The organism is Photobacterium sanguinicancri, from assembly GCF_024346675.1.
Taxonomy (GTDB): Bacteria; Pseudomonadota; Gammaproteobacteria; order Enterobacterales; family Vibrionaceae; genus Photobacterium; species Photobacterium sanguinicancri.
Window position 1 is genome coordinate 2191518 of sequence record NZ_AP024850.1, and the last position, 922746, is coordinate 3114263.

At 43.5% G+C, this 922746-nt stretch carries 757 protein-coding genes, 32 tRNA genes, 1 other RNA gene, 2 pseudogenes, 2 riboswitches and 1 other annotated feature (1 of these 795 cut by a window edge); of the genes and pseudogenes, 288 read left to right on the forward strand and 504 right to left on the reverse strand.

The features are described from left to right. Both OCU87_RS10405 and OCU87_RS10410 read right to left on the reverse strand, forming a co-directional pair. Positions 1-213 carry the 5' end (the start) of a ferredoxin reductase family protein gene (locus OCU87_RS10405; RefSeq protein WP_261857071.1) on the reverse strand. It extends 1119 nt beyond the left edge of the window, so only the first 213 of its 1332 coding nucleotides appear in the window; the start codon lies at positions 211-213; its stop codon lies beyond the left edge, outside the window. A gap of 362 nt (positions 214-575) precedes the next feature. Next, positions 576-968 carry a hypothetical protein gene (locus OCU87_RS10410; protein WP_062690487.1) on the reverse strand — a complete coding sequence of 131 codons (393 nt, stop codon included), beginning with the start codon at positions 966-968 and terminating at the stop codon, positions 576-578. A 249-nt stretch (positions 969-1217) separates the two neighbouring features. Between OCU87_RS10410 and OCU87_RS10415 the strand changes: the two genes are divergently transcribed. After that, positions 1218-1742 carry an ester cyclase gene (locus OCU87_RS10415; protein ID WP_062690486.1) on the forward strand — a complete coding sequence of 175 codons (525 nt, stop codon included), beginning with the start codon at positions 1218-1220 and terminating at the stop codon, positions 1740-1742. An 819-nt stretch (positions 1743-2561) separates the two neighbouring features. Then, on the forward strand, positions 2562-5018 hold the full coding sequence (locus tag OCU87_RS10420) for a M9 family metallopeptidase (protein ID WP_261857072.1): 2457 nt from the start codon (positions 2562-2564) through the stop codon (positions 5016-5018). Positions 5019-5228: 210 nt separating this feature from the next. On the opposite strand, the gene OCU87_RS10425 is transcribed toward OCU87_RS10420, so the two are convergent. Both OCU87_RS10425 and OCU87_RS10430 read right to left on the reverse strand, forming a co-directional pair. Beyond that, on the reverse strand, positions 5229-6863 hold the full coding sequence (locus OCU87_RS10425; RefSeq protein ID WP_261857073.1) for a methyl-accepting chemotaxis protein: 1635 nt from the start codon (positions 6861-6863) through the stop codon (positions 5229-5231). A gap of 693 nt (positions 6864-7556) precedes the next feature. Then, positions 7557-7646: transfer RNA gene (locus tag OCU87_RS10430), tRNA-Ser, on the reverse strand. 398 nt (positions 7647-8044) lie between these two features. On the opposite strand from OCU87_RS10430, the gene OCU87_RS10435 reads away from it, so the two are divergent. From OCU87_RS10435 to tusE, 6 genes are all read left to right on the forward strand, one after another. Continuing rightward, positions 8045-9070, forward strand: a complete 1026-nt coding sequence (locus tag OCU87_RS10435; protein ID WP_062690484.1) for an amino acid ABC transporter substrate-binding protein — start codon at positions 8045-8047, stop codon at positions 9068-9070. 101 nt (positions 9071-9171) lie between these two features. Further along, positions 9172-10395, forward strand: coding sequence for an amino acid ABC transporter permease (locus tag OCU87_RS10440; RefSeq protein WP_261857074.1), 1224 nt, complete (start codon positions 9172-9174; stop codon positions 10393-10395). 3 nt (positions 10396-10398) lie between these two features. Beyond that, the gene (locus tag OCU87_RS10445; RefSeq protein WP_261857075.1) at positions 10399-11496 is read left to right on the forward strand and encodes an amino acid ABC transporter permease; all 1098 of its coding nucleotides are present in this window, start codon (positions 10399-10401) and stop codon (positions 11494-11496) included. 14 nt (positions 11497-11510) lie between these two features. Then, positions 11511-12266, forward strand: a complete 756-nt coding sequence (locus OCU87_RS10450; protein WP_094956510.1) for an amino acid ABC transporter ATP-binding protein — start codon at positions 11511-11513, stop codon at positions 12264-12266. Positions 12267-12590: 324 nt separating this feature from the next. Next, a complete protein-coding gene (locus OCU87_RS10455; RefSeq protein ID WP_062690481.1) occupies positions 12591-13256 on the forward strand; it encodes a Bax inhibitor-1/YccA family protein in 666 nt (221 codons plus the stop codon). Between the two features lie 166 nt (positions 13257-13422). Continuing rightward, the gene (tusE, locus tag OCU87_RS10460) at positions 13423-13752 is read left to right on the forward strand and encodes a sulfurtransferase TusE (RefSeq protein WP_062690480.1); all 330 of its coding nucleotides are present in this window, start codon (positions 13423-13425) and stop codon (positions 13750-13752) included. 97 nt (positions 13753-13849) lie between these two features. On the opposite strand, the gene yccX is transcribed toward tusE, so the two are convergent. Then, a complete protein-coding gene (yccX, locus tag OCU87_RS10465; RefSeq protein WP_261857076.1) occupies positions 13850-14122 on the reverse strand; it encodes an acylphosphatase in 273 nt (90 codons plus the stop codon). An 89-nt stretch (positions 14123-14211) separates the two neighbouring features. Between yccX and OCU87_RS10470 the strand changes: the two genes are divergently transcribed. Together OCU87_RS10470 and OCU87_RS10475 are read left to right on the forward strand one after the other, a co-directional pair. Then, positions 14212-15612 carry a methyl-accepting chemotaxis protein gene (locus tag OCU87_RS10470; RefSeq protein WP_062690479.1) on the forward strand — a complete coding sequence of 467 codons (1401 nt, stop codon included), beginning with the start codon at positions 14212-14214 and terminating at the stop codon, positions 15610-15612. Between the two features lie 201 nt (positions 15613-15813). Beyond that, on the forward strand, positions 15814-17004 hold the full coding sequence (locus OCU87_RS10475; protein WP_062690478.1) for a class I SAM-dependent methyltransferase: 1191 nt from the start codon (positions 15814-15816) through the stop codon (positions 17002-17004). A gap of 81 nt (positions 17005-17085) precedes the next feature. Here the strand turns inward: OCU87_RS10475 and OCU87_RS10480 are convergent, their stop codons facing one another. Beyond that, the gene (locus OCU87_RS10480) at positions 17086-19914 is read right to left on the reverse strand and encodes a hypothetical protein (protein WP_261857077.1); all 2829 of its coding nucleotides are present in this window, start codon (positions 19912-19914) and stop codon (positions 17086-17088) included. Positions 19915-20351: 437 nt separating this feature from the next. On the opposite strand from OCU87_RS10480, the gene OCU87_RS10485 reads away from it, so the two are divergent. From OCU87_RS10485 to OCU87_RS10495, 3 genes are all read left to right on the forward strand, one after another. Next, a complete protein-coding gene (locus OCU87_RS10485) occupies positions 20352-20999 on the forward strand; it encodes a YccT family protein (RefSeq protein WP_062690476.1) in 648 nt (215 codons plus the stop codon). Positions 21000-21443: 444 nt separating this feature from the next. Beyond that, complete coding sequence (locus OCU87_RS10490) at positions 21444-24608, forward strand: chitinase C-terminal domain-containing protein (protein WP_261857078.1); 3165 nt, start codon at positions 21444-21446, stop codon at positions 24606-24608. 494 nt (positions 24609-25102) lie between these two features. After that, on the forward strand, positions 25103-25747 hold the full coding sequence (locus OCU87_RS10495) for a murein L,D-transpeptidase catalytic domain family protein (protein WP_062690475.1): 645 nt from the start codon (positions 25103-25105) through the stop codon (positions 25745-25747). Positions 25748-25910: 163 nt separating this feature from the next. On the opposite strand, the gene OCU87_RS10500 is transcribed toward OCU87_RS10495, so the two are convergent. Beyond that, complete coding sequence (locus tag OCU87_RS10500) at positions 25911-28199, reverse strand: ATP-dependent helicase (protein WP_261857079.1); 2289 nt, start codon at positions 28197-28199, stop codon at positions 25911-25913. Positions 28200-28259: 60 nt separating this feature from the next. Further along, positions 28260-28418, reverse strand: a complete 159-nt coding sequence (locus OCU87_RS10505; RefSeq protein ID WP_261857080.1) for a DUF2256 domain-containing protein — start codon at positions 28416-28418, stop codon at positions 28260-28262. An 87-nt stretch (positions 28419-28505) separates the two neighbouring features. On the opposite strand from OCU87_RS10505, the gene OCU87_RS10510 reads away from it, so the two are divergent. Beyond that, positions 28506-29225 (forward strand): DUF4397 domain-containing protein, encoded by a 720-nt coding sequence (locus tag OCU87_RS10510; RefSeq protein ID WP_062690474.1) that lies wholly within the window; start codon positions 28506-28508, stop codon positions 29223-29225. A 140-nt stretch (positions 29226-29365) separates the two neighbouring features. Here OCU87_RS10510 and OCU87_RS10515 read toward each other — a convergent pair whose 3' ends face one another. Then, entirely contained in the window at positions 29366-29917 is a 552-nt protein-coding gene (locus OCU87_RS10515) for a porin family protein (protein ID WP_094958789.1), read from the reverse strand. Positions 29918-30530: 613 nt separating this feature from the next. On the opposite strand from OCU87_RS10515, the gene OCU87_RS10520 reads away from it, so the two are divergent. Then, a complete protein-coding gene (locus tag OCU87_RS10520) occupies positions 30531-31634 on the forward strand; it encodes a phosphoribosylaminoimidazolesuccinocarboxamide synthase (RefSeq protein ID WP_261857081.1) in 1104 nt (367 codons plus the stop codon). A 99-nt stretch (positions 31635-31733) separates the two neighbouring features. Here OCU87_RS10520 and OCU87_RS10525 read toward each other — a convergent pair whose 3' ends face one another. From OCU87_RS10525 to OCU87_RS10615, 19 genes are all read right to left on the reverse strand, one after another. Beyond that, positions 31734-33083 carry a cobyrinate a,c-diamide synthase gene (locus OCU87_RS10525; RefSeq protein ID WP_261857082.1) on the reverse strand — a complete coding sequence of 450 codons (1350 nt, stop codon included), beginning with the start codon at positions 33081-33083 and terminating at the stop codon, positions 31734-31736. Next, positions 33080-34195: a threonine-phosphate decarboxylase gene (locus OCU87_RS10530; protein WP_261857083.1), complete on the reverse strand. Its 1116-nt coding sequence runs from the start codon at positions 34193-34195 to the stop codon at positions 33080-33082. Before OCU87_RS10530 ends, OCU87_RS10525 begins: the two co-directional genes overlap by 4 nt. 42 nt (positions 34196-34237) lie before the next feature. Continuing rightward, positions 34238-35257, reverse strand: coding sequence for an adenosylcobinamide-phosphate synthase CbiB (cbiB, locus tag OCU87_RS10535; protein ID WP_261857084.1), 1020 nt, complete (start codon positions 35255-35257; stop codon positions 34238-34240). A gap of 6 nt (positions 35258-35263) precedes the next feature. Beyond that, positions 35264-36052, reverse strand: coding sequence for a precorrin-4 C(11)-methyltransferase (gene cobM, locus OCU87_RS10540; RefSeq protein ID WP_094956719.1), 789 nt, complete (start codon positions 36050-36052; stop codon positions 35264-35266). Then, positions 36049-36924, reverse strand: a complete 876-nt coding sequence (gene cobJ / locus OCU87_RS10545) for a precorrin-3B C(17)-methyltransferase (protein WP_261857085.1) — start codon at positions 36922-36924, stop codon at positions 36049-36051. Before cobJ ends, cobM begins: the two co-directional genes overlap by 4 nt. Continuing rightward, positions 36917-37870 (reverse strand): sirohydrochlorin cobaltochelatase, encoded by a 954-nt coding sequence (locus OCU87_RS10550; protein WP_094956717.1) that lies wholly within the window; start codon positions 37868-37870, stop codon positions 36917-36919. The genes cobJ and OCU87_RS10550 overlap by 8 nt, the downstream gene beginning before the upstream one ends. A 19-nt stretch (positions 37871-37889) precedes the next feature. After that, positions 37890-39521, reverse strand: coding sequence for a cobalamin biosynthesis protein (locus tag OCU87_RS10555; RefSeq protein ID WP_261857086.1), 1632 nt, complete (start codon positions 39519-39521; stop codon positions 37890-37892). After that, positions 39518-40402: a precorrin-2 C(20)-methyltransferase gene (gene cobI, locus OCU87_RS10560; protein ID WP_083540920.1), complete on the reverse strand. Its 885-nt coding sequence runs from the start codon at positions 40400-40402 to the stop codon at positions 39518-39520. The genes OCU87_RS10555 and cobI overlap by 4 nt, the downstream gene beginning before the upstream one ends. Then, positions 40395-41690, reverse strand: a complete 1296-nt coding sequence (cbiE, locus tag OCU87_RS10565) for a precorrin-6y C5,15-methyltransferase (decarboxylating) subunit CbiE (protein WP_261857087.1) — start codon at positions 41688-41690, stop codon at positions 40395-40397. Before cbiE ends, cobI begins: the two co-directional genes overlap by 8 nt. Next, positions 41690-42343, reverse strand: a complete 654-nt coding sequence (locus OCU87_RS10570; protein WP_062690468.1) for a precorrin-8X methylmutase — start codon at positions 42341-42343, stop codon at positions 41690-41692. Before OCU87_RS10570 ends, cbiE begins: the two co-directional genes overlap by 1 nt. Then, positions 42336-43532 carry a cobalt-precorrin-5B (C(1))-methyltransferase gene (locus tag OCU87_RS10575; RefSeq protein WP_261857088.1) on the reverse strand — a complete coding sequence of 399 codons (1197 nt, stop codon included), beginning with the start codon at positions 43530-43532 and terminating at the stop codon, positions 42336-42338. Before OCU87_RS10575 ends, OCU87_RS10570 begins: the two co-directional genes overlap by 8 nt. Before the next feature lie 185 nt (positions 43533-43717). Beyond that, a riboswitch (cobalamin riboswitch) is annotated at positions 43718-43906 on the reverse strand. A gap of 84 nt (positions 43907-43990) precedes the next feature. Further along, positions 43991-44647, reverse strand: coding sequence for a histidine phosphatase family protein (locus tag OCU87_RS10580; protein WP_062690467.1), 657 nt, complete (start codon positions 44645-44647; stop codon positions 43991-43993). Positions 44648-45148: 501 nt separating this feature from the next. Further along, positions 45149-45673 carry a hypothetical protein gene (locus OCU87_RS10585; RefSeq protein WP_062690466.1) on the reverse strand — a complete coding sequence of 175 codons (525 nt, stop codon included), beginning with the start codon at positions 45671-45673 and terminating at the stop codon, positions 45149-45151. Further along, on the reverse strand, positions 45651-46538 hold the full coding sequence (locus tag OCU87_RS10590; protein WP_261857089.1) for a hypothetical protein: 888 nt from the start codon (positions 46536-46538) through the stop codon (positions 45651-45653). The genes OCU87_RS10585 and OCU87_RS10590 overlap by 23 nt, the downstream gene beginning before the upstream one ends. Positions 46539-46542: 4 nt before the next feature. Then, a complete protein-coding gene (locus tag OCU87_RS10595; protein WP_062690464.1) occupies positions 46543-47139 on the reverse strand; it encodes an LPP20 family lipoprotein in 597 nt (198 codons plus the stop codon). Positions 47140-47653: 514 nt separating this feature from the next. After that, positions 47654-48841, reverse strand: a complete 1188-nt coding sequence (locus OCU87_RS10600; RefSeq protein ID WP_062690463.1) for an amino acid permease — start codon at positions 48839-48841, stop codon at positions 47654-47656. Between the two features lie 563 nt (positions 48842-49404). Then, positions 49405-49647 carry a hypothetical protein gene (locus OCU87_RS10605; RefSeq protein WP_062690462.1) on the reverse strand — a complete coding sequence of 81 codons (243 nt, stop codon included), beginning with the start codon at positions 49645-49647 and terminating at the stop codon, positions 49405-49407. Between the two features lie 104 nt (positions 49648-49751). Further along, entirely contained in the window at positions 49752-50201 is a 450-nt protein-coding gene (locus OCU87_RS10610) for a DUF6691 family protein (protein ID WP_390959754.1), read from the reverse strand. A 9-nt stretch (positions 50202-50210) separates the two neighbouring features. Then, positions 50211-50624, reverse strand: a complete 414-nt coding sequence (locus OCU87_RS10615; protein WP_094956706.1) for a YeeE/YedE family protein — start codon at positions 50622-50624, stop codon at positions 50211-50213. A gap of 192 nt (positions 50625-50816) precedes the next feature. On the opposite strand from OCU87_RS10615, the gene OCU87_RS10620 reads away from it, so the two are divergent. Next, a complete protein-coding gene (locus tag OCU87_RS10620; RefSeq protein ID WP_062690460.1) occupies positions 50817-52517 on the forward strand; it encodes an FAD-dependent oxidoreductase in 1701 nt (566 codons plus the stop codon). Between the two features lie 228 nt (positions 52518-52745). Here OCU87_RS10620 and OCU87_RS10625 read toward each other — a convergent pair whose 3' ends face one another. Beyond that, a complete protein-coding gene (locus tag OCU87_RS10625; protein WP_261857090.1) occupies positions 52746-54431 on the reverse strand; it encodes a wax ester/triacylglycerol synthase family O-acyltransferase in 1686 nt (561 codons plus the stop codon). A 458-nt stretch (positions 54432-54889) separates the two neighbouring features. Between OCU87_RS10625 and OCU87_RS10630 the strand changes: the two genes are divergently transcribed. From OCU87_RS10630 to melA, 8 genes are all read left to right on the forward strand, one after another. After that, positions 54890-57139: an acetyl-CoA hydrolase/transferase C-terminal domain-containing protein gene (locus OCU87_RS10630; protein WP_261857091.1), complete on the forward strand. Its 2250-nt coding sequence runs from the start codon at positions 54890-54892 to the stop codon at positions 57137-57139. Between the two features lie 35 nt (positions 57140-57174). Then, positions 57175-57315, forward strand: a complete 141-nt coding sequence (locus OCU87_RS10635) for a hypothetical protein (RefSeq protein ID WP_164488549.1) — start codon at positions 57175-57177, stop codon at positions 57313-57315. A 137-nt stretch (positions 57316-57452) separates the two neighbouring features. Further along, positions 57453-58127, forward strand: coding sequence for a transglutaminase-like domain-containing protein (locus OCU87_RS10640; RefSeq protein ID WP_261857092.1), 675 nt, complete (start codon positions 57453-57455; stop codon positions 58125-58127). A 354-nt stretch (positions 58128-58481) separates the two neighbouring features. Then, entirely contained in the window at positions 58482-59504 is a 1023-nt protein-coding gene (locus tag OCU87_RS10645; RefSeq protein ID WP_261857093.1) for a PTS sugar transporter subunit IIC, read from the forward strand. A gap of 298 nt (positions 59505-59802) precedes the next feature. Next, positions 59803-60816, forward strand: a complete 1014-nt coding sequence (locus tag OCU87_RS10650) for a sugar ABC transporter substrate-binding protein (protein WP_239928761.1) — start codon at positions 59803-59805, stop codon at positions 60814-60816. Beyond that, complete coding sequence (locus OCU87_RS10655; RefSeq protein ID WP_261857094.1) at positions 60816-61571, forward strand: ATP-binding cassette domain-containing protein; 756 nt, start codon at positions 60816-60818, stop codon at positions 61569-61571. The genes OCU87_RS10650 and OCU87_RS10655 overlap by 1 nt, the downstream gene beginning before the upstream one ends. Continuing rightward, positions 61571-62557: an ABC transporter permease gene (locus OCU87_RS10660; protein ID WP_062690457.1), complete on the forward strand. Its 987-nt coding sequence runs from the start codon at positions 61571-61573 to the stop codon at positions 62555-62557. Before OCU87_RS10655 ends, OCU87_RS10660 begins: the two co-directional genes overlap by 1 nt. A 66-nt stretch (positions 62558-62623) precedes the next feature. Next, positions 62624-63985 (forward strand): alpha-galactosidase, encoded by a 1362-nt coding sequence (gene melA / locus OCU87_RS10665; RefSeq protein WP_062690456.1) that lies wholly within the window; start codon positions 62624-62626, stop codon positions 63983-63985. Positions 63986-64098: 113 nt separating this feature from the next. Here the strand turns inward: melA and OCU87_RS10670 are convergent, their stop codons facing one another. Beyond that, positions 64099-66552, reverse strand: a complete 2454-nt coding sequence (locus tag OCU87_RS10670) for a collagenase (protein WP_261857095.1) — start codon at positions 66550-66552, stop codon at positions 64099-64101. A gap of 254 nt (positions 66553-66806) precedes the next feature. After that, entirely contained in the window at positions 66807-67577 is a 771-nt protein-coding gene (locus tag OCU87_RS10675) for a transcriptional regulator (protein ID WP_261857096.1), read from the reverse strand. A 771-nt stretch (positions 67578-68348) separates the two neighbouring features. Here OCU87_RS10675 and OCU87_RS10680 point away from each other — a divergent pair. Next, complete coding sequence (locus OCU87_RS10680; protein ID WP_062690455.1) at positions 68349-69251, forward strand: hypothetical protein; 903 nt, start codon at positions 68349-68351, stop codon at positions 69249-69251. 66 nt (positions 69252-69317) lie between these two features. Here OCU87_RS10680 and OCU87_RS10685 read toward each other — a convergent pair. The 9 genes from OCU87_RS10685 to OCU87_RS10725 form a co-directional block, all read right to left on the reverse strand. After that, positions 69318-69391: transfer RNA gene (locus OCU87_RS10685), tRNA-Cys, on the reverse strand. 53 nt (positions 69392-69444) lie between these two features. Beyond that, positions 69445-69531, reverse strand: a tRNA-Leu gene (locus OCU87_RS10690). Positions 69532-69610: 79 nt separating this feature from the next. Further along, positions 69611-69686: transfer RNA gene (locus OCU87_RS10695), tRNA-Gly, on the reverse strand. A 6-nt stretch (positions 69687-69692) separates the two neighbouring features. Continuing rightward, a tRNA-Cys gene (locus OCU87_RS10700) sits at positions 69693-69766 on the reverse strand. Positions 69767-69819: 53 nt separating this feature from the next. Continuing rightward, positions 69820-69906, reverse strand: a tRNA-Leu gene (locus OCU87_RS10705). 79 nt (positions 69907-69985) lie between these two features. Next, positions 69986-70061 (reverse strand) — tRNA-Gly (locus OCU87_RS10710). Between the two features lie 6 nt (positions 70062-70067). Next, a tRNA-Cys gene (locus OCU87_RS10715) sits at positions 70068-70141 on the reverse strand. Positions 70142-70194: 53 nt separating this feature from the next. Then, positions 70195-70281: transfer RNA gene (locus OCU87_RS10720), tRNA-Leu, on the reverse strand. A gap of 79 nt (positions 70282-70360) precedes the next feature. Continuing rightward, a tRNA-Gly gene (locus OCU87_RS10725) sits at positions 70361-70436 on the reverse strand. 726 nt (positions 70437-71162) lie between these two features. Between OCU87_RS10725 and nirB the strand changes: the two genes are divergently transcribed. The 4 genes from nirB to cobA all read left to right on the forward strand — a co-directional run bounded on the left by nirB (position 71163) and on the right by cobA (position 75931). Next, entirely contained in the window at positions 71163-73712 is a 2550-nt protein-coding gene (gene nirB, locus OCU87_RS10730; RefSeq protein WP_261857097.1) for a nitrite reductase large subunit NirB, read from the forward strand. Continuing rightward, a complete protein-coding gene (gene nirD / locus OCU87_RS10735) occupies positions 73709-74035 on the forward strand; it encodes a nitrite reductase small subunit NirD (protein ID WP_261857098.1) in 327 nt (108 codons plus the stop codon). Before nirB ends, nirD begins: the two co-directional genes overlap by 4 nt. A 142-nt stretch (positions 74036-74177) precedes the next feature. Then, positions 74178-74996, forward strand: a complete 819-nt coding sequence (gene nirC / locus OCU87_RS10740) for a nitrite transporter NirC (protein ID WP_261857099.1) — start codon at positions 74178-74180, stop codon at positions 74994-74996. A gap of 92 nt (positions 74997-75088) precedes the next feature. Then, entirely contained in the window at positions 75089-75931 is an 843-nt protein-coding gene (gene cobA, locus OCU87_RS10745) for a uroporphyrinogen-III C-methyltransferase (RefSeq protein WP_261857100.1), read from the forward strand. Positions 75932-76048: 117 nt separating this feature from the next. Here the strand turns inward: cobA and OCU87_RS10750 are convergent. The 8 genes from OCU87_RS10750 to uvrY all read right to left on the reverse strand — a co-directional run bounded on the left by OCU87_RS10750 (position 76049) and on the right by uvrY (position 86393). After that, positions 76049-76122 (reverse strand) — tRNA-Cys (locus OCU87_RS10750). Between the two features lie 188 nt (positions 76123-76310). Next, positions 76311-76742, reverse strand: coding sequence for a hypothetical protein (locus tag OCU87_RS10755; protein ID WP_261857101.1), 432 nt, complete (start codon positions 76740-76742; stop codon positions 76311-76313). A 110-nt stretch (positions 76743-76852) separates the two neighbouring features. Further along, on the reverse strand, positions 76853-77995 hold the full coding sequence (gene nspC, locus OCU87_RS10760; protein ID WP_261857102.1) for a carboxynorspermidine decarboxylase: 1143 nt from the start codon (positions 77993-77995) through the stop codon (positions 76853-76855). Positions 77996-78446: 451 nt separating this feature from the next. Continuing rightward, positions 78447-79691, reverse strand: a complete 1245-nt coding sequence (locus OCU87_RS10765) for a carboxynorspermidine synthase (protein WP_062690893.1) — start codon at positions 79689-79691, stop codon at positions 78447-78449. Positions 79692-79760: 69 nt separating this feature from the next. Further along, positions 79761-82658, reverse strand: coding sequence for a pyridoxal phosphate-dependent class III aminotransferase (locus OCU87_RS10770; RefSeq protein ID WP_261857103.1), 2898 nt, complete (start codon positions 82656-82658; stop codon positions 79761-79763). 640 nt (positions 82659-83298) lie between these two features. Then, a complete protein-coding gene (gene pgsA, locus OCU87_RS10775; RefSeq protein ID WP_062690891.1) occupies positions 83299-83856 on the reverse strand; it encodes a CDP-diacylglycerol--glycerol-3-phosphate 3-phosphatidyltransferase in 558 nt (185 codons plus the stop codon). Between the two features lie 42 nt (positions 83857-83898). Beyond that, positions 83899-85701 (reverse strand): excinuclease ABC subunit UvrC, encoded by a 1803-nt coding sequence (gene uvrC / locus OCU87_RS10780; RefSeq protein WP_261858371.1) that lies wholly within the window; start codon positions 85699-85701, stop codon positions 83899-83901. 47 nt (positions 85702-85748) lie between these two features. Continuing rightward, entirely contained in the window at positions 85749-86393 is a 645-nt protein-coding gene (uvrY, locus tag OCU87_RS10785) for a UvrY/SirA/GacA family response regulator transcription factor (protein WP_094957693.1), read from the reverse strand. 829 nt (positions 86394-87222) lie between these two features. On the opposite strand from uvrY, the gene OCU87_RS10790 reads away from it, so the two are divergent. The 3 genes from OCU87_RS10790 to OCU87_RS10800 are packed head-to-tail and all read left to right on the forward strand — an operon-like array spanning position 87223 to position 90313. Further along, a complete protein-coding gene (locus tag OCU87_RS10790) occupies positions 87223-87774 on the forward strand; it encodes an ECF-type riboflavin transporter substrate-binding protein (protein ID WP_094958337.1) in 552 nt (183 codons plus the stop codon). Between the two features lie 2 nt (positions 87775-87776). Next, positions 87777-89471: an ABC transporter ATP-binding protein gene (locus tag OCU87_RS10795; protein ID WP_261857104.1), complete on the forward strand. Its 1695-nt coding sequence runs from the start codon at positions 87777-87779 to the stop codon at positions 89469-89471. Continuing rightward, positions 89471-90313, forward strand: coding sequence for an energy-coupling factor transporter transmembrane component T family protein (locus OCU87_RS10800; RefSeq protein WP_261857105.1), 843 nt, complete (start codon positions 89471-89473; stop codon positions 90311-90313). The genes OCU87_RS10795 and OCU87_RS10800 overlap by 1 nt, the downstream gene beginning before the upstream one ends. A gap of 108 nt (positions 90314-90421) precedes the next feature. Here the strand turns inward: OCU87_RS10800 and OCU87_RS10805 are convergent, their stop codons facing one another. Beyond that, complete coding sequence (locus tag OCU87_RS10805; RefSeq protein WP_261857106.1) at positions 90422-91318, reverse strand: DMT family transporter; 897 nt, start codon at positions 91316-91318, stop codon at positions 90422-90424. 119 nt (positions 91319-91437) lie between these two features. Here OCU87_RS10805 and OCU87_RS10810 point away from each other — a divergent pair, with 119 nt between their 5' ends. The 6 genes from OCU87_RS10810 to OCU87_RS10835 all read left to right on the forward strand — a co-directional run bounded on the left by OCU87_RS10810 (position 91438) and on the right by OCU87_RS10835 (position 98749). Continuing rightward, on the forward strand, positions 91438-92859 hold the full coding sequence (locus OCU87_RS10810; protein WP_261857107.1) for an aminotransferase-like domain-containing protein: 1422 nt from the start codon (positions 91438-91440) through the stop codon (positions 92857-92859). Between the two features lie 206 nt (positions 92860-93065). After that, positions 93066-94196 (forward strand): S-(hydroxymethyl)glutathione dehydrogenase/class III alcohol dehydrogenase, encoded by a 1131-nt coding sequence (locus OCU87_RS10815; protein ID WP_094956514.1) that lies wholly within the window; start codon positions 93066-93068, stop codon positions 94194-94196. Positions 94197-94357: 161 nt separating this feature from the next. After that, on the forward strand, positions 94358-95599 hold the full coding sequence (locus OCU87_RS10820) for an NAD(P)/FAD-dependent oxidoreductase (protein WP_261857108.1): 1242 nt from the start codon (positions 94358-94360) through the stop codon (positions 95597-95599). Positions 95600-95669: 70 nt separating this feature from the next. Further along, positions 95670-96917, forward strand: a complete 1248-nt coding sequence (locus OCU87_RS10825; RefSeq protein WP_261857109.1) for a dicarboxylate/amino acid:cation symporter — start codon at positions 95670-95672, stop codon at positions 96915-96917. Positions 96918-97049: 132 nt separating this feature from the next. Further along, on the forward strand, positions 97050-97367 hold the full coding sequence (locus OCU87_RS10830) for a hypothetical protein (protein WP_261858397.1): 318 nt from the start codon (positions 97050-97052) through the stop codon (positions 97365-97367). Continuing rightward, complete coding sequence (locus OCU87_RS10835) at positions 97253-98749, forward strand: KAP family P-loop NTPase fold protein (protein ID WP_261857110.1); 1497 nt, start codon at positions 97253-97255, stop codon at positions 98747-98749. The genes OCU87_RS10830 and OCU87_RS10835 overlap by 115 nt, the downstream gene beginning before the upstream one ends. 324 nt (positions 98750-99073) lie before the next feature. Here OCU87_RS10835 and OCU87_RS10840 read toward each other — a convergent pair whose 3' ends face one another. From OCU87_RS10840 to OCU87_RS10895, 12 genes are all read right to left on the reverse strand, one after another. Further along, positions 99074-99472, reverse strand: a complete 399-nt coding sequence (locus tag OCU87_RS10840; RefSeq protein ID WP_261857111.1) for a hypothetical protein — start codon at positions 99470-99472, stop codon at positions 99074-99076. Positions 99473-99675: 203 nt separating this feature from the next. Then, the gene (locus OCU87_RS10845) at positions 99676-102345 is read right to left on the reverse strand and encodes a cytochrome c peroxidase (protein ID WP_261857112.1); all 2670 of its coding nucleotides are present in this window, start codon (positions 102343-102345) and stop codon (positions 99676-99678) included. Next, positions 102342-104084, reverse strand: a complete 1743-nt coding sequence (locus OCU87_RS10850; protein ID WP_261857113.1) for a DUF1566 domain-containing protein — start codon at positions 104082-104084, stop codon at positions 102342-102344. Before OCU87_RS10850 ends, OCU87_RS10845 begins: the two co-directional genes overlap by 4 nt. Positions 104085-104568: 484 nt before the next feature. Continuing rightward, a tRNA-Ser gene (locus OCU87_RS10855) sits at positions 104569-104658 on the reverse strand. A gap of 485 nt (positions 104659-105143) precedes the next feature. Then, positions 105144-107444: a hypothetical protein gene (locus tag OCU87_RS10860; RefSeq protein ID WP_261857114.1), complete on the reverse strand. Its 2301-nt coding sequence runs from the start codon at positions 107442-107444 to the stop codon at positions 105144-105146. Positions 107445-107452: 8 nt separating this feature from the next. Further along, positions 107453-108868, reverse strand: a complete 1416-nt coding sequence (locus OCU87_RS10865; protein ID WP_261857115.1) for a glycerophosphodiester phosphodiesterase family protein — start codon at positions 108866-108868, stop codon at positions 107453-107455. 6 nt (positions 108869-108874) lie between these two features. Next, a complete protein-coding gene (locus OCU87_RS10870) occupies positions 108875-109321 on the reverse strand; it encodes a hypothetical protein (protein ID WP_261857116.1) in 447 nt (148 codons plus the stop codon). A 9-nt stretch (positions 109322-109330) separates the two neighbouring features. Next, on the reverse strand, positions 109331-110350 hold the full coding sequence (locus tag OCU87_RS10875) for a hypothetical protein (RefSeq protein WP_261857117.1): 1020 nt from the start codon (positions 110348-110350) through the stop codon (positions 109331-109333). Beyond that, a complete protein-coding gene (locus OCU87_RS10880) occupies positions 110347-110616 on the reverse strand; it encodes a hypothetical protein (RefSeq protein WP_261857118.1) in 270 nt (89 codons plus the stop codon). Before OCU87_RS10880 ends, OCU87_RS10875 begins: the two co-directional genes overlap by 4 nt. Continuing rightward, positions 110606-110875, reverse strand: a complete 270-nt coding sequence (locus tag OCU87_RS10885; RefSeq protein ID WP_261857119.1) for a hypothetical protein — start codon at positions 110873-110875, stop codon at positions 110606-110608. Before OCU87_RS10885 ends, OCU87_RS10880 begins: the two co-directional genes overlap by 11 nt. 2 nt (positions 110876-110877) lie before the next feature. Beyond that, the gene (locus tag OCU87_RS10890; RefSeq protein ID WP_261857120.1) at positions 110878-113802 is read right to left on the reverse strand and encodes an FtsK/SpoIIIE domain-containing protein; all 2925 of its coding nucleotides are present in this window, start codon (positions 113800-113802) and stop codon (positions 110878-110880) included. A gap of 2 nt (positions 113803-113804) precedes the next feature. Beyond that, positions 113805-114344 carry a hypothetical protein gene (locus OCU87_RS10895; RefSeq protein WP_261857121.1) on the reverse strand — a complete coding sequence of 180 codons (540 nt, stop codon included), beginning with the start codon at positions 114342-114344 and terminating at the stop codon, positions 113805-113807. Between the two features lie 665 nt (positions 114345-115009). Here OCU87_RS10895 and OCU87_RS10900 point away from each other — a divergent pair. From OCU87_RS10900 to OCU87_RS10915, 4 genes are all read left to right on the forward strand, one after another. Further along, entirely contained in the window at positions 115010-115309 is a 300-nt protein-coding gene (locus tag OCU87_RS10900) for a hypothetical protein (RefSeq protein WP_261857122.1), read from the forward strand. Between the two features lie 35 nt (positions 115310-115344). Continuing rightward, positions 115345-115683, forward strand: a complete 339-nt coding sequence (locus OCU87_RS10905; RefSeq protein WP_062690875.1) for a hypothetical protein — start codon at positions 115345-115347, stop codon at positions 115681-115683. A gap of 413 nt (positions 115684-116096) precedes the next feature. Next, the gene (locus OCU87_RS10910; protein WP_261857123.1) at positions 116097-116606 is read left to right on the forward strand and encodes an ECF-type sigma factor; all 510 of its coding nucleotides are present in this window, start codon (positions 116097-116099) and stop codon (positions 116604-116606) included. Then, positions 116606-119524: a serine/threonine protein kinase gene (locus OCU87_RS10915; protein WP_261857124.1), complete on the forward strand. Its 2919-nt coding sequence runs from the start codon at positions 116606-116608 to the stop codon at positions 119522-119524. The genes OCU87_RS10910 and OCU87_RS10915 overlap by 1 nt, the downstream gene beginning before the upstream one ends. A 261-nt stretch (positions 119525-119785) precedes the next feature. Here OCU87_RS10915 and OCU87_RS10920 read toward each other — a convergent pair. Together OCU87_RS10920 and OCU87_RS10925 are read right to left on the reverse strand one after the other, a co-directional pair. Beyond that, positions 119786-119875 (reverse strand) — tRNA-Ser (locus tag OCU87_RS10920). Between the two features lie 247 nt (positions 119876-120122). After that, entirely contained in the window at positions 120123-121379 is a 1257-nt protein-coding gene (locus tag OCU87_RS10925; RefSeq protein WP_094956517.1) for an adenylosuccinate synthase, read from the reverse strand. Between the two features lie 206 nt (positions 121380-121585). On the opposite strand from OCU87_RS10925, the gene OCU87_RS10930 reads away from it, so the two are divergent. Then, entirely contained in the window at positions 121586-122482 is an 897-nt protein-coding gene (locus tag OCU87_RS10930) for a LysR family transcriptional regulator (RefSeq protein ID WP_062690872.1), read from the forward strand. Between the two features lie 196 nt (positions 122483-122678). Here the strand turns inward: OCU87_RS10930 and OCU87_RS10935 are convergent, their stop codons facing one another. From OCU87_RS10935 to OCU87_RS10990, 12 genes are all read right to left on the reverse strand, one after another. Beyond that, entirely contained in the window at positions 122679-123962 is a 1284-nt protein-coding gene (locus OCU87_RS10935; protein ID WP_315972474.1) for a glycosyltransferase family protein, read from the reverse strand. A gap of 320 nt (positions 123963-124282) precedes the next feature. Further along, a complete protein-coding gene (locus tag OCU87_RS10940) occupies positions 124283-125485 on the reverse strand; it encodes a hypothetical protein (RefSeq protein ID WP_261857125.1) in 1203 nt (400 codons plus the stop codon). Then, positions 125482-126867, reverse strand: coding sequence for a DUF3131 domain-containing protein (locus OCU87_RS10945; RefSeq protein ID WP_062690869.1), 1386 nt, complete (start codon positions 126865-126867; stop codon positions 125482-125484). Before OCU87_RS10945 ends, OCU87_RS10940 begins: the two co-directional genes overlap by 4 nt. A 22-nt stretch (positions 126868-126889) precedes the next feature. Then, the gene (locus tag OCU87_RS10950) at positions 126890-128287 is read right to left on the reverse strand and encodes a DUF3131 domain-containing protein (protein WP_261857126.1); all 1398 of its coding nucleotides are present in this window, start codon (positions 128285-128287) and stop codon (positions 126890-126892) included. Positions 128288-128313: 26 nt separating this feature from the next. Continuing rightward, a complete protein-coding gene (locus OCU87_RS10955; protein WP_261857127.1) occupies positions 128314-129633 on the reverse strand; it encodes a DUF3131 domain-containing protein in 1320 nt (439 codons plus the stop codon). Next, complete coding sequence (locus OCU87_RS10960; protein ID WP_261857128.1) at positions 129623-131473, reverse strand: glycosyltransferase family 2 protein; 1851 nt, start codon at positions 131471-131473, stop codon at positions 129623-129625. The genes OCU87_RS10955 and OCU87_RS10960 overlap by 11 nt, the downstream gene beginning before the upstream one ends. A 14-nt stretch (positions 131474-131487) precedes the next feature. Beyond that, the gene (locus OCU87_RS10965) at positions 131488-133167 is read right to left on the reverse strand and encodes a glycoside hydrolase family 9 protein (RefSeq protein ID WP_261857129.1); all 1680 of its coding nucleotides are present in this window, start codon (positions 133165-133167) and stop codon (positions 131488-131490) included. Positions 133168-133175: 8 nt separating this feature from the next. Then, on the reverse strand, positions 133176-135395 hold the full coding sequence (locus OCU87_RS10970) for a glycoside hydrolase family 2 protein (protein WP_261857130.1): 2220 nt from the start codon (positions 135393-135395) through the stop codon (positions 133176-133178). Between the two features lie 20 nt (positions 135396-135415). Further along, positions 135416-135865: an ATP-binding protein gene (locus OCU87_RS10975; protein WP_261857131.1), complete on the reverse strand. Its 450-nt coding sequence runs from the start codon at positions 135863-135865 to the stop codon at positions 135416-135418. A gap of 14 nt (positions 135866-135879) precedes the next feature. Continuing rightward, positions 135880-137058 carry an NDP-sugar synthase gene (locus OCU87_RS10980; protein ID WP_261857132.1) on the reverse strand — a complete coding sequence of 393 codons (1179 nt, stop codon included), beginning with the start codon at positions 137056-137058 and terminating at the stop codon, positions 135880-135882. A 9-nt stretch (positions 137059-137067) separates the two neighbouring features. Beyond that, positions 137068-137400: an STAS domain-containing protein gene (locus OCU87_RS10985; protein WP_094956526.1), complete on the reverse strand. Its 333-nt coding sequence runs from the start codon at positions 137398-137400 to the stop codon at positions 137068-137070. Continuing rightward, positions 137352-138611, reverse strand: a complete 1260-nt coding sequence (locus OCU87_RS10990; protein ID WP_261857133.1) for a fused response regulator/phosphatase — start codon at positions 138609-138611, stop codon at positions 137352-137354. The genes OCU87_RS10985 and OCU87_RS10990 overlap by 49 nt, the downstream gene beginning before the upstream one ends. Positions 138612-138849: 238 nt before the next feature. On the opposite strand from OCU87_RS10990, the gene OCU87_RS10995 reads away from it, so the two are divergent. Further along, a complete protein-coding gene (locus tag OCU87_RS10995) occupies positions 138850-139863 on the forward strand; it encodes a hypothetical protein (RefSeq protein WP_261857134.1) in 1014 nt (337 codons plus the stop codon). Positions 139864-140174: 311 nt separating this feature from the next. Further along, positions 140175-145034, forward strand: coding sequence for a beta strand repeat-containing protein (locus tag OCU87_RS11000; protein WP_261857135.1), 4860 nt, complete (start codon positions 140175-140177; stop codon positions 145032-145034). Positions 145035-145174: 140 nt separating this feature from the next. On the opposite strand, the gene OCU87_RS11005 is transcribed toward OCU87_RS11000, so the two are convergent. The 6 genes from OCU87_RS11005 to OCU87_RS11030 all read right to left on the reverse strand — a co-directional run bounded on the left by OCU87_RS11005 (position 145175) and on the right by OCU87_RS11030 (position 151325). Beyond that, complete coding sequence (locus OCU87_RS11005; protein ID WP_261857136.1) at positions 145175-146104, reverse strand: hypothetical protein; 930 nt, start codon at positions 146102-146104, stop codon at positions 145175-145177. Between the two features lie 267 nt (positions 146105-146371). Continuing rightward, positions 146372-147265 carry a hypothetical protein gene (locus OCU87_RS11010; protein ID WP_261857137.1) on the reverse strand — a complete coding sequence of 298 codons (894 nt, stop codon included), beginning with the start codon at positions 147263-147265 and terminating at the stop codon, positions 146372-146374. A 22-nt stretch (positions 147266-147287) separates the two neighbouring features. Continuing rightward, positions 147288-147530, reverse strand: coding sequence for a hypothetical protein (locus OCU87_RS11015; RefSeq protein WP_261857138.1), 243 nt, complete (start codon positions 147528-147530; stop codon positions 147288-147290). Between the two features lie 14 nt (positions 147531-147544). After that, a complete protein-coding gene (locus tag OCU87_RS11020; protein ID WP_261857139.1) occupies positions 147545-148852 on the reverse strand; it encodes an HlyD family type I secretion periplasmic adaptor subunit in 1308 nt (435 codons plus the stop codon). Next, positions 148845-150578, reverse strand: a complete 1734-nt coding sequence (locus tag OCU87_RS11025) for a type I secretion system permease/ATPase (protein WP_261857140.1) — start codon at positions 150576-150578, stop codon at positions 148845-148847. The genes OCU87_RS11020 and OCU87_RS11025 overlap by 8 nt, the downstream gene beginning before the upstream one ends. 84 nt (positions 150579-150662) lie before the next feature. Continuing rightward, entirely contained in the window at positions 150663-151325 is a 663-nt protein-coding gene (locus tag OCU87_RS11030) for a hypothetical protein (RefSeq protein ID WP_261857141.1), read from the reverse strand. A gap of 291 nt (positions 151326-151616) precedes the next feature. On the opposite strand from OCU87_RS11030, the gene OCU87_RS11035 reads away from it, so the two are divergent. Both OCU87_RS11035 and OCU87_RS11040 read left to right on the forward strand, forming a co-directional pair. Continuing rightward, entirely contained in the window at positions 151617-153185 is a 1569-nt protein-coding gene (locus OCU87_RS11035) for a DUF3131 domain-containing protein (RefSeq protein ID WP_261857142.1), read from the forward strand. Between the two features lie 112 nt (positions 153186-153297). Next, positions 153298-154101: a family 16 glycosylhydrolase gene (locus OCU87_RS11040; RefSeq protein ID WP_261857143.1), complete on the forward strand. Its 804-nt coding sequence runs from the start codon at positions 153298-153300 to the stop codon at positions 154099-154101. A 27-nt stretch (positions 154102-154128) separates the two neighbouring features. Here OCU87_RS11040 and OCU87_RS11045 read toward each other — a convergent pair whose 3' ends face one another. The 3 genes from OCU87_RS11045 to OCU87_RS11055 form a co-directional block, all read right to left on the reverse strand. Continuing rightward, positions 154129-154404 (reverse strand): hypothetical protein, encoded by a 276-nt coding sequence (locus OCU87_RS11045; RefSeq protein ID WP_062690857.1) that lies wholly within the window; start codon positions 154402-154404, stop codon positions 154129-154131. Between the two features lie 536 nt (positions 154405-154940). Continuing rightward, positions 154941-156161 (reverse strand): NupC/NupG family nucleoside CNT transporter, encoded by a 1221-nt coding sequence (locus OCU87_RS11050; RefSeq protein WP_094957678.1) that lies wholly within the window; start codon positions 156159-156161, stop codon positions 154941-154943. A gap of 271 nt (positions 156162-156432) precedes the next feature. Continuing rightward, positions 156433-157371: a LysR family transcriptional regulator gene (locus OCU87_RS11055; RefSeq protein ID WP_261857144.1), complete on the reverse strand. Its 939-nt coding sequence runs from the start codon at positions 157369-157371 to the stop codon at positions 156433-156435. 208 nt (positions 157372-157579) lie between these two features. On the opposite strand from OCU87_RS11055, the gene OCU87_RS11060 reads away from it, so the two are divergent. Beyond that, positions 157580-158140, forward strand: coding sequence for a PEP-CTERM sorting domain-containing protein (locus OCU87_RS11060; protein WP_261857145.1), 561 nt, complete (start codon positions 157580-157582; stop codon positions 158138-158140). Between the two features lie 71 nt (positions 158141-158211). Here OCU87_RS11060 and OCU87_RS11065 read toward each other — a convergent pair whose 3' ends face one another. Further along, positions 158212-159840: a methyl-accepting chemotaxis protein gene (locus tag OCU87_RS11065; RefSeq protein WP_261857146.1), complete on the reverse strand. Its 1629-nt coding sequence runs from the start codon at positions 159838-159840 to the stop codon at positions 158212-158214. A gap of 405 nt (positions 159841-160245) precedes the next feature. Here OCU87_RS11065 and OCU87_RS11070 point away from each other — a divergent pair, with 405 nt between their 5' ends. The 4 genes from OCU87_RS11070 to pstB (OCU87_RS11085) all read left to right on the forward strand — a co-directional run bounded on the left by OCU87_RS11070 (position 160246) and on the right by pstB (OCU87_RS11085) (position 163709). Further along, positions 160246-161070, forward strand: a complete 825-nt coding sequence (locus OCU87_RS11070) for a phosphate ABC transporter substrate-binding protein (protein ID WP_261857147.1) — start codon at positions 160246-160248, stop codon at positions 161068-161070. Between the two features lie 91 nt (positions 161071-161161). Next, positions 161162-162070 (forward strand): phosphate ABC transporter permease subunit PstC, encoded by a 909-nt coding sequence (pstC, locus tag OCU87_RS11075; protein WP_261857148.1) that lies wholly within the window; start codon positions 161162-161164, stop codon positions 162068-162070. A gap of 5 nt (positions 162071-162075) precedes the next feature. Beyond that, positions 162076-162942, forward strand: coding sequence for a phosphate ABC transporter permease PstA (gene pstA / locus OCU87_RS11080; RefSeq protein WP_261857149.1), 867 nt, complete (start codon positions 162076-162078; stop codon positions 162940-162942). 17 nt (positions 162943-162959) lie between these two features. Further along, a complete protein-coding gene (gene pstB / locus OCU87_RS11085; protein WP_261857150.1) occupies positions 162960-163709 on the forward strand; it encodes a phosphate ABC transporter ATP-binding protein PstB in 750 nt (249 codons plus the stop codon). 122 nt (positions 163710-163831) lie between these two features. Here the strand turns inward: pstB (OCU87_RS11085) and OCU87_RS11090 are convergent, their stop codons facing one another. Next, entirely contained in the window at positions 163832-164188 is a 357-nt protein-coding gene (locus tag OCU87_RS11090; RefSeq protein ID WP_261857151.1) for a VanZ family protein, read from the reverse strand. Between the two features lie 220 nt (positions 164189-164408). Further along, positions 164409-166364, reverse strand: coding sequence for an SEL1-like repeat protein (locus OCU87_RS11095; RefSeq protein ID WP_261857152.1), 1956 nt, complete (start codon positions 166362-166364; stop codon positions 164409-164411). A 367-nt stretch (positions 166365-166731) separates the two neighbouring features. Between OCU87_RS11095 and OCU87_RS11100 the strand changes: the two genes are divergently transcribed. Beyond that, positions 166732-168414: a mechanosensitive ion channel family protein gene (locus tag OCU87_RS11100; RefSeq protein ID WP_261857153.1), complete on the forward strand. Its 1683-nt coding sequence runs from the start codon at positions 166732-166734 to the stop codon at positions 168412-168414. Between the two features lie 278 nt (positions 168415-168692). Then, positions 168693-169121: an META domain-containing protein gene (locus OCU87_RS11105; RefSeq protein ID WP_062690838.1), complete on the forward strand. Its 429-nt coding sequence runs from the start codon at positions 168693-168695 to the stop codon at positions 169119-169121. 137 nt (positions 169122-169258) lie between these two features. On the opposite strand, the gene OCU87_RS11110 is transcribed toward OCU87_RS11105, so the two are convergent. Together OCU87_RS11110 and metE are read right to left on the reverse strand one after the other, a co-directional pair. Beyond that, on the reverse strand, positions 169259-170782 hold the full coding sequence (locus tag OCU87_RS11110; RefSeq protein WP_261857154.1) for a CHASE domain-containing protein: 1524 nt from the start codon (positions 170780-170782) through the stop codon (positions 169259-169261). A gap of 277 nt (positions 170783-171059) precedes the next feature. Beyond that, entirely contained in the window at positions 171060-173405 is a 2346-nt protein-coding gene (metE, locus tag OCU87_RS11115) for a 5-methyltetrahydropteroyltriglutamate--homocysteine S-methyltransferase (protein WP_261857155.1), read from the reverse strand. 233 nt (positions 173406-173638) lie between these two features. On the opposite strand from metE, the gene metR reads away from it, so the two are divergent. Further along, the gene (gene metR, locus OCU87_RS11120) at positions 173639-174550 is read left to right on the forward strand and encodes an HTH-type transcriptional regulator MetR (protein ID WP_062690836.1); all 912 of its coding nucleotides are present in this window, start codon (positions 173639-173641) and stop codon (positions 174548-174550) included. A 140-nt stretch (positions 174551-174690) separates the two neighbouring features. Here the strand turns inward: metR and OCU87_RS11125 are convergent, their stop codons facing one another. The 3 genes from OCU87_RS11125 to OCU87_RS11135 form a co-directional block, all read right to left on the reverse strand. Beyond that, the gene (locus OCU87_RS11125) at positions 174691-175776 is read right to left on the reverse strand and encodes a GGDEF domain-containing protein (protein WP_261857156.1); all 1086 of its coding nucleotides are present in this window, start codon (positions 175774-175776) and stop codon (positions 174691-174693) included. A 267-nt stretch (positions 175777-176043) separates the two neighbouring features. Continuing rightward, positions 176044-176232, reverse strand: a complete 189-nt coding sequence (locus OCU87_RS11130) for a DUF4250 domain-containing protein (protein ID WP_062690833.1) — start codon at positions 176230-176232, stop codon at positions 176044-176046. Positions 176233-176525: 293 nt separating this feature from the next. Next, positions 176526-177191 carry a hypothetical protein gene (locus tag OCU87_RS11135; protein WP_062690853.1) on the reverse strand — a complete coding sequence of 222 codons (666 nt, stop codon included), beginning with the start codon at positions 177189-177191 and terminating at the stop codon, positions 176526-176528. 370 nt (positions 177192-177561) lie between these two features. Between OCU87_RS11135 and OCU87_RS11140 the strand changes: the two genes are divergently transcribed. The 4 genes from OCU87_RS11140 (at position 177562) to glpC (ending at position 183239) form a co-directional block, all read left to right on the forward strand. Then, positions 177562-178605, forward strand: coding sequence for a GGDEF domain-containing protein (locus tag OCU87_RS11140; protein ID WP_261857157.1), 1044 nt, complete (start codon positions 177562-177564; stop codon positions 178603-178605). Between the two features lie 400 nt (positions 178606-179005). Next, complete coding sequence (gene glpA, locus OCU87_RS11145; RefSeq protein ID WP_261857158.1) at positions 179006-180700, forward strand: anaerobic glycerol-3-phosphate dehydrogenase subunit A; 1695 nt, start codon at positions 179006-179008, stop codon at positions 180698-180700. Then, positions 180697-182031, forward strand: a complete 1335-nt coding sequence (gene glpB / locus OCU87_RS11150; protein WP_062690830.1) for a glycerol-3-phosphate dehydrogenase subunit GlpB — start codon at positions 180697-180699, stop codon at positions 182029-182031. The genes glpA and glpB overlap by 4 nt, the downstream gene beginning before the upstream one ends. Further along, complete coding sequence (gene glpC / locus OCU87_RS11155) at positions 182028-183239, forward strand: anaerobic glycerol-3-phosphate dehydrogenase subunit GlpC (RefSeq protein ID WP_261857159.1); 1212 nt, start codon at positions 182028-182030, stop codon at positions 183237-183239. Before glpB ends, glpC begins: the two co-directional genes overlap by 4 nt. Before the next feature lie 34 nt (positions 183240-183273). Here the strand turns inward: glpC and ltrA are convergent, their stop codons facing one another. Then, complete coding sequence (gene ltrA / locus OCU87_RS11160; protein ID WP_315972485.1) at positions 183274-184566, reverse strand: group II intron reverse transcriptase/maturase; 1293 nt, start codon at positions 184564-184566, stop codon at positions 183274-183276. A gap of 648 nt (positions 184567-185214) precedes the next feature. Beyond that, a complete protein-coding gene (locus OCU87_RS11165; protein WP_261857160.1) occupies positions 185215-186441 on the reverse strand; it encodes an MFS transporter in 1227 nt (408 codons plus the stop codon). A 101-nt stretch (positions 186442-186542) separates the two neighbouring features. Here OCU87_RS11165 and OCU87_RS11170 point away from each other — a divergent pair, with 101 nt between their 5' ends. Together OCU87_RS11170 and dcuC (OCU87_RS11175) are read left to right on the forward strand one after the other, a co-directional pair. Further along, complete coding sequence (locus tag OCU87_RS11170; protein ID WP_261857161.1) at positions 186543-187415, forward strand: LysR family transcriptional regulator; 873 nt, start codon at positions 186543-186545, stop codon at positions 187413-187415. A gap of 329 nt (positions 187416-187744) precedes the next feature. Further along, positions 187745-189106, forward strand: coding sequence for an anaerobic C4-dicarboxylate transporter DcuC (gene dcuC, locus OCU87_RS11175; protein ID WP_062690829.1), 1362 nt, complete (start codon positions 187745-187747; stop codon positions 189104-189106). Between the two features lie 166 nt (positions 189107-189272). On the opposite strand, the gene OCU87_RS11180 is transcribed toward dcuC (OCU87_RS11175), so the two are convergent. Then, on the reverse strand, positions 189273-189488 hold the full coding sequence (locus OCU87_RS11180) for a hypothetical protein (protein ID WP_261857162.1): 216 nt from the start codon (positions 189486-189488) through the stop codon (positions 189273-189275). 779 nt (positions 189489-190267) lie between these two features. Between OCU87_RS11180 and OCU87_RS11185 the strand changes: the two genes are divergently transcribed. Continuing rightward, positions 190268-192640, forward strand: coding sequence for a YgiQ family radical SAM protein (locus OCU87_RS11185; protein ID WP_261857163.1), 2373 nt, complete (start codon positions 190268-190270; stop codon positions 192638-192640). Between the two features lie 94 nt (positions 192641-192734). Here the strand turns inward: OCU87_RS11185 and OCU87_RS11190 are convergent, their stop codons facing one another. Beyond that, a complete protein-coding gene (locus tag OCU87_RS11190) occupies positions 192735-192890 on the reverse strand; it encodes a hypothetical protein (RefSeq protein WP_164488550.1) in 156 nt (51 codons plus the stop codon). Positions 192891-193043: 153 nt separating this feature from the next. Continuing rightward, positions 193044-193799 carry a YggN family protein gene (locus OCU87_RS11195; RefSeq protein ID WP_261857164.1) on the reverse strand — a complete coding sequence of 252 codons (756 nt, stop codon included), beginning with the start codon at positions 193797-193799 and terminating at the stop codon, positions 193044-193046. A gap of 139 nt (positions 193800-193938) precedes the next feature. On the opposite strand from OCU87_RS11195, the gene OCU87_RS11200 reads away from it, so the two are divergent. After that, positions 193939-194418 (forward strand): LabA-like NYN domain-containing protein, encoded by a 480-nt coding sequence (locus tag OCU87_RS11200; protein ID WP_062690826.1) that lies wholly within the window; start codon positions 193939-193941, stop codon positions 194416-194418. 87 nt (positions 194419-194505) lie between these two features. On the opposite strand, the gene OCU87_RS11205 is transcribed toward OCU87_RS11200, so the two are convergent. Beyond that, positions 194506-195186 carry a cation transporter gene (locus tag OCU87_RS11205; RefSeq protein ID WP_261858374.1) on the reverse strand — a complete coding sequence of 227 codons (681 nt, stop codon included), beginning with the start codon at positions 195184-195186 and terminating at the stop codon, positions 194506-194508. 162 nt (positions 195187-195348) lie between these two features. Here OCU87_RS11205 and OCU87_RS11210 point away from each other — a divergent pair, with 162 nt between their 5' ends. Continuing rightward, positions 195349-196239, forward strand: coding sequence for a LysR family transcriptional regulator (locus tag OCU87_RS11210; RefSeq protein WP_094957648.1), 891 nt, complete (start codon positions 195349-195351; stop codon positions 196237-196239). Between the two features lie 155 nt (positions 196240-196394). Next, positions 196395-197087 (forward strand): aquaporin Z, encoded by a 693-nt coding sequence (aqpZ, locus tag OCU87_RS11215; protein ID WP_062690825.1) that lies wholly within the window; start codon positions 196395-196397, stop codon positions 197085-197087. 158 nt (positions 197088-197245) lie between these two features. On the opposite strand, the gene ydiJ is transcribed toward aqpZ, so the two are convergent. The 3 genes from ydiJ to OCU87_RS11230 form a co-directional block, all read right to left on the reverse strand. Beyond that, complete coding sequence (gene ydiJ, locus OCU87_RS11220) at positions 197246-200305, reverse strand: D-2-hydroxyglutarate dehydrogenase YdiJ (RefSeq protein WP_261857165.1); 3060 nt, start codon at positions 200303-200305, stop codon at positions 197246-197248. 112 nt (positions 200306-200417) lie between these two features. Further along, entirely contained in the window at positions 200418-201917 is a 1500-nt protein-coding gene (locus OCU87_RS11225) for a bifunctional NUDIX hydrolase/phosphatase PAP2 family protein (protein ID WP_261857166.1), read from the reverse strand. Between the two features lie 208 nt (positions 201918-202125). Further along, the gene (locus OCU87_RS11230) at positions 202126-203574 is read right to left on the reverse strand and encodes an NAD-dependent succinate-semialdehyde dehydrogenase (RefSeq protein WP_315972486.1); all 1449 of its coding nucleotides are present in this window, start codon (positions 203572-203574) and stop codon (positions 202126-202128) included. Between the two features lie 368 nt (positions 203575-203942). Between OCU87_RS11230 and OCU87_RS11235 the strand changes: the two genes are divergently transcribed. From OCU87_RS11235 to OCU87_RS11250, 4 genes are all read left to right on the forward strand, one after another. Then, positions 203943-204791, forward strand: coding sequence for a pirin family protein (locus OCU87_RS11235; RefSeq protein ID WP_261857167.1), 849 nt, complete (start codon positions 203943-203945; stop codon positions 204789-204791). A gap of 356 nt (positions 204792-205147) precedes the next feature. After that, a complete protein-coding gene (locus tag OCU87_RS11240) occupies positions 205148-207322 on the forward strand; it encodes a TonB-dependent receptor plug domain-containing protein (protein ID WP_261857168.1) in 2175 nt (724 codons plus the stop codon). A gap of 6 nt (positions 207323-207328) precedes the next feature. Continuing rightward, entirely contained in the window at positions 207329-207979 is a 651-nt protein-coding gene (locus OCU87_RS11245; protein WP_261857169.1) for a YfiR family protein, read from the forward strand. A gap of 151 nt (positions 207980-208130) precedes the next feature. Beyond that, positions 208131-209984, forward strand: a complete 1854-nt coding sequence (locus tag OCU87_RS11250; protein ID WP_261857170.1) for a diguanylate cyclase domain-containing protein — start codon at positions 208131-208133, stop codon at positions 209982-209984. Positions 209985-210029: 45 nt separating this feature from the next. Here the strand turns inward: OCU87_RS11250 and OCU87_RS11255 are convergent, their stop codons facing one another. Then, complete coding sequence (locus OCU87_RS11255) at positions 210030-210506, reverse strand: DUF2947 domain-containing protein (RefSeq protein WP_062690819.1); 477 nt, start codon at positions 210504-210506, stop codon at positions 210030-210032. Between the two features lie 153 nt (positions 210507-210659). Continuing rightward, entirely contained in the window at positions 210660-210881 is a 222-nt protein-coding gene (locus tag OCU87_RS11260; RefSeq protein WP_062690818.1) for a hypothetical protein, read from the reverse strand. A gap of 356 nt (positions 210882-211237) precedes the next feature. Between OCU87_RS11260 and OCU87_RS11265 the strand changes: the two genes are divergently transcribed. Then, positions 211238-211984, forward strand: a complete 747-nt coding sequence (locus OCU87_RS11265; protein ID WP_261857171.1) for a DUF3108 domain-containing protein — start codon at positions 211238-211240, stop codon at positions 211982-211984. Positions 211985-212037: 53 nt separating this feature from the next. On the opposite strand, the gene OCU87_RS11270 is transcribed toward OCU87_RS11265, so the two are convergent. The 18 genes from OCU87_RS11270 to nrfB form a co-directional block, all read right to left on the reverse strand. Beyond that, positions 212038-212289, reverse strand: coding sequence for a hypothetical protein (locus OCU87_RS11270; RefSeq protein ID WP_062690816.1), 252 nt, complete (start codon positions 212287-212289; stop codon positions 212038-212040). Between the two features lie 5 nt (positions 212290-212294). Continuing rightward, positions 212295-212852, reverse strand: a complete 558-nt coding sequence (locus OCU87_RS11275; RefSeq protein ID WP_261857172.1) for a gamma-glutamylcyclotransferase family protein — start codon at positions 212850-212852, stop codon at positions 212295-212297. An 8-nt stretch (positions 212853-212860) separates the two neighbouring features. Next, on the reverse strand, positions 212861-213841 hold the full coding sequence (locus tag OCU87_RS11280; RefSeq protein ID WP_261857173.1) for a 5-oxoprolinase subunit C family protein: 981 nt from the start codon (positions 213839-213841) through the stop codon (positions 212861-212863). Continuing rightward, positions 213829-214554, reverse strand: a complete 726-nt coding sequence (pxpB, locus tag OCU87_RS11285) for a 5-oxoprolinase subunit PxpB (RefSeq protein ID WP_261857174.1) — start codon at positions 214552-214554, stop codon at positions 213829-213831. The genes OCU87_RS11280 and pxpB overlap by 13 nt, the downstream gene beginning before the upstream one ends. Continuing rightward, on the reverse strand, positions 214551-215291 hold the full coding sequence (locus OCU87_RS11290) for a 5-oxoprolinase subunit PxpA (RefSeq protein ID WP_062690812.1): 741 nt from the start codon (positions 215289-215291) through the stop codon (positions 214551-214553). Before OCU87_RS11290 ends, pxpB begins: the two co-directional genes overlap by 4 nt. A gap of 223 nt (positions 215292-215514) precedes the next feature. Continuing rightward, positions 215515-215814 (reverse strand): hypothetical protein, encoded by a 300-nt coding sequence (locus OCU87_RS11295; RefSeq protein WP_062690811.1) that lies wholly within the window; start codon positions 215812-215814, stop codon positions 215515-215517. A gap of 240 nt (positions 215815-216054) precedes the next feature. Then, positions 216055-216130: transfer RNA gene (locus OCU87_RS11300), tRNA-Gly, on the reverse strand. 28 nt (positions 216131-216158) lie between these two features. Further along, a tRNA-Leu gene (locus tag OCU87_RS11305) sits at positions 216159-216245 on the reverse strand. Between the two features lie 108 nt (positions 216246-216353). Beyond that, positions 216354-216429 (reverse strand) — tRNA-Gly (locus OCU87_RS11310). Between the two features lie 13 nt (positions 216430-216442). Further along, a tRNA-Cys gene (locus tag OCU87_RS11315) sits at positions 216443-216516 on the reverse strand. 253 nt (positions 216517-216769) lie between these two features. Further along, on the reverse strand, positions 216770-217402 hold the full coding sequence (locus OCU87_RS11320) for a bifunctional 4-hydroxy-2-oxoglutarate aldolase/2-dehydro-3-deoxy-phosphogluconate aldolase (RefSeq protein WP_062690810.1): 633 nt from the start codon (positions 217400-217402) through the stop codon (positions 216770-216772). Between the two features lie 13 nt (positions 217403-217415). After that, positions 217416-218312, reverse strand: a complete 897-nt coding sequence (locus OCU87_RS11325) for a sugar kinase (RefSeq protein WP_241148943.1) — start codon at positions 218310-218312, stop codon at positions 217416-217418. A 180-nt stretch (positions 218313-218492) separates the two neighbouring features. Continuing rightward, a complete protein-coding gene (gene nrfF, locus OCU87_RS11330; RefSeq protein WP_241148942.1) occupies positions 218493-218900 on the reverse strand; it encodes a heme lyase NrfEFG subunit NrfF in 408 nt (135 codons plus the stop codon). Positions 218901-218970: 70 nt separating this feature from the next. Continuing rightward, positions 218971-219552, reverse strand: a complete 582-nt coding sequence (locus OCU87_RS11335) for a DsbE family thiol:disulfide interchange protein (RefSeq protein ID WP_062690807.1) — start codon at positions 219550-219552, stop codon at positions 218971-218973. Then, positions 219549-221657, reverse strand: a complete 2109-nt coding sequence (locus OCU87_RS11340; protein ID WP_261857175.1) for a heme lyase CcmF/NrfE family subunit — start codon at positions 221655-221657, stop codon at positions 219549-219551. Before OCU87_RS11340 ends, OCU87_RS11335 begins: the two co-directional genes overlap by 4 nt. A gap of 118 nt (positions 221658-221775) precedes the next feature. Continuing rightward, a complete protein-coding gene (nrfD, locus tag OCU87_RS11345) occupies positions 221776-222735 on the reverse strand; it encodes a cytochrome c nitrite reductase subunit NrfD (RefSeq protein WP_062690806.1) in 960 nt (319 codons plus the stop codon). Further along, positions 222732-223421 carry a cytochrome c nitrite reductase Fe-S protein gene (gene nrfC / locus OCU87_RS11350; protein ID WP_062690805.1) on the reverse strand — a complete coding sequence of 230 codons (690 nt, stop codon included), beginning with the start codon at positions 223419-223421 and terminating at the stop codon, positions 222732-222734. The genes nrfD and nrfC overlap by 4 nt, the downstream gene beginning before the upstream one ends. A 9-nt stretch (positions 223422-223430) precedes the next feature. Next, on the reverse strand, positions 223431-224045 hold the full coding sequence (gene nrfB / locus OCU87_RS11355) for a cytochrome c nitrite reductase pentaheme subunit (RefSeq protein ID WP_261857176.1): 615 nt from the start codon (positions 224043-224045) through the stop codon (positions 223431-223433). Positions 224046-224597: 552 nt separating this feature from the next. Here nrfB and nrfA point away from each other — a divergent pair. After that, a complete protein-coding gene (nrfA, locus tag OCU87_RS11360) occupies positions 224598-226028 on the forward strand; it encodes an ammonia-forming nitrite reductase cytochrome c552 subunit (RefSeq protein ID WP_189337822.1) in 1431 nt (476 codons plus the stop codon). A gap of 196 nt (positions 226029-226224) precedes the next feature. After that, positions 226225-226866, forward strand: coding sequence for a DUF642 domain-containing protein (locus tag OCU87_RS11365; RefSeq protein ID WP_261857177.1), 642 nt, complete (start codon positions 226225-226227; stop codon positions 226864-226866). A gap of 146 nt (positions 226867-227012) precedes the next feature. Here the strand turns inward: OCU87_RS11365 and OCU87_RS11370 are convergent, their stop codons facing one another. From OCU87_RS11370 to amrS, 4 genes are all read right to left on the reverse strand, one after another. After that, the gene (locus tag OCU87_RS11370; protein WP_261857178.1) at positions 227013-227702 is read right to left on the reverse strand and encodes a TPR domain-containing protein; all 690 of its coding nucleotides are present in this window, start codon (positions 227700-227702) and stop codon (positions 227013-227015) included. Positions 227703-227845: 143 nt separating this feature from the next. Then, positions 227846-228547, reverse strand: coding sequence for an MOSC domain-containing protein (locus tag OCU87_RS11375; RefSeq protein ID WP_261857179.1), 702 nt, complete (start codon positions 228545-228547; stop codon positions 227846-227848). 101 nt (positions 228548-228648) lie between these two features. Further along, complete coding sequence (locus OCU87_RS11380) at positions 228649-228975, reverse strand: glutaredoxin domain-containing protein (protein WP_062690849.1); 327 nt, start codon at positions 228973-228975, stop codon at positions 228649-228651. Positions 228976-229133: 158 nt separating this feature from the next. Next, positions 229134-230231 carry an AmmeMemoRadiSam system radical SAM enzyme gene (gene amrS, locus OCU87_RS11385; RefSeq protein WP_261858376.1) on the reverse strand — a complete coding sequence of 366 codons (1098 nt, stop codon included), beginning with the start codon at positions 230229-230231 and terminating at the stop codon, positions 229134-229136. Positions 230232-230309: 78 nt separating this feature from the next. On the opposite strand from amrS, the gene amrB reads away from it, so the two are divergent. Together amrB and amrA are read left to right on the forward strand one after the other, a co-directional pair. Next, positions 230310-231125: an AmmeMemoRadiSam system protein B gene (amrB, locus tag OCU87_RS11390; RefSeq protein ID WP_094956245.1), complete on the forward strand. Its 816-nt coding sequence runs from the start codon at positions 230310-230312 to the stop codon at positions 231123-231125. Continuing rightward, positions 231094-231681, forward strand: a complete 588-nt coding sequence (amrA, locus tag OCU87_RS11395; protein ID WP_261857180.1) for an AmmeMemoRadiSam system protein A — start codon at positions 231094-231096, stop codon at positions 231679-231681. The genes amrB and amrA overlap by 32 nt, the downstream gene beginning before the upstream one ends. 91 nt (positions 231682-231772) lie before the next feature. On the opposite strand, the gene OCU87_RS11400 is transcribed toward amrA, so the two are convergent. From OCU87_RS11400 to OCU87_RS11410, 3 genes are all read right to left on the reverse strand, one after another. Then, positions 231773-232912: a DUF3541 domain-containing protein gene (locus OCU87_RS11400; protein WP_261857181.1), complete on the reverse strand. Its 1140-nt coding sequence runs from the start codon at positions 232910-232912 to the stop codon at positions 231773-231775. An 85-nt stretch (positions 232913-232997) separates the two neighbouring features. Further along, entirely contained in the window at positions 232998-234077 is a 1080-nt protein-coding gene (locus OCU87_RS11405; RefSeq protein WP_261858377.1) for an endonuclease/exonuclease/phosphatase family protein, read from the reverse strand. A 144-nt stretch (positions 234078-234221) separates the two neighbouring features. Continuing rightward, entirely contained in the window at positions 234222-234707 is a 486-nt protein-coding gene (locus tag OCU87_RS11410; protein WP_062690799.1) for a hypothetical protein, read from the reverse strand. Positions 234708-235021: 314 nt separating this feature from the next. Between OCU87_RS11410 and mobB the strand changes: the two genes are divergently transcribed. From mobB to OCU87_RS11435, 4 genes are all read left to right on the forward strand, one after another. Beyond that, positions 235022-235546 carry a molybdopterin-guanine dinucleotide biosynthesis protein B gene (gene mobB / locus OCU87_RS11415; RefSeq protein ID WP_261857182.1) on the forward strand — a complete coding sequence of 175 codons (525 nt, stop codon included), beginning with the start codon at positions 235022-235024 and terminating at the stop codon, positions 235544-235546. A gap of 310 nt (positions 235547-235856) precedes the next feature. Further along, positions 235857-236003, forward strand: coding sequence for a hypothetical protein (locus OCU87_RS11420; RefSeq protein WP_189337821.1), 147 nt, complete (start codon positions 235857-235859; stop codon positions 236001-236003). A gap of 467 nt (positions 236004-236470) precedes the next feature. Then, complete coding sequence (locus tag OCU87_RS25005) at positions 236471-237568, forward strand: methyl-accepting chemotaxis protein (RefSeq protein ID WP_303499514.1); 1098 nt, start codon at positions 236471-236473, stop codon at positions 237566-237568. Between the two features lie 182 nt (positions 237569-237750). Continuing rightward, positions 237751-239661 carry a PhoX family protein gene (locus OCU87_RS11435; RefSeq protein ID WP_261858379.1) on the forward strand — a complete coding sequence of 637 codons (1911 nt, stop codon included), beginning with the start codon at positions 237751-237753 and terminating at the stop codon, positions 239659-239661. A 178-nt stretch (positions 239662-239839) separates the two neighbouring features. Here the strand turns inward: OCU87_RS11435 and OCU87_RS11440 are convergent, their stop codons facing one another. From OCU87_RS11440 to torS, 6 genes are all read right to left on the reverse strand, one after another. Beyond that, positions 239840-240352: an ecotin family protein gene (locus OCU87_RS11440; RefSeq protein WP_094956240.1), complete on the reverse strand. Its 513-nt coding sequence runs from the start codon at positions 240350-240352 to the stop codon at positions 239840-239842. An 81-nt stretch (positions 240353-240433) separates the two neighbouring features. Beyond that, a complete protein-coding gene (locus OCU87_RS11445; RefSeq protein WP_261857183.1) occupies positions 240434-241420 on the reverse strand; it encodes a FecCD family ABC transporter permease in 987 nt (328 codons plus the stop codon). A gap of 2 nt (positions 241421-241422) precedes the next feature. Next, positions 241423-242427 carry an ABC transporter substrate-binding protein gene (locus tag OCU87_RS11450; protein WP_261857184.1) on the reverse strand — a complete coding sequence of 335 codons (1005 nt, stop codon included), beginning with the start codon at positions 242425-242427 and terminating at the stop codon, positions 241423-241425. Positions 242428-242434: 7 nt separating this feature from the next. Then, the gene (locus tag OCU87_RS11455) at positions 242435-243160 is read right to left on the reverse strand and encodes an ABC transporter ATP-binding protein (RefSeq protein WP_261857185.1); all 726 of its coding nucleotides are present in this window, start codon (positions 243158-243160) and stop codon (positions 242435-242437) included. A 221-nt stretch (positions 243161-243381) separates the two neighbouring features. After that, entirely contained in the window at positions 243382-244854 is a 1473-nt protein-coding gene (locus tag OCU87_RS11460; protein ID WP_261857186.1) for a C69 family dipeptidase, read from the reverse strand. A 279-nt stretch (positions 244855-245133) separates the two neighbouring features. Continuing rightward, entirely contained in the window at positions 245134-248202 is a 3069-nt protein-coding gene (gene torS / locus OCU87_RS11465; protein WP_261857187.1) for a TMAO reductase system sensor histidine kinase/response regulator TorS, read from the reverse strand. A gap of 100 nt (positions 248203-248302) precedes the next feature. On the opposite strand from torS, the gene torT reads away from it, so the two are divergent. Beyond that, entirely contained in the window at positions 248303-249397 is a 1095-nt protein-coding gene (gene torT / locus OCU87_RS11470; RefSeq protein WP_261857188.1) for a TMAO reductase system periplasmic protein TorT, read from the forward strand. Positions 249398-249608: 211 nt separating this feature from the next. Then, on the forward strand, positions 249609-250067 hold the full coding sequence (locus tag OCU87_RS11475) for a methylglyoxal synthase (protein WP_062690790.1): 459 nt from the start codon (positions 249609-249611) through the stop codon (positions 250065-250067). A 95-nt stretch (positions 250068-250162) separates the two neighbouring features. Here the strand turns inward: OCU87_RS11475 and helD are convergent, their stop codons facing one another. After that, positions 250163-252253: a DNA helicase IV gene (gene helD / locus OCU87_RS11480; RefSeq protein ID WP_261857189.1), complete on the reverse strand. Its 2091-nt coding sequence runs from the start codon at positions 252251-252253 to the stop codon at positions 250163-250165. Positions 252254-252570: 317 nt separating this feature from the next. Here helD and yccS point away from each other — a divergent pair, with 317 nt between their 5' ends. Beyond that, positions 252571-254760, forward strand: coding sequence for a YccS family putative transporter (yccS, locus tag OCU87_RS11485; protein WP_261857190.1), 2190 nt, complete (start codon positions 252571-252573; stop codon positions 254758-254760). A 217-nt stretch (positions 254761-254977) separates the two neighbouring features. On the opposite strand, the gene OCU87_RS11490 is transcribed toward yccS, so the two are convergent. Next, positions 254978-255859: a LysR family transcriptional regulator gene (locus tag OCU87_RS11490; protein WP_261857191.1), complete on the reverse strand. Its 882-nt coding sequence runs from the start codon at positions 255857-255859 to the stop codon at positions 254978-254980. A 172-nt stretch (positions 255860-256031) separates the two neighbouring features. Continuing rightward, positions 256032-265157, reverse strand: coding sequence for a retention module-containing protein (locus OCU87_RS11495; protein ID WP_261857192.1), 9126 nt, complete (start codon positions 265155-265157; stop codon positions 256032-256034). Positions 265158-265475: 318 nt separating this feature from the next. On the opposite strand from OCU87_RS11495, the gene OCU87_RS11500 reads away from it, so the two are divergent. Beyond that, complete coding sequence (locus tag OCU87_RS11500) at positions 265476-266120, forward strand: LysE family translocator (RefSeq protein WP_062690782.1); 645 nt, start codon at positions 265476-265478, stop codon at positions 266118-266120. Positions 266121-266260: 140 nt separating this feature from the next. On the opposite strand, the gene treC is transcribed toward OCU87_RS11500, so the two are convergent. The 3 genes from treC to treR all read right to left on the reverse strand — a co-directional run bounded on the left by treC (position 266261) and on the right by treR (position 270703). Next, positions 266261-267958 (reverse strand): alpha,alpha-phosphotrehalase, encoded by a 1698-nt coding sequence (treC, locus tag OCU87_RS11505; RefSeq protein WP_261857193.1) that lies wholly within the window; start codon positions 267956-267958, stop codon positions 266261-266263. Positions 267959-268087: 129 nt separating this feature from the next. After that, positions 268088-269518: a PTS trehalose transporter subunit IIBC gene (treB, locus tag OCU87_RS11510; RefSeq protein ID WP_062690781.1), complete on the reverse strand. Its 1431-nt coding sequence runs from the start codon at positions 269516-269518 to the stop codon at positions 268088-268090. Between the two features lie 240 nt (positions 269519-269758). Next, on the reverse strand, positions 269759-270703 hold the full coding sequence (treR, locus tag OCU87_RS11515; RefSeq protein WP_062690780.1) for a trehalose operon repressor TreR: 945 nt from the start codon (positions 270701-270703) through the stop codon (positions 269759-269761). Positions 270704-271193: 490 nt separating this feature from the next. Between treR and OCU87_RS11520 the strand changes: the two genes are divergently transcribed. Then, positions 271194-272360 carry a Card1-like endonuclease domain-containing protein gene (locus OCU87_RS11520; RefSeq protein WP_062690779.1) on the forward strand — a complete coding sequence of 389 codons (1167 nt, stop codon included), beginning with the start codon at positions 271194-271196 and terminating at the stop codon, positions 272358-272360. A gap of 142 nt (positions 272361-272502) precedes the next feature. Here the strand turns inward: OCU87_RS11520 and OCU87_RS11525 are convergent, their stop codons facing one another. From OCU87_RS11525 to OCU87_RS11535, 3 genes are all read right to left on the reverse strand, one after another. Continuing rightward, positions 272503-273714, reverse strand: coding sequence for a coiled-coil domain-containing protein (locus OCU87_RS11525; protein WP_062690778.1), 1212 nt, complete (start codon positions 273712-273714; stop codon positions 272503-272505). Between the two features lie 133 nt (positions 273715-273847). Then, the gene (gene nfsA / locus OCU87_RS11530; RefSeq protein WP_261857194.1) at positions 273848-274573 is read right to left on the reverse strand and encodes an oxygen-insensitive NADPH nitroreductase; all 726 of its coding nucleotides are present in this window, start codon (positions 274571-274573) and stop codon (positions 273848-273850) included. A 5-nt stretch (positions 274574-274578) separates the two neighbouring features. Next, entirely contained in the window at positions 274579-275769 is a 1191-nt protein-coding gene (locus tag OCU87_RS11535; RefSeq protein ID WP_062690776.1) for an iron-containing alcohol dehydrogenase, read from the reverse strand. Between the two features lie 337 nt (positions 275770-276106). On the opposite strand from OCU87_RS11535, the gene OCU87_RS11540 reads away from it, so the two are divergent. The 5 genes from OCU87_RS11540 to OCU87_RS11560 all read left to right on the forward strand — a co-directional run bounded on the left by OCU87_RS11540 (position 276107) and on the right by OCU87_RS11560 (position 281940). Beyond that, positions 276107-277099: a porin gene (locus OCU87_RS11540; protein ID WP_062690775.1), complete on the forward strand. Its 993-nt coding sequence runs from the start codon at positions 276107-276109 to the stop codon at positions 277097-277099. A 195-nt stretch (positions 277100-277294) separates the two neighbouring features. Beyond that, positions 277295-277558, forward strand: a complete 264-nt coding sequence (locus OCU87_RS11545) for a GrxA family glutaredoxin (RefSeq protein WP_048900199.1) — start codon at positions 277295-277297, stop codon at positions 277556-277558. 341 nt (positions 277559-277899) lie between these two features. Beyond that, the gene (locus OCU87_RS11550) at positions 277900-279582 is read left to right on the forward strand and encodes an aspartate:alanine antiporter (protein WP_094958578.1); all 1683 of its coding nucleotides are present in this window, start codon (positions 277900-277902) and stop codon (positions 279580-279582) included. A 340-nt stretch (positions 279583-279922) separates the two neighbouring features. Then, positions 279923-280597, forward strand: coding sequence for a response regulator (locus tag OCU87_RS11555; RefSeq protein WP_062690774.1), 675 nt, complete (start codon positions 279923-279925; stop codon positions 280595-280597). After that, positions 280594-281940, forward strand: coding sequence for an ATP-binding protein (locus OCU87_RS11560; RefSeq protein WP_062690773.1), 1347 nt, complete (start codon positions 280594-280596; stop codon positions 281938-281940). Before OCU87_RS11555 ends, OCU87_RS11560 begins: the two co-directional genes overlap by 4 nt. A 111-nt stretch (positions 281941-282051) precedes the next feature. Here OCU87_RS11560 and fabV read toward each other — a convergent pair whose 3' ends face one another. From fabV to OCU87_RS11610, 10 genes are all read right to left on the reverse strand, one after another. Beyond that, the gene (gene fabV / locus OCU87_RS11565; RefSeq protein ID WP_261857195.1) at positions 282052-283254 is read right to left on the reverse strand and encodes an enoyl-ACP reductase FabV; all 1203 of its coding nucleotides are present in this window, start codon (positions 283252-283254) and stop codon (positions 282052-282054) included. 322 nt (positions 283255-283576) lie between these two features. After that, positions 283577-285661, reverse strand: a complete 2085-nt coding sequence (locus OCU87_RS11570; protein ID WP_261857196.1) for a methyl-accepting chemotaxis protein — start codon at positions 285659-285661, stop codon at positions 283577-283579. A 509-nt stretch (positions 285662-286170) separates the two neighbouring features. Beyond that, positions 286171-288447 carry an acyl-CoA dehydrogenase gene (locus OCU87_RS11575; RefSeq protein ID WP_261857197.1) on the reverse strand — a complete coding sequence of 759 codons (2277 nt, stop codon included), beginning with the start codon at positions 288445-288447 and terminating at the stop codon, positions 286171-286173. 62 nt (positions 288448-288509) lie between these two features. Continuing rightward, a complete protein-coding gene (locus OCU87_RS11580) occupies positions 288510-289184 on the reverse strand; it encodes a TetR/AcrR family transcriptional regulator (protein ID WP_062690770.1) in 675 nt (224 codons plus the stop codon). A 398-nt stretch (positions 289185-289582) separates the two neighbouring features. After that, entirely contained in the window at positions 289583-290056 is a 474-nt protein-coding gene (locus OCU87_RS11585; RefSeq protein ID WP_062690769.1) for a response regulator, read from the reverse strand. Between the two features lie 19 nt (positions 290057-290075). Further along, positions 290076-291401 carry an ATP-binding protein gene (locus OCU87_RS11590; RefSeq protein ID WP_261858380.1) on the reverse strand — a complete coding sequence of 442 codons (1326 nt, stop codon included), beginning with the start codon at positions 291399-291401 and terminating at the stop codon, positions 290076-290078. A 161-nt stretch (positions 291402-291562) separates the two neighbouring features. Beyond that, positions 291563-292978, reverse strand: coding sequence for an SLC13 family permease (locus OCU87_RS11595; protein WP_261857198.1), 1416 nt, complete (start codon positions 292976-292978; stop codon positions 291563-291565). Between the two features lie 513 nt (positions 292979-293491). Further along, positions 293492-294961 carry an MATE family efflux transporter gene (locus tag OCU87_RS11600; RefSeq protein ID WP_261857199.1) on the reverse strand — a complete coding sequence of 490 codons (1470 nt, stop codon included), beginning with the start codon at positions 294959-294961 and terminating at the stop codon, positions 293492-293494. Between the two features lie 105 nt (positions 294962-295066). Beyond that, the gene (locus OCU87_RS11605; protein ID WP_062690767.1) at positions 295067-295483 is read right to left on the reverse strand and encodes a CBS domain-containing protein; all 417 of its coding nucleotides are present in this window, start codon (positions 295481-295483) and stop codon (positions 295067-295069) included. A 301-nt stretch (positions 295484-295784) separates the two neighbouring features. After that, on the reverse strand, positions 295785-297098 hold the full coding sequence (locus OCU87_RS11610; protein ID WP_062690766.1) for a DUF945 family protein: 1314 nt from the start codon (positions 297096-297098) through the stop codon (positions 295785-295787). 175 nt (positions 297099-297273) lie between these two features. Between OCU87_RS11610 and OCU87_RS11615 the strand changes: the two genes are divergently transcribed. From OCU87_RS11615 to gspS2, 8 genes are all read left to right on the forward strand, one after another. Then, positions 297274-299295 (forward strand): ATP-binding protein, encoded by a 2022-nt coding sequence (locus OCU87_RS11615; RefSeq protein ID WP_083540942.1) that lies wholly within the window; start codon positions 297274-297276, stop codon positions 299293-299295. A 22-nt stretch (positions 299296-299317) separates the two neighbouring features. Next, on the forward strand, positions 299318-299818 hold the full coding sequence (locus OCU87_RS11620) for a response regulator (RefSeq protein ID WP_261857200.1): 501 nt from the start codon (positions 299318-299320) through the stop codon (positions 299816-299818). 78 nt (positions 299819-299896) lie between these two features. Beyond that, entirely contained in the window at positions 299897-300895 is a 999-nt protein-coding gene (locus OCU87_RS11625) for a 2-hydroxyacid dehydrogenase (protein WP_062690764.1), read from the forward strand. A gap of 216 nt (positions 300896-301111) precedes the next feature. After that, entirely contained in the window at positions 301112-301663 is a 552-nt protein-coding gene (locus OCU87_RS11630) for a hypothetical protein (RefSeq protein WP_048900212.1), read from the forward strand. A 205-nt stretch (positions 301664-301868) separates the two neighbouring features. Beyond that, the gene (locus tag OCU87_RS11635; protein WP_062690763.1) at positions 301869-302414 is read left to right on the forward strand and encodes a septation protein A; all 546 of its coding nucleotides are present in this window, start codon (positions 301869-301871) and stop codon (positions 302412-302414) included. A gap of 13 nt (positions 302415-302427) precedes the next feature. Further along, positions 302428-302826, forward strand: coding sequence for an acyl-CoA thioester hydrolase YciA (gene yciA / locus OCU87_RS11640; RefSeq protein ID WP_062690762.1), 399 nt, complete (start codon positions 302428-302430; stop codon positions 302824-302826). A gap of 136 nt (positions 302827-302962) precedes the next feature. Beyond that, positions 302963-303262: a YciI family protein gene (locus tag OCU87_RS11645; RefSeq protein WP_062690761.1), complete on the forward strand. Its 300-nt coding sequence runs from the start codon at positions 302963-302965 to the stop codon at positions 303260-303262. Between the two features lie 84 nt (positions 303263-303346). Continuing rightward, a complete protein-coding gene (gspS2, locus tag OCU87_RS11650; RefSeq protein ID WP_062690760.1) occupies positions 303347-303733 on the forward strand; it encodes a type II secretion system pilot lipoprotein GspS-beta in 387 nt (128 codons plus the stop codon). A 111-nt stretch (positions 303734-303844) separates the two neighbouring features. On the opposite strand, the gene OCU87_RS11655 is transcribed toward gspS2, so the two are convergent. From OCU87_RS11655 to OCU87_RS11670, 4 genes are all read right to left on the reverse strand, one after another. After that, positions 303845-304780, reverse strand: coding sequence for a class I SAM-dependent methyltransferase (locus OCU87_RS11655; protein WP_261857201.1), 936 nt, complete (start codon positions 304778-304780; stop codon positions 303845-303847). A 144-nt stretch (positions 304781-304924) separates the two neighbouring features. Then, positions 304925-305131 (reverse strand): hypothetical protein, encoded by a 207-nt coding sequence (locus OCU87_RS11660; protein ID WP_062690758.1) that lies wholly within the window; start codon positions 305129-305131, stop codon positions 304925-304927. A gap of 202 nt (positions 305132-305333) precedes the next feature. Next, positions 305334-306038: a TIGR01621 family pseudouridine synthase gene (locus OCU87_RS11665; protein ID WP_094956840.1), complete on the reverse strand. Its 705-nt coding sequence runs from the start codon at positions 306036-306038 to the stop codon at positions 305334-305336. A 169-nt stretch (positions 306039-306207) separates the two neighbouring features. Continuing rightward, entirely contained in the window at positions 306208-307542 is a 1335-nt protein-coding gene (locus tag OCU87_RS11670; protein WP_261857202.1) for a sodium-dependent transporter, read from the reverse strand. Between the two features lie 394 nt (positions 307543-307936). Here OCU87_RS11670 and cls point away from each other — a divergent pair, with 394 nt between their 5' ends. Further along, a complete protein-coding gene (gene cls / locus OCU87_RS11675) occupies positions 307937-309394 on the forward strand; it encodes a cardiolipin synthase (protein ID WP_094956838.1) in 1458 nt (485 codons plus the stop codon). 119 nt (positions 309395-309513) lie between these two features. On the opposite strand, the gene OCU87_RS11680 is transcribed toward cls, so the two are convergent. The 16 genes from OCU87_RS11680 to OCU87_RS11755 form a co-directional block, all read right to left on the reverse strand. Beyond that, a complete protein-coding gene (locus OCU87_RS11680; protein WP_261857203.1) occupies positions 309514-310152 on the reverse strand; it encodes an OmpA family protein in 639 nt (212 codons plus the stop codon). Between the two features lie 2 nt (positions 310153-310154). Then, entirely contained in the window at positions 310155-310988 is an 834-nt protein-coding gene (locus OCU87_RS11685) for a tetratricopeptide repeat protein (RefSeq protein ID WP_261857204.1), read from the reverse strand. After that, positions 310988-311854: a type II secretion system F family protein gene (locus tag OCU87_RS11690; RefSeq protein ID WP_261858381.1), complete on the reverse strand. Its 867-nt coding sequence runs from the start codon at positions 311852-311854 to the stop codon at positions 310988-310990. Before OCU87_RS11690 ends, OCU87_RS11685 begins: the two co-directional genes overlap by 1 nt. 8 nt (positions 311855-311862) lie before the next feature. Further along, positions 311863-312786: a type II secretion system F family protein gene (locus tag OCU87_RS11695; RefSeq protein ID WP_261857205.1), complete on the reverse strand. Its 924-nt coding sequence runs from the start codon at positions 312784-312786 to the stop codon at positions 311863-311865. A 28-nt stretch (positions 312787-312814) separates the two neighbouring features. Continuing rightward, on the reverse strand, positions 312815-314083 hold the full coding sequence (locus tag OCU87_RS11700) for a CpaF family protein (RefSeq protein WP_261857206.1): 1269 nt from the start codon (positions 314081-314083) through the stop codon (positions 312815-312817). Between the two features lie 50 nt (positions 314084-314133). Further along, positions 314134-315399, reverse strand: a complete 1266-nt coding sequence (locus OCU87_RS11705; RefSeq protein WP_261857207.1) for an AAA family ATPase — start codon at positions 315397-315399, stop codon at positions 314134-314136. Then, positions 315399-315941 (reverse strand): hypothetical protein, encoded by a 543-nt coding sequence (locus OCU87_RS11710; protein WP_261857208.1) that lies wholly within the window; start codon positions 315939-315941, stop codon positions 315399-315401. The genes OCU87_RS11705 and OCU87_RS11710 overlap by 1 nt, the downstream gene beginning before the upstream one ends. After that, a complete protein-coding gene (locus tag OCU87_RS11715; protein WP_261857209.1) occupies positions 315938-317257 on the reverse strand; it encodes a type II and III secretion system protein family protein in 1320 nt (439 codons plus the stop codon). Before OCU87_RS11715 ends, OCU87_RS11710 begins: the two co-directional genes overlap by 4 nt. 13 nt (positions 317258-317270) lie before the next feature. Next, positions 317271-318065: a Flp pilus assembly protein CpaB gene (gene cpaB / locus OCU87_RS11720; RefSeq protein WP_261857210.1), complete on the reverse strand. Its 795-nt coding sequence runs from the start codon at positions 318063-318065 to the stop codon at positions 317271-317273. After that, complete coding sequence (locus tag OCU87_RS11725; protein WP_261858382.1) at positions 318062-318520, reverse strand: prepilin peptidase; 459 nt, start codon at positions 318518-318520, stop codon at positions 318062-318064. The genes cpaB and OCU87_RS11725 overlap by 4 nt, the downstream gene beginning before the upstream one ends. Before the next feature lie 8 nt (positions 318521-318528). After that, positions 318529-318723: a Flp family type IVb pilin gene (locus OCU87_RS11730; RefSeq protein ID WP_261857211.1), complete on the reverse strand. Its 195-nt coding sequence runs from the start codon at positions 318721-318723 to the stop codon at positions 318529-318531. Between the two features lie 229 nt (positions 318724-318952). After that, a complete protein-coding gene (locus OCU87_RS11735; protein ID WP_261857212.1) occupies positions 318953-320452 on the reverse strand; it encodes a pilus assembly protein in 1500 nt (499 codons plus the stop codon). 4 nt (positions 320453-320456) lie between these two features. Beyond that, positions 320457-320972 carry a tight adherence pilus pseudopilin TadF gene (tadF, locus tag OCU87_RS11740; protein WP_261857213.1) on the reverse strand — a complete coding sequence of 172 codons (516 nt, stop codon included), beginning with the start codon at positions 320970-320972 and terminating at the stop codon, positions 320457-320459. A 4-nt stretch (positions 320973-320976) separates the two neighbouring features. Next, positions 320977-321555 carry a TadE/TadG family type IV pilus assembly protein gene (locus tag OCU87_RS11745; RefSeq protein ID WP_261857214.1) on the reverse strand — a complete coding sequence of 193 codons (579 nt, stop codon included), beginning with the start codon at positions 321553-321555 and terminating at the stop codon, positions 320977-320979. Positions 321556-322208: 653 nt separating this feature from the next. Beyond that, positions 322209-323357: an L-threonine dehydrogenase gene (gene yiaY, locus OCU87_RS11750; RefSeq protein ID WP_062690740.1), complete on the reverse strand. Its 1149-nt coding sequence runs from the start codon at positions 323355-323357 to the stop codon at positions 322209-322211. 342 nt (positions 323358-323699) lie between these two features. Further along, positions 323700-325220, reverse strand: coding sequence for a lytic polysaccharide monooxygenase (locus OCU87_RS11755; RefSeq protein WP_261857215.1), 1521 nt, complete (start codon positions 325218-325220; stop codon positions 323700-323702). Positions 325221-325322: 102 nt separating this feature from the next. After that, positions 325323-325412, reverse strand: a riboswitch (cyclic di-GMP riboswitch). A gap of 493 nt (positions 325413-325905) precedes the next feature. Here OCU87_RS11755 and OCU87_RS11760 point away from each other — a divergent pair. From OCU87_RS11760 to OCU87_RS11770, 3 genes are all read left to right on the forward strand, one after another. Further along, positions 325906-327132 carry an L-lactate MFS transporter gene (locus tag OCU87_RS11760; RefSeq protein WP_261857216.1) on the forward strand — a complete coding sequence of 409 codons (1227 nt, stop codon included), beginning with the start codon at positions 325906-325908 and terminating at the stop codon, positions 327130-327132. Positions 327133-327210: 78 nt separating this feature from the next. Beyond that, the gene (locus OCU87_RS11765; RefSeq protein ID WP_315972475.1) at positions 327211-328905 is read left to right on the forward strand and encodes a LytS/YhcK type 5TM receptor domain-containing protein; all 1695 of its coding nucleotides are present in this window, start codon (positions 327211-327213) and stop codon (positions 328903-328905) included. Then, on the forward strand, positions 328883-329614 hold the full coding sequence (locus tag OCU87_RS11770; RefSeq protein ID WP_261857217.1) for a LytR/AlgR family response regulator transcription factor: 732 nt from the start codon (positions 328883-328885) through the stop codon (positions 329612-329614). Before OCU87_RS11765 ends, OCU87_RS11770 begins: the two co-directional genes overlap by 23 nt. A 72-nt stretch (positions 329615-329686) precedes the next feature. Here OCU87_RS11770 and OCU87_RS11775 read toward each other — a convergent pair whose 3' ends face one another. The 3 genes from OCU87_RS11775 to OCU87_RS11785 all read right to left on the reverse strand — a co-directional run bounded on the left by OCU87_RS11775 (position 329687) and on the right by OCU87_RS11785 (position 332833). After that, positions 329687-332197 (reverse strand): C25 family cysteine peptidase, encoded by a 2511-nt coding sequence (locus OCU87_RS11775; protein ID WP_261857218.1) that lies wholly within the window; start codon positions 332195-332197, stop codon positions 329687-329689. Between the two features lie 434 nt (positions 332198-332631). Further along, positions 332632-332721 (reverse strand) — tRNA-Ser (locus OCU87_RS11780). 24 nt (positions 332722-332745) lie between these two features. Further along, a tRNA-Ser gene (locus OCU87_RS11785) sits at positions 332746-332833 on the reverse strand. Between the two features lie 231 nt (positions 332834-333064). Between OCU87_RS11785 and mscM the strand changes: the two genes are divergently transcribed. Then, complete coding sequence (gene mscM, locus OCU87_RS11790; protein WP_261857219.1) at positions 333065-336379, forward strand: miniconductance mechanosensitive channel MscM; 3315 nt, start codon at positions 333065-333067, stop codon at positions 336377-336379. A gap of 115 nt (positions 336380-336494) precedes the next feature. Here mscM and OCU87_RS11795 read toward each other — a convergent pair whose 3' ends face one another. The 3 genes from OCU87_RS11795 to dcuC (OCU87_RS11805) all read right to left on the reverse strand — a co-directional run bounded on the left by OCU87_RS11795 (position 336495) and on the right by dcuC (OCU87_RS11805) (position 339750). Continuing rightward, positions 336495-336944: an L-alanine exporter AlaE gene (locus OCU87_RS11795; RefSeq protein WP_062687804.1), complete on the reverse strand. Its 450-nt coding sequence runs from the start codon at positions 336942-336944 to the stop codon at positions 336495-336497. A gap of 677 nt (positions 336945-337621) precedes the next feature. Continuing rightward, positions 337622-338359 carry a dipeptidase PepE gene (pepE, locus tag OCU87_RS11800; protein ID WP_062690453.1) on the reverse strand — a complete coding sequence of 246 codons (738 nt, stop codon included), beginning with the start codon at positions 338357-338359 and terminating at the stop codon, positions 337622-337624. Positions 338360-338370: 11 nt separating this feature from the next. After that, positions 338371-339750, reverse strand: a complete 1380-nt coding sequence (gene dcuC / locus OCU87_RS11805; protein WP_261857220.1) for a C4-dicarboxylate transporter DcuC — start codon at positions 339748-339750, stop codon at positions 338371-338373. Positions 339751-340178: 428 nt separating this feature from the next. On the opposite strand from dcuC (OCU87_RS11805), the gene rsxA reads away from it, so the two are divergent. The 11 genes from rsxA to OCU87_RS11860 all read left to right on the forward strand — a co-directional run bounded on the left by rsxA (position 340179) and on the right by OCU87_RS11860 (position 351953). Then, the gene (rsxA, locus tag OCU87_RS11810; protein WP_048901065.1) at positions 340179-340760 is read left to right on the forward strand and encodes an electron transport complex subunit RsxA; all 582 of its coding nucleotides are present in this window, start codon (positions 340179-340181) and stop codon (positions 340758-340760) included. Between the two features lies 1 nt (position 340761). Continuing rightward, positions 340762-341340, forward strand: a complete 579-nt coding sequence (rsxB, locus tag OCU87_RS11815) for an electron transport complex subunit RsxB (protein ID WP_261857221.1) — start codon at positions 340762-340764, stop codon at positions 341338-341340. 2 nt (positions 341341-341342) lie between these two features. After that, complete coding sequence (rsxC, locus tag OCU87_RS11820; protein WP_261857222.1) at positions 341343-344393, forward strand: electron transport complex subunit RsxC; 3051 nt, start codon at positions 341343-341345, stop codon at positions 344391-344393. A 3-nt stretch (positions 344394-344396) separates the two neighbouring features. Then, positions 344397-345446, forward strand: coding sequence for an electron transport complex subunit RsxD (rsxD, locus tag OCU87_RS11825; protein ID WP_261857223.1), 1050 nt, complete (start codon positions 344397-344399; stop codon positions 345444-345446). Between the two features lie 9 nt (positions 345447-345455). Further along, entirely contained in the window at positions 345456-346091 is a 636-nt protein-coding gene (gene rsxG, locus OCU87_RS11830; protein ID WP_261857224.1) for an electron transport complex subunit RsxG, read from the forward strand. Positions 346092-346093: 2 nt separating this feature from the next. Next, the gene (locus tag OCU87_RS11835; RefSeq protein ID WP_094956430.1) at positions 346094-346795 is read left to right on the forward strand and encodes an electron transport complex subunit E; all 702 of its coding nucleotides are present in this window, start codon (positions 346094-346096) and stop codon (positions 346793-346795) included. A 124-nt stretch (positions 346796-346919) separates the two neighbouring features. After that, entirely contained in the window at positions 346920-347561 is a 642-nt protein-coding gene (nth, locus tag OCU87_RS11840; RefSeq protein ID WP_094956431.1) for an endonuclease III, read from the forward strand. Positions 347562-347745: 184 nt separating this feature from the next. Further along, positions 347746-350166 carry a hypothetical protein gene (locus tag OCU87_RS11845; RefSeq protein ID WP_261857225.1) on the forward strand — a complete coding sequence of 807 codons (2421 nt, stop codon included), beginning with the start codon at positions 347746-347748 and terminating at the stop codon, positions 350164-350166. Positions 350167-350323: 157 nt separating this feature from the next. Then, positions 350324-350716: a lactoylglutathione lyase gene (gloA, locus tag OCU87_RS11850; protein ID WP_062691011.1), complete on the forward strand. Its 393-nt coding sequence runs from the start codon at positions 350324-350326 to the stop codon at positions 350714-350716. Between the two features lie 165 nt (positions 350717-350881). Further along, positions 350882-351496, forward strand: coding sequence for a superoxide dismutase (locus OCU87_RS11855; protein WP_261857226.1), 615 nt, complete (start codon positions 350882-350884; stop codon positions 351494-351496). 13 nt (positions 351497-351509) lie between these two features. Next, positions 351510-351953, forward strand: coding sequence for a DUF2753 family protein (locus OCU87_RS11860; protein ID WP_048899161.1), 444 nt, complete (start codon positions 351510-351512; stop codon positions 351951-351953). Between the two features lie 153 nt (positions 351954-352106). On the opposite strand, the gene motY is transcribed toward OCU87_RS11860, so the two are convergent. Beyond that, positions 352107-352994 (reverse strand): flagellar protein MotY, encoded by an 888-nt coding sequence (gene motY, locus OCU87_RS11865; RefSeq protein ID WP_261857227.1) that lies wholly within the window; start codon positions 352992-352994, stop codon positions 352107-352109. A 126-nt stretch (positions 352995-353120) separates the two neighbouring features. Between motY and rnt the strand changes: the two genes are divergently transcribed. The 3 genes from rnt to OCU87_RS11880 all read left to right on the forward strand — a co-directional run bounded on the left by rnt (position 353121) and on the right by OCU87_RS11880 (position 357788). Next, positions 353121-353789 carry a ribonuclease T gene (gene rnt, locus OCU87_RS11870; RefSeq protein WP_062691009.1) on the forward strand — a complete coding sequence of 223 codons (669 nt, stop codon included), beginning with the start codon at positions 353121-353123 and terminating at the stop codon, positions 353787-353789. Positions 353790-354059: 270 nt separating this feature from the next. Beyond that, positions 354060-355316 carry an outer membrane protein transport protein gene (locus OCU87_RS11875; RefSeq protein ID WP_062691008.1) on the forward strand — a complete coding sequence of 419 codons (1257 nt, stop codon included), beginning with the start codon at positions 354060-354062 and terminating at the stop codon, positions 355314-355316. Between the two features lie 54 nt (positions 355317-355370). Further along, complete coding sequence (locus tag OCU87_RS11880; RefSeq protein ID WP_261857228.1) at positions 355371-357788, forward strand: VolA/Pla-1 family phospholipase; 2418 nt, start codon at positions 355371-355373, stop codon at positions 357786-357788. 74 nt (positions 357789-357862) lie between these two features. Here OCU87_RS11880 and OCU87_RS11885 read toward each other — a convergent pair whose 3' ends face one another. Further along, a complete protein-coding gene (locus OCU87_RS11885; protein WP_048899157.1) occupies positions 357863-358468 on the reverse strand; it encodes a peroxiredoxin C in 606 nt (201 codons plus the stop codon). Between the two features lie 267 nt (positions 358469-358735). Here OCU87_RS11885 and OCU87_RS11890 point away from each other — a divergent pair, with 267 nt between their 5' ends. From OCU87_RS11890 to OCU87_RS11900, 3 genes are all read left to right on the forward strand, one after another. Beyond that, on the forward strand, positions 358736-360058 hold the full coding sequence (locus OCU87_RS11890; RefSeq protein WP_094956437.1) for a Na+/H+ antiporter family protein: 1323 nt from the start codon (positions 358736-358738) through the stop codon (positions 360056-360058). Between the two features lie 370 nt (positions 360059-360428). After that, on the forward strand, positions 360429-361766 hold the full coding sequence (locus tag OCU87_RS11895; RefSeq protein WP_261857229.1) for a response regulator: 1338 nt from the start codon (positions 360429-360431) through the stop codon (positions 361764-361766). Positions 361767-361813: 47 nt separating this feature from the next. Then, positions 361814-366379 (forward strand): transporter substrate-binding domain-containing protein, encoded by a 4566-nt coding sequence (locus OCU87_RS11900; RefSeq protein ID WP_261857230.1) that lies wholly within the window; start codon positions 361814-361816, stop codon positions 366377-366379. A gap of 104 nt (positions 366380-366483) precedes the next feature. Here OCU87_RS11900 and OCU87_RS11905 read toward each other — a convergent pair whose 3' ends face one another. Beyond that, the gene (locus tag OCU87_RS11905) at positions 366484-366822 is read right to left on the reverse strand and encodes a Grx4 family monothiol glutaredoxin (RefSeq protein ID WP_062691003.1); all 339 of its coding nucleotides are present in this window, start codon (positions 366820-366822) and stop codon (positions 366484-366486) included. A 309-nt stretch (positions 366823-367131) separates the two neighbouring features. Here OCU87_RS11905 and sodB point away from each other — a divergent pair, with 309 nt between their 5' ends. Continuing rightward, positions 367132-367716, forward strand: a complete 585-nt coding sequence (gene sodB, locus OCU87_RS11910; RefSeq protein WP_062691002.1) for a superoxide dismutase [Fe] — start codon at positions 367132-367134, stop codon at positions 367714-367716. A gap of 138 nt (positions 367717-367854) precedes the next feature. Here the strand turns inward: sodB and asd are convergent, their stop codons facing one another. Continuing rightward, positions 367855-368973: an aspartate-semialdehyde dehydrogenase gene (gene asd, locus OCU87_RS11915; RefSeq protein WP_062691001.1), complete on the reverse strand. Its 1119-nt coding sequence runs from the start codon at positions 368971-368973 to the stop codon at positions 367855-367857. 724 nt (positions 368974-369697) lie between these two features. Between asd and nhaC the strand changes: the two genes are divergently transcribed. The 4 genes from nhaC to OCU87_RS11935 all read left to right on the forward strand — a co-directional run bounded on the left by nhaC (position 369698) and on the right by OCU87_RS11935 (position 373960). Next, positions 369698-371140, forward strand: coding sequence for a Na+/H+ antiporter NhaC (gene nhaC, locus OCU87_RS11920; RefSeq protein ID WP_062691000.1), 1443 nt, complete (start codon positions 369698-369700; stop codon positions 371138-371140). 397 nt (positions 371141-371537) lie between these two features. After that, positions 371538-372269: a nucleoside recognition domain-containing protein gene (locus tag OCU87_RS11925; protein ID WP_062690999.1), complete on the forward strand. Its 732-nt coding sequence runs from the start codon at positions 371538-371540 to the stop codon at positions 372267-372269. Next, positions 372269-372730 carry a YjiG family protein gene (locus OCU87_RS11930; protein ID WP_062690998.1) on the forward strand — a complete coding sequence of 154 codons (462 nt, stop codon included), beginning with the start codon at positions 372269-372271 and terminating at the stop codon, positions 372728-372730. Before OCU87_RS11925 ends, OCU87_RS11930 begins: the two co-directional genes overlap by 1 nt. Before the next feature lie 93 nt (positions 372731-372823). Continuing rightward, a complete protein-coding gene (locus OCU87_RS11935; protein WP_062690997.1) occupies positions 372824-373960 on the forward strand; it encodes a M20 family metallopeptidase in 1137 nt (378 codons plus the stop codon). Positions 373961-374051: 91 nt separating this feature from the next. Here the strand turns inward: OCU87_RS11935 and OCU87_RS11940 are convergent, their stop codons facing one another. Further along, on the reverse strand, positions 374052-374219 hold the full coding sequence (locus OCU87_RS11940) for a hypothetical protein (RefSeq protein ID WP_157072648.1): 168 nt from the start codon (positions 374217-374219) through the stop codon (positions 374052-374054). A 303-nt stretch (positions 374220-374522) separates the two neighbouring features. On the opposite strand from OCU87_RS11940, the gene hcp reads away from it, so the two are divergent. From hcp to fldA, 3 genes are all read left to right on the forward strand, one after another. Beyond that, positions 374523-375872, forward strand: a complete 1350-nt coding sequence (hcp, locus tag OCU87_RS11945; protein WP_261857231.1) for a hydroxylamine reductase — start codon at positions 374523-374525, stop codon at positions 375870-375872. A gap of 158 nt (positions 375873-376030) precedes the next feature. Further along, positions 376031-379573 (forward strand): pyruvate:ferredoxin (flavodoxin) oxidoreductase, encoded by a 3543-nt coding sequence (gene nifJ, locus OCU87_RS11950; RefSeq protein ID WP_261857232.1) that lies wholly within the window; start codon positions 376031-376033, stop codon positions 379571-379573. Between the two features lie 82 nt (positions 379574-379655). Further along, a complete protein-coding gene (gene fldA, locus OCU87_RS11955; protein WP_261857233.1) occupies positions 379656-380162 on the forward strand; it encodes a flavodoxin FldA in 507 nt (168 codons plus the stop codon). A 121-nt stretch (positions 380163-380283) separates the two neighbouring features. On the opposite strand, the gene OCU87_RS11960 is transcribed toward fldA, so the two are convergent. The 4 genes from OCU87_RS11960 to yejK all read right to left on the reverse strand — a co-directional run bounded on the left by OCU87_RS11960 (position 380284) and on the right by yejK (position 386602). After that, positions 380284-380652, reverse strand: coding sequence for a nitrous oxide-stimulated promoter family protein (locus tag OCU87_RS11960; RefSeq protein WP_062690995.1), 369 nt, complete (start codon positions 380650-380652; stop codon positions 380284-380286). Between the two features lie 47 nt (positions 380653-380699). After that, positions 380700-383261: a hybrid sensor histidine kinase/response regulator gene (locus OCU87_RS11965; RefSeq protein ID WP_261857234.1), complete on the reverse strand. Its 2562-nt coding sequence runs from the start codon at positions 383259-383261 to the stop codon at positions 380700-380702. Next, on the reverse strand, positions 383242-385326 hold the full coding sequence (locus OCU87_RS11970; protein WP_261857235.1) for an Hpt domain-containing protein: 2085 nt from the start codon (positions 385324-385326) through the stop codon (positions 383242-383244). The genes OCU87_RS11965 and OCU87_RS11970 overlap by 20 nt, the downstream gene beginning before the upstream one ends. Positions 385327-385588: 262 nt before the next feature. After that, positions 385589-386602 carry a nucleoid-associated protein YejK gene (yejK, locus tag OCU87_RS11975; protein WP_062690989.1) on the reverse strand — a complete coding sequence of 338 codons (1014 nt, stop codon included), beginning with the start codon at positions 386600-386602 and terminating at the stop codon, positions 385589-385591. Between the two features lie 76 nt (positions 386603-386678). On the opposite strand from yejK, the gene OCU87_RS11980 reads away from it, so the two are divergent. Both OCU87_RS11980 and OCU87_RS11985 read left to right on the forward strand, forming a co-directional pair. Then, positions 386679-386894 carry a YejL family protein gene (locus tag OCU87_RS11980; RefSeq protein WP_062690988.1) on the forward strand — a complete coding sequence of 72 codons (216 nt, stop codon included), beginning with the start codon at positions 386679-386681 and terminating at the stop codon, positions 386892-386894. A gap of 41 nt (positions 386895-386935) precedes the next feature. Then, the gene (locus OCU87_RS11985) at positions 386936-388798 is read left to right on the forward strand and encodes a DUF3413 domain-containing protein (protein WP_261857236.1); all 1863 of its coding nucleotides are present in this window, start codon (positions 386936-386938) and stop codon (positions 388796-388798) included. Positions 388799-388862: 64 nt separating this feature from the next. On the opposite strand, the gene OCU87_RS11990 is transcribed toward OCU87_RS11985, so the two are convergent. Next, positions 388863-389111, reverse strand: coding sequence for a hypothetical protein (locus tag OCU87_RS11990; RefSeq protein WP_094957295.1), 249 nt, complete (start codon positions 389109-389111; stop codon positions 388863-388865). A gap of 273 nt (positions 389112-389384) precedes the next feature. On the opposite strand from OCU87_RS11990, the gene OCU87_RS11995 reads away from it, so the two are divergent. From OCU87_RS11995 to OCU87_RS12010, 4 genes are all read left to right on the forward strand, one after another. Then, positions 389385-390083: an SDR family oxidoreductase gene (locus OCU87_RS11995; RefSeq protein ID WP_261857237.1), complete on the forward strand. Its 699-nt coding sequence runs from the start codon at positions 389385-389387 to the stop codon at positions 390081-390083. A gap of 249 nt (positions 390084-390332) precedes the next feature. Continuing rightward, the gene (locus tag OCU87_RS12000; RefSeq protein ID WP_261857238.1) at positions 390333-390767 is read left to right on the forward strand and encodes a hypothetical protein; all 435 of its coding nucleotides are present in this window, start codon (positions 390333-390335) and stop codon (positions 390765-390767) included. A 1104-nt stretch (positions 390768-391871) separates the two neighbouring features. Further along, positions 391872-392360 (forward strand): hypothetical protein, encoded by a 489-nt coding sequence (locus tag OCU87_RS12005; RefSeq protein ID WP_261857239.1) that lies wholly within the window; start codon positions 391872-391874, stop codon positions 392358-392360. A gap of 276 nt (positions 392361-392636) precedes the next feature. Then, positions 392637-393788, forward strand: coding sequence for a sensor domain-containing diguanylate cyclase (locus tag OCU87_RS12010; RefSeq protein ID WP_261857240.1), 1152 nt, complete (start codon positions 392637-392639; stop codon positions 393786-393788). A 76-nt stretch (positions 393789-393864) separates the two neighbouring features. Here OCU87_RS12010 and OCU87_RS12015 read toward each other — a convergent pair whose 3' ends face one another. From OCU87_RS12015 to OCU87_RS12025, 3 genes are all read right to left on the reverse strand, one after another. Further along, entirely contained in the window at positions 393865-395799 is a 1935-nt protein-coding gene (locus OCU87_RS12015; protein ID WP_261857241.1) for a DNA topoisomerase III, read from the reverse strand. A gap of 157 nt (positions 395800-395956) precedes the next feature. Continuing rightward, on the reverse strand, positions 395957-396505 hold the full coding sequence (locus OCU87_RS12020; RefSeq protein ID WP_261857242.1) for an NAD(P)H nitroreductase: 549 nt from the start codon (positions 396503-396505) through the stop codon (positions 395957-395959). Between the two features lie 100 nt (positions 396506-396605). Further along, entirely contained in the window at positions 396606-398621 is a 2016-nt protein-coding gene (locus tag OCU87_RS12025) for an NADPH-dependent 2,4-dienoyl-CoA reductase (protein ID WP_261857243.1), read from the reverse strand. Between the two features lie 267 nt (positions 398622-398888). Here OCU87_RS12025 and sppA point away from each other — a divergent pair, with 267 nt between their 5' ends. The 3 genes from sppA (at position 398889) to OCU87_RS12040 (ending at position 402710) form a co-directional block, all read left to right on the forward strand. After that, positions 398889-400745 carry a signal peptide peptidase SppA gene (gene sppA, locus OCU87_RS12030; protein WP_261857244.1) on the forward strand — a complete coding sequence of 619 codons (1857 nt, stop codon included), beginning with the start codon at positions 398889-398891 and terminating at the stop codon, positions 400743-400745. An 85-nt stretch (positions 400746-400830) separates the two neighbouring features. After that, entirely contained in the window at positions 400831-401841 is a 1011-nt protein-coding gene (gene ansA, locus OCU87_RS12035; protein ID WP_062690983.1) for an asparaginase, read from the forward strand. Between the two features lie 200 nt (positions 401842-402041). Further along, on the forward strand, positions 402042-402710 hold the full coding sequence (locus OCU87_RS12040) for a glutathione S-transferase family protein (RefSeq protein WP_261857245.1): 669 nt from the start codon (positions 402042-402044) through the stop codon (positions 402708-402710). A 62-nt stretch (positions 402711-402772) separates the two neighbouring features. On the opposite strand, the gene OCU87_RS12045 is transcribed toward OCU87_RS12040, so the two are convergent. Continuing rightward, positions 402773-403072, reverse strand: a complete 300-nt coding sequence (locus tag OCU87_RS12045) for a YeaC family protein (RefSeq protein WP_261857246.1) — start codon at positions 403070-403072, stop codon at positions 402773-402775. A gap of 337 nt (positions 403073-403409) precedes the next feature. On the opposite strand from OCU87_RS12045, the gene OCU87_RS12050 reads away from it, so the two are divergent. After that, the gene (locus OCU87_RS12050) at positions 403410-404285 is read left to right on the forward strand and encodes a DUF2989 domain-containing protein (protein ID WP_261857247.1); all 876 of its coding nucleotides are present in this window, start codon (positions 403410-403412) and stop codon (positions 404283-404285) included. Positions 404286-404416: 131 nt separating this feature from the next. Here the strand turns inward: OCU87_RS12050 and msrB are convergent, their stop codons facing one another. Beyond that, on the reverse strand, positions 404417-404800 hold the full coding sequence (gene msrB / locus OCU87_RS12055) for a peptide-methionine (R)-S-oxide reductase MsrB (protein ID WP_062690980.1): 384 nt from the start codon (positions 404798-404800) through the stop codon (positions 404417-404419). Positions 404801-405286: 486 nt separating this feature from the next. On the opposite strand from msrB, the gene gap reads away from it, so the two are divergent. Together gap and OCU87_RS12065 are read left to right on the forward strand one after the other, a co-directional pair. Further along, a complete protein-coding gene (gene gap, locus OCU87_RS12060; RefSeq protein WP_094958017.1) occupies positions 405287-406282 on the forward strand; it encodes a type I glyceraldehyde-3-phosphate dehydrogenase in 996 nt (331 codons plus the stop codon). Between the two features lie 319 nt (positions 406283-406601). Continuing rightward, positions 406602-407480: a D-hexose-6-phosphate mutarotase gene (locus OCU87_RS12065; protein ID WP_261857248.1), complete on the forward strand. Its 879-nt coding sequence runs from the start codon at positions 406602-406604 to the stop codon at positions 407478-407480. 66 nt (positions 407481-407546) lie between these two features. Here the strand turns inward: OCU87_RS12065 and OCU87_RS12070 are convergent, their stop codons facing one another. Then, entirely contained in the window at positions 407547-407927 is a 381-nt protein-coding gene (locus tag OCU87_RS12070) for a VOC family protein (RefSeq protein WP_062690978.1), read from the reverse strand. 557 nt (positions 407928-408484) lie between these two features. Here OCU87_RS12070 and OCU87_RS12075 point away from each other — a divergent pair. From OCU87_RS12075 to OCU87_RS12085, 3 genes are read left to right on the forward strand one after another with little or no spacing between them, the layout of a single operon-like run. After that, positions 408485-410419, forward strand: a complete 1935-nt coding sequence (locus OCU87_RS12075; RefSeq protein WP_094957000.1) for a PrkA family serine protein kinase — start codon at positions 408485-408487, stop codon at positions 410417-410419. A 30-nt stretch (positions 410420-410449) separates the two neighbouring features. Beyond that, positions 410450-411721 (forward strand): YeaH/YhbH family protein, encoded by a 1272-nt coding sequence (locus OCU87_RS12080; RefSeq protein WP_094956999.1) that lies wholly within the window; start codon positions 410450-410452, stop codon positions 411719-411721. A 34-nt stretch (positions 411722-411755) separates the two neighbouring features. Then, entirely contained in the window at positions 411756-413288 is a 1533-nt protein-coding gene (locus OCU87_RS12085) for a SpoVR family protein (RefSeq protein ID WP_062690977.1), read from the forward strand. A gap of 162 nt (positions 413289-413450) precedes the next feature. Here OCU87_RS12085 and fadR read toward each other — a convergent pair whose 3' ends face one another. Beyond that, complete coding sequence (gene fadR, locus OCU87_RS12090) at positions 413451-414302, reverse strand: fatty acid metabolism transcriptional regulator FadR (RefSeq protein ID WP_062690976.1); 852 nt, start codon at positions 414300-414302, stop codon at positions 413451-413453. Positions 414303-414823: 521 nt separating this feature from the next. Between fadR and nhaB the strand changes: the two genes are divergently transcribed. Next, positions 414824-416416: a Na(+)/H(+) antiporter NhaB gene (gene nhaB / locus OCU87_RS12095; protein WP_261857249.1), complete on the forward strand. Its 1593-nt coding sequence runs from the start codon at positions 414824-414826 to the stop codon at positions 416414-416416. A gap of 142 nt (positions 416417-416558) precedes the next feature. Then, entirely contained in the window at positions 416559-417083 is a 525-nt protein-coding gene (dsbB, locus tag OCU87_RS12100) for a disulfide bond formation protein DsbB (protein ID WP_261857250.1), read from the forward strand. Positions 417084-417172: 89 nt separating this feature from the next. On the opposite strand, the gene OCU87_RS12105 is transcribed toward dsbB, so the two are convergent. Then, the gene (locus tag OCU87_RS12105; RefSeq protein WP_261857251.1) at positions 417173-417577 is read right to left on the reverse strand and encodes a (deoxy)nucleoside triphosphate pyrophosphohydrolase; all 405 of its coding nucleotides are present in this window, start codon (positions 417575-417577) and stop codon (positions 417173-417175) included. Positions 417578-417583: 6 nt separating this feature from the next. Further along, positions 417584-418228, reverse strand: a complete 645-nt coding sequence (locus OCU87_RS12110) for a YecA family protein (protein WP_094956995.1) — start codon at positions 418226-418228, stop codon at positions 417584-417586. 201 nt (positions 418229-418429) lie between these two features. Between OCU87_RS12110 and OCU87_RS12115 the strand changes: the two genes are divergently transcribed. Together OCU87_RS12115 and dusC are read left to right on the forward strand one after the other, a co-directional pair. Continuing rightward, entirely contained in the window at positions 418430-419098 is a 669-nt protein-coding gene (locus OCU87_RS12115) for an NAD(P)H-binding protein (protein ID WP_094956994.1), read from the forward strand. Between the two features lie 64 nt (positions 419099-419162). Next, a complete protein-coding gene (gene dusC / locus OCU87_RS12120; protein WP_261857252.1) occupies positions 419163-420110 on the forward strand; it encodes a tRNA dihydrouridine(16) synthase DusC in 948 nt (315 codons plus the stop codon). Between the two features lie 320 nt (positions 420111-420430). Here dusC and OCU87_RS12125 read toward each other — a convergent pair whose 3' ends face one another. Continuing rightward, positions 420431-420865, reverse strand: a complete 435-nt coding sequence (locus OCU87_RS12125) for a YcgN family cysteine cluster protein (protein ID WP_062690971.1) — start codon at positions 420863-420865, stop codon at positions 420431-420433. A 247-nt stretch (positions 420866-421112) separates the two neighbouring features. Here OCU87_RS12125 and OCU87_RS12130 point away from each other — a divergent pair, with 247 nt between their 5' ends. Then, positions 421113-421361, forward strand: a complete 249-nt coding sequence (locus tag OCU87_RS12130; RefSeq protein WP_062690970.1) for a YkgJ family cysteine cluster protein — start codon at positions 421113-421115, stop codon at positions 421359-421361. 71 nt (positions 421362-421432) lie between these two features. Here the strand turns inward: OCU87_RS12130 and OCU87_RS12135 are convergent, their stop codons facing one another. Further along, positions 421433-421678: a TIGR02647 family protein gene (locus OCU87_RS12135; RefSeq protein ID WP_062690969.1), complete on the reverse strand. Its 246-nt coding sequence runs from the start codon at positions 421676-421678 to the stop codon at positions 421433-421435. 184 nt (positions 421679-421862) lie between these two features. Continuing rightward, positions 421863-422738, reverse strand: a complete 876-nt coding sequence (locus OCU87_RS12140) for a Tim44 domain-containing protein (protein ID WP_261857253.1) — start codon at positions 422736-422738, stop codon at positions 421863-421865. A 213-nt stretch (positions 422739-422951) separates the two neighbouring features. Between OCU87_RS12140 and OCU87_RS12145 the strand changes: the two genes are divergently transcribed. From OCU87_RS12145 to OCU87_RS12155, 3 genes are all read left to right on the forward strand, one after another. Beyond that, entirely contained in the window at positions 422952-423350 is a 399-nt protein-coding gene (locus OCU87_RS12145) for an NINE protein (RefSeq protein ID WP_062691018.1), read from the forward strand. 232 nt (positions 423351-423582) lie between these two features. Next, complete coding sequence (locus tag OCU87_RS12150) at positions 423583-424179, forward strand: TetR/AcrR family transcriptional regulator (RefSeq protein WP_062690967.1); 597 nt, start codon at positions 423583-423585, stop codon at positions 424177-424179. 12 nt (positions 424180-424191) lie between these two features. Beyond that, positions 424192-426072 carry an MFS transporter gene (locus OCU87_RS12155; RefSeq protein WP_062690966.1) on the forward strand — a complete coding sequence of 627 codons (1881 nt, stop codon included), beginning with the start codon at positions 424192-424194 and terminating at the stop codon, positions 426070-426072. Positions 426073-426228: 156 nt separating this feature from the next. Here OCU87_RS12155 and menE read toward each other — a convergent pair whose 3' ends face one another. The 6 genes from menE to OCU87_RS12185 are packed head-to-tail and all read right to left on the reverse strand — an operon-like array spanning position 426229 to position 433429. Further along, positions 426229-427662, reverse strand: coding sequence for an o-succinylbenzoate--CoA ligase (gene menE, locus OCU87_RS12160; protein WP_062690965.1), 1434 nt, complete (start codon positions 427660-427662; stop codon positions 426229-426231). Continuing rightward, positions 427650-428630, reverse strand: coding sequence for an o-succinylbenzoate synthase (gene menC / locus OCU87_RS12165; RefSeq protein WP_062690964.1), 981 nt, complete (start codon positions 428628-428630; stop codon positions 427650-427652). The genes menE and menC overlap by 13 nt, the downstream gene beginning before the upstream one ends. Positions 428631-428640: 10 nt before the next feature. Then, on the reverse strand, positions 428641-429507 hold the full coding sequence (gene menB / locus OCU87_RS12170; RefSeq protein WP_062690963.1) for a 1,4-dihydroxy-2-naphthoyl-CoA synthase: 867 nt from the start codon (positions 429505-429507) through the stop codon (positions 428641-428643). A gap of 46 nt (positions 429508-429553) precedes the next feature. After that, positions 429554-430384 (reverse strand): 2-succinyl-6-hydroxy-2,4-cyclohexadiene-1-carboxylate synthase, encoded by an 831-nt coding sequence (menH, locus tag OCU87_RS12175; RefSeq protein WP_094956990.1) that lies wholly within the window; start codon positions 430382-430384, stop codon positions 429554-429556. Beyond that, the gene (gene menD, locus OCU87_RS12180; protein WP_261857254.1) at positions 430368-432110 is read right to left on the reverse strand and encodes a 2-succinyl-5-enolpyruvyl-6-hydroxy-3-cyclohexene-1-carboxylic-acid synthase; all 1743 of its coding nucleotides are present in this window, start codon (positions 432108-432110) and stop codon (positions 430368-430370) included. Before menD ends, menH begins: the two co-directional genes overlap by 17 nt. Beyond that, a complete protein-coding gene (locus tag OCU87_RS12185) occupies positions 432107-433429 on the reverse strand; it encodes an isochorismate synthase (protein ID WP_261857255.1) in 1323 nt (440 codons plus the stop codon). The genes menD and OCU87_RS12185 overlap by 4 nt, the downstream gene beginning before the upstream one ends. 422 nt (positions 433430-433851) lie before the next feature. On the opposite strand from OCU87_RS12185, the gene OCU87_RS12190 reads away from it, so the two are divergent. From OCU87_RS12190 to OCU87_RS12200, 3 genes are all read left to right on the forward strand, one after another. Then, entirely contained in the window at positions 433852-435066 is a 1215-nt protein-coding gene (locus tag OCU87_RS12190) for a pyridoxal phosphate-dependent aminotransferase (protein WP_062690960.1), read from the forward strand. 177 nt (positions 435067-435243) lie between these two features. After that, positions 435244-435828 carry a 5'-deoxynucleotidase gene (yfbR, locus tag OCU87_RS12195; protein WP_261857256.1) on the forward strand — a complete coding sequence of 195 codons (585 nt, stop codon included), beginning with the start codon at positions 435244-435246 and terminating at the stop codon, positions 435826-435828. Next, a complete protein-coding gene (locus OCU87_RS12200) occupies positions 435828-437195 on the forward strand; it encodes an anti-phage deoxyguanosine triphosphatase (protein ID WP_062690958.1) in 1368 nt (455 codons plus the stop codon). Before yfbR ends, OCU87_RS12200 begins: the two co-directional genes overlap by 1 nt. A gap of 54 nt (positions 437196-437249) precedes the next feature. On the opposite strand, the gene OCU87_RS12205 is transcribed toward OCU87_RS12200, so the two are convergent. Then, positions 437250-437870 carry a tRNA-uridine aminocarboxypropyltransferase gene (locus OCU87_RS12205; RefSeq protein WP_261857257.1) on the reverse strand — a complete coding sequence of 207 codons (621 nt, stop codon included), beginning with the start codon at positions 437868-437870 and terminating at the stop codon, positions 437250-437252. A 9-nt stretch (positions 437871-437879) separates the two neighbouring features. Between OCU87_RS12205 and rrtA the strand changes: the two genes are divergently transcribed. The 3 genes from rrtA (at position 437880) to OCU87_RS12220 (ending at position 439227) form a co-directional block, all read left to right on the forward strand. Beyond that, the gene (gene rrtA / locus OCU87_RS12210; protein ID WP_261857258.1) at positions 437880-438458 is read left to right on the forward strand and encodes a rhombosortase; all 579 of its coding nucleotides are present in this window, start codon (positions 437880-437882) and stop codon (positions 438456-438458) included. Between the two features lie 98 nt (positions 438459-438556). Then, positions 438557-438895, forward strand: coding sequence for a DUF1971 domain-containing protein (locus OCU87_RS12215; protein ID WP_261857259.1), 339 nt, complete (start codon positions 438557-438559; stop codon positions 438893-438895). An 86-nt stretch (positions 438896-438981) separates the two neighbouring features. Further along, positions 438982-439227: a hypothetical protein gene (locus tag OCU87_RS12220; protein ID WP_261857260.1), complete on the forward strand. Its 246-nt coding sequence runs from the start codon at positions 438982-438984 to the stop codon at positions 439225-439227. A 109-nt stretch (positions 439228-439336) separates the two neighbouring features. Here the strand turns inward: OCU87_RS12220 and OCU87_RS12225 are convergent, their stop codons facing one another. The 8 genes from OCU87_RS12225 to OCU87_RS12260 form a co-directional block, all read right to left on the reverse strand. Further along, positions 439337-439621 carry a ComEA family DNA-binding protein gene (locus tag OCU87_RS12225; RefSeq protein ID WP_094955912.1) on the reverse strand — a complete coding sequence of 95 codons (285 nt, stop codon included), beginning with the start codon at positions 439619-439621 and terminating at the stop codon, positions 439337-439339. A 136-nt stretch (positions 439622-439757) separates the two neighbouring features. Continuing rightward, positions 439758-441650 (reverse strand): peptidylprolyl isomerase, encoded by a 1893-nt coding sequence (gene ppiD, locus OCU87_RS12230; protein ID WP_261857261.1) that lies wholly within the window; start codon positions 441648-441650, stop codon positions 439758-439760. Between the two features lie 193 nt (positions 441651-441843). Next, positions 441844-442116, reverse strand: coding sequence for a nucleoid-associated protein HU-beta (gene hupB, locus OCU87_RS12235; RefSeq protein ID WP_048899106.1), 273 nt, complete (start codon positions 442114-442116; stop codon positions 441844-441846). A gap of 208 nt (positions 442117-442324) precedes the next feature. Then, entirely contained in the window at positions 442325-444697 is a 2373-nt protein-coding gene (gene lon, locus OCU87_RS12240) for an endopeptidase La (protein WP_261857262.1), read from the reverse strand. A 137-nt stretch (positions 444698-444834) separates the two neighbouring features. Further along, positions 444835-446115, reverse strand: coding sequence for an ATP-dependent protease ATP-binding subunit ClpX (clpX, locus tag OCU87_RS12245; RefSeq protein ID WP_062690955.1), 1281 nt, complete (start codon positions 446113-446115; stop codon positions 444835-444837). Positions 446116-446228: 113 nt separating this feature from the next. Beyond that, positions 446229-446852 carry an ATP-dependent Clp endopeptidase proteolytic subunit ClpP gene (gene clpP, locus OCU87_RS12250; RefSeq protein ID WP_048899103.1) on the reverse strand — a complete coding sequence of 208 codons (624 nt, stop codon included), beginning with the start codon at positions 446850-446852 and terminating at the stop codon, positions 446229-446231. Positions 446853-446957: 105 nt separating this feature from the next. Next, complete coding sequence (tig, locus tag OCU87_RS12255) at positions 446958-448259, reverse strand: trigger factor (protein ID WP_062690954.1); 1302 nt, start codon at positions 448257-448259, stop codon at positions 446958-446960. A 457-nt stretch (positions 448260-448716) separates the two neighbouring features. After that, positions 448717-448793: transfer RNA gene (locus tag OCU87_RS12260), tRNA-Arg, on the reverse strand. Positions 448794-449189: 396 nt separating this feature from the next. Here OCU87_RS12260 and folD point away from each other — a divergent pair. Next, positions 449190-450044, forward strand: coding sequence for a bifunctional methylenetetrahydrofolate dehydrogenase/methenyltetrahydrofolate cyclohydrolase FolD (gene folD / locus OCU87_RS12265; protein WP_261857263.1), 855 nt, complete (start codon positions 449190-449192; stop codon positions 450042-450044). A gap of 74 nt (positions 450045-450118) precedes the next feature. Here folD and galU read toward each other — a convergent pair whose 3' ends face one another. Continuing rightward, positions 450119-451027, reverse strand: coding sequence for a UTP--glucose-1-phosphate uridylyltransferase GalU (gene galU / locus OCU87_RS12270; protein WP_062690953.1), 909 nt, complete (start codon positions 451025-451027; stop codon positions 450119-450121). Positions 451028-451147: 120 nt separating this feature from the next. Next, the gene (gene rfaH, locus OCU87_RS12275; RefSeq protein ID WP_062690952.1) at positions 451148-451645 is read right to left on the reverse strand and encodes a transcription/translation regulatory transformer protein RfaH; all 498 of its coding nucleotides are present in this window, start codon (positions 451643-451645) and stop codon (positions 451148-451150) included. A gap of 400 nt (positions 451646-452045) precedes the next feature. Here rfaH and OCU87_RS12280 point away from each other — a divergent pair, with 400 nt between their 5' ends. Continuing rightward, positions 452046-453440 (forward strand): peptide MFS transporter, encoded by a 1395-nt coding sequence (locus tag OCU87_RS12280; RefSeq protein WP_261857264.1) that lies wholly within the window; start codon positions 452046-452048, stop codon positions 453438-453440. Positions 453441-453529: 89 nt separating this feature from the next. Here the strand turns inward: OCU87_RS12280 and OCU87_RS12285 are convergent, their stop codons facing one another. Beyond that, positions 453530-454576, reverse strand: coding sequence for a response regulator (locus tag OCU87_RS12285; RefSeq protein WP_261857265.1), 1047 nt, complete (start codon positions 454574-454576; stop codon positions 453530-453532). Positions 454577-454928: 352 nt separating this feature from the next. On the opposite strand from OCU87_RS12285, the gene OCU87_RS12290 reads away from it, so the two are divergent. Next, positions 454929-455807 (forward strand): LysR family transcriptional regulator, encoded by an 879-nt coding sequence (locus tag OCU87_RS12290; RefSeq protein WP_062690950.1) that lies wholly within the window; start codon positions 454929-454931, stop codon positions 455805-455807. A gap of 411 nt (positions 455808-456218) precedes the next feature. After that, positions 456219-456818: a Yip1 family protein gene (locus OCU87_RS12295; protein ID WP_094955906.1), complete on the forward strand. Its 600-nt coding sequence runs from the start codon at positions 456219-456221 to the stop codon at positions 456816-456818. Between the two features lie 123 nt (positions 456819-456941). Here the strand turns inward: OCU87_RS12295 and purF are convergent, their stop codons facing one another. The 10 genes from purF to fabB all read right to left on the reverse strand — a co-directional run bounded on the left by purF (position 456942) and on the right by fabB (position 472235). Further along, a complete protein-coding gene (gene purF, locus OCU87_RS12300) occupies positions 456942-458459 on the reverse strand; it encodes an amidophosphoribosyltransferase (protein ID WP_261857266.1) in 1518 nt (505 codons plus the stop codon). Between the two features lie 34 nt (positions 458460-458493). Continuing rightward, positions 458494-458985 carry a colicin V production protein gene (gene cvpA, locus OCU87_RS12305; protein WP_062691016.1) on the reverse strand — a complete coding sequence of 164 codons (492 nt, stop codon included), beginning with the start codon at positions 458983-458985 and terminating at the stop codon, positions 458494-458496. 64 nt (positions 458986-459049) lie between these two features. Next, positions 459050-459643 carry an SPOR domain-containing protein gene (locus tag OCU87_RS12310; protein ID WP_062690948.1) on the reverse strand — a complete coding sequence of 198 codons (594 nt, stop codon included), beginning with the start codon at positions 459641-459643 and terminating at the stop codon, positions 459050-459052. A 2-nt stretch (positions 459644-459645) separates the two neighbouring features. Then, positions 459646-460917, reverse strand: coding sequence for a bifunctional tetrahydrofolate synthase/dihydrofolate synthase (gene folC, locus OCU87_RS12315; protein ID WP_261857267.1), 1272 nt, complete (start codon positions 460915-460917; stop codon positions 459646-459648). Positions 460918-461047: 130 nt separating this feature from the next. After that, entirely contained in the window at positions 461048-461971 is a 924-nt protein-coding gene (gene accD, locus OCU87_RS12320; RefSeq protein ID WP_062690947.1) for an acetyl-CoA carboxylase, carboxyltransferase subunit beta, read from the reverse strand. Between the two features lie 192 nt (positions 461972-462163). Continuing rightward, entirely contained in the window at positions 462164-462949 is a 786-nt protein-coding gene (gene truA / locus OCU87_RS12325) for a tRNA pseudouridine(38-40) synthase TruA (protein ID WP_062690946.1), read from the reverse strand. Positions 462950-463152: 203 nt separating this feature from the next. After that, positions 463153-468147 (reverse strand): FimV/HubP family polar landmark protein, encoded by a 4995-nt coding sequence (locus OCU87_RS12330; protein WP_261857268.1) that lies wholly within the window; start codon positions 468145-468147, stop codon positions 463153-463155. Positions 468148-468364: 217 nt separating this feature from the next. Continuing rightward, entirely contained in the window at positions 468365-469378 is a 1014-nt protein-coding gene (locus OCU87_RS12335) for an aspartate-semialdehyde dehydrogenase (RefSeq protein WP_094955901.1), read from the reverse strand. After that, positions 469375-470562, reverse strand: coding sequence for a 4-phosphoerythronate dehydrogenase (locus OCU87_RS12340; RefSeq protein ID WP_261857269.1), 1188 nt, complete (start codon positions 470560-470562; stop codon positions 469375-469377). Before OCU87_RS12340 ends, OCU87_RS12335 begins: the two co-directional genes overlap by 4 nt. Before the next feature lie 458 nt (positions 470563-471020). Beyond that, a complete protein-coding gene (gene fabB / locus OCU87_RS12345) occupies positions 471021-472235 on the reverse strand; it encodes a beta-ketoacyl-ACP synthase I (RefSeq protein WP_062690941.1) in 1215 nt (404 codons plus the stop codon). A gap of 165 nt (positions 472236-472400) precedes the next feature. On the opposite strand from fabB, the gene mnmC reads away from it, so the two are divergent. Further along, the gene (mnmC, locus tag OCU87_RS12350) at positions 472401-474464 is read left to right on the forward strand and encodes a bifunctional tRNA (5-methylaminomethyl-2-thiouridine)(34)-methyltransferase MnmD/FAD-dependent 5-carboxymethylaminomethyl-2-thiouridine(34) oxidoreductase MnmC (RefSeq protein ID WP_390959925.1); all 2064 of its coding nucleotides are present in this window, start codon (positions 472401-472403) and stop codon (positions 474462-474464) included. Between the two features lie 10 nt (positions 474465-474474). Here the strand turns inward: mnmC and OCU87_RS12355 are convergent, their stop codons facing one another. The 25 genes from OCU87_RS12355 to OCU87_RS12475 form a co-directional block, all read right to left on the reverse strand. Beyond that, positions 474475-474828 carry a hypothetical protein gene (locus OCU87_RS12355; RefSeq protein WP_261857271.1) on the reverse strand — a complete coding sequence of 118 codons (354 nt, stop codon included), beginning with the start codon at positions 474826-474828 and terminating at the stop codon, positions 474475-474477. A 189-nt stretch (positions 474829-475017) separates the two neighbouring features. Further along, positions 475018-476370 (reverse strand): MBL fold metallo-hydrolase, encoded by a 1353-nt coding sequence (locus OCU87_RS12360; RefSeq protein WP_261857272.1) that lies wholly within the window; start codon positions 476368-476370, stop codon positions 475018-475020. 145 nt (positions 476371-476515) lie between these two features. Beyond that, positions 476516-478411, reverse strand: a complete 1896-nt coding sequence (locus tag OCU87_RS12365) for a polysaccharide biosynthesis protein (RefSeq protein WP_261857273.1) — start codon at positions 478409-478411, stop codon at positions 476516-476518. 88 nt (positions 478412-478499) lie between these two features. Continuing rightward, complete coding sequence (locus OCU87_RS12370) at positions 478500-479675, reverse strand: DegT/DnrJ/EryC1/StrS family aminotransferase (protein WP_261857274.1); 1176 nt, start codon at positions 479673-479675, stop codon at positions 478500-478502. A 12-nt stretch (positions 479676-479687) separates the two neighbouring features. Further along, complete coding sequence (locus OCU87_RS12375; protein WP_261857275.1) at positions 479688-480374, reverse strand: Rossmann-fold NAD(P)-binding domain-containing protein; 687 nt, start codon at positions 480372-480374, stop codon at positions 479688-479690. Beyond that, positions 480371-481381, reverse strand: a complete 1011-nt coding sequence (locus OCU87_RS12380; RefSeq protein WP_261857276.1) for an ATP-grasp domain-containing protein — start codon at positions 481379-481381, stop codon at positions 480371-480373. The genes OCU87_RS12375 and OCU87_RS12380 overlap by 4 nt, the downstream gene beginning before the upstream one ends. A 1-nt stretch (position 481382) precedes the next feature. Beyond that, entirely contained in the window at positions 481383-482177 is a 795-nt protein-coding gene (locus OCU87_RS12385) for a metallophosphoesterase family protein (RefSeq protein WP_261857277.1), read from the reverse strand. Next, positions 482174-482764 (reverse strand): sugar transferase, encoded by a 591-nt coding sequence (locus tag OCU87_RS12390; protein ID WP_315972487.1) that lies wholly within the window; start codon positions 482762-482764, stop codon positions 482174-482176. The genes OCU87_RS12385 and OCU87_RS12390 overlap by 4 nt, the downstream gene beginning before the upstream one ends. After that, entirely contained in the window at positions 482760-483899 is a 1140-nt protein-coding gene (locus OCU87_RS12395) for a glycosyltransferase family 4 protein (protein ID WP_261857279.1), read from the reverse strand. The genes OCU87_RS12390 and OCU87_RS12395 overlap by 5 nt, the downstream gene beginning before the upstream one ends. Continuing rightward, entirely contained in the window at positions 483892-484983 is a 1092-nt protein-coding gene (locus tag OCU87_RS12400) for a glycosyltransferase (RefSeq protein ID WP_261857280.1), read from the reverse strand. The genes OCU87_RS12395 and OCU87_RS12400 overlap by 8 nt, the downstream gene beginning before the upstream one ends. A gap of 3 nt (positions 484984-484986) precedes the next feature. Then, on the reverse strand, positions 484987-485778 hold the full coding sequence (locus OCU87_RS12405) for a glycosyltransferase family 2 protein (RefSeq protein WP_261857281.1): 792 nt from the start codon (positions 485776-485778) through the stop codon (positions 484987-484989). Then, positions 485775-487004 (reverse strand): oligosaccharide flippase family protein, encoded by a 1230-nt coding sequence (locus OCU87_RS12410; protein ID WP_261857282.1) that lies wholly within the window; start codon positions 487002-487004, stop codon positions 485775-485777. The genes OCU87_RS12405 and OCU87_RS12410 overlap by 4 nt, the downstream gene beginning before the upstream one ends. Beyond that, positions 486985-488298, reverse strand: coding sequence for an O-antigen ligase family protein (locus OCU87_RS12415; RefSeq protein ID WP_261857283.1), 1314 nt, complete (start codon positions 488296-488298; stop codon positions 486985-486987). The genes OCU87_RS12410 and OCU87_RS12415 overlap by 20 nt, the downstream gene beginning before the upstream one ends. A gap of 194 nt (positions 488299-488492) precedes the next feature. Continuing rightward, positions 488493-489206 carry an acylneuraminate cytidylyltransferase family protein gene (locus tag OCU87_RS12420; protein ID WP_261857284.1) on the reverse strand — a complete coding sequence of 238 codons (714 nt, stop codon included), beginning with the start codon at positions 489204-489206 and terminating at the stop codon, positions 488493-488495. Continuing rightward, complete coding sequence (locus OCU87_RS12425) at positions 489206-490267, reverse strand: nucleotidyltransferase family protein (protein ID WP_261857285.1); 1062 nt, start codon at positions 490265-490267, stop codon at positions 489206-489208. The genes OCU87_RS12420 and OCU87_RS12425 overlap by 1 nt, the downstream gene beginning before the upstream one ends. Next, positions 490264-490926 carry an acetyltransferase gene (locus OCU87_RS12430; RefSeq protein ID WP_261857286.1) on the reverse strand — a complete coding sequence of 221 codons (663 nt, stop codon included), beginning with the start codon at positions 490924-490926 and terminating at the stop codon, positions 490264-490266. Before OCU87_RS12430 ends, OCU87_RS12425 begins: the two co-directional genes overlap by 4 nt. After that, positions 490919-491992 carry an N-acetylneuraminate synthase gene (gene neuB, locus OCU87_RS12435; RefSeq protein WP_261857287.1) on the reverse strand — a complete coding sequence of 358 codons (1074 nt, stop codon included), beginning with the start codon at positions 491990-491992 and terminating at the stop codon, positions 490919-490921. The genes OCU87_RS12430 and neuB overlap by 8 nt, the downstream gene beginning before the upstream one ends. A 115-nt stretch (positions 491993-492107) precedes the next feature. Further along, complete coding sequence (neuC, locus tag OCU87_RS12440; protein ID WP_261857288.1) at positions 492108-493280, reverse strand: UDP-N-acetylglucosamine 2-epimerase; 1173 nt, start codon at positions 493278-493280, stop codon at positions 492108-492110. Between the two features lie 130 nt (positions 493281-493410). Beyond that, entirely contained in the window at positions 493411-494601 is a 1191-nt protein-coding gene (locus OCU87_RS12445; protein ID WP_261857289.1) for a UDP-N-acetylglucosamine 4,6-dehydratase, read from the reverse strand. Between the two features lie 264 nt (positions 494602-494865). After that, the gene (gene wecA / locus OCU87_RS12450) at positions 494866-495969 is read right to left on the reverse strand and encodes a UDP-N-acetylglucosamine--undecaprenyl-phosphate N-acetylglucosaminephosphotransferase (protein ID WP_261857290.1); all 1104 of its coding nucleotides are present in this window, start codon (positions 495967-495969) and stop codon (positions 494866-494868) included. Positions 495970-496103: 134 nt separating this feature from the next. Beyond that, positions 496104-497270: a nucleotide sugar dehydrogenase gene (locus OCU87_RS12455; RefSeq protein WP_261857291.1), complete on the reverse strand. Its 1167-nt coding sequence runs from the start codon at positions 497268-497270 to the stop codon at positions 496104-496106. 558 nt (positions 497271-497828) lie between these two features. Then, positions 497829-498047, reverse strand: coding sequence for a hypothetical protein (locus OCU87_RS12460; protein ID WP_261857292.1), 219 nt, complete (start codon positions 498045-498047; stop codon positions 497829-497831). Between the two features lie 26 nt (positions 498048-498073). After that, positions 498074-498349 carry a helix-turn-helix domain-containing protein gene (locus OCU87_RS12465; protein WP_261857293.1) on the reverse strand — a complete coding sequence of 92 codons (276 nt, stop codon included), beginning with the start codon at positions 498347-498349 and terminating at the stop codon, positions 498074-498076. A gap of 247 nt (positions 498350-498596) precedes the next feature. Continuing rightward, complete coding sequence (locus tag OCU87_RS12470) at positions 498597-499415, reverse strand: nucleotidyl transferase AbiEii/AbiGii toxin family protein (protein WP_261858384.1); 819 nt, start codon at positions 499413-499415, stop codon at positions 498597-498599. A 134-nt stretch (positions 499416-499549) separates the two neighbouring features. After that, complete coding sequence (locus OCU87_RS12475) at positions 499550-499954, reverse strand: DUF6088 family protein (protein ID WP_261857294.1); 405 nt, start codon at positions 499952-499954, stop codon at positions 499550-499552. A gap of 611 nt (positions 499955-500565) precedes the next feature. On the opposite strand from OCU87_RS12475, the gene OCU87_RS12485 reads away from it, so the two are divergent. The 4 genes from OCU87_RS12485 to OCU87_RS12500 all read left to right on the forward strand — a co-directional run bounded on the left by OCU87_RS12485 (position 500566) and on the right by OCU87_RS12500 (position 507804). Beyond that, positions 500566-502128 carry a hypothetical protein gene (locus tag OCU87_RS12485; RefSeq protein ID WP_261857295.1) on the forward strand — a complete coding sequence of 521 codons (1563 nt, stop codon included), beginning with the start codon at positions 500566-500568 and terminating at the stop codon, positions 502126-502128. A gap of 7 nt (positions 502129-502135) precedes the next feature. After that, entirely contained in the window at positions 502136-505024 is a 2889-nt protein-coding gene (locus tag OCU87_RS12490) for a site-specific integrase (RefSeq protein WP_261857296.1), read from the forward strand. Beyond that, complete coding sequence (locus tag OCU87_RS12495) at positions 505021-506265, forward strand: hypothetical protein (protein WP_261857297.1); 1245 nt, start codon at positions 505021-505023, stop codon at positions 506263-506265. Before OCU87_RS12490 ends, OCU87_RS12495 begins: the two co-directional genes overlap by 4 nt. A gap of 369 nt (positions 506266-506634) precedes the next feature. Further along, positions 506635-507804 carry a tyrosine-type recombinase/integrase gene (locus OCU87_RS12500; protein WP_261858385.1) on the forward strand — a complete coding sequence of 390 codons (1170 nt, stop codon included), beginning with the start codon at positions 506635-506637 and terminating at the stop codon, positions 507802-507804. A 210-nt stretch (positions 507805-508014) separates the two neighbouring features. Here OCU87_RS12500 and wecA (OCU87_RS12505) read toward each other — a convergent pair whose 3' ends face one another. The 22 genes and pseudogenes from wecA (OCU87_RS12505) to OCU87_RS12610 all read right to left on the reverse strand — a co-directional run bounded on the left by wecA (OCU87_RS12505) (position 508015) and on the right by OCU87_RS12610 (position 533203). Continuing rightward, positions 508015-509124 (reverse strand): UDP-N-acetylglucosamine--undecaprenyl-phosphate N-acetylglucosaminephosphotransferase, encoded by a 1110-nt coding sequence (gene wecA, locus OCU87_RS12505; protein ID WP_261857298.1) that lies wholly within the window; start codon positions 509122-509124, stop codon positions 508015-508017. Between the two features lie 226 nt (positions 509125-509350). Continuing rightward, positions 509351-510769, reverse strand: a complete 1419-nt coding sequence (locus OCU87_RS12510; protein ID WP_261857299.1) for a phosphomannomutase — start codon at positions 510767-510769, stop codon at positions 509351-509353. 84 nt (positions 510770-510853) lie between these two features. Beyond that, the gene (locus tag OCU87_RS12515) at positions 510854-512290 is read right to left on the reverse strand and encodes a mannose-1-phosphate guanylyltransferase/mannose-6-phosphate isomerase (RefSeq protein WP_261857300.1); all 1437 of its coding nucleotides are present in this window, start codon (positions 512288-512290) and stop codon (positions 510854-510856) included. 87 nt (positions 512291-512377) lie between these two features. After that, positions 512378-513507: pseudogene (locus OCU87_RS12520) on the reverse strand (ISAs1-like element ISPpr10 family transposase). Between the two features lie 232 nt (positions 513508-513739). Beyond that, positions 513740-514930, reverse strand: a complete 1191-nt coding sequence (locus OCU87_RS12525) for a glycosyltransferase family 4 protein (RefSeq protein ID WP_261857301.1) — start codon at positions 514928-514930, stop codon at positions 513740-513742. A gap of 162 nt (positions 514931-515092) precedes the next feature. Beyond that, a complete protein-coding gene (locus OCU87_RS12530; protein ID WP_261857302.1) occupies positions 515093-515974 on the reverse strand; it encodes a glycosyltransferase family 2 protein in 882 nt (293 codons plus the stop codon). A gap of 11 nt (positions 515975-515985) precedes the next feature. Then, positions 515986-517206 carry an O-antigen ligase family protein gene (locus tag OCU87_RS12535; protein WP_261857303.1) on the reverse strand — a complete coding sequence of 407 codons (1221 nt, stop codon included), beginning with the start codon at positions 517204-517206 and terminating at the stop codon, positions 515986-515988. Positions 517207-517237: 31 nt separating this feature from the next. Further along, positions 517238-518425: a glycosyltransferase family protein gene (locus OCU87_RS12540; protein ID WP_261857304.1), complete on the reverse strand. Its 1188-nt coding sequence runs from the start codon at positions 518423-518425 to the stop codon at positions 517238-517240. Between the two features lie 8 nt (positions 518426-518433). Beyond that, the gene (locus OCU87_RS12545; protein WP_261857305.1) at positions 518434-519720 is read right to left on the reverse strand and encodes a CDP-glycerol glycerophosphotransferase family protein; all 1287 of its coding nucleotides are present in this window, start codon (positions 519718-519720) and stop codon (positions 518434-518436) included. Positions 519721-519749: 29 nt separating this feature from the next. Then, positions 519750-521189 carry a lipopolysaccharide biosynthesis protein gene (locus tag OCU87_RS12550; RefSeq protein WP_261857306.1) on the reverse strand — a complete coding sequence of 480 codons (1440 nt, stop codon included), beginning with the start codon at positions 521187-521189 and terminating at the stop codon, positions 519750-519752. Positions 521190-521191: 2 nt separating this feature from the next. Then, a complete protein-coding gene (locus OCU87_RS12555; RefSeq protein WP_261857307.1) occupies positions 521192-522289 on the reverse strand; it encodes a DegT/DnrJ/EryC1/StrS family aminotransferase in 1098 nt (365 codons plus the stop codon). Next, positions 522286-523215, reverse strand: coding sequence for a hypothetical protein (locus OCU87_RS12560; RefSeq protein ID WP_261857308.1), 930 nt, complete (start codon positions 523213-523215; stop codon positions 522286-522288). The genes OCU87_RS12555 and OCU87_RS12560 overlap by 4 nt, the downstream gene beginning before the upstream one ends. Then, on the reverse strand, positions 523205-523675 hold the full coding sequence (locus OCU87_RS12565; protein ID WP_261857309.1) for a GNAT family N-acetyltransferase: 471 nt from the start codon (positions 523673-523675) through the stop codon (positions 523205-523207). The genes OCU87_RS12560 and OCU87_RS12565 overlap by 11 nt, the downstream gene beginning before the upstream one ends. 130 nt (positions 523676-523805) lie before the next feature. Continuing rightward, complete coding sequence (locus tag OCU87_RS12570) at positions 523806-524585, reverse strand: HAD-IIA family hydrolase (RefSeq protein ID WP_261857310.1); 780 nt, start codon at positions 524583-524585, stop codon at positions 523806-523808. After that, complete coding sequence (locus tag OCU87_RS12575) at positions 524582-525289, reverse strand: phosphocholine cytidylyltransferase family protein (protein WP_261857311.1); 708 nt, start codon at positions 525287-525289, stop codon at positions 524582-524584. The genes OCU87_RS12570 and OCU87_RS12575 overlap by 4 nt, the downstream gene beginning before the upstream one ends. Before the next feature lie 12 nt (positions 525290-525301). Beyond that, positions 525302-526333 carry an iron-containing alcohol dehydrogenase gene (locus tag OCU87_RS12580; RefSeq protein WP_261857312.1) on the reverse strand — a complete coding sequence of 344 codons (1032 nt, stop codon included), beginning with the start codon at positions 526331-526333 and terminating at the stop codon, positions 525302-525304. Between the two features lie 258 nt (positions 526334-526591). After that, the gene (locus OCU87_RS12585) at positions 526592-526996 is read right to left on the reverse strand and encodes a sugar 3,4-ketoisomerase (RefSeq protein ID WP_261857313.1); all 405 of its coding nucleotides are present in this window, start codon (positions 526994-526996) and stop codon (positions 526592-526594) included. A 4-nt stretch (positions 526997-527000) separates the two neighbouring features. Further along, positions 527001-527876: a glucose-1-phosphate thymidylyltransferase RfbA gene (rfbA, locus tag OCU87_RS12590; RefSeq protein ID WP_261857314.1), complete on the reverse strand. Its 876-nt coding sequence runs from the start codon at positions 527874-527876 to the stop codon at positions 527001-527003. Next, positions 527876-528991 carry a dTDP-glucose 4,6-dehydratase gene (gene rfbB / locus OCU87_RS12595; protein ID WP_261857315.1) on the reverse strand — a complete coding sequence of 372 codons (1116 nt, stop codon included), beginning with the start codon at positions 528989-528991 and terminating at the stop codon, positions 527876-527878. Before rfbB ends, rfbA begins: the two co-directional genes overlap by 1 nt. Positions 528992-529286: 295 nt before the next feature. Beyond that, entirely contained in the window at positions 529287-531455 is a 2169-nt protein-coding gene (locus OCU87_RS12600) for a polysaccharide biosynthesis tyrosine autokinase (RefSeq protein ID WP_261857316.1), read from the reverse strand. A 123-nt stretch (positions 531456-531578) separates the two neighbouring features. Then, entirely contained in the window at positions 531579-532007 is a 429-nt protein-coding gene (locus OCU87_RS12605; protein WP_094957809.1) for an arsenate reductase/protein-tyrosine-phosphatase family protein, read from the reverse strand. After that, positions 532007-533203 carry a polysaccharide export protein gene (locus tag OCU87_RS12610; protein WP_094957810.1) on the reverse strand — a complete coding sequence of 399 codons (1197 nt, stop codon included), beginning with the start codon at positions 533201-533203 and terminating at the stop codon, positions 532007-532009. The genes OCU87_RS12605 and OCU87_RS12610 overlap by 1 nt, the downstream gene beginning before the upstream one ends. Positions 533204-533786: 583 nt before the next feature. On the opposite strand from OCU87_RS12610, the gene OCU87_RS12615 reads away from it, so the two are divergent. The 4 genes from OCU87_RS12615 to OCU87_RS12630 all read left to right on the forward strand — a co-directional run bounded on the left by OCU87_RS12615 (position 533787) and on the right by OCU87_RS12630 (position 537990). Continuing rightward, complete coding sequence (locus tag OCU87_RS12615) at positions 533787-534089, forward strand: hypothetical protein (RefSeq protein ID WP_261857317.1); 303 nt, start codon at positions 533787-533789, stop codon at positions 534087-534089. 136 nt (positions 534090-534225) lie between these two features. Next, positions 534226-534939: a YjbF family lipoprotein gene (locus tag OCU87_RS12620; RefSeq protein ID WP_261857318.1), complete on the forward strand. Its 714-nt coding sequence runs from the start codon at positions 534226-534228 to the stop codon at positions 534937-534939. Between the two features lie 10 nt (positions 534940-534949). Continuing rightward, a complete protein-coding gene (locus tag OCU87_RS12625) occupies positions 534950-535789 on the forward strand; it encodes a capsule biosynthesis GfcC family protein (protein ID WP_261857319.1) in 840 nt (279 codons plus the stop codon). Continuing rightward, positions 535789-537990, forward strand: coding sequence for a YjbH domain-containing protein (locus OCU87_RS12630; protein ID WP_261857320.1), 2202 nt, complete (start codon positions 535789-535791; stop codon positions 537988-537990). The genes OCU87_RS12625 and OCU87_RS12630 overlap by 1 nt, the downstream gene beginning before the upstream one ends. A 73-nt stretch (positions 537991-538063) precedes the next feature. Here OCU87_RS12630 and OCU87_RS12635 read toward each other — a convergent pair whose 3' ends face one another. From OCU87_RS12635 to OCU87_RS12650, 4 genes are read right to left on the reverse strand one after another with little or no spacing between them, the layout of a single operon-like run. Further along, positions 538064-538975: a glucosamine inositolphosphorylceramide transferase family protein gene (locus tag OCU87_RS12635; protein ID WP_261857321.1), complete on the reverse strand. Its 912-nt coding sequence runs from the start codon at positions 538973-538975 to the stop codon at positions 538064-538066. 8 nt (positions 538976-538983) lie between these two features. Next, entirely contained in the window at positions 538984-539895 is a 912-nt protein-coding gene (locus tag OCU87_RS12640; protein ID WP_261857322.1) for a GNAT family N-acetyltransferase, read from the reverse strand. Between the two features lie 55 nt (positions 539896-539950). Further along, a complete protein-coding gene (locus tag OCU87_RS12645; protein WP_261857323.1) occupies positions 539951-540211 on the reverse strand; it encodes a YfcL family protein in 261 nt (86 codons plus the stop codon). A 31-nt stretch (positions 540212-540242) separates the two neighbouring features. Next, positions 540243-540779, reverse strand: a complete 537-nt coding sequence (locus tag OCU87_RS12650; protein WP_261857324.1) for an elongation factor P hydroxylase — start codon at positions 540777-540779, stop codon at positions 540243-540245. 266 nt (positions 540780-541045) lie between these two features. Between OCU87_RS12650 and OCU87_RS12655 the strand changes: the two genes are divergently transcribed. Next, positions 541046-541702: a trimeric intracellular cation channel family protein gene (locus tag OCU87_RS12655; RefSeq protein ID WP_261857325.1), complete on the forward strand. Its 657-nt coding sequence runs from the start codon at positions 541046-541048 to the stop codon at positions 541700-541702. Between the two features lie 144 nt (positions 541703-541846). On the opposite strand, the gene aroC is transcribed toward OCU87_RS12655, so the two are convergent. The 4 genes from aroC to OCU87_RS12675 all read right to left on the reverse strand — a co-directional run bounded on the left by aroC (position 541847) and on the right by OCU87_RS12675 (position 548963). Then, a complete protein-coding gene (aroC, locus tag OCU87_RS12660; protein ID WP_094957816.1) occupies positions 541847-542932 on the reverse strand; it encodes a chorismate synthase in 1086 nt (361 codons plus the stop codon). A 194-nt stretch (positions 542933-543126) separates the two neighbouring features. After that, complete coding sequence (gene rluF, locus OCU87_RS12665) at positions 543127-544329, reverse strand: 23S rRNA pseudouridine(2604) synthase RluF (protein WP_261857326.1); 1203 nt, start codon at positions 544327-544329, stop codon at positions 543127-543129. A gap of 381 nt (positions 544330-544710) precedes the next feature. After that, positions 544711-547851 carry a multidrug efflux RND transporter permease subunit gene (locus OCU87_RS12670; RefSeq protein WP_261857327.1) on the reverse strand — a complete coding sequence of 1047 codons (3141 nt, stop codon included), beginning with the start codon at positions 547849-547851 and terminating at the stop codon, positions 544711-544713. Continuing rightward, the gene (locus OCU87_RS12675) at positions 547851-548963 is read right to left on the reverse strand and encodes an efflux RND transporter periplasmic adaptor subunit (protein WP_261857328.1); all 1113 of its coding nucleotides are present in this window, start codon (positions 548961-548963) and stop codon (positions 547851-547853) included. The genes OCU87_RS12670 and OCU87_RS12675 overlap by 1 nt, the downstream gene beginning before the upstream one ends. Before the next feature lie 203 nt (positions 548964-549166). Between OCU87_RS12675 and OCU87_RS12680 the strand changes: the two genes are divergently transcribed. The 10 genes from OCU87_RS12680 to OCU87_RS12725 all read left to right on the forward strand — a co-directional run bounded on the left by OCU87_RS12680 (position 549167) and on the right by OCU87_RS12725 (position 552670). Next, positions 549167-549251, forward strand: a tRNA-Tyr gene (locus OCU87_RS12680). Between the two features lie 70 nt (positions 549252-549321). Continuing rightward, positions 549322-549406, forward strand: a tRNA-Tyr gene (locus OCU87_RS12685). 72 nt (positions 549407-549478) lie between these two features. After that, positions 549479-549563: transfer RNA gene (locus OCU87_RS12690), tRNA-Tyr, on the forward strand. Between the two features lie 72 nt (positions 549564-549635). After that, positions 549636-549720 (forward strand) — tRNA-Tyr (locus OCU87_RS12695). Between the two features lie 71 nt (positions 549721-549791). After that, positions 549792-549876: transfer RNA gene (locus OCU87_RS12700), tRNA-Tyr, on the forward strand. A 71-nt stretch (positions 549877-549947) separates the two neighbouring features. Continuing rightward, positions 549948-550032, forward strand: a tRNA-Tyr gene (locus OCU87_RS12705). A 71-nt stretch (positions 550033-550103) separates the two neighbouring features. Beyond that, positions 550104-550188: transfer RNA gene (locus OCU87_RS12710), tRNA-Tyr, on the forward strand. 72 nt (positions 550189-550260) lie between these two features. Next, a tRNA-Tyr gene (locus tag OCU87_RS12715) sits at positions 550261-550345 on the forward strand. Between the two features lie 71 nt (positions 550346-550416). Then, positions 550417-550501, forward strand: a tRNA-Tyr gene (locus tag OCU87_RS12720). A gap of 312 nt (positions 550502-550813) precedes the next feature. Continuing rightward, entirely contained in the window at positions 550814-552670 is a 1857-nt protein-coding gene (locus OCU87_RS12725; RefSeq protein ID WP_261857329.1) for a response regulator, read from the forward strand. A 189-nt stretch (positions 552671-552859) separates the two neighbouring features. Here the strand turns inward: OCU87_RS12725 and OCU87_RS12730 are convergent, their stop codons facing one another. From OCU87_RS12730 to OCU87_RS12745, 4 genes are all read right to left on the reverse strand, one after another. After that, complete coding sequence (locus OCU87_RS12730) at positions 552860-554278, reverse strand: YfcC family protein (protein ID WP_261857330.1); 1419 nt, start codon at positions 554276-554278, stop codon at positions 552860-552862. 47 nt (positions 554279-554325) lie between these two features. After that, positions 554326-555393 (reverse strand): alanine/ornithine racemase family PLP-dependent enzyme, encoded by a 1068-nt coding sequence (locus OCU87_RS12735; RefSeq protein ID WP_261857331.1) that lies wholly within the window; start codon positions 555391-555393, stop codon positions 554326-554328. A gap of 270 nt (positions 555394-555663) precedes the next feature. Beyond that, positions 555664-556596: a LysR family transcriptional regulator gene (locus OCU87_RS12740; protein ID WP_261857332.1), complete on the reverse strand. Its 933-nt coding sequence runs from the start codon at positions 556594-556596 to the stop codon at positions 555664-555666. 207 nt (positions 556597-556803) lie between these two features. Then, positions 556804-557775 carry a glutathione S-transferase family protein gene (locus tag OCU87_RS12745; RefSeq protein ID WP_261857333.1) on the reverse strand — a complete coding sequence of 324 codons (972 nt, stop codon included), beginning with the start codon at positions 557773-557775 and terminating at the stop codon, positions 556804-556806. 288 nt (positions 557776-558063) lie between these two features. Here OCU87_RS12745 and xthA point away from each other — a divergent pair, with 288 nt between their 5' ends. Then, positions 558064-558870, forward strand: coding sequence for an exodeoxyribonuclease III (gene xthA / locus OCU87_RS12750; RefSeq protein ID WP_261857334.1), 807 nt, complete (start codon positions 558064-558066; stop codon positions 558868-558870). 105 nt (positions 558871-558975) lie between these two features. Beyond that, positions 558976-559629, forward strand: a complete 654-nt coding sequence (grxB, locus tag OCU87_RS12755; RefSeq protein WP_261857335.1) for a glutaredoxin 2 — start codon at positions 558976-558978, stop codon at positions 559627-559629. A 243-nt stretch (positions 559630-559872) separates the two neighbouring features. Here the strand turns inward: grxB and OCU87_RS12760 are convergent, their stop codons facing one another. The 7 genes from OCU87_RS12760 to OCU87_RS12790 form a co-directional block, all read right to left on the reverse strand. After that, positions 559873-561030, reverse strand: a complete 1158-nt coding sequence (locus tag OCU87_RS12760; protein ID WP_261857336.1) for a BamA/TamA family outer membrane protein — start codon at positions 561028-561030, stop codon at positions 559873-559875. Positions 561031-561181: 151 nt separating this feature from the next. Continuing rightward, on the reverse strand, positions 561182-564370 hold the full coding sequence (locus tag OCU87_RS12765; RefSeq protein ID WP_261857337.1) for an efflux RND transporter permease subunit: 3189 nt from the start codon (positions 564368-564370) through the stop codon (positions 561182-561184). Between the two features lie 3 nt (positions 564371-564373). After that, the gene (locus tag OCU87_RS12770) at positions 564374-565453 is read right to left on the reverse strand and encodes an efflux RND transporter periplasmic adaptor subunit (RefSeq protein WP_094956458.1); all 1080 of its coding nucleotides are present in this window, start codon (positions 565451-565453) and stop codon (positions 564374-564376) included. Between the two features lie 271 nt (positions 565454-565724). Further along, positions 565725-566402 (reverse strand): ABC transporter permease, encoded by a 678-nt coding sequence (locus OCU87_RS12775; protein WP_094956457.1) that lies wholly within the window; start codon positions 566400-566402, stop codon positions 565725-565727. A 3-nt stretch (positions 566403-566405) separates the two neighbouring features. Then, positions 566406-567146 carry an ABC transporter permease gene (locus OCU87_RS12780; RefSeq protein WP_094956456.1) on the reverse strand — a complete coding sequence of 247 codons (741 nt, stop codon included), beginning with the start codon at positions 567144-567146 and terminating at the stop codon, positions 566406-566408. Between the two features lie 161 nt (positions 567147-567307). Next, positions 567308-568081: an ABC transporter substrate-binding protein gene (locus tag OCU87_RS12785; RefSeq protein ID WP_094956455.1), complete on the reverse strand. Its 774-nt coding sequence runs from the start codon at positions 568079-568081 to the stop codon at positions 567308-567310. A gap of 108 nt (positions 568082-568189) precedes the next feature. Beyond that, a complete protein-coding gene (locus OCU87_RS12790) occupies positions 568190-568960 on the reverse strand; it encodes an ABC transporter ATP-binding protein (RefSeq protein WP_094956454.1) in 771 nt (256 codons plus the stop codon). Between the two features lie 280 nt (positions 568961-569240). Here OCU87_RS12790 and OCU87_RS12795 point away from each other — a divergent pair, with 280 nt between their 5' ends. Next, the gene (locus OCU87_RS12795) at positions 569241-570923 is read left to right on the forward strand and encodes an ABC transporter substrate-binding protein (protein ID WP_261857338.1); all 1683 of its coding nucleotides are present in this window, start codon (positions 569241-569243) and stop codon (positions 570921-570923) included. 146 nt (positions 570924-571069) lie between these two features. Here the strand turns inward: OCU87_RS12795 and OCU87_RS12800 are convergent, their stop codons facing one another. Next, entirely contained in the window at positions 571070-571498 is a 429-nt protein-coding gene (locus OCU87_RS12800) for an LPP20 family lipoprotein (protein WP_062688002.1), read from the reverse strand. Between the two features lie 5 nt (positions 571499-571503). Then, positions 571504-572139, reverse strand: coding sequence for a FlgO family outer membrane protein (locus OCU87_RS12805; RefSeq protein WP_062688001.1), 636 nt, complete (start codon positions 572137-572139; stop codon positions 571504-571506). Between the two features lie 211 nt (positions 572140-572350). Here OCU87_RS12805 and OCU87_RS12810 point away from each other — a divergent pair, with 211 nt between their 5' ends. Together OCU87_RS12810 and OCU87_RS12815 are read left to right on the forward strand one after the other, a co-directional pair. After that, positions 572351-573484, forward strand: coding sequence for a flagella assembly protein FlgT (locus tag OCU87_RS12810; protein WP_094956451.1), 1134 nt, complete (start codon positions 572351-572353; stop codon positions 573482-573484). 47 nt (positions 573485-573531) lie between these two features. Beyond that, positions 573532-573608: transfer RNA gene (locus OCU87_RS12815), tRNA-Arg, on the forward strand. A gap of 439 nt (positions 573609-574047) precedes the next feature. Here the strand turns inward: OCU87_RS12815 and OCU87_RS12820 are convergent. Then, complete coding sequence (locus tag OCU87_RS12820; protein ID WP_261857339.1) at positions 574048-574587, reverse strand: phosphatase PAP2 family protein; 540 nt, start codon at positions 574585-574587, stop codon at positions 574048-574050. Positions 574588-575012: 425 nt separating this feature from the next. On the opposite strand from OCU87_RS12820, the gene OCU87_RS12825 reads away from it, so the two are divergent. Next, positions 575013-575189, forward strand: a complete 177-nt coding sequence (locus tag OCU87_RS12825) for a hypothetical protein (protein WP_162845622.1) — start codon at positions 575013-575015, stop codon at positions 575187-575189. Between the two features lie 87 nt (positions 575190-575276). Here the strand turns inward: OCU87_RS12825 and gltX are convergent, their stop codons facing one another. From gltX to OCU87_RS12840, 3 genes are all read right to left on the reverse strand, one after another. Beyond that, complete coding sequence (gltX, locus tag OCU87_RS12830; protein WP_261857340.1) at positions 575277-576707, reverse strand: glutamate--tRNA ligase; 1431 nt, start codon at positions 576705-576707, stop codon at positions 575277-575279. A 141-nt stretch (positions 576708-576848) separates the two neighbouring features. Then, positions 576849-577499, reverse strand: coding sequence for a YccT family protein (locus OCU87_RS12835; protein WP_261857341.1), 651 nt, complete (start codon positions 577497-577499; stop codon positions 576849-576851). A 70-nt stretch (positions 577500-577569) separates the two neighbouring features. Further along, positions 577570-578709, reverse strand: a complete 1140-nt coding sequence (locus OCU87_RS12840) for a porin (RefSeq protein WP_094956448.1) — start codon at positions 578707-578709, stop codon at positions 577570-577572. A 605-nt stretch (positions 578710-579314) separates the two neighbouring features. On the opposite strand from OCU87_RS12840, the gene OCU87_RS12845 reads away from it, so the two are divergent. Continuing rightward, complete coding sequence (locus tag OCU87_RS12845; protein WP_261857342.1) at positions 579315-580034, forward strand: YccT family protein; 720 nt, start codon at positions 579315-579317, stop codon at positions 580032-580034. Positions 580035-580254: 220 nt separating this feature from the next. On the opposite strand, the gene OCU87_RS12850 is transcribed toward OCU87_RS12845, so the two are convergent. The 3 genes from OCU87_RS12850 to zipA form a co-directional block, all read right to left on the reverse strand. Beyond that, positions 580255-581385 carry a porin gene (locus OCU87_RS12850; protein ID WP_094956445.1) on the reverse strand — a complete coding sequence of 377 codons (1131 nt, stop codon included), beginning with the start codon at positions 581383-581385 and terminating at the stop codon, positions 580255-580257. Between the two features lie 556 nt (positions 581386-581941). Further along, a complete protein-coding gene (gene ligA / locus OCU87_RS12855; protein WP_062687984.1) occupies positions 581942-583957 on the reverse strand; it encodes an NAD-dependent DNA ligase LigA in 2016 nt (671 codons plus the stop codon). Positions 583958-584081: 124 nt separating this feature from the next. Then, positions 584082-585410 carry a cell division protein ZipA gene (gene zipA / locus OCU87_RS12860; RefSeq protein WP_261857343.1) on the reverse strand — a complete coding sequence of 443 codons (1329 nt, stop codon included), beginning with the start codon at positions 585408-585410 and terminating at the stop codon, positions 584082-584084. A gap of 461 nt (positions 585411-585871) precedes the next feature. Here zipA and cysZ point away from each other — a divergent pair, with 461 nt between their 5' ends. From cysZ to crr, 5 genes are all read left to right on the forward strand, one after another. Further along, entirely contained in the window at positions 585872-586627 is a 756-nt protein-coding gene (gene cysZ / locus OCU87_RS12865) for a sulfate transporter CysZ (RefSeq protein ID WP_062687982.1), read from the forward strand. 154 nt (positions 586628-586781) lie between these two features. Continuing rightward, positions 586782-587750, forward strand: a complete 969-nt coding sequence (gene cysK, locus OCU87_RS12870; protein WP_062687981.1) for a cysteine synthase A — start codon at positions 586782-586784, stop codon at positions 587748-587750. A gap of 313 nt (positions 587751-588063) precedes the next feature. Then, positions 588064-588321 carry an HPr family phosphocarrier protein gene (locus tag OCU87_RS12875; protein WP_048898185.1) on the forward strand — a complete coding sequence of 86 codons (258 nt, stop codon included), beginning with the start codon at positions 588064-588066 and terminating at the stop codon, positions 588319-588321. A gap of 55 nt (positions 588322-588376) precedes the next feature. Beyond that, positions 588377-590104 carry a phosphoenolpyruvate-protein phosphotransferase PtsI gene (gene ptsI / locus OCU87_RS12880; protein ID WP_062687980.1) on the forward strand — a complete coding sequence of 576 codons (1728 nt, stop codon included), beginning with the start codon at positions 588377-588379 and terminating at the stop codon, positions 590102-590104. 43 nt (positions 590105-590147) lie between these two features. Next, complete coding sequence (gene crr / locus OCU87_RS12885; RefSeq protein ID WP_048898183.1) at positions 590148-590657, forward strand: PTS glucose transporter subunit IIA; 510 nt, start codon at positions 590148-590150, stop codon at positions 590655-590657. A gap of 185 nt (positions 590658-590842) precedes the next feature. Here crr and OCU87_RS12890 read toward each other — a convergent pair whose 3' ends face one another. Beyond that, entirely contained in the window at positions 590843-591739 is an 897-nt protein-coding gene (locus OCU87_RS12890) for a Dyp-type peroxidase (protein ID WP_062687979.1), read from the reverse strand. A 162-nt stretch (positions 591740-591901) separates the two neighbouring features. Between OCU87_RS12890 and OCU87_RS12895 the strand changes: the two genes are divergently transcribed. Further along, the gene (locus tag OCU87_RS12895; protein WP_261857344.1) at positions 591902-593512 is read left to right on the forward strand and encodes a GGDEF domain-containing protein; all 1611 of its coding nucleotides are present in this window, start codon (positions 591902-591904) and stop codon (positions 593510-593512) included. Positions 593513-593520: 8 nt separating this feature from the next. Here the strand turns inward: OCU87_RS12895 and OCU87_RS12900 are convergent, their stop codons facing one another. Then, positions 593521-593925: a hypothetical protein gene (locus tag OCU87_RS12900; RefSeq protein ID WP_062687977.1), complete on the reverse strand. Its 405-nt coding sequence runs from the start codon at positions 593923-593925 to the stop codon at positions 593521-593523. 5 nt (positions 593926-593930) lie between these two features. Next, positions 593931-594392: a DUF2919 domain-containing protein gene (locus OCU87_RS12905; protein ID WP_083540787.1), complete on the reverse strand. Its 462-nt coding sequence runs from the start codon at positions 594390-594392 to the stop codon at positions 593931-593933. 460 nt (positions 594393-594852) lie between these two features. Here OCU87_RS12905 and OCU87_RS12910 point away from each other — a divergent pair, with 460 nt between their 5' ends. The 3 genes from OCU87_RS12910 to OCU87_RS12920 all read left to right on the forward strand — a co-directional run bounded on the left by OCU87_RS12910 (position 594853) and on the right by OCU87_RS12920 (position 596023). Continuing rightward, entirely contained in the window at positions 594853-595191 is a 339-nt protein-coding gene (locus OCU87_RS12910; protein ID WP_261857345.1) for a DUF2956 domain-containing protein, read from the forward strand. 78 nt (positions 595192-595269) lie between these two features. Beyond that, positions 595270-595719, forward strand: a complete 450-nt coding sequence (locus OCU87_RS12915) for a DUF1499 domain-containing protein (RefSeq protein ID WP_062687975.1) — start codon at positions 595270-595272, stop codon at positions 595717-595719. Positions 595720-595825: 106 nt separating this feature from the next. Further along, positions 595826-596023 (forward strand): hypothetical protein, encoded by a 198-nt coding sequence (locus OCU87_RS12920; RefSeq protein ID WP_157072528.1) that lies wholly within the window; start codon positions 595826-595828, stop codon positions 596021-596023. 111 nt (positions 596024-596134) lie between these two features. On the opposite strand, the gene OCU87_RS12925 is transcribed toward OCU87_RS12920, so the two are convergent. From OCU87_RS12925 to napF, 6 genes are all read right to left on the reverse strand, one after another. Then, positions 596135-596269 (reverse strand): TIGR02808 family protein, encoded by a 135-nt coding sequence (locus OCU87_RS12925; RefSeq protein WP_063126782.1) that lies wholly within the window; start codon positions 596267-596269, stop codon positions 596135-596137. Between the two features lie 21 nt (positions 596270-596290). Further along, positions 596291-596863, reverse strand: a complete 573-nt coding sequence (locus tag OCU87_RS12930) for a NapC/NirT family cytochrome c (protein ID WP_062687973.1) — start codon at positions 596861-596863, stop codon at positions 596291-596293. A gap of 11 nt (positions 596864-596874) precedes the next feature. Then, on the reverse strand, positions 596875-597348 hold the full coding sequence (locus OCU87_RS12935) for a nitrate reductase cytochrome c-type subunit (protein ID WP_062687972.1): 474 nt from the start codon (positions 597346-597348) through the stop codon (positions 596875-596877). A 75-nt stretch (positions 597349-597423) separates the two neighbouring features. Further along, positions 597424-599913, reverse strand: a complete 2490-nt coding sequence (gene napA, locus OCU87_RS12940; protein WP_261857346.1) for a periplasmic nitrate reductase subunit alpha — start codon at positions 599911-599913, stop codon at positions 597424-597426. After that, the gene (locus OCU87_RS12945; protein ID WP_062687971.1) at positions 599910-600182 is read right to left on the reverse strand and encodes a chaperone NapD; all 273 of its coding nucleotides are present in this window, start codon (positions 600180-600182) and stop codon (positions 599910-599912) included. The genes napA and OCU87_RS12945 overlap by 4 nt, the downstream gene beginning before the upstream one ends. A gap of 3 nt (positions 600183-600185) precedes the next feature. Then, positions 600186-600677, reverse strand: coding sequence for a ferredoxin-type protein NapF (gene napF / locus OCU87_RS12950; RefSeq protein ID WP_261857347.1), 492 nt, complete (start codon positions 600675-600677; stop codon positions 600186-600188). A gap of 322 nt (positions 600678-600999) precedes the next feature. Between napF and narQ the strand changes: the two genes are divergently transcribed. Genes narQ through OCU87_RS12965 form a run of 3 tightly spaced genes read left to right on the forward strand, consistent with a single transcriptional unit; the run spans position 601000 to position 603664 of the window. Beyond that, entirely contained in the window at positions 601000-602691 is a 1692-nt protein-coding gene (narQ, locus tag OCU87_RS12955; RefSeq protein WP_261857348.1) for a nitrate/nitrite two-component system sensor histidine kinase NarQ, read from the forward strand. 10 nt (positions 602692-602701) lie between these two features. Further along, the gene (locus OCU87_RS12960) at positions 602702-603328 is read left to right on the forward strand and encodes a response regulator (RefSeq protein ID WP_062687969.1); all 627 of its coding nucleotides are present in this window, start codon (positions 602702-602704) and stop codon (positions 603326-603328) included. Beyond that, positions 603329-603664 (forward strand): DUF4156 domain-containing protein, encoded by a 336-nt coding sequence (locus OCU87_RS12965; protein WP_094957194.1) that lies wholly within the window; start codon positions 603329-603331, stop codon positions 603662-603664. Positions 603665-603763: 99 nt separating this feature from the next. On the opposite strand, the gene OCU87_RS12970 is transcribed toward OCU87_RS12965, so the two are convergent. Further along, a complete protein-coding gene (locus OCU87_RS12970; RefSeq protein WP_062687967.1) occupies positions 603764-604042 on the reverse strand; it encodes a winged helix-turn-helix domain-containing protein in 279 nt (92 codons plus the stop codon). A gap of 453 nt (positions 604043-604495) precedes the next feature. Here OCU87_RS12970 and OCU87_RS12975 point away from each other — a divergent pair, with 453 nt between their 5' ends. The 5 genes from OCU87_RS12975 to OCU87_RS12995 all read left to right on the forward strand — a co-directional run bounded on the left by OCU87_RS12975 (position 604496) and on the right by OCU87_RS12995 (position 607428). Continuing rightward, positions 604496-604894, forward strand: a complete 399-nt coding sequence (locus tag OCU87_RS12975) for an MAPEG family protein (RefSeq protein WP_062687966.1) — start codon at positions 604496-604498, stop codon at positions 604892-604894. A gap of 100 nt (positions 604895-604994) precedes the next feature. Then, positions 604995-605360: an ArsC family reductase gene (locus OCU87_RS12980; protein WP_261857349.1), complete on the forward strand. Its 366-nt coding sequence runs from the start codon at positions 604995-604997 to the stop codon at positions 605358-605360. Positions 605361-605374: 14 nt separating this feature from the next. Continuing rightward, complete coding sequence (dapE, locus tag OCU87_RS12985; RefSeq protein WP_261857350.1) at positions 605375-606505, forward strand: succinyl-diaminopimelate desuccinylase; 1131 nt, start codon at positions 605375-605377, stop codon at positions 606503-606505. Continuing rightward, on the forward strand, positions 606505-607200 hold the full coding sequence (locus tag OCU87_RS12990) for a M15 family metallopeptidase (protein ID WP_261857351.1): 696 nt from the start codon (positions 606505-606507) through the stop codon (positions 607198-607200). Before dapE ends, OCU87_RS12990 begins: the two co-directional genes overlap by 1 nt. Beyond that, entirely contained in the window at positions 607201-607428 is a 228-nt protein-coding gene (locus OCU87_RS12995; RefSeq protein WP_261857352.1) for a DUF2897 family protein, read from the forward strand. A gap of 140 nt (positions 607429-607568) precedes the next feature. On the opposite strand, the gene OCU87_RS13000 is transcribed toward OCU87_RS12995, so the two are convergent. The 6 genes from OCU87_RS13000 to OCU87_RS13025 all read right to left on the reverse strand — a co-directional run bounded on the left by OCU87_RS13000 (position 607569) and on the right by OCU87_RS13025 (position 614085). After that, on the reverse strand, positions 607569-608810 hold the full coding sequence (locus OCU87_RS13000) for a glutamate-5-semialdehyde dehydrogenase (RefSeq protein WP_083540791.1): 1242 nt from the start codon (positions 608808-608810) through the stop codon (positions 607569-607571). Between the two features lie 71 nt (positions 608811-608881). Then, on the reverse strand, positions 608882-610099 hold the full coding sequence (proB, locus tag OCU87_RS13005; protein ID WP_390959984.1) for a glutamate 5-kinase: 1218 nt from the start codon (positions 610097-610099) through the stop codon (positions 608882-608884). A 118-nt stretch (positions 610100-610217) separates the two neighbouring features. Further along, positions 610218-610625 carry a sigma factor-binding protein Crl gene (gene crl / locus OCU87_RS13010; protein WP_261857353.1) on the reverse strand — a complete coding sequence of 136 codons (408 nt, stop codon included), beginning with the start codon at positions 610623-610625 and terminating at the stop codon, positions 610218-610220. 154 nt (positions 610626-610779) lie between these two features. Beyond that, positions 610780-612042 (reverse strand): esterase FrsA, encoded by a 1263-nt coding sequence (gene frsA, locus OCU87_RS13015; protein WP_094957199.1) that lies wholly within the window; start codon positions 612040-612042, stop codon positions 610780-610782. A 248-nt stretch (positions 612043-612290) separates the two neighbouring features. Continuing rightward, on the reverse strand, positions 612291-612749 hold the full coding sequence (gene gpt / locus OCU87_RS13020) for a xanthine phosphoribosyltransferase (protein WP_062687960.1): 459 nt from the start codon (positions 612747-612749) through the stop codon (positions 612291-612293). Positions 612750-612795: 46 nt separating this feature from the next. Next, positions 612796-614085, reverse strand: a complete 1290-nt coding sequence (locus OCU87_RS13025) for an NCS2 family permease (protein WP_062687959.1) — start codon at positions 614083-614085, stop codon at positions 612796-612798. A gap of 1350 nt (positions 614086-615435) precedes the next feature. Between OCU87_RS13025 and OCU87_RS13030 the strand changes: the two genes are divergently transcribed. Then, on the forward strand, positions 615436-616896 hold the full coding sequence (locus OCU87_RS13030) for an aminoacyl-histidine dipeptidase (protein ID WP_261857354.1): 1461 nt from the start codon (positions 615436-615438) through the stop codon (positions 616894-616896). A gap of 86 nt (positions 616897-616982) precedes the next feature. Here OCU87_RS13030 and dinB read toward each other — a convergent pair whose 3' ends face one another. Both dinB and OCU87_RS13040 read right to left on the reverse strand, forming a co-directional pair. Next, positions 616983-618014, reverse strand: a complete 1032-nt coding sequence (dinB, locus tag OCU87_RS13035; RefSeq protein WP_062688017.1) for a DNA polymerase IV — start codon at positions 618012-618014, stop codon at positions 616983-616985. Positions 618015-618209: 195 nt separating this feature from the next. Then, a complete protein-coding gene (locus OCU87_RS13040) occupies positions 618210-618740 on the reverse strand; it encodes an outer membrane beta-barrel protein (RefSeq protein WP_062687957.1) in 531 nt (176 codons plus the stop codon). A 324-nt stretch (positions 618741-619064) separates the two neighbouring features. Between OCU87_RS13040 and OCU87_RS13045 the strand changes: the two genes are divergently transcribed. Beyond that, complete coding sequence (locus OCU87_RS13045) at positions 619065-620300, forward strand: GGDEF domain-containing response regulator (protein WP_261857355.1); 1236 nt, start codon at positions 619065-619067, stop codon at positions 620298-620300. 77 nt (positions 620301-620377) lie between these two features. Here the strand turns inward: OCU87_RS13045 and nqrM are convergent, their stop codons facing one another. The 10 genes from nqrM to bolA all read right to left on the reverse strand — a co-directional run bounded on the left by nqrM (position 620378) and on the right by bolA (position 629979). Continuing rightward, entirely contained in the window at positions 620378-620599 is a 222-nt protein-coding gene (gene nqrM / locus OCU87_RS13050; protein ID WP_048898162.1) for a (Na+)-NQR maturation NqrM, read from the reverse strand. Between the two features lie 9 nt (positions 620600-620608). Then, positions 620609-621631 carry an FAD:protein FMN transferase gene (locus tag OCU87_RS13055; RefSeq protein ID WP_062687955.1) on the reverse strand — a complete coding sequence of 341 codons (1023 nt, stop codon included), beginning with the start codon at positions 621629-621631 and terminating at the stop codon, positions 620609-620611. A 275-nt stretch (positions 621632-621906) separates the two neighbouring features. Continuing rightward, positions 621907-623130: an NADH:ubiquinone reductase (Na(+)-transporting) subunit F gene (gene nqrF / locus OCU87_RS13060; protein ID WP_062692706.1), complete on the reverse strand. Its 1224-nt coding sequence runs from the start codon at positions 623128-623130 to the stop codon at positions 621907-621909. Positions 623131-623151: 21 nt separating this feature from the next. After that, complete coding sequence (gene nqrE, locus OCU87_RS13065) at positions 623152-623748, reverse strand: NADH:ubiquinone reductase (Na(+)-transporting) subunit E (RefSeq protein WP_048898159.1); 597 nt, start codon at positions 623746-623748, stop codon at positions 623152-623154. A gap of 7 nt (positions 623749-623755) precedes the next feature. Continuing rightward, positions 623756-624388 carry an NADH:ubiquinone reductase (Na(+)-transporting) subunit D gene (locus OCU87_RS13070; RefSeq protein WP_062692704.1) on the reverse strand — a complete coding sequence of 211 codons (633 nt, stop codon included), beginning with the start codon at positions 624386-624388 and terminating at the stop codon, positions 623756-623758. Next, a complete protein-coding gene (locus tag OCU87_RS13075; protein WP_062692702.1) occupies positions 624381-625175 on the reverse strand; it encodes a Na(+)-translocating NADH-quinone reductase subunit C in 795 nt (264 codons plus the stop codon). The genes OCU87_RS13070 and OCU87_RS13075 overlap by 8 nt, the downstream gene beginning before the upstream one ends. Continuing rightward, positions 625165-626409 carry an NADH:ubiquinone reductase (Na(+)-transporting) subunit B gene (locus tag OCU87_RS13080; RefSeq protein WP_062692701.1) on the reverse strand — a complete coding sequence of 415 codons (1245 nt, stop codon included), beginning with the start codon at positions 626407-626409 and terminating at the stop codon, positions 625165-625167. Before OCU87_RS13080 ends, OCU87_RS13075 begins: the two co-directional genes overlap by 11 nt. Positions 626410-626412: 3 nt before the next feature. Continuing rightward, positions 626413-627753 (reverse strand): Na(+)-translocating NADH-quinone reductase subunit A, encoded by a 1341-nt coding sequence (locus tag OCU87_RS13085; protein ID WP_261857356.1) that lies wholly within the window; start codon positions 627751-627753, stop codon positions 626413-626415. A gap of 417 nt (positions 627754-628170) precedes the next feature. After that, positions 628171-629256 carry a TRAP transporter substrate-binding protein gene (locus OCU87_RS13090; protein ID WP_261857357.1) on the reverse strand — a complete coding sequence of 362 codons (1086 nt, stop codon included), beginning with the start codon at positions 629254-629256 and terminating at the stop codon, positions 628171-628173. Between the two features lie 414 nt (positions 629257-629670). Beyond that, positions 629671-629979 (reverse strand): transcriptional regulator BolA, encoded by a 309-nt coding sequence (bolA, locus tag OCU87_RS13095; RefSeq protein ID WP_062691046.1) that lies wholly within the window; start codon positions 629977-629979, stop codon positions 629671-629673. Positions 629980-630083: 104 nt separating this feature from the next. On the opposite strand from bolA, the gene OCU87_RS13100 reads away from it, so the two are divergent. The 6 genes from OCU87_RS13100 (at position 630084) to OCU87_RS13125 (ending at position 635581) form a co-directional block, all read left to right on the forward strand. After that, a complete protein-coding gene (locus OCU87_RS13100) occupies positions 630084-631208 on the forward strand; it encodes a methyltransferase (protein WP_261857358.1) in 1125 nt (374 codons plus the stop codon). Positions 631209-631311: 103 nt separating this feature from the next. Continuing rightward, complete coding sequence (locus OCU87_RS13105) at positions 631312-631881, forward strand: YajG family lipoprotein (protein ID WP_062691044.1); 570 nt, start codon at positions 631312-631314, stop codon at positions 631879-631881. Next, positions 631881-632447, forward strand: coding sequence for a peptidylprolyl isomerase (locus OCU87_RS13110; RefSeq protein ID WP_094957907.1), 567 nt, complete (start codon positions 631881-631883; stop codon positions 632445-632447). The genes OCU87_RS13105 and OCU87_RS13110 overlap by 1 nt, the downstream gene beginning before the upstream one ends. Before the next feature lie 41 nt (positions 632448-632488). Then, a complete protein-coding gene (locus OCU87_RS13115) occupies positions 632489-632860 on the forward strand; it encodes a hypothetical protein (RefSeq protein WP_062691043.1) in 372 nt (123 codons plus the stop codon). Between the two features lie 163 nt (positions 632861-633023). Continuing rightward, positions 633024-634388, forward strand: a complete 1365-nt coding sequence (locus tag OCU87_RS13120; RefSeq protein WP_062691049.1) for an AmpG family muropeptide MFS transporter — start codon at positions 633024-633026, stop codon at positions 634386-634388. A gap of 434 nt (positions 634389-634822) precedes the next feature. Then, the gene (locus OCU87_RS13125; RefSeq protein WP_261857359.1) at positions 634823-635581 is read left to right on the forward strand and encodes an outer membrane protein OmpK; all 759 of its coding nucleotides are present in this window, start codon (positions 634823-634825) and stop codon (positions 635579-635581) included. A 465-nt stretch (positions 635582-636046) separates the two neighbouring features. Here OCU87_RS13125 and OCU87_RS13130 read toward each other — a convergent pair whose 3' ends face one another. Together OCU87_RS13130 and OCU87_RS13135 are read right to left on the reverse strand one after the other, a co-directional pair. Beyond that, positions 636047-636370, reverse strand: a complete 324-nt coding sequence (locus OCU87_RS13130) for an AzlD domain-containing protein (protein ID WP_048898151.1) — start codon at positions 636368-636370, stop codon at positions 636047-636049. A 1-nt stretch (position 636371) separates the two neighbouring features. Next, positions 636372-637106 carry an AzlC family ABC transporter permease gene (locus OCU87_RS13135; protein ID WP_062691041.1) on the reverse strand — a complete coding sequence of 245 codons (735 nt, stop codon included), beginning with the start codon at positions 637104-637106 and terminating at the stop codon, positions 636372-636374. A gap of 308 nt (positions 637107-637414) precedes the next feature. On the opposite strand from OCU87_RS13135, the gene OCU87_RS13140 reads away from it, so the two are divergent. From OCU87_RS13140 to OCU87_RS13160, 5 genes are all read left to right on the forward strand, one after another. Next, positions 637415-637795 carry a Rid family detoxifying hydrolase gene (locus tag OCU87_RS13140; RefSeq protein WP_062691040.1) on the forward strand — a complete coding sequence of 127 codons (381 nt, stop codon included), beginning with the start codon at positions 637415-637417 and terminating at the stop codon, positions 637793-637795. Between the two features lie 10 nt (positions 637796-637805). Further along, a complete protein-coding gene (locus OCU87_RS13145) occupies positions 637806-639083 on the forward strand; it encodes an L-cysteine desulfidase family protein (protein WP_062691039.1) in 1278 nt (425 codons plus the stop codon). A 167-nt stretch (positions 639084-639250) separates the two neighbouring features. Then, positions 639251-639898, forward strand: a complete 648-nt coding sequence (locus OCU87_RS13150) for a helix-turn-helix transcriptional regulator (protein ID WP_261857360.1) — start codon at positions 639251-639253, stop codon at positions 639896-639898. Between the two features lie 138 nt (positions 639899-640036). Beyond that, complete coding sequence (gene panE, locus OCU87_RS13155) at positions 640037-640945, forward strand: 2-dehydropantoate 2-reductase (protein WP_261857361.1); 909 nt, start codon at positions 640037-640039, stop codon at positions 640943-640945. Continuing rightward, positions 640942-641559: a DJ-1 family glyoxalase III gene (locus OCU87_RS13160; RefSeq protein ID WP_261857362.1), complete on the forward strand. Its 618-nt coding sequence runs from the start codon at positions 640942-640944 to the stop codon at positions 641557-641559. Before panE ends, OCU87_RS13160 begins: the two co-directional genes overlap by 4 nt. A gap of 141 nt (positions 641560-641700) precedes the next feature. On the opposite strand, the gene thiI is transcribed toward OCU87_RS13160, so the two are convergent. From thiI to pomA, 3 genes are all read right to left on the reverse strand, one after another. Continuing rightward, on the reverse strand, positions 641701-643149 hold the full coding sequence (gene thiI, locus OCU87_RS13165; protein WP_062691036.1) for a tRNA uracil 4-sulfurtransferase ThiI: 1449 nt from the start codon (positions 643147-643149) through the stop codon (positions 641701-641703). 283 nt (positions 643150-643432) lie between these two features. Further along, complete coding sequence (locus OCU87_RS13170) at positions 643433-644353, reverse strand: flagellar motor protein MotB (protein WP_062691035.1); 921 nt, start codon at positions 644351-644353, stop codon at positions 643433-643435. A gap of 12 nt (positions 644354-644365) precedes the next feature. Next, positions 644366-645127: a flagellar motor protein PomA gene (gene pomA, locus OCU87_RS13175; protein ID WP_094957318.1), complete on the reverse strand. Its 762-nt coding sequence runs from the start codon at positions 645125-645127 to the stop codon at positions 644366-644368. Positions 645128-645333: 206 nt separating this feature from the next. On the opposite strand from pomA, the gene xseB reads away from it, so the two are divergent. The 3 genes from xseB to dxs are packed head-to-tail and all read left to right on the forward strand — an operon-like array spanning position 645334 to position 648358. Then, positions 645334-645576 (forward strand): exodeoxyribonuclease VII small subunit, encoded by a 243-nt coding sequence (xseB, locus tag OCU87_RS13180; RefSeq protein ID WP_062691034.1) that lies wholly within the window; start codon positions 645334-645336, stop codon positions 645574-645576. Continuing rightward, positions 645569-646471, forward strand: a complete 903-nt coding sequence (gene ispA, locus OCU87_RS13185; RefSeq protein ID WP_261857363.1) for a (2E,6E)-farnesyl diphosphate synthase — start codon at positions 645569-645571, stop codon at positions 646469-646471. The genes xseB and ispA overlap by 8 nt, the downstream gene beginning before the upstream one ends. A gap of 24 nt (positions 646472-646495) precedes the next feature. Continuing rightward, positions 646496-648358, forward strand: a complete 1863-nt coding sequence (gene dxs / locus OCU87_RS13190; protein WP_261857364.1) for a 1-deoxy-D-xylulose-5-phosphate synthase — start codon at positions 646496-646498, stop codon at positions 648356-648358. Between the two features lie 76 nt (positions 648359-648434). On the opposite strand, the gene OCU87_RS13195 is transcribed toward dxs, so the two are convergent. From OCU87_RS13195 to glyA, 10 genes are all read right to left on the reverse strand, one after another. Next, the gene (locus tag OCU87_RS13195; protein WP_261857365.1) at positions 648435-650501 is read right to left on the reverse strand and encodes a hypothetical protein; all 2067 of its coding nucleotides are present in this window, start codon (positions 650499-650501) and stop codon (positions 648435-648437) included. 189 nt (positions 650502-650690) lie between these two features. Further along, complete coding sequence (pgpA, locus tag OCU87_RS13200) at positions 650691-651176, reverse strand: phosphatidylglycerophosphatase A (RefSeq protein WP_062691032.1); 486 nt, start codon at positions 651174-651176, stop codon at positions 650691-650693. A gap of 3 nt (positions 651177-651179) precedes the next feature. Beyond that, positions 651180-652154: a thiamine-phosphate kinase gene (gene thiL, locus OCU87_RS13205; RefSeq protein ID WP_261857366.1), complete on the reverse strand. Its 975-nt coding sequence runs from the start codon at positions 652152-652154 to the stop codon at positions 651180-651182. 82 nt (positions 652155-652236) lie between these two features. Next, positions 652237-652707, reverse strand: a complete 471-nt coding sequence (gene nusB / locus OCU87_RS13210; protein WP_062691030.1) for a transcription antitermination factor NusB — start codon at positions 652705-652707, stop codon at positions 652237-652239. Continuing rightward, positions 652707-653177 (reverse strand): 6,7-dimethyl-8-ribityllumazine synthase, encoded by a 471-nt coding sequence (gene ribH, locus OCU87_RS13215; protein ID WP_062691029.1) that lies wholly within the window; start codon positions 653175-653177, stop codon positions 652707-652709. The genes nusB and ribH overlap by 1 nt, the downstream gene beginning before the upstream one ends. Before the next feature lie 211 nt (positions 653178-653388). Then, complete coding sequence (gene ribBA, locus OCU87_RS13220) at positions 653389-654492, reverse strand: bifunctional 3,4-dihydroxy-2-butanone-4-phosphate synthase/GTP cyclohydrolase II (RefSeq protein ID WP_062691028.1); 1104 nt, start codon at positions 654490-654492, stop codon at positions 653389-653391. Positions 654493-654519: 27 nt separating this feature from the next. Next, positions 654520-655176: a riboflavin synthase gene (locus OCU87_RS13225; RefSeq protein ID WP_062691027.1), complete on the reverse strand. Its 657-nt coding sequence runs from the start codon at positions 655174-655176 to the stop codon at positions 654520-654522. Between the two features lie 30 nt (positions 655177-655206). Beyond that, complete coding sequence (gene ribD / locus OCU87_RS13230) at positions 655207-656364, reverse strand: bifunctional diaminohydroxyphosphoribosylaminopyrimidine deaminase/5-amino-6-(5-phosphoribosylamino)uracil reductase RibD (RefSeq protein WP_261857367.1); 1158 nt, start codon at positions 656362-656364, stop codon at positions 655207-655209. Positions 656365-656370: 6 nt separating this feature from the next. Next, on the reverse strand, positions 656371-656820 hold the full coding sequence (gene nrdR, locus OCU87_RS13235) for a transcriptional regulator NrdR (RefSeq protein WP_048898130.1): 450 nt from the start codon (positions 656818-656820) through the stop codon (positions 656371-656373). Between the two features lie 152 nt (positions 656821-656972). After that, a complete protein-coding gene (gene glyA / locus OCU87_RS13240; RefSeq protein WP_062691025.1) occupies positions 656973-658223 on the reverse strand; it encodes a serine hydroxymethyltransferase in 1251 nt (416 codons plus the stop codon). A 465-nt stretch (positions 658224-658688) separates the two neighbouring features. Here glyA and OCU87_RS13245 point away from each other — a divergent pair, with 465 nt between their 5' ends. Further along, positions 658689-659306, forward strand: coding sequence for a YitT family protein (locus OCU87_RS13245; protein ID WP_062691024.1), 618 nt, complete (start codon positions 658689-658691; stop codon positions 659304-659306). A 101-nt stretch (positions 659307-659407) separates the two neighbouring features. Here OCU87_RS13245 and OCU87_RS13250 read toward each other — a convergent pair whose 3' ends face one another. The 5 genes from OCU87_RS13250 to purL form a co-directional block, all read right to left on the reverse strand. After that, on the reverse strand, positions 659408-659881 hold the full coding sequence (locus OCU87_RS13250) for a Dps family protein (RefSeq protein WP_390960010.1): 474 nt from the start codon (positions 659879-659881) through the stop codon (positions 659408-659410). 389 nt (positions 659882-660270) lie between these two features. Then, positions 660271-660609 carry a nitrogen regulatory protein P-II gene (glnB, locus tag OCU87_RS13255; RefSeq protein WP_062691022.1) on the reverse strand — a complete coding sequence of 113 codons (339 nt, stop codon included), beginning with the start codon at positions 660607-660609 and terminating at the stop codon, positions 660271-660273. A gap of 102 nt (positions 660610-660711) precedes the next feature. After that, positions 660712-661113, reverse strand: coding sequence for a hypothetical protein (locus tag OCU87_RS13260; RefSeq protein WP_239928708.1), 402 nt, complete (start codon positions 661111-661113; stop codon positions 660712-660714). A gap of 255 nt (positions 661114-661368) precedes the next feature. Continuing rightward, entirely contained in the window at positions 661369-665505 is a 4137-nt protein-coding gene (locus OCU87_RS13265) for a golvesin C-terminal-like domain-containing protein (protein ID WP_261857368.1), read from the reverse strand. Positions 665506-665976: 471 nt separating this feature from the next. Then, positions 665977-669894: a phosphoribosylformylglycinamidine synthase gene (purL, locus tag OCU87_RS13270; protein WP_261857369.1), complete on the reverse strand. Its 3918-nt coding sequence runs from the start codon at positions 669892-669894 to the stop codon at positions 665977-665979. Positions 669895-670299: 405 nt separating this feature from the next. Here purL and mltF point away from each other — a divergent pair, with 405 nt between their 5' ends. Next, complete coding sequence (mltF, locus tag OCU87_RS13275; RefSeq protein WP_083540967.1) at positions 670300-671814, forward strand: membrane-bound lytic murein transglycosylase MltF; 1515 nt, start codon at positions 670300-670302, stop codon at positions 671812-671814. Between the two features lie 211 nt (positions 671815-672025). Further along, complete coding sequence (locus tag OCU87_RS13280; protein WP_261857370.1) at positions 672026-672181, forward strand: hypothetical protein; 156 nt, start codon at positions 672026-672028, stop codon at positions 672179-672181. 167 nt (positions 672182-672348) lie between these two features. Here the strand turns inward: OCU87_RS13280 and tadA are convergent, their stop codons facing one another. Both tadA and OCU87_RS13290 read right to left on the reverse strand, forming a co-directional pair. Next, positions 672349-672837 (reverse strand): tRNA adenosine(34) deaminase TadA, encoded by a 489-nt coding sequence (gene tadA, locus OCU87_RS13285; RefSeq protein ID WP_062690297.1) that lies wholly within the window; start codon positions 672835-672837, stop codon positions 672349-672351. Positions 672838-672979: 142 nt separating this feature from the next. Further along, positions 672980-673849 (reverse strand): LysR family transcriptional regulator, encoded by an 870-nt coding sequence (locus tag OCU87_RS13290; RefSeq protein ID WP_094955930.1) that lies wholly within the window; start codon positions 673847-673849, stop codon positions 672980-672982. A gap of 209 nt (positions 673850-674058) precedes the next feature. Here OCU87_RS13290 and OCU87_RS13295 point away from each other — a divergent pair, with 209 nt between their 5' ends. Both OCU87_RS13295 and fghA read left to right on the forward strand, forming a co-directional pair. Further along, positions 674059-675189 carry an S-(hydroxymethyl)glutathione dehydrogenase/class III alcohol dehydrogenase gene (locus OCU87_RS13295; RefSeq protein WP_261857371.1) on the forward strand — a complete coding sequence of 377 codons (1131 nt, stop codon included), beginning with the start codon at positions 674059-674061 and terminating at the stop codon, positions 675187-675189. A 151-nt stretch (positions 675190-675340) separates the two neighbouring features. After that, positions 675341-676186 carry an S-formylglutathione hydrolase gene (gene fghA / locus OCU87_RS13300; protein WP_094955932.1) on the forward strand — a complete coding sequence of 282 codons (846 nt, stop codon included), beginning with the start codon at positions 675341-675343 and terminating at the stop codon, positions 676184-676186. 90 nt (positions 676187-676276) lie between these two features. Here fghA and OCU87_RS13305 read toward each other — a convergent pair whose 3' ends face one another. The 4 genes from OCU87_RS13305 to guaB all read right to left on the reverse strand — a co-directional run bounded on the left by OCU87_RS13305 (position 676277) and on the right by guaB (position 681631). Continuing rightward, on the reverse strand, positions 676277-676411 hold the full coding sequence (locus OCU87_RS13305; protein WP_141226221.1) for an AbgT family transporter: 135 nt from the start codon (positions 676409-676411) through the stop codon (positions 676277-676279). A 137-nt stretch (positions 676412-676548) separates the two neighbouring features. Beyond that, a complete protein-coding gene (locus tag OCU87_RS13310) occupies positions 676549-678108 on the reverse strand; it encodes an AbgT family transporter (RefSeq protein ID WP_062690293.1) in 1560 nt (519 codons plus the stop codon). Between the two features lie 356 nt (positions 678109-678464). Further along, on the reverse strand, positions 678465-680048 hold the full coding sequence (gene guaA / locus OCU87_RS13315; protein WP_062690292.1) for a glutamine-hydrolyzing GMP synthase: 1584 nt from the start codon (positions 680046-680048) through the stop codon (positions 678465-678467). Positions 680049-680167: 119 nt separating this feature from the next. Beyond that, positions 680168-681631, reverse strand: a complete 1464-nt coding sequence (guaB, locus tag OCU87_RS13320) for an IMP dehydrogenase (protein WP_062690291.1) — start codon at positions 681629-681631, stop codon at positions 680168-680170. Positions 681632-681887: 256 nt separating this feature from the next. Between guaB and xseA the strand changes: the two genes are divergently transcribed. Both xseA and ltaE read left to right on the forward strand, forming a co-directional pair. Further along, complete coding sequence (xseA, locus tag OCU87_RS13325; RefSeq protein WP_261857372.1) at positions 681888-683243, forward strand: exodeoxyribonuclease VII large subunit; 1356 nt, start codon at positions 681888-681890, stop codon at positions 683241-683243. A gap of 180 nt (positions 683244-683423) precedes the next feature. Continuing rightward, positions 683424-684434: a low-specificity L-threonine aldolase gene (gene ltaE, locus OCU87_RS13330; protein ID WP_261857373.1), complete on the forward strand. Its 1011-nt coding sequence runs from the start codon at positions 683424-683426 to the stop codon at positions 684432-684434. A gap of 105 nt (positions 684435-684539) precedes the next feature. Here ltaE and OCU87_RS13335 read toward each other — a convergent pair whose 3' ends face one another. The 23 genes from OCU87_RS13335 to trmJ form a co-directional block, all read right to left on the reverse strand. Next, positions 684540-686159, reverse strand: a complete 1620-nt coding sequence (locus tag OCU87_RS13335; protein WP_261857374.1) for an ABC transporter ATP-binding protein — start codon at positions 686157-686159, stop codon at positions 684540-684542. A 198-nt stretch (positions 686160-686357) separates the two neighbouring features. Then, positions 686358-686588, reverse strand: coding sequence for a zinc ribbon domain-containing protein (locus tag OCU87_RS13340; protein ID WP_062690288.1), 231 nt, complete (start codon positions 686586-686588; stop codon positions 686358-686360). Positions 686589-687169: 581 nt separating this feature from the next. Then, entirely contained in the window at positions 687170-688054 is an 885-nt protein-coding gene (locus OCU87_RS13345; RefSeq protein WP_261857375.1) for an alanyl-tRNA editing protein, read from the reverse strand. Between the two features lie 86 nt (positions 688055-688140). Further along, positions 688141-689643 (reverse strand): ribosome biogenesis GTPase Der, encoded by a 1503-nt coding sequence (gene der, locus OCU87_RS13350; RefSeq protein ID WP_062690286.1) that lies wholly within the window; start codon positions 689641-689643, stop codon positions 688141-688143. Positions 689644-689843: 200 nt separating this feature from the next. Then, entirely contained in the window at positions 689844-691001 is a 1158-nt protein-coding gene (bamB, locus tag OCU87_RS13355) for an outer membrane protein assembly factor BamB (protein WP_062690285.1), read from the reverse strand. A 12-nt stretch (positions 691002-691013) separates the two neighbouring features. Further along, positions 691014-691625: a YfgM family protein gene (locus OCU87_RS13360; RefSeq protein WP_062690284.1), complete on the reverse strand. Its 612-nt coding sequence runs from the start codon at positions 691623-691625 to the stop codon at positions 691014-691016. Positions 691626-691638: 13 nt separating this feature from the next. Next, positions 691639-692907 (reverse strand): histidine--tRNA ligase, encoded by a 1269-nt coding sequence (gene hisS, locus OCU87_RS13365; protein ID WP_094955937.1) that lies wholly within the window; start codon positions 692905-692907, stop codon positions 691639-691641. A 94-nt stretch (positions 692908-693001) separates the two neighbouring features. Next, positions 693002-694123 (reverse strand): flavodoxin-dependent (E)-4-hydroxy-3-methylbut-2-enyl-diphosphate synthase, encoded by a 1122-nt coding sequence (gene ispG / locus OCU87_RS13370; protein ID WP_062690283.1) that lies wholly within the window; start codon positions 694121-694123, stop codon positions 693002-693004. Between the two features lie 11 nt (positions 694124-694134). Further along, positions 694135-695121 carry a cytoskeleton protein RodZ gene (gene rodZ / locus OCU87_RS13375; RefSeq protein WP_062690282.1) on the reverse strand — a complete coding sequence of 329 codons (987 nt, stop codon included), beginning with the start codon at positions 695119-695121 and terminating at the stop codon, positions 694135-694137. Next, positions 695111-695872, reverse strand: a complete 762-nt coding sequence (gene pilW, locus OCU87_RS13380) for a type IV pilus biogenesis/stability protein PilW (RefSeq protein WP_062690281.1) — start codon at positions 695870-695872, stop codon at positions 695111-695113. Before pilW ends, rodZ begins: the two co-directional genes overlap by 11 nt. 177 nt (positions 695873-696049) lie before the next feature. Then, positions 696050-697171 (reverse strand): bifunctional tRNA (adenosine(37)-C2)-methyltransferase TrmG/ribosomal RNA large subunit methyltransferase RlmN, encoded by a 1122-nt coding sequence (locus OCU87_RS13385; RefSeq protein ID WP_062690280.1) that lies wholly within the window; start codon positions 697169-697171, stop codon positions 696050-696052. Positions 697172-697409: 238 nt separating this feature from the next. After that, positions 697410-697838 carry a nucleoside-diphosphate kinase gene (gene ndk / locus OCU87_RS13390; RefSeq protein ID WP_261857376.1) on the reverse strand — a complete coding sequence of 143 codons (429 nt, stop codon included), beginning with the start codon at positions 697836-697838 and terminating at the stop codon, positions 697410-697412. Positions 697839-697882: 44 nt separating this feature from the next. Then, entirely contained in the window at positions 697883-699160 is a 1278-nt protein-coding gene (pepB, locus tag OCU87_RS13395) for an aminopeptidase PepB (protein WP_261857377.1), read from the reverse strand. 117 nt (positions 699161-699277) lie between these two features. Next, positions 699278-700594, reverse strand: a complete 1317-nt coding sequence (gene pepB, locus OCU87_RS13400; RefSeq protein WP_094955941.1) for an aminopeptidase PepB — start codon at positions 700592-700594, stop codon at positions 699278-699280. A 247-nt stretch (positions 700595-700841) separates the two neighbouring features. Beyond that, on the reverse strand, positions 700842-701042 hold the full coding sequence (gene iscX, locus OCU87_RS13405) for a Fe-S cluster assembly protein IscX (protein ID WP_062690279.1): 201 nt from the start codon (positions 701040-701042) through the stop codon (positions 700842-700844). Positions 701043-701165: 123 nt separating this feature from the next. Beyond that, positions 701166-701504 (reverse strand): ISC system 2Fe-2S type ferredoxin, encoded by a 339-nt coding sequence (gene fdx, locus OCU87_RS13410; RefSeq protein WP_062690278.1) that lies wholly within the window; start codon positions 701502-701504, stop codon positions 701166-701168. Positions 701505-701506: 2 nt separating this feature from the next. Further along, a complete protein-coding gene (gene hscA, locus OCU87_RS13415) occupies positions 701507-703360 on the reverse strand; it encodes a Fe-S protein assembly chaperone HscA (RefSeq protein WP_062690277.1) in 1854 nt (617 codons plus the stop codon). Between the two features lie 14 nt (positions 703361-703374). Next, on the reverse strand, positions 703375-703890 hold the full coding sequence (gene hscB, locus OCU87_RS13420) for a co-chaperone HscB (protein WP_062690276.1): 516 nt from the start codon (positions 703888-703890) through the stop codon (positions 703375-703377). A gap of 76 nt (positions 703891-703966) precedes the next feature. Further along, the gene (gene iscA, locus OCU87_RS13425) at positions 703967-704290 is read right to left on the reverse strand and encodes an iron-sulfur cluster assembly protein IscA (protein ID WP_062690275.1); all 324 of its coding nucleotides are present in this window, start codon (positions 704288-704290) and stop codon (positions 703967-703969) included. A 21-nt stretch (positions 704291-704311) separates the two neighbouring features. Beyond that, complete coding sequence (gene iscU, locus OCU87_RS13430; protein ID WP_062690274.1) at positions 704312-704698, reverse strand: Fe-S cluster assembly scaffold IscU; 387 nt, start codon at positions 704696-704698, stop codon at positions 704312-704314. A 34-nt stretch (positions 704699-704732) separates the two neighbouring features. Continuing rightward, positions 704733-705947, reverse strand: coding sequence for an IscS subfamily cysteine desulfurase (locus OCU87_RS13435; RefSeq protein WP_062690273.1), 1215 nt, complete (start codon positions 705945-705947; stop codon positions 704733-704735). A 31-nt stretch (positions 705948-705978) separates the two neighbouring features. Further along, a complete protein-coding gene (gene iscR / locus OCU87_RS13440) occupies positions 705979-706497 on the reverse strand; it encodes a Fe-S cluster assembly transcriptional regulator IscR (protein ID WP_094955943.1) in 519 nt (172 codons plus the stop codon). A gap of 112 nt (positions 706498-706609) precedes the next feature. Continuing rightward, positions 706610-707341: a tRNA (cytosine(32)/uridine(32)-2'-O)-methyltransferase TrmJ gene (trmJ, locus tag OCU87_RS13445; RefSeq protein WP_062690272.1), complete on the reverse strand. Its 732-nt coding sequence runs from the start codon at positions 707339-707341 to the stop codon at positions 706610-706612. 246 nt (positions 707342-707587) lie between these two features. Between trmJ and suhB the strand changes: the two genes are divergently transcribed. Next, positions 707588-708388, forward strand: coding sequence for an inositol-1-monophosphatase (gene suhB, locus OCU87_RS13450; RefSeq protein WP_062690271.1), 801 nt, complete (start codon positions 707588-707590; stop codon positions 708386-708388). Between the two features lie 182 nt (positions 708389-708570). Then, a complete protein-coding gene (locus OCU87_RS13455) occupies positions 708571-709257 on the forward strand; it encodes a leucine-rich repeat domain-containing protein (RefSeq protein WP_261857378.1) in 687 nt (228 codons plus the stop codon). Between the two features lie 85 nt (positions 709258-709342). On the opposite strand, the gene secF is transcribed toward OCU87_RS13455, so the two are convergent. The 6 genes from secF to OCU87_RS13485 all read right to left on the reverse strand — a co-directional run bounded on the left by secF (position 709343) and on the right by OCU87_RS13485 (position 716204). Then, positions 709343-710290: a protein translocase subunit SecF gene (gene secF / locus OCU87_RS13460; RefSeq protein WP_062690269.1), complete on the reverse strand. Its 948-nt coding sequence runs from the start codon at positions 710288-710290 to the stop codon at positions 709343-709345. 12 nt (positions 710291-710302) lie between these two features. Further along, positions 710303-712156: a protein translocase subunit SecD gene (secD, locus tag OCU87_RS13465; RefSeq protein WP_094955946.1), complete on the reverse strand. Its 1854-nt coding sequence runs from the start codon at positions 712154-712156 to the stop codon at positions 710303-710305. A 25-nt stretch (positions 712157-712181) separates the two neighbouring features. Further along, a complete protein-coding gene (gene yajC, locus OCU87_RS13470; protein WP_094955947.1) occupies positions 712182-712517 on the reverse strand; it encodes a preprotein translocase subunit YajC in 336 nt (111 codons plus the stop codon). A 22-nt stretch (positions 712518-712539) separates the two neighbouring features. Beyond that, positions 712540-713718: a tRNA guanosine(34) transglycosylase Tgt gene (tgt, locus tag OCU87_RS13475; protein ID WP_094955959.1), complete on the reverse strand. Its 1179-nt coding sequence runs from the start codon at positions 713716-713718 to the stop codon at positions 712540-712542. A gap of 284 nt (positions 713719-714002) precedes the next feature. Continuing rightward, entirely contained in the window at positions 714003-715061 is a 1059-nt protein-coding gene (gene queA / locus OCU87_RS13480; protein ID WP_062690267.1) for a tRNA preQ1(34) S-adenosylmethionine ribosyltransferase-isomerase QueA, read from the reverse strand. Positions 715062-715142: 81 nt separating this feature from the next. Continuing rightward, entirely contained in the window at positions 715143-716204 is a 1062-nt protein-coding gene (locus OCU87_RS13485) for a S1 family serine peptidase (RefSeq protein WP_261857379.1), read from the reverse strand. 235 nt (positions 716205-716439) lie between these two features. Here OCU87_RS13485 and OCU87_RS13490 point away from each other — a divergent pair, with 235 nt between their 5' ends. Both OCU87_RS13490 and OCU87_RS13495 read left to right on the forward strand, forming a co-directional pair. Continuing rightward, the gene (locus OCU87_RS13490; RefSeq protein ID WP_062690266.1) at positions 716440-716886 is read left to right on the forward strand and encodes a CBS domain-containing protein; all 447 of its coding nucleotides are present in this window, start codon (positions 716440-716442) and stop codon (positions 716884-716886) included. Positions 716887-716993: 107 nt separating this feature from the next. After that, positions 716994-717590, forward strand: coding sequence for an acyl carrier protein phosphodiesterase (locus tag OCU87_RS13495; protein ID WP_261857380.1), 597 nt, complete (start codon positions 716994-716996; stop codon positions 717588-717590). Positions 717591-717781: 191 nt separating this feature from the next. Here OCU87_RS13495 and aceA read toward each other — a convergent pair whose 3' ends face one another. The 3 genes from aceA to OCU87_RS13510 all read right to left on the reverse strand — a co-directional run bounded on the left by aceA (position 717782) and on the right by OCU87_RS13510 (position 722360). Further along, positions 717782-719086, reverse strand: coding sequence for an isocitrate lyase (aceA, locus tag OCU87_RS13500; protein ID WP_062691357.1), 1305 nt, complete (start codon positions 719084-719086; stop codon positions 717782-717784). A 108-nt stretch (positions 719087-719194) separates the two neighbouring features. Then, entirely contained in the window at positions 719195-720808 is a 1614-nt protein-coding gene (gene aceB / locus OCU87_RS13505; protein WP_261857381.1) for a malate synthase A, read from the reverse strand. 649 nt (positions 720809-721457) lie between these two features. Further along, entirely contained in the window at positions 721458-722360 is a 903-nt protein-coding gene (locus OCU87_RS13510) for a hydrogen peroxide-inducible genes activator (RefSeq protein WP_094958834.1), read from the reverse strand. 132 nt (positions 722361-722492) lie between these two features. Here OCU87_RS13510 and OCU87_RS13515 point away from each other — a divergent pair, with 132 nt between their 5' ends. The 5 genes from OCU87_RS13515 to OCU87_RS13535 all read left to right on the forward strand — a co-directional run bounded on the left by OCU87_RS13515 (position 722493) and on the right by OCU87_RS13535 (position 727381). Further along, positions 722493-723101, forward strand: coding sequence for a peroxiredoxin C (locus tag OCU87_RS13515; RefSeq protein WP_261857382.1), 609 nt, complete (start codon positions 722493-722495; stop codon positions 723099-723101). A gap of 299 nt (positions 723102-723400) precedes the next feature. Continuing rightward, positions 723401-724144, forward strand: coding sequence for a copper homeostasis protein CutC (locus OCU87_RS13520; RefSeq protein ID WP_261858387.1), 744 nt, complete (start codon positions 723401-723403; stop codon positions 724142-724144). Positions 724145-724208: 64 nt separating this feature from the next. After that, on the forward strand, positions 724209-725015 hold the full coding sequence (ppk2, locus tag OCU87_RS13525) for a polyphosphate kinase 2 (RefSeq protein WP_062691352.1): 807 nt from the start codon (positions 724209-724211) through the stop codon (positions 725013-725015). A gap of 407 nt (positions 725016-725422) precedes the next feature. Then, positions 725423-726178: a YadA C-terminal domain-containing protein gene (locus OCU87_RS13530; RefSeq protein ID WP_261857383.1), complete on the forward strand. Its 756-nt coding sequence runs from the start codon at positions 725423-725425 to the stop codon at positions 726176-726178. Between the two features lie 264 nt (positions 726179-726442). Then, positions 726443-727381 carry a LysR family transcriptional regulator gene (locus OCU87_RS13535; RefSeq protein ID WP_062691350.1) on the forward strand — a complete coding sequence of 313 codons (939 nt, stop codon included), beginning with the start codon at positions 726443-726445 and terminating at the stop codon, positions 727379-727381. On the opposite strand, the gene phoU is transcribed toward OCU87_RS13535, so the two are convergent. From phoU to OCU87_RS13555, 4 genes are read right to left on the reverse strand one after another with little or no spacing between them, the layout of a single operon-like run. After that, entirely contained in the window at positions 727374-728090 is a 717-nt protein-coding gene (gene phoU / locus OCU87_RS13540) for a phosphate signaling complex protein PhoU (protein ID WP_062691349.1), read from the reverse strand. The two genes, OCU87_RS13535 and phoU, sit on opposite strands and share 8 nt — an antisense overlap. Before the next feature lie 10 nt (positions 728091-728100). Further along, positions 728101-728919: a phosphate ABC transporter ATP-binding protein PstB gene (gene pstB, locus OCU87_RS13545; RefSeq protein ID WP_094956928.1), complete on the reverse strand. Its 819-nt coding sequence runs from the start codon at positions 728917-728919 to the stop codon at positions 728101-728103. 10 nt (positions 728920-728929) lie between these two features. Next, on the reverse strand, positions 728930-730567 hold the full coding sequence (gene pstA / locus OCU87_RS13550) for a phosphate ABC transporter permease PstA (protein WP_261857384.1): 1638 nt from the start codon (positions 730565-730567) through the stop codon (positions 728930-728932). 28 nt (positions 730568-730595) lie between these two features. Further along, entirely contained in the window at positions 730596-732872 is a 2277-nt protein-coding gene (locus OCU87_RS13555) for an ABC transporter permease subunit (protein ID WP_261857385.1), read from the reverse strand. 319 nt (positions 732873-733191) lie between these two features. Between OCU87_RS13555 and OCU87_RS13560 the strand changes: the two genes are divergently transcribed. Genes OCU87_RS13560 through ppx form a run of 3 tightly spaced genes read left to right on the forward strand, consistent with a single transcriptional unit; the run spans position 733192 to position 737376 of the window. Then, the gene (locus OCU87_RS13560; protein ID WP_261857386.1) at positions 733192-733707 is read left to right on the forward strand and encodes a glycine cleavage system protein R; all 516 of its coding nucleotides are present in this window, start codon (positions 733192-733194) and stop codon (positions 733705-733707) included. Between the two features lie 56 nt (positions 733708-733763). Further along, complete coding sequence (gene ppk1 / locus OCU87_RS13565) at positions 733764-735884, forward strand: polyphosphate kinase 1 (protein ID WP_062691345.1); 2121 nt, start codon at positions 733764-733766, stop codon at positions 735882-735884. Further along, complete coding sequence (ppx, locus tag OCU87_RS13570) at positions 735853-737376, forward strand: exopolyphosphatase (RefSeq protein WP_261857387.1); 1524 nt, start codon at positions 735853-735855, stop codon at positions 737374-737376. Before ppk1 ends, ppx begins: the two co-directional genes overlap by 32 nt. Before the next feature lie 129 nt (positions 737377-737505). Here ppx and OCU87_RS13575 read toward each other — a convergent pair whose 3' ends face one another. From OCU87_RS13575 to OCU87_RS13595, 5 genes are all read right to left on the reverse strand, one after another. Further along, positions 737506-738507: a PstS family phosphate ABC transporter substrate-binding protein gene (locus OCU87_RS13575; protein ID WP_315972476.1), complete on the reverse strand. Its 1002-nt coding sequence runs from the start codon at positions 738505-738507 to the stop codon at positions 737506-737508. Positions 738508-738578: 71 nt separating this feature from the next. Continuing rightward, entirely contained in the window at positions 738579-739889 is a 1311-nt protein-coding gene (gene phoR / locus OCU87_RS13580) for a phosphate regulon sensor histidine kinase PhoR (RefSeq protein ID WP_062691370.1), read from the reverse strand. An 80-nt stretch (positions 739890-739969) separates the two neighbouring features. Next, a complete protein-coding gene (gene phoB, locus OCU87_RS13585) occupies positions 739970-740659 on the reverse strand; it encodes a phosphate regulon transcriptional regulator PhoB (RefSeq protein ID WP_062691344.1) in 690 nt (229 codons plus the stop codon). A 208-nt stretch (positions 740660-740867) separates the two neighbouring features. Beyond that, positions 740868-744668 (reverse strand): AAA family ATPase, encoded by a 3801-nt coding sequence (locus OCU87_RS13590; protein WP_261857388.1) that lies wholly within the window; start codon positions 744666-744668, stop codon positions 740868-740870. Between the two features lie 19 nt (positions 744669-744687). Next, positions 744688-745929: an exonuclease SbcCD subunit D C-terminal domain-containing protein gene (locus OCU87_RS13595; RefSeq protein WP_062691369.1), complete on the reverse strand. Its 1242-nt coding sequence runs from the start codon at positions 745927-745929 to the stop codon at positions 744688-744690. Between the two features lie 167 nt (positions 745930-746096). Here OCU87_RS13595 and rdgC point away from each other — a divergent pair, with 167 nt between their 5' ends. The 3 genes from rdgC (at position 746097) to OCU87_RS13610 (ending at position 749011) form a co-directional block, all read left to right on the forward strand. Continuing rightward, positions 746097-747008: a recombination-associated protein RdgC gene (rdgC, locus tag OCU87_RS13600; protein ID WP_206422922.1), complete on the forward strand. Its 912-nt coding sequence runs from the start codon at positions 746097-746099 to the stop codon at positions 747006-747008. 348 nt (positions 747009-747356) lie between these two features. Beyond that, the gene (gene trhP / locus OCU87_RS13605; protein WP_094956935.1) at positions 747357-748748 is read left to right on the forward strand and encodes a prephenate-dependent tRNA uridine(34) hydroxylase TrhP; all 1392 of its coding nucleotides are present in this window, start codon (positions 747357-747359) and stop codon (positions 748746-748748) included. An 8-nt stretch (positions 748749-748756) separates the two neighbouring features. Then, positions 748757-749011 (forward strand): YfhL family 4Fe-4S dicluster ferredoxin, encoded by a 255-nt coding sequence (locus OCU87_RS13610; protein WP_062691342.1) that lies wholly within the window; start codon positions 748757-748759, stop codon positions 749009-749011. 125 nt (positions 749012-749136) lie between these two features. Here the strand turns inward: OCU87_RS13610 and mepA are convergent, their stop codons facing one another. From mepA to OCU87_RS13640, 6 genes are all read right to left on the reverse strand, one after another. Continuing rightward, positions 749137-749922, reverse strand: a complete 786-nt coding sequence (gene mepA, locus OCU87_RS13615; RefSeq protein ID WP_261857389.1) for a penicillin-insensitive murein endopeptidase — start codon at positions 749920-749922, stop codon at positions 749137-749139. A gap of 190 nt (positions 749923-750112) precedes the next feature. Continuing rightward, a complete protein-coding gene (locus OCU87_RS13620; protein WP_062691340.1) occupies positions 750113-751090 on the reverse strand; it encodes a sugar-binding transcriptional regulator in 978 nt (325 codons plus the stop codon). A gap of 337 nt (positions 751091-751427) precedes the next feature. Further along, positions 751428-751868: a type IV pilus modification PilV family protein gene (locus OCU87_RS13625; protein ID WP_261857390.1), complete on the reverse strand. Its 441-nt coding sequence runs from the start codon at positions 751866-751868 to the stop codon at positions 751428-751430. Next, entirely contained in the window at positions 751858-753168 is a 1311-nt protein-coding gene (locus OCU87_RS13630; RefSeq protein WP_261857391.1) for a hypothetical protein, read from the reverse strand. Before OCU87_RS13630 ends, OCU87_RS13625 begins: the two co-directional genes overlap by 11 nt. 2 nt (positions 753169-753170) lie before the next feature. Continuing rightward, positions 753171-753821, reverse strand: coding sequence for a PilW family protein (locus OCU87_RS13635; protein WP_261857392.1), 651 nt, complete (start codon positions 753819-753821; stop codon positions 753171-753173). Then, positions 753806-754360 carry a pilus assembly FimT family protein gene (locus OCU87_RS13640; RefSeq protein WP_062691334.1) on the reverse strand — a complete coding sequence of 185 codons (555 nt, stop codon included), beginning with the start codon at positions 754358-754360 and terminating at the stop codon, positions 753806-753808. Before OCU87_RS13640 ends, OCU87_RS13635 begins: the two co-directional genes overlap by 16 nt. A gap of 142 nt (positions 754361-754502) precedes the next feature. On the opposite strand from OCU87_RS13640, the gene OCU87_RS13645 reads away from it, so the two are divergent. Further along, positions 754503-754892 carry a type IV pilin protein gene (locus OCU87_RS13645; protein WP_261857393.1) on the forward strand — a complete coding sequence of 130 codons (390 nt, stop codon included), beginning with the start codon at positions 754503-754505 and terminating at the stop codon, positions 754890-754892. Positions 754893-754971: 79 nt separating this feature from the next. Here the strand turns inward: OCU87_RS13645 and dnaJ are convergent, their stop codons facing one another. The 3 genes from dnaJ to grpE all read right to left on the reverse strand — a co-directional run bounded on the left by dnaJ (position 754972) and on the right by grpE (position 758959). After that, entirely contained in the window at positions 754972-756117 is a 1146-nt protein-coding gene (gene dnaJ, locus OCU87_RS13650) for a molecular chaperone DnaJ (protein WP_062691332.1), read from the reverse strand. Between the two features lie 88 nt (positions 756118-756205). Then, entirely contained in the window at positions 756206-758125 is a 1920-nt protein-coding gene (gene dnaK / locus OCU87_RS13655) for a molecular chaperone DnaK (RefSeq protein ID WP_062691331.1), read from the reverse strand. Positions 758126-758335: 210 nt separating this feature from the next. Then, positions 758336-758959, reverse strand: coding sequence for a nucleotide exchange factor GrpE (grpE, locus tag OCU87_RS13660; protein WP_062691330.1), 624 nt, complete (start codon positions 758957-758959; stop codon positions 758336-758338). A 186-nt stretch (positions 758960-759145) separates the two neighbouring features. Here grpE and nadK point away from each other — a divergent pair, with 186 nt between their 5' ends. From nadK to bamE, 3 genes are all read left to right on the forward strand, one after another. Continuing rightward, positions 759146-760036, forward strand: coding sequence for an NAD(+) kinase (gene nadK, locus OCU87_RS13665; protein WP_390960832.1), 891 nt, complete (start codon positions 759146-759148; stop codon positions 760034-760036). 225 nt (positions 760037-760261) lie between these two features. After that, positions 760262-761929 carry a DNA repair protein RecN gene (recN, locus tag OCU87_RS13670; protein ID WP_094958036.1) on the forward strand — a complete coding sequence of 556 codons (1668 nt, stop codon included), beginning with the start codon at positions 760262-760264 and terminating at the stop codon, positions 761927-761929. 221 nt (positions 761930-762150) lie between these two features. Next, positions 762151-762507 (forward strand): outer membrane protein assembly factor BamE, encoded by a 357-nt coding sequence (gene bamE / locus OCU87_RS13675; protein WP_062691329.1) that lies wholly within the window; start codon positions 762151-762153, stop codon positions 762505-762507. A 107-nt stretch (positions 762508-762614) separates the two neighbouring features. Here bamE and OCU87_RS13680 read toward each other — a convergent pair whose 3' ends face one another. Further along, entirely contained in the window at positions 762615-762929 is a 315-nt protein-coding gene (locus tag OCU87_RS13680) for an RnfH family protein (RefSeq protein WP_062691328.1), read from the reverse strand. Beyond that, the gene (locus tag OCU87_RS13685) at positions 762919-763353 is read right to left on the reverse strand and encodes an SRPBCC family protein (RefSeq protein WP_062691327.1); all 435 of its coding nucleotides are present in this window, start codon (positions 763351-763353) and stop codon (positions 762919-762921) included. Before OCU87_RS13685 ends, OCU87_RS13680 begins: the two co-directional genes overlap by 11 nt. Positions 763354-763516: 163 nt before the next feature. Here OCU87_RS13685 and smpB point away from each other — a divergent pair, with 163 nt between their 5' ends. The 3 genes from smpB (at position 763517) to OCU87_RS13700 (ending at position 765918) form a co-directional block, all read left to right on the forward strand. Continuing rightward, positions 763517-763999 carry an SsrA-binding protein SmpB gene (smpB, locus tag OCU87_RS13690; RefSeq protein WP_062691326.1) on the forward strand — a complete coding sequence of 161 codons (483 nt, stop codon included), beginning with the start codon at positions 763517-763519 and terminating at the stop codon, positions 763997-763999. Positions 764000-764104: 105 nt separating this feature from the next. After that, positions 764105-764474: a transfer-messenger RNA gene (gene ssrA, locus OCU87_RS13695) on the forward strand. A 196-nt stretch (positions 764475-764670) separates the two neighbouring features. Next, positions 764671-765918: an integrase domain-containing protein gene (locus OCU87_RS13700; protein ID WP_261857394.1), complete on the forward strand. Its 1248-nt coding sequence runs from the start codon at positions 764671-764673 to the stop codon at positions 765916-765918. Positions 765919-765946: 28 nt separating this feature from the next. Here the strand turns inward: OCU87_RS13700 and OCU87_RS13705 are convergent, their stop codons facing one another. After that, positions 765947-766594, reverse strand: coding sequence for a hypothetical protein (locus OCU87_RS13705; RefSeq protein ID WP_261857395.1), 648 nt, complete (start codon positions 766592-766594; stop codon positions 765947-765949). A gap of 141 nt (positions 766595-766735) precedes the next feature. Between OCU87_RS13705 and OCU87_RS13710 the strand changes: the two genes are divergently transcribed. The 3 genes from OCU87_RS13710 (at position 766736) to OCU87_RS13720 (ending at position 771281) form a co-directional block, all read left to right on the forward strand. Continuing rightward, positions 766736-768061 carry a helix-turn-helix domain-containing protein gene (locus OCU87_RS13710; RefSeq protein WP_261857396.1) on the forward strand — a complete coding sequence of 442 codons (1326 nt, stop codon included), beginning with the start codon at positions 766736-766738 and terminating at the stop codon, positions 768059-768061. A 378-nt stretch (positions 768062-768439) separates the two neighbouring features. Then, a complete protein-coding gene (locus OCU87_RS13715; RefSeq protein WP_261857397.1) occupies positions 768440-769108 on the forward strand; it encodes an inovirus Gp2 family protein in 669 nt (222 codons plus the stop codon). A gap of 196 nt (positions 769109-769304) precedes the next feature. Continuing rightward, entirely contained in the window at positions 769305-771281 is a 1977-nt protein-coding gene (locus tag OCU87_RS13720; RefSeq protein ID WP_261857398.1) for an ATP-binding protein, read from the forward strand. A gap of 127 nt (positions 771282-771408) precedes the next feature. Here OCU87_RS13720 and OCU87_RS13725 read toward each other — a convergent pair whose 3' ends face one another. The 4 genes from OCU87_RS13725 to radC form a co-directional block, all read right to left on the reverse strand. After that, on the reverse strand, positions 771409-771969 hold the full coding sequence (locus OCU87_RS13725; protein WP_261857399.1) for a tyrosine-type recombinase/integrase: 561 nt from the start codon (positions 771967-771969) through the stop codon (positions 771409-771411). A 127-nt stretch (positions 771970-772096) separates the two neighbouring features. After that, on the reverse strand, positions 772097-772540 hold the full coding sequence (locus OCU87_RS13730; protein ID WP_059021353.1) for a DUF2787 family protein: 444 nt from the start codon (positions 772538-772540) through the stop codon (positions 772097-772099). Positions 772541-772550: 10 nt separating this feature from the next. After that, a complete protein-coding gene (locus OCU87_RS13735; RefSeq protein WP_059021355.1) occupies positions 772551-773015 on the reverse strand; it encodes a DUF2787 domain-containing protein in 465 nt (154 codons plus the stop codon). Then, complete coding sequence (radC, locus tag OCU87_RS13740) at positions 773012-773479, reverse strand: RadC family protein (RefSeq protein WP_059021357.1); 468 nt, start codon at positions 773477-773479, stop codon at positions 773012-773014. The genes OCU87_RS13735 and radC overlap by 4 nt, the downstream gene beginning before the upstream one ends. Positions 773480-773934: 455 nt before the next feature. On the opposite strand from radC, the gene OCU87_RS13745 reads away from it, so the two are divergent. Beyond that, positions 773935-774123 (forward strand): AlpA family transcriptional regulator, encoded by a 189-nt coding sequence (locus tag OCU87_RS13745; RefSeq protein WP_059021359.1) that lies wholly within the window; start codon positions 773935-773937, stop codon positions 774121-774123. Positions 774124-774290: 167 nt separating this feature from the next. Here the strand turns inward: OCU87_RS13745 and OCU87_RS13750 are convergent, their stop codons facing one another. Both OCU87_RS13750 and OCU87_RS13755 read right to left on the reverse strand, forming a co-directional pair. Further along, positions 774291-774974 (reverse strand): haloacid dehalogenase type II, encoded by a 684-nt coding sequence (locus OCU87_RS13750; RefSeq protein WP_059021362.1) that lies wholly within the window; start codon positions 774972-774974, stop codon positions 774291-774293. 61 nt (positions 774975-775035) lie between these two features. Next, positions 775036-775623: a TetR/AcrR family transcriptional regulator gene (locus OCU87_RS13755; RefSeq protein WP_059021364.1), complete on the reverse strand. Its 588-nt coding sequence runs from the start codon at positions 775621-775623 to the stop codon at positions 775036-775038. Positions 775624-775918: 295 nt separating this feature from the next. Here OCU87_RS13755 and OCU87_RS13760 point away from each other — a divergent pair, with 295 nt between their 5' ends. The 4 genes from OCU87_RS13760 to OCU87_RS13775 all read left to right on the forward strand — a co-directional run bounded on the left by OCU87_RS13760 (position 775919) and on the right by OCU87_RS13775 (position 778856). Beyond that, a complete protein-coding gene (locus tag OCU87_RS13760; protein WP_059021365.1) occupies positions 775919-776473 on the forward strand; it encodes a carboxymuconolactone decarboxylase family protein in 555 nt (184 codons plus the stop codon). Between the two features lie 54 nt (positions 776474-776527). Further along, positions 776528-777328 (forward strand): SDR family NAD(P)-dependent oxidoreductase, encoded by an 801-nt coding sequence (locus tag OCU87_RS13765; RefSeq protein ID WP_059021367.1) that lies wholly within the window; start codon positions 776528-776530, stop codon positions 777326-777328. Positions 777329-777391: 63 nt separating this feature from the next. After that, positions 777392-778054 carry a DsbA family oxidoreductase gene (locus OCU87_RS13770; protein WP_059021369.1) on the forward strand — a complete coding sequence of 221 codons (663 nt, stop codon included), beginning with the start codon at positions 777392-777394 and terminating at the stop codon, positions 778052-778054. After that, positions 778047-778856 (forward strand): peroxiredoxin family protein, encoded by an 810-nt coding sequence (locus OCU87_RS13775; protein ID WP_059021371.1) that lies wholly within the window; start codon positions 778047-778049, stop codon positions 778854-778856. The genes OCU87_RS13770 and OCU87_RS13775 overlap by 8 nt, the downstream gene beginning before the upstream one ends. Here the strand turns inward: OCU87_RS13775 and OCU87_RS13780 are convergent. Next, positions 778853-779770 carry a LysR family transcriptional regulator gene (locus OCU87_RS13780; RefSeq protein ID WP_059021373.1) on the reverse strand — a complete coding sequence of 306 codons (918 nt, stop codon included), beginning with the start codon at positions 779768-779770 and terminating at the stop codon, positions 778853-778855. The genes OCU87_RS13775 and OCU87_RS13780 overlap by 4 nt on opposite strands. A gap of 140 nt (positions 779771-779910) precedes the next feature. Between OCU87_RS13780 and OCU87_RS13785 the strand changes: the two genes are divergently transcribed. After that, positions 779911-780159, forward strand: coding sequence for a DUF2798 domain-containing protein (locus OCU87_RS13785; RefSeq protein WP_261857400.1), 249 nt, complete (start codon positions 779911-779913; stop codon positions 780157-780159). A gap of 39 nt (positions 780160-780198) precedes the next feature. Further along, a complete protein-coding gene (locus OCU87_RS13790; protein WP_059021375.1) occupies positions 780199-780702 on the forward strand; it encodes a hypothetical protein in 504 nt (167 codons plus the stop codon). A 294-nt stretch (positions 780703-780996) separates the two neighbouring features. On the opposite strand, the gene OCU87_RS13795 is transcribed toward OCU87_RS13790, so the two are convergent. Beyond that, complete coding sequence (locus OCU87_RS13795; protein WP_059021377.1) at positions 780997-782478, reverse strand: OST-HTH/LOTUS domain-containing protein; 1482 nt, start codon at positions 782476-782478, stop codon at positions 780997-780999. A gap of 361 nt (positions 782479-782839) precedes the next feature. Then, positions 782840-783844: a helix-turn-helix transcriptional regulator gene (locus OCU87_RS13800; protein ID WP_261857401.1), complete on the reverse strand. Its 1005-nt coding sequence runs from the start codon at positions 783842-783844 to the stop codon at positions 782840-782842. A 753-nt stretch (positions 783845-784597) separates the two neighbouring features. On the opposite strand from OCU87_RS13800, the gene OCU87_RS13805 reads away from it, so the two are divergent. After that, positions 784598-785692 carry an integrase domain-containing protein gene (locus tag OCU87_RS13805; protein WP_261858389.1) on the forward strand — a complete coding sequence of 365 codons (1095 nt, stop codon included), beginning with the start codon at positions 784598-784600 and terminating at the stop codon, positions 785690-785692. Positions 785693-785782: 90 nt separating this feature from the next. Here the strand turns inward: OCU87_RS13805 and OCU87_RS13810 are convergent, their stop codons facing one another. The 10 genes from OCU87_RS13810 to OCU87_RS13855 all read right to left on the reverse strand — a co-directional run bounded on the left by OCU87_RS13810 (position 785783) and on the right by OCU87_RS13855 (position 801250). Next, the gene (locus OCU87_RS13810; protein WP_261857402.1) at positions 785783-786628 is read right to left on the reverse strand and encodes a hypothetical protein; all 846 of its coding nucleotides are present in this window, start codon (positions 786626-786628) and stop codon (positions 785783-785785) included. After that, the gene (locus OCU87_RS13815; protein WP_261857403.1) at positions 786618-787802 is read right to left on the reverse strand and encodes an AAA family ATPase; all 1185 of its coding nucleotides are present in this window, start codon (positions 787800-787802) and stop codon (positions 786618-786620) included. Before OCU87_RS13815 ends, OCU87_RS13810 begins: the two co-directional genes overlap by 11 nt. Beyond that, complete coding sequence (locus OCU87_RS13820) at positions 787796-788929, reverse strand: DUF262 domain-containing protein (RefSeq protein ID WP_261857404.1); 1134 nt, start codon at positions 788927-788929, stop codon at positions 787796-787798. Before OCU87_RS13820 ends, OCU87_RS13815 begins: the two co-directional genes overlap by 7 nt. Further along, on the reverse strand, positions 788929-791991 hold the full coding sequence (locus OCU87_RS13825; protein ID WP_261857405.1) for a type I restriction endonuclease subunit R: 3063 nt from the start codon (positions 791989-791991) through the stop codon (positions 788929-788931). The genes OCU87_RS13820 and OCU87_RS13825 overlap by 1 nt, the downstream gene beginning before the upstream one ends. Before the next feature lies 1 nt (position 791992). Beyond that, positions 791993-793156, reverse strand: a complete 1164-nt coding sequence (locus tag OCU87_RS13830) for a restriction endonuclease subunit S (RefSeq protein ID WP_261857406.1) — start codon at positions 793154-793156, stop codon at positions 791993-791995. Continuing rightward, positions 793153-794649 carry a type I restriction-modification system subunit M gene (locus OCU87_RS13835; protein WP_261857407.1) on the reverse strand — a complete coding sequence of 499 codons (1497 nt, stop codon included), beginning with the start codon at positions 794647-794649 and terminating at the stop codon, positions 793153-793155. Before OCU87_RS13835 ends, OCU87_RS13830 begins: the two co-directional genes overlap by 4 nt. Then, positions 794646-796145, reverse strand: a complete 1500-nt coding sequence (locus OCU87_RS13840) for a type I restriction-modification system subunit M (RefSeq protein WP_261857408.1) — start codon at positions 796143-796145, stop codon at positions 794646-794648. The genes OCU87_RS13835 and OCU87_RS13840 overlap by 4 nt, the downstream gene beginning before the upstream one ends. A 181-nt stretch (positions 796146-796326) precedes the next feature. Then, positions 796327-798582 carry an ankyrin repeat domain-containing protein gene (locus OCU87_RS13845; protein WP_261857409.1) on the reverse strand — a complete coding sequence of 752 codons (2256 nt, stop codon included), beginning with the start codon at positions 798580-798582 and terminating at the stop codon, positions 796327-796329. 243 nt (positions 798583-798825) lie between these two features. Continuing rightward, positions 798826-798972 (reverse strand): hypothetical protein, encoded by a 147-nt coding sequence (locus tag OCU87_RS13850; protein ID WP_261857410.1) that lies wholly within the window; start codon positions 798970-798972, stop codon positions 798826-798828. Between the two features lie 565 nt (positions 798973-799537). After that, positions 799538-801250 carry a class I SAM-dependent methyltransferase gene (locus OCU87_RS13855; RefSeq protein WP_261857411.1) on the reverse strand — a complete coding sequence of 571 codons (1713 nt, stop codon included), beginning with the start codon at positions 801248-801250 and terminating at the stop codon, positions 799538-799540. A 549-nt stretch (positions 801251-801799) separates the two neighbouring features. On the opposite strand from OCU87_RS13855, the gene OCU87_RS13860 reads away from it, so the two are divergent. Continuing rightward, the gene (locus OCU87_RS13860) at positions 801800-802438 is read left to right on the forward strand and encodes a helix-turn-helix domain-containing protein (RefSeq protein ID WP_062691317.1); all 639 of its coding nucleotides are present in this window, start codon (positions 801800-801802) and stop codon (positions 802436-802438) included. 115 nt (positions 802439-802553) lie between these two features. Beyond that, complete coding sequence (yjjX, locus tag OCU87_RS13865; protein WP_261857412.1) at positions 802554-803099, forward strand: inosine/xanthosine triphosphatase; 546 nt, start codon at positions 802554-802556, stop codon at positions 803097-803099. A 103-nt stretch (positions 803100-803202) separates the two neighbouring features. Here the strand turns inward: yjjX and trpR are convergent, their stop codons facing one another. Both trpR and sltY read right to left on the reverse strand, forming a co-directional pair. Continuing rightward, positions 803203-803511 carry a trp operon repressor gene (gene trpR, locus OCU87_RS13870; protein ID WP_048898040.1) on the reverse strand — a complete coding sequence of 103 codons (309 nt, stop codon included), beginning with the start codon at positions 803509-803511 and terminating at the stop codon, positions 803203-803205. Positions 803512-803569: 58 nt separating this feature from the next. Further along, a complete protein-coding gene (gene sltY, locus OCU87_RS13875) occupies positions 803570-805486 on the reverse strand; it encodes a murein transglycosylase (RefSeq protein ID WP_390960835.1) in 1917 nt (638 codons plus the stop codon). Positions 805487-805624: 138 nt separating this feature from the next. On the opposite strand from sltY, the gene ettA reads away from it, so the two are divergent. From ettA to OCU87_RS13890, 3 genes are all read left to right on the forward strand, one after another. Further along, positions 805625-807292, forward strand: a complete 1668-nt coding sequence (gene ettA, locus OCU87_RS13880; RefSeq protein ID WP_261857414.1) for an energy-dependent translational throttle protein EttA — start codon at positions 805625-805627, stop codon at positions 807290-807292. A gap of 291 nt (positions 807293-807583) precedes the next feature. Continuing rightward, positions 807584-807952, forward strand: coding sequence for a PilZ domain-containing protein (locus tag OCU87_RS13885; RefSeq protein ID WP_261857415.1), 369 nt, complete (start codon positions 807584-807586; stop codon positions 807950-807952). 15 nt (positions 807953-807967) lie between these two features. Further along, positions 807968-808957, forward strand: a complete 990-nt coding sequence (locus tag OCU87_RS13890) for a M23 family metallopeptidase (protein ID WP_062691315.1) — start codon at positions 807968-807970, stop codon at positions 808955-808957. Positions 808958-809077: 120 nt separating this feature from the next. Here OCU87_RS13890 and radA read toward each other — a convergent pair whose 3' ends face one another. After that, entirely contained in the window at positions 809078-810457 is a 1380-nt protein-coding gene (gene radA, locus OCU87_RS13895; RefSeq protein WP_094955714.1) for a DNA repair protein RadA, read from the reverse strand. Between the two features lie 147 nt (positions 810458-810604). Here radA and OCU87_RS13900 point away from each other — a divergent pair, with 147 nt between their 5' ends. Then, entirely contained in the window at positions 810605-812962 is a 2358-nt protein-coding gene (locus OCU87_RS13900) for a PilZ domain-containing protein (RefSeq protein WP_261857416.1), read from the forward strand. Positions 812963-813084: 122 nt separating this feature from the next. Here the strand turns inward: OCU87_RS13900 and serB are convergent, their stop codons facing one another. Next, positions 813085-814035 (reverse strand): phosphoserine phosphatase, encoded by a 951-nt coding sequence (gene serB / locus OCU87_RS13905; protein ID WP_261857417.1) that lies wholly within the window; start codon positions 814033-814035, stop codon positions 813085-813087. A 319-nt stretch (positions 814036-814354) separates the two neighbouring features. Here serB and OCU87_RS13910 point away from each other — a divergent pair, with 319 nt between their 5' ends. Together OCU87_RS13910 and OCU87_RS13915 are read left to right on the forward strand one after the other, a co-directional pair. Next, positions 814355-814969: a YtjB family periplasmic protein gene (locus OCU87_RS13910; protein ID WP_062691312.1), complete on the forward strand. Its 615-nt coding sequence runs from the start codon at positions 814355-814357 to the stop codon at positions 814967-814969. Between the two features lie 186 nt (positions 814970-815155). After that, complete coding sequence (locus OCU87_RS13915; protein ID WP_261857418.1) at positions 815156-815782, forward strand: PEP-CTERM sorting domain-containing protein; 627 nt, start codon at positions 815156-815158, stop codon at positions 815780-815782. An 81-nt stretch (positions 815783-815863) separates the two neighbouring features. Here OCU87_RS13915 and deoD read toward each other — a convergent pair whose 3' ends face one another. The 14 genes from deoD to ubiT form a co-directional block, all read right to left on the reverse strand. Continuing rightward, complete coding sequence (deoD, locus tag OCU87_RS13920; protein ID WP_094955717.1) at positions 815864-816583, reverse strand: purine-nucleoside phosphorylase; 720 nt, start codon at positions 816581-816583, stop codon at positions 815864-815866. A 171-nt stretch (positions 816584-816754) separates the two neighbouring features. Continuing rightward, positions 816755-817975 (reverse strand): phosphopentomutase, encoded by a 1221-nt coding sequence (locus OCU87_RS13925; protein ID WP_062691310.1) that lies wholly within the window; start codon positions 817973-817975, stop codon positions 816755-816757. Between the two features lie 12 nt (positions 817976-817987). Then, entirely contained in the window at positions 817988-819337 is a 1350-nt protein-coding gene (deoA, locus tag OCU87_RS13930) for a thymidine phosphorylase (RefSeq protein ID WP_062691309.1), read from the reverse strand. Positions 819338-819481: 144 nt separating this feature from the next. Continuing rightward, positions 819482-820255 (reverse strand): deoxyribose-phosphate aldolase, encoded by a 774-nt coding sequence (deoC, locus tag OCU87_RS13935; protein ID WP_094955718.1) that lies wholly within the window; start codon positions 820253-820255, stop codon positions 819482-819484. 366 nt (positions 820256-820621) lie between these two features. Beyond that, positions 820622-820795 carry a XapX domain-containing protein gene (locus OCU87_RS13940; protein ID WP_094955719.1) on the reverse strand — a complete coding sequence of 58 codons (174 nt, stop codon included), beginning with the start codon at positions 820793-820795 and terminating at the stop codon, positions 820622-820624. A gap of 404 nt (positions 820796-821199) precedes the next feature. After that, entirely contained in the window at positions 821200-822465 is a 1266-nt protein-coding gene (locus OCU87_RS13945; protein ID WP_062691308.1) for a NupC/NupG family nucleoside CNT transporter, read from the reverse strand. 217 nt (positions 822466-822682) lie between these two features. Then, positions 822683-823480, reverse strand: coding sequence for a TatD family hydrolase (locus tag OCU87_RS13950; protein ID WP_164488553.1), 798 nt, complete (start codon positions 823478-823480; stop codon positions 822683-822685). Continuing rightward, positions 823474-823689: a hypothetical protein gene (locus OCU87_RS13955; protein WP_094955720.1), complete on the reverse strand. Its 216-nt coding sequence runs from the start codon at positions 823687-823689 to the stop codon at positions 823474-823476. The genes OCU87_RS13950 and OCU87_RS13955 overlap by 7 nt, the downstream gene beginning before the upstream one ends. Before the next feature lie 45 nt (positions 823690-823734). Then, positions 823735-825834, reverse strand: coding sequence for a glycogen debranching protein GlgX (glgX, locus tag OCU87_RS13960; protein WP_261857419.1), 2100 nt, complete (start codon positions 825832-825834; stop codon positions 823735-823737). 129 nt (positions 825835-825963) lie between these two features. After that, positions 825964-827544, reverse strand: a complete 1581-nt coding sequence (prfC, locus tag OCU87_RS13965; protein WP_062691306.1) for a peptide chain release factor 3 — start codon at positions 827542-827544, stop codon at positions 825964-825966. Positions 827545-827786: 242 nt separating this feature from the next. Further along, entirely contained in the window at positions 827787-828233 is a 447-nt protein-coding gene (gene rimI, locus OCU87_RS13970) for a ribosomal protein S18-alanine N-acetyltransferase (RefSeq protein ID WP_062691305.1), read from the reverse strand. After that, the gene (locus tag OCU87_RS13975) at positions 828223-828624 is read right to left on the reverse strand and encodes a DNA polymerase III subunit psi (protein ID WP_062691304.1); all 402 of its coding nucleotides are present in this window, start codon (positions 828622-828624) and stop codon (positions 828223-828225) included. Before OCU87_RS13975 ends, rimI begins: the two co-directional genes overlap by 11 nt. 174 nt (positions 828625-828798) lie before the next feature. Further along, positions 828799-829302 carry a GNAT family N-acetyltransferase gene (locus tag OCU87_RS13980; RefSeq protein WP_062691303.1) on the reverse strand — a complete coding sequence of 168 codons (504 nt, stop codon included), beginning with the start codon at positions 829300-829302 and terminating at the stop codon, positions 828799-828801. Further along, complete coding sequence (ubiT, locus tag OCU87_RS13985) at positions 829292-829813, reverse strand: ubiquinone anaerobic biosynthesis accessory factor UbiT (protein ID WP_062691302.1); 522 nt, start codon at positions 829811-829813, stop codon at positions 829292-829294. Before ubiT ends, OCU87_RS13980 begins: the two co-directional genes overlap by 11 nt. A gap of 244 nt (positions 829814-830057) precedes the next feature. Here ubiT and OCU87_RS13990 point away from each other — a divergent pair, with 244 nt between their 5' ends. From OCU87_RS13990 to OCU87_RS14000, 3 genes are all read left to right on the forward strand, one after another. Then, a complete protein-coding gene (locus OCU87_RS13990) occupies positions 830058-832097 on the forward strand; it encodes a sensor domain-containing protein (RefSeq protein ID WP_094955723.1) in 2040 nt (679 codons plus the stop codon). 202 nt (positions 832098-832299) lie between these two features. Beyond that, positions 832300-833307 (forward strand): ubiquinone anaerobic biosynthesis protein UbiU, encoded by a 1008-nt coding sequence (gene ubiU, locus OCU87_RS13995; protein ID WP_094955724.1) that lies wholly within the window; start codon positions 832300-832302, stop codon positions 833305-833307. A gap of 12 nt (positions 833308-833319) precedes the next feature. Continuing rightward, on the forward strand, positions 833320-834198 hold the full coding sequence (locus OCU87_RS14000; RefSeq protein WP_094955725.1) for a U32 family peptidase: 879 nt from the start codon (positions 833320-833322) through the stop codon (positions 834196-834198). Between the two features lie 125 nt (positions 834199-834323). On the opposite strand, the gene nlpI is transcribed toward OCU87_RS14000, so the two are convergent. The 15 genes and pseudogenes from nlpI to rlmE form a co-directional block, all read right to left on the reverse strand. Continuing rightward, positions 834324-835232: a lipoprotein NlpI gene (gene nlpI / locus OCU87_RS14005; RefSeq protein ID WP_189337798.1), complete on the reverse strand. Its 909-nt coding sequence runs from the start codon at positions 835230-835232 to the stop codon at positions 834324-834326. Positions 835233-835537: 305 nt separating this feature from the next. Beyond that, the gene (gene pnp / locus OCU87_RS14010) at positions 835538-837658 is read right to left on the reverse strand and encodes a polyribonucleotide nucleotidyltransferase (protein WP_062691300.1); all 2121 of its coding nucleotides are present in this window, start codon (positions 837656-837658) and stop codon (positions 835538-835540) included. A gap of 383 nt (positions 837659-838041) precedes the next feature. Next, a complete protein-coding gene (gene rpsO / locus OCU87_RS14015) occupies positions 838042-838311 on the reverse strand; it encodes a 30S ribosomal protein S15 (protein ID WP_062691299.1) in 270 nt (89 codons plus the stop codon). A gap of 162 nt (positions 838312-838473) precedes the next feature. Beyond that, positions 838474-839421: a tRNA pseudouridine(55) synthase TruB gene (gene truB, locus OCU87_RS14020; RefSeq protein ID WP_261857420.1), complete on the reverse strand. Its 948-nt coding sequence runs from the start codon at positions 839419-839421 to the stop codon at positions 838474-838476. 3 nt (positions 839422-839424) lie between these two features. Next, the gene (rbfA, locus tag OCU87_RS14025) at positions 839425-839841 is read right to left on the reverse strand and encodes a 30S ribosome-binding factor RbfA (protein ID WP_062691297.1); all 417 of its coding nucleotides are present in this window, start codon (positions 839839-839841) and stop codon (positions 839425-839427) included. Between the two features lie 108 nt (positions 839842-839949). Continuing rightward, entirely contained in the window at positions 839950-842691 is a 2742-nt protein-coding gene (gene infB, locus OCU87_RS14030; RefSeq protein WP_062691296.1) for a translation initiation factor IF-2, read from the reverse strand. 25 nt (positions 842692-842716) lie between these two features. Further along, a complete protein-coding gene (gene nusA, locus OCU87_RS14035) occupies positions 842717-844204 on the reverse strand; it encodes a transcription termination factor NusA (RefSeq protein ID WP_062691295.1) in 1488 nt (495 codons plus the stop codon). 22 nt (positions 844205-844226) lie between these two features. Continuing rightward, a complete protein-coding gene (gene rimP / locus OCU87_RS14040; RefSeq protein WP_062691294.1) occupies positions 844227-844682 on the reverse strand; it encodes a ribosome maturation factor RimP in 456 nt (151 codons plus the stop codon). Between the two features lie 174 nt (positions 844683-844856). Then, positions 844857-844933 (reverse strand) — tRNA-Met (locus OCU87_RS14045). A 58-nt stretch (positions 844934-844991) separates the two neighbouring features. Continuing rightward, a tRNA-Leu gene (locus OCU87_RS14050) sits at positions 844992-845076 on the reverse strand. Between the two features lie 11 nt (positions 845077-845087). Further along, positions 845088-845420 (reverse strand): preprotein translocase subunit SecG, encoded by a 333-nt coding sequence (gene secG, locus OCU87_RS14055; RefSeq protein WP_062691293.1) that lies wholly within the window; start codon positions 845418-845420, stop codon positions 845088-845090. Positions 845421-845672: 252 nt separating this feature from the next. After that, entirely contained in the window at positions 845673-847010 is a 1338-nt protein-coding gene (glmM, locus tag OCU87_RS14060; RefSeq protein ID WP_062691292.1) for a phosphoglucosamine mutase, read from the reverse strand. Positions 847011-847020: 10 nt separating this feature from the next. After that, positions 847021-847860: a dihydropteroate synthase gene (gene folP / locus OCU87_RS14065; RefSeq protein WP_062691365.1), complete on the reverse strand. Its 840-nt coding sequence runs from the start codon at positions 847858-847860 to the stop codon at positions 847021-847023. A 95-nt stretch (positions 847861-847955) separates the two neighbouring features. Beyond that, positions 847956-849917 carry an ATP-dependent zinc metalloprotease FtsH gene (gene ftsH / locus OCU87_RS14070; protein WP_261858390.1) on the reverse strand — a complete coding sequence of 654 codons (1962 nt, stop codon included), beginning with the start codon at positions 849915-849917 and terminating at the stop codon, positions 847956-847958. A gap of 49 nt (positions 849918-849966) precedes the next feature. Further along, positions 849967-850557, reverse strand: a pseudogene (rlmE, locus tag OCU87_RS14075) (23S rRNA (uridine(2552)-2'-O)-methyltransferase RlmE). A 177-nt stretch (positions 850558-850734) separates the two neighbouring features. On the opposite strand from rlmE, the gene yhbY reads away from it, so the two are divergent. Continuing rightward, positions 850735-851031, forward strand: a complete 297-nt coding sequence (gene yhbY / locus OCU87_RS14080; RefSeq protein WP_062691291.1) for a ribosome assembly RNA-binding protein YhbY — start codon at positions 850735-850737, stop codon at positions 851029-851031. Between the two features lie 96 nt (positions 851032-851127). Here the strand turns inward: yhbY and greA are convergent, their stop codons facing one another. Continuing rightward, entirely contained in the window at positions 851128-851601 is a 474-nt protein-coding gene (greA, locus tag OCU87_RS14085) for a transcription elongation factor GreA (protein ID WP_062691290.1), read from the reverse strand. A 492-nt stretch (positions 851602-852093) separates the two neighbouring features. On the opposite strand from greA, the gene OCU87_RS14090 reads away from it, so the two are divergent. Both OCU87_RS14090 and dacB read left to right on the forward strand, forming a co-directional pair. Next, positions 852094-853074 carry a porin gene (locus tag OCU87_RS14090; protein ID WP_261857421.1) on the forward strand — a complete coding sequence of 327 codons (981 nt, stop codon included), beginning with the start codon at positions 852094-852096 and terminating at the stop codon, positions 853072-853074. A 140-nt stretch (positions 853075-853214) separates the two neighbouring features. Next, entirely contained in the window at positions 853215-854714 is a 1500-nt protein-coding gene (dacB, locus tag OCU87_RS14095; protein ID WP_261857422.1) for a serine-type D-Ala-D-Ala carboxypeptidase, read from the forward strand. A gap of 168 nt (positions 854715-854882) precedes the next feature. Here the strand turns inward: dacB and OCU87_RS14100 are convergent, their stop codons facing one another. From OCU87_RS14100 to dapB, 4 genes are all read right to left on the reverse strand, one after another. Continuing rightward, a complete protein-coding gene (locus OCU87_RS14100; protein ID WP_062691288.1) occupies positions 854883-855731 on the reverse strand; it encodes a magnesium transporter in 849 nt (282 codons plus the stop codon). A gap of 593 nt (positions 855732-856324) precedes the next feature. Continuing rightward, entirely contained in the window at positions 856325-859549 is a 3225-nt protein-coding gene (gene carB, locus OCU87_RS14105; RefSeq protein WP_062691287.1) for a carbamoyl-phosphate synthase large subunit, read from the reverse strand. 17 nt (positions 859550-859566) lie between these two features. Then, positions 859567-860706 carry a glutamine-hydrolyzing carbamoyl-phosphate synthase small subunit gene (gene carA / locus OCU87_RS14110; protein WP_261857423.1) on the reverse strand — a complete coding sequence of 380 codons (1140 nt, stop codon included), beginning with the start codon at positions 860704-860706 and terminating at the stop codon, positions 859567-859569. 505 nt (positions 860707-861211) lie between these two features. Beyond that, positions 861212-862021 (reverse strand): 4-hydroxy-tetrahydrodipicolinate reductase, encoded by an 810-nt coding sequence (gene dapB / locus OCU87_RS14115; RefSeq protein ID WP_062691285.1) that lies wholly within the window; start codon positions 862019-862021, stop codon positions 861212-861214. Positions 862022-862177: 156 nt separating this feature from the next. Between dapB and OCU87_RS14120 the strand changes: the two genes are divergently transcribed. Next, positions 862178-863329, forward strand: coding sequence for an efflux RND transporter periplasmic adaptor subunit (locus OCU87_RS14120; RefSeq protein ID WP_062691284.1), 1152 nt, complete (start codon positions 862178-862180; stop codon positions 863327-863329). 12 nt (positions 863330-863341) lie between these two features. Beyond that, a complete protein-coding gene (locus OCU87_RS14125; protein ID WP_261857424.1) occupies positions 863342-866476 on the forward strand; it encodes an efflux RND transporter permease subunit in 3135 nt (1044 codons plus the stop codon). 94 nt (positions 866477-866570) lie between these two features. On the opposite strand, the gene ispH is transcribed toward OCU87_RS14125, so the two are convergent. The 6 genes from ispH to murJ form a co-directional block, all read right to left on the reverse strand. Then, the gene (gene ispH, locus OCU87_RS14130) at positions 866571-867518 is read right to left on the reverse strand and encodes a 4-hydroxy-3-methylbut-2-enyl diphosphate reductase (RefSeq protein WP_062691283.1); all 948 of its coding nucleotides are present in this window, start codon (positions 867516-867518) and stop codon (positions 866571-866573) included. 12 nt (positions 867519-867530) lie between these two features. Further along, on the reverse strand, positions 867531-867965 hold the full coding sequence (gene fkpB / locus OCU87_RS14135; RefSeq protein WP_062691282.1) for an FKBP-type peptidyl-prolyl cis-trans isomerase: 435 nt from the start codon (positions 867963-867965) through the stop codon (positions 867531-867533). A gap of 153 nt (positions 867966-868118) precedes the next feature. Beyond that, entirely contained in the window at positions 868119-868646 is a 528-nt protein-coding gene (lspA, locus tag OCU87_RS14140) for a signal peptidase II (RefSeq protein ID WP_094955735.1), read from the reverse strand. Next, complete coding sequence (gene ileS / locus OCU87_RS14145) at positions 868646-871492, reverse strand: isoleucine--tRNA ligase (protein WP_261857425.1); 2847 nt, start codon at positions 871490-871492, stop codon at positions 868646-868648. The genes lspA and ileS overlap by 1 nt, the downstream gene beginning before the upstream one ends. Further along, positions 871489-872460: a bifunctional riboflavin kinase/FAD synthetase gene (ribF, locus tag OCU87_RS14150; RefSeq protein ID WP_261857426.1), complete on the reverse strand. Its 972-nt coding sequence runs from the start codon at positions 872458-872460 to the stop codon at positions 871489-871491. Before ribF ends, ileS begins: the two co-directional genes overlap by 4 nt. 81 nt (positions 872461-872541) lie before the next feature. Continuing rightward, complete coding sequence (gene murJ / locus OCU87_RS14155; protein ID WP_062691280.1) at positions 872542-874101, reverse strand: murein biosynthesis integral membrane protein MurJ; 1560 nt, start codon at positions 874099-874101, stop codon at positions 872542-872544. Between the two features lie 210 nt (positions 874102-874311). On the opposite strand from murJ, the gene rpsT reads away from it, so the two are divergent. Further along, on the forward strand, positions 874312-874572 hold the full coding sequence (rpsT, locus tag OCU87_RS14160; protein WP_062691279.1) for a 30S ribosomal protein S20: 261 nt from the start codon (positions 874312-874314) through the stop codon (positions 874570-874572). Between the two features lie 79 nt (positions 874573-874651). Here the strand turns inward: rpsT and OCU87_RS14165 are convergent, their stop codons facing one another. The 4 genes from OCU87_RS14165 to nhaA all read right to left on the reverse strand — a co-directional run bounded on the left by OCU87_RS14165 (position 874652) and on the right by nhaA (position 877475). After that, positions 874652-874945 (reverse strand): ArsR/SmtB family transcription factor, encoded by a 294-nt coding sequence (locus OCU87_RS14165; protein WP_062691278.1) that lies wholly within the window; start codon positions 874943-874945, stop codon positions 874652-874654. 91 nt (positions 874946-875036) lie between these two features. Beyond that, positions 875037-875924 carry a transcriptional activator NhaR gene (gene nhaR, locus OCU87_RS14170; protein ID WP_062691277.1) on the reverse strand — a complete coding sequence of 296 codons (888 nt, stop codon included), beginning with the start codon at positions 875922-875924 and terminating at the stop codon, positions 875037-875039. Between the two features lie 128 nt (positions 875925-876052). Beyond that, positions 876053-876316 carry a hypothetical protein gene (locus OCU87_RS14175; RefSeq protein WP_261857427.1) on the reverse strand — a complete coding sequence of 88 codons (264 nt, stop codon included), beginning with the start codon at positions 876314-876316 and terminating at the stop codon, positions 876053-876055. A 1-nt stretch (position 876317) separates the two neighbouring features. Then, positions 876318-877475, reverse strand: coding sequence for a Na+/H+ antiporter NhaA (gene nhaA / locus OCU87_RS14180; RefSeq protein ID WP_261857428.1), 1158 nt, complete (start codon positions 877473-877475; stop codon positions 876318-876320). Positions 877476-877962: 487 nt separating this feature from the next. On the opposite strand from nhaA, the gene OCU87_RS14185 reads away from it, so the two are divergent. Beyond that, on the forward strand, positions 877963-879105 hold the full coding sequence (locus tag OCU87_RS14185; RefSeq protein ID WP_094955739.1) for a Na/Pi symporter: 1143 nt from the start codon (positions 877963-877965) through the stop codon (positions 879103-879105). Between the two features lie 169 nt (positions 879106-879274). Here OCU87_RS14185 and OCU87_RS14190 read toward each other — a convergent pair whose 3' ends face one another. The 5 genes from OCU87_RS14190 to rppH form a co-directional block, all read right to left on the reverse strand. Next, the gene (locus OCU87_RS14190; RefSeq protein WP_261857429.1) at positions 879275-880126 is read right to left on the reverse strand and encodes a thymidylate synthase; all 852 of its coding nucleotides are present in this window, start codon (positions 880124-880126) and stop codon (positions 879275-879277) included. Positions 880127-880309: 183 nt separating this feature from the next. After that, on the reverse strand, positions 880310-881116 hold the full coding sequence (lgt, locus tag OCU87_RS14195; protein ID WP_062691273.1) for a prolipoprotein diacylglyceryl transferase: 807 nt from the start codon (positions 881114-881116) through the stop codon (positions 880310-880312). 31 nt (positions 881117-881147) lie between these two features. Continuing rightward, positions 881148-881951, reverse strand: a complete 804-nt coding sequence (locus OCU87_RS14200; protein ID WP_062691272.1) for a sulfite exporter TauE/SafE family protein — start codon at positions 881949-881951, stop codon at positions 881148-881150. A gap of 9 nt (positions 881952-881960) precedes the next feature. Further along, positions 881961-884216, reverse strand: coding sequence for a phosphoenolpyruvate--protein phosphotransferase (gene ptsP / locus OCU87_RS14205; protein ID WP_261857430.1), 2256 nt, complete (start codon positions 884214-884216; stop codon positions 881961-881963). 41 nt (positions 884217-884257) lie between these two features. Continuing rightward, entirely contained in the window at positions 884258-884779 is a 522-nt protein-coding gene (rppH, locus tag OCU87_RS14210) for an RNA pyrophosphohydrolase (RefSeq protein WP_062691271.1), read from the reverse strand. Positions 884780-885587: 808 nt separating this feature from the next. On the opposite strand from rppH, the gene mutH reads away from it, so the two are divergent. After that, a complete protein-coding gene (mutH, locus tag OCU87_RS14215) occupies positions 885588-886271 on the forward strand; it encodes a DNA mismatch repair endonuclease MutH (RefSeq protein ID WP_062691270.1) in 684 nt (227 codons plus the stop codon). Positions 886272-886293: 22 nt separating this feature from the next. On the opposite strand, the gene OCU87_RS14220 is transcribed toward mutH, so the two are convergent. Next, positions 886294-886596, reverse strand: coding sequence for a DUF6482 family protein (locus OCU87_RS14220; protein ID WP_062691269.1), 303 nt, complete (start codon positions 886594-886596; stop codon positions 886294-886296). A 232-nt stretch (positions 886597-886828) separates the two neighbouring features. On the opposite strand from OCU87_RS14220, the gene OCU87_RS14225 reads away from it, so the two are divergent. After that, positions 886829-887863 (forward strand): NADP(H)-dependent aldo-keto reductase, encoded by a 1035-nt coding sequence (locus OCU87_RS14225; protein ID WP_261857431.1) that lies wholly within the window; start codon positions 886829-886831, stop codon positions 887861-887863. A gap of 90 nt (positions 887864-887953) precedes the next feature. Here OCU87_RS14225 and OCU87_RS14230 read toward each other — a convergent pair whose 3' ends face one another. Both OCU87_RS14230 and OCU87_RS14235 read right to left on the reverse strand, forming a co-directional pair. Then, positions 887954-888199 carry a hypothetical protein gene (locus OCU87_RS14230; RefSeq protein WP_062691267.1) on the reverse strand — a complete coding sequence of 82 codons (246 nt, stop codon included), beginning with the start codon at positions 888197-888199 and terminating at the stop codon, positions 887954-887956. A 407-nt stretch (positions 888200-888606) separates the two neighbouring features. After that, a complete protein-coding gene (locus OCU87_RS14235) occupies positions 888607-889488 on the reverse strand; it encodes a LysR family transcriptional regulator (protein WP_261857432.1) in 882 nt (293 codons plus the stop codon). 135 nt (positions 889489-889623) lie between these two features. Between OCU87_RS14235 and OCU87_RS14240 the strand changes: the two genes are divergently transcribed. Beyond that, positions 889624-890085: a PACE efflux transporter gene (locus OCU87_RS14240; protein WP_062691265.1), complete on the forward strand. Its 462-nt coding sequence runs from the start codon at positions 889624-889626 to the stop codon at positions 890083-890085. Between the two features lie 71 nt (positions 890086-890156). Here OCU87_RS14240 and OCU87_RS14245 read toward each other — a convergent pair whose 3' ends face one another. The 8 genes from OCU87_RS14245 to xerD form a co-directional block, all read right to left on the reverse strand. Further along, a complete protein-coding gene (locus OCU87_RS14245) occupies positions 890157-891500 on the reverse strand; it encodes a sigma-54-dependent transcriptional regulator (RefSeq protein WP_062691264.1) in 1344 nt (447 codons plus the stop codon). Between the two features lie 232 nt (positions 891501-891732). Next, positions 891733-893007 carry a dicarboxylate/amino acid:cation symporter gene (locus tag OCU87_RS14250; RefSeq protein WP_062691263.1) on the reverse strand — a complete coding sequence of 425 codons (1275 nt, stop codon included), beginning with the start codon at positions 893005-893007 and terminating at the stop codon, positions 891733-891735. A 464-nt stretch (positions 893008-893471) separates the two neighbouring features. Next, complete coding sequence (locus OCU87_RS14255) at positions 893472-893885, reverse strand: hypothetical protein (RefSeq protein ID WP_062691261.1); 414 nt, start codon at positions 893883-893885, stop codon at positions 893472-893474. 244 nt (positions 893886-894129) lie between these two features. After that, the gene (gene lysS, locus OCU87_RS14260; protein ID WP_062691260.1) at positions 894130-895635 is read right to left on the reverse strand and encodes a lysine--tRNA ligase; all 1506 of its coding nucleotides are present in this window, start codon (positions 895633-895635) and stop codon (positions 894130-894132) included. A gap of 32 nt (positions 895636-895667) precedes the next feature. Then, a protein-coding gene (prfB, locus tag OCU87_RS14265; protein WP_141226242.1) for a peptide chain release factor 2 occupies positions 895668-896766 on the reverse strand; the annotation gives its coding sequence in 2 pieces (ribosomal slippage) (positions 895668-896690 and positions 896692-896766; 1098 coding nt in all). A gap of 294 nt (positions 896767-897060) precedes the next feature. Beyond that, positions 897061-898785 (reverse strand): single-stranded-DNA-specific exonuclease RecJ, encoded by a 1725-nt coding sequence (gene recJ / locus OCU87_RS14270; protein WP_261857433.1) that lies wholly within the window; start codon positions 898783-898785, stop codon positions 897061-897063. A gap of 168 nt (positions 898786-898953) precedes the next feature. After that, a complete protein-coding gene (dsbC, locus tag OCU87_RS14275) occupies positions 898954-899682 on the reverse strand; it encodes a bifunctional protein-disulfide isomerase/oxidoreductase DsbC (protein ID WP_062691259.1) in 729 nt (242 codons plus the stop codon). A gap of 256 nt (positions 899683-899938) precedes the next feature. After that, positions 899939-900793 carry a site-specific tyrosine recombinase XerD gene (xerD, locus tag OCU87_RS14280; RefSeq protein WP_261858391.1) on the reverse strand — a complete coding sequence of 285 codons (855 nt, stop codon included), beginning with the start codon at positions 900791-900793 and terminating at the stop codon, positions 899939-899941. 282 nt (positions 900794-901075) lie between these two features. Here xerD and fldB point away from each other — a divergent pair, with 282 nt between their 5' ends. Beyond that, positions 901076-901594, forward strand: coding sequence for a flavodoxin FldB (gene fldB / locus OCU87_RS14285; protein WP_261857434.1), 519 nt, complete (start codon positions 901076-901078; stop codon positions 901592-901594). Between the two features lie 129 nt (positions 901595-901723). On the opposite strand, the gene brnQ is transcribed toward fldB, so the two are convergent. Further along, positions 901724-903034 carry a branched-chain amino acid transport system II carrier protein gene (brnQ, locus tag OCU87_RS14290; protein WP_062691258.1) on the reverse strand — a complete coding sequence of 437 codons (1311 nt, stop codon included), beginning with the start codon at positions 903032-903034 and terminating at the stop codon, positions 901724-901726. Positions 903035-903382: 348 nt separating this feature from the next. On the opposite strand from brnQ, the gene OCU87_RS14295 reads away from it, so the two are divergent. Together OCU87_RS14295 and srmB are read left to right on the forward strand one after the other, a co-directional pair. After that, a complete protein-coding gene (locus tag OCU87_RS14295) occupies positions 903383-904099 on the forward strand; it encodes a tRNA1(Val) (adenine(37)-N6)-methyltransferase (protein WP_261857435.1) in 717 nt (238 codons plus the stop codon). Positions 904100-904252: 153 nt separating this feature from the next. Further along, the gene (gene srmB / locus OCU87_RS14300; protein ID WP_062691257.1) at positions 904253-905512 is read left to right on the forward strand and encodes an ATP-dependent RNA helicase SrmB; all 1260 of its coding nucleotides are present in this window, start codon (positions 904253-904255) and stop codon (positions 905510-905512) included. A gap of 103 nt (positions 905513-905615) precedes the next feature. Here srmB and yaaA read toward each other — a convergent pair whose 3' ends face one another. Then, positions 905616-906395, reverse strand: coding sequence for a peroxide stress protein YaaA (yaaA, locus tag OCU87_RS14305; protein ID WP_261857436.1), 780 nt, complete (start codon positions 906393-906395; stop codon positions 905616-905618). 140 nt (positions 906396-906535) lie between these two features. Continuing rightward, complete coding sequence (locus OCU87_RS14310) at positions 906536-907981, reverse strand: alanine/glycine:cation symporter family protein (protein WP_261857437.1); 1446 nt, start codon at positions 907979-907981, stop codon at positions 906536-906538. A gap of 732 nt (positions 907982-908713) precedes the next feature. Between OCU87_RS14310 and OCU87_RS14315 the strand changes: the two genes are divergently transcribed. Beyond that, positions 908714-908896 (forward strand): DUF3545 family protein, encoded by a 183-nt coding sequence (locus OCU87_RS14315; protein WP_094957280.1) that lies wholly within the window; start codon positions 908714-908716, stop codon positions 908894-908896. A gap of 96 nt (positions 908897-908992) precedes the next feature. On the opposite strand, the gene OCU87_RS14320 is transcribed toward OCU87_RS14315, so the two are convergent. The 3 genes from OCU87_RS14320 to nfo form a co-directional block, all read right to left on the reverse strand. Then, complete coding sequence (locus OCU87_RS14320; protein ID WP_062691254.1) at positions 908993-909532, reverse strand: hemerythrin domain-containing protein; 540 nt, start codon at positions 909530-909532, stop codon at positions 908993-908995. Positions 909533-909722: 190 nt separating this feature from the next. Beyond that, entirely contained in the window at positions 909723-910403 is a 681-nt protein-coding gene (gene ung / locus OCU87_RS14325) for a uracil-DNA glycosylase (RefSeq protein ID WP_261857438.1), read from the reverse strand. A 433-nt stretch (positions 910404-910836) separates the two neighbouring features. After that, the gene (gene nfo / locus OCU87_RS14330) at positions 910837-911688 is read right to left on the reverse strand and encodes a deoxyribonuclease IV (RefSeq protein ID WP_062691253.1); all 852 of its coding nucleotides are present in this window, start codon (positions 911686-911688) and stop codon (positions 910837-910839) included. Positions 911689-912095: 407 nt separating this feature from the next. On the opposite strand from nfo, the gene grcA reads away from it, so the two are divergent. Both grcA and OCU87_RS14340 read left to right on the forward strand, forming a co-directional pair. Then, positions 912096-912473, forward strand: a complete 378-nt coding sequence (gene grcA / locus OCU87_RS14335) for an autonomous glycyl radical cofactor GrcA (protein ID WP_062691252.1) — start codon at positions 912096-912098, stop codon at positions 912471-912473. Positions 912474-912771: 298 nt separating this feature from the next. Next, a complete protein-coding gene (locus tag OCU87_RS14340; RefSeq protein WP_261857439.1) occupies positions 912772-913950 on the forward strand; it encodes a dicarboxylate/amino acid:cation symporter in 1179 nt (392 codons plus the stop codon). A 98-nt stretch (positions 913951-914048) separates the two neighbouring features. Here OCU87_RS14340 and thrC read toward each other — a convergent pair whose 3' ends face one another. From thrC to thrA, 3 genes are read right to left on the reverse strand one after another with little or no spacing between them, the layout of a single operon-like run. Next, positions 914049-915335 carry a threonine synthase gene (thrC, locus tag OCU87_RS14345; RefSeq protein WP_261857440.1) on the reverse strand — a complete coding sequence of 429 codons (1287 nt, stop codon included), beginning with the start codon at positions 915333-915335 and terminating at the stop codon, positions 914049-914051. A gap of 2 nt (positions 915336-915337) precedes the next feature. After that, positions 915338-916294 (reverse strand): homoserine kinase, encoded by a 957-nt coding sequence (thrB, locus tag OCU87_RS14350; RefSeq protein ID WP_062691250.1) that lies wholly within the window; start codon positions 916292-916294, stop codon positions 915338-915340. Position 916295: 1 nt separating this feature from the next. Beyond that, the gene (gene thrA, locus OCU87_RS14355) at positions 916296-918755 is read right to left on the reverse strand and encodes a bifunctional aspartate kinase/homoserine dehydrogenase I (RefSeq protein WP_062691249.1); all 2460 of its coding nucleotides are present in this window, start codon (positions 918753-918755) and stop codon (positions 916296-916298) included. 83 nt (positions 918756-918838) lie between these two features. Beyond that, positions 918839-918954 (reverse strand) — a sequence feature (Thr leader region). 299 nt (positions 918955-919253) lie between these two features. Here thrA and aceK point away from each other — a divergent pair. Then, positions 919254-920969 carry a bifunctional isocitrate dehydrogenase kinase/phosphatase gene (gene aceK, locus OCU87_RS14360; RefSeq protein WP_261857441.1) on the forward strand — a complete coding sequence of 572 codons (1716 nt, stop codon included), beginning with the start codon at positions 919254-919256 and terminating at the stop codon, positions 920967-920969. A 305-nt stretch (positions 920970-921274) separates the two neighbouring features. Continuing rightward, on the forward strand, positions 921275-921736 hold the full coding sequence (locus OCU87_RS14365) for a hypothetical protein (RefSeq protein WP_261857442.1): 462 nt from the start codon (positions 921275-921277) through the stop codon (positions 921734-921736). A gap of 162 nt (positions 921737-921898) precedes the next feature. Here the strand turns inward: OCU87_RS14365 and OCU87_RS14370 are convergent, their stop codons facing one another. Then, positions 921899-922390 carry a putative 4-hydroxy-4-methyl-2-oxoglutarate aldolase gene (locus tag OCU87_RS14370; RefSeq protein WP_062691246.1) on the reverse strand — a complete coding sequence of 164 codons (492 nt, stop codon included), beginning with the start codon at positions 922388-922390 and terminating at the stop codon, positions 921899-921901. Between the last annotated feature and the right edge of the window lie 356 nt (positions 922391-922746).

Sequence of the window (922746 nt, forward strand, 5' to 3'; positions counted from 1 at the left end):
CATACCGTTAAGCCAGTTCTCAATCACGGGCAGGCGCATCGCCAATAGCATGGTGATGGACATTAACATCAAAGACAAAATACCTGAGTATTGAATCATGGCAGAGCGCCATTCAAATACATTATTTGAGGTAAAAAGTTGCGGTTCCATCGCAAACCAAAAGGCAGACATTGTGGCAATCATTGCCCAAATGATATTGCGGACTGTTTTCATTCTTTCATACTCATATAGACGATAAGTTTACTTTAACTCTCACGATGTAAAACAACGTCAATATGCGTAAATCTATTTAAAGATTCACTGTTGCCCTATCGGTCATCGGTCATCGGTCATCGGTGCTTATATCCAATAATTAGCGATACAAGATAACTGTACTCAAGTTGGTAAATTCAACGCATGCGAAAATGCCCAACATTTCTGCTGGGCATTAACTGAATATGGCGGAGCGCTTTGGATATGGCGGATCTAGTACAAATTCCTTTCGCTTAGCTCCAGAAACAGTCGATTGCATATATCGCCTATTATAAGGTGTGCCGACTCTAAACTAACCAAGCACACCAAACTCCATACCAAGACTACCGAAGTCCAGCGTCACCTTGACAGCTTTCTTTACCACTAGTAGCTGTAGGATAACTATGGAACATATATAAATCTGTTCCCAAAAAAAATGACTTTTTCTTCAGTAACTTGACTCTTTCCCCCTGATGATAATATGAAGAATTTGATATTTTTGACCTTGCAACAGAGCCATCAGCAAGTTTTACAACAATCATTAGCACATTGCCTTCTTCACTAGAAATCGCCGTTAAATGTGTTACCTCGCCGAAAACTTCAACACCTTTAACTTGGCTTGGTACATAGACAATTGTTAATAGAATTGCTATGGCGCCAGCAATACACAATACAAAAATACCTTTCCATTTATCTCGGTTTAGTCGCTGATCTAACTTATCAGTAGCTTTACTCATAAATCACCAGATTAAAATGTTGCATTTCTATTGTGATATAACACTATGTAAAATGAGTAACCTACCTAGCCTCAGCCACCTTTGGTTTTGGCGATAGGGTAAACAAATTCATATCAGAAAATGGTGCACACCCTCTCTTTTAGCTCAACCATTTGACTGAACCGAATAGTGAATTTAAATATGACCCAATTATCAAATTTTTTTTTGTCAATATACTAGTCCCATAGCAACAAGACTGGGAAGCAAGTCATGAAAAAAAATTACATCAAAAATTCTATTCTAACCACAACTGTAGGTATCGCCATGCTAGTAAGTAGCTCTGTTCAAGCAGATGAAATTAAACCTGAAATCTATATAACTGCAGCCCCATCGGCACAGACAGAAGAAATTAAGCAAGCTGCCATGAACTACGCTAAATTCTGGAATACAGGTGAAGAGGTTTATGCTCACAAAGCATTGTTAGCAAACTTCAAGGATATGACCCCACCAGAAGGAAGAAAAGAAGGTATCAAAGGTGTATTAGAAGCCTCTCAAAGCTTCCGTAAAATTGTCCCTAATTTACACGTAGAAGTTGAACATTTACTCATTGCAGGTGACTTTGCAACGATTCGATACCGTTTTAAAGGTAACTTCAACGGAAAAATGGGAGAAGTTGCAGGACAAGGACAAGTTGTCGACTTCCCAGCAGTCGATATCTATGAAATACACGATGGCAAGATAACAAAAAACTGGCACTTAGAAGATTACAATACTTTCTTTTCTCAAGTGAAGTGATCTCTACTGACTGCCTTTTCATAATTACCAACTTGAGCTCGATGGTATTCATGCTCAAAATGAGTTAGTCGTGGGTTCTGGCTGAGAACGATACTATTGCCGCAATTGATTAATAACATAGGCAGTTTTGAACTCAACAAAGCCCAATGCCATACCTTTGAACTCGGCTCTAGGGTTCAACATTTATCTCTAATCACAAAATTTTAATGAAAAAAAACCGCCGAAGTTTCAGCGGTTTTCTTAAATACGGTGGAGCGCTTTGGATATGGAGGATTGGGTACATATCATTTTCACGTCAGCTCAAACGCAAAAAAGGCGCTAATAAATTAGCGCCTTTCTTTAATATGGCGGAGAGATAGGGATTTACTGCTCGCAAGCTCGCGCCCTTCGGGCTATTGCCTTTTCGCGCCTTCGTCACGGGCAATGTGCTTTCGCTTCGCTCAGGTGAACCCTAGGGCGGAATAAACCGCCGCCGGTTTTCAAGACCGGTGCTTTCGACCACTCAGCCATCTCTCAGTAAATACCGCGAATAATGAGTAGGTCAATAAAGCCTGTAAAGCATAAAAACCAACCGCGCAAGAACCACACAAGCTGTATTCCTATTGACCACGCCCTCTACATTTATTCACAGCCTTAAATCTTAACACAATGATTTTAGACGATTTTAACATGTCTTTTTGGAAGTAAAAATGCGTTATTAAGAAACATGTAGATTCCTGAATAAGTCTCTTAGTTTCATATCAATAGTCGTGCATTTGAATATATCGCGAGTATAACTCTCGCCCTTTGAATCACTACGCAAATATAACCATTACAATTATGACTAATTTAAACACATTCAAACACTCAGCTCTGGCTATTCTACTTTCAAGTTGCTTTTATACCCCACAAGCATCCGCTGCGCTAACGTGTGAAATCAACGCACTTTCCACCTCACAAAACCCGCTTATTGCAATAGAAGGTGCCGATCTTGATTGCCGCAATGAATGGTTTTCAGCCAGCGTAACGCATGCGCAAACCGTTTTCAGCGATCATCTTGTTGAGCAAGCACAGGTACGCTTATTAAACGAGGTAAATAACTATCGAGGTGAGCCAGAACAAGCTGTAATTATAAATAACCTCGGTGAGTTTATTCGTGCAGCTTACTACGTTAGATCTAACAATAAGCAACAGCTTGGTGAATTCTCAGATGCTCTTGATCTCAAGCTAGCTCAAACTATTAATGCCTTTATCACCTCGCCTTATGCGATTAATTATGGTTATGAGCAAAGCTCTGCACTGAAAAGCATGACCATCATGGTGGATAATATTCGCCGCTTACCACTGACAATGGCAAACCAGCTGGCCTTACTTAATCACTTTACGCCTGAAAGCGCTGAACATACTCGTTTCATTGAATCAATGAATGACCTCTTCCGCGCGATGAGTGGCCATACTGGTAATGATGATTTCTACTCGGATCTGGTTAAACACCCTGAGTACCTACACCAACTAGAACAGTTTATTTACGATAACGAATGGGCGTTAGAAACGGATGCTAGCTTTATTGTCAGTAACGCTTCACGAGAAATGGGCCGTTTATTAGCAAGTCCATATAAAGAAACAAAACAACAAATTCTAACGATTCAAAAGAACCTACTTGAGCGTTACCCATTAGGCGGTAAGAGCGATAAGATTTGGGTTGGCATAGCTGAAATGGTGAACCACTTTGCACCTGAACAAGCTGAATCTATGGGGCTAACAGATGGTAAAGCACAGCTAGAAGCCTTAGTGATGCCATTTAACTATCCTTGTGATGGACCCGCTATTGTACGTGCGCAAAAAATGGATCAAGCACAGGCGCTAGAAGTCTGCGCAACCCTCAATGAAAAAGAAGCTGATTTCCACCAGATAGTAAATAGTAATGGTGTACCTGTGGCTGATGACCATAACGATAATGTTGAAGTGATTGTGTTCAATTCAAACAGCGATTATGTCACTTATTCTAGCTTCCTCTTTGGAAATACGACCGATAATGGCGGTCAGTACTTAGAAGGTAATCCTGCAAATCCAGATAACAAAGCTCGCTTTGTCGCTTACCGCAATGAATACGCAGACGGTTTTAGTATTCTAAACCTAGAACATGAATATATTCACTACCTAGATGGGCGCTTTAACTTATACGGGGACTTTGGTGATGTATTACGTGACGGTAACACTGTGTGGTGGCTTGAAGGCTTTGCTGAATACATGCATTACAAAGAAGGTTATAACGCTGCAATTGAGCTAGGTAAAACGCATGCATACTCACTACCAGAAGTAATGGCAACAACCTACTCACACGACACTAACCGTGTATACCGCTGGGGATACCTTGCTGTACGCTTCCTAATGGAAAACCACCCAGAAGAAGTTGACCAACTCTTAGCACTTGGTCGTAATAACAACTTCAAAGCATGGGCGAAGAAGAGCCAAGACATTGGCCTGCAATACGATCAAGAGTTTAGTCTTTGGCTCGATACGTTACAAACAACTAGCCAACCAACACCTGGCGGTAAAGAGCCGATAGTTACTGCGCTATCACTGAACAGTACTGTTAGATTGGAAGGTGAAAAGTACAGCGAACAACAATTCTATATTGATGTTCCAGAGTTCACTCGCTCACTTGAGCTATCAATTCAGGGTGAAGGCGATGCCGATTTATATGCGAGTTTCGATCGAGTTGCTCACTACTATGATCATGACTTTACGTCTTTCAGCCATGGCAGCAACGAACAAGTCACTATTGAACCTCAAGCAAATGGCTACATTAAAACGGGCCGTTATTACATCAGTATTGATGGCCGTGAAGCATTCAATAATGTTGAGCTACTGGCTAAAGCGGAAGTTGAGAACCAAGGCGGAAACCAAGGTGGCGGTCAAGGAGGCGGTCAAGGTAGTAGCGCAGGCCAAGATGATTTAGCACCTGTCGTTCTCGCAACAGATGACCCAATAAATCTTGATATCATTAACACCCGTTACCTGGCTCTTTATGTACCAGAAGGTAAAGACACAGTCCGTATTTGGGTGACACCAAAGGCAGAACAAGATAATACCAACGTTGGTGAACAAAGTAATGTCGACCTTTACGCGGCGCAGGCACATTGGCCTACCCCAGAAAAACATGATGCATCATCTCATTACACGGGTAACAAAGAGTTCGTTGAACTTAAAGTAAACCAAAACGGTTATGTCCATTTCATGCTGAGTAATAATGGTAACAAAGCAGAAGTGGAAGTGTACGCAACCGCGTATTAATCCTTTGCTTCTTTATTAGAAAAGTAAAAATAAAAACCACAGGGATAATCCTGTGGTTTTTTATTACAGTTACTGGCTGGTCAATAATAATTATAAACCGCTTTGCCTATTAAAGAAAAAGACCATTAGCCAAGTTGGTATCACTCGCAGAAAAAAGCCAGCAATTAAGCTAGCTTTACAGGTCGTTTTACAAAAAAGGAATACACAAAATTAAGATACGCGGAAACGACTCATCATTGATTGAAGGTTTACAGCAAGTTGACTTAGTTCAAAACTCGCCTTCGCCGTTTGGCTAGCACCTGTTGCGACTTCAGTCGATGACAAATGAATGCTTTCAACATTACGACTTAGCTCATCAGCAACCGAATCTTGTTCGTTACATGCACTCGCAATCTGCATTCCCATATCGGCTATTTGCGCTACCGTCTGCTCTATATTCTGGATGGTTTCTCCAGTATGCTGACTTTGTGCGACACACTGGTGGATCATATTACAACTCATATTTGTCGCATCTTTAGCTTCATTGGCACTTTTTTGCAGCTTATCGATAATCGCTACAATTTCACCTGTTGATTGCTGTGTACGCCCCGCAAGGGTTCGCACTTCATCTGCAACAACGGCAAAACCACGGCCTTGTTCACCAGCACGCGCGGCTTCAATTGCAGCATTAAGTGCCAACAAGTTAGTTTGCTCGGCAATGTCTCGAATCACATCAATAACCATACTGATACTGACCGACTCACGTTCTAGTTGCTCTACCAGTGCGCCCGCATTTTCAATTTCTTGAGATACTTTCAAGATAGATTCAATGCCTTTTTGTACATCTTGACTGCCTAACTTAGCTTCATCATTTGCTGATGCGGCAGAAACAGAAGCCACTTCCGTATTACTCGCAACATTGGCAACAGTCGCTTTCATTTGCTCCATGGCAGTGACAACCATAGTGATCTCGTCTTGCTGCTGTTTCATCCCCTGAGATGACTGTTCAGATACGGCACTGACTTCTTCCACCGCGGTACTCAACTGAGTCACGGCAGCAACAATCTCAACAACAAGAGACCGCAGGTTGTCTTGCATTTTGATACTCGAATCTGCCAGCATTCCCAATTCATCATCACCTATTTCATCACGTTCTAAGGTGTGAGTTAAATTACCTGCTGCAATTTCACTTGATAACACCATCACCTGATTTAATGGTAAACAAATTTGGCGAATTAAAAACTGGTTCATCAAAACCATAAAGACTAACAAACTTACAATACAAGCAATCGTCATGGTACTCACACGCGAAGTCGTATCTAACATCTCTGTCCGGTTATTGGCAACAAAGCCAAGGTTTAGCTCTAGCAGACCATCAAGCGCTGCCATCATATCGTTAAATTGACGATATGTATTACCAAGCACCTGTCCAGCTTGAACGGTATTCCCCTGACTTATCGCTAACTCAAAGCTATAAATAGAATCAACATAGATTGCCCAAGCGTCACTTACCTTCATAAAGATCTGGCGCTCATGATCAGATGCCACAGTGGCTTCATAAGCTGCCAGCATCCCTTTGATTTGGAGGTTATTCTGCTGAGTGCGTTGAAGATAATTTTGCATCGCCACATTATCGTTATTGAGCGTCAACGTGAAAAATTGAGTTGCACGATTACTCGTCACTTCATACTTCAGCGCTTCCACAGATAATACACTCGGCAATGTCGAGTCTGTAAAATTCACCGTCCCTTCGCGAACTAATTTAAGCTCGCTACTTAAGAAAACACCAAGTGCAATAATAACTAGCGCGATAGCAGAAAATACAACCGCAATTTTTTTACCTAATGATAAATTTTTATATGACATTTATATACAACCTGCCTTCTGTGAGGCTTTTTAAAGAAATGGTTATGATTTCAACTTATTTATACCGTTAAAAAATCAAATAACTGGACACACTAGCGGCAGGTCGAATCACTCACTTAAATTATATTTTCCTCTAAATACCCCACTGAACAAAATCCACGCTAAATTTTTATAAAAAAAAGCTTATGTAGTTATGTTGAAAATTTAATAATACAAAAATCACATCATTAACCCCGATTTACTTTTATTCACTGTTACCTTGGTTGTCTATTAATTCATTCACATTTAATAATGTCTTGTACGTTTTCATCAATATAAGTGGCTTGGTGTGAATATAGAAACTACGCCGTTTAGTCGACCTTGAAGTGAGAGTGAGAGTGAGAGTGAGAGATCAAGCATAAGTGCTTGCTGATAAAAAAACGCTCGTAATTTAGCACCTTTATTGAATGTGCCGAAGCGCTTTGGGTATGGCGGAAAGATAGGGATTTACGGCTCGTAAGCTCGCGCCCTTTGGCTTTGCGCGTCTTCGGCACCCTATTTCTAATCACAAAATTTAGACGAAAAAAAACCGCTGAAGTTTCAGCGGTTTTCTTAAATACGGTGGAGCACTTTGGCTATGGCGGATTTGGTACAAATCCTTTTCACGTTGGCTCAAACGTAAAAAGCCAGCAATTAAGCTGGCTTCTTTGAATATGGCGGAGAGATAGGGATTTGAACCCTAGGACGGGATAAACCGCCGCCGGTTTTCAAGACCGGTGCTTTCGACCACTCAGCCATCTCTCCGTAAGTGCGGCGAATAATATAGACTCACCCAAAGTATGTAAAGCACTAATTTTAATAAAAATATCAATTACTCACAATCCAACCACACTGGTGTTTTATCCAACACAAAGCTTCAATATATTCGTGATAAGCATATTATTACTCTAGCCTCTTGCTGCTATTTACTTTTTTCACCTTCAAAGTTAAGTCTAATTGCAAGCACTTCATTCCATTAAACTTTAATTTTTTGTAAAAAACGTGAAGTATTCGACACTCAATGTTAGACGAACCCGTATCTGTTTCTATACTTATCTTTGTTAACAGTATGTTTACTATAAACAAACAATAGGGTGCATGTTGCATCTTTATGCATTGTGACAGTATTTCACTACATCACAAACTTACAAAGGAAGGTACTAATGGCTAACAAATTTTCAGTTGTTTTTGCGGTCCTCGCCACCTCAACTGCACTATTTTCAGCTAACGCATCAGCTGATGGCACGCTAGATAAAGTCATGAAGCAAGGCTATGTTCAGTGTGGTGTGAGCGCAGGTTTGCCAGGATTTTCAAACCCTAACTCCAAAGGTGAATGGGAAGGCATTGATGTCGAATTTTGCCAAGCTATTGCTTCAGCAACTGTCGGTGACAAATCAAAAGTAAAATATATTCCACTAACAGCGAAAGAGCGTTTCACTGCACTGCAATCTGGTGAGATCGATGTGTTATCACGAAATACAACATGGACATTGCATCGTGATACCTCATTGGGCTTAAACTTTGCTGGCGTTAGCTACTATGATGGCCAAGGCTTTATGGTAAAAAAAGAGCTTGGTGTATCGAGTGCAAAAGATCTTGATGGCGCTGCTATCTGTGTTCAGTCTGGCACAACAACAGAGCTCAACCTTGCCGATTACTTCCGTGTAAATGGGATGAAATATAATCCTGTCGTGTTCGATACCGCTCCCCAAACCTCTGCGGGGTTTGATTCAGGCCGCTGTGATGTATTAACCACCGACCAATCAGGTTTATACGCACTCCGCCTCAACCTTAAAGATCCAAGTTCTGCCGTTGTTCTGCCTGAAATCATTTCTAAAGAGCCACTAGGCCCTGTTGTTCGTCAAGGTGATGATCAGTGGTTCAACATTGTTAAGTGGACGCTGAATGCAATGATTAATGCCGAAGAATACGGCGTGACATCTGCCAATGTTGATGAAATGAAAAAGTCTAATGATCCAAATATTCGCCGCCTAATTGGTCTGGATGGTCCTAAAGGTAAAGGCTTAGGATTGCGTGATGATTGGGGTTACCAAATCGTTAAGCAAGTGGGTAACTATGGCGAGAGCTTTGATCGTACGATTGGTGAAAACTCACCACTCGCGATCAAACGTGGCTTAAATGCACTGTGGAAAGACGGTGGCATTCTATACGCTGCACCTATCCGTTAATGAAGCAAAAAATAAAGAGGTGGCATGATGCCGCCTCTCTTTTTAACTGGCGGTGGTAGAACTTGCTAGTTAAACCTCCACATAGGGACTGAGGTTGTTGTATGGCTCCTAAAACGACAGAAGCTCTAAATACACCACGTACATCGGATGTATCACTCCCAACCCCAAAAAAACAAAGCTTGCTCTATAATCCCACCTTTCGTGCCATTATTTTCCAAGTTTTCGCTGTTGTTGGGCTTTTCTTTTTTATCTACTCCATCGTGAGTAATGCTATCGCAAATCTTGATGCTAGGGGGATCGCCACAGGGTTTGATTTTCTTGAACAAGAGGCTGGCTTTGGTATTGGCTTAACGTTAATTGAGTACAATGAAACCTACTCGTACGGGCGTACCTTTGTTATTGGTTTATTGAATACAGCGTTGGTTTCTGTACTCGGTATTCTTTTAGCGACCATATTGGGCTTTATTATTGGTATCGCTCGGTTGTCATCCAACTGGATTGTCAGTCGTTTAGCGGCGGTATACATTGAAATTTTCCGTAATATTCCACTCTTGCTACAAATCTTTTTTTGGTACTTTGCGGTTTTGCAGGTACTCCCCTCTCCTCGTCAAAGCTTGAGTTTAGGTGAAAGTGTTTTCCTGAATGTACGTGGATTATATTTAGCTAAACCCGTTTTCGAACAAGGTTCTATGTGGATGGGGCTGGCACTGGCTATCGGATTAATACTCAGTATTGTCTATGCCATTATCGCAACACGTAAACAACGCTTAACGGGTGAGCAATCGCCTATATTACGTACTGTGTTGCTGCTTACTATCGGTTTACCTTTCGTTGCTTATCTTTTGTCTGGTATGCCTATATCGCTGGAGTACCCAGAACTGAAAGGCTTTAACTTTCGCGGCGGAATTAGCATTTTGCCAGAGCTCGCTGCACTGTTATTGGCACTAAGTATCTATACCGCGTCGTTTATTGCCGAAATTGTCCGTTCGGGGATTAATGCCGTGAATTATGGCCAAACAGAAGCAGCGTCAGCCCTTGGGCTACCGCAAGGTAAAATACTGCGTTTTGTGGTTATTCCGCAGGCATTACGCATCATCATTCCTCCCTTAACCAGCCAGTATTTGAATTTAACCAAAAACTCATCGTTGGCGATGGCGATTGGTTATCCAGATTTAGTGTCTGTTTTTGCTGGCACCACACTCAATCAGACGGGACAAGCGATAGAGATTATCGCAATGACAATGGGGGTTTATCTCACACTAAGCCTGCTAACGTCGTATCTGATGAATATCTACAACAGCAAAGTCGCTTTGGTCGAGAGGTAATGTATGAGTGAACATCAATTCCAGCCAGACCTACCGCCACCAGCAAATACGATCGGCTTTGTTAGTTGGGCAAGAAAACATTTATTTTCTTCGACAATCAATACCATTCTGACCGTTGTGCTTGGCTATATTGCACTCTCAACGCTGTGGAATGTGATTGATTGGGCATTTCTAACGGCCGATTGGATAGGTACGACCAAAGAGGATTGCACCAGTAACGGAGCTTGTTGGGTATTCATTAACGTGCGCTTTGATCAGTTTATGTTTGGCTTTTACCCGTCAGATCAACTGTGGCGACCACAATTATTCTATTTCACTCTGGCCATTTTTATTGCTTTATTGGCAATAGAATCGACACCGGGACGAAAATGGATTTGGCTGTTTTTTGTTAATATTTATCCGTTCTTTGCTGCCATCTTACTCTACGGTGGTGTGTTTGGCCTTGAAGTGGTTGAAACGCACCTGTGGGGTGGATTATTAGTCACATTGATCATTGCCATTGTCGGTATTGTTGTATCGCTACCTATTGGTGTGCTGCTTGCACTGGGTAGACGTTCAGATATGCCGATTATTCGCAGCATTTGTACGGCTTATATCGAAATTTGGCGCGGTGTTCCGCTCATCACCGTTCTCTTTATGGCCTCTGTCATGCTGCCACTGTTCCTGACCAGTGAAATGGAAATGAACAAATTAGTGCGCGCATTAATTGGTGTAGTGCTGTTTAGTGCGGCATATATGGCAGAAGTCGTACGTGGTGGTTTGCAGGCAATACCTAATGGTCAATATGAAGCAGCTGATGCGTTAGGCCTAAGTTATTGGCGAAAAATGTATCTCATTGTTTTACCTCAAGCGCTTAAAATTACAATTCCATCCATCGTAAATACCTTCATCGGTTTATTTAAAGACACTAGCTTAGTACTCATCATAGGTATGTTTGATGTACTCGGGATCGGTCAAGCCGCAAATACTGATCCCAACTGGCTTGGATTTGCGACTGAGAGCTACGTTTTCGTCGCCCTCGTCTTTTGGATTTTCTGTTTCAGTATGTCTCGTTACAGCATTTATTTGGAAAATAAGCTGCATACCGGCCATAAGCGTTAAGCAAGGATAGCATTATGACAAACAACACGATTATCGAGGATCCGATGATCCAGCTAACAGACGTGAATAAGTGGTACGGTGAATTTCATGTTCTTAAAAACATCAATTTAAATGTGACTAAGGGCGAAAAGATTGTTATTTGTGGCCCTTCAGGCTCAGGTAAATCTACCATGATCCGCTGTATCAATCGGTTAGAAGAGCACCAGAAAGGACAAATTATTGTTGCTGGTAACGAATTAACTAACGATCTAAAAAACATTGAGCTTGTCAGAAAAGAAGTCGGCATGTGTTTTCAACACTTTAACCTTTTCCCTCACCTTACCGTGTTAGAGAACTGCACGCTCGCGCCTATTTGGGTGAAGAAGATGCCCAAAAAAGAAGCCGATGAAATAGCCATGCGCTATTTAGAACGAGTAAAAATCCCGGACCAAGCCGATAAGTACCCAGGCCAATTATCAGGCGGCCAACAGCAACGTGTAGCCATTGCGCGTTCCCTGTGTATGAACCCACAAATTATGCTGTTCGATGAACCAACATCGGCACTCGACCCTGAAATGGTACGCGAAGTGTTGGATGTCATGGTTGAACTGGCAGATGAAGGCATGACAATGCTATGTGTTACTCACGAAATGGGCTTTGCCCGCCAAGTTGCAGACAGAGTGATATTCATGGACCAAGGCGAGATTATTGAAGAAAACAATCCACATGACTTCTTCGACAACCCACAATCAGACCGAACTCAACTGTTCTTGAGCCAAATATTGCACTAACATCGACGACACTTGCAGCTGATCATATCAGCGTGTATAAAGAAATCTCCTGATGGCTTCCTTTTTTGGTTACGACGTAAACAGGAAGCCACTTTGTTTAGCGTGTAAACTGTGATTTCACTCATATAAACGTAGAGTTGTAACATTCATTTACAACTTCGGTGATCACGCTAACGAAATGTTAAGTATCATCTAGCCACTAGCTCTTAGACATAGCTGCGTTAACCGTGACAAATAATGTAGGCATATACTTGCATTAATGAACTTTTAACCCCATATATGTCTTAACAGATAATAATATTATTAACCCTAAGGGGAGTCTTCATGAACGATCGTAGTGTTAACCAGAGTGGTGCGTACGAAAGCGTGCTTTCTACAAACAAGGTACTTCGTAATACCTATTTCTTACTTTCAATGACATTAGTTTGGTCTGCTGTTGTTGCTGGTTTCGCAATGGCGATGAACCTTCCGCATCCAGGCCTAATCATTACGCTTGTGGGTTTCTACGGCTTAATGTTCTTAACTGAAAAGAACCGTAACAACTCTATGGGCCTTGTAGGTACATTCGCCCTAACTGGCTTTATGGGTTACACCCTAGGTCCGATCCTAAACATGTACGTTGGTGCAGGTATGGGTGATGCGATCATTACGGCTCTTGGCGGTACTGCACTGACTTTCCTTGCATGTTCTGCTTACGCGCTAACAACGAAACGTGACCTATCGTTCCTTAACGGTATGATTATGGCTGGTTTCTTCGCAATCATTGCAGCTGTTGTAGCGAACATCTTCCTACAACTTCCAGCGCTTTCTCTTGCGATTAGCGCAATGTTTGTTCTGTTCTCTTCAGCGGCTATTTTGCTGACTACACAGTCAATCATCCGCGGTGGTGAAACAAGCTACATCTCAGCAACTGTTACGCTGTATGTATCTATCTACAACCTATTCTTGAGCCTACTTCAACTTCTAGGCTTCATGGGTAACAACGATTAATCGTCACTTAGATTTTAAAAAGCACCTTTCGAGGTGCTTTTTTTATGTCTATTGATCATGCAACGACTCAAAGTGTGGGCCTATGATAGAGAAACTGCGCAACTTCTACTTGCAGGTATAGCAACGAATCACTATTCTTGCAGCGTTCCAAATGTTGAGGCGTACCATGCTTGAATTCCAAGGTAAATCGATTGAAACCGATGCTCAAGGTTACTTAAAAAACGTTGAGGATTGGACCCCAGAACTTGTTCCCATGCTTGCAGAAGAAGAAAGCATTACGCTATCAGAAGCACATTGGGAAGTGGTTCATTTTGTGCGTGAGTTCTACTTAGAATTCAACACCTCGCCAGCTGTTCGCATGCTAGTTAAAGCCATGGCGAAAAAGTATGGCGAAGAAAAAGGCAGTTCTCGCTACCTTTATAAGCTGTTCCCGAAAGGGCCAGCCAAGCAAGCAACCAAGCTTGCGGGCTTACCAAAGCCAGTAAAATGTATCTAGCTTGAAAAATGAGCAGTGTTCTATCCTTAGGATAACTCTGCTCTTTTTATTCAGGGCTAGTACTTTTACTGTTCACCGTTAACTAATCAGCGTTAACTTATAAGATTTCAAAACCATCAACATGGCGCCATTCCACCTCTTCCGCTTCTACGCTAGCGACCATTGATGTCTTCGGCCCTTCTTGTAGCCATAGCAACAACTGCGTAATTGCCTCTTCATGGCCACAAGCCAATACCTCTACAGAACCATTCGGTAAATTTTTCGCATACCCTGTTAAGCCACATTTCAAACCTTCATGGGCGGTGTGAAATCGAAACCCAACCCCCTGAACCCGTCCTTTTATACTTGCTTTTACACAAATCTGTGACATAGCTCACCTCAAGAAAACATTCATATTCCCGATAAAGTATTAACAGTTTTATTATCTTGCTGTGCATTATTGTTTATATAGGAACACACATGAAAGAAGTCGCTTTTCGATGGATTGATAAATACCTTATTCACCTGAAACTACAAGAAAAGTTCTACCTGCTTTTTCTTTTGCCTTTTATTGCAGTTATCAGCATCAGTGCAATTTTAGTCGATAGCGCGGGTAAACACCGTATTGAAAATACAACAAATCATGTTGCTTCAATGTCTGCGTTACTCTCTGCGAAACAAGTAGAACGTTCTGAAGCGAGTTCACTGCTGATCAACAGTGGTCTACGCATTGGTTCAGGTGAGATTTCTTCGACTGTTCTTGGTATGAACTACAGCATTAGTGCTGAAGAACCACAAAGTGTATTAAGCTACCTATCACCGCTTCAAATTGGTTTATCAAGCATTCTCATGCTTATGACATTGGCATCTATTTACTACATCATGTCCTTCATTGGTGGCGCGATGTTTACCATGCATAGAGCCTTACAAAACTTAGCGGATGGTGATTTAACAGGCCGTTTGAATTTTTTCCCTGTGCGTGATGAATTTAGCATGATAGCTATCACCATTGACCGTGTTGCAGAACGCGAACAAAAGCTAGTGCAAGCAACACAAGAAGCCACGGCGTTAATGCAACAAATTAGTAGCCAATTACGTCAAAGCACAATGCAAAGTGAATCACTGTCTTCTGGTCAACAGCAGCACCTTGATTCATTGGCAAGTGCGACAGAAGAAATGGCATCATCTATTCGTGAAGTTGCCACGCATGCACACGATACATCAGACCAAACGCGTGAAGCGCAAGCAGTTAGTGAAAAGGGTCGCGAACAAGTTAATGCAACTAAATCTGCGATTTCGGCACTTTCAGGCGAAATCAATCAAGCCTCTGATGCGGTTAGTGAGCTAGACAGTAATGCCGCAAAAATTGATGATGTGGTCACCACGATCAATAGCATTTCTGAACAAACCAACCTTTTAGCCCTAAACGCAGCGATAGAAGCAGCACGAGCAGGTGAACAAGGCCGTGGTTTTGCTGTGGTTGCTGATGAAGTTCGAACGCTTGCGGGCCGTACACAAAGTGCGACCGTTGAAATTCAAAAGATGATTGAAGCGCTACAAACCAATAGCCAACAATTGATCTCTGTAATGAAAAACACGGTTGATAACGCATCGAACAGTGAGCAGTTGATGGACAATGTTGATAACGAAATCGGGCAAATTACCGTGCGAAATCAGCAAATTTCCGATCGCAGTACTGAAATTGCAGCAGCCGCTGAACAACAAGGTGCCGTTGCAGACAACATTGCTAATAGCGTTGAGCAAGTACGTGAGCAATCTCGCCAAATCGCTGAAATGATTTCTGCCTCGGGCGGTGAAATTGAGCGTTTGAATCAACAAGCTGATGTACTGGAATCTTTAATGAGCGGCCTAAAAGCCTAACTTATTCGCTCATCTCAACATGACACACAAACAAGCCGCTTCTGCGGCTTGTTTTTTATCTCTACATGCCGAACAAGATACTTATCTACGCTCCACCCTCTATTATTATCGGCGAATCGCTTCAATACCTTGTTCAGATTGGTATTACGACCAGAAGTTGCTATTATGCGCCCCCAATATGAATACCCTACTAGGCTCGTCATGACAGCATCTATCTACTTGGTAAAGGGACGTGAAAAGTCACTTCGCCGTCGTCATCCTTGGATTTTCTCTCGCGGTATCGATCGCATTGAAGGTAAACCTGAACTAGGTGAGACGGTTGACGTTTACGACCACAAAGGCGAGTGGCTTGCTCGTGGTGCATTCTCACCGCAATCTCAAATTCGTGTTCGTGTTTGGACGTTTGATAAAAAAGAGAAAGTTGATGTTAACTTTTTCATTAATCGCCTTCAAAAAGCGCAAGCACTACGTACTATTCTTGCAGAGCGAGATGGCTTAACAGGCTACCGTTTAATTGCTGCGGAATCTGATGGTCTGCCTGGTATCACTATTGACCGTTACCAAGACTACTTTGTCTGCCAGCTATTAAGTGCGGGTGCTGAAGTACAAAAAGATGCTTTAGTAGAAGCGTTAAATACATGCTACCCAGATTGCAATATTTACGAACGCTCTGATGTTGCAGTTCGTAAAAAAGAAGGCCTAAAACTTCGTACTGGCGTACTATCAGGCCAAGAGCCACCACAATTCGTTGTTATCGAAGAAAACGGCGTAAAAATTAACGTTGATATCATGGGTGGCCATAAAACGGGTTTCTACCTAGACCAACGTGATAGCCGTGAAGCCGCGGTTAAATACGTCAATGGTAAGCGCGTTCTTAACTGCTTCTGTTACACAGGTGGTTTTGGTTTATATGCTCTTAAAGGTAATGCAAGCAAGGTTGTGAACGTTGATGTGTCTCAACACGCGCTTGATACTGCACGCTTGAACACTGAGATTAACGGCTACCCAGTAGAAAATGCTGAGTTCTTGAACGCGGATGTATTTAAGCTGCTTCGTGAATACCGTGAACGTGGTGAGCTTTTTGATGTTGTTATTATGGATCCACCTAAATTTGCTGAGTCTAAAAACCAGCTTGTAGGTGCATGCCGTGGTTACAAAGATATCAACATGCTAGCCATGCAGATCCTAAAACCTGGCGGTACACTGCTGACTTATTCTTGCTCTGGTTTAATGGATAACGGCTTATTCCAAAAAATCATTGCCGATGCGGCGCTTGATGCGCACCGTGAAGTACAGTTTATTGAACGTTTCAGCCAAGCGGCTGATCACCCACTAGACAGTGCTTACCCTGAAGGTTTCTACCTGAAAGGCTTCGCGTGTTACGTGAAGTAACCGTGAGTTAGCTTGAAAATAATAAGCCCAGCAATTGCTGGGCTTATTGTTATTTCATAGTAACCAAGAACGGTCTAGCCGTTAAAAATTACTCTTCAGCTGAACATAAAGCTTATCTTTACCCAGTTCACTATCCAGTCCACGTGCATAGCCAAACGATACTGGTAGGGTTATGTTGTAACCCAATTTAGCCTCAACTGTTAGCTGCAAGCCAGCACCTGTTAGCTGTTTACGCTCAGTACCGCTATCCCACATAGCACCAGAATCAACAAACACCGAGCCCGATATATCACCAAGCCCTACAGGGTACAAACCCCAGTTTTTCTCTACACGCCCAAGCCAAGATGTAAGTTCTAACCGCTGTGTGAAATAACGGTGACCACGCATTACATTATCATCATAACCACGTAATGCCTGTGTATCTCGCCCGAACATCACGGCTTCTTTTGCAGTGTTAACGCCGCCTAAGCGGAATGCTTTTGCATCATTATCAGCATAACCCGCACCCAAGCGTGCTGTTAGTGTCATACGGGCAGGTAAATCCCATGTTCCTAACCATTGCGCTTGATACTTCTGACCTTGGTAATCGGTTTTAAAGGCTTCATTAGTTTCAACGATCAAATCCGCATAATGACCCCAGCCTGTACCCGGCACGTTCAAATAGCCTTCACGGTTATCAAAAGCTACCCCTAAACCGACTAAAGCTTCGTTTGTGCTATTGAACGGTTTAAGGCCACTATTTGTCGGTTCAGATTCAACACCCTCATGGCTCCAAGTAACACCTGCATTAAGGCTTAACTGATCTTCAAATGCGTTAAAGATATTAGTACGCTGTATCGCAATATCGTCTTCACTCGTGATACGGTATTTATCATCGCCTTTCAGTGCTTTTTCAAATTCGTAACTACGCTGAGCTGATACGATCCAACGTGTATCGTATTGATAAAGCACATTGTAATTCGCCAAATTATTTGAAAAATCCCAACTTGCAGATACTAAGTAGCTATGACGATTGAGTGCGTCGGTACCCGAGGTAGATGCACCAACCAACGATTGCTGATCATCTAAACTTAACACGGGTAACCAGCTTCGAGGGTACAACGTAGAAAGCGCGCTATAAGGTTCTGGCTGCGTCTTTTCTACATGGTTGGTTACGGCTGGCGGGTAATCATGGCGCCCTTTCTTACTCGTAATTTTAAACTTGCTGATGGCTTTAGGCGATTGCATTTCACGCAATGTATAGCCATTTGAACCATATGCTTGGTATACCAAACCTAACTCAGGCTGCCATTGAGGAGCAAAAGCACCACCCACTTCACTGGTCCATTGCTCAACATCGCCGTTAGCTAAATCCATCACATAAATGTTATAGATGCCATCATAGTCAGCGCTATACATCACGCGACCATCATCTAACATCACAGGTGTACTTTCCGTTGCTTTAGTATCGGTCAATGCTTGCCATGTTCTCGTGGCTAAATCAAAGCGTTCAAGATTCCAGCCTTGCTGCGGGCGCTTTAATGTCGCAATAATAGCAGAGCCATCAGCTACAATGGCATAGTCACCTAAGACAAATTCTTCTGTTCCTTGCCACAACTTTTCTTGCTGGCTATCAGCTTTCGCATCAATCAACCATAACTCACTTAGCCCTCCAACTTTACGGCTAGTGACTAATTGCTGGCCATTTGGCATCCAACGCACTTTCTGGAATCGTGAATGATCCGTAATACGAGTCCAACTCTCTTCCTGATATATAAAAATATCATTGGTTAAGCGCCCATCGGCATAACTGATTGCACGTGAAACAGCAAGACCACCAGACGGGTGCGAATCCATAGCTGAGATGCCTTTGGTATAGCTTAGTCCCTGCCAATGAGGACTTCCCTCTTTTAGCGTCAGCGCACTCAACTGAGGACGATCTTCACCGTTAGATTGGTTCACTAATAAACCATGCACACTCGCCGCGGTTGTTTGCTGAAATAGACTGGTTTGAACATCTTGTCCTGTGACAGCGGTTGATTCTAACTGTGCGATTTGTTGGCTATATTTGTTATCTAAGTATTTTTCAAAATCTTGCCACAACGTTAGGAAGTCTTTACCAAAGGCTCTCTCTGCTGAACCACTTATCAAGAAATATGGAATGATTTTCCGACTGTAATCTTGTAAGTAATTTTCAATGGCTTTTTCACCATACGTAGTCGCTAAATAATCATAGAAGTACGCGCCGTAAAGGTAATGCGTATTAAATGGAAGTTCACGTGCAGAAGAAACCACTTGATTCAGCGATTTCTGTCCTTCAGCGATTTCCATGCGCATTTGCATCTCGAAATGATTACTTTCAAGACGTCCATACCCAAGCGTTTTATTGGTTTCTAAATAAACCGCTAGCCCTTCAATCAATAACGTTGGCGTGAGTGCATGTGGGAAAAGAAATGCTTGTCGCCCTAAAACATGACGAACACCTTTTACCGCCCCGTTACCCAATTCCATTTGAAGAATATGCGTATATTCGTGACGCAGTAAATTATGCATCCACTCATCATTGGATGCCAAGCTGCTAACATCATCAGGGGGTGACATGTATAAGCGAATTTGAGGGTAAGGAACCGGTGTCGCCCACCCATTTGAGACGTCCACGTCATCAACGAGAACAAGCTGTGTCTTTAGCCTTGGGGCGGTTTTAAAAAATGGGAGTAATTCAGTATGTACTCTTTCGGCAATGTCTAATGCACGGCTGGCATCTTGCTCATGACCATTGCGAAAGCTCACAGAAAAATGTTCTGAGTCTTGTGTTAGCCATGTTTGATCTTGCTTATCCCATGCAACAGGCTCGGCTGCCACATTGGAAACAACGACCATAGGTGCAACAAGCGCACCGACTAAGGCTAAAGGCGTTAGTGTCTTTTTCATAAATCCATTTCTTATTATTGCCTATCATTATGCAGGCGTATTTTTATATTTAATGCTGTCTTAATTTACAGTTCGCAAGCTGGAATAAAACACATCACCCAAACAGCATTAACCAAATAACATCAGAGTAAGGGGTTAACCATCAACACCGATTAAGTGAACGGTGTTTTATTGGGTGCTATATAAGCATAATTCGTTTGGTAATGTCTAGGAAATGAACAGTATTTTCATGGAACACAGCAAATTCACCGTCCCATTCATCCAAGAAAGCATAAATCTACCTCGATATATCAACGAGATTGCTCAACGATGAGTGGTGAAATATCAACCTATATAACAATTTAGGCGATACTCTCTCTGGTTACATTCATTTTCTGTTAAAGTGAGCAGTGTAAATTATCAAGCTGCGATATCACGCATTGACTCAAGGATAAGATATGAAACTTCGAACCGCATTTATTGCGCTTGCAGCAGCAAGTGTGAGCCTACCTGCACTAGCAGATGTAACTCTTACGCTACCATCAACGGCTGAATTAATTCTAGTCAATGGAAAGAGTGCAGAAGGTAACGACGCTTTAACGCTAAAAGACGGCATGAACCAAGTCGCTTTCCGCTATGAAGGTGGTTACCGCGATAATGGCGATTACACACTGTTTAGTTCAAATGTCATGATCATTAAATTTGATGGCACCAATGCGGACTACACACTGAAACTTCCTAACATCAAATCTGAGATAGAAGGCAGCCGTTTTAACAAAAAGCCTGTTATCACACTACTAGATGAAAATGATAAACCTGCTGAGTTTAAACAAGACAGACTTATCAAAAATGGCATCCAGTTTGGTCGTAACTTTGAAGCTGAAATTGCCGCGTATAACCAAACATCTAAACCGGCTGCACTTGCAGGCGCGGTAGCAGTAACCACACTACCTGCAGTTGTTGCGACCACGACTCCAGCGACAAATACGGCCGCGACGGTTGCACCTCAGCAAGGCGAAAATACGGCTGAGAGTATGTTGAATTACTGGTATTCACAAGCCGACGAGGCAACAAAAGCACGTTTTAAAGCACGTATAAGTCAGTAACCCCTCAGCTAAAAGCCTCTTGGAAATAAGCGCAGCAATTGTGTTGCGCTTATCTATTTTTCTTTTTTAATACTTATATCTTCCCTAAATTATCCGCTCTCATATCAATAGCCGCTAAATCTGTACATAAAAGCCGTTGTTCATAATATTTCCGTCAAAAACCTAAAGACGATGAAAGCATTGACCTAATGTATAGCTCTATAATTAAACAATATTTCACAATTATACCCTCTTCGAATATAGCTACATTATTAAGTTACCGCTGCAAAATAAGCATTGTTTTGTTACATGAAATCAACATCCATTTGGGACTAAGTATGTAATTCTAGACATTCTTAAGTGAATCATTTCTCTTCTTATCTATAGTTAGTTCACGACAAACATAAAGTTTCACTTTGTCGATTAAGAATGCGAATTTCATTACTATTATTTAAGGATGATGTCATGAACCACTCGAAACAAGGAAAGGTACTCAAGCAAAGCTTTATGCTGAGCACGATTGCCGTTTCATGTGCTCTAGCTTTTAACGCACAAGCCGCAATGGACTGTAGCAATATAGATAATTGGAACAGTACAACTGCTTACAGTGGTGGTACTCAAATACAAGAAGCTAATAAAGTCTATAAAGCCAATTGGTGGACAAAGGGAAATAACCCAGCCTCACACTCTGGTGCACATCAAGAGTGGAGCTTTGTTGATGACTGTGGCAACGGCGGTACCAACCAGCTGCCAACTGTCGCCATTACCTCGCCTTCTTCTTCTGATTCGATCATCAATGGCGATGTAGTTGCTATTACTGCTAATGCAGCCGATGCTGACGGGACAGTCGCTAAAGTTGAATTCTATGTAGGCGCAACCTTGCTTGCGACTATTACCCAAGCACCTTATGTTACTAATTGGACTGCCGTTACTGGTAACCAAGCCATTAAAGCGATTGCCTTTGATGATAAAGGGGCTACAGCTGAGTCTGTTACAACAGTGAATGTGACAGACACTTCAAATACAGTACCAACAACCGCAGTGACTTTGTCAGCAAACAGCGTCACGCTAGGTGATGTTGTTACCTTCACCGCAACAGCGGCTGATACTGATGGCACCGTTGCTAAAGTTGATTTTTATGTTGATGGATCACTGGTAGGAACAACTGCAACAGCCCCGTATACACTGGCTTACACCACAACTAAAGCAGGCTCACTCAACGTATTTACTCGTGCTACGGATGATTTAGGTGCTACGGGTGATTCCGCGATTGTCTCGCTTACCGTGAATAACGGTGCGGTAGTGAATAACTGTCGCCCTGATGGCCTATACCAAACCGAAGGTGTGAATGTTCCTTACTGTACCATTTACGACCAAGATGGCCGTGAGCAAATGGGAGTTGATCACCCTCGCCGTGTTATTGGTTACTTCACTAGCTGGCGTGCAGGTGACGACCCGCAAGCACAATACCTTGTCAAAGACATTCCATGGGAACAACTAACCCACATTAACTACGCATTCGTGAGCATTGGTTCTGACGGTAAAGTCAATGTTGGTGATGTTACTGACCCAGCTAATGCTGCAACAGGTAAAGAATGGCCTGGGGTAGAAATTGACCCTACATTAGGCTTTAAAGGTCACTTTGGTGCACTTGCAACCTACAAGAAAAAGCATGACGTTAAAACATTGATATCAATCGGAGGCTGGGCTGAAACTGGTGGGCATTTTGGCGTTGATGGTAAACGTATTGCTGATGGTGGCTTCTATACCATGACAACCAATGCTGATGGCTCAATCAACCATGCTGGTATTGAAACATTCGCAACATCTGCAGTTGAAATGCTACGTAAATACCAGTTTGATGGTCTGGATATCGATTACGAATACCCGACCTCTATGGCTGGTGCAGGTAACCCAGATGATAAAGCCTTCATGGAATCACGTCGCGCTTACCTATGGGCTTCGTACCAAGAGCTGATGAAGGTATTGCGTCAGAAACTTGATAACGCATCCGCTCAAGATGGTACGCACTACATGCTAACCATCGCTGCACCATCATCTGGTTACCTGCTACGTGGTATGGAAACATTCGATGTCACTAAGTACCTCGATTACGTCAACATCATGTCTTATGACTTACACGGTGCGTGGAATGATCATGTTGGTCACAATGCAGCCCTTTACGATACTGGTAAAGATTCAGAGTTGGCAATGTGGAATGTCTACAATACCGCAGCATACGGCGGTATTGGTTACTTAAACACTGACTGGGCTTACCACTATTTCCGAGGTTCAATGCCTGCGGGTCGTATCAACATTGGTGTTCCATACTATACGCGCGGCTGGCAAGGTGTTACTGGCGGTGAAAATGGCCTATGGGGCCGCGCAGCACTGCCAAACCAGGCGGAGTGTGGTGCAGGCACGGGTGAAGGTGAGAAAAACAACTGTGGTAACGGTGCGCTTGGCATCGACAACATGTGGCATGATCTCAACTCGGCAGGTAACGAGATGGGAGCGGGTTCAAACCCTATGTGGCATGCTATGAACCTTGCACAAGGTATCTACGGTACTTACACCGCAGCCTATGGGTTAGACCCAATCAATGATCCACAAGATAAACTAGTAGGTAGCTATACTCGCAACTACGATAGCGTGGCGGTTGCCCCTTGGTTATGGAATGCAGAGAAAAAAGTCTTCTTATCCACTGAAGATAAAGACTCTATCAATGTTAAAGCTGACTACGTCATCGACAAAGGCATTGGTGGCATCATGTTCTGGGAGCTTGCCGGGGATTACAACTGTTATGTGCTAGACGCTAACGGTAATCGTGCAGGCGTAGATGTCAGTGAGATGTCATGTAAAAACGGTAATGGTGAATACCACATGGGTAACACCATGACCAATGCCATGTACGAGAAGTTTAAATCAGCAACACCTTATGGCAATAAAGTAGCAACAGGTGCAATTCCAACTGAAGCTCTCGACATTGCTATCTCTGTAGGTGGGTTCAAAGTGGGTGATCAGAACTACCCAATTAACCCTAAAATCACATTCACCAATAACACTGGTCATGCATTACCTGGCGGTACGGAATTCCAATTCGATATTCCAACATCGGCACCTGATAATGCAAAAGATCAATCTGGTGGTGGCCTAAAAGTTATCGCTTCTGGCCATACTCAGGCGAATAACATTGGTGGTCTGACAGGTGAGATGCACCGCGTTGCCTTTACCCTTCCATCATGGAAAGAGTTACCTGCTGGCGGTACTTACGAACTTGATATGGTTTATTACTTACCAATCTCAGGCCCGGCTAACTACGCTGTGACTGTAAATGGTAAAGAGTATGCCTTTAAGTTTGAGCAACCAGATCTACCACTAGGTGACATCAGCGGTGGTAATAACGGTGGTGGTGACAATGGCGGCGGTGACAATGGCGGCGGTACATGTAGTACGACAGGCCTAAACGTTTATCCTAACTGGCCACAAACAGACTGGGCAGGTAACCCAAGCCATGCTAATCAAGGCGATAAAATTGTGCACAGCGGCGTAGTGTACAAAGCTAACTGGTGGACTAGTGCCGTTCCTGGAAGTGATGGTAGCTGGGCAACAGTATGTAGTGTGAAATAACATTCATTAAGCAAAAATAGAGTGCAGGGATTACCCTGCACTTTTTGATTACCTAGAACGAAAAAACCAGACACGATTTACAGGAAAAAACCCATCCCCTCGCCCAGTTAGCTCCCCCCTAACACACAAGAGTAAAAATACGCGACAAACTGTTCAAAAACCGACCAATCAGTTCAGCGGTTACATTTCCTCACTTTTATCTCATCAATAAATCCATTTACAATAAAATACAGATACTTATTATTCATGTTTTGACCATTATTGTTCATTAGTCCATTTAGCCTTGTAGGATTAACTAAACTATAATTAAACAGCGTTTGGTTTATAAGCACTTGTTATTAATATCTAAGAATTTCAAAAAACAAAATAATCCTAGGACTTTCACTCTTTTATCTTGAATTTCATTTCAAGTCTCATGACTAAACATATTCATTTTTTATGGTAAAGTCTCAATCCAATTTTTAATTTACTAATTAAATGAGTATTTAAGGGAAATGAAAAGGTTCACTAGTCTAGTTTTATTGGCTTTGTGGTTTGTATCTTTTAACAGTCTTGCTGCTAACTTTACACAGCAAACCAATAAAGCACAGACACAAGATGTTATTATTAAATACGCATTTAAAGCTGCAAAGCTAGAAAATATAATGGATTATCAATTATTTAAGGATGGTTATTTAGCTTACGATCATACGAAAAATAAAAAGAAATCTATTCTGACAATTATTGATTACAGCAAACCATCCACACAAAAAAGATTCTTTGTGATTGATTTAAAAAAGAATAAGCTTCTATACCACACTTTTGTTACTCATGGCGTTAACAGTGGTGGTAAGGTTGCTAATCGATTTTCTAACGTAGTAAATTCAAAACAAACATCTTTAGGCACTTTTCTCACAGATACCACTTACCAAGGTGGCAATGGCTATTCATTAAAGCTTGATGGCTTAACCAAAGGCATCAATGATAACGCGCGTCGACGTTACATTGTTATCCATGGCGCCGATTATGCCAACGAAAGCTTCATCAAACGTAATGGCTACCTAGGCCGTAGCTGGGGTTGCCCTGCACTACCTAAAGCACTGTCAAAATCAATCATTAATACCATTAAAGGTGGAAGTGTTATTTACGCTCATGCGTAATGACATTGGCAAATAATTGCATATAAAAATCAGTCACAACAATAAATAAAGAAAGTTAGTAAACTGGCACACCTTAAGTGTTTGAGATTTAAATAGTATATTTTATTAATGACGGCGTAGGTTTATATAACCAACGCCGTCAGCCTTATATTGCAACGCGTTATTACTTCCTTGCTTTTGCTCGTGAAACCACTACCAAACGGTTCTCTAATACCTTTTTCTTGGTTGTGCTCGCCTTGTCTATCTCACGTAATACACGTGCTATTTCACTGTCTAAATACTTAATTGTTTTGGTTTTTGTTAAAGATCGAATGACCTTTTCTGCATTTGTAGGTATTGGCTGCTCGAGCGCCCATAGGTAGCTATAATCGCCACTTTTAGGCGGTGTTTTTTTCACTTCAACAGGTGGCTTTGCCATATCCGCAATTCGACCAACCTTATCGTAATACTGATGAACCAGTTCTGAACGATAAAAAGGCACTTCACCTTGAAGATACAATGCATTGCCAACATCCGTGGCAATACTTACTTTCGCTTCTGGAACAAAAGTGCTCGCACACAAACGCTCGCTATCTTTGGCATTTTCTGTGGTGTAAAACACATTTGCGGTTTCTTTTGCCCGTGTTAAGGCCACATACGCTAGACGGCGCTCTTCTTCTGTATCTGCACCAATACTCGCGGCAGAGCGATTAACATAGGGAAAGGCATCTTTATCCCAATAGGGTAAATACACATGGCGGTACTCACAGCCCTTTGCTCTGAATATTGTCGTGAGTTGCACACCATGCGCCGCTTTCTCACGTTGATGAACTTGTCCTGTTTGGTGGGTATAGTATTCAAAATACTGTAGCGCTTTGGCACAGTTTTGATCCATTGTGTCTAAAACCGTTTCAATGCTATCTAAGCGCTCTAAAGCTTCTTCAATCTCAGAGTTAGTCGCTTCGGTTTTCCAAATCCAATTGTCTAACAGGCTATCTTTTCGGTACTGTCGATAAACTTCAACAGCCTTGAATGCGCCTTTTCGCTCGATGCGGGTCAGTAGATCTAGCCGATCGATGAAACTATCGAGATTAGCTTCTTTGTTCTGCGCTTTTTGCTTCTCTGCGTAACTTAACCATTGCGTTGTTGGCAACGCAGCGACAGCTGCACACATTGGTTGCAACACTTTATTGGGCACATAACAGTGGGGAAAGCACATTAGGTTAAATAATAAGCCTGATTTTTGCTGCTCCGTCCCATCTCTAAAACGACCCGTTGTAAATATCATCAAATCCATCAGCAGTCTAACTTCACGGCTATTGGATAACACTGACGGTATCGGCATTTGATATGGGATCTGCTTAGAAAGAAAAGCGAGCTCAAATAGCAAAGCTTGAGACCAGCGACGGACTAAAATCGCCATATCATGGCTTTGAACATCATTCGCAATATGATCGTGGATCGATTGTGCAATTTCGCCAACCTGACGGCTACTTCCATTCACATGCACATGGGTATTGTCCGACTTAGCATTAGCGACAGTGATAAAATCTTGAAATCGATTTTTATTTTGTGCAATCAACTGCCCAGCGGCCAGTGCTAAAGAGTGACCAAAACGAAAAGTGTTAGACAAGGTGTAGGTTGTTGCAGGCGCAAAGTCACGTTCAAAATTGAGCATGAATTGAGGGGCACTACCCCGCCATTTATAAATACACTGGTCGACATCACCCACAGCAATAAGCTGTGCTTGGTCACCCAACAATGCCTTTAGCAAAGCATATTGCGCGTTATTGATATCTTGGAATTCATCAACCACCAGCAAGCGGATCTGATTTTGATACTGGGTGCGAATCGCCTCAGATTGCTTCAGCACTTTTACCGATTCAACCAGCCAATCATCAAAGAACAATTTCTTGTGTTGCTTTCGAACCGTCTCAAATTCTCGATACGCATCGAGAATAAAACGATATTCATGGTTAATATCTGTCAGCTCAAAAACTTCTTTCGGCGGCAGTAAATAGGCTTTCACTAAGCCTATAAAATTCATCAAAAGTTCGATGGTTTTCGGATCTTTAATCAACTGCTGCCGTTGATACGATTTTTCCTGCTGAGCAATACCACGAAGGATCTGCTTCGCAAAGCGCTTATCTTGCTCGCCTTCATTAAAATCAATTTGATAGCCTGTTTCTCGCAAGTACCCAGTTTGATTTAAAAACTTCAAACAAAAGCTATGGAAGGTATGCACAGGGACATCCTGCATAACACCCGATGCATGAAGTTTTTGTTTAAAATCAGACCGAATGTCTTTGTTAAACATCAGAACGAGCATTGAATTAGCCGAAATCGATTCCAGCTTTTGCCCAATCAAGCCAACTAAAGTTGTTGTTTTACCTGTGCCCGCACCCGCGATACACACGGCATTACCATCTTGGTGCTGAATAAAAGCATCTTGTTCTGAAGTAAAGGTCGTCATAATTCTAACAGGCTAAAAAATATGACTGCAATTTTGCCATAAATTGTGAAGTTAATGGATTTAATCCACCTTATTCCCATGCTTCTGGCTAGTTTTTGCTCGTCGGCAACGTTCCGAACAGTACTTTACTTCATCCCAGCAACGCTTCCATTTCTTGCGCCAACTAAAAGGCTTTAAACAAACAGGACAAGGTTTTGTTGGCAGAGCAGTCTTTTTCATTAGAGGCCTTATTGATAACTAAGAAAGTAAATGTGATCGCCATATCGACAACCTTCGTAGATTAGAGACCAGACAGGAGGAAATATTATGAAAGCTTGGTTAAAAGTTTCTTTATTCGCAATTGCGGCAGCCTTTATTACTGGGTGTAACGATGACGATGATTCATCAACAACACCTACAGAGGCGCAACTTCGTGTAATACATGGTTCGGCTGATGCGCCAGCAGTCGATATTTTAGTGAACGATGCAGCAGCATTTACCAATCAAAACTTTAAAGATGTGACTGAATACGCCATGCTGCCACCAGCAACTTACAACGTTAAAGTCGTTGGGGCTGGGACAACAACAGCAGTCTTTGAGGCCGATATTCCAGTAGAAGCAAATAAAAAATACAGTGCGATCGCCCTCGATAAATTCACAGGCGGAACAGGACCATTCACTGTCATCTTGCTTGAAGATAATGTTGAGATGAAAGATGACATGGCACAGATAAGGTTGATTCATGGTTCAGCCTTTGCAAATGATGCATCTGCAGCAGGTGTTGATATTTATGTCACAGCACCGCAGGCGGATATTACAGGCTTAACTCCCAATGTATCTGCGCTAGTCTTTAAAAAAGACACAGGCTATATCGCGCTACCAGCAGGTCAATACGACGTAACGCTAACTCCAACAGGGACTAAGACTGTTGTTAAAATGGTGACTATTGACCTTGAAAATGGAAAAGTTTATAACGCGATTGCATCTGATATGGACGCAAACTTTGCGGCAGTAGATTTAATTTTGATGGACGGCTTTGTGGAATAAACCCTTTATCAGAACCTTGTTCCTAACAAACAAAAACAGCCCATGATGGGCTGTTTTCATTATACCTTAATACCCGTTCAATTTACGCAGGAACAAACATTGAGAGTAAGGCATGACTGGCTGTTGACTAGCCCGTCTAATTAGAAGCTGTATTGTACACCTAGGCTAACAGCTTCTTTAGATACTTTTGAATCGCCATCTTTGTATTTACCGTAGTGACCCACTTCAGTAGTAAGTGCAATTTGCTCAGTCACTTTGTATTTAGCACCAACACCGTAAGACAGACCTTTCAGTGATGCTTTTTCTTTTTGACCGTTAGCTTCTAAAGACACTTTACCGTATGAGTAACCAGCAAGACCGTATACAGAGAAAGAGTCAGTAATTGGGTAGCTAGCTAATGCGTAAGCACCCACATTGTATTTTTCTTTTGCTTTTAGCTCTGTGTTACCAGCAGTGTATTTACCGTTCTTAACGCCCATACCCGCACGGCCTTCTACCGAGAAGTATTCGTTAACTTCGTAACCTACTTTACCATTGATTGCACCAAGCTTAGTCTTTTGCTTGTCACCGTCAGCTTTCATTGTTTGTTGCTGTAGTTGTAAATCACCACCTACATATAGACCTTCTGCTTGTGCAGCTGTCGCACCAAAACCAATAGTTGAAACGATTGCTAAGGCTAATAACTTTTTCATGATAGCTCCATGTATTTGTAATGTTGTTTTTAACAACGTAACGAACAATTTTTAAATTCCGTTTCGAACGCTGTTTTATTCGATGGGGTGAAATTTACTCGAGTTGCTGAGGCTTGTAAATAGCAAAACTTAAATTAATTAAACATTGTTTTATTGTGGTAATAGAAAACAACAACTTAGAGATGAAAATAATTTAAGCTTGTGTATTTACTCTAATTTCAAATACTCCATTATGGATTCAATCAAATAAATAACCATTATATTAGTAAGACAATAGATGTGTTTAACCTATATTACTTACCGGTTATTTACTCAAAGTCAGCCGTATTTCAATTTAAAGCTACGTCTTTTAAACCTATGTATTTTAAACCTATGTTTTCGCTAGACCTCAGTACAGCCATTGATAAGTAATCAATGCTGGCTAGCTCACTCTGCCATCTCAACCAATCGCTTTATCTCAGCTTACATAAAAGGCAAACGATTGCTTTTTTACTGGCAGAGTCTTCAACTTCTGGTATGATCCGCACAGAAACAGGCAGTTGCCCTTCACAAGTACCAACAACAAGTGAGTACTTGTGCTTTCATCGCATTAATATGAAATAGGAATTTCGCCATGAGCCTCGCTGATCAAGTTCTTGCTGTAAATAATGACCTTCCAATCCGTACCGACAAACCCGTGCATAGCGGTAAAGTACGTTCGGTATATTGGTTAACTGAAGAAGACAGCCAGCGTCTGATTAAAGAAAAAGGCTACAATGTTAAGCCTGATGCCCCATTAGCAATTATGGTTATTAGTGACCGTATCTCAGCTTTTGACTGTATCTGGCACGGCGAAGGCGGCATGAAAGGTGTACCTGGTAAAGGGGCTGCTCTTAACGCGATTTCAAACCACTGGTTCAAGCTGTTCAACGAAAATGGCTTAGCCGACAGCCATATTTTAGACATTCCTCATCCTTTCATTTGGATTGTCCAAAAAGCGAAGCCTGTTATGATTGAGGCGATTTGCCGCCAATACATTACGGGCTCTATGTGGCGTTCATACGAGAAAGGCGAACGTGAATTCTGTGGTATTGAAGTACCAGAAGGCTTAACGCGTGACCAAAAGCTACCTGAATTGCTGATCACCCCTTCAACCAAAGGCATTTTAGAAAATGTTCCCGGCGTGCCTGCGGTTGATGATGTAAATATTACCCGCAAAAATATTGAAGATAACTTTGCAGCCTTCAATTTCAAATCTACCGATGATATTGCGTATTACGAGAAGCTATTAAAAGAAGGCTTTGATGTGATCAGCGGTGAACTCGAAAAGCTTGGCCAAATCTTCGTTGATACTAAATTTGAATTTGGTTATGTGGAAGATGCACAAGGTAACGAAAAGCTGATCTATATGGATGAAGTGGGTACACCTGATTCATCACGTATTTGGGAAGAGTCTTCTTACCGTGACGGTAAAATTGTCGAAAACTCAAAAGAAGGTTTCCGTCAGTTCCTGCTTAACTACTTCCCTGATGCCGACATTCTACTTAACAAAGATCGCATGGACGAGCGTTTTGCCCTTGCTCGTGATAACGAGCTGCCAGAAAGTGCATTAATGGCGTTATCAAAAACCTACACAGAGATCGCTGAAAAAGTAACAGGTCAAAAAATTGTCCTTAGCCAAAATCCTAAAGCTGAGATCGTCGCGATCCTACGTGAGCGATACGGTTTGATCGATTAAGCATTACGGATAATCACTGCAAATTTGAACTGATATCAAAAGGGCTGCAATTGCGCAGCCCTTTCTTATTCCACATCGTTTTCCACATCGTTTCGCCATTCACGCGGCTTTTCGTGTAAACAGCCACACCACGACATCTGGGTTCGAAGGGAAATACCAATGAATATAAGAGGCGGTTGTCGCCCCTTTGGTCCACACAGGATCGGTCTTACGACCATATTGGCTCACAGGCTGAGTTAGCACTTCTTCCTCCGACGAGGTCATTGAATAATGGAAAGTGTGTCCACGTAATGTGCCTAGCTCAAATGCCGCTTCAACTATGCCTAATGCTGCCAGTTTAGGCTGCATACGAGAATGCGCATTAAGCACTCCACACATAGCGACAGGAGAAGTATTCAACCTAGCTGTTTCTGATTCACCCTCTGGTGCTACCACCGCCGTTAACGTTTTATTAAGGTAAAGCATGCCGCCACATTCTGCGACACATGGCTTACCTGCTTGAACGTGCTGTTGAATTTGAGTGATAAGCGCCTGATTAGCATGTAACGCATCAAGGTGAAGTTCAGGGTAGCCGCCCGGTAAATACAAGGCATCACAACATGGTAACGCGGTACCCGTGAGGGGTGAAAAATAGACCAGATCAGCCCCCAAGGCTTCTAGCAGCTCAAGGTTTGCCTGATACAAAAACAGAAAGGCGTTATCTTTTGCGACCGCTACCGTCACACCAGAGAGTGCCGTTTTTTGTACCTCAGTCAAAGCGCAGGGATCATCATGTAGATCAAATGCGATTGGTTTAGGCAATGGAATGTCACTACTGGCTGCAATGACACTTGCGGCATGATCTAGCCTAGCTTCAATGTCATCCAGCTCACTGGCCTGTACCAAGCCTAAGTGACGCTCAGGTAAAGCCAAATCCATGTCTTTCGGTAACCAACCACAGAATGTCAGCGGTGGACGTAAACTTTCTTGCAGCATTTCAGCGTGACGCTCAGAGCCAACACGGTTTGCAATCACGCCAAACACATCAACATCCTGACGGTAGCTGGCTAGCCCATGTGCAATCGCACCAAAGGTTTGTGCCATTGCGCCTGCATCTATCACAGCCAAAATAGGGATACCAAACGCCGCGGCAATATCAGCACTGGAGCACTGGCCATCAAACATCCCCATCACGCCTTCAATTAAGATCAAATCCGCTTCTTGCGATGCTTGTGCCAGTAAATTTCGACAATGTGCTTCGCCACACATCCAAAAGTCCAATTGATATACAGGTGCTTTAGAAGCTAAGGCTAAAAACTGCGGGTCAATAAAATCAGGCCCTGTTTTGAAAACCCTTACATTCTTGCCTTGCTGCGTGAAGTAACGCGCTAATGCTGCAACAACCGTGGTTTTCCCTGTGCCAGATGACGGTGCTGCCACAACCAAGGCTGGGCATGAATATGAACTCATTGATTGTCCTTAATGTGTGTTAATACTGTGTTTACGCGCTGCAAGTCAGCATCATTGTGCGGCAAACCAAATCGAATCGCATGTTTCTCGTCGCACAGTCGCACCAGTACCCCTTGTTTGGCTAGTGTTTGATGCCACCAAGCCGCATGCGGCAGCTGAACCGTATGAAAAAGTATCCCGCTGGTCATTGTTGCTTCAACAAGGTTATCTTTGCTGGAAAAATGGAGTAACAACACTTGGTGTAATTTATCTGCCATGGCACAGATTCGTTCACGGGTTTGCTGCTGCCAAGGTGTATCCGCTAATGCTTGCTGCAAGATATAACGGCTAGGTCCTGCAACCGTCCAAGGACCAAGCAATGCCTGTAGCGGATCAAGCACCTTGGGCTGAGCGATCACAAAGCCAACGCGTGCCCCAGCTAAGCCAAAGAACTTACCGACAGAGCGCAACACGATACAGTTTTCTGTTAGCGTTTCAGCAGCGCAATTTCCTCGTACCGCTGGATTGTTACTGTGTAAAAGCGAATGCGCTGGCGTGAGATCCATAAAAGCTTCATCAACCACCAGCCAACCACCTCGCACAGCCAATGCTTGCTGCCACAGGTGTAATTTATTAGCTGAAACATAATGGCCCGTTGGATTATTCGGGTTAATCACTACCAATACATCTATGCTATTTAGCTGCTCAGTGGATGGCTCATCATGGTAAAAAACCAAAGAGATAGTAACCGTAGGAAATTGCGTTAACGCTTTTCGCCAAGCCTGTTCATGCTCTTTATAACCCACCTGCGGCAACGCGATCTGAATATCTTTTTTGCAGCTCCCCTCGACTTCACCATCACTTTCAATCAATGACGATAGGATCACACAGGGCAGCGCCATAATAGCAGCTTGGCTACCTGCGACAGGCAAGAGTGATTCACAACCGTAATATTGCTGCGCAACTTCTGTTAAACCATCGTCATCTTCAGGCAGACGATTCCACACATGTGTTGGGATCTTGCCGATAGGATATGTCCAAGGGCTAACGCCTGTAGAAAGATCGACCCATTCTTCTAGCGGTCGTTGATACAAGGCCGCGTACTCACGTAACTTTCCACCATGGTTCAGCATGTTTTACTACTCATAAATAATCTCGGTTGTGCTCTATAGACTTTATAACGCGGCAATAATCACCAAGACAGCGACCCATAGCCACGCGCTGCGCTCCACTAAACCACTGGCTAACGCTATTGCGGCTGCCGTTGCTTTCTCACCCTGCCCCATAAAAATTTTATCGTGTTGAATCCCATGGTATATGGCAGGCCCACCAATGGTAGTATTGATTGCCCCTGCGCCACTTGTCATCACAACCCCACCATTAGGGCTGGCACACAAATGCGCTTGAGTATGCCAACAATGAAGCGCATTTTTAGTGTTCCCCACTAAGGCATAAGTCAGGCCTGTTAGCCGAGCGGGTAACCAGCCCATCGCATCATCAAGTTTTGCCGCGCTGTAACCAAAGTGGCAGTAACGATCATTTTTATACCCCCACATCGCATCTAAGGTATTCACTAATCGAAACAACACCGCGGCTGGCGCACCACCAATTATGAACCAGAACATGGCACCAAAAACGGCATCGTTACCATTTTCAAGCACTGACTCCACCGTTGCTGACGTCACTTGATACTGATCCATTGCGCTGGTATCACGGCTGACAATCCAACCCACTTTTTCACGCGCGGCACAAAGGTCACCAGCTACCAAAGGGCGGTAAATCCATTGTGCGTGCTGCAATAAACTGGTTTTCCCCATCGTGAAGTACAACACGATGACATTTGCCGCTAACCACAGATATAACGAGACATGATAGAGCCAATCAAATAACCAGTATGACCCTAACAAAAGAGGCAAGATCGCCAAGCACCACGCGCAGACACCAAGCAAGATGCCTCTTGATCTCGTATTAGCCATTCGAGAGCAACGTTTTTCAGAAGCGCGAACGGCCTGGCTCGACGCTGATCGATTTAGCTGCTTTTCAATCCAGTTTGCCAAATGACCAAAACCAATCAAGGGATGAAAACGACGAACTTCGCCAAACCAAGCGTCTAGCAACAAACCGGCCGCCAATAAAAGTGCTAGCGTGACTGAAACCGAATCAAACAACGCTGGCGGAGAATAAGCCCACAACATGATGCACTAACCTTCTTTATTCACAGTGTCACCGTCGACCACACGCGCTTTGCGGCACGCATGAGAAAACGTCGGGTCATACAATTTAGAATCAACAAAATCTTGTTCCCCAAGCACCTTACTGACAATGATCATCGCTGTTGAGCGAATATTGGCATCATGCATTTTATCTGCAATGTCAGCCAAGGTGCCTCGAATGATGCGCTGCTCTGGGTGAGAGGCTTTTTCAACCACAGCCACAGGCCAGCTCATTGGATAAACCTCTGAAAGCTCGCGCACCACTTTACGAATGAGCGTTGCACTCAGAAATAAACACAGTGTCGCTTCATGCGCTGCCAGTGATTTGAGGTTTTCTTTGTCTGGCACAGGCGTTCGGCCAGATGCGCGGCTTAATATGATCGTCTGGCACTTTTCAGGCAAAGTGAGTTCTTGACCCAATGCCGCGGCAGACGCTTGGAATGACGACACACCGGGAATAACCTGCCAATCAATACCAAGTGCATCTAAACGACGAACTTGCTCAGCCAACGAGGAGTAGATCGAGAGATCCCCAGTTTGTACACGGGCAACATCTTCGCCATTCGCAAATGCATCCGTGTACACCTTGGTGATCGCATCCAGATCCATATCTGCCGAGTTAAACACTTTCGCATCGGGTTTTGCCCGTTCAATCACAGCTTTGGGTACTAAGCTGCCTGCGTACAAGATCACAGGGCAACGCTCAACTAAGCGCGCGCCTTTAACTGTGATCAAATCAGGATCTCCTGGGCCTGCACCAATAAAGAAGACGGTCATACTAATTCACCTGCTTTTTCACCCTGTTCTTGACGAGCTTTCACTGCTTCACCTTGCTGTTCTGCGGTAGCAGTATTTAACGAATGCCCTCGCTTTTGCCCTGACAACACAGCCCCTGTTTCAAGCTGGTATTTATTTTTATAGCCACGTGGCGTAACAATCCAATCGCCAAAGTAATAGCTATTACTGTTACCCACGAGTACCGCAGCATTCATACCAAACTCGAGTGTAGTAAAGCTGTCGAGCGTGCTTAACATCACACCTTGATCATCACGATACGCAGCATTCACTACCGCCACTGGGGTCTTGGGGTCGCGGTGCTGCAATAGGATCTGTTGCGCGGTTTCAATATGGCTTTTACGCTTTTTCGATCTTGGGTTATAAAACGTGATCGCAAAATCAGCCATTGCAGCCGCTTCTATCCGCTTGGTGATCACTTCCCAAGGGGTCAGCAGATCCGATAATGAAATCGTGCAACTATCATGACCAAGTGGCGCCCCCACCAAAGATGCACAGGCATTCGCCGCAGTAATCCCCGGAATGATGGCAAGCTCAACAGCAGGTAACTCAGGATTACGCTGTTGTAATAGCTCCAGCACTAAGGGCGCCATTGCGTACATACCAGAATCGCCTGAACAGACGAGTACAACAGATTTGCCTTCCGCTGCTGCATCAATCGCCGCTGCTGCTCTTTCCCACTCGCGCGTCATGCCACTTTGAATCACTTCTTGCTGATCAATCAGAGAAGTAATTAAGTCGACATAGGCTTTATAGCCCGCTACAACATCGGCAGATTCAATGGCGTCGCGGGCGGCGGGGGTCACGAGATCGATACTGCCCGGCCCAAGGCCAACCAAGGTCAGTTTAGCCATGGTTCACCTCGGCGGTGCCGATAATCTGTAAAGCACGTTCTGGTGCGCCAATTTTGATCAACCCTTCCGCGATTTGCTTTTCGATTATCTCGATCAGTTCAGGCACATCTAACATACAGAACTTTTTATTCGCCTTATCATTGAGCGGCTCATTCGCCTTGTCATTCACCGTATCAAAGCTGTTAGCTGTTGCGTGTTGAACAGGTTCTGCAACTTGCACCTCAAAATCGGCGTCAAGTTGACCTTTGATACTGGCGAGGTCATTTTCAAAATGATTGCCTGAAACTAACAGTAGCGGCACTAAACGCAGCTTAGGTTTTTCACCATTGACAATCATAGGTTGGCAAGCCTGCTTCATCTCTTCGCTTAGGCTATCAATGAGTAATCCAAACGGCCACGCCCCTTCTAACGAGCAGGTAAAATTACGCTTAGAGATTTTAGTGAGTAGGCTATCGCAATAATGAATGGCTTGATGCCCAGGGTTATCCAGCAGTGGCGCACCATGGTGAATATATAAGTTACACCCTTGATCAACGGGAAAGCGCTGATGTAGTGCGCCAAGCAGTTTCGTTGCCAATTGGCTATGATGCATGATGGCAGGTGTTTGACCGATACGTGATAGCGAAAACTGCTTAAAGCCATCTACAATTTTGGTTAGGTACAAATGTTCATCCGTTGGGAACAAGTAGCAAGAAACCACTAAAATATGCTGATAGCCTTGAGTATCTAAATCCGCTAACACTTGCGGCAAGCTCTGACACATTTCGCCTTTACCTGCGAGCTTCTTAATAACCATTTTAGAACTGGTTGCCATGCGAACGTGGCAGTCAGGATACAGCTCACTGATGTGTTGCTGCAGTTTCACGTAACGCTGTTGTTCTACCACAGAGCCAAAACAGCTCAGAACAATAGCGGTACCTTGGTTGTAATGGCGTAAACGTTTCATTGATATTCCTATTTCAATTTTAAATTATGTTTTCCGTAACAATCTTGCCAATCTGTGCATCTTCTATCGGTGCAAAAAAGCCTTCATCCAGCACCTGTTGCAATGGTGTTCGCGTTTTCAGCGCGAGGAAGAGTTGCTGCCAATCGTCTTCTGTTAGCGCGTCGATATTGCGTAGCCACAGGCCATTATTAATCGGGGTTTCATGCCTTGCTAAGCGCTCATAAATCACCAACGCGGCGCGATTGCGACATGTCCCCGCACAATGAGTACGGCTGATCTTAATGCGGTTTTCACCCTCACTCAGCCCTAATTTTTTCAGATAAGTTCTTAGATGATGGGCTAAATTTCGGCTACCTTCTTTAGCACAACGGCCACCTTCACATACCAATACATGGTGGCGGTGATATAACATAGGGCGGTTTAAATCGACGTGCTTTGGCTTACACTGATACCCTTTGACGACTTCATTACCGTGTGCATTAATGTGGCAGTTTTCACCTAGCCAGTTCTTCCACTTTTTCTTAGCTATAGCTTCATCGGCTGGTATACGCGCGCAGGCTAAAGTCATGTTGAAGCCATCTTGCTTGTACTTCCACTTAGGCACTAATAAGCGATTCGCTCCTGCTTTTTTCAGTGCCGCAGCTTCCGCAACCGATGATACGCCTGTGATTTTTTTGACAAACTCAGAAGGATTTTCAATACCTTCAACATCTGCTAATTGCGGCGCTTCATAAGTGACAAACGGCGTTTGTTGACGGTAAGAAATCGCATGAATACCCGCTTCATCTGCTTTTAACGCAATACTGGAAAAAGCAGCCACGGACTCTGACGCTAAATTATGTTCATCTAGGAAGGTTTGTAGGCCTTGCTGAATCACATGGGCAGGGGTATTTCTGTCGCAACCTATTCCTAAGACCAACGACTTTGGTCGCCATAGCACACATTTATTTTGCCAATCTGCATACCCTTCTGGCACTTGCTGATCACAAATCAATACCAGTCCATCCCATGCTTCGGGAGAGATTGTCGTTAATTGGGTCGCTGCCAGTTCTGGGTGGCAAATCAAATTGGTAGGCATAGATCGCTTTTCACGCCACCAATTCTGTTGCCCTGCGCGTTGTACTATCAATACAGACTTTTCATTCACCACAGCAGCAGAGACGGATGTGATCGCTTGTTCGCATTCAGGGGCTAGCTGCCAGCCAAAAGCGGCACCCAGCATATCCACCGATAAACTCCCTGCGACATCTGAAGCCGTTGTCACTACGGGGGTCGCCGTTAATAGCTCAGCAACACGACATGCTAAAGCATTCGCGCCACCACGGTGGCCTGACAACATAGGAATGACAAAATTGGCATGATCATCAATACAAATCACCCCAGGATCGGTGCGTTTATCCACCATTAGAGGAGCTATCATGCGGCTCACAATCCCTGTGGCGAAAAAGCAAATATGATGGTCATAATCACTAAAGCGCTGCGCCATAAAATCCGACAAGGGTAAGGTTAAACGCTCGGCTTGTGCCTCATTTCGCTGGAACAGCTCTTGACCAACATCTGAAACAAACACAGTGGCAAATGGCAAGGTCTTTGCCAATCGCTGCGCTTGCTTTGCACCATGAAGGGTAATGGCATAAATAGCTATTTTCACGCAGCTACTTCCTTTGCTAACGATGAGGCTTTGATTTGTTGAGCCGAGATTTGCTGAACTGGGATTTTCAGAGCTGGGGTTTGTTGAACGAGTGTTTGAGGAGCCACTTTATCCGTAGAATCTTGCTCTACTGACGTGCCGCGTAACACACCACGACGCGCTCGCACTGAAAGCTGCACCATAGAGAAATAACGATGACCTTCAGGCACGTCACGCAAGTCTTGATACACCTCTTGCTTGTCGGTAGTGGCATGCGATACATAGGTAGCACAAGAGAGCATATCCATGCTTTCCAGTAACGCTGTTAACTGAGGAACAATACGCCCCGCTTTGATCAACATGATGGTATCGAACTCTTCCACTAAGCGCGGTAGACATGACAATCCCCAAGTGGCAGGCACCACACAAAAACGCTCTTGTCCGTCAGCTAAAGGAATTTGGGTCTGAGCGGGAATAGCCGTGACCGAAGTAATACCCGGTACAATTTCAACCTCAAGCTGTGGCAATAATTCTTGTAACTCTTCTTGAATATAGGCCCAAGTGCTATAAACCGAAGGGTCGCCTTCTGTTGCAAAAACAACATCTTTACCTTGTTGTAAACGCGCAATTAACGACAGTGCCGCTTCACGCCACGCAGGAATATTAATCTGCGGATCGCGGCTCATTGGAAAGTGTAAAAACAGCTTTTCACCCTGCATGTCTTCATCTTGTACCGCACCTGCAACGATCTGGTGAGCAAAAGACGCCTGCGAGCCTTTATCCTTTTCAGGAAACGCCACAACATCCACAGTGCTGATTAATCGGTGTGCTTTTAATGTCAGTAGTTCACTGTCGCCAGTCCCCACCCCTACGGCGTAGAGCTTGCCTAATTGTTTAGTCATTATTATTTTCGCTGTGTAATTCTGTTTGAAGACGTTTATCAAAGATAAAAAGATGGATAGGGTTTTCTGCTTGATAGCGAGTGTAGTGCGCCAAGGGCACGCCCTGAGAAACAGAGACCATTTGGACAAGCGCCTTGACGTTGCGCTGTTTTGACCAAGTGTGAAGTTCGGCGACTGAGTCTATGGTGACGGCGGTGGCAACAATAACGCCATCATCGGCTAAGCGCTGCCAGCAGGAATCTAAAATCGCCGCCATTTCACCACGGCTTCCGCCAATAAATACACTCTTAGGTTGAGGTAAACTGGCTAATTCCTCGGGCGCTTTCACTTTTAGCAATTGCACATTGTCGGTCGCATGAGCAGCAATATTGGCTTCAATCGATTCATAACAATCGTTGTTGGATTCCAAGGTATAAACCTGCCCCTGCCAACACTGTTTAGCCGCTTCAATAGCCACAGAGCCAGAGCCTGTGCCGATGTCCCAAACACTATGGTCAGGGCGAATACGCATGCTGCTCAAGGCTAAATGACGGATAGGTTGTTTGGTGATTAAGCCACGCTTGGGCATGCGTTTTTCAAATGTATCATCGGCTGCATATTGACCATACCCCCCCCAATAAAGTGCTTGCTGGCGTTGTAACACAACAAGATTGAGCGGATTAAAATCCTCAACTTGTTTTGTGGCTAATTCAGCCACTGTGAACGACGTGACCTTTTCTTCTATACCGCCTAACTGTTCACAAACCCATATCTGCCAATGCGGCTGATGATAAGTCAGTAAGTGCTTAGCTATGGCTGCTGGGTGATTATTGCTGTCGGTTAATACACAAAATAAATCCCCTTGCTGCATTTGACTGACAAGGCCCGTTAATGGGCGGCCATGAACAGACAAACACGTAGCGTCTTGCCACGGTAATGCCAAACGACTAAACGCCAGCTGCATGGAGGAAGGGCTAGGAATAAAGCGCAGTTCTGCTGTCGGTAAGTGGTTACTTAGTGTTTTACCTATGCCGTAAAACAAAGGGTCACCCGATGCTAAGATAACCACTCCGCCCTCTTCACTTTCTTCTAATACTGCCGTAAGCCACGCTTTATAGCCTTGCGCCATTGATAGACGTTTCCCTTTGCATTGAGGGAACCAAGTTAGTAAACGATCGTTACCTGCAATTATACGAGCTTGCGCCACCGCATTGACCGCACGGCTGGTTAAACTCATGCAGCCATCTTCTGGCACGCCCACAACCGTGATCGCGGGCTGTTCAGAAAAATTGGTATCACCGCTGAGCATTAGACCGACTCCATCAGCAAAGCATGAATTGTTGAAACCACTAATGGGCTTCCCCCTTTTCGTCCCACACTAGCGATATAAGGGATTGTGGTTTGATCGATCAGTGCTTGTTTTGATTCTTCCGCTTTCACAAAGCCAACAGGAATACCGATGATGAGCGCTGGTTTAGCTTCGCCCGCTTCCACCATACGTAAAATTTCAAACAAGGCTGTCGGCGCGTTGCCAATAGCAATGATAGAGCCGTCTAATACACCGGCTTCACGCGCATATTGCATGGCTTGAATCGCTCGGGTTTCACCGCTGGCTTTAGCCCGTTCAATCACTGTTGGGTGGCTGATAAAGCAATGTGCTTGGTTACCATGTACTGATAGACGCTGCTGGCTCAAACCTGTCGATATCATTGTGACATCGGTAATAATTTTGGCCCCTGCTTGTAGGGCTTGAATACCCAAACTCACCGCATCCTCACTGAATTGAAATAACTGAGCGTATTCAAAATCACCAGTGGTGTGGATGGCGCGGCGGACGACATTCCATTCAACAGATGTGAACGAATGTCCGCCGTGAAATGCTTCTATTTCATGGTCGATAATCGCGAACGAATTATTTTCGATTTGTCGACCTTGCGCAGTCATTTGCTGCATCTTATTCATGGTATGTCCTTATGCGCTGACGAGTGTGCTCACTGGAGCTGTAACAGTTTTTCGTATGATGGGAAGGTGAATAGTGTTTAGCCAGTAGGCTGCCATCAAAATCAATCAAGCGAAACTCGATATTGACGTGATGATCAACATAGACAGCTGCGTGCTCCGCAGCTTGTTGGCATAACAGATCTAAAAAGGCTTGTGGGGATGTTTCACGCCATAAATCTAAAACATGGCGGCCCGTATTCGCCTTGCTTATTTGCTGACACAGCTCTGCTGAGCACTCGCTTTGAACAGCAAGATCAGCCAATAATTGAAAGTCTATCGCGCGACCCGATACATGGGTCATCATGTAGCCAGCCACCATTTTGGCTAACTTGCCAATCATGGCGACAACAGTGACTTTTTGAACTTGATAACGTTTGCTGGCACGTAGCCCGACACCGACAAAATCACCCGCTTGAATAAAGCAGATACTGTCTAAATGTGGCAGCATTGCCATGGCAGATTTTTCTGAGCGAGAGCCAGTGGTGAGCACAACGTGATTTTGTTGGTTCGCGTTAGCAATTTGAACCGATTGACGCACTGAAGCAGAAAAAGCAGAGGTGGAATAAGGTTTGACCGTGCCACGCGTGCCTAGAATAGAAATACCGCCGATTAATCCTAGACGAGGACCAATGGTTTCTTTGGCTCGTTCTTCGCCATCAGGCACACGTATTTCTAACGCGATACCTTGCTGACAACAGCTACGTAGTTTGGCATCGGCGTTTAGGTTCCATTCTAGCTGCACCATATCGAGGATATTAGCCCGAGGAACAGGGTTTATCGCAGGTTGCCCAACGGGTAGCTCCAGCCCCGGCAGCGTTACTCGAGCAACCCCTACACCACCATCAAGAGTAAAACCTAACTGTTCACTCCATTGTGCAAAGCACTGAATTTCAGCATCGTGGGTACAATCAGGATCATCGCCTGCATCTTTAATAACGCCCGCGAGTACCGCTCCTGCGTGATGCTCAAGCTGAGACACAGCAAAAGTGGCAGATTCTAGATTGGGCAGCGTGATTGTTATAAAAGATGGTGAACGCCCTGTTAGCAAGGCATGAACAGCGGCTCGACTGGCAGCCGCAGCGCAAGCGCCAGTTGTAAAACCAAAGCGTAAATCACTGCGTTTTTTAGAACGCTTAACCTTGGTAACCAAAGCCCGCTCCACTGATTTTTTGACTCGCCATGACGCCTTACCATTCCATTGTGGTAATGTTGCATAGCTTAATCTTAAAGCTCGGCATTCATTACAGGGGTTACAATACAATTACCCCCGAATAGCCAAGCGCAACGATAGAGAAATCGCCGGAAGGTACGATGCTGAGTATCCCCGCTCAGAATTCGGAAGTTAATGAAGTAACAGGTATCCTGACTGACGACTAGACCACTTTAACCCCTTCCCAAATGATGCAATCATCATCCAGTGGCTTGGTTAAAACTCATCGCTTACAGTTGCGGGTACAGTTCAGGTTTTTCACCTGATTCCCTGCATGGTATTCACCATGTTCACTCAGTACTTTGACTGAAATGACATTACTTATTATGTGGTTTATTATCAAACTAGTTTAATGATATGCCCCTAGTTATCAACAATAATATTTACTTTTCATTTACTTAAATTACGTGTGATGCCTTTAGCTCAAAAATATTCATTTCAGTGTTCATCGGAATACCTTCTCCGCATGACCACGATGTTCGACCATGCAGAATATTGTTTGCGCATCGAATCCACTCGCCGTGGCTAACCACGTAAACCGTTTTTCCTGCGTGTCGTCTTGCTAAAGTACGCAAAAATCCCACAACTCGGTGTTCAAACATCGGCTCACTTTCTGCCAATAGCTCTGCTGCTATTGTATGACACGCATCCAATCGTTTTTCATAGCGTTTTTGATACGCTAACCAGTGTTGAATAAGTAAGAAACCGTCATTACATTCATTTTTTCGCTTACCCTCGAGAATACCAAACCTTCTTTCCCGTAAACGTTGATCTGGCACGATATATCCACCACTTTTATTACAAATAATGCGTGCAGAAGCCATCGCTCGCCCTAAGTCACTCGTGTACACCACATCAGGTTTGTATAAATGACACAATCGGTTATTCACCGCTGTACGCAAGAGGGTTTTCCGTCCTTGAGTGGTTAACGGACTATCGCGCCAGCCTTGAAGTTTATTCGCCAGATTCCATTCTGTTTGACCATGACGAATCAAAATAAGTGTAACGCTAGCTTCATTTGGATTTAAAAGCCCATGCAGATTTGTTGAACTCATTAGATCACTTGGTTATTGGTTATTGGTTATTGGTTATTAGCGTAAGCGAAGGTTCGAAGGGTTAACACCTAACAAACCGTAATTTAAAGTTTACACTTTGGTGTATTTTTACAGAAACAGCATAAGGCTATGGTATAGCCGCAATCAAGCAAAGTCGGTATTATCAGCCTCAGCAATTTATTGTCGCTTTTCACTTTTTCGTACTCAGTGAAAAGCTTGTAAGTCCTTTATTTTTGGTCATTTAAAGGTTTACACCTGTGGAAGGCAATAGTTCGGTCAAACTCGCCTTCCCGACTCCTCACGCTACTTCCCTAACGGTAATGTACTTTTGTATGTTGTCGATTTTTTTGTGCCTATTTTTCGTGCCTGTAGTTCAATGTTATAGCCATCTATCGGCATGGATAACTTCGTCCCACTCTTTCAGGTACAAAAAAGCCAAGTGACTGGCACTTGGCTCTTATATTACTGTGATGCATTATCACGCTTTACATGTGAAGCATATTACATGCGTTCAACTTTCATTTTTGGCACTTTAACATCCACCACACAAGTCATTTCCATATGGCGTGAAGGCAATGTTTTGGTGTCACAGTGACGAAGCTGAGCCACACCTACGCCAACAGCCTTACTGGTTAAGCAAGATTGGACATCACCGTATGATGACTGCGAACCGTTGCGGTCTAGCACAGTCTCATTTTGGGTAAAGTGCTTCTCGATAGCAACTCCGTTAGTTTCCATAACAGCTAAAGATAATGCACGATCACGTGCCGCTTCTTCCAGCGTTGTAATGCTATCGCGATCACCGCCAGCAACAACAACTGTTTGCTTAGACGTCACGTAAATACGTTCACCAGCGGCATCCGTCTCATGGATAACATGCATGTTAAGCTGACTTTCACACGAGCTAACATCACCAAAAATCTTTGATTTTGCCGGTGGTACGTGAACGGTCACCCCTGGCTCAGATGCACAGCCAGCAAGAAGAAGTAATACCGTTGCTACACTAAGCTGTTTTAATTTGTTCATCGTGTTTTTTGCTCATCTGAAAGTAGTTTTCAACCATAGGAATCGAATCTAAGATTGCCATGTTCTTAGGATCAATCACGTTAGCTTTCTTAATCAGCTTGTAAGCCTGTTTGAACTCACTCTCAAGGAGCTTAATCATCCCCATGTTATGAGTCGCAATTGCCTGATCAGCAACGTTTGGCGATGCTTGCGCAATTTGCTGGAACATAGCATACGCCTGATCATAACGTTGACGCTGAGCATATTCATTAGCAAGATCAATGCTTTCATCATCACCACTTAGCAAACGTACAGTGATGTACTTTTGGTGTGGCGTAAGATCTTGGGCAACATGAACGGAAAGGTCTTCTAAAATCGAGTTGTTCATGCTGTCCCAACCTTGCAGTTTGGAGTGCGCGGCACCTATGCTGTCTAGGTCATTATGCTCGCTGTTAGACTGACTAAAGTAGTTACCAGACGTTACTTCACGGCCGTTTTTCGTCACAGAATAAGTGACTGTTGCTGAACGCGTACGTTTTGCATAATAACGGAAGTAATTACCATCATCCGATTTCACTTCTTCTTGCCATGTCGACTCGTCTTTATCCCAGCTGATCTCGCCAGTAACAACAATGCCAAGCCCTTTATTTGCAGGATCAACATAGCCATATTCACGAATTTTACTACGTAGCATCTTTGAAAAAACAGGGCCTTTACTTTTTTCAGAAGAAGAGAAGTTACTCACTTCCATTTGCTTGTAATTAATACCTTTGTTGCTTGGTGCTGCAATGGTTGAGCCCACTTCAGTGTAAAAAGCACAACCTGATGTTAATAGTGTTGCAGCAAGTACAGTAAAGCCTAACAAGCTTTTCATCATCGCTTTCATACCACTACCCCTCTAAAGATGCTAACGCTTGCTTCATTGCTTCTTGCGCTTCTTCTGAGTCAAGTTTGCTCCACACCTGATCGTTACGTGCTTTTTCAATTGCAGCTGCCATATTTGATTGGTACGCATCGTTTGTCATTGCAACTAAGGTATACATACCACCAGTTGGTGAAGTTAGCGTTGTCATGACACGTGCATCACGAATAACGGTACTAACCACGTTGTTTATGGTGATTTCTACCATTTCAGAAACGTGTTCATCACTGACTGTTTTAGTCGTTGTGCTTGATTGTCTAGTGACTGCATCAAACTTACTTTTGATGTTATTTTCCATCTGTGAGGCTAAACGTTGTTGTGCATTGTTCAACGCAATTTCACGCATGATGCCTGAGCCAGCAACACTTTTCTTGGCGTAACCCACACCAATAATTTCGTAACCTTGGGGCGTTACTTCACAAACCCATTTTGGCGCTTCTTTTGAAGGCATATCAGGGAAATAGCAATCGGCTTTTTGAATGTCTTCCGCTGTTTCAATGCTCGAACAACCGACCATAGTAACGACACCAAGAGCGACCATTAGCTTTAACAAAACTTTATTCATATCAATCTCTACCACTAAGCAATTATTAATTGAGTAATTTTAATATTATTGTGACTGTGCCAAGCAACAACAGGTATTCACATACGCCATATATCACCATGCATCAGAAGTTTGACACAAAACACATGTCAATTGAACCATGTTTTTATCATGATGTTAAGTTTCAATCGCAACTCAAGGGCAACAGAAATAAGCTGTGCAGCACATTGCGCATGATACACTTGCGAAATAATTTCATGTTAAATTAAAATGGTATTTTGGGGAAAGCCATATCCGCACAAGGAATAAGCAGAGTAAGACTTTATGACACAATTAATGGTGATTAACGTCGCCTCACTATATGCAGATAAATATTATGATGAAGAAAAGAACATTCCAACACTGTATGTTCAGAGAAATACAAACTTCAATCCATAGATAGTAAGCGGCTTGCGCCTGTCATCAGTACCTGTTTTACACCCATTAAAAAAGGCATACCTAAGTATGCCTTCTGTTGTGTAATGCTAAATAGTGCTTAGATCACTTGAGCCATCAATAAGAAGCACCCAAACAAGAAGCTAAGGCCAAGCGCAATATTACCGCCAGATGCTTGGTATAACATACCCTCAGCCGTTTGAGCCGCTTGTAACTGTATTTGATCGTTATCTTGCTGACGCACTTTCACTGTCATAGCCATTGGTACAAAAATCGCCAAGAACACCAAAATAATGCCGGCATAACCTAGCACTGCAAGGAACTGATCGGCAGCAAGCAAGGCACCAATAAGTGGGAATATGAATGTCAAAACATAAGTCACAACACGGTTTTGCTTAAACGCATCTTCATTTTGATGGTATAGCGACATCGCCACGCCAAGGAATGATGTTAAAAGCGCAAGCCCTGTAAACACAGATAGAATCGTATGAATACTACTGTATTTAGTACCTAATGCTGCAATAAGCTCTGACACATTAGCAAAATGCACCAGTTGTTCAGAGGTAAGGTTACCCACTGCCGCATATAACCAAAGTAGGTAACAAAATAGTGGAATAATCGAGCCTATTACCACCATATTGCGCAGCTGCTTTTGCGATGCACCTTCGTTATAAGTCACTAATGATGGAATAACGACCATAAAACCAAAGCTAGTGAATAGCACTGAACTTGTTTTGATCAAATCCACTTTACTGTCGCTAGTGACTGTTAATAGGTTTTCCATAGAAATAGACGGCACCAGCGAGAACAAGGTCATCACAAGTACAACTAGCATCATGCCAAATAATACACGGTTGAGCTTATCGACCACTGCGGTACCCGCAGCAACCACAACACCAGCGATTAACGTAAATGCGACTTGTGTTTGTAGCATCGTCAATTCGAGGCCTGCGCTTGCCGCCATTTTCTTCACTAAGTCACCGGCACCTATGATGTAAGCCATTAATAGGCAAACCAATAACGCATACAACAAGCCATTTGTAACAACTTGTCCGCCTTTACCCAGTGTTTTACGCGCGATGGTATTCATACTTAAACCGCCACCCGCTTTAATACTGGCTTCCAGCAAAAGCAGTGCCGCGTAAGTCGTGCCCGACCAAATGATGAGCATCAGCAATGTGCCCCAAAGCAGGCCGAATTGTGCTAATACCATAGGGATAGCGAGCATACCTGCGCCAAGTGCAGTACCGGCAATGATCAATGCACTGCCCATAATTTTTAAATTCACGGTGTGTTCCTTAAAGCGTTTTCATTCTCGTTTTATCCATTTCCAGCATACATTGGTCGATGTTACTGGCCATATAGGGATAATGTTCATTGTTAAGCGATAGGTTGCTTAAACCATCTGAATTACGCGCAAAAGCGCTTCATAAACGAGAAGTAATTAAATCGCTCTAAAGCAATAAAAGAGGTAGCAGAAATTGAGGGGTGTGAATTATCAGAACAACCTTGCAAGGCTACTCTTTGTTTATCACCAGGCACTATATGCGATATAGCCCCTAGGTTGGTGTGAATCATCATCGTACTCCTAAAACGATCAGTCCATTATCATATTGGTGGCATTCCTTATGCCATCAATGCAGTATTTTCCATGGTCAGTGAAAAATGCTGTTTGTTCGGTCAATAAGCAAAGTAATAATCTAAAGAACAAAGCACAATACACGAGTGCTATTTATTTGCTTTATACCACAGCAATGTGACATAGATCACACTTGCGTTTACGAGATATAAAAAAGCCCCGTGTGATATCACGAGGCTAATTAGCACTTTATCAAAACCACCTAAGGTGTTTTAAGCCAGCGCAGTATCAGATTCAATCGCCACTAGCATTAACCGGTTAAACTGTCCTGGTTTAACCGCTATAAGGCTGCCATCACCAAATTGAATCCCATCAAAAAAATCGCGTCCCCACTTCACTCGCTTAAATCTAGCGTAATGCGCTTTTGCATAAACACTTTCTAATGCATTCAGTACGCCTTCCTTTTTTGCCTGATCAATGATCGCTGGACTTAATAATTTATTGGCAATCGTCATCCTTGCCTCCTGCTCTTGGGGACTTCATTCCTTTGTACCAAAATCTGGCAATGATTCAATAGAGAATGCATTAAATGAGGAGATTCTGAGCGTTAATCTACACTCTACTGTCGTGATTCAATCTTTCCTACAATAAAGAAACCAATCAGCATACTCAGCGTAAAAGCGATTATTGCAATATTACCGCCACTCAAGGACGTTACAGCAGGACCAGGACAAACACCCGCAATCCCCCAGCCAATCCCAAAAAGTGCAGCACCCGTCAATAACTTAGGATCCACTGAGTTATTTTTTGTCACCTTAAACTCGCTGTCACAAACAGGTTTATCTAAGTGACGAATAACCAAGAAATAGATCGGCATAAAAACCAGAAGCGCGCCACCCATGACAAACATCAGGCTTGGGTTCCAATCGCCAGCTATATCTAAGAATCCGATAACATTAACAGGATCAACCATACCCGAGATCATCATGCCTAAACCAAAAAGCACACCAGAGGTCAATGTCATGAGCCGCGTAAACATCACGCTTGAAACTATCGTTTGAATCAACATATTTAGCCCTTATAGATGAAGACGAATGAAGGTTGTGGCGATCGCACTCCCCATAAATACACAAGTGGCAATAATGGAACGTTTAGACAAACGGCCCATTCCGCAAATACCATGCCCACTCGTACAACCATTCCCGAGCTTGGTGCCTATGCCCACCAGCAAACCAGCTAGAACGACCATAGGGATTGATGCAACAGGTAAGTCGAGTGGTAATTCAAACCCCAGCATCGGCGCGATTAAGCTCGCAACGACCATGCCGATAATAAAAGTGACTCTCCAACCAAACTCCCCTTTCTGAGGTTTTAGTAAGCCCGATAGAATTCCGCTGATACCTGCAATACGACCATTCATTACCAATAATAACGCAGCAGATAACCCTAGTAACATTCCGCCTCTTAGTGCATCCCATGGAAACTCGCTCATCTCACCATCCTCTACATCTGTACCTATTATTGGCTTCCTACGTTCGCCAATATCCTGTCTAATAAATAGCTTAACCTGCCCCTTAAATTAGTCAACACTAATTAAGTTAAAATTAAATTAGACAAAGCTAATTTAAAGTTTTACAGTGATTCACTAATAACGAAAGTTAAAATAACAATATCAGGAGTGAGTATGACTAAGATTGTGATTATCGGCGGTGTCGCAGGTGGTGCCTCGGCGGCGGCTCGCGCTCGTCGACTAAGCGAAGACGCTGAAATCATCATGTTTGAACGTGGTGAATTTGTTTCTTTCGCCAATTGTGGTCTGCCATACCATATTGGTGGTGATATCCAAGATCGCAGTAAACTCCTCCTCCAGACCCCCGCTAGCTTCCTTGCACGCTTCAATGTTGATGTTCGTGTAATGAATGAAGTCATCAGTATCAATCGTGATGAAAAAACAGTAACAGTCAAAAACCTACTCGAAAATAGCGAGTACACCGAAAGCTATGACTTCCTTTTGTTAAGTCCTGGCGCGGGTCCTATTGTCCCGCCTATTCCCGGTGTAAAAAACCCGCTCACCCATAGTCTTCGTAATATCCCAGACATGGATCGAATTCTTCAAACCATCGAAGCAAATAACGTTGAGCATGCAACGGTTGTTGGAGGCGGTTTTATTGGCCTAGAGATGATGGAAGCCTTCCACCAGCGCGGTATTAAAACCACGCTACTTGAACTCGCCGATCAAGTGATGACACCCGTCGATAAAGAAATGGCAGGTTTCGCCCATAACGAAATTCGTGCTCATGGCGTCGATCTACGTTTAGGTGTTGCCTTAACTGGCGTCGAGTATCTACCTGAGCCTCATATCGCCAGTATCGAAGCAGGTGAAAATACCCAACATCAGCACATTAACGGTCACCTCACCCTCTCTTTGAGCAATGGGGAGTCGTTAAATACTGATCTACTGATTATGGCGATAGGTGTTCGCCCTGAAACTGCATTAGCAACAGATGCAGGGCTTAAAATTGGTGAACTTGGTGGTATTTGGACAACGCCTAACCTACAAACAAGTGACCCTGCTATTTATGCCGTGGGTGATGCCATTGAAGAAACTGACTTTGTGACTGGCGAGCAAACCATGGTGCCACTGGCAGGTCCAGCGAACCGTCAAGGTCGTATGGCTGCCGATAATATGATGGGCAGAAACGAAAGCTATCAAGGCACACAAGGTACTGCGATTTGTAAGATTTTTGATTTAGCCATTGCTTCAACGGGTAAAAATGAAAAACAACTTAAACGCGATGGCGTAAATTACGAAAAAGTGTTTGTTCATACTGCCAGCCATGCAAGCTACTACCCCGGCGCTGAAATAGTGTCTTTCAAAATGCTATTTGACCCGAAAACAGGCAAGATCTTTGGTGCACAAGCGGCAGGTAAAGACGGCGTCGATAAACGCATCGACATCATGGCTGTTGCGCAGCGTGCAGGAATGACAGTCGAACAACTTCAGCATTTAGAACTCACCTATGCACCACCTTATGGCAGTGCAAAAGATGTGATTAACCAAGCTGCATTTGTTGCCAATAACATCATTAAAGGGGATGCCACACCTATCCACTTTAACGAAATAGACCAGTTAACGGATAACCAAGTGCTACTGGATGTTCGCAACCCTGCTGAGCTGGAAAATGGCTATATTGCTGGCGCACTGAATATTCCGGTAGATCAACTTCGCCAACGCATGAATGAGCTACCAAAAGACAAAGAAATCATAATTTATTGTCAGGTCGGTTTACGCGGTAATGTGGCCTATCGTCAGCTCGTCAATAATGGCTTTAAAGCTCGAAACTTGATTGGTGGCTACCGTACTTATATCACTGCCAAGCAATAAGTTAAGGCTTCAATATAACAGGTAACAACGATTTACCATTACGAGAAAGGAGCGATTAGGCTCCTTTTTCATCCCTGTCTCACAGTATAAAACGCAAAAAAAGCCGCAGCAAAAGCTACGGCAAACGCTAGAATAAAGTGATGGTTTACACTGTCCCTCTGAACAATTAAGGGCTCAGTCATTATTATAAATAAAGCACGCTCACTGAGCGTGCTTCTAATATCCTATCTACACTTCCGCGACACGTGATTCTTCACCCGTTTTGGCAGTTGTTAGCAATTCGTCGTCTAATTCCTGATTAACAGCTTCAAGGGTTGGATCTATCTCAATTTGAGAAGATAACTTAGACGTTAGCATTGCCAGCTGCTTTTCCAACTCAGCAACTTTATCCTGCTTTTCTTGCCATAGTCGCTCAAAGCCATCGTCTTCTGGTGTTAATGCTTGTTGTGCCGCAGACACTGCCACTTCAACAGCCAACTCTTCTTTAGTTGGTTTATCAACTCGTTCACCAACTTCAAAACAAGCCGCTTCTAAGATCTCTCGTTGCAGTTCTTCAAACGCTTCTTGCATGTAATCTGCAATCACTTCAAATCCCGGCAAGGATTGGTTACAAGCAACCAAGGAGTAATACATAGTATCGCCATTACTGAAGAAGGTAATATTAAGCGTTTGTCCTGGCATTAAAACAGAAACTGGGTATTGTTGCAGCACTTTCGCACCCATGAAATACAGCTGTTCTTTAGCGCCAGGAACATTTGAAATCAGTAGGTTAGTTGTCGTTGGAACATAGTTATTCACCCCTAACTTACCCGTTATCAGGGAAATCCCATTGATCAGTAAAGAGTAATTGATGTAAGCATCTGGCGATATTGCTAAGGCCTCACGTTTTAGATCATTGGTGGCGGTTTGAATCGCTTCTAAGCGCTGTAATGGCGTAAGATTCGGGCGGCCTAATTCCACATTACCAATGGTCATTTTATTGCCATGCCCAGCATTCTTTTCGTCTTTATTACGTAAATTAATCGGCATCATTGCGACTAGTGGTTTACGCAATGGCAGCGCCCTATCGTTCAAATAACGGTTCAGTGCAATATCTGAAACGGTATAAAGCACGTCATTCATTGATGCACCAGTTATGGCACGTAAATGTTTAATTTGCTTGATGGAGAAGTCCCCCAAGCTAAGTGCTCTATTACGCTGCGGGCTAGCATTAAACGGTGTTTTCGGCGCAGAGAAAGGCAAGGTTAAATCACTATGCCCTAAATTAACCGCTTTCATCGCAAGCTTAGTACCAAGACGGAACATAGATGGTAGCAAAGAAATTTGTTTTGATGCTTGTGTAACTGTTTTCATCACCATGTCAGTGAGATGGCTTTCCTGCTTACGCTGAGAAGATGTTTTGCGTAAGTCATGTTGCCATAATGGGCCATTGAAAGACTCATCTATATCTGGTGAACAACTAGAGGTGAATAACTTACTAGCACGAATGCCGTCTACAACCGAATGATGCATTTTCATCATTAAAGCAACACGATTACCTTCCAGCCCATCAATAACCCACACTTCCCATAACGGTTTTGCGCGATCAAGAACCTGACCGTGAATACGACCTGCTACTTTTTGTAACTGCGCATCACAACCTGGAGCGGGCAACATAGTAAAGTGGATATGATCTTCAATGTTAATCTTAGGTAATACATCCCAACGGGGTTTACCTGTCATGCTCCAATTCAGCTTCCAGTTAAAAGGCTGGCACGCATCTGGCTTTTGCAAAAAGCTCGCATAAACATTTTGCGCAAAATTTGCCGCATCCTCTTTCGGCGGCTCTAGAATAATCAGCCCTGAAACATGCAGAGGCGTTTTCGCTGACTCGAAGGCCACAAAACTAAAATCCAACAGCGATAAGCTCGGCATAAATGATCCCTTTTATTCCTATAACAAATTACTGCATTTACGGTAACAATGAATATTAGATCATTCTTTCTAATTTCATTCTCAGCCTAGTGCCAGCATCACAAAATCAATCTTAAAATCGCGAAACATTGACTCTTTGTCACCATACATAAATCACCGCGTGATCTATGTCGCTTATACATCCAATAAAACGCCTCTAACGCAGTATTCTCAAGACTTACAGCACCATTGCTGTACTACTATTTTCAAACAAAACTATGATGCTTTTTACCCAAGATAAAATGGTATCTAGTCAACATTATGTGCACAAAGGATGTGACCACAGTCAACATATTGCATAAAGATGACGTTATTGGCGAAAACTAGAATGAATGCTCTATTCTTTCCTCCAATAATAACAATTTCACAACAATAAAATTTAGCGGGTCATCCCTATACCGATAACAAAGGAATGTGATATGTCTGTACTTGAACTTGTTGAAACGCATCCTGCTCATCTAACTCCGCTCATGGCTGGCGCTCATGACTCTCTATCTAAATCACCAGCTATCGTATTCGATCACCATGATGATCTTGTAGATCAAGTCATCGCTAAGGTCGGTAAAAAGATCATCTTAGGCCTCCCACTTGCTATCGGTAAGCCCATATCTTTTGTTAACGCTATCTATCAACGCGCGAAAAAAGATCCTTCGATCTCGCTGACTATAGAAACTGGCATCACGCTTGAGAAGCCAACAGGAAAGTCATTCCTTGAGAAACAATTTCTTGGTCCTTTTGTTGAGCGAGAATTTGCTGATGTACCTGATATTGAGTACATGCAAGATATCCGAAGTGGCAATTTGCCTGATAATGTCACTGTCTGTGAGTTTTTCTTTAAAGCAGGAAGCTGCTTATATTCTAAACAGCAGTTAAATTACACCAGCACAAACTACACCCATGCTGTGCGCGATCTTATTGATAAAGGTGTAAATGTTATCGCTCAACTGCTGGCATCCAGAATATGTGACGGTGTAACAACATACAGTTTGTGCAGTAATTCAGATTTAGGCTTAGATTTAATACCCGAACTAGATAAGTTAAAAGCGGAAGGAAAAGCGATAGCTGTGGTGGGTGAAGTCAATACTAACATGCCGTTCATGTACAACCATGCTGAAGTTCCTGCCAGCGAGTTCGATTTTGTTTTAGATGCCAATAGCAAACCTCAGCACCATGACTATGCAATATTTGCCGCACCAAACACCCCTATCTCGCCAGAAGATCATTTGATTGGCTTATATTCCAGTACGTTAGTAAAAGACAATGGTACTCTTCAAGTTGGCATTGGTTCATTAAGTAGCGCCTTAACTTATAGCACGCTGTTACGTCACCAACATAACGATGACTACCTAAAAATCCTTAAGCGACTTCAAATCAAAGAAAGGTTCCCTGTCACACAACTGGTAGGTGATACAGCACCTTTTAATCATGGTTTATACGGTTGTAGTGAACTCATGGTCGATGGATTTTTACACCTCTACGATGCCGGTATCTTGAAGCGCCAAGTATTTGAAGACATCAATCTACAGCACTTATTAAATAACCAAAAAATGACAACTAAGGTTTCTACTGACACCTTACTGACGCTATGTGAACATCAACTTATCTCTGAATATTTAACAGAGTCTGATGTCAGTTACTTAATTAAACTAGGCGTATTTAAAGAGAATGTTGTTTATAGAAACGGCGTACTACATATAAATGGCCAAAAAACACCGGCCAACTTACACGACGCTCAGTGCCTACGAGAAATCACTCAGTTCTGCTTAAACAATGAGCTTAAAGGCGGAACGGTTATGCATGGTGCATTCTTCATTGGCCCTCAAGAATTTTATCAGGGACTACGTGATTTAACCGAAGAAGAACATAAGCACTTCTGCATGACGAGTGTGAACTACGTTAATGATCTTTATGATCATATGCTAGGCAGCCAACAGCTTAAGCAGGTACAGCGTCAACATGCTCGCTTTATTAACTCAGGGATGATGGTAACGTTAGATGGTTCCGTTGTATCTGATGCACTAGCCAACGGCCAAGTTGTTAGTGGAGTGGGTGGTCAATACAACTTTGTCGCGCAATCACACCAACTTCCCGGCGCACGTTCTATTATCAAAATTCGTAGTACTTGTGTCCGTGACGGTAAATTACAGTCCAACATTCTTTTCAATTATGGACACACCACAATCCCTCGCCAGCTTCGTGATATCGTTGTAACTGAATACGGCATTGCGGATTTACGTGGTAAGCCTGACCATGTTGTATACACAGAGCTAATCAAAATTGCGGATTCTCGCTTCCAGCCAGATTTACTTAAGCAAGCTAAAGCCGCAGGGAAAGTTGCCAAGGATTATGAAATTCCAGCAGCCTTTAGCAATAATACGTCAGAATCTATCCATGCATTCTTAGCACCTTATGCTGATCGCAATTGGTTCACCCCTTTCCCGTTCGGCTGTAGTTTTACAGATGAAGAGCTAAAACTTGTCAAAGCACTTAAAAAGCTAAAAAAACAAGTCAGTACACCGAAAGGGAAAATAAAAGCTATAACTCAAGCACTTACAATAAGAAAGGCGACAGAAGAACAACAGAAATTGTTAAAACGAATGCACCTTGATGATCCCAAAAACTTAGAGCAACGTATGACCCAGAAGCTACTTATTAATGCGTTGAGATAAAATTAAAATAACACTGAAGTAATGTAGGTATCACAATGACTAAAAAATACAAGGAAATCGCCCTATGCCCTTATGCGGCAATATGGGGCTGTATGAAGTGCCCTGTTAAGCGTGTTTGTCCCGGCAAAACGACCATTGGTGATAAGCCAATCGAGCCGATAAAAAGAAAACGCTAAGCAGCGAAAAAGTGATAGATGAAGGAGGATAAACCTCCTTCATTTTTATTCTTTGTCCAATTAGAAAACATGCCGATAAGAGAAAATTAAGCTATTAATTTAAAGTATTTTTACCGTAAATGATTGGATAATCACAAATGGATATGTACTTAAAGCCAACTGAATACTTTGACTACCAGAATAAATACATTCAAGAATTTGCCGCGAATACTGAAGGGACGAGCCTCACAGAGAAAGCAGTAAGCATCTATTACCTTGTTCGCGATAGCATTAAGTACAACCCCTACACACTGAAAGACGGTGTCGCCAGCTTGAAAGCCAGCTACTGCTTAGAAAATCATCAAGCTTACTGTATCCCTAAATCAGCTTTAATGATCGCGTTATGCCGTTACCATGGCATTCCAGCAAGACTTGGGCTCGCCGATGTGATTAATCACCTTTCCAGCCCTAAACTCATTGAATGGTTAAAGACAGATTATTTTGCGATGCATGGCTATGTCGAAGTGTATTTAGAGGGTAAATGGGTAAAAGCAACACCCGTTTTTGATCAAGAATTATGTACTAAATTTGGCGTAAAACCGCTCGATTTTAATGGCAAATCTGACTCGATCTTACAGGCAAACACCACTGACGGTAAAAAACACATGGAGTACGTTAAACAGCATGGAACGTTTGAAGATATGCCCGTGGCTTTAATTTTGCAAACAGTGCAAGAAGTCTACCCTCATCTACTTCATGAGTTTACAACAATGTTTAACCCCGCTTCGAATCACAGAGAAGAAACGGCCGAATGGAACCCAAATCAAGATTAATTTATTTATTATCAAGAACATGAAGCAGTTCAAAATTCAAATAAATCATATATGATAGCTTAACAATCAAGATGTAACATTTACTCACGCTTTCTGTAACACAATGGTGACCTTTATGAGCAGCCGTTTTACTACACAATTGCGATACGAGAATTACTATCGTCTATGAACGATAACAAGCGCTGGCAGTCTGTACAGCACTCAACAATTCCTTCCTCACACCACACTCCGCTTCCACCTTCATATCACGGTGCCCGATCCTGGGTAATTTTCAAACACCTTCCAACTCTACGGCGATATACCTCACTTTCGCCCAATTATTTGCACCGTAATCAGTAATGGTAAGGAAGTTATATGGAAATTTTAATGGGAATTGCTGCGCTATTAGCAGCTTTATGTTTGTTCTCGCTATTTAGTTTCAAAGCACCTAATGGAAGTGCTGCAATGAGCGGCTTAGCTGACGCCGCTATCGCCACATTCTTAGTCGAAGCAATTCACAAGTACGTAATGGGTAATTTGTTAGGGGTTGCTTATCTTGCTGACTTCGGAAATATGGTCGGAGGTATGGGCGGAATAGCAGCGGCTACTTTAGTCATGCTTAGGGTTGGTATTCAACCTGTATACGCCATAGTAACGGGGCTAGCAATGGCCAACCTTGGTATCCTTGAAGGCTTTATCGTGGGCTACCTTTTCTCTTTCCTTGCCCCACTGTTCAAAAAATACTTACCGGAAGGGGTCGACGTCATCGTTGGTGTACTAGTGCTTGCACCACTCGCAAGGTTGCTGGGTATTTTCATTAGCCCCGCTCTTGAAATGCTAATGGGAACCTTAGCAAACATGATCACCGAGGCGACATTATTCTCACCACTAGCTATGGGCTTCATGCTTGGCGGGTTAATCAAAATGGTGTGTACTTCGCCACTCAGCTCGATGGCACTTACCGCGATGCTCGGCCTAACCGGTTTACCTATGGGGATCGCTGCAATGGCTTGTGTGGGCGGTTCTTTTACCAACGGTTATATATTCCACAAGCTAAAACTGGGCAAATCAAGTAACACCATCAGTGTAATGTTAGAGCCACTGACTCAAGCACATATAGTGACACGTAACCCAGTGCCTATCTTCATGTCTAACTTTATTGGTGGTGCTTTTGCAGGCACAATTGCAGCCTACTTCGGTATTGTGAATGATGCTCCTGGCAGTGCCGCACCAATTCCTGGATTACTTGCATCTATTGCTTTCAACGCACCGCAAACCCTCTTTATGGCAACCGTTGCAGCCGCATTTGCTGGGTTACTTGGCGGGGTTATCGGTCATCAAATTTACAAACGTTTACTGGCTGAACGCATCCCTCTTCAACAGTTTGCTAATGGTTAATTCTGACCAAGTAAATAGATTCAACTAACTCACAATAACCTGAAAGCCACTCACTAAATACGAGTGGCTTTATTGTTCATGCTCAAAGCTCATGTCCCTTCTTCATACCACTAATACATACCGCCAAGACATACTGCTGAGACATAGCTCGCATATGACCATATTGAGAATAAGGTCAAATTTCCCAACAAAATCATGACACCAGATCTTACTTTCAGAGCTTTCTTTTGATTTACCCGCTCTTAGATAGGAGTATTATGCGCAATTAGTGTATATGCCCCAATGGAGCACCAACTTTATGAGTATGATTGGAACATTCCTCTGTAATTTAACATCTAAACAACGTGCTACTTTAACCGCCGCTGTTTTCTCCTTCACATCTATGTCTGCCATTGCGGCCCCTTCGGGTAAAGACATGTCTATTTGGTTTGATGTTGGTGGGCCTGTTGGTGGGCCTTACGCAACCGTGGTTCAAAATGGTGCTGTGCAAGCCGCCGAAGATCTTAGCGTTGACCTGCGTGTTATGTATTCCGACTGGCAGCCTCAAAAAATGGTCGAAAACTTTAAACAAGCGCTAGCAGCCAAACCAACTGGCATTGTTGTAATGGGACACCCTGGTGATAGTGCTTTCGAGCCTTTAGTCGATGAAGCTTTTAGCAAGGGAATCAAGGTGACATCTGTTGATACTGCGTTGCCAGAAACAATGGCGACACAGCAACCGAATGGGTTTGGCTATGTCGGCGTCAGCAATGCTGATCGTGGTATACACCTTGCGAATCAAGCATTACGTGATGGTAAATTTAAAGCGGGTGATCGCGCTTTAGTCTGGGGGATCAAAGATATAGCTGAACGCAGTGATTCAACTCGCGGCCTAATCTCTACCCTTGAAGACGCAGGCTTAAACGTCGATTTTATTCAAATATCACCAGAGGTAGACAAAGATCCATCCCTTGGAACCAATGTACTTTCTGCTTACCTCGCACGTACACCGGATGTGAAATTAATCATGGTCGACCATGGTGCCTTAACCTCACAAATGGGTAACTTCCTACGTAATGCAGGCGTTCGACCTAGTGAATTATTTGTTGCTGGGTTTAGCCTTTCCCCTGCCACTGCTGATGCTATTAAAACGGGCTATGTCCAACTTGTTGCCGACAGCCAACCTTACTTAATGGGTTATTTATCAGTTGTTCAAGTGGTACTAAGTACCCGATACGGCTTCTCTGGCCTTGATATTAATACCGGAGCTGGCTTCGTCAACGCGGCTAACATTGATTTCATTGCGCCTTTAGCAGCCAAAGGCATTCGTTAATGGTCGGAAATGTGTTAGAAATTTCGGGGCTAAACAAATGGTTTGGCCCTGTTCATGCGTTAAAGAATATCGAATTTTCACTCGTACGCGGTGAAGTCTGTGCCTTGCTAGGTGACAATGGTGCAGGAAAATCAACGCTGATCAAATTAATCAGCGGCGTCGAAGCATTAGAACAAGGCCACATGACGGTCAACGGACAAACTGTCGATATCAAAAGCTATGGCGTAAAAGTGGCGCGGCAATTGGGTATTGAAACTGTCTATCAATCAGGCTCACTTGGTGAGCAGCAAAGTGTATGGCGAAACTTATTTCTAGGCCGTCACCTGCGCAACAAACTGGGCTTTATCGATCAAAAAAAAGAACGTCAGCAAGCCACTGAGCTACTCAATAAACTCAATTTCCGTGGTGTTGGTGCCAATATTGATACCCCAGTTAATTTACTATCAGGAGGAGAACGTCAGGGATTAGCCATTGGCCGAGCAATGTTATTTGATGCCAAGGTAGTGATTTTAGATGAACCAACCACGGCACTCTCTTTGGGGGAAGTTGATAAAGTACTGCATTTTATTGAAACCCTAAGAGAACAAGATCGCGCTTGCCTGCTAATTACGCACAATATGAATGACGCATTTCGTGTTGCTGACAGGTTTGTTGTAATGGACCGAGGTCAAATTGTCGCCGAATACCATAAATCAGATATGACGAAAGATGCCCTACATAAAGCCTTACTTGATGCTGTCGGCAGAGGTGCCTAATGCTAACCTTCTTTGCTCGACATAGGATCCCAACACTGACAGCATTGATCTTGATTATGCTGTGGTTGATGTTCACTTACTTAAGTCCGCAGACTTTTCTTCATCTGCGAATTTATACATCATTTATGTCAACTATCCCTTTCACTGCAATGCTGGCCTTTGCGTTAACATTGCTGATCATTGCACGTGAAATCGACATGAGCTTCCCCTCTGTGGTCGCTTTGGGTGGTTATGTCTTTGCTGCACTTTTCAAAGCAACGCAATCTCCATTTATAGCCTTGATGGGATCAATCACTGCTGGCGTTCTCTGCGGTATGCTGAACGGTTGCTTAGTGGTTATTTTCCGTATTCCCTCCATCATTACCACTATTGGCACGCAATTTTTCCTCGGTGGTTTAACCACGGTATTAGCTGACGGTATTGCGATAAGCATGCCAGAGATCCGCCAAACCAATCTTCACACCCTAATGGTTGGCCGCATTGCCGATGTGATCCCAGCGCAAATGCTATGGGCGTGTGCGCTATTATTTGTACTTTGGCTAATACTCGCGTGGCATGTATTTGGCGATAACGTCAATTTTATTGGTGATAACCCCAAAGCGGCTGAAATGATGGGGGTCCCCGTTGAGCGAACTCGCATGTTGCTATTCATGCAAATGGGCGCAATTTCAGCCTTAGTCGGCGCTTTTGTCAGTATTGAAATGAGCAGTTGGTGGCCAAACCAAGGCCAAGGCTACATGCTACTTGTATTTGCATCAGTCTTTATTGGCGGGACATCAGTGCTCGGAGGCCGAGGTACGCTTATGGGCACGCTTTTTGGCGCCTGCATCATAGGTATTCTTGAAGCTGGCATTATCAGCGCGGGGTTAGCGGGTTTTTGGACGCGTTTAATCTACGGCGTCATTATTCTACTTTCGCTCGTTGTACACAGCATCTTACTCAAACAGCATTCTGGTTCGTTATCGCGTTTATTTTCTTCTCGTTAATCAGAATTGTTGGCCTAGTTTTTCATTTTTATTTCTATTTTTGTATTCATAGTAAAAGGATTCGTTATGGCACAAATTACTATCATTGGGGCGGGCAGTGTAATGTTTACTCGCCAAATTTGCTCTGCCTTGTTGTCCTACCCAGCGGTTGCTGGCTCAACTATCACTTTAATGGACATTCAATCTGAAGTGCTTAAACGCAGTGGTCAGGTTGTCGCTAAAATGATTGAACAGGCCAACTTACCTGTCACTGTAAAGATGACGACTAATCAGTATGATGCTTTGCAAGGGGCTGATTTTGTTATTAACGCTATTCAAGTTGGCGGGCTTGAGCCATGGCGGCTAGATATCGATATTCCCGCTAAATATGGCGTGATCCAAGAAGTTGGCGATACCATGGGGCCTGGTGGTATTTTCCGCGCACTACGCCATATACCGCCAATGCTGTCGATATTAAAGGATATGGAGCAAGCCTGCCCGAACGCCATATTTATCAACTATGCTAACCCTCTCGCTCCACTGACTTGGGCTGCAAAAGAGTTCAGTCAGATCACCACGGTTGGGCTTTGCTACGGTGTCCGTTATACCGTTGCTCAGCTGGCAGGATATTTAGGACAAGGGCCTTGGGTTGATCATCCATCAACGCCTGAACGCTGGCAGAAGTTGATGTACCATCAAGTACCCGAGCATATTGACTATGAATTTGCTGGCATTAACCACATGACGTGGATAACGAAGATGCAGGCTAATGGCGAAGATTTAATGGAGGCAATTCGCCAAATCCCCAATAACCCTGACGTTTATCTAGCTGATGGGGTACGTTGCGAAATGCTCAAATTCTTTGATTATTGGTGTACTGAAAACCACTGGCACTGTAGTGATTACGTTCCATACTTCAGAAAAAATGAAGACATGATCAATCGCTTTCTACCTCTGCGCTGGAACCTATTAGCACTAGAAGAAAAAGTACATGCTGCAGGCAAAGCTGAGATAGATGCCCAGCTTGCTGGTGAGCAAGACTTTATCATAAAACCCAACATGCTAAATGCACCAAAACTAATCAATGCCATGATAAGTGGTGAACGCGTGCGTATTAACGGTAATGTCGCTAATCAACAAGCAGATGGCTTGCTAATTGAAAACTTACCGCAAAACTGTGTTGTTGAAGTGCCAATATGGGTCGATAAAACGGGTTTACACCCGCAAACAATGGGACGGCTACCGACTCAATGCGCCAGCTTGATCAAAACCAATACAGCGGTTCAGGAATTGATTGTCGAGGCTGCGTTAAACAAAGACTTAAATGCAGCACGCTATGCCCTTGCGCTAGACCCTGTCACCGCGACGGTTTGTACGTTGTCGGAGATAGATGCCATGTTCGAAGAGATGGTTGAAGCGCAGCAAGTTTGGCTTGAGCAATACCGTTAATACTAGATCATTAACAAAACACAGAATGAACAAGTCATATTTCCATCAAAAAAGTAGCCAGCAAAAATGCTGGCTGCATATTAATGATTCGATTAAATCGTACCTTCAACCTACTATTGACATCCTTTATCAAAGTCGACAACAATGGCTGCATTTTCATATTCACCAGATATTTTTAGGTAACCCCAATACTGATTTTGCCAGCTTAAAGTAATGCACTCATCATTACCTGCATTATCAGACCAAGCATGTAAATTTGAACCATTCGGCCAATCAAAATTACTGTACTCTAATTTCAAGTTACCACTGCCATTTGCTGTGGTAATTGACATAGTTTGGTATTTACTTACTTCTGAAATACTTAGCCATATTGGTTGATGAGACCCCAAGCAAACAACCTCTCCGGCCGCTAACCTTCCACTAGTCACTTTATTTTCTATCGCGCAATTGATAGGAAAACGATCGTGCCCACCTTCCTGAGAAACGGCAATAGAGGTAGACGCTGATGCACTTAAACCAGAATCATCCGTTACCGTTAAAGTAACCGTGTAAGTACCTTTGTTTGAATATTGATGGATTGGGTTTGCTTCTTGGCTACTTGTTCCATCCCCAAAATTCCACATGTAACCAACAATCACCCCATCATTATCTGTACTATTAGCACTGCTAAATGGAATGTCAGTTCCTATTTTTCCGTTAGTCGAGACGCTTATAACTGCTTTAGGTTCACCTGAATTATGAGAAATTAAATCTTGCTGCCATTGTTCAAATTCAGACTGATACTGATGTTCCCAACCCTGAATAATTGCTTTATATCCGCCCCAATCACCAGCTCGTGTTTCAACCAACATACTATTAATTTCATTTTTATGTTGGCTAAACATAAAGCGGACTGCTAGGTAACCCCAACGATAAATACGATCCACATCAAAACCATCATATGTAGTTTCAAAGATCTGGCTCAGAGTGTACACGCTACCATCTTTAATAGTGTCTAACGCTGCTGAGTTATTGTCTTCATTCGCAACATACTCTGCAATCCCTTCACTCCACCACACCACTTTTTCTGTTGGTGCCGCAAAATCACCGAACATATTAAAGCGGCCATCAAGATAATGAATAAACTCATGCTCTAAATTCCAGACATAATGCTCAGCATTGGCATATGGCGCTTCATAAGCAACAAAATTAGGCACATTGTTTGGTTTTGATGGATCACCTTCAAGGTACATACCACCATTATTCGTGCTAATCCCAAAGATAATACCGGCATATTTCTGGTAGTCACTACTGGAATCAAAAATATTGATTTGCAACTGAGTGTTAAAATCGTTTTCTACAGGCTGGTTACCCGTTTCAAGTAAAGTATGAAAATAGGTTTCCTCGTAACCCATCTTGTCACACGCCGCTTGATGTTGCTTGTCTGTCATATCTTGCGACAAGATACGAAGGCTATCACTACAGGTATAACTCTGGGACAACACCAACGCTTTTAATTTAGGCTCAAATCCACATATACCATAATCGGCACATTCAGAGTAATGTGAGGCAGTATCAGCTGCTGCGAGCCAAACAGCATCACCAAAGCCATACATGTTATAACGAGCAAATATTGATTGAAGCTTAGACTTAACTAATGGCTGAATCGCAGTATTTTTATACATGGTTAAGCGACCTAATTCACGGCCAGCATTCGCTGCCATAAATTCATCATCAGCACCAATAGCCGCTTCATTTAGAGCGAAGTTACTTAATGCCATGACTAAGTCATTTCGAGAGCCAATTGTACTAACATACTCGGTATTCCACTGACCGCGATACAGAACAGTAAAAATACTGTTCACTGCGTTACGAATTGACCAATGCTGAGCATAATCACGATTCCAACGATTTAACCAATTAATCAGCACATCAAGGTAAGCATGTTGAAGGTTAGCACTGTCCATTGCGATAATAACTTCACTTAACACCTTACCGTGTGCATCATTACTCTGATAAAAGAAAGGATTGCTAACAAAGGTATCTATAGCCTCTTTAACGGCAGGGGTTACCCAAGGCAAAAAATCAATTTCTTTGTTGTAATATTCAGCATAGTAGCCCGCTCGTAAGTAAAGATAAAAAGCTTGTAAGTCTTCGCTTCCTCCCCCGCCATAAGATTGTGCTAAGCGGGTTGTATGCTTAGCCACGTTGTACATATTGCCCGATTCAAAGGCTGCCTCTTGTATCTCACTGTTGGCAGAAAAGAGTTTATTAATACAATCAGTACCTTGATCTTTAATCACTTCAACAGTATTGGACTCATTAATAAATGCACTTAAATCACAAGCTTTTACTGCATCAGTTGTAGATGCACGGTTAAGTGTGGTGTGCATTTTACTGTCTTGAATATCTTGCTCTGGCAAAACCGAGAAAGGGGATCTTTCTGTTAATTGAGATTCTACACCATGGAATGTATGAGACTGATGATCCTGGTGTTCTACCATTTGTGATATTGGTTCACTATAAGCACTGACATTTAAACTTACGAGTAAACCCACCAATATAATGTTCATTTTATAAAGTTTCATATATATTCTTCTTTAGTGATGTATTAAAAATACCGAAACTCCTTCGGCACCATTCACGAAATAATCCAACTGCAAATAAAATATATATTAAAAATTAAGATACATATGACTTTAGGAGCATTACAAATTAAAGTTCCACTTTTTAGCACCTCTGGTTTCATACTTTTAATCAAATTTTTTTGTAAAAATCACAAGCGCATAATTTTCACTTATATAAATATTCCCTTCCGTTATCCTCATAACCTTGTCCTCTTTCAAGAGGCTACTTCATTAAAAATTTTTGACACTTCAATCAATAAAGAACTATCAATCTCGATTAGCTCATTTGAAAAATAAATCTGTTGCCCTGGGGTAAAGCGAACTAAGACATTCGTAACCTCGCCACAGTTACTTTCACTATTAGCCGCATGAATTTCACTAATTTTATTATCGAACTCCGTCTCCAGCTGCTTTTTCTGTTCTTGGGTTATTAGTACCCTTCCCTGACAGACCTCAGTAGGAGAATCATGAGAAATTGAATTTTGTAAAAAGCGTTTTTTGAAAAGTAAATCTAACGAGCTACCCTCTTCGATAATAAAACGTCGCCCCAAATGATAACTAATTTCCTTGCCATGTATTTCGATATACCCCAACCTTTCAGCAATAACAAGGTAAAGGCGTAGACTCTTACTGGATAAATTGTATTGATCGGCAACTTCTTGAGGGCGCATGTTACGAGCTGTTATCATATAAATAAAATCAAGTAGATATGGATGACCAGCAAAGAAGTCGCTTTCTTTTCCTCGAATATAATATTCATTATTTCGTTGTAGCTGTCGGGCTAACTGTGAGAGTTCCACTAAATCGGTATTTAGTTGTGAAGCATAAAGTAATACCTTATCTAACCCCAAAGATGAATTATGTAAATGGCGCTTTATAGTGGATAATGGAATACCCATCTTTTCTGAAAGCATACTATAACACAGTCCATCCTTTTTTATTTTATACCGTATAGCCGCCAGCAAAAACTCAGCTCCAATATGCATGTGATCCTCCGTGATCTTAAAGTATATTTACACTAAATAATTAATGATTAAAAAAACAAATGAACAACTGATAAGTATAGCGTTAATATCACAATCAATTAGTAAACAAAGTAGAGTATGGCAATTCCATATTATATTTTAGCTAATGATGCCAAGTTATTGATCACATCGTTCTATTTAGCAATATATACTTGCTTGTTTTATAAAATTACTGAGATTATCATAACCTCGAACTAATTATAATTGATAATAAACCTTAATTTTTATACGTTAATTCAAAAGTGAGGTTAATTTTTTTGAAGTTGATTCAATTTATTATTCTCATATACTACATCAAAGTTACATCCAAGTTTTAAATTAATATTACCAAGACTGTAGTATTAATAAAAATGCACCTTGAATTATTAATGAAGATTATTTCAAGTTAAATCAGCTTACCTAAACACTGAATTAATGATGTTTAATATGGAATTCTTCTCTTTTTGATAACGTAAAAAAAATGCTTTGCATACTAACAACGTCATAAATATCGATACGTATCTTGAAACCGAAACCTAACATTGCATAAATACGCCTAGATAAATATAAACACGAATGCATATTATACCTCAGGGGCTATAAAACAGCATTCATAATAAACCAGTGAAATTTACTTTTCACAAAATTGGCTAAGACCAAAAACAGAGGCCAGTTTTTGTAATTTCTATAAGACGAATTTGAGACTTTTCCCTTAAATTCAAATGCTTAGTAAAGTCATAAAGAGGATTCATAATGAAAAAGCTATCAATCATCGTATTAGCAAGTATCGGTATATTCGGATGTAACATGGCAATCGCAGCTAATAACAATATTGAACAAACAGAAGCACAAGCAGCACCTAGTGTAAGTGTTGACCCAGCAAAGGATTTCCTATCCCAGTTAGGCCTGTCACAAAGTGATGTTGAAATGCTCTATAAATATCACCACAATACCGTGATGTCTGAGTTCAGAAATAGAGATAACCTTTTGTTTGGTAATGTTGTTCCACTGAAGAACACATCATTTATGCCAGCAAATACAATTGGTAATATGGAAATTGGTACAGGGTACCATTTAGTCAATTGGGATCAGCAATCAATCGCTGAGTTTAAAGATACACTAGGTCGTGTTGTATTCTTAATGAACACCCCTGAATTTCGCCGCGACTTTAATCGTAGTATTTTTACTGTTAGAGCCCAAAGTTCTGAGAATGTCTTAATTCCCAGCAGCTATGATCAGTTAAAAAGCTACGTCAATCAGACAGCGGCAAGATACGGAAATCATGTGACAGCTTATGTGTCAGACTCTCATACACAAAGAGCATGGGGCACTAATCGTCTTTTTATCCAGTTCGAACAATCTGGCATAAACGCGGCTCTAGTTGCTCATGAGATGATGCACGGTGTCGGTTTCGCTCATGATGGTAAATATACCGGATGGAATGACAACATCCCATATTATGTACAAACAATTCTCTCTATGAACGAAAGTGCATCAGATATCTGTAAGAATGGACGTTCAAAATGTGAACCCGATATGATTAATTTTGGGGAGTTTTATAATAGTGACGATAATGAGACTTACCGTCCAGCCAACCGAGAAACTGTCAAAACATCGGTCGCATTATTAGGCAAATACTTTAACCACGTAAGTTAGTATCTTATAACTAGGTAGCCAAAATGAAAAAAAGCCCCAGCATTTCTGCTAGGGCTTTCTTCAATATGGAGGCGCGTCCCGGAGTCGAACCGAGGTCCACGGATTTGCAATCCGCTGCATAGCCACTCTGCCAACGCGCCATATTGTGTTGCTCTACTCAATACCGTCTATGGTAACGATACTAAGGAATAGATGGTGCCCCGGGCCGGACTTGAACCGGCACAACGCGAACGTCGAGGGATTTTAAATCCCTTGTGTCTACCAATTCCACCACCAGGGCACGCAATTCTTTGCGATGCGCTAACTGAAAAGTTAAACACCATCTTTGCCTTACTGCTATAAGCAATCAGACTTTAATTTGGAGCGACACATCGGGTTCGAACCGATGACCTCAACCTTGGCAAGGTTGCGCTCTACCAACTGAGCTAGTGTCGCATAATATGGAGGCGCGTCCCGGAGTCGAACCGAGGTCCACGGATTTGCAATCCGCTGCATAGCCACTCTGCCAACGCGCCATATTGTGTTGCTCTACTCAATACCGTCTATGGTAACGATACTAAGGAATAGATGGTGCCCCGGGCCGGACTTGAACCGGCACAACGCGAACGTCGAGGGATTTTAAATCCCTTGTGTCTACCAATTCCACCACCAGGGCACGCAATTCTTTGCGATGCGCTAACTGAAAAGTTAAACACCATCTTTGCCTTACTGCTATAAGCAATCAGACTTTAATTTGGAGCGACACATCGGGTTCGAACCGATGACCTCAACCTTGGCAAGGTTGCGCTCTACCAACTGAGCTAGTGTCGCATAATATGGAGGCGCGTCCCGGAGTCGAACCGAGGTCCACGGATTTGCAATCCGCTGCATAGCCACTCTGCCAACGCGCCATATTGTGTTGCTCTACTCAATACCGTCTATGGTAACGATACTAAGGAATAGATGGTGCCCCGGGCCGGACTTGAACCGGCACAACGCGAACGTCGAGGGATTTTAAATCCCTTGTGTCTACCAATTCCACCACCAGGGCACGCAATTCTTTGCGATGCGCTAACTGAAAAGTTAAACACCATCTTTGCCTCACTGCTATAAGCAATCAGACTTTAATTTGGAGCGACACATCGGGTTCGAACCGATGACCTCAACCTTGGCAAGGTTGCGCTCTACCAACTGAGCTAGTGTCGCATCAATATTTCTCAGCGACCTTTGCCGTGAGAACGAGGCGTACTTTACTAGATTCTAAAAATGAGTCAATTAAAAAAATAAACAATTTATTCAATCGGTTAAAAAGCAGCCCGCAGTGAATGATATATATTCAGATTGATCGATGATACTCCAAGTAACTTGCTAAAAAACAAGCAGATAAGCAATTTCGCGGAATATCCTTTAAATAATAAGCCCCTCCCGTTGTACGAACGACAAGGCAAATACATCACATTTCCGAGAATTATTGAAATATCACACTATCTAGCTGGTACAGATTCGTTTGTAGGGGTTACTTAACTCATCAACCTCTTTACCTACTGTAATCGGATGACTCTAGAGTTAAGGCTAGTTATCGCATTTGCTATAACCGTTAAAAAATTATAATACCTAAACCGCCTCCCCCTCTCATTTCACAAATCGGCACACCATGTATCATCACCAATCAGGCTGAAGCGCGCGTATTAGTAAAGTAACGCATACAGAGTCAACTCCGACAGCATTCATTTTTTATTCACATCTAGTAATAAAACAACGTAATACAGCGTAAATACCGATCATACAACATCAAATAATGATCAAATCATTGATTAACTAACCGCTACCCCTTTGGGGTTATTTAAAATTGTAGTTGATTTACATCATATTTATTCACAACCTGTCTTATTACTATCGGCTCAGATTTAACGCCTTTGTTAAGAGGATATTATGAGCAAAGTCAGATTGGCGATTATCGGTAACGGTATGGTAGGCCATCGCTATATCGAAGAATTAGTCGATAAAGCAGACATGGAAAACTACGAAGTCACTGTTTTCTGTGAAGAACCACGCATAGCATACGACAGGGTCCACCTGTCATCTTACTTCTCACACCATACCGCTGATGAGCTTTCACTGGTTAAAGAAGGCTTCTACGAAAAACACGGCATCAATGTTCTTATTGGTGAACGTGCAATCACCATCAACCGCGCTCAGAAAATTATCCACTCTAATACCGGCCGTGAAATTCAGTACGACAAGCTAATTATGGCGACGGGTTCTTACCCTTGGGTTCCACCGATTAAAGGTAATGAAGGTAAAGACTGTTTTGTTTACCGTACCATCGAAGATTTAAAAACCATTGAAGCAACAGCTAAACGCAGCAAAAGTGGTGTTGTCGTAGGTGGTGGTTTACTTGGTTTGGAAGCAGCTGGCGCACTAAAAGCACTGGGTGTCGAAACGCATGTGATTGAATTTGCTCCTGTGTTGATGGCCGAACAGTTAGATCCACAAGGTGGCGAACAGCTACGTAACAAAATTGAAAAACTGGGCGTAAAAGTTCATACCGGTAAAAATACGCAAGAGATCGTTGCCGAAGGTACAGAAGCTCGAAATACCATGCGCTTTGCTGATGGAACATCGCTTGAGGTTGACTTCATTGTGTTCTCGACCGGTATTCGCCCACAAGACAAGCTTGCTATGCAGTGTGGTTTAGCCACTGGCCGTCGCGGCGGTATTGCTATTGACGATCACTGTCTCACATCCGATCAAGATGTTTATGCCATTGGTGAATGTGCATCTTGGAACGAGATGTTCTACGGCCTTGTCGCGCCTGGTTATAAAATGGCGCAAGTTGCCGTTAGCAGTTTAATTGGCGGCGACAATACTTTTGAAGGCGCAGACATGAGTGCCAAGCTGAAACTGCTTGGCGTGAAAGTAGGCAGTATCGGCGATGCCAATGGCCGTACACCAAACTGCAAGAGCTACGTATACCTTGATGAAAGCGAAGAAGTGTACAAACGCATTATCGTTTCTGAAGACGGTAAGAAGTTGCTTGGTGCTGTGCTCGTTGGCGATACCTCTGACTACGGTAACTTACTGCAGTTAAAACTGAATGACATCGAATTACCCAAACACCCGGATACATTAATTCTACCTGCACATGCAGGTGCTGAAAAACCAGCAATGGGGGCAGACTCCCTACCCGATTCCGCGGTTATTTGTTCATGTTTTGATGTGACTAAAGCCAAAATCGCAACAGCCGTTGCTGATGGCCATACTACCCTTGGCGAGATCAAAGCGGTGACGGGTGCAGGTACAGGTTGTGGTGGTTGTTTACCTCTTATTACCCAAGTACTGAATGCAGAGCTGGCTAAATCAGGTATCGAAGTGAAAAACCACTTATGTGAACACTTTGAATATTCTCGCCAAGAACTTTTTCACCTTATCCGTGTAGAGCAAATCAAAACCTTTGATGAGCTACTGAAAAAATACGGCAAAGGCTATGGCTGTGAAGTATGTAAGCCAACCGTAGGCTCAATTCTGGCATCAAGCTGGAATGACTACGTTCTCACGCAAGAAAATACTCAACTGCAAGATACCAATGACATCTTCTTAGGCAATATGCAAAAAGATGGCACCTATTCTGTTATCCCTCGTATGTCAGGTGGTGAAGTGACGCCTGCAGGCTTAATGGCGGTCGCTGAAGTCGCCAGCGAGTTCAACCTATACACCAAAATTACAGGTGCACAGCGCATTGGTTTATTTGGCGCACAAAAAGACGACTTACCTGTTATTTGGGAAAAGCTGATAGCTGCAGGTTTTGAAACAGGCCAAGCCTATGCAAAAGCCCTACGTATGGCGAAAACCTGTGTGGGTAGCACTTGGTGTCGTTTCGGCGTGCAAGACAGCGTTGGCTTAGGTGTCGTGCTTGAAAACCGCTACAAAGGTATTCGTACTCCGCACAAAATGAAGTTCGGTGTGTCTGGCTGTACCCGTGAATGTGCCGAGGCGCAAGGCAAAGACTTAGGCATTATTGCAACAGATGCAGGCTGGAACATGTATGTAGGCGGCAATGGCGGTATGAAACCACGTCATGCTGACTTACTCGCTGCCGACTTAGACAAAGAAACACTGCTTCAATACATCGACCGTTACCTCATGTTCTACGTACGTACCGCTGACAAACTACAGCGTACTTCTGTTTGGCTAGGAAACCTTGAAGGCGGAATTGAGTACCTACGCGATGTGATCATCAACGACAAGCTTGGCATTAATGCACAACTTGAAGCGGATGCAGAGAAGCTCATTGCAAGCTACCAGTGTGAGTGGACAACCACGCTCGATAACGATGACCAACTAAAACGCTTTAGCCACTTCATCAACTCAGATGAACGCGATAGCAATGTTGTCTTTGTCTCTGAACGTGAACAACACCGCCCTGCTACAACAGAAGAAAAGTCGCCTGTTTATAACATTTCAGTGGAGGAACACGCATGAGTCAGTGGATCACAGTCTGCAACCTAGATGATGTCATTCCAGGCACTGGTGTTTGTGCGTTAGTTAATGGCGAGCAAGTTGCGTTGTTCCGACCAGATACATCAGACACATTCTATGCCATCAGCAACATGGACCCATTTGCACAATCTAACGTGCTATCTCGTGGCCTCATTTGTGAGCATGACGGTGAGCTTTGGGTGGCAAGTCCTCTCAAGAAACAACGCTTCGCATTAAAAGATGGTCGCTGTCTTGAAAATGTAGAAGCATCAGTCAAAAGCTACCAAGTACAAGTAGTTAACAGCGAAGTTCAAATCGCAGCTTAAACCTATAAGTCCTTAGCTTCACGCTAAGTTTCAGGGAATTTTGCTTACCAGTTGTCAAAATTCCCTGCTTTTTGGAATAGGTATAGAAGCCATTATCTATCCCCAAAAGATTTCGATTTAAATTTAAGAAAGGAAAACACGCATGTACGCAGACACGATTAAGAAATGTTCAGCCAATGCTGCACGTATCGTTGATTTTGCAGATAAGGAAAAGTTTGGATTCTGGCTAAGTTCTGCCATGGCAGGCGCTTATGTTGGTCTAGGAATTATCCTTATTTTCACTTTGGGTAATCTTGTCGACCCTTCGATTCGCCCATTAGTCATGGGTGGTACCTTTGGTATTGCCTTAACATTAGTGATCATCGCAGGCTCAGAACTTTACACCGGACACACTATGTTCCTCACCTTTGGTGTAAAAACAGGCCAAATAACCATTGCTGATACCTTACGCGTGTTACCACAAACATGGGCTGGCAACCTAATCGGCTCTGTGGGTGTTGCGCTGCTGTTCTTTTATGCTGGCGGTGGAAAGCTACTACCTGATACCAATAGCCTACTTAACAATGTGGCTATGGCTAAAACATCAGGTTCAGCCACTGCTCTCTTGTTCAAAGGCATTTTGTGTAACTGGCTTGTCTGCTTAGCTATCTGGATGTGCCAGCGTGTTGAAGGATCTGCCAAATTTATCGCCATTTGGTGGTGTTTATTAGCTTTTATTGCCTCTGGCTATGAGCACTCTATTGCCAATATGACTATATTTGCATTATCTTGGTTCGGCGAACACAAAGAGGCATTTACATTAGCTGGGATTGGTCACAACCTATTATGGGTAACCATCGGCAATACAATTTCAGGCGTGGTATTTATGGGTCTAGGCTATTGGTTTACAACACCTAAAGCACAGCGCCCAGTGATGAATTCTGAAAAAGCGAATGCATCAAGAGCACCACAAACAGCGTAATTAAACGTCACGGTGCAGTAGCGAATACTGCACCACTGATTGCCTTAGCTAAATATCGATTTTGTTTCAAATTGCCGAGTGGAGTAAGCCTAATGACAACCGACAATAAAGTCTGCCACCTGAATCTTCAATCAACGATAGGTAAAGTAATATTGGTTGGCGCTGGACCAGGTGATCCTGACCTATTGACAGTAAAAGCACTACGCATGCTCCAGCAAGCTGATGTCGTTGTTTATGACCGACTGGTTTCAAATGAAATCCTCCGATTAATTCCCGAAAAAACGAATCTAATTTTCGTTGGGAAACAAGCTGGTAATCACTGTGTACCTCAAGATGGTATTAACCAAATTTTGGTTGAACAGGCGCTAAAAGGCCAAGTCGTTGTTCGATTAAAAGGCGGTGATCCTTTCATTTTTGGTCGAGGTGGTGAAGAACTTGAAGCTTTGCTTCCTTATGATATTCCTTTTGAGGTTGTACCGGGTATTACTGCTGCTGCAGGTTGCGCGGCTTATGCTGGGATCCCCCTCACCCACCGCGATCACGCACAAAGCGTTCAATTTGTGACAGGTCACCTCAAATCAGAAAGAGAGCAAATCGATTGGTCATCCTTGGCAAGATCCAATAACACATTAGTGTTCTATATGGGTCTTAGCCAAAGTGGGGAAATTCGTCGTCGATTAGAAGCAAACGGTATGTCGCCACTGACACCAGCAGCGATTGTTGAGCGCGGTACAAGCAACAATCAACGTGTATTGCCTTGCTCATTAGAAACATTAGAGATTATTGCGGCGCACGCCGAAAGCCCAGCACTCATCATTATCGGCAGCGTTACGCAGCTTGCGCACAAACTATCGTGGTTTGAGCCTAAGCAAAGCCTACAAAGTTGCTATAGCAAAATGACCACAGTAGCAGAAGGCAAGCGCGACATAATCTAATAAATTTATCTTTGATTAAGGTGAGATAAGAGGAATATTAGATACAACAAAGCCAGCAATTAAGCTGGCTTTTCGGACTTTAACCGTCAAACCTCATAGTGAGATCCGGCATAAATTTGGAGGCGCGTCCCGGAGTCGAACCGAGGTCCACGGATTTGCAATCCGCTGCATAGCCACTCTGCCAACGCGCCATTTTTGCCTCACGACTACAGATGACTAGTCATCTGTATATAAGTTTCTCCGTGAGAACGAGGCGTACTGTACCCTGCTCAGAGATAGAGTCAATAATAAATCTATCAATTAAGAATCAATTGCGCACTCAGCCAACAAAGCTATGACATTTTATTCAACATTACTAGAAATCAACCAACCCGAGTATTTAGCTCTTCTTCGTCGATTTAGTTAGTACAGAATAAGATACACTGCTAGAACCACCAGCCAATCCTGGTTTCACGGTTCCAAACACGGTGTTTTCAAACAGGATATAATAATTACCCGCAGTTAAGTTAAACCAGCCAGTTTCATGGCTACTTTCTAACGGAGTAATGCTTTTAATGTAACTCAACGTTGCATTGGAAAAAGCGTTATTTTGTGTGGTTGCAACCCAAAGCAGATAGCCACTTTCATCCACAACATACGCCTCGATTGCATTACCACCCAGTAACGTCGCTTTTAGCTTCACTTGTTGAGCAGTATTGATGGTGAATGACTCTGATTTATATTGATCGGACTTAACATATAAAGAGTCTGATTCCACCACATCCTCACCACTATCACATCCAGCTAAACCTATAACAGATGAGAGAGCCATTATGGCAAGAAGCTTTTTCCTATTATCCATATTATTAACAACGATGTTTTATTGGGTAATTCACTATATCAAAAAAGTCAGCAAAAGCTGACTTTTCTTCAAGTTAAGTACTATTTAACAGTCCATTGTGACAATGATCGCTTAAAGTCTTCATAGCCAAATTCATTCAGCTTTTGGATTTCACCCGTTGAGCGCTCACAATAAATGGATGGCATTTTCAGGCCATTAAACCAATTCAGCTTCACCATGGTATAACCTGCACTATCGACAATATGAAGGCGCTGGCCGATCTTTAATGGTTCATCAAACTGAGTGACACAAAACTGATCACCAGCAAGGCATGAACATGATCCGATAACATATTCATGCTTACCATCATCTGATGCTTCAGCAATCGTAGCTGGCTCATCATAAATAAGCGTATCTAAGCGATGTGCTTCTGTAGCTGAATCCACAATCGCAGTTTTCATGCCGTTTTCAACCACATCAACCACAGTCACAACAAGATCTGCCGTTTTAGTAATAATCGCTTCACCAGGCTCAAGGTATAGCTGTACACCGTGTTTTTCTGAGAAGGCTTTTAGTGCCGCTGCCAGTTTTTCAATCGCATAGCCCGGCCATGTGAAGAACACGCCGCCGCCTAAGCTCACCCAATCAAGTTTGTTTAGGTGTTCACCAAACTGTTCAGAAATAGCATCAAGTAACCCAATGAAAGCATCAGCATCTTTGTTCTCACAGTTCATGTGGAACATCACACCATCAATCGTGTCAAAGACAATCGGGTCAATGTGATCGGATTGAACACCAAGACGAGAAAACTGACGCGCGGGGTTCGCCAAATCTTGCCCTGCATAGCTCACACCTGGGTTAAGGCGTAAGCCCATTGACGCTTTGCCTTCAACAAGATGGCGGTGCGCCGCTAGCTGTGTTTGTGAGTTAAAAATCAACTTGTCACAAATATTCGCTACTTCTTTTACATCGTCTTCGCTGTAACCCACGCTGTAAGCATGCGTTTCACCACCAAAGGTTTCGTAGCCTAGCTTTACTTCAAATGGACCACTGCTTGTCGTGCCATCTAAGTAAGGTTTGATGATGTCGAATACACCCCATGTCGAGAAGCATTTCAGCGCCAGTACCAGCTTTACGCCTGATAGTTCTTTTAGCTGCTTTGCTTTCTCTAGGTTTTGGATCAACTTGTCTTCGTTGATCATGAAGTATGGGGTTTTTAGTTGTTCTTTATTGTTTACTGTCATTGTTCATTCCAACAACTCTTCGAGTTCAGTCTTAGTTTCCCCTCTAACGAGGGGAGATACTTTTTGTCTACAGCCAATGAAAAATAGGCATTTAGCAACAACACATAAAATAGAAGAGAGCCTCTGCCCTCTTCTTTATATTCACAACGTTTAAACTTTCGACGCTAATAACCTATAAGGCTTTTAAGCGCAGGCATTTCTCTTCAGTGCTAGGCGGAAGCGCAGAGTTTATAGGCATAAATGAGCACTTCCAACGACGCAATGAAAAGAGATAACCAGCTTACTTTCCTGTTAATTTAGCCAATAATCAGCAAATTCTACGACTTAGCCAAACCAAATAAGGCTTTTAAGCGCAGGCATTTCTCTTCAGTGCTAGGCGGAAGCGCGGAGTTTATAGGCATAAATGAGCACTTCCAACGACGCAATGAAGAGAAATAACCAGTTTAAAACCTTATTTCAAGATTTTGATGTCTGGCTGACCCACTGGTAGCTCTTGAACGTGCCAATCTAGACCGATTTCAGGCATAGTCTCTAGGAACGGATCTGGGTTTAGCTGTTCCATGTTGAATACGCCTTTATCTGCCCATTCGCCACGGAAGAACTGAAGTGCTGCAGTAATCGCTGGCACACCTGTGGTGTAAGAGATCGCTTGGTGCTCTACATCTTTATACGCTACTTCATGGTCGGCATTGTTGTAGATGAATACGCTGCGTTCTTTGCCGTCTTTTTTGCCTTGTACCCAAGTACCGATACAGGTTAAACCTGTGTAACCTGGCGCTAGTGATGTTGGGTCTGGTAGTAATGCTTTTAATACGTGTAAAGGCTGAACAACGGTACCATCATGCAGTGTTAGTGGGTCTGGGCTTAGTAAGCCAATATCACGCATGCAGTTGAAGTAGTTTAGGTAAGCATCGCCAAAGCCCATCCAGAATTCGATACGTTTTGCTGGGATGAATTCCTTCATTGAGCGCACTTCATCGTGTGCCATTGAGTAGACTTTTTGCGTACCACAGTTAGGGAAATCAAACTCTAGCATACGTGTGTGACAAGGTACTTGTTTCCACTCTTCGTTTTCCCAGTAGAACGAATCACCTTGGATTTCTAGCATATTGGTTTCTGGATCAAAGTTAGTCGCGAACTTCTTACCGTGGTCACCTGCATTCACATCCATAACATCGATGGTGTCGATTTCATCGAACAGGTGCTTAACTGCGTATGCTGCAAATACAGACACTACGCCTGGATCAAAACCTGCACCTAGGATACCTGTGATACCTGCTTCTGCGAATTTCTCACGATAGCCCCACTGCCAATCGTACGCTTGTGGTACTTGCTGGCCTTCTGAGCATAAATCTACCGCTACTGATGTATCTAGGTAAGATACTTTCGCTTGGTAACATGCTTCCATGATAGTCATATTGACCCATGGAGGACCTGCATTGATCACAAGATCAGGCTTCACTTCGTTGATCAGTGCAACCAGCGCTTCAACGTCATCAGCATCTACTGCGCGTGCTTCTAGTTTTTTCGTTGTGTCTTTCAGGTTGTTACGACCCTTGATTGACTCAATGATTTTTTCACACTTAGATACTGTACGTGATGCGATAGTGATATCGCCTAGCACTTCGTTGTTTTGTGCTGCTTTATGTGCAACAACCCAGCCAACGCCGCCTGCACCAATTTGTAAAATAGCCATAATTTTTCCGTTTATTAAATCAGTAAAAATCGTAGTCAGCGAACACACTGACTACGGTTAAGTCGTGTATTAGCCTGTCACTAACTCAAGTTGAGCTGCGACTTGGCGTATTTCGTTAAGTAATGATTCAAAATCTGACAAGGTCAGACATGGGTTCAAAATCGTCAATTTCAGTGACACCTTGCCATCGACGATGGTTTCCCCTAATACCGCTTTTCCTTGCACTAACGCATCAATGCGTAGCTGTTTATTCAGCTGGTCGAGATCGACAATATCTTGCCCAACGTAGCGGAATAACACAGTTGAAAGTGCAGGATCTGCAAATAGTTCAAAGTCTGCAGATTGATTGATCATGTCTGCGACTTGTTGAGTTTGACCTAGCAAATGATCGTACATTGCGCCCAGCGCTTGCGTACCCACACACTGCATGGTCATTAAGACTTTTAGCGCATCAAAACGCTTGGTTGTCGCAATAGATTTATCTACCAGATTTGGCAGTAAATCATCTTCACGGTTCAAGTAATCTGCATGGTGAAGTAAGTACTTAAAGTTCTCTTTATCTTTAAGTAATACTGCACCACAACTGATTGGTTGATAGAAAAGCTTATGGAAATCGACACTCACCGAGTCCGCTTTTTCTATGCCGTGCAAACGTGATTTGTGACGGCTGAGAATCAGTGCCCCACCGTAAGCACCATCAACATGGAACCAAAGGTTATGTTGTTGAGCAATATCAGCCATGCCCGCTAAATCATCAATTGCGCCATGATCGGTTGTACCAGCTGTACCGACTAACGCAAATGGCAGCAAGCCATCATTACGTAATGCTTCAACGGTTTTTACCAGCGATGCAATCTTAATAGTGCCATCTGGGTTGGTATCAACACACTCAACAGCATGTTCACCCAGCCCCATCAGTGATGCTGATTTTTGTACCGTAAAATGCGATTTCTTCGAGCACAGAATGCGCAACTTACTCGCATACTCAGGCAAGCCTTGCTTCTGGATATTGTGACCAGAAATGGTATCAGCCGCCCAGTCACGAGCCAGTAGCAAGCCCATCAAGTTACTTTGCGTACCGCCAGAGGTGAAAATACCGTCAGCTTGTTCACCCAATTTGTAAACACCACACAACCAATCAACCACTTTTTGTTCTACAAAAGTGGCTGAACTTGCTTGATCCCATGAATCCATTGATTGGTTCAAGGCAGCAATAAACGCTTCAGCCGCAACAGCGGGTAATAATGGTGGGGTATGCAAGTGTGCGATACAGTGAGGATGCTGAACAATGATCGAGTTTTTGGCAATCAGCTCGCCCGTTTGCTCTATTACAAGATCAAGCGGCAACTGCTGATTATCCAAGTCGATATTATTAATCATCGACTTGAGGGCTTGAGGTTCTAGGCCTGAATACGGCGCATCACACTCTTCAAATACTTTTTTCAGTACTTGAGTGGTTTGATTCAGTGCAGCTTCAAACAAATCTGCACCAGATTTTCCAGTATGAATAAAGTGATCGCGCCAATGGCTCTGCTCGCTAACCGCAAGCGACTCAACCACCTTAGCAGGGCCTGCTGTTGCAATAATGGCCTTGCTTAGTGCATCAAGTGCAAAATCAATTTGTTCAAGAGTGATGATTAAAGGCGGAAGGAAACGTAAAACAGAACCTTGACGACCACCTTTTTCAATGATCAAACCGCGCTCTAGCGCAGCACGCTGAATTTGCGAAGCAAGTTCTGGATCGGCTTCTGGTTCACCAAATTTGTTTTTGCTACCATCGGTTTTTACGATTTCAGCACCCAGCATTAAACCTTTACCACGCACTTCGGCAATACAGTTCGTGTACTGAGCGATGCGCTCTAGTCCTTCACGGAAATACTGGCCTGCAGTTTGGGCATGTTCGACTAAGTTATCGCGACGGATAATTTCCAGTGCTTTTGCACCCGTGGCCATTGCTAGCTGATTACCACGGAAAGTCCCCGTGTGTTCACCTGGGCGCCATGTATCGATAGATTTATTGAAAATCAAAATCGACATTGGCAAGCCGCCACCAACCGCTTTCGATAAACAAAGAATATCAGGGTTAATGCCCGCCTCTTCAAATGCAAAGTTATGGCCTGTTTTACCAATACCGCACTGAATTTCATCGAAAATTAATAAAATACCCTGTTCTTGGGTAATTCGGCGTAATTCGCGTAGCCAGAATGCAGGCGCAGGAATAACCCCACCTTCCCCTTGGACGGGTTCAACAATAATTGCCGCTGGTTTTTGAACACCACTTTCATCGTCGCTGAGCATGCGTTCAATGTAGCGGATACTTTGTTTTGCGCTTTCGTCGCCTTGTAAGCCAAATGGGCAACGTAAGGTATAGGGAAATGGTAAAAAGTGCACATCAGACATCAAGCCTTGGCGACGTTCTTTCGTGCCAAGGTTACCCATCATCGCCATCGTACCGTTTGTCATCCCATGGTAAGCACCATGGAATGCCGCCATCGTATTTCGGCCTGTCGTTTGCTTCGCTAACTTAATGGCCGCTTCAACAGCATCTGCCCCAGACGGACCACAGAATTGGATACATGCATTTTCAGCAAAGGATTCTGGAAGGAAATCCATCACTTCTCTGATGAATTTATCTTTTGCTGGTGTCGTCATATCAAGCGTTTGATACGGTAAACCCGCATTCAGCTGATCGATAATGGCTTGGTTAATTTCAGGGTGGTTATAACCCAAGACAAGCGTACCTGCCCCTGCAAGGCAATCAACAAACAGTTGACCACGTGTATCTTCTACCAGTACACCTGCCGCTTTTGCTATTGCTAGTGGTAAGCGACGAGGGTATGAGCGAACTTCCGATTCATAATGCTCCTGACTCAGTAGTAATTCATCAGGGGTCAAGTCGTACAAATCGTGCACGACAGGCACATTAGACGCATGTTTAAGATTATCTAAATCAAACACGTTATTCATGATTATTCCATATCAAAAAATTTGCTGTGTTTAATCCGTAAACGCATTGTAGGAACTATAGCTGTTAGTATTCGATAACAAGGTTATGCGTAATTGCATAGCTATTGTTAACATACCAAGGGTAACCATAGACACTTTGGAGTTTTACGGATAACACATCACTATTCAGCAGCTAAAAGCTGATGAAATGCATAGTGCGCCAGAGACTGGCTATAAATTTTAAGATCGGATGTTCAAGGCTCAGTAATAATACTGCAGTTGGGTAAGACAAAGCTGGATTGGTTTTTGAAAAATACAATATGCACTGTTGGGTTCCTTCAATATGCGCCTGATTTATTTGTACAGGCTTGCACTATTAATGCCCTTCTACTGCTGCGAAGTCTTCGCATCAGTACCTACGGCACGCTATAGCAATATCAGTAAGATCTGCCATAACGCATGTGCCTCAATAAACATGGTCTACTGAGATTGGGCAGGAAAGTAACACAGACGACAGTGCGTTTCCACCGTATATTTCATTTTGAACATAATCTAAAAATACTGTACATATTTTTATTGATTAAAAACCAAGCAGATAGGAGCTATCCATATTCCAGATAGCAAAAAGGCGACCTAAGTCGCCTTTTTTTGATATGTTTATTTACATATTGTCGGCATGAAGTAAATCATCTTTTGCTGCTTTTAAGTACAGGTACATCGACCAGTAGGTTAAAACCAACGCAATATAGAGTGATACATAACCAATCCACACCGCCCACTCAGTCGGATGCCAAAGCAATATGAAGAGTGCAAACATTTGCGTTGCTGTCTTCACTTTACCAACCCAAGACACGGCAACGTTAGAACGTTTACCGAGTTCTGCCATCCATTCACGTAAGGCGGAAATTATAATTTCACGCCCAATCATTGTTACCGCTGGAATGGTGATCCATAGGCTATGATAGTCTTCAACAACCAGTACTAACGCTGTCGCTACCATCAACTTATCGGCAACAGGATCAATAAAGGCACCAAAACGTGTTGTTTGATTGAGTTTACGAGCTAGATAACCATCAAACCAATCAGTCACACCCGCTATCCAGAACACAAATGCCGTCGCAAAAGGCGACCATTCATAAGGCAGATAGAATGTAATAACGAAGACGGGGATAAGAAACAAGCGGATGAAGCTCAAAATATTCGGAATTGTTAAACGCATAACGATTATTCTTATAAGTGATTTTAATAGAGTGCCGCAAAGCTAGCTATGTTGCAATGCGTCAAATATCTTTTCTGCCAAAGAGTTACTGATCCCTGGAACCTTGGCGATGTCTTCTTTACTGGCTCGTTTTAGTTCTTGAAGTCCACCCATGTATTTAAGTAATGCTTGTCGACGTTTAGGGCCAATCCCTTCAACATCTTCTAATGCACTGCGGTTACGTACCTTGGCACGTTGTGCGCGGTGCCCACTAATAGCGTGATTATGGCTTTCATCACGTATGTGCTGAATAAGATGCAATGCTGGTGAATCACTTGGCATTGAAAATTCTTCACCCGTTACTAAAAGTAGGGTTTCCAGCCCGGGTTTACGTGTTGTGCCTTTCGCCACACCAACAAGTAATGAACGCTTTGGCCAATCTTGCATATATGTACTCACTACATCATACGCTCTTGAAAGCTGACCTCTACCCCCATCAATAAAAATAATATCTGGGATCTTATCAGGATCCATTTGTTTACCATAACGGCGCTCTAACGCTTGTGCCATGGCTGCGTAATCATCCCCACCGGTAATGCCTGTAATGTTAAAACGGCGATACTCAGGCTTTAACGGACCATCTTTATTAAACACAACGCACGAGGCAACGGTTTTTTCACCCATAGTATGGCTGATATCAAAACATTCCATTCGATTGATTACGTCTAATTTGAGGGCTTCTGACAGGGCAGAAAAACGCTGTTGAATCGTCATTTTATGATTCAACTTACTAATTAATGCTGTATTGGCATTCGTTTGCGCTAATTTTAGATACTGACCACGACTACCACGCGGGTTGGTTTTCAGGGTGATTTTCCGCCCAGCGACTTGGCTTAACGCATCTGAAATAACGGTTTGCTCGTCCCCTAGCGACTCCCCTAACACAATCACAGTTGGGATCACTCGACCTTCCGCTTGATTAAGATAAAACTGAGTCAAGAAGCTGGATAAGACTTCAGGTAAATCCGCGTCAGATGGCACTTTAGGGAAATAGCTGCGGCTACCAAGGATTTTGCCTTGGCGAATATACAGTGCATGAATACATGCCATGCCGCGTTCATGTGCAATACCAATAACGTCAATGTCATCTTCGTTGTCATGGCTGACAAATTGCTGCTCTTGCACACGACGCAATGCTTGAATTTGATCGCGATAGGTTGCGGCCTTTTCAAACTCCAGCGCTACGCTCGCTTGTTCCATTTTATCGACTAGCGAACTAATGACTTGGCGATCTTTGCCTTGCAAAAATAAACGCACATAGCCTAGTTGATCGTTATATTCTTCGTTGCTAACTAGGCCTTTAACACAAGGACCTAAACAACGACCAATCTGATACATCAAGCAAGGACGGCTACGATTCGCATAAACTGAATCTTCACATTGGCGCACAGGAAATAGCTTTTGCATCAAATGCAGGCTTTCTCGCACAGCACCTGGGTTCGGATATGGCCCAAAATACTCCCCTTTACGCTTTTTTGTACCACGATGAATACTTAAGCGAGGGTGCTTATGGTGGCTTAAAAAGATATAAGGATAGGATTTATCATCGCGCAGCAATACGTTGTATTTAGGTAAATACAATTTAATGTAGTTGTGTTCGAGGATCAGAGCTTCAGTTTCTGTATGCGTAACAGTGACATCAACTTTATTGATGTTTTTGACAAGCGCCCGCGTTTTTTCGCCTGCAACATTAGCGCGAAAATAACTCGAAAGGCGTTTTTTGAGGTCTTTAGCTTTACCGACATAGATCACCTCACCAGTGGCATCGTACATCCGGTACACGCCAGGCTGGTGAGTGACTGTCATCAAAAAGCTTTTTGAATCAAAAGCTATTTCTTCGTGATGTTCTGACACTACAAAGTCTCTGTGTCTAGCATCCCGTGGCGAATTGCAAGGTGGGTTAACTCCACATCACCACTTATATCAAGCTTGTTGAACAAACGGTAGCGGTAGCTATTAACCGTTTTAGGACTTAGGCTCAGTTGCTCTGAAATGTCGGTAACTTTCTGGCCTTTAGTGATCATCATCATGATCTGTAACTCACGCTCAGAAAGATCTTTAAACGGGTTTTCAGCATCTGAAGCAAATTGGCTAAGTGCCATTTGCTGCGCAATTTCAGGTGAAATATAGCGCTGTCCACTATGCACCATACGGATAGCATTGATCATTTCGTCAGGGCCTGCGCCTTTAGTCAGGTAACCTGACCCACCAGCTTGCATAACCTTAGTCGGAAATGGGTTTTCCGTATGAATAGTTAATACGATAATCTTTACATCAGGGTTGAAGCGAAGAATCTTACGGGTAGCTTCAAGACCACCGATACCTGGCATATTCATATCCATAAGAATGATATCCGCATGTTCACTACGGCACCATTTTACGGCATCCTCACCACTGTCGGCTTCCCCTACCACTTTAATACCACGGACATCTTCAAGAAGACGTCGGATCCCTGTGCGAACCAGTTCGTGATCATCTACAAGGAATACATTAATCAAGCTGTATCTCCAATGATTTGGCTCTGCACCCAGTCAGAATTGACGGGATTGCTTAATAATACCTAATTTTACCCCAACTTGACATCCGAACACATTCGCATTCTGTGCCTTAGCGCAAAAATTCGAATCAAGTTCAGGCTTGACAAGTCTTACCAGAAGGGCATTTATTACAGGCTTCAAATTAAATATCTGTAAACAGCAGTATTTACTAACTCTTCCAAAAAATAAAGTAGAAAAGAGAGCAAATTTAGATGGTTACAAAATATACACTCTATTTTATCTTTAGTTGCGAACTTTGTTAATACCCCAAAGTGGCAATAAGTGTTAGTACTTTTAGCGATCTAACGAGCTATATTGCGCTTTGCCACTAAGATTGAAACCTTGTAAATAAGTTCTTTACTTTCAGAGTGATAGACTTATTGGTAATAAATATCCAATATCTTTCATTTCAATGCCTAACTTGCTTTACAAGCATAGCGTATCTTGCCTACTTTTCATCTTTATAACAGTGAGCAATAGCGCATCAACACACATATAAAAAAGCATATTAACATTTCAAATATACGCTCAGAAATTACTTCTCCTGTCTAATATCTAGACGTCTAGAAGTAGAGCGTTCCTTTCATGCTTTTCTTGCTGTATGATTGCCGCCCTTAATGCCTTTGGTGCATTGATTTTATTACCGCTCTTGGTTAATTACGGATAATTGAATACTAAGTAATCTTTCTTGATTACTTGAGTGAATGCTTGAGATAAAACAGCAGAACGCTGCTTGTTTTAGCAACCATGACAGCGGATAGAAAAAATAAAGATAAATAAAGGTTCTATCATGACGCTTTCTGCTAAGACAGTGGTGCTTATCGCCATTGGTGCTGCCCTTTATGGCATTGGCGGACTCCCTATGTTTGGTATCCCAGTTTTTGCCAACACCACGTTGAAACCAGCTATGGCTGTGCTTGCTTTATTCGGGGTTCTTTTTGGTCCGCTAGTAGGTTTTCTTGTTGGATTCATCGGTCACTGGGTAACCGACCTATTTGCGGGTTGGGGTGTATGGCTAACTTGGGTTTTGGGTTCAGGTATTGTTGGCTTACTTATCGGCCTATATCCAAAAATCACCAAAGACCGTTTAGATAAAGGTAAATTCAATAAACTGGATTTTACCCTTTTTGTCTTCCTCGCATTCTTAGGTAACGTCGTTGGTTATGGCTGCTCGGCTTATCTCGATTCTGTTCTCTATGCTGAACCTTTCGTTAAGGTAATGGCACAGCTTTCTATTATTGCCGCAGGTAACACTTTACTGATTGCCATTGTTGGCCACTTTATTCTTACTGCTGTCGCTAAACGTAAGCAGCAAAGCTACAACCTTAAAGAGGCTGATTAAGCATGACCATCCAGTTTTCTGATTTCTCGTTCAAGTACTGGGCGTTAGAACAGCCGACCTTAAAAAATATTAACCTGACTATTAAGAAAGGTGAAAAGGTTGTCATCATTGGCCCAAGCGGAAGCGGCAAATCAACATTAGGTCATTGCCTGAATGGTTTAATCCCCCACTCTATTAAAGGGGAAACGACGGGTAATCTTACGCTAAATGAACAAGACATCGCCAAACTAGATTTGCACCATTGCACCAATATGGTCGGTACTGTATTGCAAGACACCGATGGTCAATTTGTTGGTTTAAGTATTGGTGAAGATATTGCGTTCGCTCTCGAAAACCAAATGGTTGAACAAGCAGAGATGCACCGCATTGTTGAGAACACGGCTAAGATGCTTGATCTCGATACCATGCTGGAACTGTCACCATTCGACTTAAGTGGCGGCCAAAAACAGCGAGTATCGCTTGCAGGCGTAATGGTTGATGATGTCGATATTCTACTATTCGATGAACCACTAGCTAGCCTTGACCCTCAAACGGGTAAGCAAGCCATTGAGATTATTGATCAGCTACACCGTGATACAGGTAAAACAGTCGTTATCATCGAGCACCGCTTGGAAGACGTTCTTCACCGTCATGTTGATCGTATTATTCTGATGAACCGTGGTGAAATCGTCGCTGACATGACACCTGACGCACTGATTGCCAGTCCGCTGTTACAACAGCACGGTATCCGTGAGCCTCTCTATATCTCAGCATTAAAAGCCGCAGGTTGTGAAATCACAGAAGCGGATAAACCCGCTTATTTCTCAACTCTTATGCTTGATAAATTTGCCCCACGTGTAAACGAATGGTTTGCAAAACAAACCGCACCAGTTGCGACAGAAGCCACAGCCCCTCTGCTAGAAGTGGAAAACCTTAGCTATTCCTATGATGGCGAGCGTCAGACACTGGAAGATGTAAGCTTTACTTTAAATAAAGGTGAATTTGTTTCTATCCTAGGTAAAAACGGGTCGGGTAAATCTACCATCACACGTTTAATTATGGGCGTACTTGAACCAGATTCTGGCTCTATGTCTTTCAACGGTGAAGACCTATCTACCCTGTCTATTTTTGAACGTGCTCAGAAAATTGGCATTGTATTGCAAAACCCGAATCATATGATTTCTCATCATATGATTTTTGATGAAATTGCATCAGGTTTACGCAACCGCGGCATGGCTGAAGTAGAAGTAGAGCGTCGTGTGCACGATGTGCTTAAACTATGCGGTTTGTACCGTTTACGTCACTGGCCGATTGAAGCGCTTAGTTATGGTCAGAAAAAACGCGTAACGATTGCGACAATTTTAGTGCTTGAACCAGAGCTATTAATTTTGGATGAACCAACAGCAGGTCAGGATTACCATCACTATACAGCGATGATGACCTTCATCCGTGAGTTAAATGAAAAACTGGGTATCACCATTTTGATCATCTCTCACGACATGCACCTTGTACTGGAATACACCCAGCGCGCCATTGTTATTGCAGATAGCAAGCGCCTTGCTGATCAAGCAGTAAACGAAATATTCAGTCAACCCGCTTTACTTGAGCAAGCCAATCTTAACGTAACGAGCTTATACACGTTAGGCAAAGCACTCGGTATCAGCCGTTTAGATGATTTCATTCGTTGCTTTATCGAGCACGAGGCGCAAACAAAATAATGAAAACCAATAAAATTAAATTTGGCATTAGCTACGTTAATACGGGTTCAATGCTGCACAGCTTAAACGGTATTACTAAGTTCCTGCTCTTTATGGGCTGGGTAACCATGGTGCTGATTACTTTTGATATCCGCGTCATCCTTGGCTTAATCGGTTTAGGTTTGTGGCTATTAAAGCTGTCTCGTGTTCCATTTCAGGTTTACAAACCCTTACTTGTGGGCACCACTGTCGTTTTAATGATGAACGCCCTCTTTATGTTCCTGATTGCCCCGCAACAAGGCATGGAATATATGGGTACTCAAACTGTTTTACTCGCCCTACCCGGCAGCTACAGTATTACGGCAGAAACCTTGTTTTATTTAGCAACAGTAACACTGAAATATTTCAGCATGTTCCCGATTGCCTTGGTGTTTGTCTTCACCACGCACCCGACCGAATTTTCAGCAAGCCTGAACAAACTTGGCGTACCATACCGTATTGCTTATGCTGTGAGCTTAACCCTGCGTTATTTACCTGAAGTGACCAAAGACTTCATTAATATCATGCATGCACAGCAGGCCCGTGGTGTGGATATATCTAAAGGCGTACCAGTATTTAAGCGTATTCGCAATGTTGCTAAAATCTTAGGACCATTGATATTTTCAAGCCTAGATCGCGCGGATGTGATTGCTAACGCCATGACACTACGTGGTTTTGGTCGCAACACCAAACGTTCTTGGTATAGCCTAAAACCGTTGCAAACGAGAGACTACGCAGTATTAGCGACAGTTGCCCTTGTATTGGCTATTGGCTTAATGAATCGCTACCAATCTGAAAGCTTATTCTGGTACCCGTTCTCGTAAGTTCAGCACCATGACGATAAAAAGCCGCTATCAAATAGCGGCTTTTTGTTTATCTACGAAGCGCAATTGCCACCACGCTAGCGCTCTATCACATCATCAATGGACGCTTTACGCTCGCTGTTCAATAATCATTGGCTGCTTTTTAGCTGGCCTTATCATCAAGTACACCGCCAGTGCGGCGAGTGCAAAACCGACGGCACCAAACACATCAAACTGTTCGCCAAACGCTAACCATGCTTGAAGTGCTGTCATTGGCGGCACTAAATAAAATACCGAGGCAACTTTCGATGATTCGCCGTGTTTCACCATGTAGAGCAGTAATAATATAGCCACCAGCGAAAGCACTAATACCAGCCATACCAAGGTCAGAATAAACTGCGAGTTCCACTCAACCACCATGGTTTCCGTGGATGTTGCCACCACCGCCAGCAACAAGCCTGTCGCGATATATTGGTAGAAAGTCCCGCCAATTAAATCAACACCCTGACAAAAACGTTTTTGATATAAGGTCCCTAACGTGATCCCCAATAAAGCCAGCATGGTAAAACCAAACGCCATTGCTTTAGCGCCTTCTTGCTGCCATTCCATATTGCCTTGCAATACTAAACTGATACCAACAAACCCCACCATTAATCCAAACCACTGTGAAGATCGCAGTTTTTCATTACTCATGACCACCATAATGACAGCCGTTAAGATTGGCTGAATACCCACTAACAGTGCGCATAGTCCTGCTGGCATACCTAGCGAAATAGCCTTGTAGGTTCCCCCCAGATAAAAGCCATGGATCAACACACCAACAGCAAACGAATGCCAACGCATTTTCCCTTTTGGTAAATGGGCTTTCAACGCCACTACAAGTACACCGAACACCAGTACATTGGCCATCATACGTAGCATCAAAAAAGTCGCAGGTTCCGCATAAGGTAAGCCAAAGCGCGCGCCAATAAACCCCGAACTCCATAACACCACAAATAGATATGGGGCGATTTGTGTCAATCTCATGTGACCTACCTTTTTTATTCCATTTGCTATAGATTATGCAGGTACAGAAAATCATGAAAGTGACAGTTCTGGCTTATTTTTAGGGTACAGTGATGTGCTTATTGGGGAAGGTATAAATAATGACAGGTAAGAAATACCAACACGTTGTTCAATTTATTCGTGAGCAAATTAGTAGTCAGTGTTATTTACCTGATGAAAAGTTGCCCTCCATTCGCGCGCTAAGCCAACAACTTAAAGTCAGTAAAAATACGATCATCCGTGGCTACGAACAGTTAGAAGCGGCAGGCGATATTACGCCCCATTCACGATCTGGGTTTCGGGTTAGCAAACTCAATGCATCACCAAAAGAGCCTCAACTTCCCCCCTCTGAAGTTGATCTCATTGGCTTGAGTAAAGTTATTCTTAGTCAGCCACTTAGCCCTGATTTAGTCCATGCAGGATCCGCGCACCCTAATACGGATTTCCCCGCAATTCGTTCTTTATATGCAGAAATAGGTCGCCATAGCCGTTATCAAACCCATATTCCCAGCCATTACCAAATTCCGCCAGGAAACGAAACGCTCATTAAGCAATTGGTTCATATTAATCAAGATCTTGGGATTTTTACTACGCCGAATAAAATTCTAATTACTCATGGGGCGCAGCAGGCAATCAGCTTAAGTTTACAAGCGATAACTCAGCCAGGTGACGTGGTGCTCGTTGACTCACCTTGTTATTTTGGCACTTTGCTGATCATCGAATCGTTAAAACTGAAAGCGATTGAAGTACCAGCAAACCCGACAACAGGGATTGATCTTGCCGCTACAGAGCACGCAATCAATAACTGGCCAATCAAAGCCATTGTAATTAACCCTTCCTATAACAACCCAACAGGCTATGTCATGCCTGATGTCGCACGCCGTCAATTTTTAAGTGTGACAAAGAACATCCCTATTATTGAAGACGACGTATTCGGTGGCTTGGCCTATCAGCAGCAACCGTCTACGCTGAAAAGCTTAGATCAGCAAGATCGTGTTATCTACTGCAGCTCGCTATCAAAAACGCTCGATTCACGGTTACGTATTGGTTGGGTACTGGCAGGCAAGTATCAAGAAGCGATTGAGCAACGTTTACTGTGTGACAACATGGGTAGCCTAAATTTGATGCAATCGGCAGTAGGCGAGTTTTTAGGTTCAGGAAGATATCGCCAGCATTTAGGGATGATTCGACGAACTTATCGTCGTAATCAACGCAACTTCACTACCCTCTTTGTCGATGCTTTAAACCAGCACCCTGCATTAGTTGGTCAATTCCATTTGTCTCAGCCCGAAGGCAGCTTCTTGTGCTGGCTCACATTACCGACTAATACAGATACTTTTGCTATTTACCAACAAGCTTTAGCCATGGGGATCAGTATCTTACCCGGTAGCATGTTTGGTACCCAAGGACAGTACAACCACTGTATTCGACTAAGCTTCGCGACATTCGAACAAAATGACCATTGGCAGCAAGGTATAATTCAACTCGCTGAGATAATTGCCAGCCATATCATATCTATCTGATATTTTTATATATTCATCAAAATCTCTCTGTTTCAATATCAAATACTCAAATTTAAGTAAGTACTTCCCGCCCCTATTATTACCACACAGTAAAAGTAATTTATCATTTAATCGGATTATCAACATCTGAGAAATAAATATAATGGCAACCATCAAAACGAGGCACGCAATCGTGCTTACGAAATATAAATATAAAGAGAGATGTCATGACCGATAAATTTATCAAATCTAAAGCTGCCATTGCATGGGGTCCAAACCAACCACTATCTGTAGAAGAAGTGGATGTGATGCTGCCACGTGCAGGTGAAGTACTTGTTCGTATTATCGCAACAGGCGTTTGCCACACAGATGCATTCACCATGTCTGGTGATGATCCTGAAGGCATCTTCCCTGCAATCTTAGGCCATGAAGGTGGCGGTATTGTTGAGATGATCGGCGAAGGCGTCACCAGTGTTGAAGTCGGCGATCATGTTATCCCGCTTTACACCCCTGAATGCGGTGAGTGCAAATACTGCCTATCTGGCAAAACAAACTTATGTCAGAAAATTCGTGAAACCCAAGGCCAAGGCCTAATGCCAGACGGAACGACTCGTTTCTATAAAGATGGCCAGCCAATTTTCCATTACATGGGCTGTTCTACTTTCTCTGAATACACGGTATTACCAGAAATTTCACTAGCAAAAGTAAACAAAGAAGCACCACTAGAAGAAGTCTGCCTACTTGGCTGTGGTGTCACAACGGGTATGGGTGCAGTACTTAATACTGCAAAAGTACAAGAAGGCGACACTGTTGCTGTCTTCGGTCTAGGTGGTATTGGCCTCTCTGCCATCATTGGTGCTCAAATGGCGAAAGCGGGTCGTATTATTGCGATCGATATTAATGAAAGTAAGTTCGAACTTGCTCGTCAACTTGGTGCAACTGATTGTATTAACCCAACTAACTACGATAAACCAATTCAAGACGTCATCGTTGAGCTGACTGACGGCGGTGTTGATTACTCGTTCGAGTGTATCGGTAACGTGAACGTAATGCGCTCTGCACTTGAGTGTTGCCACAAAGGCTGGGGCGAATCAGTTGTGATTGGTGTTGCTGGTGCAGGCCAAGAAATCTCGACTCGTCCATTCCAGCTTGTGACGGGTCGTGTATGGCGTGGTTCTGCTTTCGGTGGTGTTAAAGGCCGTTCTGAGCTACCAGAAATTGTTGAACGCTACATGGCGGGTGAATTCAAATTAAACGACTTCATCACCCATACTATGGGACTAGAAGATATCAACGAGTCGTTTGAGCTAATGCACAAAGGCGAAAGCATTCGTACTGTTATTCACTTCGATAAGTAACAGCTAGTCCTGTTCTACTATGCAGCCTTTGGCTTAAGGCTGCTGTCTTTCATGACCCGCATGCTTGTTCATGCTGCTATGGATAGCACTTTCTACCTTTGATTTTGGCACATGCCCACGCTTTGCATTCACTGCAAAGCGTCTTTTTTTAAGGAACCATAATGTCTCGAATCGTTGTCGTTGGTGGCGGAGCTGCAGGCCTTGAACTATCAACTCTACTTGCTAAATCTGTTCGTGAAAATGATGAAATTTTATTAATCGAACCTGAAATTGATCACTACTGGAAACCACGCCTGCACGAGATTGCAGCGGGTACTTTTGATAGTGATTTAGACTCCGTTTGTTATTTTACCCATGGCGCAACACACGGTTATCAACACTACCAAGCCGCTATGACCAACATTGATCGCCAACAAAAAGTGGTTAATGTACGAAAAGCCGATGGTACCGAAGATACCGTCAGTTACGACTATCTAGTTATCGCCATTGGTGCAGTAAGTAATGATTTTAATACCCACGGCGCAAAAGCTCACTGCATGTTTTTAGACTCTGCAAGTCAAGCCCGCGAAGCATGGCATCAAATTAGCCACGTGCTTCGAGCTGGCAATGACAGCACTATCAACATTGTTGGTGCTGGCGCAACGGGTGTTGAGCTTGCCGCTGAATTAGCACGAGTGAGCAAAAAACTTAAAAGATATAACGCCGCTTGCTTAAACATTAATCTGATCGAAGCTGCTGATCGCGTGCTACCCAATAGCCCGCAGAAAATGTCTGACAAGGTGCTAGAAAAGTTAACACGAAGCGACGTTAAGGTACTGCTCAATACTCGCATTGAGGAAGTGACTCACGATGGCATGCAAACAACCGATGGCCTATTCCTCGCAGCCAATACCCAATTTTGGGCCGCTGGTGTAAAAGCACCTGACTGGTTAAATGGTATCGGCGGCTTAGAGTACAACCGAATGAACCAGATCTTTGTTAATCAAGACCTTAGTTCAACCATAGATCCTGCGGTTTTTGCCATTGGTGACTGTGCATCTATTCCACAAACAGATGGTTCAACCGTCCCACCAAGAGCACAAGCCGCTAACCAAGCTGCGATTCATTTAGCGAAAAGCTTAAGCCGCCATTTAGACGGACCAGCACTCACACCTTTCACTTTCAAAGATGGTGGAATGGTTGTCGCCGTCGGGCATCACTTTGCCGTCGGCTCGTTTGGTATCGCTCCGTTTGCTCAGAACGAGCGTTGTGAGGGCAAACTGGTATTACAAGGCCGCATGATTCGACGTATATACGATACGATTTTCCGCCTACACCAAAGTACGGTAAGTGGCGTATTCACTGTTTCACGTTTAATGATCACCAAGCGATTAAAAGCGGTATTTAAACCGACAGGTATTTAACTGCAACCACAGCCCTCACGACTTCAAGTGAGGGCTAAATAGCCTAGTTGCTATATATTGAGAGCCTACTATGCGTTTCACCTTTTTCAAATCTCTTCCAGTGCAACTTCTACTAGCGGCTATTTCAGCTTGGCTACTCGCACAACTGATCCCAGCCGATTACATCAACACCGACTCTGCTAGCTTTTCGCTTTTAATGCTGGCAAAAACAACATACATAGGCCTACTTAAAATGGTCGTCGGTATTGTTGTCATGCTGTCGTTGTTACAGGGGATAACAAGTATCGGCTCGACCGTGAAGTTTAAGCAGCTCGGTTGTAAAACCGTCGCCTTTTATTCTTTCACTTCGATCATTGCGATCAGCTTAGGTTTAGGCGCATCGTTAGCACTCCCGGCTTGGCCGCAATTAGTGGATCCTGCAACAATTACCCTGAGTGAGAATACCCAATTAATCGATAATAGCTCTGCATCATCAGGTGCCATTATTGGTAAATTGATCAGCATGGCACTACAAAATCCTATTGCTGCGCTATCCAATACGAACTTACTGGCTATTGTTGTATTTTCAATCTTACTCGGCATTGCATTACTGGCGAGCTTACCTGCCAAACATGCTGTTTTTGAGGTAATTTCAGGACTAAATATATCCGTAAACACATTAGTGTCTGGCATCATTCAGTTTGCGCCTTACGCTGTTTTTGCCATCGTGTTTGAGTTCTCTGTCACCAGTAATGGCGAGCTATTTGGTCAGCTGGCGAAATTTGCAGGCTTGGTGTTTCTCCTAACCTTTATACACGGTGCCATTGTTTTACCGACCATTGCCAAAGCAACCACAGGCATTGGTTTTAAGTCACTGTTTAAAGCACTGTCTGCGCCTATGGTGATGGCATTTACCACCTCATCTAGCTCAGCAACCTTGCCATTATCAATGCAAACAGCAGAGCAAGAACTTGGAGTATCGCAGTCTACAAGTAGCATGGTATTGCCGCTTGGTGCCATCATGAACATGGATGGTACTGCATTGTTCGAAGGGGTTGCTGCTATCTTCCTTGCCCAGCTATATGGCATAGATTTAGGAACAAGCGGCTACATCATGATCTTTATTATGGCGATGGTGTCTTCTATTGGTGCTCCGGGAATGCCATCAGGGTCGATGTCTGGTATGCAGTTAGTCTTACTCGCTGCGGGTATTCCGCTTGAAGCAATTGCAATCTTGCTAATCATTGAGCGACCACTAGATACCTTCCGCACTGCGGTGAATGTGGAAGGCGATATGATTGCAGCTTTGGTTGTTGATAAGTGGCAAGCGAAAGCTTAACGGCTACAGCAAGCTAAGAGAAGAGCAGTTAAAATGCTACTCTTTTTTTAAAAAGCCCAAATGAATAGTAAGATTTTGAATTTATAGCCAGAACAAACGAATATATGCACTTCATATTGTATTGAGGTGTGTATGTCTGATCGCGTTGAGTTTAAGTGGGATGCTCCGTTAGAAATTACAGATAAGCAGAATGGAGATAAACTCCTTGAAGCTTTTCCTGAAGACAAACTTGATCGTGTTAAGTATGCAAACTTCCTTACTCGATTTTTAGCTGCTCAAGGCTATGACACAGAAAATCAAGAAAAGCATAACTACGTATTAAACCTCAATTCCGAATGGGGTTCAGTAAGACATACTTCCTTCGTCGCTGGGCTGAAGACCTCAAAAAACACTACCCTGCTGTCTACGTTGATGCTTGGAAACAAGACTACTCTGACGATCCGCTCATGACTGTGATCTCTTCAATGATTAAGCAGTTGAGAGAACAGGCTGGTAAAGACGCAGATAAGGCTGTCTTTAAAGCTCCCCGTAAATTAGTTGGTTTATTAAAGGCTGCAGCTCCAAGTGTGGTTGGCGGGCTAACAAAGCGTTACCTCGGTATTGACCCTGTAGCAATTATGAATGCCGCTGATGACGGAGAAGTTGGCGAGGTGCTTGATGAAAATGGAGAGCCTCTTAAAGATGAAAACGGAAAGCCTATCGACATGGGAGCTGCTGCATCTAAGATGGTTAAACATTTGATTGATGAGCATGATGCGAAGGCTTCTACAATAGAAAGTTTAAAGAAGAATGTTGAGCAATGGGTTGAAGCTGTTGTTGGCAAAGATCAAGAGAAGAAAGAAGACGAACTTAAACGTACATATCCTGCCTTTGTCTTTATTGATGAGTTAGACCGTTGTAGACCAAGTTATGCTGTAGAAATGCTTGAGACGATTAAGCACATCTTCGATATTCCCGGTGTTGTCTTTGTCGTGGCTACGGATACTGAGCAATTGCAACACGCAGTTAAGGCAATCTATGGTGATGGTTTTGAGGCCAGAGTGTACTTAGGTCGTTTTTTTAATAGCCGCTATACATTGAAAGAGTCCACTTTTAAGAATTTACTTCCAGTTCACTGTGATATTAGTCGATTGACACCGAGTGCTCTTGAGTCTCGAGGTATTGTTTATTGGCCGAAGGTTGAAAATGATGATGACGCAATTAGTAATATCACAAATATTTACGAAGGTTTTAGTCTATCGGCAAGACAAGCAATACAGATAACTGAAAGGTTGATTATAACATTAGGGAGCTTTGTTAAAGGTGAGTATGTCAACATTTGTTATTTGTGCGTACTTTTATGTATAAGAGAAAAGGACGTTTCCGTTTTTTCTGGCATCATAAAGAAAGACCTTCCAGATAATAACCATCATCTAGATCAAAATTATCAATCGTTGATGTCGCTACTTGATAACAAAAGACAAATAAGCTTTTATGTGGAGCCTAAAGAATTGATTCAGGATTTTAGCTCTCACTGCCGAGTATCAAACAATAATCGAAGCATAAATCGCTATCAAGATGCGAAATATGACATTTCCATTATGGCGTTTTTACGCCAAGTACATGGTCACTATATCTGTGGGAAATCTAAAAACCTTGAACAATCCGTAAAGGCTTTATACGACGAACAGGAAAGAAACTCTGGGAACATTGGCGCAAATAAAGCTAGTCATTGGGCTAATGTATCATGCGGCTTGGAAAATGAAGAATACAAACACACAACATACCTATATAAAGACCTCGTAGAACTAGCTTCAGCAATCGACTGGATAGACGGTGAAGACGAAGCATAAACCAAAGCTGATTCTGATCGCAGCACTAAGCCTCCTCAATAGCTTATCTCTTAGTGCTGCTAACACATATCAAGATATAACCATCCCTGCGAAGGCCGTTGTCTCAATCTATGACGGAGATAGCTTTTGCATAGACATACCAGACAACCTAAAGCTTATCGGCCGGAATGTACCCGTGCGAGTATTGGGAATAGACACGCCAGAGTGCAAGGTAAGTTGTCAGGGATGTGTCTTTGGGCAATGAACTTTACGTCTTAGCCTTGCGCGGTCTTATGACGGTGGAAAGAGAGCCAGTAGTCATAGCTCTCTTATCGAACCTTCGTATTATTCTCTGCTACCAGTGAAGCGATAGACCCTTTTGACAACTTTTCGTCCTTGGCCTCCAAGAGACATTGAAGCCGACACCCCATCGGTATTGGCGCTAAGACCACCCTTACCTTCACCTTCGTAATATTCCTCAATCTCGACTTCGACCGCATTCTCTATGCGGTGTGCAATTGCGAGTTCTTGAGCTACTTGGGCTTGCATCTTGGCCATGTGGAGGGAGATTTCTTGGCGTTTAGCTTCCTCTTCTAGTGTCGATATCTCACCGCTAGTTGAAGCTTTTTCTATACCTAATGCGGCCTCTAAAAGAACGCCAGCTACAGGACTAATGAGTGGTGTTGTTTTCATAAGAACATCTAAGGTCTTTTCTTTGAACTGACTATTTGTTGAAGAAACCATGTTTATCACGCTAATTAGAATTTAATTAGGCTGACTATACCAAAACAAACGGAATCTAAACCGTGATGTTTGTCCTGTCGATAATCATTAGTCTGCCCCTTTGTTCATTGTTATAACAGGTATAAAAAAGCGTTCGCTATAAATAACGAACGCTTTCCATTCTAACGTTACATCAAGCTACACGAGCAAAATCAACTCACGGCTTATTGCCCGAGTTCCGTTTTGGTTGCTGAGCCCAAAGGTGATTCGGCGGTAATAGCTACTAAAAATGCTTTCAAGGCTTCGGCTTCTTGATAGGTTAAATTTAATGGCCTGATCTTCTCTGATAGCTTGGGATAATTTGGATCGTATTTACTCCATCCAAAAGCGGCGTTACTTGCCATACCTTCTGAATACATCGAAATGACACCATCAATAGTATCCACTAAACCATTATGAAACCACGGGCCATGATTCATTACATCACGCAGTGAAGGGGTTTTAAATAGCCCTACATCATGGCTATTGCCGCTTACATTGTATTTACCTAAGTCTTCATAAAATGCTTTGTAATAGGTTAAACCAACATTTTCAAACTTATGATTGGTAAATTCAGACCCCATATGACAATTGGCACAACGTCCATTTCGGCGATAAATATCTAACCCCCACAACGCTTGGTCAGACAAGGCATCTGTTTTGCCTAACTCAGCCTCTTTGACAAAACGATCAAACTGACTCGGTTTGCTAATAATCGTTCGCTGAAAAGTTGCTAATGCCATAGCTAGTTGCTCTTGAGTGATCGCTCCTTCACCAAATACATCATCAAACTGTTTCGGGTAATTTGGATGGGCGTTTAATTTCATCACCAAGTTGGGTAACGTTTCTGCCATTTCTAATGGATCTTGAATCGGCATCAACGCCTGTTGCTCCAATGTTGCAGCTCGTCCATCCCAGAACAATTGAGGTAAAAATGCGCTGTTAACTATGGTTGGTGCATTGCGCTTGCCACGCTGGCGATCATGACCAATAGAGACTTCTCTACCATCCCCCCACCCTTTTTTCGGTTCATGGCAACTTGCGCAGGCGACATCCTGAGCCTGAGAAAGAAACGGGTCGAAAAATAGCTTTTTCCCTAATGCCACTTTCTTTTCATCATAAGGATTATGATTTGGGAAAACAGGATGAGGCATAGTGCCAAGTTCTTGATAACCACCAATATCATCCACAAAAGGAGCGGGCCAATGATAAGAGTGAGTCGCATAAGCTTGTCTCAAGCGAGTAATATCAGGCTTAGTATGATTCCTAACTGAACGCGGGTCCTCTGTTGCGCGAGGCTCAAACTCACTCGCAATCAGTAGTAGCTTAGCTGTTTGCGTTGCTTGATTCTGAGCTAACAAAGGTGAAGGTTGCAGCGTTGCTGCCAATGGCAATGTTATCGTGCCGTATCCAGTTTCAGCTTTCGCTGACGTTGCACTAGGTAATGACGCTGTAACCCAGTAATCTCCAGCAGTTGGCGAGTTTAATGACGTTGAATACAACAATTGGTACTCACCCCCACTCACTTGCTGATGCATTAATAATGCAAGTTCATCAGCAGTGGGTAAGCGCCAATCACTACGGCCACACTGCTTTGAGCTATTAATCACTTGCAACGCCGCTTCTATCGAGCATTCAGTTTGACCACAGTTGGTCACACTAGAATCACTCGCGTAATCGCGTGAAGTGCTTGTCGCATCACTGCTATTTGGCGTTAGCCAATATACATATGAGAAACGCTTATCACGCAAGTACAAGTTGTCACGAACCAAACCTCGCATATCATCAAGACAACGCCATGGTGAATCCTGATAATTATCCTGCTGACGATTACGTGCGAGTGGTTGCCCGGCATTATCTAATCGAATAAAGCTGGTCTCTTCCGCTTGCGGCTTTATCTGTTGATTGGGTAACGATGTATCACGGTAGTTACCACTCACCAACATAACAGAAGCAGGCTTGCGCTTATTCTGGCTCAACGATTTCTTGCGGTTGGCACCAAAGCTATAACGATAAGCAATATTTTCTGCTTGCTGCGCACTGGCATCATTTTGAAGCCAGTAAGTTTCAAAGCCAACATGTGGAAAGAAGAATGGATCAATCGCTGCCTGATTATTATCCAAGGCAAAATCTTGTTCGCTGGTCAAATTTTGCATTTCATAAGCATACGGTAAACGCCAATCTGTTTTACCACACCATTGCTGTTGGTTGGCATAATCAATGAGGTTATTGGTTGTACATGCTTTACCACTCAAGGTATTTGAGAGCGAACAATCAGCAGAAAAACCAGGTAATGTCGCTTCCCAGTTTTGCCACGAGAATGTCTCAGTATTAGGGTGAATAGCCGTTAGCCAAGTGACACCATGATGCGTTTCTGCATCTGATACGCATTGCCATACCTTTTCCGCCGCTTGATCGTTAACTGCTACAACAGAAAAACGGGGGGTTGGTTTATTTACACGGATCATCCAGCCAATGGTTTCTGCCGACGGACCATCAATAAGCTCTAGCTTAAATTGATCTGCACCTGATAGTGCTAACGGTGCTTGATAAATAACGAGTCCATTAGCAACACTCACATTTCCCAGCGTTGCGGGCTGAATAACACGTAATTTTTGCCCGGCCTTCAACTTATACTGATAAGAAAAAGTATCACCTTGCGTTACTTGATGCTTAACAGACTTCTTTCCTTTATCTGGCTGAGTTGGATCTGGCGTATCAGGTTTCGTCGTATCGGGTTTAGAGCCTGTCGATGATGTCGTGTTACCCGCTGAATTATCAGAACCATTACAGCCTGCTAGCAACAAAAGCGCTGTTAACGAAACAGCGCCAATAAAGGTAATTGAACGACTCATTTCTGTTTTACCGATGTCGAAATAAGACGTACACGGAAGCGTTCTGAGTGTAATTTGCCACTACTTTCAGACCATTCATTTTGGAACGCAACAGCCATATTTTTGTTTTTTGGATCGGCATAAAACTCAGTCGCCGTCCAGTAATAGCTGTCGAACCCTACTACTGTGTCATTTAAGATGCTCTTGGTATAACCCGCACGGTAGGACATATCTTCCATTCCGTACGCCAAGCTATCAATTAGAAGTGATTTAAGTTCAGATTCAGATGGCAGGCGCCAATCATTACGACCACATAAGGTTTGTGTATTAACGGTTTTAGCATAGGCTTGCGCTTGCGCTAATGTCATCAAAGGTGCTGCGCTATCAATACGCTGCCATAAGATGTCAGTATTCGGCACCACAGTTTTGAAGAAGTTATCAGTAGAACACGCCCATTTAGAGGCGTCTTGGTCACGTAGTGGCTGACCCGCTACACCATTCTTGATAAAACGCTTTTTCCACTCATTATCTTCATCACCGGCTTTATTAACTTCAGATTTTAACGGCGCTGTTATTTCACCCGTCGAGTTATCCGATTCATCAGGTATAACCGCCCCACTCACTAACATTGCAAATCGAGGCTCATTGGTTGAACGAGGTGACATTTTTTCGTATGCGAAGTCGCTGCCCATCCACATCACTAGCGCATCACCAACAGTTTTATTCGAGCCTTGCCAATCACCATCAGGACCTTCATGACCATTTAAATAAATGGTAAAGTGATTGGTCCAATAAGCTTCATCATAATTCGCATCAAGGTAGGGGAAGAAGAAACGATCAATCGGTGATTGGCGCTTTTCTTCGTTCAACATCTCTGTTGTTAATACAGTCTTCCATTCATTACGTGTCGGCATTCGCCAATCTGTTTTGCCACATAACTTTTGTGCATTTGCTATTTCCGCTAAATTATCGGTATTACAATCTTTATCAAGCGCACAACTTGCCGACATGTAGTCACGGTGATGTTGTGTTCTCTCCCCCCAGTAATAAGTTGAATCAAATGCAAAGTCACCATTTGCTTGCAAGACCTGCCAAGTTAAATCTGAACTTGCATCGGTTACACATGACCAATCACTTTTGTCGCGCGTAAGTACTTGCAGATCAGAAGCTAACGCACCACCTGCTGCATCTAACTTGGTAAAACGAGGAACAATCGTATTCTCATCTTTTTGGAACAAGGGCAATGTATACCCTAAGACTTGATACGGCTTATCACCCACTTGGTAATTTATTTTAAAATGATAATTCTGCTCAGAAGCCAAACGTGAATGTATTACCGAGCTTTTTGGATCGCTAGAATTAACATTGCGAGCTTCAGGTGAATCTATAATCGCTTTTGCTTGCTGAGCTGACTTATTAACCTTGCTACTACTCGTAAGCTCAAACACCATTTCACCAGAGGCTTGATCAATATAAGCTCGACCAAAATTAGTTTTAATATTTGTCACATTCGCCGCTGTTAATGCTGAAATCCCCGGCGCGTCGAAGGTCACGCGGTTAATCGCGATTGATTTAACTTGATCGGCAGTGAGCTCTGTTATCTGCTCTTTATCATTTGTATCAGGTTGAGTGGGCTGTACGGGTTTAGTCGGTTGTGACGGAATTGAAGGCTGTTGGGTAACGGGTGTTTTGTTATCACTGTGGTTACACCCTGACAGTAAAGTCGCAGCAATAAATACTAATGGTTGGCTGATTTTCATATTATAGTTCTATTGTTTTTTGTTGAGCGGCGCAGAGTATACTCAAGAAAAACCAATTGCAAATAGAAATCAATATCATTCGCTATTAGATCACAATAATAAAGCACCGTCCTAATATTGATTTAGTAAATAGGAAGCCAAGCAGCACACAGTGTCAATAGTACCGAAAAGATGGGAAATGGAGAGTCTTCATAATGCTATTGCTAGCGATTGGGGATAGTGGCTTTGGTACAAATCCCCTCTAAGCCAAACGCATACGAAAAAGCCCAGCATTTCTGCTGGGCTTTTTCTAATATGGCGGAGAGATAGGGATTTACTGCTCGCAAGCTCGCGCCCTTCGGGCTATTGCCTTTTCGCGCCTTCGGCACGGGCAATGTGCTTTCGCTTCGCTCAGGTGAACCCTGCCTAGGGTTCGGCACCCTATCTCTAATTCACAAAATTTAGACGAAAAAAAACCGCTGAAATTTCAGCGGTTTTTTAAAAATGGCGGAGAGATAGGGATTTGAACCCTAGGACGGGATAAACCGCCGCCGGTTTTCAAGACCGGTGCTTTCGACCACTCAGCCATCTCTCCATGAGGCGTATAATAAGGGGTTCGCTAAAACCTGTAAAGCAGAAATAAGCCCTAAAAAGCTCACCCGCACAATAAGCAAGCAAGATGCGAGTAATACGTCGATATTCACACCTCTCAGCCAAAGAAAACCGCTACTAACAAAACCATCAAAAAGATGACACCTGTCACTTTTAGCAATAATGCTAACTGACGTGTTCCCCCTTTGGGTGCTTGATTACAACATCCCATGTTAATTCCCCCTTTCTCTCACCAATGCAAAAACGGTACACCTTCCAGCTAATGGAAGGTCAAGAGTGACTTTACCGCTCAAAGCAATCAACAACGTTAGATAAAAAGAAAATAGCGAAGTAACACTATGGGGTGCTCATAGTTAGAGCATCTAAGCCAACAGACAAATAACAAACGAAACGCCACTTATTAAAACCAAGCAAAACCCTGAAATACGGCTTTGCTTAGTTGAAGACCCTGACATTAAAATAAAAAGATTACTTCTTATTTAAAAAGAACACATGCTCATTATTATCACGATTATGAGTCACCCACTTTTTAACCGGCCGATACCCAGAAGCACTCACCTCAACATAATAGCTATCAGGTTGTAATAACATGCCATCTTGATATTTTGGCTTAATATTAAGAATCCGAATTCTATTCTCTGATACATTTGAACGTACAAACATCGCCACCTTACCATTTACAACCTTAGGTTCAGTTTGTTTATATTGATCGATACTTAATAATGGGTAAATTTTTTCATCCCAATCATTAATTGGTTTCAGTACGTGTTTTTCAAACAGAGAAAAAACATGGAAGTTTTTATCAAAAGCCATACCGATAGGCTGAATACTCGGCTGAGAATGAAGCACCCATGTAATAGCGGATGACGTCAATGGCGACACACTGTTATCAATAGATTTCAGGAAATATGCGGTTGTTGAACCTTCATCTGTAAACTTAGAATTTCCCATCAATAATGGGACCGAGAAAATAGCGATAATAACAGCTAGCGCAGCAACATGGTTCATTCGCTTGCTTTTCGACGTACTAACCTCGTTTTCGCCATAACTTAATAATGCCCAAAACTTAAACGGTAACTTAAAGAAAGTTATAAGCACTAAAAACAACGACAAGCTCATTGATATAGGGGGAACAATGATAGAACGAAGTGCACTCTTCCCTTCATTTTCATACAAGCCACCATCTTCGAACCTAACAACGGAAGAGTTAATATAAGCAAGCCATTTGTCACGTTCGCGCTGTACATTCACTAAGGTGACGTTCTTATAGAACTGCTTATTGTTCCACGTCGTCAATACAGGGTTAACATAATATTCTTCACCCATGCTCTGTTTTATCTGATTTTGAATGCTTGAGTGCTTTTGGAACTGATTAAAGTTAAGGCCTGGAGGAATACTAAGATCCCGCTTCGCCATTTCTTTATTCCACTTTCTTTTGGCTTTATCTCTGGTGGTGGTTCTTACTGCATTCTTGAACGCTGTCACATCATTAATGGTCCAGTTAGTAGCTAACTGAACCCCTTTATTTTTACTTTTTCTCACAATATTACGCGCAGTAATCTTGTGATGTCTAAACTGTGAAAAGGTAGCAATTCCCATGGAATAACCTGTTTCAGACTTAAATTCCCCTTTCATTAAGTTCAATATGTTAGGTACATAGTCGCTAGGTTTACTGGAATAAACGAGATGCTGGTCCTGCTCTCCCCCATCACCGGTTGCCAACTCAAGACCAGCAAGTACAGCTGACAGGCCTAAGGTTAAAATAGTCTCACTAACTGTTGTTGTGCCCTTAACTCGTCCCTTTTCAGTTACCAGCCAATAATTCATTTCTTTGTAAGGAAGGCCATATTTCGCTAAACCTTGGCGGTAATGACTTTCAACCGTTTTAATACATTTGTTCTGATGCTTAATATTGCTATAACGGCTTATGCAGTTATTCTTTTCATCAAAAGCTTGAGATATTTTAGGTGCCAACTCTTGTGCTTTGCCTTCCGCTCGCATCAAATAGGATTTTTCAGCCGATTGATAACGCTTCCAGCCTTTCAAAACATCGCTTTCAACATTACTCCAAGCTTTATTGGCTTCATTATGGCGAGAAGCAACCGCATCGTTATATTGTTTATTGGCTTGCTTATAATCGCCCCATGCAACATGTACATCTTTTCGCATATCTCGATACACGGCATAGTCTTCATCGAACCGTGCCCCTGCACGATTCAAAAGATACTTTTCTAGAATCGCATTTTTTTGCTTATCCACATCGTTTATAAAACTGTCATTGCTGTAAATAAGCCCCCCCATTAATGCAAGAAAGGTCATTTCGTGGGCAGAGGTTGCATGTTCAGGTTCAAATGGAATGCCTTCTATCCGTAATGCATTTTGCGCCAAACTTGAACGAAGTACATTAGACATAAAGGCATTTTGTCTTTGTTCTGCGCTAGATGAATCAATAATAAAATAATCCACCAGCCATTTTTGACCAAAGAAAGTAGTAGGCCAAACAATAAGCGCAACGACCACCATAGCTGGAATTGCCGTTCTTTTTTGCGCAGCCACGCGCCCAGAGACAAGCAAATCAATCATTAATAAGGTAACACCAATACCTGATATGGCACGGCCAAAAAGCTCTGTAATATGTAATGTTTCATCCGAAAGACCCGATGAACCCGCTACCTCTACAAGTTTTGCATTGAAAATGACTTCAGGTATCAAGTAAATCAGTGACATTGCGAATAAGAATAGCGCAAGCCATTTAGGTTTTGATTGCATAGCGTTTTTTACTCAGGAATAACAATATGGATAGGATCGAACACAACATTTAAATCGGTGTCGGCAGGTATTTCAGGCTCGGCAATAAAAACGGCTTTCTTCGTTACCTTCTTAACCACTCTCTTAGGCATTGTTAATGATTTAACTTCACCATCAATTGCTAAGTAGTAGCCATTTTTTAAATAATCACCTTGAATCTCAAGTGCCGAAAAATCACCATTTCTTGGAAGTTGGCTGATTTTTTTCCCTTGGTCGGTCATTGGCAAATAACCACCGTTCTCAGAAATCAAACGAGGAAAGAGAGACGCACACACTTTATATTTAGATGTCGTTACGTCAGCAACATCTGGTAAGAGTTTATTTTTGCTAGCTAAAGATTGCAATGTGCTGATATGGTAATCATCACCATTGATTGAGTAAGTCGACACTGAAAGGTTATTTGCTTTTGCACGCTGATAAATGGTTGAGTGTTTAGCATAGCTACGAATATCAACATGCAATCCCGCGTTGCTTCCCAACTTTCTCGCGACTTCTGTCGCGCTAATCTTAGGGTGATTTTGCTTTGCTAATGCTCTATCTATCGCCCGATTTGATGAACCTCGATTGCGCTGATACATCTTATCATTGGATATTGCCTGCCTGATTGAGCGTTTATAGCGTTGAGCTGAGAGACTATCGGGCCCCCACACATAGCCCAAATAAACCTCATCATCTAATCCTCTTAGATGCTGCAGTTGATATAGTTTTCCTGAAGTAAAGAAGTACGATCCTGATGCTAACGAGCGCTTCACTATACGGTTAAGTTCGCTCAGCTGGTCAAGCGTCGCATCACCTTGAATGTTAATGGCTAACCGCTGATGAGCTAGATACGGATCCCACGTATTGGCAATCTCTTTAATTGAAGGAATACGATCATCCGTTAGTTGCCCGTCGCGATCTCGCAGCCGCAGTTTTGACAAATCGTTAGTCGACAACTCATAGAACTTCTTTCGGTGTCCTTGTTTATTTGCCGCAGCTCGGCCTGTTTCGTCATCGTGATAAGCAAACCAATCCCCTGCTTTCGTTACCCTCGCACTAATGTTGACAACATCAAAGCCATTACGGCTTGCATACTCAAGTGCATCCAGCGAGTTTTCACTAAACCTCGCATCACCTCGTTCGACACCTATATCTAGTGGACATGTTTGATTAAAAAAACCAAGATCGCCGCCTAGTGTTAAATACAGATTTCGATCCGTTAAAGCATATTGAGAGTCGACTAAAGTACGGGTATCAAGGCTTTCACTACCATATTTTGCGCCCTCTGCATTATCAGGATAATGACTAAGCAATTGAAAACGATCACCTTCTGGCTTTTGCGGTGAAGTACAGCCTTGTAGTAATAAAAATACCAACAAAGGAAACAGTGAATAACGTGTAAACATAATTAATTAGATAGGTTCTATATGAGTGTAAGTGGCGCTCAATGCTTCTTGAAACAAATGGCGGTTATCACAGTAGTCTTTTTCAAATTTCAGCCCGCTCTTTTGAGACTGCTGGCCCAATGCATTTTTCCGTTCAGCGGCCTCCTGTGTGTAAACACATTGCTCTTCGTCTGCATAACAGATCAGTAAAAGATCATGGAGATGTTGAAATAATTGCTGACAAGCATCCGCATTTTCTATTTGGTCTGAAAAAGACTGAATAACCGAATTTTGGTGCGCATCTATTGGGGCTAGATACCGACGTTCGGCATTGATTGCAGCGTTGTCGGCCCAAATAGCTCGAATTGTTCGTACATCTTCTTTGAAGACAGACACTTGATAACGCACACTCTCAAGCTCTGACAGTAATGCGTCACAAGATGTTTTATGATAGTGATGCTCAAAACTAGGCATATATGCTCCTTATTCCGTCCGTAGGGGCTGATCAAATGCAGCTAACAAATCTGATTTTGATTTTAGCGAACGTTTAAGCTGGTAATTGACTGTCTCTAGTTCTTCTAATGATGTATTGGCGTTACGTAGCTCAATGAAATTGCTGTCATTACGCTGATGGAGTAAAGCCAATTTTTGGCTTAGTACTGAACATTGGGATTGCATTTTTTTATATTTAATTTCAATCGCATCAATGCCTTCGGCAACCCCATCCAAGTTACGGCTCTCATCTAAAAAGAATCGGTAAGAGCGATTAGATCGCTCTTGTTGCTGATAAGCGACTTCTCTTACATGTTCTGAATTTGCTAACGCCGCTCTGCTGCCCTCGACTTGATAAACGGCTTTCTTTAACTCAGCTTCTGCCTGCTTTAATGCCGCTAGCGCCTTATTTTCGATTGCCACAAACTTATTCATGGTGGATTTCGCTGCAGACTCAGCCCTTTGCGCTGCAGCCGTACATGGCCCTCTGCGCTCTACACGCTTAGTACCATCTGGTTGCGTGACCTCGACATGAGAAACTTGCTCTTGCAAACTCCTAAGACTTGACAGTGCACTAGCATGTTCGGCTCTGGCTTTATCTGCTGAAACACGTGCTTCTTGGTACTGCACTCTCACAACATTAACGGCAGCACGTGCCCTCGATTCCCATTGCTTAGCCTTACTCAGTTGGTCAGCCCAAAATGAAACTAATTTAGCGCCGACACGCGTGTTTTCAGCCGACTCTTCTTTCAACGCCGCTAATCTTGTTTTGTTCTCATTGTTTTTTTGACGCTGTTCTTTCACATCACCTTTTAATGCAGAAAGGACAGTCACCCAAGATTCAACACGCATTTCATTCGCAGCAAGATCTGAAGCCGCCCTTTCTGCATGCTCCACCGTTAAATTGTGGAGATCATCTGCACCCTGCAAAAACTCGTTTAAGAAATACTGGCTTTGCTCTAATTGATGCTTAAGTTCACCAAACTGATAAATCAGCAATACAGGGCTCATTGTTCCCCCCTAGACGCTTTATCTGAATGAACGGCCAATGAAGCGATCCTGTCTACATGCTCCTGAACTTGCACACCACAAGCCGATATCTGCTGAAAATACGTTTCAGTATCTTCAGCACCAACGCCATGATAGGTATCTTTAAGCGCTAACCATTGGCCTTGCAACTCATCAGCAGCTTCATACAAACTTGTGCCTAGCACTTGGGTAGCTCGTAAAATTGTTTCTCGTGCATGCTGGCGCTTTTGAATCTCGTTATTCTTCATTGAGGTACCTTCTTAATATCGAGAGGCGATGAGAAACTACATCGGTTATATCTGGCACAAGACGAGATAGAAGGAGAAGATCCCCCTCTAATTCACGTAACGCAGGTTCTAAATAACGTCGATCGTCTTCGTCTAATAAAGGAAGGTTCTCCTCAATTAACGCCAGCCAAGCTGACTGGCGTTTTTGAAAAACTTCCTGAAACTCAACCAAGCCATCAACGAATCGATGCATCTTTTCTTCAGTTTCATTCAGAGACATGATTACTCCCAATCAGACATTCGGTTGAACAAGTGATCCATCTTGGCTTTATGATCATCAATATCGTTAAAGAAATAAGGTTTGAAATGATTCGGTCGATTTTGGGTATGGTCAACATAGAGCGCATTGACCGGGTTTTTACCATCTACCTGCAGTTGAGACGCAGACCTCACTTTCAGCAAAGAGAAACTGTCATCTTCCGACATTTGCAGCGCCACTTTATGACGAACATTGTCGATATCGTGGCGATTAAACACTTTCTGTAACGCGCGCACACTATCGCTCGCTATCACAAGGTGAATACCAAATTCAGCACCTGCATCCAAAATCTGGATAAGTTTTTTAGCCGTATCCGATGGTTCATTCACGCCGAATTTACCTGCTTTCATTTGCAATTCAGTCGCACGCTGAAAATCATTACAGAAGATAAAAATCGATGGGAGTTCACCAACTTCGTCTTCATACAGTCCACGCCTTTGCTCTAATGTCTCATGAACTTCCGTGATTTTTTCTTCAAATTCACGCGCTTTTTCTAACACGGTGACAGCAGATTGCTGAGGCACACTGCATGACATCGCACCATGCCAAGGTGAACCTTTAATGCTGCGTTCATAAACCACAGCTTCGTACCGGTCAGGGGAAAAGTTCAGTGGTAGTTGTGCTAAAGCAGCGCTCATCATCCCCAAGCGAGCTTCATTACTCTCACCGGTGATCAAAATATGCTCATGTGGGCGACGACGAATAATTACATTTGCATGACCATGGATATTCAGCTCTTGGCCTAACCAAAAAACAGCTGGAGACTCAACGGCATACCACTCTTTCTCGCCTAACCCACCAAGATGTGGCGACGTATTAGCAAATTGTGTCCAAGCTTGTTCACTTGGTCGAGAGGCATGATTGAGTAACTGCGCTAATTGAGGGTTATGGCGTAATTCTGGTTGGCCTGAACCATCTAATAAAATGGCTTTGTGAAGGCAATCGAGCGCTTTATGTTGTTGCCATTTCTGTGCTAATTGCTGGATCAATGCGCTGCGGGAATCGTTATCTAAGAAGGCAACTCGACCCGCCACATTACGTTCATCGTCACCAGCTCCATCGTTAACAACAGCCTGACCAGGTTCCTTACACGCGCGTAGTAAACGCTTACCGTTATGTCCAAATTCTTGCAGCGAGGTGACATCTGCCGATGTCATTTTCATCCCTACTCGTAAATGGATGTTACCGAATATATGCTGCTGCTTTTGCATTCCCGGCGCACCAAAACGCTGGGAACCAACGAACATATGAATACCTGCACTTCGGGCTTGCGCCGCTAATTTGTACATCAGCTCAGAACCCACACCGTCCCGATCATCCTCGAACAACACTTGGTATTCATCGACAATCAGCATAATGCGCGGCAGTTTTCCTTCGGGCGAACCTGCTTCACGGTAACCACCGAAGTTCGTTACACCTAAGCGTTGGAACAGTTCATTGCGTCTTTCCATCTCTTGGGTAAGTTCATCAACAACACTACGAGCAAGTTGAGGGGATGTTTTGAGTGAGACCACTTTGGCATGCGGTAAATCCGAGTATGACTGAAACTCGACCCCTTGCTTGCCATCAATAAGATAGAACTCAAGTTCTTCTGGTGAATACTGGCAAGCCAGACCCATAATAAACGCATGGTAAAGGTAAGATTTACCTGCACCCGTGGTTGCGCCAAGCATACCGTGAGAGCTACTTCGGCCATCTTTGCTTTCACCAAACCATATTTCAAGGTCGTTCATCTTAGAGCCAGAACCACCAATTGCAGAACGTAGTTCGTTCGATGCATCACCCTGCCACATGTCAGCGTTTACTGTACTCACAACATCAGTAAAGGCTAACTTACGTTCTTGGGGTTTAGCTTGAGATAAGCTATCGAAAAAACGGGTAATAACATCGTCAGTTAATTTTTCGCTGTAGTTTGTTTCGCTATCATTTGTTGTACTTAGTTGATCTACGACTTGGCGCTGAGCAACAACATTATAGCGAGACTTAAACATATCCAACGATGTGCCATTAGGGTAGTTTTGTTCGTTATCTAAATGAAGAATGACGTACTTGCCTGTATCGGTCGCGTTATTCGCAATAGATGCTAGCAACTCAATCGCACGGCGGTCATAGCCTGACGGGAAGTTTGCCGCAACAATAAACTCAAAACGTTCATTGCTACGAATAGTCTCGTCTACATCATGTAATCTTTGTGTAGTCTGATCTAAGAAAGTCTGACGGATACGCAAAGCATCATCTTCAATCTCTTCAAGTACCTTACAAATGTCTTTCTCTATCATTCTTTTATAAGGAATATTTTTATTGTAGAGAAAAGATTTACCGCCATTTGCCGGGTCTAACAAACTAAACTGACTCGTGTATGGCATAGTGGCATTCAAGCGAATAACCAGTTTATGTACTTCATTAATTGCATCATCATTGCCACGATTGCCAATAACAAAACAATTCGATGTCGATAAAAATGGCATCATAGCCGGTATATTGACCTTTCTACCGTCAGGTAAAGCCAAGCCTTGATACCCAACAACAACATCATATGGCATTAGCTGCTCATCAAAGGTATAGCCTGACCAATCAACTTTGCATAACTCTGCTTGTAGCGGTGCTGGCAGTGCTTCTAGCGCATTGCGTAAAGAAGCGCAGCTCGCTAACTCTTGTTCACTTAAGCGGATAAGAAGATCGTCACAATATTGCGGGAGAGACTCAGCATGAGATGATGCGCAATTGGCTAATTCATCGTAAGACGTTAACCATTGACCTTTGGTGTCACAGAATGTGCGATTCGCTGATACTGCCTGTTCTTTAAGTGCATCCCACGAGACATACGCTTCGCCATTTTTTCCCGATTTTGCTTCAAGGGACTTTTCGATTTCTTTTTGAGTAAACATGATTATCCCACTTGCTTAGAAATAAACGCCGCAACAGCCGCCATAAAAAGACCAGTGCAAAGTAGCTTTTTCATCATTGCATTTCGTTTTAACTTTGCAGCTTGTGAGGCTTCAGCTGCTGCGATTTCAAGCACTTTCTTTTCAGCTTCCATCTGTGTTTGTTTCTGGTCTAACACTCGCGTGCTTTCAACATAGGCCTGATGCCCTCTAAGCAATTGCTTTGACAGCTCACAGAAATCGGCACTAAGACGCTGATGTTTCGCATATGCTTCTGGCTGAGATGCATGATACTCATCAGCCATTCTTTTACTCATTAAATTCGAGCCAATCTTCTCTGCTATTTGAGGCAGTGCTTTCTCCGCCAAAAATAGTTCGTATGACGTTTTATTTTTACCACGCATCTCATTAATACTTCCTACATAACTTGTTACGTTAGAAGCTGCTTTTTCTGCTTGTTGCTTTTGTTGAGATACTGCTTGGACTTCCTTAATTAAATCATCAATATGGTTGTTTACGACCTGAGGCGACATCAAACCTTTCACTCCCTTCAATCCTTATTCTCTTAATCTTTACAGCATTATTGGCTGACTCACTAAACCAATAATCCTGTTAAAGGTATTTAATATTCAACGCTAATCACTGCATTCTAGATATTTAAATTCACCGCTAGTATTGATGGATAAACCACCACTATTATTAATGCAGTGCATCAATAATATTAATACCCATAGGGAATTATCCTGGGGTCGCGCTGATACCAGTACGGTACAATTCTTACCTGCAGCTGGGAATATTCACACGCAACCTTAGACAAATCATTTAATAGCATAGCTAATAGCATGCCTAAGTAAGGTCAACTAATAACCATTAGTGCCTTTATTAGAAAATAAATATGTAAATATACACACTGACTATTCAAGTTAATGGCTTAAATAAAGCAATTCCTACTGAACAATAACCCATCAAATATAGATAATTTAAGCGCTGAGTTTTGATATGAAAAATACAAGTACTTAGTATGCATATACTTATATATTTTGACATTTTGTCAATAAGCGAAACCCCCAAACGATCAATAATTAATCAATTTGAACAATATAAATAATTTTAAAATAATTTTCGCTTAATGCTAATTTTTCCGTACCTTTACCACCAGAGTCAAAATGAGGACTATAGCGAGCATATCGACACCGAATAGGAATTCAATATGAGCTACGACAACGCAATTAATGCAGAGCGCATTAAAAACCAGATGAAAAATAAAACCCTAGGAATTGTAATGAGCTGCATTTTACCAGGCGCAGGTCATATTTACAGTGGTTCTCCGATTAAGGGGATTATTATTATGATTCTGTTTATTGCTTGTATGGTGACCTCTTTCCTAATCGCCCCACTCTTCATTGCGTTCATCCTTTGGCTATGGGGTATGTTCTCCGTTAACAAAGAAATCATTGCTTTTAATGAAGCTTTGCTTACCTCTGAATTGAACCAAACATCGCCACAATAACTTTACCAAAACCATTAAAAGAGCATTAAAATCAAATGAATAGAATTATAAATAGCGCTAAATACTGTGCATTACCTCTTGTTGTCCTTCTGGTTGGTTGTGGTTCTGAGCTACCGTCAGAAAAGGAAGCACAAGCCGCATTCGAAAACTCAATTAAAGAAAACTTGGGTGATACAGCCCAAATTACATTCGACAATTTTGACTTATCAGAATGTAAAGCCGTTGAGGAAAAAGAAGGTAGTGATGTCAAATGTAATGTCAAAGCCGATGCACAAGTAAAAGGGATGATTATGGGTGTTGCCGCAGATGAATCTAACCAGATTGACGACAACTTCACTTTCCGAAATATCGATGGCACATGGGAATTGGTTTAATATTTAATTAAATTGAGTACTAGAGCTGATTATAGTTCTAGTGCTTTTTACTAATATAGTGCATCCTCAATGCCAAATATTATAAAATCGCATTTTTTTACTTTTACCCTATCATTAAATATACACTCAAATATTATTTTACAGAACTTAAAACTGTAAAATCACACTTCCGCCTTTGCAAAGAAAAACCACGCTATATATAACTAAGCTTCACGTTTAAAAAACCACCACTTATATTGTTATTACGCGTTTCCGCTTGCGCATGGCTATATTTATCTACAGACTTATAGGACACAAAGCCTAACCTTCCATATAAAACAATTACCGCATGAAAGATAAGCAATGCCTTTTACAAGCACATAATGCGACTGAAATACTCGCAGGTTGGCAATCTCGTGACAAAGAGAAATCAAATGCCTTTTTCATTACCGCTTATCAAGATATTTATAGCATCATTCAAGGATTGCTCTGATAAAAATAAACCCGTTGAGACTATCTTTATTCAAGCGAGTGCAACCGAACTCACGCATGAAGCAATTGTTAAGTTAAATAAATGGCGAAACGATGAAACACCATTTACTCACCGTAAAGAGTTTGTAGATTATGTGCGCCGCTCTGTATGGCATTTGCTCTTTAGTGAACATGAAGCAAAACAGATTAAAGACGATAAGAAAAAGGACTATGCTGATATTGAACAATTAAGGTCGACGGTACACATTCCAGACTTATCTCTAAGTCGAGACTTATACTTGGTTTTAAATAAGCTGAGAGAGCGCTACCCCTCTCAAGCTGATGCATTTGAATATAAGCATTTTTCCGCATCGACAAATAAAGAAATTGCCATGCTGCAGAACGTAACAGAGCGAACAGTGAATAACCGCCTGTTATTTGCAACCAACTATCTTAGAAAAGCCTTATCATAGTGGAAGCCTCTGACCTTTATGCCGATCTGCTAGAGTTAACACCAGAACAGCAAAAAATCCAGATTAATAAGATCAGGGAGCGTGATAAGACGCTTGCTGAAGATCTAGAATCCATGCTCATGTTTTCTAGTGGAAACCTCACAGTAACGAGCAATGACCTTTTCTCTTTCCAGACAAATCAGAAAGCGGCGCCTGACTTCATAGGTAAAGAAGTCATGGGATTTAAAATAGTCAAAATACTTTCCGAAGGTGGTGCAACAGGGCAAGTATATCTAGCTGTTCAGACTATCGTATCGCCAGAAACATCAGAGCAAAACCGCCACTATGCTGCAGTAAAAATACTCAGAGGTAGCGTTCTCACTTTACGTGAACGCCAGCGCTTGTTTTATAGAGAAGCAAGTAACTTAACAGCACTTAATAATCCTTATATTTGTAAACTTTATGGTTCAGGTGAGATTGACGGGGCACTTTGTATCGTCACTGAATTTGTAAACGGAAACCAGCTAGATACCTTTCTTTTGGCATCTCGCCCATCAAAAACAAAGCGGCTTAAATTACTGCAACAATTATTAGATGGTATGGCCTACGCTCATCGCCACGGGCTTTATCATGGTGATTTAAAGCCTCAGAACTTACTTGTGGATGAGCAAAGCAACATCAAAATCATTGATTTAGGTTTTTCTAAACGACTTGATGATATTCCTCCTCTTAACGACAAAGTAGAAGAAGACTACATCAATGCCTTTTCTCACCACTGGAGTCCACCAGAACAAAAGCTTGGAATTTGGTATCGTTCTCGATCTGACATTTACTCACTAGGTGTATTGTTTTTTTACTTACTCTCAGAGGGAAAACACACTGAAACAGACTTACCCCTTGATTCTGAACCGCGCATACCTTACCTGATTGCCAATGGTTTTTGCCGTGAGAGCACTGCCATTATAACGAAAGCCATTCACCCAGACGCAGAAAAAAGATACCGAGATGCTGATGAGATGCGGGAGGATGTAGATCGATGGCTAAAGGGCTATCCTGTTAATGCCTATTCGCAAAAGCTTACCTATAGAATACAAAAACGTGTATTGCGCCATCCTCTGATCTCAGGAACATTAGTCAGTGCAGCCTTACTTCTACTAATAGGCTCAGTCTCGTTCATACACAAACACTTTGATCTCATCGCAGAAAAACAAACGACCGATGAGGTGATTGAACAGTTATCAAATGTCTTATTATTTTCGCAACCCGCGCTTTTTCACTCCTTTGAAAGCCCGACAATAGTTAGCCTGTACTTGCACGCATCGACTCAGTGGCTTGATTCGCACCATATGCTGACTGCTGGTGCTCACTTCCAAACGGGCAAAGTACTTGTCATGGGGCTACAAGCTCTGCAGGAATACAAGATCGCAGGTACTCTACTTTCTATCTTATCCAAGCATCAAGTGCGTTATAGCAGTGACGAACAAGCTGACATTAAGGTTTTGCAGTTAAAAAATAGTCGGGGGATTATGATCTCGACACCTGATTGCCAACAGCAGAAGCCAATAGAAAGTGAGAGTGACTTTTGCCCAAAACAGACGCTTGCCACTGAAAACTGGCATTACTTGGCGAAGTCTTCTCATAGGACTAGCAATGACTGGAGGTTGTTTGCAGAGTTGATTCAATATCCACACAGTGAGCCATTGCAACACCAAACTTTGATTCAAGAGATCACTGGCGAAATTCTGGATTCAGCCGCGCAGGATCGCCAAACCTGGTCACAGCTCGCATTTGATGAAAAGCATGACATCTTAATGCTTCTCTCTAATCAATATGTCACTAGCACCGTCCACATTCCCGAGCACATGAAGCATGCAGTCATTACTTTTTTAGAAGACTGGATTCAAAGTACCTCTACGGCAAGCAATAAATACAGGGCTGCTAACTTGGCCAAAAATATTGCTTATGGCTTTAACCTTGTGGAGAAAGCACAGCACTTTTCAGATTTATACCAATCGCTAAGGGCAAAAGCACTGCCCCTCAACACCAAAACCTTGTCCTTTGAGCCTCTAACTATGGTGGATCTTCGCGATCCAGAAAAGTCTAAGGCTTCGCTCCGAGCCGTTGAAAAGAGCATCATCAGCAAGTATGGCGAAACAGTAGCACTATCCAGTAATGCCATTAATTCTTTAGCCAGTGCGTATTTACTCTTAGGCGATATCCAGAAAGCAAATGAGGTTTTGCAATTAGACGAGTCTACACACTTTCAAATAAGTGCTGAAATCCAACCTCTGTTTACTACAGCACCGTCGCAGATGATCGTCGCTATTTTTCAGCGCGACTGGCAAAGTTTTCACCAAGCTTTTAATACATATAAAGCACTTTCGATGGCACAAGATGATCAGCGGCTGCTGACTCTTGATCCCTACTTTGAATTGTTTGAGACGTTACTCAAGGAACGTGAAGTAAAGCAATCAAGCTTGATGCTTCAAGATGCACTTCCTGAGCATCTTGATTGGCTGGAAAAAAACGTCTATCTCCACTATGCCACCCGAATAACAGGTCATCATAGCCAAAGTCATGCCTTCTTTTCGAGGCTATTAAATCACCAAAGTACCGATAAAGCAGTTGCACGAATCATAAGTACAGCACCTTTGATGGAAGAAGCTATAACCTGTTATGCACAGCAACTATTACAAGCAGGATATACCCAGCGCAGCATAAATCTGTTGGTCAATTTACTTGCAAGAAAAACCAATAATCATCCGTCAGATTTCACCAAGATGCAGGTGTTATTTTTAGCCAATGGATACCTTCAAAATAATAATACCGCAGCCGCTCTACAGCTCTGGCAAGACTATAAGTTAAGCCCCCAGCAGTTTTCTTATCGCTCAGATCTATATAAGTTGGCTGTTTCTATCCAGAAGGTCTCACGCCTATAACCCGTTAAAACGAGTATCTAGATTGTATTACCTACCGATATTCATGCATACAAAAAAGCCAGCAATTAAGCTGGCTTCTTTAAAGATGGCGGAGCGCTTTAGGTATGGCGGATTTGATTCAAAGCCTTTATGCGCCTTCGGCACGGGCAATGTGCTTTCGCTTCGCTCAGGTGAACCCTGATCTAGGGTTCGGCACCCTATCTCTAGTCATAAAATTCAGACGAAAAAAAACCGCTGAAATTTCAGCGGTTTTTTCTAATGTGGCGGAGAGATAGGGATTTGAACCCTAGGACGGGATAAACCGCCGCCGGTTTTCAAGACCGGTGCTTTCGACCACTCAGCCATCTCTCCATGGGGCGTATATTACGAACATCGGAGGATGCTGTAAAGCCCAAATACACCAATCGATGTAATTTTATACAACCAAATCAGACTTTTACGCACGAGACATCCTTTGTTATCATTAAATTAACCACGGCAAATAAATGATAACAATTTACTCAGTAAGCACGGAGCTCAATTCGCCACATCATACAAAAAAGGCAGCATCACCTAAGTAACACTGCCTTTCTCTTACTGCTAATTTGCAGTCAACTTATTAACGCATGATCATTTGTTCACGACCAGGGCCAACCGATACCATTTTTACAGGTACGCCCATCAGTTCTTCAATGCGTAATACGTAAGCTTGCGCTGCTTTCGGTAACTCTTCGAATTTGCGGCACGACGTGATGTCTTCATTCCAACCTTCCATTTGCTCATAAACAGGCGCCAAAGAGGCAGTTTGTGGCCAAATTGGGTTTTCACTGTGATCACCGTCGTAACCCACACAGATTTTCAGATCTGTCAGACCACTTAAGCAGTCCACTTTTGTTAGAGCGATCTCTGTAGCTGCTTGGATCTCAACACCATTACGGGTTGCAACTGCATCAAAGTAACCCATATCACGTGGGCGACCCGTGGTTGCACCAAACTCGTTAGCAGCTTCACGGAAAGCATCTTGCTCTTCCATTGCTGTAACCAAAGTACCTGTGCCTACAGATGAACTAAATGCTTTAGCTACTGCGATAACACATTCAGGGCGAAGTGCAGGTAAACCACTGCCAATACCTGCATATGTTGAGATAACATTTGATGATGTTGTCCACGGGTATTCTCCGTAAACCAAATCACGGCCCGCACCTAGCTGCGCTTCAAACAATAGGTTTTCACCTTTAGCTTGTAGTGCTTTAAGCGGTTGCGTTACGTTACAAATCGCATCGCGCCAAGGTGCAGACACGTCAAGTAACCACTGGGTCATTTCTTCTGCTGTTTGCTCAAACTTAAACGATGGGTACAAAGCTCTAAGCTGTGGAAGTTTCCAATCCATCATGAATTGAATACGTTCAAGCAATACTTCAGGCTGTTGTAACCAACCCACTAAGATGCCTTTTTTCATAACGCGGTCGCCGTATGCAGGTGCAATACCTTGACGCGTTGAACCATAAGCACCATCGCCTAAACGTTCTTCTTCTAATGTATCTTCAAGAGCATGAAGCGGTAAACACAGTGTTGCACGATCTGAAATACACAGATTCACTTTTACGCCAGCAGCTGCCACTTCTTCGATTTCTTTGGTTAGATGCTCTGGGCTAATTACCATGCCTGGGCCCAAAACCGCTAAACAATCAGGGTTAAATACGCCGCTTGGTAGTTGGTGTAATTTGAATGTACCTAAGTCATTCACTACAGTGTGACCTGCGTTATTACCACCTTGGAAACGGATGCTTGCCGAAGCTTTCTCTGCCAAGAAATCAACGATACGGCCTTTGCCTTCATCACCCCAGTTAGCACCAACAACAACGATAGACGACATAATTAACTCTCCTTAAAAGCGAAGACATCATGCTATGCCTCATCAAGCAATAAGAGAAATTAATAATTGTTATTAGCCTAATAAGAATTCCATATGACCTTTTGCTTGCCATCCGATAGAATATGTTCAATGAATACACACAGTTTGTCGTGATTTCGCTAAAATCGGCAATATTAATCACAGTTGAATAACGGTAAGGATCTCATATGCTTGACCTACATTGGCTAAACACTTTCGTCACATTAGCTCGGCTTGAACACTTCGGGAAGACAGCCACAGAGCTTCACATGACACAGCCAAATGTTAGCTTACATATCAAGCAGTTAGAGAAAACAACGCGTGTTAAATTAATTGAGCGAAACCCTTTTCGCCTCACTCAAGCGGGTGAGCGTCTACTGAAAAGTGCACAACGTTCACTACAAGAGTTACAAGTTTGTCAGGCCGATCTCAACGCCATTAACGACATGAGTCAAGGGACCGTCTCCATTGCTGCAAGTGACATTATTTCTCGCTTATTACTCATTAAACCTTTTCAATCTTTTAAGCGAGAGTTCCCTGGCATTGATTTATCTTTATTTAACACGACCTCGACACAAGCGGCAGCATTAGTTAAAAGTGCTAAGGCTGATCTCGGTTTTGTTATTGCCCAAAAGGAAAGTCAGCCTTTGCACTTTACTGAATTACGGCAAGTTCGATGGTGTGCTTTAGGTGATGGATTACATGCATGGCAACAACAAGCCAACAGCCATGACTGTACTCTGTCTGATGAAGTGCCTACATTAATATTACTTGGCCACGATACTCGAACACGTGATCTTATCGATCTGGCGTTACCCAGTTTACAATTACCCAAATATCGCATTATGGAAGTAGGTAGTGTTGACGCTCAAATCGACTGGGCTGAAGCAGGTTTTGGGATTGCTATTGTGCCAGCGTTCTCGCTTCACCCTAAGCTTAATCTGAAAAGTACAATCACCCCATTACCTGATTTTCCTACCACCAGCTTAGGCTATATCGTTAGACAAAATCAGGTGTTATCGCGTGCCATTAAACAGCTTCTACAATGGGTAGGCGAAGAAATAACGAACTCTCAGCACAGCTGATCCAGCCTTTTCCGCTTAGCTTAAATGAACGCACTTATTATCTGAAATCAGGGGTTGGTATTTATGTATACATACATTTCAGGTCAGGTCAGGTCAGGTCAGGTCAGGTCAGGTCAGGTCAGGGATAAAAAAGCCCCAAGGAAAAGGGGCAAAGGGTACTGATATTATCTTTGGCTATTATTCGGAAAAATCAGGTTCAAAAAGTAACCGTTTGTGGTTGCTTCATTTTGACGATCCACTCTTTGACAGCGGCGGGTGACATTAATTTTGGGTCGCCTAAATCAGCATCATCAGCGTCTGCTAATTCAATGGGCAAGACATTAATAATAGCTTCAAGATCTTCATGTGACTTCACTTCTTGATCAAATACACTCGCCATCGTGAGATCATGCTCAGCATGACGTGCGCGAACAGCTTTCACTAAACCATCTAGCAAGGTGTACCAGGTTGTCATCGGGCCTTGAACGACTGACGCTGATTCTGCTGCTGAATCAATAAAAGCAAAAGGAATCGTCGCAATAGGTTGCTTCATTTGCATTGCCGCTAAAATCCAATCTGTATCAAACGAAAAATCATATACCGTTGGCTTTTTAATGATCTCTTTTAATACACCTGCGCCATAAAGTTTGAACGCGGCTTGTGTATCTTTGATCCCTTTTGAAAAGATCTCTTGCCCTATCATTCGTTGCATATGACGCAACGTTTTTATACCCACACCCCAACGCTCTTCTTGTTTAATCAGAATTGAATCTGGGTGCTTACGATTGCCCAAAATAACATGGTGATGATTTGAGATGAATGGCTTGAGTAATAAGCCTAACTGACCAAGATGAACGGAGTTATCGGCATCGGTATACACGACACACTCAACGCCATCTGCAAGGGCTGTTTGACAACCATAAATAATAGCGCCACCTTTTCGAGAGTCGTCAACCGATGCTAAATTTTTTAACGGGCCATCAGCCGCAGGTAGTGCATCCGACAATTTCAGCACCTTCACTTGCTGTGAGTTGACACTGCCTTTAGCAATCTTATTTGCGATGTTATAACTGTTATGCGGACAACCATCATCAACGGGGTATAAAATCCAATCAACAACCGTTCCCTGTGTAACCCAGTTCAGTTGTTCTATTTTAACTCGAAGTGAATCTTCGCCATGTGGATTCGTCGCGTCTTTCATATTCAAACGGTTATGTTCACCCCACATAGCAAACACCACACCAACAGTGACAGGTTTAGTCACTGTGAGTAAATAGCGACGAGACTCTACAAGTTTCACTGCTAATTTAAATTCAAGCGGACAGTTAGGTTGAGCGGCAATCTCCTGATATCGCCCTATTGTTACATCTTTCAAGCAATACAAGGTGTTCGCTAGTTTCAGCAACTTATGCTGATGAGTCGCCTCTGTCAGATCAAAATAGTCACTCGCTGAAAGTAGCACCTGTTGAATCACTTTCTCCGATACAGTCATCTCGCTCATCCTTTAGTCCTTGTGAGAATTAGTCACCTAAAAGCGAAGCTAAACAAACAATCGATCAGCAATATGTTGCCTATAGGGTCTATTTAAAGACTAGTAACCATATGCAACTAAGCCAAATAAATGTCTGCTTTTATTTGCTCTAATGTAGAGGTTTTTCTAAAGATGAGATCTAAGCTCACTCTCTTGCTTAGAGGATGAAATATATAGGGAATTATCAGGCATGAAGGACAAGTCAGCCGTGCTCTGACGGCACTTCCAGAGCCTTATTGAGGCTTGGTCTAAACGATAAATTAAGCGGTTTAATTACTTTTCTTTACCACTCATTCACTCTCCACAGTGATAGGAGCAAAGCTTCGACGCTGTAGTGGCGTTACTGTCACGTCTTCTAATGTCGCAAGGTTTCCTTTTGCCATTGGATTTTGCATCTTATTTGGTGCAGGGACTAGCTCTAATGCACCTTGATTAGGCGCTTTTTCTGTTAGTTCTTTTCCTTTACTAGCTTGTTCGTTAAATGAAATTTCATCTATGGGTAATACGACGACATTGCTGACTGCATCTTGTTGTTCAACCTGAGGATCACTTTTAGTCTGAACAAGATTAGGATTAGCGGGGATCACCGGTGCTTCAAGTGCTCTGGCTGGTGTCATCGATGCCGCCATTTGTGATCCACTGACCTTGTTTCTTTGTTCTACCTTACCTTGCTCTGTTTGTTTTGCGTCTTGGTTTTGTATTTGGTTAAGTGCCCCATCCACTGTAGATACATTTGCCTCAGACGAATCAGGTACTGTCGGTAATTCAGGAGCAGAAGTGACTATGGGTTGAAACTGCTTATTTTGAGTAAAGCTATTATTTAAACCGCTGAGCTTTTTCCCCGAAGATGATGGTGGTTGATATCCAACTTGTGGTTTAGTCCCAGATAAGTTCACTGACGATGAGCCTACTTGCTGACGATCAACTAAACCAAGTTGAGGGCTGGTAAATGAAAAGAAATTTAATTTTTCATCCCAAGCTTGCAGTGTATCCAATTCATTTTGCCAATGTTCGTCGATGGTTGCGGTAAAGTCATTGATCTGAAGTTGAGTTGATAACTGCGTGTTAGCCGCTTCATAACGCATATGGAGCTTTTGCTTCATCTGATCCCAGTTAGTTCCCCCTGTCATAAAGTAGCGCATGCTATCTGCCCAATATTGATAAGCCTTCGCGCTGTTAGTTTTGTCCGCCGCAATAGCCGCCAATGCTTCAGCAAGCCCCGCATATTGCCACATATTTTTACGGCCAAGCTTGGCTTCTGAACTTAAAAAAAGAATAGATAAACGATGGTACTGTTCAGCCGCTTGTTTATAACGACCAGATTTAGCCAAGAATGTCGCCTTACTGTATAAACTGATTTCAACATCGACAGGTGAAGCAATAACAGCACGTATGGGCACCAAAACAGTCAGTAAGCACAAAATGAGAAAGCCAGTTTTTCCGCGTATTTTAACTAAATCAGACGTAATTAAATTCTGTATGAATAAGCTCATTTGAACGTCTCCACTAAGCATCTTCCAGGGTGGTCAAATCGAGAATTAAACTTAACATCACGGTATTCCAGTGCTTTATTCGGCTGATAGAGTTTACCGTTAGCTTTATATAACAATGCTTCCAATACACCGGCATTGGTATTCAATGTAATACTTTTTTCATAACCACTCGTAAGTTCATAGCGCCCTTCGTACCACCCACGGTCTGCATCATATAACTCTCGAACCAAGACCATTAATCTATCGGTATAGTCTGTTTTCCAGAGTGTCCACATTTGAAAGGCAGCCTGAGTCGAAATCAAAGCCAGTTCATCGTGGTCGCTACCATCTTCAGCCACCGTAATCCAAGGGGTGCCCAATGCATAAATACTGTCATAAACAAAATACGGAGCACCACTCACAACATGTGAACCTCGCGCGGTATATATCCGTTCTTTATCCCATCTAGATTCTTGTACGCGGTAGAGCGAATCAGCCATTGCGGCTAAAGTGTCATTAGTATGCTTCGCATCACTACTCGTATTATCGTTAATGTCATCCCAGTTAAACTCAAGCCCAAGCTTCAAGAATGGATTACTATAAACAGGGCGAAGTACGTCGTAATCACGCGGATCACGGCCGTCAAACATAATATCAATACCGTTAATGGTGATCACTTCGTAGGGGTCTAAACGCATCGCTTTTTGTGGCACAACTTGCCAATCAAGGTAGCCATACGACGTGTACTCTTCTATCCCTAAACGGCCTTCTTTATAGCGAAAGATTTGCCCATCATCTTTCACTACTCCGCCGTATAATTCGCCTTCATTTGTTACCAGCTCACAGAAATTCCACCGTAAAACGGCCTTATCGATATATTCTGAAAATTCAGGGTTACGTTGTTTGGTCATGGCGAGAACAATAAGCAAACGACCAACATCAATCGATGACCAACCAATGTCTTTTGGTTGGTTACCATAATCGACCATTTGACCTGTGGTGGTGTTGTAGACTTTATTTGGCACACCGATAGAACTCAAAGGCATTTTATTTAGAAAATTTAAGACTAACGATAATCGCTCGTCATGTTCTTTACTGGTAATAAATTCAAATTCTTGTGCCGCCATCAGCGCAACTAAATAATCAGCTAATGACGACATATTTGTTGAAGGGTAATTATCAATCGAATTAACCAAGCCCGTTTGCAATTGGGTATTATTTTCTACATATACCCATGCAGTTTGAGCCCAAGCTAATTCTTGCTCAGTTAATTCACCATAACGCCCTTGTCTTAACACTTGGGAGGTGTTCATTGTTGTTAAACCATCTTGCACGCCCTGATACACCACCCCACAAGAAGTTAGTGCCAACAGCGAGCATGCAATAAGTCCCTTTCTCAACATCTACATCCCTTTATTTGAGAAATTATTTCTTATTAAGTGTTTTTCTTGGCAAACACTGTCCTTCATAACCAAACGGTGATTCCAATGCTTTATCCCATAAACTAACAGGCGGGTTGTCTAAATACGTCAACAACTTACCTTCTTGTTTATAAAGTAATATTTCCAATGTAATCCCGTTATTGTTCGAGGTAAAGGTGTTAATTAATCCCGTACCATTTTCAAACATTCCCTCGTAAAATCCTTTTTCACGATCGTAAAGGTTCGAAATATGGTCAAACACTAAATCAGTATATTCGGTGTCCCATAACACCCAAAGACCCATTGCACCTTTAACAGCGACAGCTGAGTATTGCGGTAAATACTCACCCACTTCAGAAATGGTATTCCAAGCATAGCCATCAGTGTAAATCGTGTCATAGACGAAGTAAGGCGCACCTGCTAACTGGTGTTCTGTACGCGCGGTGATAATACCGGTTGCTTCATATCTAGCTTCTTGAACACGGTAAATTTGAAGCGCAAATTCCGCCATCCATTCATTGGAGTAGTTTGAATCATGCGGTGTTTTATCAGATGTTAAATCCCATCCCATTTCAACGCCATCAAGCACAAAGCTTTCTGTTACTACATAGCTGTGCGCCTTTAGTTTTCGCGGATCTCGGGTGTCATAAGGTATGTCGTAACCATACAAGTTTATGGTGCTATAAGGCTCTGGCATCGAAGCTTGACTGGTATCAAAGCCCCATAACTGGAAACCTTTTGCAGCGTATTCTTCATAACCTAAGCGCCCTTCCTGTAAGTACTGAACTGGCTTGTCTTTCTCAAGCAATGCACCAAACATGGTGCCTGTTTCATCAACAACATTACAGAAATTCCAGCGTAGTACCGCCGAATCGATACCAGTACTATATTCTGGATAACGGTTTTTAATTATATGAAGCCAAATTAACAACCGACCTAAATCAAGCGCCGAGTAGCCTATTTCGCCCGGTTGGTTACCATAATCCACCATGGCAGCGGTTTGGGTGTTATAAGCTTTGTTCGGCAGTTCTCCTTTAAAGAGCTGCATCGTATTAAGTGTTGTCAAAAAACGAATTAGACGGCGGTCAAACTCTTCTTTTTCAATGATCCCCAATTCAAGCGCACTTGTCATACCTGCGAGATACGAAGCAGCATCCCACCATGTGACTGATGGGTAGTTATTTACCGCGTTCACTAGACCTGTCGATTCTTGAAAGTTATTTTCAAAATACTTCCAAGCAATCCGAGCCATATCCATTTCTTTTTCCGTCAGCTTACCATGACGAGGTTTAGGCACATCCCAGTGGTTAGGTCGCTCGATAATTTCATCCGACAAACTACTGTATTTATTACCGCAACCAGCCGCCAATAGTCCCATCAGGCAAACAATGATATAACGCATACAACACTCCCTATCAAAGCTGCGTTTTACTTAACACCAACGCTCAACAACGTACCGTCTTGAACGTAAGCAAGTGACTCTAAAACAATGCCATTAGTATTCGCGGTAATTGCTTTGTTAATGCGTCCATCACTTTCATAGCGACCTGAATACCAACCCTTTTCTTTCGAAGATAGTGCTTGAGCATCTTCAATTAACAAGCTGGTATATGGGGTGTCGTAAAGCGCATACCAGCCAAATGCAGCCTTAGTTGATAGGGTTTTCAGATGCGAGGCATCATCCCCTTGATCTGAAATAGCATTCCACTCTTTGCCGTCAGAGAATACCGTGTTGTAAACAAAGTACGGTGCTTCATCGACATTATCTTCACTCACTGCCGTTAAAATCCCCGTACGCTCATAGCGATTTTCTTGTGCTTTATAAACGCGAAAAGCAAAGATTTTAGAAATACTATCAGCACCAAACTCTAAGCTGTCGAGGATATATGATTCACTCACGACGTAGTTATGTGCATGGTACTTAGCTGGATCACGTTTATCGGTTGGGATCTCGACGCCATCAATTTCAACTAGGTCTAAGTAATCGATGTATTTCATTGCATTAAAGACATCTCGCCCCATTAATGACAACGCTTTCGATGCATATTCTTCATAACCGATACGGCCTTCTTGCACCAACTCAAAGCCATCACCTTTTACAGCTGGACGCGAACCGTATAAGTAACCTTTGTCGATCATTTCAGTGACGTTCCAATGGTTTAATACATTATTCACTGGCTTATTAAACTCAGGGTATTGCCAAATTAAAATATTAAATGGCACCAAAATTCGACCAATATCAATCGCAGACCAACCAATACCTTTTGGCACAGGTTGGTTAGCATAATCCACCATTTCTAGCGTTTGTGTGTTATAGGCTTTATTCGGTAATTGACCTTCAATTAAAGGGATACGCGCTAATGTATTAAGCACTTTCTCCATACGAAGGGTGAATTCTGCATGGCTCACAACATTCAGTTTTTCTGCCGAAATCAATCCCATTAAGTATGACGCGGTATCCCACATGGTTGTTGATGGGTAACCATCTACCGAGTTAACTAACCCTGTGTTGTCTTGGTAGTTATTATCAAAGTATTGCCATGCGGTTTTCGCCCACAAGTACTCTTGCTCGGTCAAAATGCGATTTTCACGCAATGGGATTGGCTCTGATACTTCAAAAGTAATATTACCGAGTACTTGGCCGTAATCACGCGTTTCAATCGTAAATGCTACAATCAGCGCTGTTACTAAGCCTCCAATAAAGACAAAGTGGTGCCGTGCATTCACAAGTGCTTTTTTAAATTCCATATTCTAATTCCTCCGATCCTTGTTCCTGCTCTTTATCTGTTGGTGGTGACCAGAAAGCGGCTGCAATCATTCCCCACATCGCCATCATATTATTAATAATCCAAAAGCTATTAAGCACTAGGCCACCAAACGAATAGCTACCATAAGCACCTGATGTATAACCAACCCAAGCGAAGCACATACTAAATAAGCTCAATACAAATACTGTTAGCTGCGGAATAATCATCTTAAAGAATGTACCGCTTTGACGCTCTTTTGGTGTCGTTGGGAAGCTGATTTTCCGCCCTCTCAATACGGTCCATAGGGCCCGTAAGTTAACAGGGAAAAAGGACAAGAAATTCGTCTTCCCTTTATAGCCAGCAACCCCCCATGTACCTATCATCATGGCAAGCTCAGCAGTCAGTACAAACGGTAGGAAATGCAGGTAGAAGGTTGTATCGTAAGCGCTCACCGGTGCAATACTGGTTAAGAAATAAATGATTGGACACGCTAGGAAAATAATATTCCAAATTGCTGATAAGTTAGACCAGAAGCTCGCGCCATACATTAACTTTTGCTTAAAGTTCATACCTTTACGGAACAGTGGATTATCATTCATAAAGATATCGATTGAGCCGCCAGAATATTTAAAACGTTGCACCGTCCACGTTTGTAAATCTTGCGGTGATAACATTTTACTTTCGACTTGCGGATGCTGAACTGAACGCCAATTACGCTCCGTATCTGAATGCAGAACAATCGAGGTATAAATGTCTTCTGAGACGTGAAATTTATAAGGTGTAAACTCAGTGTCGAATAAAATCTCTTGGCGCAGGTTATTCGAAACGTCCTTATCAACCGTTTTTTCTTTGGTTAATTTACGAATTTGGCGCTCAACTTCATCATGTTCTTTACTAATTTGCTCACTGTAAGCACGCAATGCCGCTTCCATTACCGCTTCTCGACGGTGAATAGAGCCTGCGCCGCAACAAAATGATGCATTCACCCAGTTGCGACGACGTTGAATAACGTCGTAGAACATTTGCGGATCATTAACGAAGGGGTCTTCACCTAAGGTTACTGGTCCATAAAGACGTTCAACACCACGACCAACTAAACGGCCAAAACCGCCCATTTTTTTACCAAGCCAGTGTGGTAAACGCTCGCCCTCAGGTAAATCAAAGAACCATTGCGGCGTTTGTACCCAAGCAACATCGGGGTCACGGAAATAGCCAAGAGTATGCTCTAAGATTGTTGGGAATGGGCGCGTATCGGCATCACAAATAACAATGAAGTCACCGTATGTTTGCTCTAGTGCATTACGTAAGTTACCCGCTTTGAAGCCTGCGTTACCTTCTCGTGTTAAGTATTCCACCCCCATTTCTGCCGCTAAGGCAGCCATTGCTGGGCGCTTACCATCATCAAGAATAAATATTTTCATCTCGATATCGTGCGGGTATCGAATTTTCTGTGCATCCAAAATACTCAAGCGCACTAATTCAGGTTCTTCATCGTAGGTGGGAAAAAACACATCAACACTGATGGGACGATCTTCTTCAGAATCGCTCACGCACTCGGCAATTTTGTGTGGTGGTTCACGACGTGGCTCATCTTTTGTTTTCCATAAATTAAAGGTAAATAAGATAGAACCAATAAATGCGCACGATTCAGCAAATGCCAAAGGTAGTGAGAACCACATTGCTTCATAATTCAGTGCGTACGTCCATCGCCACCACAAGTACCAAATACCCAGTGTCAGATTACATGTCGCTAAATACTGATAAAGTAATTCACGTGACATGCTATGCGGCACAGGCTCTGGCGGCTTGCGATGCTCGAACTCCTTAAAATAAAAATCCATCTAGAATTACTCCATTAATATTGACGAAAATACGCGTGATGCGTGGCCAATAAACCAATCAAACTTGCGTTATAGTCAATAGCGAATTCGTTCACTGCATAAGACTGTTCACTGTCGATATAACTCAACATGCCCATATTTTTTGGTGCGACCCCAGCCTGCGCTTTTTCATTCGGCCCACCAACTAAATATCCTGGTAGATATACGCCTGTCGCTATGCGGTACAGGTGATGTAAATTACGGACGGCATAAGTACCGCTACCTGTCACAAAGCTTAAGTTGAAGGCGTTTGCACCCAACAAATAATCAATCTGTGATTGAACTACTGCACGGTATTGCGCTTTATGCGGTGGCTGATGACGTTGAATCGCATCAGACCAAGCAATTAAGATCCCAGCTTCTGCCGTCATCTTATTTGATCCCCAAATAAAGCGTTGATTAGCGATACCAAAGGCAGAATCATTAGCTTGGGTAACGTATTTTTCTGCAACATCGCGTAAATCTGTGGCTAATTGTAGATAAAGTTCTTGCCCGCGTTCTAACGTGAGCAATAAGTGCCACACACCCATTAACGCTGGGTTTTTCCATTCAAAAATATCAATCCACTGCTTATCGTATAGCGCTTTAAATGCGGTTAAATATTTATCTTGCTGAGTGGTAATATATAACTCGGCTAATGCCCATAGGCGATCATCAACATCTGTATCTAATGACGGTTCACTATCTTCTTTGTTTTTCACATATGGGCCAGAACCAGAATCGTCACCACTTTGCCAATCAATATATTGTTCTGGTGTGATTTCTAAATACCGCCATGCGTGAACAGCAGCCTGCAAATAACGACGGGCCATACTTGGTTGGTAAGCGGCATAGATGCGTGAAGCAAAAGCCATGGTTGCAGCAAACTTGGCGGTTTCAGGTGTACTGACACCATAGATATAACGGGGTTGAGTATCTTGCCAAGGTGGGATTTTAGCTGGCCATGTTGCACCCGATACTTTGCGATAAACGGCGCCATCAGCACGCTGCATTTTTAGTAGCCAGCTCAAGCCAAACTGCGCTTCATCTAAAATAGGAGGTAATGATTTATCATGGGACGGTTTAAACATTTCAGGCGATTGACGGTATGCTTCCAGTAAGCGCGCCACGGTAATTGTGGTCGTTGCTGTGTATTTACCAAAATCACCTGCATCGTACCAACCCCCCGTCATATCCAGAAACTTCCCTTTCTTATGGAAATCATCGGTTCGGAAAATCACGCCATCTTTCATATGGCTAATTGGTCGCGCTAACCCTGTTGTTTTGTCATTAACACTCACACCCGAGCGCTGAAGATACAAGGCATGAACCAAACGTTGGCTCAGGTCGTTATAAGTATTCGGTGCTATTTGAAAAGGGGCTGAGCGCACATCACCCGCGACCAATTGGAACCACCCTGTTACTTTCACTGCACTGAAATTAATCATTGCGACTGGGCGTTCATCTTTAAGCTGTTTTTGGCTTTTAGCTCGAAATTGAGCAATGCTTTTATTTTGATCCACCGACCATAACGTGACATTTCCCGAGTTTGGTTTTAACCAATATGCGACTTTATCGCCATTTGATAAATAGCCGAGTTGGTTCACCACTATGGTCTGTGCTTGTAGAACACAGCTCGTTACCAGTGTTAACAGAAAAATGAACGTCCTTGTCATTGTTCCACCTATTTATCTTGAAAATTATAGAGATTGCGACTGATTTCAGTACCGTTTTGGTCTGTAATACCAACGATAATGGCGCCAGAGATCCCTGCTAGGTTTGATTCTTCAATGACGACTTTCTTGCTATTGGCTGGCAGGTCAACGCCATCAAATACCCATTGCTTGTCATCAAATTGATTACGAATCCAAACCATTGCCTTCGGATACGCGGCAAGCGAATCATTGATCACCGTGACAGACAAATGCGCCTTCACGCTATAAAGATCACGTTCAACAACCGCAATCACTGGTTGGTAAGCCTGTTTTAACGCTCTATACCCAGATTTAGCTTCGCGTGTTACATCCAGCACAGACCAAGTAATTGAAGGCCAACTATCTACAAACATAAATTGATAAATGGCAGCCACACCTTCACCTTTATTTAATCTTAGGTGTTCAGATGCATATTTGGTGACTACTCTTTGATATTCTTGGCTATTTTGATGAAACTGTGACAAAGATTCACCTTGAGCAACCTTAGCAAGCATTAATGTTTCATGCGGTTGATAGTTGTGGTACTTCAACTTGGCGATATTTTGTTCAGTTAGAGGCCAAACCCACTCCCCCTCTAAAATATGCTTTACCATGGTTAAACTCGGCATTGCCTGCGCACCAAACTCACTCACTATCGGGGTAAAAGTCGCTGTGCTGTAATCTTTATAATCACCGGAATACCATCCTAGCCAAGGGTGCTCTTTGGTATAAGATGCCTTTCTCACAATGCGCTTATCTTTTGCCTTAAGTAGCTGTTGGTATACCGCTTCTGTTAACAATTGATTCTGAGTTGGCTGATAACTCGGGTATTTATACTTCATCCAGTCTGCATCCCAAGGTGGTTCATTATGACCACTCCAAAATGCAATAGAGGGATGGTTAGCGAGCATGGTGGTCATTTCCGCCACTTGTTTTACTGCTTCTAGCCTAAATTCCGGCGCGTCTGAGTAACCCCATTGCAAAGGGAAATCTTGCCAGACTATGACCCCTGCTTGATCCGCCTTATCGTAAAATGCCTTACCTGCAACATGAGCGTGTACACGTACACTGTTAATGTTCGCCGATTTCATAAGGGTTATATCGCGTTGGTAGTCATTTGCGGTTAATTCACCAAGCCACTGACTACCGATATAATTGGTTCCTCTGACAAAGTACGGTAGGCCATTTACATAAAACTGGCCTTTCTGCTTATTTTCCTTTTCATCAAAGGTTTCTTTAAATTCAACCTGTCTAAAGCCTAATGTCGTAGCTTGTCTATCTGTCACTTTTCCATTAATCGAAGCTGTAACCTCTAAGCGATATAGACTTGGTTTACCCCAATCCCATGGCCACCAAAGATCACGGACTTTTTTCGGAAGCTTCCAATCAATTGTCTGATCGCCAGCTTTGACATTTACAGATTGCTCATAGGATTCAACTGGCGTTGTGCTATCGCCCTCAAATAAACGGTAAGAAAATGAAACAGGCTGGCTGTATAGATTATTAACGGTCAGGCTCACAGATGCTTGTGTCGTGGTTGTCTCTAAAGCCTTAAGGGAAGGTTTACTCGTTTGAGTACGAGAACGTCTTGATGGTAAATCAAGCGTCGGTACAACTGTTAGGGATGCTATGGCTGTCGGGCCTGTTACTTTCAGGGCAACATCGCCCCATATGCCACCCGAGTTTTTATCTTGTCCCGCATCAGACCATGCACCACCGGGGCGAGTATCATGATGATTCAATACGCCTTTAATCTGCGTTTTATATAATGACCAATCAGGCGTTACTGCTTCGTTCGGGCTATTGACCCAAACTTCGACATTATTATTGCGATCTCGTATCAGGTGGCTAATTTCAGCACCAAAAGGCGAAAAGTAACCAGTGTGAGCCGTTACTTGTTCGCCATTAACAGAAACTTTTGCTTCATAATCAACAGCGTCAAACACTAACCAATAACGTGATTGCTCGGAAATGTTTGTATCGAACTTACGCTGGTATATCGCTACCCCAGCATGATCAATACCTTCCAAATACCAATTATTAGGCACGTTGACATTCTGACTTGTTGATTGACGTTGTTGATCATCAATTATCTCTAATCGCCACAGTCCATTTAACGATTGCGTTGTTGTTTGCCAGTCATTAGTAGATTGTTGTATAGCGCAAGATGATAATGAGAATAACGCCATCGTGGCGAAAGCTATTCTCATATTTTCCTCAGCAATAAGCTCTATGCTTCTGTTTTTTTATAAAGCTTGAATGTGTTTTTACCACCAGCTTTTTCATATTCAAGGTTATCAGTAAGCTGGACGACAATAATGAAACCTCGCCCTGACGTCGTCCATGTTTCTGGATCTTCAGGATCGGGTTCAATAAAGGTTCCTTTCACTGCCTTTTCAAATTCCTCGTCAGTCATTGATTCACCATAATCGGCAATTTCAATCACGAGTTCATTGTTTTTGATATAGGAATTAAGCTCGATAGGTTCACCTTCGTTGAGTTGATAAGCATGCTCGTAAGCATTATTCACCAACTCAACCAAGCACAATTCAATCTGATCAATTACATCTTCTTTCAAACCAACATCTAGCCAAAAAGCTTTAATATCCTCAGCAACGTCGCGAGAAACATCTAAAGAACTTTTGTACTGTTTATTAAAATGACATTTGACCGTCTCCATCGAGCCGCTCCTTACTATTTAGTCACTGTGACTTCTTCTGGCTTTTGTGAAAATAAAACACCCTGCCCTTGATGATGAGATAACAATGGCTGACTTGTTCGGCGATCTTTCAGCATGTGTATCGCATCCATCTCGATCAAAGATTGTGTATAACCATCATGACTAATGAAGTAATCACCAAAAACCGTTTTATTCTCAACAAAAGCAGAACCAGAAACATGAATGTAATCACTCACTAGGCTTTTATTAATAACGGCATTTGTTTCAACTTTACAGTTAGCTCCGATAACTGCAGGCCCAGTAATCGTTGCGCCCTGTTGAATATCACAACCACTGCTAATAATCACTGGCGGCGTAATGTGGCAATTATCAGGGTCAAAAACTGTATTAATGCCAACCCAAATGCCAGGCTTCACTTGAGTTCCTGGAATGGGATAACCAGGGACTTTACCGTGTAATATTTCGCTAGTAACACCCCAAATATCGCTGATATTACCCACATCTAACCACTGAAAATCCATATTCGTAGCGTAAAAGCGCACATCATTGTCGACCAATGCAGGGAATAACTCGCTACCAATATCAAACTCTTGACCAGCAGGAATAAAGTCAAAAATCGCGGGCTCGAAAATATAGATGCCCGTATTAATTTCAGTCGATAATGCTTCTTCTTCCGATGGTTTTTCTTGGAAACTGGTTACTCGCCCGTAGTCATCAGCAACAACAACACCGTATTTGCTGACTTCACTAATAGCTACATTGCGTGTAACGATAGTGGCAATGCCGCCTTTTTCTTTGTGACGTCTAACCGCTTCAGTTAAATCGAGATCAATCCAAGCATCACCGCACACCACAACAAAGGTGTCATCGAAGAATCCAGAAAAATCTTGAATCTTTCTCATACCACCCGCAGAGCCCAATGCTTTGCTGATGAATTTACCGTCTTTCATTTCGCCTTCATACGAATACGACAGCTGGACATTAAAGTGGTGTCCATCCCCGAAATAGTTTTCAATCACTTCAGCAAGGTGGCTAGTATTGACAACAATTTTATCAATACTATGCGAAGCAAAAAGCTGAATCATGGATTCCATAACGGGCTTACCCAAAATAGGGATCATAGGCTTGGGGATTGTTTGAGTAATAGGTTTTACTCGCGTGCCTTTCCCTGCGGCAAGAATCATTCCCTTCATAGCTAACTCCTACGCAACAGTGCTAACGGCGTCTTCGATTGAATCGTAACTCGCAATCAACTTATCCATACGAGTTAATTTCAGCAGTTCTTTTACAGCTCGCTGCGGGTTCACTACGCTGATTTTTTTACCCTTAAGTAATTTGTACGCACCCATAACGGCACCAAGCCCGCTGCTATCCATAAAGCGCACATCGGTGAGATCGAGTACAAGCTGCGTATCAATTTCATTTACTTTTTCTTCAATCACTGCGCGAAAACTTGGCGCTAATTTAGCGTCAAAGCGATCCTCTTTTATTTGAAGAATTGTGCATTGACCTTGGTTGAAAGCTTCGTATTGCATGATTGTTCCCCTTCTGAATAACCTGTCCATTCGACTACGAGTACGCTCACGTCATCGTCAAATTGTTCTGACCGTTGCCAATCCCTAACGCGATTAACTAACATATCTGTTTGTACAGTGGTTGGATGGTGTTTAATGTCCATCACCGTTTGTCTTAATCTCTCTTCGGTAAACTGCTCTGAACCTTTTTCTGCCTCTGTTATCCCATCAGAATAAATCCAGATTTTATCACCTGGCTCTAATTGCACTTTTGCTGTTTGGTATTCAACAAAATCAAACGCACCAACAACAAAACTGTCCTGCCCAATAAATTCAGCTTTACCCGTGGCTGCGTGTAGCCACACTAAAGGCGGATGCCCAGCGATAGCAAATTCCAACACGCCTGTTTTTACATTTAAAACCGAATACACCATGGTGAAATAAAGCAAATTATGGTCGTCACTTAAATACTGATCGTTTAAATGTTTAAGGACGCTATCAGGTGAGTTAATTTGATAAAAAGGTGTTTCTTCTGTCGGTGATTTAACAATCGAACCTTTACCTGAATTTACAGCAATACTCTGTTGAACAGAGAAAGACATTAATGCAGATGAAACACCATGCCCTGCGACATCGAGTAAATAGAATCCGACATTCTCTTCATCTAGCTGCATGTAGCCCAGCATGTCACCGCCAATTTGAGCGCTAGGTAAAGAGACATAACTTATTTCAACACCGGAGAGTTTTCGTTCTGCGGGCAATAAACGTTTTAATAAATCGCCAGCAGACTCTAGATCTTTCTTCATAATGGCGTAGGCGGAATCAAGTTCATCATTTTTTGCTGTTATTTGATTATGAAGACCTAAGGTACGAAAGCCTGCTTTAACACGTGCTGCTATCTCATCAACATGAGTGTCTTTAACGACAAAGTCATCAGCACCAGCGTTAATGCCATTGATAATAGAGTCTTGATCATCTTTACCAGACAGCAATACAAAGAAAATATAACGAGAATAAGAACCCGATTTGAGCCGACTACAAAGTTCGATACCATCCATTTCAGGCATCATCCAATCGCTTAATACAAATTGAATCTGCGGGCATTCTTCTAATACAGCTAAAGCTTGTGCACCATCATTGGCGGTTGTTACCGTAAAACCACGCTTGGTTAATACTCGCTCCATAAAGATAAGCATGGTTCTGTTGTCATCTACTACAAGAATGTCATTCATTCAGAAGCCACCGTTTTAGCAATACCACACACCAATAAACACACTATTGCATATCATTCTGTGGTGTCAACATATCGAGAACATGTTTATTACAAATCAAGTCTAGTAAGTTTTACCTAACACACCATAAATTTAGACAAAAATTTCCACCTATGTGACATGTATAATATAAAGAAGTAATAAATGTTGTATTTTAAGATGTTAGCGACGAAAAATTGAGATTAATCAAGGAGGGGTAATGCAAAAAAAGTCAACTATTGCCTATCTTCCTTTGCTTTACTGCTATCTTTTTAGCCATTCGTCCCTTGCTAGTGAATACCAATCAGAAACAGCCAAACATGCCCCTGAACCAAGTTCTCCTAACTTTGCAAAAGCTGCCGCAGTTAACAATAAAACTAATGATGCCAAAGACGAATCAGATCTAATTTGGAAAGGGGTGACCAGCTCGTTTGATGTGCCGTTTGAAGATTGGACAACACCACGCAGCGAAGATGACAGTTGGCTAAAGGGGCTGAGTGGCAACTTAGGATTAGGGCATCCACTACTACAAACGCAAGCAGCCAACGTACCTGCAAATGCGACAAGTGGCCCAGCAAACAATAATACGATTGGTACCCTCTCACTTAAATATGTAGTGCTGGGTAACTGGTTTGTATCTGGCACCCTCTATTACTACGTCGATAAAGATCAGCAGCAGCCGTGGAACCCCGACTTTACTTACGTTTTTGGTTACAGTGATTGGCGTCCTTATACCTTTAGTCTTTTATATTCTAATTACGGTGGTAACCGCTTTAACGGCACAGATGAGCAACCCGTTACCAACTTTAATCAAGGTACATGGGCACTGGGTTGGAAATTCCCTATCACTAAACCCTTTGTAGATTGGCTAACATTTACTGATGACGGTGCCATTGGTTGCCAAGTCGACTTTAATTACACCCCTGAGTATTTCGATCTCGCTTCGACTACCTATAAAAGTGGCCATAAAACACTAAGCCTTGGTTGTAAATATTCAATTTACGGTAATTGGTATGTCAACGGCACTGCTTTCTACTATTTCGACAGATCGCAACGCCAACCATGGAACCCTGATTTCACTTATGGTTTTGGCTATTTCGATTGGCGCCCAGGTACATTTACACTGCAATACAATAACTACTCAGGCAACCGTTGGAACCCATCTGATCGTGGAAAAGATACCGGTCGCTTTATTGATGGTTCACTCACTCTTGCCTATTCATTTTCTTTCTAATAGCTATTTGCATTTTGCAACTTCTCCTCTAAAAACACTCTCCATTTTGCGTATTGCAAATAACCCAAATATCCAGAATTAACTATGGCAATGACTAGAAAGCCGTCTAACCTTGATATGAAACTGTATTTTTATGCTGCTAGTCTCTCATCGGAGAGGGAATACAAAGGGTTAGCACTCTTTGATGCGCTTTCACTCTCTCCACTATCGTGACTTAGCTGCTAGTTCCTAAACTTGGCATCCTTTATGCCATCTATAGAGAACAAGTATTTATACATTACCAATTACCGTCAGATTCAAACGAGGTGAGTATGCAAGGGACTAAAGACAACGATAAAGTCATGGGCACGGAAGGCGATGATGGTATTAATGTTCTTTCAGGTAGCGACCAAGTAGAAGCCAAAGGCGGCGATGACTTTGTAGTCGGCGGTGAAGGTAGCGATACATTATCTGGCGGTGCTGGCGATGATACGATTTTTGGTGATGTCGAATATGGTCAAGAGCCACCAGCCGAACCTGCGGTTGATGACAAGTGGGGCGATGCTCAGACAGTCTATAGCTACACCGCACCGACATCAGAAGAACCCAAAGAAGAAGTCACGCACAGTGCTCGACTTGGCAATTATGTTGTTGACGATACAGGCTCAATGACAACCAAATTCACAGTTGATCCTAAGCATACCTCTGTTGTTGTCCAACTAACCGACTCAGCGGGCAATGTCATCACATCAGTACCAGCAACAGTGAGTGAGACAGGCGAGATCCTTGTCGATATTACATTCACCAAAGAGCAAGTCGGCACTGACCAACTGGTTAGCTTTACGTTAATCGACCCTGAAGGCAACCCAATTACGGATATCGAGTCAGTCGAATTTGTCGCACATAACATCTATGACGATACCATTACAGGTGGTGATGGCGCTGATAGCCTCTTTGGTCAACAAGGTTCAGATACTATCTATGGTGGCACTGGGGATGACTTCATTGATGGTGATATCAATGACGATAAACTGTACGGCGATGAAGGCAATGATGTGATCATCGGTGGTAGTGGTGATGACGAATTACACGGCGGCACTGGCAACGATACTTTGCTAGGCAGTGACGGTAACGACAAGCTATATGGTGACGAAGGCGATGACTTGCTGCTAGGCGAGCTTGGCGACGATGTTCTTGATGGTGGTGCTGGCAACGACACACTCATTGGTGATGACGGCAATGACATTATTACAGGTGGCACAGGTGACGATAAACTCTTTGGCGGCCTAGGAACAGATACCCTTGATGGTGGCGAAGGCAAAGATGAAATTCACGGTGACGCAGGTGTCGATACCATCACTGGTGGCTCTGGAGATGATTTTATTCTTGGCGGTACGGGCGACGATATTATCGATGGCGGCGCTGATAATGACTTAATCCTCGGTGGTGATGATAACGACACCATTACTGGTGGCGAAGGCAACGATAGTTTATTTGGTGAACAAGGCAATGACCTTGTTAAAGGTGGCGCTGGCGACGACATGGTTTATGGCGGTGTCGGTAACGATAATCTCAGTGGCGGCACGGGCAGCGACCAATTATTTGGTGGCGAAGGCAATGACGTACTAGATGGTGGTGAGGGTAGCGATATTCTTCACGCCAACGAAGGCGCTGATGTGATTAGCGCGGGCGATGGTGACGATTTCGTCTACGCAGGTAGCGGTGATGATGTCATTTCAGGTGGTGCAGGACACGATACCCTATTCGGTGAAACGGGCAACAATATTGTTGATGCTGGAACAGGCGACGACACGGTTTACACCGATTCAGGCAACGATACCATCACAACAGGCGATGGTCACGATACTGTTTTTGCAGGAGCTGGTGATAACACCATTACCACAGGGGCAGACAACGACACAGTCTACAGCGCCGAAGGTGATGACACCATAGACAGCGGTGACGGCCACGATATTGTTTACGCGGGTGAAGGCGATAACAGTATTGATGCAGGTACAGGCAACGATAACATTTATGCAGGCAGCGGCACGGATACCATCACTGCGGGTGAAGGTGACGATAACGTTTTTGCGGGTGCAGGTAACGATACCATTTATGCCAACTCAGGCGCGGATAATGTTTATGCTGGCGCTGGTGATGACATTATTGAAGGTGAAAGCGGCAACAACGCCCTCTTTGGTGAAGACGGTGCTGATACCATTAATGCCGGCCTTAATAGCAGTGCGCTTTACGGTGGTGCAGGCAATGATGTACTAACAGGTTCGGATGAATCAGACCAGCTACACGGCGGCGGTGATGATGACGTGCTGGTTGGTAATAAAGGCGACGATTTACTTGAAGGTAATGGCGGTAATGATGCACTTAGCGGCGGCGAAGGGATAGATACCCTACTCGGCGGCTCGGGTGACGATAGCTTACTCGGTGGTGACGGTAACGATACGCTAGTCGGTGGTTCGGGCGATGACAAACTACTTGGTGAATCTGGCGATGATGTACTGGCAGGCGGCGCGGGTAATGACTACCTAGACGGTGGTGAAGGTGTTAGCCAACTCTACGGTGATGATGGTGATGATACCCTGATCAGTGCCGACCAAAACGATATTCTTGGTGGTGGTGACGGTAACGATACAATTACATCAAACGCAGGTGATGACACCATCTTTGCAGGTGGTGGTACAGACACCATAGACGCAGGCGAAGGTAACGATACTATCTACGGTGAATCGGGTGATAACCAAATTACCGCAGGGACAGGTAACGATACGATTTATGGCGGTATCGACAGCGACACGATCGATGCAGGTGACGGCAACGATATGATTTATGGCGGTGACGGCACAGATACCATCATAGCTGGCGCTGGCGATGACCACGTCGATGCAGGCAGCGGCAATGACAAACTCGACGGCGGCGCAGGTAACGATGCCCTCTTTGGCGGCGATGGTGCCGATACCTTAGTGGGCGGTGAAGGTTTTGACTTCTTAGCGGGTGGTGAAGGCAACGATACCCTAACCGATGATGGTCAAGATACCCTACTCGGCGAGGGCGGCGACGATACCTTAATTGCAGCAGCGAGCGGTAGTCACCAAATTTACGGTGGCGCTGGCGACGATACCCTTATCGGTAGTGATACTGATGACACCCTATACGGCGGTAGTGACCAAGATACGATCACCGGCGGTAAAGGCGACGACACCCTATTTGCAGGTGACGGCAACGATACCATCACCGCTGGTGAAGGTGACGATACCGTATACGGCGAAGCAGGCAATAACACGATCGACCTCGGTGAAGGTACCAATACCTTATTTGGTGGTAGCGGCAACGATACGGTGACCGCAGGCAGTGGCGACGATCTCCTTTACGGCGCTGAAGGCAACGACAATATCTCAGGTGGCGCGGGTGTCGATCAAATTGAAGGTGGCGCAGGCAAAGATACCCTTAAAGGTGAAGCTGGCGATGATGTCATTCTCGGTGGTGACGGCAACGATACCCTCGAAGGGGGCGATGGTGCTGATAAACTCTTCGCTGGCACAGGTGACGATACCCTTAAAGGTGGTGCAGGCCAAGATGAACTTCATGCCGAGTTTGGCAATAATACCCTCTCAGGTGGCGATGATAACGACACACTCTATGGCGGTACTGGCAACGATGTCCTTCAAGGTGACGCGGGCGATGATCGCCTCGAAGGCTTCGACGGTAATGACACATTAGAAGGCGGATTAGGTGACGATACGCTTAACGCTGGTTCAGGTAACGATACACTGTCAGGTGGTGATGGCGACGATAGCCTAACGGCCGATTCTGGTAACAACATCCTTGATGGTGGCGCAGGCACAGATACATTAAAAGCAGGTGATGGTGATGACCAACTCTCTGGCGGAGAAGGTAACGATAATTTAACCGCAGGCGATGGTGATAACACCCTCGATGGTGGTGAAGGTAACGATAAGCTGTACGCAGGGAGCGGTAACGATGTCATGACTGGCGGTTTGGGTAACGATTACCTCAGTGCGGGTAACGGTGCCAACAAACTGTCTGGCGAAGAAGGTAACGATAGCCTTTATTCAGGCAGCGGCAGCGACCAACTTGATGGCGGCGTTGGTGACGACTATCTCAATGCTGGTTCAGGTGACGATACGCTTAAAGGCGGTGTAGGTAACGATAAACTCTACGCGGGTAGCGGCAATGATGTACTCGAGGGCGGTGAAGGCAACGATAAACTGTACGGCCAAAACAATGATGACCAACTTACAGGTGGTTTAGGCAACGACAGTTTATACGGTGGTTCAGGTAACGACAGTTTATACGGTGGTGATGGTACCGACTTGTTAAAAGGTGATAGCGGCAACGACGTTATCTTTGCGGGAAATGATAATGATACTGTCAAAGGCGGCAGTGGCGATGATGTTATCTACGGCGAACAAGGCGACGATAAACTCACCGGTGATAGTGGTAGCGATACCATTTACGGCGGCATAGGTAACGATATAATTGACGGTGGTACTGGTAACGATACTCTTTCGGCTGGCGAAGGTGACGATACCGTCAAAGGCGGCGACGGCGACGATAACATTGATGGTGGTGTAGGTAATGACACCCTCGATGGCGGTGCTGATGACGATATTATCTTTGGTCAAAGTGGTGATGATACCTTAGATGGAGGGGCTGGCTCTGATCAATTGTTCGCTGGTAGCGGCAACGATACCCTTATCTTCGACAAGGAAGATATAGCACAAACAGATGGGGTTACCGTTCACTTTAGCGGCGGCGAAGGCTTTGACGTACTGTCTGTCGGTAACGATGGCGATAGTCAAGTCATCGATATGACCCAAACCGCTTACCAAGAAATTGAAGGTGTTGTCGTAAGCGCAACCGATGCTGAACTGAAAATTGCCCTTGATAAAGTACTCGTCAACGACACCGCTGGCGATGCTAACGGGCAGTTTGTTTGTTCTGGCGCAGAGTCACTCGATTTACAAGGCTTTGGCTGGACACTCGATAGTAGCAACTCAAGTATGGACAGTAACTTACAAGCGGCCTACGAAGCCCAAAACATTGATGTGAGCTCACTCACTGGTTACACCTTCAGTAATAGTGAAGGCAAAGAGGTTACTATCTGGAGTGATAGTGATAGCCAAAACATCAGTTTCAACGACGCTGATATTTAATTTCACATAACCGTGGCGCTACTAAAAATAACAAGCGCAGACAAAAATGCCGATACGAAACGTATCGGCATTTTAGGGTTTATTCGTTACAGACTTATCTGCAAACACATTGTAGCGTTAGAACAGCTGCACCCTGCCTATCACTGCGTTAGTTGAGTCACTGCCGAACCAATCGTAAACTTAACTTTAGACAACTCTTCTTTAAACGCTTGTTTGTCGTCGATGTAGCTCATGGCATCATCCAGTAAATCATCTGATACCAGCTCAGTGAAACTGACGTCTCGCGCTGTTTTTAAAATCCCCATCGCAGGTGAATACCAGAACTGGCTATCGACAGCCAACTGATCAGTCTGGCGACCATCGCAAGCAAGCGTATATTGATACGCTGTATTCACTTTAACAGCTTCGAAGTTGAGATCTTTAACAGCTAAAGCTTCGCGTGATGCCTGAGGTTGAAAAGTTTTGGTGACGGTATACGTACACTTTCCAGATAGTGTATTAGCAACATCTTCATCAACATCATGTAACGAATTCTTGAATGAAAAACCAATTGGAAATAAGCCTTCGTAATCAATCAGCGTGGTAATAGAGCGGCTAAATGCATCATCAGCAAAATCATCGTCACTGATCGCTTCTTGATCTAACGCATTCACTAACCGAGTCACAGGAAAGAGTAATGTCTCTTTTTGTTTTTCAGCCAACAGGACAACATCACTCAGCTGCAAGTCATACGTAGCAGTGAACGACATCCCCTCATCCAGCGTGCTTAGCTTGGTCGGAAACATCATCTCTGCGCCCATACCATCATGATGAATATTCATCACCCAGCGAGCACCGTCATCGTGCGTATCGAAAATATAGAAGTAACGTGTTGTTTGGCCAACTTCCTGACCGAACTTTACTTTATATTGATATAAATGACGGTTCTTTACATCAAGCGGCTCATCAAATAAATCGGCGTATTGCACAGCTAAACTAGCTGAACGCGCTTTACTTAAACGTTTAAACTGGGAAAGGGTCGTCTTTTCGTAAAAGCGTTTGTGCTGCCCAAATTGAATGTAAGGCTGCATAACAACACTTTCAAATCGACCAAATTCGAAACTTTTCGTTAAGGGGTAATCTATATCGCTTAAAAGTCGGTCTTGTATATTAGTTGTTGAACTACAACCTACTAACAATAACGCACATCCAACAACAAATCGCATTTCTATATACTCAACAAACTGTTACAGTCGTCCAGTATACCGAAATGCGACCATTGATAAATAATAATTTTATCTACAACGGAAATATCACTCAACTGAATAATACATAACCTCTGCATAATACATATAAGGCTAATCTTTAAAGCAGATTTTCCTATTTTGGGATGTTATTTGACTGTCATTTGAGATAACAAAAAAGTAATATTCTTGTTTCATTTCGTATTTTTGAATAAAAGTACGAATGTGATTAAGTACACTTTTCGCCTCATTATAACGGTACAAATAATCTTTATCACACTCGTTCACCACGTTAAGATCAACACGTAAATGATTAAACTGTGCCATTAATTTATCTATCCGTTTTTCATTTTCTACTTCGAGCGCTGAACTCGCATACAACTTGTCAAATTCGGCCTTTTTCTTTTCCCAGTCATCAACATCGCCCATCTTGGAATTAACATTGGCCTCTTGTAGGGCTAAGGCTTCACGCTCTTGTGCCAAAGCATGTTCAGATGAGCGAATACGTGCTTTCCCTTTACTTCGCTCTTTAGATAAATTGCGTTGATAATCTAACTTCATCAACCTCAAGGCCGCATCTTTGTCAGCATTATCTTCAACTAACTGTTCAAGTTTTTCATTCAACAAATTCACGGTCAAATTGTTATCCGCAAGTAATTCACTGGCTAAACTAACATTGCCTTCCAGCTCAATAACATCTTGAGCCTGATTATCCAGCTCAACTAACAGCTCATTAATTTGATCGCGCTGATCAACAATGATCGCTTCTTTTTCTACAAGCTGATCTATACGTTCTTGATGATAATGCTGCCAAACAAGAGTAACCGCTAGAGTAACCACTAGAGTAAAAACAGCAACGGCAGAAATTGTTAGCCTCGATTTTCCAAGCAATGTCGCTATGTAAGAATACATGGCTGAGTTTTTCCACTTCCCTTCTAACCGACCAGTATTGTAAGGAAGTATGACCTTATGACCTGATGAATTCACGCGTTGTTTATTCTTTCTCATTGTACTTTCCTATACCTTTACCCTAGGCAACTGCCATTACTTTTTCTCGACACTTAGGACAAAAATACGAACGCTTGTGAATTTGAGCATCACAATAAGGACAGGTAATATGTTTACGATCTTTACTCATACATATAAGCAATACACCTATGGGACCTAAGACGTAGCCCAATAAAACACCTGCAACTAAATTCCCCTTGTGATAACCAATGCCTACAGCAAGGAAAAAGAAAAACAAATAAAAGCATAACCAAAATACAATCATGATAAGCCTCCTACTTACGACTCTCTAAATGCACGGTAATAAGAACTAAACAAGGGAGCAGAAAGGTATTCCCACATTGTTTGGCTCTCTAATAAAATAAAAACTTCGGTTGGCATACCTGGATAAAGTTCAACATCCCCTAACCTTTCGATATCGGCTTTATTCAACTTCACCTTAACCAAGTAACCTGTTTGCTGTGATTCTTTTTTAGGCATTAATCGATCTGCTGCGACATAAATCACCTCGCCTTGCACTGGTGGGGTACGGCGCACATTAAAAGAACTCAATCGAACTTTGGCTTCTAACCCCTGATGAACTACATCAATATCTTCAGGTTTAATTAAGGCTTCTACGATTAACTCGTCACTATTAGGGACTATCTCCATCATCACGTCACCGGCATTAACGACACCGCCCACGCTGTGCACATTCATACCCACGACCGTGCCGCTATGCTCACTTCGAATCGTTACTCGGGAGCGAATATCGGTTGCAGCCGTTAATGCTTGCTTCACATCACGAAGTTCTTTATCTGTTAACTCAAGCTGTGCAGTCAGGTCTTGCTGAATTTCAATTGTTTCTGTGTCATAGTCTTGTGCTAATGACACTAATTGGCGCGCTAATACTTCTTTTTCAGAATCCAATTCAGCAATTTGAGCTTCAATGCTAGCCTGATGACGCTGTAGTTCTAACATCCGCGTTTTCGCTACATAGCCTTTTTTGAGTAGACTTGCCGTCATTTCAATCTCTTGTTTAACTAAATCCAGTTGGCGACGAATAGCCCTTAGTTGGAATTTAGCCCCACGTAGCTGCTCATCTAATAACAACTTGCGTTGTTCAAATTGGCCAGCACGAAGATCATCTCTTAACAAAGCTTGCTGAAATTGCATCGTATGCGTATTAATAATGTTACTTAGCTCAATCTCATCAAGCTCCGAGATAATCGGCAATGCCTTTACTTGCCAATTCACCTCTTTACGTAAATTAAGCTCTGCTTCTAAGCGATCATGCTGCGACTGCAAAGACACTGCGCGGAGTATTAAGCGCCTAAAATCTGACTCTGCCTTACTGTTTGCCAATTCCAGCAATACGTCACCCGCTTCAACTTGCTGCCCTTCAGACACATAGATCGCCTTTACCCAGCCACCCTGTAAGTGCTGAACTTTTTTACGCTGAGATTCAACAACCAAAGTACCTGATGCGATGGAGGCGGCATTGAGTTTGGCGGTTACAGCCCATGAAATGAAGACACCAACAGTCAGTAGTACAAAGACACAACCGAAGATGATTAACCGTTTAGTATCAAAAGTAGAATTATCCACGCGCACCTCCTACTTGGGCCGCTGATGAAGGGCGACTCGTACTCGCCGTGACTTTGTCCGCTCCATCAACTTCAGACATCGCCCCCAAGAACTTATCGCAGGTGCCTGCTTTTTCGATCTTTCCATCTTTAAGCACAATCACCCAGTCCATCTGCCGTAAGAAGCCAGGGCGGTGGCTTATCATCACGACTGTAATGCTATTTTCTTTACAATATTGCAGCACGATTGCCAGTGCGACTTCCCCTTCAGGATCCAAATTTGAATTCGGTTCATCCAGCACCAGAACACTCGGATTAGAGAAAATGGCACGCGCTAACCCAATCCGTTGCTTTTGCCCCCCCGAGAGCTGCATGCCACCTTCGCCTAAATAGGTATCATAGCCTTTAGGTAAAGAAATAATCAGCTCATGAACACAGGCTAACCGAGCCGCATGAATAATATCGTCAGCAGATGCCTCGCTAAATCGGCAGATATTCTCTGCCACCGTTCCTGCTAATAAACCGACTTCTTGGGGTAAATAACCAATATGGCGACCAAACTGCTCTTCTGGCCAAAGCTCCAGTGCTGCTCCATCAATTTTTATCGCCCCCATCGATGGCTTATGGATCCCCATAATCAATGCTGCTAAGGTCGATTTTCCTGAACCACTATTCCCCATAATTGCCAGTGCATTCCCTGCCCCGAGCTTAAAGCTAATGTTCTGCAAAACAGGCTCTTTCTGGGTATCAAACTTCAACCCAACCTGTTTTAGCAATAATTCCCCTCTGGGTTCAGGCAAAGCCGTTTTTGCTTGCTGCGCTTTACTACATTCCATATTTTTCAAACGATGATATGCCTGATAAGCGCTATACCATCCTTTCCAGCCACTCACGGCTTGTTCAAACGGCGCTAATACCCGCGCCATCAAAATAGAGCTCGCAATAATGGCTCCCGTTCCGATTTGTTGATCCAACGCTAGCATCACACCAACCGTTAGAATCACCACTTGCAATAAAGTCCGAAAGTAGCGACTAACCGCTAATAACTGTCCAGTACGTGAATTCAGTTGCCACTGTAAATCAAGCTGCTCGCTATTACGTTTATTCCAAATATTACCGACATTATCAGCCATTCCCATCGCACGAAGCGTGGGCGCATTACGCAGATAATCATTGAGTTCCATGCTGGTTTTAGCAGCTAAATCTTGTGAATGTCCGCTGGGCTTGCGGGCGGCGTACATCATTAACACAGCCAATACAGCAAAAATTAAGCTACCAATAAGAGCAACAGCGCCGATATAGGGATGAAGTAAAAAGAGGATAAGTAGAAAGACAGGTACCCACGGAATATCAAAAATAGCCGAGGTTGAAGGTGTAACTAGGAAATTACGCAGTTCAGCAAGATCTTGTAAGCCACGTTTTTGAATACGATTTTGCTGTGAAGATTGGCGGATACTGTCAGCAAGCAGAGACGGGCTCAGCGATACATCTAACTTTAAACCCGACTTTTGCAACAATTGTGTACGGACATGTTCGATAACCGCCTGTGCAGACAGTAATAATACAGCAATCACTAACAACGCAAACAAGGTATCTAAACTTGCACTGCTGAGCACGCGATCAAAAAGTTGTAAGCTATAAATCGGCAGAGTAAGAACTAAAAAGTTAATCGCGAGGCTAAAAAACCCAACAAAAACTAAGTCTCTCTTACAATCTGCAAATGCTTTATTTAAATGGGTGAGTAGCAAGTTCCCTCTCCATACTCCACTAGTGTTATATGGAGTATAGACATCAATGCTGAGGTGTTAGTTTTTTTAGACCAGCAAACATCACTAAATTAATTGAAATCGCTCACTAATTTCATATCCAGCGGCTTGCTCTCGGTGGCTCTCTTTAATAATCCAATTTAACGGGTGGCGTACCCAAGGCTGTGGATCATCTTCAGGGAAGTCAGAAGAACAACGTAGGCCAACCACTTGCCAGCCCAAAGCTTCACATGTATCGATACAACGTTGTGCATGCCAAGCTTGAGCCACCACCATCACTTTTCGCTTATCCGTTAACGCTAATGCAGCTTGTGCCACATCCGCGGTGGTTTGATAGTCATTGGCTTGAATACTAAAAGTTGGTGCAAAATGGCTTGCCCGCGCATGAGCGGCAATTTCTTGCTGCATCATTAAAGGCATAGTGGGATGGGCGATCACGCACTCTTGAGCTACTTCGTATAATTCTTTATTTACCGCTGGCGCATCGCCAAAAGAAAAAGCGAGTACAGCATCAGCATCCGCCACATCACCGTAGGGTTCTAAGAATAATTGCGTTTGAGAAAGGTAGGATTTGACCATCATCGCGGAAGTGCGAGGCAACACGTAACGACGAGAAGCATAGCTGATAGGCGTATTAACCGCAGCCAAACGTAACGCTAAGGCATCACAGCCAATCTGTAATTGGTGGGGGATATCAGAAAGAAACTCAACTATATGCGGTGCAGTCACAGGGTAGCCTTATCTTGATTAAGTCACTTCCCTGAAATGCTGAATACGATCCTTTGTGCAGATTGTAACTAATTGCATGATAATTATACAAGCATCTAATACTGACCTTTTACTAAATATTGCTTTTTATCTCTCTAGTCTCATCGATAAGAAAATCGGTGGAAATCGCCTTTTATTTACCTCATCACCTGTCATATCACAGCATCTTGCATCGAACTTGATTTAGCTTTTATTTAACATATAGTTAGTTAATTCATGAATGAATAAATTTCGATGTAGGTTTACCTAAGAATGAAATGGTTCCCGTACACACTTCCACATCTATCTACAGCCTTGGTGCTGGGATTTGTTCTGGGTACACCATTGAGCCTTGCCAATACTTCCACTAATACCACAGATAAAGCGACAGCCACCCGTTCGTCTGAAACCCACAGCGTTCCTAGCACTGAAGCACCCAGTTTTTTTGGCGGACGTGCCGTGACACAAGCGATAGACGATAGTAAAACCAGTATTATCGAATTCCAGCGCCGAAGTATCTCCCCCGCCATTATCACGCCCGAACAGCAAGGTATATCCCAAACCAATGCTGACGAAGACGCTGATAATTTCGCGCTCGGTCATCATAGCCATATTACCAGTGCTAAACACTCAGAGAAGCAATCGATTCATCGCATGTACTCGCCTTCTGAGGCCACAGAGCTCAGCCGTGAAGACCTTTTATTAATAAAAAAAGCGCGATATTACATTGACCGAAACTGGAATAGCACAACAGGTTTGATTGATTCAGTACAAGGCTATTCTCACGCAACAATGTGGGACGTAGGCAGTAGTATTGGCGCGATTTTGGCGTTGGAATACCTAGGGGAATACACCAGACTACAAGCCAATGACATGCTTGAAAAAACACTAACAACTCTGGTCGATCTACCCTTATATAAAGGCATACTCCCAAATAGGCAATACAACACCAAAACAGGTCAACCCTCAGGCTCACTCAGCCAAACAAAGACAAATGGTGATGGCTGGTCAGCCTTAGATATTGGTCGATTACTTATCTGGCTTAATATTGCGGCCAGTTACAAACCTGAATTAGCAGATCAAATCGATGCCATTACTGAACAATGGAATATTGCCCGTTCGGTTCATCAAGGCACTCTATTTGGCGAACATAAATCAAAGACGTCGACCTCCTACCGTCAAGAAGGCAGGCTGGGCTATTTGCAATATGCCGCTCAAGGGTTTGCGATGGAGGAACAGGATGTATCAGAAGCACTAGGGCCGAAATACAGTAAACATGTCACTGTTGATGATGAAGAAGTGTATATAGATATTCGCAATTTGCCCTATTTTACCACCGATCCCTACGTACTACAGGCAATCGAGTTAGGCTATCACGACCTATGGTGGAACCAGCTAGATGCGCTTTATAGCCTGCATAAAAACCGCTATGACAAATCACAAAAACTCACTATCTTTGCTGAAGATGCACTGAGCCAACGCCCATGGTTTGCATACAATAATATCTATTTCTACGGCAAGAGTTGGCTTTCAACATCACCAGGGGGCAAACCGATTGAAAATGGGCAAGCATTCAGCAACAAAGTCGCCTTTGGTTTAAGCGTGTTATACAAAGACAGCTATAGCCAGTTGTTATACAAAACCGTGGTGAACAACAGTTTAAATAACCGCTCTATTCCAACAGGTTTATTTAAAGCAAACTCCCCCAACACCGCTTATAACATTAATACCAACTCGCTAATTTTGGTATCTTTGTGGTACAAGCAGCGCGGCTTTAAGCCTATCTTTGACTACATGCCACCGAGTAAAACCGACACATCTAACGACGAAATCAAGCTTTGAATGTGTTGAGTATTAAAAATGTAATTTGTCTTAATGCTGATACACAAAGCAGCTTATTGGTTCATATATCGTGGCTACACTGGATGTACGCCTTCTCTAAATAGATACCATTATGCTGACCATTAAATCATTAACGCCACTTGCTCTCATGGCTTGCAGTTTGCTTTCCCCTGTTGTTTTTGCTGCCAATACCGACAATAACTTTGTTGACCCTCTCAACACATTAAATTCAGATATTTGGTGGAAGTCAGACGGCTGGAGTAATGGTTTTCCATTTGTTAATCGCTGGGAAGGAAAAGCGATTACCTTTTCAGAGGATCAGGGCATGGCGATTACCCTAAGTAAAACGCCACTCAGTGACGGTAGCAGTGATTATCAATCAGGCGAGCTGCGCAGCCATGAATTTTATCGCTATGGCTGTTTTGAAGCAGATATAAAGCCCGTTAATGAGCCAGGCGTAGTCAGCGCATTCTTTTTATTCGCAGGGCCTTACGATAAAGATGAAAACAGTAACGGCATGCACAATGAAATTGATATCGAGTTTTTAGGTGATAATACCAACGTAGTCCAAATCAACTACTGGACGAATGATGATCGTTACGAAAATAGTAACGAGAAACTGATTTATTTAAACTTTGATGCATCGGAAGATTATCACCGCTATGCCATCAAGTGGACAAACAAACAGATCAAGTGGTATATCGATGGCGAGCTGGTACACACAGAAAAAAACACACCAGAAAACCCAATCCCATCGGCGAAAGACTCAAGCTTACGCATTATGGCTAATGTCTGGTTAACCGATTCTCGTATCTCTAATTGGGCGGGCGAATATACAGAAGCAGGCCAAACACCTACGGCCTATTTCCGCAATGTTAGCTACACCCAAGGTGCAAAATGCAAAATAGCGCCATAATCAGGGCCTGCTTGTGCTCTTCAGCCATTAATGCTGTTTGATCCGCACTACACGCATCACTTCAATTTCAAACCCTGCAACAGATTCACTATCTGGGTAATAAGTTAAATTAACTTGCTGCCCTTTTAATGATTTGTACTTCTTCGTTCGACGAAACTTAAATGGTGCATCGCAACCTTCAATCATGATGGTATGCAATATCCATTCACCATCATCTCTTTGGGTGTGCGACTGCACTTTTTTACCATCGGAATGGATCAGATTGTCATGTTTATTAAGAAGCTTATCAACGGGAGATTTCATGTCGGGGCCAACCAGTATTTATTGAAACAAAGGTTTAGCAAAGGTAGCTAATACCGAGTTCATCAATAACCAAATCATTCTTGCTAGTGAGATCATTAATGGCATTGGTATCACTTTCTACACTTCGCTAGCTTTAGCATTGTATCACTTTTAAGAAAGCTGGACGCCATTCTTCGCTATACTTTTATCATCAATACAAAACGCTTCTCGGTATTTTTATATTGATAATAGTAACGCCCTTAGGTCTTAGCGTTGCCCGTGTATTCGGGCAACGTTTCCTCACGATTCTCACTTCACAGATGCAGCCCTTACATACACTCTTCCAATGTTCACGCCTTTAAACACAGGAAGCCTTCACTTACTTTACTCGCTGTGAGGCGCGCTTTTATCAACGTGTCTCATAACCACTTGCTTCATAACTAACAAGGCAATATAGATGCCAAATTTACTTTTACCTTTCCTTTGCCTCCCATAAACAAAAACAGAGAGCCGAGGCTCTCTGTTTCAAATTCATGCTCTAGCTATTGAGGGTTATCTTAGAAAGATAAGAACACACCAGCAATCGTTGCGCTCATTAGATTCGCTAACGTTGCAGCAAAGATAGCTTTAAAGCCTAAACGCGCGATATCAGGACGACGGCTTGGTACTACGCCACCTAAACCACCCATTAGCATTGCAATAGAAGTTAAGTTAGCAAAACCACATAACGCGAAAGTCACAACGGCTTGAGAGTGCGCGCTTAACTGATCTTTCACTACCATTAAATCCGCAAAAGCCACAAATTCATTAACGGCAATCTTCTTACCAATTAGGCTTGCAGCAATGGTCGCTTCAGACCACGGCACACCAATCAACCAAGCTACAGGTGCAAACAAGTAACCGAAGATAAGCTCAAGGCTTAAATTATTAATACCGAACCATTCACCCACATGGCCTAAGCCACCGTTGATTAATGCGATAAGGCTGATAATCGCCAGTAAGCTTGCACCTACTGCCATTACGATTTGCAAACCACCAAGCGCACCACGGGTTGCTGCATCAATGATATTTACAGGCTCGTCATCTTCCGCATCATCAGATGCTTGATTATCTTCATCAACTACTTCGGTTTGAGGAACCAAGATCTTAGCCATCATTAAGCCAGCAGGTGCAGACATGAAGCTAGCTGCCACTAGGTAACTGATATCGACACCCAAACCTGCGTAACCCACTAATGTGCCACCAGCAACAGATGCCAAGCCGCCAACCATTACAGCGAATAGCTCAGAACGGCTCATTTTCGCTAAGTAAGGACGAACAACTAAAGGAGCTTCAACTGAACCCACAAAAATGTTTGCTGTTGCAGACATAGATTCTGTGCGTGTTGTTCCAAGAATGCGTTGCAACATGCCACCAATGGTACGAATGATGAAACCCATTACGCCAAGGTAGTAAAGAACGGAAATAAGTGCAGAGAAGAAAACAATCGTTGGCAGTACATTAACCGCGAAGATAAAGCCAAGCTTAAACTGTGCTAGTTCACCAAAAAGGAACTCAGTACCAACACGACCGTAATCGATGATACCAGACACTGCATTTGACACGCTGTTAAGCACATTACGCCCAACAGGTACATATAGAATGAATCCCGCAAACACTAGCTGGATAGCAAAAGCACCACCCACAGTGCGCCATTTAATTGCGCGACGGTTTTCTGAACATAAGATAGCAACCGCAAAAAGCGTAAATACGCCTAAAATGCTGACCAAATAATTCAAGGTCATTCTCCACAGTAGTTTTTTTAGTAAACGATTGCGGAGGCATTCTATGCATATTAAAAAGTGTGACAAGGATCAAATTGTTACACTCATTTACACTTTGGATACACAACTTCGATTTTTTGATGCTTTTATCAGCAAAGCAAACGAAAACAACCTGATTGGTGCATATATGGGATACTCTTGTTTCCATGAGTGACAATGATCACATTATTACGCACCATAAATACATCAGTCATGGTGATATATTGCACAACATCACATGCAAACGTTACCGCAATACGTTGTCCCAATAGACAGGTTCACCTATGTGTACCCGTACAAACTCGATAAAAGCATGCACTTTCTTAGGTAAAAATTTGTAACGAGGGTAAACCGCGTACAAAGGCATGTGCTGGCTCAGCGTCCAATCAGGCAATAAGCGCACTAACTTTCCTTCACTGAATTCTTTATCCAGTAGGTAAGTCGCTAAATATCCAATCCCATTGCCTGTGAGTGTTGCGTCTAAGATGGCATCGGCCGAATCGACTCTGAAATTGCCTTTTACTTTCAGTTGTACATTTGTATCTTCTTGATTATCAGCACTGGTCTTATTAAAGCTCCAAACGTTGTCTTTACGCTCTCGGCTGTAATACGTAATACAGTTATGAGCAGCGAGATCATCAGGTGTATACGGCACCCCATTACGCGCAAGATAATCAGGGCTCGCCACTAATACAAAATGGCAATCCGCTAAATGACGGGCAACAAAACCCTCTGGTGGGGAATCTGTCATACCTATCCAGAGATCTAACTGTTCCGCGATAAGATCAACCCGATGATCAAACAGGCTCAGTTCTAGATCGAGTTGTGGATATTTTTCATGAAACTCAGAAATGAAGGGCGCGATATGGTGACGAGCAAAAGATTGTGCAATTCCAACCCGTAATAATCCCTGCGTAGTATCGCTGACTTCTAATAACTCGCTTTCGGCATCATTAATTTCGTTTGCTATATTTTCACAGTGCACCGCAAAACGTTGCCCTTCTTCTGTCAATGCAAACGAGCGGGTCGTGCGCTGTACTAACTGCACACCTAAACGTTCTTCCAGTTGCTGAATTTGTTTACTCACTTGAGTGCGAGAAATATCAAGCAACTGCGCAGCTTTAGTGAAGCTCTGCTGCTTAGTTAATGCATTGAAGACGATCATTTGCTGGGCTTTTTTTATCATAAACTCTCTTAAACCACTGTGTTGTTAGTTTTGTAGAAAATACTTTCATCATTCGCCTCGAATCTCGAAACTCATGATTGTCAAAAAACTTTACAAACTAAAGGTTACACCTTCCAAATAAAATTAAAATTTATTATAAATCAACGCACTGAAAACATGGCCTACTAATTGCGTTATTGAAATCACAAGCATCTAGGGAGAGAACGTTATGATTTCAAAGTTTAATACTGTTAAGAAACTCGCACTAACAGCAACACTACTTTTTGGTTCTGCAGCATCAGCGGGACCAATTGCAGTAGACACATGGTACGAGTTTAGCTTTGGTGCCACGGGATCGGCAGCACAAGCATGTACAAGCTGTTCAGCGAGCTCAGGTACTCCAACAGTATTCGCAGATGCACCAGCATGGACTTTCACCTCTACAGGCGGCCAAGGCTTTACCGTTGTAGATGCCTTCTTACGCGGTGACAGCTTTGATGTTTTCGACTTTGGCACATTATTATTTAGTACAACCCCTGTAGCGGCAACAGGCACTTGTGGTAGCGATCCTGAAGTTTGTCTGGCAGATCCACTCGTTAGTAGCAACCGTGTTCTTTTAGCGGCGGGGGCTCACTCAATTACAATGACTGTAAATAATAGTCCATTCAGTGGTGGTGCCGCTTATTTCCGATACGACGTGCCAGAGCCTACCACAATGTTTTTACTTGGTAGTGGCTTACTAGGTTTAGGTTACTTACGTCGCCGTAAATTGGCTGTTGAACAAAACTAAGCACTCAGAAAATTAGACAAAAAAATACCGAACATAAAGTTCGGTATTTTTTATCTGTACCTTTCTTTTCTTTATAACTTAAAGAAAGACAGCTGTTCTTTTTGTTGTTCCGCAAGTTGAGACAACTCAGCACTTGCTTGTGCACTCTGGCTGATACCAGCAACATTCTGATTAATGATCTCAGACATGTTGGTCACATTACGGTTAATGTCTTGTGTAACCTGTGATTGCTGCTCAGCGGCCGTTGCAACTTGGGTATTCATATCGCTGATCTGAACGACAGATTCAGTAATACCAACCAGTGCATCATTTGCTTGATTAGACAACGCTTGGTTACGTTGAAGCATTTCAAGGCTCTGCTGCATGCTTTCGTTCGCATTACCAGACTGAGATTGAAGTTCTTCAATGATAGTTTGAATTTCTTGGGTTGAAGACTGAGTACGCGCAGCAAGCATACGTACTTCATCAGCAACAACCGCAAAACCACGACCAGACTCGCCCGCACGTGCAGCTTCAATCGCAGCATTCAACGCAAGCAAGTTGGTTTGCTCCGAGATACTACGGATAACTTCAATCACTTTGCTGATTTGCTCAGACTGATCTTTCAGGCGTGTAACCACACCAGCGGCTTCTTCGAGCGTGTTAGACATCTGTTGGCTAGCAGCATTGCTTTGCTCAAAGATATTCAAACCTTCTTTCGCTAGATCATCGGTCTGCTTCGCAGTCGCATCAGCATTGGTTGCGTTATCACTAACGTTATCAGCAGTGCTAGATAGCTCATTGACCGCAGAAGCAACCTGATCGATTTCGTTTAGTTCTTGCTGAGCATTCGCTTCAGACTGGGTCATTACCGCAGCAAGTTCCGTTGAAGCAGATGCAACATCTTCACTGATACGAATAAGCGCATCAACAGTGGTATGCAGCTGAGCCACAGTTCTATTAACGTCTTCACTTAGACGAGCAACTTCGTTTTCACCATCTTGATCGGCTTTAACACGTAAGTTACCACTCGCCACTTCACGCATAACGGCTTGTAGCTTAACAATTGGGTTTACGATTAAGCCAGATAACCACCACGCGCCAAAAATGGCGATAGCAAATACAGCTAAGATAGCCATAGAAGCTTTAAGCATCACAGCTGCGTTATCTTCCGCACTTTGTTCCATGCTTTGTTTACCATAAGCATTTACGTCTTGCGAAAGCTTATTAATGGTAGCAACCATGGTATTACCGACGGTACGGTAATCAGCGATAAAACGGTTAAATTCGTCTTTCGACACTACGCCAGTATCGTAGCGGTTAAAGAAAGCAACAGCACGAGTCGAGTATTGGATGTATGCATCAATTGCATTTTTTACATTTTTAGCATCATCACGAAACTGTGGTACTTGATCTATTTGTTGAAGGTCTTCTGTAATTTTACGCGCACCGCTTTTCAGTTCACTTAAGAACGAATCACGACGGCTTGCATCATAAATTGCATACACCGCACTAATACGTAGTGGGTAAACTTGGTCATCGATATTAGCAAGCGTGTCTTTGTACTCAATTAATGCGTTCGTATTCTGCGTAACATGTGTTTGTTCACTTTCTAACTCTGTTTTGGTAAATAACAAAGACAAAAAAAGTACAACGGCCATCAATAGCACGGGTAGTAATACCTGCGTGCGAATTGATAGATTCTTTAAAGAAAAATTCATCGAAAACCTCAAATAAATAACTGAAATATCTTTACCTTCGGCCTGAATTGATAATTTTATAAAGCCGATAATGGCGTGCATTATCGCTTATAAATCAATAAAAAGGTAGATCTAGATCACAGAAATAGATCGTTTTATGTCAATTAAACACATAAGATCGCGACGCAGTTCACATCAAAAAAACACCAAGCAATCGCAATAAATTAACACCGGTGCTAGCAATCATCGAATACCAACAACTTATCGCCAAAATCACCGCTATGTGACTTATATAAGAAGCAATTATGGCAACCGTCATACAGTGTTCAAACTACTGAAACATAATTGTCATAAAACTCCCCTAATCTTGGCTTCGTTCATACAAACCCAATTGGCAATTACGCCATCATGTAAAGGACCAGGAAAATGAAAACAAAGGTTATCGGTGCACTAGCTCTTGCAGGTTCAATGGCTTTTAACGCAGCTGCAGTTGCAAACGAAACAATCTCTGTTGTTGGCTCTAGCTCAGTAACACCACTCATGGAAGTTTTTGGTGAAACATACAGCAAAGCAAACCCATCTGTGTTTGTTGAAGTACAAGGCCCAGGTTCATCTGCTGGCATTCGCGCCGCTAAAGATGGATCAGCTGACCTTGGTATGAGTTCTCGTAACTTGAAAGATTCTGAAAAAGCGAGTGACTTAAAAGAAATCGTTGTTGCTCGTGACGGTATCGCGGTTGTAGTACATAACAGCAACCCAGTAAAAGATTTGAACAAAGAAGACGTTACAAAAATCTACAAAGGCGAAATCACTAACTGGAAACAAGTTGGCGGCGAAGACAAGCCAATCGTTGTAGTAACGCGTGACACAGCATCTGGTACACGTGGTGCATTTGAAGACATCATGAGCCTTAAAAAGAAAATTAACGACATCAAAGTGTCGGCAATTTCTCAACGTGCACAAGTTGCATCAGGTAACGGTCAGCTAAAAACAACAGTTGCAAACAACCCATTCGCTATCGGCTATATCTCATTAGGTACTGTTGATAATTCTCTAAAAGCCGTTTCAGTTGATGGACACGCACCTTCTGTTGCCGCTATCAAATCTGGTGAATACAAGGTACAGCGTCCGTTCCTAGTGCTTTACCAAGCAACAAAAATCAACCCAGCGTCTAAGACTTTCCTAGACTGGACGCAAACTGAAGAAGCACAAAAGCTTGTTTCAGGTAAAGGCTACATCGCAGTTAACTAAGTAACCCTTTGATAACGCTCAGCGATTTGCTGAGCGTTATGTTTTGCCTCAATGTCAGCCGCTTATATTGCTGGCAGTTGGAGTTGTTATTATGACCATCGCAAATATTGAAAAAACAACGAAGATGTCGTCACTACGCTCGAAAAAAACGATCGACTGGCGTGAACTGTTCTTCAAAAACCTTTTTATGCTTAGTGCTGCACTAGGTATTTTATCTCTAATTACAATTGCTTATTTCATCTTCCGTGAAGGGATTGATGCCTTTAGATATGCAGGCGTTTCTGGCATTGTTCTAGGCTCTGACTGGCTACCACCCGCACTTTACGGTATTGCACCCATGATTGTAGCCTCGCTGGTTTCTACAGCGGGTGCGGTAATTTTAGGTGTACCAATTGGCGTGCTTACCGCGATTTTTATCGCAGAAGTTGCCCCTAAGCGTTTAGCCAACATCATTCGCCCAATGATTGAATTATTGGCAGGCATTCCATCGGTAGTGTACGGCTTCTTTGGCCTAGTGATTATCGTCCCGCTTATTCAGAATGTATTTTCAGTACCCGCGGGCAACACGGTACTGGCCGGTATTATCGTACTTGCCGTGATGATTTTACCGACGGTTATAACCGTTTCTGAAACATCGATTCGCGCTGTACCTCGCACATACAAAGAAGGTTCTTTGGCATTAGGTGCTTCGCAGATGTTCACCATCTTCAAGCTATTAGTGCCCGCTGCACGCTCTGGCATCATGACTGGCGTTATCTTAGGTATCGCTCGTGCACTGGGTGAAACCATGGCAATCATTATGGTAATGGGTAACTCGCCAGCAATGCCTGAAGGCTTGCTAGATTCAGCACGAACGCTGACGGCGAACATTGCTATTGAGATGTCTTACGCAACAGGTGTTCACGCAAGTGCACTGTATGCGACTGGTATCGTTCTTCTGGTCTTCATTATGACGCTGAACGCTGCGCTTCTTTACCTAAACCGTGAGCGCGCGAGGTAACTATTATGGCTTTACAAGCAACGAATACAGCACATCAACTAATGAAAGATAAAATATCATTAGGTGTTATTTGGGCATCTGCTGCCGTGACTGTAGGTTTCTTACTTTGGGTAGTTTGGTACATCCTGAGTAACGGCTTATCGTATGTAGATTGGACGTTTGTTACCTCTAACTACACCACTATTGGCCAAGAGTCTGGTATTTGGCCAATGATCGTCTCAACCCTATACATGGTTGCCGCTTCTATTGCAGTTGCTGCACCACTGGGCATCATGACGGCCATTTACTTAACTGAATACGCCAAAGTAGGCAGTAAGTTAGTTAAAGTTATCCGTTTTTGTACTGAATCTTTAGCTGGTATACCGTCGATTATCTACGGTCTATTCGGTATGACCTTCTTCGTCGTCGTACTGGGCTTTGGCTACTCGATTCTGTCTGGTGCATTAACACTGAGTATCCTTATTCTGCCGGTAATTATCCGTACAACGGAAGAAGCATTAATGGCAGTACCTCAGACTTACCGTGAAGGTTCGTACGGTCTGGGCGCTTCAAAAATCTACACCATTTGGAGACTTATTTTACCAAGCGCAATGCCGGGTATCGTAACCTCTATCATCCTCAGCGTTGGTCGTGTAATTGGTGAATCAGCACCAGTATTCATGACAGCAGGCATGGTTGCCCGCGTACCAGAGAGTGTTCTTGACTCTGGCCGTACGTTAACCGTTCACCTGTATAAGTTAACGCAAGAGCTATACACGATTCACGAATGGCAACAAGCCTACGCAACGGCAACCATTCTGATTGTAATTGTTCTAATGATTAACTTATTAACCAAACTGATTGCTAGCCGTTTCAATACAGCGACTTACTAATTTTGAGGAAGACACCCATGAACAAATTTGATATCCAAGACCTAGACCTATACTACGGCGCGAACCAAGCACTTAAAAAAATTAACCTGCCTATTCCAAACCGTCAGGTAACAGCATTAATCGGCCCATCGGGCTGTGGTAAATCAACCCTACTTCGTTGTTTGAACCGCATGAACGACCTGATTGAAGGCGTGAAAATCGACGGCAATCTAACAATGGATGGCGAGAACGTTTACGGCAACATCGACGTTTCTCAGCTGCGTATTAAAGTGGGCATGGTGTTCCAAAAGCCCAACCCGTTCCCAATGAGCATCTACGAAAACGTTGCTTATGGCCTTCGCGCTCAAGGCGTAAAAGATAAGAAAGAATTAGACAAAGTGGTTGAACAATCACTGCGTGGCGCAGCACTGTGGGATGAAGTAAAAGATCGCCTTAAATCACACGCCTTTGGCCTGTCTGGTGGTCAGCAACAACGCCTATGTATTGCCCGTACAATTGCGATGCAGCCAGAAGTTATCCTAATGGATGAACCAACATCGGCTCTGGACCCAATCGCAACCAAAAAGATTGAAGATTTGATGGAATCACTCAAGAAAGAGTTCACCATCGTTATCGTGACTCACTCTATGCAACAAGCGCGTCGTATTTCAGACCGCACTGCCTTCTTCCTGATGGGTGAATTAGTTGAACACGATGAAACACAATCCCTATTTAGCAACCCAGGCGATGACCGTACCCGCGGTTACGTCAATGGTGACTTCGGCTAATCATCCACTGATGTGAAGGCCATTTACTCTCAAAACTGGCCTTCACTATTCCTCAGTTGCCGTATTGAAACGAATAATAAAAGCGATGGTACTATTGCCCCCTTCTTGTAAGGGGGCTTTTTTTATTCTTTTAAGAACAGCTTGTCAGCGACAAAAGCTAAAGTGATACCGCACAGTAAGCCCAGGCCATTGGCTAATAAATCGAGCCATTCACCATAGCGGTTCACATAGGGCTGAAGCAGCTCAATTGCGCCACTCCAACAAAAGAACAACACAACTATCCAAAGCCAATGTTTTGGTCTTCTCAGCGCTACGCTAAAAATCAATGCACCATACGCAATGAAATGGTGGGTTTTGTCTGTACCGGGTACTGTCGGTAGTTCAGCTAATGGCGTTAAAGACAAAACAGTAATCAGGGCTAAATTGAGTGCCGCAATGATCAACCAATGTCGACGAATGAAATTTAATAATAGCTGCATTTAGTACTTTCCAAGCGAGAAGTGAGGCTGTTATTTTTGGCAGTGTAAACAGGGGATTAATGCAACACAAGCGTTTGGGTATGAAACTCGCTCATTAGGTATAGCTCTCGTATTCGTATTCTTATTCTCTGCTTTAAAAACAAAATAAAAACGGCCTTCCGAAGAAAGCCGTTCTAAATAATAACGCTTTAATTAAACAATCAATCTGTCTGTCTATCGACTAACAGCCACCTGAATCCCATTCAAACTGCGATGTGAACGCATTCCATTTTTGTTGTGCTTGGAAATGCACTTTACGGCCATCGGAGTAAGTACGGTAACAGTTACCATTGGTGCACTTAGTATTACAAGTGACAAATCCCGATTTAGCCCGTGGCTTTGCAGGGTACGGATCGTTTGATACTCGCGCTGTTTTCTTCGGCTTAACTGGCACATTCTTCACCAGTTGGTCGGATTTGATATAACCCAAAGCGTAATTGTTTATATCGAGCACTTCTGTCCAAGCATCGTTACTTCCTAAGCTATAAACATAGGTGCCTTTCGACAGCTTCTTAACCACATCGCTGCTTGCGTTGGTTGCAGACAAAATATTCACTGTTGGCGCGTTGGTTTTAAGTTTATTCAACTTAGCCAGTGCATCTTGAATATTATTCTTAGCAAGTTTATTACCTTGCTTCGCGGATTTAGCAAACCAATATGCAGCCCACGCGTAGTTTTTCTTAACGCCCTGACCTTTTTTGTAGAGCAAGCCTAGGTTGTTTTGCGCAGAAGCATGATCACTCTTCGCCGCTTTACTATACCAGTTAAACGCAGCCTCATTGTCTTTAGCAGTTCCCTCACCATTGTCATACATAACACCTAAATTATATTGGGATGTAGTATGCCCTTGCTCTGCTGCTTTTTTATACCAAGTGAATGCCGTGCGATTATTCTTATTATTACCTTTTCCGAATGCATAGCTGTTAGCGTATTTAAATTGTGCGTCGGCATCGCCTTGTTTAGCCGCTTTGCCATACCACTTCGCTGCCGTTGAAAAGCTCTTATCGACACCTTCACCATTATAATAACGGTTACCCAACGCATATTGGGCATTACGATTGCCTTGGTCAGCTGCTTTAGTTAGCCACTTAACGGCTTGTTGATAATTCAGTTCAACACCTTCACCGTTGCTATACAAAATGCCAAGATTGCCTTGTGCACTAGCATAGCCTTGCAACGCGGCTTGCTTGAACCAATGCGCTGCGGCTTTTTTATCTACCGTGCCTGCATAGCCAAAGTAATACGACAGCCCGACATTGTATTGCCCCACAGCTAAATTCTGATTTGCTGCCTTAATGTGCCATTCAAGTGCTTTTTTTGCGTCTTTCTTAACACCCTTACCATCTCTGTAAAGGTTACCAAGTTGGTTTTGTGCACCTGCTAGCCCTTGCACTGCCGCTTGTTCGTAAAGAGACTTTGCTTGAACATAATCACGTTTAACACCGCGGCCGCTCTCGTACATATCCGCTAGATTAAACTGCCCTGAAGCCGCCCCTTGTTTGGCCGCTTTTTGGTACCACTTAAAAGCCTCTGAATTACTTTGTTTAACCCCAATGCCATTTTCATACATAATGCCGAGGTTGTTTTGGGCTGATGGGTGATTTTGATTGGCGGCTTTCAAATACCAGCTCGCCGCTTCTTTATTATCTTTGTCTAAGCCTTCAATGCCATTATCGTAATACACCCCTAAGTTATACTCGGCGATACGATTTCCTTTTTCTGCCAATAAGAAAGTCTTAATTGTTGGCTTATAGCGTTCAATAAACTTAGCGGCTTCAGGCTGTCCCTGTGCTGCCGCTTGTTTAATATACTGATGGCCTTTTGCAAAATGTTGGTCATTAAAGGTTATCAAGCCATATTGATACTGTGCTTTTGCCATTCCCACATCTGCTGCTTTTTTTAGCCACTCGATATCAGATTCAGACACGCGGTTATAGCGGCTGCTTGCTAAATCATAAATGCCGTACATCGCATCTACATTGCCTTCTTCCGCTAGCGCTAGCCAAATTTCTTGCGCTTTTGCAGGCTCACCCTCTTGAAGGGCTGATAATCCATCTTCATATGTTGAAGCACAGCCCGTAAGCAAACTCAGTGAGCACAATGTTGCGAGTAATAGTCTTTTAGAGATTATTTCCATATACCTACACCAATTAACGTTTTCCTGTTACTCGGTAACAAGATGATATTTTTATAATTAAGCGGGTGAGTATAAATGGCAGTGATAGCAAAATCCCACTCTGCCAATAAAATTAAGATATCTAATGCACTATTTTTTAAGGATTTTTGATCGCTATCATCCTTTATGATTATTTATCACGATCTATTAATGCCCAAAAATCACACAAGATTGCTTGAATCAAGATCACAAACCACATCGTAATCTGCTTAACTTAAAAATAATCTGAACTACATGACACAGACTGCTGAGTTTTGCTCGCGCTTTCATTCAGATAAAATAATGCCCTTCACCGCTAAAAAGCAGGTAATTCTAGGAGTACTGTTTCATGCGTTTACTTTGCATTTTCTTCTTACTATTTTCAGCATGGACTTGGGCTGAAACTGAAGAGACATCGGCACCTGTTACACCAAAACAACCCGCTGAAATTGCTCAAATCAAAACATTAAACAAAGAGCTAAAAACATTACTCAATGAATCAAAAACCTCTCAAGGGTCGGCGCTCAATGTTGTTAGCTTACAATTAATTAATAAAAATGAAGAGCTACGAGAAGTCATCGCAAAGCTTGTCACCCGCTCAAAAGAAAACGAAGATGCAGTCAAGCCTTATCATGGTTTTGTGCTCGATCAAGCAAACAACCAAGTGACATTCATTGAAGAAGCCATTGCTTTTTTAACGAAGAAAGTAACCTCTGATGAACAAGCACTAGAGTCCCTCGGCGACGAGCAAAAACTCTTAACGCAGAAGAAAGTACAAGAAATTCGTAGCTATGTTCAGCGTCTACTAAGCCAACAATGGACAAACTATCACTGGCTGGGTGACTTGGGGGTAGATACAAGTAAACAAAAAAATGCACTCATCAATAACATTGAACACAAGTTGGAGTTTTTATCTGCCTCCCTCACGTTTAATAGCCAACAGGAAAAAACGCTCAATAAACAGCTTAAAGCGGCTACAGACAGTGAAAAAGGGTCTTTACAACTCCTTCATATTTTATCTGAACGACAGCTCACCAGTGATTTAGCAAACATGCAGGCTTTCATTAAACTGGCCGATCAGATGTCAGTTGATACCGCCGATTACAAAAAACAAATTTTTGAACAAACAGGTAATGTGACCAACGATTTACTCAACGTTGCCGTGCTACTTTCCATTGCGCGTAATAACCTCGAAAATCTGAGCTTATGGGTTGTCGAAAATGCGCCGCAAATGCTGTTCAAGCTGTTCGTGTTTGTCATCATTATCGCGGTCTTTAGGATCCTAAAAAACATTACCAGTAAAATGGTTAAAAAAGGCGTATCTTCACCCAACCTTCGTATGTCTCAATTGATGCAAGAGTTCTTTGTATCTATGTCGGGCAAAGGTGTGTTTTGTATCGGTCTATTGATTGCGCTGTCGCAAATAGGACTCGATTTAACGCCAATTCTAACGGGGTTTGGGGTCGCGGGTGTGATCATAGGTTTTGCATTGCAAGATACCCTTTCCAACTTTGCTTCTGGCATGATGCTGCTGATATACCGTCCATTTGATGTGGGTGATTTTGTAGAAGCAGGCGGGGTTTCAGGCAAGGTAAGTCATATGAGCCTTGTCAGTACCACCATCAAAACCTTTGATAACCAGATCCTGATTGTACCTAACAGTAAAATTTGGGGCGATACCATTAAGAATGTTACTCATGAACGCGTTCGCCGCGTTGATATGGTGTTTGGTATCGGTTATAGCGATGATTTGGAACTCGCTGAAAAAGTCTTTAATGAGATTATTGATGCACACCCTATGGTACTACGCCAGCCCGAGAAAACCATTAAACTGCATACACTGAATACATCTTCCGTGGATTACATTGTGCGTCCTTGGGTCAAAACCGAAGATTATTGGGATGTTTACTGGGATGTCACACGTGAAGTAAAACGTCGGTTCGATGAAGTGGGACTGTCTATTCCTTTCCCTCAGCAAGATGTGCATTTACACATGGCGGACGCCGAAGCAGCGAATATTGCTAAAAAGTGATAAGAGGAAACGCACGTCAACCTGAACAATGAACAGTGTAAAATTGACGTAGCGCTAACAAACCTTACAAATCACCGTGCGATAGTAGTTATATACTTTTGGCATCATAAACAAACAGTTCAGAGTAATAATACTGATTGTTACGTTGAAAATTATTAGTGAATAATTGCTATCTCATCAAGCCATTATTCAACATTTAACGTTATAATGATGCCTATTCTCGTTACGAGAAAACTTTATTGTCTAATGGCGAGCCATTACTTATTAGGGAATTTCCTATGAAAAAGCGTTTTTTAGCAGCCCTTGCTCTTCCGGTTATATTAGCAGCATGTGCAAGTAACAACACAGCGCAAGTTGCATCAGAACAAGCACTGACCAATAACAACTGGGTACTTACTCAAGTTGATAGCAAAGCGCTTAACCTGCCAGAACCAATGAAAGCACCTAACCTAGAACTAGGCGCAGATCTAAACGCAAACGGCCTTGCAGGCTGTAACCGCTTCTTCGGCCAAGCTGAATACAAAGAAGGCAAAGTACGTTTAGATAAAATGGGTATGACAATGATGGCTTGCCCTGAGCCTGCAATGGCACTAGAAAGCACATTCGCACAAACACTAAGTGACTGGAGCGATGCAACTATTAGTGGTAATCAACTAACCCTAAAAGGTGCAGAGCACACGCTAACTTTCGAGCGTGATGCAAAGTAATCCCTGAAATTTAGGGAAGCTATATTAAAAAAAGCGAAGCATTGAGTATGCTTCGCTTTTTTTGGACTGAAACCATAAAGATTTAAAACCTCACCATACCCTCGGCCTATTACTGGCATAAATTAGATTATAAATACTCAGCATAACGTCTCTAATTCAGGGACGACTTCGGGTAAAATTTTAATGCAGCGAACAGCATTGCGTCCTGCTGATTTAGCTTGATACAAGGCAGAATCCGCAAAGTTAAACAGAGAATCAGGCGTTTGGCCATCAAGTTTACTCGCTGAAACCATCCCAACAGACACAGTAACAATCTTTAGATGCTTAGCTGTTTTATGCTCAATGGCAATCCGCTCTATCGCGCTTTTACATTGCTTTGCAACAACTTCTCCATTGGTCGTATTAGGTAGCAGAACGGCAAACTCTTCACCACCAATTCGCGCAATACGATCGGCTGGTCGCTTTAAAACACGCTCCAATTCTGATGCAACAAGGCGCAAACAGCGATCACCAGCTTGGTGCCCATAGGTATCATTAAATTGCTTGAAGAAATCGATATCAAAAATAAGTAACGCTAGCGGCTTAGATTCACGCTTGGAGCGCAAAAATTCGAGTTCATAATATTCGTCGAAATAACGTCGGTTAGCGATACCCGTTAGAGGGTCAGTTTTCGTTAAACGTTCTAGTTTTTCATTTACATCATTAAGCTGTGCATTCTTATTATCTAAATCGCTTTGCATATCTTCGTTTTGTCTTGCAGCAACAAATGCGAACCAGGTTGATAAACCAAAAAACACATTCCCAACAATAAATACCCACCACGGTGTATGCGTTCTTCTGGATGAAAAATATTGAGCGCTAGGAATTGCTTCAAGCACCCACCGTCGGCCAGCATAGTTCATAACGGAGCGCGTATAACGGTACTGATTGAGTAATAAATTGGGTGAACCGTTTTTCAAATCACGTGAGAACAAAATAGATTTATTCGCAGGAATAGTGGCATCCCATAATTTAATGACAATTTCCTGATCTTCACCACCACGATAAATTGCTGAAAATATCGACTCTACATCAAACACACCTAAGATAAAGCCACGTAAGGATTCTTCTCTATTAGCCATCATAGGTGTATTAAACAATGGCAATAATGAAAGCACACCAATACGATAATCATCAGATTGAATCAACCCGATACCTTCAGAGAGCTGAACATCACCACTCGCAATAGCACGTTGCATAACTTCACGACGGCGAGAGTTCGAATTGAGATCGTAACCCATTACGACTTCATTCGTTTCTAACGGCTCTAAATAAAAGACCGGATAATAATAGTCGCGATCAGTTGCTGGTCCCATGACGCCAGAGGCTAAACGCTCGGTAAATTGATAGCCTTCGAAATGCGCTTTTCCTTGTGCTTCAACTTGGCTTCTCTCTGAATGAGGAACCCGAGGGATCCACTCCAACGCTTGCACTTTATTATGGCGACTCAATATATACGCAGCCTCATCAGCGAAAGATGATGCCGATATAATTTCGTTATTATCAAAATGCGCTTTCAGCGAATAGACTGACTCTAGATTAAACTTTACTCCCTTATAATATGAGAGAGCTTTATCATTTATTTCATCTTGAAACTCGCGTTCAATATTCTTCGTTTCCACTTGATAGAATAACCAAAAAAACACGCTAGATATTACAAGGCCCACGATAGCCGAGATTAAGGTTATTCTGTAAAGTCGCTTTCCCATTGGAGCCCTTTCTATATAGTTATCCTTTCATTGTTAGAACAAAAAATCCGTATTACCAGTCTCTTGTTTCTATTTTTAGCCCTCACTAGCACTTTTATACTCTTTATTTTATAAAACGAAAAAGGACACACTTATAGTGCGTCCTTTTGGATTATTTCATCAGTATTTAAACTGTATCTCAACTAATAAATTAAACCGCTTTTGCTTGCCATTGTTCGCGTAACGTCTTGGCCGCTGTCACTAGGTTTCTCAGTGCCGCTTCTGTTTCTTCCCAGTTGCGTGTTTTTAAACCACAGTCTGGGTTAATCCATAGACGTTCTGCTGGGATCAAGGCTTCCGCTTTTTCCACTAAGTGAATAATTTGCTCAACTGACGGGATATTTGGCGAGTGAATGTCATACACACCCGGACCAATCTCATTTGGATAAGCAAACTCTTCGAATGCTTTCAGCAGTTCCATGTCTGAACGCGATGTTTCAATGGTGATCACATCAGCATCCAGTGCCGCAACCGATTTAATAATGTGATTAAACTCGCTGTAACACATGTGAGTGTGAATTTGCGTTTGTGGCTCGGCACTTGCCGCTGAAATCTTAAAGGCATTCACCGCCCAATCAAGATATGTTTGCCATTGGCTTGCTTTAAGCGGTAAACCTTCACGAATAGCAGGTTCATCAATTTGAATGATATTAATACCAGCCTGTTGTAAGTCAGCGACTTCATCACGCAGTGCAAGAGCAATCTGGTTAGCGATTTGTTCACGAGTAAGATCTTCACGCGGGAATGTCCAACCCAAGATAGTCACAGGGCCTGTTAACATGCCTTTTACTGGCTTGTCGGTTAGAGATTGTGCATACGTCGCCCATTCAACGGTCATTGGTTGCGCACGATAGATATCAGACACAATCACCGCTGGTTTAACACAGCGTGAACCGTAGCTTTGTACCCAACCAAATCGTGTTACAGCAAAACCTTCTAGCAATTCTGCAAAGTATTCTACCATGTCGTTACGCTCAGCTTCACCGTGCACAAACACATCAAGGTCGAGTGCTTCTTGGCGAGCAATTGCATCAGCAATATGCCCTTTCAGTGCGGTGTTATAATCCGCCTCTGTCAGTCGTCCGGCTTTGAAGTCGCGACGTTGCGTACGGATTTCATTTGTTTGTGGGAACGAACCAATCGTCGTCGTAGGCAATAGCGGTAAACCCAATGCATTACGCTGTTGGCGAGCACGCTCACTATACGGCGCTTTACGCTCTGCCAACGCAGCGGTAATAGCATTGGTACGCTGGCGAACATCAGCATTGTTTACACGCTCGCTGGTTGCACGTGCTTTAATCGGCGCACTGTATTTATCACATTCGGCTTTTGCAATGGCATCACCATCGAGAGCGTGTGCCAGCAAGGTAACTTCGCGGCATTTTTGTTTCGCGAACGACAACCACTGACGCACTTCTGGTTCAACATCGATTTCTAAATCCAAATCAATTGGGCTATGCAGTAATGAACACGAACTTGCGACCCATAGACGCTCACCTAATACGGCTTTTACAGGTGCTAAGCGTTCAAGTTGTGCTGATAAATCTGCGCGCCATACGTTACGCCCATTAATGACACCTGCTGAGAGCACCCAAGATTGTGGAAGTTTCGCCACCACTTCGTCTAGCTGCTCTGGTGATGCTGATAAATCAACATGCAGGCCATCAATACTAAGCTCAACAATCTTGTCTAGATGGTGGGTAATATTGTCGAAATACGTCGTTAGTAATAACTTGGTGTCACCTTTTAACACTTGGTACGCCAATTTGAATGAATCTGCCCAGGCCTTTGGTAATTCTAATGCCAGTACTGGCTCATCAATTTGTACCCATTCAACACCCAAGGCCGCTAGCTTATTTAGGATTTGTTGGTACGCATTTAGCAAACGCGGCAATAACGATAAACGGTCAAAGCCTTCTTCTTTTTCTTTACCTAGCCATAAGTAAGAAATCGGGCCTAGCAAAACAGGTTTTACATCGTGACCGGCTTTTTTCGCTTCAGCCACTTCTTCAAAAAGCTGTTGCCAACTGACGTTGAATTCATCATCTTTAGTAAACTCAGGCACAATGTAGTGATAATTCGTATTGAACCACTTTGTCATGTCTGATGCAGCACATGCACAGCCTGTTGGCGCTTTACCACGACCCACACGGAACAAAGTATCTAAATCGGGGAAGCCATTATTGTGGCGCTGTGGGATGTGGCCTAATAGCATACTGGTGCCTAACACATGGTCATACCAAGCAAAGTCACCCACGGTTACATAATCTAAACCAGCCCCTACTTGGTCACTCCAATGACGGTGGCGCAGTAAACTACCGACTTCTTTTAATTCTTTCTGATCAATCTCGCCACGCCAGTATTTTTCTAGTGCAAATTTCAATTCACGCTGAGAACCAATACGAGGGTAACCAAGAATGTGCGTGACTGTTTTTGCTGCATTGTTTGTTGTCGTGAGCGATGAGGTTGCTGTTGTTACTGTTGAGTTCGTAGTCATTGTTCTAATTCCTTCAGAAGTCTGGATGTCTAAACAATGCCGTATGTACCCTATTTGAACAATCTCGAATAACTCACATTCACGTTGAAGGAAATTCATAATCAATCATAGGAATAGTGCAAATCATTCATATTGACCATGGGTATACTTAGCCATCTAGATGTTTACACTGCTTGTTAATACAGTTACATTGAATTTAATTAATTTATTCAAACGGATATTGAAGAAAACTAATGATCGAGATAAAGCATCTTCGTACCTTATCTGTACTACGTGATACAGGGTCGTTAACAGCAACGGCCAATACGCTGTGCTTGACGCAATCTGCGCTCTCACATCAGCTTAAAGATCTAGAACAACGTTTAGGCGGGCAGCTTTTTTTGCGTAAAACGCGCCCTGTTCGCTTTACGCCTGAGGGGGATATCCTACTTAAACTGGCCGATGAAATATTTCCTCGTATCACCAAAGCCGAGCACGCTCTCGCAAATTTAAAAGAAGATGCCAATGGGCGGTTACACATGGCGATTGATTGCCACTCTTGTTTTCAGTGGTTAATGCCAGCACTAAAGGAATACCAGATCCACTGGCCGTCGGTCTCTCTTGATTTCTCATCAGGTTTTGGCTTTGAGCCTCTTCCTGCACTCACGGCGGGTGAATTGGATTTAGTCATTACATCTGATATTCAACCACGCAATGAAGTGCATTACGAACCCCTGTTCGATTTTGAAATGCGATTGGTGGTTTCTCCACAATCCCCATTGGCAGATAAAGACTTTATTGAACCTAAAGATATTCTTGACCAAACTATGCTGACCTACCCTGTTCAGAAAAACAGATTAGATGTGGTGAAGCACTTTTTACAGCCTGCGGGTGTTGAGCCAAACAAGTGGAAGCAAGCCGATAACACACTGATGCTAGTACAAATGGTGTCGGCCGACTTAGGCGTTGCAGCTTTACCTAACTGGGCAATTCATGACTTTGCACGACAAGGATTGATTGTAAGTAAACCACTAGGAAAGGGGTTATGGCGACGTTTATATGCGGCAATTCGCGCATCAGAAAATCAGCGTCATTACTTACAGGCATTTTTTGCAACAGCACGCCAACAGTGCCAGACGCACCTTGAAGGGATTAGAGCAGCTTAGTCGTATATGTCAGGAGGGCAGTCAACGCCCTCCGATTATTAATTACGGCATGGATTAAGTGCGCATGCGACGCCCTACACAATGCAGTCGTCTTTGATAGATATGCCTATTTGATAGATAGGCATAATTAATACGGTGATTTACTCGGTGTCGTATGAGTTAATCTTCGCAGCCACTCGTTTAATGCGTTTCAGCATTGTTTTCGTAGTCATATTCGGCATCAACTTAACGATCGCTGACTTCATTAGTAGCGCTTCATTCAAGTCTCTTTCTATCCATAAATCGCAACTTCGGTGAATATTAGACTCGAGCCTCTTAGCCACAATCGCGGCACCCTCGTCATCAGTTTCAGGTAAGATCAAAGCAAATTCATCAACACTAATACGCGCTATAAAATCTCTTGGTCTATAAACTCCGTGCTCTAAAGCTTTCGAGACTATTCGTAGCAAATCTTCACAAGCCTCATGGCCGCAGGTAAAAGTATATAAGCGGATGGGTTGTATATTAATGATTAAAACTGAGAGTGGCAGCTTACTACGCCGAGAAGACATCACTTCACGATCTAATTCAATATTGAAATGCTTATTATTATGAAGGTGAGTAACAGGGTCGATCAAGCCAACCGATTTTAATTGATGCTTTAAGTTTCGACTATCAAGGTGGAGAAAAACAACATCACGAAAGCTGTGATTAAGGTACTCACTAATGCCTAAAGCCAACAACAACTTTGATGCGTAAGCGAAAGTAAGGGTAGGCGTTAAGCTAGGGCTTGCAATTAAAAAGGAGCACACAATAGGAGTCGCTGCGAGTAATAATGCCGGCCGATAACCAAAAAACGCAACAACAGACACTAATATATATATTTCACCGTACAAAAAGACGGTTTGTAAGTGTGAAGGATGATCGAGGACAAGTGATAATACAGCCCAAAAAATACTGAACAGACCCGCAAATAGCAGTGATAAAGGCTTCCATTTCTCATGGCTATACGCTTTCCCAGCAAGCCACCAAAACACAACACTCGATAAAAGTGTCATCACAACTAACATGAAAAAATAGAACTTTGTTACGTATAGGCTGTAATCGGATGTCATCAACTCGACAGCCATTAAAAAAACCAAGAACGCTGATGCGCCAACTAATAAACGAATCCCTTTTTCAAGTTGTTGCTGTTGCTGCTCCTCAAAATAGACTTTCCCCTTACCAGTAAAAGCTATATTTTGCATGACGTAAAATTCTATTATGGATACTGTAATGATCTCAAGCGACCGAAATAGGTAATAACTTAATCACTTCAAAATTATTTCACATTATATTTAATGATCTTAAATACCAAAACGAAACATTCTAGTTTTTACTCTAGCTATACCCATAGTGAATCACCACGAGCCATTCATTTCAAAATACATAGATTTTAACGTAGGTTTTAACGTAGATTTTATATTCGGGTGATTAAGATAAGCGCCTCTATCATTAATAGAGGCGTCTAAAGACTATTTAAACTGATTATTAATAGGGTCGTATTGAAAACCCAACTCCCCCATTTTTTCCATGAGCTCATCATTGTCGAGTTCATAGCGGCTCAGTAATTCATCGACTGAATTGCATTCTAAGCGTAGTTTTTCATTCACAATGCCAAGCACTATGTGCCCATCCAGCTTGAGCAGATTGTTGATTTCCATGCTTCCTCCACCCCATCATTTCAGTATAAACCTCACTTTTAAGCATAGTTAGTTATCAATAAGTATCGATAATTAATCGAAGGCAAGCCTACAAAATTGACACGTTAGTCACACTGGGATAGTTACATTTCAGTGATTGCTTAGCCGATAGCGACACATAGAGTGAACGGTAAGAGTGCAGCACCCATAAAAAAGCCAACCTCAGTAAGGTTGGCTTCTTAGCTTCTTAGCTTCTTAGCTTCTTAGCTTCTTAGCTTCTTAGCTTCTTAGTATCGAAGCACTAAGCTAAATGATTAGAACAAACTCAGTTGTAGTCCACTAGATACCACCAGCAGACCAAAAGCACCTAGCAACTGCCAGCGATTTGCTTTTTTGTTAAGCATTAAATGACCAGTCCAAACAAGCAAGGCAACAACCATTGCAACAAGTGCTGCAATCACGACTGAGGTAATTGACGCTAAAGCCGTCTCATCGAACTGAGACAAATACCAAACTAAAAATGGCAGCGAGACTATGGCACCAGCAAAACCACCAAACGGCAGTAAACGATGGAAAGCCTGTAAACGAGTACGTGCTTGTGTCAGTAAGGTATGTGCTAGCAATGCACCTAGTGCTGCCCCTAATGTCAGGCTTAGTCCCGCCATCGGCAAATTCACACGGAACAAGACAGAAAGCAGCGCTAAACCAGCCAAGCCATTCGCAAAAGAAAGCATATTTAGTGGGCCAGCATCACGGGTTTTTCCGGTTTTCACTTTGATCGTAAAGTAAGCAAGTGCAAGTAACGGTAAAATTGCGAGTGGTAATTGAATAATGACAAGCACCCAACCAAGCACAAGTACTGGTAATGTTTTATGAACACGGCCGCGTTGGCCAGGGCAGATTTCGCCTTTAGTCAAAACAAGAGTAAAAATAAGCTGAGCAGTTAGCAAAGCTGGAATAAGAAAAATAATATAAGGCATCGGCTGCATCGGCATCAGTATTAACAAAGTGCAGAATTATATCTGCTTCTCAGATAAAAACTAGCGATGTAAAGTAGGTTCAAATCACCCTTTCACTATTTTACAGCCAATCAAGAAGCTATTTCTTGGATCAACATCACGGCTAAACTATTCAATCTAGTGAATAATCTCGACTAAAATGTCTCCCAATTTGCTAAGTCTCATTCATTGCTAGAAAAAGGAAATCTCTCGCCGAATGGTTATGCATGAAAATATCAATCAGGTAATCAGAACAGTAAGGCACTACTTACCGGATTTATGGAGCACGGCCGCTCACAGTACAAGCTTTCAAAATACTCGCAGTGGTTATTTACGTAGCCGGATCACACTATTGAGCGTCGTTTGGGGCTTATTAATCATTTTATGGATCCCGCTAGATTTAGTTTTCCTTTCTGAAAACCAATCTGCACCCATTGCTATCGCCCGTTTTATGCTTGGTTGCGGTTTACTGATGACCGCATGGCACTCACATCACCACACTAAACTTTATCAGTCTCAGTGGAGTTTGATATTACTGGTGATAATGATAAATGCCTTTTATATTTACTGCATTTCTGTACTGGATTTTCCACAAGCCTACAGTGGTGCAGAATATGGCTATACCTTACTGCCGATCCTCCATGTTGCTATTTTAACAATCCTACCGTTAACGCTGAAAGAAAGCCTAGGCTTACTCGCTATAACTGCATTGTGCCAAATAGGCGTAGATGTCAAAGCACAACGTTTGTTTACCCCTGAAGTCATGGCAGGTTACTGGCTACAAAATGTTTTAGCCTTAATGGTGATTTGGTCACAACAGTCCAAGCTTTATATGTTAATGCGACTCTATCGCCAAGCTACACTCGATCCATTAACTGGGATCTACAATCGCCGCATGTTGCTACAACTCGCCCAAAAATCACTTGAAGCCTGTGAGCAAAATCAACAAGCTCTTTCCGTACTCTTGTTCGATATCGACAAGTTTAAGCGTGTTAACGATACGTGGGGGCATGGTGCGGGCGATGATGTTTTAAAGCGCTTCACGCATTTTATACAATCCCAAATACGCAAGACTGATTTATTTGGCCGTTATGGTGGCGAAGAATTTATTCTTTTTTTACCCAATTGCGACCACCAAGCAGCGCAAGATATAGCCAATCGCATGCTAGGTTCGATTCGCTCACTCGACTTAGATATTAATGCTGTGAGCACCCAACTTCGTATTACCTCTTCCGTTGGCATTAGTAGTTTAAGTCACGGAGATAGTTTGTCATCACTGATCGAACGAGCAGACCGTGCGCTCTATGAATGTAAAGATGCAGGGCGTGATTGTGCTCGCTTTCATCCATTGGGGTACATTTACAGCCAAAATGAGCGCCGTAAAGCCATTGCTTAACATGCATCACCCCTGTTTGCCCTTTAATTCCTCAACGTCCCCCATGAATCCCTTGACCTCGTTTTACATTCCACACGTTTGAATAACGAGCCAAGCTCGTTGTTTGATGAAAATATAGGCATATTTATATGCAACTTAATCTATCTTGTTTTATCCCCAGCCCCAACACGCATAAATAGCAGCCAAGCCGCTCAAATACCACACACACCGATACGCCCACCATCACATAACGCGCGAACGAATGTTCGTTCGCTCATTTATGTGTAACAGATCAAATAATACCCGCATAAAAAGTGGCATATTTACCAACATTGAAAAGGAATTTACCCCCTACACACTGGCAAAGTCCTTTTTATCCGTGATTTAGGTGTGGCAATAACAAGAATAAGCGAAAACGAGCATGAATAATTGGTATGAAACAGACGTTGTTATCATCGGTGGTGGCGCGACAGGCACAGGCATCATGCGAGATTGTGCGCTCCGTGGTATTCCATGTATTTTAATCGAGCGCGATGATCTCGCTTCAGGTACAACGGGCCGCAACCACGGTCTATTACACTCAGGTGCACGTTATGCCGTGACAGATGAAGAATCTGCGCGTGAGTGTATTCAAGAAAACCGCATCCTAAAAAAGATTGCTCGTCACTGCGTTGAAGATACGCAAGGCTTATTCATCTCATTGCCGGAAGACGATTTAGATTTCCAAGCAAACTTCATCAACGCCTGTACTCGTGCTGATATTGATGTAGAGCAACTAACGCCACAAGATGCACTGCGCCTTGAGCCAAACTGCAACCCAAGCATGATTGGCGCGGTGAAAGTGCCTGATGGCACAATCGATCCTTTCCGCTTAGCCTCTTCCAACGTGTTAGACGCCGTTGAACGTGGCGCTCGCTTATTTAACCACACCCTTGTCACTGGCCTTATCCGCGATGGTGATACCGTTAAAGGCGTGAAATGCTTGAATACCGCCACAGGCCAAGACTTTGAAATTTATGCTAAACAAGTGGTCAATGCCGCAGGGATCTGGGGCCAACAAATCTGTGAATATGGTGATTTGAACATCAAGATGTTCCCAGCCAAAGGTTCACTGCTTATTCTTGATTACCGTATTAACAACCTAGTGATCAACCGCTGTCGTAAGCCATCAGACGCCGACATTCTTGTACCAGGTGACACTATTTCACTTATCGGTACCACCTCTGAGCGTATTGACTACGACAAAATTGATGACTTGCACGTCTCAAGCAAAGAAATTGATGTCCTATTAGAAGAAGGCACCAAGCTAGCACCGATCATGGCCAACACTCGCGTGCTTCGTGCTTATGCGGGTGTGCGCCCACTTGTTGCCGTTGATGGTGACACCAGTGGCCGTAATATTAGCCGCGGCATCGTATTACTGGATCACGCTGAACGTGATGGTATGGAAGGCTTTATCACCATTACCGGCGGTAAACTTATGACCTACCGCATGATGGCCGAATGGACCACAGATTTAGTGGCTAAGAAGCTCGGTAATACCACAGCATGTAGCACCCATGAAGTACCGCTACCCGGTTCTGAGCAAGCGTCTAAATCTGTCAAGAAAACCGCGAGCCTTGCCAAGCCAGTTTACCAATCAGCTTATTACCGTCATGGTGAGCGTGCCGATAAATTCCTTAAAAATGACAAGAAAAGCCAAGCTGTTATTTGTGAATGTGAAATGGTCACCAGTGGTGAGGTTGAGTACGCCATTAAAGAATTAAACGTCCATAACTTAGTGGATTTACGTCGTCGTACACGTGTCGGCATGGGACCATGCCAAGGCGAATTGTGTTCATACCGCGCGGCAGGACTATTCTCGGAATACGGAAAAACCACAGGCAACCAATCTAGCCAGCTCTTAAATGAATTTCTCGAAGAGCGCTGGAAAGGCATTAAACCTGTTTTCTGGGGTGATGCACTACGCGAGGGGGAATTTACCTATTGGATTTATGAAGGCCTATTTGGCGGCAGCGATATCCCGACAAATGACACTCCAACTAATGACATCCCGAACGGCGATATTCCAACGACACCAATGAACAACGAAGCACAAAGTGAGGTTGCACAATGAAATTTGATAGCTTAATTATCGGCGGTGGTGTTGCTGGCCTAAGCTGTGCCATTCGTTGTGCTGAAGCAGGTTTAAAAACAGCAGTGATTGCTGCAGGACAGAGTGCCCTACACTTCTCTTCAGGTTCTATCGATCTATTAGGTCGCTTACCTAATGGTGAATTAGTCACGCATCCGTTCGACGCTTTTTCTGCCTTAGAGCAGCAACAGCCTGAACACCCTTATTGTAAAATTGGTCAGTCAAACGTGAAAAATGCACTTGATTGGTACCAAACTATGATGGCTGAATGTGGCGTTCAACTGACAACACAAGGTGATGAAACCAATCACTTGCGCCTTACGCCAATGGGAACATTTCGTGCGACTTGGTTATCACAGCAAACCGTGCACCCTTTCCCTATGTTTGAACCACAACAAGGGTTAACACGTATTGCGTTAGTAACCGTTGATGGTTTCCGTGACTTCCAACCAGAATTAACCGCAGACAACGTTTCTAAGCTGCCACAATTTGCAGATGTAACGGTCACGACCGCAGCTGTAGAATTGCCTGATTTTGAAATCATGCAACGTAACCCTTGCGAATTCCGCTCTATTGATATTTCACGAGTATTGCGTGATGAATCTAAACTACATGCTTTTGCTAAATCATTAATTCAACAAGTCGGCCAAGCTGATCTGGTTGTTCTACCTTCGGTATTTGGTAACGGCGATGGCGCAGCAACCATCAAGCTGCTTGAAGGCTTAACTGGCTTTACCATTTGTGAATTACCAACTATGCCACCATCACTACTTGGCATACGTTTAGAAGAAGCAATGAAATCACGCTACAAAGCCCTTGGTGGACTTATTCTTGCTGGTGACGAAGTGAAGCGTGGTGAGTTTGAAAATGGCAAATTAGCCAGAATCTACACCCGAAATCACCGTGAAATGCCACTTGTTGCTGACCACTTTCTGATTGCAACTGGCAGCTTTTTTAGCCACGGCATGCAAGCACAACGTCAAGCGGTTATTGAGCCTATTTTTAATCTGGATTTATCCACGATTCCACATCGCGATAACTGGTATCAACACGATTTCTTTAGCACACAAGCCCACCCATTCATGAAAATGGGTGTAAAAGCGAATGCCTCCCTACAGCCATCTCGCCAAGGACAAGCTATCGAAAACCTTTACTGTGCAGGCGCATTATTGTCTCACTACGATCCCGTCACAGAAGGTTGCGGCAGCGGTGTAGCAATTAGCACTGGCCACTTTGTTGCCGAGCAAATGATTGCTAACCACACGCGTGAAATTGAAAACGTACCAGAACAACAAGAAAGGACTATCGCATGAGCCTTCCAAAAAAAGACACTAGCTTTGATCAATGTATAAAATGTACGGTTTGTACCGTGTACTGCCCAGTTGCAAAAGCGAACCCAGAATACCCAGGACCAAAGCAATGTGGCCCTGACGGCGAACGCTTGCGTATGAAAAGTCCTGAGTTTTACGATGAAACACTCAAGCTTTGTACTAACTGTAAACGCTGTGAAACCGCTTGCCCATCTGGCGTTAAAATTGGTGATTTAATTGCTGTGGCACGTGATGAACACGCAAAAATGCCACTAAATATTAAGACAATTCGTGATTACGTACTCAGTCACACAGATTTAATGGGCTCAGTTGCAACACCATTTGCACCTATCGTGAATGCCGTTACTGGGCTAAAACCGGTCAAAAAAGTCATGCACCATACTATTGGCGTACATGACCACAAATCACTGCCGAAATACTCACATGGAACATTCCGCCGTTGGTACAAACAAAACTGTACCAGCCAAGCGTTATACCCAAAACAAGTGCACTATTTCCACGGCTGCTTTGTGAATTACAACCACCCGCAACTGGGTAAAGACTTTGTCAAAGTCATGAATGCCATGAGTATTGGTGTCCAGCTACTTGATAAAGAAAAGTGTTGTGGCGTACCGCTGATCGCCAATGGCTTCTTTGATAAAGCCAAAAAGAACGCCAAACTCAATGTGAAGAAATTCGCAGAGGCGATTGAAAAGTATGACGCACCAATCGTTTCAACTTCTTCAACCTGTTCGTTTACGTTACGCGAGGAATACCCTCACGTACTTAAAGTGGATAACAGTAAAGTAGCTGATAACATCGAATACGTAACACGCTTCTTGCTTAAAGCCTTCATGAACGGTGACATGCCAAAAATGAAGCCAATCAATAAGAAGATTGTCTACCATACCCCTTGTCACTTAGAGCGTACTGGCGGCAGCTTATACACTATTGAACTGCTTAAAATGATCCCGGGCCTTGAAGTCGTTGTGCTTGATAGCCAATGTTGTGGCCTAGCAGGGACATACGGTTTTAAAACTGAAAACTACGACACATCCATGGCGATTGGTGAAAAGCTGTTTAAACAAATTCGCCAATCCAATGCAGATTTTGCGATTACCGATTGTGAAACCTGTAAATGGCAGATAGAAGAAAACACCAACCTAGAAACGATTCACCCTGTTTCTTTGCTTGCGATGGCTATTGATTAATCGAGTAGGAGGAGGCCTCACGGCCTCCGTCCTCTCACACCACCGTACAAGCGTGAGTCGCATACGGCGGTTCCGAATATATTTTCAGTGACTCATACCCATCTCGCAATGAGTACAGCCCCAACTCCTCGAACCATTTTATCGGCATAGCGTGATTCACCTGCGGCGTTAATGCTAAGCGCCACCAACCTTTATCTGACATCGCTACCTTCCACGCATTGCGCTCCGTTACACCTTGTCGCTGTAACCATGTCGCTATGCTGTATCTCCGTTTGCGTTGTTTAAGTCGGTAGCATCTTAGCCGTCGCCGTATCCATTCATCCAAGCGCTGCATGCTGCTTTTACGTATGGCAAGTTTGAAGTAGTGTTGCCAACCTCTTAGGTATTGAGTTAACTCGGTTATTACAACCTTTAACTCTCGCCCTCGATTTCGCTTCGTTATCTGCCGCACTCGTCTCTTCATTTGAGTTTGCGCTGGCTTCGATATATGGATAGTTCCATTTGTCTGGAAGCGGTGGCTTAGGTAAGTTCGCTCTGTCACTCTTGTCGCGGCGCTTTTCTCTCGGTTTACCGTGAGTTTCAGTTTCTGCTCCAAGAACTCCGTTATCGACCCTTTGACTCGGTGAGCCGCTTCCTCACTACCTACGTAAATTTGGCAGTCGTCTGCATATCGACAGAACTTATGCCCTCTACGATCTAACTCTTTATCCAGTTCATCTAATACGATATTGGAGAGCAACGGAGATAATGGTCCACCCTGTGGTGTGCCTCGTTGTCTCTGTTCAACTAACCCGTTTCGCATTATGCCTGCCTGTAGATATGACCTGATGAGCTTCAACACTCGTTTATCAGCAATGTCCTGTGACAATCTATACATCAGCCTGTCATGGTTCACTGTATCGAAGTATTTCGCTAAGTCGATATCTACCACATAACCTCGCCCTTCTCGGATGTAGCGACTGGCTACCGCTAGTGCTTGGTGGGCACTGCGGTTCGGTCTAAATCCGTAACTGCTATCGGAGAATTTCAGTTCATAGATATCTGTCAGCACTGAAGTGATTGCCTGTTGGACAACTCTATCAAGGACTGTTGGGATGCCTAGTTGCCTGACCCCACCGCTAGGTTTGGGGATTTCCACACCAAGAACGGGTTGCGGTTGATAACTTCCATCCAGAAGACTCTGGCGAAGCGCTTGCCCGTTTGAAGACTGTCGAAGCATTGAGATGGTGGCATTAATATCGAGTTTATCAACGCCTGCACACCCTTTGTTCTTCTTCACTCTTCGTAGAGCTTGATTCAAGTTAGTTGAAGAGCAGATTTGCTCCATCAACGAAGTTGAGGTCACCAAGACTCGTCCTCCTGTCTACGCCGACCATGCTTGTCATTCTTCGTGACCATGAGCTTTACTTGCGGTATCGCCCATTGGGACGTAGAGATGATTTTCATCTTGCTATGACTCCACATGATTGAGTGTCTAGTGACTGCTTCCTGATATATTCAGTTCAGGCCTTCCCTTGAGTTGTACTTCCTCAAGGTACTATGCCTTCTGCTGACTTCTTACCACCCGTCACACAGCATCACTACTGCATTAGTCTCATCTGAGACAGGCAATAAGATCTCCCGAGGTAAGACGTTGCTCTTTCCCTTAGCCGTGCCTGATTTATCACTACACACTTCCCGTCGAGGCATTGGGCTATTCTATCTATTGCTAGGTTACCCAAGTTGTAGTGACCTACTATCGGATTTCTGTTCGTCACAACCAAGTTTTGCCATTTGCTTCCTTCAGATTTCACCTCACGGTGAACACCCTTGCATAGGCTAACGGTTCTCGCTCGACTGAGCCCGTAGAGGACTTTCACCTCCTAGATCAACACCATGCTCGGCGCACAATCAGAAAAGGGTCATCACTGCTGATGACCCTTTTTTGTATGCTAAAGCTGATCCTATTAAAGCCGTAATGCGCCAATAAACCGAGCTAAGTTAAGGAGGATACCTGACTCGCATCTACCGTTTGTTTCTCGTAACGTCGTAGCCAGACACATAACGTAAATAGCATCATATACAACACCATGCCACCAGCCACTACCCCATACCAAGCGCCATGCTGCCAGCAAGCAATAAGGTAGAATCCACCTACGCTGCCACCTACATAATAATGAACTAAGTACAGAGCCGTCGCCGTTGCTTTTGCCGATTTGGCTTTGCGGCTAACCCAAGCATAAGCTAATGAGTGGGTAAAAAAGGCACCTGAGCTAATCAATAGCAAACCAATGAGCATTGCTGGAATAGATTCGATTGCAGCGACCCACATCCCCGCTAAACTCACACTGGATCCCAAGAGCATGCCTGATGTGACAGTAAAAGATTGGCTCCACCGACCACTGAGTTTGGCTGTTATGGTACCGCTCAAATAACATAAGAAAATCATAGAGGTAATACTCAACGGCATTGAATACGGCGGTGCCACTAAGCGAAAGCCCATCACAGAATACAAGTTCACAAACAAGGCAAAATTAATACCACCAATCAGCATGGCTAACCACAACGATCGTTGCCTTAAATGCTGAACAATAAAGCGATGCTGAGCACGAAATTGAGCGCGACTAAATCCATGTTTAGGTGGCGAAAAATTTTGTTGTTTAGGCAATAGCCACCACACAATACAGGCCCCGATAAAACTGAAGGTAGCCATACCAACGACAGCGACCTGCCATCCCCAATACTCTGTCGTAATACCGCCAAATAAGCGCCCAAAAATACCCCCCAACGAATTGGCGCTTATATAAGTGCCCACCGCTAGCATTAATGCTTTGGTTGAAAACTCTTCAGCCATGTAGGCCACAGCTACGGCCGCAAATCCAGCTAAAGCCATTCCCATCAGCGCCCTTGCTAATGACAGTAAGAATAACGAATCAGCCCACAGCATTAGCAAACCAACAATAGGCAGTAAAAATAAGCTCACCAACATGATGCGATAACGACCAACACTCTCAGAAGCTATCGCCCAAGGCACTAACGTTAGCGCAAGGCTGAATGTACCCGCCGCCAAGAGCCAATTCACCTTGGTTGCACTCACCGAGAACTGCTCCGCCATCACGGGCAAGACTGGCTGGAATAGGTACAAATTACAAAAGACTAAAAATGACCCTAGCGCGAGAGCAAATGTCGCCTTTTTATATGGGGCGGTTCCAACCTGAATCATTTTGCTTGTCACCTCTTAAATTAATGACAAAACAGTAGCAAGCCGTCATCAATAATGAAAATATATTGAAACTATCAAGATGATAAATAAAAGATATAGTCATGGATGTTCGTCAGCTTAAATACTTTGTTACTCTTGCCGAAATCGGCAACTTCACCGCCGCGGCTAAAGCGCTCAATATTGCCCAACCCGCTTTGAGCATCGCGATCAAAAAGCTCGAGACTTCGCTGGGGTTAGATCTTTTTCATCGTAACGAACGAAAGATCACCTTAACGCACGAAGGTGAAGTCCTAATGCCGCATGCACGCTTGGTTATACAACAATTAAAAGATGCCGAAGTTGCGATGGCTGAGTTACGAGGATTAGAAAAAGGCGAAGTACGGTTAGGCGTACCCAGTATGCTGGGATCTTACTTCTTCCCTGAAATCTTAATGGGTTTTAAAAGCCAGTACCCTAACCTCAAATTGACCATGGTTGAAGGCGGGGCACAGTCAATTCGTAAAATGCTGATAGAAGGAGAGTTAGATTTAGGCGTTATCATTAATCATAACGTGCCTCAAGCCTTGGAAACCGAGCACTTGCTAACGTCGCAAATGGTTGCTGTCGTCGGTGAAGAACATCCTTTTGCACACAAGTCGTCTATCGACTTTGCCACATTTTTTGCCCAAGAATTAGTGATGTTTAAAAAAGGCTACTTCCACCGCGAGTTCATTGATCGAGCCTGTGAAACCCAAAAGCTCCAGCCCCTCATTTCCTTTGAAACAAATCTATTACCGATGATTTTAAATATCGTCAGGCGTGATTTTGCCATTAGTGCTCTGCTTGAGATGGTAACAGAGCATGAACATGGTGTACTGCCCGTGCCATTTGAAGAGCCAGTTCACTTAGACATTGCAATTGCATGGCGTAAACACGGATATTTATCGCTCGCTGATCGTGCATTTAAAGAGTATGTAAAAGAATGTTGCGTATAAAACATGATTTATTTATAAGAATTTAACATCACATCAATGCTACACATAAACCCGAAAGACAACCACAACGTTAACACCCACTGCGAACTTGATTAAACAAAAAGCCATTCTTAATCTGAGATTTACCAGTTCAATCATTAAAATTATCAGTTAAGTAGCACAAAATTAACATCCTACATAAAATCATGTTTTAGATCATAAGATGCTATGTTAACTATCGTACCCCCAGCCCTTTTTAGGTACATTGCAGCTCAGCAGTATGTAAGCAAATAATACAATTATTCATATTTTTAGTTTTTTACTTTTGTAGTTTTAAGAGGACATTTTCCATGTTGGAGTTAGTAATTGGTCTTCTAGTTGCGGCAGGTGTAGGTCGATACATCTTTAAAGGATACACAGCAACTGGAGTGCTTTTAACAGGCGGTATTATTTTATTGGCGATCACCGCCGCGTTAGGAAAAGATGTATTACCAGCAGGTGTTACATCGACAGGAAACCCATTAACAGACGTTTTTGAATACATTAAATACCTATTAATGTACCGTGCTGGCGGCCTTGGCATGATGATCATGATGCTTTGTGGTTTTGCAGCATACATGACCAAAATCGGTGCCAACGATATGGTTGTGATGATGGCATCTCGCCCACTTCGCTTTATCAAATCACCTTACGTTCTAATGGTTGCAACCTACTTTGTGGCATGTCTAATGTCGTTAGCCGTTTCTTCTGCAACTGGCCTAGGTGTATTACTGATGGCAACCTTGTTCCCACTAATGGTGAACATGGGCATTAGCCGTGGTGCAGCAGCTGCTATCTGTGCATCGCCTGCTGCGATCATTCTTTCACCAACATCGGGCGATGTGGTTGTGGCTGCTGAATCAGCAGGCATGGAACTGATCGATTTTGCATTTAAAACAACTCTACCAATTTCAATTGTTGCGATCATCGGTATGGCAGCAGCACACTTCTTCTGGCAGCGTTACCTAGATGACAAAGAAGGTGTTGTTCACGAGCGTCTAGATGTATCAGAACTGGAAGTTAACGCACCTAAGTTCTTCTGCATTCTACCGTTCACACCTATCATTGGTGTCCTACTGTTCAGCGGTAAGCTATTCCCACAACTTCACATTGTTACCATCCTTGTGATTTGTATGTTCCTAGCGGCCATTATTGAGCTCGTTCGTCACCGCGGCGAATCAAGTAAAGTTTTTGACGGCTTAGATGCGGCATATAAAGGCATGGCTGATGCGTTCTCTGGCGTGGTAATGCTATTGATTTCTGCAGGTGTATTTGCCCAAGGCCTTAAATCTGTTGGCTTTATCGATAACCTTCTTCACCTTGCTGAAGTAGCAGGCGCTGGCGGTATCTTCCTTATGATCCTTCTGGTTGCAATCACTGCAATCGCGGCTATTACAACAGGTTCAGGTAACGCACCTTTCTACGCATTCGTAGAACTCATCCCAAGCCTTGCGGCTAAAATGGGTATCAACCCTGCTTACCTTGTTATTCCAATGCTACAGGCATCTAACCTAGGCCGTACAATCTCACCAGTATCAGGTGTGGTTGTTGCGTGTTCTGGTATGGCAAAACTGTCGCCATTTGAAGTTGTTAAACGTACTTCAGTTCCCGTGCTTGTCGGTATTATTATCGTGATTGTTGCAACACAAATCATGGTACCAACTGCAGTTTAAGCAAAGAATCTACACGATAAATCAAGCTCGCTTAATGCGGGCTTTTTTTTACTCTCACGATTCAAAACAATAAAAAAAGGAGAGGCTAAGCCTCTCCTTTTATATCAAGTCTGTTATTTAACGTCAGGGGTATATCCCTATAAATACTCTTGATATGAGCAGTGCGTTAAACTCTTCGTTGGATATATCCTTCGGCAATTCCTTTGCTCACTAGATCGACAGACTCAACAACATGGCTTACCGCCGCAATATTGATGACAAACAATGTCATCGCAGCAAGGGTAAACTTTTGACACTTGATGAGAACCGATTCATGGATACGACCTGTTTTGACTAAATAAATCAAAACAACCCACTTGAGTAATGAGAAAATTGTATACATATAGCCTTTGATTCGGTTAATCGCCTAGCTATCGTATCGCATTCACTTCATCGGATGAATACTTTCATCTATAAATAAGAGCAAAAATCAGTAGTAAAACCAGCTTTAATATAAAAGCTATATCGATAATTTTCACCCCTGAAGACCTTAACGTTATCAGGATCCCCACAAATATGTCTCTCCTATAATCGTACGTTTTTGATACAACACTGAATCAATAAAACACAACAATTATACAGACCGACATACCGTAAGTACAACTATTCGAATATACCGAATTATATATAAGAATGGCTAAGCAGCGGCACAAGGCTAACCATCCCCCATAACAGTGAACAAACCCAAGCACTTAATTCAATAATTAGCCCACTAAAGCGACTGGTAGCAACTACATTTATGTACTCAATCACAGAAAAAGATGTATTGCCGTATGAACATGGTAAACTCATGCCCATTTTATATGCTCTGTATTTTACCAGCGCAGCAATATCAACCTAGTGTTAAGCCAATAGGATCATGCAGATACTTATACTGTCGTGAACATTATCCAAATAGCTGGCTGCATCACTCATATAAACGTGAAGGCACTGACCCTATATAACAGGGCCTTAACGATCACCATCGACCTAACAGGGGCATTCAAATGCTGAAGCTATATATCAAACATACGGTAACTGAGTGGTAGACACACTCAGGGTCAGCAGGATTTGCTGAACCTTAAATATGGCAAGACGCCCTCAATACATGCCCCTGAAAAATAAACAATAAATTGTAATATTATGAATTTGACTAAAATTAACGAGTATCCGAAGTACTGGGCTGAGTGCTATGGAATAGCTCCATTCCTACCGACAACTCGGAAAGAAATGGACGCACTGGGCTGGGATAGCTGCGACATAATTATTGTTACTGGTGATGCTTATGTTGATCACCCTAGCTTTGGTATGGCAATTATTGGCCGCTTGCTGGAAGCGCAAGGTTTTCGTGTAGGCATCATTTCCCAACCTAAATGGGATAACAAAGATGCTTTCATGGAGCTTGGCCAGCCTAACCTGTTCTTTGGTATTACGGCGGGTAACATGGATTCCATGATCAACCGCTATACCGCTGACCGTAAACTACGCCACGATGATGCCTACACACCAAACAACGAAGGCGGTAAACGCCCTGATCGCGCAGTATTGGTTTACTCGCAACGTTGTCGTGAAGCATTTAAAGAAACACCCATTGTATTGGGTGGTATTGAAGCGAGCCTACGCCGCTTAGCACACTACGATTACTGGTCAGACAAAGTACGTCGCTCAGTATTAGCCGATGCCAAAGCTGATATTCTATTGTTTGGTAACGCCGAACGTGCATTAGTCGAAGTCGCACATAGCCTTGCTAATGGTCAAACGCTGGAAGAAATGCAATTCATTGCGGGTACTGCGGTGATGATGCGTGAACTGCCTGCTGGCTATAAAGAAATCGACTCAAGCCGCATTGAAAAACCGGGCCGTGCCATGCAAATGCCGAACCCGTATGCGACTGAAGAAGTGTGTGAAACCAACAAAAAAGAACAGGCAAACGCTCAGCCAGTTCAACAAGTGGTCCATATTCAACCATCGCGCCACGATTCTAAGAGCACTGCGGTACGTTTACCGTCGTACGAGAAACTGCGTAACGACCGTATTCTATACGCACACGCAAGTCGTGTGATGCACTTAGAAACGAACCCGCATTCATCACGTGCACTGATTCAAAAGCATGCTGATCGTGAACTGTGGATCAATAAGCCACCTATTCCGCTAACAACGGAAGAAATGGACTACGTATTTGGGTTGTATTATGCGCGTGTACCGCACCCTTCTTACGGCAAAGCAAAGATCCCTGCGTATGACATGATCAAGACATCTGTAAATATCATGCGTGGTTGTTTTGGTGGTTGTTCGTTCTGTTCTATCACAGAGCACGAAGGCCGCATTATCCAAAACCGCTCGCAAGAGTCGATCATTAACGAGTTAGAAGAAATTCGCGATAAAGTCCCTGGCTTTACGGGCACAATCTCAGATCTTGGTGGCCCTACAGCTAACATGTATCGCCTTGGTTGCTCAGATCCTAAAGCGGAAGCAAACTGTCGTCGCCCTGCATGTATTTACCCAGATATTTGTAAAAAGCTAAATACGGATCATAAACACACGATCGATCTATACCGTAAAGCACGTGAAGTTAAAGGGATTAAAAAGATCCTGATTGCCTCTGGTGTGCGTTACGATTTAGCTATTGAATCACCAGAATACATTCGTGAACTAGTGACTCACCATGTGGGTGGTTATTTGAAAATTGCCCCTGAACATACCGAGAAAGGCACGCTTGATCTGATGATGAAGCCGGGTATGGGCAAATATGATCGCTTCAAAGAACTGTTTGAGAAGTACAACCGTGAAGCAGGTAAAAAACAATACCTGATCCCTTACTTTATTTCTGCGCATCCTGGTTCAACCGATGACGACATGCTAAACCTTGCACTTTGGCTGAAGAAGAATGAGTACCAGTGTGATCAGGTACAAAATTTCTACCCATCACCTATGTGTAATGCAACGGCGATGTATCACTCTGAAACTAACCCGCTGAAGCGTGTTAAGTATAAAAAGCGTGAAGATCTATTTGTTGCAAAAGGGGAACGTCAACGTCGATTGCATAAAGCACTACTTCGCTATCACGACCCAGTAAACTGGCCATTGATCCGTGAAGCCTTAGTCAACATGGGTAAGAAGTACTTAATTGGCGATCGACCAAACTGCTTAGTGCCTGAAGAAGGCAGCGATGCGGAACTAACGCCAGCACAACGTCGCGGTTCTGGCCGCCATGGTGCTAAACGCTTTGCGACTAAACACCCTAACCAGCCAGACATCCGTAAAGATGGCAAGCGCAACGGTAAACCTGGTGGTAATGGTGGTAACCGTCCTCAAAACGGCAACGGCAATGGCAATGGCAATGGCAATGGCAGCAATAAGCCAACCAACGGTAATCGTGGCAAGCCTGCAGGCCAATCATCAGGCAACCGTAATAACACAGGGAATGCACCTGGTTCTCGTGGTGGCAACGGTAAACCAGCAAGCCGAAATGGCAATGGCGGTAACAAGCCTAACCGTAGTCGCTCAAGAGCATAGTAGAAGCAACTTGGTTTCACTGACTATGACTTAATACAAAACAGCCCACGCATGCGTGGGCTGTTTACTTTCTGGCGATAAAAATTAAAACATGCTAGCGGAACAACTCAGAACCAAGGAAGAAAAGCGTTACTCCACCTAAGACTACCAGCAGTAATTTAATAATCGTCTTTTGCTGAGTTTCATCAAGATACTTCACAGCAAGGAATGCGAGCAGTAGCAATGCAATAATAACGGCAATTTTTAGCATTGGTGTGAACTCCTAAGTGTAGTGGCTGAGAGTCTGCTGGCGATCAAATATAAAATGGACGATAGAGTCTCAATATCTATTTAACGTAACACAAGCCCTTATCGTTCAACCCAACCTATATCAAGTTATTCCCCTAAGGTCACGGTTTGATCTTTAGATCTCAAACACTTGGTAATCTTTAAGTTGTGGGATCACTTTTTGTACTTCTTGTTCTTCTTGCGCTAACCCTTTCATTGAATCGCACAGGTCATTCGCTTTTACTGCCATTTCACCTGAACGCGAGCGGATCCGTTCTTCTAAACGCGCTTTAAGATCAGAAAATTTAGTTTGGACCTCAGAAAAGCTCAAATCTCCTTCTTTCATCTCAGCTGACAGTGCCGCGAACATTGCCGATGCTGATTCAAGGCTTACATGCTTTAACGCTTGTTCAAACTCACCCTTCCAGCTGGTATCCATTTCGTCAAACAAGTTTTCAGGCATAACAAACTCCCCGTCTGGGTAAAATTTGTCATTCGCTTTTGCTGCGTAGTCATCAATCAGACTCTGCACTTTGGCAAAGGATTCTTTAGAGTCAAAATCAGCCGATACTTCATCGAGCACATCATTTGCTACACCCACACCGTCTTTTGCTAAATCAGCCATCTTAGGTAAATTATCTTTTACCGATTGCGTATAAGCATCTAACGCACGCTGCTGCATCGCATTTAAATCAAGCTGCTTACCGTTAATGAATACGTTGTTGTTTTCATCTATAAGCAATTTTGGCTGACCACTTTCGTAAATCGATACTTGTTCGCCCGCAATACGCACTTCATGCTGAACATCGACAGGACAACTTTTTGCTTGCACTGCTGATACCGCACTGAATGAAGCGGCTAAAGCGGTAAATGCTAAGACTGACTTTTTCATTTCTATTGAATAACCTTTACGATTAATTATGCCCTCACTATACCGTTTAGCTTCAGCAACAGCTAGTTTCGGCACTTTGCTTTGTTTTTCAGCAACAAAAAGGTAAGCTTGAAAAGTCACTCATCAAAATGGATTCATTGTGGAAAAAGTCGCTATTTTTGTCGATGTGCAAAACATCTATTACACGGTAAAAGAAAAATACCACTGTAACTTCGATTACAACGCATTTTGGGCTGAAGCAACCCAAGGGCGAGAAGTCGTGGCGGCCTATGCTTATGCAATTCACCGTGGCGATGAAAAACAGCGTCAGTTCCAAAATATCTTGCGCGGCATTGGCTTTGAAGTGAAATTAAAGCCTTTCATCCAACGTAGTGATGGTTCCGCTAAAGGAGACTGGGATGTAGGCATTACGCTGGATGTTGTAGAACACGCACCTGACGTTGACCGCGTTATTCTTCTATCCGGTGATGGTGATTTCGATTTATTGGTTGATAAAGTACAAACCAAATTCGGAGCAAGTGTGGAAATATATGGTGTACCCGGCTTAACGGCTACATCATTACAAAACACTGCCCACTTCTATCGTGAGATTGAGCAAACACTGCTGCTTGGTCGATAACGTAAAACGCCCAATGCGACAACTTCACATTGGGCGCTTACCATACATTTATTTTCTGCACTTCTTTCTCTCTGCTAATACCCCTTATTAGGCAGTAATGCTTATCTGGCGAGTAGCTTGTATCTGCTTAAGCGCACCCCATGTCATTTTTAACGGTACAATCACAAAATAGACTGAAGCGATAATCACCATCACGGGATCGGCATACGGTGCAAAGTGAGCATACGATGACATTTTCAAACCAGTCGCGATTGTAAAACCAATTAATACAGCACCACTTATCACGGTATCCATCAACCATTGCTTAGACTCCGCATCCACCAACGCAGACTCCGCTTTACCACTGTAAACTGCCATCACTTTATAGTTAATGAAACAACCAACAACGTTAACCACACCAAAGACTAAAGCGATACCCGTATCTATATTACGGCCCCCCATAAAAATGGCTTCGACTGCGGCATAAAAAGACACCAAACACATAATAGTGATCACCATACCTTTAAAGGCAATCACACCAGACTCAACTTGCTGAGAATGCGTTACCGAGTGTGCTGTTTTCTGTGTGGTTTTATCACGGTGTAAATACGCAGCAGCGGCTAAAGAGACCAGTGTTAGCGCTAAGCTGACAAATGAATACGCACCATCGAAAACAATAACTAAAGAGCCAAGCCACAAACCAAGGGCGATCCCCATAACGGCAAAAAGGAATGATGATAACGTTGAAAACTGAAGTAACTTACGCTCTAGTTGGATATTGCATGACATATAAACCTCGATAATCGACAGCTTTTTCGTCGATATATACTCTTCTTTTGTAATCCACTTCATATTAACGCGGCTGACGTTATTGCTACAATCTCTCAGCGACGATTTTTTCGTCGGATAATATTTAAGCTATATCAGAGTAATATTGACGAGACCCTCACAATGAAAATATCCCAAGTGGAAATGTTTCTTCATGCCAGCCAAACAGGCTCTATAAGCGAGGCCGCTCGAAAACTTGGCAAGAGCCGTACGACAGTGAGCGCGGCTTTAAGCGCACTCGAAGATGATTTAGGGGTAAAACTACTGACACGTACTGGTAATCGTATTTTACTGACCGACATTGGCCAAACTGTCGCGAACGATTGTGTTCGACTAGCCATGATAGCCAATGAAATTAAGACCAAATGCACTCAACATATTGAAGGAGTTGAATCGGCCATTCGTATCGCCCGTGACGATGCACTACCAGAATCACTGTGGCGAGATTTGATCAAGCAACTGAAACACACCTTCCCCAAAACCAGCTTGTCTGTGTATGTTGCCCCTCCGCCTGAATTGGAGAACTTGGTTGAACAAAACATTGTTGATGTCGCGTATGGTTTATTACCCGCTAATCATCGTGCACCTCGATTACACCATGTCGATTTAGGGCAAATCAGGATGATGTCGGTTGCCCATAAAGATCACCCGTTAAGCCAATTACGAAAAGTGCACAGTGCAGATTTAGAGCGTTATACCGAAATTGCTTTAGCTTATATTGATGATGAAAGCCTGAAAGCGGTATCACCAAAATCAACTAACTACATTGCACTGGCCTTTTATGAATACTTACGAAATGCTGTTGTAGACGGTACAGGCTGGTCTTACGTCCCTGATTTACTCATTAAAGATCGGTTACGTGACGGTACGGTGAAAGTCATCAAACATAACCGAGCAATGAGCTGGCAGCCTTATGGTGAAATAGTCGAACAAGAATCACGCCGCGGTGCTGTTATCCAATGGCTATCAGATCAGCTAGAAGACTACCTATTCGATCACTCTGGAGCAGAATAGCGCATCTTTATATTGCGTCATGTCTCTTAATTGAAACATGCCTATGCCACCTTAGACCTATACTTTAGCGACGCGTAAGCATTAATTTGCCATTGATAGGCACTTATTTGCGCTAATTTTCCAATGGTATTGTTGGGTTCGTAAGGGGATAAAGTATGTTTAAAAAGCTAGTAGCGGAGTTTATTGGCACATTTTGGTTAGTACTTGGAGGCTGTGGTAGTGCAGTATTAGCTGCCGCTTTTCCTGATGTCGGCATTGGCTTACTCGGGGTATCACTTGCCTTTGGTTTAACGGTTGTCACTATGGCTTATGCTATTGGCCATATTTCGGGTTGTCACCTCAACCCTGCAGTCACTGTTGGGCTATGGTCGGGCGGTCGCTTTCCCGTAGCTGATGTTGTTCCTTATATCTTATCCCAAGTACTTGGTGCCATTGTGGGCGCTTATGTACTCTATGTTATTGCCAGCGGCCAAGCTGGATTTGACTTAGCAGGGGGACTCGCATCTAACGGTTATGGTGAGCATTCACCCGGTGGTTACAGTTTACTTTCAGGTTTTGTGACTGAATTTGTTATGACTTTTATGTTTTTGATTGTCATCTTAGGTGCCACCCACAAACTGGCAACACCAGGTATGGCAGGACTTGCGATTGGTTTAGCGCTCACACTGATTCACTTAATCAGTATCCCTGTGACAAATACTTCCGTAAACCCAGCACGTAGTACTGGCCCTGCGTTATTAGTTGGCGATTGGGCAGTGTCGCAGCTGTGGTTATTCTGGCTAGCACCTTTACTTGGCGCGCTAGTTGCGGGGATAGTTTATCGTTGGTTGAGTCCGCAAGAAGACTAAAAAACTAATATCAAAAACCAAATACCAAATACCAAGGTAAGACAAAAGTAAGGCGAAAAAAACAAACAAAAGCCGCGAAATATCGCGGCTTATACTTATCTTAGCAATTCAATTTTTCGACTGTTATACCCGTAATCTTTTTATATTTAACTCTGCGATTAAGGTACTAGCTGCAATAGTGCTTGAACAGGATGCTTCAACTTGCGGTGCTCAAAACGTTTAACTTGGCTTCGACACGAATAACCTGTGACTAAACAGCGTTCAGGATCACGCAGAGCTAGGTTTTTCTGCCAACTGAGCTCATACACGCCTTTAGACATTTCAAGCTTGTCTTTCTCATGGCCAAATGTTCCTGCCATACCACAACAACCCACTGGCACAGTTTCTAGTACCGCCCCAAAATGAGTAAAGATAGCACCCCACTCTTTCTCTGCATTGGGTAATTTAGTTTTCTCGGTACAGTGTGCAAAGAGGTGCCAAGGTTCCGATTTTTCGGCCGCTTTTTGCTTTTGCAATTCAGGTAATAGCGGTAACAGCCATTCATGGGCGGTTAATACAGCAAAGTCACCTCGCTGATCAGCAAGCACTTCATTGTATTCATCGCGATAACAAAGCACTAAAGCAGGATCAACGCCAACCAGAGGTATATTTAGTGCTGATAGTTGATTCAAAAACTCAGCGGTATTTTTTGCCGTTTTAGCAAACTGACGTAAGAAACCTTTCACATGCTGCGCTTTACCATTCGGTTTAAACGGTACAATAATTGGCTTCTTACCTAGCTTTTCAGCCAACAGTACGAAATCGCTGACAACATCTGCATCGTAGAAAGAGGTGAACGGATCCTGCACTATTAATACATAGTGCTGACGCTCTTGAGCTGATAGCGCTTGTAACCAAGTAAGATCAAAACGTGTCGCCTGATGACCATCTAACCTTTCTTGCAACGTCGGTACAGACAATGCAGGCATATCTACATAGCCAATCGTTTTTGCCGTTAACGATTGTGACCATTGTGGGCGCATCACCGCATTAAATAATGCAGGGGCTTTTGCCATGAGCGGTAAATAGCTTTCAACATACGCCACTAAGTAATCTTTGGCCGGACGTTGATAACGGCTGTAATACATATGCATAAAGCGCGAGCGAAAGCTCGGTACATCAACTTTGATCGGACATTGGCTCGCACACGCTTTACACGCTAAGCAGCCATTCATTGCTTCCATCACTTCATGTGAATAATCGTAAGCGGCGCGTTGACTACCGTAGGTGTTTTTTAGCCTATCTATAATTTGTTTGATCGTCGGCGTCGTTGTTAGCAGCTTCTGCTCTAACACAAGAGGGTCAATGCCTTGTTCAGCAAGCTGACGTAACCATTCACGCACTAAGCCAGCACGGCCTTTGGGGGAATGACGGCGATCAGCACTGATCTTCATCGATGGACACATAGGTGAACTGGTATCGTAATTGAAGCACAAGCCATTACCATTACATTCCATCGCCTGCTTAAAGCTATCACGTGTTTTTACTGGGATCTGTCGATCATAAAAACCACGTTTCACACCATCCACTTTCACAAGCTCTGCATCACTCTCAATGGGCGTACAAATTTTGCCTGGGTTCATGCGATTATCAGGATCAAACGCCGCTTTTATTCGACGCAGTTCAGTAAATAATTCATCGCCAAAAAATTCAGGGCCATATTCAGAACGGAAACCTTTTCCGTGTTCGCCCCACATCAAACCGCCATATTTAGCCACCAGCGCAACCACTTGATCAGAAATGATTTTCATCAACATCTCTTGCTCAGGATCACACATATCTAAAGCGGGACGAACATGTAAAACACCCGCATCAACATGACCAAACATGCCGTAATTCAATTGTTTCTCGTCCAATAACTGACGAAATTCAGCAATGAAGTCGGCTAGATTTTCCGGTGGAACACAGGTGTCTTCTGCAAAAGCGATGGGCTTTTTCGCCCCTTTAGCAGCACCTAATAGCCCCACCGCTTTTTTACGCATCGCATAAATTTTTTGAATGCTCGCAAGATCATCACAGACCTGGTAACCAATCAGGCCTTGCTCATTATTGGCAATCAATACATCAAGGCGCTGGCAAAGTTCAGTGACTTGTTGTTGATTTTCAGCCACTGAGCTATTAGCAAATTCCACCATATTGATTCCCTGCATATCTTTGCCGGGGACATCAGTTAATAAATCACTTACCGTATGCCACACAATGTCTTGTTTGGCTAAATTCAACACGCGAGAATCCACGGTTTCTACCGATAAGGCATTCGCCTCAACCATCATAGGCGCATTACGTAAGGCTGAATCAAAGCTATTGTATTTAATGTTCACCAAAGTACGCGCCTTTGGGATTGGGGTGATATTAAGCTTTGCTTCAGCAATAAAAGCTAATGACCCTTCAGCACCACATAGCAAGCGAGCAATATCGAACTGTGTAAGGTCATCATCGAACACATTTTTAAGATCGTACCCAGTCAGGAAGCGATTCAGCGGTGGGAATTTATCGATAATTTGAGGGCGTTTTTCACGACAAACCTGCTCACTCACTCGCTGTGCATTCGCGGCAAAGTTGTCGTCAGGTGAGCCAGCCTTGTCTGAAGATACAACTGGTGCCGTATTCAATACAGAACCATCAACCAGTACCGCCGTCAGAGACAAGACATGATCAGAGGTTTTGCCATATTTAAGCGAACCTTGACCAGATGCATCAGTATTAATCATACCGCCAATTGTGGCGCGATTACTGGTAGACAGATCGGGCGAGAAAAAATAGCCATGAGGGCGAAGTGCATCATTAAGCTGGTCTTTGATGACACCGGTTTGCACCCGTACCCAGCCTTCAACTGGGTTCACTTCCAAAATCTGGTTCATGTGGCGTGAAATATCCACCACAACCCCTTGAGTCAAAGACTGGCCGTTAGTGCCAGTGCCGCCACCGCGAGGAGAAAAAGAAACAGTACGAAAAAGTTCAGATGCACCAACTTTACCTATCAGTGATAAGTCGTCGATATTTGTAGGAAAAATAACGGCTTGTGGTAATTGCTGATAAACGCTGTTGTCAGTGGCTACAGCGAGTCGGCTGGCGTAAGTGGTTTCAATATCACCAAGAAAACCAGCTTGGTCGAGTTCATTCAGGTAGTCCAGTACGACACTGTCGATACTGCTCTGAGTTGTCAGTGCGGGTAACATTGCGCTCCTTTTCCAGTTTATTGCCGAATCCTACGGCATCTGGTTATCTCAATCATTATTCCCCCCACTGTACCTCACGCTTTACGTAAACTAAAGCGTGAGGTAAGGCAGATTATGCTACTAACTTAGTTGAAATTACTTTTCGGATCAGGGTTGTACCCGTTAAAAGCCAAATTCCTGCAAGAAAGCAGCCCAGAGAGCGTATAGATAACACGATTAAGCTAACGCTCGACTGGCAGGCAAACCAATTTGTTACCCAAGCAATCACGCCAGCTCCTAACGCAAATAATCCAGCGGTAAAGATAATTTGCCCCACCTTTAGTGGGCGCTTAAGCGGCTCCCAGCTCACATAATCCAAGCCTAAAAATATCCCGAGGAGAACAGAAAACAGATAAACATGGTCTGGCGCATGACTAAAACTAGCAATAAACCCAACAAACAAAGATAGCGATAACCAAAACCACTTACTCATAATACAGTCATCTAGGGCGTTGTTCTCTGCATTGAGCCACGCTATATAAATCGCCACCATACCAGTACCTAGAATTAAGCTTGCCATTGTATCGGTAATAAAATGTACGCCATACCAGACGCGTGCGACAGCTTGTCCAAACGCAAGAAAATAAGCGACGGGCAATAATAAGAACATCACCAGTAAGCCACGTTTATGCGTTAAGTAGTACCATGCAAGCCCCCACAAAACCGTTGCTATTAACGTGTGTCCACTAGGAAAACTAAAACCATAGGCACTGGCTTGTTTTAATGCAGGCACAATATAAAACGGTCGCGGTGAACCGATACTTAATTTCAGCACCGAGGAAATAAAGGTAACGCTTAGCAAAATAATGGATAAACGCAATACACCTTTGGTACCAAACATAACGGCACTAACCACGAGTAGAAAAGCGATAAACCCAACTTCACCGGGCAAATTTAATACCGCGATTGTCGTCTCAAAAATAGATTGCTGAGTTTGTGGCCAGCTTTTAACCCAATGTTGAAATTGGCTAATAAGCTGTAATTCCAACTGATGAAGTAAGTTAACACGATCACTTAAATCAGAATAATAGTCGACCGCACTTTCAGGTGTTACCGCCAACCATTTTTTTAATAACGGTTTATCGTTAGGAAAACGATAATCTGATGCTTTTAGCTCGTCAGGGCTAATAAGATAGACACGGCGAACTTCTTTGCCAAAATGCTCAGCAAACCATGACTCGACTATTGCGAATCCTAACGAATCTTTGGTTGTCGATACAAGTATTGGATCTTGTGCAACACAAGCATAAATTAGCGCTCGCTCTCGCTGCTGAATAAGGTGTGCTATCTCAACTTTTATCCCAGTTTCTTCCAATGCTTCACGAATCGCACTCTCTTCTGGTGTGGTGTTAGGCTCTATATAGCCGCCCGGCAGTGATATTTTCTTTGTTATGACTTCTGAAAGCATGACTAATTTATCATCAACGCGGATCACACAAACAGCACCCACAACATGTTTATCAGCTTGCTCATTATTATTTACGTTAATCGAGTTAGCGCTTGAAATACCTGAGAGGCATAACAAAAACACACCAAGGATCATTTTTACGATAACGTTTTGGATACCAACCACCTGCATTCCTACTTTCAGCCAACCTAAATACTCACACCTTCTTAATTGCGGCATTTTCATACAATTAATTAAATGGTGAGTTTAATAAAATTAACAATATATGGAATAGCGACTAATAAAAAGAATATTCCTTTAAAAGCCGCATAAAACAAAACCCTCTAGTGAGGGTTTATTTATCATCACTGAAAAGGTGACAGAGTAACAGTGACTACAACCCGCCCATCAGGGTGTATTTCGTTTCTAAGTATTCATCAATACCTTGCGCTGCACCCTCGCGGCCAAGTCCTGATTCTTTAATACCACCAAATGGAGCAACTTCGGTTGAAATTAGCCCTTCATTCACACCAACCATGCCGTATTCCAAGGCTTCACTCATTCGGAATGCTTTTGATAATGATTGGGTATAAATATAAGCCGCTAAGCCTGAGTCAGTATTATTCGCGCGTGCAATGACATCGTCGTCGTCACTGAAAGTAAAGGCCGCAGCTAAAGGGCCAAAGGTTTCTTCTGTTGCGACTAACATGTCATCTGTCACATCACGTAAAACAGCTGGCTGCACAAAATGCGTTGATGACTTTTCTTGGCTGCCATACAACAGGGTTGCCCCTTTCTGTACTGCATCATGAATATGAGCTTCAACCTTTTCAACCGCAGAACGATTGATCATCGGGCCAATATCTACCCCTTCAATGAAGCCATTACCCATCACAAGAGATGATACTTTATCGGTTAGCATCTTCATAAATCTATCGTAAACACTTTCATGTACGTACAAGCGATTTGCACACACACAGGTTTGCCCAGCATTGCGGAATTTTGCCACCATATAACCGGCGAGTGCTTTTTCTAAGTCAGCGTCGTCAAAAACAATAAATGGCGCGTTACCACCTAATTCTAGCGACATTTTTTTCACCGATGCAGCGGATTGCGCCATCAGTAATTTGCCAATTGCTGTCGATCCAGTGAATGAAATTTTCCGTACTGTTTTATTGCTAGTCAGCTCACCACCTATCGCCACAGCATCACCCGTTACCACACTAAACAAACCTTTAGGCAAGCCTGCTTGTTCTGCCAAAGCAGCTAGAGCTAACGCAGTAAATGGGGTATCAGGCGCTGGTTTTAATACCACGCTACAACCAGCAGCGAAAGCAGGACCACATTTACGTGTAATCATCGCGGCGGGAAAGTTCCAAGGGGTAATCGCCCCCACAACACCAATCGCCTCATGGCTCACTAAGATCCGCGCATCAGGTCTATGGCTCGGTATCATTTCACCTCGAATACGCTTTGCTTGTTCGGCATACCACTCGATAAAACTGGCCGCATAGGCAATCTCAGCTTTTGCCTCTGTTAACGGCTTACCTTGCTCTGCCGTTAAAATTTCGGCCAGAGCCTCACTGTGCTGTTGGATTAAATCAAACCAACGACGTAATACTTGCGATTTTTCTTTTGCTGTCGTTTTTCGCCAGGATTTAGACGCGATATCAGCAGCATTAATCGCGCGCTGTGTTTCAAGTTGACCACACTCAGGCACATGCCCAAGAAGGCTGCCATCGGCAGGGTTATATACGGGCTGATTACTGTTAGAGTCGGCATCGCACCATTGGCCTGCAATGTAAACTTGCTGCTTAAAAATAGTATGCTGTTGTAGATTCAATTTATGCACTTCATCGCCCTCACTATTTGTTATACAAATATATTACCCTACACTCACCGCATAGCCAGCGAGAAAGGGCCATTAAGCCACTTAAGGATACCTTTTCAGCACAAGTTAATCCTATTCGACACCTTCCAAATTCAATGCCGATTTCCTGCTTGTTTTATAATCATCTTTGGAGCGGCTTGTGGTTATCTAAATAGCGGTCTACATGGTGGGTCTAACGTCGGATCTAAGTGGCAAATTTAGAATGAAAATAACATAGCCACCATTAAAACAAGCAACAGTAGTACAAATTACCTGTTTCAGATGGAGGAAATTGAGACCGCAGTCTATTCTGTATAAGTACACTTTCATGGAAAGCAGCCATGGCAGAAAAAACAAGAACAATCAAAAAAGTTCGTTACGGTCTGAAATCAGGATCAATGACAGCTTATATTCAAAGTGGCGAGATAGAAGAGCTCAATCCTTTTGCCTTATGGGATCATTATCAGGCAAAAAATGTCTGCCAACCGGTTGGATTAGACTTTCATGGTCACTCAGGTGTTAACACAATCACCTATCCAATATGCGGCCATTTACGCCATGTTGACTCGACAGGTAGCCAAACTTCACTTGAGCCTGGCGATGTTCAAATGATGCTGGCTGGTAATGGTGTTATACATAAAGACACCTTAAAACCGACTGATGGAGGACGAGTAGAAACCTTCGCCCTTTGGGTATTACTGCCTGCTAACGACGTTGAAATGTCTGACGCCAAAAGCCTCAAATTCACCGCTGGTGACTTACCGATAATAGAAAAGAATAACGTAACCACTAAAGTGCTGATCGGTGAGTTAAACGGAATACAAAGCCCGATAACCTCCCCTTCACCTATTCTTGTACTTGACGTAGCCATCGCCCCCTATAGCCAATGGGAGATCCAGCCAAACGAACAACTGACGGCAGGGTTTATATTTATACATTCAGGCAAAGCGTATGTCAGCAGTACCGAAGTGCATGCCAACCAAATGGCTATATTTACGCCTTCCGACAACAGGATTGAAGTACGCACTGGCCATTGTGGTTGCCGCCTTCTTCTCGCAATAGGGCAGCCGTTGAACCAATCAATTGTTGCCACTAGTACATCGGTACACACTTCGATTACTCTTCAAAAAGAATCACAGCTATACATTAAACAATTACTTAAAAAGAGAGGCCCTAATTCCAACGGGTAACAACACAAACAACTCGAGGAGTTAACGAGCTTAACGTTTCGTAAATGGGTCCTTAAAAATAAAAGCAATATTGCATCACCAATTAACCATTTTTTAATGGCGTTCAGTTGGAGCATGCATCAAACTTTAAATATCCTTTCTTGCTGACACCTGAAAATGAGTCACAATCAACTCAATACAGTAATAGCACTTAATAAAAAACTTTAATCATGAGAAGAAAAAAAACCTTAAAATACCTAGTGGGAATTTAACTATTTTAATTTCACATATTATCCTCAATTAAAGAACCGCCACATATTATTACCATCTAAATATGTAATTTTAGCGTTTGATACTTTCTTTTATAAAAAAGAACTATGATAAAATTTCTTCACTCAATAACTTATTTAGGCAATGTTTATCCTGTGGTTATTACAGCGCGTTTATCTTTCCCATTTTACTTCCTTGCTTTATTTTCAAGTATCGCTTTCGCACATGCAGATAAACAACCATTAGAGCTTAATACTCTTATCTCATTAAGCCTGGATGAGCTATCTAACATTGAAACAACTGTTACCTCTGCGGCAAAGAAGAGCCAAAACATCTCAGAGGTACCTGCCGCTATCTATGTTATTTCGAGTGAGCAAATTATACGCAGCGGTGCTCGATCTGTGGCCGATGCACTAGCGCTCGCACCAGGTGTTACCGTCAACAAAATTAGCGAATATAACTGGCAAGTATCGATTCGAGGCTTAAACGAAGTACTCTTTAATAAGGCACTGGTAATGGTCGATGGGCGCAGTGTATTTAGCCCATTAATGTCTGGCACTTTTTGGCACACAGTCGACATGGTGATGTCCGATATTGATCGTATCGAAATTTTGCGTGGTACCGCAGGTACTATGTGGGGGGGTAATGCGACAAATGGCGTAATTAATATTATCACTAAAAGCAGTAAAGAAACCCTAGGTCAACACCTTGAAATAGCCGCTGGTGAGCATAACTATCAAGAAGTCAGCTACCGTCATGGCTTTACCCTTAATGAAAACACTACTGCGCGCATTTTTGTTAAGGGGGTAAAGTCGGACTATTACTATGATAACGACGATCCATGGCGTAGCTATCGAGGTGGTTTTCGCTCTGACTATCAACAAGGTAGCAATGCAGTCACTCTTCAGTTTGGTGGTTACCACAATGTTTCTGAACATGACTGGGAGAATTATAATCTAGCGACTACGCCACCTCAACTCATCCCCACCCAGCTGGTTGATTACTCACGCGGCGGGTACATCAGCGTAGATTGGTTTCAGAATAACGATAAAACCGATTATGAAATGCATATTTGGGCTGATAGTAATTCAAAAGTTGAGCCCTCTTCTAAAGGACAATTCTCGACACTTAATTTCGATGGGTTAACACGTACTCGCCTAACCGATAGCCATGAATTAACGACTGGCGGCGGTGTCCGCTTAATACATCGCAATGTCGCACCATATACAGATGATTATTATGCGAAACTTGAACCAATCGGACGCTACAGTAATGACCCTATCAATACTGACGCTATTTATAACCTGTTTACTCAACTTGAAAGCCAGCTAAGCGATAACATTACGACAACCCTAGGCGTGAAAGTCGAACATTTCACTTTAAACAATACGACGGAAATTCAACCTCAAGCCCGCATCACCTATCAATACTCGCCTTTACAGCAGTTTTGGGCGGGTATTGGTCGTGCAGTAGTAACACCCGCAAGTGTTGAGTCACTGACCGATGGTTATCGCTTAGGGAAAGTAATAGCAGCCGATCATGAAGGGTCAGGGTATTACCGCTATTACGACGGTCTTTTCTTTACCATGGGCAACCCTGACATGAAGAATGAATCTGTCGTCACTCTAGATGCGGGCCATCGCATATCACTGACACCGGAACTAAACATCGATAGCACTGTCTTCTTCAGTAATTATCAAAACCTGAGAATGCTAGAAACAGGAAGCGAACCTTGGATTTGTGCCTATGGCCAGTGTAATGATGGTACAAAATTACCGAACAACTTGTTCATCCACGAAACTGAATTCGGTGATCGATTGAATGCAAACAGTTATGGTTTTGAGACGGCTATTCGCTGGCACCCCCATCAAGATTACATATTGAATACCAGCTATAGTTTTATTAATACCGAGGCTTATTGCAGTGGTAATATGAGCTGTGCTGATGATGCAATGAGCGGAGCGAAAGCGACCTATAACCACCAACCCGCACATTACCTTTCCGTTCAGTCATTGTGGAGTATAAATGCAAATTGGCAGTTTGATGTATGGTTTAAGCATAAGTCGAGTGTCGACTCTGATATCACTTACGGCGACGGTTCAAAACCATATTCTGCGCCAGAAGTCACAACAGTCGATGTCAGACTGGCTTGGCAAAAAAAACCATCATGGCCAAAAGTCGAATTTATTATTGATGCTCTAAACAAAGCGCCTTATTCTGATATGCCCAACAAAGCTCGAATTGGTGAAACCGCTTACTTACGCAGTTCATGGGATTTTTGATTGATTATGTGGCATTCTTTTCACGCACTGTATCGTGTTTACTCTCACGCACTTAAGCACCCAGTACAAACGCTGCTACTTTTTGTATCCAGCTTATTATTGAGTGGCGGGGTTAAAGCCGAGCAAGGTAGTGCTTATGATGATTACCAAATCAAGGCGGTCTATATCTATCGCTTTGCTAGCTTTGTGCGTTGGCCTCAAGCACCTGATCACCAAATTCAATACTGTGCCTATGGTGCTGATAACATCAGCCAAACATTGCATCAGTTAATATTAAACGATCTTACCGCCAACAAACGGCTCGTGTTCCACTATATAGATAATCTATCCCAAGCAGCACAATGTGAACTGGTGTATATCAGTCCATCTCAGTTTCCTATCCGCCACGACATCCCGAAATTATCTGGCGTACTCACTATCAGTAGTTATCCTGATTTTATTGATTATGGCGGCATGATCGAACTACGCACCGACAAAAGACGTATTCGGCCGATCATTGCACTCGATATCATCAAACAAGCAAATATGGCCATTAGTTCACAACTACTGCGTATTTCGATCATCGAGAACAGCCTAGCCATCAGCCAGCAAAGGGCTCTCACCATAAAAGAGCAACCATTGATACCGAGAGGTCGCTATGCGCCACTGGCTCAATAGCCTCTCACTTGGGCAAAGGATGTCACTCCCTATTATGGGCTTCATCTTATTGGTTTTTTTAAGTTTTCAGGTAGTAACCTACCAAACTTTCATCAAGAAAGAACGAGCAAATCTAGTCAGCCGAATAGAAATTCTCGCTCAAGGTGTGGGGATGAATCTCACCGCAGCCATACTGTTTGATGACAGAATTGCAGCCCAAGAAATACTGTCTTCATTTAAGGCAGAGTCGTCTATTTCCTTAGTAGAACTTAATGATGGTTCCCTGCTAGCAAAATATATAAATGATGATATCGATTACATTAGGCCTACTGAACAACAGCGTATTATCACCAAGCAGCAAGGTGCCCATTTTGGGAATTATATGCTGTATATTGAAGTCCCTATAGCTTATGCGGCAAACAGTGAAGCAAGCCTTTTTATCGCAGTATCACTCGAACATCTCCACCAGCTGCAAATAACTCAACTGCAATACAGCTTATTTCTTTTTCTCCTTTATCTCGTCGTATGTGGCTATATCGTCAATCGTCTTCAAGCTTGGGTAACAAAGCCAATAGCTGAACTGAATAAGGCAATGAGATCAATTGTTCACGACGATACGAAGCAGCACTTCACCCCAACAGTCACAACAAACGATGAACTAGGAGAGCTCGCGAGCTGCTTTAACGAGATGCAGCTAAAATTACAAGAGCGCGATAAAAAGATACGTCTAACATTACATCAATTTAGCCAAGAAAAAGTATTTGCAGATGAAGTGGTTGCAACCGTTCAACATGCTCTGTTAGTCATAGATAAAAGTGCAACCATCACTCTCGCAAACGATGCTTGTTTCGATGTTCTTGGTGTACCGCAACGAAGTGCTATAAAACAAAACTTTGTTACCTTACTGCATCCACAACAACCTGAACGTTTTAAGCAGCAGCTAGAGTTAGTGCTATCGAATAAACAGCATTTCAACCATTATGTGATTAAATGCCACTGCTCCAATACAAACACAGAACGCACACTTCAGATAGTGAGTCGCCCTCTTTATCATCAGAAAAAGTTCTTATTTGCCATTGAAGATATAACCAAACAGCATCTTGCCCAAAAACAACAGCGTCTCGCGGCAAATGTTTTTGATAGCAGCCAAGATGCCATTATCGTTATGACCCAAAGTGGCATTATTGAAATGGTAAACCCAGCTTTTGAAAACTTGATTGGTTTTGAACCCAGAGAAGTGATTGGCAAGCATTTTCATAGCTTGGTGGATATGAGCTCTTACCGATTAATCGAAAATCATGTACGCCAGCACTTAAACGCCCGTAATTTGTGGCAAGGTGAATACCATCAACTACGCCGAGATGGTTCCACCATTCCGTTATTATTACGTGTGCATCGACTAACCGAGCCTCAAAGTGGTGAAAGTCAGGTTGCTATTGTCGCGTCGGATTTACGCTTCATTAAAGAGAATGAACGTCTAGAACGCTTAGCATCACACGACTCATTAACCAATCTGCCTAATCGAAGTAAGTTGCACTCTCATATTCAAAACTTACTGAATCAACAACAAACGACGCAAGCGATCTTCGCCGTACTTTTTATCGATCTTGATGGTTTTAAAGATATCAATGATACCTATGGACACGATGTGGGTGATAGTGTGTTAAAGATTGTGGCAGCCCGTATGTCTCGCACGATTAGGCAGGCAGATATTGTAGGGCGGCTGTCTGGGGATGAATTTATTACCGTGCTCAACCATGTGGCAGACTCAAGTAAAGTGGAACAAACAAGCGAGCGTATCTTGCTAAAACTTCAACAACCTATGAGTCTAGATGAAAAAATCATTAATCTCGGGGCCAGTATCGGTTGTTACTATGTACACCCAGGTGAGTATCAAAACGTGGATGATATTTTAAGACGAGCCGATAAAGCTATGTATGAAGCCAAAAGAACCGGCAAAGGGAAGGTCGTTATTTTCAACCCACTGACCACTGTGTCTACAATAAAAACAAAACAGCCCCGCTAAAGCGAGGCTGTACTCATTAGTGCTACACGGAAATAAGATTAACGCTTATTTCTCACGATGGCCTAACGTGCAAGTACCATTTGATTGGAACCAAATTACTTGTGTTTTCTTACGGCCAATAAGCATTGGGCCATCATCAAAGAATAAGAAATTCTTCCAGTTACGTTTAAACACGCCCCATTTAGTTTCAATTAGGTTGTATTTCTCGTAACAGAAAAAGACGGTGGTATTGTCTTCCCAATCAATGAAATCAAGAACCTCTTGCGGCAATTCAGGCTCGTCATTATCCCATGCATTCTGCCAGTCAATCGCAGCTGACCACATTGCATCATTGGCAGCCCAATCACCTTTCTCAAAATGATCCGCGTCGGGACTTTGGCGACTAATATGATCGCGCCAAATGTCAGAAGATCGTGCTTGGGTAAAAGGACGGATAAGCGTGAGATCATCTTCCGCTACAGGCATAGAAGCATGTGTGAAGATCCACTTACGGGTGTAACTATCTAATTCTACGTAGTTCATTCGTCGACCTGAATTCTATTGACGCAGCAATGTACCTTAGTCAAACGAGATGTTCCAGCACTCCCTTATTATATTCAATTGATCACAGCCCAAAGTCAGTATCTAACCAACCTTGAGCATGCATATTTCCGTACCTTTGGTTATTCTACAGAGCTATTTGGCATCCCACTGATTACTGACCCAACCGCCGACCTGCTCATCGAAATGATTATCTGAATAGGTCTGATGCTGTTCAACAATTCCTTCACGATGTGCCCGAGTTTCGAGTAAATGAGAAATATGATTTGCCATCGGATCATTATTCGACGTTAACTGCTTTCTAATCGCCACTTCCTTTATCACTTGAAGTCGATAAGCGGAATTCATTCTCTTCATTACTCTCACCTCTTTTGAGAAACCCAAATAAAAATAGAAGCTCGACTTTAAATCGTCAAATAAGCATCATGAAAACGTCATTTCAACTGACTAACGATAAGAGCTACAAAAACAACACCTTAGAAAACAGGTTGAAATGCACATCCCAAAGCATTCGTATGGTTGATTTTAATCAATTGAAAAATAAGAAAAAAACAGGGTTAGATTTCGGTTATTTTTTTTGTTATTTTTTTATGTCTCGCGTCACCTGACTGTCACGTAATACTATAGCCAATCGTAATCTATGATTTTGAGTGGCAAGCTACATCACAGATTGCTAACGTTATTATTAGGATTTCATTTTTAGGACGGTTTTTTTGCGTTTTTTTATCATACTTATCTTTCTTGTTTCACCTATCTTCTCTGTGCAAGCCATCCCTTTGCCCGAGCTTCATCAGTGCAATAAAACACTGACTTATCAGCTGTACTTCAGTGGCCTAAAAGTAGGAACGCTGTCTCGACATGTACATTGGCGTGGTAATAAAGCAAAAGTGTATGCCTACGGGAATGCCGATGTTTTAGTCACCTCAAGTAAGTACAAAAACCAAACCGAAATGGAGTGGTCTGATGCGCACCAATCATTCATTACCCACTCTTTTGAGCAGAACATTTCTGGCCTTCTTTCACGTAAAGCCACAGGGACATTTAGTGCTAACGGTCAGCAATCAACCATCATAAAAGATGGTGAAACCACACAGTATAATGACCCTGATTTTCCTCTGCTTGATGGCGATACACTTGGTGCACAACTTCGCTTATTACTTATCCAAGGTAAAACCAAATTTGATTTCAAAATGCAGAGCACAAGCAAGGTCAGTCACTATTTTTTCGAAGTATTAGGCTCAGAAAAAATCGCAACGCGCTATGGTGAAGTCGAGACTTTAAAAGTCAGACAGACAGAAGTAGACGATAGACAAATAGATATGTGGTTTGCACCGAGCCTTGATTACCAATTGGTCAAAGCAAAATATAAGCGCAATATCCTTAAATTAGAAGCCGAATTGGTTAGCATGAAAAAAGAATGTCCACCAACCCTTTCAGCAAAAGCTACGCCAACCAAGTAATGAGCATACCTCGAATAACAAAAGCCAGTAACAATCAGTACTGGCTTTTTCAATTATTTAGCAAACACTTTGCCACCAATCATTTTAAAGGCTGGTGTGCCTCTTACCAAAGTATCTCGCGCAAATTCAGTCTCGCACTGAGGGCAATGGCAGGCTTTAACCGTAAAATCTGTTGTTATGCGTTCTTTAAAACATTTAACTAACGCACCTTTGCCGCCTTTACGATATTTAAATAACTGTGTTTTACAATTAGCACAATACACGTCAACGGTTTTGGTTGGGCCTTTCTTATTCGGTTTTGCCATCTGGATTACACGCGGACAGAACGAAGAAGCTGATCAATAATCGGCAAGTGAGCATCAACAACCCCTGCCATGTTGCCATATTTAGGCTGATGACGATCATTTTCGAAAGCGTGATGCCAGCCTTGGGTTGAAGATACAAAATACTCGGCAAAAGAATCAGAGATAGATAAACAGCCGGCTAAAACAGTATCTACATAGGTCTGCATGATAGGCTGGACTACACAAGGTGCGAGTGGTTCATCTTTCACGTAAACCCACACATCACCAGCAAGTGATTGATCACAGTTTTGTAGTGCGACATCTTGGCTATCAATCTTAATTCGATGATAGCCATGCTCTCGCTTATCAAATTCAGCCAGCGCAGATCTGTCTACCTCGACAATAACACCATTGCATTGGCCTGCTTCAGGAACCACAATCAATGGCGAAATTTTGTAGCTACCATCCACTTTGCTCCAGTGACGCTGTAGGCCATTCACCATTGCTGGTGTTGCACGGCCTGTTTGTCCTGTACGTGAACGGGAATGATCATTGATCAAGCTACCATAGCCAAAGATATACATTACTACTCCTAAAAAGACAGACCAAAGAAGCGCGAAAACTGTTGCCATTCTTGCGTTAACAAACTGACATCACCACGCTGAAACCTCACCACTTTACCCGGTGGCGATTGAGCCAGTTTAGCCATATCTACACGTGCTACACAACCTATTTTCGGGTATCCCCCTAATGTTTGCCTGTCGTTCATCATTACAATGGGTAACCCATCAGGTGGTAGCTGCACAGCACCATATGCAATCCCTTCAGATATAATCCCTTGGCTTTCTTCCCCTAGCGACTCACCTTCAAAACGGCATCCCATTCGATCACTGCGGGGGCTCAATGTATAGCTGTTAGTATAAAAGTGCGTTTTAAACGTCGAAGAAAACTTTTCAGCTTGATACGATTCAACCACACGTAAAACTAACGGTTGGCTGTAATCGGGAATACATCGACTTGGCGCTGAAAGCGGCAAAAAGTCACCATTCGGAACATGATGCTCCTCGCTAACAGATAGCTGATCACCAATGGCTAAAGGTAACCCTTGCTGCTGCCCGTGCTGCTTTTCATGCAGTAAACCGCCTAACTGGTTACGTACTACTGTCGACACACTACCTCGTACAGGCACTACATTGAATCCACCTTTGACCGCTAAATATGTTCGTAACCCAGCACGAGGGTATCCTAAAGACAGAGTTTCACCCTGACGTAATACAAATGTCTGCCACGGTATAACTGCAGCGCCATTTACTGACTCGCTGCTAATTGTCGCACTGCAATCCGCCCCCGTTAATACACAACAAATATTCGCATCTGTTGTAATACTTAACTGACCAAATGTAATTTCGAGTTGCGGGGCATTCGCATCATTCGCTAATAAGTAATTCGCCCAGCAATAACCATGCATGTCGGCAGCGCCACCTTGGCTTAAACCAACAGCAGCAACACCCAATCGCCCAGAATCTTGAATTAAGGTATGCATGCCAGCTTTGAGTACATTTATTTTTGCCATAACTGCCCACCTAGCGCGATATAGGTTTGACGATCGATCGGTTCGAACTGCACCTGATCACCAATATCAAAAGGTGACATAGGATCAGTATTTGGATCAAAGAGAGACTGCGGACAGTTACCAATAATCTGCCATCCCCCTGGAGAATTTGCAGGGTAAATGGCCGTTTGTTCGTTCGCTATACCTACACTTCCAGCTGGAACAAAATGGCGAGGAGTTACTAAACGTGGTGTCGCTATACGTGCATCAACGGACGCTAAAAAAGCAAACCCCGGAGCAAAGCCAATGGCACATACGGTATAACGTTGCTGACTATGAGAACGGATTACTTCATCAATCGTTACTTGCGCATGCTCAGCTACCGTCACTAAATCAGGCCCTACACTCACATCGTAATACACAGGCAAAACAATTTGCTTCCCCTGTAATACAGCTGTTTTGCTGAGCTTTTGACTATCACCCGTAAAATCACAATCTTGATAGATTGTCTCTAACTGAGCAATAAATCGCCCTATCTCAGGCTCGGCACAGTGTTCAGGGGATAGTTGTAATAACAACGAACAATACGATGGGGTTATCTCAATCACAGCAGGTGATAGCGCCTCCTTGATCCGTTGAACGTAATGCGCGATTTTAGCCGCTAGCTCAACATCTATCTTGTCAGCAAAATAAACCATCAAGGTTGTTTCTGATATTCGCTCAATACGCATCATGGTTTGATCACCTCATGCAGCGTCTGAATTAAGGCGATTGAGGCATCGTTATCACCATGGACGCAAAGCGAATCCGCTCTGAGTTGAAGCTTCGAACCGTCAGAGGTTGTGACATAACCTTGAGTAAATTCTTTCGCTTGCTGCACGATACGATCGCGATTGTGGTGAACCGCTTCAGGCTGAGAACGGGGAACAAGAAAGCCTTCTGGCGTGTAAGCACGATCCGAAAAGGCTTCAAATAACAACGCCACCTTATATTGCTCGGCAATACGCTGATAGTTCTGGTTATCAGGTCGCGACAAAACCATGAGCTTTATCGGAGGGATAAACCCTGAATTCATCCCTGCTATCGCGGTCAATATCGCGATAAAAATAGATTCATCCGCCATCATATCGTTATATAAAGCACCATGTGGCTTCACATAGCTAATTTGTTGACCGTGCAATTGGCAAATAGCGTTTAACGCACCAGCCTGATACGCCACCAGCTGTGTAATAGATTCTGCACTGTGGGGAATACTTCGTCTGCCAAACCCTTCCTTGTCGTTATAACCAGGATGCGCACCAATTTCGACGCCATACTGACAAGCACAAGCAACCGTTTTAGCCATTACATCAGGATCGGAAGCATGAAAGCCGCAGGCGATATTTGCCATATTGATCCATGGCATAACAGCATCATCACGCCCCATAAGCCAAGGGCCAAAACTTTCTCCCATATCGCAATTAAGCTTCATGACACGCCTCACCAAATGTTAACTGATTGTTTACATTAAATGATAAGCGGAAAAGAGTTACAAGAATAACAACCTGAAGATGAGATATTTACCATTGGCAATTTTAAAGCTGGTGCTGGACTGTCATGTCGATACGACCTTTACCACTCCTTGGCAAAGGCACTTACGTCACAATAACTTAGAGTGACAATTTGTAATCATTCGTTTATGCTTTTCAACTGAGTTATTCGCTAAGAATAATATCCGCTTCAATGTAGTCCAAGTCATCCTGGTACTCAACTTCATCAATAACGGCATCTGTTATTGCATCATCACATTCAGCTTCTGCAAAAGCACCATCAACAACACCAAGGGCACTGCCAGCCGCTGCACCAGCCCCTGCATCGCCTGCTACTGCGCCGATAACACCACCAACAACGGCGCCTTCTACGGCATCGGTAATCACGTTACCGCCATCACATACAGCCCATGATGAAGAACTGAATAATACGGTGAGTAAAAGTGCTGCGATTTTTGTTTTCATATCGTTAAACCTTACCTTTGTTTAGATGCACTAAAGGTAAATAATTTAATGCGTTACAACCAATTAGGTTCTGTAAGTCGCACTTACAGTCATTGGGAAGTTGTAAAACGGTTCGGTGGTTTATGACAAGGTTAGAAAATGGAGTGGGTGTGAATAGGTTCAGTACCGCATGAAAATAGAGATATCGTCATAAATCGCAGGCAGTAAAAAGCCCCGTCATTTCTGACGGGGCTTCTTATTTGGAGCGACACACGAGGCTCGAACTCGTGACCTCAACCTTGGCAAGGTTGCGCTCTACCAGCTGAGCTAGTGTCGCATTGCTGCATAAATGCAGACTTAATAGATGGTGCCCCGGGCCGGACTTGAACCGGCACAGCGCGAACGCCGAGGGATTTTAAATCCCTTGTGTCTACCAATTCCACCACCAGGGCACGCAATTCTTTATTGCGATGCTCCTAACCAATGTGCTCTTAATAAGAGCGGTTAGACACCATCTTACAAGTAGCCTGCCAATGTAACGTGACTACTTTTACAAAATTTGGAGCGACACACGAGGCTCGAACTCGTGACCTCAACCTTGGCAAGGTTGCGCTCTACCAGCTGAGCTAGTGTCGCAGATCAAATCGAATGGAGGCGCGTCCCGGAGTCGAACCGAGGTACACGGATTTGCAATCCGCTGCATAGCCACTCTGCCAACGCGCCATGCCTTCTTTCGATTTACCGCTTAAGAAAGTAACTCTCCGTTACGGTATGGGATGCATTCTACGGATTGTTGCGTTTGAGTCAACAGAAAATCTTTAAAAAAAATTTAGTCGACTGATATATGTACAAATTATCGAATAAAAAGCCGTTTTCTCTCGTTACAAGCGATTCAAAAGCAACGAAAGCCCTCAAATACAATTATGAAGCCCTTAAGTTCACATAGCTATCACTCGGAATAAAAGCAACAGTGACGTTAATCGTTAACAAGCTCAACCGCTTCACGCACTAAACGACCAATCTCTTCCCAATCGCCCGCTTCAATCAGTTTAGGGGCAACCATCCAAGTGCCACCACAGCAAAGTACACGGTCAACCGCTAAGTAATCACGAATGTTAGCTTTACCAATACCACCTGTAGGCATGATAGCAACATCGACATACGGTGCTAACAGCGATTTCACCATATTGATGCCGCCCGATGCTTCAGCAGGGAAGAACTTCAAGAAGGTTAAACCCAACTCCAGCGCTTGCTCAATTTGGCTCGGATTATTAATGCCAGGAACAAATGGGATCCCTTGCTGCTGACAGTAACGTACGGTATTGGGGTTCAACCCAGGTGCCACAATGAACTCAGCCCCTGCATCTTTGGCTTTATCTACTTGCGCCGCATTCAGTACTGTACCAGCACCAATACACATTTGTGGGTAAGCATCACGCATTGCTCGAATAGCATCAGCTGCTGCGTCTGTACGGAAGGTCACTTCCGCCACTGGTAACCCATTCTCGACTAACACTTTCGCTAACGGTACAGCTTGTTCAACATGATTAATCTGAATAACGGGAATAACTTTGAAGGCTTTTAATTGTTCAATAAGAGCTTGAGACATGTATCTATATTCCTTAAATAATTTCTTTCATAGCTTCAAGAGGAATAATGGCACCAGGGTATTGAATAACAACAGATGCAAGTTGATGTCCAAGCTCTGCTGATGATGAAGCAGACTCGCCACTTAAACGCGCAGCTAAGTACCCCGCTGCAAATGAATCACCCGCTGCACAAGTATCAATAACTTTTGTCACTTTATTGGCTGCGATATAGGATGTTTCAGCAGCATCTGTTTGTAATTGAGTCACCACCATGCAAGGCTCTGCACCGCGCTTGATCACCACTTCTTGGCAACCATATTCCTGACAACGCTCGACAATATCGCTGTCTCCCCATATTCGTTGATCATCGTCTTCTGTAATCAAGGCGATATCAACAAAAGGAAGAATCTGAGCATACCAATATTGTGCTTGTTTCTCTGTCCATAACTGTGGCCTGAAGTTGTTATCAAATAACACCTTCCCGCCATTTTTCTTATGTTTTTCTAGTAATGTAACCAGTACTGCTTTCGCCTCTTCTGACAAAATGGCTAAGCTGATGCCACTGATATACAAGGCATCTACCTGCTTATTTTCAACCGCAACTTCAAGCGGTGAAGACGCCAGTTCTGAAAAGTAAAATTTAGCAGCACTGTCATTACGCCAATAGTGAAAATGGCGCTCACCGCAAGGTTCGGTTTCAACCAAATATAAACCTGGAAGTTTATTATCCAAGGTGCGTACTAAATCAGTATTAATACTTTCTGCTTTCCATGAAGCCAACATATCTTGTGAGATATTATCGACACCTAACGCTGTCGCGTAACTCACATGAATATCACGTTTTTTACCTAAGCGAGCCATATAAAGCGCGGTATTTAAGGTGTCACCACCAAAGGTGCGCTGCAATGGTTGACCACTCAGTTCCACCATACATTCGCCAAAAAATGCAATTTTCACACTGTCACCTTTGTGCTTGGTTGTAGTAATAATAAAAGGGTAGTCGTTAAACGTTAATTGTCCGCAGCGGCAAACGATGTATTCGCTTGCCGCTTTAGCATATTATTCCGTGAATATAGTTAAGCTAAGGTGGTTACAGTTAATGATGAATTCTTAATGTGACCCCGTTGACTCTCGACGGGAAAAGTTGCGATAAACCCCAAATCCAAAGAGCAAAACAAGCAGTAATGGACCCAGCCACAACACGTACGTATTAGGCGCAAATTTGGGTTTATACAGTACAAAATCACCAAAACGGCTGGTCATAAAATCAATGACTTCTTGGTCTGTTTTCCCAGCATTAATCATTTGATAAACCTTCAAGCGCAAATCTTTTGCCACCGGTGAATTCGACTCAATCAGGTTCTGGTTTTGGCACTGAGGGCAACGCAATGTTTTTGCTAATTCCATCGCTCTTTGTTGTTCTGTTCTTGAGCGAAACGAGAATGTCTCCACACTTTCAACCAAGCGTGCATCTGCCGCGACAAATACTTGCGGTTCAGCAAAACTAGAAGGCAACATCAGGGCTAGCCAAGCAAGAAAAATAGCCTGACTAACTCTTAATACATACATAGTCGATTTCACCATCGTCTTAACCTTGTTGTTGCGCATTTTTTTCTAACAATTCGAGCTTTATTGTTTCGACAACAGGTGCAAACTGCTGTTGCCATATAGCTTCATCCATCGCCCCTACGTAACGCTGGCGAATAATGCCTTTAGGATCAATCAGCATGGTTTCGGGCGTGCCGTACACACCTAAGTCCAATGCTAATTCACCGAGAGGATCATAAATAACAGCACGGTAGGGATTCCCTTCTTCTGTTAATGTCGCCACAGCAGACGATCGCTTATCGCGGTAATTCAAGCCAACGATAGACATACCTTGTTGTTGCAATTCGAGTAAGAAGCTATGCTCTTTTTTACACACGCCACACCAAGATGCCCATACATTCAATAACTGCATTTTACCTTGTAGCAAAGATTGATCGACGGTAGGTACAGAAAAAGTACCTTCACTAAGCTCTCCTTCTAACAAATTAATCAGTGAAAAAGCAGGGACGGGCTGACCTGCCAGCGGTGAAATTTCAACACTTGTCGGCTTTTCCAATGCATAAACCAAAACAATGCCAGCGAGCACTACTCCTAGCAGCGGTAAAAAACGAACTATCTTCACTTATTTTGCTTCCAAATAATTTGATTTTCAGGCAACTGCGCCACATCAACAGCACTAATCTTAGTTTGAGAACTCGCATTAATACTTTCTGCCACCCATTTTCGACGCATGGTCAATCGGGCGATAACAGAAAGTGCCCCGCCTAACATCATCAGAATTGCACCTACCCATAACCAACGAACAAAAGGTTTATATTGGATACGCACAGCATAATCCGTTGCATTAAGCTTTTCGCCCAATGTTATATAAACATCGCCATTCCACCACCAACGGATACCTGGCTCGCTCATGTTCATTGTGCGCACCGTATAATGACGACGCTGAGGTTGAATGAAACCCATCGCTTTATTTTTTGCAAAATGATCTAACTTAGTAAGCTGAATATTGGCTTGCTCCGCAGTGTAGTTCGGCCCTATCAGTAATTCAGTATCTAAATAATCAAATTGGAAATCGTTCAGTATCGCTGTATCACCAGGTCCCATTTTTCGGCTGATTTCATGAGAGTAATTGCTGACTAAAGTGGCACCTATCACGGTCACAGCCACCCCAACATGAGCAATAAGCATCGCGAGTTGACGCAAACGAGGGCGGGCTTGTGTATACATAGGATCATGACCCGGCTTACACTCGGTATTGCTTTCAGTCTCTATCCGTTTATTGTGCTGACTTTTTTGATAAGAAGGCAGCAGTATCAAAGACTGCAAAGCGGTAAGAATAATCCATAAGGCACAAATTAACGCCCCACACACGACTAAGTTCACACCACGCTCAAACAGCACCGAAAGTACCACACCACCAATAATAGAAGCTGATAAAGGCGCCAGTAAACGGGTGATCAAGAAGTCTTCTGCACTGGCGCGTAGTCGAACTAATACCCCCAGGCCCATCACAAAAAACGTCACCATACTGAGCGGCACAAACATGCTATTAAAATAAGGAGCACCTACAGAGATGCTCCCTAAGCCAAAGGCTTGAAAGATCATCGGGTAAAAAGTCCCGAGCAAGACAGTCAAGGTTGCAACAGCCAATAAGCTATTACCTACTAAAAATGCAGCTTCACGTGATAACAGCTCAAAGTTCATCGCTTGGAGGTAACGCTCACAGCGCAAGGCATACAAAGTCAGCGCTGCAATTAACATTACCGCCAGAATCATCAACAACACTAAGCCACGTGTAGGATCAACCGCAAAAGCATGCACTGAGGTCAGAACACCCGATCGGACAATGAAAGTGCCTAATAAACTAAGAGAAAACGTGAAAATCGACAGTAATAAACTCCAACCAACCAAAGAACGTCGTTGCGCGGTCACAATCAATGAATGCAATAACGCAGTCCCTGTAAGCCATGGGAGTAACGATGCATTTTCAACTGGGTCCCAAAACCACCAGCCGCCCCAGCCTAGTTCGTAATATGCCCACCAAGATCCTAAAGCAATACCTCCTGTCAGAAAGACCCAAGCGGATAATGTCCAGCTACGACTGAGCTGGGCCCATTGCCACTGTGGTTTCTCAAAGGTAAGTGCCGCGACTGCAAAAGCAAAGCTGACAGCAAAGCCGACATAGCCTAGGTACAACATGGGCGGATGAAAGATTAACCCAACATCTTGCAACATTGGGTTTAAATCTCGTCCTTCCAACGGCACAGGAAATAGTCGCTCAAAAGGGTTCGAAGTGAGTAACGTGAATAAAGTTAACGTCGCCACTAATGCAGCAAGAATAGCGAGAACTCGCGTAATAAAAATATGTTGGGCAGGCTTATTATGGTAGCAAGCAGCGACTAACGCAGCCCAGCCACTGAGTGAAAATACCCAGAAAAGAAAAGAGCCTTCATGGCCGCCCCACACCGCTGCGACTTTAAAGAAAATGGGTAATTGTGTATTAGAGTGATGCGCGATGTACGCAACCGAGAAATCATCCGTCGCAAAACCTACCGCCAGCAAAACGATAGATGCCAAGATAGAGCCAAAAGCGCCATAACTTAATGGCCACACATAGCGAGTAAGGTATGGCGCTTTCATTTTCACGGCAACAACTGGCATCAACGCCGCCAGTAACGCGAAAGAAAAACCGAGAATTAACGAAAAGTGTCCAATTTCAGCCAGCATAAAGTGTCCATATTGTTCTAAAACAAACAACAGCACTAAAACGATTAACAACGTTATCAACCAGAATTAGCACTGCTGTTTTTATCTTACTGATGCCATTTATTACTAACAATACATGCTAAGCAATGGTCATTTGTCCGGCATAAAGCACAAACGTACGCAACATTAATACGCCTAGTAAACTCAACGTTGTCACTAGCATAATAAAAGCTTTATTGTGTTTCACCCCTGAAGGGCTCACCGCATTTAACCCCAATGGTAATAGCATTCCTGCGCCGATCACACCATACCAGAACCATGACGCCCAAAAACCACCGCCAATCGCTGCTATCGCGGCCGCCTCTTTCTGACCACCACCGAAGTAAAGACCACTGAAAAATGCAAACAGAACAAACAACTCAAATACCACAACAGGGCGTTCAAACTTATGTACCCATTTCACACTAGGGCTAGCCACCGACTCTTTAAAGAACACCACACCAAACATCAAACACGCGGCTGCGCCAGATGACAGGCTTGAGAACAAGAAAAGTATCGGCAATACCGGATTATTCAGTAATGGGAAGGTCTTTAGTGCTGACAATAAGAAGCCAGTGTATGCCGCAAGCATCACCGCTAAGAAGCCAAGAAATAGTTCAATCGCGTTTTCATAACGCGTGACATATTGCATGACTTTGCCAACGATCGGTAAGCGCCCATTAAGAAGTTTCAGCAAATCATCTTTGTAGATAGTGGCAATCCAAGCAAACAAAACCACCATATACACTTGGAATAAGATCACCCCCATCGACATCACTGATGTTGGGTTATAAAAGATCATGATTTTCCAGAATGACCAAGGTTTGGTTAAGTGGAAAACTAAAATCAATAACCCCACAATAATGCCAAATGGCGCTAAAATTGCGGTTGCTTTAATGATGCCATTCGTCGATGGGTGTCCCTGAATTACCTTACGTTTTAGATAAATAGAGATCATGACGGCACCGGCTGACATACCTGCTAAAAACAGGTAAATAGCAATGATCCAGTCCCATACTAACGAATCAAAATAGAAGGCTTCTGCAAAGGCTGTACTCATCCTTTTATCTCCCCTTTTTGATGCGGCACTTTATACAACTGCGGTTTAGTACCGAGTTCTACTTTGTCGCGATAGACAGTTTTTTGCGTGATGAGCTGTGAAACTTCACTTTGAGGATCATTCAAATCACCAAATGTCAGTGCCTTAGTAGGGCAAGACTCGACACAGGCGGGTTGTTTACCTTCAGCAAGGTTTGTTTTACGGCAAAAGTCACACTTATCAGCAGATTTTGTTTCAGGGTGGAAGAAACGAACTTGGTAGGGACAAGCGGCAAGGCAATAGCCACAGCCGACACACTTAAACGCATCGACATCTACTATGCCCGTTTCTGGGTCTTTAAACGCCGCACCTGTTGGGCACACATACACACAAGGTGCATTTTCACAGTGCTGGCAAGAAACACGGGTAAACTTGTAATCTATATTGGGATACTCGCCCTGTGGTTCACTTCGCACAATTTCTAATCGCGACACACCTTCAGGGACTTTATTGACCTCTCGGCATGCTTCTGTACAGGCAGTACAGCCAATACAGAGCGTTTCATCATGCACCATACCATAGCGTTTATCGCCATCTTCCATGGTTGCCGCAAGTGTTTTGCGGCTCATTACTGCTTGTCCTGCCACGCCCGTTGTAAAAATAACGGCACCTGCGCCAGCAAGGAAATTACGTCTTGAACACGTCATAGTCTTCTCCTATTTGGCTGCTTTAGCTTTCGTTTGATCGGCATGACAATCAACACACATCTTAATCTTGGAAGATTGAGTGATACCTTTCATTGGATCAGCCGTCGGATGGACGTTATGGCAAGACGCACATGATAAGTCGAGCGCATGTACATCATGCGTCCAATTCACTTCACGAAGATCGTCTGGCTCATGGCAATTGGTACAGGTCTCATTTTGCTTTTTGATCCATAGCGGATCGGCTGCAACTTTTTGTGTACCAGCAATAGATTGAGATGGCGCGAATTTAGTCACTTGCGCAGCGCCATCACGGTGGTTTTCACCCACGTTACTGTGACAGTCTACACAACCCACTTCACGACCTGTTTGCGCATGAATTGCATTAGCATGAGCACCAAGCAATGCATCTTTAGTGTCTTTATGACACTGCGTACAAGCGTAATCGCGATCCCTTATGAATGTTACTACATGCTGTTTCGCAGAATCAGAAGCAAGATGAGGAACGTTAGCTGTTGTGGCATCTTGTTGTTCTGAGTCGGCGGCAACATTGAGGGAGAAGCCTGCAATACCAATCACAACTAATAACGTTGTAAATGCACTGACGGCCATTTTATAAATACCCATTGTTCACCTTTTATATTCCATTTTTGTTTGCTAGTTACAAACAATCGGTGCTTTCAGTTACTTATTATTTAACTGGCTGAAAAATACGCTCATATATGAATAAGCACATAAATCAAAGTCCAATGGAATCCATTCTCATTTACAACAAACATTAGCCACAACGCTTAACAATGCCATTTAACTATAAAACAGAAATTAAAAACTTGATCTGTATTTTAAATAGCCATTAAGTAGCATTGGGAATGAACTTTTAATGATTAAGATCAAACCAAAAAAATACGCTAATTATATGAATTAGAAAGAAATATAAAACAAATTCAACGCTAAGTTATCGCCAGACAGGTAAATACCCCTTTAGGGTTAAAAGTAGGTATTTACTGGTGAGTTCACACAGATGAAATTACATAATTGATCCAAAACAAGTCGCTATTAACTTTTAATAACAACTTTACATTTTTTGTTATTATTCTTTTTGGAACTCCAACTTTATTTGCATATTAGCCGCACTCACAACGCTTGGCTCTTTTTACAATAAAATCTGGAGTAATAACCGTGAGTAAAAAATGGACGCTAAATAGTGCCGTTACGGCAATCATATTGTCAGCGTTTTGCTTTACAGGGAGTGCGCTGGCTTCCACTGAAACCGAACAAAAACAACAAATAGAACCACGAAATCACGTATTTGCAGAAGCTCATGCCGAACAGTATAAAAGCTGGGAAGCAACCAAAAACAGTGAAGATATCACTGATGCCCTACAAGAAGACCCTAAAATGGTCATTCTTTGGGCGGGTTATGGCTTTGCAAAAGACTACAACAAAGCACGTGGCCACTATTATGCTGTAACTGATGTTCGCGAAACCCTACGTACAGGCGGACCAAAAGACGAAAATTCTGGCCCAATGCCAATGGCTTGCTGGAGCTGTAAAAGCCCAGACGTCGCACGCGTTATCGACGATCGTGGCGAAGATGGCTACTTTGCAGGTAAATGGGCTCGCTTAGGCAGTGAAATCAACAACTCAATCGGTTGTTCTGATTGTCACGACACCAGTAGTGAAGATTTCGCACAAGGCAAACCTGCTCTTAAACTTTCTCGCCCTTATGCTGAACGCGCTATGGAAACCATCGGCATGAAGTTTGAGGATCAATCACGTTTTGATCAGCAAGCTCAAACCTGTGGTCAGTGTCATGTGGAGTACTACTTCACAGGGCCAAACAAAAGTGTGAAATTCCCATGGGATAAAGGCACTACAGTTGATGAAATGGAAGTGTACTACGACGAAATCGACTTTAAAGATTGGACACATGCCGTTTCTAAAGCTCCGATGCTAAAAGCACAGCACCCAGGCTATGAAACATGGCGTGAAGGCATTCACGGCAAAAACAACGTTGCATGTGTAGATTGCCATATGCCAAAAGTACAAAACGAAGACGGTAAAGTGTATACCGACCATAAAATTGGTAATCCATTTGATCGCTTTGAAGACACTTGTGCACAATGTCATACCCAGACCAAAGAAAAACTGCAAGGCATTGTTTCTACGCGTAAAGCTAGTGTGGTTGAGCTTAAGCTAACGGCTGAAAAACAAATAGTAGCAGCACACTTTGAAGCGAAAGCGGCGTGGGATGCTGGTGCAACAGAGCAAGAAATGGCCCCTATCCTACGTGATATTCGCCACGCTCAATGGCGCTGGGATTACGCAATCGCATCTCACGGGGTACACATGCACGCACCAGAAGTCGCGTTACGTATCTTAGGTACTGCGATTGACCGTGCAACTGATGCCCGTACCAAGGTTGTTCGTTTACTTGCGACCAAAGGTATTACGGCAGAAATCCAGATCCCTGACATCTCGACTAAAGAGAAGGCACAACAAGTGCTAGGTATGGATATGGATGGCATGAATGCAGAGAAAGAAGCGTTCTTAAAAACCGTTGCTCCAGAGTGGGACAAACAAGCAGAAGCACGTGAAGCTAATTACTAGTTTGTGTAGCTAACGAATTCCAACCAAGCAGTAACCATTAAAAATCGGCACTCTAACGTGCCGATTTTTTTATCCATGACTTATCAATAATGGCATTAACTTGCACTTTCTCCTCCCCTATACAACAATTAACTCAATTGCATAACAACTATTAGATGTTCACTTAGTTGCTATCTTGTTTCAGGGAGAGAACATTATGGTGCGATCCACACTATTACGTATAACCGTGACTTTCTTACTCGCTCTTTTCTCGATTACTAGTCAAGCGAATTTAATCACCAACGGTGGTTTTGAAGACATAGATGTACCTAATAATAGCTGGCGTTTTTATTCGCAAGGTACACCAAATCTTGCGTGGCAAGGGTCTAATGTCGAAATATGGGACTCATTATTTGGTTTCGAAGCGTCTGAAGGCGAACAATACGCAGAGCTGAATGCTCACCCGAATCAAGGCATATTTTCAATCAATCAAACCTTCAATACCGTCACCGGTGGGATCTACAACTTATCGTTTGATTACTCTGCACGACGCAACAATCGTAATGAACAATTTGAAGTTAGCGCTGGGGATTTTACTCAGATTTTGTCTAGCAACGTTCGCTTTAATTGGAATGATTTTGCCACTGAGTTTACAGCATTAAACAACTCAACGACCCTTACGTTTACCTCTTTGAACAGAGGCACATTGGGGAATTTATTGGATAATGTCGTGGTAACGACTTCTCGGTTACCCATTCCAGAACCCGATTTAATCTTTCCGCTGATTTTGCTTATTGCCTTTGCCCTATTTCGTTATCAATACCATAGAGCGCGTAAATCACACCGTTTTAACCGCTGATATAAATCATCATTGCCCAATCGAAAAAAAACGCCTGTCATAAACACAGGCGTTTTTTATAATCAAAATTAGAACAAACGCATAAAAATAGAGGCTTGATGCCGACTTCTCGTGAGCCTCTAGCATGCCTTTAGATAATAGAGAAACTACATCATTTTCTTAGCGCGATTAATGGCAGTAATTAAAGCCACGCGATCAGCATCTGGATGCTCACTATCAAGAATTTGTACCCAAGTATCTATCGCTTTTTGGTAACGCGCGGACATAAAATATTCAGAACCAAGTAAGGTTAATGCTGGAAAATTATTAGTGTCTAATACTAATGCACGATCTAATAGCTGTTGAATATCTGCCGTAATTCGCTGGCCATTTTTGTAATACAAAGCTGTCGCCAATGCTGAATAGATATTGGCTTGAGGATCAATACTCAAACGTCTGGCATAATCAAATGAAATTACCGCTTCCTCAAAAGCATTGGTATACATATACGCATTGCCTAATGCATACCATAGTTCGCCGTCTTGTTTATCTTCAATGATTTTTGCTTGAATCGCTTTAATTCGCTGTTGATTCACTTCGTCAGTCGACAACCCCGAAAATTCATCAATTGGGTGGACTAAGGTGTTGGCTTTATAAGTAAAGTTAGGAGTCCCCAAAAAGGCATAGCCAACCATAGATACAGAGGCGAGACACAAACAAATGAGTATTGGCACTTTTCGCGATTCTGATGAGTGATTACGCACATGCCACCCGATAATAATAGCGGCAATGACTATCACGACAGTAATGATCGTGGCCCATATTTCTAGTCCAATACTACTTCCTTGTTCCAACATCTCGCACCTATTTTTAAAACTGTAAGTAAGGTATACCACAGGCATCATTTTACGGTGCTAATGTGGATCAACTCATAAAAATAAAGGCAGCACTGAAGGCTACCTTTGTGATGTTGATCAGATGCCTACCTACGGCGCTCTAGTTAAACACGCAACTCGCCAAACAACCGATAATCCCAGACTTCGACTTCGCCAGTCACTAGACGTTTTTCGGCCGTATCACGCCATTTCTGAGTCAATTTGTCACTCGCTACAATTTTGGCTAAACCATCTGCATTCAAGGGATCATTGAAAAAATAATCAGCAACTTGCTTTACGGTTAACGCCGATTCATCACGGGATAATAAAACCAAATCATCATCTTGGCTTACATAACCCGTTTGAATAACACGGTACAACCAACCACAATAGCTAAGCTGTTGCATTTGCTCTGACATCCCTTCTGCGTTCCAACGAACATTCAGCTTATAGCATGGTGAACGTGGCTGGCTCACTTCGATAATCGCTTCGCCCCACTGATAGCGATCGCCAATACAGACAGTATGTTCTTTCATACCCACGGTGCTGATATTCTCGCCCATACCCGGCGCTTGCCAACCACGATCAGGAAACTGACTTTGCCAGTAGGCATAGTGCTCTGCTGGGTACTGGTGAAGTGCTCGCTCGACACCACCATGATGCTTAGGATCTGCACACTCATCGCCTTGCAAACCAACTTCTGATAGGAAAATACGCGCTGTCGCTTGCTGCTTATCGAGCGCCGTCTCAAAACCAAAGGCGGTATTTATTTTACCAACAGAAACTTGTTGTACTTTCACCGACTGAACCTGCGTTTTTCCTATCATTACTTATCCTTAACCTTCAATGACACTCTCACTGTTAACAAGAGCTCTCTATATTTATCAGATACAAAAAAGGCTCCGATTAGGAGCCTTCAAGTTAAGCCTTACAGCTCAAAGTCACTCATGTCGGCATCCGCCGCATCATCTTGGCGGGCCAAGAAAGCAACAAGGTCATCGTGACCACCGATGTATTTACCATCAAGGATAATTTGCGGCACTGTACGTACTGTTGTATTCGCAGCTTTTTCAATGAACTCAATCATTTCTGGCTTCTCAAGATCCGTACCTAGTACTAATGTTTTGTACTCTGTACCACGATCATCAAGAAGGTCTTTCGCTTTTACACAAAACGGGCAACGTGGCTGAGTAATTACAAGGTTATTAAAACCTGACAGTTGTTCGATAGTCATTGATGGTGTTGATTCTGACATAGTATTTAGCTCTGCTGTGGTAACAGTCTTCTGTTGAGGCTGACTTACATATTGATAAGCTACGTAAGATAAAGCAAAGCACAAGATGAGTAAAACATTACGCACTGAAAATAAGCGCGACGCGGCGGCTGACATATATATCTCCGATAGAATCAGTATTATTTGCCAATTCTAATCGGTATTCTCTGACGACCAAAGCGCTTTTTGCTTGACGTGAAACGTCCAGCAATTTCACCACCGCAATGCAAGCACATACCCAGCCCAGAAACTCGATATTCACTTAGCTGATACCAATCTCTTTCAATCACCCGCTGGTGACAATGAGGACAATAAGTGCTGGCACCTTCTACATCGTGTACATTACCGACATAGACATAGTTCAATCCCTGTTTAATTGCTATTTCTCTGGCTCTTAATAAGGTTGAAGGTGGTGTGCGAGGTTTGTCCGTCATTTTAAAGTCAGGATGAAAAGCACTAAAGTGCAAAGGCGTATTAGCTCCAAGATTATCGAAAATCCATCGCGACATCGCTTCTATTTCCGCTACGCTGTCATTTTCATCGGGTATCAGTAAGGTAGTGATTTCAAACCAAACCTTTGTCTCATTTTTAAGGTATAACAGCGTATCAAGTACAGGAGCTAATTGCCCTAAACATACTTTGCGATAGAAACGTTCGGTGAATGCTTTCAAATCAATATTAGCGGCATCCATGTGTTCAAAAAACGCATGCCGCGGCAATGGGTTCACATAGCCAGCACTCACTGCCACACTATTGATCCCCAACTCGCGACAAGCAATAGCGGTATCACGGGCATACTCAAGGAAAATTACGGGATCATTATAAGTAAAGGCAATGCTCTCACAATTATGTTGTTTTGCTGCCAGCGCAATCTGTTCTGGCATCGCTTGCGATCCCAATGTATCAATCTGGCGCGATTTACTGATGCTCCAATTCTGGCAAAATTTACATCCTAAGTTGCAACCTGCTGTACCAAAAGAGAGTACAGAACTCCCCGGGTAGAAATGATTAAGAGGTTTCTTTTCAATAGGATCAATACAAAAACCACTCGATCGTCCGTAGCTTGTTAAGATGATCTCACCTTGATGAGCGGCACGAACAAAACATGCACCTCGCTTTCCTTCTCGTAACTTGCAAAATCGAGGGCACAAGTCGCACTGAATACGGCCATCATCCAATCGGTGCCAATACTGGGTACGTACAAATTGAGGCGGTAACGTTGAAGTAGTATTACTCATCACAATAAACACATCTTGTTGGCTTATAAGAAGTTTTTATACCTATAATTAATATAGCTCTTTGAAGGAAACATGCTTATGAATATTCGCCACCCCGCTGTTGCAGGGCGGTTTTATGATGGTTCACCAACCCAGTTGAAAGAACAACTGGATGATTGGTTATTACCGCCATTAAATGCTGAAAATAAGCACATCGCAGACGTTGCTCAAACGGAGTTACGCGCGCTTATTGTTCCTCATGCTGGGTATCTATTTTCAGGACAAGTTGCGGCTGCAGCCTACCAACACCTTCGTGAATATGCAGATACCATCAAGCACGTTATTCTCATCGGGCCAAGTCATCGGTATTTTTTTCAAGGTTGTGCTTTACCTACAGCATCAAAATTTTCAACGCCACTTGGTAATGTCACATTAAATACACAAACTATTGCTACCCTGAGTGAGATAGAAGATTTTGAACTCTCAGAGCAAACCCATGCGTTAGAGCACAGCCTAGAAGTACAACTACCCTTTCTTCAAACAGTACTGCGTAATTTCAGTCTATTACCCATATTAACGAGCAATGTATCACCCGCTAAATTAGCCAAATTAATTGACCCTTTGTGGCGTTCTAATGACACTTTATTAGTTGTTAGCAGTGATTTAAGTCACTTCCACCCATACCACAAAGCGCAGCAAATAGATCGTAACACTTGCGACCTTATTGAGCACTTTGAGCCGACATTAACACCCGAACAGGCTTGCGGATCAACGGGAATCAACATGTTGTTATTATTGGCGAAACAGCGAGGATATAAGCTTACAAGATTAGCACTAAACAACTCTGGCGACACCGCTGGAAATAAGGAGAAAGTCGTTGGATATGTCAGCTACCTCATATCAAACACTGAATAAAGGGGAACTAACCCAACTGTTAGACATTGCTCGCGAAGCGATTCGTGGTCACTTTTCTTCAGGGTTACCAAAATCACCTGAATACAGTTTATACGGACGTAAATTACTGGCTCCTGCTGCGTGTTTTGTCACGCTTGAGGTAAGTGGTCAATTACAAGGCTGCTTAGGCTCAACTGCTGCACATTCACCTTTGGTACTTGAAGTACATAATAAAGCGCGTGCTAGCGCGTACCAAGATCGCCGCTTCATGCCATTAACAGAAGATCAACTCAGCCAATTAACCATTGAAATATCAGTCCTTACCACGCCTAAAGTGCAAGAAATCGATTCAGAACAAGCGCTCATTGATTTCTTATCAGTGAACAAAGTGGGCGTGATTTTAACCGATAACCACCAGCAAGCTCTGTTCCTACCACAAGTATGGAAAAAGCTAAAATCACCAACAAATTTTATTAAGCAATTAAAAGTAAAAGCTGGCTGGAATGCAAATTACTGGTCTAGCAACATCAAAGTAAAAACGTTTGATGTCACTAGTATTAAAGGGAAGTTTTACTGATTGGATGATTTTACATTTTTAATATAATAGAAAAGGAGCGCTGTTATAGCGCTCCTTTTTAGTACAACCCAATTCTCGTAAAAGTAGAAAGTCAGTTCAAATTACCCTTAGCTACTAACCCATAAGGCACTGAGCTAAATATCTTAGGTTGATTATTAACCGTTGGTGCAACATGGGGCTGCTGCCAGTCCAGTAACATAATGGCTAATACATTGCGGTGTTCGCCGTGAACTAATCCAAAGTCACCATCAACCGATGGCACCATTCCTTTTTCTTTATTAATAGAAGATTGAATCGCTTTACGCATTGCAAGCACAACAGGGTCACCGTCTTTGCCTGCCAATAAGAAGTTAATGCCCACTTCGGCTAATACATCTTCTTTCGAGCGCTTTAAAATAGTATCGACATTTTTACGGTAATAATCGTAGATCCACTGGAAATCACTTTCTTTAATTGGATGCTGATAATATTCACTGGCGGCAAAAATAATATGTGTCATGCCGTAGATCTTATTCATGTACTGCTGATCGGTCAGTGTGCTGTCTAAGCTATCTGGGTAGGCCTGTTTAAACGCAACAATAAAATCATCAACCACATCCTGTTCACCTAATTGACGTAACCAATATACTTGGTTGGCAAGCTGAGCCGCCCATGCATGGATCATCTCGGTATCTGTCGCGTATTTTTTGAAATCGTATCGACGAATGATTTCTCGTAGTTTGTGGTCTTCTTTATGCTGTAAGCCATATTCATTGGCACGCGCCATTGACCCTAACAAGCCAACACCAAGATAAATATATTCGGGCATCTTCTTGGTAGCAGCATAACGGCGCTGACTTCGCTCATCTTTATCGCCGACATATTCATCAAGACGTTTTTGCGAATAAGTTGCGATTTGCTCTGGCGTGTTCATTTCATAAGCCACGGTATTCAACTTACTTGCCACTCTCGCCATATCTGCCCATATCGCTGATTGATATTTTGGGTCGAGCGTTTGGCGATACATACGCAAACCATAATGCCCCATTTTGAAGGCTGGCAGAGTGTAAAGTTGTGGCTCGTAAGTGTCTCGGATCAACTGAGCGTCTTGCTTAAAGCTAACTACTTGGCTAGCGATAACTTGCGATGGCGTTTCTAGCTTTGTGGGCGCCAGTTCAGCATGAGCTGCATAGGCAAATAAACTGCCACTAATCGCAATAACTGATGCTATGTATTTCAAACCGAATTTCATGTATATCCCTCACCTTGATAGCGATTTTATGCTCAAGCTATCAGCAAGATTATTGGTTTACGTCACTGTAGTGTCAATTTTCACCTTATAGGCGAATATCAATCCACACTAACCGATGATCTGAGCCAGCTTGCGGTCGCTCTCTTCCTTTATCATCAACCACTAATGAGCGCATAAGATCTTTTCGATCTGGCCAAAATACCCCACTGTTCGTCACAGACAAATCAGCAGAGGGTAAGACATAATCCAACCTTAATCCTGATAAATGCGTCCATTCTGAAGCTCGCCCAATACGTGTCTGCCAAAGGCGTACAAACCGACTCCCGACACTTTTAGGCGTTTTCTTGCCACTACTGACCGTATGATTGATACGAGGATGATGAAGCAACTGTTTAATCGCGCTTTTACTGCCATCACCGTCGATAGAGTCAGCATTTAAATCACCCATCACAATAAACGACTCGGTTGACGCTAACCCCGCTTGAACACCTTTATCGTCATAGAGATAATCGGCATTATCGATAATATCAACAAGCAAGCGAAGCTCGTCATGATTACGGCGTAAGTTACGCTTTTCTTCACCATCAAAAACAGGCGGAGTGGGATGGCAGCACAGCAAGTGAATAGTACGGTCTTCGACTATGATTGGCAGGGCGATATGATTTTTAGAGGATAAACGAAATACATCTTTCGCCTCAGCGCTGTAATAAGCACTTGGCATTTGGTTGCCAGGCATATCTCGCCATAAGAAGTGCTGCCAACTACGCATCTGGCTCTCATCGAGGGGATAGCGTGACAAAATAACAAAACCATAATGACCATGGTGTTCACCAAAACCATAACCGTCTTCTGGCAAGGTGCACTTTCCATCACGGTTAAAATCAACATCACTCAGCAAACCCGTATTTGTCGGGGGTAAATAACGATAGGGATAGGCAATGGGCGTTGTTGTACTGCCTGACTCTACTGGCTGTGCAACACCAAGATAATGGCAACAAAAGTTATCTAATGCTCCATCATCCCCCCCCTGTCCTGGGTGATCAAATTCACACAACAACAGAACATCTGGCCGAACATGTTGAATAATGGCTGCAATTTTTTTAAATCGTTCGGTATCAGAGCTAGCCGTCTGCGCTAAAATTTGCCCAGCAGTAGCTTGAGACATAGCAACATTAAATAAAGCAACACGCAAAGAAGACAATGGGAATATTCCAGCAATAAAGATGAACGCATTATAGCGCCCATCCCTCTGATTTTTATACTTCTATTGCAAATACTAGTCGCGAGTATTGTGCTGATAACTAAAAAGCTAATCAACCAACTGCGAAATAGCTAGACGGATTTGATGGGCATCATCCATGGCTCTGTGCTTGGTTGGCCCTTGTGCTTCAAGTGCCAATTGAAAACTTGATCGCGCGATGCCATTTTCTTGCATTAACCAGTGCCCTACCTCTGTCAGCATAAAAGACGGACGCATATGAGCCGCATGGTATAAACGGCCTAGCCAGAATAAATCCCATTGGCTATCACAAAATACAAACTCGAATTTCCCTAAAACCTTGTTAAGGTGCTGGCACACCTCAACGACTTGCTCACCTTTACGTTCAATGTCGCGACGAGAAAGGTGATGGATATGATTTTCTGCATAATCATCCCAATACTGCCACGCATCACTTGATGATAATGGGTTGATCAACAAGCTTTCTCCTGTGCCATCTGGCAGAGAATAACCCACTTCAATTGGATAGGATTGATCAGACAAGCCCGAGGCTTCAAAATCTAATGTGGCCCACATTGCACACTCCCTGTTATATGAGAAGGTTTTACTGCCGTACTCGAAACATCCGTTATCTCGGCGTACCACAACATTTGGTTAAATAGGGTATCTGGTCTTACACCTTTTCACCTTGCTAACCAGCAGCCATTCGACGTGCTATTCAACAAGAGAATCCGTGTTATCTATAATTCTAAATGTAGACTTTATCTTAGTTGCTAGGGCAATTTATTCAGCAAAACTCGATCTTAAGACAAAAACTGTATCGGGTCATAGAAATGGGGGCTTAGGCTAGATTACACTCAGACTGTTTTTAGATAACTGAATAATTTGCGATGACTCCGACACTTGGTTTTGCGGGCTATAGCGGCTCTGGTAAAACAACATTATTAGAAAAGCTGATCCCTCTATTACGCGCTCACAATATCCGCATTGGTTTGCTCAAGCACAGCCATCACGACATTGAACCCGATAAGCCCGGCAAAGACAGTTACCGACTACGCCACGCTGGCTGCCAGCAAACCTTGTTGGCCACAAAAAAACGCCACATGCTGTATTTCGAATACCCAGAAGAAGATCGTGGTGAACCCGAGTTAGCCGCTTGCTTAGCACAGCTTGATCATTCCAAGCTGGACATTGTGCTTGTTGAGGGGTTTCGTGATCAGTCGATTCCGAAAATTGAAATTCATCGCCCAAGCTATGGCAAACCTTTTTTACATTCGAACGACCCACACATTATTGCGATAGCAACCGATGCTGAAATCACCCCATCGCGCGCCTCTCTCCCTCTGCTCGATCTCAATAATACCGAGCAAATCGCACGTTTTATCATGCAGTGGATAAAACAAATAACCAATTAAGTCGCGAAAACATAACAGTGGCATACACAGATTGCGTGCTAAAAGGCATAAATACGCACGCTTCTGTTATTTTCCTGCTCCCCCCTATTCCCCCTAACCTACGGCTGAAAATGTAGACACAAATCACGCTATTGTGTAATCTTCGCGCTTATTTTTCGCTTCTCATCACTATTATGAGACGAGTTTTGTGAGCTACGCCCTTTAGCTCATCCCAAAATTATTTTTCTCAGGCTGATGGATTTTCCACCAAGTCATCGCAGAATAGCGACATAACAACAAATAACCGACAAATAAGAAGAGAGTACGAACCATGACTATTTTCACTCAATTCCATGATGCTATTGAAAGCAATGCTTTTAATGATTCTACGGATCATGTCTCTGATGCAGAAATTGCCCGACAAGCGCTAGTAAAAAAACTGCAGTTAGCAGGTGGCATCACATTGATTGAAGACTAATCTAGCAATCACTGAATATCATTAGGCGCTTTACCTTTTTATAACAAAGCGCCGTTCTACACCGACTCAATATAGCCGATTCAAACACACCGTCCTTGGTAAATTTCTATTAAACTCTGTTTTCCATCTAACACACTCAACTCAACCAAGGACTTACATCAAACCAAATAGGGTTTAAACAACCTTTCGCAAAGCAAATATCCGCCATTACACCACCAAGCCTCATCCTTACGGACCAATCTCCCCCACGTGAAAGTACACCCGTGGTATTACCCTCACAAAACTCGCTTTTACACACTGTTTTTAATAAAATGGTTTAATATAGACCGTAGATAAATTGTGATAGAAAACACGCCAACAAAGCTGTTGATTTAACAACAGCAAACAAAATTATCACTTCTTATTAAACAACAAACAAAGCACTAAACCACCACTAATAACATAGTGCTTCGACAGTAGATTGAATTATGTTTAACTTTGCTTGCTTCAAAAAGAACGATGAAACTGATACACAGCTTGTTACGCTTGAATCTAAACTCGCAGAACAACAGAATGCTAATTCTGAGTTAGAAAAAGAACTTATAAACCAGCAAAATACATTAAGTACTCAGCAGCAATCAAACGCGATGCAACGAGACTTCACAAATCAGCTGTTACATTCAGTCTCACCGTTGGAACATATCCGCGGCAACATCGCCAGTGCTGCTGAAAACCTTAAGCTTTACTTAGAACAACATGTCACAGAAAACCGAGACGGTATTGCTATCCTCAATGTGTTTCGCGAAACCTTAAATCAGCTCATTACACAAATAAATATGAGTGGTAATTCACTTGAAGCCTTAAAGAGTAACTCAGAGGACATCGGTAAGTTTATCGTTACCATTAACAATGTATCTGAGCAAACCAATCTCTTGGCACTCAATGCCGCCATCGAAGCAGCACGAGCTGGCGAACATGGTCGTGGCTTTGCCGTGGTGGCTGATGAGGTCCGAAAATTAGCGCAAAACGCGAGTGAAGCCGCGAGTCAAATTCAAAACGTCGTCGGTGAGATAAGCAATAACACTCAATCTTGTAGCCAAAGCGCAGAGTTCATCGAAACGCAGTGCTCTCAGCTCCATAATGAAATTGAAGAGCTGGTCAACATTGTGACTTTACTGATTGAAAAATCCGACGAGCTTCATCAGCTAGTTGATGAAAGTTACTCATCGATTTTTCTACGTCTAGTACAAATTGATCATGTCGTTTGGAAAATTAATATTTACCAACGCATTCATAACCGTGAATTCGCTAACACTGATGTTGTCGATCATCATCAATGCCGCTTAGGGAATTGGTACTATCAAGGAAGTGGCAAGCAGCTATTTACAAGTTGCCGCTCATACCAATTATTAGAAAAGCCCCATGCTGATGTACATACTAACGGCAGAAAAGCACTAAAAGCATTTGCAGAAGGGAACGACAATGAAGGCATGGCGTTCATGGCGAGCATGGAAACGGCAGCAGATACTGTGATTGCTTTGCTCAACGATTTAGAAGGCGAAATGGCTAAAGTGAAACAGCAATAGCCACGCTTTTCCAGCACACAATAATAAGAGCCTGTATCTACAGGCTCTTATTTGCAAATAGTAGCGAATAGCGACTTTCATCGTAATGTCATAAATCAGTAAATTATTTGACATGAAATCAGTGTCAAATGTGCGACATAACAATACGCATATGACACTGGAGAAAGTCAATGACAACCCGAATGAGCCCTTTTGAACGCCGCGAAGACGATATTGACCCACGTAGCGAGACATCTCAGCTAACAAAAATGATCGATGCAAGCCTATCTCGACGTAAATTTCTAGGGGCTGCTTCAGTGATGACCGCTGGTGCATTCATGGCTGGTATGCCAGTTTCTGCTTTCGCGAGTTCAACAAAAGCGAATAGCAAACTAATGGGCTTCTCTGCTGTACCTGTCAGTACCGATGACTCCATAGTGGTTCCAGAAGGCTACAATGCACAAGTGCTGATCCGCTGGGGTGACGGCCTTTTCCCGACTTCACCTAAGTTTGACCCAACGGGCAATGCACCCTCGTCACACCAAGAAGTGCAATTTGGTGATAACAACGATGGTATGACTTTTTTCCCACTGTCTAATGATCGCGGTGTACTTGCGGTTAATAATGAATACTGTAATAACGAGTACCTGTTTTCACATCAAGGCAAAAGCATGACCGCTGATGATGTGAAAAAATCCCAAGCAGCGCACGGTATTTCAATTTTTGAAGTCAAGCGAACAACAAACAATAACTGGCAGCTAGTTGTTGATTCAAAATACAATCGTCGTATTACAGCCAATACCGAAATGACCATTACAGGCCCTGCTGCAGGCCAACCAGATATGCGAACATCTGCGGATAAAAACGGTAAAAAAGCGTTGGGCACATTTGGTAACTGTGCAAATGGCTTTACCCCTTGGGGCACTTACTTAACCTGTGAAGAAAACTTCAATGGTTACTTTGGTACTAAGAGCGATATCAAGATTACCAAAGAACAAAAGCGTTACGGCTTAGGTAAAGAAGATTCAGGTTACGGCTGGTCACTGCACGATGAGCGCTTTGATGTGGCTAAAAACCCTAACGAAGCAAACCGCCACGGTTGGATTGTTGAAATCGACCCAATGGACCCAACATCAACGCCAATGAAACGTACTGCGATGGGACGCTTCAAGCACGAGAATGTCGCAGTTGTTATTAACAAAGACGGTCACATTGTTGCCTACATGGGTGATGATGAGCGTGGCGAGCACCTTTATCGCTTTGTCTCTAAAAACAAATACGTAAAAGGAAACGATGCCGCGAACCGTCAACTTCTTGAAGAAGGCACAGTTTTCGTTGCTAAATTTAGTGCAGACGAAGGTAAAATTGGCGGTACAGGCCAATGGATGGAATTAACCCATGGTAAGAATGGCCTAACAAAAGAAAATGGCTTCCCGAACCAAGAATACATCCACATGTACACGCGCCTAGCGGCTACTCAAGTTGGTGCAACCACAATGGATCGCCCTGAGTGGATTGCGGTACACCCAAATCAAGACTACGTATTCTGTACACTAACCAACAACAAAAACCGAGGCGTAAAAGAAGGTCAACCTGTTGGTGGCCCTAACCCACGCGAAGCGAACAATTACGGTCAGATCCTACGCTGGCGTCAAGTGAATGATGACCATGCTCACCCAACGTTTGCCTGGGATCTGTATGTTATGGCGGGTAACCCTGAAGTACACAAAGGCACTTTGTACGCAGGCAGTGATAACATCAACAATGACAATATGTTTAACAGCCCTGATGGTTTAGGTTTCGATGCCGATGGCCGTATGTGGATTCAAACTGACGGCAAATATTCAAATAAAGGCGACTATGCAGGCATGGGTAACAACTCCATGCTATGTGGTGACCCTAAAACAGGTGAAATTCGCCGTTTCTTAACGGGTCCAATCGCTTGTGAAATTACGGGCTTAACCTTCAGCCCAGACTACAAGACCATGTTTATTGGTGTGCAACACCCAGGTGAAGAACGAGAGCCATCACACTGGCCTGATGGTGGTAACAGCACGCCGCGCTCTTCACTGGTGATGATCACGAAAACAGATGGCGGTGTAATTGGTAGCTAATCGTAAAACCTGAATAAGTAGAAGCTGATGTGGTTTTAGGTCTGACTCTCACAGCTTAATCTAAAAAAGCCCCACTCTCGTAGACATGAGGATGGGGCTTTTCTGACCGTGAGAGCTTGCCGTAAACAGCAACACTGCTAACGTGAATACAACTAGCGTCAATCAATGCATGACAGCATTACTTTTGAGTCGCAACTTTCACTTCAGGTTGCCATACACGGTAAGACACATCTAAGTTTTCAGGCGCATATACCACAACAGGTAATTTGCTGTTGTAGCGGTATAGTTCGCTACGTGGTGCTCGAACGGTTTTCTCAACATTAGCCTTACCTTTCGGACACGCCATTAATGTGCCAACCATATTTTCAATATTGGCATCATAACGGTAATAAGGGTAACCCCAACCTTGAGCAACTTTACGCTCTAAAGCGCTTGGTAGCATGTAGTTGTTACAGTCAAGTTTTAACGTTTTGCTGATCACGATTTCAACTAAACGCTCTTCTTCGTTCGCTAATGGTTCCAGAATAAACACATGGCGGGTCATGCCTGCGCTAGCTTTCGGATAAGCCTTCATTTCTGATTGAACTTTAGCAATATGTGCCGTTTTCATATCATCACTATTATTCTGTGGAGCAGCACAGCCACTTAGTAATAATGCGGCTAATACCGCCGTTGTTAATGTGCGTTTCATTCGCTTTCTTCGTTGCCATTAATAATGGAAAATTTATGGCGGCAGACTACCATAAGACATTTTTTAGTCATACTAATACATCTATAACTTGCGGCTAACAATCAAGGTTAAGCAGACAAAAGCGCCGACTGACGAAGTAATCATGCTGATTGGTAATTCTTGTGGCTGCAACAATGCTCTTGCACCTGCATCCGCCCATACAAGAAAAATAGCACCAAATAAAAAGCAAATTGGCAATTGATGTTGAATCCGATAAACCCCCAGCCTGTTCACAATATTAGGGATGATCAAGCCGACAAAACCAATCGTGCCCGTCCAAGCCACTAGGGTGGCAGTTAGCAACGCAACAATAGCAAATAAACCTTTACGGGTACGCTGAACGTTCACTCCCATTGAAGCAGCCAGTTCATCACCTGTCATCAAACGATCTATGCTTCTTTGCTGAGAATAAATCACTGCATAACAGCCCGCGACCACCAAGGCAATAATGGGCAAAATCGACCACTTAGCAAGGCCCAGTCCCCCCATTAACCAAAACAAGACGGATTGTGCGGTGCGTTGATCCCCAGAGAAAATCAAAAAGCCCGTTATAGCGGAAAACAAGCTATTTACGATTAAACCCGCTAATACCACCCGTTCGGGGTGCCATTGGTTTTGGCTTGTTAAAGTATGAAGCATTAACTGCGCAAGCATCGCACCACAAAAGGCAAAAACCGGTAAACTGAACATACCCATCACAGTAATATTGAGCACAATACACGCCACCGCCCCGCTTGATGCCCCTGCAGATAAACCAAACAGGAATGGGTCTGCCAGTGGATTGCGCGTTAACTTTTGCAGCACTAAGCCACATATAGCTAAACCGCCCCCCGTTAATATCGCCAATATAAGCCGAGGAAAACGCAACTCTGCGACAATCAACTCGATCCCATTTAACGACTCTCGATCTATCAAACCAACAAAAGCTGACAGAACATCATTAGCGGTTGTGGGTACAGCGCCAAGTAACGCACAGAGAAACACAGAAATCGCTAAACTAACAACAAGAAAACAGTAATGAACAGTCATACTTAATGCGATTGTTTTGACTGGTGCATTGCATTTATCTGAGCTGAAATCACCTCAACCGCATGAATATTAGCAGGGCCAGGCGTTAACGCTTCATAGCCTAATGTAATGATCTGATTATTTATCACCGCTGCTGTGTTTGCTACCGCGGGTATCGCTCTTAACTTCGCCATCACGTCTTGCGATGTCTGCTGATTATAATCAACCATAATGATTAAATCAGGGTTACGGGCAGCAACGATTTCCCACGGAATTGTTCCCCAGCTGGCTTCGATATCATCCGCAATGTTTTTACCACCTGCCGCTGATATTAACGCGGTTGGCATACCAAATTTCCCCGCAGTAAAGGGTTTATCATCACCAGAGTCATATACAAACACCTTCAAGGGCTTCACTTGCTTAGCCTTCTGCTCTATTTGAATTCGCTCTAATGTTTTCTTCCAATCTGCAATCACTTGATGTGCTTTATCTTCCACCTGAAAAATTTTGCCTAAGTTTGAAATATCGTTATAAAGCAGTGCAATATTGGCCGCTTGATTTTCCGCTGCCGCCCCTACATTTTTAGCTTTGTTTTGATGGATACAGGATTCACTCAAGATATACGTGGGAATATTAAAACGTGCTAATGATTGAGGTGTTACTTCTCCCCCCATGCGCATACCGTAATTCCAACCAGCAAAAAACATATCAGGGCTTTGTACTAAGATATTTTCTAATGTTGGACTTTTTGGGGAAATTTCATGGTAACGCTTTAGCAGCACTTGCGATCGTTCTGACGTTTTATACCAGCCACTAATACCGCTGATTGCTTTGATACGATCATCTAGCCCCAGCGTCAGCATCATCTCTGTCATATTAATATCGTGCACGATCACCTGTTTAGGGTTAGTGGGAAACGTAACGGGCTGTCCACAAACATCGACGGTTATACCTTGTGTATCCTTAGCAAAGGCAGAAGTCATCGTTAGGCACACTATTGCCAATAATAGTAAAACGCTTTTTTTCATTATTAACTCAAAATTGATAAGTAAATCGGGGGCAATCAGCCTTCGGATGGCGGTCGGTAATCATGGTTAATCCAAAGACTGCCTGTATATTTTCGCTGGTCATAATGGCATTTGGCTTACCATGGCACACCAACCGCCCCTGCTTCATCATGTAAACATAATCGCAGTAGCGTGCGGCCAAATTAATGTCGTGTAAAACCAAAATACAGGTCTGGGGAAGTGTTTCGATGGTATCGAGCATGCAGAGTTGATTCGCCACATCCAAATGATTGGTTGGCTCATCAAGTAATAATATTTGCGGTTGCTGAGCCAGAGCTCGTGCTAGGTATATTTGTTGCCGCTCACCACCTGATAGCTGATCTAATTGGCTATCAGCCAAATGGAGCAGGCCGAGTTGAGACAGTATATCGTCAACAGCTTTACGGGTAGGATTAGGACAAGCTAACTCAATAAAATAACGCGCAGAAAAGGCGAGTTCAGGGATATGTTGCGGCACTAACGCGAGATACTCGGCTAATTCTCGCCGTGACATCTGGTGAGCATCTTTCCCATCAATAAAGTAACTGTGGCTCTTGGCTGGAATAAACTGCAACATGGCTTTGATAAAGCTTGATTTACCACAGCCGTTCGGGCCGAGTATTCCCACCTTCTGACCCTTATGCGCCATAAAGTGGGCAATATCCACCGACATTCTGGGTGATATGTCGGCGTGAAGTTGAACAATATCAAGCATGCAATTCCATTTAGCCAAGTAATTGATTCAACGTATTATAAATCATTCTTTCGCTTGCATAAATAACCTTATTATTTATACGTCATTTCACCATCGAGCCAGAAGTTATATTAGCCTAAGGCATATAGCGATTATATTCTCGCTCTAGTAAGATCAAAAAAGGCTCCTAAATACGTTAGGAGCCTATTGTAAGCTCAATCAAAAATGCATTACGCCGTAAATTACAAGCTCATGATCTTTTTGAACTCTTCATCTGTGTATTTTTTCTCGGTGCTTTTAGTCAGATCAGTCATCATTTTGTAGCGGATATCTGTTGCCATCGACAGCGTACGCTGCAACTGACCGTACGAGTAATCAGATGCCATATTTAACGCGGCTTGCTTATCTGATTTGTAGAGCGATTTTAGCGTCATATCCAAGCTGCTAACTTGCTTGTATAGCTTGGTTTCTTCTTTATCCCAGGTTGCTTTCAGCATCGGCAAGTATTTCTCTTGGTTGGCTGTTGCCAGTGCCGTTAAGCTGCGGAATTGCCAGTATGCCGATTGATCAGAATAAGTGTCTGTCCCTGTATGATACGCGACTGGGTATTCTTCTAGGCTGGTGTATAGCGGCACTAATACAGACTCAGACAGCACCCCAAAGCTCTGCCAGATCAAGCCTTGCAGTTCTGATGGCATATTCGGGCGCAATTGGATGATATGCGATTCAAGCTGGCGTTCAACCCGCATTGGACGTTCGCCTTTATCTTCAAGCTGCGTGCCTTCGTACGTTGCACCTAATACGTTTGCCACATCAGCAACCGAGATTTTTTGGTCTGGTTTCAAGAACAGCGGGTACTGTGCTTGGCGAGTTGCTTGTTGTTTAGAGGCAGACAGCATTTCTTGCCCTAGCCACTCACGGTCAATATTGTAAACATCACCAATTACACCAAATGCCTTAGCAAAGTTAAATGACTTCGCGTTCGGTTTTTCGAGTAATTTATGTTGTTTAACAAATGTCATTAGGTCTTGAGAATGCAGTACATTTTTGCTGTTTAGATCAACACCATGAACACGTAAGCCATTTGCTATCATCGCATAGCTGTCATCAGGCACTTTTACCGCAATCCAGTGGTGACCAGAACCAATCTCTACGAGCCATGCTTCATTCACATCCGCAATATATAGGCTGTTACCTTCACCAGCACCATATTGCTCGATGTATTTACCCAGTAGCTCAACCCCTTCTTTTGCTGTTTTCACCTGAGGCAAAATCAGTGTTGGGATCACAGCTTCAATAATGCCATTCTCAACTAACGGATCCGCTTTTTTCGCATTGTCATTCACTTCAGCACTGGTTGTTGCTGATACAGCCACGTTATATTCGTTAATACCACGCTCTTCGTAATACTTACCTTGGCTATCAACCGTATGTGCATCCCAATCAGGAATGGCAGAATATGCATAAAATTGCTTTGGCATAGGGACAACTAGGCCATTGCCTAATTTCCACTCTCCAGCTTCATTTTTTTGTGCTGAACGGTGCGTTAAATGCTTGTTCCAGTTATTAATACCAAAATCTTCATTACGCGCAATCATAATGCTGCCATCAACTGATGCGCCTTTACCGACAATAAGCCCAGTACAGGCATTCGCGCTCAGACTAACCGCAGATAGAATTGCCGCCGACAGCAAAGTTACAGACATCTTTTTCATCGTATCTCTCCATGATGGATAATTTTATTTGAATTTTTATTCAACTTACATGAAATAAATGCTTATTTATAGTGATTATGTGGTTATTTATTTCAAAAGCAGTGTATCCACCTATTAGAGTGATTTTTGTTCAACAGATCACGCCATTAATAATTCCATCAACAGAATAATAAAAATAAGGGCTGGATCGCGTTATACGACCCAGCCCTTATTTGCCTGCTAAATATTCGCCACAGAGCTAATACTCAGCCATGATAATGCAGGTAAGTATGTTCTTGTTTACTCGTCTGGTGCGAATACCGCTTTCAGCTCAGTAATCGACCCTGCGAATGTATCGGCTAACTCATCTAATGAAAGCAGTGTAAGCGAGCCTGATTTACCTACTTTTTCAAAATATAGACAGTGCTTATATAGCCGCATTAACCCCATAGTGCCTGCTGCACCTTTTAAGTTATGCGCAAGGCTTGTGACCAGTGCAGCGTCATTTGCTTTAAACGCATCTTCCAATTTACTGTGTGTTTCACTCGATGAATCAGTAAAGAGATGAATAAGGCGCTTCACTTGCACTTCACCCAAGACTTTCAAATCGCTTCCGAGTACTTTGCTATCTAACCATTGAGCATCCGCAATGGCGGCGTAATCATCTGCAATATCATTCGCGTCAGGCATATTTATCTCTTGGTTTAAAATTACATGATTAGGCACAGCTGCCGTCATCGCTTCACTATGAACGGCATCGTTCAGTGCATGACGATGCTGGTTACAGCCATGCTCTTTAATATTTAGAGCTGGATTCACCCGCGTAGATCCAGGCAAGACTTGATGTAGTATCTCTCGTAGTTCTTTCTCGACGATTGGTTTTGGCAAGAAGCCAGCAAAACCCGCGGCTAAATACCCTTCAACCTCTTCACGAAAAACATGCGCAGAGAAAGCGACCATAGGTGTTACTTTCGATGTAATCCCCGTCACTAACGTATCGCTACCATGCTGTGCTTCTTTATTACTAGCTTCAATATGACGCATTCGCGCCAGTAAGGTAACGCCATCGGTATCAGGTAAATTAATATCTAAAAAGACCAAATCGAACTGTTGCTGATGATAAATAGTTTCCGCCTGTTTACCATCCATCGCGGTCACAACACTGTGCCCAAGCCGTGTTAAGAAGCCTTCAGCAACCATGCTGTTTACCGGGTTATCTTCAACCAATAACACATGTGCTGGCTGTACATTTTGCTGCTGATATAACTCGCAATCACTTTCTTCTCCCTCTTCTAGTGGGATCGAAAACCAAAAACAGCTACCAACCGATACCGTAGAATCGGCGCCAATTTCACCGTCCATCGCTTCAACAATACGTTTACTGATGGCTAAGCCAAGCCCAGTTCCACCTACCGTTTTTCGTCCATCTTCGGCTTGGTGAAATGCGGTAAATAAACCGTCTTGCTCTTGCTCTGCAATACCGACACCAGAGTCCTGTACTTGAAACATCACTTCATCAGGCATGTCTGGGTGCATGCCCACGTTAACGCTCACTTGACCTTGGTGGGTAAACTTAATCGCATTACCAACCAAATTAACAAGCACTTGGCGAATACGAGTGACATCCCCCACCCAATGATCATTCATGTAGTTATCAACATGCGTCACTAAACGGATTTTTTTAGTACGAGCACGGTGTTCCAGCAAGTTATTAACATCTGACAACAGCTCACACAACGAGAAATCACTCAGACGAATGTCTAAATGACCCGCTTCAATTTTAGAGTAATCCAGCACGTCATTAAGAATATCCAACAAGTTTTCACCGCTGCGGTTAATCACGGCAAGGTACTTAGACTGTTTATCATCAAGGCCAGTATCGGCTAGTAATGACGCCGTACCTAAGACACCATTCATGGGGGTGCGGATCTCATGGCTCATGGTGGCAAGAAAAGCTGATTTTGCACGGTTGGCTTTTTCGGCTTCTATCCGCGCTTTAGCATGGTTGTCTACTTCTTGATTCAGCTTCGCATTTGTTTTCTCTAGCTCACCGGTCCGTTTTGCAACCAAACGCTCAAGGCTCGTTTTATGTTGTTGCAATTCAAAACGAATCTTTGATTCCACTTGAGCAAGGCGATGACGCTCGTAAGCGGTGTCACGCGCAACCATAATCGCCCGTCCCATTTCAGCTAGCTCATCATCGCCTGTTACCCTTAGCTTGATATCTAAGTCACCACGCGCTAGCGACAATAGTGCTTGGTTATATTCGTTCATACGGCGAATCACTTTGGCATACACAAAGCGCCACATGATCAATACGAGAGCCAACATACCAATAGCTGAAATACCGATTAAGCTATTGCGGGCGGCGGTTAACGTCTTATCAACTGTGGTTACGGCTTGTACCGTATTATGATTTGCCGTTGTAATAATATCGTCAACGGTACTGTTCACTTGTTGAAATAAAGCCAAGTTCTGCTGAGCCATTCGCTCTACATCTTGCTTAGCTTTCAGTAACAGATGTAAATTTTCAAATAACAACTCACCTTCATCTAAGGTCGCTGCGAGTTTGGTCAATTGCACTGAGCGGCTTGGATCTTCTACGGATTTAACGCGATTCTGAATAACCTTCGCTGCATGACTAAAGCGTTTTTGTTGAACATTTAGCCCTGCAGGATCATCTAATCGCATCGAATCATCGAGCATATTAATCACTTGCAAAGATAAAAATCGCAACTCAAAAAGGCGCTCAGTTAAATCCATGTCGACTTCAACTAAACTATCAAGCGCTTTGTAAACATCATTCGTCTTTTCTTTCGCAATCAAATCATAAATACGGGATACATTAGCGACTGCAATGGTGTTGGCATTTGACACTTGTGATTGTGACAATGCATCAATTTGTGAGGTCGCCGAACTCATTTTATTATTTAATTGATCAACCAGTTCTTGGAGCTCTATTTGACGACCGACCAACAAGCCCAGCATCGCAAGATTTTCGACAATTTTTTTAATATTGTCATCCAAGCGAGTCATCAATTCTGGCTCAAAAGAAAAACGTTCTAGCGCACTGAGGCTTTGTTTTAATGATTCCATGTGAATGGTTAACGCGCGGCCTTGCCTAATACGATCTTGCTCATCTTTCGCTTGGGCTAAAACTTGAGCTGAGAAAATAATGCGGGTACTGAGATCAGAAAGCTGACGTGCTTCCACCAGCGCAGGAACAGCAGAGTTAATTACTGTTCGCTCTGTTTTGGCTACAAACGAAAAACCAGCCACACCAATTAATACAGCAATAATCATCAACCCCGCCATTGCAGAGAAGGCCCAGAGGAGTTTTTGACCAATACCGTTTCGAGTGAACGCCATATGACTAACCACTTATCTTTCAATGTGCAATTATGGCGCTGACGCCATAGAATAGAGATATACTATTTTGCCAGTGATTTAGGCCTAGATGCTATCTACCATGCGAAAAATACCGTTAATATCCCTATTGTTTCTGTTTATTTCCTTCTCTTTGGGGGTAAAAACCGTTTATGCGCGTGAAGTGCTTAGTCATACACCACCATTTTCACCTGATGCCATTAGTGTTGCTATCGACTACCAGCCACTGACTCGCGCGCTAAAACCGTGGAAAATATGTGCGGTTTACCCTCATCTTAAAGATTCTTACTGGCTGTCGATTAACTATGGCATGGTTCAGCAAGCCAAACAGTTAGGTATTGAACTCAATGTTTTTGAGGCCGGTGGATACCCACAATTACAAAAACAACAAAGCCAGCTAACTGCCTGCAAAAAATGGCAAGCCGATGCCATTATTTTAGGCACGGTCGATCGCGATGCATATAACGGTATTCTATCTGGCCTGACGGGTGATATTCCGGTATTTGCCATGACTAACGACCTTGATTTTAACGACCCTAATATCCGTAAAACAATCAAGGCACGTGTGGGGGTTGATTGGTATTACATGGGTAAACAAACCGGTGACTTTTTAGCAAAACGCCACCCAAAAGGCAGTGGCAAAGTTAAAGTTGCTTGGTTACCAGGGCCAAAACGTCGCGGCGGTACTAAACCTGTTTCCGACGGTTTTAACGATGCTGTTTTTGGCTCAGACATCGAGGTGGTAACGACATTATGGGCAGATAACAGTAAAGAGCTTCAACGCGATCTGATCCAGCAGCTTTTTGATAACCACGCTGACATTGATTATATCGTTGGCGGCGCCGTGGCAGCCGAAGTCGCCATCAGTGAATTACGTACCAACAATAAAACCGACAAGATTAAGATTGTATCAACCTATCTCAGCCATGGCGTATACCGTGGGCTGCTGCGTGAAAAGATTCTATTTTCACCAACGGATAAAATGGCGCAACAAGCAAAACTCTCTGTCGACCAAGCAGTACGTTATTTAGAAGGTAAACCAAGTAATATTGACCTTGCACCTAAAATTGAAGCATTAACTCCCAATCACCTGCCTGAGGATACGATTACCAATTCGTTATCACCTGCAGAGTTTCGCCCTGTATTTCATGTGTCAGATCACCAAATTAAACGGTGATCTCATTCATGCTCATCCTAATCGACAAAAATATATTACAAGTTCATGATTCTTGAGTATTTGCCTTGTAGGAAGAGAGGACGCTCTGGTATTAATACCCTGCTATATCATTAGATATATCAACAATTGGCTAGAGAAGTAATCGTTCATACCTAACAGATAACAATAATAGGTGAAATGATTCCGTCACAGAAAGGAACTAGGTGCATTTATGCAAATAACAACACGCACTATGCAACGTCGCAAGAACATCGCTTTGGTCGCTCACGATAACTACAAAAAACACTTATTGCGTTGGGCTACAGAGCACAAAGATAAACTTTGTGAGCATAATTTGTTTGCAACTGGCACCACAGGCTACATGATTTCAAAGGAAGTCGAGCTAGAGGTAAAATGTATGATCAGCGGCCCTATGGGTGGCGATCAACAATTAGGCGCCATGATTTCAGAAGGGCAAATTGATCTAATGATTTTCTTCTGGGACCCATTAAATGCCGTACCACACGATCCTGATGTCAAAGCATTATTACGTATTGCAGGCGTTTGGAACGTACCTGTTGCGACTAATCGTGCCAGTGCCAACTTCCTGATCACTTCACCACTACTTGATAATGAAGTGGAAATTGAAATTCCTGATTATGCCGCTTACCTTGCTGAGCGTGTGGGTTAACCCCTTCAGCGGTTAATCATAAAGAGTAAATACCCAAAAGCCTTCTCTTGCTGATGCAATGAGAAGGCTTTTATCTTGTCTGTATTGCTAATGCACTAACTTGCTTTTTTAGTGCGCTTAATTTTATTCAGCACCGAATAACTGTCATCTATCAATTCTTGTACAAACGGCGATACTTTGTCTTGATCCGCACAGACCCACACATGTTTTTTCGCACGCGTTAACGCCACATAAAACAAACGGCGTTCTTCTGCATCACTAAAAGCTTCATTACGCGCTTGCAAACTAGCCGCTAAACCCGTCTCACGATCTGGCGCGGGGAATATGCCCTTATTCACATCAATAATAAACACGTAATCAGCTTCTCGCCCTTTGCTGGCATGACAGGTCATAAATTGAATATTCAGTTGTGGCCATTTTTCTTGCCAACGACTCAAGTGTTCAGGACGTTGATTATTATTACGACCGAGCAATAAAACAGAAACTGGCTTTTCATGCTGGCTGGCCAACTGTACCAATTCCTGTTCTAGCAAATCTTGGCATAACAAGGTCACCGCTTTGCGCTTTTGCTTTTTAAAACTGGTGAGCGACTTAGTCACTTGCTCTGGGTTTTGCTGAATAAACGTATTCGCGACTTCACCAATCATACTGTTAAAGCGATACGTCGTTTCTAACTGCGTAATGTGGCAATCACCAAAACGTTCTTCAAAGCCCGTTGTCAGGTTCACATCTGCACCCGCAAAACGGTAAATGGCCTGCCAATCATCACCGACAGCAAACAAAGTCGCGTTACCTGCACCTTTCACATCGCTTTTACACAAGGCTTCAATTAACGCTAAACGGTGCGGTGAAATATCTTGGTATTCATCTACCATGATAAACTTCCAATGTGGTACAAACTTTCCATCTGCCACATATTCAGTTGCCAGCTGGATCATGGTATTAAAATCGATTTCTTTATTGGTCTTCAAATGCTGTTCATAGGCCCGAAAACATGGCCAAAGCAGTGCCAGCTCTGATTTCATTCTGCCATGAGAGGCTTCTTTATCACTTTGCTCAATCGTCTCGATTAATTCGGCTTTCTTCACACCACTACGTTGGCCGAGTAACTCAATATGTCGCCATACCCAAGCGATAAGCTGCTCATTGCTCGCCTGTTGCTCTAATGAATTATCAGCTTTAAAGCCGGGAATACGCCACTGTGTTAGGTGCTTTTGCCAACGCTTACTTGATGCGGCATTTTGCCACTGGCTTTTTAGCATTGCGCCAATCCATGCTGCGCGTGCTTTGTCATCCAATGCTAAGGGAGAAAGATTGGGACGCTCACCTTCCACAGCTTGAATGATTTGCGTACCTAAGCTGTGAAATGTCGCAACCTTGATGGCATTATTCACTTTGGTACTTAGGCGTTCACGCATTTCATCTGCGGCTTTACGGCCAAATGCCAGCATCAAAATATCTTCAGGGTGCGCTTGCTGATCGGCAATTAAATAGCCAGCACGCGCCACCAACACACTGGTTTTCCCCGTGCCGGCCCCAGCAAGAACAAGGTTATGATCTTGATTAATCAGTACAGCTTCGCGTTGCGAGGGATTTAACGGGGAGGATTCAAATTGATCGAACCATGATGCCCACTTTTCAGATTCCGATTCAAGCCATTCGCTGTTAGTTTGCACCACCCACTCTTGGTTATCGTCTAACCAAGGCGCGATAGTTTCAAGTGCATGTGGACGAAATGCCATCGCCAGTTCAGACGTTAGCTCTGTCTCCGCTAACTGCTTGTTCAAAGCATTATGTAACGCAACATGATCTGAGCGGCGTAAATAGCCTTTCTGTTTCGTGAAAGACTGAATTTGGGTCATCATTTGGGGAATTGCAGCATCTAATTTATCAACGCGATTATGTGCCCACTGACGGTAAGCACCCAGCAGGTAATTCGCGAATACTTTACAATGACGCCAAGGCAAACCATGTATGGTCCAGCAATATTGCTGATCCGCTGATGTTAATTCGAGAGAGCCCCACATCACGCCACGATGCACAGAAATCGCCCCATCCCATTCATCGAATAGGATTACTTCGGTTTCAGTTTGACTATCAAGAATTAGGCTATTTTCTTGCAATTCGATACTGTAAAAGTCGCCTTGTACTAACCATTGGGCAAACCAGTTGGCACTTAATCTCATCCTGTCCTCTGAAACACTGAGTCATTACACGCACGGCGTGAAATTTCACATCCAGTATTTAATACTAGCTGTTGGGTATATAACGGAACTAGAGATTACCAAGAACTCAGACTTCACCATAGCCTTCTGACCTAAAATTGACTAAATACCTCATCTCGACCATCAAATACTTGCATTTTTCATGCGGTTTTTATGCTGAAAAAAAGCAAAAAGCCCCTATATTTGATATATTTGCCCTCTTTATTGCGCTAAACATGATCGGCACAATGAATTGTTGTGTAACCTTTCTTCATTACGAATAAGAACTCATCAAAACCATGCAGAACAGCCGCTTCAAACTAACATTAGGCCGCTATTGGGCCAACGACCGTATTAACTACAGCATTCGTGTATTGATTGCACTGGTTGGTGTAGCACTACCCTGTTGGTATTGGGAAGCTAATACGGCTGTAACGCCTTTGGTGTTAGGTATTATCGCGTCAGCCTTGGCTGAAACCGATGATAATCTTCGCGGACGGATTAAAGCGCAAAGCATGACGCTGGTGTGTTTCTTGATTGCCTCGCTGTCTATCGAACTATTGTTCGACACACCTTGGCTATTCGCGATTGGTTTATTTATTTCAACCTTTGGCTTCATCATGCTAGGGGCGATGGGGGCACGTTACGCCAGCATTGCGTTTGCTTCGCTGTTATTAGCGGTATACACCATGCTCGGCGCTGAAAACAGCCCAAACCTTTGGTATCAACCTGCGTTACTGATTGCTGGTGCAAGTTGGTACGGCATGCTGTCGCTGACATGGCAATTACTGTGGCCTAATCAGCCCGTACAACAAAGTTTATCAGGCGTATTCAATGAATTCGCACACTACTTAGACAGTAAAAGTAAGCTCTTTGAGCCAGTCTTAGACATGGTACCTCAGCCACTGCGCCTTGAAGCAGCCAGTAAAAATGCCCGTGTTGTTACAGCTTTAAATAATGCCAAAGCCACACTGCTTCACCGTGCACGTCGAGGACAACCAAACCAAACGGGCGATAAATTCTTAAAAATCTACTTTTTAGCGCAAGACATTCACGAACGTGCCAGCTCATCCCATTATCGCTACCAAGATCTCGCTGCGGCGTTTCATCGCAGTGACGTACTGTTTCGCTTCCAACGCTTACTTACATCGCAAGCCAATGCCTGTCGTGAAATATCGCAAGCTTTATCCATGGGAAAACAGTATCGACATGGCGCGGAAAGCGTACGTGCTTTGGACGAACTGCAAGAGTCATTGAATTATCTTAAAGCGCAGAAAAATCCTGAGTGGCGAGTATTTCTGAGCCAACTGGAATACCTGTTTAACAACCTTGCGACGGTTGAGCGCCAGCTCTCAAATGTCAGTAACCCTGATGTGGCTCAAACAGGTGATGATATTGAATTGGCTGACACCGAAGCGCGCAGCATGAAAGAGTTGTGGCAGCGTTTTATCGGTCAATTTACACCAGACTCGATATTATTTCGTCATGCCTTGCGGATGGCTATCGCACTGGTAGTTGGTTATGGCTGTATTCAAGCGTTAGATCTAGAACGTGGTTACTGGATCTTGTTAACCACGCTATTTGTTTGCCAACCCAATTACAGTGCCACCCGCCAAAAACTGGTTCAGCGGGTTGCGGGGACGTTAGCGGGCTTGCTCATTGGTATTCCACTGCTCTATTTATTCCCAGGACAAGAAGGACAACTGGTACTCATGGTACTGGCTGGCGTGCTTTTCTTTGCATTTCGTACCGTTCGTTACGGTTTAGCGACAACCTTTATCACACTACTGGTGCTCTTTTGTTTCAACCAACTGGGTGAAGGCTATGCGGTAATTCTGCCTCGCTTGGGGGATACTTTACTTGGCTGTTTACTGGCGGTATTAGCGGTGAGTTATATTCTACCCGACTGGCAAGCGAATCGACTACATAATGTCATGTCGTCGGCGATCACCGCTAATCGCGATTATCTAGGTCAGATCATCGGTCAGTATCGAATCGGTAAAAAAGACAGTTTGCAGTACCGTGTGTCTCGACGCGATGCTCACAATACCGATGCACAACTCAGCACTGCTATCAGTAATATGCTGGCAGAACCCGGACGTTACCGCATGGCAACCGATGAGTGTTTCCGCTTCTTAACGCTAAACCATGCCATGTTGAGCTACATTTCGGCATTAGGTGCGCATAGAACCCGTTTAGATGAAGAATATACCCACCAGCTAGTGGCACAAGCTCACCGTTATATTCACTCTCAGCTAGATTGCTTATCTACCCAACTGGCAGGCAACGTTTGTGCTTCAGCACCAGACTGCGACAATGAGTTAGAGCAACGTTTAGCACAGTGGCGTGATGAAGACTGTACCTCTGCACGCATGGTGTTACAGCAATTACACTTAATCCATCGTATGCTGCCTGAACTGCATTCGCTCGCCAACAAATTAGCGGCGCGTACAACCAAGGAAAGCCAGAAGACAGAAGCTACGGCTTAACACTTTAAACGCTAGCAGTGACGGTTCTGAATAAACACCAAGCGTTACGATGTTTAAACAGTGGCTAAACACTAGCTAAGCTAATGTCTGAGCTAGTGTCTAAGCAAAGCAGAGGCAATACCTAGATAATATCGATACAGAGACAGCGCTGAAGCCATGCCCAAGGAACAACTTGGGCGTGGCTGATGAAAAGCGATGAGCGGATATAGGAAGTCGGTTACTCGTTCTCAGCGTTCAGGCTCATCTCACTGATTGTGTCTTTCAGCCAACATGTTGCAGGACCTGGCGGTGTCATCTTTGAGCTCATCATTTCAATATAGATAGCTTCAGTGCTACGACCAAAATCAACGTCTCTTAACTCAACCAGCGTCCCATTTTTAATCGCATCTTGGACACAAATATAGGGTAAGGCAGACCACCCCATTCCAGCTTCAACCCCTGCGACCAAATCAGGTAGATTATCCATTTCCCAGCGATTAACACTCAAAATAGCCGAATCATAAGAGCGGTTAACAGGTAAGAGTAATTGGCGTTGATGACATAACTCATCAAAGGTCACTCTTTTCCCTGCTAAAGCATGTTTAGGCGAAACCACAACTGTGGTATCAATCGGCTTGAGAGTGTAACTTTGGTAATCAAGGTTTTCTTTCATATCCCAAAAGCCAATCCCAATATCAATTGAGCCTTCGCTTACGGCACGGCGAAGTAAGTTGGAATCTAAATTCGTAACTTTCAACCTCACCTCGGGAAAGTGCTTACTAAAAGAAGTTAATAGATTAGGAATTACAAAATGACTGATACAGCCTTCAATCCCTATTGTCACTAGGTCTTCTTGTTGCTTGTGGTAACTTGCTACCTTGCGTTCCATATCGGCACTGAGATCAACAATACGCTTAGCGTAATCATATAAAGACAAACCTTCACTGGTCAGTGATGGATAGCGGCCCGTACGATCGAAAAGTGATAAGTTAAAATCGATCTCTAAATTGGCAATAAGCTGGCTGATCGCGGCTGGCGTTTTTTTAACAAGTCGCCCCGCAGCACTAAATGAACCTGTATCGGCTGCAGCTACAAATGCACTAAGTTGCTCAAGATTCATCAAGTTACCCTATAAATGCTCAAATATTCACCATGGATATTCATGGTAACGTACTCATTAAGATTAGTACGCCTCTACAGATGTTTTTGACAAAAAACTAACACGAAAGATTTCGCTAACCTGCTGAACAAGAAGACCAATCTCAATCGATAGTCATTTACCCGCATTGGTATTAATCTAATTTGAATGCTTGTTGATTAAACAACTGAGTAATGATGTCTTCACTTGTTGCTCCACTTGCAAGCCCTAAGTCTGATAAACCAACACTTGAAAGGTTAATCACCTGCGTACCGCCACCACTGGTATTCACATCTAGGCTGAGTGCGCTGTTATCACCACTCGCGGTAATACTTGCCAGTAGATCATCTAACCCTAAACCATCACTATTTTGATCATCCAAGATCTGAGAGATATCAAGTTGATCACTATTCAATTCAAAATCAGTGACCTCGTCGGTATGCGCGGCAATATCTTCGCTGCGCCACAAAAATAAATCATCACCACTGCCGCCCGTTAAAATATCATCGCCCAAACCACCAATCAGGATATCGTTACCACCAGCGGCCTCTAAAATATCGCTACCACTGCCTCCCGTTAGCGTTTCAGGATCGTCGCCACCTATCACCACGTTTCCATCGGGTGACGCTGTCGCCCCTACCGCTAAATCATCACTGGCTTCCACCGTGATATTGAGTTCAATTGTATTCACCGAGACTTCAGCCTCTCCACCAACGCTTGATTGTGCCTGCACTGACAGCGCTGTTGCCCCGGCACTGAGGCCACTAATATGCAGTTCTGTCAGTTCTGCGGGCGTTAATCGTGTACTGTTCGCATCAATCGTTGTTCCTAGTGGATCACCATTGCTGTCCACCAGCACACCGCCGTTTAAGCCACTCACCACAATAGTGAGTTCATCAGAAACAGGATTCGCCACGGCGGCCATTAAGCCTAGCAGCGGGATCAAGGTGGCAGTCGCCGCGGTTATCGTTGCTGTTTGTGGACGATTTAATGTGAGTGTCGGAATATCGGGTTTAGGTTGGACGGTAATATCAACCGTTTTGGTGTCTGTCAGTGGTCCTGAAGTCCCTGTATTTCCGTTGTCGTTGGTGAATACCGTCAGCGTGTCATTGCCATGAAAATCTGGATTACCTTGGTAGCTTAAGCCCACAGCAAGCGCAGTATTAATAGCATCAATTTGCCCTGTAATCTGCAGTGCTCCCGTACCCTGCCCTGTGACAATAATGTCAGTGGTATCGAGTAGGGTGAGCAAGCCATTGTTCACATTCAATGCCACGGCTATGTCACCATTATTCTCCCGAGCATCCACGTCGGTGATAACAATGTTTGAGATGGTCAGGGGAAGATCTTCGTCAGCTGACAACGGTCCTGTGGGTACGACATTAATGGGCGCATCGTTTTCAGCCGTCAGATTCAGGGTTAGAGTTTGATTGGTTGCCAAGCTATCTTCCGCTGCAACGCCGTTATCAACGCCGCGAATATTGACCGCCAGTACTATCTCTCCGTTGGCATTCACTGGGTTAAACACCAAACTATCGAGCTGCGTCGACGCAATTTCAAATTGCCATACACCACCGCCAAGGTTGACCGCCGTTCCGTTGGTCGGTACTTCAAAGGTACTGGAATCAGGCACATTCGATATGGTCACCAATAGCGACTCTGGTGGATTCTCTGTGACATTACTCACTGGCGGATTGACACTGTCTTGCTTGTCTCGCGCTTCTACATTGAGCTCAAGGGTAATGCTGGCGCTCTCTGTTCCTTGATAAACTGTAGTGATATCGCTGTCGACTCGATCCCCAATTGGCGTGACAGTCAGGTTCACGGTTGTGCTTTTCTCGGCAACCTCACTTAATAAATTTTCTTTGGTAAAAACCGTGATCCCCAGTTCGACATCACCACTAAAATCTTTCGGCGGGATCAGATTAATCCCCGATAAATCAAAGCGAGTACTATTGGCGGGAACCGTCACCTTCCATTCGCCATCGCCTAAATTACGGGCAGGAGAACCAATCAAGAAACCATCTGGCACATTGGTTATGAGCACAGACACCATAGATTCAGAGCCATCAATATCATCAAGCTGAAAAGCCACTGCGCCCAAGGATATGCCGCCCGCTTGCTCTTCTTCACCAACAATAACTTGGTCTGTGCCGCTAAATTGAACGTCATCATTTACGGGGATCACATCAAACTGAATACTGGTTATGACATTGCCAGAATCAGAAGCTGTTGCTGGCGTCGTTAAGTCATAAGTCACATTATCAATGACAACAGCATCAACGGAGACACTGACAGGGCCACTGTAGTCTTCAAAGGGTTGGAACTGAATGGCATCCAACTCACTGCTACTGACAGTGATCGATTGGGTCGGAGTTACAGTGCCATCAGGATTGGTCACCAAAAATGCCCCGAGGGCTGCATCTACCGACAGTGTCGCTTGCTCAACGCTTTCCAAGCCTTCATCTAGGCTGGTGCTTATATCCGCCAAGGTGGCCGCTAACGCTAGCGTGATAATGCCATCTTCGTAGGCGCCATCCGTTAAAATAACTTCAGGGTTCCCTGTCTCACTAATAGGTTGCTTACCAGCATCTAGTCCAGCGGTTTGCACCACATTAATATCAAATTCGGGGTTACCTTCATTCGGCACATCAACAATGGGGGCGACGCGTACTTGCAAGGTTAGGCTCTCAGTATTCACATCCCCGCTGGTGATATCGGTCGTTACCAAGCGCACAGGGAAATCAAAATCACCGGCAAAATCTTCCGCTAAAGTTAATGTCACGCTTGTTAATATGACTTCCCCTGTTGCTGGATCAACCGGCACCTGAATAACGAACTCACCATTAACAAAGTCAAATTCAGTGCCACCAATAGTGACACCACTTGGTAGATCACTAGCTTGAATAACCAAGGAGAAAACATCGTTAGTTTGATTACCATCAACGGCAACCGACACAATATTGCCAAGCTGAACACCCAGATCAACGGTGCGATCTTCATCACCCGTAATCACGCCATTGTTAACTACAATTGTGCCCGCTTGATTAGTATTTACCGAAGTGTTCGGCGAGAAGTCTAAGGTAAGCACATCATCAAATCGTACCCGTGAGCTGGTATCACCTTCAGGTATACCTGTTGCAGCGTTACTGTCCCCTTGGTCTTGCACTTGGCCGCTAATGGTTAAATCAAATGTGCCTGTATAGCCACTCGGGGCAACAATCTGAATGTTATTGAGCTGGCTTTCTGGCACAACCCAATTCCCTTCCCCATCATGGAAGCCACCCACCACCACAAAACCTTCAGGTAACGGGTCACCATTGCTGTCCGTTGTGGGGAAACTGATCACCACTTTTCGCACGATTTCATCGCTAGAATCTTGCGGTGTGGGGGCGTCGTTTTCAACAAAATTGAGCTGACCTTGCGAGTTAGCACCGTTACTTAAATCAATGACGCCTTGGTCGCTACTTTGCAAACTGCTGACCGCAGTACCTGTACTATCTTCAACTTGTAATACGCCATCAGGCTCAACAACCGCACGAATATCGACCACTAAACTACCGATGATCTCTTTGGTGGCTGTCGGCTCACCATCAAGATCGGTTTGCTCTATGACTAAACGGGTTGTGAGCGTTAAATCGCGATCTGAATCTTGTGGCGCTTGCAGCTGTAGCTGACCGCCTGATTGTAGCGTGCTAATTTGTGCCGACGTCAGCACAATCTCGCCACCAGCTTGTGGTACTAACACCAAACCATCTATCAACAAGGTGTAATCACTCGGGATAGCATCAATACTGAAGCCAACAATCTCTTCCTGATTATCAATAAAGCCTTCATCCGCCGTTGGCTGCCAATCAATATTGATTGTGGTATCTTCAAGCGCACCGTTTGAGGTGGTTTTAGTAAAATCCACGGCATCTATCACTGGCGCAATATTGATTTTAATCGTGCCTTCCGATGTTAACTGATCACCATCATCTTCTGTTGTTACCAAGGTTGCTTTAAGTTCGATATCCGCGGTGCTGTGCAATGGCGGAACAACGCTAATACTCTGCAATGATGATAAATTCACCTCGTACATCGGATGACCACTCGCGTCATTACCGACAAAGGTGAGAGTTTGCGGATTACCTGTCGCGTCAAATATCTGCACACCAGCAGGAATATTGGAAATAACGAGAGTTACAGTTTCTGAATTATCACTCGATTGTTTTAACGCGTCTTCTCCCGAGACAATATCGAAATTCAGGGTCGCGGTGCCATCTTCTAAAATTAAGGTTTCGACCCCCAACTCTGTGGGTAATTTCTGCCAATCACCCGGGTCGAGGCTACCATCAGGGTCATCAGCCACCACAAAATCAGGTACATCGGCAACGCCTGTTAACGCCACTTCAAGCTGCGCCGCTGGAGTAATAAACACATCTTGGACGGTTTGGGGATCGCCCGCGGCATCCGTAATCACCGCGGTATCAACAACTTTACCTTCAATAGTCAATGCAAAATCAAGGTTACTTTCTGGTGTCGATTGAAAAGTCAGTTGGCTGAGTTGATCAAAGGGCACTTCATATTTACCATCGCCATCTGGGGTTTGCTCTACATCATCGATAAATACCTTACTGGCAACAGGTAACCCCGACACCAGAATAAATCGCGCTTCCGAACCATCGGTATCATCTGTATCTGATAAAGTGATGAAGTTGCCCAATGCAATACGAACATCTTCGTCAGATTCTATTCGCGTCACTTTAAGCACTGCGTTATCCGCGACAGGTAACACATTCACCACTAATTCAATCGCCACTGAATCCGCATTTTGTACATCGAACACTGCGATCTCTTCACTTTGCGCGACGGCTGTTAGTCGAATATCACCACTATAGTTATCGTTTGGGTTAACCTGCACCGAATCAATATTCGCGGCGGCAATTCGCCATTGATTGGCTCCAACACTGGCTAATCCATTACCCACCAAAGTACCGTTTATTGTTCCGTTACTGTCTGGTTGAATTTCAATAATATAAAAGAGCGTCTCTGAACCATCGGTATCATTTAAATCAGCGGTTAATTGCAGCGCGATATTGGCTTCATCTTCACGCCCTGTGTAATGCAATTGCGTTTGCTCGAGATCCCACGTTGGAATATCAGCCAAACCTAACACAGTGACAGTAAACGTCGCGGGAATAGGTGGGTGCGGCACATCATCAGTATCGACCGTTACTTGAACCGCAAAATTCAAATTGCCATTAATGGTTGAGAAGTCAGCCGTTGGTAGAAAGCTGACATTGTTCATCTCATAAACTATGCCATCGGTCGTAGTAAACGCTGACACAGGTACAATATAAAACTGGCCGTCAGGTGTTTTATCTAACTTCACACCATCATGATAAAAGTCACCATTTTCAGTCGTGGGAACTTGAATTAACACCTCTCCAATGCGCTCGCCACGATCAGCATCTCCTATACTGACCTGCATAAATACAGGTGTTCCAGCGGGTGGATCGATAATTGTTTCATCAGGGTCTGGCACACGACCAACATCTTCCTGTGTTTCAACCGTTGCAATATCAATGATAATGATCGGGCTTTGGTCATCAATATTTAACATGATAGTGCTTAATGCAATATCCCCATCACCATCCGTCACTTTGTAAGGGATTTGATGCGTTAAGGTGGCACTATCATGGTCAATATTGGGTTCAACAATAAATTCAACCCGACCATTTTCCCGAATACGAAGCTGACCCAGTAAGACGCCGCGATCATCATGAATAGGGATGCTATTAAAGCCAGTTCCGGTTAAGAATACTTCTTGGCCTTGGTCAAAAATAGAAGTGACCGTTGCATCATCAGCCCCTTCACGGGCGGCTGGTAACAAGTTAACGCGATTAGTAGCGCCATCCCCTTCAGTCATCGAAAAGCTAATATCACGACCGTTAGCGACATCATCTGTTACCACCACGGCAAGGTTTACAACCTCACTTAAATCACCGTCTTGGTCTTGCGCTTGAATAGGCAATAAAACAACCAAGGTATCAGCACCTTGAACGCTATGATCCAAGGCGCCCAGTAAAGTAAATGTATAGCTTCCCGTCGGTTGCAAAACATACTCAAAGACAACTTTATCCGCGCCACCTTGCCCAGCGCCAGCCACCACACCTTGATATACGCCGCTACCCACATCTTGCAGCTCAATCAAAGCACCGTCACTGGTCAAAGTGGGATTTCGCTGATTAAAAGAGGCAGTATTGATAACAAAGGTCACCACTTCATCACTGCCCGTAGTTACGGTAAAAAGTGATGCATCAATATTGCCTGTTCCCGACGGATTCGACCCCTGATGATTGTCCGCATTACCATCAATATCACTTTCTAGCACTGCCGCTGGTTCAGGAGAATTGATGATGGGATTATCACCATCACGCAGCACCAATTCGACCAGCGCAGTGGTGGTTAAATCATCTCCATCGGTATCTTGCATTTGCAGCGGCAGGTTTATTGCTATTTGCGCGCCACTGACTTGCACTAAGCCTTGGCTATTGCCATTAATATTATGATCCAGCGGTGCATTCTGCGTCAGTGTCAAATTAACCATAACGTCTTCTGCGCCAGCATTTACACCTGAACTAGAACCTGAAACATTGACAGCACTGAACGTAATAACCAGTAGCGTTTGCCCTGCAAGCTCCCCTGTTAAGGTGTTGGTTGTAGCATCAAAACTGTAACTAAGTGCTTGCCCCGCAGATAAGACATCCGCTGTTAACTCTGCAATTAAGCTTGCAAGTTGCGCGGGGTCTATCGTGATGCTGCTTGGGTCTAAGCGATCAATGCCTGCTGCAAAAGTAAAACTCGCAGTATCAGAGGCGGGATAACCGTCAGCTTGTCCAGTCGGAGTGGATAAACTGCCTTCTCGTAAATCCGCGTTAGCTAGGGTAGTAAAGGCGCCGCTGGGGTCAATGCCATCATTAATGGTAATAATCAGCTCGCCATTTGGCACAGTGCCATCGTTATCGCTATCTTGCCCTGTCATTCCTAACACAAGCTCGGTGCTATCTTCAGCATTGATTTGGTCTAACGCTTGGCTTTGCACCAAGGTGTAACTACCGTCGGTTGCTAACGTTACCGTTAATACCGTTTGGCTCGGATCTGAAGCCAAAAATACCGTCAGCACATTCGCGCTAACGCTAAAATCAGTCGCAAAACCATGACTAGTGAGATTTTCAACACTTGGTTGAGATGATAAAAATGAGACTGACTGCATCACATCACTGCCCAAGTTTATCTCAATTTGACCATCATCAATCGTGCCGACTTCTGTGATTGCACTGCCTTGATCTTCAACAAAGGCAGGAGCTTCGCCATCCGTCGAGGCAACGGTTAATACCGCAGGTTGCCCTAAAAAATCACCATCACTGTTTTGCGCTTGAAGCGGTATTTTAAATTCGAGTTGTTGGTCGGTGACAGTGAGTAGTGTTTGAGATTGGCTCAGGTGATCCAGTGGTAATCGTTGGATCACCGTATTCGATATCAGAATATTCTGACCATCTTGAGTGGGAGTAATAACCACACTCAGCACTTCTTCACCCGAAGCTAATCGTCCCGTCAGGGTTATTTCCCCTGCCGTCGTTTGGCTTGTACTAAAGGTGATGGCTTGTTGGCTGCTCGTCAGCGAATTGAGTTCTTGTATCAGTGTTTGTTCAAACGCGGGGTCCAGAATCAGTGATTCGGGCACCATGCGATCAACCCCCGCTTTAATCACAAAACTGTCACTGTTTGACTCTGGGTATTGCTCTACCGTCACCGTGCTATCAAGATCACCCTCAACAACCTGTATACGCCCTTTATTACCGCCATCAGGATCGGCACCATCGAGAATTTTAATATTCACATTCTCAACATTACTGGTATCACCATCTTTGTCTGTCACCGTTACACCAAGGGCCAATACCGTCACATCTGTGATAGGGTCTTGGTCAAACGGTTGCGACAAGGTCACACTATAGGCCCCTGTCGTGGTGATGACGATTTGTAATACTTCAATGCTAGGGTCGTCGGCACGTGTTACTAGAATAGTATCGCCAGCCACTGAAAACTGGGTGACAAAACCATTACTGGTTAACCCAACTAACGTCGGCTGTTCTGCTGCAAAATCAACCCTTTCAATAAAGTCACTCCCTACATCAAGGGGAACCTGACCATTGATTGTTTGCGGTTCATTTTTCTCTTGTAATTCAACCCCAGGATCAGTGGCTAACGCAGGAAAATTACCATCATTCAGCACGGCATTCATAGTGACAGGCGCCAACATGGCATTGCCACCACCATCAAAGGCCTGAATGGAAAATGGAACAGTCAGCTGCTCACCATCCACTGAAACTAACCCGTTATTCGCCGCTATATGGTCTATAGGTAAACGCTGCTCAACCGTTAAGGTAACGGCTAAATCAGTCCCTGAGGTTTGGGCGCTTAAACCAAACACAACGACCACGCCCTCACTGCTGGTGCCTACAATTTCATTATCGGCAAGATTGTAAACAAAACTGACACTTTGCCCATTAGCCGTCACGCTTTGAGACAAGGCACTGAGAATTTGAGCCACTGATGCGGCTTCAAATACCACGCTGCTTGCTTCTAAGGGCAAAGATCCAGATTGAATGAGCACACTTTGCTGCGCATCGACAGGATAAGTTAAAGGCTGCAAATCCCCTTCCGTCAGAACAATAGAAACCGATTGACCACCAGCGGCTAAAATAAACGGCCTTTCGTCATCATCATCTTGGTTTGGAAAACGCTGAAAAGCTGTGTCGTAACCTGCCGTTGCCAAGGTTGAAAGGTAGTTGTAATCAATAGCAACAAAGCCATCATTGGCTGAACCAGCATCGTTACCTGCGGCAGGTGCATCTAAAATAGTGGTGGGATCTTGCCCTGCTAAAATAGCAGCTTGAATCGCTGCAATATCAATATCTTGCGCATCATCAGGAGAAGTAAATGCAATCAATGGGGGCTGAGAAACCGCTTGAGTACTTTGCTGAATAAGCGCACTGTTCATTGATTCAGAGGAGGTGTTGGGGTCTAAACAGGCGGCACAACTGGCATCAACAGTAACAAGATCACCGTTAATAAAAACCACCACTTGGGTACCTTCACCCGTAATAATAACTTGGCCTACCTTAAGCACCATACCGGGTTCAAGCGGGACTGCATTGTCGTTACTCATCAGTAAAAAGGCCGTTCCGTCGACGCTTTCAACTACTGCAGCTTTCCCCACATTAACTTGATACATCGCACCAGCCCCGCAACATGATCACCGACCTATAACTATTAAGTATGTACGAGTATTTGAATTTATCTTAAAACAGATATGAGAATCATAAATAAGAATCGGCTGCACCAAAATCTAACAAACCCAATCTACTCACCAACCTCACATTTAATTAGCTACATATTCATAACTATAATTACATTTGTTATCTACTATTAATAACAATAGATATAGGTATAACATCTGAATTTTGATCTCCTCGCAGCTTTAATTATCTACCAAATAGTATAGAATCCAGCCCTTCCTTCTGAATTCATACAACAGTAACGTACCAACACCATGATTGATTTTTCTATACTGCCTGTTTATTTAACTGCGGTGGTCGCTTTATTGCTGATCCCTGGCCCAGATATGTTACTGATTGCGAGCTCTAGTCTGAGCTACGGTCGAAAAGTCGGTGTATTTGCCAGCTTAGGTAATGCAACGTCGGGGGTGTTACTAACGCTATTGGCTGCAATGGGCGTATCTGCACTGATTGCGATGAACCCGATTGCGCTTGAAGTACTTCGCGTGATGGGCGGCGCTTATTTGTTAAAGATGGGCTGGGATTGCATGCGCACTACTCCATCAGATGCGCCTGAATTAGAAGCACAATCTGGCATAGCTAAAACCTTGTATCGCCGTGCGGTTATCAGTAACTTACTTAACCCTAAAGCGCTTATTTTCTTCGTGCTCTTTTTACCACAATTTGTGTCAACGCAATCAACCGCAACGTCAGGCGAACAAATGCTGGTACTTGGTTTACTGCTGAATGTATTGGGCTTACTGTTCAACTTGTTCTTGGTCACAACTGTCGGAAGCTTGGGTAAGACATTATTAAAGAATGAAAAATTCCGCACAAACCAGCACAAGTTCATGGGCTTAATCTTTTTTGTATTAGCCATTTGGTTATTGGCATCACAAGTGCCGACACCAACACTATAATTGACAGCTATTTGCAGATATTGATTTTAACAAACAAAAACGAAAGGCTTCCGATTGGAAGCCTTTTTTACATCTACTCAGCCAGTTGGTTCGAGCGTGCAAACCAAGAGTCAAGTTAGGGGGAATCTATGGAGAGCCAGTTACATTGAGTGATCAATAAAAACAACACGGCACTCATAAGGACGAAGTGTCAGCGTTTGTGCTGGCTTTTGTGCGCATTCAGGTTCAAGTAAACCTGCGTAGTTACCTAAAATATAATCCCCTTCCGCCATCTTAATCTCAGCCGGGATTTCGCACGTTACCGATTCACCATAGTAGTTATTAATGCACACTAACGTTTGATTTTCTGACTGACGCTTATAGCAAAACAGCTGCGAATGCTCTGGCATCAAATCGGTATAGTCACCCGTGGTGATTACATCCACCTCTTTACGTAACCTAATCAGCTTACGGTAATAATGAAAAACCGAATCAGGTGCTTCAATCGCTTGCTCTGCATTCAAGCTAGCGTAATTACTGGCGACTTCAAGCCAAGGTTTTCCTTGAGTAAACCCTGCGTGCGGACTGGCATCCCATTGCATTGGGGTACGTGAGTTATCTCGGGATTTCTGCGCCAAAATAGCCAGCATCTCTTGCTCACTCACACCTTGTTCATTCACCATTATGTTATACATATTGGTGCTTTCTACATCACGGTACTGATCAATTGAAGAATACTTAGGGTTCGTCATCCCAATCTCTTCACCTTGATATACATATGGTGTGCCTTGCATCATGTGAATCGAGGTTGCGAGCATTTTGGCTGACAGCTCGCGATATTCTTCATCATTACCCAAGCGGCTCACAACACGTGGCTGATCATGGTTACACCAAAACAATGCGCCCCAGCCATTAGCGTGCAAACCTTGTTGCCAATGATTGAAGATTGATTTCAGCTGTAAGAAGTCAAACGGCGCTTTGGTCCACTTATCACCATTTTTATAATCTGCTTTTAGGTGATGGAAATTAAAGACCATTGATAGCTCTTTACCATCGTGCGCTGAGTATTGTTGGCAGTGCTCTAGCGTTGTGGAAGACATTTCCCCCACGGTCACTGAACCGTATTTCTGAAACACAGCTTCGCTGATTTCTTGCAAGTATTCGTGTACTCGTGGGCCATCAGTATAAAAACGTCGACCATCACCAACGTCATCATTCAAGAAATCTTGCTGCTTAGAAATCAGGTTAATGACATCTAATCGGAAGCCATCGACGCCCTTTTCGGCCCAAAAACTAATAACGTCTTTCACTTCTTGGCGAACTTTCGGATTTTCCCAGTTAAGGTCTGCTTGCTCTTTAGCAAACAAATGTAAGTAGTATTGGTTAGTTGGTTCGTCTAATGCCCATGCATTACCACCAAACTTTGACTGCCAGTTCGTTGGTTCTGCGCCATCAACGGGATCGTGCCAAATATAGTAATCACGGTATGGACTAGTCTTATCACCCAATGCCGATTTGAACCATGCGTGTTCAGTCGATGTGTGGTTTACCACTATGTCCATAATAATGCGGATACCACGCTGGCGCGCTTGGCTAAGCAGCTCATTAAAGTCAGCCATGGTGCCAAAGTCTGGGTTAATGCGGTAATAGTCCGCAATATCGTAACCATTATCGACCATAGGGGATTCATATACTGGCGTTAACCAAATGGCGTCAACACCCAGCGTTTTAATATAATCGAGCTTTGAAATAATCCCTTTGATATCGCCAGTACCCTTTGCCCCACTGTCACAAAAGCTTTTTGGGTAAATTTGATAAATAGTTGCGGTGCGCCACCATTCATATTGCTCTGTCATCATGATTACTTGCTCACGTAATTCGTTGTATTTCTGGGACTGCACTTTTGGGTTAGTAAAAGTGCAGCTTAATGTGGAGTCTTGTTTATTGGTGTTATTGTATTTTTATTATTACGGTCTCAGGTGGTATGGCTAAGCCGTTTGTGGTGATTGTTCAATTTCACCCTTTGCTTCTGCACGTTTATACAAAATAAGCGTAAGTACGATTGGAACAATCACGGCCACCAGCATGGCAATAAAGAAGGTCATCCAATATTGCGGTTGGATAGATAAAATACCCGGTAAGCCACCGACGCCAATACCATTCGCCATCACTCCTGCACTACCACAAATTGCAGCAGCAAGGGCAGAACCTATCATGGCGCTCAACATTGGAAATTTGTATTTTAAGTTAATGCCGTACATTGCTGGCTCTGTAACACCAAGGTAAGCAGAAATAGCCGCAGGGACTGAAATTTCACGCTCATTATTCTTTTTACTGATCCAAATAATACCGACAACCGCAGAGGCTTGTGCGATGTTAGACAATGCAATTAAAGGCCAAATGGGTGTACCACCTATGTCTTGCATTAACTGTAAATCCACCGCATTCGTCGTATGGTGAATACCAGTGATCACTAATGGTGCGTACAAGAAGCCAAAAATCATGGAGCCAATAACCGCAAAGTCACCCGTCATTGCCGCTTTAGCAGCCACACCTACCGCGTCACCCAACATGCGACCAAATGGGCCAATAAAGGCGTGCGCAAGAATCACCGCAATAATGATCGAGACAAATGGCACAATCACTAGGTATAAATAAGACGGAATAATACGCTTCAGGTTAGTTTCAATTAACGCTAAGGCTATACCCGCTAGCATCGCAGGGATCACTTGTGCTTGATAACCAACTTTCTCGATAACAAACAAACCAAAGTCCCACACCTCGGGCACTTCTTTTCCTATCAAATAGGCATTCATTAGCTGAGGTGACACTAAGGTTATCCCTAGCACTATCCCTAGAATTGGCGTACCACCGAGTTTTTTTACAGTAGACCAACACACACCGACAGGCAGGAAGAAGAAGATGGCTTCACCGATAAGCCATAAGAATGAGTGTACTGTCGCCCAGAAATGACTGATTTCAGTTAAGGTTTGGCCATCGAACATCTTAATGTCGCCGATGACATTGCGGAAACCGAGGATCAAACCACCGGTGATAATGGCTGGCAATAAAGGAACAAAAATTTCAGCTAGGTGCGAGATACTGCGCTCAAGCAAGCTCATGTTCTGGCGAGCAGCTACTTTAGCTTCGTCTTTACTCACGCCCGATTGGCCAATCATTTCGTTTAGCAGTTTGTAAACATCATCCACTTCCGTGCCAATCACAACTTGAAATTGGCCCGCATTGGTAAAGCAGCCTTTCACCATGGGAATGCCTTCAATGGCTTTCACATCAGCTTTCTCATTATCTTGTAATACAAAGCGTAGACGCGTTAAGCAATGGCTGACACCTGCGATATTTTCGCTTCCGCCAATATGCTTGATGAGTTGTTCAATATGCTGTCTGTCTATCTTACTCATATCGATATCCGTTCATTATGTGGGGCGTCGAGTGCCCAGATGTAAACCTAAAGTTTCACAGTGAATATTATTCTTTTACTTTGACTTGGGGCTATAGCGACCCCCAATGGGAACATTCCCAAATCAACCTGCGACAATAATGACAAACCTGACTTAATTTTAAAATGGGAACATTCCCAAAATATGAGAAAGCTCACAATACGAGCATAAGTTAACTATGGGTAAAATAGCCTATCTCGGCTAGATATGTGCCTCTTGAGTCAGGTGTGTAATCACATGTTGACCAGAAAGCTGTTTAATCAGTAGGTTAGCTGAAGATTTACCCGCATCAAAATAACCGGGATCGATTGAGAAGGTATTGGGGAAAATAAATGACAGTAACTCATTGGTACCTACACCAGATACCATCACATCGCTGCGATTACATTCTTGTAAACGCTTAGCAACCCCTAAGGCTAAAGTATCACTGGCGCAAACAATGGCATCTGTATCTTTGGTTAGAATAGAATCAGTCAGTTGATACGCACTTTCATGACTTAATTGTCCATGACAATACATAGGAGTCAGTTGCGCCGCATTGCAATAATTAATATAAGCATTTAAACGCATTAATCCTGTTGTTTTGTCGCTGGGATCAACGCCAACAAAGCTAATATTTCGCTTACCTTGCTGCTGAAGCTTTGCCATTGCCAACTCAATCACACCGACATTGTCATACCCTACCGAAGATACAGCATCGGTGTCGACCGCAATAACAACCGCTTTGTGCTGCCAAGCTTCTATCGCTTGAACATCGAAACCAGTAAAGCCAAATATAATCACCCCATCAACGTTGCGTTTTTTCAATACATCGAGGTGTTCATTGGTTTTCTGCACGCAAAATTGACTCTCCATAATGACAGCATCGTAACCCGCGGCATAAATGACATCTAAAATCCCGCTCACCGCTTTATTTTCAGAGGGAGAATCCAAGCGTGACAGGATCACGCCCACCACTTTCGCACTGCCCCCGCGCATCGCTTGCGCTGATTTTGACGGTACGAACCCGGCATCACGGATCACTTGTTCCACTTTAATACGGGTACTTTGCTTTACCTTTGGATCATTGGTGAGTACACGAGAAACCGTCGACTTGCCGACACCCGCTAATTTTGCGATATCGAGAATGGTGAGTTTTTTTGTCATAAAATCATTCAGACTAAAGCGTTTCGCTACATTGTCGTTACCACGTTAAATATTTCAACCGATTTCCATCACTTTTATTCAATTAGATGAAAAGGGTTGGTAATCCATAGTGTCAGTGTCATTTAATCGCAATTTGGTAGATAAATTTACACAATAAAGACATCAGATTGTGATTTAGTCTTTACACTTTATAACAATGAGCAGGAACAGAATTAAATTGTTTAATTTACACAATAATTGCTTGAATTTTGATTAATGAAACACCATATCTTACTGAGCGATATTAAATACATTATTGCCTTTAAGATGTTTTTCTAAGCAACCATGATTTAAATCTGCCCTATTCCGTGTGGTGTTTTCAAAGCAACTTGGTTGGCTATCTCCTATTCACTGCTGCCACACGGTAATAATATTAGAACTAAAATCACCTCGTGCCGCTGGTGACTGTATAAGCCACAGTCACAGTGAGACACAGTAAAGGTAGGAACTTATGATTACTCACGTTGGCATTATCGACCAAGACCCAGTACGGTTGATAACCCCCTTGCTAGACCATGGTGTACCCGCCAATAAAATGATCTTTATTGGCACAGAAACACAGCGCGAACAATACAATCGCCTGTCGTCTATCTTAACCCCTCGTAATATTGATGCTGAATTTTTTGTCATTCCTGACTCTATCAATATCACCTGCATTCGCCAGTGCCTTAATGAGCTAGCTGAAAAGCTTAAACAATCACAATCTGAGGTATGGTTTAACGCCAGCTGTGGTTTACGTCATCGCTTGCTGTCTGCTTATGAAGTATTCCGCTCGTTTCATTGGCCCATTTATGTCATCGAACCTTTTAGTGATGAAATGTGCTGGCTTTATCCGTCAGACCGCGAACAACAGCAAGTTGAAGATCGTATTCAATTAACGGATTACCTGACTATCTTTGGTGCACGTTGCGAACTTCCAGAGCAACTTGTTCCTGAAGCCCTTAATGACCAATTGCGTGAACTTGGCCAACGCTGGGCAAGTTCGGCACTCGAATTAGGCCCTGGTTTAGCAACACTTAATTACCTTGCGACAACCTGCCGTAAAGAACAATGTCTTACTGTCGCACTCAGTGAAAAGCAACAAGGCTATCGCGAATTAGGTATGTTGCTTGCGGACTTAGAAGATACTGGACTCGCGACTTATAAAGACGGTTCACTTACGTTCAAGCATGAAGAAGCGCGTCGTTTCGCTAATGGTGAATGGCTAGAAAATCTTGTTCACAGTACGGTACGTGTCATCCAAAATAACTTACCAACTATCCAAGATCACTCTGTTGGTGTACAAGTTTACCGTAAGATTGGTGATCGCGAAGTGCGCAACGAGTTAGATGTTGCAACCGTTGTTAATAACAAGCTGCATATCATTGAGTGTAAGACCAAAGGTATGCGCGATGATGGTGATGACACGCTATACAAACTAGAGTCATTACGCGACTTACTTGGCGGCCTGCAAGCACGCGCTATGCTAGTGAGCTTCCGTCCGCTTCGCCATCACGATCTCGTACGTGCACAAGACCTTGGTTTAGCTATCATTGGTCCTGATCAGTTAGGCGAACTTGAATTACACCTTCACCAATGGTTGAAAGGTGCAGGCGGTTGGGAACACAACATCGCTTAATGTTGATCACTGAAAAATAAATGATCTGCAAAAAACAGATACAACAGAGGCTGCAATCTGCAGCCTCTTTTATGTTCGCTATCAACCGAATCCGTTAAAAATGTAACCCTACAGGTCAATGTAATCGGGTTAGCTTCTTAATTTACTGAATATCAAATTCACTATCATCAGACGATTCATTGTCTTGCAAATCTACATCAGCAGAAGCCGTTATAGGCTGCGTATCAAGCTCAACGGGCACATCTAACGAAGGCGTTACTTTATCCGCTAATTGTAACTTCAGCGCTTCAATCTCTGCTTGTTGTTGATTCACTAACGCTTCTAGCGCAGTGGCACGCTGACTAACCTCGTTCGTTTTCAACGACGTTTTGGCAACATACTGTAAGCGTGCAGATTTTACATTACTGGTTATCCACGTTGCTTGCGTACGAATAGGCTGATCTCTTAAATCTTGATCGTTCAGCGCTTTGGATATACGTAACAGCTTATTTTCAATTTCTAAAATATAATCTTCATGCTGATCTTTACTCAAATCACGCATAGTATTTACTTCGAGCGCTATATGCGCAGCATGCGCGAGTTCAAACTCAATCTCTTTTACTGCCACTTCAATCGCAGTAAAATCACGGGGCGTTGCGTCAATTGTCGCTTTGCCCGATTCAATTCTGATTTCAACACGGTTATAACTGCGTGGTGCATAGTAACGCACATCATTTCGACGGTGTTGATCGAGTTGAGTTTCCAGCGGTGCAATATAAATCTTCTTTACTGTTTTCACTTCTAAGCTATGTGCTCGTTCCAAATATTCATCTTGTTTGCTGCGTGCTTGACTCACATCGTCACGATCTATGTAGTTAAATAAGCGTGCATACAAGCGACCAATACGGGTGTATTCTGAACGGTAGTATTTCTTCGCGTCTAGGCTATCTAAGTACTGCATCTGCGCCATTGCAGGCGCGAGTACCTCGTCAGCTTCTTCTTTCAAGCGCTCTAATGCCTTCATTTGCGTTTCAACAACGGTGATTTCATCGTTAAAACGATCCAAATACGTCGAAGAGGAGAAGAGTGAGTAGCTCTTTAAGGCAAGATCGGGATTATTGACGAGCTCTTTATAGATGCCGTCCGCCTTGGTCCAGCTCGATTGCATTAAGGCAAACTTCTCAGGCGAATAAATTTCTAAAAACTCGATTCCTTGTAGTTTTTTCTGCCAAGAGTTATGGCGCTGTATACTATTCTGATAGGCATTTTCAGCATTAATCTCAACCGTAGCTGATTGAGGTTCGCTGGTGCTCTGACAAGCACTCAATAAAGCAGCACATACCGCCAACATGGCTACTTTACGCAATGGGTTCATAGTGTAATCCGTTGTTATAATATTTATTATTTTTAAGCGTTTTCTTTGAAATTTTTCTTAAAAAATCGTCATTTCAGACAAAAAAGCACTTTTTTGTTTATTTTTATAGTGTTTACACAATAGTAACCGACCCTCATCGGGTACTAAAGCCTTTATTTGTAATAAAGCGCAGCATGAAAGGCCTCGCTTCTTTAGATAAGGTATCAGTGATCTGCTGAGACCAAGTTGTATCTTTACTTCCACCCGTTCTATCACGATAGTATTCACTGACCCTCATATCATAATCAGCTAATGCTTGAGTATCTAACGATGCTTGATAGTACTCCTGATGCACTATCATATTTTGTGGTAATCGAGGTTTAGGCTCTGGGTTTTGCGCAGGATGCCCTAAACATAGACCAAACAGTGGAATTACATGTTCAGGTAACTGTAATAATTGCGAAACCTGTTCTGGATTATTACGAATACCTCCAATGTAGACCCCACCAAGCCCTAAAGATTCCGCTGCAACTAAACAATTTTGTGCCATGAGTGCAGTATCTACCGCGCCAATAAGCGTTTGTTCAGTAAAACCTAATTGAGCTTCAGGGTGGATCTGTTGATGTCGATGAAAATCAACACAAAAGACTAAGAACTCTGCAGCAGTCTCAACATAAGGCTGATTACCCGAAAAAGTCGCGAGCTGAGCACGCGAATCAGCTTTCGTTACCCGTATGACACTCGTGCATTGAATATAACTAGATGTAGAAGCGGCAATACCACAATCTAAAATTGTGGCAAGCGTATCCGCTTCAATCGGCTGGCGTGTAAATTGGCGAATAGAGCGATGCGCAAGCAGGCTCTCGATAGTGTGGTTCATCCTTGTTACTCATTTTCTATCGTTGTTTGATCTACTCTTGTACCACAACAGCCGCAAATTTGCTCTAAAATGCCCAATAGCCTCTCTTTATTCAGCGGTAGCGGATTCCCCTTGATCGCGTTCGATAACATCGCATCTTCAGCAACATCACTGAACATAGTGTCGCAAAAACCATATTCACTCACCGCGGGTAAATTCAAACGGCGTAAAGTCCGTTTGGTCCATGTAATACCATCCGATATTTCTGCATTCATACGACCAGTAAGTAAACACGCTAACTGACGGTAACGGTTTAGTACGTCAGCTCGTCCTGCCTCGCGAGCAGCCAGCACATTTTCTTGCATTACAAACGGAGACAGCTGCGCTGTAATTAGACCATGCGGTGCTTGTAACCGCCCGCCAAGTGCCGACGCTAAGCCATGTGCTGCCCCTAGCTTAGCATTCGCCAAAGCCATCCCACCTAACATAGCTGCAAATGCCATATCTGAGCGCGCTCTTGGATCATCGTCTTCACATGCAGGAATAATGGCCCCAGCCAAACGACGTAGCCCCTCTTCGCAAATCATATCAGTGAGTGGATTTGGGTCACCACACACATAAGCTTCCATCAAATGCGAAAATGCATCCATGCCACAACAGGCAGAACTAACAGGATCCATACCGTAAGTCAGTGTGGGATCAACAATCGCCATATCCGGCAGCATATCAGGGCTGCGTAAACTCACTTTGACATTTTCTTGTGCTGAACGAAGGACCGCATTTTTGCTGACTTCAGACCCAGTGCCTGCCGTTGTCGGAATGGCAATAAAAGGTAAGGGTTTAGCTTGGAGCGGTACATTACGCCCAACCACTTCAACATAATCGTACACACTGCCTTGGTTAGGAATAAGTGCCGCTAATGCTTTCCCCGAATCTAAAACACTGCCACCGCCAATGGCAATAACCATGTCAGGTCTGAATTTTCGCCCCATCGCCGCCATTTCTTCTATCATGGCAATTAACGGTTCACCATGGACTGCGACTTGCTGGTAACGCATATTCTGTTGCTTGATATAATTAATGATGGGCTCAGATCGCGTGGAATCTTTGCCTGTTACAAGCAAAACGCTATAACCAAATTGGTTAAAAGCACTTAATGAATTATTCAGAGCCCCCTCACCAAAGACAATCCGTGTTGATGTCATAAATTGAAACATAGCTACCCCTATTATCAATTTTAAAAGTCCATTCATATAACCACTATGGTGCGTTATACGAATAGATTTTCCCCATACGAGTGCTACAAACTATCCCCATGAGCCAGCTTACGTTGCATGGGTTTACTTCTGTTCATGTTGATATAAAGCAACTTTACTCAGTGTTCATCTTACATACTGCGAATAACTAGTGGGCAGTCACAAATGAGACAAACCAAGCACATCTTGTGTCATATAAATGCAGTGTTTTTTTCATTTCACCGTCACTTAAGCCCACTAACCTAGCCCCATCAAACAAGGCACGACGCCTAACAAAAACATTTCTAGGGGATATAAGATGAAAAAAGCAGTACTGGCATCAGCAATTTTCGCAACACTGACTTCAGGTGCAGTAAGCGCAGCAACGGTTTACCAAGATGACACAAACTCGTTAAAAGTGGGTGGCCGTGCTGAAGCACGTTTTAATCTGTCAGATAACAACAAATACAAATCAGATGGCACAGAGAATGGTAAGGACACGTTCAAAGATAAATCGCGTGCTCGTATTAACCTAAAAGGTAAATCAGACATTACTGATAGCCTGACGGCATTTGGTACCTACGAATTAGAAGTAAAAGATGGCAAAGGCCAAGCAATCGATACTCGATACCTTTTCGCAGGTTTAGACACAAACTTTGGGGCTTTTTCTTACGGTCAGCAAGACTCGGCACAAGTTATTCTTACCGACTTTACCGATATTTTGGCAACATTTGGTGGTGATGCGGCAGATCTGATTTCAGGCAATGGTGACAAAAAATCAAATAACTTTATGTACTCAGGTAACTTCGACGCACTCACTGTTACTGCGAACTACATTGTTAACGATAAAGATTTAAAAGACACCAGCAGTTATGGTCTGTCAGCAGTATACGAATTACCATTTGGACTAGACCTAGGTGCTGGCTATGTCGGTGGTAAAGAAGGGAGTGATACAGACGTAAACCAATATAACCTTGTTGCACGTTATAGCTTGGAAAACTTCATGGTATCGGGTCTATACGCAGGCGGTAAATCTGAAACAGGTTCAACTAAAACAGACCTAACAGGCTACGAACTGGCTGCGGCTTATCAACTGAATCAGTTTATCTTCCAAGGCGTGTATAACAAACAACAAGCCAAAGTTGATGGTAAGAAAACAGATAATCAAGATTACATCGCGATTGAAGGTATCTACAAAATCAACAGCAACCTACGTACCTATGCAGGCTACAAATTTAACCAATTAGACAAGAATACTGACAAGTCAGCAAACAATGATGAGCTACAAGCAGGTATTCGTTACGACTTTTAAGTTGAATGCAGCACTAATACCTCTCAGAACCGAGCCTAGCGCTCGGTTTTTACATTTATGCATGCACAAAAAGACAACCCTCATCGAAGAATTTACCATCAATCGGTTTTATCTATCACATCAAGCGATAAATCCCACTTCCTCAATGCCATGAGCCACGATATAGTAAACATAATTGATTTAAGGAGAGAGTGTATGTTCGTTGTTATTTTTGGTCGTCCTGGTTGCCCATTCTGTGTTCGAGCTAAAGATCTAGCTGAAAACCTAAAAGAAAGCCGTGAAGACTTTAACTACCGCTACGTAGATATTCATGCTGAAGGCATCAGCAAAGCTGACCTTGAAAAAACAGTGGGTAAGCCAGTAGAAACTGTGCCACAAATCTTCGTTGATCAAGAGCACATCGGTGGTTGTACTGAATTTGAAGCATACGCAAAAGAAAACTTGGATCTTTTCCAATAATCATATTGGCGTAATATCGCTGCGTAACAAGGTAAAACTCTCATGAGAGTAAAACCTTAAATTACGACATGTCAAAGCCAGTCTCATGACTGGCTTTTTGCTCTCTGTTTATAAGCCTTTTCAATACAAAATTCAGTAACGCTTTCACCCTGTTGAATAATTTACCACCCAGTTCGCATAGTGCTTCTATTCAGGTAGCTTGTACCTGTTTTTCAAGCACTTTTAACAATCAAAAACAATGTATTTATTAAAAAATAAATTTCATTAAAATCTATAACCCACCTTTAAAATCAGCTAGAATTCATGCACTCATCGCGTGCTATTGTTCCGGAAAAAATGTTGTGAATATCGACGTTGCAGCTTTGCTTCACCAAAATGATATTTTGTTGCTCTTTGTTGTTCTTGCTGTTGGCTTAAGTGTCGGTAAAATCCGATTCGCTAATTTGCAATTAGGCAATTCTATTGGCGTTTTACTCGCCGCCCTTCTCCTCGGTAATGCAGGTTTCACCTTTAATACAGAAGCGCTAAATATCGGCTTTATGCTGTTTATTTTCTGCGTCGGTATAGAAGCTGGTCCTAACTTCTTCGGTATCTTCTTCCGAGACGGAAAACACTACCTTCTATTAGCTCTGGTTGTATTGCTGACTTCCATCGCAATTACGATGACCATGGCTGAGCAACTCAACCTTGATATCGGTTTAGCAACAGGTCTAATGGCCGGTTCACTAACAGCCACTCCGGTGCTGGTAGGTGCTAAAGATGCGCTTAACGGCGGGTTGGCAGGCATAACGGATAGCACGGCTATTCAACAAATGGTTGATAGCCTCAGTGTCGGTTATGCGATGTCGTACCTTGTCGGCCTTGTTAGCTTAATTATGCTGGCAAAACTGATGCCGAAATTGCAAAAGCAAAACCTTGCAGAGTCGTCACAACAAATCGCCAAAGAACGTGGCATTGGTGAGGTAGGCCAACGTAAAGTCTACTTACCTATTATTCGTGCTTATCGTGTTGGTCCTGAACTGATTAACTGGATTGATGGTAAAAACCTACGTGAACTAGGTATTTATCGTCAGACAGGTTGTTATATCGAACGTGTACGCCGAAATGGCATTCTAGCGAACCCTGATGGTGATGCTATTTTGCAAGAAGGGGATGAAATTGCACTCGTAGGCTACCCTGACAGCCACGCACGATTGGATCCAAGCTTCCGTAATGGTAAAGAAGTCTTTGACCGTGATCTTCTCGATTTACGTATCGTTGAAGAAGAAATAGTAGTTAAAAATGACAATATCGCAGGTAAACGCTTATCTGATTTAAACTTGTCAGAATACGGCTGTTTCTTAAATCGTGTTGTACGTGCGCAAATTGAAATGCCAATGGATCATAATATCTTGCTTGATAAGGGCGATATTCTGCAGGTCAGCGGTGAGAAAAGTCGCGTATTGGGTTTAGCTGAACGCATCGGTTTTATCTCGATTCACAGCCAAATAGCCGACCTCTTAGCTTTCTGTTGTTTCTTCATCATTGGTACGCTGATCGGTAGTATTACCATGACGTTTGGCCATATCACCTTTGGTTTAGGTAGTGCAGCAGGCTTATTGATTGCGGGGATTACCCTTGGTTTCCTACGTGCTAACCACCCTACCTTTGGTTATGTCCCACAAGGGGCGCTAAATATGACTAAAGACCTCGGGTTAATGGTTTTCATGGCAGGTATTGGCTTAAGCGCGGGTTCAAACTTATTTGACTCATTGTCTGAAATTGGCTTCGCTGTTTTTGCTACTAGTATCATGGTGAGTGTCATCCCGGTTGTGGTGGCGTACCTGTTCGGTGCTTACGTACTAAAAATGAACCGCGCCCTATTGTTTGGTGCAATCATTGGTGCTCGCACCTGCGCGCCAGCCATGGATATGATTAACGAACATGCGCGTAGTACGATTCCTGCATTGGGCTATGCCGGTACTTACGCAATTGCCAACGTTCTGTTGACCATCGCTGGTACATTGATCATGATCCTGAGTTAACAGACTCGATTTTGAATAATTTAAAGCAGCTCTTCTATAAGAGCTGCTTTTTTATTAACGGTATTATTTATCAAAAATGAGTCGGCTTAAAGTCAGCCTCTATTCAGTCAAATTGGTTACACTCTACTGCTACGAACACAACCCATTTCACATGGTCATTTAAGCGTAAGTCTGATCTTTTCGTTTATACCAATGAGCAACAAGTGGCAATTTAGACTCTATGTTCGGGCGCTGGATCAGAAAACCTTGAATTAATCACGATTTAACATCTTGATATTCGCAAGGTTCTCATCTATTCAGTATATTCAATGAAATATATTTATATCTGGGTACTCATATTATGCGAATTCTTATCGTCGAGGATGATTCAATCCTCAGCCATCACCTTAAATCCCAGCTTACCGAATTAGGTAATCAAGTTCAGTGTGCCGATACCGCAGAAGAAGGCTTATTCTTCGCGAAAAACTACCCAAACGATATCGCCATTGTGGATATTGGTTTACCTGATAGAGATGGTATAAGCTTAATCAAAGACATGCGTAAGCAAGGTTTACGCCTACCAGTCCTGATCTTAACAGCACGCTCTAACTGGCAAGACAAAGTAACAGGCCTAGAAGCAGGTGCTGATGATTACTTAGTAAAACCATTCCAAAAAGAAGAAATGGTGGCACGTTTAAGTGCACTCGTTCGCCGTAGTGCGGGTTTTGTTAAGCCAGAAATGTCAGCAGGACAAATTCGTGTGGATCTGCTTGCTAAGCAAGTTTTCATTGATGAAAGTCCACTAGAGCTAACGGCATTTGAATATGACTTACTTGAATACCTGATGCGCCATAGCCGCCAAGTTGTTTCTAAACAACGCTTATTGGATGTGCTATACGAAGACCAAGAAGGCGATCCAAATACCATTGAGGTCATGATCAGTCGTTTACGTAAAAAAATCGTCAAGGCAGGCCAAGAAAACCCGATCTCGACCATTCGTGGCCAAGGGTATATTTTTGAGCTGCATGCTCAATGAGTAATATTATTCAGCCACGATTGCGCCGCCGAGTACTTGTTACCTCGGTTGCCATCATCGTTTTAATTACCTCTGCGCTTGCAGGGGTGATCAACCAACTTTATACCCAAAGTTATATTGCCGCTTATTCGTCTGACTTAGCCACACAAATGCCAATGGTCGTTGCTCAACTAAATCGAGCCGGCCTGATTAAAGACGTTGATAAGTGGATTCAGTCTATCGACCCATCAGAAACAGACTATATGTCTGTGCTCTGTAATCAAAAGTCTGAAACGGTTTGGTTATCAGATGATGCAAAAGATGCGAAGCTCATTAATATCTGTGAAGATGTGCCAGATGAGCTATTTGCCCCCAATCTCATTCAAAACAGTGAAGGTGTAAACTTCATTGTCTCTAACTTTGGTACAGAGCATAAAGAAGATGGTAATACGTTCCGTCTTGTCGTATTACGTTCAGGCGATGATTATGCCTCTGCTTTATCTCAGCTTCATAAGCGCACCACATTTTATCTCGGCCTATTTGTACTGATTGCCGTTGCCTTTTTGATTGCCGCATTCCACTGGAGCTTCCAGCCATTACGAAAACTGGCAAACCAGCTTGATCAAATGACGGAATCAAAGCGTGAAGCCTTAGATCAAGATTACCCAATGGAGCTGCAAGAAGTCACATCGGCATTGAACCGTTTGATCCGTATTACGGAAGATCAAAAGGGCCGTTATCGCCATGCGATGGATGATTTAGCACACAGCTTGAAAACCCGTTTAGCGGCAACGAATGCGCTGCTCGATGATAAAGAACTAACGCGAGCCATGCTTAATCAGCGCGTAATGGAGCAAATCAGCCAAATGGATGAATTGGTTCAGTACCAACTAAAACGCGCGATGATGGGCCAACAAGGCCTACAAAAAACCATGACAGAGCTAAAACCCACGCTTGATAGTTTCCAACGTTTATTAAGCAAAGTTTACGGCGATAAAGACGTTAATCTTGTCTATAAGTTTAACCCCAATATGAAGCTGCCGATCAACCGTAATGACTTAATGGAGTTGCTGGGTAACTTATTAGAAAATGCCTACCGTTTCTGTATTAGTACGGTACAGGTGAGCGTGAAAGAGCATGCAGATCACTACATCATTATTATTGAAGATGATGGCCCTGGTGTGAACGACCAGATGCGAGAAGCTATTTTCCAACGCGGTGTACGTGCTGATCAGCTAAACCCAGGGCAAGGAATCGGTCTATCGGTTTGTCATGAATTAGTCGACAGTTACCAAGGCCGTATTCATGTTCAAAAATCATCATTAGAAGGCGCGGCATTTATTATTCGTTTGCCTAAACACTAGCGCTATAAGCATGAGCTAGGTACGCTTTAACACAGCCAATCACAGGCATAAAAAAACCGCCCTTCAATTTAATTTGGGGCGGTTTTTTCTTATCTCTAAATCAACAACAAGTTAGATGTCTTGAACATCGAACTCAACAAGCGTTGCAACATCAGCTTCGTAATCGATAGCATCGATACCAAAACCAAATAGCTTCAAGAAATCATCTTTGTATTCTTGGTAGTCAGCAACGTCGAATAAGTTTTCGTTCGTTACAGTAGACCATAGGTCACGACAGTGCTTTTGAATATCTTCACGTAGTTCCCAATCATCTAAGCGTAAACGGTTCTCTGCATCCACTTCTGGTGCTGTACCATCTTCTTTGTATAGACGTTGTGTGAACATGCGGTGAATTTGTTCCATACACCCTTCGTGTACGCCTTCTTCACGCATTTTCTTAAATACCATTGCGATATACAGTGGCATAACAGGAATAGCTGAGCTTGCTTGCGTTACAACACTCTTAAGCACGGCTACGTTCGCTGAACCACCCGCCGTCGCTAACTTAGTATTCAGTGCTGTCGCTGCACGATCAAGGTCCATCTTCGCTTTACCTAGCGCACCATGCCAGTAAATTGGCCAAGTGATCTCAGTACCGATGTAGCTGTAAGCAACCGTTTTACAACCGTCAGCTAGCACACCCGCTTCAGATAGTGCGTTGATCCATAGTTCCCAATCTTCGCCACCCATTACAGTCACGGTATCAGCGACTTCTTGCTCTGTAGCTGGTTCAATGCTCGCTTCAATTAATACGTCTTTATTGGTATCAACTGCCGTTGCTGTGTACGTCTCACCCATAGGTTTCAACGTAGAGCGAATCACTTCACCTGTGTCTGGCATTTTACGTACTGGTGATGCTAGCGAGTAAACCACCATATCAATCTGACCAAGGTCTTCTTTGATCAAATCAATTGTTTTTTGTTTAGCTTCATGAGAGAAAGCATCGCCATTCAAGCTCTTAGAATAAAGACCTTCTTCTTTCGCTAGCTTGTCGAATGCTGCTGAGTTATACCAACCTGCTGTACCCGGCTTTTTCTCTGTACCCGCTTTTTCAAAGAACACACCAATCGTTGAAGCACCACCACCGAATGCCGCAGCAATGCGGGATGATAGGCCGTAACCACTTGAAGACCCCACAACAAGGACACGCTTAGGTGCATTTGCAATTGGACCTTGTGCTTTAGTGTAAGCAATTTGTTCTTTGACGTTTTCTTCACAACCCACTGGGTGCGTTGTTGTACAAATAAATCCACGAATTCTAGGTTTGATGATCATCTTCAACTTCCCTTACATAATTGCCAGTAAGGATAAAAGGTTACTGACTTTTTCGCATTACATTTATAGCCGAAATGGCTAAAAATCACAGTGGTTGGAGGTGTTATCGCAGCCATTTGACACTTTAAATGCCTTTCAACACCTTAATATTAATGGCATGCACACTTCTTCGTACAGTTTACCATCAGGTTGAATTCTGTTTTTCACCTATGAAGATTGTTTAAATTATCGCCTAATAACACGTATAGAAAAGCCGACTCATCGCTGAGTCGGCTTTTTCTAATCACGATACCGCGCTATTGCATCGTCACAATCCGTTAAGTTAGAACTTAAAGTGGCTGATTTTTTCACTAACCGCATTGGTATAGCGAGAAACCTTCGTACATTCTTCTTGAGAAAGTTGAGCCCCTTCTCCGATCTCTTCGGCGGCATCATTGATTGCCACAATGCTACGATTCACTTCCTCCGTAACGGCGGCTTGTTCCTCAGCAGCACTGGCAATTTGATGAGCCATATCTTGGATCTTGCCGCTTTGTACGCTGACTTCATTTAAGGCTTTAACCGCATCTTCTGCATGAGACATACACAAGTTACTCAGCTCCCGATTCTTCTGCATCGTCGCTACCGCTTGCTTGCTGCTGCCACGTAAGCCATCAATCATAAGCTGGATCTCATCTGTTGAGTCAGATGTTTTCGTGGCTAGATTACGGACTTCATCCGCCACTACAGCAAAACCTCGTCCTTGCCCACCAGCACGAGCGGCTTCAATCGCAGCATTCAGTGCCAACAAATTCGTTTGCTCTGAAATATTACGTATCACCTCTAAGATGCTGCCAATATCATTACTTTGTACTTCGAGTTGTTCAATCACTTCTGTTGCTTCAACAACGTTTTGTGCTAAGTCGCGTAGACCATTTGCGGTCGCTTCAACCACATCTTGCCCTTGATTAACCGAACGCTGGGTCGATGTCACTGCATCCGCAGTTTCTTGTGCATTATCAGATACACTGTGAGCCGTTGACGACATTTCATTGGTTGCCGTTACAACTTGTTCAATCTCTTGTCGCTGAGCCAGAATATTCGTTTGCCCCTGCGATGCTACAGCGGCGGTGGCAGATACACTTTCTGTCAATGAACCGACTGACCCTGCGATATCACTGACAATACCGCGTACGTCGCCAATAAAGGTATTTAGGTGCTTGGCAAGCTGGCCTGTTTCATCCTTACGATCGATATCAATAAATTGAGTAAGATCGCCCCCTGATTGCGTTAGCGCTTTCACTCTTGTGACCAGTACACTGATAGGCGCAACAATCGAGAGTGACACAAACCACATTAGAATAAGCCCCAGCAAGCCCGCGATGGAACCCACAACCATTTGTCCTGTTAGGTTATCTGAGTATCGGGTAATCACCGTATCAACAATGGCTTGTGCATTCGCAAGCGCAATATCTTCAGGGACGATGACAATAACTTGCCACTGTGTTTGCGTCCCACTTGTTTCGAATCCAGCGGTCGCTATCAGATCATTGCCATTCACTATAGTTTCGCCAACTTGACGAGACATTAATAAGTTCTTCAGTGATGTTGCTGATAGTTTTTTACCAATATTAGAAGGTTCTGCACTATCAGCGCTGATCATTTCAGCAGCGCTCAGAATAACGACCCGAGACTGGCCATCTAATAAATTAGATGAAGTCGATTTCGCTAATGATTGTAAAAATGCGAGTGAATAATCAACCCCAAACATGCCGAGGAATTCTCCGTCACGCAGAATAGGCGCGACAAATGAACTCATTAACGTCGAGACACCTTGAATAGTGTAGCTTGCAGGATCAATAACACATGCCCTTTTCTTTTCCATTGGGCATAGATACCACTCTGAATCACGTACTCCTGTCGCATTTAAGTTATGATTGTAATAAGGATAAGAAGCCTCTAATACAATATCACCTGATGGTGAGCGGTTATAATACGGGCTAAAAGAACCATTCGGTTGAGAATATCTGTCATTAATATAATCACGAGCTTGCCCGTTGAATTTATCGAACTCCCACGCTGAATAAATGCCAATGATATTTTCAGTGTTATTGATAGTATTACCAAGAAGGTTAATTAACCCCTCTCTTGTCATTTCAGGGTCTTTGCCACTAAATGACTGAGCATAATTAGCCGATATATCAATTGCTTCATTGAAAATGATATTGATTTTTTGAGCCTCAACTTCTGCGGAGAGGCTAAGCTTTTCAATTAAAACACTTTCAGCGTCTGTTAAAATTAACTCATCTAATTCATGAAGTAGGCTTTTACCACTAAAGTGGCTATAACCCACCATCGCTAATGTAACGGTAAGTAAACTCGCGCCACCAAACAACATTATGTGTTGTTTAATACTAGAGAATTGCATATAAATCCCTTTGCTACTTTTTATTTTTCAAATAACCCTGATGAATAAATATTTGTATTTTTTATTTCAAGAGGAAATATAAAAACCTGTAATAAGTTAAATCCTCAGTAAAGAGGCATATAAAATAAAAGCAGAATTTTTCTTTATAAAAAAGCTAGCATATCGATATAGTGCAAACAAAACACTTTTGTCATATAAATTAATATGAGCTGATATTGACCCACTTATACCAAGTGGAAATTAATAAGCGTTAACTACACGCATATGCCGAGTATTTAATGTTATTACCAGATAATCACATTGTTATTAATTGATAACGAGGTATGTTTATTTTTTTACATTTCAACTTCAAATGAAAAGATGATAGTAATCCTATCGTTTAATTACCGAGACTAAATTTTGCATAATACTTAAATACTATGCGCCACCTCTGATAAATACGTTATTAATATTAATAAAAAAGCCACGATACCGTGGCTTTTATTCTCAGTATTTCATCTCAACCTACTTTACGCAGCTTTACCTGATTCAAGTGTAAGACGAGTAAACTCCTCTGATGCAAAATCATCAACCGAAATGGCACGGCGGCGAAGTGCATCAGCATGGTTCATCTTCTCGACATCGTGCTCAGTGATAAGCCCTGATGCAAGAGCAAGCTCCAGCTTCTCACTCAGGGTCGCTTTACGAGGAATATCGCCAGCCTTAATCGCCTTGATCAATTTACGATCGATATCTTTCACATCTTGAAGTGCAATAAATGCACGCTCCATAATTGCAATCGGGTCGCCATCTTTTTCACCGACATAACACAATTTGGTTAAGCGATCGCGATGCGCTCCTGGTGTCATAAGTAGCTGTGCAATTTCAATGGTCACTTCATCTTTTGGCGCTTGGTAGCGAATACCCAACGGGAACAATAAAGTACGTAATAAACGACCAACCCCTTTACGCGGGAAGTTGTTCATTACCTCATCAAACGCGACACCACACTTATGCAAACAATGCTGAAGCGCATAGTGCACCATCGGTAAATCAGTTTGCTGACGGCCTTCATCTTCGAAGCGCTTAAGTGTTGCTGATGCTAGATACAGATGACTCAACACATCACCCAAACGCGCCGATACTAACTCTCTACGCTTCAGCTCACCACCAAGACTCAACATAGAGAAGTCCGCTGCAACAGCGAGTGCACGGCTCATTCGAGATAGATGGCGATAGTATTCCGCCGTTTCACCACTAACTGGCGCTTTATTAAAACGCGAGCCAGTAAAGGCATTCAGCAAGGATTTAGAGACATTACCAATCGCAAAGCTGATGTGTTTACCTAATAAGGCATCAAATTCTTTTGCCCCTTGCTCTGCATCAGGGTTAGCGGCAGCTTCCATTTCACTCAAGACAAAGGGATGACAACGAGTAGCCCCTTGACCAAAGATCATCAGGTTACGGGTAAGGATATTGGCACCCTCAACGGTGATAGCAACTGGCATACCGAAGTAATGATGGCCGAGGTAATTCTTAGGTCCCATTTGGATCGCACGACCAGCATGGATATCCATCGAGTCATTAAGAATCGTACGTGCCATTTCCGTCATATGGTACTTAGCAATGGCTGTCACAATGCCCGGTTTTTCTCCTTGATCGAGCGACGTTGTCGTCAAGGTGCGAGATGCTTCAAGCATGTAAGTAAAGCCACCAATACGGCCCATTGCCTGAGCAACACCTTCAAAATTACCAATCGACATGCCAAATTGCTTACGAACATATGCGTAAGCGCCTGTGGTACGAGCCGTCATATGCCCTACCGCAGCGCCGAGTGCTGGCAATGAAATACCACGACCAGCAGACAGGCATTCCACCAGCATACGCCAACCACGACCAGCAAAATCTTGGCCGCCGATAATCCAGTCCATAGGAATAAATACATCGTTACCACGTGTAGGACCGTTCATGAAGGCCATATTAAGCGGATCATGACGCATACCAACTTCGACCCCCGGATGGTCAGTTGGGATCAATGCACAAGTGATACCTAAGTCAGCTTTATCGCCCAACAAGCCTTCAGGGTCTTGCAACTTAAATGCAAGACCAAGCACGGTAGAAACAGGAGCAAGCGTGATATAACGCTTATCCCAGTTTAATTGAATACCCAACACTTGTTCGCCTTGGTAGTCACCGTAGCAAACCACACCTTGATCAGGAATACCGCCAGCATCCGAGCCAGCCTCTGGACCGGTTAGCGCGAAACATGGAATATCATCACCATTTGATAGGCGCGGTAACCAATAGTCTTTTTGCTCTTGCGTACCGTAATGTGAGAGCAATTCACCAGGACCTAACGAATTAGGTACCATGACACACACCGCCGCACTCAAACTACGCGTTGCGATTCGAGTCACTATGGTAGAGTTTGCTAACGCCGAGAAGTCCATCCCACCATATTCTTTACCAATAATTAGTGATAAGAATTTCTCTTTGCGCAGGTATTCCCACACTTCTGGTGGTAAGTCTCGGTCTTCTTGTACAATTTTGTAGTCATCTAGCATCGCCAACAAGGTTTCAAGCTTGGTGTCGATAAATGTTTGCTCTTCATCCGTGAGCTGAGGTTTTGGGTAATTCAGTAACGTATTCCACTCAGGGGAACCGCCAAAGAGTTCACCATCCCACCAAACACTACCCGCTTCCATCGCTTGTCGCTCGGTATCCGATAGTGGAGGTAGCACTTTCTTAAACATCTTAAAAGCGGGCTCACTGAGATAGCGTTGACGCAAATTTGTTAAAGTGCTCATTTTTCAGGTCCTTTTGTTTCATTTATCGATAATCGACTATTTTTGTTATATCTATGTAGGCATTACAGAGTTCCGTTTTGCTCATCACTCACAAGTAACAAGCTTTGTTCAATAGGTGCTGCGACGCCTGCCGCCAAATATGGCACCAAGCTATCAATAAGATCTGCGGTTGTTACTTTGCGAGCGAAATCATTTTCTGCAATTTGACGAAGCGCGGTACTCGACGCCATAGTGAATACTGATGCCCCGAGGGTAAAGTGCAAACGCCAAAATAAAGTTTCAGGATCCAGAGAGGGGTTGGCGCGGCACACTGCACTCGTGAACAAATTTAAGGCTTCTTTATAATGCGTAATCATGAACCAGCGTAAATGACCTTGCACATCGGTATAGCCTCGGCCAATTAACGACATGAAATTACTCGCACCGTATGGGCGAAAATCGTCTAGCTGAACCAAAGGACGCTTGATGCAATGAAATACATCTTCCATGGTGATTTCATCACGAGAATGAAGCGATTCAAGCTCTTCTATCAAGACAGGGACAAATTGCTCTAAATAGCGATCAAGCACCGCGCGAATAAGGGTTTTCTTATCACCGTAGTGATAGTTCACCGATGCGAGATTAACACCTGCTTTACTGGTGATAGTACGTAACGAGGTTTCATTAAAACCATGCTCCGCAAACAGCAGTTCAGCGGCATCCAGAATTCGCCCTTTTGTTTCTCCTTTCACTGCCATTTTCATTCACCTGTATTAAACACATGTTTGAACTTTACATCTCATCATGTTTTTTAACAAGTATTAAACACTTGATATCGGCTCTCGCGTTCACAATTCCAATGATACCTAATGCACATACTGCTGATTATAAGATACTTCAATAGGTTCAAACTTAGAGGTAGAGAGCATTGCGAAGGGGTAGCTAGAATATTCGAACCAAAAGAGATGAGTAAAAACAGTAAGGGAATAAAAGGAGTAAATATTTTGTGGAAATAATGGGAACATTTTGCACATTGGCAGGTCTTATATAATGCCACTGCTTTTTCTTAGAAGATATTCTTCAAAGCCTGTTCACTGCTATGAACAGGCTTTCTTTCGTTTTGAACACAAGATGATACCTTGTGCCTGTCACGTGATTAGCTCAGCCGCCTGAATACCACTGTATTATCAAGAATATCGGTCCACTGTTGGTAATCTAAGCCCGTATCAAATACATACTCTGTAATCAGCGAACGTGCCGTTGTAAGCAGCACATCGGCTTTCCATGGCTTTTCAAAGTAACTCTCGATTCGCGCTCGGTTAATTGCCGCTATGGTATCTTGATGCGTAGCTTGCCCTGTCAATAGTACCTTTTTCGTTGTACGAAAACGGGCATCTTGAGAAATTTCAGTCAGTAACTCCACCCCAGTTTTACCTGGCATAACATGATCTGAAATCACAAGTGCAATATATTCACCCTCGGCATCCAGTTCATCCATGAGATCTAGCGCTTCATCCGCAGATTCACAATCCTCCACATGAAAGTAATCATTTAGTGGTGCGAGATCTTTCAGTACAGCGCTTAATACTTCCCTTTGGTCATCCACACAGATGATGTTCAACTTTTCCATAACCGTTCCTTACAAATTGCTAAACTATTGGCAGTTTGATTCTAAATTTGGTTTTATCTACATCGCTTTTTAACGCGATCGTTCCACCGTAGCTATGAACAATACGCTGTACTATCGACAATCCTAACCCCAAGCCAAAAGACAAACCGCCTTTTTTGGTCGTGAAGTTAGGTTGGAATATTTTTCGGCGTGTCGCTTCGTCAATCATTGGTCCATTATTGCTAATGGTAATCATCAAACGATTCTTTGAATAACGCGTAATAATTTCGATGGTTGGCGTGTCTGTTTGCTCCATGGCATCACACGCATTTTTAATGATATTAACCCACACCTGAACGAGTTCAGTCGAGCTGGCCGTAATGGCGGGTAATACTGCAGGGCGCAAAACAACATTCACCCGACGTAAGTTGCTTTGCAATAACGCCAATGATTTATGAATGGTGTCGTTTACATCAACATCGGATTGATAATCTTGATCACTACCACCCAGTTGTTTCACTGAACGCACAATATTAGCGGCATGTTTGGCCGCAATTCGCATGTCGTGCAAGTCTCGCCCGACATCCCAGTACTGTAACGCTTCATCTATGTTATCAAGCCATAACGCAGGTACATCACCTTGGGGCAACGCCCTTGCAAGTTGACGGGCTTGATCTCGGCTAAGGGTATACTTTGCTTGCAGCTCTTTGGCTCGTAGCCTAACTTGTGCTGAAGTATTGGATTGGCCTTCACAAATCCCTAAATCTATAAAAGGAGCAACATGGGGTTTGTTCTCTTCCAAGAACTTACAAATTGCATCTTGAACAGTTTCAGTCTTACTACTTAGCACACCGACGGCATTATTAAGCTCGTGGGCAATACCTGCAGCAAGCTGACCAAGCGTTGTCATTTGCTCGGCAGCATAAAGCTTTTGCAGGGCCTTTTCTTTTTCTATCGCTTGCAGTCCAGTTAACATTTGTCGCTGAGCTAATTCATGCACCATAACAGGCATAAACTGTTCACTGAGCGAACCATATTGCTCGACATCAACTGCGGGTGTCGTTAAATCAATCCAAGCGAGTACACTGTCTTTCTCGGCAATAACGGTAGTTGAAGCTTGCTGGGTCTGAGCGAAAAAACTGTGCACACCAAAAAACATCCCAGGCTCAACGCTGAAGACTTTGGTGGTCAGATCGTTTTTATCGGCTTTTAAATACCCCGAAAGCTCACCACTTTTCACCCAATACAAGCGATCATTAAAGCCATCTTGTTTGAGCACTTGCGTACCGGATTTCACCGTTTTGGTGCGACTTGTTTCCTGAAAATAGACATCAATAATACGCTGTAACGCAGCTGGACGATGCATCCCTTTAGGCACACCGTTTTGAGCTATCATGTCGTTATTCATCATGTCTGATATTGTTGTTGCCATAGCAGCCGTTATCTCCAGATGTCACCAGACCAGCATTACTGAATCGTCAGTTTGGCGCATTTTTCTGCGCCAAACTGTGATAATCGCAAAGCTATTTAAATGAAGTTCACTAGATGCAATAGCCAAACCATAACAAAGCTCATCACAACACCAACCACACCAATAATCACCCCCACACGCGCCATTTGGTTACTTTCAACATGGCCCGTCGCATGTGCTAATGCGTTCGGTGGAGTACTGATAGGTAAAGACATCCCCAGCGAGGCAGCAAACGTCACAATCAAAATTAAGGTTATTTCTCCGCCCAATGGCACCAAACTCGCCATGGATGTACCTAGTGCTGCCATAATCGGCATCAATAAGTTCGCTGTCGCGGTATGAGACATAAAGTTCGCCATGGTCAAACACAGCACTGCCGCCCCCACTAACACAACATACGGAGAGTAATCATCAAACGGAATGCTATGTACCAACAAGCGAGCAAGGCCCGTTTGATCGAGTGCCAAACCTAAAGCAATACCACCCGAGACTAGCCACAAGACATCCCAAGAAATTTTCTTTAAATCTTCCTTATTGATAATGCCCGTTAGTGAAAACACAGCAACAGGAATTAACGCAACAGTGTAAGAGTTCATACCGTGAGTCGAGCCCATTAGCCACAGAATAATCGTCAGGGCGAACGTGACATAAACCGTGATCGCTTTCGGTGTTTTAAGGAATTTACCTTTAATGGTTAATTCAATTTTCTCTTGTTTTGCTGGGTATAACTTATTAATTAAAACCCATGCGAACATTAATAAAATCGCGACAAAGGGCACACCAAACATCATCCATTCACCAAAGGTAATCAGATTTTCGCCAGTGAGGTATTTAAGGGCGATCGCATTCGGAGGGGTACCAATCGGGGTACCAATACCCCCTATGTTTGCTGCAACAGGAATACACAACGCAAAAGCAATTTTCCCTGGATCACGATCGCCAAATAGCGCAATCACTGGCGCAAGAATAGACAGCATCATCGCGGTTGTTGCCGTATTCGACATGAACATAGAGAAAATAGCCGTGATCAGCATTAAACCAAACATCACATATTTAGGTTGATGACCAAAAGGCTGAAGTAATACGCGGGCCAAGTTAACATCGAGGCGGTACTTGGTTGCTGCCATCGCTAAGAAGAAACCACCCAAGAACAGCATAATAATAGGGCTGGCAAATGTAGCCATAATATCGCTGTAAGAAAGCAATTCACCAAAGTGCTCTTGGCCATGATCCAAGCGGAGCAAGTACAAACCTTTATCTGAAAGCAATAACAGTTCAAGTACGATAATCACAACGGATGTGGCGTAGATAGGGATTGGCTCCATCACCCAACACAAAGCCGCCAGTAGGAAAATTGCGATAACCCGCTGCTGAATCACAGTCATTCCCTCAACAGGAAATGCCGATGCAGGTAGCATTAAAATGATCACGGGGATCAAGATCGGAATGATATACCGAAGATATTGGCGCATGTTTGAATATTCCCTTAAACACTAATATTTGAATCTTGCTTGTAAACGCCGCCTCTTTCGCAGAAAAAAAGCGTTCACTGTCAACTCCGTTTGATAGTTATCAAACCAAGCAGCTTAATACTTTAGTAGTAAGAGTTATATTGCGTTGTTACTGCTGTTTTTTCACCGGTTTAGATCAATAAATAAGTGAAATAAAACAATTATTTCAATCAAACTTTGCAAGCTAACTCGCTGAACAATAAGAGTAAACAATCTTAAATTACGAGAAATAACCATCTAGATCACAAAATCGAAGTAAACGTGACTTACATCACCTTAATGGCGCGCATTTGTCACACAAATAATAAGAAAGACATCAACATCGCATTATGCCGCTGTTATGGCGTTTCGATCAGAGGGAAGTACTGCAGTCTATTATTGAAGAACTAGAAAGGAAGGTTTAGTGCCTTTCCCTACTCCAGAAAGGCACCGACATGAAAAGAAACTAACTAAAGGTAATTCGCTAAAATAGCGTTATTTTACTGGCTGTTCTTGATCATTGGCCATCGACTCTTCAAGTACGTTTTCTTGTCCTATATAAGTACGAGAAGAACAAAACGGCGTAATTGGTACGCTAGGCTCAAGTATTTCAACTTCTTGCTGTTTCTGCTCATGTTCGTATGCCATGGTTTTAACCTGGCGGATAACCAGAGTAAAAGCCAATATTCCAAACAAGACTGACCCGACAGCTTGCCCCATCAATACCCCGCCCGCACCAGCTAATTCACCCCCAATGTACACAAATGGGATAGTACCCAGTGTTGCTTTACCCATATTTAGCGCTGTCGACCACGTTGGACGATTCAAGTTATTAAACGCAGCATTGGCAACAAAAAGTGCGCCGTTAAAGATGAAAGTCACAGCAACAAAGGTACAGAAAATACCTATCATGTAAGCAGCATCACCTTTCAGGCTAAAGATACTGATAATAAGGTCTTGCCCTAGCCACAACAATATCGATACCAACACGCAGTAAACCGAAGTAAATAGCAGCGCATCTTTTAAGGTACGGGTAATGCGATCCCACCGTTCCGCGCCAAAGTTTTGCCCAATAATAGGCCCAACCGCACCAGATAATGAAAATACCAAGGCAAAACTAACCGGCATGATTCGGCCAATAACTGCATAACCCGCGACAAAGCTTTCACCAAACTGTGCGATATGGCTGGTGACAAACGCATTTCCAATCGGTGTCGCGGTATTGGTTAAGATGGCAGGAAAGGCAATCGCACACACACTCGCCAAAGATGCTTTAAACGAGGTGAGGCTCGGTTTAGCAACGAGGTTATGTTTATAGATAACAGCGTGAAGAGAGAAAACAAGAACGGCTAATCGAGCAAACACAGAGGCTATCGCAGCACCTTCAATGCCCATTGATAATCCAAAGATAAAAATAGGGTCTAGTACCGCATTCACACCACCACCAATCAACGTAGCAATCATAGAACGGCGAGCATCACCCACGCCACGCAATGCAGCACCTGCCGCCATTGAAATAGCGATCATGGGTGCGCTTGGTAGCAAAATTACCAGATAAGACGTCGCCGCTTCTGCGACTTTTCCTTTCGCGCCTATCATGTCGAGTAACTGGGGTAATTGCCACAGCATCAAAGTCACTAAGATACAGCAGATAATGAAAGCAAACATCATGACGTTAATCGTCAAGTCTCGCGCTTTCTCATGTTGCTTGGCACCAAGTGCACGTGAAACCAAAGCGCCCATCGCAATCGAAGTACCGATTGAAGCTGAGGTGGAAAAAAAGACCAAGGTGCCAGCAAAGCCAATCGCAGCAGCAAGTTCAATTTCACCCAACATACTAATAAATAGCATATCGACCAGATCGACTAAGAATAGTGCCATCAAACCTACGGCACCGGTTCCTGACATGACTGCGATATGTCGCATGGGTGAACCTGTGACAAACTTTGCGTGCTGTTCGCTCATTCCGTTACCTTTGTTGATTCCCTTTTTCGTCGAAAAGGAAAATACGCTAACGACAAAAAAGGCGCACAGTGCGCCTTTTTCATTCTTTTCAATTATTGAGCAAAATCATACTGGATGCTTAAAGCAAGCGCCAATTTGATTACTGATAGCTGTCAGTACATCACGTCGAGTAATAACGCCAACTAACTGGCCACTTTCAACAACAGGGTAAATTTTTGGTTTTTGCCCTGACATCGTTTCCGCTAATTCAATAATTGAACTGTCAGGTGAGACAGTTAATACATCAGCTCGCATACACTCACCAACCGTGTGTGTATCCTGGCAGTGATAACCCACCTTAATCAGCTTTTGAATCATATCTTGCTCAGACAAGAAACCAACAACTTGACGATTTGCATCAACAACAGGACCACCGATTTGTTTTGCCGTTAACAACTTATCAAGTGCCGCAGACAGCGACTGACTTGGATCAAAAGTCACTGGGCGCATATTCATATAGTCTTTAACTTTTAACGATTCCATGCATCCCCCTAAATCTCATTATGTGCAGAGAAGTGTGTGCCGAAAAATGATGCTAAGAATCAACGATTCGTTGTCTTGCATCTAAACCAGCCATCAGAACAAGTCGTCTGACCTTTCTGTGTTAAGTGTCGTCTATTTATCTGAAATTACTAAATACAAATAATGTATTTCATCAATAGACAAAACCTATCAACAAGTTTTGCAGATAAAAAAACGCGCTATCTCTTGCGAGATAACGCGTTATTAACCAATAAACTCAGTGTAAGCAATGCTGCTCAGTAAAGTACTGGATGCGTCTACATTACATAAACAACATAAATAACATACCCAATGGCAGTTGATCGCCATTAGCTAAAATCACCTTGTCGCCTTCAACTTGCATGTTCAATACATATTTGTCGTCTAGGCGCTCTACGATTTCGGCTTGCTCCATCATGGTCGCTCGTTCTAACAACGCAGGATCCATTTCAACTAATTGTTTAGGCAATTCTAGTGCAATATTGCCCGTTAGCTTTTCAGCAATTTTATCTACACTTTGAGATGCGCGCGCTAAGCCAGGTTTAACCACAAAACGAACTTGGCTACGAACATCCCCCATTGGCGTCGTCAGGCTTAAATCGTCCATCGCGAGCGTTAACCCTTTTGCCACTAGCAAATCTAACGCTAACAGTGCTTCTTCTTGCTGTTCTTGGGTCATCTGTTCGTTAATGTCATCGCTCATGTTACCTAAGCGTGCAATCGCAGGGTAATCTAAACCAATGAAAGACAAGTCAAAGTTAAAGTTGTCATAATCTTTACCATCAAAAGAAACAATCTTTTCAATGGTCACTTTATTTTCATTCGTTAAGCGAGTATTTTCATCAGCCTCAGCATCTTTTGCTGGCTCAGTTAGCACGTTACTCATTGCGACTGACATATTTGTCAGGCTTACTGCTTTATCGTTATTGCTATCAATGAATTTTACTGAGCCTAACTGCGCTTTTTGATTGCCCAACCAGAACTGGCCATCCATCTTCCCTTTACCGCCACCCGTGAAATTCAGCATTTCCATGGTTTCGTTTGCGGTAGTCGTGACCGAAAACTGCGGCAAGTGGTAATGGAACTCACCTGCCCCTTTCCCATCTACATCACCATCAAAAATGAAGGGTTCGCTGGATACAGATGAACCAAAATCATCTTTGTAAGCAACCGGGTTAATCACCACTTTAAATTCAGTATGACGCGTTAATGATGTCTCAGTTTGGAACGTAATTGGCGCTACACCTTCGCCCCATGCTTGCGCTGCAACTTTTTGTAAACCCTCATCCAGCTCAAGTTGGCTGTATGAGGTCATACCCAGTAAACCATGCTTGATCTTATGCGAAACATGCCAAACAGACGGTAGTCCTTCTTCTTCAAACAGCGGTTTAAACTCGTCTTTTATTTCGATTCGAGATACCGCTTCAGAGCTTAAATAGCCACGATCATAACTCTCGTTGCTGATTTTGACGTAAGGGTTTTCATACTTGCCAACCGTATCCAAATAAATACGTTCACCAACTTGACCCACAGCAATCGGCCAACACACCGCCACCGCAATAGCACCACCAATTGCCCCAATTTTCTTGAGCGTCATAAATATCCCTGATCGTAAAAAATAAACTGAGGCTAGTGTATTACAAACCGCTGCATACCTCTATGAATCCTCTATGGATCAATAAGTAATACGTCCAAATTGTTGTCAGCCTCTCAGACCCTACTGTTCATTTAACATACACTGAATAAAGAACTCCCTTTTAAAGGATACCATCGTGAATAGCTTTGTTATTTTGTGCCTGGATGATGAGCCCAGCATTGTCGAGCGACTGCGGCAAGACCTAAGCCCATTCAGTGATCTCTTTGATATTGTCGAAGCTGATAGTATCGACGATGCCAATGACACGCTGGCCTTTATTGAGCAGCAAGGCCAACAAGCTGCGATGGTGATTTGTGATAACGATTTGGGTGCAGATAACGGCGTCGATTTCTTAGTACAATTAGATAACCACCCTGTCACTAAACGCGCTCGAACAGTCTTGTTGAATGACAAGCCACAAATTGATGTCATCATGCAAGCCGTTAACGAAGGTCGGCTTAATTACTGCTTAACAAAACCTTGGCAACGTGAAGAGTTACACCGCGTCCTCATTAAAGAGCTCACAACCTACGTCATAAAACACCCCGATGAAGATTGGCTAAAATACAGCCAACTGCTTGATCACCGTCGTATTCTAAAAGCGCATATCGACCGGCAAATGTCGAGTTTTCGCTCGGGCTTTATCCGTCACGGTGATCAACTTGATGACACGACACTCGCCAGCCAAGTCACCGACGCCCTGCACAGTTTCTTTCAAGGCAATGATGAACACAAAGCGTGCCGCACATACAGCGAAGGCCATGTGCTCACCCACGAAGGTGAAGCTAATAGCTTCTTATGGTTTATCACTCGGGGAGAAGTCGCGTTATATAAAAAAGATGAAGATGGCTTTAAGCATGAAGTGGTACGCGTAGGATCTGGCAACCTGATTGGGGGGATGTCTTTTGTAACAGATGAAGCTTCATTTTCAACCGGTATTACCCTATGCCAAACCGACGTCATTAAATTAGATCGACAGCTGTTCACTAAGGTCATGAATTCCCAAAGCGAGTTGCTCCCCCTTTTTACCAACCTTTTATTACGCAACTTTAACCGCCGCTTACAAGGCAGCATCAAAACCGAAATGCGGTTACAGCAAACCCTAAAGTCACTTGACGAAGCCTATCAAGAACTTATCGACAAAGAAAAAATGGCAATGTTAGGTCAATTAGTGGCTGGCGTTGCGCACGAACTGAATAATCCAGTATCTGCCATTTTACGCGGCAGCGACACCTTAAAAGAAACTATCTGTAAATTAACCGACTCACAGCTTAATCACGATAATCAAACCCAAGGCAATGTGATTTTGCAGCGTGCAATGCAGTCCCGTCCCCTATCGACTTCAGAAGCTCGACAACGTGCCAAGCAACTCGAAGCAACACTTGGTGATAGGCAAACCGCCCGCAAGGCCGTTTTAATGGGCCTCGATGACACCGATAGCATTGAACGCTGGTTACTCCCACAAAAGCATCAACTCAAAACAGTGGTTGATGAATGGGAACACTATTACCAGATGGGTAATTTCTTACGGTCAATCAATGTGTGTGCTCACCGTATCGCTGACTTAGTCAAAAGCTTAAAAAGTTACGCTAGGCAAGATGATGAAACCACCCACGATGTCGATTTGCATGAAGGGCTTGAAGATACCTTGGTCATCTTTGAAAACCGCTTAAAGCGACACCATGTCACCAAAGAGTATGCTGAACTACCACATATACGTTGCCAACCTATTGCGTTACAACAGGTGTGGACGAACTTAATAGCCAACGCTTTAGATGCGGTTATAGAACCCGGAGAGATTCGAATCACGACTCAATTCACTCCCAATAGCCACCAGCAAAGTATTGATATTTTAGTAGAAGATAATGGAAAAGGCATTCCACAAGCACAGCAAGAGAAAGTCTTTGAGCTCAATTACACCACTAAACGTGAAGGTAATTTTGGTCTTGGCATTGGTTTATCGGTTTGCCAGCAAATCATCCATCAACACAACGGGACCATTCGCATCGAGTCTGAGCCTGAAACCTTTACCAGAATGATCGTTACTTTACCCGTTCACCCAAACTATTTCTCTGTTCAAGCAGCACCTGACAAAGCTGCCTCTTACAAATCAAGGTCGAGTCAAACAGATCAAGATAAAACGGAACCCGTCAAATAAGACACTCACATAAGGAAATGCTATGAAAAAATATATGATTTTATGTGTTGATGATGAACGTGAAGTACTCGACAGCGTATTACACGACCTTGATGCCTTAGGTGAGCATTTCATCCTTGAAGCCGCGGAATCTGTGGACGAAGCCAAAGAAGTATTAGCCGACGCCATTGCCGACCATATTCCGTTAGCCTTGATTTTATGCGACCACATCATGCCCAGAGAAACAGGCATTCACTTTTTAATTGAATTAAAACAGCAAGATGAAACTAAAGCGGCACGTAAAGTATTGCTGACGGGACAAGCTGGCTTAGAAGAAACCGTCCAAGCCGTTAATAACGCAAGCTTGGATTATTATATTGCGAAACCCTGGGATGGTGAGAGCTTAAAAGAGATTGTGATTGAACAACTTACAACCTATATGATTGACAACGAGAAAGAGTTAATGCCGTGGGCACGCATATTAAATGCGGCAAAAATCATGCAAGCAATGAGCGATCGCCGCTTGTCATTATCCGACGGTTAATCATCATACAAACTTTGCGCTAGAACTGAGAAGTGTTATCTTTATCACAAAATCTAAGTTCTCCTAAAAGGTGACGCTATGAAAGTTGCAGTCTTTAGCACAAAAAAATACGACCAAAAATCCTTTGAGTTGATCAATCAACATTATCAGCTTGAGCTTTCTTATTTTGAGTTCCGCTTAACAGAGCAAACAGCGCGCATGGCACAAGGTTTTGATGCTGTATGTGCGTTTGTGAATGACGACTTATCACAACCTGTTTTAGCGCAACTGGCTAAAGCAGGCGTTCGCCTTATTGCTATGCGCTGTGCTGGGTTTGATAAAGTAGATCTTAATGCCGCACAGGCTCTCAATATTCAAGTAGTACGTGTACCTGCATACTCACCAGAAGCGATTGCCGAACATACTCTTGGCCTAATGCTGAGCCTGAATCGTCGTATCCATCGTGCTTACCAACGTACACGCGATGCCAACTTTTCACTTGAAGGGTTAACCGGCTTTAACTTTAACGGTAAAACCGTCGGTGTTATTGGTACTGGTCGCATTGGTATTGCAACCATGCGTATTTTAAAAGGGCTCGGCATGAATATTTTGGCTTACGACCCCTTTGAAAACCCAGCAGCCATTGAGCTAGGTGCAATCTATACCAGCCTTGAAGATATCTACCGCCAAGCAAACGTGATCACCCTTCACTGCCCAATGACAGATGAAAACTACCATATGTTAAATGCTCAAGCTTTCGAGCAAATGCAAGATGGGGTGATGATCATCAATACCAGCCGTGGCGGTCTACTGAACTCCAAAGATGCCATTGAGGCACTAAAAAGCAGTCGAATTGGGTCGCTCGGTATTGATGTGTATGAAAACGAGCAAGACTTATTCTTCCAAGATAAATCGAATGATGTCATCAAAGATGATGTGTTCCGCCGTTTGTCATCATGCCACAATGTGCTATTTACTGGCCATCAAGCTTTCTTGACCGATGAAGCACTGGGTAACATTGCCGATACAAGCTTACATAGTATTACCAAATTTGCTCAGGGCGAAACATCGGGTAACGAACTCATTAAAAGCGTATAACTCAAACTTAGCGTTTCATAAGGGCTAAGCAGCATAATGCTTGGAACATAAATAAACGCAAAGTGTGGCTGCATTCACACCCTCCCTCTTAATTTGGTGGTTATTTAACCACCAAATTATCATTTTGAAGAACAAGTCAGTTCAAAACCTATTATTGGTATTACTTGTCCTTTAGAATATGACGAATTCTATTTTATAGCCTTTGGAATCTTTTTCATGCGCAAAACACTTATTGCTACAGGCATTGTGCTAGCAACAATGACTGCAGCACATGCTGAAACACCAGCAACTAACACCATGAGTAACTTCAGCTACGATTACGCAGAAGCGCGTATTGGTATTGATCCATTGACTTACGGTGGTGGCTTCAGCATGTCAATTCACCCTAATGCGCACATTACAGGTAGCGTTGATACGCGCTTCAAAGGTGATTGGGATGCAAATGTTGGTGTTGGCTTCCACGCGCCAGTGAACAACTGGGCTGATATTACGGGTGAAATCAAAGCCCTTAATGTTAAAAATGACCGTTACAACAGTTCTGGTGGCAAGATGGGTGTTGAAGTGAACTTAGGTGTTCGTCAATGGCTTGGTCCACAATTTGAAGTTGGCGGCAAAATTGGTCACACAACGATCAGCGACGATGACAAAGTAATCGGCTCTATCACAGGTCGTTTCCATGCAACCGAACTATTCTCAATCGGTGCTGAAGGCAAATTCAATGGCCTTTACGGTGATCAAATCATCCTGACGACACGCTTTAAGCTGTAATCGGTTTTTAGATAATCCGTCAGTACAGAAACGGTAGCCAATAAGCTACCGTTTTTTATTTTTCGCGATATACTCGGTCATATATCGCTGGCAGCAGCATAAGATACCGAGCCATATCACATACACTAGCAGCCAAGTACTCTGCCATTTACTCTCGGTTTAGGTATACTAGCCAGACATATTTGTCAGTAAGGCTCACAGCCACATGAAACAACTACTCGATTTTATACCGCTTATTGTTTTTTTTGTTTTGTATAAAACCCATGATATTTTCGTTGCAACAGGTGCCTTAATCATAGCCACCGCCATTCAAATTGCCTTGACGTGGTTTTTGTACAAGAAAGTCGAAAAAATGCAGCTAATAACCTTCGCAATGGTCGCTGTTTTCGGTAGTTTGACGCTATTCTTACATGATGAAAACTTCATTAAATGGAAAGTCACCATTGTCTATGCGCTCTTTGCGATTGGCTTAGCGGTTAGCCAATTCATGGGGAAACCCGCAATTAAAAGCATGCTAGGCAAAGAACTGACTTTACCCGATCCCGTTTGGAACAAAGTAAATTTGGCTTGGGTCTTATTTTTTACCGTGTGTGCCGTTGTTAATATCTACGTTGCATTCACTTTACCACTCGATGTTTGGGTAAACTTTAAAGTATTCGGCTTGCTTGTATTAACGTTACTCTTTACCCTTGCCACTGGCGGGTATATTTATCGCCATATGCCGAAAGAAAACGGTTCAGACAAGCAGTAACTCGGAATCAACAATGACCACAGAAAACAACATCCCACGCGGACAACTCCTTCTCCGCACCTTAGCAATGCCAGCAGACACCAACGCCAATGGCGATATTTTTGGTGGTTGGATCATGTCTCAGCTTGATTTAGCTGGTGCTATTTTGGCAAAAGAAATCTCAGGCGGTCGCGTAGTCACCGTTTCCGTCGAGAGCATCGCATTTAAAGCGCCTGTCAGTGTTGGCGACGTTGTTTGCTGTTATGGTGAATGTAAGCGCATTGGTAACACGTCAATGAGCGTAGGCCTTGAAGTTTGGGTTAAGCCAGTGGCACACGAGGCCGTTGGGGATCGCTATCAGGTTTGTGAAGCGACCTTTAACTATGTCGCCATCAATAGTGAAGGCCGACCACGCCCGGTGAAAAAAGCCTAACTAGTAAAAAGCCTCACTTGCTGTGAGGCTTTTTTGTAGTGTGAAACGCTCTCATCGCAAAGCATTGATACCCTCGCGTCGCAAAGATACAATCAAGCAACTGATACCCAGATCTCCACAAAAAAGGAATATAACAATGTGGTATGTAATCTTCTCTCAAGATGTTGAAAATAGCCTAGAGCGTCGTTTAAGCGTTCGTGAAAAACACCTAGCGCGTTTAACAGAGCTTCAAGCACAAGGTCGATTATTAATTGCAGGCCCAAACCCTGCTATCGACAGCGAAAACCCGGGTGAAGCAGGCTTCACGGGCTCAACCGTGATTGCTGAATTTAACTCGCTTGAAGACGCAAAATCATGGGCAGATGCCGATCCATACATCGACGCGGGTGTTTATCAAAACGTTATTGTTAAACCATTCAAAAAAGTCTTACCTTAGCTTAAAAAAAGACGGTATTACGTCAATTGATTAAGCGGTTTAGAAAATCACTCGGTAAACACTAACAATAAGAAAACCACACTTATGCTGAAGAAAATATTAGCGGTAGCTGCACTTCTGGTTTTGAATGGATGCGCATCAAGTGAAGATGATACAGCCATTGCTTTAGCAAAAAGCCGAGCTGCAACCATTAACGCTAAAGCGCCTTACGACAAAATCGACGAATATAAAGTCATGAAAGCCCAGGCGAAAAATAAAACGGTTGTGATTACTGTCCTTTACGGTGGCGGAGGTAAAATGGCGCCATCTCAAACCATAAAAGCGGCAGCAGCAAACTATTGTAGCAGTGATGAACTCACACCACTTTTTGATGCAGGTGTTAGCTACAATATAAAAATCATGGACATGCGTGGGCGCACCATGGTTGAACAATCAGTTTATAGCGAATACTGTAAACAACTGATGCAGTAATCGCGACAGTAAAGATACAAAGGTCACACAAAAATGGCCGCGAATATCACTATTCGCGGCCATTTTATTGCAAGAAAGCAATCATTCAATAGAGAGTACTCTCGCTGCACATTATCGACAGAAGATAAGGGCTTTTAAGCCACCATCCGGATCAATATCTTTGAATTCAGGCGGGTTTTCTAACCGCTCAATAAACTGTAGTTCAGGGGCTTCTTGCGCCATACCATCGATTAAGAACTGAGAATCAATAGATGGATCGTTCACACATGCCAGCACTTGGCCATTTTCAGTCAACAACTCAGGCAAGCGACGTAATATTTTTGCGTAATCTTTTGTGAGTGCAAAACTACCTTTCTGAAAAGATGGTGGGTCGATAATGATCAAATCATAGGCACCCATTTTTCGCACTTTTCCCCAAGACTTAAACAACTCATGGCCTAAGAAGCTAACCTTTGATAAATCATGATTATTCAGATGATGGTTATCACGACCTCGGCTCAACGCTGCTCTAGCCATATCAAGGTTCACAACATGCTCGGCACCACCGGCAATCGCGGCAATCGAGAAACCACAAGTGTAAGCAAATAAATTAAGAACACGCTTACCTTCAGCCTGCTCCTGCACCCACTTACGGCCATAACGCATATCTAAAAATAAGCCATTGTTTTGCTTACGACCTAAGTCCAGCTTATAAGTCAGACCATTTTCGACCACATCTTGATATTCACCCAATTCGCCCCAGATCACTTCTGTTGGTGAACCATCACGATCACGGTGCTGGAGTAACAATGCCTTGGCACCGCATTGCTGCCATTGTGTGGTCGAGAGTAAACGCTGCAATAGCGCATTCAACTCAGAAAGAAATTCTTCAGAAAGCTCTTTGAATAAAGAAACCAAGACTTGATCTTGTAGCCAATCAACCGTGATTTGCTCTAACCCCTGCCAGCAGCGACCACGGCCATGAAACAAACGACGCACTTCAGATGGTGGTGTCGATAATGCATTAAGGAGGTGTTGTTCTAATTGAGAAAGTGCGTTTATATCCATCTTGCCAGTCGATTGTTCAGATAAAGGCGCTATTCTAATACCAATTCCATTAATTAGCTAAACAGAATATTGCGCAGTAATTGGTACTTTGAGCCAGCGAGAATGATTTGATCACTGATGCGTCAGTATGATCATCTAGCGAATTCAAGCGACTAGCTTTAGTTGTTCTTCTTCAATACGGGAGCTGGCGAGTACAACATACTCAGCGGTGATTCGGACTTGGCGATGGCGTTTAAGACGGGTTTTAATAGTGTGGCGGTTACGACGGAGAGAGGCTAAATCCCAAAAGCGGGTTTTATTTTTCTTTTTCTTAATTCGCATACGTAGCGAGACGGAACGGGTCAGGCGCATTCGATTCCTCAATCTAGGTCATTTCCTAGACCGATATTATAGAGAAGTCGTATTAAGATCGCATTTGCGTTTGAACAAGTTAGCAGCAGTTAAACCAAGTTATTTTTTGTTTTAACCATATTTGTTGAATAACGCTGCTATCCCTAAGCTACCGGTACTAAAATCAAAACTAACGCACTGAAAAGTTGTAATAAGTACAGACTTAGCGCTGACATGCCTTTTGTAGGCTATCGGGCAATGTTGGCCATGTTAATGTCCACGGCGATTGCCATTGTGCTAACGCCACTTTCACTTCATCACTATGCCACAACTCACCTTGTTCTGGTGGGCAAGTAAAACGTTGGGTTTCGCCTTTATATGGAAATGCCAGCGAGTAAGCATGCAAGTAACCACGGTCTGCATCTTCGCTGCCATAAATCGCATCCCCAGTAATGCCAGCACCGACACTGCGCAGCGCAACCCGAATTTGGTGTGTTTTACCCGTATGGGGCTTACATAAAAAGAACCGACGACCATTACCCGCAGCTGCAGAAAAAAACTGGGTGACTGCTGGGTTTTCTTTGGTACTTTCAAGTTTCCAGCTGCTGCGACGAGAACGACTCATATCGCCCACCACGACACCTTGTTTTTTCTTCGGTTTTTTAGTGCTGATCGCAATATAAAACTTATCGACAACACGATTGGCAAAATTTGCAGAGAGTAAAGCTGCAGCCTCTTTATTACGCCCTAATAAGAGCAAGCCTGATGTCATCTTATCTAGTCGATGAATCAAGTAGAGCTGCTTATCACCCGTTTGCTCAGCAACCGCCGCTAACAAAGGCTGATCATTATCATCTTTATGCACACTCACGTTGGGGTGTTTATTGATAATTAAAAAGTCAGGGTGTTGATGAACCAATGTAAACATACTGCGGCCTTAGGTAGAGAAAGCGGTAAACGGCATGAACGCGGCATGCACATAATAGAAAGCGGAGTATATACCCAAGTCATTATAAAGTGCAGGCTGCTATCCATACCTTTATATAAAAAGAAAACCACTCGATTGAGTGGCTTTCTTCTTTTATGTATTCCGTAGTCTAGGCAAAGAATACAAATAGCATCAGTAGTGGGCAAACAACACGAACATACCAAGGCCAAATTTTCCAGAATAAGCCTTGTTCCAGTTCAGGGTAACCTTGCTTGATCTCTTGTAATGCTTGATCGCGCTTCCACACCCAACCAACAAGTAGTGCGAATACCATACCTAAAATAGGCTGAGCATATTCCGTGGTCAGCGATATAACCAAACCAAACATATCCCCAAAGTTAAATACGATAATGCCAGAGAAAACGGTAATAATGCCGCCAATCCACCATACTGCGACTTTACGATCTTGCTGTAACTCTTCGGTTGCACAAGCAACGGGGACTTCAAGCATCGAGATTGACGATGTGAGTGCAGCGATAACCATAAGAATAAAGAACAGAACACCAACCAATAAACCAGCTGCGCCCATGGTATCAAACATCGCAGGTAATACGCTGAAGACTAAAGTGTCTGATGACAGTAAAGCCCCTGCTTCGTTATAAATTTCAACACCATTGTTTGCAGCTACAAACATCGCAGGCAAAATCAATAGCCCGGCAATGAAAGCAACACCAGTATCAAGTAGAGCAACTTGCGCAGCGACTTTCGGTAGGTTTACATCCTTTTTGATGTAAGAGCCGTATACCATCATCGAACACACACCAAGCGAAAGAGAGAAGAAGGCTTGCCCCATCGCACTCACAACAAGATCGGCGCTAAACTGGGAAAAGTCAGGAATAAGGTACATTTTCAGGCCATTGATCGCGCCATCTTGGGTCAAGATGTAGGCCACCATCAATACAAACAATATCAATAGAACAGGCATTAACCGTGTCGACCAGCGTTCGATACCATCTGCAACACCATTACGAACCACCACTATGGTGAGCACCATAAAGACAACCATCAAAATAAGATTACGAGCCGTACTGAAAGACTCTAACCATTGCGCGGCCGACACCATACCAAGCGATTCAAGAATGGGCCCCGCTAAAGAACCCAACAGCCAGCCTGCGACAATGGCATAGAAACTGAGGATCATAGAAACCGCGATCATGCCCGCAATACCAAGTCCAGTCGCAACTTTCTTCTGTTGAGGCCAAATTGAACGTAGAGATTTAATGGGGTTGGCACTGCCGTAACGACCAATAGTAAGTTCAGCCACCAACAGTGGGTATGCCAATGCAAAAACCATCAATAAATATACAATCAAAAAAACAGCGCCGCCGTTACTTGCCGCTTGGGTCGGAAAACCCCAAATGTTACCTAATCCAACGGCTGAACCTGCTGCTGCTAAAATAAAACCAATTTTGGAGCTAAACTGCGCCCTCGATTGACTTGCCATACGCCTTCCCTGTCGTGTTAGTTTTCATTATTTCATTGGATGCACGCTTGTAAAATATAGTTTACGAAACGAGAAAATGTATTTCCATTGTGTTACTGGCTAGTAAATCAGTTATCGAATAAAATGTGAAGCGCACTTTTCAATATTTTGATATTTGGCTCTGTTTATTTTCACCAATCCTGCATAAAACACTAACTTTATTCACATCAGCATCATGACATCACACTTAATGCATACTCACTGATATTTTCTATCCTTTGGTACTGGTATTGGCTTTAGTATTCCTCGTTACACTTTAATCCGCACTCAGCACCGACTTTAGTGAGTTAACACTATGTTTTCGCGACAAAACGATGCAAAATGCCTACAGAGTTTTGCAATTATAAGTCTGTAAATGGAACAGTTTTATCAAATCCTAGCTTGGGTTAGCGTTTTTCTATATTGGCTACTGATAGCGGGTATTACAATTCGGGTTGTGTTCAAACGTCGTGTCGTTGGCGTCTCTCTTGCGTGGTTGATGATTATTTACATCATTCCGGTCGGTGGGATCATAGCCTACCTTTTATTCGGTGAACTCAATCTAGGAAAGAAACGGGCTAAACGCGCATTAGATATGTTCAGCCCATACGCAGACTGGTTTCAACGCCTGAATGATTGCCCTGAACACCAACCACAACTGATGAGCCAATATGCGCGGCCAATCTGTGATTTGTGCGAAAATCGCCTAGGTATACCAAGCCTCGTTGGCAACAGCCTATCGCTTCAAGATTCCCCTCAAACCATTTTAAAATCTATTATTGAAGATATAAAACAAGCACAGCTTTCCATTCATCTTGAATTTTATATCTGGCACCCAGGTGGCTTAGCCGATGAAGTCGGTGTCGCATTAATCGATGCCGCAAAGCGTGGAGTACGCATAAAGCTATTATTAGATTCCGCAGGTAGCATGCGTTTTTTCCGATCCCACTGGCCACGATTAATGCGTCATGCAGGTATTGAAGTCACAGAAGCATTAGCCGTCACCCCGTTTCGAATGTTCTTACGCCGCTTAGATTTACGTCAACACCGTAAAATTGTGGTGATCGACAACGAAATTGCCTATACCGGATCAATGAATTTAGTCGACCCAAGGTTTTTTAAAACCGATGCTGGAGTTGGCGAGTGGGTAGATGTGATGGTGCGGTTAACCGGACCGACAGTCACAGTGCTAAACAGCATTCAAGCCTGGGACTGGGAAGTTGAAACGGGGATGCGAGACTTACCGCCAATGCCGAGTTGTAACGTCAACCATCCCGATGAGCACTCAGATACAGTGCAGGTCATCCCATCAGGCCCTGGAATGCCAGATGAAATCATCCATCAGGTGTTGCTGCTCAGTATTTATCAAGCATTAGAAAGCGTAGTAATTACAACACCTTACTTTGTACCAAGTGAGAATCTGCTTCACGCCCTGCGCGGTGCGGCACTTCGTGGGATCAATGTCAGTCTGATTATTCCAGATAAAAACGATTCCACCATGGTTGAATGGGCAAGTCGTTCATTTTTTGCTGAGTTACTCAGCGCGGGCGTAAAGATTTATCGATTCCATGGCGGACTGTTGCACACGAAATCAGTCGTTATCGACGATAATCATTGCTTAATCGGCACAGTTAACTTGGACATGCGCAGTTTGTGGCTGAACTTTGAAGTCACATTAGCCGTAGACAGTGCTGAATTTACCCAACAATTAAGCTGGCTACAGCAAGAATATATTAAAAACTCCACCTTAGTTGATTGGCGTGAGTGGGAAAAACGTTCAGTCCAGCATAAGCTTGCTGAGCAGTTTTTCTATATGTTTAGCCCACTCCTCTAACCCACATACTTAGTGTAAGTACCGCTCAGCTACGAATAGAGCAATCAATAGCACGAAAAAATCCCAGCCAAGTCGAACTTGCGCTGGGATTTTTAATCATGCGGAAAGATAACGTTCTATTAAACTTTAATCTCAACACGTCGATTAAGCTCTCGCCCTGTTTCAGTACTGTTATCAGCAACAGGTGCAGACTCGCCCTTACTAGACGCTTTTAATTGGTTTTTATGCATTCCACGCGATTTTAAGAAAGCTTCTACCGACTCACTACGACGCAACCCTAATGCCAAGTTATATTCGGCACTGCCCTTTGCATCAGTATGGCCTTCAAGCTGAATCATCGCGTTACTGTGCTTTAATTGACCTGCAATCTTTTCAAGAATACGTACCGATGTTTTGCTCAGTGTTGAGCGGTCAAAAGTAAAAAATACCCGTGCAATAGTTTGTCCACTCTGGAACTGAGGAGAGGTATCATTATCTACAATTCTGACGACATCATTTTGCTCAAGGTATGCAAGACAATCACGGCTTATATCCGTAGTATCCGCTAATAATTCGGTATAAGCAGACAAGTTTAAATCAACCGGTTTACCCGCCAGCATTTGACCATTACGATTATGTGCAATAATAACAGGCTGATGCTGAGTAATGGTTAACTCTTGATTAAAAGCTGTTGTTTCACATAAGTGCTGAAGCAAAGTTTCATCCGCATATACGTTAGTTGCAGTCACTAATAATAATGGCAGTAAGCGTTTCATCATGGTTAAACATCCTCATTGTGATCAGCATCTTGCTGCACATTTTTATTACTTGGTACTAGTGATGGTACTTGCAGTGGTTCTGTATTATCAGATTCAACATTCAAAATAGGCAAAGCTTCATTTGCTGGTTTGGCTAAATCCTCACGCAATTGCATGAACATTTCAGTTGCTTCTTCCTCACTCATTTCCTGTAATAACAGGTTTTTCACTGCCGAGTATTGCTTTGAAAGCATCAAACTAACAATTAAATTCGCTTTAATTTTTGAGTCGTAGCGATTTTTTTGATATAGCGGTGATAAGCGCTTTGCCGCTTTATCATATTTACCTTCCATCATTTCAGTCATGGCAAGATTATTACGAATTGCATCTTCATTTTTAAAGCCAACACGCGCTTCAAAGAAGTATTTACGCGCCTCATCAAATTTACCTTGTCGCGCCAGCATAATGCCGTATAAATTTTTAACCGCAAAAACATCCTTACCAACAGCTAAGCTGTAATCAATATAATATTTAGCCTGACTGTACTCTCTATTATGGTAAGCAATATCCGCTCTTGTTAACCAACAAGTATCTATCTTACTGCACTCATCGTCGGGGACTTGGTCAATATAATAACTTGCCGCCTCTACATCATTATCTTTAAAATAGGCAGCAGAAAGCTTTACTGATGCTACATAGTCTTTAGCATTATTTTTCAATCTCGCACGGTAACTCTCTTGCAAACCATCATAATTCTTAGTGATTTCCATTCGCTCTTCATCAGAGACTTTAGGTTTCGGCGAGCCTGAGCAGCCAGCAAGAGCGATTAAAACAAAAATACTTATTACTATTTTCATTAGCCAATCCCTCCCGACTGCGCAACTCTCATGACACCCGGAGCGATGATCAAAATTACAATAGGAATCATAATAAATAATATAAGTGGGACACTCATTTTGGCAGATAACTTTCCAATTTTTTCTTCAGTTTCCAGCATTTGAACTTCACGAATATCTTTTGATAGCGTAATTAACACTTGGTAAATCGAGCTACCATGCTGAAGGCTTTGCAGTAAGGTAAAAGTAAAACTACGTACTTCTTGAGTATTAATACGCACTGCAAACTCTGTCAATGCGGTTTCTAAGCCTGTCAAACGTGCACGCTCTGCCGTTTTATGAATATGATAGGCTAAGTGTTTGTCAAAACCTTGCATTTCATCCGCTAAATAGGCAAGTGCCGATTCAAGCGTCATCCCCGTTTGAACACATACCGCCATTAAATCAATTAAATAAGGCAGCTCTCGACTGACATTGCGCTCGACGGCTTTTCTTTTAGCCACAAGCACCCAATCAGGAACGATAATCACCGCAATCATAACACCCAAAAATGGCAAAATTGCATCATTCAATTGCCATATACCAGCTAAGATCTGGAATCCACAGATAGCAGTAGTTATCCCTATCACACTAAATTTGGCTGGTAAGTAATATATTGCTAAACCTTTATTATATACACCAGCCTGCTCAAGTTTATGTTCAAACTCTTTTTTGTTCTCCGCGCTAATTTTATTCATTGCTTTGCGGAAGTTCCGACGCGCATCGGACTCTGTTTCTTCACTCTGTAACAGGTGATGCATACGCTTACGTAACTTGGCTTTATAGCTTGAATGAATCCAGCTGAAAGCACCGACGCCTATAAGCAATATAACGAGAGATATCAGCATTGAAGACACTATTTAATACCTCGCATCAGAAAATAGATAATAGCCATCCCCACCGCCTCACTCGCAAGCATATAATATAATATATACCGACCATCAGGATCTCGTATAACAAAATCAAAGTTATCCGGTTGCATAAATTTCATTATTAGTAAGAAAGCAAAAGGTATAGCACCAACAATTTTTGCTGAAATCCTTGCTTCAGAAGTCATTGCATTGGTTTTCTTTTCAACCGCTCTTGCATCAAACAGCACTCGATTAAGACGAGTCATTACCTCTCTTAATTGACCACCACGAATCATATTTGCACGCAAAGTGATAATAAAAAACCGGTAACTTTTATATGGGCAATTTTGACAAGAACGACGAAAAACATCATCAGGAGACTCACCAATTTGTAATCGCTGACCAACCCATTTAAATTCTTGTCCAACAATACTATCTAATTTATTGCCTACAAATTGAATCGCTTGCATTACACTTTCACCAGAGCTAATCGCACTGGTCATTAAATTTATTGCGTCAGGAAAGGATGCCTCAAAAAGCTTCTTACGACGAGCAAGTAAAAAACGAAAAAGGATAAACATCGCGATAAAAGGAGTCACAATTAAAGTAGTTATACCAGAAACGAAACCTAAGGCTAAGTACGCACCAACAACATAGCTCATCGAAAAGCTGATGATAACAATGCCTATCGCAACTTGAATAAGACCTTTTTTTCCTAATTGCGAAAACACGCCATTTAAACGGATAAGAATACGGTCTTTTAAACTCTCACCTTTTAAAGATGCCAAGTTCATCAGATTAATCTCATTTTCAGCCTTGGTTTTCTGATCTTTTTTAATCGCTGAGATTTTTTGTTTTTTCATTGTAAGGCTATTACTATAAAGCAGTGCTGCTGCACCGAGTAACAATAGCGAAAAATACAGAGTCATGACATTCCTCTTCTTCCTTCCGCTTCCCTTATCGGAAGGCAGTCATAAGTTCATTGTACAAACCAAAAAACTTTGATTTTTTCGCCAACTCAGAACGCTGCATCAAGCCAGGAGTAACAAAGCGGCCCGATATTTTCTCACCTTCGCCTTGATGATCATCGGCTTCGAAACGGAAAATATCTTCCATCACAACATTTTCACCCTCTAAACCCACGACTTCTGATATTGCCGTCACTTTACGGGTGCCATCGTGTAAACGGTTGGCTTGAATAACGATATTCACCGCACTGACAATAGTTCGACGAATAGCTTCTAATGGCAAACTCAGATTGGCCATCATTATCATACTTTCAACACGAGCAAGTGCATCTCGTGGTGTGTTGGCGTGTAATGTCGACATAGAACCATCATGGCCTGTATTCATCGCTTGCAGCATTTCAAACGCTTCTGGACCACGGCACTCACCAATAATAATACGATCTGGGCGCATACGTAGGGCGTTAATTACCAAGTCTCGCTGGGAAATAACACCTGTTCCTTCTGTACCTGCGACACGCGTTTCTAACCGTAATACATGGGGCTGTTGTAAGCGAAGCTCTGCTGCATCTTCGATGGTTAAAATACGTTCTTTTTCTGAAATATATTGCGATAAGCCGTTCAGAAGCGTCGTTTTACCTGAGCCCGTACCACCAGAGATCAAAATATTACAGCGGCAACGTGCTGCAATCATTAATACTTTAGCCATCTGAGGGCTCATGGCACCAAACTCGACCAGTTCTGGCAAACCGATACTTTGCTTCTTAAACTTACGAATGGAAATAGCAGTACCATCAATACTGATCGGGCTAATCACTACGTTGACACGGCTACCATCAGGCAAACGCGCATCAGCCATCGGTGTTGATTCATCAATACGGCGACCAACACGAGACACAATACGCTGAGCGACTTGGCGTAACTGCTTATCATCAACAAAGTTGATATCTGTCTGCTCGACAATACCGTGGCGTTCAATAAAAATATTATTCGGACCATTTACCATGATATCGGTTATATCTTCATCATCCATCAAAGGCTGAAGAGGTCCGAGCCCTGTCAATTCATCGATTAAGTTAGTAACGTACTGACGACGCAAAATAGCAGGAACAGGCTGTTCCATTTGTTCAACCAGCATGTCAACGCCATTCGTTAACTGTGCACGCAGCTGCTCTTTTGATGCGCTTTCAACAGCATTCGTATCCAGAGCTTCAAAAATACGATTACGAATATCTAAATATAGTGACTTTGCAGCACTCATGTTTATCTCAATCTATAAAGTAACGCGATAAATTCAATCAAGGTTTAAATCTATTTTTTTGTCAATGCCGCTTTCAAAGGGGACAATAATTGCTTTAAAGGATTACGTTTGACTTCTATTGAGCGTCCTAACACTAAACCTGAAAGACTCAGTAATTTATTAGAGAAGTTTCCATTCAAATCAATGAAGCGCTTACCCGCCAATAAGGTTGAAGGAATAGTACGATCGTGGGCAATTTCAACATCAACAGGACGAGCGAGTTCTTTCTCGATTTCGTTCTTATAAAGAACACCATCACGGAAGGTGCGATGTTGATTCAATACCAATAAGCTGCGTGGTGTCTTAAGTGACATACGTGATGCCATATCTAAGTTATGCAATGTCCGTTTCGCTGAACGTACAGAGGAAACCGTGGGGTCCGCGATAACAACAACCGTATCAAAACTTTCACAGAAAAATTTATAATCTAATGGGAAAGGTATAGAAGATGAAAAATCTTCAACGATTAAATTGAATCGGCGAAGCAGTAAAGATGTCACCGCATCACTCTCTTTCAAGCAATCCTGAACGGGCGTTTTCTCCCCATCAATCGCAAGAACCGATAAGCCATCGTTAACCTTAAGCAACAAAGATTGCGCTGAATCTTCATCTAGCTGAGTCAACTGAACCGATGACTTGCTCATGTCAATTTTAGGGTAGTCATTCATGCCAAGCAGTACATCTAAATTACTGTCGGTATAATTGTGATCGACCAACATGACACGACTTTGGGTCTCTTTTCGTAAAAATCGTGCTAACTCACAGCTTAATAATGACGTTCCAACACCACCTTTAGAACCGACTACAGCAATACGCTTTGCTTTACGTTCTTTACCTAACCCCTTACCACCATGGTGATTGCGTACCACATGGCGCATAAAGTCACTTAATTCACTTTTAACGACAGGCCAGAATACATAGTAAAAACCCATTTCTTTCAACGAGCGAATGGTTGAGATTGCATCTTCTTTGCCAATAACAATGACTGAAGCAGTATTAGGAATCTGTGGCGCAAGCTCAGCCATACGAGCGACGACATCATCACAATCCGTGAGTTCGATCAAAACCATATCGACACGTAACTGATTCACCGCAAAGAATTCGTTCCATGTTGCTACCTTCATTTGGCGTAAATCAGGCACGCCTAATGCGTCGAAGCTGAACACTTCCTTCACAAGATCACGGCAATGTTCTGATTGATAAAACAGAACACTCCCTAAACCTAAAGATTCCTCAGCCGTCTGGGTCGATTTGAGCGCTTCAGTAAGATCTAACATTATTGGCTTTCTCGTTGTTCAATAGTCATTTCAGATTCAACAGGCATTAAAGTGGATGGTGTCGCTAACTGCTTACTACGCGCACGCTCCGTAAAACACCCATCTTGTTGATCCCAAATATTATATTGCCCTAATGCTTCACATGGAGGAATAATAACTTCAGTTCGATTAGCACTAATGAACAAATCTTCATCTGAACGCGGTTTATGTTCGAACTTATAATCAATCCACTGTTGGTATTTACCTAAATTACGTTTTAATTTCCCTTGAATTCGCTTGCCTACTGTAGTGTTGGCTGTAACAACAATTTTCTCGGCATGCTGTTCAAACTGCTGAACAATAAAATCATGCGCCCGCAGGTATATTTTTTCTTGGGCTGCTTTTTTCTGGGTTTTTGCTGCCAATTGTAGCTCAGCTGTCATTGGAACCAGTACAGCTTCAGAACCAATAACCGCAGGGCCCTGGCTACAGCCTACCAATAGCAATGATGACGCTATAACCGCGGCAAAAAACGCATGGCTAAATACTTTTTTTCTTATCATTTTTCAAATCCACCGTTCGATAGCAATTCATAGGTCACACCATGCTTTGGCTTGGAAGTTAACCCTAATAAACGATTTAGAGTGCTAGTACGTTGCATATGAGGCATTTGAATGTCAGATTGATGCTGTGCTTTCACACGGTTAACTGTCGCGACAATGATTAACTCACGTTTAGTTCGCTCCGTGGTGGTATTGCGAAATAAGCTACCAATGATCGGGATATCACCCGCACCAGGTAATTTAGAAATACCTTCTACATCATCAGAACTTAATAGCCCTGCCAGCACAAAACTTTCACCGTCTTTGATCTCAATAGTTGTTTCAGCTTTACGAGTTCGAAGCGCAGGAAAAGAATCACCATGGATTTGATATGCTTTATCTAAGCTACTAACTTCAGGGCTTAATTTTAAACGGATACGGCCACTTTCTAAGGTTTTTGCAGCAAAAGCTAACTTAATACCGTAACTTTTATAAGCGACTGTGGTTCCATTATTACTGGTCGTAACGACAGGCAATTCACCACCAACCAGAAAACTTGCTGACTCACCAGAAATTACAGAAAGGTTGGGTTCAGCCAGCATTTGGCCTACTGATTCATCATTAATCGCCGTCAGAATTGTTTGTAATTCACCAAACTTAAAGTCTTTAAATAGGAATTTGCCTTGGTCACCAAGCATATCACTCCACTTAAAGCCCAATTCTTCGTTTAATTGGCGGCTGACTTCTGCAATAGAAAGTTTAACGTTAATTTGGTCTGCAGTAGCAATTTTCAGTTTATCGACAAGGCCTTTATACTCTACTCGCTTATTAAAATAAGCTTTAACCTCACCGTCATCATCATCACCACTCGAGATATCATTGCCAACAGTGACATCTTCTTCTAGCTTTAATAACTCACCAATAAGCTTAATAACCTCTTGGTGTTGAGTTTGATTGATAATTTCACCACGAACCAGCACCTGTTCATCGATCGACTCAACGCTAACATTAAGATCTGGGTAATGCATTTTTAGCTGACGGTTAACGAGGCTAACATCACGAACCACATTGACTTTTCGATCGTAGATTTTATTATTTTCTTTATCGAACACCATAATGCGAGTATCACCACGACCTCGGCCAAAAACAATAAATTTGTTGGCATCAAGGATTTGGTAGTCCGCAATATCAGGTGAAGCAATAAAAATAGTGCCTATCTCTTGCTTAGTTGTCACACTGGTTGCATCACCAAAAGCCACCGTAATACTTGCGGCCGAAATAGAGAATGACAGCGAAATAAACAATAAACTGACAGCAGTACGAATTAAAGTGTTCATTAAAACCCTTGATTTAGCCACGTCGCGCACCTCGCATCTCTACAATCCCTTGGTAACCCGGAAGAATATCCTTAGTTTGAGCATTAGGAATCTGTGAATTTGATTTTGATTTATAAATTTCTAATGCAGAAAGGCGGCGAGCTAAGGTCATTTTACTAATGAAGCGATGTGGAATTTCTAATACCAGTGTTACGAAAGTGCTCGCATCATCTGCACCATAGTTAACCAATTCTTGGTCATCATAAGTTTTACCTTGAACAGCTAATACACGCACGCGGTTCAGCAAAGGTTTCACATCGATATTGGCCGCACGAGGGGATTCGACTCGATCACTTGATGACATATTTTGCTGTAAAGAGGTTAACGCGAGGATATCGATATAGTCACCAGCCTGTACGCCCGCGGCGATAATATGACGCTGTTCTACCGCAAGTGGGAAAGGTGTCATTCCTGGATTAATAATGGTATCGATATATTCAGGGTTGTCAGGCATAATAAGGTCTTCTTGCGTTAACATCTGACCTTGTTTGATATTGTGGCGAAACACTGCTCCCTGATTATAGGGCAAATCCAACAACGCAAAATCAGCATTTTTCTCAAGACGTTGCTCTGACGTTAATAAACCCGTTGAAAAGTTCTGACCTTTTGTTATTTCTGATGTTGCTAGCCAAACTTTTACTTTTTTAATAATAGGCCCTTGTTGTTGTACAACAACTGGCACATCAGGTTTTACTAACTCAGTAAATACCCCATACAAACCAACACCTAATGCTAATAAAGCAAAAAGGTAGGTAATTCTTTGTTTCATAGCCCGGCCTTCCCAAATACTAAGCAGCCAATATTGAAGACACTCACACTGGCTATTGCAATTCCATATGGCACACCACGAGCTTTTAGTTCAGCGTAACCCGCAGTGATATATGCCCACCCAAGTTGAATAACGACAACAACGCCACCAACTAGTAAAAACTCAATTAAATTTGTTAACGCCAAAGGGAAATTAAAGCAAAGAGAATAGCCCATCAAAAGTTTAATGTCGCCAGCACCAAAAATTTTAAATCGAAATAAACCTAAACCGATAACAAATGTAACTAAAGAAACAAGCAAACCTTGCCATATAGGAAATGCACCCAATAACAAAGATAATACTAAACAAACCGTAAAATTCAGTAACACCCAAGCATTACTAATTTTACGTTCTTTAACATCAGAAATAATAATATTGACCGCAATTGCGGCCAATATTGAAAGCAATAATAACATCACAGAAATTAGCTACCAGCGCCACTGATTTTGCCTGCAATAGAATCAAACGCACCTTTAAGAGAACCTAGGAATGTTCCTGACTTACTAGAGCTGCCCATAATAGCAGTTAGGCCAACCGCCATAGCAACACCTAGCATTGCGTATTCAATTGCAGTAATACCGTCTTCATTTTTCAAAAAATCTGTCATTAACTTTTTCATTTTTCACTCCATTTTAAATGCTGTATTTTTATATAAAATCATTATCTAACTATCACTTATAATAATGATTTTATATTTATATGCAAGCATTTACCGACAAAACACAACCAAAACAAACCAATCAAAATCAATAGCTTACAAAAAAAGAGTCAAAATAATGACAAAATAATGACAAAATACCCAGCTAGAAATAATGTTTACACTGTTAATTCAACTATGTAACTAGCGTCTATCGTTCTATATTATAAGATGTAGTACTACTCAATAATTCCATGATGACATCTTTTAATTTACTGAGATCGTTTACCGTATAAATATGCTTACCAAAGCATGTGTTATAAGAATTACCGTGAGGTGTAAACTTGAGCCCGATTACAAACATTTCAAAATTTATTGCTTCACCATTCTTATTGATTTTCATTTTTTCCCGAATGGTAGTACAAAGTCCTTCGTTCACTAACTTTTTAAAACTATCATTATTTTCATCACCATCTGATAAAACAAAAATAAATCTATTTTTATTGATGGCATTATAAAACTGGCTTGGTGCGGCTAACAGCGCTTGGTACATATCTGTACCACCACCAACTCTCATTGGTTTAATTGTATTATTAAATCCATCAATATCATCTTGTTTTGACATAGTTACGCGATCAATAACATGATGTGCAGGGTTTCTTGATTTAACAGAGCAAAGCCAATCTGTACGAAAATTATTTTGTCCCATTTTCATAGGTGTCATAAGTTTTAGATTGTTTGAATCTAGCTGAATCTCCGATGCCGTTCTTTGATAATCTATATGATTGAAATAACCACCATAATTAGTCGTATTATAATCAAGGTTCGTAATCGTATAGTAACTACTATTTTTTGCCCATGATATATATTTCTCCATCACATTTATCTCATCTGATGAATATAATCGTTCTAGCTGGTTATACCATTTAGTTCTGTTCTTTCTACTTAGTCCTGCAACATATGAAAAGTCCTGCTCAAAGCGAGGGCGATTATAACTTGAATTTTTTGGAGGCAATAAAAGAGAAGAACAAAAGTAACTCTGCCCTTTCTTAAATACAACACGTTTTGAAAATGGTACAAAACCAAAGCTTGAATCATTAATATTCTCACCAGGGTGCTTTTGTTTCAATTCTTGAGTACCATCGAAGATAGTCTTAGTAACTTCTTTTATCGCATACTTTAAGTTATCGACTCGCTTATAATCGGACATCGATCCAGAAAAATCAGAAACAAATACTACATCAACTGGCTCAAAGTCTGTTCTTACTCGAGCAGCAGTGGCTTTATTAAATATTTTCTGTTGTTTTTCAAAAGATGGTAAACCATACATAGCCATCCAAGAATTATGTGTTGTTGTACTTGCTAAATTATAATGATGGACAGTTCTAACTACTTGCTGACCAGATACTTCTTTTTTGTACTCTTCTTTTGTTCGAGATACCGTAAACTCTTTCTTCTTATTATCTGGCATCAAGTAGTCAACCCAAGCTGATGCTATCACTTTAGCTTGAGATTCATTAAAACTATCTTCATCACGAATATCATCACTTTCAGAAACAGCAACTGATGCTGCCTCCATTGTATCTCCTAGATGAGCTTTCTCCGTGATATAACGGCTACCTTCTATCGCTAGCGCGCCAGCCCCTAGAATCGCTCCTGCAACAAAGACAAAATAAACAACCGCGGAGCCTTTCTGCTTTCTCTTATCCATCTTATTATCTTCCGACAAAAACTGAAGTTGAACTTAACACTCTATTTTTATTAGATAAGAAGGCAGCCTCATAAAAAGCTGGCACTTTTTTACAAATAGTCACGCGGTATACGTTTAAATCACGCTTACTTCCCTGAGTCATCGTGTTAGGTATTGGCCTACTATCACAAGTCAATGAATTATCACCAGCACTAAGCGAAACTTCAGCCTGACTGCCGCTTTTAAAGCCAATACTCACTCTAATATCTGCATTATTCCCTTGGAGCTTTTTTGCCATCTGTAGCATTTGATCTGCTTGTGACTGATTTATTGTCCAATTTGTATCTCTTGAGTTCGGGCTGTAAAAAGCTTTTCTTTCCTTTAAAACAGACACCAATGAGTATGACGTTCTATTTAATTGGCTCTTTTGAATAACTTGAAAGCCAAGATCAAATATAAAAAACAAAAGCACAGCCATAGCTAATAGAACAAATGAAAGCTCAATACTGAACGTTCCTTTTTGACTAATTTTATTACTCATAGCTCTAGCCTTTTAATTTTTCTCTAAACAATGCTGTATCTTGAATTGCTATAAGTCGTCTTGTTATGGGCATTTCTGCAAACGACGCCTGCAGCATTAAAGGGCGATACGTGTATGTAACTGTATATTCAGCCAGTGTCGCTTTATTCCAATTAGTTGTTTTTTTATTGGCTGCGAAATCGACAGGGCTTAAGTACGCATCAACATTTAATGAATAATCACTAGCACTAGTAAACACATCCCACAAAACACCTGCATTTGTGCTTATAAAGCTATAATACCACTGAGAAAATTGATCTTTACCAATTTGCTTAACTCTAAGGCAATGGGACTTATCACTACTATTGCTTAAAGTATTACAATCAACAAACTCGTATTTTTTATACTCTTCATTTTCTTTCAGCTGAACGCGAGCATCCCTTGCAGCTTCAGCCGTAGCATAATCCAAAACAGCAGCTATGTAAGTCACACGACAGGTTTCAAAAATAAGCATTGTGAACATAAATAGCACAATAAAGCCTAATGCAAACTCAATTGCAAATACGCCTTTTTGGCTGCTTATACTTGGTCTATTCATAATCATTATTATATTTTTATTAGTTATTCTCTGAGATTTCCAGCACCTCAGACTTTATAAGTTTCGCATCTTACATTGATAAAACCGATATGACAATTATTTGACGCGCATATCTACAAATTTATGCTTTTGCTCAATAATCTAGCAAGATTCACGAGAGGTATCATTGAAATATCATCATACTGACGATGAATGGCTCATGTTAAACAGGGATTTAGCTGTAATATTGACAATCAACGCCATCCTATGTGTACAAAATTAACTAAAGGTTTGATGCCTACCTTTCACTACACTACAAAGAGAGCTCTCGTCAAACCTATGCTCTTTTTTAATTTAAGATTATCTTTATATTTTATAAAACATATTACACTTATGGCATCAAACCGCTATTTACTCAATTTATTAAATTGTAAAAACATCAATTTTACTTAAATGGGGCGCTTTTTGGGAGAGGATAGAGATGTGTTTTCTAGTTACCTGACGTTCTCACTACGAATAAACAATTAAAATACATATTTATTCGTTAATTTACTTTGAGTAATAAACGATGGCTAGTTGGCGTAAGGGAAATAGAAGAACAACATATTTTTATGCATAAAAAAGGCAGGTATATTCATACCTGCCTTTTGTTGACTCTGTTTTCTTGCTATACGAAGGTATTACAACGCCGCAGTAAAGATCGCTGAGATTTCTTCGTGTGTAGCTTGTTTAGGGTTAGTAAAACCACAAGCATCTTTTAATGCGTTATCCGCAAGAATTGAGATATCTTCCGCTTTAGCACCAAGCTCGGTTAAGCCAGCAGGAATACCTACATCTTTAGATAGCACTTGAATAGCTTCTAATGCTGCATTAGCACCTTGCTCTGCAGTCATGCCTTCAACATTAACGCCCATCGCTTTTGCTACATCAGAAAGACGCTCTGGACATACTTTTGCGTTATAACGCTGTACGTGAGGAAGCAGTACTGCATTACACACACCGTGCGGTAGATCGTAGAAGCCACCTAGTTGGTGCGCCATTGCATGTACGTAACCTAATGACGCATTGTTGAATGCCATACCAGCCATGAATTGAGCATAAGCCATCTGCTCACGCGCTTCGATATTCTGACCTTCATTAACCGCGGTGCGAAGGTGCGCTTGAATTAATTCAATCGCTTTAATTGCTACCGCATCAGTGATTGGTGTTGCCGCAGTTGAAACATATGCTTCAATCGCGTGAGTTAGTGCATCCATACCTGTTGCTGCTGTTAGTGAAGCCGGTTTTGCAAGCATTAGTTCTGGATCATTTACTGATAATAACGGTGTTGTGTTTTTATCAACAATCGCCATTTTAATATGACGCTCTTCATCTGTAATGATGCAGAATCGTGTCATTTCAGATGCAGTACCAGCCGTTGTATTGATAGCAACTAGCGACATTTGAGGTTTTGCAGATTGGTCAACACCTTCGTAATCACCAATTTTGCCACCGTTAGAAGCAACAAGCGCAATACCTTTAGCACAATCGTGCGGCGAACCACCACCCAGTGAGATTACAAAATCACACTCGTTATCTTTAAGTAGCTTAAGGCCCGCTTCAACATTACCAGTTGTAGGGTTTGGCTGAGTGCCATCAAACACAACAGATTCAACGTCGCGTGCTGTAAGCAAATCTGCGACTTGTTTAACTACACCAATTTGGTTCAAAACTTTATCAGTTACGATAAGCGCTTTTTTAAAGCCGTGTGCTTGAATGGTATCAACAGCCTGAGTTAAACAACCTGCACCCATCAAGTTTACTGCTGGGATAAAAAATGCACTGCTCATTATAATTCTCCATAATTACGAATACTTTTTACGCTAAACGCCGATCTACAGATAAACCACTAGATGTAAAAAGTATCTCGCTTTGCTCTCCGCCTTTATGTAACACCTCACCTATCAATAAGAAATTGATCTTGAGCAAACTATCAATCTTAAGTATCCAAAATAGACGAACAACATGACCGATATCACTATAAACAACTACAAATCAGACAGTTATAATCCACATGGAAAAACATAGCTATTCCCAGGCGAAACAGTAAGGGTTACACCTGACACATTAACCCCCACGAATATCGCTATCCAATGGGGGTTAAGTTAGAAAGAAAAGTTACTGATTAGCGATCAGCGTTTAATCCACGCATCACTCCAATGTGAACCAACACCAGGTTCATAGTGATTAGCTGAAGGCGCATAAATACGACACCAGCCACTTGCGGGGAATGGCTTACATTCATAAATATTGCCATCTTTAGCGAGTACCTTAGTTCCTGCATCGTAACTACCAATACTCGATGGATACTCGTAATCGTAGTCACCACCAGATGATGCTGGTTTAACCGTCACAGTGCGCTCTTCAACAGTTTGAACTGTACCTTTGGTATCTGTTGCTGTGATTTTTAGCTGGAAAGTACCGTCTGCTGTAACAGGAATAGTCAGGCTCAAAGTTGGTGCTTGGCCGCTAAGCTGCCCTTCTGCTTTTCCAACCTCTTGGTTGCTTTGGTTCAACAGCTGCATTGAGATGCTGTAATCCCCTTCCGAACGTACCACAGCAGAAATATCCACGGTGTTGTTTGTATCTAGCTGATATTCAGCAGACAAACCTTCGACCGAAATTGGTGGTGGAGGCAAAATACCGCCCTCACGTACATCTAAAGCATAGTTATAATTGCTGTTGGTCACGTACACTTGGTTTAGGTGCAAATCAGAAGATTCATAGACGATTTCATCATTGGCATTCTTAACGCCAATTTGAGCAAGGGTTGGATATTTAGTATTGATCTGCTGAGCTAATTCGTACGACCACACGTTCAAGTCTGCGTTAGCACCCGTGATAGGTAATTTCTCAAATACGACTTCATTACCTTGTTCTGAGAAAATACGGAACCATACGGCGTCACCAGCATTAGCGACAACACCAGGTTTTACGTACGTGCCTTTACTTGACCACGTTGGCGTAGGCGTAGGCGCATCCCCGTCAAATTTAATGTCACTACAATTATAGAAACCTTCGCCCGCAGGATCATCGCGCTGCCATCGTGTCACTAGTGTTGCATCCCCACTTCGGCCTGCTGGTAAAGTGACATCCATTTGATAATAGTTGGTTCCATCAATGTTCACTTTTTCGATACTGCCAAACTCTTGGACTAGCTCAAGATCATCCCAAGCCAAGCGGCTATGCGCCGCATTATAATTAGTATTAGTGAGGTAAATTTGCCAATGACTTGGGTTATGCGGTGCTGTTGCTAAGTACTTAAGCGTAAACGTCTCACCCGCTTTCATCGGTGTACGTTGCCACTGCATCGAAGGAACACTCATTCCACTTTTTCTAGCGTCACCACCAGAGCAGATTAAACCATCTTTAACGCCGGCTTTTACAGCATCCATATTGTTGTAATCAGATACCAGTGTTGCAAACTCGTTTATTTGTACAAAAGGGTATGTACCTGATTCTTGAAACGCAGCGCGACATGCTTCATTAGCTATGGTCGAGCCATCTTGTGATCCCCAATGCCCACCTTGTTCACTACAAATAACCTGACGAGCTTTGGGATATGTCGCATAGCCATGCGCCTGTGCTAAAGACGGGATAACCGCAATAGCAGCAGTAGCTACGCCTATAGAGAAAGAAAACTGACTTTTCATGTAATAGCTTCCGTATTCATTATTATAAAAGGAAGCCAGCTAATTACCGGATGGTATCGTGCTGTATATACGTTACACGTAAAACAGCAGAATCATCCAAATTCAGATAACCCCGCTACCCTAGCTTTACAATAAAACCGTAGGCCGGAAGTTTTGCGCCAGCCCCTTTCAGAGCTTTTGCCTTTAGCTGACTCCTCCTATGAAAATTCAGTATGGAAAATAAGGCAAAAATGACGTGCTAGATGTGGAATGCTTATCTCAAAATACCATGCACAGAAGCACTTATTCGCTACAATAAGTATGATGTACATACAGGGTTAATTCTTTAAAATCAGAATGATGAAAACCGCGTTAATCTCTATGAATATTGACGGCCAATGGCGGCACCTTGTCTGTCATTTTTCACCTTTGGTCAGTTCAACACTCAACAAAGTCTTTAAATATTTACATGCATAAATAGTCGAGCATCTTTCACGCAGAGAACGATAACATTTACTTTCTCTTTCTTTATAAACCTAACGTTTACCCAGCTCTTAATACTGCCACTCATGCCTAAATAGTGCCGTTCATGCCCATAAACTGCCGCTCATTTTATAGTTTTGACAAGCTATTGGCGTCATCGACGGTTAGGCGTATTACTACATCCAATGCGATTTTGACTATGAACGATTTTGGAGAATGCGGCATGCAATCATCAACAAAGCAACCTAGCCGTCTGTGGACGCTGTTGGGCACTATTATTACCCAATTTGCACTTGGCTCTGTCTATACATGGAGCCTGTTTAATGCGCCTCTTGCGAGCAAACTGGATACCCCCGTCAGCCAAGTAGCTTTTTCATTTGGTATTTTAAGCCTGTCCTTAGCCGTCGCTTCATCACTATCAGGTAAGCTGCAAGAGCGTTTCGGGGTACGTAAAGTTACTATCAGTGCGGGTATTATGCTGGGGCTTAGCCTAATCATTACTTCCTATGCGCCGAACCTAATCGTGTTGTATGTAGTCGCGGGGTTCTTGGTCGGGTTTGCCGATGGTACGGGTTATTTGATGACGCTATCAAACTGCGTGAAGTTTTTCCCTGAACGTAAAGGTGTTGCATCAGCATGTGCTATCGGCGCTTATGGTTTAGGTAGCTTAGGCTTCAAATACATTAACATGTACTTCTTAACCCATTCAGGTGTCGAAATGACATTTAGCGTGTGGGGCATCATTGCAATGTGTTGTGTGGTAGTTGGCGGTATGATGATGCGTGACGCGCCGATCCATCAAGAAGCAAGTAAAACTGAAGCGCAAACCAAGATGGCAGCGCCAATCTCAGAAGACTTCACGCTTGCAGAGGCATTCAGAACACCACAATTTTGGATTCTGTCTCTTATCTTCTTAACGGTTTGTATGTCTGGTCTTTACGTTATTGGCGTAGCAAAAGACATTGGCGAAAACTTTGTTCACCTTAATTCAGCAGCCGCTGCAACTTCTGTTGCTATTATCGCAGTGTGTAACCTGTCTGGTCGTTTGGTTCTTGGCGTGTTGTCAGATAAAATAGCGCGTATTCGTGTTATCAGCATTGCGCTGGTTATTTGCTTGGTCGGTGTTGTGTGCTTACGTTTAGTCACACTAGAACAATCAAGTTTTTACTTGGCGATTGCCTGCATTGCCTTTAGTTTTGGTGGCACAATTACTGTGTACCCATCTTTGGTTAGTGACTTTTTTGGCTTAAATAACCTAACCAAAAATTATGGTTTCATTTATTTAGGCTTTGGTATTGGTAGCTTTTTCGGCTCAGTCATTGCGGCTTTCTTTGGTGGTTTTACAGCAACTTTCTCAGTGATGCTAGCATTGGTGGTCATTTCTATCGTGTTCTCACTCACCGTTAAATTACCGAACAAGACACAACCTCTTCAGCCTGTGATGTGTTAACCACAACTGATTATTAATTTTGCTATCAAGCCCTTATGTTCACTCTAAGGGCTTTTTCCGTTAAAGGGAGTATCTCGCTTGTTCCTTGAACATTTACAGATGTTATTCAATGTGTTGGAACGCGCGGCATTCATGCTGTCAGCATTGTTCTTATTAACACAAGCACGCGTATTCAAAGACATCATGCATAAAGATGAATCAGAGCGGAAGCCGACTGAACTCATCTTTGTCTCTCTTTTATTCATCTTTTTCGCGATTTTCAGTACCTATACCGGAGTGAATGTAGAAGGCTCTTTGGTCAATGTCCGTATTATCTCAATCATTTCAGGCGGTATTATCTTCGGTCCTTGGGTCGGTTTACCCGCAGGGATAATTTCAGGTATTCACCGCTTTCTAATCGACATTGATGGTCCAACATCCATACCTTGCTTAATTACCAGTACCTTCGCTGGGATCTGTGGCACCTTGATATACCATTTTGGTAATAAAAAACATTACATCTGCTGGGGTATTGCGGCTGGGATGTTTTGTGAAGTATTAACCATGGCATTGATATACCTGCTGGCCGATGACAAAAATTTGGCTGCCAGTATTGTTCAAAATATTGGTTTACCTATGGTGCTCGGTTCTGCAAGCATAGGCTTGATCATTAAACGTATCCAAGATGTTCACAACGAACGTGACCGCTTTGCCGCGCAACAAGCAAAACGATCGTTAGATATCGCTAACCAAACGCTGCCTTTATTTAAGAAAAATCATTCTGATAGTTTGGCCCAGATCTGTGACATTATTCGCCGAGAAACTCAAGCCGATGCTGTCTTTATCACTGACCGTGAATTCATCTCAGCCTATGCCAATGGCATAACGCTTGGCCATTATAACGACCACCAAACCGCCTGTGGTCCATTGGTCAAAAAAGTATTAGCCCAAAAGACCTCTGTTGTTGCTAATAATTATGAGTACGAGGATTACCGCTCCGCATTGATTATCCCGCTTCAAGAGGGCGATCATATTACAGGCACGCTGAAAATATGTTTTCGCAAGAAGAACCAAATATCACAACCGCTGATCGAAATGGCTCAGGGTTTATCAGTATTGATATCAACCCAAATAGAAGCATCAAGTGCAGAGCAAACCAGAACAATGCTACAGAAAGCTGAATTCTCTGCATTACAAAGTAAGATTAATCCACACTTCTTATTTAATGCACTGAATGCTATCTCGACCTTAATTCGGATTCAGCCCGATAAGGCACGTTCATTGATCGCCAATTTAGCCGACTTCCTGCGTTATAACTTGGAGCGAGACGAAGACTTTATTGATGTGCATTCAGAATTGCAGCAAGTTCGAGATTATACGGCAATTGAATTAGCGCGTTTTGGTAACAAGCTCACGGTTGATTTTGATATTGATCCTGTTCATATTCAGATCCCTTGCTTGCTTATCCAGCCTTTGGTTGAAAATGCTATTCAACATGGTATCCAACCTTTCAGTCGCCCTGGGCATGTCTTTATAAAAGTTAAGCAGCAAAGCGATCATGTTTTGATCAGTGTTAAAGATACTGGCGCTGGGATCCCACAAACTGTTATTGATAAACTTCATAGTGGCGCTATGGAAAAGAACAAGATCGGTTTAATCAATGTGCATCAACGCGTCAAGCTCATTTATGGTCATGGGCTCGACATCCATAATTTAAAAGATGGGGTTGAAGTTTCTTTTAAGGTTTTGGATCGTCAAACAGAGGCAATATATGTTGAAAGCGGTAATTGTTGAGGATGAGTATTTAGCTCAAGAAGAGCTAAAATACCTTATATCTCAATACAGTAATATCGATGTCGTGGCAGTCTTTGACGATGGCTTAAATGCGTTTAAGTACCTGCAAGGCCATACTGTTGATGTGCTGTTCCTAGACATTAATGTACCTTCTATTGACGGTATGATGCTGGCTAAAAACCTGCACAATACACAAAGCGCCCCAAAGATGGTATTTACCACCGCGTATAAAGAGCATGCTTTGGATGCCTTTGACATAGAAGCCATTGATTATTTATTAAAGCCACTTAACGTTGAGCGTGTCCAGCGCGTACTCGAAAAGCTTGAGCAACAGTCAGTGGTTCACAACCAATCTGAATCTATTCTGGCAAATACGCCAACATCAACGCTGCCGCTTCAACAACAGAACCGTATTTGCATCATTGATATTAAAGATATTCATTACGCAGTCGCAAAAGAAAAAATCACTGAAGTCTATACACAAGACAGTCAGTATATCGCCCCCTACACCATCAGTGAGCTGATGGTGCGATTACCTGAACAGGCTTTTTTCCGTTGTCACCGTTCTTACTGCATAAATCTAAACAAAATTACGCAAATCACTCCAGGAATGAACAGCACCTATGTCGTTAATGTGCAGCACAGTAGTACTGACATTCCCGTTAGCCGAAATAATATTAAACTGTTTAGAACCAAAATGAAGTTATGATTTAAATAGCTACAAACAAATAAGGCATAAACCATAAGTTTATGCCTCACTCCAACCAGAATTAATGCCTGATCATTTACTTTCCCAATCAATATTATGGGTATATTTCACCTTTTCTCTTAGTACGCTAATGCCAGTCATCATCAATAGAAATAACATGTTGATAGCGCCACCCGCTTCTTCCTTATTAGTTTGAAGAGTCGGCGTTTGCTGCGGTTGCGGTTTCACCGGCACTGACGACGGTGGCTTTGGTTGCACCGGCAGCTGAGGCTTTGGCTTCTCTTTCACAATCACAACTTCTTCATAAGGAATGCCATTGTGTTCTGTTACCGTTACAGTAAATGACTCTTTAGCTGTAAAGTTAAATGTCACCCGGCCCGAATTATCCGTTTTGCCAACTAATGCACGACCATCTTTAAAAACCAAAGCAACACGAGCATTTTCAGTCACGGCTGAGCGCGTGCGAACTGACACTTCAAACGGTTCTGATGAGCCTACTTCTAAAGATGGCGAATGAAAAGCATAAAGCGGCTGAGGCACTGATGTTCTGAGTTCCAAATCAGGATCACCAAACCAATTGAACAAGCGTGCGGTCAATTTAGCTGTTCTGTCTTGGACTGAGTACCCTGAAAAAACTTGTTGCTTCGCGCGATTTAACGCTTCTGCCGGTTTCCAAGTGTTAGCATAGATATTCGATGACCACGTTTGATCATAATCATCCCAAAAAGCATCCATCACACCGACATGGAAAAGATCGTTATACCCTGAGTAACTGACACGAGCAGCACCAGTAAAACCAACGGCACCACCATTAGTGTTCCGCATCCAAGACTCAGCAAATGAATCAATACCATCAAACCAACCCGTTGCACAGTTCAAACTAAAAACTACAGGGTAAACTTGATTGTTAGCCAAACCATTCACTTCACGATCAGTAAAATGAGGGTCTGCCCAGCCAGATCCGCTTCCGTAACCATGATCACGGTGAAACACTAAACCAACACCTTGATTGATCGCACGGGAAATATCATTTCGATCACCCTCACCTTGATTCTTCCATGCCTGCGAAACAAATTCTGGCGGTGTTAATCGTGATCGCCCATAGTTCCAACCACCATATTTAAGTGCTTCTGTTGTTGAACTGTCCCACTGTAAAGCAGTATGAATGTGGAAACCTTTATTGAAAGGATCACCAGGCTGGCTATAAAAATCAAAATCAGGGCCTAAAAAATCAGCAATACGATTCAAATCTTCCATGAACATACGATCAGCAACAAGGTGCTCACCTTTATGATCCTGAAATTGCCCAGCAAGCAAAACATGGTTATAACGATCGCTGATTTCTGGTTTTTTTTCATATTTCAGCGTGCGCTCAACCATATGGGTAATTTGTTCAGCCGTATCACCCGGAAGGCGACCAAGGCTTAAGTCAGCAAACTCATCATTACCATCCACCAAAGTGTAAGTATAATCTGTTACCCATGTATGATCTTTACCATGAAAAGGATGACCCTTAATTTCCCAACCAGACACATCCTCATGATCACCAACCAACAAAACATAACTTGTCATCGTACCTTTCAGATATGAGTTGCGAATATAGTCTTTAATTTCTTGCTGGGTATTACCCGTTTCAGCGGTGGATGCAATATAAACCTGATAACCTTTTTTACGTTTCCATTCTGCCAATGGTTTGATTGCATCAATGAAAGCCGGTGGAGAAATAATCAGATAATCTGCTTTCTCCGCCGCCGTTAATACAGGCGCTGTTGTGGGAAGACTAGAGACAGGATCGCTTTGTACTACATCACTGCTGTCAATCAACAATTCATTGGACAGTGACGCCTTAACATCAGTTTTTAAGCTCTCAATCATTGGATCTAAGCGCTGTTGAGAGTCAATGTTTTGAAAGTTACCGTGAAAACCTAATTTAAAACGCACACTCGTTGCAAAACGAACTGTCTTCTCTTTCGGATTATAATCGATTGGTTGATATTCAAGATTAACGTAGCGCTTATTACGCACAATTAAAGTATTCACAATTTGAATTGGCGAATATTGATTTTCAATTAACTTATTGTAAGTATCAATATCTTTCACAAAAGGAAGGCTTTCATCTGGACGATCACCATTCTCAAGAACGACATCAGGGAAAGGGAGCTGCGTTGGATCAACGATAACATTTTTATAAATTTTGGACCATTTAACGTCTTCGATTATAAGATTAATTTCAGCGCCATATGGTAATGAAACCATTTTAGAGTAGCTTTCAATATTCGGTGCGCCAGGAAATTTAGCACCGCCACTGTTTGGCAGCATAATACGATCGTACGTTACACCATCTGCTAACGTTGCCTTCGCAAAAGTGAGTGAATTAATACTGGCTTCCAGTATTATTTCCTGATCGTTTTTTTGAAGCTCGTTAAAGTTATCTGAGTAACTTAGTTCAGGATCAGTTGTCACATTATCATTAAATACAACAACTTTTTTCGCAAACAAAGTACTATCGACATGCTCTGACACGGCGGCGTTAGCATTGACCACCGAGAAGCCGAGAATGGCCAAGCTTACTGCTAATTTCATCTTCAGTCCTTAAAAATAATGACAGATATATAGAAGTGATATAAGGCATGCCTGTTATAAACTAGACAAGTTAATAGACTATTAATATTATTTATAACAACAGAAATTAACTTATATCAGTAACCGTCACCTAATTAAGATAACTTACAACCTATAATAAACTGTTATAAACCAATAGAGTTAAATACTACTTCCCTTAATACCACTTCAAAGATTTTTTAATTTCACAGTATGAAAATAATATTTCAATATAACAAACCAAACAAAAAAAATTAAATAACATCTCCTTATTCCAACATAAGGAGATGTTATAATCTTCAATGTAAGCCAGCTATATATAATGATATTCTTATAAAACTGATTTGACCGAGTCCATTGTCAAAATTCAACGCATACGAAAAAGCCCAGCATTTCTGCTGGGCTTTCTCTTAATGTGGCGGAGAGATAGGGATTTGAACCCTAGGACGGGATAAACCGCCGCCGGTTTTCAAGACCGGTGCTTTCGACCACTCAGCCATCTCTCCGAATTTTATCATCTTAAAAGATGATGGCGGTGAGGGAGGGATTCGAACCCTCGATACGTTGCCGTATACACGCTTTCCAGGCGTGCTCCTTCAGCCACTCGGACACCTCACCACATTGTCGGAAACGCTCTGCGTTACGACGGTCGCTAATGTAATCAGTTGGCCGTCTATGGTCAAGCATTTTTGTGAATCAAATCACTGCATGACCAGTATTAGATCAAATTGTCGCATCTTACGGCAATCGCTTGTATTTATTCATTGCTACAATTTAGAATTACGTAAAACTACCCTATTTACACAAACTTGCGCTAGCACTGACGTTTGCGCTTCAAAAGGAAACTGTATGGCGATCTTTAAGCATCTGCTGATTTCAACGATGCTGTTTTGTTTTTCAGTGTTATCTTGCCATGCTGATGAGCTAACGAATACACAAGAGATATTGACTCAAAAGATTGAGCAACTCGAACAAGAGCCCAAGACACCAGACACATTAAAGATTTTAGATACTTTCCAAAAAGCGCAACGCCAACTAGAGCAAATAAAAGACTTTAATCGCCAAACCAAAGATTATCAGCAATTGATGGCTGACTATCCTCGCCTCTCTGATGAACTAAAAGAACAGATCAGTATATTCTCTGTCACTGAGTTTCCGGATTTTACCGACTGGAATGCCGATCAACTCACGCTAGAAATGGCGACCCGAGATCAAAAACTACAACAGCTAGAACAAACTCGGAAAACCCAGAAAAATATCTTTTCAGATATAGAGCAAGGTATTGATCTCTTCTCTATTCAAACAGAGCAGCTTCGCACAAAAATCAAAGCAACTGAAAATAAAATTCGTGTAGAAACGAATACCAGCAACAACGCAGATAAGCTGCTAGTACTCGATATTGCAAACCAATATTACATTAGCCAAGTTTACATGCTTGAAGCTGAACAACTCAGTGCGGGTAACCGTCGTCAATTAGCAAAATTAAGCATTCAACGTATCAATTTAGACATTGAAGCCAGCCAAGCATACCGCAACAACCTGCAAAATATGCTTAATCGTGTTGAGCGCGCCTCTGTCGATGAAGCTGCAGAACAAAGCGATGAATTACAGAGTGAACTGATGAATCAGCCGACGGAAATCCGTCGATTAGTGCTAACCAATAAGCAAATATCTAACGCCCTAACGGCAATGACGACTCAAACAGAGCAAGTTCAGCAGTTACAGCAACAAACCACGGCGCACTTGGCCCAAGTTAGTCGTGCTACGGAAGAACTAGAGCGCGTGTCGGAATGGCTACGTTTAAGCCCTGCATTTAGTGAAACACTGCGCACTCGCATTAAAGAGCTCCCTGCCAATCCCCCGATTGAAGTGCTAGACCAGCAAATTGCACAACACCAAATAAAGAAGTACGAATATCAACAACAACTTGATCGCTTAATAGCCCAAGCAAAACTACCAGCATCAAAGAATTTAACACCCGATCAGCAAAGTACAGAGAAAGAACTTATCGAGGCCAATATCGACTTGCTTAAACAAGTCGTTAATAGCTCTGACAAGATCATTTACCAAGAAGCTACGCTAAAAGTTGCCTATGACAAACTCAATAATGCATTGACTGAGTTAGCCACTGAATCACAAAAAGAGCTATTTTGGGCCCCTGATACCAATAGTCTGAGCTGGAATTTAATTGTAGATACCGTCGAAAAAATCCGCTGGTTCTTTTCTCCATTTCAGTGGGTCAATATTGTTAAGCTTCCAACAGCCCTCACTCTGCCTAGTTTCATTTTCACTGCAACCTTTATCGGTTTACTACTCGTTGTAAGCCGCTGGAGCCGTAAACGTTGGAAGGTGCGATTAGAGCGTATCGAGAAACAAATTGGCAAAGTCACCCTCGACAAATTCCGCTTTAGTTACATTAATGTCCTTATTGCTTTTGTCCTCGCGTGGCCTATTCCACTGTGTGTGATTTTACTGGGTAATTTACTCAGTGAAGCATGGCAATACCCATTTTTCCATCATCTTGGTCAGGCTCTCAGCCTACCTCTATCTTTAGTCGTCTTTTGCTTCATTCGTGAATTAGTACGTGACAACGGCTTGTTCATTAGCCACTTCAGCTGGGATGAGAAAGTCGTTAAAAATACATTTTCCCATTACCGCACCTTGATGTGGGTCTACTTTCCCATGATGGTGATCCAAGAATTCACTTTGCTTTATAGTGATGTCGATGTGCGAGCAACCATCGGGCGTCTGGCTTTTATCATCAGTAATGTCGCTGTCAGCTATTTCCTTTATAAGTTATGGCGCGACAAAATGCCGATGACTTATGGTGAAGTACCTGAAGGGAAAGCCCACCTACGACATCATTTGTTCTTTGGGACTTTTATTCTCATTCCGCAAGGACTCAACTACACCGCGCTACTGGGATATTTAAGCTCAGCGCAATCTGTGATGGTGAAACTGGAAGTATCTGCATTTATTGGCGTCGTCACCTTACTGATTTACTTCTTAACTAAACGCTTGATGCTGATCCAAAAGCGTCGACTAGCATTTGAACGAGCGAAAACCAAACGCCAAGAAATTCTGGCGCAACGCTTAGCGGAAATGAATGAAGAGCGCGAAGAGTTTCATACCAGCAGTGAAATGCAAATTGAAATCGAAGAGCCTGAAATTGATCTCGATAAAATCAGTGCTCAATCACTGCGTTTATTGCGATCGTTACTCTTCCTCATTTTTCTCTCAATACTGGCCGTGCTATGGGCTGACCTTTATCAAGCCACGACACTATTAGAAGACGTGACCCTATGGGATGTGACCAATACCATCAATGGCATTGACGAACTCAGCGCTATAACCGTCAAAAGTGCCTTCCTCGCCTTATTGGCCTTTGGTCTAACCGCCGTATTTGCACGAGATTTACCAGCGGCTATGGAGTTATTAATCCTTCAGCATGTAGAGCTCAGCCCAGGTACTGGTTACGCACTAACATCACTAACACGTTACATTACTATTTTTGTCGGCATTATTGTCGGTTCAGGCTTAATCGGATTTGATTGGTCAAAGATGCAATGGCTTGTGGCAGCTTTAGGTGTCGGGCTTGGTTTTGGCTTACAAGAGATATTCGCCAACTTTATCTCGGGTATTATCATCTTGTTTGAACGACCAATCCGTATTGGTGATACCGTGACAATTCGCGACCTCACTGGTGTTATCGCTAAAATACAAACTCGCGCAACCACTATTGTAGATTGGGATCGCAAGGAAGTGATTGTGCCGAATAAAGCATTTGTAACTGAACAATTTGTTAACTGGTCGCTGTCTGATGCCATTACTCGTGTGACGCTTACAATTAACGTCAAATACATGGCTGATAGCGAACTAGTCACTCAACTATTGTTTGATGCTGCCCATGAATGTGAACTTGTTATTGATAACCCAGCACCCGAAGTCTTCTTCCTTGGTCTATCTGCAGATTGTCAAAACTTTGAAGTACGTGCCTATGCCGCAGAAACGGGGCACCGTCTGAGTCTGACACATGACTTACACTGTCGTATCAAACAGAAATTCATCCAACACAATATTGATATCGCTCATCCACAGCTAGAAGTCGCTATCAAGAATCAAAAGTCACATCCCTTTGCGCGTAGGCGCTTCGCAAAGACATAAACGCAGCAATAAATGGCAATAAACAAGGTCAAAAAAGGTGCCGCATGGCACCTTTTTTATATCTGGATCATATATCAAGCTTTAATCAATTCAGATTTGCCTGTGTAAAAATAGATCACTGAGCGTGGTAGTAACCCGGTACTTTGAACATTTTACGACAAGCATCTAAAAAGTGGCCGTAAACCACGCCAAGTGCACCAGAGACAACCGCGTTACTCGCAACTGCTTTCATGATTTGGTCTGTATCCGCACCAACCACTAGCAATATCATTGCGTACACCGGTGACTGGAATAGTACGTAAGCCAACATATCAGCCACACTACGCATCCAACCTGATGTTGATAAGCGCTTACCCGCACGCAGCATTGCATCGCGAAATACGCCATAAGGCCATGCAATCGCAATATTAATCGGGATAGACAAAGTACGTGACGCAAGCGACTGCTCTAACGTCATACCAGAAATAAACACTTCAATTAGCATGCCTGCAATAAAGCTAAAAATAACCATTGCGAATGTATCGGCTGCTGCATTTCGGATATTGAATGAATTTTTAACTGACACACGCCCTCTCATAACTGCACCATGCAGTGATAAAAACCAGATAAATTAATGATAATGGTTAGATAAACCAGATATATAAAACAAGGCAGTTTATTTGCGTATTTGAACAGCTTTTAGACGAAATATGGCACTGAAGTTGAAATTAAAAACTGTATTTACTGCTGACTTTATAAATTTTTTTGGCAGAAAACGCCAAGAACACAACACTCACGTGCCACACTACAATCCAAACGCTCATTTCTTATAGTTAAGTCAGCAAACAACACCATTTTTGATCAGGTTAACCACCACTTTTAATGGGTTTAATAATTAATTCACACAAATGATGTGTTTATTCAATTTAACACTAATGAAACATTACTTTTTGTTCATAAGATGATGAAATTTCATAATAATGACAACTCAAACCAAGATCACACTTTCTATTTATAGGCTGCATCCCCTTCATATGAACATCAAAATAGTGTTTTTTACATGCTCTCATGGAATTACCATCTGGCATTGTAGTTTTCCCATATTTAGCAATGGTGCTTTTTATCTATGAAATACCCTGTGTTTTCTGAATCGTCTTCTCATACTCAAATGGACTCGGTCCATCAAGCCCGGTTCTTTTCCAATTATCAGGCACAAAAAAGGCAGGCTTAATAGCCTGCCTATAAATTGCTTATATCTTGTAATTAACAGCTATGATCCATTAAGAACTGAATGTCTTGACCTTCAGTGTAATAAACTGGCTCATTACCATAGCTAAATAGCTTCAAATCTTTACCGTTGGCACTGTGGTAGCTTAACTCACCATCGCGCAGGTGTAGCCATGTTCCTTCAGGAATACCAATCACAGGCTCATGCTTATTCACTTCAAGGAACTCTTGAATGCGCTCATCACGGGTTTCACCGTTATGGCCTTCAACTTTCGCTTCCAAGTAATGTGGATTAATTTGGAACGGCACAAGGTTCAGTGACGGTAAAATAGCACCTGTAATAATCGGCATATCATTAGTAGTGCGAATCGTAGGGCAAGCAATGTTAGTACCTGCGCTCCAGCCAATGTATGGCACACCAAGGTCTAATACCGCTCTACGAATCGGGCCCACTAAGCCTAAATCATGTAATGTTTTGTTTAGTACCCAAGTGTTACCACCGCTCACTAAAATACCGTCTGCTGCTTTTAACGCAGCAACAGGGTCTTTCGCTTGATGAAGACCTGTTACTTTACAATCTAGTCCAAGTGCATCAAACGTTTGCTGTACCATAGCAACGCGATCATCATGGCTTGAGCGAATCACCGCATACGGAATCAGTACCCAATTTTTGGCACCAGTACGCTTCACTTGCTCAATAATTGCTTCACTCGCAAAACCCATTACATGGTCATTTCCGGCAATTTTGCCGTTGCTTAACATTAAAATATCCATCTTTCTTATCCTTACGAGTATTTGAATACAGCCAGTACAAGTACCACCAGCATGCTGCTGATCATAGGTACTGACGTACGTTTAATTACATCAATCGGTGTAATGTTCGCCATACCAGAAACGGTAATGATTACACCAGCGACTGGAGACATAGTACGGCCGATACCAGCAGCAAATAGAATTGGTACTAATGGTAGTAACGGGTTTACACCAAAGTCTGTCGCAATTTGCGGCACAATTGGGATGAATGCCATTACAGGCGCATTACCTGAACCGGTAATAAATGCCGTTAACAAAATAAAGCCAGAGAACACAACAACGATACCACTTGGACCTAAATCAAATGACTTAGCAGTATCGATCAGTGCCGTGATTGCCCCAATGTTATTCAAACCAGCAGAGAAGAATTCAGCCGCAATCATTAAGGTTAAAACGCTAGCAAAAATCATCCCTGTACCTTTCAACCATGCTTCAAAGTTATTGAATGCACGTTGAATAGAACGGAAACGGATCGCTTCAATCACGATACAGATCGTAATAGTCGACATCATCGCGATAGGAATGGTCATGGTAATAGATTCCATCACCATGCTTGAGAAACCAAACAAGAACACAAATGGCAATACAGGCAGTAACGCGTAGAAACCCGGTACTTGATCATTGTCATCATGTTGCTTTTCTAATGTTTGTAAATATTTACCGCGATCTTGTGCCGGATCGTATCCTTCACGTTTGTCACAGTAACGCTGCCAAGCGATGTTTACCAGCGGAATAGAAACAAGTAGTAACAATTGGAAAACGGTTTGGTGGTTAACCACGAAATCCATAATTTCAACGTTAATCGCATTGGCACCAATAACGGCATTGATCTGGCCTGGACCATACTCCCACGCAGTCGGGATAACAATGGTTGCAACCGCCGTTTTTGCACTCACACCCGCATTACGCAGTACTGGGTATAACGTACCCATCAATAGCAATGATAATGATGTGGCCCCAGTAATAAACACATACATGATAGAAACAAACACCAGCACTAACGCAAGCAATACATATGGGCTTTTAACGGCCATTACTGGGCGTGATGTCGACTTAACCAAGGCTTGAGAAGCCCCGATGTGGTTTAGGTATGTTGACACACCCGCAATAGATACCAGTGTTAAACCAACTTTGCCTAGACGGCTGTTGGTAATTTCAGTAAAGCGCTGCCAAAGATCAAAAAACAAGGCACCTTGCGTTTTACCATCAGCCAGCACAGGCGATATATCCATAATTTGTGCAAAAGCTAATAGTAATAAGCCAGCCGTGATCAGCGTTGCTTGTGGGTTAAACTTTTTAAGCATCGAATACGCCACAAGGCCGACGATAGCAAGGGTGAATAAATATTCCATAAAATCAAGACTCTCCAATTATTTGCTCGGCAATACTGCCTAACAATGCACTGTGAAATTTTGACCTATGGCACATAAACAACACCAAACACTGCTAGAGAGTGCTTATTGCTATATGTATCACTAAATTTTGCTCATACCGCAAAATTTTAAATACAGCCAAGTTACATTAGACAACCTCTCGCATATACAAGTACGCAACATGATGAAGACCGCCAAAAATATGCTCTGCAAACAGATGTGAATAAATGCGCCATCAACTGACTTTCCACGTAAAAAATCATAACAAGCTATTCATTTATCACTACATGGCGGTCGTTTAATGCTTAAAGAAACAGCACTCTTGAAAAACCCTGCAAGAGAGGTGTTGTTATCGCTTGCCCAAAGTCAGATAATATGCAGATCTCTTTCAAAATAATTAAGACGGTATGACTGAATACCTGCTATTACTTGTCGGCACAGTGCTGGTTAACAACTTTGTGCTAGTCAAATTTTTAGGCTTATGCCCTTTTATGGGTGTATCTAAAAAACTGGAAACTGCAATTGGTATGGGCTTAGCCACGACCTTCGTGCTAACGCTCGCATCTGTGTGTGCGTATTTGGTTGAAACCTACATCTTGGTTCCCCTTGGCATTCAATACTTGCGTACGCTTAGCTTTATCCTTGTGATTGCGGTTGTGGTGCAATTCACGGAAATGGTCGTACACAAAACCAGCCCAACGCTTTACCGTTTGCTGGGCATTTTCTTACCGCTAATCACCACTAACTGTGCCGTTTTAGGTGTTGCCCTACTTAACATCAATGAGCGACACAATTTCACCGAATCTGTTATTTATGGATTTGGTGCTGCGGTGGGCTTCTCGTTAGTGCTGATTCTATTCGCGTCGATGCGCGAACGTATTGCAGCCGCCGATGTACCAGAACCATTTAAAGGTGCATCTATTGCAATGATCACTGCTGGATTAATGTCGTTGGCTTTCATGGGCTTTACTGGATTGGTGAAACTGTAATATGAGCGGAATTTTAATTGCAGTAATTGCAATCGCCGTACTTGCCGCCATTTTTGGTTTGATTTTGGGTTTTGCCTCTATTCGATTTAAGGTCGAAGCGGACCCTATTGTCGAGCAAGTCGATGCTATCTTGCCGCAAACACAATGTGGCCAATGTGGTTACCCAGGCTGTCGCCCTTATGCAGAGGCAATCGCGAATGGTGACGACATCAACAAATGTCCTCCCGGCGGCCAAGCTACTATCGAAAAACTGGCCGATCTTATGGGTGTCGACGTACCAGACGCCGCCCATGACGAAGCGTTATCAATTAAGAAAGTAGCCTTTATCCACGAAGATATGTGCATTGGCTGCACCAAATGTATTCAAGCATGCCCTGTCGATGCCATTGTTGGCGGCACTAAAGCATTACACACTGTCATTAAAGATGAATGTACCGGCTGTGACTTGTGTGTTGCACCTTGTCCTACCGACTGTATTGAAATGATCCCAGTCGAAACAACGCCAGACAGTTGGAAGTGGAATCTAAACCAGATCCCCGTTGTAAACCTTCCTGCAGAACCGAGCGACAAGGTAGAGTAACCATGCTGTCAATTATCGAACAAATCAAACAAGGCCAGCTGTGGGACTTTCATGGTGGTATTCATCCACCAGAAAATAAAACCATTTCAAGCAATGCGCCGATCCAACATGCAGGTGTGCCACAACAATTGGTACTGCCGCTAAAGCAACATATTGGCGCAAAAGGCGACATCATTGTTGCTGTTGGCGATCGCGTATTAAAAGGTCAACCTTTAACTAAAGGTGATATCGCAATGTGTGTGCCTGTTCACGCACCGACATCTGGCATCATTAGCGCGATTGAAGAGCGCACCATCGCGCATCCATCGGGTTTATCCGATCTGTGTATCGTACTTGATAGTGATGGTGACGATCAGTGGGGCACACAAACGTCCATTGCAGATTACACGACTGAAGAACCTTCTAATTTAATCGAGCAAATTCGCCTAAGTGGTATTGCAGGTCTTGGTGGTGCAGGCTTCCCAACCAGCCGTAAACTTCAAGGGGGTATTGGTAACGTTGATATCCTGATTATCAACGCTGCCGAGTGTGAACCTTACATCACCGCCGATGACCGCCTGATGCAAGATTACGCAGAAGAAGTCATTGAAGGTATTCGTATTCTTCAACATATCGTCAAACCTAAACTGACGATCATCGGGATTGAAGATAACAAGCCCGATGCGATTCGTATTTTAGAACAACACGTTTCAGAAGATGATCAGATTCTTATACGTGTTATCCCAACAAAGTACCCATCAGGTAGCTCAAAACAACTCGTTAAAGTACTGACTGGTCGTGAAGTACCAAGCCAAGCACGTTCGACGTCTGTTGGGGTGATTGTACAAAATATAGGTACGGCTTTTGCGGTTAAACGCGCAATCATCGATGGTGAGCCATTAATTGAACGCGTTGTCACCTTAACGGGTGAAGCATTTAATCAACGCGGAAATGTCTTTGCGCGCTTGGGCACGCCCATTTCTTACTTATTGGATAGCTTCAGCTATCAACCGGATAAGAAATACCCGCGTGTGATCATTGGCGGCTCACTCATGGGCTTTACGCTGCCCCACCCTAATGTGCCAATCACTAAAATGACCAACTGTGTGCTGGCACCTAAGCGTAAAGAATTGCCTTTACACACACACGAGATGGCCTGTATTCGTTGTAGTGCATGTGCAGATGTTTGTCCTTCAGCGCTATTACCACAGCAATTACAGTGGTACGCCAAAGACCAAGATTACGATAAGTGCGAAGAGTACAACCTGTTCGATTGTATCGAATGTGGTGCATGTGCGTATGTCTGCCCTAGTGAAATACCTTTGGTGCAGTACTATCGCCAAGCAAAAGCAGAAATTACTGCGCGTCAGCAAGATGAAGCCAATGCAGAACGAGCCCGTTTACGCTTTGAAGCGAAAACCGCGCGTATGGAACGCGATAAAGCAGAACGTGAAAACCGCTTTAAGAAAGCCGCCGATGATCGCCGTAAAGAGATGTCCTCGAATGGCAGCGATGATGCCGTAGCAGCAGCCATTGCACGCGTGAAAGCCAAGCAAGCCGAATCAGCAGCACCAAGTTCTGCCGAGCCTACAAATGATAAAAAGCCAGCGGTAGCGGCAGCCATTGCACGCGCTAAAGCGAAACAAGCAGCCGCTCAGCAAGCTGGTAATGACGTACCTGATAACACTGAAATGGCGAAATTACGTGAAGAACGTAAGCGCCAAGCACGTGAGCGAAAAGCAACGCTTCAAGCAGAACAAAACGATAGCTCAACTGAAACAACGCCTGAAACACAAGTATCAGGCGATGCGAAGAAAGATGCTGTGGCCGCTGCAATTGCTCGTGCCAAAGCACGTAAAGCCGCGCAGCAAAACGAATCTCAGACTGAACCTGCAGAAAGTCAGCAAGCTGAGGCCGATCCGAAAAAAGCCGCTGTTGCTGCTGCCATCGCCCGTGCTAAAGCACGTAAAGCCGTACAACAAAACGAATCTCAGACTGAATCTGTAGAAAGTCAGCAAGCTGAGGCCGATCCGAAAAAAGCCGCTGTTGCTGCTGCCGTAGCCCGTGCTAAAGCGCGTAAAGCGGCTCAACAAACAAATGAGCAAGCTGAAAGCCAGCCTGAAACGGTAGATAGCAGTGAAGAAGTGACAGAGACTGAACCTGCAACTGACCCCAAAAAAGCTGCTGTTGCTGCTGCCGTCGCCCGTGCTAAAGCACGCAAAGCTGCTCAACAAACAAAAGAGCAAGCTGAAAGCCAGCCTGAAACGGTAGATAGCAGTGAAGAAGTGACAAAGACTGAATCTGCGACTGAACCTGCAACTGACCCGAAAAAAGCTGCTGTTGCTGCGGCCGTCGCCCGTGCTAAAGCACGTAAAGCTGCTCAACAAACAAAAGAGCAAGCTGAAAGCCAGCCTGAAACGGTAGATAGCAGTGAAGAAGTGACAAAGACTGAATCTGCGACTGACCCGAAAAAAGCTGCTGTTGCTGCGGCCGTCGCCCGAGCTAAAGCACGCAAAGCTGCTCAACAAACAAAAGATCAAGCTGAAAGCCAACCTGAAACGGTAGAAAGCAGTGAAGAAGTGACAGAGACTAAATCTGCGACTGAACCTGCAGTTGACCCGAAAAAAGCTGCTGTTGCTGCTGCCGTCGCACGCGCCAAAGCACGCAAAGCTGCTCAACAAACAAAAGAGCAAGCTGAAAGCCAGCCTGAAACGGTAGAAAGCAGTGAAGAAGTGACAGAGACTGAATCTGCGACTGAACCTGCAACTGATCCGAAAAAAGCTGCTGTTGCTGCTGCCGTCACACGCGCCAAAGCACGCAAAGCTGCTCTGCAAGCAAAAGAACAAGCTGATAGCACTGAATCAACTGAAGCGGCTAGTCATGAACCGACTAGCAACGAAGCTATTCGTAATGAACCAGCGAGTAACGAACCAGTTCAAGATTCAGAACCAACTATCGATCCGAAAAAAGCCGCTGTCGCTGCTGCCGTCGCCCGTGCTAAAGCACGTAAAGCTGCGCAGCAAGCAAAAGAACAAGCTGAAAAAGCAGCTCAACAGAATAACGAGGATAACTAAGCCGTGGCGTTCAATATTGCCAGTTCCCCCCATGCACACAGTCGCCGTAGTACGCGCGACTTAATGCGCACAGTCATTCTATGCTGTGCATTTGGTGTTGCCGCTCAATGGTATTTCTTTGGCTGGGGTACATTAATCAATATCCTGTTAGCGTCGACGGTTGCCGTCAGCGCAGAGGCTATTATTCTTAAACTGCGTCAACGCCCTCTCTTGCCGTACTTGAGAGATAACAGTGCGCTACTCACAGGTGTGTTGATTGGTATCTCGATTCCGCCACTTGCCCCTTGGTGGATCACAGTCATCGGTGTGGTTTTCGCTATTATCATCGCCAAACACCTCTATGGTGGATTGGGACAGAATCTGTTCAATCCAGCCATGGTGGCGTATGTAGTGCTGTTGATTTCATTCCCAGTACAAATGACAACCTGGTTACCACCACAATCTTTAGCGGCAGAACCTGTGTCGTTCATCGATAGCTTGCTTACTATTTTTACGGGGTTCACTCAAGATGGTTTTAGTGCTCATCAACTACGAGCGTCAGTTGATGGTGTTACCATGGCCACTCCGCTTGATACACTGAAAACATCGCTAACAACGGGGCTCACCACCACGGAAACGCTGGCAAAGCCTATATTCGGTACCATTGCTGGCATTGGTTGGGAGTGGATTAACCTTGGCTTCCTGATTGGTGGCTTAGTTATGCTAAAAATGCGGGTTATCCAATGGCATATCCCAGTAGGTATGTTGAGTGCGCTATTTGTTATCAGCAGTTTAGGTTTCCTATTCAACCCTGATGGTACGGCATCTCCGCTGATCCACCTTTTCTCGGGGGCAACTATGCTCGGTGCATTCTTTATTGCGACCGATCCTGTATCTGCCGCCACGACCACCAAAGGTCGCCTCGTGTTTGGTGCTCTCATTGGTATTCTGGTGTATCTCATTCGTACTTGGGGCGGTTTCCCTGACGGCATCGCATTCAGTGTGTTGCTAGCCAATATGTGTGTACCACTGATTGACTACTACACCCGCCCTCGCACATTTGGTCATAAATAAGGAACCACCATGATCCAAGCTATGAAAAAAAATGGTGGTGTACTGGCAATCTTTGCGTTGCTAGCAACTGCCTTAGTTGCCGTCACTAATCTATTGACGCAAGACCGTATATTAGAACAACAGCAAAAAGAGCTGTTGAAAGTATTGAATCAGGTCATTCCAGCAGAAAGCCATGATAATGAGCTTTATAAAAGCTGTACCTTGATCACCAATGAGCAATACCTAGGTACTCAAGCGCCAATGCCTGCTTATTTAGCAAGCAAAAAAGGTGAGCCAAGCGGTGTGGCTATCGAAGCAATTGCACCAGATGGATATAACGGTGCAATCAAGCTTATTGTGGGGCTAGACCCTACGGGTGTCGTGACGGGGGTGCGTATTCTGAGCCACCAAGAAACCCCAGGACTTGGCGATAAGATTGAAATGCGTATTAGTCACTGGATTGAATCTTTCACTGGCAAAAAACTCGCGGGCGAAAATGATCCTGCATGGGCTGTTCGTAAAGATGGCGGTGAATTCGACCAATTCACAGGCGCAACAATTACGCCACGTGCCGTCGTAAAAGCGGTAAAGAATGTTTCGCTTTACTATACTCGCCACCAGCAAGCATTGTTGAATCAACCACTGAACTGTCAGGGTGAATCATAATTATGAGCACGATAAATAAAGAACTGATGAAGAATGGTTTGTGGAATAACAACCCAGCCATTGTCCAACTCCTTGGGTTATGTCCACTGCTTGCTGTTTCAGCAACAGTAACTAACGCCCTCGGCTTAGGCATAGCGACCACTATGGTGTTGGTTGGCTCAAACCTGATTGTTTCACTGGTGCGTCAGTGGGTACCATCTGAAGTGCGCATCCCCGTTTTCGTCATGATCATCGCTTCACTCGTGACCTGTGTTCAGCTATTAATGAATGCATTTACCTATGGCTTATACCAATCACTCGGTATCTTCATTCCATTGATTGTTACCAACTGTATCATCATTGGCCGCGCAGAATCATTTGCCTCTAAGAATGACCCTATTCCAGCAACCTTAGACGGTTTATGGATGGGTTTAGGCATGACAGCCGCACTGGTTGTCTTAGGTGCAATGCGAGAGATCTTGGGTAACGGTACTTTGTTTGATGGGGCTGATCGACTATTAGGGGATTGGGCGTCAGTATTGCGCATCGAAGTCTTTCATTTCGACAGCAGCTTCTTACTGGCAATGCTGCCACCGGGTGCCTTTATTGGTGTTGGGTTTATGATTGCACTGAAGAACGTGATTGATAAAAAACGAGAGCAAAAAAACGCAACAGTAAAACCCAAACCAACAATTGAACGTGTGCGAGTAACATCTCCAAACTAACGTAAAAACACACGAAAAATAACGATAATCACAGGCTTTGCGGTGTAGATAGGTGACTCAACCACCTATCCTCCCTACTTGCTTATACACCGCAAGGCTTAATCAGCTTGGAAGCAACGACACTATGAATAATGAAAAGCGCGTTCAGATCCTTGAACGATTACGTGCCGAAAACCCCCATCCAGAAACAGAGCTAAAATGGAATTCACCATTTGAATTGCTGATCGCGGTTTTACTGTCAGCACAAGCAACAGATGTCAGCGTTAACAAAGCCACCGACAAACTTTATCCTATCGCCAATACCCCACAAGCGATCTTTGATCTAGGTGTCGATGGCGTAAAGGAATACATCAAAACGATCGGCTTATTTAACGCCAAGGCAGAAAACGTCATCAAAACCTGCCGCATCTTGCTTGAGAAACACGGCGGAGAAATTCCAGAGAACCGTGAAGCACTTGAAGCACTGCCAGGGGTTGGTCGAAAAACCGCGAATGTTGTGCTTAATACCGCCTTTGGTTGGCCAACTATTGCTGTCGATACTCATATTTTCCGCGTGTCTAACCGCACCAAACTAGCCATGGGCAAGAACGTCGATCAAGTAGAAGAAAAGCTACTAAAAGTTGTACCCAAAGAATTCAAAGTCGATGTCCATCACTGGCTGATCTTGCACGGTCGCTACACCTGTGTTGCCCGCAAACCACGCTGTGGCAGCTGCATTATCGAAGACTTATGTGAATTCAAAGATAAGATTTATCCTGACGAGTAATTCTGATTACATCACCCACTAAAGCTGCTTTATGCAGCTTTTTTTGTCCTTAAAGAAGCACAAAATAGTTATAAGAAATAGCAAATTCATTACATGTTCATATAAACGACAACCATATACAGTATTCCATACTCAATATTAATGGTATATCATTCCATTAAATTTAGTGACATGAGTATCAGCAATGCAGTTCAATACAGTTTCTCTTTCTGTGCTTTTAGCACTGACCCTAAGTGCCTGTGGTGGCGGTGATAGTTCTGACGATAATGTTGGCAATCCCAAATACCCTGAAAATCCATCTCCTGAAAACTTCTCCTTTAATATTGCTGGCGCTACCAGTGTTGTTTCTACATCTAACAACCAACTACTTGTTAATAAATCACTTTTAACTGCATCTAACACCGACACTTCAAGTAATTTTTACACGTTGGATGATAAAGGTCAGCTTCGAGAAGCGATTGAATCTGTTTACAGCTCAAAAGTCAGTTACAGCGTTCTTAGTGAAGATGGTAATTACCTTTACGTCGTGATTGACGCAATGAATGCATGGGAAAGCGAAAATATTCTTAGAGCGACTAACTGTGCGATTTTCAAAGTTAATGTAAAAAACAACAATTGGAGCTGCTTAGCTGAAGGCTTAGTCGCTGAAATGCCTTACGGCTATTGGAACGAAGTCAACGATGGCCGCTTTAAGCCGCTTCAATTTGATGGTGCTGGTAATGCTTATTTTCTAAGCCGAGGGTTTTCTATCAATGACGATGGCTATCTTGATTTTGATTACAATTCACCAAGCGCCCCTCTGACTCGTATTGATACTCAAGGTAATAAGAAACTACTTACTACAGATGTTGACTCAGTGAGCAGCTTCATTGTCACTAAAGCTAACTCTTTGGTTTACCGCGCTGAAAAACTCAAGATGATCCCAGACTTGGCAAATGACACACTCAGCACAGTCGAACTTGAAAAAGATCAATGGAGTAATGGCTGGTATACCGTTGATGATCACAATACCGTCATTTATTCACGTGATAACAGTTACAACAATTTCAGCTTTGCTCAAGCTAGCAAAGTCTTCATTGGTGGCGTAAATAAATCCACACTTTCTGGCCACTCCAATCAAATGAGCTCTTACTACCTTAATAGCATTATTATGGGTGATGATGGCTATATCTATGGCGTTTATAACGAGTCTGTTAGTGGCCCAGATGGAAGTTGGTACGAACAAGCACATTTAATGCGTCGCTTACCATTTGATAATAATAAATTAGTGACGATCAAGTTACCGAGTGATCATTACTATAATCAAAACCAACAAATGCAAGTGGCCAAAGGTCATGCTTATTACATAGAAGAAGAAAGTAACCTTAACTACGGGCAACGCGATATTATCGGTATTACCCGTATTGTTGATGGTGAAACGATTAAACTCTTTGACCAAGACTGGGCAACTCAACGCCTAAGTATTGAATCATGGAAACTAGCAGGTGACACCTTGTTCTTTACCGGTTTTGATAATGCGAGCTCAATCATGGTGTCTGGTGAAATTGACACCCTAGCGCTAAGCCAAGGTAAACCGGAGTCTGAGTATTTAACCTTTAATGAGACTACGTCGGTACATGGCGACGCTCTGACTATTGCGGATATGGAAGTGCTACGCCCACAACGCCCTGAAAACTCAGGCGGCTATCCAAAAGTGCTAGGTCTTAAGCTACACGATCAAGATCAATTCTCGGGTACACTTGAATTCAACAAGTGGATGGACCCGCAAAGCGTCGAAGATAACCTAACAATCTCAGATACCACACATAGCCAGCCTATCGGCAATATGGTGGTTTGGTTAAACCGCATGGCGCATATCTTGTTTGACCAAGATAACAACCAAGCAACAGATAACAAGCCATTAGAGTGGTCGACGAACTATCGTGTGTTTATTGATAAACAAGCACAAGATAGCGATGGGATCTCATTAATGCATGCTCAAGCAAATGATGCAGACCGTACCTTTGACTGGACGGTACGCGATCAGAACACTTGGAAGGTAGCAGAGCCAGAGCATCCATCTAAATTTACTGATGGCAATGTTTTGAAAATGTATGGCGGTAACCTAGCAGTAAAGTTATTAGAAAACATTCCTTCACCGAGTGATTTTGATTATCAAGTAAGCTTCTCTACAGATTTGAATGATCGTTTCTCACTTATAATGAGTGAGCAATACAATAACCACTTCCAAATCAGTTTTGATAATCACTCTGGCATGAACAACCGTATTTGCATTTATGGTGATATGGGGTCCCAAACAGCCTGTTTATCTGTACCTAACAGCCGTTGGTATCAAGTTACTTCAACAGTGATAAATAAAACGACTTTCACAGAAGTTGGTATCGAAGTTCAGGCTGAAAATGGAAGTCTAGAGAATTTAACTGTAAATATTCCGTTATCAGGATCAATGCCAAACTACAACTTCACCTTCAACGCTGATGCTACGAGTGCTTTTTTACTTGATAGCTTCACTTTTATAGACAAAGATGTAACCAGCATTAACGAGAACTTTGAAGCAGTACCAAAACCTCCGTTTATTTTCACACCTCATGTTCCAGCTAATTAGTAGTGCATAAAGATAAAACCCAATAAAGCCGCTTCTGCGGCTTTTTTTCCTTAAGATCTCGTTCATTCCCTCATCATTTTGTAAATCATGATAGATTAGATAATTGATAGAATTCGTATAAAATAAAACTAATTTATATCGTTAAATCAGAGGATTCATGGCAAACGGACGTATTTTACATACCATGCTACGCGTGGGAGATTTAGACCGCTCTATCGCTTTTTACACCGATGTAATGGGGATGGATTTACTGCGCAAGCGTGAGAACGAAGCCTATAAATATACCCTCGCTTTTGTTGGTTATGGCGATGAATCTCAAGGTGCGGTGATCGAGCTGACCTATAACTGGGATACTACTGAGTACGACATGGGCTCTGCATTTGGTCATATTGCCATTGGTGTATCGGATGTTTACGCCACTTGTGATGCTATTAAAGCAGCTGGTGGGAATGTAACTCGTGAGCCTGGGCCTGTAAAAGGCGGTTCGACTCACATCGCTTTTGTGAAAGACCCTGACGGTTATCAAATAGAGCTGATTCAACGCGATTAGCCTTATTACCCTCCCTTTTGATCCTTGTATCTATAAGCCAAAGCCTTGCTTTGGCTTTTTTCATTGAAGTGTGAGACTGCAAGCAAATTAATTATCGTACAAAATTCATGGTTGATATTGATAATGATTATCAATACGATAATAAAAAACCAAGAGAGATACGATATGTCATTCACTTTCCCAGCGCTGCCTTATGCCTATGACGCACTAGAACCGTACATAGATGCGCGCACGATGGAAATCCACCACGCGCGTCATCATCGCACCTACTTCGATAAATTTATGACGGCAATAAGCGGTACTGAACTCGAAACACAATCACTGCCTGAGATCTTTGCCAAAGTATCGCAATACTCACCCGCCGTCAGAAACCACGGTGGTGGCTATTACAACCACAACTTGTATTGGGCATGCATGTCACCACAAGGTGGTGGTATGCCTTCTGGCTTATTAGCAGAAGCGATTAACTGCCACTTTGGTAGCTTTAACGATTTCAAAGCTGAATTTTCTGCCGCTGCAGCCAATCACTTTGGCTCTGGTTTTATCTGGTTATCCGTCGTTGAAGGACGATTAGAGATATCAACCACCAGCAATCAAGATAATCCACTGATGGATGTAGAAAGCGTGCAGGGCATTCCTGTATTAGCGCTCGATGTGTGGGAACACGCGTACTACATCAGCTACCAAAATAAACGCCCAGAATATATCGATGCTTGGTGGCATGTTGTGGACTGGGATCAAGTACAACAACACTACCTTGATGCTTTGCACTCAGCATAATAAAGGGATAATCATGGACGTATCACGCTGGGAAACTCATACCTTATTGGCTAACGAATCTGAACGAGAGCAGAAGCCAATGATGTCTATCATTCATTACCAACTTGCACTGGCGGCAGCGCAACAGCTTGAGCCACTGCAAGGAACGCGTGATGAGTTTGAAGAGTTACTAACAATTAAGGTTGTTTCATGTCATAACCTTGCGGCATTTTGGCGCAATGCAGGTGATAGCGAATACGAGCTTAAATATTTGCAGCTAGCTTCTGAACAAGTGATGGCGCTTATCCCACAATGCCCTCGTAAAGAGTGTGATACGTTCGTTGAGTCTATCGGTTGCTGTAAATCGGCGTTAATCGAATTTTTAAAACGTCACCCCAATCCAATAGTGGCGCAACAAGTCGAGAATATTACCGTTAGCAGTCAGTGTGAACTCATTGCACGTTTTAAACTGCATTAGTTCAACAGAGCCTCTTATATAGACGCCACAACTAATAAAAAACGCGCTGAGGCTAGGCAGCGCGTTTTTCTTTATTTTCTATGTTGTTCACGAATCAGCAAATAACTGATCCATTCATTCGAACAACCACCTTCACTAAATCAAATGACTTCATTAGATCAAGCTGCGCCCCAAAGAAATCACCACGCGTCGGTTTTTGTTACGGCCGATTGGCGACTCATTATCAGCAATCGGGCGACGCTTACCAAAGGCTTCCACTTGGATCCTGTCTTTAGGTAAACCCAGTGTCATGAAATACTCTTCCAGCTTCTTCGCCCGTCGTTCTGACAAGTTTTGATTCACATTCTTACCGCCAATCGAATCGGTATAAGTCGCAATCAAAATAAGATCAATATCGTCACTGTAACGCACAAAATCTGTGATTTGAGATAAGCGTTTTTGCGAGGCTTTATTTAGTTCATCACTGTCGCGATCATAATGAAGCACTGTAAAGGCAATATCGTCAAAACTATAAGGTAACAGATTACCAATGCACGAACTAAATTGCAGATAAGGGGATTGGAAAGAAACCGCAGACAACCCCACTTCGATTAACTTATTATTATGCTGCCAGTCTTGATAACTGAATGTTGGGTAACGGCCACTTTCTAATTCTGTTAGCATCGCCCAAGCACTCTGCCCGCCAACATAACCGTCAAACTGCTTAAAAAATTGAATTCGCGTCATAGGTTCAGCCGCATCACCTGGCATCCAACGTGGTGGCATAGACACCAAATTAACGCTGCGAGTTTCCCCCATTGGACGACGCATTTTTAGTTCAAAATCGAGATTGATTTTTTTACCTGCTTTAGACGTAAACTGCGCCTCACCATAATTCGGAATTTGATGGATAAGTCGGCATTCTAAAGGCGTGTCGACTGCAACTTTCCATTCTGAGCTAGCAGGGGTAGCTACATACTGTTTGGCCGCACTGGCACTGGTGCTCAATACACTGACAAACAACATTGTACCTGTTACCACTGTTTTCAAAAAAATTGTCATACCCTTCCAACTCATTAATGCGCGCTCCCCTATTGTATCGAATCGAGAAAAAAAATCTTTAGGACACTGCACGACAAGTGCCGAATCTGACATAATGCTCGTTGAATTTATTGCAACCATAGTGCTATGAGCCAAGATAACGAACTAAATACACTGAAAAGTCGCTTTCGCGGCTACTTCCCTGTTGTTATTGATGTTGAAACAGCAGGCTTTGATGCCAAAACCGATGCACTGCTAGAAGTGTGTGCTGTGACATTAGAAATGGATGAAGATGGTTGGCTTAAACCAGCAACAACCGTACATTTCCACGTTGCACCATTTGAAGGGGCGATAATCCATCAAGCAGCCCTTGATTTCAACGGTATTCGTGACCCGTTTAGCCCATTACGTGGTGCTGTTTCAGAAGAAACGGCAATTAAAGCCATTTATAAGCAAGTCCGCAAAGAACTAAAAGCCGCTGGCTGTTCACGTGCCATCATGGTTGCGCATAACGCAAACTTCGACCACAGCTTTATGATGCAAGCCTCTGAACGTGCCAAATTAAAGCGTAACCCTTTCCACCCTTTTGCGACTTTCGATACAGCAGCATTAAGTGGTTTAACCTTTGGTCAGACCGTTTTAGCTAAAGCCTGTGAGACCGCAGGGATCCCTTTTGACAACAAAGAAGCACACTCAGCACTGTACGACACCGAGCGTACTGCCGAGTTATTTTGTGAGATTGTTAACAAATGGAAAAGATTAGGCGGCTGGCCTTTAGTGGCCCCTCAAACAGATGAGTCAGAAAACGCTCAATAATTCAAACAAGAGCGCCTCATCAGACCTCCTACCAAAGCCCAGTATTACTGGGCTTTTCTCTGTCAACTAAACGCAAACTGCCGCTTTAAACGTCAGTTTTAAACACAATAACCGAACATTGATCATATAATTAACAAATAGATAGAATGCAAACCATAACAAGGGGTTAACAAACAGGTTGGGCATATTTATACTGCTATTGAACGCATAGCGTTCATTTTTTTCTTTCATGGAATGAAGAACAAGAAGCATTATAGAGAGGCAGCATAAATGTCCATTAAAATAAACCGCACAGCCATAGCCGTAACCATCGCATTAACCTCACTCCAAGCACACAGTGCTGGTTTCCAAGTTTCGGAGCATTCGGCATCAGGATTAGGTCGCGCTTTCGCGGGTGAAGCCGCTATTGCCGATAACGCATCAGTTATTGCTCGCAACCCTGCAGCAATGATGATGTTCGATTCCGCACAAATTTCTGCCGCAGGCAGTATTGTCGACCCCAACATTGACGTAAAAGATCATGCCGCAAATCAAACCGCTAAAGATGTTGCACCACTTAGTTTTGTGCCTGCGGGTTACTACGTACAACCAATTAATGAGAAATTCGCTTTTGGTTTAGCGCTATTTACTAACTATGGCGTTACTACAGAGTACCCAACCGACTTCGCCAGTGGTGATCTTGCGGGTAAAACCTCACTGATTACCATCAACTTAAATCCAAGTGTTGCTTACCGTATTAATGACCAATTTAGCATTGGTGGTGGTGTCAGCTTGGTTTATGCAGATGCTGAATTAAACCGCCACTTAGGCCGTTTAGCACCTTTATTTAGCGGTTCGCCAGAAGATAAGCTAATCAGTATGGAAGGTGACACATGGGATTGGAGCTGGAACGTCGGCGCACTTTATGAAGTCAATGAAGACCACCGTTTTGGCGTGAGCTACCGCTCGCAAGTTTCCCTTGAGTTTGAAGGTGAATTCACCGATTACGAAGGCACTATCATTGAACCAAAACAAAAAGGTTCAACGGCTGTAGGTAGCCTTCCTGTTGTGCTTCCCGCGATTGCAGAATTCTCGGGTTATCACTCTCTCACCAAAGAGTTTGCAGTTCACTACAGCGTGCAATGGACGCAGTGGAGTAAGTTCGAAGAGCTAAAAGCCACCAACGACAAATGTAATTACAACGGCATGTCTGGCGTGTGTTTCATGAAAGATGAAAAATACGAAGACAATTTCCGTTGGGCCATTGGTGGTACTTACCGTATTAACCCTGAATGGACAGTACGAACAGGTTTCGCTTTTGATGAACAAGCAGGCAAGCCGACACTCAGCATTCCAGACTCCGATCGTTACTGGTACTCGGCTGGTGCGACATGGGCATACAGTTCACAGCTTAGCGTAGATGTAGGTGTGACGTACATTCACGGCACAGAAGGCACGTTTACCGAAGATAGTAGCGCAGGTGAACTGACCTTTACTTCAACCGGTGGCGCCGTTGTTGGTGCAGCGCAAATGAATTACTCATTCTAAGGGTGTGTTTTGACACTAAGTCACTCACCTAGAACATGCCCTATGGAGCAACAAATGAAAAAACAATTATTAGCGCTGATGATCGCTTCAACCCTTGGCTTAACTGGCTGTGGCAATGAATCATCGATTGAAGGCGATAGCACGATTTCTTATGAGCAAGGCATTCAACAAAGTCTAAAAGCACCGACTAAGGTCAAATTCCAGTTGCAAGGTGCTGATGCTGATATGCCTCGCCCGAGCTTCCTGCTCATGGACTCCAATGATGGCACGCTTGGTTTACCCACTGATAATACATCCATTGCCGATCCTGTAGTTGCAATGAACAGTACTGACGGTTGGAGTACCACTCAACCAATCATGATCTCATTTGAAGGTAACGACCTAGATCCGACTTCTATTGTGACAGCCTTTAAGTTACTCAAAGTATCCGATCCAACAACAACAGATCCAGCAGCACAACAACCTGTAGTGCTGAAGGCAACGTTCAACCCAGCAGCACCCGATCTTACCGCTGACTACCTAGTCTTTGTACAAGGGAAATCAGTTATCGCCCAGCCAATAAAACCGCTAGATGCCTCTAGCCATTACATGTTCGCACTAACCGATGATTTGAAAGACGTTAAAGGCAATAAAGTAGGTCTTTCAGGTTCTTATGCGTCATTAAAAACCAAAAAATCAGAACCCGTTGAAAAGCTAAAAGGTGCGCAGAAAATCATTCATCTCACTGAGGGTTTGATAGCTGCAACAGGCACATCTGCAGATAGCATTATCTACTCTAGCTGGTTCTCAACCGCTTCTGCGGGTGATGTGATGTTCGCAACTAAAGCCGCTATCGCATCAACCTTAAGTGCATTCAAAGCTCAACAACCAGCAAGCACCGTTTGGAAAGGTACCGCAAATCCGAATAATATTTCAGAGGAAAAACTCAACTCTCTATTAAAATTTGATTTTACTGCAACTCAAAATATCACCTCTGCTCTGCCAGCCCCACTTAACACACTTGGATTTACTGCTTATCAAGGAAAATTAAATGTTCCATACTTCCTCGAAACTGAAGTCAACGGTAAAAAATGGCAATCTACGCCATGGCAAAGTGCCATGCCAAGCCTTGCAATACTGAAGTCGACTTTAGCATCAGGCAGTGACGCAGAAAAAGCCGCGGTTGCAGCTAAAATGACAGATTTGAAGATCACTGAAGACGATCTGAAAAAAGCGGCTGAAGGTGACTTAACAACCCAAGTCACTCTAATGACAAAACTTATGGGTGAAAAAATCGAAGTTGGCGGTAAACAACTAGATGCTAATCGTGAGATCACACGTTACAGCCCTATCCCTCAATTAAAATCAGTACAAACGATTGATTATTTATTAATTCTACCAAAAGCTGGGGTATGTGCAGACGACACAAATGTTCCAGTAACTATCTACCAGCACGGTATTACTTCTGTAAAAGAAAATATTTACGGACTGGCTCCGACTTTAAGCACAACTCAATGTACAGCATTAATGGCGATCGACTTACCATTACATGGGTCACGTAAGCTATCTGACGGCACGGTGACTGATGATGCCAATGCTGACGTATACATGAATCTAAGCTACTTACCTGTTGGCCGAGATAATTTACGCCAATCCGTGGCAGATCAAATGAGTTTACGAGCTGCACTAGGTTCCGTGATTGCAACGAAATTAGCTGGGAACCCTGTTCCTGCCCCATTCGACAAACTCACTTTCGGAACTTCAGGTGTCGGATTCCTGGGCCACTCGCTAGGCGCTATCACAGGGATCGACTTTACCGCGGTAACTAACCGAAAACTAAGTCCAGATCCTGCTGTTGAAGGAGGAATGTTTAAGATCTCTCGCGCTCAATATGCTAACCCAGGGGCAGGTATCCCTTACCTACTGCTTAACTCAACGGCATTTGGTGGCACTGTGAAAGACGGGGTGTTAACAACCATTCCTGATTACAAAACCTACAAAGAGGCGAAATGTGGATCAAGTACGTCAGCTAAGTGTGTAAGTGACTTTTACGACTCACTCTCAGCCGCTAAAAAGGCAGAGATTGATGGTTTGTTCACTCAGTTTGCGTATGCCGCTCAGACAGTATTAGATAGTGTCGACCCAATTAACCATCTTGGTAAGATCGACCCTTCTATTCCTGTATTGATTAATGTCGTGAAAGATGACGAGGTGATCCCAAATGCCTTATCGCTAGCATCAAGCAAACCTTATTCACCATTCGGTGGCACAATGCCACTTATCGCAGGGTTTGAACAACTAAGCACTGCTGGCCAAACTTCAACTAGCTCTCGTGTTGCAACCCTGTTCAATGCAGGTACACATAGTTCATTACTCACACCTGTCGGTGGTTCTGTAGCAGTAACAGCAGAAATGCAAAAACAAACAGCGTCATTCATTACGACAGGTAAAGCTACTGTCACTGATGACACAGTTTTGTTCACTACACCGTAATTGATAGAGCTAAAACAACAAAGGCGAGCCAGTGGCTCGCCTTTATTTTTTATAACGCGATTTATCACATGGAATTACAAATCGTCAGTGTGCGCCGATAAGTACTTCGCCACGCCTTCTGGTGATGCATCCATACCGTCTTTACCTTTTTCCCACTGAGCAGGGCATACTTCACCATGCTCTTCGTGGAATTGTAGGGCATCAACCATACGTAGCATTTCATCAATATTACGGCCAAGCGGTAGGTCATTCACCACTTGGTGACGCACTAACCCTTCTTTATCAATCAGGAACGAACCGCGGAATGCCACGCCCGCTTCAGGGTGCTCTACATCATACGCCTGACAAATTTCATGTTTAGTATCAGCAATTAGCGGGTATTGCACCTGACCAATACCGCCATCTTCCACTGCCGTGTTACGCCACGCGTTGTGCGAGAACTGAGAATCAATCGATACACCAATCACTTCAACACCTTTTGCTTGAAAATCAGCAAAACGCTTATCAAAGGCGATCAGTTCTGACGGACACACAAAAGTGAAGTCTAGTGGGTAGAAAAAGATAACCGCCGCTTTCCCTTGGATGTGCTGTTTTAAATTAAATTGATCAACAATTTCACCATTACCCAGTACCGCAGCCGCTGTAAAATCAGGCGCTAAACGTCCAACTAAAACACTCATAAGTAACTCCATGTGATGTAGTAAATAAGTGCTGTCAATTGCCAGTATTGTTCTGACAACACAGCCGATAACCAGTATAGACAGGAGATAATGACAAGACTAAGACATGCGACACAATAAGCATACGTTTCGGATTAATTCGCTACAAACATGAATAAAGGCTCGACATGTGGGAAAAATTCAGCAAACTGACTAATCGGAGCAAAACAGCCCTAAGAAAACAACATCCATACTAAATAACAAACAAACTGACGGACTTTAGTTTTTATGAACCCAGTAATAATTTCAGTGTGCGTAATGTTGATTCTCGCTTTGATGCGAGTCAACGTTGTCGTAGCACTGACCTTTAGCGCCATTTTAGGTGGCCTTGTGGGCGGGATGCCCCTCGCAGACACTGTCGCAGCTTTTGAAGGCGGCCTAGGCGGCGGTGCAACAACTGCATTAAGTTACGCCATGTTAGGTACTTTTGCTGTCGCGATTTCGCGTTCAGGCATTACTGATGTACTTGCACAAAAAGTCATTAAACGTATCAGTGGCCACCATAATGCCGCTGCCGCAACTGGCGTGAAATACAGCGTTCTCACCATTTTACTGCTATTAGCCGTCTCTTCTCAGAATGCTATTCCAGTGCATATTGCGTTTATTCCTATTGTTATCCCGCCGCTATTGCATGTATTTGCGAAATTGAAATTAGACCGTCGTCTGATTGCTTGTGTACTAACTTTTGGCCTAGTTACGCCTTACATGGTACTTCCTGTTGGTTTTGGTGGGATATTCCTAAACAACATCTTGCTTAAAAACCTGCATGATAACGGATTAGATGTTGTTGCTAGCCAAGTGCCAGTGGCAATGCTACTGCCAGCAGCTGGTATGGTGTTCGGCTTACTCACCGCGGTATTTTTCAGTTACCGCAAACCTCGCGAGTATTCTGAAGAGAAGATCCTTGCGAACGAGCCAGAACAAGCACAAATCAACATGAAGCATGTCTACATTGCTGTTGGTGCTATCATTGCCGCGCTGGGTGCGCAGCTATTTAGTGGCTCAATGATCATCGGTGGCCTAGTTGGCTTCATGATGTTTACTTTTGGTGGTGTGATTAAGTGGAAAGAAACCCATGATGTCTTCACCAAAGGTGTTCACATGATGGCAATGATCGGCTTCATCATGATTGCAGCCGCGGGTTTTGCGGCGGTGATGAAAGCAACAGGTGGTGTTGAAACACTGGTTGCCTCACTGGCTGATGTCATTGGTGATAACAAACCACTAGCCGCATTATTGATGCTGGTTGTTGGTTTGTTGGTAACTATGGGTATTGGCTCATCGTTCTCGACCATTCCCATTCTAGCGACAATTTATGTGCCGCTTTGTTTAACCTTTGGTTTCTCGCCAATGGCAACTATTGCATTGGTTGGTACTGCTGCAGCGCTAGGTGATGCCGGTTCTCCTGCTTCAGACTCAACGTTAGGTCCAACAGCCGGTCTGAATGCCGATGGTCAACACGAACATATCTGGGAAACGGTTGTTCCGACCTTCTTGCACTACAACTTATCCTTGATTGCATTTGGTTGGATAGCGTCTATGGTGCTGTAAGGCACTCTTGCTAAAGACGACCTCCTTTTAAAAGATCGCTTCGGCGGTCTTTTTTATTGTTCTGCATATCAATGTCACGTTATGTATCTCCCCCCCCCTAGAGCCTCACTCTCCCCCTTTACTTATTCTCATTTTTTCTTTCTTCTCTTATTGACGAATAACGGTATGACGAGCTGCTAGTAAGCATATATATGCCCCTAGAGACATACATCAAACTTATTACATTTGCTGCATATTTGTTTATTAATGAATAAATCAACTGCTAGACTTATCTAGGCAATAAGCCATTGAAAAAATTAATCAACTCAACTCTGGAACCATAACGAATTAAACTAAACCAGAGCAAATCACTTCGTCATAAGGCTACTATATGGACATACTCGCCCAGTCGAAATACTTGATCATTGATGATAGCAATATGATCCAAAGCGCCACCCGCGCTTTATTGATCAAATTAGGCGTGCCCACCAATAATATCGTCAGTACCGCTAACGCACAGGGTGCAGTGAGAGCTTGCCGCAGTCACCGTTTCGATATTTTACTGATAGACCATCACCTAGGAACTGGCAGTACGGGCTTACAGCTGCTTGAGTATTTACGGTTAAAAGAGCTCATCAAAGCACAAACATTAGTCTTTGTCGTAACAGGAAACGACAGCCAAGACATCTTCTTTGGTTATTCGAAATTTGAGCCTGACGGCTACTTGATTAAACCCATCAGAGCGGATGACATTATCAAGCGCGTTACTAACGGTCTGACTCGCCAGCAATTTTTTTCAACGCTAGAACAAGCCTTCACTAAAAGTGGCTTGAACGCTGTGAAACCACTGTTTGCTCAATCACCCGATCCCGCCACGCTCAAAGAATCAATTATCTATATGTCCAACATATTGATAAAAGAAGCGCAATTTGCAGAAGCAACAGCCATGCTCAATGGACTATTAAAACTACACGATTATCTACCCGCACGGATCAAACTCGTTGAAATCAGTCATGCACAGCAGCACTACCAAGACGCACTCACTCAAGTTGATAGCCTGCTTAGTGACAACCATCGAAATATCAAGCTATTGCAGTTAAAAGTAAAAATATGCCTGCGCGCAAAAAAATATGACGATGCGCAGGTATTAATACAACAAGTCCTTGCTGTAAACACCAGTAATATCGCACTGACTTTAGATATGATTTGGATTCAGTTAATGTCACATGATATCCATTTAGCCAAACCTTATATTCTGAGTTTGGCGCCCCTCATCCCCAATTCTATATGGGACAGTGCAGGAAAACGTGTACTTGTTTTGTGGGTGGATATATTAAACTTGCCAGAAGATAAACTGAAGGTATGGCGGGCTGAATCAGCATGGCAACGATTGTCTCGTTCAGAAAAACCAGCGACATTATCAAAACCTATTTTAAAGCTCTGCCGCTGCCTGCAATTACTTCAACTCAATGAGACTGAGCTGGCTCGAGTGCTCCTTGCCGCTATCCGAGAGGACGAATATTTACCCTCGGACATCGAAGCCTACTACTTGCTTTGTCTGTGTTACCAAACTTTAGGGGATAACAAGTTTAGACCGCTGCGCAGTAAGCTAGAAAACTTACTTAACCAACAAGGTAATGGATTATCCGAGTTACAACAGCAAGCACTACAAAAAATCGATTATCATTCTCTGACCGTAAAGATTGATCTCGCCAACGCCGAGCCATAGTGCCTATACGCATAAAGAAAATAATAAGACAGGATGTCACTCTATTTATGTTCATGTTTACACCGCCACAGGCTTACGCTATTTATCAGCGTGCTATTCACCACGCCAAAGCAATTAGCCTTGCCTTTGTTGTTCTATTTTTTGTCCAACCATTAACTGGCTTTGCTAACCAAACAACCAATACAGTGCCCACAGATCCTCGCCCTGTGATCACCGTCGGCCTACCCGCGTATGATTTAGTGCCCTACAGTTATCAGCGACAAACAAAGAGTGGTGAAATCATCACTGAAGGATTACTGATTACTATGCTGGAGCTGATCGCGATACAAGCTGAATTTCGATTCGAGATCCGTTTATACCCAACCTACAGTGATGTCGTTACAGCCTTTAAAGCCAATGACCTTGATATGCTCATTGGTGTTTCAGCCACATTTGACCGCCAACAATACATGGCATTCAGTGAACCTATGTTTTCAATTCGCCGCGCGGTGATCACTCAACAGAAAACAGTTAACTCACTTCAAGATTTGACCGGTGACATATTAGCGATAGAGAAAGGGTTTGCATTAAACGAATTAATACCTAACCTGCTGCCACAAAGCCTAATTAGAACAGAGAACAGCAGTCAAGACGCCCTTGATGCTGTCAACACAGGTCGTTCTGATGGTTATATTGGCGATGCCCTCGCCTTATCAACTCTGCTGCGCGATCAAGTTCATAATGATCTTACCCTTTCACTGTTGCCCGATCTTCCCCCAGATCATTTACATCTCGCCGTCCATAAGGGAAAACATAAATTACTTAGCCGCATCAATTTTGCATTAGAAGACATTAAAGCCAACGCGCTACAATCCGTTTACAATCAGTGGTTTAGCCCTTCTCAGCGCACCATGATGGTCGACTATGGACAAATTGGACTCACGCAAGATGAAAAAAATTGGCTCGCAAAAAATCCTAAAATCAGTATAGGTGTTCACCGACAGTGGGCGCCTTTTGATTTTATGAATGAACGAAAGCAGCATGATGGCCTAAGTGCCGACGTCTTATCACTATTAAGTAATATGTTAGGTGTGAAATTTATCTCATCAGCACTTCCTGTATTTTCGTCAACTCAGCAAGCATTCACTGACGGCGAATTAATGATGCTGTCAGCCGTCACCCCTACCAACGAAACAGTGCGCGTGATGGACTTCTCCCTCCCATATACTAACGAGCCCTGGGTGGTACTCAGTCGCTCAGAACAGCTCACTAATTTTATGCCTAATGGAACAGAGCGGGTCGCCATTATTGTCGGTTCTGGTGGTGAAGCCCTCTTACCTACATTGTGTTTAAGTTGTGTCCCCATTCCTTTTATTAACCATGTTTCTGCTTTTCAAGCATTACAGAAAAGTGAAGTTGATAATGCGCTTGCCTCTCTTCACTTCGCATCACCATTGCTACACAACAACTATGTCGGGCAGTTTAAGATTAATGGGAAGATTAGCGAGCAAAACCACGTTCCACTCAGTTTCGCCATTAATTTTCGTCACCCTATGCTGCTAAGTATTATAAATAAAGCCATCCATGCTATTCCTACTTCAGAACTATCTAGGCTTGAACAAAAGTGGCTAACTTATGAATATCAAGAAGGTTTATCACCGCGTGCCGTTGCTAAATGGGCTGGATTACTCACATTAATCATTACTGTCGTGATTACGTGCATCATTCTATGGAATCGTAAAATGGCGGCAGAAATTCAGCAACGAAAGCAAGCGGAGTTACGGGCTAAAGCCGCCGAATTACACCTTCATACATTAGCAGATAACATTGATGGCGTTGTGCTCCAACATGTCCAGACATTTGCCGATCGTCCTTTACACTTTCACTACAGCTTCATTAGTGCGGGTGTGCAAGAGATGTTTGGATTTGATGTCGCCACCGTCGAAGCAAACCCACACTGTTTATTTGAACAAATTATCGCATTGGATTACGACGAGCTGGAAAGCAGCATGTTATTAGCATTACAAGCTGGTCATTGGGAAAGCGAGCAGCAAATAAAAGGCAATGATTGCGATAGCAAGTGGGTACAGTTTAAAAGCCAAATTACAGTGCGTGATGAACACAGTTATGATTGGAATACCGTCATCACAGATATATCACTACTCAAACAACAGCAGCTTGCGTTAGAAAATGCTCGCCATAAGGCTGAAATCGCTACTGCCGCAAAATCACAATTTCTTGCCACGATAAGCCATGAAGTACGTACGCCTATCAGCGGGATTCTTGGTCTTTTAGAATTAATGCAGGAACACACCTTAAACGATGAACTGCAAAGTTTACACGGTGGATTACACCAATCTGCTCGCAACCTACTTCACATCGTTAACGATGTACTGGACTACTCCAAGATTGAAGCAGGAAAACTAGATATAAACCCGACGGATATAGAGCTGGGAAAAGTGCTCGCTCGTATTGTGCAGCCGCAGTCTATTCATGCTCAGCAAAAAGGGCTTGCCTTCCATTACTGGCAAGATCCACGGCTTGCTCAGTGGCTGTTTGCTGATGACATTCGTATTCATCAAATACTAAATAACTTCTTAAATAATGCGATTAAATTCACCGAACATGGCACGATCTCACTGTCTGTTGATGTACTAAAAGAAAAAACAGCAAACCAACCATTATGCCAAAAGGTAAAATTAACCGTCACAGATACTGGCATTGGTATAGCCAAAGGCAAACAACACGCACTGTTTCAACCATTTGAACAAGCCGACAGCACCACCAGCCGTCGCTTTGGAGGCACTGGATTAGGCCTTGCTATTGCTCGGAAACTGATAGAGCAAATGCACGGCAGTTTGCAACTACAAAGCGAGGAAGGCAAAGGCAGTGCATTTAGCGTCACGTTCGATATCCCACGAAGCCAGCAACAGCCAGAGACCCCCAAGGCTTTAGCCTTGCCACCAACAGCGACCCAACAAGCAAGAAAAAACTATCCAAAACTCACTAAGCAATGCTTAATTCTGGGCTATTTCATTCAACAAGAAGAGCTTTGCCATTACCTAAAACACTTAGGGCTAACGCCGAAAGTGATTCAAGCTAATCATCTCGATTTACTGCAATTACACATAACGTCGGTTCACCCTTCGCATGTGGTGATTGCCATGTCACTGTGGCAACAGCTTTCAATTACAGATGCTTGGATACAGCAGTTACCCGTTACGACCAATATTATTGTTATTAATCAAAACCCCATGCTATCGCCAGAACCACTCGGCATGTCATGGTGTTTATCGGTAAACCCGCTTTTACCGGATAACCTCATCCATGTGTTAACCAAACCGGTTAGCCACGAACCAATCGTCAGCCATAGCAAAAACCACAGCATAAAGAACAAATACAAAGAAAGCCGAGAGCAGGCAGAGCAATCAGGACGTCTAATTTTGGTCGCAGAAGATCATCCAATCAATCAGCAAGTGATCAAAAAACAATTAGAGCGTATAGGGGTACAAGCCGACATTGTTGAAAATGGTGTGCTCGCTTTTGAAGCACTAAAAAAGCACAGATATGGATTATTACTTACCGACTGTCACATGCCCGAAATGGATGGATATACCTTATCTGCCTCTATTCGCTCACAAGAAAGCCGTTGTGCAGAATTATTTTCGGCTGAAACTTCAACTTCAATTTCAACTGCGACGGCAATAACCCAGTTAACCAGCGCAGAAGAAACATCGGATTGGTTAACAGAAATGGGCCGAAGTTTTACAGCCCAGTATGAAGTACTTGATGAATCAGACCATGCTTCAGAAAAACAGAGCCGTCAGATAAATGCTTGGCAGCTACCTATAGTGGCGCTAACGGCCAATGCAGTCCAAGGCGAAGACGCGCACTGCTTTGAATACGGAATGAATGACTTCCTCGTTAAACCAGTCTCGATAGAACAGCTACGCATGACCATTGAAAAGTGGTTGCCTGAGCGTGTTACCGCCACCGAAACCACCAAGGAAAAAGAGAACAGCCAACAAGGAGATCAACGACAAGCACAAATAAAAGCGAGTATCGACGTAAATGCCGAAGCAAGTCACCAAGCGCTAACCGATGACTTTTCAGATTTGTTTGGCGCAATTGACAACTCTTTTAATCAGCAAAACCACCATGGGCAGCAATCGAGTCAAGGCTCAGCTGACAAAGAAGAAAATTGGATACAGGCAGACACGCTTAACAGCTTTTCTCAGCGCAACCAAACGACAGCAATATCAACGACACTCATTAATCAAGCATTACTGCTTGAGTTATTTGGAGATCAAGCAACGGTCAATGGCTTAATAGCAGAGTTTATCGAGAACCACTGTAAAGACATCACGCAATTAAATGATGCACTCAATCAACATCAATATCAGCAAGCTTCGCAAATCGCTCATCGGATGAAAGGGGCCGCAAAGATGATCGCTTGTGATGATATCGCCGAACTGCTCGCTAGCATTGAAACACTAACCCAAGACAAATTTGACCATCACATCACGCAGCAACATTTAGCTATCAAGCAAGATGAAATAGTAGGTCTAGATGAGGATATTGAGCACTGTATGGCACAGCTAGAAAAGCAAACCACGTTGCTACTCGCTATGTAAACACCAAAGCTGACTAAACTCGAGCCATCAAATTGAAACCAACAAAAAGCCCTGCATATACTTGCAGGGCTTCTAAATACGTAGCACAGTTTTTACATCAGAATTTATTCTGCTGCTTCACCGTCACGACGAGCAGCGGCTTCTTTAACAAGTGGCTGAAGCTCACCTTTTTGGAACATTTCCATGATGATGTCACAACCACCAACTAGCTCGCCTTCAACCCATAGTTGTGGGAATGTTGGCCATTGTGCGTATGCAGGAAGCTCAGCACGGATATCAGGGTTTTGTAGGATATCAACGTAAGCGAACTTCTCACCACAACCCATTAGTGCTTGAGAGGCTTGTGAAGAAAAACCACAGCTAGGTAGTTTAGGGGAGCCCTTCATGTACAACAAGATTGCGTTTTCAGAGATCTGCTGCTTAATTTTATCGATAGTTTCCATAACTTCCTCTTACGACCAATTGCTTATCTTTAAGTATATCTACTTGATGGGGGCACTGCCGTTATAAAACAAGCCTACCAAATAAATGTTTTAACGTGCCATTCTACTCGTTCAGGCTTAGGAAAAAAACGCCTAAAATTTTTAAGGGTAATTTTTTAGGGTCAGGGCTTTTAATAAAGTAAAAACTTGCTAAAATAGCTAGGTCAGTTTAAAAAATTAAAATAATTCGTAGTGGCTCCGATGAAGAGGTACTACAGGAAGCAATGTCGAGGGCTTGCCCTCTCAAATACCAAAATGGAGATCCGAGCAATGGCATTTGAATTACCAGCTCTACCGTACGCTATCAACGCACTAGAACCACATATCTCTCAAGAGACTCTAGAGTTTCACCATGGTAAACACCACAACACTTACGTGGTTAAGCTAAATGGTCTTGTTGAAGGTACTGAGCTTGCTGAAAAATCACTAGAAGAAATCATCAAGACTTCTACTGGTGGCGTATTCAACAATGCTGCACAAATCTGGAACCACACTTTCTACTGGCACTGCCTAAGCCCTAACGCAGGCGGTGAACCAACAGGTGAAGTTGCAGACGCAATTGCTAAATCATTTGGTTCTTTCGAAGAATTCAAAGCAAAATTCACAGATTCTGCAATCAACAACTTCGGTTCTTCTTGGACTTGGTTAGTGAAAAAAGCAGACGGCTCTCTAGACATCGTTAATACGTCTAATGCTGCAACGCCACTAACAGAAGAAGGTGTTACACCACTTCTAACGGTTGACCTGTGGGAACACGCTTACTACATCGATTTCCGTAACGTTCGCCCTGATTACATGGCTGCTTTCTGGGCACTTGTAAACTGGGAATTCGTAGCGAAAAACCTAGCGGCTTAATTTTGTCTAGGTCATCATTTCGGTGATGAAAATTTCCCCCAATGAAAAAGACCTCGCAATGCGAGGTCTTTTTGTATGTGTCTATCTTCAGCATTTTTACTATGATGACACGCTTAGCTTAGCGCCATCATGCAATCGTTAAGCTTTTTCAGCCAAGATAATACGAAGCGTACGGCGAAGTGGCTCAGCGGCTCCCCATAGCAATTGGTCACCGACAGTAAAGGCATTCAGGTAATCATCACCCATCGCCAACTTACGTAAACGGCCAACAGGCACTGATAGTGTTCCTGTTACTTTAGCGGGGCTAAGCTCTTGCACTGTCACATCACGATCATTGGGGATCACTTTCACCCAGTCATTGTGCGATGCAATAATGCCTTCGATTTCATCAAGCGGCACACCCTGCTTTAGTTTGATCGTTAAAGCCTGACTGTGACAACGCATAGCGCCAATTCGCACACAAGTACCATCAATAGGAATCGGTTTCGCATCTAGCCCCAAAATTTTATTTGTTTCAACCGATGCTTTCCATTCTTCTTTCGACTGACCGTTATCGCGTTTCACATCGATCCAAGGGATCAATGAACCAGCTAATGGCGCCCCAAACTCTTGAGAAGGGAAACTAGAAGAGCGCAAGGTTTCAGCTACCTTACGGTCAATATCAAGAATAGATGTTGATGGATCAGCCAACTCGCTAGTCACTGTGTCGTTGATCACCCCCATTTGGCCAATCAACTCACGCATATTTTTCGCGCCAGCACCTGATGCCGCTTGGTACGTTTGTGATGTCATCCATTCAACCAAGCCCGCTTTATATAGACCGCCCACCGCCATTAGCATCAAACTAACGGTACAGTTACCGCCTACATAGGTTTTTATTCCAGAATGAATACCTTGTTGAATCTGGTCAAAGTTAACAGGGTCTAACGTGATAATGGCATCGTCTTTCATCCGCAACGTTGATGCGGCATCAATCCAGTAGCCTTTCCACCCAGCTTGACGTAATGCAGGGTATACTTTTTCTGTGTATCCACCGCCTTGACAGGTCACGATCGTATCAAGTTGCTTTAAGCTTTCAATATCGAATGCGTCTTGAAGTAACCCGGCATCTTTCCCATAGTTCGGCGCAGGGATACCAACTTGTGAAGTTGTATAAAAGGTAGGTTCGATTTGATCAAAATCTCGCTCTTCTACCATTCGCTGCATGAGCACAGAGCCCACCATTCCACGCCAACCAACTAAACCTACTTTCATCATTACTTCCTACGCTCCCTGTTATTCATTCGCAGTCCCATCTATAGAGTTTTAAAGCACGAAAAACAAGCAAATTTTATAATTAAGCATGCATAAAGTGCTTCTTCGCAAAAGTAACAGAAGTCAGTCATATGCATTCAGTTCTTGCAGACTACCTTTAGCATTTACAATTAAACTATTATCCATCAACACTTAATCTGGGCCACTAAACAAACAACTAATGTTTAAATAGCCAACGACTAACTCCTTTTCTGATGCTTTTGACAACCAGTTGACGACTAAAGCTGGTAACAGCAAAAATCATGGATATTTACTTTTTTTGAATTACCGCTCACACCCTGATAACCTACGCGACCGTAATATTTAAGGCTAATATCCCAAGGCATCTAGCTCGAATTAGTTATTAAGCCTATATATTGCGATTAAACAAACAATGTTACATCAGTTAAAAAACAACCAAAACACAACAAAGCAACCAACATTTAACAGTAATTAAATAAACAAATAGCACTTTTATCATCTTTGATGAATAGGAAGGATAAGAGTCACAGAAAGACACATTATCTGTCGCGATAGCAAAATCATTCCGATAGAGTAGCGCCGATTAGAAAAGTGAGATTTAGGTGTTCGCACTGGAATCATCACAATTACATTTATTAACTTCATGATGAAGCTAATTTTAGGGTTCCCCCCTCTTACACAGCTCGAATACACAAGGTTAAGAAGTATGGACAAACAGAATGTAAGACTACCTTCGCTAATGCAAGTAGTCCTAGCTCTAGGCATTTTCCTTGCTCTGGCATTTTCTTTCACCGCAAAACTTGATTTACCCATCCAACTAGCACTCTACATTGGTTGGTTCGTCATCATCGCTTTAGGCGTTAAGCTTGGCCATGATTACAAGTCATTAGAAAAAGCGGCAACAAAAGGTATTGCTAACGGTTTAGGTGCAGTGCTCATCCTACTGGCAGTAGGTGCTCTTGTAGGTACATGGATTGCGGGCGGTATCGTTCCAACCATTATTTATTATGGTCTTCAAGCTATTCACCCTTCGATCTTCCTTTTAGCGACCATGATCATCTGTTCACTAACAGCACTTGCGACAGGTACCTCTTGGGGTGCGGCTGGTACTGCGGGTATTGCAATGATGGGCATTGGTCAAGGCTTGGGTATTCCAGCACCAATGACAGCAGGTGCGGTTCTTTCGGGCTGTTACTTCGGTGATAAATTATCACCACTGTCTGATTCAGTGATTCTAGCGTCTTCTATGTCTAACGTAGAAGTAATGGAACACATCAAAGGCATGCTACCTATCGCGTTAATCAGTTACATCATTACCGGTATTCTATTTACTGGTGCTGGCCTGCACTACGCGGGTAATGTTGATATGGCACAGGTTGACTCTGTTATTCTTGCAATGGAACAACAGTTCGTTATTACGCCACTGTCATTTATCCCTGTGATTATCGTTCTTGGCCTACTGGCTATGCGTATGCCTTCTTTCCCTGTTATCTCTCTAGGCTCTCTACTGGGTATTGTGTGGGCGGTAATGGTTCAAGATATGGACCCGCTTGTTGCATTCAACACAGCATGGGCACCATTCTCTATCAGCTCTGGCGTTGACTTCATCGATGCAATCTTAAACCGTGGCGGCATGTCATCTATGCTAGGTTCGGTAGCGGTTATCGTCTTTGGTCTTGGTTTTGGTGGCTTACTGGATAAAGTTGGTGTTCTACAAACTATCGCTAAGCTATTCGAAAAACGTGTTAACTCTGCAGGTAGCCTATCTGTATCGACTATCGCAACGGCGTTCTTAGGTAACGTATTTGGTTCTGCGATGTACGTATCACTAATCCTAACCCCTAAGATTTGTGCGAAGAACTACGACCGTCTAGGTTACCAACGTAAGAACCTATCTCGTAACGCAGAGTTCGGTGGCACGTTAACATCAGGTATGGTGCCGTGGAGTGATAACGGTATTTACATGGCCAGTATCCTTGGCGTGGCAACCTTCTCTTACGCACCATTCATGTGGTTAAGCTTCGTATGTATTATCGTAACGATTGTAACGTCTTACATGGGTTGGTTCGTGGACCGTTGTCCACCAACGTCACAAGCTGAAATTGATGCAAAAGCAGAAGAAGCTGAGCTAAAAACGCAAACTGCGTAATAAATAGTTACAATTTTTATCAACAGAAAAGAGCACTTCGGTGCTCTTTTTTTTGCTTGAAATTATAGATAAACCAAACTTATCAACACCATTACTTTTACTTATCCTATTGATTTAACTGTACTTTAATCATCTCTCTTTTGCTTGATTACAATTTATGAATAGATAATTAATGGCGATCAAGATCACATCTACAATCAACTAATCCTATAGTGTTACATTTCGGTAGCCAACTTGACCCCGGTCAATTACTTAGCGGCCTATTTAGCGAAAATACCCCTGTTTTTTATTTCCCACGTCCATTTTGACTCCAATGTGTTATTTCACATTATTAACAGGTCATGAATGTATTTGTGGTTTTATCGCAGTGCGATGTTGATTCCTATGAGGTAACACTATGAGCAATCCAGCGGAACAAGGCCGCAAAGTCACGATCGGCAGTTACATTGCCCTCGCCTTTGCTGTTGTCTTCTTTTCAGGTCTTTTACAGTCAAATGAGTGGTATGGCGTTTTCGATTTCACCACGCTAAACGGTTCGTTTGGTAGCGTTGTTTATTCTGTTAATGAAACTGCAGATGGTATCCAAACAGCAGCCACCTCTATGCGCGGCAAAGGCGGTAGCGGTGCACGTGATGGCTTCCTATTTGCACTAACCCTGATCCCAACAGTAATGTTTGCTTTAGGTATGATTAACGTACTTGAACATTACGGCGCACTGGATGCTGCTCGTAAACTGTTAACACCTCTTCTTCGTCCATTAATGGGTATTCCTGGTAACTCAGGCCTTGCTCTAATTGCATCACTACAAAGTACTGATGCCGGTGCAGCGATGACCCGTCAGCTAAAAGATGAAGGTCACCTCACCAAGCGCGAAACCGATGTTTTCACTATGTTCCAATTCTCAGCGGGTGCTGCGATTGTAAACTTCTTCTCTTCTGGTGCCGTGCTATTCACCCTAACGAATATGGATGGTACGCCTGCAGTAACATCATCAATTGGCTTAGCTGTGGCTATCATGTTCATCTTCAAATTTGTGGGTGCAAACATGTTCCGTCTTTACCTAAACATTACAGAAGGTAAAGAAGACAAATCAGACAAGAAACCAGAAATGACAGAGGAGACAGCATAATGACTGCCGCTAAAAAACCAATGGTGACTGACATCTTCGTTGAAGGTGCTAAAAAAGGCTGGGTTATAGCAACAACCTCTACCGTTCCTAACGTATTGATGGCTTTTGTTATCATCAAAGCACTACAAATTACCGGCGCACTGGATCTAATGGGTACATTGTTCTCGCCTGTTATGGCTATCTTCGGCCTACCAGGTGAAGCAGCTGCCGTACTTATCGGTGCATGGATGTCGATGGGTGGTGCTGTTGGTGTGGTTATCACACTGTTTGACCAAGGTATTCTTAATGGTCAGCACATCGCAATCCTTGCACCTGCGATTTACCTAATGGGTTCTCAGGTACAATACATGGGCCGTATCATGGGTCCTATTGGTACTGAAGGTCGCTACATCCCTGTGATGATTGCACTCTCTGTACTGAATGCTTTCGCCGCAATGTTTGTAATGAACATTTTGGTGTAAACACTTTAAGGGCCTTACAGGCCCTTTCTTATTTTATTCGCATTATTCCCCTTATTTCCTTTCTCTCCTAAATAAGGGCGTTTTGGAGTCAATATGAGCATTTCCCTACAAGATTTTTCACTAGAAAACTACTTAGAAGAACTTCGTCCATTAATCGATGTTGATTGCGGTACTTTGACCAAAGAAGGCATCGAAGTGATTGCCAACCAAATGGAAAAGAAATATCTCGACATGGGCTGGTACGTTAAGCGCGTCGACTGTGGCATTGCTGGCACTGGCCTTGAAGTTCGTAACAAGCCTGATTCAGAGCAAATCGATGTGATGATGATTGGCCACATGGACACCGTATTCCCAGTTGGGACCGTAGCGGCTCGCCCAATGACGACCGATGAAAACCGTGCCTATGGCCCTGGTGTTTCAGACATGAAATCAGGTCTTTTGAACGTTGTTTATGCCCTACGTAACATCGATAAAGCAGTTACTGATAAGCTGTCTATCTGCATTTGCATGAACCCTGATGAAGAAATCGGCTCACTACATTCTGAAGAGTGGCTAAAAAGCGTTGCTGTTAACGCGAAGAACGTTTTGGTTGCAGAAGCTGCGCGTGCTGATGGTTCGCTAGTAAAAGCGCGTAAAGGTATGGCTCGCTACCGTTTAGGCTTTGCCGGTAAAGCAGCGCACGCAGGTAACGATCCACAAAGTGGCCGTAGTGCAATCACTGAAATGGCAAACTGGGTTCTTGCTATCAATGCTCTCACTAACTTTGAAACTGGCACCACTCTGAACGTGGGTGTGGTTAACGGTGGTGCAGGCGCAAACATTGTTCCTGATCACGCTGAAGCCGTGGTTGATGTACGTTTCTGGGATAACGATGAGTATGCGGAGGCCGATGCAAAAATCCGCGCACTAACAGAAACACCGTTTGTTGATGGCGTAACGATTACGGTAGAGCGTGAAGCACATAAACCGTCTATGGTGCCATCTGAAAAAACAGAAGCATTAATGGCATTAGTAGAGCAATCTGGTCAAGAGCTGGGTATTGATATTAAATGGCAAGAAGTCGGTGGCGGTTCAGATGCTAACCTAACGGCGGTAATGGGAATTCCAACTCTGGATGGTTTTGGCCCAGCAGGTGCTGGTTTCCACAGTGCAGATGAATATTTAGAGTTAAATACTATTGAACCACGCGTGCAACTACTGATGCGTGTTCTTGAAAAATTAGCGGCGTAGTCATTCGTTAATTTGATCAAAAAGGGCGTTTAGCATCGCAGCTAAACGCCCTTTTTTAATCTTGCATATTTACAAGAATACGCTCAAAGCGTTAATTAATAAAATCAACCTTTTCAGCATATTTCACTTCTTCACAAGGAAGTAGCCCTCTTTCTTCACACAACTGACGAAGAAACTTCTCTTTCACTTTTAATAAGTGCTGACGCGATTCTGTGTGTGCTTTTCTTTGAATGGTGCGTGTCATTCTGGCATAGGTCATAAATGATCAGCCTTTCTCTATCCCTAACAACGCAATTACACACTATATGCTAGCAACTGCTATCCGACGCGGAATAGTACCTTAATCACGAATAAACTGAAACAAGAAAAGCACAGTTGCATATTAATAGAAGATCCCTCCTACTCCTTTATAGCTAATCACTCATTCCCATACTACATTTCACGACTAAAGATGCATTATACTTACAACTTAATGATCCTGATCAATGACGATATTAATCGTCACTCGTTATCCTTACCCTATAAAGTTGCAAAACAAATACACCTTAAAAAGGATCTAGCAATGTCGAACCTAGCAATGTTCTGTCACCAGTGCTCTATGGCGCAAAGTGGCGGCTGTGGTAGCACAGGTAAAACACAAGGTACATGTGGTAAAGATGAAAACCTATCACGTCTCCAAGATATTATGATTTTTGGCTTAAAGGGCCTATCAGCATACCGTACCCATGCTGACGATCTTGGTGCTGCTACTAAGTCTGTCGACGACGTTATCGCAGAGACACTGTATTTCACGCTGACTAACGTAAACTTCAGCTTCGACCAGCACATTGCTCAGCTGATGAAAATTGGTGGTGCAGGTAGCGAGATGATGTCTATTCTTGGTGAAGCTCACCACGGTCGCTTAGGGATCCCTACTCCCGTTTGCGTTCCACAGAATAAAGCTGAAGGTAAAGGCATCCTAGTTACAGGTCACGACCTTGAGTTACTTGAGCGTCTATTGATTGCAACTGAAGGCAAAGGTATCAACATCTACACCCACTCAGAGATGTTGCCAGCGCACGGTTACCCTGAACTGCGTAAATACGCGCACCTAAAAGGTAACGTGGGTAAAGCATGGTTCGATCAGAAAAAACTGTTCCAACAATGGAACGGTACTATCATTGTTACCACTAACTGTATTGTGCCACCAACAGGCCGCGCAGATTATGCCGATCGTCTATACAGCTACGGTATTGTCGGTATTGATAACTGCCGTCAACTTGAAGATGACTTCGCACCGCTTATTGAGCAAACACTCGCACTACCTGATATTGAAGGTTTCGATAGCGAAGAGACCCTAATGACGGGCCATAACTACAAGACAATTTTGGGTCTAGCACCACAAATTCTTGATGCGGTTAACGCAGGTAAGATTAAGCGATTCTTCGTGGTTGCGGGTTGTGATAAACCAGGTAAACCGAACGATTACTTCCGCGATCTTGCACTATCTATCCCTGATGACTGCATCATCTTGACGTCTTCTTGCGGTAAATTCCGCTTTAATGATCACGATTTCGGCACGATTCCTGGCACTGAGATCCCTCGTTACCTCGACCTTGGTCAGTGTAACGACAGCTACGGTGCAGTAATGATTGCGCTAGCACTAAGCGATGCGATGGGTGTACCTGTAAACGAATTACCAGTGAACATCGTTCTTTCTTGGATGGAGCAAAAAGCGGTACTGATCCTACTTGCACTGTTCAACTTAGGTATCCAAAACATCTACTTAGGTCCAAACCCACCAGAGTTTGTAAACGAAGATATCTTTGCGTTCCTACAGCAGCAGTTCAACCTGCAGCTAACAGGTGATGCACAAGAAGATTTAGTAAAAATGCTAAATCCACAACCAAAAATTGAGGTTGTAGAAGCGTAATACGTTTTTATATCTATCCCGTCTACGTTATTCGGCACTAAATCGAATATCGGGATAGACCTCATGAGTCGCTTCCACCCTACCCACTCAGGAAGCGACTCACCCCACATATATTGCTAATAAGAAATTATTACAGTGCTCGTTCGCTGGAGCTTGCTATGTCTGAACAAAAAAATATTTATAAAACATTAGACGGTAATGAAGCCGCTGCATCCATCGCTTACCGTTGTAATGAAGTGATCGGTATCTACCCAATCACACCGTCCTCCCCTATGTCTGAAGCCTGTGAGACATGGGAAAGCCAATCAAAGAAAAACCTGTGGGGACAAGTACCCCGAGTGATTGAAATGCAATCGGAAGGTGGCGCTGCTGGTGCTGTTCACGGCGCATTAATGGCAGGTTCACTGGCAACAACCTTTACATCATCACAGGGGTTACTGCTTAAGATCCCTAATATGTATAAAATTGCAGGTGAACTAACACCGTTTGTTATGCATGTTGCCGCGCGTACGTTAGCTACCCATGCTTTATCTATTTTTGGCGACCATTCAGATGTCATGGCCGTACGCCAAACGGGCTTTGCCATGCTAGCTGCCAATTCCGTTCAACAAGCGCACGACTTCTCGCTGATCGCACAAGCCTCGACACTTGATAGCCGCATTCCATTTGTACATTTTTTTGATGGTTTCCGTACCTCGCACGAGATCAACAAGATCGCCATGATCCATGATGACACCATCACTGACATGATCGATCAAAATACGGTTGATGCATTCCATCAGCGCGGCCTTACGCCTGATGCACCGAGTATCCGTGGTACTGCACAAAATCCTGATACCTTCTTCCAGTCTCGAGAAGCTGCCAACTCATTCTATACGGCGTGTCCAGATACCGTCGCAGATAACATGGCGAAGTTTGCCAAGCTCACTGGCCGTGAATACAAACTGTTTGATTACTACGGTCATCCAGAAGCCACTAACATCATCATTGTGATGGGCTCTGCTACCTCGACTGTTCAACAAGCCGTTGATCATCAATTACAAGCAGGCCAAAAAGTGGGCGTGCTCAACGTTCACCTGTACCGACCATTTTCATTGAAGCACTTCTTACAAGTGCTGCCAGCCAGTGTAAAAAACATTGCGGTGCTCGATCGCACCAAAGAACCAGGTGCAATGGGCGAGCCGCTTTACCTTGATGTAGTAGCAAGCCTCACTCAAGCCGTTGCGGCACAGACGCTTAGCCAACTTCCTCGAATTATGGGTGGACGTTACGGCTTATCATCAAAAGAGTTCAACCCAAGCCATGCCAATGCGATCTTTACTGCAATGGCGGAAGATCGTTTACATCATAATTTTACTGTTGGTATTACCGATGACATCACGCACCTCTCTTTGCCTGTTAAAACGCAAATTGATGCCGAGCCAAGCTCTCGCCTTCGTGCGCTATTTTATGGTTTAGGCGCAGATGGCACCGTCAGTGCCAACAAAAACACCATCAAGATCATTGGTGAAAATACCGATTTACACGCCCAAGGTTACTTCGTCTACGACTCGAAAAAATCAGGCGGTACCACCGTCTCGCATTTACGTATTGATCAGCACCCAGTCGAAGCACCGTACTTGATCGAGCAAGCAGAGTTCATTGCCTGCCACCAATTCCAATTCATCAATAAATTGGAAATGGTCGAGCGTGCGGCACCGCAAGCGACATTACTGCTTAACAGCCCTCACTCGGCTGAAAACGTATGGCAATACCTGCCCCGCGAAGTACAGCAGCAAATCATTGATAAACAGCTGTCTATGTATGTGATTGATGCTGTATCACTGGCGCGCGAGCTAGGGTTAAAAAATCGCATTAATACCATCATGCAGGCGGGTTTCTTTGCGTTAAGCGAGATGATGCCCACCGAACAAGCGCTCGAAAAACTCAATCAAGCGATTGAGCAATCGTACAGTAAGCGTGGCCCAGCCATTGTCGAAGCGAACCAAAAAGCGGTGGCCGCAACCGTTGCCCGTATTGAGCAAGTGACGATTCCAAGCACAGTAACCAGCACTTTCTCTCGCCCTGCAGTTGTTAGCGAGCGGGCGCCAGATCTAGTCAAACACGTCAGTGCCATGATGATGGCCGATAAAGGCGACTTACTACCAGTAAGTGCTTTCCCTGTTGATGGCACATGGCCAACCGCCACCAGTCAATGGGAAAAACGCAACATTGCCCAAGAAATTCCAGTATGGGAAGAAGACCTTTGTACCCAATGTAATATCTGTACTTTGGTTTGCCCACACGCAGCAATCAGAGCAAAAGCCGTCAATGCTGATGACTTAGCTGACGCACCAGAAGGCTTTAAAGTCACAGAATACAAGCAACGTGATTTCAAAGGGCAGCAATACACCCTCCAAGTTTCACCACAGGACTGTACGGGCTGTAATCTCTGTACTATGGCTTGCCCTGCAAGTGATAAAGACGACCCAAGCCGTAAGGCCATCAACTTGCAACCAAAAGTTGAACACATTGAAAGCCAAAGTGAAAACTACCAGTACTTCACTGAACTACCTGAGCTTGCTCGCATCGATATTAAGCGAATCGATGCTCGTAGCAGTCAATTGTTACAACCCTTGTTTGAGTTCTCTGGTGCATGTTCTGGCTGTGGCGAAACCTCTTATATCAAGCTACTCACCCAACTGTTTGGTGATCGTATGCTAATCGCCAATGCAACAGGCTGTTCTTCTATCTACGGTGGTAACTTACCGACAACGCCGTATGCGGTAGACAAAAACGGCCGTGGTCCTGCGTGGGCAAACTCTCTATTTGAAGATAACGCTGAATTTGGTTTGGGTATGCGTCTTGCGCTCAACAGTAAACGCGATCGCGTATTGCATTTACTAGAACAAGTTGCCGATGTGATCCCAACCGAATTACGTGAACAACTCATCAATGACGCTTTCGACAGTAGCGAAGCGGCCGTGTGCCGTCAGCGCGACAACGTCAACAAACTCCGAGCTCAACTTGATTTCTCGCATCAAGCACTCATCAACAGCGCAGATGATTTAGTCGCCAAAAGTAACTGGATTGTCGGTGGTGACGGCTGGGCATATGACATCGACTTTGGTGGCCTCGACCATGTGCTGTCTGGCAGCGATAACGTTAATGTCTTAGTGATGGATACCCAGGGTTACTCCAACACAGGCGGCCAGCAATCAAAAGCAACCCCAACAGGCGCCGTAGCAAAGTTTGCCACTCAAGGTAAAGCGAGCAACGGTAAAGATCTAGCCGTTAATATCATGATGCACGGCAATGTCTATGTCGCCAAAATCGCCCTTGGTGCCAATATGAATCATGCCGTTAAAGCCCTACAGGAAGCCGAAGCTTACCCTGGTCCTTCACTGGTTATAGCCTACTCACCGTGTATTACCCATGGTTTTGATATGGCTGAAGGTGTCGAACATCAGCAACTATTGGTTGAAACCGGCCTATGGCCACTATTCCGCTTTGATCCTCGCCGTACCGAGAAAGGCCGCGCCGCACTGCAACTGGACTCGAAGCCACCGAAAAAAGACGTCGAAGAGCTTATTAGCAAAGAAGCACGCTTTACACAGGTTCAGCGTAAAGACCCAGAGCGCTATGCAGCAAACCTTGAACGTTTACGTCAACAAGTTAGCCATAAGCATCAACTCTTAAACCAATTATTAGAGTGGAAATAAACGCGTAACTGACGCCACTCACGCTTTACATTTTTATCACTAAATTACAGAGAAGCTGCCTACGGGCAGCAAAGGAGACACCATGACAGCTCAACTTAATACTGCTATTTTCTTTGGTAGTGACACAGGAAATACCGAAGCCGCAGCACAAAAAATCGCAGAAAAGCTCAACCTTGAAGCCCAAGACATTGCTGGGTGTACTAGCGAGATCTTTGATGACTATGAACTACTTATCTTAGGTACGCCGACTGCAAACTATGGCGAGATGCAACCTGACTGGGACTACTTCGTACCAGAGCTAGAAGATGCTGATTTAAGTGGCAAAAAAGTAGCGCTATTTGGTCTTGGCGATCAAATTGATTACCCAGACAGCTTCTTGGATGCAATGGGAGACTTAGCAGATTTAGTGGTTGAGGCAGGCGGTGAGTTAGTAGGCGCTTGGTCAACTGAAGGGTATGATTTTAATGATTCTCGCGCAGAAAAAGAGAGTGGTAAATTTGTAGGCTTGGCACTTGATGAAGACCGTCAACCTGAATTAACCGATGATCGTATTGCCACTTGGTTAACAACATTAGGTTTCAACCTGTAGTTATACCCAAAAGGCCGGTTAAAAATAAAAACAAAGAAGGCTGCCGTGGCAGCCTTTTTTACTTGAGAGCTAAATTGCTAATGAAACGACATTAGATCGAGTGTCTCAGATAGATGAATAATTACCCTTTATGACTCGCCCCTGCCGCCTGCTCTGTATGGCGATGTCCCGCACGTAAACTATCCATTTTGAAATGAAAAGCTTTCATCGGGTGCCGCCAAAAAAAACGAGGCAACGACCAGCGTAAAACATGCGTCAAATGAAGGCGTTTCGCTGGTGGGTAGCAAGAGGCAGAACAACATTGGCATGTCGGCTTTTCATTACCTAATCGACAGCTTGTCATTCTACTTTCAACGTAAGCGATAAGGCCTTCGCATTCAGGGCACATAATTGCCCCACGATGCAGCGTTTTACAATACAGGCGAATCATCGCCTTCACTGTGTCCAGTTCACGCTGCGAACGAACTGAATGTTGGTTTTGAACTATCATAGTGCGGCTTATTATCCACCGCGCGTACAAAGAAGATTTGATAAGGATCAACTTTGCATTGTGATCGCACTATTATCCTCTATAGCCTGTATAGTCACAGTATAAAGGTCTGATTCTGAGATAGGCTTACCTATATGACCTTGCATTCCTGCTTCTCGACACAGTGCGACATCCGCCGCCATAACATTGGCTGTCATCGCAATTATTGCCGTATCGACATTAATTCCATCCATTTCACGAATAGCTTTAGTTGCACCGACGCCGTCTAGACGTGGCATTTGCATATCCATATAAATAACATCAAACAACTCGCGCTGTGCTTTTTCTACCGCCTCAACACCATCGCATGCCGTATCAATAGAAAAACCTAGACGGCTCAATAACTGGCTGGCAATAAGACGGTTCACGTTATTATCTTCAACCAGTAAACAACGTTGTCCTATAAAAGGAGGCTCACAGGAAGCGCTTTCCGCGGCCATTAAGTGTGAAACTGATGGATTCTCGCGGCTTTTAGCCATAGAGAATGGTAGCGTTACAACAAACTCAGAACCCAATCCCTCTTTGCTAATAACATGAATCCCCCCATCCATAAGTTCAATCAACTGACGAGTGATCGTTAACCCCAACCCCGAGCCACCGAAACGCCGCGTTGTCGTTTCATCCGCTTGCGAAAACTTATCAAAAATATGCTCAATTTTTTCATTCGGTATGCCAATACCACTATCTGATACCTTTATTTCAACCACGACGGTATGTTTATCGCGTTGGACTAAGGCCACATCCAAGTGAATAAAGCCTTGTTCTGTGAACTTATTGGCGTTACCTAGCAGGTTAATAAGAATTTGCTGAATACGAGTAGGATCCCCTAATAATGTCAGAGGAATAGCATCATCATAATGCAGTCGATAATCAACTAAAGCTGGGTTTTCAATCGTTGGACGAAGTAATGCATGAGCGTATTTGGCTATTTCGTGCAGATTGAATGGCACAGACTCAAGTTCAACTTTACTCGATTCTATTTTGCTAAAGTCCAAAATATCATTAATTAGTGTCATCAAACTTTTCGCTGAATGACTGATAATCGACACATATTCTCGCTGTTGTCTCGATAAGGATTCACTTTGCATTAAACCTGCAGCACCAATAATACCATTCATTGGGGTGCGAATTTCATGGCTCATGTTGGCTAAAAATTGCTGCTTCGCTTCAGCCGCTTTTAGCGCTTGCTGCTTGGCAGTAATCAAACTTTTACTACGCTGATTAAAACGATAAACCAAGGCGCCTAATTCATCACGGTGATAAACAGGTAAAGGGGTAAATTCCTCATCATTTCTTTGTTCGGCTAATGCTTCACGAACTGACTTTAATGGTTTAAAAATTCGTCGGTAAAAAAAGATAAAGGTGACGGCAATGAATACCACAACAACAGGCAACATAAACAAGAGTAGCTGCCTTTCTAGTTGAATAGCTTGGGCGTACATATCATGTTGAGGAACACCTTGAATTAACATCCATTGCATTCGAGGAATACGAATCGCGGAAATAAATGCCGCTTGGTTCAAGATAGGATCGGTATCCACATTCAAGCTAAACAAGGGCTGAGATCGGCTCATATTTTCATCGGGGTACAGCAACTCGGTCGCAACTGAAATTGCATAGCTAATTGAGATACTCAGTGAGTGTTCAACTATTTTTTTTGCCAGGAGATCTACTTTTTTGTCGGTTTGATATTGGTGACGTCGTTTCGCCATGATGTCATTAATCGCGACAGCAATTGGCGTGAAACTCGGTTCATTTTCAGAATATTCATGGCTTAAAATATAGCTTGGGGCCTCAGTGGCTGTATCCATCACTCTGTCAGGTTCCGGATAGGCTAAAAAACGTCCCGAGCGATCCAACAAAGAAAAATAAACACCTTGCTGCTGACCTTGTTCAACCAAGTAGGTATTAAGCGCTTTAACACGGATATCTAATGTGACAACACCAGCAAACTCCCCTTTAGAGAAATAAGGCACGGTACAAGTTACCATAGGCTCTGCTGTATAAGGGTCGGTATAAGATTGCGACCAGTACGCATCACCCGCGGTTAACCAACGTGCAGGGGCAAACCACTCTGCAGCATAATAGGGCGCCGATAAATGGTTATTATAGCTATCAATTCGCTCAACCGACCCCGTGCTGTTTTTGGTATAAAACAGACTATTCAGTAGCTTTCTATCACCATCATAAGCATCAGGCCAAATCCCACCGCCCGCTATAAACTTACCGATAGCTGGGCTCGTCAGTAGATTTTGGAAGAAGCTATCGAGTACGTCAGGGGATTCAATGGTTTCGACGGCATTTGATAAACTCAGTGCAGCAATCTCAATTTTAGCGCCAAGTTGAACAATAGACTGACCGACGGCTTCCGATTCCGCAGCGACCCTCTGCTCAGCTGATTGAATAGAAAGCCGAAAACCGACCGTTTCCATCACGTACACAATGCTCAACACAACCATTAGCAAAAGAGCCACTAACAACGTAAGGCCCTTAAAACTTATAGACTGATACCAAGCAATCACTTTCGGCTTCATTGGTGCAAACACACTCTTACGCAACTCCCTCGTCATAAACCGCTAAGTTCTCTGCCTCTAAATAGTAAGTCGCAGCAGAAATAGTATCTGTTAGCAGTAAATCAAACGCTCGGTAATCAGCATCGCTAACAGGTTGTCCTTGCTTAAACCTCGTCTCAATGTCACCCGCTAGCACTCTTAATGGATGAGCACCTAAACTTGAAGAGACCCCCTTGATGCTATGAACGATTCGAATCGCATCTTCTGATATTTCAGTGCTATTGTGGACTTGCTGTAATAGTTTTTTTCCATCATTTACGTGCTCATCAATAAAGATTTCCAGCAGCATTTTTACTGAGTCAGCATCGTCATCCATAGTGGTCATCATGTACTTAATATCTATCAGTGAACTCCTCTTAGCATCTGGTTCCTGACGGCCTTCGGCAGCTGTGTCACAATCTCTAGGAGTAAGTTCTTGCTGTATCGTGACCTTATTTTCAGAGAGCCCTGCAGCTCCATTATCCGCGACTTGATCATTCATCAAGGTATTTTCTGAACAAGCCACATCAAATTCAACGCTGCCCTCTTCTGGCTTAGACTTCTCGTTTTCAGGCTCAAACTTTTTTACTGCAACCGTGACACCTTGCGTTTCTAGATAAACCTGTACTGTTTTCACCACACCCTTAAGGATAGTGTCTAATTCAGCACTGTCACTCTCAACAATCATATCTTCTTTTTTAATTGCTAACTCCAAGCGTTCAGCGATATTTTTCAAAGCATTAGAACCGATACTGCCAGCTACACCTTTTAAACTATGAACAATACGTGCAGCATCATCAATACGGCCATCCTCAAGCGCTAATCTAAAGTAGATACCATCACTACCGTGCTCTTGAACAAAAATTTCTAGTAGCATGATGACCGAATCGAGATCTTCATCCATGCAATGCAGTATATGGCGAAGGTCAAATAACTCTATCGATGAAAGCGCAGGAGATGCCGATATTGACTTCTCTGTATTAGAAGACGCATCCAACTCAATATGCCCAGCTTGAGTCTCTGTATCGTCAATACTCTGGTGTGCTGGCGTACTCAACTCTGGTTCATTTTGTCGGATGAGGGGCTTACTAGAATCAGATTGTGCAGGTGAAACTTGCCCCGTATCTGTTGGTGTGCTTGCTGTCGTCTTACCCGACACAATATTATCAGGCTGGTGTTGAGTATTGCTGCCCTGCACTTCTTTTTTCCGAGCTGACTCAGCCTTCACAGCTAGCGCTTTGTTTGGCAATAGTTTAAAAAGCAGATTAAGCCATGTACTTATCGCGACGATAATAACGAGCACCACCATAAGAAATAACTGGCCGAACTCATACTGACTACGTATTTCTTTTGTCTTATGCAGCACACTATTATATGTGTCATCAAAAGGGGTTAGATGAATATTTTGAACCGCCTGTAAATACTGCACATAGCGCGAAAGCATAGGTAGAATAGACTTTATGACGAACTTAGCTTGGACTTGTAACTCTGGGCTCAGCTGCTGTTGCTGTGTATCAATAGACAGTAATGAACGATTCAACTCTTCTAAAACCGCGTCATTATTTGTTTGCTCTTGGCTTAATAAGCTCAACAAATCCAACGTCAGTTGATGATATAGCGATTCAAGTTCTGGACTCTGGTTTGCTTTTTGTGCGTCAATCAAAGTTAAAGCTATATTGCTAAAAGCGTCATGACTCATCAAAGCAATATCAAGCTGCTCTGCATACTGACTACCTTGTAGCGTTAGCTTATTTAATTCAGTTTTCAGTTCCCCTCCAGCTTGATGGTTGCTTAGTTGCAGCAGCCGCTGACGGAAAACTATCGATATTTTGCTTGGGTTATCAATGGATTCAAACCGATTCACAACAGCTTGCTTATGTAGACTAAGTGCTTCGGCTTGCAGTTGCTCAACGTCAGTTTCAATACTCGTTAATCGGCTCGACTGTCCGTATAAATAGGCAAACGCCACACCTATCAACAAACTCAGCACAAAAAGAGCACGAGATACCCAAACAGCTTTTGTAGACTGTTGTTGTACTGTCGTTACACTGGGTGGGAAGGCAATCTTATTGTCATCATCCATGTCTGCTCCTGAAGGCGCAAGTAGTTAATATTGCAAGCATAATATTAGACAATGATGCCTAGTTAAGCCAACAAACTTCCATGTAATACTTATTCTCGCCTATCAGCATTTATGCCCACAAGATCACGAAAAACGTGACGAATTGACAAAACGATCATGCAATAACGAGCGGCAATGGCTTACACAACTGTAAGCCAAGCGCAAAGGCTATCAAGCGACAAAGAGAACTCCTCCCTATCGCTTTACAGTAGTAACGAATAGCTTAACTATCAGAATTCAAGCGACGCTGTAGCTGATCTTTTAAGTTAGGCGGTGTACCTTTAATCGTTAACGTATCTGTTTCTGCATCATAAAAAACACGCTCACCCAGCAACATACTGTCAAAGTTAATAGACATACCACCACCTGAACCAACAAACTTAGTTAACTTGCGCATAGCAGTGCGATCAGCTGGGAAGCTTTCTTCAAGTTCATAGCCTTGCTGCGACGTAAACTGGTAAAAATCAGTACCATCTTCTGATGGTGGTAGCTCACCAGCAAGTTCTTTAACCGTCACTTCATCACCAGCTTGTAGCTGTTCGTTACAGTAATCGTACACTTGCTTGCGGTACTGTTGCTTTTCTTCTTTATCTAGACGCGAATCAGCGCAGAAATCTTCCACAGCTTGCATTAGCACTTGGTTTTGAACTTTAACGTCCAAACCCACTTCTGCTTGTAGGAAATCTAAGAAGAAATCTGCAATCTTACGGCCCACTCGCCCTTTAATAAATGTCAGGTAACGCTTAGATTCCGCATCAGTTTCCCACGCCGAAAGATCGATACGCGCAACAATGTCCATCTTAGCGACATCTAAATAGTCCGTCGCACTGATATCTAATTGTTCTGTTACTTTCATACTATGGCAGGTCGGCATTAAACCGATAAATAAATAGTCTGTCGCCAGCGATTGATACTCAGCCATCACCAGTGTGCCAGATTCAGCAAAGGGATATTTTGCCAATTCAGCTTGTAAGCGCTTGGCAGATTGGTCAGAAAATGACAGAAAATCGAGTTCTTTAGTGCGACACTGCTTCAACCAATAGCTAAATTCACTCTCTTCTGAGAAGTGGGCAAAACCTTTTGCACCTTTACTGCTGTATACTCGATGGAGCTCTGCAACAAGGTTTTCAGTCGACTCACTGTGATCAAGTGTTTGTTTTCTAAGATGAACTTCAAATTCATCTTTATCATTCTTAGCAAGTTGGTGCAGAATAACGTTCGAAAGGATTAAACTCATAATTGAAAAGTTTTTCAGTTAACCAAAAGTGTAGGTTATTATAAGCTGCTTTAGTAAACTTTAAACAAGACTTCCTATGCCTATTACTTCAAAATACAGCAACGACAAAGTTGAACAAATCATCAGTGATCTGTTTGACGTACTAGAAAAACACGATGCATCAGCAGAACTTGCGCTGATGGTTGTGGGCAACATTGCTACCAACATCATCAATGCTGATCTACCAGCGGGCCAACGTAAAGCGATTGCTGAGAAATTTGCCCAAGCACTGCAGACCACAATCAAAGACTAACAGAGACACTTTGCCCGAGAGACAGAGAAGAATAAACAGATATGGTCGCTAGCGGAAATAATTACAAAGACAAAGTATCTCAGCTTATCAGCTGGGGACACTGGTTTAGCTTTTTCAATATCATCGCTGCCATGCTTTTGGGCACGCGATATATTGTGCATTCAGAATGGCCTGTAACGCTATTAGGTCAACTGTATCTATTGCTAAGTTGGGTGGGTCACTTTGGCTTCCTTGTGTTTGGGTTATATATCCTGATCATTTTTCCTGCTAGCTTTCTGATCCCTTCTCAACGATTAATGCGTTTATTCGCAGTGCTTATTGCCACTTTAGGTTTAACCACATTAATCTTAGATACCTATGCTTACACCACACTAGACCTCCACTTAAGCCCATTAGTTTGGGATCTTTTACTTAGTGGTGAAAAGAGTGAGTTAAACGCACGTTGGCAATACCTGTTTATTGCTGTGCCTATTCTCTTTTTACTGCAATTGGTGCTGTCTGAGTGGTTATGGCGTAAGTTGCGAAAGATCACCCGCAAGCATGTGGGAGGGCCGATTGCACTGGTATTTGGCTTATGTTTCTTAGGCAGTCATCTGGTCTATATCTGGGCTGATGCATTTTTGTATCGCCCAGTGACAATGCAACGTTCTAATTTTCCATTGTCATACCCTATGACAGCAAAAACCTTTATGGAAAAACATGGACTTATTGATCGTAATGAGTACGCCAAACGCAAAGAAGAAGCAGGTGAAAACCATAGCCCGCTGATTCGCTACCCTATTGAAAAGTTAAGCTTCTCTGACCAAGGTACAAATCAAAATGTACTCATCGTAATGATAGATGGCTTACGCAGCGATATGGTTAGTAGCAAGATTATGCCTAACTTGGCGAGTTTTGCAGACCAAAACATCAATTACAAAAACCATTACAGCACTAGCAATGATAATACTGTCGGTATATTTGGCTTATTTTACGGCCTACCAGGCAGCTATTTAGAAAGCGTCCGTGCTGAAAGCACAAGCCCAGTACTTGTTTCTACGCTAAATAAGCGTAAATACCAATTTGGCCTGTTCAGTGGTGACCATTTTAGTTCACCCATTTATTATCAAACTATCTTTGAACAGCAAAAGCTAGCTAACCACAGCTCAGATAATGCGACGCCTAGCGATCAACTCGCTGTCGATAACTGGCAGACATGGCTTACCACAACGCTTGAAGATGATAAACCTTGGTTCAGTTATATAGAACTACTGGCGGTGCAAGAGTTTGAAGAAGATGGTGGCTACACGCCAACATTTACACCATCACTTAGCACTACAGCAAAAAATACAAAAATCAGCGACCCAGGTTTGTTGCTAAAAAATAGTTACCGTAATGCGGCTAATTATGCCGATAGTTTGGTCGGTCAGATCTTAGCTGCATTAGAAGCACAACAAGTGCTTGATAACACCATTATTATTTTCACGTCAAATCACGGTACTGAATTTAACGAAACAGGTACCAATAGCTGGGGTTCAAACAGCAATTATAGCCAGTATCAATTAAAAGTCCCTTTAGTCATCCATTGGCCAAACCGTGACTCCGACGTTATAGAGACAGTAACAAGTCATTTAGATGTAGCTCCTACACTAATGGAGGCATTACTGAATGTATCCACGACTAGCGATAAATACAGCAGTGGTAATAGCTTGTTTGATAATGAAAATACACGTCGATGGGTAATTGCTGGTGACAGTAAAGATATTGTAGTTATTCAAAAAAATACAACCACAGTCGTCGACCGCTATGGTAACTATCAAGTCTATGACGAACACTATAAGATTAAAGATGAACGTCGACCAAAACTGTCAACGTTGATGCAGGTAATGAATGAGCTAAAACGCTTTTATCACCCTCAAAAGTAATCTGACTTAAACAAAAAAGCAGCAATTAAGCTGCTTTTTTGTCTGTGATCACTACCGCCCGAGGCTAATGGTATTCAGTGTTGCTGGCGTAGCACTGCTCATATCCATCTTGCCAGCCATTGGCATATTTTTGGTCATCATACATACGCTCAGGATCTTGGCGAAAACCATCATGGTGCGTAACTGCCTGCTCTTTTCGGCTATGGCAACCATCTTGATAGCCATCCAAATAAGGTCGAGTAAAACCTAACTCAATTAGCTGATCATGGCGGGCACTCTCACAGCCACTCAGCAATAATAGCGCTGCTATCATTCCACTTATCTTAAGTAGTCCGGTTCCAAATCTCGCATATTCCCATCGCGACTTCATAAATCATCACCCGTCAAATCCCCTACTTACAACCTTAGTGAAAATCACCAAGACACTGATGTCTCAATATTGAGTTTATGAACCAAACCCAATAGGCTAGCACTACTCTGGGTAAGTAAGTGTTCAGTGATTTTAATCAGTAAAACGATCAGTTACTTAGTCAGATTGATATAACCCAACAAGCAAGCGACAAAGCAAATTAAGAAAGGAGATATCATGCAACCTCGGCTACTGATCACTGGCGCAAACCGCGGTATAGGTTTGGCATTAGTAAAACACTATCTGGATGATGGCTGGCATGTCGATGCATCTTGTCGCGATATATCACAAGCACAGGAATTATTATCACTAGCAAGCGCATCTCCTCAAAACTTACACCTTCACACGCTCGACGTCACAGACCATGACGCTGTAATGGCTCTGAGCCAGACCCTAAAGGGGACACCACTAGATTTGTTGATTAACAATGCGGGTTATTACGGTCCGAAAGGCTATGGATTTGGTCACACCAATGCCAATGAATGGCGAAAGGTCTTTGAGGTTAACACGATTGCTCCGCTAAAAATGGCAGAAGCTTTTTACCCTCAGCTTAAACTGGCTCCTCAAGGGATTATTGCCTCTATTTCATCGAAAGTTGGCAGTATGACGGAGAATACCAGCGGTGGTGGTTACATTTATCGCTCATCAAAAGCGGCCTTAAACTCCGTCGTCAAAAGCCTATCCAACGACTTATTACCACAAGGTATTCTTTCTGTTGCGCTTCACCCTGGCTGGGTACAAACGGAAATGGGTGGACCCAATGCTTTAATTGACACGCAAGTCTCCGCGTCAGGCTTAAAAAACGTCTTAGATAATTTATCGCCTTCTCAAAGTGGAGAATTTTACAACTTTGATGGCACTAACATCCCTTGGTAATAAAAAAAGTAAAATCCTACCTCTCCCTTCCAACTATTATAATAGCTGATAGGGAGATACCTCCAAATGGCTACCCTCATCAAAAATATAACACTCACTTATCCCAGCATAACAAATAAAAATGTAAACATTTTGATTAGTTGAATAAACATCGCAAATTATTAACTAACTATTTCATCAAAAAGATAATTAATTGTAAGTTCGGTTGGCACCAAAAGTGACGACAATAAAAACATTAATGGATAATTTATGATGAAGAATAGTACTCGTTTAGCATTATTAGGTTTGGCATTAGCAACGCCTATGATGTCATCAGCCGCTGACACTTTACTACCCAAAGTTAAGGCTACAGTTTCAGATAAGTATGTTTCAGAATACGTCAAACTATACGACCATATTCAAATAGAGAATGGTGTACTAACATCCAAATCCAAAACATTATGTGATCCAACTAGTTTTGATGCGACAATGAATGAATCCAATGTCATTACTATTCGAATAAAAAAACCATCTATTACAGCCTGCGGCGCTTTGGGTAGAAGTAACCAAGACTTAACAGATCCACAAGCACTTGAATTTTCAATTGATTTAAAAGAAAAACTTCGGGAGTATTACCGTATTAGTAAATATTCAATTAGTAATTACCAATTCAAAGTCGGAAATACTATGACTTTCGAAAATTAAATTAAAGGTGGGTAACTCCCACCTTTTTTAATTAGTGAAACATTGTCAATAAAATCAAGGTGACACTGTAAACCCATCAGTTTGGGTATTAAGTTTCATGAACTTTATGAGTTTGCCGACGCGCTTCTTATTGCGGCTGTTACGTTCCTTAAATATCAATAATGATTGCGTAATTTTTATTTTTAAATAAATCTACCAGATAAAACTTAGAATAATAAATTAAGCACTTCCACTTTTAAATTACTCTTTCGTTACTTTTCAGTCACTTAAGAGGTGACATGAGAAATCTAAACTAAGTTTTTATGTATTTCCAGTAAAGTGTAACCCCAATGGATAAAAATCGAACACACCCGAAGTAATTAATAACAATTTTTAGTTAAATAACATATAGAGATCTTTAAGGCAGTCAATAATTTCAACATTTATGATCAGTCAATATGAGACGTAATTATGGAGTGTATAAAATAGTCTTTAGGGCTCTTCACTAAGCAGTTATGGTTTACTGACTATAAACGAATGACGCCGTTCGACATTAAAATAAAAACACCAGATGGGCAGCGCATAGTCTGTATTCAACGAAGTGTTTCAATTTTCATGTCTAAAGTAATTGTTAGTGGCCAAGATAACAATACTATTGGGGTCTTAATGGTTCTTTTTAATTGGCGGAACGTTTGATATTTTTAATAAAACGAGTACATAATTTGTCAATTAGAAGGTAAATGGACCGGTTGGGCTTCTAATTTTAAAATGACTAGGATTAGGTACAAACTATTTACTAGTGCTGATAATTACATTCTAAAAAATCTACTGACATACCAGAAAATAATGATTTTAGGAAACTAATTTTGACATCCGTTATCTATTGATATGGATTAAAAAAATAGCTCATCGCTGTAGTAATAGTTCCGATTTTTGCCTTAAAGGTAGCCACATTAAAGTATATATAATAATCAAATTAATACCATGTGCCAACAACCATCATAACAAAATATTATGCGTGCATAATATATAACCACTCCTCCATAAGAGGGATTAACTGATATAATCATCAAAAAAAGATAATGATGAAAATAATTATGTTTTTTTGCACAATAAGGATATGCAATGAAAAAAATCACAGCTGTCACACTACTATCAACAATCGCACTTTTTGGTTGTAATAAAGACGATGTAGAAACTGCCGCTAAAGGTGAAGCAAAAGTTATCGCTATCGATGGCATAACCTTCAAAGGAGTAGGTGTTGCGGATGGTTATTACAATCAAAGCACAATAAGCAATACTCCAAATGTACAGGCAACATCAGGTTTTAAATTTCAGAGTAAAGGTGATCTAGAAAATTTAGGGATCACGGTAAAATCTGAGTCATGTGCACTCTTAACCAAAAAGAGTGGTGAAACAGAACTGTGCTTTGATATTAAAACAGGCCAAGACATCTGTATGCCAGATATCATTGATTCATTTGGCTACCGAGTTTTCACTATCGATCTCGACAAATTAAGCGAAGCTCAAAAAAATGATTTTCAATCAATAAGTTATACACACCAATTATTACGAGCAGACTTCACCGCAACACCATGTGAAAAGCTAAAGTAAATTCACTTACTCTCAACAAATAACTCAGTTAAAGAGCTAATAGCAATCGCTTTTTAAATAACATTTGGCTCAAGTGCATCCTTGTCACTTGGGTCAATCAAGCACATTTTCTGTTGTAAAAATAATGATTTTCTTAACGAAAATGAGATCAGTCACACATTTCACCCTATATGCAACTGCACTCAATCAAATTTGAGAACTACCCCTACCTTTAATATCCATATTTCGCTAACAATACCTTATTACACGAGCAAAAATAACAAGGAGAGTGGCGAAGTGCTTCCCCACATTCAATCATTCCATCAACAGGCATTGCTTGAGCAATTACAGGCACTTCACGACATTTCCTTCATGCTGTGGCGTACTGACTCCATCAATCAACTACTTTTTACTGCCGTTGATGAAGCAAAAAAACAGCTCGATATCGACAGAATGGCGATCTTTCTTTTCGATGAAAAATTGCGAATGCATGGTACCTATGGCACAGATATGACGGGAGCTACAGTGGATGAGCACTACTTTGAATCCGCTATTCCTGACCATTGGTTTTCTTCACATGCATTAAAAGGGCAGGAATACATAGTGATCAATGATAATACCGAGCTCTATCACGATTTAGAGCCTGTAGGATCAGGATGGAATGCTTATGTCGCGCTATGGGATGAAGACAAAGCCGTGGGTTGGATTGCGTGTGACAACTTAATATCGGGACGCCCTTTAAAAGGTTATCACCGCCAGTTATTGAAACAATTTGGTTTTATTGTGTCGCAGCACCTTGTTCGTCGACAAGCAGAAGAGAAACTGATCCGCTTGAACAAAGAGCTGGAGCACCGCGTCACAGAGCGTACCCTAGCGTTACAAAGTGCAAATCAACAGCTAGAGCTACTGGCAAAATGTGACCCATTAACAGGCGTGGCAAATCGCCGTGCCTTCGATTGCCAATTTAAAGATGAATGGCGGCGAGCAGAGCGTCACCAACTGCCACTTTCTTTACTGATTATTGATATTGATAACTTTAAATCTTATAACGACCAATACGGTCATGCCGCTGGTGATCAATGCTTACAAGTGATCGCTAGCGCACTCAATACTATCGAACGTCGAGCTGGAGCGCTTTTTGCTCGCTATGGTGGTGAAGAGTTTGTTTTACTCTTACCGGGTCAAAATCACAAAGCAGCAGTCTACGCCGCAAAACAAGCACTTCACGCAGTAAGAAGGCTCAAGTTAAAGCACAAGCAACCCAATGATGCCAGTTACGTGACAATCAGTATTGGTGTTGCTTCAATAAACCCATCACTTGAGCATTCAACCAGCAGCTTATTTAAGTTAACCGATGACGCGCTATATAAAGCCAAAGCCCTTGGTAAAAATGGCTATTATTTTCATACTGCTACAGAGTCCGATGGGTATCATCAAGCACCTAAGTAGAAAACCAAACGCCTCAGTTCAGAGAAACTCAGCTTTATAAGGTTCATTCACGACTGTTTTACCAGTAGTTAACGGACTAACGTTTAGTTGGTTTTCGCTTTGTATACTTACGCTTCTTAGTGCCGCCTTTTTTAAATTCTGGCGACTTTAGCTCTCGCAGACTTAGCGGCACTTCACTGGTTTTTACTTTATCCATCAAAGTACTGACTTGCAGCTGAAGTGCATCCATAAAAGGTTTGTAAGCACATTTTTTATCCGCCATATCTTGTAACTGGTGCTCCCAATGCGCGGTCATATCAGGGTAAGTAGACTCTGTCGGCAAAGCATAAATTAACCCCCAGCCTGCATCAGTAGCATGTATATTTTTACCCTCACGCAGCAACAATTGGCGTTTAAATAAAATCTCCATGATACCTGCTCGTGTTGCTTCAGTGCCGAGTCCATCGGTGTCGCGCAGAATTTTTTTCAATGACGCGTCTGAGACAAAGCGGCCGATCCCTGTCATGGCTTGCAGTAACGTGGCCTCGGTAAAGGCTTTTGGCGGCTCTGTCATTTTGTCTTTGATCTCACCTTCGCGACAGGTTAAGACTGTGCCTTTCTCTAGCGGTGGCACCTTATCAGCAAGATCCTCGTCTTTACTCTTATCATCACGACCGAGCAACCCTCGCCAGCCTGCACTCATCAGCTGACGCCCTTTGGCAATAAAAACACCTCCCGCAATAGTAAAGACTAACTTCGCTTCACTATAAACGGCTGCAGGATAAAACTGCATCAAGTACTGACGTGCGATGAGTTGATAAATTTTAGCCTCACCACTGCTCAGGGATGCAGGGTTAACACCTTTAGGCGTGGGAATAATGGCATGGTGAGCATCCACTTTTTTATCGTTCCACGCTTTTGATTTCAGGCTGGTATTCGCCCCTTCACACGCTTGGTTGAGTTCATTGCTGGTTGTTTGAATTGCCTTACAAACATCGTTGGCCTGCTTGAAGTGCTCTACAGGTAAATAACGGCTATCGGAACGCGGGTAAGTGATCACTTTGTGCTTTTCATACAAAGACTGACACGTTGCAAGCACATCGGCGGCACTCATATTGAAGCGTTTCGCGGCATCAATTTGTAATGCAGACAGTGAATACGGCAAAGGGGCGGCTTGGCGCGTTTCTTTACGCTCCGATTCAGTGACTTCGGCAGGCTGACCTTTTATTCGCTCAACAACGTTTTCACACAATTTACGATTAAGTATGCGTCCATCTTCATCTTGATGAGGCTCACAGGCTTTACTTGGCTTCCAACGCGCTCGAATATCGTTATCTTGATAGGGGATTAGAGCGAACACCTCGTAGAAAGGCTTAGGTACAAAATTGGCAATTTCATCATCGCGGCGAGTTACCAAACCTAATACTGGCGTTTGTACACGACCAACCGACAGCACGCCCTTGTAGCCGCCCTTTTGCCCAAGTAAGGTGTATGCCCGTGTCATATTCATTCCGTACAACCAATCGGCACGAGATCGTGCTAACGCTGAAACAGACAAGGGGATAAAATCTCGATTACTGCGCATCGCAGACAAAGCGCGCTTCACCGCACTGGGGTTAAGATCTGAAATCAATAAACGCTGAATTTTTGCTTTTTTAGTAGCTGACACTTTTACGTAATCTATTACTTCATCCACCAGCAGCTGCCCTTCTCTATCAGGGTCACCCGCGTGGACAATGTCTGTCGCTTGCTTGGCTAATTTACGCACCACGCTTAATTGTTGTTTGGCTGATTTTCGTGGGGTGAGTTGCCATTGTTCAGGCAGGATCGGTAAATCGATCATGTTCCACTTTTTATATTTCTCATCGTAGGCATCTGGTTCAACTTGCTCTAACAAGTGACCAATACACCAAGTGACGATATCGCCATTACCTGCTTCAATATAGCCGTTATTATTTTTATGAGGACGAGGGAGTACCGCTGCTATCGCACGGCCAAGGCTAGGTTTTTCAGCAATAAATAAACGAGACATAACAATTATTCGACAAACTTCAATGAGCTGGAGACTTTAACTAAAGCGGAAGACAAGAACAAGAAATACTGGATAAAAAGACAGTAAAGGAAAGCCTCTGCTTCCCTTTTTTATTTATATAACTTACACCGCCCCCAGCTAATAGAGACTGTGATTTTTACAAGTATTCGACAAACTGGCTAAGATCGCGTTCATGCACTTTCGCTTCACGGCAACCCGATGTACCGACATACAGAAAACCCACAATCAGATCGTCGCCTTGTACACCAAGCGACTCACGAACAACTGGGTGGTATGCCCATTTACCCGTACGCCAAAAACCTGCATACCCTTGCGCGACGGCTGCCATTTGCATGGCTTGGGTGGCACAACCAGCAGAGAGGTGCTGTTCAATCACAGGAACTTTGTCATTTTCTGTCACGTTAGCTACAACCGTAATCACCATAGGGGCGCGAAACGGCGCCTTACTTGCCTTTTCAATGGTGGCTTCATCTGCGCCATCAGCTTTTGCCGCTTCCACTAAGATATCGGCTAATTTTGTTAACCCTTCACCCTGCGACACAATAAAACGCCATGGCGTTAGCGCGGCATGATCAGGGGCGCGCAGGCCTGCCCGAAAAATATTGTCGAGTGCTTCATCTTGCGGCGCAGGCTCCATTAACTTAGGTAACGAACGACGATTCAATAACAGTGTGAGCGCATCCATAACAACAACCTTTAATGATAATAATTATTGATTAACAATATCATAACCATTGAGCACCGAGAAGTATCGGTGCTCTTAGTTTAAGTAACGATATACAGCATTAGAGCTTCGCCGCTAACTCAACACCTTGGCGAATAACACGCTTAGCATCAACTTCACCCGCGACATCGGCACCGCCAATGACACTAACTTTTACATTGGCAGCTTCAAGCTGGTCTGTTAGTACATTGACGGATGTTTGGCCAGCACAAACAATAATATTATCGACTGGAAGTACGCGTGATTGCCCTTCAACTGTGATATGCAACCCTTGCTCATCAACCTTGTCATAGCTGACGCCACCAAGGAGTTCGACCCCACGTTTCTCCAATACTTTTTTATGGATCCAACCCGTGGTTTTCCCCGGCCCTTTACCAACACGTCCCGGTTTACGCTGCATTAGCCATACCTGACGCTGGCTAACATACTCTTCATGCGGGTATAAACCACCAGCATGACTAATATCGGTATCAATTCCCCAATCTTGCAACCAGTCCTCTAGGGCTTGATGTTCTGGCTCTGTCAGCATCGTGGACACATCCACACCAATACCACCAGCACCAATGACCGCCACTTTCTGGCCTACTTCAACCTTGTCACGAATTAGCGTTTGGTAATCAACCACTTTGTCACTGTCTTTCAGACCAGGAATCGGCGGCATACGAGGCTGCACCCCTGTCGCTACAATGACTTCATCATAATCTTTGAGCTCATCCAATGTTGCGGCATGACCCAGCTTCACATTGACACCCGTCTGCTCTAAACGGCGGCTAAAATAACGAATTGTCTCTTTGAATTCTTCTTTACCGGGAATTTGCATTGCCAAATTAAACTGACCGCCGATGTAATCGTTTTTCTCAAACAAATCAACACTAAAACCACGCTCTGCGGCGGCACTCGCACAAGCCAGCCCCGCAGGCCCAGCCCCGACAACCGCCACTTTTCGTTTATTGACCGCTGGCGTCAATATTAATTCGGTCTCATAACAGGCTTGTGGGTTCACTAAACAACTCGCGCGCTTACCGACAAAAACATGATCAAGACACGCTTGATTACAACCAATACAAGTATTGATATCGTCGGCTCTATTTTGTTCTGCTTTATTGACGAACTCAGCATCTGCCAAGAACGGCCGAGCCATCGAGACCATGTCCGCTTGTCCACCCGCTAAAATACCTTCAGCTACATCTGGCGTATTAATACGATTACAGGTGACTAACGGAATGTTCACTTCATTTTTTAGCTTTTCAGTTACCCAAGCAAACGCAGCACGCGGCACTTGCGTAGCAATCGTTGGGACGCGTGCTTCATGCCAGCCAATGCCCGTATTCAAAATAGTCACACCCGCAGACTCAAGCGCTTTTGCCAGCATCACCACTTCTTCATGAGTACTGCCTTGCTCAACTAAGTCCAACATAGACAAACGAAAAACGATGATAAAATCATTACCCGTACGTTTTCTTACTGCTTTCACCAACTCGATAGGAAAACGCATACGGTTTTCATAGCTACCGCCCCAATCATCATAACGATGGTTCGAACGCTGACAGATAAATTGATTAATCAAATACCCTTCAGATCCCATCAACTCCACGCCGTCATAGCCTGCTTCCCGTGCTAATTCTGCACTTTTAGCAAACGCCTCAATGGTTTTGTTAATTTGACGAACACTCATCTTACTTGGGGTAAATTTCGCTATTGGTGAGCGAATAGCAGAGGCACTCACCGCAAAAGGATGTAGGGCATAACGACCAGCATGAAGCAGCTGTATCGCGATCTTTCCGCCCTCTTCATGCACCGCATCGGTGATCGTACGGTGTGCTCTAGCTTGACGAGCTGAACTAAATTCAGCACTTAATGGATGCAATCGGCCACGAAAGTTAGGTGAGAAACCTCCCGTTACAATCAATCCCACACCACCACGGGCACGAGCTGCATAAAAGGCAGACAGCTTTTTAAAGCCATCACGAGATTCTTCAAGCCCAGTGTGCATTGATCCCATCAACACACGATTCTTTAGTTGCGTAAAACCAAGATCCAAGGGCGCGAGTAAGTGTGGGTAAGATTTATCGTTCATGGCTTCCATTCTTTTCTAATTATGGTCAGACCAGTATATGGTCAACAAACAACAAATTTCAAACATCTGTTTACATTAACGCAACAAAGCATGATCTGTGCAAGGATTTTTAGAGAAAATCGTGACCGAAATGTTTGATCACTTATGAAAAATCGAACGTATTAACGCTATGTAGGTCTTAACCTAACATACGGATATAGGTGAAAAATTGTGACATAGCGCTTTCCTGCGTTAGGATAAGAGCAGGAATCATTATCAGGACGCTTCATGAAAATGTTATTTAAAGGGATCGGGAAGATTTTCCGCGCTCTATGGAAACTACTCAGCTTCACTCGTCAGCTTATTCTTAATCTGTTTTTCTTGGCTTTTGTTGGCATCATCATATTTGCCTTCACACAAGGAACGGAAGAGCCAGTACAGGCAACGAAATCAGCGCTTGTGCTCGATTTAGCTGGCCCTATTGTTGAGCAACGCAGCATTATCAGCCCTGTTGATCAACTCACCAGTAATGCGCTAGGCCGCCCACAAGTACAAGAAAATGTCTTGTTTGATATTGTTGATACCATTCGACACGCATCAACAGATAACAACATCACAGGCTTAGTACTGAATCTGAAAGACATGGCAGGGACTAATCTCACCAAACTGCGCTATATCGCTAAAGCGATTAACGAGTTTAAAGAGGCGGGTAAACCTGTTTACGCCTTTGGTGATAATTTCAGCCAAAGCCAGTACTACCTTGCAAGCTACGCAGACAAAGTCTTTATGTCACCAGACGGTGGCGTATTATTAACAGGCTACGGTAGCTACACTCTCTACTATAGAAGCCTACTCGACAAGTTAGACGTGAATACGCATGTATTCCGTGTGGGCACCTACAAATCATTTGTTGAACCTTACACTCGCGACAGCATGTCAGACGCTGCACGTGAAGCCAATACTGCATGGTTAAACCAATTGTGGGGCGCTTACACGCAAGATGTAGCCGCTAACCGCCAAATAGAAGCATCGGCACTCTCACCTGAACTTGATGATTTTGTTAAGCAGTTGAAGGCTGTAAATGGTGACTTTGCAAAACTAACATTAAACATGGGATTAGTTGATGAGCTAGTGAGCCGTCCTCTACTTCTACAAAAGTTAGTCGACGCTTTTGGTAGCGATGATAACGATAGCTTTAAACAAATCAGCTACTACGACTACATGCCAACTGTGATGCCTGCTGAACTTCCAAGCAGCAACAAAATTGCCGTTGTCGTCGCAAGTGGTGCAATCGTAGATGGTGATGGTCGCCAACAAGGCACTATTGCCGGTGACACCACAGCAGCAATGCTTCGTGATGCACGTCTAGATGATAATGTTAAAGCGGTAATTTTACGTGTTGATAGCCCTGGCGGCAGTGCATTTGCGTCTGAAGTCATCCGTAATCAAGTTGATGCATTAAAGCAAGCAGGCAAACCTGTCGTCGTGTCAATGTCGAGCCTAGCAGCATCGGGGGGTTACTGGATTTCATCAAGTGCCGACAAGATCATTGCTCAACCAACAACTATCACTGGTTCAATCGGTATTTTCGCCATTTTAACGACCTTCGAAAAAGGCTTGGAAAAAATGGGCGTTTATAACGATGGTGTCGGTACAACACCTTTCGCTGGTGTTGGCGTCACCCGTGAACTACCAGAAGGTGTCGCGCAAGTCTTCCAGCTTGGTGTTGAACACGGCTATCAGCGTTTTATTGGTTTAGTTAGCCAGTACCGAAATATGTCTCTTGATCAAGCGGACCATATTGCACAAGGGCGTGTATGGACGGGTAAAGATGCAATGGATCTTGGCCTTGTCGATCAGCTCGGTGATTTTGATGATGCTATTGCGGCGGCAGCAAACCTTGCTGAACTTGATAGCTACGAACTGCAATGGATAACTGAAGAACTAACACCTGCTGAACTCTTTTTGCAGAGCTTTACAGCCAAGATCAATGTTCATTTACATAATATCTTGTTGGGACAAGTTCCTTCAGCATTACAGCCTGTAGCACACCAAGTTGCAACAGACCTAACCACATTAAATAACTTTAATGATCCAAAAGGGCAATATGCTTTCTGCCTAAACTGCACCAATAGTGAAAAGTGAGATCAGCCCAGCAACGCTGGGCTTTTTTTACCGTGCGTTAACCGTATAATGCGCGCACCAAACCGATAAAAAGCTGTACTGAATTATGGAAAGAAAACACATTTACATTGCTTATACTGGCGGCACAATTGGCATGCAGAAGTCAGACCATGGTTACGTTCCTGTTGCGGGGTTCATGGAAAAGCAACTAGCAAGCATGCCAGAATTCCATCGTTCAGAAATGCCAAAATTTACTATCCATGAATACGAGCCTCTGATCGATTCTTCGGATATGACGCCAGCGGATTGGCAGCGCATTGCTGATGATATTAAAGAAAACTACGACGACTACGACGGTTTCATCATTCTTCATGGTACGGATACCATGGCGTACACAGCGTCAGCTTTGTCGTTTATGTTTGATAACCTAGATAAGCCAGTGATCGTTACTGGTTCGCAAATCCCAATTGCAGAGATCCGTTCAGATGGCCAAAGTAACCTACTGAACTCTTTGCATGTTGCTGCAAATTACCCAATTAACGAAGTAACTGTGTTCTTTAACAACCAATTAATTCGTGGTAACCGCAGTACGAAAGCCCACGCAGATGGTTTTGGTGCATTCATTTCACCAAACCTACCACCTTTGCTTGAGGCGGGGATCAATATTCAAGTTAACAATGTAGAAGTTGATAAAAAGCCCGATGCACCGTTTAAAGTACATAACATCACACCACAACCAATTGGTGTTATTACTATGTATCCAGGTATTTCGCCGGAAGTTATTCGCAACACACTTCGTCAACCCGTTAATGCTATGATTTTGCTTACTTTTGGTGTGGGTAACGCCCCACAAAATCCAGATTTGTTAGCACAATTGAAAGAAGCAACAGATCGCGGTGTTATTGTCATCAACCTAACACAGTGCCTATCAGGTAAAGTGAATATGGGTGGCTACGCAACAGGCTGTGCACTGGCAGATGCAGGTGTTTTGAGCGGTTACGATATGACGCCAGAAGCTGCGTTAGCAAAACTACATTACCTGCTGTCGAAGAACCTACCAGCAGAAACGGTACGTAGCATGATGCAGCAAGACCTACGTGGTGAGCTGACTCACTAACGTAGTGAACTCAAGTTTTTGCCCTCTAAGAGCTGCGTATGCAGCTCTTTGTTTCTCCGCTTCCTCATATCTCAACTACACTTAGTAGCACTGAAAATACACAAGAATACGTTACTGTCGATACGGTAATACTTCATGTAATCACAATCAAAGTAATACTCTTAATCTGGATAAGTCGAACGATTACCTGAGAGAAACTTATGATCCTACACGGTGCTTCAATTTCCCCTTTTGTCAGAAAAATCATGCTATCGCTCGCCTATAAAGGCATTAGCTATCAACTCGAGCCCTTAAATCCATTTTTAGAAAAAGAACTCGCTCACAAACGCCACCCCATGGGAAAAGTGCCAGTTCTTGAGCATGATGGCCAAAGCATTATGGACTCGACTGTCATCGCCCATTACCTTGATGATCTCTACCCTGTACCCCCACTGTACTCTGGTGATGCCAAGGTACGCGCAAAAATCAGATGGCTAGAAGAGTACGCAGATACGCGATTAACATCACTCGTGAGCGGTGTCTTGTTTTACCAGAAGATCATGCGAGGCAAGATGCTAAATAAAGATGTTGATGAAGAAGCCATTGAACAATGCATCCAACATCACCTGCCACTTGCACTTCAATACCTTGAAGAGCAAATGCCTAACAGTGGGTTCATTGGTGAACATTTTTCAATGGCAGAGATCAGTGTGTGGAGTATTTTACGTAATGGCTGGATGGCAGGCTTACGCGTAGAATCAGACTACCCTAAATTACACGCCTATTTAATGATGATTGAACAAGAACCCATTGTCGCCAATATGGTGAGTGAAGAAGACCATGAACTACGGGGATTCTATTGCTCCCCTATCAGTCTAAAAAGCACCTAACATCGCATACCTTTTCATTATTACTTAGCATTTTACTGCTAAGTTCTACACGTACAATTGGCCTATAGCTCACTATGGTTGAAGCGTGCAATATCGTCGACTGAACCCGTTGGTTCATTCTCACCAAAATCGCGCTTGAGTTCCGCTTTCGACTTAAACTTAATTTCACCGCCAACTTCGATGCTCATATGCTCTGCATCTTGATTATTACGGGATTGGTATAACATTACTGCCTGCATTGTTGCGTCACGCTGCTCTTGCGTTAATGCTGTTCCATCGGGCCATTTGCCAATTTCTACCGCTGTCATCAAACGTTGATAAACTTCTGGTGTCATCGCTTGTAATATTTGTTCTAGATCCATTCCAACTCTCCATATCAGCAGTGCTGCTTCGATTAAATCAATGAACCACATCACCAAACAAATCTAGCTCGGCTAAGTGTGCATTGCGCTACCTTTAATGAGTGGTACGTAACAGTCAAGTCACAGTATGAATAGTGCATTTCTGATCACAAATTCCACCACCAATAATACGAGTATTAACACGAGAAAGTATCAAGAACGAGCATTTTATCTCGATGAGAATTCACTCAAAAACCACATTAGAACGAAATCTTTCCTGAACAACTATCACAATTTACTATGTTTTCATCGCCTACCTGCCGCTTTCATATAGAATGAACCCCCATAAGGTTAAACTATGCGAGCTTCACCTAACATGCGTGCAAACACCAATTCAAAGTCAATGAATTCAACAGTCAAAATAAAGGCAACAACATTCAAATTTCTGACTGTTATGGGTTGCACACTGGCACTGAGTGGCTGCTTTGAACGCCACCGTTCGACAGACAGCTTATGTGAATCTTATCCGGAAATTTGCGCACAATTGAATGTTAATGACGGTCAATGTCGCTTACAACGCGCCAGCTTGATCTGGAAACGTTATGACGTGTTAAAAAACCCAATTGATAGCGAGAAATTTAAAGAGCTGAAATTCACTCATAGCTATCAAATGTGTTTAGAGTATGCCGCGCGTATCGAACCGACCGAACTGAAAGAACGTAAAAGTAATCGTATGAAAGCACTAATTCATAGCTATGATGCGATAGATCGCCTTAATGCCGAGCTCGAAAATTCCATCGACCCCGAAATCATTTATTACCGATGGTCACAAGGTGACAAACGCGCAATGCGCCAATTTTTACGATTGGAGGGGAAACCCGCATTAGAAACACCGGATCTACAGCTCGCACTCGCCACTTATTACAGTGGTAAAGATCAAAGCAAAACCGTAAGTATTTTGTTGCATGCCCTATCACTGTACACAAAAGGGGAAACGGTAAAACCTGAGATCATTCAATCTTTAGCCACCATCCACCATCAACAGAAAAATAACGAGCATGCCTACCTTTGGTCAATTGTTGGTGCTGAATTTAATATGCCTGTCGCTAATAAAGAAAAGCTAGCTAGCTTCTATCCAATGACAGATGAAAAGCGAGAGCAAATAGAACAACATGCAAAAGTCGTGATCAAAGCACTTAAACGCGGAACGTTCACCGCATCTCTTGGCCAATAAAGCCCTCTAGCGAAAACATCACCCTTGCAGTGCAATCTCCGCCCTTCCCTCAAAAAATAACAACAATAAAAAAGGTACCGCTCTGGGTACCTTTAGTTTTGTAAGAATATTTCATCTTTTTTAGAACAGCATCATGCTTTAAATTGCAACGACACTGAGTTAACACAATAACGCTCGCCCGTTGTTTGAGGGCCATCAGGGAATACATGCCCCAAATGGCTATCACATTCTGCACAACGAATTTCTGTTCGGCTCATCCCATGCGAGTTGTCTTCAATGTATCGAATAGCACTTTTTTCTATCGGGGCATCAAAGCTAGGCCAGCCACAACCTGAATCATATTTATTATTCGATTGAAATAATGGCGCTTCACAACATGTGCAATGATAAACACCCGTTTCACGATTATGCAGAAGCGTGCCACTAAACGGCGCTTCAGTACCTTGTTCACGACAGACTTGATACTGTTCAGGGGATAATTTCTCTCGCCAGTACGCATCGTTTTTATTAGTCATTGTAATTCCTGTCTCTTCCTTTTAACACTGAGCAACATTTTTACGGCTCTTTTCTAATCATACTACGCCACAATAAATTCGCTACCCATGGTTAGAGGACGATGCATTATCATGACAAGTATTCGTAGTTTGCTCACTCTTATCTCACAACAACAAGAACCCGCTCTTAAGATTTTGCTTAAAAAGTTGCCAATTCACACTTATGTGGCACATACTTTTTGCGCTATGAGTGTTTAGTTACCGAATTAATCGAAGTGCACGCAAAAAATAGATTTGCTCAATATTAAAAGTTAACAACGTCAATGGTGATTAATTAAACAAGTTTCGTATGATTTGTCGGCGATGTAGTGGGAATGTAAAAAAATTCCGAACTTTTTTTTGACCTCAAGCAATTTAACCGCCTTTTTTGCTTGCAGCGTCACTCAGTATTCTGTAATTTTACTACCAGTTATCTTTCATTAGAAATTAAGTTGTGGAGCAACTACAATGACTATCAAAGTAGGTATTAATGGTTTTGGCCGTATCGGTCGTTTTGTTTTCCGTGCAGCGCAAGAGCGCAACGACATCGAAGTTGTTGGTATCAACGACCTAATCGACGTTGACTACATGGCATACATGCTTAAGTACGATTCAACTCACGGCCGTTTCAACGGTACTGTTGAAGTTGAAGGCGGTAACCTAATCGTTAACGGTAAAACTGTACGTGTAACTGCTGAGCGTAACCCTGAAGATCTTAAGTGGGATGCAATCAACGTTGACGTAGTTGCTGAAGCAACTGGTCTTTTCCTAACTGACGAGACTGCACGTAAGCACATCACTGCTGGTGCTAAGAAAGTTGTTCTTACTGGTCCTTCAAAAGACGCAACTCCAATGTTCGTAATGGGTGTTAACGACTCTACTTACGCTGGCCAAGACATCGTTTCTAACGCTTCTTGTACTACTAACTGTCTAGCACCTGTTGCTAAAGTTCTTAACGACAAGTTCGGTATCGAATCTGGTCTTATGACTACAGTTCACGCAACTACAGCTACTCAAAAAACTGTAGATGGCCCTTCTGCTAAAGACTGGCGTGGTGGTCGTGGTGCTTCTCAGAACATCATCCCATCTTCAACTGGTGCTGCTAAAGCTGTAGGCGTTGTTCTTCCTGAACTAAACGGCCTTCTAACTGGTATGGCTTTCCGCGTACCAACTGCAAACGTTTCTGTTGTTGACCTTACAGTTAACCTAAAAACTGCTGCATCTTACGAAACTATCTGTGCTGCTATGAAAGAAGCATCAGAAGGCGAGCTTAAGGGTGTACTTGGTTACACTGAAGACGCTGTTGTTTCTCAAGATTTCATCGGTGAAGTTCAAACTTCAGTATTCGATGCTAAAGCTGGTGTTGCGCTAACTGACAAATTCGTTAAAGTTGTAGCTTGGTACGACAACGAAATCGGTTACTCAAACAAAGTTCTAGACCTAATCGCACATATCTCTAAGTAATTAATACTTAGTAAGCGATGACAAAAGGCGGCTCTTGAGTCGCCTTTTTTGTACCTGCTCGTTAGCCATACCCAAATGTCATTGGATCTGCGACTCTCCGCCCCTCAAATACCAGCATATCCCTTCACTTATGCATGGTTTAGCGCTTATCGAATTCAACTATTCTTATAATAAATAAAATCGAGTAACAAATTTAACAAATAAGTTTTAATTTATATTGATATTTTTTAAAGAAAAATAAGTGTCATCTTATATCGTTTTTTATACATATTTACTCCATTAAACTGCTATATAAGATGCTATTAGTAAGGAAATGATCATGGATTTACGTAATCTCCCAACTATCAATGCCCTTTCAGATGCTGTTACTGTATGTGAATACAATGGCGTTAAAATTATTCGAGTGATCCACAACACCGTTGAAGCCGGGATCTCACTGCATGGCGGCCACTTAATATGGTTCAAACCAGCAAACCAAGACGATGTGATTTGGTTGAGTGAAGAGGCCATCATAGACCCAAACAAAGCCATTCGTGGTGGTATTCCTGTTTGCTGGCCATGGTTTGGTAAAGCTGGCACCCCATCACACGGTTTTGCACGTAACAGCCAGTGGGCAATCAAAGAGCACCGTGAAAACGAGACTGGTGTCATCGTTGCCCTGAGCCTGCAAGATTCAGATGCAACACGCGAAATCTGGCCGCATAAATTCGAACTAACGATCACTTTCGAGTTAGGCGAAAGCTTAAAAGTAAGCCTTACGTCTACCAATACCGATGATCACGCTTGGTCTTATGGCGGTGCACTCCATACTTATTTCGATATTGCAGATATCACAAAAGCACACCTAACGGGAATGGGCGCTCCTTACATCGATGGTGTTCAAGGTGGCGTTCAAGTGGAAGGTGGAAATGCACTCTTGATCACCCAAGAAGTTGATCGTGTATATACAGCACCAGAAGCAATCATTGCGATTCACGACACCCCTCGTCAACGCCAAATATTGGTTGAAAACCAAGGCCATAACGCAGCTGTTATTTGGAACCCATGGCAGGCGCTGTGTGAAAATATGGCAGACATGGCAACCAATAGCTTCGAGACTATGGTTTGTGTTGAATCAACTATCCACGGCGAAGGCGTAACATTAGCACCAAATGAATCTCACACCTTATCGACAACCGTGAGCTTAGCTGCTGAATAACGCGAAAAATGAGGGGCGGTAGCAATACCGCTTCTCGCTAATATAGCCTAGTGTTGATTCCCTGCCCTATGCCAACATACTAGTATTGGCTTCAATCAAAACCCAACCATTACCATCTGGATCGGCAAAGGTTGCAAAACGGCCACTCAATAGCGTCACAATTTCAGATAATCCAACCCCACGACCGCTCAACTCATTATATGTTGATGTAATATCGTCAGTTTGCACCACCAGCCCCTGTACAGACCCTGCTTTCATTCCCGCAAAAGGCCTGACCAAACTAATGGTTGTCTCTGCACCTTTTGGTGCAAGCTGTACCCAACGCTTATCATCATTTGCACAGTGATCACGAATTAGCTCAAACCCTAATGCATCCCGATAAAATACTAATGCTTGCGCTTGATCCGATACTGGAATGGAAACAGTATCAACGCGAGAAATACTCATAAATGCAGCTCCCCAAAATAAAACCACTTATCTAGCTTAAGTCAGAGTTGTTGATTCAGCTCACAAAAAAAGCATCTTAGCTAAGAAATATTCCGTGAATACAAGCAAAGCGCGATAACGCTTTATCATCAAGCTGTTAATTGTCTCAATAATGCATCACTCTCAAAAAAAGCGAAATAATCCGCCGTCTATCAAGACTTCTTGTTCAAATCTCGAAGATGCATTTGTTTTGCAGTTATAGATACCGCATAAGAAAGTATTTTCAATCTATACGACTAAGCATCAAATCAAGTTCTCACATCACAAAATCGTTAAACAAATGTAAAGATTTTCCATCTAAACCTTCTTGCGAAAGCGATTTTTAAAGAGGATAGTAAGAATGTGTACAAAGATTACGCAATTTTTCATTGTCACCTAGCTTAGGAAATTTATTTAAAAACCAACAACTCAGTGACGCAATTTGATCAGTTAGGTCTAGTCTTAAATATATGAGGGATGTGAAAGTTATTTGTTTTCGTCCTTTCTAATTGATAAGAGAACGATTCAGGGGGCATACCATGAGTATTTTTGACCATTATCGTCAACGCTATGAAGAGTCCAAGGATGAAGAGCTTTCATTGCAAGAATTCCTTGAAATTTGTCGTAACGACCGAAGCGCATACGTAAACGCTGCCGAACGCCTACTTATGGCGATTGGTGAACCAGAAATGATTGATACAGCTCAAGACCCACGCTTGAGCCGCCTATTCTCTAACCGTGTGATCTCACGTTATAAAACGTTTGAAGATTTTTATGGTATGGAAGAAGCAATTGAACAAATCGTTTCTTACCTTAAGCATGCTGCGCAAGGTCTAGAAGAACGCAAACAAATCCTATACTTACTGGGCCCTGTCGGGGGCGGTAAATCTTCACTGGCTGAAAAGCTAAAAAGCTTAATGCAAAAAGTACCAGTTTACGTACTGACAGCAGACGGCGTTCGCAGCCCAGTAAACGATCACCCATTTAGCCTGTTTGATAAAAACGAAGATGGCGATCTTCTTAATAAAGAATATGCCATTCCAGAACGCTACCTCAATACCATCATGTCACCATGGGCAGCTAAACGTTTACACGAATTTGGTGGTGACATTACCAAGTTCCGCGTTGTAAAAGTACGTCCATCCATCTTAGATCAAGTGGGTATTGCCAAAACCGAACCTGGTGATGAGAACAACCAAGATATTTCATCGCTAGTTGGTAAAGTGGATATTCGCCAACTAGAGCATTTCTCGCAAGATGATCCAGATGCCTACAGTTATTCCGGTGCGCTTTGTAAAGCAAACCAAGGTTTGATGGAATTTGTAGAGATGTTTAAAGCACCACTAAAAGTGCTTCACCCTCTACTAACCGCGACGCAAGAAGGTAACTATAACGGTACAGAAGGCCTATCAGCCCTACCGTATGAAGGGATTATTCTTGCTCACTCGAATGAATCAGAGTGGCAAACCTTCCGTAATAACAAGAGCAATGAAGCCTTCCTCGATCGTGTCTACATCGTGAAAGTGCCTTACTGTTTACGTATTTCGGAAGAAACTCGAATTTACGAAAAACTACTTCAAAACAGTGAGTTATCAAGTGCTCCTTGCTCGCCAAGCACACTCGATATTCTTGCTCGCTTCTCGGTACTTTCTCGTCTAAAAGAGCCAGAGAATTCAAGCCTCTTCTCAAAAATGCGTGTTTATGATGGTGAGACCCTCAAAGATACGGATCCAAAAGCGAAATCGTACCAGGAGTATCGTGATTACGCAGGGGTCGATGAAGGTATGAACGGCCTATCTACGCGTTTTGCTTTTAAGATCTTATCTCGTGTCTTTAACTTTGACCATTCAGAAGTGGCCGCTAACCCCGTTCATCTGTTCTATGTTCTTGAACAGCAAATTGAACGTGAGCAGTTCCCACAAGAAGTCGCTGAAAAATACCTTGAGTTCCTAAAAGGATACTTGATTCCTAAGTACGTTGAATTTATTGGTAAAGAAATTCAAACCGCTTACTTAGAATCTTACTCTGAGTATGGCCAGAACATCTTTGACCGCTATGTCAGCTATGCCGATTTCTGGATTCAAGATCAAGAGTATCGCGATCCTGAAACAGGTCAACTTTTCGACCGCTCTGCGCTTAATAACGAGCTAGAGAAAATCGAAAAGCCAGCGGGTATCAGTAACCCTAAAGACTTCCGTAACGAAATCGTCAACTTTGTTCTACGTGCTCGTGCCAGTAATGAAGGGAAAAATCCCAACTGGACCAGCTATGAAAAACTGCGCACCGTTATCGAGAAAAAAATGTTCTCGAATACCGAGGAACTGCTCCCAGTTATTTCTTTCAATGCCAAAACCTCTACCGACGAGCAGAAAAAACACGATGATTTCGTTGCTCGTATGATGGAGAAAGGCTACACCCGCAAGCAAGTGCGTTTGCTATCTGAATGGTACCTACGCGTTCGTAAATCATCGTAGCCGGTTGAATAGAAGTATGAGGGGGAGCTTATGGCGCATTTTATAGATCGCAGGCTCAATGGTAAAAATAAAAGCACGGTGAATCGCCAGCGCTTTTTACGCCGCCACAAACAGCAGATTAAAGAATCTATTGCTGATGCGGTTAATAAGCGTTCGATCACTGATGTTGAGAGTGGGGAGAATATCACTATCCCTTCTCGTGATATCAAAGAGCCGAGCTTTCACCAAGGCCGTGGTGGACAACGTGAAGTTGTCCACCCGGGCAACGACCAATTCTCTCCAGGTGACCGCATTGAACGCCCCCAAGGAGGGGCGGGACAAGGCGGTTCAGGAGAAGGTCAAGCCAGCCAAGACGGTGAAGGCCAAGATGAATTTGTATTCCAAATTTCCAAAGATGAGTACCTCGATTTACTGTTTGAAGATTTGGAGCTACCTAACCTAGAAAAAAATCAGATGAATAAAGTCGTCGAATGGAAAACGTTCCGTTCAGGCTATAAATCATCAGGTGTGCCATCCAATATCGCGATTGTGAAATCGCTACAGAATTCGTTGGCACGACGTACAGCGATGACAGCAGCAAAACGCCGTCATTTACGTGAACTTGAAGCGGAACTTGAGCAGCTTAAATCAACTGAACCTGCCCAACCTTTTGAAGAGGAACGCGTAAAACAAGATATCCAAGCGCTGCGCGAAAAAATCAACCGTGTACCGTTTATTGATACCTTTGATTTACGGTACAAAAATTATGAACGTCGCCCACTACCCACCAGCCAAGCAGTGATGTTCTGCTTAATGGATGTATCGGGGTCGATGGATCAAGCAACAAAAGATATTGCTAAACGCTTCTACATCTTGCTGTATTTATTCTTGAATCGAACATACAAGAATGTCGATGTGGTCTTTATTCGCCACCATACACAAGCAAAAGAAGTCGATGAGCATGAGTTTTTCTACTCCCAAGAAACAGGTGGCACGATTGTATCCAGTGCTTTACGCATGATGGATGACATTATCAAGAAACGTTACCCTCCTGGCGAGTGGAATGTCTATGCAGCTCAAGCCTCTGATGGGGATAACTGGGCAGATGATTCACCTGGTTGTCGTCAATTATTAAAAGAGAGTATTTTGCCAGTAACACGCTACTACTCTTATATCGAAATCACTCGCCGTGCGCACCAAACGCTCTGGCGTGAATACGAAACACTGCAAGGCAGTCACGCTAACTTTGCTATGCAGAACATACGGACGGTGGATGACATATTCCCTGTATTCAGGGAGCTATTTAAAAAACAAGTAAGTTAATAGCTGGATGTCAACGCGCTTAGGGGAGTGAGTTATGGTGACAACAACAAAGACAAAGCCACTCGATGATGGTCCAGATTGGACGTTTGATCTGCTTGACCAATATCATAAAGAGATAAAACGTGTCGCTGACCACTACCGGCTTGATGCGTATCCCAATCAGATTGAGATCATCACTGCTGAGCAGATGATGGATGCTTACTCAAGTATTGGGATGCCAATCAATTACCACCACTGGTCATTCGGCAAACGTTTTATTGAAACTGAACGTGGCTATAAACACGGCCAAATGGGATTGGCATATGAGATCGTAATTAACTCAGATCCCTGTATCTCTTATTTAATGGAAGAGAATACGATAACCATGCAAGCGTTGGTAATGGCGCATGCCTGCTATGGTCATAACTCTTTCTTCAAAGGCAATTACTTGTTTCAAACATGGACGGATGCAAGTTCGATCATCGATTACTTACTGTTTGCTCGAAAATACATTACCGACTGTGAAGAAAAGTACGGCGTGGAAGATGTTGAGCGTTTGCTAGACTCCTGTCATGCACTGATGAATTTTGGCGTCGATCGCTACAAGCGTCCACAAAAAATATCATTAGTTGAAGAAACCGCGCGCCAAAAAGCACGCGAAGATTACCTGCAAACACAGGTAAATGCTTTATGGCGTACAATTCCAGTACAAGAGGATAAAACCGATGTATCAGAGGAACACCGCTTCCCTGCTGAGCCACAGGAAAACATCCTTTACTTCATTGAAAAACATGCGCCACTACTTGAACCTTGGCAACGTGAAATTGTGCGAATTGTGCGTAAAGTAAGCCAATACTTCTACCCGCAAAAACAAACCCAAGTCATGAATGAAGGCTGGGCGACGTTCTGGCATTACACGATTTTGAATCACCTTTATGACGAAGGTTTAGTGACCGACCGTTTCATCCTAGAGTTCTTACACAGCCATACCAGTGTGGTTGCACAACCAGAATATAATAGCCCGTATTACAGTGGTATTAACCCGTATGCGTTAGGTTTTGCTATGTTCCAAGATATCCGTCGGATCTGTGAAAATCCAACGGAAGAAGATAAGCACTGGTTCCCTGACATTGCAGGTAAAGATTGGTTAGATACGCTTCACTTTGCGATGGAAAACTTCAAAGATGAAAGCTTTATCAGTCAGTTTTTATCACCGAAAGTGATGCGTGACTTTAAACTGTTTGCCGTGGATGACGATGACCGCCATAACTATGTGGAAGTCAGTGCTATTCATAACGAGGAAGGCTATCGGATGATCCGAGAGAAGCTCTCTTCACAGTATAATTTAAGTAACAATGAGCCTAACCTTCAAGTATGGAATGTCGCGCTTAACGGTGACCGTTCACTGACTTTACGCTACATACCACACAACAGAATTCCACTAGCCGAAAGTCACCCCGAAGTGCTGAAGCATATGTACCGTCTATGGGGATTTGATATTACGTTAGAAGAAGAGTTGAGCGATGGACGAAGCCAAATTCTAGGGACATGCCCAGTGCGTAATACACAATTTGGTTCTGATATTTAATTAAGTGATACAATTTATATACAGCACATAAAATTAAAGCGTGATATATCAGTTACCACTGATTTATCACGCTTTTTTTGCTGAATAACAACAATTATTTATACGAAAAACCAATTACCTACACAGGGAAAGTATAAGAATATTAAGGGTTTTCGCTTGAAATTATTGTTCTTCCTCATGCATGTAGCGGCCAATCTCTTCACGGTTGTTATACCAAATAACACCGCTGTCTCGGCCGTATTTTTTGATTCTTTCCGCGACTAATTCATGCTGATGATTATCACAGATCGCTTTCAAATCACGGTAGAACTCAAGTGCAAGTTCACACGCTTCTTGGCTCATGAAGTAATAACCGCCTACGCGGGTATAAATCTTACGTAAGCCATTAATCGTTAATACATATAGTGTATTACCCGACTTAGCTGCCATACCTTGGAATAAAAGGTAGTCGTAGTAGTTGAAAGCACGTGCACGACAAATCGCTTCGCACAGTTCAGGTTGATCTTTACCGTACTTATCTGTGATTTTCTTCACTTCACTCAACAACTGAATTTTTGCTTCGTTGTCTTCGATGTAGGCAGTAAAAGATTCAGCTGCTAGCAATGATTCACATGAGTGAATGATTGAATCAATTAGCTCACTTGATTCTTCGCTATTGCCTTTCACTGCATAACGCATGAAGACACTACTTATATCGGTACGAGCTGAAAGCAAATCAGTTAGTACACGTTGTACATCTTGCCCGTCTAGCGTCACAAGTGTATCAAGAATACTTAAGCCCGATGTGTCCATAAAATTATTTACACGGGTTGGTTTACCGTGTTGGATGGTTAACCAACCATCACGCGCTAGTCGTTGTAATACTTCTCGTAACGTGGTGCGCGTTACACCAATAAGTTCCGAAAGTTCACGTTCAGCAGGCAGGATTGAACCTTGAGGAAAGTGATTATTCCAGATACTTTCAATGATGTATTTCTCAGCAAATGTTGCTGGACTATCAGCCTTTATAACCATTTAATTCTTTTTCCAATCGCTTCTTGCTTATACTTATAAACTCATCATACCACCAGAAAAGGATATGACGAAATTTGCCAAAATGCTCAATCTTATTTTACTTTTAACACAAGCAAAAATTTGACGTAACGCAAATTATATTGAAAGCAATAAATGTAAATTGCAGGGCTGGAATTCTGGCACATCAGAACTCCCGTTTTGGAATGAAATTGCAGTAAAATAAAGTTGTTCATCACACACAACTTGACTGATCCAGATCAAACTGTACAGTTAGCACCGAAAGAACTGGGAGCTGAATGGAAGCTGCTGCCTGCTTTAAGTTAAACACCATATATAATGATGTTTAGCTTAGAGGGTCTCACTAGAATATTTAACCACTCATCAATGGTTGAGCCTTCTCTCTTGACTATAAAGGCATGACAGCTGCCAGATCATGTATACCTTTTAGGTTCTATCTATTTAACCTTGGTATCCTTCTGGGTATTTTTATTAGTTTGCGTTTATAACAAGAGACCTGATACATGGCTATTTCGCTGGGAAACGCCTTCGTTAAGAATTTTTTAGGCAAAGCACCTGATTGGTATAAAGTTGCGATCATTTCGTTTCTAATCATCAACCCAATCGTATTTTTTGTAATCGACCCTTTTACTGCTGGCTGGTTACTCGTTATTGAGTTTATTTTCACGCTAGCAATGGCGTTGAAGTGTTACCCGCTACAACCCGGTGGTTTATTGGCGATAGAAGCTGTCGCCATTGGCATGACCAGCCCCGAACAAGTGAAACATGAACTTGTGGCTAATATTGAAGTGTTATTACTCTTGGTCTTTATGGTCGCTGGTATTTACTTCATGAAGCAGCTCCTGCTTTTCATTTTCACCAAAATACTGATCGGCATTCGTTCTAAAATCCTACTTTCACTGTCTTTTTGTATCATGGCGGCTTTTTTATCAGCCTTCCTTGATGCGCTGACCGTTATTGCCGTTGTCATCAGTGTTACCGTAGGCTTCTACAGCATTTATCACAAGGTTGCCTCGGGACAAGAGCCCCATGCGGCCCATGACCACACGACGGATAGTAACATCCATGAAGTGAGCCGTGATGACTTAGAAAACTACCGCGCTTTCCTACGTAGCTTGCTAATGCATGCCGGTGTAGGTACGGCTCTGGGTGGCGTAATGACCATGGTGGGTGAACCGCAAAACTTGATCATTGCTGACCAAGCAGGCTGGCTTTTCGGTGAATTTATTCTACGTATGGCCCCAGTAACTATTCCTGTGTTTTTCTGCGGTATGCTAACTTGTGTGTTAGTCGAAAAATTCCACCTTTGTGGTTACGGTGCCGCATTGCCTGAAAACGTTCGTAAGATTCTGGTTGATTTTGATAACGAAGAACGTAAAAGCCGTACTAATCTAGATTACGCAAAACTGATTGTTCAAGCGATCATCGCGGTATGGTTAATCGTAGGCTTGGCAATGCACTTAGCCGCTGTGGGTTTAATCGGTTTAACCGTAATCATTTTCGCGACATCGTTTACTGGTATTACTGAAGAGCATGCGCTTGGTAAAGCCTTTGAAGAAGCATTGCCGTTTACGGCGCTGTTGGCCGTGTTCTTCTCTGTCGTTGCCGTTATTATCGATCAGCAGCTATTCACGCCAATCATTACTTGGGTATTAAGCCTAGAAGGTAGTGCGCAGCTAACCATGTTCTATGTGGCCAATGGTCTACTGTCGATGGTGTCTGATAACGTATTTGTGGGTACGGTTTACATTAACGAAGTTAAATCTGCACTACTTCATGGTGTAATCTCTCGCGACCAATTCGATATGCTAGCCGTGGCGATTAATACCGGTACTAACTTACCATCAGTCGCAACGCCAAATGGTCAAGCCGCTTTCTTATTTGTTCTAACGTCAGCACTTGCACCGTTAATTCGCCTATCTTACGGTCGTATGGTGTACATGGCACTGCCATACACTATCGTACTAACTCTCGTCGGCTTAGCAGGGATTGAATTCATGCTAGTGCCAATGACGGAATGGTTCTACGATATGGGCTGGTTAGTTCACAACACAGCTGAAGCCGTATCAACAATTGCACCGGCTGCTGGACATTAATTGAATTTTACGTCACTTTAATGGTCTGACTACCAACAAAGCCCTGATTTGTCAGGGCTTTGTTATATTATATTTATCCAACTGACCTATACGCCAATGCGTTTATTACGCTGGCATATGAACTAATTGAAGAGACGATTCAATGCAATTTTTATATTCATTCTCTAAACGTCGCTCATCGTGGCTATTACTGCTGGCATTTATAGTCTTTTTTGAAGGAAGTGCGCTTTTCTTTCAGCACGGAATGAAGCTACCGCCATGTGTAATGTGTATCTACGAACGTGTCGCTATGTTTGGTATAGCTATTGCGGCATTGATTGGTTTAACTGCCCCTCATAACCCAATTGTGCGTTGGTTGGGCTTAGCGGGCTGGGGCTATAGTGCTTATGAAGGTCTTATGCTGTCGATCAAGCATGTCGATTATCAACTAAACCCATCGCCATTCAACACTTGTGATCTTTTCGTCCAGTTCCCAAGCTGGGCACCATTAAACCAATGGATACCTGGTGTATTTGAAGCTTACGGTGACTGTGGAAAAGTCGTGTGGATGTTCATGGGCCAAACGATGCCGCAATGGTTAGTTATTATCTTTGCGGCAAACTTAGTCGCACTTGCGATTATCGTTATCGCACAGCTTGTTGGTTTCAAAGCAAAAAAAGAAGCATAACCACCTGTGACAAACTCTGCGGTAATAAACCACTAAAAATCAAAAAGGCGTTCACTGTGAAGTGAACGCCTTTTCATTACATGAGGCTATTATGCTTGCGCGATCAGAGCATCAACAATAGGGTAATCAGCTGGGCATAAGGTGTAATCTTTGATATGTGATTTCGCCACCCATACCATGGCTTGATGGCTATAAAGTACACACTCTCCCGACAACCAGTGACTGATGTAGCCTTTTAACTCAATGATCTTATCACCATAGTCAAATACGCTATCAGCCAGCCAAGTGCCAGTTTGAGTTTGAATCGCCAACTCTTCAGTAAGCTCACGCTCAAGTGCTTGCTCTGGTGTTTCATTATGTTCCACTTTACCGCCTGGAAACTCCCACAGCCCGCCTTGGCTCGCACTATCAAACCGTTGTGCTAATAAATACAGCCCATCTTTTTCTATTACACCTGCTACCACGGTGATACATGGCTTTTCATTCGTCGCCATAACAAATTACTTACCGCAGCACTGCTTGAATTTCTTACCACTGCCACACAGACAAGGATCATTACGGCCGATATTCTTATATGGGTTGACGGCAACAGCGCCAGTCCCAATTTGCAGTTCATCAGCAGCCATCACAACTTCTGTTAGCATGATTTCAAGTTGCGGATATAAAGCCGAAGGTGCAGGCATATTATTAATACCAGCCGCTTCCATCTGTGCCAGCGTCTCTTCTTCATTCATCGCTAACATCAACGTTGTGATCAACGCCGACAACATGTTCATTGTACCGCCAGCTAACGTCTGCTCAGACCATGCAGGTTCAATATGTGGCCATACGGATAGAAAGCCCTCAGCAAAATGCGCCAAGCTTTCGCTTACCCCCTCCGCTTCGCTCCAGCAAACTTCAGCAGGTAAGTCATACTCTCCGGCTTTAATATGACGGTATTGCAGCTCAAAATGGTTTAACACCGCCACTTTGTGCTCATCAGACATAGCAACGCCAAGATCCGCTGTATCACCTTCTAGCAGAACAGGAAGCCACACCTCTGGCTCCAAAGGCTTAGGGTTTGCATTCGCGGCTAATAGTGCGCCTTCAATAAATGCTGCAGGCATGCCTTCCCAATCAGTAGGAAGCGTCATTAATGTCATCATGGAGTAATCCGATTAATCAAACTGTAGTTTAACGCGGATTATACAGCACTCATCATTCGCTGCCAGTTACCTAAAAGCGAAACGACTTTTAAGATAGGTCAATAAAATTGAATCTTTTTATGTAAAAGTGTTGAAACAAAACATAATTAGAGGCAAAACTACGCATTAGTAAATATGCTGACAAGGTAAAGGACACGAATAATGCAGGGAAAAGTGCACGCAGTGATTGCAGGAGCCAGTGGTTTAGTTGGTGATGAATTACTTCATCAGTTACTGGCGCATGATGACATTGCCACCGTATATTCAATTGCTCGTAGAGAGTTACCGTTCCGTAGTAAAAAGCTAGTGCAAGTCATCCACCCTGAATTGCGAGTGACCGAATGGGAAGCGTCAGCCCCCACTCCTCAAATCGGTTTTATTTGTTTAGGTACCACCCGAAAACTGGCAGGATCTAACGCTGCCTTAAAAGCCGTTGACTTTCAATTAGTCAAAGACGTGGCCTCTACCATGAAGATGCTTGGGGTAAACCATATCATTGTTGTCTCAAGCTTATTTGCCCATCCTTTGTCACCTTCCCATTACTTACGTTGCAAAGGCAAGATGGAACGTGCAGTCAAAAGTATGGGGTTTGAACATTGCACCTTTGTTCGCCCTGGCCCATTGAAAGGCGAACGCTCTAAACCTCGTAAAGATGAGGCTTTTATTCAAGGGCTTTTCGATACTCTTCACCCTTTAATGGCAGGCCCTTTCGCGAACCTCACCCCTATTCCTGCGGATCAAGTCGCAAAGATCATGCTGACCCATGCGCTCAATCCCGCAAATGAATCATCACCAACCACCATAGTTGCTGGAAAAGATCTCTTCGCCTAGATGACATTGCTCGCATTCCCCACTACAATCACGCCCCTTCAATAGGTGGGATGAAAAAATAGTCATGCGAGTAATATTAGGGCCGATGGAAGGCGTCTTGGATCATTTGATGCGCGAGATGCTTACCGAAATCAACGATTATGATTTATGCGTGACAGAGTTCATTCGCATAGTCGACCAGTTATTACCTAATAGTGTCTACCACCGCTTTTGCCCTGAACTGCGCCAAGGTGGTAAAACGCAAGCTGGAACGCCAGTTCGTATTCAGTTACTTGGCCAAGACCCACATTGGATGGCAGAGAACGCCTATCGCGCCCATCAGTTAGGGTCTGCTGGCGTAGACATCAATTTCGGTTGCCCTGCAAAATCGGTGAATAAAAGCCGTGGTGGTGCTGTACTGCTGAAAGATCCAGAACAAATTTATCAAATCGTAAAATCAGTACGTGAAGCCGTTCACCCAACAAAGCCTGTGACAGCGAAAGTACGCTTGGGTTGGGATGATCCTAACCACTGCTTTGAAATTGCCGATGCTGTTCAACAAGCAGGTGCAGATGAAATTGCCATTCACGCACGAACTAAAATCGATGGTTACAAAGCAGACACAATCAAGTGGGATTATATTGGGCAGCTACGCCAACGCTTACGCATGCCGATTATCGCCAATGGTGAAGTGTGGAATTACCAAGATGGGCAACGCTGCATAGAAGCAACCCAAACCGATGCGTTAATGGTTTGCCGTGGTGCCCTAAACCTGCCTAACTTATGTAATGTCGTTAAACATAATCATGCACATATGCCATGGCCTGATGTTTTAGCACTACTACTCAAATATTCAGAGTATGAGATCAAGGGCGACAAAGGGCTATATTATCCGAACCGTGTCAAACAATGGTTCGCTTACCTACGCCACGAATACCCACAAGCTAAAGAGCTGTTCGTTGATATTCGTAGCCTGAATAAAACAGCGCCGATTATCGAGATCTTACAACGAGCACATGATAGCGAACAGTAATCAGACTAATCATCTGGATAGTTAGAGTGAAGCGTCTCAAGGTTAAATCCAGCACCTTGATTATCCAGAAAGTGTTCGCAATTATACCTATAGCTATAATCGTCCCATAAGATATGGTCTAAGCTCTCGGTCTCATTAAGATTTGACGGCTTGGTGCGAATAGCTGTTTTGGTTTCGTTCATAATCATACCTGCCTGTAATGACGATGAAGGTGCTTCTATTATTTATAGACCAAAATGGTTTATATAAATATTGAAGTAACCGTACAGATCTAAAAAACCCAGCATCAAGCTGGGTTTTAGTCTTTAGCCAAGGCTAAACTAACGATTAGGATGGTTTAAGATGTGGTCTTCCCAATCAATTACATCGATCTCATAAACCACTTGATCGCGAACTGATTCACGTGCTTTATGCATTGCATCTTTAGAACCTGTGATCAGTGGGTGCCATTCCGGCAGAGGCTTACCTTCCGCTAACATGCGATAAGCACAGGTTTCAGGTAACCAGACAAATTCATCAATGCGATCACGTGTCAGCTTTAAGCACTCTTCACCGGATTCAAAACGGTTTGGATAGTCTTTACATGAACACGTTTTATCATCAAGCAAGCTACAAGCTACATTGGTGTAATAAATCTCATCGGTAGCATCGTCGATAAGCTTATGTAAACAGCATTTTCCGCAGCCGTCACACAGCGATTCCCACTCATCGTCTGTCATATCACGTAAATCTTTTTGCTGCCAAAACTGCGTCATACTCACCACCTTTATCTTGTGACTCCCCGCTCGATCAAGCAAAGAAGGCGGTGTTATAGCGAGCCACAGCACAAAGTGCAAGCTTTAGCCGCCGGCAAGATAACAATTCACTATGGAATAATAATCACTCTTATCTAATCAGTAAATATACGGCTTTTTTTGACCGTTTATAACAAGAGTGATAACGTTCGCGTCCATTTTGAGCTGTGTGCTCATACGAACCACATGTAAGAGTATAGGTAGAGTTATGGAATGTCGTTTAGGCTGCGGAGCATGCTGTATCGCCCCTAGCATTTCGTCCCCCATACCAGGAATGCCAAATGGTAAGCCTGCGGGAACACGCTGTGTACAGTTAAATGAAGAGAATTTATGTAAGCTCTTTGGGAAACCAGAACGCCCTAAAGTGTGTCATCACTTTAAAGCGTGTCCTGATCTTTGTGGTACAACTAACCAGCAAGCATTGGATAATATTACAGAGCTAGAAAGCATAACCTGAGTCTCGCTAGCGTATCACGACGCTCACTCAGTAGTCAGAGTAACAATGCTTGCTGGGTTATGAAACGTCGCTTACGACGCCATTTTCCCCGTTAAAATGCGTAGTGCTGATTTTGCATGCTCTACCGCCTGATGGCCTGAGAATGTTAGGTAACCACCATCTTCTTGAGTAACTAATCCTTTTGCGTATAGACGCTTCGCTGCATCAACCAACTCAGGCGTAGCATCTGTACGTACTTTGATCCCTTCTAAATCACTATGCATCGGAAATTTAACTAACAGGTTTAGTTCAGCGACAAGTTCATTGTTGTATGGCATAGGTACCTCATTATCTATATTTAGTGCTGCATTAATACTAGCGGCTAGCCATAATAAAAATAGGTGATGAGATCATATCTCTGCCACTCTATATCGCGAATAAAGCGACATAGCTCAAAGATCGCAAAATGAAAAAAAACCGCCCTAAAAGAGCGGTCTTAATATTGAATGTTTTTTCAACAGTTTATGCTTGAATACCCACAATTAACCAAGGTGCATTTTGAGCCTTTAAATCACGCTCCAAATGCCATACGTCGGTAATATCTTCTTCAACGCCTTCATTACTGTCTTTGTAACGGCCAGAGAATTGAATACTTAGCTGCGCCATGTTGGCATCATAATCAGCACGAACAAGTTCAGCATCCACATACATCACTTCTGTATGTTGCTCGCCTTCTTGTTTCGCACGTTCGCCAGAAAGGTCTGCAAAAAGTGCAGGTGAAACATATTCACGAATTTTTTCTAGCTCGTTATGGTTCCAAGCTCCTTGAATAACACGGTAGTGATCACGAGAACCACTCAAGAATGCATTCATATTGAAGTTTGGCGGCAAGTTAAATGGTACATCACTGTCTGTTGAAGCATAACCATGGTTAGGCTGTGCACTTGATGCATTGTTTGCTTGCGAAGCTTGATGATGTTGAGGTTTTTGCTGCTGTGGGGAATTCCCCGCATAAGCTTCACGATGCCCCATAGGGGTCGATTTTGCGCCACGCATTGTCTTAAAGAGTTTGAAAATGACAAACGCAATCAAGCCAATAATCAAAATATCCATAAACTGGATACCATCAAAAGCGCCACCGAAGAATGCAGCTAGTAAACCACCAGCAAGCAGACCGCCCATTAAACCGCCCATCAAGCCTTTTTTACCAGACTGAGCAGCTGGATTCGCATTTTGTTTACCAATTGAATCCGTTTGTTGCGGCTGTTGTTTTTTCGCAGGTGCTGTTTTAAAGCTCTTACCGAAAGATTTACCGCCACCAAATTTCTTTGCATCTGCATGTGGTGCAACAAAGGTTACCGACACAATAAGAGCAAAAAGTGTGAAAAAGCGTTTCATCAAAAATACCTTTGCCAAAATAAGCTCCCAGCATCGTAGCTGTAAGTGCTGGAAAGTCAATCACACAGGTATCTCAAAATGTTACCGTTTCGTTTATATCCCCTATTTCAACACTTTTTAAGCAAATTAGACTTTATTAGCCTTCATGGTAATGCTAATACTTAAGCTATAAGGGTTGTCATAATGAACGACCACACATACGGTGAACACAAGATGCAAGACACGCATAGTAAAGTAATTGGCTACCTCTTATGGATTTTTGGTTTTACAGGTGCGCACCGTTTTTATTACGGCAAACCCGTTACAGGCACCATCTGGTTTTTAACCTTGGGACTTTTTGGCATCGGTTGGCTAATTGATTTGTTTCTTATTCCGTCGATGGATCGTGAAGCAGATATGCGTTTTCGCGCGGGCGATGTCGATTACAACGTAGCTTGGCTATTACTGACATTCCTTGGCTTTTTGGGTGTACACCGCATGTATATGGGCAAGTGGATCACAGGCATCCTGTATCTATGTACGTTTGGCTTTTTCTTGATTGGGATATTGGTCGATTTTTGGACGTTGAATGATCAAGTGTCAGTCGAAAACAGTCAGAAAAGCCACGCTTAGCTCGTCATTAATTTGACACTCTAGTGCCTATCTATCCTAGAGTGAGAGAGGGTTCACAACATGTTTTGTAATGAAAAACGACGCTTCAATACACCTTGACCAAAGGTGTATGTAAGGATTAAAATATCGAACATCGTTCTATATTGTGCAGCTATAATTCAGTTTTCTAGGTGAGGGCTTACCAATGAAATGTAGCTGAATTAAAATTATTATATTCAAAGAGACAACTTTAATGGCAAGACGAAATGACCACACTCGTGAAGAGTTGGTAAGTATGACACTGGAGCAAGTGAAGCTATTTTTAAGTGAGCACCCACATCACGAACTTAGCCTTCGCAAAGTTGCCGCAATGATTGGCTATGTACCAAGTACGCTAGTCAACGTTTTTGGTAACTACAACCTTTTGCTACTTCACTCTGTTGCCCAAACTCTTGATGAATTATTTGCTGAAGCTGCTGTGCAAATGGATAGCGCAACGTCTTCAGAAGATGCACTACGTAAACTAGCGTACAGCTACTTAAATTTTGCCTCTAAAAACCCATACCGTTGGCAGCTTATTTTCCAACATACGATGAATGGTGAGCAGTTACCTGACTGGCAATCTGATCGTATCAACAATATGACAGGCATGCTTGAAAAGCTAATCCGTGATATCAACCCAACCAATAGCGATGAATCTATTCTTGAAGCAAGTCGCGTTATTTGGGCTGGTGTGCATGGTATTACTCTACTGTCAGTAGACGATAAATTATTTACCTCTACACCCGTTAATGGCAAAGCTCTGATCGATAATTTGCTCAATACTTATTTAGCCGCTTGGCAACAATAAGCGGAGCAAACAATGAGTAACAAGCCTCAGTCACGGCTACTAACAAAACAACGTTTTTTACCGTACTTTCTGACTCAGGCGCTAGGGGCATTCAACGATAACGTGTATAAAAACGTGTTATTGATTTTGATTGCCTTTTCAGCACCTGGTGCACTTCCTTTCAGTTCAGATTTAGCAATTAACCTTGCTGCAGGTCTGTTCATTTTGCCATTTTTCTTGTTTTCAGCTTCAGCGGGTGTTTTAGCCGATAAATACGATAAAGCACAAATCATGCGCGTTGTGAAATTTGCTGAAATAATCATCATGTCTCTAGCGGCTGTTGCTTTCTTATTCGAGAGTTACTTGCTGTTACTGGTGCTGTTGTTCCTTATGGGCACACAGTCGACATTTTTTGGTCCTGCAAAATACGCACTACTGCCACAACACTTAAAGAAAGAAGAGTTAGTCTCTGGCAACGCATTAGTTGAAACAGGTACATTCGTCGCTATTTTGCTCGGTACTTTACTGGCGGGCATTATTGCGAACCAAGAGCAAGCACCACTTATTGCTGCAATTAGCGTCGTGAGCTTTGCCGTTATGGGTTACCTGACATCACGTTGGATCCCTGAAGCAAAACCAAGCACACCAGATATCGCTTTTAAATGGCAACCTTGGCGTCAAACTCGCCATACGTTGAAGCTGGCTCGCCAAGATAAAACTGTTTTTCAGTGTGTGATTGGCATTAGCTGGTTCTGGTTTTTAGGCGCTTGTTATTTAACGCAGTTCCCGAACTTTGCTAAACAGTACCTAGGTGGTAATGCTGCATCTGTTTCTTTCTTACTCGCACTATTTTCCATTGGTATCGCCATTGGTTCGTTACTTTGTGACCGCTTGTCGAATCATAGAATTGAGCCTGGTATCGTCCCACTAGGTAGTTTGGGAATCACGATTTTCACCGCTGACCTCATGTTTGCCACGCCAGCGACAATTGCTACTGCTGATTCATTCTTAGCATTTGTGACGAACCCAGAATTACTTCGTGTGTTCATTTCGCTAACCATGCTAGGTGTATCAGGTGGTATTTTTATCGTGCCTTTGTATGCCATGATGCAGAACCGAGCAAAACCTGAAGAACGAGCTCAGATCATTGCCGCAAACAATATCTGGAATGCCTTGTTCATGGTGATGAGCGCAGTGACTGCGATTGTTTGCCTATCGATATTAGATATGGGGATCCCGCAGTTTTTCTTCATGCTGGCGATGATGAACTTGGTGGCAGTCTGTTATATTTACTGCCAAGTACCCAATTTCTTTTGGCGTTTCATGGTGTGGATTGTCACTCACACTATGTACCGCGTTAAGCCTAAGAATTTAGCCAATATTCCTGAAACAGGAGGCGTACTGATTGTTTGTAATCACGTCACTTACATGGATGCGCTGATATTAGCAGGTGCGACGCCACGTCCAATTCGCTTTTTAATGGATGAGGATATTTACAGTCTACCGCTTGTTAAAAGGTTCTGTGATGCCTGTAATGTCATTCCCATTAATGCCGAAGATCGCCGCTCTGTTGCCATTGCGTTGAACCAAGCGAGTGAGCGTTTAAATCGTGGTGATGTGGTATGTATATTCCCTGAAGGCCAACTCACTTACACTGGTGAGATGGGGCCCTTCCTGCGTGGAATTGATGTTGTGCTAAAGCGTACCAACCCATCCGTTAAAGTGGTTCCCATTGCATTACAAGGCCTATGGGGAAGTTACTTTAGTCGCGAAGGTGGTAAGGCCATACTGAAAATACCAAAACGATTTTGGTCAAAAGTCACTGTTGTTGCCGGTGACTCCATGTCGACAAGTAATGCCAATAGCCAACTACTGCATGATCAAGTATCACAGCTGCGTGACAACCTTGGTTAATATTAATTGGTTAATGCAGGTTGGTTAAATAGATCGTGGCAACTCTGCGAGAGCTGTGGAAACAAAAAATCGCCCGCCACTTGGCTTACCTAGAAAACACAAACAAGAAAGGCGCTATCATAGCGCCTTTCTTGTCTCTGCCTGACACCTATCATTTTATAGCAATGTCTCTAACCATTGCTTTAGCTGTAAACGTGATACCTTAATACCTCGCCCACGAAGGTGTTCAGGGAAAGTAAAGTAGCTTACAGGCCTTTTAAAACTTGTTACCTGTTCTGCCATAAACAGCTCTAACTCAGCCACTAGGCCAACATCTAGCGGTAATGCCGTTGTTATAATAGCAATGGGGCGCTGACCATATTCATCGTCTTCACGCGGCAAGACAAACGCTTGTTCGATTTTAGGGTGAGTTAACAGCACCTTCTCTATCGCCTCGGGCTGTATATTTTCGCCACCAGAGATAAACATGTTATCCGCACGGCCAAGAATAAACAGTTCATCATTTTGCCATTCACCCAGATCGCCAGTACTAAACCATGCATTGTCTGTAGCAGGAAAAATCATTTGATTACGGTAATAGCCTAAACATAAGCTCGCACCACGCACAAAGATCTCACCCTCTTTAACCAGCAACTCTCGATGCGGGATCACATGCCCAACCCCACTACTTACATCGGCACGTTTCACTGTTACTGTCGATGCCATTTCAGTCATGCCGTAACCACACCAGCAAGCAATACCCGCTAGCTCCGCCTGCTCTGTCAACGTAGGTGGGATCACCGCACCACCGAGTAACACTTCCTTTAGCTGATGCTGGGCAGTATCCGTTAACGTCACGGTAAGTAAACGTTGCAACTGCGTCGGAACAAGCGATGCGTGGGTAACTTGCTGCAGCTCTTCCGAGAAATCTGATGCTTTAGGGATCACAATACAAGCGCCGCGGTACAGCCAACGCCATACAATGGCCATGCCTGAAACATGAAATAAAGGCAGTGATAATAACCATGAATCATCTGCTGTGAAATTCATCAGGCTCAGTAATCCATCAGCACTCGCCAAATGCTGCTCTGCCGTGTGTACAACCGCTTTCGGTAACCCAGTCGAACCAGATGTTAACGTATAAGTCACAGCGCGTGATGGCTGCCAAGTTACAGGTACAAGGCGAGGCTGAATAGCGGGTAACAAACGTAATATTTGACCAGTATTCACCGAAGCTGGTGTTTGCTCTTGCAACGACGGAAGAAAAGTCGATTTCGGAGGTAGCCAAATAGCTTGTGGTTTTAGTTCATCAAGAATGTCATTTAACTCAACATCTGAGAATCTTGGATTCAAACCAACATAACGTGCCCCGATCCTGATCGTTGCTAAAAACAACCAGACCAACTGCACCGAATTAGGCGCAATCGCAGCGACTAACTGGTCACGCTTTATACCTTGCTCGATTAAGCCTTGAGCGTACTCTTCGATACGTTCAGACACTTCATGCCAGCTAAAGCTTTGTTCTCCAAACGACAAAGCGGCCGCTGACGGCCGCTCTGTTGCCCAATGTTGCCAGGGCCATGTGGAGAAGTGTGTTGTTACTTCTGCCATACCACCTCGAGTGCTGAAAGCGGTATCACCGGTAAATCACAATCCGGCCATACCGACTCTAATTGTGCTTTAAATAATTGCATGGTATCTAACCCAGGGATCACCGCAGGCGTTTGCCATTGCGATAAACGCGCAAGTTGGTTTAGACCTAGGCTTGATTCCATGCTCGAACTAATTATCGCGGTCAAACCAACGGCATGAGCTTGTTCAACTAACGAGATACAACGAGCAACAGAACCAACAAGCGTTGGTTTAATCACAATCGCAACCACGCCGTCTTCAGCTTTAACTTCAAAGCCTTCATCACGTACGGTTTCATCCCACGCAATGCTAATGCCGGTTTCTTTCGCAAATGCCAAACTATCAGCTGGCGTCATGCATGGCTCTTCAAGGAAAGCGATACCAGCACGATGCTCTGGTTTAACGTATTTCGCAAACTGCTGCGCTTTGATTGGCGTCCATTTGCGGTTCGCATCTAAACGCAGTTTTACATCAGGAATCGCTTCAATAAACATGTTTGCTACGATGCCATCACGCACCGCTTCATACATACCTACTTTAATTTTAGCTATTTTTTCACCCGGCATTTGGTTTAGTTGTTCAACCAAGTCATCAGGGTCACCAGAACACAGTGGCGCAACTAAATAATTACCTTCCGCTGGAAGTCCACCTGCCAACTCTAATTCAGCCACGCTTAAACCAAACGCAACGGATGGGTAGGTATCATTCAAGTCAAATGCAGCATCTTCGCTTGCAATCCAGCTTTCAAGTCGCTGTTGGGCTTGCTCACCCGCTTGTGCCGCGGTTTCATTGCTAAATTCAGGTAAAGGGGCAATCTCACCAAAAGCCACTTTGTCACCATCACGTAATTCAACAACCCAACCTTCACGAGTCACTAAACGCTGAGAGCGTAAAATCACCCCTGAATCCATAGGTAGCTCATAACGATATAATTTTGCACTTCTCATATCGGCAGCCTTATGGGTTACGTTTGAACTTGCTGAAGTCTGGACGACGCTTCTCATTAAATGAGTTACGACCCTCTTGGCCTTCTTCTGTCATGTAGAACATCATGGTTGCGTTACCCGCAAGCTCTTGAAGACCCGCTTGGCCATCACAGTCTGCGTTTAGCGCCGATTTCAAGCAACGTAATGCCATTGGGCTATGTTGTAGTGTTTCACGACACCAGCGAACAGTTTCACGCTCAAGTTCTGCATAAGGAACAACGTGGTTTACTAAGCCCATATCCAATGCTTCTTGTGCATCGTAGAAACGGCAAAGGAACCAAATTTCGCGCGCTTTTTTCTGGCCCACGATACGAGCCATGTAAGATGCACCCCAACCGCCATCAAATGAACCGACTTTAGGGCCAGTTTGACCGAACTGCGCGTTATCAGCAGCAATCGTTAAATCACACATCATGTGTAAGACATGACCACCGCCAACAGCGTAACCCGCCACTGCTGCAATCACAGGCTTAGGGCAAGTACGAATTTGGCGTTGGAAATCCAATACGTTTAGGTGGTGAGTGCCGTCACTGTCACGGTAACCGCCGTAATCGCCACGGATCTTCTGATCACCGCCAGAACAGAATGCATCTTCACCCTGACCAGTCAGTACAATCACACCTACATTTTCATCGTAACGTGCGTTTGCTAGTGCATCGATCATTTCTTTGACCGTTTGCGGACGAAATGCATTACGTACTTGTGGGCGGTTGATGGTGATTTTTGCGATACCATCCGCTGATTTTTCAAAAAGAATATCTTCGTAACCTTCAGAGCAATCAGCCCATTCAGCCGGTGCATACAATTCTTCTTCTGTCAGACCTACAGTTCTAGCCATGATGTTTTCCTAATCTTTTTTAACTGCGTTGTGAAAGTGAAAGCACTCAACAACGTTTAACAAACTCTTGGACGCACTCACTAAACGCATAAGGTCGCTCAATGTGTACATTATGCCCCGCACCTGCCACAGCAATATTTTCTATTGCTGATGCTTGTGCCAAGCGTTTAAATTTTTCATCGTGCTCACCGTAAATATAACAGTGAGGCACTGTGAGCTTTTGTAGCTCAGGCAATAACTCGGGTTGCTTTGATAACGACGTCGCCATCATCATACTTGCAATATCAGCACCAAGGTTATCACTGCGTTTTGTGATCAAACCTTGTCTTTGGTCATGATCCAGTGATGAAAATACCGCTTGCTGATACCAATCGGTTAAAACCTGATGCATCGGCTCATGAGCGAAACGATGCGCCCATTTTTCATCATTTGCAAATCTTGTAGCACGTTCTGTCTGCGGTAACCCAAAATGGCCACCTTCAATCACCAAGCCTTTGAGTTTTGGTTGATTGTTAAACGCTGATTCAGCGCTATTCACGACAACTGTTTGCTTATTTGTAAAGTCATCGACCGCATGGTACATGGCTAAACGAGCACCCAGCGAGTAACCAATCAAAACGTAATCCTTGATCCCACGATGAGCTAACGTGCGTTTTATCGCAGTATTTGCCTGTGGGAAATCAGCCACAGAAACACAATGGCTCTGGCCATGCCCCGGTAAATCAAGGGTAATACAGTGAAAAGATGATGCTAAAGAATCAACTACAACACGCCAATCTTGACCGCTTCCCAATAGCCCATGCAGAAAGACCAAGGTAGGTTTACTCTGCAACAAGGCTAGGTCATTGGGGTAATAACTCTCAGAGTAGAGAGGCATTTTTCACCTCAGCAAAAAGGGCTTTTAAGGCTTCGCCAGCTTCACCTGCGGGCGTTTTCACTTCAATTAACGTCGTCCCTGTATGTGCTAAACCTTGACGAACCGCCTCTTCAGTTTGCGATAAGCTTTGCGGACAAACATAGTTCAAGCCAAACATTGCAGCCGCATGCTGAAAATTAAGCCCATGTGGCATGCGGTAGAAGTCATCACGCTGATCGCTGGGAACAGGCAGCAAATCAAAAATCCCACCACCATCATTATTCGTCACTATCACCACCATAGGTGTCGATGGTGCACGCAATAACGCCAGTGAGTTCAAATCATAAAGCAAAGACGTATCACCCAAAAGCGCAATTAACGGCACTTGTCGTGCGCGTTGTATGCCCGCAGCCGTTGCAATCAAACCATCAATACCCGATGCTCCACGATTAGCAAAGGTAACCGCAGTAGGCAAGCTGCCACACATATCAAGTAAGCGAACAATAAGGCTATTACCCAAAAACCATTCGGTTTCTACATTGACCCAGCGAGGTAAATGGTAAGCAAGGCTTAACTCGCTAAGCTGATCAGTCTGCGACTGTAATAACCCTTGATACTCGGAATTCGCACTCTCTAGCGCCTTCCCCCACCCTCTATAAGCAGGTTGTTCCGCGATCTCAGCGAAGCGCAGCAACGCCTGTTCAGCCCATTGTAGACAATTAGCTTGAATGCGCACCCCACGACGGTGAGAAGCATCTAACCGACCAGTAGAAGCATCGACTAGCCAATAATGAGACCAAGTGTTCGCTGCTATAAATTGGCCCAATCGCTTCGAAACAAGACGAGCTCCAAATTGCAGCAAGGTATCGGCTTGCGAAATAAGCTGCTGACACGCTTCATTTTGCAACCATACATCAAAACCTTGGTATGCCGAGCTTCCACCACTTTGGGGATCAGCCAATAATGGCCACCCCAACTGCTTCGCTAAAGCTTCAACCGCTGAAAACGCATGAGGCGATAACTTACCCGCAATAATAACGCCGCGGCCATGATGGATTTCAGCCCATTGCTGGGTGTCGATAGCAGGCAAAGCCGATGACGTCCCTAACTGAAAGGTCAGATAAGGCATCTTGTCTCGTTGCCACTCAGCAACTGGCGCAAGGTACTCGTTAAATGCGTGAAGTTCGCCGTATAAAGGCTCAGGATAATGGCAATTGAAGTGCACCGCACCACCAAGTAGTACTTGTTGATGCATGGCTTCATCTAACGTTGTTAATAACCATGCCGCAGGCACATCAAGGCTGGGAGAAGGAATGTCGTGATAAGCGGTAACATGAGAGGAGAAAATCCCCGCTTGGACAATCGCTTGATTCGCCCCACAAGCGATCAATTCTGCGGGACGGTCAGAAGTCAGTAAAACCAACTTTTCACCCGTTAGGCCTGCCTCTGCAACAGCAGGTAATAAGTTCGCGACAGCCGTTCCTGAAGTCACGATAACAGCAACGGGTAAGTCACTGGCTTTCGCTAACCCGAGTGCTAAGAAGCCTAAACCACGCTCATCAAAATGTGTGTGAATAGTCAGATTCGGGTGATTTGCCGCCGCTAGTGTTAGCGGTGTTGAGCGAGATCCTGGTGCAATACAAACATCTCGAACACCTAAACGGCTTAGCTCTTCAAGCATCAAGTCAGCCCAACATTGATTAAGGGCTGCTCGGTAGGTAGTTGAAGGCATTAAAGGTTGCGTCATGCCGACTGGCGCTCCATTTCCGTTTCATTACTATTTAGCAAGCTACACAGCGTCGACGTTTTGCGATCCAGCTCTTTCCATTCACTGTCTGCGGTTGACCCCGGAACAATACCTGCGCCTGCAAATAAGTGAATTTCCTCTCCCATGATCAAAGCGCTACGAATAGCGACACAGAATTCACTACGTTGACGGCTTAAGAAGCCAACTGCACCGCTATACCAACCACGAGCAAACGGCTCATGTGTGGAAATAAAATCTAACGCTTTATCACGTGGCAAGCCTGCAATAGCTGCGGTCGGTTGCAAGTTATCTAATAGATCAGCGTTATAAATTTGGTCTTTTAACTGACCTCCAATACGACGCTTTAAGTGCTGCACTTTTCGTAGACGTACCAGCTCTGGGGTTTTAGCCACATCAAGATCATGACAACAGGTATTTAAGCGACTGACAATGTCATCAACCACTAACCGATTTTCATAGCGGTTTTTACTGTCATCGAGCAACCACTGCGCCAAGCGACCATCTTCCGCTTCATTAGCACCGCGCCCTATCGTGCCCGCCAAAGCCTCGGTTTTAATATCGAGGTGATGGCGCATAAATAATCGCTCTGGTGTTGAACCGATAAAACAATGCTTAGCATCAAGGGCCATCATAAAATGGAAGCTATTGGTATTACTGCTTCGGCTCGCTTTGAGTAACTGTGCAGGGGAAACTGGCGTATCTAATTTAAGCGTGGTACGGCGGGCCAATACGACTTTTTCAAATACTTTTTGTGAAATAGCATCTAAAGCATCACCAATCATGTTCGACCAACCTGTAAAATCAGGCGCATGAGTGCGACCAATCACATTCGAGCGAATTTGGCTAATCGGTGGGGTCGAATTGGTTAGTTTATTCAGGGCTGCGATCAACTGCTCACGCACTGTCGAGCTTTCAGATAAATTCACCGCTAAATGCCAGTTGTTATCCATACGGATCACTTCGCATTGCGGTAAAAAGAAAAATGAAGATAAACAACGACGATTACGATCCGTGCGGCCATCAAATGAACGCCCTCCCCACACGCGTTGATCGTCAGCTAAGACTTTCTCGGCGACCAAGGGGTCTGTAAATGTCTTTATTTGACCAAGAGCCACCACTTCTTCACGGCTATCTCGCGATTGCCAATAAAACTTTGGAAAAAGAGGCTGGGCATCCATCCAGTCAATAAGATCAGTGTTTGTCGGTAAATTCATCTTTACCATCAAACGCTGAGTTGATTTTGAAGCGTGTTGAATCTTTTGGATTAATTGCTCAACAGCAGTTTGTAACGCGGTCAAGGTAACCTCACTCAGCTCTCTAGCACCTTCCGGCTCATCCCTGGCTGATTGTTAGTGCGCCTATCACTGGACACAAATTCTACCTTCGCTATACCAGAATTTTATACCAATACGAAAAGCATTCGCACAGTAAATAGGTATAACCATAAATTAGAACGTCATTCTATCGCACTAATCCCAATCTGACTAATAAAGTCATTACTCAACATGAGTTTTCATATCTGGTCATAAACCGTCATTCCACGACCTCGGTTTATTCTCGCGTTGAAATCGCACAGAAAGACCAGTTGATATCACTGGCTAAAACAGAATTTAATAACAGAAAAAACTATTTTGCCTGATTATTTTCTGCAAGGTATTTATTTCAATCCATTTTATCGTGTAATTTAATGAAATATCGTCATTATTCTCAGGTAAGTAAAATGCAGAACATCGGGATGTCCTCCAAACTCAACAATGTATGTTATGACATTCGTGGACCCGTTCTTAAGCATGCCAAACGCATGGAAGAAGAAGGTCAGAAAATTCTTAAACTCAACATTGGGAATCCCGCCCCATTTGGTTTTGATGCCCCTGATGAAATTCTCGTCGATGTGATCCGTAACCTGCCAACATCGCAAGGTTATTGTGACTCAAAAGGCATTTATCCTGCGCGTAAAGCCATTGTTCAGCACTACCAAAAGCGCGGCCTACTCGATTTAGATGTTGAAGACGTTTACATCGGTAATGGCGTGTCAGAGTTGATTGTAATGGCGATGCAAGCCTTACTTAATTATCAAGATGAAATTTTAGTACCGTCACCGGACTACCCACTTTGGACGGCGGCTGTATCACTCTCTGGTGGTACTCCTGTGCATTACATCTGTGATGAGCAGTCAGACTGGTATCCCGACCTAGACGATATTAAAAAGAAAATCACACCCAATACTCGCGGGATTGTACTGATAAACCCGAACAACCCGACAGGTGCAGTCTATAGCCGAGACTTCTTATTAGAAGTAGTAGAAATTGCCCGTAAGCACAAGCTGATCATTTTTGCCGATGAGATTTACGATAAAATTCTCTACGACGGTGCACAACACACTTCTATTGCACCACTGGCTGAAGATGTTTTCTGTGTCACATTTAACGGCCTATCAAAGTCTTACCGTGTCTGTGGTTTCCGTGCTGGTTGGATGGTACTTTCAGGCCCGAAAGGGGTCGCCAAAGGCTACATTGAAGGCTTAGAAATGCTGGCATCGATGCGTTTGTGTGCCAATGTCCCTATGCAGCATGCGATTCAAACGGCACTCGGAGGTTACCAGAGCATTAACGAACTCATATTGCCTGGTGGTCGCTTATTAGAGCAACGTAACAAAGCTTACGACTTAATCACCCAAATTCCGGGTGTAACTTGCGTAAAACCCAAAGGGGCGCTGTACTTATTCCCTAAATTGGACCAAAAGAAATTCAACATCGTTGATGATCAACGCATGGCATTGGATTTCTTGCAGCAAGAAAAAGTACTACTGGTACACGGTACGGGCTTTAACTGGAAGAAACCGGATCATTTCCGCATTGTGACACTGCCGCGGGTAGATGACCTTGAAGTCGCCATTGGACGTTTAGAGCGTTTCTTGCACAACTACCGCCAGTAAGCGGCAGGTTAAACAACCATCGAGCGATCACAACATCGTTTTTAAGCCTCTGCTCTGCAGGGGCTTTTGTTTATTTGAAGCTGTCACAAGTTCTCGTTTTTCTGTTACCTTTAATACAACAGAGATCAGCATTATCTGCTGAGCATACGCTATTCATAAACTTATAAGCAGTCGATCATGAAACGTAGTCATTTCTTTGCTCACTTAGCTCGTATGAAGCTCATTCAACGCTGGCCATTGATGCGTTGTGTATCCAATGAAAATATCTCAGAACATAGCCTTCAAGTCGCTTTTGTTGCCCACGCATTAGCTCTGATCAAAAACAAAAATTTTGGTGGCGACCTTAACCCAGAGCGCATTGCACTACTGGGGATGTTTCATGATTGCAGCGAAGTGATCACGGGGGATATGCCAACCCCAATAAAATACTTCAATCCCGCTATCGCAGAAGAATATAAAAAAATCGAATTAGCAGCAGAAAAGAAATTGCTGTCGATGCTGCCTGACGAATTTCACGATGATTACGCGCCACTGGTTGATAGTGAAAAAATCAACCAAGAAGAATACGCCATTGTTAAGCAAGCCGATTCATTGTGTGCGTATCTAAAATGCTTGGAAGAATTAAACGTTGGCAACCATGAGTTTGCCAAGGCGAAATCTAATATCGAGCAAAATTTAGCAAATCGCTCAACACCAGAGATGGAATATTTTCTCGCCACGTTTGTCGACAGCTTTAACTTAACGTTGGATGAGATCAGTTAATGGATAACTTAACTCTTTCCCAAGAATGGGAAAACCGCACCAGCAACGAACAAAAAACACGTCGCAACGATCATCGCTCGGTTTACCAACGAGATCGCGCACGCATCCTTCATTCAGCCGCATTTCGTCGCCTTCAAGCCAAAACACAAGTGCATGGCGCTGGGCATCATGACTTTTACCGTACTCGCCTTACCCACTCGCTTGAAGCCTCGCAAATCGGCACCGGCATTGTCGCGCAACTCAAAATCAAACAACCCGAATTTCGTACAATTTTGCCATCGACCAGTTTAATGGAGAGCATTTGTTTAGCTCACGACATTGGCCACCCGCCATATGGGCATGGTGGTGAAGTCGCTTTAAACTACATGATGCGCAATCACGGTGGCTTTGAAGGTAACGCACAAACGTTTCGTATCGTGACCTTATTAGAACCTTATACCGAGCACTTCGGTATGAACCTGTGCCGCCGAACACTATTAGGCTTGCTAAAGTATCCCGCTTTTATCAACCAAACTCGTGCTGCTATCATACCGCCAGATGTGACCAATTATCGCCACTTAAAAGCCAAAGACTGGCATCCAGCCAAAGGCATATACAGCGATGACCAAGCGACTTTTGATTGGGTACTCAATAGCCTAAGTGATAACGATCGCGCTTTATTCAGCGCAATGCGAGATGAAAAAACAAACGAGCACTCTCATCAAAAAACACGATTTAAATCATTAGACTGCTCCATCATGGAGCTCGCTGATGATATTGCTTATGGTGTTCACGATTTAGAAGATGCCATCGTGATGGGTATTGTCACACGAGAGCAATGGCAGGAAGTCGCCGCTAGCCAGTTAGCGGAATGTGGCGAGCTCTGGCTAGAGGAGCGAATAAGCACCTTGAGTGAGCAGCTGTTTGATTCACACCACAAACGCAAAGATGCCATCGGTGCGATGGTGAATGCCCTACTCACGTCCATCCATATCGCCCCAAGTATTCAAAATGGCTTACATAGCTTTGACGAACCTTTGCTGCAATGGAATGCGTTTCTTTCTGAACCAATGGAGCGTGTTTTGAATATACTCAAACACTTCGTGAGTGAGTATGTGGTCAAGAAACCTGAGATTCAGCTATTGGAATACAAAGGACAGCAATTGGTCATGGAGTTGTTTGACGCTTTTGCCTCTGATCCTGAACGCCTGCTGCCTGAAAACACGCGAATTCGATGGCAACATGCTGTAGACAATAACGAAAATGAAATGCGGATAATCGCTGATTATATCTCAGGGATGACAGATGGGTTTGCGCAGCGTTTATATAGCACCCTGTTCCATCCAACAACTGCGATGAGTGTTGGTAGCGAAGGACACGGATTCTAAACAACCCTCCCCTCTTATCCCAATATCAATACCAATAAGAGGGGAGACATACTACTAGCCGTAATTTTTCTCAAATACACCGACAGGCATTTGCTGTATTTGGAACTCAATCATGCGATTGAAAGTCGCTAATAACGGCGTAAAATCAGTTTTATTCCCCTCTAATGCGGTTAATGCCAAATAGCCCGCCTCAACCGTCGATACACCCGCTTCCCGTGGCGATTTACGAATTCTGTAATTACCGCTGCTCACATTATCTAAATTCACCGTCGGTAACGTATGTAAGTTGGTCGATAATTGCCACATCTTATAGGCTTTTTTCCACGTTCCATCGAGCAATATTAATGTCAGGGATTTCTCTGTTTGAGTGACATTTTGCTCACGCGCAGCAAGTTCAGTGATCGCTGTAGATGTATCACTTGGGTACACTAACCATACATCACGTGTAGGATCATCGAGCAATGCGTTAAGCGCCTCATGCTGACTAAAATCTTCTCCAACAAACATTGCACTATTTGCCAACGATAATGACAATATCCGCGCAGTGCCAATTGCACGATTAACTTCAGAGGGGTGTTGTAAAATACACAATTGCGTTTTAGCATCAATCGTTTGTATCCATTTGCAGATACAAGCTTTCTTCGCTTTTCCACATTGTTCGCAATATCGACTCATGAGGTTGCCTTGTCTACTCGTCATTACTTAGTGTTTGCTGTTCTACTCGCGACCATTGCGCAGTTACCCTCAATTCAACCAATATTGGTATGGGATCGTAGCCTGATCATCAATGGTGAAGTGTGGCGCATACTAACAGGAAACCTCACGCATACCAATTGGCCTCACCTTCTGATGAATGCCTTTGCTTTTATCATTATTACTTTCATTTTTAGAAAACACATTGCGGTTAAGCAGTACACCCTGCTCATCATTTCAATATCGCTTGTTATTGGGATCGGTATTTTTGCCACAAACATGGGCTGGTACGCTGGCTTTTCCGGCGTATTGCATGGCCTATTTGGTTGGGGATCTGTACGGGATATTAAAACGAAAACGAAAGGCGGCTGGCTAATACTGCTCGGACTGATTGCTAAAATTAGCTGGGAGCAAATATTTGGCGGCTCTATGAGCTCAGAAGCTCTCATCGGTGCACGTGTAGCAACAGAAGCACACTTAATCGGCGCTATATCTGGGATAATTTTAGGGTTGTTACCTTTATTTTCAACAACTAATACATTGAAAAAAAAGGATAATCCTTACATTTAGCATTGCCGCAAGATCGCTAATGATAATTATTATTGAAAACACAACCATAAAGATGCATTATAAATGCAACTTAAATGCAAGCAAAAAAGGTTGTGATTATGAGCCATCTCCGTATTCCAACACATTGGACAATTCAACGCTCTACCCCTTTCTTTACTAAAGAAACAGTGCCAGCCGCTCTCCTATCCCACCATAATACTGCAGAAGGTGTTTTTGGTCAGTTATGCGTAATGGAAGGTACTGTGACCTACTACGGCTTTGCCAATGAAGAAGCAAAAGATCCTGAAGCAAAAATTGTCATCCATGCTGGCCAGTTTGCCACAAGTCCACCGCAGTATTGGCACCGAATCGAGTTATCAGACAACGCGCAATTTAATATCAATTTCTGGTCAGAAAAAGATAAAACCAATCAGCCTCTGTTTCACACAAAAAAATAACCCATGCTAATCAGTGTTGATAAACAGGAATCTAGATCACGCAAGGACGCGCACTATTTTAACCACGATATATTGGAGTCTTCACATTGAAGCAAAACATTAATGCAAACAAGGCAGAAAATGCATTCCTGCAATGTGACGTAAAACTCACAGAGCAGCAATCACTCTACCGTATAAATATTGAGGTCGAACAGCAAATTGTTCGCGTGGGATCTGGTGGTAGGTATAAATTCTTGTATCAAGATGCACTACGCATAATGCAAAACTATAAAGAGTTTGGTTATACAATGTTTCTTACTGAAGCGCGTAAACGTCAAAGGCATAAGTTATGAGCTAGGGGGCGATGGCAAATATAATAACTAGGAGTACTACTGGTTCTCCTGGTCGTATATCACTTTATCTCTCGGCTTGTAGCCGCTTTATGTAAAGCATCGCTAGCAACTACAGTTTTATTCGCTCACGATTTTTCTCAACAGTCGCTAAACCAATACCTTTCACGCCTGCCAGTTCATCTGCCGTTTGAAACTCACCATGCTCATTTCGGTAAAGGATTATACTCTCGGCTTTTTCAGGGCCGATACCAATCAATAACTTATCCAACTCTTCAGCATTTGCATCATTTATGTTGATGGTAATTTCGATGCCATCATGACTATCGTTAGCGCTTGCTGGTGATGCAACTAAAGCAGCACCGCAGAGAAATATACTTATCAGCAATCGTTTCATTCTTCATTCACTCCATATTAATTGAGTATCATATAGTAGTGGGAATTCACGATAGCGAAAGTAATACCCTCATTATTTTGCTGAAAAAACAACGGGCCGCACAATGGCGGCCCGCTAAGCAATCAATAAATTGCAATTAGTTTGTAGCTGTATCCAAAGCTGGGTAAGCAACTTCAGAGGTATCGCGTAACACTTGAAGTGTTGCCATTACATCTTGCTGAGCGTGCATTTGCTCAAGTTGTTGTGCCATTTGGCTATCAGTCGCAATAGCTTCAACGTCATTTTCTACAACCTTATCAAGCGCAACAATAACAACATTGCCAGATGCATCACGCGTCATACCGTACACAGCTTTACCGTCAACAGGTTTTGCTAATGTAAATACAACTCGCGCGATAGTTGGCTCACCGCCATTACGAGCGATAGTTTGAGCTTCACCAAAGCTCAAGCTTTCAGTTGCTAGAATATCAGAATTACCTTCACGCAACGCTGCAATTACTTCGTCAGCTTTTTGCTGTGCTTGTTGCTCACCTTTTTGTGCCGCTAATCTGCCTTTAACAGATGATGCAACTTCATCGAACGGTAATACCGACTCAGGGCGAGATTCTTCAACACGAACAACAATGACATGCTCAGGTGCAAGTTCAATCACATCTGAGTTAAGGCCATCCTCAAGCACTTCAGGGCTTAATAGCGCACGGAAAACAGCTGGATTCTTCAATATTTCAGGTGCATCCGCTTCTGAAATAAAGTCTGTTGTGTGTACATCAGCACTCACAGCAGCTGCTGCATCTTCTAGTGAATCTGGCATTTCATACGCCGTTTTCGCTAGTGTTTCTTGCATTTCGTAGAACACTTCAGCCGCTTTTTGATCGCGAAGGTCAGCAAGGATGCTGTCTTTAACGTCAGCTAAAGGTTTAACTACTGACGCTTTAACCGCATCAAGTTTAATGATGTGGAAACCAAACGCAGATTGAACAACACCTGAGATATCACCAGCATTTGCTAATGCAAAAGCAGCCTTATCGAATTCAGGGTCCATCACGCCAGCTTCCATCCAGTCAAGCTTACCGCCATCTTTCGCACTGAATGTATCATCAGAATCTGTTGCAGCGAGTGCACCAAAATCTGCACCTTCATTTAGCTTCACTAATACCGCTTCTGCTTTTGCTTTCGCTTCGTCGCTGTCACCTTGAATAAGGATATGGCTAACTTGGCGCTGCTCTGCACTGCTGTATTTCGCGTGATGATCGTCATAGTAGGCTTCTACTTCGCCATCAGAAATAGCGATAGTGTCTTTCAGGCCTTTACCTGAAAGCTCGATGTAAGCCACTTTAACTTGCTCTGGGCGTGTAAACTGCTGAGGATTTTGATCGTAATATGCTTGGATTTCTTCGTCAGTAATTTCCGCTTTCTGCGTAAATTCATCTAAAGAAAGCGTTAGCGTGCGTACTTCACGCTGCTGAATTTCTAACTTACGCAGTGCTACTAGCTCATTGCTTAATGCGAAGTCACTGCCCTGAATAGCAGCAAGGAACTGTTGACGAAGCATGTCGCCACGCATGTATTCAGCAAATTGATCTGGGGTGAAGTTAGAACGACGCAACAACATGTTGTATGTATCGTTATCAAACTTACCGTCACGTTGGAATTCAGGCATAGTCACAATCGTTTGACGAACTTGCTCATCACTAATGCGTAAGCCTAGCGCATGAGCGCGTTGTTCGATCAGAACATCGTTAACCATACGATCAAGCACACTACGACGGAACTGTTTTACATACTCTGGATCGCCTAATAGCGTTGCAAAGTAATCACCCAGTTGTGACTGCATGCGGTTACGTTCGTTTTGGTAGGCTTGTTCAAATTGACGTTGACCAATTTCTTGATCACCTACTTTTGCAGCTGCTTGTTCACTGCCGCCTGCAAGGTAGCTACCTACACCTGCGAAGACAAAAGAGAAAATGATAAGGCTAAGAATAATCTTAACCCAAATGCTGCTAGCGCCTTCGCGCAATCGCTCCATCATAACTTGCCGTATCTCCTAATTGTTCGAGCTGGCAGGGTTGTGTTAGCTGCTTCATGGATGAAATTAAAGCTAACAAAGACACCGGTATAAAATGTAAAAAAGCGCATCTTGATGATGCGCCCTTTCTGTCGGTTATTTCACCAAGTTAGACTTAGTCAATGCGTAATGCAAATAACCTAAGGGCAAAGCCCTCTTAGTTTACAGAATCTTTTAAAGCTTTACCTGGTTTAAAACCTGGAACTTTAGCTGCTGCGATTTGGATCTCAGCACCAGTTTGTGGGTTACGACCCGTACGCGCTGCACGCTCACGTACAGAGAAGGTACCGAAACCGACAAGAGCAACTTGATCACCATCTTTTAGGGTGTCAGAAACAGCATCGATAAATGCATCAAGTGCACGACCTGCTGATGCTTTAGAAATATCTGCGCCTTCGGCAATCTTATCTACTAACTGAGTTTTGTTCACGATTTCATCCCCTCTATGAACATTGTCCGTAATATCCACAATGGCACGGACAATCAAATTAACTTAGACCTAATTATACCAGTACTATCAACCGATGAAGTGTGTAAGCCTTGATTTTGTTAGGCTTACAGCAAAATTAGACCTATCTTATAGCTAGAGGAAAAAACGCTGACAAGCCTTTTCGTGCTTGATAGCGTTTTTTCTTCACTTAACTTTGCTGCATGTCACTCTTTTGAGTTTCAACCAGCTCAATACCTGATGGGTTGTTTTGCAGTGCAATTGTAAGCACTTCATCAATCCACTGGACTGGGCAGACTTTAAGATCAGCAATTACGTTGTCTGGAATCTCTTCCAAATCACGCTCATTCTCTTTCGGAATCAGTACTGTCTTAATGCCGCCACGGTGCGCGGCAAGCAATTTCTCTTTCAAGCCACCAATCGGTAATACTTCACCACGTAGCGTAATTTCGCCCGTCATTGCAACATCTGCACGTACTGGGTTACCCGTTAAGCTAGAGACCAACGCTGTGCACATTGCGATACCGGCACTTGGACCATCTTTCGGTGTTGCACCTTCAGGCACGTGAACGTGAATATCACGTTTCTCGTAAAAATCAGGGTTTACACCAAGATGTTCAGCACGGCTACGTACAACCGTCATTGCTGCTTGAATCGACTCTTGCATCACATCGCCAAGTGAACCAGTGTAAGTTAACTTACCTTTACCTGGCATAGATTCAGTTTCAATCGTTAATAGATCGCCACCTACTTCTGTCCACGCAAGGCCTGTCACTTGTCCAATGCTATTGCTTTCGTCTGCTTTACCGTAATCAAAGCGTTGAACACCAAGATAATCTTTCAGATTTTCCATGGAAATAGACACTTGCTTAATGTCTTTGTTCAATAAGATTTCTTTTACTGCTTTACGGCACAATTTAGAAATTTCACGCTCAAGGCTACGTACACCTGCTTCACGCGTGTAGTAACGAATAATACCCGTTAGTGCAGAGTCGTCGACGTTAATCTCAGCAGGCTTCAAACCATTGCGCTGAATTTGCTTATCTAACAGGTGACGCTTAGCAATATTAAGCTTCTCATCTTCGGTATAACCCGACAGACGAATCACTTCCATACGGTCAAGTAGCGGCCCTGGAATATTCATAGAGTTAGACGTTGCTACAAACATAACGTCTGACAAGTCGTAGTCTACTTCTAGGTAATGATCGTTAAACGCGCTGTTTTGCTCTGGGTCTAGCACTTCTAGTAATGCAGATGATGGGTCACCACGCATATCAGAAGACATCTTGTCGATTTCATCCAGTAGGAATAGTGGGTTTTTCACTTCCACTTTTGCCATTTTCTGAATTAGCTTGCCCGGCATTGAGCCAATATAGGTACGACGGTGTCCACGGATTTCCGCTTCATCGCGTACGCCACCTAGCGCCATACGGGTGTACTTACGACCCGTAGCTGCTGCAATCGACTGACCCAGCGACGTTTTACCGACACCAGGAGGACCAACCAAACATAGGATTGGGCCTTTTAGCTTGTTGATACGGCTTTGTACTGCGAGGTATTCAAGAATACGTTCTTTAACACGCTCTAGACCGTAGTGGTCAGCGTTAAGGACTTCTTCGGCTTTAGCCAAGTTCTTCTTCACTTTTGAACGCTTGTACCATGGTACACTCAGCATCCAATCAATGTAGCCACGAACAACCGTTGCTTCGGCTGACATTGGCGACATCATTTTAAGCTTTTGAAGCTCTTGCTCTGTTTTTTCTTTTGCTTCAGCAGGCATTTTCGATTCTTCGATTTTAAGCTTCAAAGATTCGAACTCATCTGGCGCATCATCAAGCTCACCCAATTCTTTTTGGATCGCTTTCATTTGCTCGTTGAGGTAATACTCACGCTGGCTTTTTTCCATCTGCTTCTTCACGCGACCGCGAATGCGTTTTTCAACTTGAAGCAAATCGATTTCAGATTCCATCATTGCCATCAAGAACTCAAGGCGTTCTACGATATCAATGATCTCTAGTACTTTTTGCTTATCGGCTAATTTAAGCGGCATATGCGCGGCAATCGTATCGGCAAGGCGTGCAGCCTCATCGATGCCATTAAGCGATGTCAGTACTTCAGGTGGGATCTTTTTATTCAGCTTGATAAAGCCTTCAAACTGACTGATCGCAGTACGTACAAGTACTTCCTGTTCACGCTCGTCCATTTCTGGCGTAACCAGAAACTCAGCTTGCGCTGTAAAGAAATCATCGTCAGAGAGGTTTTCAACTTTTGCACGCTGCTGACCTTCGACAAGTACTTTAACCGTGCCGTCTGGTAGTTTCAGCAATTGGAGAATCGTAGCGACAGTACCAACATCATACATGTCCTCGATAGAAGGCTCATCCGTGGCCGCTTCTTTCTGAGCCACCAACAGAATTTGTTTGTTGTTATCCATAGCCGATTCAAGGCAACGAATAGATTTTTCCCGGCCCACAAACAATGGAATAACCATATGAGGGTAAACCACTACATCGCGTAATGGCAGAACGGGTATATCAAGGCGTTCAGAACGCTCCAAGTTCATATTTTTCTCACTTCCGTTCAGTTGTATATCTGAGTATATGGGGGTAAAGCCTCAAGATTCAACGGCAGAAACAAGAGAAAATAAAAAAGGAGGCCTTAGCCTCCTTTTTTTAGTCATTCTGGGCGGTAATTAAGCAATTACTCAGCACCAGCAGCTTGATTTTCATTATTTTCGTAAATCAGTAAAGGCTCAGACTCACCTTTAATTACTGATTCATCAATAACAACTTTACTGACGCCTTCCGCTGAAGGAAGTTCGTACATAGTATCAAGCAATACAGCTTCTACGATTGAACGTAGACCACGTGCACCTGTTTTACGCTCCATTGCTTTGCGAGCAATAGCAACAAGCGCATCATCACGGAACTCAAGCTCAACATTTTCAAGCTCAAGCAGTGCTGCATACTGCTTTGTTAGTGCGTTTTTAGGTTCACGTAAGATCTGTACTAGTGCATCTTCATCTAGCTCGCTAAGAATAGCAGCTACAGGTAGACGACCAATAAATTCAGGGATCAAACCGTATTTAACCAGATCTTCTGGCTCAACCTTTTGGAATAAATCACTCAATGTACGTGAGTCTTCTTTAGAGCGAACATCCGCACCAAAGCCAATACCCGTACCTGTTGCAACACGCTGCTCTACGACTTTATCAAGCCCAGCAAACGCACCGCCACAAATGAATAATATTTTCGATGTATCCACTTGCAGGAATTCCTGCTGTGGGTGCTTACGACCACCTTGTGGTGGAACTGACGCAACAGTACCTTCGATCAGTTTCAACAATGCTTGCTGAACACCTTCACCCGATACATCACGTGTGATCGATGGATTGTCTGACTTACGAGAAATCTTATCGATTTCATCGATGTAAACAATACCACGCTCCGCTTTAGCGACGTCGTAATCACATTTTTGCAGTAGCTTCTGGATGATGTTTTCTACATCTTCACCAACGTAACCCGCTTCAGTCAGCGTTGTTGCATCAGCCATTGTAAAAGGAACATCCAGCATACGCGCAAGAGTCTCAGCCAGTAATGTTTTACCACTACCCGTAGGACCGATTAGCAAGATATTACTCTTACCAAGCTCTACGCCTTCGCTTGTTGTATCGCCATTACGTAAACGTTTGTAATGGTTGTATACAGCAACAGCCAGCACTTTTTTCGCATGGTTTTGACCGATTACATAATCGTCAAGATTGGTGCGAATTTCTTGCGGTGTTGGAAGCTCATTGCCATCACGCTTTGGCATCACTTCTTTGATTTCTTCGCGAATAATGTCGTTACAAAGATCGACACACTCATCGCAAATATAAACAGAAGGGCCAGCAATCAGCTTACGAACTTCATGTTGGCTTTTGCCGCAGAAAGAGCAATAAAGCAGTTTCCCACTACCATTCTCTTTTCGCTTATCTGTCATCCGCTAACCTCTTTTCGGGTTTAACCCCATCATTGCCTTGTTTTGAGTGTATAACAACTCTGGTTATTTTGCTCCGTGCCAACTGTTAGCGAGCTCGAAGAAAACCACCAAATTTAGTCACGTTTATTCAAAACAGCATCAACTAAGCCGTATTCAACAGCTTGATCTGCAGACATAAAATTATCACGATCAGTATCGCGCTCAACCACTTCAAGCGGTTGGCCAGTATGCTCTGCTAACAAGTTATTCAGTTTTTGCTTGATGGTCAGAATTTCTTGAGCATGGATCTGAATATCAGAAGCCTGCCCTTGGAATCCACCCAATGGCTGGTGAATCATTACGCGAGAGTTAGGTAATACAAAACGCTTACCTTTCGCGCCACCAGCAAGTAAGAATGCGCCCATTGAACATGCTTGGCCCATACATACTGTGCTTACATTTGGTTTAATAAACTGCATGGTGTCGTAAATCGACATACCAGCAGTCACGCTACCGCCTGGCGAGTTAATGTATAGGAAGATGTCTTTGTCTGGGTTTTCAGACTCAAGAAATAGCAACTGTGCAACTACTAAGTTTGCCATATGATCTTCAACCTGACCGGTTAAGAAAATCACACGCTCTTTTAATAGTCGGGAATAAATGTCGTAGGAACGTTCACCACGAGAAGTCTGCTCGACCACCATAGGAACCAGCGCATCCATAATTGGCGACATGGCGTTTTTTTCTTGGTAGCTCATAACGTTATTTCCCTAAAATAAATGGCCCGAATGAAATGACTCACACGGACCATTGTTAGCAGAAGATTCGAAGCAAAGTCAAATCTCTACAGTAATTTCAGTAAATTAAGCAGCAGGTTGGTTCATTAGCTCGTTAAAACCAACTTCTGTTTCTGTAACCTGTGCTTTAGCAATTAGCGCATCGATTGCTTGCTCTTCTAGAGCAACGTTACGCATATTGTTCATCATTTGCTCGTTTTGCTCGTAGTAAGCAACAACTTCTGTTGGATCTTCGTAAGCTGAAGCCATTTCGTTGATTAACGCTTTAACACGCTCGTCATCCGCTTTTAGCTCTTCAGACTTGATTACAGCACCAAGAAGAAGACCAACAACTACGCGACGCTTAGCTTGTTCTTCGAACAATTCACGTGGTAGCTCAGGCATGTTTTTAGCGTCGCCGCCAAAACGTTGTGCCGCTTGTTGACGAAGAACATTGATTTCTTGGTCGATAAGCGCAGCTGGAACAGCGATGTCGTTTTGCTCGATTAGGCCGTTAAGTACTTGGTCTTTAATGCGACCTTTAACAGCTTGCTTCATTTCACGTTCCATGTTCTTACGAACTTCAGCTTTTAGGCCGTCTACAGAACCGTCGTTCACACCGAACTTAGCAACGAACTCTTCAGTAAGCTCAGGTAGTTCTTGCGCTTCTACTTTGTGTAGTTTGATAGCGAAAGATGCTGCTTTACCTTTTAGGTTTTCAGCATGGTAATCTTCAGGGAAAGCGACTTCTACAGTGAACTCTTCGCCCGCTTTCTTACCAACGATGCCATCTTCAAAACCAGGGATCATACGACCTTGGCCCATAGCAAGTGCGAAACCTTCAGCTTTACCGCCGTCGAATTCTTCGCCGTCGATAGAACCGTTGAAGTCGATAGTTACACGGCTGTCAGCAACAGCAGCAACGTCAGCTTCAGACCACGTAGCTTGTTGCTTACGTAGTGTTTCGATCATTGTATCAACGTCTTCAGCTTTAACTTCTACTGCTGGTTTTTCAACTGCAATTTTGTCTAGGCCTTGAAGTTCGATTTCTGGGAAGATTTCGAAAGACGCTTTGAATACTAGGTCTTTACCTTCAGCGAACTCAACTGGAGTAAAAGTAGGCGCGCCAGCTGGGTTGATTTTTTCTTTAACGATCGCTTCGATGAAGTGACGTTGCATTACTTCGCCCATTACTTCTTGACGAACAGATGCACCAAACATGCGAGCAACCATTTTGATTGGCGCTTTACCTGGACGGAAACCATCGAAACGACGATTTTTAGCGATTTTTTGCAGTTCAACTTTTACTGCATCTTCGATGTTTGCAGCAGGAACTGTGATAGTTAGATGGCGCTCTAGGCCTTCAGTGGTTTCAACGGTAACTTGCATTTTATTTAACCTCAAAACTTACTCAGATCACTGAGTGATGTTGCCGATCAGTTCAATCTGACGGTGGCATCCTTTCGTGTTATGGCGATTTAGATAAACCTACCACAACGCCTTAATTCTGATAATTTCTAACGCTGCTGACAAAAGCAGTCTCTAGGATAGAAATTAAAACGCGGCATTATAACGGTCTGATACTCTCAGGTCGAGACTACAGCCCACAAACCATGACTTCTCAACAAAATAGGGGCTAAAAATCGATTTTCAAGGGAAATATGAAAAAAAAACGGTTTAGATGCCGATTTTGTGCACAGGCAAGCAATTGGTAACAAATGATTGTTTGAAGTATGAACAGGAAGTTCGGGTAAATGATGTAATAAAACAAGACAGAAAGGGAAGCTATTCGCCTAAACGAAAAAAGCCGTATTTAGTTTTCACTAAATACGGCTTCTCGAAATAATGGTACGCCCTGCAGGATTCGAACCTGCGACCACATCCTTAGAAGGGACGTGCTCTATCCAGCTGAGCTAAGGGCGCACTACAACGCATGCTGCGTTATGGGTCAGAATTATACGTTGCTACTCTCTAAGGTCAACGGTTTTTCCCTTTTTTTAATGTCCTACACTTCAAACGGTTAAACTTAAACCAATCTAACGCTATAGCGGCTAATTATGGTGAATCCCCCAGCAAGCCATTGACGTTTTTTCGCTCAACTGAACATCCACTCACATCTGCAAGTGCCAATCTAAAAATACTAGTTTCTTGTCCCAACATAATGCAAACGTTTGCGTTATAGATCTTGCTCACAGTATCTGCGACAATATCTCATCAATAATGATTGATGAAAATTACAGTCAATGCGCATTAATCATTATTATTTTATCGTTGATATGCTACGGCTTTGTTCGCTAGCAATAAGTCATAAGGAAAACCATGAGCGCTCAAATTATTGATGGCAAAATCATTTCACAAACAGTTCGTCAAGAAGTCGCAGCACGCGTAAAAGCACGTGTTGATGCTGGCCTTCGCGCGCCAGGGCTTGCTGTTGTTCTGGTTGGCCAAGATCCAGCTTCTCAGGTTTACGTGGGTAGTAAGCGTAAAGCCTGTGAAGAAGTGGGGTTTATCTCTAAATCTTTTGACTTACCAACAACAACCAACGAAACAGAGCTGCTCGCTTTAATTGCAGAGTTGAATGCCGATAAAGAAATCGATGGTATTTTGGTTCAGCTCCCCCTGCCCGCGGGCATGGATAGCACTGTGATTCTCGAGAGTATTGCACCAGAGAAAGATGTGGATGGTTTCCACCCCTACAATGTCGGTCGTTTGTGCCAACGTATGCCTAAGCTACGCTCATGTACGCCAAAAGGCATTATTACCCTACTGGAACGTTACAACATCCCAACACGCGGCAAGCACGCTGTTGTTGTTGGTGCATCAAATATTGTTGGACGTCCGATGACCATGGAATTATTACTGGCAGGTGCAACGACAACAACATGTCACCGCTTCACTCAAGATTTAGAAGGCCATGTTCGTCAAGCAGACATCGTGGTGGTGGCTGTCGGTAAACCAAATTTCATTCCAGGCGATTGGATTAAAGAAGGTGCGACCGTGATCGATGTGGGTATCAACCGTTTAAGTACAGGGAAGCTTGTCGGTGATGTTGAATTTGATGTCGCGAAAACAAAAGCAAAACACATTACACCCGTTCCTGGCGGTGTTGGCCCAATGACAGTGGCAACACTTATAGAAAACACCCTATTAGCATGTGAACAATTCCACAGTTAGTTTTGGGGACTCCTCGAAAACAAAAAAGCAGCTTGAATAAGCTGCTTTTTTATTAACTGGATACCAATATAAAGCTATAGCGTTTTCGCTAACTCTTTAATATAAGCAGTGAAATCATCACCCAGCACATCATGACGCATGCCATATTCGACAAATGCCTGCATGTAACCTAGCTTACTACCACAGTCATGGCTAACACCTGACATATGAAAAGCATTCACTTGCTGCTTTTCCATTAGCATATCAATCGCATCAGTCAGCTGGATTTCGTCACCTGCGCCTACTGGCGTTTTTTCAAGTAAACCCCAAATTTCAGCAGGTAAAACATAACGGCCAACAATCGCTAAATTTGACGGCGCGGCCTCGACACTTGGCTTTTCAACCACTTTGGTCATCGCAGCCGTTTCGCCCGCTTTAAGGTCTGTACCATTGACATCAGCCACACCGTAATTAGACACTTCACTCATTGGCACAGGCTCAACCAAAACTTGGCTAATACCGGTCGCATTAAACTCCGCGACCATGGCTGCCATGTTTTCACTGCGTAAATCACTTGCCACATCATCCAAAATAACATCGGGCAATACCACTGCAAATGGGGCATCACCAATCAATGGGTGCGCGCACAATACCGCGTGACCTAGACCTTTCGCTTGGCCTTGACGAACATGCATAATCGTAACGTCTTTAGGACAAATCTTTTGTACTTCTTCAAGCAACTGGCGCTTAACACGCTTTTCAAGCGTCGCTTCTAATTCAAATGAAGTATCAAAGTGGTTTTCAATTGAGTTTTTTGATGAATGCGTCACCAAAATAATCTCTTTGATGCCCGCAGCCACACACTCATTCACCACATACTGTATAAGCGGTTTATCAACGATCGGTAGCATTTCTTTGGGAATGGCTTTCGTCGCAGGTAGCATGCGAGTACCAAGACCAGCAACAGGGATCACGGCCTTACGGACAGGGGAAGGTTGTGTCATGTTCAATTCCATGAATATAAATAAACTGGTACTACTATAACAAATTGGCTATAGCTGAGTAAGCACCTAATACGTTGAATTTTTTATTCGATAGGTTGATCGAATAAACGAGGTTACAGACTATTTTTTAATAATCTCATTATTATCCACGCTAACTTTCACTTCTTTACCAAGCAAGTTAATCAGCATGAAAGATCGTTTTTCACCATCTGGTTCATGGTACATCGCTTCAATGCCTTTGAACTGGCCTTTTTCAAGTACTAACTTATCACCCGGTTGTGGCAACATAGACAACTTGGATTGTTGCTCTGGCGTATTCTCATTAAGCATTAAGCCATACAGTAATTCGGGCCTGATCGGCTGAGGCATTCTTCCCTGCCTAATAAAATCTGCAACACCACGTGTTGAACGTATTGTGGTGTAGCTGATCTCTTCAGGATCAAAATATACAAACATATAACTCGGGAAGAGTGGCTCTTCTGCTTCGATACGCTTTCCTCTTACGACTTTATTGATAAGTACTTGAGGGTAATAGCATTCTACACCTTGGCGATCGAGGTTAAGAACCGCACGCTCTTGTTCGCTGCGTTTACAATAAAGAAGAAACCATTCTTTCATTACATACCCATCTATCGTTCTGATTACTTACTAAGGTTATCAGTTTCACGCTTTTTTGCACAATTGCTTCTACATCAATAAGTTATTTTTACATTGAAACATCTAGAAACATTTGTAACAAACCTGAATATATCATATAGACAAGATATTAAGCCAAACAAAAACAAAAAAACGAAAGATAGCACCACCAAAAGCAACAAATCAAGCATATACACCTAAATGTGATATAGAAAGATTAGATTTCAAATCTGCACAGTAAACAATCAAACCCTTACATTTCAACACCTTATAATTTTAACGATTTGTTTTGCAAATGTGAAAACTTGCAGATGATTATTTTGTCCTTTATAAAAAGAGGCAAATAAGCAAACACATAACAAACCTTATAAAGAGAATAATTATGAGCAATCGAAGTAGCGGTACCCTTTTAGGGCACCCAAAAGGCTTGTTCTTGCTGTTCAGTACTGAGCTGTGGGAACGTTTCTCTTATTATGCGATGCGAGCAATTTTAGTCTTGTACCTCACTGATAAGACCATGGATGGTGGCTTAGGTTGGTCTACCCAAAGTGCACTTGAGTTATACGGTATCTACACCGGTCTCGTTTATATCACTCCCCTTATTGGTGGATGGATTGCCGATAACTTCTTGGGTCAACGTCGCTCTATCATTATTGGTGGTATTTTAATGGCGCTAGGGCAATTTACTCTAGCCCTACCACATAGCATGATTGACCCGTACTCAATCAATGCATTTTATCTTGGTTTAGCATTACTGATTATTGGTAATGGTTTATTTAAACCAAACATTTCAACCATGGTCGGTGATCTGTACACCGATGGCGATAACCGCCGTGATGGTGCTTTCACTATCTTTTACATGGGTATTAACCTTGGTTCTCTACTTGCTGGTCTTATTGCAGGTTCAGCTTCTGCGATTTACGGTTGGAAAGCGGGCTTCTTAACTGCAGGTATCGGTATGATCATCAGCCTGATTACCCAGTTAATTTTTGCTGAGCGCCTACTCGGTAATATTGGTAAAGAACCTGCAGCAAAACGTGCAGCAGCCATGAATAAATCAGGCAAGCAAGAGCCGTTAACTCGCCAAGAACGTGATCGCCTGAAAGTTATTATGATCATGGGTATGTTTGTGGTGATCTTCTGGGCTGGCTTTGAGCAAGCTGGCGGCCTGATGAATATCTTCTCACAGCAATACACAGATCGTATGATCGGTAGCTTTGAAGTACCTGCGGCATGGTTCCAATCACTGAATCCATTTTTTGTGATTACTCTCGCACCGGTTATTGCCGCAATTTGGGTGAAATTAGGTCCAAAAGAGCCAAGTTCTCCAGCAAAATTTGCTATGGGTTTATTCTTCCTTGCACTTGGCTTCGTGTGCATGATGGGTGCTGTTATGCAGCAAGGTGGTGACCTTACTGTTAAGACATCAATGTTCTGGCTGGTTGGCGCATACTTCTTCCATACTCTTGGAGAGCTTTGCTTATCACCAATCGGTTTATCTATGGTCACTAAGCTCGCACCACTTCGCCTTGCTTCTTTGATGATGGGTGCATGGTTTGGTTTCAATGCGATTGCTAACTATGTCGCAGGTATCATAGGTGCTAACGTTGGTGAAGCTGGCCCAATGGCTATCTTTAGCGGTATTGCTATTGCAGCAACAGTCGCTGGTGTTCTGCTACTGCTTTGCTCTAATCAGCTGATTCGCTGGATGCACGGCGCTGAAGGCCGAGTTATTGAAGATGAAGAAGCCGTTGAATCAGTGGTAGCAAAAGCTTAATTCTTTCGCTGAATAACACGATTCAAAATTAAAAAGGTTGCTCTATGAGCAACCTTTTTTATTGGGGTATAGTCTATGGCTTACAGAGATTACAAATCACAGCGTTTAATGGTGACGCTAAAGCTCGCTGAACCAATTTCACTTAGTGACAAACGGCCGCCCGATTCAGGTAAAAACATCTTACTTACGCTGTTTTTACTCGCATGATCACCCAACCATGCTTGTGAAGATACAGACTGTGTATTATCACTGGTTTGCAACTGTGCCCCTAACCCTGTCGACAATACTTGAATACTCCGATCACATGCATCAAATATTCCAAAAACACCGCGTATTGGTGACGCGTAGCCTGAATGATGCATCCCTTTTTCGATGAGCTTAACTAAATGATTCAAATCACTTTCATCAGCCATGCGGCTCCGAAGGTAATCATTAAAAAAAGCCCGAATAAGCAATGTCGTCGCCGTGCTGTTCTGACCACTTGCTGAGTCAACCAAATAAAAAGCCAATCGACCATCCATCAGCCAAGTATAATCAAGCAATACTGGCTGAACCTCTGCAGGTTGCAACACACAATAATTCAGTTGCCAATCCCCTTGGCGGGACTGTGTCTCAGGCATTAACCCCATCAACAATTCACGGGCTGCGGTAGGGTTATCTTGTAACTCTTTAATGTGCCACTCAAGCTCTTCATCAATAGCACCACCATCATCAGCAATATTGAACCAAGTATTCGAAAAATCTTGTTCAGCAACACATGAGTCTTGAGACTTGAGTACCGATAACATTGCAGATTTTAATACCATGATGTTGTCTAATGGCTTAATTAAAAAATCTTTCACACCATGGCGTAAAGCCGTCGCAACATCCGCCATATCACCCGTACCTGAAATAACAATCACAGGTAGCATTGGGTATTGTGCGGCGATTTCTTCGACAAATTCCATCCCAGTCATTACGGGCATAGATAAGTCACACAGCAATATATCTGGGATTGCCTCTCGCAATGCACGCAACCCCTCAAGACCATCTTCAGCTTCACGCACCTGACTACCTTGGCTCTTTAAAAAGCCAACGATCATATTTCTGAAGATAGGATCATCCTCAACGACAAGTACGTCTTTTCCTTCAAGCAACGATTGTGTCCTCCATGATTGAGCAGGAGTTTCAACTCCATTCTTGCGGTCTAATACCAATTTTGGCCTATCAAGTTCACTGTGCATAAGCGTACCAGATTGTCTATCAACCTAATAAAAAGCATAGGTGCTAATTGGTGTTTCGTCAGGATTGATAGCGATTCCGTTACAGCAAAGTCCAATAATAGAATCTAGTTCAAAAAAAACAGCACCAGGTTAGAAAGTACACCGTCAAAATGACCTAATTCGACAAACTAATTTGATTCACAGCAAATCAATCTCGTTTTACAGACACTACATCACAATTTTGTTATACAATTCACCATTATCAGTTTTCAGTAATGATGTTTATATGAAACTTGACGACTTGAATTTATTCCGCGTAGTAGTAGAACAAGGTAGCTATACGGCTGCTTCACGAAAGACCCAAGTACCGGTGGCTACACTAACCCGTCGCATTCAGGCGCTTGAAGAATGTTTGAGTATCCGCTTACTCAATCGTCATGCGCGTAAACTATCGCTCACTGAAGCTGGTCAGCGTTTTTATGATGACTGCAGCCCTCTTTTGGCACAGCTGGTTACAACCACTCAGCACATCAGTGAAGAATGCAAAGGGGCAGCAGGTAAGCTTCGCATTGCGGCGCCGTCCAACCTCACCAAAGTGATGTTACAGCCGTTGCTGAATGCTTTTATGAAAGAGCATCCAGCGATTAATCTTGAATTGCATATGAGCAGCGAGCCAGAACAGCTCGATCCTACGGATTGGGATGCGATCTTCCGTGTTGGTCCTCAGCGTGATTCAACCCTTATTGCACGTAAAATTAGCTCTGTAAAAGATATCTTAGTCGCGAGCCCGCTTTACTTAAAAGGACACCCAGCCCCTAAGCACGCTCAAGAATTGCACGAACACACCTTGTTGAAAGGTAATCCGCTGTTACGTTGGCGATTAATCGACAATCAAGGTGAAGCGATCACAATAAACGACCCTGGCCGTTTTGAAGCGAATCAACTCAATGTGGTCCGTAAAGCATGTTGCGCTGGGTTGGGCATCACGTTAATGCCTGATGTGATGCTTGAGCAATACATCGAATCTGGCGAGCTTGTACAAATATTGAAAAACTGGTCTGCAAATCCTCGGGAGGTTTTTTTACTGTATAACCACCGTGATTACCAACCTGAAAAACTACGTTTATTCATTGAATTTTCAAGCCATTACTTTGAATTAAGCTAAATAAACGCATACCTTCAGCCGGCATTCTTGATGCTGGCTGTTTCATTTCTAGCACGTATTACCTTCCTCATAACCTTGCGTCCCGCGTAAACACTGACTAAATGTTAATAAAGCGTAGGTTCACTGTGTGTCGTTTTTTGATGCTCGGTTTTCTTCTGCTCTTCAATATTTTCAGCCCACATTTTGAAAAGAAGAGGCGCTATCGTAATAACCAAGCAAAATGGATGTGAGTGCTCATACCTGTGCTGGATATACCAATTGAGATAAATCGTTGTTCTCATTTTACATTAAGTTGGTATTCGCCTGTCGACATTAAGTAAAGCAATCACAACAGTTTCAACCGTATCGCGATGCACCATGGCTTAACTTGCAGTCACGCTGGCATGAGCACGGTAATAACGAGGACACGTTATGATTTTGGGACATTTATTTGGGCTTTACGCTCATCCTAAACAAGAATGGAAAACCATAGATAGAGAGCATGAAGGCATCGGCAGTAGTGTCAGTCACATTCTTTTAATTGCCTTACTGCCTTCCGCTTTTGCCTATATTTCGAGTGTATTTATTGGCTGGAAAATTGGTGTTGGAGAGCCTCTTTTTCTAACACCCAGCAGCGCAATGGGTATGTCTGTTGCCATGTATTTTGCATTAGTCGCTGGGGTATTTGCGCTCGCTTACCTCAGCTACTGGATGAGCCATACCTTTGGCTCCACGCCTACCTACACCCAAGCCCTTGAGCTTGCAGCCTATACGGCAACCCCATTATTTATGGTTAGCATCGCAGCTATTTATCCGCATGTGTGGTTTTTAATGGTGGCAGGGCTGATAGGTATCGCGTATTCAGTGTACCTGCTCTATACCGGCGTACCTATTTTGATGCACATACCAGAAGAGCGTGGGTTCATTTATGCCAGTTCGATAGTGACTTGCGGTTTGGTGCTACTGGTATCCATTATTGCTTCAACGGTGATCCTATGGAATGTGGGACTTGGCCCTATTTTTAGTCACTGATCATCGGGTGAGATACTGATAGTCCAAAACAAGCTCATGTTACAAACACCATAAAAAACGGAAGCACTGTGTGCTCCCGTTTTTTTATTCGACATAACATCCATTAGGCTAGCTGAACGAGGTTTATACCCCTTCGTTATGTAGCTCTAAATTCGCAAGATCTTGCTGAATTTCACGTTGTGTTTTGGAGTCATCACTACGGAGTGATTCTAAGAAATCAAGATAAGCTTGATCGATATCACCAGTAACATAACTGCCGTTAAATACCGATGTTTCAAACAACTTAACATCTGGATTCCCTTCCGCAACCGCCGCAACGAGATCGTTTAAGTCTTGAAATATCAAACCATCAGCGCCAATCAGCTTACTGATTTCATCCACTTCACGGCCATGAGCAATCAGTTCATTGGCTGTTGGCATATCAATACCATAAACATTAGGGAAACGAACTTCTGGCGCCGCTGACGCTAGGTAAACTTTGTTTGCACCTGCTTCACGGGCCATTTCGATAATTTGCTCTGAGGTGGTACCACGAACGATTGAGTCATCAACCAGCAGAACATTCTTATCTTTGAATTCCGATCGGATCGCATTCAGTTTACGACGCACTGACTTGCGGCGCATTTGCTGACCCGGCATGATAAAAGTGCGGCCAACATAACGATTTTTCACAAAACCTTGGCGGTATGGTTTATCTAACGTACGAGCGATTTCTAACGCACTATCACAAGACGTTTCTGGGATTGGGATAACAACATCGATATCCATATCATCCCATTCACGTTTGATTTTTTCACCAAGCTTAGTACCCATGCGAACACGTGCACCGTATACCGAAATTTTATCCATGAAAGAATCTGGACGCGCAAAGTACACAAACTCAAAAATACATGGATTCAGCACTGGGTTATCTGCGCATTGCTCGGTGAACAACTGTCCCTCAAGAGTAATATATACAGCTTCGCCCGGTGCAACATCACGTACAAAATCAAAACCTACGGCATCAAGTGCCACAGACTCTGAAGCGACCATGTATTCTGTGTTGCCGTTTGCTTCACGCTTACCTAAGCAAAGAGGACGAATACCATTAGGATCACGAAATGCAATCAAGCCATGACTAATCAACATCGCGACAACAGCGTATGCCCCTTTCACCTGACGATGAACAGCACGAATCGCACCAAAGATATCACTAGGTGAAATTGGTGATGACTCTGTATTCTCAAGGTGATGAGCAAGAACGTTCAATAATACTTCTGAATCAGATGTTGTATTCACATGCCGACGAGCTTCACGAAACAATGAATCACGTACTTCCACGGCATTGGTTAGGTTACCGTTATGCGCGAGTGAGATGCCGTATGGTGAGTTTACATAAAATGGCTGAGCTTCTGATGCGCTAGAGCTACCAGCCGTTGGATAACGAACATGACCAATACCAACATTACCTTGCAAGCGCTGCATGTGCTTAGCTTCAAACACATCACGAACCAAACCGTTAGCCTTACGCAGACGGAAACGATTGCTTTCCAAGGTAACAATACCAGCTGCATCTTGGCCGCGATGCTGTAGCACGGTTAATGCATCATAGATAGATTGATTTACCGGGGTTGAACCCACGATTCCGACAATACCACACATGTCCTAAATCCTCGTCACGCATATAAAGCCGGCGCTATAGCGCGCCGGGTAAAAAGCTTGATGTGTCTTTGATGTAGGTAAAGAACCATTCAATCACAACGCCGAACTGTGGGATAAGTTGCGACTGCTTCCACCAGTCAGCACTTGAGAACCCCGTAAAGGCATCAATGAAGAATAGTACCGCAGAGACAATTAACACACCTCTCACGCCACCAAAAACAATCCCCAAAACACGGTCTGTTCCTGACAATCCCGTCTTTTGTACTAGATGTCCAATCACATAGTTCACTACCGCGCCGACAATCAGCGTGGCAATAAATAAAACGGCGATGGCACTGCCATTGCGTACCATTTCGTCCTTGATGTTAGTGAAATAAGCAGCTAACTGCGTATAAAAATTGCTAGCAATAAAAAATGCAGCAAACCAGATCACTAACGATAGTGCTTCTTTAACAAAACCGCGGATTACACTAACCAGCGCTGAGAAGCCAATTACGCCTAAAATTACGTAATCAATCCAAATCATCATTTGTTGTTTTCGCCTTGATGGTGCGTATTCTAACAGAAAAAATGAGAACGCAAACGTTTACCTAAGGGTTTAGTGGGTTAAATCTAAGCAATTGACCTTTCAAACCCGTTATTTTTTCTAATTCTTTGAGCTCAGCTGATAGCGCGGCTTTTGAAACATTTGGCCCGACAACGACGCGAGCATAATCTCCCTTTTTCGGCTGTTTAGGAAAAACATGTGCTTGATAGCCAGATTTTCGTAACTTTGCCACCAGCTTATTGGCATTATCAAAGTTACCAAAGACCCCTAACTGAATCACCCAACCACTTTCTTTGTAACCTTCTTTTACTGGTTTAACAGCCGGCTTTTCAATCTTAACCGGCGCAACATTCACCTCAGACTTAGAGGTTGATGCTGATGTTGATGCTGTAGACATCTCCTGTTTTTCATCGATAACGACAGTAACAGGCTCATCCGGTAGATCGACTTCAACAAATTCAGGCTCAGGAATCGTCTCGTATCCTTCGTCGGCTTCAAACTCAGGCTGCAGAGGGATACTGGCAAATTGCTCTTGGTAATGCTGCTTTTTTCCATCAAAAAGATCAGGTAAAAAGATCACACCCAGTGCCACTAATAAAATGGTGCCAACTAATCGGCTTTGAAATTTACTTGCCACAGTTACTCCTGTTTCGCTACAATATAGCTCGCGATTTGGCCTACAGTGTAAAACGAGCCAAACACGATTACCATGTCCTGCTCTGTTGCTTGTGCTAATGCCTGCTCATATGCCACGTCTGGTGATACAAAGCCGTCAACAACCTGATCTAAATTAGCGATGATCTCATCCGCTTTTGCGGCACGAGGACCTTCAAGCGAAGCGGGATACCACACATCGACCACATTTTTCATTTCAGCAATCGTTGCCGTAATATCTTTATCGTGTAACATAGCAACAACCGCATGAATACGGTGCTTACCTTCAGAGGCTTTGATTTTTTCTAGCTGCTGAGCAAAATACTGCGCTGAATGAGGGTTATGCGCAACATCCATAATCACTAATGGTGATGTACTAACCCGCTGCATTCGCCCAGGTAAAGCCGCATTTTTCAATCCATTAACGATATTACAATCGCTGATTTCCAGCTCTACTGTACCCAGTGCCATTAATGCCGTTGCCGCATTGGGCAGAGGCAGTGACGGAATAGGTAGATCACTAAGATCAAAGCAACCGCAGTGCCATTGCCACTGGTCGCCTGTCACTTGGTAATCAAACTGATAACCCACTTGGTACAATTTGGCATTAATATCGTCAGCATGCGCCGCGACACTAGCTGGCGGCTGAGGCTGACCACAGATTGCAGGCTTCTCACTACGGAAGATACCCGCCTTCTCAAAACCAATCACTTCAATATCATCGCCTAACCAATCAACATGATCGACCGCTAAACTCGTGATGACAGATACATCGTGATCAACAATATTGGTTGCATCTAAACGACCACCAAGGCCGACTTCTAAAATCACCACATCAACTTGGTGTGTCTTAAATAACTCAAGTGCAGCTAACGTACCAAACTCAAACAAGCTCAAACTGATATCACCGCGATATTGCTCAATGGCAGCGAAAGCTTGGCTATGTTTTTCATCCGCGAGATCTTCACCATTAATCCGTACACGCTCGTTATAACGCACTAAATGAGGTGAGCTATATACCCCGACCTTATAACCAGCATCTAATAGAATGGCCTCTAGGATCGCACAGGTTGAACCTTTGCCATTGGTACCAGCAACCGTTATCACTTTTGGCGCAGGCTTGATCAAATTTCCACGCTCAGCAACAGCTTGAGCACGCTCAAGCCCTAAGTCGATGGCACTGGTATGAAGCTGCTCTAGATAAGTCAGCCATGAGGGTAGCGAGGCTGTCGCTGAAGGTGCTATCAGATCTGTCATGGAAAATTGTTCACTTAATCACTAACTTGTTGGTACGCACTATACCAAACTGACCGTTATTCCGAAAAACAAAAACGCCGACGAAAGTCACTTCCGTCGGCGTTTTAACAATTTTTTACAAAGCGAAGGCTTAGTCTGCTTTATCAGCCTCGTCTTCTACTTCGACAACCTTAGGTGCGCTATCAACCGAAACCACTAAAGGTGATGTTTGGTTAGTCAGCTTAGCGATCAAGCCACCAATACGCTGACGCATTTCACGACGATCTACAATCATATCGATAGCGCCATGTTCCAATAAGAATTCACTACGCTGGAAACCTTCTGGCAGCTTCTCACGTACTGTTTGCTCGATAACACGTTGGCCCGCAAAACCGATCAATGCTTTTGGCTCACCGATATTGATATCACCCAACATCGCCAAACTTGCCGATACACCGCCCATTGTAGGGTCAGTCAGTACCGAGAAGAACGGTAATCCTTTTGCAGACAAACGCTCAAGTGCCGCACTTGTTTTCGCCATTTGCATTAGCGACATTAGCGCTTCTTGCATACGTGCACCGCCACTTGCAGAGAAACACACAAGTGCACAGTTGTTTTCCATTGCTGCTTCTACCGCTTTCACGAATTTAGCACCCACAACAGAACCCATTGAGCCGCCCATAAAGGAGAACTCAAACGCACAAGCAATCACATCTTGACCAAGCAAGGTGCCCTGCATAACAACCAATGCGTCTTTCTCACCGCTGTTCTTTTGCGCAGTAGAGATACGATCTTTATATTTCTTCGAATCACGGAACTTCAATTTATCTTTCGGTTCCATATCCGCCGCTAGTTCTACTTGATTTTCTTGGTCAAGGAACGTTTCAAGACGGCGACGCGCTTTCATACGCATGTGATGATCGCACTTTGGGCACACTTCTAGGTTAGACTCTAGATCAGCGTGATAAAGCACTTGTTCGCAAGAAGTACACTTCGTCCATACACCTTCAGGGATTGATGCTTTGCGAGAAGAAACAATGTTGCTCTTCGTTAGGATCTTTTCAAGCCAGCTCATGAATGACCTTTTTTATCTAGAAATTCCCCGCCAAAAAGCAGAGAAAGCAAATTCGTTTAATTATTAAGAGAGGAATTAAAGCACAAAGTTGCCAATCTGTAGATAAAAAACTGGTTGTACCTTGTGATCCCCACATAAATATAACGAAGAAATGTACCGCTAGGTACATGACTTCATTACTATTTAATCACATTAATCTTCAATAAACAGTGGACCAGCAGGAACATGCGGTAGACCGTGTTCAGCAGGATAATCGACCTCAATCAGATATAAGCCTTCAGCTTTCGCCGTTACGCCCGCAATTTGACGGTTCTTTTGTTGTAATAACCATTGAATCCATTCTGGTTTTTCTTCACCGCGCCCTACTTTGATCAAGCTTCCGGTAATATTACGTACCATGTGATGCAAAAATGCATTCGCTTTAATATCAATCACAATGTACTGGCCATGACGCGTGATATTGATGTGATGCATATTACGACATGGCGTATTCGCCTGACAATGCGTCGCCCGAAAAGAGGTAAAGTCATGCTCGCCCAGTAAAAACTGCGCCGCTTCATGCATCAGCTTTTCATCGAGATCGCCATGGTAGTGGCTTACACCACGCGCCAGAATCGCAGGACGAAAAGCGTGGTTAGAGATAATATAACGATAACGGCGCGCTGTTGCAGAAAAGCGAGCATGGAAGTCTTCCGTCACTTCATGCGCCCAACGCACAGCAATATCTTTCGGTAAATGGGTATTAACCCCCATCGTCCATGCGGCCAGCTTACGATTTGAATCGACATCAAAGTGAACCACTTGCCCTGTGCCATGTACTCCTGCATCTGTACGGCCAGCACACAGCACTTCTATCGGCTGATTGGCAATTTTAGACAAGGCTTTTTCTAATTCACCTTGCACACTCACAACATCTAGCTGGCGCTGCCAACCGTGATAATTTGCACCGTCGTATTCGATACCTAAAGCTATTCGCATAATCTACTTCGTCTTGCCTAGGCCCACAGAGCCCTATTAGTGTGTATATTGGCGGTGATTATAAGGGATGGTAGAGCCAGATGCGATAGCTGCACGAAATACACCCATGCGCTTAACAGGTAAACAGCCGTTTTTCAGACAATAAAAAACGCGATGCTCTGTGAACATCGCGCTTTCATATCAATAAGCCAATTTTCTTCGACTTATGATTTAGTGGATACTTTCAGTAAATGCGTTGCTTCTTGTGCACTTTGTGCATCGCCGTTTTGGGCAATATCACGTAACAAATCAGCGGCACCTTCAGCATCGTTCATTTCAAGGTAAGCTTTGGCTAAATCTAACTTGCTCGCGTACTCACCTTGGCTATCAACATCATATTCTGGCACTCCCGCTAAAATATCAGGGAACTCATCAAGCCCGACATCAAGATTCAACGGGGCGTTATCAAGATCGATATCCACATTGAAATCATCTTCAAACTCGGACTCTTTCAAGAGCTCATCAATACTGATGTAAGATGCCGGTGATGGTTTCGTTTCGTCTAATAGCTCGCTATCGGCTTCCAGATAGCTATTATCTTGGTATCCTGAGGCAGATGCATCGCTACTCTTATGACTCTGCTGATGGCTCTGCGAGTTCGCAGGTTCATCGCCCGAGCGGCTATCAATACGGTATGATGCGGTATCGCTGTTCACAACGTCATCGCTGTCATCTAACAGCAGATCTTGCTCGTCAACTTCATCCAGTAAAGACTCAGCGTCAAATCGATCAACCTCTTCAACTTGCATCTGAGGCTGCTCTGACCAATCTTCGCTCGCCAGACGCGGCTCTTCAGAAATAGAGGCCCATACAGCAGCATCATCTTCTGACATTTCAAGCGATTGATCATCCAACAATGGGTCTTCATTAAACAGCAACTGATCACGTTCTTGGCTTTCAATATCATCTAAGCCAAACGGGATCTCATCAGAGAGCATTTCACTTTTCGCTAATGCATCAGACGATTCATCAAACGCGGTTAAATCTATATCCGAGGCTGTTGAATGTGCTGGCGTATTACCGCTGATGTCACCATCATCCACCCACGCATCAGGATCCGTCAGTAACGCATCCATATCTAAGCCTGCACTGTCTACAAGCTGCTGATCAATTACATTATTAACTGGTGACGCCATAACCGGGTCGCCGGTCTCTGAAGTCTCTGGACTCTTTTTAGCCTCTGGCTGAAGCGTATTGTTCGGCGCTTCAGGTGCTTCAACTGTCGTTTCTAGTGGCTCAACGCCATCATCATCAATAAATGAGTCTGATGTTAACCCTTGCTCAATATCGTACTGCTCAAGCTCATGCTGCTCATCATACGACGCTTGACGAGCATCATCTTCACTGAATTCAGGTACGGTATTCAGATCTATAGTTTCAAATTTAAAATCGGATTCCGCTTTTGCAACGTTGAAGCTGTCACTCTCTGGCGTATGAGCCGTTTGTTCTGCTTCTTGCTGTGTACCAGCTTCCACTTCAACTGGCGCAGGTTCAACCCTAGTTTCAAGCGCAGCTTCATCACTTGGTATTGACGGTGTTATAGGTGGTGCTATAGGCGTCGATTCCGAAGCTTCAACAGCCTGCTGTAGTTGCTTAACCACATTGTCTAGCGCTGATTGTTGCTCATCATCTGCTATATCGGCCAACTCAGGTTCTAAAGCTTCAGCTTCTGGATCAAACATCGCTGCGTTTTCATCAAACTCAGGCAATTCATCATCACGGATCTTATCCGACGCTTGATACTCTGCAGCTTGAGGCTCAGCAGATTCCGTAAACTCAGAGGCTTCCGGATCACTTAGCGCGTCTTCTTCTGTAAACTCAGGGAAATCGTCAAGACTAAATGGCTCTGGCTCTGGCTCTGGCTCTGGCTCTGGCTCTGGCTCTGGCTCTGGCTCTGGCATAGCAAGTTCAGGCTCAGCTACGTTGGCTTCAACTTGTGCTGATGTTAACGCTTCATTTGCTACATCAACATTGGCCAGTGCTTCAGCATGCTCGATTTCTTCAAGTAACTCATCAACACGTCGACCAACAGGTGAACTGTCTTCTGCCGTATCATTCAGTAGACCTTCAACTTCCGCCACGAGATCATCGTAGTTATGATCGTCAGCTGCTGTAGCGTCATCAACTTCAGTCGGCTCTGTCGAGTTATCAGTAACATCTTGCTTAGTTTCAACGCCTGAGCTTTCATTGGTCGCTAGATTTTCATTAGCATCTAGCGCCTCATCAAACGTTAAATCACCGTCAGCTGCCGTTGACGCTGTTTCATCATTCTCAAATGGGTCAGGCTCTAACGCTTCTTTGGGTGCTAACGCATCATTTAGAATGTCATTAAAATCTGATGCAAAATCAGCATCATCGCTATCATCTAACGTTGGCGACTCAAGTTCATTTGTATCAAGCTCATTTGTATCAAGTGTAGGCGCTTCAAATTCAGGTTCATCATAAACCGATTGGCTAGGTGCTAACTCTTCAGCATCTGGCGTAGTGTGCTCTTGATTTGGTTCAATCGCACCAGATTGCGTGCCGTAGGCTGCCAATAATGCATCAAGGTCATCTTCTGCAACCTCACGATCATCAGCAATGCTTTCATCTGCAAGACTATCATCAGCAACGCTTTCAACAGGCTCTACTAATTTAGTCTCTTCTTGTTCTTCAATCGCACTATCAATGGGGCCAATAGTATCGAACTGAATATCATCGATATTTTGGTTATCAATTTCAGCGCCTACTTCCACCGAGGCATTAGCGGCAGGTTCTTGAATCGCACTTTGTTGCGCAAATATGTCATCAATGTCGGTTGGCGACATATCCGGCAATGACATATCAGACGGTGGCATATCTAGTGACGACGGATCTGATGATTCCATCGTTTCGCCTAATAGCTCATCGAGTAAATCCGTGCTGTTTTCATCAATGATCAGTTCGTCGATATTAATGTCGTTATCCGACATATCATCTACATCAAAGTCGCTCTCAATACTGTTGGTATCTGGGTCGAGTGACTCATCATCACCAAGCAGTTCATCCAGCAACGCCGTACTGTTTTCATCAATTTCAATATCACTGTTAAACAATGACGTCTCTTGTTCATCGTCGCCCAGTAATTCATCCAGTAATGCGGTGCTGTTTTCATCAAGCGTTATATTTGATGCATCGCCTAAATCAATATCATCATCGTCTAGAAGCTCATCTAACAATGCGGTACTGCTTTCATCTAGAATGCGTTCATTATCATCTGCATTGTCATCACTCGCAAAGCTCGTTGCGAAAATATCATCAATAAGATCTTGTTCTGACTGAGATGAACTTGATTCAGGTTCCCCTCGCTGGGTGTCCGCTTCGCTAAAAAGCGACGCTGCATTCGCCTCTTTTGTTAATGATGCTTCAGGGTTCGCCATCGCGCTGGCTTCCGCCAAAGCCGCATCAATCGCAGCTTGCTCTGCCAGTTCATCACTCACATCTTGTTCAGGAGAATCAAAACTGTCTGCTGAATCAAAACTATCAAATAATGCATCAAGTTCACTTTGTGCAACGACATCATTGCTATCATTTGGCTTTGACGATGAGCTTGAATCGGCCTGCTCAGCTTCAAGCAGTAATTCATCCAATAGCGATTGGTCAAGCATGCCATTATCAAGATTATTGCCACTTAGCAGTTCATCATTGCTATCGCCATCGTTATCAGACAAATCAAAGTTTGGCTGTTCATCATCTTCTTTTAGCGATTGTTCCCACATTGCAGCGAGTGCTTCATCGGAACTTAGCTCAGAGGACTGTTCCATTTCATCAAGTGCGCGCTCCATATCTTCAAGGCCGAGCGCTTGCTCATCACCTGTGACAGAGATACTACTTGCGCCACCAAGTGGGCTATCGATGTCAAAATCATCACTCGATGATAAATCTAAGGTATCGTCATCATCACGCAGTTGTGGTGCGAATAAGCTGTCTTCAGGATCATCAAATAACGCATCATCTTGTGCAAAGAGATCATCTATATCGTCACTGCCACTTAATGCTAGATCGGCAGTTGGATCATCAGCACCAGCCAACAAGCTATCATTCGGTGGTATAACCGCAGGATCAATCGCGTTAGGGCTATCTAACGACTTCACATCGTCAGCATCTTCTTCTTTACGACGACCAAATAGAAGGTATGAAGCAATACCTGCAATCAAGGCACCCGGAATAAACGCAGCCGCAGCCAGTGCCCATGGGTTCGCAATCAACTGATCCAGTAACGAAGGCTCTTGCACCACAGGTTGCATTTCAATGGTCTTTTGCTGTGCTAAGAAATCTTTAATTTCATCACGCAATATACCGTCACTGGTTTGCTGGTCTTGCAATGCGGCAACTTCATGCTGCATTTCAGATAAACGTACTCGTAGCAAATGGTTGCTTTCAAGCAATTTAGTAATTTGGATATCTGAAGCATCAAGCTGATTTTGCAGCTCTGTCGGCGGCGCTTTCTTAGGCTTTGGTGGAATGAGCGCACTTTCCGTCTGGGCAACATTCGCAGCACTGATTTGCTCAACGGTGGCCGTTTCGACTGTGCTCGATGCTGCACGCGTGGCATTTGCAGTCCGTGTAGAGGTCGCTGTTGTACTTGCTGCTGTTGATTCTGTCGTTACTGAGCGCGGCGCCGTTGCTGGGGCCGAACGAGAGGTTGATGCCGTGTTTGCCCGTGAAGCGGTAGATGTTGTTCGACGCGAAGGTTGTGCCGCTTTATCTTGCTCTAAACGCAACTTAACCGCATCGGTATTTTCACGACGGATCTGAGTTAACGTTGGCATGTTTAGGCGGCTGCCAGGAACTAAGCCATGAATATTATTCGATTCAAATGCATCTGGATTCGCACGATAAATAGCGCCGATCACTTGGTAGACAGAAACAGAGCTAGAAGGGCGATACTTTGACGATATCCCCCACAGTGTTTCATTGGCACGCGTCGGCCCGTACTGATAACTGCCTTGATAGCGGTTATCAAACAGTGCCGCATTTTGGCTGACTTCGCGGTAACGTTCAGTTACAACAGATGTGGGTTGGTCTTCCTCTGGCCCAAGAATGCGTACGGTATTCGCTTGTACCGAAAAATGAATGGCTGTCGTTGCAATGAATGCAGGAAGAATAAAGCGTTTGATCAGGTTAGATACGTCAGGCACGGCCTGCTGTCCTCTCTGGCGGAAACTAAAAAGTCGATTAGATAAATACAGTCTACGACAACATTTATCGAACCCACCTACTATGCGGTATTACTATATCGGACAGGCAACCTGAAACTGTAGTGTTCATACTAAAAATGTGGGGTTGCTGGAAAATTTACTAAAAGGAGCAGCAATCATGCCGCTCCTTGTCTATAGCCTCGGCTGATTTTCGTGATTATAAGTAATCAGAAATCAACTTCTCGGCAATTTGTACGCTGTTCGTCGCAGCACCTTTACGCACGTTATCAGCAACAACCCACATGTTTAAACCATGAGAGTGGCTAATATCTTCACGTACACGCGCAACCATGACATGGTCTTTACCTGTTGCGTCAGATACTTGTGTTGGGTATTCATTGCCTTGGAAAAGCTCAATACCTTCCGCGTTCTCTAGTAGTTGTAGCGCTTCTTCAAGGTTCACTTCTTGACGCGTTTCAACATGAACGGCTTCTGCATGACCATAGAATACAGGTACGCGAACACAAGTCGGGTTCACACGAATAGTGTCATCAGCAAAAATCTTTTGCGTTTCCCACACCATTTTCATTTCTTCTTTGGTGTAGCCGTTATCCATAAAATCATCGATATGCGGCAAACAGTTAAATGCAATTTGCTTATCGTAAACACTATTTTCTGCTGATAGACCATTCAATAATTTAACGGTTTGGCCCGCTAATTCATCAACGCCTTTTTTACCGCTGCCTGATACCGACTGGTAAGTTGAAACGTTAATGCGTTCGATACCGTAAGCATCATGGATAGGCTTTAATGCCACCAGCATTTGGATAGTCGAACAGTTAGGGTTCGCGATGATGTTACGGTTACGGTATTCCGCAATCGCATCAGGGTTCACCTCAGGCACAACTAGCGGTACATCGTAGTCGTAACGGAAGCGTGACGTGTTATCAATCACGATAACGCCTTCATCTGCCGCGATAGGAGCCCAACGGTCTGAGGCTTCAGAACCTGCAGAGAACAAAGCAATATGGACCTGTGACCAATCAAAATCTTCAACGTTGGTAACACGTACTGATTTATTTTTAAAACGCAGTGTTTGACCCGCACCACGCTCAGAGGCTAGCAAGTATAAATTGCGAACAGGAAAATTGCGTTCCTCTAATACCTCAACCATAGCTTGACCTACAGCGCCAGTAGCGCCGAGTACGGCAATATCAAATTCCTGACTCATTGCGTTTCCTCAATTGTAAAACCTAATTTAGCCAGCGACTCTACCCCAAAACTGGCCTCTCCTGCTACCGTAATCGCACTATATTCACGTCGATCCCAGTAATTTTTACGCATCAAATCAAATGCAGTTGCCATCTCGGCCTCATCGCCTTGAGTTTGCTGCATCGAACGGCGAAATAGTGCATCGTCCTTACGTACATCATAAACCAACTGGATCAGTGAAAATAAGTCAGATTCTGACCACGTTCGGCTCAAGGTGACGTGTGGGATAGGCGCTTGCGGTAATAAACTCGCAGCTTCAACATGCGGTCGAGCAGAGTCATCAAGACTCGTAAGAAAGTCACAGTATTGGTTATACACCATAGTGGTGCCACGCGCTTTGCCTTCTAAACCGTAGCCTGCAACATGGGGGGTCGCAAAGGCTAACAATGGCAAAAGTTCGAGATCAACCAGAGGCTCATGTTCAAATACATCCAACACTGCCGTTACTATTTTACCTTGTCCACTGACACTTTGCTGTAATGCCCTTTTTAACGCCTGATTATCAACCACAGGACCGCGCGCAGCATTGATAAGAATGGTGTCATCTTTTAAATCGCCCAAGAATGCTTCATCAACCAGATGATAAGTTGAGTATTCACCCTCTCGGGTAATAGGCGTGTGTAGCGTAATGACATCACACTGCTCACGAAGCGTTGCTAACGATGAAAACGCACGACTATCACCTTCCGCTTGCTTAATCGGGTCGTTCAGTAAATACCGTATACCTAATGCATCTAAACAACCCGCAAGGTACGTACCGACATTGCCAGCACCAATAATACCCACGGTTTTGTCAAAGATTGAAAAACCGTGTTGTTGGCCCAGCACCATCAGGCTGCTTAGCACGTACTCAGCAACCCCTACTTTGTTACAACCAGGTGCTGCAGTAAATCTAATATTTTTCTCGGCAAGTAACGCTTGGTCAACATGGTCTTGCCCTGCTGTGGCGGTACCAACAAATTTAAGGCGGTTGGCTTTTGCTAGCAATCGGCTATCCACCTTGGTTACCGAACGGATCATCAAAGCATCAATGTCGACCAAATCATCACAGCTCAGTGTGCGCCCAGGTTTTGCTATTACATGCCCTAATTGACTGAAGAGGTCTAGTGCATAAGGCATGTTTTCATCGATAAGGATGTTCATTAATTCTCCGAAAGCGAACAACTGCAAGCGAATATAATACCTCAGCCTCACCGAGAACAACCAGCGCTGTTTATCCTTCAATCTTTTGCCACTGCCACTGCCACACAAGGATAAACTCGAGAATCTAGATCCGCTCGACATACAGCGGGAGTTCAGCCGCGCTATGCTATTAAGGCTAACACTGTCATTTCCAAATAGCAGGCACAAAAAAACCCAGCATGGCTGGGTCAAAAGTCCGAGAAAAAGCATCAGATACGCAGCGTAATTTTTACACTGTATACCTAATGTGCGTCTGTTCATCGGTACTGGCTAAAACATTGGAAAAGTAGAGTTCTCTGGACAAGTCATCTACTTTCTCATTTTAGCCGGTGCCACCTCGGAAACTATGTTTAAGATGCAAAACAGGTAAACGCGTAATTCGCTATTATTTTGTCTACCTGCTGTTTTTGCGCCTTAAATTACGCTTCGTATTTTTTGATGACTAACGTTGCGTTAGTGCCACCAAAACCGAAACTGTTAGACATTACCGTCTTCAGCTCAACATCGCGCTTTTCAGTCACAATATCTAAGCCTTCTGCCGCAGCGTCTAGGTTTTCAATATTAATGCTTGGGGCAACAAAGCTGTGCTCTAGCATCAAGGTTGAATAAATCGCTTCGTGAACACCTGCCGCACCCAATGCGTGACCAGTCATCGCTTTGGTTGCTGAAATTGCAGGACAGTTTTCACTGAACAATTCTTGGATTGCACCCAGTTCTTTTACATCACCTACTGGTGTTGAAGTACCGTGGGTATTTATGTAATCCACTGGCGCATCAAGATCTTGCATTGCCATCTTCATACAACGCACCGCACCTTCACCTGATGGTGCTACCATGTCGTAGCCATCTGATGTCGCGCCGTAGCCCACGATTTCACCGTAGATCTTCGCGCCACGTGCCAATGCATGCTCAAGCTCTTCAACAACCATCATGCCGCCGCCACCAGAGATAACAAAACCGTCGCGGTCTGCATCATAGGTACGAGACGCTTTTGATGGGTCATCGTTATATTTAGTTGATAGTGCGCCCATTGCATCGAACATCATGGTCAAAGACCAATCTAATTCTTCACCGCCACCTGCAAACACAACATCTTGTTTGCCTAGCTGGATAAGTTCTAATGCGTGACCAATACAGTGTGCAGATGTCGCACATGCAGAGCTCATGGTGTAGTTAACACCGCGGATTTTAAACGGTGTTGCCAAACATGCAGACACGGTTGACGACATAGTACGAGGTACCATGTATGGACCAACACGTTTCACACCTTTTTCACGGATGATATCGACAGCCGCGACTTGATTTAATGATGATGCGCCACCAGAACCCGCCACTAGGCCAGTTCGGTCATTAGAAACTTGATCTTCAGTTAGGCCGGCATCTGCAATTGCCTGCTCCATAGACAAATATGCAAAACCTGCTGCATCGCCCATGAAACGCATCTTCTTACGATCGATATGCTCAGAAGGCTTTAATTTAAGATCGCCCCAAACATTGCTGCGTAATTTCATTTCAGCAAATTGTTCAGAGAAATTAATGCCAGATTTACCTTCTTTTAGCGATTCCAGCACTTCGTTTACGTTGTTACCAATGCTGGATACGATACCCATGCCTGTAATTACGGCTCGTTTCATGATGAATTCCTACTGATATTTAACGCAGAGATAATAACGGCTTTCTCACTCAAAAGTGGTCAGCTTTCCTATAGTTCGGGTACAATCGCGGTTAATTTCCAACTTTTTACTATGTTCGCACCTTAATTTTAGCGCCATATTTAAGTCTTAAATACGGATTTTGTAATGTGCAGCAGTCCCATTAAAAGAGGTTTCCCCTTGTCTGATAAGCCCAATAAGCGCATTGAGCACGCTGTTCTTGACTGGAACGAAGCGGGCACGCCAGTTTCTAACGATTTTGACGATGTGTATTTCTCTAATACCAATGGCTTAGAAGAAACACGCTACGTATTCCTACAACAAAATGGCTTACCCCAGCGTTGGGAACACTTCGATCGTCGTCGTTTTGTTGTGGCTGAAACCGGTTTTGGCACTGGGTTAAACTTCCTTGCACTGTGGCAATGGTTCAAAGCATTTCGTGCCGCACACCCTGATGCTACCACTAAAGAGCTGCATTTCATCAGTTTTGAAAAATTTCCGGTTACTAAAGCGGATTTAATCAAAGCGCACCAGTCATGGCCTGAACTCGCCGATGTGGCGAAGCAACTTCATGCCCACTACCCTGCGGCCGTTGCTGGCTGTCAACGGGTCGTACTTGAAGGTGGCATGATCACACTGGATTTATGGTTTGGTGATATCAAAGACTGTATGCCACAGGTGTGGTGTGGTGAAGACGGTATTGTTGATGCGTGGTTCTTAGATGGTTTTGCTCCTAGCAAGAACCCCGAAATGTGGAACCAAAACCTGTTTAATAACATGGCAAAATTAGCTCGAACAGGCTGTACCACTGCCACGTTTACCGCTGCGGGCTTTGTTCGCCGCGGCTTAATCGAAGCGGGTTTTAGCATGTCTAAAGCCAAAGGTTTTGGTACTAAGCGTGACATGTTAATTGGCCATATTGAAGCACGTCAATTTGGGTCAAATGTAAAACCTTGGTATCAGCGTAACGAAGCAAAAGACACGGATAATGTGGCGATCATTGGCGGCGGTATTGCGTCAGCCAGTGCGGCTATCGCTTTAATTCGCAGAGGGGTTAACGTCACGCTTTATTGTGCCGATGCCAAGCCAGCAGAAGGGGCATCTGGCAATCGTCAAGGCGCTGTTTATCCGCTGTTAAGTGGCGGCCATGATGCGATCCCAGACTTTTTTGCCCCAGCCTTTCTGTATGCACGACAGTTTGTAGAACAAGCAACGCAATATGGTGAATTTGAACACCAATGGTGTGGTGTTACTCAGCTAGCTTGGAGTGACGAGGCGAAAAGAAAACTCGGTAATATTTTAGCAAATCAATATCCTGAAGATCTTATCAAAGCTTACGACCAAGCCCAAACAGAAGAGATTACAGGCGTAGTCTCAGGGCATAGCAGCGTTCATTACCCGCTAGGCGGATGGTTGTGTCCACAAGCACTCACACGCGTTCTTATTGAACACGGTCAACAAACAGGCCTGCTAACTTGCCACTATAATACCAACGTGCAAACACTGACGCAGCAAGACGCTCTTTGGGCTATTAGCACACAGGACGAGCAACACTTTCAGCATGGCACCGTTATTGTGGCCAATGGACACCGTTTTACGACATTTGAACAAACCACCCAGCTGCCACTCTATCCTGTACGCGGCCAAGTAAGCCATATCCCGACCAACGAGACCTTGGCGCAATTAAAAACTGTATTGTGTTATGACGGTTACCTAACACCTAAAAATACCACTTCAGACACCCATTGCATCGGAGCGAGTTATGGTCGCAATAGTACCAATACCGATTTCAATGATGATGAACATGCTTCAAATAAAGCACGTCTGATTAAGAGCCTGCCTGATGCAACATGGCCAAAAGATGTAGAGATGGGCGACAACCAAGCACGTGTTGGGGTGCGTAGTGCCAGTCGTGATCATTTACCTATCGTGGGGGATGTTTGCCGTATTGATGATTTAATTTCGCAATATAGCGATCTTAGAGATAACAAAGACACAGCCGAAGCCGTGCCTTGTTATAACAATCTCTATAGCTTCCTTGGCTTAGGCTCACGAGGATTAAGCTCTGCGCCCCTGCTTGGCGAATTAATTGCCTCGCAGATTTGTGGTGATCCACTACCACTTCCAAACGATGTCCTTGAGGCTCTGCATCCTGGCCGTTCTTGGGTACGACGTTTAGTCCGTGGCAAGCAGCTTAATCAAGATAAATAAATCGTTCTTTTTATTCTGCATTTACCGTTGCTGGCGGACCTGAATCTTCACCGCCAGTATCGGCTAATGCCACAGCAACCACGACAGCTGCCACACCGACGGCAATCGCCGTCGCTGTTAACCCACCAGCAGATGCTGCCAATGCAGTATTTGCCCCCGCCGCCTCTCCTGTTGCCGATGCAGCACTGGCTTTTGTCGCAGATTGAGCCGCACTCGATGTCGTTTGCGACGTTGTTTGCGTTGAGGTTGTTTGTGCAGATGACGGTGATGTTGCAGATTGCGACGCTGTTGCCGCTTCATCCGCAGCCCAAGCCGTAGACGAAAAAATCCCATAAAAAATAAGCGCAATTACAAATTTATTCATACCATTCCTACTCATTAGGTGAGTTATTGATATGAATATAAGTATAGCTAGGCTTGCACTTTTCGCCTTACCATCGAAGCGCAAATCATAAGATCAGCGTTAAACATACGGCTTTTTATTCACTTAGCTGGAATAACTAAAATAAAAAACACATTCGTGAGACGAGTGAAAGAAGAGCCAGTTCTAGCACTAACTGGCATGATGAATCCTGACATTTTCAATCACAGAATACAGCTTGTCAGCCAAAGCTCGCTGCGTTGCAATCTCGCCATGCACCAAGTAAATCTCCCTCGGTCCATGAGCAATATTACGGACAAACTCAATTAAATCAGACTGATCAGCATGTGCCGAATAACCCGACAGTTGATGTATTTGAGCATTTACGGTTATTAATGCTTGGTTAACTTCAACGTCTGTTTTACCGTCGATTAACGCTTTACCAAGCGTTCCTTTGGCTTGATAACCCGAAAAAACAATGTCTGTTCGCTTATCTGGTAATAATGCTTCAAGGTAACCAACAACCCGCCCCCCGGTACACATCCCACTTGCGGCTACAATAATCGCTGGCTCAGCAGAAGCTTGAAGTCGGTTAATCAGTGCGACATGTTCAGCATGCGATTTAATCACAATACATTGTTGAAAAGAGAGAGGATGACGCCCTGTGCTATAGCGTGATTTAGCCTCATTTGCCCATAATTGTTTATAGGTGTTGTACTGCTCGGTGATCTTGGCAGCCAGAGGGGAATCTAAAATAACGGGTAGACTTTGCCACTTTACTTTTGACGAATGGATATCGGCTTGCGCAATAATATTTTCAAGATCAAACAGGAGTTCTTGCGTTCGACCGACACTAAACGCCGGAATAATAATCGCCCCACCATCTTGTAATGAACGCTCTACAATCTCTTTTAACCGCCTCTGACGATCACCGATAGATTGATGTTGGCGATCACCATAAGTGCTTTCCAGTACTAAAATATCAGCCCGTTCAGGTGAGGAAGGATCAACTAATAACGGCGTATTGCATGGGCCTAAGTCACCAGAAAAGACCACAACACGATCATCTGGCAACTTAATTTCAACATAAGCAGAGCCCAATATATGGCCCGCTTGACGAAAGCGGACATTGATCAGCTCACCGCTAGGAAAAGTGAGCTGAACCCAGCAATCATAAGGGATTGGCTTTAACAGCGAACGCACCCGATTAGTGATTTGTTCACATTGCTGAGAATCAAGACCAAGTTGAATTTTAAGCCCATCTTCAAGCATCAAAGGCAGCAAAGCCGATGTCGCTTGAGTCGCATAAATTGGCGAATGAAAGCCCGCTGCGAGTAACCAAGGAATACGACCAACATGGTCGATATGGCAATGAGTAAGAAAGAGTGCACGCACACAATCTAATGGGAAATCAATATTCAATGATGACTTTGATTCAGCACCTTGGAAAAGGCCACAATCAATCAATAAACTATTGCTTCCTAAAAACAACTCATGGCAAGAGCCTGTTACACCATCTTTGGCCCCATGATGTTCTATGCGCACCGCACTGCTCCAACATATTAGTATTAAGCGGGCATGATGACAGAGAGTGATTAATTTAAACGCTAATAAACCATTTGTTTAGATATGTATCGCATAATTATCGACAGTGAAAAAAACTGCCGACAATAATGTGTCATTAAAGTGATTATTTATGTCGCGCTATCCAAACAAGATCGCCAATATCATCTGTTGGATTGAACCCAGTTGGTGTTTTCAGCAATAAATTCCGAATTTCTTCATGATCAAATTGATGACATGCTAAATCCAATTGATCAAGGATCACTTTCATTTCAGAGTATGAAAGGCAAACTTCACACGCCATCATGATCCGCTCATGTTTTGTTCGACTGACATTATCACCAATCAATAACTCTTCAAAAAGCTTCTCGCCGGGCCTTAAGCCTGAGTATTGAATCTCAATATCACCATCAGGGTTATCGACAGACCGCACCTCAAGACCAGATAACTTGACCAAGTTCGTAGCTAAATCAACGATTTTTACTGGTTCACCCATATCAAGTACAAAAACATCACCAGCATTACCCATTGCACCAGCTTGAATCACTAATTGAGCAGCTTCAGGAATAGTCATAAAGTAGCGAATGATATCAGGATGAGTAACGGTTATCGGGCCACCTGAAGCAATCTGTTTCTTAAAAAGAGGAATAACTGAACCAGATGAACCAAGTACATTCCCAAAACGAACCATACAAAAACGTGTTGAATGCGCTTCTGCGGCTAATGCTTGCAACGTCAGTTCAGCTAAACGCTTAGTCGTCCCCATTACATTTGTTGGGCGCACAGCTTTGTCTGTTGAAATTAAGACAAAAGACTCCACCCCAGCGGCAATAGCTGCCTTTGCCGTAAAGTAGGTGCCAAACACATTATTACGGACACCTTCAACAACATTAAATTCAACCATAGGAACATGCTTATAGGCTGCAGCATGATAAACAGTTTGCACTTCGAATGCATTCATCACAGCTTCTAAACGATGTTGTCTCTGCACAGAGCCCAATAAAGGTAGAACTTCAACATTCAGGTTTTCTTCAGCTACGTAGTCGGAAAGCTCTTTTTCTATTTGATATAGAGCAAACTCAGATAACTCAAATAATATTAATTTACGGGGGCTTTGACGAATAATCTGTCGACAAAGTTCCGAACCAATTGAGCCACCAGCACCAGTAACCATTACCACTTTGCCAAAAATATTTGCTTTTAACAGGTTTTCTTGTGGAATAACCGGATCGCGACCGAGTAAATCCTCAATATGTACATCCTGCAGCTCCGAAATTTTTGCCTTTCCACTCACGATATCAACAAAAGTAGGGACAGTTAATACCTCTACAAGAAAAGGTGATAGTTGCTCCAATATCTCTTTACGTTCCGAGCTCGATGCTCTAGGAACAGCCAGTAAGACTTTTTTGACATTTCGTCGAGAAATAACGGCTTCAATACGCCCAGGCAAGAGAACGGGTAAGCCTAAGACTGTCGTTTTGATAAAACTACGATCACGATCAATAAACGCAACTGCGCGATATTCCGCGCTATGCTTTAACGCAATACTTAATTGACGCCCAGCAGAGCCAGCACCATAAATAACAACATTAGTCTTTGAATTTCGTCCCGCAGAAATATAAATACCACGGACAAGCAATCGAACACTGATAACAAAAATGACGAGAAAAGACGAGAAAATGACAGGGACAGTTCTTGGAATGAATATATTCGAGAAAAAACTAAAACCTGCAAGAAGCAACCCTGAGAGAAAAGATCCAACCAGAATAAGCAACAGCACACGATAGCTCAGATAACGAACAATCGTTCGATATACTCCTAACTGATTATAAATAATCAATGTGCAAGGAATAATAAGAGCCAAACATAACCAAAGCTCTACACTAGCAATTGCATCGAAGTTCCCTAACCGAACACCAAATGAAGACCAAAATGCAATAAAAATCAAAACTATATCTGATGCTATACTTGTTAAAAACTTCTGCTTCCGTGGTAATTCCCACAATTTATCTATAGTACTCATCAATCACAAAATCATTTAATTGAATTTGACTAAAAAAAAGAGCATCTACAAAGATGCCCTAGATAGCCATGGATAACGTATTCTATAACTATTTCATTGCTTTGAGTAGCACTGTGCTTATCACGTCACAGGTTTTAACAATTTCACTGTGTGTTAACGTAGGATGTACTAAAAACATCAAACTTGTCTCACCCAGCTCTTTAGCATTAACAAGAGAGTGAGTCGGTCTCCATGGCGTATCGTCAAACGCTTTTTCTAAGTAAACCTCAGAGCAACTTCCCTGGAACGCAGGAACACCAGCCGTATTAATTTCATCTACCACACGGTCACGGCTCCAACCATCCCTAAAGAACTCTGGCTGTATGAATATATAGTGCTTATAGGCTGCGTGTTCAATATAGTCAGCAACATCAACAGTACGGGCAAGACTAATACCAGATACAGCGGCATCAATAGCTGCTGCATATGTTTGTCGTCTTTGAGTCCACTGATTCATTCTCGTTAATTGAATACGGCCTAAAACGGCCTGCATTTCAGTCATACGCCAGTTAGTACCAAAACTCTCATGAAGCCAACGAAAACCAGCTGGATGTTCACGATTATAAATAGCATCAAAACTTTTACCATGATCTTTATAAGACCACATAGTCGACCACAACGCTTCATCATTCGTGGTAACCATGCCACCTTCACCGCCGGTGGTCATAATTTTATCTTGGCAGAAAGACCATGCACCTATGTGACCAATACTACCAACAGACTGGCCTTTATATTTAGCACCATGCGCCTGAGCACAATCTTCAATAACGTAAAAGCCATGCTTTACTGACAACGCCATTATGGCATCCATCTCTGCGGGCATACCAGCAAGATGAACAACAATAACAGCCTTTGTTTTGGGTGTTAATACTGCTTCAATTGTTTCCGCTGTGATATTTTGCGAATTTAGATCAACATCTGCAAATACAGGCTCAGCCCCCGCAGTCACAATGGATGATGCCGATGCCAAAAATGTACGAGGCGTTGTAATAACTTCATCGCCGGCCCCAACATCCAAAGCTTTTAGCGCAAGATCAAGTGCTAATGTGCCATTACCCAAGGCTATCGCATGCTTACATCCAACCCAAGAAGCAAATTCTTTTTCAAATTCACGGCATTCAGTGCCCGTCCAATAGTTTACTTTATTTGATAAAAGCACTCGACTCACGGCATCACTCTCTTCTTGAGTGAAAGAAGGCCAAGGCGAAAACGGAGTATTTAGCATAAACAATGCGACCTAAGATAAAGATGATAAATAATCAGGACAACAACAAAAAACATCATTCTCGACAAGATGACGATCTATTTTTTTCCCTTTGACCAATAATTTATGGTCAACAACCTTACACATTTCTTGATATAAATTTTTCTTTTCATATCGTTCTGTTATAACTCGATTATTGTCCCAATCGATAATTTTTTCTAAAACATAACTTGCTACATTGCTAAAAGAAATATAGTTGTAATCTAAATCATCTACTGTAGGTTTCCCTCCAGAGATTGCAATTTCTTTTATTTTTTCTATTAATTGTTGATCGTCTAGGGTTGGAAGAGGAATAATGCTAACCCCTTTAAAAATCCCCGTGTTAGCTATTAATATCGAATTTGCAATATATTTAGAATGCTGATAGCTATCGAAACGAAAAAGCTCACTAAATGACGAAAACCCAATAAAGTATTTACCTTTACAGTATGGCAGCAATTTTTGAAGAAAACGGACATTTCCATCGATATAGTCCTGCGCAGTAACACCCTGCTTGGGTATTACTGCAGCACAATTTATAACGACGGTAACCTTTTCCCAATCAATATCAGACAAATATTGAGAATGGCTATACCGTTGAAAATCAAAGCTTTTATCCAGCAGAAGGGAAGTCACTTCTTTCCCAAGACTACCAGATGCACCTGTAACTAAAATACTCATAACATTGACGATACTGAATAAGCTGACAGCTTACCTTCTCTATTCGAGGCTAAGCTATCAATATCAGTCTTATTTAGTACAACTTCAGTCCAATGTCTAACTACGACCTTATCGTAACTAATCGTGGACTTATAACTGATCCCTAACTGACTTTTCAAACAAAATTCAACAGGGTTAAAACCCAAGTATGCGCAAAACGGCGTAGTACCTGAAAAACGACTATTAATTTCAAATAATTTTGGTACACCATTGGTCAACCGAAGTTGAAAGTTACAAGAACCCTTTATCCCGATTTTTTGTGCTATCTCTTTTACATACGATTCAATAGCCAAATTACTTTCAGGGTAAGCTCTAAAAGTATCGCCAGCACGTAAATCACGCTTTAAACACAACACATCTGAAATGTTAGAATCTACAATCGCAACCGTACAGGTGTACTCTTCACCGTCAATATACTCTTGAATAATTGGACCATCTAATGATTCAATGGCTCTTTTAGCTTCCTTAGCAGTATGTACAACATAGACACCAATAGAACGACACCCGATGCGAGGCTTCACAATCACAGGGTAAGTTAAGCTTTCAAGATCAACTTCTTCAGGCAACCACGTTGTAGGGTAACTAAGCCCATTATCTTTTAAGAAATTAACAGTTTTTAATTTATCATCAGCAATTTCAATAACAGACAATGGTGAAACCAATGTTTTAACGCCAAGCTTCTTCTCCATCTCTTCAGATGAATGAGCACAAACTAGAAGTTCAACATCTGTACCAGGAAAATAGAAGTCTATGTTATTTTTATTGCAAATGTTTTCAATAGCATCAAAATAACAAGGGTCTGAAGCAGCAGGTACAAGGTAAGAATAATCACCGCCATATAGACCAGCAGCAATCGGACTCATATCCGCAGTAAAAATTTCAATATCTAAATCATCGATTAGGCGAAGAGCTTTGACAATACCTTGTCCAACGCCACCACCAGCACCTGTTACTAAAACTTTTATCACTTTAACACCTATCAAAAAAACTAATTAATTTTGCTTCTGTTTCTCTACTAAAATTTGCAGCTTTTATAGAAGCAACCTGAACACTTGAATTATATTTTACATAATTCTTTTCAAGGCGGACACTCTTCGCTGCAATCTCAATCAATATCCATGAAGGAGCAGAGCCCCTCGGCTGCCCAATAGAACCAGGATTAACTATATATGGGCAAGACCTAATCTGGCTTCGGTCAAGTGTTACTTTTTGATCATCATTAAAATCAACTTCATATCCGCGATTAACAGAAGCAAGAACACTACGGTGAGTATGACCAAAAAAGCCAATGCTGAATCCATCACTGACCAGCTTATTAGCGGCACTTAGCACCTCATCACTGTGATTAATATACGACCAATCACCATAAGAGTGTGGATTCGCATGTGCAAAGAAAAGTTCATCAATAGAGTAGCTTTCAACCCAAGGGAATATGCTCTCTAGCTCAATGCCTAATTTTCCTAATTGCGCCTTTGTATGATGCACCGAATCTAAAATAAACGTTGGGAAAGGCTTATATTGAAATTCTCTCCCAGCTTGAGCATCAAAATAAATCTGATCATGATTGCCCTTGATAAATATCACTTTTCTACTTGCAGCATAAGACACAAGTAATTCAATTGTATCCTTAACTGAAACACCATAGGTTAAAGTATCACCAAGAAATATAGTAATATCTACATTCTGTGCATCTATACCTTCAAAAGCGGCTTGTAAAGAGTAAGGATTTGCATGAATGTCTGAAATCACTGCTATTTTGGTCATTTGGTACCCTTAAAACGAGATAACGCTTCAGCTTGGCTGTGCTCAATGCCTTCTTTTACAAACACCTTTTTCAATGTAAGAAAAATAATTTTCACATCTAACCATAAGGATTGATTTGCAACATACCACACATCAAGTTTGAACTTATCTTCCCAGCTTATCGCATTCCGACCATTCACCTGAGCCCAGCCAGTAATACCAGGCCTTACATTATGCCTTTTTGACTGTTCTTTATTATAAAGAGGTAAATATTCAATAAGTAAAGGTCTTGGCCCGACTAAACTCATATCACCTTTTAGAACATTGACCAAGCCTGGTAACTCATCAAGACTTGAGCTTCGAAGTTTAATACCAAATGTGGTCAATCGCTCCTCATCACTAAGCGGTTTTCCATCCTGATCGCAGTCATCTCGCATCGAGCGAAATTTATACATTTTGAAAATTTGGCCATCAAGCCCTGGTCTTTCTTGTGAAAAAATCACAGGTGAGCCTAGATTTCTTTTTATTTTATATGCTACTAAAGCAATGACAGGAGACAGTAAAATCAGCGCCATCAAAGACGCTATGAAGTCAAACAGACGCTTAATCATGGTTGCACTCTTTCTTATAGAACTTTAAGAGAAGTTCGAGATAATTAGATCTTTCAAACTTTTCCTCTACATTTTCTCGCGCATTGGCACTCATGTCACTATAATTTTGACAGTGTGCTGCAGCGCTCATTGCAGCAAGTAAGCTATCAGAGTTACGAGGCTCGACTAACCACCCATTTTTGTTGTCTATAATCTCATTACAACCATTAATGTTTGTCGCAATACAAGGTAACCCCATGGCCCCTGCTTGTAAAAGCACATTTGGAAAGCCTTCACGATAACTAGGTAAAATGAGTACATCTGAAGCATCTAGATAAGGCCTAATATCAGATTGATAACCAACCATATGTACTTTTTGATTACTGGCTAATCGCGTCATCAAACTATCAGCAATTGGCTGGGAAGAATCTAAATCACCGACAACGATTAAATGCGCTGTACCCTCCAAACACTCAAAAGCATCGATTAATTCTTCAACACCTTTGTCTTTATTTAAACGGCCAATAAAGCAAAAAGTTAAACTTTCTGATGAAATACCTAACTGATTTCGAATAGAGAGAGATTCACTTCCAATTTTGATACTTGGACTAAAGTAACTCAAATCAACGCCAGCAACGTTGCCATTACCAATAACATTCAATGATTTCGTCGTCACGTTATAGTCTAACAGATCCGTTTTGACTCCCTGCCCTTCAGGTACAACAACAGTGGCACAAAAGCAGATCAATTGATCAATTGTAATTAATAACTTCTTTTTAAAGCCAGTTGCTGTAGGGAAAATCAGCCCTGTAAAAGTATGTACTCGATTGGGTGTTCGACACAACCAAGACGATATCATCGTAATTAAACCAGCTTTCGGTGTATATGAATGAACCACATCCGGTCTAACCAATATTAACAACCTAATCATGCAAAATATTGAATATATGTCATAAAAAGGGTTGATCCCTCTTACCATTGGAACAACATGGAATGGTCGACCTTCTGTTTTAATAACCTTATCAGCGAAGTCATTATTTGATGACGCGAGCTCAACATCAAAGTAATCATTCAAATATTTTGGTTGACCCGCTAAAATTCCATGTAAAGTATCAGGCACTGTTGTAACGATAAGAAGTTTTTTATTAGACAATGTATTTACCTTCATAAATATTCAACCAAATAGAGACAATATGGTTTAATGAATAATTATCCAATATGTGCTTTCGAAAAGCTTCGGTTTCAAATTTAGGAGAAACCTCAATACTGTTAAGTATAGCAAGAGCCAATGCTTTATTGTCTTCAACCGGTACGAGTACACCATGCTTACCAACAACCTCTTTAACACCACCGCAATCCGTTGCCACAACAGGTAACTGGCAAGACATCGCTTCTGCAGCAACTAAACCAAAACCTTCAAAACGCGATGCCAAAACAAATAGATCGGATGCAGACATAAACCCAGAAACATCATTTCGTATACCACAAAAAGTGACATGCTGACTAATTCCATGAGATGCTACAAAGTTCTCCATCTCACTTCTGAGCGGCCCATCTCCTACAATCAAAAGATGCAATTTTTCATTCTTATCTAAGGCGAGCTTGATTGCTTTTAATAAAATATCATAGCCTTTTTCACGAACAATCCGACCGACAGCTACAATCACTTTTTGCTCATTGCTCAAGCCGAATTCTTTCCGTATATCATTTCTTTTAAGTGGACTAAATTGGAATTTATCAGTATCAATTCCATTAGGCACACAAAATATTTGCTTCTTATTTGCTGCTTTAATATTTATAAATGCCGTTACAGCAGCATCACTTACATTCGTAAAGTAATCACCAAGGAAATTTGTAATACGATATAGGAACATTCGAGCAGCTCCTCCTTCGTTATTACTATGCGCCGTACATACAAGACGCTTAATAGGACAGAGCAAACGAACAAAACGACAGAACAAATTTGCATGAACCATATGAGCATGGACAACGTCAGGTTTAAACTTTTTTATAATCCCAATAGCTCGACTCGCAGCCTTTATAAAAGATAATGGCGACTTAGAAACATTCATCTCATGTATTTTAATACTAGAATGAACAGGTCTAACAATCGTTTCTCCAGTTAACGATATAATTTCAACATCATGTCCAGAGTCAACCATTTTATCGGCCAAAGCTGCAAGTTGATTTTCAGCCCCTCCCATACCAAGGCATGTAATAACATAGAGTATGCGCATGATTTAGAGTCTCTTTTTAATTGAATAAAACAAACACTGAAAATACCTAATCATGTTTTTAGCTTTAAAAAAAACTTGTTCTTCACGATGAAATTGATCTCGGTAGAATAATCCGAAACCTTTAGGGTTCTTCATCAACTGAGATTTAAAATTAAAACTCAGTCCATCAGGCAGGTACTCACACAAATAGATCGGTATATTTTTGTAAAATCGGACCAATCCATCGTCTGCAATAGCATTCCATATTAATAACTCAGGAACAAATTTTTCACCAATGATCCGTGGGAATGGGTGTTTTTCCATGGCCGATTTTTTAAAAACATATGCTAAATCGCAAGGGAATATTTTAGCCGCCCGCGTAGGATGCGCATCAATATAATCATCATAGTCATCTGAATCTTTGATTTCATCGCCCACTAATTGCCCATCAAAATGCGCTCTCCTAAAACTAAATCCCGTATACTCTGAAGGCAATAAAGCTTCTTTCGTTTCAACTATTTTAACGGCATCAACAACTAACTTATCATCGCTATCTACAATTAAAATAAGTTCACCATTTGAGTGTTTCACTCCTTCATTCAAAGCGATATGTTTACCTGAATTATTTTGGTGAAAATACCTTATCGTAAGTTCATCTAACTTTATCCACTCATTAATTAGTTCAAATGTATTATCAGTGCTTCCATCATCAACAATCACCCACTCAAAATTAAGAGATGATTGTAACTTCAGGCTTTGATATAACTCATTTAAACAGTAAGCACGGTTATATGTAGGCGTTAATATAGTTATCATAATTTAGTTACTGTCTCATTTTTACATAAAAACAAAAATGCCAAAATCAAGAAACACTCTACCGCTAGTATGGTATAAACCATACCAATCACAGAAAATGCATTAATTAAAACTATTGCTAATGTTAAGTTAAGTAACGTTGATAGTAATACAACTTTACTTGTTAATTTCACTTTTTCATTAGGTAAAAGATAGCCAACACTTATAGATTGCGACATCATCCGTAGAGGAATCAAAAACAAATAAACGACTAAAATATCTTTGCTATTTACATATGAAGCACCAAGAAATAAATTGATAATCCATTCATACGAAAACAACCCAATAACAACACCTAATATACCTAGTGATGTTAACGTAGCAATAAAATACTTCAGCTCTTTAAGGTATTTAACTTTATTCTCTTTTAAGACCGTACAGAAATAAGGATAAAAAGCGGTTATAACCGGGTTTGAAAGGCCAAGAATGGCTTTCATTATTTTCTCAGCACCAACATAAATAGCCAACAACTCCATTGAGCTAATGAACCCTACCAATATAGAGTTCATGGATAGCAGTACTGTTGAACTACTTTTAAATAGAAAGTAATGCCAACCTGCTTTAAGAGCTTTAATACCCAGGACTATATTTATTTGAGGGGCTCCCTCTTTATAAAACATCATACCATTAGTAATCACTGTTAAAGCAAAGCCCGCGCCCCCCTGAATTAATAAAATATATCCAGCATCAACATCACTTCCTACAAATAAAAACAAACAGCCAAGCGCTAAAAACCTAACTGTAACATCAAAAGAAACAACACCTTTTAGTTGCTCTTTTCCTTGGAAATACCAATAGGGACTAAAACTAAAACCAACAAATTGTAAATAAGCAAAAACAACCCATTCAAGTTTAATACTCGCGGGTAGAAATAGCGTTATACCAATAACCAATACCAGTGTTATAACTGCACATGATACAACTTTTGCAGAAGTCACCTCTGATACAACGGCTAATATGCTTTTCTGGCAATTTTTATTCTCAGCTATTTTCTTTGTTGCATTATAATTAAACCCGTACTCAACTACCAACGATAACGTTAGCATCCAGCTTTGAATGAAAAACACTTCCCCAAGTACACTCGGAGATATAACTCGAGTTAGAAAAGGGATCTCAAGCAGGGGGATAAGATACCCTCCGACTTGAGATAAGAATAAGAGTAATGCATTAAGAATAGCTCGTGTCATACTTAGCATTCCACTTAATTAATACAGCAAGAGCCACCAAAACAAACCCAAGATCAGTGATATCACTAGACAAAGGGTGAAATAGTGATTTAAACAAGTAACAAATAATGATTGAAATTACAGCTAATGTATTTACTTTTTCTTCATCAGTGATCGAGTCCCGATGCAAGTATAAAAAATACATTGAAATGAAAACAGGTGTAAAAATTAAAAAGTAACTAAAGAAACCTATTACGCCTAAATCACCAAGTAATTGAATGTATAAATTATGAACAACCATTTTATCGCCGTTTGGCAATTCAACAGATGTAGACATAAGGCCACCACCAAAAGGAAACTCATCAACTACATGCTCTAAACCTTGCTTATACATACCTAAGCGAGTCAAATCATGATCTTTATAACGTTCTAAAACTTTATATGCTTCTTTATTATCGACATCACCCTCTTTGTCTATACCTTTATCGACATCATTCAAGTAAAAACTTGAACCAGAAACTAAATTTGTAAAAATATAGTCTTTTGTTATAGGCCCAGATAAAAAGCCAACAAACAAGACAAATAGAGGTAATAACAAGCTCATTTTTTTTACTGACTTAAACCTGTAGAAACGGGCAATTAACGCCACTAAAACTGGTAATATAATAATCCATAGAAGTGCAGTACGACTTCCATCTACAGAAATAATAAACCCCGAGAATAAGCAAAGCATTAAATATATTTTACTTTTTGCCTCTGCATAAATAAGCACCAAGAATAAAGAGAGGAACATAGCTAGCTTATAAATAACACCAGGATAAGCGATACTCAGTCCAACGCGACCATCTCCAGAGATAAGTATCATCTTAGAAAAAACATCAACGTTAAAAATAATGAGAATAATAGCAAGAAAAATAAGAAACACTTTTGCCATAGATTTCATGAGAAATTCAGATTTAACATTAAAAAAACAAAAAACCATGACAATACTAGACATTGCTGTATATTTTAATGCATATTTAATAGCAGTATATTGACTATCCTTATAAATAAAGCCACTTATTACAGCCCACGATATAAAAGCTACAATACCTAGAAAAAAAAGCTTTAACGATAACGTTCTAAATATCCGCTTATCAAACCCATCACCACTAAATATGCTTTTAGCACTCGCGGCCGCAAACAACACAATTGACAATACTACTCCGAGCCAATATGTGGATGTACCATAAGTGTTTGATATATCAGTAAATGTAAAGAGTAGTAGCATAACTGAAAATGCTATGGTTGATAAAGTTGTTGTTACTGAGCCCACCTAAACACCTCTATTTACCTTTAAGATTCAGCTATCTCATTTTAAAATAACAATTGTTATTCAATAAATCAACGTGATCACCAGAAGAAACCACTTTACAAGCTCAGCTTTACAAAAGGTAACGCTACTTGAAATAAAATTAGCTTCGGAGTCTACCTGATTTGCCCCCTCAAAACACTAACTTTACGCTTCAGTTACTTTCTGACACATGTTAAACCATCCCTTATAGACTGCTCACAAAGCCAAAAATGATAATCGGTATCAACATCAACGGATTTTTTTGCCGTCATTTGATAACCAATACAGCACGTCGAACTTACTAAGGTGCTTTTTAAGCTTAGGTGCGCTGTAGATGTAATATAAATGGCGCCGTTGAGTCTAAACTGCAGCTTATAGGCTTGGCTCTGCTTTAACTCATCATCAAACATAGGTGTTAGCGCCATATCTTCGCTAGCTTCAAAAGTCCATTGAATAGGATGCTCTACTGGTGTAACTGACACTAAACTTACCGCACCCGCTTCATTATAACGTTGCCATGCTTCTGTAATATCACGGCTTGTCCGTAACGGCGATGTCGGTTGCAACACAACAAGATGTTGATAATTATCACCATGAGTATGATGGTATTCTAGCTGATGCTTCAAGACATCTATCGTTGATGCTTTATCGGTTGCCAGCTGTGCTGGACGTAAAAATGGCACTTCAGCCCCATACTTAATGGCAACATCTGCAATTTCTTGATCATCCGTATTTACAATGATTCGATCAAATATCCCGCTGTCTAATGCTGCTTCTATGGTCCAAGCTATGAGCGGTTTACCAGCAAGATCGAGCACATTTTTCCTGGGAAGCCGCTTACTACCACCGCGAGCCGGTATTATCGCAATCACACTATTCTTTCCTGCCATTAAAAAATATCCAACTCTACTATATCTGCTTGTGCTCGTCGGTAATCATCTATTCGACCGATGTCGAGCCAATATTCGCTGATTTCATATGGGACCGCTTTACCACCACGCGCAATCACTTGTTCAAATACTGTAGTTATATCAATACGCTGATTCAGTCCGATCTGACGGACTACGGCATGATTCAGAACATAAATCCCAGTATTTACTTTCTCTTTATGGGTCGGCTTTTCACTTAACGCAGTGATCACCGTAGGATTACCGTCACACTTAATCACCCCAAACGGAATTTGATACTCATAATCGCGTACGCACATCGTGACATCAGCCGCTTGCGATTGGTGGTATGCGAGCAACTTTTCAAAATCTAAATTTGTCATGATATCGCCATTCATCATGATCAGCGGCAATGGGCTAGCACTCTCGGGTAATGACCCTAGCGCGCCGCCTGTACCCAGAGGCTGTTCTTCATGAATATAAGTGATACTCACGCCCCACTTTTCACCATCACCAAAATGCGCACGGATCATTTCTGGCAGGTAATGAGTGGAGATATAGAAATGATGAAAACCCGCGCGAATAAAGCTCAACAATATACTTTCAAGAATGGGCTTATCGCCCACCTTCAGTAACGGTTTTGGACATTCATTGGTTAACGGCTGCAAACGAGTACCAAAGCCCCCCGCCATTAAAAAGACCGGGTTATCATAACGAACAGGATGTAGCGCTTGACTTAATGTTTTTAAGCCGCAAAGAATGCCATTATCAACCAGCGGTATCGCGAGAATATCTTTCACTTCCATCAAGCGAACCAGATCCTGATTAGACAGATCGCCACTTGCTGTTGTTGGCTGCTTGTTCATCACCAATTCAACACTCGATGACATATCCAAACCGCGCAACAAACCTCGGCGTAAATCACCATCGGTGACAGTACCCAGTAGACGTAAGTCATCATCTGCAACCAGCACAATTCGCAACGCTTGTTCATCAATCACTGCAAGTACTTCACGCAATGTGGCACTCAGTGGCAACACCGCCTTGGTCCAATTTTTGATCATATAACCGTTTCACCTGCTTGAACGTGTTTGTGAACTCTTGCCCCTGCAGCAATCACTGCTTCTCGGCCAATGTTAATATTCTGGATAACCACAGCGTTAGCACCAATAAAGGCACCTTGCCCTACATGCACTTGACCGCAAAGTGTCGCACGCGGAGCTATATGACTATGGGCTTCAATAACACTATCATGCTCGACGATAGCACCCGTATTGATAATACAGTTATCGCCAATAATGGCGCCAGCTTGAATAATGGCGCCTGGCATCACTTGCACCCCTTCACCAAGACTCGCAAAAGGTGAAATGATCGCTTGCTGGGAAATCACCGAAGCAAAGCGATAGCCTTGGGCTTTAAAGTTGTTAAATAGTTTTATACGCGTAAGACGCTTAGGGATAGCGCCAATACCATTAACAAGGCAGACTGAATCGGCAGGAAATGCCAAAACATCGTCATCAGAAAAATACTGGGGTAAGTCTTCCAGCACGCTTCGTAGCTCGTTATCTTCTAAAGCTAAATCAGCACTGACAAGGCCTGTAATCGTTTGATCTTGTTGGCGTAACATATCCACTAATACACTCGTATGACCACCAGCACCTAAAACGATCACGTCAGCTGTTCGCTTGTTACTACTCACTAAGCTACTCATTAAACTACTCACTAATGAAGTCTCCCTCGTGATAATCACACCGCGCCACTTTACCGATGAGATCCCAGTAACGATAAGGGCTCATTCCACTCCCTGGTCGCTTAATGGCGATGTTATGCACGCTAAACACTTCGCCTTTAGCAATAGTGCCATTGGCGACCAAGCTCTTGCGTGCAACCGTCATATTCTTCATCTCAGAAGCTTGTGGCGCTTTTTCGCCAGAGCCGAGAGCAAGCTCTACGCCACGGATCGCCGCTACCATCTGGCTCAACTCTTCGGGGTTAAGTGACGCCTTGTGATCAGGTCCTGACATAGTTTTATCGAGCGTAAAGTGCTTTTCAATCATGCTCGCACCACGAGCAACAGCAGCAATAGGCACAGTAATGCCTTCACTGTGATCGGAATAACCCGCAGGCAATTGAAACTGCTTATTGAGTGTATCCATCGCGCGCAAATTAATTTCCGCTAAAGGTGCTGGGTATTCGGTGGTGCAATGCAACAAGGTCACTTTTTCTCTTAACGCTGCTTGGCCTTGTTCTGAGCGGTAAGCTTGCTTAAACGCCGCCACCGATGGATTAACCTGAATATCAGCCGTATAACCAAAAGCAATCACACCTAAAGCGGCTTCAACCTCAGCCAACGTCGCCATTCCCGTTGAGATAATCAAGTCACACCCCGTTCGGGCATGTTCAAGAATAAGCGGCGCATTGGTTAACTCACCAGAAGGCAGCTTTAAGCGCTTCAACCCGAGATCATTGACAAGAAATGCCAAGCTTTCGCTATCAAATGCCGTCGATAAAAATTCAATACCCCGCTGTTCACATTGCTGCTTAAGCGCAAAATGAGCCTCGAAACTCAACTCTAGGCGACTCAACATATCAAGCTGAGACTCTTGCTGTTGGGTATTGGCGACTTGATAGTCTGCCTGTTTAGCATCAGCCGTTACTAAATGCTTCGCTTTAAATGTCTGGAACTTAACAACATCAGCCCCAGCTTGGTAAGCGGCATCCACCAACTTATGAGCAAGTCCAATATCACCATTATGGTTGACGCCCGCTTCGGCAATGATCAGAGTCATGATAAGTACCTGTAGTTAAGTCTCTGTAGTTAAGTATCTGGGGTTAAGTATCTGTAATTAACTCTCTGGGGTTAATTAGCGATAGAAGTAGACCATTATGCTTGGCCTGAAGTGGTCAAGTAACACTGTGTGGCAAATCATAAAATGTCTTCATTACCTTTAACGGCAGCGTTCGCAAAAGCTGAATGATTTGCTCGCTACTATTACCATCGCCATAAGGATTGATAATCACTTCACCGTCTTGCTTGTAGTCTTGGCTAAGCGCACGAGTAATACAATCTTTAATCGCATCGGTATTTGGCGCGCAATGGAGCACACTTTTTGCTGCAATTCGCCCTTGCTGACGCACACCAATATTAACCGTCGGCACATCAAACGAAGGCACTTCAATAATACCGCTAGAAGAATTGCCCACCACGGCAGTTGCATACTTCACCGCACTTAAATAGCGCTGTTGACCCAAAGACGGAATAGTCAATACACGCTCAGGTTGCGCGGCAGCATAAGCTTCAAGCATGGGAATGATCTGTCTACCGCCATCATCGGCATTAGGGTAAGTCAGAATAATTTGATGTTGCGGGAACGCATCTAGAGCATCTAATAATGCCTGGAAGCTTGCGACTGCCTGTTCATCCGCTAAGGTAACTGGATGATAGGTCACAACGAAGAAAGGAGAATGAAGCGAAAAGTTCAGCGAGGTACTTAACGCATCCAGTGATAACATCTGGCTACGATTCAAATGATCGAGCCCTACCGCGCCAACATTAAAAACACGCTCAGGCATTTCACCCAATTGGATCACGCGCTGACGATACGCCTCCATAGACGTACAATGGTAAGCACTCAACTTGGTAATCGCATGACGGATCGCATCATCATAGGCGCCTTCCGTGATCTCACCACCATGTAGGTGTAAAACGGGAATACGCAAAATCATGGCGGTTTGTGCCGCGGCTAACGCTTCGAAACGATCACCTAAAATCACTAAAACATCAGGCGCTAAACGCGATAAAGCATCGGTAAAACCAAGCACTCCTAAGCCCATACTTTTGGCCACACCGGCTGCGGAATCTGAAGATAGCAAGGTTTCTATTTTTTCATCAATAGCAAAACCATCTTGTTCGATTTGCTGATAGGTTAACCCAAACTCAGGTGATAGGTGCATGCCAGAAACCAATAGCTGCAAACTCAGTTCCGTGCTGGCTTGAATATCTTTAAGCAACCAATAGAGCAAACCATATTCAGCACGAGTCGCTGTAAATACGGCAATTTTACGGTTTATCATCACATTATTCCGATTTATTCGCGACTTGATGGCCTATCATGGCTACATAGCTCTCCCTTTATATCGCGCTATTGTAACAAAGCCAGATTAAACTCGAAGAAAAAGATATGGTAAAAGCGATTAAATACCCAGGCTACATTTTACCATCAAGATACTTACCCGTTTCTTTATGACCAAAATCGGGGATCATTTGATGAAATAACACAACGATGTCTTCTTTGGTCCAGCACTGTTTCGCTTTCATCGCGGCAATCTTATTTTCAAAGTGTTGCAGTCGTTCAGGCTCGATCACTAACTCATTTTTAATCACCCCTAAATGATGAAATCGCGCCATATCAAGCGTTTCTTCACCAGTATAGAATTCCTCAACGTCTTTCTCGCCCGTCGTATCACTGGCGGTAAATAAACATGGCCATTGGCCTTGAACCGGTAACGTTTGGGCTAGCTCACGTGCCTGTTGCTCGGATCCACACATAAAAGGTTCAAAACCTTGTTGCTGTAAGTATTTAACCGCAATATCAGCAAAAGAAACAAGGTGAAGTGATTCACTTAACTTAGGAAAGAAAATGTCGCGGTTTTCACCAAAGAGACAAGACATCAAACACAGTTCACCCGATTCCTGTGGGGTCACAAAGTAACGCTTAATATCATGAGGGGCGACTATCGGTTGCTGTTTTTGAATTCGCTGATTAAAACCATGCAACAAAGAACCATCTGAAAAAGCCACATTAGCAAAACGCGCTGTCGAAATAGCAATATCTTGGCTTCTGCGCATCAAGAACATTTCCATGACCCGTTTAGATGCCCCCATCATATTGACAGGGTTTGCGGCTTTGTCGGTCGAAACACAAAAATACTTTTTGGCACCAAGTGTTATCGCCTGCTGAATAGTTTTATCAGTATTAAACACATTCACATTAATCATTCGCATTAGCGTAAATGGGTCTTTCTCGCTGCGGACGTGCTTAAGTGCAGACAAATTCAAAACATAGTCATACCCTGCTGACTGTGCTTGCTGCATCATTAACGCATCAAACTCTTCCGAGCCAATATCAAGTGCAAACGTTTGAAAATCGCCATCAATATAACCATACGAACTGCGGATATCACGCACCAATTCAACCAGGTTATTTTCGCTCAAATCCACCACATGTAACGCGAGAGGCTTGCGCTTAAAAATCTCTTTAACAACCGCTTGACCAATAGAACCCGCGCCGCCAAGCACCAAAAAGCGAGACTGACCGACCCTATCAGTTAGCGGCTTGGAATAGTGTTTAATATCCGCATCAAGAAGTGGGGATGTTCGACCAATTAGAGAAAGCATTATGCTGGTAACCCATTAATGTAAGAGCCCCCTATTCTAACCTAGCAAGCTTGGTTGTCATGCTTCACTGTCAGCAATTTTGCTAAGGTCCGTTTTTAGAGGCAAGTCAGTCACAGCCAGAACAAAAAAGCGGCGACCAATGACTTGGTCGCCGCTTTTAACATCCCATTTACTCGCTATCGCAAACAGCGAGAATTTACTTACGTTTGCATTCCCACATGTCACTTTGTTTTTAGTCTATTTGTTTTATTTAATATTTCTGTATTATTTAGTAATAGGTTGCTGCTCTTCTGTATTCATTTGCAATGGACCAGAACGACCAAACAACTTATGTACCCAGGTGGTGATTTTCCATATGTAACTAATCACCACAAAGTACACGGCAAACACGGCTAAAAAGCTGGCAAACATGATACTTTCGTCAACGCGCATGACATCAGACCAAATACCGATACCCGCCATGATAGATGCCGCCAAGCAAATCACAAATAACGACATATTAGAGGTCATGCCAATGCGCTGGCAGATATGGTGAAGGTGTTCACGGTCGGGTTTAAACGGAGACTGTCCTTTTCGCATGCGGCGCACCATGATTGTTGCCATATCCATTAACGGCAAAGCAATTAGCCACAATGCTGTCACAGGGCGAATAGGTGTCGACTGTTCAACTTGGGTTGCTTCAATTAATAACCAAATAACCGTAAAACCAATAAAGATACTGCCGGCATCGCCCATAAAGACTTTGAAGCGTCGACCCAGCGGGAAACCCAAGTTAAGCAGAATGTAAGGCAACATAGCGGTAACGAGTAAAGCACAGACCATGGCTAAGTCGGTATTGCCATCAAGGAAGAATAAGTAGCCCAATGCGCCGAACGTCACCGAGGCTAACCCGCCCAGTAAGCCATCGATACCATCAACCATGTTAAACGCATTGATTGCACCGATCACAGCAAAAATAGTGATAAGGCCACTGGCAATAGGCGAAAGCTGAATAGCCTCACTGCCCATCAAATACCCTAAACTGTGTAGGCTCTTATCGCCGATGAGCATCATGGCTAGCGAGACGCCAGCTTGGATAACCAAACGTAGTTTAAAGCTAATATCGTAACGATCGTCCACCACACCGGTGATCACAAGTATTGTCGCGCAGCATAAAAACAGCACAACATCACGTTCTAAAGTCGAAAATAACAACAACGAAATCGTAAATGTAATAAAAATAGAAACACCACCAATTAAAGGAATAATCCCTTGGTGATGCTTACGCGCGTTAGGCTTATCAACTAGGCCAATACGTTTTGCAACTTTACGTAAAATAAATAAACAACAAAAAGATAACGTAAAGACAAATAGAAATGCATGTGTCATAAAGGATGTCTATTAAGTAGAATGTATAAATAGGGTATAACGTTATGGCAGGTATATTAACATATGATGACAAGACTTTAGAGCAGTAACACAATAAAGTCTTATCACATTATAAATAAATCTTGCGGTGTAATTTAATCGCTACCAAATAAATCACGGGTGTAAACCTTGTCTGCCACATCTTCTAATTCTACCACCATACGGTTAGACACAATAACATCAGACATGTTTTTGAACGCCGTAAAATCGGTGATCACTTTCGAGTTAAAAAACTCATCCTCTTTCAGTACTGGCTCGTAAACCACCACCTCAATCCCTTTGGCTTTGATGCGCTTCATGATCCCTTGAATGCTCGATGCACGGAAGTTATCTGAGCCCGCTTTCATGATCAAGCGATATACACCAACCACTGTCGGTTTTTTAGCAATGATTTGGTCGGCAACAAAATCCTTACGCGTATGGTTAGCATCCACAATAGCGCCAATAATGCTGTTAGGGACACTCGCGTAGTTAGCACGTAGTTGCTTGGTATCTTTAGGAAGGCAGTAACCACCGTAACCAAACGACGGGTTGTTGTAATGGTTACCAATGCGAGGATCTAACCCCACACCTTGAATAATTTGGCGGGCATCTAAACCGTGCGCTTCGGCATAAGAATCGAGTTCGTTAAAGTACGCCACCCGCATCGCTAAATAGGTATTTGAGAAGAGTTTAACCGCTTCGGCTTCCGTCGAGTCGGTAAACAAGACTTCAATATTTTCTTTGATCGCCCCTTCCACTAACAAGTTGGCAAACACCTCAGCACGCTCACTGCGCTCACCCACGATAATACGCGATGGGTGCAAGTTATCGTACAGCGCGCGGCCTTCACGCAAGAACTCTGGCGAGAACAATAGATTTTCGCAGCCTAATTCATCTTTAATACGCGCAGTATAGCCAACCGGTACGGTAGATTTGATCACCATCACCGCCTTTGAATTAATCGCCATCACCTCTTTAATAACCGCCTCAACAGAAGAGGTATTAAAGTAGTTAGTGCTAACGTCATAATCGGTTGGCGTAGCGATAATTACAAACTCGGCCTCTTTATAGGCTAATTCTTTATCTAACGTCGCGGTAAAATCAAGCGATTTATTCGCCAAGAAATCTTCAATTTCGGCATCAACAATCGGCGATTGTTTGTTATTAAGCAGATTGACTTTCTCTTCAATAATATCAACCGCAATAACCTGATGATGCTGGGCAAGCAGCATCGCGTTTGACAGGCCGACATAGCCTGTACCTGCAATAGCAATTTTCATAAATAGTCCATCTCAATTGATGCGTTAGAATATTATATATACACGATAAATTAAATGACTCATGTCGTAACGCCAACCGAATAATCCATCACGCCCTTAAAATGGCATTCATTGTACTCCCCTAAAAAGGGGGCGGCGGTTTCATCGCGTACTGATCTGTATGCGAGGGGCAAGTCTCACACATCCGGGGGGCGTCGGCACCGCAGCCACACCGTTTGCTCTGCTGCGCTTCACGCCGCACTCTCTTGCCATCGCGCCAGCGTTAACGCGTCGACGTACTCATGGTAATAACGGTGTTCATCGTTGCCACGACGCTCAGAACGCGCTATGGTTGAAGGGTTGAAGTTCATAGGTGGCCTCGTTTGATGATGCATTGAACGGGGCTTTCTCTATCTCTTAGAGTACTGCCTATTCGTAAACTCTCACCCCCTCCCTACCAATACATTAACAATCAAACAATTAAGCCAACATCACCCCACCCTATGAGACATAAAACGGCCTTAACATGGTGATTTGAGACAGATCTGCGCGGCTGACGGTGAGGCGAACATCCCCGACTTACAGCGCATTAAATTTTTCCACCATATCCTTATCAATCTCCTTGATGAGATCAGGTGACAAGCCAAGCTGTTTGGCCTCATGACTAAACGAGCGTGTTTTTTCAAATATTTCCTCAGCCATAACCATGATCGCTTTCTTTGAAGATAACCCCGACTGAGCCGCTAACGGGTCTAGTGCATTCTTTGGCGTTCGGCCATTACCACCAAATACCGTCATATGCTCTTTATAAGGGTTAGGCTGATTTAAGCATGTCGAAGCACATCCTCTATTGAGGTAAATTCAGGCTCAGACGACTTTGTCAGCGCTTTCACTTTTTTCAAGTCACCGACTGTCTCATAAAGCATGAGAAACTGACGCAATGAGATGTTGCCAGATAACTCAAACTTTCGGATCGTTGCGTAAGGCACGCCAGAGAGATCGGCCATTTTCTGAACACTGAGTTTATCTTTTTTACGAGCAGATTTAATAAACTCTTTGAGTTCCATCTGCAAATCATAAGCGGTATAGAGAGATAACATGCATGCCTCTTAAATTGCTACTATGATATCGATTATGGCGCCAAAAGCGGCATTTTTGCCATTATTGTAGCAAATTAAAAAGTGAGATAATGACTAACCCGACGATCAACACAAGTACAGGATTAACTAGGCAAACAAATGACAAAAACCTATTTCAATCCATAGAAACGAACGGCGTTTTAATCGGTGAGAAGGGAAGGGCCTTAAACCAATCTCGGTATCTAGCAGGTTTTCTTCAACCAATAGATTAAATTGTTTTAATTAACGACTCTGCAATGCTTTTAAATGAAGCAAAGCAGGTATCAAAATCATGAGGCTCGGCGTTAAATACCATTGGTGTGACAAAGTCTTGAAAGCGTTGGCGAAAAATAGGGTTTTCCTCAAGTTCTTGCAATCCGAGTTGCAGCTCTTGCTTTGGAGCGGCAACAAACTCTGCATGCTGATTACCAAAACGTTCAATGTCTTCTTCAAGCACCGTTTTAAATATCGGTGTAAGCGCTTTAAGGTCGTAGTTTTCCGTCTGTTCCTCAGTCTTTAAAATGCAGTAAATATCATAGATATGGCGCACAAGAGTGGCATCATCCTTACGCTGTGTATCGCGCTTCACTGACATTGTACGGCGCAACATTGAAATCACTTTTTCAACTAAGGTAGCGTGGATCGAGACGCAATCGAAAGCTTTCACTTCTTGTGGTTGTTTATACAGCTCCGCAACCAGTGATTGAATGCTACGAGGTTCTACATCAAGTAACGGGATTGTCTCCATCAATTCCAGCTTAATAATGGGGCGAAGGCAGGGCGCTTGGTTAAACTGCTGCGGGTATCTGAGTTCTAATTCAACATAGCGATACTCATCACGAACAATACGCGCTTCAACCCTGAATAGCTCTGACTGAGTGATCGCCAGTTCAATCTCGTTAATGCATATTTTACGAGCCACTTTCTTTTTGGCGCGACTTAGTTCATCAAATGCGGGTTTAGGGATCAATTTAATGTCTACATCTTCTGACATTCTAAGAATTTTAACGTTTGACTTTGCTAGCGCAGTACCACCAGAAAAGACCATTTGATGAGAATCTGACTCTATTTCAGCTAACTCAGCCAACAATGCAACGACCCAATAATCTTTTTCGATGATGGCAGGGTTTCCGAGCTCAAGCGCATCGGAAACCTCAAGAAATTGTTGTTAGTTTTTCCATATTAACTCGGCGAGTTTAACACTCGGTTACCTACAGCCAATTTGCGATTAAATTGTTTAGGATCCCATGAGTATTGAACGGATGATGGGATTTGAGTGCTTTCACCTGATAGGCTTTGTAAAGATAGGTTGTCCATTTCAAAATCGACGCCTTTCATCTTTAATATCTCACGCATCAGGGCATCGCTTCCCCCTGGATTAGTGGGCATGGGGCTGCCTGTTAGGCTGTTAATCCTTGCCTTGGTGTAGAGACCATAGCCAAGCTTTATTAACTCACCTTGTTTAACCAATTGCCTTAGCACTCGACCAATTTGGTCGTAGCTAGCAAAGCCATCAAAGTCTTTGCGCTCAAAAACATAGCGTCTCGAACGCTTTATCTTTTGATAAACACGATCAACAGCTGTCATTTTGAACCTCCTAACTTTCTTACGTCTTTGCAGTATAACGTAACCTTATTTCTATAGGAATAAATACGGCATATTTCAAAGAGAAGGTACGACGCATGCTTAGCGTTAAATTTTAACAACCAAGTGTATTAAAACAAAATTTAAGAACAACACTAAAAACCACCTTGCTCTAACGAATTACCTAACCTCGCTATAGGCCGATCCCTTCAGAGAGGTTCAGTGCATCTGTACTCTCCACACCCAATAACAGCTCGTATTATCGAGCTTCACATGCCCAATCCATCGTTGAACAACCCGAAGATTTTTGGTGCTAGCATAAATTAACGTCGCCTTTGTGTGGGCTAGCCAGACAACCTCAAGCTACCTATCTGACTCTATATTGACCCCGCGCACAAAATTCAAACAAACCGATTCCCCCAACACCTGAACAGCGTTATCAATGAAAAGAGGGAGTTGCAACAATATCAATGCGTTTCTGAACTATCAGAAAGGGCGTTGCATTATCGACACGGTCACTTGCAACATAATCACTTGCAATATGGCCACTAACAACATCGCGACATGCGATCTACTCACCGTCAGCACTTGGCCATCAACATAACGAGGCTTATGTGGGAAAACACAGCGCGATACAGGCTTATCAACGAGCAAAAAATGCGGGAGGTGTGCCACCCGATGCGGATGCCACCGTCACGACCCTCGCGATTTTATTTCATCGGTGCCGCCGCAAAGTATCTAAGCACTCGCATACTCTTAATGAGCATTCCGATGTGGAATTATTCGTGGTGCTCTATTTATGGCTGACTCAACAACTCGCGACACTGACAACTGTCGATGATATTCCTGATCTAATGAAAATCTCAGGCAGTCAACCCTGCCAACCCCATTGCCTACGAAACATGCGAGATGGTGGTGTCTCATGGTGCGAGTTTGCCCTCGCCTACCAGCACAACGCTGAAACCGTTTATGTATGGCAACCCATGCCCGCGCTGTTTAATGGCCTTTTTCAGCCCTTTTTGGCCAGTATCAGTTACGACACCCCTTGGCTAACCCGCGTACAAAAACAGGCCTTGCTTAAAAAAATCCAGAAAAAATGGAAAACCCCTCGGCCATTTTCAACCTGGCCGCGAGTGCGCAAAGATAAGCTTTTTCATTACTTCACCACGATGATCCAAGTTGATCCGATTTTGTCCACGTCGGCCAAGTCTGTGCTACTCACCACACGTCAATTACATCACCAAAGTGCCAAGGCCTATCAACGTGAGAACAGTGATCAACTGCGATTTAAAATCTTCCATGCGCATAATGCGTACCTCGCGCGATTAGCCCATGTTGCCCGTGCTCATCACTGGCGTCACTGCTTTGACTGCACGATCAGCGGGAAAGGAGCCTCGCTCATACAGGAACCGGCAAGATTGCCCCCCTATTTATTCGCCGAGCAAGGTCGGATCTCACAGTTCTTTATTGATACTCACAATGGTAACCGACAGAAATTGATTGATGACCCATTATGGATAGGTAGTGCTCGCGGCCTTGATACAAATGATGTCAGTTTGTTTTTCAAACGCATCCATGACTATATCGAGCACCACGCACCCGGTAAGCGATGCACGCTCAAGGCCCTCAAAGCCGATTACAACTTACGCACCTATCAGTTAGCCTTGCTGTTTATTGTCTTAACTGGGGTGCGACCGACCCACGCTATCTCACTGGAAACTCGGCGCTGCTTTGGGGGGCATGCGACTGTGCGCGATAAAGGCCGACTGCGTCCACTTTGGCTGTGTGACTATCTGCAACAAAAAATCACCGACTATCAAACTGTGCAGCAGCGACTGATTCGCCGTCTCTCCACACCGTTGGTTAGTCCCATGCTGTGGTATCTGATTGATGATAACAACCAAGTCACGTACTTGAATGCTAAAAAGCTCCGCCGTTTTATGCGGGTATTCTGGCCTGAGTCCTCAACGATCGCCGTCCCTTATCAGCTTCGGCATTTTTTCGCTCAATGCGCCTTATCCAGCACCCAGCCTCAACTGGCGACCCATCACATTGATCGATTAATGGGGCATTCTCAGTACGGCGAGCATTTGGGCAGTGATCATCTCTTTTCGGCCAGTCTCGCGAGGATCCGCGCGTACTTAAATACATTACCGATATACCTCCATTTACAATAGGGACGTTATGACGGGATCTGAACGGCAATTAAGCGAGAAATGGATCACTGAGTACCACATGCAGCAAGGGGTTACCTGTGCCAGTCCAGACGCGATCGTTTGGGTGTTAGACCATTGGCCGGAACGAGCATGCGGTGAGCGAACGGTCACGACCGTGATGCTGACTCCCCTTCACGCCCTGATTGCGAGTGTGCCAACCGGGAAACAACGCCATTACCGCCAAGCACTCAATGATATCCTGCTCTATTTAGCCGAGGCTTGTCACTGGCAGCTACCAGAGAGTAAAGCGGCGCTGCTTTACGATAAAGACTTACACTGGTTTGACTTGCTCAGCCAGCAAGCCCAGTTCGCCCAGCAGTTAATGCAACAATACGCGAAAGCCAAAGCCCATTTCCTACGACAACGTCCGCCTCTCGAACCTGACTGGGTCGCCATGGTTATCGCGCTGGAAGTCGGGCCACTCTCCCTGCGCTACCTAGCAGCACTGCTCAATGATCCACAGAGCATCGATGTCGTTCAATCCACCATTACGCTGAAAGTCACTCACCTTGGCCAAACATCGCCACAGCAGGAACTTCCTGCCTTTACCCGCTATCGTCTGACGCCTTTTGCCTATCGGGTTCTATCGCAGTATTACCGCATGCAAGCGCCCACACTATCACCGATACGATTAACCAAGCTGCTTAATCACAAGTTGCTAAATCAATGGGGCGCAGAAAACCGTCATTCGTCATCATCACTCTCGGTGTCGGCTCGCTCTGCGTCACAATGGCACCATGCTTTCCAAGCGCTGTGGCATTATCGAGACGCGCTACCACCCACATTACTCAAAGATATGGCCAACCCTAACCGGCATGTGGGGTTTGATGCCAATGCCCCCAGCCTAAGCCATACCCGTCGCGCGCTTAGCCAGCTTTATGTTCAAGATTGGGATAAAAACTGGTTTAAGGGGTTAACCCCATCCACCAAACGTGTTGACTGGCCCCATCTTACGCTATTGCGTCATTATGAACGGCAAGATCACCGCGCGTCCTGCGAATGCCGATCCCCTCAATGGGATGCCAATAACGTTCTACCTGTGCTCTTTTATCACTACACCAGAGATCTGATCACCTATGGCGGGGTCAAAAAGCGGGTCTTGTCAGCGTCATCGATTCGAAAATACACGGGCATTTATGAAACGCTCACGGCCATGCCGCTACGCTATGCCGATGCCATCGATCCGTCAGCATTAATGGCGTGGGCACATCAGGCGTTTGACGCCTTAGAAACCGATACTCACCGCTTAATGCTGCATTATTTTTTCCGCTCACTACGTCATCACCCGCTCACCGACCATTTTGATTTAAGTGCGTTTTCACCGCCGACGCTGCCGATCCAGATTGATGCATTTCGGATCACCATCAGTGAGCTCCATGACGTGATCCATGCCCTGCTCACACAACCGGGTGCCACTCCACTTCAATCCTTATTTTCGTGCCTTGGCGCCCTATTAGGGTATTTTGCCATGCTGCGCCGTGGGGAGATCTTACGCCTTCGACTAAAAGACATTGCTCTTCACCCCGATCATAAACAGCAATTTCGGATCACTGTCACCAAAACCGCTGAAGGGGAAACTAAAAACCGACGCTCACGCGTTGCCTATACAGTCATTCCCGAAGAGCTGGCTCATTTGCTGCGAATTGCCTTGCATATCAAAGCCTCATGCTCTGCCGATACGCCATTAATCGGGTATAAGGGCGAGACAATGAGCTCGCGTCAGCTCCATTACCTGTTACCGGTGACACGCGCATTAAAAGCACTGCTCGGTCCATCCGTGCGCCTGCACCACCTTCGTCACAGCGGCGCACATTTGTTGTACCTACAAGGGATGGCGTTACTCTACACCAGGCCGCCGACCGCATTGAGTGACGATCCCCATATCCAGCGCCTTTTGACATCCGCGGTGTGCCAGCAGCGATTTCATTACTGGCTGGAAGGGCGTGATTTTACACAGATGAATGACAACCTTATCTTTGATGTCATGGGCAAACAATTGGGGCATGCCCACTACGCGACGACTCGGCTCAGCTATTTACACGGGGTCGAGTGGCTAAAACCTATCATTCAGCCTGATTACCAACCCTATACCCACAGTGAATTGCGCTATATCTTGGGGCTGTCACCTATCTCCAACGATATCTCACGTCAGCTAAGCCTGTTAAGTGCCGAGTATGCCAACCGCCCGCTAGAGCAAAAGAAGCGCGCCCCGATCATGCTCTCAGAGCAAGCACTCTGCTGCGTCCTTATCAAACACCCACAACCTGTGCCCATTGAGATGGTCGCTTTTGATACCCCATACACCTCGTATTACGGGCTATGGCAACAACAAGTACTCGAGCAGCATGATTTTTTAGGCCAACGCACACTCGATATGCTACAAAAAAAACACCTCAACTTCAGTGCACTCAGTGCCCTTTGGCAGCTGTCCGGTCGTCATCAAGAGCAACCACTGTCCAAGTCCCAATTGACAGCACTCAATACACTTAGAAACGTCGCACAAGTGAGCCTACATAACGAGAGTATGGCGCTAACGCTGGCCTGTAACCAGAAAAATGCCACGGCCTTTACCGCATTACTCCGTCAGCCACAATGGCAGTGGCTTAACATGGCGTTTCGCCTAACCCATAACCGGAAAATCAATGCCAGCCGTCAACTGACGATTGCACAGCAAGACTTTGCCCGACGCGGCGAGTCCGTGACACAGAAAAAGATCGCTACCGGTCAATCACGGCTAACGATCACCCTGTCCCCCAAAATCACATCAGATGCCCCACTGATACAGCAACTGCTCCAGTATTTCCAACTCGATGCCACACCCCCAACTGTCTGCTCACACCCCAAGGATCGCTCATGAACCATCAACTTATATTCACCGCGGATGAACGCGAACACATGATGTCGCTGGCCAATAACATTATCCTGCGAAAAGCCAATCATGACATTAGCCTCTTTATTGATACCAAGACCAAACAGATCACGCTAGTCGGCGGTAAAAACGAAGAGCTTCAAAGTGTCACCCTGGCGATCAATGCCCAAACTACGATCAAAAGCGGCCAGTGGTCACTCAATGGATCGTATTTCAAAGACATGATAAATGATTTCCAAGGCGATAAGTCTCCCCTCATTATTGCACTCAACTATGGCGCTTCCCGTGCTTATCCTCGCGCCAAAATAGCGATGCCCAACAATACACTGCGCTCCTGCTATACGGGACCGATCCGAGATGAGCATGCTGACTTTCTTGAGACACAACAAAAAAACACGTCTGATAGTGTGCCCATTAGCACGCTGCAAACGATGATTGAAGAGATCAGGACACATATCCCCTTTGAAATGATCGCGCTTGACCATCAGGCGCATCTGGTACGTGTTCAGCGTAATCAAGATATTCAAGAGTTGGCACTACCAGAGTCACTCAATATTCCTATCTCAATGGCGCTCACTCCCGCGGCGACAGAGCAGCTGGCCTATGTGTGTGATCACACTGACAGCGACAGCGTTAACGTCGCTATCCACAATGATACCGTGACGTTTTCGACGCCAACCCACACGCTCACCAGTTCACTGGCTGGTCTGGCGGAATTTTATCAACAAGCACCTGTCCAGTATGAATGTGAAGCCAAACTGATTGCCACTATCTATGACATGAAAAAGGAACTCGATACCTACCACCAGCGATACCCAGAGATCAAACAAGCGAACACCAGCCACCTTCTCCTTGAACAAGATGCCATGATGGTCGCCAACATAGTGCCGCCGTTTGGGTTTGCCAAACATATCCCCGTGATTGATATTCAAATCAAGCAAACTCGGCTCTATCGCGTGAACCTGCGTGAAATCATCAAGGTGAAAATTCAGTCGATCACAGACGCCAAGCAGATGAAGTTACAGATACTAAAAGCACCTGATGGCACGCGCGTACTCGGTTTTTACAATGATCGCAATCCATACTCGCCCTACACCACCGTCCCAATAGAGCTGGACATGGCATCTTTGCCCGAGATATTGAAACTGAAAAAGGAATCGCAAGAAAATGGGGAGAGCATCTCGACGCTGGAGCCACAGCTCGATTTGGTGGGATTTATGGATGTCTAGTGTTGAAGTTCGTCTCACGCAGTGGAGGGGGAAGAGAAGAGGCGCATCTAAGCGTCTCAACGCAGGCAAGCGAGGTTCAAAAAGGCGGTTAAACAGGGACGTACTACGCCGAAACACGGGTTCGCTATTGGGAAATAAAGTACTGGACAAATAAACAGGATGGATTAGAGTAGAGATATGCACAAAATTTAAGCACTTTGTGACATATCATGCTCTTTGTAACACAGTAAAAAGAAAGCAGTTGAGACGAAGTGGCGGCAACCACTTCGCCTCGTATCGGCTGCACCCGAGTTTAAACCAGACCCAGCCGATGGAATAATGGTAACCAATTCCATCGGATAGGGACAGATCTATTTGATGGAGGCGATGATGGCACACCTTCGCGTGCGTCCTAATGGACGTATACAGTTTGATTTACACCTTTATGGCCAGCGTTTTCGTGAAGGCACGAAGACGATGGCAACCCCGAAAAACCTCTCCAACGCCAAATCACAGCTCAAGAAAATGAATGCTGAGATTGATTTAGGCACCTTTCAATACCGTGATTATTTTCCTCACAGTAAAAAAGTGGCGCAGTTCGAAAGGCTGCAACGCGCCAAGCACCCCGATCGCTTGTATCCCTTTTTTGACCATTTCGCCAATGACTGGTTTGAGCGCCAACGCCCTAAGTGGAAAACCAGCTATCAACAAACTGTGCGCAATAATTTAGACCGCTATTTGATCCCGACCTTTGGTAACACGCTGGTCGCAGATATCACGTTGTCGCATGTCGAGCACGAGCGTCATTCGCTCGTGGCGCTTGAGAAGACAGACGGTGAGCGCAAGCTGTCCAACCGACGCATTAATAATATCTTTTGGCCTCTAGTCGCCATTTTGAGCCTCGCCGCTGAAGAGTACGAATTTACTTACCCGCTACGCCGTTATAAAGCCTTAAAGGAAGAAAAGGCCGATTCTCACCCGATGACGGTGACGGAGGTGCAGCAGTTTTTACAGACGGTGCCTAAGCAATGGCGAGATTACTTTATTTTGCGGTTTTGGACGGGGATGCGTAGCTGTGAGGTACATGGCTTGTATTGGGAGCATATCGATTTTGCCCATCGACTCATACGTATCAGGCAAAATTATGTTAATGGGGAGGTTGGGGATGTGAAGACGCCGAAATCACGACGTGATTTGAAGATGTGTGACACCCTCTATGAAGCATTGCAGCGTATTGCGGCTAACAAAGACGACAGCCCCAACCATAACTCGCCGTTTGTGTTTACCCTTGATAACGGGCAGCCCATTGATACCCACTATGTCAGTCGAAAGTTGTGGTATCCGACATTAAAAAAAGCAGGACTGAAACGACGTCGTCCTTATGAGACCCGCCATACTGCAGCAGTATTGCATATCGCGGCCCATGAAAACCCGCTTTATATATCGCACATGCTCGGCCATAGCAATACACGGTTGCTGTTCGAGGTCTATGCGCCGTATGTCGCCAATGCATCACGTAGTGATGGCAGCGCCTTTGGTGCACTTATGCAAAAGGGATAGGTTAGCGGTGTCAATCTTATTTCATGCGATTACATTGCATGTCATAGCTTCATTCATGAATGCGTTCATGGCGAACATGGATAATTTAAGCTTAGAAACAAAAAGTGCCGTACCCGAAGGCACAGCACTTTTATTCAACAACCACCGCTAGATTTTTCATCTTTCAATAGCGTCAGTATCATTCTTTCAATATTGGCGCTATTGAGCATTCTATTTATCCGAGCCCGTATCGCTCGCTTCCATATCAAAGTTAATGGGCTTATTTTTCCCGAACAACTTGTGAATAAGCGTAGTGATACGCCAAATGTGGCTAATGGCAAAAAAGTAGACCGCAAACACGGCCAAGAAACTGATAAACATCACGGACTCACGGATATCGTTCATATCAGCCCAAATACCAATCATCGCCATGAGTGATGCCATGGTACAAATGACCACCAATGACATACCGGAAGAAAGGCCAATGCGTTGGCAAATATGGTGAAGGTGCTCACGATCAGGCTTAAACGGAGAGTGGCCTTTACGAACACGGCGGATCATAATGGTGGCCATATCCATCAAGGGGATCGCAATTAGCCATAATGCGGTGACAGGTTTAAACGCATAAACGCCTGGCTCTTGCGTGCCACGGATCAGCATCCACACTGCGGCAAAGCCAATAAACACACTACCGGCATCGCCCATAAAGACTTTAAACCGACGTCCAAGCGGAACGCCTAAGTTCAACATGATGTATGGCACCATCGCAGTCACTATCAGTAAGCACACTACTGCTAGGTATTCATTGCCACTCGCGTAAAAGACCAAGCCCAATGCACCAAAGGTGACAGAGGCCAAGCCACCGAGTAAACCGTCTATACCATCAACCATGTTAAAGGCATTGATCGCCCCTATCACGCCAAGCACAGTAATGATACCACTTGCCAAGGGCGACAAGGTGATGGTGTCACTGCCCATCAAGTAACCCAGGTTATGCAAACTGTGATCGCCCAAATGGATCATGGCAAGTGAAACAGCCGCTTGCACCAATAAGCGCAGTTTAAAGCTAATATCATAATAGTCATCAATGGCGCCCACGACGACTAATACAAAGGCACAACTTAAAAACAAGATCAGGCTTTGACTGATAGGCAGAAAAATAAGGAAGCCAATACACACAGTGGTGAAAATAGAAATTCCCCCCACTAATGGAATAACCCCTTGGTGAAGTTTTCGGGCGTTAGGTTTATCAACCAAGCCAATACGTTTTGCCACTTTGCGGAAAATAAATAAACTGCAAAATGATAAAACAAAAACAAATAGAAATGCGGTAGTTGTCATAATGGTTTTCATTAAAAATGGGGTTCTTTCCCTCGGAAAATACTAAATATTTACATCACCAAAGGTATGAGAAAACAATGAAAATGACCCAAAAATCAGTTCATCATCAAAGAAGAAATAAGCAACGGACACTCTAAATCTGGTCATGTCTATAATTCACCCAATAGATAAGCCCCCTACCTATTGGTAAAATTAATATCACAAAAAACACCTGATAAAATGCCTTTTAGATTAACTGGATTTCCGCTAAAACCTTATCAACATACTGCTTCGCGCTCGCAATACTTGTCGACTCTGCATAACAACGTAGCTCTGGCGCATTACCTGAAGGGCGAAGATGAATGACATCATCATTATCAAGGGTTAAACGTAACCCATCAGTAACATCGACATTTTTAATCGCTGAATTGCCAAAGCCTAGTTTAACCAATAATCGTTCTGGGTTAGCCTGACCATCTGCTAAAATTTGCAGGCTTTTTTCAGTTGCAAAGTTTTGAATTCGGTCACTGTCAGTCACTCGTTGAGGTAAGGCATTAACCAGAGGAGAGATACCATTGTTACCTGCAGCAACAAGTAGCATTAGAGCAGGTAAAACGGCATCACGAGTTGGCAGTGCTTTTAGCGTTTTTTCATTTACTTGAACATTGCTGCCCAGCAAATAGCCACCATTAGCTTCAAAACCAGCAATAGAAGCATACGTCTTCGCCAGTGATGCAAATTCGGCAATCACATAAGGCGAACCAATTTTTGTACGCTCAACATGTTTAAACACGTCTAAGCTCTCAACAACGGTATTGCAACTAACGGGAATTGCAAGTGCTTCAATATTCATCGCTCTTGAACACAACAACCCGAGAATGTCACCGCGTAGCCACTCACCGTTCTCATCGGCCATTAGCGGACGGTCACCGTCGCCATCTGTCGAGAAAATAGCATCTAGTTGATATTGCTTAGACCAATTTACTGCTTTTAGCTTATCCGCATCAGCTACCGCTTCAGTGTCAATCGGGACAAATTCATCACTACGCTCTAGTGACACCACTTCAGCGCCAAGGCTGGTAAATAGCAGCGCATATAAATCACGACCAGCACTTGAGTGTTCATAAATACCAATACGTCTACCGCTCAGCAATGACGGTTCAAATAACTCAGTGTAACGAGCAATATAGTCCATTGCTGCACGTTGGCTAACCACCAATTCGGGTAAATCACTAATTGCAGAAAATGATGCTTCTGCGTTTAAAATCGCTTGCTCATCCGCTTTACTAATCTCACCATCAGGTCGATAAAATTTAAGACCGTTGCGGTCGAAAGGAATATGACTACCAGTAATCATAATACACGGGATATTGTCTTGCATGGCCACATAGGCCAGCGCTGGTGTGGGCACCACGCCATAGTAAACCGCTTCAAGACCTCGCTGCTCTAAGGCTTTAATACAAGCTTTTGCCATCGCAGGGCTGCTCGGGCGATTATCAATGGCAAGCGCAACAGTTTTAAATTGAAACTGCTCTTGCATACACTGCATAAATGCATGAGTAAAGGCTGCACAGGCATCTGCTGTGAACTGCTCCACCAAACCACGCGCACCACTGGTACCAAATTGAATACCGGATTCTTTAATTACTTTCGAGCTAATTAACATAAGGAAAATCTACACATATTGTGAAATATTGAATAACTTAAGTGATTATAATCGCCTTAAAACGATCGAATATAGTTCGAACTCTTAAATACGACCATATCTATCTTCAAAGCGAACAATATCATCCTCACCAAGGTATGAGCCCGTTTGCACCTCAATCATTTCTAATGGAATCTTACCTGGATTCTCTAGGGCATGAATTGTCCCTAAAGGAATGTAAGTTGATTGATCTTCCGTCACTAAAATCACCTCATCGCCATTGGTAACACTTGCCGTACCCGCAACGACAACCCAGTGCTCACTGCGATGAAAATGTTTTTGAATCGAAAGTTTTTGGCCTGGGTTTACCGTAATGCGTTTCACTTGGTCGCGAGCACCAAAATCAATCGAATCATATTTTCCCCAAGGGCGATAAACTTCACGATGAATCTTATATTCCGAACGCTCTGTGTCTTTTAGTTTCTGCACAATGGCTTTAACATCTTGTACTTGTGATTTATCAGCGACCAAAATGGCGTCTTTAGTTTCAACAATCACTAAATTATCGACACCCACAGTAGCAATTAGCTTATTTTCAGAATATACGTAGTTATTCGTCGAATTAACCGCAATCACATCGCCTCTATGAGCGTTATTATTACCATCCTTTTCTGATACATCCCATAATGCAGCCCAAGACCCTACATCGCTCCACCCCGCATCCATAGGCACAACAACAAGGTTACCTGAACCATTAGCTGAACAAACAGGCTCCATCACCGCATAATCAATAGAATCAGATGGACAAGCTTCAAACGCGTCTTTATCTACACGCACAAAGTCTAAATCGGCTTGGGTTGCACTCATGGCTTTTTCACAAGCTTTAAGCATTTCTGGATGATGTTTTTTTAGCTCGCTTAAGTATTGCGAAGCTTTAAACATAAACATACCGCTATTCCAGTAGTACTCACCTGAATCCAAATACACTTGAGCCGTGCTTAAATCCGGTTTTTCTACAAAGCTATCAACTTTAAATGCTTCATCACTCTGCGAAATACCGCGCTTAATATAGCCATACCCCGTTTCTGCGGCTGTGGGTACAATACCAAAAGTGACTAATTGACCTGCTTCTGCATGAATTAAAGCTTGATTAACTGAACGTTGAAATGCCACTTGGTTTTCAATCAAATGATCAGCCGCAAGCACTAACAATATAGGCTCAACATCTGAACCTTCAACTTGCTTTAAAGTTTCAAGCGCAGCAAGAGCTATAGCGGGGGCTGTATTACGGCCCACTGGCTCTAAAATAATTCCAGAATACTCAAACCCACCCAAGCGTGTTTGTTCTGCTGCAATAAAACGATGCTCTTCATTACAAATTAACAATGGAGGCAGATGAGCAAGACCTTGTAAACGAGCAAAGGTTTGTTGCAGCATTGACACGCCACCTGAAACTTTCAAAAACTGCTTTGGGTAAAGTTCTCGAGATAACGGCCAAAGGCGACTACCTGTACCTCCAGCCATAATAATTGGGGTTATCATACAATATTCCTGTATTTGATTTTAATAAAGTTTGAAAATATCTAGGTCGTGATGTTTTTTTGAACGGTATGGTGAAGCAGGGCAATATTATGAAGCTCCTTGCCCCATAAGGACTCCAGATAGGTAGCTATTATTTCTACCTGCCCGTGTTCGCTTTCTTTTTAAACCGCTTTAAAGGATTTATCTGCATTTAATAGATTTAATGCAATATGACGAATTGCAGCAAAGTTTTCACCCGCTTCATCTCGCCTTATTCTGCATGCATCTTCATTCATGCCAACATCCAGTTTCCAATGCAATTGAACCTCAATCGACCAATGTGAGCGGCTAGATTCAAGCAACGTTTTTGCATCTAGTTTCTTAGAGCTAATGTAATATCGAATCGATATGTCCTCTGCGGGAATATCTCCAACTTGCCTAATAGATGCAACGATACCCATTACTTTTAATTCTGGCCAATCATAAGCAATATCACCCAATACCGATAAATCTTCATTGACTAACGCTACGCGAGTTTCTTTACGACCATGCCCTTCTTCCTGAGTACTGTATGAACTTCCTTCGAAGTTTTGCAGCATCTCCATTCTAAAGTAGTCATTAAAGGCCTTCTCTAAACGCTTTTGATTACCTTTTACTGCCAATAAATAATCTGCACCTTTGTCGACTATGGTCTTAGCTATATCACGCTGACAGCCCATTGCATCAATAGTGACAAGACATCCACGTATGTCGAGTAACTTCAGAAGTTCAGGAATAGCGGTGATTTCATTCGATTTCTCTGATGTTTTGACCTGCCCAATAACCACTTGATTTGCAGCACTAAAAGCACTCACCATGTGGATTGCGCCTTGACGCCTTCCTTTATCATAAGTGCCTCGCAGAGTTTTACCATCAATCGCAATGACATCACCGTCAGTCGCTTGGTGACAGTCATCCATCCACAGAGCAAAGCACTTTTGCATCTGTTTAGCTGATATCATCCCCATCACTCTAGCAATAGTGTCATGGACGGGAATACCACTCTCAAAATCGCCATATTGCTTGAGCCAATCAAGGTGGTCTTCACCAAAATCTTGTATTTCTTCCCAACCATCAGCACCACCAATAACAGCAACAATCGACAAAAATATAATGTCTGTCAATTTGTGTTCTACTTTCCACTGTTGCCGTGGGTCTTTGATTATCGAAATATGATCCAAAAGGCTAAGTCCGTTCATGAATGATATCCATATACCGAAAGATAAGTATATGATCACAGCTGATATAGATCGTCAAATTGATCCTAATTGGGATTGCAGTTTTGTGCAGCAAACTGTAGTTTTAATTAAATTTCAACAACGGCTGAGCCCTTTCAGAATAAGGGTTCTTCATGATCTTGCCCTGCGTTTTTACATCTAGTTTCTTAGAGCTAATGTAATATCGAATCTATAAAAAGAATTACCATCCTATTTATTTAATCATATTTCTGATTCTTGAACATAAAGGCTCCAATTTACCACTCCAAGAATGTTGGTCCTTTACATACTGATTAGCATTAAGTGCAATTTTTTCAGACAAATCAGGGGATTGTTTTAGATGCAGGATAGCATCAGCGATATCTTCAGGCATATCAGCGACTAAGACATCCATTTCAGGCCTAGCTCCCAATCCTTCCAAGCCTATTTTTGATGTAACAGTAGGTACCCCTAAAGCCATATATTCCAATATTTTGTTCTGTACACCAGCAGCAAGCCTTACAGGACAAACTCCAGCAACAGCGCCTCGAGCGTGCGTTGTTACATCATTGACAGCGCCAGTAACTAATACACCTTCAAATTTTAATAACTTCCGCTCGTCTTCTGGTTTTATCCGACCAATAACTTTAAATTTAATGTCTTCAGATTTTCGTAACAAAGGTAAAACATCACTAGCAAACCATAACGCTGCATCCATATTTTGAGCCGAAAACATATTCCCTATAAACACAACAAAATCACCAGATACATCAAACTGATATGGGTACTTTCCTAAATCAACACCATTTGAACATACCAAAGACTTAGAAATTAACTCATCACAACCTTTAAATAAAAAATCACGGTCATAATTCGAGACAAGTACATTACAATCAAAAGCCTCCGCAATAGACTTTTCATATCTATTGAGCCTATACTTTTCGACATTATAAATAATGCCTTTCAAGCCTGCATTATTCTTTGTCTCAGACACCCTAAAATAGTTCATTGATATCGCATCAGTCATTTCAAGAACTTTTTTTACATTTAGATCTTTGGCATATTCAGCTGTACGGATGAGGTGAGGAATAACGATATCGTGCGAACTAGCTAATTCCTCTACTAATTGCCGAAATTTTCTTGAGTAATAATAAGCAACTTGCAAGGGTTTACGGCCGGGTAATGCTATTAAACAGTTGAGATAAGATTTCCATTTAGGAAGAATAAAACGATGAACCTCATTGAAAACACCATCATTCGGCAGTGTGTATTCCATTTCCGACTGAGACTCACATAAAGAAATCAGATTAACAGTATAATCCTTAGATAATTCTTTACAAATCTGAAATATTCTTAATCTATCACCACCAACAACGGGATAAGGAAACCTTGGTGTTATAACTAAAATTTTTTTTTTATTTTTCACGCTAACAACCTACAAAATAGAACTAGAACTAGAACTAGACTAAACGACAATAACTAAGTATATTAAAGATGATACCTACCATAACTAAACCCACATAACCAGAAAGAAATAGTAATAATAACTCTACAGGTAACAAGAGGAATATAGGTCATTAAAACAAATTTAATACCAAATAAAACCATTGCATTTGCTAATATAACGATAAAAAACCATATCAAACTTATCGTACTTTCCTCTATCTAAAAAAATTTCTTTGCTCGCTCTTAAAAAAAGTTTAACATCCTTTGTTTTTAATAAAAAGAAAAGAGAGCGAACGATGTAGCATGAGACAAAATGATATAATTTCAAATGACGCTTTGCCATTCTAGTTCTATTAACAAAAGCAAGGTAATTTACGAATTTATTACTAAACCTACCATCTGGTGATTTTTTATGTTCGATAATGCAATTGTGCAAATATCTAATTTTATAACCTGCATTAATAATCCTAAAAGATAAGTCAACTTCTTCGAAGCCATAAAGACCAAAATCATCTGGATAATTTCCGGCATTTCTAGCTATATTTACATCAACAGCATGCCCAGCACCTATCATCAAATATGTGTCTTGTGATTCGTTTAAGTTAAACTTCTTATTCTTATGCGGTATTTCAAATCGGTTAGCCTTACCCTTTCCATGATCAAGTATATGGAAAGCGATGCCTCCAACTTTTGCATCCGAAAACTCATCATCAACTCTTGAACAAATAGCAGAAAAATCAGTCACATATATATCATCATCAAGAAGTATCATATGACGTTCACTACATAATTCAATTAACTTCCTTCGCCCCTGAGCTACACCTAGATTCTTATTGAACCAAAAGTACTTAAGAGTCACCCCCTTACAAATATGAGGTTCAACTGCATCTAAGATACAAAAATCTGGATTATTATTCAGTAAGTACACTGTTACTTGGAATTTATCACTCCTTATCTGCTTTAATGTTTCAATAAGCAGATCAGTTCTTGAATAAGAAAGAAGACCAACGGAAATTTTTTTCAAAATAAAAGCCTCTATAATCTTTTATTACAACCAAAAGAAATAAGATAACATGAGAACAACCAAAAATACAAAACAAACGGATAGTTGGTATACATATCATTACCTAATGACATAATAAAAAAACAACCAAAAAACAGTATGTTAAAATAATATAAATCAACATCTATTTTTTTCAATGATTTATTATTGACAAACAGCAACACAAAAAACGAAACAAAAAGACACACCCCGATAAAACCAAACTCTAAAAGCAAGCCTACAAACATATTTTCAGCTAACAAGGTATTCTCATCGCCACCAGCTCGCACAACTCCTAAGCCTAACCCCCAAAAAAACTTAAAGGCAGTGTCCAGATATGATAAAGAAAACATCCAATTGTCGAGTCTAGAATTATTAGAAAGAGTATTCGAATCAAAAGAACTAGTCATCCTTTCTATTACTCTAATATTGTCCAGGTTATCATATAAGTAACCTGCAGAATAAAAAAGAGTGATACATATGATAGGCAACATCAACACAAAGAATCTGACACTACGTTTCAACTCTAAAAATATAATTACAAGTAACATAACGACAAAAGCAAGAAATGCTAAGCGACTTAAAGTGAAAAAATTTACAGCTAAAGAAAGAAAACAGGTCATAAAAAAAATACCGCTATTCACTAATCTCTTTCGATATAGTAAATATCCAGATGAAACAACAAAACAAACGTAGACCCCAAGATTAATAGGATTAAGCATCGTAGATATCAATCTATAACCAACAGGCAATCTAATGTTAGGTATTTCAGATTGTGGAACACCGTATATTTTCTCTATTATACTTGGTTCAAAATACTCAAACACACCTATAAAAACGACCACACATCCTGAGTAAAATAAAGTTTTCACAATCAATAAAAACATACGATCGTATGATAAGTTAGCGGATAGAGCTAGAAAAATAAACGTAAGTAAATATATTAACTGAAATCTTAATCCATCAATTACATTATCGATAGTTGTATATGACACAAGATGAAGCGAAAAATAGAGTACAAAAACAAAAAAGAAATTTAAAGTCGCCCTATTATAAGAATGTTTATTAAAAAAAAGATAAACTAACGATAATAGAAAAAGAATAAAGTTAATGATGTCTTTACCAACACCGAGAGGTGGATGATAAGATAAAGCACTTCCAAATGAAGACAATAAAACAGCAGCGATAAATAACCACTCGACACACTTATTCATAAAAAAACCAAGGCCCACATTTAATCATATATCACCAGTGATAGGCAGAACCAACAAAACGGCGTTTTAGTGACAAAAGTACGTAGTTGAAAGCTCCTCTTAAACCCGTATACAATTTAGCAAAATCTCTGGAATATAGCACTGTAGAATCGGCACAAATCAGAAGCTCTTTAAATACACTACCAGGAGAAAATCGCATCAGTAGAACACTATTCATTTCAACTATTTCAGCTCGGGACAGAGCAAGTTCCTCTATTTTAAGATCTAAACTACCTCCAACATATCTTGAATTAATTGGGCGATCTAACGAAGTTCCAACATCAAATTTTCTATCGGATTCACCTAGCCAACGATACTTGTAATCGCTCAGTTTTTTCTTATCGTATGTAGAATCAATTAACAGAATGGGCACTTCTAAATCAGCTAATGTAAGTGCAGACATACCCATAGCCAAGCCGAAATCATAGCCTTTGACCTTCTCAAACAAAGATGCTCCAAGCAAGCCTGAGTAAAAGTGAATAGTACATTTAGGAAAATTAGCACCAATTAAATCCTCCAAGTCATCTTTCATACAGTCCATATCATCCGTAAATATATCTAATACAAAATTAGAACCAAACTTCGAATAACAATCAATAATAAAGTTTGACAATGGTACATTTTTCCATTTTTCGCATCGTCCAATATAGCATATTTTTCTTGATTGAAAATCATTTCCATTTTTGAATTGTGTTTGGGACAAAGGGGGGGGAATTACAGGGATACTGAAATTGAACTTTTCCTCTGTGTACTCTAACAAATGTTCATCCATAGTTAATAAACCATCTTTTTCTATCATAAACGAGAAAAATCGATTAGCATTACATTTATTAAATATTTTATTGTAACCAGAAAACCAATAAGGATAATACACATCCCAAACTAACACTTTTATATCTATCTTCACCCTAAATGGAAGAATCTTAACAGAGTTATTGAAAATAACGACCACATCATTATCATCATGTTCAAATTCGATACTATCAAATAAATCAGACTTAATTACGACATGTTTAAACTCTATTTTACTGCATAAAAGCCTCTTCACTAATGGACTATTGATATAATCAATAACACCAATATCTACATTACTATTTGAAGCATATTTAACCATTTCATAAATAATCGATTCAATACCACCAATGCTACTATCCTTAGATGGATGTAAAAAATAAATCATAGCTCAATCTACTTGTTAATAATATACTTGTTGATATAATCAAAAATATAATCTGACGGTGTAAAACCATTCTTAAAATACGTATTTTTTATCTGAGAAAGAAAAACCTCACGCTCTTCTTTTTTAGAATCCACCCCCTCAATAACATTCAATAAAAAAGGCTCAATCGCCATATTGCCGGGAACATTCTTACAGCATACGCTGTAACAAGCAAGTCCAAACTTATTCAGATATTCTGTAACATTATTACTTTCTGCCAAATGCATAACAGGCTTATCAACATATAAATACTCAGCTAAAAATGATCCACTATCATGTATCATAGCATCTGACGCCATAAATATATTTTCATATGAACCAAGTTCTAGCTGCTTATTAGGGGAAGTACGCCAGGACTCATAAAATTCATTGATTTTTTTTCTACTCCAAACACCATCAGATAATAAATTACTATAAAGTAAAGGGTGAGGTTTAAAGCACCACTGAGTTTGCTTTTTGTATTTTTCAGCCAATTCAAAAATCAAACTTGCTTGAGAGTAAAAATTAGAAAATTTTAAGTTAGGATCACTTACGGTGTGATGCGGAGCCCAAATGATTTTCTTTTTATTGTCTTCCTGATCTTTCCATACAGATTTAAATATTCGAGATTTATCAAAAAAACATTCAACACCTGGATAGCCTGACACAACAACATTGCTTCCTTTATTAATTGAGTCGCTTTCGAAAATTTCTATTTCTTCAATCTGAGGTGCAAATATTTTCCACATCAAATTATGAAATGGTCTATCATATTGAGCATAATTATTGTCATAGCTAGAAATTTGATGACTGTAAGGTACATAACAACATAACTTCCTAAAAAACAACTTACTATAATATTTTTGTTCTGTTATATCATGAGGGTTGGTAAAAAAAACAATATCGGCCTCATCCAGTAAAACATCAGAGTGCTCTGCTATTTTAACATTAGCGCCTTTGCTCTTAAAGAAATCAAAACATATGTTAACTCTTTTTTCTCTGTCTGTAGCTGAACAATTTGTTATAGGGCAAACTAAGATACTAACATTATACCTTTCATCTAAAATAAAACGCTGATATAAACCTTCACACTTCCAAACACTGCTATCATAAACAAGAAACGTTATATTTACCGTTGTTTTTCCCCTTATTTTAGTTAACAAATGATAGTGACAAAGCCTCGCGATCACTATTTTAAACCTCATTACAACCACTCTAATAAGGCCATACAATGAAGCAGGAAGAAATGTACGAAAAAAAGATTTTAAACCAACCATAATAATCACTATATATTTTAACCAACATTTCATTTCTTAAATTTGTTTTTAAGAAAACATACTACATTACTTAGTTCGCTCTCCCGAAGAATGACTAGGAGTGTAACATAAGACAATATACCGATAATAATTTTCAACCCAAGCCCAATAAAACCAGAGTAACCATCAATTATATCAAGCATACAGAACATAATAATTGATGCTATCAAAGGTTTCATCAGCAACTTCATCTGAAATGTAAATCCAACCCCGAATAACTTGCCTGGATAATACGAATTAATATAAAATGCAATAAAAGTTGAAACAAGATTACCTATAGCCAAATAATATATACCAAATAGTGCGCTTATAACAATAATGCTCAGCGAAATAGGTAATTTAATAAGGTCCGTCTTTAAATATAAATCTGAACGGCCAACAGCATTCAAAACATTCATATTAAGAGCACTTATCGGGGTGAATACTCTTGAAAGAGATAGGATCACTAATAAGTTAATTATTGGCAACCAGTCAGAACCAAGAAATAATAGAGTAAAATCCTCTGCTATACCTGCAAACCCAAACATTACAGGGCAAACAACTAGCATCGTAATTTTTAGCAACCTTGCGTAAAGTTCAACTAAGCGCTCTCTATTGTTTTTAATCTCAGACATTACTGGGAAGCTCACTCCCTGTAAAATCGAGGTAATGGTTCCAGATAGGGTGTTAGTCAAATTTGCACTTTGTGAATAATAGCCAACACTTTTAGTGTCAAAAACTCTACCAATGATGAGTGTATATAAATTATTCGATATAACCGACAATATACCAGCTATCAAGAGCTTGTAACCAAATTTAAATAGCGATATAAACTCATTGAGATCGAATATTAATTTAAACTTCAGCGAACTATAATATCGAAGGGTCAACATTGTCCCAAAAGATCTCACTATGGACATCCAAACTATTGGCGTATAGCTATCTTCACCCATATTTACAAGTAATAAAGCTGTAATACAACCAGATGTATTTCCAATAAATGACGCTTTGGCTATAGATTTGAAATCCATATTTATTGATAGTTTTGCTCGATAAACAACTGATATAGAATTAATTATTAATACTGTAAACAACAGCTGGGATGCTTTCTCTAACTCAGGTAAAGAGTAAAACGAGCTAATATGAGGTGATGCTAAGTATAAAATTACATACATCAACATAGCAATAACTATATTTGATATGAATACAGTCGAATATTGAATAAGCGTTACGTGAACACTTTTTTGTATCAATGCTTGTCCCAAACCGCTTGTAACTATACTTTCAGCTAATAGGAGAAATATTGTCAATATACCTATCAAACCAAAGACTTCAGGACCCAGCCTATTGGCTAAATAGACCGTTACAGCAAGTAAACTGAGCTGATTAACTAGTTTATCAAAAAAGCTCCACGTAACCCCATAGAACAATCGTCTATTAATTGTCTCCATATCTAAAACGCATTAACGACTGAAATCACATTATAAATATCTTCATCAGTTAATCTTGGATCTATTGGGAGACTTACTACTTCTCTATGAATTTGTTCACTAATAGGCAAAGACAGTGAGCACATCTCACTATATGCATCTTGTTTGTGTGGTGCTATAGGGTAGTGAATCCCTGACTGAACACCATTTTCTTGCAAGTAGTTACAAAACTTATCCCGGTTGCCGCATCGAATAACGAACAAATGAAATACATGATTTTTGTCATCAATCCAAGTAGGGAGAGTCAATTTATCATTAAAAATTCCTGCTCTGTACAAATTTGCAATTTCTCGTCTTCTATTCGTTTCTCTTCCTAAATATTTCAATTTAACTCTCAACATCGCAGCTTGAATTTCATCGAGCCTAGAATTAACTCCTTTATATTTATTTTTGTATTTTTCGTGAGATCCATAATTACTTAGAGCCTTGACTATACTAGCTAGGTCTGAATTGTTGGTAACAACTGCTCCAGCATCACCTAGAGCACCCAAATTTTTACCTGGATAAAAACTAAATGCCCCAGCGTTCCCCCAATTACCGGCTTTCCTACCATCTATGCTGGCTCCATGAGCTTGGGCACAATCTTCTAAAACTAATAAACCATTTTGTTCGGCAATTATATTAATCTCCGGCATTGGGCAGATTAACCCATACAAATGTACGGGTAGAATGACTTTTGTTTTTCTTGTTAATGCCGATATTATATTTTTGGGACAAAGGTTATATGTCGTTATATTAGGCTCAACTAACACAGGAACTAAATTATTCTCAGTAATTGCCAATATTGATGCAATAAAGGTGTTAGATGGGACTATCACTTCGTCTCCATCGTTAATTAAACCAAGTTCTTTCCAAGCTCTTAATGTCAACGACAGGGCATCTAATCCGTTAGCAACACCAACTACATGCTTACTTCCGCAGAAAGTTGAAAATTCCGATTCAAATGCTTGTAGCTCTTCTCCTAATATATACCAACCGGAATCAATAACTCTGCAACATGCGTTTTTAAGTTCATCAGCATAACTTTCATTATTTTTTTTAAGATCTAAGAAATTAATCATTTATTGTATACCCATGTTTCTTTTATTGTATTATCACAACCAATCATTTGCTTATAGTCATTTAGACCATCACTTACAACACCATTTTCACTACTTGGTCCAATATCAATATAACGAACTCCCTTCTTTTTATAAAAATCAATCAACTCAAAAGGGAGGTAATACATAACACCATGCTTCTCTCCATATTCATTCCCTCCCCAATAAACCACTTGAACAGTTTCTTGATTAATATGAAAAACAACAGCAGCAGCAGAATCATATCCATTTGTTTTTACAACAAAAAAATCACATTTTGCTACATTTTCAGTTGTGGATTTTATTTGCTCCCAGGTCATTCTTAGTGGGTAACCCTTCGAATCTCGATTTTGTTTTATTATAGTATAAGACTTTTTTTTCTGAGTAATGTCATCAGCATATAAAATTTCATGCTCGTATTTCATACTAGATCTGATAGCCTTCTTAGCTGAAGAACCTAGCTCTTCCATATTATGGTTATGAACATCTATGTGAGAGTTTATATCCCTATGTAATAGGCTAAAACCAGCATCAGATAAAGATATACTATTTTTTGTTATTATTGAATTACCATAAAAATATGGAGGTAGAGTTATACTTATTTTTTCTATTTCCTCATTTTTATTGACGTCATTTATAAGATCAGTATAAAAATTACGTATTTGCTTTATTTTTAAATCCTTACTACCATATCTTATAAAGCTAAAAGGAGCGCTAAACGGTGCTGACATCGTAGTTTCTGACACACCAAAAATCATAGATATCTTTGATGTTGAATGTGCAAATAAATATTTACACTTGGTTGAATTAAATTCATTAAACGCTAAAGAAGAAAATAGAAAGTCATTATCTTTTAATTGGTTTTCATTGACTATTTTCTTATACGAGTTGATATTATCATCTATCAAAATACCGCTCCATAATTATCGCATTTGATTTTAGACTTACTTTGGAAAAGCCATTTTTTTTGTATGATTTTATAGCTCTTACATTATCTAATGATACTGTTAACCATAATCGATTAATTGCCAATTTATATGCTTCAGTTTCAATCAAACTAAAAATCAAACATGACAAACCTTTATTCCAATATGATTTGTCTCCTATATAGCAAAAAAACTCTCCTGAGTCTAAATTTATATTTTTAATTCCGACAGTGCCGATTGCGGTCGTACCATATTTTAACCCCCAGATCTTATAATCATCTCTGTCAGGTAAAGATAAATAGAATTTTTCTTGTTGCTCTTTAGAAAAATCTTCTGATAAAACAAGATTTTTTATTTCAGGATCATTCAGCCATATCCATGATGCATTTAAAAAAACACGGTCGTATGGAACTAGATTCAACTCTTTATCACTAATAGACACTATACAACTACCATTAATTGAGCTTCACTATCAAAATAGCAATTAAATAAATCAAACAAAACACTAGCGTGAACTGGTTATGAACATTCGCCAATAATACTCATATCTAAATTTAAAAGTATAACCAAGTTTAATCATTCACTAATACTTTATCTAAATATACCGATAGTGTATCTTCGACTTTCACATCTAATAGTTCTAACTTCATATCTTGGCCTCGCTCATACTCGCCAGTACAAACTAAAACGGTTTCTGCACCAAGATTTATTCCTATTTGTGCATCGGTGTAGCTGCGGTCACCTGCAACCAATATCGATTTTGAATTTGTCGAAAGTTTCCTAATTAAGGAAGTCATCTCTTCGCTAGGCTTACCAAAATCTTTTATAGGCTCTATACCTGTTGTAAAAGATATTACTTTTGCTATTGAGCCGCAATCTGGTATTGGCCCTTGCTCTGATGGACATGCAAGATCAATATGAGTTATTACCCATGGCACTCCACGATTAATCAAACAACAAGCTTGCTGCAACTTCTTATAAGTTAATTCTCTATCAAAAGCTACAACTACAACCTCCGGTTGGTTCTCGTCATGTTCAACGTCAGATAATAAACAAACTTCATTTATAAAATCATCAGTACCAACAGAAAAAAACTTTTTCACATTTTTTCCAGTTAGCCAATGCGAAAGTGTGATTGTCGGAGAAATCACGCAATTCTTGTGTATTGGTAGATCCAATAACAACAATTTCTCATAATACTTAGACAAAGATACAGAAGTATTATTTGTCATATAATAAATTTCAGTTCCTGAACTCTTTAGCTTATGAAGGCTATTATAAATTCCTGAAATCAGTTTACCATCTACGTAAATAGTTCCATCTAAATCAAAAAATGCATGAGAAAATATCACTTAAATATAGCCTCTGCTTTGTTTAAATCATCATGGTTATCAATTTCAACCCAACCTAGACCATTAAAATCGATAACAGTCACAGGGGTATTCTTCACTACATCATTTATAGCTACTTCATTCCACTTTTGTAGATCTCCGCGATCATGATAGCTACGCATTATATTCAATAATTCATCTGTATCTGATTTAACAAAGTTATATATATCTATTGACGTAAAATTTCCACTCTGTTCAGGGAGTGATTTTGATATTTCGACCACATGATCATTTATCAACATTACCTTCATATTCTCTTCAAAATATTCACTAGAGTCAATTCCGATACAACTACCAACAGAATTCAACATTCTATTTACAACTCCATCTTCATATATACAGTCTGCATTTACAATTACACAATCATTATACTCGACTGCTTCTAGTCCCATTCTACATGATTCCATATTATTAGTTTTGTCATAATCATTGTTTACAACTACTTTAATACTTGAACTTAAATTATCCATTGAAGTGATAATTTGCTCTGAAAAATATCCAGCAACGACCACAATATTATGTTCTTTACTATTATTTAGTATTTGTAAAACTAGCCTTTCTAATAATGGAACACCTGCAACAGGAACTAATGATTTAGGAACGCTTTCAGTAATAGGTCGTAATCGACTGCCTATTCCAGCAGCTAAAATAATAATTGTCTTCATGTTTAATCCTATTTAAATTTCAATTTCAAACTGTCGATATTTAATTAGCAATTCTTTATCAGAAAAATTGTCCATAATAGTACGTCGACCTGGGCGTGTATTTCTTGCGCTATTAAATACTCTAAGCAACAAGTCATCAGACATTACACCATCTAATAATGTCTTATTTATTTGAAACTTTTCAAATAACTGTTTTATTTTTTGAGTATTTTTTCCCTGTAAAAATAAAATAAATAATGTTGCTCTTCCTACTTTTTCACCATGAAGAATTTCTCTTGATATACCCAATTCATCAAATGCATGACTAATAAGATGCTCACTTCCACTACATGGTCTACTGCTACCAGCATAAGCCATTGCCATTGCCGACAATATCTGACCATGTATCACTGCTCTCAAAAATTCAGGTGCGTTTATTTCCCATGATACACAATCTAACAATTGATAAGCAGCAATCCTTGAAAACTGATAGGCAAGAAAATTAAGCTTACTATCTCCATTCTCTGCGGCATGATGCCAATCCGATGTGGCACTTATATTACTAAGTAAATCTAGAGCAGCCGCTACAATGTATTTTTCTGGAGCAGATCGAATTATATCCAAGTCAATAAAAACGTGTTCAGGCATTTTCCCTGGTAAACTACATGTTTTATCACCATCGGTAAGAACTGAAATTGGAGATATCAAACCATCATTTGACACAACTGTCGGGTAAAGAATCAGATTAGCCTGCGTTAGGTAAGATAGCCTTTTGGAAAAGTCACAAACCTTACCACCACCAATTCCTAGTATTGTATACACAGAAGAGTTAATTGTTTTTTCTAGAGTCGCTACTTCATTTAAACTATTACTGTTTACTATAACTATAGTATTTGGCTTTAAGTTGTATTTTTCAATTAAATTTAGAGCTATTTTATGGGAAAAACCAGGACCACAAAGAATGAATAACTCTCCCTTTATAGCTTGATTTAGGTTTGATTCAAAATCATTTGTTCCACTTTCACTGTCAGAAATATCTATACTTACTGGGAAATCAATCTTCATAATAATTTATCACCGAACACTACTATTTTATATAATTGAGAGCTATCATGGCAAACTTTAAACACTTATCGTGAAACGGAAAATTCATGAATTTACTGGAAAAGAGAGACTTGTAAAAAGCCACAATTTCGCTTATTGATCTCTAACTGATTTATTCTCTTCCTGCGCTTTTCTTTCTGGCTGCAAGAGGCACAGCCGCGATAATGCAACTTATATCGAATATGTATAATACGTTTGCTCGAGATGATCTAACTTACTCTAAATATTACTTAAAACTGCAGATTTGAACTCATCATAATTCCTAATATAATCATCTTCATCATATTCTGAGTCTGCTATAACCAATAAAATACAATCTTCGCTGAACTGATACATTTCGCGCCATATAAATGATTCAATTAAAAGTCCTTTCTCTGCACTATCCAGTAGTAGATCTACTTTTTCACTCCCGTTATCGAGAATAAACCTACATGAACCTTTTAAAACAACTGCTATCTGTTTTAATTTTTTGTGGGCATGGAAACCTCTGTGCACACCACTTTTAGTATCGAAAATATAATAAATTCGTCTTACATCAAAAGGGATATTTTTGTTTCTTTCAATACTAACCAATGAACCACGCTGATCTCCGTGACTTTGAAAGTTTATAAAATTAACATCCATAGATTCAATCCTCAAGTTCATCGCACAGACTTTTTAAATATTTACCATAATCATTTTTAAGCATTGGTTGACATATAACTTTCAATTCATCGGGTGTGAGCCAATTATTTTTCAGCGCTATTTCTTCTAAGCACGCAACTTTCAAACCTTGCACATGCTCTATTGTCTGGACAAAACTAGATGCTTCGTGCAGACTTTCATGTGTACCAGTGTCTAACCAGGCAAATCCTCTCCCCAATAGCTCTACATTTAGCGAATTTTCCTCCAAATACATTTGATTTATACTAGTAATCTCAAGCTCACCACGCTCTGAAATCTTTACTTTTTTTGCTTTGCTTACTACAGTAGCATCATAAAAATATAATCCAGTAACCGCATAATTCGATTTTGGCTCAGCAGGCTTCTCTTCAATTGTGAGAACTTGCATATCCGAGTTAAATTCAACGACACCAAACCTCTCTGGATCTTTTACTTGATAGCCAAAAACTGTAGCTCCATATTTCCGACTAGCTGCATTTTCTAGAATTGGAGTAAAACCTTGGCCATAAAAAATATTATCTCCCAAAACCAAACAAACACTATCAGTGCCAATGAAATCCTCACCTATAATAAATGCTTGTGCTAGTCCATCAGGGCTTGGTTGTATTGCATACTCGATATTTATACCAAAATCAGCCCCATCACCTAATAGCCTTTTAAAACTCGCATTATCTTCTGGTGTTGTGATTATTAAAATGTCTCTAATACCCGCTAGCATTAAGGTTGAAATCGGATAAAATATCATTGGTTTATCGTAGATTGGCAATAGTTGTTTTGATACACCACGAGTCAGTGGGTAAAGGCGTGTACCTGAACCACCCGCTAAAACAATCCCTTTCATTATTTACTACCCTTAATTTCTGCTGACTCGACGCCTAAGCGCTCACGTTGATAACTGCCATCTTGGACATTTTTGCACCATTCACTGTTTTCTAAGTACCATTGAACCGTTTTCTTTAGTCCTGTTTCAAAAGTCTCTACTGGCATCCAATCTAACTCACGTTGCATTTTGCTTGAGTCAATCGCATAGCGTCTGTCATGGCCAGGACGGTCTTGCACGTATGTTATTTGCTGCGCATACGCCGTTTCTTTTGGCACTAACGTATCTAAAATTGAGCAAATGGTTTGTACCACTTCCAAGTTTTGCTTCTCGTTGTGGCCACCAATATTGTAGGTCTCACCGACTTTTCCTTTGGTTACTACTTTGTACAGTGCGCGAGCGTGATCTTCTACAAACAGCCAATCACGGATCTGATCGCCTTTCCCATAAATCGGAAGGTCTTTGCCTTCAAGAGCGTTAAGGATCACTAGTGGGATCAGTTTTTCAGGGAAATGATAAGGGCCATAGTTGTTAGAACAGTTGGTCACCATTGTCGGTAAACCATAGGTTCTTAACCACGCGCGTACTAAATGGTCACTTGATGCTTTTGACGCTGAATATGGGCTCGATGGCTCATACGAAGTAGTCTCCAAAAACATCGGCAGCTTTTCATTTGCTGAAGGCTCCGTCCCCGTTTCCACGTCATCTGGGTGTGGAAGGTCACCATAAACTTCATCGGTTGAGATATGGTGGAAACGGAACGCTTGTTTGGCAGAATCATCCAACTGATTCCAATAGTCACGCGTCGCTTCAAGTAGGGTGTACGTACCTACAATATTGGTTTCAATAAACGCAGCGGGTCCTGTAATGGAACGGTCTACATGACTTTCTGCCGCCAAATGCATGACCGCATCAGGTTGATGCTGAGCAAACACACGATCAAGCGCAGTTCTGTCACAAATATTGACTTGCTCAAACGCATAACGATCGCTTGTTTCTACAGCGATAAGTGACTCTAAGTTACCTGCGTATGTCAGGCAATCCACATTCACAACACTGTCTGTTGTGTTCTCAATAATATGACGCACGACTGCAGAGCCGATAAAACCTGCGCCACCGGTAACTAGAATTTTCACTAATTTAAGCCTACTTTGAAATGATAGTATCCATGATGCAAAAGCTTATTTTGCGATGAAGGGGATTTTTCATTGTATTTATTGAAAAGTTGCTCTCAGTTATTCATTTAAGACTGAGACAGATTTATTTCATTTTGAGACAGTCCATTGCGGGCTAGCGCTTGTAAACCTTGGGTTTTGCTTGTTTTTAAGAAAAGGTCCCAATGGGTCCAACTTTTTTTCAGTCATCAAAAATTAATAATCAAAAAGAGAGGTGCATGCAGCACCTCTCTTTTATTACGATCATAGGATCACTTTATTTTTTCGACTCATAACTATAATTATAATAACCATAGTTACCGCCATAATAGCTGCTTGCTTTACGCACTACAGCGTTCAGGATAAAGCCTTTCACTTCGATTCCGTTCTGTTCAAAGCGTTGTTTGGTCACTGCAATTTCTTTCGCTGTATTCTGGCCAAAACGTCCAACCAAGAGTGTTGTACCAGCGTGAGCACCCACAATTGCAGGGTCGGTTACCGCTAGAATTGGCGGTGTATCGACTATTACAATATCGTAATTTTCTGACGCCCAATCAATTAGCTCTTTAAAACGCGGGTGCATTAATAACTCAGACGGGTTAGGTGGTACGTTACCACGGCTAATAAAATCTAAATTCTCAACACCCGGCTGTTTAATTAAGCTTTCAATGCTTGTTTGACCTGACAGAAAATCAGATAAGCCGATTTTATTTACAACGGCTAATTGCTGTTCCATTCGGCCTTTTCGCATATCGGCGTCTATCACCAATACACGTTGACCTGCTTTTGCAACTACTGCAGCCATATTAGCCGAAACAAAAGATTTACCAATACCAGGACTAGGGCCCGAGATCATTAAAATATTGTTTTTCGCTTCCATCATCGCAAAGTGCAAACTGGTACGTAAGCTTCGTAATGCTTCAATAGATAAATCGGCAGGGTTAGAGACGGCAAGCAAGGTTTGCTCAACCGGTAATAGTGTTTTTTTGTTGCCTCGTTTCTTCTCTATCTCTATTTGCCAGTCTGACATAGGCACACTTGCGTATACAGGCAAGCCTAACGCTTCAATGTCATCTGGGTTTTCAACACCACGGTGGAAAGCGGCTTTAAGTAATGCAATCGCAACAGCCAGCATACCACCCAATAAAGTCGCTAAAACGACAATAAGAGGCTTCTTAGGTTTAACTGCTCGGGTGTAAGATTGTGCCACATCTAAAATACGTACATTACCAACAGTACTGGCTTTAACAATATTAAGCTCTTGCACTTTATTTAGTAGCTGAACATAAATCTGTTGGTTAACTTCCACATCTCGCGTCATACGCAGTATTTCACGCTGTGTTTTAGGCAACTTTTGTACTTGTTTATTTAATCGTTCACGTTCGCCTAATAATGTTTGACGTTTTTCAAGTAACGCGCTGTAGGCTGGGTGTTCTTTGGTAAAACGCTGTGAAATTTCACTTTCTTTAAATGTTAGCTCGTTTAACTGCGCTTCTAACTTTACCATTACCTCAAGTGTCGATTTAGCCTCTAAACCAAGATCTATCGAATCATTAGCTTGGCGGAAGCGGTTTAGCTTATCTTCTGCCGTAATCAGCTCCGATTTAATATCAGGTAAATGCTTACGCAAAAACGCCAAGCTATTTTCCGCTTCCGCCGAGTTACGCTCGACATTTTGTAGAAAATAGTTTTGGCTAATATCATTTAAGACATGTTCAATGTCAGCGCGGTTTTCACCGGTTAACGACAGCTGTAAAATGCCCGTTTGTTTACCACGTTCACTTACCGCTAAATCTTGTTGCAGAGCTTGAATGGCATCTAAACGTGATCGCTTGGCGATTGTAAATGTACTTTCATTGTCACCCGTTAACGCCGTTACAAATAAGCGATAATCGCCATTTTGTGCAAGTTCGTTGACTCTGCCCGTTAGCACTTCACGTTCATTGCTATCAACTAAGCTAAATGTACCTAACTCTGAATCCGTAACAATCAAATTAAATACAGGGACTTCAATGTGTTTAGGTATTTCAAAACGCGCGATAGATATAAATGATTCATCACCCGTAATACGAGCTAAGCCTTTACCAATCATTGGCAAATAATTAGGCACAGCAACCGTCGTTAAATTTAACTTATCAACGGTTTTTCCTAGCACCATCCGAGATTTAATAATTTCAATCTCTGTGGTTGCAGATGACTCTTGGGCGAATAATTCACCCATATCACCGAGTGCTGGCATGCCGCTGCTTTTCGTTTCAACTTGCAACAGCGCATCAGCTTTATAAACAGGTGTTGCTAGCAAGGCATAACATACCCCGACAACACTGAAAATAATCGTAACCGCGATAATCATCCAGCGACTATCGACTAAAATACCAAACAGTTTCCCTAAGTCGATTTCATCTGACTCAGGCTGTTTAGGTGGTAAATTTTGAGAAATGCTCATTGTTAATTCCGATAATGAGTATTGTTATAGACAAACACAGAGCAAGCTCTGTGTTTTCATAATGCTTTGTTAATGAAGAGTTCAATACACTTAACTCTTTACTCTTTTATAAATCTTTAATCTTTATAACTTTTTAGCCCAAGCTTTAGCAGCATCATTAATTAATGCATAAGCATGATCAAATGCCTCGCGGCTTTGGCGGTATGGGTCTGGAATATCTTGTTGCCCTATCCATTGGCCGAATAGCATGGTTTTACCGCGCGCCTCAGGTGCGATATTGGCCACTGCGTCGATATGGCCTTTTTCCATCACTAAAATCAGGTCATAGTCACGGCACAAATCACTCGTCACTTGCTGTGCGATATGCCCGTCTAAGCTAACACCATGTTCTTGCGCGACTTGTGCTGCCATTTTATCGGCAGCTTTACCGACCAATGCGCCAACGCCTGCTGAAGCAATTTCTTTTGCCGGCAATAACTTTTTCAGCATGTACTCACCAGACGGTGAGCGGCAAATATTACCCACACATACCACTAAAATTTTATTAAACATTATGGCCATGTCCTTAGACGTAGTGCACCTTCAGTCAAGTTATTAAACCCAGAGATAGTCGGTAATAGTTGTTTTACTACACGGTTCCAACGCGAAATTGGCGCTGCTGTCACATAGACAATATCGTAAGGTTGCAGTTCAAACTCTGTACCTATCACTAATGCAGACGCATCTTTTATATTTAATTGATAGATATTGGCGATAGGCTGTTGGCTAGCAGATTGTTGATTTTCTGCTGACGGCTCACCTTTTAATGCACTTGTATTCTGATTGCCAATCGCGCTACGAATAACAAACACACCAGTTGCATCCGCTTCCAGTTCGTTAATCCCCCCCACACCACTTAACGCCTCGGTTAGGCTCATGCCTGCGCGATCAATTTTAAGTAATTTGGGCTCTTTCACTTCACCCATTACAAATACTTTTTGCGCATCGTTACGGGGAATATGAACAATATCACCAGGTTCTAACAGGCGATTTTGCATTAAATCACCACGTTGCATTAGGGCATGCAGCGAAAGGTTCTGCTCTTCACCATTGCGAGTAAGGGTTACATTACGCCAATCGGCGTCGGTATTTAATCCACCAGCGCGGTTAACGGCGTCAAGTAATGTCAGTGGTACATTCGTTATCGCTTGTTGGCCGGGCTTATTCACTTCACCCGTGATGTAAGTTTTTTGCGAACGAAAAGCCGCAACATTAACATCAACTTGAGGCGTTTCAATAAACTTCGCCAAGCGCGTTGCCATCTCTTTACGAATTTGGGTTACGGTTTTTCCTTCTACTTTGACAAAGCCAATGTAGGGGTAAAAAATGGTGCCATCGGAATGTACCCAGTTACCTGATTCACTCGAACTACGGTATGAACCAGCAGGTATGGTTAATTCAGGGTGATCCCAAATAGTGACATTTAAGATGTCACCAGGGCCGACACGGTACTGATAACGTGCCAATTGCGCATCTAAACTTGGATTTGTTCTAGACGCCGCTTTTGGTGTTTTAAATTGCCCAACAAGCTGCGTTGTTAGTGGGTAAACATTAACGCGGTCGTCAATATTATTTGCATTGTTCGTATCTGTCTGTTCTGGTTCAATAACATTTTTATTATCAAGATTTAAGTGTGAACCAGGTACAGCACAGCCTACCAGCAAGGTGGATGCCATTGCAGTAATGAGTAGCTTCTTTTTAAAATCCATGAGTTCAAATCGTCGTAGTATATGTGAAGGGATTAGCAATAGTTTTTCTGCGCTTGCTGCATAATCAAAGCTGTTGATTACACACGCTACCGCCCTTGGGATGTCAGCCCCCAATCTGCTATCGAAAATGAATCTGCATATTTTATGTCTTCACTTGATCTTGACTAACAGAGCAGCGCTAGACGTTAAACTGCCAATATATACAAGGCTCTCCCACTCTAAGAGCAGCCCTCCATGTATTAAAAAACAGCGGTGTTATTTTACGTAATTTAATTACCAAAATAAAGAGGTATCAGCCCTCCATTTTTGAGCTTGGTCTCAAAATGATGCGATTACTTACATCCATCTGTGCCATAAATCCCCCTCTAGACTGGCAATATTGCATCGAACTTGAAAATAACAGTTTGCTTTAATTTTAATTTTATTTCGTCATTAACGCTTGTCGTGCGACACCTTGTTAATTATTCGTTTTTGAAAGCAATGCAACATTGCTTAACACCGCGTAACCGCATATTATTGCATCAGAAGGTTCCCTTCTTTTGATATTTATTTAGAACGATTTTAGAACAAGTAAGGACAACTTATGAAGAAGACAGCATTGGTAATGCTTGCTGCACTTGCTATGTCTGGTTCAGCAATTGCTGCAACTGAGACTGCAGGTACTGCTGGCGCAACAACAGGCACATCTACAACAGCAGCAACAGCGACTACAACAACAGCCGCAACGGGTACAGCAGCTGGTACAGCTGGTGCAGCTACAGCAGCCGTTGGTGGTGTTACTGCTACCACTATCGCGGTTGGCGTAGCAGCAGCAGTTGCAGTTGTTGCCGTTGCCGATTCAGGCAGCAACAACTCTACAACGTCTGTATCTGCACCTGCAGCATAACCCTGTAATTTGACGGGGTTATTAATATAGCGAACCACACCCTATACCATACCCATCAACCAACTCTATATACTGGGTGGGGATGGTATAGGGTGTGGTTATTTTTATCTATTTATCTAATTTAAGTTGCGCTAGGATGCGAAGATCTCACTTCACAATCCCATTCGGTGGGATTTTTTTATGCCTAACACTGCTCACGGGCTGTAGTCAAAAGTTCCAAGATGTCAACGACACAGCAAAACTGGCCTTATTTGGCGATGACGACACACAGCTTTCAGCCCAAGCTATTAACCAGCTACCTTATGCCAGCATGTATGCGCGTATTGGTGATGGTCCTCAGGCGTTCATGGTATTAGCCTTTGCAGAACAAGATATTGTCTCAAGCTCGCCAACCTCAGCCAATCAACCCAATGCCCCACTATTAAAATGGCTATCAGCCGATCGCGGCTTACTTGTTACTCAAGCTGGACGCATAACAAAAACAACGTCTCTCGCCCAAGGGAACTTAGTGGCGACCACCAGTAAGACTATCGACCCTTTGGCGCTGGGTTTACACAAGGCTTCGACGCCTAAAACTTGGACTCGTACCCTTGATTGGCAACCAGGTTACCATTTTGGTTATACCATCAATTCCGCATTTTCGAGCGGATCCGAGCAAGTCATCGTCATTAACGAGCAGCCTATCGAGAGCTTGTACTTTACTGAAGACGTTAACGTACCAAGCTTAGAGCTGAGCTACCAAAATGAATTTTGGCTAAACCCTATAACGGGTGCCGTTATTAAAAGCCGTCAACAGCTCGCCCCTGGTTTGCCTGTGGTCGAATTTTCAATCTTGAAACCATTTTCTTAAGGGTAATATCATGAAATCGTTACTTACCCCTTTGCTGCTCCTCGTATTGTCATTGCTAACAGCTTCAGCTACTTATGCAGAGACAGCAAATACCAGGGTACAAATACATACAGGCCAAGCTCTGGATCAAGGTCAAGGTCTAGCTCAAAGTAAAAGCAAACAAATCACTCTGAGCTATGCGAGTGCTGTGCGCACCGAGCAAGTTTTGAAAGACGCGCAATTACAAATCGCTAAACACTCATTGCTAACGACGCCTGTGTATTGGTTACAAGCCGCTATTTTCACTCAGCCTTTAGAGCAAGAAAAGTCTGCTTTATTAGCTTTAATTACAGAAAAACAAAGTGAATACGATATAACTGATGAACGTTATACTGCGCTAGCAGCACTGCATCAGTTTATTTCAAACAGTCACTTTGCTAAACGTGCACCGCTTCAATTGGATTACGACCAAGCCCGAATCACCAATAGTGCGAATCCGTTATTATCAGGCGAATTAACACTGCAATTGCCTGCTCGTTCAGAGCAGGTTTGGGTACTAGGCGCAGTAACAGAAGCTGGTGTTATAAACTGGCAACAACGACTATCAACCGCTAAGTACTTAGATCAAGCTAAAGCGATTTCTGCGGCTGAGAATGATACTGCGGTTGTTATTCAGCCTGACGGCAAAATTCAGACGCACCCAATCGCCTATTGGAATGAGCGCCACCATGACATCGCCCCCGGTGCCATCATTTACCAGCCGTTTACTGGCGGTTGGCTGGCACCATTGGATAATTTGGGTTTTGACGCTTCAGGATTTAACGAGATAAACCAAGCGGCTGTTTCCCTACTAAGGGAGCGAGTATTGTAATGAAAAAAACAAACACTTTTGCGCTTTCGGCGTTAGCACTTGCGTTAGCGCCTCTTAGCCATGTTCAAGCCGATGAGTTTGACTCCCCTGCATTTACCCCTTCACAATCTGATTTTGGTGGCGTGGGTTTAATGCAAATGCCAACCGGGCGCGTTGCCAAAGAAGGTGAATTTACCTTAGGCGCTACCTATAACGATGAATATCATCATTATACGGTTTCACTGCAGCTGCTCCCTTGGATGGAAACCACTATTCGTTATACTTTAGTGCAAGATTTACTGTATAGCGGTGACGAAGGGTTTAGTGGCCAAACTAAATATACCGATAAAGGCATCGACGTTAAGTTCCGCCTGCTAGAAGAAAGTTACTGGCTGCCAGAAACCTCTATTGGTTTGCGTGATATAGGCGGTACAGGGCTATTTGATGGTGAATTTATTGCCGCCAGCAAACATGTTGGCCCGCTTGATTTTACCTTAGGGGTTGGTTGGGGCTATATCGGCAACAGTGCTAATTTAAGTGGCGATAAAGCAGCAGGCCGAGATTGTGGCCGTGATACCTCTTATAAAGGTAAAGGTGGTCAAGTTGATTACAGCCGTTGGTTCACTGGTTGTGCTGCCGTCTTTGGTGGGGTTGAATACCAAACGCCTTGGGCACCGCTGCGCTTAAAGGCTGAATGGGATGGCAACGACTATAAGAGTGACTTTCCTGTTACTCGTGGCCGTATCGACATGCCGCAAGATAGCCAAGTCAACTATGGCGCCCTATACCGTTTAGGTCACTGGGGTGACATGCGTTTAAGTTATGAACGCGGCAATACTTGGACCTTTGGCGTTAACCTAAGTACCAACTTTAATGACTTAACCACGACCTGGCACGATGAGCCGAAAGTTACTTATACACCGACATCACCACAAGCAGATGTCAGCACAACAGATTGGCAACGAGTGAAAGAGCAACTTGCGACCAATGCTGGTTATGATGATGCTAATATTTACGTACAAGAAAAAGACGCCTTAACAGGCAGTAAGTCATCGATCACCGTGGTTGGTGATCAAACAAAATATCGTGATCGTAATGAAGCCCATGAACGTGCCGCGTTAGTGTTAGCAGAGACAGGGATTAACGTTGATGAGTATCGCTTGGTTGAAACCAAGAATCACCAATCGACCACTGAAACCCGTATTGATGCCGAGCAATTTGCCAAAGTTGCTAATCATGAATATATCGATGCCAACGTTGAAGACACTAGCTCAACCGCAACACCAACGGCAGCACAAGGGCGACAAGTTGCAAGTGCAGACAATGACTTCGATTGGGGAATTGCCCCTACACTGCAACAGTCATTTGGTAGTCCTGAAGCTTTCTATTTGTTTAACGTCGGTATTAATGCCAATGCCTCTTACTGGTTAGGCAATCATGTTGAAGCCAGTGGTTCGGTGTATTTCAACATCTACGATAACTACGACCAGTTTAAGTACCAAGGTCCACCACCAGATGGTACTGATTTGAAACGTGTCCGTACCTTGGTGCGTAGCTATATTAGCGATAATCCTGTGCGCCTTGATAACTTGCAATTGACTTGGATGGATCACTTTGGCGATAACTTCTATAGCCAAGCTTATGGCGGTTACCTTGAGATGATGTTTGGTGGTATTGGGGGTGAAGTTTTATATCGTCCAATGGGCAGCAACTGGGCGGTGGGTTTCGATGTTAACTATGTTAAACAGCGCGATCCAGAATCACCATTAGGTTTTTACAGTGAAGAGCGTCAGTTTGATTCAAGTACCGGCCGTTACTACCGAGTACAAACGGGGACAGTTACAGGCCATGCAAGTGTATATTACACCCCGCAATGGAGCATATTGCCTGACACCTTATTGAAAGTAAGTGCTGGCCAGTACTTAACGGAAGATAAAGGGATGACAGTTGATTTCTCGAAACAGTTTGATAGTGGTGTAATTGCAGGTGCATTTGCATCTTTCACTAACCTATCGGCAGAGGAGTTCGGTGAAGGTAGCTTTACTAAGGGCTTCTATGTGTCGATTCCGTTTGATTTGATGACAGTGAAACCAAGTAACAACCGTGCAACCGTATCTTGGGTACCGCTGACTCGCGATGGTGGCCAAATGCTAAATCGTAAGTACAGTTTGTACGATATGACCGATGCGCGATCACCTTGGTATAGCCGAGCCGCTCAGTAACTGCTTTACTCACCAATAAAAAAAGAGCTTGTCGTTACAAGCTCTTTTTTATGACTATGAACCACTAAATAATTTATGAAAATAAACGTTCAACATTTAATGCTTTCATAACTTTGAAAACTGTTTTCCGGAATACATTTACGCCTTTTCTTAACGTAACTTTACCGTCAATTACCGCGATTCCATCACAGTAACTTAAGGTATGTAAACCATCTGGGAAGGGAACAATAGGCTTGATATCTTTAACAAAAGACTCTTTATATTCTGTAGGAGAGATAGTATCAATACGCACTAAGTTCACTTTACCACCGTAAGTAAATTCACAGTCTTGAGTAACTCTGTACATTTCGTCTTTATTATCTAATATTCCTCCACCATTTCTACCGACATTTAGACTATCGGCAATAGGTGACTGAGGATGAGAGAAGTACGGCCCAAATAATTGTTCTGAACAAAAAAGAAGTTGTTCAAAAGGGGCTGATGCGATTGAGGTAAATAAATAGTATTTCCCTTCAACTTCCTTGATGCAACTATCATTGTACTGTGCACCAGAAAGAATAACTGATTCTTTTTTAAAACAACGCTCTTGTCTATTAAATTTATAAAGCGATATTTCATTTAAGTCTAATGTCTCAGGGACACAATATAACTCACCATTAAACTCAATCATGAAAGGAAATGATTTGTGCCCTTTCACTCTATTTAGTTCATTAAAAAAATCATAGCGCTGGCCATTTAAGTCAATACACTCAAGCTTACCATTCCCGTGTAAGTAATCAAACACTTCATAAGCAATGTAATGCTTACCATCAAGCTTAAAGACAAATGGATCAGCCTCGTAATCATATCCAGACAAATCCAACCAACGAACGACCTGCGGTTCAATCTCGCCATTGACAATAGTCGCAATGTCCGTATTAATAACACCAATACGCCACTTATCTTGCTCTAGCAATTTTTGAGTTATTTTTTCAACTATGTTCATAGGTTATCTTAGTTATCACATGATGCAAAAGTAATGTATGAAGGGTCTAAATCTTTAAAATCTTCAGTGTAATCGGTGAAGAAAAACCTTACTTCTGTACCAACAGTTCGTTGATAGCAAAAGGATTTATAAACATCCATGGATGATGATTCTGGAAATGAAAAGATCTTAGGTAGAAGAGTAGATCTTAATACTTTACTTTCAAAGCCCTCATCAGCCAAGTAATGCACAACACGATCAAAAATCCCTTTAAACTTGTACGACACAATTAAACCTATCAAGCTACCATTGTAAGAAACAGCCTCAACTTTATATGCCTTCGATGGATTAGACATATACTTCCAAAATATAAAGTGACAATCTGTCTTAACCGTAAGGTTAGTGGTGTTACTTAAATAATTAATTTCATCTTCATATTTAAACAAATCATCCTTACTCTTTATTTCGGTATGTTTCACTCCAGAGGAAATCAGGGTTGATTTAGATAAATAGGATTTATAAGGCTGACCAAACTTCATACGTGTTCTTTTCCAACCAGGTGTTGCAGCATCATTGGGATGACCAATAAGGAATTGCTCTTTCTCTTTCACCTCTTCAATTGTTTTTCTAATCATTTTGATGAAAAGGCTTTTATCTCTATGCTCAGGGTGAGTTAAAACATCAGCAGCAAAAAAGCCAACTTTAGTTGCCCCTTTATGCTGAACATTCAAAGGAATTAAGAACATATTACCAATGATTTTATCCTCAAGGGTAACAATAACGCACTTACCTATCGACACCGGGTTCTTTAATAAGAACCACTCTAAATAACCATTGATAAAAACACGATTATCATCAGAGTAATAACTATGGTAAAAATCTTTTAAATCACCAATTAAGTTTTCACTCGCATCGTGGACTTGTACTTTAATATCATTCACGTTTAAACCAACTCCAGAGCAGATTAAATTTTTATATTTTACTGACAGTAAGGCATTAAGCGTCCTTCAGTGATTCCCACATTGCTTTTACGATCACTTGATCTGCCGGGCTTAGCTCTGATTGTGCTTGTGCGATGCTCGCATCTACTGCTGTTTTCATTTCTTCAACGCAGTTAATGTCATTTTGTTCACAGCTAGCTGCTGACAACGAGATATGTCCACGTAAATAGCCACCAGCAAAAAGCTCGTCATCTGAAGCGGTTTCAACCATATGGTCGATGTGAGTAAGCAATTTTTCTTCGTATTGCTGGATCATAGAAATCTCTCTACTTTGTTACCGTAAATATTTATAAAACGAGTTCAGGAAAGCACGCTTGCGTTAGCGGTACGATACCATAATGTTCACGCAGCGCATCCGATAGCATCTTGGCACGATCTGGAATTCCACAGTTTAAATAGGTGAATACCTGTGCTCGTACTTTCGCCGTGAAGCCTACCCTATCAGGCTCGCAATCACCACTCAAGTTGTCGCAACTCACGCTAAACGCAAAACCACAGCTGGCGGCTAAGATCCACTCGATAGCTTGTGGTTTAATTTCTACTTTTTCAAACTCAGCTTGTATCGCTTCAGTGCGTCCATCGGGTTCATACCAATAGCCATAATCTTCCAATAAGCGGCGCTGAGGGCCCGCTATACACCAGTGTGCGATCTCATGTAGCCCAGAAGCAAAGTAACCGCGTGCAAAGATAATACGGTGGTGACGATGCTCATCATCAGCTGGAAGGTAAATAGGTTCATCACCACCCAGAATCAGCTCAGTATTATACGATTCTAAAAAAGTACTATTAAATACGGATATAAGGTTGTTGTAATCGTGTGACATTCTACTGCGAAAAGTGGCCAATAACTGCGGCTATGATGCGGAAAGTCGTCGCTAAAGTCTACTTATGCTCAAAATTACATCTAGCAGGTTAGATCGCATCCTGTCTTCAAATATCTAGCTGTAACTAATTACTTCATTTTATAAAAAGAAGAATTAAGCATGATTTCAATTCATGTATGTGTTTTTTCTTTTCATTCGATAATGACCTTCATCACAATTACAATTCAAGTCATTGTTAGCCCTCTTATTTATAGTGATTATTTTTCATGCTATTAACAACTCTCTACATTATAGGTATTACTGCGGAAGCGATGACTGGCGCAATTGCGGCTGGTAAGCGTCATATGGACTGGTTTGGTGTCATGTTAGTGGCCAGTGCGACAGCAATTGGCGGTGGTACGGTACGCGATGTGCTTTTAGGTCACTACCCGTTGGGTTGGGTGGCAAACCCGCAGTATCTTGTGATTACTTGTTTAGCTGGTTTGTTTACCACGCTAGTGGCGAAGTGGGTTATGCGTTACCACAAAATCTTCGTGATTTTGGATGCGGTTGGCCTGATTGTCTTTAGTATTATAGGTTGCCGTGTGGCGATGGATATGGGGTTACCGCCGCTTATCTGTATCGTCTCAGCCGTTGTTACCGGTATTTTTGGTGGTTTACTGCGTGATTTGATTTGTCGTCGTCAACCTATGGTGCTTCATAAAGAGCTGTATGCTTCTGTGGCCTTCCTTGCAGGTGGTATGTATTTCGGCATGATGTACTTTGAAGTGCCAGAGTTAATTACAACAGTGGCGACCTTAGTGGTGGGTTTTGTGGCACGTATGGCGGCAGTTCAGCTGAGTTGGAGCTTACCTGTGTTCAAGCTGGATGACGAAACCAGCATCGTTGTTGCACCGAAAGAGTCAGCGACTGACACTAAATAACGGTATCAGCAGAGACAACAAGATCACCAACGAAAAAGGCGAGCCATTGTGAATGACTCGCCTTTTCTCTATCTGTTCGTTTTATCAGCTATACAGCACTTAATCGCCCTAGGCTAAGCATTAAAGCGCTAAAACATTAAAACGCTAAATCTTGGGTGTATCTGTTCGCACATCAGCATTTTGACCGCGGTGGCGCAGTAAGTGATCCATTAAAGTGATCGCCAGCATCGCTTCTGCAATCGGTACCGCGCGGATCCCTACACATGGGTCGTGACGGCCTTTGGTGATCACTTCGGCACTCTCACCTTGCTTGGTAATGGTTTCGCCCGGTACTGTAATACTAGAGGTTGGTTTCAGCGCAATGTGCGCCACAATATCTTGGCCAGACGAGATCCCACCCAAGATGCCACCCGCATGATTGGTTTTAAAGCCTTCAGGTGTCATTGCATCGCGGTGTTGACTGCCACGCTGTTCTACTACTTCAAAACCATCGCCAATTTCAACGCCTTTGACTGCGTTAATGCTCATTAGCGAATGGGCCACATCGGCATCTAAGCGATCGAAGACTGGCTCACCTAAACCAACAGGGACATTATTGGCGACAACCGTTAGCTTAGCGCCAATTGAATCACCGTCTTTTTTAAGGTTGCGGATCAGTTCATCAAAGGCGTCGACTTTATCGACATCAGGGCAAAAGAAAGCGTTCTGCTCAATTTGCGCCCAATCGACTTTATCGATTTTCACATCACCCATTTGCGACAAGTAAGCACGTACTTCAATGCCGTGTACTTGCTTAAGGTATTTTTTGGCAACAGCACCTGCAGCAACACGCATCGCTGTTTCACGCGCAGATGAGCGACCACCGCCACGGTAATCACGTACCCCGTATTTTTGGTGGTAAGTGTAATCAGCATGGCCAGGACGGAATAAATCTTGGATGTTGGAATAGTCTTTTGAGCGTTGATCGGTATTTTCAATCAACAGACCGATAGATGTGCCCGTGGTTTGGCCTTCAAACACACCGGATAGAATTTTCACTTCGTCGGCTTCACGACGCTGCGTAGTATATTTCGAGGTGCCAGGGCGACGACGATCTAAGTCATGCTGCATATCGGTTTCGTTAAGCGCAAGTCCAGGCGGACAACCGTCAATAATGCAGCCTAGCGCTAGGCCATGGCTTTCGCCAAATGTTGTTACTCGGAATAATTGTCCAATTGTATTACCAGCCATTACTTCCCCTGTCTGCTTTCCGACTATGTCTATGATCTCTCTAATGAGTACATAGTGCAAATTCGACGGGGGGATTGCAAGGACTAATCCATGCCAAATAAATTGTATGCTGTCGTCTGTTTAGCAGGCACAAAAAAGGCCAAATACACTCTGTATTTAGCCTTTCGAGTTAGATTCAAATTAGTAAGCTCAAATTAGCTTTCTTTCTTTGATTTCCACTTTTTAATGCCGCTTGATGCAGGCTTACGATCACGCGGCGCTTCGCTACGTTGATTGTTGCTACTATTGCCTTGAGAGCGATCTTGGTTGCGGCCTTGAGGACGCGCCTGATCTTGTCGACCATTTCCATTTCGTTCTGTGTTGGTGCGATCTGTGCGTTGGTTAGCACCAGAACGATAGCCCTCATGGCTGCCATTGTTAGAACGACGGCTACCAGAACGCTCTTCATCACGGTCGAAACGGCTACGCTCGCCTTTACCTTTATAAGTCTTAAATGATGAACGGTCATTGCTGCCCGTTCTATCATTACGACCACCACGTTCATTACTGCGCTGCTGTGCATCTTGTAGACGGCTATCAAACAACTTAGCATCGGTTGGCTTGGCGATTTTTTGGCCTTGTGAGTCGGTGCGTGATGCTTCTTCCGTACCCGATTGACCGTCGATCATCGCATGGATCTCTGCCATTTCCGCGTCTGTCATGTAACGCCATTTACCGTTTGGTAGGCCATCGATAGTGATGTTCATGATACGAACGCGGCGAAGCTTGTACACTTCATAGCCCAATGCTTCAACCATGCGACGAATTTGGCGGTTCAAGCCTTGTGTTAATACAATACGGAAAGAGAAATCAGTTTCTTTCACCACTTTACATGGCAGGGTCACTGTATCTAAAATTTCTACGCCTGAGCCCATTTTAGTAATGAATTCATCAGTGATGATGCGGTTTACACGTACCACGTATTCTTTTTCGTGGTTGTTGCCCGCACGCAAAATCTTATTCACGATGTCGCCATCGTTGGTCATGAAGATCAAACCATCAGAGAATTTATCCAAGCGACCAATAGGGAAAATACGCTTACGGTGGCCAATAAAATCAACGATGTTGTCTTTAATATGACGCTCTGTGGTACAAGTAACGCCAGTAGGCTTATTCAGTGCGATATAAATCGGCGCTTCTTTTGTTCGTAGCGCACGACCATCAACTAAAACTTCATCATTTGGCTGTACTTTAGTGCCCATCTCTGGCTCATTGCCATTAATAGTTACACGTCCTTGATCAATAAGCTTGTCCGCCTCACGGCGTGAGCAAAAGCCAGTATCACTGATAAATTTATTTAAACGAACGGCTTTCGCATCGTTCTGAGATTGATTGTTTGGCGTCTGATTCTGAGACATGATTTTCTTCTATTAATGAGCGTTTTTCAACGTAATCAAGGTTCGTCAATCCGGGCGATACATGCCCCAATTGCTATCAATTCTTTTGCAATCAGCAATTCTACCTAATCTATCCGTAAACCGAAAAGAAATTCACTGTTTATATCGCATTTAACCATAGTCTAATACCAATCCCATTACTTAGCGAAGCTGAGTCTTGTGTAATAAAAAACAATAATGCTGTGTTAATTGATGGGGGCATCTATAGGTGTGGGGTATCTATAGCTTTGGAGGATCTATAGCTTTGGAGGATCTATAGCTTTGGAGTATCTATGGACGGGTGGGAGCTAATTGAAGAAAACCGCCATCAGGCGGCCTTCTTCATTATCATAGCGATTACAATTACGACTTCGCTTCTGTGTGCGAGATATCACCGTGGGTTTGTCTAGCGACAAAGTCTTTTTGTAGCGCCAGTTCAAGCTGATCCGCCACATAACCCGGTGATTTGGTTTTCGCTGATAGCAAGCGGTACATCGCAGGGATCACGAACAAGGTCACGAATGTCGCAAAGGCCATGCCGAAGAACACCACAGTACCCACTGCGATACGGCTTTCTGAACCCGCACCCGTTGATAAGATCAAAGGTACAGAACCAAACAGAGTGGTAAAGGCTGTCATCAAGATCGGGCGTAAACGACGTTCAGATGCTTCGATAATGGCTTTTTCAAACTCAACCCCTTTATCACGCAGCTGATTGGCAAACTCCACAATCAAGATACCGTTTTTGGTTACCATACCGATGAGCATGATCATCCCGATTTGGCTGAAGATATTCAGGCTTTGTCCCAAAATAATCAGGCCCGCTAAGCCACCAAAGACCCCCATAGGGACAGTTAACATTACCACCAGTGGGTTAATGAAGCTCTCAAACTGCGCCGCTAGCACTAAGTACGCCACCAATAACGCCAAACCAAACACTAATAAGATACTGCTTTGGTTTTCACGGAAATCTTTCGACTCACCCGCGTAATCAATCGTGATGTCTTTCGGCAAACGATCGATCGCTTCGCTATCTAAGAACTCTAACGCCTCACCCAAGGTATAGCCCGGCACTAAGTTAGCTTTTAGCGTGATCGACTTTTGCTTTTGGTTATGGCTCAGCTTTTGTGCTGACGCCACTTCTTCAACACTTGCAACAGACTCTAGGGTTAATAGCTCGCCACTACGTGAACGAACATAGATTTGGCTTAAATCGGTCGCGTTATTAAAGCTGTTTTCATCACCACGTAAATAGACATCGTATTCTTCACCACGCTCAACAAAGGTGGTTTCTGTGGTACCGCCGAGCATAATTTCCAATGTTTTGGCGATATCAGCAACCGGAATACCCAACTCTGCCGCGCGAGGACGATTCACACTGACGACGAGTTCAGGAGTGGTTTCTGCGTAATCGAGATCCGCACCTTCCATCATAGAGCTTTCTTCTGCCAAGTTTTTCAGCACCGTCGCCCACTCAAACAGCTCGGTATAATCCGCACCATTAAGCACAAACTGGACAGGCTCAGAAGAACCACCACGGAAACCCGGCATGAACGGCCACACACGAACATCTGGAATACCCGTTAACGCTTTACGCACTTGGCTCAGCGCATCTGTCGCGCTAACGTCGCGCTCTAGCCAATCTTCAAGCTGCATAATAACGAAGCCCGTCTGATCCCCAGCTCGACCACCAAAAGCAGGTGTTTGGATACTGATAGATTTGATCACGCCCTCACCCACCATAGGTAATAAACGACGTTCGACTTCTTCGACGTTACCCACCATACGGTTATAACTGGTGCCTTCAGCCCCTTTAACAAAAGCAAAGATCACACCACGATCTTCTTGTGGTGCTAACTGAGCTGGGACAGATTTCAGCAAGACAAAACTCAAACCAATACAGGCTAATACCACAACAGGCGCGGCATAGCGGTAACGTACGGCAGCGGTAACCCATTTACGGTAACCCGCTTCTAGCTTGGTAAAGCCTCGATCAACCCATTGATTGAATTTACTGTGCTTAACGTTGGCTTTTAATAGCTTACTACCAAGTACAGGGCTTAATGTCAGTGCAATGATTGAGGAGAAGATCACCGACACCGCCAGCAATACCGAGAACTCAGTAAATAGCGGGCCAACCATCCCATCCATGAAGGAGATTGGCAGGAACACCATGACTAATACTACGGTGGTCGCGACTACCGCAAAACCCACTTCACGGGTGCCTTTATAAGCCGCTAGTAATGGCGGCTCGCCACGTTCAATATGGTGATAAATATTCTCGACTACGACTATGGCATCATCGACCACCAAGCCAATCGCCAGTATCAACGCCATTAAGGTTAATAGGTTAATAGAGAAACCAAAGAAGTACGCCACCATAAAGGCCGAAATCAGCGAGACAGGCACAGTGATCGCAGGGATCAGAGTGGCACGTGCTTGGCCGATAAAGATGTACAACACCATGACAACCAGCATGCCAGTTACAAACAACGTGCTGTAAACTTCGTTGATTGAGCGTTCAATAAACACCGTTGAATCGTAATCAACATATAAAGAAGTCCCCTCGGGAATAAAACGCTGCATGCGTTCGACTTCTTCGTACACCCCTTTTGATACATTCAATGGGTTGGCATCTGTCATGGTGATAATGCCAAGGCTTAGATTCGATACCCCGTTATTCTTAAAGGTCGCATTTTCGTTTTGCGCACCGATAGACACATCAGCCACGTCTTTCAGATAAATTGGCGAACCATCTTCGGCTGTACGCACCACCAAATAAGCGAAATCTTCTGCTGAACGATATAAACGCGCGGTACGTACCGACATGGTGGTCATATCGTTACGCACAATACCGCCAGGCAGCTCTACGTTTTCTTCATTGAGCGCACTCACAATGTCTTGAGTGGTAATGCCGCGGCCTGCCATTTGATCGGGCTTTAGCTTTACATACATGACGCGGTACAGCGCACCGCTTAAATCCACCGAACTTACACCGTTAATTAAGCTAAAGCGGTCAGTTAACACGCGTTCGGCATAATCGGTTAGCTGGGTTCGGTCCATCACGCTTGAGGTTAGATTGACGTAAACCGCAGGTTCACCACTGCCGTTATCTTTCGATACCACAGGATCATCAGCTTCATCAGGCAAACGGCGCTGTGCACGTGCCACCGCATCACGAATATCACTGACCCCTTCGGTTAGATTCCAATTCATCTCAAAGGTCACGCTGATCCGCGAAGAACCGTTACGTGTAGTTGATTGAATGGTGTCGATCCCGCTGATGCCTGAAAGTTCATCTTCCAACGGCGTGGTGATCCGACTTTCCATGATGGTTGCCGATGCCCCTTTATAAGAGGTATGGATCGACACCACAGGGCTTTCAACATCTGGCATTTCACGAACAGAGAGCTTAGAAAATGAAACAACACCAAAAATGACCAACAATAAGCTCAGTACAATCGCGACCACAGGACGCTTTACAGAGACATCAGATAACCACATTAGGCACCCGCCTTAATCTGAGTATCAGTCTTCGTCTTTTTTCCATCGGCCTGCTGCGCGGTCAAATCATTGACCGTTGCGCCATCTCGAATATTCACAAGTCCTTGCACCACGATGCGATCGCCAATGCCGACACCCGACTCAATCACCACTTCATTTTCAATACGTGCACCCAGCTCAACTTGGGTGCGGTGAGCGATACCCGCGTCATCCACCACGTAAACAAAACGCTTAGAACCAGAATACTCAAGTGCTTGAACAGGAATAATCGCCGCATCTTGAGGGATAAAATCCAGATTGGCTGCCATTAGCATCCCAGGTTTGAGCTTGTTCTCTTTATTATCAAAGTTGACTCGCACACGGATATTCAAGGAATCACGCTGTACGCGAGAATCAATCGCGACAATTTTTCCGCTAAAAGCGGTATTCAGCCATGCCTGACTGGTGGCATTCACTGTCATGCCTTCACGAAGAAAAGAGAGGTATTGCTCTGGTACTTGAATATCAAGACGCATCTTAGAAAGATCATCAAGTGAGAACAGTTCAGTGCCTGTTGCCACTAAGTGTCCTTCGCTGAAATCAATCAAACCAACAGTGCCAGCAAACGGCGCGCGAATAGCATGATCATCCAGTTGGGCTTTGGCTGCATCTAATCGCGCATCAGCAATTTGAACGCTAGCAAGCTGGCCGTTTAATTCTGTTTGGGTTAACGCGCCACGTTTCACTAAGCGTTCAAATTCAACGTATTTACGCTTTTCATCAGCCAAGTAAGCTTTCGCTTCACTATAACTAGCACGTGCCTTTGCATCGTCAAGCTGTAAGAGTAAGTCACCTTTATTCACTCGGCTATTCACACCAGCCGTAATACTATTTACCTTAGCTGACACTTCTGTTGCCACCATTACCGAGCGCTGCGCTTCCAGCTTACCCACTAACGAAAGGGATTGAGCAACAGGTTCTGAAGCAACAACACCCGTTGTCACTGCGACAGCACGTTGCGCCGCCATACTTTTCGACGATTTTTCAGCCGCTTGCGATTCGCCATTAAAGATAAACTGACTACCACCAGCCAAAGCGACAGCCACAACAACAGCAACAATTACTTTTTTCATGATAAAAAAACCATATAAATCTAGAGATCTAGCACTAGCTGAATAATATCTGAGTTATGTCACCTGCGCGGTAAAGAAATGTAAAGTTAAGCAATAAAGAGTCTAGCTAATACAATATGCCGAAAAATTCAGCAAGCGCGCAAAATTTAAAGAAAAAAGGTTTACAGCATCAGAGGGTTTGATATTATCCGCTCCGCACTTGTGGAGGGGTTCCCGAGTGGCCAAAGGGAACAGATTGTAAATCTGTCGGCTCTGCCTTCGATGGTTCGAATCCATCTCCCTCCACCATCATTTATTGAAATGCGCTGTAGCGGGTTTCAATTGGTTGAAAAGCCAAGACAATTTAGTAACACCCCGTGGAGGGGTTCCCGAGTGGCCAAAGGGAACAGATTGTAAATCTGTCGGCTCTGCCTTCGATGGTTCGAATCCATCTCCCTCCACCATCTTTCTTGAAATTCGCAATAGCGCGTTTCAATTGCTGTATTTTTGCCAAGTACAGTGTAGCAACACCCCGTGGAGGGGTTCCCGAGTGGCCAAAGGGAACAGATTGTAAATCTGTCGGCTCTGCCTTCGATGGTTCGAATCCATCTCCCTCCACCATCTTTCTTGAAGTTCGCAATAGCGCATTTCAATTGCTGTATTTTTGCCAAGTACAGTGTAGCAACACCCCGTGGAGGGGTTCCCGAGTGGCCAAAGGGAACAGATTGTAAATCTGTCGGCTCTGCCTTCGATGGTTCGAATCCATCTCCCTCCACCATCTTTCTTGAAATCCGCAATAGCGTGTTTCATTACTGTACTTTTGCCAAGTACAGTGTAGCAACACCCCGTGGAGGGGTTCCCGAGTGGCCAAAGGGAACAGATTGTAAATCTGTCGGCTCTGCCTTCGATGGTTCGAATCCATCTCCCTCCACCATCTTTCTGAAATCCGCAATAGCGCATTTCAATTGCTGTATTTTTGCCAAATACAGTGTAGCAACACCCCGTGGAGGGGTTCCCGAGTGGCCAAAGGGAACAGATTGTAAATCTGTCGGCTCTGCCTTCGATGGTTCGAATCCATCTCCCTCCACCATCTTTCTTGAAGTTCGCAGTAGCGCATTTCATTGCTGTATTTTTGCCAAATACAGTGTAGCAACACCCCGTGGAGGGGTTCCCGAGTGGCCAAAGGGAACAGATTGTAAATCTGTCGGCTCTGCCTTCGATGGTTCGAATCCATCTCCCTCCACCATCTTTCTTGAAATCCGCAATAGCGTGTTTCAATTGCTGTATTTTTGCCAAATACAGTGTAGCAACACCCCGTGGAGGGGTTCCCGAGTGGCCAAAGGGAACAGATTGTAAATCTGTCGGCTCTGCCTTCGATGGTTCGAATCCATCTCCCTCCACCATCTTTCTTGAAATTCGCAATAGCGCGTTTCATTGCTGTATTTTTGCCAAGTACAGTGTAGCAATACCCCGTGGAGGGGTTCCCGAGTGGCCAAAGGGAACAGATTGTAAATCTGTCGGCTCTGCCTTCGATGGTTCGAATCCATCTCCCTCCACCATCATTCAAGCCAGTTGCGAAAGCAACTGGCTTTTTCATGCCTGTTTTTCATGTAACCTCTTTGCATATCTAGAGCAACAGCACTCAAAGAGCGCTATAACACAAAAGCTAGCGTTCAAAAATTAGAGCTCAAAACTAGACCTTAAAACTAGGGTTCATTGTGTTCTATAAGCCACCTCAGATACTGCTTTCATCATATATCACGCAAAATGCCACTTATTGCATATACTGGTATTACACATAATAAAAAACACAATATAAGCAGTAAGACGTATAATTACTTGTGTCGAGCGATTGGCATTAAGGATCAAGGATGACGACAACTAACCTCAATGCTACACCCGCTATACATTGGGAAAAAATAAAAGTATTGATTGTCGATGACCAACGTTCGGCATCAACTCTACTGAAAAGTTTACTCACGCCATTAGGTATTAAGCATATTGATCTTGCAGATACCTACGACGAAGCGGTCCGTGCCTGCCGAAAAACCCATTACAACGTACTCATAACAGACTACCATTTGAATCAAGTACTTAACGGCAGTGAATTAATTTGTTTATTGCGCAGTAAACGGCTCCTTTCCTCTGCCTGCGGTATCATGATGATCTCGGGTGATCACTCCACTGAAGTGATCTTATCTACCCTTTCTGTTCAGCCAGATTGTTTTTTATCAAAACCGATCACCAATACCACACTCAAACAAAAGCTGACTCAAACACTAAAAGACAGCGAGATCCGTCAACCCGTTTATCACGCGCTTGAAATGCAACAAACAAAACGCGCGATCGAACTGTGTAAACAGCAATTAACCCAATTTGGTCATAACCAAAAACTGTCGGATTTATTACTCGATCTCTTGGTTGAAGAACAGGCTTGGCAGCAACTCCAGCCAATTTTGATATTTTTAACGGCTAAACATCCCAGCCATAAAGTGGCCGTTGTTGAAGCGAAAGTAATGGCGCATGAAGGACACTTAGAGCAAGCTATTCAACATTTAGAAGCCTTAATAGAACGCACGCCCCTTTGCATTGAAGCTTTTGATCTATTAGTGCAATATCAGCAAGTTAGCCATCGTCCCTTTGATGCTCTCGTCACCGCTAAACGTGCATTTCAATTAACACCGTCTGCAAGTCATCGGGCGCTAATTGTTGCTCAACAAGCCGCTGATTTAAATCAACCGGATGAACTGCTCAATGCAGGCCGCGTATTGGCAAATCACCTTCCTATTATTGATATCAGTTGGATTGTGCGCTTTGCCGAGTTTAATGCCATCTTTGAACAGCTGTACTTCTCGCCACGCACCAACCAATCGCGTCGACAGTTACGCCAAGAGCTCAAAGGCATTCAACTACGCGCTTTTAGCCGTCTATTACCCGCCCAGCAACCATTTTTAACAACCTATGGTCATATCGTTAGAGCACGTTTTTACCTTAGCGAAAATAAACCGCTAAAAGCGAAACGTCGCGCGTTAATTGGATTGAGTTATTATTTTGAGAAAATCACTAAACTGCCATCAGTTATTTTGATCGAGCTCTTGCCTATTTTGATCAACCTGGGAGAAGTGTTGCTGATCAGCGAAGTTCATCAAACCTTAAGTTTGCGTGACCAATTCGATGGCCATAGCTTACAACGTATTGATGCACTGCGGAGCAACACTGAGTCAGCTAACAGCATTAAAAATTTAGCGTTACAACTGAGTGAAGCGAAAGCATTGATCGTCAGCCATCCACAGCAAGCCATACGTTTATACGATCAGATTTTGATCCGCTACCCGTATAGTTCAGATGCTAACCTTGGTTATCTTGATGCATACAGCCGTCAAGGCTCTGTTCCAGAACCACAAGACCAAGCACTGCCACAAGACCAAGCACTACAACAAGACCAGGAACTGCCCTTAGATCAGCAACAAACACGGCCTTATTCTCGGCTACGCCGCCAAGCGATTAGCGTGATGCCACTGCCTGCGGATTACGAGGCATGGCGAAGCCGTATCTTCGATCAGCTCGATAATACACCTTCGCAGCAATTCAACGAACCGCCAGTCAATAGTCCTTGTTTACTCTCTATAGATCTTGCGCCTAACACAGAGACTGCGCTAAATACCGATGTTTCAACTGTCGCAAGACCAGAAGTGATTGAACTGGCGCCAGTCAATCACACCCAATAACTCGGCAAATTAGGTATCGGCACAGATAAAAAAATGCCCTCATGTTCAGACGACTATTGAACATGAAGGCATAAATGTATTTATTACTGATTATTTAGTTTCTAACGTCTAAATTCTCACTGTTTTATTATCATAGGTCTCTGTATACACAGACTTATACATAAGCTTATATATAGACTCGTTCAGGCATTAACCCAACACACTCGCACCCAATGACAACATAATGGTGTTAAGTACCACGAAGAAAGCAACCAGTGGACCAATGAATTTCAACCAAGTGATGTAAGGAACACGACCAATCGCAAGACCGCCCATTAGCACACCATAAGTTGGTGTAACGAATAATACAGTACCAATACCACACACAAACGCAGTTACCACCAACTCACGTCCTGTGTTCGCAAAGTCCGCCAAAGGTGCCAAAATAGGCATACTCATTACCGCAAGGCCTGATGTTGATGACACAACAAATGCCAATAGCATTTCTATCCAGTACACCGCATTAATGAACAATACTGAACTTTTACCAGCCACTAAGCCTTCTGAGTAGAACAAAATGGTATCAGTGATATTACCCGCTTCCATCACAACCACGATACCGCGAGCCACACCGACAATCAGTGCTACCCCGATTAAATCAGCAGCCCCTGCGACGAACGAGTTAATCAAATCATCTTCGCTCAGGCGACCCACGATGCCACAAATGATCCCCATCACAATGAACAAGGTACTCATTTCTGCCATCCACCAGCCTAAGGTAGATACACCGTAAATCATGATAACGAAGGTCGCAGCAAACAATGCCAATACAATTTTTTGTTTAAGCGTTAGTGCAACATCTAAATCACTGTCGTTACGGTTCGCTAAGAAATGATCTGCATTAGCTTTGTTAATATCCGCAATAAGCGAGCGGCTCGGATCTTTTTGGATCATCTTGGCGTAGCGAATAACGTACAAACAGCCAATGATCAGCGCAATGACCAAGATACCAAGACGAAGCCCAAAGCCATCAAGGAAGTCGACCCCACCCGCATTTGATGCAATCACGTTACCAAATGGGTTTATGGTTGACCCTAACGTACCAATACCTGACCCGACAAAGATAACCGCCACCGCAACAAGAGCATCAAAGCCAGCAGCAATAAAGATAGGAATTAACAAGCCATAGAAAGCCAAGGTTTCTTCTGCCATACCGTAACTGGTACCGCCAAGTGCAAATAAGGTCATCAAAATAGGGATCATCATGATTTCTCGACCTTTTAGTCGGATCATAATGCGTGTTATACCCGCATCAATTGCCCCTGTTTTGGTGATAATGCCCAAGAAGCCGCCGACCATTAGCACAAATAGACTCACATCCATAGCACCAACAATGTTGGTGGCAGGATCGTAAAAGCCTGAGATCGGTGCCATTAGCGTATCGAGCACACCTTGTGGTGATGCTTCAATCTGGTGATATGACCCAGGAATAGGCACATCACGCCCTAAGGCTTCGTTAAATACCCGCTCGTATTGTCCCGCTGACAGTATGTGTGTCAGCAAAGCAAAAAAAACAATTAACCCCAATAAAATGGTGAACGCATTTGGAAACTTCTTAATCTTAAACATGGAACCCTCGCATTATTATTATTCGCGACGTACAAGGAAAAATTTGATTAATTACGCACATAAGATTTATGTACGAACTCAGAGGTAGCGCATTGCAATACACCGCCGTAACCCAATTCAAAGGTCACCACGCTGCCAATTTGGTATTCAGACTCGCAGTCTGTTAGATCTAAAATAAGGTGATCACTGCTACCACCAACAACCGTGATACGGCTATCGCTTGGGATGATTTGATCAATATCGACATCTTGACGGCCGATGGCGCATAGGCCACGACAGCGAATACCGCGATCAACAAACTCAGGCGTGTTACCGAATGCATCAAGTGCGGTGGAAAGTGTTGGTACTGAAGGCTTATGTTTGATTTCAATGAGCTCAGCGTGTAGATGGATGGCATCTTGCTGAGTATGGGGAACAGGTTCATCATTAAGGCCAATGCCCATGATCACTGAAGCACCAAGGCGCAGTTGATTGACTTGCGATGGCATTTCTTTTGCCATCATCAGCGTTAAACCTGCAGAACTTGCACCAGAGATCACTGATAGTTTAATGTTGTATTTCGATTCAATTTTCTCAGCCAGTGCAACCAACTGATTTTGATTATCGGCACTTGGGGCAACGCCGCCATAACAAGCTAAATTACTGCCTAACCCTATCAATTCAAGATTAGGAAGCGACAACACTAATTCAGCTAGCCACAAGGTTTCATTTTCATCGAAACAACCTTCACGTAAATCGCCTAAATCATGCATGAGCACTATGCGGTGCTGTTTATTGGCTTTAACCGCGGCTTCTGACAAGGCACACAACACGGTAGATTCAGAATTCAGTGAAATATCAGCCAGTGCTACTACCTCTTCAACTTCCGAAAAAGACGGTAAGCGGATCAACATTTTATCGACCGTCAAATGCTGGTAACGAGCAAGATTGATTAACCGAGCATCACCAAGGATTTCAATTCCTCCGGTCACCATTGCTTGTGCTAATTCAGGTGCACCGAGTAATAATTTGGTTACTCCGACAGGCTTAACACCGTAGTCTTTACAAGACTTCACCATATTGGCGGCATTCGATTCAATCGTGTCGAGATTTATGGATAGTTGTGGGTACTGCATATTTCATCCTGTTAATAGTACAACGCCTTGGTTGCTATTAACCGAAATTTACCCTCTCGCTAAAATAGTTAGTTTGGCATGTTTACATGCCAATTAAATAAAACAACAATTTCGATGCGTAATTATATTAAACGCATAAAAAAGCCAGCTGAAATTTTTTTCAGCTGGCTAGAATGAAATTTCAATCGATCAATTTAACAAAGGTAACGAATACCTGTCTGAAAAAACAAAGGAAGTTCTCACCCCGTTAACTATTAGTAATTTAATCTATCAACCCAATGATAGTTCAGCCATCACACTTTTTATATCATGAGATTGTTTTAAGTCATTCACTAATGCTTTAGACGCTAGCGACAAGTCATGTTGCTCATTAGTGGTTAGATAAAAATGAGTCGAGTAAGCGAGTTCTTCCACCACCGGCACTTTGGCCATCATTCCTTTTTGCAGCCAAATATCAGCATAATGATCGGGCAAATACCCCATAAATCGACCGGATAAAATCAAATGGGCAGTCGCTTCCATGTTTGGCGCATAAGCTGTGCAGCATGATGCCATCACCTCGCTCATTGGCGTAATATGATGAGCGAGACCTCGTTCAACTAACGCGTTATTTTGGATATCTTTTAGGCTTGCAGGTCGGTTAATATCAAGGATGGCATGTTGCGGCACACAGTATAAACTTTGTTTCTCTTCAAAGAGATAGTGGTAATCTAACCCACTTTTCTTAACTTCCGACGAGGTGATACCAATATCAAACTTATCTTCTAACAGCCCTTTTTCAATCTGGTAAGAATCTGCGATCGCACAGTCAATCCGTACTTGCGGGTGCTTATCAACAAACATGGCGATTGCTGCTGGTATAAAGCAATCTGGATTGGTTACTAAGTTATCCACCATGCCAAATTGAATATTACCACATGAGATACTGCGGATATTATCAATCTGCTTTTGAAAGACATCAATCTGACCAAACAGCTGTCGACTCATCTCATACACTTTCAGACCATCAGGTGTTAATTTGAAACCACTTCGCCCCCGATGACACAAAGTCATCCCTAGCCGTGTTTCCAAATCATTCATCTTCTTACTGATACTTGATTGATGCATATTCAATTGATATTGCGCAGCGGAAAAGCCATCACTTTCAACAATGATCAGAAAAAGTTGCAATAACCTAATATCTATATCGTCGATTTTTTTCATTATAATTATTCACTCACATTGACTTAGTTGAGTTACACCACCTAAATCAAATCATCCAAACCAAACTGCCTGTTCAAGAATGAAGGCTATTATAATTAGTTCGATAAATTATAATGCGAAGCGAGTAAAGCTTTTATTATCTAGGCCATTACTCACTTCAATAATGTTTATTTGATTTTAAAACATTGAATAAGATCACAGTAATATTTACATATCACGACGAATACCACGGCCATGCGATGATAATAAATCTAATTCAGGCCCTAACGGAATAATACGAGTCGGGTTTATTGTGCTGTGGCTAGCATAGTAATGACGCTTAATATGGTAAAAATCGACGGTCTCCGCTATCTGAGCATATTGATACAACTCTTTCACATAGCCAGATAAGTGCGCATAATCCGCAATCCGTTGGCGATTACACTTAAAATGCCCCACATATACGGCATCAAAACGAATCAGCGTGGTGAACAAGCGCCAATCGGCCTCTGTAATGCTGTCACCCGCCAGATAACGGTGGGTCGATAGATGATGGTCGACACGATCTAATGCAGTAAATAAGCCATCAAAAGCCTCTTCGTATGCCGCTTGTGTCGTGGCAAAGCCGCAGCGGTAAACCCCATTATTTATGGCGGGATAGATAAAGTCATTCCACTTATCAACCTCTGTCGCTAAATGGTACGGATAATAATCATCATGGTTACCCGTTAATGCATCGAACGCTTGATTGAACATTCTGATGATCTCTGAAGATTCATTACTGACAATTGTCTGAGTCTGTTTATCCCACAGTACAGGCACCGTTACCCTTCCCGTGTAATCGGGCTTGGCTTTGCTATACAGCTGATGCAGATACATTAGGCCATAATTCGGCTCGGGCTCATCAAACACCCAACCTTCCGTTAGCATATCTGGACTCACTACAGTAACGCCTATGTGTTCCTCTAGCTGCTTAAGCTGCCTGAAAATCAAAGCTCGATGCGCCCATGGACAAGCCAGCGAAACATACAGATGGTATCTGCCAGACTCTGCCTGAAAGCCGTGCTGCCCTTGTGGCCCCGGTTCACCATCAGCCGTCACCCAATCACGAAAACCGGCATCTTCTCGTACAAATTTGCCATCGCTGTCTTTGGTGTCATACCAAATATCATGCCAGACGCCATTCACCAACTTCCCCATTTGATTCATCCTTTCTACAGTAGAGATGATTCAAGTATAGAAAGTCAGAGCTATGAAGTCGGCAGCACAATTTAAACCAAGATCATCAATAATTTTGATGAAAAACCAAGCAGAACAATTCGGGCGCAGCGATACCTACTACGAATAAAGCACTCACAAAACAAGCAATGTAGCGCAATTTTTTAATATCCCTATTTTGACTCGGTGGTAAATCTATAAAGGTCTGATACCATCGGAAGATAACACTCGTTTAGTCGAGTCTGTCGATTTAGCTAGATAGGAAAAACAATGAAAGTCATCTCGTTCAACATTAACGGTTTACGCGCACGCCTTCATCAATTGCAAGCCTTGATTGAAAAGCACCAACCTGATGTGATTGGTTTACAAGAAATCAAAGTACACGACGAAGCCTTTCCTCTCGCAGACGTTGAAGCCATGGGGTACAAGGTTTATCACCATGGTCAAAAAGCCCATTACGGGGTAGCTATGCTATGTAAGCAAGAACCTATCTCGGTCCAAAAAGGCTTTCCAACGGACGATGAAGACGCACAACGCCGCATGATCATGGCGACGTTTGAACAAGAAGATGGTAAGAAAGTCACGGTACTAAACGGCTATTTCCCACAAGGTGAAAATGTTAGCCACGAAACCAAATTTCCAGCCAAAGAAAAGTTCTACGCTGACTTAATGCACTACCTAAACGATCACCACAGCAATGAAGAAGAAGTGATTGTGATGGGTGATATCAACATTAGCCCTGCCGATAATGATATTGGCATTGGTCCTGCTAACGCCAAGCGTTGGTTAAAAACAGGCAAATGTTCTTTCCAGCCGATTGAACGTGAATGGCTAAAGACACTGATGGATTGGGGCTTTGTCGATACTTTCCGTCAACTGCACCCAGAAACTAACGATAAATACTCGTGGTTTGATTACCGTTCAAAAGGTTTTGTTGATAACCGAGGCCTACGAATTGACGTGATTTTGGCAACACCGTCGCTGGCCGAGCGCTGTGTAGAAGCAGACGTTGATTACGAATTGCGCGGTATCGAGAAGCCTTCTGATCACGCACCAATTTGGTCAACCTTTAGCTGATTATTGACTCAATATAGCTAATACGCGTATGTTCATACTCTTAATCAGGCTTATTGACGAAATAGACAGTTGAAAAGAATAAGCCATCACTAACAAGGAAACGCTATGAAACTGTTCGTTTTTGATCACTGTCCGTTTTGTATTAAAGCGATGATGGTCGCTGGGCTGAAAAAAATCGACCTTGAGATCGTCTACTTACAAAACCACGATATTGATGCACGTATCGAAAAAGTAGGTGAAAACCTCGTGCCTATCCTGCAAAAAGAGGATGGCAGTTTCATGGCGGAAAGTTTAGATATCGTGATCCATCTTGATGCCCTTGATGGCAATCCTTTACTGCTTGCCAATAAGCATAAAGAAGATATTGCACGTTATCTCGAAGCAGCAGGGCCTTTTAGCTCGCGCTTACTCTACCCGCGTTGGTTGATGATTGATTTACCTGAATTCCAATGCCAAGAAGCGAAGGATTGGTTTGTCGCGAAAAAATCAAAGATGATTGAACAAGACTTTGATGATGCCTTTGCCCGAAGCGAAGAATATTTAGATGGCTTAAACCAAGCACTGGCTGAGCATCTAAATTGGGTTCGATTACCGTCTGAGCGTAATAACGAATTAGCGTGCGACGATGTCAATCTGTTCCCGTTCTTACGTAATTTAACCGTAATCAAGGGTGTCGATTTCCCAAGTCATGTCCGCAAGTACATCGATGAAGTGGCAACACTGACTAACATCGGTCTCTATGATGATGTGGCAGTCTAGTCTTGGTGTAGTGGCAGTCTAGTCTTGGTGTAGTGGCAAACCGCAGACCAATGAACAAATAGTGAGTTAGGCGCAGAAAGAAACAGACAAACAAAAACGGTGAGCACTATGCTCACCGTTTTTATTTCAGGCTCTATTTCAAAGCTATTCCAAAGCCATTTCAGTGCCATTTCAGAGTTAGGCCACGTAAACCGTGCACATCTGGAACACTCGATATCCACGAGGCTTAACTTGGTGATCCTCTTACCAAGCGCTACCAAATTGAATATAAGTAGCCCACTCATCAGGCCCTTTGGCAACATCAATACCTGCTTTAAAACCTAATTGACGCGCGACTAAGTAACGAAAGCCCCCACCATAGGTTTGATGAATCTTCTCATCCGTATTTTGCGAACTGTTATCTTTCACTTGCCCCGCCCCTGTAAAGCCGAGCAATGTCCAGCGACTGTCCAAGGCATAATTAACCTGCACTTCTGCCAACCCCATTTCATCACCTTGATAGCGCATCGCGGGAATACCTCGTAAATCAATAAACGGCTTGGCATAAAATGGCGCCTCTCCATCTATCGATTTTACATCGGCACGCACTGCCACTGTCCATTGGCCATTAATCGGTTGGTAATGGTTGATATAGGCTTGATACTCGGTGTAATTAAAATCACTGCCGACACGTTTATCATGAAAAGAGGTTTTTATGCCTGCTTTAGTGCCTTCATCTGGGGAGAATTGGTTGTTACGGTTATCGTAAGTGAACTTGAGCGCAATACTGGCATCTTGCCCTTTACCGCTTAACGTGGCGGGTAATACTCCAACGAGTCCTTTAGGCGTAGCAAAGCTTACGTCGGAGCGCATTAAGGTATAATCGGCCCCCAAAAAGAAGTTGGTATCTTGAATACGCGCATCAATATTTTGAAAGAAATATAAACCGCCAATATCGTAATCGTATGCTTGCGATTGTGCTTCAGGGTAATATTTCAGATTAAACTTTGCGCCAAACAGCCCCCCTAAGTAACGCACACGGTCATTCATCCAATTGCCTGAATGGAAAACCCCACCCAGCTTACTGCCATTCGATGTGGCTAACCCCACCACCCCAGTCACGCTCGGTGGAATATCCGACACGCTTTCTATGTCAGCTTGGCGTTTGGCTTTTTGTTCATCTGTTTCATGGAAAAACAACACTGCAGCACCGCCACCAACACCGACGCTGGGATCTGTCACCAGTAAAGGAACGGGCATAAAACCATGAGCATTGTTTAAGATCCACTGGCTGGCATCCAGGCGACCATCTAATGGATCAATAAAATCCTCAAACCCTGCAAACACTGTCGTACTTGATCCCAGCAATACACATGTAGCGAGTAAATTGATACCGAGTGATAACCTTCTATTGGCTGTCATTTTTTAAAACCTATTTATGCACACCTGTGCGAGTCAATGTTCCATCCGTTTAAACATTAGAAAGGGAGTGTGGGCGCGGCATTATCAGACGCAGCTACTGGCATAATTGCAAACTAACAATAACCTCGCCCACATATCGTATTGAATCGAGTTATTTCACGTTATCTGTCGTGGTCTCTATAGTGGCGTTCTCCGTCACTAACTCGTTAGGTATTGAAGCGACAGTTGCTGCCTTGCTAGGTTGGCGATGAAACTTCTCGCGCAACGTTTGGAAAACATAGAAGAACACTGGCACTAATAATGTCCCAATAACCGTAGCTGTCAGCATGCCACCGAAAGCAGCAAAACCGATGGCCTTTTGCGCTTGTGCCCCTGCCGAGTTAGCAATCATCAGCGGTGCGACACCAAGAATGAAGGAGAACGCCGTCATCAATAGCGCACGGAAACGTAATTTTGCAGCCGTAATCGCGGCATCAAACACGCTATATCCTCGTTCCTCTCTCAATAATTTGGCAAATTCAACAATCAAGATGGCATTTCGACTCGCCATTCCTATCAAGAGAATCATCGCAATTTGGGTATACAGGTTGATGTCACCGCCTGTCAGTTTCACCGCAGCAAAAATACCGATAAGTGCACTTGGCACCGTCAGTAATATCGATACTGGTGTTAACCAAGATTCGTACTGGGCAACTAAGAACAAGTAGGTAAAAATTAATGCCAAGCTAAAAGCTATCACTGTCGCATTACCAGCTTTATTCTGCTCAAGTGTTAAGCCTGTCCATTCGAAGTTGTAGCCTTGAGGTAACTCGCTAAGCACAGCTTCCATCGCTTTAATCGCATCGCCACTGGTGACACCCGCCGCGGGTACCCCGTTAATCACCGCAGAGCCCGACACGTTATAGCGCAGTAAACTAGTCGGCTTATACACAATAGACGCTTCCACCAAATTACTGACACGAATAGCCTCACCACTCGCACTGCGCACATAGAGACCAGAAAGATCATCTGCCGACTGACGGCTGTCTGCTCGCGCTTGCAGCATGACCTGATAATTACGGCTGTCTAAGGTGTAGTCATTGATATAAACCCCACCAAAGTGGCTGTTAATAGTATTGACGATGTCACCAAAATCGACACCCATTAAACTGGCGCGTTCTTCATCAATATCAAGGTATAGGTTAGGTGTTGTAACACTAAAGGTTGAAAATGCAGCGGCAATTTCTGGCTTTTCAGATGCTTTAGCGAGAGTTTCTTGAAGGACTCGGTTTAGTTCTTCTGGGCCTTTACCACCATCATCTTTTAGCACCACTTCAAAACCATTCACCATGCCAAGGGCTGGTATCGCTGGCATCGAGAATGCAAAGCCGCCCCCATCAGGTAAAGCATCAATCGCCGCTTGGACTTTTGCTAAAACCGCATCTTGATGTAGCTCGGCCGTTTTACGCTGATCCCAGTGTTTTAAGCTCACCACCACCATACCCACGCTGGAATTGGTCGAGCTATTTAATAAATCATAACCAGGTACTGTCATCACCAAATCCACCGCAGGATCTTGCTGAATTTGTGCCGCCAATAGGTTCATCTCTTCACGAGTACGCTGCAATGATGCCCCTTCAGGCAATTGCACCGTGGCAAAGAACGCCCCTTGGTCTTCGTCGGGCAAGAAGCCTGACGGTAATGTTTTACCTAAGAAGGTTAGGCCCGCAAGCATGAGCGCAAAAATACCAGCACTAACGACTAACTTGCGGATCAAAAAACTCACGGTTGAAGAAAAGCCCGCCGTCAGACGATCAAAGCCACGGTTAAATCCTTGTAGAAACGCAGGTGGCTTCATGCCTCGGTGCATTAATAGCACACACAAAGCTGGCGTCAGTGTCAGCGCGACTATGGTTGAAATAACAACCGAGATACTGATCGCAATACCGAACTCGCTATACAAAATACCGGTCATACCCGGCATGGCTAAGGTGGGACCAAATACGGCCAACAACACCGCGGCCGATGCGACACAAGGCCCCGTCACTTCTGCCATGGCATCGATAACACACTCTTTTACAGGCTTATCACTTTCATGCAGCAGACGCTCGACGTTTTCAATCACCACAATGGCTGCATCAACCACCACACCAATTGCCAGTACTAAACCAAATAAGCTAATGGTATTAATGGTGCTACCTAGCATATCCATCACAGCAAAGGTGCCGATTAAGCTCACTGGAATGGCAATAGCGGGGATTAAAGTCGCCTGCCAAGTTTGTAAGAAAACATAGGTGACTAAAGTAACTAACAGCACCGCAATGATCAGAGTTTCGTAGACGTTATACAGACTCACATCGATAAAAAGTGTCGAGTCATATGGCGTCGCCCATGTCATATCATCAGGAAAGCTTTGCTCAAACTCAGTCATGGTCTCTTTGACAAGACGCGCGACTTCCATCGCATTCGCTGATGGGTCTTGATAAACCGCTAAGCCAATAGAATCGGCATTATTGATGTAAGCATCGGCCATATATTGGTTGGCGCCTAACTCGATATCAGCGACATCTTTAAGATGAATAATTGTGCCGTCGGCATCGGTACGCAGGCGAATATCACCAAATTCTTTTTCCCCTGCAAGACGCCCTCGAACGTTCACCGTGTACTGCCACGCATTATTGCCTACCACGGGCTCAGCGCCGACAGTACCCGCCGCACGAACGGCATTTTGATCGACAACAGCAGCAATCACTTCACTTGGCGTAATGTCTAACGCATCTAGGCGCTCAGGCTTAACCCAAATACGCATCGCATATTCTTTTTCACCCAAGAGCTCAACTTTACTGACGCCACCTAAGCGCGCTAAACGCTCTTTAACATTTGATGAAGCATAGTTCGATAATGTTAAGCCATCATGAGTACCATTCGGCGATTGCAACGTTAAAATCATCAGCATACTAGGGCTAACTTTTTCAACAAAAACACCACCACGTTTGACCTCATCAGGCAGCAGTGGCATAGCAGCATTCACGCGATTCTGCACTAAGGTCGCGGCGCGATCAGCATCAAAACCAACTTCAAAAGTAATATCTAAACTGTAGCTACCATCGTTTGAACTGTTAGAACGCATGTATTGCATGCCTTCCACCCCATTGACCTGTTTTTCAATCACAGAGGCTACGGTGTCATTTACTACCTGTGCATTCGCACCGCGGTAGTTAGTAAAGACATTGACGGAAGGTGGAGCGACATCTGGGTACTGACCCACAGGCATATTAATAATGCTTAACACCCCCATTAAGGTCATTAATATAGACAGTACAATCGCGAATTTAGGACGTTCAATAAAAAACTTAACCATGATTTAACCCTCGATATCGACGGCCATCCCAGGCGCAAGTTTTTGTACTCCTTCAACAATCACGATCTCGTTAGCAACAAGACCTTTGGTGATCGCAACTTGGTCACCTTCGAACGGTTGCGTTTCAACAGTTCGACGGGCAACAACCCCCTCTTCAACTAAATATACGAACTGACCCGTAGGATCTGCCGTCACACTTTTCTCTGGTAATAAGGTGCCGTTAATACTACTGCGAAGCGTTAATTTGGCGTATTGCCCAGCAAACACAGAGTCATCGTTATCAAATAAAAACCCAACCTGTAAGCTACCTGTTTTGCTGTTTACCGTATTATCGACATACTCTAATCGACCTTGGTTGTCGTAATAGCGGCCATCGACAAAATTCAAATGCACCGAGTAATCAATGTCGCTATGACGATAGTCATCCACAGTTTTAAGCACGGTTTCTTCATCAATACTGACTTTGATTTTCACTTTGCTGTCATCAACAACATTCACCAGCAGTTCACCGTCTTGTATCAAATCACCTGGCGACCAATCGGTTTGACCTATGCGCCCCGTAATGGGTGAGAAGATCTCTGTGCGCGACAAGATAATTTGGGCGTGTTTAATTTCATGTTCAACCGCTGCAAGCTCCGCTTTGGCAAGTTTTAACTCTGTTTCATTCGCTTCAAGCTGTTGCTGACTAATGGCTTGCCCCATTTTTTTTGCGCGTTGGTAGTTCTTTTGTGCCGACATAGATCGTGCGGTGATACGGGCTTTTTCAGCATCAAGTTTTAATAGCGCTAATTTAAACTCTTGGTTATCTAGCCGAAAAAGAAGGTCTCCTTTTTTTACCTCTTGCCCTGGCACAAAGTGTTTTTCAAGAATAGTGGCTGACACTCTCGCTTTAAGATCAACCGATTCCATCGGCTCTAAATAGCCAGGGTAAGAACGATCAATGTTGATATTTTCGATATAGGTTAATTGCGTTTTCACTTTAGGCAGAGGGATATCCACCACCACAGCTTCTGCCAGTTGCTCTTGGCAACCCACTAAAATCAAAGGAAAAGTGAAAGGAAGTAGTACAGTGCGTATGTTCATATTGCCACCTTAGTCATGGGAAATGAGTTCATCACTGCCTTTATAAGCCGCTGACTTTATTGGTTTTATGGGACTTCACTGCCACTACATTTGCCGCAGTACAAGGATGGACTCGTGACGCATAGTAAGAAAGTGCCTGTACTATGAGAAATAAGGACAGTTAAGGCTCACTTACAGGCCCTAAGCCATCCTGAAATAACCATTTGATAAACAATAAAAAAGGCTGAACCTCGTGAAAGGTTCAGCCTTAGGTGTATTGCAATAGTTGTGATCAACTCAATGGTTTTAAATGACGTAACCAACGCCCTTCTAATCGTCTAAAGCCCCAGATAATCACAAAGGTCAGCGCCATATAGCACATACCAGCAAATAAGAAGGATTCAAACGGCGCGTAATAACGTGAATTAACAATACGTGCCGCGCCCGTTAAATCAACAATAGTCACAATCCCTGCGACCGCAGAGCCGTGCACCATGAAGATAACTTCATTGCTGTATGCAGGTAATGCGCGGCGTAGCGCACTCGGTAAAATGACACGGCGAAAGGCTTGTAATGTACTCATGCCATACGCTTTTGCCGCTTCCACTTCACCTTGCGGAATACCATTGATAGCACCACGAATAATCTCAGCAGTATAAGCCGCGGTATTGAGCACAAACGCCACCAGCGCACAGAACCAAGCTTCTTGCCATAGCGTCCCCTGTACTTGAATGAGCTGGCTTAAACCGTAATAAATCAAGTAGAGCTGAATCAATAATGGCGTGCCACGAAAGAAATAAATAAAACCCCAAGCAGGCAGTGATAACCAATAATGTTTGCTATTACGTGCCACACCAATCGGAATAGCGACCACTAATCCAACCACTAACGCCACAGCCACCATCCATAGGGTGGTATAAAAGCCTTCGAGGTAAATCGGCCAGCTTTCGGTAAGAATACTAAAGTCCATCACTTACCTCGTATGTATGCTGAATCGACGTTCTGCCCACTTCAGTGCAGAAGTTGAAAGCGTCGTAAATAATAAGAAAATAACCGCAATCGTCATATAAAACGTGAAGGGCATTTGGGTTGTTCCCGCGGCAAGGGAGCCTTTACGTACCATATCATCAAGCCCGATGATCGATACCAGTGCTGTGGTTTTTAATAGCACTAGCCAGTTATTACCAAATCCCGGTAATGCATGGCGGATCATTTGCGGAAAAAGAACACGTCGAAAAGCCAATACGCCACTCATGCCGTATGCCTTAGCGGCTTCAAGCTCACCTTTATCTACGGCCATGATCGCACCACGGAAGGTTTCAGCCATGTAAGCGCCAAAGATAAAACCAATCGTCAGGATACCCGCAACAAAAGGGCTGATTTCGATGTAATCAGGTAAGTATTGTGCCCATTCGTGATTCGGATCAGACGAAGTGAAATAGTTGTTTAACCATTCATTGATATTATATAGGCTGTCATTCAGCAGCATTTGACCGCCGAAGAAAATCAGCATCATCAACACCAAATCAGGTATCCCGCGGATCACCGTGGTATATACCGTCGCTATTGCACGCGCCCAACGATAAGGTGAGAGTTTTGCTAATGCCCCAAGCATCCCTAATATGGCGGCAAGCAGTAAAGACAACAGTGCCACCTGTAATGTGACCCACGCACCTTCCACCAGCGACCATTCATAGCCTTTTAAATCTAACAATTGGGTACTCCTTTACACACCAATAGCAGTGTTAAAACACCAATGAAGTGAGACTAGTTCTCCAGAGCTATCATGTTCCCTGATAATCTAAAAACGAGCCTAAAGAGAAGAAGACATAAACTGGCTATGCCCTCTCCCTTGCTATCAAATACTGTTTAGCCTTATTTACCGTACACGTCGTAGGCGAAGTATTTCGCTGCAATCTCTTGATAAATACCTTTCTCACGTAAAGACAAGATTGCGGCATCTAGCTTTTGAGTTAAGTCTTTGTCTTGCTTACGTAGTGCAATACCAAAACCATCACCAAACCACTTTGGATCAGTTAGCGACGGACCGATAAAGTCATAAGCATCACCACCCGCTTTATTCAGCAACCCTTCTTCAAGCGCAGAAGCATCACCTAAAATTGTTGCAATACGGCCAGCTTTTAAATCGAGGTACGCATCATCAAATGAACCGTAACGAACGATTTCAACCGAGCTGAAATTATCTGTCAGGTATTTATCATGGGTTGTTGCACGCTGTACACCCACTTTAACGCCATCTAGGCCCGCTTCGGTAAAGTCAATTTGAGTGCCTTTTTTCGCAACAAATTTGTTAGGAATAAGGGCATATTTACCCGTGAAATCGATCTTCTTCTTACGTTCTTCGGTGATAGACATTGCAGCAATGATGGCGTCATATTTACGAGCAAGCAGTGATGGAATAATGCCATCCCAATCTTGAGCGACGATCTTACACTTCGCTTTCAGCTCTTTACACAGCGCATTAGCCATGTCGACATCAAAACCTTTTAGTTCGCCATTTGGCTCAGTCCAGCTAAATGGAGGGTAAGCCCCCTCGATACCAAAGCGGATTTGCTTCCACTCTTTTGCCTGTACTGATGTTGCGCCTAATGCTGAAACCATTGCTGCAGCTAAAATCCATTTTTTCATTGTCTATCTCCTGTTGTGTTACGTTGTAAAAACACCTATACCCCAAACAGCAGTGATTTTACGACGCTAAAACGGCTACACGCCTTCGGTGTCTCGCACCGTTTTTTATTAATATATCGATGATATAAATTGTTTAAGTCGTTCAGATTCTGGATTTGTGAATAATTTTTCTGGGTGACCTTGCTCTTCCACCAACCCTTGATGAAGAAACATCACTTGATTAGACACATCACGTGCAAATGCCATTTCGTGGGTAACCACTAACATGGTGCGCCCTTCCTGCGCCAAATCTTGCATGACGCCTAACACTTCCCCGACTAATTCTGGATCAAGTGCGGATGTTGGCTCATCGAATAACATCACTTCAGGATCAACCGCTAATGCGCGTGCAATCGCAGCACGCTGCTGTTGCCCACCAGAAAGATGCCCAGGATAGTAATGGCGTCGCTCATACAAGCCCACTTTCTTCAGTAACGCTTCACCTTTTTCAATCGCTTCCGCTTTAGGTACACCAAGGACATGAATAGGCGCTTCAATGACATTGCCAAGCACTGTCATGTGCGACCATAAATTGAAGCCTTGGAAAACCATGGCTAGACGAGAGCGTATACGCTGAACTTGCTTTTCATCGGTAGGAAGGAACTCACCACGGCGATTGGTGGACATTTTAATTTGCTCGCCATTCACCCAAATTTCACCTTGCGTCGGCGTTTCCAGTAAATTAATACAGCGCAGGAAAGTACTCTTCCCTGAACCAGAAGAGCCAATAATAGAGACCACATCACCACCATTAGCAGTGAGAGATATGCCTTTTAAGACTTCATTTTGACCAAATGACTTGTGTAATTCTTTGACTTCAAGCGCTACTGCATCCGTCATGCGCTCTTACTCCTTTAATTCCATCAAAAGGAAAATTGCTCGTAATTACTAACAAAATCTTCCGCTATTTTGTTAACGCTTTGTCGAAGGTATCACCGAGAAGTATATTTGGCAACATTTTGTTAACCACATTGAAAGCGAATAACCGCTCAATATATCTGCATAAAAAAACAGTTATTCATACAGTTATCATTGTTGCCAATCAAGCAATCTTACGGTAGCTTAGCCTAGCTGAATCATCCGCTTTGTCTTGTTTATCGTAGTTTCGGATTAAAATATAATGCAACGCTCTCTTACCGCTTTGTGGCACACCCTTTACCTCGTTGTTTTTATCTCTTTTGTATTACCTTTATCTGTCTATGCCACCCCCTCCTCAGAGCCAACTGTACTTACTGTTGTCCCCGAGTATCGTGATCGAATTAAGCGCAATTTTAACCCTTTCACACTGCTAAGCATGCCAACGACGCATGAATTCATTTTTGAGCCACTGATCATCTTCAATTCTCTACAGAATAATAAGCCAGAATATCGCCTTGCTACAGGCTATAGTCTTAGCCGAGATCTCACGAGTATCCAGTTCACCCTACGCCGTGGCGTTCTATGGTCAGATGGAAAACCATTCACTGCAGATGATGTGCTTTACTCCTTCAATTTAATCAAAATGTTTCCAGAACTTGATTCACATGCGATTCGTACGCAATTGAAGTCGATTCGTAAATTATCAGACTATGAGATCGAAATTGAATTGAAACAGGCTAATGCTTTAGCCGCTCATCAGCTGGTGTTACTGCCCATTGTGCCTAAACATCAATGGGAAAAAGTCAAAAACCCAGTTCTATATACCAACCCAAAACCCATCGGCACTGGACCATTTACGGTTATTGAATCGTTGGATGACACCCACTACCAACAATGCACTAACCCAAATTACTGGCAAGCCAGCGAAGTGCATATTGATTGCTTACGCTACCCATTAGTGAAAAATAACGATGATTTTATTGCGCGGATTGTAACAGGCGAGTTTGATTGGACGGGTTCATTTATTCCTGATATCGAGCGCCACTATGCCTCTTACTCTGAAGACTTTCACTATTGGTTACCCCCTGCGAGCACCATTAGCCTTATTTTCAACTACAAAGTTGCTGACAATGAACTTCGCCAAACTATAGAGAATATTGCGTTTCGACGGGCTATCTCTATGGTAGTTCAGCGCCAACTATTAATTGATATCGCCGCGTTTGGCCAAGGTGTCCCATCAGAGTATGCATCTGGCATGAGTCAACGGTTTACTCAGTGGGCTGATACTAAAATCACTGAAAAATACCGCCCGTATATGACCTTCAATCCGAAACAAGCCAATATGTTATTGGATTCGCTTCAGCTAGAAGACAAAAACAATGATGGGTGGCGAGATCTTCCTTCAGGCAAGCCTCTCACATTATCCGTGCTCACCCCTTCAGGCTGGACTGATTTTAATACCACAGCCATGTTACTGGCCGAAATGTTAGAAAATGTAGGAATACGTACCACGAATATTCAAACTGGGTTTGAAGAATTTGCTGAGCGCTTATCCTATGGTGATTATGTCACGGCAATCACCAACTACCCGCAAGGACTAACACCGTATAAGTATTTTAACTCTGGCTTTAACAGCGCTTACCAAGCGCCACAATACCCACGGTATGCAAAGCACTTTTATAAAGATCATGAAGTAGACCAGCTGCTCACCGCTTTCCCTACCGCTTCTACGGTTCGTCAACGCGCAAACATTATTAACCAGCTCAACGAAACGATTGCCAGTAAACAAATTACCGTCCCCTTATATAATACGGTGCAGTTCTATCAGTACAACACCCAACGCTTTACAGGCTGGTTTAATGAACGTAACCCTGTCGCTAGCCCACTAATATGGCCACAAGCCCCCGAGCGTTTATTGCACTTATTAGCACTTAGACCTAAATAATTCGCCGCTAGGCCTAGCGCCACTACAAGTCATAGCAGCGTCCTAGTGTTAAATAGCAGGCATAAAAAAACGATGGTCAATGCCATCGTTTTTTTTGTTTCTACAATCACGCTATGTCTAATAAGCCGAATAGCGAAGAAGTATGATTAGAACATCGTCTCTTGGTTGGATGGCACATGGAATACTTCACCATGATCTTTCATTCTTTCCATGGTCTTAAGATTGACTTCCATCTCAGTGACATAACTATCACCGACAGGGTAACTACGAATGACCCGAGCACCACGAATGATACCATCAACAGCGCCATCGGTATTTTCGACCCCTAGCTGCTGATCTTCCATACCTGCACGCGCACTGATACGCATACCGTAAACTTGTTCGGTTAGCTCACGGTAAGCATCAATCTTAGATGCTCGCATTGCACGTACTTGTTTTTCTTCTAGTGTGCGACCACGCTGTTCACTGATTGATGCATAACCTACCGCGGTGAGCACATCATTATCACGAATTTCGACCAGTGGCTGACACCCCACAAGTAACAGTAAGATTACTGCCATCCAGATACGCATAATTTCTCCTAAGGTTTCAGTACCACGTTACCGCGATCAAATTCGTTCACTTCAGAGCGAATAATAACACCGTTACGCATACGCATCTTATTCAAGGTATCTAAATCACGGCCCAAACGATCAGCAGGCAAGAAGCCCTGTGCCGTCGCAATCACCACACGAGAACGCATGCCAATAATTCGCGCATTGACTAATACACCGCCGCCTTGACGTAACATAGTGCCAGTGAGCACATAGTCAACAGGCTGCTCAGAGGCCAATTCTCGCCAGTTTCGGCTAATGGTAAAATCACCTTCCGGTGTGACTTTTATTGCGCCTGTTGCTTTGTAATCAACAACGGTAAAACCACGTTGTTGCATTTGATACATAAAGCCTTCAGTAACAGTATTACCAAGCCAGTTTGTTTCGTTCAACTGCTGTAAATCAACAAAAGAGGTAACCGCTAACGGTGTTTTTGCCGTTAAATATTGGTTAGATTCGACCAGTTGTTCCGTCATCCCTTCTATGAAGAAATCAATGGTATGACGAGGAGTCTGCTTTAACAGGTACTCATTGCCCGTATATGGTTCTTTACCATTATAAATCGGGGAGTATGCGCATGATGCAGTCATCATTGACAGCAACACGACTATCCACTTTTTCATTCTATCCCGCTCCGGATGCAAAAAGACCTATAGCCTGTTATCGTTCAAAAAAAGTAAAACTTTATAGCTAGCTGCTTTATATTCGGGAATACTCTTTGCATACTCCCTTTGGTAATCCACTCTGAATGAATCACAACCGTTTTTGTTCAGCCCGATACTATATAGTAAGTCCAACTATCCAAGCAATTTTCATACCGATGTTGAGAATACGATGAAAAAAACACGCGCGCTTTATCTATTCATGTTGTTAGCCATGCCCTCTCAAGCTCTGGCCGCTTGGTTAGAAGTCACAGGACAAGCACAAGTGCTAGAAAGCGACAAAGCCGCCCGTAACAACGCGTTAGAAGATGCGGTTTACCAGGCCATCTTATATTCAGGTGCCGATGCGAGCTCATTTTCACACTTACGCCCCTATTTAAGCCAAGAGCGTAACGAGTACCAATTTAGCGGTAACGAAGTGCGCAACGTCAGCATAGTTAAAGCCAAAAAGTCAGGCGGCAATTATTACGTCACTGCTCGGATAGATATTTATCCATCGGCAAAGACTTGCCACAAAACCCAATACAAAAAAGCGATTTTAATCAGTAGCTTTACACTCACTGCACCTCAACATGCCGCTTTAGGGGGTATTTATCAGATAGGTGATGATTACAGTGTGATGCTCCAACGCCAAATTGAGCGTAAATCACAAAGCTTTGTCGTCTCGGGGATCACCCGCGTGCCTTTTCGTATTGATCAACCGAATACACTCACCATGCTGGCTGAGGATTACGATGCGCAATATCTTATTACAGGCGAAATCACGGATTTAACGTCAACCGTCGATGAAAAGCTACTGCGAGATGATCAATACAATCGACAATTTGCCGTCACACTAGAAGTGATTAATGGCAAAACAGGTGAAATGTTACTTCAGAAAAACTATCGTGAAATCGCTCAGTGGCCATTCACACGAGTTAGCCAAGTTGATACAAAAAGTGCACGCTTTTGGCAGTCAGGTTATGGCCAAGCCGTTCAACGTACCAGCCGCAATATGATGCTAGATCTAGAGACCACCTTGGCTTGTCGCTCCAGTTTGCCTGAAGTTATTAATATTTTTAATGACAAGGTACAAACCAACGTTGGCCGAATTCACGGTGTTAAGCAAGGCGACCAACTGCGTTTATGGCACAACGCGGCCTTTATTGATCAACAAGGGATCAGCCGAGCGCGCATGGTACAAACAGAGATGACGCTTACGGTTGAACGGGTTTATGATAAATCTTCAGAGCTCAGTGTGGACCGAGCAGACCTTGCTGGTAGCATTCAACCTGGTGATTTACTCACCAAACAGATAACTCATTGATACAAAAAGCTTAATATTAATCAATATTTGCGTATAATAGTGCGCATGCTCCCTTAGCTCAGCTGGATAGAGCGTCCCCCTCCTAAGGGGAAGGCCGCAGGTTCGACTCCTGCAGGGAGCGCCACATACTAAAAAGGCTAGCCATTGATGATGGCTAGCCTTTTTTCATTTATTACGCTCATGACTCTGATGTACCTATTTAAGAATATAAAAATTAGACGACGTATAGTTTATTATTTGTTAGCGTTAGCTAATACAGTCATCCTTAATGAAACAATGAATACAAAATAAGATGCATATTAATTATTGCAGTCTTGTTTATAGTTACAGTTAATAAGAGTAATGATATTCATCCTATATTGCCACACCTTCATATGCTTATATATTTCTAATCAAGTCTATCGTCATAAATCTAGCAATCGCTTTAATTTATTTAAAGCAACAACGACAAAATATTGACTTTACATACATGTAGCCAATCAAATGAAACAACATAGATATACAATTTTATAAAATAAAAAAAGAGCCCTTCAGGCTCCTTTTGATATTTTTTAAATAACAGCTTAGAAATTAATGCTTGCGTACAAGCCAACTTCATCACCGCTGACATAAGGCGAAATGACGTAATTACTCATCGAGTACCCCATCTCAGAAACTACGTACTGAATGCCAGTTGCCAATGCAGCACCAGCCGCAACATCACGCCAGTAGTGGTGTTTGCTGTCTACTCTAGAATAACCCACAAGGGCCGCAGCAGCGTACGCTGGTACGCCGTATTCCCAGCCATAACGAAATTGTAGGTAAGCAGCCCCTTGTGTTGCTGCTGATGTATGCCCAGAAGGGAAAGAGTGATCGCCACCATTTGGGCGCTCTGCATTAACGGAAAATTTAATAGCGTGCGTCGCTACTGCTGTATATAGCGCACCTTCCGCTAGTTGAAATAAACCTTCTGTGTCACCTTTATATAGAGAGATTGCACCAGCTGTAAGTGGAATACCAAATTGAGCAATATCAGCGTACTTTTGTAGGTTTTTATTATGGGCAGACGCTGAACATGCGGTCGTTGCTAATATAAGCGCAACAACTCCTGACTTTATTTTCATGCTTTTCCTTCTAACAACATTGCAGCCTTACAATATAAGCAAAGCACCATCAATGGTTTCTAAAATAAGAACATTAAATCTACTGCATAAGCATGAAGCGGTTTTGGTACAACACTATTTACAAATACAACCGTAGATATCAAACACTGTTTTTTAATAAGTGCAGCGAGATTGTAAGAAGTAAGGAAATGCTTGTCAATGAGTTAGTGCTCACAAAAGCATATAAACTACAAATATGTTAATTACATCCAATCTGTCTTTTTGATGAAATAGATCAGCTCTAAAGCAGTTCCTTTTATGACGTAAGCAAAAAAACGCTTATTAATATATGAAAAATATGATCTTAACCTACTATTTATGAGTATCACTGAAACGGCACTAGACCGAGCGTGATCTATGTTGGATAAATCCAAGGGAGATACGATATGAAAAAGATAACTTCGGTATGCGCAGCACTCTTACTTACTGCAAGTTTTGCTACGTCGGCTTACACACTTTCAGGAACACCAGAAGACATTCCAGAAGGTGCAATGCAGTACTGCGCGACATCCAGTAACTTTTGGGTATGTGTTGATAACTATAAGCAACGTAACAACCTATAGTTCTCTGAATATAGCTGAAGCATAAAAAAACAGGCATAGAGTTAGACTCTATGCCTGTTTTTATTTGAAGCTTGTGTTAACGAATGCTTATGCGTTCGCTTCACGCTCTGCAATGAAAGCAAGTGCTAGCTTGATACGCGCCATTACGCGTACTTTGCCAACAAGTTGCATTACTGCGTCAACCGAAGGCGATTGACCTTGGCCTGTAACGGCAACACGCAGTGGCATACCCACTTTACCCATGCCTAGCTCTAACTCTTCACATGTTGATTTAATCACATCATGAAGGTTTTCAGCTGTCCATGCATCATCAGATACAGCTTCAACTTTTGCTAGTGCAAGCTCTAGGGCTTCTTTCGCTACTGGGCGAAGGTGTTTCTTCGCAGCACCCGCTTCAAACTCACTAAAGTCTTGGTAGAAGTAACGCGATTGCTCTGCAAGTTCGATCAATGTATTACAACGCTCACCCACTAGCTTGATTACGTCAGTGATTGCTGGACCATTAGCGGTATCAATCTCTTTTTGATCTAAGTGCCATTGTAGGTACTTAGCAACATATTCAGGCTCAGCTGTTTTGATGTAATGGTTGTTCAACCAAAGTAACTTGTCTGTATTGAATGCTGACGCAGACTTACTGATAGACTCTAGCGTGAACAAGTTGATCATTTCTTCTAATGAGAAAATCTCTTGATCACCATGAGACCAACCTAAACGTACAAGGTAGTTAAGCAGTGCTTGTGGCAAGTAACCGTCATCGCGGTATTGCATTACACTTACTGCGCCATGGCGTTTAGACAGTTTCGCACCGTCGTCACCAAGGATCATTGCACAGTGTGCAAATTCAGGAACAGGCGCACCCAGTGCTTCATAGATGTTAATTTGACGAGGGGTATTGTTGATGTGGTCTTCACCACGAACAACTTGGGTAATCTCCATATCCCAATCATCAACAACAACACAGAAGTTATAAGTTGGGCTACCATCGGTACGACGAATGATAAGATCATCTAGCTCGCTATTAGCGATTTCAATACGGCCACGTACTTTATCATCAAACACTACCGTCCCTTCTTTTGGGTTACGGAAGCGAATAACGAATGGTGATGCTTCAGTTGCTGCTGCATTTGCCGCAACAATTTTAGGGTGATTAGCATCGTAGCGTGGCTTAACACCTGCTGCCATTTGCTCTTCACGCAATTCGTCTAACAACTCTTTCGGACAGTAGCACTTGTATGCTTTGTCTTCCGCAAGCAATTGATCGATCAACTGGTTGTAACGATCAAAACGTTTCGTTTGGTAGTAAGGACCTTCATCCCAGTTAAGCCCGATCCACTCCATACCTTCAATAATGGCATCGATAGCTTCTTGAGATGAACGCTCTAGATCGGTATCTTCGATACGCAGAACAAATTCACCGCCTTGCTTCTTCGCAAATAACCATGAGTACAATGCTGTACGGGCACCACCTACGTGCAAGAAGCCTGTTGGGCTTGGTGCAAAACGAGTTTTAATCGTCATTTGATTTACCTTAAAGTGACTGGAGCGACTGACAGCGATAGCGCTATAAGCCCATAATTGGGCGTTATTTTAACACTGTCATTCTATTCTACAATCACCATCCTTTCTCTAATTGACACTCAATGACTAGATAGCATCAGCTTAAGATGCATTCTTTAGGTTTTTCATCGCCCACATCATGAATGCTTGCTGTTCTTGTGCGGACAAATTATTGAAACCCGCTTCCAGAATCATTCTTTGCGATGATCCGGTATTCGCATTTTTTGGTTTTATTTGATCTACGGGTGTTGTCGAGGTTTGACCGATGGAAACAACGGCAATCCCTGTCTCTTTTTGGTTGTATTTTAATACTGCTTTTTCATAATTTTTCATGCCTTGCATGCCATTAACATACAGAGGCTCAAGCTGGAATGGGATCATCTCGCCAGAAGCTGATTTGAGAACAAAGCGCGGGTCTTTATCAAACGCCTTAGCTTCTTCCATGGTTCTAAACGGCTGGTAAGACAATGCAACATCATCAGAAGGTGCGTTAAAGCGAACGATAAAAGGAACTGAATTAAATTTAGTGCGGCGACCGTCTTCTACTACTAACTGACCCAATGCAAATAATACTTGGTTGGTACCCGATTCAAGCGTTAATTGGTTAGGCGATGAAAAAATATCACTCGCAACTTCATCACCATTAAGCACCAAGGGCCCAATTTCTTTATTAAAGGTTAACGTACTTTCTGCATTCGCTTGCCAAGATAAACAACCCGCCAACAGAGTTAGGGCAACAATCAACTTCTTCATATAGCCTCCACGGCAAAGGGCGAGAAATTCTCGCCCTAATTATTACAGTAATTAAAGATTAAGAGTCATCTTAGAACCAGTACTCAATACCAACAGATGCTTCATTAAAGCTATCTGACTTCCAACGACCTTCATAGCCTTTATTATCGGCATCAATGCGATCTATATTATTCATCGCATAACGGGCATAAAGCACAGCGTTAGTATCAACAAAGTACATCATCTGCACTGATGTAACGTTATCTTCAGTGTTCTTAATGTCTTTACCATTCACTTCTAAACCAAGGTTTTCAGCGCGAGCAATTTTGGCTTGCCACTTATCAAACGTATACGTTAAACCAACTGAGTATGAATCTTCACGCTCGTCTTGATTAAACGTATCGTTATCCGCTTTTGCGATACGGTAATAAGCAAAGTAGCCTAAACCATTAGAGAAGCCACCTTGTGCCCCCATCAAGTAAGTTTGGTTATTCCAAAACGTACCATCGAACTTACCTTTGGTTTTATCAAGCGTGTCGTAGTTCATCTCGTAAGCTAAATCAAACTGCGCCCATCCCCAATCACCTTTCACTTGTTGGTGTGCAGCCATGCCATGCCAGTAGTTGCTTGATGCTTTCGAGCTATCAGTTGCCCCTGCACGATCTTCACCTGCACCAGCAGCGATATCCATGGTAAAGCCAGACCATAGTTCATTGGTATCCCAACGGATGGTATCTGATTGGCGGTCATTGAAATTGTTTCCGCCGATATTGCCACCCCAGTCCCAAACGTTACCCATACCAGGGTTAGTCGCAGGCCAGTCAATCAATTCATAAATAGGGGTTAACACACGACCCAGACGAATTTTACCAACGCTATCGTGTTCAAAGCCGACAAAAGTATCACGGCGGCCTAAGTAGCCATTACCACCGTTTTCACCCGCAAATGACTCATCAACATAACCAGATTCGATTTGCCATAGGAAAGTCCAATCTTGCATTTGATCAAACTGAGCAGTACCACGCCAGCCAAGGCGTGATTCATTATTGAACTGGACACCATCGTTGTTCTTTTCATTATCGTAATCGCGGTGCGCTACCTGCATCGCAATCAAGCCGTAAATACTGTGCTCGTATTTAGCTCCACTATCACTTGCTTGTGCTGGAACAGTGGCAAGTGCTGCAGTCGCAATCGCCGCGCCTAATAAGGTACGTTTGAAAAATTGACTCATGGAAAAACTCCTAAAAAATATAGCTGAATTCATGTACTTACCTCAGTGGCCGCCGAAGGTTAGCACAATGAAATTTAATGTTTCATATTGAGAACGTGGATAAGATTACAAGCTTTTTTCACCATACGAATATATGGCAAGAAAAAGCTTGACCCCCTTCAAAAACCACCAACCAAAAAAAACATAAATCATTAATTTTCAGCAACTTAAAACAAAAATCTAATTACAGCACCATTAGGAGCTAAATGGCATTTTGTGTCCAAGATCTCAAGCTGGTATGCAAGACAGTGGAGAATCACTCAAAAATCAGATGTTTTTATATAACTAAATGGATGTTTAGTTTTTTTATGATTCAAAATAGTGAGCAAGTTCAAACTCATTTAGAAGAAAGTAAGCTAAATCGGTTTGTTAAAGTAACGAAAAAATATTTCAGCTAAAACTGAATCGAAAAAAAATGCTGAGTCCACCTTATTGATAAGTTGTTAGATTTAAATAAAAACAGAAGAAAGTAGATGATGTGACTGATGTCTGAGTTCGCTTGCTCTATGAGGAAATAACCTTTTTTGTCAGCACTAAGCAACGTAAAATCGTGTTACGAATTAACTATGGATGGACAACCGCCAATAACTTGCGTGTCCTTCAGGGAGAATATAATGAAGGTAAAACATATAGCCCTTGCGGTAGCGCTTCTACCTCTCGCTCAAACAGCTTTTGCTGACGTGACACTTGAACTGCCAGACAATGTACGATTGCTCGCTGTAAATGAACAAGATCCATCAAAAAATATTACCGATATTTTTTTTGCGACAGATGACAAGCTAACGTTTAAAAATGGTGAGAACCAAATCGTATATCAAATTGATCAGTATTTTTATAAAGGGGATAAGCAAAGTGAGCGGTTCCGTTCCTCGCCTTATATACTGACCTTTACTGCAAACAATACTTCACTTCAATTAGAAGTACCAAACTTCCGAGGTGTTGTTCAGGCCAATGAGTTTAACCATTCAGCAAAAGTAAATGTTCAAACTACAGCGGGAAAAAACGTCGCATTCAAGCATGACAAGCTTGAGTTAAAAGGTCTTTCCATTTCACATGATTACCACGAGTATGTGAAACAATATAACCGTCTTGGTGGTCCTGCAGCACTGACTGTTGCTACAACTGCAATAGCAACTAATGAAGCTAAACCAGCGTTAAAACAGTCAGCTACTGACCTTGCAACTCAAAGTAAAGAGCCAATCAAACAGCAGCTACAGGCACTTTTCAATCAAGCAGATAAAGAAACTAAAAAAGAATTTATTAGCTGGGCAGTGCAAAACCTGTAATCTCTCGATAAAAGTTCCTTTTAGCGAAGGAACTTTCTCACTACCTTTAAGCCCCTCCATGCTCAACTCAACTTTACATTTACCCGACTTAATTACTTCACTCTGCGAGAACTAACACCTCATTCATTATTCGTCACCTTAACCAAAAATTGATTAACTCATAGATCGAAAAATGGAGGCCTAAGCCTCCATTTTAATAATATTCAGTTTTAATTACGATTTAGAAACCGTATTCAAGACCTACACGAACAACAAAGATATCAGTTTCGTCAATCTTACCTGCATCGTTAGCTGCTTTTAGGTCACGCTGAGCAACACGGATGTAAGGAACAAAACCATTTTTAACATACATTAGCTGACCAGAAATGATGCTATCTTCATCATTCTGTTTAACACCAGCTGTTTCTGATTCTAAGTTAGCTGTGTAACCTAGTTTGAAGCCCCAAGGACCATTCCAGTATTGACCAATTACAGCGTAAGAAGCTTGCTCTGATTTATCGCCGTTCTGAACTTTACTTTCACCAGCCTTGTATGCGCCAGATAGTCCAAAACCAGCAGGAAGTGATGCTTCAAAACCGACTAAGTAACCAAAGGTATCTGCCATTACTGCATCTTTAGCCGCGGTTCCAGCAGTCCACTTGTCTTGGTCGCCGTTTGGTTTGTAGCTCCAAGAACCATCAGTCGCTGCTTTTGCTTCTTCAAGCTCACGATCTGATTCTGTTTCGAATGCTGCATGTAATGTGATCATTTCAGCAAAAGTATAGTGCGCTGCACCACCAAACCAGTTATTACCTTCAACCGCCTTGTCACCACGACCTGTCGCAATATTAAAGTTGAAACCACCGAATGACGGAGAGTCGTAACGAGCCATATCACCGTGACGATCACGGTTATATTTCACGTCACCGCCCCAGTCCCATGACGCACCAAGACCTGGGTTAGCGTATGGCCAGTCAATCACTTCATACATAGGCGTTAGCATACGACCGAAACGCACTTTACCCCAGTCGCCTTTAAGACCAAGGAAAGTATCACGGTTACCTAATGTACCGCCTGTTCCATCTTCACCTACATAACCAGACTCAACTTGCATGAATACTTCAACGTTATCGAACATCTCTTTACCAGCACGGAAACCGATACGAGATTCATTTTCGTAGTCATAGCCTGTTGCAGTATCTTCGCCATTCTTAGTAATGTCATAGTTAACAATCGAAATTGCTGCTACACCATACACTTCAACACTGAAATCATTGTTTTGGCCGATTTCGTATGCACTTACTGACATTGAAGCCATTGCTGCTGTCGCAACAGCAACGCCAAGAACTGAACGTTTGAATACATTTTCCATGGAATAACTCCTAAATATACTAGCTGTTTACTTGAGCCTAAAAAGGTTGGCCGCCGATGGCTTCAAGTAAGTCTCCCAATATGTAAGCTAAATTTCTAAAATCAGCTAAATCATATTTTTTTAGTTTATGAACGTCTCCGTTCACTTCAGTAACTAGACTACTTTCGCAGCGCAAAACATCAATCAGAACTTAATTTCTTGTTTGAAAAATATGACTCAGTGCAAACTTTACTGCTAACAGTGATCCAGCTCAAACCTTTGATTCTTTAATTATCAATAACAAATATAGCCATTTTAAATCAACAACTTACCAACATAAAAAAACATCAAACGTGAGAAGGCGCGAAAAAAAAATATCAACGTGAAATCACTTACATAATAAGGATCGCATTGATCACATCTTCTATTTAAACGAAAAATGGGCAGGTTGTGACTTATTTTTTGTGACGGTTAATACGATTTAAAATGTGATGAAAATAAAAAAAGCGCATCAGAAGTTACCCTGATGCGCTTTGAAATAGATATTTATTCTACTGTTAAAACAAAAAAACAGCAGTTAGCGTTGAGTGAAATCAACCAACGTTTGTTCATCCCAAATTTCAATGCCGAGATCTTGTGCTTTTGTTAATTTAGAACCGGCGGCTTCACCCGCAACAAGTAGATCCGTTTTTTTAGAAACACTTCCTGTCACTTTCGCGCCCATCGACTGTAGTAGTTCTTTCGCTTCTGAGCGGCCTAGCTGCGACAAACTGCCCGTTAATACCACCGTTTTTCCTTCTAAAGGTCGTTCAATCCCTTCTTCCAACTTCTCAATAGCAGGCCATTCAATACCGACTTTGATTAAGTCATCAATCACATCAGTATTATGCTGTTCACGGAAGAAGTTAAAAACATGATCAGCGACTATGCCGCCAACATCACTCACTTCAATCAGCTGCTCTTTAGTCGCAACGGTAATTGTTTCAAGTGTTTCAAAATGACTGGCTAAGTTAGCCGCAGTGGCTTCCCCTACTTCGCGAATCCCTAATGAATACAAGAAACGCGCTAAGGTTGTTACCTTTGAGGCAGCAAGTGAATCAACGAGTTTTTGCGCTGATTTAGGTCCCATACGCTCGAGGACTGTCACAACACCAGCCGATAATTTAAACAGATCGGCTGGTGTAGAAACCATCTCACGATCAACCAATTGCTCAATGACTTTCTCGCCGCAACCATCAACATCCAAGGCTTTACGAGATACAAAGTGCTTCAATGCTTCTTTACGTTGCGCTTGACAGAATAGGCCACCAGAACAGCGAGAGACCGCTTCACCTTCAACACGCTCGACACGCGAACCGCAAACAGGGCAGTCGACAGGGAAAGTAATAGGCGTTGCGTCATCAGGGCGGCGCGATTCAACCACAGAGACAATTTGTGGAATTACGTCGCCCGCACGGCGAATTATCACCGTATCACCAACCATAACCCCTAAACGTGCCACTTCATCGGCATTATGCAAAGTGGCATTACTGACGGTTACGCCCCCCACAAATACAGGTTCTAATTTAGCAACTGGGGTAACAGCCCCTGTTCGACCCACTTGAAATTCGACATTCTTCAGTACTGTCATTTCTTCTTGCGCTGGGAATTTATAAGCAATTGCCCAACGTGGTGCACGCGCAACAAAGCCCAAGCGTTCTTGCAAGCTCATGGTATCAACTTTAAAGACAACCCCATCAATCTCGTACGGTAACGAACCACGACGCTCACCAATATCTTGGTAGTAAGCAATCACAGCTTCAATGTTATTCAGTGGACGAATCTCAGGGCACATTGGTAGCCCCCACCCTTTGAGTTGTAACAAACGATCATACTGACTAGGGGCCAGTTCCAATCCTTCTACGACACCGACAGAATAAGCATAAAAACTTAACGGGCGAGAAGCGGTAATTTTAGAGTCAAGCTGACGTAAACTACCGGCGGCTGCATTTCGAGGGTTGGCAAATGTTTTTTCACCTTTCTTTAAGGCCCGTTCGTTTAAGGCATCAAAGCCCGCTTTCGGCATAAAGACTTCGCCACGCACCTCTAAGCGCGCAGGCCAATCATCGCCACGTAGTTTCAACGGTATAGAACGAATAGTACGAACGTTGGTCGTAATATTTTCACCGGTTGTTCCATCACCTCGCGTGGCAGCTTGGGTTAAAACGCCATTTTCATACATCAAGCTAACCGCTAAGCCATCAAGTTTAGGCTCACCGCAGTAGGTAACTTGCTGCTCAGTTGGTAGTCGGTCTAATAATCGTTTTTCGAATGCTTTTAGCTCTTCATCATCAAACGCGTTATCAAGCGAGAGCATGGGTATTTCATGCTTAATCTGACTAAAACCATTAAGTGGTGTGCCACCCACTCGCTGGCTAGGTGAATCAGTTGTCACCCACTCAGGATGCTCAGCTTCAATAGCAAGCAGCTGTTGCATCAAGCGATCATATTCAGCGTCTGGGATCTCAGGGTTATCTTCAACGTAATAACGATACCCGTGATAAGTAAGCTGTTGACGCAGCTCTGTAAGCTGCTGCTGAATATCAAGACTCATGACTAATCCTATTCACTCACATTATGACCAAGCGGCTAACGATTGCCTGCCTGATATTTTAATACACAAAAAAGCGGGCTCCCTAAGGAGCCCGTCAATAAACTATAGGGATAAACACACTCAGTTAAACTTGAGTGTAGAACTTCGCTTTATCACGATATTCAGTAATACGGTAAGGCGTGATCATGTTGCGATCTTGATCCAACACATCAGCACTTAATTCATCAGCAATCTGCTGAACCGTTTGCAACATCATATTAAAGTTCAAATCTGCACGACCGTGACAAGGCAACATTAAGTAAAAAGCGATGCCCGGTGTTTCGAAGTTTTCAATATCCTGCTGCGGGAAATTACCCGGTTGAACCATATTGGTCACAGAGAAAATAACAGGCTCGAGACCTGCTTTATCTGCATGACGATGATAGACCGAGTTTTCACCAAAGATTAAACCATTTTGCTCAAGGCTATTGAATAATTTCACGCCTCGAAGTAATTCACCTTTACGCGCATGAATATTTAAAGCGATATAAGAACGCTCTAACGGTGCAGGCTCTACTGGTTCTGGCTCGATAATCGCTTCGACAACCTCTTCAACAACAGGTTCTGGCGATACGGCAACTTGCACTGGCTCATTTTGCGGCGCTGAAGGCTCTACTTGCAGTGCAATTTCAGTCTCTGAAACAATCACAGTATTGGTATCAAGCGCGGGTTCCGCCACTGCATTCTCTGCCGCTAAGGTATCGATTGATAGCGCGACAGGAGCAACCACTCTCTCTTCAACAGGTTGAGGTTTAACCTCAGAAGAAGATGTCACCATATCAAGGTTACCTAAACCAGGTTCATGTTCTTTATTAGGTTTTGACGTAACAGGCGCTGGTGATTGAGTAATAACAGGCTGTGGCTGTGGCTGTGGTTGTGGCGCGCGAGGCTGCACTTCGGCTTGAAGTGTTACTTCAGGCGCGGTCTGGACATGCTGTTCGACTACAGCATCGGCCTGCTGAGCAACCACATTAACATTACTGTTTACAGTCTGAGGTGTCAGTGTTGGTTGTGGGGCTACTTCTGTGAATTCAGAAATAGCTTGAGCAGGCACAGGCACCCCAACATTTGGAACAGTATCGGTATGCGAGTTCATCGTCGAAGGTGACGAATCTAATAAAGGATCGGCTTCAATTTTCTCACCGAAGTTCACAGAACCTGTTTTTACCGGTTCTGGCTTTAAATATGGAGCAGGGTCTTCAGCTTCAGCGCCTTTGACACGGACAGCACCAACGCCATCTTGATCAAAGCCAGCATCATCAACAGACGTTTGGCCATCAAGCTTACCCACAGGCTTCGGTTTATCACCAAACTTAGTCGGTTTTTCTTTTCGACTTGTCCAAAGACCATGCAACAATAGCGCGGAGATCATCAGCGCACCAACAATAATAAGAACCAGACGCAATTCCTGCATACAATACTCTGAAATTAGCTTGTCACCCCAACTGGGATAACGTGTTAAATATGTATTCGCCAGACCTAAGTAATACCATACTCAGCGACTAACTCAATCCAACATTACCTATTAGCACACTGACATTGACAGAGCGTAATAAAGATCACAACTTATTACTTTAAGCCTTCCCTTCCGTCAGTCTGGCAAATCCCTATCACTGCGGTTAAGAATACATGCTGGTTGCTTTACTCTACCAAAACTAGCTAAATAATGAGAACTTCTAACCGTAGAATCATCAAATATCGTGCCTTCGAGCGCACTTTTGGTTATTTTTCAAACTAACTGAGCGGTTACCATTTACCTGTAACCTCCAACAAAAGATCGAATATTTGCTTATAGCCGCAACTCGTCGTTAACATGCAGCTAGGCTCAACCTCTTTTGATACTTTCACAATGACGAGCCTTAACAAGGAGCAGATATGCAAACACACTCACCAATTAAAGACCCTATCAGTGGCGCTGGCTATTTTTTTCGCGGTTTATCGCTGGCATTAGAGCCAGGCACCCGCCGTTTTGTTTTGATGCCACTGCTGGTTAACATCATTCTCTTTGGTAGTGCATTTGGCTTTGTTCTGTCTCAACTTGATTCATGGATTACAGGTTGGTTAGCCATGCTACCTGAATGGTTAGATTGGTTAAGCTACCTCTTGTGGCCATTACTTGCTATCGCCACATTAGTCACTTTTTCTTATATTTTTAGTACCATCGCAAATTGGATAGCGGCACCGTTCAATGGCCTTTTAGCCGAGCAGTTAGAAGCAAAATTAACGGGTGAAACCCTGCCAGACACCAGCGTGAAAGAGCTGCTTAAAGACGTGCCTCGCATCATGCACCGCGAATGGATAAAACTTAAATATTACCTGCCTAAAGCATTGGGGCTGTTGATCTTATTGTGGATCCCAGCCATTGGTCAGACGGTTGGGCCTGTACTGTGGTTCTTATTTAGCGCGTGGATGATGACTATTCAATACGCAGATTACCCGTTTGATAATCATAAAGTACCCTTCGCATCCATGCGTGACGCGCTAAAGGTCAAGCGCGGAAAATCATTAAGTTTTGGTAGCCTAGTGATGCTATTTACTATGACACCTATCCTTAATTTATTTGTAATGCCTATCGCCGTTTGTGGCGCGACAGCAATGTGGGTTGACCATTACCGTAAAGACTATCGATAGCCTAATCATTAGCTCTGTAGCTAATTTCTAACTAACGTAGATCGTTATACTTTTTATAACAATAAGATATAACGATTTATTACTTTTCAAATAACGCAACAGGGTTATGCTTAGTGTGTCTTAAGTTGAAACGTGTTACGAAGGAACGGCAATCATGAGCAAAATTTACGAAGATAACACTCTTACTATTGGTAATACTCCACTGGTTCGCCTGAACCGAGTCAGTAATGGCAAAGTGTTAGCAAAAATCGAAGCGCGCAACCCAAGCTTTAGTGTGAAGTGCCGCATTGGCGCAAACATGATTTGGGATGCGGAGAAAAAAGGCACCCTAAAAGAAGGCATTGAGCTTGTAGAGCCAACCTCAGGTAATACGGGGATTGCCCTTGCGTACGTCGCCGCTGCTCGTGGTTACAAACTAACTCTTACAATGCCTGAAAGCATGAGCCTTGAGCGCCGTAAGTTACTAAAAGCACTTGGTGCAACACTGGTGTTAACGGAAGCGGCAAAAGGCATGAAAGGGGCAATTGAAAAAGCAGAAGAGATTGTCGCATCAAACCCAAGCCACTACCTATTGCTTCAACAGTTTAATAACCCAGCCAACCCTGAAATTCACGAAAAAACCACGGGCCCTGAAATCTGGGATGCCACTGATGGCGAAATCGATGTTTTTGTTTCAGGCGTAGGTACGGGCGGTACGCTAACGGGTGTTAGCCGCTTTATTAAACAAACCAAAGGAAAAGCGATTACTACTGTCGCAGTTGAGCCAAGTGAATCACCTGTTATCACTCAAGTACGTAATGGTGAAGCAGTTCAACCCGCACCTCATAAAATCCAAGGTATCGGCGCTGGATTCATTCCTGGCAACCTTGAACTAGACTTGATTGATGAAATTGAACTCGTGAGTTCAGACGATGCGATTGAAATGGCACAACGCCTAATGAAAGAAGAAGGTATCTTGGCCGGAATTTCATCAGGTGCGGCTGTTGTGGCAGCCAATAACATCGCATCACGCCCAGAATATGCAGATAAAAATATCGTTGTAATACTGCCAAGTTCTGGTGAGCGTTACCTATCGACAGCGTTATTTGCGGGTATCTTCACAGAAAAAGAAACCCAACAGTGATCACACTTTTAAGTGATTCATGACAGTTTGTTGACGAAAAAAGCCCCCCAAAGGGGCTTTTTTGTTGCTTTTTAAACGAGGTTTTACTATAAAACCGAGGCGTTTTATTTTTAGCATCAAAATAAAAGGACACAAAACAGTCCATTTGATGTGACCAAGGCAAAATAACTCATCAAACTTTGACTTGGATTAAGCAATTATGACGCACAGTTGGTTAATTTATTCATCGAGATAAACAAACCATCTCACGTTACTATAAGCTAAAATATTTTTACGCAAAGATTACATAATATTTCAAATATCGGGGTGAAAAATGTATCAGAAGCAAGTTGAAATCACTGCAGAAAACGGCCTACACACTCGTCCAGCGGCTCAGTTCGTTAAAGAAGCTAAAGCATTCGACGCTGACATCACTGTTACTTCTAACGGTAAAAGCGCAAGCGCGAAAAGCCTATTCAAACTACAAACTCTAGGCCTAGTTAAAGGTACTCTAGTAACAATTTCTGCTGAAGGCGCTCAAGCTCAAGAAGCAGTTGACCACCTTGTTGCTCTAATGGATACACTGCACTAAGTTGCAATTTATTCGTTAAGTCCCTAGTTTTTATAGAACAAATTAAGGTAAGGCTATGATTTCAGGTATCCTGGCATCTCCTGGTATTGCTTTTGGTAAAGCACTACTTCTGCAAGAAGATGAGATTGTCCTAAATAAATCATCTATCCCAGCAGATCAGATCGACAACGAGATTCAACGTTTCTTCGACGCTCGAAAAAAATCTGCAGAGCAACTAGAAGTAATCAAAGAAAAAGCACGTGTCACCTTTGGTGAAGAGAAAGAAGCGATCTTTGAAGGTCACATCATGTTGCTTGAAGATGAGGAGCTTGAAGAAGAAATCATAGCCTTCATTAAAGAAAACAACGCATCAGCTGATTTAGCAATCTACTCTATCATCGAAGAGCAGGCTGTAACGCTTGAATCACTTGATGACGAATACCTAAAAGAACGTGCAACAGATATCCGTGATATCGGTACACGTTTTGTTAAAAACGCACTTGGCATTAACGTTGTTAACCTAAGCGCGATCAACGAGGAAGTCATCCTTGTTGCTAACGACCTAACCCCTTCTGAAACTGCACAAATCAACCTTGATTACGTGCTAGGCTTCATCACTGATATCGGTGGTCGTACATCTCACACATCTATCATGGCGCGTTCACTTGAGCTTCCTGCTATCGTTGGTACTAACGATATCACGGCTAAAGTGAAAAATGGCGACATGCTAATGCTAGACGGTATTAACAACAACGTTGTTATCAACCCTTCTGAAGATGAACTAGCGCAATTCAAAGCAACTCGCGATGAATACCTAGCAGAAAAAGAAGAACTAGCAAAACTTAAAGATCTACCTGCAATTACCCTAGATGGTACGCAAGTAGAAGTTTGCGGTAACATTGGTACAGTTAAAGACTGTGACGGCGTTAACCGTAATGGCGGTGAAGGCGTTGGTCTGTACCGTACAGAATTCCTATTTATGGACCGTGATGCACTTCCTACAGAAGAAGAGCAATACGTAGCTTACAAAGAAGTTGCGGAAGCTATGCACGGTGAATCAGTGATTATCCGTACTATGGATATCGGTGGTGATAAAGATCTTCCTTACTTAGATCTTCCAAAAGAAATGAACCCATTCTTGGGTTGGCGTGCAATTCGCATCAGCTTAGATCGTCGTCAAATTCTTCGCGACCAACTACGTGCTATTCTACGTGCGTCGGCTCACGGTAAAATCCGTATTATGTTCCCAATGATTATCTCTGTTGAGGAAATCCGTGAACTAAAAGCCGCAATCGAAGAGTACAAAGTAGAGTTACGCGCTGAAGAACTAGCATTTGACGAAAACATCGAAATCGGTGTTATGGTTGAAACGCCAGCTGCAGCTGCAATTGCACACCACTTAGCAAAAGAAGTAGCCTTCTTTAGCATTGGTACAAACGACTTAACCCAGTATACTTTAGCAGTTGACCGTGGTAACGAGATGATTTCTCACCTTTACAACCCACTATCTCCTGCTGTACTTCTAGTGATCAAGCAAGTTATTGATGCTTCTCACAAAGAAGGTAAGTGGACAGGTATGTGTGGTGAATTAGCAGGTGATGAGCGTGCAACCCTACTTCTACTTGGTATGGGTCTAGACGAGTTCAGCATGAGTGCTATTTCGATTCCTCGCATTAAGAAAGTTATCCGCAACGCTAACTTTGCTGATGTTAAAGCGATGGCTGAGCAAGCACTTGCTCTACCAACCGCGGCTGAAATCGAAGCCCACGTAGAAAAATTCATCGCAGAAAAGACCATGTGCTAATAGAATAGTCACAGGTAAAATAACAACGCTTAGGAGCAACAATATGGGTCTGTTTGACAAACTAAAGAAGCTGGTTTCTGACGATAGCAGCGAAGCTGGTGCAATTGAAATCATTGCTCCACTATCTGGCGAAATCGTAAACATCGAAGATGTGCCAGATGTTGTATTTGCAGAAAAAATTGTTGGTGATGGTATCGCTATCAAACCGGCTGGCAACAAAATGGTTGCACCAGTAAACGGTACTATTGGTAAGATTTTCGAAACAAACCACGCTTTCTCTATCGAATCTGACGACGGCATCGAGCTATTCGTTCACTTCGGTATTGATACTGTTGAACTTAAAGGTGAAGGCTTTACTCGCATCGCTGAAGAAGGTCAATCTGTTAAAGTTGGCGACACGATCATCGAATTCGATCTAGCGCTTCTTGAAGAGAAAGCTAAATCAACTCTTACGCCTGTTGTTATTTCTAACATGGACGAAATCAAAGAGTTGAACAAACTTTCAGGTGCTACTACTGTGGGTGAAACTCCAGTTCTACGCATCAAAAAGTAAGATTGTTTAAATCTTAACTAAAAACGCCACCTTCGGGTGGCGTTTTTGTTTCTGAGATATTCTCAGGCAAGTTGCAGATACAAAAAAGCGAAGGCACTTATCCAAATTGATATTCGTACCTTCGCTTTTCTCGTTGCTATACCTGTCTAACGACTAAACCTCATCGTTAAATAAACAGCTCACAACTATAAACCCGCTAGCATTTCTGCTGATGGTGCAAAGAAATATGCGCCTGTTACTGCAGAGGTAAAACGTAGCATTTGGTCCGTTTTACCATCTGTTTCACCGTACATGCTTTCCAGCATCGTTTTAAAGTTATGCTGTGTATGGCAATAAGCGATGAAGAGTAAACCATGATCACCCGTTACAGAGCCATACGGTAGGCTATGGCGCACAATCTTGAGCCCTTTGCCATCTTCTTTAATATCAACACGGCCAACATGCGATTGCGCAGGAACATCTTCCAGCTCAACTGAATCTGGCTTCGTACGGCCAATCACTTTTTCTTGCGCTGCAATATTCAAGCGACTCCAAGCAGGTAGATTGTGCACAAAGCGCTGCACCATCACAAAACTACCACCCGCAAAATCACCATCTTTAATCAAAGCGACATCTTGACGAGATTCATCTGTTTTTGGGTTTTCAGTACCATCAATGAAGTCGGTCATATCACGAGCATCAAGGTACTTAAAGCCGTAAGTTTCATCCAAAACATCAACATCAGTAGCAATTGGCGATAAAAACTGGCGCAGTAGATAAAAATTAAGGTCATGACGGTTTGCATTTACATGCAATAAAATATCACCGCCAGTCGCAGGGGCAGTGATATCCCCCTCACCGAGTGCTTCAAAATCATCAAAACCTTCAGGGCTACCTAGCTCTAGCGATGACCAAAACGATTTACCAAACGCAATGCTTGCTCGTAAATTAGCATCAATTTGCTGAGTATTCAGGCTATCAACAACAGAATGAAGGCGCTTACATTGCTCAAGTACAGCTTGTTTGTCACCAATAACCTTCATGACTACATACAATGCAAATGGTCCCGCTTCTGGGATTATTGCAGGCTGAGCGATAGACATATTAATCTCCCGAGTGATAATTACTAAAGTGTTCTCAATTATTGATTATAAGGTCAGTTATCAATAGCTTATTGATCGCTGTCAGTCATCACATTGGTAGCGATAAAACCTTTACAGAGCTGACTATTTTTACATATATTACTCGCGGCTTTCTAACAACTAATGATGTTTCATATTGTGAACCGCATTCGACCTACCATATTACTCTTACTTACTATATTTACTAGCGCAACCTGCCGTGCAACAGAGACCGTCACTCTGCAGTTACGATGGTTACACCAAGCAGAATTTGCGGGATTTTATATCGCAAAAGCAAAAGGGTATTACCAAGATGTAGGGCTTAACGTTGTTATAAATCCTGGTAAAGATGGAAAAAGTGCACTGCATTCAGTTTTGTCACGTGAAGCTGATTTTGGCGTGGGTAACTCTGAAATTTTAGTCGCATATAGCCAAGGGCTTCCTCTTGTAGCACTTGCCAATATTTTTCAACGATCCCCTTCTGTACTTATCACCAAAACAAGCAGTCAGATTGATTCATTAACACAGCTCGCAGGTAAACGCATCATGATGTTTAGCGGTAATGAAGACGCTGAGATCATCGCGATGCTGACTAAAAATGGCGTGAGTATTAATAATTTTCACCAAGTCAAAACACGCAGTGATATCGATGATTTAATCACTGGTGATGTAGATGCATACAGCGGCTATCTAACTAACGAACCCTTTTTACTTAGTCAGCAAGGTATTGAAACAACCATCTTTGACCCGACTGAGTACGGTGTCTATTTTTACAGTGATATTATTTTCACCCACCAAGACCTCGCCACTAATCGTCATGATCTCGTTAAAGCTTTTCGCGCGGCGAGTTTAAAAGGGTGGGAGTATGCGCTCAAAAATCTGCCAGAAACCCTTGATGTATTAGAAACCTATAACACAGGGAAAAGCCGTACCTTATTATATAGCGAACTGCTCGCCAGTAAGGCGATGATCATGCCTGAGTTGGTTGAAATGGGTCATATGAATGTGACGCGTTGGCAACAAATTGCCGATGAGCTATACCAGCTCAACATTATTCCAAAGACGACTATCAACGAGCAGTTTCTATTCCCTTTACAGGAAAAGAACAATCTCCTTCAACTTCAGCCTTGGCTGAATATCGCGGGGGTGATTTTTATCATTAGTTTAGCGGCACTGAGCTACTATTCATGGATAAACCATAAACTCAAACAAGAGATCAACCGTCGGATCCAATCAGAAAAGAAAGCGGAGAACATCGCCCGTAAAGACATGCTTACCGGTGTTGCTAACCGTTATGCCTTGATAGAAATCCTACATAAAACAATTAATAGCAAAGCCTTGCAGCAATCTGCCCCAGCCTTACTTTTCATCGATCTTGATAACTTCAAAGCAGTCAATGATACCTTTGGTCATCAAACTGGGGATCGTGTCTTACAACAGTTTTGCTTTAGAGTGAACGGGCTATTGCGAGGTTCCGCTTTTTTCGCACGTTTAGCTGGTGATGAATTTATTATACTAATGACGAAATCAAGTATTGATGATGTTGATAGTTTAATGGATAAGATTACCGAACAAGCTGAAAAGCCCTTTATTATCGGAGGGAACACTGTCTCTATCGGTGCTAGTATCGGGGTCACTTATTACCGTAACGGCGACACACCTGAATATTTTCTTTCACGCGCTGACAGCCATATGTACGGCAATAAAAAACGCTCCCGTCAGGAGCGCTTTACTGAAACAATTAAAGATTGTTAACCGACTATTTATACAGAAGTTACTTCAATTTGTAATTTAACTTGCTGATTTGCATCGTTATCGATTGATTCAAAAGAGGCTGGTGTATTCAAACCTGTCGATAATACTGGTGCAATAATTGTTCGCCAGCCACCGTCGTCTAAGCGCTCTTGTACTTTAAAAGCAATTTTAAGCTCTTCCGCTGAAACTTCTAATAATTCAGCGCTACCGACAAGCTCTCTGCGCGTATTACCCTGATCATCTGTATCAAAAAATACGGTTTCTTCGCCAGGAAGTAGTGACAGCGACGTATTAACGGTTTGCTTACTATCTGCACCCGTTAATTCAAAATTCACATCTAACAACCAATCAGCCATAGCTAAAGGGCTTAATAGAGCACTAAACAGGACGAGGCCTTTACTCCATTCATTCATTTGCTTTATCTCTCTACAGGTCTATCTGCAAATGTATTCTTCACTCGTGAGCTTCTTAGCAAATACATAGTTAGCCAAGCTGTGATTAAGATCATCACACCATTTGGCCAACTAAACACACCCTGTGTCATGAATAAATGATACGTTTGCAATAAACAATCTGACAAATAGGCGACGAGTAATAATTGTTTTCCATGCCGCCATATATAATTACTTATTTTATTATGCTTATGTCGTTGTCCGCTGAGCCAAGCGAGCAATAAGCTTGGCAACCCTAGCAACAGACCAACATAGAGGCTTTCTTTTAATGGATAAAACAGAGTGAGCAGCTGTGATCCTTGCTGGCGACTGGCTCCTGCCATCACAAATATAATCCAAGCCTTAGCACTGAATGCCAAAGTCAGCCATAACATAGGCGAAGGCTTTAACAAGCCATGCTCATCATAAGCACTAAATGAATACCGCAAAATCACTCCTAGCTACACGGGGTCTTTCTATATTTATATCTATAGCTATGGTGGCGCGATACCCTACATTCAACCCTACATTAAGTTTGTAGTAGCACCTTAAGCCATCCCCATAAAATAAAAACCTTACCTTTTTAATTCTGTGGTGCACCGCACTCTTTCGCTTGGCAAGTTGTCGTTTCGATCACAATTTTTGAGTGAAACTTTCAATGAAAATGAACTATCAACTGAAATAACAAACTTAACCATAAATAATAAAACATACAGCAATTAAGATCATTTACCATTAAAATCAAACAGATAAACTCAAAATGCAATATTCACTTTCGTGCTAACACTTAATTTCACTTGTTGAAATATTCCTACATAATAATGAAAAGTTATACAAAATAGTCCATAACATTTCTGCCTGAAATTCACGTATAATCAATGGAAACGCAGCCTAACCTTATGGATTTAAATGTCTAATTCAAAACAGCACCAAGCACCGTCACAAGAGACGCAAGATGAAGCTATGAAAATTGCGCGCGCAACGCAAAAGACAGGTCAAACCAAAGAACAGACAAAACTGATAGCACAAGGCGTCCAAAAAGGTATTGAACTGTATAAAAAACAACAGAAATCAAAAGCACGCGAACGTGATAAGTTAAAGAAGAAGCAAACTAAAAGCAGTAACAAACCAGAAGCCACACAAGAAGAGGCTTCAATCACGTCACATATTGAATATAAGCAACATTGGTTACCATGGGCCCTACTGTTCGCTTCATGGGGTGGCTTTGCGTTCTATCTGCTACGGTAGGATAAGTGAAAGGTACTCAGGCTTACTCACTCGCTGAGCTATCACATAAGTTATTGCCGAATCATTACAAGGATAAGTATGAATAAACATCTAATTCGACTCCCGCTATTCTCTCTTTCTATAATGCTATTCGGTTGCTCAAATGCTGATAGCGTCAATATAGCGAATCGTACGGGCTTACCCTGCAATGATAAGCCTAATTGCGTCTCAACCATCGATGAACGTGCTGAGTACAGCCTTGACGCTTTCAACCTATCTGAAGCGGGTCTAGATAGTTGGCCGCAAATTGAACAAGTTGCCTTAGCCCTTCCTGGTGCTCGACTGGGTGAGCGCGCTGAACGGTATATTCGTGTTGAGTGTGTCAGTAGCGTATTCAAATTTGTTGATGACTTTGAAATCCATCAAAACGGTGACATGCTTGAAGTTCGATCAGAATCCCGAACAGGTTACTCGGATTTTGGGGTTAACCGCGAACGAGCAGAGACATTTCGACAACAGCTGCTCGATGCGAAGCTGATCGCACCGTAGAGTGAGTGGAGATCGATCACAGAAGGGAGAAAGCTAAAAATCAAGTTGGTAATGATTCTCATTTAGATCTATAGTATATCCATCGACATACTTGGTGGAGAAGATCATGGACAGACCAACATTTCTTATCTTTAGCTTCCTTGGCTTATTGCTCATGGCTACGCTGCATTTAGGTGAAATTTGGTTTAGCCAAGAATCTTCAAACATTGCCCACTTAATCATAGAGTGGCTGCCCATTTATACAGTGTGGGCTATGCTACTTATCATCGGGCTGGTGAAACGCGTCTCGACAATTCCGTCCTAGTAAGCGCTAGCGATATAGGCCAGTTCACTGAGAGCCATACGATTTTGTCTCATAAAAAAGCCACGTCTAAATCGACGTGGCTTTATGGTTTATTGGCCATCTACTACACTATCAAACGTTCTTATCTTTACCTAAAGACAATAACCAGATAGAAACTACAGCTACAGCGGCAAAACCAGATAAGATGATTACAGGCATTGCGGCATAACCAAGTACGTGCCAGATAATCGACTCTAAAGTACTCATCGCTCATTTACCCCTTAGTTATTACCAACCTTCGACATCTTTCATGTCAGGCAGTTTATGTGCAATACCTTTATGACAGTCTACACATGTTTTATCGCCTGAAGCCAGTGCTGTCGAGTGTTGCTTAACACTACGAGGTCCTTGCTCTGAGAAATCCATGTAATCGAAGTTATGACAGTTACGACACTCTTGCGAGTCGTTATTTTTCATGCGTTTCCATTCACGATGCGCTAAATGGCCTCGACGTGCTTGGAATTTCTCTTCGGTACCTATGGTTCCCATTGCAAATGCAACAAGCTCTTTTGATGCCTGTACTTTACGTACAATTTTATCAGTCCAGTTATGTGGTACGTGACAGTCAGAACAAATAGCACGTACGCCAGAACGGTTAGAGTAGTGAACGGTTTCACGGATTTCTTTCACAATCGGTGCGTGACAACCAGAACAGAACTCTTCAGTGTTTGTCGCTTCCATACCCGTGTTAAACGCGCCCCAGAATGCCAAACCACCAATGAAACCCATAAACAACACTAAACCAACAGCCACCTTACTCGGTGATGTCATTCGGCGCCAAAACGCCTTTAATATGTTCATAAATGCCCCTTTTATTCCACGCTGTCGCGTAATGCATCAACACGCTTAAAGGTGTTGCCAACTAAAGGCTTAGCATCAGCTTGGGGAACGTGGCACTGCTGACAGAAGTAACGACGAGGCGATACATCTGAAAGCACTTGGCCTTCACGGGTCTCATAGTGGGTTACACTAATTTTTGTTGCGCCCATTTCTTTTGCATTCTTCCAGCTATGGCACGATAAACATTTATTCGCATTCAACGATACTTCGTAGTTACGAATAGTATGTGGAATAAGTGGTGGCTGATAAACGTAATCGCTATCAATCACACCTTGGTCTCGCGGATAACGTTTAAAGTCATCTGCAGGACGCGTTGTTTCAAGTTCACTTGCACCGCGTAGTGATTCAACACCACCAATACCGCGCTCATATTGAGCGTCGTCACTGTGCGCAACACCTGTGAAAAAAAGCCCTACCGTCATAAGGGCAAGCATTAATCGTTTCATTCTTTTCTCCGCCTATAATGGCTAAATTCGAAGCTAGTATCCTGCCTCTAACAAGAAGCAGGATTGGCTTATCAATTACGCGACTTTAGTAATTTTGATTGGACACTTCTTGTAATCTGTCTGTTTAGACAGTGGATCAGTTGCATCCAAAATCAACTTGTTCACCAAAACACGTGCATCAAAGAACGGTACGAAAACCAGGCCTACTGGCGGACGGTTACGACCACGCGTTTCAACGCGACAACGCACTTCACCACGACGAGAAGCAAGATTAACTTCGTCACCACGGCGCAATCCGCGAGTTTGTGCATCATCTGGGTGGATATAACACACTGCATCAGGTACAGCTTTGTATAGTTCAGGTACACGACGTGTCATAGTACCTGTGTGCCAATGCTCAAGAACACGGCCTGTACATAGCCACATATCGTATTCTTTATCTGGCATTTCAGGTGCAGGTTCAAACGGGGCAAAAATGATGTTTGCTTTACCATCACCATGGCCGTAGAAACGGAAGCTTTCGCCTGCTGGTACGTATGGGTCAGAACCTTCAGCAAAGCGCCATTGCGTTTCTTTACCATTAACTACAGGCCAACGTAGACCACGCACTTGGTGGTAAACATCGTATGGTGCTAAATCATGGCCGTGGCCACGACCAAACATTGCATACTCTTCAAACAGACCTTTCTGTAGGTAGTAGCCTTGTGCTTTTGCATCATCGTTCAGTTCTTGTGCTTCAGATAGTGGGAACTTATCTACTTGGCCGTTACGGAACAAAACTTCGTACATGGTTTTGCCACGGTACTCAGGTTTCAGAGCTAATAGCTCTTCGCCCCACACTTCTTCAATTTTGAAGCGCTTAGAGAATTCCATGATCTGCCAAAGGTCAGATTTCGCATCACCTTGCGCTTCTACTTGTTGGTACCATGCTTGTGTACGGCGTTCTGCGTTACCGTAAGCGCCTTCTTTTTCTACCCACATTGCTGTTGGTAAGATCAAATCAGATGCTTGCGCTGTTGCCGTTGGGTATGGGTCAGAACATACGATAAAGTTCTCTGGGTTACGGTAACCCGGTAGACGTTCTTCATTGATGTTTGGACCCGCTTGCATGTTGTTGTTACACATTACCCAGTAAGCATTTAGCTTGCCGTCTTTTAACATGCGATCTTGTAAAACAGCGTGGTAGCCTGGTTTTGGTGGAATAGTACCTTCTGGTAGCTTCCAAATACCTTCAGCGATAGCACGGTGCTTAGGATTAGCAACAACCATATCTGCTGGTAAACGGTGCGAGAAAGTACCTACTTCACGCGCTGTACCACAAGCCGATGGTTGGCCTGTTAGTGAAAATGGGCTGTTACCAGGCTTAGAAATTTTGCCTGTTAGCAAGTGGATGTTGTACACCAAGCTGTTCATCCACACACCGCGAGTATGTTGGTTCATACCCATAGTCCATAGTGACATTACTTTGGTGTTTGGATCCGCGTATTGCTTTGCCATCTCAAGTAGTTTCGCTTCTGAAACGCCTGACATTTTTGATGCTTTCTCTAACGTGTATTCCGCAACAGAGGCTTTGTACTCGTCAAAATTCATCGCGTACATTTTGCCCGAGTTGGCATGCGCTGCTTTTTGTTGCAAAGGGTGCTCATCACGCAGACCATAACCGATATCGGTTTCAGCACGTTTGAAGTTAGTGTGCTTATTAACGAAATCCCAGTTAACCGCATCGTTTTGGATGATGTAGTTCGCAATGAAGTTCGCAATAGCAAGGTCAGTTTGTGGCTCGAAGATCATACCGTTATCAGCCAACTCAAACGAGCGGTGATAGTAAGTAGAAAGCACGTTTACTTTAACATGTGGGTGACTCAAACGACGGTCAGTAATACGTGTCCACAAAACAGGGTGCATCTCAGCCATGTTTGAACCCCACAGAACGAATGCGTCTGCGTGTTCAAAATCATCATAACAACCCATAGGCTCATCGATACCGAAAGTACGCATAAACGCACCTACCGCCGATGCCATACAGTGACGTGCATTCGGATCGATGTTGTTAGAACGGAAGCCTGCTTTCATCATTTTCGATGCCGCATAACCTTCCATTACAGTCCATTGACCTGAACCGAACATACCCACACTTGTTGGACCTTTTTCTTTCAGTGCGTCTTTCCACTTCTCTGCCATGATATCGAACGCTTGATCCCAAGAGATCGGCGCGAAATCACCATTTTTATCAAACTTACCATCTGTCATACGCAGCATTGGTGTCTGTAGGCGATCTTTACCGTACATGATCTTAGACAGGAAGTAGCCTTTAATACAGTTTAAGCCTTTGTTTACTGGCGCTTCAGGGTCACCCTGAGTTGCCACAACTCGGCCATTCTGTGTACCCACAAGTACTGAACAACCTGTACCACAAAAACGACAAGGCGCTTTGTCCCACTTAATTTTAGTTTGGTCAGAACTAACGATTAGGTTAGTTGCTGACGCAGGCAGGGTAATTCCCGCAACAGCAGCGGCTGATGCTGCCGCGTTTGCTTTCACAAACGCACGTCGTGTCATTTTCATGAGTCGTCCTCAGATTGCGAATCGAAGTGTTCAATTTGGTGATACACTAAAAAAGTGATTAAAACGTCTTCTAAGTTATTGATTTTATCTATTGTGTCCGTCACGTAGCCTTGATTCTCCGTTTCAAGTACTACAATGATTTTTCCCTCTTCACTCTCGCCGTGTATTTCTGTGTTTGGCATTTCTAAAATCTGAGCTTTTACTGTTTCTAGGGACTCAGGTTTAACATGCACCACAAGGCTAGAGATATGTACTTCATCCAGCGCCATATACTATTTCTCTTCTTGTTGGCTGGTTATCATGGTGATAGCTGATGTTGGGCAGGTAGCAACGCATGCACCACAGCCATTACAAACATCCAATTCAAAAACGGGTTGTGCTACACCACCAGCCTGTAATTTGAATCGAATGGCTTGTACCTCACACATATCACCGCAGCTACGGCACTCAACGTTGTTTTGAGCTAAACATTGTTGAGTCACTTGTGCTTTTACATCCCAGGCGGCTTCCGTTGTAGGGCGGAATAACGGCTCGGGACAAGCTTGTGCACAGCGGGTGCAGAAGGTACATTCACCACGATTAAAATCGACGGTAGGAAACCCACCATCGCCTTTTACAATAATTTCTGTTTCACAGGCTGAGAGACATTTGTTACATCGTGTGCAGTTATCTACGAAAGTATCTTCATCAACAAGCCAAGGCATCCTTGGTAGGGCTGGGATACGACGTCGAGATAACAAGTTTCGTCGTCCACGATCAAACATTAATGACTACCTCAAAAACCACACTTATGAAATAAGATGAACAGATATTGGTTTGCAATTATTCATGTACATATTTAAAAGGTATTAACGACCTCAAATGCTGTTCATAATTGCTCATTATTCTTCACGGCAAGTTTAGAACTCTTAACAAATGCTTAAATACCCAGTTAGGGTTAATTAACTGCTTTATTTGTTCTGGATCAATAAACTGAAATGACAACCCTCACACTATTTAGTTTACAATCGCATCAATAACCGTAGTGATAAGAATTTAACCACTCTTCTTATCACTACTAAAAATAATAGAACATAAGGATGCTGCGTGCAGAATAGGCCACAAAAGCCAGTCACAACGACCATTGCTCGTGCCATGTTGGCCATCTTGCTACTCTCGATTGCAACCACCAGCTTTGCTTTACTGACCCTTGCATCCAGCTTGAATGATGCTGAGGCAATCAATGTATCTGGATCGTTGCGAATGCAGAGCTACCGACTGGCGTACGATATTCAAGCTGAGTCTCCACTTTTCAATGACCACCTTGACCAATTTGAGCAGTCCCTTTTTTCGCCCTCTATGGCCGCGCTCGAGCACTGGACAGTGCCTGCTGATATTCAACGCCATTACTACAGTTTGATTAACCGCTGGGAAAACCTGAATCCTTCGCTAGCAACGGAAAACGAAACACGTTTTGTCCATGAAGTCGCAACCTTTGTCGATAACATTGATAGGTTCGTGTTTGAGTTGCAGGAATTTTCAGTCATAAAACTGCAAATTTTATCCATTACCGGAGGGGTTGGTTTAAGCCTGATCTTAGTAATAGCGTTGTTTACCATTCACTTCACTCAACGAAAAATCGTCAGCCCATTGAACCAACTTGTTGCGGCAAGTCAGCAAGTACAGAGCGGTGATTTTGATGTGAAGATCGAGGTAAAAAGTGACAACGAACTTGGCATTTTAGCGGGTACTTTCTCGAAAATGGCAGCCGAGTTAGGCAAACACTACCGTAATTTAGAACAGTCGGTGAATGAGAAAACACGTCGATTACGTCACGCGAATGAATCATTACAAGTGCTGTACAACTGCTCTCAAGAGCTATCAGTTACACGTTTAACCACTCAGAACTTTAAAAACATGCTCGATACCTTGGTCGAGATTGAAGGCCTAACGGCGGTTACACTAACGATTGATGAAAACAATGGGGCTGAAACCGTCATAAAAGCAGGCATCTCCACAGAACGTCACTGGCATCATCACGACCTGATGTTAGATGGCCAAGTCATGGGACAACTGCAATGGCAAGAAACCTTGCCCTGCCCTGATCACGCCTTAATTGATAATGTTTCTCGGCTATTAAGCCGCGGTATTTACTATAACCGAGCTCAAAAGCAGGCAGATCAATTACTATTAATGGAAGAACGTGCCACCATTGCACGTGAACTTCATGATTCGCTTGCCCAGTCACTGTCTTATTTGAAAATTCAGGTCACATTACTAAAGCGCCAACTGGCAAAGCAAGAACATGAACATGCAGAACAGATAATTGCCGAAATAGATAACGGTCTATCAAGTGCGTACACCCAGCTTAGAGAACTGTTAAGCACTTTTCGTTTAACCATTAAAGAAGCCAATTTTGGTGAGGCCCTTGTTGAGATAATGAAACCACTTGATGAGCAAACAGATTCGATGATAATCATCGATAATCAGTTATCATCACTTAATCTCGATGCGCACCGCCAAGTACACTTATTACAATTGATCCGAGAAGCCACGCTCAACGCGATCAAGCATGCGCAAGCAGATGAAATCATCATTACTTGCCAGCAAGAGCATGAGCAGGTCAGCATCACTATCTGCGACGACGGCCTAGGCTTCGATCAAAGTAACGAAAAACTCAACCATTACGGGTTAGCTATTATGGCTGAACGGGCAGATCGCTTAAATGGTGAAGTAACAATAACCTCAGAGCCAGAGCAAGGCTGCTGCGTTACGCTCAGTTTCTTGCTAGCGCCATAAGGATAATAAAATGACGTGTTGGAAAGTAATGATTGTCGATGACCACCCGCTAATGCGTCGTGGTATTGGCCAGTTACTCAGTTTTGAACCCGATTTTGAATTGGTTGCAGAAGCAAGCAATGGCGCAGATGCCCTTGGGTTAGCCCATGAAAAAGAACCCGATCTAATCCTGTTAGATTTAAATATGAAAGGCATGTCAGGTTTAGATACGTTAAACACCATGCGAGCGGAAGGGATCGAGAGCAGCATTGTGGTATTAACCGTTTCTGACAGCCGTAACGACGTTAAGACACTGATCCAAGCAGGTGCTGACGGTTACCTACTAAAAGATACCGAGCCCGATGAACTAATCCGTTTACTGAAAGAAGCCATGTGTGGTGGTAAAGCCTACAGCAGTTTAGTGAAAGAATACCTGACCGATAATGTTGAGCAAGACAGCTTGCTTGATAGCCTTACCGATCGTGAAACCCAGATTTTACAAGAAGTCGCCAAAGGTCACCGTAATAAACAAATTGCGGATACTCTCTTTATTTCAGAAGCTACCGTGAAAGTGCATATGAAAAGCTTGCTGAAAAAACTGCAAGTGAAATCGCGTACAGCAGCAACGGTACTGTACTTAGAATCGCAAGGGCTATAAGTGAAACAGTACTTTGTACTTGGCTTTGTGCTATTGACTTTGAATGGCTGTACAACCACCCCTGTCACACTGAAAGGTAAACAGGTTGATATTGTTTGGAATGTGGAAACTACCAGCCAGCAATGCCAGCTAAAAAGCACACTAGTGGGATCAGAGGGGTCATGGTACAACTTTTGGTTACTTGCCAATGACTCACTAGTAGAAGGCGCATTGAACCAACTACGCAACCAAGCTGCTTCCGTTGGGGCTAATACTGTTTTATTGGGTCAGCCAGTTCCTTATGCTTCTTCTGTCACTTATATCGGCAATGCCTATTACTGCCCGTCGAAAAAATAAGACACTTAACGCCAAGTCAACGCTTCGCAAACAACAATCCAAAAAAACCGCCGAAAGGCGGTTTTCTTTTGATGACATATTAACACTAACGTATAGAAGCTAAGCCAACGCGCTGATTAAATCCGGTTCACGATCTTCAACCCAAGCGGGATCAAACGGCCCCCAATCACTCAATTTATAGTAGCCATCGTTATGACGCTTACCATCTTGAATAAAGGTCAACTCAAAACCCAAACCGGGTAATGCTTTTAATACATCCTGAATAGTTCGACGAGGCCAGCCCGTTTTCTCGATCAATTTAGGGACGTTAGGACGTTCGATATGTTCAACTAATAAAGCCAAATAAAGGCGGCGTGCAAAAACTGGATTCAATTCCATTGAGACCTCCACAATACTCATTTGAGTAATCATCTGAAGCGATCGTCGTTAAAAATGACGGCAAATAACTACTCAAATAGGTATATCCTTGGCAAAGGCCTTGAACGAACAAGGCGCACTCATTATTGCGACAATCTAAAATGACATGTTGAGTTTGATCAATATGCGAGTCTGTTTACCGTATATTCCATCCTATAAGTGGGCATCCATCACACTTTCGTGGTGTTTATCTGCAACCATTTTAGCTACCGGCAAGTAAGCATTTACTCACAACAGCAATAATTTGCTCACTTCGTAAGCAACACTCTCTTTGATTCATGATAACTCCCTGTCATAACTGCGTTTTAATCATGCTGAATCTGCCACCTCTTCTTGTTTCATTCTCTTTTTCAAAAGCCATTGAACATCTACACTGACAATATTCCCTCCGCATACATATAAGGACACCGCCGTATGACCCCAGCATTCTGGAGTATTCTGGTTTTAATCGTCATCAATTATGCCCTCGCAGGGCTAGGAAGTTGGTTAACAAAACGCTCGACAGGCCATTTCGATATCAATCAGCCAAGAGTACAAGAACGCGAATTAACTGGCGCGGTAGCGCGTATAAAAGCAGCCCAAGCAAATGGGTGGGAAGCTATTCCAGTCTTTGCTATTTGTGTTTTCATTGCGCACCTTGCTGGTGTACCCGCCCATCAAGCGGCCTTACCTGCGTACTTATTCGTGGTGTCACGGGCGCTATATATCCTTTGCTACATCTTTAAGCTCAGCCCTTGGCGTACCATCGTTTTTACACTGGGTATCGTGGCTTGTGGCTGGCTGATAAAGATGGCAACTGTGGTTACATCCTAAGACAAAATCAATGTCCCTCCGTGTTGCACCTAGGTCTCATTCTGGTTATAAAGGAGAGCTATACCTCATTTTAATAACTCATTAGGTAAGTCGGCTCACAATGAAAACAACTGCATACGGCATCAAAAACTGCGACACCATCAAGAAAATGAAAAAGTGGTTTGAAGCTGAAAATATTGAGTACCAATTTCACGATTACCGTGTCGAGGGCTTAGATCTAGAAATGTTAGAAGCATTTGAAGCGGCATTGGGTTGGGAGGCAATGGTTAATAAGCGTGGCACAACTTACCGTCAGCTCAGCGATGAGCAAAAAGATGGCCTAAACCGCGACACGGCAATCAGCTTAATGCTGGAGTTCCCAGCAATGATCAAGCGTCCTCTGCTTGTTCACAACGAAAGCCATTACCTCGGCTTTAAACCTGCGCAATATCAAGAGATCTTTGCATCTCACGTTGCAGCGAAATAAGGAAGGATACAAGGATGTCAGAAAGCCCGGTAATTGCACTGGCCAAAGATTTTATTAGTCGCCAATCCGTCACGCCTGAGGATGCAGGCTGCCAAGACGTTATGATTGCACGCCTTGAAAAACTCGGCTTCATCATAGAAACCATGGTATTTGAAGATACGACTAACCTCTGGGCTCGTCGTGGCAGTGAAGCGCCATTGTTTGTCTTTGCAGGCCACACCGATGTGGTCCCTTCAGGCAAGGTCGCGCTATGGCATACCCCTCCGTTTGAACCAACCATTATCGATGGTTACTTACATGGTCGTGGCGCAGCGGATATGAAAGGTTCACTGGCGTGTATGATTGTTGCTATTGAACGATTCATTGCTGAAAACCCTAACCATGCTGGTTCAATCGCCTTATTGATCACATCAGATGAAGAAGGGCCATTCATTAACGGGACAACCCGTGTGATTGACACCCTAGAAGCACGTAACGAAAAGATCGATATGTGCATTGTGGGTGAACCCTCTAGCACCCATGAAGTCGGTGATGTGGTGAAAAATGGCCGTCGTGGTTCGATTACGGGTGATATTACGGTAAAAGGCATACAAGGCCATGTCGCCTATCCACACCTTGCTGATAATCCAGTTCACCGCGCCATGCCTGCACTGGCAGAGTTAGCAGCCACTACGTGGGATAACGGCAATGAGTACTTCCCACCCACCAGTTTTCAAATTGCCAATCTTGCAGCAGGAACAGGGGCATCCAATGTGATCCCTGGTGAGTTCGAGGTGCAGTTTAACCTCCGCTTCAGTACAGAGCTAACGGATGAAGACATCAGACGTAAAGTGCATTCTGTGCTGGACGCACATGGGTTAGATTACGATCTTAAATGGACGTTAAGTGGCCAACCTTTCCTTACCGATCACGGCACCCTACTTGATGCTGTTGTAACGGCAATCGAAACGGTCAATCACAAACGTCCTGAGCTATTAACCACGGGTGGGACATCTGATGGGCGCTTTATCGCCCGTACAGGAGCCCAAGTGGTTGAACTAGGCCCGGTGAATGCCACTATTCATAAAGTTAACGAGTGCGTAAAAGTCGCTGATCTTGAAAAGCTGACCGATATGTACCAAAAAGTATTGGAAAACGCGCTCTAATGCCGACCACTCCATTTGCCCATCGCATTAGCGATGGGCTGCTAACCGGCCAATCAACCGATCACCTTGTTAGCCACCAGCAGCACTTTATTCATCAGGCGATTGAACCTGATTTTTTAGCTATGCAGCAAGCAGCGAAAAAGTCAGGCTTTGAGCTATGCCTTGCCAGTGGCTTTCGCTCGTTCGAACGCCAACAAATGATTTGGGATAATAAATTCAATGGTCTGCGCCCGATTCTGGATCATAATAGCCAGCCATTAGATCCTGAGTTATTGTCTGATAAAGAAAAGATCATGGCGATCCTACGTTGGTCTGCTCTTCCGGGGGCGAGTCGGCATCATTGGGGAACAGATATCGATATCTATGCCCGCAACTGTCTCCCTGTGGGCGTCCAACTCCAATTAGAACCATGGGAATACCAAGATGGTGGGCACCAAGCCGAACTAGCCCAATGGTTAACGGAGCACATGGCTAAATACGGTTTTTATTTACCCTATAAAAATGATCTTGGTGGTGTCTCTGCTGAACCTTGGCACCTCAGCTATCACACCGTCAGCCAACCATTATTACAGCACTTCACATTAGAGTTGCTCCATCGCACAATTAACCAAAGTCAGGTCGCTGGAAAGTCGCAGATTTTGGCAAACCTTGATAGTATTTATAACAGGTTCATTATTAATATCTGTGAGGTCTAAATGGAATGGTTACTGAATCCGTGGGTGATCACAGCTGTCATATTAAGTGTTGTTGTCAGTAATATTATGGCTTTGAAGTACACCGCCAATATGAAATTTGGCGACAAAGATAAAATCAAATATTTAAAAGAAAAACACGATCGTGAACAAGCATTAGCAGAAGAAGAAAAAAATGCTAAGCAAATCAGTGAAGAGTCTCCGTCAGACATAAATAACACGAAAAAATAAGCTTATATTTATACCAATCTAACTAAGCACCTGATCGTTTTTACTGATTACAATCACTGATCACTAGGTTATAGACTGTTATTACACCCATTAAAAAAGGTTGCCGAGGCAACCTTTTTTGTACGCAAGTTATCGCTGATTTATGAGCGGCACAAGTAATCTGCTTGCCCTACCCATTTGTAGCTGGTTAGCTCTTCTAAGCCCATAGGGCCACGCGCATGCAGTTTTTGAGTAGATACTGCAACCTCAGCGCCTAAACCAAACTGAGCACCATCGGTGAAGCGTGTTGATGCATTGACATACACTGCCGCCGAGCCCGCTGCATTCACGAAACGTTCTGCCGATTGAATATCGTTCGTTAGAATCGCATCTGAGTGGCTCGCATTGTGCTTACGCATATGTGCAATGGCTTCATCAACGTCTTTAACCACCTTCACACCTAGCGTGAAGCTTAACCATTCCGTATCGAAATCACCATCAACAGTATGGCGCAGTTCAGACGCTTTGCCTTCCAGTAAGTCATAGGCGCTTTCATCTGCCACTAGCGCGACTTTACTTTTGTTCAAGCGATCTGCCAAACGCGGTAGGAAAGCTTCCGCTACCTTTTCATGTACGAGCAATGTATCCAATGCATTACATGCTGACGGGCGCTGCGCTTTGCTGTTTTCAACCACATCAAGAGAACGTGATAAGTCGGCACTTTGATCAACAAACACATGGCTGATACCAAACCCACCGATGATCACTGGGATGGTGCTGTTCTCTTTACACATCTTGTGTAAACCCGCGCCGCCGCGAGGAATAATCATATCGACATATTGATCTAAGCGAAGCAGTTGCGAAACTAACTCGCGATCTGGCTTTTCAATGTATTGCACAGAAGCCGCTGGTAAACCTGCTTTTTCTAGTGCGACTTGAATCACTTTCACTAGCTCCATGTTGGAGTGGAAAGTTTCACGACCACCACGAAGAATACTGGCATTACCTGTTTTCAAACATAGAGCGGCAATATCAATAGTCACGTTCGGGCGTGCTTCGTAAATCACCCCAACAACACCCAGTGGAACACGGCGACGGCTTAGGCGCATACCATTTTCAAGTACACGGCTGTCTAGCTCTGCGCCCACAGGATCATTGAGATTTATCACATTACGCACATCGTTCGCGATATCACTCAAACGCGCTTCGTTCAGTAACAGACGATCGACTAAAGCATCTGACATGCCTGATTCACGGGCAGCATCTATGTCTTTCTGGTTCGCGGCTAAAATAACCGCTTGGTTTGCATCAAGCTCGTCAGCGATAATCGCTAATGCTTGGTTTTTCTGTGCTGTCGATGATGTTGCAAGTTCAAACGCCGCTTGTTGCGCCGCTTTACCCATTAATTCTAAGTTCACAATGCTTCCCTTTATTCTTATCTTTTCGAGGCTGTTAAGCACAAGGCTAAAGGCGACTAAATGACAACCAAGTCATCACGGTGAATCGCAACTGGGCCATATTCGTACCCAAGTACCTGATAAATATCTTGGCTGTGTTTGCCCGCAATTTTGGTCATATCTTTGCTGCTATAACGGCAAAGCCCACGAGCCAACAACGCACCTTCCGTCGAATAAATACGTACCACAGCGCCACGTTCAAAGCTGCCTTTTACAAGAGTAATACCCTTAGACAATAAGCTACTGCCTCGCAGCTGTACCGCATTAGCGGCGCCAGTATCAATAATAATATCGCCAGCGGGTGGAGGACCGGCAAGGATCCAACGCTTACGGCTTTCTAATGGTGACTCGAGCGGTAAAAAGCGCGTACCAACCGAAGTGTCACCCACAATATCGGCAATCACACCAGGACGACTACCCGCAGCAATCACCACTTCAATACCCGCACGACGTGCAACATCAGCGGCTTGAAGCTTAGTTGCCATGCCACCAGTGCCTAAACCGCCCACACTACCACCTGCTAGTTTGCGCAGCGTTTCATCTATGGTGTGTACTTCGCGGATCAGTTCTGCATCTGGGTTATTACGAGGATCAGCGGTAAATAAGCCAGGTTGGTCTGTCAGTAACAGTAATTTGTCTGCTCCCGCTAAAATCCCCACTAAAGCTGATAAGTTATCGTTATCGCCCACTTTGATTTCAGTGGTGGCAACCGCATCGTTTTCATTCACAACAGGAATGATACCGTTATCAAGCAGGGCGACAATCATGTCGCGCGCATTCAGATAACGCTCACGATCATCAAGATCTGCACGGGTTAATAGCATTTGACCGACATGCAGCCCATAAATGCCAAAAAGGTGCTCCCACTCTTGAATTAAGCGACTCTGACCAACAGCGGCAAGTAACTGCTTGCTGGCCATGGTTTTGGGCAGTTCGGGGTAACCTAAATGCTCGCGACCGGCGGCAATAGCACCTGACGTTACGATGATAACTTTATGACCTTGACGACGTAACTGGGCGCACTGACGAACCAGCTCAACAAGGTGAGCGCGATCGAGTTTCAATGTACCGCCAGTTAGTACGCTAGTACCAAGTTTAACAACTACAGTTTTTTGCTTTACCGCTTGGGTCTCAGACTGTGCTGTATGAGTTCCCGCGAGGTCCTGCTCTTTTGCATTTAGGTATGTATTTTCTGCCATGGGATCAAACAAATTAGTGAACAAATTTTTGTTCATTTGTTTTATCAATCCCACCTACAAATCACAAGAAAATACTGCGAGAAAGGGTGATTTTCTTTATTCTTGAGGAGAAAAGCCTAAGTACCGCCAATAATGCGCACTTAGGCTAGAGGGGTTAGTCACTAGCGCCTAATTCGGCTTCCTTTAAATCAGCTGCCGCAATAACAGGCAACTCAAAGGTTTCATTTAACAATTTCGTCAGTTTTGGGTAAAAATCATTCAGTGTTTTGAGTACCGCTTCACTGTGTTTAGCTGGTACTTTATCTTCTACCCATTCACCTGCACTGTTATATCGGCCAAAGAAATAACGGTATTCATATCCACCTTTTTCGCTGGCGTTGAGCTCTAGCCACCAGCCCCAAAACTCACGTTCATGAGGCTCTTTTTTAGCGCTAATACAACTGGCCAGACAATCAAAGAAAAAAGCACCTTCTTTTGATTGTTGCTTGCGTAAATAAGGGCCGATCGCAGTTAATTTTGTTAATAGGCGGCCATAAGGTGGAAAAGCTGTTTGAGTCGTCATCGCGTATCTCCTATCCATAGTTACAGTACGCAATTTGCTATTGACTTAACAACCAATAACTTACTGCTTATTCTCAAAACCTAACTATTCCATTTAAGCCTAAAAAAAGCCCAGTTGGCAACAAAATATTTACAATTATGCTGCCAAACCTAAGCTATTTCCCTAACTTCTCTTCCAGCCAGTCCATGATAGTGAGCATTGCACGATGGTAACCATCATGCAGTGGCTTCTCTGGCAATGTCACTGCCTTTCCACCATAACTCGATATAGCAATCAACTGGTTATCGGTTTCAGGACACACAGGATCGTTCTTCAAACTGATACCCAGCATAGGTACATCCACTTTACGGCGCCCTAATAACCCTTGATTTTTTAGCGACCATGCCGGCAAGTGCGCAAGCAGACTTTGTCTTGATACGCCATGCTTACCCATGCGAGAGGCAATCATATCAAGGTACATCTGTGGCATTTGATCAAGCAGCTTCGGCTGTGATAAGAAACCATGAATTGCCCCACCAATACTGATGCAGGTTTTTAAGCGCGTTGGCTCTAAAAAGCCTAAACGGATCGCGGCATTACCGCCAAAGCGCAGCCCCATCATCGCCACTCGATGGTGATCAACCCAAGGTACTTCTTTAATTTGCTGTAACAACGCCTGATGTAAACGGCTTGTATCTTCCGTTAATGACCAACGAGCACTGTGGCCAACCGATGGCATGTCCAGCGTCACCATCGCATAACCTGCAGGTGCTAAGTAATCGCGGTATAAAGGCCATAAGTCACTTTGTAACGTATCAAGCCCACCACTCACAATCACTGTCGGCAGTAACTTGTCTGTTCGCGGTAAATGAATAAAGGCTTGAAAGGTTTTACCTTCATACTTCACATCAATAGTTTTCATTTGATGTGGCGAAAGCTCCATCGCTTCACGGTAAGTTTGGTTCGCTTGCACTTCAGCTTGTGCCGCTAACGTATCCCCCTTCAAGTGTGGGTAAGCGGCAATACTGTAATAAGTACTGGATTTTAGCAGCTCATCAATGGCTTTTTGAGGCTGCTTGTTATCAACCAATTCACGTGATTTTTTATGGTGTTGACCCGCTAACTGTGACCATTCATAAATCCAGTTACCCGGCCGATACCCAACGACGGTATCGAGTTGATCTTCCGAGGTACGTGCGGAGTCACTTCCCGCTAAACGGGCAAATAAGGCTTCCATTTCGATCGGATCAACGCCCTGCCAGATCCATTGTGGACGACGCAGACTTCGATACCAACCATGTTCGGTATCGCCATCGAGTGCATTGTGCACGCCAGAAGCTTGTTGATGAGCTATACGCACTAAGCTTGAGGTTTCTTTGGATGTCTGACGAGGTGCAAACAGCTTTTCAGATAAATTCGACTTTGATGGTTCAGACACAGTGTTCTCCATAGCAATAACGATAACAACAATAAAAACGGGTGCTTGCAGTTAAATACAAGTCCTAAAAAGCAGTCATTATCGAAAAATAGTACCTAAGAGATAATATATACCGACTACGCCAAGTATAACACTCATCACACCTGGCTTTTATGGGTATTCTTGATGAAGAACAAGCCATATAGTACAGATAAAAAAAAGAGACGCATCAGCGTCTCTCTTTAGTATATCTTTATGGTGATAGCAGATTATTTCTTTGAGATAGGCTCAACGAAAGTCACAGCCATGTCCCATGGTTGCTCAATCCATGTATCTTGAGCAATATCAACCACGTAGTCATCGATAAGGTGCTTACCAGCAGGTTTAGCACAAACCGTAACGAACTTCGCTTTTGGGTACATAGTGCGGATCAGTTCAGCCGTGCCGCCTGTGTCCACAAGATCGTCGATTACGATGAAACCTTCACCGTCACCGTCCGCTTGTTTTAGCACTTTCATTTCACGCTGGTGATCGTGGTCGTAACTTGAAATACATACGGTATCAACGTGACGAATGTTAAGCTCACGCGCTAGGATTGCCGCAGGAACCAAACCACCACGACTAACTGCAATAATACCCTTCCACTGATCAGCTGGAAGCAGTTTCTCTGCTAGCTGACGTGTGTACATTTGCATGTTATCCCATGTAATGACGAACTTATTACTCATATCCGATGAACCTCTAATCAGCGAAATTGTTCACTGTTAACCTGTGTTATAGAAAAATAATTTTAGCAAGAAATAGTGCAGCAATAACCCAAACGCTCGCGTTTACTTCGCGTCCTTTACCACTCATCAATTTTACAACTGCATAAGTGATGAAGCCAAGGCCAATACCTTCAGCAATAGAGTAAGTCAGTGGCATTAATAAACACACCACCACGACTGGCGCTGCTTCGGTTAAATCACGCCAATCAACACTTACTAAGCCAGACATCATTAGAATGGCAACATAAAATAGCGCACCAGCTGTCGCATAGGCAGGAACCATACCCGCCAATGGGGCAAAAAACAATGCACATAAGAATAATACACCAACCGTCACCGCAGTTAGACCTGTACGACCGCCAACTGCCACACCCGACACACTTTCAACAAATGACGTAGTATTCGACGTACCCAATAATGCACCAACAGATGTTGCTGTACTATCGGCTAATAATGCTCGGTTTAGACGCGGTAATTTACCGTCTTCACCAATCAAATTTGCTTTTGTTGCCACACCCACTAACGTGCCAGCGGTATCAAACAAGTCGACAAATAAGAAAGCAAAAACAATCGAAATTAAGCCCACTTCCATTGCACCAGAAAAATCAAGCTGCAAGAACGTAGGTGCGATACTTGGTGGCATCGACATTATGCCGCCATATGTCACGTCACCAAATAAAATACCAAGCAGTGTTACCGCCAGAATCGCAATTAATACCGCCGCTTTGTAACCACGGTGCACTAGTGCAATCGTTAAGAATAAACCTAACGCCGCCAACGCTGCAGGTAAGCTGGTTAAATCGCCCACATGCACCAAGGTTGCAGGATTACCCACAACGATGCCTGCGTTTTGTAGCGCGATGAACGCAAGGAATAAACCAATACCCGCTGAGATCCCCGTACGCAGTGACAATGGGATCGCATTAATGATCCACTCACGTACCTTCAATAAGCTTAAAGCAATAAAACACAAACCAGACAAGAATACCGCAGCCAGTGCTACCTGCCATGTGTGTCCCATGCCCATTACCACACTGTAAGTGAAGAAGGCATTAAGCCCCATACCGGGTGCTTGAGCAACTGGGTAATTAGCAACAAAACCCATAATGAAACAACCAATCATTGCCGCTAAACACGTAGCAACAAAAACAGAACCGTGGTCCATACCGGTTTGCGACAGCATCGTTGGATTAACAAAGATGATGTACGCCATGGTTAGAAAGGTAGTTAAACCAGCCAGTAATTCAGTGCGAACGTCTGTACCGTGTTCTTTTAGTTTAAATAGTTTCTCAAGCATTGCTCTCGATTCCTTGGAGATTTACGCAGCAGTTATAAAGGTAAATTCATCAACAAGCGTTGGTATAAACGTTAAGTAAACGATTAGGTAAACGTTTGCTATTTTGGGTTTAGGTGCGCGATTATATGCCTCTACCCAATGAAGATCCAGTAATGAGATGCAGAATGCTGTAATTTAGTGCCAACTGAACAAAAAACTCAACACTCGATTACGCTTGATTTTTTTACACTTTTAAATCAACAAGTTAAAAGCATATGCACTGTGTGTTATTTCACCACCTTTAAAATTGTCTACTTATCATTAACAAACAATCTATCAAGTTAAGTAGTGAATATGAGGCTTTACAGTAAATGTAATCGAATACAGCTTTCAACTCACAATCAATTTCATACGCTATATACGAACGTCATTTAATAATGCGAGGTAATGCAAGGGGGGGAAGTAAGTTGATAGATAAAAAAACGCCACCCCAATGTGGAGTGGCGATAGAATGTTGCAAATAACTTTTATACAGCTATTTTAAATTCTGAAGTAAGGGGGTAAACAATACTGCTCAAAGAAAATAGTGTTCATCACTCACTATTTTCTGAAAATTAGTAACCGAAGTAGCTCGGGTATTGGAAGTTCGATGTGTAAACAGAGCGGTTGTTCCAATAAGTAGTAATAGAGTCAAATATTTTCATTTTAAATCACCTTTTTCATAAGTTATCCAAACACATGCACAGTCAGCATGGCTCAATTCCTTGGAGCAATAACCTTCACTGGTAGCACTTAATCTCGGTTCCATGGAGGCGATATATCGGGTTCATCCTGAACAGTTAGTGTGTCGTTGTCATCTCTTCATAAGATGCAGAAACTATAACCACATCGTAATTTACTTACAAGCATTTTCTTTAACTACGTCACACTTTTTCTAGAAAAATTAGCTTTGACTGTAAATTGTGTAATTTAATTACACAAAACAAATAAGCAACCAGCTCCATAATAACTATTAGGTATATCACGCAATAAATACACCTCTTGTATTGTTTTGTTATTCCTCTTAGCAATGAGCTGTAGTTACGGATCAAATGAGCAAAACTGTGCAATAAAAGATATTCAGAAATCACAGCACATAGATAGAAGCAGCCGCTTACTCTATAACGTGCCCTAGCGCTTATACTGTGGTTACTGAGACACATTTCCCTGTTCCCTCTACATACACAGTGGTATCCTTGAATTAACTTGGATAGTAAGTTGTGCTACAAAATACGACTTATTAATAGATATTCATCTAGTGAATTCAGTGACGACCTTCTACATCAACTAGATTAAAAGGATCTCACTACTGATATTCAAAGGGAGACTTCTGTGTCTGAAATCAGCCAACTGTCACCACAACCTGTGTGGCAATTCTTCGATCAAATCTGTTCTATTCCACACCCTTCGAAATACGAAGAGCAACTAGCTCAGCACATCATCCAATTTGCACAAGGCGAAGGCCTTGAAGTGCGTCGTGATGATGTAGGCAACGTGTTCATTAAGAAACCAGCAACACCGGGTATGGAAGATCGTAAAGGTGTCGTGCTTCAAGCTCACATCGATATGGTTCCACAAAAGAACGAAGATACAGTTCATGACTTTACTCAAGACCCGATCCAACCATTTATTGATGGTGAGTGGGTAACAGCAAAAGGCACAACGCTAGGCGCTGATAACGGTATGGGTATGGCTGCTTGTTTAGCTGTTCTTGCCGCTAAAGATATAGAGCACGGTCCACTTGAAGTATTACTAACTATCGACGAAGAAGCCGGTATGACAGGCGCGTTTGGTCTGAAAGAAGGTTGGTTAGAAGGTGATATCCTTCTGAACACCGATTCAGAGCAAGAAGGCGAAGTTTACATGGGCTGTGCTGGCGGTGTTGACGGCGCTATCACTCTCGACGTTGCACGCGATGGCGTACCAGCTGAGCATCAAGCTATTAAGATGATTCTTAAAGGCCTGAAAGGCGGTCACTCTGGTTGTGATATTCACACTGGCCGTGGTAACGCAAACAAATTACTGGGTCGCTTCCTATTTGCTCACGCTGAAGAACTAGGCCTTCGCCTTGCTTCACTAACAGGTGGTAGCCTTCGTAACGCGATTCCTCGCGAAGCGAACGCAGTTGTAACACTGCCAGCTGCAAACGTTGATAAGCTAAACAGCCTATTTACTCACTACCAAGCAGTACTAAGCTCAGAACTAGGCCGTGTTGAAACCGACATTACCCTATTTACTGAGCAAGCTGAGCTTCCAACCAATGTATTTGCAGCAGTAGACCAAACACGTCTTCTAGCCGTACTAAATGCTTGCCCTAACGGTGTGATCCGTATGAGCGATGACATTGCTGGTGTTGTTGAAACATCACTAAACGTGGGTGTTATCACGACAGAAGAAGACAAAGTAACGATTCTTTGCCTTATTCGCTCGCTAATTGACTCAGGTCGCAGCTCTGTTGAAGGCATGCTAAAAGCGATTGCTGATCTTGCTGGCGCGCAGTGTGAGTTCTCTGGTACTTACCCAGGCTGGAAACCAGATGCTGATTCTGAAGTAATGAAGCTATTCCGCGAAACTTACAACGACATTTACGGCCGTACACCAAACATAATGGTGATCCACGCAGGTCTTGAGTGTGGTCTATTTAAAGAACCATACCCAAATATGGATATGATTTCTTTTGGCCCAACGATTAAGTTCCCGCACTCGCCTGACGAGAAAGTACAGATTGAAACTGTTGCCCTATTCTGGGAGCAAATGGTGGCGATTCTGAAGAACATCCCAGTTAAAGCTTAATTGCTCAACTGAAACAAAAACGCCCGCAAACTAGGTTTGCGGGCGTTTTTTATGTCTGGCTGAAACCATTTGTAACTCAGCAGTTTCTAATTCCAATCAAACGAAAGCTGTTGTGCTTTGGTGCCAGTTTCTAAACCGACACTCAACCCGATCAAACGGATCTCTCGCCCTTGCTGACGTGTTAACGCTTCTTGCAGTAAACCCACGAACTGCGCTTTATCTAATACTGCTTGCACATGCTCTACTGTGGTTTGTTGAAAGTCGGCAAACTTGATCTTCACGCCCTGCTTCGCAATATTTAATTCAGGCCGTACTTTGACCAGACGTTTTTCCAATTCAGGGTACAGTGTTTCTATCACTTGCCAGCACTCTTGATACTCGCTGATATTCACCGAGAAGGTGCGCTCAACGCCAACCGATTTACGTTGTCGCTCAACCACCACTTCTCTCTCATCAATACCATGAGCACGAGACCATAATGACTGACCAAATTTACCAAATTGTTGTAATAATAAATGGCGGTCATAAGCTTGTACGTCTTTGCCGGTGTACATCCCTTTATCGTGCAGTTTTTGGATCGTAACTTTACCCACCCCTGGAATTTTCTCTAACTTTAATTCTGCGACAAAATCAGGGATCTGATCGGGCGTTACTACAAACTGACCATTCGGTTTATTCAAATCAGACGCGACTTTAGCAATAAACTTGATAGGAGCTATCCCTGCTGATGCGGTTAAATGCAGCTCCTCTTCTATTGTTCGACGAATATCTTGAGCTATTAAGGTGGCAGATCCATGCAGTAATTCACACTCAGTGACATCGAGGTACGCTTCATCAAGAGAAAGCGGTTCTATCTTATCGGTATATCGTGAAAAGATTTCTCTAATGTGCTGAGACACTTCTTTGTATACCGCCATGCGACCCGGTACCAAGGTAAGACTAGGACATAATTTCATTGCATGACCTGTCGCCATAGCAGAGCGTACACCGTATTCACGCGCAAGATAATTACATGTGCTGATCACACCACGTTGCTCAGAGCGCCCCCCGATGGCAATCGGAATATCACGCAGACTGGGATCATCGCGCATTTCGACCGCTGCATAAAAGCAATCCATGTCAACATGAATGATTTTTCGTTGCCGTGTCTCTTGCACCTACAATTACCTGTTGCTATGGCTTACGCGCGCGCCAAACCTGTTTATACATACAGTGTAATTATAAGCACTTCCCACTAGAAAGGAAGTAGGAATACCAACAAAGCTGCTCATAGTAGAGCTGCCAATATTCAATGTTAATTTGTAATAATCAGTTTAAAACTTATAGCCAATCGAAAGGTTTACCGCTTTCTCTTCGCGAACTTTATCAAAGTTAACCCTTCCTATGCGCGTATCAATGTAAATTCCAGATGATGCAACAACCCTCACCCCAGCAGCAACAGAAACCCCAGCTTGAACATTTTGTAAATGCTCTCCACTGCTATCTGGTGTTTCAATCTCTTTTTCACGAGTCGTCATCGCTAAACCACCTGCAACATAAGGCTTTACGTGAAATCCACTTCCTACATCAAATACATGACCAAATTCTGCCTCAACATAGCCAGTGATTGGTTTATTCCCATAGACATCTTCTGTGGTATGAAATACCCCACCAGCGTTTAAGCTAAACACTTGATTAAAGTCATAACCCCAATCAACATTTACAGCGTTCGCTTTATAGGTATGACCGAGTTGCTCAACTTGGCTATGAGTAATACCGAACCCAAGACGATTACCTTGCTGTTCATAAGCCATGCCTGACATTGACGTCAGTACCAAAATCATACCCAAGCCCAATTTTTTCATTTCTATTTCCTCAATGTTTCATATTACTCATAGCGTTTGATTAGCAGCTCCTTCACCCATCAGTTATGAGAACTCAAGTCAGTTGGCGCATCATAGGCAATATTGAAACAAGCGAGAAATAAGGAAATATAAGGCCAACTTAATAGCCTTTTAGGCGAGAGAACAAAGAATAATGCCAAGGTGAAATAATTTCACACTCACTAATGACGCCATTTCTTGTGAGCAACATCAGACTCAGAGACTTTGTCAGTTACATTGGCAACATGAACGGGCTTAAAATCTAACAGACATATCAATAAGGCACCAACGAACAAGGAGTTCCACTTGTGCAATCGTATTCTGGTTGTTGAAGACAGCAAAACATTTCGTAACTTTCTCCAGCTGCAACTTCAACAAGGTGGATTTATTCCCATCTTTGCTGCAACCATCGCTGAAGCACAATGTTTGATAGCCCAAGATAACGATTTCCTCTGTGCAGTACTTGATTACTGCCTGCCTGATGGCCAAGACGGCGAAATTATCGATATTGTCTTAGGGCATGAGATTAAATCCGTGGTGCTCACCGCACAATTTAGTAATGCCATTCGTGAGAAGGTACTGGCGAAAGGCGTACTTGATTACTTGCTCAAAGACAGTGCTGAATCCGTCTCCTATCTAGTACCGCTGTTACAACGCATTCAGGCGAATGATCAACACAAAGTCTTAGTGGTCGATGACTCTACGGTAGTACGTAATTACTTGGTTAATCTGCTCGAGCGGCAAAACCTAACAGTAATTGAGGCAGAAAACGGGCGCGAAGCTCTAGTCCAACTGACTCTACACCCCGATGTAACCTTGATCATCACTGACAATGACATGCCAGAAAAAGATGGGATCACCCTAACCCGTGATGTGCGTAAAATTCGCAGTCGAAACCAAATTGCTATTCTGGGTTTATCCGCAAGTAGTGATGACTCAATGACCGCGCAATTTCTTAAAGCGGGTGCTAACGACTTCCTCTACAAGCCCTTTAATCAAGAAGAGTTCAACTGTCGCCTTCATCATATTTTGAACATGAAAGATACTGCCGATAAGCTCTACCGAATGGCGAACCAAGATGCACTTACGGGGCTGTGGAATCGTCGCTATTTCTTTGATCAACAATGTAAGCCGCATTGCCATCAACCAAACATTGCCATGATGGATATCGATTTTTTCAAAAAGGTCAATGACACTTATGGCCATGATGGTGGTGATACCGTATTGGTACACATCAGCCAATTACTGCAAAAACACTTTAAAGATGCGGTCGTAGCGCGTTTTGGCGGCGAAGAATTTTGTATTCAGCTCTGTGGCTCTTTTGATTCATTCCATCAGCGACTCGAAATATTACGCCAAGATATAGAAGCACAAAAAATCGCATACAACGACAGTCAAATTCAGGTCACTATGAGTGTGGGTGCGGTATCAGCCAATGGAGACTGCTTTGATATAGACGGGCTTTTATCTATCGCTGACAAACGATTATATTGCGCAAAAGAGAATGGACGCAATCAAGTGGTTTCCACAGCCTCACAATAACAACACCATCAGATAGCACAAACAAAAAAGCCTGGGTCAGTTCAAACTCAGGCTTTTGCTTTAGCTAATATCTGGCATTAAAGAATCTGGTTCTTTTTCCATTCTTCTTGACGCGCCTCGCGTGCTTCTCGCTTTTTACGTGCATCACAAGGTTCAGGGCAATCACACTCTTTGGCTATACCAATACCATCAAGACCGCCACAGCTACCGCTGACGGTTTTACGTTGGAAAATATAGCCTACAGCCATCGCTGCAATAACCAGTAGAAAGACCGCGAAGGTTGTTAAATATACCGCCATAACGATTCTCTATTTTTTCTTCAGGTACGTCTTAAACGCATCTGTCATGAATTCTTTAAAGCCTTGTTCGGTTTTCACCACTAACAAAACGGGTAAATTTTCTGCTGTTGCTAATTCTATCGCTTTCTCTTCGCCCATAACAGAGAATGCTGTTGCTAGCGCATCGGCTGTCATACTTGATGGATGCAGAACCGTTACAGAAACCACATGGTTATCAATAGGTTTACAGGTTTTAGGATCGATCAAGTGTGAATAACGAACACCATTTTCTTCAAAATAATTTCGGTAATCACCCGAAGTAGCCACAGCCATAGTACCAGGTTCGATGATTTCTTGTACTGCTCGTGAACCATCATCTGTTGGTTTTTCAACAGCAATACGCCAAGGAATACCTTCTTGGTTCAAACCTTTTAAGCTCAGTTCACCACCAATTTCAACCAAGTAATCCGCTACATTTAGCTCATCAAAATAATCTGCGACAACATCGACGCCAAAGCCTTTTGCAATCGATGACAAATCAACATAAAGCTCTGGGATGTCTTTAGTTAAAGTATTGCCTTCTATGCTTAAGTGGTGAATACCCACTATTTTTTTACGCTCTGCAATTTCAGCTGCGGTTGGCGTACTTTCTGGACGCGCTTCAGGACCAAAGCTCCATAAGTTCACCACAGGACCAACCGTAACATCCAGTGCGCCATCGGTCAGCTTGGCTAAACGAATAGCTTCTGCAACTACTTTCGCCGTATCAGCCGACACGGTGAAAGGCGTACCATCTGTGTGTTGATTAAATTGGCTGAGTTCAGAATGCTTACGGTAAGTCGACATTTGATCGTTCACCAACTCTAGCCGACGATCAATTTCAGTCTGAATTGTTTCTGCGTCAGGTAAGCCTTCTTGCTTAATCAACTTGATTGAGTAATAAGTGCCCATGGTTGAGCCATTGAGGTGGATAAGCTCACGCTTGTCACCACAGCCCGCTAAAGTAAGGACCATTGCCATCAATACGATAGCTTGGCTTAACATCTTCTTCATTTAACCAACTCCAAAATGAAGGGGGATATTTTGCATGTGTATACACAGCAAATAGACTTAGATCTGTTGCTACTTGAACAAATCACCCTTAATTCTGATATTTCACAGAACTCGTACGGATATTTTTATTCAACAATACAAATCTGGATAAGTAATTGGTCCAGTAATCACTACTTAATGATCAAGTACTTATGTAGATTGGTATAACGAGCGCCAAGATGAAAAAAGGCTGACCCTTAAAGGAGTCAGCCAATGTATTGTGCTCGAAGGGCTAATTAGCCACCGAAGTCATCCAGAAGGATGTTTTCGTCTTCTACACCAAGATCTTTCAGCATGCCGATAACAGCGGCATTCATCATTGGTGGACCACACATGTAGTATTCACAGTCTTCTGGTGCTTCGTGATCTTTCAAGTAGTTCTCGTAGATCACGTTGTGGATGAAGCCTGTGTAACCATCCCAGTTATCTTCTGGAGAAGGATCAGACAGTGCAACATGCCACTCGAAGTTCTCGTTGTCCGCAGCTAGCGTATCGAAATCTTCAATGTAGAACATTTCACGCTTAGAGCGAGCACCGTACCAGTAAGTCATCTTACGCTTAGATTTAAGACGTAGAAGCTGGTCGAAGATGTGTGAACGCATAGGTGCCATACCAGCACCACCACCGATGAATACCATTTCGTTATCCGTTTCTTTCGCGAAAAACTCACCGAAAGGACCAGAAATAGTACATGTATCGCCAGACTTCAGAGACCAAATGTATGAAGACATCACACCTGGTGGTACATCTGGGTTGTTTGGCGGCGGCGTTGCGATACGCACGTTAAGCTTAATCAGGCCTTTCTCTTCTGGGTATGACGCCATAGAGTAAGCACGGATTGAGTGCTCTTTAACAACTGACTCGTAACGGAACAGGTTGAACTTGTCCCAATCACCACGGTATTCCTCAGGAACATCGAAGTCAGCGTATTTGATGTGATGCGGTTCAGCTTCAATCTGAATGTAACCACCCGCACGGAAAGGAACTTCCTCGCCTTCTGGGATTTTAAGCACGAGTTCTTTGATGAACGTTGCTTCGTTGTCATTCGAAAGAACTTCACATTCCCACTTCTTAACACCAAAGATTTCTTCTGGAAGCTCGATGTTCATATCAGATTTAACGTTAACCTGACATGCTAGACGCTCGCCTTCACGTGCTTCACCTTTTGTGATGTGGTCAAGTTCAGTCGGTAAGATGTCACCACCACCCGATTTCACTTTAACGCGACACTGGCCACAAGAGCCACCGCCACCACAAGCAGAAGAAACGAAGATACCACTTGCTGAAAGAGCATTAAGTAGTTTACTACCGGCAGCGGTTGTAATCGCTTTTTCCGGATCGTTGTTTACTGAGATAGTAATGTCGCCTGATGGTACTAGCTTAGATTTAGCGAAAAGAATCACTAAAACTAGAGCCAGGATAATCAGAGTGAACATGACTACGCCAAGAATAATATCCATTGACTATTCCTATTATCCTGATTACAGCTGTACGCCAGAGAAAGACATAAAGCCTAACGCCATAAGACCAACAGTGATGAATGTAATACCCAAACCACGTAAACCCGGAGGTACGTCTGAGTACTTCATCTTTTCACGAATACCCGCTAGGGCTACGATTGCAAGCATCCAACCGGTGCCTGAACCGAAACCGTACACTACAGACTCAAGGAAGTTGTAGTCACGTTGTACCATGAAAGATACACCACCGAAGATTGCACAGTTAACTGTGATCAGCGGAAGGAAAATACCAAGTGCGTTGTATAGCGGTGGGAAGAAGCGGTCCAGAATCATTTCTAGAATCTGAACAAGTGCTGCAATTACACCGATAAACGTGATGAAGTTAAGGAAGCTTAAGTCCACACCTTCAACAATCGCACCATCTTTTAGTAGTAGGTTGTAAACAAGGTTGTTTACAGGTACCGCAATCGTTAGTACAACGATTACCGCAACACCCAGACCAAAAGAGGTTTTTACTTTCTTAGATACCGCAAGGAATGTACACATACCTAAGAAGAACGAAAGTGCCATGTTCTCGATAAAAATCGAACGAACTAAAAGGCTTAGATAATGTTCCATGTTCCCCTTACTCCTTCGCTTCTACTTGTTCTGGACGAATAATACGGATAGCCCAGATCATGAAACCGATCAGGAAGAAAGCTGATGGCGCGAGTAGCATCATGCCGTTTGGTTGGTACCAACCGCCGTCAGATACTAGAGGTAGAACCTCGATGCCAAATAACTTACCTGAACCTAGTAGTTCACGGAAGAAGCCAACAGTGATTAGTACGAAACCGTAACCAAGACCGTTACCAATACCATCAATAAGCGACGGTAGTGGTGCAGACTTCATTGCGTATGCTTCAGCACGACCCATTACGATACAGTTAGTAATGATCAGGCCAACGAATACAGAAAGCTGTTTAGAAATATCGTAAACAAATGCTTTTAGTACTTGGTCAACCAAGATTACTAGTGATGCAATGATCGCCATCTGCGCGATGATACGTACACTGTTAGGAATATGGTTACGAACTAACGATACGAAAAAGTTAGAAAATGCTGTAACAAACGTTACCGCTAGCGTCATTACAAACGCTGTTTCTAGTTTCGTAGTAACCGCTAGTGCAGAACATACACCAAGAACCTGAAGCGCGATCGGGTTGTTGTCGAGAAACGGCGCAAACAAGATCTTTTTCATTTCTTTAGCATCAGCCATTGTTCAGGCCTCCCTTACGAACCTTAGCTAGGAAAGGACCGAAGCCCATGTCGCCTAACCAGAAATCGAAGGTGTGTTGTACACCGTTACCAGTTAGCGTCGCACCAGAAAGACCGTCAACACCGTGGATATCACCAGGGGTTGCACCACCTTTCACTACGCGAATAGCAGGTTGGTTGTTGTCATCAAACAGTTTCTTACCTTCAAACTGTGCACGCCAGTTCGGGTTTTCGATTTCACCACCCAGTCCAGGGGTTTCACCCTGCTGGTAGTAAGTGATACCAGAAACAGTATTACCATCAGTCTCAACCGCAACGAATGCGTACATCATAGACCACAGACCGTTACCGTGAACCGGTAGGATCAGTTTCTCGATGTTATCGTTCGCGTCTTTAACGAGGTAAACAGTCGCCACGTTTGCACGACGAATGATCTTAGCCAGATCTTGCTCAGCGTTTAGCTTCACAGATTGTGCTGGATCTTTCGCAGCTGAACGTTGGTTGTACTGTGCAGGTGTTTGACCCGCTTCAGTTTGATCAACAAACTCGCCAGTGTTTAAGTCAACAAGCTTAGGCTCGATGAACTGACCGTATGCTTCTTGAATGTTTGCAGCACCGTCAAGCAGGCCAGCAACAGACAAGATGTTACGCTGAACATCTTCTACCGCATTTTTTTGCTGTAGAGGACGCAGTGCAACAGCTGCAGTTGATACCACGATCGAGCAGACTAGGCTCAGCGCGACAACAACAATCAGCGTTTTTTTAATGCTATCGTTATTACTTGCCATGGCGAGCTAGTCTCCGTTTGATGTTGCCCTGAACAACTAGGTTGTCAAATAGAGGCGCGAAGAGGTTCGCGAATAGAATCGCCAGCATCATACCCTCAGGGTAAGCTGGGTTAACTACACGAATCATCACTGCCATTGCACCAATTAACGCACCGTACCACCACTTACCTTTATTGGTAAATGCCGCTGATACAGGGTCAGTTGCCATGAACATCATACCGAATGCAAAACCACCTAGAACTAGGTGCCAGTGCCATGGCATGCTGAACATTGCATTGGTGTCAGAACCAACGATGTTAAACAGAGTCGCTGCTGCAACCATACCAATCATAGTACCCGCGATGATGCGCCATGAAGCGATGCCCATGTAAACGATCATTGCGCCACCAAGAATGATAGCGAGTGTAGAAACTTCACCGATAGAGCCTGGAATACGACCGATAAACGCGTCCATCCAAGTGATCGCTTCGCCTGTCACTGTATTCAGTACAGAAGCTTGACCACCGTTAGCCCACTGGCTTAGCGCAGTTGCACCTGAGAAACCGTCAGCCGCAGTCCATACTAGATCACCAGAGATCTGAGCTGGGTATGCGAAGAACAGGAAGGCACGACCTGCAAGCGCAGGGTTAAGGAAGTTACGACCAGTACCACCAAAGATCTCTTTCGCAACAACAACACCAAAGGTAATACCTAGTGCAGCTTGCCAAAGTGGAAGTGTTGCTGGAACGATCAATGCGAACAAGATAGAAGTTACAAAGAAACCTTCGTTAACTTCATGCTTACGCACCATACAGAAAAGCACTTCCCAGAAACCACCTACAGCAAATACCACTGCGTAGATAGGGAGGAAGTAAGTCGCACCGAGTAGCATTTTGCTACCCCACCCAGCATCAGCTGTGAGTGTGCCGCCTAACATTTGCGTTAGCCAGTAGTGCCAATCGCCTGCAAGTACAGTCGCCAGTTGTTCACCAACGTACATGTGGTTTAGTGCAGTGATTGCTTGATGACCCGTATTGAACATGCCCCAGAACATTGCTGGGAATACCGCAAACCATACCATGATCATGATACGTTTAAGGTCAATACTATCGCGAACGTGTGAACCAGTACGCGTCACTTGGCCTGGAGTGTACATAAGAGTGGCGAATGCTTCGTAAAGCGCAAACCATCTTTCGTGTTTACCACCAGGTTCAAAGTGATGTTCAACATCTTCGAGGAAATTCTTGAGACCCATGAATTACCCTTCCTTCTCAATTTTGTCCAAGCACTCACGTAGCAATGGACCAAACTCATACTTACCTGGGCATACATACGTACATAGAGCCAGATCTTCTTCATCTAACTCAAGCGCACCCAGTAGTTGCGCGCTATCGCTATCACCAGCACAAAGGTCACGAAGTAACAGTGTTGGTTCGATGTCTAGTGGCATTACTTTTTCGTAGTTACCAATTGGCACCATTGAACGCTCACTACCGTTAGTCGTGGTTGTCATGTTAAACAACTGACCAGGGAAGAATTGGCTCAAGAACGAACGCGTTACAGAGAATTTGTTTTTACCTGGTGCGATCCAGCCTAAGAATTCTTTCTCATAGCCTTCACGAAGCGCCGTTACTTGAAGGTGGTAACGACCAAGGTAAGCCAGTGGACCAACCGCTTTCGTCGCGTTCAGAACAGAGCCTGAAAGCACACGAATTTGACCAGGCATCATCTCAGAATCAGTTAGCTGCTCAATAGAAGCACCGATTTGAGTACGCACAAGACGTGGGTTGTTCACAACAGGACCACCAAGGGCAACAACGCGATCAGTGTATAGCTCACCTGTTAAGAAAAGCTGACCGAACGCAATAACGTCTTGGTAGTTAATGTGCCACGCAACATTCGCTGCATTAGCACCGAATAGCTTGTGGATGTGAGTACCAACTAGGCCAGCAGGGTGTGGACCGTTGAATACGTGTTCTTCAATGTTAGCTTCAGAACTACGCGGTAAGCTCGAACCTGCTTTACAAACCATGACTTTGCCGCTAGTTAAGCGAGAAAGTAGAGTTAGACCAGCAACAAACGCATCGCTTTGTTCGTTGATGATTAGCTCAGGGCTTGCAGCTAGAGGATTGGTATCAATTGCAGTAACAAAGATAGCCTTTGTTTCTGAATCAATAGCCGGCACCTTGCTGAATGGACGGGTACGAAGCGCTGTCCACATGCCAGATTCAACTAACTGTTCAACCACAACAGCACGATCGAGTTGTGCTAGTTGATCAGCGGTATAGCTGTTGTATGTGATTTGCTCGTTGCCTTCTACATCGATAACAACCGATTGTAGAACACGTTTAGCACCACGATTAATCTCAGTAACCTTACCAGCGGCTGGAGCAGTGAATTTAACGCCAGGATTCTTTTTATCTTCAAAAAGAACCTGACCTTTCTTCACTACATCCCCTACGCGGGTATGCATGGTAGGACGCATACCAACATATTCTTCGCCAAGCAAGGCAACACGTGTGATGGCATTACCATCATTTATCGCCTGGGTAGGAGTCCCTGAAATTGGGATATCCAGACCCTTTTTTATTGTAATCATACGCACTTGCACTACATTAACGGGAAAAAAGAAATTTTCTATTGCGCAATTAAGACACGACTTTCCATCGTCCGAAGCCGGCTTCATATCCTACACCGACGCCGCAACATCCTATTAACCAGCTCATCACAACTTATTGTGATAAGCTTTTTTCAAGCCCGCGATTCTATCATTAATCGAACGGTTTTTACCATGTTAATCCGTACTGATCGGGGCTAAAATCGGCAATGAATGAGATGGCAACACTTACAGTAGTGAATAAATTTGAACTAAACCACAATTCGTACTGATAGTGCTTTTGTACATCTCATTTCCACTTGAACCCAAATGCAAACAACAAACAAACAAGTTATAAACACTCGCAACAAGTGCTCAGCAATTGGCTCAAAAAAAATGTGTCTCAGTTTTTACGCGATGTTAATCGATGTTTACATCTGCATTATCGGTGACCCTGCCATAGTCGCGTACCGCGATTAAAAAATGCTGATACGACGCATAAATTTTCTTAATATTAGGGTCTTGTTGACTCAATTCCTGGAGCAACTGATTATTAATCGTTTTTAAGTGCAACAGAACAGATTCAGGGAAGGCTTTTAGCTTAACATCATGCTCATTGAGCAACACGCTGAGAGCGTTAACATTTTTGACAGTGTATTCGTCCAACATATTCTGACTAGTCGCACGAGCGGCAGTTTCAATGATGGCTTTGAGATCATCAGGGAGTGCCTGATAAGCATCTTTATTAATTAGGAATTCCATATTGGTGCTTGGCTCATGCCAGGCTGGGTAATAATAATAACGGGCTGCATTGTGTAACCCAAAAGCCAGATCATTAAACGGTCCAACCCATTCAGTCGCATCAATTGCACCGGTTTCAAGTGCAGTAAAAAGTTCGCCTCCCGGTAAACTAACCGGAATACCTCCAGCGCGCTTAAGTACTTCAGCACCATATCCAGGTAAACGCATTTTCAGCCCTTTTAGATCACTACTCTCTTTTATAGCCGTATTGAACCAGCCCCCCATTTGGGTGCCTGTATTTCCCCCAGACATTGGGATGACACCATAAGGCGCATATAATTCCTGCCACAGTGCTAACCCGCCACCATAGTGTAGCCACGCATTCATTTCTTGCGCGGTCATGCCAAAAGGCACCGCCGCAAAAAAGGAGGCAGCAGGTATCTTATCTTCCCAATAATACGACGCTGAATGGCCCATTTGAGCTGTGCCTTTTGACACCGCATTAAACACATCAAAACTTGGCACTAATTCACCTGCGCCATACACTTTGATAATCATTTTACCGCCACTTAAGCGAGATACTTGATCGGCAAAATATTCAGGGGCATAACCGAGTCCAGGAAAACCTTTTGGCCATGACGTCACTAACTTCCATTCAACGAGCGGTGCTTCTGCATTGTTATCGGAAGAGGCCTCACGATCACATGCATTTAAAACCAGAACAGTAGCCACTATAAAGGCTACGCTAAAAAGCCGCTTTATCATTCAATCTTCCTTGTATCGCACTTTTTATAATTATCAAGACGAGGTTATCTACAGCGTTACCCGCTCAGTATAGCCAGTGAATGACGATTCGGTTTTGATGATAGAAGATGTTTAATTGCAATAATGCTTGGCGCTTCAAAAATCCCTCTCTTTACGACAAAAGGATTATCTATATTTGGCACAAATTGAGTAGTCACACGCAAAAAGCCACCAGCATGAGCATAGCGTTACATTAAAGTGGGCATAGGAAGAAGAAAAGAAAGAAAGAAAGAAAGAAAGAAAGAAAGAAAGAAAGAAAGAAAGAAAGAAAAATCTAATGATAAAGAGATAATCAGCCACTACACATGGCTGATTTATAGTATGCATTATAGCTATCTCTTCAAGAGAATACGCTACATTTAAGCAGCGTCGATTTTACTTACCACCACCGTGACAAGCTGGTGACGATGGCGCACCTTCGATAAGGCTTTTCCACTCAGTTGGTGTATAGGTGTGCATCGCCAGCGCATGAATATGATTCGCCAGCTCATCCGCTAGTACAGCATTTACCGCGCGATGACGCCCAATAAGGCGCTTACCTTCAAATTCGGAACATACGATCACCACTTTAAAATGGCTTTCAGAACCCGCGGGGACATTGTGCATGTAGCTCTCATTCACAACATCAAGGTGAGCTGGTGAAAATGCGTGTTCTAGTTTTTCAATAATACGTTCTTGCAACATGTAAATCACCGAAAGGATCAACAGACCGAAAAATCTATGTGACGCATCCCGAAGGTTTTGCGACAATAGCCATAATTCGTAAACATACCTGAAAGTTATCCGTAATGAAACCAGTGCTAACTCTGCTTGATCGTACCTTGAAGCTTGCTCGTTACCCGCAGCGTACAAACGAAACCCTGCAAGCATGGGATGCCGCAGATGAGTACCTGATCAATCACACTCATGACATGGTATTAGACCCACAGCGCCCGATCCTGATCTTTAATGATAGTTTCGGCGCATTAAGCTGTTGGCTTGCTGAAAAAGGCCAAGTTACCAGCATTAGTGACTCTTACGTCGCACAGCAAGGTTGTAGTCAAAACTTAGCTGCAAATGATTTACCAGAAGTGACACAACTCGACTGCCTTGCAGACTTACCTGCAAACCCGCAGTTGGTACTGATCAAACTACCCAAAAACAACCGTCTTCTTACTTGGCAGCTGCAACAGTTATGTCACTTAGTACCGGAAGATTGCGTCATTATTGGTGCAGGTAAAGCCAAAGAAATTCACACATCAACATTAAAGTTGTGTGAAAAGCACTTAGGTGAAACCAAAACATCATTAGCGGTTAAAAAAGCACGTTTAGTGTTCATTAAACCTGATAGCTCACTCGTGAAACCGATGCCAAGCCCTAAAACGTGGGATGTGCCAGAGCACGGCTTAACCCTAAGCAACCACGCTAATGTATTTTCTGGTGAAAGTTTAGATATTGGTGGTCGTTTCTTGTTAGACCATATTCCACAAGATCCAAACCTTAAACATATTATCGATTTAGGCTGTGGTAATGGTGCGATTAGCTTAAAAGCAGCCAAATTGAACCCACAGGCAAAAGTAACCAGCGTAGACGAAAGCTACATGGCTGTTGCATCATGTGGCGAAAATGCCAAGTTAAACCTTGATAACCCAGAACAAATCCATGCTATCGTCAACAACTGTTTAGATGGACTGGAAGCTGAATCGGCCGATATGGTGCTGTGTAACCCTCCATTTCATCAGCAGAATGCAGTGACCGATCATATTGCTTGGCAGATGTTCTGTGATGCGCAGCAAGTTCTTCGCCCTAATGGGCAGTTAATCGTCATTGGTAACCGCCAACTGGGATACGATGAGAAAATGAAACGCATATTTGGCAACGTTCAAAAAATTGCGCAAAATAACAAATTTATTATTTACAAATCTGGCAAATAACCAGAATAACAAGCACTTATGATTTGCCTACGTACTTATGTGTCTCTGTATCTTTCAGTACCAACGTGTCATGGCAGTCGATACTTCAGCTAAGGATAAGAAAATGAAGAAGTTTTTTGTAGCCGCATCTGTTCTTGCGCTATCAGCATGTTCTGCACCGCAAGCACCGCAGATCACACTTGCACCAACACCGGTTATTGCAACCCAAGCAAGTGTTAACGGCACACACATCAACCTGACTAGCCAAGATTTACGCCCAGCACAGTTTATTGCCGTGGTTGATACAGGCCGCCAAAATGTAGAGCCAATTCATGCATCTCAAAACTTGCGAGTTACGTTGGAAGATGCACTGGCACGCCAACTAACAGCGCAAGGTTACAAGCTAGACAAAAACAGTAAAGGCACTCTACGCCTTGATATTCTTGAAGCTATGGTTAACGTAAAACACAGCGTGATGAGCCATGAATTAAGCAGCAAATTACAGCTTCAACTTGTGATTGATACTCCCAAGGGTAAATTCGTAAAACGCTACGCAGGCAAGTCAGATAAGACTGGCGCAATGAGTGCGTCAACTGAAGATATGGAACTAGCACTAAACGGCCTGATGACTGCTGTTCTGAACGATATTTATGCTGATGCTGAATTGAACAACTACATGCAGGAGAATCTATAATGCGCAAATTATTAACCGCATTAACGGTTATGGCTGCAGTTACTCTGCCATTATCGGCTTTTGCTACGACTCAAGTCGAAGTCACCACGAATGTCGGTAACTTCACGATTCAGCTGGACGAGCAAAAAGCCCCAATCAGTAGTAAGAACTTCCTACGTTATGTTGAAGACGGCAGTTACGAAGGTACTATTTTCCACCGTGTGATCCCTGGTTTCATGGCGCAAGGTGGTGGCTTTGATGAAGATTTAACCCGTCGTCCATCGTATGATGCCATTAAAAATGAAGCCACTAACGGCTTGAAAAATGATCGTGCGACTGTGGCAATGGCACGCACGCAAGATCCGCACTCAGCAACGCGTCAATTTTACATTAACTACCAAAATAACAGCTTTTTGAACGCCAATGGCAATCAAGCAGGCTACGCCGTGTTTGGTAAAGTTGTGAAGGGGTTCTCAGTAATAGAAAAAATGGCCACTATACCTACCACGACTATCCGTTCAATGGGTATGAAAGATGTGCCGCAACAACCTATAGTTATTAAGACAATTAAAACTATTAATAACTAAGTGACGATCACCAGAGTGTGATCCGACACTCTGGTGACTTTATGCTTACATTAATTTCAGATAACAGCCTTTCGCACAACGCCATTACTCAAGCTGTGCATGCTCATGTGGAAGAGTTCGCCCCAATCCTTGCACTTAGCACATTAAACACTATCCATGGCCGCACATGTTTCACTTCACTCGAAGCCATCTGTACCGAGCATTTGCACGAATGGTGGGGGCTTGCCATCACGACGGGTCAACCTGATGACCACTATGAATCCACCTATTGGTATTTACTTCACCTACTCGAAGCCGTTGAAGAGCACCAACTTTTAGGTAATATGTTTGTTCAGCACAAGGTCGTCAGCTGTGCAAACTATCTACTCGGACTAGGCCCAGCGCCCGAAAACATCCATGGAGCTAGGCCATAGTGTCATTTAACGGAAAAATTACCGTTACACACTTGCTTTATAGCCTCTATTCACAATAGATTACCTCAGCAGCAATAGCCTTATTGCATTGGTGCTGCAGGCAAACATGCTGATCATTCGCGTACTCGATTGGCTGAAGAATCTATTCGTCATTGAGGTAAACATGGATCAATCGTTAGAAAACAAGACAAATTTAGGATGGCGAGTATACCTTGAGCGTAAAGTACTTATCATGCTGGCGCTGGGCTTCTCGTCTGGCCTTCCTATTTTGCTTGTTTTCGGCACGCTGTCGTTTTGGCTACGCGAAGCGGAAGTCAGTCGCACCGACATCGGTTTTTTTAGCTGGGTCGCGTTAGCGTATGGCTTTAAATGGATTTGGTCACCACTGATTGATCGTTTCCCTATTCCACTTTTTTCGCACCTGCTTGGTCGCCGCCGTGGCTGGATGGTGTTCTCACAGTTACTTATCATTGCTTCGCTATGTGGCATGGCAATCAGCAACCCACAAGTCGACCTAGTTCAGCTGGCTATTTTTGCGGTGATCGTCGCTTTTGCCTCTGCTTCGCAAGACATCGTTATTGATGCTTATCGAATTGAGTTAGCAACTGAGCGCTTACAGGCAGCATTAGCCGCGGCCTATATGACAGGCTACCGTTTAGCGATGATTATGGCTGGGGCTGGCGCATTGGCATTTGCCGCGTGGTTTGGCTCCGACACGGCGTATGATGTGACGGGCTGGAAAATGGCCTACTTCATCATGGCGAGTTTTATGTCAGTGGGCCTTATTACCGCACTCTGCATTAAAGAACCGACGATCGATTCAAGCCAGATCGACAATATAGAAAAAAAATTCCGACAATCTTTGCTCAATAAAGGCATGAATCCACTCGCTGCAAAAGGCTCTGCTTGGTTCTATACCGCAGCCATCATGCCATTTCAGGACTTCTTTTCACGCTATGGGCGTCACGCCCTGTTAATTTTAGTGTTGATTGGTTGTTACCGTATTTCAGATGTCGTTATGGGCGTCATGGCCAATGCCTTTTACGTCGATATGGGCTTTACCAAGACCCAAGTCGCCTCGGTTTCAAAAGTGTACGGCGTTATCATGACACTCGCCGGTGCTGGTCTTGGCGGCATCATGGTAAGTAAATACGGCACAATGCGTATTTTAGCTTTAGGAGCTATTCTCTCTGCCTTTACCAATTTACTGTTTGTTGCTTTTACCTATATGGGAAACAGCATACCTATGCTGACAGCTGTTATCTCACTAGATAACCTGAGTGCCGGTATTGCGACTGCCGCTTTCATTACCTATATGTCGAGCCTAACTAACGTTGCTTTTTCAGCCACGCAATACGCATTGTTTAGCTCAATCATGTTGCTATTCCCTAAGTTTATTGCTGGCTTTTCTGGCATGTATGTCGACAATTTTGGCTACAACACCTTTTTCTTCACCACGGCACTTATCGGTTTACCCGTGTTAGTGTTGATTCATTTAGTCAACAAAGGGCAAAATGACGCGCATTAAGGTGACAAAAAACAGGTATATAGAGGTACAAAACGCTAATTAGTTAGACTATATACAATTGCATTTTTTTGCCACTACCCCTTTATTTCGGCTAATCAACCAAAAATGACATCATTAACAGCCTGATTGTTGTTGATGTCAAACCAAACAGACAGGAATGTCTAAAAAACAACGCCTAATGTTGTTCAAAAAACCACCACAAAACACATCAACTTCATACTTATTTGAAAAAGTTCAAATTAATTACCCGAATAGGTCACAAAAAAACGCCCAATGTAACCGATTACAGTGGATCAAGATCACATTTAGCAAAGGTTTGCGCAATCGTTACATTCACAACGGTGACATAAACCCATAAAATGCCCACCATCAAATCGGGCACCCCCTTAACTCAGCCTGAATTAACGACGACATAATCAACGAGAGTTTGAACCATGCGTAAATCACTACTAGCTCTAACTGCACTAGCAGCAACTGCGGCACTTCCAGCACAAGCTGAATACCACTACGGTTTTGCTAACGTTTACGGCGACTACCTAACGTGGACTAACGGCACTCAAGGCTTTAACGGCCAAGACGTAAGTGATGCTCGTGATGATCACATCACGCTAGGTGCTGAAGGCGGCGCTGGTTTTGATTGGGGTGAAATGTACGGTTTCTACGAGTACGAAAAGCTAAACAAAGGTTCAAGCGAGCGTAGTCAAGCTGCTAAATTCTCTATCCACTACAAACTAGTTGGTGATTTTACAGCATACGGCCAAGTATATGATTACAGTGAAAGCGGTAAAGGCAATGATTTTTCTGAGCAAAACCGCGTTATCGGTTTTGGTTACACTGGTCTAACTGGCGACAACTTCTGGTTCAAACCATGGATTGGTGTTCACGATCTAACCACAGGTAACTCTGAAGCTGCAGGCCTTAATGGCGGTATGGCAGGTTGGAATGCAGGCTTCAACTTTGAACTAGCGGGTCAACCATTCATGGTTACCAACTGGAATGAAATTGAATTTGCTCGCAACGACGAATACAAAAAAATGCAAAATGGTTCAACAGCCCTAAATGGTGCAGTTGGCCTTTGGTATGACATCACAGATACTTTCTACACAGGCGTTCAATACCGTTACTTTGCTAACAAATTAGGTGTTGATGGTTACGGCGATGCTGTAATCTTCCGTGTTGGTATGCACCTGTAATAGTTAGAGCTACAACAGTTTCAAAAAAGGCGCTTTTAGCGCCTTTTTTATTGTCTAGAATTTAGTAATTATTGAACTAATCAACGTCCTCTCCCCCGCAATAACATCCGCTTAATTACCACCAAACAGGTATCTCAGTTTCCTCATCGATAGTCTCTAACATCACCAACAACTGATCTGTAACTGAGCTAGATTGATATTCTTTACCCAATACCATACAACATGATTTTGTCCAACTAGAGTGAAAGCTTGCTATTGGTTGAGCGCTCGAGGTTAGTGAAATAACCTCTTTAACCTTATTGAAGATGGCAAAACGTGCAGCGTAATTCTTAACAAGGTAGATACAACAGCCATAGTCGATGATAAAAATACACAGTCTGTAGTAAAACAAAAAACGCAGCTAAAAAGCTGCGTTTAATTGAGGGGGAAAATTTAGTCGAGGAAAACAATATGAATGTTTTGGGTTTAGCCTAGTAGGCTTTGGAATAACAACAATGAGCCCATGCCACTTAATACCACCCATACTAAGTCAAAACGTAAGCTCACAATGGTACATACAATCGCTGCCAATACGCGTGGGTTTTCAAGGCTGAATACCATGTTTGAGCCTGCACCTAGAATCTCAACAGCAATAATTGCTGGCAATACAGTTACTGGTACAAAGCGTAGTGTTCGCTTCATACGTTCAGACATTTCAAATGAGCCCGCCATGCCAATCACTGAAAAGCGAATCGCGAAAGTTACCGCAGCCATACCTAAGGTAAAGATTAAAAATGTAGTCATGTCCATGTTATGCGCCTTCTACTTCAGTTACTTGATTTGCTTCTTGTTGTTTACGTTGTTCTTTTTCTGTCGCAAGGTCCATCTGGTAACCCGCGAGTACACCAATTGCTGCCGCAATCACTAAACCAAGTGAATGTGGCAAACCTGAGAGTAAAATACCCGAGATAGTAGCCACTACTGCTGCAACAATACATTCGCGACTTTTTACTTGTGGAATAACAATCGCAATAAAGGCTGCAACCATCGCGAACTCTAACCCATAGTTAGCAATATCAGGGAAAGATGAACCTACTAGCGCTCCCATCAAGTTAGCCAGCACCCAGTTTCCCCAGAAGCCAAACATTGCTGCAAGGTAAAACCAATGACGGCCTTCTTTTTCTTTACGGAATTCTGTAATCGTTGACGCATACACCTCATCTGTCAGGCCGTATGACATCAGCATCCGAATATGTAGCGGGTATTCTTTCGCATGCTCTGATACCGATGCGCTGTATAACACATGACGTAAATTAATGATGAAGGTAGTCAGCATAATCACCGCCATACTTGCGCCAGACTGGAATAAGCCCAGCGCTACCATTTGGGCAGAACCGGCAAAAACAGTAAATGCCCATAGCGTACTCTGCATAATATCCATTCCCGCCTGGATACTGACAGCACCCACGATGAATGAAAATGGGAATGCCCCAATACACAAAGGTGCAATCGCTTTAAAACCAGCGCTCATTAATTGTTTTTTCATTGCTTCAACTCTTAAAAATAAAGTTCAAAATTATTTGCAGATGCAAATATATTGGACATTGTTATTTTCAACAAGCGATTAATTACAGATAACCAAAAAGTGTTAACTGGATCAAGTTATTCAGGCGAAATCCAGATAAAACAAGACAAAAAACACATGCGCCGACTTATTTAAAGAGCGACAACTTCAATTTTTTTAAAATTATCAATTGCAAGATGCAAATTATTTTGTATTATAAGTGCAAATTAAATTGCATGCGGCACAATAAAAACCGCTTAGCATTCGTATCAATGACAAAGGCCAAACCCATGAAAACTGTTGTAACTTCTGAAAATGCTCCAGCTGCTATCGGTCCATACTCTCACGGCACTGCGTACAACAACCTCATCTTTACTTCAGGTCAGTTACCAGTAGATGCAGCAACCAGCAAAGTGGCTGAAGGCGGTATTACTGCACAATCTATTCAATCACTTAAAAACCTAGTGAGTGTTGTTGAAGCAGGTGGTGGTGATGTGAATACCATTTTAAAAACAACTTGCTACTTAGCAGACATCGCTGATTTCGCCGCATTTAACGAAGTGTACAAAACAGTTTTTGAAACCGACTGCCCTGCACGTAGCTGTTTCGCAGTAAAAGATCTGCCATTAGGCGTTCTAGTTGAAGTTGAAGCAATCGCTCACGCTAAATAAGGGATACGTCATGAAAGCACAATGGAAACAGTACATCAGCATCATCAACTCTGTGGTTAAACCGGCATTGGGTTGTACTGAACCAATCTCAGCGGCTTATGCCTCATCAGCGGTTGCAAATATGCTAGGTGGCACACCTGAGACTTTGAAAGTGTTTGTTTCTGATAACCTTTACAAAAACTCAATGGGCGTTTTTGTACCAGGTACAGGTAAAATTGGCCTTCATATCGCTTCAGCAGCAGGTGCTGTCGCAGGTGATTTTGATGCGGGCTTAGAAGTGCTGGCTAAAATCACGCCAAGTGATGTAGAACAAGCGCAGGCACTCATTGATGCAGGCAAGGTTGAAGTTTCTCGCTACAACACCAGTGAATTTATTTTCTGCCGCGTAATTGCAACCAAAGGTGCAGATACAGCAGAAATCACCATCAGTGGTGGCCATACTCGTATCGAAGAAAAGCGCTTTAACGATGAAGTGATCTTCACTGCAAGTAAAGAACAAGGTGCAGTATCCACAGCATCGATCTGTGAAGGTGTAGACATCAGCATTCGCGATATCTATGACTTTGCTACTCAAGCGGACTTTGCTGACATTGCATTTATTCTTGAAGCTAAAAAGTTAAATAGCGCATTAGCGAAAGAAGGGATGGATAACCCTTATGGCCTACAAATTGGCCGTACAATGGATAGCAGTATGGAAGACGGCATGATGGGCAAATGCCTATCTAACGAAATCCTGATGTACACCTCTGCTGCATCGGATGCTCGTATGGGTGGTGCTACTCTACCGGCAATGAGTAACTACGGTAGTGGTAACCAAGGTATCGCAGCGACTGTGCCTGTTGTAAAAACAGCTGAGTTCGTTGGTGCAAATGACGAAACCTTAGCACGCGCCCTTATTATGAGCCACTTAGGCGCGGTATACATTAAGTCTTACTACCCACCACTTTCTGCATTTTGTGGTAACACAGCCACCAGCTCAGCAGCAGCAATGGCGATGGTTTACCTACGTGGTGGTGACTTTGAGCAATCTTGCTTTGCTATCCAAAACGTACTGAGCGACACCACAGGTATGGTCTGTGACGGTGCCAAAGCAACATGTGCAATGAAAGTTGGCAGCTCTTCACAAGCCGCAGTTAAATCTATGCTTCTTGCAATGAATAACCACGCAGCAGCGATGCAGGGTGTTATTTCACGTGATGTTGAAAAAACTATCCGTAACATTGGCCGCATGGTAAGTGCAGGAATGGGACAAACAGATAAAGAAATTATTGAAATTATGTCTGTTTAAAGTCCATAATCGCCACCTCTACGGGTGGCGATTGTATTCACACTCAAGTAATCACAGTAGCAAACGAAAACAGTTTCACTTGCATGCTTATTCATAATCCACCAGGAAATACGGGGAAGAATGCAGCTAGTCAGAATGTTTTCGTTTGCTTTAAAAGGAAATGGAAAATGCTAGTCACCTTATCCGTGAGCGATAAGCTAATCCTCGATGCAATGTGCAATGTCGTTGATGGTATCGCTGCGATGTATGGCCAACACACCGAAGTGGCGCTACATAGTTTAGACATTGAGAATCCATCCATTATTAAAATTGCTAATGGTCACGTCACCGAACGTGGTATCGGTGCGCCGATCACTAACTTAGCACTAGAAAAACTGAAAACTGGGGCCGATGTTTCAGAACCTTATTTCAGCCGTTGTTCTCAAGGTAAGTTAATTCGCTCTGTCACTACCATTATTCGCAATGATGTAGGCACTGCTATTGCGCTACTGTGCATCAATGCAGATATGGATGCGCCTATCCATTCATTTTTGAGCTCGATGCTACCCAATACACTTCCTTTTGATTCAGCAGCGGTATCGCCTGAAACATTTGCCAAAAATCCAGATGAGATGCTGAATGATTCTATTGAACGAATCAAAAATGCCACGATGGAAGATCGATCGATCCCAACACACAAACGTAGCCGTGTTATTGTTGAGCAACTGTTTGAAAATGGGGTCTTCAACATAAAAGATGCCATTGTGATCACCGCTGAATCTCTAGGCGTATCACGCGATACTGTTTACCGCTATTTACGTGACCTTAAAAAATAGTGATGTAAAAAATGTCGTTATCAATCTTTTATTAAGGCGCACATTGCGCCTTTTTCTTTGCGCTAAATTCACCACCCACAAGCAAAATGCTACCCTAGCTCTCAGGATTATTACCGTACGTGCCTAAGGACGAAATACATGCAATTCACTATTGTTGGAGCTGGCGCCATTGGTTGCCTTTGGGCGGCCTCACTTGCAAAAGCCCACTCAGTTCATCTATGGACACGTAACTCACAGCCTTATAACGAATTTAATTTCACGCCATTCGAACGAGCATCAACCCCTGAACCATCAAAAACGCTCAACGTCCCCAGTAACCAAACACAGCTACTTCAGCAAAGTGATTGCGTACTTATTACGGTAAAAGCTTTTCAAGTTGAGCAAGCAATAAAAACAATTCAACCTTGGCTTTCGCCTTTCACGCCAGTCATTGTCATGCATAATGGCATGGGAAGCCAAGCGGCTGCATTAGCCACACTCCCTAATAACCCTCTCTTGTATGCCACAACCTCACAAGCAGCCTTCAAGCCAAAGGTTCATCACATACAACACACAGGGATCGGGCAAACATGGCTTGGCGCGATTAACCCGGCTGCGCAATCCATGCAGGCTTTAGCTGAAATATTGAATCAAGCATTAGCCCCTTGCCAATGGCACCACGATATTCAGCAACCACTGTGGCAAAAGCTCGCAATTAACTGTGCAATCAACCCATTAACTGCATTGCATCAGTGTAAGAATGGCGACTTAGCGCAGCAACAGTATCAAACAGCACTCATCAGTATTTGCCAAGAAGTTGCAGACATCATGTGCGCAGAGGGTTATGTCACGACAACAGAAACACTCAAAGATCAGGTAGATCGGGTTATTCATGCGACAGCCAATAATCTTTCTTCAATGAATCAAGATGTTTGTCACCACCGCCCGACGGAAATCGACTATATTACTGGGCATATTGTGCGACGTGGTCAACACTACAATATACGCACACCTTTTAATGCCCAGCTTTGGCAACAGATTAAAACAATGGAGCAAAAAGCCTCATGACCTTTCTACATACATCCACTCCGAAGATTGCGGTTTGTATTGCCCCTGGTACAGAAGAGATGGAAGCCATTACGGCAATTGACGTCCTTCGTCGAGCCAACTTTGATGTCACCATTGCAAGCGTCGCTTCTGATGGTGCATTAATCGTTGAAGGCTCTCGTGGCATCAAACTGGTTGCTGACATCGCATTAGTTGAAGTGGCAGATATTGAATTTGATTGTGTAGTACTACCGGGTGGCCTCGGGGGGGCGGAGTGCTTCCGTGATAGCCCGTTACTGGTCGAATTCGTCAATCAGCATCGTTATGACGGTAAATTAGTCGCGGCAATCTGTGCGACACCTGCAGTTTTGTTGCAACACCACAATATGTACCCCGAAGCTTATATGACAGCGCACCCAGCCCTTATTGATCAGATATCAGCCAGTAAGCGCAAAGTGAAACGGGTATTTTTTGATACCAACCATAATCTACTGACTAGCCAAGGGCCAGGTACAGCGCAAGAATTTGCGTTAGATATTGTAGTACAGCTAGCAGGAAAAGAGCGCGCAGCTGAAGTGGCGGGCCCTATGGTGGTGTGGCCAAATATGCATTACGACGTATTTCCACAAAAGTAGTCGATAGCAATGATCATCAGCGCCTGATCTAACGCTTCATACGTTTGCAAGTAATAAAAAACCCAGCACATAGGCTGGGTTTCTTTTTACTAACGGTTAATGACAATTACACAATGCCATCCACTCAAATTATACGCGCAATTAAGGGCGATATACTTTTACGTTAGCAAAACCATTTTCTGTTAAGTACAGCGCCTGTAAACGGCTCATTACGCCGCGATCACAGTACAACAGGTAGGTTTTGTCTTGTGGTAGATCGCCAAACTTAGTCGCTAGTTTGTAGAAAGGTAAGTGCTGAACTTCAACACCTTCAATCACTAGTGGGCTCTCGTCTTCTTCATCTGGGCTACGAATATCCAGTACGATCGCGCCTTTTTCGATCTGATCGACTAATTCAATTTCAGGTGCTTGTTCTTGGCTTTCTTTTTCAATATCACGAATATCCATGACACGAGCCTCAGTCACCACACGATCTAATATCGTGAAATCAAATTTCGCTTCTTCGATTTCAAGCTTATCTTTCGATGCTTTTACCGTTGGGTTCTTCGAAATCACACCACAGAATTCAGGCATGGTTTTCGCGAACTCTTCAGTACCGATATCACGTGCAACATTGATGATGTCTTCTTTATCCCAGTTAATCAGTGGGCGAAGGATCAAAGTATCTGTTACGTTGTCGATCATACGAAGGTTAGTCAGCGTCTGGCTAGATACCTGACCCAATGCTTCACCAGTAACAAGCGCTTGAATACCAAAACGATTTGCTACTTTGCCAGCGGCACGCATAAACATACGTTTCAGCACGACACCCATCTGACCGTTTTCAACTTTCTCTAGGATTTCACCAACAACAGGTTCAAAGTCTATAGAGATAAACTTCACTTTTGCCGACGAACCATACTTCTGCCATAAGAAGTGTGATACCTGCTTAACACCAATTTCGTGTGCAGGGCCACCTAAGTTGAAGAAACAGTAATGCACTTTACTACCGCGCTTAATGTGCAAGTAGCTAGAAACACCTGAATCGAAGCCGCCTGAAATCAGACTTAACACATCTTCTTGGGTACCCATAGGGAAACCACCAAGGCCTTTATGACGCGCCAGCACTTGGTTCAAGATGTTATTTTCAACTTCGATATTAACGGTAACGTCTGGCTTCTTCAGCTTCACTTTTGCAGATTCAACTGCTTGGTTTAAACCACCACCAACATAACGCTCAAGCTCAATCGAGGTAAAGTCATGCTTACCTACACGTTTTGCACGTACACAGAAGGTTTTACCTTCGATATCTTCACGTACAAGATCTAACGTTTTCTCGTAGATATCGTGCATGTCAGTGAAATCAGTTTGATTCACTTCTAGCACATGGTGAATACCAGAGGTTCGCGTTAACGCAGCAAGTACCTGCTCGCGCATCGTCTCATCTTTTACCGTTACTTCGATGTAAGTACGACGATTGACAACCGATACAGTATCAGTCAAACGCAGAAGAATAATGCGAATATTGCTATCAAGGATCTTAGTAAAGCGCTTACGAATAGACTCACTCTTTACAAAAATCTCTGGATGGGGTTTTACGATAAATTTCATAACACGCTTCGCTACACAGGGCCAAACTAAAGGCGCGAATTATACAGCAAGCTCGCTGCCGCTGAAACCAGCAGAGACGGTTACTCAACGAATAATCTTTTGATTTACCGATTGTTGAGCTGCATTCGATAATGTGATCGCTATCAATTTGGCTACAAAGCGCATCCACCTATGAAAACAGAGGCAGACTCACCCAACTTGTCAGCGATGGTAGTAATACCTTAGTAAGGATTATCAGGGGGTTCAACCTCACGCCATCAAGTTGATGGCGTGAAGATTGTAATTATGGCAGGGGAACACTCGATACATCTTCTGAATAATGCGGCTTGCCTTGCATGATCGAAATCTCAACTCGGCGGTTAGCACGGCGTTCTTCTTCTGTTTTATTTTTGTTCAATGGTGCAGTATCAGCCAAACCAACAACGCGTAAACGCTTGTGGTCAAAACCTTCCACTTTTTCCATTTCTTGGGCGATAGAGACAGCACGTTGCGCTGATAAATCCCAATTTGAACGGTATAACTCAGAATCTAATTTCTGGTTATCGGTATGCCCGCTAACTCGGATCACACCCGGAATATCTCGCACCAAATCGGCAACTTGACGAACAAGCGGTCGAAATTTAGGTTGTAGAAATGCGGAACCCGCAGGAAATGCCCCTTTTTCTTTAATCCGAATCACCACCTGCTGACCGAAGTTTTCAACTTCTATTGCTCCCTCATCAATCTCACGATCGAGGGCTTGCTGTAACATCTCCAGCAGTTGCGCTTGCGATGGGCTTTCTTCTGATTCACTGCTTTGACTATCTTGGGTCGATTTTTCTGCCGTTTGTCCACCCGTTAATTTACCCGCATCACGTTTAGTGCCTCCCGCGCGATCGGATTCTCCTTCATGGAAATCGAGTGAACGCTGTGTCATGTCTATCGTTTGTTGCATGATCACTTCAATTGGCGTTGGTTCCGGCCGGCCAGGACGAAACTCTTGTGCGATTACGCTGGTGCCTTTCGGTATGTCTTTTACTTCGAGCATGTTCTGCACACCAAACGCAAACTTCATCGAGCCTGCAATCTGCTTAAATTTCAGTACATCCATTTCAGAGAACGACAACAGTAGTACGAAGAAACACATCAGTAATGACATCAAGTCAGCGAATGTGCCCATCCACGGGGGTAACCCAGGTGGCGGACATTTGCATTCTTCTTCCATTTATAGCGCCCCTTACCCTTCTGGATCGAATGAGCGTTTTTTCTCATTAAGGTAGTTTTTCAGGTAACCGTCGATAACACGGGGGTTCTGACCATCTTGGATCGCTAAGACGCCATCCAGAATTAGCATTCGATTCAGTTTTTCTTGGTCTTTACGTAGTGTCAGTTTTGCGGCGATAGGCAAAGTCACCATGTTGGCAAATATTGCACCGTACAAGGTAGTTAAAAGTGCAACGGCCATCGCTGGGCCGATAGATTTGGGGTCATCCATGTTTGATAGCATGGCAACAAGACCGATCAATGTACCAATCATCCCCATCGCAGGGGCGACATCGCCTAATGCCTTAAATATACCAATACCTTGCTCATGGCGATCGTTGGTCAGCACAATGTCTTTTTGTAACGCGGAGCGCACCACATCTGCATCATGGCCATCGACTAATAAATCGACGCCTTTACGTAAAAAGGAATTTTCAACCTGCATTTCTTCTAGTGCAAGGAAACCACCTTTACGCGCCGCATCTGCCATTTCAACAATTTTAGCAATCAGATCTTCAGGCACATCTGTTTTGAACATGAAGGCTTTGCCAGCAATTTTAGTGGCCCCAAAAAACTGTCCGACGCTATATTGCATCAATACGACAAAGAATGATCCACAGAAAACAATCAATATTGACTGTGTATCTATGAACATACCAATGCTGCCACCGAGTACCATTGCCATTACAACAAAGGCAAATGACCCGATTAGGCCTATAAGGGTTGCCAAATCCACCAGAAACTCTCCAACTTGCGATGCGTTACGAAAAACCAATGTATTCTACCGAACTACTAGTGTATCGGCACCCTCCAAAATTGATTTAGCGCAGATAAGTGAAAAGGTGAAAATTACTGTTCTGACACACACATTGATGTGCGATAATTTGACGCTACCCAGTCACTACGTTATTTTTCCTGCACTTTCAAAATAGTGAAACTCTTATGGCAGCTAAAAAACCCGAAAATATGGCGTTTGAAGACGCACTTGATGAACTTGATGCGATTGTAGCTGAGCTCGAATCTGGCGACATTTCACTTGAAAATGCGCTTAAAAAGTTTGAACGTGGTATTGCATTAGCCCGTAATAGCCAACAAAAACTGACTCAAGCGGAACAACGTGTCGATATTTTGCTTCAAGCTGATGACGAAGCACCTCTGACTGAATTTGATACCCATAATGAATAACACTTTTTCTCTGTCACAATCTCTGACGTTCTTTCACGAACGAAGTAATCAGCAACTCGCATCTTGGCTTGCGGCTCAACCTCATTCCGATCAATCGCTACTAAAAGCGATGAAACATGGGACGTTACTTGGTGGAAAACGCGCACGCCCTTTTCTTACTTATGTGACAGGGGAAATGCTCGGGACTTCATTAGAAGACCTTGATGCGCCAGCGGCAGCCGTAGAATGTATCCATGCATATTCATTAATTCATGACGATTTACCCGCCATGGACGATGACGAACTGCGTCGTGGTCAACCAACGTGCCATATCGAATTTGATGAAGCCATTGCGATTTTGGCTGGCGATGCACTGCAGACTTTAGCCTTTGAAATTCTGGCTGATGGCCAATTGAATCCAAATGCGGAACCGCAACGTATTACTATGGTTAAAGAGCTTGCTCGTGCCTCTGGTGCGGCAGGTATGTGTTTAGGCCAATCACTTGATCTTGAAGCAGAAGGCCAACAAGTGGGCTTAGCCCAACTTGAAACCATTCACAAAAAGAAAACCGGTGCGTTAATTCGCTGCGCAATTCGCTTAGGCGCATTAGCCGCAGGTGAGAAAGGTGTGGCCATATTGCCACAACTGAACAAATACGCCGAAGCTGTAGGGTTAGCATTCCAAGTACAAGACGACATTCTTGATGTAATTGGTGATACTGAAACGTTAGGTAAACCACAAGGTTCTGATGTAGAACTGGAAAAAAGCACTTATCCTGCTTTACTTGGTTTAGCTGGTGCGCAAGAAAAAGCACAGCAACTTTATCAAGAAGCGCTACACGCGCTGGATACAATCCCCTACAATACAGAACAACTAGAAGTTTTTGCCCGATATGTCATCGAGCGCAATAACTAAAATCAGTAAAAGCGCCGAATTGTTATGACACTGGATATCTCAAAATTCCCTCATCTGGCACTCGCTAATACGCCCGATGAGCTTCGTTTATTACCGCAAGACAGCTTGCCTGCGGTATGTGACGAACTACGTACCTACTTACTGAACTCAGTAAGCCAAACCAGCGGCCACTTTGCTTCTGGCCTTGGCGCAGTTGAACTAACTGTCGCCTTACACTATGTCTACAATACCCCGTTCGATCATTTGATCTGGGATGTAGGCCACCAAGCATATCCGCACAAAATTTTAACGGGACGACGTGACCAGATGTCGACCATTCGCCAAAAAGGCGGGGTTCACCCGTTTCCTTGGCGTGAAGAAAGTGAATACGACGTATTGTCTGTCGGTCACTCTTCAACCTCTATCAGCGCTGGCCTAGGTATGGCCATCGCAGCTGAAAAAGAAGGCCTTAACCGTAAGGTCGTTAGCGTAATCGGCGATGGTGCTATCACGGCAGGTATGGCATTTGAAGCCATGAACCACGCCGGTGATGTTCACTCTGACATGTTAGTTGTGCTTAATGACAATGAGATGTCAATTTCAGAAAATGTGGGTGCATTAAACAACCACCTTGCACGAGTTCTTTCTGGAAGTCTTTATAGTACGATTCGCGAAGGCGGCAAGAAAGTGCTGGCAGGCGCACCACCAATCAAAGAGTTGGTGAAACGCGCTGAAGAACATATCAAAGGTATGGTCGTACCTGGCACGCTATTTGAGGAATTAGGCTTTAACTACATAGGTCCTGTTGATGGTCACGATGTGGAAGAGCTGGTTAAAACATTGAAGAATATGCGCAACCTTAAAGGGCCGCAATTTCTTCATATTATGACCAAAAAAGGTAAGGGCTATGCCCCTGCTGAAGCCGACCCAATTAACTACCATGCAGTACCTAAGTTTGATTTAACCCAGAACCCACTGCCAAAAGCGAAAAATGCTAAGCCAACCTTCTCCAATATTTTTGGTGATTGGCTGTGTGATATGGCTGAACAAGACGACAAGCTCATGGCGATTACGCCAGCGATGCGTGAAGGTTCAGGCATGGTACGTTTCTCTAAAGAATACCCGAGCCAATATTTTGATGTTGCGATTGCAGAGCAACACGCAGTAACCCTTGCAACGGGCATGGCAATTGGTGGTTACAACCCTGTTGTGGCGATTTACTCCACCTTCTTACAGCGTGGTTATGATCAACTGATCCACGATGTAGCTATCATGGATCTACCCGTGATGTTTGCTATCGACCGCGGTGGTTTAGTCGGTGCAGATGGTCAAACACACCAAGGTGCATTTGATTTAAGCTTCATGCGTTGTATTCCTAATATGACGATCATGACACCAAGTGATGAAAATGAATGCCGCCAAATGCTCTACACTGGCCATTTACATCAAGGGCCAAGTGCTGTGCGTTACCCTCGTGGTAGTGGTACAGGCATCGCTGCAGATAAAGTAATGACAGCATTGGAGATTGGTAAAGGGATTGTGCGCCGTAAAGGCGAGAAAATCGCAATACTAAACTTCGGTACGACATTAAGCTATGCGCTAGAAGCAGCCGAAAACTTAAATGCAACGGTTGCTGATATGCGCTTTGTGAAGCCACTTGATGAAGCTTTGATTCAAGAGCTTGCTGCAACCCATGATGTACTTGTCACTGTGGAAGAAAATGCCATTGCTGGCGGTGCCGGTAGCGGTGTAATTGAATACATGATGAAAGCGAAATGCTTGAAACCTGTATTAAACATTGGCTTGCCAGATCGCTTTGTCGAACAAGGTACACAGCAAGAGTTGCATGCAATGCTGGGTATTGATGGGATTGGTATTGAGCGTCAAATTCGCGAATACATGGCTTAACAGTCAACGCTCGCTAAATAGCATTAAAAAACGGACTTCTCTGAAGTCCGTTTTTATAGTTATCAGATACAATACGTTACTCTACTTTTTTTAGTACGACACCTTCATATCCACCCAGCTCTAAATACCGAGTAGATGCACCTAAGGTGCCATCAGGCATAACGCGACGATAATCGCCCGGTAGCGACACCCGCAATGGTTTAGTCTGCATAAACGCAGTGTTATTCGGCTCATTCATCGCACGGTACACCACCAACCCTTTGCTGTACTGTCGTGCAATTACCCCATGCCGCGGGAAATCACTGCCCCACCCTGAGCGGTAGAGCCAAAACCAGTTAGCCGGCGCGACGCTAATATCCCCGAGCATAGTGCTGGATGTTTTTGCTTTAATATCTACGTCGTTGGTTTTATTGCGCCAATACACAATCCGATGTCCTTTCGGCGCGATTGTCGGTTGGCCTATATCGACCTTCAGCATAGCGCTTGGCTGATAAACCCAGTTTTTAGGTACACCTTGGCGATACCAGTTTTTATCCGTTGTATTACCGCTACCGTAATAAAAGCCAGCATTCCAACTATGGTAATAGGTACGTTGAGGGATATTAAAAAGATAATAAAGCGCGAGCCCAGTTTCGATATCTTGGTGCCAAGCCGTCGATAATAACGGGGCAACCTGACTACGCCCGCCTTTCATCGATACCATGATTAAACTCTTATCCCCTTGGCGAGCCAAAGCAAAATTATCCCAGTACCGATACAAGCGATCTAGCCCCATCGCAGGACTAAGGTAATGCTCACGTAACCAAACATCCACCACATCGCGTAGCGCTTGTGGCCAACCGTCGTAATGCCAAAGGTTTAAATCCGAAATATTCGCGGCCAACCAATGCGTTTGAGTGTAAGTTTTAACCAAAGCTAAAAAGTCTGCCATTTGCTTGGCATAATACAACGACGCTTCATCGTTTCCTGCCTTGAATGGCAGTTCTTGCAGCTGCCCACCAGCCTCGACTGTAAATTGATTATTACCTAGCAGCTTAGCCATATCGTCATTATAAGCACCGCTTAATCCTTGCTGCTCCCAATCATAGCGATACCACTTAGCATGGAGATCATTCAATAACTTATTACCGAAATTTAAACGATACCAACAGGTACCCGGCCACATATGACCCGCGGGGATCAAGCGCGCTTGATGGCGGAAACGGGCACTCGCCTTGAAATTTTTACGAGAATAAAATTCTTGGTCGCTGACAACGCCATCTTGATTACGGTCATTCACCGAGTCCCAACCCGGTATCACCAAACGTTGATCTTGATAGTTAAGCCAAGGTTTAAATGCGACTCGCTCCACCTTGCTATTGGCCTGCCAGTTCAGTTTCAGTACCCACACTTGTAAACCATCACTCAGCGCTTGTTTCCCTGTGTTCAGTTCTCGTCCTTCTATCCTTGCCGACGAGCTTTGCCACGGGTACTGAATATCCAGCGAGCCTTGCCACTCCCCTTGGTCATGTTGCCAATCACTATGAATCGGCTTCCACTGTGCAATACCTTCACTTGGGCTGGATAATGCAATGGCTTGCTGCACTTTAGGTGCAATATCAGCGGCGATGACGAGAGAGTTGGATGGGTACGACGAGAGCACGACCAACTCATCATTAGGCTGCACAGTGAGCGGGAAACGTGCTGTGGCGTAATTACCGTTGCGGATAAGAATGACATGGAAGGGAGAACCTTCAAGTAAATAACTCACCCCTTGGCTAATTGAAGCGGCTTCGAGCTGGGTATCTTCTGAAAAATGCAAATAGAGATCTTCAAGATCTAAGCCTGTTAGTGCACTCTGTTTACTAAGCCATGCGGTTGGTTTTCCAGGTTTACAATCCAGTTTTTGGCTGTACATATAGCCCATACTGATGAGCTTCTTATTCATCACTTTATCTTGCATGCTGCCAAATACAATATCAGCATGCTGTGCTTCCCAACGCTTTACATCATTTGCAGAATCGAGTGCTGACGTAGTTAAAGGAGCTTCCCATCCACCAGGTAGCACCCAGCCCGTACCTGTCGATGGATATACCTGAGCTTGCACGATAACGCTGATTGAACTGAACAGACTGACGACCACAGCTAACCAATTGACCTTCATAACACCCTGCCTTATAACCAAGACCCTCGCCCAGACTGATTGGCGCTGATATAGAATTAAGACTAGACGAACAATGGCTTATACCAATGTAAATAAGTTTTACCGTCAATAATTAAAAAACAAAAAGCCGCTTATCAATATAAGCGGCTTTCAGAAAAGTCTTTTTTATATAGGGTTAATAACCCAAGCTTACCAGCCTAACCAATGGCCGACTCCCCAAAGGGAAATCATCGCCATAAAGCCCGCTAAAACATCATCAACCATGATGCCAAAGCCACCATGTACATGTTTATCAAGCCAACTAATCGGCCAAGGTTTTATCATGTCGAAAAAACGGAACAAGATGAACCCGGTCAATACCCACTCCCAACTCAATGCGGGAGCGATTGCCATGGTGATCCAAAAGCCGACAAATTCATCCCACACAATACTACCATGGTCATGGACTTGCATATCATCTGATGTTTTCTGACAGATGGTAATACCAATAATCGCCGCGATAAAAGTGATCGCTAAATACACAGTAAATGGCAACTGAGTCATTAGCATATAAAAAGGGATCGCAGCAACAGTGCCCATGGTACCTGGGACAATCGGTGACAATCCGCTGCCAAAACCAGTTGCTAATAAGTGCCATGGGTTACGTAATTGAATGTGTTCTCTTGGGTCCGTCAAACCTTACTCCGCAAAATGATCATAACCATGCAACTGCCAATCGATGGCTTTGCCTGCTGATTGTAACGTAACATCACACCCAGGATAAAGCTGACCAATACACGTTGCTGTTACACCGGTATGAGCAAGCGCTACATCAACGGCTCCACGATGCGCTTCTGGCACAGTAAAGCAGAGTTCGTATTCTTCGCCACTTGTGAGTGCTAATTGCTGTGCTTTTGCCAGATCGGGTTCAAATTCACGTAATTCTTCAGAAAGAGGGAGCTTTTCAACATGAATCACCGCCCCTAAGCCTGAACGCTTTAAGATATGACCTAAATCAGAAACGACACCATCAGAAATATCGAGTGCAGCAGAAGCGATACCACGCAACGCCTGCCCAGCTAAGATACGGGGTTGAGCAAGATAATGGCGCTGAATCAGCGTATTAGCCAAGTTAGCATCATCAAGTTCGCGTTCACCTAAAATCAGTGCCAAACCTGCCGCACTGTCACCTAAGTTACCGGTAACATATACCCAGTCACCATTACTGGCACCACCGCGTGTTAATGCTTGGCCTTGAGGGATAAAACCATGAACGGTTAACGTAATACTAAGAGGACCTTTGGTGGTATCACCACCGACAAGCTGGACATTATAATATTCAGCCAGAGCAAAGAAACCTTGGCAAAAACCATCAAGCCATGTTTCATTTGGTGTTGGCATAGTGAGCGCTAACGATACCCAAGCAGGCGTTGCGCCCATTGCAGCCAAGTCACTTAAATTCGATGCTAACGCTTTATGAGCGATCCATTTAGGGTCGGCATCAGCCAAAAAATGTGTGCCAGCAACTAATGAGTCAGTGCTCACCGCAAGTTGACAGCCTTCGGGTACTTTAAGTAATGCGCAGTCATCACCAATGGCGAGTTCTACATCACGGCGTTCAACCGCTTGTTGCTCGAAATAACGAGCAATTAAATCAAATTCATTTCCAGCCATAATACAATTACTTAGAAAGAAAAATACAATTACTTAGAAAGAAAAAAGGCCAGCTAAGCTGGCCTCTATTAATCAGAATCGATTATTTGTTTTTGCGAAGGCTTGGTGCCGCTTTATCAAGTACACCATTCACAAATTTGTGACTATCTTCAGCACCAAACATTTTCGCTAGTTCGATAGCTTCGTTGATAACCACTTTGAAAGGTACGTCTTCACGCTTAACCATTTCGTACATAGATAGACGAAGTAACGCTAGCTCCATCTGGTCCAAATCTTGTAGTGGACGAGATAGGTATGGACGCATTTTGCTATCAAGTTCTTGATGATTAAGAACAACACCTGTTAGTAGATCACGGAAGTACTCTACATCACTGTGTGGTGCAGCAAGTACAGGTGCATCTGCTTGGTGTTCTTCTTCTTCAAACTTATCGCCAGATAGGAAATGAAGTTCGATATTAGCAACATTATCTTTAGTAATCTGCCAAGAATAAATAGCTTGCACAGCAAACTGACGTGCATTACGACGTGCGGCTGGTTTCACATTAACCCCCATTAGGATTCAATTTGGGACAGAACATTTACCATTTCAAGCGCGCTAAGTGCAGCCTCTGCCCCTTTATTACCAGCCTTGGTACCGGCACGCTCGATGGCTTGTTCGATAGAATCGACAGTTAGAACGCCAAACGCTACTGGAGTATTAAACTCAAGAGCGACTTGCGCTAAACCTTTATTACACTCACCGGCAACATAATCGAAGTGTGGGGTTCCACCACGGATCACAGAGCCTAACGCGATAATCGCGTCGTAACGATCGCTTTTAGCAACTTGCTGTGCAACCAATGGTAGTTCGTATGCTCCAGGGCAACGAACAACAGTGATATTGTCTTCGCTAACTTGGCCTTGACGTTTCAGTGCATCTAGTGCGCCTGAAAGTAGGCTTTCGTTAATAAAGCTGTTGAAGCGAGCGATTACAATAGCAACTTTTGCATTTGGTGCCGCGATGGCGCCTTCAATTACCTTCATGGGCCTTCCTGTGACTATGTCTTTCCGGTTTGAGAAACCGCGGGAGTCTACCACACTTAGTAGTAGCGTCGCTACGGTCAAACGGTGGAATCTCATTATTGATGAAAATTTGTTATCAGCACTCTGTTATCGAGCTAGCTGATTAACTTAAACGCCTCACTGAAAAAATCGCAGGGATGATATCAGTGAGGCATAGCCTTATTGGCTAGAATTACTCACAAATGTACTCAACCGCTTCTAGGCCAAAACCAGAAAGCGAATGGTAGCGTTGTGTGCTTGATGATAGCAGACGCATCTTCGATACACCTAGATCAGATAAGATCTGAGAACCAACGCCCACCTGACGAGATTGATCTTTTGGATTCAATTTCACCTTAGGTTGGCCTGTGGCATCCGCTGATAAATTCTTCACTTTTGCAATAACAGCCTCTTGGCTTTCTTGCTTACTCAGCACAACCAATACACCGCCTTCTTTGGCAATACGTTGCATGGCATTTGGCAACGTCCACTGAGTCGCACCTGAATGAAGAATATCTTTAAACGTATCTTGCAAGTGAACACGTACTATCGTTGGCTGTTCTGCTTCAACATCGCCTTTACGCAGCGCGTAGTGTACTTGGTTATCGATAGTGTCACGGTATGTGATCATATCGAACTCACCAAATTCAGTCGGTAACTTACATTCAGCAATACGTTCAATCGTTGTTTCATTGTTATTACGGTATTCAATCAAATCCGCAATCGTGCCCAGTTTTAAACCGTGTTTTTCGGCAAAAACTTCAAGCTGAGGACGGCGCGCCATGGTGCCATCTTCATTTAAAATTTCAACAATCACACTTGATGGCTCTAAACCCGCTAGGCGTGCAATATCACAACCGGCTTCAGTGTGACCAGCACGAGACAATACGCCACCTGCTTGTGCCATCAATGGGAAAATATGTCCCGGCATTACGATGTCTGCAGCCGATGCGTTAGCAGCAACAGCTGCCTCCACAGTGCGCGAGCGATCAGCCGCAGAGATACCAGTCGTTACGCCTTGTGCCGCTTCAATCGATACGGTGAAGTTAGTACTAAATTGTTCCGTATTCTCTTGTACCATTAACGGTAAATTAAGCTGCTGACAACGCGCTTGAGTCAGCGTAAGACAAATCAAACCACGGCCATTGGTTGCCATGAAGTTAATCGCTTCTGGTGTGATTTTTTCGGCAGCAATAATTAAATCGCCTTCATTCTCGCGATCTTCATCATCCATCAAGATAACCATTTTACCTTGGCGGATGTCATCAATAATCTCTTTTGCGCTGCTTAAAGCCATCTTAATCCCCTTAACTTAGAAAACCGCTTAACCTAAAAAGCCGCTACGTGCGAGCAGATCCATTGTCACTTCGGACTTCTTATCTGCAGCTTTGTCACCTAACATTAGACGCTCAAGATAACGAGCAATCACATCTACTTCTAAGTTCACCTTACGGCCAACTTTGAAAGCTTCCATCGTCGTTTCTGCCGCTGTATGCGGCACAATGGTCAGCTTAAATTCATTACCACGAATCGCATTGATAGTAAGACTGATACCATCAATCGCCACCGAGCCTTTCTCTGCTAAATATTTAGCTAAATTATCCGGCGCACTCACCCAAAATTCAATAGCACGGCCAGTATGCTGACGCTCAATGATCTCACCGACGTTATCAACATGACCCGATACCATATGGCCACCAAAACGCGTAGTTGGCAGCATTGCCTTTTCAAGGTTAACAACCTGCCCGGCTTGATAATCGACGAATGCTGTTCGCTTTAATGTTTCTAACGACAAGTCAGCAACGTAACCATTGCCTGTTAGTTGCACGACGGTGAGGCAAACACCGTTAGTCGCAATACTGTCGCCTAACTTTACATCGCCTAAATCCAAATCACCTGACGCAACCGTCACTGAAATGTCTTCACCTTTTGGGGTTAACGCAGTAATAGTGCCGACTGCTTCAATAATGCCTGTAAACATGAATATTTTTCCTTTCCGCAGATTACGGTGTTAAACCTGCCCTGATACGCTAGCTGTGATACGAATATCAGGGCCTACGGTACGTACATCTGAAATCGTTAATGTTGGAACGTGGGACATCGACGTTAAGCCCAACAAATCGACTAAACCACGACTATCACTTCCCATTAGTTTAGGGGCTTGATAGAGGATAAGCTCATCCACTAATTTCGCGTTGATCAGTGCACCAGCCAAACCAGCACCCGCTTCCACCCAAATATGGTTAATATCGTGGTCACGTGCTAACTGTTGCATTAGCTCTTTAAGATCTACCTGTGCAGTCTCTGTGTTCGTGGTGTCAGAGCTAGGTACAGTGATCTGTTGAACCGATTCAGGCCAAGCTAATTGATCACATTGACGACGAGCAAGCAGTGTCTGTCCTGGCAGTTGAGCAAGACGACACGTTGGGGAAACACGGTTTTGGCTATCGATAATAATGCGCGTCGGTTGACGCAGATTGTCTTGCGGTGAATCGGTTTGAGGGTAATCGGCTTGAATATCAGCGCTCAACTCAGACCAACGGACATTCAATGAAGGGTCATCAGCTAACACCGTAGCGCTAGTAGATAAAATAGCACCCGATTGAGCACGGTAGGCTTGAACATCAGCACGCGCTTGCGGGCTAGTGATCCACTGACTCTCACCATTGGCTAACGCTGTTCGACCATCAAGGCTGGCTGCTAGCTTGAGTTGTACAAATGGCAGACCTGTTTTCATCCGTTTAATGAAACCACGATTAAGCGCTTTGGCGTCGGCTTCAAGTAAACCTGTTTGCACCTCAATACCCGCCGCTTCAAGCATTGCGATGCCACGTCCTGCGACCTTAGGATTTGGATCCACCATGGCACAGACAACACGCGTAACATTCGCCTTAACGAGCGCTTCAGCACAAGGAGGGGTTCGGCCATAATGAGAGCATGGCTCTAGCGTGACATAAGCGGTAGCACCTTTGGCACGCTCACCCGCTTCACGAAGCGCAAAAACTTCGGCATGGGGTTGCCCAGCTTGATAATGATAACCTTGACCAACAATGTGATCGCCTTGAGCAATCACGCAGCCAACATTAGGGTTAGGGGCCGTAGTAAAACGACCACGCTTTGCTAATTGCAAAGCGTGTAACATCATAGAATGATCTAGAGAAGAAAACATGCGTGGCTACTTTTCTAATTTAGCGATTTCTTCGCCAAATTCTCGGATATCTTCAAAGCTGCGATAAACAGAGGCAAAACGGATATACGCCACCTTATCAAGCTCTTTTAACGCTTCCATGACCAAGTTACCGATCATGTCAGACGCAACTTCACGCTCACCTGTCGCACGTAATTGAGACTTAATGGTATTGATCGCTTTTTCAATATCATCTGCGCTTACAGGACGTTTTTCTAACGCTCGTTGAATACCACCACGCAACTTATCTTCGTTGAATGGGTCACGGTTTCCATTTGTTTTAATTACACGCGGCATCACCAATTCAGCCGTTTCAAACGTGGTATAACGTTCATTACAAGCTAAACATTGACGACGACGACGTACTTGGTGGCCATCGGCAACCAAGCGAGAATCGATTACTTTGGTGTCATTGGCACCACAAAAAGGACAGTGCATCGTGCCTCCTCATTTTCGTCGAATCAGTGTACCGCATTTCAAACGTTTATTGAGTATATATCCGCGGTTTTTACGCTTATTTACTGCCTTATTATTCCCTAACGCAAAACGGCACCTTAAAGGTGCCGTTTATTTATACGCGAGATACGAAATTAAGCGTAAACAGGAAGGCGCTTACAAATCTCTAGTACTTTCGCTTTAGTCGCTTCAATCACCGCTGGGTTCTCGATATCATCAAGAATGTCACAAATCCAACCCGCAAGTTGTTTAGTGTCTTCAGCCGTAAAGCCACGGCGTGTGATAGAAGGCGTACCGATACGGATACCCGAAGTAACAAATGGGCTACGAGGATCGTTTGGTACACTGTTCTTGTTCACGGTAATGTTTGCAGCACCTAGCGCGGCATCTGCTTCTTTACCTGTGATGTTTTTGTTGATTAGGTCAACAAGGAACAGGTGGTTTTCAGTGCTACCAGAAACGATGTTGTAACCGCGCTCTAGGAATTCACCAACCATTACTTTTGCGTTTTCAACAACGCGCGCTTGGTATTCTTTAAACTCAGGTTCCATGGCTTCTTTGAATGCTACCGCTTTTGCAGCAATAACATGCATTAGTGGGCCACCTTGGCCACCAGGGAATACAGCAGAGTTCAGTTTCTTGTAAAGATCTTCGCCTTCACAAGAAAGAATTAGACCACCACGAGGACCAGCAAGCGTTTTATGCGTTGTTGTTGTAACAACGTGTGCATGAGGTACTGGGTTAGGGTAAACACCCGCAGCAATCAGGCCAGCAACGTGTGCCATATCAACGAAGAAGTATGCGCCAACTTTATCTGCGATTTCACGCATGCGCGCCCAATCACAAATTTGAGAGTAAGCAGAGAAACCACCGATGATCATTTTCGGCTTGTGCTCTACTGCAAGTGCTTCCATTTCTTCGTAATCAATCTGACCCGCTTCATCAATACCGTAAGGAATGATGTTGTAAAGCTTACCAGAGAAGTTTACTGGTGAACCGTGTGTTAGGTGACCACCGTGTGCCAAGCTCATACCAAGTACAGTATCGCCAGCATTAAGAAGTGCCATGTAAACAGCATTATTGGCTTGAGAACCTGAGTGAGGCTGTACGTTCGCGTACTCGGCACCAAATAGCTGACATGCACGATCAATAGCAAGTTGTTCAGCTTTATCTACGAATTCACAACCACCGTAGTAACGCTTACCAGGGTAACCTTCAGCGTATTTGTTAGTTAGCTGAGAACCTTGTGCTTCCATTACACGTGGGCTTGTGTAGTTTTCAGAAGCAATTAACTCGATGTGCTCTTCTTGACGTGCAGTTTCTTCCTGAATAGCTGCAAACAGTTCAGCGTCGTAATCGGCAATATTCATGTCGCGCTTTAGCATCTGTATCTCCTGACTCAGATAGGTATAACCACAAAATTCTAACAAAAACTGGATTCACGCAAAGCGAGTAACCATGCGGACGCAAACGTTTTCGTCTAACCAGTAACTGATGCCATATTTTACATAAATTGATCTAAATCAGATACCCTTCAAATTACTTTTTATTGGATTTCTTCATGTTTATTTTCAATGTCACCATGAATTCGTTTCATCTTGGCTACAATTTGAGGCTAAGCCTGTAAAGATCAAGTAGATAGATTTATCAAGAAAGTCATCAAAATTAATATTTACAACTCCGTACAAATATTATTACACCCACCAAAAACCACCTACCCTCACAACCTTCTTTCTTGTCATAAATGACTATATGATGCGCTCCAATTACTTATCCATTTTCATCGACCCTGCCTGCGCAGCAAGCCCGCATTAGCATGACTTACATACGGGTGATACGAGGAGCTATTTTTGAGCAGTAACAAGCATTCTATTTCAGAAAACATTATCGCCATTCTTACTGGTACTTTCGTCGTAGCCCAAGGCGTATTCTTTCTTCAGCAAGCCGATTTACTGACTGGTGGCACAACAGGTCTTGCGTTACTTGCGAGCCAGTTTATCGATCTGTCGTTTGGTCAGTTGTACTTTATGATGAACTGCCCGTTTTACCTGATGGCTTGGTTCCGCATGGGTAAATCATTTGCTCTAACCAGCATTCTTTCTGGTGGATTGGTGTCTATCATCACCGATAACCTTCATCACGTGCTGGAGATCAGTCGTCTTGAACCGCTCTACTGTGCCCTGATTGGTGGAGTACTAATGGGGTTAGGTATGTTGATCCTATTTCGTCATAAAACCAGCCTAGGTGGCTTTAATGTGCTGGTTCTGTTTCTGCAAGAAAAGATGGGATGGTCAGCAGGCAAACTGCAAATGGGCATTGATTTCAGCATACTTGTTGCATCTTTCTTCCTTGTTAGCCCAATGACCCTTCTATTCTCTGTAGTCGGTGCGTTCATGTTGAACTTAGTATTGGCGATGAACCACAAACCGGGACGCTATAGCAGCGAGCTAAAGGCGCAAGCAAGTTAATCTTTATGCGCTAGGTGAACTCGATTTAAAATCAGACATGCAAAAAGAGGTCGCGATGTGCGACCTCTTTTTTATGATTATTTAACTGCTTAACTAAACGGTTATTGATTGTAAGCATTCAGCATCCACATTAGCTTTTCTTGCTCTCGGATATAATCACCCATCAATGCCGCTGTCCCTTCATCTTCAGCATCACCAGCTAACCCAAGAATACTACGCTGCATACCCAATAAGGTTTTAAAGCCCGCTTGTAAGCCACTAACACACTCACTACCTACATGCGCATTAAGGTGTTCTTTGATTTCACTGACCTGAAGGTACTGAGTAAAGCTATGTGATGGCGTTGCACCCAGTGTTAAAGCACGCTCTGCTAACTCATCAATTTTCACTTGTAGATCGGTATAAATTTCTTCAAATTTCGCATGTAATTCAAAGAACTCTCTACCTTTAATATTCCAGTGATAGCCACGTGTATTCATGTAGAGCACTTGATAATTGGCCAGCAACGTATTGAGTTGAGCAGCCAACTCATCAGATTTACCACTATCAAGCCCAATAATATTTTGTTGTCGCATAATTCGATTCCTCTTTGTTTTCTGCAATATTACGGGTGCTATCACTCAGACACCATTCGTATTGCTTTATACATTCAATAGCCAAAAACTATTGAAGTATAATTTTAACAAGTTTTAATCTATTAAAAACACGGGAATTCGACCAAGAAAGTAGCCGTAAAAAAGGTTTAGCAAACCAAGAGAAAGTAATAACAGCAGAAAGATGGAAAGAGAAAAATGGAAATGTAGAGGGCACATGGTGGCGTTGCAATAAGAACAAAGGGTTGTTGATAATTACTGGAGCGAAGGAGTTTCGCTCAAAAACCAAGAGGGAACGCAGAATTTATAGCCATAAATGAGCACTCCCGACACAGTTATTGAGCGAAATAAAACGAAGCTATCATCTCAATTTAGATCGCGTCTTCGTCCTCTTCACCAGTACGAATACGCACAACGCGCTCGACATCAAACATGAAGATTTTGCCATCACCGATTTTGCCTGTTTGCGCTATTTCAATAATGGTCTCAATACACTGTTCTGCCACTTCATCTGTAACTACAATTTCAAGCTTCACTTTAGGCAGAAAGTCGACCATGTATTCTGCACCACGGTATAGTTCTGTGTGGCCTTTCTGACGACCAAAACCTTTCACTTCAGAGACTGTCATCCCTGTGATGCCAACTTCGGCCAAAGCTTCACGTACATCATCCAGCTTAAATGGCTTAATAATGGCTTCGATTTTTTTCATTTTCTCGTCGTCCTTTTTGAGCGGAGGCTAATAGAATGATTATCTCAGAAACCCCTACTGTGCCTCAATGTATTTAACCACTTAGATCACAAAGGGTCATATTTATAATGAGTGAAGATCTATTGGCGAATCCATTTTTTTCAACAGTAAAAAGACAGCATAGAGCAAAATACTGATATTCAGAGCTAGTACGATATAGGCTCTTATTTCAACAGGGAAAAATAGCGGAACGAAGGGCACCAAGCTAAAGCTAAAAAACATGGTTGCGGCGGGTATAAAAAAATAGAGCGGTAAAAATCCCCAATGGCGGCCATTCAATAAGCCTACACTGGCTAAAACTCCTGACATCAGTACTAAAACTGCGATCACCACAGGCACGATACCCAATTGGTTATAGCTAAAGGCTAAAATAAACGCGTCGATATTGCGTAGCAAACAAACGGTAACAATGCAGCCCAACACACGCAGTGCCAGTGTGGATGTATATTGTTTTACAGTATCCAATGTGTATTTCATCCTTGAAAGTACAACGTCGTCTGAAAGCACCAATTCCATGTGACACAGACTATGTTCAGCGAACAAAACGCTAAATGATTAGCCGAGCATTTTAAGAGGAACACTTTAATGACTCAACACCAAACTCAGCAATTTGGGCAACTGCTCAACTTTTCCAATAATTCTCACACTTTTTTTTGCTTTAAAACAAAAAAATCGCCCATTAAGGCGATTTAATAACAAGATTTATCTAGTATTTGAATATTATGGCAACGGCTTATAAATAACTTTAATCGCATCCGCTGCAATACCGTATTTATACCCCCATGAGGTATAAGCACCACTAATACACACTTTATATTGCTGACCTTTCTGCAAATAAACAGATTCAATCAAAGGCGAAAAACGATAACTCTCCTCATACAGATCAAGCTGTGTACTCGATAACTCGGCATCATTCTCAAGCAACTGATACTTAACCTTATCTGAACCATAGCCATGACTGCGGCTAAAGCCCCCAGGGCTGTTCACGGCCACTTGATAATATCCATTTTCAACCACTTCAAATACCCATTCAGCTTTAGAATGGCTATCGGTCGAATAATAATAGTCATCACCATACTGGCCATTATCATCTGTTTTCAAGCTTCCCGGAACAGTGATATTAAAGTTACGATCTTGGTTATCCATTACCGTACCTTGTGGATCTAGACTAATAATGACAGGTTCTGGTACCTGACTTTTCTCGAGCATTTTAACCGCGTTATCCAGTTGTGCCTTCATTGCTAACATAGTTACTGATGATAACGTAGGATCAAAAGCCACCTGTTTCACACTCGCCAACGCTGTATTCAGCTGACTCACAGCCTCCGCAGAATACTGACCAGGCTGGTCACCCACCTGTACAGAAACAAGCAAAATTTCGGCTTGTTCAACCCACAGTTGCAACTCTGACCCCGCAGACATATTGGTATTGCTTGAGATATATTCAACCTTAATCGCATCTGCAATCAATGGGCCTGTGATGATCTCAACGCTACGATTATGTAAGGTGACTTTGTAATCATGGCTAGCATCAAAAACAAAATTACCTAATGTCACATACTGACCATTTGGCGCCGCAGGATAATTAAATGGCGCCGCGTTCTGAACACCGTCAACAAGATTGAACATACGATCTTTCGATTCACCAGCAGCAGAGAACACATTGTACTTAGCCCCTGTAGTGGCACCATGCGCAAAGAACATTGAGCCTTGAGCAAAGTTCGACGGCGTTCGCATTGATACACGGTATGTCCCGGGCTTATTTACGCGGAACCACCACGCAGCATGCGAAAAGTAGTTATCACCACTACCTGACGCGTACTGGTAGCGACCTCCTTGGCTATCATTAGGACGGTCTGCTTGGCTTACCCAATTACCCGTGATTTCAAAAGCGGCATCATCGTTATCAATAATACATGCCATCTCAGCCTCACAACTGGCGGGTTGCTTACTTACCAAAGTAATCGTGGGCAATGGGGTATCATTTTGATGCGGATCGACCTGACTTAATAAATTCGCATCTTTAACCATCACTTTCATTCCATTATGAGTGAAGAAATCACTCACCTGCCCCGTCATTTCAAGGAATAAACCACCTGAACGCTTAAGTGAATCTGCCGCTAAATAAATCAATGACAGGTGATCTTTACCCATGTTGCCAGATTTAAACGCTTCAACCAGCTGTTGATTATCCAACATCATACGTTGGATATTCTCAAGCGCCATGACAGGCGTAACGTGGGTGCCACGGTTAAATCGCGCGACCACTTTCAATGGTTGCTCATGCTCAGCGCTGACTGAAAAACTACGATTTAATGACGGGGTTATAGCATTATCAAGTTCATAACGTAACGACTGCAACCCAATTAATTTCACCATAGGCTCAGAGCCTGCGAGCGGCGCAGCAATACTGCCATCAAATGGCATAACAGGCTTACCGTCCGCACTGTTTGGAATAGTTTGATCTGGCAATGTTGTCATTGGTTGGCCATTCGCCGAGTATTGCTGATAGCCATTAGCATCGATAACAGGTGCTCCCCCCACAACCTCAGCCATATAAAGACCCGTATCGCTGGCTTTCAGCTTGGCAGCAAAGTTCAGTGGATCAACCCCATCAATCACACTCTGTAGCGTATAGAAATAATGCTCAAAGGATTTTGAACCTAACGTTAGTGGTTGCTCAGTATCCAAGTGTTTGAGGGCACCTAGGATTTCAGGGCGAAAGCTTGGTGAATGCTCAAGCAGCTTTGGTACCCCACCACCTGTGGTTAGCAATGCTGCGGCTTGAATTTTCGGTAAGTTTGGATTGTATTGACGCACCAAAGGATCGTTGTTTACAGCCACAAATGGCATTCCCAACACGCCACCTAACGAGTGACCAACAAAGTAAACGCGGCTAGTGTCGAAATCAGCGATACCATCGCCATCAAGGTCAATATTTTTCAGGCTAGCATTTAAATTCAATAAGTCAGAAATAGCTTGGCGCATCCGGTCACGCTGACTTAACACATTACTGAAATTCATAAAAGTCGAGCCCGAAGTGCCCTTAAGCGCGGCTAAATCCCAACTCATCGGCGTCAACTCACCCGTAGGGGTACGTGTCGCACCAAAGTGACGCTCAACAATACCATCCATCTCACCTAATCGAGTTTGAAGTTCAACTTGAGTTTGGCGTTCGCTATCAGTCAGTGCTGCTTGGCTCGCTAACTGACTCAGTGTTTTTTCAGTTTCAGCGCGAAGAGAGTCCATCCCAAAACCAATAAATGGTGATGGTAGCGCTGTACTGCCAATCAATAATTGAGGGGATATCCCGTGCAGCGGTAAATCCATCGCTATCGTGGCAAAACAAGCATTATCCGGACGTTCTTTATCGCACAGCGATGCTAGTGCCATACCAGCAGGAAAACTGTTACTGCGGTCGCCCAAAATACCATGTTGGAAGATCACCACAGGCCAACCACCAATAGGTTTATTCCCTTCAGGCAGAGTAACCAAAAAAGGCACTTTATATTCGGCTTGCTGATCAGGGGATGATAATGCATTTTTTGCACCAATAGACGCTGAATGCGGTTCACGGTATTGCCATTCATCATGACCAAATTCCGCCAATGCGCTCGCTTTAATATGGCGTTTGTCATCCAATTCTGGCGCGGCTAAATAATACGGTAAACTAATATGTCCCTGAAAAAACTTGACCTTCGGATAACCAAACGAAGCAAACTCGAACCCCTGAACACCATTCGTCAGCAAATCATCCAACAGTGAACCATCTAGCTTAAAATCTTGATATTGCAATTTGAGCTGATCAACTTGCTCAACAGATAGATTAAATTGTTGTGCCAGTACTTGGCTATCGAGAGAATTAAATACAACCCCAAGTTTTTGCAAAAACGGATCGAGCATATCGCCAATCGATAAGTCTCGGCGAATAATTCCCACTTCTCGAGGTTGTGGGATTGCATTACCGTGAGAGACAGAAGCAAGCAAATCATCCGCTTGCTGCTCTGTTACCCCTTGATTCATCAGAGCCGCTTTCGGGCTAGCTAAAGATTCAAGCTGCTCTGTGCCGACAGTTGTTGTAAATGTAAAAGCATGCGCAATTTGCTCTGCCACTTTCTTGCGATCATCGGACAAGTAACTTGATTGCCCTCTTTCAATAAAACCACCGGCAATGGCGGCCAATACATCACTGGCCATATTGTGCCAACGTAAAACAACAGCAGCTATTGGCAAACCTTCAGCCGAAGGGCTTGAGTGACTAAAACGATGATAATCTTGAGAAGGGACAATCGCTCGCCCTTGGCAGTCACGCAACGTATTAGCAAGGATCACTAAATACTTAGTGTTTGGTGCTAATGGTAATAATGGGCTAATTCGCAGTACACTCGCTTCCCCATCTAAAGTAACCACGTTGGCTCGGATTTGTTGTTGAGCCAGTTTACGCGGATCAACCAACTGACCACCATAGCCTTGAAAATTGTCCAGCAACATTACATCGCCTTGGCCAGACTGTAGTGGCAACACGAATACATTTTGAGTTGAGCCACTATAAGAGACGCTATTAGGATCAAGTGGCTGGCTAAAGCTCACATCAAATTGCGCCGATGTAGAAAAACCAAAATTGTCAGCCAAGGTTAACCCTCGCCCCCCATTAATACTCACAACCCCATCATCTGGCGTCTGATAATCAATACCTGCCGCTAGACGAGAACCAAAACGTAAATCATTCACCAAATCCATTTGTTGGCTGAGCGGCGCAAAGAGTACATGCGGCCGATCGCCAGTGTGATACGTGGTTGTTACCGAATTGTCATCAGGAGACGAACGGTCAAAACAGCCTGCCATTGACGCACTCAAGGCCAACACCACAAAACAACCTTTAAGAGAAAGGCGGTGAGATCGGTTTATAGATTGAAATGAATTACCAAACACTAGACACCATAAATCAAGACAGCAACTACTCCCTTTTCAATCAATAAACTTCAACCACCACACAATACGCAGGGAAAAATCATCGATAACAGGTTGTAATGCTATTTAGCAGAAATAGAAGCAAACGATAATAATCATCATCACGAAAGTCCGAAGAACCAAAGCGTTATACCAGCGACCATTAAACAACTAGTTAACTTATTGATGGTATTGGAACTTTATGATGACGCTAGGGTAGTAATATAATTATGCTTCTAATGAAAGGGGCGCGATTATACAGATAATGTCTTATTGAGAGGTCGGAGGTGAAGCTTGAAATGGTGAATAAAAAGGCAGTTACAACTGAATAAACAAACATCGGGCAAAAAGCCTGCCCGATGTTTAATTTTACAGCTATTAACCGATGTTAACGCGTGCATTACGGAACATACGCATCCATGGGCTGTTTTCGCTCCAATCATCTGGGTGCCATGAGTTCGCAACAGTACGGAATACACGCTCAGGGTGCGGCATCATGATAGTCACGCGGCCATCTTGTGTCGTCAGACCCGTAATACCATTTGGCGAACCGTTCGGGTTGGCTGGGTAGTTCTGCGTCACGTTACCGAAGTTATCTAAGTAACGCAGTGCCACTGTACCTGATTGCTCGATTGCAGCAAGGTGCTCAGCATTACGAACTTCGACACGACCTTCACCGTGAGAAACCGCGATTGGCATGCGAGAACCTGTCATTTCATTAAAGAACAACGAGTCACTCTTCTGTACTTCAACCAAGCTAAAGCGCGCTTCAAAACGCTCTGATTCGTTACGCACGAAGCGTGGCCATAGCTCTGCGCCAGGGATCAAATCACGTAGATTCGACATCATCTGACAACCATTACACACACCTAATGCTAGGGTGTCGTTACGATGGAAGAAAGCTTCAAACTGATCACGCGCCATGTTGTTGAACAAAATTGACTTCGCCCAACCTTCACCCGCGCCCAATACATCACCATAAGAGAAGCCGCCACACGCGACCAACCCATTGAAGCCATCAAGCTTCACGTCGCCAGACAGAATATCGCTCATGTGAACATCTTTCGCTTCAAAGCCAGCGCGGTCAAATGCGGCTGCCATTTCAACATGGGAGTTCACACCCTGCTCACGCAAGATAGCCATTTGTGGTTTTGCACCCGTGTTGATTGCAGGTGCAATAAACGGTGCAGCCACATCTTCGTTAATATCGAATGTTAGCTTGGTGTTTAGACCTGGGTCGCTGTTGTCTTTCTTCGCTTCAAACTCTTGCAGTGCACCAGCTGGGTTATCACGCATCGCTTGCATTTGGTAGGTTGTTTCAGCCCAAATAGTACGAAGTTCAGTACGGTTTTGCTCTAGCACTTGGTCGTTACCATTCCAAATGCGAACAATGTCTTCATCAACCACAGTACCAATGATGTGGCTACAATCATCTAAGCCGTTTGCAGCCAATACCGCTTGTACGGCTTCTAGGTCTTCAGTGCGAATCTGTAGCACCGCGCCCAATTCTTCGTTGAACAGGGTAGCGAGTACATCGTCACACTCGTCACCGTCAGTGGTGTTCAAATCAACTTCAACACCGGTGTGACCAGCAAATGCCATTTCTGCTAGCGTCACGTATAAGCCACCATCACCACGGTCATGGTAAGCCAGCACTTGCTCATCACGTACTAGCTGTTGAACTGCAGTGAAGAAGCCTTTCAGTAATTCAGGGCTATCAACGTCTGCTGGTTTATCACCAAGCTGCTTATAAACTTGCGCCAGAGCTGTTGCACCAAGGCGGTTTTGACCACAACCTAAGTCGATAAGCACTAGGCTTGAATCGCCTTTATCGGTACGCAGCTGAGGCGTTACTGTTTTGCGAACATCTTCTACACGGCCGAAAGCAGTAATCACAAGCGATAATGGTGAGGTCACTTCTTTGTGTTCACCGTCTTGTTCCCATTGGGTTTTCATCGACATCGAATCTTTACCCACAGGAATCGTTAGACCCAGCGCTGGGCATAGTTCTTCGCCAATCGCTTTAACGGCTTCGTACAAACCCGCATCTTCACCAGGGTGACCTGCTGGCGACATCCAGTTAGCTGACAGATTAATACGCTTCATGTCGCCAATATCTGCACTTGCGATGTTGGTAATAGCCTCACCTACCGCTAAACGTGCCGATGCGCCAAAATCAAGCAGAGCAACAGGTGTACGCTCACCCATCGACATTGCTTCACCGTGGTAGGTGTCGTAACTTGCAGCAGTTACTGCACAGTTAGCAACGGGTACCTGCCATGGGCCAACCATTTGGTCACGAGCCACTAGGCCAGTAACCGTACGATCACCAATGGTGATAAGGAATGTTTTTTCTGCGACAGCTGGCAGACGAAGTACACGCTGGGTGGCTTCTTCTAAATCAATACCCGCACGGTCAATTGCCTGACCTTCAACTTTCAGCGTTTTTGCATCACGGTGCATCTTCGGCGCTTTACCCAATAGAATATCCATTGGCATATCGATTGGCGTATCGTCGAAGTGGCTATCTTCAAGCGTTAGGTGACGCTCTTCAGTCGCTTCACCGACCACAGCGTACGGTGCACGTTCGCGCTTACAAATGGCATCGAATGCCGCCATGTTTTCTGGCGCGATAGCCATCACATAGCGTTCTTGTGATTCGTTACACCAGATCTCTAGCGGGCTCATGCCTGGTTCGTCATTAGGTACATCACGTAGCTGGAATTTACCGCCACGTTCACCATCATCAACCAGCTCAGGTAATGCATTTGAGATACCGCCCGCGCCCACATCGTGGATAAAGGCGATTGGGTTGTTTTCACCCATCTGCCAACAACGGTCGATCACTTCCTGACAACGACGTTCCATTTCTGGGTTTTCACGCTGTACTGAAGCAAAATCAAGATCTTCTGCCGACTGGCCTGACGCCATTGATGATGCAGCACCGCCGCCAAGACCGATGTTCATTGCAGGACCACCCAGTACGATCAATTTCGCACCCACAGGGATCTCTTTTTTCTGAACATGATCAGCACGGATATTACCCATACCACCCGCAATCATGATTGGCTTGTGGTAACCACGTACTTCTTCGCCATTGTGTGACGTTACTTTCTCTTCGTACGTACGGAAGTAACCTAAAAGGTTAGGACGACCAAATTCGTTGTTAAATGCTGCGCCACCTAATGGGCCTTCCAGCATAATATCTAACGCGGTAACAATACGGCCCGGCTTTCCAAAATCGGTTTCCCAAGGTTGTTCAAAGCCCGGTACACGCAGGTTAGAAACCGTAAAGCCAACCAAACCAGCTTTTGGCTTACCACCAATCCCCGTCGCGCCTTCATCACGGATTTCACCGCCTGAACCTGTTGATGCGCCTGGCCAAGGTGAAATGGCCGTTGGGTGGTTATGTGTTTCAACTTTCATCAAGATATGTGCCGCTTCTTGATGGTAGTTATATTGGCGAGATTCTGGGTTCGGGAAGAAACGACCCACTTCAGAGCCTTCCATTACCGCTGCATTATCTTTGTAAGCAGACAGGACGTGCTCGTGGTTCTTTTCGTAAGTGTTTTTGATCATCTTAAACAGTGACTTGTCTTGATCAACACCGTCGATCGTCCAGTCAGCATTAAAGATTTTATGACGGCAATGCTCTGAGTTCGCTTGAGCGAACATCATCAATTCAATGTCATTCGGGTTGCGACCAAGTTTAGTGAAGTTTTCCACTAAGTAGTCAATTTCGTCTTCTGCTAATGCTAAGCCCAAAGTGACGTTTGCTTCTTCTAGTGCCGTACGGCCACCAGCAAGAATATCAACAGATTTCACTGGAGCAGGTTCAGCTTGAACAAACAAGGCTTGTGCGGCTTCAAATTCACCGTAAACCACTTCCATCATACGGTCGTGGATTAAGCCTTTCAGCTCTTCAATGTGTTCATTCGTTAGTGTTGCTGTCGCTTCGACGTAATACGCTGTACCACGCTCTAAACGTTTAACGTGTGTTAAACCACAGTTGCGGGCGATATCCGTTGATTTAGAAGACCATGGCGAAATAGTGCCAGGACGTGGCGTTACCAGTAGCAAGGTGCCAACTGGCTCATGCTCGGCAATCGTTGGGCCGTAGGTCAGCAGGCTTGCAAGCTTGATCTGCTCGTCGGCAGTAAGAGGCGCTGATAAATCAGCAAAGTGCATGAACTCGGCATAAATGCCAGTCACAGGCAGACCTAATTCGCGACAACGCTCTAATAGCTTATTAACGCGAAACTCAGATAGTGCGGGTGAACCACGCAAAATTTCCATGTGCGAACGACTCTCGATTAGCAGTTGAATGAAGGTGATATTGATCTAGTAATACATACCTGTTGGCATCTATTACCACATCAATGTCACCTTTTTCAGCAATTACACGGCTCAGTTTCGAGGTGTATAGCTCATGTTTGGGCGTAGTATAAGGGAAATTGTTTGGTGACGTAACACCTGACGCAACCGTTTGCGTGTTTTTTTTCCATTCACACGTAATTTCAGCATAAAAAAAGCATTTCCCGATCGTTTCAATAGCATTATCACCACAAAGCTGACAATCAGTATGCACCGGACCGATAATCTTAAATGTTATATTGAGTACATGATTACTATCAGGTTACTTTGATGATCCGTCGTCATTTGGTATAAAGAACACCAAACTATAATGATGAGCATGTATATTTGAACAGTCATTCATTCAACATTCGCTTCAAAGCCTTGGTACTGGTTGCATTTGCTTGCTTCGGCCTTAGTGGATGTAAATGGCAAAGCCAACCTCAAGACGACTTAGAACGCATTCGTGAAAGCGGTGTGCTTCGCGTTGGCACGCTGAATAATCAGCTTTCTTACTATATCGGTAATGACGGCCCAACAGGGCTAGATTATGAACTTGCCCAGCGCTTTGCCAAAAAGCTGGGGGTTAAGCTTGAAATGCAACCTATGTTCACCCTCTCTGGGCTTTTCCCTGCTTTAAAACGTCACGATGTCGATATTATTGCTGCTGGCTTAACCATTACCCCCGATCGTATCAATGCCTTTAAAGCCGCACCTGCTTACTACTTTGCTAGCCAAGTGGTGGTGTATAAAAAAGGGAATTGGCGCCCACGTAAACCAAGTGATCTAGCACTAAATAAAGGCAGCTTAAAAATAGTCAAAGGTTCAAGCCATGAAAAACGCTTACTGCAATTAAAAGAACTTTATCCTGACTTAGTATGGGAAGCCTCTGACGATACCGACAGTGATGAACTGCTACGTTTAGTGGCTGCTGGTGAACTTAACTTTACCGTGGCGGATTCAGTTGATGTGGCTTTGCTTCAACGTATTCACCCTGACATTGCTATCGCGATGGAGCTAACAGAAGACGAACCCATTGCTTGGTTTGTAAATCAATCACCCAACGACAGCTTGTATGCGCTGCTGATTGAGTTTTTTGGCGACATTCAGCAGAGTGGCGAACTGGCCAATCTAGAAGAGAAATACTTCGGCCATGTTGATTCTTTTGATTACGTCGACACCCGTGCATTCTTGCGGGCGATTGAGAAAAAGCTACCTCGCTGGGAAGCACTCTTTAAGCAATATTCCAACGAGTTTGACTGGCGTTTATTAGCAGCCTTATCTTACCAAGAATCGCACTGGAACCCTCGTGCAGTGTCACCAACAGGTGTGCGTGGCATGATGATGTTAACACTGCCAACCGCCAAATCAGTTGGCGTGAATAACCGCCTAGACCCCGAGCAGAGTATCCGTGGTGGTAGCGCGTATTTACGTAAAATGATTGCTCGCGTACCTGATAGTATCGAAGAGCATGAGAAAGTGTGGTTTGCCCTCGCCTCTTACAATGTTGGTTTTGGCCACATGATGGATGCCCGCCGCTTAACCCAAAAGCAAGGTGGTAACCCTGATGCGTGGAGTGATGTTAAACAACGTCTACCTTTACTGCGCCAGCGTAAATACTACAGCCAAACGCGTTACGGCTATGCCCGTGGTGATGAAGCTTTAAATTACGTCGAGAACATCCGTCGTTATTACCAAAGCATTATTGGTTACGAACAAGCGCACAGCGAGCCAGTACAAGATGAAGGCATCGCTAATATCGATGGCTTACAAATCATTCAGGCACCGCAAAAACAAGCGGTAAACGTAAGCGGAGCGACGTCTGCAAATGAATCAGAAAACAGTAGCGATGCTGTTCAGTAATAAGCCGTAGTACAAAATTTCACGAATAATTAAAGCCTGCCTTCCAAGCAGGCTTTTTCTTTACAAACTGTACTATTCGTAAACAATCTCACACTTGGTATGAGAAATAATGAGACCTAGCACGATGGTTTTAGAACAATGTCGTTCTCTTCAGCGTCGCTATAAGTAGTATTGATTTATATATAACGGACCCAGAATCAAGGGAGGATAAATGAAGCTATTTAAACGGAAATCCGCCAGTCCTACATTTCAAAAAAATATGACCTCCGCAGCGACCCGCCGTAAACGTCTGAGTGTTAACGTACGCCGAAAAATCTTATGGCGTCAGCGTAGCTATTCTCTGATCCAGCTTGGCGAGTGTGTGTAATTACTCGGTACTAATACCTTACTGTTAATCTCTACTAGCGCTGTTTTCACCATGAATGCGCCCAAGTCCTGTGCGACCGCCCATAGACAGATTCACTATAAGCTTGAAACAAAAAAGCTCAGTTTGATAAACAGACTGAGCTTTCTTTATAATATCGCGTCTTATCACTATGCCTCTTTATCGTTAGCCTCTAGTGCGCGACGTGCTTGTTTTTCTGCTTTCTTTTCCGCCCGACGACGCTTAAAAAAAGCTTGTAGTTGCGCACGGCATTCTGGCTCTAACACACCCGATTCACACAATACATGGTGATTCACTTGGTCGTAACTTAGCAAATTCATAGTACTGCCAGCGGCGCCCGTTTTTAGATCTGGCGCGCCATACACCACCTTACCGATTCGGCAATGCACCATAGCACCAGCACACATAGGACAAGGTTCTAAAGTCACGTACATAACCGCGTCCAATAAACGGTAGTTTTGCACCACTTTGCCAGCTTGGCGCAGTGCCATAATTTCAGCATGTGCAGTAGCATCATGCTGACCGATAGAGCGGTTCCACCCTTCTCCAATCACACGTCCATCTAATACCACGACAGCACCTACAGGTACTTCGCCTTCAGCTTCTGCGTTACCCGCCAATTCAATGGCACGGCGCATATAACGCTCATCTTGATGAGGGTCGGCTAGATGGATATCGGTAGAGGTTTGCTCGGTCACGATGATTCTCGTACTACAGGGGTTATGTTTGGCTCGGGATTATAACGAATTATAAGCATTAACCCAGTGCCAGTTTATTTTTCTAGGTTAAATTTAGTGCAAGGTAATCCACCAGCATCCGTACTTTTGGTGATAAATGCCGATTATGCGGATAGAGTGCCCAAATCCCCTCTTCAGGTTCTTGATACTGTGTCAGCACCGCCACTAAAGAACCATCAGCCAAATCGTCCGCTACATAATAATCTGGTAACTGACTTAATCCAGTGCCTTTACGCACCGCATCTAACAAACCATAGCCACTGTTACATCGCAAACTGCCGCCTACTTTGACCGATTTATCTTTTCCTTGCTCTTGAAAGTGCCAATGGTCATAGTTACCAACTAAACAATTATGCTGATGCAATTCAGATAACGAATGCGGTGTACCATACTTCGCCAAATAATCAGGCGAACCACACACAAACTGGGTACGCGTTGTTAAGCGTTTCGCCATCATACTCGAACTTGACAAGCGCCCTAATCGAATCGCCAAATCATATCCGGCCTCGACCAAATCGACCTGTTGATTGGTCAGATCCATATTGATCAATACGTCGGGATAAAGCTGCTGAAAGTCATTAATCAACGGCATAATAAATTTCTCCCCATAGGTCACTGGGGCGGTTAACTTCACTAACCCTTGGGGTTTATCTCGTAGGCTGGTGATAGCTCGCTCTGCCTCTTCCAACCCATCAAGAACTTGGCGGCAGTGTCGATAATAAATAGCGCCTTCTTCAGTCAGAGAAACTTTACGTGTAGTGCGGTAAAACAACTTAGTGCTTAGCCGACCTTCCAACGCACTGATCTGCCGACTCACTTGAGCAGTTGAAATGCCTAGCTGTTTAGCGGCACTGGTAAAGCTTTCACGCTCAGCGACGGCCACAAACTCCATCACCCCTTCCCACAGAAACATTATTACACCTGAGTAAAAGTAATTTGATAATTAGGGTAATTATCATTCATGTAGAAATAAATACAATAGCCTCATCAAAACAAACGACAGCGCTTTCACGATTACGATTGAAACCTTCGTCGTTCTCACTTTTATCTTCTACTGTCTATTAGTACGAAGTGAAGTGTGACTAATAACTACAGACCAAGAGTCTTAAAGAGAGAATGAAAATGTCTGACCAATTTATCAAATCAAAAGCAGCTATTGCTTGGGGCCCTAACCAACCATTATCTGTTGAAGAAATTGACGTAATGTTGCCTCGTGCTGGTGAAGTATTAGTGCGCATCATCGCAACTGGTGTTTGCCACACCGATGCATTCACTCTTTCAGGCGACGATCCTGAAGGTATTTTCCCAGCGGTGCTTGGCCATGAAGGTGGCGGTATTGTTGAACAAATTGGTGAAGGCGTAACGAGTGTTCAAGTAGGCGATCACGTTATTCCACTTTACACCGCAGAGTGCGGCGAATGTAAATTCTGTAAATCAGGTAAAACCAACCTTTGTGGCGCGGTGCGTGAAACACAAGGTAAAGGTCTAATGCCTGACGGTACAACCCGTTTCTATAAAGATGGTCAGCCAATTTACCATTACATGGGCTGTTCAACTTTCTCTGAATACACAGTACTGCCTGAGATCTCACTGGCTAAAGTGAGTAAAGAAGCACCATTAGAAGAAGTATGCCTATTAGGCTGTGGTGTAACAACGGGTATGGGCGCAGTACTTAAAACTGCCAAAGTACAAAAAGGCGATACGGTTGCGATCTTTGGTCTTGGCGGTATCGGTCTTTCTGCAATCATTGGTGCAACTATGTCTGGTGCAAGCCGCATCATTGGTGTTGATATCAACGAAAGCAAATACGAGCTAGCGAAAAAATTAGGCGCAACAGACTGTATCAACCCGAACGACTATGACAAGCCAATCCAAGAAGTGATCGTTGAGATGACAGACGGTGGCGTAGACTTCTCATTTGAGTGTATCGGTAACGTCAACGTGATGCGTTCAGCACTTGAGTGTTGTCATAAAGGCTGGGGCGAATCGGTAGTTATCGGTGTTGCTGGTGCTGGTCAAGAGATCTCAACGCGTCCATTCCAACTTGTGACGGGTCGTGTATGGCGTGGTTCTGCATTTGGTGGTGTTAAAGGCCGCTCTGAACTACCAGAAATTGTTGACCGTTACATGGCAGGTGAGTTCGCACTGAATGATTTCATTACTCACACTATGGGTCTTGAAGACATTAACCATGCGTTTGACCTAATGCACGAAGGCAAGAGTATCCGTAGCGTTATCCACTACGATAAATAATCTCACCTCCCCGTTCCCGATACTCATTCAGCACTGCAATTGCAGTGCTGTTTGTTCTTTTTACCGCTCTTTCTAGAGCACTTTATCTTTCTTTTAAACACGCATTTCTTTTTTATTTTCTGTTTCAGTACTTCAACATTGAGAGCCGACCATGACATTAGAAAACATCAGTGCCAATAAAAGCTTTGGCGGCTGGCACAAACAATACACTCACCGCTCAACCGCATTAAATTGCGACATGCGTTTTGCTATTTTCTTGCCACCACAAATAGCACAAGGCCAGCAAGTACCCGTGCTTTACTGGCTATCAGGCTTAACCTGTACCGATGAAAACTTCATGCAAAAAGCAGGCGCACAGCGTCTAGCCGCTGAATTAGGTATGGCCATTGTGGCACCAGATACTAGCCCTCGCGGTGACGATGTACCTGATGATGCAGAAGGCAGCTACGATTTTGGCTTAGGCGCAGGGTTTTATCTGAACGCAACAAAAGCACCTTGGCACCGTCATTACCGTATGTATGAATATGTGGTATCTGAACTGCCAGCGCTTATTGAAGCGAATTTCCCAGTGACAACCCAGCGTGCAATCAGTGGTCACTCTATGGGTGGACACGGCGCACTGACCATTGGATTAAAGAACCCTGAGCGTTACAGTTCAATCTCTGCGTTTAGCCCGATCACTAACCCAATGAATTGTCCTTGGGGGCAAAAAGCATTTACTGGTTACTTGGGCACCAACCAAGAAGATTGGGCGCAGTACGATACCACTGAGCTCATGAAAGCCAGCCAAGCACAGCTGCCAGCCTTGGTTGATCAAGGCACACAAGACAATTTCTTAGCAGAGCAATTAAAACCACAAGCCTTGCTAGATGCAGCAGAACAAGTGGGTTACCCACTAGAACTACGCTTACAAGAAGGCTTTGATCACAGCTATTACTTTATCTCGAGTTTTATTGATGATCACCTACGTTTCCACGCGAAACACCTAGGTTTATAATCCGTAGCGCCCTATGCCAAAAACAAAATAGCCCAGCAAATGCTGGGCTGTTTTGTTTCTATCTTGGCTTAAGCGGTCATGCCTTTTTGCTTAGAAACCCAATGGGATCTCAAACGCGAAGAAACATACTAGCACGGTTGTCCATACCGATAGGAAAGCCAGCGAGTATGGCACCATCATCGCAATCACATCACCAAAGGTTAGCTCTGGCTTGTAGTTACGCATGAAGGGTAAGTAATATAATCCCCTAAACCTGAGTAAATCAGTAGCTCAGTAGCGCTAAGAAGTTATATCTGAGCCATAAAAAAAGCCTCGCAATGCGAGGCTTTAGCATAATGTACTAGCCTAAAGGCTATCTAACATTACATTGAGTAAGTGTACGGAGCTTGGATACCAAGAGGTATACCCAGTGCCCAGTATGCCAATAGGAAGATAGTCCAACCAATCAGCATTGCAATAGAGTACGGCATCATCATCGAAGCCAGCGAACCAATACCCGATGTTTTCACGTAGCGTTGCATGTAAACAACAACCAGAGGGAAGAACACCATCATAGGTGAGATAATGTTAGAAACAGAATCACCAACACGGTATGCCGCTTGCGTTAGCTCAGGAGAAATACCCACAGCCATCAGCATTGGTACAAGAATAGGACCAATCAGTGCCCACTTCGCTGATGCAGAACCCACAAGTAAGTTCACAAACGCAGTAAGTAGAATCATACCAACAATCGTTACCTGACCGGGTAAGTTCATTGCGTGCAGCAGTTCAGCACCCGAAAGCGCCAGTAGTGTACCTAGGTTAGATTGAGTAAACGCCACTAGGAATTGAGCAATAAAGAATGCCATTACCATGAAGCTGCCCATGCTGCTCATGGTTGCTGACATTGCTTTAATCACATCGTCGCTAGCTTTAAATGTGCCAGCAACTTTACCGTAAACCACACCCGGAATAACAAAGAGGATAAAGATCAGCGGTACAATCGACTGCATCAGTGGAGCCGAGAACGCTGTGATTTCACCATCTGGAGAACGGAGGGGTGATGTCTCAGGGAATACAGAAGCAACAAGTACAACGATACCCGCAATCATAGCCCAGCCCGCACGCGAGAATGCTTTACTTTCGATTTCAGAGAAAGAACCCATATCTGGAGCTTCTTCTGCATCAGTATCAATCGGTGTATTCGCAAGGCGTGGTTCGATGATTTTCTCTGTTACATACCAACCGATAGCAACAACAAGAATCGACGATAAACCCGTGAATAGTAGATTTGAAAGTGGGTTCACAATGTAATCAGGATCTAAAATTTGAGCAGCTGATTGTGTAAAGCCAGCTAGAAGTGGATCGATACCTGAAGGGATGAAGTTAGCAGAGAAACCACCCGATACACCAGCAAAGGCTGCTGCAATACCCGCTAGTGGGTGACGACCCGCTGCGTGGAAGATGATACCACCAAGAGGAATTACCAGAACATAGCCTGCATCCGCTGCCGTGTGCGAGACAATCGCAACTAGAATCAGCATAGGTGTTAGTAGTTTTGCTGGCGTGAAGTTCAACATCTTCTTCAGGCCCGTGTTAATGAAGCCAGATGCTTCAGCAACACCCACACCTAACATCGCAACCAGTACGATACCCAGAGGAGCAAAACCAGTGAAGTTTTTCACCATATTTGCTAAGAAGCTTGCGAAAGACTCACCCGTTAGTAAGTTCTTCACTTCAACCGCTTGACCAGTAACTGGGTGAATAAAGCCAAAATCAACTTGCGATAGCAATGCTGATAATGCCCATACGATTAATAGTCCCCAGAAGAATAACAATGCAGGATCTGGAATTTTGTTTCCTGCTCGTTCGATAAAGTTTAAAAACTTATTCATACCACCAGATGACGCTTCCGGTGCTGTTTTTGCTGCTTGATTACTCATGGGAACTCCATGGATGTGTAGTGTTGGTTTGCGGCGAATTATTTGCTGTACTTCTTATACGCCAGTTGATCATCGTTTTTCTCAGACTAGGAGAAAACTTTCAAGAAATTGTAATGTAAATGCAGCCTAAAAAAGCGCGTTAGACCAAGAATCAGACGAATTGCATTTGTTTATATTGTAAACGGAGATTAACAGAGAACATCCCCCTAACAAATACAACACCAAAAACACCCAACCTCGTAACCTTTTTTAGGCCGTATAACTCAACACACCGATTCCCTAATGGCCTTTCTAAACGAAAAAAGACACCCGAAGGTGTCTTTTTAACTGTGTAAACTAGCAATACCTAGAGGGCATTATTCCCACTCGATCGTTGCTGGCGGTTTACCAGAAATATCGTAAACAACACGTGAGATGCCATCAACTTCATTAATGATACGGTTAGAAACCTTACCAAGGAAGTCGTATGGTAGGTGTGCCCAATGCGCAGTCATAAAGTCGATGGTTTCAACTGCACGCAGTGATACAACCCAATCGTATTTACGACCATCACCCATTACGCCCACAGAGCGAACAGGTAAGAATACAGTGAACGCTTGTGATACTTTATTGTACAAATCGGCTTTATGCAGTTCTTCAATAAAGATTGCATCAGCACGACGTAGTAAATCACAGTATTCTTTCTTCACTTCACCCAATACACGTACACCTAAACCCGGTCCAGGGAATGGGTGGCGGTAAAGCATGTTGTAAGGCAAGCCAAGCTCTAGACCAATCTTACGTACTTCATCTTTAAACAATTCACGTAGTGGCTCAACAAGGCCCATTTCCATGTCATCAGGAAGGCCGCCCACGTTGTGGTGAGATTTGATAACGTGTGCTTTACCGTTCTTAGATGCTGCAGATTCGATAACATCAGGGTAAATCGTACCTTGTGCTAACCATTTTGCATTTTCTAACTTTTTCGATTCTTCATCGAATACATCGATAAATACGTGACCGATGATCTTACGCTTAGCTTCAGGTTCGTTCTCACCTGCTAGTGCAGAAAGGAAACGGTCTTCCGCTTTAACATGCACAATGTTCAGACCGAAGTGGTCACCGAACATGTCCATAACCTGCTCACCTTCATTTAAACGAAGTAAGCCATTATCAACAAATACACATGTTAGCTTGTCACCAATCGCGCGGTGAATAAGCATAGCAACAACCGATGAATCAACACCACCAGATAGGCCAAGGATAACTTCATCGTCACCCACTTGTGCCTTAATGTTTGCAACAGCATCTTCGATGATGTTTGCAGAAGTCCACAGTTTCTCACAGCCACACACTTCAAGAACAAAGTTCTCAATCATACGCATACCTTGACGCGTGTGTGTTACTTCAGGGTGGAACTGTACACCGTAAAAACGTTTTTCTTCATTCGCCATTGCCGCAAACGGACAGGTTTCTGTCTCTGCAACTTTTACGAAATCAGATGGGATTTCAACAACTTTATCGCCATGGCTCATCCATACGTCAAGTAATGGTGCGCCGTCTTCTGCGATAGCATCTTCAATATTTTTGAATAGGCCTGTTGGCTCAACAACTTTAACTTGCGCATAGCCAAATTCACGTTCATTTGAGCCTGCAACTTTACCGCCAAGCTGCTCAGACATGGTCTGCATGCCGTAACACACACCAAACACAGGTACGCCAGCTTCAAAAACATATTGTGGTGCACGTGGAGAACCAGCTTCAGTAACACTTTCCGGGCCACCAGAAAGGATAATACCGTTCGGGTTAAAGTCACGAATGTCGGCTTCATCGACATCCCAGCTCCATAGCTCACAGTAAACACCGATTTCACGGATACGACGAGCAATTAACTGAGTATATTGAGAACCAAAATCCAAAATAAGGATGCGCTGGTCATGAATATTTGTAGATGTAGTCATTATCGAGAAGTCTCAAAAATAATTGAAATAATAGTGGGGGGCTTGAAAGCGCCCCCGATCTTATAGAAGTTTCATCATTAGGCAAACGTTTTCGCCTAATCAATACTCGTCAGGTAAAATTAACCTAAACGGTAGTTTGGTGCTTCTTTTGTAATGGTCACATCATGAACGTGTGACTCTTTAATACCCGCACCAGAGATACGAACAAACTCAGCTTTAGTTCGTAAATCTTCAATCGTTGCTGAACCGGTTAAGCCCATGCTTGAACGCAAGCCACCCATTTGCTGGTGAATAATTTCTTTGATGTGACCTTTGTAAGCAACGCGGCCTTCAATGCCTTCTGGTACTAATTTGTCTGCTGCATTGTCTGTTTGGAAGTAACGGTCAGAAGAGCCTTGAGACATCGCGCCTAAAGAACCCATACCACGGTAAGACTTGTAGGCACGGCCTTGGTAAAGTTCAACTTCACCCGGCGCTTCTTCAGTACCAGCGAACATAGAGCCAACCATCACACATGATGCGCCAGCAACAATCGCTTTACACATGTCGCCAGAGAAGCGGATACCGCCATCGGCAATAACAGGAATGCCGTACTCAGCGGCCGCATCGGCTGCATTAGAGATAGCAGTAAGCTGTGGAACACCCACACCTGTTACAATGCGTGTTGTACAGATAGAACCAGGGCCGATACCGACTTTAACCGCATCAACACCCGCATCGATAAGTGCACGAGCACCTTCGGCTGTGGCTACGTTTCCGCCAACGATTTGTAGTTCAGGGAATGCTTCACGGGTTTCACGAATACGTTGTAGAACGCCTTCAGAGTGACCGTGAGATGAATCGATAAGTAGAACGTCAACGCCCGCTTCAACCAGCGCTTTAACACGCTCTTCGTTGCCTGCGCCTGCGCCAACCGCAGCACCTACACGTAGACGGCCGCGCTCATCTTTACATGCGTTAGGTTTACGTTCTGCTTTTTGGAAATCTTTTGCAGTGATCATGCCTTTCAGTTGGAAATCATCATTAACCAGTAGCACTTTCTCTACACGGTGTTCTTGCATGATGGCTTCAACTTCTTCACGAGAAGCACCTTCTTTTGCTGCCGCCAGTTTTGTTTTTGGCGTCATCACGTCTTCAACTTTAATTGAAAGGTCGGTAACAAAACGAACGTCACGACCAGTGATGATACCAACAAGTTCGTTGTTATCACTCACAACTGGGTAACCAGCAAAACCATTTTCAATAGTCAGTTTTTTAACATCAGCGATGGTTGCTGATGGCTTTACTGTCACAGGTTCAGACACAACACCTGCTTCAAACTTCTTAACCATGCGTACTTGGTTAGCTTGTTGTTCGATAGACATGTTTTTGTGAATGAAGCCAATGCCACCTTCTTGAGCTAACGCGATAGCGAAGCGACCTTCGGTTACTGTGTCCATTGCAGCAGAAACCATTGGAACGTTGAGCGAAATCTTTTTCGTTAGTTGGGTGCGCAGATCGGCAGTGTTAGGGAGAACCGTAGAGTGTGCTGGAACCAGCAGAACATCATCAAAAGTTAAAGCTTCTTGTTTGATACGTAACATTGCAATATCTCACACCGAGTTAAGGTTTAAAGGAGGATAAAATATTGCGAACGAATTATACGTATGATGCAATCGTTTGGCTACAAAAAAATTATATTTTTTTATTGACTCTTTTTGCTTGATACGTAATATATTTCGGTTAAGTTTCCGGTGCTGCGGTCTCGCATGTAAGGCCAAGATCTGTCTATAGATCTGCCTGTATGTTTTTTACTCTTTCCGCACATTACCTAGCCTTCGATAACAGGTGCCTCACCTCGTGACTCTATTCGCTCAAACTCAATCCAACGATCGTATCTTTACTGTTTCAAGCCTCAACGCAGAAGTTCGCTTATTGCTCGAAAATGAAATGGGCATTGTCTGGCTTGTGGGTGAATTATCTAACTTGTCGATGCCTGTCTCAGGCCATTGGTATTTCACACTCAAAGATTCACGCGCCCAAGTTAAGTGCGCCATGTTTCGTGGCAACAACCGCCGGGTAACCTTTAAGCCTGCGAATGGTACGCAAGTACTAGTGAAAGCCCGCTTATCACTGTATGAACCTCGTGGTGATTACCAACTGATCATCGAGAGCATGCAGCCAGAAGGCGATGGTCGCTTACAGCAACAATTTGAACAACTTAAAATGAATTTAGCGGCTGAGGGCTTGTTTGCTCAGTCACTAAAAAAACCACTGCCTGAACAGCCTAAACGCGTCGGTATTATCACCTCTAAAACGGGTGCGGCATTGCATGATATCTTGAACGTTTTACAACGACGTGATCCTAGCCTGCCAGTGGTTATTTACCCAACCATGGTTCAGGGTGAAGGGTCAGCGATTTCGATTGCTCAGGCCATTGGGCGAGCCAATTCACGCCAAGAGTGTGATGTGTTGATTGTCGGTCGTGGCGGTGGTTCACTTGAAGATTTATGGGCGTTTAACGAAGAAATCGTTGCCCGTACGATTGCGGCTAGTCAGATCCCGATCATCAGTGCCGTTGGCCACGAAGTGGATGTGACTATTGCTGATTTTGTCGCTGACATGCGCGCTCCTACTCCTTCAGCAGCGGCAGAATTAGTTAGCCGTGATAACAGCCATCAGACCCAAAAAATCAGTCAAAAAACACAACAACTGACCCACAGCGTTCGTCAGTATTTGTCTGATCGTCGTCGTCATTTAACCCAGTTGCAACACAGATTAGAGCGTCAACACCCGCAATTGAGGTTAAACCAACAAAGTCAGCGACTTGATGATGTCAGCAGCCGTTTAGAGCGCGCGATGAAAAACTATATTGTTCAACATCGCCAGCACCTTAATCGTAATGAACACAAGCTAGCCCTACATTCACCCGTGCAAACACTAAAGCAACAAGCTAACCGCTTGGAACGTGTTGAAAGCCGTTTACATGATGCAATGGATAGACGCTTACTCACTGCACGCCACCAGCTAGCAATGGCAGCAGAAAAACTGGAAACGGTTAGTCCACTCGCGACTCTAGGGCGTGGCTATTCGATTACTCGAGACAGTAAAGGCAAAGTAATTCGCACCACAGATCAAGTTAACCATGGCGATACTATGATCACTAAAGTGGCTAACGGTGAAATCCAATCGGTCGTTTCAAAAGACCACCAATAACCCACCTAGATTTCAGTTAAGATGCACTTGTGTACACAAGTGCATTAATATCTCTTCAAAATAAATAAAACATCATAAAAATAATGGTTTTTCTCCTACACAATGCAGCGTAGTCTCTAGTACTAAGTCGGACACATTGACTGGCACTAAACACCTACAGCAGTATGAGGAAAACAAGGAATGATAGATTTTCGATCTGACACAGTGACACAGCCTAGCCCCTATATGCGTGAAGCCATGGCGCAAGCTCCTGTAGGTGATGATGTTTATGGTGACGATCCAACCGTGAATGAACTTGAAGCTTGGACAGCGAAACGTCATGGTTTTGAAGCCGCACTTTTCACCTCCTCTGGAACTCAAGCCAACCTATTAGGTATCCTTGCCCACTGCCAACGAGGCGATGAATACTTATGTGGGCAGCTGGCTCATAATTATAAATATGAAGCGGGTGGCGCGGCTATTTTAGGCTCGGTACAACCACAACCGATTGAGAACAACCCAGATGGTACACTGTGTTTTGAAAAACTGGCCTCAGCCATCAAGCCTGACGACATTCACTTCGCCCAAACCAAATTGTTGAGCTTAGAAAACACCATAGGTGGTAAAGTTTTACCTCTGGATTATCTAGCTAAAGCCCGTAAGTTCGTAGACCAACATAACTTACGGCTACACCTTGATGGCGCACGCGTATACAACGCAGCTGTCGCACTCAACGTTGATGTTACCGAAATCAGTCAATACTTTGATTCAATGACCATTTGCTTATCCAAGGGACTAGGTGCACCTGTTGGTTCGCTACTATTAGGCTCAACAGATTATATTGAGCGAGCGAGAAGGCTCAGAAAGATGGTCGGCGGTGGCATGCGCCAAGCGGGTATTTTAGCGGCTGCAGGCAAAATAGCCCTGACAGAAAATGTTGAAAGGCTGGCAGATGATCATGCCAATGCTGATTATTTAGCACAGCAGCTTGATCTATTAGACGGCTTTAATACCGCTGATTTCCCACCACAAACCAATATTGTCTACGTCAACGTCGATAAAAAAATTGATATCGCCGCTATCGCAGCAAGCTTAAAACCACAAGGGATCTTATTTTCACCGGGTTACAGTCCAATGCGCTTAGTCACCCACTTGGACGTTTCGCGTGAAGATATCGATACCTTCATCAACGCATTGAAACAACAACGCTAGCAAGCTGTTAGTCGCTAGATAACAGGTTATCGCTACAAATAAAAAAGAGCGATTCATCGCTCTTTTTATTTAATGCATTCAGGCTAACGTCAGTGCTTTAATCATTTATGCCACTGCTGTTTCATCAATCATCATACAGGCACTAATCAAGCTCTTTGTATAAGATTCTTGAGGATTATCGAATATCTGCTCTGGTGTTCCCCGCTCGACCACCGCGCCTTTCTGCATCACAATCACTTCATCTGAAATCGCTCTTACCACAGACAAATCATGACTAATAAACAGGTAAGCTATGTTTCGGCGCTGCTGAATATCTTTAAGTAATTCCAACACTGTCAGCTGAACCGAGCGATCCAGTGCCGATGTTGGCTCATCTAACAAAATAAACTGTGGCTCTAAAATAAGTGCTCGAGCAATCGCGATACGTTGACGCTGCCCACCTGAAAATTCATGCGGGTAACGGTTAATGCTAGCAGGATCCAAACGTACTTCTTCCAACGCTTTTTTAGCTTTTACTAAACGTTGTTGGTGAGTTAAATCAGTAAATACAGTCAGTGGTTCAGTAATTATCTCACCCACCGTCATTCGTGGTGATAAAGATCCAAACGGGTCTTGAAAGACCATCTGCATATTTCTTTTTAACTCAAAACGTTGCTGCTTAGTCATTTCATCAAAGCGTTTGCCTTGGAATATGATCTCACCTTGTGAATCCAATAACTGCATGATGGCACGGCCCATGGTCGATTTACCCGACCCAGACTCCCCGACTATTCCAACGGTTTGGCCTTGCTTTAATGTTACGTCTATCCCTTTTACCGCTTGAAGCAACTCCGTTGGTTTTCCTAACCAGTTATTTTTCAATACGTAATTAACGCGCAAGTCACGCACTTCAAGAATATTAGGCGAAGAGTTATCCGTTTCATGGATACCAGGTTTAGGTTCAGCATCTAAGAGCATTTTGGTGTAGCTATGCTTAGGTGTCGTAAATACACCTTCAACAGTACCCGTTTCAACCACTTCACCTTTACACATCACCACCACATCATCAGCAAAATGGCGAACAACCCCAAGGTCGTGAGTAATAAATAAGATCGCCATCCCCATTTCGGCTTGGATTTCTTTCAGTAGGTTCAATACCTCTGCTTGAACGGTCACGTCCAATGCCGTGGTTGGCTCATCAGCCACCAAAATATCAGGCGTATTTGCCAGTGCCATTGCAATCATAATGCGTTGCAGCTGGCCACCAGAGAATTCATGAGGATAATGATTCAGTCTTTTGCGAGGATCGGGCAGATGTACCTTGTCAAACAAGGCTAACGTTTCTTCCATCGCAACACGTCGAGAAACACCACGATGGTGAATAATAGCTTCAGCCACTTGCTCACCCACGGGCATATACGGATTCAGCGATGTCATCGGCTCTTGGAAGATCATTGCAATACGATCACCACGGATGCTACGAAATGCCTTTTCATCCATACCAAGTAAGTCTTGCCCTTGGAATCGAATTGAACTTTGCGCACCAATTCGAGCATTGTTAGGCAGTAATCCCATAATGCTGCTTGATGATACTGATTTACCCGATCCCGATTCCCCCACGAGTGCCAATGTTTGGCCCTTCTCTAGAGTGAACGAGATGTTCTTAACAGCATCAAAACATTCATCTTCCATCTTAAACGAGACAGAGAGATCACTTACTTCTAACAATGGATGTTGCACAGCCATACTAATATCCTTATCAGTAACAATAATTGCAATTGATAATTATTATCACAAGTAAAAATAAAGCACCAGTATAAAAACCTATTACTTGGGTATGACGTATTCGAAAATATAGCGAAAACCGTACTCTAAGCATGCTTTTCGCTAGTTAACAAACCGGATAAAAATAAATCCATGGCGAAGGGGCCATGGAAATAGGGATCATTCTGCAGGGGTAAAAGCGATACGTACTCGAGATTTTGACTTTAACTCATTACAAGCATTACAGAAGTAGCTAGCAGAACCACAGGCTTGTAGCTTCTCTAACTCGGTATCACAATCAGGACAAAAAGCCTGTTTCGTCAGAGTTATCTGGCATTTTTCGCAGCTATATTGGTTAGCTTGCCAAGCGAGTTCGTCGTGGCAAGTTGGACATACATTTTCAGTTGTCATCGTTATCTCCTTTTAACCTGACTATCATATCAATACTTTACTCGCAGTGACTAAATCGATCCAACACAAGCTTGATCTATCACAAACCTCCTCATAACAAGAATGACAACAGAAGAGTGCCAGAGCGATAAGCAAGCGTACTAACTGAAAGTCGCCGTATTCAAAGGCCGTAATTTAGTAAGACTGTTTTCATGCTTCCGAGAAAACGATTCAAATTTGACCACACCAAACAATCAACTGAATACTTAATGTTCAATCTACTACCTGATCAAGTCACATGAACAAGGATCTTTATGGTGATCACAGGCAAAAGCCATCTTGATCAGCGATCACCCCTCAAAAGAACATTTATCAATACACATCCCGAAAGCATAAGTTACATATGCTGTTTTTGGATTTTAAGCGATATATATATCTACAGGAAGGTATTTAAAGCAAAAGATCCAACAGATAACAAATGAAGATCTTGGTTGAAATTCGACGATGCTCTCTGTCGGAAATCGATATATAACCATTAAAAACGGCTAACAACTGAAAAATAACCACCAATTCGAACCGCATTAAACAGCGTGTATACCTAGTTATTTCGCAGGCACAACAGATGTCACCATTATCAGCTCTTGCTCAGAAACTAATTCGAAACTCACGGTTAGCTGCTCATACTCTGTCAGCGAGTTGATATGCGTACCACCACACGGAATCTCTATTAGCCCTGCCTCTTCACCTAAATCGCATTGCCAATAACGAGAATCTGTCAGCGCTTCGCCCTCTTTACGCATCACAACAGCTGCGCCATTTACTCGCCACTGTTCAAGTTGTTGATTTATTTTCTCTGCTATTTCATCTAACTGACTAACAAAGTCGGCACTGTTTAAACCGCGCTTACGTAGCGTTTTACCTAAGCGATAAGTGTCGGTACTGCAATCTGGTGAAACAATACTTTTTGTTTGCGCATAACTGTGGAAATCAAAATAACCCAGTTCATCACAGCGAGTCGGTTCTTTACGCCAAAAGTCATGATGAAGCACTTTATTTATCGCCAGTGATGACAGGTGGCCTGCACTGTGCCCGCGGCTCAAAGCTTGCTGATGTTCAGCATCAACGGTGAGTTCTATCTCGCTACCGTCTGCGAGCTCAATCGCTTCATCAATATGATGAACCACAACAAACACCCAGCCCTCTGTATCGCGCTTAACCGGAATATCATGTCCAACGAACAGCTGCTTTGTTTCCAGTTCAACAGCACCAACCTGACAGTCTGTAATGTCATGGTTTACGTCATTTACTTTAACCATTCCACGATCAGCGGGGTGATCAGGCCAAATATGGCTCACTGGATGGAAAGGCGTTTGCTCTGTCACTAACCAAGTGCCTGCTGCTTTTGCTGGCGTCGATAGTTGCACCAGCGTTTTTACGTGAGTTTGTTGTTGTGGGAAGACAACCACTGTAGAACGAACCAAAGTCATAATGTTCCTGCTGTAATGATTAGAAATAATAGATACAAAAAACCCAGCACGAGGGCTGGGTTTCATTTTATGCTTTCTAACTGTGATTAGTCACGATCACGGTTTTTCAATGCCGAGGTTAGACGCTTACGTTGACGCTCTTGTGAGATCGTCAGCTTTTGCGTTTTACCTTCAAACGGGTTATCGCTGCTTTGGAATAGAATACGGATTGGTGTACCCATCAATTCTAAAGACTTACGGTAGTAGTTCATTAGGTAACGTTTGTAAGAACCCGGAAGTTCATTTACTTGGTTACCGTGAATTACAACGATTGGTGGGTTGTAACCACCTGCGTGCGCATACTTCAGTTTCACACGACGACCACGGATCATTGGTGGCTGGTGATCATCTTGAGCCATTTGCATAATGCGCGTCAGCATAGATGTGCTGATACGCTTAGTTGCAGACTGATAAGCTTCAATTACAGATTCGTATAAGTGACCAACACCCGTGCCGTGTAGCGCAGAGATGAAGTGAATACGAGCGAAATCAACGAAACCTAGACGACGATCTAATTCAGACTTAACGCGATCTTTCACGTCGTTATCCAAACCATCCCATTTGTTCACTGCAATCACCAGTGAACGACCAGAATTCAGGGCGAAACCAAGTAAACTTAGATCTTGATCTGAGATATTTTCACGCGCATCGATAATCAACAATACAACGTTGGCATCTTCAATCGCTTTAAGCGTTTGAATAACAGAGAATTTCTCTACCGCCATGCTCATGTTTTTACGACGACGAACACCCGCAGTATCGATCAACACGTATTCTTGACCATCACGTTCCATCGGAATGTAAATGGAGTCACGTGTTGTACCAGGCATATCGTAAACAACAACACGTTCTTCACCTAAAATACGGTTAGTCAGTGTTGATTTACCTACGTTTGGACGACCAATGATCGCCATTTTAATAGGTTGTTCTTGTAGGCGTTTGTATGCAGCTTCTGCATCTTCTTCAGATAGGTTTGCGTTCTCGATCTCTTCTACAGTGTTTAAATCTGTAAGATCGATTAACTCGCCATCTTCGCCTTCAGTCGTTTCTTTCAATGATTCAGCAAACGGTGCTAGCGCACGTTCCATCAATGCTGTTACGCCACGGTTTTGTGCCGCTGCGATTTGGTACATAGCATCAACGCCAAGCTTCCAGAAGTCAGCACATGCGCTATCGCCATCAATACCATCAATTTTGTTAACAACCAAAAATGTCGGTTTTTCGCGGCTACGTAAGTGTGCAGCAATCGCTTCATCAGATGACGTAAGGCCAGCACGGCCATCTACCATAAATAGAACAACATCAGCTTCTTCAATCGCCGCTAGCGATTGTTCAGCCATTTTTGTTTCTACGCCTTCTTCTGTACCATCAATACCACCGGTATCGATAACAATAAATTCGTGCTCTTCTAACTGAGCTCGACCGTATTTACGATCCCTTGTTAGGCCAGGAAAATCAGCTACCAGCGCATCCCTTGTGCGGGTAAGACGGTTAAATAACGTCGATTTACCCACGTTAGGGCGCCCGACAAGGGCAACAACAGGAATCATAAGTACCTCTTACTTTTCATAGTCTTAATCATGCTAATCCCTATATCTTTATCTCTTCACGACAATAATCTAGGAACGGAATTCAACTTAAAAACTAACGTTCTTATCTATTAGTTTAAGATGAATTACTATAAATAACGGCTCCTAACTGTATAAAACAGTAGGAGCCGACTTAATATTACGCGGTATTATAGCAAAGCTTACGGCATTTGCATTTTATTGATTTGACCGTCTCTGGTAACCACTAAATAACCGTCGCTAACTTTAACAGGTGGAATTGCAATACCACTGCCATCAACTTTTTGCTGCGCAGTAAACTCACCCGTATATGGGTCTAGCCAATGGAGGTAACCTTCACTGTCACCAACAACAACACTGCCATCAATCACAACAGGAGAGCTTAGTAAGCGATATTCTAGATCTTTGTTTTGCCAAATCTCTGTACCACTACGCGCATCTACTGCAACAACATGATCTTTATCAGTGATCAGATAGATCTGATTACCTTCAACAATAAAGTTATTAGCCGAAGAATAGCTACGTTTCCACGCTGGTTGACCAGTACGTAAATCAATAGAAACTAAGTTACCGTTATAACCCACTGCAAACAGGCGTTCACCAGCAATAACAGGTGATGCGTCAACATCAACTAAACGGTCGATTTCTGTCGAACCTTTCGGTGAACCTATCGGCTGTTGCCATAACATTTGACCAGTGCCCATAAGTGCCCCAGCTAAACGTCCGTTTGCTTGGCCCCAAAATACACCACCAGAAATAGCGACGGGTGAACTATCACCACGTAGCGTTAATGTTGGTACTTCACCACTTAAACGCCACTTGTCTTCACCAGTATCAGCATCTAACGCTTCAAGTACACCACGGCTAGTATTAACGATGACAAGACCTTCATCGACTAATGGTGCCGCAAGCACTTCACCTTCAACGCTAGTACGCCACAGTTCTTCACCTGTTTCTTCATCCAACGCAATCACTTCTGCGTTTTCAGTACCAAGGAAAACTTTACTGTAGGATACCGTGATACCACCTGAAATTTTCGCTGTGATATCAGATTCAAGATCTTGTGACCAAATCACTTTACCAGTATCAGGCTCAAGTGCTTGAACAACACCATCTCTATCTGCAACGAAAATCTTGCCGTAACCCACTGCTGGTGACAATTTAGAAAAGTATTGGCCAACACCACTACCTACTTTATGTCCCCAGCTTTTAACAGGGGTGAAATTGCTTTCGACAACAGGAAGCGGTGCCTTTTGAATCGATTCTTCTTCACCGGCACAGCCCGCAAGTACGCCTAACGTAAGTGCAATAGTTACCGCTTGCTTGAACACCTTCTGCATACAGTTCCGCCTTTACTGCGCTAAATCGTCTAGCTTCATTTGTACAACAGGCGATGTACCCAATTGCTGTGCTTGAACATACGCTTCACGCGCAGCAGCACTGTCACCTTGTTGTAAAAGAATATCACCACGAAGCTCTTCAACTTTCGCTTTCCAGCTTTCAGCAGTGACTTTGTCTAGTTCAGCAGTCGCTTGATCAAATTTTTGCTGTTCAGCATAAATTCGGGCAAGACGGGTTTGCGCTAGAGGAAGAATAGCTTCATCTGACGTATTTGTGATAGCCCAGTTAAGCTGCTCTGTCGCAGCATCTAGTTCATTATTCTGAACTTGTGCTTTTGCCAGTTGCAACGCCGCCAGTACTGAATATTGGCTTTCTTCGTGACCCGCAATGAAAGCTTTAACATCAGCAATAGCTGAATCGTTACCGCTTTCTAGTGCTGTTATCGCTTGCGTATACGCATCAGAGGCTTGTTCTTTACCTGATTGGATTTCTCCTTGGTAAAAACGCCAGCCATAAAGACCACCCAGACCAATCACAGCACCTAGAACAACGGCTTTACCGTTTTCTTTCCACCACGACTTAATCGCTTCAACCTGTTGTTCCTCGGTCTCGTAGACGTCCACTTCCTGTCCTCTCTTAAATCAATTCTGCAAGCTTCGCAGCGACTTCATTCTGTGCCATTGTTTCTTGCTCGCCACCGCGTAGATCTTTCACTACGACCGTGTTGCTGGCCATTTCATTTTCGCCAAGCACAAGCGCAACAGCTGCACCGACATTATCGGCACGCTTAAATTGTTTTTTAAAGTTACCGCCACCAAAGTGAGTCATCACTCGTAGGCCGGCAACTTCTTCGCGTAATTTTTCAGCCAGTTGCATACCAGCCATACGAGCACCGTCACCCATTGTTACTACATAAGCATCAACTGGACGACGAACATTTGTCAGTTCCAGTGTTTCCATCAGTAGAACAAGGCGTTCAACACCCATAGCAAAACCAACAGCAGGTGTCGCTTTACCACCTAACTGCTCAACCAGACCGTCGTAGCGACCACCAGCACAAACAGTGCCTTGTGCACCTAGGCTTTCAGTCACCCACTCAAATACAGTACGGTTATAATAATCTAAACCACGTACAAGTCGCTCATTTACTTGGTATTCGATACCAGCAGCGTCTAATAGTTCACATAAACCAGCAAAATGTTCTTTCGATTCTTCATCTAAGTATTCTGATAGCTTAGGTGCGTCAACTAGGATCTCTTGAACAGCAGGGTTCTTGGTATCAAGAACACGCAATGGGTTGGTGTGCATACGGCGCTTACAGTCGTCGTCTAACACTTCAGTGTGCTGCTCTAAGAAAGCGACCAGTGCAGTACGGTAATCAGCACGAGCCTGAAGTGAACCGATTGAATTCAGTTCAAGACGCACGTGCTCAAAAATACCCAACTCACGCCAGAAACGCGCCATCATCATGATCAATTCAGCGTCAATGTCTGGGCCATTTAGACCAAACACTTCTACACCAAACTGGTGGAATTGACGGTAGCGACCTTTCTGTGGACGTTCATGGCGGAACATTGGGCCTGTGTACCACAGACGTTGTTCTTGGTTGTATAACAGGCCATTTTGAATACCAGCACGTACACAACCCGCTGTACCTTCAGGACGCAGAGTGAGGCTATCGCCATTACGATCGTCAAAAGTGTACATCTCTTTTTCAACAACATCGGTCACTTCACCGATAGCACGCTTGAATAGATGAGTCGATTCTACGATTGGCATACGGATTTCATTGTAACCGTATGCACTTACAACACGTTTAATCGTATCTTCCACTTTGTGCCAAAGTGGAGATTGTGTAGGTAGGCAGTCGTTCATGCCTCGAATTGCTTGAATTTGTTTCGCCACGTTTATTCTCGTTAACCGATGGGGAATTGAACCGAATATATAGGTATTGAAGGAAATAGTGAACCGCCTGCCGCATTACAACAGGCGTTTTAGCTTATTTCTCGACTTCTTGAACGTTAATACGATTATTAACGTCTAAAATTGCTGCTTTTGCTCGGATCTTGGTTTCTAGTTGATCGACAATGTTGTCGTTATCAAAGCGCTCTTTTTGACGAAGACCATCCTCATAAAAAGCACTCTTACGATTACTGCCCGCGATACCAAGGTGAGAAACCTCTGCTTCACCAGGGCCGTTAACCACACAACCAATCAAAGACACATCCATTGGAATAGTGATGTCTTCTAAGCGTTGTTCTAGTTCGTTTACGGTAGCAATCACATCAAATTCTTGACGTGAACACGTTGGACAGGCAATAAAATTAATGCCACGCGAGCGAATTCGTAACGATTTTAAGATATCAAAGCCCACTTTGATTTCTTCAACTGGATCAGCGGCAAGCGAGATACGCAATGTATCACCGATGCCTTCAGACAATAACATGCCAAGACCAACCGCTGATTTCACTGAACCTGCACGTGCACCGCCCGCTTCAGTGATACCTAAGTGCAATGGCTGCTGAATTTGTGCAGCCAGCTTACGGTATGACTCAACCGCAAGGAAAACATCTGATGCTTTCACACTGACTTTAAACTGGTCAAAGTTCAGACGGTCAAGAATATCGACATGACGCATCGCAGATTCAACCAGCGCATCTGGGGTGGGTTCACCGTACTTTTGTTGAATGTCTTTTTCTAATGAACCGCCATTGATACCAATACGGATCGGGATGTTTTTATCGCGCGCGCAATCAACCACAGAGCGAATTCGGCTTTCATTTCCGATATTACCTGGGTTAATACGTAAGCAGTCCACACCATATTCAGCCACTTGAAGGGCAATACGGTAGTCGAAGTGAATATCGGCCACGAGTGGAATATTCACTTGCTGTTTAATTAATTTGAACGCTTCAGCCGCATCCATAGTAGGAACAGACACACGAACGATGTCGGCGCCCACTTTTTCAAGTGCTCTAATTTGTGCAACTGTCGCATCTACATCTGTGGTACGGGTGTTCGTCATCGACTGAACGGCGATTGGAGCACCGTCACCAATGGGTACGTCACCCACATAAATACGTGTGGACTGACGACGTTTAATCGGGGATTCGTTATGCATTGCTCTTACTCTTACTGCGGCAGTTTCAATCGTGCGACTTTACCAGCAGGGTAAACGCTTAAGTCAACCTGCTCGCCTTTATAGTGCATTTTAACAACACCAGGCGCACCTAGCACTATCTTATATGGAGCTGTGCCATTTAAGTTCAGGGTTTCACCTGCTTTTTTAATGCCGGTATCTAGACGTTTACCGTTCGCATCACGGATATCAATCCAACAATCCCCACTGAATGTTAGGGCAAGATCGGTATCAGCAGCTACTGATGCTGTGGCATCATCTTCAAGAGTGACTTCTTCAAGTACTTCTTCTGCCATATCTGGCGCTTGAACAATGGCAGGTTCCGGTGAGAACGTTGCTTCAAGTTCAGGCAAACTGGCAGGCTCAGTCGCTGGAGAGACTAACGCTTGGGTTGTTTGTTCAGATGGCGTGGAATTTGCGCTCGGTGACACAGAATTGTTTGCAGCAGAAACATCAGATGCAGTCGCTGGGTTAGCAGAAGGCGTTAACGTATTCGCATTGGCTAGTGATTCATCCAGCGGTTGCGCTGCTGACGTCACAGATACGATTTCAGCTTCTTGACTAATTTGTTGGCTCTGCCACCACCACCACGCAGTTAAGCCGACGAATACTGTTCCCAGTACCCAAGTTAGGCTCATTATACGATTGTCATGCTTTTCACGTTTAGTTCGACGTGAAAAGCTCTGCATCTCTTGTTCTTTCGGTTGTGCATGGCCCAGTTTATCTAACTGACCCAGTAATTCGTCTTCATTAAGGCCTACAAATTTCGCGTACGAACGAACATAGCCACGCGTGAACGTGGCCGACTGTGCGGCTTCAAAGTTGTTGTTTTCGATAGCGTCGATAACCGACTGGCGTAAACGTAAGCGACTGGCAATATCTTTTTGTGAGTAGCCTTGCTTCTCACGAGCCTGACGCAGTACATCTCCTGGACGCATCACTTCTTCATTTTTTTGCGTTTCGTTCTGTTCAGTCTTCATTGGCTAAATAGTTCTGATATTGCTGAGAGTCTGGAAACTGCTCCTGTAGCAAATCGACATATTTTTCAGCTTGAGTCAGTCTTCCCGACTGTTGCTCTAACTGAATGAGTAACGATAAGCTATCGGCTTTGTACCCATATCTCTTGTTAAACGTAAATAACAATACCCGCGCATCTTTATAATTGTTCGATGCTATATTCAATTGCGCAAGCTGTAATAATGATCTGGCTCGTTGTGGGTCATGTGCTAAAGCGCGTTCAAAGTAAAACACTGCTTCTTCATTCTCACCTTGTTTCAGGCGACACAATCCCGCATTTTCATAACTTGCTGACGTTAAATAATAATAAGGCTGCTTGATTGCACGTTCAAATGCATCAATCGCTTCATCATAACGCTCCTGTCCACACAAGAATACACCATAGTTATTGCGGACATCGCCATTTTTTGGTGAATCTTTGAGGGCTCGCTTGTACATGGCTTCAGCTTTGTCGCCTTCGTCCACCTTTTGGTAGTAATACGCCATCGCATTTTGCGCGCGGTAATACTTTGGAGCATAGGCTAATGCTTGATCAAGATTTTTTCGAGCTCGTTGCCATTGCCCCACCTCTAAATAACTTAACCCTAAGGCAATACGAGCTTCTGATGCTTCAATGCTATCAAAAGCTTTACCATTAGAATTTTGGTTGGGGTCAACGGTGACGCAGCCCGCTAAAAAAACACACAGTACAAGTGCTAATGTTAATCGAGCCATAATATCATCCTACTCTCGTCCATGTTGAGAACAGTTGGCACTCAAGTCGGGTACTTGGCGTCCACTAAAGGCCTTATTCAATCACTCAATAACGGAAAAAGGCCAATAGTATCAGGCGATAACTGTTGTCAGGAGATGGTATCTGACTTAGCTCGATAAACACATTAGATTACAGTTTTAGACTGCTTTTACTGGAATTTGTTCACCTTTTTGCGCTTTACCTTGGGTACGTTTTGTGCGGTCAATCACATCGCCAACAAGTTGACCACATGCTGCATCGATATCATCACCACGTGTTTTACGGACAGTTACCGTGTAGCCGTATTCCATTAGCGTTTTCATAAAGCGATCAATTCGAGAATTGCTCGGCTTTTTGTAAGGTGAGCCTGGATAAGGATTGAATGGGATCAGGTTAATTTTTGATGGCGTGTTTTTCAGTAGTTCGCCTAACTGACGCGCATGATCCATATCATCATTGATATGATCAAGTAACACGTACTCAATCGTTACACGACCGCGGTTTGCGTTCGATGATTCAATATAACGGTGAACAGACTCTAGGAAAGTTTCGATGTTATAACGATCGTTGATCGGCATAATACTTGAACGAAGCTCATCGGTTGGCGCATGCAAAGAAATAGCAAGTGCAACATCAATGTTACCCGTCATTTGATCAAGGCCAGAAACAACACCTGATGTTGATACTGTTACACGGCGCTTAGACAAACCAAAACCAAGATCATCAAGCATGATTTCCAGTGCAGGGATCAGGTTTTTCATGTTCAGCAGTGGCTCACCCATGCCCATCATTACGATGTTAGTGATTGGACGACGACCGGTTTCTTTCTCGATACCAATTTCTTTCGCTGCACGCCATACCTGACCAATAATTTCAGATACACGTAGGTTACGGTTAAAACCTTGCTGAGCCGTTGAACAGAATGTACATGCTAGTGCACAGCCCACTTGAGAAGATACACACAATGTTGCGCGTTCTTCATCCGGAATGTATACCGTTTCAACGTCTTGATCGCCCACGCGCATAGCCCATTTGATGGTGCCATCACTTGAATGTTGCGCTTCAGAAACGATTGGCGCACGCACTTCTGCAACCGCTTTTAGCTTCTCACGCAGTTTCTTGTTGATGTTCGTCATATCATCGAAGTCATCACAACCGAAATGGTACATCCACTTCATTACTTGATCAGCACGGAATGCTTTTTCGCCCAGCTCTTCAGCAAAATATTTACGCAGACCTTTGCGATCGAAATCCAGTAGATTAGTTTTAACAGTTGTCATCGGTTGTAGCCTCATATAATTCGTGACGAATTCTGCGCCTTAAGCACCCACAAAAGAAATAAGTAGTCAGTGGCGTGCGACAGGTCATTGTTTAAGGCGCGAAATTGTACAGGCTTTACTCTGATGTTTCCACTTATCACAGTGTAGCTACTTTCAAAGGGACCATTTTCCTTTTAGATCCAAAAAAAATGGGAAGCCGAAGCTTCCCATTTTTTATTATTGCAACTTGTCTGCTGTATTAACCGCGTGGACAAATCTCATCATCAGCAAAGAAGTACGCAATTTCACGCGCCGCTGATTCAGGGCTATCAGAGCCATGTACCGAATTATGACGCATACTTAAAGCAAAGTCGGAACGAAGGGTGCCACATGCCGCATCTTCAGGGTTTGTTTTACCCATCAATTCACGGTAACGCTCGATAGCTTGTTCACCTTCCAATACCTGTACCATCACCGGGCCAGATGTCATGAATGAGACTAAATCACCAAAGAAAGGCTTCGCTTCATGCTCTGCATAAAACCCCTTTGCTTGCTCTTCAGTCAATTGCAGCATTTTAGCCGCCACAACCTTAAAACCCGCTTTTTCTATACGATTATAGATCGCGCCAATCAAGTTACGCTTAACTGCGTCAGGTTTTACGATTGAAAATGTTTTTTGAATTGTCATTATTCTTCCTTTTAAATCTTTTGATCGGTCAGCCACGTTAGCAACTACAGTAGTAATGCCGCGATATTCGCCACACCTAAACCGGTTGCACCCGCAGCCCAACGAGCGTTCGGACTATCGTTAAAACATGCTGCTAAATCAAAGTGAATCCAGTTTGTCGTTTCGCCATCAACAAAACGCGATAAGAAGCCAGCTGCATTCGATGCACCGCCCATACCTCCCCCTTTTTGCACTCGGCTATTCGCCGTATCTGCATAATGAGATGGGCACTGACCTTGGTGCCATTTTTCTAATGGCAATGGCCATGCGGGTTCGTTAACCAACTCTGAAAGCTGCTGCGCTTTCGCCAATAATGGCTTATTTAAACCGAAAATTGCGTTGTAATCACTACCAACGGCCATCATTGCAGCACCCGTTAAGGTCGCAGCATCAATCACTAATGGCGCTTTAGTTTCACTGGCTGCAATCAAGCCATCTGCAAGAACAAGACGACCTTCTGCATCGGTATTCACTACTTCAACGGTCACACCGTTTTTGTACGTTAACACATCACCAAGCTTATAGGCATCGCCTGCGATTAAGTTTTCAGCACAACATAAGATCAACTTCACACGTTGGTTCAAACCTTGCTCAATCGCATAACCTAATGCCGCAGTTACTGTCGCGGCACCGCCCATATCGCATTTCATCGCGACCATGCCAGCACTTGGCTTGATACTGTAACCACCTGAATCGAAGGTAATACCTTTACCGACTAAGCAGGCAGAGACAGGGGCATCAGGATTGCCAGTCGGGTTGAAGTCTAACGTTAACATCACTGGTGGACGGCTGCTTGCACGGCCGACGCTGTGTGTGCCAATCCAACCTTTGGTTAGCAGATCATCACCAACGACTAATTCGTGGCTGATATTATCGCCATCAATCTGAGTCAGAAATTCTACTGCATCATTCGCAAGTTTTTCGGGGTACATGTCTTCAGGGGTTGCATTCACAACCTGACGAACCCAATCAGCGCTACGACGACGCGCATTTAATAACTCAAGTTCGTCTTCATCAACCGATGCCCACTTTAGCTCTACAGACTGAGATGTCGCCGCAAAACCGCAATAGAACGCCCATTGACGTTCGTAGCTCCAACCTTCACCTTCAAGAGCAACTTGCGTTGCACCTTGTGCTTGTAAGGTACGGCCAGCCTGTTGAATACGGCGAAGTGGGTAATCACCAGAAAAGTGAATCACAGCACCTTCGGTTTGAAAAGCAACCAGAGCATTGTCGCCCCATGCACCTGAATAGGCTTCAGATGATAATGTAATCCTTAACATAATCGACTTCTCTACTTTCATGATTGTCTTGCGTTTATGGCTGCGCTGAAGATCAGCGCAACCTCACAATGTTTATTTTGAGTATTCTTTATATGCTGTTATTACAATGAATAACAGTTAGTCAGCTAAATGCTCTTCTTCTACAGAGTCATCATCGCAAAGGATGTTAGCAAGCGTTCGTACACCCATGCCGGTAGCACCTGCAGACCACTTGTCGTTCGCGCTCTTACGGTAAGTACCACTACAGTCAATGTGCATCCAACCGTTTTGGTAGTCTTCAACAAAGTAAGATAAGAACGCAGCAGCCGTACTTGCACCCGGTAAAAAATCACCTTGTGAGATGTTAGACAAATCAGCAAAGTTAGATGGCATCATGCCACGGTGCATTTCAGCTAGAGGCAATGGCCATAAGCCTTCCATCTCTTCGCTTGCAGACATTAATGCACGCTGAGCAAGATCATGGTCAAAACTAAACAATGCATGGTAATCATTACCCAGTGCATTTTTAGCCGCACCCGTCAGCGTTGCACAGTCGATGATCACTTCAGGGTTTTGTGAGCTTGCGTAAATCAGGCCATCAGCCAGTACTAAACGGCCTTCAGCATCGGTATTTAGGATTTCTACTGTTTTACCGTTTTTATAAGTAATCACATCACCCAATTTGAAAGCACGACCAGAGATCATGTTTTCAGCACAGCAAAGGATCAGTTTAATACGCTTATTCGTACCACGAGCAATAGCAAGTGCTAGACCACCCGTCGCCATTGCTGCGCCACCCATATCAGCTTTCATTGCTGACATACCGCCTGATGGCTTCAAGCTGTAACCGCCTGAGTCAAAAGTAATGCCTTTACCAACAAGACAAGTATGAACAGGCGCATCCGCGTCACCTGTTGGGTTGTAATCTAGACGAAGCATTGCTGGTGAGCGCTCTGAACCACGACCAACCGTGTATGTTCCCATCCAGCCTTCATCGATAAGGTCGTTACCTTTAATGATTTTGTACGTTACATGCTCTGGTGACAGTGATTTGATGAACTCACCCGCACGTGAAGCTAATTGTGATGGACGAACAACTTCAGCTGATTGGTTGATAACTTCACGCACCCAGTTAGTCGCTTTTAGGCGAGCTTGTAGTTCCGCTTCGTCTGTCGCTTCTAGCGCAGTCCACTCAACTTCATTGCCTACTTTGGTGTTACGGTGCCCTTGAATAAAAGACCAAATACTTTCAAGCTCCCAACCGTCCCCCATTAGCGTTACGTGTTTGATACCTTGACCATCAAGTTTACGTGCCGCACGTTGAATCGCGACTAACGGATTATCATCTGTTAGGTGGATCGTTGTTCCCTCTGCATCATAAGATACAAGAGCATTACCTCCCCACTTAGCATCCGCAGGCTCCTGAGATAAGAAAACAAGCATATTGGCAGACATGTAAAACTCCTTGGGTTCTGTTCCAATCTAGTGAATAGCGCAAAATAAAAGGCGGCGCAGTTTCACCCTTAACCTTGGTTATGAGGGCGCACTGGCTAGTTTGCAAGATGATATAACATTTAGATACAACAAAGCGGACCATTGGTCCGCTTTCAATCACGTTTAACGATACTTTGCCCTGTCTATTAAATTTAAACAAGTTCTTTACATAAAAGTAAGAGCAAGATCGACTTGTCGTACTGATGAATCAGTCCGCTTCTTCAATCCAATACATCTGCACCGCTTCGAGCACACGTTCATTACAATGGGTAGGGTCATCATCGAACGCTTCAAGCTCCATGATCCACTCACGTAGTTCAGTAAAACGTACCGTGTGGGGATCTTGTTCGGGGTACTGTTCACAAAGTGCAATTGCAATTTCAAGCGAGTCTATCCATTTCAAACTCATAATCATTCCTTGTCCTTTCAATACTACATAAAAATATAGCCCCCCTATCAGACTATTGCTGTGCAACAGTTAACAGGAGAGCTATATTTATTGTCACTTTGTCTGCCAGAGCAGTACTTGTGATTAGTGTTGTTCCGACGCCAGATTTAGCGTGTATTTCGGAATTTCAACCACAAGATCAACTTGAGCAACTTTAGCTTGGCAACCTAAGCGTGATTCAGGCTCAAGACCCCATGCTTTATCTAGCATGTCATCTTCAAGCTCATCACTTTCATCCAACGAATCAAAGCCTTCACGTACAATCACATGGCAAGTTGTACATGCACATGATTTTTCACAAGCATGCTCAATCGCGATGCCATTTTTCAGGGCAACGTCCAGTACTGTTTGGCCTTCTTCAGCTTCAAGTACTGCGCCTTCTGGGCAAAGATCTTCGTGGGGTAATACAACAATTTTAGGCATGCCTAAACCTCATCAATAGATTGACCAGCCAATGCCTGTCGAATAGATTTGTCCATTCGACGAGAAGCAAAATCTTGGCTAGCTTTGTCTGTTTTCTTAATACCATTTTCAATTGCGCGTACATCAGTACCTTGACGCAATTGAACCAATTCCATCATCACAGCTTCCAACGCACTACGCTCTTCCTTCGATAGTAATGTATCACCATCTTGAGCCAATGCTGCAATAAGTCCTTCTAACACACGATCGGCTTCAACTTGTTGTTCAGCGAGCGCTCGTGCATCTTTATCGTCTTGTGCGTAGGTCATTGAATCACGAATCATAGTCGCGATTTCATTATCACTTAAACCGTAAGACGGCTTAACTTGAATAGACGATTGTACACCGCTGCTCTTTTCCATCGCTGTCACAGACAGTAAACCGTCAGCATCAACTTGGTAAGTCACACGGATATGGGCAGCGCCTGCCGCCATTGCTGGAATACCGCGCAGCGTAAAGCGTGCCAGTGAACGACAATCGCTCACCATTTCACGTTCACCTTGTACAGTGTGAACAGACATTGCAGTCTGACCATCTTTGAACGTGGTAAATTCTTGTGCACGTGCAACAGGAATTGTGGTGTTACGTGGGATGATTTTTTCAACCATGCCACCCATGGTTTCAATACCCAATGATAATGGGATCACATCCAATAATAACATCTCAGTATCTGGCTTATTGCCCACTAAAATATCAGCTTGAATAGATGCCCCAATAGCAACAACTTTATCTGGATCAATGGTTGTTAGTGGTGTTTTACCAAAGTAATCACCGACTAATTCACGCACCAGTGGGACGCGTGTCGAACCACCGACCATAACAGTTTCAATTACGTCATCACTTTCAACATCCGCATCGCGTAGTGCGCGGCGGCATGACATCAACGTTTTCTTCACTAATGGTTGAATCAATGAATTAAACTGTTCACGTGTAATTTCACCTTGCCAGCCCAACACATCAATCGAAGTTGTGGTGTTATCTGATAAGGCAATTTTAGCGTCTGTTGCTGCATCTTGCAGAATACGGCGCTGTTGCGCAGTTAAGTCTTCACCAAGGTCGGCTTGGGTCGCAATCCAATCTGCCAATAGGTGATCGAAATCATCACCACCTAGCGCAGAATCACCGCCCGTCGCCAATACTTCAAATACGCCTTTTGATAAGCGTAAAATAGAAATATCAAAAGTACCGCCACCGAGGTCATAAACAGCAATCACACCTTCTTGACCTGAATCTAAACCATAAGCAATCGCCGCTGCTGTTGGCTCATTCAGTAAGCGTAATACATTTAAGCCAGCCAGTTGCGCTGCATCTTTGGTACCAGCACGTTGAGCATCATCGAAGTAGGCAGGAACCGTGATCACTACCCCCTCAAGATCACCACCCAGCGTTTGCGTTGCACGCTCTGTCAATGTCTTAAGGATTTCAGCGGACACTTGAATAGGGTTAATAACACCATGACGTGTTACCAGTTGTGGCAAACCATTGTCAGTTGCAGTGAACTGGTAAGGTAAATGTGGGTAACGCTGTTCAATATCAACCAATGAGCGGCCCATCATTCGCTTAACAGAAATGACGGTATTCTCTGGGTCTTGCTGTGCGAATGCTTTTGCATCATGGCCGACTAACACCGATTGCTCACCGTAATGAACAATAGATGGTAATAATGAACGATCATTATCATCTACCAGTGTCGCGGGTTCGCCGCTGCGAACAGCAGCAACTAATGAATTTGTCGTACCCAGATCAATACCTACCGCAAGACGATGTTGGTGCGGTGCAGCGCTTTGACCTGGTTCAGCAATCTGTAACAGTGCCATGGTGATTCCTGTTTTTAATCTAGTAACGTCTCTTCCAGACGCTCAACTTCGTCACGCAGCTTATCAATAAATTTAAGCTTACGCACGGCATCCGCCGCATCATTCCAATTACTCTCTGCCAATAATGCTTCAAGCTCTAGGAGTTGTGCTTTAAAGAGCGTTTTAGTTTGTTGCTCAAAATCAAATAGAGCATCGGCAGGATCGCTAGCATCAGAAATTTCTTCAAGTTCTTCACGCAGTTCCATTTGCTGCATCAAGAACATTGGGTCTTGCAATGTTTTGTGCTCGCCACGGATGTCTAGACCACGCTCAGAAAGCATGTACTCTGCACGAGAAATAGGGTGCTTAAGCGTTTGGAATGCATCGTTAATTTGAGCGGCTTTTTGTACCGACATCAAGCGATCACGCTCTGAAGCCGTAGCAAAATTATCAGGATGGAAACGACGCTGCAGTTCACGAAACTGGTGTGAGAGAAGGCTACCATCGAGTTCAAATTGGAAAGGTAGGCCAAATAATTCGAAATGATTCATATCGCATCTAGTATCAGTAAAATGCGCAGTGAAAAGTGAAATAATTCACACTTTATACTGCGCATAGAAAAGGCGATTATACGTTAAAGCTTTCGCCACAACCGCATTCGCTCGATACGTTAGGGTTATTGAACTGGAAGCCTTCGTTTAAGCCTTCTTTGGCAAAATCTAGCTCAGTACCATCAAGGTAAACAAGGCTCTTAGGATCAATAATCACCTTTACGCCTTGCTTTTCAAACACTTGATCGCCTTCATCGAGTTCATCTACGAATTCGAGCACATAGGCCATTCCTGAACACCCTGAAGTACGGACGCCGAGACGAAGACCAATGCCTTTACCACGGTTTTCTAGGAAAGTAGCTACGCGACTTGCTGCCGCTTCAGTAATAGTAATGGCCATATACAACAACCCTCAACGGAATTAATTTTCTTCGTGTTTCTTTTTGTAATCAGTTACAGCTGCTTTAATTGCATCTTCTGCAAGAATTGAGCAGTGAACTTTTACAGGCGGTAATTCAAGTTCTTCAGCAATCGCTGAGTTCTTGATTGATGCAGCTTCGTCTAATGTTTTACCTTTAACCCACTCTGTAATAAGTGAACTAGAAGCAATAGCAGAACCGCAACCGTATGTTTTAAATTTAGCATCTTCGATGATGCCATCGTCGGTAACTTTAATTTGCAGCTTCATTACGTCGCCACAAGCTGGTGCACCCACCATGCCGCTACCAACACTTTTATCGTTTTTATCAAATGAGCCCACGTTACGCGGGTTCTCATAATGATCGATGACTTTTTCACTATACGCCATGATAATTTCCTCGAATGCTATTCGACCGCAAAGATTAGTGGTGTGCCCACTCAACGGTATCTAAATCTACACCTTCTTTGTACATGTCCCAAAGTGGCGACATCTCACGTAGTTTTTCAACTGCGGTGCTGATTTGGTTGATTGCGTGATCAATTTCTTCTGCAGTCGTGAAACGACCGAAAGAGAAACGGATTGAGCTGTGTGCCAGTTCATCGTTCAAGCCAAGTGCACGTAGTACGTACGAAGGCTCTAGGCTTGCAGATGTACATGCAGAGCCAGATGAAACTGCTAGATCTTTCAGTGCCATTAGCAGTGATTCACCTTCAACGAATGCAAAACTTACGTTTAAGTTGTTTGCAACACGTTGCTCTAGGTCACCGTTAATTGTTGTTGCTTCGATGTCTTTAATGCCATCAAGTAAGCGTTGGCGCATTGCATCAGCGTGAGCACGATCTTGCTCCATTTCTTCTTTTGCAATTCGACAAGCTTCGCCCATACCGACGATTTGATGCGTAGCTAGCGTACCAGAACGCATTCCACGTTCATGACCGCCACCGTGCATTTGCGCTTCTAGGCGAATACGTGGCTTACGACGAACGTACAATGCACCAATACCCTTAGGGCCGTACAGTTTGTGCGCTGACATCGAAATCAAATCAACTTTCATTTCTTGCACGTCGATTGGTAATTTACCAGCAGATTGCGCTGCATCAACGTGGAAAACAATTTTGCGTTCGCGACATAATTCGCCAATTGCTGTGATGTCTTGGATCACACCAATTTCGTTGTTCACGTGCATGATAGACACTAAAACGGTGTCTTCACGAAGTGCATCACGAAGCTTAGCCATGTCGATCAGGCCGTTTTCTTCAGGGTCAAGGTATGTCACCTCAAAACCTTCACGTTCTAGTTGACGACATGGGTCTAAAACAGCTTTATGCTCTGTTTTACACGTGATGATGTGCTTACCTTTTTTATGGTAAAAGTGCGCAACACCTTTGATTGCTAAGTTATCAGATTCAGTAGCACCCGACGTGATAACAATTTCACGAGGGTCTGCATTTAGAAGATCTGCAATTTGTTCACGTGCGTTGTCTACCGCTTCTTCTGCCTGCCAACCGTAACGGTGAGAGCGAGAAGCTGGGTTACCAAAGCAGCCGTCCATAGTCATACACTGCACCATCTTTTCGGCAACACGTGGATCAACAGGACAAGTAGCAGAATAATCTAAATATATAGGCAATTTCATTTTCATCTCCGAAAACACGGACAGCTAGTCTCTAGGAGCGGACATCGACACCAATGGTGGCGTTATCGTGTTGTTTTTTATTTACTAAATTCGACTTAGCAACGCTGTTTTGTAAATACTGATCTTGACGGTCAGAAATGGCTTGAACATCGTTGTCTTTCATCAGCTCACCGAGCGTGATGTTGTTTAAAAAGCCACTGATGCGTGAACTTAAATCGTGCCATAAGGTGTGAGTTAAACAGCGGGCTCCGCCTTGACAACCACCTTTCCCATGACACTTAGTTGCATCTACTGACTCATCTACAGCTGCGATAACCATGCCAATAGCAATAGCATCCGCGTCTTCACCAAGGCGGTAACCACCACCGGGACCACGAACACTTGCCACTAAACCGGCTTTACGCAACCGTGAAAAAAGCTGTTCTAAATATGACAGCGAGATACCTTGGCGCTCTGAAATATCAGCCAAAGGCACTGGGCCATCTTGAGAATGCAAGGCGACATCTAACATCGCTGTTACTGCATATCTTCCTTTTGAAGTCAATTTCATAACACACCGCTACCCACTCATGTATATGGGAGCAGTTTTGCATACCTGACTAAAACAGTCAAGTATATACCTGACTAATTTAGTCAGGCTTTTAACCCTTTGCTATGTAGGTCTACTTTTCGCGAGAAGCTAAAGATTTCTCAACTGAAGAAAGGATACCACGCAGGATATTCAACTCTTGCTGCTCAGGGCGAGCACGGCTAAATAAACGACGCAATTTAGTCATGACCATACCAGGATGGTTCTTATTGATAAATTGGGTTTGGCGAGTCACTTTTTCAAGGTGTTCATAGAACATTTCTAGTTCTTTCGCACGAGGATATTCAACCTCTTGCTTTTCACCTTTGTACTTTTCAGCTTCAAGATGCGCCATGCGAACCTCGTAGCTAATTGTCTGTACTGCCATCGCTAAATTCAGTGAGCTGTATTCAGGATTTGCAGGAATGTAGACATGACAGTGACATTTTTGCAGTTCTTCATTGGTTAGACCGGTACGCTCGCGGCCAAATAGAATTGCAACAGGGTGGGAATTGGTTTCTTCAATCGTTTTGATACCACATTCACGAGGATCTAGCTGAGGCCACTCCAATGTACGTGAACGAGCACTTGAGCCAATCACTAAACCACAATCAGCAATTGCTTCATCAAGTGTGTTGACGATTTTGGCGTTCTCAACAATATCCGCAGCACCTGCAGCGAGGGCAATAGACTTCTCATCGATCTCACAAGCGGGATCAACAAGGACAAGATTTGTTAAGCCCATCACCTTCATGGCTCTGGCGGCAGAACCTATGTTCCCAGGGTGGGATGTACCAATTAAAACAACGCTGATTTTATCTAACATGACGTAGCAATTTTCCGACGATTTGTTAAAGCCGTAGGATTTTAGCACAGCCATTTTGAAAGTGGGGAAAACATGTAGTTTCAATCAACATTATTATCAGAATTACACTTCAATCCATGCAGCCTATTTCCTAAAATGCTTTTATTACCCACCCAGATGAATAAAAAATAACCACTTCCATTTTTGCACGGCTCTGTTATACTCGCCGCCGCTTTTTAGTTCTTTAACATCCGTTGGGAAGATCCTATGCATCCGATGCTAAACATCGCCATTCGTGCTGCACGAAAGGCCGGTGACCATGTCATAAAATCACTAGAAAAACCTCAATCAATCGAGGTTGCTGAAAAAGGTAATGACGTCGTTACTAATATCGATCTTGAAGCTGAAGCTCTCATCATCGAAACAATTCTTAAGTCTTACCCTGATCACTGCATCATTGGCGCAGAGACTGGTACTAAAGAAGGCCGTGACAAAGAATGTCAGTGGATCATTGACCCAGTGGATGGCACCAAAAACTTCGCACGAGGTTTGCCTCACTTCGCTATCTCAGTAGCACTACGCATGCGTGGCCGTACTGAAGTAGCTGCCGTTTACGACCCTGCTCGTAACGAACTATTCACTGCAACACGTGGTTCTGGCGCTCAATTGAACAGCCAACGCCTACGTGCAACTCAACCGCGTAACCTTGCTGGTACTATCCTTGCAACTGGTCTACCGTTTGCTGCTAAGCAACATGCTGAAAGCTACATGAAAATCCAAAGCGCATTATTCGTTGAGTGTGACGACATGCGTCAAATGGGTTCAAGTGCGCTAGACTTATGTTACCTAGCTGCTGGCCGTGTTGATGGCGTTTTCAAATTAGGCCTTAAGCCTTGGGAAATCGCTGCAGGCGAACTAATCGCTCGCGAATCTGGTGCTATCTGTACAGACTTCACTGGTAACACTAACTACATCACGTCTGGTAACATTGTTGCTGGTAATGCACGTGTAGTTAAGCCAATGCTAGCTAAAATCCGTGAACACGGTAGCGATGCACTGTCTAAGTAATCTTTGATTACTCACCAAATTTTAAAGCCCTGCACAATGTGCGGGGCTTTTTTTTTCAACAAATTTGACGATTCCTTCCCTAACAGGCAGCCATGCCTTCGATAACCTGATCTAACACTTATAAAACATCATACTGCTTATGTAGAATACGCGTTTATTTCTCGTTTCTGTAGGTTACTGTTATGTCGTCTCTTTTCACGCGCACTCTGCCCCTCTCCGCTATTGCCATTATCTGCACATCGCTATTAAGCGGCTGTGACAAACATTATGAAACCGTGGATGCAATTCCCTTTGCCGATCAAAACTTCCGTACCTGTGTATTAGAAGCCAATGAACAGTATTCAGAAGACATTACAGAACTGGATTGTGATAACAGCGATATTAAATCTGTCGATGAGCTGAAATATTTTGAAAACCTACGCGAGCTATCGCTAAAAGATAATCAACTCGCAGCCATTGACCTCACCAACAACCCAGAACTACGTGCCGTTAACTTAGCTGATAACGAAATCCAAGTATTAGACCTGAGTGAGAATGAAAATTTACGCAGTCTCGTCATCACAGAAAATGAACTAGAGACCCTGGATGTGAGTGCTAACTCTAAACTAGAAAAGTTATTGGCGGGAAATAACCAACTAGAGAATGTGGTACTGAGTAAAAAAAGCCGTTTAGAACAACTTGCGCTGCCATCAAACGAACTCACTGCTTTGGATGTAAGCGCAGCAACCGAGCTTGAACTGCTGAATGTGATGAACAATGACCTCGTCGAGTTAGATCTCAGCCACAACACCAAGCTGACAACCTTGATTGAGCAAGGCAATAAAATGAATGGCGGTAAGCAGCGCCCTGCAAGTGAATGGGCTAACTAAGCCACTCCATTCTCAGCGTTGTCATACAGACATAAAAAAACGGTGCCACATGGGCACCGTTTTTATAAGCAAGAATCACACACCACTAAGGCATAGATTCAAACTCTTCACCTTCTTTCTCAACTTGCGGTGGCATTAGGTGTTCACGAACAATACCTAGTTTCAGAGCAAGTGCAGAAGCCACGTAAATAGACGAGTAAGTACCTACCACGATACCAATCAGCAATGCGGTCGCAAAGCCGTGGATCATAGTGCCACCTTGTAAGAACAAGGCAATAACCACAAACAATGTTGTTGCCGACGTAATTAACGTACGGCTTAATGTTTGGGTAATCGAGTTGTTCATTACATCAGATGAATCACCTTTGCGCATCTTACGGAAGTTTTCACGGATTCGGTCAAATACCACGATAGTATCGTTGAGCGAGTAACCAACCACTGTCAGCAAGGCTGCAACAATGGTTAAATCCACTTCAATTTGTAAGAACGAAAAGATACCGATAGTAATAATAATATCGTGTGCCAAGGCCAGTACCGCACCCGCAGCAAGACGCCATTCAAAACGCATTGATACATACAGCAAGATACAAAGTAATGAAGCAATAATTGCTAGACCACCCGCTTCTGCAAGTTCATCACCCACATTTGGACCAACGAACTCGATACGACGCATTTCAACGTTTTGCTCAGTACCCACTTTTAGCGCATCAATGATCTGTAAGCCTAGCTTCTCACCTTTCAAGGTTTCACGAGGCTGAAGACGTACTAATACATCACGTGCAGTACCGAAGTTTTGAACAATGGCATCACCAAAGCCTGCTTTCTCAAGCGATTCACGAATAAGGCCTAAATCAGCAGGTTGTTCAAAACCTACTTCAATTAAAGTACCACCCGTAAAATCAAGACCCCAGTTAAGCTTCTTAGTCGCAACCGTACCTATTGCTACTGCAATCATAACGAGAGAGACAACAAAGGCCACTTTCGACCAACGCATAAAGTCGATCACTTTATCCGCTTTCATTAATTGATACATTCCAGCGTCCCTCTAGATCGACAGCTTATCTACGCGTTTTCCGCCGTAGATAAAGTTAACTACTGCACGCGTACCGATAATCGCCGTAAACATCGAGGTCAAAATACCAATCGATAACGTTACTGCGAAGCCTTTGATAGCACCTGTACCCACGGCAAACAAAATAATTGCAGTGATTAACGTAGTGATATTTGCATCGGCAATGGTACTGAATGCGTTCGCGTAACCCTGCTGAATTGCATGTTGAGGGCTGCGGCCTTCACGTAATTCTTCACGAATACGTTCAAAGATCAGTACATTGGCATCAACGGCCATACCTACAGTTAATACGATACCGGCAATACCTGGTAAGGTCATGGTAGCCCCTGGGATCATCGACATCACACCGATAATCATCACCAAGTTCATCATCAATGCCATATTGGCAATCAAGCCAAATTTACGGTAATAAATCAGCGTAAACAGCATTACAGCTAACATACCCCATAGACACGCTTGCACGCCCATATCGATATTTTGCTGACCCATTGATGGACCGATAGTACGTTCTTCTACAATTGAAATCGGCGCAATCAATGCACCCGCACGTAATAGCAATGCTAAGTTGTGCGCTTCAGCAGCAGAGTCGATACCTGTGATACGGAAGTTACGACCAAGCGCAGTTTGAATTGTTGCTTGGTTGATCACTTCTTCGTGCTTTTCAAGAATCACTTTACCGTTTTCATCACGTTCGCCACTGTCTTTATATTCAGTGAACATGGTAGCCATAAGCTTACCAACGTTATTACGTGAGAAGGCTGTCATCTTGCTACCACCTTCGCTATCTAGCGAGATGTTAACTTGTGGACGACCGTATTCATCAGCACTTGAGCTTGCATCAGTAATGTGAGAACCCGTTAGGATGACACGTTTTTTCAGTACCGCTGGGCGGCCATCACGTGCTGTTTTCACTTCACTACCAGCAGGTACGCGACCTGCCATGGCTGCTGCTATATCAGCACTGCTATCGACTTCACGGAATTCAAGCGTTGCTGTCGCACCTAAAATTTCTTTTGCGCGCGCAGTGTCTTGAACACCCGGTAATTCAACAACGATACGGCTAGCACCTTGGCGTTGGACCAATGGCTCAGCAACACCCAATTCATTCACACGATTACGAAGAATAGTGATGTTTTGCTCTACCGCATAGTTACGGATCTCTTTTAAGCGCTCTTCAGAGAATGTTGCGCTCACCACGAAGCGGCCATTGCTGGTGCTGTCGCTAAAGATCATATCTGGGTGAAGTTTCGCAAGCTCACGCTCTGTTTGTGCCATTTGCTCGGCATCACGCAGGCGCACTTCAACCGTAGTATCAGTTTTACTGATCGCACGGTAACGAATTTTGGCTTCACGCAGTTCAGTACGGAAGGTTTCTTCCTGCTGACCCAGCAATTTTTCCATTGCCGCATCCATATCCACTTCCATTAAGAAGTGAACACCACCACGCAGGTCAAGACCAAGTTTCATCGGTGAAGCACCAATTGATTCAAGCCAGCTAGGGGTTGCAGGTGCAAGGTTTAAGGCTACAACGTAGTCTTCACCGAGTTCGTCGTTGAGAATATCGCGAGCACTGATTTGCGTATCAGGGTCGTTGAAGCGGACCAGAACAGCACCGTTCTCGAAAGCGATAGATTTGTAGGAGATTTTACTTTTTTCTAGGTCTTCGGTGACAACATCCAGAGCAGACATATCTACCGAGGCGCCACGCGCCCCGGAGATTTGAATCGCTGGATCTTCACCGTAAATGTTGGGAAGTGCATAAAGCAAACCGATGAGGAGTGCGAACACTACCATCAGGTTCTTCCACAATGGATAACGGTTTAGCACTGCTATGATCCTTCAAAGCGAATAATTATAGAGACTTCATCGTGCCTTTTGGCAGAACAGCAGTCACGAAGTCTTTCTTGATTGTTACTTCAGTGCTGTCGTTAAGCGCGATAACAATGTAGTCGTTATCTTCAGATACTTTAGAGATCTTACCTAGTAGGCCGCCGTTCGTTAGCACTTCATCACCTTTGCCCATGGAAGACATAAGATTTTTATGCTCTTTCGCACGTTTCGCCTGTGGACGATAAATCATGAAGTAAAAAATTACAGCAAACAGACCAAGCATGATGAAAAGCTGCATGCTACCGCCTTGTGGAGCACCTTCAGCTGCGGCATGTGCCTGAGAAATGAAAAGACTCATTTAATAACGTCCTCGTTAATTGTTAAGCGTTTTTTAATGGTGGAACTTCACGGTCACGACGCGCATAGAATTCATCTACAAACGCATCGAAACGATCTTCGTCAATCGCCGTACGAATACTTTCCATCAAACGTTGGTAATAACGCAAGTTATGAATTGTATTCAGACGTGAACCAAGAATCTCGTTACATTTATCTAAGTGGTATAAATACGCCTTAGAGTAATTACGACAAGTGTAACAGTCACAATGCGGATCTAGTGGCGTTGTGTCTGTTTTATGTTTCGCATTACGGATCTTGATCACACCACCGGTCACAAATAAGTGGCCATTTCGGGCATTTCGTGTAGGCATTACGCAGTCGAACATATCGATACCGCGGCGAACACCTTCAACTAAATCTTCTGGTTTACCAACGCCCATCAGGTAACGTGGCTTATCTTGAGGCAATTTAGGGCACGTATGTTCAAGAATACGGTGCATGTCTTCCTTCGGCTCACCTACTGCTAGGCCACCTACTGCGTAACCGTCGAAGCCAATATTGGTTAGGCCTTCAACTGAAACATCACGAAGATCTTCATATACACCACCCTGAACGATACCAAATAGGGAGTTCGGGTTTTCTTGCTTGTCGAAATGGTTACGACTACGTTGAGCCCAACGTAATGACATTTCCATCGACTTCTTCGCTTCGTCGTGTGTCGCAGGGTACGGCGTACACTCATCGAAAATCATAACGATGTCAGAACCAAGATCGTATTGGATTTCCATCGACTTTTCAGCGTCCATGAAAACTTTATCACCGTTTACAGGGTTACGGAAATGAACACCTTCTTCGGTAATTTTACGCGTTGCGCCAAGGCTGAATACTTGGAAGCCGCCTGAATCGGTCAAGATCGGGCCTTGCCATTGCATGAAGTCATGCAAATCACCATGAAGTTTCATCACTTCTTGGCCAGGGCGTAACCAAAGGTGGAAAGTATTACCTAACAGGATTTGTGCACCTGTTTCTTTTACTTCTTCCGGTGTCATACCTTTAACAGTACCGTAAGTACCTACAGGCATAAACGCAGGGGTTTCAACCGTACCACGTTCAAACTGCAAACGACCGCGACGTGCACGACCCTGCGTTTTATCTAATTCAAATTTCACACAACCTCCAAAAGCCAGAGAAACAATCTGACATAACAATCTGCTAGTCATAGCGGTGAACAAACACAGCATCTAGTCAGAGCAAATACAACGGGCGGAATGCCTAATGTATTTTAGCGATAGCATTGCCGACTTTTCGACAATACTAGCCATTATGATAAACATAACAGCTAAATTCTGGTGCACTTAGCGCAAGAAAGGCTGCAATTTTAACAAATGCAGCCTTACATGACACTGACTTAACTGAGTAAGTCGATAATTAAACCCGCTTCAAGGCGTATTTGTTCACTCTTACTACGTAAATCAACAAATCCCCTCGATAGCATAACCAATGTTTAGTCTTTTGTGCGACGAGTAATAAACATAGCATCACCGTAGCTGAAGAAACGGTATTGGTTTTCAACCGCGACTTGATACGCTTTCATGGTGTGATCGTAGCCTGCAAATGTACTCACCAGCATGATCAACGTTGATTCAGGTAAGTGGAAGTTTGTCACTAACGCATCAACCAATTGGAATTCGTAACCACCTGGGTAAATGAAGATGTCGGTATCGCCAAAGAAAGGCACTAACTCAGTCCCTTTTTTCAGTGCATCTTGCGCAGCTGATTCAAGTGAACGAACCGATGTCGTACCCACGGCAATCACACGACCGCCATTTGCTTTCGTTGTTAGCACTGCATCGACAACATCTTGCGGAACTTCCACGTACTCTGAGTGCATGTGATGATCGTTAATATCATCAACACGAACAGGCTGGAAAGTACCAGCGCCTACATGCAAAGTAACAAACGCAAAGTCTGCACCTTTCGCTTTAATGGCAGCCAGTAGTTCATCATCAAAATGAAGGCCCGCGGTTGGGGCTGCTACTGCACCAGGCTTCGCGTTGTAAACCGTTTGGTAACGTTCTTTATCTGCTTCTTCATCAGGGCGGTCAATGTATGGTGGTAACGGCATGTGGCCGACATCTTCCAATACTTCAAGGACCGTTTGATCACCTGTAAAGCGGATTTCAAATAGCGTATCGTGGCGCGCCACCATTTCAGCTTGGTGTTCATCATTATCACCTAAAAACAGGACATTACCTGGTTTTGGTGATTTAGAAGCACGAACATGGGCAAGGATGCTTTTATCATCCAGCATACGCTCCACTAACACTTCAATTTTGCCACCTGACTCTTTGCGGCCAAACACACGAGCAGGGATCACTCGGGTATTGTTGAATACGAGTAAATCACCCGGTTCAACTAAATCCAGCACATCTTTAAAGCCTTTATGCTGCAGTTCACCAGTATTTCCCGTCAACTGAAGTAGTCGACTTGCAGTACGTTCAGGTTGTGGGTAACGAGCAATAAGCTCATCAGGTAACTCAAAGTGAAAATCAGAAACTTGCATTTTGTCGCGCCTCAAAAAACAGAGGCAGCTAGTATAGGCTGCCTTACTGCAATTTCAAGGAAAGTTCGAAATGACGCGAGACTAAACAAGCGTTAGAGTGCGCCTTACGGCTAATCCCAATAAGCTCAAGAGCACAACAATGCCAAGACTACCACCACTGTCGCTACCCGTAACACTATCGACGCTTGGCACTGCGATATCAGTTCCTGCATTACTGTAGTCTCTCGCAAACGGATTCACACTCAGCTTAGGCGTGCCAACCGATGCTAAACGGTTTCCCGTTACTGTGTTGATCCAAGCGGTGAAACTAACTACTTCGGTATAGACCCCAGGTAAAGAACTGGCACAGCCATCCCCAAAGCTGACAAGGCCTAATAATCGTAAACCAAAATCAGAATCACTAGCACGAAGTGGGTCTTGCCATACCAATGGGCCGCCAGAGTCACCAAAACAACTGTCGCGGACCACTAATGGCGAAGGAGAAATAGCACACACAAAAATGTTCGCTTCACCGCTGGTTACACCCGAACCCCATTGATTGTTACACGTATTATCAGGCACCCCGGTGAGTAAGGTTTGTTGTAAATCCGACGACCCCGAAGATCCATTCACACTGGTACTTCCCCATCCAGAAACCAAAAGATTCGCAGGATTATTGCCACCTTGGGTATAGCTGGTTTGAAATTCAGTATTGGCACGGTCTATTTGGTCTTGATTCGCGATTAATATCGGTTTGGCACTGTCTGGTGCTGGGGTTGCCAACCTGAGTACAGCAATATCATTAGAAAAACGAGAGGCATTGTAGCTGTTATTAATCGTGCGACGACTCACTGACAACACATTACGAGATGAAGCACTAAATACACTTGATATACCCGCCCAGACTTTAATATCAGCGGCATTAGCAGTTAGGCCACCATTTTGTAAACAATGGGCCGCCGTTAATACGACATCTTGTGCCACCAGCACTCCCCCACAAACGTAGGTGCCATCAGTAAAAGAAATATTGAGATAAACTTGCCAAGGGAGCTCATCATTCTGGCTAGTCACGCCACCAATGATTCGAGGGGATACAGTAGGAGATGAAGCAAACACAGGTAAACTTGCGAAGCACAACAGCAGTAAAACAATATACCTAGCCATAACTCTACCTATTATTATTGATGTGACAATCAATATTGAATATTTAGTGCGATTTTGATGCCAAATAAGCATATTGATTAATCAAGTATATGCCAGTCCCAAGGCTTTACCTGAAAAATACCGATAAAACAGCAGTAGAGAATTTTGTGAATTTTTGACTGTGGTCATAGGTAGTTAGGTTTATATTCGCTACATTCATAGAACAGGGATTTGTTACCTGTTAATGGAGGCAAGTATGTTTACTGTCGCAGATATGATGACTCAAAATCCATACGCTTTAGGCCCATCAAGTACCTTGGCTGACGCGAAAGATTTAATGGAAAAACACGCTATTCGCCATGTGCCTGTCATTGATGACAATCACCATCTTCTCGGCTTAGTCACGCAACGCGATGTGCTATCCGCACAAGAATCAAGCTTAGAGATGATCACCCAAAGTAACTTTATGTCGGCACTCGACATCCAACTTCATAAATGCATGAACCGCTCACTAATGAGTGTGGATTGTCACGCAGGGTTAAAAGAAGCGGCGCTGTATATGCAAAAGCATAAAATTGGCTGCTTACCTGTGGTAGAAGAGAAAGTATTGGTCGGTATTATTACCGATAGCGACTTTGTATCTATCGCCATTACCTTGCTTGAAATACAAGATGAAGTTGAGCCAACAGAAACCGAGGCATAAGCAACAATAAAATTAGCTGTAGACGAGGCTATGCTGTCATTTGCTAACCTATTCACTATTCTTTTAGAAACACAATGCGCTCGCGGGCGCATGAGCATAAGGTAATCGTGAATTTTTTAGCACATTTAGATCTCGCTGATTTTTGTCGAAGTCATTTGGCAGGAAACCTGCTTGCCGATTTTGTCCGAGGCGACCCTTATAAACAGCATACCAAAGCCGCAGCTGACGGCATCAAACTGCATCGCTTTGTTGATGGGTATATCGACGCCATGCCACAAGTTAAACAATGCCAACGCTTGTTTCGACCAGAGACTCGTCGTGTCAGTGGTATTGCCCTTGATCTAATATGGGATCATTTCCTCGCGCGTCATTGGAATGATTACCACACTCAGCCGTTATCACAATTCGTCGCCTTTGCTCGCCAAGAAGTTGAAATCTATCAGCACAATTTACCTGAAAGCTATCAACAGATGAGCTCACGTATGTGGCAGCAACAGTGGCTAATCCAATACCAAGAAACAGCAACGATAGAAACTGCCCTCACCCGAATGGCTATCCGTCGTCCTAAACTACACCAGCTTGCCAACACCCCCACAGACATATTCACGCATTACCAGCAACTCGAAACCACGTTTCATGCCATTTACCCGCAGATCCAACAAGCCGCGTTAGGCTATCGCCAACGACAAAGTATAGATTCGTAATGTGGAACCAAGGCTTTTCCAAAACAAAAAAAAGGAGCACTGAGTGCTCCGGCGATAACAAGGTTTACATGTTACAAATGTGGCTTTTAACAGCCATTACTAGGATTGGGGGATGTTACAACACAGCTCATCTCATCTCATCTCAGGCTGGCATTACCACCAGCCTGATAGATAGAGAGAGATAGTATTTGTTAGAACTGGTCTTCTTCGGTCGAGCCCGTTAGTGCCGTGACTGAAGAGTTACCACCTTGAATCGTATTGGTCATCTTATCGAAGTAGCCTGTACCCACTTCTTGCTGGTGCGCTACGAAGGTGTAGCCTTTATCAGCTGCAGCAAATTCAGGGCGCTGTACTTTCTCAACATAGTGACGCATACCTTCGCCTTGTGCGTAAGAGTGCGCCAATTCAAACATGTTGAACCACATGTTGTGGATACCCGCTAGCGTAATGAACTGGTATTTGTAGCCCATATCAGACAACTCTTGCTGGAATTTCGCAATCGTTTCTGCATCTAGGTTTTTCTCCCAGTTAAACGATGGCGAACAGTTATAAGCCAGTAGCTGATCTGGGTATTGCGCATGAATTGCTTCTGCGAACTTACGCGCTTCTTCTAAACATGGTTTCGCTGTTTCACACCAAATAAGGTCAGCATAAGGTGCATAAGCTAAACCACGAGAAATGGCTTGGTCGATACCCGCACGTACTTTGTAGAAACCTTCTTGAGTACGTTCACCTTCAATGAAATCACGGTCGTAGATATCGCAATCGGATGTTAGCAAGTCAGCCGCATTGGCATCAGTACGGGCAATCACAAGCGTTGTTGTACCCGCCACATCGGCCGCCAAACGTGCCGCAACCAGTTTTTGCACCGCCTCTTGGGTCGGCACTAAAACTTTACCACCCATGTGCCCACATTTTTTCACCGAGGCTAACTGATCTTCAAAGTGCACACCTGCCGCACCTGCATCAATCATGTTACGCATTAATTCATACGCATTAAGCACGCCACCAAAACCCGCTTCTGCATCAGCAACAATCGGTAGGAAATAATCAATCCCCTCTTCTGGGTTACTGCCATTCGCCCATTGAATTTGGTCGGCACGACGGAATGAATTATTGATACGCGTTACCACCGCTGGCACCGAATCAACAGGGTAAAGCGACTGATCTGGGTACATGGTTGAGGCAGTATTATTATCTGCTGCAACCTGCCAACCAGACAGATAAACCGCTTCAATACCCGCTTTGGCTTGCTGTACTGCTTGGCCACCCGTTAGCGCACCAAGACAATTGACGTATCCTTTTTTCGCCGAGCCATTCACAAGATCCCACAGCTTATCAGCACCGCGTTGGGCAATCGTGTTTGCAGGGGCAAACGAGCCACGTAGATTAATCACTTCTTCCGCACTGTAAGTACGCTTTACGTGTTTCCAACGTGGATTCTCAGCCCAATCCTTTTCAATAGCTTCAATTTGTTGTTGGCGAGTCAGTGTCATAATGATGTCCCTCGTTCATTTGGCGATAATCGGTATAACGTCTTTGTTAATCCGCTTTAGTCTTTAATTCTTACATTGCATTCAGTTACTTCATGTTTTGGCACAGCGTTACGATAAGTACTCATAACCCGGCACTGTTAAGAAATTCATTAGTTCATCGCTGGTGGTTAAGCGAGCCATCAAAGCTGCGGCTTCTTTATATTGCCCAGCGGCGAAGACTTCACTTCCCAATTCTTGCTCTAATACTTGCATTTCTTCTGCAAGCATTTGTTCAAACAAAGCAGCAGTAACCACTTTGCCATTACTCAAATCTTTACCGTGTTTAATCCATTGCCAAATCGAAGCACGCGATATTTCGGCCGTGGCAGCATCTTCCATCAAACCGTAAATCGGTACACAGCCATTGCCGGTGATCCACGCTTCAATATATTGCACCGCGACACGAATGTTATGGCGCATACCCTCTTCAGTACGCTCACCATCACACGGTGCAAGCAACTCTGCTGCTGTAATAGGCGCATCATCGCTTCGGCTAACATCAAGCTGATTAGTGCGGCTACCAAGTACCTCATCAAAAACCGCACACGCCGTATCAGCCAGACCTGGGTGCGCAACCCATGTCCCATCGTGGCCATTATTGGCTTCCAGAGACTTATCCGTTTGGATCTTATTCAGTACCCAAGCATTCTGCTCTGCATCTTTAGATGGAATAAAAGCGGCCATTCCTCCCATCGCAAACGCGCCACGGCGGTGACAGGTGCGCACTAATAGCCGTGAGTAGGCATTTAAGAAGGGCTTCTCCATGGTGACAACTTGGCGATCGGGCAAAATGCGATCAGGGTAATTACGTAGGGTTTTAATGTAGCTGAAGATGTAGTCCCAGCGACCACAGTTAAGGCCAACAATATGTTCTTGCAAACTGTAGAGGATCTCATCCATCTCAAACACAGCCGGCAGGGTTTCAATCAGCACTGTTGCTTTAATGGTGCCTCGCGATAATCCCATTTCATCTTCGGCGAAGCTAAAGACATCGCTCCACCATGCCGCTTCTTGATGCGCTTGCAGCTTAGGCAAGTAAAAGTATGGACCGCTGCCCTTGGCGAGTAGTTGCTTATAGTTATGGAAGAAGTAGAGTGCAAAATCAAACAAGGCACCAGGAATAGGCATGCCTTGCCATAACAAATGTTTCTCAGGTAAATGTAAGCCGCGTACACGACAGATCAATACTGCAGGATCATCACTAAGGTGATATTGCTTACCATTCCCCGGATTGGTGTAGCTAATAGTGCCATTTACGGCATCACGTAAATTACGCTGCCCAGCAACCACTTCATCCCACGCTGGCGAAAATGAATCTTCAAAATCAGCCATAAAGACTTTCACATTGGCATTCAACGCGTTGATCACCATTTTGCGCTCAACAGGCCCTGTGATCTCGACGCGACGATCTTGTAAATCGGCAGGAATATTTTGAATTGACCAGTTTGCTTCTCGAATATTCGCGGTTTCAGCCAAGAAGTCAGGCAACTCACCCGCATCAATACGCTGTTGTCGCTCATCTCTTGCACTCAATAAGCTTGGTACTCGATCAGCAAAGCGTTCAACCAAACGCTCTAAAAATGCCAATGCTTCATCACTGACAATCTCTTGTTGCTCAGGAGATAGCGCTTTTTGAAGCGATAGCTTTACATGATGAGAAGAAAGAGTGTTATCGGTGGACATGGCTATCTCCTACAATTCCATTTGTAACTTTATCACCACTTTTATCAATGATGACTGATAAGGCGCTTTTGCGAGTCAAACTGCTTAACGCCCTATTTACGTTGCATTAACAAACAGGTAATTGCAAGTTTTCCATTTCTGAAGCCATCGGTAAAATCCCGCTTGTTTTCTTTATTATCAATGCATTAGATAGAATAGAGTTAAAACTCAAAACACTAAATTAAAACATTTTCCAGCTAAAAATCTGGTTCTATCTCTATAGCTGTAAAAATGTCGTTTTTTGATTAAATTACGTAATTAAGTTACATAAATAATCGCAAATAATTTGATGACAAAAGTCGTTTTAAACAGAAGCGGCTAAACAGCGAGGTAATAACAGGTTAAATAACATACAGATAAGAGAGGTGCAGGTGATATTTTCATACGCTAGCTGCATACAAAAATACTCATCTAGTTTCATTTATTTCTAAGACGAAACATAATAAACCTACAAATAGCAGTGAGTTACCCCTATGGGGCTAAATACAATGTATCTGAAATTTAACGATAACTTAGAGGAATATGCTGACATATTGATTTATATGCCAGCGCTGTATAGATAATAAGAAAAAGATGGGAATTTGCAGCCAAAAACCAAAGGTTACAAGTATTACAGTATCCCTTTAACCACATCGGCTAATTGGTCAAAGGTATGAATTCGGCTAGATGTTGGTCGCCAAACAAGGCCGATTTCACGGTAAGCTTCATGGCCTGGCGGTTCAACTACCACCAAGTTTTGATTATCAAGCAAACCATGGTCGATGGCCATTTGGGGAATAAAGGTCATTCCCATACCGTTCGCGACCATCTGTACTAAGGTATGTAAACTTGTGGCCGAAAAGGGATTAATCTTATCTTTACTGGTGAGCTGACAGGCAGACACAGCGTGATCCGTTAAACAGTGCTCACGCTCCAGCAGAAAGACAGATGCATCCGGTAAGTCATCATAACTAATCGGTACCCGCACTGTATTTGCTTGCTTCTTACTGATCACCATCTTAAAAGCATCACGTCCGACGATCTTGCTTTGCATCCCGTTAATATCCATCGGTAAGGCTAAGATAAGTACATCCATCTCGCCATTACGCAAAGCCGTCAGCAAATTAGCGGTTGTGTCTTCGCGCAGCAGCAAATCTAACTTAGGAAAACGTAGATTCACTTCTTGGACTAGATCACACAATAAGAAAGGGGCAATAGTGGGAATACAGCCAATACGTAACTGTCCTTCCATGCCATCGCCAGTGCAATTAGATAGCTCCATCAAATCACGCGAACGTGCCAGTAGCTCGCGAGCGCGAGTCACCACGTCTTCACCCATAGAGGTAAAAACTAACGATTTATTTTTGTTATCACGCTCAATGAGCTGACAACCAATTAAGTCTTCAAGGTTTTGTATGCCAGAACTGAGCGTCGATTGGCTAACAAAGCAAAGTTTGGCCGCTTCACCGAAATGGCGGGTCTCTGACAATGTGACTATATAGTTAAGCTGTTTTAAGGAAGGAAACTTGTTCATCGTATTTTTCGATTACATCAATCTATTTATTCCGCTTTTTTGAATCTACCAGTTTCGTTATAGTTTGTCTCGTCCAAACAGGGAGCGACTTTAAATAGTAGCACCGCATTGAATTTTATTAGGAGCACCAAAATGGTACTAGTAGGTCGTCAAGCACCAGATTTTACTGCTGCAGCTGTTCTAGGTAACGGTGAAATCGTTGATAACTTCAACTTCGCAGAATTTACCAAAGGTAAAAAAGCGGTAGTTTTCTTCTACCCACTAGACTTCACTTTTGTTTGCCCATCAGAACTAATCGCATTCGATAAGCGTTTTGAAGATTTCCAAGCGAAAGGCGTTGAAGTAATCGGTGTTTCAATCGATTCTCAATTCTCTCACAACGCATGGCGTAACACTGCTGTTGAAGACGGCGGTATCGGTCAAGTTAAGTACCCTCTAGTTGCTGACGTTAAGCACGAAATCTGTAAAGCATACGATGTAGAGCACCCAGAAGCAGGCGTTGCTTTCCGTGGTTCTTTCCTAATCGACGAAGACGGTGCAGTACGTCACCAAGTAGTTAACGACCTTCCACTAGGCCGTAACATCGACGAAATGCTACGCATGGTTGATGCTCTAAACTTCCACCAGAAGAACGGTGAAGTTTGTCCAGCACAGTGGGAAGAAGGCAAAGCAGGTATGGATGCATCTCCAAAAGGTGTTGCTGACTACCTATCTGAGCACACTGCAGACCTAGGTAAGTAATTACCAATTAGCACCACGCTCAACGGTGTTAATAAGGCGACAAACGCAATAGCGTAAAGCCAAAGTCAGCCAATAGGCAAAAATAGAATGAGGCCCGGATGCACCGGGCCCTTTTTCGTTTCTACCCCCCAAGTTTCTCCCCCTCCTAAAAATTCAGTTCGACACCATATCCGCCTCTCAATCACCAGACTCATCACTGTATCCACGAACATAATTTCTCATCCCCATAGATTGATATTAGATTCAGCTTTCATACATCGTTTGTAATAGACTCTATCTATCTGTTTTCTACCTGATAGATCATTATGCAAATCGAAGTCTGTATTGATAATTTAGAATCACTGCACTATGCCCAACAAGGCGGCGCTAACCGTATTGAACTCTGCTCATCACTTGCACTTGGCGGCTTAACACCCAGTGCTGGATTCATGCATCTTGCGGCTAGACATGCCACAATTCCTGTCTATGCCATGATCCGTCCACGCCAAGGGGATTTCTTATTCTCAAGCGACGACGTAGAAATTATGCTGGCTGATATTCACGCAGCCAAGCAAGCACAATTGCAAGGCATTGTTGTGGGCGCTTTAACGGCTGATGGACATATTGATCGCGATATTCTTAATGCATTGATGAAACAAGCTGGCACGCTAGGCGTGACTTTCCATCGCGCCATCGACCAATGTGCCGATCCCTTTGCTGCGCTTGATGCTGTAATGAAAGCGGGTTGTGAGCGAGTACTCACCTCTGGACTTGCACCTAGCGCCCCCGAAGGTATCGCGACGATCAAGCGTATGGTGGAACACTGTGGCAACCATTTGAGTATCATGCCGGGTGCCGGTGTTACCGCTAATAATGCCCTTTCGATCATCCAACAAACAGGCGTACACGAAATTCACCTATCCGGAAAAAGTACCCGCCCAAGTTTAATGCAACATATTGATCCATCAGCACATATGGGTAACGCGAATGTGGATGATTTCGCTATTCCTGTCACCTCGGTGGAAAAAATACAAGCTGTAGCAGCGCGAATCCAAAAAACGTAATCCATCAAAAAGTTGGTATTACGCTATGCTAATACCAACTATTGTTGCGACTAAGGAAAGATGCATGACCCCACCGCTCATCGATTCTGCTGATAAATTAAAAAAGAAAGACTACGCAACTGAACTCGAACGACTTCAAGTTGAATTGGTCAAGTTACAAGAGTGGATCAAACACTCAGGGATGAAAGTGGTGGTTATTTTTGAGGGACGAGACGCAGCAGGCAAAGGTGGCGTCATTAAACGTATCACTGAAAAGCTTAACCCTCGAATTTGCCGTGTCGTCGCCTTACCTCAACCGACTGAAAAAGAGAAAACACAGTGGTACTTTCAACGCTATGTGGCTCACCTTCCCGCGGCAGGTGAAATAGTGCTGTTTGATCGCAGTTGGTACAACCGTGCTGGTGTTGAAAAAGTCATGGGCTTTTGTAGCGAAGAGGAATACGAAGAGTTCTTGCGATCATGCCCAGAATTCGAACGCATGCTGCAACGTTCAGGCATTATACTGCTGAAATACTGGTTTTCAGTGTCTGACGAAGAACAAGAAAAACGTTTTCTAGAGCGCATCAATACACCGATTAAGCGCTGGAAATTTAGCCCTATGGATTTAGAGTCACGTAATCGCTGGGTGGAATATTCTGCGGCTAAAGATCGTATGTTTGCTTACACAGATACTAAACAGTGTCCATGGTGGGTGGTGGATGCCGACAGTAAAAAGAAAGCCCGTATTAACTGCATCTCCCACTTACTGGCCCATATCCCGTATCAAACCTTGAGTTACCCCGATATTGACCTACCCGATGTCAACAAAGACGGTTACATACGCTCTCCACTCGATCAGCAAACCTTTGTCCCTGATCGCTTCAATAAATAAAAAGCATCAGCACCCACCTCAGACAAAACCAGAAAGCAATTAGAAGGTCGTGTAATCGCTTTTGATTGCTTAACCCCATTGGGTACTTCTATCGAAATAAAAGCCGTTAACCTATTTAGAGCCTCTAATTCACACCTCATTTCATCCTCCAAACGCTCCTCCCCTTACATCCAAACTTCATCATATTCATCACTCATAAGTTTCAGTAATCATTGATATCAATACTGGTGATTAGAGTAATTAATCGCCAACTTTTATTATCTCCTCGTCGACAAGGGAAGCGCGATGAACTCTCGAGTTATCAGGGTTACTGAGCAGGACGTTCAATCTAAACGCTTAATTTTTAGAGTTAATACGACAAAAAAAACTTTTTAAACCTAAAAACATTTATATTGAGAGTATCTAAGATGAAAAAATCAGTTATCGCTATCTCGTTAGCCACCCTATTTTCAACCACCGCAATGGCAGCAAATATTAGCCAGCCAATCGCGACTGAACCTTCACACCCAATTGAAATTGAGCGCCCAGTAAACCCTATCGAGCAGATTCCATCGAATCCAATCGAAGTAGAACGTCCGGTAAACCCAATTGAACCAACACCATCAAATCCAATTGAAGTTCAACCAGAACACCCAGACTTGCCAATGAAGCCAACGAATCCAATTCAGCCTGGGCCATCTAACCCAATTGAGATCCCACCAGAGCATCCAATTGAAGCTGAAAAGCCAACGCAACCCATCGAAGGACAACCAGAAAATCCGATTGAATTACCACCCGTTCACCCAATCGAGCCAGAGATCGACCCTGAATTTGGCGTACAACCAAAATCAAATGAATCGGTACGTATCGATAATTTAGAAAAGACATTCAACGATTTTGCCGAAGAAACAAACCGCCGTTTTAGCGAAGTCGATGAACAAATGGACGGTATCCGTGCTGGCTTGCATGCCGTAACAAATGCACGTCCTTATGTTGCAACGGGTGAATTTGCGATGGGCGCTGGTGTCGGTTTTTCTGGCTCTAAAGAAGCAATAGCACTGGGTGGTGCTTACGGTATTAACTCGCAGTTAAGTGTTTCAGGTACCTTCCACTACGAAACAAGCGGCAAGTATTCATCTTCAGATGTTGCCGGTGGTGTAGGTGTTCAATACCGCTTTAAATAATACAATTCTGCCCTCCTATTAATTGGTTTTAACTGATCAGTTTTAACTAATAGATTTTAACTAATAGGGGGGCCCACTAATTGCGCTTATTTATTATTCTAAGTCCCACGAAACATCCTTAGCCATTTTGGTTACTCTCATCCCTATTGGTTTCTATCTGGATAGGGATTTTTTTGCTTCAAAGCACCCTTGCTAGCCATAACACTAGTATTCCCAAACCACTGTGATAACTTGAATAAACACACCAAAATGGTTAGAGAAAACATGGCTAAGGATCTGTCTGCAAATTTAGATTTAAATCTACTGCGCACCTTTATCATCATTGCTCAAGAACAAAACTTGCGCAAAGCATCAGAACGTCTATTTGTCACTCAGCCCGCTGTTAGTCATGCGCTGCAACGCTTACGAAACCACTTTGATGATCAACTCTTTATAAAGACAAAGCAGGGTTTAACCGCAACGCCTTACGCTGACGAACTTTACCACCACTTAACGCCCGCTATGGATAGCTTATCCAAAGCCCTCAATAGCACTCTAGAGTTCACCCCAGCAGAACTTGATGGGAAAATACGCGTTGCACTTGCCCCGCAATTTCTCGCCTCTATTGGCAGTGAGCTTTATTTAAAAATCCATAAAATGTCACCTAACCTCAATGTTGAAATCGTTAACTGGTCGGCGACAACACTAACGGACATTCAGCAAGGAGAAACACTGCTAGGGATTAACTATGACATAGAAAACACAAGTAAGGCATTGATGAGAAAGGAGTTGATGAATGGTGACTCATTAGTCTTCGTTAGACAAAACCATCCATTTAGCGGCACACACATTACAATGGAAGAAGCCTCACAATACGAATTTGCCTGTTTAATTATCCCAGACAGAACAGAGCAAATAAGCGACGTTGAGCGTATTTTGACTCAAAACAACTTACCTGCCCGCATTTGTTTTCGATCGACTTCTGCACAAACTGTACTTGAAGTGATTAAAGAAACAGACATGCTGTTTCCTTGTATCCATGATCTGTTTAATTACCCGCACCCTGATTATCGAAAAATCACAGTACAAGTCGATCCAACCCTTAGCCAATATAAGCTGGTCTCTTTTTGCCCATATAAAAATAGTAAAGATCCGCTCACACTGTGGTTAACCGAGTTAGTCCGTGAATTATTAGCCCAACGGAAGAATACAACAGTTAGCTGAGCTTAAGGATATCTTCAATTTCCTCTGGCGAGGTATGACGAACATCTTTACCTTTAACAAAGTAAATGATGTATTCGCAAATGTTCTGACAGCGATCGCCCACACGTTCAATCGAGCGCGCTGACCACATCACTTTTAGAACATTGGGAATTGAGCGAGGATCTTCCATCATATAAGTCATTAGCTGGCGTACAACCGCTTCGTATTCACGATCGATACGGTCATCATCTTGATACACCTTAATCGCCGCTTTAACATCCATACGTGCAAATGCATCTAGCACCTCGTGTAACATACGGACTGCGTGCTGACCCAAAGCTTCAAGCGATACCAATAGGTTGTATTGCTTGTTCGTGAAGTTTTCGAGCGCCACTTTCGCGATACTTTCCGCAACATCTCCGATACGCTCAAGATCGGTAATGGTTTTAATAATTGCGATCACCAAACGCAAATCACTGGCCGTTGGCTGACGTTTCGCAATAATACGCGTACAGGCTTCGTCAATCGCCACTTCCATGGAATTCACTTTGTGATCATCTCGGATCACGCGCTTGGCTAATTCCGCATCTTGCTTGTGCAATGCCTTAAGTGAATCCGCTAATTGCTGCTCAACCAAGCCGCCCATAGCTAATACATGGGTACGAATACTCTCAAGCTCTGCATTGAATTGACCTGAAATATGACGGCCAAGGCTAAAATTATCTAACATTTGTTGCTCCTTAACCGTAGCGTCCCGTGATGTAATCTTCGGTACGTTTTTCTTTCGGCGTTGTAAAAATATCGTTGGTGTTGGCGTATTCCACCAACTCGCCCATGTGCATGAAAGCGGTTTGATCTGAAACACGCGCAGCCTGCTGCATATTGTGCGTAACTATGATCACTGTGTATTTAGTTTTAAGATCGTTAATCAGCTCTTCTATCGTCAGAGTCGAAATCGGATCCAGTGCCGAGGTTGGCTCATCCAATAACAGTACTTCAGGCTCTATGGCAATCGCACGAGCAATCACTAAGCGTTGTTGCTGACCACCCGATAAGCCAAAGGCATTTTCGTGTAGGCGATCTTTCACTTCATCCCACAGTGCTGCGCCGCGCAGTGAATTTTCAACCGCATCATCCAATACGCGACGATTTTTAATCCCTTGCAAACGCAGCCCATAAATCACATTTTCATAGATGGATTTTGGAAACGGGTTTGGCCGTTGAAATACCATGCCGACACGACGGCGAAGCGAAGCTACATCCACGCGGCTATCATAAATATTGTGTTTATGAAGCATGACTTTACCGTCAACACGGCAGCCTTCCACCAGCTCATTCATCCGATTAATACAGCGCAATAAGGTTGATTTACCGCAGCCTGAGGGGCCGATAAAGGATGTTACCTGCCCTTTGGCAATCCGCATATTGATATTAAATAGCGCCTGCGTTTGGCCATAGTATAAATCGAGGTTTTCAATCGATAGCGCTGTTTGCTCTTCAGGTAACGAGGCTAAATCGAGTGGCTCAAATAAGCCCATGCTTGGATTTACTGACAACATATCTCTCTCGCTATTGTTCCAAAGAGCGGAATTTCTCACGCAGGTGATTACGAATACCGATCGCCGTTAAGTTAAGGCCTATGATCACCGTCACCAACAAAAATGAGGTGGCGTACACCAAGGGCCTTGCCGCTTCAACATTCGGGCTTTGAAAGCCCACATCATAAATATGATAACCGAGGTGCATGAACTTACGATCTAAATGTACATAAGGGAAATTGCCATCAATAGGCAATGTCGGCGCCATTTTTACCACCCCAACTAACATCAAGGGGGCAACCTCACCTGCGGCACGGGCAACCGCTAAAATGAGGCCCGTCATAATAGCAGGGCTTGCCATAGGTAATACAATCCGCCACAGGGTTTCAGCCTGCGTAGCACCTAGCGCTAACGAACCGTGACGCACAGAATTAGGTATACGGGCTAAACCTTCTTCTGTCGATACAATCACTACTGGCAAGGTCAAAATCGCCAAAGTTAATGCTGACCACAACACGCCAGGTGTACCAAATGTTGGTGCCGGTAATTGTGCAGAGAAGAACACATCATCAATGGTGCCGCCAACCATGTACACAAAGAAACCTAGGCCAAATACACCGTAAACAATCGAGGGCACACCCGCGAGGTTAATCACCGCTACGCGAATAATTTTGGTTAGTACATTTTTACCTGCATATTCATGAAGATAAATCGCCGCCATCACACCTAAGGGCGTTACTATCACGCTCATCAGCATCACCATAAAGACAGTGCCGAAGATAGCGGGGAAAACACCCCCTTCGGTATTCGCTTCACGCGGATCGTCACGCAAAAACTTACCCACTTGATGCACCCAATGATCTAGCTTGCCGATATAACTAAGGTTATTGGGATACCAAACATCCAGCACTTGTTCAATTGGTAAGGTGACATTTTCGCCCGTCATATCACGGACAACCAAAGCATCACTTTCAAGGCGAGACTGCAACGCAAACAAGTTTTTCTCTAACACTAAATACGCTTGATTTAGCGCATCACGCTCAGTACTTATTCGCGCTTGATCTGCCTCTGTCATGGTTTTCGCTAACACTAACTTACGTTCTTCAACCCGTAAGTTTTCAAGCTGCCAGTTAATATGGCTAAACTCTTCTTGTTTAATGCGATCTAATTCTTGCCGAATAGTTTCTGCTTGTACGAGTCCCGCTGCCAATTCACTGATTGGCAATACTTTTCCATCATCAATATAGCTAACAGGGTAACCGTAGAACTTACCATTTTGGTCACGATCGATAACCGCAATATCATCCGCTAAGGTTTGCTGCTTAATGTGACTACCAAGAATGGTCATAAAATCTAAACCGACACGCTCACGGTTACCGACTTTAATCAGATAGCGTGGTTCATGCGTATCTGTCATTGCTGATGTATCGATCCCTGCATCTTGCAGCTGGGTAAGTGGGATCAGCTTACGTTCGTAAACTTCGCCAATCACTGTTTGCGGTTTACCATCAACACTAATATCAAACTGATAGACAGGCGCAGGCCAGAAGTAGCTAAGCCCCTTCCAACCAATCAATAATAATAATCCTAATACTGCAATCAAGCTTAGGCTGACTGCGCCAGCCGTTAACCAAATCCACGGCGAGCCTGATTTAAACCACTTACCCATTCATACTCTTTAGTCGCTCTACTTAACGTTATAACGAACTGTATTTGTCTCGCAAACGCTGACGAACCAGCTCTGCAATAGTGTTAAAGAAAAAAGTAAATACAAACAACACAAAGGCTGCGAGGAACAACACCCGATAATGCGAGCTACCCACTTCAGATTCTGGCATTTCAATCGCGATCGTGGCGGATAAGGTGCGTAACCCCTCCAGCACATTCCAATCCATAATGGGCGTATTACCTGTCGCCATTAGCACTATCATCGTTTCGCCAACAGCACGGCCAAAACCCATCATAATCGCCGAGAAGATCCCTGGACTTGCGGTTAACAACACCACCCGAGTTAAGGTTTGCCACTGCGTCGCCCCGAGTGCCAGTGAGCCGCTGGTTAAATGGCCTGGCACAGAAAATATGGCATCTTCTGCTATTGAAAAAATTGTCGGGATCACCGCAAATCCCATCGCTATACCGACCACCAGCGCGTTACGTTGATCGTAACCAATACCCAACTCGTTACTTAAGAAAATCCGCGCATCACCTGCAAACCAAATCTTTTCAACCACAGGGCCAATAGCAAAACAACCATATACAGTTAGCACAATAACAGGCATGAGTAACATAATATGCAGGCCATTAGGCAAACCATTAACCCACCGTCCTGGCAGCGCTGACCATATCGCCCCCACCATAAAAATCATCAGGGGAAACATCACTATGCTCAGCATAATGCCAACAAGGTTATTCTCGACGATTGGGGCTAACCAAATGCCAGCCAAAAAACCCAGAATAACCGTTGGCAAGGCTTCCATAATTTCAACGGTGGGTTTCACAATACTGCGCATTTTCGACGACATGAAATAAGCCGTATAAATCGCCCCAGCCAATGCCAATGGAATGGCAAAAAACATCGCGTATAACGCCGCTTTTAATGTCCCAAAAACTATCGGCACTAAGCTCAACTTCGGTTCAAACTCATCACTTGCCGATGTCGATTGCCACACATAGTCAGGCTCTGGATACCCTTCGTACCACACCTCTTGCCACAGCGATGCAAGGCGCATTTCAGGGTGCGGGTTATCAACATCAAAAAATTGCCAGCGCTCCCCCTCTACCACCAACAAGCGATCGGCTCGTGGGGAAATCGCCATTACCGCAGATTCAGGTGAAAAGGCCGTCGCCACTTTGGTTGACTGAAACACCGAATTAGGCGATGTGGCATAAAATGCTGACAAGGTGCCATCTTGTTGCCAGGTAAAAAAGCTTTTACGAAAATGCTCAGGAACAAGCTGCATCACAGGGCTATCAGATAATGGAAAATCACGAATATGAGTCAGTGACCACTTACCGTCATTCAACACTTCAAACCATTGAGAAACATGCTTATTGTCAGTAGTGATCAGCAAAGAATTAGCACCCGACAACAAGCTCACATCCGTGATGGTGGCGGACTCAGGCGCCACTGTCACCACATCACGTAAACGGGCGTAACTTTTTTCTGCTGTTTTATCAATGGCAATCACCGCAAGTTGGCGTTCGCGCTGTAGATATAACGTACGCCCATCCGGTGTCAGTGCCATACGACGAACCTGATTGGATAAATATGCAGGCAAAGATGAAAAATCAATGGCTTGCTCAGACCATTGCGTGCCATGTTCTTGTAACGCATTGCGAGGAGCAGATAACCGTAACCCGACTAAACGCTGATCATCTGTTATTCCGACAATCATTCCTTGTTGCCCTTCGACCGCCAATGCCAATTGCTGGATTGCTTGCCCGTCAGGATCAAGCTGTAATGCGGTGTCACCAAGTGGGTAATCCACACTCGGCACTTGCTGCTTATCCGTACCTATAAAATGCGTTTTGACATTCGGCATGACCACCACAGCACCACCCTTATTGGTGCCGTAGGCAAATAGTTGGTCTCGCGGTAATGAGCGTGCAAAAGCGGTTGGCTGAGCAACAATCGAAATGGTTTGCGGTGGTAAATCAGACAGAGCTCCTGATGATGCAGATTGCAAAGAAACAAACTGCAATTCACCCGCGCTACCAAAACGATAGGCCAATAAGTTCTGCTCTTCGATGCCGACCGCCAACGTTTGGTCTTGGCTTGGCACCACAAACGATGTTTGCGGCTCGACAGTGACAGGTTTAAAGCTCGGTAAAATGACATACAGCAGGTAGAAAAAGATCAATACCAACATCAGCAACACAGATATCCCACCAGCGATCACGCCTATGCGCACCATCTTGTCTTTTAATCGACGGCTGCGGCTCTCTCCGATGAACAATGTGCTGGCGTCTGCCATTTTTACCTCTAACCTAGTTTTACGTAATAGAATACTATTTCTTTTAGATGACAATTATGTGACAAGTCAATCTGAGATGCATAAAGTCAGTCTATTTCAGCATGTTATATGCCACTGAACGGACATGAAACAGCAATATTCAATGTTTACACTACAAGCAGCATGTTGATTCCCTTAGCTGAAACTTAAATGCATCAACACACTTAAATTTAGACCTTGGGCATATTTTCCCCTGTCTTTCTTCACCACTCTGGACAGATCCTAACTCGCCTCTGATAATGAGATCGTGTGCATTTTTTAATCGAAGAAGGATATTCGTATGAAACATTTAGTTATTACAGTCATTGGTAAAGATCGTCCGGGCCTAGTTGAACAACTGTCTGATGCTGTTTATAGCAATAATGGTAACTGGTTGAGCAGCAGCCTGAGTAAACTGGCAGGACAATTTGCGGGTATCCTGCATATCGAAGTGGCCTCACAGCATGTTGCCGTTTTACGTTCAGCGTTATCTAAAATCGATGCCCTTCAGATCCAAATTGTTGAAGAGCACAGCGACGCCCAACCAGCAACAAAATTGCACCACTGCTGTATTACCGCCAATGATCGCCCCGGCATCGTCAAAGATGTCACCACCTTGCTGAGCCAACTCGGCGTCAATATCGACAAATTAGAAACAGAGACGCAAAGTGCGCCCAATTGGGGCTATCCTATTTTTACGGCCCATTTCGACTTAGAGCTGCCACCTGCTCTTGAGTTAGATACCGTGCAACAAGAGCTGGAAAACCTTGCCGATGATCTGACTGTCGATTTTGATGAAAGCCTTGTTGCGAGTTAGCCTGTATTCACTGCCAGCCACAGGCACTATTGGCAACAATAAAGAATAGGATATCCATGAGCACAGACACCCTCTATATCGACAAAGAACTGAGCTGGCTTTCTTTTAATGAACGTGTTTTACAAGAAGCCGCAGATAAATCAGTTCCCTTGATAGAGAGGGTGCGTTTCTTGGGCATTTTCTCAAGTAATACCGATGAATTTTACAAAGTACGCTTTGCTGATATCAAACGCCGTATTCTCATCACTCAAGAGCAAGGCATCAATGATGGTGCTAAACACCTGCTCAGTAAAATTCAGAGCCGTGCCCTCAAAATGAATCAAGATTTTGATGCACTTTACAGCGAACTTTTGCTCGAAATGGCACGTCGTCATATTTTTTTAGTCAGCGAACAACAGCTAGATGACCACCAAAAACCATGGCTACGCCGCTATTTTCGCCAACACATCTTACCCCATATCACGCCAATCCTAATCACTGATGACATTGATTTATTACAATTTTTAAAAGATGAATACTCTTACCTCACCATTGAAATGCGTCATCATGATAAAACGCGTTACGCCTTGATCGAAATCCCGACCGATCAATTACCGCGCTTCATTGAATTACCCGAAGCCAAAAGTAAGCGCCGAAAAACGCTGATCCTGTTAGATAACATCATTCGCTATTTCCTCGATGATATTTTTTGTGGCTTATTTGAGTACGAAAGCCTCGCGGCGTATTCCATGAAAATGACTCGCGATGCCGAATATGATTTAGGGCAAGAGCTAGAGCAAAGCTTGCTGGAACAAATGTCGGAAGGCTTAAAACAACGCTTAACCGCGATGCCTGTTCGTTTTGTTTATCAACGCGACATGCCCAGCGAAATGATCAATGTGCTCAGTGACTTACTCAAAGTATCCAACTTCGACAGCATTATTCCTGGCGGCCGTTACCATAACTTCAAAGACTTTATCGGCTTTCCCAATGTAGGGAGAAAGTATTTAGAAAACAAACCTCTACCGCCAATAGAGAGCTACCACTTCGCGCAGTCTCGCAATAGCTTTGATGCGATAAAAGCCCAAGATATTTTGCTGCACTACCCGTACCATACCTTTAGTCACATGACGGAGTTTGTTCGCCAGGCCTCATTTGATCCAAAAGTTATCAGCATCAAAATTAACATTTATCGTGTCGCCAAAAACTCACGAATAATAGATTCAATGATCGATGCTGCTAATAACGGCAAACGCGTAACTGTGGTGGTCGAACTTCAAGCGCGTTTTGATGAAGAGGCCAACATCGAATGGGCGCGTCGCCTACGAGAGGCTGGCGTACACGTTTTATTTGGCGTACCGGGGCTCAAGATCCACTCTAAATTGTGTTTAGTTACACGCAAAGAAGGTGATCAGTTTGTGCGTTACGCCCACCTTGGCACAGGTAACTTTCACGAGAAAACAGCCCGTATTTATACGGACTTCTCTTTGTTTACTTGCGATGAAAACCTCACTAATGAAGTTCGCCAAGCCTTCGCCTATATCGAAAATCCATACCGCCCTATCGAATTTGACCACTTAATCGTGTCGCCTAAAAATTCCCGTGCCCGCTTGTACGATTTAATTGATCGTGAAATCGCCCACGCTAAGCAGCAACTGCCTGCAAGTATCACTTTAAAGGTCAATAATTTGGTCGATAAAGGCCTCATTAACATGCTGTATCAAGCCAGCAATGCAGGAGTATCGATTGACTTAATTGTGCGCGGTATGTGCACACTGGTGCCTGGTATTGAAGGGATCAGTGAAAACATTCGCGCCATTAGCATTATCGACCGTTTCTTAGAGCACCCTCGCGTCGCTGTTTTTGGTAACAATGGCGATCCCGATGTGATCATTTCATCAGCCGATTGGATGACACGTAATATTGATAACCGCATTGAGGTCGGTTGCCCTATTTACGATCCCAAATTGAAGAAAAAAATTATCGATATTCTCCAAATCCAACTCACTGATACTGTAAAAGCGCGTATTCTTGATAAAGACATGAGTAATCAATACGTCGCTCGCGGTAATCGTCGTAAGGTTCGATCTCAGATGGCCATTTACGAGTACGTGAAATACAGCGAGCGGCAACTAAAAAAACAAGCAGAAAAAGCGATAATCAAGCATGACAGCACTCAACCACTCGTCACCGCGTGAAATTGCCGCCATTGATATTGGCTCGAACAGCTTTCACATGGTCGTTGCTCGGATCGTCGGGCAAAGCTTGCAAATCATCAGTCGTCATAAACAGCGTGTTCACCTCGCTTCTGGCTTAGATGATCATCAAAACTTAAATCAGGCCGCCATTCAACGCGGCCTAAATTGCTTGGCCATGTTTGCTGAACGGCTACAAGGGTTCGAACCTGAAAATGTCCGCATTGCGGCAACCTATACCCTGCGCCAAGCACGTAACGTCCATATCTTTCTCAAACGCGCCGAAACCATTATCCCCTATCCCATAGAGATCATTCCCGGCACCGAAGAAGCCCGCTTAATTTATCTCGGCGTCGCGCACACCCAGCCCGATAGCGGCCAGAAACTGGTCGTTGATATTGGCGGCGGTAGTACCGAATTAGTCATAGGCGATAACTTCACCCCACAATTGGCTTACAGCAAACACATGGGGTGCGTCAGCTATAACCAGCACTACTTTCATAACGGTAAAATCAGCGCCAAAAACTTCAATGGCGCTCAACTTGCCGCTCAACAAAAGATTGAAAGTATTGCGACCAATTACCAAACGCGAGGCTGGGAAACCGCCATTGGTTCTTCTGGTACGATCAAAGCTATTCGAGAGGTCTTAATCGCTAAAGGCCATGCCGATGGCGTGATCACCGCTAAGCGACTGCAATGGTTAGAAGAACAATTGCTGTCATTCAAGCATAACGATGATATTGAGCTTGAAGGACTCAGTGATGATCGTAAACCTGTGTTTGCCGCTGGGGTCGCGATTTTAACTGGGGTGTTCAAATCACTGAATATTGATGAAATGATTTTCTCTGACGGGGCATTGCGTGAAGGCCTGTTATACGAGATGGAAGAACGCTTTCGTCATAGTGATATTCGCACCCGCACCGCTGATGCGATGGCACAGCAATACAACATAGACACCATTCAAGCGAAGCGTGTTAAACAAACAGCAGAAACGATTTACAGCCAAATTGATGCGCATCCTAGTTTGGCAAAATCAGAATTGCAGCCACTGCTTAGCTGGGGCGCATTACTGCATGAAGTGGGGTTAAGTATTAGCTATCCCGGCTTTCATCGACACTCCGCTTACCTGCTGCGCCACAGCACTATGCCTGGCTTTAATCTAGAACAACAGACGGTGCTTGCTACCTTGGTACGCTTTCAGCGTAAGTCGCTAAAACTGGAAGAAATGCCAGTCTTAAGCATTTATAAGCGTAAGCATCTTTACCCGTTGATCCGCACCTTGCGTCTTGCAGTAGCCTTAAACGGTCAGCGCACCGATTTACCACTCCCAACAATGTCGGTGACATCGAATAAAGAAGCTTGGACCCTGACATTAGAAGACGGTTGGGAGCAAGACAATAAACTGCTGGCTGCCGATTTACGTAAAGAACAAGAATATTGGACCAAAGTCGGCTGGGAATTGGAGATCACACCGCTCACTGACGATGATGATTAACCTAATCCAATCTAGCCTAACCTAACCTAACCTAACCTAAGCAAACCTAAACAAACGCAGAAATAGAAATAACAACGCCAGCATCATGCTGGCGTTGTTATCTATATACATTCGCTAATCACCATCAGCTCACTTAAGCGCTGGTGCTAATCCAAGTCGAGCTAAATCTTCTAACACGACATGTGCAGGCACAGGGATATAACCATCTTTTTCTACCACTTGCTGCCCTTGTTGCGACAAAATAAAACGGAAAAATTCCGCCACCATAGGCGCTAATGGTTGCGTGGGGTGCTTATTCACATAGATATACAAATAACGAGCAAGCGGGTAAGCCCCTGACACAGAGTTTTCTACCGTAGCTTCGACATAGTCAGTGCCTTCACGTGCGACTGGAATTGCACGTATTCCCGTGGTTTGATAACCAATCCCTGAATAGCCAATCGCATTAAGCGATGTTGATACCGACTGCACTACAGACGCAGAGCCCGGCTGTTCATTGACGTTATTACGAAAATCACCGTGGCACAATGCACGCTTTTTAAAATAGCCATAAGTACCCGACACCGAGTTACGACCAAATAACTGCACGGTTCTATCAGCCCAGCGTCCCGTTAAACCCAGTTGTGACCAACGCTCTATTGGCTGAGTAGCACCGCAACGTAATGTGCGTGAATACACCGCATCGAGCTGCTCAAAGTTAATCCCTTTGAGTGGATTATCTTCATGTACAAACACTGCTAATGCATCAATGGCAACACGAATAGAGGTCGGCTTATAGCCATACTCTTGTTCAAAGGCTTCCACTTCACGCGCCTTCATCATACGGCTCATTGGCCCGAGTTGGGCGGTAACTTCCGTTAATGCCGTCGGCGCAGTGGATGAGCCCGCGGCTTGTACTTGAATGTTCACGTTAGGGTATAAACGTTTATATTCTTCAGCCCAGTAGGTCATTAAATTCGCCAGCGTATCTGAACCGACCGATGATAAATTGCCAGAGATCCCTGCGACACGTTGATAAATAGGCAACTCTTGTAGGTTCACAGGCTCTTGCACTGAAGCTTGCGCCGTTGCGACCAACGCCGCACAGCAACAAAGCATGCCGCCGATAATTACCTTACCTTTTGCTTTCATCCATCCGCTCCACTGAAACGACAAAAGCGATCACACAGTGATCGCTCTATAATTATTCTCGCTATTCACCCTTAAGCGGCATGCGAAACTAATCGGCTCGGTAGCGTAAAGGCAAATGTTGAACCCTCACCCACTTCGCTGATTATCTCTAATTGTGAGTCATGATGACTCAATGCATGCTTCACAATCGCCAAGCCTAAACCACTTCCCCCCGTTTCACGAGAACGGGCTTTATCAACCCGATAAAAACGCTCGGTCAAACGGTGGATATGTTGCAGCTCAATACCATCGCCGCTATCGGTCACTTCTAAGCGCGGCCCTTCAGATGATTGATACCAGCGTACATTAATCGCCGCATCATCTGGCGTATGCTTTACGGCGTTATAAACCAAGTTAGAAATCGCACTGCGCAGTTGATCATCATCGCCAAATACATGCAGGTTATCATCAACATCAAACGTGAATTGATGACCCCGATCGCCACTGAGTGATACCGCTTCTTTTTCTAGAATCTCCAGCATCGCAGGAACATTAACGACTTCTTCAAGTTCAATATTCGGCGCGGCTTCAATTTTAGAAAGGGTGAGCAACTGTTCAACTAAAGAGTTCATACGAACCAGCTGTTCCGTCATCACACCGTGTGCTTTACCCCACATAGGGCCAGCTAAGATCTCTGGGTCTTTCGACATTTCGAGATAGCCTTGCAATACCGTCATTGGCGTACGTAATTCGTGAGAAACATTAGCAAAGAAATTACGGCGCATGCCTTCCAGTTGCTTCACCTGAGACACGTCACGCACCACCATCAGGAATTCACCCTCGGTATAGCGCATAATACGTAGCTCTAAAGTACGGTCATAATTAAACGGCGCGGTGATTTCAAGCGGTTGCTCAAACTCTTGCTTTGCCAGGTAACGAACAAAGTCAGGGCTGCGCAATAAATTGCTGATAGGTTGACCCGCATCATCAGGCCAACGGAAACCAAGTAGGTGTTGGGCAAGTTTATTGCACCACACAATGTTGCCTTCACTGCGAAATACCACCACGGCATCCGGCAATGATTCGGCACCATTACGGAAACGTCGAATAATAGTGGCGAGCTCTTTACGGCGACGACGATTGCGTTGCTGTAATCGGTAAATACCATTAAATAAGGGTTCCCAGCTCCCCGAGCCAGAAGGAGGCGTTAGGCTGCGCTCTTTCCATAGCCAATTCGACATTTTTAATTGATGATGAAAATGCCATGCTAATTGTAGCCAAGTACCAACCAGTAGAAACCATGACATAGGGACAGTGTCAAAAATCAGCCCGAGAACAACCCACGGCAAATAAATGAGCAACAGCTCCCACACCATTTTTTTCCACGACAAGCGTTCAACCATGTTTACCTCAACACTGCGCATCGAGATAAATACGGAACCCTATCTACCTTTTTGCAGCTATTACTCTGAGCAATTATTGACTATAGACGCGTAGAAAAACGGTAACCTGCACCACGTACAGTTTGTACCATTTTATCGTGACCATCAGGCTCTAGCGCCTTACGTAAACGACGAATATGCACGTCTACGGTACGGTCTTCTACGTATACATTGGTGCCCCACACATTATTGAGCAACTGTTCGCGGCTATACACACGCTCTTGATGCGTCATAAAGAAGTGCAGCATTTTAAATTCAGTCGGGCCCATGTCTAACGGTGATTCATTCGAAGTCACACGGTGAGAAACAGGATCGAGTTTCAAGCCATGGACATCAATCACATCATCCAACGACGTTGGCGACACTCGGCGCATTACCGCTTTTAAACGGGCCATCAGCTCTTTCGGTGAGAAAGGCTTAGTGATGTAGTCGTCGGCACCGACTTCTAAACCACGGACTTTATCTTCTTCTTCACCACGTGCAGTTAACATTACAACAGGGATCTGACGTGTCATTTCATCACGCTTAAGGTGCTTGATGAGGTTGATGCCCGAACCACCAGGTAGCATCCAATCGAGCAAAATAAGCTCAGGATATGGTTCGCAAATCTTTTCAAGCGCGCTGTCATAATCTTCAGCTTCAATTGCTTGATAACCTTTTTGCTCAAGTACAAAGCACAGCATTTCGCGGATGGGTGCTTCGTCTTCTACAACAAGAATCCGTCTTACCATAGTGATCTATTACCTAATTGTCGTTTGCTGTCGTCGGCGTCATTATCAGGGTTAATTATGACACTTTTGTGACCTCTTGTAATAAAAGTCATCGTCACGATGAAAGCTTTGCTTCACCTCCCAATTAATTTTGTATGACGTATATAGCACCTATCAAACCGACAGATGCTACATTACAAATCAATCAATTAGAGAAGGTAAATCACCGTTATCCTCGGATCGCAATCTGACTTCGCCCGCCCCCCATGGCTTCAACGGCCACTTGAACGCCGATACGTTCCACCAAGGTGCCAACGTGAGAAATCACCCCAATCTGACGGCCATCAGCTTGCAGCGCATCCAAACAAGCAAGCGCCATTTCAAGGCTATCAGGATCGAGCGTACCAAAGCCTTCATCGATAAATAGCGAGCCTAGTTGACGTGTATCTGCCGCCAGGGAAGCCAGCGCCAGCGCCAATGCTAACGACACCAAGAAGCTTTCACCGCCAGATAATGATTCCACACTTCGCACTTCGTCACCCATATCGTGGTCGATCACTTGCAGTGCGAGCGGACTATTGGGAACAGGTTGAAGCGCATAGCGCGGCGCTAAGTCGTGCAAGTGCTCATTGGCGAGTACCACCAGCTGTTGTAAGGTTAACCCTTGTGCCAAGGTGCGGAATTTATTCCCAGTCGCTGAGCCAATCAGTTCGTTCATTTGTAACCACAAATCAGCTTGTTCTTGCTGAGCGATCAGCTTCTGTTTCAAGTTACCGACTTGCTGCTCGGCTTTTTCTGCATTATCAATCTGTTGGCGTAGTTGGAACACCTGCTCATCTTGCGATGATTTCATGCTCTCCCAATCAGCTAATTGTTCAGCTTGCTGGGCAAGATCGTCCGCAAATTGATGTTCGCTAAACCACGTTTTGGCCGCTTGTAATACTGGCTGATATTCAAGTAAGGCTTGCTCACGTTCAACCAGTAATGTTTGCGCTGCTGAGACGGCTTGTTCAAACGCTTTCAGCGCCGACCGCTCTTGGCTTAACCATGCCTCATCTTTATTCAACAGCTCGGTTAGTTGGGCTTCTTCAAGTGTGAATTTAACCAACCACTGCTGCCACGTTGCTTGATGGGTTTCACGCTCTTTTTCTGCATCGGCTTGCTGCTGTTTAATATTCACCACATTGGTGGCTGCTGCTGTTAAACCATCTTGGATTTGGCGCAACTGCGTTTCTACATCAGCTAACTGTGCTTGGCTTTTGGCCAACGATATCTTGTGGCTATCTTCTAGCGTCGTAACCGCCTGCTCACCAATAAGCTCACAACGTTGCAGCCAGAGCTGCTCTATAGTTTGGTTAAGTTGTTGATGAGCTTTGTCCATCTCAGCATAATCATCTTGCGCTTGCGTCAGTGCCAAAGATTGGGTGGCCAGCACTGGTGCTAAATCGATCAGCTGCTTCTCAACTTGTTCCAATGTTTGCGTTTGCTGATGATAGTGCTCAACCGCTTGTTGAAGCTGTTCGATATATTGCGTTTCACCCAACTGACGTAGCTGTTGAAGCCACTCATCCCCGTTAAATACAGCATTCAACGCATTATCACGCCCGTGTAAAATCTCTTGCTGTACTTGGCTCTGTTGCTGAATAGAGTGCACCCTTTCTTGCCATTGCGCTGCCTGTTGTTGCAGCTGACTCAGCCTCTCTTTTAGGGCACCTTCTTGCTGCTGTAAACGCTGGAGTACTTGCTGTTGCTGGCGTACCTGATTCATCTGCGCTTGGCGTTTTGTTAGGCTTTGTTGCAGTGCTTGGTAACCCGCTAACTGTCCTTCAAGCTGTTGCTGCCACAGTTGTTGTTGCTGAGTGATCACCGCACTGTTTGGCCGTTCGTCACTAAACACATCAAGCTGCTGCAAAGCCACTAACCCACCATCGGCGTTTAGTGCCACCAGCAAATCACAATGCTGGCTCAGTGGAGCAGTGAACAGTGGCTGTAAACGTGTTAATTCATCGTTTAACCCTGCCATACGCTGCTGCAGCTTAGGCTGTTGTAACTGCAAAGTATGGGCTTCATTTTCAAGCTGCTGCATTTGCTGATTAAGCGCGTGAAGATTCTGGCTTTGCGCCGTCAGTAAGCTTTCAACAGCAGGTTCATCGCTCGCATAAGGGTGCTCATGCGAACCACACAAAGGGCAAGCTTCATCAGGTTGTAGCTGAGCACGGTAGTCACTCAGACTAAGTACCGCACGGCTTTGCTGTAAAATGGTTTCGGCTTCTTGATGACGAATTTTGAGCGCCGCGATATCCGGTTGAATCTCAGCTAAACGTTGTTCTGCCGCCACTTGATCCGTGACGAGCTGCTGATACTCACCATAACGGGTTTGTATTTGCGCCAGATAGCTTTCACTTTCTTTCAATACCGCAATACCACTACGCAGATTGTCTAAGGTGGATTGCTGTTGTTGTAACTGCTGTTGCTCCGTCGCTTGCTGCTCCGCAAGACTATCAAAATCAAGCCCGGCCAATTGCGTTTCACTTTCTTGGCGCTGACGATGAAGATCGTTTAGCTGCTGATCCACTGTCTCTTTCTGAGCCTGATGATCTCGTTGATCTTTTTCGATCGTCTGCTTTTCTTTGCTCAAGGTGCTGAGCTGACGGTGCGCCGCTAGATACTGACTCAGGCTACTTTGCACCGCATCGTACTGGCCTGAAACAGCCTTAATGGTTTGTTGCTGCTCAAAGAAAACACCAAGCTGCTGTTGCTGGTGTTGCAACTGCTGCTGGTGTTGCTGATTTTTCGTAACTACCTGCTGCTGCTCGGTCACTTTACTTGCTAATGCTTGCTGCGCTTTCTGCTGCTGAGTACCTTGCTCTTTGTACATCCCGAGCTGCTCATCTAGCCGTGCAGCTTCTTTTAGCTTTGGTTCTAGCGCGTGCCAAGCGTGATCTATCTCGGCAACCGCTTTTTTAGCCTGCGTGACGGAACTGTTGGCGCTATTCGCTTGATTCTGCTGCGTATTCACCGCTTGCTCTGCACTGTGCAATGCAGTAACCAGTGTTGAAATACGCTGCTGTACTTGTTGCAACAATACGTAATCACTGCGGGCTGGCTGAGCTTGTTCTATCTGTTCAAGTTGCTGATAACGCGGCTTGGCAGCCGTTTGTTGTTCAGTGGCTGCCACTAGCTGATCTTTGGTTACACTCACCCGCGCCGCCAATTGTTGCTCAGATGCCACGGCTTGTTGATGCTGCTTGAACACTTGAATATTGGTCGTCAACTGCAACAAGGTTTGCTTGAGTGTCGCCAGTTGTTCATTTAACGCCTGCTTGTCTTCGTCAGACAGCAACGCAATGTCGCCCAGCTGTTTTTGTACTTGCTCTAGCTGTTGTTTTTCTTCTCGTGCTCGCTCGTAAGCCGCTACCGACAAACGGCCATAAATCTCACCGCCCGTCATACGCTCTAACAGCGCAGCACGCTCATCGGCACCTGCTTTTAGGAAAGCGGCAAATTCACCTTGTGGCAGCATCACAGCACGACGAAACTGCTCAAAGTTCAATCCGACTAAACGCTCTATCTCTGCCTGCAGCTCTTGTTTTTTACCCGCAAATCGCTGACCAGTTTCAATATTTTCCAGCCACTGTTCCGAGTTTTGAATGCGCCCATCAGCACGTCCACGAGATCGACGAACGTACCAGTGAGCACGCCAAAAGCTACCGTCGTTAGCAACAAAATCAACTTCAGCAAAGCCTTCTGCTTTGCCGCGCGACAAAATACTGCGCACATCGTTGGCTTTAATACGGCTATTGTCGTTATCTCGGCCAATTTCGGCATCGTTTTTCTTGTTGGCTTGCAAGCGAGGAATACGATCATAAATCGCTAAGCAAATGGCATCCAGTAAGGTGGATTTACCCGATCCTGTTTTGCCGGTAATCGCAAATAAACCACTGTCACCCAAACGGCCATTGGCAAAATCAATCTCGAACTTAGACTGAAGGCTGGCAAGGTTCTCACCACGTAATGCTAAAATTTTCATCTTTAATTCCCCAGCCTATTTATTCTGCTGTATCGCTTTCTTCAACTTGCACCAACAAAGATTCAAACGCCCCCGTCATGGCAGCACTTGGTTCACCTTCGTATTTTTTCGCCCAGCTCAAGGCAAAAACTTGTTGGGGTGAAACTTCAGATAATCGACGCTGATTGAGCGGATTTTCCTGCTCTGTTTGCTGATAGTGCGGGGTAATTTTGGCAAGACGAACCGCTTTGCCATCTAAAGCTTGCAGTACTTTTTCACGCAGTAAAGCTTGTGGTTGATCAAGCAAAACATGCACTTCTAAGAACGGTTGTTGCTCACGTGGTAGCGCGTCAACATCAAGCGCTTCAAGGGCTTTAATCACCTCATCCAGTGGTGCTGGTTTGGTCGGCACTTTGAGCATGTCGACCGTCCGTGGAATAAATACTTGCTCAATCTCACCCACTTGCGCGCCTGACAACTCAGTGATCACCACTTGGTGTTTATAATCACGCTCCGACATCGATAATGGCAATGGCGAACCGCTATAACGAATGTGTTCTTGCTTGGCAACGCGCTGCGCTAGGTGTAAATGCCCTAACGCGACATAGCTAATATCATCCGCAAAAATAGAGGCAGGTAGCGCATGTTGATTCCCGCCTAATACGCGGCGCTCTGACATTTCAGATAACTTGCCCGACGCCATATACGCATGCCCCATCCCAATCAAAGCTTGCTGATCGGTACAACGTTCGCGGGCAGCCACTGTCATTTCTGCGTATAAGGTTTCAACCCCTTTGATTAAGCGATCGTCATCGTCTTCTAGCGCGTCTGTACGTAAATCGGCACTGCGCAAAAATGGCACCGCAAGGACCCAAGCCGTTTGCTCACCGCTGTGGTTAGTCAGTGGTACCAGCATACGGTCGCAATCTAGTTCACCATCGTCATGGCGATGAATACCGCCGACCATGTGCAAATCAAACGCTTTAAGCAGCTCATGGGGGGCATCCAGTTTGCTTGGCGAATCGTGATTACCACCGATCATAACCACATCTAGCTGCGGCATGTTTTTCGCCAGTCGCGCCAAGAAGCGATAAAGCATCCGCCATGCACTTGCAGGCGGGTTTGCGGTATCAAAAATATCCCCCGCCACTAATAAGGCATCAATTTGGTGCTGCTCTAAGGTGTCAGCTAACCAATCAAGAAATGCTTGATGCTCATAATCACGGCTGTAACCGTGCAGTTGATGGCCAAGATGCCAATCTGATGTGTGGAGGATTTTCATAACAATTTTATTCACGCTACCCAGTGATTTACTGCTATCGATTGTAACCCACTGGCTTTGATAGCAAAGCTATATGCAGGAGAATTTGCTAAAAACCACAGCAAACAAATCAGAAATACAATAAGATTGGCAACCTAATGCCCAACCTAGGATTTGTAGCAGCCATGATGTGGTTTAAAAACATACTGACCTATCGCTTTACTCGCGAAATCGACCTTAATCCAGATCAACTTGAAAAGCAGTTGGAAGAATTCCGCTTCACGCCTTGTGGAAGCCAAGACCAACACAAATTTGGCTGGGCGCACGCTTTAGGTAAACACGGTGATATGTTTACCCATGTTGCGGGTGACAACATTCTTATTTGCGCGCGCAAAGAAGAAAAAATGCTGCCTGCTTCTGTGATCAAAGAATCAATGAACAACAAGATCGAGATGCAAGAAAAAGATCTTGGTCGTAAGTTGAAGAAAACAGAAAAAGACACCATCAAAGATGAAATCGTGATGGATCTTCTACCACGCGCATTCAGCCGTCACTCACAAACTTACGCACTGATCATGCCTAAAGAAGGCTATGTGATTGTGGATGCAGGTAGCTTCAAAAAAGCAGAAGATTTACTAGCACTGCTACGTAAATCCATCGGTAGCCTGCCTGTTGTACCTGTTACACCAGAAAAACCAGCAGAACTGACGATGACTGAATGGGTACGTTCAAACGCGAGCCCAACAGGTTTCACCATTGGTGAAGAAGCTGAATTCAAAGCCATGCTAGAAGACGGCGGTGTGATCCGTTGTAAACAGCAAGACTTGAGCTGTGATGAAATTCTGGCACACATCGAAGCTGACAAACTAGTCACTAAGCTTTCGCTTAACTGGCAAGATCGCATCGACTTCATTCTTAGCGATGACCTATCCGTGAAGCGTCTAAAATTCAGCGATGAATTAAAAGATGAAAACGAAGACATTGACCGCGAAGAAGTGGCTGCCCGTATTGATGCAGACCTTTCGCTGATGTGTGGTGAATTCTCGGCGTTCTTACCAAACCTATTTGAAGTGCTTGGCGGTTTAGAAGCCAAAGAATAAGGCGCTCGCCTCGTTCAATCTATTTACAAGGCTGCCCACTGTGGCAGCCTTTTTTTTACGAACTTTTTTTACTAATTTCTTTTTTACAGACATCTTTCTTTACGGACTTCTTTTTTTTACTTACTTCGATTTACTTGCTTCTAGCAAGAATCACAATTAAGCGGTTCGGTAAATAACACGCTCTCATGCCTCTAGTTGATAATCACTCGCAGTACCCGCTCTAAATCTAGGTCTATTCCTATCCTTATATTGCCTTTGTGGGCGAGTTCACAGTAAAATCGCGCCTCCTTCCGCATCACTAGGTGATTGCGGCCTGATTTGCAATCAGACACAGAGAATTATAGAGCTATGTTTAAACCTGAATTGTTATCCCCTGCCGGTAGTCTTAAAAACATGCGTTACGCATTCGCGTACGGTGCAGATGCAGTCTACGCTGGCCAGCCACGTTACAGCCTTCGTGTTCGTAACAACGAGTTCAACCACGAAAACCTAAAAATCGGTATCGATGAAGCCCATGCTCAAGGCAAGAAGCTTTACGTGGTATGTAACATTCAGCCGCATAACTCAAAACTAAAAACCTTTATTCGCGATCTTAAGCCTATCGTAGACATGGGCCCAGATGCCCTAATCATGTCGGATCCTGGCCTTATCATGATGGTACGTGAAAACTTCCCTGACGTAGTTATTCACCTATCTGTTCAAGCGAATGCTGTTAACTGGGCAACCGTTAAGTTCTGGTCAACGCAAGGCGTTGAGCGTGTGATCCTGTCGCGTGAGCTTTCTCTAGAAGAAATCGAAGAAATTCGTGAAAACTGCCCAGAAACAGAATTAGAGATTTTCGTACACGGTGCACTTTGCATGGCGTACTCAGGTCGTTGCCTACTTTCTGGCTACATCAATAAGCGCGATCCAAACCAAGGTACTTGTACTAACGCTTGTCGTTGGGAATACAAGGCCGAAAAAGCAACGGAAAACGATGCAGGTCAAATCGTTGAAGTTCAAGACGCAGCTGCAGTTCAAATGCAAGATGCAGAAGAGCGCCCAGACAACACCCTTGGTCTTGGTAAACCAGTCGACGATGTTGTACTACTAAGCGAAAGCCACCGTCCTGAAGAAAAAATGGCGGCGTTTGAAGACGAGCACGGCACTTACATCATGAACTCAAAAGACCTCCGCGCGGTTCAGCACGTTGATCGTTTGACTAAGATGGGTGTTCACTCGCTGAAAATCGAAGGCCGTACTAAGTCTTTCTATTACTGTGCACGTACCGCACAGGTTTACCGCAAAGCTATCGATGATGCAGTAGCAGGTAAAGAGTTTGATGCAAGCCTAATGGGCACGCTAGAAAGCCTTGCACACCGTGGTTACACCGAAGGTTTCCTACGTCGTCACACACACGACGCGTACCAAAACTACGACTACGGCTACTCAATTTCTGATTCTCAACAATTTGTGGGTGAGTTCACTGGTAAGCGCCGTGGCGATCTAGCTGAAGTTGAAGTGAAGAACAAATTCGTTGTTGGCGATAGCCTAGAAGTAATGACACCAAAAGGTAACGTTATCTTCGGTCTTGAGACAATGGAAAACCGTAAGTCTGAAGTCATCGATGATGCAAAAGGTAACGGTCACTTTGTCTTCATCCCTGTACCACAGGATATGGATCTTGAGTTCGCTCTACTTATGCGTAACTTAAACTCTGGTCAAGACACACGTAACCCACACGCACAACAAAACGGTTAATTTAGGTTATGGCGTTATTCATTACCGATAAGTGCATTAACTGTGACATGTGTGATCCTGAGTGCCCTAACGAAGCGATCACCATGGGCGATTCAATCTATGAGATTGATGTCGACCTGTGTACAGAATGTAAAGGCCACTACGACAAGCCAACGTGCCAGTCGGTATGCCCGATCACTAACTGCATTATCGTTGACCCTAACCATATTGAGTCTGACGATGAGCTACTCGAGAAGTTTGTGATTATTCAAGGGCTAACCTAAGGACTAACCTAAGTGCTAGCCTTTCTAACCGAAAAAGTTAGACACAAATGGGTTCAATCAAAAAAGCGCCGTTGGGCGCTTTTTTTGTGTCTGCTATATCAATGACTTATTTCAGAACGGAACTGTTATTTCAATAATGCCATGCACTGCGCGGGCGGGATCTTAGCGGGTTTCTTTTTCTTCGGGATCGAGGCTTTCACCGTTTTCTTCTTATCTGATTTCACTTTAGGTTTAGGTTTCCAAGACGCGAGTTCTGCCCCACAACCATCGCCTGCTGGCGGTGCTTTTTGCGCTTTGCAATTGTCACTGCCTTCTGGGCAATGCAAACGCACATGAAAATGATAATAGTGTCCCCACCATGGACGCACTTTTTGCAGCCAATCGCGTTCTTTCCATTCCCGTTTACACAGTTGTTCCTTGATCACTGGATGTACAAAAATACGCGCTACCCGCTCGTCGGCGGCCGCTAGCTGCACCAATAACGCCTGCTTGTCGCTCCAATTCGCTTTGTTGATTTTATAATCTTTGATGTGAACCATAGGCAACGGCTGTGCTTCAACCAAAGCATTTTTATCCAATGGCTTGTCGGTTATTTTTAACCAAATATCCGCATCCAACCCCGTTTGGTGACTCGCATGACCTGACGAAAAGCGGCCTCCGCGCGGCATCGCAATATCACCAACCAATAAATTACCCAGTTCGAGTTGATTCACCTGTTTCGATAGCTGTTGCAGGAAAACAATCATCTCTTGATGGCCATAATAACGACCACGATGAGAACGGATCACTTGATAGCCGTCACCTTGCAGAGGCAGTGCCGATCCGCCAGCCATACACCCGTTACTGTAGGTACCGATAGACTCAGAATCGCCTTTGCTTGGCTCGCTCACTTTCTCCCACGGGCTTGCCATAGCCGAAGACCACGAGGCCAGGGTGACCCCAAGAAAAATACAAATAGTCATTAAAAAAGTTCGATGCACAGCAGCCCTCCATGGTCCACGCCTAAACATAACGCTTGGGTATAGCATAGCAGCCTGAATCGCAGCCAATAAAAAAGCTGCCAGTGGCAGCTTCAATAAAAGTAACGCAACATCGTCGCGCTTACTTCATTTGTTGGTCTAAGTTCAAAATAGTTAAGGCATTACTCACACTGGTTGCTAATACATCCACGATCCCAGAACGTAATGCACCTAATAACGCCAATGCTTTACTGTTTTCGGCCGCCGTCACCACCACGGTTGGAATATGACGTAACTCTTCCATGCTTAAACCAATCACCCGATCGCTCATCACAGTATCGGCTTTGTTACCTTGGCTATCAAAAAAGTCATAACCGGCAATATCGCCGACCACGCCTTTTCGGATCCGCGCTTCAACAATCTCTTGTGGTGTAAACCAGCCCAGCTTCACCATATGGCTGTTCTCGTTCATGTCACCAACACCGACCAAAGCAACATCGGCACGACGAGCGCGGTCTAAGGTTTCTTTGACTGTGCCATTTTTCATGAAAGCTTCTTTAACCGTAATATCTTCCACATAAGCAGGCGCATACAAGGTCTCACTGATCCCATCGTATTTTTTGGCTAGCTGACGGCAAATATGGTCGGCGTTAATCGCATTACCCGAACGGTGCGTACCACCAATACCACAAACAAAACGGCACTTACGATGCGGCACGACTCCGACGTGGTTAGCAATAGAGGCGATGTTACGCCCTTGTCCCACAGTTACCACCATGTCGTCGGTTAGAATCGATGAGAGATAACTTGATATCAAACTCGCCACTTGCTGACGTTGGCTTTCATCGTCTGGTTGATCCAGTGCAATTAAGGCGCGCTTAAGGCCAAAACGTTCGACAAGTTGCTGCTCTAGTTTTTCACTAAATACTGGGTGGTATTTCACTGTAATTTCAACCACACCTTCATCACGCGCTCGGCGTAATAAACGACCGACTTTGGCACGCGACATCCCAAATTTTTTAGAGATCTCTTCTTGGGTTGCGCCTTCTTGATAGTAAGCAATCGCAATTTCAGTCAGTTGGTCACTGTCGATATGGGTAGATTCAGCTGGTGTGGTCATTACAAGATCTATTACTTAAGAATCAATATGTTCATCATACAGAGATGCAGCAGATCAGGCGAGATGTAGATCAAAACAGAAATAAGGAAAGTAGCAAGTACAGCAAAACATCAGATAATCAGCTTAGCGCTGAACACTTTTCACAACAGTAAGTGACACCTTAAATCAAAGAGGTATACTGTTGATTTATTTATGATTATTTACTTGTGCAGCTTTTAGAGCATAGAAAACCAAAAGCTATATTTCAATGAAGGTTAATGGATAAGGCAAGTCAAACGCACTCATAATAGAGTGCGCTTAAAATGATTCAATGCTTATCCAGATAGGTAATTAGTTACTAGCTTCTGATCAATGCATTAGACGCAGTTTGGGTTGAATACAAGGTTACCGTTCCAGTATTACCTTCCCTATCTGCCCATGTCACATCAACACTCAAACGTTTTTGGAGAATATTCCCGCTACTATCTGTGATCTCATTGAGCTTAGTAACCTTACTCTTAAACGACTCAAAGTTAGTTTTACAGGATTCTAAATTAGCCAACGTCAGCGTCACTGTTGCACCATTACACTTCACATCACCGCCAACGTTTTCCCATAAGTCTATTTGGCGCTGGGCGATACGCATCGCATGTAGCTGAAGCTCATTTTGTTCACTGCGCACTTCAACGTAACTCTGCAACTTCATCACAGACACAAAAGAAATTGAGATCACCAGCACCGAGATTAAGACTTCAACTAAGCTAAAACCTCGTTGCTGATTAGGTAATTTAGAAGTCATGCCAGCTACCCTCTAACATCACGGTTTTACCGAAACGAGACTCTTCGTAGTCAACCTTGCCTTTGGAATAGCCCGGTGTAAAAGCACCTCTAATTGTACAAATACGATTTGGCGAATCAAAAGTAAACGCACCTTGTGACTCAAATGCTCCATTAAAGAAAAATGGTTTCTTGGATAAATCTCCCCAAGGAGATGCTTCAGACTTTAGCGAATTGAGTTCCCAAAAAGCTAATAATTGTTCGTCTGTCATTTCATAATCGAACAAATATAAATTCCCATGAAAAGAAATATTACCTTTAACCGTTAATAACCCATCTTTAACAACCAAGGTTAAAGCGATTTCATTCGGCTCAACTCTACCAGAACCAACGCCACTAAGGTCACAAGCACCTTCCACCCAAACATATCTTGTTAGCTGTGCTTCATAGCCCTGATGTTCATCTGCTTTTTTCTGCTCTGCTCGGTTGCGTTCTATTATTTCATTTATTTTAGATGCGCAATTTTTAGCGACAGAAACAACTACAGGCTTTGATCCCCCCTTGCCATCTGGAAGATTAGCAACTTCTTCAGTTCCAAGTATGATTTCGTCAAATAAATTCTTTGCCTCTTGCCAATTATCTCTATCTACAGCAAAGTTTTCTTTAAACAAATCCATATCCGCTATATTTTCTACAATATCTTTTTTATATATGCTACCTACAGTCTGATGAGAGCTATTGCACTTAACTAAAGTGCCATCAGCTTCTTTCTTTTGCTTCCAGTCATCATCGATAGGATATTTAACGATTATGCCACCTTCAGTTATGACTTTTTTGCCACTCCTGATCGCAGAACAATTATATCCATTACCTTCTTTTGCGCCTTCAAAAGGGAACACGTCATAAGAGCCGATGAATTTAATTGTTCCAGATGAGCTAATTGTTGCTTGAGGTCCATTCATTGAAGATGATGTGAACAGCTGGCTCATGGTTGATTCAGCGTCATCATCCGTAGCAGTAGATGTGACTTTATAAGTACTTGTTGCCGGTATCTGTATCGCAGTAATCACAGCGTCAACACAAAGCTTATAATCAATACTGGTTGGTTTTTGCCCTGATCTTAATATAATATCAACTGCGCATTGCAACCCACTGGCAGACATCGACTTTAGTTCTTGCGAAATTATTATGTTTTGTGTTTTTTTACTATTAAACAACTCAACAGATAACAAACTAAAAACGTACAACGCCATTATTAAAGAAATAACCACAGTAATTAATAACGTTGAAAAACCTTGTTCCATTTTCATATTCATATTCATAATTAATAATCCACATTATTAACAGCAATGTTTGTTATACGCGTTAAACTAACGTTATCAATATTACCGGTTAGAGTAATGGTGATATTTTGCTTCTTCCTTGATGTTCCAATGACTTCTTCCCTCTGAATATCAAATTTAGAAATGCTAATCATGTCATTCTGATAATCCAGCCAATGGGTACCATCATTGCAACTCCAATTAGCAATACCGTTGTAATTACGATAAATTTCGAAAGACGTCTTACCACCGTTTTCAGTTTTTAACCGATAGCCTCGAGCATCACCATCACGAGGGGTTAGTACACCAAGTGAAGAGTCTTCGTTATAGGCAAAACGAATACAGGTTCCAGTTAATGCCGTCACTGAATCATTGATTGCGATGCTCGATTTATTAGCACCTGTAGCATCCGTGAGTAAATACCCATTGGCCGATTTACAATCACCACAGTAACCAGCCCTTTTTATTTCACCACTCATTAAATACACCAAGCTATCTAGCTCAGCACTTAATATTGAACGTTTCACTTGTTGGTTACTCAATGCAACACTATGAAAGTAATTCGAGGTTACAACCGTAATCAGACCAAGCCCAATAGCACTAGATATCATTAGTTCTATTAGCGAAAAGCCTTTACTCAACCGCTTGTGCATAGCATTTTCCCTCCCCAAGCCTGATCGGAGCATGGATTAACTAAACCAATATTCGTGACCCTGATGCCAGAGATAACCTTTGTATCTGAATTACTTTGAAAAAGAACGCGTTTGTTTGTAGATGATTTCCCCGTTTGCGGACTGAATGAAAATAAAGCACCATTAGAGATATCTGCTACGTTTCCCTGTCCATCAACCGTTTTCACTTTAAATTTAATATCATCATTAATTTTAAATAAAGAATATGTATGTGTTTTATTATCACAGGTGGTATTTTCACCCACTCCTCTCATTCCTAGGCAATAATAACCAGGGGAAGTTGAATCATAATATACTTCAACATTTTTGTTTCTTTTTACTGCTTCATATTTCGCAAGCCGAACAAATCTAAATAACTCTTCTGATTTTGCTTTTATTTGATTATTGACGACTACAGTTTCAAAGCTAGGTACTGCAGCGGCTAAAACGATACCAACAATTGCGACAGTAAATAACAATTCTAATAATGTAATACCTTGGTTTCTCTTCCTGTCATACATATGATTTTCAATTATTTAAATCTTGTAATTGAAATAAAAGTATCACAAGGTATAGATTGTCGTATTAAAACTGACTTTTATTTTAGAATCACTTCATAAAATGGATGTAATAGGTATGTATGCTTTTCAAAAAGGAATGACATTGATTGAAATATTAATCGCTGTTGTGATTGTAGGGCTCATTAGTGCAATTGCTATTCCCGCCTACACCTCGCAAATCGAAAAATCACGGCGCGTAGAAGCACAAACAGGCCTGATTGAACTTCACCTGTGGGCAGAGCAATACTATACCGAGAATAAAAACTATCCAAACAGTGCTGATTTAAGTACAGGGCTTACGACTTGCTCTTCATGCACCTTATCAGATGAGTACACATTCAGTATCAATAATAGCGGTACTGGTACCCAACGGTTTGTATTAAAAGCTGCTGTAAATACAACAGGCCTCCAAAAAGGCGATCCTTGTAAGTCTTTGAGTATTGATGCGTCAGGTGCCAAGAAAGGCTCACCAAGCAGCGCTGAATGCTGGTAATTAACACATATAACAGACACAAAAAAGCCGCCGAGTTATTAAACACGGCGGCTTTTCTTTAACTTTGCGAGCTTAACGCTTAGCCAGTCAAATCATCAAAGAACTTCTTCACACCATTGAAGAAACCTTCTGATTTAGGCTTGTGCTTGCTTGCTGCTTTACCACCAAAGCTTTCTTCAAGCTCTTGCAGTAACTCTTTCTGACGTGAGCTAAGGCTAACCGGTGTTTCTACAACTAGTTTGCAGATCAAATCACCTACCGCACCACCACGTACAGATTTAACACCCTTACCACGCATACGGAACATACGGCCCGTTTGCGTTTCTGTTGGTACTTTCAGGTTTACACGGCCATCTAGAGTAGGGACTTCAACTTCGCCACCCAGTGCTGCCATTGTAAAGCTAACCGGTACTTCACAGTAAAGGTTGTTACCATCACGCTCGAAGATATGGTGCTCTGCTACGTGAACTTGTACATACAAGTCACCCGCTGGTGCACCAAACTCGCCCGCTTCACCTTCGCCAGTTAGACGAATACGGTCGCCAGTATCAACCCCTGCTGGGATTTTAACTGATAGCGTTTTGGTTTCTTCTTTACGGCCGTGACCATGACAAGTACCACAAGGGTCTTTAATGATCTTACCGCGACCATTACAGTGTGGACAGGTTTGCTGTACAGCAAAGAAGCCCTGACGCATCTGTACTTGGCCTTGACCATGACATGTACCACAAGTGGTTGCTGAAGAACCTTTCTTCGCACCGCTGCCGTCACACGTATCACAGCCAACTAATGTTGGTACACGAATCTCTTTAGAACAGCCACGTACAGCCTCTTCTAAAGTTAATTCCATGTTGTAGCGTAGATCTGCGCCACGCTGTTGACGTTGTTGTTGACGTCGGCCACCGCCGCCACCAAAGATATCGCCAAACACATCGCCGAAGATATCGCCGAAATCTGCACCACCACCGTAGCCGCCACCGCCGCCACCCATACCGCCTTGTTCAAAGGCTGCATGACCGTATTGGTCGTAAGCTGCTTTCTTCTGTGGATCCGTTAAGATTTCGTACGCCGTCTTAACTTCTTTGAATTTATCAGCCGAGCTCTCATCGCCCTGATTACGGTCAGGGTGGAACTTCATGGCAAGACGCTTATACGCCTTTTTGATATCACGCTCTGATGCATCGCGACCGACACCCAGAACTTCATATAAATCACGTTTTGACATACTAAAAGTCACCCGCCTTTAATACAGCTACGGGCGTGAGAGGTTCACTCTAACGCCCGTGCAGAAATAAGATTATGAATTAACTATCTTATTTTTTTTCGTCTTTAACTTCTTCGAATTCAGCGTCAACTACGTTGTCATCTTGTGGTTGAGCTTGCTCTGCGCCACCAGCTTGCGCTTGTTGTGCTTGAGCTTGTTGCTGAGCGATTTCCATTAGCTTTTGAGCAGCAGTCATAAGTGCTTGAACTTTAGCGTCGATAGCTTCTTTATCTTCGCCACCTTTCACTTCTTCTAGCTCTTTGATTGCTACTTCAATTTTTTCTTTCTCGTCAGCTGGAAGTGCATCACCTGCTTCTTCAATTTGCTTACGAGTGCCGTGGATCATTTGGTCAGCTTGGTTACGTACAGTCACTAACTCTTCGAACTTTTTGTCCGCTTCTTTGTTAGCTTCTGCTTCTTGAACCATTTTTTCGATTTCTTCTTCAGAAAGACCGCCAGATGCCTGGATAGTGATCTTCTGCTCTTTACCTGTTTGCTTGTCTTTAGCAGACACGTTCAGGATACCATCAGCATCTAGGTCGAATGTTACTTCGATTTGTGGCATGCCACGTGCTGCTGCTTGGATACCTTCTAGGTTAAATTGACCTAGAGACTTGTTGTAAGTCGCTTGCTTACGCTCACCTTGAAGCACGTGGATAGTTACCGCGCTTTGGTTGTCTTCAGCAGTCGAGAACACTTGATCCGCTTTTGTTGGGATAGTTGTGTTTTTCTCGATTAGCTTAGTCATCACGCCGCCCATCGTTTCGATACCGAAAGATAGAGGAGTAACATCTAGAAGAAGAACGTCTTTAACGTCGCCCGCTAGAACACCACCTTGAACAGCAGCACCTACAGCAACCGCTTCATCAGGGTTCACGTCTTTACGTGGTTCTTTACCGAAGAACTCAGTAACTTTAGCTTGAACCATAGGCATACGTGTTTGACCACCTACTAGGATAACATCAGTGATGTCGCCTACAGATAGGTCTGCATCTGCTAGTGCTACTTTTAGTGGCTCTAGAGAACGTTGAACTAGGTCTTCAACTAGTGATTCTAGTTTCGCACGTGTCACTTTAACGTTCATGTGCTTAGGACCAGTTGCATCAGCAGTAACGTAAGGAAGGTTTACGTCAGTTTGCTGTGCAGAAGATAGTTCAATCTTCGCTTTTTCAGCTGCTTCTTTAACACGCTGCATAGCAAGAGGATCGTTCTTAAGGTTGATGCCTTGCTCTTTTTTGAATTCGTCTACTAAGTAGTTGATCATGCGGTTATCGAAATCTTCACCACCAAGGTGTGTATCACCGTTAGTTGCTAGAACTTCAAATGTTTTCTCGCCTTCAACTTCATCGATTTCGATGATAGAGATATCGAATGTACCACCACCAAGGTCGTAAACCGCGATAGTGCGATCGCCACCTTGCTTATCAAGACCGTAAGCTAGTGCAGCAGCTGTTGGTTCGTTGATGATACGTTTAACATCTAGACCTGCGATACGGCCAGCATCTTTCGTTGCTTGACGCTGTGCATCGTTAAAGTAAGCAGGTACGGTTACAACTGCGCCAGTTACTGCCTCACCAAGGTAGTCTTCTGCAGTCTTTTTCATTTTCTTAAGTACTTCAGCAGATACTTGAGGAGCAGCCATTTTTTGGCCTTTCGCTTCTACCCATGCATCGCCGTTGTCAGCCTTAACAATTTTGAAAGGCATGATTTCGATATCGCGCTGTACTTCTTCGTCTTCAAAACGACGACCGATAAGACGCTTGATAGCGAAAAGGGTGTTCTCAGGGTTAGTTACCGCCTGACGCTTAGCTGGTTGACCAACTAATGTTTCACCATCTTGAGTGTAAGCAATAACAGATGCCGTTGTACGCTCACCTTCTGCGTTTTCAATTACACGTGGTTTGTCACCATCAAGTACTGCAACACAAGAGTTAGTTGTACCCAAGTCAATACCAATGATTCTACCCATCAGGCTTTCTCCGAAATTCGTTTAATTGTGCTAACTAGCAACACATCTTCAATGCCACTAGCAATTGGGCTATGCCCGAAAAATATCTTTACGATGTCGTATGACTAATAAATAAGGTCAGCCGACAGCTTTTCAAGGGGACCCAAGAAAAAAAATGCAAAAAAAATAAAAAGCCCGCCGTAGCGAGCCTTATTTAATTGCTCGCAACGATTACGCTTGCGTATCAATGTTACCCGCAGGGGCTTTCGATACCATTACCATCGCAGGGCGAATAACACGACCGTTAAGTTCGTAACCTTTTTGCATAACTAACATTACTGAGTTAGGTGCAAAATCAGCACTTTCTTGAATCGTCATCGCTTGGTGGAATTCAGGGTTAAACGCTTCGCCCATTGGGTCAATTTGCTTAAGGCCGAATTTCTCAACCGTGCTTGTCATGGTTTTCAGTGTTAGTTCAACACCTTCAAGCATTGGCTTCAGTGCTTCATCGTTTTTGTCTGTCATTTCGATAGCACGTTCCATGTTATCGATAACAGGCAGTAGCTCTTCAGCAAACTTGTTAAGCGCAAACTTACGCGCTTTATCAATTTCTTGCTCGCTACGGCGACGAACGTTTTCACCTTCAGCGCGAGCGCGTAATGACGCATCAACCGCATCTTTCGCTTTCGCATCGCTTGCTAGCAACGCCGCTTCTAATTCAGCAATACGTGCTGCTTGCAGTTCTTCCATTGTCATTTCAACAACTTCTTCCTCAGCAGATACAGTCTCAGCCGTGTCTACAGTGTTTTCCTGCTGTAGTTGCTCGTCCTGTACTTTTTTCTCTTCGTTGCTCATGCTTTCGCTTCTCCGCCAAGATATTGAGTTCAAAATATTGTGCGGGATTTAAACATTAAACCCCACACAAAAAACAGTCTTGCGCATATTATGGGGATGAACTTCAATGATTCAAGCTGATATCGTTCACAAAGCGCGACATTCTTCTCGTCCAAAGGCTATACTGCCTCCACTATCACCCGTCGGATCAAGGACATGAAGCGCATTTTTGACACTGTCGCATTAATTGGTAAACCGAGAAATCCAGATGCCTTACAAACCCATAAAGCACTGTACGATTGGCTTACGGAAAAAAAATATAATGTGTTAGTTGATCACCGCCTTGAAAACGAGATCGACGTCCCCGCCGATTGTTTTTGTGATTTACTCACTATAGGTGACAAAGCCAACCTCGCCATCGTGGTGGGTGGCGACGGCAATATGCTGGGCGCTGCACGGGTACTTTCCCGATTCGACATCGCCGTAATCGGGGTGAATCGCGGCAACCTAGGGTTCTTAACCGACCTAGACCCAGATACCTTTGATCAAGAGCTAGCAGCCGTACTGCAAGGTGAATTTGTCAGCGAGCAACGCTTTTTATTGGAAGCGGAAGTACACCGCCATGGCCAAATAAAAAGCCGCAATGCCGCTTTAAACGAAGCGGTATTACACCCCGGCAAAGTCGCGCACATGATAGAGTTTGAAGTCTATATCGACGAAGCCTTTGCTTTTTCACAGCGCTCAGATGGCTTAATTATCGCGACCCCGACAGGCTCAACGGCGTATTCATTATCTGGCGGTGGCCCGATTTTATCACCCAGCTTAAACGCCATTACCTTGGTGCCTATGTTCCCGCACACCCTCTCAAGCCGCCCATTAGTGGTTGATGGTAACCGCCGGATCAAATTATTGGTTTCGCCAGATAACGGCAGTACCCTTGAAGTAAGTTGTGATGGGCAGGTGTCGTTACCGGTTAGCCCAGGCGATGAAATTCATATTTATCAGAGCCCTGAATGCTTGCAACTGATCCACCCGAAAAACTACAGCTACTATGAAGTGCTTCGTGGCAAGCTAGGTTGGTCGAGCAAGTTGTTCTAACCCTGTATATCGCGGATACACAGTAAACCACACCATACTAAGCCAGCCATCGCGCTGGCTTTTTTGCATTTCGTCGTTCAAATATTTCACTAACTATCATTAAGTTAGATAAAAAATGAGCACTCTCCTTCTTTCATCACAAAAATGTGCACAGGTATCTTTACTGTACGTAGATACAGTATATACTGTATGAAAACACAGGTGTTGATTTAAACAGGTGAACACATGCTCGCTCATATGACGATCTCTAACTTTGCTATTGTCAAAAGTCTTGAATTTGAACTTAAGTCAGGAATGACCACCATTACTGGTGAAACTGGTGCTGGTAAATCCATTGCAATTGATGCTTTAGGCTTATGCTTGGGCGATCGCGCAGAAGCTTGCATGGTTCGCCCGAATGAAGACAAAGCTGAAATTTCAGCCGCGTTTTCACTGGCCAATAACCAAGCCGCCCGTCGCTGGTTAGAAGACAACGAATTGTGTGATGGCGACGAATGTATATTACGCCGCGTGATCACTAAAGAAGGTCGTTCACGTGGTTTTATCAACGGCAGCCCTGTACCTGCTTCACAACAAAAAGCCCTTGGCCAACTGCTGATCAACATCCATGGTCAGCATGCTCACCAACAACTGATGCGTGCCGATCACCAACAGCAAATGCTGGATCAATACGCTGGTCACCACGTATTAATGGACAAAACGCGCCAAGCATACCAAGTGTGGCGTCAGGCCAGTAACGAGCTAAAACGCTTAAGCCAAAGCCGTGAAGAAAACGAAGCCCAAAAGCAATTAATTCAATACCAAGTGAAAGAACTGGATGAATTAGCACTGGGTGAAGACGAATACCAAGAGATCGAAGAAGAGCACAAACGCCTATCCAATTCAGGTGAACTGGCAATGTCGAGCCAAAGTGCCTTAGCAATTTTGTACGATAACGACGATGGCAATGCCTTGCAATTACTGCAAATGGCCAGCCAGCAAGTGTGCGCCCTTGGCGAGCTAGATAGCCAGCTTAATACCGTGCCACAGATGCTGGAAGAAGCGATCATCCAAGTACAAGAAGCCAGCCAAGAACTGCGCTGTTATTTAGATGCGATGGACATGGATCCGCAACGCCTTGTTTATCTTGAAGAGCGATTAGCCAAGATCATGTCGTTGGCACGTAAGCACTACGTCATGCCCGCAGAGCTATACCAAAAACATCAAGATCTGCTTAAAGAGCTAGAAGACTTAGATTGTAGCGACGAACGCCTAGACGGCCTCGCCGACGAAGTAGAAGTAAAACGCCAACAATTTATTGCCCGCGCAGAAAAGCTCAGCAAAAGTCGCCAGCGTTACGCCAAAGAATTGGATAAGAAAATCTCTGACAGCATGCACCAACTGAGCATGGAGCACGGTATTTTCAATATCGACATTCAAAGCGACGCGACAGGAATGCTTAGCCCGCTGGGTTTCGACACCATTACCTTCTTGGTATCAACCAACCCGGGCCAACCTTTGCAGCCACTGGGTAAAGTGGCATCAGGGGGTGAGCTATCGCGTATATCACTGGCAATCCAAGTGATCACCGCCCAAAAAGTAGAAACACCAAGCCTGATTTTCGATGAAGTCGATGTGGGCATCAGTGGCCCGACGGCAGCGATTGTGGGAAAAATGCTGCGCACCTTGGGAGAATCCACCCAAGTCATGTGTGTTACTCACTTACCGCAAGTGGCTGGTTGTGGCCACCAACAAATGTTTGTGGCGAAAACCGCCTCTAACGGCCAGACAGAAACCAGCATGCGCCCATTGCAGCAAGATGACCGCGTTGCTGAATTGGCACGCCTATTGGGTGGCAGCGAAATCACCGAACGCACCTTAGCCAACGCAAAAGAATTGCTGATTGCGGCATAGCTAATATTTATCAGCAATCTATTTTCAGCGCCTACCCCGACAACGTGATAAAATAACCAGTACTGCCATGCAACTAATTAAAGTAATGGCAGTCTGTATACTTAACCAATACCAAAGCTGGTATTGTATTGGTTGAGATTCACTGTTTTTTATCTGCCTTTTTACTTCTGCTTCGAGCTTGTTTATTATCGCAGCAGTTAAAGCGAATACGCCGGGATGCTATGAGTTGGAAAAACATTGCCGCACTTACGTTAGCACTAAGTCTACTGGGTGGCTGTTCAGTTGTTGAACGATTGGTTTACCGTATTGACATCAACCAAGGTAACTTCTTGGAAGCAAAAGATGTTGATACACTACGATTTGGAATGAATAAAGAACAAGTACGTTATGTATTAGGTTCGCCAATGCTAGTAGAGCAAGGCCACCCTGACACTTGGTACTATGTTTACTACCACAAACCAGGTCATGGTGATCCACAGCAAAAAGACCTAACGTTAAGCTTTGATAAAGACCATAATTTAATTGGCTTATCAGGTGATTACCAGCAAGGTCCTAAGTTCATGGATGGCATGAACTAATAAAATCTGCCAATGGCCACACCTGCTAATAGGTTTTCACCTATGAAACAGATGCAAAAAAGCTCGCCTTAGCGAGCTTTTTTATGGCCGAAAAACAGCACCATTCGTTATTTATTCGCTTCTGCCGCTTTTTTGGCTTGCTCGGCACGCTTACGGCGGATCTCTTTCGGATCAGCCAGTAGCGGACGATAAATCTCGATACGATCACCATCGCGCACTGTCGCATCAAGCTTCACATTACGGCTATACACACCCACCTTATTTTTCTTTAGGTCGATGTCTGGGTACATTTCAAGTACACCTGATTGTTCGATAATCGCCTGTACTTTAGTATCAGACGTGATCGCAAGTTTAATGACTCGCTGCGCCACAGGCAGTGCATACACTACCTCGACATGAATTAACTTATCGTCAGAATTCATAAACTTCTTTTGCTCGTTGCGTAAAAGCAGACACCATATTACCGGTTAACTCTTTAAATACTTTCCCGAACGCCATTTCAACAATCGCATTAGTAAATTCAAAATCAAGATTAAGCTCTACTTTACAAGCTTCAGCATCGAGTTCGATAAACTTCCAGCCACCAACCAACTTCTGAAAAGGGCCTTCAACAAGCTGCATTTCAATATTTTGAAAACTGGTTAACTGGTTACGGGTAACAAACGTTTTCTTGATCCCAGCCTTAGCCACATCAACAGATGCCATCATGTGCAATTCAGAACTTTCCAGTACTTTCGAGCCTGAACAGCCTGGCAAAAAGGCAGGATAAGACTCAACATCGTTAACCAATTCAAACATTTGCTTGGCGCTAAAAGGGACTAACGCAGAGCGAGTGATCTGAGGCATAGTTTCTCCTTAACCCTTAGACGAAAGTAATGATACCATTACTGCGCTAACAGCCAAAATAGGGAATACAGCGCATAATCGCTTACCAAGGTAAGACCGATGCCCCCTGTAATTCTCTCGACCGCCCCTAAACAGTGCGGGACACAGAATAAAAAGAGTATTTATGGCCAAGAAAAAACCAAGTAAACCGGGTAGCAATACCATTGCAAAAAACCGCTCCGCGCGTCATGAGTTTTCGATTGACGACGAATATGAAGCAGGCCTCTCGCTACAAGGGTGGGAAGTAAAAGCGATTCGTGACGGTAAAATCAACATTTCAGAGAGTTATGTCTTCCTGCGTAATGGCGAAGCCTTTATCTCTGGTGTCACTATTACCCCACTGAATGCCGCTTCTACCCACGTTGTTGCTGACCCAACACGAGTGCGTAAACTGCTGCTTAACCGCCGTGAAATCGAAAAGCTAGAACATGCTGTAAACCGTGATGGTGAAACCATTGTGGCATTAACCATGTACTGGAAGGCATCTTGGGTTAAAATAAAGATAGGCACCGCGCGAGGCAAGAAATTGCACGATAAGCGTAGTGACAGTAAAGATCGTGATTGGCAGCGTGATAAAGCGCGCATCATGAAACACAGCGCAAGATAGTCAACTTGTGGCTAAGTGTTCGATTTTTATCCATAAACACTTAGTCACATCGTAATTTGTTGACGCATATATAAAGTATGCTAATATCGAACGCGTAACACCTCTGGGGCTGATTCAGGATTCGACAGGATCACGAAGGCTTTGGGAGCATGTCGTGGGGCGGTTTGCCACGTTAAAAGCCGCAAAAAAATAGTCGCAAACGACGAAAACTACGCACTAGCAGCTTAATACTCTGCTGAGAGCGCTCCTGCCCTAGCTTCCGCTTGTAAGACGGGGATTAACAGGGGTTCAAACCCAAACGAGATAGCGAGGGAACCTTTGACTAGAGAGGTGAACCGCGAAATAGAATTCTGGTATGTATTCGCATAGCGTGTCTGTTCGCAGTGTCGGGTACGAGAATAAAGACAGACTAAGCATGTAGCGCCTCTGGTTAGACTGATTTTGGACGCGGGTTCAAATCCCGCCAGCTCCACCAATTCAACATTTAAAGACGTCCACGGGCGTCTTTTTTTGTGCCTATAACTTATTAAAATCAACTACTTACAATCCACCACTATCCACTGAGGTTTACTTTTGTTCGGTAACAGCTCAAGATAATAAACACCCAGATAGACACCCAAAACAAAAAGGTGCCATTCTTGGGTGTCTATTTTTGTATGGGGATGTTGATTATGGCAAGAAGAGTTACACAACTAACTGCAACAGAAGTAAAACAAGCCAAACCGAAAGATAAAGATTACGACCTTTACGATGGTAACGGCTTACAGCTACGAGTGAGGAAGAACGCCAATAAAGTCTGGTGCTTGATCTATAAACACCCCGTCTCACTAAAACGAATTCGTATGACTCTTGGCAACTATCCGGATCTATCACTTGCGATAGTAAGAAAAATTGCAGCAGAACATCGTGAATTGATTAGCCAAGGTATCGACCCCAAAGAACATAGGCAAAAGAAACAAGAAGAAAATATTGCCATCACTGTGCATACATTACGCAATGTATCTGAGAGCTGGTTTGACAAGAAAAAGAAGAAAGTCACCCCGGATCACGCTGATGATATTTGGCGTTCATTCGAGCTGCACCTTTTCCCGTCTTTGGGAAAAACTCCGGTATCCCAAATATCTGCACCAATGGTGATAAAAGTACTACGCCCACTAGAAATAAAAGGCAACTTAGAAACACTAAAAAGAGTCGCTCAACGACTCAATGAAGTGATGATTTTTTCTGTGAACACTGGCCTAGTACACGCCAACCCTCTTGCTGGAATTCGCGCAGCTTTCGATACACCATCCAAAAAGAACATGGCTACCATCGAACCTGCTGAGCTTCCAGACTTAATGAGCGCATTAAATCAAGCGAGTATTAAAATCCAAACACGGTGCCTTATTGAATGGCAACTACATACTTTAGCGCGACCAAGTGAAGCCAGTGGTACACGTTGGGACGAAATTGATTTTGAAAACAATCTCTGGATTATCCCTGCTGAAAGAATGAAAAAACGCAAAGAACATAGAATACCACTAACAGACCAAACGTTGGCAATCCTAACAATCATGCAGGCATTATCTGGTCACTCCGTCTACGTGTTCTCTAGTGCTAGTGACCCCAAGAAAGCGATGAATAGCCAAACTGCAAACATGGCACTTAAACGTATGGGTTATGCAGGAAAACTTCACGCTCATGGACTAAGAGCCCTCGCCTCTACAACTCTCAATGAACAAAGCTTTGATTCCGACTTAATTGAAGCGGCCTTAGCTCATATCGATAAAAATGAAGTACGTGCTACGTACAATCGAACTGATTACCTAGAGCGCCGCCGTCCTATGATGGACTGGTGGAGTAAACATATCGAAACAGCTGCTCAAGGAACTGGCTCACTAACAGGTAGGAAAGCCATAAGAGTGGTTGGAGAAGGCTGATAACTCGTTTTTAATTAGTGACTAGATTCTACTTTGCATACATTATTTTCTTCCTGACTTCCTTACGGTTACTTCGCAATGCAGAGCTTTCACTCTTTTTAGCCAAAACCAATGGTTTAGCTAGAGGAAGATCTTGCTTTAAGGATACCAACTCCTGTTCAAGCACATCATTTTGTTTTTTTAGTGCTAAGAGTTCATCATCCAGATCTTCTATCTGAGTATCTTGCTCTCCTATTGTTTTACAGGCTTGTTCATACTCTGGCTCTACTTTCTTTAGCCTCTCCAGCTCTTCGATCTTGTTTTGGCTTTCAGTAATAAGAAGATCAACCATTGCCTTGATCGAAAACCCATTACTTTTGGCTAATTGAACAGCGATATTGTACGAATTTTCAGAAATGGATATGTTGATTTGTTTATTATCCTTCCTACTCTTTTGAGCTCGCCAAGCACTACTTGCTTGCTGTAACAGTAACTTGTTGTCACTTATCGATTCATCTAAATCTTTTAAGTATTCTATTGCTGAGGTTGTACTTCTGGATGCTGAATTGGCTAAACCTGTATCCCAAAGAATCTTTTTTTTGAGCAAATATTCTGCTGCCCACTTTTTTTGTTTCAGAGAACCAGTTAACCAGCTTTTAGCATTACTTCTACGTCCCATACTCATAACACCATTCATAAACACTGCTCATACTTTGCCACAGTAATGGAATACAGTTCGTGACTTAATCACCAGAAATAGCCATTACGCATTTCCGCACCGTGTAATGTGATACAGTATTTGAACTCTAAATACCTACTGGTAAAATTAGGAATATTGATGGATTACGCCATGAAAGAGGTCGAAATACTCTCAAGAGCTTTGCTGTATATCGATGAGAATAGCCAGAAGTTTGAAGCATCACCAGAAGCTAAAATGCTCTGGATTAAACTACTTATTCTTACTCGGTGTGATAATTGGCAAACGACACTCGCTAGTCGTGAGTTGTGCGCATGCCTGCGAATAAGTAGCAGTACTTTTACTAAATCAGTTAAGCAGCTAGAGAAAGTAAGACTGCTTTGTAGGGATTCATTTGAGACAGGTAAGGGTGGGAACAGCTACCGATACCATGTCACTCTTCCACGTAATCGTAATGCTAAAGGTATGCACGTGAGCGCTCCCTTTTTAAAGTTGAGTTCGACATTTATTCATTATGAAGGTTTGTTAAACAATGCAAAAAAACCATCACTAGCTAATAAATTGATCTTTCTTGTCCTGCTGCATTTTAGTGATGATTTTGGTCATGTATCTGAACTTGGACGTGCAAAAATCGCCGACATTACCGGTATGAATAAAGAAAGAGTGAAATCGCATGTTGAACGATTAAGTTCATTAGGGCTTATTCACAAGGTTGAACCCGGTGGAACTATCCCTCAACTGATGGGTAATGTCTCCACACAGTACTATCTAAATATCTGGCACTCAGCATTTCAACAACAAGTTCACGGATATCGCTTCACCCAGCAAAACCTGATTATGGCAGCGAGTTTGACAGATACAGTCATTTCTTTTATCACGGATCATAAGTCAGAGCCTCACCTTTTAGATTACCCTCTCAACGCATTTTATGAATCATCGTTAATTGCATCCGTGAAAGTAAGTATTGATGCCTGCCAAGTAAGATACTTCTTCACAGGAGAAAATAGAAAGCTGCTGGCTAATCATATAGAGCTTAAAGTGAATGATATAGCCTCTTATTTGCTAAGCCAGCACTGGAACATGATTGATGGTACCTCTCTTATTTCAGGAAAGGCACCAGATGAATTGTTATCCGATGATGTCCTTGCTGATTCAATAGCAGAAAGGTTTCTACCAGAGTCTGTGATGCATCATCATAAAAAAAATACAGACTTCCAACGCAATTACAATGAAGACTCCTTGGCTAATGAGGCTTTGGACACTGAAGCTCATGATATCGACGTTTTACCCGGAGCAAAGGAGCTGGTTAACCTAGTTGTACATATGGCATGGGCTAAAGCTATCGAAGCCAAAAATGTGATTACTATGAACAGAAAGCTCTCTGATAATTTACCAGAACAAGGCATTTACAAAGTCCTGCCATACTCAGCAAAGGGAAATGGGATTGATATAATTGTCAGCCATTAGACGCACTAGCTATTAGCCGAATGCACTCTTGTTGAAATGCATAACTTCAGAGTGACTACGATTAAGAACATCCTAGCTAGGCCCAATCTTTGACTATCCATAGGCATGACTCCGGTACTACAGCCTAGAAAGAAACAATGCCCTCGGTGGATTAGTAATATAGCTACTATACAAACACTCTTTATAAGAGCATTACTAGCAGTACTACACTCAGTAGCCACACTACTGATGCATACAGTACATGTTGATTAGTCAGTTAAGATCTCTAGCCATAGGCAATAGAGATTCACTCACTGCTACGACAGAACGGTTTTATGTAAATTGTTACGCATCATTCTCTTTCTATGTGAAATCAAATAACACATAGGAGAGATTTTCATGAACATGTTTCAATTTTCTCAAATCCCACTTAGCTACGGTTCTTTAAACCAACACCACCTTGCCCGTATCAATGACACTGTTATGGGAGCCCTAGCGCTCCATCCTAGAACACTCATCGCTCGAGTTGATCTACGTATACTTAACAATGGGGGGTACTCTGATAACCCACTAGAACGTGATGTACCAACCTGTTTTGTTAATATAGGTGTTGGTTTGATTAAGCGATTTATAGCTTCATTAAATGCTCAGATCGCTACAGATCAGATGAATAAAGCGAAGGAAGGAAAGCGAGTCTATAACTGCCCATTAAATTACGTTTGGGTAAGGGAACGTAGTACGAGTCATAATGAACATTACCATATTGCACTGGTGGTCAATCAGGATGCTTACTATCCATTTGGTAGGCTTCATTACGAGGGGACTCTTGCTTGTATGGTAAACAGAGCATGGGCTAGTGCATTAGGGCTTACGACAGATGAGGTTGAGGGGTTAGTTCATATCCCTGAGCGTCCAATGTATACGTTGAACCGCAATCACCCACCAGCACGATTTCAGAAAGATCTAGGTGAAGTAGCGGTTAGGTTGGCTTACTTGGCAAAGGCTGAAACAAAGATACTTGGTGATGGTCGCCGTAACTTTGGATGCAGTAATCCTAGGAAAGGTTGATTTAGTAATACAGCAAAGCTTGTAAAACATGGACACACTAGAATATTTACCGAGGTGTGACCCTGTTTAAGTTACTAGAACTCTTGCTCTAGGTAAGAGGCAATATTTTGATATCTATTAGGTTTTAAAGTTCAATAAGTGCTAGATTATGCTCATAATCTCATACAATCGGAAAGTCGACATCATGGCCACTCGGATGTTAAAAGTTGAAGTCGAGAGTGACTTCTTAAGTAAAGTATCAAATGCCTCATCTTATGTTGCCATATCTGAACTTATATGGAATGCACTAGACGCTGATGCAAACAAAGTCACTGTTAAGCTGAATGAAGACACGTTGTATGGGGGATTAACAAATATCGAAATCACGGACGATGGATTCGGTATCACTGATAAAATTGCGGATAAGCACTTCAGTAAACTCGGTGGTTCATGGAAAAAATTTAAACATAAGACTGATTCTGGACGCTTCTTACATGGTCAGGAGGGACAGGGACGATTTAAACCTTTTTCTCTAGGAAAAGTGATTGATTGGGAAACGGTATATTCTGATGAACAAGAAAGTGCTTTAAAAACTTTTACGATAACTGGGATGGCCGATGATATTGGTAACTTTAGAGTTACAGATTCCGAACACACTAAAAGTAAGCATTGCGGTACAACTGTTCGCATCTCAGAGCTAAGTAAGAAAGGTCTCACTGTCTCTGAAAAGGGGCTTTCTAATTATGTATCCTGTGCATTTGCTATTTACTTATCTAAGTACCCTGATGTTCAACTATATGTAAATGATATCAAGATCGATCCTGCCGAGCAGATTCTACATCAAGAAACACTTGATCTTGATCCAGTAACATTTGAAGGGGAGTCTTTTAACTATTCTCTGAGAGTTATTGAATGGAAATGTGATACTAAAAACGAGCTTCATTTTTGCGATTCAAATGGTTTCCCTTTACATTCTCATGATAAACCGATCAGAGGTACTAGCGAATTCGAATTTACAGCGTATTTAGTATCTGAACATATTAGTAAGCTATCTTCTAAAGGAGTTCTTGAATTAGGTGGCCTAGAACCTACTTTATCTGCACCTCTACGAGATGCTATCGATAAGCTGAAGCATCACTTATTCCTTCGTAAGTTGGCCAAATCAGCCAACATTATCCAAAAATGGAAAGATGAAGAAATATACCCTTATGAAGGAGGATATAGTGATGCGATAGATGAAGTCGAGAGACAAATGTTCGATGTTCTAGCTGTGAATATTAGTCAAGAGTTACCCGAGTTTGAAAAGGCTCCAGTTAAAGTAAAACGTCTTCAATTTCGGTTACTCAAGCAGATAGTGTCTTCAAACCCTAATGATCTACAGGTCATTTTTGAAGAAGTTTTGAGCTTGTCGTTAAAGAAGCAAAAAGAGCTTGCCGAGCTGCTTGAAGATATCAGCCTTACATCGATAATTAATGCATCTAAAACTATATCTGATCGATTGAAGTTTATCGTTGGCTTAGAGCACATCATATTTGACCCTGAAAAGAAAAAGGTCCTTAAGGAACGCTGTCAACTACACAAGATTCTAGCAGAGAATACTTGGGTATTTGGTGATGCGTTTACAATGTCTGTAAATGATCAATCTCTTACTGAAGTTCTTAAGAAGCACCTAAAATCTATGAAAGTAGACTTGATTCCAGATGAACCTGTAACGAGGGTAGACAAATCAAGAGGAATTGTTGACTTGATGCTTACTCAATCGGTCCCCCAAAACCATGCGGATCAATTAGAGCACCTGGTGATTGAGCTAAAAGCCCCTAAGGTTCCTATTGGACCTAAAGAGATACAGCAGATTGAATCTTATGCATTTGCTGTTGCAAGTGATGAGAGGTTTAACAAGTTGGATGTAAAGTGGAACTTTTGGATTGTTTCAAACGATACAACTGAGTATACCGATCATAAACTAAAAGCAGATAAAACGGGACAAGGTATCATTCATCAGACAGATAACATGGTTATTCAAGTTAAAACTTGGGGACAACTAATTAAAGAATGCAAACATAGATTAGAGTTCGTCCGTTCTCATTTGGATCTCGATGTTACTACAACCGAAGGGCTACAATTTTTAAAGGCTCACTATGCTGATTTTACTAAGGATGTCATCTTTGAAGATGAACTCGTTTCCGAGCAGTAAGTAAAAAATGAACCAATAAAAGAAGAATATGCACAAACATAGTGTAAGCGTTATGCTTACACTATGTTTGTATCACTTGGCTGAAGCTTAATTTTCATCACCTATCTACACGGTATTGATTCTGTATTCATAACACTAACTCCCTAAAGTCATTATCAATATCATCTTGTGTCACGCCAATGTAGCGCAGTGTGACACCTTCTGAACTGTGGCGAAGCATTCGCATCACTCGTGCAATATCTTTGGTGCTTTTGTAGAGGTGGTAGCCTCTGGTCTTTCGCATCGAGTGCGTCCCCAACGGAAAACTAATCTCTTCACCAATCGACGAGAACGCTTGGCTAACCGCTCGACGACTCAATGGATTGGCAGCTTTGTTTATTGCTTGCTGATTTCGGTAAGATTGGAATAGGTAGATGTGGTGGGGGTTCTCCTTTTTAATGCGAAGGATAATTTCTAAGCTTCTTGGGTTTAGTGCTATCTGCGCTACTTTGCCCGTTTTAGATTCACGGATGGTTAAACGGTCTTCTTCAATGTCGCTAAACTTAATCGCCAGTAAATCAGAAATCCTCAAAGCGAGATTGATACCGACATTCCAGATGTCGGACATTTGCTTACTATGCCGTATTTCTAATAAGTGGCCGATGAGCTGGATTGTGTCACGGTTTTTCACCGCTTGAACTTCTGCCATAACGCAGCTTCCTTTTTTCGATGAAAATGATGATTAGAGGAACTTCAAAGCAAGCCAGAAACGAAAAGCCTTGTTCCATAAGGGTTGGCAAGTTCCCAAATTGCTAAAATGGGAACTTGGATGCTTTTCAGCTCTTAGTTACTTTGATTTGGTCAAACACACCATCAGATAAATACTCCAAAAAGTTACCTTCCCATGTTCGATAGAAAGATTTCACTTCTCGATGTGCTAAAGCGCAAGGAGCTAAAAACATCTGCCTGAATATGTTGCTCTCAATATTGAAATCAAGCTCGATGGCTAGCTCTGGATAGACACCTCCAGAATAGGCAAAGTCGGTGATGTAACAGAGTCGCCACTTATCACCTTCATTACGGATCATGATTTCTATTGGATGATATCCACCAGCTTCAGCGTTATAGCCCGTGTCACGAAAGTTAATGGTTAAGGCCTCTGAATAGTAATCAAGGCTCGCTTGCTGAACCTGTTTAGTGATGGCGTTATGAAAGCGAGTAGAGATAGGCAGTACACAAGGGTGAAACTGCATCGTTTGAATTTTGGTTGTGGCTGGCATGGTATGCCTCCTAGGTTAGTGGTGATGCGATAGATGATTCACTGGGCGTATCGATATTGACGAGTGTTGCTTGGATACCATCAAAGGAGCCTTGCTGAATTTGCTTGAGGAAAGACCGTTCATAGCTTTGATATAGGCTGGTTACTTGTGGCTGGTGGAGCTCACAGCGTTCAATGTCCGGTTGATAGAACCATCCACGCAGAAAATTGAAGTAAAGCTCGACCGCTATCTTTTCGGTTTGCTCGTCTGGATAAGCAAAGCTAGCAATAAAGACGATGCCCCAATGAGGATTGTCTGATTGGCTTGTCGCTCTGTTGAGTTGGATCTCGACAGGATGAAAGCCGCTACGGTCTTGGTAATAGCTCGACACTCGAAAGTTAAGGGCGATACGTGTAGCAAAGGTAGGGATATCTAATTGCTCAACGAGGACATTGAGGTATTCCACTAGCAGTCGATGCGGTGTGGTTTGGTTCATAGCAAACCTCGCTCAGCAAAAGACACACATTGCTCACCTACGACGACATGATCTAAGACGCGGATATCAACTAGCGCTAATGCATCAGACAGACGTTGAGTGATTCTACGATCGGCTTGTGATGGCTCAGGTAATCCAGATGGATGATTATGACCAAAGATAACCGCCGCCGAGTTGAGTAGTAATCCTTCCTTGACGACTTCCCTTGGGTAAACGCTAGCGGCATCAATGGTGCCAAAGAACATCTCTTTGTATTCAATCAACTGATTTTGATTATCAAGAAACATCACGGCAAATACTTCTCTGTCGTAATGCGCCAGTTTCATCTGTAGATATTGCTTAGTGTTTTCAGGGCTGGTGAATGACCCTGCCCGGGCATACTTGGCCGCGAGCATGGTTGCAGCGGTCTCTAGGATTTGACGAAGCTCTGTAGGCTCGTTTGGCGTGTAATGACTTGAATGCATGTACTTTCCTTCTTGTGCGTTAAAGGTATGTGCACCCAAGTAATATGTGGCTAAAAAATAATGGAATCCTTCCCCATATAAGCAGCCCAACCACGCTGGGCCGCTTTAGGTTATGGTTGCTGTTTATCTTGTTGTTTAGCCCAGTTGTAACCGCTCACAACGCCATAGATGAACAATTCGATTAGTGTTTTAGTCGGTTGGTGGGAATTCACCGTTAGCCTCCTTGTTGATGTGGTATAAGCCTGCGCCAACGATAAAGCCAGCAATGAACACAAACGGCATAAGAGCCTCCTGCTTAGTTTGATTTAGAAAAGTGCATAAATGGAAGCCTACGACTAGCTGGCTTCAGAAAGGTAATGTGTGGTTGAAAAAAGTTGGAGTGTGGTGATTTACGTAGTGAAGTAATTAACTGCACATTCTCGTTATCTCATGAGTTGAACTAACTGGAATTCATCATGAGATTAATCAAACTAAAAGAAGTAATGACCTTAACTAGCCTCGCTCGTTCTACCATCTACAAGTACATGAGCGAAGGGCAATTTCCAAAAACAGTGCCACTAGGTTGTCGTTCGGTAGGATGGGTAGAAGAAGAGATAACGGATTGGATATTGGAAAGGATTGGTGAGCGAGATAACACAGAGTAATACATAACTAAAAGGAAGCTATTACAGCTTCCTTCTATGCCATGTTGTTTCTAACAAACTTTTGCCCCTTTATGAGTTTCAGGTACAGCAAGGCCCATAACTAAATCTAATGCTAAGTAACAAAAATTATCTGAATGTTAATAAATCCACTGGCTCTGCTACGTTCGCTAGGGCTGTCGATTTTCCTTTTCCATTATTTGTTGGGCAATCTCAATCATGCTGTTACTTACGATATCAGGCATCAAATAATATGAGTTATAGGGTGCACCAGAACGATTAATATAAGCCGCTTTTAAACCGGCACTAAGTGCACCGTGGGTATCCCAATCATGGGTTGCAACAAGTCGTGCTTGAGAGGGGGCAATTTGTAGTTGTTGCAGTGCAAATAGATAAGCAGATTTGGATGGTTTAAACGTGTTGGCCTGCTCAACCGAAATGGTGTCGTCAAAATAATCCTTTAATCCTGCGAAAGACAACTGCGAGTTGAGAAGTTTAGTCGAAGAGTTTGATAGCGCCACTAACCTAAAGCCAGACAGTTTTAGCATATCCATCGCCGGTTTAACATCTTCATGAGCAGGTAATGCCGCAAGCGTGCTCAAAATATCTTGGTAGCCTTCATCTGAAATGGATTTATCTAGGCGACCAGCAAGAGCCTTTAATGCCGTCAATGCAAGGCTTTTGAAATCACTATGGACCGTGGTAACTAGGCATACTGTTGATGAATGTAATAGCATAGAAAACCAAGTGGTCATATAGTCTTCGCTGCCAAAGTAATGATTAAACTTTGGCTTAAGCCGATTTAAGTCGAGTACGGTCTCATTGATATCGAATAAAATAGTTTGTACTGGCATAACATTTTCCTAGCAATTATGGATTAGCTCTTAGTTACCTGACCTCAGTCGCTCAATGAATTTAGGTAAATGGGTAATGGGTGAAAATATCGTCTATCTTGGCGTTGAGTAGCGCTTTATCATTGTTCAATTTAGCGAAGGTACGCAAGCCTGTTATTTGAATTTGCACGTGACTCGCTAAGTCTTCAGCGTCTTTTGTTTGATCAATTAGGCCTAGTGCTTGAGCTTCTTTAATCAACACCACGAATTCACGAGAAATTTCAGCAAGATGATCTTTAGTCACCTCAATTAAATCTTGATTCTCCGAGGTTAATTCCCCCATCGTTTTTGCTAGCATGCACACCCCGTTTGGAGCATCGGTTTGAGTATCGATAACCTGTGCTTTAACAAATGCCTTTATGGCGTTAACTGGCGTGTCGCATTCTTCTTTTAAAGCTTCTAATTGCGCAAGCCCCATATCGGTATAGTTGCGAAGTGTCTCTTTAAACAAGCCCTCTTTACTGCCAAAGGCTGAATAAATACTCCCCGGCCGCATATCGATCTCGTCTTGTAGATTGCGCATTGAGGTGGCATGAAAGCCTTTCTTCCAATAAAGGTTAGTGGCTTTGTTCACCACTTCTCGCCGATCAAATTTTGCTGTCTTTGCCATAGCTTTACTTAGTAATCAATTATATGAACAGTCGTTCAATTATAACTATGGAGGTTACGTAGGTAAAGAGAGTATGTTCAGTTCTATGACAGTACGGTTAAAGAAGAAAAAATTAAACTTAATAAAATCATAAGTATAATCGCCAACTAGCAATTATTTGAACGATCGTTCAAATAAATACTTGAACGATCGTTCAGGTTTGAGTATAGTTCTCCTCATCGACAGGGAATACAGCTTCCCACAATGGGGATAACAATAGATGTCCCTTTATCTTAAAAAGATTGGAGTATACAAAATGAGCAAATTTACCTTTCACACAGTAGAAACAGCACCAGAAAAAAGTAAACCAATGTTAGAAGGCGCGGTTAAGCAAATGGGCGCTGTACCGGGTTTATATGCTGTCATGGCTGAGTCTCCTGAAACCTTGAAAGCGTACCAACAGCTTCACCAGTTATTCATGAGCACTTCATTTGATGCCGAAGAGTTAACGGTAGTGTGGCAAACCATCAATGTTGAGCACGAATGTACTTTCTGCGTACCTGCACATACGGCAATTGCACACTCTATGAAAGTCGATCCTGCATTAACCGAAGCACTGCGTAACGAAGAAGCCATGCCAACAGCAAAACTTCAGGCATTGCATGACTTTACCTTAGCAATGGTGCGTGAGCGCGGTAACGTGTCTGACCAACAAATGGACACCTTTTTTGCCGCAGGTTACGGCCAGCAGCAAGTGCTTGAGATTATCCTAGGTCTATCGCAAAAGGTGATCAGCAACTACACCAACCACGTAGCCAAAACACCTGCTGGCCCAATGTTTGAAAAATTTGCTTGGTCTAAAAAAGCATAATCAATTCGGTATCTCAGCTTAATTTAAATCTGGCTTAGCCAGTGGAGTATTTATATGTCTTTTAACTTTAAACAAAAATATGGCGGTTGGGCATTGGTCACAGGTGCTACCTCTGGGATCGGCGAACAAATGGCGCAACAGTTAGCCGAAGACGGCATGAATATTGTTTTGGTGGCTCGTCGCGAACAAGAGTTAAAGGAATATGCTCAAACACTAGCAAGTCAGTATTCGGTTGAGACAGACGTGATTGTGGCGGATCTGTCGACGCAAGATGGTGTTGATAAGATCAAAGCTACTGAACATGACATTGGATTAATTGCTTTGTCTGCTGGTCTTGAAACCAATGGTGCTTTTGAAAAGTTGGATTTAGATGCCGAGCGTCGCTTGTTGCATGTGAATGTGAATTCGGTGATGGAGTTAAGCCACCACTTTAGTAACACCATGATCGCTCGAGGAAAAGGCGGTATTTTGTTGGTTGCGAGTATGTTTGGCCAAATGGCATCCCCTTATTTTTCAACCTATGCTGGCTCTAAATCGTTTGTGATTAATTTTGGTCAATCGCTTTATGCAGAACTTAAATCTAAGGGGGTTGATGTGAGTGTCTTGTCACCGGGGTTAACCAAAACACCGATGGCGGTGAGCACTGGCGTAAACTGGAAAAAAGTCCCTATGGCAGCAAGAGCGCCAGAGAAAGTGGCAAAAGTTGGTTTGCAAGGTGTTGGTAAACGTGTACTGACCGTACCGGGCCTGCGTAACAACATCATGGCATTTATGGCGGATTTAACGCCCCGTAAGATAATGGCACTTTCAATGCAAAAAATCTTGAACGGTGCACTGGATGCTAAGCGCCTATAAACCTGTTAAATCTTAAGTTTTAAAGGCTTGCGTGTTGCAAGCTTTTTTTATTGGAATTGAATGATGAACAATAGAATAAAACTCGACATTATTTCTGATGTAGTTTGCCCTTGGTGTATTGTAGGTTATAAGCACCTTGAAACTGCCATCGAAGAATTAGGCATCAAAGATCGAATAGATATTGAATGGCAGCCCTTTGAATTGAATCCTGATATGACTGAAAAAGGTGAAAACCTTCGTGATCACGTAGCCCGCAAGTATGGGTCATCACGTGAAGATAGCGACAGAGCACGTGAAAACATAACGAAACAGGGGGCGCAATACGGTTTTAAGTTTGATTACTTTGAAGATATGAAAATGGTCAACACGCTTAATGCCCACGTGTTATTAGAGCATGCCAAACCATTGGGTTTGCAACATCAGCTAAAAATGCGCCTATTTTCAGCATTTTTTACTGAGCACAAAGATGTATCTAACCGTGAAGTCTTGCTTAATGAGGCAGAAGCGGTAGGTATTGAGAGAAAGCCCGCTGAGCTTGCTTTGGATAATCCACAGCTCAAACGTGAGATCCAAGAAATTGAATCTCAGTGGCACCAAATGGGCATCAGTGGTGTACCAACAGTAGTATTTAACCGAGAGAGTGCACTTACCGGTGCTCACCCTCAAGAGTCTTTCAAACAAGCTTTGCAACAGCTAGTGGCTGAGAATGGTAGAGCAGATGATTGATATCTATATTTCGTTAGTGGCGGCATTGAGCACTATAGCAGGAGCGTTCAGTTACTTCTCCAAAGTGAAAAATCGTCAAACACCGAAGATGCCCCTGCTTTTTATTATGAGCCTTCTTGTTGGGTCAGTATTCGGTGTAGCAGCTTTATATGTAACGGCTCAATCCCCGTCTTGGAGCACGATTGTGGTCATATTGCTCGCAACTATGCCTGTCATGATGAGTGCGGTGTTCTATAAAACCTTTAAAGAGTCAAAATCACCCCTTGGAGATATTCAAGTTCAGGTCGGAGATAAGGTGTTACCTTTTGCTGCAACAAGGGCAAATGGTAGTGAATTTACCCATGAGGAACTAAAAGGCCAGCGTATATTGTTGAAGTTTTTTAGAGGCTCTTGGTGCCCATATTGCAGTATGGAGCTTAAAATGTTTGAGGAAATGAAGCCTATCTTTGACCGTTTTAATGTCAAAATTGTGGCTTTATCTAACGATGAAGTCGCTGCTGCTCAGAAACATCAACAACGTGACCACTTAACCCACGAAATGCTGTCTGATCCCGACTTGAAGGTGATAAAAAAGTATGGTGTAGAACATCATAAAGCACTCGGTGGTGATGGCGTATCAAGTATGACTTTATTTGGGTTACCCTTTCCGACCAAAATGAAGTACAAACCCATGGCGATACCCACATCTATCTTAATCGATGAGTATGGTGTCATACAGTGGATTGACCAAGCGGAAGATGTTCGGTTGCGGGCGAGTGAAGAGAAGTTACTGGCTGCCCTTAACGCCTCTTTTGCTAATTAACTGAACATATCTTGCCACAATGACTCCGCATTGTGGCTCATGCTATCAAAGATGAGATCTCTAAATGCGACCACGCGTGAGGCGATCATCTTTCTATCTGTCCATACCAAATACACTGTGCCTTTTGGGCACTCAACGCCGGGTAATACCGGCTCCAGTTTATCCTGTGAAGCTAGGTGCTCTAGTGCCACTTTTGGCATCAAACAAATCCCCGCACCGCCTATCGCTGCTTGAATATTCAACCTTAAGCTATTAATCGAGTATTTGGGTTTTATTGGTATTTTGATTGTCTCAAGGTTCTCTTTTAGTAACCAGTAAGGGAAATTGTTACCGGCCAATACATTGTGTTCGAGTAAATCTCTCGCCCTTTCTGGCTTACCTCTTTGGGCTAAATAGCTTTTTGAAGCAGCTAATGCCAATTCAGTTTCAAATAGTTTACGTTGTACCAAGTGAGAGTCTGTCGCTGACATAGTGACAATTGCTAAATCGATTTGTTCAGAAATGAACGCTTCAGCATCGGATGCAAAATGGACATGAATATTCACTTTAGGGTGCAGGGTCATAAACTCCAAAGCAAGCTTTTGTAAGAAAAAATCAGCAAAGGGTTCTGGACACGATATATGAATATCTCCAGTGAGTACTCCTTGAGCATTTGAAAGGCTTAGCCATTGTTGGTCAAGTCCATGAAACAAGCTTGAGAACTTGTTATATATCTCTTCACCAGCATTGGTCAGCTGGAATTTTTTGGAATCACGGTGAAGCAGTTTCTCATTGAGCTGCCCTTCCAAATTCGACACCGAACGCGACACGGTAGGGGCTGAGGTGTTGGCTTTTACACTCGCTGCTGCAAAGCCTCCACATTCAACAGAGAGGCAGAACCAATAGAGGTTTGTCATGTTTTTTGTACTGATCATCGCGATTACTCTCTTAACCAAGAGTACATAAATGTACTTTTAAAAAACACTATTGTCTATTTTTGAATTCATTGTATCTGCGTATACTTCCCTTATCGAACGGCCTAACGGCCTAACGGCCTAAAAAATACTGGATGAAAATGACAATGAAAAAATTCGACCGCAAATATCAATACCCACTCATGATGTCTATGGTACTGCCAACAATGCTTCTTGGTATGTCAGGCATTATGGCGTTCCGCAATCTTCCTGTAGGCGCTGACTTTTTCTCTGCATGGGGAGGAGCAATTGCTCAAGTTGTGCCTTCAGCGTTATTGCTGCTTGCAGTTGTTGCACCGATTGTGCGCTTGTTTGTCACCAAGGTACTTCTTAAGCCAGAACAAGCTTAACCCAATTGCTTTCTTTAAATTAACGTTACTTTGGAGTACATGATGAACCAACAAATATTATTAGAAGCGACAATGATTGGTACAATGTTTCTCATTACCGCTGGCTATTTTATCCGATCTAAAGAAAGTGCGAGTAAAAAAGCAATAAACTTCGTTACAGCACTACTTGGTGGCTTTATGGTGATGGCAGGAACTGCCAAATTTTTCTTACCCTTCGCTGATATCTTTGCTGCGCAAATTGAGCTAAGTGGTTTGCCGTTCCCTGTTTTGTCAAAGTTTGCAGGGCAAATGGGTGAGATTTTTGCTGGAGCCCTGTTTTTACTTGTTCTGACGGAAGGTAAACTCATCTCATCTAAAGTTGCAGATGTAATCATTAACCTAGCAACGCTACTTACGGTGGTTATTATGAGCGTAGCAGTTTATGTACACCTGTCGCCAAATGTGCCAGCTGAAGTATTACCGTTGCAATCTAAACCACCGGTGCTGACTTTAATTGTGATGCTTGTCGCTTTGGGGTTGTGGTGGAGAAAAAAGAAAGCGTAAATTTGATTGATAGTAATTGTAGGGCTCTTTTCATTGTCTGATACAGAGAACACTAGTCAGTATAAGAGCCGCTACTTAGTTTGGGACGGGTATGTCATAAATTGGTAAATTTGCCTGTGATTAAGGTATTGAACAATACCTCAGTTAATCCGCCAACTGCTAAATTAGCAAAACCTATAACTCACTCCTGTCCAGAACCTTGTTGGCGGGGGTGACGTAATGAAAGGGGTGACGTAACTCATCAATGAATAAAGGGAGCAATTGCTCCCTTCTATGCCGCCAGCTTAAACGTTACTACTTCGTACAGTCGTACCATCCATCACCACGGTCACACTCATACTTGAATGTCCCATTAGGGTAAGATATGAATCGGTGATGTAACACCATATCCCCATTAGGCATTTCAGCCGCCGTATTAGTTCTGTGCTCAGATACGTTGTTCTCACCTTCTTTATAGCGTTTAGTGTGCTCCCACCAGTCTGCCCCAACAGAATCTTGAGCACCATAGACTTGCGGTAGTGCTGCGATATCAGCATTTAATGCATCAATGTCGATACTCCCCACATCAGCACTGAAACCTAACCAGTGAGCATATTCACTTGGCACTGTGTTCCACTTATAACGGCTCCCTTCTTCATCGTACACACCACTCACTCTCGCAGTCGAAAGCGTCATGTTTTGGCTATCAGCAGCATCACTCAAACCAACCTCATTACACTCCAATTCACTCAGATCGTAGAACGATGACTTGTTCTCCATACCGTATTGGTTATCAGTGTCAGCCATCTTTGAAAGTAAGGTTTCTGACTTACTGCAAATGTAATCGTCAAAGCTTAGATCTGAGCTCATGTTACGGTATTCATTCACATAGCCCACCGTACCAAAGTTAGTGATAGTGTCTTCTTGTAGGTAGTTTCTAATCAAACGCTCAGGTAGCCAGTTATCATCTACCGCATAGACGGATTCAGACCAGAAGCTACCTTGACGTATGGAAATCGATTTGTACCACAACTGTTCATCATCTTGGCGTTGCCAGTCCGTTGGATCGTTAAGGTAGTGAGCCACGTTGATATGTGCATAGGGGTACTGAAGCGACAATTCATAAGTCTCTTCAAATGAAAGTTGAATGGATGCCATAAGCTGCTCAGCAATATCGTAGACCGCACTGTTACCATCCGCTATGTAATCACTCCACAGCTCTTCCTCTGAGATATTGAAATGCCAAACTAAATCACCCGCTACGTTACGCATGGCGTCTTTTATGGCATTGCGGACTGGTTCATTGTCTTTCACTAATCCACAGCTATACGCTGCGCCTTGCTCTCTTTCAACCGTCTGTTTCGCTGACTCCCACAACATTGTGGTGAGTGGCGTAATGTTAACGGAGCCATTCGCTACCTCTTCAGGCAACGTGAACGCTGGTGGCAGGTTAAGTACATATGCTTGAGTTACTTCCCCTAAGTCCTCATCAATAGCTCCGACAGGCACATCTACGATCACTGGGACGTATTCAAGACAGGCTTGTTGCTCTTCTGTGATGTCACCTTCAATAGTGAACACACCACCAGCCTCAGTGATAGCCGATGGCTCATCAGGATCGACAACACCATTTGAATTAAAATCATAATGAACAGTGGCACCAACGATATAGCCATCAATAGCACGACCGGATAACAATGTAGTGTTCGATGGTGATGAAGGCTCAGATGAGCCACCACCGCCGCAACCAGCAAGGGTAGCACTTGCAATGAGCACAGAAACTAACGTCTTTTTCATAGGAAATTCCTTTTTATTAATAGATTGGTTTGCAGGGATAAATGCATAGAAAACAAAAGCGGCTTACTTTCGTAAACCGCTAATGGTGGGTATTAAACGTGTGGTATTAGCAAGCACATCGGCATGGAGGCATATCGCAAATGTCACAAGTTGAACTGTGGCTACCCCCGCAATATTCACAGCTGAATGAAGCTAGGCAACGGTGCTTGTTAAGTAATGGTCGAATCGCTTTAATGATCATGAACTTCTCTCCCCGTCTATGTCGTAGTGGATCACATAGAAAGACGGCAACCCTATGTGACATCCCTGTTTGTTGTCAGGTTATCAATAGGTTGGGCATCTGGTGTCGCATAGGGCTGTACTAAGTGGGACCGCTATCGCTATTTAGAGAAGTGGTTTGAAGTTGGGGGCTTTTGACTGACGGTGGTATAGGTTGTTGTTCTACAAAAGTAATGTGGGTTTTATGTGCTTCTAGCCACGCCACTAACGGTGGTGTATTAGAAACCGTAACAGTGATGTGTAAATACGTATCGAACTCAGAGATACGTTGGTCGTTGGAAAGTGGTGTTTGGTAGAGATGTTCACCAGCTTGTTTAGTAATGGTGAATTCGAGTGTATAACGTTCATGCTCTGTATTGGTGTATTCCGATACTGAGTGTTGCAAGTCAAAGTCTTGTGGGTAAGCAAACGTGAAGGTTGATAATGTGACTTTGTGAATCTGGCTGACATCAACAAAAGTAGTGTATTTATCTCCCTTCTGGCGGTACACCAATATCAATGTATTACTTTGTTGTACAAGACCTAATGGCATGACATCTTTTCTATGTTGCCCCCCTTCAGAGTAATAGTGCAAGTTTAACCAACGATTGTGGTAGAGCCCTTGACTGATAGCTGCGTAAGCATTAGGGCTGATATTACGCCTTAGTTCATAAGTGCCGAATAAATCTATTTTTCGTAACCATTGGGACTCTTTTGAGTCCAGATCGATTGATTTCAGTTGGTAGTTAGCATCTTCAAATAACGACTGAAGAGTATGGGATATATGGGTAGGGATTAAGTAGTGGAAGTGAGACTCAACCAGACACAAAAGTAGTGCTTCTTGAGTACCGGAGCCAACAAGAGATTTAGTTTGCTTTCGTTGGTATCCATAAGGTTTGTCACGAGCATCTCGGTCAATATCAAAATATTCAAGTAACACATCAAGGTTACGTTGAATCGTTCGAATATCTCTATCAATGCCTATCTCCTGAAGCTGTGCTTTGAGATCAGAAGCCGTGACTTTATGCCAATACGGTATGCGCTTGTATAACTCAAGCGCTAGCACCATATGCTGGCGAGTGCTCACATGAGTAGATTTACTCATCATGCGCACCTTTAGCGAAGCGGATCAAAATAGAGGTGACGATATAACGATCTTGGAACAAGTCACTCTCACTTTATTGATAGCAAGAGACGAAGCTCTACACGCTAGGCTTTAAGGTGAATTGATTGTATGAGTAGTTTGGGCATCTGGTGTCGGATGAAAGCGGATGAGCAAAATTAATTGAATAATCGAGGTGGGCATAATGAACTCCTATGCTGGTGGATACATAGGAGTGATATGTGTGTGAAATTTATTAGATTGATTGACCCAAGCAACAAATAGTAATGATAATCATTTGATGATATATGGACGGGAGTTCAACTCCTCAAAAAGCCAGTAGCAGTCATCAATCGATAACAAATAAAAATAAACACCCAGATAGCACCTCTTACAAAGATGAACTGAGATTTAATAATAAAAATCAACACTTTAAATTCTAAATTACGATGACGCCAGCCCACCAAACGTTTGGAACGGGACATCTTCGGATGTCCCGTTTTTGTATCTGCAATAAACAAAGACTTAACCCTGTTAAGCGTAACGCCCCCTCAGATCTCTTTGCTTTTTAGGAACACTACTTTTAGTTCCCAACTTAGTGTACCCACACTAGCAAAACGACTACTCGCCTAACTAATAGCTAATATAAAAGCAGCTAACCCCAAAGAGAAAGAGTACATTCTTTCTGATGGCGATGGTTTACGTCTACGGGTGAAACCAAATGGCTCAAAGCTTTAGCTACTAAACTATACACACCCCATCAAAAGAAAACGTACTAACCTAAGTCTTGGTAAATACCCTGACCTCTCCCTTGCTAACGCCCGCAAGACCTCACAGGAAGCAAGAGAACTACTCGCTCATGGGTTCGCCCCTCAAGAAGATAGGAAGCGACGGCAGGAAGAGCACAAAGCTACCCACCAGCACACGTTTATCAATGTGGCTAAAGAGTGGTTTGATATTAAGAAAGATGACATCACACCTGATTATGCGGTTGATATTTGGCGCTCTCTTGAGCTACATATTTTCCCCTACCTATCCGAGATACCAGTTAAAGAAATCACTGCGCCACAGGTTATAGAGCTACTAAAACCTATTGAAGCCAAAGGCAGTCTAGAGGCCGTAAAACGCCTAGCGCAACGTCTCAATGAGGTAATGAACTTCGCAACCAACTGTGGCTTAGTTCAGGCGAACCCATTAACTGGCATCAAAGCCGCTTTCAAGAAACCCAAGAAAGAGAACATGGCAGCACTCAAACCAGCGGAGTTGCCAGAGCTTATGAGTGCCATAGCTAATGCCAGCATTAAACGCACGACGCGGTGCTTAATCGAATGGCAGCTTCATACTATGACTCGCCCCTCAGAAGCCTCTGGAACTCGTTGGGATGAAATAGATTTAGAGGCTAGAGTATGGACTATTCCACCAGCAAGAATGAAGAAAGGCAGAGAGCATCGAATCCCACTCACCGATGAAGCAATTGCAATCCTAGAATACTTGCAGCCAATCAGTGGACACCGCGAGTATGTATTTCCATCAGATCGCGATCCACTAAAACACTGCAACAGCCAAACAGCTAACATGGCCTTAAAACGAATGGGGGTTGCGAATCGCTTGGTAAGTCATGGTCTTCGTTCAATCGCTAGTACAACACTCAACGAACAAGGTTTTGAACCAGATCTGATTGAAGTAGCTTTGGCACACGTTGATAAAAACCAAATCCGTAGTGCATATAACCGGTCTGATATCCTTAAAAGACGCCGTCCGATGATGAGCTGGTGGAGTAATCATATTGCTACAGCCGCTCAGGGGAGTTTGTCGGTTACTGGGACCAGGCAATTGAAGGTTATTAGCCTATAAACTGATATTACATGGGCCCTACCTACGCACGGCCCTAATACAATTTAAGGAAAGAGCCTGTAATCTAAATTGCAGGCTCAATAACATTTTTTAACTCAACCATGACGGGTTGTTTTTAGTACTATCCGCATCACTGATTCGATTTCCATTTAAGTCATTTTCGCCTAAATGCTTACCAAAACGATTCCACACCTCGATATGTGAGCTTTCACCATAATGTAAATTATCAATAACGTGATAAGTTCTTTCCAAAACACAATAGTGTACCGCTTTCCCATGATTGATCATTCCAGTCTTAGTATATCTACTACTATCACGAAGATAGGTTTGAGAATCAATTGGGGGGATATCAGACGCTAGGTCATAACAATAATCAGCCACATTATACTTTTGTTCTAACCAAAGCTTGGGATTCACTTCAATATCAGCGAGCTCAACATAAATACTCTGTCTAGCTCCACCTTCCCAGCCTTTAACCACTTCAGCAAGTGTGCCAGCGGTCACTTTATTGTTGACGAAAGCAATGGGATGTTTATCGCTAGAAAGCGTCAGCTCGGCACATTCTGCGAACGTGTCTCCAGTGACACACTCTCCATTAGACATCTCGTACCAAGTGTCTTCACAATGAACTTGTTCATCATTCCAAACTTTACTGAACTTATCATAAAAGACTTTCTTAAAAAGACGTTTAGTGTCCGTTCTAAGTATTTGATTTACAGCCAATAAAAAAGATATTTCTTTTTCATCAATGCAAAGCATCTTGCCCTCTAACTCATCACACTTCCATAAAAAAAACCTTATAGTTACTCCTTCAATATCTACCTTAAAAGCTGAAGATAGTTTTAAAAGTTCCAAAATCACTTCAAAAAAATCACTTTTCGTGTCAACTTTACAGATGGAGTTCTCATCAATATAGACATTTACATTACAAATCATGCAATCTATCCAAATCGATCTCATCCTGATCGAAAAATCCTTTCGGCCAATGACTTATTATTCCATTTTCCTCGATAACAACTCTCGATAACGGTTCTTCAGAGCTTTCCCCAAAAAATAAAATAGAAGAGTCCTCATTCTTCAATACTCCATCCTTAACCGCTAACCTAACTCCGTTTAAAATGCTTGGGCTATGCGTTTCGATGATTGTAGTCACATTAGATGCAGCAACTTTACATAGAAAATTTGTAATTCTATTTTGTGCACTTGGATGCAGATGTGCTTCTGGGTTCTCAATAATAATCACATCTCCTTCTCTAGCAACTAAACCAGCAACAATAATTGGAAGGCAGTAACTAAACCCATAGCCAACGTTTTCTGGTTTATAATTATTAACGCTTCCATCAGGGCTAATCTCTATTTTCTTTAAAGATTCGCTAATTGAACTAACGCTAACGCTTCCTGAATTGAAGATATAAGATACCCAAGCCGAAATCTGGTCCGGTAGTTTAGGAGTTTCACCTGAAGCATGAATCATCTCCTCTCTCACATCCTTTTCTCGGTTTCGATATATCTCCAAAGCAGTGTGCTCACCGAACTTACCCACACCAAATGTTCTATTCGATGCTGATTCATGAAACGATCTAGGACCTATACGCTCTGCAGAGATAAAACTTACTCTCGAAAAATCAACTAAATAGTTCTCAACGCTGCTCAGAGTAGATTTATCGAGCCCCCTGATTATGTCAAAACTATCAGATTCAAATGTCCCCGACTCATTTGACTCAATCTCTACGCTCGTTAATCGTAAATTACCTTCATCCTCAACATCTTCATCCTCATCCATGTACTTCCTGGAGAACTTCGTTGTTAGCGCTAAGTATTTATTTGTTTCTCTATTCTCAAAACAATAGGAAAGCCCTATATCCGAACGAGCAGAGCTACCTGTAGATCGTACATCATCGAACGAGCCTAATTTTACCCAATCACTATTTAATACCAGTATGTTTGAGTTTTGGTTCTCTAGAATACTCTGCGAAGGTAGAAGTAAACTTTGGATGGTAGTTGACTTTCCTTTACCGTTTACACCAGTTAGTAAGGTCAGCTTTTCAATTGGGAAAATAGTTTCCTCTTTGAAGCACTTAAAATTTTCGACGGTTATCTCAGTTAACATAAATCACCTCCAAGATATTCAGAAGCAATAGCTAGCCTTGAAAACACTTTCTTGATCTGATTTGTTGAGGTTTTAACTGAGTTTAAGTACTCTTCATTTGAAATAAGATCTTCATATTTTTTAATCAATTTTTCTTTACTTTCATGGACGTACTTCGTACTCATGTCATTAAATGCACAATATATACTTTCCATAACTGCTAAATTGATTCTTCCTCTTGTTTCCTCGTTCCCGATTCTGAATGCATTATGTCCAAAAACATTTCCAATCTTCTTAAGGTTGGCTTTAAACTTTTCTTCCAATTCGTGAACCTCATCATCGTCCATAAGGTTTATCTTCTTCATAACCTCTCCGAGAAAATCATCTAAATCACCTTTATAGTAACTACGAGTGCTTTCATCGGAAAAAGCTAAGCATCTTAAAACGGCTTCACGATCCTTCATTCTCTTGGGAGAGATTCCAGAGTCGGTAATATAAGAAAACTCTTCAAACTCTGACAATTTTTTCAATAATCTTGTTGATCTTCCTATATATATACAGTTTCGTATTTCTTGACGCTCTAGCTTGGTTCCACCGGTATTTATTCGCCTAAAGATATCGTACGTTACAGCCATTGGGACTGATGGCATTATTGAGTAATACGGTATGTTTTTATCTTCAATCTTCGACCATACTTCATCGTATTCTTCTTCTAATTCTGATTTACTAAATCCATTAAGCCACGGTAAAGCTTTTAGTTCTTCTAAACGAAAATCATCATTATAAAAGTCAAGTACTGCCGTTAGCCTCTGAAGCCCATCAATTACAACCAACCTACCTGAAGAGTCTCTATTAAAATAAAAATGCGGTAGCGGAAGATTCAGAATCAAAGATTCAATAAACATGGACTTCTTCGCTTCATCCCATGCATTGGGACTTCTTTGAAACTCTGGGTCCAAAACAAATTTACCTTTATTCGTCCACCTTATAATCTCAAAAACAGAAATTTTATCTTCTCGTAAGTTAATCTCTATCTTCGACAAGTCTACGTTCTTTGAATAAGGGTAAATACCACCGTCACCACTTGTATAGTCTTCTACGGTGTCTTCATCTGACTCAATAATTTCACTTTTATCTAAGTCATTCATCAGTAATGCTCCTCAATATAACCGTACGCCTTAGCGAACAGTTCTTTATCTTTTCCTAAACCAAACTGAGCAAGTGTCAGTAACAATGCCTTTTGAATCTCTCTTGGGCCACTGTTCGAGCTCTGCCAGCCTTTAAAGCGTTTGGCTTTTACTATCTTGTCTATCTGCTCTACAACATCACCAATCAGTTTTGGTGTGCTTTCTGGACGTGTTTCTAAGAACAGTTTGGTCAATGCTTGCTTGTTATCTTCTTGAGTTACAGGTGAGTCGCCCGTTTCACGCTCGGCTTGCACAGTGTCTTTAGCTGTATCGAGTAGACCTTTTAACCAATCGATAGCTTTGATTACGCCTGCTTCATAATCCTGGCGTAATTTCTCTAAGCGCTCACCTAATGCTACGAACTGCGGGTTACCGCTACCTCGTAGACGGCCCATTAGATCGATTTCTAACTGGCTTGCGCGCTTCTCTTGTTCTTTCTCAGTCAAGGTGAAGATAGCGTGCTCATCCATGACCAACTCATCAATATCATCTCGAATGCGGTTGATATCAGTATGCTCATGGATCATCTTGATAGTTTCTGGACCTAAAGCAGCCCATACTAGCGAGCCTGTCTGCCCTACTGGGCGAACTGATTCATAGATTTGTACCAACCACTTATAATCGGCACGGAAAGGCGTTAAGAAAGCGTCTGGGTTAATCGCAGACCATAACTTAGCTAACACTCCGAAAGAAGCTGCAAACTCATCACGCTTTTCATTGGTCGGTAAGCAAGCTTGCGCTGCCATAATCCCTTCAAAGCCGTCGATGGTTCTGTCGACGTTAGGGAAGAAGCTTAAACACTTATCTAGCTGAGCTGGCAGTAGCTCTTTAAAGGCCTCGATACCTTCTACCACGCCGTCGATCTCTTCAGGATCATACGCGAGTGCGGTACGTAGATTTTCAAACACACCAAGGTAATCAATGATTAGGCCCATTTGCTTGCTAACATTCTCAGTTTCGTACAAACGGTTAGTACGGCACATTGCCTGCAACAATGTATGGTCACGTAATGGCTTATCTAAGTACATGCAGTAACAGATAGGTGCATCAAATCCTGTCAACAGTTTTGCGGTAACAATCAACAGTTGAAGTGGTTGTTTTGGATCTTTGTAATCCTCAATCAGGCTCTTCTGCTTTTGGTCGTTGCCATCAATCTCTTGCCAACGTTCAAAGTCTTCTGCTTTAACAGGAAGCTCAAGCTCTTGCTTCCACTTACGCCAGTCTTTATTGACCTTGCCTTTCTTACTTGCATCTTCATCTTTGATCGGTGCCTGGTCGACATTCATGACCACTTCTACCGCATCAAAGCCCAGTTTCTTACCGAGTAAATAATACATCTGAACACAGGCATCTCGGTCATAGACCACAACCATGCCTTTCATCTGCTTCGGCTTTACATGGCTTACAAAGTGATTGGCAATATCTTCGCTTACTGCCGCCATGCGTTTTGGCGCCTTCAACATAATCGCTAAGCGGCCAGCACGTTTAGACAATGCCATTTTCTCATCATCATCCAGGTCGTTGTCTTTAACCATTTGTTCAAAGGCTTCATCAATCGCGGCACGATCCACACGAAGCTCAGCCAAACGAGGCTCAAACTTCACTGCATTTGTCGCTTTATCTCGTATGGACTGCTTGTAGCTGTAGCGGTTCATGTAGCGCCCTACATCCTCTTCGGCGCCAAAGAGTTTGAAGGTATTGCGGTCGATACCGGAAATCGGCGTACCTGTTAAACCATAGAAGTGAGCATGAGGTAGAGCCCAACGCATTTTATCGCCAAGGGAACCCTCTTGAGTGCGGTGTGCTTCATCCACCAGCACGATAATGTTGTCACGACTATTTAGGCCGTTTTCATTGCTCTCATCGATTTCGACATCTTTAAACTTGAAGACTGTGGTGATCAAAATGCCACGACTATCTTGTTCTATATGCTCGCCAAGCTTTTTACAGCTTTGTACTTTGATGAGGTTTTTAACATCGGCCCCACCGAAGGTTTCATTGATTTGGCTATCGAGGTCTCGACGGTCTACCACAATCAACACGGTTGGATTTTTCAATTTGTTATCCGCGCGAAGCATGCGAGCGGCATAGAGCATAAGCAAAGACTTACCTGAACCTTGGAAGTGCCAGATAAGCCCTTTTTTCGGATAACCTTTTTTTACACGCTCAACAATTTGCTTTGCGGCTTCAAATTGCGGATAACGAGGCAGAATTTTAATGCGTTTAGGTGGCGTGTCTTTACCTGTTTTGACGGTCGAAAACAGCGCAAAGGACTCTAGCATTTGCAGCAAGGTTTCTGGGTTCAATAAGCCTTCACAGCTATCAAGCACGGTAGCAAAACTTGCAGGAATTTCATCACGCTGATCGGTTTTATGCCATGGCCCCCAGTCTTTCACTCGCGCATTGATTGCACCATAGGCAAAGGTGCGACCTTCAGAAGCAAAGCACAGAAGGTTTGGTACAAAGAAAGGCTCAACATTTTTCCAATAATGCTTTTCACCCCCCATGAAATCGGCAGCACCATCTTGCCAGGTAACACTTGGACGAGTGAGCGATTTTACTTCTCCCACCACCAGTGGAATACCATTCACAAACAGAACGATATCGAAAAATACCTCTGTCGCGGCAATAAAATGAACCTGTTGCGAAACGACAAAGTGGTTGTTTTCGGGAGTATCAAAGTCAATCAGCTTGATAGTAATGTGGTCGCCGTTCTCACCAAACGGTAAGCTTTTTTCTGCCATTAACCATTCATGAAAATTCTCATTGGCTTTGACTAAACCTGTGTGTTTCGCTTCCAACATCAAACCACGAAGTTTGTAGATCACCTCATCGGCATAATCGGGATTGTTGCTAATATCAGGGTTTAACGAACAAAGCGCGTCTTTAAGCCAGGTATCAACGAAGATATCGTGAGTTTGCTTGGGTAAGCTCTCACCATGGCAATACTTCCACTTTACTCCGCTTAAGCCTTTTAAACGGTCAATAATTCCATTTTCTGTAACGGTTTGTTCGTTAAACACACTAAGCCTCTTTAACCAAGCTACTATTTACTATATTTTTTAAACTATTGAAGTTTTCAATTTTTATATCCAACAAGGTTTTTACTGCTGAAATATCCTCAATTATCTTGACGTAATTTTTCAACTCATTTTCAGGTGGTAGTTTCACTTTGAAGTTGGAGATATTTTTTAAATTTAAGCCCGGTTTACTTTGGCCATATTGGCAGAGTTGTATCTCCCTATTCCCTGGGGCCCCTTTACTAAAGTAGTAAGCGATAAATTTAGAGTATGTTGTATTTAAAAGTCGAACTAAAGCCACATGTTGACTAACGTAGACTTCCCCAACTCCCTCCTCTATCAAGGAAACATTTCCAACGCTATTCCCCGTTATAGTAAACACAATATCCTCAGAACAAAGTTTTGTTCTCTTACCTTCAACTTTATCTGGAAGGCATACATAAACTTTATCATCTAGGTCTAAGTAACCATCCCGGATGTTCTGTGACCTTAAAAAAAGAGCGCCCTCACTTCCAAAATACTTAGACCAACCACGTGAACCTGATGTTATATATTCTGAAAGCTCTCCCAGCTTAAACTCATCCCATTCTTGACTACCTCGGCAACTAGCCCTAAACGTCTTCTCAAGAGTAGCTAACACCTCCTTTAAATCAACAATTTGCTCATAGACCGACTCTGTCTTAAGGCACAAACCAAGTAGCTTTAACTGTAGTGATTTTTCAGACGGCAAACAAAACTCCTGCCGAGAAAGAGTCTTCCATTTGATAGTTGGTGATAGTGATCCCTCAGAGATAGCTACAGCACGATTCATAAATACATTAGATTGCATAATGAATGGAAGCAGCTCCTCAACAATGTGTTCACTCTTGGGCCTCATAACCATTCCATGAGCAGAGAAAATCCCACTAAAAGGGGCTATTGCAACTCGCTTTAAATACGCATTGCGCTTTGCAAAAAGGATATCACCTTTCTTCATTGCGAGTTTCTGTCCTTTCAGGATGACGTTGCTTCCCCACCTCTTGACCTTTAGGCTTCCACTATCTAAATGTTCAAGCCCTATGTATTTCTTCTCATCGCCAACCTTTGGATTTACCCGCTCTGAGATATGCTCTGCAATATCTCCAAACTTAACGACTTTCCAGTTTTCAATTAGTTGTTGCTGAATCATCTATTGCTCCACTTACTCTCTGATGCTTGGCTAAACAACTCAGCAAAACCTTCAAATAGTTCATTGGTCTGTTTTTTTAACTGTACTCGACTTACTTTCCATGTTTCTAATACATGCTCGACATCGTAAGTTTCCCGCCCATCTATTGGTTGTACATATAACGGAATAGATAAGTTGTATTGGTTTGCAGTGATAGTTTCCAAATCAACCAGCGCTGTAATATCACTTTGGTTTCCTGGTTTGAAATATGCATCACAAAGCACATCCAGATCATCATCAGATAAACGGCTGTGGGCACGCTCGCGGGTTACATGTTCTACACCATTGATAAAGAGGATCTTGTTTTTGCGCTCAATAGGTTTATTGCAATTAAGCACGACCACGCACGATTCCATTGGCGAGTTATAGAACAGATTTGGTCCAAGCCCTATAACCGCTTCGATAATGTCAGATTCAATCACCTGTTTACGGATCGCGTACTCTGAGTCGCGGAACAGCACTCCATGAGGCCAAAGCATTGCTGCACGGCCAGTCTCTGACTTCAAACTTTTGATGATATGTGTGTAAAAGCCGTAATCAGCACAACCTTGTGGCGGTACACCGTACATGTTGCGCCCATACGGGTCCGCTGCAAACTTTTCACGGCTCCACTTTTTAATGGAATACGGAGGATTAGCGAAAATAACATCAAACTGTTTGAGATGGTCGTTCTCGATAAACTTAGGATCGCCTAAAGTATCTCCACGCATAACATCGAACTCTTCAATGTCATGCAGGAACATGTTCATACGTGCAATTGCGGAGGTTAGCAGGTTTACTTCTTGACCGTACAAATGAACACCGCGCCACTCTTCACCTTGAGAGCGTAAATCCATTACCGCGTTAAGCAACATACCACCTGTACCACAGGTTGGGTCATACGCACTCTCACCCGGCTTAAGCTTCATGATACGGGTCATCAAATGCACAACGGTACGATTGGTGTAGAACTCAGCTGCCGTATGCCCTGAATCGTCAGCAAACTTTTTGATCAGGTACTCGTAAGCCTCACCCAAGTCATCTTGAGCAACAGACTTAATGCCTAGTGGGATTTTACTGAAATGCTGAATAAGGTCTGATAACAAATGATCTGGCAAGCGCTCTTTGTTGGTCCACTGCGCATCACCAAATACACCATGTAGTCGTTCATTCTTTGCTTCAATCAAACGCAGTGCATTTTGAATTGCTTCGCCAATGTCTTTGCTGGTGTTACGTACCTTCTCCCAGCTTGCTTCTTCAGGAATATCGAAACGATGGAACATAGACATAGCGGCGTATTCAGCATCGCCTTCGTGCAGTTCTAATGCTTCATTAAACTCTTCTAGGTACACATCTGAAAGACGCTTAAAGAACAGCAATGGGAAGACGTACTGCTTGTAATCAGACGCATCAATTTGACCACGCAGGAACTCGGCAGCCCCCCACAGTAGCTCTTCTAATTTGTTTTTGTTCATAGCTCAAAGCCCTCTTTGATCAACAAGGCTTCTAACTCTTGCTCAGCGGCCTCTAAGGCTGCTAATTTTTGCTGGAAATCTTTCAATGCATCTTCAACGGTAATGGTTTCTTCTTCTAGCGGCTTTTGTACATAACGAGCGATGTTCAAGTTGAAGTCGTTCTCTTTAATCTCGCTATGTGGCACCCAACGTGCGACACCTTCAATGTCGTCTGCTTTTGGCCCTTTGATGCGCATGTTCTGATAGATGTCATAGATATCATCTGCTTGTGTTTCTGATAATGTATTTTGAGCTCGGCCTATGGTGACGATATCCTCCGCATTCACAATCAACACGTGGTCTTTATGCTCTTCCGGTCTTGTTTTACGCAACACCAGAATACAAGCAGGAATACTCGTACCGTAGAACAGATTTGAAGCCACACCGATTACCGCCACGATGCGGTTCTCTTTCAATAGCTTGGTTCTAATTTTACCTTCTACTCCACCACGAAAAAGTACGCCATGTGGTAGTACTACCGTCATGCGTCCTTCATCATTCAATGAGGCAAACATATGTTGCACCCAGGCGAAATCACCATTTGTTTTAGGAGCCAGACCAAAACTTGCACGACCGTATGGATCACTTGCCCAAAAATCATGCCCCCACTCTTTTAAGCTAAATGGAGGGTTTGCGATTACGCAGTCAAAGTTTTCTAGTTGGTCATTTTGCAAAAACTTAGGATCACGAAGTGTATCACCACGTACGATTTCAAAGTCTTCTTGTCCGTGTAGGAACAAGTTCATTCGAGCAATGGCTTCGGTAGTCAGGTTCTTCTCTTGACCTTTGATTTTTAGAAGACGTGGGTCGCCACCGTTCTCTTTAACATGGTGAATGGTTTCAAGCAGCATACCGCCGGTACCACAAGCCGGGTCATATACACTTTCATTAGCTTGTGGGTCTAGAATATTAACCATAAGACGAACAATGGTACGTGGCGTATAGAACTCACCCGCTTTCTTGTTTGCTTTATCAGCAAAGCGCTTGATGAGGTATTCGTAAGCACGACCCATATCATCATTACGCACACTCGATACGCCAAGGTTAACCTTGTTGAAATGGTTGAGTAGTGTCGATAGCAGTTCGTCTGATAGACGCTCTTTGTTGGTCCAACTCGCGTCACCAAAAATGCCATGTAGCTGTGGGTTTTCTAGCTCAATACCACGGAATGAATCTTTTAGGGCTTGGCCAATATGCTTGGTTTCTGCGAACACATCTTTCCAATGACAGTTAGCTGGAATTTGAATGCGGTGAAACATGTCACCCTTAGCAAGCTCTTCATCACCCACTTGTTCCATCGCGTCTGCAAATTCTTCATCGTACACATCACAGATACGCTTAAAGAATAGGATTGGGAATATGTAGGTTTTGTAGTCTGAGGCATCGATTGGGCCCGTGATAATGTGGGCTGCATGCCAAAGGTGCGCTTCTAAGTCTTTGAGATTAATTAAGGTCATGGGATTACTGCATGTTCACTCTGCCCGAAAAGCAGAAAGACTGAATTCAATTGCAGTATTATGCCAAAATTATGGCTAAATGTTGTCTGTTAAGCAGCAAATTTCAGTATTTATATATTCAAACTTACTCAATGAAAATGCGGAGTTACCTACTATTGAGGCATCGCCGCAATGTTCAATATCATTTTTCACTCAACATTAACTTTTCTATAGCTTGAAGCACTGATTTTGCTCGCCAGTTTCTAGCTATCTCTATACAAGACACCCTACGTTTCGTGTCAGTTACAACACAGGTTGATTGAACGTCACCACCAGCAGTAAGCATATATTCAAACAAATCTCCCTCATCAAGCTCAGCTGCCAGCATTAAAGGGGTATAACCAAGCATTGCGGTATCGTGCTTAGCATTGGGATCCGCACCAAAATCGATGAGTTTCTTGGCTACTTCTCGAAGTTCTTCAACGCTTGTATGCTTATGAATATTATCTATTTGATACTGCGTCACTTCATTCATAATTTCGGTGTATACGGGATCATTTTCTTTTGCATGTATGTGCTCCATTAAATGGTGCTTTTCCGGTGGAACCATGCCCGCAGCATTAGACATCAATGCCCGTAAGCTTTGATCGTTGTTCCTGCTACTGTTGATCAAAGCAGCAACCATCGAAGGGCACTTGTGATTGGTAATCAATCCTAAACAACTAAATAACGGTGTTTCCCAACCTAGCTCCTGTCTTTGATCAACATCAGCCCCTAGCTGTAGCACTCTTTCGACAACATCTAATCGACCGGATTGAACCGCTGTTCCTAAAACGGTTAGTTTCTTTTTAGATGTAATAAGATTCAGAATATCTTTACTGTGAGGCTTACTTGAGATTGCCTTAAACATAACATCACGCATAGAATTTAAAGGCACCAATGTTGCCTGCATTGCTTGTACAGCCATCAAAAGCGGGCTTTCATTTGCCTCTGATTTGACATTAACATTAGCCCCGGCATCAAGTAGATCTTGAACAGCTTTCTCATCCTCTTGCATTGAAAAGTACGTCAATTGGGGCATTCTTTTAGTCAAACCATCTAACTCACCAACAGTTATCCTTCTATTTGGCTTGGCTAAATCTGGCTTATGTTTTGTTCCGTCTACAAACCACATACCATACTTTTTGCCTTGAAAAGGTGGGTAGTCGGATCCTGGAAAAAAAGTGTCTTGTGGGAAGTAACTGTCAAAATATTGTGAGTATGTACTAACCTCCCAATTTTCGATGAACTCAGGTTTCTTTTTACCACCGTTTCGTTGGGGCAAAGGGAGTATTGCGATATCAAACAAACCGCTGACTGCTCGCAATCTATTTATGAACACTTTATCGGGCTTAGGTAGCCTAGAGGCAACTATAACGGCCTCTGTTACGATACATGTAAGGTTCTCGCCTGAACGATATACCGCAAGTTCAAATGCACGCTTGTAACTATCAATAGACGGCGCTAACTCACCACAATGTAAGTGATGCCTTGCATTCATCCAATAATAGTAATATGTGGTTTCATCTAGCTTATCGAGACGTGATTGCACATCGAGTAACTCACCTAACAAACGTTTTGATTTTTTCTTATCCCCAAGAGACTTAGGCTTTCGCAATCTTAAAGAGTCAAACAACTCAAGTGCGATAGGTGTACTAATTTTATATTTCTCACCTTCTACTTGTTGTAGATGATGTAAATCGAGAGCAAATTCTTTTAATTGGGTAGAGATATCCCCCTTTGTAATGGCATTTAGCTCTCCTATCCCTGAGCGCAAGAAAAAGTAGTCCCAAAAACGAGCGGTTATCAACCGGGCCTTTATTACCCCCCAGGTCATCACCTCTTCTTGCGTCTTGCCCTTCTCACCAAGAGAAGCAATAGTCTTTAAATCGGGAAGTTCACCATCCTTACCTTTTTGCCAAACGCGGTATCGATCTTTTTGCTCTTTGGTCGCGTCTTGTAAATGACGCTGCCAAACTGAGTTTTTCTCTATATTTTGAAAAACAAACTGGATGGCAGTTTGTTCACCTTTAGCTAAACTGCTCGGAGTCGTTCGCATGCCATCAAGCATTTCAGAGCAGATAAATCCAACTGCACTTGAAAGATATTTTTGGCCAATGAGTGATTGAGCCGATGTTGCTGAAACCCCATCAAGAGGGATAACTTTCATCAGTTCAATATACTGCTTGAAGACCATATCAACCTGTTCGCACACATGATCTGCAAAGTGAATATTTACTGCTTTTTCAATTGGTTTAAGAATCAAATCACGCTTTAATTCTTCAAATTTATAGGGATTTATTTCCAGGTGCTTACATGCATCATCAATGGCTTTATTAGACTTTTTTGTGCCAAATGCTTTAGCAAACTCTCGAAGTATGAACTGTACGCTTAAATAAGGTGTATTTATGTTTTCCATAACTATTGCCTATTGAGCCGATGAATATCTTTCACAAAGTTTTTATATGCTCGTCTGTCACTCTGGCTACAAGGAACAGTAATACGTTTACCATAAGGCGTGTACAATGAACCATGTTTTTCACCTGAAACATAGGTCCAGTTTCTCTTTATGAGCGTCAGTACAAACTTATGGATATCTTTGTTACTACTGAACTTTTTCATATAAAAAGTGGGCGACAACCGCCCACCTCCATTGAGTAAACTACTTTTTATTGTTGTTCTGTTCAGCAATACGTTGTGCTCTCGCCGCAAAGCCCCCTTTAGCAACTTGCCCACCGTTTGCTTTTGCTTCAGCAGCTTGAATACGGCGAGCATCACTTGGTGTCATCTGAGATTTTGATTTAGACATAATCTTGTTCCTTATGTTGTATTGAAAAGACAATACAAGGTTAACTTTACATCCCAGCCACGTAAGCAAAGTAAATGGAGAGAAAAAATAGTTTTCTCTCTACGAGATTAAATCCGATAAGCTACTATCTCTTTCTGGCAATCTTTTCTTCCTTTCTCTCATTTCCCCATATAGCAGAATGGTGTTCGAACATTCCCATAGACTAGTGATGCCTAAATGACCAAGAGCTCCTTATTTGAGTTAGCTGGCCTTGACTATATAGACCAGCCTTAGGTTGATTTGAAATATATGTGGTGAATTATTTTTGGAGGCAGGTTAATGATTACACTGGCTTGTGAGCTACTTATTTCCTTGTAAGAAGATGTCACACTCTATACCCACTAGAGGATACTTACTCGTTTATCCCTTGGTGGGTATAGCGATATCATTGAAACGTTTCTTTGCTTACTGAAGGTTAGACGCATGGCATATAGTCCAAAGTAACAAGTAGACATGATGCTCATGATTCAGCCAAAGAACAGCTAGACTCAGACAGAGTTGATAATAGGTTCCTATAAGGGCACAACTACCACTCACCCACCAGCAGCCTACTCTTCACGCCGCGTACCTGTAGCCCCATGGCTTCGAACACTTGCTCGAAGTCGTGGCATTGTGGGGGAATATTAGGAAGTGATAATGCGGCTTCAGAGAAGAAGCGTGTTTGTAGCGCGTCGTCTTCGCCCCACGCCAATTGCCACCAATCGAGAATACGGCTTTTTGAGGCTTGTAGACGATTTGAGGTTGGGACTTTATCGCTCTTTTTCAGGTTTTCGCTGGCGGTCGTGGGTAGCAAATTCCACTTGTCGTTATTGGGCCAGTAAGCAAATGGTAGGCAGTGATCGATGTGGAAGGTCTCTTTAAGCTTGCTGCCACTCCACACGCTGTATAAATCTGCATCTTGTTTTTTAAGTTCGGCGACCCGCTTGCGCACATCGCGGGTGTCATGATCTTTGTCTATCCATACCAAGCAATCATAGTAGGTTTGTAGGCCAATATTTCGGGCGCGGTTTAACTCAAAGCGCTGCATTTCTAAAATCCACTGATTAACGACTAATGGCTCTATCCATGCGTTGTATAACCGGAAACACTCCCACAAACTTTCATCCAGCACAAAGCTGCCGTAGCTGGCTAGAAAGTCACTGTCGATAACGAGTGAAGATAAGGTTTTACGACGTTGCGATGAAGGCTGAATATCAAATAAGCGATTCGTTTTATCACCTTGGTATATAAAGGTTACAGGTCCGCTTTTGATCGTCGCTAAGGTATGCGACAGCGCTTTTTGTAATGCTTTGGCTTCGTCACCAAGAAACATTGCCCCGACTGTTAAATCGTCGGCGGCTAAATGTTTAAGTTGGTTCCAGCCATCATCTTTAACAAACCCCAATCCTTTGCTGGTATTGGAGTTTTGTTGAATGCCACCGCTACCTTCAATGTCGATATCAATCAAACGTTTGAACTGGCGCATCCAATACAGCCCCACTAACCCTGCGGGGATCGCAACCTTACCATCGCTGCGATCAATCACAGCGCCTGCATGGGCATCCGCCACGCGTAGCAAGGTACGTAGTAACGCGAGTTTGTATGTGGCTGATTTACTGTCATTCACAATAATGTGGCGTACACGGTTTAAGTCACCAGAGCCATCATCAGGTAGGCTCATCACGACCGTTTGCCAATGCACTTTATCGCGATTGAGGGAGTCTTGGCTGTCGCTAGTGTGCTTGACTAGCAATGCGCTGTTTTTAGCAAGCTGCTCTATTTCTTCTACCGATACCCCATAGTCTTGGCGACCATCATCAAATCCGCCATGGCGTAAGGTGATCACTAACCGACCGTTGGAGGCCAGTAAATTAGACAGCTTGCGAAACGCGCGTTCTCGGTGACTTGGGGCAAGGTGCATCCAAACCGCACTGACTAAGATACAGTCAAAACGCATCCCTAAGTTTTCTGTTTTACTCAGGGCTGGCAAGGCATCGTTAAGCCAAGTTACCGCGGCGCCTGTGTGCGCTTTTCCTGCTTGGCGCAGTGCATCACAAGGTTCTAGTGCAATAACATCGCAACCTTGGGCTGCCATCCATTTAGCATCTCGACCGCTCCCTGCACCCACATCCAATACCCGATCGCCGCTGTGTGGCCAAAACGGCTTCCAGCTCGCGTGAACACTCTCGAAGGTGAGCGAGTTATATTGCTGACAAAGGCTTGGGGTATTTTGTTGGTAAAATGAGAGCGTTGCAGACATAGTGATAGGTCGATTATTAAACTCATTGCATCATAGAGGAGAGGCATGCGGTTAGCAAACAAGATGTATTATGTCTCACCTTTATTTCGCCATAACCGTTAATAGCCAAATCAAACCACACCAAAGAGCTGACATTAAGGATGATTCGATATTTGGGCCATTACCCCATTTCATTTGCCTAATATACGCTATACGAAAGTCACTTTTGTCACAAAAAGCAACAATGCGCATAACAAAACTATGAGCGGTGAGTCATAATGCAGCTTGATATCACATAAAGAATATATTTCAACTCCTGAAGCACACACAAAGCATGACTTCCCTCCCAAAATATCCGCTAAAATGACGCATTTTTGACTCGCGCTTATTTCTTAACTCGAATTTTGTCCCTTTTTTTACCCATAACTATTTTGAAATATATTCCTTTAACGAAACCCATCGCACTTTTTATACCCCAGTAATTCCTTTGATTTTGTTATCAGTAAAATAAGTTATGACTTTTAAGAATGCCTTTTGCATTCAAATCTACTGTGAGCAGGAAGCTAAATTATGGAATATTTAGAAAGAATTAAGCGCTTAGCCAAAATTCAAGGCATTAGCCAAAAGCAACTTGGTGAAGCATTAAGCCTTCAGCAAGGTACTATGAGCCGTAAACTATCGGGTAAATACGGCATTGAAGTGCGTGAGCTTGAAACCATCGCCACGACACTCAACACCTCTATTAGCTACTTGCTAACTGGTCAAGTCGATACCAGCACCCAAGCGACCACGACGATTAACAATGAAGTAAGCCAAGGTTCTACCGCCACTTACATTCCGGTTATTCACCGTAAAGATTTCTCTTCCTTTCGCCAAGGCGCAACAGTGGATGTAGTCAGCAAACGTGCGATCCCGGCCCACCTAGACCGCGACGAGTGCCTAGGCCTGTTTGTTGATAACGAAAATATCGCACTTTGTGCGCCAGTCGGCAGCTATGCATTAGCGACTCGCACAGCTAGCTACCGTCCTAAGCAGCCTGTCTTTGCTTCGGTACGTGGCAGCGAACCTGATTTTTACCACATGACACAGCTTGCTGATGGTGTGGTGTTCTCGACCTCGCAACCTGATTTCCCTAACCTATTTGTGAACAACGATGAGTTCCAAATTCATGGTTACATCATTCAGTCTGATTGGGCTTACGATCGTTAATCTTTAAACGATTATTCCCGCTCAGTAGATGATTTAAATAGGCGCCGTGACTTCACGGCGCCTATTTGTATTTGTACAATCAACGCCTTCTCTTATTCTTTAACGGATTATGACCATGGCCACGATTATTGTCGCATCTACCAACCCTGCTAAAATCTCGGCGGTCGAGAACGCCTTTGCTGAAGCATTACCGCACATGACTTTTAATGTTGAAGGTGTGAGCGTAGCAAGCGAAGTGCGCGATCAACCCATGACGGCCGATGAAACCTTACTCGGCGCACGTAATCGCGTTAAGAATGCGCGCAATCTCGTAGCGAATGCCGACTACTACGTGGGCCTAGAAGCAGGGATTGATGGTTCGCACACTTTTGCCTGGATGGTAATTGAAAGTGGTGAACACGCATGTGGCGCATTGCGTGGTGAAGCGCGCTCTGCCTCGCTACCTTTGCCACCAGCGGCATTGGCACAGCTAGAACAAGGTATCGAGCTAGGTGATGTAATGGATACCATGTTTAATGAAACCAACATTAAACAAAAAGGTGGGGCGATTGCGATGCTGACCAACCATAAGCTCAGTCGCAGCTCTGTCTATCAACAAGCCTTGATCTTGGCGTTGATCCCGTTTTTAAATCCGGCCTTATTTCCCGAGATCGCGTCGTGATTAATGGGTGACATAACACCTGATGATAGCGAGATCAAAAAAGCCCATGACATCACAGATGTCATGGGCTTTTGTTTTCTATAACAGGTTAACGTAACGGGCGTTACAGCTGTTTTTTCAGTAATTCAGCCAGCCAGACTTTCACGTCAGCATCGTGATGCTTTAACTCGTTAGAGCCTCGTGTAATCGTCGCTACCCCCACACCCAGCAATTCACTGATTTTACGCTGGCTACGCTCGCCATTTAGCAGTTCGTGAAAAATATTCACACGAGATAATAAAGAATCACGTTCATCTGGCGTGAGTAACAACTTCATCAATACATCGTCTTTTTGCTCATCCGATGCCTGACGCAACAAATCAATTACCTGTTGCCACTCGGTAAATTCCGGTGTTTCAGTGGTAGTGGACATTTAAACCTCATTCTGGGCATTACGTTCTGGCGCAAATATTACCTGTTTCTCAGGGCAGTTAATAGCTTGCTTGCAGTTCCTCGGGCGTTAGCAAGGGCTTTTTCTGCCCCATGCGCTTACTGTAATACACATCAAACATCAGCACATTTTGCACATACCCTCGGGTTTCATTAAACGGAATGGCTTCAATGAAGGTGAAAACATCCAGCTGCCCGTCGGTTTGCTGCTGCCAACGGTTCACTCGGCTAGGGCCCGCGTTGTAAGCAGCAAACGAGTACACCCGATTATTGTCATGGCGATCAAGCATCATTTTTAAATACCCACTGCCAAGACGAATGTTCACGCCGGGATCAAACAAGCTGTCTTTGCCTTTATAATTTCGCTCTAACTTCTTGGCGGTTTCTTTCGCTGTGGCAGGCATTAACTGCATTAAGCCGCGTGCCCCGACAGGCGATTGCGCTTCGGTGTTCCACGCACTTTCTTGGCGCGCTAACGCCATCATAGTGGTGGTCGGCAAATCGCGCTCTTTGCTAAAGAAATCAAACCACCATTTGTGGGCCAATGGAAAACGCAGTTCGTGGTAACTCCATAAACGCCCTGCAATAGTGGCTTGTACCGCTAAGTGGTGCCAACGGTTAGCGGCAGCATAGGTCGCCAACGTTAAGGCTTGTTCTGGCTTTTTACCGCGTAGCAAATACGCCCACTCGCTACGGGCAGCATACAGTTTATCGACCGCCACCAGCTCTTTAATACGGTTTAACGTTTCACGGTCGCCATCGGTATCTTTGACAACCAATTTGCTTTTGCTGATGGGGTATTCAATCGGCTTTTTCAATATCGTTGCCGCCGCAACACTGTAGAAATCGCGCAGGCCAAGCAAGGATTCATACATCGTATTGGCTTGTGCTTGCTTACCATCACGCGCTAACAAATACGCCTGCCAAAATGTCCAACGGGTGGTCTCTTTCGCTTTAGCAGGTAAACGTTGTACCCACACTTCCACTGCAGGCCAATCGGCTTCACGCATGGCATTACGAATACGGCGTTCTATCAAGCTGACCTTGGTGCTTTTGGCAATAACCTTATCGCGCCAAGTGATCAAGTCAGCGTTATCTGTGGTCATTAAGCGTGAAGCGACAAACTCGGCCAACTGTTGGCGTTTGGCTTTGCTGTAGTGCTGACCATCCATAGTGCGGGTATATTGTTTTACCGCTTCTTTTACGTCTTTACGTGCCAAGCGTTGATAAGCCGCGGCGGTTAATTGCTGATTAAACGGGGTGACTTTACTGGCTTTAGCAAAATCAGCCACCAGCGCGGGCTTATCCAGTAATTCAATCACCTTATTACCCGTAATACGGCCCGAGGTGGATAATTGCTTATTCAGGTACGTCAGGAATTTTTTATTACCATTCTTGTACACCAGTATCATACGGTTAAGAATGTTCTCATCGTGACGTTTACCCGCCTTGTCCCATGCCTCTAACAGCGGATCGCATTCATCGGCTATCGAGCTGCCTTTGAGCCAAATTTGCTCTGCGCCCTGCCATGCTTGCTGCTTTTTACCTTGTTGCAATTTGGCGTAGTAATACTGGCATTGCAGCACTTCACCACGAGGCTTGGTCGGTTGGAAGGCAAGAAAGTCATCCCATCGCTGCGCTATGGCTAAATAACTGGCGTAGCGGTATTGAATCGTGGGGTGGAAGGGCAGCGTTTTATGTTGCGTTAAAAAGGCTTGCACTTCCTGCGGTGATTTATTTGTTAGGCTGCGAGAAAAATCACGGTAATCCAGATACGGTGTGAGTGGATATTTATCCAATTTGTTCCGTAACTGACTGAATTTTTCGGCATCGTTATCTTCAAGCGCGTCTTGTGCTTGCTCGTACCATGCCCGTTGTTCGTCTAGTGTGGCTGCCTGCAATACAGGTGCAACCCAAGCTCCTAGCCCGATACACGCGGCGTATAGCACCTTTTTCATGACAGTTGTTAACACAAGAAAACTCCATTTCGTAGTCGCATTATTAATCTTAACCACTAATTATGAACATTACTGTTAAAGTTAGGTCAAGGTCGAGTAAAATACCCCCTTCCTTTACGATTAGAGATTGCAACGGATATGGCTGAATACGTCTATACCATGTCGCGCGTGGGCAAAATTGTTCCACCTAAGCGTCAAATCTTAAAAGATATTTCATTAAGCTTCTTCCCTGGTGCCAAGATTGGTGTTCTTGGCCTGAATGGTTCGGGTAAATCTACCCTGCTTCGCATTATGGCGGGCATTGATACCGATATTGAAGGTGAAGCACGCCCGCAAGCTGGCCTTAAAGTCGGCTACCTACCACAAGAACCTGTACTGGATGAAGAAAAGACAGTACGTGAAGTGGTTGAAGAATCAGTTGCTGATGTTAAGAACGCATTAAGCCGTCTTGATGCGGTATACGCAGCATACGCTGAAGAAGATGCAGATTTCGATAAACTTGCTAAAGAACAAGGTGATTTAGAAGCACTTATCGAAACCAAAGATGGTCACAACCTAGACATGCAGCTAGAACGTGCGGCAGATGCCCTTCGTTTGCCTGAATGGGATGCGAAAATTAAATTCCTGTCGGGTGGTGAGCGTCGCCGTGTGGCTATTTGTCGCTTATTGCTTGATAAGCCAGACATGCTGCTACTTGATGAACCAACCAACCACTTGGATGCAGAATCCGTGGCTTGGCTTGAGCACTTCCTAGTCGATTACAGCGGTACTGTTGTGGCAATCACGCACGACCGTTACTTCCTAGACAATGCTGCTGGCTGGATCTTAGAGCTTGACCGTGGTGAAGGTATTCCATGGGAAGGTAACTACACCTCTTGGCTTGAGCAAAAAGATGCGCGTTTGCAACAAGAATCGTCGCAAGAGAATGCTCGTCAAAAAACCATTGCTAAAGAACTGGAGTGGGTTCGTCAAAACCCTAAAGGTCGTCAATCTAAGTCAAAAGCTCGTATGGCGCGCTTTGAAGAGCTTAACAATAACGATCACCAGAAACGTAATGAAACCAACGAGCTATTTATCCCGCCAGGTGAACGCCTAGGTGATAAAGTGCTTGAGGTGAATAACCTAACCAAGTCATTCGGCGATCGCGTATTGATCGACAACCTATCGTTCAGCATGCCTAAGGGTGCGATCGTCGGTATTATCGGTGCCAATGGTGCTGGTAAATCGACCTTGTTCAAGATGCTAAGCGGTGTCGAGCAACCCGATTCTGGTACGGTAGAACTTGGCGAAACAGTTAGCCTAGCGTCTGTTGATCAGTTCCGTGACAGCATGAACGACAGCAACACGGTTTACCAAGAGATCTCTGAAGGTGCGGAAATCATCCGTATCAACAACTACGAAGTACCCGCACGTGCTTATGCGTCGCGCTTTAACTTCCGTGGTAGCGATCAGCAAAAACTGATTGGCGATCTATCTGGTGGTGAACGTAACCGTGTTCACTTAGCCAAACTGCTAAAAGCGGGCGGTAACGTATTACTACTCGATGAACCAACCAATGATCTTGACGTAGAAACCCTACGTGCATTGGAAGAAGCGCTACTTGAGTTCCCTGGCTGTGCCATGGTTATCTCGCACGACCGTTGGTTCCTTGACCGTATCGCAACCCACATTCTTGACTACCGTGATGAAGGCCAAGTTAACTTCTACGAAGGTAACTACACCGAATACACTGAGTGGCTGAAGAAAACACTGGGCGCACAAGCGGCTGAACCACACCGTATTAAATACAAGCGTATTACTAAGTAATGCTGCTAATCACAATCTGATGAGTCAGGTTTTGATTGTACTAAGGGCTGCCAATGCAGCCCTTTTTTGTGGTTGTCACTTGGTATTGCCTAACGGCAACTTATTCACGAAGAGCCATACGCTCAGCACTTTTTCAGGTAAGTACATTATTGCGATTTCCGTATAATTAACTGATAAAGCGCTTAATTTGTGATCATCTAACTGGCGTGTTTGGCCATTTAACCGTACACTGTTAGACAAAGCTTGTTATGTCTCACGACCCTTTATAATTACTATTAAGAATACATAATTATGGTTGAACGTCGTCACTTTAAGCGCATCATGTATCAAGCACCTGCTACGTTACATCAAGCGGATGGCAGCTGGCAGACAGATGTAAGAGACTTGTCGTTACAAGGGATTTTAATTACCCGCCCTGAAGGCTGGCACCCAAGTAAAGACGACACTTACACCATCACCTTTTGTTTACATGAGAGTGATATAAAATTGAGCATGGACACTCAATTAGTGGATAACTGCGAAGATTACCTTCGTATGAATATTCATCACATCGATATCGATAGCGCTAGTCATTTAAAACGCCTCGTCGAATTGAACGTCGGCACTGATGAACTGTTACATCGCGAACTCGAACACCTAACGGATTTACACAACATTTAACTGTAACGAATCATCATGTCAGACACTATTTGTATATCGGTGTCCCACCGTCGTGGGACATCCCATTATTTGATCAACCGATTTAAGAAACGCTACGCCGCTTTTTTAGTCTTATTGTTAGGTGGTATGTTGAGCTACGGTAGCTTGAACATTTACCAGCTATACCAACAAAACGAAGTTTCAAACGTCCAACTCAGCCAACTGAATGTTCAAGCCGAACAGCTCAGTGATTCGTTGTCGGAAGAAAACGCCACTAACCTTGCTTTAAGCCAAGAACTAGAAGACAAGAAAAATGAACTCATGATGCTAGAACAGCGGATTGATGACGTAGAAACCATCCTTGGCTTACAGGCGGAAAACACCAATATACCGTTAGAACAACGCGTCGACAGTGCAGCGATTAGCTCTGCTGTGCGTGGCACGCTGTTTCGTCTGATTCCCAATGGCAGTCCAACACCTGACACGCGCATGTCATCTCGTTTTGGTACTCGCATTCACCCAGTCACTGGTAAGCGTAAGCGCCACAATGGGCTCGATTTTGCGGCTAACATTGGCACGCCTATCTATGCCCCTGCCGACGGGGTGATTGAAAATGTTCGCCCAAGTAATAAAGGGTCTGGTAACTTCATCAAGCTAGATCATTCTTTTGGTTTTATGTCGACCTACTCCCACATGAAGAAATTCAATGTGAAGCGTGGTCAATTTGTCCGCAAGGGTGATTTGTTGGGTTGGACGGGTAACTCAGGGTTATCGACGGGGCCACATCTGCATTACGAAATTCGCTTTTTAGGCCGCGCACTAAACCCGCATCATTTTGTCGTATGGACACCCGATAATTTTGATTCACTGTTTGAAAAAGAAAAATCGGTGCAATGGGCAACCATGCTAGAAATGATCAACAATGTGGTATCGATGCAAGTGCAACTGACCCAAGCGCCATCGCTTGAGCCCACGATTAAGACGGCCAATACCGCGCCGCGCCAATCAGAGCAACGTCAGCTATAGCGACAGCTCACTTATCGTCAGCATTAAAAAAGCGAGTATGAAAATACTCGCTTTTTTGTTGGGAGCAGCCCAAGGTAAACAATCGCTGATTCGATCAGTTGGTTTGATCAGTTGGTTCGATTAGCTGACGCGATCAAATGCGGCCAATGCTTCTTGCAGATCTTCGACGGCAATGATTTCAATCCCACTCACCTGACGGCTGGCGTTCGCCTTAGGGACTATCGCGCGGGTAAAGCCTTGCTTCGCCGCTTCGCGGATACGCTCGACACCATTGGCGGCTGGGCGAATATCGGCATTCAGGCCAATCTCACCAAACACTAAGACATCTTGCGGAATGGGCGCATTTTTAAAGCTAGAGAAAATCGCCAGCAATACCGCTAAATCTGCCGACGTTTCTTCAATTTTGATCCCGCCGACACAGTTCACAAAGATATCCATGTCAGTCAGCATCACCCCACCATGACGCGCTAATACCGCAATCGACATCGCTAAGCGGTTATGATCATAACCCACCGATAAGCGACGTGGATTTTCAGTCACCGAGGTATTACACAAGGCTTGGATTTCCACCAGCAACGGTCGTGTGCCTTCCCATAAGGTGGTACAAGTTGAGCCTGCGTGGTTCTTATCGGAGCGGCTCAAGAAAATAGCCGATGGGTTTTTAACCTGCTTCATGCCTTGCTCGGTCATGGCAAAAAAGCACGATTCTGAATCGGCACCAAAACGGTTTTTTGAAGTGCGTAATACGCGGAATTTTTCATCCGACGTTGATGACAACGCAAACAAGCCATCAACAATGTGGATCAGCTGCATTGGGCCTGCGACGTTTGAATCTTTATTAATGTGACCGATGATCAGGAAAGTCACACCTTCTGTTTTCGCGTAACGCGTTAGCGCCGCGGCGGACTCTTTCACTTGGCTCGGGCTACCCGCAGCTGAATCATTGTGTGCCACTGTCATGGTTTGGATCGAATCGATGATCACAAAGTCCGCTTTTTGCTGGGCAACCAAATTCAAAATCTGTTCTACTGACGTTTCAGCAACCACATTGATTTTATCTAGGTTAGGGGTGTTCAAACGTACCGCTCGTTGAGAGATCTGATTGATCGACTCCTCACCCGAGACGTAAAGCGCTGATTTATGTTCCGCAACCGCACCGATACTTTGTAACAACAGGGTCGATTTACCTGCGCCAGGATCACCACAAAGTAATAAAACAGACCCCGGCACAATACCGCCACCCAAGACACGATCAAGCTCGGTAATACCCGAGCTATAACGGGGTACATCCGTTGCTTTTACTTCCGAAAGTTTCTGTACTTTGGTGGCTGCGCCTGCATAACTATTCGTTGCACTTGCCGCCCCTACCGCCGCTTTTGTTTTAGGGATAGTGAATTCTGTAATTGTATTCCATGCCGCACAAGCACTGCATTGTCCTTGCCATCGAGGGAAGTCTGCGCCACAGTCACTACAGACATACGCACGCTTTGTTTTGGCCATTTTTCACCCTAATTTTTCTACTAAATTATGCACAATACTCAAAAAGCATAACAAAATGACTTTTTTGTCAATTTATTGCCATTAATGACTAAACTTTTGCGCCAAAATACAGATAATAACTGAAGACGTAAACTATCAGAAGAACCCATGCAGCTGGACGATTATAAAGGATTAATTGAGCAACTTATCCCTGTTTACGATAGCAGTGACTTTGAGCACGTTTTTCAAATGCTAACGCAAGACGAAACAGGGCCAACGCGCTTACAAATAAAATTGGAATTAAACCGCATAATGGCGCGATGCCATAAAACGGTTGATCTGCGTGGGCGTGTCAATGGTGAGTGCCGAGAGTATACTCTTGATGGGCTCAAACACTTCCTTGATGATGTCGCGATTAACACCTACCACAAGCGCATCAAACAATACGGTAATATCTACCGAGTTGGTGTGTACGAAGCATTAGTGAATACCCGTAATAATTTCCGTGTATTACACAAGCAAGGAAAATTCAGTCCCAATACCGCCTCAGGGCCAATCAGTAGTCGTGATAGTCAATTTGACGTCGATGCGATTCGCTTTGGTCATTATCTTACCCGTGGCGAAAACCGCACCCAAGTGTCAACGCCAGTGAATTTAACCTTACCGCTCGGGCAAGCCGTGCACGGTATTACTTCTGACATTTCCTGCTCTGGTGCCAAAATCAAAGTGCCATCGGCATTTAATTACCACCTTGGCCAAACCATTAATGTCGCGTTTACTGATATTGCCGAGAAATTCCCTGATTTACGTAAGCATGCGGAAGTCACCTATCGGGTATTGGGGATTGATGACAACCCCGACAACGACAGCTACAAATGGCTACGACTGTTAGCGCTATCAGACAGTGGCGGCATTCAAGCAGCAATAGCTCGCTACCAAGCAGCAAACCCAAATAAGTCACGTAACGATCACGAAGACAAAGTGATCCAAACCCGTACCATTGGCTACGAACACTGCTATTTAAAACACACGGCCAACATTCCGTTATTTTTTGCAGGTACCGAGCTGAAATACAGTTTACTGACTGATCATAACCGCCATATTTGGGATTACTGGCATGATGAGCGTAATCAGCCGGTGATTAACCATCTGCTGTCAGCTAATCGCATGGCGATCCTTGGCAAAGATGGCTTAAAGCAATGCAGTACCTTGTTGTACAGCTTTACCCATGAACACGAAAACAAAACCCATTTTTACTCTGCTGCACTGCCTGAAATGACGCAAGAACAGCGTCGTTTGTTTTGGCACATTGGCGCAGCACGTGAAAGCTGGCGGGTCACCAAAGTGACGGTATATCCGCTGGGCGAAGAAGATTTAAATTACTTACAAGCCCTTGCGCCAGAAATGCAAGAGCAGCTTAAATCACTAACGCACATTGGCATTTTACAAGACTTAACCCACCAAGAAGCCAAGGCCGATTACCGCTTATCCGCCAAGTCACAGCTGAGTTCAAATGCGCTTCAGGTTTTCCGTCATCAACGTAACCCTATCGCCAAGGCACAAGGGATCTACTTCGATCCTAAGCCGCAGCGCAGTGAAGAGCGTTACTTGTTCAAAACCCCGCTCGAGCTGAGTCATCCAACGCTAGGTAAAACCATTGGTGCCTCAATCGATTTCTCAACCCGAGGGCTAAACTTACAACTCTGTGAGCCTGTCGCCTTAAAGCGCAATGACAAGGTTAATATCCGCTTTAACGAGCTACAGAAAATTGATCGTAATGCGCCGTTGCATTGCATGCCTTATCGTGTGGTGCGTGTCAGCCCGAATCGCTGCAATATTCAACTGACCACAGGTTCAGGCTCCGAAGCCGCCAAAGGAGAAGGCTTTTTACGTCGGCTGATCAAAAACAATGAAGCTCGGTTGCGGGTTTGCCACGAGCAGCAACCCGAAGGTGAACTCTTACTCGCGATGCACCAAATGTTATTAACGCGATTAAATAGCACCCCCTACTTTGCTGAAAAAGTGGATCATAAGGCAAAAGTAAAAGCCATTGGCTGTAACTTCCCGCTGGCCCCCTTACCCAAGTTATTTAACCAGCTAACCAATGACCATCATTTCTCTGTGTCACCTATTTTCCAAAATAGAGTCAACAAGATGCTGTCAGAAACCATGCGTCCGGTAGAAATAAAAGCCCCTTACCTTAACGAAGTGTATTTATGGGTAAAGCGCGAAGGGGGCGTTATCGAGAAAATGGCGAGTAAGTCAGTAGATGAATTCATTAATACTGAGCATCGCATTCGCTTTATTCAACAAGCGCGTGAAAAAGGGGAGTTTTTCGCTATTCGTGTGACGGCCGTGCCAGTTCTGAACCCTCTTACGGCATTAACTGGCAAAGAGTTAGGGGAATTAGCACGCTTAACCTTACACCGTGCGCGCGCGCTAGAGGTTGAATTTACCTCACTGATTGGCTGTGGCGAAATCTATGACGTGACAGATGAAGTGTTAGTGCGTCTAGAACTCAGCTAAGCCACACTGCATCGCAGTCCATGAAAAGACACCAACAATAACGCCAGTCAATGACTGGCGTTTTGTTTATCTAGCCAACACATTCTTTGAGCTAGGATGAAAAAGTACTAAGGTTCGGGTTATTACCAATTCAGCCCTTGTGGTAAGAGCGAAGCCGATAAAATACACATCACACCGCCTAAATCAGCAAAGCGAATGACAGCATCGGCTTTCGCTTCAACTTTGGGTTTTGCGTGATAAGCAATGCCTAACCCTGCGGCGGCCATCATGACGAGATCGTTAGCGCCATCCCCAACCGCAACGGTATTATGGTAAGGAATATCATAATGTTCAGCCAGCTCGACCAGCACATCGGCTTTAGCTTGGGCGTCCACGACATCACCGAGCACTTTACCTGTCAGCTTGCCATCAACAATCTCTAGGGTATTGGCTTGCGCATGTACTAAACCCAGTTCGTCTTTCAGGTAATCAGAAAAGTACGTGAAGCCACCTGAAGCAATTGCGACTTTCCAGCCATAATGCTGCAATGTTTCGACCAGCTCTCGCAGTTCAGGCATCATAGGCAGGTGATCACGTACTTGCGCTAAAATGGCTTCATCTGCCCCTTCTAACGTTCCCACCCGCTGGCGTAAGCTTGCTTCAAAATCGAGTTCACCTTGCATTGCACGTTCTGTTACTTTCGCCACTTGCTCGCCTACCCCAGCAAGCTTGGCGATTTCATCAATACACTCAATTTCGATCGCGGTGGAGTCCATGTCCATCAACACGAGGCCTGGATCTTCTAAATCGGGTAAATCTGCCGTCGCGACCGCATCAAGCGAGTGTTCAATAACAGCTTGATATAATTGATCCTGCAAAGCATTAGTGACTAATACTGCGTCATATCCCCCGACTTTCCATGCAGCAACAACCTGCAGGGTTTCATCCGCCTTTGCACTAATGTCGTCTAATTGAACAGAGGTTACTGTGCGGCCATAAATCAACGTCGCCGCTTTTTGTTTCACTAAATTTGGCGTAGCGACAATCTCGGGGAATCGCTGTTGCAGCAACGTATGTTTTCTAATGGTCAGCAAAATTCATCATCCTTGTGAAGTAGTTATACTCATGGTGTTGGGTGAAACGGCCATGGGTATAAACACTCGACATCGTAGCGTTTAGCGGCTTTCGTGCTCTCTATACTCTAGCGTTTTAACAAGAGTATTATCGAGTTTTTTTCCGCTTTAAAGAAACGCTGGTATACTGCTCTGCACCATCAAAGTACCTGAACACCATAGAATAAGCCACCGCCCCACTATGGCAAAAATGATGGGTACAATGCAATGTACAAAGTAATACATAAGAATAAGTAAAGCATAATGCGATGTACTTGGGGCGCTTTTGGAAGACATAACCATGATGAAATTTAAAACAACACGGCTCAAACGCTTCTGGCAAGCCTTTGTATTACTCGCTTGCTTTGCTGGTATTGTCGCCATGCTGGAGTACGGGTCGCAGCTGAATACGCGTAACTACCTCATGCTCAGCGAACAAACCCAAACACTCTCACGTCTTTTAGTGCGTCAAGCGGCTGAAACAGCCTCAAGTGATGTGATAGATAAAAACCAAGATAAGCTACAAGTGCTAGTGCAGCGCTTGTCACAAGAAGCTCTTATTTTAGATGCCACTATCTATGATCTGGAAGGGCGAACAGTTGCGCGGACCGAAGAGTCGATGCCTATCGAGCAAGTCACAGGGCTATCCACTCCCTTGTCTGTCGCCAGTTATGGCCGCCAACAAGTGATCGAACCGATTTTGTCTGGTGAGCAAGTGATTGGCTTTTTACGCATTACCTTAGAACACGGTAAGCTCGTCGAACACGCCACCAGCGAAATCGAAGGGATGACCAATATTGTCCGTGGCTTAGTGATTGCTGCGCTCTTTATCGGTTTCCTACTTGCCTTTACCTTTGGCCGCCGTAAAGATATTTGGCATTTCCCGTACTTACTTACCGCAAACGCAAAAGATTAAACGCACTACCGCGAACAGGTCTCTTCCTGTTCGCGCCCTTCTAATCATTGAGAATAATGTCAGGTTTTTTTACATCCCCTCGTTAATCTATAAATAAATCACCATAAATTCAACACCTTAAAAAACGGCACATACATTGCTTTATATGAAATAAGTCACACCATATTTTAAGCAAAGGGAAATGTCATGAATATTAAAACACCTTTAAGCGTACTTGCTATCTCGTTAGGTTTGGTTCTCAGTCAATCAGCAAATGCCACTATCTTCGTCAGCGATCTAGGCACAGCAGCACCGCCTGCATCACTGGGTGGCTTTGGCATGACAGCTTTTGGGGATGATACGCGAGCTAATTTTACTGATGTCACCAGCGTAGATACCCCAGAGGGAGGGTCAATTGGTTTTGATGGCCCTATGAATCTGCGAGAAATTGGTAGTGGCTGGTCAACATGGAGCCATGGCTATACAGGCGATGTTTACTACACCAATGGCCGTCAAAGTGTGACCATTGATTTACCTGACTTTACCCAAGCTTTCTACCTTTATGCTGAACCTAACCCATTCAGTGTGTTTAACATTACCGCAATGAGTGGTGGTGTTCAGCTTGCACTCGATATTGATGGCGCGAGCGGTGCTAAAGGCTGGGGCTTCTGGGAGGACGCTTCTAATTATCTAGATAGCATTACTATTAGCTCTAACGTTGATTTTGCTGTTGGTGAATTCGGTATCTCGGTACCAGAGCCTGCAACAATTGCACTGTTTGGTTTAGGGTTAGCAGGGCTTGGCTTTACCCGTCGCCGTAAGCAAAACGCATAGCCCAATAAAGAAAAACCCCAGTCTATCGACGATAGACTGGGGTTTCATATTCAGAAAAAGCGAGTGACTAAAAAGCCAAGCTTATTCAGCATCACCTAGAAGAACAGATTCTAGTGCGATTTCCATCATGTCGTTGAACGTCAGTTGACGCTCTTCAGATGTTGTCGCTTCACCACGTAGGATGTGGTCAGACACAGTACAGATAGTCAGTGCTTTAGCACCAAACTCTGCCGCTAGACCGTAGATGCCTGCTGCTTCCATTTCAACACCCACGATGCCGTACTTCTTCATTGTTTGGAAGAAGCTGAAATCTGGGTTGTAGAACAAATCAGCCGAGAAGATGTTACCCACTTTAACGTCAACACCTTTTGCTTTCGCTGCGTCTACGGCATTTTGTACCATGCCGTAATCCGCTAGCGCTGCAAAGTCGTGATCGCCAAAACGAATGCGGTTAACTTTAGAATCTGTTGATGCACCCATACCGATAACAACATCACGTAGGTTTACATCGTCACGTACCGCGCCACAGCTACCAACACGGATGATTTTCTTTACGCCGAAATCTTTGATTAGCTCAGTTGCGTAGATAGAGCACGATGGGATACCCATACCGTGGCCCATTACTGAAATTTTACGGCCTTTGTAAGTACCGGTAAAACCAAGCATGCTACGAACGTTACACACTTCTTTGGCGTCGTCTAAAAATGTTTCAGCGATGTACTTAGCACGTAGCGGGTCACCCGGCATTAGTACTACGTCTGCAAAGTCACCCATTTCAGCATTAATATGTGGAGTAGCCATGGTTATTTCCTTTTCGTTTCAACGAACGCCCATTTGGAGCTTGCTCATTGATAAATCATAATTAGTGATCGCGGTTTCTGCATCTCATTTATCATAGCCAGAAACAGCGACTTTACTTTGATCTGTCTGCTTAACAGCGAGTGTGACTCCACACTCTGCTGTCTTTTTGAATTACAAGAAAGACTTGCCGTAATCCATGTCTGATACACCGTGGTGCGCAGCAAGACTTTGACCGATATCTGCAAATGTCTCGCGACGGCCCAGTGAGCCTGCTGGTACTTTAGGGCCAGCAACAATCACAGGGATGTGCTCACGTGTATGGTCTGTACCTTCCCACGTTGGATCACAACCGTGGTCTGCCGTTAGGATAAGTACATCGTCTTCTTGCAGTAGTTCAAGTACTTCAGGTAGACGCTTATCAAAGTATTCCAGTGCCGCTGCGTAGCCTGCAACATTACGACGGTGGCCGTATGCTGAGTCAAAATCGACAAAGTTAGTGAACACTAAGCTGTTATCACCCGCTTGTTTGATTTGCTCAAGCGTTGCTTCAAACAAGTCTGGAATGCCTGTCGCTTTCACTTTTTTAGTGATACCGCAGCCCGCATAAATATCAGAGATCTTACCGATTGAAATCACGTCGCCGTTTTTCTCTTCAACCAGTTTTTGTAAGAACGTTGGCGCTGGTGGCTCAACAGACAAATCACGACGGTTACCCGTACGCTCAAATTGTCCTTTACCAGCACCCACGAATGGACGCGCGATAACACGACCAATGTTGTAGTCTTCCAATTCTTCACGCACGATTTGGCATAGTTCTAGTAAGTTATCTAGACCGTATGTTTCTTCGTGACATGCAATTTGGAATACCGAGTCAGCCGAGGTATAGAAAATAGGTTTGCCCGTTTTCATGTGCTCTTCACCCAAGTCATCCAGTACTTGTGTACCCGATGCATGGCAGTTACCTAGGTAACCCGGTAGGTTGGCACGTTCAACAATGCTATCTAGTAATTCTTGCGGGAAGCTGTTGCTGTGATCAGTAAAGTAACCCCAATCAAACAATACAGGTACGCCAGCGATTTCCCAGTGGCCTGACGGGGTATCTTTACCCGACGACAACTCTTTCGCATGGCCGTAAGCGCCAGTGATTTCTACATTCGCATCCAAACCTTCAGGGAAGTAACCTGAAGATTCTTCACATGCTTTACCCAAACCTAGTTTGTTTAAGTTAGGCAGGTGTAGAGGACCACTACGTTCACCGTTATCCGCTTCACCGCGTGCACAAGCTTGTGCAATGTGACCCATGGTGTTCGCGCCAACATCACCGAAATCGACGGCATCTTCTGTGGCACCAATACCGAATGAATCTAGTACTAGGATTATTGAACGTTTCATATTGACTCCGAATTAAACATCTTCCGCGCGAACGCGGCGGTAAACTTCTGGGGTAGCTTCAGGTTTTTGTTCAGACACACTGATCGATTGGCGAACCGCTTTCGCTGCTTCTTCCCACTGTGCTTCACTACGTGCGTGTACCATAGCAAGTGGGGTATCAGCGTAAACTTCATCACCTAAACGGATCATATCGCTAAGACCAACGGCGTAATCAATAGTGTCGCTAGCAACACGGCGACCACCGCCCATACCAACCACTGCCATGCCAAGACCACGAGTGTCCATCGCCGAAGCAAAGTTAGTTGCACCCGCAAGCTGCGCTGCATCCGCAAACACAGGTTTCACGATTTCAGCTGTGTCGAGGTAGTTATTGTAGTTTTCCATGAAATCTACAGGGCCACCTAAGCCGGCTACCATTTTGCCAAAGCGTTCAGCCGCTTGGCCATTATCAAGTACTGCTTGTAACTTAGCGCGCGCTTGTTCTAAGTCGCTAGCTAAACCACTAATTAGTAACATTTCAGCACACAGTGCCATGGTCACTTCAAACAAGCGAGGGTTACGGTATTCACCTGTTAAGAATTGCACCGCTTCGCGCACTTCTAACGCATTACCTGCTGTTGATGCCAACACTTGGTTCATGTCTGTTAGTAATGCTGTGGTACGTGTACCTGCACCATTTGCAACAGCGACGATAGAGTTAGCAAGCTCTTCAGACGCTTCGTAAGTTGGCATAAATGCGCCAGAACCTACTTTAACATCCATGATCAATGAACCTAAACCTGCCGCCAGTTTCTTCGACAAGATAGACGCGGTGATCAAGGAGATGTTATCAACCGTTGCAGTTACGTCACGGGTAGCGTACACACGCTTATCCGCTGGTGCTAAATCACCAGTTTGACCAATGATCGCTACGCCAGCTTCTTTAGTGACTTTACCGAACACATCATTGGTTGGAGTAATGTTGTAACCAGGGATCGCTTCTAGCTTATCAAGCGTACCACCGGTATGACCCAGACCACGGCCTGAAATCATAGGAACAAAACCACCACAAGCCGCAACCATTGCGCCTAGCATCAGTGATGTTACATCACCCACGCCGCCTGTTGAGTGCTTATCAACGATTGGACCGCCGAAGTCCATATGGCTCCAGTCAATCACCATACCTGAATCACGCATTGCACACGTTAGTGCTACACGCTCATCCATCGTCATGTCGTTGAAATAAATAGCCATCGCAAACGCAGCGATCTGACCTTCAGATACCGTGTCTTTTGCAATGCCTTGAATAAAAAAGTTAATTTCGTCTGTTGTTAGAATAACGTTGTCGCGTTTTTTTCTGATAATTTCTTGAGGTAAGTACATGATCTGCCCCTGTTAGATTGGGTGTAGGGTGCATACTTTGCTGTTTTTTGAGTGTAAGAGGTCGGACGCTTATAAATAAGCATCTAGCCTTTGCAAAGTATGGGGAAATAAAGGTGGTGGCAAGCACCACCTTATTGTTCAGACTTAGTAGCCGCCTTCAGCCGCTTTTTCGCCTTCACCTAACGTGTTAAGCAGATTTGCTAGTAGGCTTGATGCACCAAAACGGTAGTGCATGTTATCAGCCCACTCAGCACCTAGCAGGCGATCTGCCATTGCTAAGTATGTTTGTGCGTCTTCAGCTGTACGCACACCACCTGCAGGCTTGAAGCCAACAGTTTTTGCTACGCCCATGTTCTTGATCACAGTAAGCATGATCTCTGCAGATTCTGGCGTTGCGTTTACAGGCACTTTACCTGTTGATGTTTTGATGAAATCAGCACCGGCTTTAATAGAGATTTCAGACGCTTTAATGATTAGCGCTTCTTCTTTTAGTTCGCCCGTTTCGATAATTACTTTCAGTAGGATATCGCCACATGCTGCTTTACATTGTTTAACTAGCTCGAAGCCAACTTCTTCGTTGCCTGCGATCAGTGCACGGTATGGGAATACTACATCCACTTCGTCTGCACCGTATGCAACAGCTGCTTTTGTTTCAGCTACTGCGATGTCGATGTCGTCGTTACCGTGTGGGAAGTTAGTAACGGTTGCGATACGTACATCAGGCGTACCTTGCTCACGTAGTTGCTTTTTAGCAACAGGGATAAAACGTGGGTAGATACATACTGCTGCAGTATTACCTACTGCTGTCTTCGCGTTCTTACAAAGCTCGATCACTTTTGCATCAGTGTCGTCATCGTTAAGAGTGGTAAGATCCATTAATTTTAGTGCGCGTAGTGCAGCAGTGTTTAATTCGCTCATGACTATCTCCAGAGTCCAATAATATTACTAAGTCAAACAGCTCACACAGCGTGAACTGCTCACTGAGCGGACTTGCTCCTTGAAGAATCGAGGCAATCTCGTTATTGCGCTCAATCGACATCCTTTTTCACCGCGCAAGGTGGAGGGTACACCTTGCTTTTGCCATTCACAGCAGAAACGTGACAGTTCCCATCACGTTAGGGAATGCTGTTAAAGCACTCATCACATTAGGATGATAACCCCATCATACCAAGGTAAGATCCATGCCACCATCAAAGTCGTGTTTCCAGGTGTAGACAATCTGTTTACCTGCAAAATTCAAACTAAACGGCTTACTTTCAACAACTTAAACTAAACATTGCAAATTCACCCAGTAAAGAACCGCTCAATAATCCATTGATACGAAACCCCACCAAGGTATACACCGACAATCCCCATAACCCCAGGTAAAACAGGGGGGGCAGGGATAGGTAGTTTAATTGCTGAAAACAACACACCGACAATAAAACCAGCAAAGATAGATAATAATACTTCACCCATAACAGCACTCTTCTTGCTGTGAAATTTAACTATGAGTGTAGACCCTATCTCGCCTTATCCGACCTTGTTCATGCAACTAATGTTAGCAAAGTGAATCGTGATAAAAGGGAGCGCAATCGATTTTATGGCTTTAATTTTAAGCCAGACTGTTGTTTTTACCAATTCTGTTGAAAGAATAAAAACCATTAAATTATTCATACAAAAATATACAAGAATATCGGTGAGCAAACAGCAGACGCTGTAAACCTCACAAAAGATCTGAGATCTGAGATCTGGGGGCTGAGGGCTGGGCAGAACGGAACAGAAAGAGAGAATAACAATCGGGATTCAGGATAGGCGTCATAAGCAGATACAAAAACGCCACAGCAAGGCTGTGGCGTTTTTCAATTCGACAAGGTGTCGTATTACATTGCGTTGATAGTCACGAATAGACCAGCAATTGTTGCAGACATTAGGTTAGATAATGTACCTGCAGCTACAGCTTTCATACCGAAACGTGCAATTTCATGACGACGGCTTGGTGCAAGACCACCAAGACCACCTAGTAGGATTGCTACAGAAGATAAGTTAGCAAAACCACAAAGTGCGAATGAGATGATTGCTTTCGTTTTATCAGAAAGAACAACTTCAGCCGCTTCACCTAGGTAAGGGGCAAAGTTTAGGTAAGCAACGAATTCGTTTACTACCAGTTTCTGACCGATGAAAGAACCTGCGATGGTTGCTTCTTCCCATGGCACACCGATTAGGAATGCTAGAGGAGAGAATACGTAACCAAGGATTAGCTCTAGTGTTAGTTCAGGCATACCGAACCAACCACCGATGCCACCTAGCATGCCGTTGATTAGTGCAATCAAACCGATGAATGCTAGTAGCATTGCACCTACGTTAAGTGCTAGTTGCATACCAGAAGATGCGCCTGCCGCTGCTGCGTCAATCACGTTAGCTGGTTTGTCATCACCTTGTGCTTCATCGCCAGCTAGTTGCTCAATTGGCTCTTCAGTTTCAGGTTTGATGATTTTAGCAAATAGTAGACCACCCGGTGCAGCCATGAAAGATGCTGCGATTAGGTATTCTAGTGGCACACCCATTGATGCGTAGCCTGCTAGTACACCACCCGCTACAGATGCTAGACCACCACACATTACTGCAAACAGCTCAGATTGAGTCATTTTAGGTACGAACGGACGAATCACCAATGGTGCTTCCGTTTGACCTACGAAGATGTTTGCTGTTGCAGACATAGATTCCGCACGAGATGTACCCAGTGCTTTCTGTAGACCACCGCCTAGTGCGTTGATAACAACCTGCATCACACCTAGGTAGTAAAGTACGCTGATCAATGCAGAGAAGAATACGATAACTGGTAGTACACGCAATGCGAATACGAAACCGCCGCCACCGAATAATTCAAACATTTTGTCTGACGTTAAACCACCGAATAGGAAGTTGATACCGTCATTACCGTAACCAATTACATTCGCTACAGCTTGTGACATGCCATAAAGCACGTCACGACCAACAGGTACATACAGAACGAATGCACCTAACAAGAATTGAATGGCAAAAGCGCCACCAACAGTACGTAGATTAATAGCTTTACGGTTGTCCGATAACAGTACTGCGATTGCTAGCAATACTACCATCCCAACCAGGCTCATAAACAGGCTCATGGTTTATGGATCCTTTAGTTAAATTTGGCGTCTCGACAATTAGGCTCATAAATGAGTTCGGCGCATTATACTTATGCTAGAGCCGATAAAGTAATGCCAACATCACACTTTATAAGGAAAGAATGTGAACGTTTAACGCAAAGCATGACACTGATCACACAAAAGAAAGCAAGCTACGCAATCGGTTGACGCAAACGTTTGTCTTTTGAGATCAAGCTCACAGTGGAATGGCGAAAAGTTCAGCAGTGGTTAAGCTCGTTTCCCTTGCTATTTCTCGTTCAGATTCCGTTCTGAGAGCGGCCAAGCATTGCAATATGACGCATAAGCGTTCAGGACGATTAGGCTGTCCTTGAAAGCCTGCTACGGGCATATCTGGCGAATCGGTTTCTAACATTAAGGCTGCCAATGGCAACTTAGTCATTGTAGTGCGAGTTTTATGCGCTCGACTATAAGTAATGGTGCCACCAACCCCAATTCTGATACCTAGATCAAGTAGTTGCCTTGCCTGCTGATAGCTACCACTAAAAGCATGGTACACACCGCCTTGTTTGGGTGGATTTTGTCTCAATAATTTCATCAGTTCAGGAAACGCTTTTCGGCAATGGAGTATCACAGGTAACTGATGACGATTCGCTAATTCTAGCTGCCCTTCCAACCACCGTTGCTGTTGCTGACGTTGCCGCAACGGTTCGTTCATTGCATCTGCAACAGCAAAATCCAACCCACACTCGCCTATCGCGACACACTGGCGATTATCTTGCTGCAGCCCTAAAGCTAATTCGAGTTGCGCTAAAGCATCATCTGTATGCTCAGCACTAAAGAAAGGGTGTAAACCAAGTGCAAAGTAAATATCAGGAAACTGCGCTGCTAGCTGGGTGACTTGCAGCCAGTTACGTTGGCCTATTGCTGGCACCACCAGCTTCTCTACACCTTGCTGTTGAGCCAATGCAAGAAAATGAGCGGGATCTTGAGCGAAGGGTTCAAAATCAAAATGGCAGTGGCTATCTATCAGCATGGCGGGTTCTCCTTGTTACAAGAGGATGATGGTTTACCGCCATCACTATCACCATTATTACGATGATAAGTAGGGTGGCGTGGATCATCGTCGTCATAGCGTACTGGTGCACAACTACGGCGATTTTCAGCAGTTAACCCCATCTGCTGACACCATTTGTCGTAATACGCGATACCACGGCTTACCATCGCTTTAATTCGTTGCCACATATTTCCCCGCCAACCTTTATTGCTTCAGTTACTGGCTCAAATTACTCACGGAGAATCTGGGGTTTTAGCCACCATCACCACCATGCTACGTCCTTTGACCAAAATACTATTTTGCGGATAACGCGGCGCATCATCAATAGCATAAATATCATGTGGGCTATCTGCTGCCGTATCTATCACTAAATGCCAGTCGCTTTGATCACAATCGGGAATCGTAAATTCAAGTGGATCCCAGTAAGCATTACACACCACATATAATTCATCGTTAGTCAGGGGGTGAATAACCGTTAAAGCCAATGAGTGTGAACGCTCGCCCCAATCAGGCTGCTGTGGCTCAACACCATGCCAGCATATTTCGACTGAATCGAGTACCGATGCCAATGAACGGTGCATGTTCCATTCCAGTGTCGGCTCTGAACTGCGCAGTTGGCTGAGCAAAGAAACGAAACGGTATAAGTCAGCATGCTGACCAACAAGATCCCAATCAAACCAACTCAATTCGTTATTCTGACAGTAGGCATTATTGTTGCCTTGCTGGGTACGTCGAACTTCATCCCCCATGTTGATCATTGGCGTGCCTAACGACAAAAAAAGCGTCGCCAGCATATTTTTACATTGGCGATGACGCAGACTTTCGATTTCAGCTATTCCGGTTGGACCTTCAATACCATAATTACATGACACATTATGGTTATCGCCGTCACGGTTTTCTTCCCCGTTGGCCCAGTTGTGTTTTTCGTTATAGCTTACCAAGTCATTCAAAGTGAAGCCGTCATGCGCACAAATGAAATTGACTGAACGATGTGGTGAATGATGCTGACAACCGTAGATATCCGGTGATCCTAAAATACGTGATGCAAATACACCGACGCTATTACGGTCCCCTCGCCAAAAAGCCCGTACATCATCGCGGTATTTACCGTTCCATTCGTTCCATCTATCTCCAATAAAAGATCCCACTTGATACAGCCCTGCCGCATCCCACGCTTCAGCAATAATTTTGGTACTGCTTAAAATGGGATCGGAATCGATCGACCATAATAAGGGCGGCTGGCGCATTGGGTTACCTTCACTGTCTCGGGCTAATACTGATGCCAAGTCAAAGCGGAATCCATCGACCTTCATTTCTGTGACCCAATAATGAAGCGCATCGATGATCATCCGACGCAACACACTATGATTCGCGTTACAAGTGTTACCACAACCACTGTAGTTGGCATATTCACCGGTTTCTTTATTGGTTAGGTAATACGCGCTATTTTGCAGTCCTTTAAAGCAAAACGTCGGGCCGTTCTCATCCCCTTCTGCGGTATGGTTAAACACCACATCTAAAATCACTTCGATCCCCGCTTTATGCAGTTCACGGACTAATAACTTAAATTCGTTAATTGCTACGAGGGGATCATTAGTAACGCTGTAATCAGCATGTACGGCAAAAAAATTGATTGGGCTGTAGCCCCAGTAATTATCTCGCCCTTCAGGCGCATCTGAAGTATCAAACTGCTGTACTGGCATCAGCTCGACAGCCGTCACGCCGAGGGATAATAAATACGGGATTTTTTCGATAATGCCAGCATAAGTGCCCCGTTTAGCCTGCTCTACGCCTGAATTCGGGTGCTGGGTGAAACCCGCTACGTGCATTTCATAGATCACGGTATCGGTTAACGAGTGGCGCGGTGATTGGCTTCCTTGCCAGTCAAATGTTTGGTGATCAACCACCACACTTTTCATGCAGGCATCCATGTTCGAACCTGCACCAATCGCACGACTTCGTTGGTAATTATCGCTAAAACAAATGGCATGGCTATAAGGGTCGATCAGCACTTTTTCTTTATCAAAGCGTAACCCTTGTGTCGGTTGCCACGGGCCATCAGCTTGAAAGGCATATAACTGTCCATGTGCAATATTGGCAATAAATACAAACCAATAATGGCCACGTTTATGAATAGACGGATCAAGATCGAAAGAAAGAAAAGGTTCGTTATCGTTACGGTGATGGAAAAGATGCAGTACCACTTGGGTGGCATCTTTGGAATATAAGCTAAAGTTCACCCCTTCTTCATCAACCGTCGCCCCAAGTGGATGCGCTTTACCAGGCCATGAATAGATGTCGGGCTGCTTTGCAATGCCCACGGCAAGGTCCATGTTCGTCTCCCTGACTGTATGAACACAATGGAATATTGACCTAACTATATACCCCTGTTTATCAGATACAAAAAAAGCCGTCACATCAGTGACGGCTTCGACAATTAACTCTCTTCACTCAACGCGCGATTAGTGTTCGCGTGTTGCGCGGAAATCAACGTCTGGGAAACGCTCGCGAGCTAGGTTAAGGTTAACCATAGTCGGCGCGATGTAACTCAGGTTGTCACCACCATCTAGCGCAAGGTTTTGTTGGTTCTTACGTTTGAAGTCTTCCAACTTCTTCGCATCACCACATTCGACCCAACGTGCTGTTGCTACGTTAATACCTTCGTAAATGGCTTCTACGTTGTACTCTGCTTTCAAGCGAGCAACAACCACATCAAACTGAAGCACACCTACCGCACCAACGATCAGATCGTTATTTTGTAGCGGACGGAATACCTGTACCGCACCTTCTTCTGAAAGCTGAACTAAGCCTTTAAGCAATTGCTTTTGCTTCAGTGGATCTTTTAGGCGAATACGACGGAACAATTCAGGTGCGAAGTTAGGGATACCCGCAAACTTCAGGTTTTCACCTTGGGTAAAGGTATCACCAATTTGGATCGTACCGTGGTTGTGTAAACCAATAATATCACCTGCAAATGCTTGCTCTGCACGTGAACGGTCGCCCGCCATAAAGGTTACCGCATCCGAAATGCTGACATTTTTGCCAGAACGAACGTGGTTCATCTTCATGCCTTGGTTGTAAGTACCCGACACGATGCGCATGAAGGCGATACGGTCACGGTGCTTAGGATCCATGTTTGCTTGGATTTTAAAGACGAAACCAGAGAATTTCTCTTCCGTCGCTTCAACATCACGCTCATTCGCTTTACGCGTTTGCGGTGCTGGAGCCCACTTGGTTAGACCGTCTAGCATGTGGTCTACACCGAAGTTACCCAATGCAGTACCGAAGTACACTGGCGTTAGCTCACCCGCTAAGAAAAGCTCTTGATCAAACTCAGGACACGCACCGATCACCAGCTCTAGTTCTTCACGTACACTCGCGGCTAAGTCTTCACCAACAGCGATATCAAGCTCAGGGTTGTCGAGACCTTTAATTGTGCGTACTTCTTGGATCTCATGGCCATGACCAGACGAGTACAAGATAGTTTCATCACGGTGAATATGGTAAACACCTTTAAATTCTTTACCACAACCAATCGGCCATGAAATAGGAGCACAAGCCATACCAAGCTCGCTTTCTACTTCATCTAGCACTTCCATTGGGTCACGAACGTCACGGTCAAGTTTGTTCATAAAGGTAACGATTGGCGTATCACGCAGACGCGTAACTTCCATCAGTTTACGGGTACGATCTTCGACACCTTTAGCTGCATCAATAACCATCAAACATGAGTCAACGGCTGTTAGCGTACGGTACGTATCTTCCGAGAAGTCTTCGTGTCCTGGAGTATCAAGTAGGTTCACTAGACAATCGTTGTACGGGAACTGCATCACCGACGTTGTTACCGAGATACCACGTTCTTTTTCCATTTCCATCCAGTCAGACTTAGCATGCTGGTTAGAACCACGGCCTTTAACGGTACCTGCTTTTTGGATCGCGTTTCCGAATAATAATACTTTTTCGGTAATGGTTGTTTTACCCGCATCGGGGTGAGAAATGATAGCAAACGTACGGCGTTTACCCACTTCTTGTAGAAAAGACATAAGCGTTGATAATCCTGTTAGAGATTTCAATAACCGATGAACCACCTAGGTCTAGCCCGATGATTCACCCGAGAATTAGAATTAAATGCCTGCACAGCAGGGAGTTATAATTAACAGATCGCAGTAATTACATCTCGACCTCTTTGTGTGCAGAAAAGAAAAACGCGTATCGCGCAGAAAAGTGGCGGAATTATACGCAAAGTCGCCGCAAAGAAACAGCGCTAACCCTGAGTAAGATCCGATTACATTACCATGTAGGTCATGATTAATGCGTCTTCGCGGCCATTCTCAGCTGGGTAGTACCCTTCACGACGGTTTATTTCATTAAAACCGAGTGCTTCATACAAGTGTGAAGCACGGGTATTGCTTGCACGAACTTCAAGCCAGATGTCTTCCGCACCCTGATCGCGCATCTGTGACATAAAGCCATCAAGCAAGGTTTTACCGTAACCTTTACCTTGTGCTTGCGGGTCAATCGCAATATTTAGCAAAGTGGCTTCACCTGCCACCAACTGACCGAAGCAATAACCCACCAGCGTATTATCAACTAATAACGCAAAATTACAGGCACGCTTACTCGGTTCGGCACGAACCATAGATTCAGCCCAAGGAAACGCATGCGCAGCCTGCTCGATATGCCATACGGCATCAAGATGTTGTGTGTCTAACGGAACGATATTAATTGTCATAAGAACAGATCTGCTGCCATAGGGCTTTTTTAGCTGCGGGATTAGTATGCATGGTCGACAGTGCCGCCGACTGTAGTGCTTGTACCCCAACAGGGGCTGTCACAGTACAACCAGCGATCCAACACCATACCAATTGATGCTGACCAAGTTGCTCTAACGCACTTGGTGGCAACATTAATGCTTGTTCTGGCGTGAGCTTCATACTTTTCAGGATGCGACCAAACAGCCAAGCATCGTGTTCGGTAAGCGTCTCTTCAGTAATAAAAAGGAGTTTGCAATCATCAGGAAAATTGATAACCGGCACTTCAAGTGCAGGAAAACATTCTGGCTTACGGACCTGCCAATATGTCAGCCCCATTTCTTGCAACACCTGAATATCTCGTTGCTTCATGCCTACTCTACTCTTATCAGCTGCCATTAAGGGCGGCAATGCTACCAAATTCAACCAAGACCACCAAGGTGGAATTCACAGCTATTTTAGTCTAGTGATAAAACAAAACCACCCGCAGGTGGCTTTGTCGATATTCGATAGTAAGGCACTTTCCCTTACTGGATTGCGTCGGAATTATAAGGCTGAAAACTCAGCACTGTATTCCACTGTACCTTGCTGGCCTGCCAATGTTTCAGGCAACAACTCAATCACCATGAATGCCTCAACTGGTGCATCCCAACGGCAAGTTAATCCGTGATCAGCGGCTGTTGTAAAGCCAACACGTTGGTAGTAATTAGGGTCACCGAGTACCACGACAACAGGGTAGCCCAGTTCAGCTAAAATATTTTTAGCTTCCGTCATGAGTGCAAGTCCAAGACCTTGGCGCTGATATTCAGTCGCTATCGTTAATGGTGCCAGCCCTTGCCAGCCATTATCTTGGCCGTCAACAGTGACAGGACTCAAACAAAGGTGTCCAACCACTTCACCGTCATCGTTACATGCGACTAGCGACAATGTACGGTTACCATTCTCGCGTAAAGCCATCACAAGATTCGCTTCGGCGTCTGTCTCAAACGTTTTTTTCAATAAACGATCAACAGGAAGAATATCAACGGGCGCCTCGGTTCTAATGAGCATTCACAACCTCTTGCTCAGCCGCCGCATCTTTCATGCCTTGTTGGATGAAATCTGCCGACTGCTGCAGTAAATATGTTAAGGGTTTTGGTAGAGCGTCAAGATCGATGCTATCCATCAGATTCTTCACTTCCAGACCTAATTCAGTATCCCCTTCAATACGAAGACGACGCTGGAAGAATAATGTATCTGGGTCTTCCTTACGAGCGGCAATTAGTACTAAATCGTTACATTCACCGCTAAAGCTCACATCTTCTTGTTCTACATGCTGAGACACAACCAGTTTCTCGTTTTGAAAACTGATGAACCACTGCAACTCTAAGTCACGTACTTCAACTTTTAACCAGCGATCTTCTAAAAACTCAAAGTCACCATCGTCCAATGCTTCTTTAAATACTAGAGATAATCCTTCTAGCATCATTTTTTGTTGTACTGCAAAAGGCATCACCTTAGCAGGAATGCGTAACAAAGCTGGGCCATGCTGAACCATGTGTTTACGAATTTGAGCAATCACCGATGCGTTTCCTATTATGCTTACATGTTTATATGGGTAGGGAAAAGTTAACCTTCCCGAAAGTTGGTTATCATTGTAAGCAGGCCGATTGATAAATATCATGCCTTGAGTCAAAAAAAAGGCTTCTACAAAGGGAAAGTTTAGCGCTCACTACCGCTCGTAGGTATACTGAGCCGTATTTTCACATGCGCATACTGCTTGTGGGATCCCAGTCAAATAACACAAAATAGGTGACGTCAGAACGATGCCAACAGAGCAGCTTACTTATTGGTTTCCACTGCTAACAGACAATAGTCCGTTTCTTTTTGCCGTTCTCGACAACGAGCATAACTACCTGACCGTGAATAACCGCTACTGTGAGCTCAGTGGTTATACCCGCGAAGAATTGGTTGGCCGCTGCGACAAAGATATTCTTGGTCACACCTATTACCAAACGCTTCAACCTTATTACGATCGCGCATTTAACGGTGAGTCGGTTGAAGGTGAAGTCGTCCTTAACGATAACCGCCATGACAGTTCATTGCATTTCAGCCTAACGCCATTACGTGATGATATGGGCAATGTGCAATATGTGGTGCTGCACTCAGCAGACACATCTGAACGTCAAGTTCTTGTAAAATCGTTAGAAGAATTAGAACACCAGCTTAATCAACTGCATGAAAATAGCAGTGATGGCATTTGCATGATTGAAAATAATATCGTGCTGTCGGCTAACCAACGAGCGGCAAAAATACTGGGGTTTGGAACCGCTAAAGACTTACTCGGGGAAGACCTTAGTCGCATAGTATTTGATTTTCAAAGCCAGCGGATACTCGGCACACAATTGAACCACCAACCCAATAGCGAAACCCGTCGCTGCTATGTTGGCCCAGAAGCCATTCAAGATAACACCTTTTTGCTGTCACTTTCTGATATCACCATGCTTGGTTCGCCGGCTAAACTGGTGCTACTACGTACCCAAACGAACACCCGTTTACCCCAAGGGCAAATAGATCAATTAGTGCAAACTGATGCGCTAACAGGGCTATTCAATCGCCATGGATTTACCCGTAAGTTAGAACACCATATCACCGAAAATACCCCACTGGTGATGCTGTATCTTGATGTTGATAATTTCAAAAATATTAATGACTCGTTAGGGCATCATATTGGTGATCGCGTTCTGCAAGAGATCGCTCAACGTTTATTAAAGCTGCTGCCTGATGATTCGGTGATTGGCCATCTTGGCGGTGATGAGTTCGGCATCTTGCTGTTAAACCCCGAACATGAACGTATTGGTGATTTATTGTCGCAGCAAATCATCGCATTGGTGAGTCAGCCGTTTAATCTTCACCACTTTAGCAAACACATTGCCTGTTCTATGGGTATGGTTACCTACCCAGGTAATGGTAATGATGCCCGTATCTTGCTACAAAACGCTGACACCGCGATGTACGAAGCCAAGAACCGTGGTCGTAACCGCTTAGTCAAGTTCGATGAAAGCATGAATAAAGAAGCACGGATGCGTTTGTGGCTCGAAATCGAATTACAAAAAGCCTTACAGAAAAATGGCTTAGAAGTATGGTATCAACCGAAAGTGAATGCCAAAGACTTCTCCATCGATGGCGCTGAAGCGCTAGTACGTTGGAAACACCCTGTTGAAGGTTACATCAGTCCAGCCCAATTCATTCCTGTTGCCGAACGGTCAGGGTTAATTGAACAACTTGGCCGTGTCGTGATGCGTGAAGTATTTACCACGGTGCGCGAGTGGAAAAAACAGGGATTATTACAAGGCCGTGTGGCGATTAACTTATCACCACAGCAATTTGGTAACCCAAATCTGATTTTATTCATCGATAAATTACGTAAAAGCACGGGGATCAATCCCAGTGATATTACGTTCGAGCTCACTGAAAGCTCAATGATGAACGATGGCGAACATGCGATTCAAATGCTAAAAGCAATCAAGAAACTGGGGTTTGCCCTCTCGATTGATGACTTTGGTACAGGCTACTCTTCATTGTCATATTTAGCTCGCTTTCCACTTGATGAACTTAAAGTCGATCGCGCCTTTATCAAAGACATCGAAACCATACCCAAGCAAGTTACCCTGATTGAAAATATCATTAATTTGGGTAAATCACTTAACATGAGTGTGGTTGCTGAAGGGGTGGAAACACACCAACAAGCAACGCTGCTGTCAAACCTGAATTGCGATTCGATTCAAGGCTTTCACTTTTTCCGCCCGCAACCAAAACATGAGTTGGAAGCTGTTTTAGTGAAAAATAGCCGTCAGAGTGCATAATCAACGCGACTATTCACGCAAAAAATTGTCCTAAATCAATAAAAACCTGCCTGAAATCAAAACTTAGGCAGGCTAAGCCCCCTAGTATTTCGCCTATCAAAATTGAAAACATATATTGAGCAACAACCATTAATACTTTGTGGGTATTTATGGTATGCCTTGATATACCTTCATTCATCAAGCACTGGTAGATAAATATAATATGGAGCTGCTTTGCCCCGCTGGTAACCTTCCAGCCTTGAAAACCGCCATCGATAATGGCGCAGATGCGGTCTACATCGGCTTTAAAGACGATACGAATGCCCGCCACTTTGCTGGTTTGAACTTTACAGGACGTAAATTAGAAAAAGCGGTTGAGTACGTGCGCGATCACGATAAGAAGCTGCATGTTGCCTTGAACACATTTGCCCATCCAGACGGTTTTAACCGTTGGACTAAGGCCGTAGACAATGCAGCAGCAATGGGCGTCGATGCACTCATCGTAGCTGATATCGCGGTACTTGAGTACGCAGCAACCCAATACCCAGATCTTGAATTACACCTTTCAGTGCAAGCATCCGCCACCAATACGGCGGCCATTGATTACTACAAAAACAACTTCAATGTGAAGCGTGTGGTTTTACCGCGCGTGCTGTCTATCCATCAGGTGAAGCAACTAGCCCGTAACACTGATATGGATCTAGAAGTATTTGCCTTTGGTAGCCTCTGTATTATGTCAGAAGGTCGTTGTTACCTGTCATCTTACATGACAGGTGAATCACCAAACACGGTTGGTGCTTGTTCACCGGCGAAATACGTGCGCTGGCAAGAAACAGCGACTGGCCTAGAATCTCGTCTTAATGACATTCTGATTGATCAGTATGCAGAAGGCGAAAACGCGGGTTACCCTACCCTGTGTAAAGGTCGCTTCGATATTAATATCAGTGGTGAAAACCGTCGCTACCATGCACTAGAAGAACCAACCAGCTTGAATACGCTAGAGATTTTACCTGAGCTATTTAAAGCCAATATTGCCTCAGTAAAAATCGAAGGCCGCCAACGTAGCCCTGCTTACGTTGAGCAAGTAACCAAAACATGGCGTGCAGCGATTGATCGCTATAAAGCGAACCCTGAAGGTTACAGCGTTGAACCCGCTTGGAATGCATGCTTAGGCAATGTTTCTGAAGGTAAGCAAACCACACTGGGTGCTTACCACCGTAAATGGCAATAAAGGAGCCAACGAATGAAATACTCTCTTGGCCCATTGCTATACTTTTGGCCGAAAACCGATGTTGAAGCGTTTTATCAGCAAGCAAAACAGTCAGACAGCGACATCATTTACTTAGGCGAGAGCGTCTGCTCAAAACGCCGAGAAATGAAAGCCGCACACTGGTTTGATATTGCTAAAGATCTGGCGGATTCAGGCAAGCAAGTGGTGCTATCCACCATGGCATTGCTAGAAGCACCAAGCGAAGTCAACATCATGAAGAAATACGTTGATAACGGTGACTTCATTATTGAAGCTAACGACGTTTCAGCGGTTCAATTAGCACACCAAAGCAAAGTCCCTTTTGTGGTGGGTGCCGCTGTAAACTGCTATAACGCACAGACGTTAAAGCTGTTCTTGAAACAAGGCATGGTACGCTGGTGTATGCCGGTTGAGCTGTCTCGCGAATGGTTGCAAAACGTATTAGTCGATTGCGAGAAGCTGGGGATTCGCGGGCAATTTGAGACGGAAGTCTTCAGTTACGGTTACCTTCCTTTAGCTTACTCTGCTCGTTGCTTTACCGCTCGCGCGGAAGACAAAGCAAAAGACGATTGCGAAACCTGCTGTATCAAGTACCCAACGGGTATTCAGGTATACAGCCAAGAAGGCCAAAGTGTGTTTAACCTTAACGGCATTCAAACCCAATCAGGTTATTGCTATAACCTGATCAACGACCTTAACAGCATGCATGATATTGTTGATGTCGTGCGCTTAAGTCCGTTAAGCGTTGATACGCTAGATCTGGTCGCTGATTTTAAGAATAACGAGCAAGGTCAAACCCGTCATCCCCTAAAAGATGGCCATCACTGTAATGGTTACTGGCACAATGTTGCGGGCTTAAATATCGAAAGCTAATGCTTGTTGGCATCACCGTTCAATCGCTAATTTGAACGATATACCACGCATAAAAAAAGCCGCGAACGAAAGTCCGCGGCTTTTTTGATCTACTTTTCACATTATAACAATAGACTGATCTACTGTTACTTATTTTGTACTTTGGCTTGCAATGCTTGTTGCTGTGCTTGGTATTGCGATAACACACGGCCTGTTTCTAATAACGCAAAGCGATGTTCAACAAACTCGTATACGTTCCCCGCTAATGTCAGCTTATACAGCATGAGTGCTGCGGAGTAATTGCCTTCTTGCTGGTAACGCTTAGCAAGGTAGAAATAGCCTTCGGTTAAGCGTTCTGCTAGCTGATCATTGCTCTCGCTACCGTTAGCGATTTCTTTAAGGTAATCACTTTCGCTGATATCACCTAAGTACATACGTACCATCAACCAGCCCCAATCTTGCTTGTCGCTGGCATCATAACGCAATCTTAGTTTATTTAAGGCTTGCTCTGGGGTGCGCTCTACATCCACCAAGTACAGCCAAATCACACGATAAGGATCGTTAACGTTTTGCTGGTAGTGAACGATTAGGTCTTCATGTGCGAGATCTAAACGACCACCATAATACAGGGCAATACCACGGTTACGTTGAGCAAACGGATGTTGAAAGTTAAGCTCTAACGTTGAATCGAATGCTTCATACGCGGCATCAAAATGTGCACCTTGCGTGAAGTAAACCCCTAAAATGTTAAACACATCAGGCTGGTTTGGACGCATAGACAATGACTGATTAAAATCAAGACGCGCTAAATCACGTAAACCTAAACTATCGTTCAGTAAACCGCGCTCATAAAACATCTGTGCCAGCGTATCGTTATCTAAATCATCACGCTTCATCAGTTGATCGATGCGTGCTAATTGGATCTGCTGTTGAATTGTTGGCTGCAAGGGAATAGCCATTGGTGGGTGAGTCCACATCGTTTTGGTCGATGTTGCACACCCCGTTAGCATCATTACTACCGCAATGCATGCTAGCTTTAACCTGTTAGCAATCAATACCATTCTCCCTGGGATAGATGAAGTGATTGAATACATAGCCGAATAACATGGCGTTTCGGCTGTCGTTGCTGTGCGTCTAACAACCACATATTCATAATCTAAATTAGCTAAGCAGCTGATCTTAGTTAAGTTGACCGTTATTACAATAGCCTAAATGCGCTTTTCACAACAGAGATAACGCCAATATAAACCAGTCAACCAAGTATAATACGGATCTGAGCCAGTACTACTCAATCAAAATGTCATAAATGACACGCAATAAAAAAGGGGCTAATTAGCCCCTTTTATCACATGATTAAGACTTAGCCTTGTGGCTGTTCGTCTTGTGCAGGAGCAGCTGGTGCTTCAACCGCTTCTTTCATGCTTAGACGGATACGGCCTTGGCGGTCGATTTCAAGTACTTTAACTTGAACTTCTTGACCCATTTCAAGGTGATCTGTCACTTTCTCTACACGCTCTTGAGCGATTTGAGAAATGTGTACAAGACCTTCTTTCGCGCCAATTACTGATACGAATGCACCGAAATCTACGATACGCATTACTTTACCAGTGTAGATGCGACCAACTTCAACGTCTGCTGTGATTTCTTCGATGCGACGAATCGCTTCTTTCGCAGCAGTACCTTCAGTTGCAGCAATCTTGATTGTGCCGTCGTCTTCGATCTCGATCGTTGTACCAGTTTCTTCAGTAAGTGCACGGATAACTGCACCACCTTTACCGATAACGTCTTTGATCTTGTCTGAGTTGATCTTCATAGTATGAATACGAGGAGCAAACTGAGAGATGTCATCACGGTGAGAACCAATTGCTTCATCCATTACGCCAAGGATGTGCTTACGCGCACCTTTAGCTTGGTTAAGAGCAATTTGCATGATCTCTTTAGTGATACCTTCGATCTTGATGTCCATTTGAAGTGCAGTAATACCGTCGTCAGTACCTGCTACTTTAAAGTCCATGTCACCTAGGTGATCTTCGTCGCCAAGGATGTCAGAAAGAACTACGAAATCATCGCCTTCTTTCACAAGACCCATTGCGATACCCGCAACAGATGCTTTGATTGGTACACCAGCATCCATAAGCGCTAGAGAAGTACCACATACAGAAGCCATTGAAGATGAACCGTTAGATTCAGTGATTTCCGATACTACACGTACTGTGTATGGGAATTCTTCAACAGAAGGCATTACTGCAGCAATACCACGCTTAGCCAGTTTACCGTGACCAATTTCACGACGCTTAGGCGAACCAACGAAACCAGTTTCACCTACACAGAATGGAGGGAAGTTGTAGTGTAGAAGGAAGTGATCTTTCTTCTCACCCATTAGGCTATCGATGATTTGTGCATCACGTTGTGTACCAAGCGTTGCAGTTACAAGCGCTTGAGTTTCACCACGAGTGAACAATGAAGAACCGTGAGTACGTGGAAGTACACCAGTACGTACGTCTAGCGCACGAACCATGTCTTTTTCACGACCATCGATACGTGGGTTACCCGCGATGATGCGGCTACGTACAACGTTCTTCTCTAAAGATGCAAGCATGTCACGAATTTCGCGCTCGTCTAGTGCTTCGTTTTCTGCAAGTAGTGCTTCCACTACGTCAGATTTGATTGCGCCAACTTGCTCGTAACGCGCCATCTTTTCTGTGATTTGGTAAGCAGTCGCTAAACGTGCTTCAGCCTTATCAGCAACCTGAGCTTTAAGCTCAGTGTTAACTGCAGGAGCAGTCCAATCCCATGCTGGAGTAGCAACTTCTGCCGCTAGCTCTTTGATAGCATTGATTACAATTTGTTGTTGGTCGTGACCAAATACAACAGCTTGTAGCATTTGTTCTTCAGATAGACGGTCAGCTTCTGACTCAACCATCAATACTGCGCCTTCAGTACCCGCAACAACTAGGTCTAGACGGCTTTCCGCTAGCTCAGTGTTGCTTGGGTTTAGTACGAATTGGTCATTGATGTAACCAACACGTGCAGAACCGATTGGGCCGTTGAACGGAATACCAGAAATAGCTAGTGCCGCAGAAGTACCGATCATCGTTACGATATCAGGCTGTACATCTGGGTTAATAGAAACAACAGTAGCAATTACTTGCACTTCGTTTTTGAAATTGTCTGGGAATAGCGGACGAATTGGACGGTCAATCAGGCGAGCAGTTAGTGTTTCGCCTTCAGATGGACGGCCTTCACGCTTGAAGAAACCACCAGGGATTTTACCTGCAGCGTAAGTACGCTCTTGGTAGTTAACAGTTAGTGGGAAGAAGTCTTGACCTTCAACCGCTGTTTTCTTACCAACAACAGATACCAATACAGAAGTATCATCCATGCTTACCATTACAGCAGCAGTAGCTTGACGTGCAATTACACCAGTTTCGATAGTAACCGTGTGGTTACCGTACTGGAAAGTCTTTACGATAGGATTCACGTGAATTTCCTTAATTTATTCCGCTTTCTATTTTCGTCGGTAAGTATATCCGACATAAATAAAAGCGTCATGTGATGAAACCCACTTTACGATAATTTCACGTATCGCGACTAATGACAGTTCTCTCTAAGTTTGATGCGTATTATCTTGCTCGTGGGCATCGAAAAGAGCTGTTATTAGCCGCGACCTAATGGTCGACGAAAACGACCGTGTTATTACTGTAAAGCCAGGGAGTATTTGCTTCTTATGTCTGTTTCACTTAACACATGAAGAAAGAACCAAATGTAAGACAACAAGTCAGTGCTTTCGTTGCAGTGGAAGAAGAGATAAACAAAGAAACATAAAAAGAAAGGAGCCAATAGGCTCCTTTCTGATAAGCAATCTTAGCGACGTAGGCCTTGACGCTTGATTAGGTCTTGGTAGCGATCTAGGCTCTTACCTTTAAGGTAGTCTAGAAGCTTACGACGACGAGAAACCATACGTAGTAGACCGCGACGGCTGTGGTGATCGTGTTTGTGATCAGCAAAGTGGCCTTGCAGGTGGTTGATTTGCGCTGTTAGAAGAGCAACTTGAACCTCTGGAGAACCAGTGTCGTTTTCACATTGTGCGTATTCAGCAACGATTGCTGCTTTAGTTTCTGCATTCAGAGACATAACTTTATCCTAATACATTAAATTTAAAATTTGTGCAGCCAATCTCTGATTCAGCCGCACCCAAGCCGCGAATTATACGTGGCACTTTTATCGACTACAAGCAAAAAGAGCGACTACCGAAGTAATCGCTCTTTTATCTATCTTAAGGCTGAGTAATAACGCTTACTCAACCTGCTGATTCGCCATGACGCGTTTTGGTGCAAGCATGCCTTCAGCATCGATAACACCGACACCGATAAACTCACGCGCTTCACCAACAGTAATACGAACAATCGTACCCTCTGCTGGTACTGTGCCCGCTTGTACTGGATTACCATTTAGAATGTAAACCGCCGAAGCAGGAACAATATTCACTTCAGGTAAATCTTGTACTGCGGTATCGGTGGGTAACATCAAAGGATCAAGCAAATCACCAGGTTCAATATCTTGCTCTTTCGCTTGGTCGAGTAGCGCATTTAATTGCTCTAACGTGACCACACGTTCCATCGGATACTTCGCAACACCGGTACGACGTAAGTAGGTTACGTGCGCACCACATCCTAACATTTCACCCAAATCATCGGTGATAGTACGAATGTAGGTACCTTTCGAACAATGTACTTCCATTTCAACTTCGTGGCCTTCAAAACGCAGTAACTCAATTGAGTAAACTGTGATTTTTCGAGACTCACGCGGTACTTCTATACCTTCACGCGCATACTCATAAAGTTTGCGGCCTTGGTATTTAAGTGCCGAGTACATTGATGGGATCTGATCTGTTGTACCACGAAACTTCGCGATGCAACGCTCAAGCTGACCACGATCAATTTTCACTTCTCGTGTTTGTACCACTTGACCATCAGAATCTGAGGTATCTGTGCGCTCACCCAATTTAGCGATAACGCGGTAGCGTTTATCTGAATCAAGTAAGAATTGCGAGAACTTGGTCGCTTCACCAAAACAAATCGGCAGCATACCGGTGGCTAATGGATCTAGCGCCCCGGTATGACCCGCTTTTTGTGCAAAAAAGATACGCTTTACTTTCTGTAGCGCATCATTGGAAGAAATACCCATTGGCTTGTCGAGTAAAATAACTCCATCAATAGGACGACCTTTACGACGACGTGCCATAGATTATTCCTCGCCCTTTTCTACGCTGTTTTCTGAACCAGTTTCGTCGTCAACATGACGCTCTTCATCATCTCGTACCGCTTGCGATACAAGGTTAGAAATACGCATACCTTCAGTTAGCGACTGGTCATAGATAAACGTCAGTTCTGGCGTTACACGTAGACGGATTTGCTTACCAAGTAGTGAACGAATGTATGGTGCCATTTCACGTAGAACTTCAAGGCTGCCTTCTGGTGTTTGTTCACCAATCGTCAGAAAAGTTACGTAAATCTTTGCGTAACCCATATCGCGTGACACATCGACACTTGAAATGGTTGTCATACCAATGCGTGGATCTTTTAGTTCACGCTGTAGGATAACCGCCAGCTCTTTTTGCAGCTGTTGTGCTACACGCTGGGTACGGCTGAATTCTTTTGCCATTTTACTATCTCTCGTTAAAAGAGGATTCTTAATGAAGAATGCTCTGTTGAAAGAATGGGGAGCCGAAGCTCCCCATTGGAATTTATTTAAAAATCAACAACCTGATAATTAATCAAGAGTACGTTGAATTTCAACAATTTCGAATACTTCGATCTGGTCACCAACGCGAACATCATTGTAGTTCTTAACGCCGATACCACATTCGTAGCCATTCTTAACTTCAGCAACGTCATCTTTGAAGCGACGTAGTGACTCAAGCTCACCTTCGTAGATTACTACGTTATCACGTAGAACACGGATAGGGTTGTTACGCTTGATCGTACCTTCAGTAACCATACAACCAGCGATTGCGCCAATCTTAGGAGACTTGAATACGTCACGAACTTCAGCAAGACCGATGATTTCCTGACGGAATTCAGGAGCAAGCATACCGCCCATCGCTGCTTTAACTTCGTCAATCAATTGGTAAATGATTGAGTAGTAACGTAGGTCTAGGTTTTCGTTCTCGATCATACGGCGTGCAGGAACATCAGCACGTACGTTGAAACCAAGAATGATAGCGTTAGATGCTGCTGCAAGTACTGCATCAGTTTCTGTGATACCACCAACACCAGAACCAACAACGTTCACTTTAACTTCGTCTGTAGACAGTTTCATCAGTGAATCAGCGATTGCTTCGATAGAACCTTGTACGTCAGCTTTCAGTACTACGTTCAATTCAGCAACATCACCAGCAGTCATGTTAGAGAACATGTTCTCTAGTTTCGCTTTTTGTTGACGCGCTAGTTTAACATCACGGAATTTACCTTGACGGTAAAGTGCAACTTCACGTGCTTTACGCTCATCACGTACTACAGTCGCTTCGTCACCTGATGCTGGAACACCTGAAAGACCAAGGATCTCTACAGGAATAGAAGGACCCGCAGTATCGATGTCTTGACCGTTCTCATCGCGCATTGCACGAACACGGCCATGTTCAAGACCACAAAGAACGATATCGCCACGACGTAAAGTACCAGATTGAACAAGTACAGTTGCAACTGGACCACGGCCTTTATCTAGACGTGATTCAACAACAACACCGCTCGCCATACCTTCTTCAACTGCAGTCAGTTCAAGAATTTCAGACTGAAGCAAGATAGCTTCTAGAAGACCGTCAATGTTTGTACCTTGTTTCGCAGAGATGTGAACAAACATGTTCTCACCACCCCACTCTTCAGGGATAACATCGTACTGTGCCAGCTCGTTTTTCACGTTGTCTGGGTTAGCATCTTCTTTATCGATCTTGTTCACGGCAACAATCAGAGGAACGCCAGCTGCTTTAGCATGCTGAATCGCTTCGACTGTTTGTGGCATTACGCCATCATCCGCAGCAACAACAAGTACAACGATATCTGTCGCTTGAGCACCACGAGCACGCATTGCGGTAAACGCGGCGTGTCCAGGAGTATCAAGGAAAGTGATCATACCGTTGCCAGTTTCTACGTGGTATGCACCAATGTGCTGTGTAATACCACCGGCTTCGCCTGATGCTACGTGTGCTTTGCGGATGTAATCCAGTGTTGATGTTTTACCGTGGTCAACGTGACCCATGATAGTAACAACAGGAGCACGAGAAACTGCTTCAGCCGTCTCTTCACGATCAGACATTAGCGCTTCTTCAAGTTCATTCTCTTTACGAAGAATAACCTTGTGACCCATTTCTTCAGCAACAAGTTGTGCAGTTTCTTGGTCGATAACTTGGTTAATCGTTACCATAGCGCCCATTTTCATCATCGCTTTGATGATTTCGGTCGCTTTAACTGACATTTTGTTCGCCAGTTCAGAAACTACAATTGTTTCACCGATAATAACGTCAGATTTGGCAACAGTTGCAGACTTATCAAAGCCTTGCTGCATTGATGTTGGAGCGTTAACTTGTGGTTTACCACGACCGCCACGACCACCGCGTTGGTTACGACCACCGCGACCTTTATTACGGTCATCAGCTTTTGCTGCTGGCTTCTTCTTCTTACGACGACCACCTTCTTCTTTACGGTCTGCTTCATCTTCCGCTGCGCGAGCGTGAGTAGACGTCGTAACGTGGTAATCAGATTTTTCCATGTTCGCTGTTGCCTGATCAGGTTTTGACCAGTTTTTTTCGTTTTGTTCTGCCATCTTGCGTGCCTCTTCTAGCTGACGCTGACTATCTTCTTCGGCTTTACGCTTGGCTTCCTCTTCCCGGCGACGTTGTAGCGACTCAGCTTCTTTCTTAGCCTGTTCATCAGCGGCGGCGCGTTTAGCTTTCTCTTCAGCCTTACGCTTAACCTCGGCATCACTTTCCACCGTACCCTTGGTTTCTTGTGCTGCCTCTTCTTCTGCCTTACGCTTCGCTTTTTCTTCAGCTAAACGTGTCTCTTCAGCATCGCGTTTTGCTTTTTCTTCAGCATCACGTTTTGCTTGCTCTTCTGCTTGGCGCTGGGCTTGTTCGTCAGCTTGTTGCTTCACTGCATCTTCCGATTCACGGTTTGCAGCTTCTTCAGCGACACGCTGCTCTTCTTCAAGAGCAGAACGTTTTACAAAGGTGCGTTTTTTACGTACCTCAACCTGAACATTTTTGTTCTTTCCACCCGTACCAGACACACTGAGTGTGCTACGAGTCTTGCGCTGTAAAGTTAAGCGATTTGGAGCGGCATCTTCACCACTTCCGCCGTGTTCCTTTTTCAGGTGCGAAAGTAGATCCTGTTTTTCGTTTTGATTAACACTATCTTCAGCTTTCTTGCTGATACCAGCGTCGGCAAACTGTTGAAGCAGTCGATCAATTGGCGTACCAATTTCTTCGGCTAATGCTTTAACTGTAACCTCTGACATGTTGCGCCTCCCTTGCTAGTAAGTTTTAAACTTCGTCGCTGAACCAGCAGATATTACGAGCAGCCATGATCAGCTCACCCGCTTTAACTTCGTCCAGACCTTCGATATCAAGCAAATCGTCTGTACCTTGGTCAGCTAGGTCTTCCAGTGTCACAACACCTTTAGCAGCTAGTTTGAATGCCATTTCACGTTCAAGGCTTTCAAGGCCTAAAAGGTCTTCTGCTGGTTCTACACCATCTAAAGACTCTTCTTGCGCAAGAGCAAGCGTTGTAAGTGCTTCTTTCGCACGAGCGCGTAGAGCTTCAACTGTGTCTTCGTCTAGGCCATCAACATCCATTAGCTCACTTACTGGTACGTAAGCGATCTCTTCTAGTGTTGTGAAACCTTCTTCAACAAGAACAGTTGCAAAGTCAGCATCGATATCAAGGTGCTTAGTGAAAGCTTCAATTGACTCTTGTGCTTCTTCTTGGTGTTTCTTCTGTAGATCTGCAACAGTCATTACGTTCAGTTCCCAACCAGTTAGTTGAGATGCTAGACGTACGTTTTGACCGCTACGACCAATCGCTTGAGCGAGATTATCTTGCTCAACCGCAATATCCATTGTGTGGTTGTCTTCATCAACGATGATAGAGCTAACCTCAGCTGGTGCCATTGCATTGATCACATATTGTGCTGGATTCTCATCCCACAATACGATATCGATACGCTCACCCGCCAATTCGCTAGAAACAGCTTGAACACGTGCGCCACGCATACCAACACACGCACCAACTGGGTCAATACGCTTGTCGTTAGTTTTCACTGCGATTTTTGCACGAGAACCAGGATCGCGTGCTGCGCCCATTAGTTCAATTACTTCTTCAGCAATTTCTGGCACTTCAATACGGAACAGTTCAGACAGCATTTCAGACTTAGAACGCGTCATGAACAGTTGGAAACCGCGCGCTTCTGGACGTACTGCGTACAATAATGCACGAACACGGTCACCAGAACGGAAGTTTTCACGCGGAAGTTGATCTTCACGTTGGATAACCGCTTCTGCGTTATTACCCAAGTCAACGATAACTGCATCGCGGTTAACTTTTTTCACGACACCAGTGATCAGTTCGCCTTCGTTATCTACGAATTGCTCAACGATTTGTGCGCGCTCAGCTTCACGTACTTTTTGTACGATAACTTGCTTCGCAGTTTGGGTCGTAATACGGTCAAACGTTACAGACTCAATTTCGTCTTCAACGTAATCATCTAGCTGAATGCTTTCATCATCGTACTGTGCAGCTTCAATCGTGATCTCAAGCGTAGGCTGAGTCACTTCGCTAACTGCTTTCCAACGACGGTACGTTACGAACTCACCCGTTTTACGGTCAATTTCTACACGTACTTCGATTTCAGCTTCATGTTTTTTCTTTGTTGCTGTCGCCAATGCGATTTCAAGCGCTTCAAAGATACGCTCACGAGGAACAGCTTTTTCGTTGGATACCGCTTCTACGACAGCCAAGATTTCTTTGTTCATTTCTAATGCCCCAATTTAGCGGTTAGAATTTTGGAACCAGGTTGGCCTTGGAAATATTGCTTAGTGCAAACGTTTCGTCATTACCGTCTACTTTCAGAGTGATTAACTCACCTTCAACAGAAATGATGTCACCTTTCCACTTACGACGGTTGCCCATCGCCATCTTCAATACCAGGCTGACCTCGTGGCCAATAAATTGTTGGTAGTGTGCAACTTTAAAAAGCGGTCTTTCCATCCCAGGGGAGGACACTTCTAAGTTGTAAGCGACAGTCACTGGATCTTCTACGTCCATTACTGCGCTGATCTGACGGCTAACTTCCGCACAGTCCTCTACAAATATGCCGTTTTCATGGTCAATGAAAACACGTAATGTAGAATGCTCGCCTGCTCGAATAAATTCCAAGCCAACAAGTTCATAACCTAAAGCAACAACAGGTGCTTCAAGCAATTCGGTTAATTGCATCTCTAAAGCTGTCAAAACAACCCCCCGGAAACAAAAAAAGGGCATAAAGCCCAGTAAATACCTGAATGGTCATGTTTCAGATAATAAAAAACCCCGAATTACGGGGTTTTTTATTACTGGACCCTGATATCACAGCAGTGCTGTGATAGAAAAACAACCTTTCGTAAGAATAGTTGATTTTCGGAAAAGTGGTTGCGGGAGCTGGATTTGAACCAACGACCTTCGGGTTATGAGCCCGACGAGCTACCATACTGCTCCATCCCGCGTCCGAATCTGAGGGCGATTATACGCGTCAGATGTTACTATTTCAAGTAACCAGAATAATGGTGCCGAGAAGGGGACTTGAACCCCTACACCTTGCGGCACTAGCACCTCATGCTAGCGTGTCTACCAATTTCACCATCTCGGCTAAATCTTTAATTACTGAGGAATATCGCTGTTTACAGGGGCATTCTCAGTTTTTTCTACAACTTGTTCAGTTGCAGGCGAGCTTAGGTCTTCCCAGCCGCTTTTTTCTGCAGATTGTTTTGCACTAAGGTTACCCAGTACAAGACTAATAACGAAAAAGATCGTTGCACAAACTGCAGTCATTCGAGTTAAAAAGTTTCCAGAGCCACCAGCGCCGAACAATGTTCCAGAAGCACCGGCCCCGAATGAGGCTCCCATATCTGCGCCTTTACCTTGTTGAACCAAAACTAGGCCAATAACGCCAAGCGCAGCCAACAGATAAATCACAAGTAGAATTTCGTACATGGGTTCCACCTATGGTCCATTTGGTTGAGCCAGCTTTGCCAAAGCAGCGCCAGCAGTCACCCTCAACAAGGGAGCGGTGAGATACTAGCGAATGCAGCTAAGACTGACAAGTAAAATATGAGGATTTCCCACGATTAAGCTTTACTTGAACAACAAATAAGCAAAAGTGAGAATCAAACCTAATACCTTATTGGGTGTTTCTGCAAATAACAACGAGACTTACAGAAACACCGACTATTAACTTATTAGCAGTTAACAGTTTTCTTCTACAGCGCGTGCAATTTCTAACGCCGACGCTTGTACAAGTTCAGCATTTTCACCTTCAACCATGACACGGATTAAAGGCTCGGTGCCTGATTTACGCAATAAAACGCGACCAGTTTCACCCAGCTTCGCTTCTACCGCTTTTGTTGCTGCAATTACTGCATCAGATTCAAGAGGGTTAGACTCACCTTTAAAACGAATGTTCTCTAGTACCTGTGGGAACATTGTCATACCATCTGACAGCTCTTTTAGTGACATCTTGCTACCTACAATAGAAGACATAACCTGTAGACCCGCAACAATACCGTCACCCGTAGTCACTTTATCAAGAAGAATAACGTGACCTGAGTTTTCAGCACCAATTAACCAATCGTGCTTTTGCAACTCTTCCATCACGTAGCGGTCGCCCACATTGGCACGAACAAAAGGAATACCTAAGTTTTTAAGCGCGACTTCCATACCAAGGTTAGTCATTAGCGTACCAACAACACCACCTTTTAGTTCACCACGACGTAATGCATCACGCGCAATGATATACGCAATTTGGTCACCATCAACCTTATTGCCTTCTTCATCAACCATGATGACGCGGTCGCCATCACCATCTAATGCGATACCAAAGTCTGCTTTTTCTTCTAGTACTTTAGCTTGCAGTGCTCGAATATCTGTTGCACCCACTTCATGGTTAATGTTGGTGCCGTTTGGCTCACAACCTAAAGTGATCACTTCTGCGCCAAGTTCTTTAAACACTGCTGGCGCGATATGGTAGGTTGCACCGTGTGCACAATCCACTACGATCTTGTAGTTAGACAGATCATATTTAGATGGGAAGGTACCTTTACAGAATTCAATGTAACGACCTGCAGCATCATCAATACGGTATGCCTTACCCAATTGTGCTGATTCAACACACGTTAGGGGTTTATCTAGCTCAGCTTCAATCGCAAATTCAATTTCATCCGGCAGCTTTGTGCCCTGCGCCGAGAAGAACTTAATACCGTTATCGTAGTATGGGTTGTGCGAGGCTGAAATGACAATCCCCGCTTCAGCGCGGAATGTACGCGTCAGGTAAGCGACCGCTGGTGTAGGCATTGGGCCAGTAAATGCAGCTTGTAAGCCTGCTGCCGCTAAACCCGCTTCTAATGCCGATTCCAACATATAACCAGAAATGCGAGTATCTTTACCGATAAGCACTTTTTTGGTGCCTTGCTTGGATAGCACTCGACCTGCAGCCCAACCTAACTTTAGGACAAACTCAGGTGTAATTGCACCTTCACCAACAAGACCACGAATCCCATCGGTACCAAAATACTTACGTTCAGCCATTTTTTCGCTCCTAGCTTTTATTCATCTGCATCTTTGTCATTTGGCACACTTTAAGTACATCGACGGTTTCCGCCACATCATGCACTCGAATGATTTGTGCGCCCTTCATTGCTGCAATAGCGGCACACGCCAAGCTACCAGCAACACATTCTGCAGGTTTTTTATCTAATAATTTAAACACCATCGATTTACGGGACATGCCAACAAGCAAAGGTAAACCGAATTGGTGGAATTGTTCTAAATGTGCAAGCAACTGATAATTATCTTCAATTGTTTTACCAAAGCCATATCCAGGGTCAAGTAATAGCTGATTTTTAGCAATCCCAGCTTTCTCACACGCCTGAATACGTTCCGCTAGAAATTGACTGACATCCATCAGTAGATTTTCGTAGCTTGGTTGGTGCTGCATTGTACGCGGTTGCCCTTGCATATGCATTAAGCATACAGGAACGTTTGCGGCGGCGGCAGCTTCTAGTGCTCCCGGTTCTTGCAGTGCACGTACATCGTTGATTAAATCAGCCCCCGCATTCACAGCTGCGGTCATTACCTGTGCTTTACTGGTGTCTATCGAAATCCAGCAATCAAAGCGTTGACGAATCGCTTCTATAACAGGAACAACCCGATCGAGTTCTTCTGCTGTCGCGACATCCGCAGCCCCTGGACGGGTTGACTCACCACCAATATCGATGATGCTAACCCCTGCCGAAAGCATGCTTTCGACATGACGCATCGCATGATCAAATTGATGAAACTGACCCCCGTCAGAAAATGAATCTGGGGTCACATTCAAAATTCCCATCGCATGGGAAAAAGACAAATCAAGAGTCTTATCTTTACTGGTCAAAATCATTGGCTGCATTCCACTTATTCCCAACACGACAAATCAGTACCCTGATAAACAAAAAACCCCGAACGAGTCGGGGTTTTTAAGATCAACACTCAGCGTTATGCTTGAGGCTTATCATCATCGTTAGTTTTTTGTGCCGGCTCGTCAGCAACGTCTGTTGCACTCTCATCAGCTTTTGCTTCAGGTTGTGCGTCAGCCTTTGGTGCGTCGTCGGTTGATTTTAATGTATCGTCCGTATCACCCCAGCCTTTTGGCGCTCGGATAACCGTTTTACGGTCCATTAAGTCATCAATCTGACCAGCATCAATCGTTTCATACTTCATCAGTGCATCTTTCATTGCATGCATGATATCCATATTTTGCGATAAAATTTCACGAGCACGTTCGTAGTTTCGGTCAATAACCGCACGAACTTCAGTATCGATTGCACGAGCAGTATCGTCTGACATGTGTTTGGTCTGTGTTACAGAGCGGCCAAGGAATACTTCACCTTCGTCTTCTGCATACAGAATTGGACCCATCTTGTCAGAGAAACCCCACTGAGTAACCATCTTGCGCGCAATATCAGTTGCACGTTCGATATCATTTGATGCACCAGTAGATACCTTGTCTGCACCGTAGATAAGCTCTTCAGCTAAACGGCCACCGTAAAGGCTAGACAGCATTGACTCAAGGAACTCACGCGAGTGGCTCACACGGTCTTGCTCTGGTAAGTACATGGTCACACCCAGTGCACGTCCACGCGGAATAATCGACACTTTGTACACAGGATCATGATCCGGTACTAAGCGACCAATAATTGCGTGACCCGCTTCGTGGTATGCCGTTGATTCTTTTTGGTCTTCCGACATCACCATAGATTTACGCTCTGCGCCCATCATGATTTTGTCTTTAGCCAATTCAAATTCAACCATAGAAACCACACGCTTGTTACTGCGCGCTGCAAATAGTGCAGCTTCGTTAACAAGGTTTGCTAGATCGGCACCAGAGAAACCTGGAGTACCACGAGCAATCAGTGCTGGTTCTACATCATTCTCAAGCGGAACTTTACGCATGTGAACTTTAAGAATCTGCTCACGGCCACGTACGTCTGGTAAGCCAACCACAACTTGACGGTCAAAACGACCAGGACGAAGTAATGCAGGGTCAAGTACGTCTGGGCGGTTTGTTGCAGCAATAACGATGATACCTTCGTTACCTTCAAAACCATCCATCTCAACCAGCATTTGGTTTAGGGTTTGTTCACGTTCATCGTGTCCACCACCTACACCAGCGCCACGTTGGCGACCAACCGCATCGATTTCATCGATGAATATAATACAAGGCGCGGCTTTCTTCGCTTGCTCAAACATATCACGGACACGGGATGCACCCACACCTACGAACATTTCAACAAAGTCAGAACCAGAAATAGTAAAGAACGGTACTTTCGCTTCACCCGCAATGGCTTTCGCTAATAGCGTTTTACCCGTACCAGGAGGACCAACCAACAAAATACCTGTCGGAATTTTACCGCCCAATTTCTGGAAGCGGCTTGGATCACGTAAGTAATCCACCAATTCTTTCACGTCTTCTTTTGCTTCGTCACAACCTGCAACATCAGCAAACATGGTTTTTATTTGGTCTTCGCTCATCATGCGCGCTTTCGATTTACCGAACGACATGGCACCTTTGCCACCGCCGCCCTGCATCTGACGCATAAAGAAAATCCAAACACCGATAAGCAGAAGCATTGGGAACCATGAAATGAAGATTGAAGCCAGTAGGCTTGGCTCTTCAGGTGGTGTACCCATTACTTTTACATTTGCGTTAATAAGGTCGTCTAACAGCTTCTGATCTTGATAAACAGGCAGGTAAGTTAGGTATCGGGTGTTATCACGTTTAAATACAGTGATTTCACGATCATTGAATCGCACTTCCCTAATCTGATCCTGACCGATTTCACGGACAAAGGTTGTATAGTCGACTTGACGGCCTGCATTATCACCTGGACCGAAGCTCTGAAAAACAGACATCAGTACAACTGCGATAACTAGCCACAAGATCAAGTTTTTTGCCATGTCACTCAAGGTGTTAACCTCGCGATAACTAATAGATGAATGTAGACTACTACAGTTTGTAACCTGTAGCTACTATGTAGACTTCATGCGAGCGATCTCGCGATGAGTCAGGTTTCCGAATTTTGACCACTTTGAACATGCTACGAATTTCAGCTAAATATTGGTCAAAGCCTTCACCTTGGAAAACTTTTACCGTAAAACTGCCATTCGGTGCAAGTACTTGTCGACACATATCTAATGCTAGTTCAACAAGATACATAGCTCTAGGTTGATCTGATGCTAAATTGCCACTCATATTGGGTGCCATGTCAGACATCACGACATCAACCATATCAGGTTGAATACGTTCTAACAGTGCATCAAGTACCGATTCTTCACGAAAATCACCCTGCAAGAAGCTCACGCCAGACAGTGAATCCATTGGTAAGATATCACAAGCAATGACTTGCCCTGAATCGCCAACAACTTCAGCCGCATACTGTGACCAGCTACCAGGTGCAGCGCTAAGATCGACAACCGTCACACCTTGTTTCAACAGTTTATCTTTGTTTTAAATTTCTTCTATTTTGAAGATTGCACGGGAACGGTAACCTTTCTTTTGAGCTTCCTGAACATATTTATCATCAAAATGTTCTTTCAACCAACGTCCGGAGCTACCAGATTATTTTTCTACTCATGATTTACCTAATGAGCTTGAGTACTTATTTAAGTATACATGGCGATTTAACCACCTTGCATACTAAACAAATTAGTCTTCTCGACTAGATGGCGTTAGAATACCTCGTTTTCAACCCTAGTATTAAAAAATAGAGTCGTTATGAATCTAAGCACCAAACAAAAGCAGTTCCTAAAGGGTCTTGCTCACAGCCTAAAACCAGTTGTACTTATGGGTGCAAACGGCTTAACCGAAGCCGTACTGGCAGAAATCGAACTTGCACTTAACCATCACGAATTAATTAAAGTGAAGGTAGCAACTGAAGATCGTGAAACTAAAGTATTGATCGTAGATGCAATTATTCGTGAATCTAAAGCTGAAAAAGTACAAGTAATCGGTAAGACACTTGTTCTTTACCGCCAAAGTGAAGCACGTAAAATCGAGCTTCCACGCAAATAAAAAAGGCCGCCGATGCGGCCTTTTTTGTCTTTTCACAAAACGAAAAAGTTACATTCTCTAACACATTAATAGTACATGCTTTTTCGCAATAGGCGATTAAATGTACTCTACTTTCTCGATTTCAAATTCTTTCTGGCCACCCGGTGTAGAAATAACCACTTCATCACCTTCTTCTTTGCCAATCAGACCACGAGCAATCGGCGAGTTCACAGAGATACGACCCGCTTTAATATTTGCTTCGTCATCACCAACGATTTTGTAGGTCACTTCTTCTTCAGTATCGACATCCATCAAACGTACCGTCGTACCAAAAATTACTTTACCTGTGTTCGTTATCTTAGTTACATCGATAACCTGCGCCACAGACAGCTTATATTCGATATCTCGAATTTGTGCTTCACAGATCCCCTGCTCTTCACGTGCTGCGTGATATTCCGCGTTTTCTTTAAGGTCACCCAGTTCACGGGCTTCACCAATCGCTTGCGAAATAATCGGGCGACGCTTCATTAACACATCCAGCTCTTCACGCAGCTTCTTCTCGCCGCTAACTGTCATTGGTACTTTATCCATTTCAACTTCCTCATGTCTTCATGCCACGCATTTCAGACAAATAAAAGCCACTCAGTAACGACCTGAGTGTCATTAATTCACAAAAGATTGTTGCCTATTTTAAACAAATATCATCGATAGGTCACCTATTGCTGCATCTAGATGACATTGTTCTCATCTCAAAGAATTGAGCGTTACATATCTGATTAAACAACAAAATAATGCAGCAATGGTCACATTTTCAACCACAAGAAAACGAAAACAACCACAACAATCTCACACCACTTTTCTAAAACATACTAAAAAGTGAATTTTCTACTGAACTTTACATACTACACCCAAGTAATTGTTTTACATGCATTAAATATAGTAAAACATCAAACAAAACCAACCTAAAAACATTTTTTTTAGCTTTTTTTACTAACACTACTGCCCCATAACCAGTAAAAAGAACGCCATGCATTTACACATTGAAGTGCATCAAATAAAAAAATATTTTAAAAGGATTCAGCAATGAACAAGAACCTGATTGCTCTAGCAGTAGCAGCAGCGACTCTTTCTGGTGCAGCACAAGCGGCAGAAGTATACTCAGACGAAACGTCTAGCCTAGCAATTGGCGGTCGTATCGAAGCACGTGCAGCAGTTAAAGACGGCGACGTGACTGACAACACTCGTACTCGTATCAACATCGGCGCTAAATCAGACATTTCTGATTCAGTATACGGTCTTGGTTTCTTCGAGCGTGAATTCCGCGCAGGCGATAGCGTTAAGATCGATGGTGAATCAATCAACGTTTCTCCTAAAGATGAAAACCGTAAACTTTACGCTGGTATCGGTTCTGACTACGGTCAAGTTGTATACGGTAAAATCGACGGTTCTCTAGGCATGATCACTGACTTTACAGATATCATGGCTTACCACGGTAACGAAGCTGGTGGCAAAATCAACGCAGCTGACCGTGCAAGCAACAGCCTTGCATACATCGGTTCTTTCGATAACCTAGTAGTTAAAGCTAACTACGTGTTTGACAACGGTTCAAAAGAAGACGGTTACTCTGCTGGCGCAATGTACACGCTAGACATGGGTCTTGGTTTCGGTGCGGGTTACGCACAACAAGAAACTGGCGCAGACAAAACTGACAAAACTGAGAAACAAGCATTCGCAGCTATTTCTTACGCAATCAACGATTTCTACTTCGCAGGTCTATACCAAGACTCACGTAACACTGCTGCTGAAAAAGTACGTGGTTACGAACTTGCTGCTAAGTACACTATGGACAAGCTAGTATTCACAGGTACTTTCAACTACCTAGAAGACAAAGACAACTCTAACTCAGACGACGCTCTTGCTAACTCGTACGCAGTTGACGCGACTTACTACTTCACTAACAACTTCCGTACTTACGCGTCTTACAAACTAGACCAAGCTAAGACTGATGTTGCTGGCGAGCGTAACAAAGATGAGTTCGTTCTTGGTGCACGTTACGACTTCTAATCCCGTTTGGATTAAAAGCGCAATATGCTGATAAAACGCAGACTTCGGTCTGCGTTTTTTGTTTTCATAACATCCCCTCTGACATTCACGCCAATAATTCAGCTATGATGCTATAAATGCTTTCATATCAAGCCTGTATCATGACGATTTCTCTACTTTCTAAAAAAAGTGTATTCCTGTTGGCTACTGTCGCTACTTTCTCTCAGCAAGTAATGGCCGTGACAGCCCCCCCTTTACACGCAAATATCACTCAATCACTTGCGCTATTACCCTCGGGCAATAGCAGCAGTGTAATTGTGGCGCAGCATGCCGTTCCACCAAAAAAAAATCCGACTCTTGTGTGGCAAAAAAATCCGCAGCAACTTCGCGCGCCAGCCAGCACCCAAAAATTATTAACCGCATTAGCAGCCAAACTCTATCTACCGTCAGCATTCACCTTTAATACAGATATAGAGCTAAGTACCAATAAGGCTAAACAAGACCTCATCATTCGCTTTAACGGCGATCCTCTCTTTAGCCGTAAAGATCTCACGGCCTTGCTAAGGAAAGTGAAATTGCAGGGCATTACTCGCTTAGAGGGTAATATTTATCTTGATGGCAGTATTTTTAATGGCTACGAGCGTGCTGTCGGCTGGCCGTGGGACATTTTAGGGGTTTGCTATAGTGCGCCATCAAGTAGCATCAGCCTTGAGCATAACTGTGTACAAGGCGCTATTTACAGTAATAAAAAAGAAGGTCAACCCACCCGAGTCCATGTTCCTTCTCATCAACCTATTACCGTCACAACCCATGCTAACATTGTGTCTAAAGCACAGAAAAAATCGCAATTTTGCGATTTAGAACTTCATGCTTTACCCGATAACAGCTATCAGTTAAATGGCTGTCTATTACAACGCGAAAAGCCGTTGCCTCTTAATTTTGCCATCCAAGATACGGAAGCATTTACCCAGCAAGTATTATTAGCTGAGCTAAAACGTTTAGGTATTCGATTTACGGGAGAGATCAAGCGCAGTGATGGCCACCAAGGTCAGCGTATCGCCCGCCATCAATCAGTGCCACTGCCTGAGCTTTTAGAGATCATGTTAAAAGATTCTGACAATCTTATTGCCGATAATCTGGCAAAAACACTGGGGCACTACTACTTCAAGCAACCCGGTAATTTCGCCAACGGTACTGCGGCAATTAAAGCGATTCTCAGCGACCAAGCAGGGATCGATCTCAAAAATGCAGTCTTAGTTGATGGGTCAGGGCTATCACGTAATAACCGCCTAACCGCCGAACAGTTGCTATATGTGATGAACTACTTAATTACGCACGATCAGCAGCTCGCACTTTTAGCGGCCCTACCCGTTGCCAATGAAAGTGGCACCTTGCGCTACCGTCCAAGCTTACGAAAACTGCCACTGGCTGGTAATTTAACGGCAAAGAGTGGTTCACTATACGGAGCTTACAATCTTGCGGGGGTGCTTAAAACAGAATCAGGGCAATCGCTCATTGTGATCCAGCTGATCAATAACTATCACCCAGTGAAACCATTAGAAGATAAACCGATGACACCCGCGATTACTCTGTTCGAAAAAGCCTTTTATGAGGTGCTGTATCATGCAGATCTAGACGCAAAAGATACTAAGGCACTCTAAAATTAGAGAATAAAACGGAAGGTTAAAGCCAGATTAGTACAACGGTTCAAGTATGAAAAAAGCCCCAGTGCATCTAGGCACTGGGGCTTATATATAACAGCTTGGCACAATAAGAATAGGGATAGCCAAAGACTGTTGCAAAATGAAAGCGTTAGGCAAGCAGGAACATTAAGCGAGTCCCAGCATCCAATTCACCGTCGTGAAGTAAATCATCATACCTGTTATATCGACGACTGATGCAAGTACCGGGCTAACCAATACCGCAGGATCTAATCGGCATGCGCGCGCAACCATAGGTAATACACCACCGATACTGGTCGAAATCACAACCTGGATCGATATTGCCATACCTATCGCCACTGCAATATCTTCTAAATGAATACCAAAGGGTAAACTCGAAGCATCACTAAACAGCATGACTCGGCCAATAATAACGGCGGCTAATACGCCTGCAACCACTAAGGCAACACGGAACTCTTTCCACAATACGGCCAGCCAGTCTTTACACCGTATCTCTTCCATCGCTAAAGCCCGCACGACCAAAGTCGCAGCCTGCGACCCCGTATTGCCACCAGCGGCGGCAATAACCGGCATATAAATAGCTAACAGCACCAGCTGACTCAGCGTGTCTTCGTAATGTGAAATGATAAGGCCCGATACGATCCCTAATAAAGCAAGGCCAACAATCCAGCCAATGCGTTCACGCACATGGGACATCACACTATTTTGTAAATAGTGCCCAGCAGGTTCAGCTTCCGAGCATATCAATCCAAGTCCATTGGCCAAGTGACGCATCCGCTTCTCTTCATTCATCTCATCAAGACGATCGAGTAAACACTGTACGTGCCTCAACGGACACTCATGCAATACAGCAAGAGCCTCTGTAAATGGCATCACCGTCAATAGTCTTGCTTGCTCTTCAGCACTGTATTTCAAAAAAGCGTTTTTCACAGCCAGCACATCGTTCTGTGCTAAATTTTCGTTTGCAGTTTGCACCGCATAGTTCATTACCGCCATAGCGAATCTCCCGATTGGCAAGAACTAAGTCACTAGCATGTACTAGTTACTCAGCTAACAGTAACGACCACCAGAATTAACCTAAAAGCTAACACGCCCTACTGCTAAACGGCATCGTTTATCACCTAAAAAAGGCGACAAAAAACGTCGATAAGCCCGTAAGTCGTTTTTCAACTAACTGACAAATTCAACATGAGATATAAGGAAGAAAATCGAGGAATAGAGCGATTAGCATGTATCAATAAGAGTGATACTTGTAGACGTGTATTCCGAACCAGCGGTGGGTTCGGACAATAGGAGACCGACACCGTTAGCAGGTTTGATTTTCCACCTTCATACTCGGGGGATGGTCGGTATCGTTCATTAAAGTCTCCAAAGATGCCGCATTAGTGCGACGCGGTAATTTTACGGAATTCACTCATGCGTGCAAGGTATTTAAGTTAATAATTTGCCACAAAATATTTCTTAAACCTGTCGCGACACGGCTAAGTAGAATAAAGCCCCGACTCCTAATATTATCTATGCAGATCAAAAAAGCCCGCCAGTATAGGCGGGCCTGTTTTTTATATGTTCACGCTAATGCGCTAGCATAATTACGCGTTCTTGATACGCGCATGTAATTCTTGAACAGAGGTAACCTTGTTTCGGTCATCTGCAGCCCAAGCCATACATGTTGCAAATGCTGCATTTAGCGTCGTGGTGTAGTTCACCTTCTCAGCCAATGCGCCACGGCGAAGTACTTTCGAATCTTCAATCGCTTGACGACCTTCAGCAGTGTTCACGATGTAGGTGTATTCATTGTTCTTGATACGGTCAAGAATATGTGGACGACCTTCGTGTACCTTATTCACTAGGCGAGGGTTAATACCCGCTTCACCCAAAATCACCGCAGTACCATGAGTTGCATCAAGTTCGTAACCTTGCTTGATTAGCTTAGAAGCTAGGTCAACAACACGTTTCTTATCATTCTCACGAACTGATAATAATGCGCGACCACTTGCTTGCTTCTCTTTGCTACAGCCAAGTTCAGCTTTAGCAAACGCTTCTGCAAACGTATCACCCACGCCCATCACCTCACCAGTTGAGCGCATCTCTGGGCCTAACAGTGGGTCAACACCTGGGAACTTGTTGAACGGTAGTACCACTTCTTTTACCGAGTAGTACGGTGGAATAATCTCTTTGGTAAAGCCTTGAGACTCAAGAGACTGACCAGCCATTACACGTGCTGCAATTTTCGCTAGTGGTGCACCTGTTGCTTTAGATACAAATGGTACGGTACGTGCTGCGCGTGGGTTTACTTCGATAAGGTAAACGTCGTTATCCTTAACAGCAAACTGGGTATTCATTAAGCCACGAACACCTAGTTCAAACGCTAACTTTTCAACTTGTTGACGCATTACATCTTGGATTTCAGGGCTTAGCGTATAAGCAGGCAGAGAACATGCTGAGTCACCTGAGTGAACACCCGCTTGCTCAATGTGCTCCATGATGCCGCCAATAACAACGCGCTCACCATCGCAAATCGCATCTACATCCACTTCAACAGCGTCATCTAGGAAGCGGTCAAGTAGAACTGGAGATTCATTTGATACGCTAACGGCTTCATTGAAGTAGCGACGTAAGTCTTGCTCATCGTATACGATTTCCATCGCACGACCACCAAGAACATAAGAAGGACGAACAACCAATGGGAAGCCAATGTCTTTCGACTTTTCAATCGCTTGTTCCATTGTTGTTACTGTCGCATTCTCTGGCTGTAGAAGGCCAAGACGGTCAACAGCTGCTTGGAAACGCTCACGGTCTTCCGCACGGTCGATAGCATCAGGACTCGTACCAATAATTGGTACACCAGCCGCTTCAAGTGCGCGCGCTAACTTAAGTGGTGTTTGACCACCGTATTGAACGATAACACCTTTTGGCTTTTCAACGCGTGCGATAGCTAATACATCTTCCAGTGTCACTGGCTCGAAGTATAGGCGGTCAGACGTATCGTAATCTGTCGAAACTGTCTCAGGGTTACAGTTAACCATGATGGTTTCATAACCGTCTTCACGAAGCGCAAGTGATGCGTGTACACAACAGTAATCAAATTCGATACCTTGGCCGATACGGTTTGGACCGCCACCTAGGATCATGATTTTATCTTTATCTGTCGGGTTGGCTTCACATTCGTCATCGTACGATGAGTACATGTAAGCCGTGTCAGACGAGAATTCCGCCGCACAGGTATCAACGCGCTTGTAAACAGGGTGAATATCATACTGGTCACGTAAACGGCGAATTTCGCTTTCCGCAACACCTAGCAGCTTAGCAAGACGCGCATCAGCAAAACCTTTACGTTTTAGCTGGCGAAGTACCGTTTCGTTCAAGCCTGCAAAACCGCCATCTTTAACCGCTTGTTCGGCTTTAACTAGGTCTTCGATTTGAACTAAGAACCAACGGTCAACGTTAGTTAGGTTGAAGACACCATCAACAGACATACCGGCACGGAATGCATCCGCGATGTACCAAATACGCTCAGCACCAGCATCTTTTAGTTCGTGACGAATTGTTGTCAGAGCGTCTGGCGCATCTAGGTCAACCATTTCGTCAAAGCCCATCGCGCCAACTTCTAGGCCGCGAAGTGCTTTCTGTAGCGATTCTTGTTGGTTACGGCCGATAGCCATCACTTCACCAACCGACTTCATTTGCGTCGTTAGACGGTCATTTGCACCTGCAAATTTCTCGAAGTTAAAGCGAGGGATCTTCGTTACTACGTAATCGATTGTTGGTTCAAATGAGGCTGGCGTTGCACCGCCAGTGATGTCATTCATTAGCTCGTCTAACGTAAAGCCAACCGCCAGTTTCGCTGCAATCTTAGCGATTGGGAAACCTGTTGCTTTAGATGCCAGTGCAGAAGAGCGAGAAACACGAGGGTTCATCTCGATGATAACCATACGGCCATCTTTAGGATTGATACCAAACTGTACGTTTGAACCGCCCGTTTCAACACCGATTTCACGTAGTACTGCTAGCGATGCATTACGCATCAACTGGTATTCTTTGTCGGTCAGCGTTTGTGCTGGCGCAACAGTGATGGAGTCACCCGTATGGATCCCCATCGCATCGAAGTTTTCAATCGCACATACGATGATACAGTTGTCGTTTTTATCACGAACCACTTCCATCTCGTATTCTTTCCAACCGATCAGTGACTCATCGATTAGTAATTCGTTAGTTGGCGACAAGTCCAAACCACGGCGACAGATTTCGTCAAATTCTTCTTTGTTATAAGCGATACCACCGCCCGTACCACCCATGGTGAACGAAGGACGAATGATACAAGGGAAGCCAACCATGTCTAAAACTTTGTAAGCTTCTTCCATTGTTTTCGCAGTATCAGCGGTTGGGCATTCAAGGCCGATAGACTTCATTGCTTTATCGAAGCGAGAACGGTCTTCTGCTTTATCAATCGCATCAGCCGTTGCACCAATCATCTCTACGCCAAACTCAGCCAGTACGCCGTGTTTTTCCAAATCAAGCGCACAGTTCAGAGCGGTTTGACCACCCATCGTTGGTAGCACTGCATCTGGACGTTCTTTTTCAATAATCTTACGAACCACTTCCCAGTGAATAGGTTCGATGTAGGTTGCATCAGCCATGTCTGGGTCAGTCATGATTGTTGCAGGGTTCGAGTTAACAAGAATTACACGGTAGCCTTCTTCGCGAAGTGCTTTACACGCTTGTGCACCCGAGTAGTCAAATTCACACGCCTGACCGATAACAATCGGGCCAGCACCAAGAATCAGAATACTTTTAATATCATTACGTTTTGGCATCTTTTACTACTCCGGACTTAGGCGCTGTGCTTTTTTAGCAATTCGATAAAGTGGTCAAACAAGGGTGCTGCATCGTGTGGGCCAGGGCTTGCTTCAGGGTGACCTTGGAAGCTAAATGCCGGCTTGTCTGTGCGATGAATACCTTGAAGTGAGCCATCAAACAATGATTTATGTGTTGCTCGTAGATGCTCAGGCAAACTTACCTCATCCACTGCAAAACCGTGGTTCTGAGCAGTTATCATGACTACATCACGGTCTAGGTCTTTCACTGGGTGGTTTGCACCGTGATGACCAAATTTCATTTTCACTGTTTGTGCGCCACTTGCCAGAGCAAGGATTTGGTGACCAAGACAAATACCAAATATTGGTAGGCCTTTTTCAAGGAAAGTCTTGGTTGCTTCAATTGCGTAAGTACATGGTTCTGGGTCACCAGGGCCGTTCGATAAGAACACGCCATCTGGGTTCAGGGCCAACACCTCTTCTGCCGAAGTTTGTGCAGGAACAACGGTTAAGCGACAACCGCGGTCAACAAGCATGCGTAAGATGTTACGTTTTGCGCCGAAGTCGTAAGCAACTACGTGGTATGGCAATTCACTGTCGTCTTTCGCTTCAGGTAAACCGCCTAGCAACGTCCAAGAACCTTGCTTCCACGAGTATGCTTCAGACGTAGTGACTTCTTTTGCCAAATCCATGCCTTTCAGACCCGGGAACTCTTTTGCTTTTACCAGTGCTAACGCTTCATCAAGGTTAGTACCTGCAATCACACAACCGTTTTGCGCGCCTTTTTCACGCAGAATACGCGTCAGCTTACGGGTATCAATATCTGCGATACCAACAATGTTTTGTGATTTTAAGTAATCAGAAAGGGTTTGTTCACTGCGGAAGTTTGAAGCAATAAGAGGGAGGTCACGAATTATCAAGCCTTGCGCATGGATTGCTGTGGATTCTTCGTCTTCGGAATTGATTCCGGTGTTGCCAATATGAGGGTAAGTAAGAGTAACTATCTGTTGTGAATAAGAAGGGTCAGTGAGAATTTCTTGATACCCCGTCATCGAGGTATTGAAAACGACTTCACCAACGGCCGAACCATCTGCCCCAATGGACACGCCGCGGAACACTGTCCCATCTTCAAGGACTAACAGCGCAGATTTGCTCAAGACAACCTCCAAAAAATATAAAAATGCAATTAAAACAGATAAATTTGCAACTACCCATTCAATACATTGCCAAGAATTGCCGAAAGCCGATTTTTGACAAATTCCGCGTAGTCTATAGAGCGCTTATTTTTCTGTCAATAACAGCCTTAAAATAACTACTAAATATATCAATTTAAGGCACAAAAATGAGCGAAACAACTAAAACACAATGATAAGTCGGTTATTTGTCACATGAAAGTTGTGGCCGATCTCATTTTATCGTTTGCCAAAATGTAACCAGAGATTAATACAAACAAAGACAGAGGCAAACGATTATAAACACAAAGAATAGATGTTGTTTTAGGGCTTTAGCAGCAAAAACCCAATAAAACGAACTTTAATTAATACAAAGAAGGCAATTTAGCAAAGATAAGAAGTAGATGACAAAAGTTGAAGGCTGGGGCGAGCTTTGATGGGAATTTATGCACCAACGAAACATTGATGCATAAACTGAATTTATGATAATTTAGAGCTCATCTAGCCCAAGTACATCCTGCATAGTATAAAATCCAGCGGGCTGCTGCGCTAACCATGACGCCGCACGCACCGCACCATTGGCAAAAGTCATACGATCTGTTGCTTTATGTGTAATCTCTACACGCTCACCAATATCAGCAAACATGGCTGTGTGTTCGCCAACAATATCGCCCGCGCGAATAGTGGCAAAGCCAATTTCATCGCGGCTACGTTCACCCGTGATCCCTTCACGCGCATACACGGCAACATCACTGAGTTTATTACCCATCGCGCCAGCAATCGCTTCACCCATACCAATCGCAGTACCCGATGGTGCATCTACTTTATGACGGTGATGTGCTTCAATCACTTCAATATCACAGTAATCCCCCATCACCTTGGCCGCTTTTTCTAGCAACTTAAAGACAAGGTTCACGCCGACACTGTAATTAGGTGCCATTACAACGCCTAACGATTTTGCCGCATCATCAATACGTTGACGTTCATCTTCAGTAAAGCCTGTCGTACCAATAACAATGCGCTTAGCATGTTTCTGACATAACGCGAGATTCGCCAGTGTCGGTGTCGGTGCGGTGAAATCAATCACGACATCAAAATCATCAACGACATTAGCAAGATCATCAACAACAGCGACACCACATTTACCAATGCCAGCTAGCTCACCAGCATCAACACCAATCATGCTTGATTCAGGGCGTTCACTGGTTGCCCCTAATGTTGCAAACTCTGATGCTTCAACGGCTTTAATTAAATTGCGCCCCATCCGACCGGCTGCGCCAGCTATCGCGATACGTACCATGCTTACTCCATTCATTAACCTAAAATCATTGCAATCCACTCTACCCTGACAAAAAAGTTACAGCAACTCTCGTTATTAGGAGCAATTTATTTACTGTTAATTAGAATGTGCGCATAATCAACTAATGTTATATTTGAAAAAACAGGATGTTAAATCATGAAATGGATTTTAAAGCGCAGCACAGCGTGCGCCGCTATTTTGCTATCCATCGGCTTACTCAGTGGATGTGAAGAAGCGGCACAACAACAAGTCGCTCCACCGCCTCCTTCCGTTATTGTCGAAACCATCACCAAGCAACAAATTAACCCTTCAACTCAATTTAGTGGCCGCATTGAAGCGGTGGAAGATGTTTCCTTGCAGGCGCGTGTCGAAGGCTACCTAATGGCACGTCCATTTCATGAAGGGGACTATGTTAAGAAAGGCACTTTACTGTTTGAATTAGATCCAAAACCTTTTGCAGCCGAAGTTCGCCAAAAAGAAGCAGCACTAAAACAAGCTAGAGCTAAATATGAAGTCTCACTGATCAACTACAAACGCGGTAAAAAACTACTTCCGAAAGGCAGTATTAGTGCAGTTGATTTTGATGAAATAACCACGTCAAAAATTACAGCAGAAGCCTCTGTTGCTCAAGCAGAAGCAGCGCTTGATGCCGCAAAATTGAATCAAGGCTACACCCAAATTCTAGCGCCGATTGATGGTCGTATTGGTGCATCCAATGTCTCGATTGGCGATTTAATTAATCCATCAACAGGTGAGCTTACTACACTGGTGCAACAAGAGCCGATGCACGTTATTTTTAATGCCAGTGAAACCCAAATCCTCGATGCTTACGAACTTAGAAAATCAGGCCAAGTACCGGCATTAAATGAACTCTCTCTCAATTTAGAGCTCTCCAATAAGAGTATGTATGACCAGCAAGGCAAAATAGATTTTATTGATAACCGTATTGATCCAACAACAGGGACGGTACAAATCAGAGCCAGCTTCCCTAACCCCGACCACGTTCTTCAGCCTGGTCAATTTGGCAATATCATCATCGCTTCATCCGATCCGATTGAAGCACTATTAATTCCTCAGGTTGCCGTACAGGAAGACCAAAAAGGCCGCTTTGCTATGGTGGTGAACAACGAGAATATTGTTGAGCGTCGAGATTTAGAAGTGCATACGCGCCAAGGCATTTATTGGATTATCGATGCAGGTCTAATGCCTAATGAACGTGTGATCATTCAAGGATTACAGCGTGTTCGTGTAGGAGCAGAAGTGAAACCGCAAGTACAGCAAATCAAACCATTTGCCGATCAGCAGTAAAGGAGATCACCCATGATCAGTCGCTTTTTTGTTTATCGGCCCAAGTTCGCATTTGTCATTGCTATTGTATTAACACTTTGCGGCTTGCTTGCCATTCCTGTTTTGCCCGTAGCAGAATTTCCAGAAGTCGCACCACCCAGTATCAGTGTTAGTACCAGTTACCCTGGCGCAAACGCAGAAGTCGTTAAAGCCACCGTTGCTCAGGTCGTCGAAAGTGAGGTCAACGGGGTCGAAAACATGATTTACATGTCTTCGAAATCATCGAATGACGGTAGTTATAACCTGACGGTCACTTTTGCTGTTGGTACCAATGCCGATGACGCCCAAGTCCAAGTACAAAACAGGGTCCAAAAAGCCACCTCACGCTTACCCGAAGAGGTTAAACGCGAAGGTATAGCAGTAGAAAAGCAATCTTCCAGCATTTTGATGGTCGTAAACCTATTTTCACCGAAAGATACTTACGATGCGCTGTACATTACCAACTATGCCAGCTTAAACCTAAAAGATGAGCTAGCGCGGGTTCCAGGTGTCAGTAAAGTTAACATCATAGGCTCACTGGATTACGCCATGCGTATCTGGCTTGATCCCGACAAAATGGCGCCGCTAGGCGTTACCCCACAAGATGTACTGGCGGCTATCAAAGAACAAAACATCCAAGTTGCTGCTGGGCGTATTGGGGCCTCACCAACACCACCCGATCAACAATTCCAATACACTCTACAAACTCAAGGTCGATTAGTTGATGCCGCTGAGTTTAAAAATATCATTATTAGAGCAACTCAAGATGGTCGTAAATTACGGGTAAAAGATGTTGCTCGGGTTGAACTGGGCTCACAAACCTACGATGCTCAAGGTAAACTAAACGGTCAACCCTCAGCCATCATCACCATCTATCAGTCACCAGACGCTAACGCACTTGAAGTCGCGCAAGGTGTTCGTGACACAATGGAGAGACTCGAATCCGGTTTCCCTGAAGATCTCGAGCAAAAAGTACTTTACGACACCACAGAATTTGTTGAAACGTCGATCAATGAAGTGGTACAGACCCTCTTTATCTCTGTGGTTCTCGTTGTTCTCGTCGTCTTCATTTTCTTGCAAGATTTCCGTTCAACCTTGATACCAGCAATTGCGATACCCGTTTCGTTAGTGGGTACTTTTGTATTCTTGCTGATTTTCGGTATGACTATCAATACCGTATCGCTGTTCGCATTGATTCTGGCTATCGGGATCGTGGTCGATGATGCCATCGTGGTGATCGAAAACGTCACGCGTTTGATGGAAGACGAAGGATTAAGCCCTCGCGATGCCACCCTAAAAGCCATGGAAGAAGTCACTGGGCCAATTATTGCTACCACCTTGGTTCTATTGGCAGTATTTGCCCCCACTGCGGTAATGCCCGGCATAACGGGGCAAATGTATGCTCAGTTCTCGATCACTATCTGTATCTCGGTACTGATTTCATCGATTAATGCCCTCACCCTTTCTCCTGCATTGTGTGCCTCTTTACTGAAGCCCCCCAAGAAACATGAAAAAGGCTTCCATGCCGCTTTCAACCGTATTTTTAACAAGATAACAGAACGCTATACCAAGGTCGTCGCGACCATGATCCATCGTGTAATTATTGTCAGTGTCTTGTTTGTTGTCATGCTCGCAGGTACTGGGTTACTCGCTAAAGTGCTGCCAAGTGGCTTTATTCCAGATGAAGATAAAAAATCTTTCATGGTCGATGTGTCGCTACCCGACGGTTCCTCTTTAAATCGAACCGAACAGGTGATGGCCGAGTTGGTCGATATAACACGTAACGAGCAAGGCGTTGCTAACGTGATACACGCCAGTGGTTTTAGTATCTTATCTGGATCATTAAAATCAAATGGTGGCCTATTGATTGTGAGTTTGGATTCATGGGAAGAACGAAGCGATCCCAAGTTACATCAAAACCAAATCATTGCCCGTCTTCAGCAAAAATATAACCAACTGCCAGAAGGGGTTGCACAAGCGTTCGCACTACCACCACTACCCGGTGTCGGTAGCGTGGCAGGGGTCGAGTTTGTACTGCAAGACAACCGAGGACGATCAGCACAAGAGCTAGCCTCTGTCATGCGCGGCTTTATTATCAAAGCCAATGAGCAACCTGAAATCGCCTTTGCCTTTAGTAACTTCACCGCGGAAGTACCACAAATATTCGCTGATATTGACCGTGAAAAAGCCAAGGTATTGGGCGTACCTCTGGACGAAATTTTCTTCACCCTCCAAACACAGTTAGGCGGGATGTACGTTAATGACTTCACCAAGTTTGGTAAAAACTTCCGTGTCATGATGCAGGCAGAAACTGAATATCGTTCCGATGAAGCCGGTATTCAACATTTCTACGTGCGCGGTAATGGTGGGCAAATGGTGCCGCTCAGTACCCTTGTCAGTACCCGTCCATCACTCGGGCCTGATGTTGTCGATCGTTACAATCTTTATAATTCAGCGACCATCAATGCGATTCCCGTTCCAGGGTTTAGTTCTGGTGAAGCAGTGACCGCGATGGAACGTGCGGCAACAAGTTTACCCGAAGGCTATAGCTTCTCGTGGACAGGGATGACCTACCAAGAAATCAAAGCGGGTAACTTGGCACCACTGATCTTCTCTCTGGCACTCGTCTTTACCTATCTTTTCTTGGTCGCACAATACGAGAGCTGGACAGTACCACTTGGGGTTATCTTCTCTGTGCCAATTGCAATTTTAGGGGCTTTACTGTTTGTCTGGGTCATAGGTAGTGACGTTAACCTCTACACCCAGATAGGCTTAGTATTGCTGATAGGTCTTGCCAGTAAGAATGCTATTTTGATCATTGAATTTGCCAAAATGCAGCGTGAAGAAGAAGGGTTATCAATCCGTGATTCCGCTGTGACAGCAGCAAAAATGCGTTTCCGTGCGGTATTAATGACAGGCTTCTCATTTGTACTGGGCGTAATGCCACTGGTTGTCGCCAGCGGTGCGGGTGCAGGTAGCCGACGCGCTTTGGGCAATGCGGTATTTGGCGGTATGACTTTGGCGGTTGTCGTCGGAACGATTCTAACGCCAGTACTGTACTTTGCGATTCAATCAATACGTGAAAAAGTTAAAAAGGTCGACATGGGGGGAATTGCGAAGCAGAACTAGCGTCTGTTCTCATAACCATCACGATCAAAAAGCCCGAGCCATATTGAATGACTCGGGCTTTCCTTTATTCATCACTTAGCTAGCAAGCATGCGATTAATCAGTAATGTTTTTAACTTGCAGCTCACGCGGCACTTCAAAGAACATATTTTCTTCACGGCCAGAAAGCTCTTCAACCGTTGCTTGCGTCAATTCTTGGATACGCGCAATGATTTGATTAACTAGCTCTTCCGGTGCCGAAGCACCCGCGGTGACACCCACCTTAGCTTGTCCGTTAAACCACGATGGATTTATGTCTTCAGGGCAATCGGTCAAATAACCCGGTGTACCTAGCTTTTCAGCGAGTTCACGTAAACGATTTGAGTTCGATGAGTTCTTCGACCCCACAACGATCATGATATCGACAGTCTCTGCCATTTCACGTACGGCATCTTGACGGTTTTGGGTCGCGTAACAAATATCATCTTTACGTGGACCTTGGATCTCAGGAAACACCTCTCGCAATTTTTCAATCACGTCCGCCGTTTCATCCACGGATAAGGTTGTTTGACTCACGTAATGTAAGTGGCTTGGGTCTTTTACCTGCATCTTGTCGACATCTTCTGGTTTCTCAACCAAATACATGCCGCCGGTATCACTAGCGTACTGCCCCATGGTACCTTCAACCTCAGGGTGGCCCGCATGGCCAATCAACACCACTTCCATATTACGACGACTGGCACGTGCAACTTCCATATGTACTTTCGTTACCAGCGGACAAGTTGCATCAAACACCGTGAGTTGACGCGCTTTCGCTTCAGTTCGTACTGCTTGCGACACACCATGCGCCGAAAAGATCACGATACTGTCATCAGGCACTTCATGCAGTTCTTCAACAAAAACGGCACCACGCTGTTTCAACCCTTCCACAACAAAGCGGTTATGTACCACTTCATGGCGAACATAAATCGGTGGTTGATACATTTCAAGCGCGCGCTCAACAATGCTGATTGCTCGATCAACACCGGCACAAAAGCCACGTGGATTTGCTAGTAAGATATTCATTGCTAACAGCTCTTAGTTTTCTATTGTCACGACTTCCACATCAAAAGTGACGCGCTGCCCCGCAAGCGGGTGATTAAAGTCGACGGTTACCGAGTCACCAACAATTTGGGTGATCACGCCTGGGATATCTTGGCCATCAGGCCCTGCAAACGCAACGATAGTGCCCACTTCAGCTGGTACATCTGCACCGAACTTACTTAATTCTATATGATGGATGTTATCTGGATCTGATTGACCAAAAGCATCTTCTGGTGCTAGTTCAAAACTGTTGGTCTGTCCTTGCTGTAACCCTAACAGACATTTTTCAAAATTATCCGTTAAGCTACCATCACCCATTCTAAATTTAGCTGGCTTTCCCATTGCTTGGGTTGAGTCTGCTACTGAGCCATCTGAAAGTTTAATCGAAAAGTGCATCAGCACTTCGCTGTTTTCCTTGATTACCGACATACGTAGGGTCCTTTTCGTGTACCTAAACGGCACTTATCCGAATTGGTATTAATTATTTGATGATTGCTGATAAACAATTTTCTACCCCCCTTTTACAACAAAGCGCCGTCCGTATCAACGGACAGCGCTTAGGGGTATTACGTAGAAAGGCTTTTATTTGGCTTTTTCTTTCTTGTCAGCAATAAAGCCTTCAAGAATGATCATGGCTGCCCCAATACATATAGCTGAATCAGCAATATTGAATGCAGGCCAATGGCTATTCCCAACATAGAAATCCAGAAAATCAACCACAAAACCGTGGTACATACGGTCAAACAAATTACCGAGTGCGCCACCAACAATCAGTGCATAAGCACTATTTGCCAGTCGATTTTCTGCCGGAGAACGGCGCATCCAAAAAACTAGTAAGCTACAAACACCTAATGCTATCGCTGTAAAAAACCATCGCTGCCAACCACCTGCATCACTTAAAAAGCTAAATGCAGCACCGTAGTTATGCACGTACAGCAAGTTGAAAAATGGCAATAGCTCAATACGATTTGGCCAGCCATATTCCATGGTGTTCATGACAAGTAGCTTACTACCCACATCAACAATGAAAACCAGAGCCGCTAGCCAAAGCCAGCGCACTCCTGATTGTTTCAATGACAGTTCGGTCTGTTTAGGCGATGTCATTGTCATTAGGCAAACTTACGCTCTTCGCCTTCACCATCGATGTTGCTTACACAACGACCACAAACTTCTTCGTGACCTTCGATAGTGCCTACATCTGCCACATGGTGCCAACAACGGTCACACTTCGCGGCTTCAGATGCAGTTACAGTTACAAATAAACCAGCAAGATCAGTTTCTTGTGCGCCAGCAGGCTGGCTATCAGCAACAACAACGGCAGCTTGTGACGTTAGTAGAACGAAACGTAGCTCGTCTTCTAATGTATTCAGTTTGTCTGCAAGCTCTGCATTTGCATGAAGCGTGATCTCTGCTTGTAGTGCACCACCGATCACTTTGTCTTTACGCGCGCCTTCAAGAAGTTTGTTTACTGCACCACGAACTTGCTGGATTTCAGCCCAGAATTCGTTGTTTAGTTTCTCGTCTTCCGCTAGGCCGAATAGACCTTCGAACCACTCGCCTGTGAATACAAACTTGTCACGTTGACCAGGCATTTCGTTCCAGATTTCATCTGCAGTGAACGACATAATAGGTGCCATCCAACGAACAAGTGCCTCAACGATGTAGTAAAGCGCAGTCTGACAGCTACGTTGTGCGTGGCCACCTTGTTTCGCTGTGTACTGACGGTCTTTAATCACGTCTAGGTAGAATGAGCCCATTTCAACAGAACAGAACTGCATCAGACGCTGAGTTACACCGTGTAGGTTGTACTCGTCGTATGCTTTAACGATTTCTTCTTGTGCAGCCATTGCACGACCAACCGCCCAACGATCCAGTGCCACCATATCTTCTGGTGCAACTAGGTCTGTTTCTGGGTTAAAGCCACTTAGGTTCGCTAGGAAGAAACGTGCTGTGTTACGAATACGACGGTAAGCATCCGCAGAGCGTTTTAGGATTTCATCTGAAACCGCTACTTCACCCGTGTAATCCGTTGATGCAACCCATAGGCGAAGGATATCTGCGCCTAGTTTGTTCGTCACATCTTTAGGTGCAACCACGTTACCTACAGATTTCGACATTTTACGGCCTTGGCCATCAACAACGAAACCGTGTGTTAGTACTTGCTTATACGGTGCCGTATCTTTCATTGCCACAGAGGTGATCAATGAAGACTGGAACCAACCGCGGTGTTGGTCTGAACCTTCAAGGTACAGATCAGCAGCGTTGCCATTAAACTCTTCACGGCTATCAACAACCGATGAGTGCGTCACACCAGAATCGAACCATACGTCCAGTGTATCTAGCACTTTTTCGTAGTTCGCAGCGTCTTCTTCACCCATAAGCTCTGCAGGATCAAGATCCCACCATGCTTGAATACCTTTTTGCTCAACAAGTTGTGCTACTTTCTCGATTAGATCGTGAGAGTCAGGGTGCATTTCTTGTGTTTCTTTATGAACGAACAAGGCAATTGGCACGCCCCAAGTACGTTGACGAGAAATACACCACTCAGGGCGACCTTCGATCATACCTTCGATGCGGCTTTGACCCCACTCAGGTAACCACTGAACATTCTTAATTTCACCTAGCGCTTTCTTACGAAGGCCAGCTTTGTCCATCGAAATGAACCACTGCGGTGTCGCACGGAAAATGATAGGTGTCTTGTGGCGCCAGCAATGTGGGTAGCTGTGCTCGTAAGCGTGGTGATGTAACAGCGCACCATGCTCTTTCAATGTGTCTAGTACTGAATCGTTCGCTTTAAATACGTGTTGACCGGCGAATAGTTCAGTATCAGGTAGGTAAACACCGTTGCTGCCAACAGGGTTTGCAATTTCTAGGTCGTATTTTTTACCAACCACGAAATCTTCTTGGCCGTGGCCAGGTGCTGTATGCACACAACCCGTACCAGAATCAGTCGTAACATGATCGCCAAGAATAACTGGCACATCAAAGCTGTAGAATGGGTGGTTAAAGCGTACTAGCTCTAAATCTTCACCTTTACAGAAACCAAGGTTATGGAAGTGCTTGATACCCGCACGGTCCATCACATCTTTTGCTAGCTCAGCTGCAACGATTAGACGGTATGCTTGTTGATTGTTTTCAGCATCAGCTTCAACTTGAACCAATACATACTCAAGATCGTCACGTACGGCAACGGCACGGTTTGCTGGTAGTGTCCAAGGCGTTGTCGTCCAGATAACGATAGATACGTCACCTTGACCTTGATGATCTTCAACGCAAGAGAACTTAGCAAGTGTTGCTGCTTCGTCTACCGCTTTAAATTTCACATCAATCGATGGTGAAACTTTATCTTGGTATTCCACTTCCGCTTCAGCCAGCGCTGAACCACAGTCTGTACACCAGTGAACAGGTTTAAAACCTTTCAGTAGGTGATTTTTGTCTGCAATTTTACCCAGAGAACGAATGATGTTCGCTTCTGTTGCAAAATCCATTGTACGGTATGGCTTAGCCCACTCACCTAGTACGCCTAGACGAATGAAGCTTTCTTTCTGACCTTCAACCTGACCAGCAGCATATTCACGGCATTTTTCGCGGAATTCAGCAGCAGTCAATTTACGACCCGGCTTACCCCACTTTTTCTCTACCATTAATTCAATTGGTAGACCGTGGCAATCCCAACCTGGTACATACGGTGCGTCAAAGCCTGAAAGCGTCTTTGACTTAATAATAATGTCTTTAAGAATCTTATTTAGCGCGTGACCAATGTGAATATCACCGTTGGCGTAGGGAGGGCCATCGTGTAATACGAAGGACTTTTTACCCTTCTTAGCTTTACGAATTTCACCGTAAAGATCTTCATCATTCCAACGCTGAAGCATTGCTGGCTCACGTTGAGCTAGGTTGCCTCGCATCGGAAACCCTGTTTCAGGTAAATTCAGGGTATCTTTATAGTCGCTCATTGATTCTGGATTCCGTTACTTGGGCGAAGTTGGACATTATTACGCTCAGACAGCCACACCCGTGCTGTTTGGGCATCTCGCTCAATTTGTGCTTTCAGCGCATCAAACGATTCGAATTTTATTTCGTTGCGTAGCTTATGGTGCAACACAACTTCAATCTGACAACCGTATAAGTTACCAGTAAAGTCAAATAGGTGTACTTCTAGCTGTTGGCGTACACCGTTTACTGTTGGTCGGTGACCAACATTGGCAACACCTGCATAAGGTGCGCCATCTAAGCCAAAGACTTCGACTGCATATACCCCAGAGACTGGAGATACTCGTCGTTTCAACGGTACATTTGCCGTTGGAAAGCCAATGGTTCGACCTAGTTTTCGTCCGTGAGAGACTCGCCCACAAACACTATAAGGTCGTCCTAGCATGGTTGCTGCTGATGTTAATTCGTCTTTGGCTAACGCCTGACGAATTGCCGTGCTACTTACACGTTGTGTTGAAACACAAAAACTCTGTGTACTTACCACTTCAAAACCCCACTCACGGCCAGCCGCTTGTAGCATTTCAAATGTTCCACTTCGACCTTGACCGAAGCGAAAATCATCACCAACTACCAGAAACTTAACACCCAATTGCTCAACCAACAAGCGACGAACAAAGTCACGGGGGGTCATATTGGCAAAATGGGCATTAAAATTGATGCAAAGCAAACGCTCAACACCTACTTTTTTCAATTGTTGGTATTTATCACGAAAGCGCGTTAGCCGAGCTGGCGCTTTGTCACCAGCAAAAAGCTCTAACGGCTGAGGTTCAAAAGACATCACCGCAGCGGGTAATGACATAGACTCCGCCTTGGCAATCACCTGGCGTAACACCGCCTGATGACCCAAATGGACACCATCAAAATTACCTATAGTCAGCACGCAACCGTGATGACGAGGCTTAATATTATGTATTCCTCGGATTAATTCCATGTACCGCTTGCTATTTTGCTGAGTGAAATTTCAAAATTCATGATAAAAACTGGCGGATTATATACTACTCCGCCCTGTCAATCAGCTATCCGTGCGAAGATGATGAGGACGAATGCCTAAAATCATCACAATTACCAAGTAAACCGAGGCACCAACTGCGATTAATCCCGATAGCCACATGACACGATGGCTTAAGCTCCAGCTTAACCACTCGCTCATCGCAGGCATCAACCACAATAGCGATGCAACCATTGCCACACCACCAACCGCTAAGCGCGCCACAAACCATAAGGTTGTTTTGGTCACACGGTATACATTTGCCATGTGAAGGCCACGGTAAAGCAGTGCCGCATTCACTAGTGCCGATAATGCCGTCGCCATTGCTAAACCAACATAACCATAAAAATACGCAAAAATGGCATTAAAGAACATATTAGTAACCATCGCGATAATACCAAAACGTACAGGTGTTTTAGTATCTTGACGAGCGTAATAACCCGGTGCCAGCACTTTAATCAACATAAAGTTTAATAGGCCCGACGCGTATGCGAGTAGAGACAATGACGCTTGATGTACATCGTTCGGAGAAAACTCACCACGCATAAAAAGCACCATCAGCATCGGCTTCGCCAACACCATTAGTCCTAGCATCGCAGGGATCCCGAGTAGCAACACCATACGCACGCCCCAGTCCATCGTACTAGCAAACTGGCCTGACGTTTTTTCCACATGCTTTCGTGACAACGCAGGCAGAATAACGGTGGCAATCGCAATACCAAACAGACCCAACGGAAACTCTAATAAGCGGTCGGAATAATACAACCAACTGATAGAGCCAGTTGCTAGGAAGCTGGCAATAAAGGTATCGAACAATAAGTTGATTTGGCTAACAGACACACCAAACAGAGCTGGGATCATCAAGGTGCGAATCTTTTTCACGCCAGGATCATTCCAGCCCCATTGCGGCCGAACCAATGCCCCTTCTTTTATAAGAAAAGGAATTTGGAATAAGAATTGAATTAAGCCGCCGAGGAATACACCAATAGCCAAGCCGATTTCAGGCTGAGCTAACTGTGGTGATAAAAACCATGCACAACCAATAATGGCAACATTCAAGAAAACAGGGGTAAAAGAGGAAACCGCAAACTTACCTAAGGTATTAAGAATGGCGCCCGATAAAGCAACAAAAGTAATAAACCATAAATAAGGGAAAGTAATCTTCAGTAGCAAACTTGCCAATTCAAATTTAGGCGCCGCAGGGCCATCGTTTAACCAATCAATAAACCAGCCAGCACCGAACAATGCCGTGACAACGCCAGAACCTAATACTCCGACCAAAGTCACAATAGAGACAAGTACACCCAAGGTCCCTGATGCTTTTGCAATCAGCTGACGGGTTTTATCCATATCACCGGCGGCGTGGTATTCAGTCAATACAGGAACAAACGCTTGAGAAAAAGCACCTTCAGCAAACAGACGACGTAAGAAGTTGGGGATCTTATTCGCAAAGAAGAAAACATCGGCGGCAGCACCGGCTCCCATCAAGTTTGCAACCACGACATCTCGGACCAAACCGAGCACTCGAGAAACCAAAGTCATGGCGCTAACTATCAGTCCTGAGCGTAAAAGACGCTTACTCACAAAAAAACCTCATAAAAGATAGCCCAGAAAGGTGACTTACGGGGCGAAATGCTGGTAAAATCTGCCGCCATATTAACCGTGTTATTCCGTAAGTGCCAACTTCATGGGCTTGACGGTTATTTACACAAATCATTTGACAATCTTTCGCTTTGTTGGCATAGTCCTCGGCCTTAAATTGTCACCGTACCAAAGAATTTGGGAGTTACACCCTTGGCAAATATCAAATCTGCTAAGAAACGTGCACTAACTTCAGAAAAACGTCGCCAGCACAACGCTAGCCGTCGTTCTATGATGCGCACTTTCTTCAAAAAAGTTATCGTTGCTATTGAAGCAGGCAACAAAGAAGCTGCAACTGCTGCTTTCGTTGAAATGCAACCTGTTATGGATCGTATGGCTACTAAAGGCCTAATCCATAAAAACAAAGCTGCACGTCACAAAGCTCGCCTAGCGGCTAAAATCAAAGCTCTTTAATAGAGTCGAGATTTTACAGCGATAAAAAAAACCGGCACTTAGCCGGTTTTTTTGTGTATAGAATTTGCCATTTAAAAACTCAATGGCAATACATATCGTGCAGCAATTGAATCACAGCGCGTACTTCTTCGCTCTTCAAACGGTAGTACACTGTTTGTGACTCTTTTCGCGTCTCTACCAAACCATCACGCCTTAGCCATGCTAAGTGTTGAGATAATGCTGATTGGCTCAATTGGAGCTTCTCACACATCATTCCGACGGACATTTCCCCTTCTAGCAAGTAGCAAAGAATAAATAAACGCCTTTCGTTCGCCATGGCTTTGAGTAATACGACTGCTTGCCCAGCATTCTGCTCCATTCGTTGCAGATCCATATTCTCACCACTAATTTAAGTTAACGCTAATATACTTAAATATTAAGTGAGTTAACGGCAAAAATCCATGAAAAAGTCGTAGTAATTAGCGCTATTTAAACAACTTACCAAAGTTTGCTTCACATATCTTTTTCACCGCAGGGTGCATAATCATCCGTTCAGCAAAAATGACGTAATACTCTTCTTTGATTTCTTTCACCCGTTTTACTTCACGAATGTTGTTTGCTTCTTCAATTTCTTCCGCATAAATTGACGGTGCAACAAACATCGACTGATGGTAGGCACCAAACGCCTTCATCAATGCCGCATCATCAAATTCACCCAGAATATTTGGTGTGATCCCTTGCTGATCAAACCACTGATGTAATTTCCGCCCCATCGCAGTACGGCGACCAGGGATCAGTAATTTATAATCTTCAATACAGGCTGGGAAATGTAGCGTTTTTTCTGGCTTAGAGCAGAAAAAACTCATGCTCGATTCACCCAGCTTCTTACTGTAAAGGCCTGGGCTTTGGGTTGAATCAACCGGGCAGTCAGACAAAATCATGTCCAATTTATGCAGCGACAGTTGCTCTAACAACATTTCATGAGTGGACTCATAGCAGCGCAAGTGGATACGCTCATCTTCCGGAATACCTTCCAACAACACCTTACTGACTAAGCGCTTAGACAAAGCATCGGCTACGCCAACTTCCAGCAACTGATTTTCACGCTGTGTATAGTTAACGATATCCAGCATTTCGTAACTAAGATCAAACATTTTATCGGCATACTTAAAAACCAACTGTCCTAGCTCTGTTGGTTCAATATTACGCCCAACACGCTTTGTCAGCTTCCCTTTCATTCGTTCTTCTAACGCACGAATTTGTCCTGTCACCGTCTGTGGTGCGAGAAAAAGCGCATCAGCAGCCTTAGTCACTGAGCCTTGCTTGCACACCATCCAGAAGTAATACAGGTGGTTATAATTAAGATGAGACATCCGTTATTTCATTGCCATAATAAAAAACCCCAGACGTGCAGCTTACGCGGCACCTCTAGGGTCTTCAACTTAATCTGTTATTTTTCAAGCAATGGAAGCTGTTTTTAGCGAATCTGTGTCTTAACTACTCAGTTCGTTGCTTGGACAGACTTCTTTTCATCGACAAGGGTTTTACGATAACGCTCTCCAACTCGTTGCTCCAGTGCTCGGGAACGGAATGAGTCATCCTGTTCCGTCATCACCGTGGTCGTAGCAGCCTTACCATGGCTAACACCAGCTAAATAAGCCTGACAAAGTTCCGTTTCGCTATCCGTGGTGCAATTCGCATAATCTGGTACAGCTACAGCAGCTGACGACGCGAACACCATCGCAGTGAGAAGGTAACGTTTCATATTACGCCTCCGATTTAGGTAGCACGCGGTCTAGCATAATGTAGCCCACGATTGCCGCTACCGTTGACCCAACTAAAATACCTAAACGAGAATAAGTATTGAAGTCTGCTGGCGCACCAGCAAAAGCCAATGAAGAAATAAAGATCGACATGGTGAAACCAATACCACACAGCACCGACACTGCAAAAATATGCTTGAAGTTAATGCCGTCAGGTAGTATCGCTACACCGCTTTTTACTGCGACATAACTTGCAGTAAAGATCCCCAGTGGTTTACCAATGAACAGACCCAGAGCGATACCAACAGGTAACATGCCTGTCATACCTTCTACTGATACACCGTCCAAAGAAATACCTGCATTTGCAAAAGCAAACAGAGGAAGAATCAAGAAAGCAACGTATGGATGTAGTACATGCTCTAGGTGTTTAAGCGGTGAGTGCTTGTCTGAACGGCCATCTTTACCACTTAATGGAATCGCAAAGCCTAACACCACACCTGCAAGTGTTGCGTGCACACCTGATTTCAAGACGCTGAACCACAATATCGCACCCACAATTAAGTAGAGTGAGACTTTCGTGACATTTTTAGCGTTCATGATAAATAGTGCCGCTGTTGAAGCAAATGCCACAGCCAATGCCCAAGTAGACAAGTCGCTGCTGTAGAACAAAGCGATAATCACGATAACACCAAGGTCATCAATAATCGCCAGCGCTAACAGGAACACTTTTAAGCTAACGGGTACACGTTTACCCAGTAACGCCATAATACCCAATGCAAATGCAATATCAGTTGCAGCAGGGATCGCCCAGCCTGTAATCGCAATAGGATCAGAATAGTTAAATAGTACATACACTAACGCTGGTGCAACCATGCCGCCAACAGCTGCTAATGCAGGGAAAATCGCTTTTTCTTTCGTATTCAGCGCACCTTCAATAAGTTCGCGCTTTACTTCCAATCCGATAAGCATAAAGAAGATAGCCATTAAGCCATCATTGATCCAATGCTCTACAGATAGGCCAGCAACATAGGAATGAAGCGTACCTGAGTAAACTGATTGTAATGGTGAGTTCGCAATAACCATTGCGATAGCTGCTGCGATAATAAGGATAATACCGCCAGCAGACTCTAATTTTAAAAATTTACGAATAGCATCGGTCATTGACCGTCACTCCTTTGAACAAAAACAATTTTCACAAAATACATTGTGTTTCGTTAGTGTAATCGGCAATACAGCTTTCTGAGAAATCGTTTGTTTAGAGCTAATACATCGTAAATACCGAATAATTAGAGCCATAACCAAGTAATATCCGCAGAATAAATTTTCAGATAATCCGCAACTGTCATATTCCTCCACTACAAATACGAGTTTTCCTATTTTTTATTACTAATATTAATAATTCATTCAGGATAAAAACCTAAATCCTAACACCACTAAACATTCTCAAAAAACTATTTTAATCATACTGTTACACATCTATACCACCACTTCTGATTAAAAGCTGAATTTTCTCATCTCTCATAAAATAAGCACAAAAGTGCCTTGTAATTAAAAGTGTCATATTTCTGAAATATTAGCCCTCTACCATCGCGGCAGATTTCAACAAAATGACACCCAAACGACATCCTATTGTCATGGAGAAATGATTATGAATACCCAAGCCACTACTGCTGCGCCACAAAACAGCTCTATGCGTTGGGTCCGCTGGGCTAACCTAGCGTTCATGCTGTACATTCTGCTTGTTGCTGTATCTATGGTCAGCAGCGGCTTTAAATGGTCTGTTGGTGAACAAGCAAAAACTTTATTTGAATTTGCCTCTCACCCTGTAGCAGGCTTAATGATTGGCTTAGTAGCAACGGCGCTTATCCAATCTTCAAGCACGGTGACATCAATCATTGTAGGTCTAGTGGCAGGTGGTTTACCTGTAGAAACCGCGATTCCTATGGTTATGGGTGCCAATATTGGTACAACGTTAACCAACACCTTGGTAAGTTTAGGCCATGCGCGTTGTAAAGAAGAATTCCGTCGTGCCTTTGCAAGTGCAACCGTACATGACTTCTTTAACCTATTGGCTGTTTCTATCTTCCTACCGTTAGAAATGATGTTCGGCATACTAGACAAAATTTCAACGTGGTTAGTATCACCATTGCTGGATGCAGGCGACATGAGCATGAAGGGATTAAACTTCATGAAACCGCTGACTCAGCCTGCTGTTGACCTTGTAAAAGGCCCATTAAGCACATTTGGTAACATGGGTGGTGTTGCACTTATCGTTATCGGTATTGCGCTTATCTTTATTGCGATTACGGCAATGGGTAAACTTATGCGTAGCCTTATGGTTGGCCGTGCAAAAGACATCCTAAAGAGCGCAATTGGTCGTGGTCCGCTACATGGCATCGCATCAGGTACTGTTGTTACTATCCTTGTTCAGTCGTCTTCTACGACAACAAGTTTGATGGTGCCACTTGTAGGTACTGGTGTACTAAAAGTACGTGAAGTTTACCCTTTCACTTTGGGTGCAAACATTGGTACATGTATCACGGCGTTACTAGCAGCAACCGCTATCTCTGGTGATAACGCAGTATTCGCACTACAAATTGCATTAGTACACTTAGTTTTCAACATACTAGCAACTGTGCTTATCTTTGGTGTGCCATTCCTACGTGAATTACCGCTGAAAGGCGCATTCTACCTAGGTGACCTAGCAACCAAGAGCAAAGCAGCTGTATTTGGTTACATTAGTTTAGTGTTTGGTATTCTACCACTGACCATCCTAGGCCTAACGGCGTAAGTTTGATTCGTCAGTTACAATCTAGATAACAAACAAAAAGCCCCGTGAGATGATTCTCACGGGGCTTTTTTAATGATGATTAGTTAGAGCTGATAACGAATCTATTGAGGGGACTCTTAATGTACAGCTGCAACTTTCATTGCTTTACTCACACAAGCCCACTCAGCTTTTATACAGAAAATGGATATTTAATCGCTTCATGATGCTCATAACCCACGACTTCAAAATCATCCATTGTTACCCACGTTTCTAAATCTTCAAGCGATTTGATTTTAGGGTTGATGATTAATTGTGGTGATGCAAACGGCTCACGTTGAAGTTGAACATCACGCATAAGCTCTAATTGATCTTCATAAATGTGAGCATTAACAATTTTGTGGTACGCCTTACCTGCTTTCAAGCCTGTGATCTGCGCCATCAAGGCTAGCAAGGTGAATACCTGAATTTGATTGAAGTTTAGGCCTAGTGGCACATCGCATGAACGCTGGTAACTTGTGAGATGTAGCGTATCGCCAAGTAGCGAGAAGGTGTGGGTGTGCATACAAGGGCGAAGACAACCTAAATCAAATTCACCTAGGTTATAGAACGTCATAATTTCACCACGGTCATCAATGCCCTTTGAAAGGTTATCGACAATCTTACGCAGCTGATCGATAGTTGTACCATCAGGCTTTTGCCAACTACGACCTTGAACACCATATACTCGACCCATGTCGTCATGGCCTTTACGGTGCGGGTTATTCAACCATGCTTGGTTTTCATTGGCATTCATGTCCCAGGTTTTAGTCCCTAATGCACGAAAGTCAGCCGCGTTATCATATCCACGTAAGTAGCCCAATAACTCTGCAATCGCCGATTTCCAAAAGCTTTTGCGGGTGGTGATCAGTGGAAATTCATTATTGGCGACATCGAACGTTAAGTCAGCATTCACAACGGTTAAACAACGTTTGTTAGTGCGTTCGTTTTCAATCCAAACACCGTCGTCAACAATACGCTGACAGAGATCTAAATACTGCTTCATCGTTCTACTCGCTCGTCATTAAACCGAAAAGAATGCGAAAACACCTTCGGCTACTCGAAAAATTGTGGCCGATCTTACCAGAAATCGCGTTTGTTTTTTGAAGAAATACCATGTTCTCCTGAAAACCAGCCATAAAAAAAGCAGCTCTAATAAGCTGCTCTTTTCTTCTATTCAAGAGGGTGATTATGCAGTTTTACCTTTCGGCTGCATTTTATACGCCCATAACATCATTAACAGCCCACCGATCACCATAGGCAACGACAATATTTGGCCCATACTGATCCAACCGCCAAATAACCCAAGCTGCGCATCCGGCTCACGGAAGTACTCCACAATAAAGCGGAAGCTACCGTAACCAAATAGGAACAAGCCTGATGCTGCGCCCGCAGGACGTGGCTTACGGATAAAGAGATTAAGGATAATCAGCAGCACAACACCTTCAAGGAAGAATTCATACAGCTGTGAAGGGTGACGAGGCAGTGGCCCTCCCGTTGGGAAGACAATCGCCCAAGGCACATCACTCACTCGGCCCCAAAGCTCACCATTAATAAAGTTACCTAAACGGCCAACACCTAAACCAAACGGCACAAGTGGCGCGACAAAGTCTGCAACCCCAAAGAAAGTACGACCATTCTTATAGGCGTACCAGAACATTGCCGTGATCACACCAAGTAAACCACCATGGAAGGACATGCCTCCAGTCCATACTTGGAATAGGTAAAGAGGATTATCTAAGAACAAGCCAAAGTTATAAAACAGCACGTAACCAATACGCCCGCCAAGTACAACACCAAGAAAACCAGCAAACAATAAGTCGCTAACTTGCTCGCGTGTCCAACCGCTATTCGGTTTATCTGCACGACGGTTGGCTAACCACATAGCAAACACAAAACCGAGTAGGTACATTAATCCGTACCAGCGAATTGCTAGCGGACCAATTTCAATTAATATCGGGTCGATATTAGGGAATGTAAAAAATCCTTGGCTCATTCAAGTTATCTCATTGTGTTATTCAGCGGGATTAACCGATGAACATTTTGAAACTGATAAAAAGTAAAAAAACAGCGAATATTTTCTTTAACGTTGGCGTCGGCATTTTACTTACCAATGCTGCACCATAGCGGGTTGTTAACATTGATGTCGAGACGATCCCAATTAAAGCGGGTAAATAAACATAACCCACACTCATCGGGGGTAGCGCTTCATCTCCCACACCAGCTGCAATAAAGCCTAGCATACCGGCAACAGCAATAATTGCTCCAGCCAATGAAGCACTGCCAATCGCACGGCGCATTTCAAGACCATGCCAATTTAAATAAGGCACAGTAAGGGAACCACCACCAATACCGGCAAGGCTTGACACAACACCAATCACACCACCACTACAGATACATTTCGCCGAGCTAGGTAATGTGCGTTGGTGGGTCGAAAAACGAATCGACGCTAACATTTGCAAGGCAAGGAACAGGACTATCCCCGCAAAAATCTTTGGCAACAATGCCGCAGGGACAAGTTCAGCTATAATGCTGCCGCCCAAACCACCAAGCACAATACCTGGCGCCAGCATCTTTACCACTTTAAGATCAACGTTACCTAATCGCAGGTGATTACGCGCAGATGATCCCGATGTCAGCACGATACTGGCTAATGACGTTGCAAGTGCGATGTGCATGACCATGTCATTGGCAATACCAGCCTGCGGTAATAACCACACTAACGCGGGCACCACCAGCAAACCACCACCAATTCCTAACAAGCCAGCGAGTAAACCTACAACACTACCTAGCACCAAGCACATGGCAAACAGCCATAACGTGGATTCCATTTATTGACCCTACTTACCTGCACGAATAAAGCCGCCAAGACCTTTGTCTTCGACGAAACGAGTTGTTGTCGCTCTAACATCCGTCGCCAAAGACGACATCATTACTTGTTGCGTCAATGCCGACATTTCATCAGACGTGATCTGACGAAGGATATATTTAATTTTGGCTACGTTACGCGTATTCATACTCAGCGAACGATAGCCCATGCCCACCAGCAACAGCGCACCAACAGGATCACCTGCCAACTCGCCACACACACTAACAGGAATACCAAGTTGCTGACTAGACGTTAAAATATGCTTCAATGCATGTAAAACTGCAGGGTGTAATGCATCATAGACATTGGCAACCCGTGCATTGTTCCGATCAACGGCTAATAAATATTGGGTTAAATCATTACTTCCCACCGAAATGAAGTCTACTTTGCCTTTCAACGCCGGCAATTGATACAAAATTGAAGGCACTTCGATCATGATCCCTAAGCGAGGACGATGCAGTACTTTACCCTGTTGCTGCGCATGTTTGCTCACTTCCTCAAACGCACGTTCAATCAAAATAATCGATTCATCTAATTCAGCTACCCCAGAGATCATCGGTAGCAAAATATCCATATTATCTAAACCAATACTGGCTTTTAACATCGCCCGTACTTGGATCAAAAAGATTTCTGGATGATCCAAGGTAAATCGAATACCACGCCAACCGAGGAAAGGATTATCTTCTTCGATGGATAGGTAAGGTAGAGGCTTATCACCACCAATATCAAGGGTCCGCATCACCACTGGTTTATTCGGGTATAGCGCCAGAATAGAGCGATATTGTGCCGTTTGTTCTTCCTCAGAAGGGAAACTGCGCTGCAATAAAAAAGGGACCTCTGTCCGATATAAACCGACACCATCGACACCACGGTTTACAGCAATACTGGTATCGGCACTCAGACCTGCATTAAGGTGAACATAAACACGCTGGTTATCTTTGGTAACCGCACAATTAGCTAATGCACTTTCGACCGTTTTGTCTAACTCATTTTCTTCGCGTAATAAACGTCGGTATTCTTTTAATACATGGCGATTGGGATTCACCAAAAAATCCCCGCGATAACCATCAACAACCACTTGGCAGTTATGGATTTTCTCAGGGATAAAATCGACCCCCATAATCGCAGGAATACCGAGAGCGCGAGATAAGATTGCAGCATGTGAGTTCGCTGCACCTTCTTGTGCCACTACCCCTGCCAATTTATCGCGAGGAATGGTCGCCAACATTGCAGCAGTTAATTCTCGCGTTAACAGTACACGCGGTTCATCCCACTGATATTCAATGACATCTTCATTTTGCAAAAAGAACAACAGGCGCTGACCGAGCTCACGAATATCATGCGCACGCTCTTTGAGATACGCATCTTTCATATTAGAGAAACGAGTCGAATACGCTTCCACCACTTGACGGATTGCCCACTCAGCTTGATCACCCGATGCCACTTTCGCAAACAGATCTTTACGTAACATAGGATCATTGAGCAGATGGCTGAACAGATCAAAAATCGCCAATGTTTCTTTATGAAGCTCACTATCAAAACGTTTACGTAGCCGACGAAATTCATTACTCGCCAGATCAATTGCAATCGTAAGACGCTCTTTCTCATTATCTAAATTAAGTGAAGAGGCAGGTAATACGTGCTCTAAACGTGGCTGGTTATCATCCCACCATGCTTTCGCAACTGCGACCCCTTGCGACGAAGCAGAACCAATTAAATGCAAACCATCATGCTGATCTGGCCACATACCTTGTGCTTTAGCATGGGCAAGGATCACCGCGAGCTGCGCCGCGAGTGTCACCATGAAGGACTCTTCGCTTTCATCGAACTCACGGCGATCTTTTTGCTGAATAACCAGTACACCTAACACTTTACGCTGGTGCGTTATCGGGGTACCAAAGAAAGAACCAAAGTGCTCCTCTCCCGTACCAGGTAGGTGTTTAAATTGGGGATGCGATCGCGCATTGGCGATATTGATAGGTTCGGCACGACGGCCAACTAACCCGACTAAGCCTTCATCAAAACCCATGCCAACATGGTGTCGGGTTTTGACAAGGCCCTGCGTTGCCATCAAGGTGTATTCCTGACGTTTATAGTCAGCGATATACACCGAGCAACAATCGGTATTCATTGCCTGGCAGGTGCTGATCACTAACTGGTCGAGCGCATCGATCAGGGTTTCAGCACTGGCAACTTTTTCTACAATTTCTCTGAGCTGTGTCAGCATAAGCTGTTTTGCGCCTTACTTTAGAGTGGGCATCTGCAAGCTTAACGGCGACCCTTGTGACGCTTCACTCTACGCTCTTTACGTTCCTTAAATGGCATCGCCACTGCGGCAAATTCTTTTAGTGCACGTCGGTATACATCGCGCTTAAAAGACACCACCTGACGCACCGGATACCAATAACTGACCCATCGCCAACCATCAAATTCCGGCGTGCTCCCACGCTGCATATTCACCTTTGACTCATCGCATTCTAGGCTAAGCAAAAACCATTTTTGCTTCTGCCCGATACAAACGGGTTTCGAGTCCCACCGCACTAGACGTTTAGGCAATTTATAGCGCAGCCAATGGCGGCTGGAGGCTATGATCCTTACATCCTTTTTGGTAAGCCCTACTTCCTCATACAATTCTCGGTACATGGCTTGTTCTGGGGTTTCCCCTTCATCAATGCCACCTTGTGGAAACTGCCAAGAATGTTGTCCATATCGTCGAGCCCAGAATACCTGGCCGTGGCTATTACAGATAACTATCCCGACATTAGGACGGTATCCATCGCCATCTATCACTGGACGACCTCATTATAAATCTCTATTACGCCTGATTTTTTCATAGATCGGGCAAAAGGTTAACAAACATTCGAATTATTAACTGTTTTTTCCTACTTAGCACTCAGTTTCTGGATAACTCAACAATGGAGGTTGTTTTATAAACAGCTAAGTGAGAGGTAACCCACATTTATTCACTTTTTCTGTGGATAGATTTGTGAAGAAGCAGGCTTTACGTGAATAAAGCACCTTATCAACAATAAACAATCAAGTTCAAAAAACAAACGAATAATAATAAATAAAAATAAAAACATACACTTAACGCAGTTTTATTTATACAGTGAATAGACATCAAGTGACTAAAACACCATCAAAAACGGATTGGTCAAAGATCCATCAATTGTGGAATTATCCACATTACGGCAATCTTTGCAGTGGTAACAGCCTCGCCATATCGTTTAAAAACCCAACAAACCCCTGTGTATATATCCAGAAGCCAGTGTTGTATTTTTTTTAGGCAAAACTCCTGTGGATATCTTTCCTGCGGATCATGATAATGCCATTTATAGTCATAAATAAAAAAGTGAAAAACACGTCCCCCTTAACTCTATAACGTAATTTTTTACCTTAGTATCATGCAGTTAATATAAAACCAATAATCGATGGCACCGACACTCATCAAAAAAAATGCCTCGTAACATTAGGATCGTTCAAAGAACCACCATAACGCCACAAAGATCCAGCCACGCTTATCATCAATACGTCCGTCACTTATGATAAAATATTCACGTAACATCACCCGAAAATGTTAACTCTGAAGATGCCCAGTATGACGCGTATTTCTACCCCCTTACCACCCCAGACTGAACAAGAACTGCTTAGCCGCGCACAAGCGTTAGCTGGCCTAACACTCGGGGAACTTGCAGCCCAAGCAGGGATCATTCCGCCACCCGATCTGCGTCGAGATAAAGGTTGGGTTGGTCAGTTACTTGAGTGGCACTTAGGGGCAAGCGCGGGCAGCAAACCCGTTCCTGACTTTATCGAGTTAGGCATAGAGCTTAAAACTATTCCTATTGGCTATCACGGCAGACCATTGGAAACGACCTTTGTTTGTGTCGCACCACTGATTGGATTACATGGTTTAAATTGGGAAAACAGCCACATTCGACATAAATTGGCCAAGGTATTATGGGTGCCCGTCGAAGGGGAACGTGATATTCCGCTAGCGGATCGCCATGTTGGATCACCACTATTATGGCAACCATCAGAAGAAGAAGAGAACCAGCTTCGCCAAGACTGGGAAGAGCTCATGGACATGATTGTATTAGGCCAAGTAGAACTTATTACGGCTAAACATGGTGAAGTACTGCAATTACGCCCCAAAGCTGCCAATAATAAAGCACTAACGGAAGCGTACGGCGCCAATGGCCAACCAATAAAAACACTCCCTCGTGGTTTTTATATAAAGACTCACTTCACCGCAGCCATTCTCGCCAAACATTTCATCATCTAAACATGGCTCATTCGCTCTGACATTACAGAGTAATCGTCATGTCTTGGTGACAACAAGATAGTTGATTATCAGATGAAAATTCATCATAAGGGTCAATGACTCGTAGCGTTACAGTATCTATCCCTAAAGGTTTTAAAAGCTCACCAACTTGCTCCATATTCCGAAATGTGAGCATGCCATCTGCGTCATCTTTTAATGGTACTAACTGGTGCTTAAACTCAATCTCCATCAAGTAATCCGCCATACCAGCATGACTTGTTACGATACATTTCGGTTTGGGTTGTTCCGGCGATTTCAGCCAGTGCTTTAGCTGCGTTAACTTCATCAGTCGCATCCTGTCGATTGTGCATGAGTTTAACTATGTGTCACATTCCCTCACTCAGCAAGTAAATGGCGGTCGACTTCTGCATAAACTCCCGTTAAGTTAATAAGATATACCCTGCCAACAAATGCTATTTCGCTTGCACGCTAGGGTGATACTACCTCACCGCCTGTTGAACAACCGCAGGGACAGTGCATGCAGCATATTTATGGTACTTGCAGTCCAAGGAGGGCTAATGAAATATCACCGCATTCCCCATTCCTCACTAGAAGTCAGCAAGATTTGTCTTGGCACCATGACTTTTGGTGAACAAAACACAGAATCAGAAGCACATAACCAACTCGATTTCGCCTTTGAGCGCGGGATAAATTTTATTGATACAGCTGAAATGTACCCAGTCCCTCCCAATAAAGAAAGCCAAGGGTTAACAGAAACCTATATTGGCAATTGGCTTGAAAAGACCGGACTACGCAGTAAAGTAATATTGGCAACGAAAATCGCCGGGCCACGTAACCTACCGTATATCCGCGATAATATGGCACTTGATCACCGTAATATTCATGATGCCGTAGATGCCAGCCTTAAACGCTTAAAAACAGATTACATCGACCTATACCAACTGCATTGGCCGCAACGAGAAACCAACTGCTTTGGTCAACTGAACTATGAATATAAAGAAGATAATTCAGGCGTGACTATTCTGGATACGCTAGAAGCATTGGCTGAATTACAACGAGCTGGGAAAATTCGCTACATTGGCCTCTCCAATGAAACGCCTTGGGGCGTAATGTCCTTCCTAAAATTGGCCGAGAAACACAATCTTCCCCGCGTGATCTCAATCCAAAATCCTTATAGTTTGCTCAACCGCAGTTTCGAAGTCGGGCTCTCTGAAATTAGCCATCACGAAGGTGTTGAGCTCTTAGCCTACTCACCACTAGCATTTGGGACGCTAAGTGGTAAATACCTCAACGGTGCTAAGCCTGCAGGAGCACGGTGTACTTTATTCGAGCGTTTCTCACGTTATTTCAACCCACAAGGCGTCGCCGCAACACAAGCCTATGTCGACATTGCCCATAAACATGGGCTCGATCCTGCACAAATGGCATTAGCTTTTGTTAATCAACGTCCTTTTGTAGCATCAAACATCATTGGTGCAACAAACCTAGAGCAACTTGATGCAAATATTAATAGTGTCGATTTAGTACTGACGGATGCTGTTATGGCGGATCTGGCTCAAGTTGGTATTCAATACTCCAACCCATGCCCATAAAAAAATCCCCGCAAAAAGCGGGGGATCTTATTGACCGATTAAATTAGCTTAGCCCTGCCATTTTCCAACGTAATAACGACAGGGCTGCTATTACGTGAGCTGTCTGGATCGAAACTCTCGTCGGAGGTGGCGTGTTTTACGTTGAGCAAGAGATGCCCCAAACTCAACCTCTAGACGACGATCTTTACCGATACCGATATCTCTTAGCAAGTGATCAGTAAGGTGTGGAAAATCCACTTCAATTCGACGATTTGCGTGTCGCCATGCTTGTTGCTCACGGTGAAGATCAGCACGAACTAATAGTACAGCTAGGCGTAAATAAACGGATTGGCGCATAATTTAACTCTCCATTGTTAATATTGGAGGGTCACAGATGCTGACGAGATCAAACTTTTACTGCAAGTAACCGCGACAGTATCCGCGGCCCTGAGTTACAGCGGATGGCTGTTATTGTGTTGAATTTTTTGAAGTATCACTAAAGTGCGCACGACATGTATGCATCGGGAAAATAATCATGGTCGCCTCCTAGTGAATGTGTGGGTAGGTGTTAAAGATGTGTAAATTTTAACCACTACAGAGAATTAAACAAGTACAAATATTCATCAAAATGAATAAAGCATTTTTATGCTACTTACAGTAAGTATCAGCATTATTTATACCAATAAATCATCAATCAAGCCTAAAAAAGCAGCATAATAAAATCAATCACTCTATCTTATTCCTGGCTGTTCTAACGAAAAGCCTCACTGTAATTGAATTTCTTTCAACAAAGATAACAATACTTTAGATGCAGGGCCCATCGCTTGTTGATTGGAATAAGCCACATCAACCGATTGGCGCCACCCATCAATATCCATCTTAGTGACTAATTCTGTGAGTAAGCCTGATTGGATCAGATCGCCCACAATGTTGCGTGGCAGCACAGTCCAGCCAATGCCACTACTCACCAACAGCATGGCTGAAAGCGCACTGTCTGTGACCCACATTGAATCAGAGAGTTGCCAACGATGCGCTAACTTACGATAACGACCACTTAATAAGATTTGTCGATGTTCCTTCAAGTGATGCCAGTCAATTTCCAAGATACTGGCCAGCGGGTGGGATGGCGCAACAAGGTGACACATCTCAAGTTGACCAATGCCATAAAAATCAAAACCTTCAACCAAGCCATCCAACTGGATCATTAATGCTAGCTGCGCACGCCCAGTATTGAGTAACTCTAAAATATCGCCTTCGGCTGCATTCAGTATTTCCAGTTCAACCATTGGATACTGCACTTCAAAAGCTTTAAGCTGATCGGCCAATGCTTGAGTCATGGTCATAGACTCTACCGCTAGCGTAATTTTTGTTTCTATCCCAGATTGAAACTCTTCTGCACTTGCTAGAAAGCTGCCGCACTGCTCCAATATATGACGCGCTTTAATCAATAAAGCATCACCATGCATCGTCAACGTTGGTGAGCGGCGACTTCGATCAAATAAAATTAAGTTGAGATCCGCTTCTAAATTAGCAACCGCAGCACTGACAACTGACTGTGCTTTACCTAAACGCCGCGCGCCAGCCGAAAACGACCCCGATTCAGCAGAGGCCACAAAGGCTTCTAACTGCTCTAAAGAAAACTGCATTATATGCCCACTCCAACCTATCGTATTTAACGATAGTAACTAACTTTAATCTTCCGTTAAAGCCGTTATTATTAGCCATACCAAAGCGAAAAAGCGCCGCAACCTAAGATATAATCCAGATAGTGAGAACAAACTATGCGTACCACATTAGACAGAATTCGCCACACCATAGGTTTTGAAGTGATAGCCTTACTCCTTATTACTTTCGTGGTAAGCCACCTTGTAGGTTTAGATCCAAAGCGCATGGGTGTAATGGGATTAGGGTTCTCCATCATTGCGACAGGGTGGAACTACGCCTATAACTTAATGTTCGATAAGTCCATGCTGAAACGCTTTGGCACGACAGTGAAAACGGCCAAAATTCGTATTATTCATGCGATTATTTTTGAGCTGTGTCTGTTAGTGATCACCCTACCTGTTATGGCATGGTGGTTAAATATGACGTTATACGACGCTTTAATCTTAGATCTGGGTATGGTGATCTTCTTCTTATTTTATGCTTATGGCTATAACTTGGCGTACGATAAGTTATTTCCAATTCATGAATCAGCGGCCATTGAAACACCAACTAACGAGCCGCAATTTACCAATCACTAAAACGGCGGCTCAGTCTACGAAAACGAAAAAAGCGCATAATGCGCTTTTTTCGTATCTATCAGACAAGATAATCATGCCGTGCTCTGACGAAAGTTTTTCGGTGACGTGATCAGATCATGTTTATTCAATAAACGGTACATGGTTGCTCTTGATACACCGAGCTCACGTGCCGCCGCTGAAATCTGCCCTTTATTATTTTCCAAGACCGCTAATAAAGCACTGCGTTCCGATTCTTCCCGAATTTTTTTCAAGCTTTGCTTATCATCAACCAAGCGAGGTATGTCGAGTTGATCGGCTTCAAGCGTTGGTTGCTCAGCAAGTAACACAGCTCGTTTAACTTGGGTCAATAATTCTCGAACATTCCCTGGCCACAAATAGGTTTGCAGCATACGAATGGCTTCTTCTGAAAACTGACGAGCGACACTGTTGTACTGACGCGCAAATTTCAGCAAGAAGAAATTGGCTAAATCGACAATATCTTGCTGCCTTTCTCGTAATGCAGGCACCGCTAAGTTCAGCACATTTAAACGATAGTACAAATCTTTACGCAGCTTGCCTTCCGTTAACAGCTCTTCAGGATCATGTCGGGTGGCCAATATTAATCGAATATCACCACCGACGAGACGACCACACTGTGTGGTGAATTCACCGTCTTCGATAAATTGCAGTAGCTCTCGCTGGCGCGCATCGCTTAGATCTGCGATCTCATCTAAATACAATACACCGTCTTTTGCTGCAGCAAGAATACACTTCATCTCATCGCTGTCAGTCTCTTGTTGCAGCAACCATGATGATGTCAGCTGCTGACAAGCAATACGGATAAAGCCAGCCCGTGCCCTTTTTGATGCTTGGAAAATAGCTTGTGCCGCTAACTCTTTACCTGTCCCTACTTCACCTTGAATGAACACTGGCACATCAGTTGCAGCGACACGCCGCACCTGATGGCGCAGTTTTTTCATGCTATCGCTATCACCTTGTAGCCCCAAGTGACCAAACTGACCTAACTGAGGCCAAATTTTCCGCTCTAATTGCAGCATACCGCTCTGGTGACCGATAGTTTTTTGCAACTGAGAGATAGGTAATGGTGCAGTGAAATAATCAATGCAAAAGTTGACAATAAATTGGCAAATCGCATCTGACTTTAACTGGTCATCTCGCACTAACGCTAACCAACGCACTTGTTTATTACGATTAACTAATGCAGCAATACCCTGCAAACTAAAGTCATCTTGGCTAAGATCGATCACGCCAATACATGGGCCTACATCAATCAATAAACCTTCCGCCGCACGCAAATCATAGCAACGATGACACATCCAGCCAGCCTGCTCCAGTGTGGAAAGCCACTCTGCTTTCCCGCCACCAAAGACCACTAATGCACCAGGGTCTGAACTCATGAATAATGCGCTCCCCATTTTTTTCGCCTTATATCTTAACTGCTTATTACCCGAAACCTTAAGTGCTGAGAGCACAATATTGCCAATTATCGGACAAGATGTAGTTGATGATATATGGCACAATTAAATAAATGCAACATGTTTACTATAGTTAAGATTGTACTTGATGCAATTTCATATAAAACGGAGAGGTTATACGCAAAAAGCGCCCAGTAGGCGCTTTTATATTCAGAGTGAGGTTTGCGGTAATTTAGCTAACGGTTACTGTTTCACCGTTTTCTTCCGCTTGTTCTACACCAATTTCATTCTCACTTTTCGCGACAATCGTATTAACGGCTGTATCACCGACCACGTTAGAGCTGGTACAGAACATATCGTTGATACGGTCAACAGCGGCGATAATAGCAAGACCTTCAGGTGGTAAACCTAGTTGGTGAAGTAGTACACCGACCATCACAACACCGCCACCAGGAACACCACCAGCACCAATAGACAGTAATAAAATAGTTAACCCTAGTGTAAATAAGTCTGCTGAATTAATTGGTTGACCAAAAGCATTGGCCACAAAAATAGTCGCAAGCGCAATGTAAATAGAGACACCAGACATGTTCATTGTTGCGCCAAGTGGAACACCAAATCCTGCTACTGATTTCGATACACCAATTTTATCTGTAAGCGTACGCATGGTGACTGGGATAGTCGCATTCGAACTTGCAGTTGATAGTGAGAACAAGATTTGCTCACGAATATGGCGTAGGAAAGTCGATGGCTTAATACCCGTCGCTAGACCCACCATCATTGGGTAGAAGAAGAAGATCCAGAACACCAGCATGGCAACGACAAGGCCAACATAACCCGCTACTGACATCAAAGTGTTTGCATCCAGTGTTGCGCCAAGTTGAATCATCAAAGCAAATACACCGTATGGTGCCAGGCTCATTACCAAGCCAATCAGCTTCATCATGATCTCATTTGCCATTTTGAAGGTTTTGATTGCTGGGCCACCACGCTTATCCAATGCTTGGATAGCTAGACCGGTCAAAATAGCCATGAAGATGATTTGTAACATGTCGCCACTCGCAAACGCCTGAACAGGGTTACTAGGGACAATGTTAACAATCAAAGAGAAGATATCCGGCGTTTCGGTAGTGGTCAGTTCAACCGCTTCCGATACTGTGCCCGCTAAGTTCGCATCAGCGCCTGGCTGGAAAATCATACCAACCGTTAAGGCTGCTGTAATCGCGATGATGGTATTAATAATGTAAAGACCAAAGGTTTTACCACCAAGTCGACCAAATGCCGTTATGTCTTTTAACTCCACGATGCCACACACAATCGACACATATACGAGTGGAACTACAAGCAGTTTAATCAATGAAACAAACATACCGCCAGCGCCTTCCGCTAAGCCAAGTACATAAGTGTCCATTAAGGTTACGCCGCTAAATAGGTACTGGATAGCCGTACCAATAATCAAGCCAGCAAATAGGCCTGTGAATATCTTTCCTGATAGCGATTTGTTCATCGTCCATCTCCAGTTGGTTATGCTTGTTAATAGTTTGTGTACTACCTAGTCTCACTGTTCCCCGTGAGTTCAGCGACATTTTACATAGATGGACTGAACTGAAAAGCATGAATTTTACATTTTGGATACATTCACTCATCAATTTTAAACACTGCCAAACTGAGTTTTTGGTAGCATAAAAAACTAAAGTCATGCTAAATCGGTAACTTATCAATAAACACTTGTATGAATTAGCCAGTGTTTTGGAGGGGAGCGACGCGCACGCTAAATGTTTCATAGTGTGAATGCAGTCACACCTGAAATTCACTATTGGAATAAAAGAAAACTATTTAAGACTAAAAGAAATAAAGTTTGGCTATGAGGCAAATATGAAACTTGCCTCATTTATTGAGGAGAGAGCTCGAGTACTGGTCGCTTTACGATATATCCCGCTACCAGTGATTTCAATCAGTAAGAATAAGCAATTACTTATTTAACTTGATATAAGTTTGACAAGATTGATGGGTAAGAACTTCTGTCGTGAAGCCACCACTCCCTGCATACCAATAGCGTAACCCCATTCCTTCAGACAAAGGCGCTTCATAGTTTTCACATGCTTGAGGAAACAGATCTTTCTTTAAACTACGAGGGTCAAAATTCCATGACCAACGGGCATTCTGAAGCTGGACGACCACGGTTAATAAGGCATTTGTTGGATCATATTGAAACGTCATATTACCACCGCGAAAAGGGGATGCTGGCACATCATTCAGGGCGATCAAATCTTGCTCATAGTTCGACGGTACCGTACCAATAAAATCAGAAGGTGGTGGCGTTAACTTTGCCGTCGAGCAACCAGCTAATAAAACCGCGCTTAAACACAACGCATACTTTTTCATGTATAAGATCCATTCACTATCGTAATTAACACCTTTCTATCTGATAAATAAAGATAAAAAGGCAATTCAGGTTATTTCATCACAATAATACAAGATTCAAAATTAATATGCCGCAATGAAATAGCAAAAGTTTGCTCGCAATGGCATTTATAGGCATTAGGTTTTGTCAGTGTTTGACAGACGAAAAAAAAACCACCTCGAAAGGTGGTTTCTTACTGTCAGCCAATGGCTACTAAACAAACAATTAGTTTGCTTGAGGACGCATCGCTGGGAACAGAATTACGTCACGAATAGTATGCGTATTCGTAAATAGCATTGCTAGACGGTCGATACCGATACCTTGACCAGCCGCTGGTGGTAGGCCGTGCTCTAGTGCAGTGATGTAGTCTGCATCGTAGAACATTGCTTCGTCATCACCTGCATCTTTCGCATCAACCTGCGCTTTGAAGCGTTGGTCTTGGTCTTCTGCATCGTTAAGCTCAGAGAAACCATTTGCAACTTCACGGCCACCGATGAAGAACTCAAAGCGGTCAGTGAAGAATGGGTTGTCATCGCTACGACGTGCCAGTGGAGAAATGTCCGCTGGGTAACCTGTAATAAATGTAGGCTGGATCAGTTGTGGCTCTGCCGTTTCACCGAAGATTTCTTCAAGTAGCTGACCACAGGTCCAGAAAGTTTCCACATCAACATGAACAGATTTCGCAATCTTAACCATAAGGTCACGATCTTGAACACCTTCTTCCGTTAGCGCTTGGATTTCTGCGTGTTCAGGGTTGTAGTGCTTGATAGCATCTAGCATCGTCATACGTGCGTATTGACCACCAAACTCAACCATTTCGTCACCGTAAGGCATTGCAGACGAACCAAGAACTTCTTTAGCAACAGAAGATAGCATCTCTTCAGTTAGATCCATCAGATCTTTGTAATCTGCGTACGCCATGTAGAATTCCATCATAGTGAATTCTGGGTTATGACGTGGCGATAGGCCTTCGTTACGGAAGTTACGGTTGATTTCGAATACACGCTCAAAACCACCAACAACTAGACGCTTAAGGTAAAGCTCAGGCGCAACACGTAGGTACATGTCGATATCTAGTGCATTGTGATGAGTAACGAAAGGACGAGCCGTTGCGCCACCAGGGATCACGTGCATCATTGGTGTTTCAACTTCCATGAACTGCTTAGAGACCATGAAGTTACGAATAGCCGTTACTAGTTTAGAACGAATAATAAACGCGGTACGAGAGTCATCGTTAACAATAAGGTCAACGTAACGCTGGCGGTAACGCATTTCTTGGTCCGTTAAACCATGGAACTTCTCTGGTAGTGGACGAAGTGCTTTTGTTAGCAGCTCGTACTCTTCCATGTTCACGTAAAGATCGCCTTTACCTGATTTGTGAAGCGCACCTTTAACACCGATGATGTCACCGATATCAAGACCTGAAAGGTTCTCTTTCAGTTCTTTTTGAACGTCTTTTGAAGCGTATGCTTGAATGCGGCCAGATACATCTTGAATTGCTAAGAATGGACCACGTTTAGCCATAATACGGCCTGCGATTGCAACAACGTTGTTTGCTTCTTCTAGCTCTTCTTTGCTTAGCTCACCGTATTTAGCCTGCAGATCAGCCGATAGGCTGTCGCGACGGAAATCATTGGGGTGACCGTTTGCTTTGCAGTTTTTGCGAATCATGTCTAGCTTCGCACGACGTTCAGCAATCAGCTTATTTTCATCTTGTAATTGATCAGTCATGGGGGGAACCCTTAATTATTAACCAAATATGGTTAGAGACCTGATTTCAGGCTGGCTTCGATAAAACGGTCTAAATCGCCGTCAAGTACAGCTTGGGTATTTCGATTTTCTACCCCTGTACGTAAATCTTTAATGCGGGAATCATCCAGTACGTATGAACGGATCTGGCTGCCCCAACCAATGTCAGACTTTAAGTCTTCGCTGGCTTGTTTCTCAGCATTTTGTTTATGCATTTCCAATTCAAACAGTTTCGCTTTCAACTGTTTCATCGCTTGGTCTTTGTTCTTGTGCTGAGAACGGTCATTCTGACACTGCACCACAGTATTTGTTGGTACGTGTGTAATACGTACCGCTGATTCAGTGGTGTTAACGTGCTGACCACCCGCACCTGATGCACGGTATACGTCGATACGTAGATCAGATGGGTTAATATCAATGGCGATGTTGTCATCCACTTCTGGGTAAATAAACGCAGAAGCAAACGAGGTATGACGACGGCCACCTGAATCAAACGGTGACTTACGCACTAAACGGTGGACACCCGTTTCTGTACGTAACCAGCCGTAAGCGTACTCACCACTGATGCGTACAGTTACTGACTTCAGACCCGCGACATCACCGTCTGAAATTTCAATAATTTCAGTCTTAAAGCCTTTTGCATCGGCCCAACGTAGGTACATACGTAGCATCATAGACGTCCAGTCTTGTGCTTCCGTACCACCCGAACCCGCTTGAAGGTCGATGTAGCAATCAGATTCGTCGTGATCACCAGAGAACATACGACGGAACTCAAGTTTTTCTAGCTTAACTTCAAGCTCTGCCAACTCAGGTTCAATCTCGTCAAATGTCTCTTGGTCGTCTTCTTCAATCGCTAATTCAAGTAGACCTTCAACGTCTTCTACGCCTTGGTCTAGTTGATCGATAGTATCAACGATTGCTTCTAGCGCAGAGCGCTCTTTACCTAGCGCTTGAGCTCGTTCTGGCTCGTTCCAAACATCTGGTTGCTCTAGCTCTGCATTTACCTCTTCTAGATGCTCTTTTTTAGCATCATAGTCAAAGGTACCCCCTAAGAATGTCAGTACGTGCTGATACATCCTCAAGTCGGTTTTTAATAGGATTAATCTCGAACATTGCCACTCTTCATAGCCGAAATGGACATAACCGAAAGATTCTATCGAATTGTAGATAGAATATACAGAGCTGGAACAAGGTTATGTGTGATTTTATTTTATGAATCCGTTCACAAATTCCGAGGCCAGGACCGCTTGAAATCTACTCATAAGCCTGATTATCGAGAATATATTCAAACAAAGAACCGTGATTATTCAGCCTTATCCTGTAGAAAAACAAAAAGGCGAAACTTTATGCAGTTTCGCCTTTACTGATAAATGATAAATTTATGATTAAAGTTCAGTTGCTGGCACTTTACTTCGCATCAAGATGTTCCACCATTAATTGCACACTGGTGTTGCCACGGAATTCATTGATGTCCAACCGATAAACTAACTCGATAATTTGCACCGATGCATCAGGCCAACGGCGCAAATCCACATTGAACGCAATCGCATCAATCACGGCCCCGCCACTTAACGGTTCAACCATCATTTTTAAATGCTTGCCGCCCACCAGCTTCTGATGCAGTAAACGAAACTGACCATCAAAGCTAGGTTCAGGGAATTGCTGCCCCCATGGACCGCCACTACGCAAAATTTCTGCGGTAGGTAAGTTCAGCTCACCGGCATTCAGTTCACCGTCGGTAAGCAACACGCCTTTTAATGCGTCTTCGTCTAGTTCTGCACGTACGGCTTCATCAAAGGCTTGGCTGAAAGCCTCAAGTTTATCTTCTGGAAGGGTTAATCCTGCCGCCATTGCATGGCCACCAAATTTCGCGATCATCCCCGGATTTTTGGTATCAATTAGATCCAATACATCACGCATGTGTAAGCCAACAACAGAGCGGCACGACCCTTTAATCTCACCGTTCCCCGCATCCGCAAAGGCGATCACCGGGCGGTGATACAGCTCTTTAATACGAGAAGCCAAAATACCAATCACACCCTGATGCCAATCACGCTGAAACAACACTAAACCGTAAGGCATGTCGTTCTTGTTAAATTTAAGGCGTTCACAAATAGCCAAGGCTTCATCTTTCATGCCCTGCTCTATTTCTTTACGCGTTTGATTTAGCCCATCCAATTCTGAGGCCATTCGACGCGCCGCTTGAATATTGTCACACAGCAGTAACTCGACCCCAAAAGACATATCATCTAACCGTCCTGCGGCATTGATACGTGGGCCTAAGGCAAAGCCTAAATCGCTGGTCACCAGTCGAGAATGATCGCGATTGGCTACCTCAATCAGAGCTTGGATACCTGGGCGACATTTACCAGCACGAATACGTTGTAGTCCTTGGTGTACCAAGATGCGGTTATTACCATCTAGCGCCACCACATCCGCAACCGTCCCAAGCGCCACTAAATCTAATAGCTCGGCTAAATTGGGGGCTGCTATACCTTGGTCAACAAACCAGGTTGTTTTACGCAATTCAGCACGCACAGCCAGCATCAGATAAAAAGCAACGCCAACCCCACATAACGCTTTTGAGGGAAAATCACATTCATGAAGATTAGGGTTAACAATGGCATCGGCTTGCGGTAATTCATGCCCAGGTAAGTGATGATCAGTCACCAGAACATCGATGCCTTTTGCTTTGGCAGCTGCCACACCAGCAATGGATGACACGCCATTATCAACCGTCATGATTAATTGAGCACCTTTAGTGTGCGCTTGCTCAACCACTTCAGGGCTCAAGCCATAACCGTCATCAAACCGATTAGGCACTAAATAATCAACGTTGTTACAACCCAACATACGTAGCGCTAATACCGACAATGCCGAACTGGTTGCGCCATCAGCATCAAAGTCGCCCACAATAATAATACGTGTGTTGTTTTTCAGGGCTGCAATTAATAACTCAACAGCAGGCGCAATACCGTGCAATTGGTTATAGCTGAGCAAGCCTTTAGCACCACGTTCCAGTTCCGCTTCACTTTGAATACCACGGCTAGCATAAATGCGTTGCAAGATGGCGGGCGTTGCTGAGGAGAAGCCTGAGATATCAGCATCAGGACGGCGTTTAACTTCAATCATAGTGACGGCTATCGATTCTTATTGAGGGCTGAATTTTTATTCTACCGCACTCTTTATCCCGATCTACAACTAATCGCGATATCCTCTCAGATTCCCAATAACAAAAAACCCGTATAGCGCTTGGCCATACGGGTCTCGATAATTATATTGTCTTACTTAGCACAGCTTTTAGCTTTTAGCTTTACTGTCTAGCATTTTACGTAGCATAGGTGCGGGTTGGTAACCCGGTAACAATGTGCCATCTTCCAGTATCAAAGCGGGAGTACCAGACACGCCCATCGCTTGGCCTAATTCAAACTGCTTCATCACGATGTCGTTACGTGGCTTCACACCCTCTGTATTGAAAGTGCCATTTTTTGCATCGTTCATCGCCTGCGCGGGATCTTTTGAACCCCAAATTGCACCCATCTCGTCTAGGTTACGTGAACGCTCGCCACCACGGGGGAATGCAAGGTAACGAATAGTAATACCCGCATCATTGTATGCCGGAATTTCACTGTGTAATTTACGGCAGTAACCACAACTGGTATCAGTAAAGACGGTAACAACGTATTTTTCATCTTTGGCTGGATAGACAATCATTTCATCTTCCATACCTTGAAGCTTATCTTTGTTAATTTTCGCCATTTTCTGCTCGGTGAGGTTCACCGGCTGTGCGCCTGTATTTTGGTATAAGTGACCAGCGATGAAGTATTCGCCATTATCCGACACATAAACAATGCCACGTTGGGTAATAGCTTCATTCATGCCAGCAACAGGCGAAGGAGAGATCGATGTAGGTGCAAGACCTAATGCACTCAACTTCGATTCAATAGCGGCATTATCAGGTTTTGCCGAAACTGAAAACGCAGTCAGAGCGACAGCAGTAGCAAGCAGAGTACGACCAAAAAAGTGCATTCGATTCTTTCCTTTTACGTCTAAAAAGCGGAATGTCCGCAGAAAATAGTGATGCGATCACTACCCACTACAAGAACAGACCTGTAAGAGTGCAAAAAACTTTCAAAGTTCCTCACTAACAGGCTTTCTCTTTTCTTTTCGCCAAATACATTAGGCAATAGAACATAGTAGGTTTGTTTCTTCGCTTGGCAGCATAAAGCAACCGCATGAATACGCAACAGATCATACTTCCAGTTTGCGAACATATTCGCAATGTTCAAGCACGTGGGTGATGCGTTTGATGCAGTTGTTTCAAGCGTTCGGTCGCAACATGAGTATAGATCTGAGTTGTCGATAGGTCACTATGGCCAAGCAACATCTGTACGACTCGCAAGTCAGCACCGTAATTCAATAAGTGTGTCGCAAACGCATGACGCATCACGTGCGGTGACAGCTTTTCGGTATCAATCCCTGCCCGCACAGCGTAGTGCTTGATCCGATGCCAAAACGTTTGGCGCGTCATCTGCTTAGCTCGTCGGCTAGGAAAAACCACATCTGAGGTTTTTTCACCCAATAATAGTGGACGCCCAGACTCAATAAATTGCTCGATCCAATCAATGGCATCTTCGCCCATTGGCACAAGGCGTTCTTTTTCACCCTTACCAATAACACGCACCACACCTTGCCGTAAGCTGACATTTTCCATGGTCAAGCTGACTAACTCAGTTACCCGTAACCCTGTCGCATAAAGCAATTCCAACATCGCTTTATCACGCAATTCAAGCGGATCGTTAGGATCAGGGGCATCCAATAATGCGCCGACTTCGCCTTCACTAATATCTTTCGGTAATCGCTTAGGCAAGCGCGGGCTAACAAGCATCGCACTGGGATCATCCACTCGCATTTTTTCACGGTTCAAGTATTGGAATAAACGACGGATCGCCGAGGCCATTCTTGCACGAGAAGTTTGTTTATAATCGGCATCAAATAACCATTGCTGATATTTATGCAAATCATCTTCTGACACTGTCAAAACCGTAAGTCCGTTATCGGTCAGCCAGTGCTGTAATTTCAATAAGTCATTGCGGTATGACATTAAGGTGTTTTCAGATAACCCTCTTTCCATCCACATTGCATCGAGAAAGCGCTCGATACTGATTTCATCATTTTCCACGACAACCTCGGACTTTTAGTTTGTGGGTGTAAGCCCTAGGTATAAGTCCTAGATACCAGCCCAACATTTATCTACTGGGTATAAACACAGTATTTTTAGCTATAGTAGTCTATTTATCGCAAAAAAGTCACCTCTCTTATTGCGCTCAACCGCAGCAAACCATAGAGGATTGTAAGCAACACAGGTACACTCTCGCTATTCCATACCGATAGGTACGCCCTCAACCGACGAGAAGCCCTCATGAACATAGGCCTATTCTACGGCTCGACCACTTGTTACACCGAAATGGCAGCCGAAAAAATTCGAGACTGTATCGGACCTGAGCTGGTCACACTGCATAACATCAAAGAAACTGACATCAGTGAAATGAACCAATACGACATGCTTATTTTAGGGATCTCGACTTGGGACTTTGGTGAACTTCAGGAAGACTGGGAAGCGGTTTGGGAACAGCTCAATGGTTTACAGCTTACAGGGAAAACCATTGCACTCTTTGGCTTAGGTGATCAAGAAGGCTACACAGAGTGGTTTCTAGATGCGATGGGCATGTTACACGATAAGCTATTGCCAACGGGTGCAAATTTCGTGGGTTATTGGGAAAACAAAGGCTATGAGTTTGAAGCATCGAAAGCCCTAACTGAAGATGAGCAATTTTTCGTTGGCCTAGCTCTAGATGAAGACAGTCAATTTGAACAGAGCGACCTGCGAATCACAATGTGGTGCGAACAAATCATGACGGAATACGCTGAAACGCTGTAAACGTCCTTGTTCACTGAACGACCAGATACAAAAATGGGATGCCAAGGCATCCCATTTTTTTTTACTCACATTTGGCTTCTTTGCCGCAGCAAATGTATCGCTGCCAATTTATCTCAGCAAAAAATAAGCTTATGCGGTTTGTGCATCTTGCTGCTGTGCTGGCGCACCGACAAAACGTGTAATCACCATTGCTGCAAATGTAGGGATAACCCAAGCCATGCCGTAATCGAACAGTGGCAATACGTTGAATGCAGAAACATCAATACCCATGAACTTAGCCGCATCAATGAAGCTAAACACTAATGACACTAATAGCACCGCACGGTATGCAACGCGTGGGTTTGGTAACCATTTACGTACAAATGTTAGTGCCACTAAAGCAACAGCAACAGGGTATAGTGCAAACAATACAGGAATCGACAGTGAGATAAGCTGATTAAGACCAACGTTAGCAACCACCCCACACGCTACCGCTAAAATCACAGCCCACTTTTCGTAAGACAGTTTAGTCAGTGAACTGAAGTAATCAGAACAAGCACTGATAAGGCCGATAGCCGTTGTTAGACACGCAAGTAAAACGATAGTTGAAAGAATAACTTGGCCAGTTCCACCAAACAATGCGTGAACATAAATACCAAGGATTGCGCCACCATTTTCAGCACCAGCAGCAATACCTGCACTGGTCGCACCTAAGTAAAACAGCGAGATATACACAAACGCAAGACCAGCAGCTGCAATCACACCAGCATATACCAAGTAGGTGCAGGTTGTTTTCTCGTCTGTCACACCCTTTTTGCGGATAACATCAACAATCAGCATACCGAACATCAGTGCTGCAAAGGTATCCATGGTGTTATAGCCTTCAAGGAAACCTGTTGTAAACGCTTGTGCAACATAATCACCTTGAGCAGGAAGAATGTCACCCTGAGGGTTCACAAAAACAGCGATCGCAAGAATCGCTAACACAGCAAATAGTGCCGGTGTTAAAAACTTACCAATCATGTCAATCAGTTTGCCGCGTGACCATGCGAACAGTAAAGCAACCGCAAAGAACACGACCGAAAACAGCGTCAAACTCAGTTGGCCTGCATCTGCAATAAACGGTTTAACTGCCATTTCATACGCGACAAGGCCTGTACGGGGTGCTGCAAAAGCTGGACCAATAATGATAAAAATCAGCACTGCCATCAGGGTCGCTACCGAAGGGGGTAGATCACGGGTTAATCCTTTCCAGCCACCACCGGCAACGGCAACAGCAATAATCGTAATCAGTGGAAGACCGACTGCGGTAGAAAGAAAACCAAACATAGCGGGGAGTAAGTTATCGCCCGCCAATTGACCTGCCTGTGGCGGAAATATGATATTTCCCGCCCCCAAGAAAAACGCAAAGGTCATAAAACCCAATGCTAGGATGTCTGTTACTTTGAGTGTCTTTTTCAAACTGCACCTTCACTCTTTGTCTAGTTCATGATTTATGTCTGCATATTGTTATTATTTTGTTACTAACCACTTATAGCGAGTTGTAACAAATATGTCAGCATAATGAAGAAAAAATGCACAATAAGCAACCATGCAGGGTAAAACACCACTATATCCAAGGTGCAACCGCAAAAGGCAGATAATAACTCCAAATAAAAAAGAGCCACTAGAACTAACAACCAATATTGAATGGCAATATAACAGATCTCAAATAGATAAATATTCCATATGAAGCTAAGAAAGCCACGTAATATTCCCTAATCAATAGAGCGAAAGCCCGATATACTGACGTTTGAAACAGGAGGAAACATGGCAAACGGCTTTACTTTCAAACAATTCCACGTTGATGACTTAGGCTGTGGCATGCCAGTTAGCACTGATGGCGTCTTACTTGGTGCATGGGCGCCTTTATTCGCGCATGGCACGATTCTCGATATTGGCACGGGTAGTGGATTATTAGCCTTGATGAGTGCACAGCGCAGTGTCGAAAGCCGCAACCCTATCATCGCACTTGATATCGACGTCAGTGCAGTCAAAGCAGCAACACACAATGCTCAGCAATCGCCATGGGCTGATCGCCTGCGTATTCATCATGCCGATCTGCAGCACTGGCAACACCAACAAGCACCACACAGCATAGATACCATTATTTGTAACCCTCCTTATTTCAATTTTGGCCAGCAAGCCAATTGTGATAAACGAGCAACGGCACGCCATACCGACACGTTAAGCCACCACAATCTAATAGAGAGTGTGAAACGTTTACTGACACCCAATGGCATCGCCAGCTTCATCTTGCCGGAATACGAAGGGCGCTTGTTCATTACCGCCGCGAAAACTCACGGTTTATACTGCCAACGCCTATGTGAAATTCGCACCACAGAGCGTAAACCCATTAACCGTTTATTGTTTTCACTGACACCTAACGAGTGCGACACTGAACATCAACAACTGAATATTCATCAGCAAGGCCAATACTCTGATGCGTTCATCGAATTAACCCAAAGCTTCTACTTAAAAATGTAATAAATACCATGATATAAACGCAGTAACGGGGAACCTCGCATCTTGCTGCCATTTGGGTATATAATGCCGCCCCTTATATTTATGCCTCTTGCCATTACCTCGTACAATTATGTAATGGCTGGCGTTGGTCTTATTCCCGAGGAGAGATGACTGGTGAGAGACTTTTCCGAATTAGAGTTAGATAGCGAACTATTAAAAGCAATTGCAGAAATAGGTTATTCACGCCCGACAGATATTCAGGCGCAGGCTATCCCTCATGCCTTGGACGGCCGCGATGTGTTGGCTTCAGCTCCTACGGGCACCGGAAAAACCGCCGCGTTTCTTCTTCCGATGATCCAACACTTGTTGGACTTCCCACGCAAGAAACCTGGGCCTGCACGCGTATTGATTTTAACACCGACACGTGAGCTTGCTATCCAAGTAGCTGAAGAAGCACGTAACCTGGCAAAACACACGCAGCTGAACATTTTCACCATTACTGGTGGTATTTCTTACGACGACCATGCAGAGCTTCTGGGTAAAACTCAAGATCTTGTTGTTGCAACACCTGGCCGTCTAATGGAATACATTGAGTCAGAGCGCTTTGACTGCCGTGCTATCGAATGTCTTATTCTTGATGAAGCCGATCGCATGCTAGACATGGGCTTCACCAAAATCGTTGACCGTATTCATAATGAATGTCGCTGGCGTAATCAGAGCATGCTGTTTTCAGCAACGCTTGAAGGTAAAGGCGTACGTGAGTTCTCTGAAACCATTTTGAACGAACCTGTTGAAGTGGATGCAGAACCTTCTCGTCGTGAACGTAAGAAGATCCACCAGCTGTACCTGCGCTGTGACAACATGCCGCACAAGCTGGCGATACTTGAAGAGCTGTTAAAAAACCAAACAGAGCGTAGCATCGTATTCATCAAAACCCGTGAGCGTTTAGGTGAACTACGTGATCAACTTGCATCGATGGATATCAAATGCAGCTGGATCCAAGGCGAGATGGCGCAAGTATCACGTATTAATGCTATCGAACGTTTCCGTAGCGGTGAAGTCTCTGTATTGCTTGCAACCGACGTTGCCGCACGTGGTATCGATTTACCCGACATCAGCCACGTAATTAACTTCGACTTACCTCGCACTTCAGATGTGTACCTACACCGCATCGGCCGTACAGCACGTGCAGGTAAGAAAGGGACTGCGATTTCTCTTGTAGAAGCGCACGACCAAGGCATGATGGAACGTATTAGCCGCTACATGAAAGAAGAAGTGCCTGAGCGCTTCCTTGAAGGTTTACGCCCACAAAGCAAAAAGTCGAAAACCGTTAAGAAGAAAAAAGTAAAAGTTGATAAGAAGCTAAAAGCAGCGAAGCAAAAGAAAGCGCTGAAAAAGCAAAAGAAAAACACTGCGACCAAAAAAGACGCATAAGCTTTTTACTTAACATAGAGCACCAAATAACAAAAAGGCAGTGTCGATGACACTGCCTTTTTTAATACCCACATTTTGCCATTAAACGACGTAAAAAAGACGCTTATTTAGTTTGTTCTTCACGCTTGAAGACAAACTCGGTTGCGGTCGATTCTACTTCAACAAAGTAGTAGCCAGCGACATCAAACGCCTTCAATGCCTCTACCGAATCAACGCGATTGTCGATAATGTAACGCGCCATCATGCCGCGTGCTTTTTTTGCATAAAAGCTAATTACTTTATAGGTGCCATTTTTGCAGTCTTTAAATACTGGCGTGATCACTTTCGCTTTCAGTGATTTAGGCTTAACCGCTTTAAAGTATTCATTCGATGCAAGGTTAATTAACACCTCATCACCTTGCTCAATCAAGGCTGAATTCAAGGTCTCAGTGATGATATTGCCCCAAAACTGGTACAAGTTAGTACCACGATCATTCGCTAGCTTAGTGCCCATTTCTAGGCGGTAAGCTTGCATCAAATCAAGTGGGCGTAATAAACCATAAAGACCCGATAACATGCGTAAGTGATTTTGCGCCCAAGCGAAATCATCTTCGGTCATCGTTTCAACGTCAAGGCCGGTATACACATCACCTTTAAACGCCAAAATCGCTTGGCGGCTATTTTCTAACGTGAATTCAGGTTGCCATTCAGTAAAGCGGGCGACATTCAAACCTGCAATTTTATCGCTCACTTTCATTAGGGTAGAAATGTCAGCTGGCGTCAGTTCACGACAGACCTTAATCAGCGCCGCTGAATGATCCGTTAATGTCGGCTGTGTGTATGTTTGAGTCACTAAAGGCGATTCATAGTCGAGCGTTTTCGCAGGAGAAACCACAATTAACATAAGGCTTTATTCCCTTTTCAGCTGAGTTTTATTCTTTCTATAATTTGCTAAAAAGGGTATCACCTAAATACAAAAAAGCCACGCGAATGTCGCGTGGCTTTTTGAATTACTGCAATAGAGTAAAGCTATATTCGCACCGCTTATCTCTTGCTGCTGGGATCATCCTTATTCTGATCCCAAATACCTTCTTCAAGCTGAGCATGCAGTTCAGGGTAGTCTTTACTATCAAATGTGGGGACTTTCCCTTGCGCCAACTGTTTATTGTAATCCGTTGCCAGCTTCACTACAGTGCCCGATAAGAGCACTATCGCCACCAGGTTGATAATGGCCATCATCCCCATCGATACATCAGCCATCGCCCATACAGTGGGTAGATCCGCTACCGCGCCAAACATCACCATACCCAACACCACCACACGGAATACATTTAAGCCCGCTTTATGATTATGCTCTAAGAAGATCAGGTTTGTTTCAGCGTAAGAATAATTCGCAACCAATGACGTAAAAGCAAAGAAGAAAATGGCTACAGCGATAAAAATAGCGCCCCAATCACCCACTTGCGAACTCAGTGCACGCTGCGTTAACTCAATACCCGTCACCTCACCGTGCGGTACATATTCACCGGACATCAAGATAATTGCGACAGTCGAAGAACAAATGACAATGGTATCCATAAATACGCCCAGCATTTGCACATAACCTTGTGATGCAGGGTGTGGTGGATACGGTGTCGCAGAAGCCGCGGCATTCGGTGCCGAACCCATACCTGCTTCGTTCGAGAATAGTCCACGCTTAAGGCCATTAATCATACCTTGCGCAATGGTGTAACCCAGCGCACCAGAGGCCGCTTCTTCCAAGCCAAACGCACTGCGGAAAATTAACATCAGTACATCAGGTAACTTTTCAATGTTAATCGCCATGATGTACATCGCGATCAACAAGTAAAACAATGCCATCGTTGGAACAAGTAACTCTGCTGTACGCGCAATTGTCCGCATACCACCAAAGATAATGAAACCTGCCATAACCACCAAAGCGATACCGACATACATCGGATTCCAACCAAAGGCGACATTCATTGCTTGCGTAATAGAGTTGGCTTGCACCGAGTTAAAAACGAGGCCGAAAGCAATGATCAAACAAATGGAGAATACGACGCCCATCCAGCGCATACCCAGACCTTTTTCCATGTAATAGGCCGGGCCACCACGATAATTACCTTCATCATCGCGCGTCTTATACAGTTGCGCTAGCGCACTTTCTGCAAATGCAGTTGCCATACCTAGCATCGCAATTAGCCACATCCAAAAAATGGCTCCAGGGCCACCTAACGTCAGGGCAACAGCAACACCAGCCATATTCCCCGTACCAACACGGGCTGCAAGGCTAGTACACAATGCTTGAAATGATGAGATTCCAGACTTGTCTGACTTACGGCTGTTCTTCATCACACTAAACATATGGCCAAAGTGACGGAACTGAATAAACCCAAGACGGTAAGTAAAGTAGACACCTACCCCAATAAGGAGGTAAATAAGTACGGAACCCCATAACAGATCGTTTAAGAAGTTAATCTGACTTGTCACGTTTCCCCCTCTATAAATCATAAAAATAGAAATAATTCTGCGTTCAAAGTGAACCAGAATACGTAAAATTATTCGTGGTTGTTTAACACAACCTTAGTTGTTGTTATGTGTTTGCGGTACAACACCGTAGACAAATAAGCGTACTGTCAGCACTTCATAAAAAATAAAAAGGCTGATTTATGATGCGTTGATCACTGACCAAGCAACTGATGGCGGGTGATCATGCCAAAGAAAAGGCTATCAACGCAATATGCAGCAAAATGCACACCACTGCAAAACTCTTCCATTATGACCATTTGAGAACAGCTTCACTAACGACCAATTGCAACATTTTACCTAACAATGTGCAACACACTATTATCAATGAATTTAAGTGGTAGTCACCGCATAAAAAGCAGACACCGAAAAAGTGAATAACATACCAGTACTTCTGGGCTTGTAACACGCGTATTACTCGGTTCCCACCTATAAATCTGCAGTCAAAAAAACATTAATTTCAATACGTTTAGCACCCTTCGCAAACGTTTACCTTGCGCATTTTTTCACCAGTCAGATTGCGATTGAGAAGTCGGCCACATAAAAACTTCATATAACGATAACATTTGCGAAATACATCAATTTTATTTTATTTGTCAGTGTGCTATTTAACTAGAAGGCAATCTGGCTATTTCGTCAGCAGTTTATCTGTATCGGTCAGATTGCTTCATCCCTGTAAGGAAAGAGGTGCTAATTATGGATAACTATGCATTCGACGACATTCTTGCAATCGAACGTCCCGCTCGTGCTAGCCGCGGTAAACCGGTTAAACGTAAATGGCGTGAAATTGAAGCCTTGAAAGATAAACAACGACTACAAAAGGAACTTGAAGGTATCGATATGCTGAGAGACATCTCAGACGATCTTCTTGACTATTAACCGCACAAACGTACAAGCGCCAATCATTGGCGCTTGCCTTCAATTTGGCAGCATTATTGAAAGGTTCCCATTCGTTGAATTCGAACGATTAGATGATTAAACAGAGGCAACTAATCGTTCATGTAAACGCTGATAACGAGGTAATACTTGATCACCAAATAAAGGATCACATTCGCACTCTTGGTAACGTTCGCCCACGGCGATCCAATCTTGCGTCGTAAAGTGACGGCGGATTAAAGGAAAAACGTATTTTTCTTCAAACTCTAAATGTGCTCGTTGGCGAGTAACAAACTGATTCAGTTTATCGGCAAAGACATCAAGTGGGATCACGGCATCCATTAAAATCATATCAACAGCATCTGCAAAAGCTTCAGTTAATTGCGACAAGTCATGATGCTCTACATCCAGCTTTTCCATCACCCCTTTATCGGCATACTTCTCTTGGTAATACTGATAAATCACATCTTCTTTCGGATGATGACAACACTCAGCATGCTTATGAAGATACTCAACAATGTCTTTAATCAAACTATAATTGACGGGTTGGCCTTGCTGAATAGCATGAAGCTTTTGCTCCAAAATACATAATAAGCGGTTAATGTAACCATGTTCAGTGTGAATTTTATCTAACATCATACTTACCTCCCAGCTAACCTTCCTTGATAGCATCCGAGCATCATTACTCTCTGATCCTTGAAGCAGTGTTACCAAGCTAAACCCATGTTTAGCTCGATATAACTTAAGCGTATTAAAGGAAGTGAAAGGATGGATTGATCTTGATTATTCAATCACCAATACAAATAAAACCACCGAAAATGAATAAATATTAAGCAATATCTTTTAAGTGCCAATCAATCTCTGACTTATTCATCTGCGACAGCAGGGTATTTGTCTGGGAGAAATGCTGACAACCAAAGAAACCACGGTACGCAGACAGGGGTGACGGGTGAGCCGAGGTCAAAACGTGGTGACGAGTCGTATCAATTTGCTTTCCTTTTTTCTGTGCGTGCGCGCCCCACAGCAAAAAGACAAGGCCTTCAGCCTGTGAATTCAACGCCTCAATGACATGATCGGTAAACGTTTCCCAACCAATTTTGGCATGCGAGTGGGCCTTACCCTGCTCAACCGTCAGTACGGTATTAAGTAACAAAACACCTTGCTGAGCCCAAGGCTGTAGATAGCCATGGTTAGGGATAATAAAGCCATCAATGTCGGTCGCTAATTCTTTATACATATTCGCGAGTGAGGGGGGTGTTTTGACTCCAGGTAATACAGAAAAACTCAGGCCGTGTGCTTGATGAGGGCCGTGGTAGGGATCTTGCCCTAAAATGACAACTTTCACTTGATCAAAAGGCGTAGAATCAAACGCATTAAATACATCAGCTTCAGGTGGGAATATGGCCTTGCCTGCCGCACGCTGATTCGCGACATAGTCTTCAATATGCGTAAAGTATTCTTTAGTGCTTTCTTGCGAAAATAAGGTTTGCCAGTTGAAAGTGTGAATCATGAGCATGTCCTACAACCAATAATAATGACCCGTATTTTACCGAGCCATTATAATAAGGACAGCGAATCATTTGTGTGGCACCACGGGAGTGCGCCAATGACCACGGCCTTGGATTGGGCGATACGCCTGAGGCAGTGATGTAACAGAGCCTATAGATAGGGCATGTACATAAATAAGAGTCATGAGATCACCTTTGATGCTGATGTAATAAAAAGCCACCGAGACATAAGAAGCTATATACCTGTTACCTCTACGAATGAAAGATAAGTGCCAACTTGGCATAAATTTCAGGTATCTCTTTACAATCAAAACCTTAAATTAAAATCATGCTGTATCTATTTTCCCGCTATAAACCTAAAAGCACTGATAATACGCATTGATGCGCACTATTAGTGCTTTAATTTTATAAGGTTGCTTTTATTGCGCTAAAATATCAACGTGTTGCAGGGATAAAGCTACGTAACGTCTCAATCTCTTGACGCCATAAGTCAGGGTTAATCGTTTCCAGTACCAATGGCATATTATCAAAACGCGAATCTTGCATAAGGAAACGGAAACAATCCCAACCAATCTCCCCTTCACCTAAGCTATGGTGGCGATCAAGGTGACTATCCAGCTTTCCTTTTGAATCATTCAAGTGCATTGCGCGTAAATACTGCATACCCACTACGTGATCAAATTCAGCAAACGTAGCTTCCGTCGCCTCCTCTGTACGTAAATCATAGCCTGCAGCAAATGTATGGCAGGTGTCGATACACACCCCAACCCGAGATTTATCTTCAACCTGCTCAATAATCTCGGCAAGGTGCTCAAAACGCCAACCAAGGTTACTGCCTTGTCCTGCTGTATTCTCGATAACCGCGACAACATCAGGCACTTCTGCATGTGCTAAATTGATAGATTCCGCAATTAATGCCAAGCAATCACGCTCAGAGATCTTTTTAAGGTGGCTACCTGGATGGAAGTTAAGCAAGGTTAAGCCGAGCTGCTGACACCGTTGCATCTCATCGATAAAAGCGCTGCGCGACTTTTCTAACTTTTCTGCTTCAGGCGCCCCCAAATTAATTAGGTACGAATCATGAGGTAAAATCGCCTCAGGCCCAAACCCTAAAAACTGACAACAAGCTTTAAATTTATTAATGATATCTTGCTCTAAAGGCTTAGCTACCCACTGACGTTGATTCTTAGTAAACAAAGCAAATGCATTTGCGCCAAGCGCTGAAGCATTTTGCGGTGCATTTTGAACACCACCTGCGGCTGAAACATGCGCACCAATTAACTTCACTGTTGACCCTTTTTATTGATAATTCACTTTCTCGACTTTCATTTTAACGGAAGTGCAAATGCCATTCTTGTCTTTTTAATTGCTGTTACTTTTGCACGGCAATTACAACAAAATAGGTAGGTGATACGTGCATTTTTCAAGGGATTGCGCCATTAAGCCCCCTCAGAAATGTAGTAATAAAATTACAAATGAAAGTTTAAAATATATTTTAAAATATAAAAATAGCGTAACAAACCAATAATAGTGCGTTTATCTTGATATAGCTCAATAAAACAGCCCTAAGATTTTTGAGGTTTTTCGTAGTAATTTGATCTAAATCAATATCATTTTATGCCATTAGGCATATATAATACGACCAGCTCGACATTAAATCGAAAAACTAACTACAATCCTTCAAGGAGTAAGTCATGATCACAGGTATTCAAATCACTAAAGCAGTAAACGACGATCTACTAAACTCTATCTGGCTACTAGATAGCGAAACTAACGAAGCACGCTGTGTTGCTGCTTCTGCTGGTTTTGAGGCGGATCAAGTTATTCCTGCAGCAGATCTAGGTGAATACGAAAGCCGCGAAGTTGCTATCGAGGCTCCGGCTAAAATCGAAGGCGGCCAACACTTAAACGTAAACGTTCTTAAGCGTGAAACGCTAGAAGACGCTGCTAAGCACCCTGAAAAGTACCCACAGCTAACTATCCGTGTATCGGGTTACGCTGTACGTTTCAACTCACTAACAGTTGAACAACAACGCGATGTTATCGCTCGTACTTTCACTAACACTCTGTAATCACAGCCTGTTAGCAAAAATTCGTAAAAGCGGCATCCTCCTGGATGCCGTTTTTTTTATGTTTAAAAAGCAGCTCACACTTCTTCTGTCGCCCTCACCACTCGTTACTCTTGCGCCTTCAACTCTCATCACAAAATGCAATCAATTTAATATATATATCTCAATTCGAGACAGTTAATAGCGAATTCAGCCATAAAAAGAGTAGGTTATTGGCATTGTCTAATTAACGAACAGTTAATTAGCCACATAATATATATTCTGCGATTTAGCCACGATATGCATCTCAGGAGTCAGCGTTATGAAGTTAATCCTCAAACTGATTGCCGGTATTTTAGTCGGTATCTTACTCGGGTTTTACGCACCAGATGGCGTCATCCGCCTACTACTTACCATCAAGCAACTTGGAGGACAATTAATCGGGTTTACTATCCCGTTAATCATTCTGTTTTACATTACCAGCGGCATTGCCAGCTTACCGAAGAACTCTGGTTCACTCTTAAGTAAAACGGTCGCCCTTTCTTACGGCTCTACCATCATTGCTGGTAGCCTCGCCTTTATTGTTGCCAGTATTGTTATCGCAGGTTTACCTGAACCAACAGCCGCAGCCGCTAATGCATCAGACACCCTCACTAGTTTTATGACGATTGAGATCCCGCCTTTATTTGGGGTGATGACCGCACTAGCCACTGCTTTCCTATTTGGTATGGGGATCAGTATTACGAACAGTAATGGTCTTCGAAAATTGGCAGATGAAGGACGTGGCGTCATTGATTTGTTACTGGCGAAAGTCATTATTCCTTTCTTGCCCTTCTACATTGCAGGTGTCTTTGCCGAAATGGCGGCAGAAGGCACGGTATTTACGACCTTAAAAACCTTTGGGGTCGTGTTAGCGTTGGCCATTATGATGCACTGGGTATGGATCACTATCCAGTACACAGTTACAGGTCTGGCTTTAGGCAAGTCGCCATTTACTTTAATTAAAAACATGCTGCCCGCTTACTTTACTGCAGTGGGGACTATGTCTTCCGCGGCAACCATTCCGGTTACTTTGCGCCAAACCAAAGTGAATGGTGTTGATGAATCGATAGCTAACTTTACCGTGCCACTTTGTGCCACCATCCACCTTTCAGGATCAACCATTACCTTGGTGACCTGTTCAACGGCGGTGATGGCGCTCAGTCAGCACATCGCGATCCCTTCATTGTGGGAAATGCTACCCTTCATCATGATGCTAGGCATTACTATGATTGCGGCCCCTGGCGCACCGGGTGGTGCGGTAATGGCTGCGCTCGGCCTAATGTCGACAATGCTGGGTTTTGGTGAAGCAGAGCTAGCCTTAATGATTGCGCTCTACATGGCACAAGACAGCTTTGGTACTGCCTGTAATATCACAGGGGACGGTGCTATTTCGCTATGGGTTAACCGTTTTGCCAAGCCAAAAGCAGAGCAAGCGAACGCAATACAAGAAGAAGCTTAATTACCTCTTATTTTATTAATCGCTTCTCGCTTGCATAAAAAAACGGTAGTCATCGACTACCGTTTTTCTGTTCATTAAGACGACTATCTCAATAACGTTTAGCTCTGTACGCTATACAACACGGCTTTGAGCTGTTCAAAGTCTTTTTCACGCTCAAGTGAGAGCAACTCCATCGCACCGTGTTTCGCCAATGTCGCGGGTAAATCAATTTTCTGCTCAAGAATCTCTTCAACAACTTCGATAAACTTTGCAGGATGGGCTGTGCATAAAAATAGCCCCGTTTCCCCGTCATGTAGCTGCTCATTCAATACACGATAAGCAATCGCACCGTGCGGTTCACATAAGTAACCTTCACTGTGCATTTCACGTAATGTTTCAGCGGCTTGCTCATCAGTAACTGAACCGTAACCGAGTTCGTTAAGCCCCCAACCTTTTACTTGGCATAGCGCTTCAATACGTGGCCAGTTGTTTGGCTCACTCACATCCATTGCATTTGAAATAGTGGGGACAGTTACATTCGGTGACCACTTCCCGGTTTCAAGGTAGCGCGGCACAGTGTCGTTGGCATTGGTTGCCACAATAAAGCGCTTCACTGGTAAGCCTAACGATTTAGCCAATAACCCCGCCGTTAAGTTACCAAAATTGCCGCTAGGCACAGACACCACTAACTCACCGCGTGCAGCTTTAGGAAGTTGCGCCACTGCTTCAAAGTAATAACAAACTTGCGCCATTAGGCGACTGATATTAATAGAGTTAGCTGAATTTAACCCAATATCTTGGCGCAATTGGTCATCATCAAAAGCCGCTTTTACCAACGCTTGGCAATCATCAAAAGTGCCATTTACCGCAACGGTTGTGATATTGCCACCTAAGGTACAAAACAACTTTTCTTGTAGTGGGCTGATTTTGCCTTTCGGATACAGGATGACGACCTTGATGTTGTCCATACCATAAAAAGCATGAGCCACAGCCGCACCTGTGTCACCAGAGGTCGCCGTTAAGATCGTAATGTGACCATTATGGTCGGTAACAGCAGCTAAAGATTGTGCCATGAAGCGGCCACCAAAATCTTTAAACGCCAACGTAGGGCCATGAAAAAGCTCTAACGCGTAAACACCCTCTTTGACTTTGGCGACGGGCGCCTCAAATTGAAAAGCATGTTCAACCATTTGAGCAACAGTATCGCTTGCTAGCTCTTCACCGATAAAAGCCGATAAAATTTTGCTGCTTCGGCTAACAAAATCCAGCTCTAGCAACGCATCAATGTCGCCAAGTTCAGGTAACTCTGATGGAAAAAATAAGCCTTGGTTACGCCCTAGGCCCTGACGTACCGCTTGAGAAAACGATACCTGTTCTTGATGTTCTTTTAAGTTATACAGCTTCATGGTTATAGCTCACTTCCTGTTACTTTTGAGCCCTGACTGTCGAGGCGACAGACGTGGACAAATCCTTCGTCATTTTGTATATAGTTTTCTTGCAACCAACGGGCAATACGCTCTGCCACTTCAAGGTTGTCACATGCAGTGAACATCGTCGGGCCAGAACCTGAGATCCCGCTTGCCAGCGCACCAGCTTGCAATGCGTATTCCCGTGCTTTACCAAAGCCTGGTAATAATTGCTCACGGTAAGGCTCTGCGACCACGTCTTTAATCATTTTGGCTGCTAATGCTGGTTGCTTTGAATAGCAAGCATGAATAAAACCAGCTAAGTGGCGACCATGGGCAATCACATCTTGGCGACGGTATTGCGAGGGTAAAATCGCACGCGCTTCTGCTGTTGGAACTTTGATTCCTGGGTACGCCATCACCCAATACCAATCATCAAAACACGGAACGGATTGGCTAATAATACCCAGTTCTTCCACCATAAATTGCAGGCCACCGAGGTAACAAGGTGCCACATTGTCATAGTGAAGACTACCAGAAATCTTGGCTTCCATTTCCCCCATTAACGCCAATAATTCAGTCTCCGTTAATGGTAAGTCATGGAACTGATTAAGGGCATCCAGCGCCGCAACAACAGAGCAAGCACTAGATCCAAGCCCTGAACCAATCGGCATGTTTTTCTCTAGCGTCATTTTAATGGGCTTAACCGATAACCCTTTTTTATCAAGTTCACGTGCAAACACTTGCCAGCAATCAAACACAATATTGTCTTCTGGTTTTGGCGGTAACTTAGCAACAAAATCCCCCACGCACGCGAGTTCAAATGCTTGGGCGCTAGTTTCAACTTTAACGCGATCCCCAAGTAATGAACCGTCTAGCGGCGAAACCGCCGCGCCCAGTACGTCGAAACCGACACTGACATTGCCAATCGATGCTGGCGCATATACCACTACACTCATCTTATACCCCTAATTTCCAGCCTAACGTACGCATCAAGTCTGCAAACACGCCCGCCGCAGTCACTTCAGTTCCCGCACCGTATCCACGTAAAACTAACGGGATAGGTTGGTAATAGCGGCTATAGAATGCCAGTGCATTTTCACCATCTTTAATTTTAAACATTGGGTCGTCACCATCAACAGCCGACAGTTTCACACTACACTGCCCCTGATCAATTTCACCAATATAACGTAATACTTTTCCATCTTTCGCTGCGGTGTCTGATAATTGTTTGAAATAGGCATCAGCCTCAGGCAGACGCGCCATAAAATCATCGACAGAACCATCAGCATCAAAACCCGGCGGCAATGCTTGTTCAACAACCACGTCATCAAGTTCGAGTGACAACCCAGATTCACGAGCAAGAATCAGTAACTTACGTGCCACGTCCATCCCCGAAAGATCGTCTCGCGGATCTGGCTCAGTAAAGCCATTATTGCGGGCAACAGTTGTCGCCTCGCTAAAGCTCATCCCTTCATCTAGCTTACCGAAGATATAAGACATTGAGCCTGATAAAATCCCCGAGAAGCGCGATAATTCATCACCGGCAGCCAATAAGTTTTGCAAGTTTTCAATCACAGGTAAGCCGGCACCCACAGTCGTGTCGTACATGAATTTACGACGTGTGCCGCGTGCCGCTTGGCGAAGCTGATGGTAGTAAGCCATACTTGCCGTATTGGATTTTTTGTTTGGTGTGATCACGTGGAAACCCGCACTTAGGAAGTCCACATATTGATCGGCAATCGCTTGTTCAGACGTACAATCAATAATAACAGGGTTAATAATGTGATTACGCTGCACCAGCTGGATCAAACTAGATAACTCAAAATGCTGCTGCGCTTCACCCATTTGGTCACGCCAGTTTTCTAACGGCAAGCCATTACTGTCTAGCAATAAACCACGACTATTGGCTAGACCACAAACACGGATCACAATACCTTTGTCTGCCAATTTGCTTTGTTGTCGTTGAATTTGATCCACCAACTCACCGCCGACACCACCAACACCAACCACAAAGACATCGAGGAAATGCTGGCTGTTAAAGAGATTCTCATGACACGCTTTTACCGATTCTGATACTTTGTCGGCAGGGATAACCGCAGAAATTGCCCGCTCAGATGATCCCTGTGCAATCGCAACAATATTGACGTTAACCTCTGCTAGTGAGGTAAAGAAGCGCGAAGCGATACCACGAGAAGTGCGCATACCGTCACCCACCAAAGTAACAATAGCCACGTCATCTAAAAACTCTACAGGCTCTAGTAGCCCTTCTTTCAGCTCCAGCTCGAAGTTATCTTGCAGTGCTTGCTTGGCAGCGACTTTATCTTCACTCTCAATACAGAAGCTAATGCTGTATTCAGATGATGACTGGGTGATCAACACAATCGACACACCCGCAATCGACATCGCACCAAACACGCGGCTCGCCATGCCAACCATGCCTTTCATGCCAGGGCCTGACACGTTCACCATAGTGAGATCTTTAAGGGTAGTGATCCCTTTGATATCAAGATTATCCTCACCCGTATCTTGACCAATTAAGGAGCCAGCACCTTGAGGATTAAAACTGTTTTTGATTAAGCAAGGAATGTGGAATTGCGCAATAGGTGCGATGGTTTTAGGGTGTAAGACTGAAGCGCCAAAGTAGGACAGCTCCATGGCTTCTTGGTAGCTAAGCGATTTGATTTGACGGGCATCTGGCACAATGCGCGGATCACAACTGTAAACGCCATCCACATCGGTCCAAATTTCACAACACTCGGCACGTAAACACGCGGCCAGTACCGCAGCTGAATAGTCAGAACCATTACGCCCTAGTGTGACTAGCTCACCTTTTTCATTACCCGCCGTAAAACCGGGCATGATATTAACGTGCCCAGTAGGCAAAGGGTTACGTTTAAAGTTCTGAGTAGATACCTCAATATCAACATGTGCTTCAAGGTACTCGCCATGTGCTAATAGGTATTCAACGGGGTCAATTAAATTGCCTTTCAAGCCCTTAGCTTCGAGCATGGCTTTCATGGCCACAATCGACAAACGCTCACCTTTACTGATCATTTTGGCGTAGACGTTATTCGGGCATAACCCTAACAACTTAATACCATGAACGTATTGCTTTAACTGTCCGAGTGAACTGGCTAACTTGGCGTCTAAAAGCGCTTTATCAAAGTTAGGTTCAACGGCTTTTAAATCCGTGAACAAGGTTTGAAAGACATTTTCTAAATCGGCCAGCTGCAGCTCTGCTTCACCTTTCGCAACCGTGCTATCGATCACGGATACTAATTTATTGGTTACTTTTCCCGGCGCAGATAGCACAACAGAGACTTCACTCTGACGAGCGTTGTTCGCAATGATATCTGCCGCTCTTGAAAATCGATCGGCATCCGCCAACGATGAACCACCAAACTTTAATACGCGCATTCCCTACTCCCAAATCCCTTAATTTCTCAGACTAACTGCATAAAACGCAGTGTAATGGTCAACCTAAATTGTGATGTCAAAGTTAAAAAAAAGCCCGCACCTGATTGGGGTGCGGGCTTCTCTGATAATTCTTGTACGTATCAGCGAGCCCCAACACCCATGGTGCTGGTAATAATAATCGTGGTAATTGTGCTGAATACGTTTTTCATCATGACTAAAAGTCGTTCTCAATATGCTGGATTACTTAACGTTTACCGAACATTTGGTGACGAGTCAACCAATTTCTATTTCTTCTAATACGGAAAACCGCCAGAAACACACGTTTATAAGGACAAGCTGCTATTGTTCATTATTGGTAAGACGTATAAAAAACCACCTGCTTTGATTGCAGTTAAACGCCAGTCGTTGCATAGTGTTCATATATCTTCAGCGTTCTCTCTTTTGAGTACGAACATGCACTGTTGACGCATAGCCATTCATCATTCTGGAGGGACCCGAATGACCACAGCCATGGAACAACTTGTTGCTCACACCATCTTGCAGGGCTTTGATGCCATGTACGGTCGTTTTTTAGATGTCACCGCTGGCGCACAAGCACGCTTTGAAAAGCAGGATTGGCCTGCCGTTCACCTCGCGCTAAAAAAACGCATTAGTTTCTATGCTAACCATGTTGGGCTCGTCACCAGTCAAATCCAGATCATGCTAGGTGAACGCTATGCTAACCGTGATTTTTTAATGGGTGTAAAAGCCGCTTACGAAGATCTTTTGCTGGACTATCCACGCTATGAAATTGCCGAGAGTTTTTTTAATTCGGTCTACTGTCGGATCTTTGAACATCGCAACATTAACCGTGACAAGCTGTTTGTACATAGCTCGCAAGAAGGGCGGCTACCAACATACCCGACACCATTAACACGCACTTATTTCGCTACCAATGGCACTCAATCGCTGTTTACTCGCCTATTCAACGACACCCCATTTACCGCAGATTGGGAAGATAAAACCAGAGATATCGGCCTAATTTGCCAACGCCTAGCCCAAACATTTGGCCGCGCATTCGATAACAACACCACCCTAGAGTTAATTCGTGAACCCTTCTATCGCAACAAAGCGGCGTATTTAATCGGCCGTATAACGCTAGCAAACCAGCAGCAGTGCCCATTTATTTTACCGATATTAACCAATACAAATGGCGAGTTGTATGTCGATGCATGTATCTACGATGCAGATGACGCCAGCATCATCTTTGGCTTTGCACGCTCTTACTTCATGGTATATGCACCTGCGCCAGCGGCTTTAGTAGAGTTTCTCAGTGATCTGATGCCAAACAAAACCCGAGCCGAGCTGTACACCGCGATTGGCTGTCAGAAGCACGGCAAAACAGAGTTGTACCGCGAATTCCTCTCTCATCTCGAACATTCAGATGATCAATTTGTTACCGCTGAGGGCATTAAAGGAATGGTGATGTCAGTGTTTACACTGCCGTCTTATGGCTTTGTATTTAAGATCATCAAAGACAAATTTGCCCCACAAAAAGACATCAGCCACGACACAGTCAAAGAAAAGTACAAACTCGTAAAAGAGCATGATCGGGTTGGTCGTATGGCCGATACGCAAGAATACCGTAACTTTAGCTTTGACCGTGCTCGGTTCTGCGATGCGTTATTAGATGAACTGCTTGACGTCGCCCCTTCGATTATCGATGTTAACGACGATACCATTATCATCAAGCATCTCTACATGGAGCGCCGTATGGTGCCATTTAATATCTATGTGGACCAAGCTAACGATGATGACCTTCGCCATGCCGTTGATGAGTATGGTAAAGCCATTAAACAACTGGCTGCCGCCAATATATTCCCTGGTGACATGCTATTTAAGAACTTTGGGGTCACCCGTCACCGCCGTGTTGTTTTCTATGATTACGATGAAATCAGCTACATGACGGAGATGAACTTTCGTGAAATTCCACCACCACGCTATCCCGAAGATGAAATGGCCGCCGAACCTTGGTACAGCGTGGGGATCTACGATGTATTCCCTGAAGAGTTTCGTACTTTCTTGCTGATCAATCCGAAGATCCGCGCGCTGTTTAATGAGCTTCATAGTGATTTATTTGAAGCCAGTTATTGGCGTCAACTGCAGCAGAACATCACAAACCAACAATACGAGGATGTCTATCCTTATGCCAAAGCACTGCGTTTTCGTCAGTAATGACTAATCAGCCAGCGGCCTCTCGTAACGCCTTGTCAGTAGGCGTTACTGATTTTCTCTTATGGCTGTAAACACCAGGTTTGTCATAAATAGACTCAATCGAAGCAAGATCACGTTCAATTTTAAAACCATGTTACATGCTTCAAATACAGTAGAAAAAATCGGCAAGATATCTCATTAACTTTGAGACGACATGTCAAAAATAAGAAATCTGTCCTAGTATTATTAGCAATGTCGCATCCCTCATATTTCATGGCAAATTTGCGACAGACCAATAAATAACGACAAACAGGGAAGGTGAAGCAATGAGAAATTTGCTGATCACAATTACCCTGCTGGTAGTGGCATTACCAACAACAGCAGCAGATAAGGGCCTACTAAGCCTTATAAGTGACGAGACAACAACGGGCTGGTTTATGTCATCGCAATCAAAAAACGCAGAGCAGTTCGATCTGTGGCAAATTGATAGCGGTTACGCCTATTCAATCAGTAATGATGTTGAGCTGTATTTGAGTACGCGACTCACCTCGGGCAATGAAACACAAGCTGCAAGCCGCGGTATGCTCTCGGGCGTAAAATACAATCTCACCCCTAAAATGAGCTTACGCAGTGCGGTGACAACAGAGAAAAGAATCAATCAAGATGCAACCGTAGGATTGGAGGTGTCGAGCCAGTTTAGTGTCACTGAACAAGTGAATTTTCACGCAACTGTCGACTACGAAGATTTAGAGCAAATTTACCAGCTAGGCATCGGGTTTCGTTTTTAACACGTACGAACCCAGTCTATTGCACGTAACCAATCATAAGTAATAAATCACAAGCAATAATCAAAAGGGCAAAGCACGTTTCTGTGCGCTGCCCTTTTGTTATTGATGGCGACTATAACTCGATATCATTACTCGCAACCACTGTGACTCGAATACATTCAACTACAACACCGACAAATCGAGCGCGTTGCGGCTTAATAACACACCGTTAAGGTCTGCATATAAGTAATCACCGGGGTAAACCATGGTATGCCCCACCATTAAGGTGACATTCAAATCACCCGTTTGGCGTTTAATGGTTTTAATGGGACAAGCACTTAACGCTTTCACGCCAAGATCTAATTCAGATAACGTCGCGACATCACGTGCGGCACCATTAATGACGACACCTTGCCAACCATTCTTTACTGCAAGCATGGCGAGTTGATCACCAAGTAGTGCCCGATTGCATGACCCGTGACCATCAATAAACAGGACTTTGTCTTTGCCATCTTGGCTGACAATATCGCGCACTAAGCTGTTATCTTCAAAGCAACGCAGCGTGACCACTTCCCCAAAAAAAATCGACTTCCCACCATAATCGACAAATGAAAGTGGCAACCAACGGACATCCTGCTCATAGTGGTCGCATAAATCAGGTAATAAGTCTTTCATCTCATCCTCCTCTGATTCAGATAAAACAGCGCTAAAAATCATTATCTTGTTAATCAGTGTAGGTAACGTGACAAAATTGACCTAATGAATTGCGGGCTTGTTAATGTTGTTCAGAATATGCAATGTCAAATTGCGATTAAACAGCACGATAATGTTGAAGAACCATGTGAATTAACTCAAATGCTGTTAGAATTGCAAAGCTTGCGTAAACAGAGTGTTATTCAACCTAGGTAGCAATGCACCTTGAATACCACTTCCGTGATAAATATTTACAGATAGCTAGATTCAAGCCAGTAACGCAACAAGGTATTTGTAGAGATTGTTAAACATTGTCGATAGTCGTAATGATTCATCAC

What these genes read in the sequence shown, in the direction of transcription:
- OCU87_RS14365 (WP_261857442.1), top strand. Translation starts at nt 921,275, where the DNA reads ATGAGAAATTTGCTGATCACAATTACCCTGCTGGTAGTGGCATTACCA.
- OCU87_RS10480 (WP_261857077.1), bottom strand. Translation starts at nt 19,914, where the DNA reads ATGAAAAAGACACTAACGCCTTTAGCCTTAGTCGGTGCGCTTGTTGCA.
- OCU87_RS11930 (WP_062690998.1), top strand. Translation starts at nt 372,269, where the DNA reads ATGACTGCCGCTAAAAAACCAATGGTGACTGACATCTTCGTTGAAGGT.
- OCU87_RS11630 (WP_048900212.1), top strand. Translation starts at nt 301,112, where the DNA reads ATGCGCAAAACACTTATTGCTACAGGCATTGTGCTAGCAACAATGACT.
- OCU87_RS11775 (WP_261857218.1), bottom strand. Translation starts at nt 332,197, where the DNA reads ATGAAATTAGCAGTAAGCTTGGCCATTCTCGGCTTCTCGGTGGTCAAT.
- ribH (WP_062691029.1), bottom strand. Translation starts at nt 653,177, where the DNA reads ATGAAGGTAATTGAAGGCGCCATCGCGGCACCAAATGCAAAAGTTGCT.
- yhbY (WP_062691291.1), top strand. Translation starts at nt 850,735, where the DNA reads ATGAATCTAAGCACCAAACAAAAGCAGTTCCTAAAGGGTCTTGCTCAC.
- OCU87_RS13975 (WP_062691304.1), bottom strand. Translation starts at nt 828,624, where the DNA reads ATGAAGCAACGAGATATTCAGGTGTTGCAAGAAATGGGGCTGACATAT.
- OCU87_RS10945 (WP_062690869.1), bottom strand. Translation starts at nt 126,867, where the DNA reads ATGTTGAGAAAGGGACTTATTGCATGCTCGCTGTTGGCACTAACTTCT.
- OCU87_RS11535 (WP_062690776.1), bottom strand. Translation starts at nt 275,769, where the DNA reads ATGTTTCAATTTATGACATCAACACGGATTGTCTTTGGTGAGGGGGCT.
- thiL (WP_261857366.1), bottom strand. Translation starts at nt 652,154, where the DNA reads ATGGCTGGAAATGAATTTGATTTAATTGCTCGTTATTTCGAGCAACAA.
- OCU87_RS13785 (WP_261857400.1), top strand. Translation starts at nt 779,911, where the DNA reads ATGACAATGAAAAAATTCGACCGCAAATATCAATACCCACTCATGATG.
- OCU87_RS10830 (WP_261858397.1), top strand. Translation starts at nt 97,050, where the DNA reads ATGTCTGATCGCGTTGAGTTTAAGTGGGATGCTCCGTTAGAAATTACA.
- lgt (WP_062691273.1), bottom strand. Translation starts at nt 881,116, where the DNA reads ATGAGCCAAGGATTTTTTACATTCCCTAATATCGACCCGATATTAATT.
- OCU87_RS11170 (WP_261857161.1), top strand. Translation starts at nt 186,543, where the DNA reads ATGGATGTTCGTCAGCTTAAATACTTTGTTACTCTTGCCGAAATCGGC.
- OCU87_RS11295 (WP_062690811.1), bottom strand. Translation starts at nt 215,814, where the DNA reads ATGAAAACAAAAATCGCAGCACTTTTACTCACCGTATTATTCAGTTCT.
- OCU87_RS10835 (WP_261857110.1), top strand. Translation starts at nt 97,253, where the DNA reads ATGGGGTTCAGTAAGACATACTTCCTTCGTCGCTGGGCTGAAGACCTC.
- OCU87_RS13725 (WP_261857399.1), bottom strand. Translation starts at nt 771,969, where the DNA reads ATGGCAGAAGTTCAAGCGGTGAAAAACCGTGACACAATCCAGCTCATC.
- OCU87_RS11560 (WP_062690773.1), top strand. Translation starts at nt 280,594, where the DNA reads ATGAGTAATATTATTCAGCCACGATTGCGCCGCCGAGTACTTGTTACC.
- OCU87_RS12735 (WP_261857331.1), bottom strand. Translation starts at nt 555,393, where the DNA reads ATGCAGTACCCACAACTATCCATAAATCTCGACACGATTGAATCGAAT.
- OCU87_RS11400 (WP_261857181.1), bottom strand. Translation starts at nt 232,912, where the DNA reads ATGAAATTCGGTTTGAAATACATAGCATCAGTTATTGCGATTAGTGGC.
- pstC (WP_261857148.1), top strand. Translation starts at nt 161,162, where the DNA reads ATGACCATCGCAAATATTGAAAAAACAACGAAGATGTCGTCACTACGC.
- OCU87_RS12770 (WP_094956458.1), bottom strand. Translation starts at nt 565,453, where the DNA reads ATGAACATACGCACTGTACTACTTCCTTTCACTTTTCCTTTGATTTTA.
- OCU87_RS10800 (WP_261857105.1), top strand. Translation starts at nt 89,471, where the DNA reads ATGAAAACCAATAAAATTAAATTTGGCATTAGCTACGTTAATACGGGT.
- OCU87_RS11585 (WP_062690769.1), bottom strand. Translation starts at nt 290,056, where the DNA reads ATGGAAAAGTTGAACATCATCTGTGTGGATGACCAAAGGGAAGTATTA.
- phoR (WP_062691370.1), bottom strand. Translation starts at nt 739,889, where the DNA reads ATGGTTGAACGCTTGTCGTGGAAAAAAATGGTGTGGGAGCTGTTGCTC.
- truB (WP_261857420.1), bottom strand. Translation starts at nt 839,421, where the DNA reads ATGGCACGTCGTCGTAAAGGTCGTCCTATTGATGGAGTTATTTTACTC.
- OCU87_RS13990 (WP_094955723.1), top strand. Translation starts at nt 830,058, where the DNA reads ATGCCAACAGAGCAGCTTACTTATTGGTTTCCACTGCTAACAGACAAT.
- OCU87_RS11090 (WP_261857151.1), bottom strand. Translation starts at nt 164,188, where the DNA reads ATGCAGCTATTATTAAATTTCATTCGTCGACATTGGTTGATCATTGCG.
- OCU87_RS12475 (WP_261857294.1), bottom strand. Translation starts at nt 499,954, where the DNA reads ATGACAGCTGTTGATCGTGTTTATCAAAAGATAAAGCGTTCGAGACGC.
- OCU87_RS13345 (WP_261857375.1), bottom strand. Translation starts at nt 688,054, where the DNA reads ATGACTTTGGTTCGTTCTACAGTGGTTGTCTTCCCACAACAACAAACT.
- OCU87_RS12790 (WP_094956454.1), bottom strand. Translation starts at nt 568,960, where the DNA reads ATGACGGATGCAGTAGCGCTTGAAGTCAAAGAATTACACAAGTCATTT.
- nqrE (WP_048898159.1), bottom strand. Translation starts at nt 623,748, where the DNA reads ATGGAACATTATCTAAGCCTTTTAGTTCGTTCGATTTTTATCGAGAAC.
- OCU87_RS13820 (WP_261857404.1), bottom strand. Translation starts at nt 788,929, where the DNA reads ATGAATGACTTAGATAAAAGTGAAATTATTGAGTCAGATGAAGACACC.
- cbiB (WP_261857084.1), bottom strand. Translation starts at nt 35,257, where the DNA reads ATGTTGTGGGCTTATTCTCCGCCAGCGTTGTTTGATTCGGTTTCAGTC.
- motY (WP_261857227.1), bottom strand. Translation starts at nt 352,994, where the DNA reads ATGACAATTTTTTTGAAAACAGTGGTAACAGGTACAATGTTGTTTGTC.
- rsxC (WP_261857222.1), top strand. Translation starts at nt 341,343, where the DNA reads ATGCTGTCAATTATCGAACAAATCAAACAAGGCCAGCTGTGGGACTTT.
- OCU87_RS14340 (WP_261857439.1), top strand. Translation starts at nt 912,772, where the DNA reads ATGAAGTTAATCCTCAAACTGATTGCCGGTATTTTAGTCGGTATCTTA.
- OCU87_RS13040 (WP_062687957.1), bottom strand. Translation starts at nt 618,740, where the DNA reads ATGAAAAAATTGGGCTTGGGTATGATTTTGGTACTGACGTCAATGTCA.
- OCU87_RS12050 (WP_261857247.1), top strand. Translation starts at nt 403,410, where the DNA reads ATGCGAGCTTCACCTAACATGCGTGCAAACACCAATTCAAAGTCAATG.
- dcuC (WP_261857220.1), bottom strand. Translation starts at nt 339,750, where the DNA reads ATGGAATATTTATTCACCCTTGCTATCGTCGGCCTTGTGGCGTATTCG.
- OCU87_RS11000 (WP_261857135.1), top strand. Translation starts at nt 140,175, where the DNA reads ATGCAAGGGACTAAAGACAACGATAAAGTCATGGGCACGGAAGGCGAT.
- OCU87_RS10420 (WP_261857072.1), top strand. Translation starts at nt 2,562, where the DNA reads ATGACTAATTTAAACACATTCAAACACTCAGCTCTGGCTATTCTACTT.
- OCU87_RS12200 (WP_062690958.1), top strand. Translation starts at nt 435,828, where the DNA reads ATGGATAACTTAACTCTTTCCCAAGAATGGGAAAACCGCACCAGCAAC.
- OCU87_RS11770 (WP_261857217.1), top strand. Translation starts at nt 328,883, where the DNA reads ATGTTGAAAGCGGTAATTGTTGAGGATGAGTATTTAGCTCAAGAAGAG.
- nrfC (WP_062690805.1), bottom strand. Translation starts at nt 223,421, where the DNA reads ATGACGTGTTCAAGACGTAATTTCCTTGCTGGCGCAGGTGCCGTTATT.
- OCU87_RS10840 (WP_261857111.1), bottom strand. Translation starts at nt 99,472, where the DNA reads ATGGTTTCTTCAACAAATAGTCAGTTCAAAGAAAAGACCTTAGATGTT.
- nfsA (WP_261857194.1), bottom strand. Translation starts at nt 274,573, where the DNA reads ATGAACCACACTATCGAGAGCCTGCTTGCGCATCGCTCTATTCGCCAA.
- OCU87_RS10875 (WP_261857117.1), bottom strand. Translation starts at nt 110,350, where the DNA reads ATGAGCCCTGTATTGCTGATTTATCAGTTTGGTGAACTTAAGCATCAA.
- OCU87_RS11935 (WP_062690997.1), top strand. Translation starts at nt 372,824, where the DNA reads ATGAGCATTTCCCTACAAGATTTTTCACTAGAAAACTACTTAGAAGAA.
- OCU87_RS14165 (WP_062691278.1), bottom strand. Translation starts at nt 874,945, where the DNA reads ATGGATCTGCAACGAATGGAGCAGAATGCTGGGCAAGCAGTCGTATTA.
- OCU87_RS13765 (WP_059021367.1), top strand. Translation starts at nt 776,528, where the DNA reads ATGTCTTTTAACTTTAAACAAAAATATGGCGGTTGGGCATTGGTCACA.
- OCU87_RS12020 (WP_261857242.1), bottom strand. Translation starts at nt 396,505, where the DNA reads ATGGATGCGCTCACACTGTTATTGAATCGTCGTTCGTTACCTAAGTTA.
- nhaR (WP_062691277.1), bottom strand. Translation starts at nt 875,924, where the DNA reads ATGTCTCATCTTAATTATAACCACCTGTATTACTTCTGGATGGTGTGC.
- OCU87_RS14220 (WP_062691269.1), bottom strand. Translation starts at nt 886,596, where the DNA reads ATGAAGTTAACGCAGCTAAAGCACTGGCTGAAATCGCCGGAACAACCC.
- OCU87_RS10790 (WP_094958337.1), top strand. Translation starts at nt 87,223, where the DNA reads ATGACGCTTTCTGCTAAGACAGTGGTGCTTATCGCCATTGGTGCTGCC.
- OCU87_RS11250 (WP_261857170.1), top strand. Translation starts at nt 208,131, where the DNA reads ATGAATCTCACCGCAGCCATACTGTTTGATGACAGAATTGCAGCCCAA.
- OCU87_RS12585 (WP_261857313.1), bottom strand. Translation starts at nt 526,996, where the DNA reads ATGGATGTTAATTTTATAAACTTTCAAAGTCACGGAGATCAGCGTGGT.
- OCU87_RS11730 (WP_261857211.1), bottom strand. Translation starts at nt 318,723, where the DNA reads ATGAAAAAGTTAATGACAGATTTTTTGAAAAATGAAGACGGTATTACT.
- cls (WP_094956838.1), top strand. Translation starts at nt 307,937, where the DNA reads ATGGAACAGTTTTATCAAATCCTAGCTTGGGTTAGCGTTTTTCTATAT.
- smpB (WP_062691326.1), top strand. Translation starts at nt 763,517, where the DNA reads ATGGCCAAGAAAAAACCAAGTAAACCGGGTAGCAATACCATTGCAAAA.
- OCU87_RS10850 (WP_261857113.1), bottom strand. Translation starts at nt 104,084, where the DNA reads ATGAAAATCAGCCAACCATTAGTATTTATTGCTGCGACTTTACTGTCA.
- OCU87_RS13795 (WP_059021377.1), bottom strand. Translation starts at nt 782,478, where the DNA reads ATGAAAAAGACGTTAGTTTCTGTGCTCATTGCAAGTGCTACCCTTGCT.
- OCU87_RS12490 (WP_261857296.1), top strand. Translation starts at nt 502,136, where the DNA reads ATGACGGGATCTGAACGGCAATTAAGCGAGAAATGGATCACTGAGTAC.
- OCU87_RS13170 (WP_062691035.1), bottom strand. Translation starts at nt 644,353, where the DNA reads ATGGAAGAAGAATGCAAATGTCCGCCACCTGGGTTACCCCCGTGGATG.
- OCU87_RS12655 (WP_261857325.1), top strand. Translation starts at nt 541,046, where the DNA reads ATGCTATTAACAACTCTCTACATTATAGGTATTACTGCGGAAGCGATG.
- cobA (WP_261857100.1), top strand. Translation starts at nt 75,089, where the DNA reads ATGACAACCGACAATAAAGTCTGCCACCTGAATCTTCAATCAACGATA.
- OCU87_RS11995 (WP_261857237.1), top strand. Translation starts at nt 389,385, where the DNA reads ATGCAACCTCGGCTACTGATCACTGGCGCAAACCGCGGTATAGGTTTG.
- hcp (WP_261857231.1), top strand. Translation starts at nt 374,523, where the DNA reads ATGTCGAACCTAGCAATGTTCTGTCACCAGTGCTCTATGGCGCAAAGT.
- menE (WP_062690965.1), bottom strand. Translation starts at nt 427,662, where the DNA reads ATGGCAGAAGTAACAACACACTTCTCCACATGGCCCTGGCAACATTGG.
- OCU87_RS10650 (WP_239928761.1), top strand. Translation starts at nt 59,803, where the DNA reads ATGAGTATGATTGGAACATTCCTCTGTAATTTAACATCTAAACAACGT.
- OCU87_RS11210 (WP_094957648.1), top strand. Translation starts at nt 195,349, where the DNA reads ATGAAAATATCCCAAGTGGAAATGTTTCTTCATGCCAGCCAAACAGGC.
- OCU87_RS10880 (WP_261857118.1), bottom strand. Translation starts at nt 110,616, where the DNA reads ATGAAGAATAACGAGATTCAAAAGCGCCAGCATGCACGAGAAACAATT.
- OCU87_RS12895 (WP_261857344.1), top strand. Translation starts at nt 591,902, where the DNA reads ATGATGTTTCATATTGTGAACCGCATTCGACCTACCATATTACTCTTA.
- OCU87_RS11665 (WP_094956840.1), bottom strand. Translation starts at nt 306,038, where the DNA reads ATGTTTACATTGGTTCATCAACACCCTGACTTTTTAATTATCAATAAA.
- OCU87_RS13900 (WP_261857416.1), top strand. Translation starts at nt 810,605, where the DNA reads ATGCAGCTGGACGATTATAAAGGATTAATTGAGCAACTTATCCCTGTT.
- OCU87_RS12410 (WP_261857282.1), bottom strand. Translation starts at nt 487,004, where the DNA reads ATGACACGAGCTATTCTTAATGCATTACTCTTATTCTTATCTCAAGTC.
- OCU87_RS10415 (WP_062690486.1), top strand. Translation starts at nt 1,218, where the DNA reads ATGAAAAAAAATTACATCAAAAATTCTATTCTAACCACAACTGTAGGT.
- ftsH (WP_261858390.1), bottom strand. Translation starts at nt 849,917, where the DNA reads ATGGCAAAAAACTTGATCTTGTGGCTAGTTATCGCAGTTGTACTGATG.
- dacB (WP_261857422.1), top strand. Translation starts at nt 853,215, where the DNA reads ATGACGATTTCTCTACTTTCTAAAAAAAGTGTATTCCTGTTGGCTACT.
- rsxA (WP_048901065.1), top strand. Translation starts at nt 340,179, where the DNA reads ATGACTGAATACCTGCTATTACTTGTCGGCACAGTGCTGGTTAACAAC.
- OCU87_RS13485 (WP_261857379.1), bottom strand. Translation starts at nt 716,204, where the DNA reads ATGGCTAGGTATATTGTTTTACTGCTGTTGTGCTTCGCAAGTTTACCT.
- deoD (WP_094955717.1), bottom strand. Translation starts at nt 816,583, where the DNA reads ATGGCTACTCCACATATTAATGCTGAAATGGGTGACTTTGCAGACGTA.
- OCU87_RS12625 (WP_261857319.1), top strand. Translation starts at nt 534,950, where the DNA reads ATGAAATCGTTACTTACCCCTTTGCTGCTCCTCGTATTGTCATTGCTA.
- zipA (WP_261857343.1), bottom strand. Translation starts at nt 585,410, where the DNA reads ATGCAGGAATTGCGTCTGGTTCTTATTATTGTTGGTGCGCTGATGATC.
- OCU87_RS12920 (WP_157072528.1), top strand. Translation starts at nt 595,826, where the DNA reads ATGGACAGACCAACATTTCTTATCTTTAGCTTCCTTGGCTTATTGCTC.
- OCU87_RS10610 (WP_390959754.1), bottom strand. Translation starts at nt 50,201, where the DNA reads ATGTTGATTCAAACGATAGTTTCAAGCGTGATGTTTACGCGGCTCATG.
- nifJ (WP_261857232.1), top strand. Translation starts at nt 376,031, where the DNA reads ATGTCTGAACAAAAAAATATTTATAAAACATTAGACGGTAATGAAGCC.
- OCU87_RS13735 (WP_059021355.1), bottom strand. Translation starts at nt 773,015, where the DNA reads ATGAACCAAACCACACCGCATCGACTGCTAGTGGAATACCTCAATGTC.
- OCU87_RS11280 (WP_261857173.1), bottom strand. Translation starts at nt 213,841, where the DNA reads ATGGCAAAAATAAATGTACTCAAAGCTGGCATGCATACCTTAATTCAA.
- OCU87_RS12385 (WP_261857277.1), bottom strand. Translation starts at nt 482,177, where the DNA reads ATGACCAAAATAGCAGTGATTTCAGACATTCATGCAAATCCTTACTCT.
- bamB (WP_062690285.1), bottom strand. Translation starts at nt 691,001, where the DNA reads ATGCAGAAGGTGTTCAAGCAAGCGGTAACTATTGCACTTACGTTAGGC.
- lysS (WP_062691260.1), bottom strand. Translation starts at nt 895,635, where the DNA reads ATGACTGATCAATTACAAGATGAAAATAAGCTGATTGCTGAACGTCGT.
- OCU87_RS12670 (WP_261857327.1), bottom strand. Translation starts at nt 547,851, where the DNA reads ATGTGGTTATCTGATGTCTCTGTAAAGCGTCCTGTGGTCGCGATTGTA.
- rnt (WP_062691009.1), top strand. Translation starts at nt 353,121, where the DNA reads ATGAGCCAAGATAACGAACTAAATACACTGAAAAGTCGCTTTCGCGGC.
- OCU87_RS12150 (WP_062690967.1), top strand. Translation starts at nt 423,583, where the DNA reads ATGGCAAGACGAAATGACCACACTCGTGAAGAGTTGGTAAGTATGACA.
- der (WP_062690286.1), bottom strand. Translation starts at nt 689,643, where the DNA reads ATGATTCCTGTTGTTGCCCTTGTCGGGCGCCCTAACGTGGGTAAATCG.
- OCU87_RS13145 (WP_062691039.1), top strand. Translation starts at nt 637,806, where the DNA reads ATGAAAGCACAATGGAAACAGTACATCAGCATCATCAACTCTGTGGTT.
- OCU87_RS11710 (WP_261857208.1), bottom strand. Translation starts at nt 315,941, where the DNA reads ATGATAAGAAAAAAAGTATTTAGCCATGCGTTTTTTGCCGCGGTTATA.
- trpR (WP_048898040.1), bottom strand. Translation starts at nt 803,511, where the DNA reads ATGTCCACTACCACTGAAACACCGGAATTTACCGAGTGGCAACAGGTA.
- OCU87_RS10655 (WP_261857094.1), top strand. Translation starts at nt 60,816, where the DNA reads ATGGTCGGAAATGTGTTAGAAATTTCGGGGCTAAACAAATGGTTTGGC.
- OCU87_RS10620 (WP_062690460.1), top strand. Translation starts at nt 50,817, where the DNA reads ATGACTAAGATTGTGATTATCGGCGGTGTCGCAGGTGGTGCCTCGGCG.
- OCU87_RS13575 (WP_315972476.1), bottom strand. Translation starts at nt 738,507, where the DNA reads ATGAAAGCAAAAGGTAAGGTAATTATCGGCGGCATGCTTTGTTGCTGT.
- OCU87_RS10815 (WP_094956514.1), top strand. Translation starts at nt 93,066, where the DNA reads ATGACCGATAAATTTATCAAATCTAAAGCTGCCATTGCATGGGGTCCA.
- ispA (WP_261857363.1), top strand. Translation starts at nt 645,569, where the DNA reads ATGAATAACACTTTTTCTCTGTCACAATCTCTGACGTTCTTTCACGAA.
- OCU87_RS11005 (WP_261857136.1), bottom strand. Translation starts at nt 146,104, where the DNA reads ATGCAGCCTTACATTCAATTTGGGCAGCACAAACGCTTTTACGAAAAG.
- nth (WP_094956431.1), top strand. Translation starts at nt 346,920, where the DNA reads ATGAATAATGAAAAGCGCGTTCAGATCCTTGAACGATTACGTGCCGAA.
- OCU87_RS11410 (WP_062690799.1), bottom strand. Translation starts at nt 234,707, where the DNA reads ATGTGGGCCACATTAGATTTTGAAGCCTCGGGCTTGTCTGATCAATCC.
- xerD (WP_261858391.1), bottom strand. Translation starts at nt 900,793, where the DNA reads ATGTGGATGGAAAGAGGGTTATCTGAAAACACCTTAATGTCATACCGC.
- OCU87_RS11705 (WP_261857207.1), bottom strand. Translation starts at nt 315,399, where the DNA reads ATGTTAGATCTTACTGAAGCGCTCAAATCGACCCAGACGGCTGAGGAA.
- OCU87_RS12045 (WP_261857246.1), bottom strand. Translation starts at nt 403,072, where the DNA reads ATGGATCTAGAACAAATATTACAAGCGATGACACCAGAAGTTTATCAA.
- gltX (WP_261857340.1), bottom strand. Translation starts at nt 576,707, where the DNA reads ATGACGATTAAAACTCGTTTTGCACCAAGCCCAACAGGCTTCTTGCAC.
- OCU87_RS12155 (WP_062690966.1), top strand. Translation starts at nt 424,192, where the DNA reads ATGAGTAACAAGCCTCAGTCACGGCTACTAACAAAACAACGTTTTTTA.
- OCU87_RS11690 (WP_261858381.1), bottom strand. Translation starts at nt 311,854, where the DNA reads ATGCTGATATCTCTCGTTATATTGCTTATAGGCGTCGGTGCTTTCAGC.
- OCU87_RS11195 (WP_261857164.1), bottom strand. Translation starts at nt 193,799, where the DNA reads ATGAAAAAGTCAGTCTTAGCATTTACCGCTTTAGCCGCTTCATTCAGT.
- OCU87_RS12840 (WP_094956448.1), bottom strand. Translation starts at nt 578,709, where the DNA reads ATGAGTCAATTTTTCAAACGTACCTTATTAGGCGCGGCGATTGCGACT.
- pxpB (WP_261857174.1), bottom strand. Translation starts at nt 214,554, where the DNA reads ATGATGCGTATTGAGCGAATATCAGAAACAACCTTGATGGTTTATTTT.
- OCU87_RS13130 (WP_048898151.1), bottom strand. Translation starts at nt 636,370, where the DNA reads ATGGACATGACTACATTTTTAATCTTTACCTTAGGTATGGCTGCGGTA.
- pilW (WP_062690281.1), bottom strand. Translation starts at nt 695,872, where the DNA reads ATGGCTCGATTAACATTAGCACTTGTACTGTGTGTTTTTTTAGCGGGC.
- OCU87_RS11260 (WP_062690818.1), bottom strand. Translation starts at nt 210,881, where the DNA reads ATGAAGAGAATGAATTCCGCTTATCGACTTCAAGTGATAAAGGAAGTG.
- OCU87_RS13800 (WP_261857401.1), bottom strand. Translation starts at nt 783,844, where the DNA reads ATGATGAGTAAATCTACTCATGTGAGCACTCGCCAGCATATGGTGCTA.
- ispH (WP_062691283.1), bottom strand. Translation starts at nt 867,518, where the DNA reads ATGAATATCTTACTAGCAAATCCACGTGGCTTTTGTGCCGGTGTTGAT.
- nrfB (WP_261857176.1), bottom strand. Translation starts at nt 224,045, where the DNA reads ATGGGTATTTATAAAATGGCCGTCAGTGCATTTACAACGTTATTAGTT.
- OCU87_RS11895 (WP_261857229.1), top strand. Translation starts at nt 360,429, where the DNA reads ATGGACATACTCGCCCAGTCGAAATACTTGATCATTGATGATAGCAAT.
- OCU87_RS12115 (WP_094956994.1), top strand. Translation starts at nt 418,430, where the DNA reads ATGCAGGGAAAAGTGCACGCAGTGATTGCAGGAGCCAGTGGTTTAGTT.
- fdx (WP_062690278.1), bottom strand. Translation starts at nt 701,504, where the DNA reads ATGCCTAAAATTGTTGTATTACCCCACGAAGATCTTTGCCCAGAAGGC.
- OCU87_RS13310 (WP_062690293.1), bottom strand. Translation starts at nt 678,108, where the DNA reads ATGAGTAATCAAGCAGCAAAAACAGCACCGGAAGCGTCATCTGGTGGT.
- OCU87_RS12745 (WP_261857333.1), bottom strand. Translation starts at nt 557,775, where the DNA reads ATGGGGAAGTTGGTGAATGGCGTCTGGCATGATATTTGGTATGACACC.
- OCU87_RS11125 (WP_261857156.1), bottom strand. Translation starts at nt 175,776, where the DNA reads ATGCAAAATATAGCTTTTACTGGTAAGGGGAAAGTCTATTTTGAGGAG.
- OCU87_RS12805 (WP_062688001.1), bottom strand. Translation starts at nt 572,139, where the DNA reads ATGAAAAAGTGGATAGTCGTGTTGCTGTCAATGATGACTGCATCATGC.
- OCU87_RS11605 (WP_062690767.1), bottom strand. Translation starts at nt 295,483, where the DNA reads ATGGAATCGTTAAAAGTTAAAGACTATATGAATATGCGCCCAGTGACT.
- treR (WP_062690780.1), bottom strand. Translation starts at nt 270,703, where the DNA reads ATGACAAAAAAACTCACCATTCTCGATATCGCAAAATTAGCGGGTGTC.
- OCU87_RS13120 (WP_062691049.1), top strand. Translation starts at nt 633,024, where the DNA reads ATGGATCAATCGTTAGAAAACAAGACAAATTTAGGATGGCGAGTATAC.
- OCU87_RS11450 (WP_261857184.1), bottom strand. Translation starts at nt 242,427, where the DNA reads ATGAAAAAAAGCGTTTTACTATTATTGGCAATAGTGTGCCTAACGATG.
- OCU87_RS12405 (WP_261857281.1), bottom strand. Translation starts at nt 485,778, where the DNA reads ATGATAACTATATTAACGCCTACATATAACCGTGCTTACTGTTTAAAT.
- OCU87_RS11680 (WP_261857203.1), bottom strand. Translation starts at nt 310,152, where the DNA reads ATGATGAAACGCTTACTGCCATTATTATTAGTGACTGCAACTAACGTA.
- OCU87_RS11985 (WP_261857236.1), top strand. Translation starts at nt 386,936, where the DNA reads ATGGTCGCTAGCGGAAATAATTACAAAGACAAAGTATCTCAGCTTATC.
- OCU87_RS12650 (WP_261857324.1), bottom strand. Translation starts at nt 540,779, where the DNA reads ATGTCACACGATTACAACAACCTTATATCCGTATTTAATAGTACTTTT.
- OCU87_RS12295 (WP_094955906.1), top strand. Translation starts at nt 456,219, where the DNA reads ATGATTTTGGGACATTTATTTGGGCTTTACGCTCATCCTAAACAAGAA.
- OCU87_RS12065 (WP_261857248.1), top strand. Translation starts at nt 406,602, where the DNA reads ATGGATTTACGTAATCTCCCAACTATCAATGCCCTTTCAGATGCTGTT.
- xseB (WP_062691034.1), top strand. Translation starts at nt 645,334, where the DNA reads ATGGCAGCTAAAAAACCCGAAAATATGGCGTTTGAAGACGCACTTGAT.
- OCU87_RS10955 (WP_261857127.1), bottom strand. Translation starts at nt 129,633, where the DNA reads ATGGAATTTAAAAAAGCACTTGTGAATGCACGGCACCACTTTGTCTTT.
- OCU87_RS12500 (WP_261858385.1), top strand. Translation starts at nt 506,635, where the DNA reads ATGGCACACCTTCGCGTGCGTCCTAATGGACGTATACAGTTTGATTTA.
- OCU87_RS13610 (WP_062691342.1), top strand. Translation starts at nt 748,757, where the DNA reads ATGGCGTTATTCATTACCGATAAGTGCATTAACTGTGACATGTGTGAT.
- OCU87_RS14320 (WP_062691254.1), bottom strand. Translation starts at nt 909,532, where the DNA reads ATGATGTTAGATAAAATTCACACTGAACATGGTTACATTAACCGCTTA.
- OCU87_RS11970 (WP_261857235.1), bottom strand. Translation starts at nt 385,326, where the DNA reads ATGGATGATGACAATAAGATTGCCTTCCCACCCAGTGTAACGACAGTA.
- OCU87_RS10925 (WP_094956517.1), bottom strand. Translation starts at nt 121,379, where the DNA reads ATGTCGTCTATCGTTGTTGTTGGTGCTAACTGGGGTGATGAAGGCAAA.
- OCU87_RS10755 (WP_261857101.1), bottom strand. Translation starts at nt 76,742, where the DNA reads ATGGCTCTCTCATCTGTTATAGGTTTAGCTGGATGTGATAGTGGTGAG.
- OCU87_RS13750 (WP_059021362.1), bottom strand. Translation starts at nt 774,974, where the DNA reads ATGCCAGTACAAACTATTTTATTCGATATCAATGAGACCGTACTCGAC.
- OCU87_RS12970 (WP_062687967.1), bottom strand. Translation starts at nt 604,042, where the DNA reads ATGGAATTGAATCCAGTTTTTGCACGCCGCCTTTATTTGGCTTTATTA.
- OCU87_RS10505 (WP_261857080.1), bottom strand. Translation starts at nt 28,418, where the DNA reads ATGAAAAAGACTGCTCTGCCAACAAAACCTTGTCCTGTTTGTTTAAAG.
- OCU87_RS11835 (WP_094956430.1), top strand. Translation starts at nt 346,094, where the DNA reads ATGAGCACGATAAATAAAGAACTGATGAAGAATGGTTTGTGGAATAAC.
- yciA (WP_062690762.1), top strand. Translation starts at nt 302,428, where the DNA reads ATGACCACAGAAAACAACATCCCACGCGGACAACTCCTTCTCCGCACC.
- OCU87_RS11405 (WP_261858377.1), bottom strand. Translation starts at nt 234,077, where the DNA reads ATGTCTCAAGCTACTGCTGGGCAAATTTTAGCGCAGACGGCTAGCTCT.
- OCU87_RS11420 (WP_189337821.1), top strand. Translation starts at nt 235,857, where the DNA reads ATGACTATTTTCACTCAATTCCATGATGCTATTGAAAGCAATGCTTTT.
- dcuC (WP_062690829.1), top strand. Translation starts at nt 187,745, where the DNA reads ATGTTGGAGTTAGTAATTGGTCTTCTAGTTGCGGCAGGTGTAGGTCGA.
- OCU87_RS10965 (WP_261857129.1), bottom strand. Translation starts at nt 133,167, where the DNA reads ATGACAAGGACGTTCATTTTTCTGTTAACACTGGTAACGAGCTGTGTT.
- nqrF (WP_062692706.1), bottom strand. Translation starts at nt 623,130, where the DNA reads ATGGATATTATTCTTGGCGTAGTCATGTTCACTCTGATTATCCTGGCT.
- pepE (WP_062690453.1), bottom strand. Translation starts at nt 338,359, where the DNA reads ATGGATATTTTAATGTTAAGCAACGGCAAAATTGCCGGAAATGACCAT.
- OCU87_RS12550 (WP_261857306.1), bottom strand. Translation starts at nt 521,189, where the DNA reads ATGGAGACAATTAATAGACGATTGTTCTATGGGGTTACGTGGAGCTTT.
- OCU87_RS10630 (WP_261857091.1), top strand. Translation starts at nt 54,890, where the DNA reads ATGTCTGTACTTGAACTTGTTGAAACGCATCCTGCTCATCTAACTCCG.
- rdgC (WP_206422922.1), top strand. Translation starts at nt 746,097, where the DNA reads ATGTGGTTTAAAAACATACTGACCTATCGCTTTACTCGCGAAATCGAC.
- OCU87_RS11635 (WP_062690763.1), top strand. Translation starts at nt 301,869, where the DNA reads ATGAAACAACTACTCGATTTTATACCGCTTATTGTTTTTTTTGTTTTG.
- OCU87_RS13140 (WP_062691040.1), top strand. Translation starts at nt 637,415, where the DNA reads ATGAAAACTGTTGTAACTTCTGAAAATGCTCCAGCTGCTATCGGTCCA.
- OCU87_RS13625 (WP_261857390.1), bottom strand. Translation starts at nt 751,868, where the DNA reads ATGACTTCTAAATTACCTAATCAGCAACGAGGTTTTAGCTTAGTTGAA.
- OCU87_RS10825 (WP_261857109.1), top strand. Translation starts at nt 95,670, where the DNA reads ATGCGTTTCACCTTTTTCAAATCTCTTCCAGTGCAACTTCTACTAGCG.
- OCU87_RS11365 (WP_261857177.1), top strand. Translation starts at nt 226,225, where the DNA reads ATGGTGCGATCCACACTATTACGTATAACCGTGACTTTCTTACTCGCT.
- yccX (WP_261857076.1), bottom strand. Translation starts at nt 14,122, where the DNA reads ATGTCACAGATTTGTGTAAAAGCAAGTATAAAAGGACGGGTTCAGGGG.
- OCU87_RS12510 (WP_261857299.1), bottom strand. Translation starts at nt 510,769, where the DNA reads ATGTTAATTAGCTCGAAAGTAATTAAAGAATCCGGTATTCAATTTGGT.
- glpB (WP_062690830.1), top strand. Translation starts at nt 180,697, where the DNA reads ATGAAATTTGATAGCTTAATTATCGGCGGTGGTGTTGCTGGCCTAAGC.
- OCU87_RS13715 (WP_261857397.1), top strand. Translation starts at nt 768,440, where the DNA reads ATGAACATGTTTCAATTTTCTCAAATCCCACTTAGCTACGGTTCTTTA.
- yaaA (WP_261857436.1), bottom strand. Translation starts at nt 906,395, where the DNA reads ATGTTAATTGTGGTTTCTCCTGCGAAAACGCTCGACTATGAATCGCCT.
- proB (WP_390959984.1), bottom strand. Translation starts at nt 610,099, where the DNA reads ATGAACAAAAATTTGTTCACTAATTTGTTTGATCCCATGGCAGAAAAT.
- OCU87_RS10605 (WP_062690462.1), bottom strand. Translation starts at nt 49,647, where the DNA reads ATGACGATTGCCAATAAATTATTAAGTCCAGCGATCATTGATCAGGCA.
- OCU87_RS13745 (WP_059021359.1), top strand. Translation starts at nt 773,935, where the DNA reads ATGAGATTAATCAAACTAAAAGAAGTAATGACCTTAACTAGCCTCGCT.
- OCU87_RS12400 (WP_261857280.1), bottom strand. Translation starts at nt 484,983, where the DNA reads ATGCGCATACTCTATGTTATTACATGCCTTGGTATGGGAGGGGCTGAA.
- OCU87_RS13515 (WP_261857382.1), top strand. Translation starts at nt 722,493, where the DNA reads ATGGTACTAGTAGGTCGTCAAGCACCAGATTTTACTGCTGCAGCTGTT.
- dapB (WP_062691285.1), bottom strand. Translation starts at nt 862,021, where the DNA reads ATGGTACGTATCGCGATAGCTGGCGCAGCCGGTCGGATGGGGCGCAAT.
- nhaA (WP_261857428.1), bottom strand. Translation starts at nt 877,475, where the DNA reads ATGACCGATGCTATTCGTAAATTTTTAAAATTAGAGTCTGCTGGCGGT.
- gloA (WP_062691011.1), top strand. Translation starts at nt 350,324, where the DNA reads ATGGCAAACGGACGTATTTTACATACCATGCTACGCGTGGGAGATTTA.
- OCU87_RS10910 (WP_261857123.1), top strand. Translation starts at nt 116,097, where the DNA reads ATGCCTTTTTCATTACCGCTTATCAAGATATTTATAGCATCATTCAAG.
- OCU87_RS12140 (WP_261857253.1), bottom strand. Translation starts at nt 422,738, where the DNA reads ATGAAACGCTTTTTCACACTTTTTGCTCTTATTGTGTCGGTAACCTTT.
- OCU87_RS14090 (WP_261857421.1), top strand. Translation starts at nt 852,094, where the DNA reads ATGAACAAGAACCTGATTGCTCTAGCAGTAGCAGCAGCGACTCTTTCT.
- OCU87_RS12420 (WP_261857284.1), bottom strand. Translation starts at nt 489,206, where the DNA reads ATGGCAGGAAAGAATAGTGTGATTGCGATAATACCGGCTCGCGGTGGT.
- OCU87_RS13280 (WP_261857370.1), top strand. Translation starts at nt 672,026, where the DNA reads ATGAAGCTATTTAAACGGAAATCCGCCAGTCCTACATTTCAAAAAAAT.
- OCU87_RS13885 (WP_261857415.1), top strand. Translation starts at nt 807,584, where the DNA reads ATGGTTGAACGTCGTCACTTTAAGCGCATCATGTATCAAGCACCTGCT.
- OCU87_RS11235 (WP_261857167.1), top strand. Translation starts at nt 203,943, where the DNA reads ATGGCAGAAAAAACAAGAACAATCAAAAAAGTTCGTTACGGTCTGAAA.
- OCU87_RS10960 (WP_261857128.1), bottom strand. Translation starts at nt 131,473, where the DNA reads ATGGATTTTTATTTTAAGGAGTTCGAGCATCGCAAGCCGCCAGAGCCT.
- OCU87_RS11905 (WP_062691003.1), bottom strand. Translation starts at nt 366,822, where the DNA reads ATGGAAACTATCGATAAAATTAAGCAGCAGATCTCTGAAAACGCAATC.
- OCU87_RS12825 (WP_162845622.1), top strand. Translation starts at nt 575,013, where the DNA reads ATGAAAAAGATAACTTCGGTATGCGCAGCACTCTTACTTACTGCAAGT.
- ltaE (WP_261857373.1), top strand. Translation starts at nt 683,424, where the DNA reads ATGATAGATTTTCGATCTGACACAGTGACACAGCCTAGCCCCTATATG.
- OCU87_RS12875 (WP_048898185.1), top strand. Translation starts at nt 588,064, where the DNA reads ATGTATCAGAAGCAAGTTGAAATCACTGCAGAAAACGGCCTACACACT.
- dapE (WP_261857350.1), top strand. Translation starts at nt 605,375, where the DNA reads ATGTCAGAAAGCCCGGTAATTGCACTGGCCAAAGATTTTATTAGTCGC.
- OCU87_RS11190 (WP_164488550.1), bottom strand. Translation starts at nt 192,890, where the DNA reads ATGCTAAAAATTGCCGTTATTATTGCATTGCTACTGCTCGCATTCCTT.
- suhB (WP_062690271.1), top strand. Translation starts at nt 707,588, where the DNA reads ATGCATCCGATGCTAAACATCGCCATTCGTGCTGCACGAAAGGCCGGT.
- OCU87_RS11595 (WP_261857198.1), bottom strand. Translation starts at nt 292,978, where the DNA reads ATGCGCCAATATCTTCGGTATATCATTCCGATCTTGATCCCCGTGATC.
- rimI (WP_062691305.1), bottom strand. Translation starts at nt 828,233, where the DNA reads ATGACAATTAATATCGTTCCGTTAGACACACAACATCTTGATGCCGTA.
- crl (WP_261857353.1), bottom strand. Translation starts at nt 610,625, where the DNA reads ATGACGACTCAAACAGCTTTTCCACCTTATGGCCGCCTATTAACAAAA.
- aceA (WP_062691357.1), bottom strand. Translation starts at nt 719,086, where the DNA reads ATGACACTGACTCGCCAACAACAAATTGAAGCTATTGAAAAGGATTGG.
- xthA (WP_261857334.1), top strand. Translation starts at nt 558,064, where the DNA reads ATGAAAGTCATCTCGTTCAACATTAACGGTTTACGCGCACGCCTTCAT.
- OCU87_RS13160 (WP_261857362.1), top strand. Translation starts at nt 640,942, where the DNA reads ATGACCTTTCTACATACATCCACTCCGAAGATTGCGGTTTGTATTGCC.
- OCU87_RS12835 (WP_261857341.1), bottom strand. Translation starts at nt 577,499, where the DNA reads ATGAAGAAGTTGATTGTTGCCCTAACTCTGTTGGCGGGTTGTTTATCT.
- OCU87_RS11715 (WP_261857209.1), bottom strand. Translation starts at nt 317,257, where the DNA reads ATGAACACTTTAATTCGTACTGCTGTCAGTTTATTGTTTATTTCGCTG.
- OCU87_RS11105 (WP_062690838.1), top strand. Translation starts at nt 168,693, where the DNA reads ATGAAAAAGCGTTTTTTAGCAGCCCTTGCTCTTCCGGTTATATTAGCA.
- OCU87_RS12455 (WP_261857291.1), bottom strand. Translation starts at nt 497,270, where the DNA reads ATGAAAATTGCTATTGCAGGTACAGGCTATGTCGGCCTGTCAAACGCG.
- nrfD (WP_062690806.1), bottom strand. Translation starts at nt 222,735, where the DNA reads ATGAGTACAGCCTTTGCAGAAGCCTTCTATTTTGATTCGTTAGTATGG.
- OCU87_RS13150 (WP_261857360.1), top strand. Translation starts at nt 639,251, where the DNA reads ATGCTAGTCACCTTATCCGTGAGCGATAAGCTAATCCTCGATGCAATG.
- uvrC (WP_261858371.1), bottom strand. Translation starts at nt 85,701, where the DNA reads ATGACAGTCACTCACCAGCCTGGCGTGTACCGGATGTACGATGCCACT.
- OCU87_RS11375 (WP_261857179.1), bottom strand. Translation starts at nt 228,547, where the DNA reads ATGATAGGAAAAACGCAGGTTCAGTCGGTGAAAGTACAACAAGTTTCT.
- radA (WP_094955714.1), bottom strand. Translation starts at nt 810,457, where the DNA reads ATGGCCAAAACAAAGCGTGCGTATGTCTGTAGTGACTGTGGCGCAGAC.
- thrA (WP_062691249.1), bottom strand. Translation starts at nt 918,755, where the DNA reads ATGCGCGTATTAAAGTTTGGTGGTTCATCGTTGGCGGATGCCGATCGA.
- OCU87_RS12725 (WP_261857329.1), top strand. Translation starts at nt 550,814, where the DNA reads ATGACGACAACTAACCTCAATGCTACACCCGCTATACATTGGGAAAAA.
- OCU87_RS11475 (WP_062690790.1), top strand. Translation starts at nt 249,609, where the DNA reads ATGCAAATAACAACACGCACTATGCAACGTCGCAAGAACATCGCTTTG.
- OCU87_RS11575 (WP_261857197.1), bottom strand. Translation starts at nt 288,447, where the DNA reads ATGAGCACTTTAACAAATTTGCGTCAACGCTATCTCAGTGAGCCCGCT.
- rbfA (WP_062691297.1), bottom strand. Translation starts at nt 839,841, where the DNA reads ATGGCAAAAGAATTCAGCCGTACCCAGCGTGTAGCACAACAGCTGCAA.
- carB (WP_062691287.1), bottom strand. Translation starts at nt 859,549, where the DNA reads ATGCCAAAACGTAATGATATTAAAAGTATTCTGATTCTTGGTGCTGGC.
- nrfF (WP_241148942.1), bottom strand. Translation starts at nt 218,900, where the DNA reads ATGTTGCCTTCTAGTTTTGCTGAACCGCAAGTATTTGTCGCGGCAGAT.
- OCU87_RS10940 (WP_261857125.1), bottom strand. Translation starts at nt 125,485, where the DNA reads ATGAGCTTATTCATACAGAATTTAATTACGTCTGATTTAGTTAAAATA.
- OCU87_RS10890 (WP_261857120.1), bottom strand. Translation starts at nt 113,802, where the DNA reads ATGTTTACTCAAAAAGAAATCGAAAAGTCCCTTGAAGCAAAATCGGGA.
- OCU87_RS11625 (WP_062690764.1), top strand. Translation starts at nt 299,897, where the DNA reads ATGAAAGTTGCAGTCTTTAGCACAAAAAAATACGACCAAAAATCCTTT.
- menH (WP_094956990.1), bottom strand. Translation starts at nt 430,384, where the DNA reads ATGCCTCTCTACTCTGAGAGTTATTACCCCAATGACCTAGCCTTGTTG.
- OCU87_RS12075 (WP_094957000.1), top strand. Translation starts at nt 408,485, where the DNA reads ATGAGTATTTTTGACCATTATCGTCAACGCTATGAAGAGTCCAAGGAT.
- torS (WP_261857187.1), bottom strand. Translation starts at nt 248,202, where the DNA reads ATGGCGTTCACTCGAAACGGTATTGGTCAAAAACTCCTCTGGGCCTTC.
- OCU87_RS13860 (WP_062691317.1), top strand. Translation starts at nt 801,800, where the DNA reads ATGGAATATTTAGAAAGAATTAAGCGCTTAGCCAAAATTCAAGGCATT.
- OCU87_RS12890 (WP_062687979.1), bottom strand. Translation starts at nt 591,739, where the DNA reads ATGTCTATCGCTCAGCCTGCAATAATCCCAGAAGCGGGACCATTTGCA.
- hscB (WP_062690276.1), bottom strand. Translation starts at nt 703,890, where the DNA reads ATGAATCATTTCGAATTATTTGGCCTACCTTTCCAATTTGAACTCGAT.
- OCU87_RS11600 (WP_261857199.1), bottom strand. Translation starts at nt 294,961, where the DNA reads ATGAGCGAACAGCACGCAAAGTTTGTCACAGGTTCACCCATGCGACAT.
- OCU87_RS11960 (WP_062690995.1), bottom strand. Translation starts at nt 380,652, where the DNA reads ATGATAGTTCAAAACCAACATTCAGTTCGTTCGCAGCGTGAACTGGAC.
- OCU87_RS14255 (WP_062691261.1), bottom strand. Translation starts at nt 893,885, where the DNA reads ATGAAAAAGTATGCGTTGTGTTTAAGCGCGGTTTTATTAGCTGGTTGC.
- OCU87_RS12470 (WP_261858384.1), bottom strand. Translation starts at nt 499,415, where the DNA reads ATGGTCTTTTCTGGTGGTACTGCGCTAGCAAAGTCAAACGTTAAAATT.
- dinB (WP_062688017.1), bottom strand. Translation starts at nt 618,014, where the DNA reads ATGGATTGCTTTTATGCAGCGGTCGAAATGCGCGATGATCCCAGTCTG.
- OCU87_RS12630 (WP_261857320.1), top strand. Translation starts at nt 535,789, where the DNA reads ATGAAAAAAACAAACACTTTTGCGCTTTCGGCGTTAGCACTTGCGTTA.
- OCU87_RS10845 (WP_261857112.1), bottom strand. Translation starts at nt 102,345, where the DNA reads ATGAGTCGTTCAATTACCTTTATTGGCGCTGTTTCGTTAACAGCGCTT.
- ribBA (WP_062691028.1), bottom strand. Translation starts at nt 654,492, where the DNA reads ATGGCTTTAAGCAGCGCAAAAGAGATTATTGATGACATCCGCCAAGGT.
- rsxG (WP_261857224.1), top strand. Translation starts at nt 345,456, where the DNA reads ATGATCCAAGCTATGAAAAAAAATGGTGGTGTACTGGCAATCTTTGCG.
- nirC (WP_261857099.1), top strand. Translation starts at nt 74,178, where the DNA reads ATGTACGCAGACACGATTAAGAAATGTTCAGCCAATGCTGCACGTATC.
- OCU87_RS12610 (WP_094957810.1), bottom strand. Translation starts at nt 533,203, where the DNA reads ATGGATTTTAAAAAGAAGCTACTCATTACTGCAATGGCATCCACCTTG.
- OCU87_RS14000 (WP_094955725.1), top strand. Translation starts at nt 833,320, where the DNA reads ATGAAATACTCTCTTGGCCCATTGCTATACTTTTGGCCGAAAACCGAT.
- OCU87_RS10490 (WP_261857078.1), top strand. Translation starts at nt 21,444, where the DNA reads ATGAACCACTCGAAACAAGGAAAGGTACTCAAGCAAAGCTTTATGCTG.
- rfaH (WP_062690952.1), bottom strand. Translation starts at nt 451,645, where the DNA reads ATGAAAGAATGGTTTCTTCTTTATTGTAAACGCAGCGAACAAGAGCGT.
- OCU87_RS13955 (WP_094955720.1), bottom strand. Translation starts at nt 823,689, where the DNA reads ATGTGGCAACGAATTAAAGCGATGGTAAGCCGTGGTATCGCGTATTAC.
- OCU87_RS13705 (WP_261857395.1), bottom strand. Translation starts at nt 766,594, where the DNA reads ATGAATGGTGTTATGAGTATGGGACGTAGAAGTAATGCTAAAAGCTGG.
- gpt (WP_062687960.1), bottom strand. Translation starts at nt 612,749, where the DNA reads ATGAGTAATAAGTTCGTCATTACATGGGATAACATGCAAATGTACACA.
- OCU87_RS11545 (WP_048900199.1), top strand. Translation starts at nt 277,295, where the DNA reads ATGTTCGTTGTTATTTTTGGTCGTCCTGGTTGCCCATTCTGTGTTCGA.
- OCU87_RS12580 (WP_261857312.1), bottom strand. Translation starts at nt 526,333, where the DNA reads ATGAAGATTGATTTCCCAGTAAGTATAGATATTTCTGACAGTGAAAGT.
- recN (WP_094958036.1), top strand. Translation starts at nt 760,262, where the DNA reads ATGCTCGCTCATATGACGATCTCTAACTTTGCTATTGTCAAAAGTCTT.
- OCU87_RS11900 (WP_261857230.1), top strand. Translation starts at nt 361,814, where the DNA reads ATGTTCATGTTTACACCGCCACAGGCTTACGCTATTTATCAGCGTGCT.
- OCU87_RS14370 (WP_062691246.1), bottom strand. Translation starts at nt 922,390, where the DNA reads ATGAAAGACTTATTACCTGATTTATGCGACCACTATGAGCAGGATGTC.
- OCU87_RS11045 (WP_062690857.1), bottom strand. Translation starts at nt 154,404, where the DNA reads ATGAAATCTCCCGTTGATAAGCTTCTTAATAAACATGACAATCTGATC.
- OCU87_RS14120 (WP_062691284.1), top strand. Translation starts at nt 862,178, where the DNA reads ATGAAATGGATTTTAAAGCGCAGCACAGCGTGCGCCGCTATTTTGCTA.
- OCU87_RS11500 (WP_062690782.1), top strand. Translation starts at nt 265,476, where the DNA reads ATGATTGATTTTTCTATACTGCCTGTTTATTTAACTGCGGTGGTCGCT.
- OCU87_RS12370 (WP_261857274.1), bottom strand. Translation starts at nt 479,675, where the DNA reads ATGCTAAATACTCCGTTTTCGCCTTGGCCTTCTTTCACTCAAGAAGAG.
- truA (WP_062690946.1), bottom strand. Translation starts at nt 462,949, where the DNA reads ATGCGAATAGCTTTAGGTATCGAATACGACGGTGCAAATTATCACGGT.
- lspA (WP_094955735.1), bottom strand. Translation starts at nt 868,646, where the DNA reads ATGACAATGACATCGCCTAAACAGACCGAACTGTCATTGAAACAATCA.
- OCU87_RS11875 (WP_062691008.1), top strand. Translation starts at nt 354,060, where the DNA reads ATGTCCATTAAAATAAACCGCACAGCCATAGCCGTAACCATCGCATTA.
- OCU87_RS11290 (WP_062690812.1), bottom strand. Translation starts at nt 215,291, where the DNA reads ATGAAGCTTAATTGCGATATGGGAGAAAGTTTTGGCCCTTGGCTTATG.
- rodZ (WP_062690282.1), bottom strand. Translation starts at nt 695,121, where the DNA reads ATGAAGACTGAACAGAACGAAACGCAAAAAAATGAAGAAGTGATGCGT.
- sltY (WP_390960835.1), bottom strand. Translation starts at nt 805,486, where the DNA reads ATGAAAAAGGTGCTATACGCCGCGTGTATCGGGCTAGGAGCTTGGGTT.
- ppk1 (WP_062691345.1), top strand. Translation starts at nt 733,764, where the DNA reads ATGAGCACAGACACCCTCTATATCGACAAAGAACTGAGCTGGCTTTCT.
- accD (WP_062690947.1), bottom strand. Translation starts at nt 461,971, where the DNA reads ATGAGCTGGCTTGAAAAGATCCTAACGAAGAGCAACATTGTTTCTTCT.
- OCU87_RS13125 (WP_261857359.1), top strand. Translation starts at nt 634,823, where the DNA reads ATGCGTAAATCACTACTAGCTCTAACTGCACTAGCAGCAACTGCGGCA.
- OCU87_RS14175 (WP_261857427.1), bottom strand. Translation starts at nt 876,316, where the DNA reads ATGAAACGTTACCTTCTCACTGCGATGGTGTTCGCGTCGTCAGCTGCT.
- radC (WP_059021357.1), bottom strand. Translation starts at nt 773,479, where the DNA reads ATGCATTCAAGTCATTACACGCCAAACGAGCCTACAGAGCTTCGTCAA.
- OCU87_RS13115 (WP_062691043.1), top strand. Translation starts at nt 632,489, where the DNA reads ATGCTTACATTAATTTCAGATAACAGCCTTTCGCACAACGCCATTACT.
- OCU87_RS13780 (WP_059021373.1), bottom strand. Translation starts at nt 779,770, where the DNA reads ATGATCAGTACAAAAAACATGACAAACCTCTATTGGTTCTGCCTCTCT.
- OCU87_RS12605 (WP_094957809.1), bottom strand. Translation starts at nt 532,007, where the DNA reads ATGTTTAATAAAATTTTAGTGGTATGTGTGGGTAATATTTGCCGCTCA.
- wecA (WP_261857298.1), bottom strand. Translation starts at nt 509,124, where the DNA reads ATGACAACTACCGCATTTCTATTTGTTTTTGTTTTATCATTTTGCAGT.
- OCU87_RS11755 (WP_261857215.1), bottom strand. Translation starts at nt 325,220, where the DNA reads ATGAAAAGTCAGTTTTCTTTCTCTATAGGCGTAGCTACTGCTGCTATT.
- OCU87_RS11380 (WP_062690849.1), bottom strand. Translation starts at nt 228,975, where the DNA reads ATGTCAGAATCAACACCATCAATGACTATCGAACAACTGTCAGGTTTT.
- OCU87_RS11180 (WP_261857162.1), bottom strand. Translation starts at nt 189,488, where the DNA reads ATGTATACAATTTTCTCATTACTCAAGTGGGTTGTTTTGATTTATTTA.
- OCU87_RS13640 (WP_062691334.1), bottom strand. Translation starts at nt 754,360, where the DNA reads ATGTATGACAGGAAGAGAAACCAAGGTATTACATTATTAGAATTGTTA.
- dsbC (WP_062691259.1), bottom strand. Translation starts at nt 899,682, where the DNA reads ATGCACTTTTTTGGTCGTACTCTGCTTGCTACTGCTGTCGCTCTGACT.
- OCU87_RS13830 (WP_261857406.1), bottom strand. Translation starts at nt 793,156, where the DNA reads ATGATTCAGCAACAACTAATTGAAAACTGGAAAGTCGTTAAGTTTGGA.
- grxB (WP_261857335.1), top strand. Translation starts at nt 558,976, where the DNA reads ATGAAACTGTTCGTTTTTGATCACTGTCCGTTTTGTATTAAAGCGATG.
- OCU87_RS13085 (WP_261857356.1), bottom strand. Translation starts at nt 627,753, where the DNA reads ATGATTACAATAAAAAAGGGTCTGGATATCCCAATTTCAGGGACTCCT.
- OCU87_RS12130 (WP_062690970.1), top strand. Translation starts at nt 421,113, where the DNA reads ATGGAATGTCGTTTAGGCTGCGGAGCATGCTGTATCGCCCCTAGCATT.
- ribF (WP_261857426.1), bottom strand. Translation starts at nt 872,460, where the DNA reads ATGGAATTAATCCGAGGAATACATAATATTAAGCCTCGTCATCACGGT.
- ileS (WP_261857425.1), bottom strand. Translation starts at nt 871,492, where the DNA reads ATGAGCGACTATAAAGATACCCTGAATTTACCTGAAACAGGGTTTCCG.
- OCU87_RS14185 (WP_094955739.1), top strand. Translation starts at nt 877,963, where the DNA reads ATGAATACCCAAGCCACTACTGCTGCGCCACAAAACAGCTCTATGCGT.
- OCU87_RS10445 (WP_261857075.1), top strand. Translation starts at nt 10,399, where the DNA reads ATGAGTGAACATCAATTCCAGCCAGACCTACCGCCACCAGCAAATACG.
- OCU87_RS11980 (WP_062690988.1), top strand. Translation starts at nt 386,679, where the DNA reads ATGCCTATTACTTCAAAATACAGCAACGACAAAGTTGAACAAATCATC.
- greA (WP_062691290.1), bottom strand. Translation starts at nt 851,601, where the DNA reads ATGGATAAAGTACCAATGACAGTTAGCGGCGAGAAGAAGCTGCGTGAA.
- gspS2 (WP_062690760.1), top strand. Translation starts at nt 303,347, where the DNA reads ATGCTGAAGAAAATATTAGCGGTAGCTGCACTTCTGGTTTTGAATGGA.
- nusB (WP_062691030.1), bottom strand. Translation starts at nt 652,707, where the DNA reads ATGGGGGTTAATGTGAAACCAGCCGCACGTCGTAATGCACGTCAGTTT.
- ettA (WP_261857414.1), top strand. Translation starts at nt 805,625, where the DNA reads ATGGCTGAATACGTCTATACCATGTCGCGCGTGGGCAAAATTGTTCCA.
- OCU87_RS11520 (WP_062690779.1), top strand. Translation starts at nt 271,194, where the DNA reads ATGATTACTCACGTTGGCATTATCGACCAAGACCCAGTACGGTTGATA.
- OCU87_RS12125 (WP_062690971.1), bottom strand. Translation starts at nt 420,865, where the DNA reads ATGACGCAGTTTTGGCAGCAAAAAGATTTACGTGATATGACAGACGAT.
- rpsO (WP_062691299.1), bottom strand. Translation starts at nt 838,311, where the DNA reads ATGTCTCTGAATGCAGAAACTAAAGCAGCAATCGTTGCTGAATACGCA.
- treC (WP_261857193.1), bottom strand. Translation starts at nt 267,958, where the DNA reads ATGATGACAGAGCAATATGAATGGTGGCGCACCGCAACTATTTATCAA.
- OCU87_RS13815 (WP_261857403.1), bottom strand. Translation starts at nt 787,802, where the DNA reads ATGTTAACTGAGATAACCGTCGAAAATTTTAAGTGCTTCAAAGAGGAA.
- OCU87_RS12215 (WP_261857259.1), top strand. Translation starts at nt 438,557, where the DNA reads ATGAGCCATCTCCGTATTCCAACACATTGGACAATTCAACGCTCTACC.
- OCU87_RS12765 (WP_261857337.1), bottom strand. Translation starts at nt 564,370, where the DNA reads ATGGTTAAGTTTTTTATTGAACGTCCTAAATTCGCGATTGTACTGTCT.
- OCU87_RS10675 (WP_261857096.1), bottom strand. Translation starts at nt 67,577, where the DNA reads ATGCATATTGGAGCTGAGTTTTTGCTGGCGGCTATACGGTATAAAATA.
- OCU87_RS11620 (WP_261857200.1), top strand. Translation starts at nt 299,318, where the DNA reads ATGAAAAAATATATGATTTTATGTGTTGATGATGAACGTGAAGTACTC.
- OCU87_RS12205 (WP_261857257.1), bottom strand. Translation starts at nt 437,870, where the DNA reads ATGAGTCGATATTGCGAACAATGTGGAAAAGCGAAGAAAGCTTGTATC.
- ltrA (WP_315972485.1), bottom strand. Translation starts at nt 184,566, where the DNA reads ATGGAGCAAATCTGCTCTTCAACTAACTTGAATCAAGCTCTACGAAGA.
- fkpB (WP_062691282.1), bottom strand. Translation starts at nt 867,965, where the DNA reads ATGTCGGTAATCAAGGAAAACAGCGAAGTGCTGATGCACTTTTCGATT.
- trmJ (WP_062690272.1), bottom strand. Translation starts at nt 707,341, where the DNA reads ATGTTAGATAAAATCAGCGTTGTTTTAATTGGTACATCCCACCCTGGG.
- OCU87_RS11460 (WP_261857186.1), bottom strand. Translation starts at nt 244,854, where the DNA reads ATGAAAAAGATGTCTGTAACTTTGCTGTCGGCGGCAATTCTATCTGCG.
- OCU87_RS12000 (WP_261857238.1), top strand. Translation starts at nt 390,333, where the DNA reads ATGATGAAGAATAGTACTCGTTTAGCATTATTAGGTTTGGCATTAGCA.
- dusC (WP_261857252.1), top strand. Translation starts at nt 419,163, where the DNA reads ATGCGAGTAATATTAGGGCCGATGGAAGGCGTCTTGGATCATTTGATG.
- yejK (WP_062690989.1), bottom strand. Translation starts at nt 386,602, where the DNA reads ATGAGTTTAATCCTTTCGAACGTTATTCTGCACCAACTTGCTAAGAAT.
- OCU87_RS11015 (WP_261857138.1), bottom strand. Translation starts at nt 147,530, where the DNA reads ATGATTGTATTTTGGTTATGCTTTTATTTGTTTTTCTTTTTCCTTGCT.
- OCU87_RS13080 (WP_062692701.1), bottom strand. Translation starts at nt 626,409, where the DNA reads ATGGGTCTCAAGAATTTCCTCGAAGATGTTGAACATCACTTTGAACCT.
- ndk (WP_261857376.1), bottom strand. Translation starts at nt 697,838, where the DNA reads ATGACAATTCAAAAAACATTTTCAATCGTAAAACCTGACGCAGTTAAG.
- neuB (WP_261857287.1), bottom strand. Translation starts at nt 491,992, where the DNA reads ATGACTCTGATCATTGCCGAAGCGGGCGTCAACCATAATGGTGATATT.
- OCU87_RS13295 (WP_261857371.1), top strand. Translation starts at nt 674,059, where the DNA reads ATGTCTGACCAATTTATCAAATCAAAAGCAGCTATTGCTTGGGGCCCT.
- OCU87_RS10615 (WP_094956706.1), bottom strand. Translation starts at nt 50,624, where the DNA reads ATGAGCGAGTTTCCATGGGATGCACTAAGAGGCGGAATGTTACTAGGG.
- OCU87_RS11490 (WP_261857191.1), bottom strand. Translation starts at nt 255,859, where the DNA reads ATGAATCTTGAGCAACTTAGTGCATTTGTAGCTGCAGCCGATACAGGT.
- dxs (WP_261857364.1), top strand. Translation starts at nt 646,496, where the DNA reads ATGACACTGGATATCTCAAAATTCCCTCATCTGGCACTCGCTAATACG.
- OCU87_RS11670 (WP_261857202.1), bottom strand. Translation starts at nt 307,542, where the DNA reads ATGGCAAGTCAATCGAGGGCGCAGTTTAGCTCCAAAATTGGTTTTATT.
- OCU87_RS12135 (WP_062690969.1), bottom strand. Translation starts at nt 421,678, where the DNA reads ATGCCATACAACAATGAACTTGTCGCTGAACTAAACCTGTTAGTTAAA.
- nirD (WP_261857098.1), top strand. Translation starts at nt 73,709, where the DNA reads ATGAGTCAGTGGATCACAGTCTGCAACCTAGATGATGTCATTCCAGGC.
- OCU87_RS10410 (WP_062690487.1), bottom strand. Translation starts at nt 968, where the DNA reads ATGAGTAAAGCTACTGATAAGTTAGATCAGCGACTAAACCGAGATAAA.
- OCU87_RS12375 (WP_261857275.1), bottom strand. Translation starts at nt 480,374, where the DNA reads ATGAGTATTTTAGTTACAGGTGCATCTGGTAGTCTTGGGAAAGAAGTG.
- mnmC (WP_390959925.1), top strand. Translation starts at nt 472,401, where the DNA reads ATGTGCAGCAGTCCCATTAAAAGAGGTTTCCCCTTGTCTGATAAGCCC.
- mutH (WP_062691270.1), top strand. Translation starts at nt 885,588, where the DNA reads ATGACGCGTATTTCTACCCCCTTACCACCCCAGACTGAACAAGAACTG.
- OCU87_RS13775 (WP_059021371.1), top strand. Translation starts at nt 778,047, where the DNA reads ATGATTGATATCTATATTTCGTTAGTGGCGGCATTGAGCACTATAGCA.
- OCU87_RS13810 (WP_261857402.1), bottom strand. Translation starts at nt 786,628, where the DNA reads ATGATTTGTAATGTAAATGTCTATATTGATGAGAACTCCATCTGTAAA.
- nrdR (WP_048898130.1), bottom strand. Translation starts at nt 656,820, where the DNA reads ATGCACTGTCCTTTTTGTGGTGCCAATGACACCAAAGTAATCGATTCT.
- ptsI (WP_062687980.1), top strand. Translation starts at nt 588,377, where the DNA reads ATGATTTCAGGTATCCTGGCATCTCCTGGTATTGCTTTTGGTAAAGCA.
- OCU87_RS10425 (WP_261857073.1), bottom strand. Translation starts at nt 6,863, where the DNA reads ATGTCATATAAAAATTTATCATTAGGTAAAAAAATTGCGGTTGTATTT.
- OCU87_RS14250 (WP_062691263.1), bottom strand. Translation starts at nt 893,007, where the DNA reads ATGAACAAATCGCTATCAGGAAAGATATTCACAGGCCTATTTGCTGGC.
- OCU87_RS14225 (WP_261857431.1), top strand. Translation starts at nt 886,829, where the DNA reads ATGAAATATCACCGCATTCCCCATTCCTCACTAGAAGTCAGCAAGATT.
- OCU87_RS12935 (WP_062687972.1), bottom strand. Translation starts at nt 597,348, where the DNA reads ATGAAACGATTAATGCTTGCCCTTATGACGGTAGGGCTTTTTTTCACA.
- OCU87_RS13110 (WP_094957907.1), top strand. Translation starts at nt 631,881, where the DNA reads ATGCGCAAATTATTAACCGCATTAACGGTTATGGCTGCAGTTACTCTG.
- OCU87_RS13385 (WP_062690280.1), bottom strand. Translation starts at nt 697,171, where the DNA reads ATGACAACTGTTAAAACTAATCTACTGGATTTCGATCGCAAAGGTCTG.
- OCU87_RS10970 (WP_261857130.1), bottom strand. Translation starts at nt 135,395, where the DNA reads ATGAGAATAGCTTTCGCCACGATGGCGTTATTCTCATTATCATCTTGC.
- pepB (WP_261857377.1), bottom strand. Translation starts at nt 699,160, where the DNA reads ATGTTAAGGATTACATTATCATCTGAAGCCTATTCAGGTGCATGGGGC.
- OCU87_RS10950 (WP_261857126.1), bottom strand. Translation starts at nt 128,287, where the DNA reads ATGCGTTATATCATTGTTTGCCTGATGGGACTATTGGCGGCTGGTTGC.
- OCU87_RS12995 (WP_261857352.1), top strand. Translation starts at nt 607,201, where the DNA reads ATGGAATGGTTACTGAATCCGTGGGTGATCACAGCTGTCATATTAAGT.
- cobJ (WP_261857085.1), bottom strand. Translation starts at nt 36,924, where the DNA reads ATGGCTAAACTGACCTTGGTTGGCCTTGGGCCGGGCAGTATCGATCTC.
- OCU87_RS11340 (WP_261857175.1), bottom strand. Translation starts at nt 221,657, where the DNA reads ATGCTGGCTGAAATTGGACACTTTTCGTTAATTCTCGGTTTTTCTTTC.
- nusA (WP_062691295.1), bottom strand. Translation starts at nt 844,204, where the DNA reads ATGAACAAAGAAATCTTGGCTGTCGTAGAAGCGGTATCCAACGAAAAA.
- phoB (WP_062691344.1), bottom strand. Translation starts at nt 740,659, where the DNA reads ATGGTAAGACGGATTCTTGTTGTAGAAGACGAAGCACCCATCCGCGAA.
- OCU87_RS12545 (WP_261857305.1), bottom strand. Translation starts at nt 519,720, where the DNA reads ATGGTTGGTTTAAAATCTTTTTTTCGTACATTTCTTCCTGCTTCATTG.
- OCU87_RS14200 (WP_062691272.1), bottom strand. Translation starts at nt 881,951, where the DNA reads ATGGAATCCACGTTATGGCTGTTTGCCATGTGCTTGGTGCTAGGTAGT.
- iscU (WP_062690274.1), bottom strand. Translation starts at nt 704,698, where the DNA reads ATGGCGTATAGTGAAAAAGTCATCGATCATTATGAGAACCCGCGTAAC.
- ptsP (WP_261857430.1), bottom strand. Translation starts at nt 884,216, where the DNA reads ATGCTGACACAGCTCAGAGAAATTGTAGAAAAAGTTGCCAGTGCTGAA.
- OCU87_RS11495 (WP_261857192.1), bottom strand. Translation starts at nt 265,157, where the DNA reads ATGTATCAAGTTAATGTGGGGAAAGCTGCAGTAGTTGAAAGCGTCGAC.
- OCU87_RS12495 (WP_261857297.1), top strand. Translation starts at nt 505,021, where the DNA reads ATGAACCATCAACTTATATTCACCGCGGATGAACGCGAACACATGATG.
- OCU87_RS11580 (WP_062690770.1), bottom strand. Translation starts at nt 289,184, where the DNA reads ATGGCAGTGAAAGGAGAAACAAAAGGGCGAATTCTGGATGCCGCTGAA.
- galU (WP_062690953.1), bottom strand. Translation starts at nt 451,027, where the DNA reads ATGACACAACCTTCCCCTGTCCGTAAGGCCGTGATCCCTGTTGCTGGT.
- OCU87_RS13710 (WP_261857396.1), top strand. Translation starts at nt 766,736, where the DNA reads ATGGATTACGCCATGAAAGAGGTCGAAATACTCTCAAGAGCTTTGCTG.
- OCU87_RS12635 (WP_261857321.1), bottom strand. Translation starts at nt 538,975, where the DNA reads ATGAACATAGTTGAAAAAATAACTCAAAAATTGCTAGAGCAAGATAAG.
- OCU87_RS10510 (WP_062690474.1), top strand. Translation starts at nt 28,506, where the DNA reads ATGAAAGCTTGGTTAAAAGTTTCTTTATTCGCAATTGCGGCAGCCTTT.
- OCU87_RS13620 (WP_062691340.1), bottom strand. Translation starts at nt 751,090, where the DNA reads ATGACCACACCAGCTGAATCTACCCATATCGACAGTGACCAACTGACT.
- OCU87_RS10520 (WP_261857081.1), top strand. Translation starts at nt 30,531, where the DNA reads ATGAGCCTCGCTGATCAAGTTCTTGCTGTAAATAATGACCTTCCAATC.
- OCU87_RS12190 (WP_062690960.1), top strand. Translation starts at nt 433,852, where the DNA reads ATGCAGAACATCGGGATGTCCTCCAAACTCAACAATGTATGTTATGAC.
- OCU87_RS11205 (WP_261858374.1), bottom strand. Translation starts at nt 195,186, where the DNA reads ATGTCATGCAATATCCAACTAGAGCGTAAGTTACTTCAGTTTTCAACG.
- cpaB (WP_261857210.1), bottom strand. Translation starts at nt 318,065, where the DNA reads ATGAAACAAAGAATTACCTACCTTTTTGCTTTATTAGCATTAGGTGTT.
- OCU87_RS12070 (WP_062690978.1), bottom strand. Translation starts at nt 407,927, where the DNA reads ATGAGTATTTCTCGCGTTGATACTGTTTCCATTCCAGTATCGGATCAA.
- OCU87_RS12555 (WP_261857307.1), bottom strand. Translation starts at nt 522,289, where the DNA reads ATGATTAATTTCTTAGATCTTAAAAAAAATAATGAAAGTTATGCTGAT.
- OCU87_RS10660 (WP_062690457.1), top strand. Translation starts at nt 61,571, where the DNA reads ATGCTAACCTTCTTTGCTCGACATAGGATCCCAACACTGACAGCATTG.
- OCU87_RS14230 (WP_062691267.1), bottom strand. Translation starts at nt 888,199, where the DNA reads ATGCGCCAATCCGTTTATTTACGCCTAGCTGTACTATTAGTTCGTGCT.
- ppk2 (WP_062691352.1), top strand. Translation starts at nt 724,209, where the DNA reads ATGACCCCACCGCTCATCGATTCTGCTGATAAATTAAAAAAGAAAGAC.
- fghA (WP_094955932.1), top strand. Translation starts at nt 675,341, where the DNA reads ATGACATTAGAAAACATCAGTGCCAATAAAAGCTTTGGCGGCTGGCAC.
- OCU87_RS12145 (WP_062691018.1), top strand. Translation starts at nt 422,952, where the DNA reads ATGCAAGACACGCATAGTAAAGTAATTGGCTACCTCTTATGGATTTTT.
- OCU87_RS11610 (WP_062690766.1), bottom strand. Translation starts at nt 297,098, where the DNA reads ATGACGCTCAAGAAAATTGGGGCAATTGGTGGTGCTATTGCGGTGGCG.
- napF (WP_261857347.1), bottom strand. Translation starts at nt 600,677, where the DNA reads ATGTTTGATCGTGGACGACGAAACTTGTTATCTCGACGTCGTATCCCA.
- OCU87_RS12040 (WP_261857245.1), top strand. Translation starts at nt 402,042, where the DNA reads ATGATCCTACACGGTGCTTCAATTTCCCCTTTTGTCAGAAAAATCATG.
- lon (WP_261857262.1), bottom strand. Translation starts at nt 444,697, where the DNA reads ATGAACTTGGAGCGTTCTGAACGCCTTGATATACCCGTTCTGCCATTA.
- OCU87_RS13135 (WP_062691041.1), bottom strand. Translation starts at nt 637,106, where the DNA reads ATGAAAAAACAATTAATGAGCGCTGGTTTTAAAGCGATTGCACCTTTG.
- OCU87_RS10765 (WP_062690893.1), bottom strand. Translation starts at nt 79,691, where the DNA reads ATGGCTATTTTACAAATTGGTGCAGGCGGCGTTGGCTGGGTTGTTGCA.
- OCU87_RS12960 (WP_062687969.1), top strand. Translation starts at nt 602,702, where the DNA reads ATGACGTGTTGGAAAGTAATGATTGTCGATGACCACCCGCTAATGCGT.
- tig (WP_062690954.1), bottom strand. Translation starts at nt 448,259, where the DNA reads ATGCAAGTTACCGTTGAAACCACTGAAGGCCTAGAGCGCCATCTAACT.
- melA (WP_062690456.1), top strand. Translation starts at nt 62,624, where the DNA reads ATGGCACAAATTACTATCATTGGGGCGGGCAGTGTAATGTTTACTCGC.
- OCU87_RS10865 (WP_261857115.1), bottom strand. Translation starts at nt 108,868, where the DNA reads ATGTTTACACGTTATTCACTGTTTCCTTTGTTGGTATTTTTATTACTA.
- deoC (WP_094955718.1), bottom strand. Translation starts at nt 820,255, where the DNA reads ATGAGCGAATTAAACACTGCTGCACTACGCGCACTAAAATTAATGGAT.
- OCU87_RS10985 (WP_094956526.1), bottom strand. Translation starts at nt 137,400, where the DNA reads ATGCAATACGAAGCTTTCAACCAAGGTCAATGCACAATTCTTCAAATA.
- OCU87_RS11130 (WP_062690833.1), bottom strand. Translation starts at nt 176,232, where the DNA reads ATGGAAATCAACAATCTGCTCAAGCTGGATGGGCACATAGTGCTTGGC.
- OCU87_RS13595 (WP_062691369.1), bottom strand. Translation starts at nt 745,929, where the DNA reads ATGAAAATCCTCCACACATCAGATTGGCATCTTGGCCATCAACTGCAC.
- amrB (WP_094956245.1), top strand. Translation starts at nt 230,310, where the DNA reads ATGAATATTCGCCACCCCGCTGTTGCAGGGCGGTTTTATGATGGTTCA.
- OCU87_RS12930 (WP_062687973.1), bottom strand. Translation starts at nt 596,863, where the DNA reads ATGAACATATTAAAGGCGTTTTGGCGCCGAATGACATCACCGAGTAAG.
- folC (WP_261857267.1), bottom strand. Translation starts at nt 460,917, where the DNA reads ATGACAGATCTGATAGCACCTTCAGCGACAGCCTCGCTACCCTCATGG.
- OCU87_RS10805 (WP_261857106.1), bottom strand. Translation starts at nt 91,318, where the DNA reads ATGAGATTGACACAAATCGCCCCATATCTATTTGTGGTGTTATGGAGT.
- OCU87_RS13490 (WP_062690266.1), top strand. Translation starts at nt 716,440, where the DNA reads ATGTTTACTGTCGCAGATATGATGACTCAAAATCCATACGCTTTAGGC.
- rfbA (WP_261857314.1), bottom strand. Translation starts at nt 527,876, where the DNA reads ATGAAAGGGATTGTTTTAGCGGGTGGTTCAGGTACACGCCTTTACCCA.
- OCU87_RS10670 (WP_261857095.1), bottom strand. Translation starts at nt 66,552, where the DNA reads ATGAAACTTTATAAAATGAACATTATATTGGTGGGTTTACTCGTAAGT.
- OCU87_RS12980 (WP_261857349.1), top strand. Translation starts at nt 604,995, where the DNA reads ATGAAAACAACTGCATACGGCATCAAAAACTGCGACACCATCAAGAAA.
- OCU87_RS10455 (WP_062690481.1), top strand. Translation starts at nt 12,591, where the DNA reads ATGAACGATCGTAGTGTTAACCAGAGTGGTGCGTACGAAAGCGTGCTT.
- clpP (WP_048899103.1), bottom strand. Translation starts at nt 446,852, where the DNA reads ATGAGCTACCAAGAAAAAAACGCCATGTCGCCAATTATGGATGCGCTG.
- OCU87_RS25005 (WP_303499514.1), top strand. Translation starts at nt 236,471, where the DNA reads ATGTTTAACTTTGCTTGCTTCAAAAAGAACGATGAAACTGATACACAG.
- thiI (WP_062691036.1), bottom strand. Translation starts at nt 643,149, where the DNA reads ATGAAATTTATCGTAAAACCCCATCCAGAGATTTTTGTAAAGAGTGAG.
- pstA (WP_261857384.1), bottom strand. Translation starts at nt 730,567, where the DNA reads ATGGGTAAGTGGTTTAAATCAGGCTCGCCGTGGATTTGGTTAACGGCT.
- OCU87_RS12025 (WP_261857243.1), bottom strand. Translation starts at nt 398,621, where the DNA reads ATGAACGATAAATCTTACCCACACTTACTCGCGCCCTTGGATCTTGGT.
- mscM (WP_261857219.1), top strand. Translation starts at nt 333,065, where the DNA reads ATGGCGATCTTTAAGCATCTGCTGATTTCAACGATGCTGTTTTGTTTT.
- OCU87_RS13680 (WP_062691328.1), bottom strand. Translation starts at nt 762,929, where the DNA reads ATGAATTCTGACGATAAGTTAATTCATGTCGAGGTAGTGTATGCACTG.
- OCU87_RS13090 (WP_261857357.1), bottom strand. Translation starts at nt 629,256, where the DNA reads ATGATAAAGCGGCTTTTTAGCGTAGCCTTTATAGTGGCTACTGTTCTG.
- OCU87_RS14295 (WP_261857435.1), top strand. Translation starts at nt 903,383, where the DNA reads ATGGCAAACGGCTTTACTTTCAAACAATTCCACGTTGATGACTTAGGC.
- OCU87_RS10870 (WP_261857116.1), bottom strand. Translation starts at nt 109,321, where the DNA reads ATGCCTAGTTTTGAGCATCACTATCATAAAACATCTTGTGACGCATTA.
- OCU87_RS13455 (WP_261857378.1), top strand. Translation starts at nt 708,571, where the DNA reads ATGTCGTCTCTTTTCACGCGCACTCTGCCCCTCTCCGCTATTGCCATT.
- OCU87_RS11445 (WP_261857183.1), bottom strand. Translation starts at nt 241,420, where the DNA reads ATGACTGTTCATTACTGTTTTCTTGTTGTTAGTTTAGCGATTTCTGTG.
- sodB (WP_062691002.1), top strand. Translation starts at nt 367,132, where the DNA reads ATGGCATTTGAATTACCAGCTCTACCGTACGCTATCAACGCACTAGAA.
- fadR (WP_062690976.1), bottom strand. Translation starts at nt 414,302, where the DNA reads ATGGTTATAAAGGCTGATAGTCCAGCAACATTTGCTGAGAAATACATC.
- OCU87_RS13915 (WP_261857418.1), top strand. Translation starts at nt 815,156, where the DNA reads ATGAATATTAAAACACCTTTAAGCGTACTTGCTATCTCGTTAGGTTTG.
- cobM (WP_094956719.1), bottom strand. Translation starts at nt 36,052, where the DNA reads ATGACCGTCTTCTTTATTGGTGCAGGCCCAGGAGATCCTGATTTGATC.
- ispG (WP_062690283.1), bottom strand. Translation starts at nt 694,123, where the DNA reads ATGCATAACGAATCCCCGATTAAACGTCGTCAGTCCACACGTATTTAT.
- OCU87_RS13770 (WP_059021369.1), top strand. Translation starts at nt 777,392, where the DNA reads ATGAACAATAGAATAAAACTCGACATTATTTCTGATGTAGTTTGCCCT.
- yccS (WP_261857190.1), top strand. Translation starts at nt 252,571, where the DNA reads ATGCAGAACAGCCGCTTCAAACTAACATTAGGCCGCTATTGGGCCAAC.
- nhaB (WP_261857249.1), top strand. Translation starts at nt 414,824, where the DNA reads ATGGCTATTTCGCTGGGAAACGCCTTCGTTAAGAATTTTTTAGGCAAA.
- OCU87_RS11270 (WP_062690816.1), bottom strand. Translation starts at nt 212,289, where the DNA reads ATGGCAAAACCGAATAAGAAAGGCCCAACCAAAACCGTTGACGTGTAT.
- aceB (WP_261857381.1), bottom strand. Translation starts at nt 720,808, where the DNA reads ATGTCCACCGATAACACTCTTTCTTCTCATCATGTAAAGCTATCGCTT.
- OCU87_RS11010 (WP_261857137.1), bottom strand. Translation starts at nt 147,265, where the DNA reads ATGAGAAAGAATAAACAACGCGTGAATTCATCAGGTCATAAGGTCATA.
- OCU87_RS13945 (WP_062691308.1), bottom strand. Translation starts at nt 822,465, where the DNA reads ATGAGCCTGTTTATGAGCCTGGTTGGGATGGTAGTATTGCTAGCAATC.
- grpE (WP_062691330.1), bottom strand. Translation starts at nt 758,959, where the DNA reads ATGAGCAACGAAGAGAAAAAAGTACAGGACGAGCAACTACAGCAGGAA.
- OCU87_RS12845 (WP_261857342.1), top strand. Translation starts at nt 579,315, where the DNA reads ATGGATGGACAACCGCCAATAACTTGCGTGTCCTTCAGGGAGAATATA.
- OCU87_RS14315 (WP_094957280.1), top strand. Translation starts at nt 908,714, where the DNA reads ATGGATAACTATGCATTCGACGACATTCTTGCAATCGAACGTCCCGCT.
- OCU87_RS10980 (WP_261857132.1), bottom strand. Translation starts at nt 137,058, where the DNA reads ATGAAGGGAATGATTCTTGCCGCAGGGAAAGGCACGCGAGTAAAACCT.
- ung (WP_261857438.1), bottom strand. Translation starts at nt 910,403, where the DNA reads ATGATTCACACTTTCAACTGGCAAACCTTATTTTCGCAAGAAAGCACT.
- OCU87_RS12515 (WP_261857300.1), bottom strand. Translation starts at nt 512,290, where the DNA reads ATGATAACCCCAATTATTATGGCTGGAGGTACAGGTAGTCGCCTTTGG.
- OCU87_RS10585 (WP_062690466.1), bottom strand. Translation starts at nt 45,673, where the DNA reads ATGAACAAATTAAAACAGCTTAGTGTAGCAACGGTATTACTTCTTCTT.
- OCU87_RS13000 (WP_083540791.1), bottom strand. Translation starts at nt 608,810, where the DNA reads ATGGGTAAAGCGGCGCAACAAGCGGCGTTTGAACTTGCAACATCATCG.
- guaA (WP_062690292.1), bottom strand. Translation starts at nt 680,048, where the DNA reads ATGACTACATCTACAAATATTCATGACCAGCGCATCCTTATTTTGGAT.
- tusE (WP_062690480.1), top strand. Translation starts at nt 13,423, where the DNA reads ATGCTTGAATTCCAAGGTAAATCGATTGAAACCGATGCTCAAGGTTAC.
- OCU87_RS12620 (WP_261857318.1), top strand. Translation starts at nt 534,226, where the DNA reads ATGCGAAGATCTCACTTCACAATCCCATTCGGTGGGATTTTTTTATGC.
- OCU87_RS10860 (WP_261857114.1), bottom strand. Translation starts at nt 107,444, where the DNA reads ATGCAATCAAAACCTAAATGGCTTGCGCTATTCTTATTCGCAATGTCA.
- OCU87_RS13755 (WP_059021364.1), bottom strand. Translation starts at nt 775,623, where the DNA reads ATGGCAAAGACAGCAAAATTTGATCGGCGAGAAGTGGTGAACAAAGCC.
- OCU87_RS11255 (WP_062690819.1), bottom strand. Translation starts at nt 210,506, where the DNA reads ATGAACTACGTAGAATTAGATAGTTACACCCGTAAGTGGATCTTCACA.
- purL (WP_261857369.1), bottom strand. Translation starts at nt 669,894, where the DNA reads ATGGAAATTTTGCGTGGTTCACCCGCACTATCTGAGTTTCGCGTTAAT.
- OCU87_RS12540 (WP_261857304.1), bottom strand. Translation starts at nt 518,425, where the DNA reads ATGATTTATTTTTTACATCCATCTAAGGATAGTAGCATTGGTGGTATT.
- OCU87_RS12445 (WP_261857289.1), bottom strand. Translation starts at nt 494,601, where the DNA reads ATGCTTTCTCTAATTGGTCGAACATCCCCACTTCTTGATGCGGATATT.
- OCU87_RS11990 (WP_094957295.1), bottom strand. Translation starts at nt 389,111, where the DNA reads ATGATAGCAGCGCTATTATTGCTGAGTGGCTGTGAGAGTGCCCGCCAT.
- OCU87_RS10930 (WP_062690872.1), top strand. Translation starts at nt 121,586, where the DNA reads ATGCTTGACCTACATTGGCTAAACACTTTCGTCACATTAGCTCGGCTT.
- OCU87_RS12760 (WP_261857336.1), bottom strand. Translation starts at nt 561,030, where the DNA reads ATGACAGCCAATAGAAGGTTATCACTCGGTATCAATTTACTCGCTACA.
- OCU87_RS10975 (WP_261857131.1), bottom strand. Translation starts at nt 135,865, where the DNA reads ATGGAGACGGTCAAATGTCATTTTAATAAACAGTACAAAAGTTCTTTA.
- OCU87_RS11035 (WP_261857142.1), top strand. Translation starts at nt 151,617, where the DNA reads ATGAAATGGTTCCCGTACACACTTCCACATCTATCTACAGCCTTGGTG.
- OCU87_RS13510 (WP_094958834.1), bottom strand. Translation starts at nt 722,360, where the DNA reads ATGAACAAGTTTCCTTCCTTAAAACAGCTTAACTATATAGTCACATTG.
- iscX (WP_062690279.1), bottom strand. Translation starts at nt 701,042, where the DNA reads ATGAGTTTGAAATGGATAGACTCGCTTGAAATTGCAATTGCACTTTGT.
- metR (WP_062690836.1), top strand. Translation starts at nt 173,639, where the DNA reads ATGATCGAGATAAAGCATCTTCGTACCTTATCTGTACTACGTGATACA.
- fldB (WP_261857434.1), top strand. Translation starts at nt 901,076, where the DNA reads ATGAACATAGGCCTATTCTACGGCTCGACCACTTGTTACACCGAAATG.
- yajC (WP_094955947.1), bottom strand. Translation starts at nt 712,517, where the DNA reads ATGAGTCTTTTCATTTCTCAGGCACATGCCGCAGCTGAAGGTGCTCCA.
- iscA (WP_062690275.1), bottom strand. Translation starts at nt 704,290, where the DNA reads ATGGCCATTACTATTACTGAAGCGGCAGCAAGTCGCGTAGCTACTTTC.
- OCU87_RS11055 (WP_261857144.1), bottom strand. Translation starts at nt 157,371, where the DNA reads ATGATAAAAAAAGCCCAGCAAATGATCGTCTTCAATGCATTAACTAAG.
- OCU87_RS13435 (WP_062690273.1), bottom strand. Translation starts at nt 705,947, where the DNA reads ATGAAATTGCCTATATATTTAGATTATTCTGCTACTTGTCCTGTTGAT.
- OCU87_RS13685 (WP_062691327.1), bottom strand. Translation starts at nt 763,353, where the DNA reads ATGCCTCAGATCACTCGCTCTGCGTTAGTCCCTTTTAGCGCCAAGCAA.
- OCU87_RS11940 (WP_157072648.1), bottom strand. Translation starts at nt 374,219, where the DNA reads ATGACCTATGCCAGAATGACACGCACCATTCAAAGAAAAGCACACACA.
- OCU87_RS10635 (WP_164488549.1), top strand. Translation starts at nt 57,175, where the DNA reads ATGACTAAAAAATACAAGGAAATCGCCCTATGCCCTTATGCGGCAATA.
- OCU87_RS12730 (WP_261857330.1), bottom strand. Translation starts at nt 554,278, where the DNA reads ATGTTTAAGATTAAGAAGTTTCCAAATGCGTTCACCATTTTATTGGGG.
- OCU87_RS13075 (WP_062692702.1), bottom strand. Translation starts at nt 625,175, where the DNA reads ATGGCAAGTAATAACGATAGCATTAAAAAAACGCTGATTGTTGTTGTC.
- guaB (WP_062690291.1), bottom strand. Translation starts at nt 681,631, where the DNA reads ATGTTACGTATCAAACAAGAAGCTTTAACTTTTGATGATGTTCTGCTG.
- OCU87_RS12975 (WP_062687966.1), top strand. Translation starts at nt 604,496, where the DNA reads ATGACCCCAGCATTCTGGAGTATTCTGGTTTTAATCGTCATCAATTAT.
- OCU87_RS11855 (WP_261857226.1), top strand. Translation starts at nt 350,882, where the DNA reads ATGTCATTCACTTTCCCAGCGCTGCCTTATGCCTATGACGCACTAGAA.
- pstB (WP_094956928.1), bottom strand. Translation starts at nt 728,919, where the DNA reads ATGTTGTCAGTAAATCCAAGCATGGGCTTATTTGAGCCACTCGATTTA.
- glgX (WP_261857419.1), bottom strand. Translation starts at nt 825,834, where the DNA reads ATGGACCTTGCCGTGGGCATTGCAAAGCAGCCCGACATCTATTCATGG.
- OCU87_RS10590 (WP_261857089.1), bottom strand. Translation starts at nt 46,538, where the DNA reads ATGAAAGCGATGATGAAAAGCTTGTTAGGCTTTACTGTACTTGCTGCA.
- OCU87_RS13790 (WP_059021375.1), top strand. Translation starts at nt 780,199, where the DNA reads ATGATGAACCAACAAATATTATTAGAAGCGACAATGATTGGTACAATG.
- tadA (WP_062690297.1), bottom strand. Translation starts at nt 672,837, where the DNA reads ATGCGCCGTGCCATTGAATTGGCGGGTAACGCAGAAGCTGAAGGCGAA.
- OCU87_RS11660 (WP_062690758.1), bottom strand. Translation starts at nt 305,131, where the DNA reads ATGCGCCTGACCCGTTCCGTCTCGCTACGTATGCGAATTAAGAAAAAG.
- OCU87_RS11695 (WP_261857205.1), bottom strand. Translation starts at nt 312,786, where the DNA reads ATGACTCTGTATTTTTCGCTATTGTTACTCGGTGCAGCAGCACTGCTT.
- OCU87_RS10450 (WP_094956510.1), top strand. Translation starts at nt 11,511, where the DNA reads ATGACAAACAACACGATTATCGAGGATCCGATGATCCAGCTAACAGAC.
- folD (WP_261857263.1), top strand. Translation starts at nt 449,190, where the DNA reads ATGAGCGCTCAAATTATTGATGGCAAAATCATTTCACAAACAGTTCGT.
- recJ (WP_261857433.1), bottom strand. Translation starts at nt 898,785, where the DNA reads ATGATTGAAGTTAAACGCCGTCCTGATGCTGATATCTCAGGCTTCTCC.
- clpX (WP_062690955.1), bottom strand. Translation starts at nt 446,115, where the DNA reads ATGACAGATAAGCGAAAAGAGAATGGTAGTGGGAAACTGCTTTATTGC.
- glyA (WP_062691025.1), bottom strand. Translation starts at nt 658,223, where the DNA reads ATGCTAAAGCGCGACATGAATATTGCCGATTACGACGCTGAACTGTTT.
- OCU87_RS11655 (WP_261857201.1), bottom strand. Translation starts at nt 304,780, where the DNA reads ATGGATATAAACGCACTTTCTCAATTAGAACAACACCTCCTTAATGCA.
- OCU87_RS11060 (WP_261857145.1), top strand. Translation starts at nt 157,580, where the DNA reads ATGATTTCAAAGTTTAATACTGTTAAGAAACTCGCACTAACAGCAACA.
- OCU87_RS14190 (WP_261857429.1), bottom strand. Translation starts at nt 880,126, where the DNA reads ATGAAGCAGTATTTAGATCTCTGTCAGCGTATTGTTGACGACGGTGTT.
- OCU87_RS12925 (WP_063126782.1), bottom strand. Translation starts at nt 596,269, where the DNA reads ATGAGTACTTTAGAGTCGATTATCTGGCACGTACTTGGTTATGCCGCA.
- nirB (WP_261857097.1), top strand. Translation starts at nt 71,163, where the DNA reads ATGAGCAAAGTCAGATTGGCGATTATCGGTAACGGTATGGTAGGCCAT.
- OCU87_RS10470 (WP_062690479.1), top strand. Translation starts at nt 14,212, where the DNA reads ATGAAAGAAGTCGCTTTTCGATGGATTGATAAATACCTTATTCACCTG.
- OCU87_RS13835 (WP_261857407.1), bottom strand. Translation starts at nt 794,649, where the DNA reads ATGAACAAAAACAAATTAGAAGAGCTACTGTGGGGGGCTGCCGAGTTC.
- OCU87_RS12460 (WP_261857292.1), bottom strand. Translation starts at nt 498,047, where the DNA reads ATGACGGTATTTGGTGGTAATGGCCGAACGCCAAAGAATGCACTAGAC.
- OCU87_RS11070 (WP_261857147.1), top strand. Translation starts at nt 160,246, where the DNA reads ATGAAAACAAAGGTTATCGGTGCACTAGCTCTTGCAGGTTCAATGGCT.
- OCU87_RS13760 (WP_059021365.1), top strand. Translation starts at nt 775,919, where the DNA reads ATGAGCAAATTTACCTTTCACACAGTAGAAACAGCACCAGAAAAAAGT.
- OCU87_RS13630 (WP_261857391.1), bottom strand. Translation starts at nt 753,168, where the DNA reads ATGAATATGAATATGAAAATGGAACAAGGTTTTTCAACGTTATTAATT.
- OCU87_RS11135 (WP_062690853.1), bottom strand. Translation starts at nt 177,191, where the DNA reads ATGCCTTATATTATTTTTCTTATTCCAGCTTTGCTAACTGCTCAGCTT.
- OCU87_RS13845 (WP_261857409.1), bottom strand. Translation starts at nt 798,582, where the DNA reads ATGGAAAACATAAATACACCTTATTTAAGCGTACAGTTCATACTTCGA.
- OCU87_RS13840 (WP_261857408.1), bottom strand. Translation starts at nt 796,145, where the DNA reads ATGACCTTAATTAATCTCAAAGACTTAGAAGCGCACCTTTGGCATGCA.
- ppx (WP_261857387.1), top strand. Translation starts at nt 735,853, where the DNA reads ATGACAGCACTCAACCACTCGTCACCGCGTGAAATTGCCGCCATTGAT.
- OCU87_RS13340 (WP_062690288.1), bottom strand. Translation starts at nt 686,588, where the DNA reads ATGACAACTGAAAATGTATGTCCAACTTGCCACGACGAACTCGCTTGG.
- OCU87_RS10640 (WP_261857092.1), top strand. Translation starts at nt 57,453, where the DNA reads ATGGATATGTACTTAAAGCCAACTGAATACTTTGACTACCAGAATAAA.
- OCU87_RS12335 (WP_094955901.1), bottom strand. Translation starts at nt 469,378, where the DNA reads ATGAGTCAGGAATTTGATATTGCCGTACTCGGCGCTACTGGCGCTGTA.
- OCU87_RS12740 (WP_261857332.1), bottom strand. Translation starts at nt 556,596, where the DNA reads ATGAAAAAAATCGACGATATAGATATTAGGTTATTGCAACTTTTTCTG.
- OCU87_RS12600 (WP_261857316.1), bottom strand. Translation starts at nt 531,455, where the DNA reads ATGAGCATTTCTCAAAATTTACCACCTAAACAGCCTGAGTCAGATGAA.
- panE (WP_261857361.1), top strand. Translation starts at nt 640,037, where the DNA reads ATGCAATTCACTATTGTTGGAGCTGGCGCCATTGGTTGCCTTTGGGCG.
- OCU87_RS13720 (WP_261857398.1), top strand. Translation starts at nt 769,305, where the DNA reads ATGTTAAAAGTTGAAGTCGAGAGTGACTTCTTAAGTAAAGTATCAAAT.
- OCU87_RS12615 (WP_261857317.1), top strand. Translation starts at nt 533,787, where the DNA reads ATGAAGAAGACAGCATTGGTAATGCTTGCTGCACTTGCTATGTCTGGT.
- OCU87_RS12225 (WP_094955912.1), bottom strand. Translation starts at nt 439,621, where the DNA reads ATGAAACGATTGCTGATAAGTATATTTCTCTGCGGTGCTGCTTTAGTT.
- OCU87_RS10495 (WP_062690475.1), top strand. Translation starts at nt 25,103, where the DNA reads ATGAAAAGGTTCACTAGTCTAGTTTTATTGGCTTTGTGGTTTGTATCT.
- dnaK (WP_062691331.1), bottom strand. Translation starts at nt 758,125, where the DNA reads ATGGGTAGAATCATTGGTATTGACTTGGGTACAACTAACTCTTGTGTT.
- sppA (WP_261857244.1), top strand. Translation starts at nt 398,889, where the DNA reads ATGAAAATGTTATTTAAAGGGATCGGGAAGATTTTCCGCGCTCTATGG.
- OCU87_RS10485 (WP_062690476.1), top strand. Translation starts at nt 20,352, where the DNA reads ATGAAACTTCGAACCGCATTTATTGCGCTTGCAGCAGCAAGTGTGAGC.
- OCU87_RS13850 (WP_261857410.1), bottom strand. Translation starts at nt 798,972, where the DNA reads ATGTCTAAATCAAAATCTCAGATGACACCAAGTGATGCTCGCCGTATT.
- menD (WP_261857254.1), bottom strand. Translation starts at nt 432,110, where the DNA reads ATGACGCAACCTTTAATGCCTTCAACTACCTACCGAGCAGCCCTTAAT.
- napA (WP_261857346.1), bottom strand. Translation starts at nt 599,913, where the DNA reads ATGAAAATGACACGACGTGCGTTTGTGAAAGCAAACGCGGCAGCATCA.
- OCU87_RS10810 (WP_261857107.1), top strand. Translation starts at nt 91,438, where the DNA reads ATGACAGGTAAGAAATACCAACACGTTGTTCAATTTATTCGTGAGCAA.
- OCU87_RS14125 (WP_261857424.1), top strand. Translation starts at nt 863,342, where the DNA reads ATGATCAGTCGCTTTTTTGTTTATCGGCCCAAGTTCGCATTTGTCATT.
- OCU87_RS13535 (WP_062691350.1), top strand. Translation starts at nt 726,443, where the DNA reads ATGGCTAAGGATCTGTCTGCAAATTTAGATTTAAATCTACTGCGCACC.
- OCU87_RS13305 (WP_141226221.1), bottom strand. Translation starts at nt 676,411, where the DNA reads ATGCGTAACTACAAGCCAGAGCTAACCTTTGGTGATGTGATTGCGATG.
- OCU87_RS12535 (WP_261857303.1), bottom strand. Translation starts at nt 517,206, where the DNA reads ATGAATAAGTGTGTCGAGTGGTTATTTATCGCTGCTGTTTTATTGTCT.
- fabB (WP_062690941.1), bottom strand. Translation starts at nt 472,235, where the DNA reads ATGAAACGAGCCGTAATTACAGGCATGGGTATCGTATCCAGCATTGGT.
- OCU87_RS10885 (WP_261857119.1), bottom strand. Translation starts at nt 110,875, where the DNA reads ATGTCTCTGAATGAAACTGAAGAAAAGATGCATCGATTCGTTGATGGC.
- gap (WP_094958017.1), top strand. Translation starts at nt 405,287, where the DNA reads ATGACTATCAAAGTAGGTATTAATGGTTTTGGCCGTATCGGTCGTTTT.
- OCU87_RS12675 (WP_261857328.1), bottom strand. Translation starts at nt 548,963, where the DNA reads ATGAAAAAAGTAATTGTTGCTGTTGTTGTGGCTGTCGCTTTGGCTGGT.
- OCU87_RS11880 (WP_261857228.1), top strand. Translation starts at nt 355,371, where the DNA reads ATGAAAAAACAATTATTAGCGCTGATGATCGCTTCAACCCTTGGCTTA.
- nhaC (WP_062691000.1), top strand. Translation starts at nt 369,698, where the DNA reads ATGGACAAACAGAATGTAAGACTACCTTCGCTAATGCAAGTAGTCCTA.
- OCU87_RS13195 (WP_261857365.1), bottom strand. Translation starts at nt 650,501, where the DNA reads ATGAAGGTCAATTGGTTAGCTGTGGTCGTCAGTCTGTTCAGTTCAATC.
- menB (WP_062690963.1), bottom strand. Translation starts at nt 429,507, where the DNA reads ATGGCTAGAACTGTAGGTCTGACAGAAGAAGAATTGTATGCACCGGCT.
- OCU87_RS12645 (WP_261857323.1), bottom strand. Translation starts at nt 540,211, where the DNA reads ATGATCCAGCAATACGAAGAAAAATTGCTTACTCACATCGACCATATG.
- dnaJ (WP_062691332.1), bottom strand. Translation starts at nt 756,117, where the DNA reads ATGTCAAAACGTGATTTATATGAAGTTCTGGGTGTCGGTCGCGATGCA.
- phoU (WP_062691349.1), bottom strand. Translation starts at nt 728,090, where the DNA reads ATGTTAGATAATTTTAGCCTTGGCCGTCATATTTCAGGTCAATTCAAT.
- OCU87_RS12850 (WP_094956445.1), bottom strand. Translation starts at nt 581,385, where the DNA reads ATGGAAAATGTATTCAAACGTTCAGTTCTTGGCGTTGCTGTTGCGACA.
- OCU87_RS12785 (WP_094956455.1), bottom strand. Translation starts at nt 568,081, where the DNA reads ATGAAAAAATGGATTTTAGCTGCAGCAATGGTTTCAGCATTAGGCGCA.
- OCU87_RS10440 (WP_261857074.1), top strand. Translation starts at nt 9,172, where the DNA reads ATGGCTCCTAAAACGACAGAAGCTCTAAATACACCACGTACATCGGAT.
- grcA (WP_062691252.1), top strand. Translation starts at nt 912,096, where the DNA reads ATGATCACAGGTATTCAAATCACTAAAGCAGTAAACGACGATCTACTA.
- OCU87_RS11040 (WP_261857143.1), top strand. Translation starts at nt 153,298, where the DNA reads ATGCTGACCATTAAATCATTAACGCCACTTGCTCTCATGGCTTGCAGT.
- glnB (WP_062691022.1), bottom strand. Translation starts at nt 660,609, where the DNA reads ATGAAAAAAATCGAAGCCATTATTAAGCCATTTAAGCTGGATGATGTA.
- OCU87_RS13730 (WP_059021353.1), bottom strand. Translation starts at nt 772,540, where the DNA reads ATGCCAGCCACAACCAAAATTCAAACGATGCAGTTTCACCCTTGTGTA.
- OCU87_RS11100 (WP_261857153.1), top strand. Translation starts at nt 166,732, where the DNA reads ATGCGTTTACTTTGCATTTTCTTCTTACTATTTTCAGCATGGACTTGG.
- OCU87_RS11540 (WP_062690775.1), top strand. Translation starts at nt 276,107, where the DNA reads ATGAAAAAAGCAGTACTGGCATCAGCAATTTTCGCAACACTGACTTCA.
- purF (WP_261857266.1), bottom strand. Translation starts at nt 458,459, where the DNA reads ATGTGTGGTATTGTCGGAATCGTGGGTTCAACCCCGGTAAATCAATCT.
- crr (WP_048898183.1), top strand. Translation starts at nt 590,148, where the DNA reads ATGGGTCTGTTTGACAAACTAAAGAAGCTGGTTTCTGACGATAGCAGC.
- msrB (WP_062690980.1), bottom strand. Translation starts at nt 404,800, where the DNA reads ATGACTAATAAAAACGATGCGTACTGGCGAGAGAAATTATCCCCTGAA.
- OCU87_RS11440 (WP_094956240.1), bottom strand. Translation starts at nt 240,352, where the DNA reads ATGAAACGCACATTAACAACGGCGGTATTAGCCGCATTATTACTAAGT.
- OCU87_RS10550 (WP_094956717.1), bottom strand. Translation starts at nt 37,870, where the DNA reads ATGAAACGTTTACGCCATTACAACCAAGGTACCGCTATTGTTCTGAGC.
- OCU87_RS13290 (WP_094955930.1), bottom strand. Translation starts at nt 673,849, where the DNA reads ATGTTTCTGTGGGAAGGGGTGATGGAGTTTGTGGCCGTCGCTGAGCGT.
- folP (WP_062691365.1), bottom strand. Translation starts at nt 847,860, where the DNA reads ATGATTTTGACCAGTAAAGATAAGACTCTTGATTTGTCTTTTTCCCAT.
- pstA (WP_261857149.1), top strand. Translation starts at nt 162,076, where the DNA reads ATGGCTTTACAAGCAACGAATACAGCACATCAACTAATGAAAGATAAA.
- OCU87_RS10995 (WP_261857134.1), top strand. Translation starts at nt 138,850, where the DNA reads ATGCAAAAAAAGTCAACTATTGCCTATCTTCCTTTGCTTTACTGCTAT.
- secG (WP_062691293.1), bottom strand. Translation starts at nt 845,420, where the DNA reads ATGTACGAAATTCTACTTGTGATTTATCTGTTGGCTGCGCTTGGCGTT.
- OCU87_RS12105 (WP_261857251.1), bottom strand. Translation starts at nt 417,577, where the DNA reads ATGGCGACGAATGAAAAGCCATGTATCACCGTGGTAGCAGGTGTAATA.
- amrA (WP_261857180.1), top strand. Translation starts at nt 231,094, where the DNA reads ATGTCAGCTACCTCATATCAAACACTGAATAAAGGGGAACTAACCCAA.
- helD (WP_261857189.1), bottom strand. Translation starts at nt 252,253, where the DNA reads ATGAGATTAAGTGCCAACTGGTTTGCCCAATGGTTAGTACAAGGCGAC.
- dsbB (WP_261857250.1), top strand. Translation starts at nt 416,559, where the DNA reads ATGCAATTTTTATATTCATTCTCTAAACGTCGCTCATCGTGGCTATTA.
- OCU87_RS10530 (WP_261857083.1), bottom strand. Translation starts at nt 34,195, where the DNA reads ATGCTGAACCATGGTGGAAAGTTACGTGAGTACGCGGCCTTGTATCAA.
- thrB (WP_062691250.1), bottom strand. Translation starts at nt 916,294, where the DNA reads ATGAGTGTAGTGGTATATGCGCCAGCATCGATTGGCAATGTCAGTGTC.
- OCU87_RS12910 (WP_261857345.1), top strand. Translation starts at nt 594,853, where the DNA reads ATGTCTAATTCAAAACAGCACCAAGCACCGTCACAAGAGACGCAAGAT.
- infB (WP_062691296.1), bottom strand. Translation starts at nt 842,691, where the DNA reads ATGTCAGAGGTTACAGTTAAAGCATTAGCCGAAGAAATTGGTACGCCA.
- OCU87_RS11885 (WP_048899157.1), bottom strand. Translation starts at nt 358,468, where the DNA reads ATGAGTGTTTTAGTTGGACGTTTAGCGCCTGATTTTACAGCGGCTGCG.
- OCU87_RS11275 (WP_261857172.1), bottom strand. Translation starts at nt 212,852, where the DNA reads ATGTATATCTTTGGCTATGGTAGCTTGATCAATGATCATTCCCGTTCA.
- OCU87_RS12575 (WP_261857311.1), bottom strand. Translation starts at nt 525,289, where the DNA reads ATGAAGACAATTATTATTTTAGCTGCTGGAATAGGCAGTCGATTACGA.
- OCU87_RS10515 (WP_094958789.1), bottom strand. Translation starts at nt 29,917, where the DNA reads ATGAAAAAGTTATTAGCCTTAGCAATCGTTTCAACTATTGGTTTTGGT.
- OCU87_RS13590 (WP_261857388.1), bottom strand. Translation starts at nt 744,668, where the DNA reads ATGAAAATTTTAGCATTACGTGGTGAGAACCTTGCCAGCCTTCAGTCT.
- OCU87_RS14235 (WP_261857432.1), bottom strand. Translation starts at nt 889,488, where the DNA reads ATGCAGTTTTCTTTAGAGCAGTTAGAAGCCTTTGTGGCCTCTGCTGAA.
- pstB (WP_261857150.1), top strand. Translation starts at nt 162,960, where the DNA reads ATGAACAAATTTGATATCCAAGACCTAGACCTATACTACGGCGCGAAC.
- OCU87_RS13700 (WP_261857394.1), top strand. Translation starts at nt 764,671, where the DNA reads ATGGCAAGAAGAGTTACACAACTAACTGCAACAGAAGTAAAACAAGCC.
- OCU87_RS10770 (WP_261857103.1), bottom strand. Translation starts at nt 82,658, where the DNA reads ATGAATAACGTGTTTGATTTAGATAATCTTAAACATGCGTCTAATGTG.
- OCU87_RS12820 (WP_261857339.1), bottom strand. Translation starts at nt 574,587, where the DNA reads ATGAAAATAAAGTCAGGAGTTGTTGCGCTTATATTAGCAACGACCGCA.
- OCU87_RS13980 (WP_062691303.1), bottom strand. Translation starts at nt 829,302, where the DNA reads ATGCTCATTAGAACCGAGGCGCCCGTTGATATTCTTCCTGTTGATCGT.
- fldA (WP_261857233.1), top strand. Translation starts at nt 379,656, where the DNA reads ATGACAGCTCAACTTAATACTGCTATTTTCTTTGGTAGTGACACAGGA.
- asd (WP_062691001.1), bottom strand. Translation starts at nt 368,973, where the DNA reads ATGATGAAAGTAGGTTTAGTTGGTTGGCGTGGAATGGTGGGCTCTGTG.
- OCU87_RS10525 (WP_261857082.1), bottom strand. Translation starts at nt 33,083, where the DNA reads ATGAGTTCATATTCATGCCCAGCCTTGGTTGTGGCAGCACCGTCATCT.
- OCU87_RS10595 (WP_062690464.1), bottom strand. Translation starts at nt 47,139, where the DNA reads ATGAATAAAGTTTTGTTAAAGCTAATGGTCGCTCTTGGTGTCGTTACT.
- trhP (WP_094956935.1), top strand. Translation starts at nt 747,357, where the DNA reads ATGTTTAAACCTGAATTGTTATCCCCTGCCGGTAGTCTTAAAAACATG.
- OCU87_RS10570 (WP_062690468.1), bottom strand. Translation starts at nt 42,343, where the DNA reads ATGAATAAGATGCAGCAAATGACTGCGCAAGGTCGACAAATCGAAAAT.
- cbiE (WP_261857087.1), bottom strand. Translation starts at nt 41,690, where the DNA reads ATGCTCAGCGGTGATACCAATTTTTCTGAACAGCCCGCGATCACGGTT.
- OCU87_RS11325 (WP_241148943.1), bottom strand. Translation starts at nt 218,312, where the DNA reads ATGGTGGAACTGAGTGGTCAACCATTGCAGCGCACCTTTGGTGGTGAC.
- mobB (WP_261857182.1), top strand. Translation starts at nt 235,022, where the DNA reads ATGACTCCGACACTTGGTTTTGCGGGCTATAGCGGCTCTGGTAAAACA.
- pgsA (WP_062690891.1), bottom strand. Translation starts at nt 83,856, where the DNA reads ATGCGTTTAACAATTCCGAATATTTTGAGCTTCATCCGCTTGTTTCTT.
- yiaY (WP_062690740.1), bottom strand. Translation starts at nt 323,357, where the DNA reads ATGAGCAGTGCATTTTTTATCCCAGCAGTAAACTTGATGGGTGCAGGT.
- OCU87_RS11320 (WP_062690810.1), bottom strand. Translation starts at nt 217,402, where the DNA reads ATGTCTCAAGCTCTTATTGAACAATTAAAAGCCTTCAAAGTTATTCCC.
- OCU87_RS13055 (WP_062687955.1), bottom strand. Translation starts at nt 621,631, where the DNA reads ATGAAGAAGATGTTAAGCCAAGCTATCGTATTGATGGCAATGGTCCTT.
- OCU87_RS13025 (WP_062687959.1), bottom strand. Translation starts at nt 614,085, where the DNA reads ATGCTTGAGAAACTATTTAAACTAAAAGAACACGGTACAGACGTTCGC.
- OCU87_RS12110 (WP_094956995.1), bottom strand. Translation starts at nt 418,228, where the DNA reads ATGATGACATTAATGACGCTTCCTACTGATTGGGAAGGCATGCCTGCA.
- OCU87_RS12365 (WP_261857273.1), bottom strand. Translation starts at nt 478,411, where the DNA reads ATGAGTACTATAGATAAATTGTGGGAATTACCACGGAAGCAGAAGTTT.
- ppiD (WP_261857261.1), bottom strand. Translation starts at nt 441,650, where the DNA reads ATGATGGAGCGATTGCGCGAAGGCGCTAGCAGCATTTGGGTTAAGATT.
- metE (WP_261857155.1), bottom strand. Translation starts at nt 173,405, where the DNA reads ATGACTACGAACTCAACAGTAACAACAGCAACCTCATCGCTCACGACA.
- OCU87_RS13890 (WP_062691315.1), top strand. Translation starts at nt 807,968, where the DNA reads ATGTCAGACACTATTTGTATATCGGTGTCCCACCGTCGTGGGACATCC.
- OCU87_RS11245 (WP_261857169.1), top strand. Translation starts at nt 207,329, where the DNA reads ATGTGGCATTCTTTTCACGCACTGTATCGTGTTTACTCTCACGCACTT.
- OCU87_RS12945 (WP_062687971.1), bottom strand. Translation starts at nt 600,182, where the DNA reads ATGGCGCTGGATGAAGTACATATCTCTAGCCTTGTGGTGCATGTTAAA.
- OCU87_RS11845 (WP_261857225.1), top strand. Translation starts at nt 347,746, where the DNA reads ATGCAGTTCAATACAGTTTCTCTTTCTGTGCTTTTAGCACTGACCCTA.
- OCU87_RS13100 (WP_261857358.1), top strand. Translation starts at nt 630,084, where the DNA reads ATGAAACCAGTGCTAACTCTGCTTGATCGTACCTTGAAGCTTGCTCGT.
- iscR (WP_094955943.1), bottom strand. Translation starts at nt 706,497, where the DNA reads ATGAAATTGACTTCAAAAGGAAGATATGCAGTAACAGCGATGTTAGAT.
- yfbR (WP_261857256.1), top strand. Translation starts at nt 435,244, where the DNA reads ATGAAACGTAGTCATTTCTTTGCTCACTTAGCTCGTATGAAGCTCATT.
- glmM (WP_062691292.1), bottom strand. Translation starts at nt 847,010, where the DNA reads ATGGCTGAACGTAAGTATTTTGGTACCGATGGGATTCGTGGTCTTGTT.
- rluF (WP_261857326.1), bottom strand. Translation starts at nt 544,329, where the DNA reads ATGTCTCAGAATCAGACGCCAAACAATCAATCTCAGAACGATGCGAAA.
- OCU87_RS11590 (WP_261858380.1), bottom strand. Translation starts at nt 291,401, where the DNA reads ATGCATCGTCCAGCTGCGTTACAGCGTATTATTGATGTCTATTTTCAG.
- OCU87_RS12355 (WP_261857271.1), bottom strand. Translation starts at nt 474,828, where the DNA reads ATGAATAAATTTGTAATTGCGCTTATTTTTTATGGGATTTTTTCGTCT.
- OCU87_RS11570 (WP_261857196.1), bottom strand. Translation starts at nt 285,661, where the DNA reads ATGCAATTCTCTAGTATTAAACAACACATAATGTTGTTTGGTGGCGCG.
- OCU87_RS10435 (WP_062690484.1), top strand. Translation starts at nt 8,045, where the DNA reads ATGGCTAACAAATTTTCAGTTGTTTTTGCGGTCCTCGCCACCTCAACT.
- fabV (WP_261857195.1), bottom strand. Translation starts at nt 283,254, where the DNA reads ATGATCATCAAACCTAGAATTCGTGGATTTATTTGTACAACAACGCAC.
- OCU87_RS10900 (WP_261857122.1), top strand. Translation starts at nt 115,010, where the DNA reads ATGAGCTACGACAACGCAATTAATGCAGAGCGCATTAAAAACCAGATG.
- OCU87_RS12775 (WP_094956457.1), bottom strand. Translation starts at nt 566,402, where the DNA reads ATGGACTTTAGTATTCTTACCGAAAGCTGGCCGATTTACCTCGAAGGC.
- OCU87_RS12015 (WP_261857241.1), bottom strand. Translation starts at nt 395,799, where the DNA reads ATGTCTCGTTTATTTATTGCTGAAAAACCTAGCCTTGGCCGTGCGATA.
- OCU87_RS11700 (WP_261857206.1), bottom strand. Translation starts at nt 314,083, where the DNA reads ATGAGTGCTGCAAAGTCACTATATTTAGATATTCGTAATCGTATTTTT.
- OCU87_RS13910 (WP_062691312.1), top strand. Translation starts at nt 814,355, where the DNA reads ATGATGAAATTTAAAACAACACGGCTCAAACGCTTCTGGCAAGCCTTT.
- OCU87_RS11525 (WP_062690778.1), bottom strand. Translation starts at nt 273,714, where the DNA reads ATGAACCCATTGCGTAAAGTAGCCATGTTGGCGGTATGTGCTGCTTTA.
- OCU87_RS12465 (WP_261857293.1), bottom strand. Translation starts at nt 498,349, where the DNA reads ATGTTATCTCTCTATACCGCTTATGATTTGCAGATGGAACTCAAAGAG.
- OCU87_RS13225 (WP_062691027.1), bottom strand. Translation starts at nt 655,176, where the DNA reads ATGTTTACAGGCATTATTGAAGCAGTCGGCACTATTACTGCGTTAACC.
- hscA (WP_062690277.1), bottom strand. Translation starts at nt 703,360, where the DNA reads ATGGCACTGTTACAGATTGCTGAACCAGGTCAAAGCGCTGCACCGCAC.
- OCU87_RS11435 (WP_261858379.1), top strand. Translation starts at nt 237,751, where the DNA reads ATGAGCCCTTTTGAACGCCGCGAAGACGATATTGACCCACGTAGCGAG.
- rsxB (WP_261857221.1), top strand. Translation starts at nt 340,762, where the DNA reads ATGAGCGGAATTTTAATTGCAGTAATTGCAATCGCCGTACTTGCCGCC.
- aroC (WP_094957816.1), bottom strand. Translation starts at nt 542,932, where the DNA reads ATGGCTGGTAATACAATTGGACAATTATTCCGAGTAACAACATTTGGC.
- OCU87_RS14240 (WP_062691265.1), top strand. Translation starts at nt 889,624, where the DNA reads ATGCGTACCACATTAGACAGAATTCGCCACACCATAGGTTTTGAAGTG.
- OCU87_RS11965 (WP_261857234.1), bottom strand. Translation starts at nt 383,261, where the DNA reads ATGACGAGGGAGTTGCGTAAGAGTGTGTTTGCACCAATGAAGCCGAAA.
- OCU87_RS12990 (WP_261857351.1), top strand. Translation starts at nt 606,505, where the DNA reads ATGCCGACCACTCCATTTGCCCATCGCATTAGCGATGGGCTGCTAACC.
- OCU87_RS12425 (WP_261857285.1), bottom strand. Translation starts at nt 490,267, where the DNA reads ATGATCAAAAATTGGACCAAGGCGGTGTTGCCACTGAGTGCCACATTG.
- amrS (WP_261858376.1), bottom strand. Translation starts at nt 230,231, where the DNA reads ATGAGTAATACTACTTCAACGTTACCGCCTCAATTTGTACGTACCCAG.
- ligA (WP_062687984.1), bottom strand. Translation starts at nt 583,957, where the DNA reads ATGAGTCTTGATATTCAGCAGCAGCTTACAGAGCTGCGTCAACAGCTT.
- cobI (WP_083540920.1), bottom strand. Translation starts at nt 40,402, where the DNA reads ATGACTAAACAATTAGGCAAGCTCTACGCCGTAGGGGTGGGGACTGGC.
- OCU87_RS11860 (WP_048899161.1), top strand. Translation starts at nt 351,510, where the DNA reads ATGGACGTATCACGCTGGGAAACTCATACCTTATTGGCTAACGAATCT.
- OCU87_RS13335 (WP_261857374.1), bottom strand. Translation starts at nt 686,159, where the DNA reads ATGGCTGTGCAACATCCATTGTTAGAAGTAAGTGATCTCTCTGTCTCG.
- cysK (WP_062687981.1), top strand. Translation starts at nt 586,782, where the DNA reads ATGAGCAAAATTTACGAAGATAACACTCTTACTATTGGTAATACTCCA.
- OCU87_RS11455 (WP_261857185.1), bottom strand. Translation starts at nt 243,160, where the DNA reads ATGCTTGATATTGTTCAACTTCACGCCGACATATCACCCAGAATGTCG.
- OCU87_RS12915 (WP_062687975.1), top strand. Translation starts at nt 595,270, where the DNA reads ATGAATAAACATCTAATTCGACTCCCGCTATTCTCTCTTTCTATAATG.
- ubiU (WP_094955724.1), top strand. Translation starts at nt 832,300, where the DNA reads ATGGAGCTGCTTTGCCCCGCTGGTAACCTTCCAGCCTTGAAAACCGCC.
- cvpA (WP_062691016.1), bottom strand. Translation starts at nt 458,985, where the DNA reads ATGATTTGGATTGATTACGTAATTTTAGGCGTAATTGGCTTCTCAGCG.
- OCU87_RS10905 (WP_062690875.1), top strand. Translation starts at nt 115,345, where the DNA reads ATGAATAGAATTATAAATAGCGCTAAATACTGTGCATTACCTCTTGTT.
- treB (WP_062690781.1), bottom strand. Translation starts at nt 269,518, where the DNA reads ATGAGTAAGATAGACAGACAGCATATTGAACAACTCATCAAGCATATT.
- OCU87_RS13070 (WP_062692704.1), bottom strand. Translation starts at nt 624,388, where the DNA reads ATGGCTGATGCTAAAGAAATGAAAAAGATCTTGTTTGCGCCGTTTCTC.
- bolA (WP_062691046.1), bottom strand. Translation starts at nt 629,979, where the DNA reads ATGTTGCAAGAACGTATTATTGAAAAACTAGAACACGCATTTTCACCA.
- OCU87_RS11065 (WP_261857146.1), bottom strand. Translation starts at nt 159,840, where the DNA reads ATGAATTTTTCTTTAAAGAATCTATCAATTCGCACGCAGGTATTACTA.
- OCU87_RS10990 (WP_261857133.1), bottom strand. Translation starts at nt 138,611, where the DNA reads ATGAATGACATTCTTGTAGTAGATGACAACAGAACCATGCTTATCTTT.
- OCU87_RS11645 (WP_062690761.1), top strand. Translation starts at nt 302,963, where the DNA reads ATGTGGTATGTAATCTTCTCTCAAGATGTTGAAAATAGCCTAGAGCGT.
- OCU87_RS11735 (WP_261857212.1), bottom strand. Translation starts at nt 320,452, where the DNA reads ATGGATAAGAGAAAGCAGAAAGGCTCCGCGGTTGTTTATTTTGTCTTT.
- OCU87_RS11890 (WP_094956437.1), top strand. Translation starts at nt 358,736, where the DNA reads ATGAACCCAGTAATAATTTCAGTGTGCGTAATGTTGATTCTCGCTTTG.
- deoA (WP_062691309.1), bottom strand. Translation starts at nt 819,337, where the DNA reads ATGTACTTACCTCAAGAAATTATCAGAAAAAAACGCGACAACGTTATT.
- OCU87_RS10935 (WP_315972474.1), bottom strand. Translation starts at nt 123,962, where the DNA reads ATGAGCGAGATGACTGTATCGGAGAAAGTGATTCAACAGGTGCTACTT.
- OCU87_RS13950 (WP_164488553.1), bottom strand. Translation starts at nt 823,480, where the DNA reads ATGCTGATAGATAGCCACTGCCATTTTGATTTTGAACCCTTCGCTCAA.
- glpA (WP_261857158.1), top strand. Translation starts at nt 179,006, where the DNA reads ATGAATAATTGGTATGAAACAGACGTTGTTATCATCGGTGGTGGCGCG.
- OCU87_RS13940 (WP_094955719.1), bottom strand. Translation starts at nt 820,795, where the DNA reads ATGGGTGAAGTATTATTATCTATCTTTGCTGGTTTTATTGTCGGTGTG.
- OCU87_RS11760 (WP_261857216.1), top strand. Translation starts at nt 325,906, where the DNA reads ATGCAATCATCAACAAAGCAACCTAGCCGTCTGTGGACGCTGTTGGGC.
- OCU87_RS10580 (WP_062690467.1), bottom strand. Translation starts at nt 44,647, where the DNA reads ATGAGTTCAACAAATCTGCATGGGCTTTTAAATCCAAATGAAGCTAGC.
- glpC (WP_261857159.1), top strand. Translation starts at nt 182,028, where the DNA reads ATGAGCCTTCCAAAAAAAGACACTAGCTTTGATCAATGTATAAAATGT.
- secF (WP_062690269.1), bottom strand. Translation starts at nt 710,290, where the DNA reads ATGTATCAATTAATGAAAGCGGATAAAGTGATCGACTTTATGCGTTGG.
- thrC (WP_261857440.1), bottom strand. Translation starts at nt 915,335, where the DNA reads ATGAAGCTGTATAACTTAAAAGAACATCAAGAACAGGTATCGTTTTCT.
- OCU87_RS13855 (WP_261857411.1), bottom strand. Translation starts at nt 801,250, where the DNA reads ATGTCTGCAACGCTCTCATTTTACCAACAAAATACCCCAAGCCTTTGT.
- OCU87_RS12280 (WP_261857264.1), top strand. Translation starts at nt 452,046, where the DNA reads ATGAGCAATCGAAGTAGCGGTACCCTTTTAGGGCACCCAAAAGGCTTG.
- OCU87_RS13635 (WP_261857392.1), bottom strand. Translation starts at nt 753,821, where the DNA reads ATGCACAAGCGGTTGAGTAAAGGCTTTTCGCTAATAGAACTAATGATA.
- OCU87_RS12085 (WP_062690977.1), top strand. Translation starts at nt 411,756, where the DNA reads ATGGTGACAACAACAAAGACAAAGCCACTCGATGATGGTCCAGATTGG.
- mepA (WP_261857389.1), bottom strand. Translation starts at nt 749,922, where the DNA reads ATGGCAAGCCCGTGGGAGAAAGTGAGCGAGCCAAGCAAAGGCGATTCT.
- OCU87_RS10475 (WP_062690478.1), top strand. Translation starts at nt 15,814, where the DNA reads ATGACAGCATCTATCTACTTGGTAAAGGGACGTGAAAAGTCACTTCGC.
- aqpZ (WP_062690825.1), top strand. Translation starts at nt 196,395, where the DNA reads ATGTTTAAAAAGCTAGTAGCGGAGTTTATTGGCACATTTTGGTTAGTA.
- OCU87_RS11240 (WP_261857168.1), top strand. Translation starts at nt 205,148, where the DNA reads ATGATAAAATTTCTTCACTCAATAACTTATTTAGGCAATGTTTATCCT.
- OCU87_RS13925 (WP_062691310.1), bottom strand. Translation starts at nt 817,975, where the DNA reads ATGAAACGTTCAATAATCCTAGTACTAGATTCATTCGGTATTGGTGCC.
- OCU87_RS10645 (WP_261857093.1), top strand. Translation starts at nt 58,482, where the DNA reads ATGGAAATTTTAATGGGAATTGCTGCGCTATTAGCAGCTTTATGTTTG.
- OCU87_RS10680 (WP_062690455.1), top strand. Translation starts at nt 68,349, where the DNA reads ATGAAAAAGCTATCAATCATCGTATTAGCAAGTATCGGTATATTCGGA.
- OCU87_RS13530 (WP_261857383.1), top strand. Translation starts at nt 725,423, where the DNA reads ATGAAAAAATCAGTTATCGCTATCTCGTTAGCCACCCTATTTTCAACC.
- wecA (WP_261857290.1), bottom strand. Translation starts at nt 495,969, where the DNA reads ATGACACATGCATTTCTATTTGTCTTTACGTTATCTTTTTGTTGTTTA.
- OCU87_RS14245 (WP_062691264.1), bottom strand. Translation starts at nt 891,500, where the DNA reads ATGGGGAGCGCATTATTCATGAGTTCAGACCCTGGTGCATTAGTGGTC.
- OCU87_RS11165 (WP_261857160.1), bottom strand. Translation starts at nt 186,441, where the DNA reads ATGATTCAGGTTGGAACCGCCCCATATAAAAAGGCGACATTTGCTCTC.
- OCU87_RS11185 (WP_261857163.1), top strand. Translation starts at nt 190,268, where the DNA reads ATGAATTTGACTAAAATTAACGAGTATCCGAAGTACTGGGCTGAGTGC.
- ansA (WP_062690983.1), top strand. Translation starts at nt 400,831, where the DNA reads ATGGAAAGAAAACACATTTACATTGCTTATACTGGCGGCACAATTGGC.
- prfC (WP_062691306.1), bottom strand. Translation starts at nt 827,544, where the DNA reads ATGTCTTTTCTACAAGAAGTGGGTAAACGCCGTACGTTTGCTATCATT.
- cysZ (WP_062687982.1), top strand. Translation starts at nt 585,872, where the DNA reads ATGCAAACACACTCACCAATTAAAGACCCTATCAGTGGCGCTGGCTAT.
- queA (WP_062690267.1), bottom strand. Translation starts at nt 715,061, where the DNA reads ATGCAAGTTTCTGATTTTCACTTTGAGTTACCTGATGAGCTTATTGCT.
- OCU87_RS11370 (WP_261857178.1), bottom strand. Translation starts at nt 227,702, where the DNA reads ATGTTGGAACAAGGAAGTAGTATTGGACTAGAAATATGGGCCACGATC.
- OCU87_RS12900 (WP_062687977.1), bottom strand. Translation starts at nt 593,925, where the DNA reads ATGAATGAATGGAGTAAAGGCCTCGTCCTGTTTAGTGCTCTATTAAGC.
- OCU87_RS10795 (WP_261857104.1), top strand. Translation starts at nt 87,777, where the DNA reads ATGACCATCCAGTTTTCTGATTTCTCGTTCAAGTACTGGGCGTTAGAA.
- OCU87_RS11925 (WP_062690999.1), top strand. Translation starts at nt 371,538, where the DNA reads ATGAGCAATCCAGCGGAACAAGGCCGCAAAGTCACGATCGGCAGTTAC.
- OCU87_RS13250 (WP_390960010.1), bottom strand. Translation starts at nt 659,881, where the DNA reads ATGCGACAACAAAATATTATTGGGCTTGATAGTGGTAAATCTGATGAG.
- OCU87_RS10625 (WP_261857090.1), bottom strand. Translation starts at nt 54,431, where the DNA reads ATGCCGAGCTTATCGCTGTTGGATTTTAGTTTTGTGGCCTTCGAGTCA.
- ydiJ (WP_261857165.1), bottom strand. Translation starts at nt 200,305, where the DNA reads ATGTTACCCGCACTGACAACTCAGAGCAGTATCGACAGTGTCGTACTG.
- OCU87_RS11555 (WP_062690774.1), top strand. Translation starts at nt 279,923, where the DNA reads ATGCGAATTCTTATCGTCGAGGATGATTCAATCCTCAGCCATCACCTT.
- OCU87_RS12290 (WP_062690950.1), top strand. Translation starts at nt 454,929, where the DNA reads ATGAAACTTGACGACTTGAATTTATTCCGCGTAGTAGTAGAACAAGGT.
- OCU87_RS13555 (WP_261857385.1), bottom strand. Translation starts at nt 732,872, where the DNA reads ATGGCAGACGCCAGCACATTGTTCATCGGAGAGAGCCGCAGCCGTCGA.
- OCU87_RS12795 (WP_261857338.1), top strand. Translation starts at nt 569,241, where the DNA reads ATGCAACGCTCTCTTACCGCTTTGTGGCACACCCTTTACCTCGTTGTT.
- OCU87_RS11725 (WP_261858382.1), bottom strand. Translation starts at nt 318,520, where the DNA reads ATGTTATTATTGCTTTCAATATTGGCCGCAATTGCGGTCAATATTATT.
- OCU87_RS12080 (WP_094956999.1), top strand. Translation starts at nt 410,450, where the DNA reads ATGGCGCATTTTATAGATCGCAGGCTCAATGGTAAAAATAAAAGCACG.
- OCU87_RS13105 (WP_062691044.1), top strand. Translation starts at nt 631,312, where the DNA reads ATGAAGAAGTTTTTTGTAGCCGCATCTGTTCTTGCGCTATCAGCATGT.
- nqrM (WP_048898162.1), bottom strand. Translation starts at nt 620,599, where the DNA reads ATGGCGGTATATTTAACAACCTTCGCGGTCTTTCTACTGGTTATTGCA.
- pepB (WP_094955941.1), bottom strand. Translation starts at nt 700,594, where the DNA reads ATGTCTGCCAATATGCTTGTTTTCTTATCTCAGGAGCCTGCGGATGCT.
- OCU87_RS12810 (WP_094956451.1), top strand. Translation starts at nt 572,351, where the DNA reads ATGAAAAAAACACGCGCGCTTTATCTATTCATGTTGTTAGCCATGCCC.
- tadF (WP_261857213.1), bottom strand. Translation starts at nt 320,972, where the DNA reads ATGAGTAATAAAATTAGTCAAAAAGGAACGTTCAGTATTGAGCTTTCA.
- nspC (WP_261857102.1), bottom strand. Translation starts at nt 77,995, where the DNA reads ATGACAGTAAACAATAAAGAACAACTAAAAACCCCATACTTCATGATC.
- OCU87_RS11685 (WP_261857204.1), bottom strand. Translation starts at nt 310,988, where the DNA reads ATGAAAATAGTAATAAGTATTTTTGTTTTAATCGCTCTTGCTGGCTGC.
- OCU87_RS10820 (WP_261857108.1), top strand. Translation starts at nt 94,358, where the DNA reads ATGTCTCGAATCGTTGTCGTTGGTGGCGGAGCTGCAGGCCTTGAACTA.
- ribD (WP_261857367.1), bottom strand. Translation starts at nt 656,364, where the DNA reads ATGTTTTCTTCTCTAGATCATTCTATGATGTTACACGCTTTGCAATTA.
- OCU87_RS12340 (WP_261857269.1), bottom strand. Translation starts at nt 470,562, where the DNA reads ATGAACATCCTTATCGATGAAAACATGCCTTATGCACTAGACCTCTTC.
- menC (WP_062690964.1), bottom strand. Translation starts at nt 428,630, where the DNA reads ATGAGAAGTGCAAAATTATATCGTTATGAGCTACCTATGGATTCAGGG.
- tgt (WP_094955959.1), bottom strand. Translation starts at nt 713,718, where the DNA reads ATGACTAGCAGATTGTTATGTCAGATTGTTTCTCTGGCTTTTGGAGGT.
- OCU87_RS13560 (WP_261857386.1), top strand. Translation starts at nt 733,192, where the DNA reads ATGAAACATTTAGTTATTACAGTCATTGGTAAAGATCGTCCGGGCCTA.
- torT (WP_261857188.1), top strand. Translation starts at nt 248,303, where the DNA reads ATGCGAAAAATACCGTTAATATCCCTATTGTTTCTGTTTATTTCCTTC.
- OCU87_RS11095 (WP_261857152.1), bottom strand. Translation starts at nt 166,364, where the DNA reads ATGGAAATAATCTCTAAAAGACTATTACTCGCAACATTGTGCTCACTG.
- OCU87_RS11745 (WP_261857214.1), bottom strand. Translation starts at nt 321,555, where the DNA reads ATGATTATGAATAGACCAAGTATAAGCAGCCAAAAAGGCGTATTTGCA.
- OCU87_RS14100 (WP_062691288.1), bottom strand. Translation starts at nt 855,731, where the DNA reads ATGGCGGTAATGAACTATGCGGTGCAAACTGCAAACGAAAATTTAGCA.
- bamE (WP_062691329.1), top strand. Translation starts at nt 762,151, where the DNA reads ATGAGTTGGAAAAACATTGCCGCACTTACGTTAGCACTAAGTCTACTG.
- OCU87_RS12005 (WP_261857239.1), top strand. Translation starts at nt 391,872, where the DNA reads ATGAAAAAAATCACAGCTGTCACACTACTATCAACAATCGCACTTTTT.
- aceK (WP_261857441.1), top strand. Translation starts at nt 919,254, where the DNA reads ATGACCACAGCCATGGAACAACTTGTTGCTCACACCATCTTGCAGGGC.
- yjjX (WP_261857412.1), top strand. Translation starts at nt 802,554, where the DNA reads ATGGCCACGATTATTGTCGCATCTACCAACCCTGCTAAAATCTCGGCG.
- OCU87_RS10500 (WP_261857079.1), bottom strand. Translation starts at nt 28,199, where the DNA reads ATGACGACCTTTACTTCAGAACAAGATGCTTTTATTCAGCACCAAGAT.